The sequence below is a fragment of the Bradyrhizobium diazoefficiens genome, from assembly GCF_016616885.1.
In the GTDB taxonomy this organism is placed as follows: domain Bacteria; phylum Pseudomonadota; class Alphaproteobacteria; order Rhizobiales; family Xanthobacteraceae; genus Bradyrhizobium; species Bradyrhizobium diazoefficiens_F.
This window is the reverse complement of the sequence record NZ_CP067102.1, coordinates 4,588,137-5,498,745: the sequence shown is the minus strand read 5'-3', so window position 1 is coordinate 5,498,745 and position 910,609 is coordinate 4,588,137. Positions and strand designations below refer to the sequence as shown.

The window sequence follows — 910,609 nt, the reverse complement described above, 5'->3', positions numbered from 1 at the left end:
GGCCTTATCGAGAATGGCCAGTGCCTCTGTGTGCTGGCCCTGTCCGATCCTGAACTGAGCGATGCTGATCGCGCATCGCAGTTGCCAGAACTCCGCCCCCTGCTGTGTTGCGAGCTCCATCGCCTCGTGAAAGCAGGCGTCGGCGGCTTCCGATTGGGGTGTCTCTCTCAGCATCAGGTCACCCTTGATGCGGAGTAGCTCCGGCAGATACCAGAATTCCTGTCTGTCGTTGCAACGCGCCAGCGCGTTCTCGATCGTGTCGAAGCCGTTGTGGACCTGATTGGCCTGTCCGAAACAGGCCGCGAGCTCGCCGAGCAGGGGAAGAAACCGCGGCAGGAAGCGCGCATCGCCGGCACGATTGAGCTCGTCGCGCAGCAGCGACAAGCCTGTCTCGACGTTGGTGCGCCTGGCGATGACGAGGGCGTTGAAGGCGCGCGCCCACAGGCCCCAGAGCCGGATGGCGTGGCGATCGGTATGCTCGAGGAGCTCGGTCCCGTAGCGCTCGGCGGCGTCGTAGTCGCCAGCCAGAAAGGCGATCGGGCAGGCGGCCTGTCCCAGCACGCTGCAGAAGGTCAGCGCGTGGCCCATGGCTCGGCCTTCGTGGATGTTCTGCTCGGCGAGCGCCTTGGCCTGATCCGCATGACCCTGCAGCCACAGGATGCGGGCGCGAAAATACTGTGTCGATAGTCTGACATCGAGCGGAAAGATCTTTGGCTTCGCGGCCAGCACATGCAGGGACGCATTGACCCGGTCGATGCGGACCCTGGCCTCGCGCTGGTCTCCGAGATAATGCAGGGCGACGGCCGTCAGCCGGTCGCCCAGCATGAGATCGGTCTTGTCGGGTGAACTCGCCGCAGCTTCCGCAAAACGATCGGCGAGCACGCGCGCCTTGCCGAACGCGCCGTTGTTGAACTGGTCGATGCACAAGCCCCAGAGCGCCCGTAACCGGAAATCCTTGTCGTCGAGCCTGTCGGCCAATTCGAGCGTGGCCTCGAGGATTGGGCGGGCCTCGCGGGCGCGTCCCTCGCCATACATCAGCGACCAGCCGAGCGCCGCCAGCAGCTGCATGCGCACCCGCTCGTCGCCGTGGTCACCGAGGGCGGCCAACGCCGTTCTGGCGCGCTCGCGACACTCGGCAAACAGCGAAAGGCGGATCCAGAGCGTGACCGCCACCGCCGTCAGGGCGATGCCGAGCTGTGCATCGCCATCCGGCGAAAAGGCCCAATCCAGCGCAGCACGCAGATTGTCCAGCTCCGCGCCATAGACGCCGAGCCAGTCCGGCAGCGGCGCCGAGGTCTCGGCTTCAGCGCGCTCGAACAGGTCGCGAAAATATTCGGCGTGCCGCTGCGCGATCCGCTTCGCTTCGCCGGCCTCGTTGAGCTTGCCGAGCGCGTAGGTGCGCGTGGTATCCAGCAGGCGATAACGCAATGTTCGTGCGCCTGATGGTGCGATCAGCGATTTGGTGACGAGATTGTCGATCGCCTCCATGGTCGCCGCGGCGCTGAGCCCATCGCCCGACGCGACGGCGGCAGCCGCCTCGGGCGTGAACGGGCCGACGAACACCGACAATCTCCGCAGGATCGCGCTCTCGGATGCGGGAAGCAGGTCGTAGCTCCAGTCGAGCGCGGCACTGAGCGTCTGGTGTCGCGGGATGGCCGTGCGGCGCCCGCGCCATTGCAGCGAAAAGCGGCTGTCGAGGAGGGATGCCGTGCCGGCGATGCCATAGGCATTGACGCGCCCCGCCGCGAGTTCGATCGCGAGCGCGATGCCATCAAGGCGGCGGCAGATATCCGCCACCAGCGGTGCTTCTTCCGCGCTGAGCTGAAAGGACCCGGAGCTCTGCGCGATACGTTCGACGAAGAGCTGGGCTGCGGGATAGGCGAGGATCTCGGCCACGGCGAGGTCGTCGCGCCGGGGCGGGCAGTCCAGCGGAAACAGTCGAAAGATCCGCTCGCCTTCGCTGCGAAAGGATTCGCGGCTGGTGGCGAGCACATGCAGCCGCGGCGCTTCGCGAACGACGCGCTCGACCAGCGGCGCGAGGGTCTCCAGCACGTGCTCGCAACTGTCGAAGATCAGCAGCGTCGGTTTCGCCTGCAGATGGGTCAGCAGGGCCGGGACCGGATCCTCCGCATTGATGGACAGCCCGAGCGTCGATGCGATGGTGATCGCGACGAGTTCGGGCTTCCTCACCGGCCCGAAGTCGACGAAGAAAACGTTGCCGTCGAAATGGGCAAGCCGGCGATGGCCGACGGTCACGGCTACTGCGGTCTTGCCGATACCGCCGGGACCGACCACGGTGACGAAACGATGTTGCGCGAGCCCGGTCGAAATCTTCTCGATGACGTCGTCTCGCCCGATCACCCAGGCGAGCGGCGCGGGAAGCGAGCGGGGAAGCGGCACATCAATCGGGGAAGCGGGGGGCGCGGTTGCAACCTGGGCGAGAGATGCGACGAAGCAATAGCCGCGTCCGGGGACGTTGACGACATAGCGGGCGGATTTTCCGGTGTCGCCGAGCGCCTTGCGCAGCGCTGCGATGTGGAAGCGGAGGCTGCCGTCGTCCACATTCACGTCGGCCCAGACGCGTTTGACCAGCTCGCGCTTGTCGACGACTTCGCCGGGCCGCTCGGCCAGGAAGATCAGGATGTCGAGCGCGCGGCCTCCGACGTGAAGGTGCGTGCCGTCCTTCTCCAGCAGGCGCGACTTCGGAAACAGTCGAAATGGCCCAAAAGAAATGGCCGAGTCATGGTTGTTATCGTCTGGCACGCGTTATTGCCCCCTCGGCAGGGAGTCAAAAATGTTTGAATTTGGTCTAGCAGATCGAAGCAGTGAGTAAACTGGACGAAAGCAGAGGGCAAGGCTGCCAACGCGCTCCGCGTCGCTCTGTTGGTCTCGTGCAAGAGAAAATATTGGCGTCATAATAATGGCTTAGACCGATTGAAGAACGTGCCTCATCGGCGCAGCTGTCAGTCTTGCGCAGAGGAGCATGCCGAAAATCGGGTGGAGATGTCCGCTTTGCTCACAAGCCGTGATCGTCTCGCCGATCGCACATGCCATTGACGATGGCTGCATCCTGCTGCGAATGGTGTCCTGGGAGCCGGTCCCGCCACTGATCAAAAGCTACTTTCGGAACAGGACATGCCCTCCCTTTCGCGGCGACGATTCGTCAATGCAGCTGCACTTGCAGCATCTGTCGCCGGATTACCACGCAGCGTATGCGCTGCAGGATATCCATCGCGCCCCATTCGGCTGGTGATTCCCTATGGGGCCGGCGGCTCGGGTGATGAGATCGGACGTCCCTGGGTTGAGAGGATGTCGTCGCAGCTTGGTCCGACTTTCGTCGAGAACATCGGCGGTGCAGGCGGCGCGATCGGGACGACCGCCGTCGCGCGCGATGCGCCTGATGGCTATTCACTGCTTTTGGGAAACGGCAGCACGCAGGTCATCATCCCGCTGACGACGGCAAATCCCAGCTATTCTGCCGGCGACTTCCGGGCGATCTATCGCCTGATCAGCAGCGCCTTGGTTTTTGCCTCCCATCCGTCGGTGCCGGCTGCAAACCTGAAGGAGCTGATCGCTTACGCCAGGGTCAGACCCGGTACGATGTCTTACGGGACGCCCGGCATCGGTACCGGAAATCACCTGGTCGGCGAGCTGTTCAAGCAGCAGGCCGGCGGGCTGGATATCGTCCACGTTCCCTATCGGGGGATCGCGCAGGCGACCAACGACCTCGTCAGCGGCCAGATATCTCTCGTCGTTGCCGTCATGTCCGTTCAATTGCAGCAACTCAGTCAGGCCGGCAAGATACGGCTGCTCGCGGTCACTCCCGAGAAGCGGTTGAGCGGCGCGCCTGATATCCCGACCGCCATTGAATCCGGCATGCCGGATCTCAGTTATGAGGGATGGTTCGGCCTGTTCGCGCACAAGATGACAGACGATGCGATCATTGACCGCATCGCGCTGGCGACACGGGCGGCGATGGCCGATCCTGCATTGCAGGCGGTGTATCGCGCGCAAGGCATGGAGCCGGATAGCGATTCCAGTCCGGACAAGTTTCAACGAATTGTCGAGGCCACCACGGCAAGCCTTGCTCCCGTGATCAAGTCGATCGGGCTTAAGTCGTTGTAGGCCGACGCTGAGCCGTCGGGCAAAACACCCGAGGGGCCGTCAAGTCGCTCGCGCAAAAATATTTCGCTTTACCGAAATTCGGAAATGGCGTATGTGTCGGGGCATCCCGGCTCATCCTTGAGGGGCGATCGTACGTCGTCACGAATTGCGAGCCGGGCTTGCGGTGGACGCGGCAGCGTCGGCGCGAAAAGGTGCGGGCAGGGCGGGTAGTCCCTGTGAGCCCGCAACCGCGTGCGGATGAGCGGCGCTGTTGAGTTCGTCTCGCCAACATTTCGATGGCTACGTGCACGATGCCATCGAACCCTGTGGCAACAGGCGAACGCGCGTACGGCAAAACCGTGTGGTCCTGGCCGTCGTTGCTACGGTCAAGCCTGTCGCGGAGGTGTGGAGCGCCCAACCGGGTCAACCACATCGTCGATTCGCGGGGCGAGGGAGGCCAGAAGGAACTCGGCTCCCGGGAGAGCACGGCATAAGCCGTCAACCCATCGCGCAGGGAAGGCCGAGTGATTGGCACCGCCTGTATGCTGCTGTGCGGTTCTTCCTGCGTGTGCTTTTCGCGCAGCGGACCGCGGGTGCGAGGTCAGCACCCGGTCTTCCCTGCGCCCTCTTGGTTTCAGAGGGTGGAGAGATCAAGCAAAGCTCGGGCGAATCGCGCCGCGAGGCCGCGAAGGTGTGTCTGGAGCTGAAATGCGATTCGGAGAATGGCGATGCCGCCTCATACTCCGTCATTGCGAGCGCAGCGAAGCAATCCAGAGTCTTTCCACGGAGGGAGTCTGGATTGCTTCGCTGCGCTCGCAATGACGATGGGGGAAGCAGCGAGCGCTTATCTCTCCCAAGTCCCCTGAGGTGGCGTGCGCAACTCAGAACCGCCTCGCCATCTCCGTAAGGTGGCGGTGGGCGGTGTCACGGGCGGCGCGGATCGGCTCGGCCGGTCCAGTCGTCGGTCCGATCGGCACGAAGCGCACGTCGCTGACGCCGATGAAGCGGAGCGCTTCACGCAAGTAGGGCGTCGCCATGTCGATGCGGCCGCGGTTCATGCCGGTGGCAAAGTCGCTGCCGGAGGCCAGGATCACGATGGTCGGCCGGTCCTTCAGCAGCGGAAGATAGCCCTGCGCTGGATCGAAGCGGAAGGTGAGCCCGGGCTGGATGATGATATCGAACCATTGCTTCAGCTTGTAGGGGATGCCGAAATTCCACATCGGCGTCGAGATCAGCACGCGGTCGGCCAGCGAAAAGCGCAGGGCCATCCGCTCGGCCTCCGCAAAGCTGTCCCGCTGCGCGTCGTTGAAGGTTTGCGCCTGCATCCGCGCATATTTGGCTTCGACAATAGGACCGGCAAATTCCGGCATGCGTTCGCGCCAGAGATCGACGACGTCGATGTCCCAGTCAGGGCGAACCTGGCGGAAGCCGTCAAGGAAGAGTCGTGCACCGGCGCTCGACTCGGAGTCAGCGCGGGGCGAGCAGGAGAGGTGCAAAAGCTTTGCCACCGCTCATCCCAGCGCCTTGATGACGGCATCCGACCGCGTGACGACGGCAACGTTTTGCATGGCAAATTTGATCGAGGCCGAGTGCCAATCGGCATTCATGGTCGAGCAGCAGTCTTCCGGCACGATCATGAAATAGCCCTTGTCGGCGCCAGTGCGCGCAGTGTGCTCGACCGACATATTGGTCCACGCGCCGGTGTTGATGATCATGTCGCGGCCGGTGGCCTTGAGGATCGTCTCCAGCCGGGTGCCCTCCCAGGCGCTCATCCGCATCTTCTCCACGACGAAATCGCCGGGCCTCGGCTCGAGACCCGAGACCGGTGCAGCGCCCCAGCTGCCGCGCACCATTGCCTTGCTGTCGACGAGACCCTCGAACAGCGGCGCGTTCAGCGTCACGCCGGGCGCGCCGGGCTCGACCACGAACCAGACATGGATGATGACGACGCCGCGGGCCCGCGCCGTCTCCGCAAGGCGCCGCACGTTCTCGACGACGTGCTGCTGTTTCGCATGACCGGGCGCGCCCGACTCGGCGAACGCTCCGCCATCCATGATGACGTCGTTCTGAAGGTCCTGGATGATCATGGCGCAGCGGTTTGGATCGAGGCGCAACTCGCCGTCGGCCAGGATCGGCGCCGCGGCCGCGGGGCCGGCGCTCGTGGCGCCGCCGCTGCTGCGTCTTCCGCTCATATAGGGCTCGTGGCGCGGTCCGGCCTTGGTCGGAATGGCGTAAACCGAATGCGTCGAGGTCAGGTACAGCGTGCGGAAATCCGGTCCGCCCCAGGCGAGGTTGGCGACGAGCTCGGGCACACGAACTTTTCCAAGCAGCTCGCCGCGCGGCGAGTAGACCCAGACGCCACCGGGCGCCGTGACCCAGACATTGCCATGCTGGTCGCACTTCATGCCGTCGGGCAGGCCAGGCTCCAACTCGGACCGGATGCCGCTCGCAAACACGCGCGCATTCGACAGCGTGCCATCGGCATTGACGTCGAACACACGAACCAGCGCCTGCACGGTGTCGTTGACATAGAGCAGTGTTTCGTCCGGCGAGAAGCACAGTCCATTCGGCTGATCGAACAGGGTTCGATCGACCACCAGCTTCGGCTCGCTGCCGGGCACGACGCGATAGACGCCCTGGAAGCCGAGCTGGCGCGGCCGCTCGACCCCATAGACCGGCATGCGGCCATACCAGGGATCCGAAAAATAGATCGCGCCGGAGGAGTGCACACAGACGTCGTTGGGGCTGTTGAGCTCCCGTCCGCCAAAATGCGAGGCCAGCACCTCGCGCCGTCCGTCGGGCCGCTCGCGGATCAGCGACGAGGTCGCGTGCTCGCAGACGATCAGATTGAGCTCCGCATCGTAGGTCATGCCGTTGCACTTGTTCGACGGACGCTTGACCTCGGCAACGCCGCGCCGCGCATCCCAGCGCCGGCGCACATCGCCCGGCATGTCCGAGAACAACAGATAATGATCGACCGGATGCCAGATCGGCCCTTCCGTGAAGTCAAAGCCTGTGCCGACCTGCGCAACCGGTGCGTAAGGGTCGATCAGGGTCTCGAATTCGGAGCGCAAGGTGACGTGTGTCATCGGTCGGCCCTCAGGTTCATCTCAGGCCGGGAACCAATTGCGCGCGGGCAGGGACTGCACGATCGGGCCCGGGACCTGATCGTGGAGCCGGCCCACGACGTTGCCGCCTTCGATCTTGGCGGGACGATCGTGCACCGGCAGCAGATAACGCGAGTTGCTGAGCAGTTTTTTGATCGCGGCCTTCTCCGCCCGCTTGGTGGTACCGTGGTTGCCCGTGGTGCGCGGCTCCCAGTCGTGGATCTCGTTGAAGGGGGTGACGATCTGGTCGTTGAAATCGTAGATGACATCGCCGCAGATGGTGGCGATGCCGTCGGCGGTTTCGACGATGATGTTCATCGACCCCTCGGTGTGGGCGTTGGCCGCATCGCAATAGACGCCGGGCATTAGTTCGATCGGGCCGGTAATTTCGAGATCGAGGAAGCGCAGCGCGCTCTTGGTGTGAAGCCGGTCGATCAGATGTTTGATGTCAGGCGCCGGATATTGCGGATGCATCAGGCCGGAGACGGAATATTCGAGCTCCTTGCGATTGAGCACGACGGTCGTGTTCATCGGGAACAGATCGTCCTTGCCGGCGTGGTCGATGTGCAGATGCGTATGACAAACGAAGCGGACGTCGCCCATGCGCACGCCGTGGCGGGCAAGTTGGTTCTCGATCATGTTCTCGTGGTACTGCAAGCCGCGCATGCCCAGCGTCTCCATGATCTGGTTGGAGCGGTAGCCGGTGTCGACCACGACCGGATATTTGCCGCCAAGGATCAAAAAACCCAGCGTGAGAACGCGGCGAGTGCGGCCGCAGTCGCGGCCGAGCACCAGGAAGCTCGATTCCAGCTCAATATCGCCGTAGTCCAGGATCTTGATCTCCAGCGCCATTCGTTTCGCTCCCTGTCCTGTTCTTGTCTGTTAAAGCCGATAGACGCGCGTCGCGGCGGTCCGGAAGATCGCGTCCTGCTGCGCGGCACTCAGCGGTGCGGCCGCCGCGCGAAAGGCGTCAACGAGCTCGCGATAGCTGGTCCACAATTTCTCGATCGGGAAATTGGAGCCGAACAGGCAGCGCTCGGCGCCGAAGATCGCGACGGTATCAGTGAGCACGGCGGCGACATGCGCGGGATCGTTGCGGTGGATGAAGGTGCCGAGCCCGGACAGCTTGGAGACCACGTTCGGACACGTCGCGAGCCGGGCCATCCCGGCACGCCAGGCCGCGCGTCCCGCCGGCGAAGGATCTTCGAGCATGCCGGCATGCTGAAGGATGAAGGTCACCTTGGGGCAGGATTCGGCGAGCAGCACTGCATCCGGCATCTGCGGCGTGAAGACCTGGAGATCGAACGTCCAGCCGTAGTCGGCGAGATGCGCAATGTTGCGGCGGACCATGGGATCGACGCAGAGATCTGGCTTTGTGGCGAAGCGATAGAGCGGGTTCTCGTGCCAGTGCAGCTGCATGCGCACGCCGCGCACCAGCGGATAGCGTTTCAGGCGGTCGAGCTGTGGGCGGACGTCGTCCACCGCGAAATTGGCGTAGGCGACGATGGCGTGCGGCCAGCCATGCTCGTTGGCGGTCTGCTGCACCCAGGCGGCTTCGTCCTCGAAACGGTCGTTGGCCCAGTTGGTCTGAACATACACCGAGCGGGTGACGCCGCTGCCCTTGAGGTCGGCGAGATATTCGGAAAGCGGATAGTCGCGCCGGATCGCCTCGTAGGGTCCGAAGATGCGGGGCTGCATCGGGCCGACCAGCCAGGGCAGGTCGGCCTGCCGCCAGATATGATGATGCCCGTCGACAATCTCGGTCACGCAACTCTCCTTCGTCCCAATGCCAGCACATGCGCGACGATCGACGCGCTCGATCCGCCGTCGACGAGATCGTCGACGAACCGCTCGATGGCGATGAGCGCTTCGGTCTGCGGGCGGAAGCCCGGGCCCGCCGCGAGCGGCGTCAGCCAGCTGACGCGCCAGGCACGCCGCGAGAGCTTGGCCACCGCGTCGCGCAGCGCGTCGGGCTCGCCGCGCTCAAGTCCGTCGGACACGACAACCACGGCCGCTCCGCGCGCGTACCCGCCGAACCGCGGCACTGCGAGGAAGGCCTGCAGTGCATCGCCGATGCGGGTGCCGCCGTCCCAGTCGCTGACGAGATGCGCGGCTGCGTTCAGCGCCTGCTCGCGCCGCTTCAGCCGCAACGCGCGGGTGACGCGGGTCAGCCGCGTGCCGAAGGTGAAGACCTCGACATTGGGCGCGGCCTGCACCAGCGCATGCGCCAGCTTCATGTTGTCCTCGGTACGGCTCTTCATCGAGCCGGAGACGTCGATCAGCAGCAGGAACTTCCGTGGGCGCTGGCGCCGCTTCATGTGCCCGAGCCGCAAGATCTCGCCATCGCTTCGAACAGAGTCGCGCAAGGTGCGGCGCAGGTCGGAAAACGGTCCGCGGCGGGCGCGCATGCGGCGATGGCCGCGCCGTCGCGGCAGGCGCCGGGGAGCCTCACGCGACAGGCGGCGCAGCGCGTCGGTTGTAGAGAGCTGGGCGAAGCGGCGCTCGACCAACGCCTCGGTGCGGGTGGCAGTGAGGCCGGATTCATTGGCGTCGTCGGAGAGCAGCGGCTCCTCGTCGCCGCGGCCTTCCTCCTGGAGCCGGACGGTTTCGTCGTCCTCGCCGTCGTCGGCATGTTCGATCGCCTCGCTGCCGCGGAAGTGGAGGTCGAACAGGCGGTCAAAAGTCGCGCGGCGCTCGGGCCGCGGGGCGAGGGTGGCCAGTGCCGCCTGCCTGATATCCCCCAAGTCGCGCGGGCCGAGCAGCTCGATCGCGGTGAGGAACGCGGTGGTCTGCTCCGGGGCGACAGCAAAGCTGTTGGCGCGCAAGAGCGTAACGAAGGAAACGAAGATGCGCGCGGCGCGCGGAAGCCCGGGCTCGGTGCTCATGCGGTTGCCTCCGCGAGCAGGGCGTCGAGCCGGGGCGAGATGAAGTGCAGGTCCTCCTCATCCTTGAGTGCCACGCCGATCGAGCGCTTGAAGGCGTCGGGCCAGCGCGCGCCGCCCTTGTTCAGGAGTGTCGCGGCTTCGGCCCAGTCGACGGCTTCGGCGATGCCCGGCGCCTTGGTGAGCGGCTCGCGCCGGAGCTTGCCGACGGCTGCGACGACGGCGCGTGCGGTCGCTTCGGCCACACTGGAGGCTCGCAGCATGACGATGCGCGCCTCGCGCTCTTCTGTGGGATAGTCGATCCAGTGGTAGACACAACGGCGGCGCAAGGCTTCGTGCAGGTCGCGCGTCCGGTTCGACGTCAGCACGACGACGGGTCGCTCGGCGGCGCGCACGGTGCCGCGCTCGGGGATCGAGATCTGGAAGTCGGACAGAAATTCGAGCAGGAAGGCCTCGAATTCCTGGTCGGCACGGTCGATTTCGTCGATCAGCAGCACGGTCGAGTCTGGTGCACGCAGCGAGGCGAGCATCGGCCGTTCGATCAAAAACGCCTCGCCATAGATATCGATGCTCTCGTCGCCGGCTTGACGGATCGCGAGCATCTGGCGCGGATAGTTCCATTCGTAGAGCGCCGCGGAGGCGTCGATGCCTTCATAGCATTGCAGGCGGATCAACCGGCGGCCGAGCACGGCGGCGATGGCCTTTGCCGCTTCCGTCTTGCCGACACCCGGTGCGCCCTCGAGCAGCAGCGGCTTGCCGAGCGCAAGTCCGAGATAGGCGGCCGTCGCGAGGCCCCCGTCGGCGAGGTAATAGGCCGCGCGCAGCGCTCTCTCCAGCGCCTCCGGGCTGTCGATGCCGACGATGTTGGTGCGGACCGCCATGAACCAAAACCTCTAGCGCCGCGCCTGCGGCCGGGCGCCGCCCTGGGCCTTGATCGCACGCAGCACCTTTTCAGGCGTAATCGGCAGATCGTCGATGCGCACGCCGACTGCGTTGAAGATCGCGTTCGCAACGGCGGGCAGCACCGGGTTGGCGCACATCTCGCCGGGACCCTTGGCGCCGAAGGGGCCGTCAGGGGCAGGGCGCTCCAGCACGGCAATGTCGTGCGGGCAGATGTCGCCGGGACCGGGCATCAGATATTCGACGAAATCGCGCGGGCCGTGAACGGCCTCGGGATAGTGAGGCTCCGTCGTCTCATACAGCGCGTGGCTGATGCCCATCCACGCGCCGCCGACGAGCTGCTGCTCGACGAGACGTGGATTGAGCGCGCGGCCGAGCTCATAGGCCGAGTCCATCCGCACCATCTCGACCTCGCCGGTTTCGTCGTCGACATCGACCTCGGCGACGAGGCAGGCATGGGCGTAGCAGGTGGCCGGCGACATCTCGCCGGTCTCCGGATTGACCTCGGAGAGCGGCACCAGAAAGATGCCGCGGCCCGAGATGGTCTTGCCCTGCTTGAACTGGGCGGCGATCGCAACGTCCTTGGTCGAGATCGAGCGGTGCGGCGCGCCCTTGACGTGGATGTTGCCGCGTCCGTCCGTTTCGAGATCGGCGGCGTTGACCTCGAGTTCCTCGGCTGCGGCTTCCATCATGACGCCGCGAGCCTCGCGGGCCGCCGCCATCACGGCATTGCCGACGCGATGCGTTCCCCGCGAAGCGAACGAGCCCATGCAATGCGGGCCGGTGTCGGAATCCGCGGTGTCGACATAGACGTCCTCGACGGGCACGCCCAGCGTCTCCGCGCAGATCTGCCGCGTCACCGACTTCATGCCCTGGCCGAGATCGATGGACGACAGCGCGACCGTAAACTTGCCGCTCGGGTTGGAATGCACCAGCGCCTGGCTGGGGTCGCCGCCGAGATTCATGCCGATGGGATAGTTGATCGACGCGATGCCGCGTCCGCGATGCCGGGTCATCTAGCGCCTCCTGGTGCCAAAGACGGAGGAGAAACGGGTCGCGCCATGCGAGGGTGCGGTCGGCCGCGGCGAGGGCGGTGGCGGTGGAGCAGGTGGTGGCGGCTCGCGCGGCGGTTCGCGGGTGACGGTGGGCGGAAGCCGGTCATAGCTGGTGCGCTGCTGTGCCGGAGCGGTGGGCCGCGCGCGCGAAGAATCCGTCGGGGTCGGCGGGATGACGGCGCGGCTGCCGCCGCCGTCCTTGCGCGAGGATGCTCGCTTGAACTCCTCGCGGAGCGGCCACTTGGCTTTCTCCGCCGCGACTTGGACGCATTCGATCAGCGCGGTGTTCTTGGCCTCGCGCCGGTGCGCCTTCATGTCGCCATCGCGATAGGCGTTGAGGATCCGGAACTCCATCGGGTCCATGTTCACGAGGTGCGCGAGCTTGTCCATCTGGCACTCGATCGCAAAGTCCATCGCGGTTACGCCGAAACCGCGCATGGCGGTCGCCGGCGTGCGGTTGGTGAAGACGCAGTAGACGTCGCCATAGACGTTCGGGATGGTGTAGGGACCCGGCAGATGCGCTGCACATTTCACCGCCGCGTAGCTGGACAGTCGTGTGTAGGCGCCGCTGTCGAAATAGGCGCGGATCTTGCGCGCGACGATGCGGCCGTCGCGCATCACGCCGTCCTTGATGTAGATGCGCTCGGCGCCGCGCGGCGGGCCGTATTGCATCTCCTCTTCGCGCCCGAACACGTAGCGAACGGGCCGCCCGGTCAGCATCGCGCCGAGAATGGCGAGCGGCTCGGTCAACGTGTCGACCTTGCCGCCAAAGCCGCCGCCGACGGTGCCGCCGATGAAGTGGAAGGTGTTGGACGGAACGTCCAGGATCTTGGCGCAGGTGTCGACCGAGAAGAACAGCGCCTGGGTCGAGGTGTAGACCAGATAACGGCCGTTGGTGTCGGGCGCCGCGATCGCACCATTGGTCTCGGTCGGGGCGTGCTCGATCGGCGACATCTGGTAGCGCTGCTCCAGCACGTGATCGGCGGTCGCCAGCGCCGCGTCGGCATCGCCGAAGCGCAGTTTTTGGTGATCGTAGGTCTCGTGATAGGTGAACGTGTTCTTGGGATAGGTCTCGTTGACCACGGGCGCGCCGGGCTTCAGCGCGTCCTCGACGTCGAACACCGCCGGCAATGGCTCGTAATCGATCTTGACCTTTGCGACCGCCTCAAAGGCCTCGCGCTCGCTGTCGGCAACGATCGCGACGATCGGCTCGCCCTTGTAGCGGACCTTGTCGACCGCGAGCGACGGCTCGTCGTCCTTGCCGAAATTGATCAGGCTCAGGAGCGTGTTGAGATTGACCGGCACGTCGGCGCCGCGAATGATCCGGCGCACGCCGGCCGAGCGCTCGGCCTCCGTGGTGTCGATGCGACGAATCCGTGCATGGGACTGGGTCGAACGCACGACCTTCAAGTGCAGCATGCCTTGGAGCTTGTGGTCGTTGAAATAGCTCGACGTGCCCGTGACATGGCCGAGCATGTCCTGACGCTGCGTGCCTTTGCCAATTTCGTTCAGATTATCGTCACGCTCGTCGGCGAAAATGTCCTTGCGAAGTTCCAGCATGGTCGCGTTCCCTTACGCGCTGACCCGGCCGCCGGTGGCGGCGAGGATGGCATTGATGATCGGCTCGTAGCCGGTGCAGCGGCAGATGTTGCCGGAGATGGCCTCGATGACCTCGTCGCGGCTTGGCGACGCATTGCGGTCGAGCAGGGCTTTTGCGGCCATCAGCATACCCGGGGTGCAGTAGCCGCATTGGGCCGCGAAATGGTCGGCGAAGGCGCGCTGGAGCGGATGCAGGTTCGGGCCCTGCTTCATGCCGTCGAGTGTTTCGATGGAGCGGCCAGCAACCGTCTCCGCCAGCGTCAGGCAGGAGAGATGAAGCTCGCCGTCGATCAGCACGCTGCAGGTGCCGCAGCCGCCCTGGCCGCAGCCGAATTTCGGTGTCATGTCGCCGATCAGCTCGCGCAGCGCGACCAGGAGATTGGTGCCGCCATCGACGAAGATCGCGACATCGCGACCATTGTGACGAAATTGCAGGGGGATTTTGGACATGATGCTCTATTCCTGTCCCGACAGCAGCCGACGGAGATGCACGCCGACGACCTCGCGGCGATACCAGGCGCTGCCGAGCGCATTGTCGGAGGGCGATGTTCCTTCGATGGCGGCGGATGCGGCCGCCGCAATGGTCGCAGCATCCAGCGAGCGGCCCTCCAGCGCCCGCTCGGCAGCGCGGGCACGGATCTGGGTCGGTGCCATCGAGCCCAACGCGATCCGGGCGCCTGCGATCCGGCCGCCGCTGATCGGCAGATGCGCGGCCAGCGTCATGACGGAACCGCCCTTCGGTTTGATGCGCGCGATCTTGCGATAGCGAAATGCTTCACTGCTTGCCGGCCGGGTGCAGGAGACCGACAAAACCAATGTCCCGGCCTGTCGCTCGCGCGCCTGCAAAAACTCCTCGATCGGGATGTCGCGCGAGCCGAAGCCGCCTTGCACGGCCACGGTGGCGTCAAGCGCCAGCAGCGCGACGGTGAAATCGCCATACGGGTTCGGGGCGAAGAGATTGCCGCCGACAGTCCCCATGTTGCGCACGGCGGGGCCGCCGATCGAGCGGGCCGGGGCATGCAGGAAGGCAAGGTCCCGCTCTGCGAGGACCCGCGCGAACGTGACGCCGGCGCCGAGCGTGATGCGCGGGGCGGAGGCATCGATCCGGGTCAACGCCTGGTCCTGGGCGCGGACGACGGTCGAGATCGACACATCGCCCTCGTTCAGCGCCCGCATCACCAGCGTGCCGCCGCCGAGATAACGCGCCGTGCGGTCCGAGGACAGCGCGCCGGCCGCCTCGCTGGCACTGGCGAAAGTCTTCACTGTCACGGCCATCTAGGCGGCCTCCTTCAGATGCCGGCGGATTGCTTCGAACCCGGCCTGATAAATGTCTTCGGCGACCATGTGCGTGATGCGGTCGCGGTCTTCGGGTTTGGTCGTGAAGCGCGACTCCCAGTGCCAGAATGTGCGATCCCCGTCGGTGACCGGCAGCAGGCGGACGTGGGCGACGTAGTTGAACATCGGGATCGGCGTATCGAGCAGGCAGTAGCTGAAGCTCTGCTCAAGGTCGGACAACGCCAGCAATTGCTCGCGCAGCTCGGCGCCGTCCTTGAGCTTGAAACGCCTGATGCAGCCGATCTTGTCGGAGGCGTGCGCACGCTCGATCGACGAGGTCGCGACCGCTGGATGCCAGCGGTCGTGCCCGTTGAAGTCGCGCAGCATGGCCCACGCTGCATCGGTCGGCGCGTCCAGGATCGTGCTCTTGACGATATGCGGCACGGATCAACCTCCGAACACGCGCTTCAGGGCATCGAACCCACCCTGGAATACACCGCCGCCGATATTGCCGACGAGTTCGGTCTCCCGCTCCGGCGCGCAGTCGAACTCGGCGGTCCATTCCACAAAGGTCTGGTCGCCATCGGTGACGGGCGTCAGCCGCAAGGTCGCGACGTAGTTCTCGACGCCCATCGGGGATTCCAGGATCGAGTAGGTGCAGAACATGTCGTAGTCGGAGAGCCCGAGCAGCTTCTCGCGGATGCGGTCGCCGTTGCGCAGGCGAAAGTCCCTGACACAGCCGATCTTGTCGGCGGGCTCGCCGCCCTCGATGCGGCTTTCGGCGATCGCCGGGTGCCAGTTCGGCAGTCCGTTGAAATCGCGCACGCGCGCCCAGACGCGGTCGTTGCGCGCGTTGACGACTGTAGAGACGTAGACGCGGGGCATGGGGCGACCTCAGCTCTTCTTCCGCGGACCGCGCTCGGCCGGCGGCTCGCCGCCGCCCTCGGCCGCGGGCGGAGACGCCGCCGGCTTGTCGCCGCCACCGCCCCCTTTGCGCGCGGACTCCTTGATGCCCTGCATGTCGCGGGCCTCGCGGATCAGGCCCGGCATTTTTGCCAGGCTGCCGCCCTCGACGCCGATGTCGGCGAGCAGGGAGTCGATCAGCGGTGCCTGCACACGGTAGCGCAGCGCCGAGTCGATTACCTCGTCGGTGGCGCTGCGGCCGCCATTGCCGCTATGGCCATTGCCGTTGAGGCCGTCGACCTGGAGGATGCGGATGCCCTCGATCTTCTCCATCGGCTTGACGCTCTCGCGCACGATGCCCTCGATACGGTCGAGCAGTTTTCTGCGGAACAGCGAGTAGCGCGCCTGGTCGGTGAGCACGTTCTCGGCCTCGTTGAGCATCCGCTGCGCTTCGGCCTCGACGGCGGCGCGCACACGCTCGGCTTCCGCGGCAATCCGCGTCTCCTCGGCTTGCTTCTCGGCGATCATCACCTCGACGGTCCTGCGCCGCTTGGCGATCTCGCTCTCGCGCGCGGTGATGACGCGCTCGGTCGCTTCGGTGGCCCGCATCCGCGCTTCCTCCGCCATCGCCTTGGCAGCCGACTCCTCCAGCGACTTCTGATGGATCGCGATCGCCTTCTCCATCAGGACGGTCTCGACTTCCTTCTCGCGGTTGACTTCGAGCTTGCGCAGCTCGCGCTCGCGGCCGATGCGGGCCTCGTCCAGGCCGCGGTCGGAGGAAATGCGCGCGCGCTCGACCTCTTCGCGGGCGGCAATCTCGGCCTCCTGCAGCGACTGGACGCGGGCGACCTCCAACTGCTCGATCGCGCGGCGGCGCTCGAGGCGGGCGGCTTCGAGCGCCTGCTCGCGGGAGACGTCGGTGGTCTCGACCTCTTTCCGGGCGACAATCTCGGCCTGCCGGACCTGGCGGTCGGCATCAATCCGCTCGGACTTCTTGGCAGAGAGAGCGATGACGCGGTCTTCGTCGGCGATCTCGATCGCTTTCTTCTGTTCGATATTGAGCACCTCGCGCTTCTTGGACGAGTTGATCCGTTCGGCTTCGAGCGCAAGATCGACGGTAATGCGCTGGCGCTCGATGGCGTCGCGCCGCTTCAGCTCGGCCGCCTCCAAGATGCCGGTCCGCTCGATTTCGAGCGAGCGTGTGTCGCGCTCGGCCTGGATGCGCTCGGCTGCGACGGCCTTCTCCTGGGCGATGCGGGCGGCCTCGATCGCCTCGCGAGAGGCGATGTCGGCCTCCTCGACGGCGCGGTTGCGGGCGATCTCCAGCGAGCGGACGCGCTCTTCCTGTGCGATGCGCGAAGCCTCGGTGGTCTCCCGTGCGGCAATGCCGGCGACTTCGAGGGTCTGGTTGCGCTCGATCTCGAGCTGGCGCGTGCTCTGCTCGGCGGCGATGCGCTCGGCGGCGAGCGTCCGCTCGCGCGCAATGCGGGCCGCCTCGACGGCGCGCTGCGCCTCGATCTCGGCCTCCTGGATGGTGCGAAGCTGCTGGATCTCCAATGCGCGGGTGCGCTCGTCCGAGGAGATGCGCTCGACATTGACGACCAGCGTCTGGGCGATGCGCGCCTTCTCGGTGGCTTCACGGGCGGCGATCTCGGCCTCGTCGACGGCGCGGGTGCGCTCGATCTCGCGGCGCCGCGTCTCCTCCTCGTTGGCGATGCGGGCGTCGGTGACGACGCGGTCCTGCTGGATCCGGGCTTTCTCGATCGCTTCGCGCGCGGCGATCTCGGCTTCCTCGACGGTGCGCATCCGCTCGATCTCGCGCTGGCGCACCTCGCGTTCGGAGGCAATCCGCGTCGTGTCGATCGAGCGCTGGTTGGCGATCCGGGTCTTTTCGATCTCCTCGCGCGCCAGCAGCTCCTTCTCCTCGATGGTGCGGGTGCGCTCGATCTCCTTCTGGCGGGTCTCGCGTTCGGAGGCGATGCGCGCCTCGGCAATTGCCTGCTCGTTGGCGATCCGGGAGCGTTCGATGGCTTCGCGCGCCGAGATCTGGGCCTGCTCGGCCTCAGTCTCGCGCAACGCGCGTTCGCGGGCCACTTCAGTGCGCTGGAGCGCGCGGCGCATCTCGATGTCGCGTTCCTGCTCCAGCCGAGCGGTCTCGCTCTCGCGCTCGATGTCGAGCGCCTGTCGCTCTGCCTCCAGATTGCGGGTGCGGATCTTGATCATCGAGTCCTGCTCGATGTCGTTGCGCGCCTTACGTTTGGCCTCGATGTCCTCCATCAGTCGCGTCAGGCCTTCGGCATCGAACCGGTTCGACGGGTTGAAGAACTCGAGGTCGGTCTGGTCGAGATCGGTGATTGCGACGGATTCCAGCTCAAGGCCGTTCTGGGCGAGCGCTTCGGCCGCATTTGTCTTGACGCGTGCGACATAGTCGCCGCGCCGTTCATGCATCTCCTCGAGGGTCATTTCGGATGCGACCGAGCGGATCGCGGAAATGAACTTGCCGGCGAGGAGCGCATGGAGCTGCTCCGGCTCCATGGTGCGGCGGCCGAGAGTCGCAGCCGCGATCGACACGGCTTCGCGCGTGGCCTGAACCCTGACATAGAAGTCGGCCTCGATATCGACGCGCATGCGGTCGCGGGTGATTACCGCGTCTTGCCGAGAGCGTACGATGCCCATCGGCAGCACGTTCATGTTGACCGGTGTGTAGTCATGGATGAAGGGCAGCACGAAGGCGCCGCCATTGATCACCACGCGTTCGCCGAGGAAGCCGGTCCGGACGAACGACACCTCCTTGGAGGAGCGGTGATAGAGCCAGTTGACGATGTAGACGCCAACCACGATCACGACGATCGCGACGATCAGCCAGAGGATGAGCTCGCCGACTAGGATCCCTGACATGTTTCTCTCCCTCAATCCTGCAGGCGTTATCGCGTTCCGATCGCCTTGAATTTTCGTACCTGGTCCGTCAATGCCCGCTCCACCGGCAGCCGCTCCATCGAGGAGGCGCCATAGAAGCCGTGGCAGTAGCGGGTGTTCTTCATGATGAAGTCGGCATCCGCGGGATCCGCGATCGGACCGCCATGGGCGAGCACCAGAATGTCGGGATTGACGCTGAGCGCGGCCGAGGCCCAGGTGTCGATACGCGCCGGGCAGTCTTTCAGCTTGGGCGCGGTCTGGGCGCCGATCGTGCCGCCGGTGGTGAGCCCGAGGTGGCAGACGATGATATCGGCGCCGGCGATCGCCATCGCGGCGGCTTCCTTTTCGCTGAAGACGTAGGGCGTCGTCAGCAGGTCCTTCTCGCGCGCCTTGGCGATCATGTCGATCTCCAGTGCGTAGGACATGCCGGTCTCTTCGAGATTGGCGCGGAACACGCCGTCGATCAGGCCGACGGTCGGAAAGTTCTGCACGCCGGCAAAGCCGAGTGCCTTGAGCTGGTCGAGGAACACATCCATGTCGCGGAATGGATCGGTGCCGTTGACGCCCGCGAGCACCGGCGTCTTGCTGACCACGGGCAGCACTTCGCCGGCCATCTCCAGCACAATGGCGTTGGCATCGCCATAGGGCATCAGGCCCGCAAGCGAGCCGCGACCGGCCATGCGGTAGCGGCCGGAATTATAGATCACGATGAGATCGACGCCGCCTGCTTCCTCGCATTTGGCCGACAGGCCGGTGCCGGCGCCGCCGCCGACGATCGGCTCGCCGCGTTTCGCCATCTCGCGAAACCGTCTTAACAGGGGTGCGCGTTCAAACCGGGCCATCGGTCACCTCGCTAGTCTCCGGCGCGCCCCGCCGCGGCCGAACAGCGTTCGGAACGCAGCCGTGATGATCGAGGCGAACTCGGGATCGTTGATGTTCTGCTTGACGCGGATCAGTTGGCGGTTGCCTGTCGAACGCACCGTGCGCTCCAGCGTGCGGAACAGGGCGCCGTCGGCCTCGCCATCCCAGAACGGCTGGCCGCGGGCATCGAGCGCGGAAACGCCGCCCTCGGGCAGGAAGAAGCGCACCGGTCCGTCCATCTGGTTGAGTCGCTCTCCGATCCAGCGGCCCATGCGCTCGTTCTCCTCCACGGTGGTCCGCATCAAGGTCACCTGCGGATTGTGGACGTGGAATTTGCGGCCGCGATAGCGCTCGGGGATAGTGTCGGGTGCGCCGAAATTGACCATGTCGAGTGCGCCGACCGAGCCGATATAGGGCACGCGGGTGCGGATGATCGCGCCGAAGCGATCCTCCGTCGCCGGAAATACGCCGCCCATCAGGAGGTCGCAGATCTCGGTGGTGGTGAGATCGATGAGGCCGGCGATTTGGCCGGAGTCGACCAGCTTCTCCATCGAGCGGCCGCCGACACCGGTGGCGTGGAAGACGAGGCATTCGAAATCGTCGCGCAGATCGGCCGCGATCTTCTGCACCGCCGGCGTGGTGACGCCGAACATGGTGATGCCGACTGACGGCAGCCCGGCGCTCGCCGCTCGCTCTTTGGGCTCGCGCTGGTCGAGGCGGGCCTTGACCATGCCGACGATCGCGTTGGCACCGTTCGACAGCACCGCGCGCGAGATCGAATTGACGCCCTGCACGTCGGTGACAGAGTACATCATCGTGATGTCGGCGGGGCCGACATAGGGCGCGACGTCACCGGACGCGACCGAGGATATGATCAGCTTTGGCACGCCGACGGGGAGGGTACGCATGCCAGGCGCGACCAGCGATGCCGCACCCGAGCCGCCAGCGGAAATCACGCCGGCAATATTGCCCTGCCGCTTGATCCAATTGGCGAACGCGTCGGCCATCGCGGTGACTGCAGCACCGCGGTCCGGGCCGAACACGGCCGAGCCGCCGCGACCGTGGTTCAGCGCGATTTCCTGCGCCGAGACATCGCAGGTTCCGTGCTTGCCACTGGTGGAGACGTCGACCAGCCGCGTGCGCAGTCCGCTCTCGGCAATGATGTCGCGAATGAAGCGGAGTTCCGTCCCCTTGGTGTCGAGCGTGCCGACAACCAGCACGACCGGCGGTCCCGACGTTTGCGCCGTCGCCGGCTCGCGCTTGCGGCGTGCGGTTTCGTCGAGGCGCGCGACCTGGGTCGACAGCGTCCGCGCCGCCGCCTCGATACGTCCGATCGGAACCGGTTGCGACCAGCGCGTCGGCGGGACGGGGTTCGAGATGTAGATGCGGACCGGCCCGCTTGGCCGCACGGGCTGGGGGGAAGCTTTCGCTTCGGCGCCCGCCGCCGGCACGTCGATATCTGGCGTAAGCTCGGCGTGCAGCCCGACGCCGAGCAGGCGCTGCTGCAGCTCGCGGTCGGCGGACAGGCGACCAGAGTCGATGATGCGGTTGATGCGGCCGTTGACCATGATCGCGACATTGCGCGAGATCGCGGTGGCGACGCCGATGTTCTGCTCGATCACGAGCACGGACATGTCGCCGTCCTCGCCGAGCTGCAACAGCATTTCCTCGACCTGGGCGACGATGACAGGCGCAAGCCCTTCGGTCGGCTCGTCCATGATCAGCAGCTGTGGATTCGTCAGCAGCGCGCGCGAGATTGCGAGCATCTGCTGCTCGCCTCCCGAGAGCTGGCCGCCGCCATGGTCTTTGCGTTCGGCGAGCCGCGGGAAGGTGTCGTAGATGCGCTCGACCGTCCAGGCGCCAGAGCGCATGCCGCCGGCAAGCCGCAGATGCTCGTCGACGCTGAGCGAGCGCCAGAGCCGGCGGCCCTGCGGCACATAGCCGACGCCGAGCCGCGCGATATGCGCGGGCGGGCGCCGTGTGATATCCTCGCCGCGGACGCGGATCGAGCCGCCACTGACCGGTACCAGGCCCATGATCGCCTTGCACAGCGTGGTCTTGCCCATGCCGTTGCGGCCGACGACGGAGAACACGCCGGCATCGAGCGAGAGGTCGACACCCTGCAGTGCGTGCGAATGGCCATAATAGACGTCGAGGCCCCGGACCTCGAGCGCGGCGGCGGAGCGGCGGACCTCACTCATGACCGGCTCCGAGATAAAGCTCCTGCACTTCGGGGTCGGACTGGATCTCCTCCGGCACGCCTTCCTTGAAGATGCGGCCGTTGTGCATCATCGTCACGCTCTCGACGACGCGCAGCGCCACGTCCATGTCGTGCTCGATGATGATGTAGCCGATATGCGCCGGCAGCGAGGTCAGGATCTCGACCAGCTCGGCCCGCTCGGTCGGTGAGAGGCCGGCAGCCGGCTCGTCGAACAGCACGAACCGGGGGGCGCCAGCGAGCGCCAGCGCGATTTCGAGCTGGCGCTGCTGGCCATGCGCGAGCTCGGCGACGCGCTGATCCTTCACCGCGGTGAGGTGCACGGCTTGCACCAGACCGTCGGCCGCATGCATCAGCGCATCGTTCTGCCCGGGACGCAGGAACGAGAAACGCCCGCGCGAGACGCCACGGCAGGCGAGGTAGACATTATCCTGGACGGTGAGGCCGGGGAACAGCGCTGAGATCTGATAGGTCCGCCTCAGCCCGCGGCGGATGCGCTCATAGGGCGGGAAGTGCGTAACGTCCTCGCCGAAGAAGCGGATCGTGCCCGATGTCGGCGGGAAGTCGCCAGTGATGCAGTTGAACAGCGTGGTCTTGCCGGCGCCGTTGGAGCCGAGCACGGCGCGCCGCTCGCCGGGGCGCACGGTGATAGTGATGTCGGTCAGCGCCGCCAGCGCGCCGAACAGCCGGGTGACGCCGCGCAGCTCGAGTGCTGCACCGGCGCCGACGGCGGAGAGGCGATGGGCGACACTATCCATGGCCGCGTCCTCCGCCTGGGCGATCCGACGGGGGACGATGGCTCTGGCGCCAGCGCTGCCACAGGCCGATCACACCGTCCGACGACCAGAACACGATGGCGAGGAAGCCGAGGCCGATCAGCAGCCGGAAGCGGTTGCCGTCGAGCCCGATCTTGACCAGGAAGTCGAGCGCAAACGTGCGCAGAAGGACGAAGACGAGTGCGCCGATGTAGGGACCGACCGGGCGGGAAATGCCGCCGACGACGGCGATGATGAGAATGTCGATGCAGGCGCCGACGCTGACCGAGCCCGGCGAGATCTGGCGGTAGTTCCAGACCTGGAGCACGCCGGCGAGGCCTGCGATGAAGGACGCCACCGCATAGGCCGCGACGCGGTGCGCATTGACGTTGAAGCCGAGCGCGGCCATGCGGCGTGGATTGTCGCGCACGCCCTGCAGCGCCAGGCCGAACGGCGCGCGCGAGATGTAGTCGACGGCGCAGTAGCAGGCTGCGGCGACTGCGAGCGCGACATAGTAGAAGGGAATATCCCAGCGCCAGTCGACGCCCCAGAAATGCGGCGTCGAGACATTGTTGATGCCGGTGTGGCCGTTGAAGATGGCCCAGTTCTGATTGGTGAAGTAGTAGAAGGCCGCGCCGATCGCGAGCGTGATCATGATGGTGTAGATGCCCTCGGTGCGTACCGCGAGCGCGCCACCGAGCGTGCCGAAGATGGTCGCGAGCGTCAGCGCCATCGGCACCGCCAACCACCACGGCCAACCGAGACTGATATTCGCGTTGCCACTGACCCCGAACACCGCGACCATGTAGGCTGCAAAGCCCGCGATGGTGAGCTGCATCAGGCTGACCATGCCGCCATAGCCGGCGAGGAACATCAGGCTGAGCGCGATGGTGCCGAGGATCAGCGTGGTCGCAAAGATCTCGATCAGGAAGAAGCCATTGGCGATCAGCGGCATGATCAGGAGGATGACCGCCGCGATCCAGGCCGCGGGATTGTTGACATCGGGCCAGCCGCGCACGGCCGGCCGCTGTGCCGTGGCGGCGGCCTTATGAACCCGAATGCGAGCGTCGTGGGTGACGGACATGTCAGCGCCTCGCGAGCAGGCCCTGCGGCCGAAGCGCCAGCACCAGCACCATGATCAGGAACGTCACGACGATGGCGTAGGTCGGGATGTAGACCGAGCCGAGCTGCTCGGCGAGGCCGATGATCAGCGCGCCGAGTGCGGCGCCGGGTATCGAGCCCATGCCGCCGACGATCACGACCACGAGGGATGCGAGCAGGAAACGGATGTCCTCACCGGGGGAGAGTGACTGGAAGGTGCCGCCGACGACGCCTGCGATGCCGGCAAGCCCGGCGCCGAGCGCGAAGACGAGAACGAAGACGATCTGGATGCGCACGCCGGTTGCGGCAAGGATGTCTCGATCGTCGACGCCGGCGCGGATGATCATGCCGATCCGGGTGCGGTTGAGCGCGAGCCACATCGCGATGCCGATAATCATGGAGGCCAGAAAAATTACGAGCCGGACCAGCGGATAGCGCAGGTACACCGGCTCGCCCGAGGATTTCACCGCGGTGATCAGCGGCAGCTCGATCGGACCAATCAGCCAGTTCGGTGTCTGGATCTGATAGAAGTCGCCGCCGCAGGCCCACAGCATGAGATCGGCGAACACGATCGAGAGGCCGATCGTCACCATGGTCTGGCGCAGGTCCTGGCCCTCCATACGGCGGAAGACGAGGACCTGAAGCACGACGCCGACCAGCGCCGTCAGGACGAAGGCGGCGATGAAGGAGAGAATCCAGGAGCCGGTCGAGGCGCTGATGGCGTAGCCGACATAGCCGCCGAACAGATAGAGCGAGCCGTGCGCGAGGTTGACGTTGCGCATCAGGCCGAAGATCAGCGTGAAGCCGCTGGCGACGAGGAAATAGAGACCGCCGAGCGTGATGCCATTGAAGACCGCGTTGAGGAACACCCGCTTGCGGCCGATCGCCTCTTCAAGCCCCGGCGGCCATACCGCGAAGATCAGCCACAGCGCCACTGCGACAGCGATGATGACGATCAGTGCCCACGCGGGATGGCGCTCGACAAAGCGGGTCATAGCTTCACCTCGTCCCTTTGGCGGGGCGAGGTCGCACGCAGACCGTTGCCGGCCGCAAGCCCTGCCATGAACGTACGCTCCCTATCGATCGCGATCCTCTTGTCGGGATCGCGTTCCGCACATCCTAATGGGATGCACGGGAGCGCATTTGATCGTGAGTATCTTTTCGCGCGCTCGTCAGCCGCGCAAAACCTTGGCCGCGCGGCGATAATCGGTCGGCGCCATCCCGACATTGGCGGCGAAGAAGCGGGTGAAACCGCTCTGCGAGGAGAAGCCGAGATCGAAGCCGATATCGGCGATCGGCGCTTCGCTCGCTACCAGCGCCTCGAGCGCCTGCTCCATCATCAGCGTGTTGAGATAGAGGTGAGGGGTAACGCCGGTCTGGGTGCGGAACAGCCGGTAGAAATGCGGCCGCGACAGGCCGGATTCGCGCGCGATGGTATCGAGCTCGATTTCGGCGCCGGGGCTCTCCGACATCATCTTGATGCACTTGCGCACGCGAAAATCGGTGACGGAGCCGTTCGCGCGTGGATCGCGCGTGAGTTCGGCCTGCTGCCAGCTCTCGTCATAACAGATGTCGATCAGACTTCTCAGCTCGCCATCGAGGCTATTCAGCGAGGGTGCGCCGCACACAAGGGCGGCTGCGTGCCTGATATGCTTGTCCAGCGCTACCGACCGCGTGAACTGGGTGCGGCCGAAGCGCAGGCGGTCGGCGCCGGGCGCATCGGGCGCGAACCACTCCGCATTGACATAAAGCACAAAGAAGACGGCGCCGCCGTCGAGATCGGACGGCAGGAAATTATGCGGCTCCCATGGATTGACGGCGACGACGGAACTTTCGGTGAGCTCGTAACGTCCATCGTTGACATCGATGCATGCAGGACGCCCCCCGACATGGAAGATCAAATGACCTTCGCGATGCGCGTGGATGTTGAAGGGGCGGTTCAACTGATAGACCGTCGCCCGGCCAAAGCGGCCGTGGAAGACGGCGAGCGCCCGGCTCATGCCTTCCCTCCCAGAAGCTCTTGTCTTTTTTAATAGCGTTCAACAACCAGGGAGAGAATGCAAGGGCGCACCTGTCGCGCTCTTTGCAAATCTCTCCCCGGTCAATCATGGCGTCGCGAACGCGACTACGTCAGTACTTCTTACATTCCGGTACTGTACGGCTTGGCAAACCGATCTTGGCGAACACTGCGGGGTCGTAGCCCAGCGTCTGGTTCACGTTCGGGATCACCTTCACGACCTTCGAGAACAGCGCGCCCTTGCCGTCGTCGACGACTTCGGTGACGAAGTTGGTGCCGATCGCCTGCCGGTTGGCGTCGAGCTTGATCTTGCCGTTGGGCGCATCGAGCTCGATCTTAGCGAGCGCAGCCTTGTACTTGGACTGGTTGTCGCTGAGATCGCCATTGACCTGACGCAGCGCCAGGATCAGCGCCATGGTCGAGCCATAATAGTTGGTCGCGAGCAGCGACGGGCTCGGGAAGCGCTTGTTCGGCGGGAAGGCGTCCTGATAGTCCTTCACGAACTTCTGCCAACCCGGGTCCTCCCAGGTGTCGGCCTGGCCGCTCGCGGCCAGCGTGCCGACCAGCGCGTTCTTGGCGTTGCCCTTGGACGACAGGATGGTCTGGTCGATCATGATCGACCCGCCCATCAGATGCGCCTTGCCACCCGCCTGCTGATACTGGTTGAGGAAGTTGACCGCGTCCGCGCCGCCGAGACCGAGATAGATCGCATCGACGTCGTCGGGCAGGGCGGCGATGACCGAGGCAAAATCCTTGGTGCCAAGCGGCACCCATTGCCGGTTGGTGACCTGTCCGCCGGCGCCGCAGAATTCGAGCACGAGGCCGAACACCTGGGTGTAGATGAAGGAGTAGTCCTCGCCGACGGTCGCGATCTTGCGATACTTCTTTTCATCATAGGCGTATTTGCCGAGGCCAACCTGCCACTGCGCGCCGTCCATATTGTAGCGGAAGAAGTTCGGGGCCGGATCGACGTAAGTCGTTTCCTGGGCGCCGGAGGCCGCGTTGATGAAGGTCAGCTCCGGATGGGTCTTGGCAAAGTTCTTGACCGCAATGCCCTCGTCACCTGACAGCGGCGACAGCAGGATCTGCACCTTGTCCTGCTCGATCAGCTTTCGCACCGCACGAACCGCAGAATCCGGCGTCGCGTCAGTCGAGGCGATGACGAATTCGAGCTCCTTGTCGCCGACCTTCTTGCCGAGCACGTTGAGTGCCGTCTGGAAGCCGCGGATGCCGTCCTCGCCGAGGACGGTGTAGGTGCCTTCGAGCGTCGCGGTGACGCCGACCTTGATCTTCTCCTGCGCGAAGGCGGTGCCCGACAACAACAGGCTGCTCAACGCGATCAGTCCGAGACTGCCTTTCAACATTGCTCTCCTCCCTGGGGCGTTCTTGTCGCTGTTTTTCACCGCATCTCGCGCGTCCGCCGCGCGGTGCGGCGTTTTTGCAAGACCAACGGTTCTTGAGGTGGAGGCTAACCGAACTCGGATGCGGCGCACGCGTCGGAGCCATGTGCGGTTTAACGGGCAGTCTCATTTTGAATGGTGCGTCGCAATCGTGCCGCGGTGGCTGCAGCGGGTCATCCGAACCGGCTTCAAGACGTGATCAGCCATTGACAGGTCGCCCGAGGTGATAGAATTATAACACGATAAGTTGCAAAAATAACAATATGTCACCATCGTACCAGCGTCTCGCAGGGCGACGGGAGGAAGGTTTGGAATTGTCCGGTTCGGGTACAGCAGAGCCTCGGCCGTCGACCTCGCTTGTGATGGTGAGTGGCATCAACAAGCGCTTTGGCGGCGTGCGAGCGCTACGCGACGTTAATCTCGAGGTCCGTGCGGGCGAGGTGCACGCGCTGCTGGGCGAGAATGGCGCGGGAAAATCCACGCTGATCAAGATTCTCAGCGGTGTTCATGTCCTCGACAGCGGCACGATCGAGATCGCCGGCAGGCCGGTGGAATTCGACAGCCCGGCGAAGTCGCGCGAGGCGGGGATCGCCGTCGTCTATCAGGACCTCAGCCTCGTCGAATCCTTGAGCGTCGCGGACAATCTGTTGCTCGGCCGTGAGCCGCGTGCGCGTTTCGGCTTCGTGCGGCAGCGCGCGCTGATGGCCAGTGCCAAGGCGTTCCTGACGGAGCTCGGCATTCCCCTGGATACGAGTGCGACTGTCGGCTCGCTGCCTTTCGCCTATCGCCAGATGACGGAGATCGCCAAGGCCCTGATGGGCGAGGTTCGGCTTCTGATCCTCGATGAGCCGACCTCCTCGCTGACATCGGATGAGGTTCGGATCCTGTTCGATGCGATCGGGAAGGCGACGCGCCGCGGCGTCGGCGTGATCTATGTGACCCATCGGCTCAACGAGGTCTTTGAGATCTCGCAGCGCGTGACGGTGCTGCGTGATGGCGCTAACGCCGGCACGTTCGTCACCGCCGAGACCGACATGACGCGGCTGGTGAGCGCGATCGTCGGAACCGATCGATCGGCATCGACAGGTCCACGCGCCGAACCTGCCGCAAAGCGTGAATTGGATCCGTCGCCGGTCCTGGCGCTGTCGGACGTGTCCAACGACCGGCTTCGCAACGTCGAACTTTCCGTGCTGAAGGGCGAGATCCACGGCCTCGCCGGGTTGATCGGCAGCGGACGCACGGAGATTCTGGAGACGGTGTTTGGCCTCCGGCCGCTCGAGAGCGGCGCAATCGAGATCGAGGGCCGGCGATGGGTGCCGAGAGGGCCTGCCGATGCGATCGAGCAGGGCATCGCGCTGGTGCCGGAAGACCGACATGTGCAGGGTTTGGTCCTTGACCATTCGATCGAACGAAACGTCACCTTGCCGCGGATTCCCCATTTCTCGCGCTGGGGCTGGATGCAGCAACGCGCCGCCGCCAGGCGTGCGGAAACCGCGGTCGCCAGGCTCGCGGTGAAAGCGCCGGGCGCGTTCAGCCTGGTCAGGACACTCTCCGGCGGCAACCAGCAAAAGGTCGTGTTCGGAAAATGGAATGATCCGCGGCCGCGCGTGCTGCTCCTGGACGAGCCGACGGTCGGCGTCGACGTGGGCGCACGCGAGGAAATCTATGCCGTGATCTGGAATGCCGTCCGCGAGGGCAGCGGGGTCCTGGTCGTCTCGTCCGATCTCGTCGAATTGATCGAGCTCTGCGACCGCATCTCCGTGATCGTCAACGGGCGTGTGGCTCGTACGCTTTCGCGTGGCGAGATCGATGATGCCGAAGAGCTGCATCATCTCCTCCAGATGTACCAAGCCTCAGGGCCGGGCCCCTTGCAAGAGCTTCCCGCATGACCGAACTGACTGCTCCCAACGTGGTCGCCTCGTCGACCCGATCCGATCGCCGCCGCAAGATTCTCCAGATTCTGCTGCGGGGCGAGCGGCCGTACATGCTGTACATCGCCTTCGTGATCCTGCTGGTCGTGTTCAGCCTGTCCTCGCCCTGGTTCCTCTCGGTCGACAATTTCCTGAATATCGGGCGCCAGACCACACTGGTATCGATCATCGCGGTCGGCATGACCTTCACTATCATCGCGCGTCAGATCGATCTGTCGGTTGCCTCGACGTTGGCGCTATCAGGCATGACGGCCGCTCTCGCGATGAGCCAGATCAACAACAGCTGGATCGTGGGCGCCGTGGCCGGGCTCGGCACTGGCGCTCTGGTCGGGCTGCTCAATGGCATCCTGACCACGCAGTTATCGATCCCGTCGTTCCTGGTGACGCTGGGCTCGCTGAGCATGGCGCGGGGACTGGCGATGATGATGACCAACACCAAGCCGGTGATCATCACCAACGAGACCTATTTCGCGATCTTCGGAGAAGGGACGTTCCTCGGCATTCCGGTGCCGATCGCCTGGACATTGGCGGCGATGATCGTCGGTATCCTGCTGCTGCACTACAACGTGTTCGGCCGTCGCATCTACGCGGTCGGCGGCAATCGCTCTATTCCGGCATCAACACCAAACGGATCACGACTGCCGCCTTTGTGCTGACCGGCACGCTGGCCGGCCTCGCGGCGCTGGTGCTGTCGGCGCGTTCACATGCGGCGCGGCCCGATGTCGTGCAGGGCATGGAGCTCGACGTCATCGCCGCGGTGATCCTCGGTGGCTGCAGCCTGTTCGGCGGGCGCGGCTACATCCTGGGGACGCTGTTCGGCAGCTTGATCATTGGCACGCTCAACAACGGGCTTGTTCTGCTCGGCGTGAGCTCGCCGATGCAGCTCGTGATCAAGGGCGCGATCATCGTTGCCGCCGTTGCTTTCACGAAACGCTAGTCGAAGTCAGGCGTGGCGCATGAGGCACTAGTTTCATCGCGCTGCGTGGGTAGGGGCAAGGTCGCTGGCCCTCCGGTGAATCGGCGACCAAAATGGAGGAAACAATGAAACCAATCTTGCGACAAACCTTGCCTTTGACTGTGTTGATGGCTGCTGCCGCGGCCGTCTCGATCGCCCCCGCGGCTCGCGCCGAAGTGCCCGCGACCTGCGTCAAGGGCGTCGATCTCGCAACGCTTGGGCCGAAATCGATCGTTGGCCAGGGCCCCCACGGCGAGAAGGCGGCTTCCCCTGAGGTGCTCGCGCTGTCGGAGGCCGACGCCGCGAAGGTCAAGGAGAAGCACTTCAAGGTCGGCATCTCCATGCAGACGGTCAACCTCGACTGGTCGCAGCTCCAGATTCAGGGCATCACCGATACGCTGAAGAAGTACGGCGTGACGGTAACGGGCGTCGCATCCGCCGAATATCAGGTGGACAAGCAGATCGCCGATATCGAGAACACCATCCAGCAGCATCCGGACGGCATCATTTCGATTCCGGTCGATTTCACCGCGACCGCGCCGACCTACAAGAAGATCGCCAAAGCCGGCATCAAGCTCGTGCTGATGGACAGCATCCCGACGGGTCTGAAGCATCCGGAGGAATATGCGACGATGGTCTCGGCCGATAGCCAGGGCAATGGCCAGATTGCGGCACAGATCCTGGCGTCCTGCATGGCACAGGGCGCCACCATCGGTCTCGTCAATTTCGGCGTCGACTATTTCAGCACCAACGAGCGCACCAAGGGCGTGCGGGAGTGGATGAAGGCAAACCGGCCCGACATCAAGATGAAGCAGGTCGATTTTACCGATCCGCCTAAGGTCTCGCAGATCGCGGGCGACTTCCTGACCGGAAATCCCGACGTCAAGGGACTGTACGCGGTGTGGGATCAGTCGGCACTCGACACGTTGAGCTCGATGCGGGCCCAGGGCATCGATATTCCCATGACGACGGTCGACCTCGGCCTGCAATCGGCGATCGAAATTGCCAAGGGCGGTCCGCTGAAGGCGACCGGCTCGCAGCGTCCCTATGATCAGGGCGTCGCCGAGGCGATGGCGATGATGAATGCGCTGCTGGGCAAGGAAACGCCCGGCTGGATCGGTGTGCAGTCGCTGCCGGTGACGCAGTCGAATGTGCTGGAGTCCTACAAGACCGTGTTCAAGAAAGACCCGCCGGCCGAGCTGGCGGATGCCTGCAACAAGGCGAAGCCCGCCTGCAATTGAACATATGATACCGATGCGGGGTCCTAAGGGATCGCGCATCGTTCAGCAGACCTGATCCGGGCGAACCGGCCCGGTCCGGATCAGGTTGAGCTGGTCACGTATTCGACCGGAACGCCGCGGAAGTGCTTGCGCGTGTCTGCCGACACCGAGCCACCGACGATGATCCGTGAGAACGAGCTGACGTCGGAGAAGGATGCCGGCTTGAGGCTGCCGAGCTTGCTGGCGTCGACCACGAGGATGCTCTCCATCGCGGTCGCGATGACGGCCTGCTTGACGGCGACCTCGTGAAAATTCGAGCAGCTCGCGCCGCGGGTCCAGTGCAAGCCGCCGGCCGAGATGAAAGCCTTGTTGACCCCGAGCCGCCGCAGATAGGTCAGGCCGTCATCTGACGAGAACGACTGCGACGACGGATGGTAGAGCCCGCCCATTAGCATCACCTGCGTCGCCGGACGGTGGGTGACGATCGAGGCGACGTTCAGCGAATAGCAGATCACCGAGAGAGGCATGTCCTCGGGCAGGCAATCCGCCAGCGATTGCATCGTGGTGCCGCAGTCGATGAAGATGGTGTCACCTTCCTTGATCGAGGCGGCTGCGGATCGGCAGGCGAGGCGCTTGTCCTGCGTATGCTGGTCGATTTCCTGCTCGAATGTGTACTTGAACCCGGTCGGCGACGCCGCGTTGACGACGTAGCCGCCAAGCAGGGCGAGCGCCACCTCGGGCCCGGCAAGGTCGCGCCTAACGGTCATCTCCGACACCTTCAGCAACTCTGCGGCGTCCTTCAGATGCAGTGCGCCGCTCGTCTCGACGGCGCGGCGCAGCCGTTGCAGCCGCTGGACGCGGGTCTCGCTGGCGCGTGCGGTCGGTGTTTCAGTCATTTTCGTCACCGAGCTTGCTTATCCGGTTGACAATGATCTTACAATGATGTGAGTTTAGCAACGTCAATCTGTTACAATAATAACATCTGGCCCGAAGGGCGTTTCGCTGGTCCGCAAGGCAGCCAGCAGAAGCTCCAGCGGGCAAGGGATGGGAGGATCGCATGTTGCAATCGGCACATTCAGTCTATCTGCCGTTTCAGCCGATTCGCTAGTGTCGCGCGCGGCGTACTGATGGCGCAGGGCGTCTTGATATCAAATCCATCCGCGGCGTCGGCGCAGCCACATGCGCGGGATCACAATCATCCGCATCCGATCGCGCGCAATAGCGGCCGCGCGCTCGAGATGGACTGGGTCGATGAGATCAGGATTAATCTGTCCGCCGCCGAGCGCCGCGTTGCGAGTCTGCCGGGCCGACGTACCGTCAAGAAGGACGCGCAGGCGGCGTGGTTGCTCAAGGCGATCAGCTGCATCGACCTGACGACGCTCAATGGCGACGATACAGCCGAGCGGGTGAAGCGCCTCTGCGCCAAGGCGAGGGCGCCGTTGCGACGCGACCTCCTCGAGGCACTCGGCTTTGCCGGACGCGGGCTACACACGGGCGCGATCTGCGTCTATCACCGCTTCGTCGCAACCGCGGTCGAAGCGCTCGATGGCCATGACATTCCGGTCGCTGCCGTCTCGACCGGATTTCCTGCGGGTCTCGTGCCGCACGATCTGAAACTCAAGGAGATCGAGGCGTCCGTCAGGGACGGTGCGCGGGAGATCGACATCGTCATCACACGTGAGCATGTGTTGACCGGAGACTGGCGCGCTCTTTACGCCGAGGTCCGGGATTTCCGCACGGCCTGCGGTGATGCGCATCTGAAGACGATCCTGGCAACCGGTGACCTCAAGACACTGCGCAACGTCGCCAAGGCCTCGATGGTCTGCATGATGGCCGGTGCTGACTTCATCAAGACCTCCACCGGCAAGGAAGGCGTCAATGCCACGCTGCCGGTGACGCTGGCGATGCTGCGCATGATCAGGATCTATGAGGAGCGCACCGGCTTCAAGATCGGCTTCAAGCCGGCCGGCGGAATTTCGACGGCGAAGGATGTGCTCAACTACCAGTTCCTGATGAAGGAGGAACTGGGGCGCGATTGGCTCGAGCCGGATCTGTTCCGGGTCGGCGCCTCGAGCCTGCTCGCCGATATCGAGCGTCAGCTTGAACATCACGTCACCGGCCGCTACTCGGCCTTCAACCGTCATCCCGTGGGCTGAGCATGAGTATCGCACACTACTACGAGACCATGGATTATGGTCCCGCCCCCGAGGCGGACGGCGAGGCGCGCGCCTGGCTGAAGCGGCACGACGCGACGTTTGGGCATCTCATTGCCGGCAAATTCGTCGCGCCGGCTTCGGGCAAGCATCTGACGACGATCGAGCCGGCCACCGGCAAGACGCTGGCCAAGATTGCGCAAGGCATCGCCGCGGATGTCGGGGCCGCCGTCGGCGCCGCGCGATCGGCGCAGTCGTCCTGGGCAAAGCTCGGTGGTCATGGTCGTGCCCGTCATCTCTATGCGCTGGCACGTATGCTGCAGCGTCATGCTCGTCTGTTCGCGGTGCTGGAAGCGATCGACAATGGCAAGCCGATCAGGGAAACCCGCGATCTCGACGTGCCACTCGCGGCACGCCACTTCCTGTATCACGCGGGCTGGGCGCAATTGCAGGAGCGCGAATTCGCCGACCACGATCCGGTCGGTGTGATCGGCCAGATCATCCCCTGGAACTTTCCGCTGCTGATGCTGGCCTGGAAGATCGCGCCCGCGCTGGCGACCGGCAACACCGTGGTGCTGAAACCGGCGGAGTTCACGTCACTCACCGCGCTGCTGTTCGCTGAACTCGCGGCGGAAGCCGGCCTGCCGCCCGGCGTCTTGAATGTGGTGACCGGTGATGGTGCGACCGGCGCGTTGCTGGTCGAAAATCCCGGTGTCGACAAGATCGCCTTCACGGGGTCGACCGAGGTCGGGCGGTTGATCCGTCAGTCGACCGCTGGGAGCGGCAAGTCGCTGACGCTCGAGCTCGGTGGCAAATCCCCGTTCATCGTGTTCGACGACGCCGACATCGACGGCGCCGTGGAAGGCGTGGTCGATGCGATCTGGTTCAACCAGGGCCAGGTCTGCTGCGCCGGATCGCGGCTGCTGTTGCAGGAAGGGATCGCAGAGACCTTCCGCAAGCGCCTGATCCGCCGCATGGAGACGCTGCGCGTGGGTCCGCCGCTCGACAAGGCGATCGACATGGGCGCGGTGGTCGCACCGGTGCAGCTCGAGCGAATCAAGGCGCTGGTCGAAACGGGAGTGAAGGAGGGCGCCGAGAAGTATCAGGCATCGGGGGCGATCCCTGCGGAGGGTTGCTTCTATCCCCCGACCTTGCTCTGGAACGTGCATCCGTCATCGACCGTGGCGATCGAGGAGATCTTCGGCCCGGTGCTGGTCGCGATGACGTTCCGTACGCCGGACGAGGCGGTGATGCTCGCCAACAACACGCGCTATGGTCTTGCTGCCAGCGTGTGGAGCGAGACCATCGGCCTGGCGCTCGATATCGCGCCGAAGCTTCAGGCCGGCGTGGTCTGGGTCAATGCGACCAATTTGTTTGATGCCAGCGTCGGCTTCGGCGGCTATCGCGAGTCCGGCTTCGGTCGCGAGGGCGGCCGGGAAGGCGTCACCGAATATCTCAAGCCGAAGGCATGGAGCGGGCGGAAAGCGCGAGCCAAGCTGCCGCCACTCCCAGCAGTCTATGCCGAGAGTGCCGGGTTTGGCACGCCGCCGATCGACCGGACCGCAAAACTGTTCATCGGCGGCAAGCAGGTCCGGCCCGACGGAAATTATTCGCGCGCGGTGCTGTCGCCGAAGGGACGCCACCTCGGCGAAGCCGGTGAAGGCAATCGCAAGGATATCCGTAACGCGGTGGCCGCCGCGCGCTCGGCCGAGGGGTGGGCGCGGGCGACGACGCATAATCGCGCCCAAATCCTCTATTATCTTGCCGAGAATCTGTCCGCGCGCGGCGACGAGTTCGCCCGGCGCATCGGTGACATGACCGGCGTTTCGTCCGCAAAGGCGCGCGTAGAGGTCGAGGCGAGTATCGAGCGGCTGTTCAGCTATGGGGCCTGGGCCGACAAATACGAGGGGACGATCCATGCGCCTCCGTTGCGCGGCGTGGCGCTTGCCATGCACGAGCCGATCGGCGTGGTCGGGGTGGCCTGTCCGGACGAAGCCCCGTTGCTGGGCCTCATCAGCCTGGTGGCGCCGTTGATTGCGATGGGCAACCGTGTCGTCGCCGTCCCGAGCGAGCGGCATCCGCTTGCGGCGGCCGATTTCTACCAGGTACTGGAGACATCGGACGTGCCGGCAGGCGTCGTCAATATCGTCACCGGCGAGCGCGATGCGCTGGCAAAGGTCCTTGCCGAGCATGACGACGTCGACGCGCTCTGGGTGTTCGGCTCGCAGGAGGCCTCGATGGCCGCGGAGCGGCTGTCGGTCGGCAACCTCAAGCGCACGCTGGTCGACCACGGGCTGGCGCTCGATTGGTACGATCGGGCGGCGAGCGAAGGTCCGATCCTGCTCCGCCATGCGGTGCAGGTGAAGAACATCTGGATTCCCTACGGGGACTAAAGACGTCACCTTGCGGTGATACTGGTTGGCATCCGAACCATCAGAGTTCGGGCGATTTTGAAGACGAGGGAGGAACGCAACATGCTCAAGGGCATCAATCCACTGCTCAACGCCGACGTGCTCTATGCCTTGCGCGCAATGGGGCACGGAGATCGCCTCGTGGTGTGCGACACCAATTTTCCTGCCGACTCCATCGCGCGCCAGACCGTGTTCGGCGAGCTGCTTCGCATCGACAACGTCAGCACGGCAAAGGCGATCGAAGCCATCCTCTCGGTGCTGCCGCTCGATACTTTCGTCGACGATGCCGCGATCCGCATGGAGATCGTCGGCCAGCCCCAGGAGGTGCCGCCAGTGCAGCGCGAGGTGCAGGCCGCGATCGACCGCGCCGAGGGACGCTCCTGGCCGCTGGTCGGGGTCGAGCGCCATGCCTTCTATGAAAAGGCCAAGACGGCCTACTGCGTGATCGCCACCGGTGAGCGGCGCTTCTACGGCTGCTTCCTGTTCTCCAAGGGCGTCATCGCGCCGGACGGAGAGTGACGACCATGAGCAAGACTGGCGTCGCAGTGCTCGGCATCTTCGTCGTCGATCTGGCCTTCCGGGCCGGCAACATGCCTGCGATCGGTGAAACGATCGCAGGCTCGGGATTTGCCATGGGGCCAGGCGGCAAGGGATCGAACCAGGCCGTGGCGGCTGCGCGCGCGGGCGCGGACGTGACGTTCATCTCTCGGATTGGCCGTGACGCTTTCGGTGATCTTGCCATCAAGACGTGGGAAGTCGAGGGAATCCGGCCGCGCGTCGCCAGGACTGCGGAGGCGCCGACTGGCGCCGCCTTCATCTACGTCCACGAGACACGCGGCGACAACGCCATCATCGTGGTGAGCGGAGCAGCCGACGGCCTGAGCCCGGCCGACGTCGACGCGGCGGCGGATGCGATCCGTACCAGCCGCGTCTTCGTGACCCAGCTCGAACAACCGGTCGCGGCCGCGCAGCGCGGGCTCGAGATCGCGCGCGCTGCGGGCAGCATCACCGTGTTCAACCCGGCACCCGCGGGCGCATTCGACGACAGCCTGTTTGCCTTGTGCGACTATGTCGTTCCCAACGAGACCGAGGCGGAAGCGCTGACGGGGATCGCGGTGAGCGATCTTGCCGGTGCCCGCCGCGCCGGAGACGCGTTGCTGGCCAAGGGAGCGGGTACCGCGCTGATCACGCTCGGCGAACGCGGGGCGCTGTTTCACGGGCGGGATCGCTCGCTCCACGTGCCGCCGTTCGCCGCCGGTAAGGTGGTCGAAACCGCGGGCGCGGGCGATGCCTTCGTCGGCGGCTTCGCGGCCGCGCTTGCGGACGGCGCTGATCCACTGGAAGCGGCGCGCTTCGGTTCGGCCACCGCGGGGATTTCCGTGACGCGCGCGGGGACTGCGCCCGCCATGCCGCGGCGCGCCGAGATTGAAGCTCTGTTGAAGGAAATGACCTGCTCATGATGCGGAATGATCCGATCAAGCATGTCTTCATCTGGCCGGCGGTGCTCGTCGTGCTGGCGATCTCGATCTTTCCGCTGATCTATTCGTTCACCACGAGTTTCCTCAGCTATCGCCTGATTCCGCCGATCCCGCCGCGCGTCGTGTGGTTCGGAAATTATGCTTCGCTCTTGCAAGAGCCGCGCTTCTGGAATGCGATCTTCACGACGACGCTGATCGCGTTCATCGCCGTTGGGTTGCAATACGTGATCGGGTTTGGCGTTGCGCTCGCGCTGAACGCGCGCGTTCCGGGCGAACGGCTGTTTCGCGTGGCCTTGCTGTTGCCCATGCTGCTGGCTCCGGTCGCCGTCGCGCTTGTTGCTCGCATGATCTTCAATCCGACCATGGGTCCGCTCAATCAGTTCCTGTCCATGTTCGGACTGGCGAACCTGCCGTTCCTCACCAACGGGCGTTGGGCGCTCGCCTGCATCGTCGCGGTTGAGATCTGGCAGTGGACCCCGTTCGTCATCCTGATGATGCTGGCCGGCCTGCAAACGCTTCCCGAAGATGTCTACGAGGCGGCCGAGCTCGAGAACGCCAGCGCCTGGCAGCAGTTCTGGGGCATCACCTTTCCGATGATGCTGCCGATCTCCGCCGCGGTCGTCTTCATCCGCCTGATCGAGAGCTACAAGATCATGGACACCGTGTTCGTGATGACGGGCGGTGGACCGGGGGTCGACACCGAGACCCTGACCTTGTTTGCCTATCAGGAAGGTTTCAAGAAGTTCAATCTGGGCTACACGTCGGCGCTCAGCTTCCTGTTCCTGATCGCGATCACGATCATCGGCGTGACCTATCTGGCGTTGCTGCGGCCGCATCTGGAGAAGCGCCGATGAGCGGGCAGGGCCTTACCGGACTGTCGAGCCGGAGTCGCCGCCTGGTCGCGGCCGGCGTGCTCGTCTGGTGCCTGATCTCGGTGTTTCCGCTCTATTGGGTAGTGGTGACGGCGTTCAAGACCCCGCCGGGCGTCGTCGGCGGCCCGACCTATATTCCGTTCGTCGATTTCACGCCGACCCTGCAGCCGTTCATCGATCTCTACCAGGGGATCCGGGGTGAGTTCTTCCGGACCTTCCTGAACTCGACGATCGTCGGACTGTCGGCGGCAGCGATCGCGACCGCGGTCGGCGCGATGGCGGCCTATGCGCTGGTGCGGTTCGAGTTCAGGGTGCGCTTTGGCGCCGGCCTGATCTTCTTCCTGCTCGCGCTCGGCGGCTATCTGCTGTTCAGCAATTCGCTCGGATTCACCCGCGCGCAGGCGCTGCTGCTCGCGTTCCCGATCGCGCTTGCCGCTGCAATCCTGGCCAACCGTCTGCCGCTGCCGGGGCCGATCCTCGGCAATGAGGACATCCTGTTCTGGTTCGTCAGCCAGCGCATGTTTCCACCGATCGTCGCGGCGTTCGCGCTGTACCTCCTCTATAGCGAAATCGGCCGGCTCGGCTTCCAGCTCATCGACAGCTATGTCGGCCTGACGCTGTGCTACGTCGCGTTCTCGCTGCCAATCGTGGTCTGGCTGATGCGCGACTTTTTCGAGGCCATCCCGATCGAGGTCGAAGAAGCCGCGATGGTCGACAACGTGCCGAGCTGGCGCATCTTCCTCGGCATCGTGGTGCCAATGTCGATGAACGGACTGCTGGCGACGTTCATGATCACGCTCGCCTTCGTCTGGAACGAGTTCCTGTTCGCGCTGTTCCTGACCAATTCCAGATGGCAGACGCTGCCTATCCTGGTGGCAGGACAGAACAGCCAGCGCGGCGACGAATGGTGGGCGATTTCGGCCGCGGCGCTCGTTGCCATCATTCCGATGATGATCATGGCAGGTCTGCTCAGCCGGATGATGCGGTCGGGCCTGCTGCTCGGGGCCATTAAATAGCAAAAGCACTTGTAGGGAGGACTGGACGATGTTGCGACGGACATTTCTGATGCTGACTACCTCGCTCGCGATGGCCTGCACCGTGGGCCAGGCGCACGCTGCCTGCAGCCCGGATTACTCCGGTGTCACCCTGACGGTGGCATCGCAGACCGGACCGTATATCGCTTCCGCGCTCAAGCTCGGCGCGGACGAATGGACCAAGAAGACCTGCGGCAAAGTCAATGTGGTCGAGTTTCCGTGGTCGGAGCTCTACCCGAAGATTGTTACATCGCTCACGGGATCGGACGCGACGTTCGATCTGGTCAGCTTTGCGCCGGCCTGGCTGCCCGACTTCGTCTCCTATCTCAGCGAGATGCCGAAAGAGATGCAGTCCGGCAAGGATTGGGACGATGTCGAGCCGGCCTATCGCGAGCGCCTGATGGTGTGGGAAGGCAAGATCTATTCGCAGTCGATGGACGGCGACGTTCACACCTACACCTATCGCACCGACCTGTTCAGCGATCCCAAGGAGAAGGACGCCTTCAAAGCCAAATACGGCTATGACCTGGCGCCGCCAAAGACCTGGAAGAAGTATCTCGACATCGCGGAGTTCTTCCAGCGCCCCGACAAGGGCCTCTGGGGCACGGCGGAAGCTTTCCGTCGCGGCGGCCAGCAGTTCTGGTTCTTCTTCAGCCACGCGGCTGCCTATACCAACAACCCGAACTATCCGGGCGCGATGTTCTTCGACCCCGAAACGATGGATGCCCAGATCAACAATCCGGGTTGGGTGAAGGGATTGGAAGAATACATTCGCGCTTCCAAGCTTGGGCCGCCCAATGCGCTGAACTTCTCCTTCGGCGAAGTCAACGCGGCGGTGGCCGGCGGCCAGGTGGCGGAATCGATCGGTTGGGGCGACACCGGTGTGATCGCGGCCGACCCCAAGCAGTCGAAGATCTCGGGCAAGGTCGGCTCTGCGATACTGCCGGGATCGGACGAGATCTGGAACGCCAAGTCCAAGAAGTGGGACAAATTCGAAAGCGTGTTGCCGACACCGTTCATGGCATTTGGCGGATGGCAGATCGCAGTGCCGAAGGTCGGCAAGAACCAGCAGGCGGCATGGGACTTCGTCAAGACGCTGACCAGCCCCGAAGTGTCGGGGCAGGCAGCGATCACCGGCGGCAGCGGGGTCAATCCTTATCGCAAATCGCACACCGCTAATCTGCAACTGTGGAGCAAGAACTTCTCGCCGGAAGAAGCCAAGGAATATCTCGGTGCTCAGGCGGACTCGATCAACGCCAAGAATGTCGCGCTCGACATGCGTCTGCCCGGCTATTTCTCCTACACCGAGGTTGTGGAGATCGAGCTTGGCAAGGCACTGGCCGGCCAGACCACGCCGCAGGCCGCGCTGGACGCGGTGGCAAAGGAATGGAATCGCCTGACCGACGAGTTCGGCCGCGCGAAGCAACTGGCGGCCTATCGCGCGGCGATGGGTCTCCCGCCCAAGAACTAGCTTCCTGCGGAGACTGCCCCGGATGATGCGTAAGCATCATCCGGGGCTTTGTTGGCCGTCGATATGAGGGACGGAAAAAGGAATCCATGGCGCACGTCGAGATCGAAAACGTCAGCAAGGCATATGGGCCCTACAAGATCATCGAGGGGCTCGATCTGAACGTCGCCGACGAGGAATTCGTCGTGCTTGTCGGGCCGTCCGGCTGTGGCAAGACCACGACGTTACGCATGATTGCAGGGCTGGAGGCAGTCACCAGCGGAAACATCCGCATCGGCAGCCGCGACGTGACGCAGCTGCGTCCGGGTCTGCGCAATTGTGCGATGGTGTTCCAGAACTATGCGCTCTATCCTCATATGACGGTGGGGGAGAACATCGGCTACGGCATGAAGGTGCGGGGCGAGTCACGCGCCGGCGTCGCGAAAGCTGTCCAGGACGTGGCGCGGGTTCTCGACCTCGAGCAATATCTGGACCGCCGGCCCAAGCAGCTCTCCGGAGGACAGCGTCAGCGCGTCGCGATCGGCCGTGCCATCGTGCGTAGCCCGGACGTGTTTCTGTTCGACGAGCCCTTGTCAAACCTCGACGCCAAGCTCCGCATCGAGATGCGGACCGAGATCAAGGCATTGCACCGCCGTCTCGCCAAGACGATCGTCTATGTCACGCACGATCAGGTCGAGGCGATGACCATGGCGGATCGTGTCGTGGTGATGAATCGCGGCCGGATCGAGCAGGCGGCCGATCCGATCACGATCTACGAGAAGCCCAGCAATCTCTTCGTCGCGGGCTTCATGGGCGCGCCCAGCATGAATTTTATCCATGGCGAGATTGTCGCTCGCGACGGCGCGCTGGTCTTCGCCGAGCCGTCGGGTGCGGTGTTGAAATTGCCGAAGTCTAGCGAGGCGGCCTATGCAGGGAGCGTCGGCAAGCCGGTTGTGCTCGGCGTGCGGCCCGATCATGTGCTCCGGCAGGATGCGCCGATGGGCTCATCGGTCCGCTTGATGGTGAAAGACGTTGAGCCGCTCGGGCCGCATACCCTCGTGATTGGAACCGTGGGCACATTCCCGTTCACGGCTCAGATGCAGGTCGGTGTTGCTGCGGCGCCGGATCGCTTTATCGACGTCGCTCTCGATCTGGAGCGAACGCACCTTTTCGATAAGGTTTCAGGGAAGGCCATTTCGTAGCCTGTGGTTTTCGCGGGCATTGCAGCTCATCCCAACTTTCGATGCCCTTGGTCCGCAAGTACGGCGCCGCGTCCGCTTCACGTGTCGATCGTGGCCAGGTAGTCCATGTGAAGAGTGATTGGCCCCTTCGATCCGTCCAGAATGACGCGGAGGCTCTTCGGATAGTATCCTGCCCCGATCACGGTCCCTGTCCTTCCAGCTAAGCGAGGGCCAGCTGTCGGCTTTATCTGAACGCGTGAACCCGGCGGAAACTTGAGCTCGTGTTGGGACGATCCTGCCATGACGTCCTCGGCAGCGAATGAGCTAGTTCTATTCGAAGAGTTCGCTAACGCGTGGGTTGACGGTGCGTTTGGCCAAACCAAGCGACAACGGAGTTGTCCGACATAAGGCAGCCTTCTTCATATAGCTCTCGAGTCATCTAGCGCCAGGCCAACCGCCGCTAGGCTCTGCATCGCCAACTGTTCATCCCTTAGACGTCTTTCGACGAATTGCCGCTCTTGCTCCGTCAGCTTGCCCCTGAGCAGTCGGCGATAGCGATGGATGTTGTTGCTGCATACTTTTAGGCGCACCAACTGCTCGTCGATCATCTATATCCACCATGCAGGACCGGGAATAAGCGAATCTGGCTCAGCCGCCGACCATTTCTAGCAAATGCTGCAGGGAGGCGGGGATCGTCAGTCAGCCCTTCGTCCTGCGCCACTTAACAGTAACCCTCCTGTGCGGAAGGCCGGCCTGGCAATTTCGGGGTATTTCGGCCAAACGATAGTTACCGCGCAAGGTCCATGCCTGCGCCGCCGAAGCCTGGGGCTTTCACCAAGAAGATGACGAGACGGCACTGATAGCGATTCCTGCGCGTAGCCTCCCTGGGCGAAGAAGATGCGCTTCAACTTGCTCACGGCGCGGACAAATGCGGTCACGACGCATCAACGTATCGAGGACGCCGGAGATATTGTTCAAGGCCCCCGGCAATACCCGGGAAAGGATGCACAAGGCCGAAAATAAGGACATCCCGATTGCTCGCTAGGCGGGGGCGGTGAAGTGAGGGGGCCTGCGCGTGTTGGTACTGCAGGAGAACGGCTGGTACGTGTTAGGCCGTGATCCACGACCTAACCCGAAAGGGACGGGTGGGTCCTCCATGCGGATTATAGGCTTCGCGGGGAGGTGAGACGCATAATGCCGCACCTCAACAGATCGTATCGCTATGCGACGGGTATTTGCGGTGAATCGGACGGTTCTCCTCAAGGAGGATATAGGTGTAGGCTCGTCGCCTGGCCATCTGCTCAAGATGGGACGACCCGCGCTCTTGTGGACGAGCGTCGCCATGCTCGCAATGGCGTGCGCGCCGGAAACACGGGCGTCGCCTGATCCGGCGCGCCCCTCTGCAGATGCGCAACACATAGCGGCTGCCCGCAATCCCGATTCTGCTAAAGCGGCGCAGGACAGCAATCCCGAAGCCGTGCCGCCGGGCCGAGGTGGCAACGACAAATCGGTGCCGGTTGGACAGGGAACGACCACCGAGATTGGAAGGTCTTCGGAACAGGATCCCCATTGGGGGGAGAGACTGTCCTGCGAACTCTCCAGTGCAAGGCTTGATATTGGCCTGCTGCAGAGTATCGAGCAGGAGCGCGGGCGGGCGGAGTGGTTGGAGCAGGATCTTGCGGCGGCGAGACGCGACGTCGAAGTCCAGGCCGCACTGGCGGCGAAAGCTGTCGAAGACGCTGCCAGGGTGAAACAGGCCGCGCAGGGCGGCGCGGAGTCGCAGGACGCCCTGCAACAGGCGCGTGAGCGGGCAGGAAGACTGGAACAGGATCTCGCGGCAGCGCGCCGTGATGTCGAGACCCAGACTGCGCTCGCGACACAGGCTGGCGAGGAGGTTTCCCGGCTGAAGCGAGCGGGGGAGAGCGGCGCGGTGTCGCTTCGCGGCCCGGACGAGCGCGAGAGGTTCGCACGTCTGGAGCAGGATCTTGCGGTCGCGCGACGAGAGGTCGAGACACAGGTCGCAGGCGCGGCGAAAGCAAACGAGGAAGCGTCCCGCCTGAGACAGTCGGGGGAGATGGGCGTGGCTGAGCTGCGACAGGAGCGCGAGAAGTCCGCGCGGCTGGAGGGAGATCTTGCCGCGACGCGGCGGGATCTCGAGACCCAGACCGCGCTCGCAACGAAAGCGGATGAGGACATCTCCCGACTGAAGTCGGCGGGAGAAAGCGACGCTGCGAAGCTGCAGGCATCCCTGCGACAGGAACGCGAGCGGTCCGCGCGGCTTGATCAGGATCTTGCGGCTGCGAGGCGTGATCTGGAGACCGCGGCCGCGCTTGCGACGAAAGCAGGCGAGGAATCCTCTCGGCGGAAAACAGCAGGGGAGAGCGGCACGCCGGACCTGCAAAAGGAACGTGAGCGGTCCGCGCGGTTGGAGGAGGAGCTCGCGGCGGCACGGCGCGATGTCGAGGCCCAGACTGTGTTGGTTGCAAAGGCAGGCGAGGAAGTCTTGCGGCAGAAGCGAGCGGTGGAAGCCGGTGCTTCTGGCGCGGTGGCATTGCAGGACTCGCTGCAGTCAGTGCGGCAGCGGGCTGATAGGCTGGAGCAGGATCTGGCGGCGGCGCGGCACGACGCTGAGACCAAGGCCGCGCTGGTGGCGAAAGCAGGTGAGGAAACGTCCCGGCTGCAAGCGACGGGGAAGAGCGCTGCCACGGACCTGCAAAAGGAGCGCGAGCGGTCCGCAGGGCTCGAACAGGATCTGGCCGCGGCGCGGCGCGACGTCGCGTCCAAGGTGGCGCTGGTGACCAAAACAGCCGAGGAAATGTCCCGGCTGATAACGGCGGGGAAGAGCGGCGCGGTGGACCTGCAAAAGGAGCGTGAGCGGTCCGCGCGGTTGGAGCAGGATCTCGCGGCAGCGCATCGAGATAGCGAGACCCAGACGGCGCTGGCGGCAAAGGCAAACGAGGAAGTCGTGCTGCAGAAGCAAGCGGCGGAAGCCGGTGCTGCCGAGTTGAGGCAATTGCGCGCAAGGGCAGACGCGCAGGCGCAGAGCCCCTCCCTGGCGCGGAGCGCAATTTATGCGTATGAGGTCCAGGTTCGCAATGCGCAGGGCGCTACGTTAAGTGTCGTGACGACCGGTTCGACCGCGCCGGACAAGTCTATCGAAGTGGCCGGTAATCCAATCGCCGAGCAGACGCTAGCGGCGCCTGATCGCGCTGATGCTCAACCTGCTTCCAAGCCGGCTGCGGCGGCCGCTGGGTTGGTTGCGCGGGCGAGCGCGCTGCTCCGGCAGGGTGATATAGGCGCGGCGCGACTTGTACTCGAGCGCGCCGTCGAGATGGGCAGCGCCCAGGCGAGCTTCGCGCTGGCAGAAACCTACGATCCATTGGTTCTTGCGAAATGGGGAACTTACGGCACGCTCGGCAATGCGAGCAGAGCGAAAGCCCTTTATGCCCAGGCCGACTCCGCAGGAATCAAGGCGGCGAAAGCGCGGCTGGAGGCGCTACGCCGCTAGTTTTTTCCGTGCACATGCCAGTCAGTCATTCGATTTCAGCGCAATGGTCTCCATCGCGAGGCGCCGTTGTCCCATGGCCGTCTTGCAGGTCTGACCTGACGGCTCGATGGGGCCGGACTATCGTGGTGGCCCGCGATAACGGCTGTACACGACGGCTTGACACGACGGCTTGGCGACGCGTCGATCAATCGTGCAAATTGGTACGATGCGCAATTTTGGCGGCCTTGTCGATAGCTCGGGATGCGTGATGCGGGACAGGCTTGCTGCGAATTTCAGGACATGGGCCAGGTGTCGGGTCGCGCAACAGCCAGAAACGAACTCGGTCGAAACGTAAGACAGCGTTGCCGGCGAGAACGCCTGCGGCACCTCCAGCAACTTTTTGGAGTGCATCCAGGATTCGCGCGTGTCGATCCGGAGTAAGCAACTGCAGAAGCTCAAGCAACGCGGCGCTGCCGAATACGATGGTTAAGACGGAAAGAGTGCGGTGGGGATATGCTAAGCAGAAGACCATGCCGAGAAGGGCAAATGCTGCAAGGTGCTCCAGATTTGACGAGGTCAGCAAGATCGGTCTGTCCCTAAGCGGCGACAGGGTTGAATAAGCAATGGCGCACAGACAGGCCCAAGCAGCGAACTTAAGCAGTTTCTGAGACATGAGGTTTTCCTGTCGGCTTTGCCCTCTCGATCAGCGACATCTTGTGTAGGTCGTAGCCGTCGAGGTGCAGCAGGCCGACCCTCGGTTGGCAGCCTCAGTGGGGGCCTTTCGTTTCTGAGACTCGATTCCAAGAGCGTACTCCCTCCACTCGGCGCTGGCTGCTCCGGGGCAGTTCCTTTCCTGCAGCGGAAACCCGTTCGACCAAATTCATGCTCATGCGCGGTGGAACACCGGGTCAAAATAGTTATCACCCACTCCTGACGCATGAATGCAGAATTTCTGATGTGGGTGGACGAATGGAGAGTACTCCAAAGGGATTGGATGCTGGTCCAGATTCCGGATGGCCGTGCTGCAACGGCTCGACGCTGCAGCCTTACGCGCTCCGCGCACGGCCGATTAGGTGCGAAACATCATTGCACGCTCAAGCAGCGCAATGGCGATCCAGAAGGGCGCTACTCGGAAGCCTGTTCGTCGATTAGTCGCCGACATTGAGGGGGACGGCAAAGCCCTGAGCGCTCGGGTAACGACCTGGGAAGTCGACGCGCACCGGGATGAGAGTTTCGAGAAGCTGCTGCCGCTCTTCAAGCAGCAAACGCGAGAATTCTGGCGGCAGGTGATTGTGGTTGCACGGAAGAATTGTCGGCCCGCTTGTTTCGGCCAAACGGAGTACCAACCTGTAGTACTTGCCCCACGCACCTTTTCAGGTGCAATTAAAAGCGCGCGCTTGCGATTCTTGTTTGTGGTGCGTCCTGAGCGCAGGCGCGCGAATGGAGGGCCAGGCTCCAGCCCGCTGTGGCTGCCTCATTGGCCAAGACGGCGGGCCCGCCTGAGAGTCGCCGCGCTGGAGCAGGATCTCTCGATGGCGCGCAGCAAGATCTACGCGTACGAAGCTCAAGCGGCCAAAGGCAGCGAGGAAGCGGCGCAGCTTAAACAGGCGGAAGCGAACGATACCGCCAACTTACGGCAATCGCAGCAACGGGAGCGCGAGCCGGCTGAGCAGCTGGTCCGGGATCTCGCAAAAGCAAGCCGCGATCTCGCCGCAGAGACCGAGCGCGCTTCCAAGGCGAGCGAGGAAGTCATACGGATCAAGCAGGCCGGAGAGCGAGACGTGGCCCAGCTGCGCAGCTTGTTGCAGCGCGAACGCGGGCGCGCTACGGGGTTGGAAAGGGATTTCGCATCGGCGCGTCATGACGGCGGCGCGCCTGTGGCGAAAACTCCCCCCGCTGCGTCTCAGCCGGCAACCCCCAGCCAGGCCGCGCGCGAGGAGCCACCCAGAGCGCCGGTACGACCAAGCCAGATCCAGCCTGTCCAAAACAAGACAGTCCAAGACAAACCGGTCCAGGATAAGTCGGTCCAGAGCCAAACCACAGCGGCGCGCAGCCAGAGCGATGCTCCGGTCAATCCTAACGAAGGGGTCCAAGCGGCGAAATTGATCGCGCGGGCGAGCATTCTGCTTGAACAGGGAAACATCGGCGCGGTGCGGATCGTGCTTGAGCGCGCCGTTGGGATGGGCGGCGCGCAAGCAAGCTTCGCGCTCGCGGAAACCTACGATCCGCTAATCCTTCCAAATCTCGGAACGTATGGAACGCAAGGTGATCTCGCTAAAGCGCGAACTCTTTACGCGCGTGCTGAAGCTGGAGGAAGCAAGGAGGCGAAGGCGTGACTCGCAGCGCTACGTCGATAGCACAGTCTTGTGCGGCGATGTTCCAAGTCAGTAATCGAGGACCGAAGGCGCCGACGCGGATGCTGAATGTGTAAAGGAGTGGGTGGATGAAAAGATTTACAGGATGGCGTCGGCTGCTCTTGCTCGCCGCGTTCGCAGCATTGCTCCTGGCCATTCAGCCTTGGGCGGATGCGCAGCCCCCGAATTTGCGGCCCCACAAGGCTCACCCGGTTCAGCCCGCACCGGTACAGCCAAGGCCGGAAGTGATGGCCATGAATGCCTGGACGGTCGGCCTGGCCGGAGGCCTCCTCGAGGGCGCGCCGATACGTCTAGCGGCGGAGATCGCCCGCGTGGTCGACGATGGAAACAACCTGCATGTTCTGCCGATCGTCACACGCGGAGCCACGGAGAACCTGAATTCCCTGCTTTATCTGCGCGGCATCGACGCGGCGATCATCAATTCCGACGCGCTCGAGGAATACAAGAGCCAGGTGCCGGACATCCAGCGACGAATTGCGTATGTCATGAATCTGTTCCCGTCCGAACTCCAGATATTCGTTCGCCCGGAGATTCAGAGTCTGAACGACCTTGCCGGCAAGAAGGTCAACTTCAACAACCAGGGCACCGCTGCTGCCTATTCAGGGCCGCTTATCTTCAGCCGCCTCAATATTGAGGTGGAAAAAACGTTCATTCCGCACCAGATCGCGCTTGAGCAGATGCGCAAAGGCGAGATTGCAGCTGTCGTCTTCATTACGTCGAAGCCGGTGGATGCTTTTGTGAAGGGCCGGTGGGAGTCAGGCTTCAAGTTCCTGCCTGTCCCGTACGAGAGTAAGTTCGAGGATTACTATCTTCCCGCTACTCTCGACGCGACCGACTATCCCGATCTAATTAAGCAGGGTGAACGGGTTTCGACCATCGCCGTGCCGACCGCTCTGGTCGCCTTCAATTGGCCAGACAACTCGAACCGTTCTGAGCGCGTCGCGCGCTTCGTCGACCACCTATTCTCGCGCATCGACAGATTGCAGGCGCCCGGTTTCGATCCGAAGTGGAAATCCGTCAACCTCGCTGCGACGGTTCCAGGCCTCACGCGCGTTCCTGCGGCGCAAGCTTGGCTGGGTCGTCAGCCCCGCACAACACATGCATCGCAATGAAACACGCCGCGATCCTGCTGACTATTGCACTTGGCGGCACTGGCGGCATTGCGTTCGCCCAGGAACCGATGACACAGCTCCGTTCCTGCCTTCAGAAGGAACACGAGGAGCGCCTCGGGTGTCTGGATAAAATGACGCGTACTATCGCATCTCAGCGTCGTCCGACCTCCGAAAACGACTGGATCGTCAGCCAGACGACGTCGCCCGTAGACTATTCAGCGATCGCGACCGCGACGACATCATCACGCAGCGGGACCGACGAGACCGCGATGCAGCTATCTATACGCTGTCGCGCCGGCCGGACGGAGCTGGCGCTCGCGGGCCCCGGCATCTCCCGCGGAGGCGGTGATGATACAATTTCATATCGTGTGAATGATCGTCCGGCGGTTCAGGTCGCAGCCGCACCGCCGGCATTCGGTCCTGGCGTTGCGTTCGCCGGGGATGTTGTTCGCTTGCTGCAGTCCCTTCCGGACAATGGTGAACTCATCGTCCTTCTCTCATCTAGAGGCGGGACTACCCGAGACGGGTCGTTCTCCCTCGCCGGGCTGGATGCGGCGCGCGCGAAGATGGCCGCGGCGTGCAGATGGCCGCGCGCCATTGCAACGCCAAGCCATTGATGGTGTGAGAATGATTGTCTTTAACGGAGGCGCATAATGGTCAGGTTTCGTCGTATTGCCAGGACGATAGTGGTGGGAGTGATCGCCGTTCTGGGTTCCACGTCATTCGCGGCCGCGGATCAGGGCGGAAAATACTGGACGCCTGCAGATGGGCAACCCCTCGTGCACAGGGAAAACCGTGCAAGGCACCACATAGCGAAGCGAATGACAGCGGCGCAGACGCGATCCGTGCTCGCCCGTATGGAGGATCCCACTGCAACGAAGAAGAAAGAACATCGCTTGATCCTGCAGGTGAACACCAACGACCCCGCCGCGATGAATCTGGCGCTCAACAACGCGACGAACGTTGCCCAATACTACAAAGACGCTGGCGAAAAGGTGAAAATCGAAGTCGTCACGTTTGGGCCCGGCCTGAACATGCTGCGTGACGACACGTCGCCCGTAAAGTCGCGCCTCGAGGAGATGGCCCTGAGCACGCCCGAAGTGTCGTTCAAGGCCTGCGGCAACACTCAGGAGAAAATGCAAAAGGCCGAGAGCAAGGACATCCCGATTGTGCGGCAGGCGGAGGTCGTGAAATCGGGCGTCGTGCGCGTCATGGAGTTGCAGGAGAAGGGCTGGACCTACGTCAAGCCGTAAGTCAGACGGGCGCCGTTCTTCATGGTCGAGCGCGCTTCACCTCATCAACCGCCGACGCGGCCTAGCTCTGGGTAGCGATCAGTTCGTAGCACTCGTGGGGCCGGGCAAACCGTTCGCTTGTGTGCTTGATTTCGCACTGCGGAAGCGCGTTCGGAGTGTAGCGGAGGGGATCCTCGTCTGCAAACATTATGGCTCTAGCGCGTTGACCATGGCCATGCCGGCGGTTGCGGTCTGTTGGCTTGCTGGCGTGCCGGGGTTGGCGTTGATTTGTGTGTCTTGGCAACATTGGTTGGCTGCCGCGGACGCGGCATTGGTATTTCGGGGCTTACCGTTGGCTGTTCGGGGCTCGCCCTAGGCTCTTCAGCTTCCACCCTCGGCTCTGAAGCGCTGGCGATGATACGAGACAGTTGTTCCTGGCTCGCGTTGAGCCGCGCGGTGATCGCATCGCCTTCGCGCGCCATCTGAATCTGGGTATCCTTGATCTGGTCGATGGCATCGTTGTTGCGTGCCATTTCTGCCTGGCTCGCCTTGAGTTGGCTTGCTAAGTTTTCATTGTCGCGGACCAACTGTTCTTGCCTCACCTTGAGCGGTTCGACGGCTTGCCTCAAGGCAGCGAGATCGCGCGCCATCGATTGGAGCTGCAACGCCAAGTCTGAAGGAAGTGCGCCGGCAGTCGGCGTAGCGTCTTTCCGCGGGGTTTGTGTCAGAGGTGAGGGGGATGGGGAGGGAGCCATCGCCGTATCAGCGGAAGACGACCACCACCAAGCAGCGCCATAAATGGATGCTGCCAACACAGAGCCGACAAAAGCCAAGTGGCGCCAATCCGTCAATCGATTAATCGTTGCCAGCGGCGGGCGAAACGCACTTATGCTGGTCGGTGGCCCCGAAGGACTAACTTCCAGTTCGCGCGCAAAGTCCGAAAGCTGCTCCTCCAAGCTTGTGAGTGGCTCTTCTGCGGCCTTGTCATCTAGCGTGGTATCCATTTGGTGCTCCGTATCAAAATGCAATGTCACTCGCCCTCGGGGCCGAGATCCGCCCTTCAACGAGCTAACATTCAACGGGACGAAGATGAGGATTTGCAGCCTAAGCTTCCCAAGAATGAGCATGCAGCCTGCACGTTACATCGTCTTTCTTTCATAGGCGACCCCCTCCTATTCCCGCGATTCTAGGCGCGCCTGGAGGCGGAACTGTGAAAACTATGGAAGCAACCCGTGAGCGTTCTACCGAGTCTTCCCGGTGCAGGTTTTACCATCTTCTGTCGTTAGGCTCGAGGCGATTTTGGCATCGCAGACCGTGACGGAGCGGCGTGTGCATCATTGCCGCTGTCACCCTGCATTTTGCGCGCCAAGGGCCAAGCCTGCGGACGTAGCGATCCCGGCGCGGCATTGGTCACCCAATTGTCGATCAGGAGCACTAAGATGTTGGTTCATTGGAGCAGCGCGGGCGACACTCCAACGCTGCGCAAACTGTGCGCCCTTGCGCCGATTACTTCCGTCCTGCGCGGCAGACGAGTATGTTCTCGAGGAAAAGAAACTCGATGCCTGTCCCGAGGAACGTGTCGATGGCTTCGCGCGGGGTGTTGACGATCGGCTGCCCCTTCACGTTGAAGCTCGTGTTCAGCACCATTTCCCGACCAGTCACTTTGCCGACGGCCTGCACCAATGCGAGGAATTCCGGATTGTCCTTCTTGTTGATCGTCTGCACGCGGGCCGAGCCGTTGACGTGCGTAATCGCAGGGAGCGCGGCACGATGCTCGGGACGAACGTCGGCGGTCATAATCATGTACGGAAGTTCGAGGCCCTTCGGTAGGTCGAACCAATCCTGTGCCTGTTCGAGACTCACCGCCGGAGCAAACGGGCGGAAGGCTTCGCGCATCTTGACCATCGCGTTGATGCGATCACGCATCTCTGGACGGCCGGGATCTGCCAGGATGCTGCGGTGACCCAGGGCTCGCGGACCGAACTCCATGCGCCCGCGATACCAGCCAAGCACGCGTCCGGCCTTGATGAGCTTGGCTGCTTCTGCGCAGGTTTGCTCAAGACTCGGGAAGCGTACGACCTCTATGCGGTTGCCAGCGTCGGCGAGAGCCTTGTTGATTTCGGCTTCCGAGTGTTCAGGGCCGAGGAAGGGAACCGGCATCCTGACGTTTTTTACGCCGCCGTTGCGTGACGCCGACCACAGCGCGGCGCCAAGGGCGGAGCCGTCGTCGCCCGCGGCCGGCTGAACGTAGATGTCGTCGAATAGACCGGACTGAAGAAGACGGCCATTTGCGGTGCAGTTGAGCGCGACACCACCCGCCATAGCGAGCTTGCGCAGGCCAGTCTTGCGGCCGAAGTGACCGCAGATATGGAGCATGACTTTATCGAGGCATTCTTGCAATGCCGCAGCGACGTCGCGATGATCGTCGTTCGTGTCGCTGTCAGGAACGCGAGCCGGGATGAGGTGTTGGTCGAGGTAGCGGCGCGTCGCGCCGTAGGTTTCGCGATCAAGACGCTCGTTGTTCAGGCGAAGAAGCGGAATTTTGATCAGGCCATTGTCGAGCAGCTCCACGGCTTGCTCGAAGAAATGATGATAGCGAGCGGGATTCCCGTAAGGGGCGAGGCCCATGATTTTGTACTCATCGGAGTTGAAATCGAAGCCGAGGTGCAGCGTGAGAGTGGAATAGAGGATGCCGATGGAATCCTGGGCGTTGATTTCGGCTAGCTTGTCGATCTTGTTGTCGTGGGCGTGATAAACGGTAACGGCGTGAACTTCGCCCATGCCGTCGAGGATCACGACCAAGCATTCATCCCATCCGGAGGTGTAGTAGGCGCTGGCGGCATGGGATAAATGATGGTTGACGTGGTGAACCTTGTCGGAGGGGAACCCCGGCAGGTGCTGGTTCATTTGCGAAAGCAGTTTTTCGCGCGAGAAAACTTCCTTGTATTGCTCGGCGGAAGTCGGGTCCAGGCTGAAGGCGGCTTTATAGGGAGAATGGTCAAAGCCGTGGGAAAGTTCGTCGACGTCGGCGGGGTTCAGGCCGGCGGTCTCGAGGCAGTAGCGGATGGCGCCAATCGGGAAGTCACCGGTGTGCTTCTTGCGGCTGAAGCGCTCTTCGGCGGCTGCAGCGACTATCTCGCCATCGACCACCAGCACCGCAGCGGAATCGTGACCTTGAGAAATTCGGTATTCGCGTTCTTCCAGGCCCGGCCAATGCTTCTTCTTGAAGGGAATCGAGTTTTCGAATCCACTGATGCCGATTGATTTCGCCATCTTCAACAATCTCCCTTAGACAGCTGAGGCGCGTGGCGGCAGCAATGGAGTCACCAACTCGCTTGTCCGATCCCGGCCGATCAGTTCAGTCGCAACAGAAACGAAGCGAGGCCATGTGACTCCGTTGGTACAGCTACCGCAATCGCACATTTCCGGAAAACGACTGTCTACGGAAAGTAGCGTGGGGTGGCCTGCCCGGAATCGGTAGCTCGAAAGAGCATGTCGCAGAGGGCGCCGCCTGGCGGCGGACTGGCTCGCGCGGTCGACGATGGCGATAACCTTGCTGCGATGAATTTTGCGCTCAATAGCGTAACAAGCTTCATGCCAATTGCGTGATCGTTTTCCCGGTTTTGAAGTGCCAGCCGTCGTTCCGGTTTCGATCATGTGGCATGCCTAGGCAAATTGTCCAAAACGACGCGGGGCCGGTCGGAGACAGCGAGAAGTTCGTGATCTGGGGCAGCGACTATGACACGCCGGATGGCACCTGTATCTGCGACTTCATTCATGTCGTCGATCTTGCATCGGAACATTCTGAGTGCTTCGAGCCATCCGAAACATCCGGGCGTGCTGACCGTCCATCTCGGGATAGGAGCCGGCAGCAGTGTTTTGGAGGCATTTCGGACTTTCGAGGCCGTGAGCTGTAGGTCAATTCCCTATGAAATCGGCGAACACAGGGTCGGCGATGTTGCAATCTGTTATGCCGACCCGGCACTTGCGGAAGAGGTCTTGGGTTGGAATCAACGCGATCATTGACCCAGATGTGTGCCGACCATTGGCGCTGGCAGATGAGAAACCCAAATGGTGCCGTCGAAAGGAGCGAATTGTCTGTTTAACTGGATCTGCTGGTCCCGACGTCACGCTGCTTCTGGTTCTCATCACCTGCTGTCGACCCGCAGCGAATCAGCTGCGGTCACGTCAGTCCGGCCCGTCGCCGATGGGGCGCCTGAAATGCCCACCTTTTGGGGAGGTGCGTCAGGGACATCCTGGTATCGCAGGCTGACCTCCACCGAGTCACCCGGCTGCAACTCGGTGTCTTCGGTCGCGACAATCCGTTCGGGCCCTTTCTCGCTCTTCCTAATGACGGCAATGTCCGGATTGCTGCCGGCTCCTCGTACGAGTTGCGAACGAACCATCGCGGTGTACTGAAGCTTCTCACCGACGCTCTGCAGCTTCTCTCGAATTTGGTTAAGCCTTAAGCTTGTGTCTTGCAGCTCACGGAGCAAGTCAAGTCGTCGCTGGTCGTCGAGTTTTGTCAGCCTCCTCTCGAGTTCGGCCTGCTGCTTCTTGACCTGCAGCAGTTGCGCGGAGGTCTGTAGCTTCCTGGTTGATGACAGCAACACCGCTCGACGTGCGTCCGTAACGCGCGGGCTGGTCAGGGTCCCCCTGGCGAACATATCCTGTGCTTTTTGCAACTCTTCCAGGTCCGACTGGAATCCCTCCTCCTCCCTCTTCTGCTGCTCTGATAGCACGCGCACCTCGTCGTCTCCCTGTCGAAGGCCGCGCTGAAGGAACGCCTTCTCCAGCTTGTAGTCATTCTGCTTCGTCTTCAAATATTCCGTTTCTGCATTGAAGATTTCCGAAATCGCCGATCGAGCTATCGGTGGGTGCTCCGCAGTGCTCGGACTGATCTGGGTCGCCTCTCCGAGTTCCGTCTTGATACGCCACAAGCGCGCCTGCTCTTTGGCTAACTCCGTCCAAAGCGATCCATACTCGGCTCTCAGGTCTGCTGACTCGAGATACGGGTTGTTCATTCTCACATGCATGACGTCGTAACCGCCCGCCACAGCTATGAGTTGGCGCGCGGTGGTGGCCGGACGATAAGCATACTCACCCGGCTTCGACACATCACCATTTACGTAGATCGGCCTGTATTCCGCGACGGTCGTAGTGACCTCATCCGCGTTGATTACGACGACGACCTCGCGGCCATCCGAAGTCCTCTGTCGAAACACCTTGTTTGCCAGTGCGGCCCCGATTTGGGCTCTGATCTGCGGCAAGGGTAGGCCGGCTACCGGCAACATTCCGACCAGTGGCAATGAAATATTCCCGTCGATTTGGACGGCAGTACGCTGTCGGAGATCCGGCACGCCCGCCACCGCGACTTCCAGTACATCTCCAACGTTAACGCGATATTCGGCCTTCGCTTGACTGACCGACATTGTCAGGCCAACAGCAACCAAGCCCCACTTGATGCAACGACGCAGGTTGTTGCCTAAGACTTCCTTATTGAAACAATTGCGCTGTCTGGAGTTCGGCATGGCGGAAACTCCCTGTGCGGACGTGGTCACCGGGTGAAATCCTTCAAGTCTGTTGGCGAATGCGGTACATTTCACCGTCCGAGCAACCGTCCAGACAGGCAGTCCGCAAAAACTACTGTTCAGTTCCATCATTGGCGTCGGCTCAATGCCTTCTTCGCTATTTTCGGTTGCATCAATCTTCACCGATATCCGCATTCCGAACAGCCCCATAGGGACGGGCACTTAGAGCGAATTGCTTCTGCAATTCTAATTCCGCACTACCGCGGCTCAATGGACTATCGTAGTTACCCATTTATTGCCAATTCCTATCCGCCGACCCGGCTGCAATCACCGGTCGCCGCCTTGACCTCGCTGTGCGGATTAGCAGAGTCACAGCCTCGACCCGGCTCACTTTTTGCGACCGGCTTGGCGGATAGTAGTAAGGAATTGGGTTGGCGGCGGAGATGATAATGTTTTTTCGGGAGATTACCGAGGCGCGGCGAGACGAGTTCGTTAACAAGGGAGTTAAGGCGCGATATTTTTTCCCGCATCGCCTGTACTATCTCCCCAAATGTGGACCCGATGGATTCGCATCAGCCGAACGACTGTTTCCGGACGCTGTCCCTAATCAGCTTTGGCAAGTCGTTCTCTACGCCGCACCAAGTGCCATCGCGGACTTGCCGCCCGAGTTGTTTTTTGACGACGATATTATCTGGCATCAGCAGCACTTGGGCAGAGCTGGGCTTGTTGCAACTGCAAACCTTGTGCTCCGCGGAGATACGCTCTACACCAACAATCATCTTTCGGATCTGGTGCAGCGCATCTCACGGCGGCGCGAACTCAAATCCCGGATCGAGAATCGGTTCAAGGGATGGAATCACATGCTGCTCAATGGCATTCTGAATTTTGCCGTCGAGCGAAATTTGAAGCGCATCTTGATGCCGACGGCGGAACTGGTCGTCTCGATGACGGATCCCAAGCGGCGACAAACGCTGAATCGCGAGCTCTTCGACCGCATCTATGACCATCATGTATGCGCGTATTTTAGAGCGGAGCGCGCGGGTCTATGGTGGGCTATTGACGTACCTCAACATCGAGATCGGCTGATTGAGCCTGTAAAGAACCAAGTGGGCAGCCCAACCAAGTCAAAAACGATCTGCATCTATCATGACGTGGAAAGAGGCATCGGTCATGCGGGCATTGACCCGCAACTCGAAGCGTATGCAAACACAAACGCGTCGCAGGCGCTCGAGGAGATGCTTTCTGTCGAACGCCGAGTCGGTATTCGTGCCACATATAGTGCCGTTGGTTTATTTCTGCCGGATGTCCGGGCAAGCATAGCCAAGGACGGTCATTGCATTGCTTTTCACACATTTGACCATCGCATCGGAGCAGGCGCTGCACATCGGCTTGGACAGTTCCTCGAGAGTCGCGCGCTTGGTGGTAGGCGCCGGTATGCCCGCGTGATGCGGAAGGCAATGCGTTGGCTTCTGCCTGCAGCCCCGCGAGGGGCAGTATCACAACTCGAAGCATGCCGACGGATAGATTACCGCGTCAAAGGATATCACCCTTGCCAATCCGCGCTCACGCCTAAATCGATAGACGCCAATTTGTGTTATTACAATTTTGAATGGCTGGCGCTTCCGGCGGAGCGGGTCGGCAACCAAATGCCTCATGTAGAAAATCGCGTTGTAAAAATCCCGGTACAGTTTGATGATTTTGGCTTGTACTATCATGGAGTTGAATACCAAAATTGGGAACAGCTTGTGCTAAAGGCGATTGAGGCAAATGAACTGGTTGTCCTTGGCTTGCATGACTGTTATTCCCAATACTGGCTGCCTGGGTATTGCAAGATGCTTGAACGCATCGGCCAATGGGGAACCCTCAAGACATTGGATCAACTTGCGGCAGAGACATTCTTGGCGAGCGCGGAATAGATAGCCATATCGCATCTGGTATCCTGTCGCGCTTAAAGCGCGATGAGATCAGGTTGAATCGTCATCGCGCTTTAGCTTCTTGTTTGCGCATGATCCTTTCGGAAAACCGCTTCACTTTTTCGGATCATGCTCTAGCAGCACACCTTAGCGTTGCTTGTTTCGTACGTAAGAGCGCCTTTGAATACCTGACCGATGAATGAAGAGATCAATCCGAGCGAGCGAAGAAGCGCAGGTAACCGCCTTCGGCTCAACCCCATCATGTACGACCAACCTCTGTGTGAGAACCAGGAACCGCTGCTGCAGTTTGTGCGTGCGGATTTCTCTCGAGCGGATGTGGCAAATCGATGCTCCATGCTCGAACGGAGCCGTACGCCTTGCGGAGCCAGGCTCAGAATCATGCCGAGTCCGCCGAGAGTGCCTCCCATGGCCACGGCGTTAGTCTGCGCTGCAATGCTCTTCGAGGCTCCGTTGGCCGGTGAAGGTCCAGCCGTCGGATTGTCGTCATCCGCTCCGCACCAAACGCTTGCCCGCCGCCCTTGCCCTGAAGTTGGAGAGAACGTCGGCATATACCTTGACGATCTTTTCCACCGTGAGCGCCTGGTCGTACCTCGCCATTGCCGCCCGCCCCCGGAACTCGCTGCTCCGCGACCAGTCAAGAACCTCTCGAAGGTTGCGGGTAATCGTGCCGACGTCCGGCGGACAGATCCGCGTTCCCGCGATGCCGCTTAGCAGTTCGCCGACGTCGCCGACATCCGTCGCGACCACCGGAAGATTGCACGCGAGAGCTTCCTTGATGGAGGTCGGCGACCCTTCACGATCCGAGCAGAGAAGCATGGCGTCGGCCGCGCTGTAGCACCACGGCATTTCGCCGTTCGCTAATTTGAAAACCGTCTTCAACTCCGCGTCGACGCCCTCCTGCACGAGTCGCTCGACTGACGCTCGCGCCAGATCATACCTCTTCTCACGGCGTGCCGGATCAAACGGAAACAGAACGATATACTTGTCTTTAGGCCACTGCAGCCGCGCTCGTGCTTTGTCGCGATCGTACGGCTTGAATACGCCGAGGTCGACCCCGCAGGGAATCACGACTCCCGGAATCCGTCTCCGCATCCCCTCCGAAACGACGATGACGGCATCGGCGAAATGCGACACGGCTCGCGTACACAGGCTTTCAAACATGTTTCCAAGTACGTCAGACCCGTGCAGCGTGATGACGAGTGGCGCCTGCGAACGAAACATTGCAGGATATGCCGAATAACCGTAATGGGCATGGACGACGTCGTATGCCACCGTGCGGGTCATTCGCATGACGTCAAGAGCGCACCGCAGGTAATTCATCTTGGACTGGGATCCGAGAATATCGATGACGTCGACCGTGTGGCCGAACCGTCGCAGCTGCTCTACCTGATGGCACACGAAGGCTCCGGAGCCCGGTCTGTGTGGACTCGGATACATGTTGGTGACACAGAGGATCCGCACGAATGGTGTTCCCTCGACGTTAGGCACGAACTGCTAGCGAGTCACAGGTCTGCACCGCTAAACCTCTTTGAGCCGTCGTCGGAACTCCGCCGGGACGCCCATCACGAGCGAACTGTCGGGCACGTCCTTCGTCACCACCGCGCCGGCGCCGACGATGGCGCCAACGCCAATTCTGACGCCTGGCAACAGGTTGGCTCCCAGGCCGATCGCGGCGCCGCGCGCGATGTGCGGCCCGAGCATGGGCGAACCGTCGTAACCGTTGCGGCCGATCGCATTGTCGTTCGAAGTGCCAACGCAGCCTGAAATGAACACGTCGTCTTCGATCGTCATATTGCCGGCCAGCCAGGTGTGATCCTGCACCCGGACCCGATCGCCGATTCGGGTGTTGTAATTGGCCGTGACGTAACGCCCGACGACGGTCTTCGAGCCGATCCGTGATTGTTCACGGATCGAGGCGCCGTCACCAATCAGAGTCCCCACGCCGACCGCGACGTCGTAGAAAATTACCGCGTGCGGTCCGATCGAACAATCGGCGCCGATATCGACCCACGCCTCGAAACGCGGCGGGCGCGACAACGCGCCGGCCCCCTTGGGCGCCTTGCCGATATAGGCCCCCGGAAAGATTTCGACATTGTCCCCGATTCTTACGCCGCTCTCAATCACGACATGCGGGTGAATGATCACCCCGTTGCCAATCGTAACGTTCGGTCGCAACACGGCGAACTCGGCGATCGTCACGGCCTCACCAATCGCCTCGGTCTCGACGACCGCCCATGAACTAATTCGAGTCATCGCAACTCCTTCGCGGCCTCTGCGCGCAGCGCGGCAGGCGAATATGTTGACTCCCGCCGCGATTTCTCGTGGCCGTCCTGCCCGGCCGCAGCGCGCACAATCGCGGCGATACGGCGCACCTGGTCGCGTGTGAGCTCGGGGAACATGGGCAGGGACAGTGATTGAGCGGCCATCGCTTCGCAGTACGGCAGGTCGCCCTGCCTGTAGCCGAGATGAACGAGAGCAGGCTGCAGATGAAGCGGCACCGGATAATGGATCCCCGTCGCCACGCCGGCCTCGTTCAGCTTGTTGCGTATTGCGTCCCGCTCGTTCGTGGCGATCACATACAAATGGTAGACGTGCGTCGATCCCGTTCGAACGAACGGCGTCCTGATCCCCGACTGCGCCAACTCCGCGGCGTACCACTCTGCAGCGCGTCGCCGATTGGCGTTCCATTCATCCAGGCGCCGGAGCTTGACCTGCAAGATTGCCGCCTGGAGAGCGTCGAGCCGGCTGTTGAACCCGATCTCGGCGTGGCTGTAGTGGTTGGTTCGACCGTGGTCACGCAGTCGTTCGATCCGCTCGGCGATGGCGGCATTGTTGGTGGTGATCGCTCCGCCGTCGCCGTAGGCCCCGAGGTTCTTCCCGGGGTAAAACGAGAAACATGCGACATCTCCGAGCGCCCCGGTTCGGACCCCCTGGTATTCCGCTCCGTGCGCCTGGGCCGCGTCCTCTATCACATAAAGGCCGCGTCGCCGCGCGATGTCCTTGATTGGATCCATATCGGCCGGCTGACCGAAGAGGTGAACTGGGACAATCGCTTTTGTACGATCCGTCAGGGCGCGCTCGATCATCCTGGGATCGATGGTGCAGCTATCAGGATCGATATCGACGAACACGGGCCGCGCTCCCGTCGCCACGATGGCGGCCGCGGTCGCGATGAAGGTATGAGCGGTTGTGATGACCTCGTCGCCATGACCAATACCCAAGGCCCGCAGCGCCAGATGAAGCGCGTCCGTGCCGTTGGCCACACCGCGCGCATGGCGCGCCTGGCAGTACGCGGCAAAATCTCTTTCGAACGAGGCAAGCGCCTCACCGCCAATGAATTGCGCGGAGTCGAGAATGCCCCGAATTGCTTCGGCCACCTCGTCCTTTAGCGTCTCATATTGCGCTTTAAGATTGACGAACGGAATTTGCATTTGTCGAACCTCACGAGAATCCGGCTCTGTCACTCGAGCAACTCATCGGGCACCGCGCCCCCGCAGAACCGCGGGAAAGGTCAGCGCAATCAACTTCAGGTCGGTCCACAAGGTCCAATTCATCGCATACTCGACATCCATCTCGAGCATGACTTCGGGGCAGACACGGCCGCGGCCGCGGACCTGGGAAATTCCAGTGATGCCGGGCTTCACAATGTGACGCTTATGATGCCAGTCCCGGAAGTGTTCGAGTTCGTAAGGAATCGCTGGCCGCGGACCAACGATGCTCATTTCGCCCCTCAGCACGTTGAGGAGTTGAGGCAGCTCGTCGAGGCTGGTTCTCCGCAGCAGTCTCCCCACACGCGTCACGCGAGGATCGTCTGTCAGCTTGTAGGGGGCATCAGGATCGTTCGAGAGGGCTTCGTTCGCCCAGGCGCGCCGGATCGCCTCGCGATGGACGTTTTGGTCGGAGTTGTGGCGGAGCGTCCGCAATTTGAAGCAGTTGAACGGTTTTTCGTCTCGCCCGATTCGACGTTGGCAAAAAACCGCGGGTCCGGGACTGTCGAGATGGATGATGATCCACACCAATATGAAGACGGGGGCCAGCACCACAATCGCAGGAACGCTGATTGCGACATCGAGCGCCCGTTTGGCAGATTCCCGCAAAGCCGCATTCCGCCGCGTGGCTTCATGTGACGGCAATTTCGGGACCTCCCACCGACACGTTCTGCCGCCGGAACCCCGGTTGATCCTTACTGATGGTACGGCGCTGTTGCTTGCGACGTAGACACGCCGATGCCGCCTCGAGCCCTTCGACAACACGCAGCCCGTGCAATCCGTCCGCGCGTGGCCGTTCCCCGGTCACGATCGCATTGACGAAGTCGAGTATCTCGAGTTTCAGCGGTTCGGTGCTGGATATCGCGGGGATATGAACGTCTCCATGATGATAGGCCGACTGGAAGTCGGCGTAGGAGTCGCCGTCGATCTGCGGCCTGAATCGCTTCTGGTAAACGCGCACCTTCTCGGACGGCTGCACGTCGTCAAACACCAGCATCGCATCGCTTCCGACGATCGTGATCTGGCGCACCTTGACCGGGTCCAACCAGGAAACATGCACATGGGCGGTCGGGCCGCTCTTGAAGCCCAGCTTTGCGTAAACAACGTCCTCGACGCTCGGCAGAACGTGCGAGCAACCCCAAGCGCCGATTTTTTGCGCCTTCTCCTCCAGAAGGTAGTAGATGATCGAGAGGTCGTGCGGCGCCAAGTCCCAAAGGACGTTGGCGTCATGTCGGTAGAGACCGAGATTCAGGCGCCGCGAGTCGATGTAGTAAAGCTCGCCAAGAGAGCCGCTCTGAATCATCTGGCGCATGACCGTCACGGCCGGATGGTACTCGAACGTGTGCCCGACCATCAGAACGCGCTTGCGCTGTTCGGCGATCACATTCAGTTCGCGGCATTCCGTGCTCTTCATGGCCAACGGCTTCTCGACGAGCACGTGCTTTCCAGCCTGGAGGACCGCCCGCGCCAATTCAAAGTGCGTCTCCACAGGGGTGGCAAGAATGACTGCGTCTATCGAGGGACTATTCAGTACCGCGCTGATGTCGCGCGAAACAGCGACGGAAGGATACTGTGAGCTGATGTATTCCAATCTGTCAGGCCGCGGATCAACGGCCATTGCCATCCTCGCGCCACGTACATCGCAAGCGACACGGATGTGTTTCGTACCCCAGTAGCCGCAGCCGATGACCGCGATCGACGGGCCGTCGTTCGCGATCTGAATTTCCGCGTCGTCGCGATCATGATTTTTCGGCATGTTGGCTCCTTGCAGGACGTTTAACGTGCGCTCATCAAGATAACCGATTGGGCGCGCGCGCTGCCGAAGAACACGGGTAATGATCTACGCTCTTTTGGGGTACACCGTGATACCCCCCGCGCTCCGCTTTTGTAGCTTCGGTCGTAGACGAAGGTTAAATGGCTGGTCACGCGGACAAAAAGCCTTGTCACCCCAGGGTCCTTCAAACGCAACTGCCGCGCCAGTTGCGACAAAGAGCTGCGGCCCTTGTTTTGATCAATGAATTTCTGGATCCCGTTGTTGGCCGGCGTGCCTAGGCGCTGGCAGAGATCAGCAGTCGTTCTCTACGAGCCTGCTCCATGTTCAACATAGTCCGGTGCACGAAGCCGAGGGGTTGCGCCCAACAGAGAGAACAGAAGTCCGGGTCCAAGAGGGCGGTCTCCTGGAGATGACAACCAGTCATCGGAAGTGCAATCAGCTGTATCGGAATATTGTCTGTAGAAACATTCCAGCAGCGACGACCACGACGACCGCGAAATCAACCGCAAGGGACGGCCGAGGACTAGATCAATGGCGTCTCCCAGAAGAAAACGGCGGCGAAGATCGACGCGGAACAGAGGGCAGCACGACGGATATTGTCTGAGAGAAATGCCTGCGCGCTTCAGCACCACGGCTAACGACAGGTCATCGTGACTGCGCCCGCGACGTACTGCGCCGTCCGCTCGCGTAAGAAGCAGAAACCGATCGGGGTAACCCATAAGGGTCCGCATATGGGGCAAATACTGGATATCCTATGTTCTGACATCCGGCGGCAGGTGTTCGCCAACGCATGGGAATTGTTATCGTTCGCGAGGACTTGAGCGCGTGAGCAAATCATCCCGAGCTGTGAGCGACCAGAAATGCGGCAATGCCGTACCTTGCCGTCAACATCGTCTCGGTCATGCCGGGTCCGGAATGCGGTCCGGCTTGCACCGTTGGCAGCTGCGCATGTTGATCCCAAGGTTGGTTCGGTCCGCCGGGCCGCAGACCTCAAACCAAGATCCAAGATGTGGTAGCCAGTTTGTGATGCATCAGTACCAGGCCTCATGCTTGAGCCGCTCATGGAGGATAGATGAAAATTGCCATTCTCGTCGGCACTCGCCCAGAAATCATAAAAATGGCGCCGGTCATTCGCGAATGCCAGCACCGGAAGCTCGACTACTTCATCGTTCATTCGAAACAACATCACTCCGAGAAGCTCGACGGGATCTTCTTCGCGGAACTCGATCTTCCCGCGCCGAAATACAATTTGAACGTCGGCTCCGGCGGTCATGCGAACCAAACAGGCCGCATACTGATCGCGCTCGAGCCGATTCTCATATCGGAGAAGCCGGACGTATTGTTGGTCCAGGGAGATACAAATACGGTAGTTGCGGGCGCCCTCGCGGCACATAAGCTCCATATCAGGGTCGGGCACATCGAGGCTGGATTGCGCTCGTTCGACCAAACCATGCCCGAAGAAAGCAACCGGATCATCGCCGATCATGTCTCGGACTATTTATTCGCGGTCACCGATGTTCAGGTCAGTCACCTGAAGAAAGAAGGTTTGCCGGAGTCGAAGATCTTCAAAGTCGGTAATACGATTGTCGACGCACTATTCTCCAATCGTGCTCGAGCGGAGAAACACAGCCGAATTCTTTCCGAACTGAAATTGCAAAAAGAGCGTTATTACCTTCTCACCTGCCATCGGGCCGCGAACGTCGATGATCCCGATGCGCTGAACGAAATCATTGGGCTGATCGGGAAAATCCCCGGAGATGTCTGCTGGCCGATTCACCACCGCACCCAGAAAGTGCTCAAGGAAGGTGGAATCCGGCTGCCGGCAAATCTGACCTGGACCGAGCCTGTCGGCTATTCGGATTTCTTGACGTTGCTTTCGAATTGCAAAGCAGTCATTACTGATTCTGGTGGTGTGCAGGAAGAAGCTTGCATCCTGCACATACCTTGCGTGACGATTCGCGATCGCACGGAGCGGCCCGAAACCGTCGACGTCGGCGCGAATGTTTTGGTGCACCGAGACGCGGAGGCGATGGTCGCGGCTCTCAATCGCCCGATGCCCCCTTGGACGAATCCATTTGGAGACGGCCACACCGCCGAGAGAATTCTCGACATCGTCATGGGCCTACATGTACAGCCGGCTCCGCGAACGCATGACACCGTTTGCGTTGCGGGCCTTGGCTATATGGGACTTCCGACCTCGCTCTTGCTTGCGAACGCGGGCGTAAGGGTTACCGGCTTTGACCTCAACGGAAAGAAGGTGAATGAGATTAACAGCGGCCTCTGCCCGTTTGAAGAAAAAGGCATTCCGGAATTGCTAACGGCGGCCTTGAAGGCTGGGCGCTTCAAGGCTCAGACGGAGCCTGCGGCGGCGGACGTTTTCGTTGTGGCCGTACCGACTCCGCACGAAAACAAGAAATGCAATTTGTCGTTTGTTATTTCGGCCGTGAATAGCTTTCTTCCTGTGATGAAAGACGGAAATCTTCTCATCATCGAATCTACGATCAAGCCAAAGACCTGTGAAGACATCGTACTTCCAATCCTCCAATCGAAACATCTGAAAATCGAAGTCGCGCATTGCCCGGAACGGGCGATTCCCGGCAACACGCTACATGAGATTGTGCACAATGACCGCGTCATCGGCGCCACATCGCCGGAAGCAGCACAGAGAGCGGAGCGCCTCTATTCGACATTCACGAAGGGGGCGATTCACAAGACAACCCTCGTGACCGCGGAGTGTGTAAAGCTCATGGAAAACACTTGCCGCGACGTCAATATCGCTCTCGCGAACGAATTTTCCCTGATTGCCGATAAGTTCAGGTTCGACATCTCGACCGCGATTCAGCTTGCGAACAAACATCCGCGCGTCAACATTTTGCAACCGGGAATCGGCGTTGGAGGCCACTGCATCGCCATCGATCCGTGGTTTTTGACCGAGGACATCGATGGTCTCAATGTAATTAGGGCGGCGCGCGAATTGAACGACGAGATGCCAAAGCACACCGTCGAGCGAATTCAAAGGAAGATTAGTCCGTCCGTAAGGAAGCTCGGATTGTTGGGAGTGAGTTACAAGCCGGACGTAGACGATGCGCGAGAAACACCGGCCTTGCAAGTAGCAACCCTTCTCTCCGAACGATACGAAATCCGCTGCCATGACCCTTTCGTGAAAGCTTGGGAGCTCGAGCTGTTCCCCCTCGAAGCGGTTGATGGATGGGCCGATGCCTTGGTGGTTCTTTCGAAGCACAAGATCTACGCATCCAAGAAGTTTCGCTCTCCACTGCTTTCGTACGACGATTTGATCAATGCGGAACGGGGCGAGCTGGAGTTCAGGCACCTTCGCAGTGATTCTGATCTGAAGCTCGCCAGCACAATGCCGCGATCATCAGGTATTCCAGACGGGAGGCGGGCTCCCACGCCTCCGCTGCACGATAATGGTCTTCCAGCGAAAATTGTGCGGCAGAACTAATTAGCTCGGATGTTCCGTGCTGGTTCGAGAGGTAAATGCAAGCCATCCAGGGCGCGAGGCGAGCAGTTACTGCTTCGGCTGGCATGCAGGCTGTCAGCTTGAACGTGCGGAGGACATCTCGAGGTTCGTCAACGACCAGATTATTCTTTGCAAGTCTGTCGTCCGGCAGGGTGCTCCGCTTACAGGGTGCGAAGCTGTGGCCGGCTGATGATTCCCGCCAAGCTGGATCTTCGCGCACCAGCATCCCTGAACAAATCGCGATAAGGACCTCTGAACCATTCTCCGATGGAGAACGGGGGATCCAACCTTCTTCCGTCGGACAATTTCCCGTGGAAGGACTTTGCCCACTGCGGCGCGCGGCACGGCCCTACCGCCGTTGCCACCAATCAGAAACTCGTCCGAAAAGCGCGCGACGACCGAGGGCAGGGTCGTATCAATGAACGGCATGCGCCCTCGATCGAGAGCGCCATCGATCATTCGATCGCCTCGCTCCAACAGGTCATCCGGAAGCCAGGAGCTGCGAGCTGTTGAATCATTTTCGGCAATCGGCGCGAACGATGCCTTCCACTTCGCGAACGATATCGCTCAAAGCGCTGCGGGCCCCGCCGTTGGCCGCCGCGTTGCGGTCGCGGCGTTGGAGCAGGATTTTGTTTTGGACGTCGGCGCTGGTTTCGATGAGCACCATCTTGCCTTCTTTTTGCAAGTGGCGATCCACCGCGCCGCTTTTGCCGCGGAAAATGCTGTAAACTGGGATACCAAGCGCCGCGGCTTCGCGGTTCATCGTGCCGCCGCCGCTGACCACGAGGTCCGAATGCCAGAGCAGATTCAAGCCATCGACGGCCTGTTTGGGAACGATGACCTTGTCGCCTTCAAACCACTTCGGCCAGTTGGCGCGGATGTGCGATTCCTGCGCTTTATTGCGCGGCAGCAAAACCGCCTTCACCGCAGGGCTCGCTATCACTCGTTCCATGAACTCGATGAAAAACTTTTCGCTTTCGGGGTTGTGATAATGCGCTTCCGTCGCGGGCGGACGAACCGTGACGACGATCTCCTTGTCGCCCAGATTGAGTTGCTTGCTGAGGGAGGTGTCTGGCTTGAATTCCGGTGCGTAGACATCTTCCTTAATGCCGCGATATTTGCGGATGCGTTCTTTCGACTTGGCGTGAAGAGTTTCGCTCAACAAAACCTCGGGAATGATTTCCCAACGCGGAGCCACGATCGCCGGTGTCTTGGAATGTTCATAATCCATGATCATCACCGTCGGAATACGGAAGAGATTGCAGATGACGATCTGTGCGCGCGCGCCGTGGTTCAATCCCATGATCGGACGCTCCTTCAGCACGAAGCCGAGCAATTGAAGGCTGCGCCAGGCGAGACCCCATGCCTTGAGGAGGCGGTTCTTGCCGTAGTGACGGCCGATTTTCTTGTAAGGCAATCCAAACTTGTCCGCCAATTCGCACACTTGAAACGCGTCGCGGGCGGTCAGCACTACCGTGTAGCCGCGTTGTTCCAGTTCGCGGATGATTGGCTTGAAAAACGGAACATGCGGCGTGTTCTCCAGGTCGATCCAGATTTTTCTGCCGGCAAGTACGGCTGGCAGCGGCGGTCGCGTCGGGGCGGACACTAGTGGAGCGGACATAGTTTTAAGGGAGTGAGCCTTCACCGGAATCGAGGAAGGCGGGTTGTGTGAGTTTGTGAATTAGAGATTCCATGATCTTGTGCATAGTTGATTTGTCGTTCATCGAGCTGGGACGATCCGGATTTCCGCGGGCGTCTGCCGTGGAGAGTATTGTAATTAGTGCAGCATCATCGACACGGCCAGTGAACATAACCAATTTCGTCCAGTTCAAGGGCCTTTGCAAGCTTCTGACCTGCTCCAGTTCCCGCCCACTCCCGACAATGGCGAACTGGACATCATCGCGGTTCGTGTCCTGTGCATGTGTATTGCTTCAAGTAACGGTTAGATCCTCTCTGCCATCCAATAACGCCCACATATCCGACAAGGAATTTCCACCCCTTCTTCCAGGTCGGATCTGGTTCAAGTGAGCGAACACGCGAAAGGTTTGGAGTGGAACGCGCAATCTGGGTTCATTCGCCCTAAGGGTCTGTACGCAATAGGGATTCCATCTGGAATTGGATTGTGATTCAAGCCGCTCAGCGGAAAGGGAGGCTTGAATGGCAAAACAGGTCTACTGGCTGAGCGACGCGGAATGGCGGCGGATCGAGCTGCTGTTACCACGAGGATGCAAGGGAGCGCATCGGGTCGATGATAGATGCGTGATCAGCGGCATTGTGCACATGCTGAAATCTGGTTCGAGCTGGCGCGATTGCCCGGAAGGCTACGGCCGCTATACGACGGTCTACAACCGCTTCAACCGCTGGAGCCGACAGGGGATTTGGACGGATATTGTTTACGCCCTGACCGGATCGACCGGCATGTACGGATCGATGTCGGTGGATTCGGGCTACGTCAAAGCCCATCGTTCCGCTGCCGGCGCAAAGGGGGCCTTCAACAATCCGATCGGCCGCTCGCGCGGCGGGCAGACCACTAAATCCACGCGCTAACCGACGATATCGGCCGTCCGCTTGCCATCTCGATCACCCCGGGCAACATGGTCGGTGCACGAGGTTTGATCGGCATGGTCCGCAACCCGCGCCGTCTACTGGCTGATCGAGCCTACGACGCCAGGAGCCTGCGCGACGAACTGGCCGCGCGCCGCATCAAGGCGGTGATCCCGCCAAATCCGACCCGCAAGCATCCGCATCGCGACGATAAGACTGCTTATAAAGGCCGCAACGTCATCGAGTGGATGTTCTGCCGTCTCAAGGACTTCCGCCGGATCGCAACCCGATACGACAAGCGCGCGGACATCTTCCTGTCTGCGATCCTTCTGGCAGCCGCAATAACTTGGTGGATCAATTGAGTCCGGACCCTAGCCTAGTTCGATCGTCCGGCGCTCACCCTCTGCCGGATGAACCGTACTAGAGCCCTTGGGTTCTGATTGAATCAGAACCCAAGGGCTCTAGAGTCTTGTTTTGACGCGTTTCTTCGCGCGAACCGGTCGCCACTTCGCTCGAAAACGCTATGGCGCGCCGTGATTGCCCTCCGGCTTCCCGCAATTCGCATCGAAGGCGCCTCCGCTTGGTCTACCGCTCGCGTAGCGCTTCCTGTTTGTATCTCGCCAGGGGCGAGAGGAGGTAGCTGATGATCCTGCGCGTGCCAGTCTTGATCTCGACCGTAACAGCCATACCCGGGCCGAGCTTCACGAGCTTGTCCTCGATTTGCATGTGCGTCCGGTCAAGCGAAACGCGCGCGGCATATTCCAGCTCCTGCCCTCTCGGCTCGCTGCCGCTCTGCGCTGCACCCGGCGCCCGGTCGTTCGACTCGCCCTGGTGCCTGTCGCGCGTAATGGCGTCCGACGACACGTTAAGCACATCGCCATGAAGCAGCCCGTATCGGGTAAAGTTGAAGGTGTCGACTTTGATCTCCGCTTTTTGTCCGGGATGGACAAACCCGATATCGCGGTTGGAGAGCATCGCCTCGATCTCGAGCTGACTCTCGCTCGGAACCACCACGGCGAGCGCCTGTGCAGGCGTCACCACGCCTCCCACGGTATGGACGGCGAGCTGCTGCACGACGCCATCTACCGGCGCGGTCAGCTGCTGGAGCTTGGTGCGCTTCTCGGCCTTAATGACCTCTTGCTGGGCGCTCGCAGCCTTCTGCTCGGCTTTGGCGAGTGCGTCATAGGTCGAGCGCCGATACTCCGCGGCGGTCCTCTCTTTCGTTTCCTTCAGCAGGGCGATGGCCGCATCGGCTTCGCCAAGCCGTCGCTGCTGCAGGACAAGATCCTGCTGAAGGCCGACCAATTCTTGATACTCCGCGAGATAGACAACCTTCGAAGCCAATGCCTTGTCGACGAGATTCTTGCGAATGTCGACGCGCTCCTGCAACACCGGTATCGTTGCCTCCAACTTGGCGACGCTCGCCGACGTGGTCGCCCGCTCCGCCTCCTTCTGCCCTTGCTGGCGCTCGATCTCGGCAAGCTTGGCGTTCTGCTCCGCACGCTGGCTGATCAGAAACTGGCGATGCATCTCGACCTCGGCGCGGCCCGCGTTCTGCGGCGGCCGGAAGGCTGCAAGAGGATCGTCCGAGAGCGCCGCTCGCAGCCGCGCAACGTCGAGTGCGGCAGCGAGCAAGTCGCTCTTCTGGCGCTCTTGGTCAGCCTCCGTCATCGTCGGATCGAGCTCGATCAGGACGTCTCCGGCCTTGACGGTCTGCCCATCGCGGACATGGATCGCGCGAACGAGCCCCGTCTCGAATGGCTGAATCAGCTTCGTGCGCCCGCCTGGCACGATCTTGCCGGTCGCGGTTGCGACGATATCGACGGCTCCGACCGCGGCCCACACGAGCGCTATGCAGAAGGCCGCGATGATGCTCGCCGCGATCGCGCGCCCGATCGGGGAGGGCGGTGCTTCGGTGATCTCGAGCGCTGCCGGCAGGAACGCGATTTCGTGCGGACGGCGGCGAACCTCGGTTCGAGGAAAGGCGATGATGTTTCGGCTAGCGGACGTCATGGATTCCGGCCTGCAGGTAGTGGAGGTTTGCGTAACGTCCGTTCGAGCGGATCAACTCATCATGACTGCCGTCTTCGACGATACGGCCATGCTCGAGTGTGATGATCCGGTTCGCGTTACGTACGGTCGAGAGACGGTGCGCGATGACGAACACAGTCCGCCCGGCGGAAATCCGTTTCATGTTCTGCTGGATGGCGCGTTCACTCTCATAGTCCAGGGCGCTGGTCGCCTCGTCGAGGATGAGAATGCGCGGATCGGTGATGAGCGCGCGAGCAATGGCGATGCGCTGGCGCTGGCCGCCCGAGAGGCTACTGCCTCGTTCGCCCACGATCGTGTCGTAGCCCTCAGGTAGCTCCAGGATAAAGTCGTGAGCGCCGGCGAGCGTCGCCGCCTCGATCACGCGCTCCATCGGCAGCGACGGGTCCGCGAGCGCAATGTTCTCGCGAACGGAGCGGTTGAACAGCACGTTCTCCTGCAGGACGACGCCGATCTGGCGTCGAAGCCAGGCCAGGTCGACCATCGCGAGGTCGACGCCGTCGACCAGCACGCGGCCGCTTTCCGGCACATAGAGACGCTGGATCAGCTTGGTGATGGTGCTCTTGCCCGAGCCGGAGGAGCCCACGATGCCGACGACTTGACCGGGTTCGACGCTGAACGAGACGTTGTGCAGCACCTCGGGGCCATCGATGCGGTAGCGGAAGCTCGCATGCTCGAACATGACCTGCCCGCGGATCGGCGGCAGAGCGGCGCGGCCGGGATTGAAGCTCGGCTCGGGAATGGTGTTGAGGATGTCGCCGAGGCGATCGATCGACAGGCGGGCCTGATGGAAATCCTGCCACATCTGCGCTAGCCGCAGCACCGGCGTGCTCACGCGGCCGGCCAGCATGTTGAATGCGACGAGCTCGCCGACGGACAGGTCGCCGCCGATCACCAACTTGGCGCCGAAGTAAAGCGTTGCGGCGACGACCAGCTTGTTGATCATCTGGACCGCCTGGCTCGCCGTGTTGTTCAGGCTGAGCACGCGGAAGCTCGCGCTCACATAGGCGGCGAGCTGCTCCTCCCAGCGCAGCTGCATTTGCGGCTCGACCGCCATTGCCTTCAGCGTCTCCACGCCCGTCACGCTCTCGACCAGGAAGGCTTGATTCTCGGAGCCACGATTGAATTTTTCGTCGAGGCGCCGGCGGAACAGCGGCGCGGCCCCCGCAGAAATGCCGATGTAGAACGGGAACGACGCCATGACGATCAGCGTCAACGTCGTCGAATAGTAGAACATCACCGCAAGGAAGACGAAGGTGAACAGGAGATCGATCGCGAGCGTGAGCGCCGAGCTCGTCAGGAACTGGCGAATGTTTTCGAGCTCGCGGACGCGCGCAACCGAGTCGCCGACGCGGCGTGTCTGGAAATAGGCGATCGGCAACGCCATCAGATGACGGAACAGTCGGGCGCCGAGCTCGACGTCGATGCGGTTCGTCGTGTGCGCGAACAGATACACACGCAGCGTTCCGAGAACGGTCTCGAACACGGTCAGCGCGACAAGGCCGATGACCAGAACATCGAGCGTGCTCATGCTTCGATGCACGAGTACCTTGTCGATCACGACCTGGAAGAACAGCGGTGAGATGAGGGCAAAGATCTGGAGGAAGAACGAGGCGACCAGCACTTCGCCGAGGAGGCGGCGATACTTGTGAACTGCGCCGACAAACCAGCCGATATCGAAGCGCCGGGACAGATCCGTCAGGGTCGCGCGCCGGGTCATCAGGATGACGTCGCCGTCCCAGATGGCATCGAGTTCGGCTTGCGTTATTGTTTCCGGGCGGGGAGACATCGGGCGCTGAACCAGGAGACCGTCATCGATCACCTTGCCAAGAATCAGATATCCCCCGTCACGCAGCACCGCGATACCGGGCAGCGGAGTCACTGCAAGCCGGCTCCAGCTCGTCTTCTGTATCCGTGCCTTGAGCCCGAACTCCTTTGCGCAGCGCAGGATCTCGGCGACGCCGACCCTCGCCGTACCCATCCGATGCCGAATCTGATCCGGGTCGGCCGCGATGCCATGGCAACGCAGCAGGATCGTCACAGCGATGAGGCCCGATTCATCGCCGCTCTCGGACTCCGCGCTCGCCGCCGGGAATTGATCGCTCGTCGAGGCGGCCACATTGTCGCTTCGATCGGCCGCAGGCGCGTGCATCAGCGTATCGCGGGCGCGTATCAAGACATCCCGGGCGCGCATCAAGACATCCCGGGCAGGCATCAAGGGATTGCCCGCGTGCGTCGCGGCATCGACGGAGCGGCGCGCCAGGTCACGCACGCTGACACTCATGCCGACAAGGGAGTGGAGCACCCGTTCCGCGAGATTCCGTGATCCGGGCAGAATCAAACGGCCGTCCCAGACTTCTTCGAATTCCGCGCGCGTCATGATCTTCGGACGCGCCGCGGCTGGATGCAGCACAAGGGCCGCCTGACCGTCGATCTTGCCGAGAAGCAGGAATCCACCATCACGGAGCGAAGCGATTCCGGGCAGTTGGATATCCGCAAGTCGCTTCCAGCGCATCGTGCACGCACGGACCTCGACCCCGAGCTCGCGTGCACAGCGAAGCATCGCACGGACGCCGATCTCGCGACTCCCGCAGCGATCGCGGAGCTGGTCGGGCTCAGCGTTCACGCCATGAAGGCGCAGGAACAGAGCTAGCGCGCGAAGCCCTAGATCTGCGGCGTGGGCATTTCCGTTCTGGATCGCCATTTTTTTACTCAACCCTTCGCGGCTACCCGGCCGCCTTTATGTTCCTTATGCATTTCCAAAACTGGTGCTACCGCACCCGAACGCCGGGCGCATGGCCGCGGAAGCGGATCAGTGCTGAGGCCTGGTCAGGAACGGGTCCTGACACCAGACGGCGCCATTCGACACCGCACCACTCTACGACCTTCTTGGCAGGCCAACTTGAAGACGGGAATTCCACTGCCGCGCATAGCGAAGGCGCGCGACATACCGCATGCTCGCCACCACCACGAGCACACTTCAAAGCATTCCAACCTCGAACCGCGAGGGGATTTCAAAGCAGCGGGATTTTGGAAGCTGCCCCCCAACTGCTGGCCCGGTTGGTTAATAAGCAAAAATGGCAAAAAGACTTTCAAAATGTGATTTATACACACGTATGTAAGAGCCACGTATTTACCGCCGACACGTGATTTCTCGGTCAGATTGCGTCGGTGCGGGGTCGCGGAAAGATCGCGACCGACGGAGCCAGCCGGGACGAACGCGCGTAAGCGACAATCGAAGCGTTTGCGGCTATGGCCGCCCTCGATGTTGCCTCTTATGCATTTTCAAGTCTGATGGTGCCGCACCCAAGCGCCAGCGCACCTGGGTGCGGCGCCGGGTCAGTGCTGCGGTCTGGTCAGGAGCGAGTCCTGCGCCCAGCCAGAGGCTTGCGACACGGCCGCAACCATCTGCCCGGGATCGACCCGGCCGGTGTGGCCGGCCAGGTACTGGTTCAGCAGCGCAAAGCTCTGGTTTGCCTGCGTCGCTGTGCTCGTGCCGGCCGCAGATGACGAATCCGTCACTCCGATCGACTGCTGCCCTGAGGTCGCAACGCCACCGCCGGTGATCTGATCCCTGATCTGGCTGAGCAGCGCAGAGCCATGGCCCGCACAGTCATGGTGTCCCCCATGATGCTGAGTCGGATCGGTCGCAGGTCGAGGATCCGTGACGGTGATGGTCTGCGGTGAGGCCGTCGAGTCCGCACCGGTGGTCGGATCCTTCGCGCTTGCCATCAGCGTGAGCGTCGCAACCGGATGGGCCCCGCCCATGTAGTTCGACGTCAGTGTCAGTCCGCTATCGACCTGAGCGGCCGTCAGGGTAATATTTTTTCCGCTGAACGTCTTACCGTCGAGGTTGTCGGTGATCGTCTCGTACTTCGGCAAACCCGTGATGTTCACGGTCACGACGTCGTTGGCGTCGGTCGTTGTCACCGTGGTCCCCAGGTCGACGTGACCACCTCTCCCGGCCACCGATAGCGAGTTATCCTTGATGGTGAGGTCCGGCTTGGCCACGGACGACGTCGGGCTGGTCGGGCTGGTCGGGGCCGTCGATGACGTCGGATTGATCTGGAGACCCGTGAACGTCTTCACCACGCCCGAGAGATTCGCCGCAAGACCGCCGGCATCCTTGATGCTCGCGCCGCTCGAAAGGTTGACCCCGGTGATGGCGAGCGCCGAGGTGTTCGTATCGGTCGATGCGACGGTCGTTTTGAAGGTGAGCGAGTTCGTGCCAGATCCACTGACATAGGTAGCCTTTCCGCCGTCGTTGAGCGACAACGTCGGCGTGCCGCTGACGGTCACGGCCTCGCTGAAGCCGAGCGTCATTGTAATGGCATCGCCGACATGCTCGACTCCCGTGCCTGGTGAAGCGGACGCCTGGGTCACTGTCGGCGCGACGTTTGGCGGGGTGGTTGGCGCTGTCGATGGCGGCGGATCGATCTGGAGGCCAGAGAACGTCGTCACCGCCGCCGCGAGGTCCGCCGCAACACCGGAGGAATCCTTGATGCTCGCACCGCTCGGAAGATTGACCCCGGTGATGGCGAGCGCCGAGGTCGTGGTGTCGGTCGACGCGACAGTCGTTTTGAAGGTGAGCGCACCGGTCCCGGAGCCGCCGACATAGGTGGCGACATTGCCATCGTTGAGCGCCAGCGTTGGCTTACCCGTCACCGTCACGGCCTCGTTGAAGGCGAGGGTGAGCGTGACTGTGTCTCCTACGAGTGCGGTGCCCGTTCCAGGAGAGGCTGTGGCCTGCGTCACCGCCGGCAGGATCGGATCGATCTCCAGACCGGAGAACGTCTTTACCGCGCCCGAGAGATTCGCCGCAAGACCGCCAGCATCCTTGATGCTCGCGCCGCTCGGGAGATTGACTTGGGCGATGGCGAGCGCCGAGGTGTTGGTGTCGGTCGACGCGACCGTCGTCTTGAAGGTGAGCAAGTTCGTGCCTGAGCCACCAACATAGGTGGCCGTTCCGCCGTCATTGAGTGACAACGTCGGCTTGCCGCTGACGGTCACGGCTTCGCTGAAGCCGAGCGTGAATGTGATGGTATCGCCGGCATGCTCGATTCCCGTCCCCGGCGAAGCGGAGGCCTGCGTCACTGTCGGCGCGACGGTTGGCGCGGTTGGTGTGGTTGCCGGTGGTGTGGTTGCCGGTGGTGTGGTTGCCGGTGGTGTGGTTGCCGGTGGTGTGCCACCTAGCGTCTCTTTCGGGGGTGCGGATGGCACGGGTGCCGGCCCGGTTGTTATTTGCAGGTTGCTATAGTCCGCCGCCATTGTGTTCGTGCCGCCTGACGCGCGATAGACGCCCTCCTTCCAATAGTAACCATCGCCGCTCCCACCTCCGAGCGGTCCAGAGTAATTGACGATCTGCACCCCATCCCGCCAGACTTTGAGAGTGCCGTTTCCGTCACTGCCAAACATGACCTGGGTGTCCATCTGATACTCGTGGCCCCGCGCAATGGGGTTCGGGTCCCTATAGATGTCCTTCTCCGCACCGTCGGGACCGCGTGCGATGATGGTCATATTCTCGCCGTACATGGCCACAGAAAATGGGGGTGGACCGGAAGAGAGATTGTGCATCTGGCCGACCACCGTCCATGGTGCATTATTTGCCGCTCCCGGCTCTAGCGTAAAACCGTAGGATACATTTATTTGTGTATCTGGTTGATAGAGTTTCCTCCACATCTCTATCTCAGAACGTTCGGCCAGGCCGCCGTCACTTGTCTCATCGTGATAATGATCCCCCGGGCGAACCTCGAACCGGAGCGTATGGCTATCAGGCTCCGTCAGGCTCCAAGGCTTGTTCGCGTTCAAGTTGTCACCGGCCACTCCATTGACGGTTGTCGTCGCATCAGCCGCACCCGAGAAGCTGGTAATGTTCGGCACGACGTTCACGGCCATTGCTGCCGATGACGCACTTGTGCCAGTTGCGTCCGTAGCGGTTGCGGTGAAGCTCCGGGCGACGTTCGACAAGGCGCTGGGCGCAAAGGCCCATGCGCCGGAGCTGTCCGCTGTGGTCGTGCCGAGGAAAGTCGTGCCGTCGAACACGTTCAGCGTGCTGTTGGCCTCACCCGTCCCATGCAACATCAGCTCGTTGACTTCGGTGGATCCGCTAACAACAGTCCCTGCTTTGGTGGTGATTGACTTGATTACTGGTACGGAAAGAGTCATTCCGAGATCCTTTTGAACGTTGAAGATAGGAAATTCCACTGCTGCGCATCACGAAGACGCACGACAGACTCCAGTCTGCAGCCGGGTACCGGCAGCCGAGCGCATCGGCAGCCAGGCACCGCGAGCAGGTTTCAAAGCAGCGGGAATTTGGAAGTCGTTGCCCCCCAACTGCTTGGCTGGTGGGTTATTTAGAAAGTATGGCAAAAAAAATTTCAAAATGTGATTTTATGCACTTGCATATGGCGGCAACACGTCCCCCACGTATGGCGCCAATTGATCGTGAGCGCGCGATCGTTTTCTTCGTGTGACCTGCCACTGCGTATTTTCTCCAGATAGAGTTAGAGTCCGGCCTGAAGAAGGACGGACAGATGAAGCGAGCAAGGTTCACTGAAGAGCAGATTATCGCGGTGCCGAAGGAGCATCAGCCTGGGGCAAAGACGGCTGCCCTGGTTCGCAAGCATGAAATCTCGGAGGCGGCGATTTACAATTGGAAGGCCAAATTCGGCGGCATGGATGTTTCCGAGGCCAAGCGGTTAGAGGCGCTGGAAAAGGAGAACGGAAGCTGAAGAAGCTCCCGGCCGAGAGGATGCTCGATGCGGCCGCCCTTCGCGAGCTTCTTTCAAAAAATGGTAGGGCCCGCCGCCAAGCGCGCTGCGGTCGCGCATCTGCAGGCCGTCATGAGCCCGTCAGAACGGCGGGCCCGTTCGATCGTCGGCCCGGATCGGAAGATCATCCGCTACGGCTCCAGCCGCCCTCCAGGCACTGCTCTGCACGGCCGGTTGCGCGATCTCGCCAACGAGCGGCGGCGACCAGTTTGCCAACGGCCGGCGCTTCCGTATTTTCAACGTCGTCGACGACGTGAGGAGTGTCTGGGGGCCATTCCGGATACGTCGATCTCAGGACGGCGCGTCGGCCGAGAACTGACGGCGATCGTCGAACGCGCGGCAAGCCAGGAATGATCGTGTCCGACTATGGCACCGAGTTCACCTGCAACGCCATGCCGGCCTGGAGAAAGGACGCGGTGATCGACTGGCATTTCATCGCGCCGGGAAAGCCGATGCAGAATGGCTTCATCCAGAGCTTCAATGGCCGGATGCGCGATGAGCTGCTCAACGAGACCCTGTGCTTCGATCTCGACGACGCGGCGCCAAGGGTGATCGCCGTCAGCCTGTCAGCATGAGGCTCAATCATGTGCAGCGCGGCCACCCGTTGGGCATGCCCTTCAGCCAGCGTCAGGCAGGCGTCGACCAGCATGCCGTGGCGGTTCTCCATCAGCCCGTGCCCGATGAAGCAGCTTTGCCTTTACCACCGCGGTACAGCCTCGCGTCGGGATCGGTGGTCGAGGCAAGGGTGCCATTCGAGCGTCTCTGGCCATGGAAGTCCGCTTCGGCATTGCGCCCGCGGCCTTGCGCCAGCCGCTCCATCAGAAGCCGCTCCGAGCGAATCGAATAAAACGCCTGCAACAGCATCGCCCGCAGCAGGCTCCGGCGAGATCGACGGCCGTCCAATCGGCGAATAGAGCGCGGCAAACTCGCGCTCCAGCGTCGACAGCGCCTCGTTCACACTCGTCCGGATCGCTCGCAGCGGATGATCACGCCGCACCCGCGCTCCCAGGTCAACGTAGCTGAACAGTTCGCCCGTTCGATTGTCGCCACCGCGCACGCCCGTCTCCGAATCGTCGGAGACAATGAATCACGGTCGCCGGCGGGGGCACCTTTTTCGACGGCCTGCTAGGGATCCAAGAACCTATGTGTTCCCTAGTTGATGCCAGGCCGCTCAACGTCTTCTTCCTTCGCCATGTTGGATCGATCGGTCATCAATTGACGAAACTTACCATCCGGCCCATGGGATAGCTGCGGCTCAAGCCACTTCCGGAGTTACTCCTCCAACTCTACCCATTTATTGCCATTTCCCACCCCGCTACCGAAATGTTACCGATTTGCCTGCGAGGGTCGAGCTGTCGACAGCGTGTGGCTGATGCGATGAATAGTGCGTCATTTATCAGTTTGCCGGCCGTTATCAGCTTTTCGGCACTTTCGGTGTTTCCGGCGCATCTGGTCAATCTCGACAGGGCAGTTCCGGCAAGTGGCAGCAAGAGAATGGCTGCCTTGTTGTCTATGGCAGCGGCTAACGAATTTCTGATCGTCGTCGTTGGGACCGATTTCGCGGCCGTCTTCTATCAACTGCATCTGCCTCTAGCCGACCTCTTGCTTGATAAATCCCGGAGCGGATTGGACTCGGGCATTCGTCCTGATCAATCACACGCTTCGTTCATCTGATGTGCGGAGTCTTGGTGGTGCAACTGTAAGCGGCTGGAAAGAGACAATGCTGCAGATTACTAGAGAGAATAACCCGGCAAATCCGGACGGTCCGGACAGCTTGCCGCCTGAATTTCGTTTGCCAACCGAATCCCTGGCTGAAGCGGTGGCATTTGTACGACGACGGCTCTCGATCATATTGCTGACGTGTTCGCTATCACTTGGCGTTGGCCTGCTCTACCTGATTGCCGCATCACCGACGTTTACTGCGGACGCGCAACTCGTAGTGGACTCGAAGGCGGCTCCCACAGATGCTACGTCCGTATCAACGATCGTGGAGAGCCACATCGCGATCATAAAATCTGAGAATATCGCTCGTGCGGTGATACAGCAATTGGATCTGGCAGAAGATCCGGAGTTTGCCGGCAACGATAGCGTAGTGCGCACGGTAGGCCGATCGATATCTCGGCTGCTCGGCTGGAGTGGACCAGAAACCAAATCTGACGCAATGAGCCATGCCGTCGAATCCTTCGAACGCAAACTTTCGGCTGAGCGCGTCGGCCTTACGTATATTATCAAGGTCACCTTCGCTTCTGGTGAGCGAGAGCGAGCGGCGCAGATCTTAAACGCCGTCGCTGAAACATATGTCGCGGCTCAATTAGACGCAAAATACAACTCGTCTTTGCGGAGTGAGAAATGGGTCAAGGATCGGCTGAACCTACTAAGTAGTCGAGCATCAGCCGCCAAGAAAGCATTGGCGGATTATCAGAGGGACAGGAAAGATATCGCGGACTCCGCAGATGCTATCAGTGCAAACACTTCGCAATCGACGCCGGGGACGCAAAGGGAGCTCCGTGAGCTGGGAGCCGCCGCGGAAACCGCCGCAACGACTTATGACAATTTCCTCCGTGCGCTGCGTTACATGGATGCGCAACAACAAGCAACGCCGGTGTTAGATGCGCACGTGCTGTCCGGGGCGAGGCCTCCTTTGAGGGCCAGTTCGCCGAAGGCGGGAATTGTGCTTGCAATAGCGACCATTGGCGGGGCGCTTCTTGGCATTGCCATCGCAATGCTGCGCGATCAGTCAGATCGAGGCGTCCGCACCTGCGAGGAGGTCAGCAAGGAGCTTCGAATGCCGTGCATCGCAGTTATCCCGAGGGTGAGGTCCCACAGCGCTCTGATGAGGTCTGCTTGCATCGAAGAGCAGGGTCCGAAAGCAAGGCTGGCTGGCTTGCGCGCGGAACTGGTCTCGAGGACGTACGCGCTGTTCGGGAGTGGTACGCATCGTCACGAGCCTGTTTTGGCATTCGACCGCGGTTCAAGAAACATCGCGCGCACCGACAGTCCTATCTGGACTGTTACGGATGCAATGCGATCCCGATTTACCGAAGCGTTTCTCGAGATAAAACTAACTCTCGATTCCATGAATCGTAACGGTCAGCGAAGCCAGGTTATTGGGATCACCTCGACATACCCCGACGAGGGAAAGTCCACCGTTGCAGCCGCCTTGGCGTTATTGATGGCGCGTGGTGGAGCGAGAGTAATTTTGGTGGACTGCGACTCGGGAAAGCGCTCACTGTCGGCCGAATTGGCTCCAGGCGCCGAATTTGACTTTTTGGACGTCATGGCGGGACGGGCTTCGCTGCGTGAGACAACGTGGATCGAGCCAACAACGCAGTTGGCTTTGCTGCCATTGGGCAACAATCGAGAAATCTATCCGAGTGAAGTTCTGTCGACGGGCTCTTTCGATAGGTTACTTCAGACTCTACGCGAATCGTACGAGTACGTGATTGTCGATCTATCTGCGGTGGCGCCGTCTGCCGACGTGCAGGCGACAGTATGCGCGTTGGACTCGCTCATCTTTGTGATTGAAGCGAGCCGGACGAAAATTGACGTTGCAAAGCGTGGGCTCGATGTCATTCGACACGAAAATGTGGTTGGCGTGGTACTCAACAAGGCAAGAAGCGATGGCGTGTCGGCGCGCTTTACAGCGTAATGCGCATGTCAGTAGGTGCGACGCGTTCTGCTGGTTCGGATATTGGGTGCAACGCGTAAAAGTAAATGCTGTTCGATGGGCCTAATGAAGCAATGCAACGAGCATCATCTGACGACAGCCCTTTTGGTAGGCACGGGACGGTGTTCAAATCCGCGTCGAACGGAGCCAGTAACCCCGGCCCGTCGTGCCCTACTGAGGTATCTAGTAAAAGGCCAGTTCCCGATCCCCCAACCTCCGGCGCCAGCCCACGACTGTTCTGTGTTGCTAGAGACCGCTATCCCGCATTTCGAGTGGACGTGACCGAGCTATTTTCACGGTGGCTCGTAGCGGCGGGGTATCGCATCGACTGGTTGATGGCGAGAGGTGGTCCGGGTCCGTCGGAGATTGTGATTGCTTCGCCCAGCGAGCGTACTTTCGTGCTCGGGGTCGGATCGATCCGCGCCCGGCTCGCTGGTCTGCGCCTCATCGGGAGGGTCGCCTTGGCGATTCTGCGTGGTGAGTACGACATTGTGCAGGCTCGCGACCGCTCGTTAACATCCGTTCTGTTTCTCGTGCTGGCCAAATTGGCCGGTCGGCCGTTCGTATACTGGATGTCTTGGCCAATGCTCGAGGGAACGCTCAAACGGGCTCGGGATCCGAGGGAAGCCATCCCGACCTGGCGTCGCTTGTTGATGCGCATCTATGTGACGGTGGGAAGGCCACTCCTTTACCGCGTCGTTCTGCAGGCCGCGGACCACGTTTTTGCCCAGAGCGCGCGAATGAAGGCCGCACTTATTGACCGGGGAGTCGCGGCGCAAAAGATAACGCCGGTTCCGATGGCAGTCTCGGTTGATCGATACAACCCGTCGAGTATAGCACCGACCGATGACCGTCGCTTCGCCGGGAGGAATGTCCTCCTCTATATGGGGGCAACCGACTCGGGCCGCCGGATCGACGTCATCGTTCGGGCGCTGGGCGCGGTGGTGCGGAAGGGCCATGACGCCGTTCTCGTGCTGCTCGGCGAGACGCTGCCGGCACAGCGTGACTCACTCCTTGACGTTGCCAGGGAGGAAGGGGTGTTCGATCGCCTGATCTTCACGGGCCATCTCCCCCTGGCACAGGCGCTCAGCTATGTCCGGCGCGCGGATGTCTGTCTGTCACCGTGCCCTTCCACCCCGCTGTTAGTCGTCGGGACCCCGACCAAGTTGGTGGAGTATCTCGCAATGGGCCGGCCCGTGGTCGCGAACGATCACCCCGACCAGCGCGAAGTCTTGGAAGCGAGTAGAGCAGGATTGATTGCCGATCTTTCTTCTGAAGGTTTCGCCGAGGCGATCGCCATCTTGCTTGCTGACAAGGCCGCCGCGGAGTCTATGGCTGCGCGCGGGCCGCCTTGGGTTGCTGCGCACCGATCGTACGCCAGTCATGCCGAGTTGGTCGACTCCATATATTCCAAGCTCATTCAGGGGGGGCCGCGATGACGCGCGTAGGTTCATCTATCACCGTTGACGTCCGCGAGGCCGGGCGCCCGGCGCGCGCGGCTGACCTGTCCCGCGGTTTCGCGAGCGCGCCCGCCAACAAATTCCTCATCGTCTTTCTCGTCGCCGGTCTGCTGTTCGAAATGGACGCATTCCGAATGCAACTGTCTGGAAACGATCCCGGCGCTCCGATCGATAGAAATGCTGCATCCATGGTCGTCCAGATCTTGACCGGATCGATCATTGTTGTGGCTTGCGGACTGCTCCTTTGCTCACGTCGGACGAGCGAGATGGCGCTCGGCACCTGGCCGATTTTCGTGATGCCGGCCATGGCATTTGTGTCGATGCTTTGGTCTCCGGATCCGGATTACACGCTTCGAAAGAGCGTCGCTTTCACCGCGGCGGTGCTGATCGGGTTTTTGGTCGCTACAGTGTTGAGTGCAAAAGATGGCATTCGCCTGTTGGGCCGTGTCCTCTCGGCCGCAATCGTGCTCAGCGTAGTTTGGGTATATCTTTTCCCGCGCTACGGAGTGCATAATGCAGCAGACAATGGGGAGACACCGCTAGTCGGAGACTGGCGCGGCGTCTTTTCCCATCGGACTGGATTGGGGCACGTTGCCGGACTCACCACAGTCTTGTTAGTCTTCTATGCCAGCCACATATGGTCGTCCCGCATCTTTCGCTACGGCATCGTGGTTCTTGCGGTTACATGCCTCATTAAAGCCGATTCCGGTGGCGGATTGCTAACGCTAACCTTTGGCGCCTTGGCGTTGCTGTTCTCGCAAGCATTGATCAAAATGAGGCCGACTCTTCGAGGCTCAGCCTTTTTCTTCATGCTCCTCACCGTCGTTCCTCTGATCCTGTTTGCTCCCCAACTGCTTAAGACGCTGCTTGCTGTTCTCGGTAAAGATTCGGATCTGACGGGTCGTATCCCGTTGTGGGATGCGTTGCTGGTCTTGGCACAGACGCACCCTCTCCTTGGATTCGGATATGCCGCCGGTTTTGCTTACGAGGTTCAACCCCGCCTGCTGGCCGCTACGGGGTACGCATATGCGCACTGCCACAACGGGTATCTCGAGGTACTGATCGCCTTCGGCTATGTCGGCCTCGGGATCTGCTTAGCTGTCATAATCTGGCTATTGGCGGCAGCTGGGCGGCTTGTTGTCGCTCCTCCCAAGCATCTTGGTCATTTGAGTGGGCTTCCTTTCGTTATTGTCATGTATGCCCTTGGCGCCAACTGTATCGAATCGTTTCTGATAACCGAGAGCTGTTACGCAGTTGTGCTGATTGCGCTGGCGGCCGGCCTCGCAACAAGAGCGAGGCTTGAAGACCGAGAGCTCGGCGAATGGACCGCCAGTTTCCGCCAGGGCGTTGATCATGAATAGCCACACTCAAGTAAGCGCCGACGGGAGCCTGGCCTCTGGACGACAAGATGGGATTTACGTCTGGCCTCGACTGAGGCGTGCGCTTTGCGTTCACGTCACCGCCAGAACCGGCAGTCTGATCCTCGGATTCGGTTTTCAGATCCTCGTCGTTAAGAAGCTTCCGGTCGGCGACTACGCGGCCTATGCCGTCCTTCTTGCCGCACTGATGTTCGCGCAGAATATTCTGTCGTTCGGCATCGACAGGACGGTGTACCGGTTTGTCCCCGATCTGACGTTGCGCCGAGAGCGGGGCCAACTTCTCGCGCTGTACCTTGGGATCGGGGTGGCGCGTGTTGCCGGGATTGCGCTGTTCCTCATCGCTATCGAATACGGCGTCCTCGACTGGTTCACGTCTGAAAGACTCACCAGTACCACTCGCGTCGCATTCACCGTTTGGTACATCGCGAATAGTATATTCGGTGATGCCGATGCGCTGGCGCAGACTTGGGTTGCTCATACCCGGTTGGCAATCGCTACGACCGTGGAAGTCGTTAGCCGCTTTGCCGCTCTGGTGCTGCTTATAGCGACGGGCCACGCGGCGACCGCCGAGTTGGTTATTGTGATCAGCGCCGCGACGGCCGTGCTGGCGTTGGCGAGCCTTGTCGTCCTTCTCGTGCCGACAGTTACCGCATTGTGGCGAAGCCAGGTCGCCGCCGATACTAATATGCCTGTCGACGTCAAGCAGGCGCCACGCTTTGCGGCGACGATTTATCTGTGCCTCTTTGCCTGGGCTTTGTCGAACCCTTCCGTAGTGCGGCTGGTAGCGGCCACCGGCCTCGACGTCCTATCTCTTGCCGGGTTTTCCTTTGCACAAAGTCTGCTGGGATCGCTGCAGCGGGGCCTTCCAGGGACCCTGGTGCTGCCGGGATTGGAACCGGTGGTTATGGCCAACATGGCGCGGGGAGTATCGCGCGACAAGCTGTTCGCCCCGCTGTCGCTTGTCTACAAGCTCGATCTCGTCTGCAGCCTTGCACTCGTGACAGCCACTTCGGTCGCCGGCGGAGCGATCGTTCGAATTCTCGCAACGCCGGCATATGCCGAATATTTCTACGTGTTGCCGGTGCTTGCGGGGATGATGGCCATCAACACGGCCTACAGGATCTTTGAAATTGTAGGAAATATGAACTTCAATCAGAAGGTGTTCCTGCTCTTGTCGCCATTGGGATTGGCGTCGGCCAGTGCGATCTATGTGACCTTAGGGAAGTATGGCATGTGGAGCGTACTTGCATTCCCTCTGATAGAGAGTGCCGCGCGATTTTGCATCTTTCTAGTTGTTTATCGAAAAGACGTCGTGGGCCGCGCTATCGACCTCGTGCGAATGGCTGAATTCGTCCTGATAAGCCTTCTTATTACCCTTGTGGGTCTAGGTGCAAAGGAACTGATCGGAGCTGCCTCAGATCGCGCAGCGTTGGCCGTCGCCGCTGGATGCGTCGCCGCGTTGATCGGCACCATTCTCCTCCTGCGTCCGATACGGCCCGCCGAGCGAGAGGTGGCATTGAGCGTGATACCTAAATCGTGGTCTAGACCTCGCACTGTGGTGGTGTGGTTAACGCGTTGATCAGGGGAGGATGAGGTGGCTGTCTCAAAACATGCTGATTTGGTCTACGACGTCGGAATGAATCTCGGTGAAGATACCGAGTTTTATTTGAAGAAGGGCTACCGCGTTGTTGGTTTCGAGGCCGATCCGTTGCTTGTGGATCATTGCCAAAAACGCTTTGCGGCTGAACTCGCGGCCGGTCAGTTGAAGATTGTTGCAGGTGTGATCTGCGCCGATCCGCCAGCCTCCGGAACTATTGCCTTTTATCGCAGCACGAACGACCAATGGGGCACCATTTGTTCAAAGTGGGACGAACGAAACCGGCAGCTCGGAAGCAGCTCTTCGGTGATACATCTTAAGGCGATCGATTTTGCCGGATGCCTCGCAAGGTACGGGATCCCTCATTGCATGAAGATCGACATAGAGGGTGCTGATCTCGTCTGCGCCAAGATGCTGCTGCAGTTTACGCAGCGCCCAGATTATCTCTCGATCGAGTCCTCACAAACGGATTTCTCGGCTCTACTCGGAGAATTTGAACTCTTGTCCGAGCTGGGTTACTCGCGCTTTGCGCTGGTGCAACAGCAGACGATCGAGGGGAGGGTATATGAGGGACATTCCCTTGAGGGCAATCCCATACGACACGTCTTTTCACGGGGCGCATCGGGGCCATTCGGTGCCGAGCTCGCGGAGCCGTATTTGTCGCAGGCAGAAGCGATCAAAGAGTATGAACGTGTTTTTCGGATGTATCGGTTGTTCGGTGACGACTCACCGTTATGGCGAAACGTCGTCGGTCGGCAGCTCGGCAAAGTTTCGTGGCGGCTGCAGAAGCGTTTCGGTGTGGCGATACCTGGCTGGTATGATACGCACGCAGCGCTTGGCTCAGGGTGAGCTGCACGCCGCAAATTCGCCGGCGCGCCCTTTGCACTCTGCGGCCGGGCTCTTGATCCGTCGTTTTCGACTACTTCGGATCCGCGTCATGAACACACTGATGCATGGTTTGCGAAGGGAAATGAACGAAATGGCGCTGGGACGCTTGACTGGCGACAGATTGCTTGCGCGCAACATCAGAGACGTCGCGCAGAAACCGATATCCTGAGCGCCGTCAATGCGAGGGAGCTTAATCTCGGCGCCGCTGCCATGGCCGCCGACATGGTTGCTCTCGGAACAGGGGTTGCCTTGAGGGCACCAGATCCCATCACCAGCTGCGGTTTAGATCGAACCCATCACTCATTTAGATCGTTTCAATTTCCCCATCGTACATTTCTGAACTGCTTTAGTGGAAATGATTCAATGACGGAAAGTATGATTCGAAGTTTGAACACAATATTGGCCTTGTTCTTTTTAGGACTAAGCTCATCATGGACTTTAGCCGCGACGTGGACCAACACTCCGCTGCTTGCGGCACGATCCGGAAGTATCGTCGCGGTAGTGGACTCAATTCCAACTCAACCGGGGTCAGGCGAAGATGTCCCGATTGGACTTTCAAGCAGAACGGCATCGCAATGGAACGATCCTGCTGCGATCGCCCGTTTCAATGGTGCGGGCACAATTGACGTTCGCAACGATAACAACTATTCGAGTTTAGCAAGCGTCGTGTATTCGGCCGGTTTAAGATATCAGTTTCGATTTAAGATCGATATCCCGGCGCAGACTCACACTAGTTATGTCGAACAGGGAGCCACACGCACTTTATTGGCCAAAGACGTTTCATTTCGATCCGAGCAAGCCGACCAGTCCCAGCTAAGTAATTTTGCAAAAGGTGTTGCTTACGGCATGGCCACAATTTCAGGAGTTAGATTGATTCCTTCCACTCCAACGATGGCTGCGAGCGCTATCAGGTCGAATCAAATCAATCTCTCGTGGAACAGAGCCGTCGCGCCATCAGGTTATATGATTCAATCCCATTCGGTTCAACGCGACGGGATTGAGATCCCTAAGGTCGCTGGCACGTCATATGACAACACTGGTTTGGTTGCATCGAAGACTTGCGCTTACCGAGTTGCGGCCATCCTATCCAACGGCGACGGAAGTGCGCTCAGCAATGGCGTGTCGAAAACGACTTTAGCGGCACCAACACCGACTCCAGCTTCGATGCATGTGCAATCGTCAAACGGAGCACCTGTTCCGGACGTAACGAAGTTTTCGGGTATTGATGGCTCTTCGATAAATCTAGACAATCACCCTTTCGAGGTTCAGACGGTGCAGCCCTATAGTTTGCAGAGTCCGGACTCTCAAACGCTCCGTTTCGAGCTTCGCTCCGGCGATATCTATGGAAACTATGGTGGCACTGAGCGCGTCGAGCTCGAGCAACAGATTTACGTTAACGGCACTTTTGGCTACCCGGCTGATACCGATCTCCACGTCGCCTATGATTTCATGCTCGAACCAGGTAATCGCAATACCTCACAGTGGGTCGTGATTGGTCAGTGGCATCACGGTGACGGAGGCTCACCGCCATTCGCCGTGGCCTTAAGAGGCGAGCACATGCAGATCATAACTCGCACGGCGGATACAAATGCAGAAGTGAACATGTATACAGACCCGAAGCCGATTCAACGCGGGCACTATTACTCGATGGATATTTGGGTCAACTTCGCACGAGGCACCCTGAGCGTGGTGCGCGACGGTGTTCCGATTGTCAGCTTCAGTGGACAGGGAAAGCTCGGGACTGGAACCTCGCGCTACTATTGGAAACACGGAATTTATCGGGCTCCGACGACGAACGACACTCAAGTGGCCCGCTACCGAAATTTTATGGTTTCCCCATAACTTCACGATATCCATCCGAGCTAGGCCGCGGACAGGGGCGCACCGATTCCACCGCTTGAGGAGTTCGGGGTCCTCCTTGTGCATCCTGATGAGCTCCGTCAGGTTTTCGATGCCGAAGTCGGTGAGCGCCATGACCTGGTCGTCACCTATGCCGTAAACCCAGATGACGCCATCCACTGTGTCCATTCCGTTGGCCACGTCCCAGAGCCAGTCCTCGCCTTCGCCGAGGTCTTTTGCGACGTGAGCGATGGTGAAGACGGCGTGAACCTTGTTGACGTGCATGGCTACGCCAGTTCCAGGGCAACAACTCGTGCAGGCGGTTCTGCAGCATGTCGGCGATGCGCGCGAAGACGTCGGCAAGCCAGGCTTTCGGGTCGATGTCGTTGAGACGTGCCGTCATGATAAGCGTGGCCATCACGGCAGCCCGCTCGGCGCCGCGATCAGAACCGGCGAACAACCATGCCTTTCTTCCCAGAGCAAAACCGCGCAACGCTCGCTCTGCGGCAGCGGGTCGGAAGCTACGGAGAGATTATCCCGGTATCCGTCGTCGAAAGTCAGAACCTCATAACGGCGCGATCGATCGTAAGCGTAGCCCTGCGGCCCTTTCGATTGGCGCTTGACGTCTATTTAACCCGCGTGGCGCGTCGCCGCGGCTTCCATGTGTCGGACAACGCGTTGACGGCGGCCTCGAGCGCCTTCCGGTCGATGACGTTGGGATCGAACCGCTCGGGGCCCCAGAGACGCATATGTTCGTGCTCCGGATGGCCGGGGTCACCGATGGCATCAAGGTACTCGGCATAGCCTGGGGCACCGCCGACGTCTTCCGGAGGACAACGACCGGCGGCCTCGAGCAAGAGGGGAAGTCCCTCCGTCGTGGTGTTGTCGAACCAGTTTTCGAGTTTGATCACATGGTCCCAGCTGTCGCCAAAGTCATAGAGATAATGGATCGTCTTCGCGCCGGTCTCTTGAACGATATCACAGAGCCGCGCTTTGCTGGCATCCATGGGCTGGTGGCCGTAATCGTTGTGGGGATCGGGAATCCCCCAACGGGTCTCACCAGCGAAGAACTCGAAGAGGTGGCTGTTCGTCCAGCCGAACGCCTCCTGAAGCGTCAGATGCAGTCGATCCAGGCGCAGGGTGACAGGTACGACAAGACGACGCATCACCTCCGGTTTCACATCCTTGAGGGTCACCTTGATCCGGACCGCGGTCGTATTGAGGCTCATGCTGCCAGCCGCGGATCGTGTGCATGCATCGTATAGGTCGACGCCCAGGGGAGCAGTTCGTCCAGTCGCGCCGCAGGCCAACCATTGATAAGCTTCGCGAGAACGTCGGCGAGCCAGTGCTCGGCACTGACGCTATTGAGCTTACAGGTCTCGATTAACGAAGCCAGGACTGCCCAACTCTCGGCGCCCTCATCGCAACCGGCAAAAAGGGAGTTCTTGGCGTTGAGCTTGATCGGCCGCATCGCACGCTCGACCGCATTCGTGTCCATCTCGATGCGCCCGTCATCAAGGTACAGCGTCAGGCCGTCCCAATGACGCAGCGCATAACGCAAAGCCTTCGCCGTGTCGCTCTTCTGCGCAAGGTGATCAAGCGTTGCCTCAAACCACTGCTTCAAGGCTGCAGCCAGAGGCTGGGCATGCGCTTGTCGGCCCGCACGGCGCTCGGCATCAGATCGGCCGCGGAGTGCTTTCTCGACCGCGTAGAGCTGGGCGATGCGCTCGAGGGCCTCGCGGGCAACCGGAGCTGGCGCCGGCGAAGCCTCGCGCTCGATCTTCACAAACTGGCGCCGCAGATGCGACCAGCAAAAGGCGAGCGTCCCGGACAGGGCGTCCGCACGCGTCTCTCGGGTCATGGTCTTGTAGGCCTGATAGCCATCGCAATGGATGATACCGCGATAGCCCTCGAGCAGGCTCAAGCCATGAACGGCCCCACGGCCCGGTGCATAGGCGTAAACCACGCCAGGTGGGTCAGGTCCGGCCCAAGGCCTGTCATCGCGCGAGAGCGCCCAGAAGTAGCCGGTTTTCGTCCTGCCGCGCCCCGGATCCAACACCGGCGCCGGGGTCTCATCGACACAGAGCTTCGGAGAGGCGAGCAGAAGCTCGCGCAGACGATGCCATAAGGGCTTCAATTCCCGGGCGGCATAGCCGACCCAGAAGGCGAGCGTGGAACGGTCGATGGCGATGCCGTGCGTCGCCAGCATCTGCGCCTGGCGGTAAAGCGGCAAATGCCAATGATACTTGGCGTCGATCACATGCGCGACGAGCCGCTCGGTGGGCAATCCTCCCCTGATCAGTCGCTCGGGCGCAGCGTGCTGGAGGACGACGCCGTGACAGGCGCGGCAGGCCAGCTTGGGCCGGCGGGTGACGATGACGCGATACTGCGCCGGAACGACGTCGAGCCTCTGACTCTCATCGCGACCAATCTCGAAGAGGTCGCCCTTACAAGACGGACAACAAGTCTCGGCCGGCATCAGGATTTCGACGATGCGCGGCAAATGCTCCGGAAGTTGACCACGGTTGGCTCTACGCTCGGCAGTTCTCTTCTCGCAGGTTCTGGGATTGGCGCGATCCCCGGCTGCTTCGAGGGCCGCGACGGCCTCTTCGATGTCCTCCAGAACAAGCTGTAGCTGATCAGCGTCCAGCTTTTCCGAGGACCGACCGAACTGCGCATCTTTTGCAAGCTTGAGCAACCGCTCGAGCCTGGCGCAGCGATCCAGCAGAGCCGCGGCAAAGACACGCAACTCGGCTGGATCGCTCGGCAGCTCATCAGGCAAATCACTCATTGGCCCGAGCTTGCCATGCTTCGCGCCCCGATGCAGCGAAGATTTTGTATCCTTACGCAAGCGCTTTCGGCTGCAGGATTCGAGGCGCGTGCATGCGCGTCCAATCCATGCCGGCCAGAAGCGCCGACAACTGCGCGGCGTTCATCCGCATCACGCCGGCCACGATGGGAGGCCACTTGAAGCCGCTGCTGTCGAGCCGCTTCCAGTACATCACCAGGCCGGTGCCATCCCAGACGACAATCTTCACCCGATCGGCGCGCTTCGCACGGAAGACCACCGCCACACCCTTCATCGGGTCATGGCCCAGCGTCTCCTTCGCCAAGAGCGCCAAGCCATCCGCACCCTTTCTGAAGTCCACAGGTTGGGTCGCAACGTAAATCGTGAGGCCAGCGGGTGGCGTCAGCATGAACGTGTCCGTCGGAGCGCAATGAACACATCACTCAACACAGCAAGGCCAGGCGTCCCGCGCACCTCCACGCGTGCCCCCTGGAACTCAACCGTTACAACGGCTGCATCCGGCGATCTGGAGGACTCCGCGGCCGCCGGTAGCGACGATTCCGACACCACCGGCACAAACGACAGTGTATCCACCGCAGCCGGCAGCACCAATTGACCTAAACGTGCCCGGCGCCGCCAGTCATGCACCTGCTGGGGCCGGCAGCCATGGCGGCGGGCAATATCTGTGACAACCGCGCCCGGCTCGAGGCTTTCCGCGACAATCTGTGCCTTCAAATCATCTGGCCACTGCTTGCGACCGGAGCCAGCATACACTTCGATACGCGGCGACAACGGTCGTCTTATGTCGTCCGAATGGTCGTCCATTGTGAGCACCCTTGCCGAAGATGACTCTTCTAGCGGCGCTCCCAAATCTACGCACAAACAATCTGAAGGGCATCGGCGCCACGCTTACGATCGATCATGCGTTGCCAAGATTATAAAGACATTCATCTAAGCTGAGGATTCTCCGCATCAATGCAGTCTCGCCGGAAATGGGCGATTTATAAGTACCCATACATGGGTAGCGCGAGCAGTGCACGATTCGGCGTCCTTCTGTCGCTATTCATTTCTGAGTACGCCGCAAGATGGAGTGACTGCGCATCCGAAAGCACCGATCTTCGACGAACCTAGTTGCGCAACTGGGCGGCGATAGGGGCCGAACGGCGAGGCACCGCTCGTGACCGATTGCCAAAGGTTTGCGCGAAGCTTTATGGCGAGGCTTAGGCACAGCTGATGCTCCACCAACAAACGTTAACCCGTTCTTTGGTTGTCGATGAGGCTGTCCGCCGGTCCGAAGAGGTGGTTCAGACCAGAGCAAAGCACTTCCGCTCGGACATCCAGCTGCTCAGAGCATGGGCGGTTCTAATAGTCGTCCTCAATCACGCACGGCTTCCATTTCCGGGGGGGTTTCTCGGAGTAGACATCTTCTTCGTTATATCCGGCTACTTGATGACCGGGCTGATCGACGAAGCTCTCGACAATGGCTGCTTCACCTTCGGTGGCTTCTATATGCGTAGGGCTCGTCGCCTATTGCCGGGAGCTTACGCGACTTTCACCCTCACAGCCATAGCGGCACCGATGCTTCTCGACGCGACCGAACTCCGAAGCTTCGCCGCGCAGTTGGCTGGCTCGTTTACCTTCACCGCAAACATCGTTCTTTTGCACCAGACGGACTATTTCGGAACCAACGCGGCGATGAAGCCGCTGCTCCACGTATGGTCGCTATCTCTCGAGGAACAGTATTACCTCGTCCTCCCCATCGCGTTGTATCTATGCCCCCGTCGCTTTCGGCTATTTCTCAGCATTGTGGGAGTAATCATAAGCGTGGCGATCTGCGAGGCGTTCATGGCGCGGAAGATCTCTGCAGCCTTCTATTATCTGCCAAGCAGGGCGTGGGAGCTGGGGATCGGATCCGTGCTTGCGCTGATGCTGCGGCGAAACATCATCGCACCAATCCCGATCCCAGTACTACGCTGGGCGTGCGTAGCGGTCCTCCTAGTCGTCCCCGTAATCGCGGACGAGCGAGGGCATCCGGGCGTAGTCGCTGCGGTTGTATGCCTCGCGACTGCAGTGCTCCTCGTCCCTGGCGCAAACCTCGGTAGAGCCGAGTCTGCACTATGGCCGCTTACCGCCATTGGCGATCGGTCCTATTCATTGTACTTGGTGCATTGGCCGCTGTTCGCTTTCGCGAGCAATGTTTTCCTGACCCCGGTACCCGCCCAGGTGAACATCGCGCTACTCGGCATCACTGCTATCTGGACCGAGCTGCAGTACCGCTTCGTAGAGCAACGCTTCCGTAGGTTCTTGATTACGAGCCGTAGCGTCGCGATCCTCCTGCTTCTGCCGATCATTCTGATCGCGACGAGCTTCATCGGTGCCAGTTCGATGAGCACCGTGGACACGCAGGTGCGAGTTGCCGGATTCGGTCTATCGCCCGCCTGCGAATACAAGGATCAATTCGCATCGATTCCTAGTTGTATGAGCAGATCTAATTCGCGAACGCTGCTTTGGGGCGACTCCTATGCCATGGCGCTAGCGCCAGGCCTAGCGGCTTCTTCTCCGCAAGGAATTATTCAGGCCACGAGGAGCGTATGTGGACCCGTCCTCGGTTTGTCACCGCTGAATTACGCGCACCCTCGATATTGGAGTGAGAGTTGTGCCAAGTTCAACGAGTCGGTGTTCGACTATCTGGCTAAGCATCCGGAGATCGACACCGTAGTACTCTCCAGTGCTCTTACGCAGTATGTGCCGGGTGCGGAAGCTCACTGGAAGTATCTAGTGAAAACGCCGGACGGTTTCAGCGAGGGGCCGCAGAGCACTGCTTTGCTGCTCAAAGCCTTAGCCACCACCGTCTCGGAGATCCGCCGCCTCGGGAGGCGGGTCATCCTAATGGCTCCGCCTCCTGAGGGCCCCTTCGATATTGGGCGTTGTCTTGAGCGGACCGCGGCGGGCAAGCCGACGATCACCGATCATGCGGACTGCACATTCACTTTAGAGGAATACCGCGAGCACCGTCGCGAAGTTTTAAGCTTCTTAGATCAAGTGCGAGCGCAAGACGTGGCGCCGATTCTCGATCTCGACGATCGATTGTGCGGGATCGGACGGTGTCAGACACGGCTGAACGGAACGATGCTCTATCGCGATGAGGATCACCTCAGTTCGGCCGGATCGGTCGAGCTTGGGAGAGAGATGGAATGGGGCAATCTGGTGGACCGGTTGGCTCGTTAAGGGGGCCGCTGTCCATCACGTGAGGCGATTGGAACAATATTGACCCAGATTCTCGATTCTGTGATAGGGCGCCGCTTGAACCCTTTTGGCGAACAGTGGCTTTGGTCCAGGCGAACGGTTTGGCATGAACGGCTCGTGCGAAAGCTTCCCAAGCGGCAACTGGGTCGTCGTGGGCGGCATTTGAGATTGCGAGCTTTTGGGGGGAGGCGCCCCGAAAGCTTGCAGTTTCGTTTCGGCGTTTCCCTCGAATCACGAGTCGTGATTCCATAGTCGCATCGGAGGGGACGATGCGACCGAAGGAGTGACGGGACAACGGACAGGCCGATCTTCTGCGCTCGCGGCTGGACGCGATCATCGACATGAACCATGCGCTGGTGAAGCTGGCGCGGACATCGATTGGTCGTTCCTCGAGGAACGGTTCGGCGCGGTTTACGAGGACAAGCGGGGCCGGCCGCCAACGGTTGGGCAACAAGAGCCCGGATGATGCGCGAGTATCACGTCCGGGATCTGTGAGGGGCTGAGGGTGAAACTCCCTCGGCCCACTCGACAGTTCTTTTGCGGCCGAGATCTGCGAGTGACCGCCGAGCGATCGGCATTGCCCCAGTGGTCGCTACGTCAGGCATCTCAAGTCGTGCGCGCTGCTTCGGGGCAACGTAGCGCCTGCGCTGCCTCGACGATGCCGCTCATTCGAGCCCTGAAGGCCGAAGGACTGTCAACGCCAATTCTGGGAAGAGCAAAGTGATTCACGATGGGATCGTGCAATTGCTGTTGTCGTGTCGTTACTGCAGTTTGAAAGCCCACTTCGTTCGCGAGCTGCTCTTCACGAGAGCCGCACGCTCTGAGGGTACCATACGGATATGCAAGGTGCCGAATAGGCAACTGAAGCAGATTCTCAAGATACTTACGGTTATCGGCCAACTCGGCTCGCGCCGAAGAGTAGTCCAGGGTCGCAAGCGCCGGATGCGACGTTGTGTGGCCGCCGATTGACGCGAGCGGATGACGCGCAAGGATGCGAAGCTCGCGCTCGTCCAGAAAATATTCATCATTCAAGGCCGCCAGAGATATCCCATTCCTTTTGAACGTCGGCGTGAGTGTCGCGCCACGCCGGTAATCCTGATGAACCCAGCGGATCACCTCGGCAAATGCCGATATCTTGCTTCGAATATCAGGGCAGTGGAACTGGCGACTCAATGCATCGATTGTGACCTTTTCTCTCGAGATAAATAGTTTGCGCAAAGCCAACCACCATGACTGCATGGATCGTGTAGGCGCGCCAGTCGGAACGTACATCATGAATGGCGCGTTGTTCTGCTCTAGGATCGGAAGCGCTACGGAAAGATTATCCCGGTACCCGTCGTCGAAAGTCAGAACCGCATAGCGGCGCGATCGATCATGCGTTGCCAGCTTCTGCAGACATTCATCCAGGCTGACGATGGACCATCCTTCTCGCTGCAGCCAATTGAGTGAATATTCAAAGAGCGAGACTGAAGTTCCGGTCATCAACTCGGACTGACAATCCCGCTGAATCTCATGATACACGATGATGACTGCTCTCCCGGCGAAGAGTGTGCGAATCCCTGGCAGTTGTCCAACTCGACCCGCCCCGTAGAACAGGCAACTTTTCAGAACAGGATTCACTTGGGCGCGCTCCTCGCTGAAATGACATCAAGTATCTGGTGAACGTATCGACAGGAATCGGCGCATTTTCGCAGAAGCCCTGCCACTGCGCAGAATTGCTGCAAGGTGTGGCGCCCGGCCGGATCGGGAAGGTCCGAGGCGTCCCATTCTGACGTCAGAAACATGCCCACCGACATGTGCGCCCGCCAGCGATGCATCGGAGTGACAAAAGATCCGAAACGGCAGGCCACTGGACCGCAAATGCGCTGCGACGGAGAGGCCGAAGGGCCTGCCCCAACGATCGCTACCGACAGATCTGACGTACCAACCATACTCATCCCAAATCGTGATCCTCGGCGCAGCACGAGGGGGCACATGCTCTCAGATGGGCAAGAGCACAATCTCTGAATACAGCCTGTCGAGGTCGCCGGCCGCGAGCAGCGGGGAGCGGTAACAGGTGCGCAGCGGGACCAGCACGCCCCGTGGCCGGACCGGAAAGAGGCTCGCCTCCGCGACGAGCACCGCCGTCCGCTGCCGGCGCAGGATCGCCAGCTTGACGCGCTCGAGATGCCGCGACAGCAGCTCCGGTGCACTGCAATGCAGGATGTCCGAATAGGGAATCCGCACGGGTAGAACTCCCGCCAGTCCTCCCAGTCGGCTCGTATTGAGCCGGTGCGTACGGCGCTTGACCACCAAATAAGCATGATCGGAGCCGTCGCTGACGGTGAGTTGCAGGCAATCATACGGCGCGTGATCGTCGAAGATTTGTCGTTGCTGACCAGTTAGTCTCTCGCGGACCGAGATCGGATCGAAGTTGATGACCGGTCGGTTCGGCCGGAACAGCGTCTCCGCCTGCAGCATTGGCGGCATGACGATCCTGTGCGAGTCCAGCGGCTTGAAGCGCTGCGCCAGAAGGGCGGCCCAAGCGGTCGGGTTGGGGGTGAATGCCGTGTAGGTGAGGCTCTCGTCCCGCAGCGCCTCGGCGATCAAAGCCATGCCCCAGCCGCGGTACTTCGCGTGCACGGCCCAGGAGGAGACGTTGCAGACGAGCGCTGCCTTCCCATTTACCTGCCGCGGCACGGCGATAGCGCCAACGAAGCCGACGACTGCGTTGTCGTCGAGAAGCACGAAGCCGCGTCCGTAATCGGTCCAGCGATGGTCGAATAGCCGGCGCCAGGTGGCGGCCTTGATGCCGGACTCGCGGAAGGTTTCTTCGAGGAAGCGGCAGACCGGCTCCCAATCGTCCGGATCCACGGTACGGAGATGCGGCCCCGACCGCCCAGTTTGCTGTGCCGTCGTTATCGCCTCCGCGCCGAGGGACAGGGCCGTGGCAACGCCATCGATCGACGGTGCCGACAGCAAGGCTGAGAGGGGCAGGGGATGCCCAGCATAACCCTCGATCTCGAGCAGCAGGTTCACCACTGCCAGCGAGTCCGCGCCGAAGTCGAGAAGATTATCAGACCAGCCGATGGGCGAGACGCCCAGCACGCGCTCGCAGATCGCCTGCAACTCCCCCCTTAGCCCGTCGTCCGAAATCTCCCCGCGGCCCCGCGCCGATGCTCGTGATGTCCTGCTGGCCGCAGGCGCCCGGAGAACTGGATGCTTGGCAATCGCTTCGAGGCATTCCGGGTTTTGCATGGCATCACGGTTCCGTACAGAGCGGCCATTCACCGCGTCCCGCGCCGCCGCCTCAGATCGCTTGCCGCTGAAGGTGACAGGAAGCGCCGCGACTTGTGCGATGCGCGCCGGCACGAAGGCCGGCGAGCCGCAGCGCGCAAGCTCCGAGCGGATGTGCTTGGCCAGCATGTTGTCGAGCACCAAGCCCTCGCGCAGCACGACCAGAAGAACCATGCGCGAGCCGCCGGGCTCCTGCTCGGCCTGCTGCTCGACCGCCATCGCCTCGCGGATCTCCTCGATGTCCGCGAGAATGCGGTAGATCTCCGCGGTGCCGATGCGGATGCCGCGCACATTGAGGACCCCGTCGGAACGGCCATGCAGCCGCCAACCACCGTGGGGCGTGGCCTCGATCAGATCGCCATGCGTCCAGAAGCCTGGGTTCTGGGCGAAATAGGCGGCATGGAAGCGCGTGCCATCGGTATCACCGTGAAAACCAAGGGGGCGCGAGGGGAACGGGTTGGCGCAGACCAACTCGCCGATCCGCGCCTCCGGATCATCACGCGGCAGCGAGCGAACATCGAGGCCGAGGCTTCGGCACTGTGCCTCGCCGCGATGGACTGGCAGGTTCGGATTGCCCAGGACAAAGCAGCCGATGATGTCAGTGCCACCGGAGATCGACTGCAGCGGCATCATCGCTTTTACCTGACCGCCGACCCAGTCGTACTGGCGGGGATACAGGATGGAGCCGGTGGAGAGCACGGCCCGCAAGGCAGAAAGATCGAACACCCGGCCCGGGGACAAGCCTGCCTTCTCGCAAAAGTCCAGATAGGCAGGATTGGTGCCGAACACGGTCACTCGTTCCTCGGCAACGATCCGCCAGAACGTATCCGGCCCCTCGAGCGGCCCATCGTAGAGAACGAGCTCCACGCCGGAGGCGAGCGCGGAGAGCTCCCAGTTCCACATCATCCAACCGCAGGAGGTCTGGAAGAACAGCCTGTCGCCGGGGGCGAGATCGCAGTGCAACCGGTGCTCCTTTACATGCTCCAGCAAGGTGCCGCCGGCACCGTGCTGGATGCATTTCGGCGGGCCGGTGGTGCCGGAGGAGAACATCGTGAACAGGGGCTGGTTGAACGAATGGCGCAGCCAGCCCGGCCGGTCCTCGCCACCAACGGCATCACGGAGCAGATCGGCAAGCCTGTGCAGGGGCACCGTCCTCTCGCCGGCGGGAAGTGAGCCGTTGTCCAGCGCGATGATCGCAGCAAGGCCCGGCAGGCCGGCTGCGGCTTCGGCGACGCGCTCGGCGACGGGGACGCCCAGATCCCATGGCTCTGCCCGAAGACAACCGAGCAGCACCGTCGGCTCGAGAGGCACGAAGCGCGCGAGGATGGCGGGAACGCCCATGTCCGGCGCGCAGCTGGCGAAGGTCGCGCCGAGGGCAGCGGTAGCCAGGGCGGCGAGGACCGCCTCGGCATTGTTGCGTGCGATCGCAGCGACATTATCGCCACGGCGCACACCCAGTTGCTGCAGCGACGTCGCCAACCGGGCGACCGCGACGCGCAGTGCGCCTCGCGTAAACCGGTCGCGGCTGCCGCCGGCGTGACAGGCCGTCAGGACCGGCTGGTCGGGACTGCCGGCGAGGAGGCACTCGGCGTAGTTGAGATGGAGATTCGGGAAAAAGCGGGCGGTCTCGCAGACATCGCCGACACAGACCGGCTCGACTGCACCCTCCCGAGGCAGGTCGCACCACTCTACGAAGAGGCGCCAGAAGCTGCGGAACTCCTCCACCGAAAAGCGGTCCATCGCGGCATGATCAGGCAGGTCCTGCCCTGTCCGGGCCTCACACCATTGTCTGAAAGCGCTCAGTTGTGAATGCGCGACAGCCTGGTCATCGGGACGGAACATCACTTCCGCTCCAATTCCTCCAGAGGAACGACCATTCTCCCTCTCGTTCTGTTCACAGGCTCTGATCCGAGAAGCCATCACAACTGCTTTCTATTAGACCAAGCTCGATCCGACGGATTGCCTCCGATAGTTTGGGAACGGGCTTCGACAGCCTCAGGGGCCAGCACGACAATGGTCACGGTCACATCGCATGGTGTAGACATGCCACACTCTCCTTGGTCCCCAAATCGATCGTCTAGGAACTAGCCCCCAAATACGGAATACCGAGCGGCAGCTTCCTTTTTCTAAGATTCGTAGCAATCGTTCGCAGCATCCGCTTGGTACCGCGGAGCTTGGCCTCGATGCGGCGCTCTGGACTGTCTCTGCCGATTACGATCCACTTCAGGGCATGCTCGCTATTAGCCAGATGGGACTTGTGCCCGCCGGGACCAGCCAGGAAATCGTAGCCGCATTCCCCGCGTGCGATGCTGTCCTCAATAGACAGCACATGGCTAACAAGCCCGGGCTTGAGCCGACTATCGCTCTCATAGAGAAAGCCGCATTGGTAGTTAAGGACACGGCCGTCGTGCACGAAATTGTACAAGACCCCAATTGTCTGGTCCCCAGCCAACGTCCGCGAGATGCGAACGGCCCCGATGGGGACACCGCGCGCAATTAACTCCTCGTGAAACGGACGGAAGCCCGGATTGGCGAAGGCGCCTCTGCGTCCCCATCGCGACCGATGAAACTCGCTCAGCAAATCGAACGCGGCGAGCGCCTCCGTTGTCGTTTCCATGATCCGGTGTTCAACGGGGCCGCGTTCGGCATACAACCGCATGGCACGGCTCACAGCTTGGCGAGTACTGCGGCCCAATGTGGCGCGATAATTCGCCCCTTGATGGCGGACTTTGGCGAAATCAACCCACGGTGCCGGACCGGCCTGCTTCACCTCGGTGACGAGTCCAACCCGGCTTGCGGCGCGAGAAGCGGCCAACTCAAGGTCCGAATCAATTCCGGAGAGCACTAATTGATCCGAGCGCCGCAAGCAGGACGTTAACGCGTCGAGACCTGCCGGTATAACGGCATCGGATTGCTCTGCAAGAATAGTATTGTACTCGATGAACAATCGGTCGAAACGAGCGTCTCCTGTTTCATTGAGAAGCCAACGGGTCCGCGCGTGCGGCGCGAGACTCCACGCTCTCCGCTGGCAAATAATCGCCAAGCCAACGATCTTGCTTGACGACCGAGCGACGAGGACGCGTGGTTGCGCGCCATCCGGGATATGCCGTAGCCAAGTGCCGATCCAGAGCCAAGACAAAAAGAACGAGTGACTCACCCGCGCTTCGAGCTCCTTCCACAAGGTTTCAAGCCACGCAATGCTCTTCAAGTTCTCCAGGCTGACATCGATGACCGTCTCACGCATGGCGTCTTTCTCGTTCAACGCCATAGGACCGTTCAATATCAGAGGACCGTTCAACGCCAGAGGACCGCAAACGCGCTGCGACGGAAAGCCCGAAGGACCCAGCTGCAATGATCGCGGAAGATCCGACGAAAAGTCCGGATGACTGGTCACACACAAGTGTCCTTCTGGCGGACACGCCTTTTTTCGGCGCCTCTGATCGTCGCTTCGGCCCATGTACGGAACTATATCGGGAAAACGACCCATGTGTGGACCCTTTCTGATTACCCACGGCAGCTTCCTGCGACTCATGCGAGCGGAGGGCGCATCATGCGATCTCGCAACGGACCACATCATTGCCGCGACAGGTTGTCGATTTGTCGCCCGTGCACGGCCGTTTCTCAACCATTGCTGCGCGATCTCCGATGCGTCGAGCAGGGGCCCTTGCGTCGCCCAGTTTCGAGTCCTCAATTCCAGGCTTCTATTTTAGCTTGCTTGCATTTCCGGCCCCCCACGGGGGTAGCCCAGAATAGCATTTTTATACTTATAACCCCAGGCGGCGTGGCTCTGGATCATTCACCCTTTGTCGGATCATTGTTCGCTAGGTGCTCCATGGCTGGCGTTGGCACATCTGACTGCTCTGGTGGATTGCTGGATGGGCTGAAGGCAGGGACTGGGCGCCCGGATTTGATTCCTCCTGACAAAGAATTCTCATTGGAGTCGCGCATGGCCGTACCGCAACGGGGATTGTGGATGGGATTCATGCGGTCAGCAGAGCGGTTTCCCGAACGCCCTGCGGTTATCGTGCACGGCACGTCGCTTTCCTACCGGCAGCTTCAGGAAACCGCCATCCGAATAGCCGCTAGCATTCAGGCTCATCAGGAGGATTCATGTGCGCCTCTGACCGCTGTATTTGCGCAGCGTAGCGCAACAGCGTTCACGGGGGTGCTTGGGGCCCTCCTGGCTGGAAATGGCTATGTGCCGCTGAACCGCACGTTTCCGTTCACGAGAACGCGGCTAATGTTTCAACACTCGCAGTGTCGCTCGATCATCGTAGATGCGGAGTCGTTGCCCCAGCTAGATGCTCTCTTGGACGAGAATATTGGGAGGCTGCTCCTCGTAGCCCCTGATCTCGAGGACCCACGGCGTTATCGTGAAAGATGGCCCCAGCATATTTTTTTGGGCTCCGGGGATCTCGAGGAGTGCACTGGCTGGAGCGAGCCGACGCCGGACGGGGACGCAATTGCTTATCTGCTTTTCACGTCGGGTAGCACGGGTGCGCCGAAGGGAGTCATGGTTTCGCACCGGAATGTCACTTCGTTCGTCGACTACATTGCAGATCGGCTCGAGGTTACGGAACGAGATATCGTATCGCAGATGTTCGATTTGACCTTTGATCTCTCTGTCTTCGACATGTTTGTGTCCTGGGAGCGGGGAGCGTGTGTGTGCTGTCCTTCGCAAAAGACATTGATCAATCCGGGACAATTCATTCGCAGCAATGGGCTGACAATCTGGTTCTCGGTCCCCTCGATGGTTTCACTCATGAAGGAATTGGGTCTGCTGAAGCCGGGCGCGTTCCCATCCCTCAGACTGAGCCTGTTCTGTGGTGAGCCGTTGCCTGTCAGCTGCGCCGACGCGTGGTTAAGGGCCGCGCCAAACAGCATTCTCGAAAACCTCTATGGACCGACGGAGCTGACAATTGCATGCACATCCTACAGATGGAACCCTGAACGATCGCCGGCCGAGTCAGAACTGGGCATCGTGCCGATCGGATTTCCATATCGAGGGATGAACGTTCTCGTTGCCGACAAAGATTTGAATGAAGTGAATCCGGGCGCGGAGGGTGAACTCCTTATGAACGGCCCGCAAATGTCGCTCGGATATTGGAGGGATTCCGACAAAACCAGTGCGGCCTTCGTCGTTCCTCCCGGAAGGAACGATATTTTTTACCGCACTGGAGATCGTGTTCGTCGGCCCGCAGGCAATGGTCCCCTCACGCATCTTGGGCGCATGGACTCTCAGGTGAAAATACAGGGGCACAGGGTTGAACTTGGGGAGGTCGAAGCGGTCGTACGGCAGACCTCCGGCAGGGATGGCGTCGTAGCAATCGGCTGGCCTGCTACTTTAAGCGGCTATGGCGGCATCGATGTGTTTATTGAAGGGCAGTCGGTAGATGTCGATCGGCTCCGAAGTGCAGTTGCCTCTAGGCTTCCGGACTATATGGTTCCCAAAAGGTGGCATGTCCTGAGCAAGCTGCCTCGCAACGTCAACGGCAAATTCGACCGCAAGGCTTTGCTGGCGATCCTGGGAGATCCCTCATGAACCGTCCGACACCAGACAATGTCCGCGTGTTTCTCGCAGACTTTCTTAACCGCAAGCTGAGGGATCGCGGGCAGGGCCCTTTGAACAATCTTCCCGATGACTACGACGTGCTGCTGTCGGGAGTGCTGGACTCCTTAGCTTTCGTTGAAATGATGATGGCCGCGGGTGAGCATTTCGTTGGGGAAATCGATTTTGAGAATCTCGACCCTGAGAAGATGACGATCATCGGACCTTTGTGCCTGTTCGTATCGGAACAATTGATGCAGCGTCAGTAATCTTGTGCTCGCTCTAGCCAGGGCGTCGCCGTGACCAGGAGCATCGAACGCGGTGAAATAGATGCCCTGATAGAACTCGCTTGCGGCGACCTCCATTTTCCGCGAACAACTCGTAGTTTGTTCTATGCGTCCGATCGATGGGTATGCATTTCAGGCGACATAATCGGGATGTGCAACCGCTACGAAAAAGTCGTGAAGGCGGTCATTGCCAAGCGTTCGAAGTAAGCCGGTCAGGCCGGCTGATCTCCTCAAGAAATCCTCCGTTGTGTGCCAGCATTGTGTAACCTCCTGGAGCATACAAATCCTCAAGCACGAGCAGTTGCTGGCGCTTAGGCAGTTTGGCGTATACCTCTTCGAGCGCCGGCGAATTGAGTTTGCTTCGCGGATCGGTGCGTGCGACCGGCATTGTAAAGTTGGCATTGAGTCTCGATTCCACCAACAGCCCATTTCGCTCCAGTGTAAAGCCATAAGGTACGCATGCTGTAAAACTGTTTGAAACCATTTTCCCGATGGTTTCGAGCGTGTACAAGACTTCGTACTGGTTGACATACGCGTCGACAATCATGGGATCGACATCCGTTGGATCTTGAATCGACCATCCATACGGGAACTCTGTGAATCCGAGGCGTTTTGCAGACTCGATTTTTTGCCCCAATTCGTCTTGGCTGTGAAGGTGACTCAATAACCTCTTCCTGCGCATCCTCTCTCCAGAACCGTATTCTCCATATACGTAAAAGAATAGCACACCGCGGCTGGTGAGAAGTTGGGACAGTCGATCAATCGCTTCGGCAGGTCGTTGTAGATGATGTAGTACACCCATGCACAAAATCACATCGAACGGTTCTCCTTGCAAATCTGCGGCCATGATATCTCCGACCCGAAATGAAACTCGCGTCCCAGGGAATGCTTTCTTTGCACGTTCCGCGCAAGCAATCGAGTTTTCCGAATAGTCAATCCCAACATAATCGTTCTCCGGAAACGCTGCGGCGAGTTCCAACAATCGCAAGCCAGTGCCGGTACCCGCATCAAGAATTCGCTTTCGTTGGAGGTGGTACCCGCAATCTAAACGAAGCAACTTCGCGAGATTGACAAGTTCTCGGTACCCGCCATTGCTTAACGTATTAGTAGGATAAGGAAATGACTCATATTGGCTTTTGAGCAAATCGACGTACTTCATGGTACACCTACCTTCGCATAAGCGTATAACCGTCGCGATGCAGTATCCGCTGAAGCTAATGATACGAATGGTTTCTTGACCTGCCGAAGTCGAAACTGGAGCTTCCCCTCACGACGGTTAGCATAACGACAGGCGCAGAAGAGGCGCATCACGCGATCTCGCCACCGACCACGTCATTCTGCGACAGGTTATAGACTTGCCGTCCATTCGCGGCCGTTTCTCAACCATCGCTGCGCGATCCTTCGCGACGTCGAGAGCAGGGACCCTTACTATCTATCTCCCAGCTTCGAGTCCTCAATTCTAGGGTCCCATTCTAGCTTGCTTGCATTGGTCCGGCACGGGTGTAACCCGGAATAGCAATAAGCGTACCCGGAACAGCGTACCTCATGGATGTAACAGCCGGAATAGTTCGAGGATGTACTGCCCGAAATCATTTCTTATGCTTATAAGCTCCAGGCGGGATGCTAGTTCTGGATCATCCACTCTTTGTCGGATCATTGTACGGTCGGATCATTGTCAGCTAGATGCTCCATGGCTGGTGTCGGCAAGTCTGGCTGCGCTGGCGGACTACTGGATGGGCTCAAGGGAAGCGCCCGGATTTGAGTATTGCCCCTGACAAAGAATCTTTGGTGGACTTGCGCATGGCCATATCGCGACGGGTTAGCCCCTGATCTCGAGGACCCACGGCGTTATCGTGAAAGATGGCCCCAGCATATTTTTTTGGGCTCCGGGGATCTTGAGGAGTGCACTGGCTGGAGCGAGCCGACGCCGGACGGGGACGCAATTGCTTATCTGCTTTTCACGTCGGGTAGCACGGGTGCGCCGAAGGGAGTCATGGTTTCGCACCGGAATGTCACTTCGTTCGTCGACTACATTGCAGATCGGCTCGAGGTTACGGAACGAGATATCGTGTCGCAGATGTTCGATTTGACCTTTGATCTCTCTGTCTTCGACATGTTTGTGTCCTGGGAGCGGGGAGCGTGTGTGTGCTGTCCTTCGCAAAAGACATTGATCAATCCGGGACAATTCATTCGCAGCAATGGGCTGACAATCTGGTTCTCGGTCCCCTCGATGGTTTCACTCATGAAGGAATTGGGTCTGCTGAAGCCGGGCGCGTTCCCATCCCTCAGACTGAGCCTGTTCTGTGGTGAGCCGCTGCCTGTCAGCTGCGCCGACGCGTGGTTAAGGGCCGCGCCAAACAGCATTCTCGAAAACCTCTATGGACCGACGGAGCTGACAATTGCATGCACATCCTACAGATGGAACCCTGAACGATCGCCGGCGTCGAACTTTTTTCCGTTTCGATCACCCGTGGACATTCGACACTCGGGATTGTCAAGGCGCGGTTGACAGGAATGCGGGTCGGTGCGCCGCCAGGCACGGTTGACGCGGAGAGACGTGGAGGCGTCGAGGTTGCGTGCGCGGGCGGATGGATCCTGGTGCCGCAGATGTTTCGGGAAGAATTTGCATTCCGCCTCAAGAAGCGCTCAAGGTTGGGGATCGGTTGGCAGATGCGTGAACACACCAGGTTTCAAACCATGACGCGCGCCAAGTATCACGCTGCTGACATCTTGCTTTGGCTCCTGAAAAGCCGGCAGCGCCCGGCAGCGAGGCAAGCCGGCTCGGCTGACTTCCACAAAGATGTGCCAATCCCCGCGAAGCAGCGGGAGGTCCGGTTTTCGGACTTCGAAAGTGTCGCAAGACTGAAGGAGCGCGGGGGACTCGCGAAAGACAGCCGGGAGAACTGGTGCCGGCTCTGGAAGCAAAATCCTGCGCTGGCCGTCGGCAAATCGCAACTCAGCATGGGTTGGGTGCTGGAAACAGCGCAAGGAATTGTTGGATACCAGGGAAACGTCCCGCTGCTCTACCAATTTGGAGGCCGAACGCTGGTGGCTGCGACCGCTGCAGGGCTGGTGATCGAACCAGCATACCGCGCGCGCTGTATCGTCCTGCTGGCTTCGTTCTACCGGCAACGAGATGTTGACCTCTTTGTGACGACACACACGTCCGCATCAGCGGCAAGCCAATTGAAGGCCCTTCGCGCAAAGGCCCTGGCTCAGCACGACTACGACAAGGTGCTTTTCTGGGTCCTGGATGCTCACCAGTTTTCGAAAGCGCTCGCAGCGAAGTTCGGCCTGGGGAGCGGAATGGCAGCGGTTGGGACCCTCGGCTCGCCGGTCTTGCGAGCGGATGCTCTTCGGCGTGGACCCCGGAGCCGCCGTACGAATAGATTCGGAGTAAGGGAAATCGAGGTGAAAGACATCGGGGACGAGTTTGAAGCCCTGTGGCAGCGCAAATTGACCGAGACGCCTCGTCTGTTCGCAGATCGAAGTCCCGCTTCCCTCAGATGGCACTTCACGCTACCGGGTAGCTCTTCAACAGTTGCTGTGCTCTGCTGCCATCGGTTTGAACGCCTGGTGGGTTACGCCATTGTGCTCCACACAATTGACCGCGAAACCGGTATGCGACGGTCGATGCTTGCGGACATCCTGGTGGAGCAAGACGATCCCAGCGTGACGGAGACATTGTTGGAGGCAGTCTATTCGAATGCCGTTGCCTCAGGCGATTATCTCTTTGAGGTGATTGGCCTGCCCAGACATATCAGGCAGATTCTGATGCGTTGGAATCCATATGTCAGGAAGTACCCAACTGATCCGCTCATCTACAAGACGGCGGATGAGGCCCTGGTTCGGATCCTTGCAGACGAGAACGCCTGGTACGCCAGTCCGTTCGACGGTGACGCAACACTGATGCCGTAAGGGCCTCGCCTAGGCTGCCCGGCGACGTCGGTCAGTTCGAGGACTGCTGGTGCGACCGAATTGGGTAGTCCTGATTAGCAGACTTATGGCGACGTGCATCGGTTACCATGGCGCGTCCCACGTTTGGCATCGTCTTTCCCGAACGGGTGAATTCCTGGGGGAGGGTGTGATGATTGACACCGTATCTGAAGTTCAGGTTGAAGTGTTTTGCACGTGTCCGCAATCCATTCAGGTTTCGCGGGAGCGGTACGTCGATGAGGTAAAAGCAGTCGCGCGCTGGAGCGAAGAATGCGGATGTAAGGGAATTCTCGTCTATACCGACAACTCCCTGGTCGATCCCTGGCTTGTTTCTCAGGTCATTTTGCAAAATACCAAGGAGCTTTGTCCACTCGTGGCAGTGCAGCCTGCCTACATGCATCCGTATGCCGTCGCCAAAATCGTGAGTTCTCTCGCGCATTTGTACGAACGTCGTATCTTCCTGAACATGGTCGCGGGCGGGTTCACCACGGATCTGCTAGCCCTCAACGATACGACCCCGCATGACAAGCGGTATGCCAGGCTGATCGAGTACACCAGCATCATTCAACAGCTGTTGGGAAACTCTGGCCCGGTCACTTATGAAGGAGAGTTCTACACTATCCGGAATCTCAAGATGACGCCGTCGCTCCCTGCGCCGTTGCTTCCCGGCGTGTTCGTATCAGGTTCATCCGAGGCAGGTCTTTTGGCTGCCAAGGCGTTGGGCGCCACGGCTGTGAAATACCCTAAACCGGCCCGAGATTACGAGCAGGCAAATTCGCAAGAATGTGTGGGCTCAGGCGTGCGTGTGGGGATCATCACCCGCGCCAGCGCCGACGAGGCTTGGCGGATTGCGCACGAACGCTTCCCAACGGACAAGAAGGGTCAGCTGACCCACAAGCTGGCCATGAAGGTGTCAGATTCCTCATGGCACAAACAACTTTCCGAGGTTGCGGCCGAATCGAATATCGATGAAACGCCGTACTGGCTCGTGCCGTTTGAAAACTACAAGACGTTTTGCCCGTATCTGGTCGGTGACTATGAGACAGTTTCCAATGAACTTGCTCTCTATGTCGTGGCTGGTTATGAGACGTTCATTCTGGATATTCCTGCTAGTCAAGAAGAACTGTCCCATACAAGCGAGGTCTTCAAACTAGCGACAAAGAAAGCGTCGACCCGGAAGTCGCCCTCAGCACATCCAACGGCGCAGGTTGTTTGATGCCGCAAGACCTAGTTTGTAAGCGGCGGCCCGCCTTACTGAATTGCTGATCTGCGAGTTTGCGGTTTGGTTTCTGACTCAGCGCGCCGCTTCTCCGCAAACCTGCATAATCCCAACCATACTCATGGGCCTGTGACCGCCGGCTTTGGCACGGAATGTGGACGCAGCGGTGCAACCGCGCGCGCTCTGCGTCCGTCACGGGCCGGCAGATCACGATGCAGATGAGGCACGATTGATAGGTGCACGTCGCCCTGCTGCGGGCGCTCGCCGCTGCCGCCAATTGACGACACGGAATTGGCGACTATGTCTGGAAGCTTGTTTCGGCCGGTCAGGCCGATGACTATGATGAGGACGACGACGAGGACGATGACGACGAGGAGTGAACGCGGGATGGAAGGCGGTGGGCTGCGAGTTGCTTTTTCTGGCCGTCGCCGGTCCGCGCCATGAAGCCGTCGATCACGCGGTGGAACGGCACGTGGGTGTCGGCCAGCGGGTCCGGCATCGTGGCCCGGTCGAGGTTGCCGCCAAGGCGCCGCAACGCGCCTTCGCCGAGCCAAAACAGGACGCGTGCCCAGCGTCGAGCCCGCCAGTATAGGCCCGCGTCGATCGAGACCGAGCGTAAGCTGAGCGCCATGGACATCGACCATGCATCGCAGGCCTGCTTGACGGGATCGTCGTAGAAGGTCGCGATCTTCGTCTCGCCCATACCCTCGCTGGCGAGCCAGGAGGGTATATGGACGTTGCAGAGCTGTGAGACGTCAGTGAACACCTTGTCGATGCCCGTGCCGGTGACCGGGCAGGTGCTAGCAAAGGCGTCGCCGACCAGCACGATGCCCGGCTGGTGATAATTGGTGCTGACATAGAGATCAGCCGGGCGGACACGGATATCGTCAGAGACCGTGAATGTGCCGATAATCCGCGCCAACCGTGGCAGCGCCGCGTTCAGCGTCTCGACCGGGGCGTGCCGCATCTGGCGCAGCCATGGATCGTCGGCGGCGCGGTAAGTAAAGAGATTGGCCCGCATCCGGGAGCCGACCGGAAACAGGGTTATGTAGGGGATGCGGTCGCTCGGCCGCTCCGAGAAATAGGTCATTGCCGGAAAATCGAACTTCCGCCTGCCGACCGGCGCTATGTCGAAGCCGATCGAAATCGAATGGCAGGCGCTGATGGTTTCGCGCTCGATGCCGAGCATGCGGCGCAGACCGATATTGAGGCCGTTGGCGAGCACGACCAGCCGTGCCGAGATCATGGTGCCGTCGGACAACGTCAGCCTTTGCCGCTCGCCGCTGGTTGTGACCTCGACGACCTTGGCGCAGAGCTGTTCGGCGGGCGCCGTGATTTCAGCCCGGATCGCCATGATCAGCGCGTTATACATGATCCCGTATTGGCGGCTCGGCGACTTGTGAAGCAGATAGCCGAATCGCGCGATCCAGTTCTCGCCATCATGGGTCGCCGCGCCCAATACCGGATCCGCCAGCCCAGTCCGCTCAAACCGCGCCAGCTGGCTGTCCCCGCTGAGCTTTTCGACGCGGAAGTCGAACGGATAAGTCTCGTGCGGATCGATCATGAGGGTCGGAATCCCGGCCCGCCCGAGCATTGCGGCCGCAGTCGAGCCGGCAAGGCCGCCGCCGATAATTGCGATGTCGGTGTAGCGCATGGGGAATCCGGCCTCGAAACCCATCTTAACCCCCGGAAAGGCAAATAAGGATCGTTACTGCACTTCGCCGCTGAATTTTTGTTGCCCAAACTCCATCAGTTTTGAAGCGCCGTTTCGCGCGAGAGATCGAGGCTGAGGCTGGCGACCTCGATCTGGCGATGGTCGGTTTGCTCTCCAACCCGAAAAATGACATGGCGCGTACCACTAGGCAAGGCCGAAACATGGCCACGCGTACAGACGGCCACCGAATTCTTGTTGCCCAAACTCCATGGTTTCGATCACGAACACGCGGACATTGGCCTCCAAATCATTTCATCGCGCCGCTCCTCGGCGCACCCATCCATATCTTCGACATGAAGTTGGATGATGTCACCGAACGTACGAGCGCGTACGGCAGCGCTTGGCGTTGGTTACCCGCCTGCGATCGATATTGCACTCAGTATCTAGCGCCCATTCCTCGCTGTCCTTGCGGCGGCGATCCCTTCAAAGAGGTACCCCCTTAGTCCTCTTGTTGTCGCCACCGGCTTCGTGAAAAACTTCACGGCTGTTCCAGCGACGAGAACCGGCGAGGTCTTCGTGAGTAAATGGCTCAGCGACCGCATCGTCGAAGAAGCTGGACGTCGCATTTACGAGTCGCAGCAATCAAGGCTTCCGGATCCAACGACCTTCGCCGCAAAACGGGCATGGCGAAGCGACGACGTGCCGAAAAAGTTCTGGGACAGCTATGTCGAGGACGCACGGGCAGCGCTTTCGCTGATCAAGCGTCGCGACAAGGAAGATCTTTTGACGAATGGTCGCCAGCAGTAGCACATCAGACAGTGACAGGCAGAGGTCTAGATTTTGCTCATCATCCCCTCAGGGACGGACTGGCCCACCATCGAGCACGCTGGGTCCCAGGGTCCCAATCTGTTTTGTGTTCTGCAGCGTTCGCCGAGTCGCCTTTCGAGCCGGGGGCTGATCGATGCTGTCCCTGTCCACCGCGCGCTATGCGCCTCTCCAGGCCCTGCAACTGGGTGGCTAGGCGGCGGTTATCGCGAAGGTAGATCTCGTCGCTGTTTGAGCCGCCGGGGAAGGTCGCGGTAGATCTCCGACGTCGACAGGCAGGCCTTCGGTATTCGATACTCCGCCATTTTGCAGGACCTGCGCGGTCCCAAGCCGCACCCCAGGGCCTTGCAGAGAGCCTCCAGCCGGCTCCAGCGCTGGAGGAAGCCTTCCAGCCGGTGTTCCGGACCAAGGGCGGTGTAGGACTCGTACTCGGAGGCGGAAAAGCAGAGCGCTGCGATCTCGTCCGCTTCGGGCGAAGGAAGAACTGCCTCGATGTCCACTCCGACCTCTTGCCCGGTCGCGAGCTATGACCGCCACATCTGCGGATCGTGAAAAGCTGAAGCGCAAATCGCTCGCAGGCATGCGGTGCGAGAGCTGGGGGTTGCCCAGCCGCCCATACTCGAGTTCGACGTCGGACGGCGAAATTCCCAGTTTGGAAGCGAGGACCCGGCGCAGCTGCCCGCGGGCAGCAACGAAGCGGCGGCGGTCCCAAACCCTGGGCGCGTCGACGTTCCTCGTCGTTGAGACAAACGCCTATCTGCCAGATGATGTCCTGCTCCACATCGAGCATAAATGCCAGGACCTCCAATCCATCATTCTTGAAGACCGGCATTGTGATCCTGGGTCTCAGCTCGACTGCTTTCCCATTCGGCAAGCGCAGCCAAAGGAGGTAATCCCTCGGCGTCGTTGCACTCAGCGGTGGTGAGAAGTCAGCTGGAAACGTGAGGAGCCAGGCAAGGCTGAGGAACTGATACCCCTCGCATTGAGCTCCAGGCGGCCTGCGACGAAGCCTCTTGCCGCAGTCGCCTCGCGGCATCTGCTATCGCGGTCGAGTTCTGAGAACAAAGATGGTGGATGCGCAGGAAGACCAAGGCCGGTTGTGCAAACACAGGAAATGCCAAGATGATTCTTTTGACTGGAGGCGCGGGCTATATCGGGTCCCATGTGTGCATTGCCTTACTGGACGCCGGCTTCGATGTCGTCGTGGTCGACAATCTCTCAAACAGCAACAAGGCTTCTCTTGAGCGGGTCCAACTCATCTGCGGGCGATCCCTCGTCTTTCGGCACGTCGACATTCTGGATGAAGAGGCCATCTACGAAACACTTTGTGCGTATGAAGCAACTGCGGTTATCCATCTTGCAGGCCTGAAGGCGGTGGCCGACTCCAGCATTAGGCCAATGACCTACTATGAAAACAACCTGCTCGGAACCATGCGCCTCGTTTCGGCGATGAACAGGGCAAATGTAAAGACGCTCGTCTTTAGCTCGTCCGCCACCGTCTATGGTGTACCTACCTACCTGCCGCTCGACGAGCATCACCCTCTCAGTCCGACAAACCCGTACGGCCGTACCAAGCTCTTCATCGAGGAAATGCTCAAGGACCTCTATCGGTCCGACAATGATTGGCGGATTGGGATTCTCCGATATTTCAATCCGGTTGGCGCACATGAAAGCGGGCTGATCGGTGAAGACCCGAAGGGCGTTCCGAACAATCTGCTGCCATTTGTCGCGCAAGTGGCGGTCGGAAAACGAAAGAAGCTGAGGGTTTGGGGAAACGACTACGATACGCCGGATGGCACTGGGATCCGCGACTTCATTCACGTCGTGGATCTTGCTTCTGGCCATCTGAGTGTCTTGAATAACCTGAAGCGGTCTGGACTCCTTACGGCGAACTTCGGAACGGGCAATGGCAGCAGCGTTCTGGACGTTGTTCGGACATTTGAAGCCGTGAGCGGCAGGTCAGTTCCATTTGAAATTGACAGGCGCCGGGCCGGTGATGTCGCCGTCTGTTTTGCCGATGCCACGTTTGCGGAAAGGGAGTTGGGCTGGAAATCGGTGCGATCACTAGAAGAAATGTGCGCGGACCATTGGCGCTGGCAATGTAAGAATCCCGACGGCTATCGTGGTACAAACTCTGGAGGCCGATAGATCGTCCCGTGACTGGACGCGCAAGTCGTCGACCGTGTCTGGCAATGGCGTCGCTGTAAGCCGAACGCCGCCCATCCTGGTGTGAGCCGTCTCAACACATCGAGCCACGAATGTCGGCTGCCGGCACATCAGGCCAGCGAGCGGAGCGCGCAACAATATCGGCTGCTACCGCGACAACGACATGCCGTGGCGCGGAAATGCCGCGCCACGATCGTCAGTATCCGAAACCGCGAGCGCAGCACGGTCCGGTTGCTGAGTTGAACTTCTGGAAGTTTCCACGTCTTCTCCGGTCTGGGTTTCAACGCTCAGTACCGGCAACCAACGGTTCGTCGCGGAGCAGCTCTTTCTTCAGCTGCTGCTCCGCTTCCAAATAGAACTCTTGGTCTCGCCCCTTAGGCATCGCGGCTTGCTCCCACAGCCGATATGCGCGGCACTCGATGTCCTTCTGGGTCGGAAGACCTCCCATCTGCCTTACTCCCAATGAGCCAGCGGCGGGGCTTTGACCGTGACGCCTCTGTTCGTATCGATGAGCCCGCTATCTCCTGGTCGGCGCGTTCGAGCGCGATAAAGCCAGGCACGATCAGTCCGCTGCGGATCAGGGCGGCCGAGATATGCACGAAAAAAAACGCCACGCAGCGTGGCCGCTGTGGCGTTTCGAGAAGATTGCGAACTGCGCGACGGTTGCCGTACCGCGGGATTGGTCCTTTACCTCTTGTCGAAGGTGGTAGGCGCGGTCCAACGTCCAACGTCCACTAATCGAGCTTGGTGATGCCGGGACCTCGATTGTCATGATCTCGGCGATCGAATCGCAGGGTGCCGAGGCCCGAGGGTTGAGGAACAATCGAGGGGACGGTGTGTCCATTTGCGGGGTGCACCAGTGACCCATTGTTCATTCCCCAGATCGCAGCCTGCGTCCGGTTCTGGACCCGGATCTTGCGCAGGATCGCCTTGACGTGAACTTTGACAGTCGCCTCAGCTATGTCGATCTTTCGGGCGATGGACTTGTTCGAACTGCCCTCGATCAAGCAAGACAGGATCGCCTTCTCGCGCGGAGAAAGATGTGGCGCAACCGGCTCTTCCGTGGTGAGCATGATGCCATGCTCGACGTCCTTGATGTCATGCTTGACCTGGTCGGTTGGCGCTGCTTCGCGCTCAAGAACGCCGTCAAGCGCGAACGACAGAAATGCGGGAGGAAAGACAGCCTCGCCCATCGTCACGAGTTCGATGGATTTGATGAAGGCATCGCAGGAATTGACGTTCACGAAATAGCCGCTCGCACCAGCTCGATATGCCGAGACAAGTTCATCCGGGCGATAATGATCCGATACGACTGCGATCCGAGCAACAGGATAGCGACCTCTGACGAAGCGTATCTGCTCCAGTGCGACATCGAAACTGTCGCCGTTGTGTATGATGAGAAACAGCAGTTGATGTGCTTGAAGTTCGCTTGGGAGTTCATCGGCGGTCGAAGCGGACAGCACGATCCGGAAATTTGCAGCATGTAGGATCCGTGAAATTCCCTCTCTGACCAAAATGTTTTTTCCAATAAGAATGGTTTCGTAAGATTGACGCCTCGGCATTTTACCCTCCAGCGACATACGCTACGCAATGACACGACTGTACGAAACATTAGGGAGTCAAAACGATCTGCATGAGGTCACAACGATCTGCACCGATCAGTCAGTTTGCCTGCCTCCCAACAGGCCGTTCAGTTGATCGCTCTTGTTCGGCGCACAACCCTTTCGTGCTACCTCGGCTGTGTCCTTCCAACTTCTGCCTTTCTTTGGCAAGTTTCCGGCCTTAATCGTTTGTTAAGGTTGTAGGGACGTTAAACTGAATTTCCGATTTCTATATATATCGTTAGTTATAGGTGCACTTGCGGAATCGATCGGCGTCCTGAAACGCAATTGGCGCAATCTGCAGATGAGTTAACGTGCAAATGTTTCCACACATTGCGTGAATCTTTGGAGTCGTGCGTCGGCCTGAGACGTCGCGGGGGCGCACGATTTCCCGGAGATCTGTCGACGGAACATCCAGAAGTAGAAAATTCATGTTTTCGAGTTGTCGTTGCGGAAGCGCGACTCGCGATAATGCAATGTGGCGCCGCTCGCTCCGGAATGTTACGGGCGAGGCGCCCCGGGACACTGATCGTGGGTCTGCGGTAAGCTATCGGCTGCGTCCGTGGGCCAGGAGAGAAGTGAAACAAGGACAGGTGGGTGAACGTTGACATCGGGGGCGACTGGCTGGGAAGCCCAATGATTTGCACGAGGATAGTGATCGCAAGCCGGCATCCGGTGGTCTTGCTGGGTCTGAGCAGCGTGCTCGGCGCGGAACGCGATTTTGAAATTGTTGCATCTTGTGGCGACGCTGCAAGTTGCGCGCAAGCGATCGAGAGCCTGGCGCCCGACATCGCGATTCTCGATTCAACAATGCCCGAGCTGATCGCACCGAGCTCCTCGGCCCCTAACCCAGGCGATCGCTCGACTCGCTTGGTGTTTTTTATCCCTTTGGAAGGCTACGAGCTCGTCTTGCCGGACGCGCTCGATGGCTGCAGCGTGATCCTGAAGGAGACCTTACCCGAAGCGCTGGTGCAATCCCTGCGGCAAATCGCGAGCGGTGAAAGAATCGTGCCGCAGCCCTCAATGGATCAGGTCGTCCCGGCGGGTCACGGGGTGAGCTCGGACAATGCGTTGGCCGTGCTGACGGACCGAGAGCGTCAGATTATGCGCCTGGTTTCGGAAGGACTATCAAACAAGCAAATTGGACGCCGCTTGAACACTGCCGACGGCACGGTCAAAGTCCATCTTCACCATATCTTCCAGAAGCTGGAGATCAGCAATCGGACGGAGCTCGCGGCCTTTGCCATTTCGCAGAATGATCGTGGCGCTCCCGGCAAGTCGACGGAATCTGAATGAGTGGAGAGCGCTGATGGCCGATCGTGCGTTCGGTCGCTCCGTGCGCGGGCAGCTGAGCTGCCGAGGCCCACTGACATTCGATCGTGAATAACCCGACGCTAGCGGGGTTCGACAACATCAGCTGCAGGCTATCGCGTGACCGAAAAGTGAAGGACAAACAGTGGCAGACTGCTCATTTCAGGACTGTCGCTCACCTCGATCCGCCAGGACGGATAGTCCTGAAATGGCCCAACGAGCTCGCTTCGGAGGATCTCGTGACTCAACTCAATGGCCGCTGTCTGCGCGGCGTCGATGTCGGGGAGATTCAAGCCGAGGTCGTCGGGTACTGAACCGCCGTCGTGAACGTGGAAAAAATAGCGAGGCATTGGCGTTTCCGGAAAACGAGTGCATCCCCGGGACAAAACCAAGCGGACGTCGCGGTAGCGTCCCGGAATGGAACTAAGACGAGCTGCCATTCGAGGTCCATGATCATTGTTGAGTACCTCAACGTCGAACCGGATTCCCATGGTTGACATGGACAATTGCGTCTTGCGGTCTAGAGTCACGTTGCGTCGCAAGTGCCGCCCACTTCGACGTGTTCGGCGGCCCCGGCTTTCCTGCAAATAAGCCCCCCGCCGGGGCCGCGATCTCTTTGCACCGGCGTTATAGCAACGGCGGAGGGCTTGCTCTGCTGGTTCACTCGCACGCGTTCGCACCTGCTCCCGGGCAACAACCATTGAAGCCGCGCTTGCGGCATTCGCTCGTTCAAGCGGAGTACCCCGCGTTTGTTGCTGCAATTCTCCCGATTCGACCGCCCCAATTTGCGCCAATCGACGATGATGGATCATTGCGCGCGTGCATTTGGTGATTGTCGGCGAAAGCGAGAGATCTGACAGATGTGCGGGATTATCGGCATTCTGGGACAAACTGCGGTATCGGGCCGATTGATCGATGCGCTTCGGCGCCTCGAGTATCGGGGGTACGACTCGACGGGGGTGGCCACCCTCGATGAGGGGCATCTCGAGCGCCGACGCGCCGAAGGTAAGCTCAAGAACCTGGAAGTGCTGCTGCGTGCCGAACCACTGGGTGGGGACGCCGGAATCGGTCACACGCGCTGGGCTACGCATGGCAAGCCGACAGAGTACAATGCGCATCCACACGCGACCGAACGCGTTGCGGTGGTTCATAACGGCATCATCGAGAACTTTCGGAAATTGCGCCAAGCGCTCGAAGCGAAGGGCGCGAAATTCGCGAGCGACACAGATAGCGAAGTCGTCGTACACCTCGTTCATTCCTACTTGCTGATGGGCTATTCGCCTCAGGAAGCCGTTAAGGCGTCGTTGCCGCAGCTGCGCGGCGCCTTTGCGCTGGTGTTTCTTTTCAAGGGATATCGCGATCTTCTGATCGGAGCGCGCAGGGGGTCGCCGCTAGCGGTTGGTTATGGCAACGGCGAGAACTATCTCGGTTCTGATGCGATTGCCCTCGCTCCGTTTGCCCAGGGCATCAGCTATCTGGAAGACGGTGACTGGGTGGTGCTGTCGCGCGAGAGAGGGGTGATCCGGGACGCGGATGGCGCGGTCGTTACGCGCGAGGTGCTCGAATCGGGTGGGGCGTCGTTCGTCGCCGACAAGGCCAACTATCGCCATTTCATGGCCAAGGAGATTTGCGAACAGCCGGACGTCGTCGGGCGCACACTCGCCCACTATGTGGATATGAGAGCCGAGCGGGCGGCGCTGCCGATCAAGCTGCCGTTCGATTTCAGCGACGTCAGGCGTGTTACGATCACGGCCTGCGGCACCGCAAGTTATGCCGGGGCGATCGCAAAGTATTGGTTCGAACGGCTTGCACATATCCCTGTTGATGTCGATATCGCCTCCGAATTCCGCTATCGCGAAGCGCCACTCTGCAAGGGCGACCTCGCGGTCTTCATCTCGCAATCGGGCGAAACCGCCGACACGCTGGCTGCACTTCGCTACGCCAAGGAGAAGGGGGCTCACACCGTCTCTGTCGTGAACGTGCCGACCTCGACCATTGCGCGCGAAAGTGAAACGGTGCTGCCGACCCTGGCCGGCCCGGAAATCGGCGTTGCCTCCACTAAAGCCTTCACCTGCCAGTTGATGACGCTCGCCGCCTTCGCGATCGCCGCGGGAGCAGCGCGTGGCGAGATCTGCGTGAGCGAGGAGAAAAAGCTCGTCAGGGGGCTGATTGAAGTTCCGCGGTTGATGGCTGCCGCTCTTGCCAGCGAGCCGCAGATCGAGAAGCTGGCTCGCTATATCGCAAAATCGCGTGACGTCCTTTATCTGGGGCGCGGCACCAGCTATCCGCTCGCGCTGGAAGGCGCGCTGAAGCTGAAGGAAATCTCCTATATCCATGCCGAGGGCTATGCCGCAGGCGAACTCAAGCATGGCCCGATCGCTCTGATCGATGAGGACATGCCCGTCGTGGTTATCGCGCCGTTCGACGGCGTGTTCGAAAAGACCGTGTCGAACATGCAAGAGGTCGTAGCGCGCGGCGGCAAGATCATTCTGATCACGGATGCCAAAGGTGCGGCGGAAGCAGCCGTCGACCCCTTGGTCACAGTATTGCTGCCTGACATGGCACCGACCTTCGCGCCGATAGTCTATGCCGTTCCGATCCAGTTGCTCGCTTATCATACGGCTGTGATCATGGGCACCGATGTGGACCAGCCGCGAAATCTGGCCAAATCGGTGACGGTCGAATAGGGGCGAACGCCGTGGCAAGACCATGGTCGCCTGCTGTCGGCGGGCGCAGTGATCAAGGATCCGCTCGGAACCGTGATCGATCACGCGGTCGTTCTCCTCCAGGGCGACGACAAGAGAATGACCCATTCGGTGCAAACGAACTTGGTGGGGGGCAGCCTTTCGTTTTTCAGAAGCAAAAACGCCGCCCGCTTAAATGGCTCGCGGGCGGCGGCTTACCAGCCCCAGGGGGGATGATGCAAAACCCCGGTAAAGATCAGTCTACATGGACTGATGGAAGGTTCAATGTTCCTGATCCGGAATAGCGCGCGCTTGAGCGAGTACCCAAGCACCGAGGTGCAACCCTAGATTCGTAGTGGTCGGCCGAACGGCATGCGATACTGATCCATATTTCGCGTTTCGGAGGGGAAAGCCGATGCGCCTTGTATTGCCTTATCTCGGAATTGGTCTTTGCACGTCGCTGGCTGCGTGGATGTCGGTGATGTTGCTTTACTAACGCCTGGTGCTAACAACCGCACGTAGGTGCCGTTCTCATGCAGCTCGAGCGCTTGTCTGTTAGCGCCGTCCCACGCGGGGTTTGCGTGCCCCGCTGTGACTGACATGGTGCGAACCGCAAGCAGCAAGTTTTGGCGATCAGGATGGTCAGGTGATCCACCCGCTCGGCGTCAGGCTCACCGAGCGATCATGTCGACTGCTGCCGTCCAGGCCTTGCGATAAGAGTCAAGGCCGGGAATCGAAATCGGATCGACGGGGGCCGGCTCCGCGATATGGTAAGAGGGGGGCCAATGCACGAGCATTGCGGCACCGCGGGCCGTGCCTGCGGTGTCTTCCGCCGCAAAGACGCGCTGCGTCGTCCGTAACGCGCCGAGCGTCTGACAGAAGGAAAGGTTGCCGGCGAAGCTCCCTTCGATGATGAGATCGCCGCGGGTGGCTCCCATGCGCGTCAGCATCAAATCGCTCACCAGGGCGCAATAGAGAGTCGCAAGCGCGGTCCGATCACGCGCTGAAACTTTGCCGCGGATCACGCCTTCGGTCGTCGCATAAGGCCCGCCTTGGCCCGAGAAGCAGGGTAGAGCAATGGCGCCAGCGCCGATGACGCGCTCGATCGCGTCGAGAGCCGGGTTGCCACCACCGCCCGCGATGACGGCGTATTCGCGTCCGCCCATGAACCGTCCGCAGGCGATGGGGCGGCCCAGCGCGTCGACGTTGGCAAGCGTGTCGTCGTGAGGATCGAGCTGATCGAGCGAAAGGCCCACGCACATCAGGATCACCCAGGTGCCGGTCGACAGCACTGTGAACGGCGCCTGGCGCGAGACGAGATAGGGCAGAAGTGAAGCGTTGGAATCGTGGATACCGCAAAAGACTGGCGTTTCAGGCGCGAGCCCACAGGCGGCGGCGATCTCGGGTTTGATCGGACCGAGCGGATCGAAGGCGCGGCGCAGTGGCGGCAGCAAGTGGTCGATGCCGAGAGCTTTGGCGAGGCTTGAGACCTGCCCCTGCCGCGGCGCCCAGAGATCGGTATGGGCTGCGAGCGTGGTGACTTCCGAGACAGCGACGCCGCTCAGGCGCCAGGTCCAATATTGCGGATAGCCAACGAAATACCTCGCCTTGGCGAAGAGGTCCGGACAGCGCCACTTCTGATAGGCGAGCTGCCGACCAAGATTGAGGCCGGCCGGCAGGTTCGGCGACAGGCTCTCCGAAAAGGGCGGCCGCCGCCTGGCATAATCGGCCTCGATCACGTCTACGCCCGTGAATTCGTAGTCCATGACCGGAGCGGCGAGCTCGTTCTCACCGATCAAAGCGCCGGCTGCGCCATGCGCGGTCGGAACGATCGCACTGATCTGATGCGTGCGTGCGGCCTCGCGAAGCGCATCGAGGAAGAAGGTCCACGCGCTCTCGACATCTTCGTGCGGATAGGGCGGGCCCGGCCGAATGCAGTTGGGCGCCGACCTTTCCCAGAGAAGTCGGCCTTCGTCGAACAGGGCAAGTTTTACATTTGTCTTGCCGATGTCGAGCACCGCTACTGTCTGGCTCATCGTCAAGCTACATCTCAACAGGCAACGTCACGAGCGCCATGGCCGGCTTGTCGTGGCCATGACCACGAAGGCAAGAATGCGTCGCCCGGCCGCGCTCCGCAGCCGGGCGACAGGTTCAAATCAGAAATCGAAATCCTTGATGTTCTGCTTCGTGAAGATGAAGGGCGACCCGAGCAGTACTTCGCTGCCATTGACCACGTTCAGCTGGCCGAGCTTGCCGGCCTCCACCGACGTCGCGCCAGGCTTCAGCTTGCCGTCGACCACGGCACGCATCACGTAGATCGCGGCATAGCCGAGATCGACCGGATTCCACAGCACGACCGACTTGACGCAGTCCGCATTGACATACGGCTTCATCGCGTTGGGTGTGGCGAGGCCGACGACCGCCACCTTGCCGCAGAGCTTGGCCTTGGTCACGGCTTCCGCCGAAGCGGGCGTCGCGACCGAGGTCATGCCGAACAGGCCAGCCAGCTTGTCGCCATGCTTGTTGATGAGCGTCGTCGCCTGGTTGAAAGACAGATTGTTGTCCTCCTGCGCCTCGACCGTTTCCAGCCATTTCAGCTTGGGATGGCACTTCTGCGCATACGCCCACATTTCGGCGATCCAGCGTGCCTGGTTCGGCGTCGTGAAGGTCGACGTGACGATCGCAAAGCTCTTGTCCTCGCCGGCCTCCTTGGCCATCGAGTCCATCATCGCCTTGGCGATGCCGTTGAACTCGGCCTGATTGACGAACCATTCGCGCGCATCCGGCGTCGAATTGGCGTCATAGCCAACGACATGGATGCCCTTCGACAGCGCCTTCTTCAGCACCGGCGCGATCGCCACCGGATCGTTGGCGGCGAAGAGAATGCCGTCGACGCCGCTGGTAATGTAATTGTCGATGAACTTGATCTGCTCGTCGATCTTGGCCTCGGTCGGGCCGTCGGTCTTCACCGTGACATTGCCGAGCGCTTTGGCGGCGTCCTGCATGCCTTTCGTGGTCGCGTTGAAATAACCGATGCCGATCAGCTTCGGCACGTCGACCAGCGTGATCGGTTTGCCGGTCTTGTCGGCCGCGTTTGTCGGCCGGCCGCCGTCATAGGGCCTGGCCGCGGGTGCGGCGTTGGCCTCGCCAGCCGAACAGGCAAGCGGATTGACCGGCAGGTCGTCCGCGCCGTCCCATCTCTTGTCCGCAGCCGAGGCCGTTCCGGCCAGCAGCGTCGCGCTGAGGAATGCAGCAGCTAATCCGAGTTTCATTGTGTTTTCCTCCCATGTTGAAAGCCGCTTATTCGCAGTCAGACACTCCATCAAACGCCGTCGCGGCGCCGCTGGAGAGAACTCGCCACAAGAGTTGAAAGGATGAGCACCGCGCCGATGACCACGATCGTCGCGTCGCCCTTGACGCCGGTCAGGGCCAGCCCGTTCTTCAGGAGCTGGATCATCGCCAGGCCGATCACTGTGCCCCAGATCGTGCCGACGCCACCGAATATGCTGGTGCCGCCGAGCACCACCGCCGCGATCACGTCGAGCTCGTAGCCGATTCCCATGTCCGAGCGGGTCGTGGTCACGCGCGAGACGAGAACACAAGCAGAAAGGCCGGCCATCAAGCCCGATAGCGTGTAGATGATCAGTTTCACGCGATCGACCGGCAAGCTGGAAAAGCGCGCGGCGGTCTCGTTGTTGCCGATCGCATAGAGCGTCCGACCGAAAATGGTGCGGTCGAGAACGATTGCCGAGACCACGATCGCGATCAGGAAGAGCCAGAGCTGCGCCGGCCCGCCGAAGAGGTTTTCCTGTCCGATGAAGTAGAACCATTCCGGATAGCCGCGCACCGAACGCGCCTGGCTGATCCCCTCGGCGAGCCCGCGGTAGAGCGCGAGCGTCGCGATCGTCATGATCAGCGGTGGCACTTTCACCCTGGTGATGACGATCCCGTTGAAAAAGCCCGCCGCGGCACCGACGAGCAACGAGAAGCCAATCGCCAGCGGCAGGGGAAAGCCGAGATTCTTCCAGGAATAGCCGAGCAGGATCGCGCAGAGCCCGACGATCGAGCCGACCGAGAGATCGATGCCGCCGGTAATGATGATGAAGGTCATCGGCAGCGCGATGAGCCCGACCTCGGTCGTCAGCCTGCCTTGATTGAGCAGATTGTCGAGCGTGAGGAACCGATTATTCAAGGCGCCAAGTACGATCAACGCAACGAGAAGGATCGCTGCGAGCATGGTCTCGTGACGCAGCAGCCACCAGGGCACGACGCGCTTGGCGGCCTGGGGAAGAGGGATTTCGCTCATGGCGCTCATGCTCCGGCCATGCGCCGGCGCCGCAGAATGTCGGCGATCACGGTCACGAGGATGAGCACGCCCTGGACCGCGCGGATCCAGTAGGGCGAGATGTCGATGAAGACCAGCGCACTGGCGATCTCGGCGATCAGTACGGCGGCAAGAGTCGAGCCGACCACTGTGCCGACACCCCCAAGAATGCTGACTCCTCCAACGACCGACGCGGTGATGATCGTCAGCTCGAGATTGGGCGGCACGGTCGACTGGATGACGCGGAGCTGCGTCGCGTAGAGCAGGGCGGCTGCCCCGGCGAACAGGCCGTGCAGCGCGAAGACCATTACGATCGTGCGCGGCTGCGACATGCCGCAGAGCCGCGCCGCTTCGGCGTTGCCGCCGACGGCGTAGATAGCGCGACCCGAGGCCGAATAGCGCATCCACAACGCTGCGAGGATCGTCACCAGGATCATGAGAAAAACCGGAAACGGCAGCACACCGAAGAGTTCGATGTCGGCGAGATGGAAACTGTCGGGCAGGTCGGTGATCCATTTGCCTCCCGTGACGCTGATCAGGCCGCCCTTGAGGATCGACAACATGCCGAGCGTAACCACGATCGCCGGAATGCGGAGATAGGCGATGATGACGCCCTGCAAGGCCATCACGACGACGCCGGCAACGAGCGCCGCCAGCCAGGCGACCACAATCGGCGCGCCGTTCACCGCCAGGGTGCCGCTGATCGTCGCCAGGACGCCGATCAGCGCGCCAACGGAAATATCGATGTTGCCGGACACGATCACCATCGACATGCCGACAGCCGCGACTGCGATATAGGCGTTGCCGAGCAGAACGTCGGAAAGATTGCGTGCCGCCAGAAAGCGCGGATTGTAAAGGCCGACGGCAATGGCGAGGCCGATCACCGCGATCGCGAGCAGGGCCTCCTGCGAGGCAAGCGCCTTCAGCCACCGCCGCGGATCGGCCTCGGCGCCGGTTAAGGTCACTGCCGTCATGCCGCTTTCTCCGCGTTTTCATGGCTACCCATCATTGCTGCGCCGATCGACTCCTGGGTAGCTTCTTGGCGCGAGAATTCAGCAACGATACGGCCTTCGCGCATCACGAGCACGCGGTCGCTCATGCCGAGCACCTCTGGCAGCTCGCTCGAAATCATCAGGATGGCGAGCCCTTGGGCCGCAAGTTCGCCCATCAGCCGATGGATCTCCGCCTTGGCGCCCACGTCGATGCCGCGCGTCGGTTCGTCGAGGATCAATAGCTTCGGCCCGTTGGCGAGCCATTTGCCGAGCACGATCTTCTGCTGATTGCCGCCGGAAAGCTTGCCCGCGATCTGCTCGAGCGAGCTCGTCTTGACCGCAAAGCGCTTGATGCCGTCGCCGGCAAGCTTGCGCTCGGCACCGCGATCGATGAAGCCGCCGAATGCGACCTTGCCAAGCGCGGCGAGGCTGAAGTTCTCGCGCACCGTCATCGGCCGCACCAGGCCCTGCGTGCCGCGGTCCTCGGGAACATAGGCGACGCCCAAAGACCGTGCCTGTGCCGGCGAGCGGATGTCGACCTTCTGTCCGGCGATCCGGATTTCGCCGTTATCGGCCGGAGTGACGCCGAAAATAGTTTGCGCCAGCTCGCTGCGACCCGAGCCGACGAGACCGGCAAGGCCGACGATCTCGCCGGCGCGCACCGTGAGCGAGATGCTCCTCGTCAGCGGCCGTCGCTCGAGGTCCTTCACCTCCAGCACCGGCTTGCCGATCGGAACCGTGATCTTCGGGAACAGACTCTCGATCCTGCGGCCGACCATCAATTGCACGAGCTCGGCCGCGTCCGTCTCGGCGACGCGCTTGGTCGCGACGTGCGTGCCATCGCGCAGCACGGTGACGCGATCGGCAATCGCGAAAATCTCGTCGAGCCGATGGCTGATATAGATTACGGCGACGCCGCGGGTTTTCAGCTTGCGCACGATGTCGAACAGGCGCGTCACGTCGTACTCGGTCAGGGCCGCGGTCGGCTCGTCCATGATCAGGATGCGCGCGTCCTGTGATAACGCACGCAGGATTTCGACGCGCTGGCGGTTGCCGACGCTGAGGGAACCGACGATTCGGTCGGCCTGCAGGTCGTGAATCTCGAGCGAAGCGAGCAGCGCATTCGTCTTCTCGTGCATCGCCCGCCAGTCGATCCGACCGAGGCCGGCGCGCGGCGCATGGCCCATGAAAATATTCTCTGCGACAGCGAGCTCCGGAAACAACAGCAGCTCTTGATAGATCGTAGCGATGCCGGCGCGCCTTGCATCGTCCGGCCGCGCGAGGTCGACCTGCCTGCCGTCCACGAGCACGTCGCCGCGGTCTGGCTGGAACACGCCGGACACGATCTTGATCAGCGTCGACTTGCCGGCGCCGTTCTCGCCGAGCAAGGCGTGGACTTCGCCCCTGGCTGCGTCGAACGAGACGCCGGACAGCGCCCGCACGCCTGGGAAGGACTTCTCGATCGCGCGCACCGATAGAAGCGGCGCCGCAGGGGTTTCACTGTGCGGGTCGGTTGTCATGGTCACGCCGCCGCATTGGTTTGAGCGCCTGCATCCACGACAACGACGCGGACACCGTGCCCGCGTAGCATGTCGAGTGCGTCGCTCGGCGCATCGGAATCGGTGATCAGCGTATCGATGCGCGAGAGCGGGCAGACGACAAGGCTGCCGCGCGAGACGAATTTCGAAGAATCGGCCAGCACGATCAGCTTGTCGGCACGCTTCAGCAGTTTGGATTCGGCGCGGGCAAGCAGGGGATCGCCCTCGATCACGCCGAGCGGTCCGATCGAGATCGCACTCATGAACATCCGCGTCGCCGAATAGTGCTGGATCGCATCCTCTTCAAACGGGGAGACGATCATGCTCTGCTCGCGATAGACCTCGCCACCCGGCAAGGCGACGCGGCATTTCGACGTGTGGATCAGCGCGTCGGCGAGCAGATAGGAATTGGTCAATACCTTCAGACGGCGCTCGCGCAGGTATTCGCCCATCTGATAGGTGGTCGTGCCGCCGTTGATGATGATCGTCTCGCCATCGGTGCAGAGGGCGACCGCCGCTTTCGCAATGGCGCGCTTGGCATTTCTATTGAGCGTCTGGCTGACGTCGAAGGAGCGGGTGGCAAGCGAGACGACGTCGCCCGGTGCGTTGACGGTGTCGGGCAGGGCTTCGAGTCCGCCATGCACCCTGATCGCGAGTCCTTGCGCGGCGAGCCTGGCGAAATCGCGTCGTATCGAGGCTTCGGAGACGCCGGTCGCGCGACAAGCATCGGCGATGCGCACCAGCGACCGCTCCCGCAAGAGTGCCTTGATGACCTGCCAGCGTTCCCGCTCGTGCACGTCGCCCTCCCTTTTGTCTGTAAATAGCTCACGCTCTCGACGAGCGGTCAACTGCAAACCGCCAAATTCGCTCAATATCGCGCTGCATCAATCATATCGCGTCGCGGTGTTGAGTGTCGGTGATTGACCTTGATTGAATCGGTGGCCTAAGCTGCCAAGAGATCAAGAACAGGGAGAATGCCCAATGAGCGAGGTCGCGGCCACGCCCCTGCCAAACCTATGGGACGACGCGCTTGCCGCCGGGCTCGATGAAGCAGGTCAATTGCTGTACCGCTCGAACCTGCTCGGGGCCGATCTGCGCATTACCAATTTCGGCGGCGGCAACACCTCAGCCAAGATCGAGATGAAGGATCCGCTGACGCGCGAGTACGTACGCGTGCTCTGGGTCAAGGGGTCAGGCGGCGACCTCGGCTCGATGAAGCGCGACGGCTTTTCGACGCTGTATCTCGACAAGCTCGAGAGCCTGAAAGGCCTCTATCGCGGCCTCGCCAATGAGGACGAGATGGTCGCCTTGTTCAATCACTGCACCTTCGATCTCAATCCGCGCGCAACTTCGATCGACACGCCCTTGCACGCCTTCGTGCCGCACCGGCATGTGGATCATGTCCATGCCGACGCGGTCATCGCCATTGCCGCCTCAGTCGACGCCGAGCGTCTGACCCGCGAGGTTTTCGGCGGCAGGCTCGGGTTCTTGCCGTGGCAACGGCCGGGTTTCGATCTCGGCCTGAAACTCGGGGAGATGGCCGCGCGTCATCCCGACTATGTCGGCGTGGTCCTCGGCGGCCACGGGCTTTTCACCTGGGCCGACACGTCGAAAGCTTGCTACGAGATGACTTTGCGCGTGATCCAGCAGGCTGCCGATTGGCTTGCGGCGCATGAGCAGAAGCCGGCCTTCGGCGGCGCCAAGGTCGAAACAGCCTCGCCGGAAAAGAGACGGGCGATCGCGGCCAGGCTGATGCCGCTGATCCGCGGCAAGATCTCCACCGACGAGCGCAAGATCGGCCATTTCACTGACGCCCCGGAAGTGCTGGAGTTCGTCAATTCCAGTGCGCTGACGAAGCTCGCGCCGCTCGGCACCTCCTGTCCGGATCACTTTCTTCGCACCAAGATCCGGCCATTGCTGTTGCCCTACGACCCCGTGCGGGACAATCTCGACGAGGTGATCGCCGACCTCGACGGCGGTCTCGCCGCTTACCGACGCGATTACGCCGCCTACTATGAGCGCTGCAAACACCCGGACTCGCCGGCCATGCGCGATCGCAATGCGGTCGTGTATCTCGTTCCGGGAATCGGCATGTTCACGTTTGCCAAGGACAAGGCAACGGCGCGCGTTGCGGCCGAATTCTATGTCAACGCGATCAACGTCATGCGTGGCGCCTCGGGCGTCAGCGGCTATGTCGGCCTTGCCGAGCAAGAGGCCTTCAATATCGAATACTGGCTGCTGGAAGAAGCCAAGCTCCAGCGCATGCCCAAGCCGAAATCGCTCGCCGGGCGGATCGCCTATGTGACCGGCGGTGCCGGCGGCATTGGCGGGGCGACCGCGCAGCGGCTGCTCGGTGAAGGCGCTTGCCTCGTCATTGCCGATATCGACGAGACGTCGCTGAACGAGCGCGTTGCGGCGATCACGAAACGCCATGGCCGCGACGCGGCGATCGGCGTGAAGCTTGATGTGACCGATGAGGGGGCGGTGGTCGCTTCGTTCGAGGAGGCTGCGCGCGCCTTTGGCGGCGTCGACATCGTCGTCTCGAATGCCGGGATCGCCTCGGCTTCGCCTGTCGAAGACACGAGTATTGGGCTCTGGCAGAAGAACATGGATATTCTCGCTACAGGCTATTTCCTTGTCTCGCGCGAGGCATTCCGGCTGATGCAGCGTCAAAACGTCGGCGGCGCCATCATCTTCGTTGCCTCGAAGAACGGTCTTGCCGCTTCGGCCGGCGCTTCGGCCTATTGCGCCGCCAAGGCGTCGGAGATCCATCTGGCCCGCTGCCTGGCGTTGGAAGGCGCGGCGCATGGCATCCGCGTCAACACGGTCAATCCCGACGCGGTGCTGCGCGGTTCGAAGATCTGGGAAGGCGAGTGGCGGCAGCAGCGGGCGGCGTCCAACAAGGTTGCGGAAGACCAGCTCGAGGAAGTCTACCGCCAGCGCTCGCTGCTCAAATTATCGGTGTTCCCCGAAGATATCGCCGAGGGTGTCTACTTCTTCGCGTCCGATCTTTCGGCCAAATCGACCGGCAACATCCTCAATATCGACGCCGGTAACGCCCAGGCCTTCACGCGATGAGCACGCCGTTCTCGATCAGCCCGGATTTCATCGCCGACCACAACGCGCAGCTCGAAGAAGCGACCACTGAAGATTACGATGCCCTGACGCGCGCGCTGGCGCGGCACGGCATCGGCGCGGAAGCCCTGGTGCAGAAGGTCATGGCCTTCGGCGTCGCCATTCCGACTTGGGGCGTCGGCACAGGAGGCACGCGATTTGCCCGCTTCCCGGGGCCGGGTGAGCCGCGCAATGTCTTCGAGAAGATCGACGATTGCGCCGTGATCCAGCGCTTGGCGCGGGCAACCCCGACGATCTCGCCGCACATTCCCTGGGACAAGGTCGATGACTATGCCGCCTTGCGCGAGCAGGCCGCGACGCGCGGCCTGGCCTTCGACGCGGTCAATTCCAACACGTTCCAGGATCAGCCGGCGCAGGAGCTTTCATACAAGTTCGGTTCGCTGTCGCATACCGATGCGCGCGTGCGCGCTCAGGCGGTCGCGCACAATATCGAGTGCATCGAGATCGGCCGCAAGCTCGGCTCGAAAGCGTTGACCGTCTGGATCGCGGACGGCTCGAACTTTGCCGGCCAATCGAATCTGAGCAAGGCGCTCGATCGCTATGTCGACGCGATGCGCGAGATCGTCGCGGCACTGCCTGCCGACTGGCGGGTGTTCCTCGAGCACAAGCTCTACGAGCCGGCGTTCTACTCGACCGTGATCTCGGATTGGGGCACGAGTTTCGCCGTCGCGCAGGAGCTCGGGCCCAAGGCGCATTGCCTCGTCGACCTCGGCCACCATGCGCCGAACGTGAATATCGAGCAGATCGTCGCCCGGCTCGTTCGCTTCGGAAAGCTCGCGGGCTTCCATTTCAATGATTCGAAATATGGTGATGATGACCTCGACGCCGGCTCGGTCGAGCCGTTCCGGCTGTTTCTCGTCTTCAACGAGCTGATCGACGCCGAGCGACGCAAGGCGGAAGGTTTTGCGCCCGCTTATATGATTGACCAGTCGCATAATGTGACCGATCCAATCGAGAGTTTGATGCAGTCGGCGATCGAGTTGCAGCGCGCCTATGCGCAGGCCCTGATCGTCGATCGCGTGGCCCTCGAGACCGCGCAAGAAGCGAATGATGCGCTCGGCGCCCATCTCGAATTGAAACGTGCCTTCACGACCGACGTCTCATCGCTGCTGGCCATGGCCCGCCTCCGCGCCGGCGGAGCGATCGCGCCGATCGCGGCCTATCGTGCATCCGGCTATCGGGCGCAAAAGACCAAGGAGCGTCCCGCCATCGCCGGGACGTCGGCGGGAATTGTGTAGGTGAGGGCCTTCGCCCGGCGCATCGATAGTCAGGCAAGTGCCAAACTTGGCCATCGCCCGCAGAGTCGCACATCAGGATCCTTCGGCGGCGGGGCGGCCCTCGATCCAGGTTTCGAGCACGCGCAGATCGTCGTCGAGATGTATGAGGCTCGCCAGATATCCGGGTGCGATGAGGCCGAGCTCCGTCTCGCGTCGCAAAAACGTCGCCGGAACGCGCGAGGCCATCGCGAGTGCGTCGCCGAGTTCGAGCCGCGTCACCTTGACGGCGTATCGTACGGCTTCGTCCATGGTCAGAACCGAGCCCGCGAGCGTTCCATCCTCGAGCCGCAGGCAGCCTTCTGCACTAATCACGTGGCGGCCCTGCAGATCGAACTGGTCGGGTCCGCCGGCCGCCGGCGGCATCGCGTCTGTAATCAGCATGAAGCGGTCATGCGGCTTGGCGGCGAAGGCGATACGCAAGTTCGCCTCGTGGACATGATGACCGTCCGCGATGATTCCAACGAAAGCCTCGTCGAGATCGAGCGCTGCGCCAACCATGCCTGGCTCGCGTCCGGCGGGCGCACTCATCGCATTGAAGAGATGGGTGAACGCGCGTGCGCCTGCTTTGACGGCCGCGCAGGCCTCCGCGTAGCTCGCATCGGAGTGGCCGAGCGAGACGAGTACGCCATGCTGCGCAAGTTCGGCGATGCTCTCCGCGTGAACCCGATTGGGCGCGAGCGTCAGCATGACGGCGCCGCACTTTGCCTCGACGATCGTCGTGATGTCGCCGGGTTCGAGGTTGCGGATATATCTGAGCTCATGCGCGCCCTTGCGAGCAGGATCCAGGAAGGGTCCTTCCAGATGGATGCCGAGTGCCGCAGGCGTCAGGTGGCGCGCCTCGTGCGTCGCAGCTATTGCCGCCGCCGTCAGCTGCGGCGTGTCAGTCACCAGCGTCGGCAGCAGCCCGACGGTGCCGTGCTTGCGATGCGCTGCGGCGATGCGGGCGATGCCTTCGGGCGTCGGGTCGTCGTTGAACAGGACGCCGCCGCCGCCATTGACCTGCACATCGATGTAGCCGGGCGCGAGCAGCCCGCCGCCGAGATCGCGTGCCGCGCCATGCGGTCTCTCGGAGTAAGGGAGGATTGCGGCGATGCGGTCGGCTTCGACGACGACCGCGTGGTCATTGAAAAAACGCTCGCCATCGAAAATCCGTGCGCCGGTCAAAACGATCATCAAATGGTCTCCGTCACCTTGCGCAGGTTGCGCGGGCGGTCGGGATCGCGCCCGAGCCGGAGCGCAAGCGCTTCGGCAAGCCTGTAGAAGCGGTGGATCATGACGATGGGCTCCAGCAGCGTCGCCTCGGTTTTTGCCGTCGCGAGACGATCCGTCTCGTCGGAGCCTCCAGCCTCGATTGTAATCACCGTCGCGCCGGCACTGGCCAGCGCCGCAAGCGTTGGCAGCATGCCTTCGCGCGCTGCGTCGGACGGCACGAAGGCGATGACGGGAAAGCCGGAGGCCACAAGTTCGGCCGGGCCATGCAGCACCTCGGCCGCGGAATAGGCCTCGGCGTGAATCGCGCAGGTTTCCTTGAGCTTGAGTGCCGCTTCCGCGGCGATCGCAAGCGTCGCGCCGCGGCCGAGCACGAAAGCGCTGCGCGCATTTGCAAGTCGCTCTAGTATCGTCGCCGGCGGCGGTGCTGCCTGGGCGCGCAGGACGTCCGGCAGGCCGGCGAGGGCGTCTGCGAGCTGCCGATCTTCGCGCCAGGCCGCGACGAGGCTCGCCCCCGCGACGAGACCGGCCACCATCGATTTGGTCGCGGCGACGGAACGTTCCGTGCCGGCGCACAGCGGCAGCAGGATTTCGGCCTCTTGCGCGAGTGGCGAGGCCACGTCGTTGACCATTGCGACGGCCAGCGCACCGCCGCGTCGTGCGGCACGTTGCATTTCCACGATATCCGGGCTGCGTCCCGATTGCGAGATCGCGACGGAAACGCTGCCTTCGAGCCGCATCGGTGTCCGATAGAGCGTCGCAATCGAGGGACCTATGGAGGCACAAGGCACCCCCGAAACAATCTCGACGAGATATTTCAGATAGAGCGCGCAGCAATCCGACGAACCACGGCCGATGGTTGCGACGAGCGGCGGATCGAGGGCCCGCAGACGCGCTCCGAGTTCAGCGAGCCGTTCGGCATTCTGACCGAGCTGGCGCGCAGCCGCTTCGCCTGCCTCGCCGATCTCCTGAAGCATGTGTGTCGTCATCGGTGCATCTTTCGGACCGGGGGCGACAGCGTGAGCTCGGAGACGAAATCATAGGCGTCGGCACGGTACCAGGATTTCGTGAACTCCACGCAGGCTCCGTCGGCGAGGTAGGCGATGCGCTGGATGTAGAGCGCCGGGCTGTCTGGCGCCACGCCGAGCAGTTCAGCATCCGCATGATCGAGGAGGGTCGCACGCAAGCGCTGCAGGCCGCGGGTCGGCTTGAAGCCGCGTGCGGAGAGGGCTTCGTAAAGCGAGCTACCGACCGAATCCTGTTCCGGCAGATAGCGTATCGGCACGGCGGCGCGCTCGATTGCCATGGGCGAACCGTCGGCCAGGCGCAGTCGGCCGAGCCGGAATACGCGATCGTTCGGCCGTACGCCGAGCATCATCGCCTCTTCCGGCGTCGGCAGAAACACGCCGCGCTCGAGCTCGCGCGAGCTCGCGTCCAATCCGCGAAGCCGCATGTCTTCCGTGAAGCTTGTCAGGCGCGAGGAGGGCTGTTCGACGCGCGGCGTTGCGCGATGGATGAAGGTACCGGCGCCATGGCGGTGAAACAGCACGCCTTCGGCGATCAGATCAGCGATCGCCTTGCGCAGCGTGGTGCGCGATATGTCGAGCAGCTCGCACAGTACCCGCTCGGCCGGAAGCAGTTGCGTCTCCGCGAAACGTCCGGTCTCGATCTCGCGCCGAAGCGCGTCGACCACGGCAAGATAGAGCTTTTGGCCCGGCGCCGTTTCGACCGTCAGGGACATGCCGCGTCCTCCGCGAGCGTTCCGCCGGCGAGCAGGATTGCGCCGTCGACTGCGTCGCACCGTGGCGGGGCGAGGCGCTTGGCCACATCAGGCAGCAAAAATGGGCGTAAGGGCTCACCGAAGCCGCCGGCAAGCGCAATGCGTTCGGCGCCAAGCGCATTCAGCGCGTTCGCAAGCGCAGCTATCGAGCTGGCTGCTTCGCCGACAATTTCGCGCGCGCGCAAATCTCCTGATCTGGCGATGTCCAGGATCTCTGGTGCGAAGGCGCCGTAGTCGCCGGGCTTCGCGTCCGCTGCCCAGCGGCTCATCCGCAATGGATCGCCATCGAAATGGCGCCCGAGCGCTTGCGCCAGGCCGCTCATCGGCTCGAGGCCATCAATCGCACGCAGCGTCGCGCGCAACGCCGACTCGCCAAGACGTGCAGCTGATCCGTCGTCACCAAGCCAGAAGCCGCGTCCGCCGATGATCGTCGTTCGAGCTCCCACGCGAGCGATGCCCGCCGAGCCCGTGCCCGCGATGATCAGGCCGCCGTCGCCGAGGCCATTGGCACCGACGCAGGCGGCAACAGCATCATTGACGGCGACGATGCGCGCAAAGCCGGGCAGGGCGGCGGAGACGCGCTCTGCTTCCTTGTCGTCCGAAAGTCCGGCGAGGCTAAGGCCGACTGCGATCTCCTGCCTGGGGGCGCGGGCCGCGATCGCGGACTCGATCGTTTCACGGACGACCAGCATGGCTTCGTCGAAATCGAGATAGATGTTCGAAGCCGGCCCGAGGCCGCGCCCGAGCTCGCGGCCCGAGGAATCCCGCAGTCTCGCGCGGCAACGGGTCGCCCCGCCGTCCAATCCGAGGAAGAACTGGGCCATCGCCAAGGAGCCTCCTAAAAAATTTCTTAACGCCTCTAGACAAATGGTATGTCACGCGGATAAAAGAAATACAAGAGGTATCTACCATTGGTATTCACGATGCCGGTACTGCCGAACTTGGGAGCGGATAGAGTGAGGTGGCATGGCACCGGCGATGTCGGGTTGGGTGATGAGGCGATGTTCGCTGCGGCTATGCTCGAGTCCTACCACCGCGCGATTGCTTCGGTTGCGGCTGCCTCCGGAGAGATCCGCGCCGCCGCGCTTCGCCTCGCTGTGATCTGGCGAGCAGGCGGACGGCTGATCTATGCGGGCGCAGGCTCTTCCGGTCTTGCCGCCGCCGAAGATGCAGCCGAGCTTCCCGGAACGTTCGGCCTCGATGAGAGGCGCATCGCGATTGTCCTGCCTGGCGGGACCACCGAGCCGTTCCGCATCGATGGAGCCGCGGAGGACGATGCCGCAGCCGGCGAGCGTGCGATGACCGGGCTCGGCGATCTCTCTCGTGATGCCGTGATCGTCGTATCGGCGAGCGGCTCGACGCCGTTCACAGTCGCGGCCGCCGCAGAGGCGCGCCGCCGCGGCGCCTTCGTGATCGGCATCGCGCATCGTCCGGGCTCGCCCCTGCTCGTCGGTGCCGACGCGTCGATCTTGCTCGAGAGCGGAGAGGAGGTGCTGCGCGGCTCGACACGGCTCGCCGCCGGAGTTGCGCAAAAGGCCGCGCTCGGCATGCTCTCGTCATTGATGGGGTTCGAGCTTGGTCACATCCATCAGGGCCTGATGGTCAATCTGAAGGCCGACAATGCGAAATTGCGCGAGCGGGCGCGCGGGATCGTCGCAACAATCGCCGGCGTCAGCGATGCCGAAGCGGAAGCGGCGCTGCGCGAGACCAGCGGCGAGGTCAAGCCGGCAATCCTGATTGCCTGCGGTATCGCCAGCATGAGCGAAGCCGTCACCTGGCTCGCTGCTGCGGAAGGCCGGATAGACGAGGCGTTGAGCCGCGCACGCGCCAGCGCCAACGGGATCAAGGGCAAAGGCCCGAACAAGGGAGCGTAGCATGAGACGGACATTCAAGGCTGCAATGGGGGCTGAGCTTGCCGCGTTGGCGCTGCTCGCGGGGCTTGGCGCGGCTCAGGCAGGCTCGCTGAAGATCGAGAGCTGGCGCAACGACGACGCCGACATCTGGAACTCGAAAATCATTCCCGCCTTCAACAAGCGTTATCCCGACATCAAGATCGAGTTCGCACCTTCGGCGCCCAAGGAATACAACGCCGCCCTCAACGCGCGGCTCGATGGCGGCACCGCCGGCGATCTCATCACGTGCCGTCCGTTCGACGCCTCGCTCGCGCTCTATCAGAAGCATCAGCTTGACGCGGTTGACGGCCTCAACGGCATGGACAATTTCTCTGATGTCGCAAAGGCCGCGTGGCAGACCGACGACGGCAAAACCACCTTCTGTGTTCCGATCGCCTCTGTCATCACAGGATTTATCTACAACAAGGAAGCGTTCGCCAAGGTCGGTGTGTCCGAGCCAAAGACGCTCGACGAATTCCACGCCGTGCTTGAGAAATTCAAGAAGGACGGGACCTATGTCCCGCTGGTGATGGGCACGGCTGACCAGTGGGAGGCCGCGACCATGGGCTTCCAGAACGTCGGCCCCGACTATTGGAAGGGCGAGGCCGGCCGCGCCAATCTGATTGCGGGCAAGGAAAAGCTCACCGATCCGCAATACGTCGCGGCATTCAAGGAGATCGCAGGCTGGGCGCCTTATCTCGGATCGGGCTTCCAGGCACAGACCTATGCCGACAGTCAGAACCTCTTCTCGCTCGGCAAGGGCGCGATCTATGCGGCTGGCTCGTGGGATATCTCGACGTTCCGCGGCCAGGCGAAATTCGCCATGGGTGCGTTTCCGCCGCCACAGCCTGCCGGCACGACCGATTGCTACATCTCAGATCACACCGACATCGCGATGGGCGTCAACGCGGCGTCGAAGAACAAGGAAGACGCGAAGAAGTTCCTGGAATGGCTGACGACGCCGGAATTCGCAACGATCTACGCCAACGCGCTTCCCGGCTTCTTTCCCCTCGCCAAGACACCCGTGAAGGTCGAGGACGACGTCGCGGCGACGATGGTTGGATGGCGCCAAAGCTGCAAGTCGACGATCCGCAACTCGTATCAGATCCTGTCGCGCGGTACGCCGAATCTGGAGAACGAGCTTTGGAACGTGTCGGCGCAGGTCGTCAACGGCAAGCTGACGCCTGATGCCGCCGGCAAACAACTGCAGGATGGCCTCGACAAGTGGTACAAGCCCGCCAAGTGAAGCCAGTCCCTCTCTCCGCTCTCGCGGGGAGAGAGAGACTTTCCTTGTTCGATAGTCGCTGCATACTCCGCTGCCTCGCGGCACGAGCCGCAGGCACGGAGGGACGATAACGCACGGTAGGTTTCACCTCTTCCCGTCATGCCCGAATCGGTCTCGAACATCACCGCCCAGATGCCTCGCGCAAAACTCGCGGGCCTTCTGCTGTTCTTTCTCGGGCCGGCGGTCGCTATCTATACCCTGTTCTCTGTCTATCCGCTCGTCGCGACGATGGCGCTCTCTACCTATACAAGCGATCCGTCTGGAGCGCGGCATTTTGTCGGGCTTGCCAACTTCGAAACGCTGCTCGGTGATGCGCTGTGGTCGAAGCCGTTCTGGAATGCCCTCGGCAACAATCTGATATTCTTCGCCGTGCACATGTGTGTGCAGAATCCGATCGGTATCGCGCTCGCGGGATTGCTGAGCCTGCCGGGCCTGAGGCTCAAGAGCTTTTATCGCACTGTCATGTTTCTGCCGACGATGCTTTCGGTGGTCATCGTCGGATTCTCCTGGAACCTGATCCTTTCCCCGCTCTGGGGCGTAGCTGCCGGCGCCCTGAAAGCCGTGGGCCTTGGCTCCTTGTTCGCCCCCTGGCTGGGGCTCGAATCGAGCGCGCTCGTGACCCTGTCGCTCATTTCTGTCTGGCAGTTCGTCGGCATCCCGATGATGTTGATTTACGCCGCGCTGCTCAACATCCCCCAAGAGTTGATCGACGCGGCACGCGTCGACGGGCTCGGACAGTTCCGCATCTTCCTCCACATCAAGCTTCCGCTCGTCTTGCCGACGATCAGCCTGGTCTCGGTCTTGACCTTCGTCGCCAACTTCAACGCTTTCGACCTGATCTATTCGATCAAGGGCGCGCTTGCGGGGCCGAATTTCGCCACAGACATCCTGGGTACGTTTTTCTACCGCACTTTCTTCGGCAATCAGCTCCAACTCGGCAATCCGACGATGGGCGCCGCGGTCGCGACCGTGATGTTTTTCATCATCCTTCTCGGCCTCTGCCTCTATCTCTTCCTCGTGCAGCGGCGCATCCGCCGTTACGCTTTCTGAGGGGGAGGCATGACGACGGACCAGCGCGCCAGGAGCATCAGTGTCCATCTCGTCCTGATTGCCTACAGCCTTCTGGCGGTAGGTCCAATCCTGCTCGTCGTGATGAATTCGTTCAAGGTGCGCAGCGCCATCTTCGGCAGCCCGCTCGCGCCGCCGGACGCGTCAACCTTCAGCCTGGTCGGCTATGAGAAGGTGTTTCGCTCGTCACATATCCTCATGTACTATTCGAATTCGCTGATCGTGACCCTCGTCAGCATGGCGCTCGTCCTGCTGTTCGGGGCGATGGCGGCTTGGGCGCTTACCGAGTACCGCTTCCGCGGTTCGACGGCGCTGGCGCTGTTCCTGTCGATCGGCATCATGGTGCCGATCCGGCTTGGCTCCGTCGAAATCCTCAACATGATGCGGTCTACGGGCCTCAACGACACGCTGACGGCCTTGATCCTCGTCTATGTCGCGCAAGGCCTGCCGATGTCGATCTTCATATTGAGCGAGTTCACCCAGCAGATCCCCAAGGACTTGCGCGACGCCGCGCGCTGCGACGGCGTGCCGGAAACCCGCATCTTTTTCGAGGTGGTCGCGCCGCTGCTGCGGCCGGCGATCGCGACCGTCGCCGTCTTCACTATCGTGCCGATCTGGAACGACCTCTGGTTTCCGCTGATCCTGACGTCGAGCGACTCGACGCATACGGTCACACTCGGTGTGCAGCAGTTTCTTGGCCAGTACATCACTGACTGGAATTCCGTGCTTGCCGCGCTGTCGATGGCGATCCTGCCGGTCGTCGTGATCTACGTGATCCTCTCGCGCCAACTCATCGCAGGCCTCACCTCCGGCGCAGTAAAATAGGTTGTCAGAATGGCCAATCTGCGCATCGAGCACCTCAACAAGCGTTATGGCGCGACGACGGTGCTCAACGACATCAACCTCAACATCGAGGACGGTGAGTTCGTCGTGCTCGTCGGCCCTTCAGGCTGCGGCAAGTCGACGCTTCTGCGCATGATTGCCGGCCTCGATGGCGCATCGGGCGGCGACATCCATATCGCCGGCAAGCTCGTCAACATGCTGGCGCCCGCCGAGCGCGGCATCGCGATGGTGTTCCAGTCCTACGCGCTCTATCCACACATGAATGTGCGCAAGAACATGACGTTCGGGTTGAAGTTCACCGGAGTGCCGCCGACCGAGCGCGAGCGGCGCGTCACGGAGGCGGCCCGCATGCTGCGGCTCGAGGAGCTGCTCGAGCGCTATCCGCGCGATCTCTCCGGCGGCCAGCGTCAGCGCGTTGCGATCGGCCGTGCGATCGTGCGCGAGCCTGCTGTTTTCCTGTTCGACGAGCCGCTCTCCAACCTCGATGCGGCGTTGCGCGTCTCGACACGCGTCGAGATCGCGAATCTGCACAGAATGCTAAAATCGACGATCGTCTATGTCACGCACGACCAGGTCGAGGCGATGACGCTCGCTGACCGCATCGTCGTGATGAACAAGGGCTGCATCGAGCAGGTCGGCAGGCCGCTCGACCTCTACTATGAGCCGGCCAATCTGTTCGTCGCCGGCTTCATCGGCTCGCCTGCGATGAATTTCTTCGAAGCGAAGGTCAGGAGTGTCGAGGGCGGACGCGCGTGCCTGGCTGGACCCGGCTTTCGCAGCCTCGACCTGCCGGCGGAGGCTCTGAAGGTCGGAGACACATTGACGGTCGGCATCCGTCCGGAGCATCTCGTCCAGGGAGAGGACGGTTCCCTCGCGGTGGAAGGTGTTGTCGAGCTCGTCGAACGGCTTGGCGAATCCTCTTTTGCCTATTTGCGCCGCGCCGATGGTAGGCTGTTCGTCGCCGAAGTCCGCGGGCGACAGACGCCGACCCCCGGCGAGCGAGCCACGCTCACCGCTGCGGCTCGGGACGTGCACTTCTTCGACCCATCGGGGCTGCGGATGGCGACGCCGAACGATGTTTGAGCGCTAGGGAAACCTCGGCCGCCTCGTGCGCTGACTTGCAACAACCGGGCTTGATCGCGTGAGCACTCAATCATGATGGGCCTCGTACGCTATCTTACTCACCCTCAAGTGAAGATTGATCCGGCAATTCCGGTCCCTTCCTGGAGCCTGAGTGAGACGGGGAGAACGCGTGCGGAGGCAGTCGCGAGCACACGGCAGCTCTCACGCACAACGCAGATTGTCTCCAGCGGCGAGCGGAAGGCGATCGAGACCGCCGAGATCATTGCCGCCAAGCTGAACGTTGACGTAGAGGTTCGGGAGGCGATGCACGAGAATGACCGGTCGGCAACCGGCTTCTTGATGCCGGTCGAGTTTCAGGCTGTCGCCGATCAGTTCTTTGCCAGACCTCAAATGAGCGTTCGGGGCTGGGAGCGGGCGATTGACGCCCAGTCGCGCATAGTCCGCGAGGTCGAAAACGTCCTGGCGCGAGATGAACCGGGCGACGTCCTCTTCGTCGGCCATGGTGGCGTCGGCACTTTGCTGTATTGTCACTATTTGGGTGTTGCGATCGAGCGAACCTATGACCAGCCTGGTGAGGGCGGCTGCTTCTTCGCATTCACCAGGGAGCGCCGGCGCCTGCAGCATTCATGGTGTCCCCTCGAAGACCTCTGATGGGCCGGGCTAACGCTTTTCTGCGGCCCCGATGATGGATTGGAACGAGAGTTCAAGTTGTCCAGTGAGTGAGTAGGCGGCGTGTGCACGACCTGTTCGCCGAGAGATCAAGAAAAACCTTGTCACAGCTAACGTGAGCAAGCCTGTGGGAAGGGCGGATGCGCTTCGCTGATCCGCCCTTGGGTTTCGCGCGCCGGCGGATGGCCTGACAGGCGTGCTTCCCCAACGCAGATCCAGCCGCTCCTATTCTCCTTGTCTCGCATTGCGAATGGGCAAATCCTTCTCGCAACGGCAATTGCCATCGCCAATTTCAGCACTGCGAACTTCGGCGACCCGGTCCTTTATCGGCGCCGACTGACCAATTTGTTTGAACAGAAGCGGAGGGGCCGATGCGCACGCTCGCCTTGAAAACCGTCTCTCTTCTCGCCCTCGCCACCCTGGGCTCGATCGTCGCCACGCCTGCCGCACGCGCGGACGATGGGACCGACGAGCAGTTTGGCAAGGTTCACTTCCAGACCTCCTGCAACGAGGTGGCGCAGCGCCGCTTCGACCGCGGGATGCGCTACCAACATTCGTTCTGGTACAGGCCCGCGAAAGAGATTTTCGAGGAGACGTTGCAGGCCGATCCGGAATGCGCAATCGCCTATTGGGGCATTGCTCTGAGCCTGCTGTACAACCCGCATTTTCCCGCGCCTAAGGAAAACCTCGTCGAGGGCCTCGCCGCGCTGCAGAAGGCCAAGGCAGTTGGCGCCAAGAGTGACCGCGAGCGGGACTATATCGATGCGCTGCTGGCGTTCTATGCGGGCGACGAAAAGACGACGTTTGGCCAGCGCGCGCAGGCCTATCTCAAGGCAACCGAAGCCGTCGCCGCGCGCTATCCCGATGATGACGAAGCGCAGATCGCCTACGCCATCACGCTGAATGTCACGGCGTCACCGAGCGACAAGACCTATGCCAACCAGCTCAAGGGTGCCGCCATCCTGGAGCCGATCTTCAAGCGGCAGCCGCGGCACCCCGGCGTCGCGCATTACCTGATCCACCTCTACGACTATCCGGCGATCGCAGAGCAAGGTCTCGACGCCGCCAAGCGTTATTCCGAGATCGCGCCGGCGGCGCCGCACGCTTTGCATATGCCCTCGCACATTTTCACGCGCGTCGGCTACTGGAACGAATCCATCGATGCCAACAGCCGTTCCGCCAAGGCTGCCAAGGAGGGCAAGGACCCCAGCGAGCAGCTGCACGCCGACGACTATATGGTCTACGCCCTGCTCCAACTCGCGCAGGACAGCCGCGCCCGCGACGTCATCGCGGATATGGTTGCGACCACGGGCTATGCGCCGGCCGTCCGCGCCGGTCCGTACGCGATAGCGGCCAGCCAGGCGCGGTATATGGTCGAGCGCGGCGATTGGCAGGGCGCTGCCGCCCTGAAGGTCGAGCCGAGCAAGTTCGCCTATGTCGACGCGATCACCTACTTCGCCCGCGCCCTTGGCGCCGCGCGCTCCGGAAATCCTGATGCTGCAACGGCGGACATCGCCAAGCTGGCAGAGTTGCGCGACAAGCTGCAGCAGGACAAGGACGCCTATTGGGCCGAGATCGTCGACATTCAGCGGCAGGTCGCCGGCGCCTGGCAGCTCGATGCCCAGGGAAAGCAGGCGGATGCGTTGGAAGCGATGCGCCTTGCTGCGGATGCCGAAGACAAGACCGAAAAATCCATCGTGACGCCGGGACCGCTTGCCCCGGCACGCGAGCTCTACGGGACCATGCTGCTCGAACGCGGCATGGCGACGGAGGCATTGACCGCGTTCGAAAGCACCATGCGCAAGGAGCCGAACCGCTTTGGCGCGACGATCGGCGCCGCTCACGCCGCCGAGAAAGCGGGTGACGCCCTGAAGGCCCGCCAGTACTACGCGAAAGTCGTCGACATGGCGCGCAATGGCGACTCCTCGCGGGAAGACCTCGCGGCCGCACGAAAGTTCATGGCTCAGAATTAGCAAAAGTGCCGCGGCAGCTTCCATGCGCCTGACCAGCAAATTCGTCGCGATCAGCGCAGCCACCACACTGCTCTGCACAGCCGCTGCGGTCTGGACATTGCGATCCGGCGAACCGGTACGCGCAACGGCAGCATCGGGCGAGATCCGTCCGGTGGGGACGGAAACCGACTGGCCTTTCGGCGCAGATCCCTGGGGAAAAGGAAAGGCGTTCCGTTGCAAGGCCGACGATTGCGGCGGCGAGGTCCAGCTCTACGTCCGCGCCAAGCTCGGCTTCTGCAATTGCGCCACCGGCGTCGCCGACGATGCCGACCTCGAGCAGATGGGCGACCTGGCGCTGATTGGCAAGACAACGCCGATCGGTGCCGGCCGAGAGATCATCGTCGGCCCGATGCGCGGCCGCAGCCGGGCCTATCGTGTCGAGGGAAAGCGCCACGCCGCGCTCTCGCTCGCCTTCAATCAGCGCTGTGACATGGTGGCCGCGACGGCTCTGGTTGCGCCGGGCGCGCCCGCGTCCTTGGAGCCCGCGGTGCTGGCGTTCCTTAATAGCGACCGCATGTTGAAATGGGCCGAGATCGCGCTTGGGTTATGACACGGCGCAATCTCCCGCGCGCCTCCATCAGTGCTTGCCATGTTTGCGTCAGATCAGATGCAGTAATCGGCAACATCATCGAACGAAGGGCACGGATGTAATAGCGAACGGCGCGGGGCCGGTGACCTGTATTCGCCATCACATCATTCATTGCCTTCAGCCTGCACGGGCGGCGTCTGCACGCCATCAATACTCTGGGTCAGCGACGCCAGCGCAGTCTTCAGTTTGTCGGAGACGGGAGCGATGCGCTTGATGTCTTCGAAGGCTTCAGAGATGCGCTCATTCGCTGATTTCTCGAACGGTTCGAAGCCCTCAGAGATGCGCGTTCCTGTTCCCTGGGTGGTAGAAGCGGCCATCGGTCCGAGCAGGAGGATTGCGGTTCCGATGATGCCGATCTTGCGGATGCTGGGGATCGGCGATACGAGGGGGCCATTGATCATTGTCCTAACCTCTCGGCGTATAGTCCCTGCATCATGCCCATGGTTGCGAGCAAGTGGTAGATCGTGCGTCTACCATTAGGGGGTACTCAAGCGGTGGCTTTACTCGGCCATCGCGGCGAACGCACCAATAGCCGACGGCGTACTGATCTAGCGGGCCAAGTGCGATGGGAGGCTCTCATGTCCGCCAAAGATCGCACCAATGATCTCAGCATGATTGTGCCGAATTCTGCATCCGACGAATGGTATTTCAGTTGCCGATTTCCGATAATCATCAGTAGTCGCCCGGGGATGCGCGCAGGTTCGTCCGAACCTATGTTCACGTGCCTCCGAGGCTCTGATGAATGGCGGGCGCTGCGATACTCCACCAATACTCATCTGCCAATTTTGCAGACGCCCCATGGACTACCTTGCGACACTTCCAGAGATTGTAAACCTGCCCGCAGTCCACGCCTACAAGTGCGCGCCCTGTCGCCGAGTTGATACTATCCCCTTGAAGTAAGGCCCACCACCTCATTGGCCTTCCAATGGGACGCCGTGACATCGCCGACTACCTTGTCTGACTCCACACCGTTTCACGCGCGCTCCCACAACTTCGCTTCGAGGCCACGGCACAACGTCGCATCGAGCCGCTCTGACCGCTCCGCACGGGTCGAGATCGAAGCAACGGCGATCGTCAATGATTGAGATCGCACAGCCCAGCTCGATTGCGGGGCCGGAGGCCGTCGTGCTGTGGCGCGCCAGTGGAAAGCGGACTTCAGATGATACCGTGCTTCTTTAGAAGCGCCTGCTCGTCGCCCGACACCCAGCCGAAAACCTTCGGCTCCCCGTCCAACTTCTGGACGAAGTAGTGAACGTCGAAATCGATAGCTATGTCCGGCTGATCCTTGCGGGCATAGGTTGCCGTCCATGCAACATGGGCCAAGCAATGATAGTCGTCCATGGGGAGAGGCGAACATTGCGTATCCGCATTTCCTTGGTGCCCATCGCCCGATAGCGCGCATAGCCCTGCGCCATGACCTGCTTGAGTTGATCGTCGTTCTTTCCGGTCATAACTCCGGCAGGCGAGGCAGCAATGAACTCGGAAGCATACAACGATGCGACTTCATCCATGTCCATGTCGCCGCCGAGGGACTGATTGAAGAAGCTCTCGTATCGCCCGAAGAACTCCCTGACGCTCGTCTCCATCATGTTCCCTCCAAGTGCAGCCACGGCCAGTATGGATTGGATTGCGCCCTTCGCGGCGTCGCTGACGATCGGCGAGCAGTTCCTGCTTGCCGTCAGAGCTTTGGCTGTCCGACGAGCAGTATGTCGATGCGAACGCCGAAATTCGCCGACCGCCAGCCCATCTTGCGACCAGGATTCCTGCCGTCCGGCCCGGCGGGTCGAACAATATCGTAGAGTCGGCGGAAGTGGGCGCGCCGCGGCCGACGAAGATGGGCACTATTGTTTCGCCGTGGCACTATGATGCCTTGCGCGAGTCCACGCTATCCTATCCGACAACTTTCCCATCTTTGCGCGCACACTCCGACGCAAGTGTGCACGTGCCTATTCGCTTTCGATATCTTCGAGCCTGGTCCCACGTCCCGCGCGCAGGCTGTTTCGAGCCTGCTCGATACGGCGCAGGAAGCGCGGGTCATGTTCAAGGCGGTACTCGAACCAGTCCTCTTCCGACTCGAAGCCGATCAACACGCCTGCGGGCTTACCATGGCGCGTGATGACGATCTCCTGCGTCTCGGCTTCTCGAAGAAAGCGAGATAGGTCATCCTTGATCTCGGATAAAGGAACTTCCTTCACTCCGGATTTCCGAATTGTGCGAGCCATGACTCGGCCTCCGATTTAGACACTATTGCGAGAACCCCGACGGTCGTGACGGACACGTCGTAGAAAACCCGAACTTCGTCTATCCGCAGCCGATACTGCGGACGAAGCAATCCTCGCAATCGCTTGATGCGACCGCGACTCGTTTTCTTGGGCTCGTGTCTCAGATGCGTTTCGAGCGCTGTTGTCCGGACAGTCGCCCGAACATTTGCCGGCAGCCGCCGGAGGTCTTCGACGGCTTCAGGGGCAAGAACGATCTCGAACGCCATTCTGGCCAGATTATAGCCAGATTTGCGTGGACGTCAAACGGGGCGAAAGCCGTGCCTCCGAGCGAATGTTGTCGCAGGTCCGGTCAGGCAGAGGCTGCTACCGCGTGCTCTGGCGTAGATTGTGAAATGGCGCGCCACGGCCGATGAATACGGGCACTATTGTTTCGCCCTGGCGCTATGATGAGCCATCCGAATTTGCGAAAAGTCCATCCCAACTTCGCTGTGCCTTCTCGGAAACACTACGCTTGAGGCGCATGGCAGCGAGATCATGCTCATATAATCGCCTTAGAGGACTCGATGTTTGCGAACCGCATCCGCTTCAGCGCCAGCGCTCTTGTGATCTCCGGGATCCTGTTCGTGATCTACCCGGCGCTTCGCCCGTTCTCCGACGAGGGATCGCTGCTGGGCGCCGCAGCGTTTGGGTCTGGGGCATGGCTGGCATCGCACATGCTTGCCATTGTGGCGTTCACCCTGTCGCCGCTGGGTCTGCTCGGGCTGCAACACTCTCTACTTGGGACGTCGGCCGAACGCCTGCTCTTTGTCGCCGTGGTCCTGAGCATGATTGGCACAGGCTTTACGCTGCCGTTCTACGGCGGCGAAGCCTATGGCCTTCACGCGCTGGGGCAGGAAGCGCTGCGGCAGAACTCTGCCTCTCCGCTCGGTCTGGCCGAGGTCATCCGTTCCGGCCCCGGCCTCGCCCTGTTCCTTGCCGGCCTGCTGCTCCTTGCCGCCTCCGCAATTGCGACCGCAACGGCGCTTTGGCGCTCCTGCCGCTATCCGAAGGCAAGCGGCGTCCCCTTCGCCGTCGGGATGTCCCTGTACATTCCGCAATTCTTCGGCCCGCAGCCCCTCCGCATTGCGCATGGACTACTGGTCGCAGTCGGCTGCGTGTGGATGGCCGCTTGTCTTTGGCGGCGAGAGCAGTTGGACAAGGCGAGTTGGTTATGATTTCCCATGGCGCGCCGGGGAATAAGCACGGAGCTACACGCTCCGCGGAAGTACGCCGATGCAAGTGTGCCCTCTCTGGGCGGCCGCGTGACGCGTCAAAGCCGGCTCACCTCATGGCAAGGCACGCCGGCGCGGGAAAGTGTGCCTACGGGCCCCCGTACCGTGGTCCAGCGTAGATTGGCGCGCCCGACACAATTCGAACGTGTGACCTTTGCCTTCGGAAGGCAAGACTGGCTCTAAACTGTCGCCCGATTTGAGCCGGTTGCAGGCCCCGAGGCGCCAATGATTTTGGATCCACAAGGCAACATTCCTGTGCTACAATTTTGGCTGGGCATAGGGGATTGAGCGATGCCGATCAGGCGCTTGCTGCAAGGCAGCAAGCTGGACGCAGACGAAATGGAGATTTTGACCCGCGCGTTCAATCACGCGCTGCATTCGCTGAGCTTGATTGACCGCCGGGATGATCCCCTTGCCGACCTGGTCGCAAGAAAGGTTATTGAGATCGGCGCCACTGTTGTTCGCGATCCGGCAGAGATATCCAAGATGGCCATCAAACAACTTGGACTATCTCCTGAATAGGCTCGCCTGAAGTAGCTTAGGCCAGAACGTCGTCAATGATGGGCCATTGGGATGGGTTTCGCGTGGCACGCAAAGGCCAAGCCGCTTGCGGCCGAAGCGGCGGCAACTCCACGATTTGAACATGCGTTGGGGCGGGGTGCGAACCTTTCTAGAAGGCGGCGTGTGCACGACGTGTGTAGCACCGGGAAATCAAGAAAATCTCGTTGTCGCCAATGTGAGCGAACGTTCCGAAGTGGGTCAGGAATGACTGCGGTTGGAGTGGGCGCGCTGGACTGTCGCCATGCGACAAGCAGGCAGACGCAGCGCCTCTCGCGGCAGCAGGCTATAGACGCACACCGGTGGTAGCAAACGCTTGGGCAACGGGCTCCTGCACCTGATCCAGGATCGCCATCGATGCAATTGCGATCACAATGGCCGCAACGCAACCGAGCAAAAAAGCCTTCATGCGCAAACTCCATCATTGACGAGCTGCACGTATCTCATGATGCAGCCTGCTGTGAGCAACCGTGACGAACGATCCAAGGTTCGTCTGCCGGCTCTAAAGGCTCTTAAAAGCCGGGTCGATCGAAAATGCATCGTCCATCAACCCCAAAGATTGAAGGTCGGCGCTGTACATGTCCACTTCCAGTATGGCGATGAGCAGTGCGAGCACGACGACCGTAAGGATGAGGAGAGGCGAGGCTTCTCCCGCCGACAGATTTGGGGCGATCATGAACACGCGCGCGGCGCGTAGCCACGAGATCATCTGCCGCAATGGCCTCGATCGCCCCTGCATGCCGTCGTCCTTTGACGTGACGAGCAAAGACGTAACAAACCAAAGCTAGGACTCGCGCTGTCGGCATTCAAGGGAATAGTGCCGACGATGGGTGAATTGACGCAGTGCAAGGCCAGAGCCCGCCCGGGATGCAGGCGGTGCCCGAGGGTTCGTCCAAGAAAGTCGTGGCACCGGAGAAGAAGTAAACGGGGTGCTTCGGGAATTTATTTCGTGCAATCTTGAAGGCAGCGACGTGATCATGGCCGGCAAAGATTGATGGGATGGGCTTCGTGTGCCAGGGCTGCCGCGGCCTTCCTGGCGGTCGCTGCTGCATCCGCTGCGGATGCACAACTCGCGGGTCACGGCGGCGCCGTCCGAGCGCTCGCACTTTCGCCTGACGGCGACAGCTTGTTGTCGGGTAGCTTCGATACGTCCGCCATCCGTTGGTCGCTGGCGACGGACGCGGCGGTTGAGGTGCTGCGGTACCATGTGGATGCCGTCAACGCCGTTGCTTTCCTGAAGGACGGTCGCATGATCACCGCCGGTGCCGACGCCCGGATTGCGGTGTGGACGATCGGCCGGCAGCAGCCCGACAAGGTCCTGGAGGGCCATACGGGTCCCGTCGTGGCACTCGCCGTGGCGCCGGACGGATCGACACTCGCCTCGGCCTCTTGGGACCACAGCGTGCGGCTCTGGTCCTTGGCCGACGGCGCCTCCCGCGTGTTCGAAGGTCATGCGCAGAACGTGAATGGTGTCGCCTTCGCGCCGGACGGCGGATCGCTCGTGAGCGTCGGCTATGATCGTGCGTTGCGTATCTGGCGCTTGCCGGAGGGCCAGCCTGAAACGGCGGCATTACCTGTGCCGTTGAACGCCGTTGCTGTCGCGCCCGATGGCGAGATCGTCGCGGCAGGGGCGGACGGCAAGGTGCGCCTGCTGACGACAGACGGAAAGCCCGCGGGCGAGGTGGCCGCAGGCTCGGCACCGATCATCGCCCTGGCGCTGTCCGATGACGGGGACCTGATCGCCGCCGCAAGCATCGGCGGCACGGTCGCCATTGTCGAGCGCAAGTCCCGAAATCTCTTGCGGACGCTGGTAGGGTCCGGTTTCCCGGTCTGGTCGGTCGTCTTTCTGCATGATGCGGCGACGCTGGTGACCGGAGGTGCGGACGGAAAGATCCGTCGCTGGAATGTGCAGAGCGGTCAGCCGGTCGGCTCGAACCTGTTCGGGACATCAGCGGGCCCGCTGGCCGCCTATGCGGGCGATCATGGCGCCGATGTCTTTCGCGCCTGCGTTGCCTGTCACACACTGTCGGCGAAGGAAGCGCAACGTGCAGGGCCAACGCTGGCCGGATTGTACGGTCGGAAAATCGCCTCGCTTCCCGACTACCGGTTTTCAGAGGCCCTCAAGACGATGGATATCGTCTGGACCCCCGAGACCGTCGCGAAGCTGTTTGAAGTAGGGCCCAACGCCTACACGCCGGGAACGAAGATGCCGGAGCAGCGGATCGGCTCGGCCGAAGACCGCCATGCCCTGACCGACTTCCTGGCCAGGGCGACCTCGCAATAGGTGGCATGAGGGCTGCTCGCCTAGGTCTTACGGTCCAGCGGGCGCAAATAATCCTCGGTGGTGCGGGGCGGCGCACGTTCCGGGACGCCCGCGAATGGGTCGAACTGCTGTTCACTCATCACGATCACGCGGCAATCCGCGCACATCCTGATGGCGTCGAGGCGCTTGTCGCCGGCCGGATACATCCAATGCCGGCCCTCGAGCTTGGCCGCGATGCGGTCAATCGTGCTCTTCACGCCGAACGCCGTGCCGCAGCGGATGCAAAGCGCAGGCTCTTCCTCCTTGAGCACAGTCGCGGGCGCGCGGCCTGCGCGGAAATCGATCTGCGGCTTCAGCGTGATGACCTTCTCGGGACAGGTGCTCTGGCAGAGGCCGCATTGCACGCAGGCATCTTCGACGAACTTGAGCACCGGGTGCTCGGGATCGTCGCGGAGCGCACCGGTCGGGCAGACGGAAACGCAGGACAGGCACAGCGTGCATCCACCGGTATCAACGCTCACTGCGCCAATCGGAGAGCCCTGCGGCAGGGCAATGACGTCGACCGGCTTTGGCGCGAGGCGGTGCAGTTCGCTCAACGCGAAACGAAGCAGGTCGCGCCGCTTGCCGACGGTCCTGAACGTCGCGGGCGTCTTCACCGCAGCAAGCCGCTCGATTCCCCGCAGTTGCTCCAGCATTGACTCCGGGTCGTCGGTTTCGATCGCAGCCACCCGGCGCCCTTCAAATCCGAGGCCCGCAAGGATCGTCTCGGCCATGTCAATCGTCCGGGTGAGCCCGGTCAGGTCATGCCGCGGCTTGCCGCGGAGCAAAAACCGGAACGCGGCCGCTCCGTAGGCAAAGGCGCCGATGACAGCCTCAAGCCCGACCTGCGTCACCTCGTTGACGGCCAGCGGGATGACCTCGGCTGGCAGGCCGTCCCCGTGCCGCGCAAGCGCGTCGATCAAAGGCGTGCCGTGCGGGCCATCGTGCAGCAACAGGACGGGGCTCGATCCGCCCGCCTGATGATAGGCGAGCAGCATGGCGCGGATGGTGTGAAGCTGGATGTCCGCAGGCGGCAACGCGTAGGACGCCGCGCCCGTGGGACAGGCGGCGGCACATTGGCCACAGCCGGCGCAAATCTCGGCATCGATGGCAACGTGATTGCCGGCCGGTGTGATCGCATTGGTGGGACATAGGTCGAGGCAGCGATGGCAGCCAGTCAGATTCGAGCGCGAATGGGCGCAAAGATCGGGCGTGAACTCGATATATTTGGGCTTGTCGAAACGTCCGACGAGATCGCGCGCGCTCAGGATGGCGCGGAGCATGGCGCCGAGGTCCTTGGGATCGGCCCGCAGGTAACCGTCGCGCAGATCATGCGCTGGAAACAGCGGTCTCTCTCCCGATAGGTCAAGGACAATGTCGCAACGCGAGGTCACGCCGTTGCGTGGAGGTTCAAAGACGTAGTGATCGCGCGAGGAGGGATGCGGGCGAGCGTAGTCGTCGATCGTGAGCTCGAAAGCGCCAAAATGTCCTCTGGCGTTTCGGATCGTTCCCTTCACGACCGGGAAGGGCGGGGCCAACGGCGAGATGATCTCGCCCGGCTCCCTCAGCATCACCGTCACGTCGAGGTGGTCGGCCAGCAGCCGCCCGGCCTCGATCGCCGCCGCATCCCGACCATAGATCAGGATGACCCCGTCGCTCGCAAGCGCGACCAGCGGATAGTCGGGCGCCTGCACGGCGCTCGCTGCGAGCAGCGCGGCCATTTTGGGGCCTGCTTGCGCGCCTTCGGTCGACCAGCCGGCCGTCTCGCGAATGTTTACGAAAGCGACGGTCGCGGAGTCGCCGGCTTCCTCCGCAAACAAGGATTGCTGATACGTGCAGGCAACGGTGAGAGGGCCCTCTGCCTTTGTGTCTGCGCGAAAGTGATCGAGCTCGGCGCCGCACAGGTGACGAAAGCTCTTAATGTCGCAATTGCCGCATCCGCGCTTGATCGCGGCCACATCAAGCCGCATCGTGTCTTCACACGAGCAAATCAGGATGGTCTTCGCTGGCTGCTCCAGGTTCATCCCTCCCGAGAGGCGACGAATGACGGACTCGCACCGATCCTTTGCCTCGTATAAATATTGTCAATCGGGAAAAAGGGGAAAATGGAGGCCGTCCTGCGGTCCATCCCAACCAGCCACGTTTCCACGGCGGAACCGATCCAATTGCCGCCGCCCTTTAGCTTGGTCCGATTGCGCGAGAGCGGAGACGCGTTTGCCCATGCATGCCGCATTGCACCCGAAAGGGGTGCCGGCACGCCGCTGGGCTGGCCCGCGTCCGCCGACGAGGATGAGCCGCCGACCGGCGCGGGACAGTTGACGGAGAGCTTTGCGCGGCACCTGATGCGGGCGATCGACAGCTGGCAGGTCGATGGATTTGACAGCGTCGCGCGCGACTATCTCGGCCGGATGCCCCGCGAACGGCAGGCGGTTCAAAGCATCGATGATCGCGGCGATCTGCTCACGCGCCGCATCGCCAGTGACACGAGCGAGCGGGCAGACCTTGCCAAGGCGCTCGCCGCGCCATCCTGGCTCGATCCTGATCTCGGAGGGCCTGGGTGGTGAAAAGGGCTGCGAAACTTCTGCGCACCATCGCGCTCGATGCCTCCGATACCTTCGTGTTCGACGTGCCGGCAATCTCGGGCGAATGGGCGGTCTCCGGCGCGTTCCGCTTCTGCGATCAGGATCCGGCGAAGCTGGGCGGAAAGGCGCGCGCCGCCTTCCGCAGCGGCTTTCTCGGCGTGCAATCCTGGGGATGGTCGACGCTGGCACAGATTGTTCCGGCGACCGAGGACGATTGCGAGGCGCTGATCGAACTCCTTGCCAGGCAACTCGTTGATCGGTTCGGCGCACCGGACATGGCAATTGCGAGGACGGCTGCGGAAGAGGAAGTCACCTTTGCGCGGTCGCTCTGCACGCATCCGATCAGCTCGCTCATCGCGGTCCAGCGTTCGGCAGGTCATGGCGAAGTCCACGAGGCCTTCCGCAGGCTACAGCTGCGGGAGGGGCAACGGCATGGCAAGGCATTCTCGTTCATGGAAGTCGAGGATGATGTTGAACCCAACAGCGAGCTGAACTGTGCGGATATGGGCCAGGAGCCGCGCCTCCGATGAGCGATTTCTGGATCGCATGCGGCCATCATTTGCTCGACCGCGACGAGAGCGGCGGGCTTCGTGTCACCGACGAATTCCTGAAGGCATATTTTGCCCGACCCGAGCTGATGCCGCCGAAGGACGCGTGCCCGGCCGAACGAAGGCTGCATCGTGAGATGCTTGCCGATCCGCGCCGGGCAGCCGGAGCCGACGAGGTCGCCGCGATCGCCGATGAGGACGCGCGGGAGAACTGGCGCCTGGTGCTGGGGTTCCGCGATCTCATGTTGCGGCACCCGACGCTCGAAGCGGCGTATCTAGGGGCCCTGCGCTCGCGGTCAAACGACCTGCCGCCGCTGTTCATCAACCAGCTCATGCACGTGATCCTGCGCAATGCACTTGATGGCACCGACGATGCATTCGTGGTGCGGGCCGCCGAGCTGTTCTTCCGGCCGCAGCGGATCCTTCCGCATGAACAAGCCTTGCTGCTCGGCGATGATGAGGTCGTCGGCGGTCGCAGCCCGACGCCTATCTTGTCGCTGATCTCGATGCTGGGGGCCAAGACGGACGCCCAGCTCGACGTGTTGAGCGAGGAAAACGCCGGGAGTTATTGGGAACGCAGCGACCAGTTCGATATGGCCTTCGATCTTACCGCGGGTGGGCGAGGGTCCCGCGCGCTGGCGCAGGTAATGACGCGCTGGGTCTCCCATCTGCTCGGGATCGACGTAGCCATTGAACCGCTGACGGAACGAGGCGAGGTGACGCTGACCTGGTATATCGGGTTGGACGCTGATGCCACCGGGATGGGCGATCGGCTTTGGCACGGCGAGGAGCTTGACGGGCCCAGCGTAGCGCGCGTGCTGTCGCTGTTTCGCCTGACCTTTGCGGATCCTGGCCTCGTCCTGGAGACCCTGCGGGGCGAGCCGGTCTATCTGATCCTGGCGATGACCGCCGACCGGAAGCTCCGCATGAAACCGCAGAACCTGTTGACGGGACTCCCGATCAGGCGCCTGGAGACCATCTCATGAGCGCGGCCCTGCCACTCCTGCGCATCCCCGTCGGCATCGTCGTCGAACGGCGCAAGGCGGATTCGCCCTGGGTGGATTTCATCTGGCGGAGCGCCGCCGTGTTGCCGGACGAACCGGAGACGGAGCCCTGGACGATCTTGCGCGAACAGGGCAGCGCGACCTGGTTCTATGCCGGCAGCGCAACGGTTGATCTGTACGCCTCGGAAACCGCGCGTTACCGCGACAACGTTGCGGGCACGCCGAGCATCTGGGTGGTCTTGAGCCCGTCCGAGGGACCGTGGCCTTATGCGATCGCCGCCGTGACCGCTGATCCCGCGGAAGGTGAGGGGTTTACCGAGGCCGCCGACAATCTGGTTGAAGCCGTACCCATGCCCGAGACGGTGCGCGAGGTGATTGAAAGCTTCATCGCCGAACACCACGTCGAGAGGGAGTTCGTCAAACGCGAGCGACGGCGCGCCGATCCCGAGGCGCTGGCACGTCGGCAGCATGAAGGCGGGCAAGAATGACTGAGCAAGAATTCCTCGCACGTTGGTCGCGCCGCAAGCGCGCGTCAAAATCGGATGCGCCGCCGGCGGAGACAGCCGAGCCTGCCGGCGAGGCTTCGGTGCCATGCCCGGGGGCCGAGGCCGAACCGGACGTGGATCTCGGCAGCTTGCCGCCGATTGATGCGATCACGGCCGCGACCGATGTCACCGCGTTCCTGCGCAAAGGTGTTCCGCAGGAATTGATGCATATGGCTCTTCGCCGCGCCTGGTCGGCCGATCCGGCGATCCGCGATTTCATAGGGCTTGCCGAGAACGCCTGGGATTTCAACGATCCGAATGCCATGCCGGGGTTCGGACCGCTCGATTGCTCGCAGGCGGAGCTGGCCGCCTGGGTCGACCGGATCGTCGGCGGCCTGCGTAACGCCGCAGAGGCTCTGCCTGACACGCCGACAGCGTTGCAAGAGTCCTCGGACCTTCCGAGTGCGGACCTGGTGCACACCGCTCTGCTTACCGAGGAGCCCGCTCAAGCGGTCATCACCGAGACCGCGGCTTCCGTCGCACCGCAACCGACCACGGAAGCACATGAAGTTCGGCGCCGCACACATGGCGGTGCGCTGCCTCGCTGATGTTGCGACCAAAGGCTATAGCCTGAACCTATGTGTCGACGATTGACCGCCTGAGGAACCGGGTCTACGCTTGTTAGCGCTTTGTTACGCAAGCAAAATCAGTCACTCGGGTCTCATGCGGGAGGTCCCTATGCGTGACGCCGGGCTTGATCGCGCCATCGACGCCGCAGGCGGCGTGGCCCAGCTTGCGCGCAAAATCCGCATCAGCCAGCCCTCGGTTTCGAACTGGAGCAAGATACCCGCTCAGCGGGTGATTGCGGTGGAAGCTGCAACGGGTGTTCCCCGCGCCGAGCTCCGGCCTGATCTCTATCCTGATCATTATGACGAGCGCACCGTCTCGCAGGACAGGGTTGATCCAATCGATGTCGCGCGTGCGCAGGAATATGCCCTTCTCGCCGCCTTGCTCGCGGCTGCGCCGTCGAAGAGCTTGCTCTCTCGGCTCGCGGGCCTGGACGGAGACGCCACGCCGCTCGGTCAGGCTCACGCGGCCTTGGCGGAAGCCGCCTCGTGCGCGACCGCAGCTCAGATCGAACGCGAATATTTTGATCTTTTCGTTGGTCTCGGCCGCGGTGAGTTGCTGCCCTATGCCTCCTACTATCTGACCGGATTCCTCAACGAACGGCCGCTGTCCCGCTTGCGATCCGATCTCGCGGCGCTCGGCATCGCGTGCGTAGAGAGAAATTCGGAACCCGAAGATCATGCCGCCATTCTATGCGAGATCATGGCCGGAATGGCTGACGGCCGCTTGCAATCGCCGTCCGATGCGCAGCGCGCGCTGTTCGAAAAACACGTTTCGCCCTGGATGGAACGTCTGTTCGCTGACATGGAGCAGGCGGCAAGCGCAAAGTTCTATCGCGCGGTCGGCACGCTCGGCCGTCGGTTTATCGAGATCGAGAGGCAAGCCTTCTCGTTCGCCAAGTGACCAGCTCAGGCTGGTCCGGGAGAGATGCGATGAGCGATGAAAAGAAAGCGATCGTCGGACGGCGCGACTTCCTCCGCAAGGTTGGCATCGGCACGGTGGGCGCTGGCGCCTCACTGGCGACGCCACTCGTCGGCTCCGCGCAAGCCGACAGCGAGACCAACGATGAGAAGCGTAAGGCGCGCTACAAGGAATCCGATCACGTGAAGGCCTATTACCGCGTCAACCGCTATCCCGCCTGAGGGAGGCTGCCCGTGCTTATCAAGCGAACACAAGAGCGTTCCGGATCCGAACGCCGCGGCTCGGTCGCGAACACCCTGGCAAGCCAGACCACCGGTCTCGATCGCCGCACCTTCCTGCAGCGGTCCGGTCTTGCGGGTGGCGCGCTCGCGGCACTCGGGATCATGCCGGTTTCCGGCGTGCGCAAGGCGGAAGCGGCTATGGCGGGTCCTTTGACCGCCGGCGCCACCGTCAAGAAAAACATCTGTACGCATTGTTCGGTCGGATGCACCGTGACTGCGGAGGTGTTGAACGGGGTCTGGATCGGCCAGGAGCCGAGCTGGGAGTCCCCCATCAATCGTGGATCTCATTGCGCAAAAGGTGCTTCCGTGCGCGAGCTGGTGCACAGCGAGCGGCGTTTGCGCTATCCGATGAAGCTTGTGAACGGGCAATGGACGCGCGTCTCCTGGGACACTGCGATCAACGAGATCGGCGACAAGATCCTCGAGGTTCGCGAAAAATCGGGTCCCGATTCCGTCTATTGGCTCGGCTCGGCCAAGATGACCAACGAAGGCGCCTACCTGTTCCGCAAGCTCGGGGCGTTCTGGGGCACCAACAACACCGACCATCAGGCACGCATCTGCCATTCAACCACCGTCACCGGCGTCGCCAATACCTGGGGCTACGGCGCGATGACCAACAGCTACAACGATATTCGCAATGCCAAGACCCAGATGATCATGGGCGGCAATCCGGCCGAGGCGCATCCGGTTTCGTTGCAGCATCTGCTCGAGGGCAAAGAGCTGCAAAAGGCCAACTTCATCGTCATCGACCCGCGCATGACGCGCACCGCGGCGCACGCGACGGAATATGTGCGGATGCGACCGGGCACCGACATTCCGGTGCTCCATGGCATCATGTGGCACATCCTCCAGAACGGTTGGGAGGACAAGGAGTTCATCCAGCAGCGCGTCTACGGCTTCGATGATCTCCGCAAGGAAGTGGAGAAATGGAATCCGCAAGAGGTCGAGCGCGTCACTGGCATTCCCGGCGAACAGCTCAAGCGGGTCGCCAAGATGTTCGCGACCGAGAAGCCGTCGACGCTGATCTGGGCCATGGGCCAGACCCAGAAGACCGTCGGCACCGCCAATGTGAGGGCGAGCTGCATCCTGTTGCTCTTGACCGGCAACGTCGGCGGACCGGGCATGGGCGCCAACATCTTCCGAGGCCACGACAATGTGCAGGGCGCGACCGACGTCGGGCTCGATATTGTGACGTTGCCGTTCTACTACGGCCTCGCCGAGGGCGCGTGGAAGCACTGGTCGCGGGTCTGGGAGGTCGACTACGACTTCTTGAAGTCGCGCTTCGATTCCAAGCAGATCATGGAGACTCCCGGCATTCCGCTGACCCGCTGGTTCGAGGCGGTGACGCTGCCGAAAGATCAGGTCGCACAGAAGGACAATGTGCGTGCCGTGTTTGTTCAGGGACACGCCAGTAACAGTATCACCCGCATTCCTGAATCGCTCAAAGGCATGAAGGCACTGGACCTGCTTGTCATCGCCGACCCGCATCCGACGACCTGGGCATCGCTCGCCGTCGAGGCCGGTCGCAAGGATGGCGTCTATATTCTTCCTGTCGCCACGCAATTCGAGTGCAAGGGATCACGCGTGGCCTCGAACCGCTCGCTGCAATGGGGCGAGCAGATCGTGAAGCCGATCTTCGAATCGAAGGACGATCTCGAGGTCATCTATCTGATGGCCAGGAAGCTCGGCTTCGCCGATCAGATGTTCAAGAAGATCAAGGTCGAGAACAATCTGCCTGAAGCGGAGGATGTGCTGCGCGAGATGAACCGCGGCAGCTGGTCGACCGGCTATTGCGGGCAATCGCCCGAGCGGCTCAAGGCGCACATGAAGAACCAGGCCAAGTTCGACATGCTGACGATGCGGGCGCCCAAGGACGATCCCGAGGTCGGCGGCGATTATTACGGCCTGCCGTGGCCGTGCTGGGGCTCGCCGGAGGTCCGGCATCCCGGCACGCCGCTGCTCTACAACACCAATCTCGCGGTGATGGACGGCGGCGGCACGTTCCGGCCGCGCTTCGGCATCGAGCGCGAGGAGAAGCTGCCAGACGGGACCACGCGCAAGGTCAGCATGCTGGCCGACAAATCTTACTCCAAGGATTCCGAGATCCAGGACGGCTATCCCGAATTCACGCTGGCGAGCCTTAAGAAGCTCGGCTGGGACACCGATCTCACCGAAGCGGAGATGGCCACGATCATGAAGGTCAATCCGACCAATCCGGATTCGGTGTCGTGGTCGCTCGATCTGTCCGGAGGCATCCAGCGGGTCGCGCTCAAGCATGGCTGCGTGCCCTATGGCAACGGTAAGGCACGCATGAACGCTTTCGGCCTGCCTGATCCGATTCCGGTTCATCGCGAGCCGATCTACACGCCTCGCGTCGACCTGGTGGAAAAGTATCCGACGCTGCCCGATGCCAAGCAGTTCCGCATGCCCAACATCGGCTTCTCGGTGCAGAAGGCTGCTGTGGAGAAGGGGATTGCCAAGCAGTTCCCGCTCATCCTCTCCTCGGGCCGTCTGGTCGAGTACGAGGGCGGCGGCGAGGAGACGCGGACCAATCCGTGGCTTGCCGAACTGCAGCAGGACATGTTCATCGAGATCAATCCGGCCGATGCCGCTGATCGCGGCGTCAAGGACGGCGGCTGGGTCTGGGTCACGGGGGCCGAGAACAATTCCAGGGCGAGGATGAAGGCGCTCGTCACCGAGCGTGTCGGCAAGGGCGTCGCCTGGATGCCCTTCCATTTCGGCGGCTGGCTGGGAGGCAAGGATCTTCGCAGTGCCTACCCGAAGGGGACCGATCCGATCGTTCTCGGCGAAAGTGCAAACACCATTACCACTTACGGATATGATCCCGCGACGGGCATGCAGGAGCCTAAGGTCACGCTTTGCCAGATCGCGGCGGCATAAGGAGCAGCGACGATGGCACGTATGAAATTCCTCTGCGACGCCGACCGTTGCATCGAATGCAATGCCTGCGTCACCGCCTGCAAGAATGAGCACGAGGTGCCTTGGGGTATCAACCGTCGCCGCGTGGTCACCATCAATGACGGCAAGCCGGGCGAGCGGTCGATCTCGATGGCTTGCATGCACTGCACCGACGCGCCCTGCGCGGCCGTGTGCCCCGTGAATTGCTTCTACACCACCGCCGATGGCGTGGTGCTGCACTCCAAGGATCTCTGCATCGGCTGCGGGTATTGTTTCTACGCCTGTCCGTTCGGCGCGCCGCAATATCCGAAGGTCGGAAACTTCGGCTCGCGCGGCAAGATGGACAAATGCACCTACTGCGCCGGCGGCCCGGAGGCCGACGGCAGCAAGGAGGAATACGAGAAGTACGGCGCGAACCGCTTGGCGGAGGGCAAGCTGCCGCTGTGTGCCGAAATGTGCTCGACCAAGTCGCTGCTCGCGGGCGACGGGGAGATCATTGCCCAGATCTACCGGGAGCGCGTGACGAAGCGTGGCTACGGCTCCGGTGCGTGGGGCTGGAAGACCGCGTATCGCGAAACGATCGAGTCCTGACGCGCACCGCAGTCAAGGACGCGATACCAGGAGGCGTAAATGCCGTCATTTGGAAGATTCCTTCGCCTGGCGTTCGGCGCATCCGCGCTGCTTCTGGTGATCGTGGCGGCTCCAGCGGGGGCCCAACAGATCAACCCGACGGCGAGCTCCGTCAAGGAGCAGCAACTGTTGCAGGAGCTCAACCGGATCCAGGGTCGTGTCAGCATTCCGGATCAGAGGTCGGGCGTGCTCGAGCAGCCGCAGGGCCGCGAATGGCGGGAGTTTCGCAATGTCACGCTGCGCTGGATCGGTGGCGTCGCGATTGTCGGCATGCTGGCGCTGCTCGTGGTCTTCTATCTCACTCGCGGCATGGTGCGCCTCGAAAGCGGGCGATCGGGACGCACCATCGTGCGCTTCACCTTGTTTGAGCGCTTCGTGCATTGGATGACAGCCAGCTGCTTCATCATCCTCGCCATCTCCGGTCTGAACATCACGTTCGGGCGGCCGTTGTTATTGCCGCTGATCGGTTTTGAAGCCTTCTCTGAATGGTCGCAATGGGCGAAGTATGCCCACAATTATCTGAGTTTCCCATTCACCATCGGCGTCATCCTGATCTTCCTGATGTGGATCGCGGGAAATATCCCGAACAAGGTGGATGTTGCCTGGATCAAGCGGGGAGGGGGCATTGTCGGCCATGATCATCCGCCGGCCTATCGCTTCAATGCCGGCCAGAAGATGATCTATTGGATCGTGGTGATCGGAGGTGGCCTCGTTGCCGCGACGGGATATGCGCTGATGTTCCCGTTCTACATGAGCGGCATCGAAGGCATGCAGATGGCCCAGATCATCCACTCCGTGGTATCCGTCCTATTCGTGGCTGCAATGATCGCGCATGTTTACATCGGCACGATCGGGATGGAGGGAGCTTTCGAGGCGATGGGAACGGGTGAGGTCGACCTCAACTGGGCGCGCGAACATCATAGCCTGTGGCTCGATGAACAGAGTGGGCGGACCGGACCGAACGATCAACGGACCCAACCCGCGACCGCAGCGGCGGAATAAGCCCGAAAGGGCCCGTCCGGCATATCGCTCTATCGTGCCCGCTCTCTGGCAAACAGGACAGACCGGTCCTCGATCTCCTGCTCCGGCAGCGTGCTCGCTCGGGCTTTCTGCAGCTCTTGAATGTTTGGCATGCCACTTTGCGCGAAGCGAGAAAGTGCATGCGGTTTGAGCGCGCTGGCGGCAGCACTGATGACGAGCAGGGCCGTGGCGAGCGAAAGCATGAGGCGCTTCATCCGACATCTCCGGTTGGAGTGGCATCCACCACGACGGCATACGCTCTCATTCGTCCCGGCGATGTGAACCGTCTCACATTTTCCCTGTGGTGAAGCGGTTGTGATGGACAAACGGGACGCAGGAATTGCACCGGGCCGAACAGAATTGCGCGCGCCGCGGCCCACCGCAGGCAAGCGGATTTTTGGCTTGTGTTGTCTCGACCGGGCTCTCGGATGGATTGGAGGATGCGCTCAAGCTAGGCGGACGCGCCCCACGCTCCTGTTGCAATGTTTAGTAAACCGTGCTTCACTAAACAAATCGAGCCTGCCGGGCCTATAGAATCCGGGTGGCGCGAGGAAACGCCAGTTTAGTTGTTCAGCTCGTCAAGGACTGTGTCGCTCTGCTCGAGGCATTCGGGCGGACAGGAAAGCCGCGCGCCATGTCGATGGCCGGCCCACTCGGAGGGAACGTGCAATGAAACGAACGATGAAGACGCTTGTTGTGGCATGCGGGGCTGTTGCCGCCGCGCTCAGTGTCGGAGCGGGGACCGCACAGGCGCAAGGCAAAACCATCACGCTGTGCTGGGCCGCATGGGATCCCGCCAACGCGCTGGTCGAACTGTCGAAGGACTTCACCGCCAAGTCAGGCATCGGCATGAAGTTCGAATTCGTGCCGTGGACCAATTACGCCGATCGATTCCTCAACGAACTCAATTCCCACGGCTCGCTATGCGATCTCATCATCGGCGATTCCCAATGGATCGGCGGCGCCGCGGAGAACGGCCAGTACGTCAAGCTCAACGATTTCTTCAAGAAGGAAGGAATCAGCATGGACGACTACATGCCGGCAACGGTGGTCGGTTATTCCGAGTGGCCGAAGAACACGCCGAACTATTGGGCGCTGCCGGCGATGGGCGATGCGGTGGGCTGGACCTATCGCAAGGATTGGTTTGCGCGGCCGGACGTGCAGAAGGACTTCAAGGCCAAGTACGGCCGCGACATCGGCGTGCCGAAGACGCTCGATGAGCTGCGCGACATCGCGCAATTCTTCCAGGGCCGCGAGATCGACGGCAAGAAGGTCTATGGCGCCTCGATCTATACCGAGCGTGGCTCGGAAGGCATCACCATGGGCGTCTCGAACTACCTCTACGACTACGGCTTCAAATACGACGATCCGAAGAAGCCCTATGCGATGGACGGGTTCGTGAACTCGCCCGGCGCGGTGAAGGGGCTCGAGGCCTACAAGGAGCTCTACAAGTGCTGCACGCCGCCCGGCGCCTCCAATTCCTACATGTCGGAGGGGCTTGACGCCTTCAAGTCCGGCCAGGTTGCGTTGCAGATGAATTTCTTCGCCTTCTTTCCTGGCCTGTACAAGGACCCGAATGTCGGCGGCGACAAGATCGGCTTCTTCGTCAATCCGGCCGGATCTGCCGGGCAGGCGACGCAGCTCGGCGGCCAGGGTATCTCGGTGGTTTCCTACTCCAAGAACCAGGCCGAAGCGCTGCAATACATCAAGTGGTTCTCCGGCGGCGACGTCCAGAAGAAGTGGTGGGCGCTCGGCGGCTATTCCTGCGCCAAGTCCGTGCTGAACGATCCGAGCTTCCCGACCAGCGCGCCCTTCGCCAAGGAGTTCCTGCAGTCGATGGGCATGGTCGTCGACTTCTGGGCCGAGCCTTCCTACGCCCAGCTGCTGCAGGCCGAGCAGAAGCGCGTGCATGACTATGTGGTGGCCGACAAGGGCACCGCGCAGGAAGCACTCGACGGTCTGGTGAAGGACTGGAAGGCGATCTTCAAGGAAGAAGGCAAGAAGTTCTGAGGCAAGCCGCCCGGAGCGCGTGCGCTCGCGCTCCGGGTTTCCTTCGATGACCGGAACCGTCGCATCGTCGACGCCCCGGTACCAGGATCGGTCGATGCAATGAATGAATTGAGTGCCTCTTCGCGGATCACCTATCGGGCCGTCATGGTCCGGCCAGGCGTGGCGCGTCGTATCCGGGGCCTGTCGGACAGGACGCTCGCCTGGCTCTTCATCACGCCGACGATCGTGCTGCTGCTGGCGATCAACATCTTCCCGTTGCTCTGGACGATCTATCTGTCGTTCACGAACTACCGTGCCAATCGCGCCAACGTGCCGACGATCTGGCTGGGGGCCGACTGGTATCAGTCGATCCTGACCGATCCCGACATCTGGGCGGCGATGCAGGTGACGGCGCATTTCGTGATCTGGACGGTGGTGATCGAGACCGTCCTCGGATTTGGTCTTGCCTACCTCATCGACAAGAAGTTCCGCGGCCACGGCCTGTGGACCACGATCATCCTGCTGCCGATGATGCTGTCGCCCGCCGTTGTCGGCAATTTCTGGACGTTCCTCTACCAGCCGCAAATCGGATTGTTCAATTACGTGGTCGCCTTCTTCACCGGCCGCGCGGCCTCGTCATTCCAGATGCTGGGCGACGTCACGTTGAGCCCCTGGGCCATCGTCATCGTCGATGCCTGGATGTGGACGCCCTATGTGATGCTGATCTGTCTGGCAGGCCTGCGTTCGATCCCGGACTACATCTACGAGGCGGCCGAGGTCGATCGCGCGTCGAAATGGCGGCAGTTCTGGTCGATCACGCTGCCGATGGCGCTGCCATTCATCATGCTGGCGGTGCTGTTCCGCGGCATCGAGAATTTCAAGATGTTCGACATGGTCAATCTGCTCACCGGCGGTGGACCAGGATCGACCACGGAGGTTGCCTCGATCACGCTCAAGCGTGCGGCGTTCGAGAGCTGGCGCACCGGCTATTCCTCGGCCTTCGCGATCATCCTGTTCGTGACGGTGTTCGGCCTCGCCAACATCTACGTGAAGGCGCTGAACAAGGTGAAAAGCCGATGACCTCAGCCACCACAGCCCATTCGGTCGTCGAGCCGTCGGCCACGACGCGGCGCTTTGCCGGCTCGCTCGTCGTGCTCTACGCCATCATCACCATGATCCCGCTGGTGTGGATCATGCTCACTGCGTTCAAGTCGCCGGATGACGCGATCTCCTACCCGCCCAAGGTGATGTTCAAGCCGTCGCTCGAAGGCTTCTGCAATCTGTTCACGACGCGCTCGCGCCAGACGCCGGAGTTCATCCGCTCGCTCGGACCGCCGCAGGGGCTTTGCGATAGCATCGCGCGCAGCCGCAACATGGTGGTCGCGGGGCCCTCGAACTATGTGCCGCGCTTCATCAATTCGCTGATCATTGCGTTCGGCTCGACCGTGCTCGCCGTCGCGCTCGGCACCTTGTCGGCCTACGGTTTCTCGCGCTTCCGCGTGCCCCTGAAGGACGACCTGCTGTTCTTCATCCTATCGACCCGGATGATGCCGCCGATCGCGGTCGCGATCCCGATCTACCTGATGTACCGCACCATTGGATTGTCGGACACCCGGCTTGGAATGATCCTGCTCTACACGTCGGTCAACGTCTCGCTCGCGGTCTGGCTGCTCAAGGGTTTCATCGACGAAATCCCGCGCGAGTACGAGGAGGCGGCGATGATCGATGGGTACACCCGCTTTCAGGCGTTCGTGAAGGTGGTGCTGCCGCAGGCCACCACGGGAATCGCGGCGACGGCGATCTTCTGCCTGATCTTCGCCTGGAACGAATACGCCTTCGCGGTGCTTCTCACCTCAGGCAACGCGCAGACGGCGCCGCCTTTCATTCCGATCATCATCGGCGAGGGCGGACAGGACTGGCCCGCAGTGGCCGCCGGCACCGCGCTGTTTCTGGTGCCGATCGTGGTGTTCACGGTGCTGTTGCGCAAGCATCTGCTGCGCGGCATCACCTTTGGCGCTGTCCGCAAATGAGTGTCGATCTTAACCCAGCCATCGCGCATCGCGGCCTGGCAGATCGCGTTCTGCGTCGCGGCCCGCTCGAAGCTGCAGCGACCACGATCATCGCCGCCGGTGTCGTGATGCTGATGCAGCCATTCTCCCTGACACTGTATTCCTGGTCCTTTGCGACGACCCTGTTCGGCACGGTGATGTTCACCATCGTGTCCAAGGTCCGGGAGTAGGGCGCGATGGCACAGATCAAGGTCGAGGCGCTCGACAAATCCTTCGGGGCGTTCCATGCGGTCAAGGCTGCCAGCTTCACGGTGGAGGACGGCCAGTTCCTCTGCCTGCTCGGACCTTCCGGCTGCGGCAAGACCACGACGCTCCGCATGATCGCCGGCCTGGAGCTGCCGACATCAGGGACCATCCGGCTCGACGGAGAGGATGTGACGATGAATCGCGCATCGGCGCGCGACATCGCCTTCGTGTTCCAGCTCTTCGCGCTCTATCCGCACATGAATGTCCGGCGCAACATCGGCTTTCCCCTGAAATGCGAGGGCATCAGCGCGGCCGAGCGCGACCGGCGGGTCGTCGAGGCCGCGCGCATCCTGCGGATTTCCCATCTCCTCGACCGCTCCGTGTCGGGCCTTGCCGGCGGCGACCGGCAGCGCGTCGCGCTGGGGCGGGCGATCGTGCGCAAACCGAAGTGTTTTCTGATGGACGAGCCGCTTGGCGCGCTCGATACCGAGATGCGCGAGGCCATGATTCATGAACTGCGGGCTCTGCATGACCGCCTGGGAGCGACGACCGTCTATGTCACCCATGACCAGCTCGAGGCCATGGCGATGGCCGACCGGATCGCGGTGATGAACAATGGCGTCGTCGAGCAGGTCGCAAGCCCGCGCGACATCTATGACCGGCCCGCTTCGCTGTTCGTCGCAGACTTCATTGGCTCGCCGCCCATGAACTTTCTGCCGTTCCGTAGCGGCCTGCAGACCGGCGCAGAGGCGATCCGGCTCGGCGAGCGTGACGTCGCGATTCCTGCCGCGCGCGAGACGATGGCAGAGAGCGAGCTCGTGCTCGGCGTGCGGCCCGAGCATGTGCGGTTCGCCGATCGCGGCATGGTGCGCGGCGAGGTCTATGGCACGGAATATCTGGGCACGACGCAGATCGTGACCGTGACGACCCACTACGGCGCACTCAAGGCCCGCTCACCCAGCAGCAGGTCGTTTCGGACTGGCGAGACTGTCGGACTCGACTTCCGGCCCGATACGCTGTCGATTTTCGACAAGGCGTCGGGCCGGGCTATACGCACCGCGCTATATGAGGGAGGTGCGCATGGCTGAGGTCGAGATCAACACCGTCTCCAAGGCATTCGGCAAGACGCAAGCCGTGAGCGATCTGTCTCTGACAATTGGCGACGGCGAGTTCGTTGCATTGCTCGGGCCGACCGGCGCCGGCAAGACCACGGCGCTACGTTTGATCGCCGGATTGGAGCGGCCGGACAGCGGTTCGATCCGGATCGACGGGCGCGACGTGACCGGCGACGCACCGGCGGACCGCGATGTCGCCTTTGTCTTCCAGCAATACTCGCTGTATCCGCACCTGACCGTGTTCGAGAACATGGCCTTCGCGTTGCGTGCACCGACCCGTCGCGTGCCCGAAGCCGATATCCGCGCGAAGGTGCAGGAAGTTGCGCGTCTTCTTCATATCGAGACCAAGTTGGGCAACAAGGCGACGCAGCTGTCGGGCGGGCAGATGCAGCGCGTCGCGATCGGGCGCGCTCTCGTTCGTTCGCCCTCGATCTATCTGATGGACGAGCCGCTCTCCTCGCTGGATGCCAAGCTGCGCGGCGAGCTCCGTCTCGAGCTCAAGCGGATCCAGGTCGAGCTCGGCGCGACGATCCTCTATGTCACGCACGATCAGACCGAGGCGATGACCATGGCGTCGCGTATCGGCGTGATCGAGGCCGGGCGGCTGATGCAGATCGGATCGCCGCGCGAAATCTACGAGAACCCGATCAACGCGCATGTCGCGGCGCGGCTGGGTCAGCCGACAATCAACCTGCTGCCGGCGGCCATGTTCGCCGGCGCGCCAGCCGGTGCCGAGACGATCGGTGCGCGGACCGAGCACCTCACGATTGGGCGTGGCGGCGGAGACGTATCGGCGACCGTCAAGCGGGTCGAACACCTCGGCGACCAGAGCCATCTCCATCTCGACCTCGCGGGCCGGCCGGTTGTGACCTTGGCGGATCCCGAGGCGGGCTTCGGCGCCGGGGAGGTGGTGTCGCTCCGTCTGAACAAACCGCTGTTTTTCGATGCGAAGGGCTGGAGGGTAGCGGCATGAGCCTTGATCGGGTAGCCAGAGAAAGACTTGTGCGAGCGCTGGCAGGGTCGGTGATCGAGCACGCCGACGAGTTGACAAGCCTCGACCAGGCGATTGGCGATGGGGATCATGGGCTGAACATGAAGCGCGGTTTCGAGGCCGTGCTCGCGGCATTGCCGGGCCTGGCCGACAAGTCGCTCCCGGAAATGCTGAAGGCGATCGGAATGACCTTGGTGATGAAGGTCGGCGGTGCTTCAGGGCCGCTGGTCGGAACTTTCTTCATGGAACTGGGCAAGGCGCTTCCGGAGCAGCCGAGCCGGGCCGATCTCGTCGCAGCGACAGAGAAGGCGATCGAGGCCGTCAAGGCGCGCGGCCGTTCGGAGGCAGGGCAAAAGACGCTGCTGGATGTCCTGGTGCCGGTGCACGCTTTACTTGCGGGCGGCGGCGATGCCAAGGCGATCGCGGCCGAGGCTGTGCAAGCAGCCGATCGCACCACGCCGATGCTGGCGATCCGCGGCCGTGCGTCGTTTCTTGGCGAACGTTCCATCGGTCATATGGACCCCGGCTCGCGCTCGGCGTCCCTTCTGATCGGCGCAGCGGTTGAGACACTGGAGTTCGAGGTCAATACATGAGCAGTTTACGTCCCGGCAATGTCGGAATTGTCATCGTATCGCATTCGCCGAAGATAGCGGAAGGCGCGGCCGATATGGTGCGCCAGATGGTCGGAGACGCTGTGCCGCTGGCCTGGACCGGTGGCGATGTCGATGGCGGACTCGGTACGAACGTTGCGGGAATCCTCGAGGCGATCGAAACGGCCTGGTCACCGGCAGGCGTCGCGATCCTCGTCGATCTCGGTGGTGCCGAGACCAATTCGGAGATGGCGGTGGAGATGCTTCCTGAGGATCGGCGCGCGCGCGTCCTGGTCTGCAATGCCCCGGTGGTCGAGGGGGCTGTGATCGCGGCGACCGAGTCTTCGGGCGGCTCGCCACTCGCCGCCGTCAAGCGCAGCGCGGAGGAATTCTATGCATGATGCCAACGCCAACCGGGCGGCTCAGACGTTTGCGCTGCTGACCGCCTCCGCGGTGCTCGTCAATCCAGTCGGCCTGCACGCGCGGCCTTCGGTGAAGCTCACGCAATTGGCAAAGGGCTTCACCGCGAAGATCGAAATCGCGCTTGCCGCCGACGGCCCCTGGACGGACGCCAAGAGCCCAGTGAAGGTGATGCGTGTGAAGGCGCCGCAGGGCGCAACGCTGCATTTCCGCATCGCTGGTCCTGATGGCGAGGCGGCGCTCGCAGCCATGCTGGCGCTGGTGCATGACGGTTTCGGCGAGGCGTGAGATCGTGGGCGAGATCCATCTCACCGGCCATCCCGCCTCGCCAGGCCTCGCCATCGGCCCGGTCGCCGTGCTGACGAGTGCAGTGGCGAGCAGAACGGCGAAGGGCGATCCGGTTCAGGAGGCCGCAGCGCTGAAGGCGGCGATCGAGGGGGCAGCCGTGGAGCTCGCCGAACTGATCGCGACGGTTCGCGGCGAGGCTGCGGAGATCCTGGAATTCCAGATCGCGATGCTGGGCGACGATGCGCTGGCGGAGGGGGCCTATGACGCCGTTGCGGCCGGTGCGGCGGCCGATGATGCCTGGCGCGCGGCACTCGACGCGGAGATCGCCGGCTATCGCGCGGCGGAAGACGAATATTTCCGGGCTCGCGCTGCCGATCTGGTCGACATCCGCGACCGTGTGCTCGCCGGTCTGAACGGCGTAGATACGATCGCAAAGATCTCCGGCGATTCCGTCGTCATGGGTGATGACATTTCGCCCTCGACGTTCCTCGCCGTCGACTGGACCCGTGGCGGTGCCATCGCGCTGGCGGCTGGATCGCCGTCGTCGCATGTCGCGATGCTCGCGCGGGCGCGCGGCGCCCCCATGGTGGTCGGACTAGGCCCGTTGCCAAGGAACGGGCAGCCGCCGTCATTGGCGCTGGTCGACGGCGACGCCGGCACCGTGATCTTTGATCCCAAGCCGGAAACGCGCCGCCAATTCGAGCAGCGCATGGCGGCTGCGACTGCCGCACAGATCGCCGCCGACGCCGGCCGCCTCAAACCGGCGCTGACGGCCGATGGCCGGCGCATCACCGTCCTGATCAACGTCGCCGCGCCCGAAGATCTTGCGGGCCTCGATCCCGCCATTTGCGATGGCATCGGCCTCGTGCGGACGGAGTTTCTGTTCGAGGGATCGAGGGGGCTGCCGGGTGAGGATCCGCAATATGCGGTCTATCGACGCATTCTCGACTGGGCCGCAGGACGCCCGGTAACGATCCGCACCCTCGATGCCGGCGGTGACAAGCCAATTGCCGGCTTGACGGTCGATGGCGAGCGCAATCCGTTCCTGGGCCTGCGCGGAATCCGGCTCTCGCTTGCGCGGCCGGAGGTGTTTCGCGTGCAGTTGCGGGCGCTGTGCCGTGCCGCCGTCCACGGGACGCTGAAGGTGATGCTGCCGATGATCGCGATCCCTTCGGAGCTTGACCGTGCCAATGCCATGCTGGACGCGGAATTCGCGGCACTCAGCGCAGAGGGAATTGCCTGCGCCCGGCCGCCGCTCGGCATCATGGTCGAAGTCCCCGCGGCGGCGCTATGCGCGGAGGAGTTTGGCGCGGCGTTCTATTCCATCGGATCGAACGACCTCACCCAATATACGATGGCTGCGGCACGTGACATCGGCGCTGTCGCCGACCTCAACGATGCCGGCCATCCGGCGGTGCTGGCGCTGATCGCGCGGACAGTCGAGGCCGGGCGCAAGCGCGGCGTCGAGGTCTCGCTCTGTGGCGATGCCGCGGCCGATACGCGCTTGACGAATGCGCTGCTGGCGAAGGGGCTGACGACCCTCTCGGTCTCGCCGATTGCGGTGGCGCGGCTCAAGGCGGCTATCGCCGAGGTGACCGCATGACCGAGGATGCAGGCGAGGACACAAGCCGGCCCGGCGACACCAATGTCGCGGATTACAAGCTCATCCTGCGGCGGGCTCTCGACAACCGGCCATCCGGGACGCGATTGAAGCTCGCCGCAGCGCTCGGCAAGAACCGCTCCTTCGTCAGTCAGATCACAAATCCGGCCTATCTGGTGCCGATCCCGGCGAAGCATGTCCCGATCATCTTCGAGGTCTGCCATCTCGCAGGTGCCGAGCGGGCGGCGTTCCTCAAGGCCTATGGGCGCGCACATCCGGGACGGCTGCGCGGAGCTCACCGCGAGGCGCGCACGCGCGTTGTCACAGTGACCGTGCCCGATCTCGGTGACGACAAGAAGAATCGCGCGCTCGAGCAGCTCATCGTCGATTTTGCTGCTCAGCTCGCGCGCTACGCCGAAAGCATCGGCTGACGAATTCTGACTGCAAAAACAGATAACCGGGAGAACGCCATGAAGAAGCTGATCAACAGCGCCGATACGTTGCTCGAAGAGAGTCTCGACGGGTTGGCGGCAGCCCATGCCGATATCCTGCTGCTCGGCGCCGAGCGGAAGTTCGTACGCCGCCGCACCCTGAAGCCGGGCAAGGTCGCGCTCATCTCGGGCGGCGGCTCGGGACATGAACCGCTCCACGCCGGCTTTGTCGGCGTCGGCATGCTCGATGCCGCGTGTCCAGGTCAGGTCTTCACGTCGCCGACGCCGGATCAGATGATCGAGGCCGCGGAAGCCGTCGACGCCGGGGCAGGCGTGCTCTTCATCGTGAAGAACTACGAAGGCGATGTGATGAACTTCACCATGGCCGCCGAGATGGCCGGGCGCGAAGTCGTCAGCGTGGTGACCAACGACGACGTCGCGGTCGAAAAATCGACCTATACGACCGGCCGTCGCGGCGTCGCAGGCACGCTGATCGTCGAGAAGATGGTCGGCGCCGCTGCCGAAAAGGGAATGCCGCTCGCCGCGCTCAAGACGCTCGGGGATGATGTCAATCGGCGCACCCGCTCGATGGGGGTGGCGCTCCTGCCGTGCACCGTTCCGGCTGCGGGCCGACCGAACTTCACCCTGGCTGACGACGAAATGGAGATGGGTGTCGGCATTCATGGTGAGCCGGGTCGCCGCAGGGTGCCGTTGGCATCTGCCGATGCGATTGCCGCCGAGATGCTCAACGCGATCCTGGGCGATCTCGCACCGAGCAAGGGCAGCGAAGTCCTGCTCCTGGTCAACGGATTCGGCGCAACACCGCTGATCGAGCTCTATTTGATGGCCAACAGCGCCAAGCGGATTCTGGACGGCGCTGGGGTCACCGCCACGCGATTCCTGACGGGTTCTTATGTGACGTCCCTCGACATGGCCGGTGCCTCGATCACCGTCTCCGTGCTCGACAGCCAGGCGACGAAATTGTGGGACGCCCCTGTGCACACCGCAGCTCTGCGTTGGGGTGTTTGAGGGATAGGGAGAGGTGCCGCGTGAGCTCGAGACGCCGCCGCATGCCCTGCTGTGTTCCTGACCGGGGGTGCCGAAAGGGAATGCAGAAAACCGAGTCATTAGTCGCGCTTATGTCGCAAATTTTTACTTCCAATTTTACTTCGCAAAATCCTGCCCCTAGCCTCACGTGCATCTGATCACATAAGCAGCCGATCAATGGCGATCGGTGCGAGCGTTCATCGTAACCAACGAGGGTTGCCATGTCTGATGGGACTAAGGGGACGTTCACTTCCGATCCGGCGGGAACGAAGGCCAAAACGGACGTCAAGTCGACGAAAAAGCTGAGCCGGCGCACGCTGTTGAAGGGTGCAGCCGCCGTTGCGGGCGCAGCCGCAGGGTCGGATGCGATCCGCGGATTCCCGACCATCTGGGCGCAGGAGATCAAGGACATCGAACTGCGCCATGTCGGCGTCTCCTACTCGGTGGTGAAGGCAATCGGCGACCAGGCTGCCAAGGATCTCGGCTTCAAGGTGACGATGCAGAACCTCGACACTTCCGCCGCCATCAACCGCTTCATAAGCCAGCCTAATACGGTCGATATCGCCGATCTCGAGGGCTGGCAGGCCAAGCTTGCCGCCAAGCGCAGCGTGATCCAGGGCATCGAGGTCAAGAAGATCAAGGAGTTCGACAACATCCTGCCCATCTTCACCAAGGGTGAGATCGACGGCCACAAGATCCCGCGCCAGGGCATCTCGCCCTATGAGGCGATGTATATCGCGAAGCCAGACGCGACCGATCTGCACGACGGCGTCACCGAATGGGCGACCTTCCTGCCGCAGGTCTACAACGCCGACTCCATCGGTTATCGCCCCGATCTCGTCGGCCACGAAGTGACCGAATGGAAGGACCTGATCGATCCAAAATTCAAGGGCAAAGCCGCGATCCTCGACGTGCCCGCGATCGGCATCATGGATGCCGCGCTCTGCTTCGAAAGCGCCGGTCTGATCAAGTACGGCAACAAGGGCAACATGACCAAGGAGGAGATCGACTTCACCTGCAACAAGCTGATCGAGCTGAAGAAGCAGGGCCAGTTCCGCGCGACCTGGACCACTTTCGACCAGTCGGTGCAGCTGATGGCGGCGGGCGAAGTGGTGATCCAGTCGATGTGGTCGCCGGCAGTCGCTGCGGTGCGCGTGAAGGAGATCCCTTGCGTCTACGCGCCGGTCAACGTCAAGGACGGCAAGGAAGGCTATCGCGGCTGGTGCAACGGCATGGGCCTGATGAAGCATCTCTCCGGCAAGAAGCTCGACGCCGCCTATGAGTATCTCAACTGGTACCTGTCGGGTTGGCAGGGCGGTTTCGTCGCGCGCTACGGCTATTACAGCCCGGTGCCGTCGACCGCGAAGAAGTTCCTGACGCCGGCCGAATGGGCGTTCTGGTACGAGGGCCAGCCCGCGCCCGAGGTGGTCAACGATCCCTATGGTGTGGCGATGGAGAAGGCCGGCACCAAGCGTGACGGCGGCTCGTTCCTCGATCGCGTCAAGAACATCTCGTGCTGGAACACGCTGATGGACGAAGCGGCCTACATGAACAAGCGCTGGAATGACTTCAAGGTGGCCTGAAACCTGCTTTCCCTGACTTAAGCAAAGCACCGGCGCCGTCACGCGCCGGTGCGAGAAGATCGGCTTCGAGGCATTTTCTGATATGCAGCCAAGTTCGAGTTCAGCTCAAACTCCTTCACGCGCCAATCTCGCCGGTTGGCTTTATGTGTCGCCGCTGGTGCTGGTGCTCGTGCCGTTCTTCGTGGCGCCGATCCTGGTCGTGCTGGCCGCCAGCTTCTTCGCTACCGACGGCTTTGGCGGGCTGACGCCGGGCTTCACGCTGGCAAGCTATGTCGAGGTGCTGCATTCGGCGCCGACGCTGAAGCTGTATCTGGCGACCATCAAGTTCACGGTGCTGACTTGGGTCTTTACGCTGATTATTGGCTTCTTCGTCGCCTATTTCCTCGTCTTCCACGTTCGCAACCAGCTTTTGGCAATCGGCCTGTTCCTGCTGTGCACCGTGCCGTTCTGGACCTCGAACATCATCCGGATGATCTCCTGGATTCCGTTGCTCGGCAAGGAGGGCCTGATCAACCAGGCGCTGCTGGCGATGGGCGCGATCCATCAGCCGCTCGAGGTGTTGCTGTTCTCCGACCTTGCGGTGGTCATCGCCTATGTCCATCAGCTCACGATCTTCATGATCGTGCCGATCTTCAATTCCATGGCGCGGATCGACAAGAAGCTGATCGAGGCAGCGATCGACGCCGGCGCCAGCCGTTTCGACATCATGCGGCTGATCGTGGTGCCGATGTCCAAGAGCGGCATTGCGCTCGGGACCATCTTCGTGGTCTCGATCGTGATGGGCGATTTCTTCGTGGTGAAGGTGATGTCCGGCGGCGGCTCGGCTTCCGTTGTCAGTGCCTTCTACGAGGACGTCGGCGTGCTGCAATATCCGACTGCGGCCGCAAGCGCCGTGCTGCTGACGCTGGTGCTGGTCGCGATCGTCTCGCTGATCCTGCGCACCGTCGATATCCGGCAGGAGATCACGCGATGAGCGCGGTTCTCGCCGACATGCCCAAGAGCGACATGCCCAAGAGCGACATGTCCAAGCCGGTCGCGCCCGCAACGACCAAGGCAATCGCGCCCAGCAAGGGCGATCGACCCTGGACCTTCTACGTGCTGGCAACGCTGTTCTCGCTTTATGTGGTTGCGCTCTATGGCCCGATGTTCTGCATCTACGTCCTGTCGTTCCAGGACATCCGCGGCGGCCTCGTGTTCCCGATGAAGGGCCACTCGCTGCACTGGTTTGTCGATCTCTTCACCCAGGTGCGCACCGGCGACGTCAAGGGTTCGTTCGACCGCTCGATCAAGCTCGCTGTCATCGTCACCATCATCACGGTAGCGGTGTCGTTCCTCGCCGGGCTTGGCTTCCGCAAGCGCTTTCGCGGCGACACTCTTGTTTTCTACATGATGATCGGCAGCCTGGTCGCGCCGGGTCTGGTGCTCGGTCTCGGCACGGGCCTCCTGTTTCAGGCGCTTGGGTTGAATGCGAGCTGGTACACCTCGGCGCTCGGGGCGCAGCTCTCCTGGACGCTGCCGTTCGGCGTGCTCGTGATGTTCGCGGTGATGTCGCGCTTCAACCATGTCTGGGAAGAGGCGGCGTATGACTTGGGCGCCAGCCGCTGGCAGTCGATCTGGCTGGTGATGATCCCGGTGCTGGCGCCCGGCCTCGTCGCGGTGGCGCTGTTCGGCTTCACGCTGTCCTATGACGAGTTCGCGCGCAGCCTCCAGACCGCGGGTTCGCTGAACACGCTGCCGCTGGAAATCTGGAGCATGACGCTGAACGTCACCTCGCCCTCGCTTTATGCGCTCGGAACGGTCACCACCATCGTGTCCTTCATCGTTATCGGCGCAAGCCTCGGCACCATCGTGCTGATCCAGAAGAAGCGCGGCAGCCAGGCCAAAGGTTGATTTGGGAATGAAGAGCGATCGTGGCGATATCGAACTGGCAGGCGTCTGCAAGAGCTTTGACGGCGCGACCTACGTGGTCGACGGCGTCAATCTCAGGATCGCTGACGGCGCCTATTGCTGCTTCATCGGTCCCTCCGGCTGCGGCAAGACCACGATCTTGCGCATGATCGCCGGCCATGAGGATCCGACCGCGGGCGAGATCGTGATCGGCGGCCAGAACGTCGTCGGGCTGGCGCCGGTGCAGCGCCGCACCGCAATGATGTTCCAGTCCTACGCGCTGTTCCCGCATCTGACCGTGCGCGAGAACATCGCCTTTGCGTTGCGCGTCCGCGGTCAGTCGAAGGCCGATCGTCTGCGCGCGGCTGACGCCATGATCGAGAAGGTCCGGCTGACGCAGTTCGCCGACCGCCTGCCGGCGCATCTCTCCGGCGGGCAGCAGCAGCGCGTCGCGCTGGCGCGTGCGGCGATCACCGAGCCGCGCGTGCTGCTGCTCGATGAGCCGCTGTCCGCGCTCGACGAGCAGCTCCGTGTCCAGATGCGGCAGGAGCTCAGGCGGATGCAGCAGGAGCTCGGCATCACCTTCATCCACGTCACCCACACCCAGCTCGAGGCGATCGCGCTCGCGGACCTCGTCGTGGTGATGGAGCAGGGCAGGATCAAGCAGGCGGGCGCGGCGCGGGACGTGTACGCCCGTCCGCACGACCGTTACGTGGCGGAGTTCATGGGCGGTCAGAACGTGCTGTCAGGGCGGGTCGAAAAGGTCAACGGCACCAGCTTCACGCTGGCGCAGGCCGCGCCTAATGGCATCGAGGTGCCGCTTCAGGCCCGTGCGACCATCAGCGTCGGTGACAAGGTCGACATTGCCGTGCGCCGCGACGATGTCGCGTTGGTTCGGCCGGGCAGGGACCTGCCACCGGGCTGCACGACGTCGCTACCAAGCCGTGTGCTCGCGATCGAATACCAGGGCTATTTCGTCAAGGTCATGCTCGACACCGTGCCGGACGACGAGTTTGTCGCCTATGTGCCGGAAAAGACCTTCTTCGCAGATCCCTTCACCGTCGGCGATGTCGTCATGGCCACATGGGCCACCGGCAGCGCCTTGCCACTCGCTTAAAGACCCGTCGCGCACAGGAGTATGACCGTGCAGATATCCTTCACACTCAACGGCCGGCCGACCACTGTCGAGGTCGAACCGGCGACCCTTGTCGCCGAGCTGCTGCGCGAGCAGCTCAACCTCACGGGCACCCATATTGGCTGCGACACCAGCCAGTGCGGCGCCTGTGTCGTTCACCTCAACGGGCTGCCCGTGAAGAGCTGCACGCTGCTGGCGCCCGCGCTCGACGGCGCGACGCTGCTCACCATCGAAGGTCTGCAGGGGGCGCCCGGCTCGAACCAGATGCATCCGATGCAGGAGGCGTTTCGCGAGCATCACGGCCTGCAATGCGGCTTCTGCACGCCGGGGATGCTGATGACCGCGGTCGCGCTCGCCACCGAGAAGCCGGATCTGACCGAGGCCGATGTCCGTCATGGCCTCGAAGGCAATATCTGTCGCTGCACCGGCTATCAGAACATCGTCGTTTCGGTCCTGGCCGGCGCTGCCGCCATGAATGCCGCCAAGGGAGAGTGACCATGGGCAATGTGATCGGGATCGGCGCGTCACCGAAACGGAAGGAAGACCAGCGCTTCCTCACTGGGCGCGGCAATTACGTCTCCGACATCAAGCGTCCCGGCACGGCCGCCGGCGTGTTCGTGCGCTCGCCGCATGGGCATGCTGTGCTGCGTGGTATCGACAAGAGCGCGGCGCTGGCATCGCCTGGCGTCATTGCTGTCCTGACCGGCGACGACGCCAAGGCCGATGGCCTCGGCTCGCTGCCCTGCGGCTGGGGCATCTCGGACGCCAAGGGCGTGCCGATGAAAGAGCCGCCGTTCCCGATGCTGGCGCAGGGCAAGGTGCGCTTCGTCGGCGACATGGTGGCCTTCATCATTGCGGAGACGCCGGAGCAGGCGAACGCGGCGGCCGAATTGCTGGCGGTCGATTACGAAGTTCTGCATTCCGTGGTCGGGGTGCTGGAAGCTATCAGGCCGAACGCACCCCAACTGTTCGACGATGTGCCGAACAACATCTGTTGCGACTGGGAGCTCGGCGACAAGGCTGCGGTCGAGTCCGCGTTCCGCAAGGCCGCGCATGTCGCAAAGCTGAGCCTCGTCAACAATCGCCTGATCGGCAATCCGATGGAGCCGCGCGCGGCGATCGCGGAGTACGAGCCGGGCACCGACCGCTTCACGCTGTGGACCACCAGCCAGTTCCCGCACGTCGTGCGCTTCCTGATGGGCGCGCTGGTGCTGAACATCCCGCAGCACAAGCTGCGGGTGGTCGCGCCGGACGTCGGCGGCGGCTTTGGCGTCAAGCAGTTTCACTATGGCGAAGAGGCCGTGATCACCTGGGCTGCCAAGCGCGTAATGCGGCCGATCAAATGGGTCGCGAGCCGATCGGAAGGTTATGTCTCCGACCGCCACGGCCGCGATCACGTGACCGAGGCCGAGCTTGCGCTCGACGAGACCGGAAAGTTTCTCGCCTTCCGCGTCAACACGCTCGCCAATATGGGCGGCTATCTCTCGACCTTCGGACCGAATATCCCGACCAATCTCTATGGCCCGCTGCTCGGCGGCGTCTACACCACGCCGGCGATCTACTGCAACGTAAAGGTGGTCTTCACCAACACGGTGCCGGTCGACGCCTATCGTGGTGCGGGTCGACCCGAGGCGACCTTCGTGCTGGAGCGCATCGTCGACGTCGCGGCCGCCGAGATGGGCATCGACCGCGTCGAGATCCGCCGCCGCAACATGATCCCGAAGGAGGCCTATCCGTATCAGACGCCGGTGCTGGTGCAGTACGATTCCGGCGATCCGATGGGCTGCCTCGACGGTGCGTTGGCCGCAGCCGACGTCAAGAGCTTCGGCATCCGCAAGGCGGCGTCCGCGAGCAAGGGCAAATTCCGCGGGCTCGGTTACTCCACCTATGTCGAGGCGTGCGGCCTCGCGCCATCGCGCTTTGCGGGGCGGCTTGGTGCGCGTGGCGGTCTCTACGAAAGTGCCACGGTGCGCGTGCATCCGACCGGCCAGGTGACGGTCATGATCGGCACGCACAATCACGGCCAGGGTCACGAGACAACGTTCGCGCAGATCGTTTCTGACAAGCTCGGTGTCGCCTTCGACAATGTCGACATCGTGTTCGGCGATACCGATCGCGTGCAGTTCGGCATGGGTACCTATGGCTCGCGCTCTCTCGTGGTCGGCGGCGCCGCGCTGTCCAAGGCGACCGACAAGGTGATCGCCAAGGGCAAGAAGATCGCATCCCACCTGCTTGAAGCGGCTGAAGTGGACATTCAGTTCGAGGCCGGCAAATTCTCCGTCGCCGGCACGGATCGCATGAAGACGTTCGAGGAGATCGCGGGCGCGGCCTATGTGCCGCACAATTATCCCCTCGAAGTGCTGGAGCCGGGACTGGAAGAGCAGGCCTATTACGATCCCGTGAACTTTACTTATCCAGGCGGCTGCCACATCGCCGAAGTCGAGGTCGATCCGGAGACCGGCACGGTGACGTTGGTCAACTACACCGCCGTTGACGACGTCGGCACGGTCATCAATCCGATGATCGTCGAGGGGCAGTTGCACGGCGGCATCGTCCAGGGTGTCGGCCAGGCGCTGTTCGAGAACGCGGTCTATGACGAGAGTTCGGGCCAACTGCTGTCGGGCTCACTGATGGACTATTGCATGCCGCGCGCCGACCACATGCCAATGATGAAGGTCGCGACCCATTCGACGCTCTGCACGCACACGCCGATGGGCGTGAAGGGCTGCGGCGAGGTCGGCACCATCGGCTCGCCGGCTGCCGTCATCAATGCCGTGGTCGACGCGCTGTCGCATCTCGGCGTCACCCATGTCGACATGCCGGCAACGCCGAACCGGATCTGGCGCCTGCTGCAAAACGCGTCGCTGCCGGTCGCCGCGGAATAAGGAGGACAACAATGAAACCATTTGCCTACCACCAGCCCAACCAGATTCCCGATGCGGCCAAGCTTCTGATCTCGATCGAGGACAGCAAGCTCGTCGCCGGTGGCATGACGTTGATCCCGACGTTGAAGCAGCGGCTGGCCAATCCGCCCGCGCTGATCGATCTTTCGAAGCTCGGAAATCTCAAGGGCATCACCGACGACGGCGCCACCATCACCATTGGCGCAATGACACCGCATGCTGTGGTCGCAGCTTCGAAGCTGGTGCAGACCAAGCTCCCGGGGCTGGCAGCGCTGGCCTCGATGATCGGCGATCCCGCCGTGCGCAGCCGCGGCACTATCGGCGGCTCGGTCGCGAACAACGATCCGGCCGCGGATTATCCCGCCGGCGTGCTCGGTCTCGGCGCCTCCATCGTGACCAGCACCCGCGAGATCGTGGCCGACAAGTTCTTCCTTGGGCTGTTCGAAACCGCGCTCGAACCGGGCGAGATCATCACCGCGATCCGTTTCCCGGTGCCGCTCAAGGCAGGTTACGCAAAGTTCAAGGCGCCGGCGTCGCGTTATGCGCTGGTCGGCGTGTTCGTCGCGAAATTCGCCGATGGTGTCCGCGTCGCCGTGACAGGCGCAGGAGCGGGTGTGTTTCGGGTGCCACCGATGGAAGCGGCGCTGTCGCAAAGCTTCGATCCGTCTGCGATCGCGGCCATCAAGATCGACACCGACGGCCTCACCTCCGACATCCATGCCGACGCCGATTATCGTGCGCATCTCGTCACGGTGATGGCCAAGCGCGCCGTCGACGCGGCGCTCAGCTAGCTCGTTAGGGTTGATGATGACTGATGGTTCCGGCCGAGCGGCCTTCCCGCCGGCGCCGACTGGCCTTGGCGCGCTTTCTGCAACCGAGATCATGGCCGGCTACCGGCGCAAGACGTTCACCCCACGCGATGTCGTCGACGACACGATTGCTGCGCTCGAGGCGACCAACGAGGCCTGCAATGCGGTGGTGACGCCGATGTACGAGCAGGCGCGAGTGGAGGCGGATCGCCTCACGAAGGAGATGCGCGCGGGCGAGGCGAAGGGGCCGCTCGCCGGCGTGCCTGTCACGATCAAGGACCTCGTCTTCGTCGCGGGCGTGCCGGCCTATGCCGGCTCGCCGATGAACACGAGCTTTGTGCCCGAGGCCGATGCGGCCGTGGTCTCGTCGCTGAAGGCCGCCGGCGCGATCATCACCTGCAAGACCACGACCTGCGAGTCCGGCTACAAGCTGACGGCCGACAGCCCGGTCACCGGCATCACGCGTAATCCCTGGAATCCCGGTCGCACCAGTGGCGGATCGAGCGGCGGCGCCGCGGCCGGCGTGGCCGCCGGTTGCGGCCCGATCGCGATCGGCACCGACGGCGTCGGCTCGATCCGTGTGCCTTCCTCCTTTTGCGGCGTGTTCGGGTTGAAGCCGACTTTCGGCCTCGTACCGCGCTCGCCCGGCTTTTCGCCGCCGTCCTGGGCCTCGCTTGCGCATACCGGGCCGATCACGCGGACTGTTGCCGATGCCGCGCTGACGCTGGAGATCATCGCCGGCTACGATTTGCGCGATGCTGCAAGCCTTCCCGTGCCCGGGCGTCGCTTCGATGCCAACGCAGGGCGTCTGGATGGTATTCGTATCGGCGCCAGCGCCGATCTCGGCTTCGCCGCCATCAGCCCGGACGTTTGTGCGGCATTTGGTAAGGCACTCGCCATTCTCGATTCCTGCGGTGCGCAGGTCACCATGGACGGCCCGGGTCTCGATCCCGGCATCCTCGAGCATACGCTGAAGCCAATCGCGTTCACCGAACAGGCGGCCGCGGTCGCGACCAGGACCACCACCGATCTCGCCAACTCCGAAGCGGACTATCGCGATGTCGTCAGCGCCGGCCGCCGCTACACCGGAACGGACTATATCGAAGCGAGTTACCGCCGCGGCCAGGTGCGCAGTGCCTTCGTCAAGCTGTTCGAACGCGTCGATGTGCTGGTGACGCCGACCGTCGCGGTCACCGCATTCGAGGCCGGCCGGATCGGCGTCAGCACGATCGATGGCCGCAAGGTCGATCTGCATCTCGGCTGGTCGCCCTTTACCTGGCCGATCAATCTCGCTGGCCTTCCGGCAGCGACGTTGCCCTGCGGTTTCGATCGCAACGGCATGCCGATCGGCCTTCAGATCGTCGCGCCCTGGCTCGACGAGCCCACGATCTTCCGCATCGCCTCGGCGTTCGAGCAGGCGCAGCCCTGGGCGAAGTTCTGGCCGGAGCTCGTGTTACGTGAAGTGGGTGGAGGGTGCGCCAAGGGGTGAAGCGGCCATGATGCAATAGTGCCGGTGTTTTGCCCGACGTGTCAAATCTCTAAAAGCATGACCCCGACCCGAAGGGCCGCGTGAGCGCAAGCTGCGCAGCAGTCCTCCGGAAGGGCGAGCGAAAAATCTCTTTGCAAACAAGGGCCATTCTACTGTGCATGGGGTTGTTTTCGATGTTTGTGTGGGCCTAGCCCAGCTCGATCGGCGCGCCGCGCCCGCTGAGTTCTTCGTCGAGGCGCAGATAGTGCGCGAGATAGTCGTGCAACGCGGTCGCGGCCTTCGAGGTGGCACCGCTGGACTTGTAAAGCAAAAGCTCGACCTGCGGCAACGGCGGTAGCCCTTCATTGGGATTGATCTCCCGCATGGCCGGTACCAGCGCGCTGCGGCCAAGCACGGTCACGGCCATGCCGGCGAAGGCGGCCGCCTGCAAGCCGCCGACGCTTTCGCTGACGCAAGCAACGCGCCAGCGCAGGTTTGCGCGCTCAAGCGTATCGATCGCGTAGTCGCGGTAGATGTTGCCGGGCGGCAGCAGCGCGAGCGGGATCGGACGTTCCTGATGCGCCGAGGATTGTTCGCCGGTCATCCAGACCAGCTGCTCGCGTCGCACCACCTGGCCGCCGGTGAAATCGTTCATGCGGGTGACCAGCGCGATATCGACGTCGCCGCGCTTGACGAGGCCGACGAGCGGCGTGGACAGTGCACAGTTGAGCTCGACCTGGATGCGCGGAAACGATTTGCGGAACACACTGAGAATCTGCGGCAGCATGAACGCCGCATAGAGGTCGGGCGTGCCGAGTACGACCTGGCCTTCGATCTCCTGCGACGCCAGTTGCGAAATCAACTCGTCATGCAGCCGGAGGATGGACTTGGCATAGGTGAGGACCGTCGTGCCGTCCTCGGTCAAAGTTAGCCGGCGTCCGGCATGCAAGAAAAGTTGCTTGCCGGTCAGTTCCTCCAGCCGCTGCAATTGCAGGGTTATCGCCGGCTGGGTCCGGCCCAGGCGGCGCGCCGTCTCGGTGATGCTGCCGGTCTCGACCACCGAGATCAGCGACCTGAGCATGCGGATGTCTAGGCTGATGAGGTTCATGAGGTGCTCGTTTCGCCCAACATTTATGCAATTTCCATGCTAGCGCTTTGCTCGGAGCGACGTCATCGGGTCGTCGATGATCGAGACATTCTTAGTCGCTGCGCACGCATTTGCGTTGCGGTCATCATAGCGTCGCTCTTAAAGAGGCGGTGCAGATCGATAGCAATCGGATGTTGCGGCAAACAATCCGGAGTGCGGGTCCGCGCTAGAGCGGATCAGCATCTGGGCGGCAAAGACGAGTATCGACGAGAGGCAGGCAAACAGGCTCGTCACGAGAAACACCTCGGGGTCGAAGACAAGGTATTTCAGGATGCCGGCCAGCACGCAGGCGATCGGCATCGCCATCAGCGCGACCATACACAACCGCGTATCTCTGATCTCACGCGTGGTGTGTGTGCACGACGTGCGAGATCAAGAAAAATCTCATTCCAGCCAGTGTGAGCACGGCACGGGCCACGGGTGTCCTCGGCTAAAGCACCTCGACCAGCGAATGGCCGTGCAGCTCGATGTTCAATCCCTGCATGCCGAGATCGTTGATCTCGCCGCCCATCGCCTTCAGGCTTTCCTCGCGGATCAGGGACATCAGGCCGCGGCGCAGCGCCAAGAATTCCGACGACATCATCATCGATTGCTGGCGTGGGCGCTCCAGCGGAATTGGTATCTCCGCCTTGATCGAGCCGGGGCGCGCGGTCATGCAGTAGACGCGGTCGGAGAGGAAGATTGCCTCGTCGATGTCGTGAGTGACGAACAGCACCGAGATCTTCAGCCGTTGCCACATGTTGGTGAGGATCTGCTGCATGATGACCCGGGTCTGGGCGTCGAGCGCGCCAAAGGGTTCATCCAGTAGCAGTACCTTCGGTCCCGTCGCGAGCGCGCGGACGATGCCGACGCGCTGCTTCATGCCGCCGGAGAGTTTTTCCGGATAGTGCTTCTCGAAGGCTTCGAGTCCCGCCAGGCCGAGCAGGGTGCGCGCGGCGCGTTCGCGCTGCGAGCGCGGCATGCCGCGCATTTTCAGGCCGAACTCGACGTTCTCCCGCACCGTCTTCCAGGGAAATAGCGAATATTGCTGGAACACCATGCCCCGCTCGGCACTCGGGCCGTTCACGCGCTCGCCATCTACGGTGACGATGCCGGTGGTCGGCTTGAGAAAGCCCGCAACCGCATTGAGAAGCGTCGACTTTCCGCAGCCGGAGGGACCGACGATCGAGACGAACTCCCCGGGCCTCACATGGATCTGCGTGTCCGTGACGGCCTGAACCGGCTCCTCGATGCTGTCATAGCTGAGGGAGAAGTTTCTGACCTGGATATGGCCTTTCGGTTCGCTCGCCGGAATCTCACTCATCTCGTCGGCCTCCACGGCATCACCAGCTGTCCGGCGCCCCTGATCAGCAGGCTCGATCCCAGGCCGAGCACGCCGATCGCGATCATGCCGAGCGCGATATCGGCATATTGGACCAGCGAATAGGCCTCCCAGGTGAAATAGCCGATACCGTACTGGCCCGAGATCATCTCGGCCGCGATCAGCGATACCCAGGCCACGCCCATGCCGACGGTGAGGCCGGTGAAGATGTGCGGCAGCGACGCCGGAAAATACACATCGCGGAAGATCGATCGTTCGCGAGCTCCGAGACATTGCGCGGCGCGCACCAGCACGGGATCGACCAAGGACATCCCGTGCAGCGTGTTGACCAGGATCGGGAAGAACGAGCCGAGGAAGGTGATGAAGACGATGCTCTGCTCGTTGGTCGGCCATAGCATGATCGCCATCGGCACCCAGGCGATCGCCGGGATCGGCCGCAATACCTCCGCGACCGGAAAGATGATCTCATGCACCAGCTTGAAGCGGCCCATGATGAGACCAAGTGGCACGCCGACGATGGCGGCGAGTGAGAAGCCGATGAAGATGCGCCGGCAGCTCAGCGCGATGTGCAGCAGGAATTTGGGATCGTGGATGGCCTTGGTGAAGCTCGCATAGACCGCGACCGGCGAGGGTACGTTGGTGAAGCGCACGAAGAACACGACGCGGTAAGTCGTGAGCAGGTGCCAGATCAGCAGGAAGGCGAGCAGCGAGATGATGCCGATCGCGGTCGCGCGCAGCCGGCCCTGGTTCAGGCGGTACCAGCGCAGCGCGAGCGTGCCGAAAGAGGGCGGTGTGGCCGGGGGCGTGACGGCGGGCAGGAGGCCCGCTTCGGCAAGGGCTGCTGGCATGCTTCTGTCCTCGGGATGTCTGACAAGGGCGGGACTGCTCACGTCTTGCCTCCGCTGACTGCCGCTTTCACCGCGTCGTCGAAGCCGAGCACCTTGCCGCTGATCTTGGCGGCATAGGCTTCCGCGTCCTTCTTAAGCAGGAACGGCGCGACGTCGCCATTGCCGACCGCGAAGAAAGCCTGGTCGGCGAACAGCTTGATGCCGCGGGTGGTGTCGAAGACGTAGGCGACGTTGATCTTCTTGCCCTTGATCTTGAAGTCGGCATAGGCCCCGAGCGTGCAGCTGGCGGACGAGAACGGCATGATGCCGGCATCGTCGACCCAGACCTCGCCGGCCTTGCGCGGATCGGTGATCGGCTTCTTGCAGAAGGCGTCTTCGCCAGAGATTTCGTAGTTCTTGGTGCTCCCAAGCTGGGTGTCATAGTCGAGCTTCATCTCGGCATAGGCCTTGCGAATGTAGCTGTCGTCGACCCATTTCTTCGGATCGAACTCCTTCATGCGGCCGAGATTCTGCAGCACCTTGACGTCGGTGGCGGCCGCTTCGATCAGCGCCGGCTTGACCGTGGGGTCGGTGGTCATGTTGCCGCTGGGACCGAGGAAGATGTAGACGACTTCCTTGTTGATGCCGGTCCATTCCTGGATCTTTTCGGAAGCAAGCTTGGGATCGTCGCGCAGCCACTGATTGGCCGCGATCAGCGCCTTGAAGTAGGCGACGACGACCTCGGGGTATTTCTCGGCGAAGTCGGTGCGGACGACGATGCCGTGGAAGGTCGGCAGATTGGTCTCGACGCCGTCGAAGATCTTTCGCGCGAAGCCGCGGAAAGGAAGCAATTCGGCGAAGGGGACGAAGTCGGCATGCGCGTCGATCTTCTTCTCCTGGAGATTGGTCGAGCCGACCTCCGGGCTCTGGCTGACAAGCTGGAAGAAATCGGCCGCGTAGCCACGATCCTGCATCGCCTTCAGCACCATGCCGTGTGCGGCGGAGCCGAAGGGCACGCTGACGAGCTTGCCCTTGAGATCCGCCAGATCGTAATAGGGCGAGTCCTTGTGGACCACGATGCCGTTGCCGGAGCCGGAGAGGCTGTAGGCGGCGATGCCGATCAGTCGGCTCTTGCTCTCTGGATTGCTGTCGAAGGTGAAGCCGTTCACGATCAGCGGATAGTCGCCCATCATGCCGATCTGCAGCTTGTTCGCCATCATCGCGTTGGTGACGGGCGGGCCGGACGTAAAATTCTGCCACTCCAGCTCGAACTTGATGTTGGCGTATTTGCCGTCCTTAGGCAGGTATTTTTCGAGGAGATGGAGCTGGCGGATGACGACGCCCGCGGTCACCGTATTGGTTGTGGTGTCCTGCGTTCCGATGCCGAGGGTGACGGTTTCCGCCGAAGCCGGCTGCGCGAGGATCAGCGCCAGCGACGTCATCGACATCGCGATCGAGAGCGTGGGAAGATGGCGGACCATTCTCGTTCTCATTCGGTTGGATGTGCTGTGGTTGCCATGATTGGGTGAGGGCACCGACAGGGCAAATCCGGAATGATAACCGCAGTCGATTAGTTGCCGGGAAAAGCTGATTGCATACTCCTTGGGCAGTCCTGCACTATAAAGCCGCTTGCCTGTGCACCAGCCTTGCTCGCAAATTCTCTTAGTCGGATGCGTGGCCGCGCATCTCCTCCAGCACGTCGGAGCGGGAGACCACGATCTGCGAGCGCTTGGTCAGGACGATTCCCTTCTCCTGCATGCGCTTCAAACTGATCGTGACCCATTGCCTGGTGGCGCCGACCATGTGGGCAATGTCGGCATGGGTGAAGGCAGCCGCAATCACGCGCCCATCGGCGTCCTCGACGCCATAGAGATCGACGAGATGCAGTAGCAGGTGCGCAAGGCGCTGCGTGATCGAGCGCGTACCCAGCATCTGGGCCAGCGCCGAATAGCATTTGCCCTTGAAGGTCAGGCCCTCAATGAGGCCAATCGCGAGATTCGGGATCTCCGCGGCAAGGGATCGCAATTCCTTTCCTGGCAGGTGCACCACGCTGCAATTGCTGGATGCGACGCCGGACCATTGATGCACGGTGCCTTCGAACACTTCGGGCCCGCCAACGAAATTGCCGACGTGCCAGTAGGCGAGCGTGATCTCGCGCCCGAGCGGGGAGGTGTAGAATACCCGGATGCGGCCGCTTTCGACTAGCCAGATGCCGTCATGCTTGCCGCCCTGGCTGAACAGCGTCTGGCCGCGGTTAAGCACTTTGCGGCGGCCCTGCTTCAACACCAGCTCCCGCTCGCGCGGGGTGAGCTTGTCCATCAGCGGCGGCGGCCCGCCGATCCATTGCTGGTTCTCGGTCAGCAGCAGCGAGGAACTGCCCGCAGGCCGGATTGACGGGGGAGCAGTGCCGCGAACCGCATTTGCCGCCTGCAACATCGTCTGCCTCCGGAACGTTGAAACCGTTCTAAAGAGGAGCAATGTCCGTGCCAGATGGGGGCAGGCGGGCGCCTACCGCCCCGCCAGGCTCAGCAGATACGGCTTGGGGTAAATCCCCCGATTATGTCCGTCCGAGAACGAGATGTTCAGTCCATAGCCGAGATCGCCGATCTCGGTGATGGCAATGCCCGGAAATGCGCTGGGGAAGCGGCCATCGAAGCGGGCGCGGGTGCAGTGGGCGCATTTGCAGGACAGGCGGAGTTTTTCGGCGGGAACGATGAGTACGTCGCCCTCGGTGGTGCGGACGAGGAGCGTCGCGAGATCGGCGCTTGCTTCGTAGTCGGCCACGGTCGGTGCCACCAAGGTCATGGTCATGACGAACCTCCGATTTCCTCTCTACGTCGGCGCCGGATCGCGCGGATAGCAACTAATTGCCGGCGTAGGCGCAATCACACGTTCGTCGCTGCCTGCTCTTCAATCGCCGCTCACGAAATTTGAAACTAATCGACCGGGAATTTCACTTCCGTGTTGCCGGAGTCCCGTCTCTCCGAAACCTTGCGCGTCATCGAGGGCCAAGGAGAGATCATGAGCGCATTTCAGAAGGAAACGGTTTTGTCGGTCAGGCACTGGACCGACTCCTTGTTCAGTTTCACCGCGACGCGTGATCCCGGATTCCGCTTCCAGAATGGTCAGTTCGCGATGATCGGCCTCGAGGTCAATGGCAAGCCGTTGATGCGGGCCTACAGCATGGCCAGCGCCAATCACGAGGAAGCACTCGAATTCTTCTCAATCAAGGTGCAAGACGGCCCGCTGACCTCGCGTCTGCAGAAGATCAGGGAAGGCGACATTATCCTGGTCGGCCGCAAGGCCACGGGCACGCTGATCAGCGGCAACCTCATTCCGGGCAAGCGTCTGCTGCTGCTCTCGACCGGCACGGGCCTCGCGCCGTTCGCGAGCCTGATCAAGGATCCCGACGTCTACGAGAATTACGAGACCATCGTGCTCGCCCATGGCTGCCGCCAGGTCTCCGAGCTTGCCTATGGCGAGCACCTCGTCGACGGCCTGCGCGATCACGAATTCTTCGGGCCCTTGATCCGCGACAAGCTCGTCTACTACCCGACCGTCACCCGCGAGCCGTTCCGCAACCGTGGCCGCATCACCGACCTGATCGCCTCCAACCAGCTGTTCGACGACATCGGCCAGTCCGGCCTCGATATCGAGACCGATCGCATCATGCTGTGCGGCAGCCCGGCGATGCTCGAGGAGCTCCCCGCGATGTTCTCCGCACGCGGCTTTGTCGAGGGCAATCACAGCCAGCCCGGCCATTTCGTCATCGAGAAGGCCTTCGTCGAGCGTTGAGGCGCAAATCGCTTCCCGGCGACAACTAATTGCTATCGCCGGAAAGCGCCCTGAACAAAGCTGATGCAGAGGCGCCGGTGCGCCGGCGAACCAGGAGCAAGCGATGGCACTAGATCAGATCATCGACGGACTTTCGGAGGTTTCCTGCGATGTGCTGGTGATCGGCGGCGGCACCGCCGGCCCGATGGCGGCGCTGAAGGCGAAGCTGAAGAATCCGAAGGCCAACGTCGTCCTGCTCGAAAAGGCCAACGTCAAGCGCTCCGGCGCGATCTCGATGGGCATGGACGGGCTGAACAATGCTGTCATTCCGGGCTATGCGACACCGGAGCAATACACCAAGGAAATTACCATTGCGAACGACGGCATCGTCGACCAGAAGGCGGTCTATAAATACGCGCAGAACTGCTACAAAATCGTCGAGGAGCTCGACAGTTTCGGCATCCGCTTTCTGAAGAACGAGAACGGCGATTACGCCGTCAAGAAGGTGCACCATATCGGCAGTTACGTTCTGCCGATGCCGAACGGTGAGACCGTGAAGAAGGCGCTCTACCGCCAGCTCCGCCGCGCGCGTATCCTGATCTCCAACCGCTACATGGCGACGCGGCTGCTCAAATCCAGCGATGGCCGCATCGCTGGTGCGATCAGCGTCAACACCCGCACGGCCGAGATCCTCGTGATCAAGGCCAAGGCCGTGATCCTCTGCATGGGCGCCGCCGGCCGCCTCGGTCTGCCGACCTCAGGCTACATGTTCGGCACCTACGAGAACGCCGCCAATTCCGGTGACGGCTACGCGATGGCCTATCACGCCGGCGCCGCGCTCGCGAACCTCGAATGCTACCAGATCAATCCGCTGATCAAGGACTATAACGGCCCGGCTTGCGCCTATGTCGCCGGTCCGTTCGGCGCGTTTACGGCCAACAACGAGGGCTCGCGCTTCATCGAATGCGACTACTGGTCCGGCCAGATGATGCTGGAGTTCTACAACGAGCTGCTGTCCGGCAAGGGCCCGGTGTTCCTCCAGCTCAAGCATCTCCACCCCGACACCATCTCGGAGATCGAATCCACGCTGCACAAGGTGGAGCGGCCGACGCGCGGCCTGTTCCAGCAGGGACGCGGGGTCGATTATCGCAACGACTCGATTGAGATGCACATCTCCGAGATCGGCTTTTGCTCCGGCCACAGCGCCTCGGGCGTGTTCGTCGATGACAATGCGCGCACCACCGTGTCGGGCCTCTACGCCGCGGGCGACATGGCGAGCGTGCCGCATAATTACATGCTCGGTGCCTTCACCAACGGCTCGGTTGCCGGCATCGACGCGATGGAGTTTGCCGACAGCCATGACTTCGCCGAGTTCGATGCGGCCGATGTCGCGAAGGAGCGCGACCGCGTGCTGGCGCCGACCAAGCGCGAGGACGGCATTCCGCCGAACCAGGTCGAATACAAGACCCGCCGTCTCGTCAACGACTATCTCCAGCCACCAAAGGTTACGCGCAAATACGAGCTCGGTATGCGCCGCCTGGCCGAGGTGAGGGAGGACATGCAGGAGCGCATGATGGCGCGCAACGCGCACGAGCTGCTCCGCGCGCTGGAAGTGCAGTCGATTATGGATTGTGCCGACATGGCTGTGCATGCCTCGCTCTATCGCGAGGAGAGCCGCTGGGGTCTCTATCACTGGCGTACCGATTTCCCGGAGAAGGACAACGAGAACTGGTTCTGCCACACGCTGCTGTCGAAGCAGAACGGCAAGATGACCAGCGAGAAGCGCGCCGTCGAGCCGTACGTCGTCCCGATCGCCGACGACGAAAAGGACCTCTACGACAAGCAGCGCATCCGCGCCAGCGCCTGATCCACCGCACCATAGCAACAGGAGACATAAAATGCCTCTCGCTTCCTATCAGACATCGGTTCCGGTGGTCGTCGACGACGCCAAATGCATAGCCGACAAGGGCTGCACCGTCTGTGTCGACGTCTGCCCGCTCGACGTGCTGCGCATCAGCGACATGACCGGCAAGGCCTACATGGCCTATGACGAGTGCTGGTACTGCATGCCCTGCGAGGCCGATTGCCCGACCGGCGCCGTCACCGTCAATATTCCCTATCTCCTGAGGTGATCATGTCGAGCCCGTTCGAATCCTACGATGATCTCGAAGACGCCGACGAGCGGCTTCAGGCCGCCGATCCTGCCGAGCGCCGTGTCGCCATCATCGCGCTCGGTCATTCCGGCGATCCTGCAGCGGTCGCCCATCTCGCCAAGATGGTCGCCGATCCCGATGCCGGCGTGCGCCAGCAGGTTGCGATGGCGCTCGGCGAGTTTGACGGGCCGGAAGCCGCAAGCGCGCTGGTGAGGCTGCTAGTCGATCCCGAAAGGATCGTTGCGGCCGCTGCGGCCGACAGCATGGCCGAGTTCAAGGATCCTGCCTGCGCCGATGTCATCCTGCCATTGGTCAAGCATGCCCACGCCTTCGTTCGCATGGGCGCCCTGCGCGCGCTCAAGGAGTTGCGGCGCAAGGACACACTGAAGCCGACGCTCGAAGCGCTGCAGGATTCCGATGCTGCCGTGCGCGTGCAGGCGATCGGCGTGATCGGCTTTCTGAAGCTGGAGGAATCCATCCCCGCGCTGACCGCGCTGATCACCGATCCCGACGCCCATGTGCGCCGTGCCGCCGTGAGTGCGCTGGCCTTTTCGCAGCTGAAGCCCGCGGCCGAGACGATTACGCGAGCTTTGAAGGACGTCGACTGGATGGTCCGCGAGATGGCGGCGGAGACCCTCGGTCTCAACGTCAACGGTTCGCTCGCCGCCGACCAGCTCGTCGGCGCGCTCACCGACGAATTCTGGCAGGTGCGGCTGAAGGCGATCCGTAGCTTGGGCAAGATGAAGGTCGAGGGCGCTTTGCGCGCGATCGGCAACTGCATCAGCCACGAGCAAGCGAATTTGCGAAAGGAGGCGGCTGCCGCGCTCGGCGAGATCGCCGTCCCCGAGGGTGAGGCCTACCTCGCGGTGATTGCCAACGATCCCGACCCCGATGTCCGCAAGAACGCGCGCTGGGCGCTCCAACAGATCGCCGCGCGAAAGGGGAAGGCAAGTCCGTAGGGTGGAGAGGACCAGTTCGGTGCAGCAACGTAATTGCCGTCTGTAAGGCGTTCTTCCTGCCAGCACGCGAACATCGACCGCTAGGAGCAAAGTGCCGCGAAATTAATTGCTTATGCGTTGCGGCGTCGGTCCCTAGGATCGGTCTGTGCTTGACGAATTCCAGCGTCAGCACGAGCACGGTCAAGTGCGTGATCCCGGAGAGAGGCGTCTACGATCATGAGCAATGCCATCACTGCCACCGGAGAGAAGCCGTTGACTCCGGCCATGCTGCGCGAGTTGTCGGCGCGGTCCGATTGGCAAGGTCTGGTCCGTGCGGCCAGCCACTACGGCGTCATCGTCGTTGTCGGCGTGCTGATCTGGCTGGTCTCGTCGCGATACGGAATCGTCTGGGCGTTGCCGCTGGTCGTCGTCCAAGGCTACTTTGTAGCATTCCTATTCATGGTGGTCCACGAGACCGCCCACAAGACGGCGTTTCGCAGCCGCGCGCTTAATCTCGCCTTCGGTCATCTCTCCTCGTTCGCGGTCGGCTTGCCTTACGAATATTACTGCCTGTTCCACTGGGATCATCATCGCTATACGCAGGATCCAAAGAGGGATCCGGAACTGCTGTCGGTGCCGATCCCGACCTCGGACGCGCAACTGGTGGTCGTGTACAGCGGCTTGCGGCAAGTTGCCTTCCGGGTGCGGCTGATGCTTCGCCATGCGTTGACTGGAAACGCCACGTCGTCCTGGATTCCGGAAAGCAAACGCCACATCGTCGTGACGGAAGCGCGCCTCCATCTGGCAGGCTACGTCGCGCTGCTGCTGGCGTCGGTCGCACAGCACACCGTGATCCTGTTGTGGGTCTGGGTCGTCCCCGTGATCGTCGGTCAATTGTTTCTGCGGCCGTATCTCCTTGCCGAACACACTGGTTGCGATCGCACGCGCAGCGCCTTCCAGAATACCCGCACCACCTATACCGCCATGTTCGCGCGCTGGTTTGCATGGAACATGCCCTATCATGTCGAGCACCATGCCTATCCTTCGATTCCGTTCCATGCGCTGCCGAAACTGAACCGGATCGTCGCCGATCAGATCGTCTACCGGTGCCCGGGCTACATCGCAGTGACGCGGCAGACGTGGGCCTGGTTTCGCCGCGCACGCAACGGCATCGAAAGCCCGATCGGTTCTGATTGAATCGGGATCAGGCTTGGGCGCCCAAGGTGTGAGCAGCTTGATGAATTTATTGCCCCGGTCGCAGTCGGAAGCTGGTCTGCTTGCGCAAAAATTGGACAGCGTCGGGCCTTGTCGATTAATTGCTTCACGGTCTCCCGTCTTCAGACGACCCTGTCGTCACGGTCGATCACTCCGGTCGCCGGCATCAGAGGGTTGTGGCATGCGATTAACAACTGGTCTTCGCTCTGCCGTGTTCGTGCTATCTGCGTCCTTCCTGTTTGCGACGTCTGAGCGCGCGACAGCCGAAGAATTGCTGAAGGCGCAGCTCGCCCAGAATCTTGGGCCGATCTCGGGACTGACGATTATCGCCAATGCGAAGGGCATTTTCGTCAAGCAGGGGCTCGAGATTTCGGTGTCCAATTTCACCAGCGGGAAGCAGTGCCTCGATACGGTGCTCGGGGGAGGGGCGGATATCGCAACAACCGCCGAGGCGCCGGTCACGGCGGCCGCGATGGCGCAACAACCGATCGCCTTCGTGGCGGGAATGGAATATTCGGATCTCAAGACCATGACCGCAGCTCCTGCCGGTATCAAGACGAAGGCCGATCTGCGTGGAAAGCGAATCGCCTTTACGGCCGGAACCGGCAGCGAAGTGTACACGTCGGTCCTGTTGAAAGCGGCGGGCCTGACTTCGAAGGACGTGACGCTCGTCAACCTGCGGCCTCAGGAGATGCTTCCCGCCATGGCGGCCGGCAGCATCGACGCGTTCGATACCTGGGAGCCGCACGTCGCGAATGCGAAGAAGGCTCTTGGCGAGGGCGCGATCCCGCTTGAGACCAAAGGTCTCTACTCGGAGACCTTCAATATTGTCGTTACGCAGTCTTACCTCGCGGCCAATCCGGCGATCGTCAGCAAGTTCCTGGCGTCCCTCATCGAAGCCGAGGGCTGGCTCAAGGCGAATCCGGGTGAAGCGATCGACGTCATCGCCGCAGCGACCGGGATGAAACGCGATGAATTGGCTTCGATCTGGCCAGACTATGTCTACCACGTGCGCCTCGACGACAAGCTTCTCGCGACTCTGAAAACCCATGCCGCGTGGCGGCTCGAGACCGGCAATCATCCCCCTGGAGCGAGCATGCCCGATTTCTCGAAAGTCTTGGTGACGGCGCCGCTGAAGGCCCTCGATCCAGCTCGCGTCACACTGGAGGCGCGCCCGTGAGCGTCGGGCGAGGCAACAGTGCGAGCGCGACCGCACGGCTGAGCGTACTGGTCGCCGTCCTCTCCGTGCCCGCCTTCACAGGCGTGTGGGAACTGGTTGCACGCTCCGGCATCGTGAACGCCGTGCTGTTTCCGCCGCCATCGACCGTCGCTGTCGCCATTCTCGAATGGATCCGCAGCGGACAATTTTTCGGCGACCTAATGGCGAGTCTCTCGCGTGTGGCCGGAGGATTTGCGATCGGGGCCGCGGGCGGGATCGTGCTCGGCGTCCTGACTGGCCGGTTCCGGCTGGTCTCTAGCCTGCTTTCACCTTTGTTTCACATCCTTCGTCCAATTCCTCCCGTCGCCTTCGTGCCGATCGTCATCCTTTGGTTTGGCCTCTCGGAGACAGGCAAGCTCTTCCTGGTCGTTTGGGGCGTGTTCTTCACGGTATGGCTTGCGACCCACATAGGGGTGCAGAAGGTCGATCCCGGACTTATCCGTGCCGCCCAGATGCTCGGCACGCCGCAGCCGCAGATGCTGTGGGAGATCGTCCTTCTTGGCGCGCTGCCCTATATCACTGTCGGTCTTCGGACCGCGGTAAGTATCTCCTTCTACACGCTGGTCGCCGCCGAGTTGGCGGGAGCGTTCGCTGGGATCGTTTATCGTATCGAAATTGCGCAACAGAACATGCAAACGGGTCAGGTCATGGGCGGGTTGGCGGCTCTCGGGCTGCTTTCCTTCGTCGCCGACCGTTCCTTCGCGACTCTTGCCGAACGTGCCGTGTGGTGGCGATGACCTCGAGCTTGCTTCGTCCAGACCAGCCGCTCAGGCTCGTGGATACGCACTCGCCTTCCGCCCCGGCGCGTCAGGCGATCATCCGGGTCGAAGAGTTGAGCATCGTCTTCGATGTGCCGAGCGGACAGGTCATCGCGGTCGATCGCGTATCCCTGGCGGTAGCCCAAGGGCAATTCGTCTCGATCGTCGGTCCATCCGGCTGCGGCAAGTCCACGCTCCTGAATGCGATGGCCGGCCTCGAGCGGCCGTTTGAAGGGCAAGTGCTCATAGCCGGCGAAGTAATGCTCGCGCCACGGCCCGAGATCGGGATGGTCTTCCAGCAGCCACATCTGTTTCCGTGGAAATCGGTGCGCCGGAACATCGCACACGGGCCGCGCGCCCTCGGCAAGCCGAAAGCGGAGGCGCTGCGGATTGCCGACGACCTTATCGAGATGATCGGACTGACCAAGTTTGCGTCGGCATATCCGCACACGCTCTCTGGAGGCATGCAGCAGCGGGTCGCGATTGCCCGTGCCCTCGCCAATCAGCCGCGCGTGCTGTTGATGGACGAGCCTTTCGGAGCGCTGGATGCGCAGACCCGGGCGGTCATGCAGGACAATCTGCTCGAGCTCCGCGAGCGGATCAACGCAACAATCGTCTTCGTCACACACGACATCGATGAAGCGATCCTTCTCTCTGACCGTGTGCTGATCATGAGCGCGGGGCCAGGCCGCATTCTCAAAGATCTCCAGGTGAACCTGCCGCGACCGCGCTCCAGCGCCATCGTCGCGGAGGCTGCCTATCTCGCCCTCAAGCGGGATTGCCTCGACCTGATCCGGTCGGAAGGCCGCAGGGCCTTCGAGCAACTGGAAATCAGTACATAAGCGCCTGACGACATGCTCTGGCATGGCTCTTGAATGGTTTTTCCTTGCGGCGGCAAGGGAGCGAGCAGATGTCAGCGGCAAGTCTCAGGAACACGACCGGCATCATGCTGGCGGGATCGGATGCTCTGGTCGGGTCGCTGCCTGGCTTGTTGGATCCGTTGTGTGAGGCCGACCGGCGTCGTATCCTCGCCATCGGCCGCGAGGAGGTCCTGCAGGCAGGCAAGCATGTCTGGCGGCAGGGTGATCTGCAGAACGGCATTTATCTGATCAAAGAGGGGCGTATCCGCAGCTACTACGCGGCTCCGTCCGGACGTGAGGTGACGCTGGCCTACTGGTTCGCTGGCAATTTCGTCGGTGGCCCGGATCTGTTCGGTACTGGTGCCCACGTATGGTCTTCGGTTGCGGTGGAGCGGAGCCAAGTGACGTTTTTGTCCGGCCCAGCCCTACGCGCGCTAGCGCTTCAATCGGCCAGTATCGCGGTCGCGCTGCTGGATGCACTCGCCTTCAAGGCACGGTGCTACTCGGCCATGGCGCAAATGCTGGGGACCCGCTCGGTTACCGAGCGGTTGCATCGTCTGTTAGTCTTCCTCTCGAATATCTACGGCTCGCAGCAAGGCCGTGAGATCGTAATCGGGATCCCGTTCACGCATGGTGATCTCGCTAATCTGATCGGCTCAACTCGCCAATGGGTTACGGTGCAGCTTTCCCGCATGCAGGCAAGGGGCGTCATCCGTTATCACCGAGGCCTGATTGTGATTCTCAATCTACGCGCTCTCGATCTCGAAGTCGTCTAAGACGGGGCCCTCGGATGTTCTTTTAGATCGAACAGTGCGGTCTTCGCATCGGGCAACCATCGCTCGGCAAGGTCGAGAAGAGCATAGTCACGCCACGCAGGCGCTAGCAAAGTGATGCCCATCGGCATGCCGTTGCCGAGCGTTGCGTTGGGAACTGCCACCGCGCACAAGTCCACGAGATTGGCAAAATAAGAGTAATAACCGAGGCGATTATTCAGCGTGATAGGATCTTCCATCATCTCTGAAATCGTGAAGGGTCGTGGCGCGGTAGGTACCACCAAGACATCGATCTCTTCGAAAAGCGATTGGACCTGGCGTCGCAACTTCAAAAGCCGATGTTGCGCGGCGAACGCATCTATTGCGGAAAACCGGGCAGCTGCGTTCAGTACGTTGCGGGTGACTTCAAGCAGTTCTCCATGATCGATGTCGAGGAGCTCACTGATCGCCGCATAACGTTCAGCAATCCAAGGCCCTGAGAAGAGCATTTCGCCGGCTTCGGCGAAAGGCGTGAAGTCAATTTGTCTGGCTTGGCCTCCCAGTCCCGAAAGCCTCGCGCAGGCCTGCCTGTAGAAGTCGTTACATTCCGGCATACCGAATGAATTCAGATGACCGACAGAGACCTGGCCGAACCGGAATTTGCGAGGAGATGGGGAGGACGAGCCAATCTGTTGGCGGCTAAAAGGATCGGTGTCGTCGAATCCTTCGATCAACCCGAGCAGAATTCGACCTTCGGCAATGGAATTGCAGAAAAGCGAGGGACAATCGAGCGTCGGACAGTTCGGCACAAGCCCCCGAGATGAGATGAGGCCGACAGTTGGCTTGATCCCGATGATCCCATTGAAGCCTGCGGGAATCCGGCCGGAGCCGCCGGTATCTGTGCCGAGAGCGAAGGCAATATGGCCGGATGCTACAGCAGCGGCCGAACCGGAACTCGAACCGCCGGAAATATACAGATCGTTAGCAGCGCTGGAACAGGTGCCATAGGGGGAGCGGGTGCCGGACAGTCCGGTTGCGAATTGATCTAGATTGGTTTTGCCAAGACAGATCGCACCCGCGGCCGTCAATCTCTCGACGCATCTAGCCGATTGCGCAGCCACATATTCGAATGACGGACAGGCTGCTGTCGTTGGCATGCCCTCAACGTCAATATTGTCCTTGACGCCGAATGGCACGCCAAGAAGTGGCAGGACTTCACCCTTTTCCGCTCGCTGCGCAAGGGCATCAGCCTCGGCCAGCGCTTCTTCTATGGGCCGCACATAGATCCAGCAGTTGCGGCGCCGGTCCCGTTCGATGCGCTCGTAGGCGATTGTGATGATGGAGGCTAACTCGGCAGGAGAACGTGGAGGTCGGCTCTGCGCGGATAAGATAGCTTGCGGCACGGAATAAGCTCCTGAGGGGCATGACCCCATAAATATGAAGCTGCTGCCCAGCAATGAAAGCAACTAAGCGCCTCTGCCGCACGGGCGGGACTCGAACCTGCAACTGGACCGTTATGAGCGGGAGGATATCGACCAATTTCATTGATTTTACTGCGCTTTTCGTGGAGTTCGACCACGTTCGCTGCGCTTCGTGTTTCTGGTACGAAACTGGTGCGGCGCAATCGAAACCTGGACTTAGGGCATGTGCCTTCTGTTCGTGATAACGTGAGAACGCAAGTCAGTGCCGGCGAACGACGGCAAGCGAATTCCCTACGCCATCGTACCGGATGATCGCGGCGGCCTGTCAAAGTCAGCGTCCACCCGGTTCGCAATGCGCTATCGGTAGCGAGCCAAAGACGTTCATGGAAAAGCAAGCCGGGCGAAAAAGATCGTGAGCTTCTTCGAGCGTCTAGAGACAGGGAAACTTGAGACTGAATTGCTGCTTCGGTCGTTGTCGGGATTCCGTCCGCATCAATATCAGGCGACTCCGTCAAAATGGCTGAATATCTCGAACTCACGCCCGCGAGCGACGCCGACCAGCGTGATGCCGCTGGTCTCGGCCGTCCGGATTGCAAGTGCGGTCGGCGCTGAGATCGCGATGATGTGGCCGGCGCCGATCGCGGCAGTCTTCTGCACCAACTCGACCGATATCCGGCTGGTTAGGATAACGGCGCCGGAATGTCCTGCTATCCCTGCCGCTGCGAGGGCGCCGGCGAGCTTGTCGAGCGCGTTGTGGCGGCCGACGTCTTCACGGACGACCAGGTTGGCGGCGCCGGGCGCGAAGAATCCGGCGGCATGGGTCGCGCGCGTCGACTGGCCGAGAATCTGCGACGCGGCGAGCCGCTCGATTGAGGAGCCAATCTGTTCGGGAGTGAGCTTGATCCGCCGCTCCACGGGACGAATGGCCGCGCTGGCCTCGCGCAGGCTTTCGATCCCGCACAGGCCGCAGCCGGTTGGCCCGACCAGTCGCCGCCGCCGCTCTTTCAATCGCCGTCCAGCCCTCGGCCGCAGCCATACGCGCAGCTCGATGCCGTCGCGACCAGGAGCGACCGTGAGCTCGGCGATTTCGCCCACATCCTCGATAATCCCTTCAGTCAGACTGAAGCCGATTGCGAAGTCGGAGAGATCGGCGGGCGTCGCCATGAGGACCGCCAGCGTCGTGCCGTCGTAGACAAGTGCGACCGGACACTCCTCGGCCAACATGCGCTGGTCAAGCGTTCGGCCTGACGTAAGCCTTGGCATGCTGGTGGAAGCGGGGCGCGCAAGCACGCGGTCGCGCTGGCTGAGCTGTGAGTCGTGCATGAGGTTCGTCCTAACGCCGGTCTATCGACGCGCGATGCGCGCCAAGGTTCCGAAGTCTTAGGAACCAGCGAGCGCTTCTCAGGTTTTTCGGTGCGGGGCTTGCAGTTGAAGGACCCACCATGCGGCAGAAAGCCAAAGTCGAAAATTACAACGCTCCCGCCGGCGGCTGGGGATCGCTCAACGCCGTCGTTCATATCCTGACGCAGGAAGAGGTTGCCCTCCTCGGCAGCGAGATCCTGCTGAAGCAGAACAAGCCCGGCGGTTTCATGTGCGTGAGCTGCTCCTGGGCCAAGCCGGCAAGCCCGCATCCCTTCGAATTCTGCGAGAACGGCGCCAAGGCGACCGCATGGGAGGTGACAGGCAAGACCGTCGCGCCGGAGTTCTTCGCCCGGCATACGCTTACCGAGCTGCGCTCCTGGTCCGATCATCAATTGGAAGAGCAGGGGCGGCTGACCAATCCGATGCGCTATGATCCGGTCAGCGACAAATACGTCGCGGTGGACTGGAGCGAGGCATTTCGCGAGATCGGCGCGGAGCTGAACAAGCTGGATCCCCATTCGGTGGTCATGTACACGTCCGGCCGTGCCTCGTTGGAGGCCAGCTACATGTACCAGCTGTTCGGCCGGATGTACGGCACCAACAATTTCCCTGACAGCTCCAACATGTGCCATGAGACGACTTCAGTGGCCCTGCCTCAGGTCATCGGGGTTCCGGTCGGCACCGTGCAGCTCAAGGATTTCAGCGACACCGATTGCATTTTCTTCTTTGGTCACAACACCACGACAAATGCACCACGGATGCTGCATCCGCTCCAGGAGGCAGCCCAGCGCGGTGTGCCCATCGTGACCTTCAATCCGCTCCGGGAGCGGGGCCTCGAGCGCTTCGTCAATCCGCAAAACCCGCTGCAGATGATCGCCGGCGGCACGCGCATCAGCACGCAATATCATCAGGTTCGCGTCGGCGGCGACGCCGCGGCGATCGCCGGGATTTGCAAATCGGTGATCGAGTCGGACGATCTGGCACAGGCGAACGGGAGGCCGCGTGTGGTCGATGTCGAGTTCATCGCCCAGCATACGGCTGGTTACGAGGAGTTCGCCGCGTTCTGCCGCGCGCAGGACTGGAACGAAATCGAGCGCGCATCGGGCCTCTCGCGCATGGCGATGCTCGAGGCGGCCAATATCTATATGGCTGCCAACGCGGTGATCGTCAATTACGGCATGGGCGTTACCCAGCACAAGCACGGCGTCGAGACGGCCAAGATGATCGTCAATCTACTGCTACTCCGTGGCAACATCGGCAAACCAGGCGCGGGCATCTCGCCGATCCGCGGTCATTCCAACGTCCAGGGCCAACGTACGGTCGGCATCTCCGAGAAGACAAAGCTCGTGCCGCTCGACAGGCTCGCCGAACTCTACGGCATTGAGCCGCCACGCTGGGATGGTCTTTCGACGGTGGATGCCTGCGAGGGCATCTTGAAGGGCGACGTCCGTGGCTTCGTCAGTCTCGGCGGCAATTTCGTGCGCGCGATCCCAGAGCGCTCGCTGATGGAGCCGGGCTGGTCTGGCTTGCGTCTGTCGGTGCAGATCGCGACCAAGCTCAACCGCAGCCACATCGTGCCGGGCGAGGTGACCTATCTCCTGCCATGTCTCGGCCGCATCGAGATCGACGAGCAGGCCAGCGGTGCGCAGGCCGTGTCGATGGAAGACTCAACCGCATGCATTCACGGCTCGCGCGGGCAGCGCAAGCCGGTGACCCGGCATGCCCTGTCGGAACCTGCGATCATCGCCGGACTTGCCAAAGCAACGCTGAAGGCAAACCCTAAAGTCGATTGGGACGGCTGGATCGCCGATTATTCGCGCGTCAGGGACGCCATCGAGCGCACCTATCCCGACCAGTTCAAGGATTTCAACAAGCGCATGTTCGAGCCCGGCGGCTTTCCGCGGCCGCTGGCGGCGCGCGAGCGCAAGTGGAAGACGCCGAATGGCAAGGCCAACTTCACCGTGCCCAAGTCGGCGTTCGCGCCGCCAAAGGAGAGTGATGGCGTCTATGAGCTGATGACCATGCGCGCCGACGGGCAGTTCAACACGACGATCTACACCGAAGACGACCGCTTCCGCGGCATCGAAGGCAGCCGTTACGTCGTGCTGATGAATCCGGCCGATATGGAAGCGGACGGGCTGAAATCCGGAGACACCGTTACGTTGGTGACGGAGGCCAATGACGGCGTCGAGCGCAGCCTGAGCGAGCTCCAGGTCGTGCCCTATGACATCCCGCGCCGGAGCATTGCCGGCTACTATCCCGAATGCAACGGGCTCATTCCCCTGTGGCATTACGCGGAAGGCAGCAAGGTGCCGGCGGCAAAGTCCGTTCCGGTGCGGCTCTTCAAGGATGTACTGCCCGAGATCATCGAGGGCGGCGAGATGCCGATCTCGGCCAGCTAATAGGCGTCACAACAGCGGGACTCTGGCATGAAATCGAAGATGATCAACGACGGCGCGGAGCGGGTCTTTGTTCTGATTCTGGATCAGGGCGAGGAGGCCTTCAAGGCTATCACCGAATTCGCCGATCGCGAGAAGGTCACGGGTGCTTCGGTCTCGGCGATCGGCGCCTTCTCGCAGGCGAAGGTCGGCTGGTTCGATTTCGCGGCCAAAAAGTACAAGCCGATCGAGGTCGGCGAGCAGTGCGAGGTGCTGAGCCTGCTGGGCGATGTCGCGCAAGGCGATGACGGCAAGGCCAGCCTGCATCTTCACGCCGTGCTGGGTATGCAGGACGGCACGCTGCGCGGCGGCCACCTTCTGTCCGGCTCGGTCAAACCCACGCTCGAGGTCACGATCACGGAGACCGTGGTTCACCTGCGCCGCAAGAAGCGGCCGGACCTTGGCATTGCGCTGATTAGCATCTAGCCGGCGGAGGCAACATGTACGCGCTTTTTGAAGGTGAAAGACAGATCGGCAGCCCGTTTGCCACGGAGAAGGAGGTCTGGGAGGCCGCGTTGATCGAAGGGCTTGTCACAGACGTTCCGGTTGCAGACGAGGAGGGCGGTCGTCTGCTGCCGGCCGGCTATCACGTCCAGGAGGTCGATGAGGGGACCCGGCCTCCGGGCGGATGAGCTCACGACCCGTCGCTAATGCCGCGTTGCGCAATGCGTTGCCGGAGCGCGATACCCGGAACGCCGGCCGTTGCTGGTCGTTGAAGAACCAAACCAACGTCAAACCAACATGGAGGCTTCAATGAAGACCTTGGGATTGATCGCCGGAACCGCGATGGTGATGGCCACCGCCCTGTCGCCCGCGCTCGCACGCGACTATTGCGACACGCATCGCTGCTATCACCGCGGACCCGTGGGCGCCGCGGCCGATACCGCCGCCGGAATCGCCGGCGCGGCGATCGGGACCGCCGGTGCGATCGCCACCGCCCCGTTCCGGGACTCGTACGCCTATGATCGGCCGGACTGCCGCCCGGGAATGTGGTTCCGCGGTCCGGATGGACGACGGTACCGCTGCCGGTAGTGGAACCTTGCTCGCGCGATTGTAACGACACGCGATCCGACCAAAGGCGAGCCATCGCATAGGAACATCCAAATCCGGCTCACGTTGGCGACACGGGCTTGATGAATGTTCCATGCAGCGCAGAACGTTTCTCACACTCGCGGCCTGGCTTGTCGGAACGACCTCCCTGACGCGCGCGACCGTGATCCACAATCGTGTGCCGTGGGCGCCGCATCCGAACTCTGCGCCAGAGATGGTGCGGCCGGGTCCGTGGCAGTTCTTTACTCTTGATGAAGCTCGCGCGATGGAAGCGATCGTCGATCGCATCATCCCGCCCGACCCGGAGACGCCTGGCGGCAAGATCGCCGGCTGCGCCGTCTTCATCGATCGCCAACTCAAGGGACCGTACGGCTCTAACCAGGGTCATTACACGCTTGGACCGCACACCAAAGGCACCCAGGAGCAAGGCCCGCAATCGGCGCTGACCCATGCCGAGCTCTATCGCAACGCGCTGGCCGCGCTCGACAAGCATTGCAAGTCAACCCAGGCCGGAAAATCCTTCGCGGAGCTCGAGGCGGCCGCACAGGACGACGTGTTGCGGAAACTCGAGTCAGGCGAGGTCAAGTTCGAGACGGTCGATGCGAAGGGGTTCTTCTCCGCCCTGTTGAAGGACGTGCCGGAAGGCTTCTTCGCTGATCCCATTCACGGCGGCAACATCGACATGGTCGGATGGAAGATGATCGGCTTTCCCGGCATCCGCTACGACTATCGCGACTGGGTCAATCGCCACAACGAACGCTATCCGCATCCGCCCGTGAGCATCGCCGGGCGCGCGGATTGGACCCCTGCCAAATCGTGAGCGCCGCACATGGCCCGTAAGCTCCCGCGGAAGGACGTCGTCATCGTCGGGCTGGGCTGGACCGGCTCGATCATGGCCTACGAGCTCGCCGACGCCGGGCTCGACCTGATTGCGATCGAGCGCGGCCCGTGGCGCAATACGGCGACGGACTACCCGCCGGGCTACGCGGCTGACGAGTTGCGCTACCGCATCCGTCACGAGCTGTTCCTGAGCCCGAGCCAGACCACCTTCACCTTCCGCCACAAGATGAGCGAGGCCGCGCTGCCGATCAGAAGCTGGGGTGCGTTCATGCCGCCGAACGGCGTCGGCGGCGGCGGGGTGCACTGGAACGCGGAGACGTGGCGCTTCCTGCCGTCGGATTTCGTGCTGAAGACGCATCTGACCGAGCGTTACGGGGTAAACTTCCTGCCCGAGGACATGACCATCCAGGACTGGGGCGTGACCTATGACGAGCTCGAGCCGCATTACGATAAGTTCGAATATCTCTGTGGCACGTCCGGTCAGGCCGGCAATATCAAGGGCACGATCATGGACGGCGGCAACCCGTTCGAGGGACCGCGCGCGCGGGCCTATCCGAATCCGCCGCAGGATCAGCCGTTCGGCCATGCGCTGTTCGGCAAGGCGGCGCGCGATCTCGGCTACAAGCCGTTTCCGCAGCCCTCCGGCAACATGTCGCGGCCGTACCAGAATCCTCTCGGCGTTCGGCTCGGGCCATGTACCTATTGCGGCTTCTGCGAGTGGTTCGGTTGCGGCAACTATTCAAAGGCCTCGCCGCAGACCACGGTGCTGCCAGCGCTAGTGCGCAAACCCAACTTCACGGCCCGTGACAACAGCGAGGTCACGCGGATCAATGTCGACAGCTCCGGCAAGCGCGCCACCGGCGTGACCTTTGTCGATGCCGCGGGTGACGAGTGGGAGCAGCCCGCCGACCTCGTCGTGCTCTCGGCCTACACGATCTTCAATGTTCAACTCCTGCTGCTGTCAGGCATCGGCAAGGCCTATGATCCCGCGGCCAACACCGGCGTGATCGGCCGCAATTTCACCCACCAGACCACCTCCGACGTCGTCAGCTTCTTCGATCCGGCAAAATTCGTCTTCAATCCCTTCATCGCCTCCGGCGCGATCGGAATGTGCATCGACGAGTTCAACGGCGACAATTTTGACCATGGTCCGCATGGCTTCGTCGGCGGCGGCTACATGGGACATGTGCAGACTAACGGCCGGCCGATCGAAACCACGCCGGTGCCGCCGGGCACGCCGCTCTGGGGCGCGGCATGGAAGAAGGCCGTCAAGGAGAACTATCAGAGCGCGATCAAGCCCGGGACCGGCGTCCATGGTAGCATGTACAGCTACCGCGACGTCTATGTCGATCTCGACCCCGCCTACAAGGATCGCTTCAACCGGCCGCTGGTGCGGATCACCATGGATTTCCACGACAACGAGATCAAGCAGAACAAATTCCTGACCGACAAGTTCGCTGAGATCTTTCAGGCCATGGGCGCAAAACAGGTCCACAAGGAATACCGCAAGGCGCCCTACGACATCACAAAATACCAGACGACGCATCTCTGCGGCGGCGCGATCATGGGATCCGATCCCACCACGAGCGCGCTCAACCGCTTTCTCCAAAGCTGGGACGTACCCAACCTGTTCGTGCTGGGCGCCAGCGCGTTTCCGCAAAATGCCGGCTACAACCCGACCGGAACGGTTGCAGCGCTCGCCTATTGGACGGCCGATGCGATCCGCTCCAAATATCTCAAGAACCCGGGGCAGCTGATCAATGCGTAGGGCTGCACAACTTGCGCTAGTGACGCTCACACTTGCCGCAGGCGTGGGCGAGGCCACGAGTGCGGGCTTGCAAGATTTTTCGTCCGTCGAGCGTGGGCGCTATCTGGCCACAGCTGCCGATTGCGGCAGCTGCCATACGATCCCGGGCAGCGATCATCCCCTCAGCGGCGGCCGTCCCATCGAGACACCGTTCGGCGTGCTGGTCGCGCCCAACATCACGCCCGATCGCGAGACCGGGATCGGCGCCTGGAGCGACGATGAATTTGACGCGGCCGTGCGCAAGGGCGTGCGCCGCGACGGCAAGCGGCTCTACCCGGCCATGCCGTTTCCCTACTTCGCGCGGATGACGCAAGAGGACGTCAAGGACATCCGCGCTTATCTGTCGACCATCGAGCCCGTCCACAACCCCGTGGCCGTCAACCAGCTGCCGTTCCCGTTGAACCAGCGGATGGCGATGACGGTCTGGGACACGCTCTATTTCACGCCGGGCGAGTTCAGGGAGCAGCCGGACAAGTCAAAGCAGTGGAACCGCGGCGCCTATCTCGTCGAGGGCCCCGGCCATTGCGGCGCCTGTCACACCCCGAAGACGGCTTTGGGCGGCGACATGCCCGACAAGCGACTCCAGGGCTACACGCTCCAGGGTTGGGCTGCACCCGACATCACCAGCGGGCAGGGGCCGCTCGCGGACTGGTCAGCCGATGATCTCGCGCAATATCTCAAGACCGGCCACAACCGGTTTGCTGCGGCGGCTGGTCTGATGGGGGAGGTCGTTGAGCTCTCGACATCGAAGGTCAGCGACGACGACGCCAAGGCGATGGCGACCTATCTCAAGGGTCAATCAGGACCAAAGCCGGCAGCGGACAGCGCGGCGGAGTCCCATGTCATGGCGGCGGGTGGTGCGATCTATCAAGACCTCTGCTCTGCCTGTCACAAGTCGGACGGATCAGGTGTTCCCAATCTCATTCCGGACCTTGCTCATGCCGCAACCGTCAGCACGGGAGACCCTACGACGGTTCTGCGCGTGATCCTTCAGGGCGCGCAGAGCGTGGCGACCGATCAGGAGCCGACCGGCCCGGCGATGCCGGCGTTCGGCTGGCAATTGAACGACGCACAGGTCGCGGCGGTCGCGACCTATGTCCGCAACCATTGGGGCAAGGCGCCGCCGGTCAGCGAAGATGAGGCGAAGAAGGAGCGCGCGCAACTCGACGCGAGAACCAACTGAGCCTCACGTCCGCGTCAGGAAATCCATGGACCCCAGCCATAGCAGGATGCCGAGCCAGAACAGGCCTGCGCCCGCAAAAATGAGCGTGAGGCCGCTGCGATGTCGCAGTTCCATGAAGATGGCCGCGACGAGCATGGCCTTGATTGTGCCGATGCCGAGCGCCACGACGGCGTTGGCGGCCCCAAGCGGGGCGTAAGCCAGCGTCACGGTCAGCGCCAGCAAGGCCAGCAGGCCAAGCCAGGCTCCGACGAGGGCAAATGGTGGCCGCCATTCCGTCATGACGAGGACCGTCCCGGCAGGTAGATCAGCGCGAACAGGAAGATCCAGACCACGTCGACGAAATGCCAGTACAGCGCCGCGCTGTGCAGCGCCGTATGATGGCGCGTCGTCGGTGCCTTCCGGCAGATGACCGCAAGCGTGATCAGCAGGCAGATCCCGATCAGCATGTGCAGGGCGTGGATCGCGGTGGCGACGAAGTAGAAGACGAAGAACAGCTGGACACCGTTGGCCTTTGGTCCGGCCAACTGGAAGTCGATGCCTGGGACAAGATGTTCGTCATATTCCCTGCTGTATTCGATGCCTTTGAGCATGATAAAGACAAGACCGAGACACGCCGCAGCGATGAGCAGCCATGTCACGATTTTGGCGGTGACGGGCGAGAAGATCTCGACAGCCCACGCCACCAGAAAGCTCGATGTCAGCAATACCGCCGTGTTGGCCGTCCCGATCACGATTTCGGTGTGCCGGCTGCCCGCGGCGAAGCCTTGCGGAAAAGCGTGCCGGTAGACGAAATAGGCGAGCACCAGGCCGCCGAACAGAAGCACTTCGGTCGCGATGAACACCCACATGCCGAGTTCGGCCGTGTGATCTCGATGGGGTATCGAAGCGTATTGCGGCGCGAAGGCGGAGCGCTCAGGCATTTTGTGGCTCCGCCTGGAAATGCTCGTTGTATTGATACGGCGCGCGCGTCACCACGGGCTGGCTTGCAAAGTTGAACTCCGGTGGCGGCGAGGAAGTCTGCCATTCGAGGCCAGGCGCGTTCCAGGGGTTTGCCGGCGCGCGACGGCCATGGAAGGCGGAGTAGCCGAGATAGAACAGCGGCATCAGATAGGCGACGGCAAGGATCGCAGCGCCTCCGGACGACAATACGTTCCAGACCTGAAACTCCGGGGGATAGACGTGGTAACGACGCGGCATGCCTTCGGCGCCGAGGATGAATTGTGGAAAGAAAGTGAGGTTGAAGCCAAAGAAGATCAGCACGGCGGCGGTGCGTGCCCAATATTCGGAATAGAGCCGGCCGGTGATTTTCGGCCACCAATAATGCAGGCCGCCGAAATAGGCCGTCACCATGCCACCGACCATGATGTAGTGGAAATGCGCGACAACGAAATAAGTGTCGGTCGCATGCACATCGAAGGCGAGGCACGCCAGGAACAGGCCGGTGAGGCCGCCGATCGTGAACAGGCCGATGAAAGCCAGCGCATAGAGCATGGGTGCATCGAAATGGATCGAGCCCTTGTGCAGGGTCGCGGTCCAGTTGAAGACCTTGATCGCGGAGGGCACCGCGACGATGAAGCTCATGAAGGAGAATACGAGGCTTGCGACCAGCGACTGGCCGCTGACGAACATGTGGTGGCCCCAGACCAGGAAGCCGACCGCGGCGATGGCGACGCTGCACCAGGCGACGAACTTGTAGCCGAACACTTCCTTCCGCGAGAAGCAGGAGACCAGCTCATTGATCACCCCCATGCCCGGCAGGATCATGATGTAGACCGCGGGATGCGAGTAGAACCAGAACAGATGTTGAAACAGCAGCGGGTCGCCGCCGATCCTGGGATCGAAGATGCCGACGCCGAAGAAACGTTCCGTCGCCATCAGCAGCAGCGTGATCGCGAGCACCGGTGTCGCCAGCACCAGGATGACTGATGTTGCGTACAGCGACCACAGGAACAACGGCAGGCGGTACCAGGTCAGTCCGGGCGCGCGCAGGCGATGGATGGTGACGATGAAATTGAGGCCGGTCAGGATCGACGAGAAGCCGGCAATGAAAACGCCGGCGGCGGCGACGATCACATAGCTGTTGGAGTACAGCGTCGAGAACGGTGTGTAGAAGGTCCAGCCGGTGTCGACGCCACCGGCGAGGATCGCAAACAGCGTGATGCAGCCGCCGAGCATGAAGATGTACCAGCTCATCAGATTGAGCCGGGGAAAGGCCAGGTCTCGCGCGCCGATCATCAGCGGGACCACGAAATTGCCGAGCGTGTTGGGGATCGACGGGATCAGGAAGAACCACACCATGATGATGCCGTGCATGGTGAAGAGGCGGTTGTAGACATCGGAGCTGACGAGATCGGCCTGCGGCGTGGCGAGCTCGATCCGGATTGCGGTCGCGGCCGCGCCTCCGATGAAGAAAAAGAAGATCAGGCTCGCGAAATAGAGGATCGCGATCCTCTTGTGATCCGTCGTCAGGAACCAGGATCTCAGCGTGTAGTCGGTGGTGAGATAGTTCTTGTCGCTCATGATGGGTGCCCTGCGAGCGATTTGATGTAGATCACGAGCCGCAACAGCTGGTCCTCGCTGACCTTGCCCGCGAACGAGGGCATCAGCGGCTGATAGCTTGCGACCACCTGGCTGCGCGGCATCAGGATGGAATCCCGGATGTACTTGTCATCCGCGATCACGGTGGTGCCGTCCGAGAGCGGCACCGGCTTGCCGTAGAGGCCTTCGAGCGGAGGCGCGCGGATCGTGCCGCCACCACCGTGACAACCGCTACAGCCGAGTTCGCGGAACAGCTGGCCGCCTTCGCTCGCTAGCGGACTCGACGGTGCCTGTTGCGTCAGCCAGTTGGAGAAATCGGCCGGCTCCATCGCGACGATCTCGCCGATCATGCCGGAGTGATCGGTGCCGCAATATTCGGCGCAAAACAAATGATAGTGGCCGGGCTTGTCGACCTCGATCTCGAGGTCCTGGTAGCGGCCTGGGACCACATCATGCTTCAGCCGAAGGGCGGGAATGAAGAAGCTGTGAATGACGTCCTGCGAAGCCATCACCAGGCGGACGGGGCGTCTGACCGGGATATGCAGCGCGTCGATTTCGGACTGGCCGCCCGGATGCTGCGTCTTCCACATCCACTGCTTCGCCACGACGAACACATCGTGCTCGTCCGCGGGCGTGCGGTAGATCTGGAAATAGACGCTCGCGCCCCAGACGAAGAGGCCGAGGAAGCAAACGGACGACGCGGCGGTCCAGCCTACTTCCCAGTGCCAGCTCTTCTTGACGCGATGGTCTCGATCGGTCCGGTTTCCCGCGCGATAGCGGGTGCAAAACAGCACGAGCAGAAAGAACAGCAGCGCGAGCACCAGCGCGCTTGCGATCAAAAGGCCGGCGAACAGCAGATCGACGTCGCCGCCATGCGGCGATAGCCCGGGACGCCAGAACGGGATCCACTGGCGCCACATCTAGGGCAACCCCGATCGGAGCGCGCTCATTGAGACGGCCATCCCGGCAGGCCTTTGCGCAGGAGAATATCGACCGCCCGATCGATCGGGATGCGGACTTGTCCTCGACTGCGATCGGCCCAGCCGTAGCCGCGCTCGATTTGCGCTTCCTGCTGTCGTGTCGCCAGAAGCGTGGCCCGAGGCGTGACCTCGAGCGGTGGCGCACTGGACCTCGTTGCGGGACGGCTCGCGGGCGTGATGCGGCTGGTGGACGGCGGGAACAGCCAGGGCAGCACGAGCGGAGTGATGACGACGAAAGTCGCAAGGCCTCCTGCGAGCCAGCCGGCAAGGCGAAGTCCGACGTCCGACCGCTCATAGTCGACGTGGTTGGTGTCCGCCATGGTGCTGTCCTCGATCGCGGCGGGACAATGCACGCTCTTGGATTGTGTTCCTACGTTAGGAACCAACGCTCGGGGATCAGATTGTCGACCGGACAGCTCGCTCTCAGGTCACAGCGAGAATGGCTCAAATATTCTCACCTGTGGCGGACACGTGGATTCGCCTGTTCGTGATCGGCGCCCTGTCGCTTGCCGGCGGCAGCATCGTGGCCGCTGTCGGCTTCGCGCATTCGGCATACATGACAGAGACCGACATTCGTCCGCATCAGCCGGTGCCGTTCAGCCACCGCCACCATGCCGGGGAACTCGGTATCGACTGCCGCTATTGCCACAACAATGTCGAGGCCGGCCCGCAAGCCGGCCTCCCGCCGACCGAGACCTGCATGACATGTCACTCCCAGATATGGACCAACGCGTCGATGCTGGAACCGGTGCGAAAGAGTCTTGCCAGCAACACGCCGATCCCATGGACGCGCGTCGCAAAGCTGCCCGACTACGTGTTCTTCCGGCACGACATCCATATTGCCAAGGGCGTCGGCTGCGAAAACTGCCACGGCCGTATCGACCAGATGGCGCTGACCTATCGCGCCAAGCCGTTCACAATGGAGTTTTGCATCGATTGCCACCGCGATCCTGCCCCTCATCTACGTCCGCTGGATCACATCACGGATATGGCGTGGACGCCGCCCGCGGATGCGCGCAGGGAGGGCGACGCGATCGCCGCCCATGAAGGCATTCGCTTCGGCGAGCTCACGCATTGCTATGTGTGTCACCGATGAAGCGCCGCATCGACCATCAACCGGCGAATGGGCCGCGCGCGTGGGCAGGGATCGAAGAGCTGTCGGACGATCCCAGGTTTCGCGCCTTCATCGACGCGGAATATCCAGCGGTCCATGAATTCTCCAAGACCGCGCGTCGCGAATTCTTGAAGCTGATGGGCGCATCCTTTGCGCTGGCAGGGCTGACTGGGTGCGAGAAAAGCTCGTTCGTCACAGCGTTGCCTTATGTCGACCAGCCGGCGAGCGAGACCATCGGCCTGCCGCGCTATTATGCGACCGCAGTGCTGTTCGATGGTTACGCGCAGCCGGTGATCGCCACGGCTCATGCGGGGCGGCCGACCAAGCTCGACGGCAATCCCGGGCACCCCGCAACGCAGGGCCGCAGTGACATCTTCATGCAGAGCGCGGTGCTGCAACTCTATGATCCCGACCGTGCGGCCGCGCCGGCGCGACACGGCGAAGCGGTGAGCTGGAGCGACGTGGAGTCGGCGATCGGCATGATGCGCGAGAACTGGCGCACCGACCAGGGCGAGGGCGTCAGGCTGCTGCTGGGGCCGGCGACGTCGCCGACGTTGCTGCGCCAGATCGATGCGTTCCGGAAGCAATTTCCGAAAGCGCGCGTTCACGTCCACGCCGCCACGGGACGTGAGGCGAGAAGGCAGATCACGGCCGCGGTCTACGGGCAGCCCATCGATCTCCACTACGGACTTGCGGACTGCGATGTCGTTGTCGGGCTCGATGATGATTTTCTGGGACCGGGGCCTGATCAGGTGCGCAATGCGCTGGGTTGGGCGCAAGCGCGGCGGCGGTCCAGCGATCGGCCGGGCAACCGGCTGTTCATGGCGGAGAGCGTGCCGACGGCAACCGGTGCCTTGGCAGCGCATCGACTGATCGCCGACGCAAGGCGGATGCCTGTGATCGCGGAGGCGCTGGCAAACGCGCTCGGTGTGGCCGGCGCATCGAAGCCGGACGTGACCGAGACGGAAGCGAGCTGGATTGCGCGCGTGGTCGCGGCCTGCGAGGACCGGGCGCGGCGCTCGCTGTTCGTCTCGGGCCTGAGCGGCGGCGTGGCCGCGGCGGTCTGGGTTGCGCGGATCAACCAGCAGTTCGGCAATGCCGGCCAAACGCTGAAGCTGACCGCGCCGATCACAGGACCGGCTGATGCAGCAACGCTGGCCGACCTGGTGTCCGATATCAATGCGGAGCGCGTCAGCTCTCTCCTCGTGCTCGATTGCAACCCCGTCTACAGCGCACCCGGTGAACTCAATGTTGGGGATGCCATCAAGCACGTTCGATCCTCGCTTCATCTCGGCCTGCACCGCGACGAGACCGGCGCACTCTGCGAATGGCAGCTTCCCCTTGCGCATCCGCTGGAGAGTTGGAGTGACGCGCGCGCCGTCGATGGCACCGCGACCATCCTTCAGCCCGTCATCTCACCATTCTATGATGTCAGATCGGTGCATTACATCCTGGCGAAGCTGCTTGGTGAGGTTGATCAGGCGCCGGACGCTGCAGTTCGCGAAACCTGGCGGGCAAGCTTTGGCGACGCGTTCGAGGCGCGATGGAAGCAAGCGCTGCACGACGGCTTCATCGCCGGGGCGGCACCGTTCGTCACCGCGTCTCCCACAAGCGACGCGATTGCGACCCCAAACAAGACGGGGGGCTTCGACATCGTGTTTCAGCCGGACCCGACGGTCTGGGACGGCCAATTCGCCAATGTCGGCTGGCTTCAGGAGCTTCCGAAGACGCTGACGACGATGACCTGGAGCAACGTGATCGCGGTGAGCCCGGCGCTGGCAAAACGCTTCTCGGCGGCCAATGGCGATCATGTCGAGGTGACGGTCGGTGCGCGCCACGTCGAGGGCCCGCTCTGGATCATGCCGGGCCAGGCCGACAATACGGTTGCGCTCTATCTTGGCTATGGCCGGACCCGCGCGGGACGGGTCGGCGACAATCTCGGCTACGACGCCTACCGGGTGCGGCCCCGGGCCGAACCGTGGCTGGCGCAGGGAAGCCTGCGCAAGCTCGAGACCCGCGAAGATCTCGCAGTGACCCAGCTGCATCATCGCCTCGACGGCTTTGATCTCGCCCGGGAAATCAGTCCAGGTCAGGTCGAGCGCGCCAAGCCCGAGCAGGCCAGTCTTTACGCTCCCTGGCCGTCGTCGAAGAACGCCTGGGGCATGGTGATCGATCTCGACAGTTGTATCGGTTGCAATGCCTGCGTGACGGCGTGCACGGCCGAGAACAACGTGCCCGTGGTCGGCGCGGATCAGGTCAGGGCCGGCCGAGAGATGCACTGGTTGCGGATCGCGCGCTACTACACCGGCGACGTCGCGGAGCCGCGCAGCTTCTTCGAGCCGGTGCCGTGCATGCATTGCGAGGACGCACCTTGCGAGATGGGCTGTCCGGTCCATGCGACGACGCATAGTCCTGAAGGCGTCAACCAGATGGTCTATAACCGCTGCATCGGCACGCGGACATGCTCCAGTTACTGCCCCTACAAGGTGCGGCGCTTCAATTTCTACGACTATCGCCGGCCTGCCGATTCATCGGAACATGCCGCTCATAATCCCGATGTCACCGTGCGCTCGCGCGGCGTCATGGAGAAGTGCACCTATTGCACCCAGCGCATCGAGGCGGCGCACGTTGCTGCGGACAAGGAGAACCGTCCGATACGTGACGGCGAGGTGGTCACCGCCTGCCAGCAGGCCTGTCCCACCAAGGCGATCGTGTTCGGCGACATCAACGACCCGAATTCGGAGGTCTCGCGGCTCAAGCGCGACGGCCGGCATTACGTGCTGCTCGAGGAGCTAGGGACGCGGCCGCGTACGACTTATCTGGCGCGCTGGCGCGACGATGACACGGAATCGAGGTCGGGATGAGCGAGCCATCCGACATCCTGCCGACGCGCCAGAGCATGGGCGGCATCGCCGAGCAGCTCACCAGCATTCCCCTGCATTTTCCGGCCGACCGGCGCTGGGTGATCGCGATGACGGTCGCGAGCGCGCTGCTCCTTTTGCTGATGGTTTCGGTGGTCGAGCTGTTCACGCGTGGCGTCGGCATCTGGGGCATCAACATTCCGGTCAACTGGGCCTTCGCCATCCACAATTACGTCTGGTGGCTCGGCATCGGCCATGCCGGCACGTTGATCTCTGCGCTGCTGCTGCTCACCGGCAGTGAGTGGCGCAATTCGCTCAATCGTTTCGCCGAGACCATGACGCTGTTCGCGGTGGTCTGCGCCGGTATCTATCCAATTCTGCATCTCGGCCGGCCCTGGTACGTCTACTGGATGTTTCCCTATCCGGCGACGATGGGCGTGTGGCCGCAATTCCGCAGCCCTTTGGAATGGGACATCTGGGCGGTGCTGACCTATTTGACGGTCTCGCTGGGCTTCTGGTACACTGGTCTGATCCCTGATCTGGCCGCGGCACGTGATCGCGCAACGCGGTGCGGCTGGCAGATTTTTTTCGGCATCACGGCGCTCGGATGGCGCGGGTCGGCCAGGCACTGGCAGCGCTGGCAGCAGGCGTACCGTTTGACCGCCGGGCTCGCCGTGCCGCTGGTCGTCTCCGTCCACAGCGAGGTGTCGTTGTTGTTCGCGGTCGGGCAGATCCCGGGCTGGCACTCGACGATCTTTCCGCCGTACTTCGTGCTGGGCGCGGCCTTCTCCGGCTTCGCGGTCGTCTCCATCATCGCAGTGTCGCTACGTTCCTGGTTCGGGCTGAAGAACCTTGTGACCGACGATCATCTCGATGTGCTGGGGATGGTGCTGCTCGCGACCGGCCTGATGACCGGTTACGGCTATGTATTCGAGGTGTTCGACGCGATCTATTCGGGTGAGCCTCACGAAATACAGACGCTGGTCGATCGTTTCGCCGGCGCCTACGCCTGGACCTATTGGGGTGCCGTCATCTTCAACTTCATCCCGCTGCAGGCGCTATGGCTGCGCAGGGTACGGCGGAGCGGATGGATGCTGCTCTTGATCTCGGCGTCCGTCGTGGTCGGAATGTGGCTCGAGCGCTACATGATCCTGGTCACCAGCCTCTATCGCGATTTCCTGGTCTCGTCGTGGAGCCACTTCACGCCGAGCTTCTGGGACTGGTCGACTTATTTCGGCACGATCGGGCTGTTCCTCGTGCCGTTCCTCATCGCCATCAGGCTCGTTCCCATGATCTCGATCTTCGAGAGCAAGGAGCTTCTCCACGAAGAGAAGGAGGAGCATCAGCATGGCTGAGCAGCTCTATGGCGCACTGGCGGAATTCAGCACACCGGAGGACCTGCTGGCGGCAACGCGCAAGGCGAGGGAGGCCGGTTACCGCCATCTCGATGCCTTCACGCCGTTCCCGGTCGAGGGGCTGGATCGCATCTTGCGGTTTCCGCGGCCGACTATCTCCTTCATCGGGCTCGGCGGCGCCATCACGGGCGCAAGCACCGCGCTCGCCATGCAGTTCTTCACGAACTACGACTACCCGCTCAATGTCGGGGGACGTCCGATCTATCCGGTCTCGGCCTTCGCGGTCGTGACTTTCGAGCTCACCATCCTGTTCTCCGCCCTCGCCATGCTGTTCGGGATGCTGTGGCAGAACGGGCTGCCGCGGCTCAGCTATCCCGTGTTCAACGGCGAGCGGTTTCACCGCGCCAGCAAGGATCGCTTCTTCCTGTGCGTGAGCGCGGACGACGCCAGGTTCGATGCAAGCGAGACGCTGGCCTTTCTCAGCGGGACCGGCGCGCTGTCGGTGGAGCTCGTGCCGGAATGAACAGGTGGCTGACCATCGTTGCGCTTGGCGGTCTGCTCGCCGGCTGTGACCAGAATATGGACGAGCAGCCGCGCTACAGCGAATACTCGCGCGCGCCGCTGTTCCGCGGCAGCGTGCTGCGGCGACCGCCGGAAAACACAGTCGCACGAGATGATCTGGAGCGGGAGAAGGCAAGCAACACGAAGCCCGTGCTGTCGGCCGAACTGCTGGCGCGGGGGCGGGAACGCTTCGGCATCTTCTGCTCGCCATGCCATGGTGCCGGCGGCGACGGAACCGGTATGGTCGTCCAGCGCGGCATGCCGCGCCCGACGAGCTATCACGACGATCGGTTGCGCACCGCGGAAGATCAATACTTCTTCGACGTCATCACCAACGGCCATGGCGCGATGTATTCCTATGCGGCCCGCGTGCCGCCAGCAGATCGCTGGGCGATCGTGGCCTATATCCGCGCGCTTCAGCTCAGCCGTCAGGCTTCGCTCGACGACGTACCGGCGGACGAACGTGCCAGGCTGGAGAGCCAGCCATGACAATTCGCAGCGCGAGGAGGGTGGTGGCGGCGGTGTCGGGTCTGGTCCTGATCGCCGGCTTCGTTTTCGACGTCAGGTCGACCACGGCGGCCTATCTCGTCGCCTGGAGCGCCTGGGGCGCTATTCCGATCGGAGCGCTGATCGTCTTCATGACCAGCTATCTGGTGCGCCGGCGCTGGACCGAAACGCTGCACACAGTGTTCGTCGCAACCACTGGCATCCTGCCCGTCGTCGCGCTGACCTTCATTCCTATCCTGCTGTTCACAAGGGAGATCTATCCGGCAATCGCGGACGGCTCCTCATTGCCGCCGTTCAAGGCGCGCTGGTTCATGCCGTGGTTCTTCCTGCTGCGGACCGTGCTCTATTTCCTGATCTGGATCGCGCTCGCCCAATGGCTCAGGCGCGCCTGGCGCAACGACGAGGCCATGGTGCGCGCGGCGTCGGTCGGATCGATCGTGTGGACTCTCACCGTCTCGTTTGCCGGGATCGACTGGCTGGAATCGCTGGAGCCGGAATTTCACTCCTCGATCTATGGTCTGATCTTTCTCAGCTTCCTGCTGGTCGATGGCACCGCGTTTGTCATCGCGGCCGGCCTGTTGTCGATGCGACAGATCGGCCCGAGCCGCGGCTATAGCGGCCTGTTGCTCTCGGCGCTGCTGCTGTGGTGCTATCTCCACGCCATGCAGTACATCGTGATCTGGTCGGGCAATATCCCCAAGGAGGTCACCTGGTATCTGGCGCGATCGGAGAACGGTTGGCAGTTCGTCCTCGCCGCGCTCTCATTCGGGCAGTTCGTCTTTCCCTTCTGCGCGCTGCTCAGCAGCCGGGTGCGATCGGACCCGTACTGGCTGCTGGCGCTGTGCGGACTGACGCTGGCGATGCGCTGGCTCGAAGCCGCGATCCTCATCCTGCCGGCAATTCACGGGCTGTCCGTGACGGTTACGGGCGCAATGCTGATTGCGGCCGGGCTCTGCCTCGGCACGATCTTCTGGCTGGCATTCGACGCGGTTCTCACGCGGTCTGAGGAAAAGGAACCTTTGGGCGCTATCTGGTGGCGTGCTCGCGCCGGAACAGAAGCCCGATCAGCAGGACAAGGACGATGACGCTGACGGAGGACGTCGCGATCAGCAGCCGCCGCGCGGCGAGCGTATAGGTCCCGCGCGCGGGATCGAAGCCGTAGCAGAGTAGATGAATCTGGTCGCTCCAGCCGCCGACGTGACCTTGGCCCGCCTCGACCAGCGCAAGACGCAGGCTGGCGGCATCGACCGCAAGAGCCGAGAGCGCGTGGGAAATCCGCCCGTCAGGCGTCACGACGAAGGCGGCGGCGGGATGGGCAAATTGGTCATGCTCGCGATCGTAGACCGGCCGCACGCCGAATGCGTCGGTTAAGGCGTTAACATCCGGTGCAGCCGTCCTCAGGAACACGCTGTGTTCAGAGAGCCCGTTCCTTGGGCTCAGCTGCGCATTCTTCATGGCCAGCGCCTGGGTGGCGGTGTCCTTGGGATCGAAGCCGACAACGATGAGCCGAAAATCCTTGCCGGCGCTGAGGCCAGTATCGGCCAGCGCGTTCGACACGATCGAGATCGCCGGCCCGCACAGGGTTTCGCAAGTGTAGTCGGCCAGGATCCAGATGGTCGGGACGGCCCCGAGCCAGCTCGCAAGCGGTGCGGCGCGATCGTTCGCATCGCTGAGAGGCAGCTGCATGGGAAGCTGTGCGTTGACGTGTGGCGCGAGGGCGGTCTGTTCGAGCTGCGAAGCGGTGAGAGCTGCCTGTGCCGGCGAGAGTGTGGCCCAGGCCATGAGCGCGATGATCCATCCCGCGGCTGTCGCCCAGGGCCGCCTTGTGGAGCTGGCGAGCGAACGCTGGACCGGCAAATCGCGCCTTTCGGGTTTCCGCTGATGCCCGGAACGAACTTCCGCGCCCGATGATGGTTCCAAGCGTTAGCGGCAAGGTCGACCCGGCGACAGCTGAAGAGCTGATGGACGTCCGGCGCGAGTGACTACACAACCGGCTGCTTGTCCTTGCGCAGTTTCTCGACCACGGCTCGGTCGATGTTCAGATGCGCCGCAACGAGTTCCGGCGGGGTCAGCGCCATCCATTGCGCGAGCGAGACATCCATGAAGCGCGGCGATTTGAACAGTTCGAGAAAGCGCAGCGGCTCGTCGCCGGTGTTCTCGATGAAATGGCTCATCGACATCGGGACGTAACCGACGTCGCCGGCGCGGTAGTCAAATGTCCGCGCCCGCGCCTCGGCCGCAAATACGGTCATCCGCGCCTGGCCTGCCATGTAATATTGCCATTCGTCGGCGTTCGGATGCCAGTGCAGCTCGCGCATGTGGCCGGGATTGACCTCCACCAGCGCCGCCGCAACGTCCGTCGAGATCTTGAAGTTGCGGGTATCCGCGATGCGGACGTTGCCACCTGGCGATGACGTCGGCGGCTGCTGCGTCAGGTGGAACACCATGTCGAGCGGCACGGCGCCGAGCGCGTCGTGCACCGCGTCTGCCTCGAGAGCCGGTGGCGGCGGCTCGGCCTGAAAGATGAAGCGCTCCTGCTTGGGAAGCTGACCGAGGGCCGTTGTATCGATGGCAAGGTTCTTCGCCAGCGCGCCGGGATCGTTGTGGGCGAACAAATCGGTGATCGCAAACGTGCTGTCCTCGGAGAACTCGCCGTCCGGAAACGCCAGCAGGAATTCGCAACCGTCGTCTGGCAGTCCCTGGATCGAGTGGGGGATGCCGGAAGGGAAGTACCAGAGATCGCCAGGGCCGACGTCGGCGATGAAATTATGGCCGTCATTGTCGACCGCGGTGATGCGGGCCTTGCCGGCCAGCATGAAGGCCCATTCGGCCTGCTTGTGCCAGTGCAGCTCGCGGACGCCGCCCGAGGTCAGGCGCATGTTCACGCCGGCCATCGTGGTCGAGATCGCGAGCTCGCGCTGCGTGACCTCGCGCGACCAGCCGCCTGTGCGGATCTTCATATGCGCGTCTGCAAACGAGAACCGCAGGTTCGGCACCGAGCCATGGTCGGTCGACGGTGGCCGCAAGATGTCCGGGTTCTGCAGCTCCCGCTCCGGGTTGCGAGGCCCGACGATGGTCGCGCCCTTGTCGCCAATCACCGGCTCGTTGCGCGGCTGCGCAGAGGCGGCTGCGGTGGCGCCAAGAGCGGCCGCGGCGGCCAGCAGGGATCGGCGGTTCGGTGTATTCACGAGATACTCCTACTCAGCCGTACGTCAGCACGACCTTGCCGGCCGTGTGGCCGCGCTCCACCATCGCCAGGGCCTCGGCTGCCTGCTCAAGGGGAAACGTGGCCTGAATGTGCGGCGTGAGCTTGCTGCTGTCGGCGAGCTTCCCGATCTCGGCCAGTTCCTCGCCGTCGGGCTCGACGGTGTAGCGCATCGCCGTCACGCCCAGCGATTTTGCGCGATCCTGCGAGGGTGCCGTCAACGTGGAGATCAGGCGACCGCCCTTGTTGAGAAGCGCCCAGGAACGCTCGCGCGTCTCGCCGTCGATCAGGTCGAACACCATGTCGACACTCTTGGCGACTTCTTCGAAGCGCAGGGTCTTGTAGTCGATCACCACGTCAGCCCCGAGCGATCGCGCAAACTCGACATGTTCCGTCGAGACCGTCGTCAGCACGCGAGCGCCCTTTGCCTTGGCGAACTGAATCGCGAAATGACCGACGCCGCCAGATCCGCCGTGGATCAGGACGGTCTCTCCGGCCTTGAGCTGGCCGTGTCGGAACAATCCCTGATGCGCCGTCTGTCCTGCCAGCGGAATGGCGGCAGCATGAACGTGATCGAGCCGGGCAGGCTTGTGCGCGGCCGCGCGCTCGTCGAGGACCACCTGCTGGGCGTAGCCGCCGAACACAGGAACCATGCCGAAGACCTCGTCGCCGACACGAAAGCGCGTCGCCTGCGCGCCGCATGTCGTGACGATTCCGCAGACGTCCCGGCCGGGCGTATAGGGCAACCGGTCTTCCCGCACAGAAGGATATTTGCCCGACCTGATCTTGAAATCGACGGGATTGACGCTTGCGGCCCGGACAGAGACCAGGATCTGGCCCGCGTCGGGACCTGATTGTTCGAGCCGGTCGACGCGTAGCATGTCATTGCCGCCGAACTGGTGAAATCGGATCTTGATGAGCTTTGCCATATCAGCTGACGCATCAGCACGAAACGAGTTCCTATCAAAGGGACAGCCCGCGGTCCGGCCTCGCGATCAATTGAATGGTCTCCAAGCATGTTTCGCGTGGCCGAGACGACCGCGGCGAAACCGCGAGGGAAGATCTTGAGGATCTGTGGAAGGTGATGATCCAGAAGTCCGGTCTTAACCTTTGGGACACGATGACCGACGGCGGCATACGTTCATCGAGCACGTAGACCCCCGCCTCCTACCGGTTTTTCGCAAAGGGCCGATTAGGCTCACATCTAGAGCCTTTTCCGTTCCGATGGAATCGGAACGGGGCTCTAGATTCTTGTTTTGACGCGTTTTCTTTACGCGAACCGGTATCCACTTCGCTCGAAAACGCTCTAGTGCGCGAGCGGATTTTGACGAAGCTGGAATTGCACCACCAGCGGGCTCGACCGCGCATCATCGGTTGCTCCCGGCGCTCCCGGATGGGGCGCGTCGATGCCTTCGATGTGAACGGGCGCGCGATTGCCTGAGGTTACCCAGAGCGCGCGGCCCTTCCATCCCGCGGTTGGATCGTCGATCCGCCCATCGATCTGCTTGGCGAAGAAGCCCATGGGATAGGGCACTCGCAGCTCGACGATACGGCCATCCACCAGCGCGTGCAGGGAATCGGACTGATTGCCGGTAGCGATCGGTATGTTCGCCCCCAGCCCGAGGATATTGTGCTGATCGACCCAGGCGTAATACGGGTTCTCGGCCGCGCCGGTGTCGCCCTGCAGCGGCGGGCCCGGCAGCGGGTAGAAGCTCCAGCCTTCGGGACATTTGTCGCCCGTTTCGGCTCCGGGGCCGTTGAGGGGACCCTTGCATCTGCGTCGGTCGAAGCTGCCGATATGCCCGCTGTCGAGCGGCACCCAGACGACGCCATTGCGATCAACGTCCATGCCGCGAATACCGTAGCCGGGCAACGGCACCTTGTAGACCTCGGCGAGCGCCGTATCGGGTGGATTCGTCCCGGGATCGATGCGAACGATGTAGCCGGGATGCGGCAGGCTCGAGCCCCAGATCGAGCCGTCGAGCGGGCTTGCGGAAATGCCATAAAGGCCGAACGAAATGCGGGTATCCTTGCCGGGATCGGCCCGCTGGCCAGGCTCGTTGTAATCTTCATCGCGCCTGCCATTGCCGTTGGTGTCGACCACGAGCGCGCTCCAGCCCTGCGCCGCCGCCGCATCGCGCGTTTCCCAGAACTTCCTGGTATTCAACCAACCGACAACGGCGTTCTTGCCTTGCGTGTTGTTGCTGAACCAGAGCGTGTTCGCATCGTCCTCGGCAAAGTTCAGATGCTGGGTGCCGAAGCAGGTATCGATGAACGTAAACTTCTCGCTGCGCGGATCGTAGACCGTCACTTGACGCGAGTTCTGATTGAAACCCTCTGGCTTCGTCGTCAGCGGATAAAGCTGCGCCGAACGGAGCGGCGAGTCTTTGCCGCAATAGGCGGGGACCTCCGTCGGCGGGCGAAGCTGGGCAGTGAAATAGATGCGGCCCTCCTGGTCCATCGCCGGCGAATGAGCATTGACTTGGCTGTCCCACACCTGCTCGCGACCGAAATAAGGTGAGGACGCGAACACCGGATTCGCCAGCGCCGAGCTCGGCGTGTCCTCCGGCTCGCGGACCGGCACGGAGACGACTTTCTTTGCGTTGTGGATCGGATCGAGCACCGGCATCGTGTTGCTGGAGAGCTCGGTCGCGCCATAGAGCGGGCCGTTCGCATTCACCGTCGGCTGACGCTTGTCAGTCGCCGCGAGGTCGTGCAGGTAGTGCTTCGGATCAAGCCAGTCACGCACCGTGAGGACAAGATTGCGCTCGATGCCTGTCGGCCGCGGCGGCGCGGACTTCGGGAGCTCGCCCGCCTTGACGCGGTCGGTCCAATCCGCGAGCGCGGCGAGATGGCCGCCGTCGGCAGCCAACAGGCGTCCCATGGTGCGAACCATGGTGGTGCCGCCAGGGCCCGATTGCAGGCGGCGCGCCCACGCGGCGATGCTGGACTGGAAATGCTCGAACGCCGGCGGCATTGTGCGCGTGGCATAATTGCCGATCTGATGACAATTGCCGCAGCCATTGGTCTTGATGACGTCGAGCCATTGATCGCGGGTCTTGAATTCGCGCGGCATGCCATTGCCATTGGGGCCGGTGCCGGGAAACTTGTCCGGTCCGGGAGTCCTGAGCAGCGAGAACCAGTAGATGGCAGGATAGTATTGCGCCGCCGCAGCACGGTCCGGCGCGACCGCCGCCTCCAGGTTCAACCGCTGCCCTCTCTCACCGTCGACTTTCGGTGAATCGACAAGACCATAGCCGCGGACCCAGACCTGATAGCGCGCCGCAGGAAGATCGGGGATTATGAAACGGCCAAGATCGTCCGTCACGACGATCTTGACGAAGCGCGTCCCGAGATCCCGGGTCTCGGCGATCACCCACACGCCGGCTTCCGGTCCGTTCGCACTTGTGACCGCACCGCCGATGTCATGCGCGTCGATCTCGACGGGAGCCGGTTGGGCGGTCTCCTGGGCCGACACGGATGCCGGCCGCACGGACAATTGAACGAAAGCGACGGCTGCGAGCAACCCTATCGGCAGTCTCATGGGCGCCTCTATTTCTGGGCCGCCAAATAGGCGATGAGATCGTCAAGCTCGGAATCCGGAACGCCCTGGAACATGGACATCTTGTTGCCCGGAATCGTGAGAGCAGGGGCAATCACGAAAGACGCGATGGCGTCGGGGCTCCAGGTCCAGATCGCCATGGTGATGAATTCCGGCGAGTACTCGTATCCCGGCACGGTGGCGGCCTTGCGCTCGGCAATGCCGAACAGATTGGGTCCGAAGCGATTTGGCTCGCCTTTGGCGATGGTGTGGCACAACGCGCATTCCCGCTCGAAAACCGCTGCCCCCGCCGCGGGATCGCCGGCGGCGAAGGCAAGTCCTGCGCCAAACGTCATTGCTGCCGCCAGCGAGGCCAGAACTCGCGTGAACGCGAGCAGCGACTGGCGCATGGGCGTCACTCCTTCTTTGATAGCGGCGACAACACTTCCCGGCAGGGTCGGTTCCTGACTCCCCGCGTCAGGAACCGCGCTGCACCCGGCCTGTTGGACTGCAACCGCCCGGCACGCGCCGTAGACGACGCGCTGGTGCCTTCAGCAAGGAGTTTGGCGATGAACCCCATTTTCGACCGTCGACATCTCGTTCATGCGACTTCGGGATTATTGATCGCGAGCGCCGCCGGTCCGAGCCGCGCGCACGCGGCGGAGACCGATCCGGCCACGGAGGTGACGCCATCCGAAGACCTGATGCGCGAGCACGGAGTGCTCAACCGCGTCCTGCTGGTCTACGAAGCGGGCTTGCAAAAGTTTGCACGCGGCGAGGATTTCGATGTGGCTATCCTGGCGCGCGCCGCTGGCATCGTTCACGAATTCATCGAAGACTATCACGAGCGTACCGAGGAACAGCAGCTATTTCCCCGTTTTCGCAAAGCCGGGCAGATGGTCGAACTCGTCAATGTACTCTACCAGCAGCATCAGGCTGGCCGCCGTCTCACTGATACAATTCTAGGCCTGGTGCCGCCAAGCCAGGTGCCGGGTGAAAGCCGGAGTCGCCTGATCGCGTGCATTCAAAGCTTCGTGTCTATGTACAGGCCGCACGAGGCGCGCGAGGACACGGAGCTCTTTCCAAAGCTGCGCGGCATCGTCTCCGCGCACGAGTTCGACGCCATGGCAGAGGACTTCGAGCGCGACGAACGGCGCAAATTCGGAGAGGACGGATTCGAGAGGTATGTGGCGAGAGTGACGGCGATCGAGCAGACATTCGGGATCCACGATCTTGCCCGGTTCACGCCGGCCTGAGCAGGTCGGGAGCGGGCTCACAGGGTTGCTCTGCTGAAAGCCCACTTCGAATGCGTGATCCAAGGCCGCGCTGTCTCGGTTCAGGGGCAGCGAGGCCTGAGACGTTCAAGGATGTTCGGGTTGGCCCGCATTACCAACGGCCAATATCGACTCCGAAGCCGAAACGCGGGCCGCCGTAGTATCTCGGACCCGCATAGACGCCAAAACCTGGGCCGCGCGGGCCATAGTAATCGTCATAGTAATCACGCTCGATGTAGCGTGGGCCTCGGGTCCGATAGCAATTGCCGTAGTCGTCGCAAACCAGTCTCGCCTGCTGCACCCGGGTTGTTCCCTCCGTTATCTCGGACGAATGAACCAGAGGGGCAGCAAAGCTGCTTGTTCCCGTTGCGCACGCAACTGCCAGCACTGCTGGGCCATAGAACTCGGTTCATGTTGCCTCCTTTCGCTACGTGCGCGCGGACAACCCTCCAGCTCCTCATGGGTTTCCGACTTTCTCGCCCGCAACAGAAGACCCCGCCACCACGTGATGTGAATGACGGGGCTCGGGCTTTCGCTCTTCAAGGATTGCGCCTTTGAAAAGCTACTTGCTCTGTGTCGATAACATTGGTCCTGGGCAGTCGTTCCCCGAAAATTTTCAAGATGTCAGCCCGCGGAACCCGCTGCTGATCCTAAGCTCGACCCATCGCCTTAGCCGATGACCGAGCCCGCATGTTGTCCGCCTGGCTGCGAGATTCCACACAGGGCGGTTGTTGCGCCGTCGCCTGCCTTGGAAACCGCAATATCGCCAAGCGCAATGATGCCGACCAACCGCTTGTCTCGATTGAGCACGGGCAACCGCCGCACCTGAATATCGGCCATGTTGCGGGTAATCTCATCGAGGTCCTGGTCTTCGAAGCAGTATTTGACATCGGTGGTCATGACATCGCGCACCAGCGCATCCGGACCTCGGCCCATCGCGACACCGCGCGTAGCAATATCGCGGTCGGATATCATTCCCACCAAACGGTCGTTGTCTGCCACGGGCAGGAGTCCAACATTGAGCGCCGTCATCGCCTCGGCCGCATCCCTGATGCTGTCTTGCGGAGTGCAGAGCTGAACGCTGGGAGTCATTGCATCGCAAACTCTCATTGAAGCCATCCTTTCACTGATTGGCCGCCAACCAAAATCGAAAGCAGAGGTTCCTTTTATGGCTCGAAATCACGATGTCGGGACTTCGGGCAATCGGCTGCAAGACCCAACACACGCTATTGCCCGCCCGGAAGGTCGAGGTGGTTCATGGCGGTACCAGCCGAGCCTGGTGCTGCAATCGCCGCGTGGTCCCCGATGTTCCCATTCGATCTGGAATCGAACGTCTCGGCGACAGGAACGTCGCTGCCAATGCAGCATTTCGTCCGGGGCAGTATTCAAAGGAGAAGGCACATGACCCCATTCAGCAGTCTTCGAGCAGCGGCTGTTTGCTGCGGACTATTGATAGGTTCCACAATGAGCGCATCGGCGGCGGTGGTGTGCACCGGCGACGTTTGTTGGCACACTCACGAGCGATACGCTTATCCACCTGGTGCTGGCGTGATTATTCACGAGGACTCCTGGAGGGCTGGTCCGGATATCACGTTCCGCGAGCACGAGGGGCGAGGCTACTGGCGCGGTGATGATTGGGTGGAGTGGTAGTCCGCTCGGGACCGTCCGGGCTCAAGCCGGGCCGGTCCTGACTTGCTGCGCGGGATATGCATACCCGGTGCGATACCGCGCCCGGCGGTGTCGGAGTCTACCTCCTTGGCAGTTTTGGTTCAATTTTGGGCTACAAGACCTTGCGTTGCCTGACGGGCAAAACACGCTAGCCGTGGGACAATGTGCGCGGCAAAAATATTCCACTTTACCGAAATTCGGAAATGGCGTATGTTTTGCGCACTCCGGCCCAAGGAAGAGGGGCGTATCGCGGTCGTCACGAACGCGGGCCGGATGGCGGTGGACGTGGATTACATCGGCGCGAAGGGATTTGCAGGGCGGGCAACCGGGAGCAAAGACGTCGCGCGCACGACCGGTGTGATCGGCGTACGGCGAAATCGTGTGGTCCTGACGCCCGGGGTCTGTGCGTCAAGGCTCGTGGTGATGCGTGTGGCTCAACCGGGCCCTCGTATCAGTCATCTGCGAGACGACGGGGGCAATAGTGCATCGCTCCCCGGGGAGAGCACGACATAAGCCGTCAAACCACTGCGCAGGGAAGGCCGGATGTTTTGGCTTCACCTGTATGCCGCTGTGCAGATTCTTGTAGCGCAACCGTCGCACAGTGGACCGCGGGTGCCAGCCGGCGCCCGGTCTTCCCTGCGCCCTTTCGGATGAGGGTGAGGCATTGAGGTAAAGCTCGGGCGTGCTGCGCCGCGAGAACGCGAATTCGTGTCCTGATCGCGGGATGGATCGGCCGAGATCGCGCCGAGGAACCGCGTCTGGCCTCTCGGGTTGGCCCGATCATACCAATCTCACGAGGAGCAGCATGACGGAACCGGACGTTCGCAAAGGGATGACGCCCGGCAAGCTGTGGCGCGAGGCATTCGAGCGGCGCTACAGAAGCGAGCTCATCGATCCCGCCTTTGAGATCGCCGAACCGCTCGACGTCCGACCGGTGCGGATGGGCTCGGCGATGTGAACAGAGATTTCGGCGAAATGGCCGCAGAAGGATCGTCGAAGACAGTCGTCTATGCTGCGCTCGTCGGCAACAGCTTGGTTGCAGCCACCAAGATCGCAGCCGCCGCCTGGACCGGAAGCTCCGCGATGATGAGCGAGGCCGTGCACTCGGTGGTCGATATCACCAATGAGGTGCTGCTGCTCTATGGCTACCATCGCGCGAGCCGTCCGCCCGACGAATCCCATCCGCTCGGCTACGGGCGCGAGCTCTATTTCTGGAGCTTCATCGTCGCGCTTCTGATCTTCGCGCTCGGCGCCGGCGTCTCGCTCTATCAGGGCGTCCTGCATGTGACTGCACCCGAGCCGATTCAGGATCCCGTCATCAGCGTCGTGCTCGGCCTGGCGTTCGTGTTCGAGGGCGTCTCGTGGCTGTTTGCGCTGCGCCACTTCCGGTCGGAGCACGCCCGGCTTGGCTGGTATGAGGCCTTCGTGCGCAGCAAGGACCCTCCGGCCTTCATGGTGCTGCTGGAAGACAGCGCCGCGCTGGTCGGTATCGTGATCGCAGCTGCAACGACCACGGCGGCGGTGTTGCTGACGCAGCCGGTCTGGGATGGCGTCGGCTCGATCCTGATCGGCGTTCTGCTCGGGGTCGCGTCCATCGGACTCGCAAGAGAGAGCATGAGTCTCTTGATCGGTGAGCCCGCTCATGCGGAACTGTCGCGCTCCATCCGCGACATCGCGCGTCACTCGCCCGGCGTGCTTCGGGCCAACGGGCTCCTGACCGCGCAACTATCGCCGGCCGAGGTCGTCGCAGCGCTGAGCGTCGAGTTCGCGGACGACAAGCGCGCTGACGACATCGAACAGTGCGTCATCTCGATCGAAAATGAGATCCGCAAGCAACATCCGAGTGTCGCAGCCTTGTTCATTAAGCCCCAGACCAACGCGCGCTACCACGCCGTTCGTGCGCGGCGCTGGGGTGCTAGATCCTAGAATGCTTTCAGAGGGAGGAGATGAAGAGAACGCAACCAGATCTTGGCTCGGCTTGGCGCGTCACAATTCCATTCTGCGGCCGAGCTCGACCAGCGCATTGGTCGGCATCCGGAAGCGATCGACTGGGTGCGCGGAATTGCGAACCATGAAACCGAAGAGGGCCGTTCGCCAGCGCGACAGCAGGGAATTGCCGGGTCGATTGATCGGATCGTAGCGCTCGACGTAGTAGGTGGGCCGCTCCCAGGCGGGCAGCCCGCCGTGTTTCGCCTGTGCGATGACCGAGGGGAGATCGGGAATCTCGACGAAGCCGAAATGGACCGTCATGTGCCACACGCCTTCGCCGAGCTTGTCGCATCTGATCCGATCCTGCGCCTTGATGCGCGGCACGGGCTCGAAGCTGACGGTCAGGGCGATCACGGTCTGATGCAGCGATTGGGTCTGCCTCACGTAGTTGACGATCATCGGCGGCATGCCGGTTCCAAGGCGGGTCAAGAACACGCCAGTGCCGGAGACGCGCGCGACGTTCTCCTTCGCGAGCCTCGTGAGGAAGTCGTCGATCAGCTCAGACTGCGCAGCGTTTCGCCGATGCAGCTCGGCGATGCCATTGTGCCAGATGATCATGATCGTGAACACCAGCGCGCCGAAGCCAAGGGGGATCCATCCGCCGTCCAGGATCTTCAGCAGGTTGGCTCCGAAGAATGCCAGATCGACGATCGTAAGGCTCCCCGCAGCAGCGATCGATCGCCAAAGGCTCCAATGCCACCGCGTTCTCATGACCTCGAACAAGAGCACAGTGGTGAGCACCATGGTTGTCGACACGGCGGTTCCGTAAGCGCCGGCGAGCCGGTCCGAGTTGCGGAAGCCGATCGTGAGAGCGACGGTCAGGATCATCATGGTCCAGTTGACGAAGGGCGCATATATCTGTCCGTATTGATCGGCCGAGGTCTGGAAGATCTGAACGCCCGGAAACCAGCCGAGCTGCATGGCTTGCCTGGTCATCGAGAAGGAACCGGTGATGATGGCCTGGCTCGCAATGACGGTTGCCAGGGTTGCCAGGGCAACAAGAGGGTAGACTGCCCAGGCCGGCGAGAGCAGGAAAAACGGATTGCCGTCGTCCTTCGGTGCATCGACGAGATGGCCGACCTGGCCGGCGTAGTTCAGGACCAGGGCCGGAAGCACGATGCCGTACCAGGTCATCCTGATGGGGGCGCGGCCGATGTGGCCCATATCGGCGTAGAGCGCTTCACCGCCGGTCAGCGCGAGAAACACGCCGCCAAGTAGCGTGAAGCCGACAAGACCGTGCCCGAACAGCAGCTTGATGCCATAGCGCGGATCAAGCGAGGTCAAAACGCTGACATGATGGGCAACCCCAACAAGCCCGAGCAAACCCATCGTGATGAACCAGAGAAGCATGACCGGCCCGAAGGCGCGACCGACGGTTGCCGTGCCGCGGCTCTGGAGGGCGAACAGTCCGACGAGGATCGCGACGGCGATCGGCATCGTGTACGGCTTGAAGACCGACGTCGCAACGTTCAGGCCCTCGACGGCGCTCAGGACCGAAATCGCCGGCGTGATGATGCCGTCGCCGTAGATGAGCGCAGCGCCAAAGAGCCCGGCAACGACTAGCCAGCGCCCTCGGCGCGAGCCGCGCGTCCCCGTGATCGCCATCAGCGCAAGGATCCCGCCTTCGCCGTGATTGTCGGCGCGCATGACGAAGATGCCATACTTGACCGAGATAGTGATGATCAAGGCCCAGACGATCAGCGACAACGAGCCGAGCGCGGCTTCAGTAGAGAAGCCCTGGCCCATGATCTGCTTGATCGTTTGCAGCGTATAGAGAGGGCTCGTCCCCAGGTCGCCATAGACAATTCCGAGTGCGAGCAGGATCGTGGAGGGGCCGGGAGATTGCCCGACACGCGTCTGCGGCGAGCCGGTGAAGCTGGCCTCGTCGGGCCGTGCCGAGGTCGAGGGATCAGACATCGGAGCCACTGGCATCAAGCCGAACGAGATCGAGAACCATGCTCGATTAACGCGCCGCATCGCGTTCTTTCCGATCGGGCAACTGTTTCAGCTTTTAATTCGGGCCATATGGCTCTAGAACGGACGGCCGGCGCCGAGCGCGATCACGCGTTTTTCCAGTGCGGAGCGGGATCGGTTTCGGCACGAATATATGGGTTGAATGAAGGACTTGAGCCTAAAATTTTCTTGCGCCCCCATGATGGATTGGAGCGAGAACTCAAGATTTTCAATTGGTTAGAGGGCGGCGTGTGCATGACGTGTGCACTGGGAGATCAGCTGGGCGCACGTCCTCGAAGCTCGCCGTATCCGGCGATCGCCCGAGGAACGCCGCGAAGTTCTTGACCCTTTGCACTTAGTCATGTTGGGTCTTGGGCGCGAACTTGCGGATCGCCATGTCTTCGATCGTGCGCCGGCTATCCTCTTGGCGGTGCCGCCAGCCGCAGCGTCCGACCGCGCGAGCGGTTTAGTCCTCTGGCTCATAGCGGACCGCAGTTGATCCGCGCGGATCTCCCGCCGTTCAAAATGAAGCGGATTAGCCTGCCGGACCGACGCTACGGAATAGGAGACGGACTAGCGCTTTCGTTTTGCCGGAAGCCCGATCGTAGGGCGATGCGCTGATCACGCGTGGGGCGCCATCAGCATACGAGGGCTGAGTTTGACCTCGGATCAGCATCTCCAGTGTCAAAAGGAATTTTTCGGCCGAAATGATGCTCCGAAATATGCGAGATGAGGTCAATCCTGCCTGTATTCTGTTGCAGTTGTTTTTCGGTGGCTGGGCGTAGCTTCGCGCCTAGTTCAAAGCCGTCCTCCATAACTCGCGATATCTTGCGCATCCCAAAGCCGACTGAAGGTAGCTTTGCCCCACACTCAGGTGGCAATGTCCGTGTCGGACTCGAGGACTCTCTTGGCCGGCCGGGGCCGGCCGTGGCCACGACGAAGGGGCGTTAGCGCTACCGCAATGTGAACCGGAGGGCTGCAAGGAAGAGATCGTTCCTACGACCGGCTTGCTATGCGCTCTGTTCCTGGCTGCCTTCATAGTCGACTGCAGGCTCTGGCGCAGAGTGGCTATCCTCCCAGCCCAGACGTGTGCGCGAAACAGGGAACCTATCCTTCGGTCTGGACCAAGATTTCTATTGTTTTCGTTTTTGACGCCTCTAGCATTCGTCGCACAAACGTCGAGCCAACGGCACCCCGGAGGATGATGATGCGCTGCTTTCGTGCATTTCTGCTGGTTGCGTGGGCTTTCGCGGCGCTGCCGTTCCTGTTAGCGAATTCAGGCTCTGCGCAGGGCACTTCAAAAAACATTCCCCGGAAGGAACTACTGATCCTCGAAAACCCGGAAGGGACCGTCAAGAACGCCGGATGGTTCAACATCTGGGCCATCAACGCCGGATCGCAGTCGAACGGGCTGCAGCAGGTCGCCCTCGATACGCTCTGGTACATAGATCCCGAACGCGGTCTCGACGGTGTCTGGGACAACTCGCTGGCTGCCGACAAGCCGCAATACAATGCCGATTTCACCGAGATGACGGTGAAGCTGCGCAAGGGCATCTTCTGGAGCGACGGCGTCGAGTTCACCGCCGATGATGTCGTCTCGACGGTGACGACGCAGATCAAGCATCCGGGGATGCGCTTCAGCGCGGTGTTGGCGAGCAACGTGGCGTCGGTCGAGGCGCCGGATGCCTATACGGTGGTTTTCAAGCTCAAGAAGCCAAATTCACGCTTCCACGCAAATTTCACGGTGCGCTGGGGGGCGGTGTGGATCCTGCCCAAGCATGTTTTCGACAAGGTGGAAGATCCGGCCAAGTTCGATTTCAACAAGCCGGTTTCGCTCGGCGCCTACGTGCTGAACAGCTACGATCCCGACGGCAAATGGTACATCTGGCAACTGCGCGACGACTGGCAGCGCACCACGCTCGGGCGGTACGGCAAGCCTGGGCCGAAATATCTCGCCTACATCGATCCGGGCCCGCCGGACAAGCGGGTCATTGCGCAGCTCAACCACGAGCTCGATGTGATCCATGACATCGCGCCCGAGGGCATGTTCGCTCTCGCCAAGCAAAGCAAGGTGACGCGGGCATGGTTCAAGGGTTTTCCCTATGGCCATCCCGATCCGACGCTCCCGGCGGTGATCTTCAACACCCAGAACGAGCTGTTCAAGAACCCCGACGTGCGATGGGCATTGGCGCTCCTGATCGACATCAAGGCGGTGTCGATGGCGGCCTATCGCGGCGCCGCCACCATATCGGCCATCGGCGTGCCGCCGACGGGCGCCCATCCGGCCACGTATCATCAGCCGATGGAAGAATGGCTCAAGGGTTTTGAGATCGACACCGGCAAGCGCAAGATCAAACCGTATGATCCCACGATCGGCAGGCAGATCGCTGAGATGCTGCGGCCTTCGATGGGCGAGCAGATCCCGTCCGATCCCGCAGAGATCGCCCGTGCCTTCGGCATGGGCTGGTGGAAGGTCGATCCGCAGGCCGCGCAGGAGCTGTTGGAGAAAGCCGGCTTCACCAAGCGCGGCGGCGCCTGGACCACGCCGGATGGCAAGCCCTTTACCGTCCGCGTCATGGTCGAAGGCGACCTGCGCCCGGTGATGACCCGCGCCGGCACCATGATCGTGCAGCTATGGAAACAAGCCGGCATCGATGCACGGATCGACGTGGCGCAGGGGATGCTGCCGACGCGGCGGGCGGCCGGCGACTTCGACACGTTCATCGGCTGGAGTGTCGAGACCTGGGGCGGCCACCCGGACCTGTCCTACTTCCTCGACAGCTGGCATTCACAATTCGTCGCGGAGCCGGGCAAATCCCAGCCGCTGCGCAACTGGCAGCGTTGGTCGAATCCCGCGCTGGACAAGATCATCGAGAGCATCCGGATGGTGGGCTTTGACGATCCGAAATCGATCGAGCTTGGCAAGGACTACATCAAGCTCGCGGTGAAGGAGATGCCGACCATCCCGCTGATGGCGTACAACGTCTTCACCGCGATGGACCAGACCTACTGGACGGGATTTCCGACGTCGGAAAATCCCTACACCAATCCGGTGCCGAACTGGGGCAATTCGCGCTATATGCTGGTCAAGCTCAAGCCGGCCGGCTAGGCATGATCCGGAAAAGTGTGAAGCGGTTTTCCGAAAAGATCATGCTCAAACAAGGAGCAAAAGCGCGATGACGATTCAACCCAATCTCATCGCGCTTTAGGACGTGATGAGGACGCGGCGATGGCATCTCTCGGACGGCCGGTGGCGTCTGTCCGAACCCCTCGGTCCGGCGTCCCGGGAGCGCCGATGAGCGGATATGTCGCGTATGTTGGCCGGCGGCTGGCGCAGTTCGTGCTCGTGGTCTTCATCGGCATCAACCTCGCCTATGTTATTACACATGCCACGCCGATCGATCCCGTCGAGCAGTCGATCTCGGCGGTCACCTACTATGGCAACACGGCTCCGGACGCGATCGAGCAGATGCGCACGTCGCTTCGCGAGCTCTACGGCCTCGGCGGCTCGCCGGTCGAGCAATATCTGGCGTTCTGGAAACGGATCCTGCGCGCCGATTTCGGTCCCTCGTTATCGGCGTTTCCAACGCCCGTCTCGACGCTGATTGGCCGTGCGCTGACCTGGACCGCCGGACTGCTCGCGGTCTCGACCATCGTTGCCTGGGGGCTCGGCAGCCTGCTCGGCGGACTTGCCGGCTACTACCAGAACAGCCGCGGGCTGAAGCTGATGGGCGTGATCGCTATGGGGCTGCACCCGATCCCCTACTATATTCTGGCGCTCGTGCTGCTGATCGTGTTCGGCTTCCTCTGGCCGGTGCTTCCGATCAGCGGCGGTTCGGCGATGAATCTGCCGCAGACATTGACGTTCGATTTCGTCACCAGCGTGCTGCAGCACGCCATTCTGCCGGCGCTCTCGCTGATCCTGATCGGCGTGGGCAGCTGGTTCCTCGGGATGCGCGCGCTGGTGTCCAATGTCGTGACCGAGGATTATGTCGTCTATGCCGAACTGGCGGGCGTCAGGCCCTGGCGCGTCCTGTCAATGTACGTGATGCGCAACGCGCTGCCGCCGCAGCTGACCGGACTCGCCATCTCGCTCGGCGGAATCTTCAATGGTGCGGTGATCACTGAAAAGGTATTCGGCTATCCCGGCGTCGGCTCGCTGCTGGTCGATGCCGTCTATGCTGGGGATTACGGGCTCGTGCTCGGCGTCACCACCGTCTCGATCCTCGGCGTCTCGGTTGGTGTGCTCGTGATCGATCTTCTGTATCCACTGCTCGATCCCAGGGTAAAGGTCCACTAATGACCGCAATCCTGCGTGACCTCTTGCGTTACCACGCCGAATTCCGGATCGGCGCCGCGCTGATCGCCGTCGTGCTGCTGTTGTCGGTGCTGGCGAGTTTCTCGCCCTATCCGCCGCAGGATGTCTATGTGGTGCCTCCGGATGTGCCGCCGTCGCTGACCTACTGGTTCGGCACCACCTCGCGCGGCCAGGACGTGTTCTGGCAGCTGAGCTTTGCCATTCGCAATACCCTGCTGTTCGGATGCACAGTGGCATTGATCAGCCGTCTGCTGGCGCTCGTGGTCGGGCTGCTCAGCGGCTACAAGGGCGGCTGGATCGATCGTGCGTTGATGTCGGTGAACGACACCTTCATCGTCATCCCGCTGCTTCCGATCCTGGTGCTGTTCTATTTCGTGATGCGCGATCGGATGTCCTGGCTATCGCTGGCGCTGATCATGGCCTGCCTCGGCTGGGCCTATGACGCGCGGCTGATCCGCGCGGTGGCCATGAGCCTGAAGGCCCGCGAATTCACCCAAAGCAGCCTGTTCTCCGGCATGAGCACGCGCGAGATCCTGGTTCAGGAGCACTTGCCCTATGTCACGCCGATCGTCTTCTCGACGACCATGAACAACATGGTCTGGTCGATCGGGCTGGAGGTGACGCTGGCGGTGCTGGGCTTCACCGACATCAACACGCCGACCATCGGCGGCATGATCTATTGGGCCAACCAGCACACCGCGATGGTGGCAGGAGTTTGGTGGTGGATCGCCTTTCCGACCATCGCTGTGATCATGATCTTCATCGGGCTGTTCCTGCTGGCGGTGTCGATGAACGACTACATTGATCCGCGCAGCCGTCTCCGCAGCTTCGGAGGCGCATCGTGACGCCTGCCGAAACGACGCCTGCCGAGACGACGCAGGCCGACCGGCCCGACGACGCCCAGCCGATCCTGACGGTGCGCGATCTGCGGGCCCACTTCCGGACCGATCGTTTCGGCGTCAAGCGCGACGTCAAGGCCGTCGACGGCATCAGCTTCGCGGTCCGCCGCGGCGAGATCTACGGGCTAGCCGGCGAATCCAGCTCCGGCAAGACCACGTTGATCAAGACGATCGCGGGTGCGGTCAGGCCGCCATTGGAAGTGGTCGGCGGCCGCGTGGATTTCGCATTCCTGCCCGGCTATGGCGGACTGCACCGCGCGCCGGCCGGGGAAGTGGCGCGGATCCGCTGGCGGCATTTGTCCTACATTATGCAGGGCTCGATGAACGTGCTGAACCCGGTGCGCCGGCTCCGGGCGGCGTTCATCGACTTCGCACATCCGCATATCGGCGGCAGCCGCCAGCAATTCGAGCGGGAGGTGGTCGCCCATCTGGCGCGCCTCAAGCTTGACCCGTCGGTGCTGGCGGCCTACCCGCATGAGCTGTCCGGCGGCATGCGTCAACGCGCCACCATTGCGCTCGCCACCATCTGCCGTCCTGATGTCATTCTCGCCGACGAGCCCACGACCGCGCTCGACGTCGTGGTGCAGAAGGAGGTGCTCGGCATGATCAGCGGTATCAGGCGCGAGATCGGCTCGTCGGTCCTGTTGGTCACCCATGATTTGGGCGTCCACGCGCATGTGACCGACCGCCTCGGCATCATGTATGCCGGCCGCCTGATAGAGGAGGCCGCGACAGCGGAGATCTTCCGCAATCCGCGGCACCCTTACACAAGGCATCTCATCTCCAGCCTGCCTCGGATCGGCGATGACGTCCCCCGCCAGGGGCTCGAAGGCGCGCCGCCAAATCTTGCAGATCCTCCTCCGGGGTGCCGCTTCCATCCGCGCTGCCCGCTGGCGATGGAGATTTGCAGGCGCGAGGTCCCCGCTATGCTGGAGACCGCGCCCGCGCATCGCGTCGCCTGCTTTGCCGTCAACCGGAGCGATGAGGCATGAGCGACCTGCTGCTCGATGTCTGCCAGGTCAGCAAGACCTTCACCCGGGGAGGACGGTTGTCGGGCCAGCGGATTGCTGCGGTCAAGGACGTAAGCTTCCAGCTCGACGCAGGGCGGCCCGAGATCTTTGCGATCATCGGCGAATCCGGCAGTGGCAAGACCACGCTCTCGCGGATGATCCTGAATATCGAGACGCCGACCAGCGGCAAATTGCTGTTCGATGGCGTCGACCTTGCGACGATCCGCTCCGGCGCCCACCGCTTGGCCTTCATGCACAAGGTGCAGCCGATCTTCCAGAATCCGTTCGAATCCTTCAACCCGCTGAAGCGGCTCGAGCGCTATCTGTTCATGACACAGCGCCGCTTCATCGCGGCCGACCGGCGCATCACGCCCGAGATGGCCGTCGACGAGGCGCTGCACAAGGTCGGGCTGTCGCTGAAGGAAGTGAGCCGTCGATACCCGCACGAGCTCTCCGGCGGACAGCTTCAGCGGGTCGCGATCGCCCGTGCGCTGCTGGCCAAGCCGAAGCTGATCGTGGCCGACGAGCCGGTGTCCATGATCGATGCGTCCTTGCGCATATCCGTCGTCAACCTGTTCAAGACGCTGCGTGACGATCTCGGCATCTCCATCATCTATGTCACCCATGATCTGGCAACGGCCTATTATGCCAGCGACCGCATCATGATTATGCAGAAGGGCAGCGTCGTCGAAGGCGGTGATGCGAGGACGGTGCTCAATGCGCCGCAGCATCCCTATTCCCGTCAGTTGCGCGAAGCCGCGCTATTGGCTGAAGTGGTGGCGGACCCTTCTATCCCTATGATCCATCTCACCAGCGACACGGCATCCGAGAGGCGAACATGAGAAGAGCAAGCGTGTTGATGGATCGCGATTTTGCCATCGGCCACACCGACCCGCGTTTGTTCGGCGCCTTTGTCGAGCACCTGGGACGCTGTGTGTATGGTGGCATCTATGAGCCAGGTCATCCGACGGCGGACAAAAATGGGTTTCGCGGCGATGTGCTGGCGCTGGTTAGGGAACTCGGTCCCACCATCATCCGATATCCCGGCGGCAATTTTGTTTCCGGATACAATTGGGAAGACGGCGTCGGCCCGGTGGACAAACGCCCGGCGCGGCTCGACCTTGCGTGGTTCAGCACCGAACCAAACAGCTTCGGCACCAATGAATTCATGGACTGGTGCAAGGCCGCCGGGGTCGAGCCGATGATGGCGGTCAACCTCGGCACCAGGGGCGGGGAGGCCGCGCGCAACTTAGTCGAGTACTGCAATCATCCGGGCGGGTCAGCGTGGTCGGATCTGCGCCGCGCCCATGGCTGGGAAAAGCCGCACAATGTGAGGTTCTGGTGCCTTGGCAACGAAATGGACGGCCCGTGGCAGATGGAATACAAGATCGCCGAGGCCTATGGTGCGGTGGCGCGCGAAGCTGCCAAGATGATGCGATGGGTGGATCCAACCATCGAACTTGCGGCATGCGGTTCGTCCGGGCGAAACATGCCGTCATTCGGCCAGTGGGAAGACACCGTGATCGAGCACACGTTCGATCATGCCGAGTATATTTCGCTCCATACCTACCTCAACAACTACAGGCTGGATACGGCATCTTTCCTCGCCAGCCCCGACCTGATGGACCGCTTCATCGACGAGGTCGTCGCGCTCGCCGACGCGGTGGCGGCGAAGCGGCGCTCCACCAAGCGCATGATGCTGAGCTTCGATGAATGGAATGTCTGGTATCGGACCCGCCGCAACCGGGCCGACAGGATCAAGGAGGGGTGGCCGGTGGCGCCGCCGATCCTGGAGGAAGTCTACACGATGGAAGATGCACTCGCCTTCGGCGGCGCCTGCATTTCGCTGCTCAATCACGCCGATCGGGTGAGAACGGCCTGTCTTGCGCAACTCGTCAATGCGATCGCGCCGATCATGACCGAGACTGGCGGCCGCGCTTGGCGCCAGACCATCTTCTTTCCATTCGCGCAAATGAGCCGCCTTGGCCGCGGCAAGGTTCTGCGCACCCAGGTCGAGTCGGAGGCCTACGATTCGTCCTATTACGATCCGCGTGGTACCAACGATTTCACGTTTCCGGTGCCGAAGGTGCCGTATCTCAAGATCGCGGCCGTTGCGGGAGAAGGCGGGAATCTTTCCCTCTTCATGCTCAACCGCGACCTGACGCAGGAGATGGAAGTGAACCTCGAGGCGCGCAGTTTTGGCCGGCTCGCCGTCAGCGAGGCGCATGAATTGCGCCACGACGATCTCCAGGCGACTAACACCAAGGACGCAACCGAGCGCGTGAAGCCAGGGCCGTTCCAGGGCGCCACCATCGACGGCGCGCGGATGCGCGCGACGCTGAAGCCGGCATCATGGAATGTGATTCACTTGTCTCCGGTTTGACAGACAAGCCTCGAACGGCCGTCGACGAAGCCGTTCCGTTATGGCAGCGTGCTTAGGCTTCCCAGGCCTGGTCAGATTCCACCCTGCGGACCTGCCGGTAACGTGAACTGAAAGACGCCGCCGCAGGGTTCGTTGGCGCTGGCCCACAAGCGTCCATTGTGCGCATCGATGATTGAACGGCAGATGGCCAGGCCCATGCCCATGCCGTGAGGCTTGGTGGTGAAATATGGATCGAAAACATGTTCGAGCAATTGTGGATCGAGGCCGGGCCCGGAATCGGCGACCTGGACGAGCACGGAGTCCGATCCGGCCGCAGCCGTGGTAATGAGTAGGTCTCGCGCCCTATCATCGATCGTGGCCATGGCCTGGATCGCGTTGACAACAAGGTTGAGCAAGACCTGTTGTAACTGCACACGATCGCCCTCGATGAGCGGCAAACCGTCCGCAAGTTGCGTCTTCACCGAAATCTCGCTCTTGAGCGCCTCGCTACCCGTAAGGACGATCACCTCTTCGATCGTCTCGTTGAGATCCAGGTGATCTTTGCGTGGCGGTGCCTTCTTGAAGAGTGCACGAAGTCGGCCAATCACTTCGCTGCTGCGATGCGCGTCGTTGACGATGGTCTGCATTGAAGTTCGCGCTCGTTCGAGATCGGGCGGGCTCCGGCGGAGCCAGTTCAAGGCCGCTCCGGCGTTGAGAGCAACAGCGCTGATAGGCTGGCTGACCTCATGGGCGATCGAGGAGGTGAGCTGACCCATGGTTGCGACCCGGTTCGCGTGCGCCAGCTCAAGCTGCATTTCCTGAAAGCGCCGCTCGCTCTCGCGCGCTTCAGCTTCCGCCCGCTTGCGTTCTGTGAGATCGAGCACGAAGGAGATGCTTTGATCAGGGGACCCTGCCACCGCAGCCGAGCCGACCAGCACGGGAATCCGGCTGCCGTCCTTTCTGAAGAACTCCTTCTCGCCGGGCGCGACTTCTCCCGACCGGCGAAGTTGGTCACACCTCTGTTTGTCGCCAATTTCGTATTCGGCCGGAGTCATCTCCTTCCAGCTGACCGCTCCAGACACCAAATCCTCCCTGGAATAGCCTGTCATGTTCAGGAAGGCCTCGTTGGCGTAGCTGATGTTACCGTCGGCACCCCAGAACAGTATCCCGATGATGTTGGAATCGACGAGTCGCCGGATGCGGGCCTCACGTTCCTGCAGATCGCGGTAGAGCAGGGTGTTCTCGAGCGAAATCGCGGCTTGCGCTGCCAACATTTCCAGCACCGCGACACGGTCGGGAGTGAAAGCGTGCGTGGCCAGGCTATTCTCGAAATAGAGCAACCCGATCAGCTTGGCCTGCTTGATCAATGGCAGGCACAGGCTCGACCTGGGGTGCCGGCGATTCACATAGTCGGCGTCGCAGAGCGGATCTGGCCCCGATGCGTCATCGATGATGACGGGTTTTTGCGTGCGAATGACATAGCGCAGCAGCGCCTCCGGACAATCGCGATCGGAGACGGGTGCCTCACGCATCGCGACCGTGAACTCATCGACGCTCGATTGTCCCTCCGCCTCGATCCGGAAGTCGCCCTGGCGTGACAGGATCAGCAGGCCGCGATCCGCGCCTGCGTTTTGCAGCGCGATTTTCATCAATGAATGGATGAGCCTCGGCAGCTCGATCTCGCTCGATACGGCCTGCGACGCCTTGACGACGGCGGTGACGTCCAGCTGCTGGAGCGAGCCGCTCGCCTTCGCGACGGCGCCATCGTCTTCCACCACATGCAGCCGCGGGTAAAGCCGCTCGAGCTGCGTCACCTTGGCATCGGCACCCCAACGGAGATATCCATAATGCGCGTCGCGCAGATAGGCATTGGCGATCTTCTCGAACCCTCGCGCTGCATAGAACCGCCCGGCGAGTTCGTTGGCGATTGCCTCGTTATGGACAAAGCCGTTCGCGCGCGCGGCGGCGATGGCCCGATCGTAGCAACGCATCGCATCAAGCTCGCGGCCCTCGATGCGGGCGATCTCCGCCTCCACGAGCGCCGCGCGGTCCGCGAAGTCATCTGGGCAGATGCGGGCCCATTGCTGAAGCTGACGATGATGGGGTGCCATGGCTTCGAGACGCAGGGCACGTTCGGCGGATGCTAAATCGCTGCGAGCGGCCTGCGCCAGCGCGGCATAGAAGTGCAGCTCCACCCGTTCGAACAGCGCCTTCGACGTCCACAGCATTCCTTCCGCCTTCGCCGCTGCCGCGACGGCGGTCGGATCGTCGGCAAGGACGCGCGCCTGCAGCTTGCGGATCCAGTACCAGTAGCCGGCATGAACCAGCTGCGGGTCCGCTTCCAGATGACGCTCGAACTGAGCCTCGCTGAAATCGGCGTCATCGAAGCTGCCGAATTTGACAGTCAGGCCGCGCAGCATCCGGACCAGCTGGAGCTGCCCGATGAGCCTGTCGACGGCAAGGTCAACGTGCGCCGTGCGCGCGAAGCCGATGCCGGCCTCGGCCTCCCGCTGCACCTCGGCGAGCGGATCGCCGCAGGCAAGAAGATGCGTCATGAGGTGGTGGCGGCTGAAGCTCGCATAGTTGAAGTCGCCGTCCTGCTGCGCCGCGTCGAACGCCCGCCGCAGCAGCGGCCGCCCTGTCCGGACATGCCGTGTCCAGCTGCCGAAGCCGAGATAGACGCGCGATTTGAAGCGGTCCAATCCGTATCTTTCGACCAGGTCAAGGCCGAGCTGGGTGAAGCGGTAGCCCGCCTCGTAATCGTGAAAGTCAGGCCCAAGTACGGTGCCGAGCAGGATATAGGCGAGGCACGACGCATGGGAGTTGCCGAACTCCAGGCTCAAATTCGTCATGCGCGCGATGATGAGGCGGCGCAGTTTTTCGTCGATGAACCAGGCGGGCGACACCAGTACGGTGAGGACGTCCATGGTGCCGCGCGCGATCGGATCGGTCATCCGGGGCAGATCCACCAGCGCCTCGACCGTGCGCGCGCCGATGTGCCGCCACATCCGCTCATACTCCTGCGCGACCTCCTGCGATGTCGGCCGCGCCGGCCAGACGATGCCGACACGGCGCAGATAGGCGAGGCCGATTTCGATGTCGCGGTCGTTTGGTTCCATCTGCAGTCGAGTGACGGCGGCCAGATCGGGAAGGGTCGCGGCGCGGCCCGCCAGTTCGGCAAGGCGGGCTTTCGCGGCGGCGTGCTCGCCGGTCACGAATTCGCACTCCGCACGTTGCGAGGCCAGCGCGAAGCTGAGCGTGTATTGCCGCTCCCAGCGGTCCTCCGGCAGCATCGCCTCACCGGCGCTGAAGTGGGCGAGCGCCATGGCGAAGGCCGTTGCCGCCTTGGCGCGCCGGCCGGCCAGCAGGTTCAGCTCGGCCAACTTCTTCCGCTCTTCCGCCTCGGTGATCAAGGCCGCGCCGCGATTGAGCTGGTTGGCGATTTCGAAGACGTTTTCCTCAATGGCTTCCGGTGCCGTCCGCGCCGCGAGCAGTCGGCCGATCCGAAGATGGGCTGCCGGCCGTTCGTGCTCGGGAATCAGCGCGTAGGCCGCCTCTTGGAATCGGTCGTGGACGAACCGATAAGCACCTGGCTGAGGCTCGACCAATTCCTGTCGCACGGACGGCCACAGCGCGGCGTGGACCTGCTCTTCCGGAATTTCAAGCACGATCGAAAGCATCGCCGTCTCGGCGATGTTGCCGAGGCAGGCCATTTGCTGCACGGCGGTCTGCGTCGCAGCCGGAAGGCGGGTAATCCTTCCGAGCATGAGGTCCACGACGTTATCGGTGTATCGCTTGGCGTGAATGCGATCGAGATCCCACGACCAGCCGGTCTTTTCGTGGTCGAAAGCGAGCAGGCCCTCTTCGGCGAGTGAGAACATGAACTGAATGGCGAAGAATGGATTGCCACGGGTCTTCTCGAGCACCATCTGGGCGAACGGTGCCGCCTGTTCCGGCTCGCAGCGAAGCGCGTCCGCGAGCAACTGCCCGAGGTGCTTGCGGCCGAGCGGCGCAAGCGTGATCTGCGTGATCGTTCCACCCGCGGCTTTGATGACGTCGATCATGCGCGTCAGGGGATGAGCGGTATCGACCTCGTTGTCCCGATAGGCACCGATCAACATCAGGTGCTTCAGATCCGACCGTGTCAACAGATCCTCGAGCAGGTCGAGCGTCGCCGCATCGAGCCATTGCAGATCGTCCAGGAATAGAACCAGCGGATGCGCGGGGCGGGCAAAGACGCCGATGAACCGCTTCAACACCACCTGAAAACGGCCTTGCGCCTGCTGCGGTGAAAGATCCGACACCGGCGGTTGTTGGCCGATAATGAGCTCGAGCTCCGGGATCAGGTCGACCATCAGCTGTGCATTGGGGCCGAGCGCGTTCAGAAAGTCGCGGTGCCACCCGCTCAGCTCCGCATCGCTCTTGCCAAGTAACGGTCGAACGAGGCTCTGGAACGCTTGCGCGAGCGTTGCATACGGGACATCGCGTTTGTGCTGGTCGAATTTGCCCGATGCGAAGAGACCACCAGAGGGGACCTGCACCTTATGCAGTTCATTGACGACCGAGGATTTACCGATGCCGGAATATCCCGAAACCAGCACCAGTTCCGGCACGCCGCTCTCGACGATGCGGCCGAAACAGGCGAGCAAGGTCTCGACCTGGTGCGACCTCCCATACAGCTTCTCGGGGATCAGCAGCCGGTCGGGGGCGTCGTGCTGGGCGAGCAGGAAATCGTCGATGCGGTGCTGACGCTCCCATTCTGCAAGACAGCGCCGCAGGTCCCGCTCGGCGCCGGCCGCAGTTTGGTAGCGCTCCTCGGCCATCTTGGCGAGCAGCTTCATGATGATTCGCGAAACTGCGGGTGGGACGTCTGCAAAGCTGTCGCTTGGCGGTGCCGGCTTTCTGGCGATGTGGCAGTGCACCCACTCCATCGGATCGGTCGCGGCGAAGAGAAGCGAACCGGTGAGCATCTGGTAGAGCGTGGCCCCGAGCGAGTACAGGTCGCTGCGGGAGTCGATCGAGCGGTTCATGCGTCCGGTCTGCTCGGGCGCCATATAGGCGAGCGTGCCGGCTATGGATTCGGGAGGCGCCGGAGACTGTCGTTCACGCGGCCGGCGCGACGCAACGCCGAAGCCAGTGAGCCGCACGCTCGTTTTGGTGCGATCCACCAGGATGTTGGCCGGTTTGATGTCCTTGTGCACGAGGCCGCGCTGATGGACCTTGCCCAACGCTGCTGCGATCTGGACGGCGATGCACAGAAAGTCCCCCATTTCGATGGGCCCGTCCATCAGCCTGGTGAGCGGCTCGCCGCCGAAATCTTCAAGCACAAGAATGGTCCGGCTGTGATCCTGCAGCAGCTCCATCGGCTTCGCCGCCCAGGCGCCGTCCAACTCGTTCATCAACCCGAACTCATGTGTGAGGCGATCAAGGCTCTGTGGATTTGGATGCTCCGCTGCCGGGAGCGCGGCCAGCACGATCTTGCGCTCACCGTCGATGCTTTCACGGCAGGCACGGCACAGCAGAATGCCGTCCTCTTCACGCAGGACCTGCGGACCATGGGCCCAGCCCGCGCCCAAAAATGAGCAAAGGATCATCTCGGTAAACCATGCGCGCCAACCCGAGCCGAAGGAGACTCGTCGGGCGCAGATGTCTGTATTCGGGCGTGCTGGCTAGGAGATACCGGACGAGTGCGAAAACTCGTTAGACGGGCCTATCCATCACGCCTTTATTCCGGCGCCCGGTTCAATTGGCTGCATCGCCAGCGCAAAACGTATCACTTGGCTCGATTTCGTCAACTTGCCACGTCCCAAGCCAAGGCAAATCAAACTCGAATGCAGCGGCGGACTGTCGTGTCCTACAGGTAGCAGTGGTCCGCTTGCAGCTTTGTAACAACTTTGAGGGTAGCTCCATACGAGTGAAGACGGGCACCAAGCGGAGGATCCATCTGATGCACGTCGTAAAATGGGATATTAGAGCGAGCAAAACGGACGGAGTGGAGCTGGTTGCTGCCGACTTCGGACATGGAAATAGGTTGCCTATCGCTACAGGGCCCTTCTCGTCTCATGCTTCACAGCTTCAGCTCAACGCGTGACCGGCTAGCCCGTAGACCCACGGCTCGCTTTCCTTTCGGTTCAGGAATCGCCGGCCGGACATGGTTATGACGGTGTCGTTCATCCCTAGGCGGCTTTGCTGAAGAAAGTCGGCAAACAGACCCGCCTGCTCCCGCGTATCGACGCGGGCGAAGCGTCCGGCCAAGACTTTAAGATGCACGGCCATGAGATGGGGCGCGTCACAATCATTGCTTGCTACGATGAGACCGATCACATGTCCGCGTCCGACTCGCGATTCATGGAGTAACCGACGGTCTCGTGGCCGCGGCTTAGAGTGCAGATTGACGCGCCTTCTGAAAGCAATGAAAGCAGCTTCTGGCGGCGTGTTCCGAACGCGCGCTCATCCAGTGCTGCGATCTCTTCAACATTCTCGGCTGACAGCGACCTCAACTCGCCGTCCAGAACCGGCACCGGTGAGAGCGGTGACACGACCTCTCCCTGCCACTGATAGACGACCGCTTCCTGAAGCCCAGCGAAAGATAAAGATGATAGGCGGCATCGACCGAGTTCAGGCTCAGATTCCGATCGCCACACCGCTCGAACACCTGTTCCATGAGCCAGTGACCAGTACCCTGTGCCTGGGTACGGGGCGATGTGATCACCAAGCCGAGAGTGGCAAATTCGCGCCCGTGTGGGAACCACATCGCGCTTCCGAAAGCGCGCCCGATGCCATCGACAGCAACGATGCCCTGACCGGCGCGGCTCCTTGGGCCGATGCGGCCAGCCAACCGCGATCGAAAGAGCGTGGCGTCTGAACTGGCGGTGGGCGATCCGCTTGCGGAAAGCACGACCCATGGTCCGATCGCCAACCGGCCGCAGTTCGAGCGCGTCCAGATCATGATCGGTGTCGGCCTGGACGGCGCTCGTGATCGGCGGGCCGGGTCGGCCGGACAAGCTTCAGATCGGCCTCTATGCGCGGCCGACGATCTTCTCGAACGTCAGTCGCGACATGAGGATAGCGCAGGAAGAGATATTCGGCCCCGTGCTGTCGATCATTGCCTACGACACCGTGGAGGAGGCGATCGAGATCGCCAACGACACTGTCTACGGCCTCGGCGCCCATATTCAGGGTACGAACATGGCAACTGCCACTTTGGATGGTATCTGCGAGGTCGTGCTGCTCGAACCCGGTACAACCGCAAATGTCGGCAGTGCAGTTGACGAGCAAACCGTGCCCTCCTGGCGTCCCGCCCTTGCGCTTCGACCAAGGCCATCCAAGCTCGCGGCGGATGACGCTGGTGGTACCTGCACTACCATAGACGTCCGCCGCTGGCTGCGCGAGCTCGTTCGCGAGCCTATACTCATTTCGCGAAGTGAGTATAACGCGCCGCCCTTCTGGACACTCGGTCGATGCGCGCCGTCGAATACTTGCGCTCGAGCGAGGCGGTCGATTCGTTCTCTCAATCGAAACGAGCTTCTGCGCTGAGCGAATCGCAGTTGGTTGGATAGTTGAGCCAGCTTCATAATGCCGCTCACGGTCTATTGAGCTACTTCCTCAAAGACGCCGAGATTGGCGCATTAACGATCTCGCATTGACGGGTTTGATCGACACGGATCTCGTTGCCGCGACCGATTTTTATTCAGGTTGAATGCGCGAAGGATTCCCGCTTTTCATCTCGCCGCGCTCGTTCGCGAGAGTTGAATGGGGCAGAAAATGTTTCCGGCGAAAATCTATGTCGGTCAGATCGCCGTCGTGCTCGGCATCGTTGTCGCATGGACCTGGGGCACGACGCAATGGACCGCCGCGGCTCTTGGATATCAGCAGCGCTTGGGTGAGCCTTGGTTCTTGATCGACGGCTATCCCCTCTGTCTGCCTTGGCGGTTGTTCGAATGGTGGTTCGCCTTTGAAGCCTATGCGCCCGAGATATTCGAGGAGGGCGGAGCAATCGCCGCAGGTGGGGGCATCGCCGGCGCGCTGTTTGCGATCGTCAATTCGGTGTGGCGCGCGCACCAAAGCCAGTTGGTGACGACTTACGGTTCGGCACGGTGGGCCGCTCTGAAGGAGATCACGGCGGCCGGCCTGTACGCGTCCAAGGGCGTGTTGCTAGGGCGCCTCGAGAATAACTATCTGCGCCACGATGGACCGGAACATGTCATCTGCTTTGCGCCGACCCGGTCGGGCGAGGGCGTGGGACTGGTGTTGTCCACATTGCTGTCGTGTGCGCTACGTGTGCATTGAGAGGTCAAAGCGGCTACAAGCGTCGGCCACGGCAGGGTGCGCTCAGATATCCGCCAGCCGTCGCAAATCGTCGGACAACTCATGGCGTTCGACGCCAACCGCCGCTCATTCGTCAGCCGCTTCACCGTCGTACGACTCGTTGCATCGGCTCGGTCCCAATCAACCAGCTCATCCGCGGCACTCAAATCCCCATAGCGCCTGCGGCACGGCCTTACGTTGCCTCAAGCGCGGTTTCCTCCCTTGGAGGCTTTCGGACGCCGGCCGCCGAGTACGCCGCGCTGTCCCTCAAGCGGCCGGCATCCGAAACCCTTCACAAAAGCGCTGGTCAAGGATCACGGCAGACAAGTCCGGTTCACCCGCAACAACGACCTCAGCAGGCCACCGAGCTCCTTCGCCTTGGGAATAGAACTCCTATTGTACCGCTCGTCGGTGGGCAGAGCGGTAGGCGAGCGCTGAGAGCTGAAGGCCACCGGCAACCTTGCCGCGCCAGTCTGGATTTCCGCAATATTTGCGGTAAGGTTACGCTGCCTGCGCAGAAAAATTGCAAACGACATCCGGGAGGAAGTGATGCTCGACACCACGGTTAGCGCGCGCATCCAGGTTTTCCTCGACAAGTTTGAAGCCGCGCTTGCGGCGGGCGATCTCGACGCCGCCGTGGGAATGTTCGCTCCGGAGTGCTACTGGCGCGACCTTGTTGCCTTCACCTGGAACATCAAGACCATAGAAGGCCGCGATCAGATCCGCGACATGCTCGCGCATTGCCTCGCGCATGCGAAGCCGCGCAACTGGAAAATCGCCGAGGGTGAAACGCCAACCGAGGCCGGCGGCGTGACCGAGTCTTGGATCTCATTCGAGACCGAGGTAGCGCGCGGATATGGACTCATCCGACTGCAGAACGGTCAGATCTGGACGCTCTTGACGACGATGGCCGAACTCAAGGGCCATGAGGAAAAGGCTGGTTTCAGTCGACCGCTCGGTGCTAGGCACGGCGTCAATCCCGGCTCCAAGACCTGGAAGGAGCTGCGTGACGAGGAAGTCGAGCAACTCGGCTTCAAGACCCAGCCCTACGTGCTTATCGTCGGCGGCGGACAGGGCGGCATTGCGCTCGGCGCGCGGCTGCGCCAGCTCGGAGTGCCTACGATCATCGCCGAAAAAAACATACGCGCCGGCGATTCTTGGCGCAACCGCTACAAGTCCCTCTGCCTGCACGACCCCGTCTGGTACGATCACTTGCCCTACATCGATTTCCCCAAGAACTGGCCTGTGTTCTCGCCCAAGGACAAGATCGGCGATTGGCTTGAAATGTACACCAAAGTCATGGAGCTGAACTACTGGACGAACACCATGGCCAAACGCGCCAGTTGGGACGACATCAAGAAGGAATGGACCCTCGTCTTCGAACGCGATGGCAAGGAGATTACTCTGCGGCCCAAGCAGCTTGTGTTCGCGACCGGCATGTCGGCCAACCCGAACTTGCCGAAAATCAAAGGCATGGAAACGTTCAAAGGCGAGCAACACCATTCCTCACGCCATCCCGGCTCCGACGGCTACAAAGGCAAGAAGGTGGTAGTGATCGGCTCGAACAATTCGGCCCATGACATCTGCGCTGCGCTGTACGAGGCCGGCATCGACGTAACGATGGTGCAGCGCTCGACGACGCACATTGTGCGCTCGGATTCGCTGATGGCGACCCTCGGTGATCTTTATTCCGAACGTGCCGTCCGCAGCGGAATGACCACGGCAAAGGCCGATCTGATCTTCGCTTCACTGCCCTACCGGATCTTGAATCAGTTTCAAAAGCCGGTCTACGACAAGATTCGCCAGGACGACGCCGCTTTCTATGCCGGGCTGGAGAAGGCCGGCTTCAGGCTCGACTTCGGCGACGACGATTCCGGGCTATTTATGAAGTATCTGCGCCGCGGCTCGGGCTATTACATCGACGTCGGCGCTTCGCAGCTTATCATTGACGGCAAAATCAAACTGTTCGCTGGACAGGTCGATGAAATCACGCCCTACGGCGTCAGGCTCGACAACGGCAAGGAATTGTCAGCGGACGTGATCGTCTATGCCACCGGCTACAGCTCGATGAATGGTTTTGTCGCTGATCTCGTGAGTCGGGAAATGGCCGACCAAGTCGGCAAGGTCTGGGGCCTCGGCTCGAATACGACAAAGGACCCCGGCCCATGGGAAGGTGAACAGCGCAACATGTGGAAGCCGACGCAGCAGGAAGGACTATGGTTCCACGGCGGCAATCTGCATCAGTCGCGGCATTACTCGCAATTCCTTTCCCTGCAGTTGAAGGCGCGCTACGAGAGCATCCCGACGCCGGTCTATGGCCTGCAAACTGTCCACCACAAGGCTTGAAATTGCCGAGGGCACAGCGGGGGCCTGCCGAGCGCGAGCCCAATTCCATTTCCGTCCGCACTCGACAACACAAGGTCCGCCTTGTTTCGAGCCGACATCGCTGATTTGATCCGCCATGTCTGGTTGGGGCACAGATCCGGACATTTCCGAGCCGCAGTCGTCGCCTTCGGACAGGACGTCCAATCGGTGGGTGGCGCACTTACCACCGACCGCGAGGCAGGTCAGTCGCGCTGACTTGGTATCGATGCGGTTCTCGGGCGCTGGGTCATGTATAGTGAAGTTGCCCTAACGGGACAGCCGAAATCACCGTCCGGGGCGAACGAGCAGCACTGATGCCACCGGCAGGGATGCTCACTTTAGGGACCGACTCTTTTTCGTCGGTTCGCAGCACGGCTCACCTTCCACGAAATGCGCAGGTCGTTTGCGGCGGCTTGCTGCGTGGCCTCACGGGAGAAAAGCGATGAACAGAATCGATCGAAGGTCAGCATTGGGAATCGGATTGGCGGCGGCCTCCGTGGCCATGATGAGGCCAGCCGCCGCTCAAACCACGTCCTACAAGGACGAGACGCCCTGGCCAGGCGTCGTAGTGCGTGCTTACGAGGGCGAGACACCGTCCATCATCCCCGGTTTCAAGACCGTCTCAATGCGCGATATCATCATGCAGCCGGGATCGAAGACCATGGTCCTCCGATGATGAATGCCATGATCTGCCATATCCCTGAGGGGGAGCTTCGGATCGAGCAGGAGGGAAAAAGCTTTACGGCCAAGAAGAACTTTGTCTGGACCTGCAGGAAGGACACAAAGGAGCAGGCGTTCAACGATGGGAACGTCGTGGCGATCATGCGCATCACGGATCTGAAGGCTTAAGGGTGAAGCTATCAACGCAGGTGCGGATGGCGCACTCGACTAGGCGCTATCCGCGGAATGTCGTACGCCGATCATTGCCATCGAATACACAGGTCGCTCTGAAGGATACGAAAGGCGCTGGCTGCAAGAGTCTTCCCTGGCCAACAGCTGCAAGAATTAGCCTCTCTATTCGATAATCTCGTCGGCGGCTGCGAGCAGCGTTGGCGGCACTGTGAGGCCAAGCTCCTAGCGGTTTTGAGGTTGATAACGAGTGAAAACTTAGTCGGTTGCTGTAACCTGAAGATCGGCGGGCTTTTCGCCTCTGAGATTGCGATCAATGTAGCTCGCTCTAGGCGCCGAGCCAATAGCTGCTCCAGGTTGGGCTTTGCGCATGTGCAGGAGCACGATGCGCAAATCGTCTCCGTCTCCGCCGATCGCCAGAATGTCAATGCGTAAAGCTGGACCTCGTGATCGTGCCTGCGCGAGTGCAGTGCGCTGAAGTCCGAGATCCCGTCGACGTCGTGGATCACAGCTTCGCCGTCGATGACGAAATGCTTCTGCCGGTTCTTCAGTGCCGCATCGGTAATCCACAGATAGCGTCTGTCCAATCGCTTTCCATTGCGCGGGAGGAGGTGCACGCGCTTGTCCTCTCGGATGACAAGCATCCGATAGCCGTCGTGCTTTACTTCATGAATCCAGTCCGGCCCCGACGGGACCTGTTCGTCGGCCGTCGCCAGGCAGACCTCGTACGCATGCAATTGAGATAGGCATGGGTCCGCGAATATGCGAGTCTGACAGTGTTTTCAGAGCGTCTCGGAGCCGAGGAGGGACCGATGCGCATTGTATTGCCATATCTGGGAATTGGCGTCTGCTTGTCTCTTGCGACCTGGTTGGCGTTGGGACTTGTGCTCTAGGGCGGTTTGGCTCACGGTGCTCACAAGTTGCCTTCTGAAGAGTGCCCGCCGGTTCACGCTGGCGGGACTCATGCTACATCAACCTCAAGCGACCGGTGCCCGCCGGTCTATATCTCTGCTAACTCCCGCCGCCGGCTCACGAGGTCGGCGGCAATTTCTTTGGTCCACGGATCAACAAATGCGCAGGCCGCAGCGACTGAGCTCGCTGCGGCCCGCGTAATTTAATGCACGTCAGCGTGCTTAGGGAGGGGGCTACCGGGGCTGGCTGGCAGGCGCTTTAACCCTAAGCACCAAAGTGTGCATACCAGATTTTCCCGGACGACTACGATGCTGACCCATTTTAGAATTGGATATTGGGAGCTACCCAATGCCAGCAGGCATTGAATCGATCGTTTCCGCTTATGTGCGTTCGAAGAACCGGCAAGCTCTGGAGAATATGCGCGAGCTCCGGCGTCAGTTGCTCAAGCCGTTACAGTCCACATCGGGTATCAACGCGGCTCGGTCTCGAGATTCTATCCTTGAGGACCTCCGAGTGATCGAGGGTGGACTGGAGCAGCTTTGATCGCCACAGCCCGGCTGAGACATGAAGGTCGGAACGTTCATTCGGCCCGGCGCGTTACGCGTTGTTAAGGGACACACCGGGAGGCGCCGGTGTCAGATGTCGAGTATCATCTCAGGCAGGCAGAGGCCGCCGCCCGGCTGGCTCTTGTAGAGCCCGATCCGGCGATGGCGATAACTCTCCATGTCCTAGCGCTGGAGCAGTACGAGAAGGCCGAAAAGGCAGAGAGCAATGCGGCTCTTGCCTGTCGTCCCTTTTTCGCCAACGTCAATAATCGCACCGCAAATGAATAAGGCCGCCTCAGTCGGCGGCGTCTTTCACTAGTCATCCGCATGGTGTGGAGGTCCGATCCTAAAGCAGAACCTGCGGCCAACCTTACCCGCTTCGCAACGCCGAGCGAGTTTCTGCTTTGCTAGCCGTCTCGGCAACGAATGCCAAAGTTATCGCAGGTAAGCGCAAAAGCCTCCTTCGCCGCGACATCTTCAAAACAGAAGCGTGTGCCGACTTCGGCGCGATCCGTCCACCAGTTGATCTGCTTTCCTTTTGCGATCCGCGAAGCTTCTCCTCGGAGCAGGTCCAGTTGTCTTCCTGCTGCATGGACGATCAGGCAATGTTCGTTGGACACTAGATGCGATCCCTAAAACGGAATTCGAAAAATACGAAGGCCGCAGCTGGGCAGCTGCGGCCCGCGCATTGGTCAAAAATAACCGGGTCAAATGAACAAGTGAAATATGCAGCCAGCCCCGGGATGACGAGCAAAGCATTGCATTGTTTCAACCATGTTTCGTCCCGCTAGGAAAATGCTGTTCCTTTCGAGGAACTTAGACTCTGTGGCAAGTTAACAACTCGCCTCCGCCGATCGCATCGATCAGCGCACCAACGCGGCCGAGCGTCCGTTTCACATGAGTTAGCGGCGGGCCCACGGGTTCACGCTGGCGGGCCCCGTGTCACACTACTTTGACGGATAGGTGCCAATCTAGCGGCGCTGGGATTTCAGTGCTCAGACCGGAATGCATTGCGAGCTCCAGCGAGCGATCATAATCCGCTCGCGGGAGTTCGTTGTCCTCGTTGTCTATTGGGGTGATGCATGTTTAGTGCGGAAACGACTGCGCTGCTTAGAGCGGTGCTTGAGGAAGTCTGCGAGAACATTCCCATCAATGAGACCGGCGCCAGAACGCACGTTGCGTCGAAGATTCTTGAGGCGGCAGCACAGGGGCAGCTTTCAACAGACGCCTTGAAGGCGGCAGGGCGCAAAGCTTTAAATCCACCCACCATGTGGAACTAATTATCTTCGCGGCCGGAAGCCGGTTAGTTTGCGCCGGGCCAGCCGTACAGCGATTCGATTCACTCCAGAACGTCATACTCGAAGGCGAGCCCTTCAGGGTCGTTTTCCTCAAACCACTTTTCCGCGGCGTCGAGCGTGGAGAAGACCTTGATGTGGTCGGCGTCGCCGACCTGCTTGACGGTGTTCACGTACACGAAAACGGTCATTGATCCCTCTTGAGCTTGCGCCGGCCCCAATGCGGCTCCTTTCCCTTTGGGTTGAACTCCGGTACGTAGTGGTGGTTCAATGCCCGCAAGGTACGGACAAACATCGTCGGACCGCCGCCTTCCGCCACCAGGAGCAGCGCTTCCATGGCGGCTTGCCACTCTGGCGCGTTGTGCTCTTTCTTCGGCATCGCGGCGATGTACTCGCCGGCATCAAGCAGCGTGACCAGCTTCCGGCCGGCAACGTCAATCGGCTCGTCGAAAGGCCGCCCCCAGCCTTTGATCATCCAATCAGCGACTCATGCAGGCCCTTACATATGGTTTTAGTCCGCCGGCGCTTGCGCTCCTTTGATTCTTGCGCTCCTTTGATTGGAGAGTCCCATCTTTCGACCCTCATCTTGGCAACGCTCGAGCTTTTGCGGCAAAGGCGGGATTTTCATGGCACATTCGAACCGCGCCGGTCCCGCGGGCATTTGTCGGCAGTTTTGCGCCAAGGCCTCCGAACTGATCGGGCTCAACATCAGAACTGCTAATGCAATCATTCGAAACATAATTGGACCTCTTGAAATGCAAAAAGCACCGAGGATATCCAATCGCAACCACGAGGCGAGGGCAAGAGGCCGCCAGCCCTTGGTCATTTTGTGTTTCGATACCCCATGGCTGCAATCTGTGGCTTACCCCGATCGAAGTCGGGCCGGACATCGGCGCCGCGACCACCGCAACCTTGACAGACGAAGCGCGGCTCTATGTCGGATAGTCGGATATCGTCCGGCCAGCGATCCGCGTCCAGGGCGATATGATGGCGCTGCGTATCATCCTGACAGAAGCTGGAAGTTGCTCGCCGAGGCAGAGTACTGGGAGTACATGGCAAGTGCCGCTCTGCTAGAGCACTCAAAAAAATGCACGGCCAGCTCGAATGACCTGATGCAGCTACAACAAACCGCCAACTCGAATGACATGCACCGGATTGCGGTCGCGTGATGCTCCTCGGCAGTTGGTGGCAGCGGAGCTGGCACTGGGTCTTGCGGCTTTGGCAGTAGGTTTGTCCCGGATACTCCGTTTCGCGTCGTGAAAGGAGCCACCCAGGCATCCCGAGTAAGGGGCCCCCCTTGGCACCACTCTACCAAGGGCGCGGAATTAAATGTCCGCGCCTTTGTCTGGGTCACCACGCCCTTCTGCGTCCCGCAATTCCCTCTGCGCTTGGTCCCAGAACTCGTCTTCGCGTCTTTCGGGTTTGCCGGCCTGCTCCCACAGTTCGAACGCGCGTTTCCGTATCTGCTCTTCTGTTGGGTGGGCCATGATTGAATTCTCCAGAGCGCAGGTCCCGCCTTGCGCAGGAGACGCAAAAGGGCGGGCCCGGGCACTTTTACTTGCGGCTAGCGAGCCAATTCGGGGCTTGGGACAGTCGTTCCTTGCATTCGGCGATGCCGGACGAAGCCAGCCACATTTGCGTCCCGGCAGACGGCTTCCGAAATTCTTGGAAGCTGGGAACGCCGGCTCTCGGTACCAAGTTTGCTTATTATGGAGCGGGCTTCAGGCTTCAGGCGCGCATTCCGATGGCTACTCAGATCGTGATGAACGACACCGGTGCCACGCCAGCCTGTTCGTCGTCCGCGTTACCAGCATACCACGATCCTAAGATGGCCCGCTCGCTAGCGGCCGGAACGACCACTCGAAGTATCCAATCCGGCCGCAAAATGGAGTTCACGTCCAGAACCTTTGCGCCACATCTCGGTTTCTAATGAAGGAGCAGGTTCGCCGTTGGTTATCCATCATGAAGCGCCTCCGGTTCCGACAGAAAGCATATGGGAGCTGGCCTTCTCGCGCCAATGAAGCAACCTCGTGCGAGGATCGGCAGCTTTTCACGCAAACCGGACATTCGGACGAGCACGCAAGTTGCAGAAGAGCCCAAAAGCGAACCAATTCGGCCATGATCGTTTTCGCGTTGGCCTTTCGCATCTCGGCGGGTCGGGAGCCCTATCTGACCGGCTCGTCCAGGCAACCTGCCGCGCAACCGCGCGCGCTTAATGAGCGTTTAACGCTTTTGCGCAACAGATAGATCACCAGCGCGGAATTAGTCCTAGTTACGAGTGCGAGCCGAGCTCCCGAGGAGGGGAATCGGATGGGACTGCTTTTCATTGGAGTGCTGGCAGGAGTCCTGATCGGCTTTGGCTGGTTCGCGCCTTCCCGGGGGTATTTCCTTGGGTGTGCGTCGCGACCCTGTTTCGACAGGGTTGCAGTCGCCCAGCCCGCGCAGCCGATGCCGACGGCATTGGCGCAAGAGCCTGCGGTCGTCAAATCGAATTCCGCAACGCCGGCAAGGCCCGGCAAGAAATCATCTCCGAAGAAACGCGGATCGGCCGACCTCGCCAAGGCGGCGTCCCCGCGGACGAGGATCAGCGTCCCGGCATCCGAACGGCCCGCGGAAGTATCAGATCCTGTCCTGGACAAGGCGAAGGTCACGATCTCGGCGAAGATGGAGGATCCAGGATCGGCCGAATTCACCGATGTGAAGCGCACAATGCGAAAGAACACGCTTGGACGCCCCGTGGATACGATTTGCGGGCGTGTGAAAGGAAGAAGCGTGTCAGGCGGCGAGACCGGAGAGAGACCGTTTCTTTATCTCGTGAAGGAGGATGAAGCATATGTCGTCGACGGCAAGTCAGGCTCGGCGGCGTCAACGGCCTACCGAAATATCTGCAATTAGGGAATGCGTCGGCTGCGCTCCACGGAGCAGCACGCGCCCAAACGAATTGAGCGGAAAGAATTTTCCACCAGGCGCCAAGTGATCCCGCAGTGGATCGGCACTAACGGCGGCACTGCGCCGCTCTCGTAATGATGCATTCAGGATGAATGCAGCAGCAGGGGAGGCGCAATACAGAATGGGAATATCGCGGAAGCTCTTTTCATCTCGAGGAAATCATGGACGACATAACCAACTCCTCAAAGCGGCTCGATGGATCGCTTCACTTGCCGGTTCTTGTGATCGTCGAACCGCTCCTGTTGCCTCGCACGTGTATTCTGACTGTCCTCAGGCGGGAATTGGCGGAATTCGAGATCCTCGATATGGCAACGGTCGAAAGCCTGGACTGCACGTCAACCCGCGATGTTCGTCTGGTGGTGCTGAGCATCGCAGACAAGCCCATCGGCGATCCCTCGGTTGAGGGCAATCTCGCCTTCGTTGCGGAGTGCTGTCCCGGCGCTGCCGTTGCAATCCTGTCAAATCATGACGACGAGCCGACCGCGCAGGCCGCGATGCAGCGGGGCGTGCGCGGCTTTCTTCCCAGCTCACTACCAATCGAGGTCGTCATAGCCGGCCTGCGCCTTGTTCTTGTCGGCGGCGTCTACAGGCCATTGCCGGTCGGCGGGATGAACAGGATACCGGATTTCGAGTCGCCGGATGCGCGCGGGCTTGCGCCCGCATATCTTATGAACGAGGGAGCCAGAGTGGCTGTCGACAGGAGCGTGACCGATCTCACGCCTCGTGAGCAACAGGTTCTGGCGGAATTGGAGCTCGGCCTGCCCAACAAGCTGATCGCCGCCAAATTGAACCTCTCGGAAAGCACAGTCAAAATGCACATCCAGCATATCATGAGGAAATGTGCCGCGCACAATCGCACGGAAGCCGTCCTCCGCTGGCGCGGCCGGTTGCCCGCGCAGAGTCGCGATCACGACTCCGGCGCAGCTCCAATGCTGGAGCCCTAGTCCTCTCTGAATGCACCACGAAAGCTGTCGAGCAGGGGGCCGAGCGCGTAGAGAGCCACGGTGCCGCGCCCTGTCGTGATGAACACTTGAACCGGCATACCGGGGACGATCTGGATGTCATTTGCCACGATCTGCGCGTCGTCGATCCGGATCTTGGTCGCGTAGTATGGCTGGTCGGTACGCTTGTCGAGGAGCCGATCTGCGGATACATGCACGACGGTTCCCTTCAGGCGAGGCACGCGACGCTGATTGTATGGTACGAGGTGAACCTCGGCATGGAGGCCGGGATGAACCACATCGATGTCCTCGGGCCTTAGGCGAGCGGTCACGATGAGGCGGTCTTGGCGGGGCACCAGGTCCATGAGCGGAGCACCCGCTCCGATAACGCCGCCAGCTGTATGAATCCGCAAATCGGTTATCACGCCGTCCTCGGGCGCCTTGACCTCCGTTCGCGATAACTGATCCCTGGCCGCAAGCACCCGCTCGCGGAGCTGGAATATCTGATTCTGTGCTTCACGAAGCGACTGTGCGATCTCGTTCTGCCTCTCGCTCTCGAGCTTGAACAATGTGGCTTGCTGTTCGCTGATGACCTGCCCGGCGCGGGAAATCTGCGCGGCGATCTCGCCGCGGCGGCCCTCAACGTCGGCCAGCTCCCGCTGCAGGTTCAGGAGCCGCGGCCGCCGTTCCAGCCCCTTGTTGACGAGGGTCGCGACCATATCCAGTTCCTCCCGGACGATGTCGACCCGCTGCCCGGTGGCGCTCTCCTGAGCCTTGAGACCTTCGATCTCCTTCTCGACTTGACGCCTTCGTTCGCGAATGACCGCAAGCTGGGACTCGTGAACCTGCAGGCGTGCCTGAAAAATGAACTGCTGTGCCGACACCGCAGCGGCGGCCACTCCGTTCTGCTTGCTTTCCTGTTCCAGCGCGTCCGGAATTGCAATCCTCTCAAATCTCTGCTGCTCGGCCTGAAGCCGTGCGGCACGAGCAACCGCATCCCACAATTGGCCTTGAAGGCTTTGCATCTCCGAGCCGGCCCGGGTGTCGTCCAGAGCGATCAGTGTTTGGCCGCTTCGCACGATATCGCCATCCGAAACCAGGATCTTCCTGACGATACCGCCTTCCAGATGCTGAATCGTCTTGCGGCTCGATTCCGATTCCACGACCCCGGACGCGATTGCGGCGCTCTCGAGAGGCGCGATGCTCGCCCATGTACCAAGCCCCAGCATGAAGCAGAGCACCAGCAGATTGCCCGCGACGGTGATACCGCGAAGCCTTCCGCGTGGAGAGGTCGGCGTGGGCGTCGAGCACCATGGAAATTCCAGAGGCTCGAAATCGTCGATTGCGGTCACCACGACGCCAAATCGTCGGGCAGGCAGGGGGCTCGCTGGCGCTCGCCTGAGCTGGTCCCAGATCATAGGAAGTCTTGAGACGGCGGGAAGCATCCGGATGGTGAGAGAATTCCAAATCATGGCGCAATCTGCGAAGTAACCTGGGGTCGGCTCAGGTGCCGTTCAAAGATGTCCTCGCTGTCGCCGAATGCGGCGACCGCACCGTCTTCCATGATGGCAATCTTGTCCGTGGCTGCGAGGAGACCCATCCTGTGAGTGACGACAACAAGGATGACGCCTGCGAGCTTCATGCGCTCGATGGCATCCAGGAGCATTCGCTCGCCCCCGTAGTCGAGGCTGGCGTTGGGTTCGTCGAGAACGATGAGGCGTGGACTGCCGAAAAAAGCGCGGGCAAGACCGAGGCGCTGCCGATACCCGCGTGAGAAGGTTGTTTCACTGTGAGCCACCGTGTCGTAACCCTGCGGCAGGCGCATGATCGCCTCATGGATTCCGACGAGCTCGGCCGCTTCGACGACCTTCCGGCGGTCGACATCTTCAAGGCGTGCGATGATGTCGTTGATGGTGTCGCCGAGCAGGTTGATGTCCTGGGGGAGATATCCGAGGCGGTCGCCGCTTCGGCCCTCGCGAAGCAGCGAGACGTCGGTATTGTCGAGGAGGACACGGCCATGCGTTGGCATCGACAGCCCGGCGATCACCTGGCCGAGCAGGGACTTGCCTGACCCGGACGGGCCGATAATGCCAAGGCATTCTCCGGGCATGAGGCGGAACGAGACGCCGTTCAGTAGAAGATGGTTGGTCCCCGCAAGCCTCACGCCGACATTGTCGACGACGAGGCCGCTTGGCGCCTGCAGCGGAGAAACCCCCGCGCTCTGCTGCCGGGCGGCGGGGAATGCGGCGAGAAGTGCGCCGAGCCGTTGACAGGCGCTCACGGCCGTCACGAGCGATTTCCAGCCTGCGACAGCACTTTCGACCGGCGCGAGCGCCCGGCTGAACATCAGCGTAGAAGCAAAGATGATTGCCGGACTCTTCCCGTGATCGAGGACGAGCCACGCGGCAGCCCCCATGATCAGGACCTGCGACAGCGCGCGAACCGGCTTGGCGGCCAGTGAAACGATCTCGCCTCGCCGGAGTGCCACATCGTGCTCTCTGCGCGCGTGCTGCGCGTCACGGTGGATCATGCGCGCAGCGCTATCGAACATTCCCATGACGCGGATCATGTGGATGTTGCCCGCGGCAGTCTGGAGGCGACCGCAGCTTCTGGACAGCGCGGCGCTGGATCTGAGCAGAACGTCTTCCGTGACCAGCTCTCCGGCAACCGTGAGCGCGAACAGGAGAGCGACGCAGCAGCCGCCCACCACGCCAAGCAAAGGATGGATCAGAAAGAGGACAAGCAGGAACAAGGGCGCCCAGAGCGCGTCGAACAGCATCGGACATGCGCCGGACTCGACGAACTGGCGCAGCGTGGTGAGATCCCGATATGCGCCCGACGCTTGCGTCCAATCGCTGCGAAACGCCGCTTCGAGGCCGGCCGATAGCACGCAAGGACGAAGGCGGTCGTCGAGCCAGGCGCCAAGGCGTCCTAGGACGGCGCGCCGCAATGCATCGAACACGCCGCCGACGACCACCGTGACCGCGACAATGAGCGTGAGCAGGAGCAACGTGTCGCCGCTCCGGCTCGACAACACCCGGTCGTAGATCTGAAGAAGATAGATGGAGGGCGCAAACAGAAGCAGGTTGTAGCTGCAGCTATACGCGAAGACGAGGCCGAGCGGTCCCGCGCAGGACCAGAGGGCCGCGTGCAGTGGCGTTGGCACCTGCGGCAGGATGGGAAACCGAATGGGCGGCATCAGCATGATCGTCACCGCCTGAAATCGAGGTCCGGCGCACTTGCCCGATGGCCAACGTCACTGCCAACGGCATCGGCGGGGTATCGGCTTGATCTGCAGGACCGGTGAGGGCGATCACCGGTCCTGCCGGTCGGACGAGCCGACGGTCAGAACGTATCGAGATGGAAGTCCACTTCACCGCCGAGCGCGGCGTTGCCGTCTCCCCCGTTGCCGCCGATGCCGGCCACGACGTCCTGGTGCTGGTCCACCGCGACCTTGTTGATCTGGCTCGCATCGGTATTGGCGTAGACCTTGGAGGTATCGTAGCCGCTATAGGACTTCTGGCTTCCGTTCGACTCGGCGTCTCCGCCATGGGCCTTCGAAAACACCGATGCCTTGGCGTTGGCGCCGCCGGCATCCCAATCTGCCGTCTGTTTGACGCTGTCACCGGTGTTCACGTGCACGCTGGCGCCGTCCGCCTTGTTGGTCGGATCGAAGTTGACCGTCGGCTTGCTGATGATGGCTCCCTTGAAGGTGCCGTCCCCGCCGTTTCCGACGCTTTGACCGCCGGTGTTGATCGATTTGAATCCGATCGAGTCCGAGATGTTGATCGCTTTGGGCAACATTTGAGCCTCCGTGTTTCTGTTGGCTGTCGCGCAACATCCATCCCGATCAGGCGGACGCGCGCGGCAAGTCTGATCCGCTCGTGCGCGACGGCGATAGATGTCAAATCGGACACCATCCGGTCTGGTCGACCTACGTACGAAAGTATGACATTCGCCGCACGACACCGGAGCTTCAAACGTCAGGGGAGGGCGCCTCAGGGCGTGCTTGCATGCGCGAGCGTGTCGACCGAACTCACGATCGGGCTTGTCCGGGCGATGTGACGTTTCGCTATCCCATCAGGTGAAGATCCGACAGAAGATGGGCCGAAAGATCGCCGCCCAGTGCGAGATTGCCGTAACCGCCGTCGCCGCCGACACCGGCGATCTGGACCGCCCTCTGGTCGATGTGCACGTTGTTGACCTGATCGGCCACGGCCGTTGAATGGGGACCTGCAATCGCGATGTTGATGGGTGCATAGATCGCGACGCTGACATCGATCAGGCTGCCGGCAAAATAGCCGTTGCCGCCATTGCCTGCGGCGTTCGAACCGGTCGCGATCGTGTCGGAACCGCCCCACACCTGGGGGAGATGGCTGGCATGGCCGCCCGCCTCGGCGTTGCCGTTGCCGCCGTGCCCGCCAATGCCGGCGAGCTGAACGATGGATTGATCGACGTAGGCGTCATTGGTCTGGAGCGAATGAATGCTGGAGCCATAGCCCGCGACTGCGACGTTGATCGGGTCGTACACCACGACGGAGGAATGGACGAGACTCCCGTGGAGCGCGCCGTCGCCGCCATTGCCGGCCTGGCTTCCGCCGGATTGAACGTCCGCAACGCCCGTTCCGTTGCTTGATCCCCAGCTGGGGTCGAGCGTCATGACGCTGCCACCGGCGGCCACATTGCCGCTTCCGCCGCTGCCGCCGACGCCCGCGATCTGAATGGCCGATTGATCGATGTCGACCGTGTTCGATTGACTTGCCTGCGCGGTGCCGCCCGACCCCGCCATTGCAATATTGACCGGGTGATAGATCACCACAGGAGCGTCCACGATCGCACCCGAGAAATAACCGCTGCCGCCGTTTCCGGCGCTGTTGTCGCCGCTTGCGATCACGCCGGCGCCGAGGGACGTCCCGATGCTGCCTCCCGATGCAATGTTGTCACTGCCGCCATGGCCGCCGATGCCGGCCATCTGCAAGGCGGATTGATAGACATTCAGATTGTTGGACTGGCTGGCCAGGGCGACCGAGCCGTATCCCAGGCTCACCGAGATGTTGATCGGTTCATAGATCAGCAGGGACGCGTGAATGATCCCTCCATAAAAGTAGCCATCTCCGCCGTTCCCGGCCGTGTTCGCTCCGCTCTCGACCGTGCTCATCCCGGGATGGGATGCGTCGGAAGCGAGCCTGGCGGCGGGATGTTCGGATTGAACCGGGTCGGAGTCGTGATGCTGGATCTTCGCGCTCGCGGGGGGCGGTCCGGGATCTGCAAATTGGCCTGCGAACGGGCCGGGAGCATGGATCGGGGCGCCATCGCCGGGCGCGTCAGTCGGGAGCGGGGCGCTCGGCGTAAGGCCCGGTTCATCGTCGCCATCGTACCCATCGTGGTGATGAGAGGCGTGATGCAGCCGGATCCCATCCGACATCTGCGGAAAATTCATCGTAGCCTCCCTCATCGCAATCGCTCCGCGCAATCGGACGGCTTCTTGACTCCGGACAGAATGTCATCCTGGGAAAGTCGAAAGCCCAGTCGTCAGTTCGGATATAGCGCTTCGTCTGGCAGCCGTAACATCGGCTACATCCGTTCGGGTACAGTTCCAGCCTTTGCAGCTTTGCGCGGGCCGATGCTTGAAAGTGCGACCTTGAGGGGGTGGCGAAGATGGGCAATCGAACTGATGGGCCGGGTCGTCGCCCGGCTGCAGAACGGGTGCGGGATTCGCACCTGCATCTCGGGTCTGCGGCCATAATGAATCCACCGCGTCGCCGGATTTAAGTCGCATTGCGACCTAGGTCACGGCCAAAGCTCTTGCCTGGGCAGGGGCGCAACACCGGGGTTTCGATGTCCGGTCATTTGCGATTTTGTTTCGTAGCTATTGTGCTTCTTGCAGGTCTCTCGACGTCATCTGCGTCTTCGAACTCCCTTTCCGAATTCTTCAACGCCGGTCCCGCAACGGCCGCTGCGCCGGCTTCCGCGGAAGTGGAGTGCTCGACGCGGCCCGGCAAGTCGACCGCCGACGGCCAGCACTGGGTCTATCGGGTGGAAGGCCAGCGCCGATGTTGGTTTCAGGTCGCCGAAGGGACGGAGACGGCGAAGAAGCTGGTTCAGCATCGCAACGCCAAAGATCGTGTCGCCACGGCCGAAGAGAACAAGACCGCAGCGCGCAAGCGGAAGGCGGTAGCGGATGCGCGCGCGGAGCAGCCGCGCTCCGCACCGGAGGATACGTCTCGGCCGACCCCGTCCGCGCCTGTCCAGATGGTTGATGCCCGTCCCGTCCTTGCTACCAGGATCGCGCCCCGCGTGTCGCCGGCCCTTCTTCCCAAACGCGCGAACGACCGGCTCACGCCTGACGAGATCGCGCCACGCCAGGTTGACGTGGAGGCGCTGCTGGCGGCCGCACCGGCCGCCGATGACGTGGTTACCGCTTCGGCGACGCCGGTCGTCTTTTCCACTGCCGAGGCGGGCGATGACGGGTGGGGCTGGACCTGGCTTGGCATGCTGCTGATGGCTTTGGGGCTTGTCTCCGTCTTAAGCGCAAGCCGAACCATTCGGTGGGCCGTGCTGCTGTACGAGCTGAGGTGATCTTTCGTTTGCGAGGCTGCTGGTCAAAACGCGACCTCACGAGGAGGTGGGGCAAAGCGGCCATTCGGCCTGAACCGCACGTCTGGGATCGGCTCGGCGGCGACCTGAAAAGCTGAGACGACCTTTGGTTTAGGTCATTTCCGAACAAGAGTCAGGGCTCGATATAAGGTTGGCGACGGCGAGCCGTTGTTGTGCTCACGCACCGAACGGGTGTTCAGATGATCACTGTTGGAGCACACTTTATCGTCGTCCTGACGTCTGTTACCTTTAACGCGTTGTTGACATCTCTCGGCACGCCTCTGACGTCCGCTTTCGGAGATTGATCGGACTACGCCGCTTGTTGAATGGATGGTCTCGTTGGGGAGACTGTCACATCGCGAAGTGAGTATAATTGAGGCCGCTACGCTCCCGTGTTCAAAGAAGCTCTGAGTACTCTGCATGTGCACGCCTTGCTCTCGTGTGCGTGACGTGTGCACTGAGAATCCGAAGACGCGATTTCCGCTTCCAATCCGCACATATATGATCCTAGAAGAAGCAATCTTCGGAAGCGTGGTCGTACTGAATTCCTCTGTCGGTCCAATCACACATCGGATCGACTGGAGATCAAATAGATCAATTAAATGAATAACTTGCGGCGGAAGTTTTCTACAGCCCCCATGATGGATTGGACCGACCGGCATTGCCGGGTGTTCCACCGTCAACTGACGCGGCGGGGGTTGCTCTACACGGAGATGCTGACCACCGGCGCCATCATTCATGGCGATCGGGAGCGGCTGCTTGGGTTCGACGCGACTGAGCATCCGGTGGCGCTCCAGCTCGGTGGCTCGGATCCGCGTGACCTCGCTGAAGCCGCGCGGATTGGCGAGGGTCTTGGCTATGACGAGATCAATCTCAATGTCGGCTGCCCGTCCGATCGCGTGAAGGACGGACGCTTCGGCGCCTGTCTGATGGCGGAGCCGGAGCTCGTCGCGAGATGTGTCGCGGCGATGAAGCGCGCTGTCTCAATTCCCGTCACGGTGAAATGCCGCATTGGCATCGACGACCAGGATCCCGAAGTCGCGCTTGATACGCTGGCGCAGGCGGTGGTCGCCGCAGGCTGCGACGCGCTGATCGTGCACGCCCGGAAGGCCTGGCTGAACGGCCTGTCGCCGAAGGAGAACCGCGACATCCCGCCGCTCGATTATGATCGCGTCTATCGGCTCAAGCGCGCGATGCCGGATGTGCCTGTCATCATCAATGGCGGCGTTCCGAGTATCGAGGAGGCGGAAGCCCATCTTGCGCATGTCGACGGCGTGATGCTCGGCCGTGCCGCCTATCAGGAGCCGTGGCGGCTGCTCTCGGTCGATCCCGACCTGTTCGGCGAGGCGGCGCCGCATGCGACCATGCAGGACGCGATCGAGGCGATGATGCCCTATATCGAGGCGCAACTCGCGCGCGGCACGCGGCTGCATGCCATCACGCGTCACTTCGTTGGTGCGTTCCACGCCGTGCCCGGCGCGCGCGCCTTCCGCCGCCATCTCGCCGAGCACGGTGTGAAGCCGGGCGCCGGCGTCGACGTCTTGCGTGACGCGATCGCACGGGTTGGTGCGCTCACGCCGGCGGAGGCTGCCTAGTCACGACAAAAAGCCGGATCGCAGTATCCGACTCTCTCTCGATCACGCTCAGACCATTGGTTTGTAAATAGCGGGAACACCACAGCCGTGGTCGCTTGCGAATTCAATGGTTGGCTATGTGGTTGAAGTGGCCGTGCGCGGACGGAGAGCGCCGCCGCGGTTCGCCGTCAATCGACCGCCGTGCGCGAGCGGCGATGGCTGCTCTGGAGCTCCGGGTAGCCGGTGAGCATCAGCGTGTCGGACCGCACGCCCCAGCTCTCCAGGCGATCGAGGAAGCTCATGCCGAGCAGGTTGGTCTTCATCAAGCCGCGCGGCACGACGAGCGCCGGCACCGATTTCTCGACGAGATGGCCGACGGCGAGCCGGTCGATCGTGAGCCGCGCCGCCTTGGTGTGGCCGCCGGCGGTTTCGAGCTCGACGTCATATTCGAGCATCTCGAGCGGCAGCCCGATCGCCTTCGCGGTTTCCCAGGTCAGCACCACGGAGGTCGCGCCGGTATCGATCACCATCGGCGCGGCGACGCCATTGATCTTCGCACGCAGCGCGAACTCGCCGCCCTGGCCGCGCTGGATCTGCACGGCGGGGGCAGGCGTCGCCGTTTGCACGCGAAAAATGTGCGAGACCTTGTGGCTGGCGCGCGCGATCTGGTCGGGATCGCCATAGGCGACCACGGCGCCGGCCGTGCCGGCGAGCGTGATGAGAACGAGCAGGAAGCGGATCATCGCGCACCTCCGATGGCACGCAGGCCAGTCAGGCGCGTTTCGGCAATCCCCCGATCTGCTGCAGGCCGGCGTCCGCCATGCGTGCCGGTAACAACGCCATCACCGCGAGCCGTTCCGCGCTCTCCATCGCGTGCCAGCGCGCGATCTCCGGCAAGGTCCGGCCGCAGCCGAAGCACAGCTTGGTCTTGGGATCGATCATGCAGACGGCGACGCAAGGCGTTTCTTTGCTCATCGCAACATAGTGAAGGATTGGCGGGCGTGTCTGCAAGCATGTGTTTACGAGCCCGTGCCCGCGCTCATGATCGGCTTGTGGCGCGGCCGGCGTTTCTCGTCGGGCACCATGGAACTCTCCGGCTGGAGCGGCGGCGCTTCCTCCGACAGCGGCGCCAGCGCGCTCATCACGCGCTCCGGCGGGAAGGTGACGATCACCTCGGTGCCGATGCGCAGCTTCGACTTCAGCGTGAACGTGCCGCCATGCAGATCGATCAGGTTCTTGGCGATGGGCAGGCCGAGGCCCGCGCCCTGTTCGGCCGATTTGATCGAGTTGGAGCCTTGGCCGAACGAGGCGAGCACGACCGGGATCTCGTCCTCGGGGATGCCGGGACCGGAGTCCTTCACCGACAGATACTGACCGCCCGAAGCGGTCCAGCCGGCCTTGAGCCAGATCTCGCCGCCTTGCGGGGTGAACTTGATCGAATTGGAGAGCAGGTTGAGCACGACCTGGCGGATCGCGCGCTCGTCGGCCCAGAGCCGCGGCATGGCCTGCTCGAACACCTCGTGGATGGTGATGCCGCGGCTGGAGGCGCGCAGCTTCATCAGGTGATGGCAGTCGGCGACGATGCCGACCAGCGACACCGCTTCCTCGTTCAATTCGTAGCGGCCGGCCTCGATCCGCGACAGATCGAGGATCTCGTTGATGAGGTTGAGCAGGTGCACGCCGGAGTTATGGATATCCGCCGAATACTCCTTGTAGACCGGCACCGCATGCGCGCCAAAGATCTCGCTCTTCATCACCTCGGAGAAGCCGAGGATGGCGTTGAGCGGCGTGCGCAGCTCATGGCTCATCTGCGCGAGGAAGCGCGATTTGGCGACGTTGGCGGATTCGGCACGATGGCGCGCCTCGTCCGAGATTGCCTTGGCCTGTTCGAGCTCGCCGATCAGCGCGTCCTTCTCGGCGCGCGCCTCGAGCGTGGCGAAGGTCGAGGAATGCAAGCGGTGCGCCAGCAGCACGAAATAGCCTTCGGCCGCGAGTGCGAGCGCGGCCAGGATGTAATTGTCGAGCGAACCGCTCATCGCAAAGCTCAACGCCATTGCGACCGCAACCGGCGCGGTAGCGGCAAGCGCTGCGATCGGCAGATTGGCCGCAAGCATGCTCGACACTGCGATTACCAGCAGCATCAGGAACATCATCAGCGTTTCCGTGACCATGTCGAGCACGGGATGAATCAGGATCGCCATCCAGCAGAGGCCGTAGAGCAGATCGAGCACGACAAAGCGTGTCCGCCAGGCGCGCGTCGCCGCAGGTGAGGCAGGCTCGGCCAGGAAGCGGCGGCAGCTGCGGATCATCGCCGCGTGAAGGCAAATCGTGCCGGCGGTCCAGGCCGCGGCCGGGATCGGCTGCATCCACAGCCCGAACAGCACGCCGGTGGCGACCACCAGCAGCATCACGACATAGGAGGCGGACAGCCGCGTCTGAGCATATTGGCGCAGCATCTCGGCGTCGAAGGCCGGTCGGGTTCCGCTGGTCGACGTTAACTTGTCGCGCGCCTCGCGCACCCGCTGCGACGCAGCCCTTCGGCTGCTCGCCGATGGAGGGCTGACCGGCTCGGCCGGAAGCTGCACTACCTCAGGCTTTTCAGCGGGGTTACTCATCAAGCAACAACGATTCCTGCCCACGTCGGACGTGGGCCTTCTGCATTGTCTATCTCTGGCAAGAAATCCTTAAGAGGTGACTTAAGGAGCTAAAGAATTACGTTAACCGGGCGTTAATTTGTATCCCGGTAACCCGCCGCGCTCAGTGCAACCAGGCATGTTGTGCGACATAAACCACGGCGCCGGCCAGATAGCCCGCAAGTGCGGGGACGGCGATGCGGCGGGCGTACCACAGGAACTCGATCCGCTCGAGCCCCATGGCGGCGACGCCCGCGGCCGAGCCGATGATCAGGATGGAGCCGCCGGTGCCGGCGCAATAGGCGATGAACTCCCAGAGGAAGCTGTCCGGTGGGTAGTGGCCGAGGTCGTACATACCCATGGTCGCTGCGACCAGCGGCACGTTGTCGATGATCGCGCTGAGCAGGCCGAGCACGACGACGATAACGTCCTGGCGGCCGATGGTCGTCTCCAGCCATCGGGCCAGCATCGTCAGGAGACCGGCATGTTCGAGGCAGGCGACCGCCAGCAGAATGCCGACGAAGAACACGATCGAGCCCATGTCGATCCGGGTCAGCGCATGCGCGAGTGAGAGGGGACGGCGCACGTGCTCGTCCTTGTCACGATGAACGATTTCGCCGGCCAGCCACACGATGCCGAGACCGAACAGCACGCCCATGAAGGGCGGCAGGTGCGTGACCGTCTTGAAGGCCGGCACCGCAATCAGCACGCCGAGCCCGAGACAGAACATCAGATTGCGCTCGAACCGGTCGACCGCAAGCAATCCGGTGTCCCTCGGTGGTGCGGCGATGGTCTTGCCCCTGAGCGACAGGCTGATGAAAGCCAGCGGCACCAGCAGATTGACGAGCGAGGGCAGGAACACCGCGCGCATGATGTTCAATGGCGTGATCTGTCCGCCGATCCAGAGCATGGTCGTGGTGACGTCGCCGATCACGGTCCATGCGCCGCCGGCATTGGCGGCGATGACGATGAGGGAGGCGAACAGCAGGCGGTCGTCGTGCCTGGCGATGAGACGCTGGATCAGCGAGACCATGACGATGGTCGTGGTCAGATTGTCCAGGATCGCGCTCAGGAAGAACGCCACGAAACCGACCAGCCACAAGAGTGTGCCCTGGCTCGTGGTGTTGATGCGCGAGGTGATGACCTCGAAGCCGTCATGGGCGTCGATCACCTCCACGATGGTCATGGCCCCGATCAGGAAGAACACGATCTGCGCGGTGGAGGCGACGGATTCGTCAAGCTGATGACTGACCAGCGTGTGATCGTCGATCGTGATCGCGTAGATCGTCCAGAGCACGCCCGCGCCGAGCAGCGCGGAGGCGCTCTTGTTGACCCCGATGGGGTGTTCGAGCGCGATCGCCGCATAGGCCAGAACGAAGATGACGGCGATCGCGATCAGCAAGGTGGGGTCAGTCCGTCAAGTGTCAGCGATTGAGGCGCGCGAGCAGGCTCGACGTATCCCAGCGCTTGCCGCCCATCTTCTCGACCTCGGCGTAGAACTGGTCGACCAGCGCGGTGACAGGCAGATTGGCGCCGTTGCGGCGGGCCTCAGCCAGCGAGATCGAAAGATCCTTGCGCATCCATTCGACCGCGAAGCCGAAATCATACTTGTCGTCGTTCATGGTCTTGTAGCGGTTCTCCATCTGCCAGGACTGCGCCGCGCCCTTGGAGATGGTCTCGATCACGGCGGCGACGTCGAGGCCGCTCCTCTTGGCGAAGTGGATACCCTCGGAGAGGCCCTGCACGAGGCCGGCGATGCAGATCTGGTTGACCATCTTGGTCAGCTGGCCGGAGCCGGCGGGCCCGAGCAGTTTGCACATCCGCGCATAGGCGCCCGTGATGATCGGCTCGGCGCCGGCATAGGCGTCCTGCGTGCCGCCGCACATCACCGTCAGCACGCCGTTCTCGGCGCCGGCCTGGCCGCCGGAGACGGGCGCGTCGATGAACTTGAAGTCGGCCTTGGTCGCGGCCGCGTCGAGCTCGCGCGCGACTTCGGCGGAAGCGGTGGTGTGATCGACGAAGGTTGCGCCCTTCTTCATGCCGGCAAAGGCGCCGTCGGCGCCGATCGTGACCGCGCGCAGGTCATTGTCGTTGCCGACGCAGCACATCACGAAATCCTGGCCTTCGGCCGCGGCCTTCGGGGTCGCCGCGGTCTTGCCGCCGAACTTGTCCGCCCACTCCTTCGCCTTGGCGGCGGTGCGGTTGTAGACGGTGACCTCATGGCCCCCTTTTTTCACGAGGTGTCCGGCCATGGGGAAGCCCATCACGCCGAGACCGAGGAAAGCGACTTTAGCCATGTGTGTGTCCGTAGCTTGAGTTTTACGGTTGCAGCCGGGCGAGGGGCGCCAGCCGGGGTCCTGAGGTTCCGCCTGAGGGGCGGAGCGGGTGCACCATAAACCCTTGCAGCCGGAGGGCAACGGCTTCGTTTGGCGGGCTCCTGTGCTAGGATGGCGGACCTCAAGAACTTCAAAACAAGGGAGCGAAGGCATGGGCGGCGTGAGCGTTGGCGTCCTCGATCATTTCAACATCCGGACCCGGAATCTGGCCGAGACGGTCCGCTTCTACGAGGACGTGCTGGGCCTGGAAAAAGGCGCCCGGCCGAATTTCGCCTTCCCGGGGGCCTGGATGTACAGCGACGGCAAGCCGGTGGTGCACCTCGTCGATATTTCTCCGACCTCGGAGCCACAAAAGCCGGATTCCGGCGTTGTCCACCACGTCGCCTTCGTCAGCCGCGGCTTCGACGGCATGAAGCAGCGCCTGGCTTCAAAAGGCATGAAATTCGACTCCCGCCAGGTGCCCGGCGGGGACCTCTGGCAGATCTTCGTCCACGACCCCAACGGGGTCATGATCGAGCTCAATTACGAGGCGGCCCAGGAGCAGGGGGGCAGCGCCTGCCGAGATGGCTGACGATATCGGCAAGCAGTAGCCTTTTGGCCGTTTCCGCTCTAATGGGGCATCTTGAACTTTAGGAGATGCGCTTTGAGCGTGACGCAGCAACAGGTTCTCGACAGCCTCGCCAAAATCAAGTCGCCCCGCGGGGTCGCGCTCACCAATGCCAATGTGCTGAGCGCGATCAGCGCGTCCGACGGCAAGGTGTTCTTCTCGATCAATGTCGATGCCGCCGAGGCGCGGGCTTGGGAATCCGTCCGTGCCGAAGCCGAGGCCGCCGTGCGCGGCATTCCCGGCGTCACCACCGTGTTGGTGGCGCTGACCGCCGAGCGCAAGGCGGGCGCCGCACCGCCGCCGCCCCCACAGCCGAGCCGTGGCACGCCCGGCGTGCAGCCGGTCCATGCCCACAAACCGCCGCAGGGTGGCCAATCGCCGATGGCGCGGCAGGCCGAGATTCCGGGCGTCGCCGCCGTGATCGCGGTCGCTTCCGGCAAGGGCGGCGTCGGCAAATCGACCACCGCACTCAATCTGGCACTCGGCTTGCGCGACCTCGGCCTCAAGGTCGGGCTGCTCGATGCCGACATCTACGGCCCCTCGGTGCCGCGGCTGACCGGTCTGCGCCAGAAGCCGGAGCTGGACGGCGAGCGAAAAATGATTCCGCTCCGGCGTTTCGGCCTCGCCATCATGTCGATCGGCTTCCTGGTCGAGGAAGAGACCGCGATGATCTGGCGCGGCCCGATGGTGATGTCGGCGGTGACGCAGATGCTGCGCGACGTGGTGTGGGGCACGCTCGACGTGCTCGTCGTCGACATGCCGCCGGGCACCGGCGACGCCCAGCTCACGCTGGCGCAGAACGTGCCGCTGAAGGGCGCCGTGATCGTCTCGACCCCGCAGGACCTGTCGCTGATCGACGCACGACGCGGGCTTGCGATGTTCAAGAAGGTCAACGTCCCCGTGCTCGGCATCGTCGAGAACATGAGCTACTTCCAGTGCCCGCATTGCGGCACGAAATCCGACATCTTCGGTCATGGCGGGGCGCGCCACGAGGCCGAGAAGCTCGGGGTACCGTTCCTGGGCGAAATCCCGCTGCACATGGCGATTCGCGCCACTTCGGATGCCGGCAATCCCGTCGTGGACAGCGAGCCGGACGGACCCCATGCGGCGATCTATCGCGCCATTGCGGGACAGGTCCGGGACCAGCTCAAGGGCGTTATTGCCGCGGCCTGAGCGCGTCTCCGGGGACATGCGACTTTCGTAGAGCCCCGTCATGCCATTGTCGCGTTCCGCGCGCGGAGCTTCCGTGTTAAAGGCCCACGGCAGTCAAGCCCCACCGGTTCGACACCGCCCAAAGCGCGTCGCCGGAATGAGCGGCAGCAAAGAGGAAGTTCGGGGAAACACCCCAGCAAGGAGAGACCTGAAGATGAAGCGTCGTGATTTCCTGAAAGTGTCGGCAGCAGGTGCGGCGGCAACCGCCGCGGTGGCCTCGCCGGCGATTGCGCAGTCCTCGCCCGAGATCAAGTGGCGCATGACTTCGAGCTTCCCGAAGTCGCTCGATACCATCTATGGCGGCGGCGAGCAGGTGGCGAAGTACGTCGCCGAGATGACCGACAACAAGTTCCAGATCCAGGTGTTCGCCGCCGGCGAAATCGTTCCCGGCCTGCAGGCGCTCGATGCGACCTCGAACGGCACGGTCGAGATGTGCCACACCGTGTCGTACTACTACGTCGGCAAGGACCCGACCTGGGCGATCTACGCCTCGGTGCCGTTCGGTCTCAACGCGCGCCAGCAGAACTCCTGGTGGTACCAGGGCGGCGGCGAGCAGCTCGGCAATGATTTCTTCAAGAAGTCGAACGTGATCGGCTTCCCCTGCGGCAACACCGGCACCCAGATGGGCGGCTGGTTCCGCAAGGAGATCAAGACCGTTGCGGATCTCTCGGGCCTCAAGATGCGTATCGGCGGCATCGCCGGCCAGGTGCTCCAGAAGGTCGGCGTGGTGCCGCAGCAGCTCGCCGGCGGCGACATCTATCCGGCGCTGGAAAAGGGCACCATCGACGCGGCCGAGTGGGTCGGCCCGTACGATGACGAGAAGCTCGGCTTCGCCAAGGTCGCGAAGTACTACTACTATCCTGGCTTCTGGGAAGGTGGCCCGACGGTCCATGCCTTCACCAATCTGGACAAGTGGAATTCGCTGCCGAAGAACTACCAGGCGATCCTCACCAACGCGATGGCCAATGCCAACACCTGGATGGCCGCGCGCTACGACATGCAGAACCCGTCGGCGCTGAAGCGTCTGGTCGCGGGCGGCACCCAGCTCCGTCCCTTCACCAACGAAGTGCTCGAGGCCTGCCTCAAGGCGACCAACGAGCTGTGGGCGGAGATCTCGGCCAAGAACGCCGATTTCAAGAAGTCGATCGACGCCATGCAGGCCTACCGCTCCGACGAATATCTGTGGTGGCAGGTCGCCGAATACACCTACGACAGCTTCATGATCCGCTCGCGCACCCGCGGCTGATCGCACGCTTCAGTCGTAAGACCACATGGCCCGGTCTCGTTCGCGAGGCCGGGCTTTTTCTTTGGCGGCGTATCGGGCGCCAACCAGAATCCGCAAAACAACCCCATGCACAGTAGAAATGGGGTGAGGGCGCGTTGCTCGGTGGATGCTGCCAACAGCTTGACGGGCTGGGGCAAATCAGCGGGAAGCGGCAATCACCGCTCAGCTGGAGTTGTCACGTCGATTCACCGGCGAGCATCCGCAGATGACATCGTCATTTGGCGCGCCTCTGCTCCCACATCGTCCTTGCGAGGAGCCCTTGCGACGAAGCAATCCAGACTGCCTTCGCGGAAAGATTCTGGATTGCTTCGCTACGCTCGCAATGACGAGCGGATGGAGTTGGGCAGCCTCGTCGCTTCGCAATCGCTGTTCAAAGTCCGTTTGACACGTCGGGCAAAACAGTGGCACAAAGCGATCATCGCTTAATCCGAATTCTCCATCATGCGGCGATCCCTGGAGGAACGATGAGCTTCGATCCCGATGAGGTTCAGCGCGCGCTTCGCAAGGCGTGGTCGTTGTCGACGGCCGGCCAATGGACGGCGAACAATCCTGCGGCGGGGCAATGCAACGTCACATCGCTGCTCATTCACGACCTCTTCGGCGGCGAGTTACTGAAGACGCCTCTGCCGGCCGGCGACCATTTCTACAATCGGATCGGAGGCCGCAGGTATGACTTCACGGCGAGCCAGTTCGATCAGCCAATCGTCTACATGGATCTGCCGGCAAATCGCGTCGACGCGGAGCAGGGAGCGACGCACGACGAACTGGCTGAGCTCAGGGCCGCGTTTCAGGAACACCGTACCAAGTTGGGTTAGTCAGCCGAATGCGAGGTGTGAAGCGGTTCACAGTCGCGTCGGGGAAATCGCGCTAGAACACTCCGGGCCGCCGGCAACTTTCGCCGATTGGACCGATCGCCGCGCCGCCGTGACGACCATGCGATTGGAATTCAACCCCGGCGTGCCATCCAAGGTGATGGCGGACTGAACAGACAGAGTAGGCGTGCTTTTTGTGCCGGCATGTGCGCGGCTGAGGGTTGCGTCGTGGCTAAGGTGGTTTTCAATCTGACCATTGAAGATTGTGGCGAAAGTCATTGCCGCATCGTCGCGGAATACAATTCGTCGAGCTGCGAGATCGAAGTCGAGAAGCTCAAGCCGAGTTTTCGTCAGAACCTGAGGCCGTTGCAGGAAGCGATCCTGCAGTGCTCTGCCGCGCGCAGCGTCGAGGTGCCGCCACGCCCGCGACACGAGAATGCGCCTGCGGCCAATGGCGATGATGAAGCAAGACCCGCGACCCGTGACGCCGCCGGGAGTCTGGCTTCGGGCTCGGACGAACGGATCGTACAGGAGATCGGTTCGCAACTCTTCGATTTCATTTTTCAGCGAAAGATCCTCGAACTCTATCAAGAATGTTTCCAGGCGGCGCGGAGAGACGATGAGCCGTTCCTGATCCGCTTGCGGGTCAGCGACCCCGCGCTCGCCTACGTGCCCTGGGAAACGATGTATGACAAGAAGAACCGCTTCTATGTGACGACCTCCCAGAGCACGCCGTTTACCCGCGCCGTCGACGATTACGGTGAGGAACGCCGGATGTGCGCGGCAAGGCCGATACGAGTGTTGGGTATGGCCGCGCGAGTCAAGGTCTTGAACGGATTTGCGCTCGACGAGATCGAGGTCGACGCCGAGCAGGTCGCGATCAAGAAAGCGCTGGCCGAGTTGAATGACAGCAAGAGACTGAAACTGTCCTGGATCCCCTCGGCAAAGGCACGCGATCTCAATCGCCGTTTCTTGAGAGGAGACGAGGGCAAGCGATGGGACCTGTTTCATTTCATCGGTCACGGCGGACACGATCCTGACCGGCAAATGGGCTTCATCGTGGTTCAGGAGGAGGGCGGATCGAGGGGCGCCAGACTTTATGCCGACGCGCTGAGAATGTTCCTCACCCAGCCCGGCCAAACGCCAAGTCTCGTCGTCCTGAACTCCTGCAGCGGAGCGCAAGCCGAGGGCTCTCTGTTCTCCAGCACCGCTGCCGAGCTCATTCAGGGCGGCGTTCCGGCAGTGATCGCCATGCAGTTCGAAATCAGCGACAATATGGGCCTCGCGTTTGCCGATACGTTCTACACCTATCTCGCCGACAACGTATCGATACAGGCCGCGCTGGCGCATACCCGGGCCGAATTGAAGGCGCGGCAGTTCGCCGAATGGATTTCGCCGGTTCTGTACATGCGCGGCCTCGACGGAGAAATTTTCGTGGACCGAGCTGGATCATAGCGAGTTTTCATCAATGTACGGCCTTGACCCGTCCGTCGTTGCTCTCTGTCTCGGTGCGGTTGCGATCTGCATCGTCAGCGCGATCGACTTTCACGCGCCCTTCGACATCACGGACATTCGCTATGCCGTGATGCGCGATCGTTATTATTTCGCGGTGATCGCCTATGTCACGATCGCCGTGGTCTTCTATGTATTTCTCGTGAGCCAAATCCACTGGCTGATGAATCATCTCTATCCGACGCGCGGAGCCGGATTTCTCGTTGCCATACCCGCGACGATCGCATTCATGGTGCTGGCGCCTCACCTGCCTCTTCTTTGCCGGCTGATCAAGTTTCTGCGGACCATGATGCAGACACTGGCGCGTTATCCCCAGGTCGTGGAAACCTTGACTGCGGCTATCGCGCGGTCGCCGATCAGGGTGACGGAGCGGGCAAGGCCGGAGTTACAGCGAGAGCTCGAAGGATATGGCGTTCCCACCAGGGTGATCGAGAAGGCGCTCGGCGACGGCGACGAGGTGCTCGCCGCAGGCGCGGCGACCATGATCAAACAGGTCGCATCTCTCCACACCAGTTTCGCCGAGTTGCGCGGCAACAGGCGTTTCGAGAGGTTTTTCCGCGCGCGGAAAGCCGCCTTCGACGAGCTGGAGAGGCAATATCGGCGAATGCTGCGGCGCTCGGCCCGGGCACTCCTGCTGACGGAAGACATCATGGTGTCGGACGTCGATGCGCAGGAGCTGGTGTTCGGGAGTTCCGACTTTATCGCGGAAGAATGCGAGGACTTGCGGGTGGCGTACCAGCGCCGATTGGCCGAGGCGGCACTGTCGGTCGTCGACAGGCGCGACTCCCGTATCGAGCTGATTGCGAGTTTCGGGTATCAGATCGTTCTTCCCCAGCCGCTGCCGTTTGCGCCTCTCCTGATCATCTTTATCCTCGACTTCGTGGTCTCTGTCGCACCGTTGTTCTTTCTGCACCTGCCGAAGAATTTCGAAGTTGGTTCGTTGGCAGGAGGCCTCTCCTCACTTGCGCACGCGGTAGCCCTGACGATCTCGATCTTCTTTGCGATCTATCCGAAGGTTTCGACAAATTTTGCGCGCCCCTCGCTGTACGCCTTGCCCTGGCGCTCTTACGTGGTCTTTGGGGGGCTTTCCTATCTGGCGGGCAACTTTGTACTTTTCATAACATACAGCACCATTCCGATAGCGGAGGGCTGGCTGGCAAAAAGTCATCCGTTCGCGGCGAGCTCGCTGTTTTCGCTGATTTTCCTCGTCAATACGCTGGTCCTGAGCATTCTTCTCGACGTGCGGCTGAGGGCCGACAGACTAGACTATCACGAGGCGAGGCTTTGGGACGGCGCGACCCATGCGGTGGTCATGGCGTCCGTCATGCTCAGCCTTCTTGTTGGCTTCATATTGGTGACCAGCGGCTACGGTCTGGAAATTCCGGCCATTCCCCTGCGGGTCTACGCTCTCGTCGTCGCTAGTTTCGGCGTGCTTGGCTTCGTCATGGGATACCTCGTGCCGTCGACAGCGGAAGCCTACATCGAATCCAACAAGGTCATCCGGAAGTCGTCGGCACTTGATGGCAATTTGCTCGGTTGGGCGGCGCCGGCGTCCCAGCCCGTCGTCAAACCTTGAACTCGCGCTGACGGAGGGGGACGCGGAAGCGCACCCCCGGTGGCAGCAGAGGAACTGAAGAAAAGGGTCGTCTGAACAGGGGCGAAGACATGGCTGCACTCGAAGTGGCGAACGGGATCGTGGTTCGAGGTCCTGACGATGTCGAGGTCCGGGTTGTTCGCGACGGTCCTGTGCGCCGGGGATTTCGCCGTGGAGCCGCCAGCCAGATGAGCGGCACCGATCATCTCAGGAGGGCGTTGTCCGCGTCCGACTTCACCATAGCGGCCGAAGTCGAAATGGTGCCGACGCGCCCCGGTACGCGTGCCCTGCGACGGGACCCGCAGTCGCCCACGCAGATCGAGGTTGAAGTCGGCCCGTCTGAAAGGGCGATGGTCCTGATCGAGGGCGCAGGCGGTGTCTATGCCTGGACCTATCCAGAGCAGGCCGCCCGTCCATCAAGGCAGCGCGGCGGCGCGCAAGTGCTGGTGTTCCCGCTGACGGCCGCGACGAGTGGCCCGGCGCGCGGAGTGTCCACCGCGAGCGGCAAGCGCAGTCCCGTTCTCGACTGGGTTTCCGACAAACTGATCGATCCAGTCCGCGCCTATGTTCTGAAGTTTGTCGCCAGAACGGCCATCGATGTGGCGACCGATTGTATCGAGGGAGACAGGGAAGAGGGCATCGTGACGATGGCCGGCCTTGATCCGTCAGCATGGGCACCGGCTCGGCCGGTGCGGCCTCCATTGCCGCAAGGCCGCCCGCTGAAGATCTTGCTCATGGTGCACGGCACGTTCTCGTCGACCGCGAGCGGCTTCGCACAGCTTGCCGGCTCTGCGAGCGGGCTGGCGTTTCTTTCAAAGGCATACGAGCAGTACGACGCCGTGCTCGGCTTCGATCACAAGACGCTGACCGCAACTCCCGGCGAAAATGCGATCGCCTTCGTTGCCGCGCTGCAGGCGCTCGGCATTCCCGAGGACTCCTCGATCGACGCTGTCATGCACAGCCGTGGCGGACTGGTCTATCGCGTGGTCGAAAATCTGTTGGCAGACAAGCGGCCGGACATCCGGTTTCGCAAGGCCATCTTTGTCGGCTGCACCAATGCCGGAACGCACCTGGCCGAGCCCGAGAACTGGGCGGCGATGATCGATCTCTATACCAACGGGATCATGGCCGGCGTCCGGGCGGTTTCGTACCTGGCGGGCGGCGCAGCGCTGAGCCCCATCGTGTCGCAAGGGATCAAGACTGTCGGCCGCTTCGTCCAGGCATTTTCCGAGGTCGCGATCGACGAGCACCGGGTGCCTGGACTTGCCGCCATGCGGCCCACAAGCGATCTCGTCAGGGCGTTGAACGGAGCGACCGGTCCTCTCGAGCGGCTCGCGGCATACTATGCGATCACGTCGAATTTCGTCGCGCAGGTCGCACCCGGCAAGGGCGTGACGAAGGAGCTTGCCGAGTTCATAGCCGATCGCGTGACAAATCGCCTGTTCCAGCTCGAAAACGATCTGGTGGTCGACACGGCGTCGATGACCTCATTCGGAAGCCGCAGCTCGCGCCTCGCGGACAACGCGACATTTGCCTTCGGCAATACGGACGACGTCTTTCATACCACGTATTTCGCGACAGATATCGTTCCGTCGAAATTGAGTGAGTGGCTGGGTTTTGGCACGCCTCGTCTTGACGGAGCCCAGGAGCAAATCAACCTGGGGCAGGCGCCGCGGCGATCGAGGCGGGGAGCGGCGCCCATTGTCGAAAGCTCGCCTGAATCCAATTCGGCCGCTCACGATGTGGCGAACTCCGGATCCGGCTCCATTTCGGACACGCTGACGGCACGACGGACGCGGACGCGTTCCGTTCCTTCGGCCGAGCCGACCGGGCTAAAGGAGGCGCCTGCCGCCGCTGAGGCGCCACCCTCGGCATCGACGTCCCCCGGTTCAAGAACGGCTGCTTGCTACTTTGCGGCGGAGATCGAGTCTCATCCGCCGCCGAAGAAGCCGGTCCCGCTGTTCGTCACGGTCTCCCGTCAGAAGATTCAAGCCGCGGACGGCCCGGGCTCGGTCGCTTCGGATGCGCCGGTCAACGTCGATACGGCACGCGCCATCGTTGTCGAAGTCATCGCGCGCAAGAATTGCCGGGTTATCGGTGAAACCAGCGCCGAGATCGATATGCCGCGGGATCAAAGGGCGGAGGCGCTGCGTTTCGTCGTGGAAGGAGCCGCGGAAGGCGCGGCGGACATCCTGGTCGAAGCAAGGCAGGGCCCTCGCATTCTCGCGTCATTTGCCTTGGCCCCCGTGTTCGTCGATGCAGACAGCAAGACCTTGCGCCGGAGCCAGGTCGGATTGGCGATGGCAGCGTCTCCGGGCGAGCCGGCGGTGCTGCGGATCTATGAGATCGTGGAGAGCGGCAAGGTGACGCTGCGCTTCGATCTTGCCTGCGTCGATCCGAATATCGCGGTTTCGGAGTCGCGCACCCTACCCGGAGGGTTCTCCCGCGATGTCTATGTTGCGGAAATCTTCAAGGGGATCGAGAGCTCGTGGCTCGCAACGAACCGGTTGTATGACCAGTTTTTATCGCGCTTGCAGGCAAACGGGATTGTCATGGCAAACGAGTTGTTGCCGGACAAGGTCCGCGAAGCGTTGTGGACCCACCACGACGCGATCCGCGCGATCCAGGTCATCTCGGAGGAGCCGTTCATTCCGTGGGAGCTGCTCTACATCAATGATCGAAAGTCCGGACTGGACGGGAAGGGCTTCCTCTCGGAATGGGGGCTGGTCCGCTGGCTGCACAGCACGCCATGGCCTGGTCAGCACCTAGCCATGCGCAATGATCGCATTAACTACGTGATCCCTGCGTATCTCGATCCCGGCCTGCGACTCGAAGGCGCCGATGCCGAACGTCAGATGCTGGCCAAGCTCTTCGGCAGTCCGCGCGAGGTCACACCCGACAGCATTTCAGTGACCCGCTTTCTCCAGAAGGACGCCAGGGAATGCGACGTCCTGCACTTCGCCTGCCACGGGGAGGCGGCGCAGCGGGCGGTGATGACGGCCGACCTGCTGATGACGGGCACAAACGTGGACGGCAATTTTGCGCAGGACTCGCTATCGGCGGATCAGGTCAAGGCCTTTGCCCGCTTCGCGGACAATGGACCGAATTCAATCGTCTTCATCAATGCCTGTCAGACCGGGCGCGTGGGACGCGGCATCGGGGGAGGCGTCGCCGGCTTTGTCGATGCATTCCTGCGGCCGTACTCCGAACTCGGCGCGGGCGCACTGGTCGGAGCGCTTTGGTCGGTCGACGACAAACTCGCCTACAGTTTTGCCGAGGCGTTTTACCGGTCGCTTCAGGAAGGTAATACGTTAGTGGATGCGGTCCGAACCGCGCGTGAGGCAGCCAGGAGCCGGAAAGAACTGACTTGGCTGGCCTATTCCGTGTACGGTAACCCTTTCGCGCGCGCCTCTGATATCACCTAGATTGAACCGGGATTCATGCCGTTCTCCTGCCCCAAGGGGAGCGGGGGCTTTTTCTTTGCCGCAGTGCGATCACGATGGCATTCGCCAGGTCGTTGCGCCATGCTGCCCTCAAGCCTCGACAAGAAGGCCCACAATCATCATCCATCAGGGTAGGAAACCATGAAGAGACGAGACTTCATCAAGGTCACAGGGCTTGGTGCGGCCGGTGCCGCCACGCTTGCGGCTCCCGCGATTGCGCAGTCGATGCCGGAAATCAAATGGCGCATGCCCACGAGCTGGCCGAAATCGCTCGACACGCTCTATGGCGGCGCCGAGATGATGGCCAAGGCCGTCGCCGAGGCGACCGACAACAAATTCCAGATCCAGACATTTGCCGGCGGCGAAATCGTCCCCGGACTGCAAGTGCTCGACGCCGTGCAGAACGGCACCTGCGAGATCGGCCACACCGCTTCGTACTATTACTTCGGCAAGGATCCGACCTTCACCTTCGGCTCGTCGGTGCCGTTCGGGCCCAACATGCGCATCAACCAGGCCTGGTACATGCTGGGCGGGGGCCGGGAGGTCCTCAACGAGTTCTACAAGAGCTACAACGTCACCTCGCTGCTCGCCGGCAATACCGGCTGTCAGATGGGCGGCTGGTTTCGCAAGGAGATCAAAACGGTCAATGACCTCAAGGGACTGAAGTTCCGCATCGGCGGCTTCGCCGGGCGTGTGCTGCAGAAGCTCGGTGCGGTCCCGCAGCAGATCGCCGGCGGCGACATCTATCCCGCGCTGGAGAAAGGCACGATCGACGGCGCGGAGTGGGTCGGACCGTATGACGACGAGAAGCTCGGCTTCTACAAAGTTGCGCCGCACTATTACTATCCGGGATGGTGGGAAGGCGGCCCAATATTGATTGCGTTCGTCAATCTCGATAAGTGGAACGCCCTGCCGAAATACTATCAGAGCGTGCTCGAGCAGGCCGGCCACCTGGCCAACAACTGGATGATGGCGAAATATGATCAGGCCAATCCGCAGGCGCTGCGCCGGCTGCTCGCAGGCGGCACAAAGCTGCACGCCTTCCCGCAAGAGGTCATGGAGGCCTCCTTCAAGGCCGCCAAGGAGCTGCACAACGAGATTGCCACCACCAATCCGAGCTTCAAGAAAGTCTATGAATCGCTGACCAACTTCTCGAACAACGATTATTCGTGGTTCCAGGTTGCCGAGCTCAGCTACGACAGCTTCATGGCGCGTCACGCGCAGAGCTGAGCTGCATCAGCGTTGCGAAAGCCTCGGAGCCAAGGCTCCGGGGCTAATCGTTCGCGCCGCTGTCCTTATGCAGGAATGCGGCAATGCCCTTGGCGCGCCCCCAACAACATTCGCGGCGTTGTGAAGACACGCCCTGATTGCCTTGCGCGAGCCTGACGGAACGGAGCGACCGGTCCACCTGCCGGGGTGCTTTTTTCGCTGGCCGAGGCGCCCGGAATGGTGGAAGAGAGCGATGATGCGGCGCAAGCCGCGATTGTACCGGACCCATCCGGCGGACATGCGATGCGCCTTCTGATCGTCGAGGACAATGTCGAACTCTCGCGGCTGGTTGCCAGCGGGCTGGCGGCGGCCGGCTATGAGAGCGATATTGTCGGCAGCACCGAGGAGGCGCGCCAAGCGGTGCACAATGTCAGCTATGCCGCGATGATCCTCGACCTCGGCCTGCCCGACGGCGACGGCCTGTCGGTGCTGCGCGATCTGCGGCGGCAGATGGAACCGCTGCCGGTGCTGGTGCTGACCGCGCGCGGCGGCGTGCAGGACCGCGTCAACGGCCTACGCAGTGGCGCCGACGACTATCTGGCCAAGCCGTTCGCGATGGAGGAGCTGGTGGCGCGGCTGGAGGCGATCCTGCGCCGTCCGGGCCAGTTGCTCGGGCGCTCGCTGCGGCTTGCCAATCTCGTCTACGACACCGAAAGCCGCCAGATCTTCATCGACGACCAGCCGCGGATCATCTCGTCGCGCGAGACCTCGGTGCTGGAGATCCTGCTGCGCCGGCAGGGGCGGGTGGTGCCGAAGAAGAACGTCGAAGACCACATCTTCGGGCTCGAGGGCGAGGTCGCCTCCAACGCGGTCGAGGTGTATGTCTCCCGGCTGCGCAAACAACTTGCCGAGCATGGCGCCAAGGTCGTGATCCACACCATCCGCGGCGTCGGCTACATGATGGCCGAGGAGAAATAGCGTGGCCGCCGCCGGGTTGTTCGCCAGGCCGACGTTCAAATCGCTGATCTCGCGCATCGTGTTCCTGCATATCGTCGCGGTCGCGGTGGTCGCGATCTTCCTGCCGCTGGTGCTGTTCTGGCTCTTGAACTCCGAGATCGACCAACTGCATCGCGCTGCGATGCGCGCCCAGGCCGAAACGCTGGCCGAGCGCATCGCCGTCCAGCCCGACGGCAAGGTGACGTTCAATCTGCCCGACAGTCTTCGCGGTCTCTATTCGGAAGCCTATGGCCGCTACCAGTACGACATCCGCGATGCCAACGGCCGCCTGCTGTTCTCGTCGCACAAGAAGACCGGTGACGTCGAATCAGAGTCGATTTCCGGCGCCGACGTGACCCAGACGATAGGCGACACCGCCGTGCGCATTCAGGTGGCGGAGGATCTGTCGCATCGCGACGTCATCACCGACGACATCGTGTCCAACTTCTTCCGCCGGGTCGGGTGGATCACCATCCCTATTCTTCTGATCCTGCTCGCGATCGATATCATCATCTTCCGCCGCGCGATCGCTCCGCTCTGGATGGCTTCGGAGGAGGCCAGCAATATCGGTCCGGCGCGTACCGACATCCGTCTGCCGACCGCGCAGATTCCGCGCGAGATCATGCCGCTCGTGACCGCCGTCAACCATGCGCTTGATCGCCTCGAGGACGGCTTTCGCGTGCAACGCCAGTTCACGGCCGACGCTGCGCATCAACTGCGCACGCCGCTCGCGATCCTGCGCACGCGGATCGAGACGCTCGGCGACCGCGGGGCAAGGCAGGCGCTGCATGACGACATCGAGGGCATGAGCCGGATCGTCGCCCAGCTGCTGGAGATCGCCGAGCTCGACACGCTGGTGCTCGATCCCGGTGAGACCGCCGACTTGCGCGCCGTCTGCGCCGAGGTCGTGGGCGCAATCGCGCCGTTCGCGATCGCGCAGCACAAGGACATCGCGCTCCGGGGCGCCGATGCGCCGGTGATGATCCACGGCAATTCCGAGATGCTCCAACGCGCGGTCTTCAACCTCGCCGAAAACGCCATCAAGTTCACCGCGAAGGAAACCTCTGTCGACGTCGAGGTCGGCGACGATGGTTCGGTGCGCGTGCGCGATTGCGGTCCGGGCGTCACGGAAGCCGAACGCGAGCTGATCTTCCAGCGCTTCTGGCGCAGGGATCGCCAGCGCAGCGACGGCGCCGGCCTGGGCCTTTCGATCGTGCGCGGCGTCGCCGACGATCACGCTGCAACGGTCGCGGTGGACAATCTCCCCGGCGGCGGCGCCGAGTTCACGCTGCGGTTCAGGCTGGCGGATAAGAGCGCCGCTGCACCCGCCTAGAGCGGATCGCATCATCCGACGCACTCGCGTGCGAACGGGCCAGCTCTTCCAGCAAGCGGAAGTCGGGAAGGCGACGGACTCGCCGCTCCGCAGCACCATGCCAAGTATTTTGAGAGAAGTGCGATGAGACCGTGCGCTCGCCTCTTCCAGACGTCATGATGTCGTGCCATTCTAAATTGTGCGCCTGCTTGGTGCAACTGGAATGAAAACATTTTGGGGAAGACAGATCATGCATCGTCTATGTCTCATCGGTGCGGCCGCAGGTGTTCTTGTCGCGGCTGCTTGCACGCCCGCCATGGCGACGCAGTGCACAAGCTTGCAAACGCTCGCTCTTGAACAGACGACCATCACGTCGGCGACCGATGTCATTTCCGGCGTTTTCGCCATTCCAGGCACCAATCCGGCGCAGTACCTCACGGGATTGCCGACGTTTTGTCGCGTCACGGCGACGATTGCGCCCACGACCGACTCGTCGATCAAGATCGAGGTCTGGCTGCCGGAAAGCACATGGGGCGGACGATTTCTCGGCCTCGGAAGTGGCGGGTTCGGCGGCTTCATCGACTACGGCGGTCTCGCCTTGCGCCTCAAAGCCGGATATGCGGTCGCCAACACCGGTCTCGGCACCGGGGTCTCGGGGTGCACCGACTACTTCTGCGGTTCCAACGGCAATCAGGGCAACACGCTCGCAATTGCGTTGCGGGAGCCGGCCAATCCGACCGCTGGTCTCTATGGGCACCCGGAACGGATCACGGATTTCGGCCATCGGGCGATTCACCTGATGACGGTGCAGGGCAAGGCGATCACCGCGGCGTTTTATCAACGGAACGCCGACAAGAGCTATTTCTTCGGTTGCTCGACCGGCGGTCAGAACGCGTTGATGGAGGCGCAGCGCTATCCTGACGACTACGACGGCATCATGGCCGGCGCAGCGCCCTTCAATCGCTCACGCTCGTATGCAGGAACGCCTCACGGGTGGCAGGTCGCGCATGCAACTCCCGGAAGGCTCATGCAGGCCGGCCAGATGTCATTGATCAACAAGGCAGTGCTGGCGCATTGCGCCGGCCGGGATGGCGGCGTCAAGACCGACCAATTCCTGTCGGATCCGCGCGACTGCCATTTCGATCCAAAGGTTCTGCAATGTACGGGCGGTAACCTCCCGCCGGCGTGCCTGACCGCTGAGCAGGTCACGAGGATGCAGAGTTACTACGCAGGCGTCATCGACCCCGTGAACGGCGATGTGGTCTCTCCCGCGTATTCGCGCGGCACCGAGATTGAAGACGTCAACGCTCTCGGCATCATGGGAAAGCAGCTGCTTCCGGAGCCGCTCTCTGACGGCCCCTTGTATTGGGTGTTCGGTCCAAGCTTCGGCCAGCCGGGGAGCGCCATCAACTATACGAACTTCGACATTCACCGCGATCTCAAAGCCGTGGACGACCAGCTCGCAGAGCCTATGAATGCCAACAGCACCGATCTCAGTGCGTTCCGCGCACATGGCGGCAAGCTGATCATGTACCACGGTTGGGCCGACCAGGGTGTTCCGTCGCAAGTCAGCATCAACTATTTCAATGCGCTCGTGGAGCACGACAGGCACGATTTCGAGCATCCGCGGCATGGTGTCGAGGAGGTGCGGTTCGATGAGAGGGGCGGCAGGCGATCCGCGCTGGAGAGGACCCAGAGCTATGCCCGGCTTTACATGGTCCCCGGCATGCATCACTGCGGCGGCGGACCCGGTCCCAACTCCTTCGCTCTCCTTCCATCGCTCGTGAACTGGGTCGAGCACGGCACAGTGCCGGATGCGGTCATCGCGACCAAATATGTCAACGACACTCCGCCCAACGTGCAGATGACGCGGCCGCTTTGCGTATTCCCCAAGATCGCGAAGTACAATGGAAGCGGCAGCGCCAACGATGCGGCGAGCTTTACTTGCGTCCCCGACGAGCACGACTTCAACCAGAAGCCGGCCCCGCAGTACGGGCCGTGACGACTTGGCCCGTGTTCGGCGAGGGGACGATCCGAACGTCGGCGAGTTCGATTGACTTCTTCCACAAGGTGAGAAGGAAGAAAGTGTCGACTATTTCAGCTTTCCGGTCGACAAATCCATGATCATGCGCGTGGTCAGGTAGAGACGCGGCACGATGGTGTCGAGCTTCACATATTCGGCATCGTTGGAATGCGCGCCGAAGCCCGACAGGCCCATGCCTTCGACCACGGCGCCTCTGGTCTTGAGCGCGGCAAAGGCGGCGTCGGTGCCGCCGCCGGTCGCCTTCTCGTCGACCTTGAGCGGCATCCCGAGCTCCTGATAGATCGTCTTGCCGTAGGCCGCCACTTGGCGCGAGGCGTCGTTGGCCTCCAGCGGCGGGCGGCGCACCTCGAATTTCAGCGCCACCTTGGAATCCGGCAGCAGGCGGTTCTTGATCTTGTCCTGCAGCGCCTTCTCCAGCTCGTCGAAATCCGACACCTTGAGCGCGCGCGCATCGGCCTGGGCCGATGCCTCGGCCGGGATCACGTTGCGGTTGGTACCGGCCTTGGACACTGTCCAGTTCAGCTTCAGGCCCTGTTCGGGCTTTGACAGGTCCTTCATCTGCAGCACCTGGTGCGACAGCTCGTAGAGCGCATTGATGCCGCCCTCGGGCCGCGCGCCGGCATGCGAGGACTTGCCGGTCACCGTCAGATAGGCCGAGCCGATGCCGCTGGTAGCGAGCCGCAGCGTGCCGTCGGTGCCGCCGCCCTCGAACGAAAACACCACGTCCTGGTCGGCGGCGAATTTGGTGATGGTGCTGCGCCAGCCGGGCGAGGAGATCTCCTCGTCGCCATTGGTGAGCACCGTGAGCGTACCATAGTCCTTGAAGTTCAGCTTCTGCAGCATCGCCACAGTGTGGAGAATGAGCGCGACGCCCTGCTTGTCGTCGGCAATGCCGAGGCCGTAGGCCTTGTCGCCGTCGATGCGGAACGGCTGATCCTTCAGCATGCCCTTCAGGTACACCGTATCCATATGGGCGATCAGCATGATCTTCTTGCTGCCGGTGCCCTTGAACACGGCGTGCACGGCCGGGCCGATCGTCTCGGGCGTATCGTCGAGGCGATAGATGTCGGTGGGTTGCAGGATCTCCACCGTGCCGCCGAGCTGCCTGAGCTGGTCGGCGACGCGGCCTGCGATCACGTTCAGGCCCTCGACGTCCTTGCTGCCGGATTCGATGCTGACCAGATCGCGCAGCGTGTCGAGCAGCGGCTGCTGCTCCTTTTGCGCCAGCGCTTGAATGTCAGCCGCCGGCTCGGCACGCGCTACGGTCGCGGCACAAACCAGCCAGAGCGAGGCGAGCAACGGACGAGCGAGCGATGGAGCGGTGCGCGATCGGGGCATAAGCGGCGGTCCATGGGTTGAAGGATGGCCCGGTATGCCCGCGTTTCCGGCGCGTGTCACGCGCGTCATGCTCCGCCTGGGCGGAGCATGACGGCGAGAGCCATGGCCGCTACTTCTGCGGCGGACCGAAATCGAGCGGCGGCAGGTCGATCTGCGGCACCTCGATCTTGATGGTGTTGGGATCGATGTTCGACTGCACCCCCTTGTAGTGCATCACCATCGACGGGAATGTGATGACCAGCAGGACCATGATGATCTGAATGACCACGAACGGGACCGCGCCCCAATAGATCTGCCCCGTCGTGACCGGCTCCATGCGCTTGCCGGTGACGCGGTCGAGATAGGACTCCTTCGGAGCAACCGAGCGCAGATAGAACAATGCGAAGCCGAACGGCGGATGCATGAACGAGGTCTGCATGTTGACGCCGAGGATGACGCCGAACCAGATCAGGTCGATGCCGAGATGCTCTGCCGCAGGTCCGAGCAGCGGGATCACGATGAAGGCGAGCTCGAAGAAGTCGAGGAAGAACGCCAGCACGAACACGAAGGCGTTGACGAAGATCAGGAAGCCGACCTGACCGCCGGGCAGCGAGGTCAGGAGATGCTCCACCCAGACATGGCCATTGACGCCGTAGAAGGTCAGCGAGAACACGCGCGCGCCGACCAGGATGAAGACGACGAAAGCGGACAGCTTCGCGGTGGATTCCACGGCTTGGCGAATCAAGTCCCACGACAGCCGCCGCTTCATGGCGCCGAGAATGAGAGCGCCGGTCGCGCCCATAGCGCCGCCTTCGGTCGGCGTCGCGATGCCGATGAAGATCGTTCCAAGCACGAGGAAGATCAGAAACAGCGGTGGCACCATCACAAAGGTGGTCTGCTGCGCCATCTTCGAGAGGAAGTGGAGGCCGAGGAATCGGGCGGTGAGCCAGTTCACCACGGCGACGAAGAAGGCGAACAGGATACCGAAGAACATGCTGAGCACGACGAAATCGGCTCCATGCGTCTCCGACCCCCGCATCATGAGCCAGCCGAAGACGCAGCTCGCCAGAAACAACACGCCCAGTGACCGCAGGCCCCGGTCGCCACTCTCCTCGCGGAACCCGATCGCTTCCTTGGGCAGGCCCGGAGCGGCTTTCGGGAAGATCAGGGTGACGAGGAACGCGTAGCCTGCATAGAGCCCGGCGAGGACCAGGCCCGGAATGAACGCGCCTTCGTACATGTCGCCGACTGACTTGCCGAGCTGGTCGGCCATCACGATCAGAACGAGCGAAGGCGGAATGATCTGCGCAAGCGTACCGGACGCGGCGATGATGCCGGTGGCCATACGCCGGTCGTAGCCGTAGCGCAGCATGATCGGCAGCGAGATCAGGCCCATCGAGATCACGGACGCGGCGACCACGCCGGTCGTCGCCGCTAGCAGCGCACCCACGAACACCACCGCGTAGGCGAGGCCGCCGCGGATGGTGCCGAACAACTGGCCGATGGTGTCAAGCAGGTCCTCGGCCATGCCGGATCGCTCCAGCACCAGGCCCATGAAGGTGAAGAACGGAATCGCGAGCAGCGTGTCGTTGTTCATCACGCCGTAGACGCGCTCTGGCAGCGCTTGCAGGAAGTCCGGGCGGAATTCGCCGAGCTGGATTCCGATCACTGCGAAGATGAGGCCGACGGCGCCGAGTGAAAACGCTGCGGGATAGCCCAGCAGCAGCACGACGACCAGCGACGCAAACATGATCGGCGCCATATTGGCGATAAGAAACGCGGTCATAGATTCCCCCGAAAAACGCCGCTGGCGGTCACTTCTTTTCGATCGCTTGGACGAGGTGCTCGACCTCGGCCTCGATCGCCTTCACCTGCGACTCGTGAGCATCGGGGATCAGCCCGCGCATCACCGCGATCCGCTTGATCAATTCGGAAACGGCTTGAACCAGCAAGAAGGCGAAGCCGATCATGATCAGCGATTTTGCCGGCCATTGCGGCAGCCCGCCGGCATTGCCGGATTGTTCGTTGAGCTGGAACGAGCGCTGGAAGAACGGTATACCAGTAATGATCATTACGACCGTCAGCGGCAGCAGGAAAAACGCGTGGCCGATGACATCGACGATGTTGCGCACCTTTTTCGGCATCATGCTGTTGAAGATGTCGATCCGGATGTGCTCGTTGTCGAGCAGAGTCCATGCCGAGCCGAGCAGGAAGACGATGCTGAAAAGCACCCACTGCAGCTCAAGCCAGGAATTGGATGAGGTATCGAACGTCTTGCGGACGATCGCGTTGAGGGCCGAGATGATCACGGCGACCAGGATCAGCCAAGCCACACGCTTGCCCGTCCAACGTGTGAACGCGTCGATCCCACGGCTCAATTTCAGGAGCGCTTGCAACGATAGGTCCTCCCCAGATTCTTGCCAGGCCGTCTTGAATCTGCGCCGACTGGGCGCGTCGGCTTGTCCCGCCGCGAAGGCCTAAGGCAGCCGCACAAAACCAGCGGCGGTGCCGCCAGTCAATCGGAAGTTTGTTGATAGTTAAAGGGAATAATGCCGCGGGCGGCGGATCCTCAGCCGCCGGTCACGCTCATATGCCTGCTGACGCTGGGGCGGTCGTGGCGGCGGTCGATGATGAAATCGTGGCCCTTGGGCTTCAGCCCGATGGCGCGGTCGATCGCAGCTGCAAGCAGCATGTCATCAGCAGATGCACGCAGAGGTTTGCGCAAATCGGAGGCATCCTCGTGGCCGAGGCAGGTGTGCAGCGTGCCCGTGCAGGTGATGCGCACGCGGTTGCAGGATTCGCAGAAATTATGGGTCATCGGCGTGATGAAGCCGAGCTTGCCGCCGGTCTCGACGACGCTGACATAGCGCGCCGGCCCGCCGGTGGTTTCAGCCAGATCCGTCAGCGTGAATTGCTGCGCGAGCCGCGCGCGCACCAGTGACAGCGGCAGATATTGGTCGATGCGGCCCGAACCGATCTCGCCCATCGGCATCACCTCGATCAGGGTCAGCCCCATGCCCTTGCCATGGGCCCAGCGCATCAGATCGGGCAGCTCGTCCTCGTTGAGGTTCTTCAGCGCCACCGCGTTGATCTTCACCGCGAGCCCTGCAGCGCGCGCCGCCTCGATGCCTTCCAGCACCTTGTCGATCTCGCCCCAGCGCGTGGTCTCGCGAAACTTCCTGGGATCGAGCGTGTCGAGTGAGACGTTGATGCGGCGGACGCCGCAATCGGCAAGCTCCTTTGCATGTTTTGCGAGTTGCGTGCCGTTTGTGGTCAGCGTCAGCTCGCCCAGCGCGCCGCTTGTCAGATGACGCGAGAGCGAGCGCACCAGCGACATCACATTGCGCCGGACCAGCGGCTCGCCGCCGGTGAGCCGCAGCTTCTTGACGCCCTTGGCGATGAAGGCGGAACAGAGCCGGTCGAGTTCCTCGAGCGTGAGCAGGTCAGCCTTGGGCAGGAACGTCATGTCTTCCGACATGCAATAGAAGCAGCGCAGGTCGCAGCGATCGGTGACGGAGACGCGCAAGTACGAGATGGTCCGCCCGAACGGATCGGTCATCGCGCTCGACAGCGCGGCGCTCGGGCTCGCAGAAGGTCCGTTCATACCAAATGCCTTGTCACTTACGGCGGCGGGCGCACCTTTGCTTCAGCGGTGCCGTCGGCACAATCTAAGCATCGGACGCGGCTAGGACAATCGGGTGGTATACGCAGATTGACGCCGGGATCAGCGCTTGCCTGCGTTCGGATCGGGGAACGGCGTACTGGCTGCGGGCGCTGCAGCATCGGCGGGCGCGACTGCGGCGGGTTTTGGCTTCTTCGGCCGGTGCGGCTTATTCTTCACCGGCTTGGGCGGCACCGCCGGCTGAAGCTCCGCGAACGCCGGGTTCGGATCGGTGGTCACCGAGGCGGGCGTAGTGAAATCGCCGGGATTCTTGATCACGTTTACCGGTACGCTGGTCGGCTGGTACTTATTGAGGACGTAGTCGACCGTGAACGGCGCCTCCGGCGCGGGAACCGAGACAGAGCAGGGGGTCTTGCAGCCCGGACCGAGCGAGGTCTTGGCGTCGGCCCCCGGGGGGTTGGATTCGAGCCGGACCTGGACGGTCGGCGGCGCCGATTTGAACATGTCCCAAGACATCGAGGAGCAGCCACCAAGGCTCGCTCCCGCTAACGCAATCGCGATGACACGACGCATGACCATCCATTTCTACTGCGACGAACCGCCACATAACCCCGCGCGGACCTTAGGGGCGTCGTTTTCCGCAGGCAACCGGCGGGCTGCGCATAGTTAATAGATGGTTAACGCGGAGTTCCCGGATATTGAGTAGGGATTTCAGCGCCTTAAGGCCTAAACCGTCATCAGGCTGTGGGCGGCGGCCGGCAGGTCGCGCATGTGATGGATCAGCCGGTCCGGCTTCAGATCGGCGATCGGCACGTCCGTGTAGCCGAAACTGACCCCGATCACAGGCACCCCGGCGCGGCGGGCCACGCCGACGTCGGTTCCGGCGTCGCCGACCATGATGCTGGCTTTGACCGCGCCGCCGGCCCGCGCCACGGTCTCGCGGAAAATAGTCGGATCAGGCTTCTGGACCCCAAACGTGTCCGCGCCGCAGATCGCTGCGAATCGCCGGCTCAGGCCGAGCTGGTCCAAGAGCCGCTTCGACAGCCATTCCAGCTTGTTGGTGCAGACCGCGAGACGATGGCCCTGCGCCGCAAACAGGTCGAGCGCGTCCAGCAGCCCTTCGAAGGGCTGCGATTCGACCGCGATATGGTCGGCGTAATAGCCGATGAAATCCGCCGTCATCCGGTCCATGTCGGCGGGCGTGACCGTACGGCCCTCGGCCTCCAGGCCCCGCTCGATCAGCTTGCGGGCGCCGGCCCCGATCATGTTGCGGGCCGAGGCCATCGGCACCGGCGGCAGGCCTTCGCGGTCGAGCACGTAATTCAGCGCGGTGATCAGGTCGGGCGCCGTATCCACAAGCGTGCCGTCGAGATCGAAGACGAGTGTGTAGGGGCAGGTCTTGTCGGGGGAGGTCATGGTCCAAGCGCTACCGGCCCGGCCGGGCCAGTGCAAGGGGCGGCGCTATAAGATCGGCTTATAGGCCTGCTCCCAGACCCTGTTCTCCGGGGAAAAACGAGGCTACATAGGCCCGCCGCAACCGACGATACCGGCGGCACCCCAGACTTTGAGAGGCGGACGCAAACGTGAATATGGACCAGTTGAAGCGGCAGGCTGCGGCGCGCGCGCTGGAAGAGGTGCGTGACGGCATGCAGCTCGGCCTCGGTACCGGCTCGACCGCAAAACACTTCGTCGAGCTGCTGGGCGAACGCGTCGCCGCCGGCCTCAAGGTGATCGGCGTGCCGACCTCCGAGGCGACGCGGGCCGACGCGGAGCGCTGCGGCGTGCCGCTGACGACGCTCGATGAGATCGACCATCTCGACATGACCGTCGACGGCGCCGACGAGATCGACCCCGAGTTCAATTTGATCAAGGGCGGCGGCGGTGCGCTGCTGCGCGAGAAGATCGTCGCCGCCGCCTCCGATCGCATGATCGTGATTGCCGACGACACCAAATGGGTGCCGACGCTCGGCCGTTTTCCGCTGCCGATCGAGGTCATCCCGTTCGGGCTTGGCGCGACGCGCCGCGCGATCGAGAAGGCATTTGCGGCGTGCGGCGTTTCCGGGCAAATGGCGGTCCGCAAGGCCAAGGATGGCCACGCTTTCGTCACCGACGGCGGCCACTGGATCGTCGATGCCCAGCTCGGACGTATTGTGGATCCGCCCCACCTCGCCAACGCGTTGAGCGCGATCCCCGGCGTGGTCGAGCATGGGTTGTTTATCGGCTTGGCCAGCTCGGCTGTTTTGGCCGGTGGCGAGGGAATTCGCGTGATTGAACGGCGTCAGCCGAAAGGAGACCAGAAATGAAGAGTGTTTTGAAGATCGTGCCCGCTGCGTGCCTCGCCTTTACGCTGGCACTGGGGGCAGTGCCTGCGACCGCGCAGCAACAGGGAGCGGCCCCCTCTCCGGCGGCGATTGCAGCGGCGAAGGAGATTTTGACGCTGAAGAACGCCAGCGCGATGTATGCCAACGCCGTGCCCGGCATGGTGGAGAAGGTCAAAGGCACGCTGATTGGCCAGAACCTCAACTACCAGAAGGATCTCAACGAGCTCGCCCCGATCGTCGCCAAGCAGCTTGCCGGTCGCGAGCAGGAGATCGGCGATGGCATGGTGGGGGTCTATGCCGGCGAGTTCACCGAGCAGGAGCTGAAGGATCTCGTCGCGTTCTACAAGTCGCCGCTCGGCCAGAAGCTGATCACCAACGAGCCCAAGGCCATCAGCCTCAGCATGCAGGTCATGAACGCATGGGCCCAGAACTTCTCCGAGGTCGTCATGGCTGCCTTCCGTGCCGAGATGCGCAAGCGTGGCAAGGAAATGTGACGGTACCTATCTGACAGGATAGCTGATCAGGAAGCCCCAAGGCGCGTTGCGGCTTGGTTTGAAGAGGTCGGAGTGGACAATGGCTGAATTCGACGTCGACCTCTTTGTCATCGGTGGCGGTTCGGGCGGCGTGCGTGCCGCCCGCATCGCAGCCGGCCACGGCGCCCGCGTGATGATCGCGGAAGAGTACCGCATGGGCGGCACCTGCGTGATCCGCGGCTGCGTGCCGAAGAAGCTGTTCGTGATCGGCTCGCATGTCCGTCATGAGCTCGAGGACGCCGCCGGCTTCGGCTGGACCGTTCCGCCCGCGACCTTCGACTGGCCGACGCTGATCGCCAACAAGGACAAGGAGATCGCGCGGCTGGAGGCGGCCTACACGACCAATGTCGAGAAATCGGGCGCGCGGATCGTCAAGAGCCGCGCGGTGATCGAGGACAAGCACACCGTCCGCCTGCTCGTGGACGACAAGAAGATCACCGCGAAATACATCCTCATCGCTACCGGCGGCGCACCCAATCACGGCGCCTCGATTCCCGGCATCGAGCACGTGATCTCGTCCAACGAGGCGTTTCATCTGAAGAAGTTGCCGAAGCGGATCGTGATCCAGGGCGGCGGCTACATTGCGCTGGAATTCGCCGGGATCTTCGCCGGCTTCGGCTCCGACGTCACCGTGATCTATCGCGGCGACAACATTCTTCGCGGTTTTGACGAGGATGTTCGCGCACATGTGCGCAGCGAGATGGAGAAGCAGGGCATCACCATTCTCACCGGCTGCACCGTGAACAAGGTCGATCGCCATGGCGAGGAATTCACCACCCATCTGTCGAACGGATCGAGCCTCGCCTCCGACCAGGTGATGTTCGCGATCGGCCGTCATCCGGCGGTGGCCAATCTCGGCCTGGAGAAGGCCAGCGTCGCCATCAACCCGAAGAACGGCGGCATCGCGGTCGACCATTTCTCGAAGAGCTCGGTGGACAGCATCTACGCGATCGGCGACGTCACCCATCGTCACAATCTGACGCCGGTCGCCATCCGCGAGGGGCATGCCTTCGCCGACACCGTGTTCGGCAAGCGCGAGGTGCAGGTCGATCACTCGTACATCCCGACCGCGGTATTCTCGCAGCCGGAAATCGGCACCGTCGGTCTGACCGAAACCGAAGCGCGCGCACAGTTCAGCCACGTCGATATCTACAAGACGACGTTCCGGCCGATCAAGGCGACGATGTCAGGCCGTGACACCCGCGTGCTGATGAAGCTCGTCGTCGACGGTTCGACCGACCGCGTGCTCGGCTGCCACATCGTCGGCGATTGCGCTGCCGAGACCACTCAGGTGGTCGCGATTGCCGTGAAGATGAAGGCGACCAAGGCCGATTTCGACGCGACCATCGCGCTGCATCCGACCGCGGCCGAAGAGCTGGTGACGATGCGCACGCCGACCGCTCGCCACGTGCGCCAGGCGGCGGAGTAGGGCGGGCTCTTACGCGTAGAGATATCCGACCGGCTTGCCTTCGGTGCGCAGCGGACGGATATCCTTCTGCGTGATGATCTGTCCGGCCAATCCGTCGATCTCGTCGCGCTGTGTCGGCGTCCAGCTGCGAAGGTCGTTCATGCCTTTCAGCAGGCCAAGCCGAAGCACCTGGGTGTTTTCGCCAACGCCCACGAGGCTGATCGAGTCCTTGCCCGCCGTCACGACATCGCCGGCGGCGAGTTCAAAGGTCTCGCCCGCCTTCTTCTTGAATTCGGCGGTGCCGCGAATGACGCGATAGATCACGACCTCGCCTTTGGCAAAGCAGCTGGCGTCCGCGGCGATCGACGTGCTCTTCGGCAGCAGCGACTGGCCGCGCGGATCGGTTGCGATGATGTGGCCGGTGACGAGCTGGCCGCTCGGCACCTCGATGCCGATATCGCGCACGTAAACCGGCAGCGCCGATTTGATCGTGCTGTTGCTGAGCGGCTTGAACAGCGCATCCAGCGCCAGCGGATCCTGAAGCCAGAAGCCGGCATTGGCCGGACGATCGTGCAAGGAATGGCTCCAGGCCACGCGCGGCGTCTCGGCTTCGTTGATCTGGTCCGGGCCGACGATGGTCGGATTCGGAAAGGTGGTGGGATCGGTGATGAAGGCTTCGAGGAATTTGCCGGAATAGCCCATCGAGATCGGATCCGGCAGCACCGTCTGCGGCGTCTTCAAATTCGCTTCGGTCGACAGACCCGACCAGGTGTAGAACAGCTGGCGATGCACGATCGCGCTTTGCAGCATCACTGCGCCCGGGCCGACATTGTAGAAGCGGCCGTCATAGTCGAAGGTGAAGGCCCCCGAGGTGACCAGCACGAGCTGAAAGCCGCCCGGCGGCAGATGCAGATGGAAGTCGGTGGGGCCAGTGTCGGGGCGATAGATCGGCAGATTGGTCGCGACTTCGTGGAGCAGGAAGGTTTCGTTGTTGGCGTGAAAGCCCTCGTTGGCGCGGTTGTAGAGCGCCTGCGGACGATAGGTCGCTTCGAACTTCGCATTCCGGTCGCGATCGATCGCCACAAAGTCCCGGGTGTTGAGGCGAAGCGGCGCGCCGTTCGGATGGGTGAGGCCGGTCGTCTTGAGATCGCCCACAGCATGCACGTTCATGACGTTCTCCGCTCTGCGCCATTGCCAGCTTGCAACGTCGTTGCGAATTTTGGGCCAGTTGGTTTGCGGATCGGCAAACCGGCCCGGCGCCATGACGCGGCGAGCCCGGTCAGGAAAGAATCCGGTGGTTGCACGGGAGGTTAGATCGCCCGCCTGGTTCGACCGTCCGGCGCGGTGCTAGCGACTCGCGCTTCCGGGCGTGCGGCTCGACTTGTCTAATTTGTCAGCAAGCCTCGCCAGCGCGCGTGCAGTTGCGCCTTCTTGCGGATCGGCGGCGACGTCGCAATTCGCAAGGCGGCGATTGACAATATGTTCATGTTTTGTTCTTATGCTGCGACCGAGATGGAGGCAGCCATGGACAACCGCATCAACGACATCCGCAGAACGATCAGGGCGCTCCGCGTCAGCATGCGCGAGGCCGAAGCGATCATGCATGAGCAGATCAATCGCGATGAGGACTGCAGCTTCGTGGCGCAGGAAGTCATCAAGATGCGCTCGGTTATGAGCAAGCTGGTGAAGGAGCGAACCGCGCTCGGCGACAACGAGCCGATCATCGTCAACAGCTTCTTCATTCCGCGGCGCCGGCCGACGCGAAAGCCGGTCGCTGCGCCGGCCCGACTGTCGAGTCCGTATTCCGCCCACGCCTGGTGGCAAGGGTCTGACGCGGAGGGTGGCTCAATCAAAGGAGCGAGGCGCGGCCCGATCCGGCTTACCGGCCGGGCTGTCCGCCCACTTCGCCATCTCCATGGTCCGCGCGTCGACGCCCTCGCACCAGAAGCAGCTTGGCGTTGTCTTGCCCTTCCCGGACAGGATCGGGACCAGGCTGTGGCCGCAACCGGCGCACCAGGTGATGTCAGTCATTCGTTCCCCCACGGCGTAGCAAGTTCGGAATAGACGTTTTCGTTGGCGAAGCTTGCGCGGGCGCTATGACGGCACTTGCGTGCGCCGTCCGGCATCCATGCGCGTCTCGGCTATGGTCGCGGCCGCGATCCATCGCGATGCGGCCACAATGTCGTCTCCGCTCTCGCGATAGGCGCGCAGCTGGAATTCGGCCGAGCTTCCGCGCGCCACGATGGTACGGCAGTGCTCGATCTCGGCGCTGCATTCCAGTGTGGCGGCATCCTCGGTGATATCGTCGATGATTCGCGACAGCAGCTCCGAGATCGTCACCGGTCCGTCTTTTGAGGCAAAGATGCAGTCGGTGCCGTAGCGCTGGGCGCGCCATTTGTTCTCGACCGCAATCGCGCGTTCGACTGCGGTGACCTCCTTCGACAGATGCGGCCTCAGATAGAGGTGTCGCGTCAGGCAGCGGTACAGCGAGGCGATGGCAATGGCGTCGTCGACGAAGGTGCAGGTGTCAGGCGCGCGAAGCTCCAGCGTTGGGTGCTTGATCGATGGCCGCATCGCCCACCAGATGTGGCTCTCATCGGGGATCACGCCGGAGCGCTGCAACGCGCCGACGTAATCGTCGTAATCGCGCTTGCTCTCGAACAGCTCGGGCAGGCCGGTACGCGGCAGCTCGGAATAGGCCGCGAGCCGGTAGCCCTTCAGTCCCGTCTTGTGCGAATTCCAGAACGGCGAGGATGCCGACAGCGCGATGAACAGCGGCAGATGCGGCAGCATCGCCCGCATCACCGCCATCCGCTTCTCAGGATCAGGGAGTTGAACATGCACATGCATGCCGCACATCATGTTGCGGTGGCCGATGCTGCGCAGGTCCTCGATCATCTCCTCGTAGCGCGGTTTCGGGCTCGGCTGCGACATCCGCCAGACGGCGGTCGGGTGCGTGCCGCAGGCCATGATGACGAAGCCATACTGTGCGGCGACATTGGCGACCTCGCGACGAAGGAACCTCAGCTCCTCCCGCGCGTCATTGACATCGACGTGAACGTTGGTCGCGACCTCGAGCTGGGATTGCAGCATCTCGCGCATAGCCTGGCCGCCGGTCGACCAGTTCGCCGATTCGAACAACTCGTTGGGCGTCTGGATCGCAACCTCGAGGGTCCGGCGATCGGCGAGGAAATATTCCTCCTCGATGCCGAGGGAATATTCGGCCGCCTTGCCGGGTCCGCCGGCAGAGCGAATCACGAGATGCTGCTTGTCGCCGGAAGCATCCAGTCGCAGCAGTTTCAAAACGTCCGTCGCAAATGCCATGAGCCACCCCGGCAGTGGTACTACCTGCGGGCGATAATCCTTCTGACCGGGACGGGTTCCGCGTCGGACGCAGTGGAAATCGCGAGCTCGAACGGAACAATGTTGACGCGGTCTGAGGCGCGCGCGATCAGGGCGTGGTTCAGGGGTTGCCTTAATCCCAGCGCACTGTAGAACAGCGCCGGGTGCTCGCTGCATTGGGCAGCGACAGGTCAAGCGATGGTCGGGCCGCCACGCAGGATGCGTGCGCCCATGAATGAGCAGCTGCCCGGCAGACACCAGCCCCAATCCCCGCTTTCAGTCGAACGCGCACTCACAGCGCTCCAGCATTTCCTGCATGTCGAGGCCGTCAGCGGCGTCGTGCTGTGTGTGGCTGCGGTTGCCGCATTGCTCTGGGTCAACTCGCCCTTTGCCCATTCATATCACGACGTCTGGAACCTGCCGATTACGCTTCGCCTTGGCGATTTCATCTTCGTCAGATCCCTGCATTTCTGGATCAACGACGCGTTGATGACGGTCTTCTTCCTGGTCGTCGGCATGGAGATCCGCCGCGAAATCCATGAGGGCGCACTCAGCAGGTTCGACCAGGCCATTCTGCCGGTGCTGGCGGCTGTCGGTGGTGTCGTCGTCCCAGCGCTGATCTATCTCAGCTTCAACAATGTCACGGGCCGCAGCCAGGGCTGGGCGATACCAACCGCGACAGATATCGCTTTTGCGGTCGGCGTGCTCGCACTGCTCGGGCGGTCAATCCCTGCCAATATCAGGGTCTTCCTGCTCGCCTTGGCCATTATCGACGACATCATCGCAGTTCTCATCATCGCGCTGCTCTACAGCGGCGGGATCGATCTCAACGGCTTTATCGTCGCATCGCTTGGTGTTCTCATGGCGCTGGGATTTCAATGGCTCGGCGTCGGCTCCGCGTTCGCCTATGTGCTGCCGGCCTTTATCGTCTGGGCGGGTTTCCTGATGGCCGGCGTGCATCCGACGCTAGCGGGTGTCGTGCTCGGCTTGATCACGCCGGTCCGCTCGGCAAAGCCCGAACTGTTGCCGCCTGTCATCCGCGTGGAGGCGGCACTGCATCCCTGGGTCGCCTACGCGATCATGCCGCTGTTCGCGCTGGCCAATGCCGGCGTCGACCTCAGGACTACCGAATTCACCGGCGGCGTCCAATTCGTGACGCTCGGTATCGGGCTTGCGCTCTGCGCGGGAAAACCGATCGGCGTCATCGGTGCGACCTGGCTTGCGGTGCGCGCCGGTGGATGCCGGCTCGCGCCGGGCGTGTCATGGGGCGGCGTCTGCCTCATCGGGCTTTTGGCCGGCATCGGCTTCACCATGTCGATCTTCATCGCCATGCTCGCCTTTCCCGACGACAGATTGCTCGACGCCGCCAAATTCGGCGTACTGCTCGGCTCGTTGATCTCGGTGACGCTCGGTCTCGGATGGGGCGCGGAATACGCCCACCGGCTGCGCAAGGAGATCGGAGACTAGACTGGAAGCGGGATCAAGGGTGCGACCTCGCGATCGCCATGATCCTCGCTCGCGGCGAGACCTCGCGCGACGCCGATGCGATCGGCGTCGGGCCGGTTCTGGCTCATCTTGCGCTTGCCTTCGAACCGCACCACGGGGATACGCACGCCGACGATCCCGCGCAACTGCGCGGCGATGAAATCGGCAGGAGAATCACTGACCGCCCACGGCTTTGCACGCGCGCCTTCGTGCTTTTTGGTCAGCCGCATCACCGCTTCGAGCAGGCGCTCCGGCTCCTGGAAGAATTCCACCGGCCCATAGACATGCACGGCGACGTAATTCCAGGTCGGCACGACCTTTCCGGTCTCCTGCTTGGTCGCGTACCAGGACGGCGTCACATAGACGTCGGGACCACTGAAGATCGCGAGCGCATCGCCGATCGGCGGCAGCTTCCATTGCGAGTTGGCCTTCGCCATATGTCCATACAGCACACCATGCTCGCCTTCGCTCTCGTCGAGGAAGAGCGGCAAGGGCGTGGCGACCGGACCCTCAGTGGTGGCCGTGACGAGGCTTGCGAGGCGGGCGGCGCGGATGGTCGCGCGGATGCTCTCGATGTCGTCGTCTCTAAAGGCGGGCGGAATGTACATGAGGTGTCTCCGTTCTGATGATGGAGATAGCCCCAATCTGGACTGTAAGTAACGGCCAGTTTTATACGGTTTTATCAGTCCAGTTCGGCAACCGCCTGCGCCAGCAGCTTGCAGCCCCGCTCGATTTGCGCCACCTCCAGCGCCGAATAACCCATGACGAGGCCGATCGTCTTCCGCGCACCGCGCGGGTCGACAAACAGGGCGGAGACGGGATAGATGCCGACGCCCTTGGCGCGGGCGGCCTTGATCAACGCGGCCTCATGCTTCTGCGGCAGACCGTCGAACCAGGCCACCACATGCAGGCCCGCGGCGGCGCCCTCGATCCTGATACGATCGCCGAAGCGGCGGCGAAGGGCGTCGAGCAGCGCCTGCTGGCGCTCGGCGTTGCGCCGGCGCACGCGCCTGACATGGCTGTCATAGGCGCCGCTCTCCAGCATCGCGGCCAGCGCCTCCTGTTCGATCAGCGGCGTGTGCCGGTCCATGATCTGCTTGGCGGCGGCGAACAGGGATCGCAACGCCTGCGGCACCACGAGACAGCCGATCCGCAAGGTTGGCGAGAGCGTCTTGGAGACGGTGCCGAGATAGATCACGTTGTCGCCGCCCTCCAGCGCATGCAGTGGCGGAATCGGCTTTGTATCGTAGCGATACTCGCTGTCGTAATCGTCCTCGATCACGTAAGCGTCGTTCTGTCTGGCCCAGGCCAGCAATTGGTGCCGGCGTCCAATCGGCATGACGCCGCCCAGCGGATATTGATGCGACGGCGTCACATAGGCGAGGCGGGCTGCGATGCCGTCGAGCCGCCCGGTCTGAAGGCCTTCCGCATCGACCGTAACAGGCACCGCGACGGCGCCCGTCGCCGCGAGGGTGTGCCGCGCCATCTGGTAGCCGGGATCCTCCATCACGAAGCGGTCGCCGGCATCGAGCAGCAGGCGCGCGCAGATGTCGAGGCCCTGCTGCGAGCCGTTGACGACGATGATCTGGTCGACCTCGCAGCGCACGCTGCGCGATCGCCACAGATAGCCCTGAAGCGCGGTCCGCAGCCGCAGCGCACCGCAAGGGTCATCATAAGCGAGCCGCTCGGGCTTGCGCGCCATCGCGGCGGTCACGGCCTTCTTCCAGGCGAGCACCGGGAAGTCCGACGGCGAAAGCTCGCCATAGCGAAAATTCGCGACGAGCCCGCGCGGCGGCGCGGTCCAGTGCGGCGGGTCCTGGCGCAGCCGCTCGCCGAATGCCGACAACCGCGCCTTGCGAGTCGATGGCCGGGAGGTCGCGCGCGTGCGTCCGCGCTCCACCACAGAGCGCGCGACGCGCGGCCGGGCGCCATGGCGCGTCTCGATGAAGCCTTCGGCGGCGAGTTGCTCATAGGCGACGGTGACCGTCGAGCGCGCCACGCCCATCTCGTCGGCCAGTGCGCGCGATGACGGCAACAGGCCGTCAGTGCCGTAGACCAGCGACATGATCTGATCGCGCAGCGCCTCGTAGATCTGGCGTCCGCCCATGCGGCCGGCGCGGTGGCCGGGATCGGTTCTCTTCTGCATCATCCACATTCCAGGCCGGCGTTGGTCGAGACCGACGAGTCGGAATGTGTTTCTAATCCTGTTCGCCGAGCGTTTCGACGTAAGCTTTGCCGTAGGGATAAAAATGCTCCTTGCGGCCCTGGTCCCATTGCGCCCTGAAGCCGGGCGCCGTGATGTCCCAATCCGGACGGCACGTCATGCTGACGGCTCTGAGATCCTGGCGAAGCTCTTCGACGGTCGGGCGTCCGAAAAACCAGTAACCATTGTAGATCTTGTGAATGCGCAAGCCGGGCTCAAGCACGATGACATGCGGAATCATCGGGTTGTGGATCGGATCGGTGTATTCGGCGATGTCGAGATCCTTTTGAACGATCCGCCTGGGATCGGACAGGAAAGGCCAATGCGCGCCCGCACCGCTGCGATATTCGTTGGTCTCGGTGATGGTGTCGGTGGTGATCGTGACCAGCCGGCAATAGCCCACCTCCATCTCGCGATGGAGCTGCACCAGCCCCTCGGCCTGGCGGCGATCTTTTGGACAGAATCCGCCGCGGCCGAGGACGACGATCATCGGATCGATGCCCTGCAGCGCGGAGAGCTTGCGGTGCTTGCCGGTGTGGTCGCTGAGCTCGTAATCCGGGAAGGTGGCTCCCGGCACCATGTCAGTTCGCATAGGACTCTCCCATGTTCTAGAGATCGATCACGACATCGCCCTGCGGCCGTGAGCAGCAGATCAGGACATTTCCATCCGCCGGTGCATCGAGTGGATCGGGCTGATAGCTGACATCGCCCGCAACGAGCCCGCTCTCGCAGTTGTGGCATACCCCCGTCCGGCACGACCAGCGCACGGGGACGTCGCAGGCCTCGGCCAGTTCGAGCAGGCTAGCGTATGATGGTCCCCAGCAGACATTGAGGCCACTGCGGGCGAAGGACACCATCGGCCCCGGGCCGGGTGCGCCGGCAGGCGCATGCGCGGGCACTTTCGGTGAAGCCGCGATGCCGGGCGTCAGGGATGGCCCGGCGCCGAACAATTCGGTGTGGATGCGATCAGGCGCGACGCCCCATGCGCGGAGGCCGGTCGTGAGGTCGCTCATGAAGGCGGCCGGTCCGCAGAGATAGAAGTCGCCATCTTGCGGCACGTTGAGTTGGCGGAGCAGGGGCAGATCCAGATGTCCGGCGCTGTCGAAATCGACCTCCAGGCGATCGCCAGGATCGGGCGTGCTGTAGCAGACATGGCTGTGATGGCGAGCGAGCCGCGGCAGAAGCTCGCGCACCTCGGCGGCAAAGGCATGTTCGCGGCCGTTGCGCGTGCCGTGCAGCCACCAGACATCGCGTGGCGATCCTTCCGCAGCGAGCGCGTGGAGCATCGCGAGAACCGGCGTCACGCCGATGCCGGCACTCAGCAGGACGATGGGCCGTGTGCCCTGCTGCAGCGTGAAACTGCCGCGGGGCGCACCGAGCTGCACGACATCGCCGGGTTTGAGCGCGTCGGCGATGTAAGTGCTGGCGATGCCGTGCGCCTCACGTTTGATGCTGAGGCGATAGGACGCCGCATCGGAGTGGCGCGACAGCGAATAGCTGCGGGTCATCGCAGGCGCAGTAGTAGCTCCGAGCCGCACGATGACGAACTGGCCGGGCAGGGCGACCGCTCCGGGATGTCCGTCTGCGGGGTCGAGGATCAACGATGTCACGCTATTGGTTTCGGCGATCTTGCGCGAGACGCGAAACGGCCGGAATCCGCGCCAGGCCGGAGGCGGGCTTGCGGCCGGGCCGAGCCCGGCATTTCCTGCTGTCGCACTTTCCGTGCTGCGCTGGTCGAGTAGCGCGGCGAAGGAATGATGCCAGCCACGGCTCAGCGCCGGAATCCGCAGCGCGCGTTCGAGGCGCTCGCGCGGATGAGGGGGCAGGTACAGCAGCGCGTTGACCTCGAACACGCTCATGCTTTCAGGCCCGCGCGCGACCTGAATGATCTCATCGCCGGCCTCGACGTCGCCTTCCTCAATGACCCGAAAATAGAAACCGGGCCGGCCGTGCTTGACCAGCAGCGCGGCCATGTCCGGCTCCTCCATGCGAATGCCGAGCCGGTAGCAGGTGACGCGCGGTTGCGTCACTTCGAACAGGGCAGAGCCGATCCTGTAACGATCGCCGATGCAGACCTCGGTGTCGGCGAGGGCCTCGACGGTGAAGTTCTCGCCGAATTGGCCGTGGACCAGATGCGACCGGCTCAGCTGCTCCTGCCAGTAGCGGTAGGAATCGTCCTGATACACGAACACGGCACGGTGCTCGCCGCCGTGACCCGCGGTATCGCCCTGGCCGTCGCCGTCGATGTTGAGCCGCCGCACCTTGCGCGGGCCCTCGACGGGTGCCTTCCAGATGCCGGTATGAACGGTCCTGCCTTGCCAGGCGATGTCGCGCGGCAGGCCGACATTAACGGACAGCAAGCGTGCCATCGTGTTTTCCCAACTATGATGGCGACCCAGTATAGCGATCACCTCGATGCTAATCTGCATCCAAATCGGAGTGTTAGCCCGTTAGCCGTTGTTAGACGTTGCGAGTGGAGCCTTGCTGCCCGAGGCTTGCGGTATCAGATGAAGGCGGCGGGAACGTTCTCATTTGAAATCGGAGCTCGAGATGGACGATCAGGTGAAGCTGGCAGCGCTCCAGCGCCATTGGGCTGCTTCGGACGCGAACGATTTCGAAGCCGAGCATGACATCTATCGCGAGGATGCCATGCTCGACTATCCGCAGTCCGGCGAGCGTATTCGCGGCCGCCGGAACATTCAGGAGAGCCGCTTCGTGCAGCCGAACGAGAAGCGCTTCACGGTTCGGCGGATCGTCGGCGGCGGAGATCTCTGGGTGAGCGAGTTCGTCCTGACCTATGACGGGGCGCCGTCCTATGTCGTCAGCATCATGGAATTTCGTGACGGGTTGGTGGCGCACGAAACGCAATATTTCGGCGATCGGTTCGAGCCGTCACCATCGCGCGCGCATCTCGTGGAGCGGGTGGGGTAGAGGCGCGCGTTTCACCCGCTGTCATCGTTGATGCAGTCGGGGCCAGTCAACTATCCCGTTGGAACTCCGCTGCGGCGGCTCGTCGCACTCTTGCCGGCTTGATTCCGGCCCATCCGGCTTTATCTCGGGGGAGAACAAGAATCCGGGCCCCTCTGGCGAGGACGCCGACTGTGTCGGCCAAACCTCGCGATGTCGGATGACCTGTCCCGCGCGAATGCGATGGATCGGCCGATCGTCGGGCCTTCTCTGTTCCCTCCGACCAAATCGTCCCCATCGGTAGCTCCGCGCGGTCATTTCGCAAGATTGAGGAGCGACGATGTCTGACGCCAACACTTCCAATTCGATCGAACTCGAGATCACCGAACCGCGCAGCTTCAACGAGCAGGCTGCGGTGGCGCTGGTGATTGCCGGCGCGCTGGTCGCCGTGGCGGACCGCCGCGTGTCACCGATCGAGCGCGACGAGGTGATCCGCTTCATCCGGGAACGCGGATTGGCGCCGCACATCAGTGAAGAGCGCCTGTTTGCGATGTTCGACGAGCTCGCCGAACGGCTCGAAGAGCCTGATTTCGCCAATGTGGTGATCGACACGCTGCGGCCGGTCTCGGACCTGCCGCTGTCGTCCCATCTCATCGAGCTGTCGGAGCGCGTCGCGGCCGTGGACGAGGACGTGCATCCGCACGAGGTGCAGGCGATCAAGCTGTTGCGTTTGCTGACGCTGGTGCTGCCGCGCGCGAAGCCGGTCGGGCCAGCTGCGGTCAGCGCCGCCTTGAAGGAGTGAGCATGAGCGCAGCTTCGGACGAACAAACGACGAGGGGCGAGGGCGCCACCGGCAGAGCTGCCGACGGCGATCCGCGGCTTGACGCGCTCGTTCGTCGGTTGCCGCTGCGGCTTGCCAGCACCGTCGACTATCTCCTGCAACCGTCCAGCCGCTGGGTCCGGATTCCCTCGGGCGCGCTGCTCGTCGTCGGCGGCGTGCTGTCCTTCCTGCCGGTGCTCGGCATCTGGATGCTGCCGCTCGGCCTCGCGCTGCTCGCCGAGGACGTGCCGGCGCTGCGTGCGTCACGCTCCAAGGTTTTCGACTGGATCGAGCGCCGCAAGCCGCACTGGCTGGATCAGTCAATTCCTAAAAATGATCGAACATGATTGAATTCATCACTGCCGACGCGTTGACCGCGCTGCTCCAGGTCGTGCTGATCGACCTCGTGCTCGCCGGCGACAATGCCGTCGTCATCGGCCTCGCTGCCGCAGGCCTTCCGGCCGATCAGCGTCGCCGTGCCATCGTCGTCGGCATCGTCGCTGCGACCGCGCTGCGCATCGTCTTTGCCGGCGTGGCGACCCAGCTCCTGCAAGTGATCGGCTTGCTGCTCGCCGGCGGCGTGCTGCTGCTGTGGGTGTGCTGGAAGATGTGGCGCGAGCTGCGCGAGCAGGCCGCGCATGCGAACGAGCTCGCGGTCAGCCATGCCGGTGGCGCGACCGCCGCGCCGGCACCGCGCAAGACGTTCAAGCAGGCCGCATTGCAGATCGTTGCCGCCGACGTGTCGATGTCGCTCGACAACGTGCTCGCGGTCGCGGGCGCGGCGCGCGAGCACCCCTACATCCTCGTCTTCGGCCTGGTTCTGTCGGTCGCGCTGATGGGCGTTGCCGCCGACCTGCTCGGCCGCGTGCTCCAGAAGCAGCGCTGGATCGCCTATGTCGGCCTCGCCATCATCGTCTACGTCGCCTTCAAGATGATCTATCGCGGCTCGCTCGAGCTCGCGCCCGTTATCGCAAGTCTCTAAGTCCTGCCTTTGCTTTCCTGGAGTGATCGATGTCGTCTGAACCACAAGCAGCTTTGGCGCCCGCCGCGCCGCGACCGCAAATCGGCCCGTTCGCCCAGCTCATCTTCGGCTCGCGCTGGCTGCAAGTGCCGCTCTATGTCGGCCCTATCGTTGCGCAGGCCGTTTATGTGCTGCTGTTCCTGAAAGAGCTCTGGCACCTGGTTGCGCACTCGTTCGACGCCAGCGAGCAGCAGATCATGCTGGTCGTGCTCGGCCTGATCGACGTCGTCATGATCTCGAACCTGCTGGTGATGGTGATCGTCGGTGGCTACGAGACCTTTGTCTCGCGCCTGAACTTGAACGGCCATCCCGACGAGCCGGAATGGCTGAGCCATGTCAATGCCAGCGTGCTCAAGATCAAGCTCGCGATGGCGATCATCGGCATCTCCTCGATCTCGCTGCTCAGAACCTTTATCGAGGCCGGCAATCTCGGTACCACACGCAGCAATTTCACCGAGACCGGCGTGATGTGGCAGGTGCTGATGCACCTGACCTTCATCATCTCCGCGATCGGCATCGCCTGGGTCGATCGCCTCTCCGAGAACGGGCACCGCAAGGAGGCCAGCCACGGCTGAGCGGGCGCGCCGGCTTGCCGGAGCTCAGCTGGCGGCCGCATTCTCCCGCCGCTCGCGCTCGCCCAGTTCGCGAACGATCTCCTGGAGGAACGACTCAGTGAAGGCGGGCAAGGTGCGTTCGGCGCGGACATAGACGCCGAGATCCGACCATACCGGGCTGCCGGCATTGTCGAGCGGCAGGAACACGAGCTGTGCGTCGCGTGACAGCCGGCCGATGCCGAGCTGGGTTTGGAAGGCGACGCCGACGCCGCGCGCGGCAAGCTCGCGCATCAGGTCGATCGAGTTGGCCTGGATCGCCGGCTCCGGCGTCTCGGACAGCTGCGCGATCAACGGCTGCAGCAAATGGTAAATCGACAGCTCCGGCAGCGCTTGAATGACGGGGAAGGCGAGGCATTGCGCCAGCGTCACCGTCTTGCGGCGGGCCAGCGGGTGCTCGCGCGCAACGAGCGCGCCGAGGCGAAACCGCTTCAGCGCGACCTGCCGCAGGTCCGGCGGATGCCTGAGCGCGATGGCGACGCCGATATCGGCCTCGCCCCGGCGCAGGGCTTCGAGCACATCGGACGATCCCATCACTTCGGTGGTGAAGCTGACGCGCCGGGCACGGGTCCGGTGCGAGGCGATCAGATCCGGCAACACCGACTCTGTGAGGGACTCGATGCAGGCAATGCTGACTTTGCCGTGCCACGCGCCGGACAGGGACGCCACGTCCGAACGGAAGCGGTCGAGGTCCTGGAGCACGTTCATGACGTGACGGGCCAGCATCTCGCCAACCGTCGTCAGGGTCAGGCCGCGCGCGTTCCGCTCGAACAAGGGTGATCCAACTTCTTGTTCCAGTTTGAGAATTTGGCGGCTGACCGCGGACGAGGCGACGTTCAGGAGACGCGCTGCGGCGCGGATCGAGCCGGTGCGGCGGACGGCATGGAAGTACTGGATGGAAGGTGAGTGAAAGCGCATGGGAGCCCCGGCGGCACTATAGCTGTTGCCGAAACGGCAGCAACATGCGCGAACTTCTCTGGCTTTTGAGAGCGCCGGTTTCACCCTAGTGTCATGTGTCGACGGGCCCTTCGGGCCCGCGCGCCGACGCGCCCGCAACGATGCGGCAGGGGATTTTGGGGTGAACGAGATGATCGCTTGCGAGCTGGAGCAGGGGCGCGATGCCCGGCTCGTCGACCGCCGCCGCGCGGCCGCTTATGTCGGCGTGACCGCCGGCCGCTTCGAGCAGCTGGTGCGCGACAATGTCGTGCCGCCACCGGTCATGGTCGACAACAAGCGGCGCTGGCCGATCGCGTTGCTCGACGATGCCAGGGAAGCGGTCGGCAGCAGCATGTCATCGTCGCCTACAGTGAGGACCGACGCCGAAGCGCGTCCCTGCGATCGCGACAGTGCGCTGTCTACGCGTGAGCTCCCCGATCAAGCCTGGTTCGAGCAGCGCGCGAGCTTCGTGCAGCGCGTCCGCCGCTCGCTGCTCTCGGGCAACGAGATTCGCCTGCTGCGCGAGTTCAAGCTGCTCGGGCAGAACCAGATCAGCATGTACGGCTACTATGGCAGCTTCGAAGCGCTGATGGTGCGCGGCTACATCGTCGAGATCGACCGCAAGCCGCCAACGAGCCGTCCGCTGGTGAGCTATCGCCTGACGGCGCCGGGCGAGCAGCTGATCGCGGCGCTGAAGGACGAGCCGGTCTACTGACCGGAGGGGCAACGCGCCGCGTGAATGGCGAGCGATTGACCCCGATCAGCAGCATCGCGCGATCTCATCCGTTCGGCCGGGATTTGCGGAAACGCGCGATGTCGCTCCTGAGCGCTTCCAATTCCTTGCGGACAGCGCGCGCGGCGTCGCGCTCGATCTTGCGATATCGTGCGACCAGGCCTGCGCCAAAAGGCGTCAGCATCGCGCCACCGCCGTTCTTGCCGCCGGCCTGCGGCTCGACCGCGGCCTTTCCGCAGATGCGGTTGATCTCGTCGACCAGGTCCCAGGCGCGCTTGTAGGACATGTCCATGGCGCGGCCGGCCGCCGAGATCGAGCCGTTCTCACGGATCTGCTCCAGAAGCTCGATCTTGCCGGGGCCGATACGATCCTCGCCGTCAAGGTCGATGCGAAGGCTCAGCTGGGGAAGGGATTTGGCGCTCGCGCGCGGCATGACGGGCTCACTTGAAAGGCTCGAAACGCAGATTGCCACTCTTGCCCATCGCCGACAAGGTGAACGCGGCCTGCCGCATCATCGCACGGCATGCATCTCCAGAAACGCCTTCACGCCGGTCACGGTGCCGGTGTCTGACGGTACGTAGCCGGGAAGGGTGGCGACGGCGGCGCGGAAATCGGCGCTGCGGATGATTTCGAGGATGCGCTGCATCGGCCCGGTGTCGAGGAAGGCGCGCTTGCAGACGAAGAAATAATCCTCGGTAAGGATCCGGATGAAATCGAGGCCGAAATGCCGCGCGGCTGCCTCGACGCCAAAGCTCGCATCCGCCATGCCGCTCGCGACATAAGCCGCGACCGCAGCGTGAGTAAATTCGATCTGCTGCGCGCCATTGATCCTGCTCTCGTCGATACCGTGCGCAGTGAGCAACTGGTCGAATAGCAGGCGGGTGCCGGAATCATGGTCGCGATTGACGAAGCGGACGTTTGGCTTGGTGAGATCGTCAAGCGAGGCGATGCGCCGTGGATTGCCGCGCGCCACCATCAGCCCCATCTCGCGCGTGACAAAGCTGATGATGCGGTCCTCGCGCGGGTCGAGCCATTCGCGTGCAGCCTTGATGCCCTGGGCGCGCAGCGAACCGTGCGGCAGATGCAGGCCGGAGAGGTCGCAGGCGCCTTGCGCCAGCGAGACCAGGGAGTGCTGGTTGCTGACATAGCGGAGATCGACACCGATGCCCGGCTCGCGGTCGAGGAATTCGCGCAGCTTTGCCACCGCAAAGCCGTGGCTTGCGTGTACCCGAATGACGGAAGGTCGCTGTTCGAGAAATGGCTTGATTTCGCTCGCGAGCTCTTGCGCGAGGTTTTCGAGTTGCGGCCCGAGCCGCGCCTGCATGCGCTCGCCCGCCCACACCAGCCGCTCGCCGAACGGCGTGAGCTTCGAACCCTTGCCGCGCTGGGTTTCGACCAGGGGCGTTCCGAAGAACTCCGACCATTGCTCGATCAGATTCCAGACATGCCGGTAGGACAACTGCGCGTCGCTGGCCGCGCTCGTGATCTTCCCGGTCTTCCGGATTTCGTTGAGCACGCCGAGCATGACGACGACGGTACGCGGGCTGCCCTCCCGTCGGAACCGCCAGACGGCCTCGATCTCGATCTGAAGCATCGACCTTCCTTATGAACTACGCTTCATATATAGAGCGTCCATTTGCAAACCATATCATATTTACTCCGGCCAATAGGCGCCTAACCTGGTATGCCAGAAACGGAGGAAATATGATGTCTGTTGCATATGACTTTGCTCACTCGCCGGCCAGCGAGTTCATGTCGCGGCCGCAGCATCTGCTCATCGACGGCCGCCGCGTCCCAGCGAGCTCCGGCCGCACCTTCAAGTCCCTCAATCCCGCCACCGGCCAGGTCATCGCCACCGTCGCCGAAGGCAACGAGGCCGATGTCGAGCATGCCGTGGCCGCCGCCCGCCGCGCCTTCGATGGCCCCTGGCGCACGATGCGCGCCTCCGAGCGCGGCCAGATCCTGCTGCGCTGGGCGGACCTTCTCAAGCAAAACGCCGATGAGATCATCGAACTGGAGTCGATCGACGCCGGCAAGCCGATCTCCGCGACGATGCGGCAGGACTTTCCGGCCGCCGTCGACACGCTGATCTACTACGCCGGTTGGGCCGACAAGATCAGCGGCGATGTCGTGCCGGTGCGCGACGATGCCCTGACCTACACTATGCGCGAGCCGGTCGGCGTGGTCGCCGCGATCGTGCCGTGGAATTTCCCGCTGATGATCGGCATGTGGAAGCTGGCCCCGGCGCTCGCCTGCGGCTGCACCATCGTGATGAAGCCGGCCGAGCTGACCTCGCTATCGGCGTTGCGCATTGCCGAACTCGCGCTTGAAGCCGGGTTGCCGGCGGGCGTCTTCAACGTCGTCACCGGTCCCGGCCGTGTCGTCGGTGACGCGCTGGTCAATCACCCCGATGTCGACAAGGTCACTTTCACCGGCTCGCCCGGCGTCGGCCGTGGAATCATGAAGGGCGCGGCCAGCAACTTCAAGCGCGTCTCGCTCGAGCTCGGCGGCAAGTCGGCCAACGTCATTTTCGACGATGCCGATCTGGAAGCGGCGTCCAAGGCTGCGGCCTCCGGCATCTTCTTCAACGCGGGCCAGGTCTGCTCGGCCGGCTCGCGCGTGCTGGTGCAGGAGAAGGCGTATGACGAGGTCGTCGAGCGCATCGCGGCGCGCGCGAAGTCGATCAGAATCGGCGATCCGCTCGATCGCAAGACGGCGCTCGGACCCGTGATCTCCGAGAAGCAGATGAAGTCGATCCTCGACTATGTCGAGATCGGCCGGAAGGAAGGCGCGACCCTTGTCACCGGTGGCGAGCGGGTCGGCGAGCGTGGCTATTTCATCAGCCCCGCGGTGTTCGCGAACGTCGCGCACGAGATGCGGGTCTCCCAGGAGGAAATCTTCGGCCCGGTCGTCAGCGTCATCAAGTTTAGGGATGAGGCCGATGCTCTACGGATCGCTAACGGCACGGCCTACAGCCTCGCCGCCGGCGTCTGGAGCCGCGACATCGGCAAGCTGCAACGCTTCGCCAAACGGGCGCGCGCCGGCACGGTCTGGATGAACACCTATGGCTACACCGACGTGCGGCTGCCCTGGGGCGGCGAGCGTGACTCCGGCCTCGGCCGCGAGCACGGCACCGCCGCGCTCGACAATTTCACCGAGCCCAAGGCTGTCTGGATGAATTTGGCCGTCTGACACCTCCCGAGCGGCCAACCCTGGAGTCCGCCTGATCCGCCCGGTCAGGCGGGCTCTCTTTCCAGATCGATAAAATTGTCTGCAGTCCGCTCAGAGGCGGCATACCTTGCGGACAAGAAGCATGCTGCCTTAAACCTCGGCTTTGGAACCGACGTGCATCCTGCCTGCAAAAGGTTGGGGCATCAGCATGTCAGTTCTCAAGGAGGTCGTCGCGGCGGTCGCGGGAGTCTACGCGCTCCTGTTCGTCTGCGACGCATTGTTCGGCGTCGGCGAGGCGCGCTTCGACGATTCCTATTACAGTGCCAGCTTCTACGCGCCGAAGCCGAAGGAATTCCGCTTTGCCAGCGATACGCCGCCGGCGACCCGCGTCAGCGAGGCCTTCGCGCAATTCTCGGCGGCTGAGTCCAGGCCGAACAAGCGTTACTCGTCTCTGACGACGATCATTCGCTAGGCGAGGGTCAGCCGCCTGCTGCTCAGGTTTGCTCGGCCGTCTCACGATGTCCGGGATGCTGCCCGGCGCGTTGCGGGATCAGCAGCAGGCAGACCACCATGAACGCCGCGATCACGGCCGAGGCCAGTGGTCGGCTGAGGGCAAGTCCGCCGTGATCGAGCGGCTTGTCGAGGAAATCGCCGACGGTCGCACCCAGCGGACGCGTCAGGATGAAGGCGACCCAGAACAGCGTGACGCGCGAGACGCGGGTCCGGAAATAGAGCGCTGCGACGACGGCCAGTCCCGCCGCGAAAATCAGCGCGCCGCCGCGATAGCCCATGTCGCCGGTATCGGCGATCCAGTCACCGAGCGCGGTGCCGAGCGTCTGCGAGAAGGTAATCGCGCCCCAATAGAAGGCTTCGACGCGCGGCGAGCTGACGCTGTTGACCGAGATGGTTCCCTCAGTGCGATACCAGAGCCCGAGCACCAGCACGAGGCAGGTGAGGAGTAGCGTCGATCCTCCGGTGTAGCCGATGCCAAGCGAGCGGTCGGCCAAGTCGGCCATCGTGGTGCCGAAGGTGGTCGAGGCCACGATGGTCGCCCAATACAGCGCCGGGTGGAATTTGCTTGCGCGGATTTGGGCGGCGACCAGGACGACCATCGCCGCCAGGAATAGGCATGTGCCCGCCAGGTAACCCCAGTTCAACGTCATCGTGACGGTGTCGCCGCCGGTTTCGCCCAACGTCGTGGCCGCGATCTTGATGATCCAGAAGCCGAGCGTGACCTCAGGGACCTTGCTTTCGCTGAGGAGGTTGCTCTTTGTGTAATCTTGCATGATGTCCTCGTCGGCGTCAGGCCTTGGCGTCGCTATCCATGATCGCGAGCAGATCGGTGATCGCCTGCTTGCACTTCGCGGCATCCGGCGTGCCTGCACGCAGCGCCTCCAACGCGCGATCGATCGCCTTGTCGACGGTGTGCCAGTCGGAGGCTGCGCGCGGCTTCAATCCGGCTTCGGCCTCGTCCCATTTGGCCTCGAGGTCCTTGATCCTTGTCTTGGCACCGGGCAGGTCGCCCTTGTCAATCAGCGCCGCGACGTCGACGACGATGCTGCGGAACGGCGTGAGATCGCCAAGCTTAGCCGTCGCGGCCTCCGCGAGTGGCACGAAGGTGATGTGCTGGCTTGCGTGCATGTTTGGTTCGCCGGAAAAGCTTGTCACGAGGCAAACGGCGATGGCGGGGATGAGTTTCATCGTACGGTCTCTCCTGGTGCGGCTCCTGCGTCCATGCAGGATGCGTTGAAGCTGTGATCGGGTTACTGCGCGGGACCGGCGCGGCGCGCGCCGTCGCCTTCGAACGTCACCCAGGCAACAAGACCGACGATCACGGTGAGGAAGGCGATGCTGGTCTGGATCGTGCCGAGGCCCATGCCGCCATATTCGCGCGACTGCGACAGCAGATCGCCGAGCGAGGCGCCGAGCGGGCGGGTGAGGATGTAGGCGAGCCAGAAGGTGAGAACGGGATTGGCGCCGATGGTATAGGAGACGGCCACCGCAGAGATCGGCGCGCCAAATGCGACGACGCCGACCTGGAAGCCGAGACCGAGTGCTTCGGTCGCAAGATCACCGGCGGCAGTACCGAGTGCGAAGGTGAACAGGATCGCGGTCCAATAGAATAGCTCGCGCCGCGCCGTGACGATGCTGTGGATCGACAGCGTGCGTTCGGCGCCATACCAGATCGCAAAAGTCGCCGCGAGCGCAGCGGCGAACGAGGCGGTGCTGGTGTAGAGGCTGATCTCGAGCTTGTCGGTCAGGAGGTCCGTGAGCTGCGTGCCGACGATGCTGACCAGGACGACGGTGAGCCAGTAGATCCACGGCACATAGGTGCTGCGGCTCAGTTGCAGCAGCAGTGCGGCAATCAGCAGCCCGGTCATGCAGATCGCGGTCAGGCTGGCGCCGAGGCCGACATGCACTGCGAGATAGTCTGCGCCGGTCTCGCCGACCGTGGTGGAGAGGATCTTGATGGCCCAGAAGATCGCGGTGACCTCCGGAACCTTGTTCAGCATCCGTCTTGCGCCAAAGCCTGTATATTGCGACACGCCCAATCTCCAAAAGTCGAAGCGATGTCGGACCGTCGCGCAGGGGACTTAGCCCCGACTTAGGGATGAGAAATTTCCGGGCAGGGCGGCCTTCGCCGCAATTTTGGCCTGCTGGCGCTTGCTAACTCTGCGCTAAGTCGGAATGGCCATGATTTTGAGGCCGGATGGTCCGGCGGAGCTTGAGGATCGATTTTGCGGGTTCTGCTGATCGAGGACGACAGGATGGTTGGCGCCGCCGTCGAGCAGGCGCTGAAGGATGCCGCCTACGCCGTCGACTGGGTCAGGGATGGAGACACCGCGCTGCTTGCCGCGGAGAGCGAATCCTACGAGGTGCTGCTGCTCGATCTCGGTCTGCCGAATACCGATGGCCGTGATATTTTGCGGCGGCTGCGTGCTGTCGGCCGCAAGCTTCCCGTCATCATCGTGACGGCGCGCGATGCTCTCGACGACAGGATCGAGGGGCTCGATCTCGGCGCGGACGATTACCTGGTCAAGCCGTTCGAGATCCGCGAGCTGCTGGCGCGGATGCGCGCGGTCACGCGCCGCGAGACCAGCGGCGCGTCGGCACTGCTTGGCAATGGAGCGCTGCGGCTGGACCCTGCAAGCCGCGAGGCGTCTTATCTTGCGAAATCCGCGGTGCTGACTGCGCGCGAATTCGCGCTGCTTCAGGCGCTGCTGTCGCGCCCTGGCACAATCTTGTCGCGCGGCGAGCTGGAGCGGCAGCTCTATGGCTGGAACGAGGAGGTCGCGAGCAACGCGATTGAGTTCCTGATCCATGCGGTGCGCAAGAAACTTGGCACAGATGCGATCCGCAATGTGCGCGGTGTCGGCTGGATGGTGGATCGCCCATGATCAGGTCCTTGCGGGGCCGTCTATTTGCTGGTCTCACCGCGATCATTCTTCTGACGGGACTAGTCGGCGGTCTGTTCGCCCATCACTGGGCTTTCAACGAGGCGATCGAAATGCAGGACTCCGTCCTGATCCAGATCGCAGGCCTCGTGCAGAGCGGCAGTCTCACCGGCGGCCGCGAGCTGCATGGCGTGGACGAGGATGCCGAGGTGTGGCTGATCGACCAGGCGGCCACGCCGCAGGTGTCTGAGGACGATGCGAAGCTTTGGGGCCTCAAGGACGGCCTCGCCCTGGCAACACGAAAGGGACAGCCGGTCCGCGTGCTGCTGCGGACGCGACCGGACGGCACAAGATTTGCGGCGGCGCAGCGCACCAGCGTGCGCGACGAGATCGCGAGCGACATGGCGTTCCGCACTGTGCTGCCGATCGCGGCGCTCATTCCCTGCCTGCTGCTGGTCACAGCGATCGTCATTGCACGCTCGCTGCGGCCGATGGTTCGTCTTGCCGGCGATCTCGATGGCCGGCGTGCCGACGACATGACGTCGCTGCCGGCGGCGCAGATGCCGAGCGAGCTGCATCCTTTCATCGTCTCGATCAACGGGCTGTTACAACGGGTGCGCGGCCTGATGGAGCAGCAGCGGCGGTTCGTGGCGGATGCCGCGCACGAATTGCGTACGCCGATCACCGCGCTGAGCCTGCAAGCGGAGAATCTCGATTCTGTCGATCTGCAGTCCGGCATAGGCGACCGCGTGGCGGCCCTCCGGCAGGGCATCGGCCGAACGAAGCATTTGCTCGAGCAACTGCTTGCGCTCGCGAGACAGGATGCGGGGCAGGCTGGGATCGCGACGATGCCTCTTGTGATGCTGGATGACGTTGCGAAGGGGGTTGTCGCGGAACTGTTACCCGAGGGAGCCATTCGCGGCGTCGATCTCGGCTTCGCGCGCGTCGAGCCGGCGGCGTTGCGCGGTGAAGTCGTGATGCTTGCCGCCTTGGCCCGCAATCTCCTCGATAACGCGCTCCGCTTCACCCCGCGGGGCGGGCGGATCGATGCGTGGGTCTATCGCGACGGCAACGCGGCGATCTTGGAGATCGAGGATAGCGGGCCCGGCGTTGCGCCAGAAGAAATCGACCGGATCTTTGAGCCGTTCTTCCGAGGCAAGCGTCCCGAGGGCGATGGCGTTGGTCTCGGTCTGTCGATCGTCAAGCGGATCGTCGATCGGCTCGAAGGGTTGATTGAAGCGGCGAATATCGCCGAATGCGGGCGAACCGGGTTGCGCGTTGTCGTCAAATTGCCCGCGGCCGCTGCCTGACCGTCACTCCCCCTGGATCCACTCCGCGACGCCGCGCCACAGCGTGTCGCGATGCTCGGGGCGGAAGAAGCCGAAATGGCCGATCGCCTTGGCGCCGACGTCCGACGGTTTCACCGTCAGCACCTCCGGCTTGATTGCCGTGAAGCCGGATGTGAGCAGTTCGACCGCTGGCCGCGTGGCCAGGGATCGTCGGAGAAGCACAGCGCGCGCAACTCGCCCTTGAACTTGGCAAAATTCTCCAGCGCCGGCAGTTTGGAATCGAAGAGATAGCGCGGGCTCGAGACCCAGTCGGCCCATTGCAGGAAGACGCCCTTGGGCAGATCCTCGCCGATGCCGGCCCAGCCCGGCGCGTAGCCGAGCACGTGGGCGAGCGGCACGCCGACGAAATTCATGAACGCGAAGACACGGTATTTCTCCGGCGAGGTCATCAGGCGCCAGGTTGCGGCCTGCGAGGCCACGAACGCGGCGCGCGAAATCTCGCTGTTGTTTTCGATCAGCCCGAGCGCCTGGCCGCCGAAGGAATGGCCGACATAGGCAAGGGGCAGGCCCTGATAGCGCTCGCTCATCCAGCGCACCGCGGCGGTGACGTCTTGCGCGGCCCAGTCCGACATCGAGGCCTTGAAGCCGATCAGCGATTTCGGCCGGTTGTAGCCGACCATCGCCGGCAGCCGGGAGTCGCCGATGCCGCGGTAGTCATAGGTCATCACGGCGCACCCGCGATGGGCGAGGTAGGAGGCAAAGCCGCGATAGATTTTTCGAGAGACCGCGGTCGCCGAGTTGATCAGGACGGCATGGCGCTTGGCGCCGCGCGGCAGGAACAGGGTGCCGGCCAGCGCATACCCGTCGGCCGCCGGGAAGCTGATCTCGTCGATGAAAACGTCGTCCAGTGCCGCGTCCATGGTGGAAGTCGTTTTGCCGGTTTCCTCTGCCACCCCTAGCAAATGCGAATTCGGCTGTGCCCGCAAGGGTTTGCATTGCAAAATGGATTTACAACTGGCGGTGTCGTGCCAGCCTGTGTATAAGGCGGCCCTCGCAACCCATAGATCAGGTTGCACTTTTTGCTTCACGGAGAGATTGCGATGTCCGAGCGGTGGACGCCCGAGTCCTGGCGCAGCAAGCCGGTGCTACAGGTGCCCGATTATCCCGACGCCAAGGCTTTGGCCGACGTCGAGGCGCAGCTTGCAACCTTTCCGCCGCTGGTGTTTGCCGGCGAGGCGCGCAATCTGAAGAAGGCGCTGGCCCGCGTTGCGGCCGGCGACGCCTTCCTGCTGCAGGGCGGCGATTGTGCCGAGAGCTTCGCCGAGCACGGCGCCAACAACATCCGCGACTTCTTCCGCGTGCTGCTCCAGATGGCGGTGGTGCTGACCTATGCCGGCGCGGTGCCGGTGGTGAAGGTCGGCCGCATCGCCGGCCAGTTTGCAAAGCCGCGGTCGTCGCCGACCGAGAAGGTCGACGGCGTCGAGCTGCCGAGCTATCGCGGCGACATCGTCAACGACATCGCCTTCACCAAGGAAGCGCGCGTGCCGGATCCGCAGCGTCAGCTAATGGCCTATCGCCAGTCGGCGGCGACGCTGAACCTGCTGCGCGCCTTCGCCACCGGTGGCTTTGCCAATCTCGGCAGCGTGCATCAGTGGATGCTCGGCTTCCTCAAGGATAGTCCGCAGTCCCGCCGCTACAAGGAATTGGCCGACCGCATCTCGGACGCGCTCAACTTCATGCGCGCCTGCGGCCTCGATCTCGAGAGCCATCCGGAGCTGCGCGCCACCGATTTCTACACCAGCCATGAGGCGCTGCTGCTCGGCTACGAGCAGGCCATGACCCGCGTCGATTCCACGACCGGCGACTGGTACGCGACCTCGGGCCACATGATCTGGATCGGCGACCGCACTCGCCAGCTCGATCACGGACACATCGAATATTTCCGCGGCATCAAGAACCCGATCGGCCTGAAGTGCGGCCCATCGCTCAAGCCCGAAGAGCTGTTGAAGCTGATCGACGTGCTTAACCCCGACAACGAGCCGGGCCGGCTGACGCTGATCAACCGTTTCGGCTCCGACAAGGTCGCCGACCATCTGCCGGGCCTGATCCGCGCCGTGAAGCGCGAGGGCAGGGTGGTGGTCTGGTCGTGCGATCCCATGCACGGCAACACCATCACTTCCACGTCTGGCTACAAGACGCGGCCGTTCGATCGCGTGCTGTCGGAGGTGAAGTCGTTCTTCACGATCCACGCGGCGGAAGGCACCCATGCCGGCGGCGTGCATCTGGAGATGACCGGCCAGGACGTCACCGAGTGCATCGGCGGCGCCCGCGCCATCACGGACGAGGATCTCAACGACCGCTACCACACGGTCTGCGACCCCCGCCTCAATGCCGAGCAATCCATCGACATGGCTTTCCTGGTCGCCGAACTGCTGAAGCAGGAACGCGCCGGCAAGGTCCGGCCGATGCCGGCGGCAGCGGGGCTCTAAGACCTTGCTGCGGATCTGGAAGGCCACGATCAACTCCCGCAACGGTCTGGCATTTGCGTTCCGCTCGGAACAGGCCATCCGCGAGGAGATCCTTGCGCTCATCCTGTCGGTGCCGGTGGCGTGGTTCGTCGCCGCCAGCGCGACGCGCGCGGTCGAGCTGGTCTGCTCGGTCGCCTTCGTGCTGGTGGTCGAGCTGCTCAACACCGCGATCGAGAAGCTCGCCGACCGCCTGACCATGGATCACGACAAGCAGATCGGGCGGGTCAAGGATATGGGCTCGGCCGCGGTCGGCGTTGCGCTGCTGATGGCCGGCGCGTACTGGATCATCGCGATCATCGAGCGTCTGGGATTCCTCTAGCTGGACTAGGCGGCCATGACCGAACGTCTCAACGCATTCGCGGTCACGCTCGCCCAGCTCAATCCGACCGTGGGCGACATCGAGGGCAATGCCGCCAAGGTTCGCTCGGCACGTGCGCGCGCCATCGCCGACGGCGCCGATCTCGTGCTGTTCCCGGAATTGTTCATCGCCGGCTATCCGCCGGAAGATCTGGTGCAGAAGCCGGCCTTCCAGGCTGCCTGCCGTTCTGCTATCGAAGCGCTTGCGCGTGAGACAGCCGACGGCGGCCCGGCGCTGCTGGTCGGCACGCCCTGGGTCGAGGACGGCAGGCTCTACAATGCCTGCGCGCTGCTCGACGGCGGGCGCATCGCCGCGTTGCGCTTCAAATGCAATCTGCCGAATTACGGCGTGTTCGACGAGAAGCGGCTGTTTGCGCGCGGACCCGCGGCAGGCCCCGTCACCGTCCGCGGCGTCCGGATCGGCGTGCCGATCTGCGAGGACATCTGGCTGGAAGAGTCCGAGGATTACGAGAACGTGGTCGAGACGCTGGCCGAGACCGGCGCCGAGATCATCCTGGTGCCGAACGGCTCGCCCTATGCCCGCGACAAGAACGACGTGCGTCTGTCGGTGGCGGTCGCGCGGGTCACCGAGAGCGGCCTGCCGCTGGTCTATCTCAACCAGGTCTGCGGCCAGGACGAGCTCGTGTTCGACGGCGCCTCGTTCGCGCTCAACTGCGATCTCTCGCTCGCCGCGCAACTGCCGGCATTCGAGGAGAACGTCACGACCTTGCGCTTCATCAGGAACGGCGGCGATTGGCGTTGCACGGGTCCGATCGTGGAGCAGCCGGAGGGCGACAAGGCCGACTATGCGGCCTGCGTCCTCGGCTTGCGCGACTACGTTACCAAGAACGGCTTTCCCGGCGTGCTGCTCGGCATCTCCGGCGGCATCGATTCCGCACTCTGTGCGGCGATCGCGGTCGACGCACTCGGCGCCGATCAGGTGCACGGCGTGATGCTGCCTTATCGCTACACGGCAGCACACTCGATTGCCGATGCGGGCGAGCTCGCCGGCCATCTCGGCATCCGCTACGAGGTGTTGCCGATCGCGGAAGCGGTGGGCGGGTTCGAGACCATTCTGTCCGGCATCTTCAAGAACCTGCCGCCCGACATCACCGAGGAAAACCTTCAGGCCCGCACCCGCGGCACGCTGCTGATGGCGATCTCCAACAAGACCGGGCTGATGGTGGTGACGACAGGCAACAAGTCGGAGATGTCGGTCGGCTATGCCACGCTCTATGGCGACATGAACGGCGGCTTCAATCCGATCAAGGACATCTACAAGACGCAGGTGTTCCGGCTGGCAAGCTTGCGCAATGCATGGAAGCCCGATGGCGCGCTCGGACCCGCGGGCGAGGTGATCCCGCCCGATATCATCGCGCGTCCGCCGACCGCGGAGCTGCGTGAGAACCAGACCGATCAGGACTCGCTGCCGCCTTACGAGGTGCTCGATGCGATCCTGGAGCGTCTGGTCGAACGCGAGGAGCCGCTCGATCAGATCATCGCCGCGGGCTTCGACCGCGACACGGTGACCCGCATCGACCATCTCCTCAACGTCGCCGAATACAAGCGCCGCCAGGCGGCACCCGGTGTGAAGGTGACGCCGAAAAATTTCGGCCGCGACCGCCGCTATCCCATCACCAACCGCTTTCGCGACAGGGGCGAGCCGTTGCCTGCGCCCGACGAGACGCTGGTGTCGAACGGCAGCCGCGCCTCGCTCGACGCGTTTGAAGGTTGAAGTCGGCCCTTGGGCGCGAGGTCGCGGGTCCTACGAGGGGGTCGTGAAGAACAGCACGCGAAGCAAGTGCGTGTATTCGGATTCGAGCACCATGATCGTCACAAATACCAGCACCGCAATCGGCGGCGCGAGGATGGCATAGGTCAGGGCCAGCCGCTCCCAGGCCATGTGCATGAAGACGGCGACGATCAGGCCGGCCTTCACCACCATGAACAGAAGGATCAGCGACCACCTGAGATAGCCATGCAGGCCAAAATAGTCGACCAGAAAGGAACAGGTGCTGAGGACGAACAACCACCCCCAGACCACAAGATAGAGCTTGATCGGATGCTGCTGGCCCTTGGCGTGCGCGACTCCAGTTGCGACTGCGTCATGTGCATGAGCGTGAAGCTGCCCCTCGATCTGTACTGTCGCGTTTGTCATGCGCCGGCCTCACCAAAGATAGAACAAGGCAAATATGAAGACCCACACGAGATCGACGAAGTGCCAGTACAGGCCCATGATCTCGACGATCTCGTAGTACCCCTTGCGGCTCGTGAAGAAGCCGCGCCTCTCGACGTCGAAGTCGCCGCGCAAGACCTTGCGCGCAATGGCGATCAGGAAGATAACGCCGATCGTCACGTGGGTGCCGTGGAAGCCGGTGATCATGAAGAAGCTCGCACCGAACTGCTCCGCACCCCATGGGTTGCCCCAGGGCCGGACGCCTTCCGTGATCAGCTTGGTCCATTCGAAGGCCTGCATTCCGACGAAGGTTGCGCCGAACGCCGCCGTGACCAGCATCAGGGCCGCGGTTCTGATTCGATCGCGGCGGTAGCCGAAATTGACGGCCATCGCCATCGTCCCGCTGCTGCTGATCAGGATGAAGGTCATGATGGCGATCAGGATCATCGGTATGTGTGTATCGCCGATATTGAGGGCAAAGACCTCGCTGGTATTGGGCCACGGCACGGTCGTCGACATGCGCGCGGTCATGTAGGAGAGCAGGAAGCAACTGAAGATGAAGGTGTCGCTGAGGAGGAAGATCCACATCATGGCCTTGCCCCAGGACACGTTCTTGAAGGCGCGTTGATCCGAAGCCCAGTCGGCAGCGATGCCTCGCCAGCCCGGAAGTCGCCCGGCGCCTTGCCCTGTACTCGTCAGCATGGTCTCGGCCATCTCGTCCTCTCCTCCCTAGCTCAGCAACTGGCGACAGATGTCGACGAAACCGTCCGTCCAGCCCGTCAGGAGACCAAGCAGGACAAGCCAGACCAGCAGCAGGAAATGCCAGTAGATGGTGCACAGCTCCACGCTCAGACGCATCTCGGCCGTGGCAGCGTCATGCCGCCATACCTTGGCCGTGGTTCTCCCCAGCGCCACCAGGCCGCCGGTCAGATGCAACCCGTGCACCGCTGTGATCATGTAGAAGAAGGAATTGGCCGGATTGGACGCCACGAAATAGCCGGCGGCGCTGAGCTGTTGCCACGCGAGCAGCTGCCCCGCGAGGAAGGTGATCGCCGACGTTCCGCCGGCGAGCAGGCCGACGATCGCGCCGTCCATGTCGTTCCGGCGCGCCGCAACGTACGCCCATTGCAGCGCGACGCTGCTCAGGACCAGCACGCCCGTGTTGAACCACAGCACCTGCGGCACGGGCATCGTCCGCCAGTCCACCGTGTTCATGCGCATGGAGTAGGCGCTGATGAAAAGTGCGAACAGCGAGCTGGCGACAGCGAGAAACACGCCAAGCCCGACCTTCGCGGCCGGCCAAGCGATGGTGTCCGTGCCCGGGAAGTCACCGATCGGACCTTCCTCCAGCCACGGTTTCGCCGTCAGCCGCTGCTGCGAGAGCCACCAACCGGCGATGACCGCGATCACAGCCAGGAACAAGACGATGACGCTCACGGAGCAGCTCCCTGAACGGCCCCCGTGCTCGTGGGCGGCTGATTCTGTGGGATGAAGTCCTGCGCAGCCCCTGGCACGCTGTAATCATAGGCCCAGCGATACACGATCGGGAGATCCTTGCCCCAGTTGCCGTGCCCTGGCGGCGTCTCCGGGGTCTGCCATTCCAGCGTCGTCGCATGCCATGGATTGCCACCCGAGGGCTCACCCTTGAACAGGCTCCAGGCTAGATTGAACAGGAATACCATCTGGGCGAAGCCCACCGTGAGGGCCACCACGGTGATGAAGGCGTTCAGGGAGTGGGCTGATGGCGGAATAAACGCGGCGTCGCCGAGTTCGAAGTACCGGCGCGGAACGCCGAGCAGGCCGAGATAGTGCATGGGGAAGAAGATCAGGTAGGCGCCGAGGAATGTGACCCAGAAGTGAAACTTGCCAAGAACGTCGTTCAGCATTCGGCCGGTGACCTTCGGGTACCAGTGATAGATCCCTCCCAGCACGACCATGATCGGCGCGACTCCCATCACCATGTGGAAGTGCGCGACGACGAACATGGTATCCGAAAGCGGGACATCGACGACGACGTTGCCGAGGAATAGGCCGGTCAACCCGCCATTCACAAAGGTGATGATGAAGCCGAGAGCGAACAGCATTGGCACCCTGAGATGGATGTCGCCCCGCCACAGCGTGAGCACCCAATTGTAGACCTTGATCGCGGTCGGGATGGCGATGATCAACGTCGTCGTGGCGAAGAAGTACCCGAAGTATGGGTACATGCCGCTTACATACATGTGGTGCGCCCACACCACGAAGCTGAGAGCGCCGATCGCCACGATCGCCCAGACCATCATGCGATAACCAAAGATGTTCTTTCGCGCATGCGTGCTGATCAGGTCAGAGACGATGCCGAAGGCAGGCAAGGCGACGATGTATACTTCGGGGTGACCGAAGAACCAGAACAGGTGCTGGAACAGGAGCGGACTGCCACCGCCATATTTGCTGAGTTGGCCCATCTCAACCAGAGTCGGCATGAAGAAGCTGGTTCCCAGCAGACGGTCGAGCAGCAACATCACCGAGCCGACGAACAGTGCGGGGAATGCCAGCAGCGCCATGACGGTGGCCGTGAGGATGCCCCACACGGTCAAGGGCAGACGCATCAACGTCATCCCGCGGGCACGCGCCTGCAGCACAGTCACCACGTAGTTCAGCCCGCCCATGGTGAAGCCGATGATGAACAGGATCAGGGAGGACAGCATGAGGACGATGCCCCAATCCTGTCCGGGCGTGCCGGAGAGAATCGCCTGCGGCGGGTACAGCGTCCAGCCGGCGCCGGTGGGGCCGCCTGGGACGAAGAAGGCCGAAGCCAGCACCAGCACGGCGAGCAGATAGATCCAGTAGCTCAGCATGTTGACGTAGGGGAAGACCATGTCCCGCGCGCCGACCATCAGCGGGATCAGGTAATTGCCGAAGCCTCCGAGGAACAGCGCGGTGAGCAGGTAGATCACCATGATCATGCCGTGCATGGTGATGAACTGGAGGTATTGGTTGGAATCGATAAAGGAGAATGTACCGGGAAATCCCAGTTGCAGTCGCATCAGCCACGATAGCACCAGGGCCACGAGCCCAATGGCCGAGGCTGTCAGCGAGTACTGAATGGCGATGACCTTGGCGTCTTGCGAGAAGACATACCGTGTCCACCAGCTCTTCGGATGGTAGAGCTCGACATCGGGGACTTCGGCAGGTGGAATGCCTGCGATCCTGTCATATGGAATATCGACCATAGAGTACCTCCTCGGTCGTTTCCTTCGGGCGATGAGCTGGCTCACGCGCCCGATTCTGCTCGCAGCGGCATTTGCTATTTGCCGCCGGATTGGTACGTCGCCCTCACAACGGCGTTTTGGCCTGACAATTCGGCAAACGTCTTCTGCTGCTCCAGCCAGGCGTGATAGTCCTTCTCGTCCTCGATGATCACCTTGGCCCGCATCTGATAGTGAGCGGCGCCGCAAAGTTCCGCGCAGAGAACGTCAAAGGTCCCGGTTCGAATCGGCTTGATCCAGAAATAGGTGACCATGCCCGGGACCATATCCATCTTGGCGCGGAACTCCGGCACATAGAAATCGTGCAGGACATCGACGGAGCGGAGCAGAACCTTCACAGGCTTGCCGATCGGAAGATGCAGGTCGCCATTGTCGATCACGACGTCGTCCTGGCCATGCGGATCGTCGCCACTGAGGCCCATCGGGTTTTCGGGGCTGATGTTGCGAACATCTGATGTGCCCAACCGGCCATCCTTGCCCGGCAAGCGGAAGCTCCATTGCCATTGCTGGCCCATGACTTCCACTTCAGTGGCGTCTGCCGGGACCGTCACGAACTGATGCCAGACAACCAGGCCGGGTGCGAGCATGGCGGCGACGCCGACGCCGGTCCCGACGCTGAGCCACCATTCAAGCTTCTTGTTTTCAGGATTGTAGTCTGCCTGTCGTCCCTCCCTGTGGTGGAAGCGAAAGACGCAATAGGCCATGAACGCGATGACCGCGGTAAAAACGAACCCGGTGATCCAGAAGGTGATGTTGATCGTGTGGTCGATGTAGCCCCAGTCGGTGGCGATCGGCGTCCACCACCACGGGCTGAACAGGTGAAACAGCACCGAGCCGATTGCGACCAAGAGCAGTATCAGTGCGACAGCCATCCTGATCCATCCTTGCCATCAAAGGCTGCGGATACGAATCCAGGGCGGAGCTCACGTCAGTCGCGATGGTTGGCTTGTCTACGCAGGCATGTTCGCCATCGCCGCGCCTCTTGCCTCGCCCATTCACCCGGTCGCGATATCAAGAGAGAGGTCGCGACCGCAAATCTCATCAGAGCTGGGGCGTCTACACGCTTAAAATGATCCCCCTCGACCCCGGCGTCAATAGATGTCAACGCGCTTGGGTGGCGCGGGCGATCCCTGTTGCCGTGCAAGCTGGCGAGAGTCAGTCGCGTTCTCGATGTGATGCATCGCACAAATATGGAGGCGCAATTCACCAGCCGGGAGCGCTGGTCATTCCGAGTCGCGCGCGCTAAGCTTGGAGGTGCAGGTCGCGACGGGTTTCGTCCGGCTAAGCTCCTTCCTCGTTGAGCCTGGAACTGCCGTACTCGGCTCGATCGCGTCTCCCGCAAGTAAAGGCGGATACGCGCGGCCGGAAAGCGCGCCGTTCTCCGCCGCGACTTTCAACGGAGGAGGGTGTGTCCATGGCCACTCTGTATTCCCAAAACACCTTGAAGCGGCACGTATTCGGGGAGGCGGTCAGTTATCCTGTTCGCAGGATCGGCTTGGCCGATCTGAGGGAGGTGCTGCGCCTGGGGTGGGACGATTTCCAGGCGATGCCGAGTCACGCGATCGTCGTCTGCGTGATCTATCCCGTTCTTGGTCTCGTCCTGTTCAGGATGGTCCTTGGCCATTCGGTCCTGCCACTCCTGTTTCCGCTGGCTGCCGGGTTTGCCTTGATCGGTCCCTTTGCCGCGATCGGCCTCTACGAACTCAGTCGTCGCCGCGAGCGCGGCGAGGAGGTTGATGCGTGGGACGCGATCAAAGTCCTGCGCGCGCCGTCGTTCGGCGCGATGCTCGAACTCGGCGTGCTCCTGCTTGTGCTGTTCGGGGCCTGGATCGGCGTCGCGAACGCGATCTACGTCACAATCTTCGGTCACGCGCCCGCGGCGAGCATTCCTGACTTCGCGACGCGCGTGCTGACAACACCGGAGGGATGGTCGCTGATCATCGTCGGTTGTGGTGTCGGCTTCCTGTTTGCGGTCGTGGCCCTGTGCGTCAGTGTCGTGTCGTTTCCGTTGATGCTCGACCGGCATGCGACTGCGATCGATGCGATCCGCACGTCGCTCCGGGCGGTGGCCGCCAATCCGGTTGCGATGGCCGGATGGGGGCTGGTCGTCGCGGCGCTGCTCGTGATCGGTTCGCTACCGCTTTTCGTCGGTCTCGCGGTCGTCCTGCCGGTGCTGGGTCATGCGACCTGGCATCTCTATCGGAGGCTCGTCGAGCCGAATCCGAATCCACCGGATGCGCCGCCGCCGCCCCCGAAGGGAAAGCGCTATGCAGCGGACTTTCCGGCCAATCTCTTCCCGTGGAGTCGCGAAGGCGAATAGTCACTGCGAAACGGCCGCGCCTCGCGGCCGCCGTCGTTCGGTCTCTTTCCGGCGATGATCCCGGGGGTGGCTTCGAGCCGAAGCGCGGGCCTACTTCTGCTGCTGCGGCAGGAAGGTCGGGCCGACCGAGCGGATCGGCTTGTTCTCGGAAGAAGTCGTCGCTGTGCCTGCATCTGCGGGCGGCGTTGCAGCCGGAGCGTTGGCGGTCGCCGGCGGCGTTGCCGCGCCCCTCTTGGCGTTCGCAGGCGTGCCCTTGTTGAGCCGCTGCTGCTGCATCTTCTTGGCGCTCTCCTCGGTGACGATGATGTCACCTTGCTGCTCGACGGCCGCCTTGTCGTCGGCCGATTTCAGCGCGTCGGCCCAGCTCTGGCCCGCCGCCTTGCAGGAGCAGGACGGGTTGAACTCGCTGCGGAATTTGAAGGCGGTCGGCAGCGCCGTGTAGGGCTGGCCGCTGATGGAGACCGCCGAGTTCATGTCCTCGCCGGGATTGCGGTGGGCATAGAGCACGGCTTCGGCCGCCGGGCACAGCGCCTTGCAGGTCCTCTCGTCGTCGGGGAAGCGTGCCGGCACGGTCGCAAACGAGATCGGGAAATAGGCGCCGTCGCAGGTGCGCACGCAGACGGTGCGATAGGTGCCGGACTGCGGGCCGCCGAGATCGGCGGGCGGGGCACCCGGCGGATTGTTGGGGTTGTTGCCGCCGCCGAACAGATTGCTCAGGAAATTGCCGCCCTGTGACTGCGCGGCATTGGCGTATTGCGGGCCGCAATTGTTCTGCGCGAGCGCAATCAGCACCGAGCGGCGTTGGCTGTCGCGTTCGGGGCTGCCGCCGGGACCGCCACCGCGCAGGCGTTCGAGATTGCCGGTGATCTGGTCCAGATTGGCGCGCATCTGCTGGATCTGGGTGTTGACCGGACCGCATTGCGCCGACTGGCCGTTGAACAGCGAGAAGAAGCCGGAGGAATCGCAACCCATGCGCTTGGCCTGCATGGTGACGCGGTCGAGCTCTGCCTGCTGGCGGGTCTGGGAATCCTGGTAGCGGCGGATCTGGTCGTCGCGCGCGGGATCGCCGCTCGCGCCACCGTTGAGCGCGGCGAGCTGTCCTTCCAACCGCACGCACATCGGGTTCGGTCCGAGCCCGCCTTGTGCGGGCGGTCCGGGCGGGCCGGCCTGTGCAAAGGCGTCTGTGGCGAGCACGATCGCACTCAGAAGCACGGTGCAGGCAAGGAGGGAGCGGGGACGGGACAGAGACAAAAATTCAGGCATATCCGCCATTCTAGCGAGGTCACGGCCCCGAGTGACTTCCAATGTGATTTGGGGGCCGAAGCGCGCCCTCCAATAGCCGCTTCCTGCGGCAGCGTCACGTCGTTTCAGGGGCCGAAAATGGGTCCTAAGGCCCGCCAGCTCCGAGGGAATTCAGCGCTGGCAGGTGATTGCGACATATTCGTCGCAATGGCCATGGGAGCAGTTTGCGCCGGATTTGGGGACAGAGCCGGTAATTTCGTCGGGATCGACCCGACGATAGGCCGATGCCTGCGCAAAGTCGCGTGACTGGCAGTAGGTGCGGGCAACCTGCGCGCCGCATTTCTCGCCCTTGGCCAGGCACTGGTCGACCCCGTAGCCGTCCGCCTGGTTGGCGATGATGAAGATGCGGGTCTCGGCGAAAGCGCTGGATGCCGCGATGATGGAGGCACAGGAGACGAGCGCGAGCAGGGATCGCATGGATGCACCGGGGCTGGGGGACCGCCGGGTTCCAAATTAGACTCAAAAGGTTAAGGATGACGAACCATCAAGGCGGGGCGGCCGCGCATTGGGGAGATAAAACGGCATTTTCGCGGCTCTCTTGACGAAAGGCGCCTTCGTGGCCCATATGTCGCCGCATGAACGGTCTCCTCGCCATCTGCATTATCTGCCGCGAGATTACGAGCTAGCGATTCGCTGGCTGGAGCCGTCTTTTCTCAACCACATTGAGAGTACTGGACGCCCGGCCAACAGCCGACGGGTGTCCATATGGAATTGCGCCTCTACGATACGCTGAGCCGGGAAAAGCGCGCCTTCGTGCCGCTCGATGCGAAGAACGTCCGCATGTATGTCTGCGGACCGACCGTCTATGACTTCGCCCATATCGGCAATGCGCGGCCGGTGATCGTCTTCGACGTGCTGTTTCGGCTGCTGCGCCACATCTACGGCGAGGCGCATGTCAAATACGTCCGCAACGTCACCGACGTTGACGACAAGATCAACGACCGCGCCGCGCGGGATTTTCCCGGCCTGCCGCTGAACGAAGCGATCCGCAAGGTCACCGAGCAGACCGGCAAGCAGTTTCACGCCGACGTCGATGCGCTTGGCGCGCTCCGGCCAAGCGTCGAGCCGCGTGCGACCGAGCATATCGGCGAAATGCGCGAGATCATCGAACGGCTGGTCAAGGGCGGCTTTGCCTATGCCGCCGAGGACCATGTGCTGTTCTCGCCGCAGGCGATGAACGCGGCCAATTCGACGCTGCCGCGCTACGGCGCGCTGTCGAAGCGGTCGCTCGACGAAATGATCGCCGGCGCGCGCGTCGACGTCGCGCCCTACAAAAAGGATTCGACCGACTTCGTGCTGTGGAAGCCGTCCAAGCCCGGCGAGCCGTCCTGGCCGTCGCCGGCCGGCATCAAGGCAGAGGGGCGCCCGGGCTGGCATGTCGAGTGCTCGGCCATGGCCTGGAAGCATCTCGGCGAGCAGTTCGACATCCATGGCGGCGGCATCGACCTGGTGTTTCCGCATCACGAGAACGAGGTCGCGCAGACCTGCTGCGCCTTCCACCAGCAGCGCATGGCGAATTACTGGATGCATAACGGCTTCCTGCAAGTCGAAAGCGAGAAGATGTCGAAGTCGCTCGGCAACTTCATCACCATTCACGAGCTGCTCGCGGACTGGCCGGGTGAGGTGCTGCGCCTCAACATGCTGAAGACGCACTATACCTCGCCGATCGACTGGACCATGAAGTCGCTGGAGGAGAGCGCCAAGACGCTCAACGACTGGTATCGCTTTGCGGCCGATGTCGCGCCGTCCAGCCCGGCGGCGTCCGTGGTCGACGCCCTGCTCGACGACCTCAACACGCCGCAGACGATCGCGGCGCTGCATGGTCTGCGCAATGCGGCCGATGCGGCCGGCCTTTCGGCGTCGCTGCGTCTGCTCGGCTTCCTGTCCGAGAGCATGGCGCAATGGGAAGGCCGCAAGCGGCAGGCGAGCGGCGTCGACGCTGGCGAGATCGACCGCCTGATCGCGGAGCGCACGGCGGCGCGGGCGCGAAAAGACTTTAGGGAGTCCGATCGCATCCGTGACGAGCTCGCCGCCAAAGGCATCGTGATCAAGGACGGCAAGGATGCCGACGGCAAGCCGGTGACGACCTGGGAGCTGGCGTGATGGCACAAGCGCATCCCAAACCCGGCTTGCGGCCGTTTTTGCCTGATGACGTTCCGATGCTGGCCGCGATCTTCGCCGCCAGCATCCAGGAGCTGACCGGCGACGACTACAGGGAGGCGCAGCAGGAAGCCTGGATGGCAGCCGCCGAAACCGAGGAGTTCGGCAAGCGGTTGGCAGCCGACCTGACGCTGATCGCCACGCTGGATGGCTCGCCCGTCGGCTTCGCCTCGCTACACGGCACCGATCATATCCGCATGCTCTATGTGCATCCGGCCGTGGGCCGGCGGGGCATCGCGACCATGCTCGTCGATGCGCTCGAGAAGCTCGCGGGCGGCCGTGGCGCTGCGGCGCTCACGGTCGATGCCAGCGACACCGCGCAAAATTTCTTCGCCAAGCGCGGCTACACTGCCCAGCAGCGCAACAGCGTCACTATCAACGATGAGTGGCTCGCCAACACCACCATGAAGAAGACGCTCGGAGCGCAGCCATGAGCAAGGAGCGCCTTTATCTGTTCGACACCACGCTGCGCGACGGCGCGCAGACCAACGGCGTCGACTTCACGCTGACCGACAAGCAAGTCATCGCCGGGATGCTCGACGAGCTCGGCATCGACTATGTCGAGGGCGGCTATCCCGGCGCCAATCCGCTCGACACCGAATTTTTCGGCAGCAAGCCGAAGCTCAACCATGCGCGCTTCACCGCCTTCGGCATGACGCGGCGGGCAGGGCGCTCGGTCTCCAACGATCCCGGTGTCGCCGGGCTTCTGGAAGCGAAGGCGGACGCGATCTGCTTCGTGGCAAAGTCCTCCGCCTATCAGGTGCGCGTCGCGCTGGAGACGACGAAAGAAGAAAACCTCGCCTCGATCCGCGACAGCGTCGCAGCCGCAAAGGCCGTCGGCCGCGAGGTCATGCTCGACTGCGAGCATTTTTTCGACGGCTACAAGGAAGATGCGAGCTTTGCGCTCGCCTGCGCCAAGGCCGCCTATGAGGCCGGTGCACGCTGGGTGGTGCTGTGCGACACCAATGGCGGCACCATGCCGAACGAGGTCGAGGCCATCGTCACCGAGGTGACAAAGCACATTCCCGGCGATCATGTCGGCATCCACGCCCATAACGATACCGAGCAGGCGGTGGCGAATTCGCTGGCCGCGGTTCGCGCCGGCGCGCGGCAGATCCAGGGCACGCTGAACGGGTTGGGCGAGCGCTGCGGCAACGCCAACCTCTGCTCGCTGATCCCGACGCTGAAATTGAAGAAGGAGTTTTCGGACGCCTTCGATATCAGCGTCACGCCAGAGAGGCTCGCGACCCTCGTCAGAGTCTCGCGCACGCTCGACGACATGCTCAACCGCGTTCCGAACCGCCATGCCGCTTATGTCGGCGAGAGCGCCTTCGTCACCAAGACCGGCATTCACGCCTCCGCCGTGATGAAGGACCCGCAGACTTACGAGCATGTGTTGCCGGAGACCGTCGGCAATCACCGCAAGGTGCTGGTGTCCGACCAGGCCGGCCGCTCCAACGTCATGGCCGAGCTCGACCGCGCCGGTATCGCCTATGAGAAGAGCGATCCGAAGTTGACGCGGCTAGTCGAGGAGTTGAAGGAGCGTGAGGCAGCCGGCTACGCCTACGAATCCGCCAACGCCTCGTTCGATCTGCTGGCGCGGCGCACGCTCGGCAAGGTGCCGCATTATTTCGAGGTCGCGCAGTTCGACGTCAATGTCGAGCAGCGCTACAACGCCCTTGGTGAGCGCGTTACCGTTGCTTTGGCCGTGGTGAAGGTCGACGTCGCCGGCGAGCATCTGATCTCGGCAGCCGAAGGCAACGGCCCCGTCAACGCGCTCGACGTGGCGCTGCGCAAGGACCTCGGCAAGTACCAGAAGTACATCGAGGGCCTGACGCTGATCGATTACCGCGTGCGTATCCTCAATGGCGGCACCGGCGCGGTGACGCGCGTGCTGATCGAGAGCGAGGATGAGAATGGCGATCGCTGGACCACGGTCGGCGTGTCTCCGAACATCATCGACGCCTCGTTCCAGGCGCTGATGGATTCGGTAATCTACAAGCTCGTGAAGTCGGGCGCGCCGGCGTAGGCGACGGTGTAGTCACAAGCACCGTCATTGCGAGCGAAGCGAAGCAATCCAGAATCTTTCCGGGGTAACAGTCTGGAGTGCTTCGTCGCTTCGCTCCTCGCAATGACGAGGAGGATAGAGGGGAGCGCTAAATGATCGACCACATCTCCGTCGGCGTCAGCGAGCTCGAACGCGCCGCAAAGTTCTATGAAACCACGCTCGCCGCCCTCGGCCTCACCCGCCTCGTGACGCGACCGCGCACGGTCGGCTTCGGCAAGGCCTATCCCGAATTCTGGATCAATCTGCGCGAGGCCATGCCGCCTGTGCCACCGGAGAGCGGCGTACACATCTGCCTGCGGGCGAAGACAACGGCCGAGGTCGATGCATTCCACGCTGCCGCGCTTGCGACCGGCGGCGCATCCGATGGCGCGCCGGGCATCCGCCCGCATGACCGCGTGCGTTACTACGCGGCCTTCGTCGTCGATCCCGACGGCAACCGAATCGAGGCGGTGACGTTTCCGCAGGAGTGATTACAGCTTGCGCGCGACGTCCGGGGCGAGCTGCTTTTCCGCCTCGGCGATCTGGGCCACGGCCGATTTCAGCTTCGGCAAGATGTCCTCGACGCGATCGGCCTTGAGAATATCGATCGAAAGGCCGGCGCGGATGAACTCGGTCTGGCGCATATGCGACAGCAGCGAGAACAGCGGCTCCCAGAAATTGTCGATGTTGGCGAGCAGCACGGGCTTGGCGTGACGGCCGAGCTGCTTCCAGGTCAATTGCTCAACCAGCTCCTCCAGCGTACCAACGCCGCCCGGCAGCGCCACGAAGGCGTCGGAGCGCTCGAACATCAGCCGCTTGCGTTCGTGCATGTCAGGGGTGACGATCATTTCCTGCACGCGGGTCAGCGCATTCTCGCGCTTCCGGAGGAATTCAGGAATGATGCCGGTGACGGTGCCGCCGTGATCGAGCACGGAGGTCGCGACCGAGCCCATCAGGCCAAGCGAGCCGCCGCCATAGACCAGGCGGATGTTGTTGTCGGCGAGCGCCTTGCCGAATGCCTTGGCGCCTTCGGTGAAGTGGGGATTGGTTCCGGGACCGGAGCCGCAATAGACACAGACGGTTTTGATCGTGCTCATTGGCACCATGATGCATTGCAGCGAAGGGGCGTCAAGCCCCATCGGTGATTCGGATGACCCGGAAATCTACCGGTAAATGGCGACAAACAATCGAAGATTCGCCATCTGGCGGGGTGCGCTTGCCCCCGGAAGCTTCTATATGACGAGCGAAAATCGCAAATCGCACCGCGCTCGCATCCGGCGGGCCTCCAGGTTTCTTGATGAGCCCACCTCATTTGCCAGACGTCCCTGACGTGCCAGAGCCTGCAGGCGGACCGCTGGAGCGGGCCACCCTGATGGGCACGCTGGCACATCTGTGGCCCTATATCTGGCCGGGCGACCGCGTCGACCTGAAGATGCGCGTGGTCTGGTCGATGGTGCTGCTGCTCGCCGCCAAGCTGATCACGCTGACGGTGCCGTTCAGCTTCAAATGGGCGACCGACGCGCTCACCGGCGCCAACACCGCGCCGGTGCAGGCCGACAATTGGCACCTCTGGGTGGTCGCTTCGCCCCTGCTCCTGACCGCGAGTTACGGCGTGATGCGCATCGTGATGGCGGTGCTGACGCAATGGCGCGACGGCATCTTTGCGCGCGTCGCCATGCATGCGGTGCGCAAGCTCGCGACCATTACCTTCGTCCACATGCACGAGCTGTCGCTGCGCTTTCACTTGGAGCGCAAGACCGGCGGCCTGACGCGGGTGCTCGAGCGCGGCCGCGAGGGTATCGAGGTCATCGTGCGCATGGTGATCCTGCAGCTGATCCCGACCATCGTCGAGGTCTCACTGCTGATGGCGGTGCTGCTGTGGCAGTTCGACTGGCGGTACGTGGCGGCAACGCTGATCACGGTCGCGGTCTACATGTACTATACCTACATCGCGACCGAATGGCGGATCGGCATCCGCCGCAAGATGAATGATTCCGACACCGAGGCGAACACCAAGGCGATCGACTCGCTGCTCAACTACGAGACCGTCAAATATTTCAGCGCCGAGGCCCGTGAGGCGCAGCGCTACGACAAGTCGGTCGCGCGCTACGAGGAGGCGAGCGTTCACACCTACACCTCGCTCGCGGTGCTCAACACCGGCCAGGCCGTGATCTTTACGCTGGGCCTGACCGCGACCATGCTGATGTGCGCCATCGGCGTGCGCAACGGCACCAACACGGTCGGCGATTTCGTGCTGGTCAACGCCATGATGATCCAGCTCTATCAGCCGCTGAACTTCATGGGCATGGTCTATCGCGAGATCAAGCAGGCGATCATCGACATCGAGAAGATGTTCGGCGTGATCGGTCGCGAGGCCGAGATCAAGGATGAGCCCGGTGCGCAGCCGTTGGTCGTCTCCGCCGGTAACGTGCGCTTCGAGGATGTGCGCTTTGCCTATGAGCCGGCGCGGCCGATCCTCAAAGGCATCAGCTTCGAGGTGCCCGCCGGCAAGACGGTCGCGATCGTCGGCCCGTCCGGCGCGGGCAAGTCGACCATTTCGCGGCTGCTGTTCCGCCTCTATGACGTCTCCGGCGGCAAGATCCTGATCGACGGCCAGGACATCCGCGAGGTCACGCAGGCGAGCTTGCGGGCCTCGATCGGCATGGTGCCGCAGGACACGGTGCTGTTCAACGACACCATTCGCTACAACATCCGCTATGGCCGCTGGGACGCTGGCGATGCCGAGGTCGAGGAGGCGGCGCGGCTGGCGCAGATCGACCATTTCATCCGCATGGCACCGATGGGCTACGAGACCCAGGTCGGCGAACGCGGCCTGAAGCTATCGGGTGGCGAGAAGCAGCGCGTCGCGATCGCGCGCACCGTGTTGAAGGCGCCGCCGATCCTGGTGCTGGACGAGGCGACCTCGGCGCTCGACACGCACACCGAGCACGAGATCCAGGGCGCGCTCGACCGCGTAGCGAAGAACCGCACCTCGCTGGTGATCGCGCATCGCCTCTCGACCATCGTTGGCGCCGACGAGATCATCGTGCTGGACCAGGGCCGCATCGCCGAGCGCGGCACCCATGCCAGCCTGCTCGCGCAGGGCGGTCTCTACGCCAGCATGTGGAACAGGCAGCGTGAAGCCGAGGCCGCACGCGAGAAACTGGCCCGGATGGCCGACAGGAGCGAGGCGCCCAATCGGGAGCCGCCCCCGGTCGAGGACGCCCTCACGGCGCAAGCGGCCGCGGAGTGAGCTTGTCTCCGGTCCCAACTCTGGCCTAAACAACCCCGGAGCGCGAGACGACCCGCGCCATCACCCCTGAGCGGCAGATAGCGATGTCCATTCTCGATTCGATCCAGCGTCAGATCCCGCCGATCCACAAGGAGGGTTATCCCTTCATCGGCGGCTTTGCGCTGGCCAGCCTCATCCTGTTCTGGCTGTGGTCGCCGCTCGGGTGGATCGGCACCATTATCACCGTGTGGTGTGCGCTGTTCTTCCGCGATCCCGTGCGGGTCACGCCGGTGCGCGACGGGCTCGTGGTGTCGCCTGCCGACGGCCGCGTCTCGATGATCACCATGGCGCTGCCTCCGGCCGAGCTCGGGCTCGGCGACCGGCCGCTGCCGCGCATCTCGGTGTTCATGAGCGTGTTCAACTGCCATGTGAACCGGAGCCCGATCGCGGGCAGGGTGGACCGCATTGCCTATCGGCCCGGCCTGTTCATCAATGCCGAACTCGACAAGGCGAGCGAGGACAACGAGCGCAATTCGCTTGTCATCTCGACGCCGCAGGGCCGCATCGGCGTGATCCAGATCGCAGGCCTCGTCGCAAAACGCGTCGTCTGCTTTGTCAAGGAAGGGCAGGTGGTCGGCGCCGGTGAGCGGTTCGGCCTGATCCGGTTCGGCTCGCGTCTCGACGTCTACCTGCCTGTTGGGACCAAGGCGCTGGTCTCGGAAGGGCAGACCGCGATCGCCGGCGAGACCATCCTGGCCGACCTCACGGGAGACGATCCCAGCCGCACCTATCGTGCCAATTGACCAAGAAGCCGGTGTCGGGGGCCTTCCGCCGCAATGGCGGAGGGGAACACGGCTTGCTATATCTCGCCTGCAGGTGAGGACGCGCCAATGACGCCCTACGATTATAGAGATCCCGATATTCGCCGCCGGCGGTTCCGCCCGATCCCGGTGCGGATGCTGGTGCCCAACGTCATCACGCTGCTGGCGATCTGCGCCGGCCTGACCTCGATCCGGCTGTCGATCGAGGGGCGGATGTCGCTCGCCGTCTACGCCATCGTGTTCGCGGCCGCGCTCGACGGCATCGACGGCCGCGTCGCGCGCCTGATCAAGGGCCAGTCGAAGTTCGGCGCCGAGCTCGACAGCCTCGCCGACTTCGTCAATTTCGGCGTCGCCCCCGGCCTGATGCTGTACTTCTGGCAGCTGCACGAGCTCGGCAATGCCGGCTGGATCGCCGCCATGGTGTTTGCGATCTCCGGCGGCTTGCGGCTCGCGCGCTTCAACGCCACCATGGACGATCCGAACAAGCCGGCTTTCGCCGCCAATTTCTTCACCGGCGTGCCGGCGCCGGCCGGCGCCATTACCGTGTTGCTGCCGATCTACGTCGCCTTCCTCGAGCTTGGCCGCGCGCCCGCGGCGGTGACGGCGGCCTATACGCTGCTGATCGCCTTCCTGATGGTCTCGCGGCTACCGGTGTTCTCCGGCAAGACCAAGCGGATGCGCGTGCCGCCCGAGCTCGTGCTGCCGGCCTTCGTCGCGGTGATCGTCTTCATCGCGATCCTGATCGCCTATCCCTGGCACGTGCTCTCGATCGGCACGGTGCTCTATCTGCTCGCCTTGCCGCTCGGCTACAAATCCTACCGCGATCAGGCCCGCGCGACGGAAGCGACAGTGCCTGCAGGCGGCGAGGTGCCGTCGCCGCCGTCTGCACCGACGTTGGCAAACCTGGCCGAGCCGCCGCACGATGACGACGACCGGCCCGGACGGCTGCACTGAGCGAGCGCACGCGGATATCTGCCATGAGAGCGCCTGAGTTGGGTTGAGGCCCGATCTCGGCTATATCGCCCTGTGCCGGCGGCACCGCGCCAACAGCGGCCGCCAATCTGGGAGAGAACGCCGTGACGAATTCTGCGACCAGGCCGCTGCCCGCTTCCGTCCTCGAAGCACTGGGCCGCTATGACACGCCGACGATCTGCAACGCCATGGAGATCGTCGCGCCCGAGCGCCGCCTGATCGGCTACACCACCAAGCAGCTGGTCTGCCCGTTCCCGGATCTGCCGCCGATCGTGGGCTACGCCCGCACCGTCGCGATCCGCTCGGTGTTGAAATCGTCGCTGCCGGCCGAAGAACAGTCGAAGCGCCGCATCGAATATTACGAATATGTCGGCACCGGCCACGGTCCGCGCATCTCGGTGATCCAGGACATCGACGGTCCCGACGTCGGCTACGGCGCGTTCTGGGGCGAGGTGCAGAGCAACGTGCACAAGGCGCTCGGTTGCCTCGGCGTCATCACCGACGGCTCGATCCGCGACATCCCGCAATGGGCCCCAGGCTTCCAGGCGCTGGCTGGCTCGATCGGCCCGTCGCATGCCTGGGTGCATGCCGAGAGCTTTGGTGGCGAGGTGCGCGTGGCGGGCATGACCGTGAAGTCCGACGATCTGATCCACGCCGACCAGCATGGCGCCATCGTGATCCCGCTCGACATCGCCGCGAAGCTCCCCGAGGCCGCCGAGCTCTGCGGCCGCCGCGAGACGCCAATCCTCGAGATCGCACGCAGCCCGGACTTCTCGCTGGAGAAGCTCAAGGCCGCGCTGAAGCGCTCGGCGGAGATCCACTGAGGTTTCCTACACCTCTCCCCCGAAGGGACCCCGGAGGGGAGAGGTGGAACGACAACGTAGATGCAGTTCGCTTCCAAATCGACGGAGTGACGCCATGGACATGGCCGGCAAGACTGTGCTGATCACCGGTTCGACCGATGGCGTCGGACGCTATGTTGCAACCCGCCTTGCCGGCGAAGGCGCGAAGGTTCTGATCCACGGTCGCGACGCGGCGCGGGCAAAAGCGCTGATCGACGAGATCGTGAAGGCCGGCCACATGGCGCCGACCTTCTATCAGGCTGATCTGTCGTCGATGGCTGGCACGCGCGAGCTCGCCGCGGCCGTGACGCGGGATCATCAACGCCTCGATGTTTTCGTCAGCAATGCCGGCATCGGCTCGCAGAGCGACGGGCCGCAGCGCCAGGAGAGCCGCGACGGTCACGAATTGCGCTTTGCCGTGAACTATCTCTCGGGCTTCCTGCTCGCTCGTCTGCTGCTGCCGTTGCTGAAGGCCGCCGCGCCCTCGCGCATCGTCAATGTCGCGTCGCTCGGCCAGCATCCGATCGATTTTGACGACGTCATGATCACGAAGGGCTACAGCGGCTCGCGCGCCTATGCGCAGAGCAAACTGTCGCAGATCATGTTTACGATCGATCTCGCGGCCGAGCTCAAGGACGCCGGCATCACCGCGAATTCGTTGCATCCGGCGACCTACATGAACACCACTATGGTGCGCGCCGGCGGCATCACGCCGATGTCGACGGTGGAGCAGGGTGGTGCTGCAATCCTGCATCTCGTCGAAGGCGACGACGTCGCGGGCGAGAGCGGCCTGTTCTTCAACGGCATGAACGAGGCGCGCGCCAATCCGCAGGCCTATGATGCCGATGCGCGCAGTCGCCTGCGCGCGCTCAGCCTGGAGCTGACGGGACTGTCGTCCTGACCGCCTCATTTATGGTTAGCAAAGCGTTGAGATTGACGTCGCAGAATGGCAAAGCCGCCATCCTTTCGGCGCTCCGCGCCGCACCGTCGCACCGGCTGAACTTAACCTTTACGCGGCTTTAAGGGCGCCGCTCTAGGGTTTCCGATGCGGTTCGGGGTTGGACCGCGCCACCGGCCAGGACGGCCGTTGTTGCGTTCGCTTTGGAGACTCCCATGGATATTATGACGGGCGCCGGCCTCGTGGCGGGCATGATCGTCATCGCGACGATGGTGTTTCTGGGCGGCGATCTGCACATGTTCATCAGCGATCATGCGGCGATCATCATCTTCGGCGGATCGGCCGCAGCGACCATGATCCGCTTTCCGCTCTCGGTGCTGGCGCACGGTCTGCCACTTGGCATGAAGTTCGCCTTCACGATGAGCCGGCTGTCGGCACACGACCTGGTCGACGAGCTCGCCCGCATCGCCGAGATCGCCCGCAAGCAGGGCCCGGTCGGCCTGGAAAAGGTCGAGACCGACGAGCCCTTCCTCGCCAAGGGCATCCGCTACGTCGCCGACGGCTACGACCTCGATTTTATCAGGGACAATATGGAACGCGACCGCGACAATTTCCTGTTGCATCTCAACGAAGGCAGCAAGATCTACCGCGCCGTCGGCGACTGCGCGCCTGCATTCGGCATGATCGGGACGCTGATCGGCATGGTGCAGATGTTTTCGAACATGTCGGATCCTTCGAAGCTCGGCCCGTTCATGGCGACCGCACTGCTGGCAACGCTCTATGGTGCGTTGGTCGCGAACCTGCTCTGCCTGCCGATCGCCGACAAGCTGCATGGCAAGCTGATCGACGAGGAAACCAATCGCACGCTGATCATCGACGGCATCCTCATGATCCGCGACTCCAAGAGCCCGACTTTGGTGCGCGAAATGCTGCTGGCCTATCTGCCCGAGAAGCACCGCCACGCCGAAGGCGAGCCGGTTCCGGCGTAACGCCGGACGCCGGGATCTGACCGATGGCAAAGAAAAAACGCGAAGACGCACACGGCGGCCACGGCTGGTTCGTGACGTTCGCCGATCTGATGGCCTTGCTGCTCGCGTTTTTCGTGATGCTGGTCGCATTCTCCACCCAGGACGCCAACAAGCTGAAGATCGTCGCAGGCTCCATGCGCGAGGCCTTCGGCGTGCAGAGTGAAGCGCGCTACGCCGGCATCATCGAATCCGACGGCCTGCCGACTCGCGCGCGGCTGAAGAACGTCGACCACATCCAGCCTGAGGAGTCCTCCAATACGCCGACACCGGATCAGGAGGATCGCGACAAGACGTCCGGCGCCAAGATCAAGATCGATCGCAATTTTGCGCTCGCAGCCGCCTCGCTGCGCCAGGCGTTGCAGGACATGCCTGAACTGACCGAGATGTCCAAGCACATCATGTTCGAGGAGACCAAGCAGGGTCTCAACCTCGAGATCGTCGATCAGGACGGCCGCTCGATGTTCGCTGACGGCTCCAAGGTCCCCTACGACCGCACCCGCCGCCTGATCGAGAAGCTCGCGGTCCCGCTTAAGGCGACCCCCTTGCGCGTCTCTATCGCCGGCCACACCGCGGCCGGCTTCGTGCCGACCCGCAGTGACTACGGCGCCTTCGACCTGTCGGCCGACCGCGCCAATGCGGTGCGCCAGATCCTCGAGCGCGAGGGCCTGCCGCCGGCGCACATCTTCGCTGTCTCCGGCAAGGCGGACACGCAGCCGCTGTTCCCGGACGATCCGTCGCTGGCCGCGAACCGCCGCGTGACCATCACCTTGATGCGTGAAGATCCGCCGCTGCCGCCGAATTTGAAGCCCTGAGCCTCTTGCGCTACCATTTTACCTGAGGCTGTTCGTCGTGAAGGCAACGAACGTGGCCGCGCCATTACAGCATCTCGCTCGGCGTCTGCTATGGTAGCGGGCCGATTGACAGGCGCAGCGAAAGCGTCAAAAGGCGCCGGATCAATTCCAGGGACGAAGCGTTTTCCACCCTCATGACGGCGAGCATCACATCGACCGAGACCCAGGAAGGGCCGGTCACCTCGGGCTTTTGGTCCCTCACGCTCGGGAGCATCGGTGTCGTTTTCGGCGACATCGGCACCTCACCGCTCTACGCGTTCCACGAGGCGGTCAGGGGCGCCGCCCATGGCGAGCCGGTGACGCGGATCATGGTGCTCGGCGTACTCTCGCTGATCCTGTGGGCCCTGCTGATCGTCGTCACCGCCAAATACGTCCTGCTGCTGCTGCGCGCCGACAATAACGGGGAGGGTGGCACGCTCTCGCTGATGGCGCTGGGCCAGCGCGCGCTCGGACGGCGGAGCTGGTTCCTGCTCGCGCTCGGTGTGGTCGGCGCCTCCATGTTCATCGGCGATTCCATGATCACGCCGGCGATCTCGGTGCTATCGGCGGTCGACGGCCTCAAGCTCGCGACGCCGGCGTTCGAGCACTATGTCGTGCCGCTTACGGTGCTGATCCTGGTGCTGCTGTTCGCGGTCCAGAGCAAGGGGACCGCGCTGGTGGCCTCGGCCTTCGGGCCGGTGATGGTCATCTGGTTCACTGTCCTGGCGGTGCTGGGCGTTATTCACATCGCCGACGATCCGTCGGTGCTGGCTGCGATCAATCCTTACTATGCGTTCCAATTCCTGCTATCGCACGGCACGATCGGCCTGGTGACGCTCGGCGCGGTCTTCCTCGCCGTAACCGGTGGCGAGGCGCTCTATGCCGACCTCGGCCATTTCGGCCGCAAGCCGATCCAGTCGGCCTGGATGTTTTTCGTGCTGCCGTCGCTGCTGATCAATTATTTCGGGCAGGGCGCACTGGTGTTGTCCGATCCAAGCGCGATCGAGCATTCCTTCTATCGCATGGTGCCCGAGCATCTGGTGCTGCCGCTGGTCGGGCTTGCAACCGCAGCCACCGTCATCGCCAGCCAGGCGGTGATCACCGGCGCCTATTCGCTGGTCTATCAGGCGGTGCAGCTCGGCCTTCTGCCGCGCTTCGAGGTGCGCTACACCTCCGAAACCCATGCCGGCCAGATCTATTTGCCGCGTGTCAACCGGCTGCTCCTGATCGGCGTGATGCTGCTGGTGCTGTTGTTCCACACGCCCAGCAATCTGGCTTCGGCCTACGGCATCGCGGTCTCCACCACCATGGTCGCGGACGGCATCATGGGCTTCGTGGTGATCTGGAAATTGTGGAACTGGAAAGCTGCGACCGCGGCGGTCGTGATCCTGCCCTTCGTGATGGTCGACATGACCTTCTTCAGCGCCAACCTGCTGAAGCTGCTCGAAGGCGCCTGGGTGCCGCTGCTGTTCGGCGCTACAATGGCGGGGACGATCTGGACCTGGCGGCGCGGCTCGGGGATCCTGATCCAGAAAACGCGCCGGATCGAGGTGCCGCTGGACGATCTGATCCGCAGCCTGGAGAAGCGTCCGCCGCACATCGTCAAGGGCACGGCGGTGTTCCTGACCAGCGATCCCGCCTTCGTGCCAACTGCGCTGTTGCATAATCTCAAGCACAACAAGGTGCTGCACGAGCACAACGTGATCCTGACCATCGAGACCGCGCACACGCCGCGGGTCGATCTCTCCGAGCGCTTCAAGATGGAGAAGATCAGCGAGAAGTTCTCCAAGGTCCGGCTGCGCTTCGGCTTCATGGAGCAGCCGAACGTGCCCAAGGCGCTCGCGATCGCGCGCAAGCAGGGCTGGCAGTTCGACATCATGTCGACGTCGTTCTTCGTGTCGCGGCGCTCGCTGAAGGCGTCGGCGCAGTCGGGCATGCCGCTCTGGCAGGACCACCTGTTCATCGCGCTCAGCCGCTCGGCCAACGACGCCACCGACTATTTCCAGATTCCGACCGGGCGGGTGGTTGAAGTCGGAACCCAGGTCACCATTTGAACCTTCCATCGGGACGCAATTGCGGACCCATGCGGATTTGCATGCCAAGGGCCCAAAATCGGGCTAGGCTATGCCATCAGCGCAGGACTATAAGCCGCGCGCGCTCCTCCGCCGTTGTGCAGTGAAGCATTTTTAGAGGCCACCAGGCTCTCCCATGACAAGTGACGTAGCAGTTCCCGCCCCGGAAACGGTGGCGGCCAATGGGCGTGGCGATGCCCACACAACCGCCGGTTTCGGTGCGCTGACGCTCGGCAGCATCGGCGTGGTCTATGGCGACATCGGTACCAGCCCGCTCTACGCGTTCCGCGAGGCGGTAATGGCGGCCTCTGGCGCGGAAGGCGCGCCGACCTCGGCGGCTGTCCTCGGCGTGGTGTCCCTGATCCTGTGGGCGCTGATCGTCGTGGTGACGCTCAAATACGTCGTGATCCTGCTCCGCGCCGACAACAACGGCGAGGGCGGCACACTGGCCTTGATGGCGCTGGCCCAGCGTGCGGTCGGCACCGGCGGGGCGACCATCGTCCTGCTCGGCATCATCTCCGGCGCGTTGTTCTACGGCGATGCCGTGATCACGCCGGCGGTCTCGGTGCTGTCGGCCCTGGAAGGCATGAAGGACGTCACGCTGCGGTTCGAGCCCTACATCGTTCCGCTGACGGTGGTGATCCTGGTGTTCCTGTTTGCCGTGCAATCGCGCGGCACCGCCCGCGTTGCGGCGTTCTTCGGGCCCGTGATGTGCGTCTGGTTCGCGGTGATCGCGGTCGCGGCGATCCATCCGATCATCGCGCAGCCGCAGGTGCTGTTCGCGCTGAATCCGTTCTACGCCGTGTCCTTCATGTTCCACCACGGCATCATCGGCTTCGTGACGCTTGGTGCGGTGTTCCTGGCCGTCACCGGCGCCGAGGCGCTTTATGCCGATCTCGGCCATTTCGGCAAGCGGCCGATCCAGGCCGCCTGGCTGTTCATCGTGCTGCCGTCGCTGGCGCTGAACTATCTGGGGCAGGGCGCTCTCGTGCTCGGCGATCCAGGCGCGATCGAGAGCCCGTTCTTCCAGCTCTTCCCGCAAGGCATCATCCGCGGCAGCATGGTCGTGCTGGCCACCGCCGCCACCGTCATCGCGAGCCAGGCCGTCATCACCGGCGCCTATTCGCTGACACGGCAGGCGATCCAGCTTGGGCTGCTGCCCCGATTCGAAATTCGCCATACCTCTGAAGCCCATTCCGGCCAGATCTTCATCCCGCGCATCAACCAGCTGCTGCTGGTTGCGGTGATCATGATGGTGCTGCTGTTCCGCTCCTCCAGTGCGCTGGCGTCCGCCTACGGTATCTCCGTGACCGGGACGATGGTCGTCACGGGGATGATGGGCTTTGTCGTGATCTGGAAGGCCTGGAAGTGGTCGCCGCTGTGGGCGGCCGCCCTGATCGCGCCGTTCCTGTTCCTTGACCTGACCTTCCTCGCCGCCAATCTGCTCAAGGTGTTCGAGGGCGGCTGGGTGCCGCTCGCGCTCGGCGCCCTCATGATCCTCCTGATGTACACATGGCGGCGCGGCAGCCGGCTCTTGTTCGAGAAGTCGCGCAAGCTCGAATTCCCGCTCGCCGACCTCGTGGCGATGCTGGAGAAGCGGCCGCCGCAGCGGGTGCCCGGCACCGCCGTGTTTCTGACCAGCGATCCCCTGAGCGCGCCGACTGCGCTGATGCATAGTCTGAAACACTACAAAGTGCTTCACGAGAAGAATGTCATTCTCACCATCGAGACCGCGCAGACCCCGCGCATCGATCCGGCCGAGCGCGTGAAGCTGGAGCAGATCAGCCCGACCTTCTCCAAGGTGACGCTGAAGTTCGGCTTCATGGAATCGCCCAACGTGCCGAAGGCGCTCGCCATCGCCCGCAAGCTCGGCTGGCAGTTCGACATCATGTCGACCTCGTTCTTCCTGTCGCGGAGGGCGCTCAAGCCCGCCGCCCATTCCGGCATGCCGCGCTGGCAGGACAGGCTGTTCATCTCGCTCAGCCGCTCCGCCAACGATGCCACCGACTATTTCCAGATCCCGAGCGGCCGCGTCGTCGAGGTCGGCACGCAGGTGACGATTTAAGGCCACGATCTAGCGCCGGATTCAAAGCGCGCTTCAAGTCGCTGCGATTTAGCTTTAACTTGCGCAAGGCAGCTCAAGCCTTTGTAGCGCTTGATTTTCGCATGCCGAGAGGCGAGGTTGCCCGCCGGCCGGGATCGCCCCGGCAAGCGCCCCGCGACGTTGGAGGATGATGTGGCAAATCAAGTACAGGATCTGACCCCCGAGGAGGTTTCCAAGGGTGTTGCGGAGGGCCGCTATCTGCTCGTCGACGTCCGTGAGCCGAACGAGGTCGAGGCCGAGGCTTACCCTTACGGTGTCGTCGTGCCGCTCTCGACCTTCGAACCCAAGGCGATCCCCGATCCGCAAGGCAAGGAGGTCGTGTTCGCCTGCCGCTCGGGCAAGCGCTCGGTGACCGCCTCGCTCGCCGCCCAGGCCGCGGGCCTGCCTTACGACAAGCATCTGGCCGGCGGCATGCTGGGCTGGAAGGCGGCGGGTCTCCCCAGCAAGGTTGGCGGCTAACGTCGCGATGACCAAGAGCTCTTCGCTGAACAAGGTCTTCGCCGACCTTCCCGTCACCATCTTCGAGGCGATGTCGCAGGCCGCGCGCGACAACAACGCCATCAATCTCGGCCAGGGCTTCCCTGATGATCCAGGCCCTGAGGACATCCGCCGCGCAGCCGCCGACGCCTCGCTCAACGGCTACAACCAGTATCCGTCGATGATGGGCATCCCGGAGCTGCGCCAGGCGATCGCGACCCATTACGGCCATTGGCACGGCCTCAAGCTCGATCCGATGAGCGAGGTGATGGTGACCTCCGGCGGCACCGAGGCGCTGACCTCGGCGATCCTGTCGGTGGTGCAGCCCGGCGACGAGGTGGTCTGCTTCCAGCCGGTCTATGATTCCTATCTGCCGATCATCCGCCAGGCCGGCGGCATTCCGCGCCTGGTGCGGCTCGAGCCGCCGCACTGGCGGCTGAATGAGGACATGCTGAAAAGCGTCTTCAATTCAAAGACCAAGGCGGTGCTGTTCAACAACCCCCTGAATCCCTCCGCGGTGGTCTATCCGCGCGAGGACCTTGAGCTGCTGGCGCGCTACTGCCAGGAGTTCGACGTCATCGCGATCTGCGACGAGGTCTGGGAGCACGTCACCTTCTGCGAGCACAAGCACATCCCGCTGATTACCATTCCCGGCATGCGCGACCGCACCATCAAGGTCGGCTCGGCGGGCAAGATCTTCTCGCTGACGGGCTGGAAGATCGGCTTCGTCTGCGCCGCACCGCCGCTCTTGCGCGTCGCCGCCAAGGTGCACCAGTTCCTGACCTTCACGACCGCGCCGAACCTCCAGGCCGCCGTCGCCTACGGCCTCGGCAAGCCCGACGAGTACTTCCTGTCGATGCGCCAGGATCTGACGCGAAGCAGGGACCGCCTGACCAAGGGGCTCGAGAGCCTCGGCTTTCCTGTGCTGAAGTCGCAGGGCACCTACTTCCTCACCGTCGACCTGTCGCCGCTCGGGCTCAACGAGAGCGATGCCGATTTCTGCTGGCGGATCGTGAAAGACTACAAGGTCGCCGCGATCCCGGTCTCGGCGTTCTACGAACAGGATCCGGTGACCTCGGTGGTCCGCTTCTGCTTCGCCAAGAAGGACCAGACGCTCGACACCGCGCTGGAGCGGCTGTCGGACGCGGTGCGCGGACGCAAGAGGTAGGGACGATGACGAACGTCAGCCGTTTCAGGGCTTGCCTTGGTTTTGCAATCGCCGCAGCGCTGACGTTCCTCTCGCAAGGAGCGGGGGCCGAGGAGCGGGTCGTCAACTTCTACAATTGGTCGAACTACATGGCGCCCGACGTCCTTGAGGCCTTCACCAAGGAGACCGGCATCAAGGTCGTCTACGACACGTTCGATGCCAACGAGACGCTGGAGACGCGCCTGATGGCCGGCAAGTCCGGCTACGACGTCGTGGTGCCCACCGCCTATTTCCTGCAGCGCCAGATCAAGGCGAACATCTTCCAGAAGCTCGACAAGTCGAAGCTGCCGAATTTGGCCAACGCCTGGTCGATGGTGACCAAGAATCTTTCGACCTACGATCCCGGCAACGATTTTGCCGCGAACTACATGTGGGGCACGACCGGCATCGGCTACAACGTCGCCAAGGTGAAGCAGATCCTTGGGCCCGACGCCAAGATCGACAGCTGGGACATCGTCTTCAAGCCGGAGAACCTGGCCAAGTTCAAAGACTGTGGCGTCCACATGCTCGACTCCGCCGACGACATCTTTCCGGCGGCGCTGAACTATCTCGGGCTCGATCCGAATTCGACCAAGCAGGCCGACCTGGAGAAGGCCGCCGACGCCGTCGCAAAAGTCCGCCCGTCCGTGCGGAAATTTCATTCGTCCGAATATCTGAGCGCGCTCGCCACCGGCGAGATCTGCTTCGTGGTCGGCTGGTCCGGCGACATCATGCAGGCCCGCGCTCGTGCCGCGGAAGCCAAGAAAGACAATGGCAGCGGCATCGAGATCGGCTACGCGATCCCGAAAGAGGGCGCGCAGATGTTCTTCGACAATCTCGCGATCCCCGCGGATGCCAAGAACGTCAAAGAGGCCTACGAGCTGATCAACTATCTCTATCGCCCGGACGTCGCCGCCAAGAACTCGGACTTTTTGTCCTACGCCAACGGCAACCTCGCCAGCCAGAAGCTGGTCGATCCGAAAATCCTGAACGACAAGAACATCTATCCGGACGACGCCACGCTGGCAAAACTGTTCGTCATCACCGCGCGAGATCCGGCGACGCAGCGGGTCATCAACCGGCTGTGGACGAAGGTGAAGACAGGAAGGTGAGGGGCTGCGGCCACCCCGGCAACGCGATTTCCGCAAAACAACCCCATGCACAGTAGAACCGCCGCCGGCGCGTTGCCGGCGGTGACGGTGCTTAAGTCGAACTGCGGCTTGGTTGAATCGCCCCGCTGGCGAAAAAAAACTCGTGGCACCTCGCGCGCGGCATGAATTGCACCGTCGGGCACGCACCTACCACTCATAACGCACCGTGCCTTTCCCCGTGTAAGTCTGCGTGCTGCGGGAGAACTCGCCCTCAACCGTGCCCGCGAGCGACAGACCGTTTCGCCATTTCATTTCCGCGCGGCCGCTGACGAGCGCGGAATCTGCGGCAGGTCGCGCGCCGTTGACCGTGAAGGCCGCGCCCGGCAGCGTCTGGAAGGCGGCACTGACGAGGCGGTTGGTGTTGGTGTCGTGGGCCCAGGCGAGCCGGCCGCGCAAGGTGAGCACGCCGTCGTCGACCAGGAAGCGCTGGTCGGTGCGCCCGCCGAGCTCGGTGCGGATATTGGTGGTGTCCTGCGCGGTGTAGGACAGCGCGAACTGGTTGCTGCCGACGATCGCGGTCTCGCCGTAACCGGGCAGGTGGAAGGTTGTGGCCTGCACGGCCGCGTAGGGCGTCACGCCAAAGGTAGACGCAGGCAACGGGACGAACCGCCAGCCCGTTTCCAGACGGCCTGAGGAGGTGCTGGCCTTGAAGTTCGCGGTCAGTCTGTCGGTGCCCGAGACCGTCACGGTGCGATCGGTGGTGACGTCCTGCCAGCCATAGGCGAGAGCCGCCGACACATAGGCGGGCCCAAAATTGTGGTGGGCATAGAGGCCGGCCTGGAAGACATCGGCACGGCCGCCGCCGAGCGCATCCGCCACCGAGAAGTTGAAGCCTGCGCCGCCGAGCGCGAAGCCGAGCAGCGTGTCCGGCGAGAGACGATAGTCTGCACCGACCACGGTGCCGTAGATGCGGCTGGTGGTGGAGCTCGAACCAGTCGCTGCGTTGCCGCTCAATGTGCTGGCGCCGCCGTAGCCGGAGGCCCACACGCCCCAGCGCCGGTCGATGACCTCGCCGCTGGCCCCGCGCGGCGTCACTGCGGCGTAGGCCTCGCGCACCCTCGCGCCATCCTGAGCGGTGGCGGCGTAGCCCAACGCGCCGCCGTCCGCAGCACCGCCACTCGTGCCGCGCTCGCCGTCCGTGCTGCCGCCACCGAGCGGATCGAGCATGCCCAAAAACTGTTGCATGGCGTTGAACGAAGCCTGCGCGCTGCCGGCGCCGGGTTGCCCCGACACCTGGTTGAGCGCGTTCGCCTGCTGCGAACCGCTCATGTTCAGCAGCACGTCGAAGCCGGCCGGCGGCGTGCCGCCGTTCTCGACGAAATTGTTGATGGCGCCGGCGACACTGGTCTGGTTGCCGCTGGCGCCGGGCGAAAGCTGCAGCGTGCCGGGATCGAGCACCAGATAGACGTCGTTCGCGTCGTAGGTCAGGTGCGGATTGCGGGCGCCGGGGGCGAAGCTGCTGCCGGTGATGCCGGCGAACTGGGTGCCGCCGAATCCGCCGGTCGCGTTCAGGATGGTATAGGTCTGCGCGCGGAAGCTGCCTGGCAAGGCCACCGCTTGCACCGTGGCGCCGGTCAAGGTCGCGGTGCCGGTGACATTGGTACGGTCGGCGGCACTCGGCGAGACTTCGACGGTGTAGAAGCTGCCGGCATTGAAGGTCAGGTTGCCGCTGACGGTGATGGTGCCGATCGAATTGCCCGGCGCCAGCGTGCCGCCGCTGTTGATGACGGTTGTCGGCAATTGGCCGGTGCCGCCGAGCGTGCCGCCGCCGTTCACGGTAACGCCGCTCGAAGCCGTGATATCGCTATTCACCGCCAGGGTGCCGCCATTCACCGTGGTCGCGCCGGTATAGGTGTTGATGCCCGACAGCGTCAGCGTGCCGGTGCTGGTCTTGACCAGCGAGCCGCCGACGCCCGAGATGATGCCGCTCACCTCTGTCGAAAGATCGTTCGAGCCGACCGTCAGTTCGTTGGCGCCGAGGATATAGTTGCCGGCGCCCGCGATCGAGCCGGCGCTGAGCTTGTTGTCGCCGTTCGGGCCGATGCTGCCAGAGAAATCGACCGTGCCACCGGCGTTGTTGATAATGGTGGCGTTGCCGGCGGTGCTGGTGTCGTTGAAATACAGGTAATTGTTGTTAGTGATGGTGGCGCTGCCGGCCATGCTGGTGCTGTAGAAACCCAGGTTGTTGTTGTTGGTGATGGTGGCGCTGCCGGCCGTGCTGGTGTTGAAGAAACCCAGGCTGCCGTTGTTGGTGATCGCTGCGCTGCCGGCCGTGCTGGAGTTGTAGAAGTACAGAAGGGCATAGTTGGTGATGGTCGCGCTGCCGGCCGAAGAACCGTCATAAAAAAGCGTAGCGGTGTTATTGGTGATCGCGGCGCTGCCGGCGGTGCTGGTGCCGGTGAAATACAGGTAATTGTTGTTAGTAATGGTGGCGCTGCCGGCCGTGCTGGTGCTGTAGAAACCCAGGTAGCCGTTGTTGGTGACGGTGGCGCTGCCGGCCGTGCTGGAGTTGTAGAAGTACAGAGAGGCATAGTTGGCGATGGTCGCGCTGCCGGCCGAAGAACCGTCATAAAAAAACGTAGCGGTGTTGTTGGTGATCGCGGCGCTGCCGGCGGTGCTGGTGTCGTTGAACTGCACCAAGTTGTTGTTGGTGATGGTGGCGCTGCCGGCGCTCGTGCCGTTGCGGAAATACGTGTGCCCGCTGTTCGAGATGCTGGTGATGCCGCTGGTATCGGCGTTGACGACATCGAACGTGCCGCTCGCACCCACGGTTACGGCGCCCAGGATCGATCCAGCCGTGCCGCCATTGCCGAGCTGCAGCGTGCCGGCGTTGATCGTGGTGCCGCCGCTGTAAGTATTGTCCGCCGTCAGAATCAGCGTGCCCGCGCCGGCCTTGGTCAGCGAGGTGCCGTTCCATCCGGTCGCTGCGTTCGCCGCCTGGTCGGCGAGCGCGGTCCCGACCGTGAAGCTGTCGGCGGTGTTGGTGAGCGTGAAGGTTCCATGGGCGAGATCGTTGCCGGCGGTCCAGCTCAAGCCGTAGCTGGCGAGATATTGCAGGCTGTCCGCCGATTTGTGGGTGGACACGGTGAGATAGTCCACCGTGCCGCTGAAGCCGCCGACGGTGACAGCGGCGAAGTCGCCGCTGATCCCCGACGTGGTGTCGATCAGCACCTTGTCGAGCTGGCTCGCATCGCTGATGCCGCTGATGTTGAAGGCGACGCCGTTGCCGATCGCGACGCGGTCGGCGGACAGCGCCGGGCTGCTCGCGCCGGCGATGATCGACAAAGCGGTGTTGTCGGCAAAGGTCACCGTCTGCGCGACGTTCAGCGTCGCCGGAGTCTGGATCGCCAGCGTGCCGCTGGTCACGGTGAGGTTGCCGCCAAGAGAATTGCCGCCGCCCGAACTGCCGTCGCCGAACTGCAGCGTGCCGCCGGAAACGGTGGTATCCCCTGTGTAGCTGTTCGTGCCGGTCAGGATCGTCGTGCCCGTACCGATCTGCTGCACCGCGCCGCTGCCCGAGATATCGCCGGCAAGCGTCAGCGTCCCGGTGCGGTTGAAGGCGAGCACGCCGTCGTTGACGACGTTGCCGACGATCGAGCCGGTCGCGCCGCCATTCCCGAGTTGCAGCGTGCCGGCGGAAATCGTGGTGCCGCCGCTGTAGGTGTTGTTTCCGGTGAGGATGGTGGTGCCCGCACCGATCTGCTGGACAGCGCCGCTGCCCGAGATGTCGCCGGCGAGCGTCAGTGTCCCGGTGCGGTTGAAGGCGAACACGCCGTTGTTGACGACATTGCCGGCAATCGAGCCGGTCCCGCCGCCATTGCCAAGTTGCAGCGTGCCGGTGGAAATCGTGGTGCCGCCGGTATAAGTATTGATGCCCGACAGCGTCAGCGTGCCGGTGCCGGTCTTGACCAGCGAGCCGCCGGCGCCGAAGATGACGCCGCTCACCTCGGTCGAAAGATCGTTCGAACCGACCGTCAGTTCGTTCGCCCCGAGGATATAGTTGCCGGCGCCCGCGATCGAGCCGGCGCTGAGCTTGTTGTCGCCGTTCGGGCCGGTGCCGCCGGAGAAATCGACCGTGCCACCGGCGTTGTTGATAATGGTGGCGCTGCCGGCGGTGCTGGTGCCGCTGAAATGCAGGCCGCTGTTGTTGGTGATGGTGGCGCTGCCGGCCGTGCTGGCGTCATTGAAAGACAGGTAATTGTTGTTGGTGATGGTGGCGTTGCCGGCCGTGCCGGAGTTGTAGAAATACAGGAAGCTGTTGTTGGTGATGGTGGCGTTGCCGGCCGTGCTGGTGTCGTTGAAATACAGGTGGCTGGTGTTGGTGATGGTGGCGCTGCCGGCCGTGCTGGTGCTGTAGAAATGCAGGAAGCTGTTGTTGGTGATGGTGGCGTTGCCGGCCGTGCTGGTGTCGTAGAAATTCAGGCCGCCGTTGTTGGTGATGGTGGCATTGCCGGCCGTGCTGGTGTTGTAGAACTCCAAGAAGTTGATGTTGTTGGTGATGGTGGCGTTGCCGGCCGTGCTGGAGTCGAAGAAATACAGGACGCTGTTGTTGGCGATGGTGGCGTTGCCGGCGGTGCTGGTGTTGTAGAAATACAGGATGCTGTTGTTGGTGATGGTGGCGCTGCCGGCCGAACTGGTGCCGTCGAAGGACAGGTAATTGTTGTTGGTGATGGTGGCGCTGCCGGCCGTGCTGGTGATGGAGAAATTGAGGGCCCCGTTGTTGGCGATGGCGGCGCTGCCGGCCGTGCTGGAGTTGTAAAAAAGCAGGTTGCTGTTGTTAGTGATGGTGGCGCTGCCGCCCTGGATGTCGATGCCGGCGCCGAAAAAATTGAGAGCCTGATTGATGGTGAACGTATAGGCTGGCCCGCCGGCATTGAGGGTCCAGCCGTCGACCGTGGTGCCGGCCGAAATCGTCAGGCCGGTCGTGGAAGAGGCACCGAAAAAGGCGGTGCTGGTCGGCACCGTGCCCGTGTCCCAGTTGGCGCCGGTATTGAAGTCGCCCGAGCCCGGCGTAGCCAGCCAGGTCGCGTCCTGGGCCCGGGCCGGCCCGGCGGCCGGGAGTGCCCAGGCCAAGGCCAGCGCCGACGACGTCAGCAGGGCGGCCCGCAAGCGGTTCGCCTTGAAACAATCTTTCCCCGTTCTCACAACTTCCCCCAGCGCATGCTCGCGAGTCCTCGACCGGATTCATCGCATCGGGCGGCAGGGGTGTCCTGATAAGGGGTTCGCAAATTTCTGAAAGTTTCTGATATTTCCATTTCAGACCCGATTTTCGGGCATTTTCGACAGACTTCCGCTATATGAGCCGGCTGGAGTAACGCTTTGGGGGATAACGTGCTTCGTTTCGCCGGCTTCGAGCTGGATCAGCAGCGCGCTGAGCTGCGCGGGGCCGATGGCGTTGCGATCAAGCTCCGGCCCAAGACCTTCGAGATGTTGCGGCTTTTCGCCACCAGTGGCGGCCGGGTGCTGAGCAAGCAGGAGCTGATGGAGGCGGTCTGGCCGAACGTCCATGTCGGCGAGGACAACCTGTTCCAATGCATCCGCGAGCTTCGCACCGCGCTCGGCGATGAGCGACGGCAGATGATCAAACTCGCCTCGGGCGGCGGCTATCTGCTGACGGCGGAGGTTGTGGACGCGCCTGCCGCCAACCCGGCGCAAGGTACGGCTGGGCCGCTCGGCTGGGCGGCAGCTCGGGGTGCCGCATCGCCTGTGAGGCCGCAGCGAACCCTGTTTGGCTTGAGCCGGCGTGCGCTCCTCTCGGCCGTCGCCGGGCTCGCGTGATCGTCATGGGTCTTGCAGTGGCCGCGCCGGCATTGAAGCCGGACCTCCTGTTCAAGCGACCGCCGCCGCGCATCGCGGTGGTGCCAATCGTCGACGCCAGCAACGATCCGCGCGGCGCCGCAATGGCGACGGAGGTCACCAGCCGGCTCGCGGATGGCTTTGCGAAGATCCAGAACATCAGCGTGGTTGCGCCGCGGTTGATGGTCCGAAGCGGCGAGAGCGCCGCCGCGACCGCGGCCGCGTCCGATTACGAGCTGCGAGGTGAGCTGCAGCTCAGCGACCAGTCCTGGACGCTGCGGGCGCGCATCATCAAAGCGGACACCGGCGAGGTTCTGTCCGTCACTGCGGCATCGGCCAGCGTTGACGAGGCAGACGTGCAGCTCGCGCAGTCCCGGCTCGCCGCCGGCGCTGGCCATGTGCTCGCGCGGCGCTTGAACGAAATTCTGGAGCCGAGCGCGTCGGCAGCCTCAACCCGCAAGCCGTCGGCCGGCGGCGATAAGGTGGCGGTCGAGCAGGCGCTCGCCTCGATCAACCCGACCACGCGCGAGCGCTTTGGCGCGGCGCAGGCCATGTTGCAGAAGGCGCTCACCGACGATCCTGACAACGTCGATCTTGCCGTCGCGCTCTCTTCGCTGCAGCTGCGCGGCATTCAGATGGTCTGGTTCAGCCCGGAGGAGGCTGTGACGGTCGAGGCGAGCGCCAATGCGATGCTCGAGCAGGCGTTGCGGCTAAAGCCCAATTCGATTCCGGTGCTCGAGGCCCATTGCCGCTTCCTCAGCGCCACCAACCATTTCGTGGAAAGTCTCGTCACCTGCGCTAGAGCCTTGAGCTTCGACCCGTGGGACGGGTCTGCACTTTATCTGATCGGTCTTGGGCAGATCTTTCTCGGCCGCTTCGACGATGCGCTCGCGACATTTCGGCAAGCCGATCGTTACGACACACCGGCGGCTTCGCGCTGGACCTGGCTGCTCGGCGCGGGCCTGGCGAATGTTATGATGGGGCGTGACGAAGAGGCGTTGCCGTGGTTGCAGCGTTCGATCGCGATCACGCCGGCGACCGGCCGCTCGCACCTGCTGCTCGCCGCCGCCTATCAGCGATCGGGCCGATTTGAGGAGGCGAGGGCGGCGGTTGCGGAGGGATTGCGGCTGCGGCCCGGCACGACAAGGCTCAACGTCTCGCCGCCGATGAAGAATGTAAGTCCGGTCTGTCTCGCAGCCTGGGATCGCGTCGTTCAGGCCGAGGTCGAGGCGGGACTGCCGGAGAAGTGAGCCTCACCGCCACCGCCGGTGCAGCCACAGCCACTGCTCGGGATGCTCGCGCACCCAGCCTTCCACCACGCTGGTGATCGCCTGCGTGGTGCCCTGGATGTCGATCTTGCCGTCAGCGTCGCGCACCGGCGGAATTTCTTCCGTCAGCTCCGCGGCGAAGCGGCCGCCGGGCTTGCGGATGACGCGGACGCCGTGGATCGGGCATTCGATCTGGCGCAAGAGGCGCGCCAGCATCGGATTGGCGCGGGTCTTGCGGCCGAAGAAGGTGACCTCGACGCCGCCGGTCAGATACTGGTCGATCAGCATGGCGACGTGCTTGCCGTCCGCAGCGCCTGCGCGCCCTTCGCGCGCGTCTCGCCCGCGATCCCGCGCATCATCAACCGGCTCTGGACCAGGGTTAAGACGGGGAAGTGACGGTGGCTGCGCACCCGCGTAGACGCCGGCGGCCACGTCGGTGATCGAGGGCTGGATCCGCGAATATCGCGGTCAGTGGGTCTAGCTATACCGGCGCTCGCGCCTGCTTAACTCCCGCGACCCTCACCGCAGGCATGTCGTCCAGCTCGGCGATGCGCCGGTCGATCTCACCGATCACGCGCTTGGCGAACGGGCCGAGATGCATGTACAGCGCCATCAGCATCACGATGTAACGCAGCGCGCCTGGATTGGTCTTGGCGATCTCGACGAAGGTCTTCCAGAACGGCTCGCGGACCTCCGGCAGGGCCTGCATGATCTTGTGCACGCTTTCGATGCCGCCGAGTCTCTTGCGCACGTCGCCATCCGGCAGCTCGCGGCGCCGGTCGGAGCGGTCGAGCATGGCGGCGAGACGCGACAGCCGTCCTGCGTAGGCGGTGGGACTGTACACGTGTCCGAGCACGGCCTTGTAATCGGCAAGCACGTCACGAAGCGGGCGCTTGGTGTCGAAATTGCAGCCGAGCGTGCATTGATCGCCCGCCTGCTCGGCAAGCATCAGGTCATGGCCCTGGTGCAGGCGGCCTTCCGCGGCCAGCCGCCGCGTCAGCTGCGTGCCGGGCAGCGCATAGAGCAGTCCGACCATGCAGACCGGGATGCTCGCCTCCTCGATGAAGTCGATCATGGCCTGGCCCATCGAGGCTTTCTCGGTATCGAACCCGACGATGAAACCGGCAGTGACGAACATGCCGTAGCTGTAGATCTTGTGGACGCACTCCGCGATATTGCGCCTGGTGTTCTGCTTTTTCTTCATCTGCACGAGCGTTTCCGGATCCGGGCTCTCGATGCCGACGAAAATCGCGAAGAAATTCGCGTCCTTCATGGCCTGCAACAGCTCGCTGTCGTCAGCGATGTTGATCGAGGCTTCGGTCGAGAACTCGAACGGATAGTCGTGCTCTTCCAGCCAGTCCTTGAGCCGTGGCAGCAGGGTGCGGAGGTTTTTCTTGTTGCCGATGAAATTGTCGTCGACGAAATCGACATGCCCGCGATAGCCGCGATCGTAGAGCACCTGCAGCTCAGCGAGAATCTGATCGTTGGTCTTGGTGCGCGGCACGCGGCCATACAGCTCGATGATATCGCAGAACTCGCAGGTGAACGGGCAGCCGCGCGAATATTGCACGCCAATGAAGAGGTAGTGATCGAAGTTCAGCAGATCGTAGCGGGGCATGGGGCTGAGCGTGACGTCGGCCTTGAATTTCTCCGCGACAAACACGCCGTTGCGTTCGCCCTTGTCCCAGGCGGCGATGAAGTGCTCGATGATCTGCTCGGCCTCGCCGATCACCTGGAAGTCCGCATCCGCATAGAGATGCGGGCTGGAGGAGACGTCAGGCCCACCGACACAGACCGGCTTGCCGTGCCGATGGGCGAGATCGATCAGGTGGATCGCATCAGGCTGCTGGTTGAGCATGCCGCCGATCATGACGAGATCGGCCCAGTCGAGGTCCGCGTCCGTCAATGACTCGGTGTTACGGTTGATGAGACGGATGTCCCAATGCTTCGGCAACATGGCGGCGACGGTGATCAGGCCGAGTGGCGCAGCCGGATACTTCGCGCCGACGAGTTCGCAGGCTTCCGTATAGTTCCAAAACGAGTTCGGAACGAACCTCGGATAGATCATGAGGACGCGGCAGGGATGGGTCATGCTGCTCCAGACCGGCTGTTGGGGGCGATGTCAGGTCGTTGTCGGAACGCCTAAAAAGTTCGATTCGCTAGCTGATACAGATATCGCGTGTTAAAATAATGGACTGTATGCAACTTCGGTTCAAGTTGCCGCTAGCGCCACCGCCGGTGCAGCCATAGCCACTGCTCGGGATGCTCGCGGATCCAGCCCTCCACTACGCTCGTGATCGCCTGCGTCGTGCCCTGGACGTCGATTGTGCCGTCGGCGTTGCGCACCGGCGGGATCTCCTGCGTCAGTTCGCCGCGAAAACGGCCGCCGGGCAGGCGGATGATGCGGACCCCGTGGATCGGGCATTCGACCTGGCGCAGGAGCCGGGCCAGCATCGGATTTGCGCGGGTCTTGCGGCCGAAGAAGGTGACCTCGACGCCGCCGGTCAGATACTGGTCGATCAGCATCGCGACGTGCTTGCCGTCCTTCAGCGCCTGCGCGAGCCGGAACGGCGCGTCGCGCCCCGCCGGGATCAGCGTGCCCATGTTGACCTGGCGCATCTCCTGGATGATGCGGTCGGCAGAGGCGATGTTCGGGCGGCGATAGAGGATTGCGGCATCAAGCCCGTGTGCGACGGCGGCGATCGCCGGCAGTTCCCAATTGGCGAGATGGGACGTGAAGATCAGCGCCGGCTTGCCGTCGTCCCGGATCTGATCGAACAGCTCGACGGTGCGTGGCGGTAGTTCGATTCGGCTGCGTTCCGGATGCTCGCGGTCGTAGTCCCAGACATGGTCCATATGGGCGAATTCGGCGCCGACGCGGCCGAGATTGTCCCACACGCCCATCAGGATCTGTTCGATCTCTTCCGGTGACTTCTCGGGAAAGGCCGCGGCGAGGTTGGCGCGGCCGATGCGATGCTCGCGCAGGCGCGGGCCGATCAGCTTGGTGACGCGCGCGAAAAAGTCCGAGGTCTTGACCGGATCGAAATAGCGCGTGGTGCGGAGCAGGCCGACGGTGGCGGCACCGATCAGGCCGCCGCTGATGGATTTTGCAGCCTCCCGCGCGCGGGCCTTCGTGCTCGCAGGAAGCAGCGCCATGCGTCCGGTCAGGCCGGTTCGCGAGTCAGGATCAGCGAGGCGTTCTGGCCGCCGAAGCCGAACGAGTTCGACATCACCGCGGTGACACGCGCATCGCGCGCCTTGTTGCCGACGACGTCGAACAGGATCGTGGGATCCGGATTGTCGTAGTTGATGGTCGGCGGGATGCGCTGATGCTCGAGCGTCAGCAGCGAGAAGATCGCCTCGACAGCGCCCGCGGCCGAGATGGTGTGGCCGACCATCGACTTGTTGGAGGTGACCGGGATCTTCTGCAGGAGATCGCCGAACACGGCCGATGTCGTGTTGTACTCCATCTTGTCGTTCTCCGGCGTCGCAGTGCCGTGCGCATTGATGTGGTCGATCTGGTCCGGCGTCATGCCGGCATCGGCCAGCGTCTTGTTCATGCAGCCGATGATCGGCTTGCCGTCAGGAGACGAGCGGGTGCGATGGAAGGAATCGGTGAGCTCGCCGCAGCCGGCGATCACGCCGAGGATTTTTGCGCCACGCGCGGTCGCCGCTTCATAGCTCTCCAGCACCAGCGCGCCTGCGCCTTCGGCCATGACAAAGCCGTCGCGGTTCTTAGAGAAGGGGCGAGAGGCCGCCTGCGGCGGATCGTTCTGGGTCGACAGCGCCGAGAGCAGCGAGAAACGCACCAGCGCTTCCGGATTCACGGTGCCGTCGGTGGCGACGCACAGCGCGGCATCGGTCTCGCCACGGCGGATCGCCTCGACGCCGAGCTGGATCGAGGTGGCTCCGGATGCGCACGCCGTCGACAGCGAGATCGGCGAGCCCTTGGTGCCAAAGGTTTCGGCGAGGTGGGCAGCGACCGAGCCGAACATGAAGCGGTGGTGATAGGCGCTGTACTTGCCGCCGCCGGAGATGCGCAAGAGATCGTCATAGGTGAAGTCAGGCGCGCCGACGGCGCGGCCAAGCTCGCGACGCTGCGGCCACTCGACCTCGACCGGCGCAACGGCGAGAAAGAGGGGACCCGGAAAATCGCCCTTGCCGCCGATGCCGGCCTGCTCCAGCGCTTCCTGGGTGACGAGCTCGGCCATCCGCTCGGACAGACCGGTGGAGGAGAACGGATCGACGCTGACGAAATCCACCGTGCCGGCCATCGTAGTCTTCAGGCCGTCGATCGGAAAGCGCGTGATGGTGCGAATGCCGGATTCGCCCGCGACCAGTTTTGACCAATTGTCGGCCTTGCCGGCACCGAGCGAGGTCGTGATGCCCATGCCGGTGACGACGACAACGGGACGCCCGAGTTTGTCGCGTGGTGCTGTCATGTCGATCCCCCGATAGAGCTAGTCAATCGCCTCGACCAGCGCCATGCCTTCGCCGCGCCAGTGTCCGGCTCCCACCACGACAATCTGGGTGGGCGCCCCCTGCATTTCAATCTCGGTCCCGGTCGAATCGTTCGGCGGGAACAGCGCGCCGCGCGAGATCGAGAGTGCGGCAAGTGCAATGCCGAGCGGGAATTGCGTTTCCATGGTGTGGCCAAACATCGTGCCGGTTGCGCGCACCGGGAAGTCGGCGTGCTTCTTCAGGAAGCCGCGTTCCTCCGACGTCGCCGGCTCCGCGCCGGTTGCGCCCGAGATGATGGCGCCCTTGCCATCGCGCTTCGGCAGCTTGTCCCAAAGCTTTTCCAGCGTCGCTTCCATGTCGCCGTCCTGCTTGCGGCGTGCCAGATCGGTCACCACGCTCGACAGCTTCGCGTACGGCTTTGCGCCGCGCGCTTCCGCGTGCGCCTTCGATTCCAGCACCAGGAAAGCCCCGGCCGAGCCGAGCGCGAAGCCGGCGTGGTCCTTGCGCTGCCACACGGGGGCGAACTTGTCCTTCAGATTGAAGTCGCCGAATTCGTAGAGGACCATGAGGTCCTTGCGCTCGCCATTGTGCGAGCCGCCGACCAGCGCGATGTCGCTCTCGCCCGAGGCGATGCGCGACAGCGCAATGCGGGCGGCATCGGCGCCCGCAACCTCTTCGCCCATGAAGGTGCGCGAGGTGCCGCCGAGACCGTTGACGATGGCGATGTTGCCGGCGAGCAGATTGGAGAGCTGGGCCAAAAACAGCGTCGGCCTGAGATCGCTCATCAGGCGCTCATTGAGGAAGCCCGGCGCATTGGCGCCCTTGGCCTCGGCGGTCAGCACGCCGGTGTCGACATTGAGATCGCGCTCGCCGCCGCCAGCGGCCACCACCATGTCGATCTTCGACAGGATATCCTTGTTGCCCTTGATGCCGGCGGAATCGAGCGCGAGGCCCGCGGCGTAGACGCCGATGCGCTGCCAGGCTTCCATCTGGCGCTGGTCGCCCTTCTTCGGGATCTGGCTGTCGAACGAGACAGGCAGCAGCGGGTGCACGATGAAGGGCGCAAAGCCCTTCTCGTCGACATTGATGCGCCTCTCCTGAAGCGCGGCCCAGTTGGCGTCGAGACCTTCGCCGAGCGAGGTGGCAAGACCAATACCGGTGATCCAGACTTCCGTCTGGCCCGGCTTCGAAGTGGTGTCAGTCATGGCGAGACGGCCTGTTGCGGAAAGCCGATGCGCTTGGCGAACGAATCCATGTAGCCGCGCATATCCGCATTGGGGAAGGGAATCTGCGTGAAGGTGAGCGTCGAATTCGCGCGCAGCTTGCCGCCGACCCGGATCTTGGCTTCGGTCATGGCGTAGCCAGAGCCCTCATGGGCCAGCGTCGCCTCGATGCTCATGAGATCGCCGGGGAACACCGAGCCGCGGACCTTGGCCTCCTTGACGGCGGCCAGGATCGGCATGCGCTCGAACTTGAGCACGCCGAGCTGCAGCCAGCCCGAGGCCTGCGCCATCGATTCGATCAGCAGCACGCCGGGCATCAGGGGATACCCCGGGAAGTGCCCCTCGAAGATGGTGCTCTCCTTGGGGACCTGGGCCTCGACGACGATCTTCTTCTCGTCGACGTTGAGGTCGACGATGCGATCGATCATGTGGAAGTATTCGAGTTGCATGATCGCCCGATTAGGCGCCTGCGCCCTTGGCGGCAACCAGCTCGTCGATGCGCGCGCACAGGTTCTTCAGCACGAAATACTGCTCGGTGGTCGCCTTGCCGTCGTTGACCTCCTGGGTCCACTTTTCCAGCGGCAGCTTGATGCCGAACTGCTTGTCGATCGCGAACGCGATGTCTAGGAAATCCAGGCTGTCGATGCCGAGGTCGTCGATGGCATGGCTATCCGGCGTGATCGTGTCGCGCGGGATGTCGCAGGTTTCAGCGATGATCGTAGCGACCTGATCGAATGTGGAGGACATCACTAAGCCTTTGATATATTGCTGGTATTTGTCAGATATCCCAGAGTGGCACGGTGGGTGGGCATCGCGCCCCGAATGACGCCCTCTAACCCCCCTCTGGACGGATCGAAAGCCCGTATATCGGAGCGCCGCCCTGAGTTCAATGGAGCCGGACGGGAGTGGGGGACAGGGCTGGGGATGCCGTCCGGAGCGGTTTCGGCCGAGCTGACCAGCCAGCAGGGAGCTACCGGCGCCGGAGCCTGTCGACAGGGCCTGCCTAGATGTGCGGCGTCGTGACCCTGACGCAGTCCCGCCGGCCCATCAGCACGCAATCCTGGGTCCGGCGCAGATCGGCGATGCTGACGGCGAGCCAGATCCCGATCGCGGTCAGCGCGATGGTGAAGGCGAGCGCGGCGATGTTGGCGAGCATGCGATGGCGGAAGTCGTCCGGCTCATTGCGGGGCTGCTCATAACGCGACAGGTCGAGCGGTTTGGGGGCTGCTGCGTGCAGCGGCTGTACGACGCCGCTGCCCCGGTGGACCACAGGGGACGGCGTCGTGCGCGGCCTGAACTGGAGCACCCGGTGCTCGTCGTCCGAGGTTATGGGCCGCTGGGATTTCATGGGGCGGGGATCACTCCGAAGCAGCGATTTTTAGATAGCATAGGCGACACAGGGGTTGCAGAAAATCTTCTCACCGCGCACGTGCATTGCGCATTCGCATTATCTTTCCTGATCATTTTTCGAGCGCCGTTTTGCGCGCGGCGAGCGCTCGTCGGAGCGGGTTGTCATCCCGGCGTCAGGGACGCACGGGTTGCATTGCAACAACAATCGCCGCTTGCTCCGAACGCATGTTGCCGCCGCAACGCCCATGGCATAATCGGGAACCTGGACCGCACATTGCAACCGGAGAAGAGGCCCTCGACCATGACCAGCAACGCGCGCGAGCCGAGAGTACACCCGGTGCCGATCCTGTCGCTTCGGCCGACGCAGATGACGGTCGGCATGCGTGAGGTCAAGGAGAAGCGCAGGCGCTGGCGTGAGCACGGCAGGAAGAAGCAGTCCGACCTGCTTGGTACCCATATGATCCCCGTCGTCGCCGGCCCAGATGGGCGTTATTACGTCATCGATCACCATCATCTCGGCCGCGCGCTGCACGACGAGGGCATCAAGCAGGTGCTGGTCACGGTGGTCGGCGATCTCCGCATGGTCGAGCGCGAAGCGTTCTGGGGCGTGATGGACAACAAGCGCTGGGTCTATCCCTACGACTCCAAGGGAGAGCGTCGTCCGTTCCGCGATCTGCCGAAATCTGTCGCCGACCTCAAGGACGATCCCTATCGCAGTCTCGCCGGTGAGCTCCGCCGCATGGGCGGCTTCGCCAAGGACACCACGCCGTTCTCCGAGTTTCTGTGGGCCGACTTCCTGCGCCGCAAGCTGACGCGCAAGGCGGTCGATGCCAATTTCGACAAGGCGCTGGAGAAGGCTCTGGCCGCAGCCAAGAGCAAGGATGGGATCTATCTGCCCGGCTGGTGCGGCCCGGCGGACGACGATTGAGGCGCTGAGGCTCGCATCAGTCGCGCTGGAAGATCTTGGCGCCGGGGTAGACACGCCGGGCGTAAGTGACGACCAGCGCGCGATCCTGGGTTTCCAGGAAGGGCGTGCGGATCCGAGACGATCCGACGATGAGGTGCCACAGACCATTGAGCCTTTGGATGACGATTTTCATCTGACTGGTCCTCGAAACACTCCGCAGTTGAGCAAATCCTGCTTGTCGCGGCTGTCTTGCGACTCATGATCGTGATCGCGGGTGTGAAATTCCCCGATACCGCTCGCACCCGCTGCAAGACGACGGCGACTACTATGAGTTGTTTACGGCCTGCAACTTTGCGAGCCGGATCTCATCACAGCCGCTTGAGCGACATCATTTTCCGCGCCCACGAAGTGGTCCTGAAACAAAGCCGCCCCAACTATGGGGAGTAGTCGAGCTCACACAGGAGGCAGCAATGCGCCGTCTCGTTCTCGTAATTGCCTTGCTCGCGGTCGCCTCAGTCGGAATTTCGGCGTCGTTTGCCGCTGTTCACCAGGCCAGAACACTGACATTTGCCGAGCGTTTTGCGCCGGCGCTTCCGTTGATGGACAAGCGCTAGGCTCTCGCGCCATCATTTCGGATGTTGCGGACCCCGCAAGGAGAGCCGCCGCTCCATCTCCGCGGCGGCCTCGCCGTCGCGGACTTTCGCAACTGCGCGTCAGACCAATATGCGAGCGGAAGATTTGAGCAAAGACCGCTACGTTTGCCGGTGGTCCTCGTGGGGCTCGTCCCTGCCGCCGAGCATGCGGTGCACATGGCGCTCGATGCGGCGGCCGATCGTGAGCAGCACAAAGGCTAACGCCAGTGCGACCGCGACGGTCTTCCATTGCCCGACGCCGCACACGATTCCGAGGCAGGCTGCGAGGAAGGTGCAGGCGGCGCTGGTCAGGCCACGGACGCGAATTCGATCGCTCTCATGAACGATGACGCCGGCACCGAGGAAGCCGATGCCGGTAAGAATGCCCTGGATCACCCGGCTCGTCGCATCGGCGACCTTGCCGGGCTCGGAGAGTTGCAGCGCGAGCAGCACCATGGTCGCAGTAGAGAGGCCGACAATGCCGAGCGTCTTCAGCCCGATCGGCTTGCCATTCAGGTCGCGGTTGAGCCCGATCGCGCTGCCGGCAAGCGTCGCAACGCCGAGGCGCAGCAGGATTTCGGGCCAGTCGAGCTCGGTCATGTTTTGGGCAGTCGTCCCATCAGGTAGAATTCGTCATTCGGCCGCATGCCGGTGAAATTCGCCAGCCGGTTCGACAGCGCGAAGAACGCCGAGATCGCCGCGATGTCCCAGATGTCGTCGTCGCTGAAGCCGTGCGGGGCGAGGCTTGCGAAATCCTCCTCGGCGATCCGCTGCGCGTCCGCCGAAATCTTCATCGCGAAATCGAGCATCGCCTTTTGCCGCGGCGTGATGTCGGCCTTGCGGTAGTTGATAGCGACCTGGTCGGCGATCACAGGGTTCTTGGCGCGGATGCGCAGGATCGCACCATGGGCGATCACGCAATATTGGCACTGGTTGGCCGCCGACGTCGCCACCACGATCATCTCGCGCTCGGCCTTGGTGAGTCCGCCATCCTTCTCCATCAGCGCGTCGTGATAGGCGAAGAAGGCGCGGAACTCGTCAGGCCGGTAGGCCAGCGTCAAGAACACGTTCGGCACGAAGCCGCTCTTTTCCTGCACGGCGAGCAGGCGCGTGCGGATGTCGTCAGGCAGGCTGTCGATTGCGGGTGCGGGGAAGCGTTGCGCGGGCTTTGTCATGGGCATGGATTCCGGGCATGGATTCCGGCTAGGGGCCGGTAACCATAGTCGATGCGGGAGGCGGGCTCAACGTGCCCCACGCGCGCTGTCATCGCCCGATTCAATTCGGGCGATCCAGCGCGAGCCTGGCTCTACCGCAGCGGCTTCTTCAGCAGCGAGAAGCGGTCCGGATCGAGGCCCATCGAAGGCTGCAGCATCGGCGTCTCGGCCGGCGCCAGCGTCTTGGCCGGCGGCGCCTGGAACACCGGATCGTTCGGGACGTCGCGCTGCGAGGTGGCACCGCGCCAGCGCTCGAGCACGGCGCCGACGAAATGCATGTCATGGCCGGAGGTGACCGAAGGAACACTCGAGATGGTAGCTTCGCCGCGCGGCAATTGGTGCGGCGGCACCTCCTTGAAGCGCAGCCGTGTCGGCAGTGCGACGCCTTCGCCGAATGCCAATACCTCACGGGTGCCGAGCGAGGGCACGAAGGACAGCAGGTTCGCAGCCGCATCCGACACCGCGGCGCGCAGCAGCGCCTGGTCGCGGTCGTTGGCAAGGCGCATCGTGAACAGCGTGTTGCACTGGGAGATGATGGTGGCGTCCAGCTCGGCGGGGCGCTGCGTGATCAGGCCGAGATAGACGCCGTATTTGCGGCCTTCCTTGGCGATGCGCGACACCGCCTTGCGGGTCGGCCCGAAGCCGATATTGCGGTCGGCGGAGGCGTAACGGTGCGCTTCCTCGCAGACGAACAGCATCGGCGAGACGCCGTCGCTCCACAGGCCGAAATCGAAGGCCATGCGGCAAAGAACCGAAACAACGGAATCGATGACTTCCGCCGGGAAGCCGGCGAGTTGCATCACCGTCATCGGCTTGCCGTTGGCCGGCAGGCGGAACAAATGGCTGATCACCTCGGCCATGGTGTCGCCGCCGACATTGGCGTTGTCGAACATGAAGGCGTAGCGCGGATCGTTGCGGACCGCCTCGATGCGCGAGATCAGCTTGTGATAGATGATGCGCGAGGAGCGGTTTTCGAGCTTGCCCATGCGCTCGTCGATCAGCGAGATCAGATCGACCAGGCGGTACGGCACCGGGGTGTCGACGGTGAAGCCGATCTGCTTGGGGTCGATGCGCTTCAGGCCGAGGCGATCGGTGTTCTGGTATTGCGTGTAGATGCCCTTGGCGATCGGGATGACTTCGGCGAGGACGTCGAGCTCCTCGGGCACGCCGGCGCGGCCGCCGAACAGCACGTCGACGATTTCCTCGAAATTGAACAGCCAGAACGGCAGTTTCAGGTTTCGCGGGTTCAGCACCAGCGCGCGGTCGCCGAAGCAGCGGCCATATTCGTTGTGCACGTCGAGCAGGAAGATGCGCAGGTTCGGCCGCGCTTTCAGGATCTCGTTGAGCAGCAGCGAGACGCCGGTCGATTTACCGACACCGGTCGACCCCAGCACCGCAAAGTGCTTGGAAAGCATTTCCTCAATGTCGACATAGGCGACGACCGAACGGTCCTGCTGGAGGAAGCCGACATTGATCTGGTCCGACCCGGTCGGCGCGTAGATCGTGCGCAACTCCTGGCTGGTGATCAGGTCGACGGAATCGCCGATGGTCGGGTAATTAGTGACGCCGCGCTGAAACTTGGCCTTGTCAGCGGCGTTGAGAATTTCGCCGAGCAGATCGACCGAGGCGATCGCGATCAAATTGTCGCTGCTCGAGAGGTTCTCGCAGGATACCTCGGTGATCATGGCGACGATGACCGAGCTGGCGCAGCGGATGCTGACGAAGCGGCCGACGGTCGCCCGAACCTCCGAGATCGGCATCTGGCTTTCCGCCAGAAGCCCGACCCGAGCGAGCGATCCGCGTACCGAAATCACGCGTCCAAAGGATGTCACGATGGATGAACCTGAGAAGTCCGAGGAGTTTGACCCTGACTATGCGAGTCGGGGCTGCACAAACGGTTAAACGGGAGGCGTGGGCGCTTTGTTAAATCCGCGACAATTCGGTCGATAGGTTTGTTCCGGACGCACACTTGTGGGCGGAATCGGTCGGAAAATGATGCCTTGTTGGGCTTTTGAGCCCAAATCCTCTTAAGCAAGATTTTACCATTCAGGCAGTCCGTCGGCCGGACCGCCGTATGGAGCGGGGATCGGCGCCGATCGCGGACGGGGGGCCGCTTTGGTTTGTTGACGGGACCTAATCATTTGTACATTAGTACAAATCATTCCGCGGCCGCGTGCCGCCCGACGCACCCATAAGCATTGCGCCCCGCGCCCGATTGCGCGATTCCGTGAACCGGATCGCCACGCCTTTGGAGGATACCCGTGCAGCCCGAACCGATCCTCGATCTCGCCCATCTCGGCCATATGGAGCTGCTGACGCCGAAGCCTGACGAGAGCCTGAAATTCTTCGTCGACGTCATGGGCATGACGGTGAGCGGGCAGAAGGGCGCGTCAGTCTATCTGCGTGGCTGGGACGATTACGAGCGGTACTCGCTCAAGCTGACGGCGTCGAAGTCATCAGGCATGGAGCACATGGCGCTCCGCGCGCGCAGCCAACAGGCGCTGGAGCGCCGCGTCGCCGCGCTGAAGGGCTCGGGCTTCGACATCGGCTGGATCGACGGCGACATGGGGCAGGGGCCGACGTTCCGCTGCCGCGACCCTGATGGTCATATCGTCGAGCTCTATTACGAGACCGAATGGTATCAAGCGCCGCCGGAGCTCAAACCCGCACTGAAGAACCAGGCGCAGCGCTTTCCCGCGCGCGGCGTCAATGTCCGCCGGCTCGACCATCTCAATTGTCTGGCCGTCGACATCAAGGCCAATCGCGAGTTCTTCGAAAACTATCTTGGCTGCCGCCTCACCGAGCAGATCGTGCTCAATGACGGCCGGGAAGCCGCGATGTGGCTGACCATGTCGAACAAGAGCTACGATTTCGCCTATTCGCTCGACCATTCTGGCACGCCCGGCCGCTTCCATCACGTCACCTACGCCCTCGACAGCCGCGAGGAGATTCTTCGCGCCGCAGATATCTTCCTGGAGAATGGGGTGCACATCGAGACCGGCCCGCACAAGCACGCGATCCAGCAGACCTTCTTCCTCTACGTCTACGAGCCCGGCGGCAACCGCGTCGAGGTCGCCAATGCCGGCGCGCGCCTCATCCTCGCGCCGGACTGGAAGCCGATCGTGTGGACGGAAGAGGAGCGCAAGAAGGGCCAGGCCTGGGGCCTGAAGACGATCGAGTCCTTCCACACCCACGGCACGCCGCCGGTGGAAGCGAAGAAGCACGGATAACCTAATGCGTTGAAGCGCGCACGCGCGCGATTGTCTCGCGCACGCCCGTCCATGCCGGCTTGTCGGGTGCAAACTGCTGGCGCAGGAAGCTGACAAGTTCCTCGACCTGCGCGTCGCTCATGCTGGCTTTGAATGCGGGCATATAGCCGAGATCGCTGGAGGCGGGGTCGGTGATGCCGTGCAGGATTACCTGCACGAGATTGTCCGACCTCGTGCTGTGCAGATTGCTGTTGAGGGCGAGCGAGGGACGGCTGCCGAACAGCGGCAGGCCGCCGACCTGGTGACAGACCGCGCAGGCGCCCTGATAGAGCCGCGCGCCGGTCGAGGACGCGACGGTGACCTGCGTCGCGCTCTCCAGCCTCGCCGCCAGTGCGGGCGCGTCGGCCGCGGTGTCGTTGAACGAGCCGAGATAGACCGCCATCGCGCGGATGTCGGGATCGGGCAGGGCTTTGAGATCCCTGACGATCGGCGCCATCGGGCCCGCCGCGACGCCGTGATAGCGCGAATGGCCTGTGCGCAAATAAGCGAACAACTCATCATCGCTCCACGGGATCGGCGCATGCGAGAGCGAGGTCAGCGGCGGCGCCTCCCAGCCCTCGGCAAAGCCGCCGGCGAGATAGGCCCGCCGCTGCTCGGCGCCGAGCGCATTGCGCGGCGAATGGCAGGCGCTGCAATGGCCGAGGCTCTCGACGAGATAGGCGCCGCGATTCCATTGCTCGAACTTCGCGGGATCGGGTTCGAACTCCTTGGTCTTGTGGAACAGCGCGTTCCAGCCCGCAAGCAGCGGGCGCAGAGTAAAGGGGAAGGCCAGATTGTTCGCAGGTGCCGTCGCGCGCACCGAGGGCTGCGCCATGAGATAGGCGTAGAGCGCCTGCATGTCGGCATCATCAGTCTTCGAAAAGTGCGTGTACGGGAAGGCGGGGTAGAGCTGCCGTCCGTCGCGATGCAGGCCCTCGCGCATCGCACGCTCGAAGGCGGGATAGGACCAGGCGCCGATGCCGGTCTCGATGTCGGGCGTGATGTTGGTCGAATAGATCGTGCCGAATGGCGTCTCCAGCGCGCGGCCGCCGGCGTTGAGCACGCCGCCTATCGTGGTGTGGCACTCCGCGCAATTGCCGAGTGCCGCCAACTGCTCGCCGCGTGCGATCGTCGCCGCGGAATAAACTGATGCGTCGGGCCGCGCGATCGGCGCAATGGCGCGGCCCGGCAGCAGCGCGGCGCCGATGCCGATCGCGGCGGTGCAGACGGCCGCGATCGTCGCGACAATGCCGGCGCGCTTCGCGAACGGATTTTCCCAGATGCGAGGCGGTGGCGGCGCAGCGGGCGCGGACAGGGCTTGCGGCGTCGCCGGCACATCACCGTGCAATCCTCTGAGGATACGTTCCGGCGTGAACGGAGGCTCGCGAAAGCGCACGCCGGTCGCATCGAAGATCGCGTTCGCAATCGCCGCCGCGCTCGGGACCGACGCGGACTCGCCGACGCCGAGCGGCGGCTGGTCCGGCCGCGGCAGCATCAGCACGTCGATCTTGGGCACATCGGGGAAGGGGATGATCGGATAGGCGCCCCATTCCCGCGCCGCCACCGCGCCGCGCTCGAACGAGACCTCTTCCATCAGCGCGCGGCTGGTGGACTGGATGACGTTGCCATGGATCTGGTGGCGCACGCCGTCCGGATTGATCATCAGGCCGGAGTCCTGTCCGGCGACGACGCGCGTGACGCTGACGTCGCCGGTGGTCTTGTTCACTGCGACGTCGGCGACCCACGCGGACCAGGCGGCGCCGTAGCCGGGAAATTTGCTGTGGACGTAGAGCGCATAGGCAAAGCCGCGCCCGTGCACGATCTCGCCGTCCTTCTCCTCGCGAACCGGCCGTGGCGTCCAGCCCGCACGCTCGGCGACCGCATTGACGAGATCGACGGCGCGCTGGTCTTTGAGATAGCGCAGGCGATATTCGATGGGATCGATTCCAGCCTCGGTCGCAGCCTCGTCAATATAGGATTCATGCGCAAACGTGTTCGGCAGCGCCGAGACGCCGCGAAACCAGGAGGCGCGCACGATTGGCGCCATGTCATGCGCGACGACGCGCAGGTTGTCGTAATCATAAGGCGGGATCGCGGTGCGGTCGCCCATCTGGAGCACAGCGGGGTCGGCCGAGATGCGACCGGTCAGCAGCAGCGCCAGCGTCGGTGCCGCATTCGAGGGATAGCGCGTGGCGAGATCGTAACCGGCGATGCCGCCGACGGCATCGAGGCCGCCGTTGACGTCGATGAGCTGTGCGGTGCCCTTTGGCTCCCAAGCGTGCTCCTGCTCGCGCGTCAGCTGCACCCGCACGGGCCGGCCGACTGCGCGCGACAGCAGCAGTGCATCGGCCGTGACGTCATCGGCGCAGTTGCGGCCGTAGCAGCCGGCGGCCTCGAGCCGGATGACTTCGACCTCGCTGTCCGGACGCTCGATCAGCAGCGCGAGGTCGCTGCGCAGCACGTGCGGGTTCTGCGTGCCGGACCAGACGCGGACATTGCCGTCCTGGAAGTCCGCGACCGCGCAGGACGGGCCGATCGAGGCGTGCATCTGGTACGGCCAGACGTAGGTGCGCTGCATCGGCTTGGCTGCGCCCGAAATGGCAGCATCGACGTCGCCCTTGTCGATCAGCGTGCGTGGCGTCGACGGACGGGCGCGCAGCGCGGTCTCGACATCGGCGAGCTCGGTGAGCTTAGGCGTCGGCTTCCAGCTCACCGTGAGCTGCTCCGCTGCGCGAATCGCATTCTCCTCGCGCTCAGCGACCACGCCGACGAAATCGCCTATGTGCACGACGGCCACGAGACCGGGGACATCGCGCACCGAGGCCTCGTCGACCGCGATCAGGCTGGTGCCGACGAAGGGACCTGCATCGACGCCGGAGTAGGGCGGGCGCACCACGCGGCCGTGCAGCATGCCTGGCACGCGGACGTCGTGCACGAAGGTCGGCTCACCCGTGGCCTTGGCCGGAAGATCGACGCGCGGCATCGACTGGCCGACGATGGCGTAGTCGCTGGCGGCCTTGACGGCGACGTCATCGGCAAGCTCGAGGCGAATGGTCTCGCCACCGATCAACTCGCCATAGCTGACGCTGCGGTTATGGCCTCGGACGAGGCCGTCTTCGATGGTGAGATCGGCCTCCGGCAGCTCCAGCCGCTCGGCCGCGCGTGCGATCAAGAAGTGCCGCGCTTGCGCCGCGGCCTTGCGCAAAGGCACGGCAGTGATCTGGATGGTCTCGCTCGCAATCGTCGCGCCCTGGTTCGGCACAACAGCGGTGTCGCCGAGCACCACAACGACGCGCGCAAAGGAGACATCCAGCTCCTCGGCGACGATCTGGCCGAGCGCGGTGCGGATGCCGGTGCCGAGATCGACATGGCCGTTATAGGCGCTGACCGAGCCGTCCGAGGTTATCCGCACGAAGGTTTCGGATGTGACTTCGTCCACGGTGCGGACGACGACGAGCGAGCCTCGCTCAACTCCGTTCGAGAGAGGAGAGGCCATCAATCACGGACCTCGGCGAGCTGGCCCGATGCGCGCATCACGGCGCGCAGGATTTCCACATGCGTGCCGCAGCGGCAGAGATTGTAGCGCAGCGCCGCGAGCGCTTCCTGCTCCGTTGGTTGCGGGTTGATCGCGAGCAACGCCTTGGTGGTCATGATCATGCCGTTGAGGCAGTAGCCGCACTGCGCCGCCTGCTCATCGATAAAGGCCTGCTGCACCACATCAGGCTTGTCGCGGGTGCCGAGGCCTTCGAGCGTCACGATGTCGCGTGCGGCGCAACCACTGATCGGAATCACGCAAGAGCGTGCAGCCGTGCCGTCGATCAGGACAGTGCAGGTGCCGCATTCACCTAAGCCGCAACCGTATTTCGGGCCGTTGAGTCCGAGATCATTGCGCAGCACATAGAGCAGCGGCGTCTGGCGCTCTGCCGTGACGTCCTGGATCCTGCCGTTCACGGTGAGGCGGATCGGTGCCTGCGTCATCCTCGTTCCCAAACCCTGCGATCGCAAAAATTCTACGTCGCGACGATACCGTTTGTACACAAACGTGCAAGCGGCCATGCCGCAGTGCAGCGCAACTGCCCGCTTTGTGGACAAGGCGGGGAGGCAAATGAGGTTTTATTCGGCAGGCGCGCCTTTTCGCGCGTGGCGCCGCTTGACAGTGTTCGGGACCGCGCGCAACATCGTTCGTATACGAATGATAACCGCACTGTCTTCCGGCTTTGACATGGTGATGGAAACAACAAGCGCTGCCACCGACAAGATCCGCTGCGATGCCTGTCCGGTGATGTGCTACATCAAGCCGGGCGCGGCAGGCGCCTGCGACCGCTACGCCAATCACGACGGCAAGCTTGTCCGGGTCGATCCGCACATCATTCTCGAACGCACGGTGTCGCAGGGTGGCAAGCTCGTGCCGTTCAGCCGCACCGAAGACTGGGACGGCAAGATCGTCCACGGGCCCTCGACCTTCGTCACCGCGATCGGCGCGGGCACGACCTATCCGGACTACAAGCCGGCACCGTTCATCGTCTCGTCCGAAGTCGACGGCGTCGACATGGTGACGGTCGTCACCGAGGGCATCTTTTCCTATTGCGGCATCAAGGTGAAGATCGATACCGACCGCTATCTCGGCCCGGAAACCGCGACCGTACGCGCGCAGGGCGAGGCGGTTGGTCATGTCACCACCAGCGAATATGGCTCGCAGATGCTGTCGCTCGGCGGTGTGCATCATCTTACCGGCGGCTCCAAGAAGGAAGGCCGCGTCACCTGCGACACGCTGATGGATCTCGCCAATTGCAAGGCGGTGGAGCTCACCATCGACGGCGGCGCCAACGTGGTGGTGCAGGCCGGGCAGCCGCCGATCGTCAACGGCGTGAAAGAGGAGCGCATGCGCGTCGGCTGCGGCTCGGCGACGATCGGGATGTTCGCCAAGCAATGGCACGGCAAGGTCGACGAGGTCGTCGTGGTCGACGACCACATCACCGGCGTGCTCAGCGAGCACCAGGCCGGCAAGCTGCTCGACATCGCCGACACCGGCATCAAGATGAAGGGCCGGCGTTCGACGCCCGGCCGCTATTTCCAGGTCGCCGATCCCGGCACGGGGTGGGGCGGAACCAATATCTCCGATCCGCTGGCCATCCTCGGTCCGTTCGACGCCAAGGAGGCCAGGCCCGGCCTCTCCATGCTGATGGTCTCCACCACCGGCGAGCATTCCTCTTACTACGTGCTCGACGAGGCCTTGAAGCCGGTTGAAACGGAAATGCCTGATGACCTGAAATTCTCAGTTGAGCGCATCCAGGAGAACTGCGAACCCGCGCTGTGCACGGTGCTGTTCATGGCAGGCGCCGGCGGCTCGTTGCGCGCCGGCGTCACCGACAATCCGGTGCGGCTGACGCGTTCGGTGAAGGACGCGCTGACGCGCGTCACCAGCGGCGGTGCGGCGGTCTATGTCTGGCCGGGCGGCGGCATCACCTACATGGTCGATGTGACGCAGATGCCATCAGGCGCATTCGGCTATGTGCCGACGCCGGCCCTGGTCGCGCCGATCGAATTCACGATGAAATTGACCGATTATGCCGCGCTCGGCGGACACATGGACTATGTGAAGCCACTGTCCGAGGTCAGGGGCGGCGACGATGTCCGTCAGCTACCCTGGCAGCACCCGATCCCGGGACGGCCAGCATGATACGGCTCCCGCAAATCGCATTGCTGTCTGATGGCCGGCGGCTGCATTTGCAGGATGGACCGATTGATCTGATCATTGAGGCGAGGGGGCGCGAGCGCGAGGTGCGCGCGGCCTACGCGGCTGCGGCGCGCCGCTTCACCGGGCTGCTCGACGAGCTCTGCGCGGAACTGCCGGAACTGAGGGCTGCTGCTGAGAAGATGACGTCGCTGAAGGGCGTGGTGGCGCGTCGGATGCACGCAGCTGTCGCGCCCTATGCCGCCGATTGTTTCATCACTCCGATGGCTGCTGTTGCCGGCAGCGTGGCGGAAGAGATTCTCGGCGCGATGCTCGGCGCTGCGCCGCTCGACCAGGTCTACGTCAACAATGGCGGCGACATCGCACTGCACCTCGGACGGGGCGAGCATTTTTCCGTCGGTCTGCTGGATCGGCCGGACCGCGATGGCGTGATGCGGACCATGAGGGTCGATGCTGATGATCCGGTGCGCGGCATCGCGACCAGCGGCCGCCATGGCCGCAGCTTTTCGCTCGGCATTGCCGACGCGGTGACGGTGCTCGCGGCGACGGCCTCGCAGGCCGATGCGGCGGCGACGATCATCGCCAATGCCGTCGATCTGCCCGGGCATCCCGCCATCATCCGGCAGCCCGCAAACGAGCTTCAGCCCGACAGCGATCTCGGCACGCGCCTCGTCACCCGTGCGGTCGGTGAATTGTCGCAGGCTGAGATCGCCGCCGCGCTCGAATCTGGCGCGGAATGTGCACGGCAACTATTCGATCGCGGATTGATCGAGAGTGCCGTGCTGCGGCTTTGTGGTGATATGCTTGTCATCGGAACCAGGGATATAGAAGAGCAGCGACCGCGCCCGCTTGTGCTGGAGAACGCGGTCCGTGCCTGAACAGGGAAGCGAAGCATGAGCGCGATCATCCGCAAGATCGTCACGATCGTCGAAGAGACGCAGATGGAGATGGGCCGCCAGGTCTCGCCGCCGACCCGGCGTGCGGCTGCGATCGCCGTGATCGAAAATCCCTTTGCCGGAAAATATGTCGAGGATCTGTCGCCGCTGATCGCGATCGGCGAGGAGCTCGGCGAGCTGCTGTCGAAACGCGCGGTGGCAGCGCTCGGCATCGATGGCGCGAAGGCGCAGAGCTACGGCAAGGCCGCCGCTGTCGGCGAGAACGGCGAGCTGGAGCACGCCGCCGCGATCCTTCACCCCAAGATGGGTGCGCCGGTGCGCAAAGTACTGACCAAGGGCGCGGCGCTGATTCCGTCATCGAAGAAACGCAGCGGCCCCGGCACGACGCTGGACATTCCGCTCGGCCACAAGGACGCGGCCTTCGTGCGCAGTCATTTCGACGGCATGGAAGTGCAGATCAACGACGCGCCGCGCGCCAACGAGATCATGGTCGCGGTCGCCGTGACCGATAGCGGCCGTCCGCTGCCGCGCGTCGGCGGGCTGACGGTTGCGGAGATCAAGGGCGAAGACGGTTTGAAATGAGGGACGGTTCGGAGGGGCGGGCACAGCTTCTCCGGCATGATCGTGGTCGAGAGATAAAGTTCAAAACTGGAGGTTGGGATGCGAGCAAGAAACTATTTCGTCGGCGCGGCCTTTGCGCTTCTGGCGGCCGGCATGAGTCATTCGGCCCTGGCGCAGGACATCAAGATCGGCGAGATCAACAGCTACTCGCTGCTGCCGTCCTTCACCGAACCCTATCGCAAGGGCTGGCAGATCGCGGTCGAGGAGATCAACGCGGCCGGCGGCATCAACGGCAAGAAGCTCGTCGTCATCTCCAAGGACGACGGCGGCAAGCCGGCGGATGCGCAGACCGCGGCCAATGAACTGGTGTCGAGCGAGGGCGTCGCGATGCTGACGGGCACGTTCCTGTCCAACATCGGCCTCGCGGTCAGCGACTTCGCCAACCAGAAGAAGGTGTTTTTCCTCGCGGCCGAGCCGCTGACGGACGCAGTGACCTGGGCAAAGGGCAACAAGTACACCTTCCGGCTGCGTCCCTCCAATTACATGCAGGCCGCGATGCTGGTGGAAGCCGCCAGCAAGCTGCCGGCCAAGCGCTGGGCAACGATCGCGCCGAACTATGAATACGGCCAGTCGGCGGTGGCGGTGTTCAAGAAGCTGATGTCGGAGAAGCGCCCTGACATCCAGTGGGTCGACGAGCAGTGGCCGCCGCAGGGCAAGATCGATGCGGGCCCGGTGGTGCAGGCGGTGGCGCAGGCCAATCCGGAAGCCATTCTCAACGTCACCTTCGGCCCCGACCTCGTCAAGCTCGTGCGCGAAGGCAACACCCGCGGCCTGTTCAAGGGGCGCGAGGTCGTCTCCTTCCTGACCGGCGAGCCCGAATATCTCGATCCGCTCAAGGACGAGACGCCCGAGGGCTGGATCGTCACCGGCTATCCCTGGTACTCGATCAAGACGCCCGAGCATGATGCGTTCCTGAAGGCCTACCAGGCCAAGTACAACGACTATCCGCGCCTCGGCTCGATCGTCGGCTACCAGACCATCAAGGCGGCTGCCGCCATCCTGGCCAAGGCCGGCTCGACCAACACCGACAAGCTGATCGCGGCGGCTGAAGGCATCTCCATGCCGTCGCCGTTCGGCGAGATCACCTTCCGCAAGATCGACCACCAGTCGACGCTGGGCGCCTTCGTCGGCAAGACCGCGCAGAAGGACGGCAAGGGCGTGATGGTCGACGCCACCTACAAGAAGGGCGCGGACTATCTGCCTGGCGATGCCGAAGTCGAGAAGCTGCGTCCGAAGGATTGATCTCCGCTGCCGTAGGGTGGGTTAGCCGAAGGCGTAACCCACCACTGTCGGCATCCGCAGAAACCAGAAGAGGTGGGTTACGCTGCGCTAACCCACCCTACGAAGCTCTCTCTCCCCGCGCACGCGGGGAGTGGTGAGATCCAACACCAACCCGGACCGCCGATGGCCTTTTACGTCGTACAGTTTCTGACCGGTCTCGCCAGCGCAGCGTCGCTGTTCCTGGTGGCCTCGGGCCTGTCGATCATCTTTGGCGTGACGCGGATCGTGAATTTCGCGCATGGCGCCTTCTACATGATCGGCGCCTACGTCGCCTTCACGCTGACCGAGCGCTTCTCCGGCGCGCTCGGCTTCTGGGGCGGGGTGGTCGTGGCCGCGCTGGCCGTGGCGTTGATCGGCGTCCTCGTCGAGATGGTGCTGCTCCGCCGCATCTACCACGCCCCCGAACTGTTCCAGCTGCTCGGCACCTTCGGTCTCACGCTGATGGTCGAGGATCTCGTGGTGCTGATCTGGGGACCCGACGATCTCGTCGGCCGCCGTGCGCCGGGCTTCAAGGGCGCGGTTGATTTCTTCGGCCAGAACGTCCCGAGCTATGATCTGTTCCTGATCGCGCTGGGCCCGATCGTGCTTGGCATTCTCTGGCTGCTGTTCCAGCGCACGCGCTGGGGCGTGCTGGTGCGCGCGGCGACCCAGGACCGCGACATGGTCGCAGCGCTCGGCGTCAATCAGAAATGGCTGTTCACGTCGGTGTTCGCGGTCGGTGTCTTCCTCGCAGCCCTCGGCGGAGCGCTTCAGATCCCGCGCGATGCCGTGCATCACGCCATGGATCTGCGCATCATCGTCGAGGTCTTCGTCGTGGTCGTGATCGGCGGCCTGGGCAGCATCGTCGGCGCCTTCGTCGCGGCGGTGCTGGTTTCCGAGCTGAACGCCTTCGGCATCCTCATCTTTCCGAAGATTTCCATCATTCTCGTCTTCCTCGTGATGGCGGTCGTGCTGATCGTCCGCCCGTGGGGCCTGTTCGGCAAGCCGGAGGCGGCCGCGCGCAAGACGCCGGGTCTCACTGTCAATCCCTGGCGTCCCCTGACGTCGAACGAGCGGCTGGCCGCGCTCGCAGCCCTCGTGATCGCGGCGATGCTGCCGCTGTTCGCCGGCAATTACGCGCTGACCGTAGGCTCCGAGATCGCGATCTTCGTGATCTTCGCCGTCAGCCTGCACTTCCTGATGTCGGTCGGCGGGCTTGCGTCGTTCGGGCATGCCGCCTATTTCGGCCTCGGCGCTTATGGCGTCGCCTTCCTCGCCAAGATGGCGGGGCTGCCGATGATTGTCTGTCTCTTGCTCGGGCCGCTGCTTGGTTGCATGGGCGCCGCGGTGTTCGGTTTCTTCGCCGTCCAGCTTTCCGGCGTCTACTTTGCGATGCTGACACTTGCCTTCGCGCAGATCGTCTGGTCGATCGCATTCCAGTGGGTGAGTGTCACCGGCGGCGACAACGGCATTCTCGGCGTCTGGCCTGCGAGCTGGGCAGCGAGCCCGTCGCATTTCTACTGGCTGGCGCTCGGCGTGGCGACGCTCGTGACCATTGCGCTGCGGATCATGGTGTTCTCGCCGTTCGGCTATGCGCTCCGCGCCACGCGCGACTCGCTGCTGCGCAGCGAGGCCGTCGGCATCAACGCCAAGCGCATCCAGTGGACGGCGTTCGTGATCGCGGGCACCACCGCCGGCATCGGCGGCGCGCTGTTCGCCTATCTCAAGGGCAGCGTCTTCCCTGATAATCTCGGCATCTCGCTCTCGGTCGATGCGCTGGTCATGGTGCTGCTCGGCGGCGTCGAGACGGTGTCCGGCGGGGTGATCGGTGCGATCGTCTACAAGGCGCTGAACATCTGGCTGGTGAGCCAGACCGATCTGTCAAAGCTCGTGCTCGGCGGCTTCATCGTTCTGATCGTCGTCGTCTTCCCCAAGGGCATTGTCGGCATGCTGGAGATGCTGGCGCAGCGCCGCAGGAAATCTTCGCCGCCAGGTTCCTCCCTGCTGGCCAAGCCGATCGAGTCCGCCGAATGAGCGTCGCACCCCCACTTCTCGCGGTCGAAGGCCTGACCAAATCCTACGGCGGCATCCATGCGGTGCGTGGCGTCTCGTTCTCGCTGCGCGCCGGCGAGATCCTGGCGCTGATCGGCCCGAACGGTGCGGGCAAGAGCACGTGCTTCGACATGCTCAACGGCCAGAACAAGCCTGATACCGGCCATGTTCGTCTGCTCGGCGAGGAGACCACGGGCAAGAAGCCGCGCGACATCTGGCGCATGGGAGTGGGACGCACCTTCCAGATCACCGCGACCTTCGCAACCATGACGGTGCGCGAGAATGTGCAGGTCGCGCTGATCTCCCACGGCAAGCAGTTGTTCAATCTCTGGGGCTCGGCGCCGAATGTCGACCGCGGCGAGGCCGGACGTCTGCTCGAACTGGTCGGCATGGGCGGCTATGCGGATCGGCCCTGCGGCGAACTTGCCTACGGCGACCTCAAGCGGCTTGAGCTTGCTGTCGCGCTCGCCAACCAGCCAAAGCTCTTGCTGATGGACGAGCCGACCGCCGGCATGGCGCCGCGCGAGCGCGTCGAGTTGATGCGGCTGACCGCGCAGATCGCGCGGGAAAAATCGATCGGCGTGCTCTTCACCGAGCACGACATGGACGTGGTGTTCGAGCATGCCGACCGCATCATCGTGCTCAACCGCGGTACCCTGATCGCCGAGGGTTCGCCGGCCGAGGTGCGCGGCAATCCGCAGGTCCAGGCGATCTATCTCGGTGAGGGCCTCCTCTACGATTCCGGGCATCGCGAGGGCGCCTCGGCATGAAGCTCACGGTGCAGGACCTCAACAGCCATTACGGCCAGGCGCACATCCTGTTCGACATCGGTTTCGAGGTCGGCGAGGGCGAGGTGGTGGCATTGCTAGGACGCAACGGCGCCGGCAAGTCGACCACGTTCCGCTCGATCGTAGGCCTCGTCGCGCAACGAACCGGCCGCATCACGTTCGAGGGCAAGGATGTCTCGGCGCGTCCGACGCATGAGATCGTGCGCGAGGGGCTCGGCTATGTGCCGGAAGAGCGGCGCATCTTCACGGACCTGACGGTGGAAGAGAATCTCGAAGTCGGCCGCCAGCCGAAGCGTCCGAATGCGCCGTACTGGACCCGCGAAAAGCTTTTCACGCTGTTTCCGAATCTCGGCGAGATGAAGGGCCGTCCCGGCGGTCGCATGAGCGGCGGCGAGCAGCAGATGCTGACCATCGCGCGCACGCTGATGGGCAATCCGTCACTGGTGCTGCTGGACGAGCCCTCGGAAGGCCTGTCGCCAAAAATCGTGGAGCAGATGGTCGATGCCATCCTGACCATGAAGAAGGAGGGCGTCAGCATCGTCGTCTCCGAGCAGAATTTGCATTTCGCGCGGCTGATCTCCGATCGCGCCTATATCATCGAGCGCGGCCGCATCTGTTTCGGCGGGACCATGGCTGAGCTCGATGCGCGTCCGGATGTCCGCGACGCGCATCTGTCGTTGTGAGAGGCGGGGACGAATGGCGAGAAGCGTCGCGGCAAAGAAGAACGTGAGGCAGGGCAAACCGCCTTACGTGCTTGACGAGCAGGTCGGCTTCATACTGCGCCAGGTCTGGCAGCGCCACAGCTCGATCTTCTCCCGCGACATCGGCACCAATCTGACGCCGACGCAGTGGGCGGCATTGTCAAAGCTCGCCGAGACCGGGCCGTGTTCGCAGAATCAGCTCGGACGGCTGACCGCGATGGACGTCGCGACCATCAAGGGCGTGATCGACCGCCTCACGGCACGTGGCCTGACCGAGACGAGCCAGGATCCCGAGGACGGGCGGCGCCTGCTGGTGAGCCTGACCCGTGCCGGTCAGCAGCTTGCGGAAAAGCTCGCGCCGAATGCGATTGCGATTACCCGCGAAACGCTGGCCCCGCTCGATGCGAAAGAGCGCGAGCTGCTGATGGCGCTTCTCAATAAACTGAGGTGATCTCGTAGGGTGGGCAAAGGCGCAAAGCGCCGTGCCCACCGTGTCTTCGCTTTGAGAAAGAATGGAGGGCACGCTTCGCTTTGCCCACCCTACGGCACTATTTTCTCGGCTACTTCGCCACCACTTCCGGCACCCTGCCGGCGGGCGGGGTATTGCGGCTGCGTTGCGTGCGCACGATGCCGTCGATGATGGTCATGCCGATGCCGGGGAGGTCGCCGAGCTGGACGCTCTCCAGAATGTTCTTGCCGGGCGAGTGCTGCGCCTTGTCCATGATGACGAAGTCGGCGGAGCGGCCGACCTCGATCAGGCCGCAATCGAGCTGCCGCATCCGCGCGGTGTTGCCAGTGGCCAGGCAAAACGCGATCTCGGCCGGCAAATCGCCTAGCGAGGACAGCATCGAGACCATGCGCAGAATGCCAAGCGGCTGCACGCCGGAGCCGGCGGGCGCGTCGGTGCCGAGGATGACGCGATGCAGATCGCCCATCTCGCGCGCGATGCGCAGCGTGAACAGCGCCGAGCGCTCATTGCCGTTGTGCACGAGCTCGAGGCCGCGCTTACAGCCCTCGCAGATGCAGCGAATCTGATCGTCGGGCAGGGCGGTGTGGCCGCCATTGATGTGACCGACCACGTCGGTGTCGGCTTCCAGCACCACGTCCTTGTCGATCAGGCCGGATCCGGGGATCGAGGGGCCGCCGGTGTGGATGGTGCTCTGGATCCCGTATTTGCGAGCCCAGCCGACCATCTTCCGCGCGGTGGGGCCGTCTTTCACGCCGCCGAGGCCGACTTCGCCGAGCAGCTTGACGCCGGCAGCTGCCAATTCCTTGAAGTCTTCTTCGACCATCTCGCATTCGATCACGGGCGCTCCGGCGTGAACCTTCACGCCGCCGGGCCGCAAATTCCAGAAGGCGCGCTGGGCGAAGATGGCCATGGCCTTCAGCCCGACGACGTCGCGCGGGCGACCGGGCATGTGCACCTCGCCGGCGGAAATCATCGTGGTGACGCCGCCGTGAAGGTTGCTGTCGATCCAGCCGATCTGGTTCTGCCGCGGCGTCCAGTCGCCGGCCACAGGGTGGACGTGGCTGTCGATCAGGCCCGGCGCCACCGTGGTGCCGTTGGCCTCAACGATGGTGGTCGCGTCGTCCGTGTTGAGGTCCTTGAAACGGCCGATCGCGGTGATCTTGCCGTTCTCGGCGACGATGGTGTCGCCGTCCAGGATCGGCTTTTCCATCGCGCCGGACAGGATCAGGCCGATATTTCGGATCACGAGCTTCGAAGGTCCGGTGGCCTGGGGGGCGTCATGCGCCATGGAAGGGGCTCCTCATTCCTAACTGCAACGCTTGCGATCTTGGGCAGCCTTGACCGCGGGATCAAGCAGGATTATTCATTAGTATACGAATGATCGTGTACAAACGACGCATAGCTGCCCCGCCTCGAAAACCGCACAGACGCGACACGGATAGGTGAGATGAGCAATTTCAATCAGGAAAGCGTTTTGAGCGTCCACCACTGGACCGACACGCTGTTTTCCTTCAAGATCACCCGCAGCCCGACCTTCCGTTTCCGCAACGGCGAGTTCACCATGATCGGGCTCAAGGTCGGCGAGAAGCCGCTGCTGCGGGCCTACAGCGTCGCCAGCGCCAATTACGAGGACACCCTCGAATTCTTCTCGATCAAGGTGCCGGACGGCCCGCTGACCTCGCGGCTTCAGCATCTGAAGCAAGGCGACGAGATCATCGTCAGCCGCAAGGCCACCGGCACGCTGGTGATCGACAATCTGGAAGAGGGTCGCAACCTCTACCTGATCGGCACCGGCACGGGGCTCGCGCCGTTCCTGAGTGTGATCAAGGACCCCGAGACCTACGAGCGGTTCGAGAAGGTCGTGCTGCTGCATGGCTGCCGGCACGTCAAGGAACTCGCCTACGGCGAGATGATCACCGAGCACCTGCCGAAGGACGAGATGCTCGGCGAGTACATCAGCAACCAGCTGATCTACTACCCGACCGTGACGCGCGATCCCTTCCGCAACCGCGGCCGCATCACCGACCTCATCACCTCGGGCAAGCTGTTCGCCGATATCGGCCTGCCGGCGCTGGAAGCGGCCCATGACCGCGTCATGATCTGCGGCAGCCCCGCGCTGGTGGCCGACACCCGCGTGCTCCTCGGCGAGCGCGGTTTCGTCGAAGGCAACCATGGTGAGCCCGCCCAGTTCGTGGTCGAAAAGGCGTTTGCCGAGCGCTAAGCCCGGAATAGACCGCATTTTCGCCACCGCGGGGGCGTTGCGGCGCCGATTCGGCGCGCGATACACTGTGGGAGCGAATCAGCGGAGTTCCCCCCATGGTTGCGGACAGCGACAGCAACATCGCCTGGCACCGGGTTCAGTTGAAGAAGAACCGCGCCGAGTTGAAGGCGATGGAGACCGCGCGCTTCACGATGGGCGAGATCGCGTCCTCGAAGCGCGACGGCCAGACCCAGAAATCGATCGGGGATCTCAAGCGCAAGATCGCGCAGTCCGAGCGCGTCATCGCCGATCACGACAAGCGCACGCGCCGTCCGCTCGGCACCGATCTGCAAAGCCTCAGCAATGGCAGCTGGAGCCACTGGGACGCCTATACCCAGCAGCAGCGCAAGGCCGGCCCGCGCTCGCCGGGGCGCGGCTAGTCCCGCTGCGCGAGAAGGACCAGCTCCAACCCTTGCGCCTGCGGCGTCGCTCACCATCTCGTTGAGGCGCCACCAACCAGTTCGGTGATCCCATGGCACCGCGCCTCGATTTCACCAGCGAGGCCTTCTTTCGCGATCCGCCCAAGGCCATAGCGGCGTTGCGCGAGCGAGGCCCTGTGGTCGCGACGCGCTTCCCCCTCGTCGGCGACGTCTGGATCACCACGACCCATGATGCGACGGCGCAGGTGCTGAAGGACAGCACGATCTTCACGCTGCGCAAGGAAGATGGCGACGTAGCCGGCCTGCGCTGGTGGATGCCGAGGCTGATCAGGACCATCGCCAACAACATGCTGACGATGGACGAGCCGGATCACACCAGGCTGCGCAGCATCGTGGACGAAGCCTTTCGCCGCCGTGCCATCGTTGCGATGGAGCCGCGCATCCGCGCCATCGCGGACGGTCTGGCCGATGAGCTGTTCGCGAAGGGCAGCCCGGCCGATCTCGTCCAGAGCTACGCGCGCATCCTGCCGCTCTCGGTGATCTCGGAGCTGCTCGGCCTGCCCATGACGGATCGCCCGCGCTTCATCGCCTGGGCCAATGCGATGTCCTCGCTGACGAACGTCGTCAGCTTCTTTCGTCTGCTGCTCGCGTTCCGCAAGATGCGCTCCTATCTCGAACAGCAGTTGCAGGTGGCGCGCGCGCATGGCGGCGAAGGCCTGATTGCCGAGCTGGTTCAGGTCGAGCGGGAAGGCGGTAAGATCACGCCGGACGAGATGGTCTCGATGGTTTTTCTGCTGCTCGCGGCAGGCTCGGAGACCACCACGCATCTGATCAGCGGCTCGGTTTACGAACTGCTCGCCAATCCGGGCTTGCGGGACTGGCTGGAAGAAGACTGGAGCCGCGCCGGGCTCGCGGTCGAGGAGTTCTTGCGTTTCGTCTCGCCGGTGCAATTTTCCAAGCCGCGCTATGTGCGGCGGGATGTCGAGCTTGAAGGCGTGCGCCTGAAGAAAGGCGATCGCGTCATGGTGATGCTCGCGGCGGCAAACATGGATCCCGCGGTGCATGAGCAGCCGGAGCGGCTCGATCTCGAACGCAAGCCCAACCGCCACATCTCCTTCGGCACGGGAATTCACTTCTGCCTCGGCCATCAGCTTGCGCGAATCGAGGCGGCTTGCGCGTTGGAGGCGCTGTTCCGGCGCTGGCCGAAGCTTCGCCTGTCCGTTGAGCCTTCGCAAATTCGGTGGCGTCGCAGGCCGGGCATTCGTGCACTCGAAAGGCTTCCGGTTGTAGACGATGGGCACGTCGGCACTCTCGACGCCGCAGCGTGAAGAACGCGGCGGTGCGGCACCGCGATCATTTCCGAGGACAAATTTGATCTGAAGTTGGCCCCGTTACCAGGAACGGTGCTTGATCGCACCTGTTGTGACTCAAACCTCGAGATTCGAAGTGGAGCTTCACAATGAGTTCCAGTGCCATTCCGGTATTCGACAAGACAGCACAGACGACTCACCTCTGGCTCAACGAAATCGGCGAAGAAATCGGTCTCGACGATCAGCAATCGTGGCGCGTGACGGCCGCTGTGCTGCGCGCAATACGTGATCGCCTGCCCGTCGAGCTTGCCGCGCATCTGGGATCACAACTGCCGCTGCTGGTCCGTGGCGCGTACTATGATCAGTTCCGGCCGTCGGCGATGCCGAGGCGGGTGCGTTCGCTGGACGAATTTCTTCTGCTTATCGCGGAGGAACTGAAGTTTGGGCGTCCAATCGATACGAAGGATGCCGCGCGCGCGGTGTTCAATGTTCTCTCCCGGCATTTGACTGCAGGCCAGATCGGCAAGGTCCGGGAAGCTTTGCCGGAGGAGGTGAGGGCGATCTGGAGCATGGAACTCGGCAACCCGGACAAGAGCGATACGTCGCACTAGGTCGACAGAAACCTTCTTCGCGATGCCCGCGTTAGCCAATCGACATCCCGAAAGGATCATCGGAGAGTCAGCCATGCAAGTTCACGAGATCATGACACCATCGGTCCACATTGCCGATCCCAACATGACGATCCGGGAAGCCTCACGCTGGATGCGTGCCGATAATGTCGGAGCGCTGCCGGTGGGCGAGAATGATCGCCTTATCGGAATGGTGACCGACAGGGACATCGTCACGCGTGCAGTCGCCGAGGAGCGATCGCCTGGCAACACGTCGGTGCGCGAGGTGATGTCCGAGGGCGTCTGCTACTGCTTCGAGGACGACGACGTGGAAGGCGCCTCGCAGGTGATGGCGACGCACCAGGTCCGGCGTCTTCCAGTGCTCAACCGGCAGAAGCGCCTGGTCGGCGTCGTTGCTCTGGCAGACATCAGCAGGGCGGACGATGAATGCGCGCAGGAGGCATTGAAGGACATCTCCGCGCCCGCTGACTGGGAGCAGCACTGACGGCGTCATGACGTCGCTTTCCACAAGGAGGTTTCCATGGCCAGTAAGATGCCACCCGTCCCGAACGCCAACCAGAGCCCAAAGGGAACTGGCGATACCAAGCAGGTACCACCGGATCAGACCCCGCGTGGTCAGCAGCGCGCACAGAATCCAGACCAGCAGGGGCAGCAGGGCAACATCAAGCAGAACACGACCAATCAGGGGTACCAGCAAGACCGCTGAGGAGAGTGCTTCATGTCGACATCCACCAAGACACCGAACAGCATCCGCCAGGGCGGGCCAGGCGCGTCCCACGAAAATGCCAAGGCACCACTTGAGGTGAAGAAGCCGCCAGCGGACGATGCGCAGCGAAGCCATAGTCGCATCTCCGGTGGCGGGGGCGAGCACGATTCGCATCATGCACACGACGCCGCCGGTAAGGGCGGAGGCAGGTAAATCATGAGCAGCAAGCAACCCAAACCGTATAGGCCGAGCGAGAAGGACATGCGCGACAATCCCCTGATCGGCGGATCGAAGGGGGCTACCATGACGGGCATGTCCCCCGACGATCTCGAGGATGCTCTCGGCGAGAACACGATCGAAGGTGATCGCGAGAACGATGTCGGCATTGGCGGCGGCATCGACAAGGACGTCGCACATGGTGGCGCACACCGAAGAGGTCGATAGCTCCGGAGAACAAGCATGCAAGGCAAAAAGACCCACGAGCAGCAGGTTCGCATCCTCGAGCGCAAGCCCGATGTTCCGGACGCGCGGGAGCTGGATCGGGCGTTGGGCCGCAACGTCGAGGACACCGCCGTTCACCGTGCGCAGCCTGAAGCTCGGCACAGCGAATACGCGGTAAGTCGTGGCGGCCTCAATCAGGAGAGCGACCACAATAAGCACAACGATCCCGGCCAGAGCGGCCACAAGCCGCCAAAGCCGATGCCGGCGCAACAGAAGCACTAAATTTTTGGAAGGTCACTGCAAGAGGAGAAACTGATGCCAGCTGGGCACGGCAGCAAGACGCACTTCAGATCCGGCGTGCATGGCAAGGGCGACGGCACCGGCGCATTGACCGAGGTGTCGAAGGACATGATCGGCGACAACATGGTCCTGTCCAACCGCGACAAGAAGCAGCATTCGGACATTCGCGGCATGGACGGCAAGTCCATCCAGACCGAACAATATCAGGATCACGCAGCCAACCGGCTTGTCGAGAGCCCTGAGGACGACGAGACCTGAGGGCGCGTTCCTCCCCGCTGACTTGCGGACCGGTGTTCAGCCAGTCCGCTTTTTTGTCGGCGCGAGGTCGCGCTCCCAGCCGAACACGGAGCGGCCGTCGAGATCGGCTGAGGCTGCTCGTTCACCGGCGATGTAGGCTTCGACCGATGGGCCGTCCGCAGTGCGCTCGAGCCGCCGTGCCTGGTCGTCGAGGCGCTTGATCGCCTGCATCTCTTCTTCGCGTCCGAGCTTTGCGTTCTGCATCGCGCCCTTCAGCACGCGGATGGTCTCGTCATAGACCTTGATCGGAACGGGGTAGGGATGCCGGTCCTTGCCGCCATGGGCGAGCGAGAAGCGCGCCGGGTCCTTGAAGCGATAGGGCGCGCCGTGCACGACTTCGGCGACCATCGCCAGCGAGCGCACGGTGCGTGCGCCGACGCCCGGCGTCAGCAGCAGCTCGGGGAAGTCGACCGGGCCGCGCTCGGCCGCGGCTGCCAGCGTGCCATGCAGGCGGCGCGCGAACACGTCCTTTGGCCGGACATCGTGATGCGCGGGCATGATCAGGTGCGGCAGCATGGCCTGCGCCGGCTCGGGCGCGGTTCCGGAGAGCCGTTCGAACTCGGTGAGGATGCGATCTGGACCGAGATCGCTCAGGAGTTCGAGCTGCGCGGTGCGCGAGACATCGGCGCGATGGTCGGTGAGATTGACGATCTCGCCCTGCTGCGGGCCGTCGATCGCGCTGTGCGGGGCCTCAACGAAACTCTTCAGCGCTTCCGAGTGCCAGTGATAGCGGCGGGCCTGTCGCTTGTCACCGTTCATGCCCTGCTGCACGACCGTCCACTTGCCGTCGGCGGTGACGAAGAAGCCGTGCAGATAGAGATCGAAGCCGTCCTGCACGGCGGCGCTATCCACCTTGGCGACCAGCCGGCTGGCGCGCGTGAGCCTTGCGCCGTCGAAGCCGACGCGGTCGGCGAGCTGCAGCAGCTCGTCCGGCGTCTTGCGCGAATGCTGGCCGCGGCCGCCGCAGACATAGATGCCGAGCTCGTCCTGAAGCGGGCCCAGCCCGCGCTTCAGCGCGCCGATCACGGACGTCGTGATGCCCGAGGAGTGCCAGTCCATCCCCATCACGGCGCCGAATGACTGGAACCAGAAGGGATGCGACAGACGCTGCATGAATGCATCGCGCCCGTAATGATGCACGACCGCCTGCGTGACGATCGCGCCCAATGAGGCCATGCGGCTCGCCAGCCATGGCGGAACCCGCCCGGTGTGGAGAGGAAGATCGGCGCTGCCGGTTCGTCGAGTCATGATTGCCCAGAAATAGCGCAGTTCGGCGACGGTTGCACCAGAGGGATGCTGCATTGCGCGGGATCGGGGAGCGAAGCTGACAGGAGTGCGTTGAAGCGGAGACGCGAATGGAAATGCAGGGACTTTCATGAATCGGCAGGCCCTCATGGCCGACATCGACAGGATGTTCGGGTGGATACCGTCATGGTTTATCGGTCTCGCCCTCGTCGCCGGGGCAATTCTGCTTGCGCTGTCGTTCTATCGGCTCGCGGTCTGGCTGCTCAATCGTACGTTCGGAACCCGGCTTCCGCTGATGAGCGTCTTTATCGAGCGCACCTCCGGACCGGCCCAGTTGGCGCTGTGTCTTGCCGCCGTCGCGCTGGTGCTGCCGCTCGCGCCGCTGGATGACGCGTTTCGGACGCCGCTGAGGAGCCTGTTCGTGGTCGCCTTCATCGCGCTGATCGGCTGGATCTCGATCCGGATCGTCGACATGAGCGCGGCGCGCTATTTGCAGAATTTTCGCGACGTCACCGAGAATTTCGTCGCGCGCAAGCACGTCACCCAGGTCCGCGTGTTCAAGCGCGTCACCGACATCATCATCGTCATCATCACGGTCTCGACCGCGCTGATGACGTTCGATTCGGTCAGGCAATACGGCGTCAGCCTGTTCGCCTCCGCCGGTGCCGCCGGTATCATCGTTGGTCTTGCCGCGCGGCCGCTGCTGAGCAATCTCATCGCCGGTTTGCAGATCGCGATTACCCAGCCGATCCGCATCGAGGATGCCGTCATCATCGAGAACGAATGGGGCTGGGTCGAGGACATCGCCGCGACCTATGTCGTGATCCGGCTCTGGGACTGGCGGCGCATGGTGGTGCCGCTGTCCTACTTCATCGAAAGACCGTTCCAGAACTGGACCCGCGACACGGCGTCCCTGATCGGCGTCATCGCGCTGCATGTCGACTACCGCACCGACGTGCCCCGCATCCGGCGCTGGCTGGAGGGGGCGGTGAAGGAGTCCAAACTCTGGGACGGCGCGGTCGTCAATCTCCAGGTGATCGACGCGGATTCGCGAACCATCGAGCTGCGCGCGCTGGTCAGCGCACGCAACGCACCGCAATCCTGGGACCTGCGCTGCGAGATGCGGGAGAAGCTGATTGCCTTCATCCGCGACGAGATGCCGGAAGCCCTGCCGCGCGAACGCGCGATCCTGATCCCGCAGGGCGGCGACGACGAATTTGTGCGACGTGCTGCATCGCTGGAGAAGATGAGAGCAACAGCGCACAATTGACGAAGATGATCGTGAAGGCGAGCAGGATCGTGCGTGAGAGAAACCCGGAAAAGGTCCTCACGTGAAAAACCTCACTGCGCGCGGATGTCGGCAGCCTTCAACACCGGTTCCCATTTGCTCGCCTCGGCGTGCATGTAGGCATCAAAGTCCTTGGCCGAGGAGCCGACCGGGGCTGCGCCGATCTTGCCGAGCGTCGACAGCACGTTCGGATCCTGCAGCGCCGCCTTCAGGTCGGTCTCGAGTTTCGCGACGATCTCCGGCGGCATTTTTGCCGGCGCGAGCACGCCCCACCAGACCGAGACGTCGTAGCCGGGGACGCCGGACTCGGCGATGGTCGGGACATCAGGTAGCGCCTTGGAGCGCTCGGCCGAGGTCACCGCGAGCGCGCGCACCGGGCCGCCTTCGAGCTGGCCGATCGCCTCCGCGAGCGGATTGATGCTGAGCGGGATCTCGCCGGCGATGACTGCGGTCAATGCCGGCGCGCCGCCCTTGTAAGGGATCGCGACGATCTTGGTGCCGGACATGTATTTTAGGAGCTCGCCGGCGAGATGCGCCGAGGTGCCGTTGCCAGACATGCCGTAGGAAAGCTTGTCCGGCTCCTTCTTCGCTGCCGCCAGCAGGTCGCCGAGCGTCTTGTAGGGGCTGTCCTTCGCCACCACGACCGCGAGCGGCGAGGAGGCGACTTCGGTGATTGCGGTGAAATCCTTGAAGGTGTCGTAGGGCACGCTCGGATAGATGAACTGGTTGAGGGGATGCCCGCTCGCGACCAGGATCAGCGTGTAGCCGTCGGGTGCTGCCTGCGTCAGTGCCTGCGAGGCGACGATGCCGCCGGCGCCGGGGCGATTGTCGATCACGGGTTGCTGGCCCCAGGTCTTGGCCAGCGCCTGGCCAAGTGTGCGCGCCAGCACGTCGACCGCGCCGCCGGCGGCGTAGGGCACGAGGATGTGGACCGGCTTGCTCGGATAATTGTCGGCGGCCTGCGCAACGCCGCCCGCGAGCAGCAGGCCGGCGCCGAGCATCAAAGCGCCGATCTTCGTATTCAAACCCAGCATTATCCAGCACTCCCTGGGGCATTCGCGTCCGTGCGGGGATCTTCCGAGCCGCTTCCGGTCGTTGCCCGTGGTTTTTGTTGACGAGACCTGATCTTTTGTACGATAGTACAAATCACATGGTACGCAAGCCCACCAGCAAGGAAACGGCCCGCAAGCCGAACATGCGCGAGGCGATCCTCGCCGCGGCAGAGGAGCTGTTCGCCACCAACGGCTTCAACGCCGTCTCGGTGCGCGATATCGCGCAGGCAGCAGGGGCCAATCCCGGCAGCGTGACCTATCATTTCAAGACCAAGGACGGCCTGCTGCTGGAGATCTACCGGCGCCATTGCGGGCCGATGAATTTGCGCCGCTCGGAGTTGCTCGCCGCCGCCAAGCGCGTGCGCGATCTCCAGGACCGGCTGGAAGCGGTGGTGCGGGCCTATGTGGTGCCGGCCTTCACCTCGGGCAGCGATCTCGCCGGGGGCGGGGCGCGCTTCACGCGGCTGCGCGCCGTGATGTCGGCCGAGGGCAACGAGGTCGCGCGAAAAATCATCGCGCAGACATTTGATGACACCAGCCACGCCTTCATCGACGCGATCCATGACAGCCTGCCGCATATTCCGCGCACCGATATCGTCTGGCGCAGCCACTTCCTGCTCGGTGCACTCTATTACTCGCTGGTGACGCCGGACCGCGTCTCGCGCCTGTCGCGCGGCGAGGCCGATGGCGGCGATCCCGCCAACGCCATCGAGCAGTTGGTGCAGGCCGCGGTCGCCGCGTTCCAGGCGCCGGCTTTGGATCAGGCCGCGCCGGCGCGGCGACGGACTGTTGCAAACAGCAAGACTTGAAAGAAATCGCCCGAGGGGGAGCGCGTAACGGCGCTTCCGCTCGTAAGCGGACATGTGATGGGGTGCTTAAGGAAATGAACAGGCGGGAGTGCTTGCACCTCTTGACCGGGCTCGCCGGCGCCGCGCTTGCGAGCAAAGCGCGTGCGCAAGGGGCTGAGCCGAAGGCCATGCCGACGATCGCGCCGCCGGATCCGAATCCCAAGACACCGTCGTTCAAGCTGCCGCCGAAATCCTGCGACAGCCATACCCACATTTTCGGGCCAGCGTCCCGTTATCCCTTCTCGGAGAAGCGCCCCTACAACACGGCGGACGCGCCGCTGGAGACGTTCCGCAGCGTGCATGAGAAGATCGGCGTCGAGCGCTGCGTGATCGTCAATGCTACCGTGCACGGCACAGACAACCGCGTCGTCACCGATGCGATCGCGCAGAGTGAGGGCGCCTACAAGGGCGTTGCCAATGTCAGCGACGAGATGGCCGAAAAGGAACTGGCGGCGCTCGACAAGGGCGGCATCTGCGGCTGCCGCTTCGCCTTTCTCAAGCGCCTTGGTGGCGTCGGCGATATGACAAAATTCCAGCGCATCGTGCACCGCGTCGCCGAGCTTGGCTGGCATGTCGATGTCTATTTCGAGCCCGGCACGATCGCCGAGTTTGCGCCGATCCTCACGGCGCTGCCGACGCCTTACGTGATCGACCACATGGGCACGGTTCAGGCCGCGAAAGGTCTCGACGATCCCGGCTTCACCGCGCTGCTCGATCTTCAGAAGAAGGACGAGAAGTGCTGGGTCAAGATCACCGGCCTGGAGCGGGCCTCCGCCGCCGGCAAACCGTTCCACGACGCCGTGCCGTTCGCGAAGGCGCTGATCGACAGCGCGCCCGACCGCGTCATCTGGGGCACCGACTGGCCACATCCCAACGTCAAGATCATGCCGAATGACGGCGATCTCGTCGATTTGATCCCGCTCTACGCGCCCGAGAAGGCGATCCAGCAGAAGCTGCTGGTCGACAATCCCGCGCGCCTGTTCAAATTCAGCTGAAGAATATTATGTACACGCCGACCATCCCGCCGCCCGACCCAAATACACGCACGCCAAAGTTCGAGCTGCCAAAGCTGTCCTGCGACGCGCATTGCCACATCTTCGGCCCCGGCGCGAAATACCCTTACTCGGCTGACCGATCCTACACGCCGCCGGATGCCCCGCTTGAGGATTTCAAGGCATTGCACGCCAAGCTCGGCGTGGCGCGCGCGGTCATCGTCAATGCCAGCGTACACGGCATCGACAACACGGTGGCGCTCGACGCGATCGCGCAGAGCAAGGGTGCCTATCGCGCGGTCGCCAATATCGACGACACCACCACCGAGCGCGGGCTTCGCGCGCTGCACGAGGGCGGCTTCCGCGGCTGCCGCTTCAATTTCGTCCGCCATCTCGGCGGTGTTCCCGACAAGAGCGTGTTCAACCGTGTCATCGCCATGGTCGCGCCGCTCGGCTGGCATATCGATTTGCATTTCGACGCGATCGATTTGCCTGAATATGCCGACATGCTGGCGCGGCTGCCGCTGAGCTACACGATCGACCACATGGGCCGGGTCAAGGCGTCCGAGGGCCTCGACCAGCTTCCATTCAAGATTTTGATCGAGCTGATGCAGCGTGACGAAAAATGCTGGGTCAAGATCTGCGGCTCGGAGCGGGTGTCCTCGGCCGGTCCGCCCTTTACCGACGCCGTGCCGTTCGCGCGAAAAATCGTCGAGACGGCGCCCGATCGCGTCATCTGGGGCACAGACTGGCCGCATCCCAACGTCAAGGCGATGCCGAATGACGGCGACCTCGTCGATTTGATCCCGCTATTCGCTCCGGAGCCGGAGTTTCAGCAAAAACTCCTGGTCGACAATCCCGCGCGCCTGTTTGGATTCGACGAATGACCGCGATGACGATCGACAAGCCGCGCGGGCGCGCCTGGTGGAAGGAGCTCTGGATCCAGGTGCTCATCGCGATGGCGGCCGGCATTGCGCTTGGGATCGTCAATCCCGAGGCGGGCGTGAAGATGCAGCCCCTCGGCGACGCCTTCATCAAGGCGATCCGGATGCTGATTGCGCCGATCATCTTCTGCACCGTCGTCCATGGCATCGCCCACATGGCCGACATGGCGCGCGTCGGGCGCGTCGCGGTCAAGGCCATCATCTATTTCGAGGTCATGACCACGGTCGCGCTGATCATCGGTCTGGTCGCGGTGAACGTGCTCAAGCCCGGCGCCGGCATGAACATCGATCCCGCCACCATCAATGCCAGCGCGGTCGAGCCTTATGTGAAGCAGACCGCCGTGATCGGCTTCGTGCCGTTCCTGATGAACATCGTGCCCGCGACGTTCATCGGCGCCTTTGCCGAGGGCAATATTCTCCAAGTCCTGTTCATTTCGGTGCTGTGCGGCTTCGCGCTGGTGCAGCTCGGTGAGCGCGCCGCGCCGTTGGTCAATTTGATCGACATCGCCGCCAAGATGGTGTTCGCCGTCGTTGGCTTTGTGATGTGGGCCGCGCCGATCGGTGCATTCGGCGCCATTGCATTCACGGTCGGAAAGTTCGGTGTGGGATCGCTGGCCTCGCTCGGCAAGCTGCTGGGCGGGTTTTATCTGACCTGCGTCATCTTCATCATCGTGGCGTTCGGCCCCGTCGCGCGTCTCTGCGGCTTCTCGCTGCTCAAGCTGATCCGCTACATCTGGGAAGAGCTGCTGATCTGCATCGCCACCACATCGTCCGAGACGGTGCTGCCGCGGATGCTGACCAAGCTGGAGAAAGCCGGCTGCGAGAAGAGCGTGGTCGGGCTCGTGATCCCGACCGGCTATTCCTTCAATCTTGACGGCACCTGCCTGTATCTCGCCGCCGCCTCGGTATTCCTGGCGCAGGCGACCAATACGCCGCTCGGGCTCGCCGAGCAGATCGAGCTGCTGCTGATCCTGCTCGTGACCTCGAAGGGCGCTGCGGGAATCGCGGGCGCCGCCTTTGTCGTTCTGGCGGCGACGCTGTCGGCCACTGGCACGATTCCGGTGACGAGCGTCGCGCTGGTGCTCGGCATCCATCGCCTGATGTCGCAGGGACTGACGCCGACCAATCTGATCGGGAACGCGGTCGCGACCATCGCGATTGCCAAATGGGAAGGCGCGCTCGATGACGAGCGCTTGAAGCGCGTGCTCGATGGCGAGGAACCGGTGGCTGTCGCTGCCTGATGAGATTGCTGCCGGAATGACGCAGGCGGCCTATGATGTTGACGAACGAAAGAGGGGAGTTCTCTCATGAAAACAGGTCTCGTGATCACCGCCCATCCCGGCGATTTCGTCTGGCGCGCCGGCGGCGCCATCGCACTGCATGCGAGGAAGGGCTATCGCATGAAGATCGTCTGCATGTCCTTTGGCGAGCGCGGCGAGAGCCAGTTCGCCTGGAAGGAAAAGGGCGCGACGCTGGAATCGGTCAAGGCCGGCCGCAAGGATGAGGCGGAGCGGGCAGCAAAGCTGCTCGGCGCCGAGATCGAGTTCTTCGATTGCGGCGACTATCCGCTCAAGCTGACGGAAGCGCATTTCGACCGCATGGTCGACATCTATCGCGAGCTCAATCCGAGCTTCGTGCTGACGCACGCGCTGGAAGACCCCTATAATTTCGACCACCCGTACGCGGCGCATTTCGCGCAGGAGACCCGCGTGGTCGCGCAGGCCATGGGTCACAAGCCCGGCGCACAATACCAATATTCGGCGCCGCCGGTGTTCCTGTTCGAACCGCACCAGCCCGAGCAGTGCAACTACAAGCCGGACGTGATTCTCAAGATCGACGAGGTCTGGAAGGAGAAGTACGAAGCGTTCCAGATCCTGGCCGCGCAAAAGCATCTCTGGGGCTACTACGAGCGCGTGGCGCTCAACCGCGGCATCCAGGGCAGCCGCAACACCGGCGTTCCCATGACCTATGGCGAGGCCTATCAGCGCCTGTTCCCGACCGTTGCGGAGGTGCTGGCATGAAACCGATCGTCGTTCGCAACATCAAGCGAGCCGATCCGACTGGCATGGCGGAATGCGGCGTCTCGACCGTGCACGAGGCTTATGGTCGCCTCGGCCTGATGAAACCTTACTTGCGGCCGGTCTGGGCGGGCGCGTCGATCGCCGGTCCCGCCGTCACTGTGCTGGCGCAACCTGGCGACAACTGGATGATCCATGTCGCGGTCGAACAGTGCAAGAAGGGCGATATCCTCGTCGTGGGCTGCACCACCGACAACACCGACGGCATGTTCGGGGAGCTGCTCGCGACCTCGCTGCAGGCGCGTGGCGTGCAGGGGCTGATCATCGATGCCGGCTGTCGCGACGTCAAAGCGCTGCACGAGATGAATTTTCCGGTGTGGTCGCGCGCGGTCTCGGCCAAGGGCACGGTCAAAGCCACGCTCGGCTCGGTCAATGTTCCCGTGGTCTGCGCCGGCGTCAATGTCGATCCAGGCGACATCATCGTCGCCGATGACGACGGTGTCGTCGTGGTGCCGAAGCGCTATGCCGCCGAGGTTGCCGAAAAGGCGAAGAAGCGCAACGCCGACGAGGGTGGCAAGCGCAAGCGCCTTGCTTCGGGCGAATTGGGTCTCGACATGTACAGCATGCGCGAGGCGCTGGCGAAGGCTGGGCTTGTGTACGTCGACAATCCCGATGACGTCTAATATTGTTTTGAGCATGATCTCTTTCGGAAAACCGCTGCACACTTTTCCGGATCATGCTCTTGGGAAGCGGAGCGCAGCGATGGATCGACTCAAGCTGAAGGCCGTGCTCGGCAGTCATCCCCATGTCCAGGCGGTCAAGAGCGGCGAACTCCGCTTCGACCTGTTCGAACTCGACTTCATCGAGTACACGCCGACCAACGCGGCGTTCAAGCCGATGGTGCGCGAGCAGGCCTTTGACGTCTGCGAGATGGCGATCGTCACCTATCTGATGGCGAAGGCGCACGGCAAGCCGCTGGTGCTGCTGCCGGCGACCATGATGGGCCGCTTCCAGCATTCTTATGCACTGTACAATCCGGCGCACGGGACGCTCGGGCCGTCCGATCTCGAAGGCAAGCGTGTCGGCATCCGCTCGTTCACGACGACGACCGGCGCCTGGATCAGGGGCATTCTCGCCAACGACTATGGCGTCAATCTCGACAAGATCCGTTGGGTGACGTTCGAGGATCCGCATGTGGCCGAATATGTCGACACCACCGAGCGCGCGCCAAAGGACAAGAAGGTCTTGCAGATGCTGCTCGACGGCGACCTCGACGTCGTTCTCGGCGAGACTTCGAACGATCCCAAGCTGAAGCCACTCTTCCCCGATCCGGCTGCGGAGGCCGCGAAATGGTATGCCCGCCGCGGCATCGTGCCGGTCAATCATCTCGTGGTCGTGACCGAGAGCCTCGCAAAATCGCGCCCCGATGTGGTCGTCGGCATCTATGATCTGCTCAAGCGGAACAAGGAGCAGGTCGGACCTGCGGCGACACCCGATTTCGTCCCGTTCGGGATCGAGGCGAATAGAAGGCCGTTGGAGCTGATCGTCGACTACGCATTCCAGCAGGGGCTGGTCCCGCGCCGCTATGCGGTCGAGGATCTCTTCGACGCGACGACACGAGGGTTGAACTGATGGCTGATCCGAAGCGGTGGCAGATCGGGCTGGTTGGCTACGGCGAGGTCGGCAGGATTCTTGCTGAGGATTTGCGCCAGCAGGACATCAAGGTTGCCGCCTATGACATCAAGCTCGGCAGCGAGCAGGGCGCGCCGCTGACGGAACATGCGGCGAAGTTCGGCGTGACGCTCGCGGTGTCTCACGCTGAGCTGGCCGCGAAATCCGATTTCATCATCTCAGCCGTCACCGCGAGCCAGGCCGTCCCGGTCGCAAAGGCCTGCGCGCCGGCGATCAACCAGGGCACCTGGTTTCTCGACTTCAATTCGGCTTCGCCGGGCGCCAAGCAGCGCGCGGCGGCGTTGATCGACGCGGCCGCGGGACGCTATGTCGAGGGCGCCGTGATGACCTCGGTGCCGCCTTATCGCATCAAGGTTCCGTTGCTGCTCGGCGGTCCCGGCGCGAAGGAGCTCGAGCCGCTTTTGAATGCGATCGGCTTCGCTGCGAAGGTCGCGAGCGACAAGCTCGGTGTGTCCTCGGCCGTGAAGATGTGCCGTAGCATTATGATCAAGGGCCTCGAGGCCATGGTGATCGAAAGCTTCACCACTGCGCGAGCCTATGGTGTCGAGGATGCCGTGTTGGCATCGCTCACGGAAACCTTTCCCGCGATCAATTGGGAGAAGCAGGGCGCCTATTTCTTCCAGCGCGTGATCGAGCACGGCCGCCGCCGTGCCGAGGAGGTGCGCGAGGTCGCCGAAACCGTGCGCGAGGCGGGGCTGACGCCGTGGTCGGCGCAGGGGACGGCCGAGCGTCAGGCCTGGGTGGCTGATCTCGCCGATGAAGGCCTGTTCGGCGCCAAGGGAACGAAAGAGTTCGCCCGTAGCGCCGATTGGCGTACCGAGGCGGATCGCATCCTGGCGAAGATCAAGCGTTGACGCCGAACGCGCGCGCTCAGCTCAAAACTCTGCCGTTGTCGCGATAGCTGGAGACTTCGTCGCGGGCGGCCTCGATCAAATCGATCAGGCCCTTGGCCTCGCGGACGACGTCCTTGGTGCGTTCGGTACGAAACTCGGTCAGGATCATGCGAACGCACTTGTCCGCGGTGTCGAGTGTCCAGAGCGCGCGAGTCATGTCGTCCTGCGTGTGGATCGCCGAGATATCGAGGCCTGAGAGAACTTCACCGATGCCGTTCAGCCGCTTGACAGCGGTTTCGGCGGGGGTCTTCGCCCGGATCGACTGGTAATCGATGCTGCTGAATGCGCTGAACATACCCATAACTTCCCCAAGAGAACGCAGACGGTCAGTGCGCGTCTTTTAGTATGATCGGCGTGGCCGGCCTCGCAACGCGTGGATCTACGGTCCGGAATTCTACCGGAATGGGATTTGGGGACGAATTGGCGGTGAATCGGGACGGAAAAGTCCGGTGATCAACGATCATTCCCGATCATCTTACCGTTGAGCGCAACGAGCATACCTGCCTTGTAGACAGCGCGGCCCTGTGGCACCGCGACCACGGCTTCGGGAACATGCTCTGCGTCCAGCGTCACGAAATCCGCCTTGGCGCCGACGCGCAGGCCGTAGCCTTCGAGCCGCAGTGCCTTGGCGCCGGCCTCGGTGACAACATCGAATGCGACGCGCAATTCTTCATCGACGTTGAAGCCCGAGCGATAGCCGAGCGTCGTCGCCCGGCGCAGCATGTCGCCGTCGCCATAGGGCCACCAAGAATCGCGGATGTTGTCGTTGCCGCTGAACACGGTGACGCCGGCATTGCGCAATGCCAGGATCGGAGGGAAGGGCCGCGCGCCCGGTGCATTCGTCATGATCGCGACGCCGGAGCGGGCCAGGATGTCGGCGACTGTCTTGAGCTGATCTGAGGAAATGTCGCCAAGCCCGTAAGCGTGGCTGATGGCGACATGGCCCTCCATGCCGAGTGCACGCGTGCGCGCCGCGATCTGCTCGATCTCGAAGGCGCCCAGCGTGCCGATGTCGTGCAGGTGAATGTCGACGTCGATGCCGTGCTTGTTGGCGACGCCGAACACCACATCGAGATGCTTCTCGACATCGCGATCAAAGCTCGCGGGATCGAGGCCGCCGACGAGGTTCGCGCCGAGCCCGACGGCCTCGTCGAGCAGTTGCGGTGTGCCTGGGCTCGACAAAATGCCGCTCTGGGGGAAGGCGACGAGCTGGATGTCGATCCGGTCGCGATATTCCTCGCGCACGCGCAAAATCGTCTCCAGCGACTTCAGGCCGACCGAGTCGTCGACCATGACGTGGCTACGCATTTGCGTGCTGCCGTGGGCGATGCAGAGATCGAGCTGGTTGCGCGCCCGCACGTCCATCGGCGCTGACACGGCCATGTTCTGGGCCTGGAAGGCCACGCGTTCCTGCACGTTGAATCCATCAGTGCATGGCTTGTGCGGACGCCAGGCGTCGCCATAGAAGCTGGTGTCGAGATGGATGTGGCCTTCGACGAAGCCGGGAACGACAAGAGCGTTGCCGAGGTCGACCGTCTCGGCACAGCTCGCGGGCTCGCCAGCGGGCATGATCGCGGCGATACGGCCGTTCTTGACCGCGATGTGATGTCGCGCCCCGCCGTCGAAGCGCGCGTTGAGGAATATCTTGTCGAAGGCCATCCGGTTGCTCCGTTGGTCGATTTGTCGTTGCGCGAGCGGTTCAGTTTCACGGCTTGAGCAGCGTCGCCCGCTTCCGCTCGAAGGTCTGCCGTCCGTTCTTGAAGCCCATCAAGACATCCGGCAGCTCGGCGATGGCGAAGCGGCTGTCCTGCGTGTCGAGCACGACCAGATCGGCGCGCTTGCCGACCGCGATCCCGTAATCCCCGAGGTTCATCAGCCGCGCCGGCAGCTCGGTGACGAGGTCGAGGCAAGTGTCGAAATCGCTGACGGCGGCGTGGGCGACATTGGCGTAAAAGTTCGCCATCCGCAGCAGCGAGGCATCGCCGAACGGCGTGAAGGGATTGAGCACGTTGTTGGTCGCGACCGAGCAGACGATGCCGTCGCCGGCAAGCTTGTGCGCGAGCGTCAGCCCGCGCGGCGCGTTGTGGGTGGCGTCGCGTCCCATCAGGTAGAGATCGGTCGCGGGCAGCACGGTGACGGCGACGCCGGCCTTCGCCAATTGCGCGACGGCCGCCTTCAGCCGCTCCGGCGGCAAGGCCGAGAGTTTTGTGGCATGCCCGATCGCGACGCGTCCACCATAGTTGCGCTGTTCGGTCTGCCGGCAGACCTCGTCGAGATGCGACCAGGAGGGATCGAGATCGAAGTCGAGATGGAGATCGACGTCGAGGTCGAATTGCTGGGCGAGGTCGAAGATGCGCGCGAGATGCGTGTTTGGGTCGGTATCCGTATAGGGACAGCCGCCGATCGCCTCGGCACCGTCGCGCAAAGCCTGGACCAGCAGCTCCTCGGCTCCGGCATCGTTGGTCAGTCCCTCCTGCGGGAAGACGCAAAGCGACAGATCTATCGCCCAGGCGTAGTCGCGCTTGAGCGCCTTGACCGCCTCGAAGCTGCGCAAGCCGATGCGCGGGTCAATCTCGACATGGGTGCGCATCCGCGTCGTGCCGTGGACGATGGCGCGCTCGAGCACTTTTGCGCCGCGCGCATAGACATCGTTAGCGCTGAATTCGCGCTTCATGGCCGCTACGGCGCGGATGGCATCGCCCAGCGTGCCGTGGATGTGCCCGCAACGCTCGAGCAGGCACGCCTTGTCGAGATGGATGTGGGTGTCGACGAAGCCGGGCAGGGCCAGCCGTCCCCCGACATCGACCTCGATGGCCTCGCAGGCCAGCCTGGGTTCGATCGCGGCTATACGTCCGCTCTTCACGCCGATATCGACAGGCGTGGCGGATGATCGCAACAGGGCGTTGCGGAAGATCAGGTCGAAGGCGGTCTGGGCGGTCATGGCAGGGAATCTGGATAGAGAACTTATAGCAGTCGGCGAGGTTGCTTGTGTGCAGCAATGTAGCGGGCGATTTGATCAAAATATATGCGTTTCGCCGGACCTCCCGGCGCATATCGAAAGCGGTGATAGCTGATAGACGCAGGCTGGTCTGGCGGCTGGTGCGCGCCTGCGCTATCAACCGCTCGATTGCGCCCAGCATGGAGGCGCAACCCGCTTTCAGGAGCTCCCGATGCGTCTACCCGCCGTTCTCTTGGCCGTCACTTGTCTCGCCGGCGCAGCGTCCGCCGAAGATCTGTCGGGCACGCTTCAGAAGGTCAAGGAGACCAAGAAGATCACGCTGGGCTATCAGGAAGCCTCCGTGCCCTTCAGCTATCTCGATGGCAACCAGAAGCCGGTCGGCTTCGCCATGGATATCTGCCTCAGGATCGTCGACGCCGTGAAGAAGCAGCTCGCCATGCCCGACATTGCCGTCGACTATGTCGCCGTGACCTCGTCGAACCGTATCCCGCTGATGGTCAACGGCACGCTCGACCTGCACTGCTCGGCGACCACCAACAATGCCGACCGCCAGAAGCAGGTCGCTTTCACCAACACGCATTTCCTCAGCGCGACGCGATTTGCGGCCAAGAAGGCCGCAAAGATCAACTCCATCGACGACCTCAAGGGCAAAGCCGTGACCGCGGTGGCAGGCTCGGTCAACCTGAACCAGCTCGCCAAGGTCAATACCGAGCGCAATCTCGGCATTAAAATCATGCCGGCCGTGGATCAGGCCGAGGCGTTCCTGCTGCTCGAGACCGACCGCGCGCAGGCCTACGCACTCGACGACGTTCAGCTCGCGGTCGCCATTGCGCGCAAGGAGCCGGCCCTGTTCATGATCAGCGAAGAGACGTTTGCGAAGGCCGAGCCCTTCGGGATCATGCTGCGGCGGGAGGACGCGCCGTTCAAGGCGCTGGCCGACCGTGCCACGGCCGAGCTTTATGCGAGCCCGGAGATCGAGGTGCTCTACAGGAAGTGGCTGGAATCCCCGACGCCGCCGAACGGCATCAACTACAACGTTCCGATGTCGGCAGCCCTGCGCAATGCCTTCAAGACGCCGAGCTCGAGTGCCGATCCGGACGTGTATCTGGTGAAGTGAGGCAAGGGCGGCTTCCACCTCTACCTTCTCCCAGGGGAGAAGGAAGGGTGCGGCACGTGTTTGGCACTTCGCCTACGCTTTCGAATATTTCTTCAGTCGAACCGCGCGATCTGGGGTCTGGCTAGTCGATCTCGAGATATTCCGGGTCGGGCAGTTTGGGGAACGGCGCGGCCGGCAGCGTCTGGTACCAGAACGCCACGGAAGCGATGTCGTCCTGCAGCGGGAGATATTTTGCCTCCTTGAGGCCCGTTCGCCAGCCCAGCGCCTGGATCGTGACGCGAAGGTCGCTCTGGAAGCGGATGGGATCCGGAATGTGCCAGCGGTACATGCCGAAGCGCTGCTGCGATTTGTAGACGCCGTCGGGACGGATCACCTGCGGCAGGCCGGCATAGGGCGTGGTGAATTCCTGATAGCGCGATTGCTGTACGGCGCCGCGGCCGGAATGCGCCACATAGGGATCGAAATTGTAGGCGCCGCAGAAATAATCCTCGGTGCCGGTGCCACAGATGGTCGGGAATTCACCGTCACCGTCGATGAAGAACTTGATCTCGCCTTCGCCCCACCAGCCGTTGTTGTTTACGCCCCAGGCCATGTAGGTGCCGATATATTGGCCACGGCCGCTGACGCCGTCGAGGATAGTGTAGACGTTCTTGTAGGGCAGTGGGTTGGTGCGGCGGAATTGCGCATGGAAATAGGCGCAGTCCTCGGGCACTTCGGTCAGCGCATAGTTGATCTGGTAGTAGACAGTCAGCGCCTCTTCACTCCTGTTCTCCATCGTGAAACGCGCGCGCTTGCGGAACGGCATTTCCCAGTAGCAGTTGAAGGCGCGGCCCGGATTGACGCAGACCGCGAGCGACGACACCTGCGCAAACTCTTCCCATCCGCAAGCGAAGAAGTCGCCGGCCGGGCATTCGACGCTGGGATGCTCCTGGCCATCCCAGTAGATCCGCAAAATCGAATGGCGCAGACGTCCGCGCGCCAGCGTCATCCAGATCTGCTGGACGGCGCCTTGGCCTTCGATGTCGGCGAGCGTGAATGTCGCGCCGGGTTCGATCACGACATAGGGCGAAACCTTCCAGCCTTGCCCGAGATCGCGAGCCTGGGGCGCCGCCGGCCCGTCGACGGACATGCCGCCCTTGCCTTTTTCGCCGGTGAAATTCTCGGGGCTGATTGAACGCGTCTGCGCGTTCGACAGGCGCGACAGATTGCCGAGATGCAGGCCCAGTCCGGAAAACGCCATGATGTCCTCGATCGGGGGGAGCGATGCCTCGGATATATCGCCTCCGAATCTACCAAAAGATGAAGATGATCGCGCAATGAGTGGGGCCAAACCTACCCGACGCGATACGCCTTGAACTTCTCGCGCAGCGCGGATTTGAGCACCTTGCCGGTGCCGGTCATCGGGAATTCATCGAGGAACTCGACCGCATCCGGCATCCACCAGCTCGCCATCTTGGGACGCATGTGCTCGAGCAGGGTCTTGCCGTCGATGGTCGCGCCCTTCTTGCGGACGACCAGGAGGAGGGGGCGCTCCTGCCATTTCTCGTGCGCAATGGCGACCACGGCGGCTTGCAGCACGTCGGGATGGGATAGCGCGATGTCCTCGAGCTGGATCGAGGAGATCCATTCGCCGCCCGACTTGATCACGTCCTTGGAGCGGTCGGTGAGCGTCACATGGCCGTGTTGGTCGATCACCGCCATGTCGCCGGTGATCAGCCAGCCGTCGCGATCGAGGCCTTCGTCTAATTTCATGTAGCCGGAGGCGACCCAGGGGCCGCGGGCGCGCAGATGGCCGACGGTCTTGCCGTCGCGCGGCAGCTCGCTGCCGCCGTCGTCGACGATGCGCAAGGTCGTGCCGAAACAGGCGCGGCCCGAAACCTGGCGCCGGTCGAAAATCTCCGCTTCGCTGAGATGCTCCGAGCCGGGCCGCAAGCCCGGCATCGAGCAGCCCAGCGCCTCGGTCATGCCCCAGGCCTGGATGTAGTCGACGTCGTAGTCGCGCTTGAGTTTCTCGACCATGGCGCGGGGCGGCGCAGAGCCCGACGACAGCGTCGCGCGCAGTGTCGTGAATTTGTTGCCGGTGCGGCCGAGCCAGTCGAGCAGGATCAGCCAGAAGCTCGGCACGCCCGCCGACAGCGTCACCTTCTCGCCCTCCAAGAGCTCGTAGAGCTTGTCGGGCTCGTAATTGCGGCCGGGCAGCACCAGCTTCGAGCCGGTATAGGGCGCGGTGAACGGCATGTTCCAGCCGTTGCCGTGAAATAGCGGCGCCATCGGCATCATCACCTCGCGCACGCCCTCGATATGCCCTGGAATGAAGTCGAAGTTGCAGCATGTCATGGTCTGGAGGATCGCGGCGCGGTGCGAATAGATCACGCCTTTGGGATTCCCCGTCGTGCCCGACGTGTAGCAGATGGTGGAGGCGGATTTCTCGTCGAACTCCGGCCAGGCGAAGCCAGCGTCGCTCTCCTTGTCCAGGAGCTCCTCGTAGCAATGCACGTTCGCAAGCTTCGTCTCCGGCATGCGTTCGCGCGACGACATGATTACGTAGGCTTCGACCGTCGTCAGCTGCGGCGCGATGGCCTCGACGATCGGCAGCGTGGCGCGGTCGACGAAGAGGATGCGGTCTTCGGCGTGATTGATGATGTAGACCAGCTGTTCGGGAAACAGTCGCGGATTGACGGTGTGAAGCACATAGCCCATGCCCGGTGCTGCGTAAAACATCTCGAAATGGCGATGCGTGTTCCAGGCCAGCGTGCCGATGCGGTCACCGGGCTTCATGCCGAGCCGCTTGAGCGCCAGCGCCATGCGCTTGATGCGCGGATGGGCCTCGGCATAAGTGTAGCGATGAATGTCGCCTTCGATCTCGCGCGCGACGATCTGCGCCTCGCCGTGATAGTCGGCGGCGTATTGGATCAGGCCACTGATCAGCAGCGGCATGTCCATCATCAATCCCAGCATCGTCTCCTCCGGAAAGCCAAGTCGTTAAGATCATGTCATTGCATGACGCGCTCACGCTTGCGCACAAAGTAGCGGAAGGCTTCGCGACGTACACGCAAAAAACCGCGGACGCGATTGCATGCGTCACTTTTTCAGGGCTAACTGGTGCGAACTGCAGGCCGAAGCAGCGCCCGCCGTGGAGGAGATTGATGTCAGCGGAAAGACACAAGACCGGCGCAGCCGGCGCGCCTAGCATCGACATACAGGCCTTGCGTGCGCGATATCGCGACGAGCGCGACCTGCGTCTACGCTCCGAAGGCAAGGCGCAGTATGTCGAGATGGCAGCAGGCTTTGCCCGCTATCTCGACGATCCCTGGGCCGATTCCGGATTTGCGCGCGAGCCCGTCAACGAGGAGACCGAGGTCGTCATCGTCGGTGGCGGGTTTGGCGGCTTGCTGTGTGGTGCGCGTCTGCGCGCGGCCGGCCTCACTGATTTCCGCATCGTGGAAAAGGCTGCCGATTTCGGCGGCACCTGGTACTGGAATCGCTATCCCGGCGCGGCCTGCGACACCGAGAGTTATATCTACCTGCCGCTGCTGGAAGAGACCGGCTACATGCCGGTGCGTAAATATGCGCGCGCGTCGGAGATTTATGAGCACTCGCGCCGCATCGGCCGTCACTTCGGTCTCTATGAACGTGCATTGTTTCAGACCGTCATCTCGCGCATGGCGTGGCAGGAGCGGGATGGACGCTGGCTGGTCGAGACTGATCGCGGCGACCGCATCCGCGCGCGCTTTGTGATCCTGGCCGGTGGTCCGTTGAGCCGGCCGAAGCTGCCGGGCATTCCCGGTATCGACAGCTTCAAAGGCCACAGCTTCCACACCAGCCGCTGGGACTATGCCTACACCGGCGGCAGTGCGGAAGGAGGTCTCGACGGTCTTGCCGACAAGCGCGTCGGCATCATCGGCACCGGTGCCACCGCCGTGCAATGCGTGCCGCATCTCGGCCGTTCGGCGAAGGAGCTCTACGTGTTCCAGCGCACGCCGTCGGCGATCGGTGTGCGCGACGACCGGCCGACCGATCAATCCTGGGCTGAAGGCCTGAAGCCCGGCTGGCAGCGCGAGCGGATGGACAACTTCACCGCTGTGATTTCGGGGGAGCCGTTCGAGCAGGATCTGGTGCAGGATGGCTGGACCGGCCTGCTCGGCGAGATCTTGCTGGCGCCGCGCCGTCAGCCACAGCCGGTGACCTCGATGGAAGAGGCGCTGAAAGTGATCGAGCAGGCTGACTATCGCAAGATGGAGGAGATACGGGCCCGCGTCGACGCCGTCGTCAAGGACGACGCGACCGCAGCGGCGCTCAAACCCTGGTACAAGGCGTTCTGCAAGCGGCCGTGCTTCCACGACGAATATCTCGACACGTTCAATCGTGCCAACGTGCATCTCGTCGACACCGGCGGCAGGGGCGTCGACCGCATCATGGAGAATGCAGTCGTCGCCGACGGCAAGGCCTACGAGCTCGACTGCCTGATCTATGCCAGCGGTTTCGAGGTCGGCACCGACTATGCACGCCGCATGGGTTTTGAGGTCTATGGCCGCGACGGCGTCAGCCTGTCAGAGCGCTGGCGCGATGGCGTCAAGACGATGCACGGCTTCTACAGCCGCGGGTTTCCGAACTGCTTCCTGATCGTGACGGTGCAGGCCGGCCAGAGCGCCAACTTTCCGCACATCATCGACGAGCAATCGCAGCACATCGCCTATGTCCTCGCCGAGGCGCGCAAGCGCGGTGCAAGGACATTGGAGCCGACGCTCGCCGCCGAGAACGCGTGGGTCGACGAGGTCGTCAAGGCCGCAGTCGGCCGCCAGACCTACCTCGCCGAATGCACGCCCGGCTATTACAACAATGAAGGCGTGTTCGATCCGATCGCGGCGCGCAATAGCCAGTATTGGCGCGGGCCGATGGCTTTTCTCCGGCTGCTCGCCAAATGGCGGAAGGAAGGCAGCCTGGACGGATTGGAATTGACCTATGGAGCGGACGCGAAAACCGACGGCGCCTCGGTCCCGGCATGAGCGGCATGATCCCGGCGCCATCAGGTACGACGCGGCTCTACGTCATCGTCGGCGATCCCATCGCCCAGGTGCGGTCGCCCGCGGGAGTCTCGGCCGAGTTCGCGGCGCGCGGCCATGACGGCATTCTCGTTCCGGTTCAGGTTGCGACCGCCGATCTGGCGGAGTTTCTCGCGGTGGCGAGCCGATTGAAGAACCTTGACGGCATCGTCGTGACCATTCCGCACAAATTCGCCTGCTATCAGGCCTGTGCCAGCGCGACGAAACGTGCGCACTTCCTGCGCACCGTCAACCTGATGCGCCGGCGGTCCGACGGTTCGTGGCACGGCGACATGGTGGACGGTCTTGGTTTCCTCGGCGCCGCGCGGGCGAAGGGGATCGATCCCAGGGGAATCCGGGCGCTTCTCGTCGGTGCCGGCGGGGCAGGCTCGGCCATTGCGCTTGCTCTGGTCGAGGCCGGCGTCAGTGAGCTCGCGGTTCACGACAGCTCAGCCGAGCGGCGGGATGCGCTCGTCCAGCAGCTCAACGGGCTCGGCAAAGTATCTGTGCGGGCAGGCACCGTCGACCCCGCAGGTTTCGACTTCGTCGCCAATGCCACGCCCGCCGGCATGAAGGACGGCGACCCGTTCCCGGTCGATGTCACGCGGCTGGCATCGTCGGCCTATTGCGGCTGCGTCATCACCAAGCCCGAAATTTCGCCCTTCATCGCAGCAGCCCGCAAGCTCGGCTGTGTTACCGCCACCGGCACCGACATGTACCAGCAGCACCAAGGCATCATGGTGGATTTCCTGCTCGGGACCGACGGCGGACGATGAACGTTTGATTCATGTCAAGCGCAATGCTTGCATTGATTGCATCGGTCGGGGGCTTGAGCATGCGCGGCTGACGTAGGATCATGTCCGCGCGCGAGCCGGTCGCGGAAAATCGTGGAGAGGGAACGCAGGAATGACAAAGGGCAGGACCGTTGCGACGGCCGTGATCGGCGCGACTGCGCTGCTGCTTTCCCTGGCCCCCGCCGCCTATGCCGCGCAATGCGGCAACGGACCCGGCGGGTTCGAGGCCTGGAAGCGTGAGTTCGGCGCGGAGGCGCAGGGCAAGGGCATCGGCCAGACCGCCATCTCGGCCCTGATGCAGACCAACTACGCCAGCGCCACCATTGGGGCCGATCGCAGCCAGCACAGTTTTTCGCTGTCGCTCGACCAGTTCCTTGCCAAGCGCGGCGCGACCACGATCGTGGCGCGCGGCCGGTCGCTGAGGCAGTCGCAGGCTGCGATGTTTGCCTCGATCGAGCAGCGTTACGGCGTTCCGCCGGGGCCGTTGATCGCGATCTGGGGCATGGAGACCGGTTTCGGCAGCCAGCGCGGTAACCAGAACATGCTCTCGTCGATCGCGACGCTTGCCTATGACTGCCGCCGTCCCGAATTCTTCACCGAGCAGCTCTATGCAGCGCTGAAGCTGGTCGATCGCGGCGTGCTGTCGGGAGCGACCCGCGGCTCCATGCATGGCGAGGTCGGCCAGACCCAGTTCATGCCCAAGAACATCCTGGCCTACGGCACCGGCAATCTCGACGTCGCCGCCAACGCGCTGAGCTCGACCGCGAACTTCCTGAAGGCCAATGGCTGGCGCGCGGGAGCCGGTTACCAGCCGGGCGAGCCGAATTTCGCCGCCATCCAGGCGTGGAATGCAGCGGGCGTCTACCAGAAAGCCATCGCGCTGATGGGCCGGCAGATCGACGGGGGCGGCGGGGCGGCAGCAGCGCGCTGAGGGTACTCCGCAAGGCGTGACCGCACACCCCGAGAAAGTTGTTGCTTTCAGGAACCGACGGCATGAGGTTTGCTTTGATCAAGTTCAGGGCTGGGCATGAGGAGACTCAACATGGCTACCCAGATCGTGATGGACCAGACCGGCGATACACGCCACGAGTTTGATCCTGAAAATGCCGAAGCGTTGGCGCGGGCCGAACAACGCTTTCGGGAATTGACCGGCGCGGGCTTTACCGCCGCGTACCGGACCGGACCCGGCGAAGTCACGCGTATCAAATCATTCGACCCGACCGCGCGGGAAACGCTGTTCTATCCCCGCCTGGTCGGCGGTTGATCTGAACGGCTCATGATCGCGGCCTTCAGGCTTCGCGCGCCCGCGCGAGCGCGCCTGCACGCGCTCCGCGAGCTCTACCGGCGCTTCTTCGGCGAGAACACGCCCGAGGCGCGCGGTCGTCGGCTGCTGTCCGAATGGCTGTCTGAAGAGCAGCGCGCACAATTCGAGCAGCACCGGCATTTCGACGTCGTCGGTTGCGACAGCGGCAAGCGCTATCGCATTCACTACGGCACCGCCGCCAACGTCCACGAGGTCGACGACGCGGGAAATGCAACGATGGGGTGGTGCTTCATCCCGTCAGGCTACCTCGTGCCTGGAGACGTGATGCTGGCGCAGAAGATCGCGCTGGAGACGGACGAGAGGGGCGCGCTTGCGCTCGCCAACCGGTTTCCGCCGGCTACGCATTCCGAGCATTTCTACCGGCGGCCGTTCTAGCGAACAGGCCGGCTGAAGGGTCAGTCAGAGGTGCGTTGTCCGATAGGCGTCGAGCGCATGTGCCGCAAAAACGCCGATGCTGCATAGAACGAGGAGGGCGGAGATCAGCTCGATCATAACTCGTCCTCCCCAAGCGGTCGGGCGACGAGGTGCTGGCAGCAGGCATATTCGCTGATCAGGTCGAGGATGAATTGCATGACGCACGTCCCTGTATGATTTTGACAAGCAGTTAACCGGCCATCTGTTTCAGGCGTGTTTCGTCGATTTGGGAAAGAGGTTTCGCGGGGAACCTCGGGCTGGCCTGCGAGCGGCCAAACCGCTACATGCCACTACCGATCCATCCCTTGGGCGTGCGTATCGCGTGCGTCGCATCACATTTCGAGGCAAAATCATGGCGCAGGTCGCCTGGTTCGACGATCTCACTGTCGGCATGCGTTTCAAATCCCCCGAAGTGGAGGTCACCGAGGCCGACATCAAGCGGTTTGCAGCCGAGTTCGACCCGCAACCGATGCATCTCGACCATGAGGCCGCCAAGGCGACCCTGTTCAATGGCCTGGCTGCGTCGGGATGGCACACTGCGGCGATCGCCATGAATCTCGCGATCCAGACCCGTCCCTTCGGCCCGCATCCGCTGATCGGCGCCGGCGTCGACGGACTACGCTGGACCATCCCTGTGCGGCCGAATGACCGCCTACATCTGGTCGGCGAGGTCATGAGCCTGACGCCGTCGAAGTCGAAGCCGCAGGGCATCGCGCTGGTGAAATGGACGATGTTCAACCAGAACGGCGAGGAAGTTTACACCTTCACCCCGATCGCAATCGTGCCGCGGCGCGGGTAGCGCCGTTCACCATCGCCGGGTCGAGCCGGCTAAAGCCCTCGCGTGAGGCCCTTGCGGCCTGCCGGGAGAGATGGTCAGTTTGGTCCGGGGAAACGCTGGAGGCTGGCATGAAACGATTTCGTCTTGGCGCTGCGCTGCTCGCCGGCGCCTTGAGTGCCGGGCCTGCGGCCGCGCAACAGTCCAAGGTCGGCGACTGGACGATCGAGAAGCGTACCCAGGACACCCACTGCAACGCGAGCCGCGGCTACAAGGACAAGGACGACGAGAACCGCGACTACGTCATCGTCATCACCCATTCCGACAAGGCCATCGTGATCGTGATGATCTATGATGGCTGGGAGTGGGACAAGGTCGGCGAAATCCTGAAAGCCGACGTCGGCACCGATGATTCCGACATCATGTCGAAGGCGAAGTGGGAGGTCATGGACAAGACCACCGTGCGCGGCATCTTCGAGTATGATCAGTCCATCATGGACCGCCTGTCGAAAGCCAAGCGCCTCACGCTCGATTTCGAGGACGATGATGACGACAGCATCGAGATGCAGATTCCTCGCGCCGGCGAGGCGCTCGCCGCGCTGAAATTCTGCGAGGAGAACCGGAAATAAAATACCGCGCGCCTCGGGCGCGGTTGATTGAGCAAGTCGGCGTGATCACGTTTCACCGGGGCAACGAGACGGTCTTTCGCAAGACCGTGCTCGTTCTGTTGTTGATCTCAGGGATTTTCCTGCCTTAGTGCTTAAGGCCTTGCACGGGTGCGGCACTGATGTCGCTGCCGTGATGCACCAGCGGTTTCATGCCGGTGACGGTCCGCAGCAGCACATAGAACACCGGCGTCAGGAACAGGCCGAACACGGTGACACCGATCATGCCCGAGAACACGGCAACGCCCATGGCGCGCCGCATCTCCGAGCCGGCGCCGGTCGAGAGCACCAGCGGCAGCACGCCCATGATGAATGCCATCGACGTCATCAGGATCGGACGTAGCCGCAGCCGGCTCGCCTCGATCGCGGCGCGGATCGGCGTGCGACCTGCAAATTCGAGCTCGCGCGCGAATTCGACGATCAGGATCGCGTTCTTGGCGGAGAGGCCGACCAGCACGATCAACCCGATCTGGGTGAAGACGTTGTTGTCGCCCTTGGAGAGCCAGACGCCGAACATCGCGGCCAGCAGCCCCATCGGCACGATCATGATGATCGAGAGCGGCAAGGTCAGGCTCTCATAGAGTGCGGCCAGCACCAGGAACACCAGCAGGATCGCCAGCGGGAACACCCAGAGCCCGGAATTGCCGGCGATGAACTCCTGATAGGTCAGGTCGGTCCATTCGAAGGCAAAGCCGGGCGGCAGCGTCTCCGCCGCAATCCGCGTCGCGACCTCCTGGGCCTGGCCCGAGGAAAAGCCGGGCGCGGCGGCTGCGTTGATGTCGGACGACAGGAAGCCGTTGTAGCGGATGGCCCGCTCGGGTCCCGCGCTCTGGCGGATCGTGAGCAGCGCCGACAACGGCACCATGTCGCCCGAGGACGAACGCACCTTCAACTGCCTGATGTCGTCAGCGCGTGCGCGGAACGGCGCATCGGCCTGGACGTAGACGGAGTAGGTGCGGCCAAACTTGTTGAAGTCGTTGACGTAGTAGGAGCCCAGATAGATCTGGAGCGTGTTGAACACCTCCGTCACGGGCACGCCGAGCTGGAGCGCCTTGGTGCGGTCGATGTCGGCGAACAGCTGGGGCACGTTGACCTGGAAGCTCGAGAACACGCCGGCGATCTCCGGCGCCTTCTGCATCGCCGCCATGAACGCTTTGGTCGCGTCGTTCAGCGCCTCATAACCGAGACCGGCGCGGTCCTCGATCTGGAGTTTGAAGCCGCCGATGGTGCCGAGGCCGTTGACCGGCGGCGGCGGGAACATGGCGATGAAGGCTTCCTGGATCCCCGAATATTTCTTGTTGAGATCGGCCGCGATGGCGTTTCCGCTCAGTGCCGGACCCTTGCGCTCGTCGAACGGTTTCAGCGTCGAGAACACAATGCCGGCATTGGAGGAGTTGGTGAATCCGGAGATCGATAGGCCCGGGAAGGCCACAGAGCTTTCGACACCGGGCTGGGTCAGCGCGATGTCGCTCATCTTGCGGATCACCTCTTCGGTGCGGTCGAGCGTGGCGCCGTCGGGCAGGCGCGAGAAGCCAACCAGATATTGCTTGTCCTGACCCGGTACGAAGCCGCTCGGCACCTGCTGGAACAGGAAGGCGGTGATGCCGACCAGCACCACGTAGAGCCCCATCACGGCGGCCTTGCCCGAGATTACCTTGGTGACGGTGCCGCTGTAATTCTCCGAGGAGCGCGTAAAGGCCTTGTTGAAGCCGCGGAAGAACCAGCCAAGACCTTTTTCGAGGATGATCGTCAGCCGGTCTTTCGGCTCGTCGTGGCCCTTGAGCAGCAGGGCCGACAGGGCCGGCGACAGCGTCAGCGAGTTGACGGCCGAGATCACCGTCGAGATCGCGATCGTCAGCGCGAACTGTTTGTAGAACTGCCCGGTGAGGCCGGAGATGAAGGCCAGCGGCACGAACACGGCGATCAGCACCATCGCGATCGCGATAATCGGGCCGGAGACCTCGCGCATGGCCTGATAAGTGGCATCGCGTGGCGACAGTCCGCCCTCGATGTTGCGCTCGACGTTCTCGACCACGACGATGGCGTCGTCGACGACGATGCCGATCGCGAGCACCAGGCCGAACAGGCTGAGCGCGTTGATGGAGAAGCCGAACACGTGCATCACCGCGAAGGTGCCGACGATCGAGACCGGCACCGCGAGTAGCGGGATGATCGAGGCGCGCCAGGTCTGCAGGAACAGGATCACGACCAGCACCACCAGCGCGATCGCCTCCAGCAGCGTGTGGATCACGGCCTCGATCGAAGACCGTACGAATTGGGTCGGGTCGTAGACGATCTGGTAGGACACGCCCTCCGGCATGTTCTTCTTGATCTCGGCCATGGTGGCGCGGACGTGGTCGGATATCTCCAGCGCGTTGGAGCCGGGCGCCTGGAAGATCGGGATTGCGACCGCCTGCTTGTTGTCGAGCAGCGAGCGCAGGCCGTATTCGGACGCGCCAAGCTCGATGCGCGCGACGTCGCGCAATCGCACGACTTCGCCGCGCGTGCCGGTCTTGACCACGATGTCGCCGAACTGTTCCTCGTTCGCCAGACGTCCCTCGGCATTGACGGAGAGCTGCAGGTCGATGCCCTTGACGTTCGGGGAGGAGCCGACCACGCCGGCGGCAGCCTCGACGTTCTGCGCCTGGATCGCCTTGACGATGTCGCTTGCGGTCAACCCGTGCTCCGCCGCCTTCTGCGGATCGACCCAGACCCGCATCGAATAGTCGCCGGCACCATAGAGCTGGACGTCACCGACGCCGTCGATCCGTGCCAGGCGGTCCTTGACGTTGAGCACCGCGTAGTTGCGCAAATACGTCATGTCGTAGCGGTTGTTCGGCGACAGGAGATGCACGACCATGGTCAGGTCGGGCGACGACTTCTTGGTGATGATGCCGAGCTGGCGCACCACAGCCGGCAGGCGCGGTTCGGCTTGCTGCACGCGGTTCTGCACCAGCTGTGTCGCCTTGTCAGGATCGGTGCCAAGCCGGAACGTCACCGTCAGCGTCATCGCGCCGTCGGTGGTCGCCTGGCTCGACATGTACAGCATGCCTTCGACGCCGTTGATCTGCTCCTCGATCGGCGTCGCGACTGTTTCTGCAATCACCTTGGGATTGGCGCCGGGATAGGTCGCGCGAACCACCACCGAAGGCGGCACGACGTCGGGATATTCCGAGATCGGCATTGCGAACAGCGAGATCAGGCCTGCGAGGAAAATCAGGACTGACAGCACGCCGGCGAAAATCGGACGATCAATGAAGAACTTCGAGAGATTCATGGTTTTGCCCCTGCGCGAGCGACAGCTCTCCCGTTATCCCGGGACGTGGGCGATACCCACGAACCCGGAATCGAGATGCGATGTCTTGGTCGTTGTGTCGTCGTCATTCCGGGTGCGGGGCCCGGAACGAGGTCGTTAGCGTTGCACCACGTCCTGGTTGCTGTGGTTGGAGGCCTGCTGCCCGCGCGCGCCCATTGCCGCCACCTCGGTCTTGAGGAGAGCGCCGGGACGCACGCGCTGCAGGCCGTTGACGACGATGCGATCGCCGTTTTTCAGTCCCGCTGTCACGATGCGCAGTCCGTCGACCGAGCCGCCGAGCGTGATCGGCCGGTAAACCGCACGGCTGTCGTCGCCGACCGCCATCACGAACTTCTTGTCCTGGTCGGTGCCGATCGCGCGCTCGTCGATCATCACCAGCGCCTGCTGCTTCGGCTGGCCCATCCGCACGCGGGCGAACTGGCCGGGGATGAGACGCCCGTCCTCGTTGGGGAACACCGCACGGACGCGGATGGTGCCGCTCTGGCCGTTGACCTGGTTGTCGATAAGCTGGATGTGACCCTTCGCGGAGAGGCCGCCGGAGGTCGCCATCTCGACCGGGATCTGGTCGAGATTGCCGCGTTTTCCGGACGCATCCGCGATCGAGTTCAACGCGCGCAGCACAACCTCCTCGTCCGCGTCGAACGAGGCGTAGATCGGATTGACCGAGACCAGCGAAGTCAGGACCGGGGAGGCAGTGCCGGCCGCGACGAGATTGCCGACGGTGATCTCGAACTTGCCGACGCGGCCATCCACGGGGGCGCGCACCTCGGTGTAGTCGAGATTGAGTTTTGCGGTCTGGAGCGTCGCTTCGGCCGCCTTCACATTGGCGACGGCTTCGCGATTGGCATTGTCGCGCTGGTCGTAGTCGCGCCGAGTCACGACGGCGTTGCCGACCAGCTGCGCGCCACGCTCGAGCTCGCTCTGGGTGAAGACCACGCGCGCCTTCGCGGCCTCGAGCTGCGCATTGGCCTTGTCGACCTCGGCCTCATAAGGAGCGGGATCGATCTTGAACAGGACATCACCGGCCTTCACCAGCGCGCCTTCCGTAAAATTGGTCGACAGGATCGCGCCGGCTACGCGCGGGCGAAGCTCGACGCGATTGATGGCCTCGAGTCGGCCGGAGAAATCGTCCCACAGCACGGTCTGCCGCGGTTCGATCATCGCGACCGTCACGGAGACGGCCTGTTCAGCCGCGGCCGCCGTTGCGGTCGCCTGGGCCGAACGGAAATAGTGGCCGGTCGCGATCAAGCCGGCCACGGCGAGGGCGCCCACGATCGCAACGCCGCCGAGAAGGCGACGGAGACGGCCAGGACGAGAGGTATTTTGGGAGGGGGGCATTTGCGCGCTCCAGAATTGTAGTGTTCGCTACAGATGTGGAGCTGGATATCGCAGCGCAAGATACTTATGTACCGTTCACTAAGAAAAATGTAGCCGCTTACCGCAAGAATGGGAAGGCGGAAGAGAAAAGAAAGACAGAACAAATAGATAGGATCAGGCGTTAGGTTGAAGGATGACGCCGATTCCAAGGAGACGGGCATATGGGCATGGGACGCCCCCGCGAATTCGACGCTGATGTCGCGTTGGATCAGGCGATGGAAGTGTTTTGGCGCCATGGTTACGAGGGCGCCACGATTGCCCAGCTCACGGAGGCCATGGGCATCAATCCCCCGAGCCTCTATGCCTGCTTCGGCAACAAGGAAGGTCTGCTCAAGGCCGCCCTCGACCGCTACACCAAATTGCGTGGCGTCTGGATGGACGGGGTGGTCGCAGCGCCGACCGCCCGCGAGGTCGCCGAGCGGATGCTGATGGGCATCGCCGAGAAGCAAACCGATCCCGCCAATCCACCCGGCTGCCTGCTCGTGCAGGGCGGTATCGCCTGCGGCAGCGGTTCCGAGAACGTCCCGTTCGAACTCGCCGCCCGCCGCGCCGAGAATGAAGACCAGCTCCGTGACCGTTTCGTTCGCGCCAAGGCTGAAGGCGATCTCAAGCCGACCTCGGATCCCGCCGCGCTCGCGCGATATGTGTCGGCGGTGTCGGTCGGAATGGGCGTGATGGCGTCTTCGGGCTCCGATCGCGAGGCACTGCGGCAGGTCGCGACCGTGGCGGTGCAGGCGGTTGAGGCGCAGTCGGAGCGCGGATAACGCTCCAAAGGGATCAGCCCTGCGACGTCGCACAAGAGTAGGCAATGTTCGCCCTGACATTTCTCGGGACCTCGGCCAGCGTGCCATCGGCAGAGCGCAACCATCCAGCGCTTCTGCTGGAGGCCGCGGGCCAGCGCATGCTGATTGATTGCGGCGAGGGCACGCAGCGCCAGCTGCTGCGGAGTGGCGCCGGCTTTCGGCGGCTCGATCGCATTCTGCTGACGCACGGGCATCTCGACCACGTGCTCGGCATCCCCGGCCTGTTCTCGACATTGGGGCTGCGGCAGACCTCCGACCTGATGACCATCCATGGCGGGCCGGGCACGCTCGATATCGTCATCCGCATGCTCGCCGGCCTGTGGGGCGAGGGCCGGGCGCCGATTGCGGTGCAATTCGCACCGCTTTCTGAAGGGCGGGTCGTCGACGCCGGCGATTTCACCATCGACGGCTTCCCGGTCCATCATCGTGACACCGACAGTTTTGGCTTCGTTTTCCAAACTCCTGCGCGCCGCCATCTCTTATCTGATCGCCTTGCTGCGCTTGGCGTGCCCGATGGTCCCATGCGCGGCGAGCTTGCCGCAGGTCGGCCGGTCACGATCGAAGGTGACCGGACGATCGATCCGGAGGATGTCCTGGGTCCGCCGAGTGGCGGCAAGAAGCTGGTCGTGATCGGCGACACCGAGACCACCGAGGGGCTATCGAAACATGTCGCAGATGCGGACCTGCTGGTGATCGAGGCGACGTTCCTGGATCGGGATGCGCCGACTGCGCGGGATTACGGCCATCTCACCGCGGCGGAGGCTGCCACCTTCGCGGCTGCAAACAACGTCCGGCAGCTCGTGCTGACCCATTTGTCTGGCCGCTATGAGGATGACGAGATCCTGGCCGAGGCGGCAAAGATCTTCCCGAACGTCCGGATCGCCGCCGACTTCGATCGTATCGCTGTTTAGGCAGTGCGTTTCACGGCCATTAATCTTACCTGTCAAGGTTTACGCGACTTCATTCCCGCAGCCGCGCACTGGCGCGATATTTTCGCGCGATCAGAAATCAATTTTGTATTGAGAGTACCATGTCTCGTTCCGTTGAATTGATCGTTGAGGGCTATGTGCGGCTGAACGATCGCGATGCGCTGGAAGATATTCTGGCGCATCGCCAGGACCTGCTGCGGCAGCTGGTGGCCGTGACCGGTGTCGACCCGCAGCACTCCATCGCGCAGGTGAGCGAGGAAATCACCATCATCGAAGCCGGACTTGCGACGCTCGTCCCGGAATAGCTGTCTTGGGAGATCGCGCCTCGGCCGATGTCGCGTTCAGCTCAACAGGCCCGACTTGATCGTGATCTCCTGCACCGTGCTCGTCAGCCGCATCAGCTTCGGCAGCGCCTGATCGCGAAAGGTCGGCATGTCCATGCGCATCGCGTCCACGGTGACGCTCAGTCCGGCGATCACAGATCCCTGGGCATCGAGAATCGGCATCGCCAGCGTGCGCAGGCCATAGGCGTTCTCGCCGTCAGAGACGGCATGGCCCTTCTTCTTCACCTGATCGAGCCGGGCGAGCAGGGCGTCGAGATCGGTCAGCGTTCGCTCCGACAGCTTGACGCGGGGCCGTGACTCCAGCCGCTCGATCTGCTCGCTGCGCTGAAGATGCGCCAGCATGGCATGGCCCAGCGCGGCGCTGTAGGCGGGGATGCGCGTGCCCGGCCGACGGTCCATCTTGTGGCGGTCGAGGCCGGCGCCGACGCGCGCGAGATAGATGACGTCACCACCATCGAGGATGCCGAGTGAGGCCGCGTCGCCGACCTCAGGCACGAGGTCGCGCAACAGCGGCTCGACGATGGTGCGCAACGATCCGTGCGACAGCACGGTGTAACCGAGGTCGAGGCAGGCGACGCCGAGACGGAACCGGCGGCTCTGCGGCACCGCCTGGAGATAACCGAGCTCGATCAGGGTCTGAATCAGCCGGAACGCTGTGCCGCGATCGAGATCGGCGCGTGCGGCAACCTCACTCAGCGTCAGCTCGAACGCTTCGCTGGTGAAACTCTTGAGCACGGCAAAGGCCTTGCCGACGGACGCGACATGATTCTTGGGATTTTTTGGTGTAGCTTCCGGTGCGCGTTTCGCCGCCTTCTTTTCGACCTTGGCCATGCCTGTATGCCCTGCCATGACAGCTACAGCCCTTGACGCGGCGGCAGCCCGATCTTACCAACGGATCAGATTATAACAAATGTTCGCATTCCGAACAACATCGATCTGACGATCGGAGGAAGCTTTGTCGACATCATCGCTGCACCCCCAGTCCTTGCACCCACATGGCGTGTTCTCCGCCGCGTTGACGCCGCTTGACGCCGAGCTCGCGCCAGATCATGCGCGCTTTGTCGCGCATTGCCGCTACCTGCTGGACGAGGGCTGTGATGCCATCGCGATGCTCGGCACGACGGGGGAGGCGAACTCCTTCTCGGTCTCCGAGCGCACCGCGCTGCTGGAGGCCGTGATCGCCGGCGGCATCAGGCCAAACCAGCTGCTGCCGGGCACCGGCGTCGCCGCGTTCACCGACACCATCGCATTGACGCGCCACGCGCTATCGGTCGGCGTCGATACCGTGGTGATGCTGCCGCCGTTCTACTACAAGAACGTCAGCGATGACGGCGTCTATGCCGCCTATAGCGAGATCATGCAGCGCATCGGCGACAAGCGCCTCAGAATCGTGCTCTATCACATCCCGCAAATGTCGATGCAGCCGATCTCGCACGCGCTGATCGAGCGGTTGCGCAAGGCCTATCCGTCGACCATCTCCGGTATCAAGGATTCCTCGGGCGACTTCGCCAACATGACCGCGATGGTCGAGCGGTTCCCGGGATTTTCGGTGCTGACCGGCGCCGACCCGCTGCTGCTGCCGCTGCTGCGCAAGGGCGGCGCGGGCTGCATCACCGCCACCTCGAACCTCGTCGCGCGCGATCTCGCCTATGTCTTCAAGCATTTCCGCGACAGCGACGACGACGCAAAGCTCGCGGCGGCGCAGGCGCGCATCGTGAAGGCGCGTGAGCTGGTCTCGCGTTTCGCGCAGATGCCGTCTCTGAAGGCCCTCGTTGCCGAGCGCACCGGTCACGCCGGCTGGCAGCGCCTGCGGCCGCCGCTGGAGACCTTGCCGGCGGCTCAATTGAAAGAGCTGCTCGCGAATGCCGCGGCATTCGCGACGGCCGCCTAGAGCGGGCGCGGACGACGAGGCGATCCGATGATGAATCCCGGCAAGATCTTTGGCGCGGGAGCGGCACGACGATGACCAGCATCCGCCTGCTTGCCGACGACCTGACCGGCGCGCTCGATACCGCAGCGGAGTTCGTCGGCCTTTGCGGACCGTTCGACGTCATCTGGGAGGATAGCCCAGCGGCGTCAGGCTCCCCGAACCTGGCGATCGACAGCGGTACAAGGGAACGTTCGCAGGCGGAGAGCGTCGCGATCGTCGGCCGGATGGCGCCGCTGCTTCGCGACGGCACGATCGCCTACAAGAAAGTGGATAGCCTGCTTCGCGGTGCATGGGCAGCCGAGCTCGGCGCCTGCCTGAGCACCGGCCACTGGGCGTCATGCGTGGTCGCGCCTGCCTTCGACTATCAGGGACGCCGCACCGTCGATGCCCAGCAATATGCGCGGACGGCGGACGGCGACTGGCATCGCGTCGACGACAATCTGCTGGACCAATTGAGACGAGATGGCATCGAGGCGCAGCGCGGCAGCGCCGACACGCTGGCGGAGGGCGGCGTTCAGGTCTTCGATGCCGAGAGCGACCTCGACCTCGATCGCGTCGTCGAGATGGCGCGGCGGATGCCCGGGCCGGTGCTGTGGTGCGGCAGTGGCGGGCTGGCCGGCGCACTCGCGCGCGGCCATCGCGCAGATGCGCTTTCGAAATTGAAGCGCCCGGTGCTCGGGCTGTTCGGCTCGGACCAGGCCGCCACCGCCTCCCAGCTGGACGCATGTGGCGACGCCACTGTTGCGCTCGCCGAGGGCGACGGTAGCGCGGTCGTTCAACGCAAGCTGGCCGATAGCGGCGTGGCGTTGGTGAAGTTCTCGCTTGCCGAAGGACTGTCGCGCACTGACGCCGCACACCGGATCGCTCGCGAGCTGATGGTGCTGATCGCGGCGCTCGATCCGCCTGGAACCCTGATCGTAGCTGGTGGAGAGACGCTGAAGGCCGTATGCCTTGCACTCGGCGCGCACGCGCTGCGGGTGACAGGGCGTATCGTGCCGGGCTTGCCGCGCTCGACGCTGCAGGGCGGCCGCTGGTGCGGCGTCGATGTCATCTCGAAATCCGGAGCGTTCGGCGCGCGCGATCTCTGGCGCGATCTGCTCCGGGATAATCATCTGCTCACTATGGGGAGTCCGTCATGACCTCTCGTCATCTTGCCATCACCATGGGCGATCCCGCCGGGATCGGGCCGGAGATCATCGTCAAGGCCTGTGTCGGATTAAAGGAGCGGATCGCGAGTGGCGATCTGCGCCTGCTGATCATTGGCAGCGGCGCTGCGCTGGACGGCGCGAAGGCTGCGCTTGGCGCCGATGTTGCGATCCCGCAAGTCACGGCCGACGATCGCGACTGGCCCAACCTCTGCTACCTCCAAGCCGACGCCGAGGGCGATCCGATCAAGCCCGGCGTGCTCAGCGCCGACGGCGGCCGCTTTGCCTACAAGGCGATCGAGCAGGGCGTCCGGCTCACCCAGGCCGGCCGAACCGGAGCCATCGTCACGGCGCCGCTGAACAAGGAAGCCCTCAACAGGGCCGGCTATCACTTTCCCGGGCATACCGAGATGCTCGCACATCTCACCGGCGTCCGCGGCTCGGTGATGCTGCTGGCTCACGGCAACATGCGCGTCAGCCATGTCTCGACCCATGTGGCGCTGGAGGACGTGCCGAAGCGTCTGACGCCGGAGCGGCTGCGCATGGTGATCGACCTCACCAACGATGCGCTGCTGCGGCTCGGCATTGCCAAGCCGAAGATCGCGATCGCCGCGCTCAATCCGCATGCCGGCGAGGGCGGTCTGTTCGGCCGGCAGGATATCGACGTCTCCGCACCCACGATTGCGAAAGCAGTCGCCGACGGTCTCGACGTCGTCGGACCCGTGCCCGGCGACACCATCTTCGTCAAGCTGCGCGCCGGCCAGTACGATGCCGCGGTCGCGATGTATCACGACCAGGGGCACATCCCGGTCAAGCTGCTCGGCTTCCAGGTCGATCCCGCCACGGGCCGCTGGCAGGAGCTCTCCGGCGTCAACATCACGTTGGGGCTGCCGATCATCCGCACCTCCGTCGATCACGGCACTGCCTTCGACATTGCCGGCAAGGGCATCGCCAACGAGCACAGCCTGATCGAGGCCATCGATTATGCCGAGCGGCTCGCCGCAGGTGCCTCCGCATCCAAATCTTGAGATCGAGCCCACGATGACCAACGCCTTCACGCCCATCGAAATCCTCCGCCCCACCATCCTGGAGTTCGGCAACGGCACGATCACCGCTGCAGCGCGCTTCGCCGAGCGGATCGGCGCCAAGCGGCCGCTGGTGATCTCCGATCCCTTCAATGCGCGCCGGGTCGACGCGCTGGCGCTGCCGGGCGCAGTGAAAGTGTTCGGCAAGGTGAAGCCCGAGCCGGATCTGCCCAATCTCGAGAAGGCAGTCGCGATGGCGCGCGACGTCAAGCCCGATCTCGTCGTCGGCTTTGGCGGCGGCAGCGCGATGGATCTCGCCAAGCTGGTCGCGGTGATGTGCACTGGTGACGTCGCGTTTGCCGATATCGTCGGACCGGAGAAGGTGGCCGGCCGCAGCGTTGCGCTGATGCAGATCCCGACCACCTCGGGTACCGGGAGCGAGGCCGGCACCCGCGCGCTGGTCACCGATCCCGTCAGCCAGAACAAGCAGGCGGTCCAGAGCCGCTTCATGCTGGCCGATATCGCCATCGTCGATCCCGATCTCACGATGACTGTGCCGAAGGAGATCACGGCGGCCACCGGCGTCGATGCGCTGGCGCATTGCGTCGAGGCCTATACCAGCCGCAAGGCGCATCCGACGATCGACCTCTATGCGCTCGAGGGCGCGCGGCTGGTCGGGCGCTATCTCGCGCGCGCAGTGGCCGATGGCGACGATCGCGAGGCGCGCGCCGGTCTGTCGCTGGCCTCGCTGTATGGCGGCTACTGCCTGGGGCCGGTGAACACCACCGCTGGACACGCGGTCGCCTATCCGCTCGGCACGCGCCATCACATTGCCCACGGTCTCGCCTGCGCGATGATCTTTCCGCATACGCTCGCGTTCAACATGCCGGCGGTCGAGGCGAAGACGGTCGCGGTGCTCGGCGCGCTCGGCCTGCCGGAGCAGCGCGATCCGAAGCTTGCGTTCGATGCAACCTACGCCTTCTGCAAAGATCTCGGCGTCGAGATGCGGCTGTCGACCCTCGGCGTGCCCAGGAATGATCTCGGCGTGATGGCCGACGAGGCTCATGCCATTCGCCGCCTGCTCGACCACAATCCGCGCGATTTGAGCCGGGATGCGATCCTGAACATGTACGAGGTCGCATTCTAGCCATCTCCGCCGCGCGCTCGCGGCAACTCAACAACAACACTGTAAGAGTAGAGAAAACTTCGATGAGATCGATGTGGCTTGGTCTTGCCTCGGTAGGGCGTATGCTTGAGGTGAGGGCGGCTGCGCTGTGATCCGTGCACAGCCGCGCTTGCCAGCCTAGGGCTGAGCAGGTAGAACCCTGCCACGCCTGAGCCGTGATTTGCGCCAAACGCGCTTCCGGCCACAGTCGGACAAATCAGTAAGGCATTGAATTTGTTCGACTATTCCGTTGGGGAATGGTGTAACGGTAGCACAACAGACTCTGACTCTGTTTGTCTAGGTTCGAATCCTAGTTCCCCAGCCAATTTCAGGCGCTCCTAAGCTCTGAATCGCCACTATCCGGCGGCCTGCCGTGGCGCGGATCGCGACGGTTTGCCTCATCCCGACATTGCCATCGCCAGTCGGATCGGGCCGCATCTAATCGTCCTTGGGACGTACAACCCAAGGAGATCCGTGATGCCCTATGTTGATGGTTTCGTGCTGGCGGTGCGCAAGGACAAGATCGAGGCCTACAAGGCGCTGGCCCGAACGGCTTGCGCGGTATGGATGGAGTACGACGCGCTCGACTATGTCGAATGCATCGGCGATGACGTTCCCTATGGCGAGCTCACATCCTTTCCGCGCGCGGTGATGGCGACGGAGGATGAAGTCGTGGTGTTCTCGTGGATCGTCTACCGCGATCGCGCGAGCCGCGATGCGGTCAACGCCAAGGTGATGGCCGATCCGCGTCTCAAGGGCTCCGACATGCCGTTCGACGGCAAGCGCATGATCTATGGTGGTTTCACGACGCTGCTTCAAGCACGTGATGAGCGGGCTTCGTAAGTAAGCTAGTGCTGCTCCACCGCACCACAGCAACAAGTGTCACGCCGGTCAGGAAATCCCCGTGATCTCGCTGAGCTGCGATGCCAGCGCCGGCGTGCAGCACAGAATCGGATTGCCCTTGCTGATGCCGTCACCGGCGAAGAAGTCGTTGGCCCAGCCGCCGGCCTCGCTGACGATCACAATGCCGGCGGCGACGTCCCAGGCGTTGATATGCAGCTCGGCATAGGCGTCGGTGCGCCCGTTCGCGACGTGGCAGAGGCCCAGCGTGCCCGAGCTCCCGCGCTTGATCGAGCAGCCGGCGGCATAACCGCGGCCGATCATGTCGAGATAGCGCTGCGAGGGGATACGGGCCGACCAACCCAGTTCGATATAGGCGCGGCGGATGTCATCGGCGCCTGAGACGGCGATCGGCTGCCCGTTCAGCGTCGCGCCCTGGCCACGTTGCGCGACATAGAGCTCGTCCAGCGCCGGTGCGGCGACGACGCCGATCGTGGGCTCGCGGTTCAGCAGGAAGCCCATGGAGATGCACCAGTTGCGATCGCCACGTGCGAAGTTCGACGTGCCGTCGATCGGATCCAGGATCCACACCGCATCGCTGGCCTCGCCGCCGCCTTCCTCGCCGATCACGGTGTCGCCAGGGAAAAGCTCTGCGAGCCGTGCACGCAAAAAATCCTCGACGGCGCCGTCGGCGACGGTGAGCCAATCCTGGGTCCCCTTCATCGTGACGCCGAGACTTTCCTTGCGTCCGAAATAGTCGAGCGCCATGCGCCCCGCCTCGGCGACGAGGCCCTGGGCCGCGTAGCGCCGCAGCATCAGTTCGGCAGGCGTCATGGTCAGGCGGCCTTGATGGTGACAGGGCGGCCAGTACGGGCCGATTCAGTGGCTGCATCGGCGAGCATCTGAGCGCGCAGCCCGTCGAGACCGGTGGGAGAGGGCGCAGACTTGCCGGTGCAGGCGGCGATGAAGGCCGCGAGCTCGGCGCGATAGGCGGCGGCATAGCGTTCGAGGAAGAAGTTCTGCACCGGATCGGCGCGAAAACCCTGGCCGGTGGCGATCTCGACGGTTGTCTCGTGGATGTTGCCGGCCCTCAGCATTCCCTTCGAGCCATGCACTTCCACGCGCTGGTCGTAGCCGTAGGTGGCACGGCGCGAATTCGAGATCTGCGCGATGCGTCCGCTCGCGGTCTTCATCAGCACCGCGGCGGTATCGACGTCGCCCGCTTCGCCGATGGCCTTGTCTACCAGCGCCGAGCCGAGCGCGAAGACCTCGACCGGCTCCTCCGCCAGCAGGAAGCGCGCCATGTCGAAATCATGGATCATCATGTCGCGGAAAAGTCCGCCCGACCGCCTTACATAGTCGACCGGCGGCGGTCCGGGATCGCGCGAGATGATGCTGACGATCTCGATCTCGCCGGCCTCGCCCTGGCGCAGCCGCTTTTCCAACGCCGCGAAGTTCGGATCGAAGCGGCGGTTGAAGCCGATCATCAGAGGCTTGCCCGTCTTCTCGACCGTGGCCAGGCAGCGGCGGATCCGGTCTGAATCAAGATCGACCGGCTTCTCGCAGAACACCGCCTTGCCGGCCGCGACGGCGGCTTCGATCAAGTCGGCATGGGTGTCGGTCGGCGTGCAGATCAGGATGGCATCGATGCCGGCATCGCCGATAATCGCACTCGCATCGGCCACTTTGGCATCTGCAGCCTGCGCCAGCGAGGATGCCGCCTCGGCCAAGGCGTCGGCCACCGCGACGAGCCGTGCATCGCCGCGCGCCGCGACATTGAGCCCGTGAATGCGCCCGATCCTGCCGGCGCCGAGAAGTCCAAACTGCATTGTCATCATCATGTCCGTGTAAGGCAACCCCGGCGCTTGTGTGTCATCGGCACCGAGAAAGTTCCGGTCGAAATCAATGTTGGCGCGGTCGATCAGCGCTCGCTTCAACCACTTCAGCTCACTCCCTACACGGCATGTTCTTTTTCTCTTGCTTGACTAATGAAACAAGCATTTCATTCTCTGCGCCGCCAAGTCAAGGCTGGAGCCTGCCCGTCTCGATGTCCCCCGCCGCGTCGCAGAATCATGTCAGATCGGACTACGACGCATTCGCGACACGATTGTGCGAGCGGGCACGAGCGTTGCCGAACGGGAGCAGATGATGGGGACGATGAAGCTCACCATGGCGCAGGCGCTCATCGCCGCGATGGCTGCGCAGAAGACGGTGGTCGACGGGCAGGAGCTGCCGCTCTTCGCCGGGGTCTGGGCGATCTTCGGGCATGGCAATGTGGCGGGCCTCGGCGAGGCGCTGTATGCCGCGCGCGACCGCCTGCCGACCTTGCGCGCCCATAATGAGCAGGCGATGGCCCATGCCGCGATCGCCTTCGCCAAGGCCTCGCGCCGCCGGCGCATGATGGCGGTGACGAGCTCGATCGGGCCTGGCGCGACCAATATGGTGACGGCCGCTGCCGTCGCGCACGTCAATCGCCTGCCGGTGTTGCTGCTGCCGGGCGACGTCTTCGCCGGACGCCGCCCTGATCCGGTGTTGCAGCAAGTTGAGGATTTCGGCGACGGGACCGTCTCCGCCAATGACTGCTTCCGGCCCATCTCGCGTTATTTCGACCGCATCACCCGGCCCGAGCAGATCATGCCCGCCTTCGAGCGCGCGATGCAGGTGCTGACGGATACGGCCGAATGCGGCCCCGTGACGCTTGCGCTCTGCCAGGACGTGCAGACCGAAGCCTTCGATTATCCCGACTGGTTCTTCGCCGAGCGCGTCTGGCAGCCGCGCCGGCCGCGGGCCGACAGGACGCAGTTGGCGCAAGCCATAGCCCTGATCAAGGCGGCCAGGCGTCCGCTCGTCGTCGCCGGCGGCGGCGTCCTCTACAGTGGGGCGGAAGGCGATCTCACAGCCTTCTGCACGGCGCACGGCATCCCGGTCGCGGAAACGCAAGGAGGCAAGAGCGCGCTGCCTCACGACCATCCGCTCAATCTCGGCGCGATCGGCGTTACCGGCACGGGCGCGGCCAACGATGTGGCGCGGCAGGCCGATCTCGTTCTTGCGATCGGCACCCGGCTGCAGGATTTCACCACCGGCTCGCGCTCGCTCTTTGCCGATCCCGCATGCCGCATCGTCGGCCTCAATACGCAGGCTTTCGATGCCGGCAAGCACCGTGCGCAACCACTCGTCGCCGATGCGAAGGTCGGTCTGGCAGACCTCGGCGCCATGCTTCAGGGGTGGGCGGCCCCTGCCGGCTGGACCGAACAGGCCAGGACCGGCCGCACGGCTTGGCTGAAAACGGCTGCGCGCTACACCGCGGCTGGCAACGAAACCTTGCCGAGCGATGCTCAAATCATCGGTGCCGTTCACCGCCGCAGCCGGCCGAGCGACGTCGTGCTCTGCGCTGCCGGCGGCTTGCCCGGCGAGTTGCACAAGCTCTGGCAGCCCGGCGCGCCCGGCGGCTACCACATGGAATACGGCTATTCCTGCATGGGCTACGAGATCGCCGGCGGGCTGGGCGTCAAGCTCGCCGATCCGGCGCGCGAGGTCGTCGTGATGGTCGGCGACGGTTCCTACCTGATGATGAATTCCGAGATCGCAACGTCGGTGATGCTGGGCGCCAAGCTCATCATCGTCGTGCTCGACAACCGCGGCTTCGGCTGCATCAACCGGCTCCAGAACGCGACCGGCGGCGCCTCGTTCAACAACCTCCTACGCGACGCCCGTCACGAGACGCTGCCCGCGATCGACTTCGCAGCCCACGCCGCCGCGATGGGGGCGATCGCGCGCAAGGTCGCGGGCATCACCGAACTGGAAGCGGCGCTCGACGAGGCGCGACGGCACGATCGGACCAGCGTCGTCGTGATCGACACCGATCCGCTGCGCTCGACCGATGCCGGCGGCCATTGGTGGGATGTGGCGGTGCCCGAGGTCTCGGATCGCGCCGAGGTCGAGGCCGCAAGGCACAATTATGTCGAGGCGCTCGCGCGCCGCAATTACTGATCGAACGAGGACGACATGCCCATCCGTATCGGCGCCAATCCCATCGGCTGATCGAACGACGACCTGCAAGAGATTGGTGGTACGACACCGCTCGAGACGTGCCTGGCCGAGGTGCGCGAGGCGGGCTTCGAGGGCATGGAGCTGGGTCACAAATTTCCGCGCGAGCCGCAAGCGCTGAAGGCTGCGCTCGCGCCGTTCGGTATGGCCTGCATCTCCGGCTGGTATTCGGCAGAGCTTCTGCGGCGTGATGCCGATGAGGAGATGCGGCATCTGCGCCCGCATCTCGATCTGCTGAAGGCGATGGGATCGACCGTGCTGGTCTTCGCCGAGACCTCGAATGCAATCCACGGCGATCGCAGCAAGCCGCTATCGCAGCGGCCGGTGATGAAGGTGAGCGACTGGACGGAGTTCGGCCGCCGCATCACGCAGGTGGCGGAGCGTACGCTCGCCGAGGGCGTCAGGCTGGTCTATCATCATCACATCGGCACCATCGTGGAGAGTGCGGCGGATATCGACGCCTTCATGGCGGCGACCGGCGCGGCGGTTCACCTCCTGCTCGACACCGGCCACGCCACTTGGGGCGGTGCCGATCCCGCTGCGCTGGCCCGGCGCTACCGCGCCCGCATCAGCCATTTCCCCGCCAAGGATGTGCGTCAGGCGGTGATGGAGCAGGCGCGTCGCGAGGATTGGAGCTTCCTCGATGCGGTGTTGGGGCAGGGCAGCGATCTCGGCGTCTACACCGTGCCCGGCGACGGCATGGTCGATTACCCCGCGGTGCTCCGCGAGCTGCCGCGCTATTCCGGTTGGGTTGTCGTCGAGGCGGAGCAGGATCCGCAGAAGGCGCATCCGCTGACCTATGCCAAGAAGGGGATCGCCCATCTGAAGAAGAGCTTGAAGGAGGCCGGGCTTGCCTAAGCCCGGAGGCGCGCCGCAGCAGTTGCCTTGCGTGAGATAAACGAAGCCAGATAGAACGCACGCCGCACGTTGCGTAATCGCTGCTTTCCTTGTGCAGCATCGTCGCAGCCCGTTTCACCTTGCCGGTGCTCCGCTGGCATGCCATCCTCTCGTCGCCAGGCATAATCAAACGGAAGCGGTGCTACGCCTAAGCTTTCCAAAAAATCTTGGTTGGGGAAACCCTTTGGGAGGTCTGATTTCATGACATTGAAGCACGTCACGGGGCTGCTTGGCGCGGCCGCGCTGACCCTTGCGTTCGCGGCCGGCGCGCGCGCCGAGGACAAGGTGGTCAAGATCGGCGTCATCATGCCGATGTCGGGCGGCACTGCCTCGATCGGCGCGCACGCTAAGGCGGCGCTCGAAGTCGCCATGGACATCATCAACAACGCCCATCCCGAGTTCGGCAATTTGCCGCTGGCCAAGAACGCAGGCGTTGCCGGCCTTGGCGGCGCCAAGATCGAGGCGGTCTTCGCCGACAACCAGGGCAACCCGGCGACGGGGCAGAACCAGGCGTTGCGCCTGATCACGGAGGACAAGGTCGCGGCCGTGTTCGGCTCGTATCAATCCGGGGTGACGCTGACATCGAGCGCCATCGCCGAGAAATACGGCATTCCCTTCCTGAATTCGGAATCGGTTGCCGCCAATCTCACCGAGCGCGGCTTCAAATGGTTCTTCCGCACCACGCCGATCGCGACGGATTTCGCCAAGATCTACGTTGATTTCCTCGCCGACGTGAAGGCGACCGGCGCCAAGACCGATGCGATCGCGCTGGTCCATGACAACACCGAATACGGCACCTCGGTCGCCAACACGATCAGCGCCGCCTTCAAGGAGAAGGGGCAGCCGGTCGCGCTCGACGTCGCCTATCCCGTCAACGCGACCGACGTGCAGGGCCAGGTGCTCCAGCTCAAGGACAAGAAGCCCGACGTGATCATCATGATCAGCTACACGTCGGATGCGATCCTGTTCGCCAAGACCATGCAGTCGCTCGACTACAAGCCGGCGATCCTGCTTGCCGACGATGCCGGCTATTCCGACCCGTCCTTCATCAAGGCGGTCGGCAAGATCTCGCAGGGCGTGTTCAACCGCTCGTCCTGGGTCGTCGGACCGCCGGGCTCGGCGTCGGCCGTCATCGCCGACATGTACAAGAAGAAGAGCGGCGAGGAGATGGACGACACGGTCGCCCGTCAGATGCAGGGCTTCTTCGTGCTGGCCGACGCCATCGACCGCGCCGGCTCGACCGATCCTGCCAAGGTCCAGGCCGCACTGAAGGCGACGGACCTGAAGGCCGATCAGCTCATGATCGGCTACAAGGGCGTGAAGTTCGACGACAAGGGCCAGAACATCCTGGCGTCCGGTGCCATCATCCAGCTTCAGGACGGCGAGAACTACGTCTCGGTATGGCCGAAGGCCAATGCCGAAAAGCCGCCGGCGCTGCCCTACTGGTGAGATTCTTTGAAGGTGGCGCTGCGCGCCCCTCCTGTCCCAGAATGATCTGATCAGAGCAGCGCGGCTCATGTCTTTTGTCCTCGTGCAGGTGATTGTCGGCGGGCTTCTGCTTGGCGCCGTCTACGCCCTGTTTTCCTCGGGCCTCACGCTGGTGTGGGGCATGATGAACATCGTCAATTTCGCGCATGGCGATTTCGTGATGCTCGGCATGTACGTCGCCTATGTCGTCTACACCCTGATGGGAGGCGGGCCGATCCTCGGCGCACCGCTGGCAACGCTGGTGCTCGCAACCGTCGGCGTCGTCGTCTACTTCGCCCTGATCCGCGACATCATGAAGGGGCCGATGCTGGCGCAGATCCTCGGCACCTTCGGGCTCGCGCTCTTGCTCCGCTATTCCGTGTTCTGGTGGTTCGGTGCCAACTTTCTGTCGATGCCGCAGGACATCGTCGGCGGCACCTATGCGTTTGCGGGCCTGCGCATCGAGGCCTCGCGGCTGCTGGCCGGCGTGGTCGCGCTGCTGGTGACGCTCGGCCTTCATCTGTTGCTGACGCGCACCTCGCTCGGCTCGAAAATGCTGGCGGTGGCGGAGGATCAGACCGCGGCGCAGTTGATGGGGATCCGGCCCGACACCATGCAGGCGATTGCCTGGGCGATCGCGGCCGGCGCGACGGGACTGGCCGGCGCGCTGATCGCGAATTTCTTCTACATCGTGCCGACGGTCGGCGAGACGCTCAGCATCGTCGCCTTCGTCACGGTGTCGCTCGGCGGCTTCGGCAGCGTGCCCGGCGCGCTGGTCGCGGGTCTGTTGATCGGCGTGATCGAGTCGCTGTCCGGCTATCTGATCGGCGCGGTCTACAAGGACATCGTCGTCTATGTCCTGTTCCTATTCTTCCTCTGGTTCCGGCCGCAAGGCCTGATGGGGAAGATGTGATGCGGCGCCTGATCTGGCTCTCGGTCGTCGCAGCGGTCGCGATCGCTTACCCCTTGCTCTTGTCCTCGCCGTTCCAGCAGCGCCTCGGCGCGCTGGTATTGCTCTACGCGATTGCGGCGTCCGCCTGGAACATCGTCGGCGGCTATGCCGGCCAGGTCTCGGTCGGCCATGTCGTGTTCTTCGGCTGCGGCGCCTATGCCGCGATGGGGAGTTACGCCAAATTCGGCCTGTCGCCGCTGTTCGGCATTCCCGGCGGCATCGTTCTCGCGGTTGGGCTCGCCGCGATCATCGGCATGCCGACGCTGCGGCTGTCGGGGCATTACTTCAGCATGGCGACGATCGCGGTCGCCGAGACGATGCGGTTGATCGTCACCAACACCGACTGGCTGGGTGCGGCCGTTGGCCTCTCGGGTCCGACCGTGCCGCGCAACATCTTCGATCTCTCGTTTCTGTCGTCGCTGCCTTACTATTATCTCTTCCTCGTTGTCCTCGCGGTCACGCTGTTCATCACCTGGTGGATGACCAACAGCCGGATGGGATTTTACTTGCGCGCGATCAAGGATTCCGAGCGCGCCGCGCGCTCGCTCGGCGCACCCGCGAGTCGCACCAAGCTTTACGCCTACATGCTGAGCGCGGCGTTCACCAGCGTCGCCGGCGCGCTCTATGCGATGATGTTCGGCTTTGTCGATCCCGAGTCAGGGCTCGGCATCCTGATCTCCGTCAAGATCCTGATCATGGCTGCGCTCGGCGGGGCAGGGCTGCTGTTCGGACCGCTGGTGGGCGCGGCGATCCTGGTGCCATTGGAAGAGATCTCCAACAGCTGGCTCGGCGGCAAGGGGGCAGGGCTCACCTTCGTGCTCTATGGCGCGATCATCGTCTTGATTGCGCGCTTCCAGCCCGGCGGCCTGCTCAGCCTGTTCACGCGGCGCAGGAAGCCCACTGCGGATACGGGAGCACGCCATGCTCCTTGAGGCGCGCGGGATCACCAAGGCGTTCGGCAGCTTCAAGGCGGTGGATGACGCCTCCGCGACGCTGGACCAGGGCGACATTCTCGGCCTGATCGGCCCGAATGGTGCGGGCAAGTCGACCTTCTTCAATTGCCTGACCGGCGATCTCAAAACCACCTCCGGCCGCGTCCTGTTCGAGGGACGCGACATCACCGATTTCACGCCGGAGCTGCGCGCCGGGCTCGGGCTTGCCCGCACCTTCCAGGTGCCGCAGACCTTCGAAGGCATGACCGTACTCGAAAACGTCATGATCGGTGCGTTCCTGCGCACCGCGCATCGCAAGGAAGCCGAGACCAAAGCGCGCGCCGTGCTGGAGCGCGTGGGCATGAGCCGGCTCGCGGACGCACCGGCGCGCTCGCTCGGCACGCCCGGCCGCAAGCGGCTGGAGATCGCCCGCGCGCTTGCGACCGAACCAAAAGTGTTGCTGCTCGACGAAGCCATGGCCGGCCTCAACGCGCATGAGGTGAAGCTCGCGATCGATCTCGTCCGCGACATCCATCGTTCCGGCATCACGCTCGTCATCGTCGAGCACATCATGGAAGTGATCATGTCGCTCGCCAGCCGCGTGATGGTCTTTCACCAGGGCAAGGAGATCGCCCGCGGCTCGCCGCGCGACGTTACGTCCAATCCGGCGGTGATCGAGGCCTATCTCGGCAAACGCGCGGCGAAGGCGGCCGCCGGCCACACGCCGGTCGAGCTGATGGGCGGGCCGGACCTATGAGCGGACCGTTGCTCAGGATCGAGCATCTCGAGGTGCGCTATGGCGACCTCATCGGTGTCTCCGACGTCTCGCTGGAAGTGCCGGAAGGCAGCGTCGTCGCGCTGCTCGGCTCCAATGGCGGCGGCAAAACCACGACGCTGAATGCGATCGCCGGCCTCATCCCCATACATTCCGGAACGATCAGCTTTCGCGGCGAGGACATCGCCGGCCAAAGGGCCTTTGCGATCGTGCGCAAGGGACTGGCGCTGTCGCCGGAAGGCTGGCGGCTGTTCGTGCAGCAGAGTGTCGAGAACAACCTTATGCTCGGCGCGACGCCGCTGCACGACAAGTCGCGCCAGGCCACGCTGCTCGAGCGCGTCTACGAGATTTTTCCGCGGCTGAAGGAGCGCCGCAATCAGCGCGCCGGCACCATGTCCGGCGGCGAGCGGCAGATGCTCGCGGTCGGCCGCGCCCTGATGAGCGATCCAAAACTCCTGATGTTGGACGAACCCTCGCTCGGCCTGGCGCCAGCGGTGGTCGAATCCATGTACGAGACTTTTGGTCGCCTGCACCGGGAGGGCCTGACCATCCTGCTCGCCGAGCAATCGATCGAGCTCGCACTGGAGGTCTCGGACTTCGCCACCGTGCTCCAGGTCGGCAAGAGCGTGCTGTCCGGCACCGCGGCGGCATTGGCCGAGGATCCGCAGGTGCAGAAGGCCTATCTTGGCGTCGACTGACCGACCGCCCTCTGGACACTTGCGTGGCGGCCATACGCGATGACCAGACGCCTGACGGCGCTGTTGTCGGCAACGCGCAGATGGCGTGACGGTAGAGGCGGCTCTTACTTGATCTTGTCGTAGGCCGCCGCGAAATCGCTGAGCGGCATTGGGATCGCGATCGTCTCCTTGGCCATGTTCTGGAAGGAGACTTTCAACTGCTTGCCCGACTTCAGGCTCGCGAGCAGGTCCGGCGCGATCGGCGTCGAGGCGAAGCAGCCGCGGTTCTCGCAGGTCTGGATCTGAAGATCGACGGTCTTGCCCTCGTCGACCTGGAGTTTCGCGCCAACCGGCAGATTGAGGCCGAGCGGCAATTGCAGCAACGCCACGGGCGTGCGGGTGTCGGGGGCAATGCGGATGTTGATCAGCACGATGGTCTGGCCGGTCTTGGTCAGGACCGCGTTCTGCTCGATTGCGCATTCGAGCGGCGCATCGCGGCTCGCGCTGGTGCAGCGTGCGATCCAGCCGGGCTGCGCCGGAGCGCCCTCGGCCTGCGGCTGGGTCGGCGCGGGCGCGGGCTGAGCGGCCGCGGCAGGAGGAGCTGCGTTCTTCTTGGCGCCCTGCTGGGCATACGCGGCGCCCGTCGACAACAGGACAGCGGCGGCGAGAGCGACAAGTCTGGATTGCATGAGCATGGCGAGACCGCGTTGGCGTGAACCGAGGGCCTCGCTGTAGCGTTGCGGGAGCCGCGGTGCAAGCTTACTCGGCGGCTTCCTTGACGGTGCCGCGCCCGGTCGCGTCGCGCCCTTCGTCCTCGGCCGAATGGTCCTTGAACAGGTTCGAGAACTTGTCGAGATACAGATAGACCACCGGCGTGGTGAACAGCGTGAGCGCCTGGCTGACGATCAGGCCGCCGACCATGGCGTAACCAAGCGGCTGGCGGATTTCGGCGCCGGTGCCGTGGCCGAGCATCAGTGGCACGCCGCCGAGCAGCGCGGCCATCGTGGTCATCATGATCGGGCGGAAGCGGAGCAGCGCGGCCTGGCGGATCGATTCCTCCGGCGTCTTGTGCTCGTCGCGTTCCGCGGCGATGGCGAAGTCGACCATCATGATGCCGTTCTTCTTCACGATGCCGATCAGCAGGATGATTCCGATCAAGGCAATGAGGCTGAAGTCGAAGCCGGCGGCCATCAGAATGAGCAGCGCGCCGACGCCGGCCGAGGGCAGGGTCGACAGAATCGTGATCGGATGGATGTAGCTCTCATAGAGGATGCCGAGGATCAGGTAGACCACGACCAGCGCCGCGAGGATCAGCAGCGGCACGGTGCCGAGCGACTGCTGGAACGCCTGCGCGGTGCCCTGGAAGCTCGAGTTCAGCGTTGCCGGCGCGCCGAGATCGGCCATTGCCTGCTGCACGGCTTGCGTGGCCTGGCCGAGCGCGACGTCCTGGGCGAGGTTGAAGCTGATCGTGATCGCCGGGAACTGGCCCTGGTGGCTGATCGAGAGCGGACGGACCGGATCGGTCGTCCAGGTCGCGAACGTGGACAGCGGCACCTGGTCGCCGGTGAGTGGTGACTTCAGGTAGAGCTTGTTCAGCGATTCGAGATTGCCCTGCATCTCCGGCAGGATTTCCAGGATCACGTGGTAGCTGTTGAGCTGCGTGAAGTACTGGGCGACTTGGCGCTGGCCGAAGGCGTCGTAGAGCGTGTCGTCGATAAGCTGCGGCTGGATGCCGTAGCGCGAGGCGGTGTCGCGGTTGATCTTGAGCTGGACCGTGGTGCCCTGGGTCTGCTGGTCGGTCGCGACGTCGCGCAGCTCCGGCAGCGTCTGCATCTTGGCGAGAATCTTCGGCGCCCATTCGTTCAGCTCGCCGAGGTCGGCGTCCTGCAAGGTGAACTCAAACTGTGTACGCGTCGGACGGCCGCCGAGCCGGACGTCCTGCGCCGCCTGCATGTAGAGCCGGGCGCCTTCCACCTTGTCGAACTTCGGGCGCAGCCGCGCGATGATTTGCTGGGCCGAGGCCTCACGCTGGTCGCGAGGCTTCAGCGTGATGAACAAATTGCCGTTGTTGCCGGCACGGCCGCTGCCGCCGATCGCCATGGCCACGCTGGCAACGTCGGGATCGGCCATGATGATCTGGCCGAGCTGCTCCTGGCGCCTGACCATGTCCTTGAAGGAAATGTCCTGGGAGGCCTCCGAGGTGGCGGTGATCAGGCCGACGTCCTGCTGCGGGAAGAAGCCCTTCGGGATCAGGACGAAGAGATAGACCGACAGAGCCAGCGTGGCGAAGAAGATCACGAGTGTGGTGCGGCGCCAGGCCAGCGCATGGTCTAGCCCGTATTCGTAGCCGCGCAGCATCGCGTCGAACGCGCGCTCGCTCCACTGGTAGAACTTGCCGTGAGTGACTTCGCTGTGAGAGCGCAGGAAGCGCGAGGCCATCATCGGCGTCAGCGTCAGCGACACGAACATCGAGACGAAGATCGTCATCGCCAGCACAACCGCGAACTCGCGGAACAGGCGTCCGATGATTCCGCCCATCAGCAAGAGCGGGATCAGAACCGCCACCAGCGAGACGCTGATCGACACGATGGTGAAGCCGATTTCCTTGGAGCCTCTGAAGGCGGCGGCGAGCGGTTTCTCGCCTTCCTCGATGTAGCGCGTGATGTTCTCGAGCATCACGATGGCGTCGTCGACCACGAATCCGACCGCGATCGTGAGCGCCATCAGCGACAGATTGTCGAGCGAATAGCCGAACACCCACATCAGCGCGCAGGCGCCCAAAAGCGCCAGCGGCACCGTGATGGCGGGGATCACAGTCGCCCAGAAGCTGCGCAGGAAGAGGAAGATGACCATGACCACGAGGCAAATGGTCAGCAGCAGCGTGAACTGCACGTCCGCGACTGCGGCGCGGATGGTCGTGGTGCGGTCGCTGATGAGCTCGATCTTGACCGCGGGCGGGATCGCCGCAACGAGGCGGGGCAGGGTCGCCTTGATCCGGTCGACGGTCTCGATGACGTTGGCGCCCGGCTGCTTGAACACCACCAGGAACACGCCGCGCTTGCCGTTGGCCCAGGCCGCCTGCTTGGCGTCCTCAGGACCGGTGACGGCCTGGCCGATGTCCTTGATCCGCAACGGGCCGCCGTTGCGGTAGGCGATAATGACGTCGTTCCAGTCCTTGGACTGCAACAATTGGTCGTTGGCGTAGATCGTGTAGGCGCGCTTGTCGCCGTCGATATTGCCCTTGGGGCTGTCGACCGTGGTGATGGCGATCGCGCTGCGCACGTCTTCCAGCGACAGGCCCTTGGCCACGAGTTTCGCCGGATCAATCTGGACGCGGACCGAGGGTTTCTGCTGGCCGCCGATGAACACCTGCGCCACGCCGGAGATCTGGCTGATCTGCTGGGCGAGCTGGGCGTCAATCGAATCGCTGACAGTGGTCAGCGGCAGCGTGTCCGATGTCGCCGACAGCAGCAGGATCGGCGAGTCCGCCGGGTTCACCTTGCGGTAGGTCGGCGGCGAGGGCAGGTTCTTCGGCAACTGGCCGCTGGCGGCGTTGATGGCGCCCTGCACGTCATTGGCGGCGCCGTCGATGCTTCGGTTGAGGTCGAACTGGATGGTGATCGAGGCGGTGCCCAGATAGCTCGTCGAGGTCATCTGCGCGATGCCGGGAATCTGGGCGAACTGGCGCTCCAGCGGCTGCGCGACCGACGAGGCCATCGTCTCCGGGCTGCCGCCCGGCAAATTGGCCGTGATCTGGATGGTCGGGAAGTCCACCTGCGGCAGCGGGGCGACCGGCAGCAGCGGATAGGCGACGAGACCGACAAAAAGAATGCCGGCCATCAGCAGCGATGTGCCGATGGGATAACGGATGAAAGGTGCCGAAATCCCGCCTTCGGTCATTCCTGCTTAACCTTGGTTTTCTGAACCGGATCCGAACTCGCCACGGCCGTCGAAACGATACTGCCGGGCTGTACTTTATACTGACCGCCGGTGATCACCTGCTGACCGGCGCTCAAACCTTCATCGACAACCGAACGTCCGTCGATGGAGTAGCTGACCTTGAGCTTGCGAACCTCGGCCTTGTTGTCCTGGCCGACGGTATAGGCGTAGAGGCCGTTGGTCGAATGCAGCACAGCGTCATCGGGGACGACGGTCGCATCCTTCAGGGTCCGCACCAACAGGCGTGTCGACACCGACTGTCCCGGCCACAGCGTGTGTTCCTTGTTGTCGAACACCGCCTTGAGCCGAATAGTCCCGCTGGTCGTATCAACCTGGTTGTTGATGACGGCGAGCTTGCCCTCGGCCAGTGTCTTCTTGCCGTCGGTGGTGAACGCGATCACCTTGAGCTCGCCGGACTTCTGGCCCTCGCTGATATAAGGCAGCTGGTTTTCCGGCGCGGTGAAGATCACCGTGATCGGCTCGACCTGCGCGATGGTGACGACGCCGGTCTGGCTCGAGGCGTTGACGATGTTGCCGATGTCGACCTGACGCAGGCCTGCGACGCCGGCGATCGGCGACTTGACCTGGGTGTAGTCGAGCTGGGTCTTGGCGTTGGAGATCGCGGCTTCGTCGGCGGCGATCTGGGCGGTGAGCTGGGCAACGGTGGAGCGTTGCGTATCGGTCTGCTGCCGCGTCGCGAATTCACCGAGCTTGGTGTAGCGCTGCAGATCGAGATTGGCGTTGGCGAGATTGGCCTCGTCCTGCGCCTTCTTGGCCTTAGCCTGATCGAGGACGGCCTGGAACGGGCGCGGATCGATCTCGACCAGGAGATCGCCTTGGTTGACCATTTGGCCTTCGGTGAAGGCGATCTTGTCGATCTGGCCGTCCACCCGGGTCCGGACTTGTACGGTGTTGAAGCCCTGCACCGTGCCGAGGCCGGTGAGGTAGACCGGGAAGTCGACCTTCTGGACCGGCGCGATGCTCACGGGCACGGCGGCGACCCGCGGCGCACCCTTCTGCGCCGCCTGGGCCTTCGCGGCCTCTGATGCCGAGTATCGCTGCCAGCCGAAATAGCCGGCTCCGGCCACAGCTGCGATGACGAGAATCCACAGGATCGGCCGTGACTTTTTCATATTGAGCGTATCGGCTTGTATGCCCAAAACAACGAATTGCGGGGCTATCGAAGGGTTCCAGCAAGGCTTGTATAATACACGCCAAGTTCCAGTGTAAACAGCACTATCCGTTGATAATCCTAAACAATTGGAAAGCTTTGCACCCCGTAGGCAGGCGGGTGGCGCAGCGATGTGCAGTGCTGCATTTTCCCGATGCAAGCCGACAAAGCGCAAAGGCTGGGCAGTGCTCGCGGACCGTGCGTGCGGTCAGCCATGCGCGTAGCATTGCATGCGGTTGGCGGCAGCTTCGATGTTTCGGATTGATCGCAGTTAGGACGGTTCTAAACCGGCCGCGTGCCGTTTCGGTTGTCAGGAAAATCAGCGTCGTTCATATGGCCCGCCACAAATGGAGCCCATGATGGACGAGCTGAACGGCAAGCTGATCGCGTGTCAGATCCTGATCACGGGGTTGATCGCGCGCGTCGCCAATGAACAGCGTGATCCCTTGCGCTTCCTCACCGACTTTCGCGACGAGATCAAAGCCGTCGTCAACGGCGTCAACATCGCCGGCATGGACAACAGCGATCGCGTGCGCGCGACCGCGCAGCGCACCATCGACGAATTGTTCTCGCTGATGAAGCCGCCGAGTAGCGACTGACGGCTGCGCAAAATGGTGCGCGAAGACAAGCGCCGCCGTGTCTGACTGCTTCAATGTGCCGCGCGACATTTCGGCAATTTCAAATTCGCAATATTGGAATCGATTTGAACTAGAGCGATTCAAGTGGTCGCGCCGGCCTCCCCGCATTGACCTGATTTTTTGCGGTCGATAGCACCGCCTCATCATTCGTCGCGCATGTTGCGTATCGACGAATTTGTATTGGGGTGCAGTGGAATGGGGCTGGTGGTGGCTCCGCGATCGTTGCGTGCGATCGCGGCAAGAAATTCATTTGAACTCGACGGCAATTCCGGCAAGGCGGTGTCGGCCGTCGCCGGGCTGATTGCAGTGGCATCGGTGTCGAGCGGTGCGCAAGCGCAGCAGTCGAACCTGCCGCCGGTGAACGTCGACGCGCCGGTCGAGCGCCCGCGCCCGGCAGCCTCGAAGCCGACGCCGGAGCAGGTCCGCGCGCGCAACGCGCTTCGTCGCGCCGCGCAGCGCCAGCAGGTGCAGCAGCAGGCGGCCGCCGCCGCACCGGCGCCAGCCGGCGCCGTCGATCGCAATCCCTATGCCGATCCGGCCGCGCCCTACAAGGTCGACCACGTCCAGGCGTCCGGCAAGTTTCCCGAGCCGATGCTGAACACGCCGAAGACGATCACGGTGCTGAGCAAGGAAGTGCTCGAGGACAAGAACGCGACGACGCTGAAGGAGATCGGCCGCTCCACCGCCGGCGTGACGCTGGGGTCGGGCGAGGGCGGCAACGCCTTCGGCGACCGCTTCTTCATCCGCGGCTTCGATGCACGCAACGACGTCTTCATCGACGGCATCCGCGATCCCGCCGTGTCGATCCGCGAGAACTTCTTCACCGAGCAGATCGAAATTTTGCGCGGACCGGCATCGTCCTATGCCGGCCGCGGCACCGCCGGCGGCGCCATCAACATCGTCACCAAGCAGGCCGGCGACGTCAACTTCAAGCGGATGGATACCGAGTTCGGCACCGACAGGACCAAGCGCGTGACGCTTGACGTCAACCAGGTGATCGACCCGACCTTCTCGGTGCGCACCGGCGGCCTGTTCCAGGACGCCAATGTCGCCGGCCGCAACTACGTGACCGACGATCGCTGGGGCACGTTCCTGTCGACCAAGTACACCCCGACCAACGACATCAAGATCACGACGAACTACGTCCACACCGATCTCAGCGGTCTGCCTGATTTCGGCGTGCCCTATTACAAGCAGGGTAACGTGCCGGTGACGTCGGCCGGCATTCCGCGCGGGACCTGGTACGGCTTTCTCAACCGCGACTTCCAGACCGCGCGGCAGGATTTCGGCACGGCGACCGCGGAGTACAAGGTCAACGAGGCGATTACGCTGAGCAGCAAGGTGCGCGGCGAGCATTCGCTGCTCAACTATATCGGCACGCTGCCGCAGAACCCGGTGACGACCAACATCAATCCGCTGCTCTGGACCACGACGGCGAGCGCGCAGAGCCGCTACCAGACCGTGGACGTCTGGGCCAACCAGAACGAGGCCACGTTCAAGCTCGACACCGGCGGGGTCAAGCACACCGCAGTGTTCGGCGTCGAATACACCAACGAGAATATCTCGATCGACCGTTACTCGGGTCTCGCATCGGAGCTGGCCGGCTCCGGCTTCACGAGCAACGGGGCTCTCTCGGGAATCAATCTCTACTCGCCTCAATCCACCTATATTGGTGGCTTCGGCTCACCGTCGCTGACGGGCAATCCGACGCGCTATGGCGTCAACACCAGCAGCGTCTACGTTATGGACACCGCGAACTGGCAGGACACCATCATCGTCAATGGTGGCATCCGCTACGACGGATACAACATGAGCTCGTCGACCAACGCGGCCTATCTGAAAATGAACTCCGATCTGGTCAACTACAACGTCGGCCTGGTCTACAAACCGACGTCGATCGGCAGCATCTATGCGGCCTACACGACCTCGGCCAATCCGTTCGGCTCGGAGCTTGACGCGACCGGCACCGATTACGGCGGCGTTCCCGCCAACACGACCGTTCTGCTCGGGCCCGAGCGCAACAAGGCGGCTGAGGTCGGCACCAAGTGGGAGCTCGCCGATCGTCATCTGCTGGTCAGCGCGGCGCTATTCCACACCACGAAGGACAACGCGCGCGAGACCAACGCCTCGGGCCTGCTGACCTCGAACGCAGCCTACCGCATCCAGGGCATCGACATCGAGGCCGAGGGCAAGATCACCGATCGCTGGAGCATCTTCGGCGGCCTGGTGCTGATGCAGTCGAAGGTCACGCAGAGCAACATCGCCGCCAATCTCGGCCTGCAGCTCGCTAACGTCGCGCACCAGTCGTTCAGCATGCTGACCAAGTACAAGTTCGACGGCGATTGGGAAGTCGGTGGCCAAGCGGTGTACCGCTCCAAGGTCTATGGCGGCACGTTCGCGGCCAACACCGGCAACCAGCTGCCGAGCTACTGGCGCTTCGATGCGTTCGTCGAGAAGAAGATCGACAAGAACTGGACCATGAAGTTCTACGCGCAGAACCTCACCAACAAGCTCTACTACGACACGCTCTATCGCAGCGCCGTGCCGTTCGTCGCGGTCGCGCCGGGGCGGGCGTTCTATCTGATCACGACGGCCAAGTTCTGATGAGGTTCTGATTGCGCCGATCCAAATCGGGGATGCTTGCCACGGCAAGCATCCCGTTACTCCCAACCGATCGCGATGCGCGAGATCGGCATCTCGAGGAGAGATATCGAGGCCAGTTTAGAAACGCTTGCAAACTCGAGTTTAGAACCATTTCAAACTCGAGTTTAGAATCGTTTTGATCTGGACCGATTCAAAGATGCGACAGCCGTGATTACGTTGACCCACTTTGCCCCGCTCGATACCACCAATGTGTCGCATTGTCGCAATGCGACACATTGCAGAAACGGAATGGGGCGTCGGATGGGTATGGTGAGGGCTCCGCGGTCGTTGCGGTCGACCGCGGCACGGCAAGCATTTGGCAGCAATTTCGACATTGCCGCCGGCAAGACTGTTTCCACTGTTGCTAGCCTGATTGCGGTCGCGTCCGTCTCGACCGGCGCGCAGGCGCAACAATCGACTCTGCCCCCCGTGAATGTCGACGCGCCCAAGGAACGTCCGCGCTCCACCGCCGCGAAGCCGACGCCGGAGCAGATCCGCGCTCGCAACGCGCTGCGTCGCGCCGCACAGCGTCAGCAGGCCGCAACTGCGCCCGTCACCAACCCGAGCCCTGGTGCTCCCGACCGCGATCCCTATGCGGATCCCGCCGCCCCGTACAAGGTCGATCACATGCAGGCCTCCGGAAGATTTCCGGAGAAGCTGGTCGATACGCCGCGATCAGTGACGGTGCTCTCGAAAGAGGTGCTCGAAGACAAGGGCGCCACGTCGTTGAAGCAGGCGATCCTGAGCACCGCGGGCGTCACGCTCGGCACCGGCGAGGGCGGCAATGCCTTCGGTGACCGCTTCTTCATTCGCGGCTTCGATGTGCGTAACGACATCTTCATCGACGGCATGCGAGATGCCGGCGTCAGCGTTCGAGAGAACTTCTTCACCGAGCAGGTCGAGATCCTGCGTGGCCCGGCCTCGTCTTTCGCCGGCCGCGGCACCGCAGGCGGCGCGATCAACATCGTCACCAAGCAGGCGGTGACGGAGAAGAGCTTCTACGACATGGACACCACGTTTGGCACCGACCAGACCAAGCGTGTGACGCTGGACGTCAACCAGGTCATCGATCCCACATTCGCGATTCGCGCCGTCGGCCTGTTCCAGGATGCCAAGGTCGCGGGCCGGGACCGGATCATCGACAACCGTGATGGTGCCTTCGTGGCCACCACCTGGAAGCCGACCGATGCGATCAAGGTTACGAGCAACTACATCCACACTGAATTGACCGGCATTCCGGATTTTGGCGTGCCGTACTATCGGCCGAGCACGTCGTCGACATCAGGTGGTCCGTTCCCGGACTTTGGTGTCAACCGCAACAATTTCTACGGCTTCGTCAATCGCGACTTCTTTAGAACCGGCCAGGACATCGGCACGGTCAACGCCGAGGTCCAGATCACGCCCGACCTGATGCTCAGCAACAAGACCCGGGAGTCGCACTCGACGCAGAACTATATCGGCACGCTTCCGGAGTCGCCGACGCTCGCCCCGGGAGCTCCGTTCACGGCCTACACGCTCACCGCCAACCCGCAGAGCCGCTATCAGGCCACCGACGTGTTCGCCAATCAGACCGAGGCGACGTACAAGTTCAACGATGTCGCCGGCTTCAAGCACACCCTGCTTGGCGGCATCGAATATGACAGGGAACGATCGTCGATCGATAGCTACACCGGGCTTAGCTCCGAGATCACGACGGGGACGACGCCTTTCACGGGCGGCGGATCAACGTCCGGCGTCAGCGTCTTTTATCCGCAAGCCACCGACAATCCGTTCCCGATCCCGAATGGCCTCACGGGCAGGCCAACCAAGATCGGCATCGACACCACGAGCGGATACGTCGTTGATTCCGCCAACTACCGCGATGTGCTGATCCTCAATGGCGGTTTCCGCTATGACGACTACAGCATCAAGACATCCGGATACTCGACAACCGGCACCCCCGGTCAGCAGTCGGCTGAGTTCCTGATCCCGAGCTTCAATCTCGGGCTCACGCTGAAGCCTTTGCCGAACGGCAGCGTCTACGTTGCCTATGCCACGTCGTCGAATCCCGTCGGCGCCGAGTTCGACGGCACCAGCACGGCCTATGGCGGCATCAATCCCACCTTGGCTGGTGGTAACACCCAGATCTTCGGTCCGGAAAAGAACAAGGCGATCGAGCTCGGAACGAAGTGGGAGTTGTTCGACCGCCATCTGTTGGTGACGGCGGCGCTGTTCCAGACCGATAAGGAAAACGCCCGAGAGGCGCAGAATGTCGGTAGTGCAGCTGCCGCAGCGCCACTTGGCTGCACCTACGCTCCCGTGGCTCCCGCGACCACTGTGTCCTGCATCACGGCCGGCGCCGCATACTGGATCCGCGGCATCGATCTCGGCGTGGGCGGCAATATTACCGACAAGTGGAGCCTGTTCGGCGGCCTCGTTTTGATGCAGTCGGAGGTGACCAAGTCGCTGGCGCCGTCGCCCAATAAGGCGCTTTATCCGACCAATGTCGGGCGACCGCTGGCCAACATCGCGCATCAGTCGTTCAGCTTGCTCTCGAAGTACCAGTTCAACGATATCTGGGAACTGGGCGGGCAGGCCGTGTACCGTTCGCAAATCTATGGCGGTACCTTGCTCGCGGCGAACCAGGGCACGTCGATCCCAAGCTATTGGCGATTTGACGCGTTCGCGGAGGCGAAAATCAACAAGAACTGGCGGTTGAAGTTGGCCGTGAACAACATCTTCGACAAGCGCTACTACGACGCGCTGTACCAGAGCGCTGCGCCCTTCGTGCTGGAAGCACCGGGCCGCGCCGCTTATCTGACGATCTCGGCGCGCTACTGATGGAGAGATAACGAGGTGCCATGCTGACATGCATAGAAGGCGTTCTGAGCAAGGATGATGTGGCGGAGTTCCGCCGCATCATGGACGCCAGCGAATGGGAAGACGGCCGTTCCACCGCGGGCGCGCAGTCAGCAATGGTCAAGCGCAACGAGCAGTTGCCGCCGGATAGCGAGGTCGCGCGCAAGCTCGGCAATCGCATCATCTCGGCGTTGACGGCGAACCCGCGATTTCTGGCAGCGGCGATCCCGCTCCAGATCTTTCCGCCGCTGTTCAACCGCTATGTGGCGGATAGCGGCCATCATTTCGGCCTGCACGTCGACAATGCCATTCGCGGCGACCGGCTGACCGGCCTTCGCATCCGCACGGATCTTTCGGTCACGCTGTTCCTCAGCGAGCCCGAGGATTACGACGGTGGCGAACTTGTGATCGAGGACACCTACGGCTCGCACGAAGTCAAGTTGCCAGCGGGGGACTGCGTGCTCTATCCCTCGACCAGCCTGCATCTGGTCAACCCGGTGACGAGGGGGGCGCGGGTTGCGTCTTTCTTCTGGCTCCAGAGCATGATAAGGGACGATCAAGCCCGCAGCATGATCTTTGACCTCGACACCGCCATTCAGGCACTGGTGGCACGGCTCGGGCGTGACGATCCCGAAACGGTCAAATTGACGGGCATCTATCACAATCTCATTCGCACCTGGGCCGAAGTATGAAGATCACATCTTTCCAAGCAAGCCTCGCTGTCGCCGTGCTGCTGACGGCCTCCTGGCTCGCAGTTCCTGTTTCTGCCCAGACACAAACCCAGCCGGCCGCCCCGGCACGGCCTGTTGCGGCACCGGCGCCTGTGACGGCTCAGCCGGCTCCCGCATTCGCGGCGCAACCAAGCGCGACTGCTGTGCCCGCGCCCTCGGCGACGGCCCCCGCGGCTGCGGCGACTGCGTCCGCGACGCCCGGCGCATCGTCGACCGAAGCTGTCGTGGCCCCGGCATCGGAAGCGGGTGGCGCTGCGCAGAAGGCCGGCATCGCGCCGGCCATGAAGGAATTGTCACCCTGGGTGATGTTCATGTCGGCGGACATCATCGTGAAGGCGGTGATGATCGGGCTTGCCTTCGCTTCGCTCGTGACCTGGACCGTCTTCATCGCGAAGTCGATCGAGCTGTCGGTCGTCTCCACCAAGCTTCGTTCGGCGCTGAAGAAGATTGCAGAGGCGCGCTCGCTTGCCGAAGCTCAGATGGCGCTCGGCAGCAAGGAGGGCATCCTGCCGTCGTTCCTGACGGCGGCGCTGCGTGAGGCGCGGATGTCGGCGGGCCTGTCCAGCGACACCGGCATCAAGGAGCGTGCTGCCTCGAGCTTCGCCGAGATCGTGCGCGCGGAGCAGCGGCGCATCCGTATCGGCATGGGCTTCCTCGCGACCATCGGCTCGACGTCGCCCTTCGTCGGCCTGTTCGGCACCGTGTGGGGCATCATGAACAGCTTCATCGGCATCTCGAAGTCGCAGACCACCAACCTCGCGGTGGTCGCTCCGGGCATCGCCGAGGCGCTGCTCGCCACCGCCATCGGTCTCGTCGCGGCGATCCCCGCCGTCATCATCTACAATCACTTCTCGCGCGTGACGAAAAGCTATCTCGAACTCGTCAGCCGCGCCTCGGGTGCCGCGGCCCGGTTGTTGTCGCGCGATCTCGATCGCAGCCACGGCAGCGCGCATTCGCGCGCGGCGGAGTAAGCCATGGCAGTCTCGCTCACCGACAATGATGACGACGACGATTTCTCCGAGACGCATGACATCAACGTCACGCCGTTCATCGACGTCATCCTGGTGCTGCTGATCATATTCATGGTCGCGGCGCCGCTGTCGACGGTCGATCTGCCGATCGACCTGCCGACGTCGAGCGCGATGCCGCAAAAGAAGCCGGACAAGCCGACCTATGTCAGCATCAAGCCCGATCTGACGCTCGCGATCGGCGAAATCGCGGTCAAGCGAACCGACCTGGTCAGCTCGCTCGACGGAATCTCCGACATGAGCAAGGACAAATACGTGTTCCTGCGCGCCGACAAGGCCGTGCCATACGGCGAGTTGATGGGCGTCATGGAAATCCTGCGGTCCGGCGGCTATTCTCGGATCAAGCTGGTGGCGCTCGAAGCACCTCCTGCGGCGGCTGGGCCGGCGCAGGGGGCCGTCCAACCCTGATAGCAGTGCGATGTCCGACCCTCTGATCGACGCGAAACCGTCCCGGCGGCTCTGGATTCTGGCCGCGATTGCCGCGATTGGCCTGCATCTTGGCGGGGCCGCGCTGGCGCTTGCCAACCTTCGTGCTGACGACGGTGACGATGGCCTCGGCGCCAACGGCGCCGAGTACGCCGTCGAAATGACCTCGCCGAAGCTCCCCGAGACGGATCTGCCGGCTGGCCCGGACAGCGAAGCCTCGCAGTACCAGCCGCAGCAGATGCAGCAGCAGGCCGAGGTGAAAGAGACCGATCTGCCGAAGGAAATACCTCAGGAAGCCGAAGACCCGGACCGCCTCGTCACCGAGAACGACTCCAAGAAGCCGGTCGAGGACACCACGAAGGTGGCCAAGGTCGAAACCCAGGCGGTCGAGGAAATGCCGAACGCCCAGGAATCGGCGAGGCAGGCGCTGAACGAAGACGCGCGCGAGGATGAGAAGGCGGCCGCGCCCCACCAGGGCATCGGCAAGGACCTTCGCAAGCTGACAGCCGAATGGGGCAAGCGGATCAGCGCCTATTTCGAGCTTCACAAGCGCTATCCCAAGGACAAGACCAAGACGACGACGGTCAAGCTCAGCCTGGTCTTGAACCGCCGCGGCAATGTCGTTTCCGTCGACGTCGCCGAGTCCTCGGGCGATCCCGCCTTCGACGATGCGGCCATCGCGATGGTGCGCCGCTCGGATCCCGTGCCGGTCCCGCCGGCCGACCTCACGGACGATCAGTTCGCCTTCAGCCTGCCGGTGAATTTTAAGAAGCCGCCGAAATAAGCGGCGTGGTCGTCAGCGCCAGTAGTATTTGATCGAGACGTAGACCACGACCAGGCAGGCGAAGATCAGCGCCACCGGGAGCGGGCGCTTCTCGGTTCCACCAAACATCGTCGCCCCGAACATCGCGGCCTTCTTCGGCTTGGGGGCCGGGCGCCGGAAGGCGGTAACATTGTCCGCCACCGGCTCAGCCGGCCGCGTGCGCACGTCGGGCGGGTTCCCGGCGCCGCCCATCTCCAGATAATAGGATTTGTAGACCTCGGCGATGGTGGCCTCCGCCGCCTCGCCCTCGCTCATCCGCTCCAGCAGCTTCTTGTAGCTGTCGAGGAAGCCCTGTGCGTCCGGAGGCAGCGCCGACAACCCATTCAGCTTGGCCATCATCTTCCAGGTGGCGAAATCGGCGCGGGCACGGGTGTCGGCGCGTCGCGCGATCAGCATATCGGCAGCTTTGACCAAGTTGGCCTCTAGCCCTTCGGCTTTGTCTTCAAGTGCAGGATCTTCAAGTGCGGATCTTGAAGGGTGCTTCAACTACGCATTGCCGGTCAGCAAGAGAACAGCTTGAATCACATAACCGGTCAACGTTCGCAGTATTGCTGAAATAACATCAAGATTTAGACCGAACTGGGAACCCGCCAGCGGCAGCAGGATCAAGAGCGCAATCAGGATCATCATGCCGAACGGCTCGAGCCGCGACAGGGGCAGGGCAAGCGGCCGGGGCAGCAGCCCGACCGCGACCCGTCCGCCGTCGAGCGGCGGGATCGGCATCATGTTGAAGACCGCCAGCACGGCGTTGATCAGCAGGGCATTCTTGAGGTTGTCGAAGATCCATTGCGCCGAACCGGCGGGCGCCCACGGCAGGGCATGGAGGGCGAGGCCCGCGACGAGCGCCAGAAGGATGTTGGTGACGGGGCCGGCCAAGGCGACCCAGACCATGTCCAGCCGGGGATGGTTGAGCTTGCGGAAATTCACCGGCACCGGCTTGGCGTAGCCGAACAGGAACGGCGAATGCGCGAACAGCAGCATCGCCGGCAGGATCAGGGTGCCGAACGGATCGATGTGGCGCAGCGGATTGAAGCTGACGCGCCCAAGCTGCGCAGCCGTGTTGTCACCGAGACGGTCCGCGACAAAGGCGTGCGCGGCCTCATGAAAGGTGATGGAGAGCACCAGAGGCAGCACCCACACGGAGAGGTCATAAAGGGAAATGTTCACGGCTCGTCTGTCCCGGTTCGCTCGCGGCCTTGCAGCCAAGCCGGCCGATCCGGTGATGGGGCACGCGTCAGGTCAGGATATGGGACACCGGTTCCGAAATCCCAAGCTGTAAATGATCCGCCAGCAGCGCCGCTGGCTGCGACAAGTTGCGCGCACGGTGGAGGCGGATGTCCGCAGTGGGGAGCGGCGGCAGGCCGTTCGACAGGATGCGCAGGCAGGCGGGCAGGGTGCCGGCTTTCACGACGGTGATCGCGAGGCCCTGCGCGGCGACGGCTTCGACCGCTGCAAGCGTCCGGCTGACGAAGGCGAGGCGCCAGGGCCGGCCGGCGGCATCGAGCGCCTCGGCGGCCCATTGGCGGAACAGGCAGCCCGGCGGGTAGAGCGCGACGGACAGCGTGTCCTGTTCTTCGGCCGGATACGACGCGGCCGCAGCCCACACCGCCTGCTCGCGGCGGAGCAGCTCGCCATTGCCGCTGCCTTCCGGATGCATGGCGATGACGAGGTCATAGGCCTCGCCGAGCCGGGACGGCATGGTCGCGGTCAGCCCGGTCTCGATCTCGACCCTTACGGTCGGATGCTCCTTGGCAAAGCTCGCCAGCAGGGGCGGAATGACGATCGTGCCATAATCGTCCATCACGCCGAGGCGGATGACGGCCTCCGGCTTGCGTGCGCGCAACGCGCCAACCGCTTCTGCATGGAGGGCGAGAATGCGCTGCGCGTAGGCGCGCAGCTCATGGCCCGCGGCGGTCAGCACGACGCCAGCCCGGCCGCGCTGAAACAGTTTTGTCCCGAGCCGCTCCTCGAGGCGCCTGACCTGCACGCTCACCGCCGATTGGGTCCGGTTGAGCTGATCGGCCGCGCGCGTGAACGAGCGATGCTCGGCGACGGCGAGAAAGGCCTTGAGCAGATCGGGATCCAGGTCGGGCGCGGTCATGACCAAAATTTATCCCAGCATGACGGAAATTCCATTCCCAGTTTCGGCACGGCCCATATGCTGTTCGTCCGGGCGTTCGGCGGGAGGGATTGTGGGCGAGATTTTTGGCGTTCTGGCTGCGGTGCTGTCGAGTGCGCTGGGCGGCACCTTGATCGGCGCCACGCGCTATCTCGTTGGTAGCATCGATCCGCTGGCGATCGGCTCGTTCCGGTTCGGGATCGGCTTTCTCCTGCTGCTGCCGCTGACATTGCTGCGTGGCGATCGCTGGCCGGGGCGAGGCGACTGGGCTGCCGCAATCGGGCTCGGCATCCTGTTCTTTGCGCTGTTTCCGATCCTGTTCAACGCGTCGCTGATCTTCACGACAGCGGCGCGCGGCGCGCTCGCGCTGTCGACGTTGCCGCTGTTGACGCTGGTGATCGGTGCCGCGCTCGGCAGCGAGGCCCTGAGCTGGCGCAAATCGATCGGCGTCGTGGTGGCAACTCTTGGCGTTGCCGTCGCGCTCCTCTCCGACCTCAATTCGGCGCCGTTAGGCGCCTGGCGCGGCGATCTCCTGATGATGGCGGCTGCGCTGTGCATGGCGCTGTACGGCATCTGGTCGAAGCCGCTGATCCGGCGCGCCAGCCCGATCGCCTTCACCACCATGAGCATGGCGGCGGGCGCGATCTGCCTCATCCTGCTCGCCTGCTGTCGCGGCAGCTTTGCGCCCGTCGCAAGTTTTGGCGCGCCGCAATGGCTCGCAGCGCTCTATCTCGGCGCCTTCGGCGCGGCGCTGACCTTCTATCTCTGGGCCTTCGCGCTGGAGCGGACGACGCCGACACGCGTGGCGATCTCGGTGACGGTCAATCCGATCACGGCATCGCTGGTCGGTGCCTGGCTGCTGAACGAGCCGTTGCGCTGGAATCTCGCGGCCGGGATCGTCGCGGTGTTCGCTGGGATCTGGTTGGCTACAACGGCGGGCCGGCGCGTGCAGACTGCGAATATCACCGTTTCAAGCCAGCCCTGATCAGCGGCTCGCCTTCCGCCTTGAACCGCACCGCGCCGCACAGGCATCCACCTTCCCTGATCATGGCTCAGGCCACCCGCCATTCGCTGACCTGCCGCGCCATGTTCCAGTTGAGCTCATCGAGTTCGCCATCCATGTTGGTATTCGGCCGGCTCACATTGCTGAAGGTAGCCCAGCAGAAGCCGCCATGGGTTCTGACCGCGATGGTGCTGGTGCCGGGCAGGCTGCCATTGTGCCACCAATTGCCTGATTTGTTGATGCAAAAACCCTTGGCGTAGTCCGGGCTGTAGCTGGGCGCTGTCGTCATGACCTCGATGCTGCGCGGTCGCAGGATGTTCGCAGGCCGCGCATAGCCGTCGACATGCATCAGGAATTGCACGAGGTCCGTTGGCGTCGCGATCCAGCCACCATGGGCATCCATCCGCCGGACATTCATGCCGTAGGGACTTTCGACCTTGCAGTAATAGGCGACTTCGCCGGCCTGGCGTTGATCGCGTGTGTTGCCGGCGATCGTCATGTCAGTGACGCCGCAACGGCCGAGCACCTCGGCGCGGACGTGCTCGGCATAACGCTGGCCGGTGAGTTTCTCGATGACCCGGCCCAGCAGGCAATAGCCGAAATTGGAGTAGGCGTAGTGCTGGCCCGGCGGACGATCCAGGGGCCGGTTCGCCAGCGTCCACGTGATGAGCTGCACGTGGTCCATGTGCGGATGCGTGAACATGGGATCGCGGTTGTCGTTGGTCCAGCCGCCGCTGGTATGCGTCAGGAGATGCTCGAGCCTGATCTGGTCGATGCCGGGCGAGTAGGGCGGCGCGCCGTAATCGGTGCCGAGCAGCGCGCCGGGGCCGAACACGCGGTCGATGAGCTTGACGCGGTTCTCCTCGATCAGCCGAAACAGCGTCACCGAGGTGATCATCTTGCTGACGCTGGCGATGCGAAACAGATGCTGCGGCGTCGCTGCTTCATTCTGCTCGCGATCGGCAACGCCAAAGGCGGCCTGATGGACGATCGCACCGGCATAGCCGATCGCAAAGGAGAGCGCCGGCACCTCGAATTTGTCCATGAAGGTCTGCGCCAGCCGGCCCATCGCCGTGCGCTCGGCCGGCGAGGGCGGGCGGATGCTTGGCGGGTTGGGCGCGAGCTGCGCCAGCGCACCGTGCGAAAGCAAAGGCAGCGCGCCTGCGCCCGCTGCGAGCTTCACAAAATCCCGACGTCCGAGGGTCATGGCCGCCTTCCTCGGGCGGCCAATGCTTCAATAGGTCGCCCGTCCCCCGGAAATATCAAAGACCGCGCCGGTGGAGAAGGCACAATCTTCGGATGCGAGCCACGCCGCCATCGCGGCGAGCTCTTCCACCAGCACGAAGCGCGCTTTGGGGATTTTCGACAGCATGAAATCGATATGCTGCTGCGTCATCTGGTCGAAGATCGCGGTCTTTGCCGCCGCCGGCGTCACCGCATTCACGAGAATGTCATGCGCGGCGAGCTCCTTGCCGAGCGACTTCGTCAGCGCGATCAGGCCGGCCTTGGAGGCCGAATAGTGCGACGCGTTCGGATTGCCTTCCTTGCCGGCGATCGAGGCGATGTTCACGATCCGCCCGTATTTCTGCTTGAGCATCGTCGGCACGATGGCCTTGCAGACGATGAAGGGGCCATCGAGGTTGATGCGCAGCACCTTGCGCCATTCATCGAGATCGGTCTCCCAGACCGGTTTGTTGACGCCGGCGATGCCGGCATTGTTGACGAGAATGTCGATCTTGCCGAACGCGGCCAGTGTCGCATCGCGCGCCTGCTCGACGCCGGCGGTGTCGGTGACGTCGACCTTGAAGGCGCGGACGTTGTCGCCGATTTCCTTCGCCGTCTTCTCGGCCAGCGCCTCGTCAAAATCCCAGATCGCGACCTTGGCGCCCGAGGCGACAAAGCGCTCGGTGATGGCCCGGCCAAAACCCTGCGCGCCGCCGGTGACGACAGCGACGCGGCCGTTGAGATCAATCTTGTTCATGAGATGTGATCCTGTTCGACCCCTTGGGCGTCAGAGCATGTAGCCGCCGTCGACGACGAGGTCGACGCCGGTGGTGAACGCGCTCTCGTCGCTGCCGAGATAGATCGCCATGTTGGCGATCTCGTCGGCGGTGCCGAGCCGGCCCATCTTCTGGCGCGAGACGAACATCTCCTTGCCCTGCGGCCCCTGGGCTGCGGCGCGATCGAGCATCGAGGGGGTCTCGACCGTGCCGGGGCAGATCGAATTGCAGCGGATGCCCTTGGTGATGAAGTCGAGCGCGACGGCGCGGGTCAGCAGCGACACCGCGGCCTTCGAGGAGCTGTAGACATAACGATTGGCCGGCGGGCGCAGCGCCGCGCAGGACGAGATGTTGACGATGCTGCCGCCACCGCCCGCGAGCATGTCGGGCAGGAACGCCCTGATGGTCCGGTGCATCGATTTGACGTTGAGGTCGAACGAGAAATCAAAATCCTCTTCCGAGCACTCCAGGATGGTGCCGTGATGCACGAAGCCGGCGGCATTGAGCAGGATGTCGATCTTGCCGACCCGCTTTGCAAAGGCGTTGACGTCGGCGGTGTTGCGCACGTCGAGCTTTGCGACCTCGGCAATCCCTTCCTTGGTCAGGCCGGCGATGCCGGCCTCGTTGATGTCGGTGGCGATGACGGTTGCGCCTTCACGCGCGAATGCGAGGGCGCATGCGCGCCCGATACCTGCGGCTGCAGCCGTAATGACGGCGCGCTTACCCTTGAGGCGGTCTGCCATGTTGTTTTTCTCCTCACCAAGCTCTGTTTGTTAGTTCGTTATTGCGAGAAGCGAAGCGACGACGCAATCCAGGACCGTCTCCGCGGAGATATCTCTGGATTGCGTCGCTTCGCCCGCAATGACGGTGTGGCTGTCAGTGATTATCCCGCGCCACACCAAAGGCGCCGGCGACGTTCTGGTAGCGCGTGGCGAGCTCCATGCAGGCGCCGGTCGACTGCTGGCCGACGGTGTTGCGGTAGATCTCCTGCCACGGCGTCTGGTTCGGCGGATGCTTGAAGCCGCCATTGGCCTTCAGCTCGGCGTGGCGCTTCTTCAACTCGTCGTCCGAGATCAGGATGTTGGCGCTGCCCTTGTTGAGGTCGATGCGGACCTTGTCGCCGGTCTTGAGGATAGCGAGCCCGCCATTGGCGGCCGCTTCCGGTGAGGCATTGAGGATCGAGGGCGAGCCCGAGGTGCCGGACTGGCGGCCGTCGCCGATGCAGGGCAGGGCGAGGATGCCGCGTTTGATCAGGGCTGCGGGCGGCTGCATGTTCACGACCTCGGCGCCGCCGGGATAGCCGATCGGCCCGGTGCCGCGGATGAACAGCACACAATGCTCGTCGATATCGAGCGAGGCATCGTCGATCCGCGCGTGATAATCCTCCGGTCCTTCGAACACGATGGCGCGGCCTTCGAATGCGTTAGGGTCCTTCGGATTGCTCAGATAACGGTCGCGGAATTCCTTGGAGATCACAGAGGTCTTCATGATCGCGGAATCGAACAGATTGCCCTTCAGCACCAGGAAGCCTGCGTCCTTCACCAGCGGCTTGTCGTAAGCCCAGATCACGTCGTTGTCGGGCTTCGGCGCATCGTTGCAGTTCTCACCGATGCCGCGGCCGTTCACGGTGACCGCATCCTCATGGATGCGCTTGTGCTTCATCAATTCGCGCACCACGGCCGGCACGCCGCCGGCGCGGTGGAATTCCTCGCCGAGATAGAAGCCGGCCGGCTGCATGTTGACCAGGAGCGGCACGTCATGGCCGAACTTCTGCCAGTCGTCGATCGACAGCTCCACGCCGATATGGCGGGCGAGCGCGTTGATGTGGATTGGCGCATTGGTCGAGCCGCCGATCGCCGAATTGATCACGATGCAGTTCTCGAACGCCTTGCGGGTCAGGATGTCCGACGGCTTGAGGTCTTCCCAGACCATCTCGACGATGCGTTTTCCCGTCTCATAAGAAATCTGGCCGCGCTCGCGGTAGGGGGCGGGGATGGCCGCGCAGCCCGGCAGCGAGAAGCCGAGCGCTTCGGCCAGCCCGTTCATGGTCGACGCCGTTCCCATGGTGTTGCAATGGCCGACCGAGGGCGCCGATGAGGCCACGATCTCCATGAACTCTTCATAGTCGATCTCGCCGGCGGCGAGCCGCTCGCGCGACTTCCAGACGATGGTGCCGGAGCCGGTGCGCTCGCCGGCATGCCAACCGTTGAGCATCGGGCCGCCCGACAGCACGATCGCGGGCAGGTTCACGGTCGCCGCCGCCATCATGCAGGCCGGCGTGGTCTTGTCGCAGCCGGTGGTCAGCACCACGCCGTCCAGCGGATAGCCGTAGAGGATCTCGACCAGGCCGAGATAAGCGAGGTTGCGGTCGAGCGCAGCGGTCGGGCGCTTGCCGGTCTCCTGGATCGGGTGGGTCGGGAATTCCATCGCGATGCCGCCGGCCTCACGGATGCCCTCACGGACACGATGGGCCAGCTCGATATGATGGCGGTTGCAGGGGGAGAGGTCGTTGCCGGTCTGGGCGATGCCGATGATCGGCTTGCCGGACTGCAACTCGGCGCGGGTGAGGCCGTAGTTCAGATAGCGCTCCATGTAGAGCGCGGTCATCCCCGGATTATGCGGGTTGTTGAACCATTCCTGCGAGCGAAGGTGGCGGCGGGTGCCGTTACCGGCGGGCGCGTGCCCATTGGTTGGCTTTTTTGTCATTGGATTCTCCTTCAATGCAAACGCACGGGCCGACGCCCGGGGTGTCGGTCGATGCGATGCCCGGCAGCGCGAGCATGTAACAACGGCCCGCCTGCTGGCGAACGTTTCCTCACAAGTGCGATACTACTCATGGGTCGTTGGTAACGCTATCATTTTGTACGGCCGGCGCCCATTCCGGCGCGCGCGGGCCGGCTGCCGGCCGCTGCGTCTGCGAACTCTGCCGCTCGATCACGGTAAAACCGAGATCGAGCACGGGCTCTTCAGGACGCTTGCCTTCGATCGCCTCGATCAGCATCGCGGCAGCGGCGCTGCCCATTTCGTAACGGTTGGTCCGCACGCTCGTCAGCGTCGGCACCGAGGAGGCCATGAATTCAAGGTCGTTGAAGCCGACGATCGCGATCTGATCGGGGATTGCGATCTCCCGGCGGCGGCATTCGAAGAGGACGCCGAGCGCGAGGTCGTCATTGGCGCAGAACACCGAGTCGATGCCGGCCTCGCGCGCCAGCAGATCGGAGAACAGCGCACCGCCCAGCGTGACCGAGGTCGGCGTCGCCGTCGTCACGATCAGTCTTTGGTCGTAGAGACCGGCGTCCTTCATGGCTGCGACATAGCCGTCGAGCCGGCGCTGCACCCGTGGGTCCATGCGCGCGCCGACGAAGCCGATCCTGCGGTGGCCCTGCGCGAACAAATGAGCAATCGCCGCACGTGCTGCATCATAATGGGAAAAGCCGATCATCATGTCGACCGGGTCAGGGCCGATCTCCATGATCTGCACGATCGGGCAGTCGGCCGCCTCCAGCATGGCGCGCGATTCCGTGGTCTGGTCGATGCCTGTGACGATCAGTCCCGCCGGCTTCTGCGCCAGGAACAGGCGCAAGAGCTTCTCCTCCTGGAGAATACTGTAGCGTGTGTTGGACAGCTGGATCGAGTAACGGCTGCTTTCGGAGGCGTCATAGATGCCGCGCAGCACGTCGGAGAACACGTTGTTGGTCAGTGACGGAATCAAGACACCGATCACCTCGGTGCGGTGCGAGGCCAGCGCGCGTGCCGCAAGGTTGGGCACATAGCCGAGCTCCTGGGCCGCGCTTTCGACCCGCGTCCGCTTGGCGACTGATAGCGCCTCGGGATTGCGGAAAAAGCGGGAGGCGGTAATCGGGCTGACGCCGGCGAGCTCGGCGACTTCTGCCAGCCGAATCTTGCCAGACTTGGTGCGCTTTCGACCCATTTGTTGCTCTTAACACAGCCACTCCCGCAAACAAAGGATCGTTGACAGCGCTACCAGCAGCGACTAACCAAAGACAAATTGCCAAAGCCGCATAAACTGCCGACAATGTCGCCTGTTAGAGGGGCTTCGGGTCGGCGAAGTTCAGAAAAAACAAGACGGTGGCGGCGCGACAGTTGCGTCGTCTAAGTCTGAGGAGGGAGCTAGATGTCGTCTGTGCAAATCCGCGACGTGCGGAAATCGTTCGGCAATTTTGAAGTCCTGCACGGCGTCTCGATTCCGATCGAGGACGGCCAGTTCGTCGTCTTGGTTGGCCCTTCCGGCTGCGGCAAGTCGACGCTTCTGCGCATGCTCGCAGGCCTCGAGAACATCACCTCCGGCACGATCTCGATCGGCGACCGCGTCGTCAACAATGTCCAGCCCAAGGAGCGGGACATTGCGATGGTGTTCCAGAACTACGCGCTCTATCCGCACATGACGGTCGGCGAAAACATGGGCTTCTCGCTGAAGCTGCGGAACGCCGGCTCCGACGAGATCAACAAGCGCGTCAAGCGCGCCGCCGAAATTCTCGCGCTGACGCCGTTGCTCGAGCGCTACCCGCGCCAGCTCTCCGGCGGCCAGCGCCAGCGCGTCGCCATGGGCCGCGCCATCGTGCGCGATCCCCAGGTCTTCCTGTTCGACGAGCCGTTGTCGAACCTCGATGCCAAGCTGCGCGTCGCCATGCGCACCGAGATCAAGGAGCTGCACCAGCGGCTCAAGACCACGACCGTCTACGTCACCCACGACCAGATCGAGGCCATGACGATGGCCGACAAGATCGTCGTGATGCATGACGGTATCGTCGAGCAGATGGGCACGCCGCTCGAGCTCTACGACAAGCCGGAAAACCAGTTCGTCGCGGGTTTCATCGGCTCGCCTGCGATGAACTTCCTGAAGGGGCATGTGCGGGTCAACGGCGTTGCGACCTTCGAGGGGCCGAACGGCGTCAAGCTGCCGCTCAAGAGCGTGCCGGCCGGGTCGGACGGCAAGCCGGTGGTTTACGGTGTCCGCCCTGAGCATTTCACGATTGCCGACGATGGTGCCGACGCCGAGATCGTCGTGGTCGAGCCGACCGGCTCGGAGACCCAGGTGTTCGCGAAGGTCGGCGGCGAGCAGGTCGTCGCGGTTTTCCGCGAGCGTCACCAGTTCAACCCGGGCGACAAGGTCAAGCTGAAGCCAGATCCGTCCGTGGTTCACTTGTTCGACGAGGCGACGGGGAAACGGCTGAACGCATAAAGCCAAACGCATAAAGCGAAGCAAAAAAAGCATCACAGGGAGGACGACATGCAAGACTTTACGCGCCGGGCGCTGCTTCAAGGCGGAACCGCACTGGCGACCGCCGGCGCATTGACCGGACCTGCACTGTTCGAATTTGCCAAAGCCTGGGCCGCGGACTCGCCCTGGAAGGCGGAGCCCGGCGCCAAGCTGACCGTGATGCGCTGGAAGCGCTTCGTGCCGTCGGAAGACGACGCGTTCAATGCGATGGTCGCGGCCTTCAAAGCCGCCACGGGCACGGAAATGAACGTGTTCAGCGAGTCCTTCGAGGACGTGCAGCCGAAGGCGTCGGTCGCGGCCAACACCGGCTCGGGTCTCGATCTCGCCTGGGGCCTGCACACGCTGCCGCAGCTGTTCCCGACCAAGGTCATCAAGATGAACGACGTTGCCGATTATCTCGGCAAGAAGTACGGCGGCTGGACTGATGCGGCCGCCAAGACCTGCATGCTCGGCAACGACTGGCTCGGCATTCCGGTTGCGACCAACGGCGGCTACATGACCTATCGCAAATCGGCGACCGACAAGGCCGGCTTCAAGGAGTTTCCCAAGGACTTCCCGAGCTTCCTTGAAATGTGCAAGGCGCTGAAAGCGAACAACACCCCGGCCGGTTTCGCCCTTGGCCACGCCAGCGGCGACGCCAATGGATGGCTGCACTGGATTCTCTGGGGGCACAACGCCTGGACTGTCGACAAGGACGACAAGGTCATCATCAATTCGCCAGAGACCGCCAAGGCGCTTGAGTACTGCAAGGCGCTCTCCGAGACCTTCATTCCGGGCACGCCGTCCTGGAACGATTCCTCCAACAACAAGGCCTACCTCGCGGGCGAGCTCTATTGCACGCTCAACGGCATCTCGATCTATGTCGCAGCCAAGACGGATCCGACCAAGAAGGAAATCGCCGAAGACACTTATCACGCGCTGCACCCGGTCGGGCCCGTCGGCAAGCCGACCGAATTGCAGCTTGCGCTGCCGATCCTCGCGTTCAACTTCACCAAATATCCGAACGCGGCAAAGGCCTTCATCGCCTTCATGCTGGAGAAGGAGAACTACGAGAAGTGGCTGGACGGTGCGCAAGGTTATTTGACCCAGACCTTGAACGCCTACGAGTCGGCGCCGGTCTGGACCGCGGACCCCAAGAACAGCGTGTTCTCGCAGGCTTCCAAGCGCACACTGCCGGCATCCGGTATCGGCACGGTCGGAGAGAAGGCCGCGACCGCGATCGCCGACTTCATCGTGGTCGACATGTTTGCCAACTACTGCACCGGCACGAAAGACGCGAAAGGCGCAATGGCGGAAGCCGAGCGGCAATTGAAGCGCATCTATCGTTGATCGTCGCGGAGCGGGCGGCTTTCGCGGTCGCCCGCTCGTTTTCTTCTCCGGTCGGGAATATCGGGCATGGCTGATCTCGCAGTTGCTCCCAGTGCCAAGCCTCAGTTTCGCGCGGCAAGCGCCTGGGACCAGCTTAAGCACAACCGCAACTGGCTCGGCTTCTGGTTCATGCTGCCGGCCCTGGCGTTCCTGATCTTCTTCCTGGCTTATCCGCTGGGCCTCGGTATCTGGTTGTCCTTCACTGACACCCGCATCGGTCGGGCCGGTCACTTCATCGCGACCGAGAACTATGAGTGGCTGTGGGACGACTCCGTCTTCTGGCTCTCGGTGTTCAACACGCTGCTCTACACGTTCGCGGCCAGCGCCATCAAATTTGCCGTCGGGCTTTATCTCGCGCTGCTCTTGAACGAGAACATGCCGTTCAAGGCGATGCTGCGCGCCATGGTCTTGATCCCCTTCATCGTGCCAACGGTGCTATCGGCGCTCGCATTCTGGTGGATATTCGATTCGCAGTTCTCGATCATCTCCTGGTCACTGAGGCATCTCGGCCTGATCAGCCAGAACATCAACTTTCTCGGCGACACCACCTGGGCGCGGATTTGCGTGATCTTCGCCAACATCTGGCGCGGCGTGCCGTTCGTTGCGATCACGCTGCTCGCAGGCCTCCAGACGGTTTCGCCGTCGCTTTATGAAGCTGCAATCCTTGACGGCGCCTCCGGCTGGCAGAGATTCCGCTACATCACCTATCCGCTTCTCACGCCGATCATCGCGGTCGTCATGACTTTCTCGGTGCTCTTCACCTTCACCGACTTCCAGCTGATCTGGGCGATGACCCGCGGCGGCCCGGTCAATGCCACCCATCTGATGGCGACCTTGTCCTATCAGCGTGCGATCATCGCGGGGCAACTGGGCGAGGGCGCCGCGATCTCGAGCGCCATGATCCCGTTCCTGCTCGCTGCGATCATGGTCTCGTGGTTCGGCCTCCAGCGGCGCAAGTGGCAGCAGGGAGAGAGCAATGATTGACCTGCCCACCAGATCCATTGATCTCAAGAACGTATTGTCAGGCTCGTCGCCAACGGTCGCGAAGGACGATCACAGCGAGGGCATGAGCTATCTCCAGTCGGTGCCGCGCCGGCTCGTGACGCTCTATCTGCCGCTCACGATCATCGTCGTGATCCTGCTGTTTCCGTTCTATTGGATGGCGCTGACCTCGGTAAAGCCGGACAACCAGTTGCTCGATCTCGACAGATACAATCCGTTCTGGACGTGGAATCCGACCTTCAAGCACTTCCACAAGCTGCTGTTCGAGAGCTACTATCCACATTGGCTGTGGAACACGATGTATGTGGCGGTCTGCGCCACTGTGCTCTCGATCATCGCCTCGGTGCTCGCGGCCTATGCGATCGTGCGATTGCGCTACAAGGGCGCCAACCTCGTCGGTGGGCTGATCTTCCTCGCTTACCTGGTGCCGCCGTCGATCCTGTTCATCCCGCTCGCCACCGTCGTGTTTCAGTACGGCCTGTTCGATTCGCCGCTTGCCCTGATCCTGACTTATCCGACCATCTTGATCCCGTTCTCGACCTGGCTGCTGATGGGCTATTTCAAGACCATTCCGTTCGAGCTGGAGGAATGCGCGCTGATCGATGGCGCGAGTCGCTGGCAGATCCTGATCAAGATCGTGCTGCCGCTCGCGATACCCGGCCTGATCTCGGCCTTCATCTTCTGCTTCACGCTGTGCTGGAACGAATTCATCTACGCGCTGACCTTCCTGCAATCGACCAGTAACAAGACGGTGCCGGTCGCGATCGTCAACGAGTTCGTGGATGGCGATGTCTATCGCTGGGGCTCTCTGATGGCGGGCGCCCTGGCCGGATCGCTGCCGCTGGTCATCCTTTACGCCTTCTTCGTGGAGCATTATGTGTCGGCGATGACCGGCGCTGTGAAGGAATGATCGCGGGGGGCCTGCCCTCGGGAGCGGGCCAAGCGGATGTGCCAAGCAGACGTACCAAGTGAGACTGCCAAGCGCGGCGCGTTCCGGCCAATAAGCCAATAAGAAGGAGTAGGCTCTTGCACATTCTGGTTCTGGGCGCTGCCGGCATGGTCGGCCGCAAATTGTGTGAACGGCTGTTGCGCGACGGCCGGCTCGGCAAGAGCGACATCACCAAATTGACCATGCATGACGTGGTCGAGCCCAGGAAGCCGGGAAAGGCCGGTTTCCCCGTCGAGACCGTCTCGGGCGATTTCGCAGTCCCGGGTGCTGCTGAAAAACTGATCGCCGGCCGCCCCGACGTGATCTTCCATCTTGCCGCGATCGTCTCGGGCGAGGCCGAGCTCGATTTCGACAAGGGCTACCGCATCAATCTCGACGGCACGCGGATGTTGCTCGACGCTATCAGGCTTGTCGGCGGCGGCTACAAGCCGCGCGTGGTGTTCACGTCCTCGATCGCAGTGTTCGGCGCCCCGTTCCCGGATGCGATCGGCGACGAGTTCTTCCACACCCCGCTGCTCAGCTACGGCACCCAGAAAGCGATCGGCGAGCTGCTGCTGGCGGATTATTCGCGCCGCGGCTTCCTCGACGGCATCGGCATTCGCCTGCCAACCATCTGCATCCGTCCCGGCCTGCCCAACAAGGCGGCATCGGGCTTCTTTTCCAACATTCTGCGCGAGCCGCTCGCCGGCAAGGAAGCGGTCCTCCCGGTGTCCGAGGACGTCCGCCACTGGCACGCCACGCCGCGCTCGGCCGTCGGCTTCCTGCTCCATGCCGGCACCATGGACCTCGCCAAGGTCGGTCCGCGCCGCAACCTGACCATGCCGGGCTTCTCGGCCACGGTCGGCGAGCAGATTGCAGCGCTCAGGCGGGTGGCCGGCAACAAGGTCGCCGCGCGCATCAAGCATGAGCTCGATCCGTTCATCGTCGGCATCGTCGGCGGCTGGCCGCGCAATTTCGAGGCGAAGCGGGCGCGCGAGCTCGGTTTCACCACCGAAGAGAAGTCCTTCGACGATATCATCCGCATCCACATCGAGGACGAGCTCGGCGGCAATTTCGTCGCCTGATCGTTAGAGATGAACAGCGTGGATATGACGATGGCGAGCGTAGCTTGCATCGGTGAATGCATGGTCGAGCTCCGGCAGGCCCAGGGAGGACAATCCTCGGGGCAGTCTGCCGGGCAGGGCGGTGGCCTGTTCTCGCGCGGCTTTGGCGGTGACACCCTCAACACGGCGGTGTATCTGGCGCGGCTCGAGGTCAAGGTCGACTATCTCACCGCGCTCGGCGACGACGGCATGAGCGAGGAGATGATCGCGGCCTGGAATGCCGAGGGCGTCGGCACGCGGCGCGTGGTGCGGCTGCCGGGCAAGCTGCCCGGCCTCTACATGATTCAGCTCGATGCCAACGGCGAACGCCAGTTCTTCCACTGGCGCGACAGCGCGGCGGCGCGCCAGCTGATGAGCCTGCCGGAGACCGACGAGCTGCTCAACTCGCTGATGAGCTACGACATCATCTATCTCTCCGCGATCACGCTCTCGATCTACGACGCTACGGGACGCGATCGCCTGTTCGCGGCGATCAAGCGCGCCCGACTGCTCGGCACCCGCTTCGTGTTCGACACGAATTTCCGTGCGCGCGGCTGGCCCGACCGCGATGTCGCGCGCGAGGTGTTTGCCGCGGCGTTTGCGGTAGCCGACATCGTGCTGACCTCGACCGAGGATCTGCTGGCGCTTTATCCCGGCGAGAGCCCTGAGCAGCTGATGGCGCGCATCCCGACGCCCGAGCTGGTGTTCCGGCTCGCCGAGCCCGTCAGTCTGCTGCGCTTTCCCGGCGGCACGAGTGAAGTCCGCGCCGAACCAATGACCAAGCCGGTCGTTGACACCACGGCAGCCGGCGACAGCTTTGCCGCGGCCTATATCGCGGCCCGGCTCGGCGGTTCCGATGCCGTCGAGGCGGCCCAGGCCGGGCATCGCCTCGCGAGCCTCGTGATCTGCTATCCCGGTGCCATCATTCCGGGCTATGCCATGCCGCCGAAGAAGCGGCACCGGCCGGCGACCACGCGTCAAGCGACCAAGTGAAACGAAAGCCAAGATGACCACCACCGCCCAACAGAACCACCTCGTCGCGCTGTTCAAGGCCGCGACCGTCATTCCCGTCCTCACCATCGAGCGTATCCAGGATGCCGTGCCGCTGGCGCGTGCGCTGGTGGCCGGTGGCGTCCGCACGCTGGAGGTGACCCTGCGCACCCCTGTTGCGATCGAGGCGGCGCGGGCGATGATGGCTGAAGTCCCCGAGGCGGTCGTCGGCATCGGCACGATTCTCAATCCGGCAGACTTTACCCGTGTCGAGAAACTCGGCGTCGCGTTCGGCATCAGCCCGGGCCTGACCCCGGAACTGCTGAAGGCCGCCACCGATAGCTCCTTGCCGTTTGCGCCGGGCATTGCCACAGCGTCTGAGCTGATGATGGCGCTGTCCTACGGCTTCGACGTCGCGAAGTTCTTCCCGGCCGAGCAGGCCGGCGGCATCAAGGGGCTGCGCTCGCTGGGCGGGCCGTTTCCGAACGTGCGGTTCTGCCCGACCGGTGGGGTCGGCGAGGCCAATGCGGCGACCTGGCTGGCCGAGCCCAACGTGGTTGCGGTCGGCGGTTCCTGGCTGTGCCCGACGGCGGAGATCAGGGCCGGGAACTGGGCCGGCATAACTGCCATCTGCCAGCGCACCCTCCAGGCGCTGAAAGCCGCGTGAAGTCTTGCCATCGCTGGGCTAAGACTTAGGTCAGCAAGAGACCGCCAGGGAGAAAAGGCCATGACCGCCAGCATCGTCGGATGGGCGCATACGCCGTTCGGCAAGTTCGACACCGAAACCGTCGAAAGCCTCGTCACGCGCGTCGCCAACGAGGCGATGGCCGATGCCGGCATTTCGGCCTCCGACGTTGACGAGATCGTGCTCGGCCATTTCAACGCCGGCTTCTCGGCGCAGGATTTTACCGCCTCGCTGGTGCTCCAGGCCGACCCAAATCTGCGCTTCAAGCGGGCGACCCGCGTCGAGAACGCCTGCGCCACCGGCTCCGCCGCGGTCCACCAGGGCCTGCGCGCGATCGCCGCAGGTGCCGCCAAGATCGTGCTGGTGGTCGGCGTCGAGCAGATGACGCGCACCCCGGGACCGGAGATCGGCAAGAACCTTCTCAAGGCATCCTATCTGCCTGAGGACGGTGACACCGTCGGCGGTTTCGCCGGCGTGTTCGGCAAGATCGCCAGCTCCTACTTCCAGAAATACGGCGACCAGTCCGATGCGCTGGCGCTGATCGCGGCCAAGAACCACAAGAACGGCGTTGCCAATCCCTTCGCCCAGATGCGGAAGGATTTTGGCTTCGACTTCTGCCGCGCCGAGAGCGAGAAGAACCCGTATGTCGCGGGTCCCTTGAAGCGCACCGACTGCTCGCTGGTCTCCGACGGCGCGGCTGCGCTGGTGCTGGCCGATGCCGAGACCGCCAAGGGCATGGGCAAGTCGATCGGCTTCCGCGCCACCGCGCACGCGCAGGACTTCCTGCCGATGTCCAAGCGCGACATCCTCCAGTTCGAGGGCTGCACGGTCGCCTGGCAGCGCGCGCTGGAGCAGGCGGGCGTTGCGCTCACCGATCTCTCCTTCGTCGAGACCCATGACTGCTTCACCGTCGCCGAGCTGATCGAGTACGAAGCGATGGGCCTGACGCCGAAGGGGCAGGGCGCCCGCGCCATCAAGGAAGGCTGGACGCTCAAGGACGGCAAGCTGCCGGTCAACCCGTCCGGCGGGTTGAAGGCAAAGGGCCATCCGATCGGCGCCACCGGCGTCTCCATGCATGTGATGACCGCGATGCAGCTCGCAGGGCAAGCGCCCGAGGGCATGCAGCTCAAGAACCCAAAGCTCGGCGGCATCTTCAACATGGGCGGCGCTGCCGTCGCCAATTACGTCTCCGTCCTTGAGCCGCTGAAGTAGGTCTCGTAGGGTGGGCAAAGGCGCTATGCGCCGTGCCCACCATCTTTCCTTGCGCCAGATCATGGTGGGCCCGCTTCGCTTGGCCCACCCTACGTCTCCTGATTGCTAGGACGACATCATGAGCAGCGACTACGACTATCTCTCGACTGACCAACTCAACGATCGTATCGCGATCCTCGAGGACAATATCCGCCAGCTGATCGAGCAGGCTGCCGCCGCCTCGGGCGAGCAGAATGAGTCGCGGATCGCTGACCGCATTAGCCAGCAGAACGACGAGCTCGACCGTCTCATCAAGATCCGCGAATCCCGCGAGAAGAAATAGCGGTCGCATTGCCGCGCATGCGGCCATACGCCGGCCGCCCTTGCGCGCGCGGCGTCACTGCCGTTAGCTGGACCGAAATCGCGAGGCGCATCTTGAGCCCGCGCAATCGGGAGCGAACGAATGGGGCCGCTGAAGGGCATCAAGGTCGTCGACATGACCACCGTGCTGATGGGACCCTATGCGACCCAGATGCTCGGCGACTACGGGGCCGACGTGATCAAGGTGGAGCCGCTCGATGGCGACGTCACCCGCCTGATCGGCCCGATGCGGCACGCCGGCATGGGGCCGGTGTTCCTCAACACCAACCGCAGCAAGCGCTCGATCTGCCTTGACCTGAAGAAGCCCGCAGGCCGCGAGGCCGTGCTGCGGCTCGTGAAGGATGCCGACGTCCTCGTCTACAACGTCCGTCCGCAAGCGATGGCGCGGCTTCAGCTCGGCTATGATGTCGTCTCGGCGATCAATCCGCGCCTCGTCTATGCCGGCGTATTCGGCTTCGGCCAGGACGGGCCCTATGCCGCAAAACCCGCCTATGACGATCTGATCCAGGGCGCCACCGCGCTGCCGGCGCTGATGGCGCAGACTGGCGACGGCGTGCCGCGCTACGTGCCGAATGCGCTGGTCGACCGCATCGTCGGCCTCACCGCCGTCGGCGCGATCTGCGCCAGCCTCGTGCATCGCGACCGCACCGGACGCGGCCAGCGCGTCGATATCCCGATGTTCGAGACCATGGCCGGCTTCGTCATGGGCGATCACATGGGCGGGCTCACCTACGAGCCGCCGCTCGACAAGGGCGGCTATGCCCGCCATCTCGCGCGCGACCGCAGGCCGTACAAGACCTCGGACGGCTATCTCAGCGTCATCGTCTACAACGACAAGCAGTGGGAGAACTTCTTCAAGGCGACGGGGCGCGACGATCTGCGCGCCGATCCCAAATTCGCGACGTTTGCCGGCCGCGCCGCCGATATCGACGTTGTCTATGCCGAGCTCGCGCGCATCTTCGAGACGCGCACCACGGCCGAGTGGATCGAGCTGCTGACCAAGGCCGACGTGCCTGTCATGCCGATGCACGATCTCGCCTCGGTCCTGCACGACGAGCACCTGGAGGCGACCGGCTTCTTCCCGGTCGTCAATCATCCGACCGAAGGCCCGATCCGCAGCATGAAGGTCACGGCGACCTGGTCGGAGACCGAGGCCGAGCCGGTGCGGCTGGCGCCGCGGCTCAACGAGCACGGCGCGGAGATTTTGCGCGAGATCGGCTACTCCGCTGATGAGATCGCCGCCATGGTCCGCGATGGCGCCACGCGCTCGGCGCCGGGGTAGGGAGGCAGCATGAGCTTCATCACCGGTGTCGGCCTCACGTCCTACGGCCGGCAGGCTGGTCCCGTTCTTTGCGAAGAAGAAGACGTAGCGGGATTCCGTCATTCGGGGGCGGTCCGGGGACCGAGCCTGGAACGGGTATTCTGGGCCTGGCTTGTGCGAGAGCCACCCCGGAATGACGAAAACTCTGGAACTCTACCTCAACGCCCGTAGAACAGGATGCTGGCGATGACGAGCATCGCCATCACCGCCAGCATATGCGCGAGCGCTTCCGAGGCCGCCCCCTTGGTGGCTTCCTTCATGCCGTTTTCTCCCTAGACTTGGGCGTGACTCATCGTTGCGCGGTGAGCGCAAAGACGGCCAACTATTTTACTCGGAACACCCCACTTCGAGTATTCGCCGCGATTTAAGTCCCCACGCGGCGAATATCGACCGTGCCAGGGTCGATCAGCAATGCGGCGGCATTTTGACTCGATAATGTTGCTCCTGCGGTCGAGCGCGAATAGAGTTTTTGGGAACTTATTCCGGCAACGACAACAAGCATCAAAAGCTTCAGGAAAAACTCAAGGAAAATCATGGCCCGCATCGGCTACAGCGATCCCTCCAAGGCGTCCGACCGCACCCGCGAAATCCTCGACAAGAACCGCAATGCCAACATCTTCCGCATGATGTCGCATTCGCCGAGCTATTTTGAGCAGTACTGCCGCCTCGGCGGCGCCATCCGCCACAAGGGCGAGCTCGATCCGATCGTGCGCGAGCTCGCGATCACGCGCACCGGCATTTTGTGCGAGGCGCCGTACGAAATCGTCGCGCACAAGCGCATCGGCAAGAACGTCGGCGTCACCGACGCGCAGAACGAGGCGCTGGAAAACTGGCAGGCCGCGAGCTGTTTCGACGAGACGCAGCGCGCCGCGCTTGCCTTCACCGACGAGATCGTCAAGCTGAAGAAGCCGACGGATGCAACCTTCAAGGCGATTGCCGCAAAACTGACGCCGGCGGCACTGGTCGAGCTGCAGCTCTCGGTCGGTTTCTACATCATGACGTCAAAGTTCCTGGAGACATTTGAGATCGATCTCCAGCCCGTCACCGAAGTGGTAGGCTGATCCAAGGCTTGCAGCGAGGAATGGTCATGACGATCGATGAATATGCGGCCTGGGCCGCAACCATTGCGAAAGTCGATGAGCACCCTTCGAACGAGCGCCTGTCCTATCTTGGGCTCGGCCTCGCCGGTGAATCCGGCGAGGTCGCCGACCATATCAAGAAGCTGTTGCGCGACGACTGGCTCGACAAGGCGGGTCTCGTCGACGAGCTCGGCGATGTCATCTACTACTGGGCCTGCCTGTGCGCCGCGACTGGCCAGCAACCATCCGAACTGCTCAAGGCCAGCGCCGCCAAGATCAGGCGACGGCTCAGCGAGGCGGCGAGCCGCTAGGCGCCGCTCACGTCGACGTCAGGATGTCGACCTTGGTGTTGGCGACGATCAGGCGATCGGCCAGGAGCTGCGCCAGGTTGCGCATGATGCGCTCGGAGGCACGCGGGTGCTGCCGGCGAAAACGCTCAAAATCCTTCAGCGGGACTTCGTACGCGGTCGCCGCCATGTCCGCGAACACGTCGGCGGAGCGGGCAGTCTCGATCAGCGCCATCTCGCCAAAGGCCATGCCGGCGGTGAGCGTCGCCAGCCTGACGCCGTCGGGCAGGGTGACGTGCACCGCGCCGCTGCGCAGGAAGAACAGGGCGTCGGCGGGATCGCCTGTCGTGAGGATCTTTGCTCCGGACTGATAAGTCCGGATCGTGCAGATCGAGGCGAGGTCCGTCAGCTCTTCGGCGCCGAGGCCGTCGAGCAGCGGTTGTTCGGACAATTCGGTGGTCTCGTGAAAATCGATCGAGCCGCCATAGCGGTAGACGATCTGGTCTTCGGCCCATTCGATCGCGGTGTCGAGCAGATAGAAGTCGCGGACATTCTTCAGCTCGGCGGTCCACTCCCGCAGCGTGTTCCATTCCTTGGAGGCGCGGCGGACGCCGGATATCACCACGGTGACGTTCAGTGCGGCGAGCTCCTCGAAGGCTTCGGCCACGAGGCGCGCGCCGGCGCGGGTGGTGGCGGTGACGCGGTGCAGATCGAAGATCACGAATTGCGGCCGCGGCCGTTCGGCCAGACGGCGCGAGACGTAGTCGACCGCCGAGAGCGACAGCGTCCCGACCAGCTCGATGACCCGCACCTCCTGCTCGTGGGCTACGAGAATGTCGCGCTCCTGCTGGCGGCGGACGCGGCGTGACGGGCTCTTGCCGATGTCGTAGTCGGCGATCACGGCGTTGCGGGCGTCGTCGCTGCGGTTGAGCATGTGCAGGTCGTAATGCGAGGACAGCGCCTCGCAGACCTTGATGCCGCGCACGCTGTTGCCGTGCTTGTCGAGCCTTGGCGAATAGCTGCCGAGACCGAGACGGGCGGGGAGCGCCGCCAGAATGCCGCCGCCGACGCCGCTCTTGGCGGGAATGCCGATCCGGTAGATCCACTCGCCGGCATAGTCGTACATGCCCGAGGACGTCATCACCGACAGCGTGCGCGAGATCGCATACGGCGTCAGCACCTGCTCGCCCGTGACCGGGTTGACGCCGCGATTGGCGAGCGTCGCCGCCATCACCGCGATGTCGCGCGCGGTCACCAGCACCGCGCATTGCCGAAAATAAACGTCGAGCACGCCGGCGACGTTGTCCGAGATCACCGCATTGGTCTTCAGCAGATAGCCGATCGCGCGGTTGCGGTCGCCGGTCTGGCTTTCCGACGTGTACACGGCCTCGTCCACGGCGAGATCGCGCCCGGCAAACCGGCTGAGCGCGAGCCGGATCTGCTCGAAAGCGTCAGTGCCCTTGCTGGCATGGATCAGCCCGGTGCAGGCGATTGCGCCGGCATTGACCATCGGGTTGAACGGATGGTTTTCGGAGTTGAGCCGGATCGAGTTGAAGGGATCGCCCGAGGGCTCGACACCGATCGCGCTCTCGACCTTGCCTGCACCCAGAAGATCCAGCGCCAGGGCGAACACGAACGGCTTCGACATCGACTGGATGGTGAAGGGCACCCGGCTGTCGCCGACCTCGTAGACATGGCCGTCGAGGGTGGCGAGGCTGATGCCGAAACAGGCTGGGTCGGCCTTGCTCAGCTCGGGAATGTAGTCGGCGACCGCGCCTGAAGTCTCCGCGGAGAATTCATTGAGGCACGTGTCGAGAAACCGCAGCAGCGGCGGCTTCGAGCGGGTCCAGGCGGAGGCGGGCGGCGGTTGCGCTATCATCGGCTCCCTTGTGCAACGCAATCAGGGCACGCGCAACCCGCCAGCGCCATGGTCCGCCGTAACGCCCGAACGCAAGACGCCGCGCAGAAGCGCAATATCATCTGTTTCAGATTGTCGCGGATGAGAGGCCGCAGGCGGCGCGTGCTCAGCTCGCGACGATCGCGATTGTCTGACCTTCGGCAACGAGGTCGTCGATCTTCACGAGCAGTGATGTGAGCGTTCCTGATGCAGGCGCCGGCACCGGTATCTCCATCTTCATGGCTTCGACGACCACAACGTCATCGCCATCGCCGACGGTTCCTCCAACTTGCACGGGAGTTGCGCAGATGCGACCGGCAACCTCCGTGACGATCTTAATTTCTGGCATGCCACCGCCTTTTTGTTGTGGTGGCAAAATGCCTGAGGTAGCGTCGTCTGCAAGCGGAATTTAATTCCGCAGAGCGGAACAGACGGTAGGGATCATGGGACGACGTTCGGAGCGGTTGAGTAGGCAAGGTGCACTCGCTGGCGATGCCGGTGAGGGTGATGTCATCCAGGTGGTGTCGCGCGCGTTCGACGTGTTGCGATGCTTCGAGGGCCACGATAGCAGGCTCGGCAATCTCGAGATTTCAAATCGCTGCGGCTTGCCCCGCTCGACAGTGTCGCGGCTTACGCACACGCTGACGCGCATGGGCCAGCTGGTCTATCTGCCGCGCGATCAGAAATATCGGATCGGACCGAGCGCGGTGGCGATGAGCGCCTCGATGATGAAGGGCGCGCAGCTGCGCAGCATGATCCGCCAGCGGTTGCAGGAAGTCGCCGAGCAATTGCCCGGCACCGTCGGCTTCGTCGTGCCCGATCGCTTCCATCTCGTCTATCTCCAGTTCGCGCGTTCTGCCTCTGCGCTTGGTCTGCACGAAGGCACCGGCAGCCGCATCTCGATGGCCTCCACGGCTGCGGGCGCGGCCTACACCGCGGCCTTGTCGCCGGAAGTCGGCGATGCCTACATCGCGGAAATGGAGCGCGAAGCGCCGGAGGCTGCAAAAATCCTGCGGCCCCGCATCGAGGCCAACCGGCAGTCGCTGCGCGAGCGCGGCTATGTCACGGCCTGCGGCCTGTGGAGTCCGCACATCAACGGGCTCGCGGTGCCGATCTGGTCGCCGCAGTATCAGACCTTCGTGGTCGTCACGATCGGCCTTCTCTCGGCGATGTATGACGAGCAGCGTCTGCATGCCGAAGTCGCGCCGCTGATGGTGGCGCTCGGCCGTTCGCTCGGCAGCCTGATGGAGGGCGCGGAAGGCGACGTCTTCGCCAACCGCATCTCGCGCAAACCGGTCGCAATGGCCGTGCATAACAATAACAAGCCGATCAATTCGGAGGGAGTGAATGAACTGGAAGCCGGAACTCGACGAGCTCGCCCGGCGCGAAGCCTTCGCGCGGGAGATGGGCGGCGTTGACAAGGTCAAGCGACAGCATGACCAGGGCCGGCTGACTGTTCGGGAACGCATCGACAAACTGATCGACAAGGGCAGCTTCCACGAGATCGGTGCCGTCTCCGGCATCGGTGAGTATGATCCCACGGGCGAGCTGAAAACCGTGACGCCAGCGAACTGCGTGTTCGGCCGCGCACGCGTCGACGGCCGCACCGTGGTCGTGGTCGGCGACGATTTCACCGTGCGCGGCGGTTCGGCGGATGCGTCGATCTCGGCAAAGCCCTTGATGGCGGAGGAGATGGCGCACGACTTCCGTCTGCCCATCGTCCGTATCATCGAGGGCTCCGGCGGCGGCGGCTCGGTCAAGACCATCGAGACCAAGGGCGCGGCCAATCTGCCGGGCGGCATCGGCGGCACCCGCTGGTATCGCTTCACGACGGAGAATCTCTCGCGCGTGCCGGTGGTCGCTCTCGGCCTCGGCTCGGTTGCGGGCCTGGGCGCGGCGCGTCTGGCCGCCAGCCACTATTCCATCATGACCCGGACGTCCGCGATGTTCGTCGCAGGCCCGCCGGTGGTGAAGGCGCTGGGGCAGAATCTCTCGAAGGAGGAGCTCGGCGGCGCCGACATCCAGACCAAGGCCGGCGCGGTCGATCATGCCGTCGACACCGAGGAGGAGGCGTTTGCCTGCGCGCGCCGTTTCCTGTCCTATCTGCCGTCATCGGTCTACGAGCTGCCGCCGACCTTGCCCTGCACCGACAATCCGGAGCGGAGCGAAGAGGCGCTGATGAATGCGGTACCGCGCGACCGCAAGCAGGTCTACAAGATGCGGCCGATCATCGACCAGGTCGTCGACAAGGGCTCGTTCTTCGAGGTCGCCTCGAATTTCGGCAAGCCGATCATCGTTGGCCTGGCGCGGCTCGAGGGCAGGGCGGTGATGCTGCTCGCCAGCGACAGCTTCCACTATGGCGGCTCCTGGACGGCGGATGCCTGCCAGAAGGTGGTGCGCTGGGTCGACTTCGCCGAGACCTTCCATCTGCCGATCGTCTATCTCATGGATTGCCCCGGCTTCATGATCGGCCTCGATGCCGAGAAGGCGGCGACCATCCGCCATGGCGTGCGCGCCATGGCCGCGGTCAACCAGACCACCGTGCCCTGGTGCACCGTGATCCTGCGCAACGCCTTCGGCGTCGCCGGCGTCGTGCATCAGCCGGCCGACCGTTTCTCGATCCGCTACGCCTGGCCGTCGGCCTATTGGGGCTCGCTGCCGCTCGAAGGCGGCATCGAGGCCGCCTACCGCGCCGACATCGACGCGGCCGAGGACAAGGCGGCCAAGCTCAACGAGATCCAGGAACGCCTCAACAAGCTGCGCTCGCCGTTCCGCTCGGCCGAGAAATTCTGGGTCGAGGAGATCATCGACCCGCGCAAGACGCGCTCGCTGCTCTGCGAATTCGCGCGGCTCGCCGAGCCGCTGCGAAAGGCAGGACCGCCGGAGAACATGACGATCCGGCCGTAGCGCCGAGCTGTCGTTGCGACGAGCCCGCCAATGACGGTTGTTGCGCGATGTGCGTCCTGTCCACTCGCCGGAGAGTTAATCCAGATTAGGTACACCCAAATCCAGCCATTTTCCGCCGCGTTTCTGGCCCATTTCGGCCAAACCGATATTGGTAGCTCGCGACCGGGGCAGGCCCTCCAACCGGAGTCCTGCAATGATCAAGGTAGTTATTTCTGCGTGTTTCTTCGTTGCCGTTAGTTCAGTTGCCTCGGAAGCGCGGCCCTCTCGCAATTTTCAAGCGTCTGAGTGCAACGTCACCATGCCCTGCGACTTCTCGTATGCGCAGCCGCGCCGCGAGCGGACGCGCAGGCCGTCATTGCAAGCCTATCGCGCAACGCAAATGACGGTGACGGACGCGGGTAACACCGCCACGACCATCAGCGTCTCCGGTGATCGCGTCATTGGCGGCCGCCCGGCCGGTTGTCCCTCGTCCTTCTGCGGCTGTGGGGCGGCGTTGCGCGTGTTCGGCCATATCGTGCCGGAGTTGAATCTCGCGTCTAACTGGCTGCGTTTTCCGCGGACGTCGCCGGCGCCGGGAATGGTTGCGGCGCGCCACGGGCATGTCTTCGTTCTGGAGCAGCCCCTCGGCGGCGACATGTGGATGGCCTATGACGCCAATTCGGGCGGCCATGCCACGCGCATGCACGCGCGTTCGTTGCGGGGCTACACCATCGTCAACCCGCGCGGCTGAGACAGCGGCGAGGTGCTCGGGCTCCATCACACCCGCAGCACCTTGCCCGGATTCATGATGTTCTGCGGGTCGAGCGCGCGCTTGATGGTACGCATGATGTCGAGCTCAGTCTTCGAGCGGTAGTGGCTGAGCTCGTCGAGCTTTTCGATGCCGATGCCGTGCTCGGCCGAGATCGAGCCGCCCATGGACGTGATGAGATCGTTCACGGCGCGGGTGATGGCGGCGGTGTATTGGTTCAGCGTCTGCTGATCCATGTCCTTCGGCCCCATGAACGAAAAATGCAGATTGCCGTCGCCGATATGGCCCAGCGGATAGGGGCGAATGGACGGGAGAATGTCGAGAGTGGCCTTGAGCCCCTTATCGATGAACTCTGGAATTCTGGAGATCGCCACCGACACATCGTAACTGAGCCCCGGCCCCTCGGCCCGTGATGCCTCGGCCATGGCTTCCCGGATGCGCCACATGTTGCGCGATTGGCTGACGGTCTGCGCGATCACCGCGTCGAGCACGCGACCGGCCTCGAGCTGGTCGGCGAGAAACTGCTCCATCTTCTCGGACATGCCATCGGCCCCGTCCTGCCGTGGACGCGAGGACGACCATTCCAGCAGCAGGTACCACGGCGTATCCGCCTTGAGCGGATCCTGGACGCCGGGAATGTGGCGCATCACGAGGTCGACGGCCGCGCGGCTCAGCAGCTCGCAGGACCCGACATGGTCCTCGGATGCCGCATGCGCTTCGGACAGGATCTCCAGCGCCGCGCGCGGATCGCGAACCGCCAGCCACGCGGTGCAGACGTCCTTCGGCGCCGGCCATAGCTTGAGGACGGCCTTGGTGATGATGCCGAGCGTCCCCTCGGCGCCCATGAAGAGGTGCTTGACGTCGTAGCCGGTGTTGTCCTTCTTGAGCGCACGCAATCCGTTCCAGATGTCGCCGTTGGGCAGGACGACCTCGAGCCCGAGCACGAGATTGCGCGCGTTGCCATAGCGCAGCACCTGCACGCCGCCGGCGTTGGTCGAGAGATTGCCGCCGATCATGCAGGAGCCCTGGGCGCCAAGGCTGAGCGGCAGGAACCTGTCGTGTTCAGCCGCGATCTCCTGAAGCGTCTGCAAGACGCAGCCGGCCTCGACCGTCATCGCATAGCCGACGGGATCGACGTCCAGCACGCGGTTCATGCGGCCGAGCGACAGCACGATGCCGGTGTGCGCAGGCCAGGGCGTGGCGCCGCCCATCAGCCCGGTGTTGCCGCCCTGTGGCACGATCGCGACGCCGTGCTCATGGCAAAGCCGGACCACTTTCGAGACTTCCTCGGTACTGCCAGGACGCACCACGGCGCCGGCACCGCCAACCAGCAGCCCCCGCCAGTCCGTGACGAACGGCTGCTTGTCGTGCGCGTCCTCGATAAATCCCTTCTCGCCGACGATCGCGCGCAACGCGTCGCGGAGCTGGGCGGTCAAAGGCGCGGTCGGAATGGCGGGTACGGGCGACGGGAAGGCAGTCGGCATTTTGTTTCCCCTGGCGCATCTTGATGTGCACTGCGCGCGCGAAGCGCTTGGGGGCGCATTGTCCACGTTTGCGCCGCGAAGTCTAACGACAATATCGGCAACACCGGGACAATTTCGGCAACATCTCTACATCTTCGCCAACATCTTGCGGCTGTCCCGGCCTAGGAGGTGACAGGACTTTATGGATCAGGATTGGCAGAGAGCGATTGAACTCCTTGGCGGCCCGTCTCGGCGCGGGCGTGGCCTGCTTGGTGCTCGCAAGCAGCTAGCGGCGACGTCATCACTGGTGAGGACGTCATCAATGGTAAGCATGTCACTACCGCCGGTTTCGGCGGCGGCAGTGACGTGTGTATCGATGACGAACGCTTGATGGTCAACGTTTGGGGAGTGACGCCATCACCTCGCCCGCGTCTCCGTCCTCGAGGCAAGGCGTGACGGTCAATGGGAGCAGGTCAGACCATTGCGCGAGCCAACGATACATGGCTTTTGGATCACTCGATTCAGAGATCGCAAATCCCTGTCCATTCATGCCATGCCAACGACCCAGCATCTTGACGCCCTCGGGTGGCGCGCCACCGGTCTCCAGAAAGCGGGCGACGGCTGCATTGAAGGTGCCTTGGGGTACGCTCCAGGTGGTTATGAATTTCATGCGATTCTCCCATCACTAGAATTGTCGGATGAATGTCGCGGCCGCGCCGCATGCGCACGATAGCGCCGGCGTCGCAAATAACAACGGTGAATGAACAGGTGCGGTTTGATCCAACGCGCCGTCATCGGGCGCGGCCGCGATCTTTCCGGCGCACGGCAAGCGCCATCGAACATTCACAGCAGGTCATGGAAGCTTTGGCACCCAAAGCTCCGACGTCACATGCGGTTGCCCTGCCTTCCGGCGCAGAGCGGACCTGCAAACCGTAAGACGGCTATTTGCCGTCGTTCCAGATGTCGGTGGCGAGCTTCCAGTCGTCTCCGACTTTCTCCCACACAACGACATATTTACCAGTCACTTCCTGCGGCGGCGATCCCTTGGTCGTCAGGACGAACGTGCCGATCTCGCGTGCCGCGGAAGAGCCAAGCGGTTTGACATCCACCGTTGTGAGCTTCGGATCGGTCACTTGTTCGGCCATACTCTTCCACATTGCCTCGATGGCTGCTCGGCCCTGCACCATCGCGGAGCCGGGCGGGAATGCGATCGCATCGGCGCTGTAGAGGGATGCAATCCCGGAAAAATCGCCCTTGTTGAACAGTTCGATCCATTTCGCATTGTTCGCGTCAATCTCGGCCTTTTGGGCCAAAGCCGGCGCGCTCAGCGAGATCACGATTGTCATCACCGTTGCTATGTTGCGCATGATCATCTCCAGATCCGATGTACGATGCGGAGGCAGGGCAGTCGTCTGTCTCGAAGTGGGCGTTGAATGACGCATCCCAGACCGGGTCAGTCGCAACGGCAATTCCGGGGAATTACCGTCAGCACCATTGACGAAGCTGCGCAGTGGAGATCGCAAGCGGTCGCGGCCGGCGCAATGCGCAAAGGCTGCAGTAAATTTGACGCCCGACGACATCGCCGGTGCCCCGGTAGCGGAGATGTCATCGGGCAAAAACACCCTGTCAATCCCATCGTGCAAAAATATTCCTATTTACCGAATTTCGGATATAGCGTAGGTTGTGCTTATCCCGCCCGCCACAAAGGGGCGTTTCGCGATCGTCACGAGGCGCGGGCAGGGAGGCGGTGGCCGCGACTGCGTCGGCGCGCATTTCAAGCTGCAGGGCGGAACTCCTTCAATGGTGCTCCGTGAGCAGGGCGAGCGCGGCACGACACGGCGCTGACAGCGTCTTCGTTCGGCTTCGGTGGCGAGCGCACGCCAGTCATCGGAGCGAGGAGCGGGGATGTGCGCGGACGGCAAAATCGTGTGGTCCTGACGCCCGGGGTCTGTGCGTCAAGTCTTGTGGTGATGTGTGTGGTCCAACCGGATCCGCACATCAGTGATCCGCAAGGCGACGGGGGCAATAGTGCATCGCTCCCCGGGGAGAGCGCGACATAAGCCGTAAAACCATTCGCGCAGGGAAGGCCGGGCGTTCCGGCGTCACCTGTCGTCCACCCCGTGCGCGTCTTTTTTGCACACGGGACTGCGGGTGCAGCCGGCGCCCGGCCTTCCCTGCGCCCTTGCTTCAAGAGGGTGCGAAGACGAGAGCAAAGCTCGGGCAGTATGAGCCGCGAGAATGCGGAAGTGTGTCTGCGGGCTAAAGCGCGAATTGATCGAACGTGACGATGCGTCAAACACCGTCATTGCGAGCGCAAGCGAAGCAATCCAGGCTGCCACCGCGGAAGGACTCTGGATTGCTTCGCTGCGCTAGGAAGAAACGGCTGATGGTTTAGCGTCAGGCGGCCTCCGCGATGGGCTGGAGTTGGACGGTGAAGCCCAGCTTTTTGAGGCGCGCGACGAGGCGGCTTGCTTGGACCTCCGTGGGCCGGCGGTCGAAGTAAGCAGCGCCGAGGTCGCGGTGCTCCGTGCCGTCTTTGAGGATGTGGTAGATTGCGGTGAGGATCGAGGCAGCGACGGCGCAGATAGCCTTTTGCGGCCCGCGCTTGGCCTGCAAGCGGAAGAACTGCGCCCGGTAGTAGCTGTTCTTTGTGCGCTTGGCAGCCCAGGCACATTGAATGAGCATCGTCTTGAGCCACGGCGCGCCCTTGCGCAGGCGCGAGGACTTGCGCTTGCCGGCGCTCTCGTTCTGTCCGGGACACAGTCCGGTCCAGGCGACGAGATGGCCAGCGGTCTGGAAGCGGCTCATGTCGGCGCCGATCTCGGACAGAATGGCCGGCGCCGCCACCGCGCTGACCCCGGGAATGGTGGTCAACAATCCGATCAAGTGGCGAAAGGGGATCTTGCCACCGTTGACCTCCGCTTCCATGCACTCGATCCGCTGAGCGATTTCGACATCAAGCTTGCGAATCGTCTCATCCAGGCCATCCCGCTGCTGCAGATGAAGCGCGAGCAGAAAGCGGTGGTGATCCGTCAGCCGCCCGTGCAACGCGTCGTAGAGCTCCTTCGGCGAGGCCTTGATCTGCTTGCCGGCTAGCTCGGCCAGCTTGTTGGGCTGCCGCACGCCCTCAATCATCGCCTGGATGATCCGCCGGCCGCTCGCGCCCATGATGTCGGAGATCACTGAGCCAAGCTTGATGTTGGCTTCTGCCAGCGTCTTCTCGATCCGCTGCACGTGCCGCGTCTGCTCGCGAACCAGCTGCTTGCGCGTCCGCGTCAGCGCGCGCAACTCCTGAACCTCCTCCTCCGGAATGAAGCTGCCCTTGATCAGCCCGCAGGCCAACAGATCGGCGATCCACATCGCATCGTTCATGTCGGTCTTGCGTCCCGGCACATTCTTGATGTGCGCGGCATTGGCGACGATCAGTTCAAAGGCGCCTTCGCCCAGGATTCGGAACACTGGCATCCAGTAGACGCCCGTCGCCTCCATCGCCACATGCGTGCACCGGCTTTCTTCCAGCCACCTTCGCAGCTCCCCAAGCTGTTCAGTCGCGGCTGCAAAGGTCCGGCACTCCCGCTGCGCCTTGCCGTCGACCATGATCCGCACACAGGCCACGACCGTGTCCTTGTGCACATCCAGGCCAGCCACCCGCTCGTACAGAATATCCATGCTGCTCTCCTCAACAGTTCGCGCCGGCGGCATAGGCGCCTGTCAGAAAAGAATGCTAGGAAGCGTGCTCCAGGGCCATGTTGCCCCTCCGCGCCAGTGTGGGTCATCCAGGCAACCCGGGTCCAACTCGCAACCGGGCTCTCACGCACCAGAGAGTAATCGACCTCTTTGCCGACGGCGCCCCAATCTACCGCCTCTCTCCACCCCCGAAAAGTTTCATCCAGCGCGCGTCAGCCCCTCAATGCTGGTCCCAACTCGCAATGACGACCTGGAGGTAGCCGCGTGCTACTTGCGATTGCTTCGCTCGCAATGACGAGCAGGATAGAACTACGCGCTCTCCGTCTCCCGGTGCACGTCGTGCACCACGAGCCCCATGCCTTCCTCCGGCATCTTGATCCAGTCGCGACGCTTCAGCGTTCGCTTGGTGTCCTCGTAGCCAGAGGTCCAGTGCTCGCGCATCGAGGTGCCTGAGAACTCGTGGTCCTTGGCGTCGCCCTCATAGGCCTTCTGCTGGTAGATCAGATGCAGGATCGCGATCTCCGGCATGTTGCGCAGGCTAGCCTTGAGGCTACGATCCTCCTCGGACAATTGCTCGTCCGGGATCTTTGCAAGCGCCTTGTAGAGCAGCACCTTGAGATTATGGGTGCGGCGATAGACGTCGGTGTTGTGGCGGGTGCGCGAGGAATACATGATGTCCTTGTGGCGGGCCATCACGTCCTGGATCGATCGCGGCAGCACGCCACGCGCGCTGAACAGGTCGACCTGGAACACCAGCGAATTGAGCGCGTCCTCCTGGTCCAGCAGATGCTGCAGCGGCGTGTTGGAGACGATGCCGCCGTCCCAGAAATGATCGGTGCCGATCCGCACCATCGGCAGTGCCGGGGGCAGGGCGCCGGAGGCCATGATGTGCTCCGGTTCGATCTCGTCATGGGCGTTGTCGAAATAGATGAAGTTGCCTGAGAGCACGTTGACCGCGCCGACCGCGAAGCGGATCTTCTTCTCGTTGATGAGGTCGAAATCAACGAGCTCGAGCAGGGTCGCCTTAAGTGCAGCCGTGTCGTAATAGCTCGTCGCGGTCCGGGCGCCGACCGGGCTGAGCCAGGGATTGACCTGATGCGGGGTGAAGAAGCCCGGCTGGCCCATCGCGGACGTCATCCAGGAGCTGTAGAGGTTGCGCCATTGGCGGAAGATGTCGCCATCCGGCGTGTAGTGCCAGATCTTGCGGTTGGTAATGCGCTCCCAGAAGATGCGCAAGGCCTCGAGCCGCTTCTCCGGCTTGTTGCCGGCAATGATGGAGGAGTTGATCGCGCCGATCGAGACGCCGGTGACCCAGTCGGGCTCGATGCCGGCCTCGTGCAGCGCCTGGTAGACGCCGGCCTGGTAGGCGCCGAGCGCGCCGCCGCCCTGCAAGACCAGCGCGACACGGTCGCACCGCTCAGGGCGCCAGCCCCGCGCAGGAGGCTGATGGGTCTGATGGGTCGGTTGCGACGTGCGGGCGTCCATGGTGATGCCTCCTGCCTTTCCCGGACGATTGCGTCCGGCGGTGACGGCGTGATGACAAATTCGGCGCCGATGCATCCTCTGCATGCAGGCGAACCGTAGCGAGAATGGCGGAAGGTCGTGCGGCTGACGGAAATCCTTCACATCGCAGTCAACGAGGACGGCTAGCGATTTGCATCGGGCGAGATGTGGCCGCGCCGACATCACAGACATCACACAGGAGATCCGCGATGCGCAGGGAAGACGTGCTGAGGCTTCCGTCCATGCCGGCCGCCGGGCCGAGCTATCCGGCCGGACCGTACCGCTTCGTCAACCGCGAATTCCTTGTCATCACCTACGAGACCGATCCGGACTTGATCCGCGCCGGCCTGCCTGAGCCGCTGGAGCCGATCGAGCAACCGATCGTGCATTATGAATGGATCAAGATGCCGGACTCGTCCGGCTTCGGCAGCTACACCGAATCCGGTCTCGTGATCCCGGCGCGGCTGCACGGCGAGGAGGTCAACTTCGTCTCGCAGATGTATCTGGACGATGATCCGCCGATCGCGGCCGGCCGCGAGATCTGGGGCTTTCCCAAGAAATACGCCCATCCAAAACTCGAGATCGTCAAGGACACGCTGACGGGCACGCTGGAATATGCCGGCCAGCTCGTTGCCATGGGGACGATGGGCTACAAGCACGAGAGCATGGCCGGCAACGGCGATCGCACCCGCGCCACGCTGTCGAAGACGCAAGTCAATCTGAAGATGATCCCGGGCGTCGACGGCCATCTCGAGGTCTGCCAGCTGGTCGCGATCAACCTGATCGACATCGTGCCGAAGGGCTCCTGGATGGGTCCCGGCCGGCTGCATCTGGTGCCGCATGTCAACGCCCCGGTTGCGGATTTCCCGGTCCGCCGCTGCATCGGCGCCCATCACTACATCGCCGACCTGACGCTGCCGTTCGGCCGTGTCGTCCACGACTACGTCAAGGAAGCGGAGGCCGCGGCCGCGACGGGGCTGGCCGCGGAGTAGGGCGGCGCGCCATCATCAAACTGTAACACAGGCGTAATTGACTGCAGGTGAAGGACCCGGAGGAGGCCAGTAATGGCCCCCCGGGGCGTGGGCTGCAATGATGTGGGGGTCAGCATGGCTGAGCCGGCAAAGCTTGCCAGCGTGATGTCGGATGTTGCGCCGGCCATTCCCGGCCTGGTCTGGGCGTTCCGTCTGCACAGCGACGGCAGCGCCGAGGCATTGCCGATCGATCAGCCGATCGAGCTCAGCCATGATGGCCGGCTCTGGCTGCATTTCAATTTGACAGATGGTCGCGTGCGGCCGTGGATCGCGGCCTCGACGTTGCCGCCATTGGCGCGCGATCTGTTGCTGTCGAACGACACGTTCCAGCAGCTTCACGTGATCGATCACTGCGTCTACGGCGTGTTCTCCGATCTCGTTCGCGATATCGACAGCGCGACCGAGGAGACTGCGTTCCTGCGCTTCGCCATGACCGAGCATCTGCTGGTCTCCGGCCGCCACCAGGCGCTGTGCTCGGCGGATGCGACGCGCCGGGTGCTCGAAGGCGGCTATCGCGTCGACAACGTCGCCCATCTCCTCGAAAAGATCGTCGACGAAGTCGCCGACACCCTCGATCGGATGGCCGACAAGCTCGGCCAGGAGGTCGACGGCATCGAGGAGCGAATTCTGGCCGATGATGTGAAGCCGGAGATGCGCCGCGACCTTGGCCGGCTGCGGCGGACCTGCGTGCGGTTGCATCGCCAGCTCACCGGCCTGCGCGTGCTGTTTCATCGGCTCGACCAGAAGAACACCGATCATCTGTCGCCGGCCTTGCGCATTCATGCCGGCAAGCTCGCCCAGCGGCTCGATGGTCTCGATCACGACATCGTGGAGCTCCGCGAGCGCAGCCGGCTGCTTGAGGAGGAGCTGCGCTTCAAGAACGAGGAGGAGAGCAACCGCCACCTCCACACGCTCTCGATCGTGACGACGCTGCTGCTGCCGCCGACGCTGATCACCGGCATCTTCGGCATGAACACCAAGGGCCTGCCGCTCACCGACGTCGACGAGGGCTTCCTCTGGGCGGCGGCGCTGATGGTGTGCTCGATCGGCCTTGCCTATCTGTTCATGCGGCGCACCGGCATCTTCAAGAAGTAGCGCATGCGAGTGTTGCGATGTTCGCTCGCGATCACGGCGGTATTGTGCGCGAGCACCAGCGCGTTCGCCGGCGCCAAGGATGAGAGCGCGGCCGACTGGCTGTTTCCAAAATGGTTCAACGAATGGCATGACGGGCTTGCCAACAAGGGGCTGAATTTCGGCGCGACCTATATCGCCGACAAAATCGGCAATGTATCGGGCGGGGTCGGGCGCGGCGCCATCCATTTCGGCCGGCTCGATCTCTCGGTCGACGCCGATCTCGACAAGCTCGTCGGCTGGACCGGCGGCCGGTTCTACGCCAACGGCTTGATCATCTACGGCCACGGGCTGTCGCGCAATTACATCCACAACCTCGCTACCATCAGCGAGATCGAGGCGCTGCCCGACCAGCGGCTTTACAACGCCTATCTCGAGCAGAGCTTCTTCAACGACCGGCTGAACATCCGCGCCGGCCAGCAAGCGGCCGACGTCGAGTTCTTCGACAGCCAGACCGACGACCTCTTCATCAACGGCACCTTCGGCTGGCCTGCCATCAAGGCCACCAATTTGCCGGCCGGGGGACCGGCGCCGCCGATTGCGGTGCCCGGCATTCGCGTCAAGGCCCAGGTCGCCGACAACGTCACCGTGTTCGGTGCGGTGTTCAACGGCAGCGCGGCCGCACCCGGCGAGGGCGATCCGCAGACGCGCGACAATCATGGTCTGGCGTTTCGCGTCAACGATCCGGCCTGGGTCATCGGGCAGATCCATGTCGATTATCATGTCGACATCGGCGGAAGCGCGCTTGCCGGCAACTACACGCCTGGTGGCTGGTATCATTTCGGCGACTTCGACAGCCAGCGCTTCACCGTGGAAGGTTTTTCGCTCGCGGATCCCACCGGATCGGGCATCCCGGCGAAGCTCAATGGCAATTACGGAATCTACGCCGTCGTCGAGCAGGCCCTGTGGCGGCCGCCGGGGACCGAAACCGAAAAGACCGTGTCGGCCTCGATCCCCGGCGTCACCGCATTCGGCCGCATCGCCTACAGCCCGCCGGATCGCAATTTGATCGACCTCTATCTCGATGGCGGTGTCGGCTTCGTCGGGTTTACGCCGGGCCGACCGCTCGATCGCTTCGGGATCGGCTTGGCCTATATGCGGATTTCGGGGGCCGCCCGAAGCCTCGATGTCGACACCCAGTACTTCAGCGGCATCCAGAGCCCGGTGCGCAGCAGCGAGGCCCTGATCGAGATGATCTACGAGGCGCACATCAAGCCGGGCTGGCTGATCGCGCCTTATTTCCAATATGTGTTCAGGCCGTCGGGCGGCATCCCGAACCCGAACGATCCGACCGGCGTGTCGCGGATTGGTGACGCCGCGATATTCGGCGTCACCACCACGATCAGGTACTAGGCCATCGCGGGTTTCGTTTGCGGCTTCGGTTGCCGCGACAGCGCCAGCACCATCAGCGAGGCGAACACGCAGAGCGCGCCGGCGATGAAGAAGGCGGGCAAGTAGCTTTGCAGCAACGTCCGCGACAGGCCTGCGCCGAATGCCGCGGTGCCGGCGCCGAGCTGATGGCCGGCGAATATCCAGCCGAACACCAGATTGGCGCGTTCGGGCCCGAATTTTTGCGCGGTCAGCCGCACCGTCGGCGGCACGGTCGCGATCCAGTCGAGGCCGTAGAACATTGCGAAGATCGACAGGCCGTAGAACGAGAAATCGCTGAAGGGCAGGAAGATCAGCGAGAGCCCGCGCAGGCCGTAATACCAGAACAGCAGGAAGCGATTGTCGTAACGGTCCGACAGCCAGCCCGACATGATGGTCCCGAAGAAGTCGAAGATGCCCATTGCCGCGAGCAAGCTTGCGGCCTGCACCTGCGGGATGCCGAAATCGAGGCACATCGGGATCAGGTGCACCTGCACGAGCCCGTTGGTCGAGGCGCCGCAGACGAAGAAGGTTGCAAACAGGATCCAGAATGCACTCGACTTCGAGGCGTCGCGCAGCGTGCCGAGCGCCGCGGCCGTGATCGAGCCGTGGCTCACGGGCGGGCCGGGCACGGGCGAGGTGCCTTCGTCGCCGAACGGACGCAGGCCGAGGTCGCTTGGGCGGTCGCGCATGATGAGCAAGACCGCCGCCGCAGAAACGCCGAGCATGATGCAGACGAAGCCAAGCGCGAGCCGCCAGCCGTAACGTTCGGTCAGGCTTGCCAGCAGCGGCAGGAATACGAGCTGGCCGGTGGCGACGCTCGCGGTCAGGATGCCGACGACGAGGCCGCGCCGCGCCGCGAACCAGCGCGTTGCGATGGTGGCGCCGAGCACCAGCGCGGTCATGCCGGTGCCGATGCCGATCACCACACCCCACAACGCGACGAGTTGCCAGACCTGCGTCATGCCGAGCGAGGCCACCAGTGCGGAGACGACGATGAGCTGCGCCGTCAGCGTGACGTTGCGCAGGCCGTAGCGGTTGAGGAGGGCGGCGGCAAACGGCGCCATCAGCCCGAACAGGATGAAGCGGATCGAGAGCGCGGAGGAGATCTCGGCCGTGCTCCAGCCGAATTCCTTCTGGAGCGGAACGATGAACACGCCGGGCGCGCCGACCGTGCCGGCGCTGATCAGCGCGGCGAAGAAGGTCACGCCGACCATCACCCAGCCGTAGTGGATATTGCGACGGCCGAGCGCGGCCGAAAGCCAGTTCGAGATCATTGCCCCTCAATCCAGGTTGGCGGGTTTTGGGCGACCCGCATCATTGTTGCAGTCTGGCACAAGACCCGAAAGTCTAAAATGCCAGCCTTCCCTCAATTTCAGCCAATCTGCGCTAGCGCGCGAGACGCTCTACCGCGATCGCCGTGGCCTCGCCGCCGCCGATGCAGAGCGCCGCGACGCCGCGCTTGAGGTTGTTGGCCTCGAGCGCATGCAGCAGCGTCACGATCAGCCGCGCGCCGGTGGCGCCGATGGGATGGCCGAGCGCGCAGGCGCCGCCATTGATGTTGAGCTTGTCGCGGGGAATGCCGAGATCGCGCTGCGCCGCCATCGCGACGACCGCAAACGCCTCGTTGATCTCAAAGAGATCGACATCGCCTGCGCTCCAGCCGACCTTGTCGAGCAGCTTGCGGATCGCCGGGATCGGCGCCGTGGTGAACCATTGCGGCTCCTGACTATGCGTGGCGTGGCCCTTGATCTCGGCGATTGCGGGCAGGCCGTTGCGATCGGCGAGCGAGCGCTTGGTCAGCACCAGCGCGGCGGCGCCATCGGCATTGGCGGAGGAGGCCGCCGGCGTGATGGTGCCATTGGCGCGGAACGCCGGCTTCAATCCGGGAATCTTCGCCGGGTCGACCTTCAGTGGATGCTCGTCATTGGCGATCACGCGCGGCCCGGCCTTCTCGGTCAGCGTGATCGGCGCGATCTCCGCCTTGAACGCGCCGCTCTCGACCGCCTTGCGGGCGCGACCGAGCGTCTCCATCGCGTAGGCGTCCTGGTCCGTGCGGGTGAACTGATAGGCCTCCGCGGTCGCCTCGCCGAAATCGCCCATCGAGCGGCCGGTCTCGTAGGCATCCTCGAGGCCGTCCATCATCATGTGGTCGATGACGCGGTCATGGCCGGCACGATAACCGGCGCGCGCCTTCGCGAGCAGATAGGGCGCGTTGCTCATGCTCTCCATGCCGCCGGAGACGACGATCTCGGCCGAGCCGGCGCGGATGATGTCGTGCGCCAGCATGGTCGCCTTCATGCCGGAGCCGCAGACCTTGTTGACGGTGGTCGCGCCGGTGGCGTCAGGCAGGCCTGCGCTACGCGCCGCCTGGCGGGCCGGCGCCTGGCCCTGGCCGGCCGGCAGCACGCAGCCCATGACCACCTCGTCGACCTTCTCGGGCGCAAGCTTCGCGCGTTCCAGCGCCGCATTGATCACATGCGATCCGAGCTTATGTGCCGCGAGCGGTGACAATTCGCCCATGAAGCGGCCGAGCGGCGTTCGGGCGGCGGAGACGATGACGACGGGATCGGCGGCTTCGGCCATGACAAGACTCCCTGGCGATGAGGTGTAAGATTATGATGATCATATGATGCGGCGCAAAAAATGCAACCGCGCCCGCCATGAGAAAATGTCGTGATTCGGATGAGAATTGGCCGTTCGAATCGAGGAGGCCTACCGCCTCCGGTTTACAAACGCCTGCATCAGCCGCGTCGGCTCGTCGGTCAGAAACGACTCGCCGAACACCTTGACGCTGAGGTTCACCGACTCCGTCAGCGGCAGTTCCTCCCATTGGCGCAGCAGTGCCTTCTGCGACCGCAGCGCCTCGGGGCCGCATTCGAGCAGTGCGCTCACGAGGTGCTCGATCTCGGCATCCAGTCCGCCAGCCGGCGCGATCTTGTCGATCAGGCCCCAGGCCAGCGCCGTCAGCGCGTCGATATTCTCCGCGGTCATCACCAGCCAGCGCGCGCGGGCCCAGCCGATCAGGCGCGGCAAGAGCGCTGCGTGGATGACCGAGGGAATGCCGACGCGGACCTCGGGCATGCCGAAATGCGCATCGTGCGCGGCAATGCGGAAGTCGCAGGCCGCCGCAACCTCTAGACCGCCGCCGAGGCACCAGCCGGGCATGCGCGCGATCATGGGAGCTGGGAATTGGCGCACGGCCTCGCAGAGATCACGCAGGCGGCTGATGAAGGCTTCGGCCGATGTCTGGTCGAGCTTCGCCATCTCCTTGATGTCGGCGCCGCCGATCATGCTCTTCTCGCTCTGGCCGCGCAGCACGACGACGCGGATGCTGCGGTCGGTGGCGAGCTTTTGCAGGCCTTCGCGGACCGCATCGGTCACGGGCGAGCCCAGAATATTCAGCGGGCCGGCGTTGCAGATCGCGACATGAACGACGCCGCGCGCATCGCGCGTCACGCCGCAGTGGTTGTTGAGCATTTCCATCGGGGCATCTCGAAGGTTTCGTGGACAGGCGCGAGGCGCGTCGGTCGGGACCACTTCCGGGCCGAAACCTCGCGCTTGTCAAGCGCAGGAGACCGAGTTGCCAGCGCAAAGTCCGCAGCGTAGTATGATGCGCATCATACCAAGGGATAGCCATGACCGAACTCGCTCAACTCGACCTGTTTTCACCCGCGCAACGGCGCGAGCGCGTGGTGGACTGGCAGGTGCCTGCGCCGGTCGCAAAGGTGGCGATGGGCCTGTCGGGTATGGATGCCATGCTGGGGCTCCGTGACGGCCGGCTGCCGCCGCCGCCGTTCGCAAAGCTGATCGGTTTCATCATGGCCGTGGTCGAGCCGGGCCGGATCGTGATGGAGCTGGAGCCGCGCGAGGACCTCGAAAATACCATCGGCCTCCTGCATGGGGCGACAGCCGCCGCGCTCCTCGACACCGCCATGGGGTGTGCGATTTCGACGCGGCTGGAGGCCGGGCGGTCGTCGGTGACGCTCGACCTGAAAATGACCTTCCTGCGTCCGCTCTCGGTCCGGTCGGGGCTGATCTCGGCCGAAGGCAAGATCATCAAGCTGGGGCGCCAGACCAGCTACACCGAAGGCTTCGTCCGTGACGGCAAGGGAGCCCTCGCAGTCCATGCAACTGCAACCTTTTCCATGATCGGCAACAATTTTACCGGGAATTAATGAGCCGCTCGGGCGATATCCGTGTTATGAGATGACCTCCGACATCCAATGAGAGCCGCATGCGCTATTCTCGGGAACACAAGCAGGAAACTCACGACCGCATCGTGAAGAAGGCGTCCGTGCGGCTGCGCGAAAAGGGCGCCCACGGCATCGGCGTCGCCGACCTCATGAAGGAGGCGGGCCTGACCCATGGCGGGTTCTACGCGCATTTCGATTCCCGCGAGGCGCTGGTGATCGAGGCCTTTGCCTACGGCATGGACCGTTCGATGGAGCACTGGCGCAAGCAGTCCGATCAGGTCGCGCCCGAGAAGCAGCTCGCCCAGATCGTGGAGACTTATCTTTCGGCCTTGCATCGGGACAATCCCGGCCATGGTTGCTCGATCCCCGCGCTCGGCGCCGAGATTGCCCGCGAGAGCCCGAAGACGCGAAAAGCCTTTGCCGGCAAGCTCGACGAGATGGTCGAGATGATGACCGATTTCATCCCGAACCTGCCGCGCAAGGCCGCGCGCAAACAGGCGATCGCCACGCTGGCGACGATGGCCGGCACCATGCTGCTGGCCCGTATCGCCGGCTCCAGCGAGCTGTCGGACGAGGTGTTGAAGGCGGGCAAGGACAGTGCGCTGGGTGGCGCGCGGCGTGAGCCGAAGGTGACGGCTGCGAAGAAGCCGAAGCAGAATTAGGCGAGACGCCGGTGGATGCGTAGGGTGGGTTAGCCCTGCGGACTGCGCGAAGCGCAGACCGCCTGGCGTAACCCACCAATTCTCTTTCCGCGGCGACATGGTGGGTTACGCTTCGCTAATTTTACTGCGTCACAAGAGGAGTTTTGGGCGGTCTCGACGGACGGCGCCACAGCACGGGCATCGCATGATTATTCTGCTCAGCGCCCGGATCAAGCGCGCGCGCACAGTTGCAATCGAGTTTGGGACGTGGCGCTCAGGCCGCCAGGGCGGATCCGCGGGGTCGATAGTCGTCGGGTAAGCGAGGTGCCGGGAGCGGCGGGGCGCAACGAGGTCCTGAGGGGGGAATCGTCGCCCGCTCGGCGACCAGGAAGCCGTAAGCGGCGATGCACAGGGTCGCGTGATGATGGAAGCCCCGCCAGCCGCGCCCCTCGTAGTGACCCAGCCCGACCTCTTGCTTGAGCTCCTGGTAATCGCGCTCGATGCGCCAGCGCAGTTTCGCCAGATCGACGAGCCGCGTGAAGCTGATGGTCTCCGGCAGCGTGGAGAGCCAGTATCTGGTCGGCTCAGCTTCGCTCTTCGGCCATTCGATCAACAGCCACTCCGCCGACGATTTCTCCGGGATGAGCTTGTTGGACCCAACACGCACGCGAACACGAGCAAAGCGCGAGGTGAGCTGCTCGGCCGAGCCCTCCCGCCACTTCACCGTGCACCATTCAAGCTTGGGCAGACCGAGGGCCAGTGTCTTGGCCGTGACCAACTCAGGCTCGTCGCGCCGGCCGGTATTGTTCATCGGCTTGTCCATGCGCCGCGGGCCGGCGCCAGGCCCCCACATCAAAATAGTTGGCACAATGCCGGCCACGTAAGACACGTTCAACTCCGACATGCCTGCACGCAGCCGCGCGTCCCTGCCGTAAGCGGCATCCATCAAGGCAACGCCGCGCGGCAGGCTGGCCTCGCATGCCCGTCGTATCTGATCGAGTGCGATCTCCGGCTTGGTCTTGAACTTGATCTCCTTCGGAATGCCTGCCTTCTTTCGCCGTGCACGATCCTTGGCCCAGGTCTCCGGAAGGTACAGCCGGTAGTCGACCGGAAGGCTGCCGGTACGACTGGCGATCGACAGCGACACCGCCACCTGGCAGTTGGCCTGCTTGCCGAGTTGACCGCAATATTGGTGATGCACGCCGACCGAATGCTTGCCCTGCTTGGGAAACGAGGTGTCGTCGATGATCCAGGCCTCGATTGGCCCGTCCTTCTCCAGCGCCGGCAGCACCATCTGGCGGACCTTCGCCAGCACGTCCTCGTCGGACCAGCATGCATTCCCCACAAAGTGCAGCAACGACTGGTGCTGAGCAGCCGTCCGCGCCGGATCCGTTCGCGCCGCCAACGGTTCCACGCTCTTGCGTTCGCCGGGGAGCACCAACCCAGTGCAATAATCGCGCAACTGTCGCCTACGTCTCGGATGACCGATCACGCTCGAAAGACCGTCTACGTAAGCCCCAAAACGCTCTTCGGCTTCCCGGTGATTGTTGACACTCATCTGGCTCTCCGCGCGCCAATATATGAATCTCAACAGATACTTGATTCTCAGACCAAATCGCCGCGACCAACTGACTCAGTAGTACTAACCCACCCTACGAAGTGCGCCCCGCAAACAACGCCCGCTCCCGCTCGACGATCTCGCTGATGTAATCCGCCACTGCGCGAATCCGCGCGAGATCCTTGCTGTCGGCGTGCATCAGCATCCAGAACGTCCGCGTGATCGAGATCTCCTCAGGCAGCACCGCGACAAGCTGCGGATAGTCGGCCGCCATGAAGTGAGGCAACACTGCGATGCCGAAGCCTGCCAGCGTGGCGTTGAGCTGCGCGATCAGATTGGCGCTGCGCAAGCGCGCCGAAATCCGCGGCGACACCTGCGGCAGATAGTCGAGCTCGGGTGTGAACAGCAGCTCGTCGATATAGCCGACGAAGCGGTGCTGTGGCAGCACCTCACGCGAGGTGATTGTCGGGAAGCGGTCGAGATAGGCGGGCGCGGCATAAAGCCCGAGGCGATAATCGAGCAGCTTGCGGCCGACGATGCGGCCTTCCTTCGGCATGGTCAGGCTGATGGCGATATCGGCCTCGCGCTTGGAGAGACTGAACAGCCGCGCGGTGGCTACAAGTTGCAGATCGAGGTCAGGATAGCGGTCGGCGAAGGGCGCCAGCCGCGGTGCCAGGAAAGCGGTGCCGAACCCGTCGGGCGCACCGATCCGCACCGTGCCGGTCAGTCGCGCCACGGAGCCGCCGACCTGTTCCTGGTTGGCGACGATGGTCGATTCCATTGCCTCGGCACTGTCGGCGACGCGCTGGCCGGCTTCGGTGAGGAGATAGCCGGTCTTGCGCCGGTCAAACAGCTTGGCTGAAAGATGCTTCTCGAGCCGGTCGACGCGGCGGATCACGGTGGCATGGTCGACGCCAAGCTGTTTTGCCGCAGCCGAGACCGAGCCGCCCCGCACGATGGCCAGCACGAAGCGGAAGTCATCCCAATCGATAGCGCCTTGATCCAGCATTTTCGCACATCTATGGTGCATTATCTCAGACTTGAATCCTATAAAATGCAGGTCGATAGGATTTGTCAAAGCGTTCAGACCGGGACCTAAGGAGCTCATTCCATGCGCGCAGTCGGACATTTCATCGGTGGCAAGGAGGTCAAGGGCACCTCGGGCCGCACCGCCGACGTCTTCGAACCCATGACCGGTGACGTCCAGGCCAAGGTCGCTCTGGCGTCCAAGGCCGAGGTCCGCGCCGCCGTCGAGAACGCCCGCGCCGCACAGCCCGAATGGGCTGCGACCAACCCGCAGCGGCGCGCCCGCGTCATGACGAAATTCGTCGAGCTGGTGCAGCGCGACTACGACAAGCTCGCCGAGTTGCTCGCGCGAGAGCACGGCAAGACCGTGCCCGACGCCAAGGGCGACATCCAGCGCGGTCTTGAAGTCGCCGAGTTCGCCTGCGGCATCCCGCATTTGTTGAAGGGCGAATACACCGAAGGCGCCGGCCCTGGCATCGACATCTATTCGCTGCGCCAGCCGCTCGGCGTCGTCGCCGGCATCACGCCGTTCAATTTTCCGGCGATGATCCCGATGTGGAAATTCGCGCCCGCAATTGCCTGCGGCAACGCGTTCATCCTCAAGCCGTCCGAGCGCGATCCCGGCGTGCCGATGATGCTTGCCGAGCTGATGATCGAGGCGGGCCTGCCGGCCGGCATCCTCAACGTCGTCAACGGCGACAAGGAAGCGGTCGACGCCATCCTCGATGATCCCGATATCAAGGCCGTTGGATTCGTCGGCTCCACACCGATCGCGCAGTACATCTATGAGCGCGCCGCCCAGACCGGCAAGCGCTGCCAATGCTTCGGCGGCGCCAAGAACCACGCCATCATCATGCCGGACGCCGACATGGATCAGGCGGTCGACGCACTGATCGGCGCCGGTTACGGCTCGGCCGGCGAGCGCTGCATGGCGGTTTCGGTCGCCGTGCCCGTCGGCAAGACCACCGCGGACCGCCTCATGGACAAGCTGATCCCGCGCGTCGAGAGCCTCAAGATCGGCACCTCGATCGATCCGTCGGCCGATTACGGTCCGCTGGTCACGCGCGAGGCGGTCGAGAAGGTCAAGGGCTACATCGACATCGGCCTCAAGGAGGGCGCGACGCTCGCCGTCGACGGCCGCGGCTTCAAGATGCAGGGCTACGAGAACGGCTTCTATCTCGGCGGTTCGCTGTTCGATAACGTCACCAAGGACATGCGGATCTACAAAGAAGAGATCTTTGGGCCCGTGCTCTCGGTCGTGCGCGCGCATGACTACAAGGAAGCGCTGGCGCTGCCGTCCGACCATGACTACGGCAACGGCGTTGCCATCTTCACCCGCGACGGCGACGCCGCGCGCGACTTCGCGGCCAGGGTCAATGTCGGCATGGTCGGCATCAACGTGCCGATCCCGGTGCCGATCGCCTATTACACCTTCGGCGGCTGGAAGAAGTCCGGCTTTGGCGATCTCAACCAGCACGGCCCGGATTCGATCCGCTTCTACACCAAGACCAAGACGGTGACCTCGCGCTGGCCGTCCGGCGTCAAGGAAGGTGCGGAGTTCTCGATCCCGACGATGAAGTGATCTCCTCAGCCGTCATTGCGAGGAGCCCGCGACTAAATCGCGTAGCAATTTTGCGCTGGTGCGACGAAGCAATCCAGGGTCTTGCCGCGGAGACAGTCTGGATTGCTTCGCTTCGCTCGCAATGACGAGAAAAACGAGCAGCCCAGCATGCAGTTCGCCCTGAATGAGGATCAAATCGCAGTTCGCGACATGGCGTTGGCGTTTGCGGCGGACAAGATCGCGCCGCACGCGTTGCGCTGGGACGAGGAGAAGCATTTCCCCGTCGACGTGATGCGCGAAGCTGCCACGCTCGGCATGGGTGGCATCTACATTCGTGAGGATGTCGGGGGATCCGCGATGTCGCGGTTCGACGCGGCGCTGATCTTCGAGGCGCTGGCGACGGGCTGCCCGACCACCTCGGCCTTCATCTCCATCCACAACATGGCGAGCTGGATGATCGATGCCTTCGGCAGCGACACCCAGCGCCACACATGGCTGCCGAAGCTCTGCACCATGGAGCTGATCGCGAGCTATTGCCTGACCGAGCCGGGCGCGGGCTCGGACGCGGCGGCATTGCGTACTCGCGCCGTGCGCGATGGCGATCACTACGTCCTCAACGGCCAGAAGCAGTTCATCTCCGGCGCCGGCGGCACCGATCTGCTGGTGGCGATGGTGCGGACCGGCGGCGACGGGCCCGGCGGCATCTCGACGCTCGTCATCGACGGCAAGACGCCGGGCGTCTCGTTCGGTGCCAATGAGCGCAAGATGGGCTGGAACGCACAGCCGACCCGTGCCGTGATCTTCGAGAACGCTCGCGTGCCGGTGGCCAACCGGCTCAGCGAAGAGGGCGTTGGCTTCAAGATCGCGATGGCCGGCCTCGACGGCGGTCGCCTCAACATCACGGCCTGCTCGCTCGGCGGTGCCCAGACTGCGCTCGACAAGGCGCGCAGCTACATGAAGGAGCGCAAGGCATTTGGAAAACGCCTCGACGAATTCCAGGCCCTTCAATTCAAGCTCGCCGACATGGCGACCGAGCTCGAGGCCGCGCGCACCTTCCTGTGGCGCGCTGCGGCGGCGCTGGACCGCAAGGATCCTGACGCCACCATGCTCTGTGCGATGGCCAAGCGCTTTGGCACCGACGTCGGCTTCGAGGTCGCCAACCATGCGCTGCAGCTTCACGGCGGCTACGGCTACCTCAGCGAATACGGCATCGAGAAGATCGTGCGCGATCTGCGCGTGCACCAGATCCTCGAGGGCACCAATGAAATCATGCGGCTCATCGTGGCGCGCAAATTGATCGAGGGCGCGCGATGAGTTCGGTGCAAGAGGGCGACCTGATCGTTCGCCGCGAGGGCGCGGCGGGCGTGATCCGCCTCAACCGTCCCAAGGCGATCAATGCCATGACGCTGGAGATGTCGATCGGAATCGACTCGGCGTTGGACCGCTTCGAGATCGATCCCGCTGTCAGCGTGATCATCCTGGAAGGCGCTGGCGAACGCGGCCTCTGCGCCGGCGGCGACATTCGCGGCCTCTGGGAGAGCTCGCGCGAAGGCGGCGACCTCGGTGCGCGGTTCTGGCGCCAGGAATACGTCATGAACGCGCGGATCGCGAAGTATCCGAAGCCGTATGTCGCGTTCATGGACGGGCTGGTGATGGGCGGCGGCGTCGGCCTGTCCGGCCATGCCAGCCATCGTGTCGCCACCGATCGCACCAAGCTCGCGATGCCCGAGGTTGGGCTCGGCTTTTTCCCTGATGTCGGCGGCACCTGGCTGCTGTCGCGCTCGCCCGGCGAGATCGGCACTTATTTCGGGCTCACCGGCCAGACCATGAATGGTCCTGACGCGATCCACGCAAAGTTTGCGGACGCCGTGGTGCCAGCGGCCAAATGGCCTGAGCTGCGCGAGGCGCTGACGAAGGTTCGTCAGGGCGCGACTGCGGCGGACGTCACCAAGCTCATCAACGGCTTTGCAACCGGCGAGACCGCGGGGCCGGTCGCCGCAAATGAGCCTGTTATTGACGCGTTGTTCGGCTTCGATCGCATGGAAGACATTTTTGCGGCGCTCAAGCGCGACGGCTCCGAGTTTGCGGTGGCCACGCTGAAGACGCTGAACGAAAAATCGCCGCGCGGCATGGTGGTGACGCTGAAACTGCTGCGGCTGGCGCGCTCTGCGTCGAGCCTGGAAGAATGTCTGGTGCGCGAATATCGCGCCGCCCTGGAAGTCTTCCGCAGCGACGATTTCCGTGAGGGCGTGCGCGCAGCCGTGATCGACAAGGACCGCAATCCGACCTGGTCACCGCCGCGGATCGAGGATGTCACGCCGCAGATGCTTGCGCCGTATCTCGCCGAGATCGGCGCCGACGAGCTGAACTTCAACTAACAACGTTCAAGCGGAGGAAACGAAGATGGCCACGATCGCATTCATCGGTCTCGGCAACATGGGCGGCCCGATGGCCGCCAATCTGGTCAAGGCCGGCCACAAGCTGGTGGCGTTCGATCTCGTCGAGGCCTCGCGCAACCAAGCCAAGGCCGACGGCGCCAGCATTGCCGACAGTGCCGCGGGTGCGGTCAAGGGCGCTGATGTCGTCGTCACCATGTTGCCGGCCGGCAAGCACGTGCTCGGCGTCTGGAACGAGGTCGTTCCCGTCATGACCAAGGGCGCGCTGGTCATCGACTCATCCACCATCGACGTCGAGAGCGCGCGGCAGGCGCATGCGCTGGCGGCCAAGCACGGTGTGCTCTCGGTCGACGCGCCCGTCTCCGGCGGTACCGGTGGCGCCAAGGGCGCGACGCTCACCTTCATGTGCGGCGGCGAGGAGAGTGCGTTCGCGGCGGCAAAGCCCGTGCTGGAGAAGATGGGCAAGAAGATCGTGCATTGCGGCGGCGCCGGCGCAGGCCAGGCAGCAAAGATCTGCAACAACATGATCCTCGGCATTTCCATGATCGCGGTCAGCGAGGCGTTTGCGCTCGGCGAAAAGCTTGGCCTTTCGCATCAGGCGCTGTTCGACGTCGCCTCGACCTCGTCGGGCCAATGCTGGTCGCTGACGACCTATTGTCCGGTTCCGGGTCCGGTGCCGACCTCGCCGGCCAACAACGACTACAAGCCGGGTTTTGCTTCGGCGCTGATGGTGAAGGACCTGACCTTGGCGCAGGACGCCGCCAAGGCCGCTGGCGCCGCGACGCCGCTCGGCCAGCACGCGCAGGAGATTTACCAGGCCTTCGACAGAGCAGGTCAGGGCGGGGTGGATTTTTCCGGAATTATCAAGCACGTTAGGGGGCTGGCCGGGAAAGCTTGATGACGACATTTCAGGAAGCGCGCGCGTTTCTGCTGCACAACCGCACAGATTACGAGACAGCGGTTAGGGATTTCCGCTGGCCCGATCCAGTTCCCTTCAACTGGGCGCTCGACTGGTTCGACGAGCTGGCGAAAGACGCGGAAGCCAGGGACAGACCCGCGCTCTGGATTGTCGATGCCGCGCAAGACAAGCAGACAAAACTGTCATTCGCGGCGCTCTCGAAGCGCTCCAACCAGGTCGCCAACTTTCTCCGCGCGCAGGGCCTGAAGCGCGGAGATCATCTCTTGCTGCTGCTCGGTAATGTGGTGCCGCTGTGGGAGACCATGCTGGCCGCGATGAAGCTCGGCGTCGTCGTGATCCCGGCGACCACGCTGCTGACGGCCGAGGAGCTGCGCGACCGGCTCGATCGCGGCAAGGCGAAGGCGGTGGTGGCTGCCGAAGACCAGGTCTCGAAATTCGCAAGCCTTGGTGCCGAGAACGTCGTGCGCATCGTGGTCGGTGCGGCCTCCGACGGTTGGCTTTCCTATGACGAGGCGGCGAAGGCCTCTGAAACCTTTACGCCGGACGGCCCGACCAACGCCGACGATCCGATGCTGCTCTATTTCACCTCGGGCACGACTGCAAAACCGAAGCTGGTACGGCACAGCCAGCGCAGCTATCCGGTCGGCCATCTCTCCACCATGTATTGGATCGGGCTGAAGCCCGGCGACGTTCATCTCAACATCTCGTCGCCCGGCTGGGCCAAGCACGCCTGGAGCTGCTTCTTCGCGCCGTGGAATGCGGGCGCCACGGTTTTCGTGGTCAACCAGCCGCGCTTCGATGCCAAAGGCCTGCTTGCCACCATCGGCCGCTGTGGCGTGACCACGCTGTGCGCACCGCCGACGGTGTGGCGGCTGTTCATTCAGGAGAACCTGGCGTCGTTCAAGGTGAGCTTGCGCGAAGTCTGCGGCGCCGGCGAGCCCCTCAATCCGGAGGTGATCGACCAGGTGCAGGCCGCCTGGGGCCTCACCATCCGCGACGGCTACGGCCAGACCGAGACGACCGCGCTCGCCGGTAACTCGCCGGGGCAAAAGATCAAGGTCGGCTCGATGGGCCGGCCGCTGCCGGGTTATCGCGTGCAGGTCAGCGACGCCGACGGCCATCCGGCCAGGGAGGGCGAGGTGGCCTTGCTGCTCGGCGCCGATCGGCCCGCCGGCCTGATGCAGGGCTATCAGGGCGATGACGGAAAGCTCTCCGGCGCGGAGGGCGAGCTCTACCGTAGTGGCGACGTGGTGTTCGCTGACGAGGACGGTTATCTCACCTTCGTCGGCCGCTCCGACGACGTGTTCAAATCCTCGGACTATCGCATCAGCCCGTTCGAGCTGGAGAGCGTGCTGCTCGAGCATGAGCTTGTTGCCGAAGCTGCCGTGGTGCCGAGCCCGGACCCGATCCGGCTCGCGATCCCCAAGGCCTTCGTGCTGCTGACTTCGGGCGCGGAGCGAACGCCGGAGACCGCGCTCTCCATCTTCAGGCACCTGCACACCCGGCTTGCGCCATTCAAGCGCATCCGCCGGCTCGAAATCGTCACCGAGCTCCCGAAGACGATCTCTGGCAAAATCCGCCGCGTGCAGCTACGACGGCTCGAACGTGACGATGACCGCAACGATCCGCTGCGCGGCCGGGAATTCCGCGAGGAGGATTTTCCGGAGCTGCCGAAAACAAGAAGTGAGACCTGAAGCGAAATGAACGAAATCTGGAAGAAGCCGCCGATCACGCTGGAGGCCTATCAGGCCATGGTCGGCAAGGAGATCGGCGTATCGTCCTGGCACATGATCGATCAGCCCCGCATCGACACCTATGCCGACGTGACCGAGGATCACCAGTTCATCCATGTCGATCCCGAGCGGGCGAAGACGGAGACGGCGTTCGGCACCACCATCGCGCACGGTTTTCTGACGATGTCGATGATGTCGGTGATGTCCTATGAGGTGATGCCCGCGATTGCGGGCACCACGATGGGCGTGAATTACGGCTTCGACAAGCTGCGCTTCATCTCGCCGGTGCGCTCGGGCAAGCGCGTCCGCGGCCGTTTCGTGCTGGCCGAAGCCAAGCTGCGCAAGGCCGGCGAATTGCAATCCCGCACCAATGTGACGGTGGAGATCGAAGGCGAGGACAAGCCCGCGCTGGTTGCGGAATGGCTCGGCCTGATCTATTTCGCGTAAAGCGCGGGCCGTCGTGGCCGGACTTGACCCGGCCATCCATCGCTGCTCAAAAGCTGTCGAATTTTCGCGCTCTCACCCTCTCCCCTTGTGGGCCCCTTGTGGGAGAGGGTGGCTTCGCGGAAAGCGAAGCCGGGTGAGGGCTATTTCTCCGCGAGCTCTGCTGTTGCGAGATACCCCTCATCCGGCGCTTCGCGCCACCTTCTCCCACAAGGGGAGAAGGGAAGAAAAATAGGGAATGGATAATGGCAATCAGGTTCGACGGACGCGTCGCCATCGTCACCGGCGCGGGCAATGGTCTCGGAAAGGCGCATGCGCTGGGCCTCGCGAGCCGCGGCGCGAAAGTCGTGGTCAACGATTTCGGCGGCGCGCGTGATGGCAGCGGCGGTTCGCTCTCGCCGGCGGAAGCCGTGGTCGAGGAGATCCGCAAAGCCGGCGGCACCGCGATGGCCGACGGCGCCGACGTCTCCAATTTCGAGCAAGTGACCGCCATGGTCGAGCGCGCCACCAGGGAGTGGGGCAGCGTCGATCTGATGTGCGCCAATGCCGGCATCCTGCGCGACAAATCGTTCGGCAAGATGGAAGCCGCCGACTTCCAGAAGGTGCTCGATGTGCATCTCGTCGGCACTTTCTATTGCTGCAAGGCGGTCTGGGCCGGCATGCGCGACCGCAATTACGGCCGTATCGTGCTGACGACGTCGTCCTCCGGCCTCTACGGCAATTTCGGCCAGGCCAATTACGGCGCGGCGAAGTCCGGCATGGTCGGCCTGATGAACGTGCTCGCGGAAGAGGGCCGCAAGACCAACATCCGCGTCAACATCATCTCGCCGACGGCCGCGACCCGCATGACCGAAGAGCTGCTGCCGCCGCAGGCGCTGCAGCTGATGAAGCCGAACGCGATCACGCCTGCCGTCGAGTACATGCTGAGCGAGGACGCGCCGACCCGCACCATCATGGGCGCCGGCGCCGGCTCCTTCGCCGTGATCAAGATTCTCGAGAGCGAGGGCATCAACCTGCCGGAGTCCGACTGGACCCCGGACGCCGTCGCCGCGCATTTCGCGGAGATCAGCGACATGTCGAAGGCCAAAGCGCTCGCGGGCGCGTTCGAGCAGACGCAAAAATACGTATCGCAGGCCGCGGCACGGGCGGGGATCAAGCTCTGAGTGAGGTCGCCTTCATCGGTGCCGGTCCCGCCGGGCTGATGGCGGCGGAGGTCCTGGCGCAGGGCGGCGGCAGCGTCACCGTCTATGACGCCATGCCGTCGGCCGGCCGCAAATTCCTGATGGCCGGCCGTGGCGGGCTCAATCTCACGCACAGCGAGCCGCTCCCGGATTTCCTCGCCCGCTACCGGGAGGCGATGCCGCATCTACGCGCCGCGGTCGAGGCGTTTCCGCCCGATGCGCTGCGCGACTGGAGCGCGGCGCTTGGGCAGCTGACCTTCGTCGGCAGCAGCGGGCGGGTGTTTCCCAAAACGTTCAAGGCATCGCCCTTGCTGCGCGCCTGGCTGCGGCGGCTCGATGCAGCCGGCGTGCAATTTGCGTTTCGGCATCGCTGGACCGGCTGGGACGCGGAGGGCCGGCTCCAATTTCAAACGCCCGATGGTGCGCTTGCCATCGCCCCGAGCGCAACGGTGCTCGCGCTCGGCGGCGCGAGCTGGCCGCGGCTCGGCTCGGATGGCGCGTGGGTCGATTGCCTCGCCGCGGAGGGCGTCACCGTCTCCAAGCTCCGGCCGGCCAATTCCGGTTTCGCGGTCGCATGGTCCGACGTGTTTCGCGATCGTTTCGAAGGCCAGCCGCTCAAGGGTGTGGCGCTGACGGTCGGCGCGCACACGGTGCGCGGCGAAGCCATGATCACCCGCGGCGGCATCGAAGGCGGCGCGATCTACGCGCTGTCGGCGGAGCTGCGCGAGGCGGTGCTGGGGATCGGGCAGGCGCGGCTTACGATCGCCTTGCGGCCCGATCTCGACGCTGCCGCGCTGACCTCGCGCCTGTCGGGCACACGCGGCAAGCAATCGCTGGCGAATTTTCTGCGCAAGGCAGCGCAATTGTCGCCGGTCGGCATCGGCCTGATGCAGGAGACGGCCATCGCATCCGGCCGGCCGTTGGCCTCGCTCGCGCCAGCGGAGCTTGCGCATCTGGTGAACGCAATCCCGGTTCAACTCACCGGCGTAGCCCCGATCGATCGCGCCATCTCGACCGCGGGCGGGATTGCCTTCGATGAGCTCGACGACCATTTCATGCTGCGCAAATTGCCCGGCGTATTCGCCGCCGGCGAGATGCTGGATTGGGAGGCCCCGACCGGCGGGTATCTGCTCCAGGCGTCGTTTGCGACGGGGGCTGCGGCGGGCAGGGGTGTGTTGCGTTGGCTCAGGCGCTAATCACCGTCATTGCGAGCGTAGCGAAGCAATCCAGAATCTTTCCGCGGTGACAGTCTGGATTGCTCACATGGGGATTTGGTGTGTCAAGGTGGTAGTTCAGCTTTTTGTTCGATTGCAGCCAGCTCTTCGTCCCGACCGTGGGGCCTTTCGGATGGCGCGCGCAGATCGAGTCAAGGTCGGCCCGTAGGGCCGCCGCGAAGCGGCTTGACCTTGACTTGAGCGAGCACGCCATCAGGCTTTGGTGGTCGGGCGGATAACTCCTTGTCGTCAGGCGATCTCAGGTTCGAGCCAGTTTTGACAATCTGGTTTTGCTTGCCAGATCAAACTCACATTCGGTCGTCGCGTGATAGCGACAGCACCAACATTCCGCTTGCGGCGGGCAGGCTCGAGAGGACGAGGCCATTCTTCGTTGCGGCGTTTGAAGCCATGCAATCCATCGGTTCGTCCACCCGGATCGGCCGAGGTTCGATCGGACCTCGGCAGATTGGTTTTGAGGTGGTGAAGAGGGCTCAGGCGGCAGGCTTCATCACGGCCCCCTCGATCACGACGCCCTGGGTGACATACTTCCACAAGGCAACCAGCAGCTTGCGCGCCAACGCCACGATCGCGCGCTTGCGGCCGCGCTGGCTGTTGGCCTTGAACCATTGGGTCAGAGCCGATTGGGGCTGGTGGCGTATCCACAACCAGGCGAGCTGGATCATCGTGGTTCTCAGCCGCGGATTGCCGGCCTTCGACACGCCCTGCTCGCGCTCGATACCGCCGCTGCGCCATGGCGTGGCCGCAAGCCCCGCATAGGAGGCGACCTGGCGGCGGTTGGCAAACTGGCGCCAGAAGGCTTCCGTCCAGAGAACGGCAGCGAAGTTCGGGCCCAGGCTCTTCAGGCCGAGCAGCATGGTGACCGGGTCCGATGCAGCCTTCTCGCCGGTTGGCTTGCTCGCCGTCAGTAGCGCCTCTTGCTCGCGCTCCACCGCCGCGATCTGCTCGAGCAGCAGTTCGAGCCGGGCGAGCTCGCGGCCGACCTGCGCCTTCAAATGCTGCGGCAACGGGCGCCCGTCCCCGGTGCGCAAGGCCTCGAGCCGTGCCTTGCGGTCGCGCCGCAGCGGCACATAGCCGGATATCCCTTGTGCAAACAGCAGCCCCTTGATCCGGTTGACGTGCTCGATCCGCTCCGCGATCAATGTCCGCCGCTCGCGGCAAAGTCGGCGGCGATCCTCGTCCTCCGGTGAAGGAGCAACCACCATCGCGCAGACCCGCGGCTCGCCGCGCTTGTAGGCCAGAAGCGACCGCAGCAGCGTCTCGCCATCGAGCCTGTCCGTCTTGGCCCGCCGGCGCCGGCGCGGCGTCGCGATCGAGGCCGGATCGACCACGTGGCTTTCAATGCCCTCCTGCTGCAAAGCGCGGTGAAGCCAGAACCCATCCAGTCCAGCCTCCTGGATGGTGATGATCGGATAGTTCTCCCCCGTTCGGGCCAGGGCCTTCTGCTTCAGCTCTGCAAACAGCTTCAAGAGCGCCGCAATATCACCGGCCTCCACGCTGTGTCTGGACATCTTCTCGCCCTTGCCGGGCGACAGCGAGGTCACCAGCCATGTCGAGCGGCTCAGTTCCAATGACACAAAAATTGCGCCAAACTGCGTGCGGATAGCGGCCGGTCCGTCGGAAGGATGATCGAGCAACATCGTCGTCTCCAGGTTGAATGGATTTAGCAACCTCAGTCTGGCCTCAGATCTGGTCGCTATCCACTCCCCATGGAATCTTCGTCGCCCAGCGCAAAATTGCTTCGCAATTTTGTCGCTGGCTCCTCGCAATGACGATTGTGGAAGCAGCTCGCTAGCGCAGCTTCCCGCGCGCGGCGACCGGCAGCGTGCCGATGATCTCCTCGCCGCGGACCATCACGACCTCGTCCATCATGTTGACGACGACGCAGACATGGTTCGGCACGATGCGCACGACGTCGCCGACATTCGGGCGCGTGTTGCTGCGGGAGAGGTCGAGGAAGCCGTGCTCCTCGGCGAACTTGGCGATCTTCGCTTCGGGATGCTCCAGGATCAGGCCGTGGCCATCGAGCCCGCCGGTGTCGGTCGTCAGCGTCTTCGAGCCGGCGTCCAGAATGCCGCGCTCGGGTGCGGCGCGGCTCACCACCGTCGAATAGATGTGCAGAGCGCAATCGTCCCAGGTGGCGGAGCCCGCCGCGACCTGCATGCGGTCGTTGTAGATGTAGGTACCGAAACGGTGCTCGGTGCCGCCTTTGAGCTTGCCGAGATTGACGAGGTTCGGCGTGCCGCCGGTCGAGACGATCTTGGCATCGAGCCCGTGCGCGCGCACGCCGGCCAATGCCTCGTCGAAAAACTTCTGTGCATCGCCCCAGCCGGTCTCGGTCGGGTAGAGCATGAAGCCGGCAAACTCCAGGCCCTTGGACGCTGCGATCTCGCGTGCGAGCGCAATCGCTTCTGCCGGCGTCTCGACGCCTGCGCGCTTGCGGCCCGTGTCGCATTCGACCACGACCGAGAGCGGGCGACCCGAGGCCGCGGCCGCCTTGGGGAGACCGGCAACGACGGTCGAATTGTCGGCGGCGACCGTCATGTTGGTCTTGGCGTTCAGCGCGCCGAGACGCGCCATCTTTTCTTCACCCAGCAGATTGTAGCTGATCAGGATGTCGTCGATGCCGGCGTTGGCCATGATCTCGGCCTCGCCGATCTTCTGGCACGTGATGCCTTTCGCGCCGGCCGCGACCTGCATTTTCGCGATCGTCGGATTCTTGTGCGTCTTGATATGCGGCCGATTGGCAACGCCAGCGTCATCGCAGGCCTTCTGGATCCGCGCGATGTTGCGCTCGACCTTGTCCATGTCGATGACGGCGCAAGGCGTGCCGTATTCGCGGGCGATTTTTGCAGCGAGGGGAGTGGTCATTTTTAAGCCTGCTCTATTTCTTCGCGAAGCATTTCAAGTTCGAGCCAGCGCTCTTCGGCGGCGGAGAGTTCTTCATGCGCCTTGGCGATGGCGGTGGAGGTATCGTCGAATGTTTTGCGATCCCTGGCGTACAGACTGTGATCGTCGAGCACGCGCTGCAGCTTGGCAATGTCGGCCTGCAACGTCTCCATCCTCTTCGGCAGCGTTTCCAGCGCGTGCTTCTCGTTGAAGCTCAGCTTGCGCCTGGATGCGGACGCGGGAGCCGCAGCGCGCTCCTCTTTCTTCTCTGCCGGCGCCTGCGCTTTTGCCGTGTCGCGCTTCAGGTCAGCACCGCGCTGCGCCAGCATGTCGCTGTAGCCACCGGCATATTCGATCCACTTGCCGTTGCCTTCCGGCGCGATCACGGACGTGACGATGCGATCGAGGAAGTCGCGGTCATGGCTGATCAGGATGACAGTGCCCTCGTAGTCGCCGAGCATGTCTTCGAGCACGTCGAGCGTTTCGAGATCGAGATCGTTGGTCGGCTCGTCCAGCACCAGCAGGTTCGACGGCTTCGCCAGCGCGCGCGCCAGCATCAGCCGACCGCGCTCGCCGCCCGAGAGCACCTCCACGGGCGTGCCGCGCTGCTCCTGGGCGAACAGGAAGTCCTTCATGTAACCGACCACGTGCTTCGGCTTGCCGCCGACCATGATCTGGTCGCCGCGGCCGCCGGTCAGCGCCTCGGCCAGCGTCGACTTGGGATCGAGGCTTTCGCGGTGCTGGTCGAGCGTGGCCGTCTCCAGATTGGCCCCTAACCGCACCGTGCCTGAGTCCGGCTCTGCCCCGCCGGTCAGCAGATTGACCAGCGTGGTCTTGCCGGCGCCGTTGGGGCCGATGATGCCGAGCCGATCGCCGCGCTGGATGCGGGTCGAGAAATTGTCGACGATCACGCGGTCGCCAAAGGCCTTGGTGATGCCTTTTGCCTCGATCACGAGCTTGCCGGACTGCTCGGCCTCCGCGGCGGCGAGACTGGCGGTGCCCGCCGTGCCGCGATAGTTGCGCCGCTGGTCGCGCAGCGCATGCAGATTGCCAAGCCGCTTGACGTTGCGCTTGCGCCGGCCGGAGACGCCGTGGCGCAGCCAGTGCTCCTCGTCGACGATCTTGCGGTCGAGCTTGTGCTGGTCGCGCTCTTCTTCCGCCAGCACCTCGTCGCGCCAGGCCTCGAACGAGGCGAAGCCGCGGTCGATCTGCTTGATCTTGCCGCGATCGAGCCAGGCGGTGGAGCGCGAGAGGTTGGTGAGGAAGCGGCGGTCGTGGCTAATGATCACCAGTGCGCTGCGGCGGCTGTCGAGCTCCTTTTCCAGCCATTCGATCGTGGAGAGATCGAGATGGTTGGTCGGCTCGTCCAGCAGCAGAATGTCGGGCGAGGGCGCCAGCACCCGCGCCAGCGCCGCACGGCGGGCCTCGCCGCCGGAGACGTTGGCCGGATTCTCATTGCCGGTGAGCCCAAGCTGCTCAACCAAATAGCGCGCCTGGTACGGATCGTCGCCGGGTGCAAGCCCAGCCTCGACATAGGCCAGCGTGGTCTTGTGGTCGCCGAAATCCGGCTCCTGCGGCAGATAGCGAACCGTCGCGCCCGGCTGCACGAAGCGCGTGCCGCCGTCGGCCTCGACGAGGCCGGCCGCGATCTTCAGCAGCGTCGACTTGCCGGAGCCGTTACGGCCGATCAGGCAGACCCGCTCGGAGGGCGCGACATTGAGTTCGACGCCTGACAGCAGCGGCGTGCCGCCGAACGTCAGTTTGATATCTTTGAGTTGGATTAGCGGCGGCGCCATGGTCAGCCTTGACTCGAATTCTGGCTCGTCGCGGCGTGATCGGCGCGGCGGCGCTGGATCCGGCGCAGCGTCTGGTCGAGCGCCGAGAGGAAGGTGGAACGGTCGCGCGGTGCGAACGAGCGCGGGCCGCCGGTGACTTCGCCGGCCGAGCGCAGATCGGTCATCAGGTTGCGCACCGCCAGCGTCATGCCGATTGACTCCTCCGTGAACGGCTTGCCGTTGGGCGCGATCACGTCGGCGCCCGCTTTCACGCAGCGGCTTGCCAGCGGAATGTCGGAGGTGATGACGACGTCGCCGGGCCTGGCCCGCTCCGCGATCCAGTCGTCAGCCGCGTCCATGCCCGCACCGGCGGCGATGCGCTCGATGAGGGGATCCTGCGGCACGCGAATAAAGTTGCCGGCAACCACGCTGACGGGCACGCCGTGACGGAGCGCGACACGGTAGATTTCATCCTTCACCGGACAGGCGTCGGCGTCGACATAGATGCGGGTGGGAGTGTCAGTCATTCGCCGCGTGGTACCCCATTCGGGCCCCGAAGGCGAGGGGATTGACCGGTGTTCCCCGGGGCCTACGATCAGCTCTGAAACAACAAAAATTCAGGGAAGGCCAGCCATGCCGAACCGGCTCGAGACCTACCGCGTCGCGGCCTACAACACCGCCAAACAGTCCGAAAACAAGATGCACGACGACACGGTGGCGCGGCGCTTCGGCTTTTCCAGTGGCCTGGTCCCGGGCGTCGATGTCTTCGCCTACATGATGCACGTGCCGGTGGCGCGCTGGGGCCGCGATTTCCTCGCGCGCGGGCTGGTCGAGGCGCGCTTCATCAAGCCGGTCTATGACGGCGAGACCGCCGATGTCGATGCGACCGAGCACAACGGCTTGCTGACGATCGAGGTGTTCAGCCGGACCGAGCTTTGCGCCACCGGAACGGCCTCGCTGCCGGCGGCAGCGCCGGCGGTGTCATTGGGTGACTATGTCGAGGTGCCCGCGGTGGCCGAGCGCAAGCCAGTCAGCCCTGAAATCTTCGAGGTCGGCAAATGGCTCGGCACGACGCCGCGCCGCTGGGCCGGGCAGGCGGCGAGCGACTATCTCGCCGATGTCAGGGAAACCGATCCGATTTTTGCGCGCGAGGGCCTCGGCCATCCCGGTCTGATTCAGCGCGTGATGAACCGCGTGCTGGTCGACAACACCATTCTCGGCCCATGGATTCATGTCGGCAGCCGCATGCAGCTGCTGTCGCCCACGCGCACCGGCGACGAGATCGTCGCGCGGGCCAAGGTCACCGCGAATTACGAGAAGAAGGGCCACCGCTTCGTCGAGCTCGACGCGCTGGTCGTCGCCAACAGCATGACGCCGCTGGCGCATTGCCAGCACACCGCGATCTACCAGCCGCGCGAGCAGGCGGCGGCGTAGGGAAGAGGCAAGCCCGTCACCAAAGAGACGGTGCCCGCGAAGGCGGGCATCCAGTACGCCGCGGCCCATCCGTGAATCACGACTGCCTCGGATTACTGGATCGCCCGGTCAAGCCGGGCGATGACAGCGGAGTTCGGCGGCGGCGCGTCCCTTACGCCTTGCCCTTCGCGTCCTGGATCGCGCGCCACACCCGCTCCGGGGTCAGCGGCATGTCGATGTGCTTGATGCCGTAGTCCGACAGTGCGTCGAGCACCGCATTCACCACCGTCGACAGGCTGCCGGCGCAGCCGGCTTCGCCGCAGCCCTTGGTGCCCAGCGGATTGCTCGTGGCGGGCACCGGGTGATCGCCGACCTCCATGAACGGCGCGTCCTCGGCGCGGGGCAGCGCATAGTCCATCAGCGAGCCCGTGATCGGCTGGCCGCTTTCGTCGTAGCGAACCTGCTCCATCAGCGCCTGGCCAATGCCCTGGACGACGCCGCCGTGGAGCTGGCCCGCGACCAGCATCGGGTTGATCACCGTGCCGAAATCGTTGACCGCGCTGTAGCGCACGATCTGCACCACGCCAGTGTCGGGATCGACTTCGACTTCGGCGACATGGCAGCCGTTCGGGAAGGCCGACGGCACCGGCTCGCTGGTGTGGTCGACGTCGAGACTGTTGGGAACGCCATCGGGCACCTTGCCGTCATGCAGCTTCTTGGCGAGCTCCATGATGTCGATGCTGCGGTCGGTACCGGCGATGGTGAAGGCGCCGTCGGCAAACTCGATATCGGCTTCCGAAGCCTCCAACATGTGCGCGGCGGCGCGCTTGCCCTTTTCGATCACGAGGCGCGAGGACTCCACGATGGCTTGCCCGGTCGCGGTGATCGAGCGCGAGCCGCCGGTGCCGTTGCCGGCATGGACGATGTCGCTGTCGCCCTGCACCAGCTTCACGCTCTCGAAGGGGATGCCGAGCTGCGCGCACAGCACCTGCGCGAAGGGCGTGGCGTGGCCCTGACCGTAATCGAGCGTGCCGGTGATCAGCTGCACGCTGCCGTCAGGATCGAACACGATCTTGCCGAGCTCGGGGCTCGGCGGCGCAGTGACCTCGAGATAGGAGCCCACGGCGATGCCGCGCAGCTTGCCGGCCTTCTTGCTCTCCTTCTTGCGCTTGGCGAAATTCTCGTGATCGGAGATTTCGAGCGCCTTGGTGAATACCGCCTGGAAGTCGCCGCTGTCATAGGTGACGCCGGAGGAGGCCGGGAAGGGCATCTGGTGCGGCTTGATGAAGTTGCGCTTGCGCATCGTCAGCCGGTTGATGCCCATCTCGTCGGCGGCACGGTCGATCAGCCGTTCCATGTAGTAGTTGGCTTCAGGCCGGCCGGCGCCGCGATAGGCGCCCATCAGCGTGGTGTTGGTCAAGACCGTCTTGATGTCGACCGCCATCAGCGGCGTGCGGTAGACGCTGGCGAAGTTCTTGGCCGTGTTGAGCGAGAGCGGGCTCGGTGCGACGCCGGTGATGTAGGCGCCGAGATTGCCGTAGCCTTCGAGCTTTGCCGCGAGGAAGTGCCCCTCGGCATCGAGCGCGAGCTCGGCATGGATCTTTTGCGCACGGCCGTGGCTGTCGGAGAGGAAGCTGGTGGAGCGCTCGTCGAGCCACTTCACCGGACGTCCCAGCGCCTTCGCCGCGTACAGGATGCACATGTATTCGGGATAGTTGACGTTCTTCATGCCGAAGGAGCCGCCGACATTGGCGGTAAGGATGCGCACCTTCTCGTTCGGCACCTTCAGGTTCTTGGCGAGGTTGGCGCGGTTGCCCGCGACGCCCTGCGTCGGCATCTGGATGGTGTAGCGCTCGGTGGCCTTGTCGTAGGAGGCAAGTCCCACCCGCGGCTCCATCGAGACCACGGCGACGCGGGTGTTCTCGATGTCGACCCTGGTGACATGGGCGGCGCTGGCGAAAGCGGCGTTCACCTTCTCCATGTCGCCATAATGGTAGTCGAGCGCGACGTTGTTCGGGATGTGGTCGTAGAGCTGGGGCGCGCCGGGCTTGGTGGCTTCCTCGGGATCGGTTACCGCCGGCAGTGGCTCGATCTCGAGCTCGACGGCCTCGGCCGCGTCGCGCGCCTGGGCGAGCGTGGCGGCGACCACGAAGGCGACGGGATCGCCGACGAAGCGGACCTTGTCGGTCGCCAGCGGCTGGCGGTTGGTCTGGAGCAGGGGCGAGCCGTCACGGCTCTTCAGCGGCAGGCCGCAGGTGAAGGGGCCATAGCCGGCCGCGTCGAGGTCCTTGCCGGTCCACACGCCCAGCACGCCCGGCATCGCCCTGGCGGCGTCGGTGCCGATGCCGCGGATCACGCCGTGGGCGTGGGTCGAGCGGACGACGACGGCATAGGCTTGGCCGGGCAGATTGAAATCGTCGGTGTAGCGACCCTTGCCGCGCACCAGCGTGTCGTCCTCCTTGCGGCGGACCGGCTGCCCGACGCCGTATTTTTGCAGTGCAATAGCGTTTTCGAGCGTCGAGGATTTGGTGTGTTCTTGCATGGAAAAGACCTGAAAAGCCGGCAATTGCGCGTTTTGTGGGCGCTTGCGGGACGGGGCCCCTTCAGATAACCCACCGACCCGTTCACGACAACGCACGAATGGGCATGGTCCCATGTGATGCGTTGTTGCGCAGGCCTGTCGCGCTGCTAATGTTTCAGGCGAAAAAGCAATTCCAGCTCGGCCCTATGGGCTGCGGAAAGACAGTTTGTATGAATGACCACACGCGGCTCCGCGACGGCCATGGGCCGCACGGTGAGCTCGAGGGGTCGATGGCGGCGGTGGCATTGGCCCCCGAACCGGCCGTCGCCGCGCAAGCGCCGGGAACCGGCGTCTATGCGGCGCTGGACCTCGGCACCAACAATTGCAGGCTCCTGATCGCCTGTCCGACCAGCGATGGCTTTCGCGTGGTCGATTCCTTCTCGCGCATCATCCGGCTCGGCGAGGGCGTTTCGGCGACCGGCTCGATCAGTGAGGCCGCGATCGAGCGCGCCATCGCCGCGCTCAGCATCTGCCGGGACAAGATCAACCTGCGCAAAGCCAAGCGGCTGCGGCTGATCGCGACCGAAGCCTGCCGCGCGGCCTCGAATGCGGAGGGCTTTCGCAGCCGCGTCGCGGCCGAGACCGGCATCGAGCTCGAGGTGATCGACCGCGAGACGGAAGCCTCGCTCGCCATGCTCGGCTGCTCGCCGCTGGTTGATCCAAAGGGGCGCGGCGCCATCCTGTTCGATATCGGCGGCGGCTCGACCGAGCTGGTGCGGATCGAGCGCGATTCCGCCAATCCGGAGCCGCGCATCAAAGCCTGGATGTCGATCCCGCTTGGCGTCGTGACGCTGGCCGAACAGTTCGGCGGCCGCGATGTGACGCCGGAGATCTATGCCGCGATGGAGCAGGAGGTCGCCAACCATGTTGCGCCGTTCGCGGAACAGCATGGTCGCGATCTCACCGACATGCATCTGCTCGGCACGTCGGGTACCGTAACGACGCTTGCCGGCATCCATCTCAATCTCTTGCGTTACGACCGCCGCCGCATCGACAGCATCTGGATGAACGATGCCGATCTGACAGCGACGATCGACAAGCTGCTCGGCATGACTTACGAGGAGCGCGCCGGCAACAATTGCATCAGCGTCGAGCGCGCCGATCTCGTGCTCGCCGGCTGCGCTATCCTCGACGCCATCCGCCGCGCTTTCCCGCTGCCGCGCCTGCGCGTCGCCGACCGTGGCCTGCGCGAGGGCATGCTGGTCGAGATGATGCGCGAGGACGGCGCGCTCAGGAGCTGGTGAGATGGCCAAGGACACCACCGGCCGCTTGCACGTCCAGGTCAAGACCAAGGTCAAGACCGGCGGCAAGCGCAAACTGTCGTCCAAGCTCTGGCTGGAGCGGCAGCTCAACGATCCCTATGTCGCCAAGGCCAAGGCGGCGGGCTATCGCTCGCGCGCAGCCTTCAAGCTGCTCGAGATCGACGACAAGTTTCGGCTGCTGAAACCCGGCATGACCGTGTTTGATCTTGGCGCCGCGCCCGGCGGCTGGAGCCAGATCGCCGCCAAGCGTGTCGGTTCGGTCGACGGCAAGGGCAAGGTCGTCGCGATCGACTTGCTGGAGATGCCGGAGATCCCGGGCGTCGATTTCGCACAGCTCGATTTCATGGACAACGACGCGCCCGACAAGCTCACTGCGATGCTGGGCGGCGGCGCTGACGTCGTGATGTCCGACATGGCCGCCAATACCACCGGCCACCGCAAGACCGACCAGCTCCGCATCGTCGGCCTGGTCGAGACGGCAGCCGCCTTTGCCTGCGACGTGCTCAAGCCCGGCGGCACGTTTCTGGCCAAGACGTTCCAGAGCGGGGCCGACGCCGATCTGCTCGCCCAGCTCAAGCGCGATTTTGCGACGGTGCGTCACGTCAAGCCGGCCGCAAGCCGGCAGGATTCGTCGGAACGCTATGTGCTCGCGACGGGATTTCGCGGGGCGGCGGACGGCGAGTAGCGATCGAGAGCGCGACAACGCCCGGTGGAACGCAAACCTGCCTGTTCGACTATTGGGACCGGTTACGCGATTCATGATAGCGGGGTCATCAACCCGCATCTTCCCGGTTCGTGATCACGCGCGGTCGACGACCATGGTTGGCCGCGTCGCGCCGTGCTGCGCGCGCGACGCGGCTTTTCGCATCTAGGATGCGGCGTGATATCACAATTAATGTTATATTATCATAATCCTGTAGCGATCGAGGATGAAGATGCCGTTCGCCGCAATCTCGGCGGGAATCCTGATTTGGGGAATGGCATGCGCATCTCGAATAAGTCCGGCCGTCCAGCGGGCCGGCAACATCGTCGTGTTGTTCTCGCAGCTCTGGCCGCGACAGCCCTGAGCCTGGGCCAGGTGCGGACCGCCGCTGCCGACGCCACCATTTCGATCGATGCGACATCGACGCTTCCGCTGGGCAACGGCAACAGCAACGTTCTGCCCGTCCTCAAGAACGTCTTCCAGAGCGGCAATGCGCCGGGCTCCGTGAGCGGCGGCGCGGATGCCGGCGACCCGATGCTGCCGCTGCTCGCGGGTATCGGTACGAAGCGGGCCCGCCTCCTGATGGTTGATGAATATTGCGACATCGACGCCCAGGGAACTTTCGGCGGTCACAACCTCATCACCGGCAACTTCGACACACCCGACTGCGCCCAGGTGGCGTGGCAGATCGACTGGCTACTCAAGGCCAATCTGTCGCCTCACATGGCGGTCGCCTCGCACATGCCGATTAACTTTATTCCATTCGGCGAGCCGGAGACCTGGGGTGACCGGCGTATCGATCCGCTCAACGCGAACAGCCCGAAGATCATCGATCACTACAAGAATTACGCCAAGAAACTGGTGCGCTACATCGCCACCAGGGCGTTCGCCGGCGGTGCGCAAACGGCGATCTTCGAGGTCAGCAACGAGATCGACATCGCGGCTGACTACCCGGTGTGCAACGGCTCGACTTGCACCCCTCCGGATCTTGGTCCCTGGAAACGCTGGCTTTGGTGGATCGACCCGACAAAGTACGTCATCTACGGAAATTCGCAGGCCTACGCGATCACCGGTGAGGACAATCCGCAATTGGGCTTCCCCTACAATGGCGACGTGCGCCGTCTGGGCCGCAATCTCCTGCCGGTACAAAAGCTCTTCGCTGACGCGATCACTGCGGTGAACACCGAGCTGTCGCAAAACAGTCTCTATAACGGCAAGACCATCGAGATCGCAGGTCCCGCAATGGCCGGCTGGAATCTGATCGTGAGACCGCAGGGTGCGGGGGCCTCGCTGGAGGAGCAGTTCATCGAGCAGGTTTTCAACCCGTACGCTTTGCCGTACGGCGCCAAGTTCAACATGCCGCTCGATCGCTTCTCGTTCCATTATTATGGGTCGGTCGAGGCCCTCGGCGCCCACACGGTCCAAGACGCCTGCGCTGACGTCACTCAGCCGTTCGCGCTGTTCGAGCAGCTGACCAACGCCTACAAGGCCAAGCTGAGCACGTTCAGCATGCAGAACGTGCCGCTCTTCCTTTCGGAATGGGGACCGTCGAGCTGCCCGAACGGCGACGTTAACTTTTCGCACAAGGGAGCCGCATGGGTTGCCGCCTTTCTGCCGGAGGCGCTGGCCCAGGGCGTGACGATGGGGTCCTTCCTCGCGGTGGAAGATCGGCTCGTCTATGGTGGGACCCCGCTCCTCGGTACGGCCAGCCTGCTGCACACCTATGGCGGCGAGCCTCCCTACACCTTCCTGCCGAAGCCACCACCAACGTGTTCAAGATGTATAGCCTGATGTCGGGGCTGCGCAATCAGGTCACCGTGACGCCGACAGTGAGCTCGCATCTCAACGCATTCGTCACCAGTGACGAGAGCTCGACCAGCGTCATGGTTTATAACTTCGATCCGTATCTGGTCTTCAACAACGACGCCAACACCCGGACCGACACGCAGGAGAACTTCTCCATTGTCATATCCAACATCTTCAAGACGGTGGGTTACAACATATCGGTGAGGGTCAAGCGTTACCAGGTCGACGCGACCACGAGCAACCTCAAGATCTTCATCGACTACACCAACGCTCACTCCGGCAACACCAGCGGTGCACCGGATCCGAGCCTGCAGCTGATCGAAGACTATACGGCGACCGTGGTCAACGGCGAGCTTCATCTCGAAAGCTCGACCGCAGGTTCGTCGGCGAAGCCGTTGGGATTGGGCGTCGCGCTCTATCGGATCACGCTGAACTAACGCGCTTTAAGCGGCCCGAAAGGGTGGCAGACGATCAAGAGAGAGATGGCCCTCAGGCCATCGCTCTTCTCGCTGGTGCCTTGCTCACCCAAGCCGCTGATCCCGCATGTCCTGGGTGTCTTCCGTCGCCACCTTGACGGCGGCGGTTGCCGCGCTCTTGGCTGCACCCTTGCGGCTTGCGATCTCCACCGCCTTGCGGCCGGAGATCTCGTGGCCGGCGTCGTCCGGCATCTGCCAGAAGAACCAGCTCGACGCCGCCGATGTCAGCGCCACCACGATAAAGGCGGGGGCGAACACGGTGGCGTTGAGCTCGCTGACATGGCTGAGCCACATCGTGGTCTCGACCGACGCTGCGCCGACCGCGACGCCGGCGGAGACCGCGAGCTGCTGGTTGACGCTGACCAGCGTGGTGGCGCGGCTCATCTGCGCGCTCTCGACGTCGGCATAGGCGACCGTGTTGATCGCAGTGAACTCGAGCGAACGGAAGAAGCCGCCGACCACCAGGATCACCAATATGATCAGCAGCGGCGTCGTCACCGTGAACAGCGCGCAGACGCCGAGGAAAAATGCGCTGATGATGGCGTTCACCGTCATCAGATTGCGGAAGCCGAAGGTGCGGATGATCCGCGCGGCCAGCGTCTTCATGCCCATCGCACCGAGCGAGGAGCCGAAGGTGACGAGGCCGGAATGGAACGGCGACAGCCCGAAGCCGATCTGCATCAACAGCGGCAGCAGGAAGGGCAGGGCGCCGATGCCGAGCCGGAACAGGAAACCGCCGAGCACGGCCGCGCGCAGCGTCGGCAGGTTCAGGAGCGAAAAGTCCAGCACCGGCGATCCCGTCCGCCGGGCATGGATGACGTAGAGCGTCATCGAGATCGCGCCGCCCGCGACCAGCGCCGCAACGATGCTCCAGGGCAGCAGGTTGAGGCCGGCCACGGAGAGACCGAACGCGATGCCGGCAAGCCCAATGCCCGCCAGCACCATGCCGTAGAGATCGAACGGCTCGCGGTTCTCGCTCTTGATCGGGTCGATGAACTTCAGCGCCATGAAGATGCCGAGCAGCCCGATCGGGATGTTGATCAGGAAGATCCAGTGCCATGAGGCGTAGGTGGTGATGAAGCCGCCGAGCGGCGGGCCGATCACGGGGCCGATCAGGGCAGGGACCGTCACCCAGGCCATCGCGTTGACCAGCGCGCTCTTGTCGACGGAGCGCAGCAGCACGAGGCGCCCGACCGGCGTCATCATGGCGCCGCCCATGCCCTGGAGGATGCGCGCGAACACGAAGTCGGTGACCGAGGTCGAGAGCGCGCAGCCGACCGAGCCGATCATGAACACGCCGACAGCGATCGCGAACACCAAGCGCGCGCCGAACCTGTCGGCGGTCCAGCCGCTCGCCGGGATGAACACCGCGAGCGACAACAGGTAGGAGGTGATCGCGAGCTTCAGCGTCAGGGGGCTGGTGCCGATGTCGGCCGCGATCGCCGGCAGCGAGGTGGCGATCACCGTGGAGTCCATGTTCTCCATGAAGAGAGCGGTGGCCACGATCAGCGGAATGATGCGTTGCTTGTCGACCATGACGGATTGGTAATGGAAATCAGAAGGAAAGGCGGACTTGCGGCTTATCACCACGACCCGGCCGGGACCATTGCGGATCAACGCATAGCACCTAAATCCTGCGCTTGTTCCTTCGTCATTCCGGGCGCGCCCTTGGGCGCGAGCTATGGTGCGCAATTGCGCACCTGAGAAACCATTGGGCCCCAGAGACCCCGGCGGGATGGATTCCGGGGCCCCCCGCCGGGCTATCCCCGCCGAATTTACTTAAAAAGCCTGTGCATGGCGGGCCAGCGGTCCGATTTGCTTTGATTCGTCGCGCGGCCGTGCTATCGACCCGCGTCAACCCCACCGATGGGCTCCGATTCTCCGGCGATGCCGCAAGGTACGCCGAGGGCGGCGCTCATCCATACTCATTTGCGGCAGGGCCGCAGGAAGGAGTTGGCAATGGCCACGGTGCAACTTCAGGGCATCCGCGAAGCCTATACGTTCGACGACGTGCTGTTGAAGCCGGGCCTGTCTGACGTCATGCCGGGCGAGGTCGACATCCGCTCCCGCGTCACCCGCGCCATTCCGCTCAATATTCCGATCATGGCCTCCGCCATGGACACCGTCACCGAGGCCCGCATGGCGATCGCCATGGCGCAGGCCGGCGGCCTCGGCGTCATCCACCGCAATTTCGATCCCGAAGGGCAGGCCGCCCAGGTGCGGCAGGTCAAGCGCTACGAGTCGGGCATGGTGGTGAACCCGCTCACCATCAGCCCCGAGGCCACGCTCGACGACGCGCTCAAGCTGATGAGCGACCACGGCATCTCCGGCATTCCCGTCGTCACCGGTGCCGGCAAGTCCACGCCGGGCAAGCTGGTCGGCATCCTCACCAACCGCGATGTGCGCTTTGCCACCGATCGCCGGCAAAAAGTCTCCGAGCTGATGACGCGCGAGAATCTCGTCACGGTGCGCGAGAATGTCAGTCAGGACGAGGCGCGGCGGATGCTGCACCAGCATCGCATCGAGAAGCTGCTCGTGGTCGACGAGCAGTATCGCTGCGTCGGCCTGATCACCGTCAAGGACATGGAGAAGGCGGTCGCTCATCCGCTCGCCTGCAAGGACGCGCACGGGCGCCTCCGCGTCGCTGCCGCGACCACCGTCGGTGACACCGGGTTCGAGCGGACCGAGCGGCTGATCGATGCCGGCGTCGACCTCGTCGTCGTCGACACCGCGCACGGCCATTCCCGCCACGTGCTGCACGCCGTCAACCGCATCAAGCGTCTCTCCAACTCCGTGCAGGTCGTCGCCGGCAACGTCGCGACATCCGACGGCGCGCAGGCGCTGATCGATGCGGGCGCGGACTGCATCAAGGTCGGCATCGGCCCGGGCTCGATCTGCACCACGCGCATCGTCGCCGGCGTCGGCGTGCCGCAGCTCACCGCGATCATGGATGCGGTCGAGGCAGCGAAGAAGTCCGACATTCCCGTCATCGCCGACGGCGGCATCAAGTTCTCCGGCGATCTCGCCAAGGCGCTCGCCGCCGGCGCCGACATCGCGATGGTCGGCTCGCTGCTCGCCGGCACCGACGAGACACCGGGCGAAGTGTTCCTGTGGCAGGGCCGCTCCTACAAGGCCTATCGCGGCATGGGCTCGGTCGGCGCGATGGCGCGTGGCTCGGCCGACCGCTACTTCCAGCAGGACATCAAGGACGCGCTCAAGCTCGTCCCTGAAGGCATCGAGGGCCAGGTGCCCTACAAGGGCCCGGTCGGCAACGTCATGCACCAGCTCGCCGGCGGCCTCCGTGCCGCGATGGGCTATGTCGGCGCAAAGGACATGAAGGAGCTGCATGAGAAGGCGAACTTCGTCCGCATCACCGGTGCGGGCCTGCGCGAAAGCCACGTCCACGACGTGACGATCACGCGCGAGGCGCCGAACTATCCGGGCGGGGGTTAGTCTCCAGTCCCTCCTTCGTCATTGCGAGGAGCTCTTGCGACGAAGCAATCCAGTCCTTTTGTGTTGACGAGACTGGATTGCTTCGCTTCCCTTGCAATGACAAAAATTGGAGGAAGCCATCATGTCCCAAGGCAAGCGCATCGTTCTCGCCGCGCGTCCCGTCGGCGAACCCAAATCATCCGATTTTCGCCTGGAGGAATTTGCAGTCCCGGCGCCTGGCGCGGGCGAAGTCCTGCTGCGCACGATCTGGCTGTCGCTCGATCCCTATATGCGCGGGCGCATGAGCGAGGGGCCGTCCTATGCCGCGCCGGTGCCGGTCGATGGCGTGATGGAAGGCGAGGCGGTCAGCGAGGTCGCGGCCTCCAACAATCCTGATTTCGCGGTCGGCGACATCGTGCGCATCCGTTCGGGCTGGCAGACGCACGCGATCTCGAACGGCAAGGGCCTCACCAAGGTCGATCCCAGGCTCGGTCCGATCTCGACCTCGATCGGTGTGCTCGGCATGCCCGGCATGACCGCCTACACTGGCCTGCTCGACATCGGCCAGCCGCAGGACGGCGAGACCGTCGTCGTCGCCGGCGCGTCCGGCGCGGTCGGCTCGGCCGTGGGCCAGATCGCGAAGATCAAGGGCGCACGCGCCATCGGCATCGCCGGCGGCAAGGACAAGTGCGACTACGTGGTGAAGGAGCTCGGCTTCGATGCCTGCGTCGATCACCGCGATCCTGATCTGGCCGCGAAGCTCAAGGACGCCTGCCCGAAAGGGATCGACGTCTATTTCGAGAATGTCGGTGGCGCCGTGTTCGAGGCGGTCTTCCCGCTGCTCAATCCATTCGCGCGCGTGCCGGTCTGCGGCCTGATCGCGCACTACAACGACACCGAGGCCAAGCCGCCGAAATGGGCGGCGTCCATGATGCGCGCGACGCTGACCAAGCGGCTCACCTTCCGCGGCTTCATCGTCTCCGACTTCGCCTCGCGCCATGGCGACTTCCTGCGCGACATGTCCACCTGGGTCCGCGACGGCAAGGTGAAGTACAAGGAGTTCGTCACCGAGGGCCTGGAGAGCGCTCCCGGCGCCTTCATCGGGCTGCTGAAGGGCGCCAATTTCGGCAAACAGCTGGTCCGGGTCGGGCCCGATAAGGCTTAGCTGCCGGGCTTGGAGCGCCTCCTGAAGGTCTGGGGCGCCTCGTAATTGCATCGGTGTCACAGCCCTGACACCGGTGGTTAACAAAGAGTTACCGATCGGCAACACTTGCCGGCAAAAACTCGCCTGTGTGACCGGGGGTTCATTGACGTCCGGGCGAAGGCATTGAATCATCGCGCATATTTTAGGTGCTGCGATGTTAGAGATCGGTATTTTCTGCGTCATCCTTCTGGCCGCCGGCTATTGGGCGGCCATGTATGTCATGGGCCGCCATGACGACGTCATCCATGGCAAGTTCGTGCACAGCGAGGACGAGGGTGCGTTCACGCGGGCTCCGATGCCGGCGCCTCCGCCATTCCCGAAGCGTCCGGTCAAGGCTGCGCAGCCCGCCAGCGCTGTGCCTGCCAAGGCTCAGCCCGAGATGACTGAGGCGAGGCCCGTGAGCAGCGCCGCACTGGAATCCTTGCTCGCTGCGATCCAGCAGGATCTCAAGAGCGTCGCCTAAGTGCGACGCTAATGCTCGCCGCCCATCTGGGCGAACAGCTCTTCGATATCGATGTCGACCTGGCCCGCTGCGCGGACGTGTCGGACTTCGAGACTGTCGGGCCGGAAGCGGTACTCGACGAGGCCGGTCTCCTTGATAGCGATCCGGTCCTGGCGTGCGTCGTTGATCTTGAAGCCGGCCGAGGGCGCCCAGACGTGCCGCGTGTGACGGAACGTGAAGTCGCGACGCTGGTGCACGTGACCGCTGGCGATGAGGCGGAGATCGACCTGCGCAAACATCTCGATCAGCCGCGCGCGTGCCGGCTGCGGCACGTAGCGGATCGAGGTCTCAGGCAGTTCGGGATCGTCGGGCAGGTTGAGAAACACCGGCTTGTGCAGAAACAGCGCGACGGGCTTGCCGTTCACGCGCGCGATTTCCTGGTACAGCCAGTCGAACTGCTCGGCGTCGAACGCGAGGCCTGAATTCATCACCAGCGAGTTGAGGCCGATGAAGCGCCAGCCGGCGGCCTCGAACGACCAATGGTCTTCACCGATGATGTCGCGGAACTGCTGGCGGTGCGCTTCCGCGATCGGCGGCTTGGGCGCAGGCCCGAGTGCAGTCGGATTGTCGCCGATGTCGTGATTGCCCGGAAGATAGCGACAATCGACAGGCAGCGCGTCGTGCAGGTTCTTTGCAAACTCCACATCGTCGCGGCTCGTTGGACCATCGAAGGACACATCGCCGGTGTTGATGACGAGATCAGGCCTGTCAGCGTCGATGTGCTCACTGACGCGATGGAAGTTTGCGATCAGGCCGGGAAAGCGCCGGCCGAGATGCGTGTCGGAAATCTGGGTGAGGCGAAATTCGGACATGGGCGAAGTATCGTCCCGCCAAACGTCGGAACGATGACGCGCGCGCAAAAGCTGCGATGAAACAAAGTTTAAAGCACGCGATAACGGATCGTGAAGGCGTCCTGTGGCAAGAGCGCGCGTCCGTCGGCGAGGTCGCTGACGCCGTCGACCAAAGCGAGGGTCTGGTTGCGGTCGCTGTGCAGTTCGATCTGGCTCTCGGACACAGTTGTCAGGGTCTCGCGCGGCATGCGGATCTCGAACTCGACCGCAGGTTTTGACGGGTTGAGGCCGAGATAGGCCGACGCGGCATGACGCATGTCGTAGGCGGCAAAGGCGAACAGGGCGAGGGCGGCGAGTGTCGCCAGGCCATGTCTGACGACGTCCCGCCAGGTCCGGTAGGACAGGCGGAAGTACACTGTCATTGCGAGGGCGACCGCGAGTGCCGCCGCGACGCCTGATAACGCCGACATCCAGATGCCAAGCTGGCCGTCGGCGGATTCGGTCCAGAGGCTGGACAGGGTGTTCATGCTGTTCTCTTGGTGCTCTCTTGGCGTGTCTCGCCGGGCTCCAGGAGCCAAAATCGCTTCAATGATCGGCAGTTGGTCGCGCGGGCGGGAACGCCGGTTCAACTCGTTGATTGTCAGCGCCAGCAGTCGCGGCTAATGACGGTCGCGGCGTTCCGCCTTACGGGAAAGTTCCGATGTCCGTCCAAATGGTCCTGCTGCCGGTCTTCGTGCAGGTTGGCCTCACCTTCGTGCTCCTGATCGGCATGGTGTTCGGGCGCCGGAATGCGCTGGTCTCCGGCGAGACCAAGATCCGCGACATTGCGCTCGGCGAGCCGAACTGGCCGAAGGCCGCCACACAGATCGGCAATTGCTACCGCAACCAGTTCGAGCTGCCGGTGCTGTTCTACGCCCTGATCGCGCTGGCGCTGCCGCTCCGCCATGCCGATCTCTTCATCGTGCTGATGTCCTGGGTGTTCGTGGTGACGCGCTTTGCCCATGCCGGCGTGTTCGTGACCTCGAACGATCTCGGCCGGCGCTCGTCGGTCTGGCTCGCCGGCGTGCTGGTGCTGCTGGCGATGTGGATCTACTTCGCACTGAAAATTCTGTTGCTGATCTGAAAGATTCAAATGACGCCCGCTGCCCGGCTGTCCGCAGCCATCGAAGTGATCAACATCATCGAGAAGGACCGCGTGCCCGCGGCGAAAGCGCTGAAGGAGTGGGGCACCGCGCACCGCTTTGCCGGCTCCGGCGACCGAGCCGCCATTGCCGGCCTCGTCTGGGACGTGCTGCGTCGCTTTTCCTCGAGTGCGTTTCTGATGGATTCCGATACCGCACGGGCCCGGCTGATCGGCATGCTCCGCCTCGAGCGCAACATGGACACCGCGACCATGGCCGCGATGTTCGACGGCAGCCGGTTTGCGCCCGAGCCGCTGACGGAGGCCGAGCAGGCGGCACTTGCCTCGCGTTCCCTGAAAGATGCGCCGGCCGCGATCGTCGGCGACTATCCGGAATGGCTTGATCCGCACTTCGCAAAGGTGTTCGGCGAGGACCGCGTTGCCGAGGCCGTGGCGATGGCGAGCCGGGCGCCGCTCGATCTGCGCGTCAACACGCTAAAGTCCAATCGCGACAAGGTGCTGAAGGCGCTTGCTCATCTTCATGCGAAACCGACCCCGTGGTCGCCAAATGGCCTGCGCATCGAGCTTTCGGCCGACGCGCGCAATCCCGGCATCCAGGCCGAAGAGGATTTCATCAAGGGCGGCATTGAAGTGCAGGATGAAGGATCGCAGCTTGCGGCCCTTTTCACCGCGGCAAAACCGGGCGAGCAGGTGATCGATCTCTGTGCGGGGGCCGGCGGCAAGACGCTGGCGCTCGCGGCACAGATGCAGGGCAAGGGCCGGCTGATTGCGACCGATAGCGACAAGCGGCAGCTTGCGCCCATTCACGAGCGCCTGTCGCGCGCCGGCGTCCACAATGCCGATGTCCGCACGCCCAAGGGTGAGGCCGATCCGCTGGCCGATATCAGCGCCACCGCCGACCTCGTCGTGATCGACGCGCCCTGCACGGGAACCGGAACCTGGCGCCGCAATCCCGACGCCAAATGGCGCATGCGGCCGGGTGCGCTGGAGATCCGCCTCAAGGACCAGACCGAGGTGCTGGAGCGCGCCGCGCCGCTGGTGAAGGCTGGTGGCCGCATTGCCTACATCACCTGCTCGGTGTTGCCCGAGGAGAACGGTGAGCAGGTGAGGGCCTTCGTTGCGCGACATCCGGAGTTCGCGGTGCTGCCGCCGCAGCAGACCGCGAGCGTGCTCTGGGACAAGGCCGAGGAATTTGCAGAAGCCGCGCTGCGATCCGACGAAGGCTGGCTGATGACCCCGCGCCGCACGGGCACGGACGGGTTCTTCGTCTCGGTGCTGAAGAAGGCGGGCTGATCTCGCTCCGTCATCATTCCGGAGCAAACAAAAACCCCGCGAACCGGAACCCGGTCGCGGGGTCTCTGAACTCAACGATCTGCCGGTACGTCCGTGGTCAGATCGCGAATTGCGCGGTCAACTAGCCGGCGCGGAGGTTGTCGGCCGAGGACTTGCCGCTGCGGCGGTCCGCAACGATGTCGAAGGAGACCTTCTGGCCCTCGTTGAGGGTGCTCAGACCGGCGCGCTCAACGGCGCTGATGTGAACGAAGACGTCCTTTGCGCCGTCATCCGGCTGGATGAAGCCAAAGCCCTTTTGGTTGTTGAACCACTTCACGGTGCCCATTGCCATAGTCATTTCCTTTCAATTGACGATGCACTCAGGGGGACAAATGCACATTGCTGCGCCCATCGTCCCGGTTGGTCGATTTTGGAGAAATACCTGAAACGTGCTCGCCCATTGGAAATGAGACGGAGCGGCCCAGTCGTTCGGCCAAGGATCGATGTTCACAATCTAGCGATTTTTTGGGGCAACTTCAAGGCGGCACGCGCTCACAGCGAGCGCTGCGCAGTTTGCTATTTTGCGCTGCACACCGGGCGGTTCCGTCAGTCCACGATGAAAAGAGTCGCGCCCACCGCCGTCGATGAGCGATGCGCGGCGTCGCCAAAGTCCGAGACCTGGTAGCTCATGCCCGGCGTGAGCTTGAACTTGCGTCCGTCGCGCAGCTCGCTGTCGAGCTCGCCCTCCAGCACGTAGAGCACGTGGCCGCGATCACACCAATGATCGGCGAGATAGCCAGGCGAATACTCCACCATTCGCACGCGGAGATCGCCGATGTTCAGCGTGCGCCATTTGGCTTCGCCGGTCTCACCGGGATGCGTGGTGGCCTCGACCTCGCTCCAGTCGGTGACGGTAAAGGGGGAGGTGGGGAGCTTCATGGGAGGGGTCCTGTTACGATGCCGGCAGTCTGTAGCGCATGCTTCCGCCCCAGTCGCGCTCTTTGCGTCGGCGGCTAGGACGTCGACGCGCAACCGGCTGGCGCCTCGGTCCTGCTCGCCGTGATGATCCAGACCAGCAGCGCGGCGGCGCTGATTCCGGCGCCCAGCATGCAGACGCCGACATCATGGTCGAGGCTAGCCCGCCAACTGCGCTGCCGATCGAGTAGAACACCATGTAGCCCCCGACCAGCCGGCTTGCGGCGTCGGGACGCGCGGCGATGATCAGGCTCTGGCTGGTGACATGCACCGCCTGGAGCCCGAGATCCAGCATGATGACGCCCGCGACGATGAACCAGGGCGAGACGTGCAGGCAGGCGAACACGGCCCAGGCGCCGAGCATCAGCATCAGCGACAATCCTGTGGTGCGTTGAGCCCATCCCAGATCGGCGAGGCGTCCCGCGTTGCGCGCCGCGAGCGCGCCGGCGAACCCGGCAATCCCGAGCAGTCCGATCGTGGTGTGCGACAGCGCGAAGGGCGGCGCCGACAGCGGCAGCACAATCGAGGTCCAGAACACGTTGAGATCGGCGAAGATCAGGAACGCGAACAGCGCCCGCTCGCGCAGGACTGGTTCCTCGGCGAACAGCGCGGCCGTCGAGCGCAGCAGCGACGGATAGGACAATCCGGCCTTCGTGGCCTTTGGGCTGCCAGACAGCAGGCACAGGAGCAAGGCGGCCATGACGAGCATCAGGCCGGCCGAGACCAGATAGACCAGGCGCCAGCCGCCGATATCGGCGAGCGCGCCCGAGACGAAACGGGCGAGCAGGATTCCGCCAACGACGCCGCTCGTGACGGTGCCGATGGCGCGGCCGCGCCCGTCCGGTGTCGCCAGCGTCGCGGCGAAAGCGACGAGCACCTGTACGACCACAGCCAGCAGCCCGACCAGCACCATGCCGGCGAACAACACCGCGGCGTGCGACGCCGTGCCGACGATGATGAGGGCAATCGCCGACAGCGCGGTCTGGCCGACGATCAGGCGACGGCGATCGGCGAGATCGCCGAGCGGCACCAGCAGGATCAGGCCGAGGGCGTAGCCGATCTGGGTGAACGTCACCACCATGCCGATCGCGGCGGGCGCGATGCCGAGATCGTGTGCCATGGCATCGAGCAGTGGCTGCGCAAAATAGATGTTGGCGACGCTCAGCCCGCAGGCGAGCGCGAACAGCAGCGCCATCGCGCCGGAAAGCCCGCGTCCGGTCGCATCGCCTGCCATCGCTGATCCGGCTGGCGCGTTGTCATCCTTCGTCATGGTCGTCTCCGGCGAGGTCAACGTAGTCCTATAATAGGACCAGTTGCGTGCGGCGCTGTCTAGTCTTATTTTAGTACTGGCTTGCGAAGGGAACTGCGGATGAAGCGGACCGGTTTTGCCAAGGCCGATTGCCCGGTGGCCCGGGCATTGGATGCGATCGGAGACTGGTGGTCGCTCCTGATCGTGCGCGACGCCTTCGACGGGCTCCGTCGGTTCGGCGATTTTCAGAAGAACCTCGGCATCGCCAAGGGCATGCTCAGCACGCGCCTGCACAAGCTGGTGGAGCTTGACGTGCTCGAGCTGGTTCCAGCCTCCGATGGCAGCGCGTATCAGGAATATGCATTGACGGAGCGGGGACGCGACTTGTTTCCTGTTGTCGTCGGCCTACGCCAATGGGGCGAGGCGCATCTCTATGCACGCGGCGAGGCGCATTCCGACCTGGTGGACCAGACGGGCCAACCGGTCGGGCAGCTCGTGCTGCCGTCGCGGACCGGCCGGCCGCTGGCATGGTCCGACACGAAGGTGCGAAAGGCCGGCGCGCGCAAGCGCTGACGTCGCTACGCACGAGCCCTCAATGCGGCAGATGGTTCGCCGATCCCTGCACGATCAGCCCCGCATCGTTCACCCGCAGATATTCGCAGATCCGCTTGCCCCGCTCATTCTGGTAAAATACCACGACGCTATCAGGGCTGACGAACACGTCGATCAGCGAAAAGTGCAGCTCCGGCAGCAACCCGAGCGCCTTGCCCCAATACGCCCGCAACGCGTCCTTGCCGCGCACGGTGCCGCTGGCATCGAATCCCATCGCCGGGATCCGGTCCGAGGTCATGACGGCGTCCTCGTCGTAGAGCGTGAGCACGCGCTCGATATCGCGGGCATTCCAGGCCTCGACCCAGGTCCGGCCGAGTGCGGCAAGCTGTGATGGGTGATGGTGCTGTGACACAAGCGTTCTCCCTGATTGGCCTCGGTTTGGTAGGTGAGCAATTAGGTCAATAATACTTACCTATATCCATTTGTCCATGCCTAAAGAAGAATGTGGGCGCGCGCCGCCACGCGGTTGCGGGCAGGGGCGTGGTCGCGTATCTGCTTGCCATGACAGCAGCACAGAACGACCGCTCCGCGTCGACGCTCTCCGTGGCCTCGGCGCATGACAAGATTCTCATCGTCGACTTTGGCAGCCAGGTGACGCAGCTGATTGCGCGTCGCGTGCGCGAGGACGGCGTCTATTGCGAGATCGTCCCGTTCAACAAAGCCGAACAGGCCTTCAGGGAGATGAAGCCGAAAGCGGTGATTCTCTCCGGCGGCCCGGAGTCGGTCCATGAGGCCGGCTCGCCCCGCGCCCCGCAAGCGATCTTCGCCTCCGGCGTCCCGGTGATGGGCATCTGCTATGGCCAGATGACCATGGCGGAGCAGCTCGGCGGCACCGTCGAGGGCGGCCATCACCGCGAATTCGGCCGTGCCGATGTCGAGGTCAAGGCCGAGAGCAAGCTGTTCGAGGACGTCTGGTCGCTCGGCGGCAAGAACCAGGTCTGGATGAGCCATGGCGACCGCATCACCAAGATGCCGCCGGGCTTCTCGGTCGCGGGCACCTCGCCGAACGCGCCCTTCGCGATCATCCAGGACGAGACGCGCAAATATTACGGCCTGATGTTCCACCCCGAAGTGGTGCACACGCCCGATGGCGCAAAACTGATCCGCAATTTCGTGCGCAAGATCGCGGGCCTCTCCGGCGACTGGACCATGCGCGCCTTCCGCGAGGAGGAGATCCAGAAGATCCGCAGCCAAGTCGGCAAGGGCAAGGTGATCTGCGGCCTCTCCGGCGGCGTCGATTCAGCCGTTGCGGCCGTGCTGATCCATGAAGCCATCGGCGACCAGCTGACCTGCGTGTTCGTCGATCACGGCATGCTGCGCCTCGACGAAGCCAAGACCGTGGTCGACCTGTTCCGCCACCACTACAACATCCCGCTCGTACATGTGGATGCCTCAAAACAGTTTTTGGGCGAGCTCGAAGGCGTCACCGACCCCGAAACCAAGCGCAAGACCATCGGCCGCCTCTTCATCGAGGTGTTCGAACAGGAAGCCAAGAAGCTCGGCGGCGCCGACTTCCTGGCGCAAGGCACGCTCTACCCCGACGTGATCGAGAGCGTCTCCTTCACCGGCGGCCCCTCGGTGACGATCAAGTCGCACCACAATGTCGGCGGGCTCCCCGAGCGCATGAACATGAAGCTCGTCGAGCCCTTGCGCGAGCTGTTCAAGGACGAGGTCCGCAAGCTCGGCCGCGAGCTGGGCCTGCCCGAAATCTTCGTCGGCCGCCACCCGTTCCCGGGCCCCGGCCTCGCCATCCGCTGCCCCGGCGACATCACGAGCGACAAGCTCGACATCCTGCGCAAGGCCGATGCCGTCTACATCGACCAGATCCGCAAGCACGGCCTCTACGACGACATCTGGCAGGCCTTTGCCGTGCTGCTCCCGGTCAAGACGGTCGGCGTCATGGGCGACGGCCGCACCTACGACTACGTCGTGGGCCTGCGCGCCGTCACCTCAACCGACGGCATGACCGCGGACTTCTACCAGTTCGACATGAAGTTTTTGGGCGAGACCGCCACGCGCATCATCAACGAGGTGAGGGGCGTGAACCGGGTGGTGTACGACGTGACCAGCAAGCCGCCTGGGACGATTGAGTGGGAGTGAGGGGGAGGCGGGCGGAATAGCGTAGTTCCCGCCCACTAGACTCATGTGTTAGACCCAAATCTACGCGGGTCCAGACGGTTTGCTCGTCGAGGCTGGGACGCGCAAGGGTGCCAGCATGAAATTCGCCTATGAGGACCTCAGTGAGGATCAGTTCGAAAGGCTGATTGTGCTGTTGTGCCAACGGCTGCTCGGCATGTCGGTGAAGGGTTTTGCTAAGGGCCCTGATGGTGGCCGAGACGCCAAATTTGTCGGTACCGCCGAACTTCATCCGAGCAAGGCTGAGCCTTGGACCGGTACCGTGGTTGTCCAGGCGAAACACACGAATGGCTACAATCGCCACTTCGGCGAAGCAGATTTTTATAGTCCCAAATCTCAGGACACGGTGATCGGGAAGGAAGTGCCGCGCATCGAAAAGCTGCGCAAGAACAAGCAGCTCGATCATTACATGCTATTCGCCAACCGACGTCTGGCTGGTAACGCCGACCAGAACATTACTCAGCACATCGCGGAGCAGTGCGGGCTACCCGAAGGGTCGATCTACCTCTGTGGGATCGAGCAGCTCGAACTCTATATGAGGCATTTTCTGGAAGTGCCGACGCTCGCGGATCTCGATCCGGTCGACTCTCCGTTGATTGTATCGCCCGATGAGCTAGCTGTCGTCGTCGAGGCGATTGCAAGCCACGAAGCTGATCTGTCGGCCATCCTAGACGTGCCGCCGAGTGGCCGAATTTCTTATGAGGAGAAGAATGCCCTCAACAATATGACACCGGAGTATGCGACCGCTCTTCGCAGGCGCTACCTCAAGGATACTGCGCAAATTCGGACATTTCTGGCGGCGCCGGAAAATTTGGAGATACTCAAGTCTTACGAGGCAGCTACTGAAGAGTTCCAGATGAAGATCATTTCGAAGCGGAAGGACTTCCAAAATTTTGATTCCGTCATGGAGTATTTGCTTGATCTTCTGTTTCAGCGCGATCCAATCCTGCGCCAAAAGCAACACAAGCGCCTGACCCGCGCCGTACTGTTCTATATGTATTGGAATTGCGACATCGGGGAGGTCGCCGATGTTGAGACCTAGCAAACACTCCCATCCTGATCGAACCGTCATCAATGTTGCGCTTTTAATGCTTGCTCGACTGCGCGCGCAACGCATATGCGAATATGACGCGTTGCTCGCTTTCGTCCGCAAAGCAGTCATTGGTGGTGATGTGCTGTTCCTTCCGTCACTTAATTTTCTCTACCTGCTTGGGTTGATCGAATATCATCCCAAGACTGATGCCATTGAATATGTGGGGCAGAATGAAGCCGTCTAAGCTTTATTCCAATCGACCCGCTGAGTTTACACCGGTCGAGTTCGAGCCCGAGCTCAATGTGGTGCTAGCGCAGATCCGACTACCCGAGAATCGCGATCGCGATACGCATAATCTCGGCAAGACGACGCTTGGTCGTTTGCTCGACTTCGGCTTTCTTGCGGGCCGAGATGCGAAGTTCTTTCTGTTCAAACACCTCGATCGCTTTGAGGAGTTTGTGTTCCTTTTAGAGATCGAACTCCTTGACGGAAATTATGTTACGGTCCGTCGCAGTGTCGCCGAAGCTTCGAAGATCGCTTTCAAGAAGCATGCGGCTCGTCATCAAGATTTTTCGACGCTCTCCGAGCTGGAATGGGATCACTTCGACGTTCCATTTGATCGCGCCAAGGAGCTGCTTGACAGCCTGCTGGATTGGCGGGCTCTGAAGCCGTGGGACTATCGTAAGGGGCTCGGCTATTTCCTGCGGTCTCAGGATGATTTCCGCGATGTCTTCCAACTGCGGAAGTTTGCTAACTCGCATGCCGACTGGAAGCCGTTCCTGGCGCATATCCTCGGATTCAATGCTGAACAGATCACCCAGCACTACGCCAAGGAGGATGAGCTCAAGGAGAAAGAGCAGAAGGCGACTACGATTCGCCAAGAGTTGGGGGGCGAGATAGAGGACGCCGGCAAGATCGACGGCCTCTTGCTACTCAAGCGACAGGAAGTAGACAAGAAGCAGACGCTTCTCGACGCCTTCGACTTCCGAACCCAAGACAAGGCCGATACTAAGCAGCTCGTCGATCAGGTCGACGAGCGTATCGCCGCGCTAAACCAGCGACGCTACTCGCTTACGCAGAACCGGAAGAAGGTCATCGCCTCGCTGGAGGCGGACCAGATTCTCTTCAACCCCGAGGACGCGGGCGAGCTGTTCCGAGAGGCTGGCGTGTATTTCGCTGGCCAAATCAAACGCGATTTCCAACAATTAATTTCCTTCAATAAGGCAATCACCGACGAGCGGAGAGGATATCTGGTTGAGGAGCGTGCCGAGATCGAAGCCGAGCTGAAAACTGTCAACTCGGAGTTAAACGCGCTCGGCAAACGCCGTTCTGAAATGCTCGCATTTCTGAGCAGCACCGATTCTTTCGCGAAGTACAAGCGCCTCTCGGGAGAGATGGTGAACCTGCGCGCTGACATCGAGGGGCTTGAGCGGCAACGTGAGTTTGTACATAGGCTTCAGCAGTTGCGGACCGAAATCCGCACAATTGCCGAGGAAAAGACTCACTTGCAGGCGGCGATCGAGGCCGACGTTGAGGCCAAGAATGCCGATAGCGAAAGTCTGTTTTCAAAGATTCGGCTATTCTTCAACGAGATCGTTGAAGACGTGATAGATCAAAAGGCACTGCTCAGCGTGGTCGTTAACCAGTACGGGCATCTCGATTTCCGCGCTGAGTTGCTTGACGATGCTGGCATTGCAACCAGCGCCGATCGCGGATTTAGCTACAAGAAGCTGCTTTGCATTGCGTTCGACTTGGCTCTTCTGCGCGCGCATCTCAGCGATGGTTTTCCGCGCTTCGCCTTCCACGATGGCCTGTTTGAATCGCTCGATGATCGGAAGAAGGAAAATCTACTCGGCGTGATCCGGCGTTATACCGCGCTCGGATTGCAGTCGATCATCACGCTAATTGATTCCGATTTGCCGCCGCGTGTCGATGATGATGCCGTATTCGATCAGTCTGAAATCGTCGTGCTGCTTCATGACGAAGGTGATAGTGGTCGGCTTTTTAAAATGAAGCCGTGGTGATCGCAGGAAAATTGGTTCGGCCTGGCGGTGGCGCCCAATTGAACCATCTCACACGCACGCTCGCGTCAATGCTGCGATAAAACAGCTGGGGCACCGACAGTGCACTAATTAATTTAGTGCACGGTCACCGCAGCCCGCTCTTCGAACGGCGCCGATACGCCGATCACTGCTCCTTCCTGAACAAATCCTGGAAGATGAGCTGGCCCCAAACGCGGCGGCGTGCGTGCACCAGCGCGCCACCCTCGTTGAGCTTGCCCAGCTTGACGGGTGCGAACCCGAGTTTTTTGGCCAAGGCCGCCACGGGAGCGGTCGCGTCTTCGTCGTCGCTCGACAGAAAGACGACCCGGTGGCCGCCCTCGACGATCGGATCGGCAGCCAGGGTGGCCGCAATCAGGTGATTGAAACCTTTCACGAGCTTGGCGCCGGTGAACGCCTTCGCGACAAAGGCGGAGGACAGAAGACCGTCCAGCTCCTCAGCGGGAACTAACGCGTTCATCGCGTCGATGACCGTCTTGCCTTTCCAGCTCGGCAGGGCCTTCGCAACCTCGCGATGCTCCCCGAACGGGACCGCCAGGATAATTGTGTCGGCCTCGACTGCTTCCCGCAGCGACTTGGCGACGACGGTGGGTCCAATCGCCCGCGCCAGCGGTGCCAACGCGTCGGGCGGCCGGCGGCTCGCGACGGTCACGTCGATGTTTTTACGGGCGAAGGCACGGGCGAGGGCCTGGCCAATCTTACCGAAGCCTACAATTGCGTAGCTCATAATGCTTCTCCTTTCAGATGGCCGAGAAGCCGCCGTCGACAGACAACTCCAGTCCGTTCACGAAGCTCGAATCCTCTGATGCAAGAAACAGCGCGGCCGCCGCAATTTCCTCAGGACGACCCATCTTTCCCCGCGGGATCAGGGATTCGAACATCCGCTTCGCCTCTTCGGTCAGAACCTGGTCCTGCATCGGCGTGGCGATCGGCCCCGGGTGCAGCACGTTCACCCGGATATTCCTGCCCTTCAGTTCGTTGAGCCACCCGCGTGCGAATGCGTGCAACGCCGCCTTGCTCGCCGCATACACGCTGTAACCAGGAAAACCTTTCAGCGAAGCAACAGACCCGGTCATGAAGATCGATCCGCCATCGTTGAACAGCGGCAGCGCCTTCTGAACCGTAAACAGCGTGCCGCGCGTATTCAGGCCGAAGGTCGCATCGAAATGCTGCTCGGTAATCTCGCCCAGTGGGACGGCTTCGCCTATGCCGGCGCTCGCGTACAGGACGTCGATCCTGCTCTTGTCCCGCTTGACCGTGTCGAACAGACGGTCGAGATCGTCGAGATTGGCCGCATCGCCGCGCACGCCGGTCACGTTCCGGCCAATCCGCTCGACGGCCTCGTCGAGCGCCTCCTGCCTCCGGCCCGTGATGAAAACATAAGCGCCTTCTTCAACGAACCGCTTGGCGCTCGCCAGCGCCATGCCGCTTGATCCACCCGTGATGACTGCAACCTTACCGTCCAACTTTCCCATAACTTCTCCTTTCAGGCTCCGCCTTTGGTCGCTCGGGGAGGGCCCCGAGGACCTGGAGATGGGTCCGCGGGCGTCAGGCGTTGAGTGCGGAAGCGCGCACATCGGTGGTGCGAAATCGATCCGGCTGGACGACTGATCTCGGCCGCGACGATCGGTATCCGCCGTTCGGAATGAGACCGCACGCGTCGACATAGGCCACAATGACCGCCATATTACTGTTCGATGGGCTCGATACGGGCTTTGGAAGGGGCACCGCGCGGTGCCGGATTGCACCATGATCGACTGGGATGACGTTCGTTATTTTCTGGCCGTCGCGCGTGGAGGCTCGGTCCGGGCTGCCGCGGAGCGCCTCGGGGTGAATCACTCAACCGTGCTGCGACGCATCGCCCAGCTCGAGCAGCGCCTCGGGGCGCACATGTTCGAGAAGTTGCCTTCGGGCTACCGCCTGACGACTGCGGGCGAAGAGGTCCTCGAGTTCGCGGACCAGATGGAAGCGTCGTCGCACCAGCTGGAGACGCGCGTCTTCGGGCGCGACCAGAGCGTGCGCGGGCTTCTGCGGGTGACGCTGGCGCCGTCCCTCGCGACACGCCTGCTCATGCCGGACTTCGCCGATTTCGCGCGTCTGCATCCGGATATCGAGATGGACATCTTGTCGTCCGGCGAGCTGGCAAATCTGACCAACCGGGAGGCCGACGTCGCGATCCGCGTCGTCTACGACCGCAAAACCCTGCCGCTCAATCTTCACGGCCTGAAGGGGCCGGAGCTGTGCGGCGGCGTCTACATGTCCCGCGATCGACTGGCCGCGTGGCGCGCGGGCGCGCCTGATCCCATCCGGTGGATCGTCATAAGCATTCATGGAATTCCGGACTGGGCCCGTGAGGGTGAGGTTCGCGCCACGGGGGTACCATTCAGGACCACGGACGGCGAGGCGCAGATCGCTGCAGTACGCCAAGGGCTCGGGATGACGACACTGCCGTGCTTCGTCGGCGATGCCGACCCCCACCTGGTGAGGGTGCCGGGCACCGACCTGCACATGTACGGAACGGTGTGGCTTCTCACGCGAGGGGAGACACGCAAGACGAAGCGCGTGCGGCTCTTCACCGAGTTCGTGTCCCACAGGCTCGCCGCGTACGCGCCGCTTCTCGCGGGACTGTCCGTATCGCGCGACGAGGACGGCTTCTAGGAGGGTATCTCCTGCGCGATCTCCCACATATGACCGGATGGGTCGGAAAAGACGGCGGTGCGACGACCCCAGGGACGATCGATGGGGCCATTTACCAAGTCTATGCCGCTTTGCCGCAGCTTCGCGCAGGCTTCATCAACATCGTCGACGCGAATGGTCATGAGCATGCGAGGTCCGGCGCTTGAAGCAGCAGGCACGACCGGCTGCACGAGCTGCGGTGCTTCCGTCTCCTGTAGCAAATTGACCATGACGCCACCGAGCCCGATCACGCTGCATACGGCGTCAGAATAGATCGGCCTGGCGTCGAACACAGCCTCGTAAAATGTCCTCGCGCGCGAGAGGTCGTCAACGAAGAGGGTCACGCACTCGAGATTGTTCAAGCTTTTCATTCGCGGGGCCTCGGTTGACCGGCCGGTCTTTTGACGAAAGATAATAACGTATGTACTCAATTGGACCATAGGGCTAGGCCATAAGGCCAGCGCAAGGGATGGCCAGGTATCGCTTCCGCTCCACCCATCCTTCGAACTGTAAGCAATCGTCGGAAATTTCGCCGCGATGCCTTCCAGACCGCAAGATCGGTCGAGCGCATCACGGCCATCCCGGCCTAACTCGAGCCGCCACGGAGGAGGGACGATGACGGAGGCACTGCAACACTATCAGGCCCGGATGCGGCGGGTGCTGGACCATATCGACCGGCATCTCGACGCGGATCTGGACCTGGACGGCTTAAGCGCCGTTGCGGCCTTCTCGAAATTTCACTTCCACCGGCAATTCACGGCGACCTTCGGGTTGTCAGTGCATCGCTATGTCCAGCTCGCGCGTCTGAAGCGCGCGTCGCATCAGCTGGCCTACAATGACGCTTTGGGCGTCACCGACATCGCGATGGATGCTGGTTACGACGCACCTGACGCCTTCGCCCGCGCCTTTCGGCAACGGTTCGGGCAATCACCGTCGTCGTTCCGGAAATCGCCGGACTGGGAGCCGTGGCTTGCGGCCTTCGGGCCTCTCGACAATGCGAGGAGCAAGCTCATGCAGAAGAACTTCACGACTGGCGACGTGACGATACGCGATGTGCACCCCACGCGGGTGGCGATCATGGAGCATCGGGGGAGCCCGGAGACGCTTGGTGACACGATCCGGCGGTTTATCGCGTGGCGCAGGGCCGCCGGCCTGCACCCCAGGACAAATCCGACCTTCAATGTCTGGCATTCCGAGGGGCGTCCCGCGCAACAGGACGAATATAGCATCGATCTTTGTGTCGGGACCGACCAACCGATCGAGGCGAATGGCGAAAAGATCAAGGCCGGCGAGATCCCCGGCGGACGCTGCGCGGTGCTGCGCGTCGTCGGCTTCACCGACAATCTGGAGCCCGCCGCGCTCTATCTCTATCGCGACTGGCTTCCGGCCAGCGGCGAGGAAGCACGCGACTTCCCGATCTATTGCCAGCGGCTGAGCCTGTTCCCGGAGGTGCCGGAGCACGAGGCGGTCGCGGACGTTTTCCTGTCGCTGAAGTAGCGTGCTTCGTAGGGCGGATTTGCCCGCGGCTGCGCGAAGCGCAGTCCGCCGGGGTAATCTGCCATCACTCAACGTGGCGTGCTCAGGATGGCGGATTGCGCTTCGCTGATCCGCCCTACGTTCTACGCGTTCATCTTCCGAGCGCCATTGCGATGCGCGAGGTGAGCAGCTTGATGATGAAGCTTGGCGGAAAGCGATTGTAGCTCGGCACATCGTCCACAAGCACAACACCATCCGGTTTGAACTTCGTGCAGATCCGAGCCTGCAGGGGCGGCGGGTCGCCGTGGAATCGCGCCCGGTAGGCCGAGACCCAGTGCGGGCCGCGATCGAAATTCACGAACATCGCCGAATTGCAGCACGTTGCGACAACCCTGTTGGTCGGCGACGTCTCCTTGAGCTTATGACGCTTCAGGCGTTCGGCTCCCCTGGAGCATTCGAACCGGTCGTTGCGGTAAAGCGTATAGGCCGTCCCGCCGTCGGGATCGCGCACAGCGGGGGCGTTCGGCAGAGCCTCGATCTCGGCCGCACCCTTTTGGCAGTCATCGCAATAACAGGCGGCGCTGACGATAGGCTTGCCGAACGCTCTGACTTCGACTTCACCGCAGGCGCATGTTGCGATCATGCTGGGAGCAGGGGGCATGTTGGCTATCACCACGAGGATGGATCACTCCGACATCCTCTCGCGCATTCCGCTGAAGAAGTCCACCAGGCCGAACGGGGCGCGTTCGCCGAGGCAGAGCTCCAGGATCTCGTGCGCGCCGACTGCGGCTGACTGGCTGCGCGGGAACAGCGCGGCTTCGTAAGTCGCAAGTGCCGCCTCGATGTCGTCTGGGTGCGCAACGATAGCCTTGCCGAGCTCGGCGCCGTCGAGCATCGCGAGGTTTGCGCCGTCGCCGGCCGGCGGCATCACATGCGCTGCATCGCCGAGCAGCGTCATCCCACCCACGCGCTCCCAGCGATGGTCGTTGGGCAGCGTGTGGAGCATGCGCAGCACCGGCGGCGTATCTGCGTCGGTGATCAGCGCGGTGAGCGCCGGCGCCCAGCCGTCGAATTCGGCCGCGACGCACGCCGTTGCGGTGGGGACATCGGTAAAATCGATCGCGGTGAACCATTCGGCGGGACGTTTCAGCGCGATGTAGACGTGAAGCGCGCTGTCCGGCTCGCGGTGCGCGAAGATGCCTTTGCCAGGAGCGTTCGCGAACAGGGCGCCGCCGCCGACCGCCTCAGCCGCAGCACGATGCCGTGCGTCCGCATCGTGCAGATAAGTCTCGATGAAGGACGCGCCGACATATGTGGGCGTCGTGTCCGACAGCAGCGGCCGCACCTTCGACCACGTACCGTCAGCGCCGACGAGGAGATGTGTGCTCGCGCTAAAACCGTCGGCGAATGTCAGCTCATGCCGCCCGCCGCCGCGTGCAATGACGCGCGCAAGCTTCTTGCCCCACCGGATGGTCTCCGCGGGCAGGGACTCCAGCAGGATGCGCCGCAGCGCACCGCGGCGCACCTCGGGCCGTCCGCCCGTGCCGTCGTCTTCCTCGTCGAGCAGCACCTTGCCGTTCTGGTCGAGCACGCGCGAGGCCTGGCCGCCCTCGTGGATAAGGCTGCGGAATTCCTCGAACAGGCCTGCGGCCTTCAGCGCGAGCTGCCCGCTGTCGTCGTGGATGTCGAGCATCCCGCCTTGCGTCCGCGCCATCGGCGAAGCCTCGGCCTCGTAGACGGTGACGGGAATGCCATGCAGGTAGAGCACGCGGGCGAGGGTGAGGCCGCCAAGGCCTGCACCGACAATTGTGACCGGGGGCGTCATCAGGTTCTTTACCAAAGACAATGGAACGACGTTCCATATTATTGGAACATCGTTCCATTCATGTCAAGATGGCGACCATGGCGAAGAAGACTCACCGGATTGAACGGCGCACCGACGCGCTCTCGCGGGAGCGGATTATCGCGGCCGCGATCGAGATTCTCGACAGCGGCGGCGAGGGCGCGCTGACCGTCCGCGCGCTCGCGGCGCATCTCGCAACCGGCAGCGGGGCGATCTACTGGCACGTTGCCGACAAGGGCGACCTGCTTGCGGCTGCGACCGACGAGGTCATCGCCCGCGTCATGTCCGAGGTGGCCGGCGGCGCCAAGCCGCGCGATGCGATCCGCGCCGTCGCGCTCGGCGTGTTCGACGCGATCGATGTCCATCCCTGGGTCGGTGCGCAGCTCTTTCGCGAGCCTTGGCGGCCCGCGATGCTGGAGATCATCGAAAGCGTCGGCGGACGGCTCCAGGCGCTCGGCGTACCCCACGCCGCGCAGTTCGATTCCGCGTCGGCGCTGGTGCACTACATCCTCGGCGTTGCCGGACAGAACGCCGCGAACGCCCGCGTTCATGCCCCGGATACGGATCGATCGGCTTTCCTCGCCTCGGTCGCAGCGCAGTGGGAAGCGCTCGATCCTGCGAAATATCCATTCGTGCGCCAGATGGCGACGCAGCTCCGCGACCACGACGATAGCGCGCAATTTCTCGCGGGCGTCGATTTGATCCTGGCAGGGATCGGCACGGTCCGGTAGGGCGCACAGGGCGCATTCGCGAACTGCCCGGCATTCGGCCTCGAATATAAGACTTGACTTATATTAGTATAGATCGATATTCATCCTTGCTGACCGACAAGGAGGATCGTGATGGAGATCGACGTCGCCAGGGTCTTGGGGCTCGTTACGCGTTCGGTGACAAATTTCGAAAAGGACGGGAAGCCGGCCAGTGCGGTGACGCTGACGCGGCTCTACGACACCAGCGTTGACGATCTCTGGGACGCCGTGACCAGCAAGGAGCGCATTCCGCGCTGGTTCTTGCCAGTCGAAGGAGACCTCCAGCTCGGCGGAAAATACCAGCTCAAGGGGAATGCCGGCGGCACGATCATGGCGTGTTCGCCGCCGACCCATTTTGCAGCGACGTGGGAGTTCGGCGGCGCGGTGAGCTGGATCGACGTCAAGCTCACCGCAGAACGAAGTCAGGCGCGTTTGACGCTGGAGCACACCGCGATCATCGAGGATCATTGGAATCAGTTCGGTCCAGGTGCGGTCGGGATCGGTTGGGACCTCGCCATTGCGGGACTTGAGCGATATCTTGCGAGCGGGGCATCGGTCGACCATGAGACGGCCGAGGCGTGGATGGGCTCGCCTGCGGGCAAGGACTTTATGACGACAAGTGGCGAACATTGGCGCGCGGCGCACGTCGCAAGCGGCGTCGATCCTGTCTCAGCGAAGCAGCGCTCGGATCGTACCATCGCGTTCTATCGCGGCGAGATGCCGCCCGACATCGCACATCCCGGCACAGGAAGCTGATGCACGTCTTCGAAGTCCTCGCCGATCCCGTCCGCCGCCGCATTCTCGAATTGCTCGCGCCCGGCGAAATGGCGTCCGGTGAGGTCGTCGAAGTGATCGGGGCCGAATACGGGATCACGCAGGCGGCCGTGTCGCAGCATCTCAAGGTGCTGCGCGAGAGCGGCTTCGCAACGGTTCGCGCGGAAGCGCAAAGACGGCTCTATTCGGTTGACGTTGCGGGTCTCCGCGCGGTCGATGCCTGGATCGGCCAGTTCAGGAATTTCTGGGAGCCGAAGCTCGATGCGCTGGCGACGGAGATCGCGCGCGGCAAACGCGAGCGTCGCAATGCACCAATGACCAAGCGGGGCGGGAAAAGGGCCTGAGCTTCGCGCAGCTGCGGGCTAACCAATCCGCTCTACGGTCGCGACATTTTCTCGTACTTCTTGATCAGCCGCTCCCGCTTCAGCCGCGACAGCCGCTGGATCCAGAAGATGCCGTCGAGCTGGTCGATCTCGTGCTGGTGGCAGACGTGAGAGAGGGCTTATCCGGATTGATCGAGTTTTGATCTGAGCGCTTCATACTGTTGACTGAGAATTGCGTGCTGCCGATCCAGTTCGAGGATACGAGCGCGCCGAACACTAGGGTTCATTTCAGTCGTTATGGATTGTTTTACATATGCGCTCGGCGAGAACGAAGATATCTCAGGGTCGAACCGCTCGAATGAAACAACTTGCGAGAATCCGTCTTCGTTCTGCCAGTCGGAATACCTCGATCTAATTCGCTCAATAGTATCATCCGTCAAAGTCACTCGATTGCCGTCGCGAGCCCCTTGTCCTCGGGCTTCTACAAAGAGTGCTCGTCCTCTTTGGTCGTCAGGTTTTCGACGGTTCAGAATAAGTATGGCCGTTCCAATGGCGGTCGCTGGTGCGAACAGCCGCTCCGGCAACCCTATAATTGCCTGCAGCATGTCAGTCGAGGCCAATGCTTCGCGTAGCTTCCGGTCCGTCCCTGCGCGCGACAGGAAGCCGTTAGGCACCACGACTGCAGCAATTCCTGAGCTTGAGAGCCAGTCCGCTATTTTGTTCACATATGCAGTTTCGCTTACTACTCGTCCAACGAACTCGACGCCAAGTTTAGGTGAGTGCGGCGGCATCGCTCTATCGGCTTCGATCTGTTGTCCGAAAGGTGGATTCGTCAAAATCATATCAAATCCGCCGTCTGGCATGCAGCGATCCGATGCTGCGTCATTGAGCGCATTACCTTCAAGCAAAGTCACATTGGGGAGACCAAGCACTAGGAAACGCAATTGGGCCCATGCATGTGCCTCAGGGCTGATTTCTTGGCCCAATACTGCCGCCTGGCTATGCCTTTCGGCCATAGCCGCAAGCAAGCCGCCGGTTCCGCAAGCTGGGTCGAGAATAGAGGTCGGAAATCGATTTGCAAACAGTGAGTCGACGAGCCGAGATAAAGAGGATGGAGTGTCGTAGGGGTACTCAAAGCCGAGCTCATCCAATCTGGATGAGAACCAGTGAGCGAAACCCTCGAGCGGACAGGGCTCCAATGCGGTTTGGAGCCAACTCCCGAGTATACGCGGCTCGATAGCCTCGAACCGAGAGAAGATATTTCGGCTCAGCGGCCGCCCTCGAAGATTGCTTCGGTTCTCAATCTCGGCGGTTAGCGAGAGAACAAAGCGCAGCGGATCGACTATTCTATCGGCCAGTGAGACTTGTCGATCCAGGTACAAAATGCCGAGCAAAGCTAGGGGTTCTTTTAGAGCCAAGGATTTTGACGTGCGGCCAACGTCCATCATGGTCCGTAGCCGCCAGTCCCACTGTGCCCAATCGATCTGTTCAGCAGGCATCGTGAGGGTCCATGTGCCGAGCCACAATTTCCATGGCTTCCTCCTGACGTAGCTTGGCGCTTTCGACGGCGCATCGATATTGCTGTTCGGCTAGAAGAGTTAGACGAACAAGATCGGATTGAACCTCCTGAGGAGGAATCGGGATCGATAGTTCCTCAATCGCTCGGATGTTAAGTGCAGGCTGAGCGGTCCCCGTGACCTTGCTGAGCAGACGGGCTTGCGTGGATGGGTGGCGAAGGAAAACCCAAAGCAATTCTGGCTGGAGCACAGAATGCTCTCTAAGCCGAACGACAATAAAGTTGGCGCTCGCTACCGTATCAGAATGCGACGGAGGGATGACGGCGCATTTCATCAGCGTTCCCCTAGCACTTAGTAAGATGTCGGCAGGGCGCAGGCGCTGCCGTGAGTGCTGTTGCGTTTCAGGTAGATCGATCTTCTCAAGCCGGTCGACATCAAGGACGGCGTTTTCAACGACGTCCTTGATGTGAATGATCGGCACCGCTTCGATGCCTTGGGGGGTTTTGGAAAGGCGGCTCGCATTGACGCCCATGAAAAGGGATTTCGCGAGCGCTCTAAGAGGGATCGTCTTCATGGAGGCAATCTTAGGCTGGTCGTTCAGTATTTTCAATATTCCGTTTGACAGTATGATTCATACTGAGTAAATATTCCTCGTCTTGGCGATGGAGGAGGTGTCATAGTGTGGAATTTCCGACTCATTGTTGCGATGGTCTTTGCTATCGTCCTGCTGAGCGGAGCAGGGCTGGTTTGGCTCGCGATTAGCGGATTGGGCGGCCAGTCAGTAGATGCTGCCCAGGGGGTGCTTGCACATGCTTTCACCGCGGCTGTGGGCGCGCTCCTCGGACTGGTCGGAGCGCGCAGCGCTGGGTAATTGGATGCGGAAATGGCCGGCCTCGGCTCCGCGCACATCCGGGAGGTCGGCTGAGTGGAGTTCTTCGAGTTCGGTCGCTCGCCAATTCCTTACCGCCCCGACATCTTCTCATACTTCTTCACCAGCCGTTCGCGCTTCAGCCGCGACAGCCGCTGGATCCAGAATAGGCCGTCGAGCTGGTCGATCTCGTGCTGGTGGCAGACGGCTCGCAAGCCGTCGGATTCCTCAGCTCGCGTGTTGCCGTCGAGATCGCGATAGCTGATGCGCACGCGGGCGTGGCGCTGCACCTCGTCGTTGACGCCGGGCATCGAGACGCTGCCTTCCTTGTGCAGGATCATCTCGGGCGAGGCCCATTCGACTTGCGGATTGACGTAGGTCTGCGCGCCCATCTTGGCGTCGAGCTCGAGCACGACGAGCCGCAAGGGCACGCCGACATGCGGCGCGGTGATGCCGATGCCGGGCGCGGCGCGCATTGTCTCCAGCAGGTCGGCTGCCAGCTCGCGCAAGCCAGCGTCGAAGGCGGTGACGGGGCGGGCGGGCATGGTGAGCCGGCGGTCGGGGTAGCGGACAATCGGGCGAATGGTCATGCAGGCTCCTACCACTCACGGGGGAGTGAAGCACCCGGTTCTTGACGCCCTACCAACTGGAAGGTAGCTACCATCCATGACCAACGTTTCCTCGACTGCCGACGACATTCTGGCCTGCGCCCGCACGCTGATCATCGCGGGCGGCTACAACGGCTTTAGCTATGCGGACGTCGCCGAAGTCGTCGGCATCCGCAAGCCGAGCATCCACCACCATTTCGCCGGCAAGGTCGACCTGGTCCGCACGCTGGTGTCGCGCTATCGCGAGGAGGCCGAGGCGGGATTGGCGGCGCTCGAGCGCAACGTTCCGGACCCGCGCGAGCAGCTCAAGAGCTATGTCCGGTATTGGGAGGCGTGCATCGGCGATGCGAGGGCACCCTTTTGCGTCTGTGCGCTGCTGGCGAGCGAGCTTCCGATCCTGCCGGAGGAGGTGGCGCTCGAAGTCCGCTCGCATTTCCGCTCGCTGGCGTCCTGGCTGACGTCGGTGATGGAGCGCGGCAAGCGGAAGGGGCAACTGAAATTCTCCGGCACGGCCCGGGTCGAGGCTGAAGGATTCATGGCGACCATTCACGGCGCGATGCTGTCGGCGCGTGCCTATGGTGATCCCAAAATGTTCGGTGTGATCACCGCTCCGCTGCTGGATCGGCTGTCCGGGAAACACTGACATCGGCGAGACGACATACCCCGCGGGCGTCGGGGAAGGTATGTCGTCGCGCGTGAAATTACCAACTAGTAGGTAAAGGAGCGAAGGCAATGACGCAGCAAATGGATCTCGTGCGTGACGATCGCGAGCAATGGCTCAAGCAATACTACTTCCTCCGCGCGGCGTTCTCCGTCACCTGGGTCGTTGCCGCGTTTGCCGTCGCACCGTCGTCTGCGGCGATTGGCGGCGCGTTGCTCGTGCTCTATCCGGCATGGGACGCCGCAGCCAATTTTGTGGACGCCTTGCGCAGTGGCGGCCTCACTCAAAATCGCACGCAGGCGCTGAACGTTGTGGTCAGCCTCGCGACCACCATCGCGGTCCTTCTCGCCTTGCAAACGAGCATGAACTGGGTGCTCGGCGTCTTCGGCGCGTGGGCGATCCTGTCCGGCTTACTGCAGTTGGGGACGGCGATCCGGCGCTGGAAAAGTTTTGGCGCGCAATGGGCCATGGTGCTCAGCGGTGGTCAGTCGGCGCTCGCGGGCGGCTTCTTCATCTTTCAAGCCTCGACGCCTGCGGTGCCGTCGATCGCGAATGTCGCGGGCTATGCCGGGGTCGGTGCGTTCTACTTCCTGGTTTCGGCCGTATGGCTCATCGTCAGCGACTGGCGCCGGCGTGCGGCCGCGTGAGGCCTAGCAGGTGCTGTTCATTCGCCGGGGTAGGGCGTGCCGTCCTTGTGCAGGAACCGGCCATCCGATGCAGGGCTCATCATGTCGATGTCGGAGCACGTGATGAGATCGTCGGGTGAGCGCGAGCCGACCTCGAGATAAACGGCCTCCGCGTCTGACCGGTTGATCATGTGGTGGCCGTTGCCGCTGCCTTTCGGGAAGGCGGCACAGTCGCCGGCGCGCAACACGGTTTCGCCGTCGTTCTCGATCAGCACCACTTCGCCCTCGAGCACGTAGACGAATTCGTCCTCGTGCGAGTGCCAGTGCCGCTGGCTCGACCAATTGCCTGGCGGCAGGCGCATCAGATTGACGCCGAAATCCTTCAGTCCGCCCGCATTGCCGAGCCGTTGCCGGATGCGGTCTGCGCAAGCGGCGCTGAAGGGCGCGGGATAGCCGGAGCCCTTGCGGGCCGGGACGGCAGCGACGTCGATTTTTGGCATGGGCTGTTCCCCGGAACATATCTTTGAAACTTAAGTGAACCCAACGGGATATGCCAGAGGCATCGGTCCCGACTCTTTCCTTCAGCTGGTGAACCGGATTTCACGGCTACAATGACCTGGTCGAAACGGCTATGTTGCGCGCGGGATATCGGAATCGCTGCAAGTGCTCTCGGACGTTCTCAAGCGCAAGGAAATCTACAGTTACTTCAGCCGATCGGCGATGGAGAAGGCACACGCCTATCAGGCGCAGGGCCGCGTCTCGGGCGTGGAGGTCAGCGATGACCTAAGCCACGTCAGTTCCCAGGTGCGAGGCAGCGAATCGAAAAAATATCGCGTCGACATTCAGCTGGAGTTCGAGGACGACAGGCTCACCGACCTCGATGGCGATTGCAGTTGTCCGATGGCCTTCAACTGCAAACATGTCGCGGCGACGCTGCTTGAGGCGCTGAACGGCAAGGATTCTCTGAAATTGGCGTCTGTACCCGGCGCGCCGGCAGCCAAGCCCGCCAAGACGCAGGCGCCGTCGGCTCCGCCGGTCCTGGGTTTCGAGGTCGACAGCTGGATCGACAGTGTCGGCCGCGCGGCGCGGAGCAGCGACTATGCCGCCGATGAGAGCCAGCGATTGCTCTATTGCCTGCATCCGTCGGACGGGGCGATGCCTTATCTCGCGGTGTCCCTGCGATCGGTCCGGCTGCGCAAGGGCGGAGACTATGCCGACAATTACGGCAGTCCCAGCCCGTACGAGTTCAAGCCGGAACGGGCGCCCAAATACTTCCGTGATGTCGACGTCGACATCGTCGCGGAGGTACACAGCCGCGTCCGCAACTACTATTCCCAAGGGCCGTACCCCGAAGAGCTGTTGCGCCGGATCGTTGCGACCGGCCGCGCGTTCTGGCCACAAGCGGGCGCCGTTGGGCTGGGGCGAGGCGCGCGAGGGTCGGATCGAATGGAAGCCGGGCAGCGGGCGCGGCGTTGCGCCTCACCTCGTCGTGCCAGGGGCAGTCGCGCTCAATGCCGAACCGCCGGTCTATGTCGAGGAAGCCAATGGTGTGATCGGACCCGTGCAGCTCGGTCTGCCGCCGCGGCTCGCCTGCCAGTTCCTGGCTGCACCTTCGATTCCGCGCGCGAAGCTCGAAGAGGTGTCGCGCCGCCTGAGCCAAAGGCTGCCCGAGCTTCACCACGGCCTCCTGCCGGTGCCTCCGGCGACTGCAGTGCTCATCGATGAGGATCCACGTCCCGTGCTGCGGCTGAAGCTCGGGCATGTCGGTCCAAGCTATTATTACTATCGCAACAAGAGCGAACACTCCGGTCCCGCCGCCGTGGCCAGCCTCGGCTTCCGCTACGGTGCGTTTGACATCGATCCGAGCCAGCGAGCGAGCCGGCTGGAGCTGTTTCAAGGCGGGCAGGTCTATGCGATCGCACGCCGGCAGGGGAAAGAGAAGCAGGCGCGCAAGCGCCTTTCCGATACCGGTCTGGCCGATGCCAGGTCGGCGTTTCCGCTGCTCGACTACCGTCATGCCACGGATCTCACGCTGAGCGACCAGCGCGGCTGGTTCGATTTTCTCGCGCGGCACGCCGAGCAGCTGAGATCGGAAGGCTTCGAGATCCTGATCGACGACGATTTTCCGTTCCGGCTCGCGGACTCCTCGGGTGAGTTCGATGCGACGCTCGAGACCAGTGGCATCGACTGGTTCGAGCTGGCACTCGGCATCGAGATCGATGGCGAGCGACGCGATCTCGCCCCGCTTCTCGCCGCGCTGGTTTCGGCGCCCGGCTTCAGTCCCGAATTGTTGACCCAACTCGCCGGCAAGGGCGAACGTTTCCTTCTGCCGCTGGCCGACGGCCGGCATCTCGCGCTGGCTGCCGACCGCTTCCTGCCGCTCGTGCTGGCGCTGCACGGCTTGCACATGAGCGGCGCATTCGATGACGCCTCCAGCAAGGTCAGGCTATCGCGCGCCGAAGTCGTTCCGCTGCTCGGCGTCGAGAACGAGCATTTCGCTTTTCGGAGCGCCGACAATCTCCGGCGGCTTGCGGGCCTGCTCCAGACGAGAGGGCTGACTGCGCCGGAATTGCCGTCGACCTTTCGCGCCACGCTTCGGACCTATCAGGCCCAGGGCGTGGCATGGCTCGACCTGCTCCGCGAGAGCGGGTTGGGCGGAATCCTCGCCGACGATATGGGGTTGGGCAAGACCGTCCAGATCCTGGCTTTGATTGCGCTGGAGAAGGCGCGAGGTCACCTCGCCAATCCCGCGCTGGTCGTCGCACCGACCAGCCTGATGACGAATTGGTCCGCCGAGGCGACAAGGTTCGCGCCCGACCTGAAGGTGCTCGTCCTGCACGGAGCGGATCGCAAGCACAAGTTTGATGCCATCGGGGACCACGATCTGGTCCTGACCACCTATCCGCTGATTGCACGGGACCGCGAAACTCTGCTGGCGCGGGAGTGGCACATGGCGGTGCTGGATGAGGCGCAGACGGTCAAGAACCCTGATGCTGCGACCACGCGATGGCTGCGTGAGACGAAAGCGAAGCACCGCTTCTGCCTCACGGGCACGCCGATGGAAAATCACCTCGGGGAGCTCTGGTCGATCATGAGTTTCGTCAACCCGGGTTATCTCGGCGACAAGGCCGCCTTTTCGCGCCGGTGGCGCACGCCGATCGAGAAGCGTGCCGACAAGGTGCGAACGACGGCGCTGGCGCGCCGCGTCAAGCCTTTTCTGTTGCGCCGTACCAAGACGGAGGTGGCGACGGAGCTGCCGGCCAAGAGCGAGATGGTCGAGACCATCGTGCTGGAAGGACCGCAACGCGACCTCTACGATTCGATACGACTCACGATGTCACGCAAGGTTCGCGAGGCCATCGCCAAGCGCGGCCTCGCCAAGAGCCATATCGTGGTGCTCGAGGCTCTGCTGCGGATGCGGCAGGCCTGTTGCGATCCGGCATTGCTGAAACTGAACGACGGCCTCGATCGTCCGTCCGCCAAGCTCGATCGTCTGATCGAGATGGTGGGAGAACTGCTGAGCGAGGGGCGCAAGATCATCGTCTTCTCGCAGTTCACCTCCATGCTCGATCTGATCCGGAAACGCTTCGACGCCGACGGTCTGCGTTACAGTCTGCTCACCGGCGAGACGAGGGACCGCAAGGCGGCGATTGAGGCCTTCCAGGGCGGCACGGCCGATGTTTTTCTGATCAGCCTGAAGGCAGGCGGTGTCGCCCTCAATCTGACTGCTGCCGATACCGTCGTCATCTTCGATCCCTGGTGGAATCCTGCGGTCGAGGAACAGGCAATTGATCGGGCATATCGGATCGGGCAGGACAAGGCCGTCTTCGTTTACAGGCTGGTGGCTGCGGGAACCATCGAGGAGAAGATGGACGAGCTCAAGGCCAGGAAGCGCGCGCTCGCCGACGGCCTGTTCGATCGCGACGGCGGCATAGCATCGGCCCTTACGGAGGGCGACGTGAACGCGTTGTTCGACGCGTAGCCGGACGCGGGAAGACCGGCGCTTTCGGTGTAATGGGATTCGCGGCTTGCCATCGCAAGTCCCCTGCATCGCAATTGATGCGCATCGTAAGTCATTGATACCGCTGCGGTTGGCTACTGTGCATGGGGTTGTTTTCGGCATCTTGCCGGCGGGTCACGAGTGCCTGCCTTAAAAAATGTCGCAATACCTGTCTGCTTTCGCCATTTCCATTCGTCTTCCACCCAGACAGACCTGACGGGAGACAACGATGACTGGTTCCTCTTATCGCTGGGTGATCGTCGCCGCTGGCGGCCTGCTTGGCTGTGTCGCGATCGGCGGCATGTTTTCGCTGCCGGTGTTCCTTCAGCCGATCGCCAAGGACACCGGCTGGTCGGTGACCGGCATTTCCAGCGCGATGACGATCGGCTTCCTGGCGATGGCCTTCACCAGCATGGCCTGGGGCACGTTGACGGATAGGTTTGGTCCGCTGCCGGTGGTGCTGACGGGATCGACCGTGCTGGCGCTGAGCCTGTTCGCCGCGAGCCATGCGACCTCGCTCATCGTGTTCCAGTTCGTGTTCGGCCTGCTGGTCGGCGCCTCCTGCGCGGCGATCTTCGCGCCGATGATGGCGACGGTCACCGGCTGGTTCGATACCCAACGCGGCCTCGCGGTGTCGCTGGTATCCGCCGGCATGGGCGTGGCGCCGATGACGATGGCGCCATTCGCGGCCTGGCTCGTCTCCAACCACGACTGGCGTACCGCGATGCAGATCGTGGCGCTGGTCGTCGCTGTCATCATGATCCCGGTCGCGCTCCTGGTCCGCCGTCCGCCGGCGCTGGCGCATGCGCCGGTCGCGGCAACGGGCGGGGGCGGCCCGCAAGCCGAGATGTCGGTGGGCGAAGCGCTGCGCTCGCCGCAATTCATCATCCTGCTCGCCACCAATTTCTTCTGCTGCGCCACCCATTCCGGTCCGATCATCCACACCGTCAGCTATGCCGTGAGCTGCGGCATCCCGCTGATCTCGGCGGTGACGATCTACAGCGTCGAGGGGCTGGCCGGTCTCGGTGGCCGTATCGCCTTCGGTCTGATGGGCGATCGTCTCGGCGCCAAGCGCGTGCTGGTTTCGGGCCTGCTCGCGCAAGCCTTCGGCGCGCTCGCTTATGTCTTCGCCCATGAGCTCACGACCTTCTACATGGTCGCAACCGTGTTCGGCTTCATCTATGCCGGCACCATGCCGCTCTATGCGGTGATCGTCCGCGAAAACTTTCCGCTCAAGATGATGGGCACCGTGATCGGCGGCACCGCGATGGCCGGCAGCCTCGGCATGGCGACGGGCCCGCTCGCCGGCGGCCTGATCTACGATGCGTTCTCCAGCTATGCCTGGCTCTATATCGGCTCCTGGGCGATGGGCTTAGGCGCGTTCCTTATGGCGATGACGTTCCGCCCGTTCCCGAAGACGCAAGCTCAACCCGCGCCAGCACCAGTGGCGGCATGACGAGAATGAGGCGCAGCCTCAGAGCTGCGCCTCGATCGCGGCCTTGTCGATGACCGACCACACCTGGCGGATCTTTCCGTCGCGGAACTCGTAGAAGACATTTTCGCAGAAGGACACGCGCCGACCATTCACGGCGAGGCCAAGGAATGTCCCGATCGGGGTGCAATCGAACTTCAGCCGGGCAGCGATGTTGGGAGGCTCGGAGATCAACAGCTCGATGTCAAAGCGCAGGTCCGGAATCTCGCGAAAGTCCTGCTCCAGCATCGCGCGATAGCCTGCCAACCCGAGCGGTCGCGAATTGTGGTCGACCGTTTCATGCACAAACTGGCCGAGCGCAGGCCAATCCTGCCGGTTCAGGCAGGCGATGTAGTCGCGATAGATATCGGCGAGCTCGGCCCCGGTCATGGCGATACTCCTGCGTACCGAGCCCAACGCGGACGCAGGGAAATCGGCGCGCCGCTCACAGACGCTTTTCGAAGAACAGGTCCGGGTAGGGGTCGTCGTTAAAGCGCGGGATTTCGCGCCAGCCGGTGGTGCGATAGAGCTGGCCGGCTTCCGGCAGCGCGCTATTGGTGTCGAGCCGCAGCAGCGCGATGCCGAGTGTGCGTGCGGCGTCCTCGGCCGCCTCCATCAGGCGCTTGCCGAGGCCCAATCCGCGCGCGGAGGGCGCGACCCACAGCCGCTTGATCTCGGCATAGAAGTGATCCGTTCCCTTCAAGCCGACGCAGCCGATCGGCAGCGTATCCGACATCGCCACGATGAAGCCGCCGCGCGGCCGGCGCATGTCCTTGGCATTGGGGTCGCGCGACAGCGAGACGTCAAAGCCCTGTTTGAAGCGGCGGCCGAGCTCCGCGTAATATTCCTTCAGGCAGTAGCGCGACGGCGGAGGTCACGGCACGGTTGAAGCGGCGGACGCGGGAGATGGGATCGAGCATTATCTGACTTTAGTCAGATATCGCGAGCTGGTCAATCCACCCGGGCCACGAGTGCATCTCATCTAAAAATGATGCACGCCGAGCGCCGAGAACGCGCCGTCGTGCAGATCGTGGCCATCGGTCGGTTGGCCGAGAAAGCCAAGATGCAGCGTCACCGGCGGCAGCGCCGCCATCGGCACCGCGCCGGCGGTGTCGAGGCCGCCGATATCGACGTGTGTCGTCGAGCTGTCATGGGGCGACGCCAGCGGCGTGCTGACGATATCCGTGACCAGCGCGCTGAACAAATCGGGGGAGGAAGCCTCGTGCACGTCACTTCCGACGGAATGCAGCAGGCCGCCGAGGAGACCGGTGACGCTGTCGGTGAGTTGGCCAATCGTTCCGGTCACCGTGGATGTCAGCTGCGACACCGTCGTGCTCAGGCTGTCGAGCGTGTGCGAGACGGCGGACAGCGAGGTGTCGACGAAGTTCGTGATCGTGCTGCCGAGATCGTGCAGCGAGGATGATGGATCGATGGACGCGGACGTCGCGATGTCGGCGTGAGCGGAGCCGCCAGCGGCTTCTGTGGCATGATCGGACGCAACGGGAGCGTGGCTACCAATCGGGACGGTCGCGTTGACCGGGCTGTCCGTGATGGCAGCGACATCGGTATTTCCATCGGCATGCGGGATGTCGCCACTGGTCCCATCCACATGAAGTGTCGTCGAGGTCTCACTCGTGGGCGGCACGCTCACATCGGCATGCTGATCGCCTGAGGCGGGCTGATGATCGCCTGGTGTCACCTCGGCGCGCGCTGGATCGCTGGCATGCGCCGGCGGGGGCGGCACGTCGAACGGCGGCGGCTGCGCATCGTGGCCACCATGATGCCCGGCGGCCTCGGCCTCCTTCAGGAAGGCGACCAGCGCGGTCATGAACGCAATCGTCTCTTCCGTCGTGATGTGGCGGGCGATCTCCGCCTTTTCGGCGCGGCGGTTGTTCTGCTCGGATGCAGCCATTGGCTCCTCCTCAGCGTTCGCGGAAGGCACGGGTCAGCTCGTCGCGCAGCGGACCGAACAGATATTCGAATAGCGTGCGCGGTCGCGTCGGCACGATCACCTCAGCCGGCATGCCCGATTGCAGTTCGATGCGCGACTTCTTGACGTCGTCCGGCTCCAGCGAGACCTCGACCGCGTAATAGCCGGGGCCGCCGGCCCTGTCGTTGGTGACGCGGTCGGCCGAGACCGTTCGCACGGTGCCGTAAAGGCGGGGCCGCTCAATATAGTTGACGCCGGTCAGCCGGACCTCGGCGCGGCGGCCGACGGTGACGTCGTTGATGTCGGACAGCTTGAGTTGCGCATCGACGATCAGCGGATTGTCCGACGGCACAATATCCATCAGCTTTGCGCCCGGCTGGATCACGCCGCCTTCCGTGAAAACGTCGAGCCCGACCACCGAGCCGGTCGCGGGCGACCGGATCTGTGCGCGCGTCACGACATCGGTTGCGGCGTCGATCTTCGGCGCGAGTTCCGCGAGCTTGTTCTCGGTGGAGCGGAGCTGGTCGGTGATCTCGCTCATCCGGGCGCGCTCGGCCTTGGCGATCTCTGCGTCACTCTGCGAAATCTGCTGCTGCATGCCGGCGATGTTGGCGCGCTGCGCGCCGATATCGGCCTGGAGCTTGGCGTCCTCGCGCTGCAGCGCCAGGATCCGCGTCTTCGGCGTATAGCCCTGTTCGTACAGATGCTGCGCGCCGTTCATCTCGTCGGTCAGGAGCTCACGCTGCTTTTCAGTGCCGGTGAGCTGCGCCTGCGTGCCACCGATCTGCGCATTCAGCTCGGCGATCTTGCCCTTGAGCACGGATGTCTCGGCCTCGAACTGGTGTTTTCGCGCGGCCATCATCGCGATCTCATTCGCCATCGCCTGGCGCATAGCGGGCTTTGCATCCTTGGGATCGATGCCAAAGTCCGGCGCTGCATGGTCGTCGCGCTCGGCCATCAGCCGCGCTTCCGCCGCTCGGGCGGCATCGCGATCGGCGACCAGCACGTCGAGCTTGGCGCGCGGATCGCTGTCGTCGAGCACGAGCAGCAGCTGTCCCTTTTCGACATGGGCGCCGTCGCGCACAAGAAGCTGGCGGATGACGCCGCCATAGGGATGCTGCACGCTCTGGCGCCGGCCTTCCACCTGGAGATTGCCGCTGGCAATCGCCGCCCCCGAGATTGGCGCCAGGGTGCCCCACAGCGTCATCGCCGAGGCAAACGCGCCGACCACGATGGCGCCGACCAGCGCCGGACGTCCCGGCCGCGCATAGTAAGCGCGCTCGCGGTCGGCGATATAGGTCGCGGTGCTCATGATGCGGCCGCCCGCGCGGCTGCCTGCTGCTGCAAGGCCTGATAGACCTCGCCGGGCGGGCCGAGCATGTCGAGCATCCCGTTGCGGATCACCATCATGACGTCAACGATGTCGAGGATCGTGGTGCGGTGGGTAATGACGATGACGGCGGCGCCGCCGGCCTTGGCCTCGAGCAGTGCGGCCTTCAGCGCCTCCTCGCCGGGTGCGTCGAGATTGGCGTTGGGCTCGTCGAGCACGAGCAGCGGGGGGCGGCCAAGTAGAGCGCGTGCCAGGCCGAGCCGCTGGCGCTGTCCACCTGACAGGCCGACGCCGCCGACGCCGAGCCGTGTGTCGTATTGCCGGGGCAGATCCAGCACCATGTCGTGGATGCCGGCGCGGATCGCAGCGTCGATGATCTCGTCGGTCGAGGCGTCGCCGAAACGCGCGATGTTTTCACGGACGGTGCCGGCGAACAGGCCGACATCCTGCGGGAGGTAGCCGACATGACGGCCGAATTCGACGGGGTCCCAATGATTGTAGTCGAGGCCGCCGAAGCGCAAGCGCCCGGCGGCGGGCGCCATCGCGCCGACCAGGAGCCGTGCCAGCGTGCTCTTGCCCGAACCGCTCGGCCCGACGATGCCGAGCGCCTGGCCGCCGGCGAGCTCGAAGGACAGACCTTTCAGCACCGGCTCAGGCCGCGACGGCAATTCGCAGACAAGCTCGCGCACCTCGACCGTATTGCGTTGCTTCGGCACGATGGTCTGCGGCACGGTCAGGTCCACGGTCGCAAGCAGATTGCGCACCTCCGTGTAGGAATCGCGCGCGCCGATGAACTGCTTCCAGGTGCCGACCGCCTGCTCGACCGGAACCAGCGCACGGCCCATGACGATGCTGGCGGCGAAAATCGTTGCAGGCGTGATGGCGTGATCGATCGCGAGCCAGGCGCCGGTGCCGAGCATCAGGGACTGCAGCAGCAGGCGGAAGAAGCGGATCGACGACGTCATCACCGCGTTCTTGTCGCTGGCGATCGCCTGCTGCACCAGCATCGCTGAGCGCTGGCTCTGCCAGTTGCGCTCGACCGCCGGCTGCATGCCCATGGCGCGGATCACGTCGGCATGGCGCAGGACATTCTCGGTGAAGACGTAAGACTGGTTGCCGGAGGACTCGGCGTGCTTCATCGGCGAGCGGGTCAGAACTTCGTTCACGCCCGCTAGCCCGAGCAGCAGCAGCGCGCCGATGGTGGCGACGAGGCCGAGCAGGGGATGGATAAAGAACAGCAGCAGCAGGTAGATCGGAATCCAGGGCAGGTCGAACGCGAAATAGATGCCAGGCCCGGTGACGAAGGTGCGGAACTGGTCGAGATCGCGTAATTGCTGCGCGCCTCGCGAAGCGCCGCGCTCGGCCGATCGCACCACCAGCGCCTCGAACACCCGCGTCGACAGCTCCATGTCGAGCCGGATGCCGCAGCGGATCAGGATCCAGGCGCGCACCGCGTCGAGCCCGGCCATGGTCAGGAGCGCAATGGCGAGGATGAGGGTGAGAAGGACAAGGGTAGCGATGTTTTCGTTAAGCAGGACGCGATTGTAGACCTGCATCAGATAGAGCGGTGAGGAGAGATAGAGCAGGTTGATCGCGCTTGAGAACAGTCCGGCCCAGAGGAAATGCGGCCAGAGTTTTAGCAATGCGTCCCGGACGTCGTCGCCGCGCCGATACGGCGGCTCTGCCGCCTCATCCGCGACGGTCGAAAGTGCTGCCGCCATCTGAATGTCCTCAAGGTATAAAAGAAATCTGCGCCGGGACGCTGGCGGCTTGCGCGAAGCGTGACGTGGGGCAGACCGCCCCACGCCACATATTCGTCATTGGAAAGTTGGCTCAGACCAGCCCGTGGAGGAGGCCACCGACATCGAGATGACCGACATCGGCACTGAGGCCGACCGCCGTCGGCGCGGAGATCGAGGCATCGATGCCGCCGGTTCCCGCAAGGCCCGACGCGGAGACGTCAATGCTGGGATTGGTTTCGATCAGCGCGCCCACGTCGAGCGTGTGGGACAGATCGACCGAGCTGCTGGCGCCGGCCGTCACACTTCCACCTGCATCGGCGCTGCCTGACAGCGCACCCGTTGCTGTTCCGAGCAGGCCATCGACCGTGCCGAGCAGGTTTCCGAGAAGAGCCATGTGAACTCCTTTGGGTTGGCAGTTGAGATCGCGACAGAATAGTCGCTGCCCAAGAAGTCGCGCCGGCGCCGAAAGGTTGCGGACTCACATGCGGCCATTTCGTGCTGATTTATTGGGCGAGGAACTTCGGGCGCCGGAGGCGCAGAATGGAGATCCGGATTACGCTGCGTTCCATCGGGGCTACGAGAGCTTGCGTGCCCGACGGGCAAAACACGCCGTCCCTTGGTCGATACCGGCCGCCAAAAATATTCCACTTTACCGAAATTCGGAAACGGCGTATGTTTCGCTCACTCCGGCCCAAGGAAGAGGGCGTATCGCGATCGTCACGAACGCGGGCCGGGCGGCGGTGGACGTGGGTCACATCGGCGCGAAGGGTTTTGCAGGGCGGGCGACCGTGAGCAAAGCCGTCGCGCGCACGACCGGTGTGATCTGCGTACGGCGAAATCGTGTGGTCCTGGCGCCCGGGGTCTGTGCGTCAAGGCTCGTGGTGATGCGTGTGGCTCAACCGGGCCCTCGTGTCAGTCATCTGCGAGACGACGGGGGCAATAGTGCATCGCTCCCCGGGGAGAGCACGACATAAGCTGTCAAACCACTACGCAGGGAAGGCCGGGATGCCTCCGGCTGCCCTGTTACCCGCTGTGCAGTGTAGCGCAATCTACTCATGGCATAGCGGTCAATGGGAGCCAGCCGGCTCCCGCTCTTCCCTGCGCCCTCTTTCAATGGAGGGTGAAACACGAAGCAAAGCTCGGGCGCAATGCGCCGCGCGGATGCGAAGGCGTGTCTGCGACGGTCGTGCAAGTTGAAAAAGCGGCTGCGCTCGCAAGGACGGTGTTGATGCGGCTATGCGCCTCTTTGTGAGTTGTGCATGCGCCTCAGACCGCTACCATGGGCCGCCCCGGAACACGGGAGCCAGCAGCAAGCGGAGGCGACATGAGTGAACAGGAACGCAAAGTGAAGGGATCCGACCTGTTCGTCGCGGCGCTGGAGAACGAAGGCGTCGATCGCATCTTTGGTGTTCCCGGCGAGGAAAACCTTGATCTGGTTGAATCGCTGCGAACCTCCAAAATCGAGCTGATCCTGACCCGCCACGAGCAAGCGGCTGCCTTCATGGCCGCGACCCATGGAAGGCTGACAGGCAAACCCGGCGTGTGCCTCTCCACCCTCGGCCCCGGCGCGCTCAATCTGTCGACCGGCGCAGCCTACGCGCATCTCGGCGCGATGCCGATGATCCTCATTACCGGCCAGAAGCCGATCATGAGCAGTCGGCAGGCGCGCTTCCAGATCGTGGACGTGGTCGCGACCATGAAGCCGCTGACCAAGCTCTCGCGGCAGATCATCAGCGCCTCCTCGATCCCGACCGTGGTGCGCGATGCCTTCCGTGTGGCGATGGAGGAGCGTCCGGGTCCGGTGCATCTGGAATTGCCCGAAGACATCGCGGGCGACGAGGTGCCGGCCACCCCCGTGATTCCGATCCATCCGATCGAGATTCCGGTCGCGCACCGCGCCGCACTCGACCGTGCCGCCGAGATGATTCTGGCGGCAAAGCATCCGCTGGTGATGATGGGCGCGGCGACCAGCCGGCCGCGTTCGACCCACGGCATCGCGAGTTTCGTGCGGCGTACCGGCATTCCCTTTTTCACAACGCAGATGGGCAAGGGCACCGTTCCCGGCGGCACCAATCTCTATATGGGCACCGCGGCGCTGTCCGAGCGTGACTATGTCCACGATGCCATCGACGCCGCCGATCTGATCGTGGCGATCGGCCATGACCCGATCGAGAAGCCGCCCTTCATCATGGGGCCGTCGGGGCCGAAGGTCATTCATGTCAGCTACACCTCGGCCAGCGTCGAGCAGGTCTATTTTCCCGACGCCGAGGTCGTCGGCGACGTCGGCCCAAGCCTGGAGCTTCTGGCCGACCGGCTCGAAGGCAAGCTGCCGCAGGCGGCGGCGCTGTTGCCATTGCGCGAGGAGATCCTCAGCCACATCGCCGACCGCGCCACCGAGACGCGCTGGCCGCCGACGCCGCAGCGTATCGTGCACGACATTCGCCAGGTCATCCCCGAGAACGGCATCGTCGCGCTCGACAACGGCATGTACAAGATCTGGTTCGCGCGCAACTACCGCACCCGCGTCGCCAACACGCTGCTGCTCGACAACGCGCTGGCGACGATGGGCGCCGGTCTGCCGTCGGCGATGATGGCCGCGATGCTCTATCCCGATCGCCGCGTGCTCGCGGTCGCCGGCGACGGTGGTTTCATGATGAACAGCCAGGAGATGGAGACCGCCGTTCGCCTCAAGCTCAATCTCGTCGTGCTGGTGCTGGAGGACAACGCCTACGGCATGATCCGCTGGAAACAGGCCGTCGACCATTTTGCCGATTACGGCATGACCTTTGGCAATCCCGACTTTGCGCTCTACGCCAAGGCTTATGGCGCCAAGGGCCATCGTATCGCAAGCATCGACAGCTTTGGTCCGACGCTCGATGCCGCCTTCAAGGAGGGCGGCCTGCACCTGGTCGCGATCCCGATCGACTATTCCGAGAACGTGCGCGTGCTGGTCGATGAGCTGCGGGCGCACGAGACGACGAAGACTTGAGTTGATGAGCCACGACTGTCTCGACATCGTCATTGCGAGCGCAGCGAAGCAATCCAGAATCCCGCCGCGGAGGCAGTCTGGATTGCTTCGCTGCGCTCGCAATGACGGAGCTTGTGGTGGAGACCGTGCCTGAAAATGCCAACCGCACTTGTGTCGCAAACCCTGATCGCCGACACTCCCAATCCAACCAACCACAGGAATATCGAATGACTCGCGTTCGTTGTGTTACCGAGATGGGCATGGGCGTCGACGTTCACGGCAGGGACGCCACCAAGGCGGCGAAGCGCGCTGTGTCGGATGCGATCCGGCATTCGAGCCTCGGTTTCTTCCGGATGATCGACAAGACCGCGAACGACATGTTTGTCGACGTCACCATCGGCGTGCCGAATCCCGAGGCCGTCGACAAGGAGGCGGTTGCCAAGGAGCTTCCCTACGGCACCGTGACCGTTACCGCGGTCAAGGGCGGACTGGAGATTCCCTCGGCCACGGAAGTGGCCAACGACCCCATCCTCATAGCCAACGCCGCCGTCATCGTTAGTTTCGACAAGGACTAGGCCGGTGTCCGACAGCGATGAAGCGTTGCTGGATCGTCCGATCTGGAGCGCGCTGACGACGAGCCATAAGCATCTGGCCGAAGGCGGCCCCCGCGCGCTGCGCTATCCCGTGGACATGACCCCATTCGCCGACATGGCCGACATGTCGGCGGCAAGCTTTGCCGCGCTCGGCGATCTCATGTCCGGCTCGCAAGTCGCCGCGCTCTTCACGCCAGAGCCGGTCGATGTTCCCTCAGGCTTCCAGGTCGTGCTGGCCGAAACCGGCGAGCAGATGATCGGATCGCCCGCGGACAGCCCGTTGCGCGACGCGGAGATCGTGAGGCTCGGTCAGCCCGACGTTCCGGCGATGATGGCGCTGACGGCGCTGACCAAGCCCGGGCCGTTCGCGTTGCGAACGCATGAGCTCGGCACGTTCCTCGGCATTCGCGCTGGCGGAGAGCTGGTCGCGATGACGGGCGAGCGGATGAAGCCGGGCAAGTTCGTCGAGATGACGGCGGTCTGCGTCCATCCCGACTATCGCGGGCGCGGCTACGCGCAGGCGCTGCTTGCCGCGGTCGCGCGCCAGATCGAGGCGCGCGGCGAGATTCCGTTCCTGCACGTGTTTTCGAACAACACGTCCGCCATTGCGCTCTATCAGCGCCAGGGCATGCGCATCCGCCGTCGTCTGCACGTGACGGCGTTCATGAAGCAGGGATGACGGCCCGGCGCTGCGAGGAGGTCGAACGGGCTTCCCAGCGGCCGATTCGTTGCTATATCCATCGCGACCAATTCGTGGAGGAGCCTATTTATGGACGCCAGGACGCCAGATTTTTCCGCAGCACGGACAGCGATGCAGCGCTACGTCGATCAGGAGATCGTGCCTGGCGTGTCCTGGGCAGTGCTGCGCGGACGCGAGGTGGTCGACCAGCAATGTGTCGGCTTTGCCGATCGCGAGGCGAAGGCGGCGCTCCGGCCGGACCACATTTTCCGCGCGTTCTCCAACGCCAAGATTTTCGTCACCTCCGCGATTATGCTGCTGGTCGAGGAGGGCCGCATCGGGCTCGATGACGCAATCGAGAAATTCCTGCCGCAGCTTGGCAATCGCAAGGTGCTGAAGCAGGGCGCTTCGAGCCTCGTCGATGTCGAGCCCGCGAAAAGCCAAATCACGATCCGCCAGTTGCTGACCCACACGTCGGGTCTCAGCTATGGCATCTTCGATCCCGGCGCGGTGCTGTTCAAAGGCTACAACACGGCGGGCGTGCTCAACCCGCTGACGCCGTTGACCGACATGATCGACAAGCTGGCCGATCTGCCGCTGTCCTATCATCCCGGCACCAGCTGGGAATATTCGGTGGCGACCGACGTGCTCGGTCGCGTCGTGGAGGTCGTCTCGGGCAAGCCGCTAGACGCCTTCTTCAAGGCGCGGATATTCGATCCGCTCGGCATGACCGATACCGGCTTCTCGGTGCCTGAAGCACGGCAGGGCAGGCTGGTTGCGCACTACACCGGCGCCGACGTGCTCGATCCGACGAAGCCCGGCCTGACCCGCGCCGACAATCTGCCTTACCCGCAGGCCTATCGGCGGCCGTTCCCGCGGCTGTCGGGCGGCGGCGGACTGGTCTCGACGCTGCCGGATATGCTCGCGCTGGTGCGCGCCCTGTTGCCCGGGCCGGACGCGCTGCTGAAGCCGGAGACGCTGCGGCTGATGATGACCAACCAGTTGCCAGCGGGTGAGACCATCCGCTTTGCCAATCTCGGGCCGATGCCCGGCAAGGGCTTTGGCCTCGGCGGCGCCGTGACCTTCGCGCCGACGCAGTTCGATCCTCCGAATTCCACGGGCGAATTCCAGTGGGGCGGGCTCGCCGGCACCCATTGGTGGATCTGCCCTGAGGCCAATACCGCCGGTGTCCTGATGGCCCAGCGCCATATGGGTTTCTGGAATCCGTTCTTCTTCGAGTTCAAGCGCCTGGCCTACCGGGCGGTCGGAGGCTGACCGCGGGCGTGCCGAACTATCTCGGTCTCGACGGATTTCGCTTCGGCTGGGTTGCCGCGTGGATCGATGATCGCGGCGATCACGGCTTCGACTATTCGCCGGACCTCACGCGTCTGCTCGCGATGCCGCATGCGCGTGCGATGATCGACATGCCGATCGGGTTGAAGACCGAAGGTTACCGGACGTGCGATTTGCGCGCGCGCGAATTGGTGGGCCCCGCTGTTTTCCTCGGGGCCCGCCGCGATCTCTGGACATTTCCCGATATGACGGCGGCCAATCGCCACTATTGGGAGCACGAGGGCAAGGGCAGGGGCGTCTCTGCGCAGCTCTGGAACATCAGGGACAAGATCAGGGAGGTCGACGAGATCATGACGCCGGCGCGGCAGGCGACGATCGGCGAGGCACATCCGGAATTGATCTTCTGGAATCTTGCAGGGAAAGCCCTGCTTGGGAAGAAGACATCGGCCAAAGGTCGCGAGCAACGCATCGCGCTGTTGGTGCAACATGGCCTTACGCGCTTGCCGAAATGGCTCACGCAACGCCATGGCACCAGTATCGGCCGCGATGATCTCATCGATGCCTGCGCCTGCGCAGTCGCGGCGCGCGGCAGCACGCAGCGCGTTGGCAGGGATGAGATCGATCCGCGTGGCCTGCGGATGGAGATCAATTACTGAGGTGGTGGCCGGCAGAGTTTCGGTCGGGAAAAAGCGGCAATTTATTTGAACCATGCAGGAACTGGCGATGGCCGGCCGGCGTTCCTCGTGCGAACGGAATTGAAAGAAGCTCGTGCGATGAACGATACCAGTCAGTTCGCGACTGCGATGCTCGCGCTCGTTTTCGTTGGAGCACTGCTCGTCACCGGGCAGCTCTTCATCGAGCAGTGCGCCCTGCGCGATGCCGCCTACACCACCAATCATCTGCTGCGGCCGTTGTAATCCGGCTGAATGACTCGGCCTTGCGTCGTTCGATGGCCCGCCTAGATTAGGCGGCATCTCACGCACGAAGCCGGGGTGCCGATGTCTGACTTGTCCGCCTTTCCGATCACCAAGCGCTGGCCTGCCAAACATCCGGAGTTACTCCAGCTCTATTCGCTGCCGACGCCGAACGGCGTCAAGGTTTCGATCATGCTGGAGGAGATCGGGCTAGCTTACGAAGTCCATCTCGTCGATTTCGGCAAGGACGACCAGAAGACACCGGAATTCCTCTCGCTCAATCCGAACGGCAAGATCCCGGCAATCCTCGATCCCAACGGCCCCGGCGGCAGACCGCTGCCGCTGTTCGAGTCCGGTGCGATCCTGCAATATCTCGCAGAGAAGACCGGCAAGCTGCTGCCGCAGGATGCTGCGCGGCGCTACCAGACCATCCAGTGGGTGCACTTCCAGATGGGCGGCATCGGGCCGATGTTCGGCCAGGTCGGATTCTTCCACAAATTCGCCGGCAAGGATTTTGAGGACAAGCGGCCGCGCGATCGCTACGTCAGCGAGGCCAAACGCCTGCTTGGCGTGATGGAGACGCATCTTGCCGGCCGGCATTGGTTCATGGATGACGACTACACCATCGCCGACATTTCCATGCTCGGCTGGGTGCGTAATCTCATCGGTTTCTACGGCGCCGGCGATCTCGTCGGATTCAGTCAGTTCAAGTCGGTTGGTGCCTGGCTCGAACGCGGGCTGGCGAGGCCTGCAGTTGAGCGCGGATTGAATATTCCAAAACGTCCGTGAATCTAGCTCAGCGCCTTGTAGCTCATGTAGAGCGCCATCAGCGCGACAAGCCCGATCATGGTTCGGCGCAGCACCGCCTTGCTGACTCCGTTGGCCGCGCGGGCGCCGAGATCGGTACCGATCCAGAGGCCGGCAACGATGCCGATGATGGCCGGCCACCCGACCATCAGTCCCTTGCTCCAGTAGATCCAGGCAGCTGGGATGTTGGTCGGGATGACCGAGAAGATGAGGCTGACGAGTTGGGCCTGATGCTGCGGCACGCGCAGTCCGGCGGCGAGGCCGACCGTAATCGCGAGCCCGCCGCCAATACCCATGAAGCCGGAGGAAAAGCCCGCAAGCCCGCCGATCAGGAGCAGGGGAAGCCAGGGAAGTTGGTCCCGATCATCGGCGCCGCGACTGCCGTCCTTGCGGTCACGACGCAGGATAAGGAGGGCAATCAGCGCGACCAGATAGACAACGTAGGTCCATTGCAGGACGGCGTCGGGCACGGCAGCCGCGGCATAACCGCCGCCCGCGCCGCCGATAAGAAATCCGAGGCCGATCCAGAGGATCCATGGCAAGGGGCTGTGATTGCCGCTGTGCCAATAGCGACGTACGCCAGCGAGGCCTGTCGGCGGGACCTGCGTGATCAGCGACGTTCCTTGCGCGACGTGCTGCTCCGCGCCGAGCAACAGCACAGCGAAGATGACGAGGCCGCCGCCCGGGCTCGTGCCCATGAAGCCCGAGGTCAGTCCGCCGATGAGACCGACGCCGGCGCCGGCGAGGAGGTCGTGGATCCCCGACATCGCTCACGTCCTCGTTCGTCGCTTGATATCGGGCTTGGTCTTACGAAAGCCGTCGATCACGCCGGCCACAGTCGCCATGCAGGCTGCGACGTCAAAATCCTCGCCCCAGCATTTTTGCAGCACAAAGCCCTGGAAGATCGCGACCAGCACGCGCGCGATCGCATCGGCGCCGAGATCGTGCTTGATCAGGCCGTCGTGCTGGCCGCGTTCGACCAGCGCGACGATCAGCGCGCGCGGCAGGTCGATGCCTTCGACGACACTGGTGCGGACACGGCGGTTGCGCAGCGCCTCGGCCCAGCCATGAATGCCGACGCGGCGCCGTGCTTCGCCGGCGGGATCGGTGAGCCATTGCGCATAGATACGCACCAGCGCGTGCAGCCCTTCGATCGGATCGCCGGAGCCTTGCGCGACCGAGTTGAGGACGGCCTCGCGGCGATGCCGGTCGTCGGCGAGCGCCTCGATCAGATCGTCCTTGCTCTGGAAGTAGAGATAGACCGCGCCGTGGCTCAGGCCCGACCGCTTGACGATGTCGGCCATGCCGGTCTGGTGAAATCCGTTGTCCGAGAAGCAGGCGAGCGCGGCTTCGAGAATCTGCTGACGCCGGTCTTCACGCTTCTTGTCGCTGATCTTGGGCATCCGTCCCGTCCATAAATAACTGACAGATCGATCGTTTTTAAGGAATTGCGGGGAGTTACCAAAATTGGAACGCCATAATAAAAAACGATTAGTCAGTCATTTATATTGGCAAAAGCGATATTGGTCAAGTCCCGGCCGTTGGGGCCGATGAAACCGGAGGATGAAGCGATGGGCGGTCGGCCGCCGAAGGCGACCGCTAGAACAGCCGCCCGCCGTTCGGCACCGGCTTGCTCGGCTGCATCAGCACGACCTTGCCGTCGCCATCGGGGAAGCCGAGCGTCAGCACCTCCGAGACGACAGGTCCGATCTGGCGCGGCGGGAAATTGACGACGGCCGCGACCTGCTGACCGACCAGCGTCTCGATCGGATGGTTTTCGGTGATCTGCGCCGAGCTCTTGCGCACGCCGATGGCCGGGCCGAAGTCGATCCACAGCCGCCAGGCCGGCTTGCGCGCCTCGGGGAACGGTTTTGCATCGACGATGGTGCCGACACGGATATCGACCGCGAGGAACGTGTTGAAGTCGATGGTCGGGGAGGCGGATGCGGCGGGATCGTGGGTGACGTGCATAATGTGTCCGTTCGGAAGAGGTCGAAAGCGTCGTTGGCAATATTGTCGCGCGAAGCGGAGTTTCGTACAACGCACAGCACATTGCGACGCATGCGCGAGGACGTCTTGCCCAACATCATCTACGGCATCAAGAACTGCGACACCATGAAGAAGGCGCGCGCCTGGCTCGATACAAATGGCGTCAGCTACGAGTTCCACGATTACAAGGCCGCCGGCGTCGAGAAGGACAAGCTCAAGCAATGGAGCGACAAGCTCGGCTGGGAGACGCTGCTCAATCGCGCCGGCACCACCTTCAAGAAGCTGCCCGATGCCGACAAGGAAGGTCTGACCGAGAAGAAGGCGCTGGCGCTGATGCTAGCGCAACCATCGATGATCAAGCGGCCGGTGCTCGAAATCGGCGGCAAGCTCCTGGTCGGCTTCAAGCCGGATATTTACGACAAGGAAGTCGGCGCCAAATCGCGCAAGAGCTAATTCAGCTCGATGATCTCGGCGGTGACGCCGGGGCCGGATTGGTCGGCGAATTCCACGACGTCCGCAACGCTGTAGACCGGAAGCCCGCGCGCGACGCATTCGTGATACGCCGGCATCACAAAGGGCGCGAGCCGCGGCCCGACATAATCCTCCAGCAGGATTCCCTTGCCGGTATGGCCGTAGGCGCGCGAGATCCGCGTGCCCTCGCTCTGGATGGTCAGGCGCGGCGTCGGTGTCGAATCGTCCACCGTGTAATAGATGAGATCGGACAGCTCTTCCTCGAGTCGCGCGGGCTGATACTCCCAGATCGCCGGCGCAGTCTGCTGGCGTGCATAGAGTCGCAGCCACGTGTTGAGCAGGTCACGCTGCTTGATCGACTTGACGACGGAGGGAGCGGCACTGGCGAAATCCAAAACAATAGTCCCGGCGAATGAAACCCGCGCATGATCGCTGCCGCGGGAAAATTTTTGATGAAGGCTGGCGCGCGGGACCAAAGACCGTTAACGACGGCTTGATGACCGGTGTCTTGCGAACCGGAAGGCCGGCAGGCGCAACATCACAACACCTCCAACTAAGGGAGCATAAGACTCCCGGCCGGAGCCCTGACCTGCTCAGCTTTCCGCCTTGCCTAACCCCCGTCACCTCCGGCATATTCCGCGCCCGGAGGCGGCGTTCCGGGAAGGCTCCATGCCCGGAAAGCCGAAGCAACAAGGACAGCCACGCGCATTGTGCGGGCAGGGGGAAATCTGTTTGGCCGATGAGTTCATTCTCGAAACGGAAGGCTTGACCAAGGAGTTCGCGGGCTTCTTCGCCGTCCGCGACGTTGCGCTCAAGGTTCGCCGTGGGAGTATCCACGCGTTGATCGGCCCGAACGGTGCCGGCAAGACGACGTGCTTCAATCTTCTGACCAAGTTTCTCAAACCTTCTGCCGGGAAAATCCTGTACAAGGGACAGGACATCACCGCGATGGCGCCCGCCGACGTCGCTCGTTTAGGGCTGGTACGTTCATTCCAGATCTCGGCGGTATTTCCGCACATGACCGCATTGGAGAATGTTCGTGTCGCGCTCCAGCGCCAGCACGGCAGCTCCTTCGATTTCTGGCGTTCCAAGTCGGTGCTTAACCGCTTCAACGATCGTGCGCGTGAGTTGCTGAACGATGTCGGCCTCAGCGAGTTCGCCAATACGCCGGCAGTCGAGATGGCTTATGGACGCAAGCGTGCGCTCGAGATTGCAACCACGCTCGCACTTGACCCGGAGATGATGCTTCTGGACGAGCCTATGGCCGGTATGGGCCACGAGGACATCGACAAGATTGCGGCGCTGATCAAGCGCATCTCGGCGAAATATACCATTCTGATGGTCGAGCATAATTTGAGCGTGGTGGCCAATCTCTCCGACATCATCACCGTGCTGACGCGCGGGCAGGTGCTTGCGCAAGGCCATTACAGCGAGCTCACCAAGGACGAGCGCGTCAAGGAAGCCTATTTGGGAGCCGGTCATGCCTGAGACTGCAATGGCCGAAGCTCCGGCGAAGACCGCAACCGGTGGCAACATCCTCCAGGTCCGCAACTTGGAGGCCTGGTACGGCGAGTCCCATATCCTGCACGGGATCAATTTCGACGTGAACGCAGGCGAGGTCGTCACGCTGCTCGGGCGCAACGGCGCCGGCAAGACGACCACGCTAAAGTCGATCATGGGCATCATCGGCAAACGTGCCGGCTCGATCAAATTCAACAACCAGGACGTCATCCGCGCGACCTCCGACAAGATCGCGCGCATGGGCATCGCGTTCTGCCCGGAGGAGCGGGGGATTTTCGCCAGTCTCGACGTGCGGGAGAATTTGTTGCTGCCGCCGGTGGTGCGCCCGGGCGGACTGCCGCTCGAACAGATCTTCGATCTGTTTCCGAACCTGAAGGAGCGGCTCAACAGCCAGGGCACCAAGCTGTCAGGCGGCGAGCAGCAGATGCTCGCGATCGCGCGCATCCTGCGCACCGGCGCCAGCTTCCTGATGCTGGACGAGCCGACCGAAGGTCTCGCGCCGGTCATCATTCAGCAGATCGGTCACACCATTGCGCGGCTGAAGAAGGAAGGTTTTACGATCCTTCTGGTCGAGCAGAACTTCCGGTTCGCATCCACCGTCGCCGACCGCTATTACGTCGTCGAGCACGGCAAGATCATTGACGGATTTTCCAATGCGGAGCTTGCCGCCAACATGGACAAGCTCCACACCTATCTCGGCGTCTAGGACGGCCAAGGGCCGGACGGTCACGAGAAGATTCACGAGGGAAGTAGCATGAAAAAGTCGATTGCATCGTTGTTGCTCGGCACTGCGTTGGCCGTTACCACCGCTGGCGCGAGCTTCGCGCAGGACAAGACGGTCAAGATCGGTGCGCTGTCCGATCAGTCCGGTCTCTATGCCGACCTCGGTGGGCCCGGCTCGACGCTCGCAGCCCAAATGGCTGTTGAAGATTCCGGCCTCGCGGGCAAGGGCTGGAAGATCGACATCATCTCGGGCGATCACCAGAACAAGCCGGATATCGGCACCGCGATCGCGCGGCAGTGGTTCGACGTCGACAAGGTCGACATCATCGTCGACGTGCCGAATTCCGGCGTAGCGCTCGCCGTCAACAACGTCGTGAAGGAAAAGAACGGCGTCTACATCAATTCGGGGGCGGCGACCTCCGACCTCACCAACGCGCAGTGCTCGCCCAACACCGTGCACTGGACCTACGACACCTACATGCTGGCGCACACCACGGGCCAGGCGCTGGTGAAGGCCGGTGGCGACACCTGGTTCTTCCTGACTGCGGACTACGCCTTCGGTGCGGCGCTCGAGCGCGACACCACCGCCGTCATCACCGCCAACGGCGGCAAGGTCGTCGGCGGCGTCAAGCATCCGCTCAACACGCCGGACTTCTCGTCCTTCCTGCTCCAGGCGCAGGCCTCCAAGGCCAAGATCATCGGCCTTGCCAATGCCGGCGGCGACACCACGAATACGATCAAGCAGGCTGCCGAGTTCGGCATCGTCAAGGGCGGCCAGAAGCTGGCGGCGCTGCTCTTGTTCCTCACCGACGTCAAGGCGATCGGTCTGGAAACCGCGCAGGGCCTGAACTTCACCGAGACCTTCTACTGGGACATGAACGACCAGACCCGCGCCTTCTCCAAGCGGTTCTCGGCGAAGATGAAGAGCAGCGCTCCGCCGACCATGGTGCAGGCGGGCGTCTATGCCGGCGTGCGCCACTATCTCAAGGCGCTGGACGCGCTCGGCGGCAATCCGCATGACGGCGTCAAGGTCGTCGAGAAGATGAAGTCGATGCCGACGGAAGACGATCTGTTCGGCAAGGGCGAGATCCAGCCCAACGGTCGCACCATCCACAATGCCTATCTGTTCGAGGTGAAGAAGCCCTCCGAGTCCAAGGGACCGTGGGACTTCTACAAGCTCGTCGGCACGGTGCCGGGCGACCAGGCCTTCACGCCGCTCTCTGAGAGCAAGTGCGCGCTGCTCAAGAAGTAAGACCAACAGCCCGCCGGCAGCTCACCGGCGGGCGCTACTTTGGGAACGCCGAAGGGACTGGGTGCTGGATCGATGCAGGCTCTCTACGCACAGCTACTGGTGGGACTGATCAACGGCTCGTTCTACGCGTTGCTCAGTCTCGGGCTCGCCGTCATCTTCGGCATGCTCAACATCATCAATTTCGCCCATGGCGCGCTCTACATGATGGGCGCCTTCGTCGCCTATTTCCTGCTGAACCTCGGCGGCATCAATTACTGGTGGGCGCTGCTGCTGGCGCCGATCATCGTCGGCATCTTCGGCATGATCCTGGAACGGACCATGCTGCAATGGCTGACCGGGCTCGACCATCTCTACGGCCTGCTGCTGACCTTCGGCATCGCACTGATCGTGCAGGGTGTGTTCCAGAACTACTTTGGCTCCTCCGGCATGCCTTACGCCATTCCGGACCAGCTCAAGGGCGGCATGAATCTCGGCTTCATGTTCTTACCCGTCTATCGCGGTTGGGTCGTCATCTTCTCGCTGGTCGTGTGTATTGCGACCTGGTTCCTGATCGAGAAGACGCGGCTCGGCGCTTATTTGCGTGCCGCCACTGAAAATCCGACGCTGGTGCGCGCCTTCGGCATCAACGTGCCGCGCATGATCACATTGACCTACGGCCTCGGCGTCGGCCTCGCGGCGCTCGCCGGCGTGCTCTCGGCACCGATCAACCAGGTCCGGCCGCTGATGGGCGCCGACCTCATCATCGTGGTGTTCGCGGTGGTGGTGATCGGGGGCATGGGATCGATCATGGGCTCCATCATCACCGGCTTCGCGCTCGGTGTGATCGAGGGACTGACCAAATATTTCTATCCCGAGGCCTCCAACACCGTCGTCTTCGTGCTGATGGTGCTGGTGCTCTTGGTGAAGCCAACGGGATTGACGGGAAGGGCAGCCTGATATGACAGCCTTGACGGACGACACGCTGCCGATGACCCCGCGCGCGATGCGGGACGAGATGATCGTGTTCGCGGTGATGGCGCTGCTGCTCGCGTCGGTGCCCTTTACGGGAGTCTATCCGTTCTTCGTGATGCAGGCCCTGTGCTTCGCGCTGCTCGCCTGCGCCTTCAATCTTCTGATCGGCTATGGCGGTCTGCTGTCGTTCGGCCACGCGATGTTCATGGGCACCGCCGGCTATTGCAGCGCGCACGCGCTGAAAGTATGGGCGTTGCCGCCCGAGCTCGGCATCCTCGTTGGTATCGCTGCGGCATTCGGGCTGTCGCTCATCACCGGCTACATCTCGATCCGCCGCCAGGGCATCTATTTCTCGATGATCACGCTGGCGCTGTCGCAGCTGCTGTACTTCATCTACCTCCAGGCGCCGTTCACCCATGGCGAGGACGGCATCCAGGGCATTCCGCAGGGGCACATGTTCGGCGTCCTCGACCTGTCCAAGCCGACCGTGCTCTACTATGTCGTGCTGGTCGGCTTCCTCGCGGGCTTCCTGCTGATCTACCGCATCATCAACTCGCCGTTCGGCGAGGTCCTGAAGTCGATCCGCGAGAACGAGCCGCGCGCCATCTCGCTCGGCTACCGGACCGACCAGTACAAGTTCCTGGCGTTCGTGCTGTCGGGGACGCTGGCAGGCTTTGCCGGCGCGCTGAAAGTGTTCGTGGCGCAGAACGCCTCGCTCACCGACGTGCATTGGTCGATGTCGGGCGAGGTCGTGCTGATGACGCTGGTCGGCGGTCTCGGCACTATTTTCGGTCCGGTGGTCGGCGCCTTCGCGATCATCGCCATGCAGCAATATCTGGCCGGCTTCGGCCAGTGGGTGACGGTGATCCAGGGCTCGATCTTCGTGATCTGTGTGCTCACCTTCCGCCGCGGCGTCGTTGGCGAAGTCGCCCATTACTTCCGGCGGTCGCTCTAAATCATTGATATCGCAGCAGTTTGATTGGTGCGTGAAAGCGGTGGATGAGCCGGCTTCGCGGGCGTGAGATGACACGCGCGTGGAGCGAAAATGGTCTATGACAGTTTTATGACGGCCCGTTCGGGCCGGGCCATTTCCAACCGGTAGCCTATCCCCATGATGCGATGGTTTCGCGCGTTCCTGCCCAAGGAAGAACGGTTCTTCGACCTGTTCGACCGCCACGCCCAGACCGTGATCCAGGGTTCGATTGCACTTCAGGGCATGCTCAACGGAGGCGAGGAGACGCCGGTCTATTGCCAGCGCGTCAACCAGTTCGAGAACGACGCCGACAACATCACGCGCGAGGTGCTGACGGCGGTGCGCCGCACCTTCATCACGCCGTTCGACCGTGGCGACATCAAGAATCTCATCACCTCGATGGACGACGCCATCGACCAGATGCAACAGACGGCCAAGGCCGTGATGCTGTTCGAGGTTCGCAGCTTCGAGCCGCCGATGCGCGAGATCGGCGGGCTCCTGATCGAATGCGCCAATCTGGTCGGCCGTGCGCTGCCGCTCATGCAATCGATCGGCCCGAACGTCGCGATGCTGTCGGCGATCACGGAAGAGCTGGGCAAGCTGGAGGGCCGCGTCGACGACCTCCACGACATCGGTCTGAAGGAGCTGTTCCACAAGCATCGCAACGGCAATGCGATGGATTTCATCGTCGGCGTCGAGATCTACGACCATCTCGAAAAGGTCGCCGATCGCTTCGACGACGTCGCGAACGAGATCAACAGCATCGTCATCGAGCAAGTTTAGGGCAGGGGCCGCGCCGTGGATGCTGCGTTGGGTCTTCCCGTCCTGGTCGGACTGATCGCCGTCGCACTGCTGTTCGACTTCCTGAACGGCCTGCACGACGCCGCCAATTCGATCGCGACCATCGTCTCGACCCGGGTGTTGCGGCCGCAATTCGCGGTGATCTGGGCTGCGTTCTTCAATTTCGTCGCCTTCATGGTGTTCGGTCTGCACGTTGCCCAGACCATCGGCACCGGTATCATCGATCCCGCGATCGTCGATGCCCAGGTGATCTTCGCGGCGCTTGTCGGCGCCATCGTCTGGAATCTCGTGACCTGGGCGCTCGGTATTCCGTCCTCGTCCTCGCACGCGCTGATCGGCGGCCTCGTCGGCGGCGGGATGGCCAAGGCCGGACTATCGGCGGCGGTCTGGAGCGGACTGACCAAGGCGGTGCTGGCGATCGTGCTGTCGCCGCTGGTCGGCTTCCTCCTGGCGATGATGCTGGTCGCGATCGTGTCCTGGGCCTCGGTGCGCTCGACACCGTTCGCGGTCGACCGCGCCTTCCGTATCCTGCAATTTGCCTCCGCTTCGCTTTATTCGCTCGGCCATGGCGGCAATGACGCGCAGAAGACCATGGGCATCATTGCCGTGCTGCTCTATTCGCAGGGCCATCTCGGCGGCGAATTCACGGTGCCGTTCTGGGTGGTGCTGTCCTGCCAGGCCGCGATGGCGCTGGGCACGCTGATGGGCGGCTGGCGCATCGTCCGCACCATGGGCCTGCGCATCACCAAGCTGACGCCGATGCAGGGCTTTTGCGCCGAGACCGGGGGAGCTGTGACCCTGTTCATGGCCACCTTCCTCGGCGTTCCCGTCTCGACCACCCACACCATCACCGGCGCCATCGTCGGCGTCGGCGCGGCCCGCCGCGTCTCGGCGGTGCGCTGGAACGTGGCGAGCTCGATCGTCTATGCCTGGGTGATCACGATCCCGGCCTCGGCCATCGTCGCGGCGCTGAGCTGGTGGGCGGTCCAGATCTTCAGGTAACGAGCTTCAGCCCGACGATGCCGGCAACGATCAGGCCGATGCTGGCGAGGCGAAGCGCGGTGGCGGGCTCGCCGAGCAGGATGATGCCGAGCGCCGCGGTGCCGACCGCGCCGATGCCGGTCCAGACGGCATAGGCGGTTCCGACGGGCAGTGACTTGAGAGCGAGTCCGAGCAGGATCACGCTGCCGGCCATGGCCGCGAGCGTGATGACGGACGGAACCAGCCTGGTAAAACCCTCAGTATATTTCAGGCCGATCGCCCAGGTGATCTCAAGAAGACCGGCGAAGAACAGGATGCTCCAGGCCATGACGACCCTCCATTCAAGGCAGGGTCGTCCCCGCGGACATGACTTGTGAAAAGGAGGGCCGTCCCTCCCAAAAGGGCGATATGGGGCTGGCCGGAACGCTCTGCAATCACCAAATCAGGCTTGATCAGGCCCATTTTCCCTGCCAAACGCTCCCGCCATGTCCGACATCGCCACCACAGCCGAATCGCCGGCCCGTTCCCCGCTTGCCGCTGAAGTGTCGCGGCGGCGCACTTTTGCGATCATTTCGCATCCGGACGCCGGCAAGACCACGCTGACCGAAAAGCTGCTGCTGTTCGGTGGCGCCATCAATCTGGCCGGCCAGGTCAAGGCCAAGGGCGAACGGCGCAACACCCGCTCGGACTGGATGAAGATCGAGCGCGAGCGCGGCATTTCGGTCGTGACCTCGGTGATGACCTTCGAGTTTGAAGGTCTTGTCTTCAACCTGCTGGACACACCGGGTCACGAAGACTTTTCGGAAGACACTTATCGTACGCTGACTGCGGTCGATTCCGCGGTCATGGTGATCGACGCCGCCAAGGGCATCGAGGCGCGGACCCGCAAGCTGTTCGAGGTGTGTCGTCTTCGAGATATCCCGATCATCACCTTCATCAATAAAATGGATCGCGAGAGCCGCGACGTGTTCGAGCTGCTCGACGAGATCGAGAAGACGCTGGCACTCGATACCACGCCGATGACCTGGCCGGTCGGCCGCGGCCGCGACTTCCTCGGCACCTATGACGTCGTCAATGGCGGCGTACGCCTGCTTGAAGGCGGCGGCGCCAAGACGGGCGCTGCGCAGCAGATCGAGATCGCTGAGCTCGCCAAGCTCAATGCGAACCTCGACGTCTCCGGGGTGAAGGACGAGCTTGAGCTCGTGACTGAAGCCTCAAAGCCATTTGAGCTCGACGCGTTTCGCGAGGGCCATCTGACGCCGGTTTATTTCGGCAGCGCGCTACGCAATTTCGGTGTCGGCGACCTCCTCGAAGGCCTCGGCAAGTTCGCGCCCGAACCGCGTGCCCAGGACAGCGATCAGCGCAGGGTCGAAGCGACCGATCCGCGCATGAGCGCCTTCGTTTTCAAGATCCAGGCCAACATGGATCCGAACCACCGCGACCGCATCGCGTTCGCGCGGCTCTGCTCCGGCAAGCTCAGCCGCGGCATGAAGGCGAAGCTGGTGCGCACCGGCAAGAGCATGCCGCTGTCGAGTCCGCAATTCTTCTTTGCCCAGGACCGTTCGGTCGCGGACGAGGCTTTTGCCGGCGACGTCGTCGGCATTCCCAATCACGGCACGCTGCGCATCGGCGATACGCTGACCGAGGGCGAGGATTTCAACTTTGTCGGCGTGCCGAGCTTCGCGCCTGAAATCGTCCGCCGTGTCCGTCTCACTGACGCGATGAAGGCGAAGAAGCTGAAGGAAGCGCTTCAGCAGATGTCGGAAGAGGGCGTCGTGCAGGTGTTCCGTCCGCGCGACGGCGCGCCGGCGCTGGTTGGCGTGGTCGGCGCGCTGCAGCTCGACGTGCTCAAGGCGCGGCTGGAAGCGGAATATTCGCTGCCGGTCGAGTTCGAGGTGAGCGAATTCCAGCTCGCGCGTTGGGTCTCTTCGGAGGATCGCAAGAAGCTCGACGCGTTCCTCGCAGCAAACACCTCGAGCATCGCCGACGATGTCGACGGCGATCCCGTGTATCTGGCCCGGAACGAGTTCTATCTCGGCTACACCAGGGAACGCGCCGAGGGCATCGAGTTCACCAACGTCAAGGACGTCAAGAAGAAGGGGTAGGGCGCGCCCCGGCGGCTCAAGCGCGAGCATGTGAACGGCCGTGGGCTTGACGCTTTCACGGACAGTGCCACGTTTCACTGACGTGACATGGTGAGTTCAAAGCATGTGGCGCGGCATTCTCGTTCTTGTTCTGCTGGCGGTCTCGACGACCGCGGCCGACGCGCAGCGCCGCCAGATCAATCCGATTCCGTTTGCGCATGAGCCGTGCAGTGTGCTCGACGGCCGGCCCTGCACGCCGTCCTATTGCAGTCCGCTTGAACCCGGACCCTGCATCCCCGAAATCGACTATCCCTACGGGCAGAACCTCCAGCTCACGATTCAGAGCGTGCCGTCCGAGGCCGACCGCGCCAAATACGAAAAGCCGGATCACGATCTCGATACGATCGGCGACCTCTTCGCCGAGCTGCGCACCTGCTGGTCGCCGCCATCTGACAATGCGCGGACGGGGATGCAGATGTCGGTGCGCTTCAGCTTCAACAAGACCGGCGGCCTGATCGGCCCGCCGCGCCTGACATACGCGACCGCAGGCGTCCCGGCCGATACAAGGACGACCTATCTCAACGCGATCAATTCATCGCTGAACGCCTGCCTGCCGCTGAAATTCACCAGCGGTCTCGGTGGCGCTCTGGCCGGGCGTCCGATCGCGATCCGCTACGTCGATAATCGCGAGACTGGCAAGTAGCGCATCAGTTGCGACCGACGGCCAATCGATGATACGCCATAAGCGGGGACGCTGGTTGAGGGGAGGATGTCGTGGGTCTGCTGGTCATGATCCTGGGGCTGGTGCTGTTTTTCGCCGCCCATGTTTTCACAACGAAACGTGACGCGCGCGCGCAGGCGATCGCGCGGCTAGGCGAGGGGACCTACAAGATCCTCTATGCGGTGGTCTCGCTTGCGGGGCTGGCGCTGATCGTCTGGGGCTTTGGCCACTATCGTGCGACCGGCTGGATCGATGTCTGGTACCCGCCGAAGGCGCTGAAGCACATCACGGTTGCGCTGATGCTGCCCGCCGTGATCCTGGTGGTCGCGTCATATTTGCGCGGACGCATCTATGCGACGCTGAAGCATCCGATGCTCGCCGGCGTCAAGCTCTGGGCGGCGGCGCATCTGCTCGCCAATGGCGATCTCGGCTCCATCATCCTGTTCGGCTCGTTCCTGGGCTGGGGGGTCTATGACCGCATTTCGCTCAAGCATCGCACCGACCCCGGCGCGCCGCCGATTCCGGTGGGCGGCGTCACCAACGACCTGATCGCGGTCGCGGTCGGCGTCGTCGCCTACCTGGCGCTGGCGTTTGCGTTCCATCCTGTCGTGATCGGCGTTCCCGTCATGGGTAGCTAGCCGATCAGCGCAAGACAGCGGCCGCGTGCCCGTGCGCGGAAGGTGACAAAAGCAACAAGCCAAGGGCCCTCCGATGGACTGGTCGAAATCTCTGATCCCGCCGATGCGGTTTGAGGCGCGTTTTGGCGATCGGGTGGTCCCGGCCTTCACCGATCGACCGGCTCATCTCTGGGCGATGATTGCCGAGGCTTGCGCGCGCAACGGCGATGGTGAAGCGCTGGTCTGTGGCAATGTCAGGCTCGGCTGGCGGCAGGCGGCGGAGCAGGCCGCGCGGATTGCATCGGGCTTTCGCAAGCTCGGCCTGCAACGCGGCGACCGTGTTGCGATCCTGCTCGGCAACCGCATCGAATTTCCGCTGCTGCTGTTCGCCGCCGCGCATGAGGGGCTGGTCACGGTGCTGCTCAGCACGCGCCAGCAGAAGCCGGAGATCGCGTATGTTCTCAGCGATTGCGGCGCCAAGATCCTGATCCACGAAGCGGGTCTCGCCGAGCGGCTGCCCGATGCGCAGGATGTGCCCGATGTGGTCCACCGCATCCCCATCGACAGTGATCCGGCTCTGTCTCGCTTCGCGGTGCTCGCCGACAACGCGCCGGCCCCAATGCCGGTCGACGTCAGCGAGGAGGATACCGCGATGATCCTCTACACCTCGGGCACGACAGGTAAGCCGAAGGGCGCGATGCTCGCCCATTGCAACATCGTGCATTCCTCGATGGTGTTCGTGTCCTGCCTGCAATTGACCGCAGCCGACCGCTCGATTGCAGCCGTGCCGCTCGGGCACGTCACGGGCGTCGTCGCCAACATCACGACCATGATCCGCTGCGGCGGCGCCCTGATCATCATGCCGGAATTCAAGGCGGCTGATTATCTCAAGCTCGCGGCGCGCGAGCGCGTCACCTACACGGTCATGGTGCCGGCGATGTATAATCTCTGCCTGCTGCAGCCGGACTTCGACAGCTATGATCTCTCGAGCTGGCGCATCGGCGGTTTTGGCGGCGCGCCGATGCCGGTCGCGACCATCGAGAAGCTCAAGGCGACAATTCCGGGCCTGAAGCTCGCGAACTGCTACGGCGCGACCGAGACGACGTCGCCGTCCACCATCATGCCCGGCGAGTTGACGGCAAGCCATATCGACAGTGTCGGTCTGCCGTGTCCGGGTGCGCGGATCATCGCGATGGGAGCGGACGGGCGCGAGCTGCCGCCCGGCGAGATCGGCGAGCTCTGGGTCCACAGCGCCTCCGTCATCAAGGGTTACTGGAACAACCCGAAGGCCACGGCCGAGAGTTTCTCTGGCGGCTTCTGGCATTCGGGCGATCTCGGCTCAGTCGATGCCGAAGGATTCGTCCGTGTGTTCGATCGGCAGAAGGACATGATCAACCGCGGCGGCCTGAAGATTTATTCCGCTGAGGTCGAATCGGTGCTGGCCGGCCACCCCGCCGTGGTCGAGAGCGCGATCATCGCAAAGCCATGCCCGGTGCTGGGCGAGCGCGTCCATGCGGTGGTGGTTACGCGTATCCAGGTCAGCAGCGACGATCTGCGGGCCTGGTGCGCCGAGCGGCTGTCCGATTACAAGGTGCCGGAGACCATGACGATCACGGCCGAGCCCCTCCCGCGCAATGCCAACGGCAAGGTGGTGAAGCGCCAGCTGCAGGAGCTGCTGGTCGGGGCCTGAATGGGGTCGGGTGGGGCACCGGGATATCCCGGATCGCGCGTTAACGCCTTGATCGGCCTTGCTTTGCCTTGCCACCGCCATATCGATAGGGTATCGCCGCCGCGACGTGGGGACGGGCTTTAGACGCGCGCGATCTGGCGCGCGCTCCCGGCCGGGCATGGGAACAGCTTAAGTGTCTGAATTATTTGACGAAGTCGACGAGGAAGTACGTCGCGAGCAGCTCAAAAAGCTGTGGGACAAATATTCGCTCTACTTCATCGCCCTCATGGTGCTCGTCGTGGCGGCCGTGGGCGGCTGGCGCGGCTACCAGTACCTTGAGGCCAAGAGGGCCGCCGAGGCCGGCGCCGTCTTCGAGAAGGCCGTTGAGCTGTCGGAGCAGGGCAAGCACGCGGAGGCCGAGACGGCCTTTGCCGACCTCGCTGCCAAGGCCCCATCTGGCTACCGCACCCTGGCGCGGCTCCGCGCCGCGGCCGAAGCATCCGCCCGCGATCCCAAGGCTGCGGCCAAGATGTATGACGACATCGCCGCTGACAGCAGCGTCGGCAGCGAGTGGCGGGATCTTGCCAGGATTCGCGCCGCCGGTTTGCTGGTGGACAACGCGAGCTACGCCGACATCCAGCAGCGGCTGGAAACCTCTGCCGAGCCCAAATCGACCTTCCGCCACAGCGCCCGCGAGATCCTGGCGCTGTCGGCCTGGCGCAACAACGACATGACCGCGGCCCGCAAATGGGTCGACGCGATCGCCGAGGACGGCGAAACGCCGCCGGGCCTGCGCTCGCGCGCCGAGGCGCTCCAGGCCCTGCTGCCGCCCGTCGCCAAGAGCTGATCGAGAGCTGACGGTCAAGTGAGCTAAGACGAGATATCGATATGCGCCGTACGCCACGTTTGATCACAGCCGCTGTCCTGATCGCCTTTACGGGCGTCCTGGGCGGCTGCTCCAGCGGCGGCTTCGATCCGAGCGATCTGCTCGACTTCCTCGACACCAAGAAGAAGCTGCCGGGCGAACGCAAGCCCGTCTTCCCCGAGGGCGTGCCGGGTCTCGAGCAGGGCGTGCCGAAGGACATGTATAAGGGCGCGCAGCAGCAGCAGGATGCGCCTGCCGTCGCGGCACTGCCGGCCGAGCCGCCGCCGGCTGAGCCGGCGAAATCGTCGAAATCCGCCAAGGGCAAGAAGACCAGGCAGCCGGCCGCGACCGCAGCCGCGCCGGCTGAAGCGCCCCCCGGCGAGGTCGATGGCGAGGCCCAGCCCGAGGCGGCACCGGCGCAGGGTGCCCCGCCGCCCAAGCACAAGATCGTCCGCAAGCGCACCACCGCGCCGCCGCCGGATCAAACCGCTCAGCCGGCGGCACAATCAACGCAGACCACCCAGCAGCAGCAGTCGCAGGGCGCCTTCCCGGCACCGATGCCCAGCGGCAGTTTCTCCCGCTGATATTTTTCACCGATTTGACAGTCGCCACCTCCGCGGCGCACGAATGACCAATGTCCTTTACGATTGCCATTATCGGCCGACCCAATGTCGGCAAGTCGACGCTGTTCAACCGCCTGGTTGGACAGAAGCTCGCGCTTGTCGATGATCTGCCCGGCGTCACCCGCGACCGCCGCGAGGGCGAGGCCAGGCTCGGCGATCTCGAATTCACCATCATCGACACCGCTGGCCTCGACGAAGGTGCCAAGGGCTCGCTGACGGCGCGGATGCAGGAGCAGACCGAAGCTGCGATCGCGCAGGCCGACGCACTGTTCTTCGTGATCGATGCCCGCATCGGCCTTACGCCGACCGATCGCGCCTTCGCCGATTTCGCTCGCCGCGCCAATAAGCCGGTGCTTCTTGTCGCCAACAAGAGCGAAGGCAAGCACGGCGATGCCGGCGCGATGGAATCCTTTGCGCTCGGCCTCGGCGATCCCATCCAGGTCTCGGCCGAACATGGCGAGGGCATGGGCGAACTCTACGACGCGCTCGCCAAGCTGATGCCGGTACCCGTCGACGAGGATGAGGCCGAGGACGACGAGCCGCTCACCGAGGAAGAGGCCGCGACGCGTCCGATCCGGGTCGCCATCGTCGGCCGTCCCAATGCCGGCAAGTCGACCATGATCAATCATCTGCTCGGCGAGGAGCGCCTGCTGACGAGCCCCGAGGCCGGCACCACGCGCGACTCCATTGCGGTCGAGATCAACTGGAAGGGCCGCAAATTTCGCGTGTTCGACACGGCGGGCCTGCGCCGGCGCTCGCGCATCGAGGAGAAGCTGGAGAAGCTCTCGGTCGCCGACGCCTTGCGCGCGGTGCGCTTTGCCGAAGTCGTCGTGATGATGATGGACGCGCAGAACCGCTTCGAGGAGCAGGATCTGCGCATCGCCGACCTGATCGAGCGCGAGGGCCGGGCGATGGTGCTCGCCGTCAACAAATGGGACCTGATGGAGACCAAGGGCGGCGGCGCGATCTCGACGTTGCGCCGCGACGCCGACCACTGGCTGCCACAGGTCAAGGGCGTGCCGATCGTCGCCGTGTCCGGCCTGATGGGCGAGGGCATCGATCGTCTGATGCAGGCGATCCAGGATGCCTATGCGCTCTGGAACAGGCGCGTGTCGACTTCGGCTTTGAACCGCTGGTTCGAGGAAGCTGTCCAGGCCAACCCGCCACCCGCCGTGTCCGGCCGCCGGCTGAAGCTGAACTACATCACCCAGACCAAGGCGCGCCCGCCGAGCTTCGTGTTGTTCTGCTCACGCGCGGATGCAGTGCCGCAGTCCTACTTGCGCTACCTCATCAACTCGATGCGGGAGGCCTTCGACCTGCCGGGCACGCCGGTGCGCATCACCCTGCGCGAGAAGGCCAATCCCTTCGCCCACAAGCGCAAGCGGCCGTCGTGAGCGGCGAGGCGATGGCGCAAGGCGCGCTCTCACGCGGGACAGGCACCGGCGCTGTCGGTCGTCAATTTCATCGCGCAGTGGCCGCGACGAAGACGGTCTCGTAGGGTGGGCAAAGCGGAGCGTGCCCACCGCTTCTTCGTTTGCGGAGAGATGGTGGGGCACGGTGCTTTCGCTCCTTGCCCACCCTTACGGCAGCGTCGACTGCCTTACTTCTTCACCAGCGGACACTCGCTGTCCTTGAGCGGCCTGGCGGCATCTTCCGCCGGGATGTTCGCGACCAGCTTGTAATAATCCCACGGCCCCTTCGATTCCTCCGGCTTCTTCACCTCGAACAGATAGGCCGGGATGATGCGGCGGCCATCCTCGCGGAGCGGGCCCTTGCCGAACAGCGGATCGTCGGTCGGGATTTCCTTCATCTTGGCGACGACCTTGGCGCCGTCATGCGGATTGCCGCCGAGCGCCTCGAGCGCCTTGAGGTAATGGATCACGCCGGCATAATTGCCGGCCTGGGTCATCGACGGCATCGCATGGTTGGTCACTTTCTCCTGGAAGCGCTTGGACCAGGCACGGGTCTTGTCGTTCAGGTCCCAGTAGAAGGATTCTGTGAAGGTCAGACCGTGCGCGGTCTTGAGGCCGAGCGAATGGACGTCGTTGATGAAGAGCAGCAGTGCAGCGAGCTTCTGGCCGCCTTCGACGATGCCGAACTCAGCCGCCTGCTTGATCGCGTTGGTGGTGTCGCCGCCGGCATTGGCAAGGCCGACGATCTTGGCCTTGGAGTTCTGTGCCTGTAGCAGGAACGACGAGAAGTCCGACGTGTTGAGCGGATGCTTGACGCCGCCGAGCACCTTGCCGCCGTTGGCGGTAACCACCGCGCTGGTGTCACGCTCGAGCGCGGCGCCAAAGGCGTAATCGGCGGTCAGGAAGAACCAGCTATCGCCGCCGGCCTTGGTCAGCGCCTTGCCGGTGCCGTTGGCGAGCATGTAGGTGTCGTAGGTGTAGGAGATGGTGTTGGCGTTGCAGGCCTTGCCGGTGAGGTCGGCGCTGGCACCGCCATTGTTGAGCAGGACGACGTTCTTTTCCTTGGCGACGTTGCTGACCGCCAGCGCCACGCCGGAGTTCGGCGTGTCGGTGATCATGTCGACCTTCTGGGTGTCGATCCACTGCCGTGCGATGTTGACCCCGATGTCCGGCTTGTTCTGGTGATCGCCGCTGAGGACCTCGATCTTCCAGCCCTTGGCAGCCAGACCGGAATCCTCCACCGCCATCTTGACCGCCACCACTGAGTTGGGGCCGCCGATGTCGGCGTAGAGGCTGGACATGTCGTTGAGCACGCCGATCGTGACAGTCTTGTCCTGGGCGTAGGCGGATGTGGCAAAACCGAAAGCAGCGCAGGCCAGAAGGGCCGCGGAGCGGCGCGCGAACGTCGTCGTCATAAAAGGTCTCCTCCATTGTCAAATATGCGGGCGGCTCTCTTGCGGAGCCTTGTTCCGCCGGATTCCGTAGCCGGTCCGACGGTCGGCGGCAATGCGCCTAAAGCCGGATGACGCTGCGTTGGTGCGTCATCCGTCGGTTAACCTTTGGGCAAAATGCGTTGAGGCGCTATTTGAGCGCGTCCGAGGTCAGCCTGAATTTCTGGATCCGCTTTCCGGTGTCGACCTCGGCGGTATAGACGTTACCCCTGGCGTCGACCGCCATCGCATGCACCCAATGGAATTGCCCGGCATTGCGGCCGTTGTGGCCGAAGCTGCCGACGACGCTGCCGTCCTCGCGCCTGATCACCCTGATCTCGTTGTTCTCGCCATCGGCACTGAGCAGCCACGTTTGCTTCGGATCAGGCCAGATCGCGATGTCCCACACCGCGCCGTTGCCGAGCGTGTTCTTCTCGAAGAAGAACTCCTTCACGAAGGTGCCGTCCTTTTTGAACACCTGGATGCGGTTGTTGATGCGGTCGCAGACGTAAACGAGACCGTCGTTGGCGATCTTCACGCAGTGAACGGGATTGCCGAACTGCTGCGAGACCGGCGCCTTGGGATCATAAGCCGCCTGCTTGGTATCGTCCGGCTTGTTGCCGTAGGCGCCCCAGTGCCGCTTGTAGGCGAGGGTGGTCGCATCGAACACGATGACGCGGCGGTTGCCATAGCCGTCGGCGACGTAGATTTCGTTGGCTTCCTTGTCGAGCGCGGTTTCGGCGGGCTTGCCGAGTTGTGTCGTGTCGTTACTCCCGAGGCTCGGCGCGATCTTGCCGATCTGGGCCACGAATTTGCCGTCGAGCGTGAATTTCAGGATCGCATTATCGTTGTCGGCATTGCCGCCGATCCAGACGAAGCCTGCCGGATCAACCTCGATGCCGTGCTCGCGGCCGACCCATTCATAGCCAGGCCCGCCCCAGGACCGCAGCAGATTGCCGTCAGTATCGAATTCGAGCACCGGCGGCGCCGAGACGCAGCATTTCGAGCGGGGCGGGTTGAGGCTTGCGCCTTTCTCGTCGTCGGTGAGCGAGTGCGGGCGATGAATCATCCAGATATGGCCCTGCCAGTCGACGGTGATGCCGCCGACCTGGCCAAGGATCCAGTTGTTCGGCAGCGGTTTTGGCCAGGACGCATCGACCGCGAAGGTCGGAACGTCGCCGGCTGCGGCAACGTTCGGAAGCGCGAATGCGATGGCTGCGATCAGGATGGAGAAAGCTTGAGAGACGCGCGCGAGCGCACGGTTGAGGCCTGTACGATCAAGTCCTGTACGATCAGGGCCTGCGCGATCCTGCCATGGCGCCATGGCAACCTCCCTTTCTTGGCTTGCGGCTTGCTGCCGCTTGAGCGCGGGCAGTCAATCGCGGGGAGGTGCCTAAGTCAATCAGGCCGGCGCGCGGAAGCTCATCAGGCTGCGCATCTTGTAGTCGTAGAACTTGCCGGTCTCGGTCCAGTCGGGCGCGCACAGCGGAACGATGAACTCGGCGACCTGCTCGGCCGTGTCGAGCGTCGCCGGGTCCTCGCCCGGCATCAGGGTGGCGCGCATGCGGGTGCGGACGGGACCCGGATTGAACAGATTGACGCGCAGGGGTGTGTTCGCCGTCTCCTGCGCCCAGGCGCGCGCCAACGTTTCCAGCGCGGCCTTGGAGGCGGCGTAGGGGCTGACATAGGCGGTCGCCTTGTTGGCGGCGCCCGAGGTGATGAACACGGCGCGCCCGGCGTCGGATTGCTTCAACAGCGGCTCCATGCAGCGGATCAGCTGGAAGTTCGCGGAGACATTGACGGACATCACGTCGTTGAACGTCTTGAGCTCGATATGGCCGACCGGCGAGGAGGGGCCGAGCACGCCGGCATTGCCGACGAGGATATCGAGCTTGCCATAGCGCTCGTGCAATCCCGCGCCAAGTCGCGCGATGCCGTCGGAATCGGTGAGGTTGAGCGGGACGAGCGTAGCGTTGCTGCCGCCCACTTTGCGGATCTCGTCGTCGAGCTCCTCGAGCCCGCCTTGCGTGCGCGCGGTGGCAACGATATGCGCGCCGGCCTTCGCCAGCGCGAGTGCCGTGGCAAAACCGATGCCGCGCGAGGCGCCGGTGACGAGAGCGATACGGGAGGCGAGCGGCTTTGTCATGGCGAGCGTTTTACAGGCGTGGATGGCGGAGACAAGTCCCCGTGACTGTCCCATTCCAGGGCGAACTATCGTAGTTGAGTATCTTCAGCAATTAGCATTGCCACATCGGGTGCAAACCCATGGCTGAATGTCGCAGAATTCCACCCAGTGGGGCAAATTTTCGGGCCGCGCTTGCGGCGTGTTCACTTCACCGCTAGCGGCTCAAAACCACTACGCTTGTTAATCGGCAACTCAAACATTGAGCCTGCCGCAGCGGACGAGATGAACCTCCGCATTTCGGGCCAGCGCCACAGCAGCATAGAGGCGCATTGGTTGACCGGGGTCTTCTGGTAAGCTTTGGCCAACACGAACGCCTTCAGTCCTGCCTTGATCCACGCGGTGCGCTCGGCAAGGTTCTTGCGGATGCGATGGTCTCCTGTAATCACGATCCATACGTCATTGTCAGCGCCGAGCTGCTTGATCCAATCGACGTCCTTGGTGTCGTGCGCGAAGCCGTAATCGGGCATGAATCGGACATGGTGGGCCTCATCACCATCGGGTCGAATGAGGGCATCGAGGCATCCCGCGAAGACGGGCGAAGTGCAGTTATCGAAAAAGACCTTCACGCCGCGGCGAGCTGCTGCTCAAAAGCAACAGCGCGGTGAACGGATGTAAGTGGCACCATGAATCGCTTAGCAGCCGACGCGGGAGACCCCTCGGCTTTGGCGGCTTCCGCCAGTACACTGGTAGGCACGCCAGTCGCGTCATCGATTGGTTGGCCGAACTGGCGCTGCGGATCAATCACTACGCCCTTGGCTCGGCCAAGCGGCCACCACCGTGCGGCTACGTCGGCCTCGTCGAACTCTAAATTCTTCAGGCTTGGCTCGATCACCTTCTGCATTAGATATTGGCCGTGGCTGAACAGATCAATCAGTTCTTCATCGCCATCGGTTTTCAGCACGTGCAGCACGACGGTCTTGCCATCGGTGCGAAACCTGGCGCTCGCGAACGGATAATCTGAAGCAACTATCTGTGATCCGTACTCAATCGCCCGCCGCACCTTCTGCGGCGAGAGGCCTGCTTCGATGAAGGCCTTCGCTACCCGTAATTGAACCAGATCGAGAAAGCTCAGACAGAGCTGCTCCATGTCGAACTTTTCAAGTTGGCTTTTCCACAGCGCCGGATAGCTTGTTTCGCCGATTGCGTGACCACAGAGCCAGCGTCGGATTTTCGGAGCGTTGACATGGGTAAGGGCCGCCGCCTCGACCGGCGTGTATAGGCCCAAACCGATCATCGAGAGGTCTCTTTTCACCGTAGGCTCCCGAAGGCAACTTAAGCTACAATAAAGGGTATTGCCTGCCGACTAGCGGTTCGTCAACGGCAGTCGCTCAGGTGCGCAATTGCGCATCCTAGTTCAGTCCCGCGGCCCCTCCAGGGAAGACGGCTGCGCCGTCAGCTCGCCTCCGCCAGCAATGACAGCTGGCGCGGTTGCGGCTCGGTCTGGGTCTGGTCGGTGAGGTGGGTCGGATAGGCACCGGTGAAGCAATGATCCGAGAATTTCGGATTGGCCGGGTCGCGGCCGGGCTCGCCCATGGCGCGGTACATGCCGTCGATCGACAGGAACGCGAGCGAGTCCGCGCCGATGATCTCGCGCATCTCCTCGAGCGAATGCGTCGCGGCCAAAAGGCCGCCGCGGTCGGGCAGGTCGATGCCGTAATAGTCGGGATAGAGGATCGGCGGCGAGGCGAGGCGGAAATGCACTTCCTTGGCGCCGGCATCGCGCATCATGCGCACGATCTTCTTCGACGTGGTGCCGCGCACCAGCGAATCGTCGATCAGGATGATGCGCTTGCCTTCGATCGCGGCGCGGTTGGCCGAATGCTTCATGCGCACGCCGGATTCGCGGATCGCCTGCGTCGGCTGGATGAAGGTGCGGCCGACATAGTGGTTGCGGATGATGCCAAGCTCGAACGGCACGCCGGAATGCTGGCTGTAGCCGACCGCGGCGGGCACGCCGGAATCCGGCACCGGCACCACGACGTCGACCGGCACATGGCTCTCGCGCGCAAGCTGGGCGCCGAAGGCCTTGCGCACCTCGTACACCGAGCGGCCATGGACGATGGAGTCCGGACGGGAGAAGTAGATGTATTCGAAGATGCAGGGCCGCGGCGCGATCGGCGGAAACGGCTTGTGGATGTCCTGGCCGCTCTCGTCGAACACGATGACTTCGCCGGGCTCGATGTCGCGCACGAAGCGCGCGCCGATGATGTCGAGTGCGCAGGTCTCCGACGTCAGGATCGGGCAGCCATCGAGCTCGCCGAGCACCAGCGGGCGAATGCCGCGCGGATCGCGCGCGCCGACCAGCTTCTTGTTGGTCAGCGAGACCAGCGCATAGGCGCCTTCGATCTCGCGCAGCGCGTCGATATAGCGCTCGATGAAACGGGCGCGCCTGGAGCGCGCGACCAGGTGCAGGATCACCTCGGTGTCGGTGGTCGACTGCATCATCGCGCCGTGCATCACGAGATCGCGGCGCAGCGTCAGGCCGTTGGTGAGGTTGCCGTTGTGGGCGACCGCGAGGCCGCCGGCATTGAGTTCGGCGAACAGCGGCTGCACGTTGCGCAGGATGGTTGCGCCGGTGGTGGAATAACGGACATGGCCGACGGCCATGTTGCCGGGCAGGCGGTCGATCACCTCGCGGCGGGAGAAGGTGTCGCCAACGAGGCCGAGGCGGCGTTCGCTGTGGAAGCGGCTGCCGTCGTAGGAGACGATGCCAGCGGCTTCCTGGCCGCGGTGTTGAAGAGCGTGGAGGCCGAGGGCGGTAATGGCTGCGGCGTCCGGGTGGCCGTAAATGCCGAACACGCCGCATTCCTCGCGGAGCGTATCTCTCTCCAGGTCGTCCTGAAGCTCTAGCGCGGCGGAGCCGGGATCGAGTTCAGCATGGGCGTCCTGGTCAGGGTGTCGCATCTCGTCCGCGCCTCTCTTTAGGGCTAAATCAACGCGCCGCAGGTTTCTCGATCAGCTTCTTCAGGCTGTCACGAGCAGGTTTACTGTATCCGTCGCCACTGCCCGAAGGCTGCTGCTCGGTATCAGCTTGATCATCATCTGGTTTGTTTTTCTTGAATCTCTTCAAGATGGTGTTCTCGGGGTCATCCGGCAAGAGCGACATCAGCCAATCCCCGGTTCCCTGGAGCACCACGCGGGACTTGGCCCCCGTGACCCAGTCCGGGCGCTGCTTGTCCGGCACCAGCCAGGTGAAGAACAGGAAGGCCACCACCACGATCAAAAGCCCGCGAGCCAACCCAAACAGGAACCCAAGGGTGCGGTCCAGCGCACCAATGCGCGAATCCAGGATCATGTCGGAGATCCGGACCGTGATCACGGAGACCACGACCAGGGTGCCGACGAACACGCCGGCGACCACGACCACGCTCGCGACGGTGTCGTTGTTGAAATAGGTCTTGGCGGTCGGCAGCAGCTTGGAGAACGAGTACAGCGTCACGATCGCAGCCGTGCCCCAGGCTGCAATCGAGAGGATTTCGCGCATGAAGCCGCGGACCATGGCGAGCAGGCCCGAGATCAGCATCACACCGAGCAGGATCAGGTCGAGGAGTGTTACTGGCATCGGCTGGTCTGGTCCGCTCGTACGCTCAAAGGGTGCTCAGCGAATCGGTGTTTGGCCGCCGCCCTAACTGAAGGCCAGACGACGTTCCCGGCAAGGCCGTAACCACGCAATCCCGTGCTGCTTATGTGACGGCTGTATAGCGGCGGGGGCGCTTCGCGTCACCTCCGGCTACCCCTCTCCACGGCGGAATCTTGCCGGTGTGGCATTTTTCTCCGCCGGAGGGTTCGAGTCGCCGCGGCGGGAGCCCTTGGCGGCGATTTCAGCGACCAGGGTGGTGAGGCTGTTGACCGCGTTCAGGGTCAGTCCGGCGTCACCGCCGGCATCGGCGCCGCGGGCCGATTCGGGCAGCACGGCGCGCTTGAAGCCGAGCTTGACCGCTTCCTTGAGTCGGGCCGGGGTCTGCGCCACCGGGCGGATGACGCCGGAGAGCGAAATCTCGCCGAAATAGACCGCATCGGTGGGTAACTGCGCATTAACCAGGGAGGAAACCAGCGCCGCCGCCGCGGCCATATCGGCTGCCGGCTCGTGGATGCGCAGGCCGCCCGCGACGTTCAGATAGACGTCGTGGCCGGACAGCTTGACCCCGCAATGGGCCTCCAGCACCGCCAGCACCATCGAGAGCCTGCTCTGATCCCAGCCGACCACGGCGCGGCGCGGGGTGCCGAGCGAGGTCGGGGCCACCAGCGCCTGCAATTCGACCAGAACGGGCCGCGTGCCCTCGATGCCGGCGAAGACTGCGGTGCCTGGCATGCCGAGATCGCGCTCGGACAGGAACAGCTCGGAAGGGTTGGTGACCTCGCGCAGGCCGAGCCCGGTCATCTCGAACACGCCGATCTCGTCGGTTGGACCAAAACGGTTCTTCACCGCCCGCAGGATGCGAAATTGCTGCGAGCCTTCGCCCTCGAACGACATCACCGCATCGACCATGTGCTCGACCACGCGGGGGCCGGCGATCTGGCCGTCCTTGGTGACGTGGCCGACCAGGATGACGGCCGCACCGGTCTTCTTGGCGAAACGAATCAGCGCCTGCGCCGAGGCGCGCACCTGCGTGACGGTGCCGGGCGCCGATTCCACCGTGTCGGTCCACATGGTCTGGATCGAGTCGATCACGATCAGGCGGGGGACGGCGCCTTCGGACAAGGTCGAGACGATGTCTTCGACCGAGGTTTCGGCCGCGAGCTGCACCGGCGCATCCGACAGCCCGAGCCGTTCGGCGCGCAGCCGCACCTGGGCAATGGCTTCTTCGCCGGAGATGTAGACGATGCGGTGGCCGGCGCGCGCCATCAGGCTGGTCGCCTGTGTCAGCAACGTCGATTTGCCGATGCCGGGATCGCCGCCGACCAGCAGCACCGAGCCGCGCACGAAGCCGCCGCCGGTCACGCGATCGAGCTCGGTTAGCCCAGAGGACAGGCGCGGCGCGTCAGGGCTTTTGCCCGCAAGGCTCTCCAGCGCAAACGTGCGGCCCTTGCGCTTGGAGCGGATCGAGACCGGCACGCTGCCGGTCGCGTCCTCCTCGGCCAGCGTATTCCATTCGCCGCAGGACTCGCACTTGCCCTGCCAGCGGTTATAGGCCGCGCCGCAGTTCTGGCAGACGAAGGAGAGCGTGTTCTTGGCCATGGAAAGTGAATCTGTGTCAGGAGGATTGCGTGGCGTTCCATAGCATGGAGAGCCCGGCCGCGACCATGATCGCGTCCATCACCAGGCGGAACATCTCCGGCTTCAGGTGCAACACGAAGCGCTTGGCGACGAAAGCGCCGGCCATCAGCGAGGAGCCCGCGATCAGGCCCTTGATGAAGACCTCCTGCGTCAGCGCGCCGAAGCGTTCGAACGTCACCGATTTCGCGAAGTAGAGGCCGAGGGAGGAAGCCGCTTCCGTTGCGAGGAAGGCGCCCTTGCTCAGGCCATAGAACAAGAACAGCGGCACGCTGAGCGGGCCGGTCGAGACCACGATGCCGGTGAGATAGCCGATGATCGCCCCGCCGATCGCGAGATGCCAGAGATTGGCCTTGAGATCGTGCCGCGCCAGCCAGTGCCGCACCGGCACCATCGCGATCAGGAAGATGCCGATGGCGAGATCGACGGCGTGCGATGGCAGGGCGAGCAGCGTCCGTGCGCCCAGCACCGCAGCCGGAATGCCCGTGACCGAATAGGCCAGGCAGGCCCGCCAGTCGACCTCGCGCCACCACGCCAGCATGCGCGAAAAGTTGGCCATCACGGAGGCGATCGCCATGATCGGCACGGCCTCCTTCGGCCCATAGGCATAGACCAGCACCGGCATCAGCATGATCGACGAGCCGGTGCCGACGATGCCCGAAATGGTGCCTGCGATCAGGCCGACGCTGAGGACGAAGAGGAAGGCCAAAGTATCGGGATCTAATTCTTGGATGCTGGCAGGCTGCCGCTGTTTTGCCCGACGAGTCAAATCGCCCTTCGCGGGAACCGCGTAAGGTATTGATCTGACAGAGGTCGGCTACTGTGCATGGGGTTGTTTTCATATTTGCTGGCCCCGCTCGCAAGAGCGTGCGCCATTTGGAGTGCAAGTGGAGTGCAAGGGTAGTCGTGCTGCTGACAGCATGTTGGCAGCAGGGGCGGGCTATGACCACCTTCTGACAAAACGGAGCGCGGGTCATGCCGATCGAGGCAAGCTGTCATTGCGGTGAGACGGTATTCGAGGTGACAGAGGGGCCTTCGAGCGTGACACGCTGTACCTGCTCGCTCTGCACCAAGCGCGGCGCGCTGTGGGCCTATTACACGCCGGCGCAGTTTCGCCTGCTGTCGCCCGCCGACAATGTCGCGACCTATCTCTGGGGGAGCCGCACGGTCAAACATCATTTCTGCGCGAATTGCGGCTGCGGCACCTATTCGGAGTCGCCGGATTGGTCGACAGGCAAGCCCGATTTCGACAATCCCAAGGTCGCGGTGAACGCGCGCCTGTTCGACGATTTCGATCTGGAGGCCGTGCAGGTCAACATGATCGACGGCAGGAATTTGTGGTGAGCGCGCTTCGCTTATTTCAGCACCACCCATGCCGGCGCATGATCGCTCGCCCCGTCCTCGCCGCGCACTTGCTTGTCGACGCCGGCCTTTGCCAGGCGTGAGACGAGGGCGGGGCTGAGCAGCAGGTGGTCGAGCCTGAGCCCCGCATCGCGCGGCCAGCGGTTTCGCTTGTAGTCCCAGAAGGTGTAGACGCGCTTGTCTCCGTGCAACTCGCGGATCGCATCGCACCAGCCTTGCTCGACCAGTGATGCGAACGCCGCACGGCTTTTCGGCTGGATCAGCGCATCCTTGTCCCATGAGCGTGTCGGATAGATGTCGATCGTATCAGGCGCGACGTTGTAGTCGCCGGCGAGCACCACGGGCAGGTCCTGCTTGATGAAGGTCTTGGCGTGGCGCTTCAGCCGCGCAAGCCAGTCGAGCTTGTAATCGAACTTTGGTCCCGGCTGTGGATTGCCGTTGGGAAGATAGATGCTGGTGACGATGATGCCGCACACGGCGGCCTCGATGTAGCGGGCTTCGAGATCGCCGGGCTTTCCCGGTAGGCTGTCGCGGGTGAGAATAGGCTCGGCATTGCGGGCGAGGATGGCGACGCCGTTCCAGGTCTTCTGTCCGCGCCAGACTGCGCCGTAGCCGGCCTTTTCGATTGCCGCTGCCGGAAATTCGCCATCACTTGCCTTCAACTCCTGGAGTGCGACGACATCCGGCTTCGCCGTGCGCATCCATGCAAGCAGATTAGGCAGGCGGCGGTTGATGTTGTTGATGTTGAATGTCGCAATCTTCATGTAGAGCTGATCGCCTCGTACGTCCCGACACCGGAGATACAATGTCCAAGTTGAGCTTTGCCGCTATCGCATTCGTCGTCGCACTCTCCGGGGCCACTTTTGCACAATCGGCTGATCCACGCGGCGCATGCAAGGCGGACTACGACAGATTCTGCGCCGGCATCGCGCCCGGCGGCGGCATCGTGGCCTGCCTCAACGGCAAGCGCGATCAGCTCAGCACGACCTGTAAGACAGCGCTGGACAGCAGGAAAAAGAAGTAAGCGGCTGACAGCTCAGCCCGGCAGCGGCGGCGGACTTGCCGGCGGCTCGACCGGCGGCGGGGAGGGCGGCTGTTCGCCCGCCTGCGCGGGCTCCGGCTTTGCCAGCGGTTCCACGACATTGCCGCCCTTGTAGACACGGGCGTAGCGATGGCCGAGGCTGGTCAGCACCTCATAGCCGATCGTGCCGAAATGATGCGCCAACTCGTCGACGGTGATGCCCTCGCCGAGCAGCGTCACCAGATGGCCGCGCCGCGCCGCGTTCGGCGGAAGGTCGGTGATGTCGATCGCGATCAGATCCATCGAGACGCGGCCCGCCACCGGGCAGCGCTTGCCGGCAACGATCACCTCGGCGCCGCGGGTGCCGTCATTGGAGCTGGCCGCGCGGAAATAGCCGTCGGCATAGCCAACCGCGATGATCGCGAGCTTGGTCGGTCGCCGCGCGGTCCAGGTGCCGCCATAGCCGACGCTATCGCCGCGCTCGATCGTGCGGATCTGCACGATGCGCGCCTTGAGATCGACCACGGGCTGCATCGGATTGTCGGCCTCCGGCGTCGGATTGACGCCGTAGAGCGCGGCACCCGGCCGGACCAGGTCGAACTGGAAGGGCGCACCAAGGAAAATGCCTGACGAATTCGCAAGCGTCGCCGGCACGCCGGAGAATTCGCTGGCGATGCCGCGGAAGGCCGCGAGCTGCCTGGCATTGACGGGACTGTTGAGCTGCTCGGCCAAGACCAGATGGCTCATCACCAGCGTGATGCCATGATCGCCGGCATTGATGCGGGGGATGATGGCTTGCGCCTCCGCAAGCGTCAGCCCGAGCCGGTTCATGCCGGTGTCGATATGGATCGCAGCGCCCCCGGACCAGCCGGTGCGGCGGCAGAACACGTCCCATTCGGCGAGCTCGTTGAGATCGCCGATCACGGGACGGCAGTTGATCTTGGCGTAGTGCTCGCCGGTGTTCTGGAAATAGCCGCCGAGCACATAGATCGTGGCGTCCGGTAGCGCCGCGCGGGCCGTGCGCGCCTCCTCGATGGTGGCGACGAAGAAGGTCTTGCAGCCGGCCTTGTTCAGCGCATGCGCGACCTGCGCGGTGCCGCAGCCATAAGCATCGGCCTTGATCACGGCCGAGCACTCGGCCGGCACGGCGGTCTTCTCGAGCTTGCGCCAGTTGGCGATGATGGCGTCGAGATCGACGGTGAGCACGCCGCCGTAAGCAGCGAGCGCGGCAGCCTGATTGGCCTCCGCGGAGAGAAGGCCGGATCGCGGGATCATGTTCGGGTCGGACGCCATTGTCATGGCGCCGTTTTACGCAAGAGGCAGGTCCGGTTCAAGGAACTCAGTAGTCGTTGCCGCTGCGAGCCGGCAGCTGGCTGTCAGGCGCGAGGTCGCCGAACCGCGTGACCGAGGCTTCGAACGCCAAATCCACGGTGCCCGTCGGGCCGTGGCGCTGCTTGCCGATGATGACTTCGGCCTTGCCGTACGCAAGGTCCATGTCCAGGCGCCATTTCTCGTGTTCGGGCGTGCCCGGGCGTGGCTCCTTCATCGCGAGGTAATATTCCTCGCGATAAACGAACAGCACGACGTCGGCGTCCTGCTCGATTGATCCGGATTCACGCAAGTCGGAGAGCTGCGGCCGCTTGTCCTCGCGGGATTCGACCTGACGCGAGAGCTGCGACAGTGCGATCACGGGGACGTTGAGTTCCTTCGCCAGCGCCTTCAGGCTGGTCGTGATCTCCGTGATTTCCTGCACGCGGCTGTCGCTGGCGCGTTTGCCCGAGCCGGAGAGCAGCTGGATGTAGTCGATCACGAGCAGATCGAGGCCCTTCTGGCGCTTCAGCCGGCGCGCGCGCGCCATCAGCTGCGCGATGGACAGGCCGCCGGTCGCGTCGACATAGAAAGGCAGCGACTGCAGCTCGATCGAGACTTCCCGGATCTTGTCGAAATCGGCTTCCGAGATGCCGCCGCGGCGGATGTGGGAGGAGGAAATGCCGGTGCGCTCGGCCACGATACGCGTGGCGAGCTGGTCAGCCGACATTTCGCAGGAGAAGAAGCCGATCACGCCGCCATTGGCGGCCTTCATTGTGCCGTCGGCCTGGAGCTCGCCGACATAGGCCTTGGCGACGTTGTAGGCGATGTTGGTCGCCAGCGACGTCTTGCCCATGCCCGGGCGTCCGGCCACGATGATGAGGTCGGAGGACTGCAGGCCGCCCATCTTGGTGTCGAGGTCGCGCATACCCGTGGAGATGCCGGACAGCTTTCCGTCGCGCTGGAACGCCTTTGCCGCGAGATCGACCGCGACCGCCAACGCCTGCGAGAATTTCTGGAATCCGCCGTCATAGCGGCCGGACTCGGCAAGCTCGTAGAGGCGGCGCTCGGCGTCCTCGATCTGCGCCCGCGGCGCGAAATCGACCGGCGCGTCATAGGCAACATTGACCATGTCTTCGCCGATGCCGATGAGGTCACGACGCAGCGCAAGATCGTAGATGGTGCGCCCATAGTCCTGGGCATTGATGATGGTGGTCGCCTCGGCCGCGAGCCGCGCCAGATATTGGCCGATGGTCATGCCGCCGACGTCGGTGTCGGCAGGCAGGAACGTCTTCAGCGTCACCGGCGTGGCGATCTTGCCCATCCGGATCAGGCTGCTGGCGGTCTCGAAGATGGTCTGGTGGAGCGGCTCGAAATAGTGCTTCGGCTCCAGGAAGTCGGAGACACGATAGAAGGCGTCGTTGTTGACCAGAATCGCGCCCAGAAGGCTTTGTTCAGCCTCGATATTATGCGGCGCGCTCCGATAAGCGGGAGTTCCGGGTTCGGGCGCGAGTTTGAGGACGTTCGAATCAGTCAGGGCCATGATCGAGCGATAGCAATTTTCTGGGGCGGATGCGGGGCCGGGATAAAACGCCGACGCGGCCCGAAGCGGAAGCAAAAGCTCGTCGCTATCAACCGATCATTAAAATGGTGGATGATTAGCGGTCGCAGCAAGCGCCGCGCTTGACGGATTTTCGTGGAACGCGCCCGGCGCTGGAAGTGGCCGCGGCCGCACCACGGAAAAATCCGGATGCCGTGAACCTTATGGATTGAGGCGCAGACGTATCAAAGAGCGCGCGAAATGACGCACGCTGGCCGCTTTCGGCGCGGGTTTCAGACCAGCAGGAGGTAGACCAGCGCAACCAGGGCCGCGCCGACGCCGGTGGCGATCAGGGCGTAATCGGTGCGGAGGTCGTCCTGCACGTCGAATGAGGTTTGGGTCTCTTTGCTCATGGCGACGATCTAGGCCAGGACCAACCAGACTTATGTGAAGCAGATCACATCTCCCCGGATTCTTTCGGGGTACCTCCGGAACAGGACTAGCGGGTAGGGGATTGTCTCCCATAACCTGCCACTGGGGAGACGAGGCAAGCGATGCGGCCAGAACGGCGGCTACAGGTTTGGCGAAGCGACGCTGGCAGGCGGCTTTGGCTGTCCGGACTGATCGCGGCCATGGAGCATGCCGCGCGGCCCGAGCAGCCGCGATTGCCGATCGCGCCCGAAACCCTCGCGGCCTTGCGTGCGCAGCTAGCGTTACCGGCGTCTTGCCGGATTTCGCCGATTTCGACCCTGCATCACTAGAACTCATTCACCAGCAAGCTTCAGCTTCGGCACGGCGCCGCCCTCGAGGCCGCGCAGCCGCGCTTCTTCGTGCGCGATATAGTCGCGGGTCATCGGGACCACGCCCTGGCGCTTGGTCAGCTGGATCTGGAAGTTCATCATGCCCTGCTTGCGGAACGTCATCTCGGAGGCGGCGAGATAGAACTCCCACATCAGCGCGAAGCGCTCGTCATAGAGCTGCACGGCTTCCTCGCGCCGCGCCATGAAACGTTCCCGCCAGGCCTTCAGCGTCTCGGCGTAGTGCAGGCGCAGGATCTCGACGTCGCAAACCAATAGACCGGCGTCCTCGATCGCGGGCAGCACTTCCGACAGCGACGGGATGTAGCCGCCTGGGAAGATGTATTTGGCGATCCAGGGATTGGTCGAATCCGGCCCCTGCGAGCGGCCGATCGAGTGCAGCAGCATGACGCCGTCATCGCTGAGCAGCTCGGCGCAACGCTTGAAATAAGTGTCGTAGAATTTGGCTCCGACATGTTCGAACATGCCGACCGAGACGATGCGGTCGAATGGGCCTTCGATGTCGCGATAGTCCTCGAGCAGGAAGCGTGTTTGTCGCGTCAGGCCTTTTTCGGCGGCGCGCGCGTTCGCGATCTGCAACTGCTCCGTCGACAGCGTCACGCCGGTCACGTCGGCGCCTGCGATCTCGGCGAGATAGAGGCCGAGTCCGCCCCAGCCTGAGCCAATGTCGAGCACGCGCTGGCCGCGACTGACCAGCAGCTTTGCAGTGACATGCCGCTTCTTGGCGAGCTGCGCGTCGTCGAGCGTGGCGTCCCGCGTCTCGAAATAGGCGCAGCTATATTGCTTGTCGGCATCGAGGAAGAGCGAATAGAGCCTCGCATCGAGATCGTAGTGATGCGCGACGTTGCGGCGCGCGCGTGCCCGCGGATTGAACTGCCGCAGGTGCCGGACGAGATAGCGCAGGTACCACCAGGGTTTTGCCCATTGCGGCAGCAGGTCGGGTTGAGCAAGCACGATCGCGAGGGCATCAGCTATATTGCCCCGCTCGACAACGAACTCGCCGTTCATATAGGCCTCGCCAAGCCCGAGCTCGGGATTGATGAGGACTCTCCTTTGCGCGTCGGCAGTGAGGAAGCGGACTTCGACCGGCTCGCCGGAGCCGTCGCCGACGGTGAATGTCATTCCGCCTGCCGTGGTCACTGTCATCGACCCGCGGCGGATGAATTGGGACAAGAACTTAGGCAACAAGCGGTCCATCGACACACACCTCTCGAGCGAACCCGAAAAGAAGCGGCTAAATCCGGCCGTCACATATCCACGCCTGAGAGAATATATTGGTTCCCATGCGCTCGCATGTAAATCTAGGCAGCCTATTCCCGGGCCGCTAATGCGTTGTGTTCAAACCCGATATTCGAAAATTGCGGGACCACATGCTTGACGAGTGCGCTTCCATTCGCGGCGCAATCGGCTAAAAGGTGGCCGCCGCCGCGCCCGCATGCCGGCCGTATCTGTCGGATTTCAATGGAGATGATGGGAATGTCGAGCCGAGCGCTCAGTCTCGCCACGGTGCTGTTTCTGATCGGCTTCGGCGCCCCCGATGCCGCTCTCGCGCAGGCGACGAACCTCGAGGCCGGCAAGGCCCCCTCCCAGATCTTCGCGCAGACCTGCAATGCCTGCCACAAGAGCCCGCGAGGTCTGTTGAAGACAGTGGCGCCGGGCTCGCTGCCGGGCTTCCTGCGTCAGCATTACACGACCAGCCCGGACATGGCCGGCGTGCTGGCCTCGTACCTCATCTCCAACGGTGCCACCGACGCCCGCTACCAGTCCAAGGATGGTGGCAAGGACAAGAAGGACGGCGCCAAGGAGAAGGACGCCAACACGAGTCCGGGGCAGTCGCCAGAGCATCAAGGTCGCCGCCAGCGCTCGCAGGAGGCCGCCAAGCCGGAAGGCGAGAGCGGCGCTGCTAGCCCCGCGTCTGAAGGCCGCCAGAAGCGGGCGGCGCGGCCGAGCGAGGAGGGCGCCAAGGAAGGCGCAAAGCCCGAGGCCACCACCGAACAACCGCCCGGGGGGCGCAAAAGCAAGCGCTTGAGCAAGCGCGGCAAGCCGGAAACGGACGACGCAGCCGCGCCGAAGGTTGAGCCAAAGGTCGATTCCAAAACTGAGCCCAAGATCGAACCGAAGATCGAACCCAACACTGAACCAACGAGCGAGAGCGCCAAGGTCGATTCCGGCCGTGATGAGTCCAAGCCCGACAACCTCAAGCCGGCCGAGAAGCCGGCAGAGGCCAAGCCGGAGAGCGCCAAGGTCGAGCCGAGCAGCAGCGAGACGCCGGCGCTGCGCCCCGATCCGGTGCCGCAGGTGACACCGGCCCCGCCGGCGGCCGCAAAGCCGGCAGAACCGGCTGCGCCCAAGCCCGCGGAAGCGGCCGTCTCCAAACCGGCCGAGCCCGCGCCCAGCTCCGAGCCGGCGGCCAAGCCGGCAGAGCCGGGGCCGTCTGCGCCCGCCGCGGCGCCGTCACCCGCACCCGCCGAGTCCTCCGGTCCGCCGGCGCCGCCGATCTCGCGATAAGCCGAAAATTCCCTCGATCTGCGATGGCCGCGCCCAGCGCGGCCTCCGTATCGTCTTGACCGCCATTAGAGCACTACTCTAGAGTATGACTCTACGAGGTGGCGATGTCATCCGGCGTTCGCGACGATCTATTGGCTGCGGGGCTCGCGGTGTTCGACCGGTCGGGCTTCGAAGGCGCGACGGTGGCCGCGATCCGCGCCAAGGCTCGTGCCTCCAACGGCAGCTTCTTTCATGTCTTCGGCTCCAAGAAGGAGCTTGCCGGCGCGCTGTTCCTGGAGGTTCTGCGGCACTATCACGCCGCGATGCTTGCCGCGCTCGATCAGGCTCCAGATGCGGAGCAGGCTATTGATCGCCTGATCCGCGCCCATCTCGACTGGGTCGTGCTGAGCCGCCGCGAGGCGCGCTATCTCTTCGAGATATCACGCAACGAGTGGGGTGAGGACGTCCGCGACGCCCAGCGTGCGCAGAATGCGCGGCTTGCCGAAGGCATCGAGCGCTGGCGCGCGCCGTTGGTCGCGAGCGGCGAGCTTCGGCCGATGACACCGCTGATGTTCGTCAGTCAGCTGATCGGCCCCGCGCAGATATTCTGCCGGGCCTTTCTCTCTGGGCGCGATCGCGCCGATCCGCGCGGCGAGGCGGACACGCTGATCGCCTGCGCCATCCGTGTGCTGGTGCCGCCCGGGTGCGTCAACAACAAGCAAGGAGCAGGGGCATGAGCAACGAGGCCGATCCCGAGTTCGCAGCCGTGGCCGAGCGTATCCACGCCAATGTCGGCCGGCAGGGCTTTATGAACCTGGTCGGCGCCGAGCTGTCGGAATTGTCGCGGGGCACCTGCACGATTGCGGTCGAGCGCCGGCCGGAGCTGTTGCAGCAGCACGGCTTCTTCCACGGCGGCGTCACTGCCTTCCTTGTCGACAATGCCACAACCATTGCGGCGGCCACCTCGCGCGGCCAGCCGGCGCTGACGGCGGAGTACAAGCTCAATCTGCTGTCGCCGGCGGTCGGCGACAAGCTGATCTGCCGTGCGAGGCTGATCAAACCGGGCCGTCAGGTTTCCGTGGTCGCGGCCGACGTGTTCTGCGTCAGCGACGGCGTCGAGAAGCACACGGCAACCGCACTCGCCTCGATCGCGATGCTCAGCGAGGATGTCGGTGCAAAAACGGAAAGCCCGGCTGCCTGAGGCAGCCGGGCTTCGCAGCCTGCATAGAGGCGAGGCTTACTTCTCGGTCTCTTCCGCAGCCGGTGCCGGCTCGACCTCGTCGTGCTGGGCTTCCGGGTCGAAGAACTCGCCGGCGGCGGCAATCGCCTCGGCGGCCGCGTCGCGGTCCTCGTTGCGGGTGGAGATGTCCTCGCCACGGTTGATGCGCTCGGCCTCGTCCTGGCTGCGCGCCACGGTGACGGTGATCTCGACTTCGACCTCGGGGTGGATCGCAACCGTGATGCTGCGCCTGCCGATGGTTTTGATCGGTGCGTCGAGTTGGACCTGCGGGCGGGACAGTGAAACGCCGTCGGCTTCGAACGCCATGACGATGTCACGCACGTTGACCGACCCGAACAGCTGACCGGCTTCAGAGGCCTGACGGATCACGATGATGTTCTTGCCTTCGATCTTCTCGGCGACCTTGGCTGCCTCGCCCTTGCTCTCGAGGTTGCGAGCCTCGAGGTCGGCCTTCATGCCGTCGTACTTGGCGCGGTTGTCGGCGGTGGCGCGCAGCGCCTTGCCGCGCTTGAGCAGAAAATTGCGGGCATAGCCGTCGCGAACCTTCACGACTTCGCCCATCTGGCCGAGCTTGCTCACGCGTTCCAGCAAAATGACTTCCATATTCGTCTCCTTTGAAGTGCTCTGGGTTTTTAGATTTCGGGTTGGACTTAAGTGGTCGGCAATGGCGGCGGTTGCCGGTTGCGCAGGAAGCGCTCGCGGAAGCCGAATACGGCGTCCGCAAGCCCAAGGGCGGTCAGCAGGACAAGGCTCACGCTGAACATCAGGAGGATGGCGTAGGCGGTAGCGAGCCAAAATCCGCGATTGGCGAGGTCGCGCGTGATGGTGTGCAGAACGGCAAGGCCGACCAGCGCATAGGCCATCATCAAGACGGTCGTGACGACGACGGCGAGAATGCCGGTCATTCCGCTGAAGAAGCTGAACGCAAGCGCGACACAGAGTGCCACCAGCGTCATCGGCGGCAGGCTCGTGCTGCTGAGGTCCGGCCAGGGCCGATGCAGCCGACCTGAAACAGCCGCGACTTTGGCGGCAAGCCAGAGATTCAAGGTCAGCGTCGCCATCTGCGATGCCGCCACCAGAACCGGAATGACCGCGACCATCAGGCCGACGCGGGGATCATTCTCCGTAACGGTCGTCTCGCTCACCAGTGAAAGAATTTTGGCGAAGCCGCGGCGCATCGCGTCGCTGATGGCCGACGCATCGCTTCCCAGCGAATACAGCGATCCCGCAGTCAGCAGCGTCGCCAGCGCCGCAATCCAGAGCAGGATACGTCCAAGCGGATACCATTCGACCTGGAGCGAAGCCGCATCCGAGCCCGCGATGCCGCTCGCCAAGGGTCTTCCCAACAAGGGTCTTCCCAGCATGGCGAGATGGCCAAGCCACCAGGCCGGCAGCGCAAACGCGAGACCGTAACCGAGAGCGAGGGGCGGGCTAAGCGCGCCAGCGATGACGAGCGTCGCGACGAGGCCACCGAGTGCGCCGCAGAGCGGTCCCCAGGCGATCGCGGCGAGCATGAGCGGCAGCGGAGCGAGGTAAACCAGGACGAGCGAGATCAGCGCGCCCGACACGATCGAGGCGAACATCAGGGCCGACGCAGCGCCGGCGATCAGGGCTATCAGTCCAAATACCATCATCAGCTGTCCCGCTCCCTTCGAGCGGTTAGAGGCGCTTTGCCCCAACCATCGGCGACCGGACGACCCGGAAGCCTTATGAGTTCAGAAAATCACGACCGGCGGCGTTCGCCGCCGGTCGAATTCGTCTTAGCGAATGACGTAGGGCAGCAGACCCAGGAATCGCGCGCGCTTGATGGCGCGGGCGAGCTCACGCTGCTTCTTCGCGGACACCGCGGTGATGCGGCTCGGCACGATCTTGCCGCGCTCGGAGACGTAACGCATCAAGAGCTTGGAGTCCTTGTAGTCGATCTTCGGAGCATTCGCGCCCGTGAACGGGCAGCTCTTGCGACGACGGAAAAACGGGCGGCGTGCACCAGCTTCAGCCATTGTTCTTACTCCCCATCCGTCGTCGTGGTTTCAGCCTCTTCGCGCGGGCGGCGCGGGCCGCGGTCACCGCGGAAGCCACCACCGTCGCGATCGCCACCACGGAAACCACCTTCGCGGTCGCCACGGAAGCCGCTGCCTTCACGATCGCGGAATCCACCGCCACGGTCGTCACGCTCGCGATCGCGATCGGCCTTGCGCATCATCGCAGACGGGCCTTCCTCGAGCTCTTCGACGCGGACGCTGAGATAGCGGATCACGTCTTCGCTGATGCGCTCCTGGCGCTCGATCTCGGCGATCGCCGCGGACGGCGCGTCGATGTTGAGCAGCACGAAGTGCGCCTTGCGGTTCTTGTTCATGCGGTAGGTGAGGGAGCGAACGCCCCAGTTCTCGGTCTTGGTGACCTTGCCGCCGAGACCTTCGACGATTCCGGTCATCTGCGCAGTCAGCTCTTCGACCTGCTGCGTGCTCGCGTCTTGGCGCGCGAGAAAAACATGCTCATAGAGAGCCATAGTCGTCCTTTCCTCGTGTTGGCGCATTGCCCGGCGTCAAGCCCTTAAGAGACCTTCGGAAAGGACTCTGGGATTAAGCTCAGAAGGCGGAAACACGGGACGACGGGCCGACTGGCCCTGCCACACCAAAATCACGAATGATTTGCTGAGACCGTCCGTTCAGCTCCCGGCCGGGGTCTGCGGATGCGCGCGTTATACGGATTTTGGCCGGCTTGGCAAGGTTGGCCGCCGTGTTTTCGGCCCGGATAGTCCCGGTACGGCTAGGAGAGCCGGTCGTTCGATACCACATCCGGCTTGATCTGTTTGTTTGTATGTCATACAAATAAATGAGGAAGAGGATCCGATGATGGAAAAGTCGACCCAGGAGCCGTTTGAGGCGGCTGGCGACCCCAAACACGCCGCGCGGGCGACGCGTTCGGCAGGGCGCAAGATGCGCTCCCTGCTGCTGGATGCCGCCAGCCCGCTGTTTCGGGAGCGGGGGCTGTCGGGCACCGCGATCACCGATATTGCGGCCGCAGCGGACGCGTTCCCCAGCCAGGTCACCTATTACTTCCGCACCAAGGAGGCGCTGTTCGTCGAATGCGCCTGCCGCGATCTCCTCTATCTGGCGCGCGCGACCGAGCAGGCGGCGCTGAAGGCGCGTACGCCGCGGGAATACACCCGCGCGCTGGCCGAGACCGTGACGGCGAGCGATTCGATCGCCTTCTTTGCCGAGGCGCTGACGCTGACGCGGCGGCGCCAGGATCTCGCGCCGCTGGTCGAGCGCACCATCGAGCGCCTGCACAGCGAAGGCGCTCGCGCTTATGCGGGTCAGGTGGCCCGCCATGGCTGGCGCTCGCTGCGCGCGCCCGACGAAAGCTCGCGACGGTTCTGGGCCGTCGCCATCGGAATCATTCTCGAAGGTTACGCCATGGGTCGCTCGCCCGAGGCACTCTGCGCAGAGATGCTGCGCGTGCTCGGCGAGCAGGCGAAATCCACTAGCGATACTGCGCGCCTGCGTCTCGTCGACGAGCGCAACACTTCAACCGGTTCGAACGAGCAGGGGTAGGCCATGACCGCGCTTCGGATGCGTGCCCGCGATTTCCTGACCGACGATCAACTGGCCGACGTGCGCCAGCGCGTGACGTGGAAGGGCGTTGCGATGATCGCCCACGCCTGGGTGCTCATTGTCGGCGCGATCGCCTTGGTCGCGTGGTGGCCCAATCCGATCACCTATGTTCTCGCCGTTGCCATCATCGGCTCGCGCCAGCTGGGCTTAGCGATCCTGATGCATGACGGCGCCCATGGCTGCCTGTCCGCCGACGAGAAAACCAATCTGGCCCTGAGCCAATGGCTGTGCGCCTATCCTCTCTTCGCCGAGACACGCAGCTATCGCCGCTACCACCTGCAGCATCATGCACGCACCCAGCAGGAGGACGACCCGGATCTCGTGCTGTCGGCGCCGTTTCCGATCACCAGGCTGAGCTATCGTCGCAAGTTCATTCGCGACATCACCGGGCAGACCGGCTACCAGCAGCGCAAGGCGCAATTAATCAACGCGCTCGGTCCGAATGACTGGCCGTGGCGGCAGCGCGCCGCGCATTTCTGGGAAAAGCTCGGTCCGCAATGCCTCGTCAACGCCGCGATGTTCGCAGCGCTCACGGCGGCCGGCGTGTGGTGGGCCTATCCGCTGCTATGGCTGGTGCCGCTCTTGACCTGGATGATGGTCATCACCCGCATCCGCAACATCGCCGAGCATGCCGTCGTGCCCGACAGCAGCGATCCCTTGCGCAACACCCGCACCACGCACGCGAACTTTCTCGAGCGCCTGTTCATCGCGCCGTACTACGTGAACTACCACCTCGAGCATCATCTGCTGTTCTACGTGCCCTGCTACAATCTGCCGAAGGTTCACCGTCTGCTCAGTGATAGTCGGCATGCCGAGCGGATGGAGGTACAGCCGAACTACGCCGCGGTGCTGCGGCTCGCGACCGCGAAGCCCGATCGGGACGACCGTCCCGGCCAGTTGGTGAACAGCGCGCGCCGCGCGCAGGCCGGGGCGACGGTCGACGCCAACCAGACCAACGGTGGATTCTAGGGGGCGGAATCCCCGGTTGAATGCAGGCCGAAGTTCCTATCTTGGCTTGACATTTTAGCCCTAGGCGGGTCTACGGCCCCTTTCGGAGCATGGTCGGGAACCAAGGCTCGGGCCGGACGTCATCGGCTGCGGGTTCTCGAAGCACACGGCTCGAGCGATCCAGGGAGCGCCGATGACGGCAGCATTCACATTTCCGGGGCAGGGTTCCCAGGCAGTTGGCATGGGCAAGGCTTTGGCTGACGCCTTTCCGGTGGCGCGCGTTGTGTTCGACGAGGTCGATGACGCGCTTGGAGAGAAGCTGACGGCCACGATCTGGGATGGCCCGGCCGAGACCCTTCAGCTCACCGAGAACGCCCAGCCGGCCCTGATGGCGGTGTCTGTGGCCACTCTGCGCGTGCTGGAGGCTGAAGCCGGGTTTTCCGTGGGGCGGGATGCGGCGTTCGTTGCCGGCCACTCGCTCGGCGAATATTCGGCGCTGGCCGCGGCCGTCAGCCTGACAATCTCGGACACCGCGCGACTGCTTCGCACCCGCGGTCTCGCAATGCAAAAAGCCGTGCCGGTCGGCGCGGGTGCGATGGCCGCGCTGCTCGGTCTCGATTACGACGCCGCCATGGAGGTCGCCAAGGAGGCGGCACAGGGGCAGGTCTGCCAGGCCGCCAATGACAATGGTGGCGGGCAGGTGGTCGTCTCCGGCGACAAGGCTGCGGTCGATCGCGCCGTCGAGATCGCCAAGACCAAGGGTGCCAAGCGCGCCATGCTGCTGCCGGTGTCCGCACCGTTCCATTGCAAGCTGATGCAGCCCGCTGCTGATGCCATGGCCGAGGCACTGTCCAAGGTCACGATCAAGGCACCGGCTGCGCCGCTGGTCTCAAACGTGCTGGCAAGCGCCATCACTGATCCTGACGAGATCCGCCGCCGCCTGGTCGAGCAGGTCACCGGCACGGTGCGCTGGCGCGAGTCGGTTGCCTATATGGCGGGGCAGGGCGTCACGCGTTTCTTCGAAATCGGCGCGGGCAAGGTGCTGACGGGACTCGTCAAGCGTATTGCCGATGGCGCCGTCGGCGTTGCGGTGGGCGGTCCGAACGACATTGCCGCCGCCAAGGATGCATTGGCCGCTGCGAAGCAGGGCTAGAGGAGTTTTCGATGTTCGATCTGACTGGCAAAAAGGCGCTCGTCACTGGCGCGACCGGCGGCATCGGCGGCGCGATCGCGCAGGCGCTGCACGCGCAGGGCGCCACTGTCGCGATTTCCGGAACGCGCAAGGAAGTGCTGGACGAGCTGGCCGGCAAGCTTGGCGAGCGCGCCCTCGTGCTGCCCTGCAATCTCTCCAAGGCCGACGAGGTCGAGGCGCTGGTCCCGGCCGCGGAAGCTGCGATGGGTCAGGTCGACATTCTCATCGCCAACGCCGGCATCACGCGTGACAATCTGTTCGTTCAGCTTCGTGATGAGGATTGGGACGAGGTCATCAACGTCAATCTGACTGCGACCTTCCGCCTGGCGCGCGCCGCCACCAAATTGATGATGCGCAAGCGCTTCGGCCGCATCATCGCCATTACCTCGGTGGTCGGCGTCACCGGCAATCCCGGGCAGGGCAATTACACCGCGTCGAAGGCCGGCCTGATCGGCATGATCAAGACGCTCGGCGCCGAATACGCCAAGCGCGGCGTGACCGCGAACTGCATCGCACCCGGCTTCATCAAGACGCCGATGACGGATGCGCTCAACGACAAGCAGCGCGAGACGATTCTGACCAAGGTTCCGGCCAATCGCCTGGGGACGCCCGAGGACATTGCTGCGGCCGCGGTCTACCTGAGTTCGAACGAAGCAGCCTACGTCACCGGCCAAACCATCCACGTCAACGGCGGCATGGCCATGATCTGATACGCCGTTCCGCACTGCCCACATGGGCGGGGTCGGATGCGGCAAACGGCCGTTTCCGGAGCGAATTGAGGCGTGTAGTCAAGGCAGTTGAAGTATGATAACCGGACCTTCAACGGATGGGCAAAGAACGCCATTGCAGGTTTTTGAAACCCTGTATATTGGCGATGCGGAGCCTTGGCCGTCGTTCGCCGGGCCTCCATCGGTTAAGGTGGGGCCAAATCAAAGTTCGTAAGCGAAGGCAGTCAACGACCACGACGGCTCGTATCGTCCCGGGGGGTCGGGTCTACAGGGAACAACACGAGGTTATGCAATGAGTGACATTGGCGAGCGGGTTAAGAAGATCGTGGTCGAACACCTTGGTGTTGAACCCGAGAAGGTTGTCGACGCAGCGAGCTTCATCGATGACCTCGGCGCCGACAGTCTGGACACCGTCGAACTGGTGATGGCGTTCGAAGAGGAATTCGGTTGCGAGATTCCGGACGACGCCGCGGAAACGATTCTCACCGTCGGCGACGCCACGAAGTTTCTCGAGAAGAACGCGAAGAGCTAAGGCTCTTCATTTTCGCGGGGACAACATTGAAACCGGACGGGCCGCTTCGCAGCGGTCAGCCGGTTTCTTGTTATTGGCCGTGAATCTTTCGATGCGGAGTTTTCGGACATGAGGCGGGTTGTCGTCACTGGTCTCGGCATGGTGTCGCCACTCGGCTGCGGCGTCGAACCGACCTGGAAACGCATCCTCAACGGCGAAAGCGGTGCGCGCAGGATCGAGAGCTTCGATGTCTCCGATCTGCAGACCAAATACGCTTGCACGGTCGTGCGCGGCGACGGCAGCAACGACAGCTTCAATCCCGATATCTGGATGGAGCCGAAGGACCAGCGCAAGGTCGACGACTTCATCATCTTCGGCATGGCCGCGGCCGGCCAGGCGCTCGACGATGCCAACTGGCATCCCGAGAGCGAAGAGGACAAATGCGCGACCGGCACCATGATCGGCTCGGGCATCGGCGGCCTCAACGGCATCGCCGACACCGCCATTCTCCTGAAGGAGCGTGGACCGCGCCGGGTGTCGCCGTTCTTCATTCCGGGCCGCCTGATCAATCTCGCTTCCGGCTACGTCTCGATCAAGCACGGGCTGAAGGGCCCGAACCATTCGGTGGTCACGGCCTGCTCGACCGGCGCGCATGCCGTCGGCGACGCCGCCCGCCTGATTGCGCTCGGCGATGCTGACGTGATGGTTGCCGGTGGCGCGGAGTCGCCGATCAGCCGCATCGGCATTGCCGGCTTCAACGCCGCGCGCGCGCTGTCGATCGGCTTCAACGAGACGCCGGAGAAGGCCTCGCGCCCCTACGACAAGGACCGCGACGGTTTCGTCATGGGCGAGGGCGCCGGCGTCCTCGTCCTGGAGGAGCTCGAGCACGCCCGGCGCCGCGGCGCCAGGGTCTACGCCGAGGTGATCGGCTATGGTCTGTCGGGTGACGCCTACCACATTACGTCGCCGGCGCCCGATGGCGATGGCGGCTTCCGCAGCATGTTGGCCGCGCTCAAGCGCGCCGGCCTGACTGCGTCCGATCTCGACTACATCAACGCGCACGGTACCTCGACGCCGCTCGGCGACGAGATCGAGCTTGGCGCGGTGGAGCGCCTGCTCGGCAATGCCGCCTCCAAGGTTGCGATGTCCTCGACCAAATCGTCGACCGGCCATCTGCTCGGCGCAGCCGGCGCGATCGAGGCGATCTTCGCCATCCTCGCGATTCGCGATAATGTCGTCCCGCCGACCATTAACCTGGACAACCCGTCGGTGGAGACCGCGATCGATCTCGTGCCGCATAAGGCGAAACAGCGTGAGGTGAACGTCGCGTTGTCGAATTCTTTTGGTTTCGGCGGTACCAATGCGTCGGTGATCATCCGGCGCCTGACCCATTAGTTTGTGTTTGCGACGAATCCACCGTTTTGCCGTATTCGGCGATAGTCATATCTGTGGGCGTGTGCATTTGGCTCGGCAAGCGATTGTCAGGCTGCGATTGAACCGGCAGGATTCAGGTTTGCTTCGATGAGTGAAAGGCCGCCCATTTCGCCCCGGAGTCCGCGGGCAGCGCTCGAGCCCGAGCAGGTCCCGCCGCCGCCGAAGCGTTCGGAGCGGGCCCGCAATCCCTTTGTCGTGGTCGGCAACGCCATCATCACCCTGCTGCTGATCGCCATGCTCGGCGCCGGCGGCGCCTATTATTACGGCCGGCAGGTGCTCGAGGCGCCAGGGCCGCTGAAGGAAGACAAGATCGTCAACATCCCGCAGCGCGCCGGCAAGCGCGACATCGCCGAGACCCTGAACAAGGAGAGCGTGACCGACGTCAATCCGTGGGTGTTCATCGCCGCGGTGGCTGCGCTCAAGGCGAGCTCGGACCTGAAGCCGGGTGAATATTCGTTCCAGAAGAATGCATCCCTGCGCGACGTCATTGCCACCATCGTCGAGGGCAAGGTGGTGCAGCATGCGGTCACGATACCGGAAGGCCTGACCTCCGAGCAGATCGTGGCGCGGTTGTCCGACAACGACATCTTCACCGGCAGCGTGCGCGAGCTGCCGCGCGAGGGCACGCTGCTGCCGGAGACCTACAAGTTCCCGCGCGGGACACCGCGCGACCAGGTGATCCAGCGCATGCAGCAGGCGCACAAGCGCGTGCTCGCGGAGATCTGGGAGCGCCGCAGCCAGGACCTTCCAGTCAAGACTCCGGAGCAGCTGGAGACGCTCGCCTCGATCGTCGAGAAGGAGACCGGCAAGCCGGATGAGCGCAGCCGTGTCGCGGCCGTGTTCGTCAATCGGCTCAAGCAGAAGATCAAGCTGCAATCCGACCCGACCATCATCTACGGCCTTGTCGGCGGCAAGGGCACGCTGGGACGTCCAATCAAGCGCAGCGAGATCACGCAGCCGTCGCCTTACAACACCTATGTGATCGAGGGCCTGCCGCCGGGCCCGATCGCCAACCCCGGCCGCGCCTCGCTGGAGGCGGCGGCCAACCCGGCCCGTACCCGCGACCTCTTCTTCGTCGCCGATGGCTCGGGCGGGCATGCCTTCACCGAGACCTACGACGCGCACCAGAAGAACGTCGCCAAGCTGCGCGCGATGGAGAAGCAGATCCAGAACGACACGGTCGAGCCGGCCGATGACGCACAGCCGCCAGCCGCCGCCGCGCCGCCCGCGGCTCCAGATACCGCGCCGACCGCGACCACGCCCAAGCCGACCCAGCAGAAGAAGCCGCCGGCGCGGCCCGCGGGTCCGCCGCCCGCCCGGCAGGGCTCGGTGCAGCCGTCGCCGCCGGTGATCCAGCGCTAGGCCCTGGTCCGACGCCGGCGCCTGCGCAGACCAGCCTACGGGACTTTGCGGATTCCACTTTCCTGCAAAATAGTCTTAAGATTCGCGTGGCCTGATGGCCTCGCGAATCCCACGTTTCCGGAGAATTTGACCTGATGGCGCTGTCGTCCATGACCGGCTTTGCCCGAAGCCACGGCGCGAGCGGGCCGTATACGTTCGAATGGGAGTTGAAGTCGGTCAACGCCAAGGGCTTTGACTTGCGGGTGCGGCTGCCGCAGGGGTTCGACGAGCTCGAGGCCCACGCCAAGAAGCGCGCCGGCGAGCTGTTGTCGCGCGGCACCGTCTACGCCAATCTCAACGTCAAGCGTGCCAATGCCGCCGCCACCGTCCGGGTCAATGAAGACGTGCTCAACGCCGTGCTGAAGGCCGCCGCCGTCATCGCCGGCAAGGTCGACGCGGTCGCGCCGAGCGTCGACGGCCTGCTCGCCATCAAGGGCGTCGTCGAGGTCGCCGAGCCCGAGGGCGACGAGGAGGAGGATAAGGCCGCGCGGGCCGCCGCAGCGGACGCCTTCGACAAGGCGCTCGCCGATCTCGTCGAGATGCGCAAGCGCGAGGGTGCCTCGCTCGGCCAGATCCTGACCCAGCGGGTCGACGAGGTTGAGCAACTGGCGAAGAAGGCGGAAGGAGCGCCGGGCCGCAAGCCCGAGGCGATCAAGGCGAGGCTCGCCGAGCAGATCGCCGCGCTGCTGGACACGTCCGACCGTTTCGATTCCGACCGTTTGATGCAGGAAGCGATCCTGATCGCGACCAGGGCCGACATCCGCGAGGAGCTCGACCGCATCGCCTCCCACATCGCGCAGGCGCGCGAGCTGATCGGCAAGGGCGGCCCGATCGGGCGCAAGCTCGATTTCCTGGCGCAGGAGTTTCACCGCGAGGTCAACACCTGCTGCTCGAAGTCGAACGACATCGAGCTGACCAATACCGGGCTCGCCATGAAGAACGTGGTCGAGCAATTCCGAGAGCAGGTTCAGAATCTGGAGTGATCGATGACGACGGGCGGTCACGGAACTGACGGTGTCGAGCGGCGCGGGCTGATGTTCGTGCTGTCCTCGCCATCGGGCGCGGGCAAGACGACGCTGTCGCGTCTCCTGATCGACCGCATGCCCGGCCTGCGCATGTCGGTGTCGGCGACGACGCGCGCGATGCGGCCCGGCGAGGTCGACGGCCGCGACTATCTGTTCGTCGACAAGCCCAGGTTCGACGCCATGGTGAAGGGCGATGAGCTGCTGGAATGGGCCACCGTGTTCGACAACAGCTACGGCACGCCGCGTGCGCCCGTCGAGGCCGCGCTGTCGGCGGGGCAGGACGTGCTGTTCGACATCGACTGGCAGGGTACCCAGCAGTTGCGCGAAAAAGCGCGCGCGGACGTCGTCAGCGTCTTCATCCTGCCGCCGTCGGTCGGCGATCTCGAGAAGCGGCTGCATTCGCGTGCGCAGGATTCCGACGAGGTGATCCGCAAGCGGATGAGCCGCGCCAGCCACGAGATGAGCCACTGGGCTGAGTACGACTACATCGTCATCAACCACAATGTTGATGACGCCTTCGCCGAGGTGCAGTCGATCCTGAAGGCCGAGCGGCTCAAGCGCGAGCGGCGGACCGGCCTCGTGAGCTTCGTGCGAGGGCTGCAAGGTCAGCTTCAAGGCTAGCAAGGTCAGTTTCAGGGGCAGGCGGCGTCAGCCGCGGCCCTTCGCTCGCCAGCCGCTCCAGCATCGCCGTGATGATGTCGATGTCGACGCCGGTAGCCTCTTCGCGCACATGTTCTTCAGGCGCGTCTGCGTCGTGCCCTGCCGGCTCTTCCTGGTGGATGTCGTCGGCGGCGAGCTTCGGCGCTGGGGGCTCGATCTCGAACTCGCCGTCGAAATAGCCGATCTCGGTCTCGTCGGGCTCTACTGTCGCAACCTCAGTGGGACGGCCCTGCGCAGCGATTCGGCCGATTGCGTTGGAGAATGCGGCGATCTGCGGGGCTTCCACGCGCATGGCGTCGAAGTCCACCGGCAGGGGTCGTTCGACGCGCGGCGCCGGCTCGGTGTGCCAGGGCGCGCGGCTGTGGTCGTCATCCTGCCGATGGTCCCAATTCACGCGGCGGTCGGCCGTCTGGACGCGCGTGCGTCCACCGGCGAAGCGATAGATCACGCTGGCGAGGAGGCCGGCAAGCGCCAGCGCGCCGCCGATCACGAGCAGCAGCATCTGCACTGATCCGGTCGGCTTGTCGGCGGACGCGTCTGCCGCGGCGAGCGTCACCGGGGCAGGCGATGCGGCCGGCTTCGCGCTCGGCTGTACGGATGCCGCGGCAGGTGCGGCGGCCGTTGCAGGTGAAGGCTGCGGTGCAGGCGGCGAAGCAGGTGCGGCATCGGGCCAACGCGTGGCGATTGCGGGCTGCGCATCTGTGGTGCTGGGAGCCTGCTGGGTTGACGCTGCGGCCGGCGCCGGCGTGCTCGCTGCGGTCTGTGGCGCGAAGTATTCAGCATGCGCATTTTGCACCGATTGCGGCCCGGCTGGAGCCGCATTCGGCGCATCGGCCGTCGCCTGCGCGGTCTGTGTGGCGTTAGCACCTTCTTTGGCGCCTTCGGCGCGCAGATACCAGCATTGCCGCTTGGTCGCGCGCTCGAGCCGATAGAACCAATGCTGGCCCTGCGGCGCGGCACCTTTCGGCGAAGCGAGACAGTCGGCTGCCACATTCGCCGTGCTTGCGGTGCTGGCTGCACTCGGCGCGTTCTGCGAAACCGCAGCCAATGGTGCGCCGGCAATGATGCTGCCTACCAGCGCGGATAAGAATTTTGCGGTGCGGTTGCCCATCCTGGTCTCCCGGTTACGCATGACGCAACTCGTTACCTTCCCTTTCTCAACAAAGAGTTAGGTGGCAATGAGCCGCAAATCCGGAGAGGATGTGGCCTGAATCGGGCCTGTGCGGCGTTCGTTCCACCGCGAATTCAGGCTTTTTGCCGGCACTATTGCTTGCTTGCGGTCCAGGTTCCCGAGCAGCCGTCGGAGCGGCGGAAGGTGCCGGAACCGCTGCGTCCGGACAGGCGGCCGGCGCCGGTATAAGTGACGCCGCCTCCAGCTTGTCCGAACGTGTGCACCGAACCATTGGAGCTGACAGTGCCGCTGACGCCTTCGCCGATGACGCGGCCCGAGGTCACGACGGTTGCGCTGCTGGACGAGCCGCCACAGCCGACACTGATGACGGCCCAGGCGCCGTCGAAGCCTCCGCCGCCGCCTCCTCCTCCGCCGCCGCTGCGCCGCGACGACGAGCGTTGTTCGTCAGCGGCCGGCTTGCTCCGGCGCGCCGATGGCGCGGGTTCGGCGGAGCGGTCCGAACGCGAGCCGGACAGCGATTTTTCGTCATTGCCGATCGAGCCGCCGGCGCTGCCGGATTGCGCGAAGGCCGATGGCGAGGCGAGGGCGAGCAGAAGCGCGGCGAGGGCAAATTTGCGGCTTGCGGTGTTCGACATGAGCCAGAAATCCATCATCGTGAAAAATCAGCGGCAAAATCAGCGACCGGAGCCGTCGGCACAGACGGCTCCAATAATGCGGCAAGCTTTGCCAGCCTTGCCGCAATCGTCAAGCGCGGCGTCCTTCGCGCGCTGTACGCCCTCGCGCTGGACCAGCGACCAGGACTTGTCCGAGATCGCGAACGCGCCGCAGCTTTTGCCGTAGAAGGACAGCTCGATCGGACATTTGGCGCCGGCGCAATTGCCGCGCGCATCCGCCACCGCCGCGCGTCGAGAGGCATGATTCCACGAGATGCCCCATTTGCTGCTGTCGGGGCCGTAGACGATCGAGCCCCACGGCTTCAGGTCCTCCATCTTGCGCATCCGCAACAGCAGGCCTTCGGTCGCTTCACCTGTCGGCGCCATCGAAATGCGCTGCTGCAGTTTCGTGATCGCGCGGGTCAGTCCGTCGGGCGTATCCGGATCGAAATTCAGCTCGTAGAGCCGCTCGGCCAATTCGCTGAGCAGCGCGGCATCGCGCAACGGCACGCGGTCGGGATCGGCGCGCAGCCGGTCCGCCGGCAGCGGGTCGGGCTGCATCGCGGCGACCTGCGGCGGCGCGACTTGCGTCGGTGGCACGAAGTAGAAGGTGCCGTCGATCGGCGAGGACGACACCCAGGGCTGCTGCGCGCCTGAGGTGGCGCGCTTCACGGCGAGGCCGACCTGATTGAAGGTCTGGAACACGTCGAGGCCCGCGGTCCGGACCGTCGCGGCCAGCGCCTTGGTGTAGGGGCTGTGGCCGTCACTGCCGTCCTGGGCGACATTGCCGGGCTGCGTGGCGTAGGAGATCAGCGTGCCCTCCGGCGCGCGCATCTGCGCAAGACCGCCGTCGGAGGACCGCAGTCCGCGCGAGCCGAACGGGTTGTTGCGGCAGGCATCGAGGATGACGAGGTTGAGCCGCGTGCCGGCGCCCTGCATCTGCCGCAGCACCAGATTGACGTCGGTCATCTGGAAGTCGACGTCGGCCTCGCGCGTCGGATTGGCGCCGACCGGCACGAGATAATTCGAGCCCGCGACCTGCACGCCGTGACCGGCATAATAGAACAGCGCGACGTCGGCGCCCTGCACCTGCCGGCCAAAGTTCTGCACGGCGATGTCCATCGCGCTCTTGTCGAGATCGAGCTGGGCGTGGCCGCCGACCAGCGTGAAGCCGAGCGTGCTGAGCGTCTCCGCCATCAGGCTCGCATCCTTTGACGGATTGTCGAGCGGCGTGATGTTCTTGTAGGCGGAGTTGCCGACGACAAGCGCGATGCGCTTTTCGGCTGATGCCGGCTGGAGCGCGACGGCGAGCGCGGCCGCGACGAGCGCTGCCAGCATCAGGACGCGATTGAAAACCCGCGCGTGCATCAAGGATCCCCAAAGCAATGCCGGCAATCTACCAGCCGGGCGGGCGGGCGAAAAGCGGTGCGACATTCTGTACCCGTCATGGCTTGCACGCCTCGCGTCCGGGAAGGGAGCATGGCCTCGCATCCTCGCGGCAGGTTTTGCCCGAGCCTTGCTTCGTCACATCGCCCGATGGAAGCCAAAGGGCGCAGGGAAGGCCGGGCGCCGGCTGGCACCCGAGATCCGTGCGCTTTGGAAATGCACACGGGGTGGATCACAGGTGATGCCGGTCGCCCGGCCTTCCCTGCGCGGATGGTTTTAACGGTGTCCTTCGTGCTCTCCCCGGGGAGCGATGCACTATTGCCCCCGTCGTCTTGCGGATGGCTGATGTACGCGCCCGGTCGGGCCGCCACATCACCGCAAGGCTTGACGCACAGACCCCGGGCGTCAGGACCACACGACTTCTCCGTCCGCGGACGGCCTCGCCTGGGCATCGAGGGCTGGCGCGTGCTCACCCCCGCTGCCGACGAGACCGCTGTTACGGCGCCGTGTCGTGCCGCGGATCGCAACGTCTCACGGGGGTTGCCCGCCCTGCCGTCACGTCGCGCGCCGGCGCTGCCGCGTCCACCGCATCCTGGCCCGCATCTCGTGACGATCGCGAAGCGCCCCTTTGGCAGGGCCGGGATGCGGCCCTTATGCCATAAATCCGAAATTCGGTAAAGTGGAATATTTTTGCGAGAAGGGGTTGACGGGATGTTTGGTGTTTTGCCCGACGGGTCGCGGTAGCTAAATGACCACGCGCCAACGTGCTAGATTAGGCCGTGTACCTTTAACCCGGCGGCGTCATGTGACTGGTGACTACGTCCGCTTTGCTCTTATGGCGACCAAGTTCGTGCGGCAGAGCAGTATGTCGCGATGGGCCGCAATCGGACGATCGTGTGATCGGGTAAACCTGAGAGCAACCATACGGTAGTGGGCGCGAGCAGTTCCATTTAGACAAGCATAGATTGCCGCTTCGTCTCGCGATAAGCTCGGCAGGGCATTCTGAAAGGCGCAAAGCATGTTACCCGCAGACTACATCTTTGGCTTCGCTGTCGCGCTAGTCGTCGGATTCAGCCTTTATTTTGGTCCCCGGATCGAACGCGAGCGCGTTGCAATGCAATGGGGGCCCAATGGCGAGCCAACATGGTACGCTCCAAAATGGTTGGCTATGTGGGGAATGGTTGTCTTCATGGCGTCCGTTCGGCTCTTCATTTGGTTGGCTTCAACCTATGCGCCGCAGCACGTGCACGGTGCTGAATTAGGAATAGTCATTTTCTCGCTGGTCGCCGCGGGCTCTCACTTGTTCGTTCTAATGAAGACGAGAGAGAGCCTCTGAATGTTGGCGCAAGTCAGCTAAGGGGTAGAATCGGCTGTGGACTGGATGAGAGGCGTTCAATGAAGTTCACAGCTATTCTGAGCTATGTAGCAATTCTGATAGTAATTTCTCCAGGCGGAGCTTGGGCCGACGATTGCAAGCCGATAGTGGAGGCTTTGGCGAAGCAGGCGAAGACGTCCTTTCGAGCCCGTAGGATGGGTTGAGCCCTTGCGAAACCCATCGCCTCGCTCTTGTGATAACGTCTCGCCATAACTTCCTGTCGGCGCAACTTTATTCCAGGCAGAAGTTTCTTCTTTACCGTCAACCTGGCGGATCGACGGCTATCGCTGTTGCTGCGGTCGGCGTTTCGCGAGACGCCAGCGTCACCCGTTTGCGATTGATGCCGTGGTCGTGCTGCCCGAGTACAGACGTGCTGCCCGAGTACAGACTAGCTATAGACTACAGACTGGCCGTGCTCAGGGATGCCGCGGGATCAACGCATTGACGGAAGGCTTGGCGCGCTCCGCCCTCGCCGTCGAGGGGTGCGGGCTTCGCGAATCTACTTCCACACGCTCGCCAGCTTCAGCGCCAGCAGCCCGAGCACGCCGCTGATCAATCCCACCATCGCGTAGGATTGCGCGAACACGCCGGTCTGGATGAAGACCTGGCACGCGATGGCGAAGCAGATGGCGGTGAGCAGCAGGCAGGCGCAGCCGGCGATGATCGAGAGGTAGCGTATCGCGGTTGCGACGGGCCTGGCGGGGGATGCGGAATCGTTCATGCGGAATGACAACCATGCGGCTGTTGCCGCGTTGCTCCGCCGCGCAGGTGCAAAAGCATTACTTGCTTGCGCAGCAATCGACCAGAGCGCGCCAGATGCGCTGAATCTCGACCGTCCTCTGAAGCTCGAGGACGTGGTTCTCGTTTGTGTGAGGGGTTCGGGTTTCGGAATGAAGTTCGCGCGGCGCGATCCAGCGTTCGGAGATTGGATCGTACCATCTGCCGAGATTGACCACGCTCGTTTCTCCTCTTTCGATCCCCCTGGTGTCTGCGCCTATCCCATGCGCCGGTTGCTGGTGTTCTGGGTAAGATTGCCGTGAGCGGCCTGTTCACGGATGTTCTGCTTCTCGTCGTTGCGATGGCCTTTGGTGGTGTCGACGGGAACCGTCGGTGCGCTACCGGCGCCCTTGTGGCTCTGGTTTTCGTCTGGAACTGGCTGCACCGTTTTTTTCAGCGGCTTCGTCATGCGCTGAAACTCCGTCGTTGCCTTAACGAGAAGCCAACGCGCGGGCGGTTCGAGGTGTTCCAAGTTCTGGCGCGAAGTGATCGGGCTGATGCGCGGCCTTAGTGCTTCGACACGTCGTGCTCGCCGGATGACGATGCGTCGGTTGGCGTCCGATTCTCCTGGGCGCGGGGGTCGCTGAGGACTGTCTCCAGAGATCGCCTCTCGCTCGCGGCCTCGGCCTGTTGCAGCGGCCTGCGGTATTTGCCGATCAGCCGCTTGATGTCGTCGACGGCTTGCAGCAAGGGCGGAGTCAGGGAGAACAACGCGCCCATCGCAATGGCGATGATGGTGTGGCGCAGCGAGACCTTTTCGTCCTCATCGAAGGCGTAGGCATTTTGGCCGATCGGGACGGGCGCGAGCCCGCTCGACGATCGCGGCTGATCGGATTTCCGCGGCTTGCGCGGCGGAATCATGATCACGACGAAGAGTACGTTGATCAGGAGCCAGATGCCCAGAATGACTAGAAGGGTCCACATTCCACTCAAAACCATAGGTGATGCAAATGTGCTGCCGACTTATGTGGCATTGAACGGCCGTTCGCATCCCAATGCAAGTTGTGCTTTCGTTTGGCGCAAGTTTCCGGTTAATCGGCGGCTATCGGAATTCGGCAAGTCAGGGCGGGAGCGCCAGGATCCATCGGCGGAACTGGAGCGGCGGGATGGGCTCCTGCGCCGCGATGATCATTTCGCCGCGCAGCTCGATCGAATGCGCGGCGTTGCAGGCCGCGGTCTGCAGCGCGAGCTGGCAGACGGCGTAGCCTCCCGCGTTGCACGCGGGCCACGCCTCGAACTCTGTTCTTGTCCGGAGAACTACGGAATTCGAAATTGAATGGGCGCTCGGTTCAGGAGTGAACATAGGGCGGGCGCGGATTGGATTAGTGTCGGGCACCGACGCCGCTAGCCGAGGCGGGCCTCGCGCGCAGCCGACAGGCGGTTGAAGGCCATCTGGTCGCGATAGGTGTCGATCGCCCTGTTGGCGAGCATCAACGGCCGGCGCTCGCCGGTCTTCAGCTGCGCTTCGATCGCATCGAGAATGATGTTCGCGGACGTGTCGGGTGGGCCGAGCTCGCCGCTCTTCTCGAGGAAGCTCCAGGCGATGAAGAATGCGCTCTCGACGGTGCAGCGAATGGACATGCGCTGCCAACGCGGTGCAGCCGCAGCCGTTCCGGGCCTTGCATGAATTCCGCGTTAGTTGCGCAAACGAAAGTGCCGATGCGAAGCGAGGTGCTTCACCTCTCCCGAAGGGGCCCGCAAGCGGGAGAGGTGAAGCCGAAATCATGTGCGCTAGTTCTTCAGCACGATACGGCCGACCACGTGGCCTGCGCGCAACTCGTCGATCCACTTCTGGACATCGCCCATCGGCTCTTCGCGCATCGGCGTCGGCTTGATCTTGCCGGCGCGAGCGAGCGCCATCAGCTCATGCGCCTCGGCAAGCGTGCCGACCATAAAACCCTCGACCGTAAGGCGCTTGTAGATCCATTGCACCATCGGCAGCGTGAACTGTCCGCCCATCAGGCCGGAGACCACGACCTTGCCGCCGCGCGCGGCAACCGCGACCGCGAACGCCATCGACTTTTCGTTGCCGGCGAAATCGACGACCTCGTCGAAACCGCCGTCGGTCTCCTTCAGGATGCGCTTGATCACGTCGGGCTCGGACGGATCGTAGGCATTGGCCGCGCCGTTCTTCAGCGCGGTCTCGCGCGCGGCCGGCGAGAGATCGGCGACCGTGATTGGCTGCTTGAACATCGCTTGCGCGAACGACAGGCCCATCATGCCGACGCCGCCGAGACCGATCAGCAGCAGATTGCGCTGACGCGGACGGTCGACCAGGCGCTTGAGCGCGCCGTAGGCGGTGACGCCGGAGCACATCAGGGTCGCGGCCTGGTTGACGGGCAGCGGATCGTAATCGAGCAGATATTTTGCGTCGGGCACCAGTACGTGCGTGGCGAAGCCGCCGTCGATGGAGACGCCGAGGAAGCGCTGCTTGGCGCAGAGGTTCTCGTCGCCGTTCTTGCAGTCGCGGCACTGGCCGCAGCCGATCCAGGGAAACACCGCCTTGTTCGAACCGACGAGACCCGTCGGCACGTCGGGACCGACTTCGTCGACGACGCCGGCTATCTCGTGGCCGAGCGTGAAGGGCAGCGTCATGCCGCGCGTGGTGTCAAGCTTCTTGCCGCCGCCGAGATCGGCATAGCCGTCCTGGATGTGCAGGTCGGAATGGCAGAGGCCGCAGCGCTCGATGCGCACCAGCACCTCAGCAGCCTTAGGCTTGGGCGTGTCGACGATGGTCTCGCACAAGGGCGCATCGAAATTGACCAGCGACTGCCGACGCATCAACGCCATATTCCTTCCTCCGAAATTCTTGTTACTCAGCTTCGCTGCGTATATCCGCCAATTCACGTGCCATGGCAACAAAGCCGGAGATGGGAATGGTCTCGGCGCGCCGCGTCGCATCGACGCCGGCGGCTGCCGCAAGCAGCGCGGGATCGACGCCGAGCGATTTCAGGCTCTGGCGCAGCATTTTCCGGCGCTGGCCGAAGGCCGCGGCCGCGACCTGTTCGAGCATCTTGCGATCGCAGGGCAGAGGCTCCGCCCGCGGCACCAGGCGCACGACGGAGGAGGTTACCTTCGGCGGCGGCACGAAGGCGGACGGCGAAATGTCGAACAGGATCTTTGTCTCGCAGCGCCAATTGGCGAGCACGCCGAGCCGGCCATAGGCCTCCTCGTCCTCACGCGCGACGATGCGCTCGCCGACCTCGCGCTGAAACATCAGCACCATCATGTCGTACCAGGGCGGCCAGGGCGCGGTGGTGAGCCAGTTGATCAGCAATTGCGTCGCGATGTTGTAGGGCAGGTTGGCGACGATCTTCGCGCGGTCTCCGCCAAGCAGCGGGCGCGGATCGAAGCTCATGGCATCGCCATGCACGATCTCGAGCCGGCCGGGATAGCGCGCGGCAATATCATTCAGCGCCGGGATCGCGCGCTCGTCATGCTCAATCGCGATGACGCGCCTGGCGCCGAGCGCGAGCAGCGCGCGTGTCAGCCCGCCCGGGCCCGGGCCGATCTCGACGATGGTGCTGTCTTCCAGCGGTGCTGCGGCGCGGGCGATGCGCGCGGTGAGATTGAGATCGAGCAGAAAATTCTGGCCCAGCGATTTGCGGGCCGACAGGGCGTGCTGGCGAATGACCTCGCGAAGCGGCGGGAGGTCGTCGATCGCGCTCATCAGCTGTTTGCAGCCGCCATGCGGCTGGCAAGCTTGAGCGCCGCGATCAGGCTTGCCGGATTGGCCTTGCCGGTGCCGGCGATGTCGAAGGCGGTGCCGTGATCGGGCGAGGTGCGAATGAAGGGCAGGCCGAGCGTGACATTGACCGCGTCGTCGAACGCCACCGTCTTGATCGGGATCAGCGCCTGGTCATGATACATGCAGACCGCGCAGTCATAGGTGTTTCGCGCGGCTTCGTGGAACATGGTGTCGGCGGGCAGCGGTCCCCTGACGTCGATGCCGTCATTGCGCAGGACGTTAAGCGCCGGCGCGATCACGGTCTGCTCCTCGTGGCCGAGCGAGCCGTCCTCGCCGGCATGCGGATTGAGGCCTGAGATCGCGATCCGCGGTTGCGCAATGCCGAAGCGGGATGTGAGCTCGGTTGCGACGATGCGCACGGTCGAGACGATCAGTTCGTTCGTGAGCTGGCTGAGGGCTTCACGCAAGGAAACGTGGATCGTCACCGGCACCACGGCGAGCCGCGGCGACCACAGCATCATCACCGGCTGCGGCACGCTGGCATCGGTGGCCGCGAGCTCGGCGAGGAATTCGGTGTGGCCGGGATGACGGAAGCCCGCCCGGTAGAGCACGCTCTTGGCGATCGGGTTGGTGACGACGGCGCCGGCGCGGCCGGCGCGGACGTCGCTGACCGCCTGGCGGATCGAGGCAAGCGCGGCCGGTGCACTCGAAGCGTCGGGCTTGCCGGGCGCCGCGGTGGCGCGCTCGCCGGTCGCAACCACGGGCAGGGCCTCGGCAAAGGCGGTCTCGGCTTCGCCCGGGCTCACCGCGGCGATCCTGATCTCGGCGCCCAGCGTCGTAACAAGCGTCTTGGCGCGCTGCGCGATCAGGGCTTCGTCGCCGAGCAAATAGAAGGCGGGAAGGCCGAGCTCATGGCGCCTGAGCCACGCTGCGATGGTGATGTCGGGGCCGATCCCGGCAGGCTCTCCGAGCGTCAGCGCGAGGGGCTTTGCGGGAACGGCCATCAGTGGTTGCGATATTCGATCATCGCCGCTTTGCGGAGCTCGTCGAGATAGGCCTTCTGAGTTTTCTCGTACTTCTCCGTATACATCTTCTCGCGGATCTCGCGCTTCTTCGGCGTGTCGATCGTGGTCGGCTTGCGCGAGCACAGCACGACCATCTCGATGCCGGCCTTGGTCACTTCGGGTGCCGTGAGGTGGCCGATCGGGGTGTCGTCGAGCACCTTGCGCAGCGCCTCGGGCAGGTCGGCGGTGGTCTTGGTGACGCTGTCGCGGATGGTGGCGTTCGGCGTCGAACGGAACAGCGAATTGGCTTCCTCGCAGCTTCCGACACGCGAGCGATATTGCTCGGCTTCCTTCATCCGCGTCTCCTGGAAGGCGGCAGACGAGCCGCGCGGCACGATCAGCACGATCGGCTGCATCTTGTATTCGGTGCCCTCGATCTGCAGCTTCTCGTCGCCGCCTTCCCGCACCTTGTCGGCGACGTCCTTCTCGCCGATCAATAGCTTCTCCTTGAAGCGGCCGCGCACGAGGCTGGTCCAGACCATCTCGGACTTCATGCGGCTCTTGAGAGTTTCAGGACGCACGCCCTTGCTCTCGAGCGATTTGGTGAGCTGATCGATCGAGATGCGCATGCGTTGCGCCATGCCCTCGTAAGACTGGTTGATGTCGGAAACGGTGGGATCGACGCCGTATTTCTTGCCTTCCTTCAACTTGATCTTGTCGTCGATCAGCGTGTTGATGACGTCCTGCCGGCTCGGGGTCTTCTGCGTCGTCAGCGTGTCGAGCTTGGAGCGCTGCTCGATGTCGAAATCGGTGATGGGATCGCCGTTGACCATGACGACGATGTTCTGCGCGCGCGCGGGTGCGCCGGCGAGAGCCAGTGCGCAGGCCAGCACGGCGCCCAGCACCAGGAGGGGGAGGCGGAAGACAGGCAATCGGGTCGTCATGGTTGTCGCTCGCATGTCAGCCGCGAAGAACCTGCGATCGGGAACAGGCGGCCGGCACCTTCAGACCGATCACTGGAGGCCGCCGCCGGAACTACTGGTCGTCGACGTGGTCGCCAGCGTGCGCAGACCGATCTGGAACATGAACGCGTGATTCAGCACGGGCGGCGTCGAGCCCGCAGAATAACTATACGAAGTGACATAGTTCACGCCGAGCACAAAGCAATCGTCGACATAGCCCGCGCCGAGCACATATTGGTTGATCTTGTTGGCCTCGAGATCCCAGCGCGCCGAGCCCGTCACCACCCAATTGGTCGCGACCTTAATCGAGCCTGAGGTCAGGATGCCCTCGCGGCGGGTCAGGTAGCCGAGTTCCGGCTGCGCCGCGTAATTGCCGTACATTACGCTGACCGACCAGCGATTGAAGTTGGCGCGGCCTTCCGCCTCGAAGCGCTGGACGTTCCAGGTCTGCTCGTCCATGCGGGAGCGGACGCTGAACGTATAGGTGCTGTTCGGCGAGTAGGCGGCGCTCGCCACGTAATCCGAACGCGGCTTGTCGAGGCCGGAATCGAGGCCGGTATTGATGGAGTCCTGCACCGCGTAGGAGTTCATGCCGAACAGCTGGTAGGACTGGCCGAACAGCACCTTGACGGCGCCGCCCTTGTCGAACTGCGTGGTCGACTGCACGCCGACATTGGCGCGCCCGCCGCCCTCGACGCGATCGTAGCCGGAGAACTTGTCGACGCTGAACAGGTTCGAGGCGTCGAACACCATGCTCTGCGCATCTTCGTTCGGAAGCTTGCCTGCATAGGTCTCGTTCGGGCGGATGATGATCTGCGCGATCGGCTCGATGGTGGTCGAGCCCCAGGGCTGAACGTTGATGAAGGGATAGCGATATTCGAGGCCGACGGTCGGCATCAGGCGGAACGCCTGGGTGTCGCCCACGGGCAGGTAGTTCGATACGCCCGGCTGGTTGGAGACGTCTGAGTTGATCGCGTCGGCGCGCAGGATGGCGAACGGCGTCCAGATCTCGCCGAGCGGATCGGTGAAGGACTTGCGCCACTGCGCCTCCGCCGTCAGGCGGGTGTAGGTGCCGGGGAAGCCGCGCAGCAGGCACTGCGACGGCGTGCGCGCGAGCGGATCGGCCGAGGTCGCCGTGCACAGGCCGTTGGTGTTGGCCGCCGTCGTGATCGGATCGAACGCCGCGTCGTTGCGGGTCAGGTTGACGAAATTGGTCTTGTACGAAACCTCGCCGCCGAAGATCGGATAGTTGATCACGTTCGAGTAGTCGATCACGGGATAGACGACCGGCACCTGCTGCTGGTTACCCGAGTAGCTCAGCCAGTACATCGTGCGCGCGTCGAAGAAGCTGCGATTGCCGACGCCGGTCAGATAGAGCTGCGAGAGCGCATCGGTCGGCAAGTACAGGAACGAGCCCAGCGGATCGCGGTACTGCGACAACCGATAGTCCGAGAAGAAGTAGTAGTCGGACATGACGACGCCGTCCCAGCCCCAGACCCATTTGTCGTTCAGCGCGAACTGACCCTTGGTGTCGACGGCGCCGCGGAACTGGCGGTCGCCTGGCTGGCCGGCAAGCGCGCCCGGATCGAGCTGATCGATGCCGTAGACGCGGACCTGGTAGGCGCCGTCCATCAGGCGCTGACGGAACTCGGCCTGGAACAGCACGCCCTGCTTGGAGGTGATGCGCGGGCTGAAGGTCGCATCCATGTCAGGTGCGATCGCCCAGTAGAACGGAACTTCGACGCCGTAGCCGAACGGCGTGTTCGAGGTAAAGCCCGGCATCAGGAAGCCGGTCTTGCGCTTCACGGTCGGGTCGGGCGTCGAGAAATAGGGCATGTAGGCGATCGGCACGCCGAAGAACTCGAGCTGCGCCGTCTCGAAATACAGCATCTTCTCCTGCTGGTCGTGAATGATGCGGGCCCCCTTGACCTGCCAGAGCGGGGGCTTCTTCGGATCGTCCTTACACGGCGCGCAGGCCGTGTAGACGCCGTTCTCGAACACCGTGTAGTTGCCGGAGGAGCGGTCGGCGCGGGTCGCGGCCATGCGGGTCTGGTCAGCGGTGTCCACCCGCAGCGAATCGACGAAGCCGTCGCGGTAGTCGTCGGAGAGATCCAGGATCTCGGCATAGGTGATCTTGCCGTCGGCATCCGTCATGCGGATGTTGCCTTCGGCATGGAGCCGCTTGGTCTTCTGGTCGTAGATGACCCGGTCGGCCTCGACGCTGGTGCCGTTGTAGAACAGCTGGACGTTGCCGACCGCGGAGACGCGCGAATTGTTGTAGTCGTAGTCGACCTCAGTCGCCTGCACGAGCATCTGCCCGTCATTGGCTGCCTTCGGCGGCGTCGGGCGTGGTGGCCGCGGATTGTAGGTGTAGCTCTGGGCGGCCGCCGGCGTCACCGCGGCAAGATCGATCATGCCGGCGAGCGATACGGTCGCGATCAGGGCAAGCAGGAGCCTGCGGACAGACAAGCCGTACCCGTTCGCGCGCACAGGGGTGCGCAACGCCAAACCAGATACGTGTCCTCGGCGGACGGCCGTCACTATCCGTCCTCCTGATACAGCAAGGCCAAAAAGCCGGTGAGGCCGCCCACCACCGCGGGCAACCACGCCGCAGCGATCGGATGCATCAACTCAGCCTTGCTCAAGTCTTCAGTCACTTTCGACAAAACGTAGAGCAGAAAGCCTGCGCCCACGCCACTCAAAACCATCTTCTGTACGCCGCCCATCCGGAAGAAGCGCAGCGACACGGAAGCCGCGAGCATCACCATGGCGGCGAGCAAAAACGGCTGTGCCAGCAGCTTGTGATACTGGAGTCGATATCCGGCTGTCGCGAACCCCGAGCTCTCCGATGAGCGGATGTAGCTCGGTAGTTGCCAAAAGGACACAGTCTCGGGTGTGGAAAAGCTGTTGCGGACCTGCGCTTCGGTCAGTGTCGTCGGAATCTCGAGGCTGGCCTGGTCGACCGGCGGGGCATCGAGCGAGAAGCGGCGCACGCCCTTGAACAACCAGTGGCCGGCCTCGAGCGTCGCCTCGCGCGCCTCGACCCGCTCCTTGAAATGCTGCTCTGTGTCAAACCGGAACAGCGTCAGTCCCGTCAGCCGGACGCCCTGCTGCTCGCTGCGTGCGGCGTTGACGATGATCTGGCCGTCACTGGTCACCTGGTTGAGCCAGAAGCCCGAGGCATCCTGGATGCCGCCGCCGGGCGCCGAGCCGAACAGCTCCGCTTCCATGCGCTTGGAGAGCTCGCGTAGATTCGCCGATGTCGGATTGTAGGCGACGGTGGCGATCACCCCGATCAGCAGCGCGCTGCCGAGCGCCGGCGCAACAATTTGCCAGGCCGAGATGCCGGCGGCGCGCGCGACCACGAGCTCGAGCCGGCGGGAGAGGTCGAGATAGCAGATCATGGCGCCGATCAGCATGCAGAACGGCGTCAGCTTCTCCAGCAGTTGCGGCACCCGGAACAATGAGGTCTCGGCCACCATGATCGCGGAGGCGGATGCGAGCCCTGAGGTCTTGCGCACCATCTCGATGTAGTCGACCAGCACCAGCAGCAGGAAAATGCTCGCGAACACGCCGAGTGCGGCGACCACGAAGCGGCCGGCGAAATAGCGCCCGAGCGTGTTGGTGAGCATGCTCATGCGGTGGCCGGCCGTCCGAACAGCCGCGCGATGCGCGCGTTCGACCTGTTGATGGCTTCCATCAGGCCGGGCGGGGGCTCGACCACGATGCCGCCGATGATCATCCACAGCCCGACGCCGACGGCCCCGAGCACCATGACGTACTGGGCCAGCACCGGGCTCGACGATTTCACGGCCATGACCGAACAGGCGAAGCCGGCCATGCGCAGGCCGAACACGGCGAGGATCGAGGAGCCGATCGAGAAGTTGCGGCTCTGGCGGGTGGTGCGCGGCGCGCCGAGGAAGGCGAAGGTCAGCACGGCAAAGGCGAAGGGATAGATCGGCGCCAGCAGGCTGTCATGCAGCGCCGAGCGGAACTGCCCGGGGATCTGCTTGTAGACGGGGTCGTCCTCGGACGGCGAGAACAATTCCCAGAGATAACGCTCGCGAATGCCGAGGGTGACGTCGTGGCCCTGGTTGCCGAACTTCGACATGTCGAAGCCGTAGCGGCCGAACGCCACCAGCGCAGGGTCGCGCTTGCCCGCCTCGAAGCGCTGGAGGTTGCCGTCCTTGAGCACCAGGAACGATCCGTTCTCGTTCTTCACGACCTCGCCGTGCTCGGCGACGATCGAGACGCGCTCATTCGGATCGCGGCGATCGTCGATGAAGATGCCGGCGAGGATGCCGCCGGGCAGCCGCTCGCGAATCCGGATCGTGAGATTCTTGTCGAGCTGGGCGAAGCGGCCCGGCTGGAGGATGTTGGTGAGCACGTCGGCGGTGATTTCGGCGTCCCACTGCTTGATCCGCCGCATACCATCGGGCGCGAGATAGGCGGCGATGAAGGCGACCAGCAGCGCCACCACGCAGGTGGCGTAGAAGAACGGGTAGAACAGCCGGAACGGCGAGAAGCCGGCGGCATTCATCACGATGATCTCGGAATCGGTCGCGAGCTTGTTCAGCGTGTGCGAGATCGCGATCATCAGCGCGATCGGCGAGATGATCAGCACCAGCGCCGGGATCACGAGGCTGGTGATGCCGAGGAAGGTCATGATGGTCTGACCCTGGCTCGTCATCAGGTCGATGCCGCGCAACGCCTGCGTAATCCAGATCACGCCGGTGAGGCTAACCAGGACGAGCGCAAACGACGCCAGCGTCGTGCGGAAAATATACCTGTCGATTGACCCCATGCGCTACCGCACGAATCCCACCAAAGCCCCAACGCGCGCACCGGAATTCGGTCTGTCCAACCAATCCCCTGACAGGGGATCCCCAAGGTCGGCCAGGCAGCTCTTCCGGAGACTCACTTTCTCACTACCATCCCTTTGATCCGTCAACAAAATGGCCGACCCATGGCACCCTCAACATATGGTTAATATTTCGCTCGTTGTGGCGTCCCTGCCACGGGCGGTGCTTGGCATTGAGCGCGCTTCTCGCCCATAGTGGGACGAGACCAGTGAATCGCCGTTCAGATCCGGCTCTCGGCCGGTCCCCATGATTGGCAAAAGCCCCATGTTTTCGAGGAGTTACCCATGTCCGATGCCATCAAGGTCGGCTTCGTCCCGTTGGCCAGTGCCGCCCGTGGCATCCTGATCGTGTTCTGTGACGATGCTCTGAAGGTCGGGCCGGCGACGGCCAAGGCGCTCGGCGGGGCAGCCGAGCTCGTAAAGCGGGCAGCGGCCGCCGCGTCGTTCAAAGGCAAAACCGGGACTGCCCTGGACATCCTGGCACCCGAGGGCCTGAAGGCCGCGCGCCTGATCGTGATCGGGACCGGCAAGGAATCGGCCCTGAAGGGCAATGACTTCCTCAAATTCGGCGGCATGGCCGCCAGCAAGCTCAAGGCAGGAGCCGCTGCCATGACCATCATGGCGGAACTGACGACCGGTGCCATGACCAGCGAGCAGGCGGTTGCGATCGCCACGGGCCTGCGGCTGCGTGCCTACAAGTTCGACCGCTACAAGACCAGGAAGAAGGACGGCGAGGAGGGCACCTTGCGCGCCGACGTCTCGCTGGCGGTCGGCGATGCGGCCACGGCGAAGAAGGCCTTTGCGTCGGCCGGCGCAGTCGTCGACGGCGTCATCATCGCGCGCGATCTCGTCAACGAGCCGCCGAACGTGCTCTTCCCCGAGGAGTTCGCGCGCCGCGCCAGCCAGCTGAAGAAGCTCGGCGTCAAGATCGAGGTGCTCGACGTCAAGGCGATGCAGAAGCTTGGCATGGGCGCGCTGCTCGGCGTCGGCCAGGGCTCGGCCCGGCCGAGCCGCACCGTGATCATGCGCTGGGACGGCGGCAAGAAGGGCGAGGCGCCGGTCGCCTTCGTCGGCAAGGGTGTCTGCTTCGACACCGGCGGCATTTCGATCAAGCCGGCCGGCAGCATGGAGGACATGAAGGGCGACATGGGGGGCGCCGCCTGCGTCGTCGGCCTGATGCACGCGCTCGCGGCCCGCAAGGCCAAGGTCAATGCCGTTGGCGCGATCGGCCTTGTCGAGAACATGCCCGACGGCAACGCGCAGCGGCCGGGTGACATCGTCACCTCGATGTCGGGCCAGACCATCGAGATCATCAACACCGACGCGGAAGGCCGCCTCGTGTTGGCCGATGTGCTCTGGTACGTGGCCAAGAAGACCAAGCCGAAATTCATGGTGGATCTGGCGACGCTGACCGGCGCGATCGTGGTCGCGCTCGGCACCGATCACGCCGGCATCTTCTCCAACAATGACGAGCTCGCCGAGCGCCTGCTCGCGGCCGGCATCGAGAGCGGCGAGAAAGTCTGGCGCCTGCCGCTGGGCCCCGAATACGACAAGCTGATCGATTCCCAGTTCGCCGACATGAAGAACACCGGCGGTCGTCACGGCGGCTCGATCACCGCAGCGCAGTTCCTGCAGCGCTTCGTCGACGGCACGCCCTGGGCGCACCTCGACATCGCCGGCACCGCGATGGGCGCGCCGAAGACCGATATCAACCAGAGCTGGGGTTCCGGCTACGGCGTCCGGCTGCTGGATCGTCTGGTGGCGGATCATTACGAGCGCAAATGACGCGACATGACAGAAGTCCTTTTCTACCATCTGCAAAACATGACGGTTGAGAACGTCTTGCCACCGCTTCTCGAGAAATCGCTCGAACGCGGCTGGCGCGTCGTCGTGCAATCGACTTCGCCGGAGCGCGCCGATGCGCTCGACGCGCATTTATGGACCTATCGCGACGATTCCTTCCTGCCGCACGCGACATGGCGCGTGAACGATGTGGCCGAGCAGCCGATCGTGCTGGTGATCGAGGCGGACAATCCGAACGGCGCCCATGTGCGCTTCCTGGTCGACAACGCCGTGATGCCCGAGGACGCGCAGGCCTATGAACGCATGGTGCTGCTGTTCAATGGCGACGATCCGGACGCACTGGCGGTAGCTCGCAGCAATTGGACGGATTGCAAGACGCGCGGATTTGAGGTCACCTATTGGCAGGCGGACGAACGGGGCCGGTGGCAGCGGCGGAATTAGCGACTGCTTGCAATTAATGATAATTTGGACTTTCTCGGACAGACTGGTTTCGGCCACCTTCGTGCCGCAAAGTGATGTTGGGACAATCGCTTAGGGCTGCTCCTTGACGTGGGGAATTTAGTTTATCGTGCGACATCAAAAGCTTCCAAAGTCGCTGATGGTTGTGTTGGCCGCTGTCGCGCCGCTGATCGCGGGGTGCTCGGGCGGGGCCGATCTGCTGTCGAAGGACGCGGAATGGTTCAACAAGCCGAGCCGCCTGTTCATCAAGAACATATCGATCGAATCGCCGCCGCTGACCCCCGACAAGCCCGTCGGTCCTGAGGATTACGTCAGCGCCGACGGCGCTTGCCCCGGCATGGCACCGCCGGCCGGACCTTCCGACGCCAATGCCTCGACCACGGCGCCCGCGCCGATGGGTGGCACGGTCGCGCTCGGCCACACCGAATGCGACGTAGTGCGCGGCATCGGCGCGCCCTCGACCGTCAATCTCTCCAGCGATGCGGCGGGCCGTCGCGTCGCGGTGGTCACTTGGACCACGGGCCCGCGCGCCGGCATCTACACCTTCACCTCCGGACGCCTGTCCGCGATCGAAGGCAATCCCGAGCCGCAGCCGACGCCGAAAGCGGTGAAGCCGAAGGCGAAGAAAAAGGCGGCGACGTAAACGAATTCGTGCGAGCGGAAGGCAGCGCGCGTCAAGCGGCCTTTCGTCCCTTGATCGCCGTCGCCCAGGCGTGAACCGTGATCTCACCGGTCGCGCTTGCCGGCAGTCGCGCCTGCAGGCGGCGTTTCAGCTCCGCGCTCTCCGCGTCCGACAGCTTTCCCAGCACGCCGCTCGGACTGCTGACGACCATGGAGAGCCAGTAGTCGTCGAAGTCCGCGAAGGTCCGCTCGACGACCAACTCGCGGGTTTCGACCTCGCGGAGACCGAGTTCCGCCCAAAGTGCTTTCAGCGCTTCGAAGCGTGAGATATCCGCACTCGGCGGGCGCGCGCCCGGTTTGCCGAGTGCATCCATCTCCTCCCACAGGGGCTGCGACGGCGTGCCGCCGCGCAGGATGTCCCATGTGTAGGACGCGACCGTACCGCCGGGCCTGGTGACGCGGACCATTTCCGCGGCGCCTTTGCGCGGGTCGGGGACGAAGAACAGCACCAGCGCCATCACCGCGACGTCGAAGCGGTTGGCGTCGTAGGGAAGCGCCATCGCATCGCCAATCGAAAGCTCGACCTGCTTTGCCGATATTTTTTGGCGCGCAGTCGCGATCTGTGCGTCGGAAGGATCGATCGCGCAAACGGACGAAGGGGCGGACTTCGCAAGCAGGAGCTCGGTGAACGCGCCATTGCCGGCACCGATGTCCGCCCAGGTCAACCCCGGGCGCGGCGCCAGCCAATCGAGGAAGAGACTTCCGGCCGACCGGCTCCAGGGCGCCATGAAGCGCTCGTAAGCGGCACCGTCGATGAATTTGATCGGTTCGGGTGACGACATCTCGGATCTTCCCTCACACACTACCTGTGCAAATATCCTTCGGGCCGAAAAGGCCAGTCCTTGTTTCGTAGCACGGAGCCGAACCGTGCGCGACATGCTGCAGCCAATTTACGGGCTCGAACATTTTCCGATTGCTCGCGCGCTGATCGGGTGATCGAATAACCGATTTCGCGCGGCTCGAAAGTTTCCGCGGCGTCCGAGTGGTATGGGTTGCGGGCCATAAAGGCTGCGAGGTACGGTGGAAGAACAGGCTCGTCCAGAAATGAGCCGGGATTAGGAAACGCATCATGGATTTACGCAGTGCTTTTTGCGCGACGTGCCTGGTTTTCCTCACGGCCAGCGGCTCGGCGATCGCCGGAACCAATGACATGCTGATAGGCCTTGATAGCAAGATTACCTATGGCCCGGAAGGTCAGACCAACGGCGCCCCAGCGAACGACGCGGTGCTTGTGGTCGATATCTCAGACCCTGCCAAGCCCAGGATTCGCGCCAGCCTGCCGCTGACGAACTCCCTTCTTGGCCCGCCCACGAACCTGCAAATCACGCCAGATGGCAAGCTGGGCCTGGTCGCGAATTCCGTGATTCACGTTCAGGAGGGAAATTCCTGGAAGGCGGTCCCGGATGACAAGCTCTACGTGATAGATCTCACGGCAGAGCCGCCAAAGTTGATCGATACGGTCACCGTCGGGCGGCAGCCGTCCGGCCTGTCGATCTCAAAGAAGGGCGACCTCGCGCTGATTGCCAATCGAGACGGCAAAAGTGTCACTGTTGTCTCGATCCAGGGTTTGACGGTCAAGGCGATCGCCGAGGTGCCTGTAGAGCAGCAGGCTGCGGCGGTGGTCATCGCACCCGATGGCAAGCGCGCTTTCGTCTGCCTGAACCTCGCGAACAGGATCGGTGTGCTGTCCATCGATGGTGAGAAGGTCGCCTACGACAAGTCGCTGGACATTCCATCGGCATTCAATCCCTACAACATCGACTTCACGCCTGATGGCAAATTCGTCATCGCCTCGAACACCGGTGCAGGGAAGAACAACGCCGATGCCGAGGTGATCATCGAAGCGACGGGGCCGCATCCCCACGTTGTCGACGTCATGAGCCCCGGCATAGGACCGGAAGGTTTTGCCATCGCGCCTGACGGCAAGACTGCAGCTGCCCCACTGCTGCTCGGCACCCCCGCCAAGGACAGCGACTGGTTCAAGACCAAGACCGGCGAACTGGCTCTGATGTCGATCGGCGAGGGTGGCAAGCTGACGGTCACCGCCCGTGCGCCGCTCGGTGGCCTGCCGGAGGGCGTCGTCTATAGCCCGAATAGCGATTACCTCTATGTAGGCAACTACATCGACAAGGACTTGCAGGTGTTTGCACTCGCCGGCGGCAAGCTGACCGAAGTCGGGCCAAAGCTGAAATTGCCGGGGCAGCCCGCCTCGATGCGGGGGCCTGCACGGTAAAGTAAGGCGTGCTGAATCCGCGGCTACCGTCCCCGGGTTCCTCTATCAGCCCGCCGCCTCGTCGAACTGCGCGCTCGCCTCGAGCTATTGCTCCTCCGCGCGCGCCAGCGCATCGGACGCATTGGCGCGGGCCTTCGACAGTTGGGCGGCCTAATTGGGATCGCGGGTGAAGATATCGGGCAGGGCAAGCGCCGTGTCGATCTTGGCGATGATCTCGGTGACGCGGGCGATTTCGGCCTCCGCTTCCGCAATGCGCTTCTTCAGCGAGCCGCGATTGTCCGACTTCGGACGCTGCGGCAATTGGTCCGCGTCAGACCCGACGACCGCTTTTTGCGATGTGATGCCAGAACGCCTCCGCCGCTCGGGCCAGGCGAAGCTTCGGCCGGAACACGTGGATCTCGATCGGCACGCACCATTCCTGCCCCCCGGCCGCCACGATCTCGCCCGAGGCGAGTTGATCTGCAATCAGGCTTTCCGGGAGCCACGCCATGCCGCGACCGGCCTGGACCATTGTCACGAGCAGCTTCGCCAAATGCGAGGTGAAGGTTGGGCGCAGATGCGCGTCCAGCGGCGACGTCGCGCGCACTGCTTCGAGGATTCGTCCCATGCCCGATTCAGGGCGGAAGCTCAGGTAGGGCACCGGCGCGGCTCGCGTGCCCGGGAGCTTGAAACGCGGCTTATGGCTTCGACCTGAAACCGGCACCGATGCCGGAATAAGCCTGTCGTCGCCGACATGCAGCGAGCGGAAATGCGACGGCGCCAGCGAAGTAGCCGCCGCTGGATGGTAATGGCAGAGCAGGAAATGCGCATCGCCCGCCACCAGGATGCGTTCGCAGGCCTCCATGTGATTGGCGACGAGCTGCACGTTTGGAACGAACGACAGCTTGGTCTCGATGCCGCGCAGCCAATCGGGAAAGAAGGTCAGCGACAGCGCGTTGGTCGAGGCGAACTTCAGCACGTCGGATGCGCCGCGCGCCCGTTCCTGAGCGTCCAGCCGACCGGCGGCGAGCCGGCGCAGGACGTCCTCGGCAATCTCGCGAAAACCTTCGCCCGCCGGCGTGAGATTGACGCTGTGCGTGGTGCGGTCCAGCAACGGTGCGCCGGTCCAGACCTCGAGGGCCTGGATCCTGCGGCTCAGCGCGGGCTGCGAGCAATTGCGCTGCTCGGCCGCGCGCGAGAAGCTGCGCGTGGTCGCCACCGCGATGAAATCGTGCAGCCAGTTGATCTCCATCGCACGGCCTCCTGACAATTAGAATGTGCTTATGCATAGTTTGCATAACGATATCAGAACACGACATTGGATTTCCAGTGCCGCGGGCGGCACCGTGCAGCGTGATTTCTCCGGAGGGAGCGCAATGGCCGCGCGCACGCTGTACGACAAGCTGGTGGACGCCCATGTCGTCCGCAATCTCGACGCTGCCGGGCTCGTGCTGCTCTATGTCGATCGCACCGTCCTGAACGAATACACCAGCCCGCAAGCCTTCGCCGGCCTGCGCGCAGCAGGACGCAAAGTCTGGAATCCCGGGGCGGCGCTGATGGTGGTTGACCACGTCAACCCCACGGCGGCGCGGCGCGTCCGCGTGATGCCTGACAGCGCAGCGACGCGGCAGGTCGACTATTTCGCCGAGAACGCCAGGGATTTCGGTATCGAATATTTCGACATTCTGGATCCTCGCCAGGGCATCGAGCATGTCGTCGCACCCGAGCAGGGGCTCGTCATGCCGGGCATGGTGATCGCAGCCGGCGACAGCCACAGCACGGCCTATGGGGCGTTCGGTGCCCTCGGCTACGGCATTGGAACGTCCGACATCGAGCACTATCTCGCAACTTCGACGGTGCGTTACCGCCGCCTCAAGACGATGCGCATCCACCTGTCCGGGACAGCCGCGCCGTTCGGCGTGACGCCGAAGGACATTGTCATGGAGGTGATTCGGCGGATCGGCGCCGACGGTGCGACAGGGTATGCCGTGGAGTTCAGTGGTCCTGCCGTCTCCGACATGAGCGTCGAGGGCCGGATCGTCATGTCGATCATGATTGTCGAAGCGGGGGCGCGCGGTGTGGTGATCGCGCCGGATCAGAAAGTGCTGGACTATCTGAAGGGACGTCCCCGCTCCCCCAAGGGCGAGATGTGGGAGCGCGCCGCGACGAGCTGGCTTGCACTGTCCTCCGATCCATCTGCCAAATTCGACCGCGAAGTGACGCTCGACGTCTCCGAGGTTGCGCCGCTGGTGACCTGGGGCACCAGCCCCGATCAGGCGATCGCGGTGACCGACGATGTTCCCGATCCCGTGCAGCAGGCCGAGCCCGCTCGCAAGGCCGCGGCCATGCGAGCGCTGAGCTATATGGGCCTGACGCCGGGGACGTCCATTCAATCCGTTCCGATCGACTTCGCTTTCATCGGGTCCTGCACGAACGCGCGGATCGAAGACTTGCGCGATGCGGCCGAGATCTTTCGCGGCCGCCGCGTCGCGGCGGGCGTGCGGGCGATCGTGGTGCCGGGCTCGACCCAGGTCAGGGCGCAGGCGGAGGCGGAGGGCCTTGCCAAGGTGTTCACCGATGCCGGGGTCGAATGGCGGCAATCCGGCTGCTCGATGTGCCTTGCGATGAACGACGACGTGCTGAGCCCGGGACAGCGGTGTGCGTCCTCGACCAACCGCAACTTCGAGGGGCGTCAGGGACCGGGCGCCCGCACGCATCTGATGAGCCCGGCCATGGTAGCGGCCGCGGCCGTCACCGGCCGCATCACCGACGTACGCTCTCTCCTGGGAGGATCACACCAATGACGCCGTTCGGCCAAGTCGCCGGGGTCGCCGCACCGATGATGGCCCCGAACGTCGATACCGACGTCATCATGCCAAAGATGTTTCTCAAGGGCGTGGACCGCAGCGGCCTGGGCGAGGGAGCTTTCAACCTGCTGCGCTTCAGCGGCGGGAGGGTTAATCCGGATTTCATCTTGAACCAGGACGGCTATCGCGACGCCTGCTTTCTGGTCGTCGGCCCGAATTTCGGCTGCGGCTCGAGCCGCGAGCATGCGGTGTGGGGACTCGAGCAGCTCGGTATTCGCGCGCTGATCGGCACCAGCTTCGCCGGCATCTTCAACGACAATTGCGCCAATAACGGCCTCCTGACGATCTCGCTCGATCCCGAGAGGGTCACCGAGCTTGCCTCGGTCATCGCCGATCGCAGCCGCAACGACGTCGCCGTGGACCTTGCGGCCCAGACCATCCGCTTCGATCAAGGCCGCCGCACGATGCCGTTCGAGATCGAGCCGGCGAGGAAGGAGGCCTTTCTGACTGGCCGCGACTTCATCGCGGCCACGCTGGTCTATGCCGACGACATTCGCGCGTTCGAGGCGCGCCATCGCGCGGCCAGCCCCTGGATGTTCTGAACTCCGGATCGAACACGTCGACGCGCGCCGGATCGCGTCACCAACGAATATGACAAAAACAGTGGAGGGACTCTTGGCTGACACGACATACCGAACCGCAGCTACGCCGCCGGCCGCTTCGTCGCAGACCAGAACTCCGGCAACGCTCGCCGCCCTCAGGATCGGTCCGTTGCCCATCGGGGTCTACGTTGCCGCTGCGGCAGTCTGTGCGGCTGCTGTGTATTCCGGCAAGCTGCCCAATGACGTGATCGGCGGTCTCTCGCTCCTGATGCTGCTCGGCTTCCTGCTCGGCAAGCTCGGTCAGACCATTCCGGTGCTGAAGCAGGTCGGCGGAACTGCGATTCTCTGTCTGTTCGTTCCCGCGGCACTGGTGAGCTACGGATTGATGCCCGAGGCGGCCCTGAAAGCGATCACCACGACTTTCCGTACGGCAAATTTCCAGTATTTCTTCATCGCCTGTCTCGTTGCAGGATCGATCCTCGGTATGGCCTATCGTGTGCTGGTCCAGGGCTTCATACGCATGTTCGTTCCGCTTCTGATCGGGACGCTCGCGGCTGTGTCAGCCGGCATCGCCATCGGCCTGCTGTTCGGCCATGGCCCCAAGGACACGTTCTTCTTCATCATCATCCCGATCATCGGAGGTGGCCTCGCAGAGGGCGTGCTGCCGCTCTCCATCGCCTATTCGGAGATTTTGCAGCGGCCGCAGGGCGATCTTGTCGCGCAGATGGTCCCGGCGGCGCTGCTTGGAAATGTCGTCGCGATCGTCTGCGCAGGTCTGCTGGCGCGCCTCGGCGAGAAGCGCCGGGATCTCAACGGTGAGGGCATGCTGGTCAAGACCGGCGACGACGACATTCTTGGCGAGGCGCGACCCGACCAACCGATCGATCTCGGATTGCTTGGCGCAGGAATCGTGCTGTCTTGCGTGCTTTTCGTGCTCGGCATGACCCTGGCGCCATTCACGGGGATTCCAGGTCCGATAATGATGATCATCGCTGCGGTGGCCCTGAAGCTGACCAAGCTCCTGCCTGTCGAGATGGAGCTGGGCGCCTATCAGATCAACAAGTTCATGTCGACGAACCTGACGTTTGCCATCCTGGTTGCGATGGGCACGTTGCTGGTCAAATGGGAGCAACTCGCGGCATCCTTCAACCCGGGCTACATCGCGATCTGCACCGCGACGGTGCTGGCTATGATTGCGTCAGGTTTCTATGTCGGCAAGTGGCTCAACATGTATCCAGTCGAGGCGGCGATCGTGACGGCCTGCCACTCGGGCCTCGGCGGCACCGGCGACGTCGCCATTCTCGGAGCAGCCGATCGCATGGGTCTGATGGCGTTCGCTCAGATCGCAACGCGCGTCGGCGGTGCCATCATGATCGTGATCGCGACGCTGCTGATGAAGTCGTTGTCTTGATCTGCACGGCTGGACTCCACGCCGGACGAATATTCCAGGAAGGTTTTCAATGCTCGACAATGAACAAGATGTATCGACCCCGTCAACGACGGGCTTGACGCGCCGACATGTGGTGTCACTGGCGCTGACAACGGGAGCCGTCGGCTCGTTCGTCGCGGCGCAAGGCGCCTTCGCACAGGAGAATAACGCGATGAACAGCAGTGCGCTTCAGAAGCTACTGCCGGGATTTCAACAGAGGCGCATCAAGACCAGCGGGGCCGAGATCAACGCACTCGTGAGAGGCGAGGGACCGCCGCTGCTGTTGCTGCATGGCCATCCGCAGACGCTCGCATGCTGGCACAAGGTCGCGCCCAGGTTGGCGGAACGCTTTACCGTGGTGCTGACCGATCTGCGCGGGTATGGCGACTCGAGCAAGCCTGATGGCGGCAAGGACAGCATCGCCTATTCCAAGCGCGCGATGGCGCGGGATCAGGTCGAATCGATGCGCGCGCTCGGTTTCGACCGTTTTCACGCCGTCGGCCACGATCGCGGTGGGCGCGTTCTGCATCGTCTGCTGCTTGACCACCCGGACGCCGTCTCCAGGGCGGTCCTGCTCGACATCGCGCCGACGGCGACAATGTATGCGAGGGCGAACAAGGAATTCGCGACGCGCTACATGTGGTGGTTCTTCCTCATCCAGCCGGCCCCGCTTCCGGAGACGTTGATCGGCAACAATCTCGAATTCTATCTTCAGACCCATATCAACAAGCAGAACAAGACGCCGGGAGCCATCGATCCGGTCGCGCTCGAGGAGTACCGGCGGTGCTACACTCGCGAGACTCTGCACGCCGTGTGCGAGGATTATCGCGCCGCCGCCGGAATCGACCTGATCCACGACGAGGCGGATTTCGAAAAGAGGATCGGTTGCCCGCTCCTCGTGCTGTGGGGCGAAAAGGGCGTGGTCGGATCGACCTATGACGTGCTCGATACCTGGCGCGCCAAAGCGAACAACGTGCAAGGCGGAAGCCTGCCCTGCGGACATTACCTGCCGGAGGAAGCGCCGGAGCTTCTGCTGCAGAAGCTCGACGCCTTTTTCACGTGATTTTCGGAAAGCGCGTCGGCAGAGCCGGCTGCTCCGCAAAAGGCATTCAGTTCAATGCTTAAAGGTGTGGTGTCATAACACCGGTACCGTGCATGGGGTTGTTTTCCAGCTTTTGCTGCGGCTAGCTCGCCGCCTCGTCGAATTGCGCGCTCGCCTCGAGCCATTGCTCCTCCGCGCGCGCGAGCGCGTCGGCCGCATTCGCGCGGGCCTTTGAGAGCTGCGCGGCCTGCTTGGGATCGCGCGTAAAAATGTCGGGCAAAGCGAGTGCTGTGTCGATCTTGGCGATGATGTCGCTGACGCGGGCGATCTCGCTCTCGGCTTCCGCGATACGTTTCTTCAGCGAGCCGCGATTGTCCGATCTCGGTCGCTGCGGCTTCTCGCTCGGTGCGCTGCGCTCGCGCGGGGCGGGCTCGCCGTTGCGCGAGGACAGCACCAGGCGGCGGTATTCGTCGAGGTCGCCGTCGTAATTGGTCACGGTGCGGTCGGCGACGATCCAGAGCTGGTCGGCGCAGGCCTCGATCAGATAGCGGTCGTGGGAGACCATGATGATCGCGCCAGGAAAATCGTTGATCGCCTCGGCCAACGCGGCGCGGCTGTCGATATCGAGATGGTTGGTCGGCTCGTCCAGGATGATCATGTTGGGGCCGAAGAAGGTCGCAAGCCCCAACAGCAGCCGCGCCTTCTCGCCGCCCGAGAGTTTACCAGCCTTGGTGTCGGCCGCCTTGCCGGAGAAGCCGATCGCGCCGGCGCGGGCTCGCACCTTTGCTTCGGGCGCGTCGCCCATCAGCTTGCGGATATGGTCGTAGGCGGAGGCGTCCTCGTTCAATTCGTCGAGCTGATGCTGCGCGAAATAGGCGATCGACAGCTTGTCCGCGCGGGTCACTTTCCCCGAGAACGGCGCCAGACGCGCGGCGAGCAGCTTTACGAGGGTCGACTTGCCGTTGCCGTTGGCGCCGAGAAGCGCGATGCGGTCGTCATTGTCGATGCGCAGCGTCACGCGGCTGAGCACCGGCGTTGCCGGATCGTAGCCGACCGAAGCATTGTCGACGGCGATGATCGGCGGCGACAAGATCTTTTCCGGCGCTGGAAATGTGATCTCGCGCACGTCCTCCGTCACCAGCGCCCTGATCGGCTTCAGCCGTTCCAGCATCTTGACGCGTGATTGGGCCTGGCGCGCCTTGGACGCCTTGGCCTTGAATCGATCCACGAAGGCTTGCAGATGCGCGCGCTCCGCTTCCTGGCGCTTGATCTGCTTGGCATCGAGCAGCTCGCGCGCGGCGCGCTGCTCCTCGAAGGAGGAGTAGGTGCCCTTGTAGAGCGTGAGCTTGCCGCGCTCCAGGTGCAGGATCTGGTCGACCGAGCTCTCCAGCAGGTCGCGGTCATGGCTGATCACGATCACCGTGCGCGGGTAATGCGCGAGGTGGTCCTCGAGCCACAGCGTGCCTTCGAGGTCGAGATAGTTGGTGGGCTCGTCGAGCAGCAGCAAGTCAGGGGCTGCGAACAGCGTCGCCGCCAGCGCGACGCGCATACGCCACCCGCCGGAGAATTCGGCGCAGGGGCGCAGCTGGTCGGCGGCGGAAAACCCGAGGCCGGACAGGATCGCGGCGGCGCGGCTTGGGGCCGAATGCGCGTCGATGTCGACCAGCCGGGTCTGGATCTCGGCGATCCGGTGCGGATCGGTGGCGCTCTCGGCTTCATGAAGCAGCGCGTCGCGCTCGAGGTCGGCCTTGAGCACGACCGAGATCAGGCTTTCGGGGCCGTTTGGGGCTTCCTGCGCCAGGCTTCCCACGCGCCAGCGCGGCGGCAGCGTCACCGAGCCGTGCTCGGCCGCAAGCTCGCCGCGGATCACCTTGAACAGCGTCGATTTGCCGGTGCCATTGCGTCCGACCATGCCGACGCGCGAGCCGGGCGTGATCTGCACGGAGCTACTATCGATCAGAAGGCGTCCGGCAAGGCGGATGGAGAGGTCGGTGATGGAGAGCATGCGGCCTTGTCACCGCAGGCGGGATCAAACGCAACCCGATTTTTCGTTAGTGCGACTCGCGCTCGCGCTTCCTCAACTCGTCCATCAGCTGCTCGAGATGCGTCGGGAGCCGGGGCTCAGGACGAAGGCTCTGCTGAAGCAGCTCGCCCACGGCATCGCAAATCGAGCGGCTGGTGCGCCGGTCGATCTGTTCGGTGTCATTGGCAAAAAGGCCAGCCATCGCAGGGTTCCGTGTTTTTGAAGTATCGATACGGTACCAAGTCATTGGCCCCAAAATGGTTTCGTCGGGCGTCGGGATACCTGGCCTTCTAGTAAAGATTGTATGAATTCGCCGTATTTGCCCAAATACAAGGCCCCGGCGGGGGGAACGCCGGGGCCTCTCTTGCAAGGTACCGCAGGGGGGAACGGTACCTCAGGAAGCTGCTGGGCTCAGTAGCAGCGGTTGATCAGCCGCCAGCGGGGTCCCCAGGGGGTCGGGACCAGCCGGCGCACATAGCAGCCACCATAACCGTAGGAGACGGGCGCGGCGTAGAAGCGCGGTCCGCCCCAGCCCCAGCCGCCGTGATGCCAGCCGCCACCGCCGTGCCAGCCCCAGCCACCGCCATGCCAGTGAGCGGAGGCGGAGGTGGGAGCCAGCGCGGCACCCAGCGCGACCGCGGCGACTGCAGCGAGCGAAAGTTTCCTCAACATGATGATCTCCTCAAAACTGCCGGCGCGGGGCTATCGCGTCGATGGAAAGGCCGCCGAAACGGTTCGCCTCGGGGGAAGGCTTTGGTTTCGATGAACCTGACGTTATGCCAGCGAGGCTGAACCAAACCCTGATGGAGCCTTCAGATTGGGTTCATCTGCGTGAAATCGTTGTAATCCACGTTGGAATCGGCATCCCGATCTGCGGCGAAGCGCCTGCGAGGGCCGTTTCGGCAGTCGCTTGCCGGATCGCGAAGGCGCCGATATAAGCCCCCGCAACTCCGAACCACCCTTTTTCTCTTCAAGGACAAGATCATGGCCATCGAACGCACTTTCTCGATCATCAAGCCCGACGCGACCGCGCGTAACCTGACCGGCGCCGTGAACGCCGTGATCGAGAAGGCGGGCCTGCGCATCGTCGCGCAGAAGCGCATCCGCATGACCAAGGAACAGGCCGAGACGTTCTATGCCGTCCACAAGGCCCGCCCGTTCTTCGGCGAACTCGTCGAGTTCATGACGTCCGGACCGGTCGTCGTCCAGGTCTTGGAAGGCGAGAACGCCATCGCCAAATACCGCGACGCCATGGGCGCGACCGATCCGTCCAAGGCGGCGGACGGCACCATCCGCAAGCTCTACGCAAAGTCGATCGGCGAGAATTCCGCCCACGGCTCGGACGCTCCGGAGACCGCCGCGATCGAGATCGCGCAGTTCTTCTCGGGCAACGAGATCGTCGGCTGAGCCGTCAGCCGATAAGTTAAGTCGACGGGGGCGAAAGGACTGATTGTGAACTGGCTCTGGCAGATCTTCGATCCCGCCACGATCGGGGCATTCTTCACCCAGTTCCGCAATGAGATGGCCGAACCGACCTTCTGGATTGCGGTCGGCAAGATCATCTGGATCAACATCCTTTTGTCCGGCGACAATGCGCTGGTGATCGCGCTTGCCTGCCGCGGCCTGAAGCCGCGGCACCGGCTGTGGGGCATGGTGCTCGGCGCCGGCGCCGCGGTGCTGCTGCGGATCATCTTCACCGGCATCGTCGCGAGCCTGATGGCGCTGCCGTACCTCAAGCTGGTCGGCGGCCTCGCCCTGATCGTGATCGCGGCAAAGCTGCTGGTGCCGGAAAATGAGGACGAGGACGGCGTCGAGTCGGCCTCGCATCTGTGGCAGGCGGTGCAGATCGTCGTCGTCGCCGACATCGTGATGAGCCTCGACAACGTCATTGCGGTCGCCGCGGCCGCAAATGGCAGCGTGCCGCTGCTGGTGCTCGGCCTGGCCATCAGCGTGCCCCTGATCGTCGCGGGCGCGGCGCTGATCATGGCGTTGCTCGCGAAGCTGCCGATCCTGGTCTGGGCTGGTGCTGCGCTGCTCGGCTGGATCGCGGGCGAGGTGATCGCGACCGATCCCGGCGTCGCGCCGAAGCTGCACACGCTATCCGAAGGTCCGTTCGGCGCCTCGCTGGACAAGATGCTCGGCACTCTGCACATCCCGCCGCAATTCGCCCATGGCGGCGGTGGCGCCGAATATCTCTGCGCCGCGCTCGGCGTCGTCGTCGTGCTGCTGGTCGGCTCGATCTGGCGCCGGCGCAGCCTGAGCCACGCCGCGCTCGAAGCCTCCGAGCAGCACGCCAAGGTCTCGGTGGAATAAAATCTTGCGAGGAAGAGGTGCTTCACCTCTCCCGCAGGAGAGGTGAACTAGCGCCGCACGATCGATCCGCTGCGCGCGATCAGGCGGGCGAGCTGCTTGAAGCGGCTGCCGACGCGGTCGGCGACGAGGTCGCCGAGCCTGTGCTCGAACACCAGCATCAGATTGCGCCCCTGGTTGCGGAAATGCGTGGCGGGCAGCACGCCCGGGCGCGCCGCCGAGATCAGATGCGCGACACGGAACGCGGCGCCCAGCAAGCGGGCGCGTTCGAGCTGGGCCGGCGTCAGCAGTTCCTGCATAGTCAGCGGCGGCTGGTTCTCCTCGCTCAGGCCGGCATAGCGATAGAACACCGACAGGCCGACGAAGGCGCGCTCACGATGGTCGATCGCGCCGAAATTGGCGTTGACCACGAGACTCAGCGTCTGCTCGCCGCGATGGTCGGGATGGACGCGCCAGCCGATGTCGGACAGAAGACAGGCGGTGTGGCGCAGGCGGCGATCTTCCTCGGTCTCGCGCAGCTTCACCACGCGTGCCAGGCGATCGGTCCAGGCCATCAGCTCGCGGGCGTGCTTGGCCGAGCGTGACAAGAGCTGGTTCAGCTCTTCGGCAGCGCAGATCAGACCGTCCTTGTTGCGCTCCGCCTCGGACAGCTTCTCGTGCAGCAGCCCCTCGCGCACGCCGAAGGTCGAGAATACGATGGTCTTCGGTTTTGCGACCCGGATGATGTGCTCGAGCACCAGCGCCGCGTAGGTGAGGAGAGGGCGCCGCGCATCGGCGACGACCTCGATGTCGGCGAGCATGTCGACGGCGGCGAGGCGCCGCAGGCGGCGGGCAAAATCGAGCGCCTCGGCCGCGGGAATCGAATAGCCGTGCATCACCTGGAGCGGATAGCCGCTCTGGATGATGTGGATGCGGGCGAGCGCACGCCAGGTGCCGCCGACCGCGTAGAAGGTGCGGCCGCGGCCGGCGGCGAACTGCGGCACCTCGTCGATCGCCTCGCGCACGATGCGGTCGGCGCGCTTCAGCGATTTGTGGGCGAGGTCCTGCAACGCGAGGCCGCCGAGCGGCAGGGTGACGCCGCTGCGCACGCTGTTCCCGCGCACGTCGATCAGCTCGAGCGAGCCGCCGCCGAGATCGCCGACAATGCCGTCGGGGCGGTGAATGCCCGAGATCACGCCGAGCGCCGACAGCTTCGCTTCGCGCGGTCCGGACAGGATCTCGATCTTCACGGCGCAGATGCGCTCGGCTTTCGCGATGAAGTCGGGGCCGTTGGATGCGTCGCGGCAGGCCGCGGTCGCAATCGCAAACACGCGGCCGACCTGCATCACGCGGCACAACGCCCGAAAACGCTTCAGCGAGGTCAGCGCCTTGTCGACGGCGTCGGGCGCGAGCAGGCCCGTGCTCTGCACCTCACGCCCGAGGCCGCACAGCGTCTTCTCGTTGAAGATCGGAATCAGGCTCCGTGTCAGTCCCTCGTAGACGACGAGACGAACCGAGTTTGAGCCGATGTCGATGACCGCGACGCTAGCGCCACGCTTGCGCGGCGGTTTCAAGGTAAAGCTCTCCGGTCAGGACTGATGGCGTTCGTTTCGGCGCGTGAGACGACGCGGCGAGGATTCCTTGAGCGACTTTCCACGGCCAGACAGACTCGGATTTGTCATGAAGTAGTTGTGGACGTTGAAAGGCTCCTCGCCCTTCGCGGTCTTCATACGCGTTGAGGACCCGTCCGGCAACAATTGCCAGCTCTGCTCATTATCCTTCAGATTCGCCACCATGATCTGCTCGAGAACCTGCTGATGCACCGTGGGATTTTGCAGCGGACACAGCACCTCGACGCGGCGGTCGAGGTTGCGCGGCATCATATCGGCCGACGAGATATACACAGCCGCTTTCGCACTCGGCAGGCCCTGGCCCATGCCGAAGCAGTAGATTCGGCCGTGTTCCAGGAAGCGTCCGATGATCGACTTGACACGGATGTTCTCCGACAGGCCGGGAATGCCGGGTCGCAGGCAGCAGATACCGCGCACCACGAGCTCGACCTGCACGCCCGCCTGTGACGCCTCGTAGAGCGCGTCGATGATATCGGGGTCGACCAACGCATTCATCTTCATCCAGACCGCGCCGGGCTTGCCGTGACGCACGTGCTCGGTCTCGCCCTGGATGTGCTCGATGATGCGCTTGCGCAGGGTCAGCGGCGACACCGCCATCTTTTCCAGATCGCTTGGTGCTGCGTAGCCCGTGATGAAGTTGAACACGCGCGCGGCGTCGCGGCCGATGGTCGGTTCCGAGGTGAAGTAGGAGAGGTCCGTATAAATACGCGCGGTGACCGGATGATAGTTGCCGGTGCCGGTATGGACGTAAGTGGTGAGGCTGCCACCCTCGCGACGCACCACCATCGAGAGTTTTGCGTGCGTCTTCAGCTCGAGGAAGCCGTAGACGACCTGCACACCGGCGCGTTCGAGGTCGCGCGCCCAGCGGATGTTGGCTTCTTCGTCGAAGCGCGCCTTCAATTCGATCAGCGCGGTGACGGATTTGCCAGCCTCGGCCGCTTCGGCCAGCGCGCGCACGATCGGCGAGTTGTTGGAGGTGCGATAGAGCGTCTGCTTGATCGCGACGACGTCAGGATCGCGCGCGGCCTGTTGCAGGAACTGCACGACCACGTCGAAGGATTCGTAGGGGTGATGGACCACCAGGTCCTTCTGCCGGATCGCGGCAAAGATGTCGCCGCCATGCTCGCGCACGCGCTCGGGATGGCGCGGCACGTAAGGGGTGAATTCGAGGTCTGGCCGGTCGAGACGGGTGAGCTGCGACAGCTCGTTCATGGCGAGCACGCCGTCGACCAGGAACACCTCATCGTCGGCCGCCGAGAGCGCGTGCTGCACGAAGCTGCGCAGCTGCTCCGGCATCTTGGCGTCGATCTCGAGCCGGATCACCGACCCGCGGCGGCGGCGCTTCAGCGCGGTCTCGAACAGGCGGACGAGGTCTTCGGCCTCTTCCTCGATTTCGAGCTCGGAGTCGCGGATGATGCGGAAGGCGCCCTGGCCGTGGAGATTGTAGCCGGGAAACAGGCGATTGATGAAAAGGCCGGTCACCTGCTCCAGCGAGATCAGGCGCACCACCTTGCCGTCGCCCGGCAGGCGGATGAAGCGGTCGATCTTGCCGGGCATGCGGATCAGCGCGTTCATCTGCTTGCCGTCGATGGCGCGCGTGAGCTGGAGCGCGATGGTGAAGCCGAGGCTGGGGATGAACGGAAACGGGTGGGCCGGATCAATCGCCAATGGCGTCAGCAGTGGGAACACGTTGTTGAGGAAATAATCCTCGAGCCAGGTCCGCTCCGCCTTGGTGACCTCCTTGCCGTCGACCAGCACGATGCCGACGTCGGCGAGCGTGCCGCGCAAATCGGCCCAGATCGCCTGCTGGTCGGAGGCGAGCCGGGAGACGGTGCGGTTGATCAGCGCGAGCTGCTCGGAGGGCGTCAGGCCGTCGGGGGCACGTTCAGCGATGCCCTCGCGCACCTGTGCCTTGATGCCGGCGACGCGGACCATGAAGAACTCGTCGAGGTTATTTGCGGAAATCGACAGGAATCGCACCCGCTCCAGCACGGGGTGGCTGGGATTGACCGACTCCTCGAGGACGCGGCGGTTGAAATGCAGCCAGGAGAGCTCGCGATTGATGAATCGCTCGGGGCTCGAGGCAATCGGCGGCAGGCCCTCGGTTTCCGTGGCTTTCTCTTTTGTTTCAATTGCTTGCACGGAGTCCATGAGAAGTCGGTCCATCCAGTTCGCCGCAATCTGCGACTTATGCGCAAAACCGGCCGGAGCATGTGTTAGCGCGATGACGTTTCGATGACATTGATGTTCCGCCGCGGCATCGCGTCAAGCGGCGCTAAGGGGATTCGGCGGTCAGGCGTCCCGGAGCAGCTCGGCGGCGAGCGCCCGGGTGACGGGGCGGCCGAGCCGCAGCGCCTCACCGTCGAGCAGCTCCACGGCGCGCCGGGCGGCGGCCGACGACCGCTCCAGCCGGGTCGCGAGGTAGCTCACCACGCTTTCGTCCACGGCGAGCTGGCGGTCGGCGCAGAATTTGACGATCAGGCCGCGGAACAGCTGGTCGTCCGGCGGCGCAAGTGAAATCACGGGAATCGTCCGAAGCCGGGACCTGAGGTCGCGGAGCTCGACCTCCACCGCCGCCGGCGCCTCGCGTCCGGTGAACAGCACATAGGCACCGTCCTCGCGGGCGAGGTTCATCAGATGGAAGAGGGCGCGCTCGTCAAAATCCCCGGCCTTGAGATCCTCGACCACCAGCGCGCCGGTCGCGAGCGCGCCGGGGACGCTGGCTGCGGTCAGCGCATTGGCCGTGGTGGAGCGGGCGCCGGCCTCCTCGGCCCAGATCGTGGCGAGATGGCTCTTGCCTGAGCCTTCGGGGCCGGCGAGCCACATGACCCGGTTCGGCCATTCCGGCCAGCCATCGATCAGGGCAAGGCCGGCAGCATTGGCAGGGCCTTCGAGAAAATTGTCCCGGCTGAGGCTCTCCGCGTGCGGAAGCGAAAACGCCAATTGTCGGGGATGAACGCGGCCTGCCACGCTTGCTTTGCTCCGTGCCGGCGCGCCGGCTTTGCTTGAAAAGATTCGGGTATATCGGGCGGGAGTTGGCCTTTTGCGGGGCCGTTTCCCAGCTAGCTCTCATTTGCCGTCGATCGTGCTCATGTGCTGTAGCCACTCGACGAGATAGAGTGACACCGAAGAGAGCGTGAACACCGTGACCAAGCCCATCAGGATCATATCATAGGGCGCCGCCTGGAAGCCGAAGGCAAGCGCGGCCAACACCAGGGCCGCGTAGGCGACCTGAGCTGCTGTGTTTAGCTTGGATACTTTCGACGGCTTCATCTCGACCGGCTTGTCGAACAGCCAGGACACGATCACGGCCGTGACGATCATGATGTCGCGCGACACCACCAGGATCACAATCCAGCGTGGGATGTCGCCCCAGATGCCGAGCGACAGGTAAATCGAGACCAGCAGGGCCTTGTCGGCGAGCGGATCGAGCAGGGCGCCGAGCTCGCTCGCCATGTTGAAGCGCTTGGCCAGGAAGCCATCGACGGCATCGCTGATGCCGGCGATCAGGAAGACGGCGAATGCCACCTCCATTTGGCTCGACACGATGGCCCAGACGATGATCGGGACCAGCATGATGCGGCCCAGGGTAATGATATTCGGAATACTCACGCGGCGCTTCCCGGCACCCGGTCTGACCTCGAAATCCGGCCCCTTGGAGGCTGAACCGGTTGATATCTACATACTATAGGGCGGGGCGCCACGCTTGCCATTGCGTGTCCCCGGAATTCGACGTAACCAGCCGCAAACCCACTGGAAATCGGGCATGACCGACCGCAAAAACGGCCTCACTTACGCCGATTCAGGCGTCGATATCGACGCGGGCAACCGCCTGGTCGACCTGATCAAGCCGATGGTGCGTGCCACCGCACGGCCCGGCGCCGACGCCGAGATCGGCGGATTCGGCGGCCTGTTCGACCTCAAGGCGGCCGGCTTCAAGGACCCCGTCCTGGTCGCGGCCGCCGACGGCGTCGGCACCAAGGTCAAGATCGCGATCGAGACCGGCCTGCATGGCGGGATCGGCATCGACCTAGTCGCCATGAGCGTCAACGACCTCGTGGTGCAGGGCGCCGAGCCGCTGTTCTTCCTCGACTATTTCGCCTGCGGCAAGCTCGACCCGGAGGCGACCGCCGCGATCGTCGCCGGCGTTGCCGAAGGCTGCCGCGAATCCGGCTGCGCCCTGATCGGCGGCGAGACCGCCGAAATGCCCGGTCTCTACAAGGACGGCGATTATGATCTCGGCGGCTTTGCCGTCGGCGCCGCCGAGCGGGGCACGCTGTTGCCGCGCAAGGACATCGCCGCGGGCGACGCCGTGATCGGCCTGGCCTCGTCGGGCGTGCACTCCAACGGCTTCTCGCTGGTGCGCAAGATCGTGGAACAGTCCGGCCTCGGCTTCGAGGCGCAGGCGCCGTTCGCGCCGGTCATGACGCTCGGGGGCGCGCTGCTGACGCCGACGCGGCTCTACGTCAAATCCTGCCTGCGCGCGATTCGCGAAACGGCTGCGGTGAAGGGCCTCGCCCACATCACCGGTGGCGGCTTCACCGACAACATTCCGCGCGTGCTGCCGGCACATCTTGGCGTCGGCATCGATCTGGCGCGCCTGCCGGTGCTGCCGGTGTTCAAATGGCTGGCAGCGCAAGCTGGCATCGCCGAGCTCGAAATGCTCAGGACCTTCAACTGCGGCATCGGCATGATCGCGATCGTCGAGCCTGAGAAAGTCGACGAAGTCGTGCGGGTCTTCACCGGCGCCGGCGAGACCGTGGCGCAGCTCGGCACCGTGATTCCGGCCGAGGGCGAGCATTGCGTCGTCTATAACGGCCATCTCGACATGGCACTCTGATGACTGGCGCTGTGATGAAGCGCCGCGTCGCTATCCTGATTTCCGGCCGCGGTTCCAACATGTCCGCGCTGATCAAGGCAGCGGCTGCCGCGGATTTCCCGGCGGAGATATCGCTCGTCATCTCGAACAAGGCCGACGCGCCCGGGCTCGAACGGGCCAAGGCGGCCGGCGTGAAAACGCAGGTGATCGAGAGCAAGCCGTTCGGCAAGGATCGCGCCGGCTTCGAGGCAGTGCTGCAGGGAGCGCTCGACCAGCACGGCATCGAGCTGATTTGCCTCGGCGGCTTCATGCGTCTGTTCACCGCCGAATTCGCCAAGGCCTGGTACGGGCGGATGCTCAACATCCATCCGTCGCTGCTGCCGTCGTTCCCGGGCCTCGATCCGCATGGACAGGCCCTGCGCGCCGGCGTCAAGCTGTCTGGCGCGACGGTGCATTTCGTCATCCCCGAGACTGATGCTGGCCCGATCGTGATGCAGGGCGCCGTGCCCGTCAGCGATCACGACACGGCGGAGACGCTGTCGGAGCGCATCCTCGAAGTCGAGCACCGCATCTATCCTGCCGCGCTGAGCCTGCTTGCGACCGGCAAGATTCGGATCGAGGGCGATGTGTGCAGGACGACAGGCAGTTCGGCGTCGGAGAATTTTCTGGTTGCGCCGATGGTCACCACCTGATGTCGCCCGACCAGGCTATGGCACTTGCCGAAGCCGAAGTGATGAACATCGGCATTGCCTGCGGCGATGATCTTGCGCTTGTTTCTGAGCAGACCCTTGAGGTCGCAGAAGGGTGGGTATTCTTCTACAATACCCGAGAATATATCGAAACCGGCAACTCTAGTTCCCGACTTGCCGGAAACGGTCCCATACTTGTCGATCGGGCCGGGTGTGTTCATCACCTTCCGACGGCTACTTCCTGGGAAGACGCGCTTGCGCAATTTCGAAAGTCCTCGATCTAGATCTCGCGAACTCCTCGCAAACCAAGGTTCCCTCGAACTCTTACTGGGTTGAAAACGGATCGAGCAGCGCTACGCCTGTCGATTCAATATCGGTAATGTTGCGCGTCACTAGGATTAAGCCGTGGACCTTGGCCGTGGCTGCGAGAAGGCTGTCAATGAGCGGCAGCGGATTCGGAATTCCAAGGAGAGCCCAGGTCTCGGCGATGGTCTCATCGATTGGAAGAACCCGATCGGCAAGCCGGATCCTCATCTGCGAAAACCATCGGTCGAGAGATTTCGCCTGGAGCGGATCGCTTCGCCTTTTCAGTTCGATGCCCCGACGAATTTCGGCCAGAACCAGGACACTGGTCCCGATGTCTTCCGCTGAGGTCTGATTAACCCATCGAATGACATTGGCGTCGGCGCGTTCGCGCTTGCGAATTTCTGAAATGACGTTCGTATCGATCAGAAACTTCACAAGTCGACCTTGCGCCAGCCATCGCCCCGTGGCTGATCGAAAACGCCGCTGAACGCTTCATCGGGAAGCTCGGAACCAAAGACGTCAAACGCCGTCCTGACGCCAGGATTGAGGAGGGCGGTGGCAAGCGTCGATCGAAGTGCAGCGGCTCTCTCGGGTTTGTCGCGCAGGGTTTCGGCCAAAGCACGGATAAGGCTTGCGTCTTTTTTTGCGGCCTGGACTTCCACCCGCACAAGACCCCGCGCCGCAGCGCGGCGCCGATGGGTTCGGGTTGCCTTTCGCTGGGATTTGGTTGCCACGGCTCACCTCGATCCGAATGTCCGGAAATATAACCGGAAATTCAAAAGATGCAATGAGGAGATGGCGCCACAAACAAAATCCCCCGGCAGAGCCGGGGGCAACGTCATGATGATCTCTCGCGCTGAGCTTTGAGAGAAATCAGGAGACCTTGAGGTTCTCCGCGGACGCCTTGCCGCGGTTCTCCACGAGGTCGTATTCAACCACCTGGTTCTCATTCAGGGTCGAGAGTCCAGCACGCTCGACGGCCGAGATGTGGACGAACACGTCCTTGTCGCTGCCGTTCGGCTTGATGAACCCATAACCCTTGGTCGGGTTGAACCATTTGACGGTGCCCTTTTGTGGCATCGCTAGTCTCCTCCGCTAGATACAAAAAAGACGCGGCCGCTTTTCGCGTGCCACGTCACAAACGGGCTTCCGGAAGTCTGTTCGAGTCTCATTGTCGCGAAACGCACAGCCGAGCGGCCAATTCCGATTGTGTCCGATATTGCAACATGAAAATCGCGCGATAGCAAGCCGCGCGCGATTTTCAAGACCGCGCCAGAGATGCCCCGCTGCAATTTGCGACCTGTGGCCGCAGAACCACAATCAGGGGCAATCACCCCGGCGATAGCATGCCAAACGGTTGACCCTCCGTTGCAGTTCAGCACAAATCGCCGCACCCGCTCGCCGTTCGTGTTGCATTTTTGCGGGCCAACACTTTGCTTTGGGATGTGTCGTCATGCGCTGCGCCTTGCAGCCCACCAGGATATGGCAGACGATCGGGCTGGATCGTGTCCGCTGGATCGTGACGGCAATCGCCATGACCCTTGCAGTCGTCGGGATGATTCCGGCGACATCAGCCTTCGCGCAGACCCCGACGCCGACTGCATCTCCGACGCCCACGCCCACGCCCACGCCCACGCCATCGCCGACCCCGGTGCCGGTCCCGACAGCCACAAATTACGACCAGTCCGCCGGTAACAGCGCGCTCAATCTCGGCTCGAACTTCCTGGAGCGCCTCGGCAACCAGGCCTCCGGCGGCGTCAATCGCGCGTTCCGCACCAACCCCGGCGGTGGCGGGGCCTCGGTGAGCACGGAGGATCCGCGCTACCGCACCTGGTACGAAGGCTACGGCGTTTCGGTCCGGACCGATCCGCAGGGCGATTTCGTCGGCGACAAGCGCAAGACGTTTGGCGGCGTCGCCGGTTTCGGTGCGCGGGTCGCGCCGGGTGTCAATCTCGGCTTCTCCGTCGACCAGAGCCATACCGACATCGACGTGCCGCTCGCGCTGCAGTCGGCGACGCTCGACCTGACCCAGATCGGCTTCAACGGCTCCGTCGACAAGGGACCCTGGACCTGGGCCTTTGCGGTGGTGCACGGTTTCGGCAAAGTCCATTCCAGCCGGGACACCGGCTTTGGCTTCGCGACGGCGGGCTATCGCGCTGCGGTCGACGGCGCGCTGACCGAGATCAGCTATTACTGGACCAAGGACCAGATGCGGATCGTGCCCAAGGGCGCGCTCGAATATGTGCGGGCCACCGGCGCGGCGTTCCAGGAGGCCGGCGGGCTCGATCCGCTCAACGTCGGCTCGAGCGCGATCGCGCGCGCGCGCGTCATGATCGGCGCCGAGATCGGGCGATACTTCATCTTCGACCAGAAGATCCTGGACCTCTCGGCCTACGGCAAGTTCGTCGACAATTTCTATCAGGATCTGGGCTCGGTCCAGGTCAGCCTCGGCACCCAGAACATCATCGTCCCCGGCATCGGCGAGAGCCGTTACGGCATGGACGCCGGCGCCTCGGCGTCACTCAGCCTGACCAACACCGCGCGGCTCTACGTCAATTACGACGGCAAGTTCCGCAATGAACTGACGTCGCACCAGGGCACGATCGGCTTCGAATATCGGTGGTAAGGCGAGCATGATCCGGAAGAGTGTGCAGCGGTTTTCCGAAGAGATCATGCTCAAATAATCACATCGGCGTCGCCGCGACGTATCCCGTCAACCCAAAACCTTCGCGCGCGGCCGTCATCATCGGCACCAGCGCGTTCGGATGGATGAACTCGTCGCGGAAGCAGGGATGGGATTTGGGATCGAAGATCTTCTTCAGCCAGTCGACCACGATCCTGTGCCGCTCGGAGGCGCGGAACTCCTTGTGATAGGTCAGCCAGAGGTCGGCGTGGTGGCTGACGCCGAGGTCGACGGCGACGAGCGGCGCACCGAGCGCGATCGACACCGTCGGCAGGAAGCCGATCCCGGCGCCGCGCTCGACCGCGTAAAGCACGCCGACGGACGAATTGGTCTTGATCCCGACGATGCCTTCCAGCGATTTCAATCCGAGCACGCGAGCATAGGCGCCGTCGTCGACCTGCGGCGCGCTCTGCTTGATGATGCGGTGGCTCGGCAGATCGGCGAGCGTCGCCGGCACGCCGTAGAGGTCCGCATAGTCCCTGGAGACGAAGGGATAGATGTGCAGCCGGCCGAGCTTGGCGACGATGAGATCGGGATTTGTCGGCGGCTCGAGCTGGATCGCAATGTCCGACTCCAGCCGCGCGACGTCGGCCTGTTCCATCGCACAACGCAGGTCGACGGTGATCTTGCGATAGGTCTTCTGGAAGTCGATCAGCCGCGGCAGGATCCAGAAATTGCCGGGGCCCTCCGTCACCGCGACGCGCACCGTGCCCGACGTATCGTTCGAGGAGCGCGAGGCGCGGCGGAAGACGTTGAAGGCGTGCCGCTCCATATGCGCGACGTCGGCAATCATCGCGGCGCCTTCGTCGCTGAGCGTGAGCCCGCTCTGGTCGCGCAGGAAAAGCTTGCAGCCGATGCTGTCTTCGAGCCGGTCGATCCGGCGCATCAATGTGGTGGAGGTGAACCCCAGCTCTTCGGCCGCATTTCGAAAACTTTTAAATTTCGCGCAGGCTAAAAAAAGTTTCAAATCGTCCCAGGACGCATTTAGCGCTTCTTCATAGCGGTGCATCATTGCAGCACCCCGGTGCAATACTTGCTGCATACTCCTGATCTCCAGCCGCTAAGCTTCTCCCCATAGCGGCGTACAAAACCCCCGAACGATAGAGGGACGACATGAGTATGGAAAGGGGCTCGTTTGCCGCAAGGCATGATTTCGATGCCTTGCCGCTGAGCCCCGACGTGGACGTCCGTTGCGCGCAATTTGAGGAAATCGCCGCGCTTTCGGAAATGGCGCATCGGCTGGTGCCGGGCGTGCAGATCGGGGCGATGGAGCTTGCGAAATATTTCGCCTCCGATCCCGAGAGCATCCTGACGTTCACCCGGAACGGCCATCTGCTCGGTGGCATGGCCTTCCTGTTTCTTAGCGATCGCGGGCATGATGCATTGCTGCTCGACGATATCTGTCTGACGGCGCCCGAGATGCACCACCTCGCTTCCGCGCATGAGGATGTTTCGGCGATCTACATCTGGGCGATTGCGGCGACCGGCCGTGGCATCGCCGGTCTCGGCAAGGCCGCGGCTCATCTCCGGCAGATAAGGTTTCGCGGCGCGGACTGCTATGCGCAGCCGTCAACCGTGGCCGGACGCGAAATCATGAAGGCAACGGGCTTCGCGTCTATTTCGAGCTTCCAACCCGACCTCTGGTGTTACGAGCGTCCCTGGCACCGGCAGCCCATGCGCATGCCGGGCGCGATCATCCAAGCAAGGAGTTTTTCAGATGCACGGCACTAGGATTCCTCTCGCCAAGCCTGACTCCCGCGCCATCACCATTCGCCTTGCGCGCGATCCGAACGACCTCATGCTGGTCACGGCCATTCGCTCTGCGGTCTATCTCGCCGAGCAGGACTGTCCGTTCGATGAGGAGTTCGACGGCAACGACATGGTGGCCGCACATTTCATCGGCTACATCGGCAACGAGCCGGCGGGCTGTTTGCGGGTGCGCTTCTTCGGCGACTTCGCCAAGGTGGAGCGGCTAGCGGTGCGTCACCAATATCGGCGCTCGCGCATCGCGTTCAAGCTGGTGCAGGCCAGCGTCGATTATGTGAAGCGCAAGGGGTTCCGCAAGATCTATGGTCAGGCGCAGGACCGGCTGGTCGATTTCTGGGCTCATTTCGGCGCCAAGCCACTCGGCCACAATCGCAAGATCACTTTCTCGGATTTTTCCTACACGGAAATGCTGCTGGAGATCGAGCCGGGGCCGGACGCGATCACGCTGGACAGCGATCCCTACGTGATCATTCGCCCTGAAGGCGATTGGGATCGTCCGGGCGTGCTCGATGCCTCGGCGGGGCGGGCGGTGACATCGCCGCTGCGGGACCTCGCACTCGCCGACAGCTGAAACTGGTGCAGCTCCGCGCAAAACGATGCTGGTCTCCCTCCACGACGATCCGCTGGTCCTGGTCTGCGCGGACCTTCAGGTCGAATATCTGACGCCGGGGCGTCGCCACGTCATTCTCGATGGCGACGCCGCCACCTCGCGCTGCCTGGAATTGCTGACGCTGTGGCGCAGCAACGTCTGGCCGGTGATGCATTTGAAGCGCATCGCGCAGGCGGCGTGGTTCAATCCGTCATCCAGGCTGACCGATTGGATCGCGGAGACGAGGCCGCGGCCGGGCGAGATGACGTTCGAGCACCCATTGCCGTCGGCCTACAGCTCGTCGCGTTTCGTCGACTACATGTCCAGCGTCAGCAATGTGCGTTGCGTGGTCACAGGCTTTTCCCTCGACGAGACCATCCTGGCCACCGTCGTCGAGGGATTCCACCGCAGCCACCGCTATCAGGTGGTCGTCGATGCCGTGGCCTGTCGGCAGCCGGGAACAGGCGAGGCGGACGCCTATAAGCAGTCGGTGGTGAATGTCATCGCCAGCTTTGCTACAGTCCAATCCAGCGCCGAACTGATCAGGACCAGCGGCGCCGTCGCGGTCTGAGCGGGACGCGATCGGCGGGGTATGGGTGGGACATTGTCTCGGGAGGACGAGCTCAAGCAGCTGGCGAGCGACCTGTCGCGTGCCGTCGAGGCGGCGCGCCGGGTCGGCCTGCCCACGACCGTCTATCTGCTGTCGATGGCGCTGGTCGAGGTGAGGGAAGCCGCAGCCGACGACGAGGGGCATGACGACGGCGCTGCCTGAGCGCGGGCTTGTGTGCGGCTTTGTGCATCGCTGCTGAGCGCTTGCTGCCGATGAATTGGCGTTGCAAGTTCCGCCCCATCGCAATAGCCAAGTCATGATGGCCGCGCCGGCCACGTGATGACGCAAGGGATCCCGCAAATGTCCATGCTGCCCAATTCGCAAGAAGCCCGGGATGTGGCTTACCAGCTCCACGCCTACACCAACGCGCGCGCCCATCAGCAGGCCGGTCCGCTGGTGATCGAGCGCGGCGAGGGGCCCTACGTGTTCGACGCATCGGGCAAGCGCTATTTCGAGGCGATGGCGGGCCTGTGGAGCGTCGGGCTCGGCTTCAACGAGAAGCGACTGGTCGAAGCCGCGCACAAGCAGATGCAGGCACTGCCGTTCTATCACACCTTCTCGGCCAAATCGCACGGCCCCTCGATCGATCTCGCCGAGAAGCTGGTCGCGCTCGCGCCGGTGCCGATGAGCAAGGTGTTCTTCACCAATTCGGGCTCGGAGGCGAACGACACCGTCCTCAAGCTGATCGCCTACCGCTCCAACGCGCTCGGCCAGTCACGGCGCAAGAAGATCATCAGCCGCATGCGCGCCTATCACGGCGTCACAATTGCGTCGGCGAGCCTCACGGGCCTGCCCAACAACCACCGTTCGTTCGATCTGCCGCTGTCGAACGTCCTGCACACGGGCTCGCCGCATTTCTACAAGGACGGCGCGCCCGGCGAGAGCGAGGAAGCCTTCGCGACGCGCCGGGCCGAGGAGCTCGACGCGCTGATCCAGCAGGAAGGGCCGGAGACGATTGCGGCCTTCTTCGGCGAGCCGGTGATGGGGGCGGGCGGCGTCGTCGTGCCGCCGGCGACCTATTGGGACAAGATCCAGAAGGTCCTGAACAAGTACGACATCCTGCTGATCGCCGACGAGGTGATCTGCGGCTTCGGCCGCACCGGCAAGATGTTCGGCTGCGAGACGTATGGCATCAAGCCGGACGCGATGGTGGTCTCCAAGCAGATCACCTCGAGCTATTTCCCGCTGTCGGCGATCATGATGAACGACCGCATGTTCGAGCCGATCGCCGACGAGAGCAACAAGATCGGCGTGCTCGGCCACGGCTTCACCGCCGGCGGCCATCCGGTCGGCTCGGCGATTGCGCTGGAAAACCTCAAGATCATAGAGGAGCGCGGCCTGGTCGCGCATGCCGCCGAGCTCGGCGGCTACATGCAGGGCAAGCTGCGCGAGCTCACCAGCCATCCGCTGGTCGGCGAGGTCCGCGGCGTCGGCATGATCGCAGCGATCGAGTTCGTGCTCGACAAGGGCCGCAAGACCGCAGCCGCGACGCCCGGTGCCGTCGGCGGCATTGCGAGCCGCATGCTGCAGGAGCGCGGCGTAATCTCGCGCAACATGCTGGACGCCATCGCCATCTGCCCGCCGCTGATCGTCACCAAGGCCCAGATCGACGAGCTGGTCGCGGCGATCTCGGGCGTGTTGGATGACATGAAAGCGGAAGTGGCGAAGCTGACGCCGGCGTAGAGGTTCTCTCGCGTCATCGGGGACATCAGTCTAACCCCGTCACCCTGAGGTGCTCGCCTTTTCGGCGAGCCTCGAAGGGCGACGGCCCGACTGGCCGCAGCGGGGCCGCTCATCCTTCGAGGCTCCCCGCGCGGTGCTTTGCACCGCACGCCTCGCGCCTCAGGATGACGGTTTAACCGACTCCGCCCGCTGGACCCCGACCACGCGGCCTCTCTCGATCGCGAGCGCCAGCTCGCCGCGCTTCAGCTTCAGCGCGTTGTCGCCGAACAGCTCGCGGCGCCAGCCGCGGAGCGCCGGCACGTCGGCCTCGTCGTCGGCTGCGATCTCCTCGAGATCATCGACGGTGGCGATCACCTTGCTTGCCACCGCATGGCGCTCGGCGGTCATGCGCAGCAGCACCTTCAGAAGCTCGACGGTCGCGGCGCCATTGTTGTTGTTGCGCGGCTTCTCGAGCTTCGGCAGCGTGGAATGATCCCGCGCCAGACCGCGCTCGACCGCGGCGACGATGTCCGCGCCCCATTTGGACTTCTCAAAGCCCTTCGGCACCGAGCGCAGATGGGCAAGCTTCTCCAGCGTGTTCGGGGCGTGGGTCGCGATGTCGCTGACGGCTTCGTCGCGCAGCACGCGGCCGCGCGGCACGTCGCGGCTCTGCGCTTCCTGCTCGCGCCAGGCGGCAACCTCCATCAGGACCGCAAGGTCCTTCGGCTTGCGCACCCGCGTCTTCAGCCGCTCCCAGGCGCGCTCGGGGTGGAAGTCGTAGGTCTTGGGCGAGGTCAGAACCTCCATCTCGATGGAGACCCATTCGCTGCGGCGGCGCTTCTTCAAATCGGCGTCGAGCGCGGCGAAGACGTCGCGCAAGTGCGTGACGTCGGAGACCGCGTAATGCATCTGCTCTTTCGTCAGCGGCCGGCGCGACCAGTCGGTGAAGCGATGGGTCTTGTCCGGTCGGTGGCCGGTGACCTTCTCGACCAGGGCGTCATAGGCGATGCTGTCGCCATAGCCGAGCACCATCGCCGCGACCTGGGTGTCGAATACCGGATGCGGGATGATGTTGGCCTGGTGCCAGATGATCTCGATGTCCTGACGCGCGGCGTGGAACACCTTCAGCACGCTCTCATTCGCCATCAGCTCGAAGAACGGCTTGAGGTCGATGCCCTCGGCCAGGGTGTCGATGACGATCGCTTCCTCGGGGCTGGCCATCTGCACCACGCACAACAGCGGGTAATAGGTGGTCTCGCGCAGGAACTCGGTATCGACGGTAATGACGGGGTGCTTGGCCAGCCGGCTGCAGGCAGCCGCGAGGTCAGCGGTGGTGGTAATCAAATCCATGAACGGCCCATGACACTTGCCATCAGCCGTTCTGCCGAAAGCGCTGTGATGTCAAGGGGCTCTAAGCGAATTCGAGCCTTGCATTCGGATCGGAATCGCTCGTTCCGACGAAATTCCTACTCGTAGCGGATCCGGTGCGAGGATTTGCGGGCGCAGGGCAGCGCCACGACGATCAGGCACATGCCAACCAGCGCCAATCCCAGGAACTCGAAAACCAGCAAATCCACGGCGGAAATCTCCAGAAACACCGTTAGATTTGTCGGCTGTGCGTTGAGGGTCTGTTAATTCAAATGGTTACCGGCGGCGGGGCGGGGCCGGATGGTGGACGTGGGGTTAATGCGGCCTTCGGCCGCCGTCACGTCATCAGCTTCGGCAGGCCGGCGGCGAGGGTGTCCACGGCGGCGCGGACCTTTGACGGCATTCGGGGCGAACGTGGCCACAGCGCGTGGCAGTCGTAGAGGAAGTCGGGCTCGCCCGCGAACAGGCCGACCAGCGCGCCGGTATCGAGGCGTTCGCGGACCAGCCAGTAGGGCAGCCAGGCTAGCCCCATGCCCTGCGCGGCGGCATCGGCGATCGCCTCAAGATCGTCGAGCCTCAGCCTGCCTGAAGGCATGATCTCGCGCGGCGGCTGGCCTGCTTGCGGAAACAGCCACGGCCGGACGCGTCCGGAGCGGCGGTAGATGATCGCCTGGTGCTCGGCGAGATCGTCGAGCGTCTTCGGCTTGCCGTTGGCGCGCAAATACGAGCGCGCGCCGCATACCACCATGCGCTGGCTTGCGATGCGCCGCGTGATCAGGCCGGACTGGTCGTCGAGATCGCCGGTCCGGATCGCGAGGTCATAGCCGGCCTCGATGATGTCAGCGATCGGGTCGCCGAACGAGAGGTCGAGCTCGAGATGCGGATATTTGCGCGCGACCTTCATCAGCAAGGGAGCGATGCAGTGCCGTCCGAGCAGGGCGGGCATGGTCACGCGCAGCCTGCCGCGCGGCTCGGAGAGCTCGTCGGCAACGACGGCGTCGGCGGCCTCGGCTTCGCTGAGGACGGCACGACAGCGCTCGTAATAGGCTTGCCCTGGGTCAGTCAGGCTCTGGCGGCGGGTGGTGCGGTTGAGGAGGCGGACGCCAAGGCGCTCTTCGAGGAAGCGCACATGCTTGCCGACCATCGGCCCTGATATCTCGAAGGCGTCGGCCGCGGCCGCGAACGAGCCGAGATCGACGGCCTTGACGAACACGGCCATGCTGGTCAGGCGGTCCATCATTAAAAACTCCTGGTTTCGACCGTTCGCTGGTTTAGGCGATTTATCCGCTTCCTCCGGCGCGGCATAGCTCCATTCAGTTCAATTGTTTTGGAGTGTATCCAATGGCGCGCGTCGTTCGCTTTCACCAGCATGGCGGCCCCGAAGTGCTGCAGATCGAGACCGTCGACGTCGCGCCGCCGGCACGGGGCGAGGTGCAGATCAGGGTCAAGGCGCTCGGCCTCAACCGTGCGGAAGCCCTGTTGCGGAGGGGGACCTATATCGAGACCGCGACGTTTCCGTCCGGCCTCGGGCTGGAGGCGGCGGGCATCGTCGAGGCTGTCGGAGCGGATGTTGCCGGCTTCGCGCCGGGCGATGCCGTCAGCATCGTACCGCCGCTGTCGATGGTGCGATGGCCGGCCTATGCCGAGCTCGCCACGTTTCCCGCCGAGCTCGTCGTCAAGCATCCGCCAGAGCTGGATTTCGAGACGGCGGCTGCGGTGTGGATGCAATATCTCACGGCCTACGGCGCGCTGATCGACATCGCCGGACTGGCGCGAGGAGACGTCGTCGCCATCACGGCGGCGTCGAGCAGTGTTGGGCTAGCAGCCATTCAGATCGCCAACCGGATCGGGGCCGTTCCGATCGCCCTGACGCGGACCTCGGCCAAGCAGCGGGCATTGCGTGATGCCGGCGCCGCGCACGTTATCGCGTCAGCCGAAGAGGATATCCGCGCGCGGCTGGAGGACATCGCCGGTGCACGCGGCGTCCGTGTGGTGCTTGATGCGGTCGGCGGACCCGCGTTCGAGCCACTGACCGCAGCGATGTCGCCGGGTGGCATGCTGATCGAATATGGCGGACTGAGCCCCGAGCCAACGCCGTTCCCGCTCTTCAACGTGCTGACCAAGAGCCTGGTCTTGCGCGGCTATCTCGTGCACGAGATCACCCGCGATCCCGCGCGCATCGCGAAGGCCAAGGCTTTCATCCTTGATGGGCTTTCGGACGGCACGTTGAAGCCGATCATCGCCCGAACGTTTCGGTTCGAGAACATCGTCGAGGCGCATCGCTTCCTGGAGTCGAACGAGCAATTCGGCAAAATCGTGGTGACGATTTGAGATCGTGGTGACGATTTGAGCCCGCGCGATCCCAAAACGCGTTCGGCGTCCCGCATCGCGGAGCGCCGATGTTTGTTCACCGTTGCTCCCGACCTTACGGCAGCTTCAGCGACGTCTCCGCATTGTATGGCTTCAGCGTCTCGTCGGCGGCCTTCTGGGCGGCGACGAGGGCCTCCTTCGGCTGCTTCTTGCCGTTGAGGACCAGCATCACCTCGTCCTCGAGGTTCTTGCGCACCGGCACGGTCTTGTAGGTCGCAAACCAGGGCTTGGCGACGTCGAGCTGCTCGACGGCGGTCTTGGCGTCCGGGTTCTTGGTGAGGAAGTCGACCATGTCAGGCGTCTTGTAGGCGGCCATGTTGGGCGCGAAATAGCCGGTGGCGCGGCTCCACCAGGCGCTCTTCTCGGGCGAGGTCATCCACTTGATCAGCGTCCAGGCGGCCTTCTGCTTGTCGGCGTCCACGCCGGCCGGAATGATCAGCGAGGCGCCGCCGATCGGCACGGCGTTGCGGACGTTGCGCGGGATGAAGGCGACCTTGTAGTTGAACTTGGCGTTCTCGCGCACATAGGTCAGCGAGCCCGTCGACAGCATCATCATCGCGGCGTTGCCGGAGATGAAGGAGGTGCTGACGGCCGGGCCAGGCGTGGCGCCGGGGGCGTGGACCTTGTGCTTGGTGACGAGGTCGCTCCACCAGGTCAGTGCGCCGAGCATCGAGGGCGTGTCGTAATAGACTTCGCCGCCGAACTCCTCGTTGTAGTAGCGCCCGCCATTGGTCATGGTGAGCGTTTCCATCATCCAGCCGCAATAGTCATAGGCGCAGGGGATCGCGATGCCCCATTGGGTCACCTTGTCGCCCTCGCGCTTGGTGAGCTTCTTGGCCCAGTCGGTGAGCTCGGCCCAGGTCTGCGGCGGCTTGCTCGGATCGAGGCCGGCTTCCTTGGCCTTGTCGGCGTTGATGTAGAGCAGCGGCGTCGAATTGTGGAAGGGCACGCCGTAGACCGAGCGGTCGATCACCGCGTTGCCCTGCAGCGCCGGGAAGAACTGGCCCAAGAACTTTTCTTTGGTGCTGCCGTCGGCGGCGATCAGGCTGTCGAGATTGGTCAGCTCGTTCTCGATCTGCATGTCGAGCAGGAAGTTCGCCGACATGATCACGGCGGAAGGCGGCTTGCCGGCCTTGATCGAGGCACGCGTCTTGATCAGCGTGTCGTCATAGGAGCCGGTGTAGACCGCAGTCGCCTTGATGCCGGGGTGACCCTCGTTGAACTCCTTGATCAGCGTGCCCATGTCGCGGGCGAGCTTGCCGTCGACGGGAACCGGGAAGAACAGATCGATCTCGGTTGGACCTTCACCGGCGAGGGCCGGGAAGGCGACGGCGCCTGCCAAGGTGCCTGCGATGGCGAGGCCGAGCATGAGCCTGCGGGAGAACAGCATCTACAAATCTCCTATTTGATGCCTGAGGTGACGAAAGAACTGATGAAACGCTTCTGGAAGATCAGGAAGGTGATGAGCAGCGGTGCGATCACCATCAGCGTACCGGCGGCAATCGTGCCCCAGGCCTGCGTGCCTTCCGCGGTCGCGGTGAAGACCGAAAGACCAACCGTGAGCGGCCGCTTGTCCGGCGAATTGATCACCATCAACGGCCACAGGAAGTCGTTCCAGTGGCTGGTAACGGAGATGATGGCAAACGCCGAGAAGCTCGGGATCGATAGCGGCACGTAGATATGGCGGATGCGCTGGATCAGGCTGGCGCCGTCGATTAGCGCGGCGTCCTCGAGCTCGGTCGGAATGGCCTCGAACGCCTGGCGCATCAGGAAGGTGCCGAAGGCCGAGGCAAAGAACGGCATCATCACGCCGGCGAGCGTGTCGTAGAGGCCGAATTGCGCGACGATGCGCAGATTCGGCACGATCAGCAACACCGGCACCAGCATGAGCTGCATCAGGAACAAATAGAAGATCAGCGACTTGCCGGCGAAGTCGAGCCGCGCGAACGCAAAGCCCGCCAGCGTGACCGTGAAGAACTGCACCAGCAGAATGCCGGTGCAGATGATCGTGGTGTTGAGGAAATAGCGCGGGAAGTCTCCGATCTCCCAGGCGTCCCTGATATTGTCGAGCGTCGGCTTCAGGCTCGGCATCAGCTCGGCCATCAGGTTGATGCCGTCGGACGCCGGGCGCAGCGTCGCCACGCCCATCCACAGGAACGGGATCAGCCAGGCGAGCGCGAGCAGCACGGTCAGCGCGAAGCCGAGTTTCGGCGTGATCTCGTTGCGTGTGGCGAGCGGGGCATCCTTGTAGAGCGCATCGATCAGTTTCATGCGCCGCCCTCGCGGTTGGCCATGGTACGGAACGACAGTGCGGTGAGACCCATCAACGCGGCGAGCGTCAGCAGCGTCGCCGCCGAGGCCTTGCCGATGTCGTAATGCTCGACCGCCTGCTGGTAGATGTAGAACAGCACGAGATTGGTGGCGTTCGACGGCCCGCCCTTGGTCATGACGAAGACGTGGTCGACCTGCGTCACCGCGTTCAGCGTGGCGATCACGATGACGAACAGGAAGGTCGGCTTGAGCTCTGGCAGGATGATGTAGCGCAGCCGCATGAAGGGACCAGCGCCGTCGAGATGGGCTGCTTCCATCACGTCTTCCGGCACCGCCTGGAGGCCGGCCAGGAAGAACAGCATGTAATAGCCCGCGTTCTTCCAGACCGTGATGATCATGATCGCGTAAAGCGCGATGTCGGGATCGCCGAGCCAGTTCGGCAGCACCGGCAGCAGCCGGCCGATGTAATAGTCGAGCAGGCCGACATTGGGCAGGAAGATAAACAGAAACAGCGCGGAGGCCGCGACCATCGGGATCAGCACCGGCAGGAACAGCGCAGCCCGCAGCGCGCTGGTGACAGCATTGGTGCGTGCCAGCGCCAGGGCGAACAGCAGCGCGAGGCCGATGCTCGGGATCGCGGTGCCGATTGCGTAGATGAGGTTGTTGATGACAGCGCCGGTGAAGGCGGGGTCCGCCAGCACCGCGGTGATATTGTCAAGGCCGACGAAGCGGAGCGGTGCCTTCGGCGTGGCGCGCTGATACAGCGCATCGATCAGCACGCGTCCCATCGCGCCATAGGTGAACAGCGCGAGGAAGATCAGCGAAGGCAGCAGCAGCAGATAGGCAGGTAGCGAGGCATTGAACCGGGCGGCGAACCGCGTCGCGATGTGCAGGCGCGGCGGCGCCGGTGCCGCGACCGGGAGAGCCGCGGGTTCTGCGAGGCTCATCTCACCGCGCCGCGAACTTGAGCGCATAGTCGCGGCCGTCCATTCCCTCGGGCGGGTCGAACGGGAAGCGCAGACTGGTGTCGAGAAAATCGTGGCTGTGCACGACGAGGTTTTGATCGTCGATCAGCACGACGCCGTAAGCCGGCGGCTCATGGCTCGCCAGATGCGGCGCGCCGGCATCGAGCTCGAACCAGACCTGGTGGTTGGTGCCGCGCAATGTCGAGAACGGAATCTTGCCGTAGCTGCCGAAGATCGGACGGTGCACATGGCCGAAGAAGAGATGGCGGATGCGCGCGCGATAGGGCGCGATCACCTCGGCGAACTCCGCGCTCTGCTTCAGCGCAATCTCGTCCATCGCCTGCACGCCAACCGGGAAGGGCGGATGATGCATGAACACGACGAATTGCTGATCGGCGGGCGCGGCAGCCAGCGTCTTCGCCAGCCAGCCAAAGCGCTTTGCGCACATCTCGCCAGCATGGCTGGTCTCGTCCAGCGTGTCGAGGAAGACGAACAGGCCGTGCTCGGTGGTGCGGGTGCCCTGCACAAAGCCGTTGGCATCGCGCTGCGCGGCCTTCAGCCCGTCGAGGCAGGCCACGCGCTTGTCGTGATTGCCGACCATGGCGATGTACGGCATTTTCAGCGCAGACATCGCGTCGGCGAAATTCGCGTAGGATTCCGGCTCGCCCCAATGGGTGAGGTCGCCGGTCACGACGGCGAAGGCTGCGTCGGTGTGGTGCGTGTTGATGTCGGCGATCGCAGCATCGAGCCGGGCGCGCGGGTCGAGGCCATAGAGCTTCAGCCCGGGATTCGCGAGATGCGTGTCGGTGATGTGGATGAACTTGAACGGCATGGCGCGCTTGTCTGGACTGTTGGAGGGTGGGCGCCTCCGGCAAGACGGCCCTGACAGGCCGTTAGAGCGCATGTGTTTCAGTTTGATGACAGCGGTTCCAGTGTCCACAACATCGGCTGCGTAGGGTGGATTAGCCGAAGACGCAATCCACCGAGCAAGCCGATTAGAGGTAGTGGTGAGCTACGTTCCGCCTTACGTCCCGCAAAACGTCTGCAGCACCCGCTGGTCCGGCAGCGGCGGATCGGCGTAGGCGGCGTAGTCCGGCTGGTCCTGATACGGCTTCGCCAGCACCTTCACCAATTCCTCGAACGGCGCGTAGTTGTCGTCGTTGACGGCAGCCTGAATCACGGCTTCGACGCGGTGGTTGCGCGGGATGAACATTGGATTGACGGCGTTCATCGCGGCTTGCCGCTCGGTTGCGGTCTGCGGCTCCAATGCGGTGCGCTCGTGCCAGCGCTTGGCCCACTCATCAAAGGCGGCGGGATCCATGAACTGGGCGCGCGCGTCGTCTGCTGCCGGATCGCCGGCGGCGTCGCCAAGCTTGCGGAAGGTCAGCGTGAAGTCGGCCTGGTTCCTGGCCATGGCGTCGAGCAAATCCTGGATCAGGGCGTCGTCGCCATCGCGCTCCGTGAACAGGCCGATCTTCTTGCGCAGGCCCGCCTGATAGGCGTCGCTGAACGTCTCGCTGAAGGCGCCGAGAATGTCCTGGGCTTCGGCGACCGCCTTTTCCTGGTCGTCGGAGAACAGCGGCAACAGGCATTCGGCCAGCCGCGTCAGATTCCACAAGCCAATGCGCGGCTGGTTGGCATAGGCGTAGCGGCCCATCTCGTCGATCGACGAAAACACCTGCGCAGGATTGTAGGCGTCCATGAAGGCGCAGGGACCGTAATCGATCGTCTCGCCGGAGATCGACGAGTTGTCGGTGTTCATCACGCCGTGGATGAAGCCGACCAGCAGCCAGCGCGCGACGAGCTCGGCCTGCCGCGCAACGACGCTCGCGAGCAGGGCGTGATAGGGCCGCTCGGCGTGAAGCAGGTCGGGGTAGTGGCGGGCAATGACGTGGTCAGCGAGCCGGCGGATCGCGTCGGTGTCGCGGCGGACGGCGAAGAACTGGAAGGTGCCGACCCGGATGTGGCTCGCAGCAACGCGCGTCAGCACCGCGCCGGGCAGCGCGGTCTCGCGGATGACGTGCTCGCCGGTGACGACGGCGGCAAGCGAGCGCGTGGTCGGGATGCCGAGCGCGAACATGGCTTCGCTGACGATGTATTCGCGCAGCACCGGCCCGAGCGCGGCGCGGCCGTCGCCGCGGCGGGAGAAGGGCGTTGGTCCCGAGCCCTTGAGCTGGATATCGCGGCGGACGCCCTCCGTGTCGATGACCTCGCCGAGCAGGATCGCGCGGCCGTCGCCGAGCTGCGGCACGAATTGCCCGAACTGGTGGCCGGCATAGGCCATGGCGATGGGATCGGCCCCGGCGGGAACCGTTTTTCCGGCCAGGATTTCGGCGCCCTCCGGGGTCTCCAGCATATCAGGATCGAGCCCGAGCTGGACCGCCAGGGGCCGGTTCAGCTTGATCAGCCGGGGCGCGGCCACGGGGGTCGGCGCGACCCGGGCAAAGAAGCTGTCCGGCAGCGCCGAATACGAGTTTTGGAAGGGGAAATGCACCGTCATGCCCTCAAGATAGGGCTGGAACGTCTGATGGCAAAGGCTTGAGCCTAGATTGGCCAAAAATGGGGTCCTTGGGCCGAAAACAGCCCGTTCCCTTGGTTGCCGCCTCGGGCCTCGTCGGGTAAACCCTCCGCCTTCAACTAGGCCATTTTGACCTAGTTCGATTCCACCCCTCCGACATTGAATTTGGGACGACCATGCATCGCTACCGGTCACATACATGCGGCGCGCTCCGCGAGAGCAACATCGGCGAGACGATCCGCCTCTCGGGCTGGGTCCATCGCGTGCGCGACCATGGCGGCGTGCTGTTCATCGATTTGCGCGACCATTACGGCCTGACCCAGTGCGTGGTCGACCCGGACTCGCCGGCGTTCGCGCTCGCCGAAAAGCTGCGCTCGGAATTCGTGGTCAAGATGGACGGCAAGGTCCGCCGCCGCCCCGAAGGCACCGACAATGACGATCTGCCGACCGGCAAGATCGAGATCTATGTCAGCGAGATCGAGGTGCTGGGTCCGGCCGGCGACCTGCCACTGCCGGTGTTCGGCGATCAGGAATATCCCGAAGACATCCGCCTGAAGTACCGCTTCCTGGATCTGCGCCGCGAGAAGCTGCACCAGAACATCATGACGCGCGTCGAGATCATCAAGTCGATGCGTCGGCGCATGGAGGGGCAGGGCTTCTTCGAGTTCAACACGCCGATCCTGACCGCGTCGTCGCCCGAAGGCGCGCGCGACTTCCTGGTGCCGTCGCGCATCCATCCCGGCAAGTTCTATGCGCTGCCGCAGGCGCCGCAGCAATACAAGCAGCTGCTGATGATGTCGGGCTTCGACCGCTACTTCCAGATCGCGCCCTGTTTCCGCGACGAGGACCCGCGCGCCGACCGTCTGCCGGGCGAGTTCTACCAGCTCGACGTCGAGATGAGCTTTGTCACGCAGGACGACGTGTTCGCGGCGATGGAGCCCGTCATCACCGGCGTGTTCGAGGAGTTCGCCAAGGGCAAACCGGTGAGCAAGAACTGGCGCCGGATTCCGTTTGCGGAAGCGCTGCGCAAATACGGCAGCGACAAGCCGGACCTGCGCAACCCGATCGAGATGCAGGACGTCTCCGAGCATTTCCGCGGTTCGGGCTTCAAGGTGTTCGCGCGCATGCTCGAAGACCCCAAGAACCAGGTCTGGGCGATCCCGGCACCGGGCGGCGGCAGCCGCGCATTTTGCGACCGCATGAATTCGTGGGCGCAGGGCGAAGGCCAGCCCGGCCTCGGCTACATCATGTGGCGCGAGGGCGGTGAGGGCGCTGGTCCGCTTGCGAACAATATCGGGCCGGAGCGGACGGCCGCGATCCGCGCGCAGATCGGCGTCAAGGAAGGCGATGCCGCCTTCTTCGTCGCCGGCGATCCCGACAAGTTCTGGAAGTTTTCAGGGTTGGCACGCAACAAGGTCGGCGAGGAATTGAACCTCACCGACAAGGAGCGGTTCGAGCTCGCCTGGATCGTCGACTTCCCGATGTACGAGTACAACGAGGACGACAAGAAGGTCGACTTCTCGCACAACCCGTTCTCGATGCCGCAGGGCGGCCTCGACGCGTTGAAGGGCCAGGACCCGCTGACCATCAAGGCGTTCCAGTACGACATCACCTGCAACGGCTACGAGATCGCCTCCGGCGGCATCCGCAACCACGTGCCGGAAGCCATGGTGAAGGCGTTCGAGATCGCAGGCTACGGCGAGCAGGAAGTGGTCGACCGCTTCGGCGGCATGTACCGCGCCTTCCAGTACGGCGCGCCGCCGCATGGCGGCATGGCTGCGGGTGTCGACCGCATCGTCATGCTGCTCTGTGGCACCAACAATCTGCGCGAGATCTCGCTGTTCCCGATGAACCAGCAGGCCATGGACCTGCTGATGGGCGCGCCGTCGGACGCCACCACCAAGCAGCTCCGCGAGCTGCATGTGCGGGTGAACCTGCCGCAGAAGTGAAGGGATGGGCGTCACAAGATTTGGGATGCCCGGGCTCGTCCCGGGCATTCTCGTTTCGAAGCATTGCATTAGAGGACGTTGATGGCCTCGCGCGGCGCGGCCATCCATCAGGCCACAGAGTAGGATTGCAATCGGATGTTGCCACCGAGGCGTCGGCCGTGCTTCATCCCCGTTTCCATGAGCCGGAATACCGTGTGCACTGCGGCAAGCCGGTTGGGGCAATACATCCTGAGACCGGATAACGCGAGGCAAGAGACCGCATGTCGTCCTATTCTGATGATCTCCACCAGGCGGCGCTGGCCTATCACCGTCTGCCGCGCCCCGGAAAGCTCGAGATCCAGGCGAGCAAGCCGCTCGCCAATCAGCGCGACCTCGCGCTTGCCTATTCTCCGGGCGTCGCCGCCGCCTGCACCGAGATCGCCAAGAACCCGGCGGAAGCCGCGACCCTGACCACCCGTGCCAATCTGGTCGCCGTGGTCTCCAACGGCACCGCGGTGCTTGGCCTCGGCAACATCGGCCCGCTGGCGTCGAAGCCGGTGATGGAAGGCAAGGCGGTCCTGTTCAAGAAATTCGCCGGCATCGACGTGTTCGACATCGAGATTGCCGCGGACACCATCCAGCGCGTGGTCGAGACCGTGGCGGCGCTCGAGCCCACCTTCGGCGGCATCAACCTCGAGGACATCCGCGGGCCGGAATGTTTCGAGATCGAGGCGCAGCTGAAGGAGCGCATGAAGATCCCGGTCTTTCATGACGATCAGCATGGCACCGCGATCATCGTCGCCGCCGCCATCACCAATGGCCTGCGCCTGAACGGCAAGAAGCTGTCGGACGTCAAGATCGTGGCGTCGGGGGCAGGGGCTGCGGCGATCGCGACGCTCAACCTGCTGGTCTCGATGGGGGCGCAGCGCAAGAACATCTGGGTCTGCGATATCGACGGCCTCGTGCACGAGGGCCGCAACACCACGATGGACCGCTGGAAGGCGGTCTACGCGCAGAAGACCGACAAGCGCACGCTTGGTGACGTCATCGGCGGCGCCGACATCTTCATCGGCTTGTCGGCCCCGGGCGTGCTCAAGCCCGAGATGGCCAAGGCGATGGGCGACAAGCCCCTCATCATGGCGCTCGCCAACCCGACGCCGGAGATCATGCCGGAGGAGGCGCGCAAGGTGCGCCCCGACGCGATGATCTGCACCGGCCGCTCCGACTATCCGAACCAGGTCAACAACGTCCTCTGCTTTCCCTTCATCTTCCGCGGCGCACTCGATGTCGGTGCCAGCGCCATCAACGAGGAGATGAAGCACGCCGCCGTCGAGGCCATCGCGCAGCTCGCGCGCGAGGCGCCGTCGGATGCGGTCGCGCAGGGCTTTGACACCGGCGAGACGCAGGGCTTTGGTCCGGGCTCGCTGATCCCGAGTCCCTTTGATCCCAGGTTGATTCTCCGCATCGCGCCGGCCGTGGCGAAGGCCGCGATGGAATCCGGCGTCGCGACGCGGCCCATCACCAATTTCGACGAATACACCGCGCTGCTCGAGCGCTTCGCCTTCCGCTCCGGCCTCGTCATGAAGCCGATGTTCGCCAAGGCCAAGACCCAGCCGGTGCGCTTGATCTACGCCGAAGGCGAGGACGAGCGCGTGCTGCGTGCCACGCAGGTGGTGCTGGAGGAGAAGCTGGCGCGGCCGATCCTGGTCGGCCGTCCCTCGGTGGTGGAAGCCCGCATCAAGCGCTTTGGCCTCCAGATCCGCGCCGGCACGGATTTTGACCTCGTCAATCCCGAAGACGATCCGCGCTACCGCTCCTACGTGCAGTCCTATGTCGAGGTCGCCGGTCGCCGCGGCGTGACGCCGGATGCGGCACGCACGGTGGTGCGCACCAACAACACGGTGATCGCGGCGCTGGCGGTGACGCGCGGGGAGGCGGATGCCATGCTCTGCGGCGTCGAGGGCCGCTACATGCATCATCTGCGCCATGTTCGCGAGATCATCGGCTTTGCCCCGGGGGTCAGCGACTACGCCGCGCTGGCGCTGCTGATCACCAGCAAGGGCGCTTTCTTCATCGCCGACACGCAAGTTCGCCCCAATCCGAGCGCCGAAGAGCTCGCCGAGATCGCCTCGCTCGCGGCGGTCCATGTCCAGCGCTTTGCGCTGAAGCCCAGGATCGCCTTCGTCTCGCATTCGGATTTCGGCAGCTACGACACCGACTCCTCGCGCAAGATGCGCCGGGCGACCCAGCTTCTGAGAGAGAAGCATCCGGAGATCGAGGCCGACGGCGAGATGCAGGGCGATACCGCGCTCTCCGCCGCTGCGCGAAAGATGGTGCTGCCGCACTCGAAGCTCGAGGGCGAGGCCAACATCATGATCATGCCGACGCTGGACACCGCCAACGTCGCCTATCAGATGATCAAGTCGCTGGCGGATGCGCTGCCTGTCGGCCCGATCCTAATCGGCCCGGCGCGGCCCGCCCACATCCTCACGCCATCGGTGACCGCGCGCGGCATCCTCAACATGACGGCGGTGGCGGTCGTGGAAGCGCAGGAGCGTGCCGCGCGGCAGCAGCCGACATTGTTTACGTGAGGGCGAGCTCTCGCCGCGTTCACGGTGCGGTTCCTTCTCCCCTTGTGGGAGAGCGCTCATCATGACTTATCTATGTAGTGCCTCTATAGTGTCCCCAGCAGCTTAGCAGATGAGCGGCTGCCTTCGCTGGGGATAACCGCCGCGTCGGCAACCTCGCGCCAATGCCGGGCGTGTTTCCGGATTGTCCGGCCCCGGTGGTCCGCAACACCGACACCGGACTGGCGATGATGCGCTAAGGCATGCCACCACCGCCACGCGCAGGCGCGCCCACCGTTCACCAACATCATCGCCGCACCGGCTTGGCTGGCTGAAGCCGGAGAACCGATGCCTCGCGCCGTTCACGGCATCGCTGAAGTAATTGCACTAGGCTCGTCAGTTTGGAGGTCCGGGCGTGCATCAGTTCGTTCCAAATCCGGAACGCGGTGAAGCAAAAGTCGCGGGCGTTGCAGATTTACAACCCGCATAGCCATTCGAGATACTAAGCTCGTCCATTGAGACGACCGAAACATATTTCATGTTTACTTCATACGAACAGCGGGGACAAAAAGTGTTTGATGTCTATCGCAATGGGAAGCGCGAGTTGCTCGTTCTAAGCAATGGCTCTGCAATACCCGTCGTTTGCTCTCAGAATAAGTGGCGCAAGAGCAGAAAAAGAGTTCTCAAAGTCAGCGACGAGATCAAGTCAGCCGTTCAGACGCAGGGCTACTACGTTCGCAGCTTGCGGGTCACCAAGATCTAGGTCGAGCAGGTCGGCGGCTTCTCCATGTGCCATCTCTGCAGCATCACCACACCCTCCATCCTCGTGCTATTCCGCGTAACAGCGGGGTGGAGAGGGAAGCAGGATGAGCCAAGCAGCTTGAACGCGAACGGCTTTGGGGAGGTTACGTCGTCCCCGCGCCATCCAACTGCGCCAGCCCCGCCTCGATCACGTTGATATCTTCCTCGATCTGCTGAATGGTTGTCCGGCAATCAAAACCGGTACGTGCCTTTAGGTCCACAGCCAGCTTCCGGCGCTGCATGCGCAAATCGTCAAGAGCCCTCCTGTCATTCAGGCTAACGTAACCGCCTACAATAAGCTCGATTGCGTTTGGCATTCCCGGCCCCAGTCCTAATCACCCACCCGCAACGCTTAGCGCGCGACACTCTTCACCACGGCATCTCTTCGCAGATTGTGTCCAGCAGCCGTCAAACGGGACCCTATGATCAGGCCGAGCCGTCTCAACGTCTGGAGAGCAAGAGGGGCGCACTGTTCAATGGAAAGTCCGGCTCCCAGTATCGCAATGGCGCGTTGCTCATCGCTATCGAGATCAGCCCATGAGATGTCCATCACGCGCCTCCGCGCCAAAAGAATTATCTAAAATCCAAACGCGTGACTGATTTGCCGCAGCATGGCCATAGCCGCGTCGGTGTACCGACCGTGAGTTAGGTATTGATCCACCTGCGCTGTGCTAATCAGCGCCACAACTGCCACCGCGAAGCCCTTAAACATTGGGCCTCTCCTTTCGAAAGAGACCGCCAACCGGGCGTGTCGAATATTAAACTGTTCTCAAAATGCGCTGCCGCACATGGCGACCTAATATGTAAATGGTGACAGTGACTAGTAACCAGTTCCTTAACGGCGCGATGTCTGGATGCGCGCACCGTGGGATCAAGCCAAAGCGTTACAGCGGCCGTTGCCTGATGATGTGCTCAAGATCGTGATGCGCAGGGGCGGAGAAGAAGGATCGAGCAGCGGCATGACCAGTCCGCTTGGCCCCAAGAAGCAGACCATAACCAGACGGCCGGGTATGGACGCGATGTCACATAAGCTGCCATTGAAGACGAAGGCACATTTACTCGATCCTGACCGGCTTTCTTCCCGATGTCCTAAAGTCTATCTTGGTTGAAAGGCACGAGAGAGGCAGCGAAATGCTACCGGCACCAATCACTTATTGCTTCTACCGTTGTCGCGGGCTCTGCCTTCACACTTGGGTCGTCGCGACTTTCGCAATCATGATGGCTTCCGCTCCACTGCAGGCTTCAACAGCACCAAAAACGTCAGCGTGCGGATACCTCACTGGTCTAATTGATAAGGCACCGCCATCAGGGCCGTTGTTCCTGCCCAGCTATTCGACCGTCGAACCGGGGCCTCTGCATGGCGCCGCCTACCTCTATGACAATGCGGTAGCCGCCATCGCATTGGCCGGTTGCGGTGAGCAAGACAAAGCGTATCGGATTGGCTCGGCGATTCTCTGGGCCATCGACAACGACCGCACCTGGCATGATGGACGGCTCAGGAACGCTTACGCCGCGGGTTTGGTGGCGAATGGGCCCGTAAAACTTCCAGGTTGGTGGGACAATACTCAGAACAAATGGTTAGAGGATCGATATCAGGTGGGCAGCGATGTTGGTAACATGGCATGGGCCATGTTGGCGTTGCTGTCGATTGATGTGAACACCGGCTCTCGATTCCGCGATGGTGCCGCACGGCTTGGCGCCTGGGTCGCGCAATGGGCCGATACGCGCGGTACTGGCGGTTTCACGGGCGGTACGTTTGGACACGAGCCGACGCCGGAAGTGCGGACATGGAAATCGACTGAACATAATACTGACCTCGCCGCCGCGTTTGGCCTTCTTGCCATCCGTACAGGCGATTCGCGCTGGCGCGATAAGGCAATGGTTGCTGAGTACTTCGTAAATACGATGTGGGATCCGGGGTGCGCCTGTTTCGCCGCAGGGACCGCTGAAGACGGTGTCACGCATAATCCGATTTTGGCTCTGGATGCCCAGATCTGGCCTTTAACAGCGCTTCACGGAGCGGCTGGGAAATTTGCATCGGCAATGACGACTGCCGAACAGCGAATGAGTGTTGGCGGAGGCTTTTCTTACGGTGAAGACCGGGACGGTGTGTGGACCGAAGGGACGGGCCAAATGGCTCTCTTGATGAAATTGCTCGGCAGGACTGAGAGGGCAGAATCGTTGATCGCTATCATCGAATCCCAGAGGTCGCCCGATGGTGGGTTCTATGCGACGACTGTCCGCGCGTTACCGACGGGGTTCGTGTTGGACACCGACCCGACCAAGCCGCGACACTATTTCCGATTGTCACACCTAGGCGCAGCTTCGTGGGCTGCCCTCGCGGAACGTGGGTTCAATCCCTTTACGATGACAAAAGGACTTCCCTAGCTAAGCCGCAGTGCTTCTCGTCTCGGCCGTTTCGGTCTGTTTTGATTTTGATATGTCCGCAAAGGGTCAAGCAGCGAAGAACTCAGAATGAGCAAATCAGGTCTGCTGTGCCCCAAATTGCGGACATCAAAGGGCCGGACCGAGTTTTGTCGCGATGGGCCAAAACGCGATCTTGGCTCACCGCACCATTCACGCTGGCGGCGCCGGCGAGCAAATCCAATGTGGTTCAAGAGACCGGCTGCGTCTCCGAGAACATGTCAACAATCTTGTTGGTCATGCCGTTCACGATCAGCACCTGATCCTTGATTTTCACGTACATGTAGTCACGCAGTTCCGGTATTTGCGACAGAACCGGTGTTGGTAGTGATTGGGCCTTGACGCCTTTTGGAAGTTTCGCGCCCACAGCAGGAGTAAAGTCCTTTGCGGACTTGGTGGCCTTTAGCCGGAACTCAACCTCGTTGTGCTCAGTCAGCACCGCCTTGCGAATTTGCTCGCGCTGCATGTTTGTGAGGTTGAGATTCGGCAGCGATCGGCTCTGCCGCACCTTTGTGCCGTCGCTCAGTTCAACCGCGCCTCGCGTATTAGGTTGTGCCAGCGAAATCGCGGCACCGCCGAGGATGATCGCGAGCGCGACGATGGTAATGGGAACTCTCATGGCCTTGCATCCTTCCGGATACGCCGCCCTTGAGGCAGTAACGAACAGATTATGCGTCCGTTCCGCGCAAGGCGTTCGAACGGACCACCTCGTCTCAATCGCGCCCGTCTGCACCTGATCAGGAGACTTCCGGTTCACCCCCGGCTAGGGACATGTCGCAGCACCTTGCCAACTGACGCGAAGGGCCAACAGGCTCATTCTGACGAGCGACGCCGCGAAGCGAGGCGGCTTACTCGTGTCGTCAAACCTTGACCCCTGAGATGACCAAGATCGCAGCCAGTCCCGGCAACATAATTGAACTCGGCACGATGCCCAGAAGCAAGCCGCCGATGAACGTCCCGATCATTGATCCCTAGTCCGGGACTTGGGGGCTGTAAACACGGGATCGCCAACGTGTTAGACTTTGCCCAGCCGATCAGGGAGAAAAGCCATGACCGCCGAGTTCGATGAAGACCGCTTCAATATGGCTATCCGTAAGTTTCTGAAGCATGTCGGAGTTACATCGCAGCGTGAAATCGAGAACCTGGTGCGTAGCGGGGCGGTGAAAGGTGGCGAGCTCAAACTGCGAATGACCCTGTCCGCTGAGGGGACGCCGCTGAATCATGTTGTCGAGGAAACAGTCGCACTCTGACGAGGGCACACGCTGCGACCCAACGTCCGTTCAGGGTCAAAAGCACGAAGCGGGCAGGTGCAGACCGATGTCCGGTCTTCTCCTAAACAGCAGACCTGTCCACGCCCACGATGCCCAGTAGCCCCTCGGCGAGCTAATACATTGACAACTTGCCGGCGGGATTGCCCGGCGCTTTCATCGAGCCACGTCCACGCTTACCCGACGCCGCGATCCCGATGCCCGCCAGGAAGGTTGGCTGATCCATTACGGCGATGTCCATGTCGGCAGCATCGGGTTGCGCAGCGGCAATCCGATCGGAAGCCGTGGCAATGGCGCTGCGGCTTCTATCCGGGATCGAACCCGGGCGACTGCGCGTCCGGCACTGCGCCGACGTTCGATTGCGCGCGCGTGCAGCATTCTTTTACGCGGGCGGACCACCCGTAAATTTCCCAAGTGATGGCAGCTAGGCGCACTGGTTAACTGGTGCAGGTTGAGCGCCGCATTATGAAAACACCGAAGCCAAAGCAATGGGCCGAGCAGGAGGTCCGTCGATTGGTCAGGCTGGCCCGGCAGGGAGTTGGCGCATCGAAGATTGCCGCCGAATTGGGCCGCTACGCTGGTTCAGTGAAGCGAATGGCGCGAACGATGGGAATACTGTTGAAGAAATAGCCATCGAGCCTTCTTCCTTGTGGAAGAGGGTGGCATAGGCGGCCTTCGGCCGCCGTTCTTAAGAACGCCGAAGCGGAGCTTCGGCTACGGCGCCGGATGAGGGATTCTCTGCGCGAACCCGGTAGAGTTCGGCTCGCGGAAAGAACCCCTTACCCGTCTCGCCGCTATGCGGCGAGCCACCCCCACAAGGCAGGGCAATCGCATTTGAGCGTTTTTGCTGCGGCCATCCTTCGAGACGCCCGCTTTGGGCGGGCTCCTCAGGATGAGGGCGGAGTACGCGGCGCCAGTTTCAACGGAGACCAATTCCGATTAGCCTCATCCTGAGGAGACCGCGGAGCGGTCGTCTCGAAGGACGAGGCGCGCGCTCAGGCGACCGCCAAGAATCATATGCGATAGCCCTGCCCCACAAGGGGAGAGGGGAAGTCGCTGGCGCGGCCAACTTTGAATTAGTTGCAGTTTTCGATTTCCCCGTTTGTAAACCGGTGAATGACTCTTCATAATCCGCAGGCGTCCCGTGCTTAGCGTTTTGCCAAGAGGCCGACCATGCCAGCGTTCGTGACTTTCGGGCGGATTCTGTTCGCCGTGCTGTTCATCTACACGGGCGCGACCAAGCTGTTCGCCATCCAGGCGACGGCCGACTTCATCGCCACCAAGGTCGTGGTGCCTGAGATCATCGAGCCTTATGTGAAACAGATCGAGACCGCGACTGCGATGACCACGCCGCAACTGCTGGCGATCGCGGGCGGTGCACTCGAGATCATCGCGGGATTGCTGATCGCGCTGAACTTTGGTGCGCGTTTCTTCGCGATGCTGCTGATCATCGACGTCGCGGCCGGGACCTTCTTGTTTTACGATTTCTGGAATCAGCCGGCGCCCGACAACGCCAAGATGCTGGTCGACGCGCTGAAGAATCTCGCGATCATCGGCGCGCTGTTCATGATCATGGGCTATGGCCACGCCACGCGCTCGGCCGAGACGGCCTACGGGGACGTGTGAGCACTAGGCCCGCCGCCACGGCGTGACCGTCACCTCGTGCGCCGCATCGAGCATGTACGGCGTGCCCGGCCTCATCCCGTGCGACGCCAGCACCGCATGCGGCGTCTGTTCCGGGACGCCGACAAAACAGCCTTCGCCGCCGGGCAACCGCACATGCGGGGCCTCCGACAGCCAGAACGTGTCGTAGCGGTCCATGAACATGTCGAACACGGCGGGGCCGCCGATGACCGCGATCCGCCCTGCGGCGACATCGGCAAAGGCGCAAGCCTCCTCGAAGCTCGCATGATCCGGATTCCACAGCGTCGCGTTCGGCATCTCCGGATCGACGGTGAGGGCCTTGACCTTGCGGGTGGTGATCAGCCGCTTGCGCTTGGCCGAGTTCGGCTGCTGCTCATGCGAGTTGCGGCCGTGCACGATCAGCGCCGCGCCATCGAGCGCCTGCTCGAAGAACAGCTTGTCGCCTTCGAACTTCAGGCTGTCGGGCATGACGCCGCTGGCGTCGGCAAGCATGCCGTCCGCCGAGACGATGACGTAACCTGCGAAATGGAAAGACAAGCGACGGCTATTCGGAAACGGTCGTCACCACGGAATTGACCGGGCGCGTGCTCACCGTCGGCAGCTTGACGTCCTTCATCAGCTCCTGGTCGTATTCGGGGAGCGAGGCGACCGGCGCCTTGGCGCGCATCGCCACCACCTTGTAGCCGCCGGCCTTGAGACGGTTCAGCAGCTCGGGCAGGGCTTCCGCCGTGTGCTTCTGGAAGTCGTGCATCAGGATGATGCCCTTGCCCTTCTTGTCGAGCCCCTTCATCACACTGTCGATCACCTTCTCGGGCTTGGAGGCCTTGAAGTCGAAGGAGTCGATGTCGCAGGAGAAGATCGCGACGTTGCGGTTGCCGAGATAGGTGACCATCTCCGGCGGATGCTGCAGCGCCGGGAAGCGGAAGAACGCTGCAGGCGAGATGCCGCCGAGCGCCCATTTCACGGCGCTGATGCCCTTCTCGATCTCTTCCTTGCGCTGCGCTTCGGTCAGCTTCTTGTTGTTGAGGTTGGCGTGCGACCAGGTGTGGCTGCCGATCGTGTGGCCGGCCGCGTAGACCTGCTTCAGGAGCTCCGGCTCGTAGGTGGCGTGCTTGCCGATCGAGAAGAAGATGCCGGTGGTGCACTGCTCGGCGAGCGCCTTCAGCACGGCGGGCGTGTTGTGCGGCCAGGGACCATCGTCGAAGGTCAGCACGACCTCCTTGTCGCGCAGGAAGTCCAGCTCCTTGAAATGCTCGAAGCCGAAACCGGGACCGCCTGTGGTGTCGATCTCCACGGTGCGGGCGACGCCCAGCGCGTTTGGATTGTTGCAGGCCGCGCGTGCCGGCTGCGGCGCCTGTTGCGGCGGCGGCGGGAAGGCGGCGGCTTGCGGCGCGGGTGCTGCGGCAGGCGCCGGAGCTGCGGCCGGTGTTGCCGCGGGGGCGGCCTGGGTGGCGGCTGCGGGTTTCGCAGCCGGGGTCTGCGACCATGCCGCGCCTGTCAGCGCAACAGACATCGCGCTTGCCAAAATCAGTCCTGCCGCCACACGCATGGTGTTGTCCTCGAGATTGATCCCGTTGTTCGGCCGTGGCTTTTCGCCTCCGGCAAAACCTATCCTGCCCCTGACCATCCTAGCCTAGATGGTGCTCCATCGCCATGGCAACGGCTGTTTGGCGCTTCGCCCCAATTGTGCCCAAGCCTTTGAGATGCCTGCTCGAGCGAGGAGCCTCAGCTGTCAGCCAGGGCCCTGGCAATCGCCGTCTTGATGCGCGTGTCGGCAGGCTCGACAGCCGACGGAAAGACCTCGGCGATGTAGCCGTTGCGGCCGATCAGGTATTTGTGGAAGTTCCACTTCGGAACCTCCTTCGGCCGTGTCTCGGCCGCCCATCTGTAGAAGGGATGGGCCTTCGCCCCGATCACGACGGCCTTGGCGGTTATGGGGAAGGTAACGCCGTATTGGTGGTGCGCGGTCTCCGAGATCTCGCCGGTGCCGCCGGGCTCCTGGCCGCCGAAATCGCGGCGTCCCCCGGATGTGATCCGGCACGCAGCTTACTCCAGCGAGACAACCCGCCCGCTCAACACCGCGTTATCTGATGCGGGCCAAACCTAGTACAGCCGCACTATGAAGTCGGTGCCTTCGCCGGTCTCGCCCTGGTTGATGCCTTGATCGGAGACGATAACCGAGCCGCCGGTGGTGAGCATCTCGTTGATCTTCGCCATGGCGTCGGCAGGGATCGTGATGCGATCCAGCGCCTCGGCCGGGCTGTCCGGCCTGATCACTGGTTTTGCGGCGACGGGGATCACGGCGGCGCCGTGCTGGCGGCGTGTCAGGCGGCTGTCGTCTTCGCGTGCGGCGGAGCGCGCGGTGACGGGCAGGGACACCACGGACCAATGCAGCGCATTGGAATCGGTCTTGTCGACCTCGGCGGTGAAAACGTGCGTGCCGAGCGGCCGGTCGCTTGCCGCGATCGTCACGGGCGCCTCGAACAGCGGCGCAAAGTTCTGCCGTACGTAGAGCTTGGCATCCTTGCGGCTGATGAACACCGCAATCTGGCCGGTCCGCTTCGGCAGGTCCAGCTTTACGGACGGTGCGGGATCGGCGACGCGGGTCTGATCGTTCTTCGCCTCCGGCGAAGCGGCTTGCGCGGGCGCAATTGCCGTCACCGCCGCGTCGGGCTTTTGCTCGGCTGCCGCTGCGTCAGCCTTGGCAGGCTCGGACTTGGCAGGCTCGGACTTGGCATGCTCCGCAGCAGCCTCTGCCTTCGGCGCGTCGGACCTCGCGGCCTCGATCTTGTCAGCCGTCTTGTCGTCCGGGCTCGCCTTGGCAGCTTCGTCCGTCTTCGTAGCCGCGTCGAGCTGCTTGGCCGGCTCGGAGGCCTCTGCGAACTTGGTGTCAGTCTTGATCTCGGTTTTGGCGGCTTCCTCGCGGACCGTCGCATTGCCCGTGGTCACATCCGACATCACGGTGTGGCCGACGCTGGAGCGCAGCTCGGTCACGCCTTCCGCGCTGGCGGTTTTGGTTTCGACCGGCTTCGCTTCGGTGACCTTGGTCTCAGGCGCGCCCTTGTCCGCCTTGTCGCCGACGCTCGTCGCCGGCGCGAGGCTTGCGGCCGGCTGCGGCGGGACGCGCAGCGAGGCGAGCATCGGATGGGAGAAGTTTTGCGGCGTCATCTGGCCGGGCGTGACGAGCACGCGCGCGCCCATCTTGGTCCAGTTCCACATCTTCACCGCGAACGCCATCGGCATGCGGATGCAGCCGTGCGAGGCCGGATAGCCCGGCAGCACGCCGGCATGCATGGCGACACCAGACCAGGTGATCCGCTGCATGTACGGCATCGGCGCGCCGCTATAGATGTTGGAGTGGTGGAATTTGTGCTTCTGGATGACGCTGAACACGCCCATCGGCGTCGAATGGCCCTTCATGCCGGTCGACACCGGCGACTCCGCGAACACGCCGTTGGAATCGTAAATCGTCACTTTCTGCCGGTCGATCGAGACGACGATGACGAGCGGACCCTGCGGCTTCGCGCCGGTCTCCTTCTCGCCGCGCGTCTCGTTCTTGGTCTTGGCGGCCGAGCCGCGCTTCTGCGGCTTCTGCTGCGGCACGTCGGGATGCCGCACCGGACGTGAGTAGTAGGACCCGTCCGAATAATCCGGCGTGTAGTAGAACGCTGCCTCTGCCTGGCTGGTCGTACCGATCGCACCCGCGGCCGTCAAAACGGCGAACTGCCACAGCCGTGCCGGCGCGGCAGCAAAACGGGACCCGTTCACGCTAGTCATTCCTCGAATCCATAATCCAAATCAGACATTAGTCTCGCAGAGGGGATACGTGTTCACCAGCACGGCAGTTCTGCCATCAGCTACATTTGTCCAACACGTAGCAAAAAAGCCTCACGGAGCGGTAAACGGCGGGCCCCGCCCGGCTGCTGTCGTCTTCCTGAACGACTACGCCATGCCTACATTGCCGGGGTTTGTTACCGGAGAACTTCATGTCATCTCGTTTCCCCGGTCTTTCCGGCATCCGCTTGAAAGGCCTCGCTTTATTCCTTCTTGTTCTGGTCATCCCGGCAGCGTCTGCGCAGGCCGCCGACGAGCCGGATCTGATCTTCCGCCGCTCCACCGTGTTCAAATGGATGAGCCCGAATGACAAGCTCGCGACCTATGGCCTCGACGACCCCGAGGTCGAGGGCGTGGCCTGCCATTTCACGGTGCCGGAGAAGGGCGGCTTCAAGGGCTGGCTCGGTCTTGCCGAGGAGGTTTCCGACGTCTCGCTCGCCTGCCGCCAGATCGGTCCGATCAAGTTCAAGGACAAGATGGAGCAGGGCGACGACATGTTCCGCAAGCGTCGTTCGCTGTTCTTCAAGAAGATGCAGATCGTGCGCGGCTGCGACGCCAAGCGCAATGTGCTGGTCTACATGGTTTATTCGGACAAGCTGATCGAGGGATCGCCGAAGAACTCGACCTCAACGGTGCCGATCATGCCGTGGGGACCGGCCGACGCGAACGTCCAGAAGTGCGGCGACTTCTTCACTCAGTGACGCACTTGCGTTCACTCAGTGACGGGATCGCGGCCCGCGCGCGGTTTCGCAAGGTGCGAGCCGCTCAGCCGCACGAACGCCTGCGGCGCGGCCTCGTAGCCGCGGCCTGATTGCAGCGCCATCGCCCCGGGCGAAGCGATGCGTTGATCGGCGCGGTCGGTCCGTTCGGCCACCTCGCGCGCCGTTGCGCGATCTTGCGCCATCATGGTGGCCATTCCTCACATGTGCCCGGTTGACGGGCCTTTCGGTTTTCGAAGGCTTCGGTCGCGCCCGGCGAGCTCCGGGTTCATTGGGGTGCGGCCTTCGTTTGCGGTTCTCTTCAGCAGAAAACCGTAAAATGCATGTGAAGCGCTGACGTCGTGGATGTGACCAAGTCACCTCAACCTGCGTGGGTGGATGCTCCCATGCCGGTTCAAGCCGTCATGCGCCCCATCTGAAATGATTGACGTTTTTCGGGAATTGTTTCGTCAGTTCGCGGGAGACGAAACAATTCTCAAGGGAACGAAACCATTTTGGGCTTTGGGCGCATCACGGAAGAAACCGCGGATGGTTATCAGCGTGACAACGACGACGGCAGACCGCCGACCAAGCGATTCGGGGACAGATCCATGCGCGCGCTCAGCTTGATCCCTGCTTTCGGCTTCGTGCTCGCCGGTTCCTCGTTCGCCGGCGCGCCGGACGGCAGTCTGCCGGGCATTGGCACCTTCCAATACAGCGGCTCGCCGGCGACGGCGCCGCAGCCAATCGTTCTCGCGGCGCGCTTCTGATCAGCAACAAGAAAATCAGCCGGCAAAGGCCATCATGTACCTTCGTCTCTGCGCCGCAGCGTTCCTGACCCTTCTGACGATCGGTTCCGTCCAGGCGCAGGTGCGCGCACCGAGCCGATTGCCGGATCCGCGCACTGAATTCGTGCGGCAATGTGCTCCGCGCATGCTCGGGCGCTGGGAGCATCCAGAGGAGGTCTGCGGCTGCCTGCACGATCATGCGGCGGCCGTGGTCGAGGATCGCGACCTGCGCGAGGCGCTGCTGCGCGGCATCAGCGAGACCGGCGTTCCCACGATCGAGACCGATTGGGTGCCGGTGGCAAAGCAAAGCGAAATCGGCGCGACCTTCACCAAGATCGCCAAGCCGACCCTGCAGTGCATGTTCGATCCGGCGAAGTCCTAGCGGTTAATTCGATTTCGGACCGTACCGCGCCACGCAGGAGCTGATTCGCACGATTCCCTTGTCGCTCATCTTCGAACCGCGCACTTCCTTGACCTGTCCAGCCGGGCAGGTTCCGTCATCCACCATGACGCGCTGGCCAAGCTTGAGATCGACGATGTCCTGCTCGCGGCCGATCGTGGCCGCGTACGCCGTCGTCGCGAGCGTGGTTGAAATCATGAGCGACAGGCAGACGACATGGCGAAGTGGCATGATGAGAGGTCCCGGCATCGATGCCGCAATGTAGGGAGTGGCACACGATTCTCATAGTAAACCTTTGTCACGCGCGCCGGGTCGACGGGCCTTTGCCGCGGCGCAAGGCAGCGCGGGCTTCCCGCGCGAGCCGTTCGGCGGCAGCGACGAGCCGCGGAACTGCGTGCCCGGAAAATCCCAGCACGAATCCGGGGAGCGGACGCGCACGCGCATAGGTGTCGGCGAGCAGCCAGCCTTCCGCGCCCGCGGCCTGTTTCGCTTCGGCTGCGACCGTCGGGGCCACCGCCTGATCGAACTGCGCCACGAGGTGCAGGCCCTGCGACGGCACCGGGACCGACAGCACGCCATCCGACGCCGCTTCGAGTGTTTTGGCCAGCGCATCGCGGGCCTCACGATAGAGTTTTCGGACGCGCTTCAAGTTTGCGGCGAACGCGCCGGAATTGAGCATGTCAGCGACTGCGCCTTCCATCAGCGTTCCGGGAAAACGGTCGAGCGCGGCGCGCGCGGCCGTGACGTCGCCGATCAGGCGTTCGGGCAGGGCGCAATAGCCGATGCGCAGACCCGGAAACAGCGTCTTGGCGAACGTGCCCATGTAGATCACGCGCTGGAGGTGATCGATGCCAGCGAGCGACATCAACGGCGCGCCGTCATAGCGGAACTCGCTGTCGTAATCGTCCTCGAACACGAAGGCGCCGGCCTGCTTGGCCCAGTCGAGCAGCTCCAGCCGGCGCGGCATCGACATCTGCACGCCGAGCGGAAACTGATGCGACGGCGTCACATAGGCGGCGCGCGCGGACGGTGCGGCGCTGCGGCCCTTCGCGATTTGCAGCCCGTGCGCGTCGACGGGAATGGGCACCGTACGATAGCCGCATTGCGCGATGGTCCTGCGCGCGATGGGATAGCCGGGATCCTCGCACCAGACCTGATCATCGGCCCTCAGGATCGTGCCGAGAACGATGCGTAGCGTGTGCAGCGTGCCCGACGTGAGCATGATCTGGTCTGGGTCGCAGCGCAGACCCCGCGCGGAGAGCAGATGATCGGCGATCGCGACGCGCAATTCGCGGCTGCCGCGCGGATCGCCGTAGTGCAGGTGCTCGGCGCCGAAGGCGCGCATGCGCCTTCCAACGAAAGCGCGAAAACGCTGCACCGCGCGCTCGTCGATATGGGTGCAGCCGAGCGAGAGCGCGCCTTGCTGGGGCGCTTCGACATTTACCTTCGGCTTTGTCGATACGGCAGTACGCGCCGGAATGCGCGCGGCAACGAACGTGCCGGAGCCGACGGTGGCTTGCGCAAATCCGTCCGCGATCAGGCGCTCGTAAGCCGTGACGACCGCGTTGCGCCGGAAGCCGGTCTGATTGGCGAGCGTGCGCGACGGCGGCAGCGGTTCGCCAGGTTTGACGAGGCCGGAGACGATCATCTCGCACAGCGCCTGGTACAGCCGGTGCGCCGAGGAGGCGCCGGCGGTGATGTGCGGGCCGGTGAAATCGAGCGGCAACTCGGATTTGGCCGGGGCGAGAGAATTGGTCGGAATTTTTTGCATGGAATTGGCACTATCGCAGACCAAATGCGCCGCTACAACAGCTCTGGAATTCTTCCAATCCTGATGAGGGGCGGCCGTGAGCCAGACCGAGAGCCAAGATTCCTATCCGACGTCAGCACGCAACCAGGTGAAGCGCCTGCACAACCGTGGCTTCTACGATCACGCCACCGTCCACCGCATCCTGGACTCCTCGATGCTGTGCCACGTCTCCTATGTCATCGACGGCCAGCCCTATTGCACGCCGACCTTCTTCTGGCGCGAGGGGACGAAGCTCTATTGGCACGGCTCGAGCGCGAGCCGCATGCTGCGCAACCAGACGAGGGGCGAGCGGGTGTGCCTGACGGTCGCCCATCTCGACAGCCTCGTGCTGGCGCGCTGCGGCTTCAATCATTCCGCCGATTACCGCGCGGTGATGGCGTTCGGCACAGCCTATCTTGTCACCGATTCGCAAGAGAAAGAGCGCGCCGTGGTCGCGATGGTCGACCGCTTCTTCCCGGATCGCACCGCGAGTCTGCGGGCCAGCAACGCCCAGGAGATCAAGGCAACTTCCTTCATCGCAATGGAGATCGAGGAAGCCTCCGCAAAGGTCCGCGCCAAGGGTGTCGCCGACGACGATGAGGACTACGAATTGCCGATCTATGCCGAGCGCATTCCGGTTCGCACCGTCCTCGGCGCGCCGCAGCCGTGCCCGCGGCTGCTCGACGGCGTGAGCCGGCCGGCGACACTTGATGGCTATTCCGAAGGCCGACTGCTCGAAGATGCATTGCGGGATGCTTATTTTGTGGAGTACCCGAACGGCTGAAATCGGCTAGCTTGCGCGCACCCTCGACCAACTGGATGCCCGGAGTTGCCTGATGAATGCCGAAACGCAGCAGAGGATTCTTGACGCCGTCGATGCCGGCTTCGAAGCCCAGCTTGCGACCACCCGCGATTTCGTTGCGATCCCTTCGACCCGCGGGGCGGAGGGGCCGTGCCAGGACATGATCGGCGACCTCCTGCGCGCGCGCGGCTATGAGGTCGACGACTGGCACATCAATGTCGAGGATCTCAAGGATCTGCGCGGCTTCGGCCCGATCGAGCATGATTTCTCCAAGGCGCGCTCGGTGGTCGGCACCTATCGTCCGAACACCGAGGCCGGCAAATCGCTGATCCTCCAGGGCCACTGCGACGTGGTGCCCGCGGGGCCGCTGGAATTGTGGGACACGCCGCCGTTCTCGCCCGTCATCAAGGACGGCAAGATGTTCGGCCGTGGCGCCTGCGACATGAAGTCGGGCACCATCGGCGCGCTCTACGCGCTGGATGCGATCAAGGCGGCAGGCCTCAAGCCGACGGCGCGGATTCACTTTCAGTCGGTGATCGAGGAGGAGAGCACCGGCGTCGGCGCACTGTCGACGCTTCAGCGCGGCTACCGGGCTGATGCCTGCTTCATCCCCGAGCCGACCGCCGGCAAGATGGTGCGCTCGCAAGTCGGCGTGATCTGGTTTCGGCTGCAGGTGAAGGGCCATCCGACCCATGTGGCCTTTGCCGGCTCCGGCTCCAATGCGATCATGGCGGCTTATCACCTTGTCCAGGCACTACAGAAACTCGAGATCGAGTGGAACGAGCGCGCCAAGGCCGACCGTCACTTCAAGACCCTCAACCATCCCATCAACTTCAACCCCGGCATCATCAAGGGCGGCGATTGGGTCTCCAGCGTGCCGGCCTGGTGCGACGTTGATTGCCGTATCGCGATCCTGCCGGGCTGGTCGGTCGCCGACCACCAGAAGGAGATCATGGCCTGCGTTGCCGCTGCCTCGCGCAACCACCGTTTCCTCGCCAACAATCCGCCGGAGGTCGAATGGTCGGGCTTCCTGTCGGAAGGCTATGAGCTGACCAATTCCGCCGCGCCGGAAGCCGCATTCGGCAAGGCCTTCGACAAGGTCTATGGCGGCGCGGTCGAAGATCTCGTCTTCACCGCGCTCACTGATACCCGCTTCTACGGACTCAATTACGGCATCGCCAGCCTGTGCTTCGGCGCTAGCGGCGGCGAGATGCACGGGTTCAACGAATATGTCGATCTGGACTCCCTGAAGAAGACCACCAGGGCGATGGCGCTGTTCATCGCGGAATGGTGCGGGGTGGAGAAGGCGTAGGCCTCTCCGCCGTCATTGCGAGGAGCTCTTGCGACGAAGCAATCTAGACTTTCCGCGGTGGGATTCTGGAATGCTTCGCTGCAACTCGCAATGACGGACGGATAGTCCTGTAGGGTGGGCAAAGGCGCGTTTGCGCCGTGCCCGCCATCTTTCCTCGATCCCCAACGAATGGTGGGCACGCTTCGCTTTGCCCACCCTACGGCATCTCGGCTCTGAAGCCTGCTGCCCGAAACACCGGCGCCCCAAATCCTTTAAGCTTAAAAGAAGGACTAGGATGCCGCTTCGACCGGTGGCAGACTGTCGCCGGTTCGCGGGACGAGTCCATGGGAGTCACGATGCGCGATTGGGATGATGCTTACGCCAATTCGGCCCATATCCCGGGCTCCGACAAGATGCCGGCGCAATGGGCGGAGCGGGCTGCGGCTTATCGCGCCGGGCTGAAGGGCTTTCGTCCCGACATCGCCTACGGCTCCGGTGAGCGCCAACGTTTTGACCTAATCCTGCCCGACGGCGACAGCAAGGGCCTCGTCGTGTTCGTGCACGGCGGCTACTGGATGCGCTTCGACAAATCGACCTGGACCGATCTGGCCGAAGGTGCGCGACACCATGGCTGGACGGTGGCGCTGCCGAGCTACACGCTGACACCGGCCGCACGCGTCTCTGACATCACCGCGGAGATGACTGCCGCGATCGCGGCAGCGGCGTCGCTCGTCGCAGGACCGATCCGGCTCGCCGGCCATTCCGCCGGCGGCCATCTCGTCACGCGCATGCTCTGCGACGACAGCCGGCTCGAGCCCGCCGTCTTCGACCGCATTGCCGGCACGCTCTCGATCAGCGGGCTGCACGATCTGCGGCCGCTGCTCAAGACCAGGATGAACGAGACGTTGCGCATGACCATTGAGGAGGCGACGCTCGAAAGCGCGGCGCTGCATCTGCCGCGCGGGCATTCGCCTGTGACCGCCTGGGTCGGCGGCAGCGAGCGCCCGGAATTCATCCGCCAGTCCGACCTGTTCGCCAATGTCTGGACCGGCTTCGACGTGCCGACCCGTCTCGTCGTCGATCCTGGGCTGAACCATTTCACCGTGATCGACGCGCTCAAGGATCCCTCGTCGCAGATCACCGCGCGGCTGATCGGCCTCGACTGACGAGGGCAGGGATGATCGATCGAAAGGGCCTGTCATGACGTCCAGCGATTACGATCCCTCAAACGAAGGCGCCGAGACCGATTTCGCCCGGCGCATGTCCTATGGCGATTATCTGGCGCTCGATGCGATCCTCGGCGCGCAGCATCCGCTGTCGGACGCGCATGACGAGATGCTATTCATCATCCAGCATCAGACCACCGAGCTCTGGATGCGGCTTGCCATCCACGAGCTCAGCGCCGCGCGCCGCGCCATCGCCAAGGACGAGGTGGCTCCGGCCATGAAGATGCTGGCGCGGATGTCGCGCATCTTCGAGCAGCTCAACAACGCCTGGGACGTGCTGCGCACGATGACGCCGAGCGAATATACGCGCTTCCGCTCCCAGCTCGGCCAGTCCTCGGGATTCCAGTCGCGCCAGTACCGGCTGATCGAATACCTGCTCGGCAACCGCAACCACGCCATGCTGAAGCCGCACGCACACGATGTGGAGACGACGAAGCTGCTCGAAGCCGAGCTTGCGACGCCGAGCCTCTATGACGAGGTGCTGCGGCTCGCCGATCGCAATGGGCTCAAAATGCCGGCTGCGGTGCTGGCGCGTGACGTTCGCGAGACCCATGGTTTTAGCGAAGGCGTGCTCCACGCCTGGCGCGAGGTCTACGAGGCGCCGGAGACGCACTGGTTGCTCTACGAGCTCGCCGAGAAGCTGGTCGATTTCGAGGATTATTTCCGGCGCTGGCGCTTCAACCACGTCACGACGGTCGAGCGCGTCATCGGCTTCAAGCGTGGCACCGGTGGCACCGGCGGCGTCAGCTATCTCAAGCGCATGCTGGAGGTCGAGCTGTTTCCCGAGCTCTGGCGCGTGCGTACGATTTTGTAGAGATGAGCATGACCAGGCTTCGCGTCTACGACGACACCAAGGCGCTGTTTCATCTCCCTGACGGCGTGATCTATCTCGACGGCAATTCGCTCGGTGCATTGCCGCTTGGCGTCGCTGAGCGGGTCAACCGCGTGATCACGGCGGAGTGGGGCAACGAGCTGATCCGCGCCTGGAACACGGCCGGCTGGTATGCCCAGCCGCGTCACGTCGGCGACCGCATCGCGCGGCTGATTGGCGCGGAAGCCGGCTCGGTGATGGTCGGCGACACGCTGTCGCTCAAGGCCTATCAGGCGCTCGCCGCTGCGCTCGACATGAATGCATCGCGCAAGGTCGTCCTGTCGGACACCGGCAATTTCCCGACCGATCTCTACATGGCCGAAGGCCTGATCGCGACGCTCGGGCGCGGCCATCAATTGCGCCTGGTGTCGCCGGAGGAGGTCGAGGCCGCACTGTCGGAAGAGATTGCGGTGCTGTACATCACCGAGGTCGACTACCGCACCGGCCGCCGTCACGACATGGCGAAGCTGACCGCAATGGCGCATGCGCTCGGCATCGTCACGGTCTGGGATCTCGCGCACTCAGCCGGTGCGCTGCCGGTCGACCTCGCCGGCTGCAGTGTCGATTTTGCCGCCGGCTGCACCTACAAGTACATCAACGCCGGCCCCGGCGCGCCGGCCTTCCTCTACGTCGCACCGCGCCATGCCGATGACGCGCGCGCCGCGCTATCCGGATGGATGGGCCACGCAAAACCCTTCGCGTTCGAGCTTGGCTATGCGGCCGCCGGCGGCGTCGAGCGCATGCGCGTGGGGACACCGCCGGTGCTGGCGATGGCGGCGCTGGAGGCTTCGCTCGATATCTGGGATCGGGTCGACATCAAGGAGGTCCGCGCGCGCTCGCTGGCGCTGGGCGATCTCTTGATCGCGGAAGTCGAACGGCGCTGCCCGCAACTTAGGCTCGTCACCCCGCGCGCACGCGAGCGCCGCGGCTCGCAAGTCTCATTCGCCTTCGAGGGCGGCTACGCCGCCATGCAGGCCGTGATCGCCCGCGGCCTTATCGGCGATTTCCGTGCGCCTGATATCATGAGGTTCGGCATCACGCCGCTCTACATAGGCGAGAGCGAGATCATGCGGGCGACCGAGATCATCGAGGACGTGATCGCAGGCGAGGTGTGGCGACGGCCGGAATATCAGGTCGTCAATGCGGTAACGTGAGGGACGACGTCTCTCCCGGCGTCATTGCGAGGAGCGCTTGCCGAGCCATTCCCTCCGACGTCATTGCTTTGCCGTATGAAGCCATTCACGCTGCGACAACAAGGAATTGGGAGGAGATCTGATGACGCCGCTCGAAAAACTTAAAGCGATGAAGATGCCGTTCGCCGAGCTCAAGGGCGTCGAATTCGTCGAAGCCGAGAGGGATCGCGTGGTGGCGCGGATGACAGTGCGGCCCGATCTCTGCACGCTGCACCACACCGTCCATGGTGGCGCGGTAATGGCGTTCGCCGATTCCGTTGGTGCAGCGGCGACCGTGATCAACCTGCCGGAGGACGCTAAGGGCACGACGACGCTGGAGAGCAAGACCAACTTCATCGGCGGCGCCAAGGAGGGAGCCACTGTCATCGCCACCGCCACCCCGGTCCATCGGGGGCGCCGGACCCAGGTCTGGACCATCCGACTGGAGACCGAGGACGGCAAGCTGGTCGCTGTGGTGACCCAGACGCAGCTGGTTCTGTAAGACTACGGAGTCTTGATTTTGTTAACGAATTTGTTGTTTCCACTGCCTCAAACTTGAGCAGGTTCCGTCTTGAAAAATTTGTTGCGACGCACAATATTGGAGGCCTAGGGATTCGAACGCCTCCTCGAGGGACACCAAGAGGAGTTTTTGACGTGGTACTTGAAAACACCGTCCGCACCGCTCCAGGCTATGTGCGGACCCTGATCCAGCAGGAAGAATTGCCGCTATTGCGCGATCACCTGCTGAGGCTCGATGGCGCAAGCCGGCACGACCGTTTCAACGGTTTTCTCGACGACAGCTTCATCGAGCGTTACGCCGCCCGCTGCGCCGAGGATGGCACCGTGATCGTCGCCTATATCGTCGATGGCGTGGTCCGTGGTGCGGCTGAGCTGCATCCGCCGGAGGGCGATTCGTTGCCCGAGGTGGCCTTCAGCGTGGAAGCCTCCGCCCGGCGCCAGAACGTCGGCACCGTGCTGTTCAGCCGCCTGATCGCGGAAGCGCGCTGGAAGGGTTACAAGAGCCTGCGCATCACCACGGGCGCGGAGAATCACGCCATGCGGGCGCTCGCCAAGAAGTTCGGCGCGCATCTGCAGTTCCGCCACGGCGAATCCACCGGCACGATCGATCTTGCCAAGGCGCCAGAGGCTGAGCTTGCTGATCTCGCAGCGGCCCCGTTCAATGCCGGCCGTGCGCTCCTCAATTTCAACTCGACCTGCTGGAAGCTGATCTCCAGCATGTACGGCAATCGCGCGGCCTGAAATTCAAAGGGCTGAAATTCGAAGGCCTGAATCAAAAAGCGGACCGGCCAGGCCGGTCCGCTTTTTACTGAAGAAGGGAATGAGCGCTCAGGTGCCGGTGCGCTTGTCGTTGCCGAAGCGGCGGACGACACGGCGTTCGACCACGACCGAGCGCTGCGCTCCCTGTTCGCCGGCGATCACGCGCGTCGCGGTGATGCGGCTGTTGGTGCGGGCCTGTTTCTTGACCTCGGCCTGAACGATTTCGAGCGGCATGCCCATCAGCGCTGCGGCGATCTCGGCCTGCTGCTCCTGGTCGTCGGTGATGCCGACGGCGGCGAAGATCGCCTCGTCCAGGGTGGGCGGATCATGGCGCACGCGCCGCGTGCCATATTTGGTATTCCAGTCTGCGCTCATAACGGCCTCGGTTTGATGCCGGGATACCTAGTGCGGTATATGTTGCATTGCAATATGAAATCGGTGTGGCATTTCAGCTATGCACCGGTCGGGTGTCATGGCGGTGACGCGACACCGGCATCGATATTAACCCGTTGCTGCGGCCAGCGTTTCAGCGCCGCATGTCCTGCCTCCGTAAGCCCGTAGATTCCCCGGTCGGCGCGCTCGAACCAGCCATACACATTGTTAAGCAAGATCTTGCCGGCATCGGGACAGCGTTCGCGCAATTCGCGCACGCGCCGCGGGCCTGTGGCTAGCTCCGATGCGCAGGCCAGCGCCTGCTGCCGGTACGCCGTCATGATCGGCGCACGGGTGCTGCCGCCGAGCACGGGATCACCCTGACGGCGCTGATGTTCGGCCACCAGCCGCGAGCGCGTCTTCGGCTCGCGGCGGGGGGCCGCCGTCGGCGGCTTCACCAGCACCTCGACCTGGCCGCTGTCGGTCACCCCGAGCATACCGAAGCCGAGGCGACGGCAGAGATTGCGATAGCGAGCATCGCTCTCGCGGCCCTTGCCGCGAATCGACATCTTTGCGGCGATCCAGACCTCGTCACCCGCCGGCGCGCGATCCACCGCTTGCAGGATAAGCTCAAGATTGAATGCGAGCTTGAGCTCGCCAATCACCACCACCGGCGGATCGCCGGAGCTCAGGCCCACGAGATCGCAGCCGCCGATCTCGCCCTTCACGGAGAAGCCGAGCTCTTCGAGGAATCGTTTGACGGGAAGATAGAGCGCGGTTTCCAAAGCGAGTTTCCGATCGGAGAATCAGTTGCGGCCAGTCTAGCCTGGACTCGGGCTCACGGCATTTGCCCTGACGCGGTCAAGCCAGCTATATCCGTGCGCGGGGAACAGGCGGGCGCGCGAATATGACGATCAGGAACGGGCTCTATCACATCCGGATCGAGATGCTGGATGGCGTCCAGGGCGGCAATCAGGGCGTCATGGTGCTGCGTGACGGCACCATGCGCGGCGGCGATTCCTTTTTCTTTGCCTATGGCAGCTACACCTCCGCCGACGGCAAGTGGAAGGGCGAGCTGACCAACGAGGAGCATTCGCCCTCGTTCGACGAGCGCCCGGTGTGGGGCCGCAAGGTCGTCACCATCGGCTTCAGCGGCACCTACACCGACGAGACCGCCTATGGCGAAGGCATGGCGCTCGCCGGCAAGCAGAGCATCCGTTTCAAGGGCAATCTGCGGCTGCTCGTGCCGGATTGATCAGACCCGTCCGCTCACCGGAATCAGCGCGCCGGTGACGCCGCTCGCGGCGTCGCTGACGAGGAACAGGATCACCTCGGCAAGCTCCAGCGGTGTCACCCATTTGGTGAAGTCGGCTTTCGGCATGTCGGCGCGGTTCGCCGTGGTGTCGATGGTCGACGGCAGCACCGCGTTCACCGTGACCTTGCCCTTCCATTCGTTGGCGAGCGCCTCGGTGAGGCGGTGCACGCCCGCCTTCGATGCGGCGTAGGGACCCATGCCCGAGCCCGCCTGCAGCGCGCCCATGGCGCCGATATTGATGATGCGGCCTGCCTTCGAAGCGGCAAGATGCGGCAACGCCGCGTGGGAGGCGTTGAGGGCCGTCAGCACGTTCAGCGCATGCATGCGCTGCCACGTCTTGATGTCGCCGTCGCCGACGGTCTCGAAGGCAAAGCCGCCTGCGATATTGACCAGGGCGTCCAGCCTGCCGAAATGCTTCGCGGCAGCGTCCACCGCCGTCTTCGCCTGCGCCGCGTCGGACAGGTCGACGCCGCCGATCTCGACGCGCTCGGTCGTCGCCGGCAGTTGAGAGGGCGCGTGATCGATGCCGGCGACCCGAGCGCCGCGTGATTGCGCGACGTCGGCGACCACCTTGCCAAGCGCGCCGAGCGCCAGTCACGACAATGATTTTTCCCTGCACGATACTCTCCGTCGCCTCAATTCACCGCCGACTATTGCGCGATGCGAATTGGACTTGCAATGGCGGCGCCATCAAGGCTGAATGATTGCTGCAACTTGAGATGGTGGCGGAGGTTGGTTCATGTCTAACGAATTGCCGACTATCGATTGCCCCCCTGAGATCGTTGATTTGAAGCATCGCCTGGAGAATTTCCGGGCCGCGTTGAGCGGAAGGGGGCCCGTGCGCGTCGTAGCGATGGGGTCGTCCTCGACTGCGGGACTTCGCAATGTCGTTCCCTATCCCGCGCGGCTCGAGCTGTATTTGCGAAAGCACTACAAGGATGACGATCCCCATCCGAAAATCCGGATCGACGTCTTCAACCGCGGCCAGGGCGGCCAAGAAGCGCCATTGGAAGTGGCTCGGTTCAACGATGACATCTTTGCTGAAAATCCTTCTCTGGTGCTCTGGCAGGTCGGGACAAACGCAGTGTATCGCCAGAAGGAGTTCAACTTCGACGAAGTGGTCGCAAACATCATCGGGGGATTGGCACTCCTGCGCGCTCACCCGACCATGGATGTCATTCTGATCGACCCGCAATACGTGACGGCCATGCTGTTCGACGACAACGCCGATCTCGCGGAGAGGATGGTTTCGGCGATCCGAACCGCGGCGGAGGACGCCAAGGTCAACCTGTTCCAGCGTTGGGCGCTCATGCGCCACTGGCACGTGCTAAACAACGTTTCGTTCGAGCAGCTGCTCGATCCCGAGGATGATCTGAAGCTGCATCAGAGCAATTGGAGTACCATGCAGGTATCGCTCGCGCTGACCAATTCCATCATCAAGGCCGTAACTCCGACGGCGTGAGGCGCCCGGCGTCGCTCACGCCTGAAGATAGCGCTCTTTCAGCGCGGTCCGCTCTGCTCGCCCGAGCTTGAGGCCGTCGCGCAAGTAGGTCTCGACATCGCCATAGTCGCGGCCGACGGCATCGAAAGCTGCATCGAGATAGGAGGCGTTGACCGAGCCGATGGCGTCGAGGACGTCGGCGGGCAGATCGGAGACGCTCGACACGTCGCGCTTGTAGTGGCGATTGGTCAGCAGATAATCCTCTGCAATGACCTCCTCGGGCACGCCGAGCGCGTGCAGGATCAGGGCGCTGGCAAAGCCGGTGCGGTCCTTGCCGGCGGTGCAGTGGATCACGAGCGGGGCGCGGTCCTGCAGGAGATGGCCGAACAGCATGCGGAAGCTATGCGTGTTGTGGCGGACATAGTTGCGATAGGATTCGCGCATCAGCTCAAGCGCGACCGGCGCAGTCAGCGCGCCTCTGGCGAGCTCGGCGCGCAGTGAGGCCACCACCGTCGGCTCGATCGGCAGCGAATGCACGGTGATCTCGTTGACGACGCAGACGCCGGCCGCGCGCTCCTCGACGCCGCGGAAGTCGAACGCGCTTTTGACGCCGAGCGCGCGGACGATCGCGATGTCTTCAGCGGTGAGCTGGCCAAGGTGGTTGGAGCGGAAGATGTGGCGCCAGCGCGTGGTGCGACCATCGCTTGTGGCGTAACCGCCGAGGTCGCGAAAATTGCTGGCGCCTTGCAGGCTGAGGTGGCGGGCAGGGGGATCTGACATGGGCGCTTCTTTTGCTGCGTTGCCGCAGGCTATTGTAGGCGTCGATGGTACCCAGTTCATCGTGGGGTTTTATGACTTCGACAAGCGCGGCTTCCTCCAGCGCAGGTCCGGAATCAAAAAGGGTCGAAACCTCGGTGTTTCGACCCTTTTTGAAACTTCCGCTGAGCGCCTGAAAGAGTGCGGCGGTCTCAGACCAGACAACGGCACTAGCGATCCCATTTGGGCTTTGCCTCGTCGACCGCATCCTGGTGGTACCAGCTATCGCTGCAGATCGAGACGTTCGCGGGAAGCGAAGCGTGATCGGCAGGAAGGCGGGTCTCGCCATAACGGCGTCCCGCGAGAGCCGCGCGGCCCCCGGCGGGGAATTGATAGATCTTGGCAGATCCCTGACTCAGACCATTGTTCATCATTGCGATTGCTCCTGGGTCGAAGCGCCTTGGCCTCCATGGTGCGTCCGACTCGTTCGATTGTGGTTACTGGAATCCCCATATCGGCCGCGCATCCCGGATTGGAAAGTGCTGAAAAGGAAATCAGTTCTCGCCTATTTTGTGGGCAGTCGACTGTCTGCATTCTCCAAGGCACCGTGCTGGTGACTAACACCTGGGCCATTCCAAAGGTTGCCAGGCAGGGGCAGGGGCTTTGCGAAAGTTGCCGCACGTTGATGCGCGTTTCAGCGGCAACCTGCGGCAGGGGTCTGCCTGCTCCAGAATCGGGCGTTTTTCCCGGAATTTTTGCGGTGCAGCTTCACGTGAAGGTGCGCGGTCATGACGCACATCGCTGTAGGCGTTTTTTCCGCCGACGGGCCGGTTCCGGTCGCGGTGGAAAACCTCCCGCGCTGCGGCCTTTTGGCACGCAAAATGCTTGTAAGGGGCCGGCCGATGATGGCCGGGTACAAACGTGCGGGGGCTCTCAACCCCACCTTTCGCATCATCTACAGAGAGGCTCAATGACCAAGTATAAGCTCGAGTACATCTGGCTCGACGGATATACGCCGACTCCGAACTTGCGCGGCAAAACTCAGATCAAGGAATTCGCGTCGTTCCCGACGCTCGAGCAGCTTCCGCTCTGGGGCTTCGATGGCTCCTCCACCCAGCAGGCCGAAGGCCACAGCTCGGATTGCGTGCTGAAGCCGGTCGCGGTGTTCCCGGACGGCGCCCGCACCAATGGCGTGCTGGTGATGTGCGAAGTCATGATGCCCGATGGCAAGACGCCGCACGCCTCCAACAAGCGCGCGACCATTCTTGACGATGCCGGCGCCTGGTTCGGCTTCGAGCAGGAATACTTCTTCTACAAGGACGGCCGTCCGCTCGGCTTCCCGGCCTCCGGCTATCCGGCGCCGCAGGGCCCGTACTACACCGGCGTCGGCTTCTCCAACGTCGGCGATGTCGCCCGCAAGATCGTCGAAGAGCATCTCGACCTCTGCCTGGCTGCCGGCATCAACCACGAGGGCATCAACGCGGAAGTCGCAAAGGGCCAGTGGGAATTCCAGATCTTCGGCAAGGGCTCCAAGAAAGCCGCTGACGAAATGTGGATGGCCCGCTACCTGATGCTGCGCCTGACCGAGAAGTACGGCATCGACATCGAGTTCCACTGCAAGCCGCTCGGCGACACCGACTGGAATGGTTCCGGCATGCACGCCAACTTCTCCACCGAGTACATGCGTACGGTCGGCGGCAAGGAGTACTTCGAGGCGCTGATGGCCGCCTTCGACAAGAACCTGATGGACCACATCGCAGTCTACGGCCCGGACAATGACAAGCGTCTGACCGGCAAGCACGAGACCGCGCCGTGGAACAAGTTCAGCTACGGCGTGGCCGATCGCGGCGCGTCGATCCGCGTTCCGCACTCCTTCGTCAACAACGGCTACAAGGGCTATCTGGAAGACCGCCGTCCGAACTCGCAGGGCGACCCATACCAGATCGCTTCGCAGATCCTGAAGACGATCGCGTCGGTCCCGGCTGACAAGAAGGCCGCGGCGTAAAGATCCTTCCGGCCCGGGCTGGGGGGCCTGGCCCGGGTTGGCTTTCAAATCCGTCGGAGCTGCAAGGCTCCGGCGGATTTTTGCATTCGCCATGCCGGCCTGGAGCCTGTCCATGTCAGCCCAAACCGGGATAGAGTACCCGCAGGATGTGCGCGGGCCGGGGACACGGCTGGTGTTTGAAGGCTTCTACAAGGTGCGATTTCAGCTCGGCGACAGCGTCGGCCGGAGCGTGATGCATGCCGGCAATGGCAAGATGCTCGGCGGCAATTCGGCGTTCGCCCATATCGGCACCTACGAGAAGACCGCAGATGGCATCGACACCATCATCAAGACGGTCCGCCACAACCCCGATCCGAACTACCGCGCCATGGCCGGCACCGACGATGCGACGCTGATCGCGAAGGGGTTTGCCGACGGCGATCTCTACCGCTTCAAGGGCGAGCTGAAGGAGCTGCCTGGCGTTCCCTTCCAGTCGCTGATGACGCCGATCACGGAAGACGAGGTGCCGATCGCCGGCGGCATCGGCGAGGCCGGCATCGTCGACGGCCTCTACTCGGTTCACCTGCGCATGCTCGACGGCGTCGACGGCGGCCTCACCGGCGTGATGCTGCTCAACCGGGGCCGCATCCTCGGCGGCGACGCCTCGTTCTATTATCTCGGCAGCTACACCGCCGCGAACGGCCGCTGGAAGGGGCAGATCCTCAACCAGGAGCACACGCCCGCCAAAGACGATCCGATCTTCGGCGGCCACGAGGTCGGCATCGGCTTCTCCGGCAGCTATGACGGCGAGGACGCGGTGCTGGAAGCCACCGCGCTGGCCGGCAAGCGCAGCCTGAGGCTGACGGCGGCGCTCAAGCTGATGCATCGCGCCTGATCGGTCACGGGAATTGCTCGACGAGGTGGACGAGGTGATTGGCGAGGGCCGGGTGATCGCAGATACCGCGGCCGACCTGGCGCGCTCCTATGTCGGCCTTTGCGGCAATCAGGGCTCGAGCCTTGAAATCGCCGGGACGCGGACGCAACGTGATGGCCATGCGGACTTGTCTCTTTGCCATCCTCGTTGCGCTTGCCGCGCCCGTCGCCGCGCATGCGCAATCGGCCGACCTCGTGCTGTGCGACCGTGTCGCCGCCGATCCAAGCGATCCCGACAAGCCGGCCGACGTCAAGGGCGTGCCCGAGATCGCGGCCGCCGACGTCGCGACGGCGATCAAGTTCTGCAAGCAGGCGGCCCCATCGTCGCGCCGCGCGATGTTCGTGCTCGGCCGCGCCTATGCCGCCAACCGGCAGACGAGCGAAGCGATCGCCGCCTGGCGCAAGGCGGCCGACAAGGGCTCCAGCGCTGCGATGGTCGAGCTCGGTGTCGCCTACGGCACCGGGGCCGGCATCGCCAGGGACGAGGCGCAGGCGCGAAAGCTGTTCGAGAAGGCGGCGCAATCAGGCAATCCCCGCGGCGTCTCCAATCTCGCGGCACTCGGCAACGCCGGCGGTGGCGCGCCCGCCGATCCGGCGCAGGCACGCACGCTGCTCGGCAAGGCCGCCGAGACCAATGCGGAGGCGCAGTACCAGCTCGGCCTGATGCTGGCGAGCGGCAATGGCGGCGAGAAGGACGACGTCGCCGCCCGCGCGCTGTTCGAGAAGGCGGCCGCGCAAAACCATCCCGGCGCGCTGGAGCGGATGGGCGCCTTCGCGCAGGAAGGCCGCGGCGGTCCGAAGGACAAGGACGCCGCGAAGGCCTATTACGAGCGTGCCGCCGCGCTCGGCGACGAGGACGCCAAGAAGGCGCTGGAGCGGCTGCGCTGTCCCTATGCGATCAAGGACAAGCAGGGCAAGCTCGTCACCACGCTGTGCTTTTGATTTACCTCTCCCCGGCGGGGATACGTGAATCGAGCGGTCGCGCGCCGGGACTTGCGGGTTCGAACAGGAACTTGCGCAGGGACGGGCCGTTGACATCACGGCAAGCAGGAGGCGCAACCATGATCCGCAAGCTCGCATCGGGCGAATACCGACTCTATTCGCGCAAAGTGAATCCCAAGACCGGCAAGCGCCGCAACCTCGGCACCTTCAAGAGCCGCGCGGCGGCCGAGAAGCATGAGCGCGACGTGCAATATTTCAAGCGTCACTGACACCTGGGGAGGTCGCGCGGAACAGGCCGGCAAACCAAACGCCGAAAACAACCCCATGCACAGTAGCCAAGTGGCTGACAAGACAGTCGATTGCTGAAGGAAACGGCGGATTGCGGATTTTACGAAATCCACTTGACGCGTCGGGCAAAACAGCGGCATGCTGGCATCATGGCAGAACAGGCTCCGCGAGCGGCCCTGCGCGGATAAGCCGGATGGCCTTGATGTAGCGACGGTGCTATGTCGCCCGCGGTTCTTTTTGATTTTGCGGGTTCATGACTTTGCTCGACGGACTCTACAAGGTTGAATACGGCATCAACGGCGCCTTCGGCCGCAGCATCATGTGCCTGCACGACGGCAAGATGCTGCGCGGCAATTCCGCCTTCGCGCATCTCGGCAGCTACGACGTCAAGGACGGCGTCATCGAAGCCGAGGTCATCACCGAGCGCCACAATGACGATCCCCATTTCAAGCCGCTGATGGGCGCCGACGTCACCGCCATCAAGGTGCGCGGTCGGACGGAGGAATCGACGATCCTGCTGGAGGGCAGGGCGGATGCGATGCCTGACGGCGTGTTCTGGGCCAACGTCGCGCCGCTCGACGACGCGGCGCTGCCGCCGCGCCGCGCGATCGGGCAGGGCAGCATTGCCAACGGACTCTACGCGATGCAGCTGCGCGCACTCGACGGCGTCGATGCCGCGCTCTCCGGCGTGATGCTGCTGATCGACGGCCGCATCCTCGGCGGCGATGCGTTCTTCTACTATCTCGGCGCCTATTCGTCGGCGGACGGCCGCTGGAAGGGCGAGATGCTCAACCAGGAGCACACGCCGGCGAAGGGCGACAATCCCGTGTTCGGCGGCTACGAGGTCGGGATCGGGTTTTCGGGGACATGCACGGAAGACAGCGGCGAGCTTGAAGGCATCGCGCTTGCCGGCAAGCGCAGTTTGCGGCTGGCAGCGTCGCTTAAGCTGATGCGAAGGGCCTGACGCGTCCCCAACGTCTCGCGAGGTTAGCCGCGGCGTCGCGGGCAGCGTTATATGTCAGGGCCGATTGATCCGCAGGGCTGGAAGGTTTGGAGCGAGCGTCCGCGCAAGCACCCTTCATGTTTCTGGGCATAAGCAAGCACGCCCATGATAATCAAAGCCACTACGACAAATCCGGCTAAGAGGTTCTGCACCATGGCTGCCACTCCACGGGGTTAGCGCGCTACGAGGTAGGCGACCGCGGCCAAAGATAAGGCCACTCCTGAATTGAGCACGACAGGTTGGCTCCGGCTAGAGCAAACTTCCGCGACGTCCGCTTTGACGTCGGAAGCCGACGCTGACGAGCACCCGTCCCTGCGTCCCATCACGGCGCGGGCAGGCGGCTTCGGAGCGTGGCGGCCTCGCTCAAGCCGATGCGCCGGACGTAGGGCATGCATCTATCGACACGATCACTATGTCGCCGATACGCGTCATTGCCGCAACTAGCCTCCCTGTCGCAGTGCCTCGACCGGATCGAGCCGTGCAGCGCGCCACGATGGGTAGAGTGTCGCGAGGAATGACAGGGTCAGCGCCATGGTGACGACTGCTGCGGTCTCGACGAGATCGATTTCCGCCGGCAGCTTGGACAGAAAATAAAGCTTCGGCGGGAACAAGTCGGTGCGTGTCAGCCAGGACATGACTTGCCGGATCGTTTCGATGTTGGCGCAGACCAAGAGCCCGACGACGAAGCCGACCAGCGTCCCCGCCACGCCGATCGAAGCGCCTGTTATCATGAAGGTTCGCATGATCGCGCCCTGCGAGGCGCCCATGGTCCTGAGGATCGCGATGTCGCTGCCCTTGTCCTTCACCAGCATGATCAGGCCGGACACGATGTTCAGCGCGGCGACCAGGACGATCAGGCTCAGGATCAGAAACATCACATTGCGCTCGACCTCGAGCGCACCAAAGAAGGTCGCATTACGCTGCCGCCAGTCGACCAGGAAGATCGGCCGACCAGCCGCTTCCGCGACCGTCTTGCGAAACAGGTCGATCCGATCGGGATTGGCCGTGAACACCTCGATCGCGGTGATGTCCTGATTGCGGTTGAAAAAGGCCTGCGCTTCCGCAATCGGCATGAAGATGACGCCCGAATCGTATTCGGACATCCCGATCTCGAACACGGCCGCGACTTGATATTTCTTGACGCGCGGCATCATGCCCATCGGGGTGACCGCGCCGCGCTGAGCAACGAGCGTGATACTGTCACCGGCATGGACCGAGAGTTGGTCGGCAAGGCCCTGGCCGATGGCGACGCCCTGGCCCTCGTCAAAATGCTCGAGTGACCCGTGCTTGATGCCGCCAGCGATCGAGGGAAGCTGATTGAGATCGGTCCCCCGAATGCCGCGTACTAGGACGCCGGAGGCGTTGGACGACGATGCCAGCGCCGGGCCGTCCACGACCGGTACCGCCAGCCGAACGCCCTGCACCTGACTGATGCGCTCAGTGACATCCTTCCAGTCCGTCAACGGACTTTCCAGCGGCTGCGCCACAAGATGCCCATTGAAGCCGAGAATTTTGCCGAGAAGCTCGGTGCGAAAGCCGTTCATCACCGCCATGACGATGATCAGCGTGGCGACCCCGAGCATGATGCCGAGAAACGAAAATCCGGCGATGACCGAGACGAACCCTTCCTTGCGGCGGGCTCGCAGATAGCGCGCGGAGAGCATCCACTCGAACGGTGCAAAGGGTCCTGCTTGTGGCGAATCCATCACTGTCTCGTCCATCATCCGATAAGACGGTCATTTTCTCTGGTTGCGACTGGATTGGCTACAGTGGTGTTCGGCTCCATATCCGGCTGCGGATCACGTCGATGACGACCCGGCGGCACGCGACTTCCGCTTTGCCTCTGGAAGCCGGCGTCGAGTAAGCAGTCCTCCGAGCCCCATCACGGCACCGGGCACGCCGCTCCGGTCTTCACCCAGGCTTCCACCAATGCACCCGCCTGCTCCTGCGTGCCCGGCGCGGGCGCGCGGCCGAAGCCGGGCTTCCAGGCCCAGCCGACGAGGGTGTCCTTGCCGATGTGATCGATCAGGGTTTCGACCTTGCGGCCGCCATTGCGGGCGGGGTCGCGGATCTGCTCGCAGATCTCGCCGATCGTCTTGCCTTCCCAGGCCATCTCGCGCGGGGCGAGGTGCCATTCGGGATGGCCGGGAATGCGGCCGGGCTCGAAATTGGCGTTCTGGTGGCAGGTGTGACAGCGCATCGCCTCGGGGCCGTGACCGTCGGCGCCGCGCGTCACCGGCGGCTGATGGATGCGCGGAGTGTCGCCTTGGTGCGGGCTGTCGCCGGCCGGGTGGCAGTTGGTGCAACGCGGATGAGTTAGCACTCGCCCGAGCTCGGTGAAGATCGCGGCCGAGCGCTTTTCGGTGTCCGTGATGCCGGCAAAGCTCTCGGGCGCTGCGAGGCCGTGGCTCGTCGTGTCCGACGCGGCGTAGCCGGCGCATAGGCTGCTCGCCAGCGCCGCCATCACGGCCATGATCTTGAGGCGCGCGGTGATCATCCTTGCCGCACTCATTTGGTGGCGACGAGATAGCGGCTTGAGTCGGCCAGGATCACATCGCGCACCGCTTCGTGATATTTGATGTAGCCGGTGCAGCGGCACAGGTGCCCGTCGAGCGCATCCGCAATGGTCTGCGCCAGCGCCTCGCGGGTAACGGGGGCGCGCGCCAGACGTTCGAGCAGCACCTGCCCCTCATTGAGGAAGCCGGCGGTGCAATAGCCGCACTGGAACGCGAAGTGATCGATGAAGGCCTGTTGCAAGGCCGAGAGCTGGCCGTCCTTGGCGTGGCCCTCGACGGTGCGGATCGACTTGCCGTCGAAATTCACGGCGGGCGCGACGCAAGTCGGGCTGGTATAGCTCGAGCCATCGGGCTCGTCGACGATGATGGCGCAGCTCAGGCACTGCGCGGCGCCGCAGCCGAACTTGGTGCCGGTCATGCCGAGCATCTCGCGCAGGAAATCGTTCATCGACAGATCGTCGCGGACATCCACCGGGCCGTGCTTCCGGCCGTTGATAGTGAGGCTGAGGATCGTCACGCGAGCACTCCCTTCAGGAGATTGGCGGTGACCGGCAGGGCGCGGAAACGGTGGCCGGTGGCGTCGTGGATGGCGTTGATCAGCGCGGGCACGATCGGGATCATGACGACCTCGGCCATGCCCTTGGGCGCTTCGTCCGGGGTCAGCGGCTTCAGCATCTCGATCTCGAGATCGCGCAAAGGCAGGTCGGAGCCGCGCGCGACCAGATAGCGGCCGAGATTCCATTCGCCGTTGCCGGGGCCGCCTTCGAACGGCGGCAGCGTTTCCAAAAGCGCGTAGCCGACGCCCATGGCGAAGCCGCCATGGGCCTGGCCCATCACCACCTCAGGCACCAATGGGGTACCGCATTCGAACACGCTGTAGGCCTTGGCGATGCGAAGCGCGCCGGTTGCGCGCTCGATCTCGACGCGCACGAGCGCGCCGCACATCGAGGTGTAGGCGGTGCCGATGCGGTTGTTGTCGGTCGGCGGGAATTGGACGCTGCTCCGGTTGATCCGCTCGAACTTGCCGGTGCTGCGGCGGATCGCGAGCGCGTCGATGTCGGCGCGATATTGCTCGCCGAACAGGGGGAAGCGCGCCCGCGACCAGGCCCAGCGCGAAAAACTGTGCGCGACCGCGCCGGTGACGAAGCCGCGCGCATGCGCGGTTGCGGCGAGCGCCGGCAGGGCAAGCGGGTCGAGACCGGGCATCGTGAGCTGGCCGTTCTGCCACTGCGCGCTCGCCCACTGCCGGGCCCTCGGATCGGATTTCGGAATGCGCCACAGCTCGAGGGCTGCGGGCCACAGACCGAAGCGGAAGATGATCCGGGCGGCTTCCGCGGACGAGTGCGTGCCGACATGAGCACCGATCGAAGCGCTGGTCGGCGAGCTGATCGACGGCACCCAGCGCGGATTTCTCGCGGCGATGTCCTGGGTCTTCTGGTCCATCGTGTAGGGATCGCCCGAGGTGACGAGGCCAAGCACGTCGTAGCTGTCGACGCGGGCGACCGAGACCTCGTCGGCAACGGCGCCGAGATGGCTGGCGACGCGGTTCGCCAATGCGGTGCCGATGCCATTGCCCATTTCGACGTGGTCGCAATAGATCGCAACCCTGCCGTCGGGGCTCAATTCCACGCGCCCGAGCGAGCAATCGCCGCCGGCGCCGTAGTCCTTTGTCACGCAGGCAACACCAGTGCCGACCAGCCGGTCCGACGAGGCTTGCCGAAACTGCGCGCGCTGCTGCCAGATCGGATGCTGCTCGAGCTTGTCGAGCATCTCCGGCGTGCGCACCGAGACGATGTACGGATTTCCGGTCATGGTCCGGCCGCTCTGCGTCAGCGCGTTGCGGCGGCGGAACTCGATCGGATCGAGCTTGAGCTCGCTTGCCGCCTCGTCGATCAGCGCTTCAAGGGCCGTCATCGTCTGGAGCGTGCCGTAGCCGCGCATCGAACCGGCGGTCACGCCGCGCGAATGAACCGCGACGGTGGTGACGTCGACCTTTGGAATGTCGTAGATGCCGATCGACGCGGCGGCCGCGGTGGTGGCGACGTTGGCCGAGAAATTGGCAAGCCCGCCGCCGTCGAGCACGTGATCGGCGGCAAACGCCTTGATCTTGCCGGTCTTGCGATCGATGCCGATGCGCGAGCGCATCTTGATCGGGTGACGCTTGATGCCGCCCTGGAATTGCTGGTAGCGGTCATGGGCGAGGCGCACCGGCTTGCCCGGGAAACAGATTGCGGCGAGCGCGACATAGAGGATGAACGGTGTGTGGTCGCGCCCGCCAAAACCGCCGCCGACATGGGCGAACTGCGCGTTGATGTGCGAGGGCTTGTAGGGCGCGTGGGCCTTGCCGAGCAGATGCGCAAGCGACTCCGTCGCCTCGTAAGGAGACTGTACGCCGAGCACCAGCTCGAGAGTGCCGCCCTTGCCGCTGTACCAGGCGAGCCCGCATTCCGGCTCCAGGAACATCGGATCGACCGATTGCGTCTCGAACTCGCGGTCGAGGACGAGCAGCGAAGCATTGTCCGCGGCAAGCTCGGCGCGGATCTGCTCGCCAAGCTTGGCCGCCTTGACGCAATCGGCCGGCATTTCCCTGGCGAGCGATGTCCACACCGGCAATGCCGCGTTCTGGCTCTTCTTGGGCGACACCCAGCCGGCCAGCAGCGGCGAATAGACGTCGGGCTTGTCGGGCGAGGAACCCGCGACACGGGTGAAGCGGTAAGAGCCGTAATCGGGCGCAATCACGGGGCCAGTCTCCTCGCCGAATTTGACGAAGGTGCCGTCACGCAACACGAGGCGGGCCTGGTCGAAGGCGTCGAATTTTTCGAAGATCAGCAGCGCGACCGGCTGTCCAAGATAGAGCGGCGTCTTGCCGAGTGGGCAGAACAGATCGCCGGCATAGAACTCCGGCACCTCTGTGCCGATGCGGCCGAGATCGCTGGCCGTGACGATGACGGAAGGCTTGAGCGGTCCCGACAGGCGGGCGAGGTCCATGCCGGTGTAGACATGGGTGGCGTCGTTGGCGCGCACCAAAATCGCGTGCGAGGTGGTCTGCGGCCAGCCGGGCAGGTCGTTGGCGCGGAAGTCGGAGGCGTAGAGCTTTGCGCCGGTGACCTTGGCGACGCCGTCGACACGGCCCGCGCCTTTTGTTGCCGGATTGAAATGTCCGCGGCCGGGAAGCGTCTCGTGCGCCGCAAAGGGTGCGTTTGCCGCCTCCGCAAGATGCGACAGGCTGACCGAGATGCCGCCCGCCGATAACCACTTCACGAACTCGCGTCGCGAAGGCCGCATGATCTCATCCTTGTGCAAGGTCTCTTGGATACGGGCCAACGCTGGCCCGAAGCTGTCATGATTCGTTATGCGCGAATAGAACAGAGCCGTCGTTTACGAGAGGTGAAGGCGACTGGCGCGAACGCAGCCGCCGCTCATCTGGCGCACGATTTCGCTCAAGGCGTCACTTGAGGTCGGCGATCGTCGCGGGGCCGGGGCCGGGCGTGACCAGGGTCGGCCATTGCTTGGAGCCGAACGGCACCAGCGGGGGCAGGAACGGTGTCATGCCGCGCTTTCCTGCTTCGGCGATGATCGCGGCGCGCGCGTCGCCTCCCATCAGCTCATAGTCCATCAGGTGATAATTGCCGAAGAACAGCGCGCCGACCGAGCGATCGGCGATGATCCGCGTCAGCGATTCCAGCATGTCCGATGGCGTCGTGGTGAACGAGACCGTCTCGATCAGCAGCAGGCGCGTGTTGATGGCCTCGGGGCCAAAGAACTGCGCGAGCACGCTGAAGATCACGTTGTTCTGCCGCGTAACGTAGATGGTGTTGCTGGCGGCGTAGGTCTTCTCCCAGTCGGGACCGAGCTGCGCCTTCCAGTCGGCCAGCACGCCCATCCAGTGCGCGACCTGGGTCTGGGCCGCCCACGCCACGTTCTTTGCCAGGAACGGGGCCTGCTGCTTGCCGAAAGCCTCGAGCTTGGCGAACGGAATGACGCCGCTGCCGAGGCATTCGTCCATGAAGGCGATGTTGTTCCTCAGGATAGTGCGGTTGTTGTCGCGCCAGTCGGCCTGCATCGGCGTGGCGTCGAGGCTGTCCAGCGCCGATTGCATCCGGCTGCGGAAGGCCAGCATCGAAGCGCGCCATGATTTGTTGTCGGGATTGTCGACATAGGGGCCGACCACCTCGGCCAGCGCCATGGTGCTGTGGCCGGCCGATTTCAGCAGCTGGTACACGACCGGCACTGGCGGCGCGTCGAGCGGCGGCTGGCCCGGCCGGTAGAGGATCAGGCGTCCGCCGGCGCCGGAGAACAGGCCGAGGATCACGGGGTGCTTGTCGAGGATGTTCTTCTGGAACACTTTTGCAGCGTCGCCATAGAGATCGAACATCGCCGTGTTCAGCGCGAGCACGTCCCTGGTGGCGACGTCGCCGGGCGCAGCATTGGTCCTGCCGGAGATCGGCGCCATGTAGTCGGGCAGGGTCTGGGCGTTTGCGGCGCCGCCGCTGAGCATCAGTGCGGCGGACATGGTCAGGCCAAAGCGAGTTTTCATCGGTATTCCCCCGGGTCTCAGCAGCGTCAGGTCGACGGGCGTCAGTCAGATTCGCTGGATTCGCCCCCGCGGTTCTGGCCGAAAATTGCTAAGGATTTGTCAGGACGGGGCGAAACCCGTACCCCGCCGGGCTTCCCCTGGCCGCCCTCATGGCTTATTACGCTGCAACGCAAAATTCCCCCAAAAGACAGCCATGATCCGCCTCGACAACGTCAGCAAGCAAGCCGGCCACCAGATCCTGTTCATCGAAGCCTCCGCCGCCCTCAACAAGGGCGAGAAGATCGGCCTCGTCGGCCCCAACGGCGCCGGAAAGACCACCCTGTTCCGGATGATCGCCGGCGAGGAGCTGCCCGACGAAGGGCAGGTCTCGACCGATCGCGGCATCACCATCGGCTATTTCAACCAGGACGTCGGCGAGATGTCTGGCCGCAGCGCCGTGGCCGAGGTGATGAACGGTGCGGGTCCGGTCAGCGAGGTCGCGGCTGAATTGCGCCAGCTCGAGGCCGACATGGCCGACCCTGACAAGGCCGACCAGATGGACGAGATCATCGCCCGCTACGGCGAGGTGCAGCACGCCTTCGAGGAGCTCGACGGTTACGCGCTCGACGGCCGTGCGCGCGAAGCCCTGTCGGGCCTCGGCTTCAGCCAGGAAATGATGGACGGCGACGTCGGCAAACTCTCCGGCGGCTGGAAGATGCGCGTGGCGCTGGCCCGCATTCTGCTGATGCGCCCCGACGTCATGCTGCTCGACGAGCCGAGCAACCATCTTGATCTGGAAAGCCTGATCTGGCTCGAGAAGTTCTTGCACGATTACGAAGGCACGCTGCTGATGACCTCGCATGACCGCGAGTTCATCAACCGCGTGATCTCCAAAGTCGTCGAGATCGATTCCGGCTCGTTGACGACCTACACCGGCAATTACGAATTCTACGAGCAGCAGCGTGCGCTGAACGAGAAACAGCAGCAGGCGCAGTTCGAGCGCCAGCAGGCGATGCTCGCCAAGGAGATCAAGTTCATCGAGCGCTTCAAGGCCCGCGCCTCTCATGCCGCTCAAGTGCAGAGTCGCGTCAAGAAGCTCGACAAGATCGAACGGGTCGAGCCGCCGCGCCGCCGCCAGACGGTGGCGTTCGACTTCCTGCCGGCGCCGCGCTCCGGCGAGGACGTCGTCGCCTTGAAGAAGGTATTCAAGGGCTATGGCGCCAAGCGGATCTATGACGGACTGGATTTCATGATCCGCCGCCGGGAGCGCTGGTGCGTGATGGGCGTCAATGGCGCCGGCAAGTCGACGCTGCTCAAGCTCGTCGCCGGCGCGAGCGAGCCGGACGAGGGCACCGTGGCGCTCGGCGGCAGCGTCAAGATGGGCTATTTCGCCCAGCACGCGATGGATCTGCTCGATGGCGAGCGCACCGTGTTTCAGTCGCTGGAAGACCAGTTTCCGACCGCGGGGCAGGGCTCCTTGCGCGCGCTCGCCGGCTGCTTCGGCTTCTCCGGCGACGACGTCGAGAAGCGTTGCCGCGTGCTGTCAGGCGGCGAGAAGGCGCGGCTGGTGATGGCCAAAATGCTGTTCGATCCGCCGAACTTTCTGGTGCTGGACGAGCCGACCAACCATCTCGACCTCGCCACCAAGGAAATGCTGATCACCGCATTGTCGGATTTTGAGGGCACCATGCTGTTCGTCTCGCATGATCGCCACTTCCTGGCGACCTTGTCGAACCGCGTGCTCGAGCTGACGCCGGAAGGCATCCACCAGTACGGCGGCGGCTACACGGAATACGTTGCGCGCACCGGGCAGGAAGCGCCGGGGTTGCGGTCGTAGTGGTGGGCGGTAGCCCGGATGGAGCGGAGCGCAATCCGGGGTTCGTGCCATATAGGCAGTCGAGCGATGCGGATCGTCGGCCCCGGATTACGCTCCGCTTCATCCGGGCTACAGCCAAATCGAGAGAGTTGCAATCGACTCGCTCGAGTGAACGTTTCGGACTGAGGACGCAAGCTGGTGATAGGCGCCGATCGGCGCCTATCCGTTGTCGCCGTCGTCTCTACCGCAAGATCTCGTTCAGTACTTCGCCATCGACCCCGTGCGGCCGGACGCCCAGGATCTGCATGATGGTCGGGGCCACGTCGAGATTGCGCATGCGGCGGATCGTGGTGTTGTCGCGGATCCCGGGGCCGGAGGCGATGAAGGTCGCACTCATCACCGGCAGCTTGGGATCGTGGCCGTGGGCACCGTAGAAGTTGGGCATCGACAATGCGGTCGTAGCCACGTTGAACGGCGCATCGCCGAGGCGGGCGACGCCGGGGTTTTGGATGCCGTCGAAATTGTAGCCCGGGGCCATCAGCGCGAACACATCGCCAAAATCCTGGCCGATGGTTTTGCTGGTGCACTGCCCAAGCCCTGCTTCGCATTGGGCCGGACGAGTCTCGACCACCGTGAAGATCTTCCCGTTCTCGAGCGAGCCGTTGAATTTCGGGTTCGGGTCGACCGTATTCTGCACGGCGGCGGTGATCTGCGCCAGCAGTGCCTGGTAGGTTGCGGGATCGACGGTGCCGCCTTGCTCGCGCTGCTGGAGATTGATGTAGATGTTGGCCGCGGGACCCGAGGTGCGGATCGCCACCTTGGTGGTGTCGATGCCGGCATTCTTCAGGATGTTGGTCATGCTGACCGAGGTGTGGAACGGCGCAAAGCCGTGGTCGGACACGACGATGACGTTGCTGTCCGGACCTGCCGCATCAGCGATCCGCTTCACCGCCTTGTCCGCGGTCTGATAGGCGAAACGGATATAGGAGGCGTAGCGGGCGACCTTTGCGGGATCCTGGCCAGCGCCGATCGAGTTCGGGTCCTTCGGGTTGGTGCCCTGGCGAGGATCGGTGAGCAGGAACTGATGCTCGGAGCCGTCGGGCTGCTCGATATAGACCATCACGAGGTCGGCGTCCGGATGGTTCTGGATCGCGCGCTCGCCGATCTCGGCCTGGTAGCGCACGAAGGTCTTGACCATGTCCTCGTACATCGCCTCGATCTCGACGTCGGGGAAATTGGTGAAGCCCGGGCTCAGCCGCTCCGGAATGCGGAAATCGGCCTGCGGACGCCAGAACCCGATGCTGTTGTTGATGTCGTCGACATCGGCCAGCACCGGCGCGTTGCGCGGAATGAAGTTCGCGCCGTAGCGGGCGAAGCGCACCACTGACAGATCAGGCGCGAGCTGCGAGACGAAATAGGCCGCACCGACCTTGGCGCCGCTGCCGTCGAAGAAGAACGGCGCATTCTCGCCGCCGAATTTGACGTAGGCCGGTCCCGTCGCCGGCGGCGCGAACGGTCCTGCCGTGATGCCGCGCGTGGCGTCGAAGAACACCAGCGTGTCGTAGTTCACCTTGTTGTCGTTGGTGGTGTCGAGTGCGGCCACCCGGATCGTATATTTGAGGTCGAGCGTCGCCGCGCTGGTGCAGGTCGCGGTCGAGGCCGATGCACATGAGAAGCTCTCGATCGGGTTCGCCGTCGCCAGCACCGGGCTGAACGAGAAGCGGCCGGCTGCCTGTAGCGCCGTGGCCACGGCCGGATCCGGGGCGAAGTCGGTCTGGGTGAGCGAAAAGCCCTGGGCGCCGAGGCCGCCGAATGCGCCGAACGGCACGGTGTAGTCGGTGACGCGGATCGGCTGGGCCGGTTGCACCACGGTGCCGTTGATCGAGATGTCGGCGCCGTCGCCGCCCGGCCAGGTCGCGGTGACGACTTTCTTGCCCTGTTGGCGCAATTGCACCCACAACGGCAAGGCCGTCGGCCGCGGCGTCGGCCCGAGCGGGCTCTCGCGATAGCCGCCGATCGGCGCGGCGAAGCCGCTGAGGCTCGAGGTGCTCGGCCCGACGATCGCCTGGAAGGTGTTGGAGGGGATGTCGTTGTGGACCGCGGTCGAGCCGGTGGCGATTTCGATATGCGACACCGCGGTGAGCGACGGCGAGGCTGTGATGTTCTGCACGGCAATCGCGCCGTGGCGGCTCAGCCGCGCCAGGCCGCCGTCGCGCGGCAGCACGCCTTCCTGGATAAATTGCCGGATGAAGTCGGGCTTTGCGCCGTCGAGCGAGATGAGAACCACCGGCGGTGAGCGATGTCCGTGATGCCTGCCGTGATCCTGGTCGTGCGTGTTGTCGGAACCGCGGTCACGGCCGTTGCCGTCCTCATCGGCGTACGCAGGCACGACAGTGCCGGCCAGCGATGCCGCGAGCGAGAGCGACGATATCAGGGAGAGAAGGCTTTTCTTATCCACGTGGCTGCCCCGTGTTTTTTTGCTGCACAATCTGTGCGCATTTCACCTGGAATGACACGTGGATTATCGAGTGCGGCCGACGACGCGCGTATGACGCTTGGGCGACGCGTCTGCGTCGCTACGCGATCTCTGTCGCAAGGGTCCAATTCAGTCTCCGTTGCGCGACTGAAGGGAACGCGGCAGTGCAGGCCTGCGCTCTCGCGCCTTGAACGCTGCGAACCCGTTCGTTAGGCTTGAGAAAAATCGGGGGAGGGGCGCGTGAAGCAGCTGAGGGTCGGCGACATCACCATCGATGCGGTGATCGAGCGGGAAGGGCCGTGGCGGCGGCCGCAAGATTTTTTCCCGGCGTATGACGACGGCGTGTTCAGGCACCATCTGCCGACGATGGAGCCGGAGGTGTTCGACGCCGCGCGCGGCATGATGGTTATCACCTATCAGACGTTTGTCGTGCGCACGCCGCGTTACACCATTCTGGTTGACACCTGCACCGGCGAGGACAAGGGCCATCCGCCGCCGTTCGATTTTCCCGGCAAGGAGCGCTGGCGCAACGAACTGTTCGCGCTGGATATCGGCTTCGAGCAGATCGACTACGTCTTCTGTACGCATCTGCACATCGACCATACCGGCTGGAACACCACCTTGCGCCACGGCCGCTGGGTGCCGACATTTCCGAACGCGAAATACGTCTTTCACAAAGGCGAGTACGCGGCCTGGGAAGCCGAGAATGCCAGGGGTAACAACCCGCCCGGCACGGTGTTTCGCGACAATTGCCTGCCGATCGTCGAGGCGGGGCAGGCGCTGCTGGTCGACGACGACTATGCGCTGGACGATACCGTGACGTTGACGCTGACGCCGGGGCATTCGCCCTGCCATTGCTGCGTGAACATCTTCTCGAAGGGGCAGCGCGCGGTGGTCGCCGGCGACCTCATGCATCACCAGATCCAGTGTCGCGAGCCGGACTGGTCGGCGAAGCCCGATTGGGATGCAAAACAGTCGGCGGTGTCGCGGCGGAAGTTCTTCGCTTCCGTCGCCGACACCGACACGCTGATCCTGCCGATTCATTTTCCGGCGCCGACCGTCGGCCTGATCAAGCCGCTCGGCGCCGCGTTCGACTACCGCTTTAGGCGGGAGTAGGGCGACAGCACGTTGCTCTAGGTCAGCGTTTTCTTGGTTTGAATCATATCAAGCGGCCTCGGCGAGTTTGTAGGACCAGGTGTGGACGACAGGATGGCGATTGACGTCGTCAATTCCCGAGATGATGCGCTCCTTAAGCTCGTGCTTGGAGGTCACCCGGATGTGACGCAGGACCGAACGGGCGAACTTGGAGAAGAAGCCTTCGATGAGGTTGAGCCAGGAGCCGTGCTTGGGCGTGAACGTAAATTCGAAGCGGCCTGCCGGTCGTGTCTCGAGCCAGGCCCTGGTTTCTTTCGAGATGTGTGCCGAATGAATGTCCAAGATCAACTTGATCGCGGTCCTGGCCGGATAGGCGGCATCGAGAAGCTTGAGGAATTCGATGAACTCTCGGCTGCGGTGGCGGTCCTTCACGAGGGCGTGGACCTTCCCGGTCAGCAAATCGATCCCGGCCAACAAGCTGAGCGTGCCATGGCGTTTGTACTCATGATCCCGCGCAAAGGCCGGATAGACGCCTGGCACGGGCGGCAGATCCGGCGCCGTTGTCGCAATGGCCTGGATCCCCGGCTTTTCGTCGTAGGAGACGATCGTCACCGGCTTGCCCGATTTCTTCGACTTGGCAGCGGCCTTTTTCAAAATCTGGACCTCGCGATAGATGCACAGCACCTCCGCCATCTTCTGCTCGAACTCGGCGTCGCGGTTTTCAAGATAGTAACGCACCTTGTGTGGCTTGATTTCCTCTTTGCCGAGTATCTTGCACACCGTGCCCTGGACCAATCTGGCCAAACACGCATGCCCGGCCCGCGGGCCGTGCTCGCGCGCATGGCGTGCCAGCAGTCGCGTCGTCCACATCTCATGCGGATAGCCATGGTCCTTGGCCTTGTCGCACGCCAAAGACACCAGCCAAGCCTTGGCCTCCGGCGTGATCACCGGCTCCTTGCCCGGTCGCGGGCGGTCGTCGAGCGCCGCCAATGCACCATCAGCCATCGCCCGCTCGACGCAGCGCTGGACCGTCTGATGATGAGCGCCAAGTCCTTGTCCCACCGCAAAGAACGACGGGTTCTCACGGTAGGCAAGCAGCATCGCGGCCCGCGACACCCGGCTCGCCGGTTCGGTCCTCGACCGCGAAACAGCCGTCAACCTTTCAATCTCCTCATCGGTCATCGCCAACTCGACCGCTTGCCGCCATCCTGCCATGGTGAAACTCCTCGTTCAGTCAATCGCAAACGAGGAATCCACGAACATGCCTCCCGTTCCATCACTGCCAAGTTCACGGAATCGGTCGTCTAGTAAGTGTAGAACATCCGCTGGATCTCCTTGCTGTCGGTCGTCTTGGTCAGCGCCAGCATCAGCAAGATGCGCGCCTTTTGCGGATTGAGCGTATCCGAGACGATGAAGTCGTGTTCGTCGTCCTTGGCTTCGCCATTGCGCGCGACGATACCGTTGCCGACACGGCTGCTGCGAACGATCGCGACACCCTTCTTGTGGGCCTCGTCGAGAGCCGGCTCGACCGCGGGCCGGGCCAGACTGCCATCGCCCACGCCGGCATGCACGATCCCCTTGGCGCCGGCGGCGACAAAAGCGTCGACCGCGACCCGGTTCATGTTGGCGTAGCCGTAGACGATATCGACTTGCGGCAGGGTATCGAGGTTAGAGACGTCGAATTCGGAGTCCGCGGTGTGCCGGCGCGTCGATTGGCGATAGAAGTACGGCTTGTTGCCCTGCATGTAGCCGAGAAAGCCGAGTTCGGGCGTGCGGAAGGTGTCAGCCGTCGAGGTGTTGTTCTTGGTGACCTCGCGCGCAGCGTTGATCTGATCGTTGAGAGCGACGAGCACGCCCTTGCCGACGGCTTCTTCACTGCCTGCGAGGATCACGGCATTGAAGAGGTTGATCGGGCCGTCCGCGCTGATCGCGGTCGATGGCCGCATCGCGCCGACGATGACGACAGGCTTCCGGCTCTTGACCACCAGGTCCAGGAAATAGCTGGTTTCCTCGATCGTATCGGTGCCGTGCGTGATCACGATCCCGTCGACGTCGTCCTGCGCGAGGAGCGTGTTGACGCGCTTGGCAAGCTTCAGCCAGTAGTCATTGTTCATGTTCTCGCTGGCGATCTGGAAAACCTGCTCGCCTTTGACGTTGGCCACCGTCTTCAGTTCGGGGACGGCGTTCAGGAGGGTCTCGATGCCCACCGTCGCTGCTGTATAACCGACCACGGTCGTGCTGCTCGCCCCGGTGCCGGCGATCGTGCCACCGGTCGCGAGAACCATGACGTTGGGCAGACCGGGGCCCCTTGCATTCGCGACGTCAAAACTGATGAGCAGCGCAAAGAGCAAGCTCACTGTCGCCATGATCTGGTTACGCACTCGAAGTTGCCACATCTTGACGTCCCTTTCCTGGAAAAACTAATCGATGCGCCCCAATTCGCTCAGCATTCCATGATCCGTCAGCCGACGGCTTCTGTCTAGGGTTGTGATGTCATCAGATGATTTGGTTTGGGCGTGCTGCGCGAGGAGGCGGCCTTTGTCGTCATGCCTGGGCTTGTCCTCGACAAGCCCGGCCATGACGGAGTTTGTGGAGCGTTGCTCGCTAAAGAAGCAACGAATTCGCAGCGATCAGGCGCCCATCTCGCACTTCTTCATAAAGCTGTTCTTGGCAGCGCCGGCGAGCGGCTTGCCGTCGGAGCCAACGGCCTTGGGCGTGCAGGCGTCTTCCTTGCACTTCTTCATGAACGAGGTCTTGGCTGCGCCGGCGAGCGCCTTGCCGTCCTTGCCGACCGCCTTGCTCTCGCAGGTGTCGTCTGCAAGGGCCGAGCCCGCTGCAAAGGTGGCAACGATCGCAGCCAGGAAAATTCGCTTCATCATGGGTGTCTCCCTAAACCAAAAGATGGTGTGCGGATTGGAGCCCGGAATCGTGGCGCAATCAAGCAGGATCGGGGCCGAGGCACGACCGACTGCGGATTTTTGTCCGCCCGGGTCTCTAGACCCCGTGCGTGAGCAACGCCTTGAAGTCGGCGCGTGCACGCTGCGCTTCGGCACGGGCGACCTCGGAGGCGTCCCCGAGGCCGAAATAGCCGTGGATCAGGCCGGCGCCCTCATGATGCTTTACCCGCACGCCGGCGGCCTCCAGCGCCCGCGCATAGGCTGCGCCTTCGTCACGCAGCGGATCGAACCAGGCGGTGGTCACGACCGCGGGCGCAAGGCCTGCGAGCGAGGCGGCACGCAGCGGCGAGACCCGCCAGTCGGTGGCGTGACCGGCATCCGCGAGATAATGGCCGGCGAACCATTCCATGACGGCACGCGAGAGGAAGTAGCCTTCGGCATTCTCGGCGCGCGATGGAAAGCGCGCGTTCTCGCGCGCGTCGGCATAGCCGCCCACGACGTCGGTCACGGGATAGACCAGGAGCTGGGCGGCGAGCTTGATGCCGGCATCGCGGCAGGCGATCGCGGTCGCGGCGGCGAGATTGCCGCCGGCGCTGTCACCGGCAACACCAAGACGCTTTGCATCACCGCCAAATTCCGCGACGCGGTTGAACACGTCTCTCGCAGCCGTGAAGGCGTCCTCGAAGGCGCCGGGAAAACGTGTTTCCGGCGGGCGGCGATAGTCGACGGAGACCACCACCGCGCCGGTCTCGATCGCAAGATTGCGCGCCTGCCGGTCGTGGGTCTCGAGGTCGCCCGCGACCCAGCCGCCGCCGTGAAAGAACACAACACTGGGCGCGGGCGCGCTGCCAACGCGATAGACGCGCGCATCGAGCGGGCCCGCGCCCCCCTTCACCTTGATATCCTGCACAGTATCGACGGACGGCGGCGGCACGGCCGCGCGCGAGGCAGCCAGTGCGCGCAAGGAATCGCGGGCGCTCTGTGGCGTCATCGTCATGGGATCGCGCAGCGGCAGCAGCGGAATGATCTGGGCGATGACGGGATCGAGCGGTGCGGGCATGATCGGGTCCTCACGGGGTTCTTGGTCTTGCTTGGCCGTTAGCATAGATTTCGCGCGCCGCATCGGCAACCGGCGACGTGTTGCAGACGTCGTAGAGATGAATGAACGGGCAGGGAGGCCTTGAGGTGGAATTCGAAGCGCTGGTCCAGTCGCGCCGCAGCGTGCGCGGTTTCAAGCAGCAGCCGGTGCCGCGCGCCGTGGTCGAGGCGATCATCGACAGCGCCAAGCGCGCACCGTCGTCGATGAACACCCAGCCCTGGCATGTTCATGTGCTGACAGGCAGCCCGCTGGGAGAGCTGCGCTGCCGCAACATGGAGGAGATGGTCGGCGGCGCCAAGGTCAGGCGCGACATTATCAGCCATGGCGAGTACCAGGGCGTGCATCGCACCCGCCAGGTCGACATCGCCAAGAAGCTGTTCAGCGCGATGGGGATTGCGCGCGACGACAAGCCGATGCGGCAGGACTGGGTGCTGCGCGGCTTCCGCCAGTTCGACGCGCCGGTTTCGCTGGTGCTGACCTATGACCGCGTGCTCGATCCCGGCGCCGTTTGCCATTTCGATCTCGGCGCACTCTGCTACGGCATCGTGCTGGCAGCCTGGGACCACGGGCTCGGCTCGGTGATCAACGGGCAGGGCATCATGCGCTCCGACATCGTGCGCGAGGTCGCACAGATTCCCGAGGACGAGGTCATCATGACCTGCGTCGCGATTGGCTATCCCGACGACAACTTTGCCGCGAACGCCGTGCGTTCGGATCGCGAGGGCAATGACGCGTTCGTCCGCTACGTCGGTTTTGCCGACTGACACGGAGAGGCGGGAGGAGATTATTCCCTCACGAAATTTTTCGTGCGGACTCGTTACGGCCCCTTGCAATCTCAATCGTGCAGGAGGAACAATACTCGGACTCAAGGGTTTGTTGCTGGCGCGAGGAAATTGACATGCGGCGGCTGGCTAGCCTGGTTCGACGGTTCTTCGGTCCGCGGATGCGGCGTCCGATCGATGATGATGATCCCAGTCTTCCTTTTACTCCTGAAGAGTTCAGCAGGCTGGTCTGCAGTGGCCGGCGTGAGGACATGAAGCTGCTCGCCGAAGGACTGGCCGGCCGCTCGATCCCGCGCCACATCAAATACCGGGCGACGCACTAGGCGCACCCGTGATGTCATGATCCGCCCGCTGGTTTAGCGCGCGCTCAGCGTGAGAGTGCGACCTCCTTGAAGGATATGACCAGCGCCTTCTACTTGGTCTGCGCGGCGCCCACCTTCGCGCTCGCCGATTTCCTCTTGCTGCCCGCGTTGATGAAGTGCACGCCGGCCATGGTGCCGTCGATCCAGACCAGCTCGCAGCGCCGGTAGGCGAGGCCTGTCGACGACAGCAGCATGAAGAACTCCTTGGCCTGGAGGACGTCGAGCGTGCCTTCGACCTCGATCTTGGCGCCGGTCTGCGACACGTCGAGCAGCACGCAGCTGCGCCGCCAGGTGCCGTCCGAGCCCATCAGATTGACAGCCTGCTTGTGATCCATCCGTACGCGTAGCGCCTTGCGACCGTCGAACCTCATCGGCTAACCCCCATTTTCGCGCCGCGATTTCCCTGATCGCTTGTGTTGGCGCCTGCTGCGATTTCCCCCCAGCGCACCGTCCATTGGCTGGTCGACAAAAGAAGCGTCTCGAAGATGTGTTGCGCGCGTTCGCGTTCGGCGAAGGAGAGCCGCGTACCGCTGCGATTGCACAGGATCGCGAGCGTGGTCGCCCAGTTCAGGCGCGACGCCCGGCAGGCCATGACCAGGCCCTCGCAATCGTCGTCGGTCATGACGTGCTCGACGATCTCGATCGGAGCCCCGGACAGCACCGACAGCGCCGTGAACAGATTGGCCGTCTCGCCGCGGATCGCGAAGCGGTTCACCGTGGAATCGTTGAGCTTGCCGATGCGGTTGAGCGCGACGATCTCCGGCCTTGCGCTCGCATAGTCGGTCGAGGAGGGCGGCTTTGGCGGAGTCGGCGCCGCGGCCTGTGCGGAAGGAACGGAGGACGCGCTGGGCTTGGCCGCGGCTGTCTTGCCGGGTGAGGCCGAGAGCAATCTCCGCACGACCAGGTCGGGTGTGCCGGGTCGGAGCGCCAGTGCCTTCGCAATCTCGTCGTCTTGCTCCGCCCTGGTGATCAGCGCGGCATAAGCCGCCTCGGAAAATTTGGTTCCTGGGTTCTTGATCAACTCAAGACAGATCGAGCCACCACGCTTGATCAGCGCCTCGGTCACATCAGGCTCGACGCAGTTGCGGGTGGCGATCGCGCGTTGCTGCGGCTCGCCGCATGAAGCCGCGATCACCGCAAGGTCGGCTGCGGAGAGTGCCTGCGATTTGAGTAGGACGGGACACGCCACGTCGGGATCGTCGTGGGAGGCGAGACGCCGCAATGTCTCGGGGGGAGCCATCGTAAGGGCGGCAAGTGTGGCGCTGAGCTGGGTCAGTGCGCGGACTTCGACCCGTTCCGTCAGGCGCAGCAAAACGCCATCGACGACACCCGAGAGCAATTCCTGAGATCGGTCGCCGCTGCCCGTGAGCAACTGCACAATACCGGAGAGGATGCGACCGCAACGGTCAGGCGGACACGTTGCGACCGCCTGTTCGAGCTCGACCAGAATATCAGCAGGCGAATTTGCCATCATGGCAGGGGCCTGTACTCAAATAAATTTTGACCAATCAACGCCCTTCATTCCGCCCCAGAGGCGTTAATTTGAAATTTAGATCTCGGGCGTCCAGGTATGAATGCACCGCTGTCGCAGCTGGAAACGATATCGAAATTTGGCGAGGCTTGATGCGGCGGCTTGTCCTTTGAAGGGGATCCTCGCCAACTGATCGCGTGGAGTTAGACGATTCTTCCGGTCTAACGGGGCAACCGAAAGGGGAGAAATTCGGATCGGCGCTATCGCCGGACGCGCGTCGTTTTCCGACGTGGTTTTCATTTGTCATGAACAGCAATGATGATGCGCCCGGGTTGGCGCTAAAGATATTTCGGTTTTCCGACGTCGATGAATTTCGAAATGCCATACGAGGCCTGAATTTCGAATTCACGCCTTTTGTACGGAGGATTTCGGCTGAGCAGACCATTCTGTCGCTGCCCGGCTGCGACGTGAATTTGACGCGCGCGTTTCCGCGGGTGGTCGACGCGCAGCTCATCGAGAATTGCACCGCGATCGGGTTCACGATGGACAACCTCGACGTGCCCATTCGCTTCAACGGCTCGCAGCGCGTCCGTCCGGTCATCGTCATCGGCAGCAGCGGCGCGGCTTACACCACCATCGAGGAAGTGCAGCGGCAAATCGCCTCGGTGGTGTTCAGGCCGGAGGTGACGGATCGCGGATGGCCGCGAGCGGCCCTGAGCTTCAAGATTTTTGAAACAACCGCGGCGGGCTTGAACCGGCTGCGCAGCGTGGTTCGCGAGGTGCTGGCCGCGGCGGCAGAGCCCATCGGCGCGGCGGAGATGCCGTTCAAGGCTGCGGCCATGAAGGAGTCCCTGCTGGGTGCAGTTGACGACGCCCTCGAAAGCGTCGTCTCGGTTCGCTGGACCTTGCGCCCCAATGACGAGAGGAACTTCAAGATCTTCCAGGACGTCCGCGCGCTGTTGTCCGACGACCTGTCGCAGCCGATCTACAGCGAGGAGATCGCGCGCAAGCTCGGCCTGTCCGTCCGAACCTTGCACGACGTCGTGCGCCGCTATCGCGGCATGAGCCTGCACCGCTATTTGCGCCTGCGTCGGCTCTGGCTGGTGCGCCAGCGGCTGCTTGCCGGTGCCGACAGCGTCAAGGCCGTCGCGCTCGCGTTCGGCTTCTGGCATCTCAGCGATTTCTCCCGCAGCTATCGCGACCAGTTCGGCGAGACGCCGTCGCAAACGCTGGAATTCGGGCGAAAACGATAGCGCGGCAAATCGGTTGGGGGCGTCCCCGCCGTTTCGTGCTAACGTGCCGGCCATGAGCAATCGCATCCTCGTCCTCTACGGTTCCTATCGGTCCGACCGCATGGGCATCCGCCTTGCGAATTTCGTCATCGATCGCCTGCGCAGTCGCGGCGAAGAGGTCGAGTTCATCGACGCCAAGGCGATCGGCCTGCCGATGCTCGACCGCATGTACAAGGAATATCCCAAGGGGACCGCGCCCGAGGCGCTGGAGAAGCTGGCCGGACAGATCCGCGGGGCCGACGGCTTCGTCTTCGTCACCGGCGAATATAACTGGGGCATTCAGCCCGGCTTGAAGAACCTCACTGACCACTTCCTGGAAGAATGGTTCTGGCGGCCGGCCGCGATCGTGAGCTATTCCGCCGGCCGCCTGTCCGGCGCGCGCGCCTCCACCGCGTGGCACGGCACTCTGTCGGAAATGGGCATGGTGGTGATCTCTAGCACCATCGGCGTCGGGCCGATCGCCCAGACATTGTCAGCCGAAAGCGAGCCGATGGGCGAAGGCGGCAAGGCACTGGAACGCTCGTTCCCGCGCTTCGCCGACGACCTCTTGTGGTGGATCGAAGCCGCCAAGACGCAGCGCGCGCGCAAGCCGCCGCCGTATTAGACGCTTGCGGCCTACGCCGCCCTGACTTCGCCGAGGAAGCGGTCGAACTGACCGGCCAGGTCGCGTGACTGCGTCGAGAGCTGTTCGGCCGCGCCCAGCACTTCCCTCGCGGCCGCACCGGTGTCGTCGGCGGCGCGCTGCACGCCGGATATGTTGGTGTTGACCTCCTGGGTGCCGCGGGCGGCCTCCTGGACGCTGCGGGAGATCTCCCTTGTCGCCGAACCCTGTTGCTCGATCGCGGCCGCTATCGCGGTGCCAATCTGGTCGATCTCGGCAATGACGTCAGCGACGTTGCGGATCGCAGTGACGGTCTCGTCGCTCGCGGACTGGATCGCCGTGATCTGCTCGGAGATTTCGGTGGTCGCCTTGGCGGTCTGGCCGGCGAGCGACTTCACTTCGGACGCGACCACGGCAAAGCCGCGGCCGGCATCGCCGGCACGGGCGGCCTCGATGGTGGCGTTGAGCGCCAGCAGGTTGGTCTGCTCGGCGATGCTCTGGATCAGCGTGACGACGTCGCCGATCTTCTGCGCGCCCTCGGCGAGCGTGCGGGCGGTGTCGCCGGTGCGGCGGGCATTATCGACGGCGCGTGCTGCGATCTCGGTCGATTGGGCGACCTGACGGCCGATCTCGGCGATCGATGACGTCAGCTCTTCGGTCGCGCTGGCGACCGTCTGCACGTTGGTCGAGGTCTGCTCGGAGGCGGCGGCGACGACCGCGGCCTGGCTGTTGGTCTGGGACGCCGTCGAGGTCATCGATTGCGCCGTGGTTTCCATGGTGGAGGAGGCGCGGGAGAGGCCGCCGACCAGTTCGGTGACCTTGGCTTCGAACGCGCGCGTGAGCCCGTCGAGTGCCTGGGCGCGGCGCATCTTGCCGTCGTTCTCGGCCTGCTTTTCGGCGGCGAGCCGGTCGGCCCGGATCATGTTGTCCTTGAACACCTGGACGGCGGCGGCCATCGCCCCGATCTCGTCGGAGCGTTCGGCGCCGGGGATGTCTTCTGCAACCTCGCCGTCGGCGAGCCGCGACATCCGGGTCGTCAGGCTGACGATCGGAGCGCAGACGCGGCGGCGGATCATCACGATGAGGCCGACGCTGGCGATCAGCACGGCGAGGAGGCCCGCGAGTGCGATCGTGAAGCTGGTACGCGCGGCGGCCGACGCGCCGGAGAGGATCTGCTCGGCGTTGTCGTAGAAGGCATCGCGGACGTCGATGATGGTGCTGAGGCCGCGCTGCGTCGAGGCGTAATAGGTCTCCATGTCATGTTCGTATTTGCCGCTGATCGCGCCGTCCTTCACCAGCTTGAGTTCGCGGCCGAACTCCTCGATATAGATCGCGTTGAACTTCTCTAGCGCCGCGGCGACGTTTGCCGGCGTTGTCGGATTGCCGCGCAATTCCTGGAGCGTCATCACGATCTGGTCGTTGCGGCCCTGGGAGCGGCTGATGTCGGCCTTCTCCGCGTCGGTCGCGGGTTTCTTGCCCCCGACGAGATTCTTGTGCAGGCTGGAGTTGAAGCCGCCGACGTCGCGCAATGTCATCGCGACGTTGGCATAGCTGGCCTGGCGGTAGGCATCGCCGTTGAGGATGGCCATGCGGCGGACCTGCTCGTTGAGCAGCGCGGTGACACCGGCATTGAGCACGGCATTGTCGGCGACGATCTTCCTTGCGGCGTCCTTGCGTGCTTCCGCCGGTCCGGCGATCGCCTTGTCGACGGCCTCGCGCAACGCGGTGAACTTCGCATTGAGGCCGTCGATGTGGCTGCCGATGGTGGTGCCGTCGTCGAAGGAGCCGGACAGCTCCTTGCGTACTGCGTTCATCTTGTCGTGCGCGCCGTCGGTCTGCTTGCGCAGCTTGTCGTGCTCGGAAAGCTGCGCCGGGTCGACGGTCGCTGGTCCGTACAGGATGTTGGTGGCGAAGCCGCGCTCGGGGTTGAGATAGCGCGGGATGTCGCTGACGGCGCGGACGATGGCGAGCCGCCCTTGCGCCTCGCTGATCCGCTCCATCGTCTGGTATTTCGTGACGGCGACGTAGACGGCGAGGCCGCCGCCGACGGTCGAGAGCGAGACAATGGCGGTGGTCAGCAGCGTACCGATTTTCATGATCTGTCCGGCAATTGGCGCGGGGAAAAAGATATTCTCCGAAAAATACGGGGAGCGTATTAATCGCGGGTTTACGCTGGCAGCCGCGGTTGTCGCAGTCAGTTGGCCTTTCGTTCGAGATTCGACAGGATCTCCAGCGTCGCGCCGTCGTGCTCGCCGGTGAAATATTTGGCGAGCGCCTCGTCGAAAACAGGCTCGTTGGACACCGCACCGAACAGCGTCATCGACGAACGGAATTTGGAATCGTCAGGCGCGCCGAGGATCGCGTTGATGGTCCGCCCGTCGACGGCAAGCACGAGGCGGGTGCATTCGATCAGGCGCGGGCCGAGCACGGGGTGGGCGAGGTAGGCCTCGGCTTCCGCCCGCGAGCCGATGGCGTAGCGCTGCGACATGGCGCTGAAGCCGAGGCCCGCGACCTGCGGGAAGACGAACCACATCCAGTGAGTCTGCTTCCGGCCGCGGGCCAGCTCCCCCAGCACGTCGCGAAAAACCGGGTCCTGGGCCCTGAGGAAGCGCTCTAGATTGAAAGGATCGGTCATTGGATACCTCAGGGGGGCTTGCCGGCCGCGATTATGCCTAACTTTTGGCTCCCAATGTGGTAGCTGGTATAGAGTCTCCGGGTGGGGGTTGGGTCCCCCGGGGTCGTTTTGGGGATCTGATGGTTTCCGACCGCGCAAGCGCCGAGAGGCTGTTGTCGCGCCGCCGAGTTGGGCGAGCCGAGGCGATACTGCTATCTATGGCTGCCATCGCGCTGGCGCTGGGCGCCGCCGCGTGGGTCGCGGATATCGGCGATTCCACCCCGTTGGTCACCGCCGCGCGGCCGCCGGCCAATTCTCCCTCGTTCGACGACCGTTTCGCCTCGCTGTCCAGCAACCCGCCCGCCCGTGAGTTCGGCCTGCGGACGCTGGAGCGCTCCGCCCTGAGTGCGGTCCAGCTCAAGCTGCGCGATGCCAAGGCGATGCTCGCCCAAAAGCTCCAGGGCGATGAGTGGCGTTCGACTTTGGCCGACAACGAACAGCCTGCAACCGAAGAGGCGAGACCCTCGCAGCGCGCCGACGGCATTCCAATGCCGCGCTCGCGGCCGGTCCAGGCGGACCTCTCTGCCCAGATCGCCTCCAGCCAGGCCTTTGCCGACACCAATCCCAACCCCAGGGTCGACAACCGCAACTTCTTCGAGAAATTCACCGACAAGATCAAGCTGGCCTCGCTGACGCCCGACAGCGGCCTGTTCGGCAAGGCGCCGGATCTCGCCGCGCTGGGCTACGATTCGCGGACGGCGGTCTATGACATCAAGGCCAAGGCGCTCTATCTGCCGAGCGGCGTCGCGATCGAGGCCCATTCGGGCATGGGCGCGCTGATGGACGACCCCGAACATGTCGACCAGCGCATGGTCGGCGCGACCCCGCCTGCGACCTACGACCTCAAGCCGCGCGAAAAACTGTTCCACGGCGTTCGGGCGCTGCGCATGACGCCGACTGACGGCACCAGCGCGCTCGGCCGCGTTGGCCTGCTCACCCACACCTACATGCTCGGGCCGCGCGGCGATTCCAACGGCTGCGTCTCGATCAAGGACTATGATCGCTTCCTCAAGGCCTACGACAATGGCGAGTTCAACCGCCTGGTCGTGGTGCCGAGCCTGCGCGGATCGGCGACCGCCTCGCAGCGCGCCAGCACCGATTCCTGATATTCGCCAGGCGGCGGGGGCTGCCGTTTTCCCTTCGTTAAGCCGTTGTCGTCCAGAAGCAGCCCATGAGTGATCCAGCAAGCTCCGAGACCCCGCTGCGCACGACGTTCAAGATCAAGCTGAACGGTGACACGCTGGCGATCGCGACCGTCGGCCAGGCCTATCAATTCCTCACCAACTTCAAATCGGTCGAGTGGATGGAATTCCGCTCGCTGCATGAGGATGCCGTCGCCGCGCTCGAGGGTGCGGCCGGCAATGCCATGCTCGCGGTCCAGGCGACCAACGCGGTGCGCGCGCTGTTCGTGAGCGCGAAGCTGCTCTAAGGCAACGTCCTTTCTCCCTCGAGCCGGCTTCCCGGTTGCCGCGACGGGCTTGCGGCGCGACGAATGCTCGCTGGTGCGAACGCGTGAGACGCCGCAATGGCCGACCGTCGATGAGCTCCTGTGGATCATGAGCGATCACGGCGGCAATCCGATCTGCGTGACGATCGACAAGGCGCATTTCGGCCGAATCTGGTTCATCGATCACGAGATTGCCGAATACGAGAAGCCGTGGACGCTCGCTGACGCGATGTCCGACACATGGGGCTACGTCCTGCCGCTCGCGCCGACCTTCAGCGACTTCATCGCGGGCGTGTACGAGGAGGCTGTGTGAGGCTTTGCCCACACCACAGGTTCCAAGCGCGTAGCTTACGTCGCACCCAATCCCAGCTTCGCATAAATCCGCCGCGCATAGGCGCCGAACGCATCCGTGGTCTTCAGCGGCAGGTCGCGCGGGAAGGGCAGGTCGATCGGGAAATAGTCGGCCATCTTCGCCGGTCCTGCTGTCAGCACCGCGCAATGCGAGGACAGGAACACGGCCTCCTGGATCGAATGCGTGATGAAGATGATGGTCTTGCCGCTCTCGCGCCAGATCCGCAGCATCTCCAGATTCATCTGCTCGCGCGTCAGCGCGTCCAGCGCGCCGAACGGCTCGTCCATCAGGATCAGTTTTGGATCGTGGATGAAGGCGCGCGCGATTGCGGTGCGTTGCTGCATGCCGCCGGACAGCTCTCGTGGATATTTCTGCTCGTAGCCGGCAAGCCCGACCAGATTGAGCAGATCGCGCGCCCGCTCGCGCGCGGCCTTCATGGGCAGGCCGACGATCTCGGCCGGCAGCAGCACGTTGTCCAGGATGGTGCGCCATTTCAGCAGCAGCGCCTGCTGGAACACCATGCCGATGTCGCGGGTCGGATCGAACGGGCTGGTGGCGTTACCGATCGTCACCTTGCCGCCGTCGGCGCCGTGCAGGCCGGCCAGAATCTTCATCACCGTGGTCTTGCCGCAGCCGGACGGGCCGACCAGCGAGACCAGCTCACCTTCCTGCACGTCCATGGTGACGTCGGAGACAGCCAAAAATTCGGCGCCTCCGCTACGATAGACCTTCCGGACGCCTTGCAAGCTGATGAAGGGTGTTGAGCTCATGCCAGCCATTTGCTTAAATTGGCCGCGACGAAGGAATCATCGCTGAGGTCGGCGTGCTCGCGCGTGACGCGGTCGATCTCGTCCTTCTGGCCGGGGCTGAGGCCCTCGTTCGGATCGAGGCACCACAGGCCTTGCATCAGGCCCTGGCGCCGCAGCACTTCGTGACAGCCGGCGATGCAGCCGTGAAAATTGTTGACGACGTCGAAGAAGGCGCTGTTGCAATCGGTGACGCGGGCATCGAGTGCGAGCAAATCGGCCGGCACGCTGTCCTTGTGCCGCGCCGCCTTGCAGCGTTCGAACTGCTTGATGGCGCTCGCAGTCCAGACCGACCAGTGGCCGAGCAGGCCGCCTTTGAAGTAGGTGCGCGTGGTGACGCCCTTGTCGCGCAAGTCGAACGGCAGCGTCAGGTCGAGCAGGATGTGATCGTCATTGCCGGTGTAGAGCGCGACGCGATCGAGCGCGCCGGCGGCCGCGACCCCGCGCAGCACGTCAAGCGTGCGGTAGCGATTGAACGGCGCGATCTTGATCGCGATGACATTGTCGATCGAGGCAAAGCGCTGCCAGAACCGGCTCGACAGGATGACGCCGCCGACCGCCGGCTGAAGGTAGAACCCGACCAGCGGAATCTCGGCGGCGATAGCGGTACAATGCGCGATGATCTCGTCCTCGGACGCGCTCTTCATCGCGGCGAGGCTGAGGAGCGCTGCGTGATAACCGATGTCGCGCGCGGTGCGCGCTTCGGCCGTTGCCTGCTTCGTCGGCCCGGCTAGGCCCGCGATCATCGCCAGCGGACGCCTGGTCCAGTGTGCTGCGGTCTCGGCGGCAAGCTCGAGCACGGGGCGGTAAAGGCCGACATCGCGGATCGCGAATTGCGTGGTGTGGACGCCGACGGCAAGGCCGCCGGAGCCGGCGTCGATGTAATAGCGCGTCAGGGCGCGCTGATGTGTTTTGTCGAGCTGGCGCTCGGCGGTGAGTGCGAGGGGATGCGCCGGCAGCACAGTGCCCTCGGCAATCAGCTTGCGGACGTCGCTGTTGATCTGGCTGTGGTGCATGATGTCCTATCCGAATTCGGGGCCGGCGACGGCGAATGGCATTTCCTCAGCCACGGCGGTGGCGGGGCCGAACCGCATGCGCTGGAACGGCCGCTCGATGGTCCAGCCCGAGGCAGTCAATCCTTCGAGAAACGCATCTTGCGGGGCGACGGCGTCGAGCAGGAGAGGGCCAGTTTCGGAGCGCGCGATCGCTTGAACCAGGGCCAGCGCTGCCGCGGCATTGTCGGCGTATAACGGGCCGATGTGGCGGGCGGTCCGGCCGTCGCGAACCAGCGCGATGGCTCCGTTCGCGGAGACGACGCGCGAGCCGGAGCGCCGTGCGAAGGCGGACAGGAGAGCGGTGCGATCGAGCCCGGTGGCGCGCCGGTCGCGCGCGCGAAGCGCATCGATGCTCCCTGATGACGATGGTGGCCCTTCGGCCCGCGTCGGCCTCGTCAGCTTCAACCGCCGCAATTGCAGCGTCGGCGTGAAGCCGAGCGGACCGTAGACCGCAACCCCGTCCGGCGTCGCGTCGAGCCAGCTGGTCAGGCCGTTCTTGCGCGCGGTTTCCAGGCAGGCGTCGACGAGCCGCGTGGCGAGGCCGCGCCGGCGATGGCTCGCCGTCACCAGGACCATGCTGATCCAGGCGTTGTTGCCGGAGTAGGGCAGCAGCGCGGCCGTCGCGACCAGCAGCACGCCGGTGCGGATGCCGAAGACGACGCCCTCGCGCAGGAAGACGCGCCAATCCTCCTCGGTCTGGTTCCAGTGGGCTTCCGTCGAGAGTACGAGCCCGGCCATGGCATCATCCAGGCCGAGCTTGATGACGGGAGGCCCTTCAGTATCGGCCATCGCGCACCTCGTATTTGGTCGGCTTGCCGAGGCTCGGCATGGCGCGGGAGACCCAGTCGGCGGTCCAAGCGACCAGCTGCTCGGTGTCGACGACGGGCAGGCCGAACAGCTCGACGGCTTTCGACGTGTCGGTCAGCCACGCCGTCGGCTCCTCCCTGCCTGTCAGCACCGGCGTGCGGCCGAAGCGGGCGCCGAATTTCTGTGCGAGATCGCGCACCGCCAGAATCTCGTGGCCGCTGACATTGATCGGCGAGGTCGGCGCGGTGCAATGGGCAAGGCATCGCAGCGCTTGCGCGGACGCGTCGCCCTGCCAGATGAAATTGACATGGCCGAGGCTGACATCGATCGGAGTGCCTGTGAGCACCTTCGTGGCGATATCGTGCAGCACGCCGTAACGCATGTCGATCGCGTAATTGAGCCGGAACAGGCGGCCCGGCGTCGAGAACCTGTGCGAAAAGTACTCGAACATGCGCTCGCGGCCGACGCAGGATTGGGCGTATTCGCCGGGCGGGTTCGGCGCCATGTCCTCGGTCGAGCCCTTGCCGTCGACGGGGACGAAGGGATAGACGCAACCGGTCGAGAACGCCACGATCCGCGACGACGGGAAGGCCTGCGCCACCAGCGCCGGCACATGCGCGTTCATCGCCCAGGTCAGCGACAGATCGCCCTCGGCGCCGAACTTGCGGCCGGCCATGAAGACGATGTTCGGCGCCTTCGGCAGCGCGTTGATGGCGGCTTCATCCAGCAGGTCGCAATTGATGGTCTCGACGCCGCGCGCATGCAGCCAGTCCTTGACGCTGGCGTCGCTGAAGCGGGCGACGCCGATGACGCGGCGTTCGGGGGCGGCGGCTTTGGCGAGCCCCGCCAGCGTCGGCCCCATCTTGCCTCCGACGCCGAGGATCATGATGTCGCCCGCGACCTTCCTGAGATCGTCGATCAGTGCCTGCGTCGGCCGGCAGAGGAGATCGTCGAGGGCTGCGATATCAGGGATCGCCTTCGGCAGCGTCTGGCGGGTGAGGAGCATGGATCGGTCCTTCAGCTAAGTCTGCCGTTTTCAGGTTTGTCTTGCATCGCCCACGACGAACATGCGTTCGAGGGCGAGCACCAGGCCATAGAGGGTGACGCCGAGCAGCGTCAGCAGCACCACCGCCATCACCATCGCGGGCGTGTCGAGCGACGACTGCACCTGGATCATGAGGTAGCCGAGCCCGCGCTCCGAGGCGATGAACTCGCCGACGATGGCGCCGGCGACGGCGAGGATGGCGCCGACCTTCATGCCGGAGAACACGTAAGGCAGCGACCCCGGCAGCTGGATCTTGCGGAACAGCGTCCAGCGCGATCCCCGCAGCGATTTGACGAGATCGAGCAGATCCGGCTCGACCTCGCGCAGGCCCCGGGCAGTCGTGAGCAGGATCGGGAAGAAACAGATGCTGAACGCGATCAGGATGTTCGGCAGGATGCCGTAGGAGAACCAGACGATGAAGAGCGGCCCGAGCGCGACCTTCGGGATCATGTTCAGCGTGACGAACAGCGGCAGCAGCACCAGGCTCACGAGCGGCGCCCAGCTGAAGATCACCGCAAGCGCCACGCCGACGAAGGCGCCGAGCGCAAAGCCGCCGAGGATCTCGATCGCGGTCACCAGGGTGTTGGCGCCCCAGGCATAGCTCGCGGTTCCCAGCGTCTGCACTGTCGCGAGCGGCGAGGGCAGGATGAATTTCGGGACGTGGAAGGCATCAACTGCGACCTGCCAGAGTACGAGCACGGCCAAATGCACGATCAGGATGATCGCAAAGCTGCGCGCCGGGCTGCTGGCTCCGTCACCTGCCACCGTCTGCTCCCTGTTGCCTGGGCTTCACTGTCGCAACGCTGAGCCTAACCGTCCCCGCGGCATGTTTCAACCAATTGGTTGATTACGGCCGGAGCGACTGCAGCACCAGATCGGCGACATGCCGCCTGCGGGCGCGCTGGGCGGTGCGGCTCGACAGGTCCTTGCCGAAGATCGCCGACAGCGTCGGCGTGTTAGAGAAGAAGAAATAGCTGAGGCCCGCGATGGAGATGTAGAGCTGGACCGGGTCGATTCCCTTGCGGAACATCCCGGCGCGCACGCCTTCGTGGAGGATGTGCGAGACGCTCTTCACCAGCGGCGAATGCATGGCTTCCAGCCGCGTCGAGCCGCGGACGTGGCGGGCGCCGCCGCGGTTCTCGTCGTTCAAGAGCACGATGAAATCAGGATTTTCCGCGAGGTGATCGAACGAGGCCTCGATCAGCTTGCGGATCGCCTTGTCCGGCGGCAGACCCTCGAGATTGAGCCTGCGCTCCTGCTCGCGGATGTCCTCATAGACCCATTCGAGCACGGCGAGGTAGAGCGCGTCCTTGTCGCCAAAGTAGTGGTAGACCAACTGCTTGTTGACGCCGGCGCGCTCCGCGATCTCGTCGACGCGGGCGCCCGCAAAACCGTGCCGGGCGAACTCCAGGCGCGCCGCGGTGAGCAGTTTCTTGCGGGTGGCGACGGGGTCGCGGCGCTGCGGCACGGTGTCGCCTGATCGTCTTGCGGCCATTTCCAACCAAACAGTTGACAAGTTGAGGACGGACTTGTTGCATTGGTAACTTCACACGGGGAGAGCGACAAGCCGCGTCGCGGCAATGGGAGACAGACGATGAAGCGTTTGCAGGCGGCTTTTGTGGCTCTGACGCTGGGTTTGCCGGCAATGCCTGCGAGCGCGGGCGAGGCGGTCAATTTGATCCTGAACTGGACGCCGACGGCCGACCACTCGCCGTTCTATTACGCCAAGGCGCAGGGCTGGTACGAGAAGGCCGGCATCGACCTGACCATCGAGGTCGGCAAGGGCTCCGGCGTCTCCGCCGCCAAGGTCGGCTCCGGCGGCTCGCCCTTCGGCATCGCCGATCTCGCCACCATGCTGGTCGCCAAGAGCAAGGGCGCCGACGACGTGGCGCTGATGAGCATCTATGCCAACACCGGGCAGACGTTCTATTGGCTGAAGAGTTACGGCGTGAACGGCGTGAAGGATTTTGCCGGCCACAAGATCGGCAATCCGCCCGGCGACGCCTCGCGCGTGATGTGGCCGGCCTTTGCCAAGGCCGCGGGGCTTGCGCCTGACTCCGTCAGCTTCGTCAATATCGGGCCGACCGCGAAGATCGCCGCGCTGAAGAGCCACACCGTCGACATCATCAGCGACTTTTACAACGAGCACGATCTCAAGGTGATCGAGTTCGGGCAGGACCTCGGCTTCGTCAATTGGAAAGACATCGGCCTCAATCCCTACGGCAATTCGCTGATCGTCAACGGCGCCTATCTCCAGAAGAACCCGAAGCTGGTCGAGGAGTTCGTGCGCATCTCGCAGAAGGCCTTCGCGGCCTGCGTCGCCGACGTCGCGCCGTGCCTGAACGCGCTGCTCAACCAGGTCTCCGGTCTCGACAAGGAGAACCAGGAACGCCAATGGGAGCGCATCAAGTACCTGATGACGGACGAGTTCACGACCACCAAGGGTCTCGGCTGGATCGACGGCGAGCGGATGAAGAAGGACTACGAGCTGGTCCAGACTTATCTGGGCATGGAGAAGCCGTTCGACGTGACGACGGCGTTCTCGACGAAGATGCTGGACCCGAGCATCAAGATGGATGCGAGCAAGGTGAAGAAGTAGGGCCCCCTCGTCGCCCTACACTCCGTCATTGCGAGCAGAGCGAAGCAATCCAGAGTCTTTCCGCAGAGGCAGCCTGGATTGCTTCGCTCCGCTCGCAATGACAGTGTTGATGCAGTTGCGCGATGCCTCCCCATCGCCGTCCTGGCGAAAGCCGGCTTTCGCCAGGACGACACGGGAGATTGGGGCGGCCATATCACGTCCACCGCCTGCCGCCCGGCCGATCCCCACGTAACCCCACGGAGAAATTAACCGGACGTTAACCATATCAGCCGCATCGTTAACTATTCAATAACGGGGAACGAGTCGGCCGCTATGGAGGCTGTAGCAAAAGTCCAACGCCAGATGGTGCGCCTGCGCGGGCGCTCCTACGTGGCCTTCGTGTTCGTGCCGACGGTCCCGATTCAGGACTGGCTCCAGGAGATCGACACCACCATCGCGCGCTCGCCGGGCTTCTTCGCCGGCCGCCCCGTGGTGGTCGACCTGTCCTCGGTCGACCTCAGCCAGTCCGGCATCGGCCATCTCCTCACCAGCCTGCAGGACCGCAACATCCGCGTGCTCGGCATCGAGGGCGTGGAGGAGGCGCGGCTGACGCCTTCCATGCCGCCACTGCTCTCGGGCGGGCGCAGTTGCGTGATCGAGCCGACCGCGCCCAAGAAGCCGGAGGCGAAGGTCGAGACCAAGCCGACCTCGCTGCTGCTCGAGAGCCCGGTGCGCTCCGGCCAGACCGTGATCTTCCCCGAAGGCGACGTCACCATTCTGGGCTCGGTCGGCTCCGGCGCCGAGGTCGTTGCCGGCGGTTCCATCCACATCTACGGCGCGCTCCGCGGCCGCGCCATGGCGGGCGTGAACGGTCACACGAGCGCGCGCATCTATTGCCAGAAGATCGAGGCCGAACTGCTTGCGATCGATGGATTTTATCAGACCGCCGACGACATCGATGCTGCCTTGCGCGGCAAGCCGGCGCAGGCCTGGCTGCAGGGGAATACCATGCGAATTACAGCACTGAACTGACCAGCAAAGGAGACATTTCAGATGAGTAAGGTACTGGTCGTGACATCAGGCAAGGGCGGGGTCGGCAAGACCACGACGACCGCCGCGCTGGGCGCTGCGCTCGCGCAACGCGGCGACAAGGTCGTGGTCGTCGATTTCGACGTCGGCTTGCGCAACCTCGACCTCGTTATGGGCGCCGAACGCCGCGTGGTGTTCGACCTCATCAACGTGGTGCAGGGCGTGGCCAAGCTGCCGCAGGCGCTGATCAAGGACAAGCGGCTGGAGAACCTCTGGCTGCTGCCGGCTTCACAAACCCGCGACAAGGACGCGCTGACGGAAGAGGGCGTCGGCAAGGTCATCGACGACCTGCGCAGCCGTTTCGACTGGGTGATCTGCGACAGCCCGGCCGGCATTGAGCGCGGCGCCTCCATGGCGATGCGCTTTGCGGACGAGGCCGTCATCGTCACCAATCCGGAAGTCTCCTCGGTGCGCGATTCCGACCGTATCATCGGCATGCTCGATTCCAAGACCGTGCGGGCCGAGAAGGGCGAGCGTGTCGAGAAGCACATTCTCATTACCCGCTATGATCCCTCGCGCGCCGCGCGCGGCGAGATGCTGACCATTGACGACATCCTGGAAATCCTCGCAACGCCGCTGCTCGGCATCATCCCGGAGAGCCAGGACGTGCTGCGCGCCTCCAATGTGGGCACGCCGGTAACGCTGTCGAACGCGGAAGGCGCACCCGCGCGGGCCTATATCGACGCGGCGCGACGGCTGTGCGGCGACACCGTGCCGATGCAGGTACCAACCGAGCGCAAGGGCTTCATGGATCGTCTGCTGCGAAGGAGGGCTGCATGAGCATGGGTCTGCTCCGGCTTCTCCGCGGCAACAAGGCCTCTGCACCCGTCGCTCGCGAACGGCTGCAGATCCTGCTTGCCCATGAACGCGGACTGCGCGGCCAGCCCGATCTGCTCGGCGTGCTGCGTGAGGAAATTCTCGCTGTCGTGTCCAAGCACGTCACGCTGGACCCGACCAAGGTCATCGTCCGGCTCGAGCGCGGCGACGATGTCTCGACCCTTGAGGTCGACATCGAGGTGCCCAACGATTTCGAGCGCAAGCGTGTGGCGGTCGCGTAGGGAACGCGACTGAGGACGGCCCATTTGGGGTGGGTGAGAAGGCGGTCCGCTGGGCAGAGCGGGCCGCCTCTATTTTATTTTTGCTGGTGCTCAATATCGGCCGATGTGATCGGCCGCGGGCGGAACGGGATTTGCGGGCAAATCGTTGTCTGAGACCTGCGGGGCGCCGACCCGGGCGCCGCGGTTTCCTCAAGCCGGAGAGCGCCCATGATGTCCGAGGTTCAGGTCCACACCGTCGCGCGGCAGATGTTGGAACGGCACGGTTTCGCGGCGATCGCGAAGGCTGCCGAGCAGGCGCTGGCCTGCGAGGGCCGTGGCGAGGCCGACGAGGCCAAGGAATGGCGCCACATCGCCGACGCCATGAAGATCATGCGCGGGCCCGCCCACAGCTGACCAAAGTCAGCTCCGCCCGGTTCCATCCTTGATCATGTCGAGGGCGTGGCTCGTAGGCCTAGCGCCCGCCCTGATCGGCGCCTGGCGTCACCGGCTTGTGCTGGGTCTGCGTCTGCGCGCGCTCGCCGGTCTCCTTGCAGGGGAGCTGCTCCCACGATCCGTCGGCCGCCTGCTGGTATGCGCTGCAGGACGACGAGGCCGCCTTGTCCTCGCCCTTCTGGGCATCGGAATTCTTCGCGACGGCCGGGGCGGTCAGCGCGGTGCTGGCCGCGAGAGCACCGGCGAAAACGAGATGGGCAATTCGCATGGGGGTCTCCTGTTCGAAGATGCCGCATGCTGGCGAGGATTGTGACGATTGTTGGCCGCGACGAGGGTTCCGCCGCGGAGTGCTTAACGGTGAGGGGAGTGCCTAGCCGCCCTTGCTGCGGATCAGGCCGGCAAGGCTGGTCTTCTGCTTTTCGCACCAATTGCTCATGCCGAGCCGGCGCTGGTCGAGGTCGGTCGTCTGAGTCGCAACTGCGACCTCCGCCATGATGTCGTCGGACTGCTTCTCGCCCATCTTGCCGCCGGTGTGCATCCAGGCAATGGCCTTGCGCACCTGCTCGGTGGTGCCGTCGGGAAGCTGCATCTGCTGCGCCTTCTGCACCAGATCCTGGTAGGCGACATCAGTACCCGGGCATTCGACCTTGGCTGCAAAGGCCTGCAGGACCATTGTCACATAGTTCGAGCGGGTATGGTCGTCAGCTGCCTGAACTGGAGTTGCGACCAACAAAAGGCCCGCCATCAGAAAACCGTAGCGCATCCTTATACCTCCCCGGATTTTCGGGGAGGCTAGCGGCTGGAGCGCCGCTCCGCAATGGGGTCGCGGCCGTGAAGCTCGCCGACGAGCTATCGACGCCAGGCCGGCACGGGATCGAGCGGCGTGCGATAGACCTCGTTGTGATCGCGATCGGTGACGCGCACCGCGCAACCTTTCCGCTGCAGCTCGGGCTTCACCTGCGACAGCTCGGTAGCGAGTTGAACGGCGCGATCGGAGGCGACCTCGATGTCCTCGAGAATGATTCCGCCCTGGTTCTTGAACTCTTCACCAACCACGAGATCGAAGGAATAGTAAGGCATTCGAATTCCCCGGTGTGACGACCCAAATCCTCAGACGAAGCTTCAACAGAAGTCTTCCAAACATGAAGGATTATACCACTGAGTCGATATCTATCCGACGAACGGAGCGCGCAATCTCTGTGCTTATGGCGCAGAAATGATGTGCAGCATTCGAGCGCATTAAGTTTTTATTAAATATGTCTGCGCGATCATGAGGCATGGAATCGCAGTAGAACCGGGCTCCGGGAACCGGCAGCTGCAAGAGAAGGCCGGCGGCATAGATCCCGACGGCCTTTTCTCTTCGCGCCGAGTCGCGCATCACCGTAGTCACACGAACTTACATCATCACATCGAGTCGGACAGCTTGCGTTGTCGTCTGATGCGGGCCTCGCGATGCAACTCTAGTGCAGCGGCATCGGCGGACGCACGATCGGCCCGTCATCATCGGCGACAGTTTGAGTCGTCGCGACCGGAGGTGCCGCCGCCGGCGGGACCGCGGCAGCCTGCGAAGGCGGCGGCGGGGGTGCGAGCGGCGGGGGCGAATAAGCCGGCATGTAGCTGTGTGACACGACCGGCTTCGGTTTGCGAACCGCCGGCTGAATCGGGGCCGGAGCGCGCTGCGGCAGCGCAGATGCACGCGCGCGCGGATCGACCGGCGGTTTCGTCTCGGCGACCGGCTTCGGCGCCGGCGGCTTCGCCATCTCGCGGACCATCTGCTCCTGACCTGCCTTCAACTCGGCGATGTTGGCCTTGAGCTGCTCGATCTGCTGCGCCATCGCCGCGATGTCGCGCGTCATTGACTCCACTGTTTGCGTGGCATCGGCTGGCGTCGCGGCAGGCGCGGCAGCGGCCGTGACAACCGGTGCTGCGGGCGTCGTCGCCGCAGTTTGGTCGGTGGCCTGATCCGGTGCGTCCGGCGGGGCAGCCTGCGCGGCTGCGACCGGCGTCGTCTGTACCGGCAGCGTCTGTGATGTCGAAGGCAGCAGCGACATCAGGGCCGGCGTCCATTCGGCGAGCTTCTGCGTCGCGATGTCGCCGTGCTTCTCCCAGGCGATCGTGGCCGCCGCGCTGCCACCCGCAAACAAGAACGTGACGAACGCGCCGCGCAGCCATCTGCCGGCGGCCGATCGCTTCCGTCGGTTGTGACCATCGCTCGCCGTCACGCGCACGGCGGTGTCGACCGAGGGCGCTGCCGCTGGCGCTGAGACAGGGATGAACTTCGGCTCCGGACTAAGCTTGGGCTCCGGCGCGAACTTTGGCTCCGGCCGGGCCGTGAACTCGGGCGCAAGCGTTGGTGCCTCGCTGGTCAGGCGCGAAGCCCGCACCACGTCGGGTGAAATCTGGACGGCGTCATGCGGGTCGTTGTCTCTCATCGTGTCCTTCACGATTTCATCGACGATCTGCCGGCTGTTCAACGTCGCGAGCATTGCAGCTCCTCTGAAGCGTTGGTCGTCCGCATTGGCGCGAGCCGATCGGTTGAATGGCTCATCCCAATCTGATCAGGTTGGCCCATGGCGCACGAGTCCAGCCGGGTTTGACCAAAGCAAGGCGAGGCGATGGAGACATCGCGACGGTCTTCTGCCGTTTGTGGTGATGGAACCGGGCCTAGGGAACACGGGCATGTGTTCCGCACCGCCTTGTTTTCAGCACGATTTGGGCAGCATCCTTGCGGTGCTGGGGGTGCTGCTATCCGCTATCGGGGGCCGGCGGTGCCAAGATCTCTACTCGCTTTGTTCTTCGTTGCCTTGCTGCCGCTCGGCGGCTGCATGCAGACGACGCTCTCGCCATCGACGGATGCGAGCATGACGGCGCGCGACCGCCAGTTGCTGGCGCGCACGCCTTACGCCCAGGCGAATGTGCCTGAACAATTTCTCCGTCATATCGTCGACTATCCGCGCAAGGAGCAGCCGGGCACGATCCTGGTCGATACCGATGCGCGCTACCTCTACTACGTGCTGCCCGACGGCAAGGCGATCCGCTACGGCGTCGCGGTCGGCGAAGAGGCGATGGCCTTCTCGGGCGTCGCGCGCGTCGGTCGTCTGGCGGAATGGCCGGACTGGGTGCCGACCGCGGAGATCCAGGCGCGGCTCGGGCCGTATCCGGCGCGCGTGACCGGTGGCCCCGCCAATCCGCTGGGCGCACGCGGCATCTATCTCTATGTCGGCAACAAGGACACGCTCTACCGCATCCACGGCACCAACCAGCCGGAATATATCGGGCAGGCGATCTCCTCGGGCTGCATTCGGATGCGCAACGAGGACGTGATCGATCTGTTCGATCGGGTGAAGCTCAACGCGACCGTCGTGGTGCTACCGCCCGGACAAAGCACGCAGGTCGGGACGGGGCCGAGCTGGCGCGGGTGAGGCAGCCGACCTGACCTGTCGCTCGGAGGTGAATTACGCCTCGGCCGATTCCGCAGCGCATGCGAAGCTCACGGGCACGTCGGGCGGTGACGGACGCGCGCCGTTCCAGCCTTAATCCTCGGGCCGAGCGATGCGCCATTGCAACGTCGTGGCTGTGCCATTGGCTTCGCCCGGCGCCTTGTCGGCCACTGACGTGTAGAGCGGGCGGTAGCGGAAGGCCCACATCTTGCTGCCGTCATTGCGGGTAATCGGCGTGAAATCGCCGGTCGCCTGGGCATTTGCGGGAGCAGCCAGTGGAATCCAGGCCTCAGCGCATTTGCCGTCACAGCTCGACGTCTTGCCGCTGGTGTCGCGCGCATAGAAGTAGAGCGTCATGCCCTTGAGATCGACGAGCTTGGGGCCCTGCTTGGTCAGAACGTAGCGCGCGGGTGCGGGCACCGTCTCGGCCTTTGGCGCAGCAGGGGCTTCGCCGCCGCCGTGCCCGTTCGCGAGCGCATGACCGGTGGAGAGCGCGATGACTGCAGCGGCAATGACGAACCTGAACATCCGAACTCCAAACCGGAAAAGTTAATCGCGCGTGAAAGCGCCGAATTGGGCCGATGGTAGCAACTGAAGGTTAGTTCCTGGTTTCGCGGGGCTGCGACAAATACGGACAAAAATGCGGGGTCGTGGCTTTTCCACTTGACGCATTTTCTTGACGCGAACCGGTATCCACTTTGCTCGAAAACGCTTCAGCCCTCGCGCAAGGGCGCGCGGCTGAGCGCGTTGCCGGCGGCGATGGCCTTGCGCAACAGCCGCATCAGCTCCTCGCCTTCCTTGGTGCTGAGGCCGCGCAGCATGACCTGCTGGGCGGATTCGACCGCGGGCGTGATCTTGCGCAACGTGCGGCGGCCCTCGTCGGTGATCTCGAGCTCGCGGGCGCGGCGGTCGCGGCTACTGGAGCGCCGCTCGGTGAGGCCCTTCTGCACGAGGCGATCGACCACGCCGGTGATGGTGGTCCGGTCATAGGCGATCAATCCAGCGAGCGTGACCTGGTCGAGCCCCGGATTGGCCTTGATGGTCGCAAGCGCTGCGTACTGCACCGGGGTGAGGTCGAAGCCGGCTTCGCCGACCTCGGCCAGGAATACCGCCACCGCGATCTGCTGGAACCGCCGCGCCAGATGGCCGGGCATGTCGTTGTTGTCTTTCACCGGATTCTCCGTGAGGGCAGGGACGGTGGACGATCGTTGACAAGTATACTGATAGTCAGCATACTGATCAATATCGGACAAGACGTTGGCGGGAGAGGTGCTCATGCAATTCCATCTCAATGGATTCCAGCCGGGCGATCCTGAAATTGCAGATCCCGCCGAGCGCATTCAGGCCTCCGGCGCTGTCGGCGCCGTGCCTGGCGAGGTCGATGTCCTCGTCGTCGGCTGTGGCCCTGCGGGCCTGACGCTGGCGGCCCAGCTTGCGCAATTCCCAGACATCAAGACCTGCATCGTCGAGCAGAAGCCGGGCCGGCTCGCGGTCGGCCAGGCCGACGGCGTCGCCTGCCGCACCATGGAGATGTTCCACGCCTATGGCTTCAGCGAGCGCGTGCTGAAGGAAGCCTATTGGGTCAACGAGACGACGTTCTGGAAGCCGGACGAGGGCGCGCCGGAGAAGATCGTCCGCAGCGGCCGGGTGCAGGACGTCGAGGATGGGCTGTCGGAATTCCCGCACGTCATCCTCAACCAGGCCCGCATCCATGACGGTTTTCTCGACGTCATGCGAAAGTCGCCGGCCAAGCTCGAGCCCTATTACGCAAGGCGTCTGCTCGACCTCCAGGTCGATCCGGCCGCGGGACCGGCCGACCATGCCGTGACCGTGCGTCTCGAACGCGTCGATGCCGGAAGCGAGGGCAAGGTCGAGACCATCACGGCGCGCTACGTCGTCGGTTGCGATGGCGCGCGCAGCATGGTGCGCAAATCGATCGGCCGCGAGCTGCATGGCGATTCCGCAAATCACGCCTGGGGCGTGATGGACGTGCTGGCGGTGACCGATTTCCCGGACATCCGCTTCAAGGCCCTGATCCAGTCGGCGAAGGACGGCAGCCTTCTCATCATTCCACGTGAGGGCGGCTACATGGTTCGCCTCTATGTCGAGCTGGCAAAACTCGACGTCGGCGAGCGCGTGGCCAACCGCAACATCACGGCCGAAGACGTGATTGCGAAAGCACAGCGGATCCTGAAGCCGCATACGCTCGAGGTGAAAGAGATCGCCTGGTGGTCGGTCTACGAGATCGGCCAACGCCTGACCGACAAGTTCGATGACGTGCCGGAAGCCGAGATCAACACGCGCCTGCCGCGGATCTTCATCGCCGGCGATGCCTGTCATACCCATAGCCCGAAGGCGGGGCAGGGCATGAACGTCTCGATGCAGGACGCCTTCAACCTCGGCTGGAAGCTTGCAGCCGTGCTACGGAAGCAGAGTGCACCGAGCCTGCTGCATTCCTATTCGGCCGAGCGGCAGGCGGTGGCGAAGGAGCTGATCGATTTCGATCGTGAATGGGCCGGGATTCTCGCCTCCGCAGCGAAAGCCGGCGGAGCCGATGCCGCCAAGACGCAGGATTATTTCGTCAGGCACGGCCGTTACACCGCGGGCACGGCGACGCATTACACGCCATCGATCCTGACCGGCGCAGCCTCACATCAGCATCTCGCGCAAGGCCTCGTCATCGGCAAGCGCTTCCATTCGGCGCGAGTGATCCGGCTTGGGGATGCCAAGCCTGTTCATCTCGGCCACGCGGCGCAGGCCGATGGCCGTTTCCGAATCTACGCGTTCTCCGGCGCCGAAGATCCGGCGGCGGCCGGATCCGCCATTCGCGCGCTGTGCAATTTCCTCGCTGAAGCCAGGGAATCGCCGCTCAGACAATACACGCCGGCCGGTGGCGACATCGATGCCGTGATCGATCTGCGTGCGGTGTTTCAACAGGACCATCGCGCGCTCACGATCGAGGCGATGCCAACGCTGCTACTGCCGCGCAAAGGGCGCTACGGCTTGCTCGACTACGAAAAGATGTTCTGTCCGGATCTCAAGAGCGGTCACGACGTTTTCGCCATGCGCGGCATCGATCGGAAGGCCGGCTGCATGGTCGTGGTGCGGCCGGATCAATATGTCGCGCAGGTGTTGCCGCTCAATGATTTCGCTGCGCTCGCAGCATATTTCGACGCCTTCATGTTGCGGCAGAGGTGAAACGCGCTGCGTCGATGAATGGCGGATGAATATTGAACTGCGGGCGCGGCGCGCCTCTTAATCTTTTGGCTGCTGCGGCCTTTGCGCGCGGAACGCTTCGATCCGCTCGCGCGTTCCGCCTCTCAGAGGAGGACTACGCCATGAGATTGAGAACCGCTTTAGTTGCCGCATTGCTGCTCGCGCCGACGGCCGCATTGGCCGCGCCGGGCATCGTTACCGTCTCGACCGGTCTGCGCGCCGGCCCGGGAGCGGGCTTTCCCCTCGTCGATCGCGTCCCCGAGGGCGCCCGCGTCAACATTCATGGTTGCCTGCGTGGCAATGCCTGGTGCGACGTGAGCTTCTCCGACGACCGCGGCTGGGTGTCGTCGCAATATCTCGAATATCTCTACCGCAATCACTACGTCTATCTGCCTGACTATGCCGACGAGGTCGACGTGCCCGTCGTCCCCTTCGTGCTGAGCTCGTACTGGTCGAGCTATTACGAGGGTCGCCCCTGGTATCGCCGCCAAGCCTACTGGAATAATTACTGGACCTCGCATGAGCGTTTCGCGACGCGGCTGACAATCGACCCGCGCGCGGCCCGGATCGGTCGCGCGGCGACGCGTGACGCTGCGGTCGCGCTGGGCCGCGACGTGCATGCCAAGGGCAATGTCGCGATTTCCGGCCGTGATGCCGCGACGGCGCGGCATGATGCGGCCATCGCAAGGCGCGACGCTGCGCTGGGCATCGATCGGAATCGTGTCGAACGGCGCCAGCGTTTCGTCAACGAGAGGACCGCGGTGCAGGGTCGCAATCCCCGTGACGCGCAGGCGCGCATGATGCACGAACAGGCGGCAAGCCGCGCCGCCGCACGCACGCAACCGACCGCGGTGCGCGCGCAACCGATGGCACGCGCGCATGAGGCACCGCGTGTGTCGGCTGCGCCGGCGGCCCGGCCAGCGATGCCACATGTCGCTCAGCCGAATATCAGCCATGGTGCGCCGATGAATGCACATGCGCAGATGCCGGCGCCGCGAGCGGCTGCGCCTGCACCTGCGATGCCGCATCCCGGCGGAGGCGGCGGCGCTCCGCATATCAATGCGGCCCCGCACGGCGGCGGCCCCGGCGGCGGTCACGAGAAGCACTAGCATTTGCCAACGAAAGCCCGGCCTTCGCGCCGGGCTTTTGCTTGGGTTGCCCAGGTTCCGTGCGCTTACAATTTAAGGAAGTTCTTCGCGGGCAGATTTCATCGATCGTAATATGTGTATTCAAAGCTGTAAGCATCCACTCGGGGCAGCGGGGCAACGGGAGGATGAAATGAAACAGAGTCAGGCGGAGTCGCGCCGCCAAAATGTCGCGAAGCGATCGATGACCAAAGAGGCCAAGCAACTGGCCGGCCTGATTGCCAGTTTGCGCAAATCCCTCGACAGCATCCACAAGGAGCGGACGAGCACAAAACTCTCCGGCGCCGAGATGGGTCTGCTCGACGAGCGCCGCAACAATTTGTTGCTCACCATTGCTGCTCTGGACGACCGTCTGTCGGCTGTGCAGGGCTTGATTGATCTCGGCCGTCCACACATCATCCGCGTCCACTGAGCGGATCGCTGGGCATGATCGGTTCCGTCGCGGCGGCGATGGGCCGGAGCCCGGCTACGGGGCTCCGCACCGCATAGGGATTGGCATAGCACTGCCCCGCCTGTCCGGAGGCGGTCGCGGCGCGGATTGTAGATCTGCGCGGTTACTCGCACGGCGGCGAACAAGCTCCCGGCAAGCAGAATCTCATTGATGATGCGGCGTATTGACCCCGGTCGCTCGGTTGGAACCGGTGCCGGCGCACAATGCTGCCGCGGAGGGCACCAAATTGCCATGCTCCCGGCGAATTGCCGCCAAAGCCCGCTGCCACGACGAGAACGGGTGCAGGGCAACGCAAGGGGATGCGCATTGGCCTATAAAATGATCGCAGAACGCGATAATGAGAAGTGCAGTTTTGCCCGCGAGAGCCGGTTGCTCATCGTGGCGAAGGCGAAGGTTTGGGCGAGCGAAGGGTGGCGGGTCGTCATCACCGATCAGGATGGCAAGGCCTATACTCCGCCAGAGTTCGATCAGTTGCTGGCGGCGTAATCGCGACGCGCGGGCTAGGGGACGACATTGAGATTGCTCATTCGACCGGGGCGCGAGGTCATCGCGCCTCTGGTGATTCTTGGGACTATTGCCGCAGCGAGCGTCGTGTCGACGGCGCCGCTTGCGTCCGCGCAAAATCTCGACGCCGGCAAATCGCCCGACAAGCTGTTCGCCGACGGTTGCACAGCCTGCCATCGCAGTCCGCGGGGCCTTGCGAAAGGGCGCATGAGCCTGACGCTGTCATGGTTCCTGACGGACCATTACTCGGCCAGCTCCGACAGCGCCAAGGCGCTCGCGGCCTATCTGGTGTCGGTCGATACGCCGCCCGGTGCTCCACCGAAGTCTGGCGCAAAATCACCACGATCCAAGCCGCATTCGCCCAAGCCGGCGCAGAGCCAGTAGTCGTCGCCCGGCTACCCGCGCCGATGGGTTTGCGCGATCAGGCGGTCGTGCACGCCGCGCAAATCGGCGTTCATGCGGGTCTGTCCCGTCGTGACGAAGGACAGCCAGGCGCCGTCTGCGGCAAGACGCACGATCTGGAGCTCTGGCGCCGCATCGGTGGCGCGGTGGCGTTTCAGGCGGGCCTTCATCCAGCCGTTCCAGAGCTTGCGCAGTGACGGATCGGTGACGACCACCATGCTCAGTGCTGCCCAGGGCGTGGCGAAGCCGAACGCCTTGCCGGTGAACACCGCATTGACATAGGCGCGCGTAAAGCTGCCGCGTGGCTTCGGGTCCGCTTCGATGGCTGCGTCGATCTCGGCATCGACGCGGGCGAGCAGATCGGCGAACAGGCCCTCGATCAGCGCCTGCTTGCTTCCGAAATGATGAAACAGCCCGCCCTTGGTGACGCCGGCCGCCGCTGCCACCGCTTGCATCGTGACGCCGGCGACGCCGTGGTCCATGGCGATGGCTGCAGCGTGGTTGAGCAGGGCGCGCCGCACCTGCTCGGGCTGCTTGGCGCGGGTATAGCCGCTCGCCGGCATCAATGCGCCGTCGTCTGCGAGAACAGGTTGATGATCACGACTCCGGAGACGATCAGCCCGATACCGACGAAGGCTGCGGCGTCGAGCATCTGGCGGAACAGCACGAAGGAGACGGTGGCGGTCAGGATGATGCCGACCCCGCCCCAGATCGCATAGGCGATGCTCAGGGGGATAACGCGGATCGCGACCGACAGCGCGTAGAACGAGGCGACATAGAACAGCACCATCGCCAGCGTCGGCCAGGGCCGCGTGAACTGGCCGGACTGCTGCAGGAAGGCGGACGCCGTCACCTCGAGTACGATGGCGAGAGCAAGCGCAGCATAGGCATTGAAGGCGGACGTCATGGCGAACTCGATCGTGGCGCGGCGAAAGATACCGCGCGGTAGGTATGTTTAGCACGCGCAACATGCTTTTGCCGGGGGCAAATATCACGTGTGAGTGACGAGACTGCGACAGGGGCGGAACTGGATGACATCAGGGGCGAGATTGTCAGACATGTCGCCGACACCACGAAGCCGCCGCGCGACGAATTGCGCGGCGGCTCCGAGGGGGCGCGGCTGTTCGATGCGGCGCTAGCTGATCCGCACGGTGAGTTCGACGTCCTCGGCCAAGGGCGTGGACATGTAGCCGTTGCCGGGCTTGCGCACGCGCGCGAGATAGTCGGGGCTGAAGTCGGCGTTGTCGGCGACGATGATCGCACCGGGCTTCAGACGGTCTTCGATCAGATCGAGGATCTCCGGGTAGAGCGCCTTGGCGCCGTCGAGCAGCACGAGATCGATTTGATCGGGCAGATCCTTGCTCAGCGTATTCAGCGCGTCGCCTTCGCGGATTTCGACGAGATCGATCAGCCCGCCGTCCCTGAGGTTTTCGCGCGCCAGCACCGCCTTGGACGGCTCGAACTCGCTGGTGATGAGCCTTCCCCCGCCATTGTCGCGCAAGCCTGCGGCCAGGTGCAGGGTCGAGATGCCGAACGAGGTGCCGAACTCGACGATCACCTTGGCGCGCGAGCTGCGCGCCAGCATGTAGAGCAGGTGGCCGGTCTCGCGCGAGACCGCGAGCGGGGCGTCCTTCAGGCGTGTGTAGAGGTCGCGGTACTCGGTCTTGCTCTGCATCATCTGTGCGCGGTCGGCGTCGCTCACGTCGGCGAAGGCGGCTCGCGTCGCGCCGCGTGCCGCTTCGTCCTGGTCGAACAGGCGATCCAGCAGCGGCGCAAGCGATGTGATGGTTAGGGTGGTCATTTCGTGTCTCCAGAGTTCGCCGCAAAGCGTGGGCTTGCGTGCGAATTGAAATACGATTAATTCGTCGTGTTTCCTATTCGCATTCCCCCGAGCGCACATGGCCGATCGTCGAAATCGTTCAGTTTCCTCACGAAAACAGCCGCAGCAGGCCCGCTCCAACGAGCTGGTGGCAGCCATTCTGGATGCCGCTGTTCAGGTCCTGGCGAAGGAAGGGGCGCAGCGTTTCACCACTGCGCGGGTGGCGGAGAGAGCCGGGGTGAGCGTCGGATCGCTCTACCAGTATTTTCCGAATAAGGCGGCGATCCTGTTCCGCCTCCAGAGCGACGAATGGCGAAGCACGAGCGAGCTCCTGCGCGGCATTCTCGCGGACCAGACAAAGCCGCCACCGGCGCGGCTGCGCGCGCTGGTCCACGCCTTCATCCGCTCCGAATGCGAGGAGGCTGCGATCCGCGGCGCGCTCAGCGATGCCGCGCCGCTCTATCGCGATGCGCCCGAGGCACAGGACGCACGAGCGGCCGGCGAGGGTATCGTCGCAGCCTTCATGCGCGAGGCGCTGCCAAAGGCCTCGGAGGCGACGCGCGAGCTCGCCGGGGAGCTGATCAAGACGACGCTGGCCGAGGTCGGCAAGCGGTTCTCGGAAACGCCGCGCAGCGAGGCGGAGATCGCGCGTCATGCCGACGGGCTGGCCGACATGTTCTCCGCCTATCTCGACATGCTTGCGGGCCGCGGAAGTCTGCGGCCGTGGCTCGGGTACGACGCCTCGTGATCCGGGCTACGCTTGCCACATCCAGCTTTTGACCCTACGGACCTCTGCATGCTCGTCATCTCGATTCAAAGCCAGGTGGTCCACGGCCATGTCGGCAACAGCGCGGCGGTCCACGCGATGCAGGCGGAGGGCGTCAACGTCGCTGCGGTGCCGACGACCCTGCTGTCGAACCATCCGCGCTATCCGACCTTGCGTGGGCGGGTGCTCGATGCCGAGTTCGTCGCCGATCTGCTGCAAGGTGTCGAGGAGCGGGACCTTGTCGATGAGGCGGCCGTGCTCGTTACCGGCTATCTCGGCTCGCCCGACAACGCCGTCGTCATCGCCGATTTTGTCGAGCGAGCGCTGTCGCGCAATTCGAAGCTCATCTATCTCTGCGATCCCGTCATCGGTGACGACGGCCGCGTCTATGTCGCCGACGGCATTATGGATGTGGTGCGGCACCGCTTGTTGCCGGCCGCACATCTGATCACGCCGAACCAGTTCGAGCTCGAGCTGCTCTCCGGCGTCAAGGTCGCGGACACGGATGGCTTGCGCGCCGCAGCCGCGGCGATCGCGGGACAACGCCGGATCGACGTCGTCGCTACCGGCTGCACGCTCACCGACACGCCGGCGGGACAGGTGGAGACGATCCTGTGCGCGGACGGGCAATTGTCGCGCTTTGCGACGCCGCGCCTGCCAATCCGTCCCTATGGCACCGGCGATCTCCTCACCGGCCTGATCGCGGCGCACCTCGCCAAAGGCACGGCAATCGAGGCGGCGGTGCGGCTCGCGGTCGAGACCATCTTTGCCGTGCTTGTCCGCACGCAAGCTGCAGGATCGGCCGAGATGAGCCTCGTGCCGTTGCCGGCCTCACGGAACTGAGCCAATAAACCGAGTGAAGGCTCAGGTCGTGCGCTTCGTGGCGGATTGCGCAGCCTTCTGCGGCTTCGCGGGGCCCTTCTGATTGCGCGCGGCCTGCGCCTTCGGAGGCCTTGCGCTGGCCACAGCGCGCCGCGCCTTCCTCGATTTCACGTTCGCAGCCTGCTTGCTGTCAGTCGCAATGCCACGCTTCGAGATGTATTCCGGACCGTCGATCGGACCGACATGCGGGGGATCGTGATCGAGATAGGGCCGGCCGATGCCGAGCGCCTTGCCATTGGTGTCGACCCATTTCCAAAGCACTTCCGTCGACGCCCAGCGCTGCGCGCGATTGTCTCCCTTGGTGCTGACGATGTCGGCCGCGAGCCCGTGGCCGTAGCCGCCGCGAAGACTGCCGCCGTGGTAGGAGCGGTTGGAGGCCGCCTTCAGGCCGCTCGCAATCTCCTGGCGATAGTCGTCACGGAACGCGCTGGTAATTCCCGGCGAAAGACCGGCGGCCTCGGCCGCGAGCATCATTCGAAACAGCTTCTGCTTGAAGCTCTTGTCCATGCCGCCGATGACGTAATCCATCAGCGCCATCTTGGCGTGGTCGGCCGCCTTCGGATCCTTCCAGGCAAAATCCTCGTCGACCAGCTTGGTGAAGCTGCGCATCACCGTGACCATCTTGCCCTTGCGCTTGATGGTGACGGCGCGGCGGTCCTCGACCTTGATCGAGTCTTCCTTCGGCGTGCGCTGATAGAGTGTCCAGAGATAGCGGTCGATGCAGGCATCCATGGCGAAGCATTCGTCGAGCACCGCCACGGTGTCAGCGGGCGGCGCAGCCTTGCTCTCCGTCACGGGCCCGCTCGCGATCGCCGCGGGCGACAGCGCGTCCTGCGGCACGACGTCGCCGGGATCGGCGGACGCGAGCTTGACGGTAGGCTCGGGTGTGGGCTCAGCCTCAGTCTCAGGCTCAGCCTTAGTCTCAGCTTTGGCCTCACTTGCGACGGGCGCAGGCTCAGGCGCGACCTGAGGCGCGGGCGAGGCCACTGGCACCATCTCGGTCGGATCGGCCGAGGCGAGCTGGGCAGCGGGGGCGGGTGCCTCGGGCGGTGGCGCTTCGACCAAGGCCACGCTCGGTGTCGCAGCGGCAGCGGCGGCGATGTCGGCGGTCAGGGCGATGCCATCATCGATCGTCGCCGCACGCGGAATGTCGGCAAGCTCGAGACGGGTGAGATCTTTGGCGCGGGAGACCGCAGCTGCATTGGCGCTGCTGTTCTCGATCAAAGCAGGGGCATAGGCGGAGAGGGAGAGCGCCAGCCAGCCGGCCATCACGGCCGTGGGGCACGAGACCGCCACAAGAAGAGACCGCCGATCATTCATGATCCCTGCCTCCAAGGTTCGTAACGAACCAGATTGCACAGCCAAGCTCGCGGTGGGTCAATTGTTCGGAGGACGATGTGGCGGTGCAATGGCGCAAATCCCTTGAAAAGGGCTTTTCACGCGAGTGTTGCCCGAATGCAACTCTGGTTCCCGCGTGGTTAGAGCGCCGGGATAAGTGACGGGCGGCTGAAGCAGCAGTGCCCGAGGGGGATTCGTCTAGGGCGTTGGGCGCGTTAAACATATCGCCATGCACGGGACGCGATATTGCATTGCAGCAATGCATATCGCAATGCAGCAAATCAGGCTTACATGGGCTCTGAACTTCTCTTTGGAGCATCACCATGAACAAAAAGACTTTGTCGATCGCAGCCGCCGTCCTCACTCTTGCGGGCACGACTGCCACCTTCGCCGCCGAGCTGCCGGCCTATGAGGCCAACGGCATTCCGGCCTCGCCCGTGCAGGTTCGCGTGCTCGGCGCCGCCCATGTCGAGCAGCGGGTGACGGCGCCCGCGACCAGCATGACGGCGCTACAGGCAGCCGTGCTGACGCCGCGCAAGCAGAACACCGCGAACGTGACCACGGGCTCCGCCCGCTAGGCTGATATCGCACCGAGCCGAGAGCTCGGTGTCGAAAATTTCACGACGTCATGGCCGGGCTTGTCCCGGTCATTTTTTGCAGTCGAGATGAAGTGATGATTCGCATTTCGCGCGTTCCATCTCATGTCGCGTGTTGACGCGCTGACTGAGAATCCTTCGGCGGAAAAATTCCTCGTCACGCGCGACGTGTGTACCGCCGTTCAAAACGAGTGTGATCTCCTTAATAGTTGTTTTGCAGATCGCGGCGCTTGATGTCGGCGCCGCATATTGGCGGCCAAGAATCGTTTTCATAATGGAGTCCATTATGCCTGTTGGGCAAAAAGCCGTTGTCGTTGCCACTTCGCCGCGCGAATTCACCATTCGGCATCTCGCAATGTTCGCAGCCGCCGCGCTGTTCGTGTTCGTGCTGAGCCTGACTTATGGGCTCGATCTCAGCCCCGGCTTCTTCTGAGCAATCTCAGCCTGCGCACTGCGCGCAGGCTCGATGGCGAACGGCCATAGAGCTCGGCGAAGGCGGCGTTGAAGCGGCGCAGGCTGCCGAAGCCGGACTGGAACGCAATGTCCGTCATGGTGTGCTCGCCGGCGTCGAGCAGGCGCTTGGCGCGCTGCACCCGGAGCGTCTTGGCGAGCTGCTGTGGCGTCGCACCGACGTGGCGCTCGAACAGCCGTGCCAGATGACGCGATGAGATTCCGAGCCGCGTCGCGAGCGTCACCACCGAGTCCTCGTCGAGCGCACCTTCCTTGATGAGCTTCGTGGCGCGCGCGACTGTCGAGCGCGTGCCGTTCCAGGCCGCACAGAACGGCGCGGTCTCGGGACGGCAACGCAGGCAGGGCCGGAAGCCGGCAGCCTCTGCCGCGGCCGCCGTCGGGTAATACGCAACGTTGCGCGTCAGCGGGTGCTTGGCCGGGCAGACCGGGCGGCAATAGATCCCCGTTGTCTTCACTGCCGTGAAGAAGCGGCCGTCATAGCGGGGATCGCGGCGCAGCCGCGCGGCGTTGCAGGTCTCGAAGCTCAACATGTCCGCATCATAGCGTATGCGCATGTGCGCAGAAGTGCCGCCGGGATGACCGAGTCCGATTGTGGCGAGCTTTCGGTTGCGCTGAGGCCTACAAGGCCCGTCGCGTGCCAGCCCTGCAGTCGCGCGGGTTGAGCCGATCTGCGCACTGACATAAGGCTTGGCCCATGGATCAGCGGACGAGCGGCGCTGACGCTCTCACTCAAACGAACGATGCGACGCAAGCGCTTGTCGGCGTCGTCTGCGGGCTGTCGGCTGCGCTGTTCTGGGCGCTCGGGTTCGCCGGCACGCGGCACGGCCTGAAGGTCGGCTTCACGCCGGTCGATCTGCTGGTGCATCGCTACGTCTGGTCGGGTATCGCCTTCCTGCCGCTGGTGCTGCGCGCCGGCGTCTCCGATCTCTGCGGCATCGGCTGGGCGAGAGGCCTTGCGCTGATGGTGCTCGGCGGCCCCGTGATGTCGCTAATCTCCTACACCGGGTTCCTGTTCGTGCCGCTCGGCCATGGCAGCGTGATCCAGCCGTCCTGCGCGACGCTCGGCGGCCTGTTGCTTGCCGCGCTGTTCCTGAAAGAGCGGATCTCCGCCTCGAGACTGGCCGGCGCGATGGTCATCGTCGGCGGGCTCGGCGTGATTGGCGCGGAATCGATCGGCCATATCGGCATCGACGGCGTGCAGGGGGATTTGATTTTCGTGCTGACCGGGCTGATGTTCGCGGGCTTCGGCGCGCTGCTGCGCCATTGGCGTGTTTCGGCGGTGTCGGCCGCGCTCGTCATCAACGTGCTGTCGCTGCTGCTGCTGCTGCCGATCTACATCGCGACCGTCGGTCTCGCCCATGTCGCCGCGATCGGCGTCACCGAGAACGCGATCCAGGCGCTGGCGCAGGGAGTGCTTGCAGGTCCTGCCGCGCTCTATTTGTTCGCAGTCTCGGTGCAACGCCTCGGCGTCGCCCGTGCGGCGGTGTTTCCGGCCTGTGTGCCGGCGCTGACGCTGCTCACCGGCTGGCTGCTGCTCGGCGAGCCGCCGACGGCGCTGCAGGCCGCCGGTCTCGTCACGGTGCTGTGTGGGTTCTACCTCGCGCAGAGGCAGAGCTAAATCCAGTCCTTCACCCTCGGGAAGCAGGCATGCTTGCGCTGGCTCCAGACGTAGTCCGATCCGCCGCAGGGCGGGCGCGTCGTGGCCGGGCATTCGTTCCAGACCCGCGCACCGGTGCCCCAGCCATCGACCACGCAGGCGCCTGTCACGGTCGGGTGGCAACCGGGGCCGCAGAGGCCGTCGGCGTTGGCGGCGCTGATCGCGCCCAACAACAGCACAGAGGCCGTGAAGGCCAGCCAAAATCGTGGAAGGTGCTTCATCATGCGCTCCTCCGTCAGCCGAGCCTTGAGCCTCGCACATCCTTGTGACGAGAGACGGACGGCCGTTCCGCCGCAGCATAGCACCAAAGCCCGCCGAAGTGATAGTTGAGAGCCGCCCCGCCCCAACCAGGGAGCCGATGAAGCCATGACCGTCCTGCTCAACATCGACGTGCCCGATGTCGAAACCGCTACGACCTTCTACACCGCCGCGTTCGGGCTCACGGTCGGCCGCCGCTTCGGCAGCGACTTCGTCGAGCTCCTGGGCTGGCCGGCACCGGTGTATCTCCTGACCAAGCAGGCCGGCACGCTGGGGGCAGGTGTCGACCGCCGCCGCTACGACCGGCACTGGACGCCGTTGCATCTCGACGTCGTCGTCGACGATGTCGATGCCGCCGTCGCGCGGGCGGTCAGCGCCGGCGCGATCCTGGAGGCAGCCGCGCGCGATGCGCCCTATGGACGGATTGCGATGTTGGCCGATCCGTTCGGGCACGGGTTTTGTCTGCTGGCGTTCAGCGCGGAGGGGTATGACGCGCTGCTCGCATAAGCAGAATCGCGAAAACAACCCCATGCACAGTAGGAATCGTTAGGGATTTTCGGATTTCGGTGATCCCGAATAATATTTGATCCGTCAGAGAAACCCATCGCGGTAGTCGTCATGGAATGATGGGTTTCGCAAGGGCTCTACCCATCCTACAGAATCCGGACAAGCCTCGCATAAGCGAGCGTTGGGATAGAGGAACTCACTCTGGGCTTAGAGGAGATTCTGCAATGCCGATCGCGGGGCAAAAGCTGGCCTTTGTCATGGCCTCGTCCAGCCATGGGACGATGATCGTCAATCGCTTCGATTATCGGATGGTCGCCCCTGATCGCGGCTACGGCGTGGGGTTTCAGATCCTCAACGCGGCCGCGTTCGATCCCGGCGAGGTCAAGATCGCGCTCGAACTGCTGGCCTTGCGACGCAAGCACCATGGTGACGGCGTGATCGCGATCGACTGCGGCGCGAATATCGGCGTGCACACGATCGAATGGGCCTCTGCGATGACGGGCTGGGGCTCGGTGATCGCGATCGAGGCGCAGGAACGGATCTACTATGCGCTGGCCGGCAACATCGCCATCAACAATTGCTTCAACGCGCTGGCGGTGAATGCGGCCGTGTCCTCCGAGTCAGGCACATTGCAAATTCCAAATCCGGACTACTTTACGCCGTCCAGCTTCGGCAGCCTGGAATTGCAGCAGCGTCCGAACAACGAATTCATCGGCCAGCAGATCAACTATACCGACAACACCGTTATCGTCCGGAAGATGACGCTGGACGAGCTCAATCTGCCGCGGGTCGATTTCATCAAGATCGACATCGAGGGCATGGAGATGGAGGCGCTGAGCGGTGCCCGGGAGACCATCAACAGGTATCACCCGGTGCTGCTGATCGAAAAGATCAAGACCGATATCCCGCAACTCGAGCGATGGCTCGCGGACAACGGCTACAAGCCCTTCGCGCTTGGCATCAATATTCTCGCCGTCCATCAGAGCGATGCGAGCCTGAAGGATATCAACGCACCGCAACGGGCGGCTTAACGGGCAGCAGTTAGGGCGGATCAGCGTAGCGTCATCCGCCGATTTGCAAGGCGATTTGCAAGGCACGGGTGGCGGATGACCTTCGGCTCATCCGCCCCACGTGTCACGCCTTCTTCACGAATTCCGATTTCAGATTCATCGCGCCGATGCCGTCGATCTTGCAGGCGATGTTGTGTCCGTCGGTGGCGTCCTGAAGCCGGATGTTGCGGACCTTGGTGCCGCCCTTGACGACCGATGACGATCCCTTGACCTTCAGGTCCTTCATCACGATGACGCTGTCGCCATCGGCGAGAGAATTGCCATGCGCGTCGCGCACGCCGGCCTCCTGCGACGCTGCCGCGACGGCGTCGCCCGCAGAGCTCCATTCATGGGCGCATTCCGGGCAGATCCAGAGGTCGCGATCCTGATAGGCATGCTCTGAATTGCAGTTCGGGCATTTCGTGGCGTCGTCCATGCTGGTTCTCGTCTCCGGTGTGTGCGCGGCGCACCGTAGGGGCGCGGACCAGGAAAGCAAGGGGGGGCTCACCAGTCCGAGTAGCCGTAGGGGTCATCCATGTAGGGCCGGGGCATCCAGGGGCCTCGCGGCGGCCTGGGCCTGCGAGGTGCGGCTGCTTGCACGTGCTGGCGCGCGGCCTGATCGTTCTCCTTCACCGCGCTCCGCACCGTCGGTTTCGCGGATGCGGATAGCGCGGTGAGCTGCGTCTGCAGTGCCTGGACTTGCGCTGCGAGGCGCGCGCTGTCGCCCGCGTCCTTCTCCTGCGCGGTCTTGAGTTGCTGAATGGCGTCGGCTTGCTCGCGCAGCGTTTGCTCGTGACGGCTCTTCAGTTGCTCGAGCTTTTCGTTGATGCTTGCAAGCTGGTCCGTGATGGTCTTGAGCGATTGCGTCGGCTCGGCGGATTTTGGATCGGGCGGCGTGGCGCCGGTCGTCGGATGATTGTCCGCGTCCTTGTGGACCGGCGGTGCCGGCACGGTCGGCTGCTCGTCGGCCGCGGCCAGGAGGACTGTTGATGGAGGTGCCGGACTGCGAACCTCGGACGCTTCCAGGGACGGGCTCGAGGATGGGGTCGAGGACGGGGCCGAGACCGGAGCTGCCCATCGCGCCATGATCGCCTTGGCCTCATCGCGATATTGCGAAGCGACGGCAGCACCGAGGAGGCCTGTCGCCAGCAGCAGGATAACGACGGCTCGCAGCATCGGCCTGTTCGCTTTCGGGCTTTGATCTGGAATCCTGCCTTGCGGCGATGACGTGGCTTTCGCGGGGTCGGCGGCCGGTGCCGCTGCGGTCTTTGGCGGGCGGTCGCTGCTATGTTCCATTCCGGAAACCAGCCGGTCCAGCCGCGCAAGGTCCTGTTCGGCGCTCTTGATCCGTTCATACGCCCGCGTCAGATCGCCATCGGCGCGCTGCCCGTCCGGCTTTGCGGCGTCAGGCTTTGCGGCGTCAGGCTTGGGGTCGCCAGGCTTGGGGTCGCCAGGCTTGGGGTCGCCAGGATTGGGGTCGCCAGGATTGGGGTCGTTCGTCTGAGGCACCGATGCGCTCTCCATTCACTCTTGCGTCAACGGAATGAGGGCGGCAGTCCGAGATCACCGCAACGATAGTCCTCGCCGCAGCATGAGACAACGCGCGCAAGGGAGAAATTATGGCGAGGTATCGCTGGGGGGGCGCGGGCGTCGTTCATCCAGGCCGACAGCGAAATCGCTTGCCTTGCTTTGCGTCCTTTTGCACTCTGAAGGCAAGGAGACCAACGCATGAAGATCATGACTGTCGCGTGCGCGCTCGGAGCCGCACTGGTGCTGTGCAACCTCGGGATGTCCGGTGCCGAAGCCCGGGTGCGAAGGGTGCAAGCCGTTCCTGAATCACGGCTGCGGGTGGAGGTCCCGGTGCTCAGGCCGACGCCGTGGGATTACAATGTTGTTCCGCGCTATCGTTATCGCCCCGAGGACGACCGCGTCGATCCCTACGGCCCGCCGCTGGTGCCGTCCTATGTTCGCTATGAGGGGTGGCGCTGGCCGTATTGGTGGTAGCGACCGACTAATCGTAGGATGGGTAGAGCGAAGCGAAACCCATCAATGTCAGTCGTGGAATGATGGGTTTCGCCGCGCTCTACCCATCCTACAGGGCCGCGCGAGCTTACCGCTGAAACCGCCGCTTCATCGCGTTAACCCCCGGGATAGCTTTCGACGAGGTGATCGCCGCACCGCGCTTCCACGGGTTGCCCAAAATAACCGTCGTCTGTACCCTGCGTTGCAGAAGGGTTGGTTTTCCATCAATGGAATGGCCGCAATGACTGCAATTGAGGATGTGGTTCCGGCGCAAGGTTCGGACCGGACAACGCCGCCCAAAATGCCGCCGGGGGTGCTGGTCGACGGCCCGGTGGTCGACGCCAAATTTCGGGATTCCTACATCTCGTTCGCCATGATGATCGCAGGCTCGATCGGGGCGCTGGTCTGGGCTTTCACGCAAGGCATCGGGTGGGTGGAGATCTCGGTCTTCGCCGGCATGTTCATGCTGACCACGATGGGGATCGGCTTCATGCATCGCTACTTCGTCCACCGGAGCTACCGCTGCGGTCCGGTGATGCGGACGATCCTCGCTGCGATCGCCACGATGGCGGTGCAGGGCTCGATCCTGAAGTGGGTGAGCAACCATCGCCGGCACCATCTTCACTCCGACAAGCCCGGCGACGTCCACAGCCCTTACTATGACGGCTTCGGCAATAGCATCGAAGGCTTCGCCAAGGGTATGGGGCATGCGCAGGGCGGCTGGGTGTGGGACCAGGCCACCACCGATTCCGAATACTACGCCAGGGATATTCTGGCCGACCCGATCGCCATGTTCTTCACCAGGACGCGCTGGTACTGGTACGCGCTGTCGGCGCTGATCATTCCGGCGGCCCTCGGCTACGCGTTCGGCGGCGTGCACACGATGATCGGCTGCGTGTTGTTCTCCGGCCTGTTCCGCAGCTACCTCATGACCATGGCGACCTCGCTGGTCAACTCGGTCTGCCACAGCGACGGTCGCTGGGGCTACCGCCGCTTCGAGCTCGACGACGGCACCACCAACGAGCTGGTGACCACGATCCTCACCTTCGGCGAAGGGCTGCACAACAACCATCACCGGTTTCCGCGCGACGCTTATCTCTCGCACGCCTGGTACGAGATCGACATCAACGGCCTGATCATCCTGGGGCTTGGCAAGCTCGGGCTCGTGCACGACATTTTCTCGGCCCGAAGGCGGACGCCGGGTGCATCGGACGGCGGAAAACGTTCCGTGCCAGAACCGGAAGCGATGGTCTGATGGACCTGTAGCCCGGATTTCGCTTCGCGCAATCCGGGCTGCGGTCTCCAAGACTACCGCGTGACCCGGGTTAACGATGAAGCGGGGGCGCCGGTTGAGGCTTTCTCCGAATGGCACCATAGTGTGGAAATGTCGCAAAGTGCGTTCGACAACCTGACGGCAGCCGTGACGACGATCAATACGCCGATGCCTGCTAGCATCGACGAAGGCACTCTGCTGGCATGTCTGAAGGGAGACATTTCCGAACAAAAATGGCGCGTATACGTGCAGGCGCTGTTCGACGAGGTCGATGTATCAGTCATCCACAGTCTCGTCGTTGATCATATCGTGACGTTCGACGAGTTATTGAAGGCAATCGATGCCTGGCAGGTCACGGAGTCCGAGAATGAAAGATGGGTCAGGGAGATGGCTTCCTTCGAGGTGGGAAGATCTCCTGCAGAAGGCGCTGGTCGCACTCGATAGTCTGGAGGGGGGTTCCGGACCGTGGACGTTCGGCGGCGGCACTGCCCTGGCGCAGATCCTGGATCATCGGATCAGCTACGATGTCGATATTTTCCTGGATTCAAGCACCGTCTTGAAGAACCTCGCGCCGAACATGAACGTGGTGACGAAGTCGCTGTGTGATAGTTGGCAATGGCCAGGCAAGTACCTGAAACTCATCCTGCGCGACGTCGGCGAGATCGATTTCCTGAACGCCCCGACATACACCGGCAATCCGACATATGAGCTGAGATTTGGCGAGCGCTCCATTGCGGCGGAGCGGTCCGCGGAAATCGCGACCAAGAAACTGGTCTATCGCGCATCAACCTACGCGGCGCGCGACGCCTTCGATCTTGCCGCGATCCATTTGTACGATCGTTCAGCGCTGGGCGAGATCGCGCAATCTCCGGCCATCACCCATCACGTCGTGTCGTCCGCGCTGAACCGGTTGAACCTCGCGAAAGGCCAGTATCAAGCGGAGATGAGAAGCCTGATCAACGCGACGCCGCGGGGCGAGGAATTCATCGACAGGGCCTGCGAAATGGCCTTGGAGGCGCTTGTGGAGATCCGGGATATGATTCCCGAGCGTGAGCCAGAGAGTTGAGCTCGTAGCTCGTAGGATGGGTAGAGCGCAGTGAAACCCATCAATCGGCGCCGTGGAATGATGGGTTTCGCAAGAGCTCGACCCATCCTACGGCACTAACCTCCGTCATCCGCCGCAAGACGCTGAAACTGCCGCTTCATCGCGTTGACCCTGGCGACATAGCTTGCGACGAGGTGATCGCCGCAGCGCTCGCCTGGCATCATCTGAAACTTGCGGCGCGCAAAGGCTGTGGCGGGACCCGCGCCGCAGAGATGGATGAAGGCGGCGAGATCCTGTCTCTCGCGCGCGCTTGCCCTCACATCGCCCGCGAGGCTGAGAACCAGTGCCACCTGGCGATCCAGATACACCGAAGCCAGCTCGATGGCGTGGCTCGGGATCGCGCGGGTGTAAAGGCCAGTGAAGCCGCAGCCGGTATCAGTCACCGCGTTACCGCGAACACAGAACCGCGCGGCCTCGCTGAAGGCCGGATCGGTCATCTGGTAGAGGCCGACGGACGAGGAGGCGGGCTTGTAGATCGCGAGCGGGTTAAAACTCCATCGCCAGCGCCAGTAGGTGCGCGCCACCGGATTGCCCGAACTCTCGACCTGCGCAAGTGCTGCCAGCAATTCGGGCGTGATCGTCGCGGTGGAATAGGTGCGGAACAGCGGCCCGTATTGCCGCCAGATCTCGGCCGGCTCCTTGTCGAGGGAATTGCCGACGAAGACGAACAGCTCGGTCGGCTTGCGGATCATTTGATAGACGATGTTCGTGAGCGTTGCGACCGCAAGCAGCATCGCCACGCCGCCTGCGATCCGGACCATCCGCGGCGCGCGGGCGAACGTTTTTCGGGCCCGCCGGGCGCCGCGCCGAAGGCTGCGAAGGCGAGGGAGCAGGCGGTTGCTTTTCCTTGGCATGGAGCTTGTGGGAGCGGGTAGGATGGGTTGAGCCGTTGCGGAACCCATGACCCGACGGGATGATGTGCAGCGCTTCGAGGCTGCGCCTGTATCCACGGCCCCTGTAGACCGCAATACCAAGCCGTGAGGCGACATGCCAAGAAAACCGTCAGGGAAACCGTCAAGAAAACTGTCAGGGAAACTGTCAAGAAAACTGAAGACCTACCAGACCTCGCTCGGCTTCTACGACCAGGCGGTCGCCGCACCCTCGATGAAGGCGGCGTTGGACGCCTGGGGCGCCAAGTCCAACCTGTTCCATCAGGGTATCGCGAAGGAGACCGACGACGCCGATATCGTCGCCGCGACCATGGCAGCCCCCGGTGTCGTGCTCAGGCGCCCGGTCGGATCGGACGGCCCGTTCACCGAGCACGCCGAACTGCCGACCGATCTCGCCGAGGACGAGGACAAGCCACGGTCAAGGTCCAAGGCAAGGTCCAAGCCGAAGAAGCGTGCGGCCAAGACCGCAAAAAAGTCCTCCCGCAAGATCGACGATCAGGACGCGCGCAGGGCCGCCGCCTCATTTGCGAAGGAGGAGCAGCGACGCGAAAGCGCACGCCGCAAGGAAGAGGCCGCCCGCGCCAGGGAGCGCGCGCGCCGCGAGAAGGCGGTCGCGGCCGCCCGGGCGGCGCTGGACAGGGCGAGGCGGGACCACCAGGCGCGGGTGGACGAGATCGAAGCGGAGCGCGCTGCGCTGGATGAACGCGCCGGAGTGGAGGAAGCGCGCTGGGACAAGCAGAGGATCAAACTGGAGGAGGCGGTTCGCCGGGCGCGAGAGTAGGGTCGCGCTGTTGTCGCCGAAGCATTCCCCGGACGTCGCGTCGCTCATCCGGGCTGCGCTTGCTTTGTATCGACAAGCCGGACCTAGAGGCTCGCGCCTGACGCCATCAGCACCGCACCGGCGGCGATCAGGACAATTCCAGGCCAGTTCGATGCGATCCCAAGAAATCCCAGGCCTCGACGAGGCGGTTCAAGCGTGCCGCGAACGGGTCGAGACGAATCCCGACCGCTAAGGGGGCCCCGCCAAATCGTGGCGCGCACCATGTAGAGCAGTCCGCCGAAGATGAGCAGCGCGCCAAGTCCCATCAGGAACATTTTCGCCTCTCAACCTGCCACTACCATCGGCAATGGAGGGCAGCACATCCCAAAGCAATGGAGGTTGATTGGTTCCTCTCCCTCCAAACGCGTCATTCCACAGGCCAACCGTCTTCCTCCCTGCGCTCCCGGCTGGGAATCCTACACTCATGAACATTCGTTCGAAGGAACGGGCATCGGGATCATTTCGTTGCATTGGGGGGCTTGTCGGAGGAGGACATCATGAAAACGACGATCATCGCGCTCTCTGCTGCTGTTGCCATGGCCATGGCACCGGCCGTGCTGGCTCAGGGCGTATCGAGCAAGGCGCCTGGCCAGGAGATGCAGCAAACGGGTTCCAAGAAAGGCGAGCCGGGCGCTTCCAGCTACGCTCCCGGACATAAGATGCATCACGCGATGCACCACGCGAAATCCTCGAAGAAGACCCACGCCGGCGCGTCCAACTACGCTCCAGGTCAAACCACCGGCGCAAGCACGAGGCCAGCCACTGGCTCGAGCACAAAGTCCGGGTACTGAAGTCCGATACTCAAATTCAGGTGCTCGAGGACTTGTCCGCATTCACTCGCCGAGCTTCGGCGAGACAAGACCGCGCGCGCTCGTCGAGCTGCGGTATACGGTGACGGTGCACTAAATTATGCCGCCCACCAAACGTGAGCCGATGCCGGAAATCCAGCAGGGCGGCGATAGCGGATCAATTTAGTGCACTGGCACCGCAATTGCGAAGGAGGCCCCGATGAAGTCGCTTTTGCTGCTTACGGCGAGCGGTCCGCTGCTCATTCTCACCTCGCATGAGTCCCTACAGGATCAGAAGGTTCTTGAGGTGCTCAGTCAGAAAGGGATCGGCAAGTTCGTCGCGTTTGAGGTTCCGTTGTCGCTCGCCAGGGAGCGCTATGGCGGGCATTTTCATGCGGTCGAAAGCAATCTGCACGAGACCGATGATTTGAGAATCCTCGACTTCAACGGCCAGCGGGTCTTTCAGCTCTTCCGTTTCGACGAACTCGGTGCACCGATCCTGCAGGAACAGCCGTGATCCGGTTTTGTCTTGCGCGGCTCGTAGGATGGGTTGAGCCCTTGCGAAACCCATCGCTTTGCCGAACGACTGATGATGGGTATCGCTCCGCTCCACCCATCCTACGGGCTATGCGGGTGTTGGCGGGCGCAGCGGCAGGGCCAACCGCACTGCGCCCAAAAAATGTCATACAGCAATTGTGAATTACGCTACAGACGGCCGCCGTCCCGTCTGTTTATCTGCCGCCATCAGGCCTCTCATGCGCACGTTTGGCATTGCGCATCTGGCGCCTTCGCATTTCGAAATTTCTGGGTGATCGCTATGGGCGTTTTTCATCTCACGGCCATGCTTTGCAGCTGGTTCATCGAGTCCACCATGAGCGGGTGTACCGAGAGATTTCGCGTGCGCTGAACAAGGCGCACAGAGAGTTTCCCGAGGCCCCGCCGGTGACGGACGGGGCTTTTTCATGTTCGCAATCTGCCCATTCCGCCCGGCGGAGCCTTCGCGAGAAGGAGGCAGGGTCGTGTGGGAGTATTTTGGACCCGATTTCGCTTTCGACGTGGTGAAAGGGGTGGTCGCCGGAATAGCCTCTTTGGCCTTTCAGGTGGTGGCACCGCGGACCTTTCGTGCCGCAAAACAGTTTCGCGCGCGCTGGGTTGCGAGGAGAGCGGCAAGGCAAGCTGCAAGACGGGCACGCTGCAAAGCGGTGGCCAATGATGAGCGGTGAGGAGCGAGTGGCCCGGATGGAGCGCGGGCGACATCCGGGCCACGCTTGCAGGGACCTCACGCAGATGGAGCCAACAAACCGAGTCGATGCTGACGATGATCCGCGTCATCGACCATATCGAGGGCCAGCGGCGCGTAGGATGGGTTTCGCACGGGCTCAACCCATCCTACGGGCTGCAAGCTCCAATGTACGAGGAAGCGTGTAGGATGGCAGAGCGGAGTTCATCAATAGCCGTCGCGGAATGATGGGTTTCGCAAACGCTCTACCCATCCTACGGGTTGCTTGAGTTAGCAGGCCCCGAATTATTTTCTATAGCTTGCTAAGCAAATCACCAAAGTGATCTCCTGCGCAGGGACGTTGACGTGATCAACGCTGATGGCGACAAACGAGAAATTGTTCGGTTGGTATGTGAAATCAAACATCGAACAATTGGCGTCCTTCATGGTTCTTGCGAAAGCAGGAATCAATGCCTTCTTGCTATGGATTGCAGTAACTTTGCTGCCAACGCCGAAGTCGAGCACGTGCCCGGCAACTTCAATCTCGGCTACTGGCACTTCTTCACTTCCTACTTTGGATGTTTTGATGGACAGGGCTGTCACGCGGCGTAAACCCAGCTCCTGGCCGACTTCGAAAAATGATCCAACCTTTTCAACTTGTGAAACAATAGCGAGGCGTCGAGGGAAGCGGATTCCTCTCGTGGATATTGCAACAGAAAGGGCGGCCTTTTGGGCCGCCCTTCGCAGATGGCTGGGCCATGCCGCCCAAGCCAAACTATCGTCTCGCGCTCTACCCCTCACGAACACCCCGTCGTGCTGCCGCAAGTATCGCACTTCATGCAGGTGCCATTCCGCACCAGCGTGAAGTTGCCGCACTCGCTGCACATCTCGCCTTCGTAGCCTTTTGCTTTCGCTTCCGCGCGGCGCTCGGCCTTGCTGGGGGCGGCGACCGTTGCGGCGCTGCCGGCCTTGCTCCACTGGAGGGCTTCCAGCTTCTCGGTGGGCGAGAGGTCGTGGCTCGCTTCCTGCTTCAGCGCGACCGCGCCTTCCAGCGCGTCGCCGGCGCCGCGGGCGGTGGCGCCGTGCGAGGCGAGCGAGGTGACGCGGCTGCCGCCGGCAGGCGCGTTGTCGCTGCCGGAGACGACCGCGGCCGAGCCGCCGCGCATCACCACGAGGTTGTCGGTGCGGGAGCGGGTGAGGCCGCGCGAGACCAGCCTGGTCGCCTGGTGGTTCGGCTCCTCCGGCTCCTTGCCCTCCTCGACGCCCTTGCCGAGCGCGTCGAAGTTCGACTCGGTCGGATCGACATGGGCGAGATCGAAGCGCGACATGTAGCTCACCGCCAGCTCGCGGAAGACATAGTCGAGGATCGAGGTCGCGTATTTGATGCTGTCGTTGCCCTGCACCGGGCCCGCCGGCTCGAAGCGGGTGAAGGTGAAGGCATCGACATATTCGTCGAGCGGCACGCCGTACTGGAGGCCCAGCGACACCGCGATGGCGAAGTTGTTGATGAAGGAGCGCAGCGCCGCACCTTCCTTGTGCATGTCGATGAAGATCTCGCCGAGACGGCCGTCGTCATATTCGCCGGTACGGAGATAGACCTTGTGGCCGCCGACGACCGCCTTCTGGGTGTAGCCCTTGCGGCGATCCGGCATCTTCTCGCGCTCGCGCATCACGATGATGCGCTCGACCAGCTTCTCGACGATCTTCTCCGAGACCTGGGTGGCACGCGCGGCCATCGGCTTCTCGTAGAGCGCCTCGACCGCATCCTCCTCGTCGTCGTCATCGCTGATGAGCTGCGAGTTGAGCGGCTGGCTGAGCTTGGAGCCGTCGCGATAGAGCGCGTTGGCCTTCAGCGCCAGCTTCCACGACAGCATGTAGGCGGACTTGCAGTCCTCTACAGTTGCGTCGTTCGGCATGTTGATGGTCTTGGAGATCGCACCCGAGATAAAGGGCTGGGCCGCCGCCATCATGCGGATGTGGCTCTCGACCGACAGATAGCGTTTTCCAATTTTGCCGCAGGGATTGGCGCAGTCGAACACGGAGTAATGTTCCGCCTTCAGATGCGGGGCCCCTTCCACCGTCATCGCGCCGCAGATGTGGACGTTGGCCGCCTCGATCTCGCGCTTGGTGAAGCCCACGGCCTGGAGCAGGTCGAAGCCGGGGGCGGCGATCGCTTCGGCACCGATGCCCAACTGGTCGCGGATAAAGTCCTCGCCAAAGGTCCACCTGTTGAAGGCGAACTTGATGTCGAAGGCGGTCGGCAGGGCTTTCTCGACCTTGGCAATGGCCTCATCGGTAAAGCCCTTGGCCTTCAGCGTCGAGGCGTTGATGCCCGGCGCGTTGGACAGCGAGCCGTGGCCGACGGCGTAGGCCTCGATCTCCGCGATCTCGCTCTCGCGATAGCCGAGCGCGCGCAGCGCCGCGGGGACCGCGCGGTTGATGATCTTGAAGTAGCCGCCGCCGGCGAGCTTCTTGAATTTGACCAGCGCGAAGTCGGGCTCGATGCCGGTGGTGTCGCAATCCATGACGAGGCCGATCGTGCCGGTCGGCGCGATCACCGTGGTCTGGGCGTTGCGATAGCCGTGCTTCTCGCCGAGCTCGAGCGCCGCATCCCAGGCCGCCTGGGCACGCGTGACGATGTCTCCTTGCGGGCAGGAGACGAGGTCGAGCGGCACCGGGTTGACGCTGAGCGCCTCGTAGCCATTGGACTGGCCGTGGGCGGCGCGGCGGTGGTTGCGGATGACGCGCAGCATGTGCGCGGCGTTCTTCTTGTAGCCGGGGAAGGTGCCGAGCTCGGCCGCCATCTCCGCCGAGGTCTTGTAAGTGATGCCGGTCATCACGGCGGTCAGCGCGCCGCAGAGCGCACGGCCTTCCTTCGAGTCATAAGAGAGACCCATCGTCATCAAGAGGCCGCCGATATTGGCGTAGCCGAGGCCGAGCGTGCGGAACTCGTAGGAGAGCTCGGCGATCGCGCGGGACGGGAACTGCGCCATCATGACGGAGATTTCGAGCACGATGGTCCAGAGCTGGCAGAGGTGCTCATAGCCGGCGGTGTCGAACTGCTTGGTCGTGGTGTTGTAGAACGTCAGCAGGTTGGCGGACGCCAGGTTGCACGCCGTGTCGTCCAGGAACATGTATTCCGAGCACGGATTGGACGCGCGGATGTCGCCGGATGCCTTGCAGGTGTGCCAATCGTTCATCGTGGTGTTGAAGTGCAGGCCCGGGTCGGCCGACGCCCAGGCGGCGTAGCCGATTTTCTCCCAGAGGTCGCGCGCCTTCAGCGTCTTCGTCACCTTCTTGGAGGTGCGGGCGTTCAGATTCCAGTCGCCATCGGTTTCCACGGCGCGGAGGAAGTCGTCCTTCAGCGAGACCGAATTGTTGGAGTTCTGGCCGGAGACGGTGAGGTAGGCTTCCGAATCCCAGTCGGTGTCGTAGACGTCGAACTGGATGTCCTTGTAGCCCTGTTTTGCAAATTGGATGACCCGCTTGATGTAGTTGTCGGGGACCAAGCTACGGCGAGCCAGCTTGATTTCCCGGCGGAGCGCTGGGTTCTTCTCGGGGTCGAAGCAATCATCGCCCGAGCCTTCGCAATTCACGCAGGCCTTCAGCACCAGCTTGAGGTGCTTCTGGTTGATCTTGGATCCGGTGACGAGAGCGGCGACCTTCTGCTCCTCCTTCACCTTCCAGTCGATATAGGTCTCGATATCGGGGTGATCGACGTCGACGACGACCATCTTGGCGGCGCGGCGCGTGGTGCCGCCCGACTTGATCGCGCCGGCAGCGCGGTCGCCGATCTTGAGAAAGCTCATCAGGCCGGACGAGCGGCCGCCGCCGGAGAGCTTTTCGCCTTCGCCGCGCAGGCGGGAGAAGTTGGAGCCGGTGCCGGAGCCGTACTTGAACAGGCGGGCTTCGCGGACCCAGAGGTCCATGATGCCGCCTTCGTTGACGAGGTCGTCACCGACGCCCTGGATGAAGCAGGCGTGCGGCTGCGGATGCTCGTAGGCCGACTTGGACTTGGTCAGCTTGCCGGTGAAGGGGTCGACGTAATAGTGGCCCTGGCCGGGGCCGTCGATGCCATAGGCCCAATGCAGACCGGTGTTGAACCATTGCGGCGAGTTCGGCGCGACCATCTGCATGGCGAGCATGTAGCGGAGCTCGTCATAGAAGGTCTGGGCGTCTTCGTCGGACGTGAAGTAGCCGCCCTTCCAGCCCCAATAGGTCCAGCAGCCGGCCAACCGGTCGAACACCTGCTTGGATGAGAGCTCGCTGACATAGCGCTCCTTCTCGGGCAGGAGGCTTAGCGCCTCGGTGTCGGGCACGGAGCGCCACAGGAAGGAGGGGACGGACTCTTCCTCGACCTTCTTCAGGCGCGCGGCGACGCCGGCTTTGCGGAAATACTTCTGGGCGAGCACGTCGGAGGCGACCTGCGACCATTCGGTCGGGACCTCGACGCCGTCCATTTTGAACACGACCGAGCCGTCGGGATTCCTGATCTCCGACGTGGTCAGCCGGAAATCGATCCCGGCGTAAGGTGACTGTCCCGAAGTGGTGTGGCGCCGCTCAATCCGCATGGTCTTGCCCCGTCCTATTCTTTGACCGAAGCGCCTCCGTTCAGGCGTCCCGGTCGACATTTCGTTTCGCGTTTCCACCCAGGCCCGATCGGCCCAAAGGCACCGCAGTTCAGCCGGTGGATCCGGCCCAGTTTCTCCCGACGCGATTCCTCGATGCGCGCACCGATCATCCGCCGGCATGTCCAGGCCCATCCGCCCCAAAGCGATGAGCCCGACATGCGTTCAAACGCCCCACACCGTCACAACGTCTACTCATGCCTTCCGAGCCTGTTGCCGGCCCGTTCTGGCGCCCGAAAAATCCGCTTTCCGAGGGCAGACAAGCCCTCATCCCGCTGCCTTCGTCTGGCTTGGCGGAGTGCAGTTATGCGGACCCTTTGGGGGAGTGCCGGCGGGACGCAAACACACTCGCGCCGAACGGACCGAAAGCTAGGACTCTCCGTTGCGCCCGTCAAGAACTAGTGCGAGTTCCTGAATCAAATACTAAATATGGTGGATTGCGGGGGATAACAGGGGGCAAGCCCTCACCTGTTGTTGAGCCAAGTATCAGTGAGTCCTCAGGGATTCCCAACCGAAAAAATTTGCATGCCGTGACCATCCGGAGCCTTCCTCCCGCTCTTCACAGGGCAGGTATATTTTTGGGCAACGGGGTTGCGCAAACGGGACTCACGTAGGGGTACGGAAGAAGGGGGCAGGCATGCCCGCCGGGGTGGTGGTCGCGCCTGCGAATCCGCGCCAAGCTGACCTCGATTTTGCCGGACTACCCCCATGCTTGATTCGACTCGTCGGGATGCGCGGCCGCGCATCGCCCCGGCCGGGCTGATGTTCCTCGCGATCACCTCGATCGGCTGGGGTTTCAACTGGCCGGTCACGAAATTCCTGCTCGGCGAATTGCCGCCGCTCACCCTTCGCGGGGTGACCGGCGTGCTCGGCGCCGTGCTGCTGGCAGCACTTGCGCTGGTCCGCGGCGACAGCCTGAAGGTCGCGCCCGGGATCTGGCCGCGGCTGGCGACCGCCGCAATCCTCAACGTCACCGGCTGGATGGTGCTGATGGGGCTGGCGCTGCTCTGGCTGCCGGCGAGCGAGGCGGCGCTGATCGCCTACACCATGCCGGTCTGGGCCTCGCTGATCGCCTGGCCCGTGCTCGGCGAGCGGCCGACGGTGCTGCGCACGCTCGGGCTGGTGATGGCCTTTGCCGGGCTCGCCTCGATCATGGGCGGCAACGGCATTGCCGCCAGCGCAGAGAAGCTGCCGGGAATCATCATGGCGCTGTGCGGCGCGATCGGCTTTGCCGTCGGCACGGTATTCTCCAAGAAGTACCCGATCCACCTGCCGCCGATCACCGCTGCCGCCTGGCAGATCGGGATCGGCTGCCTGCCCATCTCGATCGTCGGCCTCCTGATCGAGACCTCGCATCTGGACAAGGTGACGCCGGTCGGCTGGTGGCTGCTGGTCTATTCGACCGTGGTGCAGTTCTGCATCGCCTATGTCAGCTGGTTTGCAGCGCTAGCGCGTTTGCCGGCCTCCGTCGCCGCGATCGGGACGATGGCCGTGCCGGTCATCGGCGTGGTCGCGTCAGCGCTGGCGCTGCGCGAGCCGCTCGGGCCGGGCCAGATCGCCGGGCTGATCTTCACGCTTGCCGCGGTGGTGCTGGCGACGCGTTAGCCCGCCGCCATCCCCCCGCCATTCAACGCCTTCCGGATCATCTCCGCGAGCTGGTTGCGGCGATACGGTTTTGTCAGCAGCATCACGCCGTCGTCGAGCTTGCCGTGGTGGACGATGGCGTTGTCGGTGTAGCCGGAGGTGTAGAGCACCTTGACGCCCGGCCGGCGCTTTGCGACCTCGTCGGCGAGCTCGCGGCCGCTCATGCCGCCGGGGATGACGACGTCGGTGAATAGCAGGTCGAAGGCCTGGCCGGCCTCGATCAGCTGCAGCGCGGCACGGCTGTCCGCGGCAGCGACCGTCTTGTAGCCGAGGCTCTGGAGCTGGGCGGTGACGAAATTGCGCACCAGCGTGTCGTCCTCGACCACGAAAATGATCTCGGCGCCGCCTTCGGCCTGGGGCGCGATCGCGGCTGTCTCTTCCGCCACGCCTTCGCCCGGTGGCAGATAGAGCTTGATCGTGGTGCCGTGGCCTTGCTCGCTGTAGATCTTGATGTGGCCGCCGGATTGCTTGACGAAGCCGTAGACCATGGAGAGGCCGAGACCGGAGCCCTTGCCGACCTCCTTGGTGGTGAAGAATGGCTCGAAGGCCTTGTCCTGGACGCTGAGCGGCATGCCGGTGCCGGTGTCGCTGACCGCGAGCATCACGTAAGGGCCGGGCCGCACCTCCGCATTGGCCTGCGCATAGGCTTCGTCCAGCACGACGCGGTGAGTCTCCAGCAGCAGCTTGCCGCCGTTCGGCATGGCGTCACGGGCGTTGATCGCCATGTTGAGCACGGCATTGGTGAGCCGCGACGGATCGATGTGCGAGGTCATCGGCCCCTGCTCGAGCACGGTCTCGATCTGGATCTGCTCGCCCAGGGTGGGGCGCAGGAGCTTTGCGATGTCGACGATGGCGGCGTTGATCTCGACGTCGCGCGGCTGCAGCGGCTGCTTGCGCGCAAACGCCAGCAGATGCTGGATCAGCTCGGCGCAGCGTTCGGCGGCTTCGTCGATCAGGCGCGCCGTGCGCTGCAGCTCCGGCTGATCCTTCAGGCTCGCCACCAGCGTCTCGGTGTTGCCCGAGATCACGGTCAGCATGTTGTTGAAGTCGTGCGCGACGCCGCCGGTCAGCTTTCCGATCGAGTCGAGCTTCTGCGACTGATGCAACTGCCGCTCGGTTTCGCGCGACGAGGTCGCGTCGTGATAGACCAGCACGGCGCCGGAGATGTTGCCTTGCCCGTCGCGCATCGGCCGGCCGCTGATCATCAGATGGCGCGTATTGTTGCCGCTGTGCGGGCGGACGATCATCTCCAGATTTTCGAACGCGTCGCCGCGCAGCACGCGCACCGACGGCAGCTCTTCTGTCTTGAGCCGCGTGACGCCGTCGCCGTGGAACACATCGGACAGGGCGCGCAGATTGCGCAGGTTCATGCCGGTCCGATGCAGCAGCATGCGCTCGGCCGCCGGATTGGACAGCAGCACGTTGCCTTCGGGGTCGATCACCAGCACCGCCTCCGCCATGCTGCGGAACGTGCTCTGGAGCACGTTGACCGACAGGCGCAGCTCGTCGTGAGCGGTGACGAGGTGCTCGGTGCGCTCGGCGACGGCGGCCTCGAGCGCCTCATTGGCGGCCTGGGTCTCGTGCAGCGTGCTCTTGAGCGCGACCTGGGTGCGCCGGCTTTCGCGCATCAACATCAGGAAGAGCAGCAGGATCACCAGCGCGCCAATCACGTCGATGCCGAGCAGCACGATCCCGGTCCGGCGGGAGTCGGCTTCGCGGCTGGCCAGCAGCTTCTCTTCTCCGCCGGCGAGCCGCTCCAGATTTCCCGTGAGAGTTTCCATCAGGCCGCGACCCTCGGCGCGCCCCCGCAGCGCCTTGGTGCCGTCGGCATCGTCGCTTGCGCGCAGCCGCAGCGCTTCGGCTGCGACCTCGAAGCGGCGGAGGACGAGAGGCTCCGTGGCCTCCAGCAGCGCCATCTGGTCCGGATTGTCGCGAAGGGCGAGCTTGAGGTCGGCCAATGCCGGTGCGATCCGGCTCCGGGATGCCTGGAATTCCTCGATAAAGCCGTTGCTGCGGAAGATCTCGTAGCCGCGCGCCGCGCTCTCGGCGCCGCGGACCTGCAGGCGCACATCCGAGATCTTCTTCAGCACCTCGACAGTGTGGTTGACCCACGCCGCGTCCGACCGCGACTTGACGTCGAGACCGATCGAAGCGGCGGTGATGAGCAGGAGGATGGCAAGTCCAGCACCGAGAATGACGCGCTGCGAGGGGATCAAGGGGCCTCTTTCTGGTCCTTCGGCGGCGCGTTCTCGCCGAGGCATTCCCGGATGGTCGTCAACAGCGTCTCGGGCGTGAATGGCTTGCGCAGGCAGCGCGATGCGCCGAGCTCCAGCGCCATGCGGAGGAAGTCCGGGGAGGGCGATGCGGATGAGGCGAAGGCGTAACCCGACATGGCAATCAACGGGATCGCCGGCGCACGCTCGTGAAAGATGCGGATGGATTCGAAGCCGCGCATATGCGGCATGAAGATATCAACCAGCATCACATCAAACGTCTGCGCTTCGAGCGCAGCAAGCCCTGTTTCGCCGCCGTCAGTCAGCGTGACATCGAAGCCCTGTCGCAGGAGGAGGACCTCGATGGTCGCGCCGACCATCGGATCGTCATCGACCACGAGAATACGCGGCATGACCTTTCCCAGTAGATCGAAGTCCCCACAGCGATTGGTGATATAGGCGAATCGTGCGCCGGGTCAATTTTGGATTGGACCGAAATTAGATATGCATGGCGCAATGCATAGCGCCTCTGCAGGTTCCACGTGGCAGGTGAATTTCGTCGGATTTCAATGACAGGTTGAGACAAATCCACGCGATCCATAGCTGCTGCTTCGGGCCTGATGGACTGCGTTCGCGACAGGATGTGCAAGACCTGAGCGCGGAAGATCGCAGGACGTATCGACGATGGGCGCGCCGATCATGCGCGGTCTATGCCATCGTTCTCGCCGTCTTGTTCGCCGGTTTCTGGCTTCACGACCACACCGTCATGGTCGCTCAATCCGTGTCCGAAACTGGAAATTCGCCGAGAGGCGGCCAAAACAAATGAGCGGCGCCGATTGTCGGCGTCGCCCATGAATGTTGGTCTTCACGCCGTGTTACGGACAGGGATGGCGCAGGCCGTCATAGCCGAGATACGTGCCGGAGGCCGGGTCGTAGGACCGGTAGCGCTGAGCGCAATAGGCCGACGAATCGCCGCCACTGTCAGGCACCACGGCGACGGTCGCGCTGTCGTCATAGTAGCTGTCGTCGTAGTAGGGATCGTTGTAGTAGTCGCCGCCGTAATAGGCGTAAGAGCCGAGCCCGCCGATCGCGGCGCCCGCCGCGAAGCCGGGCCAGAAGCCACCGTGACGGTGGTGCCAGCCGCCGCCGTGCCAGTTGCCGCCGCCGCCATTCCAGGTGGCTCCGGCTGCTGCGAAGTTGCGGCCACCGCCGCTGAAGTTGCGGCCACCGCCGCTAAAGGCGGGTCCGGCGCTCGGGCGCGCAGCTGCTGCGAAACTGCCGCCACCGCCACCGATCCGGGGGCCGGCGCTGAAGCCGCCACCGCCCATGTGGGCGCCGCCGCCGCCGAAGTGAGCACCACCACCGCCGCCGCCGAAGTGAGCACCACCACCACCGCCGCCGAAATGCGCGCCGCCACCGCCGCCGCCGAAATGCGCGCCGCCACCACCGCCGCCGATATGGCCGCCACCGCCATGGCCCTGGGCGAAGCTCGGCGTCGCCACCGGGAGTACCAGTGCCAGCGCTGCGGCTGCACTCAAAATTCTCAGACTGTTCATGTTCAAACTCCTCTCCCGGAAGCAAATCCCTTGAAAGGGCTGCAGTTCCTGGGATCACGCCGGTTTGCGCATAACGGGCAGATTTTCATGCCAACGCTGTACCGGGCATGAATGGATCGCGACCGATTTGCGGCAGCCCGAGGTGCCTGTGTCTCCGCGTTTGGGCCAAGGCACGGCCGCACTGGGCGAACTGGACATTTGGCCGTCCGGATGGCATCAGGACCCGACGAAGCAGGGCCCTTGCCGCATGAAACAATTCTTCCTGAAGCTCTTCACCTGGTGGAACGGCCAGACCTTTGGCACGCAACTCTGGACCCGCCGGTTCGGGGAGCTGGTCGGTGAGGACGGACAGGGCAACCGCTACTATCGGACGGCTGGTGGCAAGATCGACCCGACGCTGGGCTTCGAGCGGCGCTGGGTGATCTACAACGGTTACGCCGAAGCGAGCCGCATTCCGCCGGAGTGGCATGGTTGGATCCATCACGTCGTCGACGTGCCGCCGACCGAGCTCAATTACCAGCCGCGCGAGTGGGAAAAGCCGCACCAGCCGAATCTGACCGGCACGGCGAAGGCCTACCGGCCCTCAGGCTCGACCCTCGCCAGCGGCAAGCGGCCGAAGGCGACCGGCGACTACCAGCCCTGGACGCCCGGCTAGCCGCGCTTCTTCCATCATTGGAATGGATGCACAGGCATCCGCCTCGCATTGCTGTGGACAACGGGAACAGCGGGGACGCCGTTTGCGCGGGGGTTGCGCCTGCGCGGGCGATGCGGCTCAATGAACCCATCTTACGGAGATGGGAGACCATCGCGTTCGGTTCGGGCAACAGTTCGCGACTGTCCCGAAATGCAGCGGCCGCCGAGGAAGGACTCGATCGGGAGATAGGCCCCCGGTCTGGAAGCTCCGAAATCGCCCGATGAGAATGTGCGCTGCCGTGAGACAGGAAAGGCCGCTTGGGAAACCGAGCGGCCTTTTTCTTGATCTGATGCGCTGTTCGTTGCTCGCTTCTCAGAGATGGAGGGTTGGCGAGTTGCCGACCGGCATCATCTCGTAGGGCGGCTTCCAGCCCGGCAGTTCGGCGACGCGCCGGCGCCAGGCATCAATGGCCGGGAAGGACGCGGCGAGATCGAAACCGGTCTCCTCCGTCGGATAGTACAAATAGCCGAGCAGCGAGAAATCGACGATCGTCGGCCGGTTGCCCAGAATGAACCGGCGGTCGGAGAGGTGCCTGTCGACGATCGAGAAGGCGCTCTCGGTCCGCGCCCGCAAATAGGTGAGCACCGCCGGATGGGCCGGCTCCGGCATGAAACAGCGCTGAAACCGGTGCTGTGCAAAGCTCGACGTGAATTTGTGGTTGTCGAACAGCAGCCAGCGCGTCGCCTCGAAGGCCTCTTCGCGGGTCGGACCAAACATGCCGTGGGCCTCGGCGAGCCAGATCAGGATTGCACCTGACTGGCTCATGTACCGGCCATTGCCCTCGAGGACGGGGACTTCGCCCATGACGTTGGTTGCGGTCCGCCAGTCAGGGGCGCGGGTCTCGCCGCCGGCGAAGTCGATGCCGACCGGTTCCCAGTCGAGCCCGGCACAGTTGAGGAACAGCGCGACCTTGAACGAGTTGCCCGAAGCTCCGACACAGTGCAGCCGGTATCGCGCCATGGTCAGTCCTCCTGTGCGCACGCGACCGGCAAGAGGCAGTGACCGCCTGTCGCGATCCTGATTGTCGCGACCGGCTCCTGACAGCGTCTTGTCAGCAGTGCAGCGTTGAAGACGCGCCGCGGTGCAGAGCGGGGGCCTGTGGAGCAGCGATCCTTGTGGCTTCCTGGGTCCCGGCGCTGCGCAGCAGCGTTGCACGCTGCAGCGCGTCCGGGACACATGCGGTGATATGACGCGCGGAGCTATATTATTCGCGCGGCGGCGCTCTTGGCGGCATCGAGGCGGCGGGCCTGCGATGGCGCGACCCGCTCCTTCATGAGCGCGAGCACCTCGGCCGGAGCGGTATCCGGCGAGCCGGCATTGAACGGCGGCGCGGGATTGTATTCGAGGCGGAGCTGGATGGCCTCTGCGGTGGTGCGATCGACCAGCAGCGAGACCAGCTTCAATGCGAAATCAATCCCCGCGGTGACGCCGCCGCCGGTCACGCGGTTTCGATCGATGCAGACGCGTGTCTTCGTGGGCGTCGCGCCGAACAGGGCCAGCATCTCCATCGCGCTCCAATGGGTGGCGGCATTGTAGCCTTTCAACAGTCCGGCCGCGCCCAGCACCAGCGATCCTGTGCAGACCGAGGTGACGAATTTGGCGCTCGCAGCCTGCCTGCGGACGAAGTCGAGCGTCTCCTCGTCATTGAGGAGAGCGTCGGTGCCGAAGCCGCCGGGAACGCAGATCACATCCAGTTGCGGGCAGTCGGCGAATGTCACAGTCGGGGTCAGCATCAGCACGGAATCGCTCGGTACCGGAGCAAGCGTCTTCCAGATCAAGTGTACGGTCGCGCCGGGGACGGACGAGAACACCTGCAACGGACCGGTGAAGTCGAGCTGGGTGACGTGCGGAAACACCAGAAGTCCGATCTGAAGCGGCGCCGACATGAGAACCTCCAATGAAAAGCTTGACGCCGGCAGACTGGCATGATGCCCTTCTGTCCAAAATGGCGTATTTCCCTCATTTTAGGACATGAGCAATGATCGGCATCCTGATCTTCCCCGACTTCCAGCTGCTCGATGCGGCGGGCCCGATCTCGGTGTTCGAGATCGCGGCGCGCGCCAGCGACAAGCCGCTTGCGCTGCGAGTGCTGGCGCTGAACGCAGGCGCCGTGCGGTCGTCCTCCGGCGTCGAGATGATGGCGCGCGATTTCAGATCGGCGAATGCGATCACGACGCTGGTCGTGGCCGGAGGCTCTGGCGTGACCGAGGCGGCGCGCTGTCCTGTTACACTCGCCTTCGTGCAACGGCTGGCCAGGCGCGGCGTGCGGATCGCCAGCGTCTGCTCGGGCGCCTATGTGCTTGCCGAGGCAGGGCTGCTCGACGGCCGCCGCGCCACCACGCATTGGGGCCGGACGCGCGAATTCGTCGCGCGCTATCCGAAGGTGAAGTTCGAGCCTGACCAGATTTTCACCCGCGACGGCAATGTCTGGACATCGGCGGGCATCAGCGCCGGCATCGACCTCGCGCTGGCGATGGTCACCGAAGACCATGGTGAGGAGATCGCGCAACAGACCGCGCGCCAGCTCGTGCTCTATCATCGCCGCAGCGGCGGCCAGTCGCAGTTCTCATCGCTCCTGGAGTTGAAGACGCCGAACGGTCGCTTCGGTGCGTTGCTATCATGGGCGCGCGAAAATCTCGACGCGCCGTTGACGGTGGAAAACCTCGCCGATCGCGCCGGCATGAGCGCGCGGCACTTCGCGCGTGCCTTTGCCGCCGAGACCGGCACGACGCCGTCGAAGGCGATCGAGCGGCTGCGGATCGAGGTTGCCCGCGAGCGCGTGCAGTCCTCGCGCGAGGCCATCGAGCGTGTCGCGGAGACGACCGGCTTCGGCGATCCCGAGCGCATGCGCCGCGCCTTTATCCGCGCCTTCGGCCAGCCGCCGCAGGCACTGCGGCGCGCGGCGCGGGCGGGGTAGGTGGGACTACGATTGTCAGCCAAAGGCCTTGCCGACCTCGCGACCGACAGACGCGATCACATCATTTCGTCCATTTGGATCGAGTGATGCGCCGGTGAGGTAGACTGCGACTATGATCGGCGCACGCTCAGGCGGCCATACGATGGCGACATCATTGGTAGTGCCATGTTCGCCAGCTCCAGTCTTGTCGCCGACACGCCAGCCTTGCGGCAGGCCAGCGCGCAAACGACTGTTTCCCGTCTTGTTCGCGATGAGCCATTTGGCGAGTTGATCGCGGCCTTCCGGGAGGAGGGCATCACCGAGCAACAAGCGTTTCAGATTTGCGGCCATCGCTTTTGGGGTTGTCGTGTCGCGGGGGTCGCCCGGCGTAGCCTCGTTCAGTTCGGTTTCAGTCCGATCCAATCGTGTCATGTTGTCGCCGAGGCTACGTGCAAAGCTGGTCAACCCGGCGGGACCACCAATATTCTTCAGAAGCGCGTTGCCGGCCGTGTTGTCACTCATGGTGATGGCTGCATCACAGAGTTCGCGGAGCGACATTCCTTCTCCACCGACATGCTCGCGGGTCACGGGCGAGTTCTCGACAATGTCGGCCTGCTCAATACGAACGCGCCGCTCAAGGCGGTCCAGCTTGTCGCCGGCGTCCTTGAGGATTGCTGCCGACGCCAGCAGCTTGAATGTGCTGCACATGGGAAAACGTTCGTCTCCCTTGTGATGGATCGGAACACCCGTTGTCGTGTCGAGCACGGAGACGCCGAGCCGGCCGCCGCTCTTCAGTTCCAGCTGTTGAATGGCTTTGATGAGCGGTGCTGTTCCGTTCGGTGCAGCACCCGAAATGTTCGGCAGAATGAGACTTCCTGCGGCCGCAAATGCCGATGAGGCGAATTGACGTCGTGTAAGCATCGAGAACTCCCGTGAATTGCGGGAAGGTTTTGGGTCGCGCTCGAGCAATTGACAAACGATGGTTCGTAAGGCCATGCATAAGCAAAACTTGGATCAGACGTGGCCCGCCGCCCTGCCGATATTTCCAGTCTGCCGCTGAACGCGCTCCGCTCTTTCGAAGCGGCCGCTCGCCATCTCAGCTTCACCAAGGCCGGGCTGGAACTTCGCGTGTCGCAGGCCGCCGTGAGCCAGCAGGTGCGGATTCTGGAAGATAGTCTGCGCGTGAAGCTCTTCAGGCGATTGACCCGCGGGCTCGCGCTTACGGAAGAAGGCGAGGCATTGCAGCCTGCAATCTCGGACGCCTTTGGCCAGATCAACCAGGTGCTGGACCGGTTCGAGAACGGTCGTATGCGCGAAATGCTGACCGTTGGCGCGGTCGGAACATTCGCGTCCGGCTGGCTCCTCCCGCGTCTGGGGAGCTTCACCGCGAGCCATCCGAACATCGATATCAGGATCTTCGCCAATAACAATCGCGTAGACCTCGGCGGCGAAGGACTGGACTACGCCATTCGATTTGGCGACGGCGCGTGGCACGGAACGAACGCCGAGCGTCTGGTCGATGCCCATTTCACGCCGATGTGCGCGCCAGCCGTTGCGAAACGACTTAAGGCCCCCACCGATCTCCATGAGGAGGTGCTGTTGCGGTCCTATCGGGTGGGCGAGTGGGCACAATGGTTCGATGTGGTGCAATGCCGGCAACCTCGGATGACCGGTCCGACATTCGACTCCTCGGTCTCTTTGGCGCACGCAGCAGCTCAAGGCGCTGGAGTCGCGTTGTTGCCGGTCGTGTTATTTTCGGACGATCTCTCGCGCAAGCGGCTGGTCTGTCCCTATGACAGCCACGTCTATCTCGGATCGTATTGGCTCGCGTCCCTCAAGTCGAAAAGGCCTTCGCACGCGATGAAAGCCTTCCGCGACTGGATGTTGGCTGAGTGCAAGAAAAAGACACCGCGCAATCCATGACGCTGCAGGCTTTAAGTTACGCTGCCCGGAGCCGCCGCGCCGGACCTGTCCGTCCTTGACGTCAGCCGCCGCGCGATCGGCGTCAGCAGGTACGGCGAAAGATGGATCGGAAACTGCGTCATCGCGAAATAGAGCCAGGTCGTTGCTGGCAGCGCGCCGGCGGTTGCGGCCAGCATCAGGCCGAGATTGCGCTGTGACACCATCAGCCCGAGCGCCAGCGCGCGCTCGTAACCGATGCGGCGGAACAGCAAGGTCGTGACGGCGAGCAGCGTGAAATAGATCGCGAAGGCGAGAGCTGCGAGGCTGATCGTGAACACCGGCCGCGCCACCAGATCGCTGACGACATCGCCCATAATCGCGGACGCGAAGATCAAGAGGATGACGATGTTGAAGCCGTCGATCGGCTGCTTGTGGCGCTGGATCGCAGTGGCGCCGAAAATCCGGCGGATGGCGGTCGCGGCCAGCAGCGACGCTGCCAGGATGCCGAGCAGCTTCAGCCCGAGCGTGAGCGGCGAGATGCTCAGCATGCCGCCGAGGAAGAGGCTCGCGAACAGCGACGCGGTGAACGGCACGATCGCGGTTGCGGTCACCAGCGTGACCAGCACGAGCGTGGCGTCGAGGCCCATCAGCGCCGCGAGCGCCGGAGAGGCCATCATCGGCGAGGCCATGCTCTGGAGCATCAGCGCGAGAGCCAGGCCGGGCGCGCGGTCGGTGACACCGGTCGCGTGCGCGATCAGTCCGACGATCAGGGGCACGCCGATCGTGGTCCAGGCGGTGGCAGTCGCCACCAGCGCCGGCCGGCGCAGATGTCCGTACAGCGCCGCCAGATCCACCCGCATGAAGGAGATGCAGAGCAGGACGAGGATCGCCTCGGTGACGTAGGGCCGCAGCAGCGCGCCGAGTGGCGGCACTGCGGCCGCGATAAACACGACGGCGGCGACCGCGCGCGTGCCCTGGCTGCCAAGCCAGGTCAGGCCGCGAAGGGGAAGGGCGAAGATGGTTCGAAGCACAGACGACATTCGGATGATGGTGGTGCCAGACCCCTTGGGGTTCTGGTATCGTTGGGCGTCATTTTCGGGGAGCAATGCCCGCTTCCGCCGCGGGAGGAGGCCGCCAACTATCCCATTCGGGCGCCAGCCTGTCACGCCGGCGGTGGGCAGGGGAGGAATGCCGCCCTTTCCCCGCCGTATTCCCCGTGTTAACCGGATGGCCTGCGAGCGGCGGTATCCCCTGTAGAATGTCCAACAAGCCCGATTCGCTGTTGAAGCCGCGCGAGATATGTTTCGAACCATTACCCTGACAGGTCTTGCGGCGCTTTTGGCCGCTACCGCTTTGACGGTGGCGACGCCGGCGCAGGCGCAGATCGGCACGATCTTCTCCGATCCGCCGCCGCTGCGGCCGCCGGGGACGATCCCTCGTGGCGGACAGCCGCAACCGCTGCCGACCCCCGAAGACGACGAAGAGGTGCCGGAGCTGCCGCCGCAGGGCCGCGTGCTGCCGTCGCGCCCGATGCCGCCGCCGGGCCGGCAAGGAAATATTCCTGGGAACGTCATGCCCGGGCCGGTCGAGACCCAGCCGCTGGCGCCGCCGCCGGGCACCACCATCGCGCCGCAGAACCAACCCCCGGCCGTCGCGGTGGCACCGCCGGGCGCGCCTGCCCAGCCGGGCGCAGCTGCCCCAGGCCAACGTCAGCCGCAGAAGGGCGGACCCCAGCAGGGCGCCGTGCCGCAGGTGCCTGCGAGCCTCCAGCCGGGCGACGAGGTCGTCACCGAGCCGCCGGCCCAGAAGATCGTGAACAAGAAGGCGACCTTCTCCGGCCTCGACAAGATCACCGGGCGCATCATCAATTTCGACGAGGATATCGGCGAGACCGTGCAGTTCGGCGCGCTGCGGGTGAAGACCGACGCGTGCTATACGCGGCCTGCCACGGAAGCCGCAAATACCGACGCCTTCGTCGAGGTCGACGAGATCACCCTGCAAGGCGAGGTGAAGCGGATCTTCTCCGGCTGGATGTATGCCGCAAGCCCCGGCCTGCACGGCGTCGAGCACCCGATCTACGACATCTGGCTCACCGACTGCAAAGAGCCGCAGCAGACCATTGCGACCGCGGCACCCGATCCCGCGACCAAGCCCGCGCCGCCGCCACCGCCTCCGGCACAGAAGAAGGCCGCGCCCAAGCAGGCCGTGCAGCAGCGTCCGCCGCAGCCTTTGCCGCCACCGCAGCAGCCGCAGGCGGCCCCGCCACCTCCGCCGCCGGAGCAACGGCCGGGTCTGTTCGGTATTCCCGGGTTTGGCCGCTAGGCCCTATTGCCGTGAGGCGATGATCTCGAGCGCGCGCGTGCCCGGGATAGAATCCCCCGAAGACAGTCTCAGGAAATCGCCGGGCTCGCCGGCGAGCGCCTTGTCGAGCAGGCCGGTGTAGCGCCGCCGCGAGATCTCGGCCGCACCAAAGCTCTTCAAATGCTCGGTGACATATTGCGTGTCGAGCAGCTCGAAGCCGCCGTGGATCAGCCGCGCGACCAGATGCACCAGCGCGACCTTCGAGGCGTCGCGCACGGTGTGAAACATGCTCTCGCCGAAGAAGGCGCGCCCCAGGCTCACGCCATAGAGACCGCCGACGAGGTCGTCGCCCTGCCAGGCCTCGACGCTGTGGCAATGGCCGAGCTCGTAGAGACCGCCATAGAGGTCGCGGATGCGCTTGTTGATCCAGGTGTCCTCGCGGCCGGCCTGCGGCGCGGCACAGCCGGCGATCGTCGCCTTGAACGCGGTGTTGACGGTGACGCGAAACGCATCGGAGCGCACGGTGCGTGCGAGCCGCGAGGCGACGCGAAAGCCGTCGAGCGGGATCAGCCCGCGCATTTCCGGCTCGACCCAGAACAGGGTCGGGTCGTCGGCGCTCTCGGCCATCGGAAAGATGCCGCAGGCATAGGCGCGCAGCAGCACGGCGGGCGTGATTTCAGACGAGGCGGAGTCGCGCGAAGTCATAATCCCTGATCATAGCAGGATCGCGATGGACGTGCGATGGGGGCAATTCCGGATGCGGAGAGATCAACCCGCCACGGCGCTGTTCGTATTGCCGGGTGCGGCGGGGGTGCGGCGGAACCGCAGGATGATGCGGGTTCCGGAATGGTTGGGATCGCGCTCGACGGTGGCATCGAGCTTGGCGGCCATCGCCGCGACGATGCGCTGGCCCATGCCGGTGGAGCGCGGATCGGCCTTGACGTTGTCGCCGACGCCATCGTCGGTGATCGACAGCAGCAGATCGTCTCCGGTCGAGCTCAGCTCGACATGAATGGGGCCGGCGCCATCCGGATAGGCGTATTTCACCGCGTTCATCACCAGCTCGTTGACGATGATGCCGACGGCGACCGCGCGGTCCGGATCGATCTCGATCGGCTCGGCCTTCACCGTCAGGCGCGACATCCGGTTGCCTTCGGCGGAGCGACGGAGATCCTCGAGCAGGGAGTCCAGATACTGGTTGAGCACGACGCTCTTCAGATCCTGCGAGGTGTAGAGGCGACGGTGCACCTGGGCGACGGCGGCGACGCGGCCCATCGCGTTGGTCAGCGCGGCCTTGACCTCCTCCTGTGCGGCGGAGCTCGCCTGCAGATGCAACAGCGAGGCGATGATCTGCAGCGAATTGCCGACGCGGTGATTGACCTCGCGCAGCAGCAGTTCGCGCTCGGCGGCCAAGGCCGCATAGCGGTCGCGCGAGGCATGGATCTCGGCCTCGGCTTCCTCGCGTGCCCGTTGCAGCTCGGCCTGGCGCAGCGCGCCTTCGGCCGCGACATGCAGCAGCGGGATGAAGTCGCCTTTGACGTCCTTGACCAGATAGTCCGCCGCACCTGCCTTCAGCGCAGTGACGGCGATGCTGGAATCCTGCGAGGCCGTGACGAACACCACCGGCGGAGCGTCCGGGATCGCCATGATCTGCTCGAGCGTCTCCAGCCCGTCGAGGCCTGGCATATATTGATCGAGCGCCACGACATCGATGCAGCCTTCGATGGAGCTTTGGCTGCCTGCGTTGCGGATGCGCTCGAGGCCTTCCTCGCCGCTCGCGGCATGGACGACTTTGTAGCCGCGCCGCGTCAGGCCGCGATCGACCAGGCGCGCCAGCGCGTCGTCGTCATCGATGTAAAGCAGTGTTGGCGTGCGCTGGGTCATGTGGCGGCGGGCGGGACCTGGATGACCGAGAAGAACAGGCCCAGTTGCCGGATGGCATTGGCGAAATTCTCGTAATTGACGGGCTTGGTGATGTAGACGTTGCAGCCGAGCTCGTAGCAGCGCTTGATCTCCTGGCTGTCGTCGGTGGTCGTCAGCACCACCACGGGCGAGGCCTTGAGATATTTGTTCTCCTTGATCTGCTTCAGGATATCGATGCCGCTCATGTCGGGCAGGTTGAGGTCGAGCAGGATCAGGAGCGCGTTGCCCTTCTGCGCCAGGCCGGTGCCGTCCGCGCCGAACAAATGCCTCATCGCCTCGGTGCCGTTGGCGAACGACACGATCTCGTTGTTGACGCCGGAGCGGCGGATATTGCGCTCGATCAGCCGGGCGTGGCCCTCGTCGTCCTCGATCATGATGATGGTGACGGGCAGTGTCATCGGTCCGCGTTCCGGTTGCTGGCGTTCCAGTTGATGGGCAGCGTGATCGTGAAGGTGCTGCCCGCGTTCAGTTCCGACGATACCGACATCGTGCCGCCGAGGCGGCGCACAAGTGCACGTACATGGGCAAGACCGATACCCTGGCCGGGCTTGTCCTGGGTTCCCGCACGGCGAAACAGGTCGAAAATCCGCTGATGATCCTTCGGATCGATGCCGCGGCCGTTATCGCTGATTTCGAAGATAGCGTAGCCGAGCTTGGTGCGCCCGCGAATTCTGATCTCGCCGGGCACGCCGTTCTTCAGATATTTAATCGCATTATCGATCAGATTGGAGAAGATCTGCTCCAGCGCAAGGCGGTCGCTGACGATATTCGGCAGCGGTTCGATGTGGATCGCGGCCTGCGCTTCGGCCGCCTGATGGGCCACCGACGAGACGATGGTCTCAACGAAATCGCGGGCATCGATCTTCTCGGGCTGGAACTCGCGCCGACCCTCGCGGGTGAGGTTGAGGATTGCCGAGATCAGCCGGTCCATCCGGGCGATCGAGGATTTGATGAAGCCGAGCGCTTCGGAAAAATCCGCTGAAAGCTGCTTGTCGGGGCCGTCGAGCGGGATGTCAGCGACATCGACCGGCGGGCCGCCGGCCGGCACGCCTGTGAGCCCCCCGATCCGGCGAAAGATGTCCTTGCCCAATTCTTCGAGCTCGCTGGTGAAGCCCATGATGTTGACCAGCGGCGAGCGTAGGTCATGGCTGACGATATAGGCAAAGCGCTGGATCTCGTCGTTGGCTTCGCGCAGGTCTGCCGTGCGTTCGCCGACGGTGGCCTCCAGATTGAGATTGGCGTCGCGCAGGCGGGTCTCGGCGTCGTCGCGGGCGCCGGCAGAGCGCCGCACCAGCCAGACCGAGATCAGCGCCAGCAGCACGACGAGACCTGAGCCGATGCCGGTCATCGATGCGGCCAGCGTCTGGCTGCGGTCGGAGTTGAAGGTGCGGATCCGGAACAGTCGTTCCTCTTCGCGGATCATCGCGTTGGCGAAGTTATTGATCGTGGTTGTGGTATCGCCGGCAGCGGCCTCGCGGATGAGCGCCGTGGCCATGTCGGGCTGACCCTGTTTGACGTAATTCATCTCGCGCGAGAACTGGCCGAGACGGGTCTCGATCGCCGCACTCAGCTTCTCGATACTCTCGCGTTGCGCCGGATTGTCGCCGATCTGGCGCGTGAGCTTGTCGAGCGCCGGAATGATTGCTGCGACGGCCTTCTCGTGATCCGACTGGAAATCCGGTCCCTGCGTCAAGAGAAAGCCGCGGGCGCTGCTCTCTGCGCGCCGGACTTCGAGCAACAGGGTGTTGATCTGATTCTCCACCTCGATGGTGTGGATGATCGATTTGCTGTCTTGCCGCGCCTCGTTGACGAGATAGACGGAGCCGGCGCTGATCACGGTCAGCACCACCAGTCCTGCCGCAAATAGCAGGATCTGCCAAAATGCGCGCCGCCGCTGTTCCCCAGCCGTCACGACGGTCCCGCCTTGTTACGCGTGGCGAAGTTCAAAGCGCCCCCTTGGAACAGCTCCCAACCGTCCAGAACGCGGTGGGGGCCAAAGGGTTCCATGACCGGAGCGAAATTATTTCGGAGTCGGGTCCTGCTTGCCGGCGAGATACTGCTCCAGCCAGTGGATGTGGTAGTCGCCGTTGATGATGTCGTCCTGACGCACCAGGTCGCGGAACAGGGGCAGCGTGGTCTCGATGCCCTCGACCACCATCTCGTCCAGTGCCCGGCGCAGCCGCATCAGGCATTCGGCGCGGGTCTTGCCGTGGACGATCAGCTTGCCGACAAGGGAATCGTAATAAGGCGGGATCGTGTAGCCCTGATAGACCGCGGAATCGATGCGGACGCCGAGGCCGCCCGGCGGATGATACTGCGTGATGCGGCCCGGCGAGGGACGGAAGGTCTGCGGGTTCTCCGCATTGATGCGGCACTCGATCGCATGGCCGATGATCTGAATCTCGCTCTGCTTGGCCGGCAGCTCGCCGCCTGCGGCGATGCGGATCTGCTCCAGCACGAGATCGATGTCGGTGATGCTCTCGGTGACGGGATGCTCGACCTGGATGCGCGTGTTCATCTCGATGAAGTAGAACTCGCCGTCCTCGAACAGGAACTCGATGGTGCCGACGCCGAGATATTTCATCTCGCGCATCGCCTTGGCACAGGTCTCGCCGATCCTGGCGCGCGCAGCCGCAGCCAGCACGGGCGAGGGACCTTCTTCCCAGACCTTCTGGTGACGGCGCTGCAGTGAGCAGTCGCGCTCGCCGAGATGGATCGCGCCGCCGCGGCCGTCGCCGAGAATCTGGATCTCGATGTGGCGCGGCTTCTGGAGGTATTTTTCGAGGTAGACGGAGGCGTCGCCGAAGGCCGATTTGGCTTCGTTCGCCGCCGTCGACAGCGCCACCTGGAGATCCGCCTCGGTCTGCGCGACCTTCATGCCGCGGCCACCGCCGCCGGCAGCCGCCTTCACCAGCACGGGAAAGCCGATTGTCCTGGCGATCGCCATCGCATCATCGTTGGGACCAACCGCACCGTCCGAGCCGGGCACCACGGGGATGCCGAGCTTCTTGGCGGTCTTCTTGGCCTCGATCTTGTCGCCCATCAGGCGGATATGCTCGGCCTTCGGGCCGATGAACTGCAGATTGTGCTCGCCGAGGATCTCGGCGAAGCGCGCATTCTCAGACAGGAAGCCGTAGCCGGGATGCACGGCGTCCGCGCCGGTGATCTCGCAGGCCGCGAGCAGCGCGGGCACGTTGAGATAGCTGTCCTTCGACGGCGGCGGCCCGATGCAGACGCTCTCGTCCGACAGGCGCACATGCATGGCGTCGGCGTCGGCAGTGGAGTGCACGGCGACGGTCGCGATCCCGAGCTCCTTGCAGGCTCGCAGGATGCGAAGGGCGATCTCGCCGCGATTGGCTATGAGGATCTTGTCGAACATTGTGTCCTGCAGCGAATGGCGAGTGGCGAATAGCGAGTAGGGAAGGATGATACCATTCGCTATTCGCTACTCCCCATTCGCGTTATTCAATGATCACCAGCGGCTCGCCGAACTCGACCGGCTGGCCGTCCTCGACCAGGATCTGGGTCACCGTACCGGCGCGCGTCGAGGGGATCTGGTTCATGGTCTTCATCGCTTCGATGATCAGCAGAGTCTGGCCGACCGAGACCTTCGAGCCGACCTCGACGAACGGCTTGGCGCCGGGCTCCGGCGCCCAATAGGCGGTGCCGACCATCGGCGAGGTCACGGCGCCCGGATGCTTCGACATGTCTGCAGCTGTAGTGGCGGGTGCGGCCGCCGCAACGGCGACCGGCGCGGGGGCCGCATGCGCGACCGGAACGGGCATGGTGGCGGCGACGCTGATGTTGCGGGCGACGCGCAGGCGCAGGCCGGCGCGCTCGATCTCGATCTCGGTGAGGCTGGTCTCATCGAGCAGCAAAGCAAGCTCGCGGACGAGCGCGGAATCCTCGCTGGAAAACTTTGCGGCTGCTTTGTCGTCTGGCTGGCGCGCCATGTTCTTTGATCCGAATATTCTGTGTGAGGAGGGAGCGTCAGGCTTTGGGCTTGATGCCGACCTTGGCGGCAAGACCCTGGATGGCGAGGCGGTAGCCCTCGATGCCGAAGCCGCAGAGCGAGGCGAAGGCCGCGCGCGCGGTGTAGGAGTGGTGGCGGAAACTCTCGCGGGCGTGGATGTTGGTCACGTGCACTTCGACGGTCGGGATCTGCACCGCGAGCAGCGCGTCGTGCAGTGCGATCGAGGTGTGCGAATAGCCGCCGGCGTTGATGATGATGCCCTTCATCTTGCGGGCGTGAGCCTCGTGGATGAAGTCGATCAGCTCGCCTTCGCGATTGGACTGCCGGCAGTCGGCCTTGAGGCCGAAGGTCGCGGCCGTCTCCTGGCACAGCGCCTCGACGTCGGCCAGCGTCGCGTGGCCATATTTCTCGGGCTCGCGCGTCCCCAGCATGTTGAGGTTGGGCCCGTTGAGAACGAGGATCGTGTCGGTTGCTGGTTCGGCCATTCCTGTCCCGGAAAGGTGTTTCGGCGTGGCGGGGTTATAGGTAACAAAGTGACCTAGGGGAAGCCTTGAAGGGCCTCCGGGACCGCATCAGGTACCTCATCCAGTGGGCAAAAACCTGTGCGGAAACTACGGAAATTGCTTGTTAACCAGTCCGAAGCATGGCTGCCGGCCAAACGCAAAGGGGGCGGGCATCGCTGCCCGCCCTCCGAGGTTGCTGTCGTCCGGCCTTAGGCGTTCAGGACTGCCACGATCTCGTAGGTGTCCGGATTGATGATCACGATCTCTTCCTTGACGAGGACGTACTTGTAGGTCCGCCACTCCGGATAGATCGTCACGACCCGTGACGGCAGGGCATGCAGCTCGATGCCCTCACGCGGGATGCGGGTGCCGACCGAGATCGAGAAGTTCACGTTGGTCACCGGACGCACGTGCTCCTCGCGGATCACCGAGGTGATCTGGGTGCGCTGCTCGGTCGAGAGCTTGGCTCCGGCGCCGGCCTGGCCGACCGTCGTGTTGGTGCTGCTCTGACCCTGCGCATTCTGGTTGGTGCTGGTGCCGGTCTGGCCCTGGGCATTCTGGTTGGTGCGCGTCTCGGTGCCCTTCTGGTTCTCGGCATTGTTGGTCGAGGTGCCGCTCTTGCTGCCCTCAGCCTTCATGTCCTTCTGGTCCTTGGCGCCGGACTTGGTGTCTTGGCTCATGCTCTTGGACTTGTCCTGCTGACCCTGCGCATGTTCGTCAGTGCGCTGGCTCTTGGTGGCGCCGGACTTCTCCTCGGCCGCGTTCTTGTTCATCTCACGGCCGGAGCGCTCGTCCTTGGCAGCGCCCGAGGACTTCTCCTCGGCCGAGGTGCCGGACTTCATGGTGCTGGAGCCGCCAGCCTGGCCGACGGTGCCCTTCTCCTGAGCGGATTCCTTGCCCATCGAGCCGCCGCGCTCGGCGGCGCCGCCCGAAGACTGCGAGTGCTGCATCGGCTGAGCGCCGGCGCCGCCGCTCTCGTTCTTCATCGTGCCTTGTGCGTTCGCCAGACCGGTGCCTGCGACGAGTGCGAGTGCAGCAACCGAAATCATAAAGCGGTTCGACATCGTATTCTCCTCACGTGTTTCTTCGCGTCATTGCCCGCGCCACCAACGAAAGGAGATTTGAGTTGTTCCGGAACATCTGATGTTCCGAGGTATTTGTTTCCTAAACGCGCGATGAACGCGCGCGCCGGATTCGTGCCAGATTTGGCCAACGAAAAAGGCCGGCTTTTCAGTCGGCCTCGTTGCGTGCTTGAGTTGTAAGAGGCGCGATCGGCAAGTTGCCGTTTTAGCAGGTCGCCTTGCCGCAGCGGGCGACACCGATCTTTTCCTTGAGGCCCTCGAGGCCGACGGCGCCGACCACGATCTGCTTGCCGATTACGTAGCTCGGCGTGCCGTTCATGCCCATCGCTTCGGCGAGCTTGAAGTTCTCTTCGATAGTGGCGCGCACCTCGGGGCTGGCGATGTCCTTCTCGATTCTAGCGGTGTCGAGGCCGGCTTCCTTGGCCGCCTGCAGCGCGCGCGCCTTGTCGGCGGCGCCACGACCACCGAGCAGCTTCTGGTGGAAGTCGAGATATTTCTTGCCGGAGGGGTCCTGCATGCGCACGGCGACCGCGACCTGTGCGGCCTCGACCGAGCCCTGGCTCAGCACCGGAAACTCCTTCAGCACGACCTTCAGCTTGGGATCGGACTTCATCAGGTCGAGCATGTCGCCCATCGCGCGCTTGCAGTAGCCGCAATTGTAATCGAAGAACTCGACGAAGGTGACGTCGCCGTCCTTGTTGCCGAGCACGACCTGGCGCGGCGAGTTGAAGATCGCATCCGAATTCTGCGCGATGCTGGCCTCGTGCTTCTTCGTTTCGGCGTCAGCCTGGCGCTTGCTGAGCTCGGTCATGGCCTCCTCGAGCACCTCGGGGTGGCTGACGAGGTAGTTCTTGATGATCGCCTCGATGTCGGTGCGCTGGGCATCCGAGAAGCTGTCGGCCGAAGCCGGTGCCGTTGCGCCGAACATGGCGAGCGCAAACAGCGCGGGAGCGAGCAGGCGCAGCGAAGGCATTGGCAAATCCTCTTAAAGTGGCGGATGTCGTGATCAGGCTAGTTGCGCGGCGGTTTCGACGCCACGATGTCGTCGGCCTTGACCCATCCGGGCGTGCCGACGGCGAAACGGGTTTTCGCGCGCGTAGCGAGCTCGCGAGCGGTCTTGTTGTCGCCGCGCAAGTAAGCGGCCTGGGCGGAGGCGAGATCCGCCTCGGCATAGTCTCCCTTCCGGCCGTAGGCCATCGCGAGCTGCATGTAGCCGAGAGGGGCCTCAGGCTCGCGTGCCACGGCGGCCCGGAGAATCCGAATGGCGTCGTCCGTGTAGGCCTTATTATCGGTTCCAACCAGAGCCTGCCCAAGTAACATCTCGATGAGGGGCGCATTGTTCGAGAGGGCGACAGCCTTTCGCAGGGGGGCGATCGCGTCGGCCGGCTTGCCGCTCTCCAGCAGGGCCTGGCCGCGGACCTCGTAGAAGTACGGGTTGTTCGGCTGCACCGCGATCAGCGCGTCGATCTGGGTCAGCGCGCTGCGCAGATCGCCGTGCAGATAGGTGCTGATGGCGCGGGCATAGCGCGCCGGCATGCTGTCATTGGTCAGGGGATAGCGGCGATACACCAGCTCCGGCCGCTCCATGAAGGCGGAGATCTTGGCACGCACCATGTCGTGGCGGAGCTGCAGCGCGGGATCGTCCTTCTTGTCCCAATACGGGCTGGTGCTGGCGAATTCCTGGAGCGCCGCGACGCGCTCGGCGGGCATCGGGTGCGATTGCAGATAGGGATCGGCGCCGCGGGCCGCGAACAGGCCCTCGCTGGTGAAGCGCTTGAAGGTCTCGTACATGCCCTTCGGCGACTGCTGGGTCGCGGTCAGGAATTTCACGCCGGCGCGGTCGGCGTTCTCTTCTTGCTGGCGCTGGTAGGACAACAGCGAGCGACGGATCATCTCCTGCGGTCCGGCGATCGCAGCCGCGCCGGCATTGGCGAGCCCGTTATTGCCACTGCTGGAGCCGCGGCTCGCACCCGCGACGAGCGCGCCGGCGCCGAGCAGCATGGCGATGATCATCTGGGTCTGGGCATTGGCGAGCTGCTCGCGCAGCTTGGACAGATGGCCGCCGGCTAGATGCCCGGTCTCGTGCGCGAGCACGCCGATCAGCTGGTTCGGCGTCTCCGACTGCAGGATCGCGCCGAAATTGACGAAGATACGGCGACCATCGGCGACGAACGCGTTGAACGAGCCGTCGTTGATGATCACCATCTGGATGTTCTGCTTCTCCAGACCGGCAACCCGCAGGATCGGGCGGGTATATTCGCGCAACAGCTGCTCGGTTTCGGTGTCGCGCAGGACGGGCGGTCCGCGGCCTTCCTGCGCCTGTGTCGCCGGGACCGGCAGCAGCGCGATCGCAGCCGCCGTGACGAGAGCGGTGAGGGCGGAGGCCTTCTTGCGCAATGCGATCTGGAGCGACATCAAACGGTCTGGGTCAAACGGGCTTTGCAAGCGGATTTGGAATGCAGTTTTTGTGATTGGTTTTGGCGATTGGCGGCGGACCGGATACGCGATATGCCCTTATGAGCCGTATAATGCGGCTAGTCTGGGGCGCAAGCGCCCTGTTTTCCGGACCGAAGGACCGGTCCGCCAGCGAAATAGCAGAAATCGATGCACGATGCGACATTGAGGAACCGGGTGGGGCAGTGGCTCGAGCCTTCCCGCCGCAGTGATGTTCCCCCGTTCATGGTGATGGACGTGATGGCGGCTGCGGCCCGGATCGAGGCGGCCGGCGGCCACGTCATTCACATGGAGGTCGGCCAGCCAGCGGCCGGCGCGCCTAAGACCGCGATCGCGGCTGCCCATGCCGCGCTCGAAGCGGGGCGGATCGACTACACGTCGGCGCTCGGCATCCCCTCCTTGCGCGAGCGCATCGCGCGGCATTATCGCGATGCCTATGGCTGCACCATCAGCCCGGAGCGAATCGTGGTGACCACGGGTTCCTCCGGCGGGTTCATCCTCGCTTTCCTGTCGATGTTCGAGCCCGGCGATCGCGTCGCGGTGACGGTGCCGGGCTATCCGCCGTACCGTCACATCCTCACCGCGCTCGGCTGCGAGCCGGTGCTGATCGAGACCACCAACGAGACGCGTCACGCGCTGACCGGCGAGGCGCTGCTCGCCGCTCATCGCAAAGCGCCGCTGAAGGGCGTGCTGGTCGGCAGCCCCGCCAATCCGACGGGAACGATGATGTCCCGGGAAGCGCTTGCTGGGCTGATCGCGGCCTCCGAGGATGCGGGCATCCGCTTCATCTCCGACGAGATCTATCACGGGCTCGATTATGCCTTTCCGGCGGTGACGGCGGCGGCGCTGTCCGACCACGCACTCGTGATCAACTCGTTCTCGAAGTATTTTTGCATGACGGGCTGGCGCGTCGGCTGGATGGTCGTGCCCGACATCCTGGTGCGCCCGATCGAACGGCTGCAGCAGAACCTCTCGATCTCGGTGCCGTCATTGTCACAAATCGCGGCCGAAGCCGCCTTTGACGGCGCGGCGGAGATGGAGGAGATCAAGCACGGCTATCAGGAGAACCGGCGCATTTTGATCGAGGGATTGCCGAAGGCGGGCCTCAGCAAGTTTTTGCCGGCGGACGGCGCGTTCTATCTCTATGCCGACGTCTCGGACTTCACCTCGGACAGTTTCGACTTCGCCAAGCAGATGCTGGAGAAGGCCCACGTTGCGGCAACGCCGGGCGTCGATTTCGATCCGATCCATGGCCGTTCGTTCATCCGATTCTCCTATGCACGCTCGGCTGCGGAGATGCGGGAGGCAGTTGACCGGATCGCTCACTGGCTTAAATAGCCGCCAGTTTCGAACAGCCTTCCGGAGTGCATCTTGTCTGACCGAACCGTACAGTCCGCCGCCACGTCGCATTCTCCTCTTGCCGCAGTGATGTGGCCGATCCGACCGGGCGAGACCGTCGGCGCCTTGCGCGCTGTCGTCCTTGTGGCGCTCGGCTCGGCGCTGATGGCGTTGTCGGCCAAGGTGAATCTGCCGCTGCCTTACGTGCCCATGACGTTGCAGACCCTGGTCGTGCTGATGATCGGCGCGGCCTATGGCTGGCGCCTTGGCAGCGCAACCATGATCGCCTACCTCGCCGAAGGCGCGATGGGGCTGCCGGTGTTCGCCGGTCCGATCGGTGGAATTGCACCGCTGGTCGGCCCGACCGCCGGTTATCTCTACGGCTTCGTGCTGGCTGCCTTCGTCATTGGCTGGTTCGCCGAACGGGGCTGGGATCGCAACGTCGTGCTGCTGTTTGCGGCAATGGCGGTCGGCCATGTCGTTATTTTCATCGCCGGTTTCGGCTGGCTGGCCTACGGCATCGGCCTTGGCGCGACCAAGGCCTGGCTGGTTGGCGTCGCGCCGTTCATTGCGGCCTCGGTGGTCAAGAACGCGCTGGGCGCTGCGCTGATGCCGGCGGTACGGCGGATCGTCGACCGCCGCGTCTAGAACTCACCATACGGAATGGTTCCAATTGACAGGGCCGGCCAAGTTGATCTTGGCTGGCTCTAAATTTTGAGGGGGAGTGAAACAATGACAACGACAACGATGGCCGGCGCGCCGGCCGCACGGAGTGCGGCCAAGCCGTGGTATAAAATTCTCTACGTCCAGGTGCTGATCGCCATCGTGCTCGGCGCGATCGTCGGCTGGCTCTGGCCGACGGTTGCCACCAACGACTGGATCAAGGCGCTCGGCGACGGCTTCATCAAGCTGATCAAGATGGTGATCGCCCCGATCATCTTCTGCACCGTGGTCTCCGGCATCGCCCACATCCAGGACGCCAAGAAGGTCGGGCGCATCGGCGTCAAGGCGCTGGTCTATTTCGAGATCGTCTCCACCTTCGCGCTCGTCATCGGCCTCATCATCGGCAACGTCGTGAAGCCGGGTGCAGGCTTCGGCAGTGCGGCTGCGAATGCCAATGCGGTTGCCAACTTCGCCAAGCAGGCTGAGAGCCAGAGGAGCGTCGACTTCATCCTGCACATCATTCCCGACACCGTTGTCGGTGCCTTTGCGCAAGGCGAGATCCTGCAGGTGCTGCTGTTTTCGGTGCTGTTCGGCTTCGCCATCATGGGGCTCGGCGAGCGCGGCCACACCATCCGCAGCTTCATCGACGATGCCGCGCATGCGGTGTTCGGCGTCATCTCCATCGTGATGCGCGCGGCGCCGCTCGGTGCGTTCGGTGCGATGGCCTATACCATCGGCAAGTTCGGCACCGGCGCGATCCTCAATCTGATGGGCCTGATCGCGACGTTCTATTTGACCGCGGCGCTGTTCGTCTTCGTGGTGCTTGGCATCATCGCGCGCGTCGCCGGTTTCTCGATTTTCAAGTTCCTCGCCTACATCAAGGACGAGCTGCTGATCGTGCTCGGCACCTCGTCGTCGGAAAGCGCGCTGCCGTCCTTGATGGAGAAGCTGGAGCGGCTCGGCTGCTCGAAGTCGGTGGTTGGCCTCGTGGTGCCCACGGGTTATTCGTTCAACCTCGACGGCACCAACATCTACATGACGCTGGCGACCCTGTTCATCGCACAGGCGCTCGGCTTCGATCTCACCTTCGGCCAGCAGCTCACGATCCTCGTCGTGGCGATGCTGACCTCGAAGGGCGCCTCCGGCATCACCGGTGCGGGCTTCATCACGCTGGCGGCGACGCTCGCAGTGGTCGACCCGCGGCTCGTGCCGGGCATGGCGATCGTGCTCGGCATCGACAAGTTCATGAGCGAGTGCCGTGCGCTGACCAATCTCTGCGGCAACGGCGTGGCCTGCGTGATCGTCGCCTGGTGGGAAGGCGAGCTCGATCGGGACAAGCTCAACGCGCGGCTGAGCCAGCAGATCGATCCGACCGACATGGAAACCGCTGTAACGACGGACTGATCTGCAAGCTGCATCTCACGGCGCACTGCGCCGTCAGACTTTGAAGTAATAGGGCTGGTCGAGATCCTTGATCAGCCCTTTTTCTCGCCGCGAAAGCGGAGAGCTAGAACCGCTCCGGGCGGTACGGCGTCGGATCGATTGACGGCGTCTCGCCGTTCATCATCTCCGCGAGCAGGCGTCCTGTGGCGGGGCCGAGCGTAAAGCCCTGGTGACCGTGGCCGAAGTTCATCCAGAGGCCGGGGTGGCGCGGGGCGCGCCCGAGCACCGGCACCATGTCCGGCGTGCAGGGGCGGGTGCCGAACCATGGCTCCGGTTCGGCGCGCTTGCCGAGATCGATCAGCTCGCGCGCTGAGGCTTCGGCACTTGCGAGTTGCACCAGCGTTGCCAGTGCATCCGGCCCCGTCAGCTCCGCGCCGGTGGTGATGCGGATGCCCTTGGCCATCGGCCCCATGGCATAGCCGCGGCCCTTGTCGACCAGCGGCAAATCGAGCGAGGCGCCGCCGCTGTAATGCATGTGGTAGCCGCGCTTGCGCACCAGCGGGATGCGATAGCCGAACTTGTGCAGGAGATCCGGGGACCACGGTCCGAGCGTCACGACGGCATTGGCGGCATCGATGCGGCCATTGTCGGTGTCGACCGACCATCCGGTCGCGGTCTGCTGCAGCGATTGCGCATCGCCGAGCACGATGATGCCGCCGAGGCGCTCGAACAGATTGGCGTAGGCCGTGACCAGGGCGCCGGGATCGGACACGGTCCAGGTGTCGAGCCAATGGATCGCACCCGGGAGGTCGTCGCGCAAAATCGGCTCGGCCTTGGTCAGTTCGCTGCCCGAGAGCACGCGAAAATTCACCCCGAACTCGCGGCGGTCTTCCTCTGCCGTTTTGATCGCCAGATCGAACGAGGCGGGGTCGCGATGCAGCACACGGTAACCGGCGCGCCGAATCAGATTGTCGGCATGGGCCTCGCGGATCAGGATGTCGTGCTCGGGCGTCGCGTAGGCGATGAGCTGCGCCCACGCGGCGATTGCCTCGCGATGCCGCTTCGGCGCCGAGTGCCACCAATAGCGGAGCAGGGGCTCGACGTGGCGATGCAGAGAGGACAAGCTGTAGCGCACGTCGTTGGTGCGGCCGGTCGCGATCTTCACGAGCGAGGCGAGATCGCGCGGCATCGGATAGGGCCGCACCGCTTCCGCCTGGATCATCCCGGCATTGCCGTAGCTGGTCTCGCGGCCGGGCTCCCTGCGGTCGACCAGCGTGACGGTCCAGCCGCGCTGCCGCAGATGCAAGGCGGCACCGACGCCCACCATGCCGCCGCCGAGAATGATTGCGCTTCGCATCGGCAGAACTCTCCTGTCAGGCCGGCTTCGGCGCAAGCTTGGGCTGCGCCGTATTGATGGTCGTGGCGACCACGACCGACATCGCCGTCATGGCGACCAGGAATCCGAAGGCCGCGTCAAATGATCCGGTTCCCGCCACGATGAAGCCAATGACGGCCGGTGCGACGAAGCCTGCGCTCTGGCCACCGAGATTGACCATGCCGACTCCCGACCCGATCTGATCGTCGCGGAGCAGTTTGGTCGGGAGCGCAACCACCGCAGCTAGCACGAAGGATTTGAAGAAGTAGACCAGCGACTGATAGACGATCAGCACCGTGATCGTCTCCACCTTGTACATGGCGTAGAGGAAGATGCCGGTCAACGCCGAGCTGCTGATCAGGAGATATTTTTCGCGCTCGGCAAAGAACGTGGTGGGCTCGCTGGACGAATTCGGTCCGCTGCTGCGCCATGCCGACGAAGAGTATTTTCTGGTGACGAGCGGACGCGTCGCCGTTCACACCGAGTTCTACGCGCCGGAGATCCTTGGCGCGGGCGACGGCATCTATCTCGACAGCACCATGGGCCACGCCTACCTCAACGCCGGCGAGGGCCCGTCCGCCAAGGGCGTCTGTCTCTGCACCAGCGAGGCGCCCGATCTCTATGACCAGCTTCGCCAGATCGCATCGCGCGAGGCGACGCCGCTCGGTGACGACGAGCCACCGCCGTAACGCTCAGGCGAGGCTTGAAATGAAAAACGCCCGGCCAGGCCGGGCGTTTTTTTATTTGGATGTTTCGTTCTATTCGCCGCCGCCGAAACGGCGCGACCACCAGCCGGCGCGACGCGGCGCGGCCGGCGTCTCGTTTGCCGCTTCCGGCGCGGGCTCAGGCGCGGGCGGAGCAACCGGCTCCGGCGCTGCGGCCGCCGGCTCGCTCGGGCTGCTCGACAGGAAGCTCACCTTCTCGCGGACGGTGGAGCGGCGTCGTGCTGCCTTTTCGTCGGCTGCGGTTTCTTCCTCGACGACAGCAGCAGAAGGCGCGGGCTGGACCGGCGTTTCAACCGGTGCTGGCGCATAGGGCTCAGGCTGAGACATCTGCGGCGCAACCGGGGCGACGTGCTCCGAATGCGCAATCGACGGCGCCGTCTCGCTGCCGGCGCTGTCGAAATCGGCCACCGCGTCGGTTGCTTCCGACGGCGGATTGCCACCGAGCTCGTCGCCGATCGATCCGGCGAGACCTTCCTCGCCACCGCCGCGCCGACGGCGTCCGCCCCTGCGGCCACGCCGGCGGCGGCGCGCGTCTGCGCCCTGCTGTTCGCCACGGGCTGCCTGTTCCTCGCCTTCCTCGCCGTCCTGTTCGGACTCGGCGTCCTCTTCGCCTTCGCTGGCTGCCGCTACGGTCCCTTCAGGAGACGTTGGAGCGCCATCCTCGCGCGCCTCACCATCGCGCTGACCGCCGCGACCGCGACGACGCCGGCGGCGCTTGCGGCCGCGCTGGCCATCCTGCTCGGGCGCGGCATCGCCTGCGGCCTGTTCTTCGGTGAGACCTTCGGTTTCCTCGGTCTCGACCTCGGATTCCAGTTCGGAATCGAATTCCTCGTCGTCATAGGCTTCTTCAGCCAGCGGCGGCGGGCTTGCGGCTGCCTGCGCTGCGAGCAGCGCCTTGGCGGCTTCCAGCGTGTGCACCTGCTCGCCACGATCGATCACATAGGCCTGCGGTCCGCTGACGCTGGCATCAGCGATCACCGCCAGCGTGACCTTGAAGCCGTTTTCGAGATCGCGCAGATGGCCGCGCTTATGGTTCAGCACATAAAGCGCGACGTCGGTGCGGGTGCGGACCACGAGATTGTGGGTCGCGCCCTTCATCAGGATCTCTTCGAGGCCGCGCAGCAACTGCAGCGCCACCGAGGAGACCGAGCGGACGTGGCCGGTGCCGCCGCAATGCGGGCAGGGATCGGTGGAGGATTCCAGCACGCTGGCGCGGATGCGCTGGCGCGACATCTCGAGCAGGCCGAAATGCGAGATGCGGCCGACCTGGATGCGCGCGCGATCCTGGCGCAGGCAGTCGGACAACTTGCGCTCGACCGCGCGGTTGTTGCGCTTCTCGTCCATGTCGATGAAGTCGATGACGATCAGGCCGGCGAGGTCGCGCAGGCGGAGCTGGCGGGCGACCTCTTCGGCCGCCTCCAGATTGGTCTTGAGCGCGGTGTCCTCGATATGGTGCTCGCGTGTCGACCGTCCGGAGTTGACGTCGATCGAGACCAGCGCCTCGGTCTGGTTGATCACGATGTAGCCGCCGGAGCGTAGCTGGACGGTCGGCGAGAACATCGCATCCAGCTGGCTTTCGACACCCATCCGCGAGAACAGCGGCTGGCCGTCGCGATACTGCTTTACCGCACTGACATTGGCGGGCATCAGCATCTTCATGAAGTCGCGCGCTTCGCGGTAGCCGGATTCACCGGCGACTGAGATCTCGTCGATCTCCTTGTTGTAGAGGTCGCGCAGCGAGCGCTTGATCAGCGAGCCTTCCTCGTAGACCAGCGTCGGGGCCTGCGACTTCAGCGTCAGGTCGCGCACCGTCTCCCACATCCGGATCAGGTACTCGAAGTCGCGCTTGATCTCAGGCTTGGTGCGGGCGGCACCCGCGGTGCGCAGGATGATGCCCATGCCCTCGGGCACGTCGAGATCCTGCACCACTTCCTTCAGGCGCGAACGGTCCTGGGCGCTGGTGATCTTGCGGCTGATGCCGCCGCCACGGGCGGTGTTCGGCATCAACACGGCGTAGCGGCCGGCGAGCGAGAGGTAGGTCGTCAGCGCCGCGCCCTTGTTGCCGCGCTCTTCCTTGACCACCTGTACCAGCATCACCTGGCGGCGCTTGATGACTTCCTGGATCTTGTACTGGCGGCGCGGACGGAAGGTGCGCTCCGGCACTTCCTCCATCACATCGTCGCCGCCGACGGATTCGACGTGCTCCTCTTCGGCTTCCTCGCCGTCTTCATCGTCCTCGTCGTCTTCGTCGGCCCTCGCTTCCGCATCCTGATGCGAAGCTTCAGTGCTCTCACCGGCGGCATAGACGGCGTCGGCCGGCTCGGCAACGGAGGTCACGGCTTCGGCAAGAGCCTCGGCATGCGTTTCAGAAGCGGCGGCCTCTTGCGACTCGGCGACGGTCTCGGCCGCAACAGCGGGCTCGGCGCCGATCGCTGCGACGGGCGCGGGCGTCTCGTCGGCGTGATCATGGTCGTGATGATCGTGCTCGTGGTCATGACCATGATCGTCATGACCGTGAGTGTGATGATCCTCGTCATCATGGGCGTGCTCATGATCGTCATGCTCGTGATCATGATGATCGTGGTCGTGACCTTCGTGCTCGCCGTGATGCTCGGCATCGGCGTGCAGGTGCTCGCCCTCATGCGCAGTGCCGTCGGCATGCTCCGGCAGGGCCTGGCCCTCGACCGGCTGAGCGACCGGATCGGCGCCGGCGTCGAGGCCCTCGACGATGTCGCTGCGGACGCGCTCGCCATGACTGCGGCGGCGGGAGTTGCGGTGGCGCGAGCGCCGGCGGCCGTGAGAGCGGTTCTCGCTCTCTTCCTCGGCCTCGCGATGGGCCTGTTCTTCGGCCTCGATCAGCGCCTGCCGGTCGGCGACCGGGATCTGGTAGTAGTCGGGATGGATTTCGCTGAAGGCGAGGAAGCCGTGGCGGTTGCCACCATATTCAACGAAAGCGGCCTGGAGCGAGGGTTCGACCCTTGTGACCTTGGCGAGGTAGATATTCCCGCGCAGTTGCTTGCGTTGCGCGGTCTCGAAGTCAAACTCTTCGACACGATTGCCGCGGACCACGACGACCCGGGTCTCTTCCGGGTGGGTGGCATCGATCAACATCTTGTTGGGCATGTCTTAACTCTTGGCGGCGGCGGGCGCGATCGACCGTGGGCGCGAAGAGCGCTGCCGGGTGACGCGACGGTCCACCTGATTCGGGGGTGAGGGGAAGGCCGAAACGCCGTCTCTCGCGCCTTGCCGAATCGGAAGCTTCAGGACCGAAGCGGCGCGCGGGATTTTCACTCCGCAGCGTCGCGAATTGTCCTTCAGAATTCGTCGGCACAGTCTGGCGCATCAAGCGTCGGCCCGTATGAAACATTGGGCGGCGGGGCCGCCCCTAATCAGCTGCTGCTGGCCAGGCATGGCGCGTGAGCGCTCGCCTTGGGATATCGAACCGCCCCCTTGGGATTAAGGGACCGGGCAACTGGCCGCGTCGCTGTCAAAACCGTCCCGGAAACACTGTGGTAACCGGAAACCGTCCGCCGCCGGGGCTTGCCCCGTTCCACCTCGCTGCCGCGCACCGCGCTGGTCGTAGAAGGGAACGGAAAAACGCTGGAATTCCCAAACCTTGGGAGTTCCGGCGCTGCACCGGGAGGCTGAATGCGACACAACCGGAAATTATTGGCCGTCAGCAATCCGTACATACGAGGAATGGGCCATTGGTGCAAGGAGCGTCGCACGCCGGTCACAGTCTGAGAGTTTCGCATCTCCGTCATCAAGGATCGATTAACCCTGTGGTTCTATTGCGTTAAAGAGGGCTGCTCGGAGGCACGGATTCGGTGGCGAGCCGCACAAATCAACGGGTTTTGCTGGGGATTGCGCTTCTGTGCGCCGCGGCATTGCCGTGCGCCGATTCCTCGCGTCTGAGCGCGGCCGAGAGCCCATCGCAATCCTCTGTTGCGGCGGCGAATTTTCCGATTGCCACAGCCGCGCGGCTGGCCGGCGACGGCAAGCAGACCCGCTTCATTCTCGACCTCGACCAGACCGTCAGCTTCCGCGCCACGACTCTCGCCGACCCCTACCGGGTCGTGGTCGATGTTCCCCAGGTGAATTTTCAGCTGGCGCCGGGCTCCGGAGCCGGACGAGGGCTGGTCAAGGCCTTCCGCTACGGCCTGGTGATGCCCGGCGGCTCCCGAATCGTGTTCGACCTGACCGGGCCCGCCAACATCACCAATTCCTATGTGCTCGAGGCGGCCAACGGCCAGCCGGCCCGACTGGTGCTCGAGCTGGAGGAGGTCGACCGCGCGGCTTTCGTGCCGACGCCCGCCCCGGAGAATCGCCCCGAGCTGCGGCCGACGATCGCTGCCGCGCCGCCGGCGACAATTCCTGCCGCTCCTGACTCGGCGCAGCAGAAGCCAGGGGCGCCGGTCGATGGCCGTCCTGTCGTCGTGATCGATCCCGGCCATGGCGGCATCGACAACGGCACCCAGTCGAGCGGCGAGAGCGAGAAGAACCTGGTGCTCGCCTTTGGACTGGCGCTGCGCGACCGGCTGGAAAAGGCCGGCAAATACCGGGTGGTGATGACGCGGGACGACGACACCTTCATTCCGCTCAATGACCGGAGCAAGATCGCCCGCAATCTGAACGCCGCGCTATTCGTCTCGATTCACGCCGACGCGCTGCCGAAGGCCGAAGGCGATGCGCAGGGCGCCACCATCTACACGCTCTCGGACAAGGCCTCCGATGCCGAGGCCCAGCGCCTGGCCGATGCCGAAAACCGCGCCGATGCGATTGCTGGCTTCAATCTTGCGGAGGAGCCGACCGATGTCGCCGACATCCTGATCGACCTCACGCAGCGGGAAACACGCACCTTTTCAAACCGTTTTGCGCATTTGCTGATGGGCGAAATGAAGTCGACCGTGCGGATGCACAAGCACCCCCTGAAGTCGGCCGGTTTTCGGGTGCTGAAAGCCCCCGACGTGCCCTCCGTGCTGGTCGAGATCGGCTACGTCTCCAACAAGGGCGACCTCGAGCACCTCGTGTCCGAGGGCTGGCGGTCACGCGCGGTGGGCTCGATGGCCCAGGCGATCGACACGTTCCTGGCCAAGCGGATGGCGACGGCGGGGGCCGGCAATTAGGCAGGGAATGCCGGTTCCGATGTTAAGCCCTAGTTTGGCCACAGCGGACGCTTTATAAAAACGGCGCAGGGGGTTCCTGAATCGATGAGAATCCCGTTCGGCAAGCGTCTTTCGGTCCGGCATTGATGGTATTGAGTAGGCCGGTGAATTCGCGACGTGAGGATGGCGTCCGTTTGGGGCGCCTTGAGGCTGATCTTGGGCTGATCCAGGGATTAAACGGATAAACACATAATGCGCTTGCTTGTGCGGTTCATGGGCTTCCTGTTCGCCGCGGGAACGGTGATGTTCCTTGTCGGTGTCGGTGCCGTGGCAGGCCTGATCTGGCATTTCTCCAAGGACTTGCCCGATTACTCTCAGCTTCAGGATTACGAGCCGCCGGTGATGACCCGCGTGCACGCGGTCGACGGCTCGCTGCTCGGTGAGTACGCCAAGGAGCGGCGGCTGTACTTGCCGATCCAGGCGGTGCCGAAGCTCGTGATCAACGCGTTCCTCGCCGCCGAAGACAAGAATTTCTACGAGCACGGTGGCATCGACTACACCGGCATGGCGCGCGCCGGCCTGGTCTATCTCCAGAACTACGGCTCCAACCGCCGCCCGCAGGGTGCGTCGACCATCACCCAGCAGGTCGCCAAGAACTTCCTTCTGACCAACGAGGTCTCCTTCGCGCGCAAGATCAAGGAAGCCTTGCTCGCGATGCGCATCGAGAAGACCTATTCGAAGGACAAGATCCTCGAGCTCTATCTCAACGAAATCTATCTCGGTCTCGGCGCCTACGGCATCGCGGCGGCTTCGCTGGTCTATTTCGACAAGTCGGTGAACGAACTCACCGTGGCGGAAGCTTCCTACCTCGCGGCGCTGCCGAAAATGCCGGCGACGCTGCATCCGGTGCGTAACCGCGACCGCGCTATCGAACGCCGCAACTACGTGATTGACCGTCTCCAGGAGAACGGCTGGATCAAGCAGGCCGACGCCGAGAAGGCGCGCAAGGAGCCGCTGGCCGTCACCAACCGTTCCAACGGTGCCCACACCTTCGCCGGCGAATATTTTGCCGAGGAAGTCCGCCGCGACATTTTCGAGCGCTATGGCGAGAAGAAGCTGTATGAGGGCGGCCTCTCGGTGCGCACCACGCTCGATCCGAAGATCCAGGTCATGGCGCGCAAGACCATGGTCACCGGCCTCGTGAATTATGACGAGCAGCAGGGTTATCGCGGCGCCATCAGCAAGCTCGATATTTCGGGTGACTGGGGCGTGAAGCTCGCCGAGATCAAGTCGCTCTCCGACATCTCGCCGTGGCGCATGGCGGTGGTGCTGGAGACCAGCGACCAGTCCGCGCGCATCGGCTTCCAGCCGAACCGCGAACTCGGCGGCGCCGTCAGCAAGCAGCGGGAGACCGGTCTGATCACGCTCGACGGCGTCAAATGGGCGAAGGCGGCCCAGGGCGCTGCAAAGGGCAGGGCGGCGACGTCGGTGGCGCAGGTGCTGCAGCCCGGCGACGTGATCTATGCCGATCCGCTCTACAGCAAGGAGGGACAGCCGGTCGAAGGTCAGTACCGTCTGCGCCAGATCCCCGAAGTGTCGGGCGCGATGGTGGTGATGGACCCCTGGACCGGCCGCGTTCTCGCCATGGTCGGCGGCTTCTCGTTCGACCAGAGCCAGTTCAACCGCGCCACGCAGGCCTATCGGCAGCCGGGTTCGTCGTTCAAGCCGATCGTCTATTCGGCAGCGCTCGACAACGGGTACACGCCGTCGACCGTCGTGCTCGACGCGCCGATCGAAATCGACCAGGGCCAGGGCGCCGGCGTGTGGCGTCCGGAAAACTTTGATGCCGGCAAGTATATGGGGCCGATGACTTTGCGCAATGCGCTGAGGCTATCGCGCAACACGGTGACGGTACGGCTTGCGCAAGACATCGGCATGCCCCTGATCGGCGAATATGCGCGCCGCTTTGGCGTCTATGATGAATTGCCGAACTATCTCTCCTACGCGCTCGGTGCCGGCGAGACCACGGCGATGCGCATGGTCACGGCCTATTCGATGCTCGCCAATGGCGGCCGCCGGGTGAAGCCGACCCTGATCGACCGTATCCAGGACCGCTACGGCCACACCATCTTCAAGCATGACCAGCGCGAATGCCGCGGCTGCGACGCGCCCGGCGGCTGGAAGAACCAGACCGAGCCGCAGCTGATCGATCGCCGCGAGCAGGTGCTGGACTCCATGACGGCCTATCAGATCACCGAGCTGCTGGAAGGCGTGGTTCAGGCCGGTACCGCGACCGTCGTGAGGGAAGTCGGCAAGCCGATCGCCGGCAAGACCGGCACCACCAACGAGGCCAAGGACGCCTGGTTCGTCGGCTTCTCGCCCGATGTCGCGGTCGCCATCTATATGGGCTACGACAAGCCGCGCTCGCTCGGCAGAGGCAATGCCGCAACCGGCGGCCATCTCTCTGCCCCGATCGCTCGCGACTTCTTCAAGCTCGCGCTTGCCGACAAGCCCGCGGTCCCGTTCAAGGTGCCGGCCGGCATCAAGCTGGTTCGCGTCGTCGCCAAGACCGGCATGCGCGCTGGCCCCGGCGAGTCCGGTGGAACCATCCTCGAGGCCTTCAAGCCGGGCACGGCGCCGCCGGATAATTACTCGGTCATCGGGGTCGCCGACGCAGACGGGCGCGGCGGCATGCCGTCTTCGCAGCAGCAGCCGGATTCCGGCTTCCTCATGCGGCCGGGCACCGGCGGGCTGTGGTAGCGGATAACGCCTGATGCAGGCGAGGCGGGCGGTTGCGCTTTGGCGCCGCCGCCGTTACATCCGCGTTGCAAATCAAACGCGGAGCAATTCCGCGAGACCAGAGAACGACATGCGCGCCGAAATCGAACGGTTGGTAGAAGAGATCAAGCAGTCAGTCGGGCTGCTGAGGAGGCATCTTTGACGTCGAGAAATCGACGGCGCGCCTCGCTGAGCTGAACAAGCTCTCAGAAGATCCCAACCTCTGGAACGATCCCCAGAAAGCCCAGAAGCTGATGCAGGAGCGCACCTCGCTGGAGGATTCGCTCTCGGGCATCGGCAAGGTCGAGCAGGAGCTCGAAGACGATATCGGCATGATCGAGCTCGGCGAAGCCGAGGGCGACGCGGGTGTCGTGGCCGAAGCCGAAGCTGCGCTCAAGAACCTGAAGAAGGAAGTGGCGCGGCGCGAGCTCGAAGCGTTGCTGTCGGGCGAGGCCGATCGCTTCGATTCCTATCTCGAGGTCCATGCCGGCGCCGGCGGCACCGAGAGCCAGGACTGGGCGCAGATGCTGCTGCGCATGTACACACGCTGGGCTGAGACGCACGGCTTCAAGGTCGAGTTCCTCGAAGAGTCCGAGGGCGAAGAGGCCGGCATCAAATCCGCGACCATCCAGGTCTCCGGCCACAATGCCTATGGCTGGCTCAAGACCGAGGCCGGCGTGCACCGCCTGGTGCGGATATCGCCGTTCGATTCCAACGCGCGGCGGCACACATCGTTTTCGAGCGTGCAGGTTTTCCCGGTCATCGACGACAGCATCAAGATCGACATCAAGGATGCCGATGTCCGCGTCGACACCATGCGGTCGGGCGGTGCCGGCGGCCAGCACGTCAACAAGACCGAATCCGCGGTGCGGCTCACGCATATCCCTACCGGCGTCGCGGTGGTCTGCCAGGCCGGCCGCTCGCAGCACAAGAACCGGGCGCAGGCCTGGGACATGCTGCGCGCGCGCCTTTACGAGATCGAGCTGAAGAAGCGCGAGGAGAAGGCGGCCGCCGACCAGGCCGCCAAGACAGACATCGGCTGGGGCCACCAGATCCGCTCCTACGTGCTGCAGCCCTATCAGATGGTGAAGGATCTGCGCACGGGCGTGCAGACGTCCGACACGTCGGGCGTGCTCAACGGCGAACTCGACGACTTCATGGCCGCGACCCTGGCGCAGCGCGCCTTCGGCACCACCGGTGCCGACATCGAGGACGTGGACTAGCATGCCCCGTGTCGCCTTCATCGGGTTGGGTCGGATGGGCCATGGCATGGCCGGCCGCTATCTCGATGCCGGCTTTACGGTGACGCTGTGGAATCGCAGCAAGGCAAAGGCAGAAGACCTGATCCTGCGCGGCGCAAATTGGGCGACGTCGCCTGAGGATGCCGCGATCGATGCCGACGCCGTGGTGACCATGGTCGCCGACGACGAAGCCTCGCGCGCCGTCTGGCTCGGGCTCAACGGTGCGGCCAAGACGGCGAAGGCCGGCACCATCGCGATCGAGTGCTCGACCGTCTCCTATGATCATGCCCGCGAGATGGGCCGCGAGCTCAATGCGCGCGGCCTCATCTATATCGATTGCCCCGTGACGGGATTGCCGGATGCCGCGGCGGCCGGAAAACTGACGCTGCTCGCCGGAGCGGATGCGGCCGACCTCGAGCGGGCGCGGGCGTTCCTCGAACCGATCGGCTCGACCATCCGCCATTTCGGCGCGGTCGGCTCCGGCACGGTCTACAAGCTCATCAACAATCTCCTGGGCGCGATCCAGATCGCCGGCCTCGCCGAGGGCCTCGCGATCGCCGAGCAGGCCGGGCTCGACATGAAGCTGGTGCTGGAGTCGATCCAGGCGGGCGTCGCTGCCAGCCCGCAGGTGCAGCGTCACTCCAAGCGCATGGTCGCCCGCGATTTCAGTGGCGCGACGTTTACAGCGGCGCTGCGGCACAAGGATGCAACCTACGCGGTAAAACTCGCCGAGAGCCTGCTGGCCGACAAGCCGCTGGTGTCGCGCGCCGCGGTCGAGTCCTACGCGCAGGCGAAGGCCGCGATGCCCGACGACGACGAAGGCAAGATGATCGAGCTGGTGTCACGGCCGAAGAAGCCGTCTTAATAGGGCACTCTGATATGGGGCAGCCTCGCTCGGAACGCGGTCTCGGCATTGCCCTCGTTACCGCGGCGGCAATTGCCTGGAGCACCGCCCCGTTTTTCACGCGGCTGCTGCCGTTCGACCCCTGGACCATCCTGTTCTGGCGCGGCCTGTTCGGCGGCAGCCTGATCTCGGTGCTTCTCGTCCTGATGCAGGGGCCGGGCGCGCTGCGGCAATTGCTGGTGCCGGGGCGCGGCGGCTTGCTCGTGGCGTCATTGTCCGCGCTCGGCATGATCTCGTTCATCCCCGCGCTTCAGATGACTGATGTCATGAATGTCGCGGTGCTGATCGCGACCCAGCCGTTCGTCGCGGCGGCGCTGGCATGGCTGTGGCTTGGCGAAGCCGCGACATGGCGCACCCTGATCGCGAGTCTCGTTGCGTTTGCCGGCGTGGCTATCACCGTTGGCGGCGTCCGAGCAGGCGCCGATATCAGCGGTGTGGCGCTGAGCTGCCTGATGGTGCTCGCCATCTCGGCGATGACGGTCGTCGTTCGACGCCATCGCGAGACGTCGATGGTCGCGGCCGCCGCTCTGTCGAATTTCATCGGCAGCCTCGTCAGCCTGCCGTTCGCCCACGACGTCGCCCATGTCAGCGGCCATAACCTCGCGATCCTCGCAATGTTCGGCTGCCTCCAGGTCGCGCTCGGCCTGACCTTCTACATGCTCGGCTCGCGGCTGTTGCCGTCAGGGCAGGCCTCGCTGATCGCCACGCTGGAGACGCCGCTGATGGCGTTCTGGATCTGGGTCGGCTTTCGCGAAGTGCCGGCCGTGCATGCGCTCGTTGGCGGCGCGCTGGTGATCGGGGCGGTCGTAGCCGATATCGCCTGGGATGCCCGGTCACGCGAGCGGTCTTAAATTACGCCGGATCCGGAAATCGGTGGCAATCTTCATCGCGCCGGACTCTGCCTTGACCTACGGACTCGTCGCCGCTTGGGACGGCGACATTTCAACTGATGGCATCAACGGCGATGATGGCGGTCGTCGCCGGTGCGGTTGAGCAGCCGTGCCGCAGCGCGTCGGTTAAGTTCCTGAGCCAGCGTTTCACTCTGCGGAAAATCCTGCCGCTTGCCAGTCGCCGGCCGCCTTGCGACACTCTCCGCAAAACAAGACGATAAAACATAGGGGAGAGAACGATGCCGGGTCGTCGCAAAAGCCTTGCTGCCCTCGCCATGCTTGCTGCCGGAGTGCTCGTCACGACACCGGCCTTGGCACAAAAGAAATACGATCCCGGCGCCAGCGACACCGAGATCAAGATCGGCAACATCATGCCCTATAGCGGACCAGCGTCGTCCTACGGCGTGATCGGCAAGACCGAGGCCGCATTCTTCAAGATGATCAACGATCAAGGCGGCATCAACGGCCGCAAGGTCAACTTCATCAGTTATGACGACGCCTATTCACCGCCGAAGGCGATCGAGCAGGCGCGCAAGCTGGTCGAGAGCGACGAGGTGCTGTTGATCTTCCAGGCGCTCGGCACGCCCTCGAACTCCGCGATCATGAAATACATGAACGCCAAGAAGGTGCCGCAGCTATTTGTCGCCTCCGGCGGCACCAAGTTCGGGGACCCGAAGAACTTTCCGTGGACCATGGGCTTTCAGCCCAACTACCAGAGCGAGGGCCGGATCTACGCAAAGTACATCCGCGACAATTTCCCGAACGGCAAGATCGCGGTGTTCTGGCAGAACGACGATGCCGGCAAGGACCAGTTCAAGGGCCTGAAGGACGGACTCGGCGACAAGGCCAACATGATCATCGCCGACAAATCCTATGAGGTCAGCGATCCCTCGATCGACTCGCAGATCGTCGCGTTGCACGATTCCGGTGCCGACATCTTCTTCTCATGGGCCGCGCCGAAGGGTTCGGCGCAGGCCATCCGGAAGGTAGGCGAACTCGGCTGGAAGCCGAAATTCTTCCTGGCCAACACCGCAACCTCGGTCGCCTCGGTCCTGAAGCCTGCCGGCCTCGACTATTCCAAGGGTATCATCTCGACCATCTATCTGAAGGACCCGACCGATCCGACCTGGGACAAGGATCCGGCCATCGTCAAATGGCGCGAGTTCATGGACAAATATTACCCTGACGGCGACAAGGCCAATTCCAACAACGTCTACGGATACGTGCAGGCCGAGGCGATGGCGCAGGTTCTGAAGCAGTGCGGCGATAATCTCACGCGCGACAACGTCATGAAGCAGGCCGCAAGCCTGAAGAATTTCCACACCGACCTGATGCTGCCCGGCATCATGGTCAATACCTCAGCCGATGATTATTTTCCGATCGAGCAGATGCAATTGATGCGCTTCAACGGGCAGGCGTGGGAGCTGTTCGGCGACGTCATCACCGGCGAGGTCGGTCACGAACGCGGCCAGTAGTCAGGGGGCCGGCGGCCTTCGCCTTCAGCTTGCGGCAACGGCGATCGCACGTCGCGGATTCGGCGATCATGCTATTGTGCCGCGACGAGGCGTTCCGGGGCCAGGTATTGTCCGAGGAAATCGCGGGCCTGGGTCTGGTAGCCGAAACGCTCGGCAAGCTCGGAGCGGCGCGCCCGGATTCGGCCACGACACTCCTCCTGCCGCGCCATCACGCGGGTGACGGAGGCCACGATCGACTCGGTCGCGAACGGATCGAAATAATCGGCGAGCTCGCCCGCGACCTCGCGGAACACGGCGATGTCGGAGCAGAGCACCGGCGTGTTCGCAGCCAGCGCCTCGATGATCGGCACGCCAAAACCTTCGGCGAAACTCGGCATGATCAGCCCATGTGCCTCCGCGATCAGCGCAGCCTTCTCCTGCTCGTCGACATAGCCGGCGAAACGAACGTTTGGCGGAAGATTGCGCATCCGGTTGATCTGGCCGGCCAGGCCGATCACCACCAGATCGGCCTGGGGGATGTTGCGGAACGCGCGAATGACGGTCGCGACATTCTTGCGCGGCTCGTTCGAGACGATGACGACAAAGCTCGGCCGCCCCGGACGCCCCGACGGGGCTGGGAGGTGCAGGACATCCGGGGCGTCGAACCGGGTGCGGGGATACACGACCCGCGCCGGCAGGTGCGCAAATTGCGGTAACAGGTCCCTGAACCGCATCATGCTATAGTTTGAAACGAAGGCGAGCTCGTCGGCCTGACGCAGGCTGGTGAGTAGCCGTGACAGGAACAGCCGCGTGGCCACATCGCTCAGCTTGAGATCGGTGAGCGGCAGCAGATCGTGCACGACGCAGATCACCTTGGCATCCGGCCTGCGCCTCACCGTCACCCGTGTCGGCGTGTCGATGACGATGACGTCATAGTCGCGCGCGTCGATCCGCGGCGGCGGCAGCAGCAGGAAGGCCGAGGAGTCCTGATAGCTGTAGAATCCAGGCTCGAGCTGGAAGTCGCGGAACAGTTCGAGGTGGCGCAGATCCGGCGGGATGTATTCGAGCGCCGCGGTCCTGTTCTCGATCAGCCGCGCGTGCAGGCCGCGCAGGCCGACCGCACGCAGGAAGCAGGCGACATAGTCCCACGACACCGACATGGTGGCCTTGTGGCGGAGCCAGTCGAGCGTGCGCCGCAGGCCGCTGCGCGTCACCGGCTCGCTCATATTGATTTCGTCGAGGAACCGATAGAGCGCCAAAAGCTCGATATTGCGCGACTGCGTCGGGAACAGTTTGGTGCGGCGCTCGCGCCGGCGCAGCTTGCGGTAGCGCCGCGTGGTCTCGACCAGCAGGGTGAGGTCATGGCCCTCGGCGGCGAGCGAGCGCATCAATTCGCGGGTGAAATGGAAGATGCCGCGCTTGTGGTTGGGCTCGCCGAGCGCCTCGGAGACGACAAGGATGTTCTGCTTCATGCGCGTTTCTCGCGGAGCTCGAAGGAAAGGGGCGACGGCGGCTCGACCGTGACGGTCGAGGCGATGCGGCCGTGATCGAGATTGATGATGCTGGTGCAGGTGCGGCGCAACAGCGGCTGGTCGTGCGAGGCGATGATCACGATCGCGGCCTGCGAGACCAGGTTCTGCAGCCGCCGCTCGGCCTTCTCGGCAAAGTGCTCGTCGACCACGCTCAGCCATTCGTCGAGCAGGAGGATGTCGGCCGGAAAGGCGGTCGCGGTCGCAAACAGCACGCGCATCAGCATGCCCGAGGAGAACATCCGCAACGGCAGCCGCTGCATGCGCTCTTCGAGCTCGGTGAACGCCCAGATCTCGTCGATCACCGTGCGGGTCGGCTTGCGGCCGCTGATCCGCAGCAACAGGGCGATGTTGTCCTCGGCGATGAAGTCGAGATTCACACCGGCATTGAGGCCGAGCAGGGGCACGACATTGCCGCTGATCGCGACGCAGCCGCTGCTCGGCGGATAGACGCCTGCGATCAGCCGCAGCAGCGTCGACTTGCCGGAGCCGTTGGGACCGGCGAGCCCGATGCGCGCACCGGCTTCGGCTTCGATGGTGACGTTGTCGACAGCGCGGATGATCCGCATCTCGCCCTTTTCGCGGATGAGGTGGCCGAGCAGCCGCCGCTTCAGCGAGAAGTCGTAGGCGCCGTAGAGGGGATAATCGAGACAGACATTGCGCAGGGTGATCGAGGCCATCGGTCAGATCCAGAACGCAGCTTTACGCAGATGGACCAGCGTCAGCACGCTCGCGCAGAGCAGCAGCGCCAGCGCGACGAGGACATAGATGATGCTGGTCGCATCGACATGGCCGCCGGCCAGCGGCTCGCGCCACACCGCGAACAGATGGGTCAGCGGGTTGAGCCGCATCACGGTCGAGCGGTGATTGATCATGTCGGCGGACCAGATCACGGGCGAGGCGAGGAAGGCGAGCATCAGCGTGGATTCGATGATCGGCTTGAGGTCGCGATACCGCGTCGCCAGCGCGCCGAGGACGAGGCTGAGGCCGAAGGTGCAGATCACGAACAGCGAGAGGCCCGGGAGCGCCGCGAGCGCGCCGGAGAGATCGTGCGGCGTGAGCAGCAGCCAGAGCAGGAGGGGGACGCAGGCATTGTGCAGGGCGAACAGGCCCTGGCGGAACGTGCACTGCAGAAGGAAGATCACCGGCGGCAGTGCCCGGTCTCGGATCAGGCTTGCTGAGTTCTGCAGCGCCGTGGTCGCATCGAGCACCACACTGTTGAGAAAGGTCCAGGCCGTCATCGACAGGGCCAGCATCGGCAGCCGCGCCATCGTGTCGGAATTCGACATCTGGCCGATGACCGAGCCGAGCACCGCGACCACGATCGCCATCTGCAGCGACATCCAGAACGGACCGAGCAGCGAGCGCACATAGCGGTGGCGCATATCGGACCAGGCCAGCGCCGCCGCAATTCGCAAGCTGTCCAGCCAACCCGTTGCCTGCGGCGCCTCGGCGACGGGCGCCGCCTCATGGGAGGGCACGGCGACGGCATTGCGGTAGACTGTCTCCATGCCGTTCTTGAAGGCGGTGGCGGAATAGCGGCTCACCGCGCGGGTCCGGGCCGAAAGCCCCATGCGGCGGCGGCGCTCGGGATCACTGATCAGTGCATCGATGGCTTCACCGAGCTTCTCGGCGTCGGCCGGCGGCACAGTGATCGCCTCCATGCCGTGGCGGGCGACACGCGGCACCGCCGTGTCGAGTGCGGTGTTCACCACGGGGCGGCCGGCGGCCATGGCCTCGAGCTGGGAGAGGCCGAACGTCTCGGCACTGGTGATGGACGGCATCACGAAGACGTCGGCCAGGCACATCAGCTTGATGCGTTCGCAATCACTGACGGAGCCGAGCAGGCGAACGCGGTCGCCGAGGCCAAGCTCGCCGATCAGCTGCTCGAGCCGGGGCCGCTCGGCACCTTCGCCGATAATCCAGGCCTCGAACTTGCGATTGACGGCGGCGCGGATCAGCACGTCGTAGCCCTTGTAGGGCACGAGCCGGCCGCAGGCGAGCACGAGGCGGCCGCGATCGTTGACGTGGTGCGGATCGATCTTCGGCCAGTCATAGACACTGGTGTCGATGCCGAACGGAACGACATGGCATTTGTCTTCGAACTCCCGCAGCAGCGGCGTCTCGTCGACCAGCACGCGATCGGAGACGATGATCGCCTTGGCGCGGCGCAGCGTCCGCCGCATCAGGGGCTCGATGAACCAGCGCAGGCCCGCATGGGTGACGATGTCGGCGTGCCAGTGCACGACCAGCGGCCGGTTGCGGCCGAAGCCGAGGGCGAAGACGAGGTCCGCGAGCGGGAAGGGCGCATGCAGCGCCAGCAGATCGTGCTCGGCAATCTTTCGCCACAGCCGCCAGGGATAGGCGGGGGCGGCCGGCAGCGACATCACATTGCCGAACGAGCGGACGCGCTCCACCGGCACGTCGTTGACGATGATCTCGCGCTGGTCGGCCGATTGCGAGCAGGTCAGCACGGCGGAGGCGAAGGTGTCCTTCAGGCTGGCGCAGATGTCGCGGATCGCCGTGAGTGTGCCGCCGAACAGGTCGGGATAGTAGACCTTGAAGATATGCAGCACCGACAGACGGCGCGGGGGAGAGCTGGTGTGATGCATGATGGTGTCAGCCCGCGAGCAGTGCTGCGACGAACGGTGCGGCCAGCACCAAGATGAAGATCACGCCGCGCAGCAGCGCCGGCAGCATCGGCTCGATCGCGCCGGCCCGGCTCCGGTCGGGAAACCGCACAGCGCGCAGTGAACTGGAATTGCAGACCAAGCGGTCAGCCATGGGTGTTTGTCCCTTCAAGTCGCGCCCTCAGTGGGGTTCCGTATATGTGGGAAAATTTACCACGTCAATCGCGAACTGAAGAAATGTGGGATTGTGTCCCACGGATGGCGCAGGTACACTTCAGACATGAATGCCAAGTCCGGGCCCAAAGCGGCGGCTCCAGAGCCGAATGCCGCCGCGAAGCTGCACGCGCCGCTGGCGCGGCTGCTGCGACCGCTCGTGCGGCTCTGCATCCGCAGCGGCATGACCTTTCCGGCCCTGGCGCAGCTGCTCCGCGAGCTCTTCGTCAACGTCGCCGAGCATGATTTCGCGCTCGAAGGCAAAGAGCAGACCGACAGCCGCGTCAGCCTTCTTACCGGCATCCACCGCAAGGAGGTGGCGCGGCTGCGCGGCGCCGGCGCGCCCGTGCACGAGACCCCGGCGGCGCTGTCGCTGACGAGCGCGGTGATCGCGCGCTGGCTCGCCGCGCCCGAATTCACCGACGCGAAGGGCGAGCCGCTGGCTTTGCCGCGCACCGCCGAGGGCGATGCGCCGTCATTCGAGCAACTCGTGGCCTCCGTCACCAAGGACGTGCGCCCGCGTGCGGTGCTCGACGAATGGGTCGACCGCCAGCTCGTCACCATCAACGCGGCCGACGAGATCGAGCTGGTGGAGGCGGCGTTCGTCCCGAGTGGCGCGGATGACAGCAAATGGCATTATCTCGGCCGCAATCTGCACGACCATATCGCGGCCGCCGCCGAGAACGTATCGGGGCCGGCGCCGCGCTTCCTCGAACGCGCGGTCCATTACAACAATATCTCGCCGAAGCTTGCGAAGCGGCTCGAAGCGCGCTCGCGCGAGCTAGCGATGGATGCGCTGAAGACTGCCAACCGCGAGGCCAACCGTGCGCTCGCCAAAGACAAGGGCGGTGACGCCCGCTGGAATTTCGGCATCTACATCTACAGCGAAGATGCCGATGAGGAGGGCGAGGCCAAGGAAGCCAGTAAGGACGGCGGCAAAGAGGGCAGCTCGTCATGAGCCGGCCGCCGCTGATCTCCCGCCGTCTGCTGCTGACCGGATTCTGGCTCGCCGGAACGGCGATTGCGCGCGCGCAGGTCAAGCGCGGCACCGACCAGGGCATCGGCGGCACCGGAATCACGCGCGGTGACGATCATGGCATCGGCGGCACCGGCATCGTCGGCGTGATCCAGCGTTTCGGCAGCATCTACGTCAATGGCGAGCGCGTCAGCTATGCGAGCGACGTGCCGGTGCGGATCGACGGTGAGGCGGCAAGCCCGAAGGCGCTGCGCATCGGCCAGCTCGCCCGCGTGGTTGCGACGCGGCAGGCCGACGGCACGCTCGTCACCCGCAACATCGCGATCGCGAGCGAAGTCTCCGGGCCGATCGAATCGCTGAAGGGCAATGAACTGACTGTGCTCGGCCAGAAGATCGTCGCGGGCAGCAAGGACAGCAAGCTTCGCGTCGGCACGCAGGTTGCCGTCTACGGCCTGCGCCGGACCGATGGTGTGATCGTTGCAAGCCTCGTCGAGCCGCGCCACGCCGCCGCCGAGCGCGTCACGGGCCTGGTCGAGCGCGGACCCGACGGGCTGCATATTGGCGCCTTGAAACTCGCCGGCGTCGATCCCTTGCTGGTCGGCCAGCGCGTCCAGATCGAGGGCAGCGCGAGCCAGGGCGCGATGCAGGCCGCGCGCACGCGCATCGACGATTTCTCGGATCTCGTCGGCGCGAGCCGCCTCTCGATCGAGGCCTATGTGCAGCGCTCAGGCTCCAGCCTGCAGCTCGGCTCCGGCTTGATGGCCCGTGACAGCTCACGCTTTGGCCCGGCGGCGGGCGAAGCGCGCATGGTCGTCAATGGCGTGTTCGATCGCTCGCGCGGGCTGCAGGTCGAGTCGACTCAGGCGATCGGCCCAGCACCGGGCGGGCCGCAGCCCGGCGGCGGTCATCCCGGCCAGTCGCCCGGCGGTTCGATCATGCATCCGGATCGCGGCACGCCGCGCCCGGGCAACAGCCCACCGGCCGGACCGTCTGTGCCTGGATCGAATCCCGGTGGCAATCCCGGCTCCGCGCCCACGGCACCGAGTGGCCCGTCAGGCCCCGGCGGCATGGGCTCGCCCGGTGGGCCGATGGGCCCCGGTGGCGGAATGGGTGGTGGCGGCTTCGGTGGTCCCGGCGGTGGGATGGGCGGCGGTCGGCGCTGAAGGCCGGAGGCGCTGGAAGCACGCTTAGCCCGCGCTGAGCCGCACGCCAGCGCGCAAGAACTTTTGCGGGTCGACGGCTTCGCCATCGATGCGGGTTTCATAGTGCAGATGCGGGCCGGTCGAGCGGCCGGTCGAGCCGACGAGGCCGATGACCTGGCCGATCTTCACGATCTCGCCGACCTTGACGTTGATCTCGGAGAGATGGCCGTAGCGGGTCGACAGTCCGTTGCCGTGATCGACCTCGACCATGCGGCCATAACCGCCGGACCAGCCGGCCGAGACCACCTTGCCGTTGGCGGTGACGCGTGCGGGATCGCCGGTCGCTGCGCGAAAATCAAGGCCGGTGTGCATCGCGGGCCTGCCGAGGAAGGGATCGCTGCGCACGCCGAAGCCGGAGGTGAATTCGACTTCGCCGACGACTGGCTTGCGATAGGGCACCTGCGCCAGCGTGCGGCTGAGGCGATCCATCTCGGCACGGGTGGTGTTGATGCGATAGAGCTGCTTCTCGAAGGGACCCGCGTTGGCCGTGAGCTTCACCGGTACGAACGGGCCACCCATCGCGGCGCGCGGCACGGCGGCCTCGAGATTGGAAAGGTTCAGGCCGAGGTCGCTGACGACGCCGCGCATGCGGCGCATCCGCGAATCCATGCCTTCCTCGACGGCGCTGAGCGCCGCGACCTGGCGGCGCTCGACCTGATCGAGCGAGGTCGTCAGCCGGACCAGGACATTGTCAAAACCCTGGTTCTTGGCGAATCGATTGACCGGCGGCGCGATCACGGTCGGCGCGCGCGATTCGAGCCGCGCTTCGCGGTCAGGCGGCGCCACGAAGACCACGGTGTCGCTGATCGGCGATGGCTTTGGCGTGCCTTGCGTCGTCGTCTGGTTCGCGTCGCCGCGCTGCGGTGCCGAGCGGGGAATCGATCCCGTGACATCAGGCATGGCGCCAAGCGCCGTGGCCCGGGACTCCAGCGCCGTCTGGCGCTTCATGATCTGGTCGAGCTTCTGGTCGAACTGCTCCTGGTCGAGCAATTGCCGGCTGGTGGTGCGGTCGACCTTGGCACGCAGCTCGGCGATGCGATCCTCATAGGCGTATTGCATCTCGGCCTGACGGGCGATCAGCCGGGTCAGGACGTCGTCGCGGAAGGCGAAATAGGTGGCCGTCGCCGCCGACCACAGGCCGAGCAGCACGACGGTGCCGACCACGATCCAGAACACCACGGGTCCGAGGCGAACCTGCTTGCCGTGATGCACGATGGTGTAGGCGTCATCGGCGTCGGGCAGGGGAATCGCAGCGGCTGCCATTGCGGTGGCCGGCCGGCGATGGAAGGCCCGTCCGTGGTCATGAGGGTGATGTTGGGGGTGCTGCAAGTATTGGGCAGAACTTTTCGACATCGGCACTCCTGTGCCGGTCGGAACGGTTCCTTGCGGCCTAATTGCCGCAGCAATCTGGGCCGGTCATGGTTAATTTTCCGGAAACGGGAACGCTCGATTTTAACGAACTGGTTAAAGACTTCTTGCCGCAGCCAGCACCTCGTCGGCATGGCCATCGACCCGAACGTTGCGCCAGACCTTGGCCACCTTGCCGTCCGCCGCGATCAGCACTGTCGTGCGAAGAATCCCGAAGAAGCGCTTGCCATACATGGATTTTTCGCCCCAGGCGCCATACGCCTCCAGCATCTCGTGCTGCTCGTCTGAGATCAGGGGGATGCCGAGGCCGTGCTTGTCGCGGAACTTCTCCTGGGCCTTTAACGGATCGGCCGAAATGCCGAGCACGGCGGTGCCGGCAGCGGTAAAGGCGTCCTTGAGCCGGGTGAAGTCGATCGCCTCGCGGGTGCAGCCCGGCGTGTCGGCGCGGGGATAGAAGAACAGCACGAGTTTCTGGCCGGTATAGTCCGACAGAGTGACGACATTGCCGCCGTCGCGCGGCAGGCGAAAAGCCGGCGCCGTCTGGCCCTCGAGGGGCTTTGCCGAAACGGCGGACGTCGCAGCGGCAGGCTTGGAGGTCTTTTCAGAAGATTTTAACCGTTTCGATGCGGCCTTGTGCGATGCTGCCTTAGCGCCTGCTTTGCCTGATTTGCTTGCCGATACCGGCTGTGTTTTCGCACCACGTGTTTGGGTCGACACCCGTGTTTTCTCGGGTTTCTTTTTAGCGGTCGGACTGCCGGAGGGCGTTTTGGACGATTTCTTTCGGGATTTCTTGGACATACGCCTTCCTTTCGTCGCTTTCGGCGGGTCAACCAAAGCGGTATTGCAGCTCTCGTCCGGTGTGCCGGATTCTCGCCCTCGGCTGGGCAATTTTGGCGGCGACGGAGTATGGTTACAAGGAATTCCACGCACCACCCCACTGCTCGTTGAACGCGCTCCCGGGGCGAAATGACGAACAGCAGGAACATTCGAGGTATGGCGGCAATGCCGGGGCGGGGAGCGTCGATTCCCGTCGACGGCTGCGGTCCCGGCGGCGCTCAATCCTATGACGGGCGCCTGTATCGAGAGGCAATGGCAAGGAATACGTCGCCCCAGGATCACAGTCGGGACTTCGATCGGCACGGCGGCCGTCACGAGCCGCCGGAATGGGACGAGGCCGACTGGGATCAAGACCAGGAAGAGGAGGCGGGTCATCGCGCACGCCGCCTGTTGTCGCGTTCAAGTTCGCGCATCCGCGTCGGTGACGGTTTCTCGTTGTTTCGGCGGCTGTTTCCGGGTGGCCGCTGGCTGCGCCGGGTGGCCGTCGTCCTCGGCGCATTGATCGTCATCTTCGTCGGCTGTTTTGGCGCGCTGTGGTGGCGGCTCGGCGCGGGTCCCATCAACCTCGATATGGCGACGCCCTGGCTCGCCGCTGCCATCGAGGACAATATCGGTCACGGCAACACCGTGGAGGTCGGCGGCACCCAGATCGAGCGCGCCGGGCGAGTCCGGATTGCCGTGCGTATCCGCGACATCATCGTCCGCGATCATGATCGTGCCATCGTCGCCAGCGCGCCGAAGGCTGAGGTGCGGCTGTCAGGGGCCGCACTTCTTACCGGGCATCTGCGCGCCGAAAGCCTCAACCTCGTCGATGCCGAGCTCGCGATCCGGATCGCACCTGACGGGACCGTCACGGTGTCGGCCGGCGACACGGCGAAGCCGCTCGCAACCGGCGTCGCGTCCAAGAAGGAAGCGGGCCTGCCGCCGACATTCCCGCGTAACGGCGTCCCGCCGCCGTTCGGGTTGGCGCCTGCAACCCCCGACGCGTCCCAGGCCGCAGCTCAACCTGCCGCGCAAAGTGGAATTCTTCAGGGCCTCGACTGGCTCGACAGCCTGAGCTTGACCGGCCTCGACGGCCAGAACCTCAACGAGATCGGTCTCAAGAACGGCAATCTGATCGTCGACGATCAGCAGCGCGGCAGCAAATGGACGTTTGAGAACATCACGCTCAGCCTGCGCCGGCCGACCCATGGCGGCGTCGCGCTCAGCTTCGGCGAAGAGGGCGCGCGCCCGTGGTCGCTGCGCGCCACGATCGGACCGAGCGAGAATGGCGTGCGCTCGATCGATATCCGCGCCGACAAGGTGTCGACCGCCAACATTCTGCTGGCGCTGCGGGTGAAGGACCTGACCTATACGGCCGACCTGCCTTTGACCGGCGAGCTCAAGGGCGAGCTCGGCCGCGACGGCGTGCCGACATTCTTCCGCGGCAAGGTCACGATCGGTGCGGGCAACATCATCGACACCGATACGCCCGATTATCCGATGGCGATCGACTCGGCCGAGATCAACGTCGAGTGGGATGCGGGACGGCGGGTGCTGGTCGCACCGTTCAAGATCCTTGCGGGCGCCAATCGCCTGACGCTGCTCGCCCATCTCGAGCCGCCCAACGGCACCACCAACGACTGGCAGCTCGGCTTCAGCGGCGGCTCGATCCTGCTCGGCGGTATCGACAACGAGCCGCCGCTGGTCTTCAACCGCATCGCGATCGGCTTCCGCTTCGACACCGATCACAAGCGCATGCTGCTGACGCAGGCCGACATCTCCAACGGCGAGATCGGCGTCGCCGGCACCGGCGCGATCGACTATTCCGGCGAGCCGCGCCTGACGCTGGGCTTTGCGGGCACGCCGATGTCGGCCTCAGCACTGAAGCGGATGTGGCCGACGCTGGTGGTGCCCGAATTGCGCCAATGGGTGATCGAGCGGATCGAGCGCGGCACGCTCCAGCGCATCGAGGTCGGCATCAACTCGCCAACGCGCAACCTTCCGCGCAAGGGACCGCCGATTCCCGATGACGGCCTGTCGGTCAACATCATGGCGAGCGGCGTCGCGGTTCGTCCCGTGGACGGCATGCCGGTGGTGCACGACGCCGATCTGAAGGCACACGTGACGGGACGCACCGCCACCGTGAATATCGCCCAAGGCATTGCCGATACGCCTGCGGGCCGCAAGATCACGATCTCCGACTTCACTTTCGAGGTGCCGGACATGGCGCCGAAACCCTCGCCCTCGCGGACCCGCTTCCGTGTCGATGGTCCGGTGCCGGCGGCGGCCGAAATGCTCTCCAATGATCGGCTGAGCGATCTGTCGTCGACCGTCGTCGATCCCAACACCAGCAAGGGAACGTTCACGGCCAACATCCAGCTCGGCTTGCCGGTCAAGGGCGAGCTGACCAAGGCGGACACCGTCTACGCCGTCACCGCCGACCTCAACGGCTTTGCCGCCGACAAGCTGGTGATGAACCAGAAGCTCGAGGCCAACAATCTCAAGATCGTCGCCAACAACCAGGGCTACCAGGTCAAGGGCGACGTCAAGATCAACGGGCAGGCGGCCTCGCTCGACTACCGCAAGGCGACCGATGGCGATGCGGATGTCAAGCTGCAGACGACGCTTGATGATGCCGGCCGTGCGCGCCTGGGTTTCGACCTCAGTCCTGCCGTCAGCGGGTCAGTCCCGGTCAAGGTATCCGGCAAGATTGCCGGTGGACCCGAGCAGACAACGAAGCTCGGCATCGAGGCGGACCTGACTTCAGTCAAGCTCGACAACATTCTTCCCGGCTGGGTCAAGCTGCCAGGCAAGTCGAGCAAGGCGACGTTCAAGGTGGTGCCGACGGCACAATCGACGCGGCTCGAGGACATCGTCATCGAAGGCGGCGGCGCCTCGATCAAGGGCTCGCTGGAAGTCGACCCCAACGGCGACCTCATGAACGCGAACTTCCCGGTCTATTCGCCCTCCGACGGCGACAAGACGTCGCTGAAGGTGGAGCGCGGTCAGGACGGCGTGGTGCGCGGCACGATGCGTGGCGACGTATTCGACGGCCGCGGCTTCCTGAAGTCGGCGATCTCAGGCAATTCCAAGGACGACGGCAAGAGCAAGCTGAAGAACGTCGATTTCGACATCGACGTGAAGCTCGGTACGGTCGCGGGCTTCAACGGCGAAGCGATGCGCAGCGTCGATGCCAAGATGTCGAAACGCAGCGGGGCGATCAAGGCGTTCTCGCTGAGCGGCAGGATCGGTCAGAACACGCAGGTGGCCGCCGATCTGCGCGGCGGGCGTGCGCAGGGCAGCCGCGAGGTGATCTATCTCCAGACCAATGATGCCGGATCGCTGCTGAAGTTCACCGACACCTATACCAAGGCGATCGGCGGCCAGATGGTGGTGGCGATGGAGCCGCCGACGTCCGAGCCGACCACGGCGCGCGAGGGCCTCATCAACGTGCGCGACTTCACGGTGAAGGGCGAGGCGCAGCTCGAGCGCGTGGCCGCGGGCGCGCCGAACGGCACGCCGGGCGGCGGCGGCGTTTCCTTCAGCGCCTTGCGTGCGGAGTTCACCCGGCAGAACGGCGCGCTCACGGTCCGCGATGGCCTGGTCAAGGGGCCGATGATCGGCGCCACCATCGAGGGGTCGATTGACTATCCCGGCAACCAGGTCTGCATGAGCGGCACCTTCGTGCCGATGTATGGCGTGAACAACATCTTCGGCCAGATCCCGTTGTTCGGCCTCTTTCTCGGCGGCGGCGACAAGGAGGGGTTGATCGGCGTCACCTACGAGGTCGTCGGCACGCCTGCGGCTCCCGTGATGCGCGTCAATCCGATCTCGGCGATGGTGCCCGGCGTGTTCCGCAAGATCTTCGAGTTCAACACCGGCAAACAGAACACGCCGATCGACGAGCTGCCGTCGGCGCAGTCCGGCGACAGCCCGACGGGAGCGGCAAGGCCGCTGTCGAGCGGTTGCAGCCTGGCGCGGCGTTAGCGTCCGTCGGTTCTGTTCGTTTAGGTGCGCGCTGAAAGTTGCCACGGCTTCATGATCGGCTCGTCCTGGCCATCCACGCCTTCTCTTGCAGTACCAAGAACGTGCATGCCCGCGCCAAGCCTGGCCAAGCCCGGCCATGACGACCTCTCGTGAGTAGTTGGGTCGCGCGCCGCCTACGCCGCGCGCACGCCCGCCAGGAATGTGCCGACTTCGCCCGAGAGCTGCTCGGCCTGCTTGGAGAGGTTCGACGCGGCTGCGAGCACCATGCCGGCGGCGTTGCCGGTCTCGTTGGCCGCCGAGCTGACGCCGCCGATATTGGTGGTGACCTCCTTGGTCGCCTCGGCGGTCTGCGAGACGCTGCGGGCGATCTCGGCGGTGGCCGCGCCTTGCTGCTCGATCGCGGCGCCGATCGAGGTGGCGATGCGGCTGACCTCCTCGATGGTGGCGGTGATGCCGCCGATGGCGTCCACGGCTTCCTTGGTTGCGCCCTGGATCTGGGCGATCTTATCGCCGATCTCGCGCGTGGCTTCGGCGGTCTGGCTTGCCAGCGATTTCACTTCGGAGGCGACGACGGCGAAGCCGCGGCCGGCCTCACCGGCGCGCGCAGCCTCGATGGTGGCGTTGAGCGCCAGCAGATTGGTCTGCGCGGCGATGCTGGAGATCAGTTCGGCGACGTGCTCGATCTGCTGGGCGCCGTCGGACAGCGCGCGCACGATGGTGTCGGTGTGGCGTGCGCTTTCCACCGCGCGGCCGGTGACTTCGGCCGATTGCGCGACCTGGCGGCTGATTTCGGTGATGGAGGAGGAGAGCTCTTCGGCTGCGGCCGCCACCGTCTGGACGCGCTGGCTGGCTTCGGTCGCAGCCGAGCCGACCACGGCGGCGCGGCGGTTGGTGCCCTCGGCGGTCGACGACATCGACTTGGCCGTGGTTTCGAGCTCACCGGAGCCCGAGGCCATCAGGCCCACGAGCTGACCGACCGATGCATCGAACCGATCGGCAAGGGAGATCAGAGCGTCGCGCTTTTCCTGCTCGCCGCGGGCCTTGGCCGCGACCTGCTCGGCCTCCAGCGTACGCGCCGTCAAGGCAGTCTGCCGCAACACTTCGAGCGTTTCCGCCATTCGACCGATCTCGTCGCCGCGATCGGTCTCGTCCACCGACTTGTCGATGGCGCCGTCGGCGATGTCCTGCATGCGAGTCTTCTGGCGGTCGAGCGCGCCGAGCACGTCGCGGGCGATCAGCCAGGACAGCGTCGCCATCAGCAGCATCAGGCCGGCGCCGATCGCGGCGAGCTCGAGCGTGAGCGCGCGCACGTCGGCGTCGATATCGTCGACATAGAGGCCGTAGCTGATCGTGGCATTCCAGGGCGTGAACTGGCGGACGAACACGGTCTTGCGGACGGGCTCGGTCTGGCCGGGGCGCGGGTAGAGATAGGATGTGACGCCGCCTTGCGGCGCCTGCCTGGCGGCGTTGAGCTGAGCATCGGCAATCAGGACGCCATTTGAATCCGTGGCGCCGGTGATCTTGCCTTCGAGCTGCGGATTGGCGCCATTGACCAGGATCGAGGTGTCGGAATTGTAGACGACGGGATAGCCCTGGCCGCCGCCGAACTTCATGTTGCGGGCACGCTGGCGAAACTGCAGCTTGGCGTCGTCCACCGTCATCTTGCCGGCGGCGGCGTCATCGTGGAACGTTTGCGCGAGGCCGTGGAGCAGATCGACTGCGGCCTTCATCTGCTGGACCCGGTCGTCCAACATGCGGCTCTTGCTGAGGACGGTCGATGCAGCGATGATGGCCGTGACTGTGAGAGCTGCGAGGCAGACCATGCTGGCAAGCTTGGTGTGGATATTCAGATGGCTCAGCAGCTTCATCACAGTCCCTACGGAATGGTTGTTATTGTCATCATCCGTAACATGAACTTCTTACCAATCATGAAGATAGACGTGCCGCGGCCTGCCGCGCGGGTGATCCTTCGCAGCCCTATGCGCAATCGTGCAGGCAAATCGCGATGCGATGCCGTGCGTCGGTATTTTTGCGGGAGGAAAACGATCTCAGACTCTGGTGGTGATCGAGCCTGGCTGAGCGTGCAATGAACCGATTCGTTCACCGCCTCATCATGTCCGTGCTGCTCGTGGCGGCCCTCGTCCTCATCTGGAACGTGCTGGGCTCGCGCTGAACCGGCACCGGCGAAACGCCAGTGCCGGGTCTGGGGATCGGTTTGCGCGCGTCAGTGCCGCGCGAAGGCGCCGCCCGGTGCATTGGTCTCCTTGCCCATCAGCGCATCGACGCTGACTGCACCGCCGCCCGCTGCCGAGATGTACAGGCAGGCGAAGCAGAACAGGATCGCAGCGGTGCCGCCGTTGAGCAGCGGTAGCAACACCGGCGTGCCCGTCTTGAGCATGTGGCCCATGAAGTAGGCGAAGGCCATTTCACCCGACAGGATGAAGGCCGAGAGCCGGGTGAACAAGCCGAGCATCAGGGCTGCGCCGAGAACCAGCTCAAGCGTGCCGGCCGCGTAGATCAGCGGCGGAATGTCGGCGAAGTAGGGGAGCACCGGAAACTTGAACAGCTTGGCGACACCGTACTGGAACAGCAGCAGTCCAGTGACGAAGCGAAACAGGCTCAAGAGAACCGGCTGAAAGCGAGTGAGATAGAGAAAGTTCATTGGTTTGTGCCCTTCATCCAATGCTGCGACTAGGACCGCATTCGGTTCCGTCCTGCAAGCTGCGCCAGGTCAATTTGCGCTGACAATTTTGTCATGTCGGACAAAACACCGCAGGCCGTGATTTGAGCCGTGTGCCGTCCGCATTTTTTGTTGGTCTACGCGCCACATCCGCCCGTAGTTCCCCGGTGACACGAATGAGCGCAGGTTACTTCCGGGAGACCTAGCGCCGCAAGGCGGGCACGATCAGGAACGGGATCATTCCGAGGATCACGTTTGCAAGTGCGAAGACGAGCAGCGCGTTATAGCTGTGGGTGGCATCGTGGATCAGGCCGCCGCTCCAGGAGCCGAAGGCCGAGCCGAGCCCGCTGCCGATCGAGATCGTGCCGTAGATGGTCCCGACCCGTTTGCCCCTGAAGATCTTCATCGCCGTTGCCGTGATCAGCGGCCCGCGCGAGCCCATCATGCTGCCGAAGCAGACGACGAAGCCGGTGAGCAGGATGACATTCGGATAATACTGAAGCAGCCAGAGCAGGAAGATGCCGAGGATCGAGATCGCGTAGCTCAGCAGCACCGACGGCCGGCGCCCGATCAGCCCGTCGAGCGCGGAGACGCCGATCATGCCGAACACCAGCACGACACCCGAAAAACCCCAGGCGGTCGCGGCCTGCAGGGGCGGGAAGCCGGCATCGATCAGATAGGCGACGATCTGCGCGGCGATGCAGTACATGCCGACCGCGGTGAAGAAGAAGGTCGAGAACAGCGCCCAGAAAGCATGGTGGCGCATCGCGCTCACAAGCGTCCAGCCATTGTCGATGAAATCAGGATCGGTCTTCTTGGCAACGTACGGCGAGCCGGCCGCAAATGTGCGCCAGGGCAGCAGCAGTAGCGGCACCAGCAGACCGAGCGCGGCGAAGCCGTAGACCTGATAGGTCTCGCGCCAGCCGAGACGATCGATCAGGAGCTGCGAGGCCGGCAACAATGCCAGCACGCCGCCGCCCATCGCCGAGTACACGACCGCCATCGCGGTCGGCAGTTTCGGGCCGAACCAGCGGCCGAGCAGGATCGAGTTCGGCACGTTGCCGATGAAGGCAACACCGATTCCGACGCACAATCCGATCGAGAGCTGGAATTGCCAGAGCGCCTGCGCATGGCCTGCGATCAGGAAGGCCGAGCCGAGCAGCAACAGGCCAAGCGCGTAGACGATGCGCGGTCCGGAATGATCGAACAGGCGGCCAACCAGCGGCGCTGTCAGTCCGCTGATCAGCCAGGTCAGCGAGTAGATCGAGACGACTTGCGCGCGGTCCCATCCAAAATTTTCGGAGATCGGCTTGAGGAAGACCGTGAAGCTCTCGCTCAGGCCGCGGCCGAGCACGGCCAGCGTGAAGCACAGCGCGAGCACGACGAGCGCGGTTCGCACCGCGTCCCGCTGCGTGTTCCCCTGTTCGCTAGGCGTCTTCTGATCCATTGCCCGTCAGGGAGCGCGCTTCGACGTGCCCTGACAAGCATCAAAAGCTCATACGGCTATGCAGGCTTGAGCAGGACATGCTTCTTCTTGCCGAAGGACAGCTTGATCAGGCCTTCCGGCGTCAGATTGGCCGCTGACAGCGCCATCTTCTCGTCGGTGACGGACTCGTCGTTGACGCGCAGGCCGCCGCCCTTGATCTGGCGCCGTGCCTCGCCATTGGAGGCGACGAGGCCCGCCCTAACGAAGGCGTTGAGCACGCCAAGTCCGGCCTCCAGCTCGCCGCGCGGAATTTCCACCGTCGGCAGGCTCTCGGCGAGTGCGCCTTCCTCAAAGGTGCGGCGTGCGGTTTCGGCCGCTTCGTTTGCGGCGTCGCGACCATGCAGCAGCGCGGTCGCTTCCGTCGCGAGCACCTTCTTGGCCTCGTTGATCTCAGAGCCGCCGAGCGCTTCGAGCTTCTTGATCTCGCTCATTGGCAGCGTCGTGAACAGTTTCAGGAATTTGGCGACGTCGGCGTCCTCGGTGTTGCGCCAGTACTGCCAGAAATCATAAGGCGAGAACTGGTCGGCGTTGAGCCATACCGCGCCTTGCGCGGTCTTGCCCATCTTGGCGCCCGACGCGGTCGTCAGCAGCGGCGTCGTCAGCGCGTACAGCTGATGCGTGCCCATGCGGCGGCCGAGATCGACGCCCATGATAATGTTGCCCCATTGGTCCGATCCGCCCATCTGCAAATGGCAGCCGGTGCGCCTGGCGAGCTCGACGAAGTCGTAGGCCTGGCAGACCATGTAGTTGAACTCGATGAAGCTCATCTCGTGCTCGCGCTCGAGGCGCAGGCGCACGGAGTCCATCGTCAGCATGCGGTTGACCGAGAAATGCCGGCCGACGTCGCGCAGCATCTCGATCCAGTTGAGCTTGGTCAGCCACTCCGCATTGTCGAGCATGATGGCGTCGCTCTTGCCGTCGCCATAGCGCAGCACTTTTGCGAACACGCCGCGGATCGAAGCCTTGTTGGCCTCGATCTCGGCGACGGTGCGGATCGCGCGCGTCTCGTCCTTGCCGGAGGGGTCGCCGACCATGGTGGTGCCGCCGCCCATCAGCGTGATCGGCTTGTTGCCGGACTGCTGAAACCAGTGCAGCAGCATCATGGTCAGGTAGTTGCCGATGTGCAGCGAAGGAGCGGTGCAATCGTAGCCGACATAGGCGATCGCCTCACCCTTGGCGGCGAGCGCGTCCAGCCCCTCGAAATCGGAGCACTGGTGGATGAAACCACGTTCCTGCAGGGTGTTGAGGAAATCCGATTTAAATGCAGTCATCTGTCGGCATGCCTGACAATTCTTGGTTTACTGTTTTGGGAGCAATTTAAGGGTCTTCCGTGGGAACTCGATTGCTGCCCGCCACTTGGCGCTGTGGCATTATAAGATGTGTCCCTCTGGCACAAGATCGGCATGCCGGAGGGGGTGTTTTGAGGACGCTGATCCATGATGTTGACGGCACTCGGTTTGATGAGCGGCACCTCGCTGGACGGGGTGGATGTCGCGCTGATCGAAACCGACGGAAAGCAGGTGAAAGCGTTCGGACCGTCCGGCTACCGGCCCTATAGCCCGGCCGAGCGTAACCTGCTGCGCCAGGCGCTGTCCGAGGCGGTCCACCTGCCACAACGCGATGCCCGTCCGGGGATCTTGGCCGAGGCCGAACGCGTGGTGACACTGGCACACGCCGAGGCAGTCGCCGCCTTCGTCGCCCAGAACCGGATGAAGCCGGAGGAGATCGACATCGTCGGCTTCCACGGCCAGACCGTGCTGCACCGGCCCGAGCGGCGGCTGACGGTGCAGATTGGCGACGCGCCGGCGCTGGCCAGGGCCATCCATATTCCCGTGATGCACGACTTTCGCGCCGCCGACGTCGAGGCCGGTGGGCAGGGCGCGCCCTTCGTGCCGGTCTATCACCGGGCGCTCGCCAATACGTTGGCGCGCGAGGGACCGATCGTCGTGGTCAATATCGGCGGTGTCTCCAACATCACCTATATCGACGGCAACGACACACTGATCGCCTGCGACACCGGACCCGGCAACGCGCTGCTCGACGATTTCATGTACCGCACCATGAACCAGGCGTTCGATGCGGAGGGCAAGTTCGCCGCGCTCGGCAAGGTCGATGAGACCTGGATCGCGCGGGCCCTGGAGCTGCCGTTCTTTGCATTACCGCCGCCGAAATCGCTCGACCGCAACGATTTTGCCGCGCTGAAGCTCGGCGATATCGAGCCGGCCAATGGCGCCGCGACGCTGACCGGCTTCACTGCAGCTGCGATCGCGCGCATCATTCCGCTGCTGCCGCGGCGGCCGCGAAGCTGGATCGTCTGCGGCGGCGGCGCGCGCAACGCCACCATGTTGCGCATGCTGCGGGAGCGGGCGGGGTCGGCGACGGTCGAGGCCGCCGAAACGCTCGGCTGGGCCTCCGACGCCATCGAGGCGCAGGCCTTCGGCTTCCTCGCCGCCCGCGGTCTAAAAGGCCTGCCGCTGTCCTATCCGGCCACGACAGGCGTGCCGATGCCGATGACGGGCGGGGTAATCGCCAGACCCTGAAGAGGACTGCCTGAGGTCACGGTGGGTTGATGCAGATGCATCGATCTTGACGGGTGCATGCAAATGCATCTATGTTGGATGCAGTTGCATTAAACCGCCGGGATTGTTGCCATGACCGCTTCACTGAAACTGATCAGCCACAAGCTTTGTCCCTATGTGCAGCGCGCGGTGATCGCGCTCAAGGAGAAGGGCGTGCCGTTCGAGCGGGTTGATATCGATCTCGCCAACAAGCCGGACTGGTTCCTGAAACTGTCGCCGCTCGGCAAGGTGCCGGTGCTGGTGGTGACGACCGACAAGGGCGAGGTCGCGTTGTTCGAGAGCAACGTCATCTGCGAGTACATCGAGGAGACGCAAGCCGGCGCCAAGCTGCATCCGGCTGATCCGCTCAAGCGCGCAGAGCACCGTGCCTGGATGGAGTTCGGTTCGGCGATCCTCGGCGATCTCTGGGGCCTGGAGACCACGACGGATTCCGCGACATTCGAGAGCAAGCGTCAGGCGCTCGTCGCAAAATTCGCGCGTATCGAGGTCGCGCTCGGCACAGGCCCGTTCTTCGCAGGCGAGGCGTTCAGCCTGGTCGATGCGGTGTTCGCGCCGGTCTTCCGCTATTTCGACCTGTTTGATGTGCTGACCGAGCACGGCATCTTCAGCGATGTCCCGAAGGTGCGCGCGTGGCGGAGCGAGCTCGCGAACCGTCCGAGTGTGCGCACCGCGGTCGGCGCAGACTATCCGCAATTGCTGCGCGCCTTCCTCGTGCGCCACGACGCGCATCTGCTCAAGCTCGCGGCCTGAGCATACGCTGATGTCGCAATCTCTGGCCTGGATGATGCTGGTGATCGCCGGCGCACTCGATGTCGGCTGGGCGATCTCGATGAAATACGCGGAAGGCTACACGCGCATCGGCTGGAGCATCGTTTCGCTGGTGCTGCTCGCCGTCTTCGTCTTCCTGCTGGGACGCGCCTTGAAGGTGCTCGAGGTCGGCGTCGCCTATTCGGTGTGGACCGGCATCGGCGCAGCAGGTACCTTCGTCATGGGCGTCTTGCTGTTCGGCGAGACCTTGAGCGCGATGAAGCTTGCCGGCATCGCGCTCGTCTTGATGGGGATTGCCGCGCTGAAGCTGGCTTGAGCTGCGTTGCAGCGGCCAGGTGCAGCCGTCGGCAAGCAGCAGCTTGCTCGTCGTCGAGCACCAGATCCGCCTGCATTGCTTGTCCCCGCAACCGAGCGCCGCCGTCTTCGGTCAGCTAGAGCTCCGCGGCCATCTTCGCCAGGACGGCGATGGTGTTCATGTTGCGCGCGGTGCCGGTCTTGGCAGCGGGGATCACGAGTTTTGACGTCCCCATGCCGTCGCCGTAATGCACGTAGATCTCGCGGCGGCCAAGCTTGACCTCTTCGTCTTTCTGACCCCGAATTCCGGCGAGCGTGTCCGCAGGTGGCGCCTTGTCGAGGAAGATCGCGACCGTGCGGTTGGGCGCCATTTTGGGAAACGGATTGTCGGCCAAGACCTCTGCGATCGCGGCCACGCTGCGCACGAGCACACCGACCGGCGCGCCGGCGTAAGCGTGCAGGCGCTTTTCGAGAACGGCCTTAATAGCGGATTCCGATTTGCGGCTGGTGAAGACCACATTGCCGCTGGCGATGTAGGTGCGCACGGCACCGAAACCGAGCTCTTCGCACATCGCCTTGAGCTCGGTCATTGGCAGCTTGCCGGTGCCTCCGACATTGACCGCGCGCAGCAAGGCTACGAATGCGGCCATGTCATTCTTACCGCACGTTGGCGAGGCGCATGTCGAGATAGGCCGTGATTGTTTCCATCAGCGGCTCGAGCTTGGCGTCGAAGAAGTGGTTGGCGCCCGGGATGACCTGCTGGTCGATCACGATGCCCTTCTGCGTCTTCAGCTTCTCGACCAGCGTGTTGACGTCCTTCGGCGGCACCACCGCGTCCTTCTCGCCATGCACGATCAGGCCCGACGACGGGCAGGGCGCGAGGAACGAGAAGTCATAGAGGTTGGCCGGCGGCGCGATCGAGATGAAGCCTTCGACCTCAGGGCGGCGCATCAGAAGCTGCATGCCGATCCAGGCGCCGAAGGAGAAGCCGGCGACCCAGCAGGCGCGCGCTTCGGGATTGATGGTCTGCGCCCAATCGAGGGCTGCTGCCGCATCCGACAACTCGCCGGTGCCGTGGTCGAACGAGCCCTGGCTGCGGCCGACGCCGCGGAAGTTGAAGCGCAGCACCGAGAAGCCGCGATGCGCGAAGGCGTAGTAGCACTGATACACGATCTGATGGTTCATCGTGCCGTGAAACTGCGGATGCGGATGCAGGATCATCGCGATCGGCGCGTTCTTTTGCTTGGCCGGGTGATAGCGGCCTTCGAGACGGCCGGCGGGGCCGGTGAAAATAACTTCGGGCATCGATGATCTCTTGATTGATTCCGCGGAGAGGTGGTCCTCTGCAATCAACCGATTATGGCCTCATCGGCAGCGACGCCGACGAAAGCGCGAATGGAAGGGTGAGAAGCGTGCGCCTCGCGGTGATGCGCAAATGGCGCGCGGTGACTTGACGGCCGCGTTCTAACATAGGCTGCGGGGCAAAAAGCAAGCATCTTCGACATCTGCCAATGTGTTCAAGAACTTAGCCGGTCATCGCGGTGTCACGCCAATGGCCGCCGGGATCGAGCAGGCGATTGCGAAGCGCGCCGTTGTGGCGGCAACTGATTGGAATCACGACTGTTTATGAGCTGTCGGATGATCCCGGAAGCGATTCACACAGGCGCAATGCGCCCTCCGAGCGAGGCAACCGCGGGCCGGTAGCGGCGGCTGCCGCCAAGCGTCTTGCCGTTGTCGAATGTGAGTTCGAAATCCCCTGATGGCTTGAAGTCGACGCCGCTCACGCGGTCGAGATTGGCAAGCCTTGTCCGGTGAACGCGCACGATGGCGAAGCGGGCGAGCTCGCTTTCGGTCGCAGCCAACGTTCCCCGGATCAGGTGCTGGGTGCCGTCAGCGAGGCTGTATTCGATGTAGTTGCCGGCCGAAGCGACCCACAGGATATCGCGCGGCGCGACGCGAATGCGGCTGCTGCCGTCCCGGAGCCAGATCAGATCGGGGGATGGTTGCTCCAGCGGAGCGGCCGGCATGGAAAGGGCTGCGAGTGCGGCCTTGCGCAGTTCCCGCCGGCTTTCGATCAGCCAGAGTGTTGCCCCGAGCAGCAAAGCTGTGACGGCATCCTTGCGGAACTCGTACAGGATGGTCGCCCGCGAGAAATGGAAGTCGTAGGAGCTGCCCGCGAGCCAGAGCAGGAGTTTCCGCAAGCCCACCATGCCGGTGATGTGGAGGGCCGAGAAGCCGAGCAGGGCGACCGCACCGATTCCGATCCGCGCCGCGAGGCCCGTCGCCCGGCGGATGTGCCGGACCGACAGCATCAGGATCGGCACCAGCAGCAGGATGACGATGATGCTCGTCAACTCCCAGAGCAGTCGCCGGCCAATGTCATAGCTCTCGCCCCGCCCGGCGGCGTCCTGCGCGCCGGAGAGTGCATTGACGATTCCGATCGCGAGCGCGACGGCGGCGATCGCAGCGAACACCGTCCAGTCGTCACTGATCCCGCCGTGCCAACCGCTCGTCCCGGACGCCGGTGCCTCGTCCCCTCGCGCCCGGTCCTGATCCCAAACCGTCTCGACGCGCTCCGTTTCGAGAGCATTTTGGCCGTCAGCCATGGCCCGAAAACCGTGTTTGTCGTCCCGTCAAGGAGCAGAAAACCATGTCAACACCGCAGCAAGCATCAAACCCAGAATGACGCATCGATCTGGACTGGGTGTGGATTTTAGCCTTCAGGCTCCTGATCTTCTACCACCTCGGCATGCTCTGCGTGTCCTGGGGTTTCTCCTGGGGTTTCGAGATCGCGCGGCGGATCGTCTGGCTGCGGCCACTGTTCGGACTGCGGATGGAGCTTCGTTCCGTTGGCGGAATTGCGCAGCAACAGGCGGCCTGATGTGCGGTGGCTGGCGATTGGCGCGAGGGCAAAAGGTGCTAAGAGGGCGCCATGCCGAGCCGTGTCTATCTCGACTGGAATGCGACGACACCGCTGCGCACTGAGGCGCGCGCAGCGATGCTGGCCGCCTACGAGCTGATCGGCAATCCATCCTCGGTCCACGCCGAGGGACGGGAGGCGCGGCGGCTGGTCGAGGACGCGCGTAGCTCGCTTGCGGCAGCAGTCGGTGCGCTGCCGCGAAACGTGGTTTTCACCTCCGCCGGAACTGAGGCCAATGCGCTGGCGCTGTCGCCCGGCTTGCGCAGCCGATCAGGCGAACCGGTGCGGCGGCTCCTGGTTTCCGCGGTCGAGCATGCCTCGGTGCTCGCGGGCGGCCGGTTCCCGGCAGATGGAATCAGCCAGATCCGGGTCACGCGTTCCGGCGTCGTCGACCTCGATCATCTCCGGACGGTGCTCGCCGACGGCCCGCCGGCGCTGGTCTCGATCATGGCGGCCAACAACGAGACCGGTGCGCTCCAGCCGGTCGCGGAGGCGGCAGGGCTCGTCCACGAGGCCGGCGGCCTCCTGCACGTCGACGCGATCCAGGCGCTCGGCAAAATTGCCTTCAATATTAGCGCGGTCAGCGCGGACCTTGCGACCTTTTCTGGGCACAAGATCGGCGGCCCCAAGGGCGTCGGCGCGCTGGTCGTGGCGGAGGGCCTGGCCGGATTGGAGCCGGTGCTGAGGGGGGGCGGGCAGGAGCTCGGCCGGCGGGCAGGAACCGAGAATGTTGCCGGCATTGCCGGGTTGGGTGCGGCCGTGAAGGCCGCCCTTCAGGCTCTGCCGGAAGATGCGGAGCGGATGGCAAGCCTCAGGAATTGCTTAGAAAACGGTATTCGCGAGATTGCCGGCGCAACCGTCTTCGCGGAAGACGTGAAGAGGTTGCCAAATACCGTTCTGTTCACTGCACCAGGTCTCAAGGCCGAGACTGCCGTGATCGGCTTTGACCTCGAAGGTGTCGCCGTATCCTCAGGTTCGGCTTGTTCCTCAGGGAAGGTCCAGCCGTCTCACGTGCTCTCGGCGATGGGATGCGATGCCACCGTGGCCCAGGGAGCGGTGCGTCTCAGTCTGGGCTGGTCCACAGAACCAGATGACATCAATAGGGCGTTAGAGGCTTGGCGAAAGCTCGGTAATACCCTACTTAGAGCCTAAGCGACGAAACACGGCTTGAACGGTTCTAAGCCAGTGCTTTCTGCCAAAAAACATCGTAATAGTCGTCCGAGTTTGATCCACCGCGGTCCTTGAAACCGCGAGCGGAGGATAGAATGCCAGCCGTCCAAGAGACGGTCGAGCGCGTCAAGCGCATCGACGTCGACCAGTATCGTTATGGGTTTGAGACCCTGATCGAGTCCGACAAGGCCCCCAAGGGGCTGTCGGAAGAGACCGTCAAGTTCATCTCCGAGAAGAAGAACGAGCCCGCCTGGATGCTCCAGTGGCGGCTCGAAGCCTATCGGCGCTGGCTGACCATGACCGAGCCGACCTGGGCGCGCGTCGACTATCCCAAGATCGACTTCCAGGATCTCTATTATTACGCGGCGCCGAAGCCGAAGAAGACGGTCACTTCGCTCGACGAGATCGATCCGGAGATCCTGAAGACCTATGAGAAGCTCGGCATTCCCTTGCGGGAAGTTGCCATGCTCGAAGGCGTCGAGCCGAAGCCCGGCGAGGAAGATCCGGCCCGCCGCAAGATCGCGGTCGACGCTGTCTTCGATTCGGTCTCGGTCGCGACCACCTTCAAGGCGGAGCTGAAGAAGGCCGGCGTGATCTTCATGCCGATCTCGGAGGCGATCCGCGAGCATCCCGAGCTGGTGCAGAAATATCTGGGCTCGGTTGTCCCGACCTCCGACAATTTCTACGCGACGCTGAACTCGGCGGTGTTCTCCGACGGCTCGTTCGTCTACGTGCCGCCGGGCGTGCGCTGCCCGATGGAGCTGTCGACCTATTTCCGCATCAACGAGCGCAACACCGGCCAGTTCGAGCGCACGCTGATCATCGCCGACAAGGGCTCTTACGTCTCCTATCTCGAAGGCTGCACCGCGCCGCAGCGCGACGAGAATCAGCTGCATGCCGCCGTGGTCGAGCTCGTCGCGCATGATGACGCCGAGATCAAATATTCGACGGTGCAGAACTGGTATCCGGGCAATTCGGAAGGCAAGGGCGGCATCTACAATTTCGTCACCAAGCGTGGCGACTGCCGTGGCAACAATTCCAAGATCTCCTGGACCCAGGTCGAGACCGGTTCGGCGATCACCTGGAAGTATCCGAGCTGCATTCTCCGCGGCGATAATTCCCGCGGCGAATTCTACTCGATCGCGATCTCGAACGGCTTCCAGCAGGTCGATTCGGGCACCAAGATGATCCATCTCGGCAAGAACACGTCGAGCCGCATCATTTCGAAGGGCATTGCCGCCGGCAAGTCGCAGAACACCTATCGCGGCCTCGTCACCGCGCACCGGAAAGCGACCGGCGCGCGCAACTTCACCGCCTGCGATTCCCTGTTGATCGGCGACAAATGCGGCGCGCACACCGTGCCGTACATCGAGGCCAAGAATTCCTCGGCGACGTTCGAGCATGAGGCGACGACCTCAAAAATCTCCGAGGACGTGCTGTTCTACTGCGTCCAGCGCGGCCTCAGCCAGGAAGAGGCTGTCGGCCTCGTCGTCAACGGCTTCGTCAAGGATGTGCTGCAGCAACTGCCGATGGAATTCGCGGTGGAAGCACAGAAGCTGATCTCGATCTCGCTTGAAGGGTCGGTTGGCTAATTGCCGCCCCCTCGCGGCGCGCATCTCGCGCTCCAACATCAATTGAATAAACTGGATACCAAGATGGCTTTGCTTGAAGTGAAAGACCTGAAGGTTCGTGTCGAGGAGCGTGAGATTCTCCACGGGCTGACGCTGACCGTGAACGAGGGCGAGATCCACGCGATCATGGGGCCGAACGGCTCCGGCAAGTCGACGCTCTCGCACGTCATCGCCGGCAAGCCCGGCTATGAGGTGACCGACGGCCAGATCCTGTTCAAGGGCGAGGATCTCCTGGAGATGGCGCCAGAGGAGCGCGCCGCCAAGGGCGTGTTCCTGGCGTTCCAGTATCCGGTCGAGATTCCCGGCGTCACCACCATGAATTTCCTGCGGACCGCGCTGAACGCACAGCGCAAGGCGCGCGGCGAGAGTGAGCTGATGGTGCCGGACTTCTTGAAGAAGGTCCGCGAAGTGTCGAAGTCGCTCAACATCCCGCAGGACATGCTCAAGCGCGGCGTCAATGTCGGTTTCTCCGGCGGCGAGAAGAAGCGCAACGAGGTGTTGCAGATGGCGCTGTTCGAGCCGAGCCTGTGCATCCTCGACGAGATGGATTCCGGTCTCGACATCGACGCGTTGCGCATTGCGGCCGACGGCGTCAACGCGCTGCATTCGCCCAAGCGCGCGATGGTCGTCATCACCCATTATCAGCGGCTGCTGAACTACATCGTGCCCGACGTCGTGCACGTGATGTCGAAGGGCCGTGTCGTGAAGAGCGGCGGCAAGGAACTGGCGCTGGAGCTGGAAGCGTCCGGCTACACCCAGTTCGAGGACGCCGCGTAAGGAATTTTACGATGAACGTTGCTGTGGCAAAGACCGGAAACGGCCGCGCGGTGAGCGATCTCTTCACCAGCGCCGAAGGCCGCTTGCCGGGTTCGCCTGGAGTGGCAGCAATGCGCCGCGAGGCGTTCGAGACCTACGAGCGTCTCGGCCTGCCGCACCGCCGGATCGAAGAATGGAAATACACCGACCTGCGCGCGCTGGTCGGCGAGGTGCTGCCGCTCGCGGCCGCACCGGATGCAGCCGCGCTGAAGCGCGCCGCCGAGGCCGTGAAGGCGCATGCGATTGCGGGTGCCCGCAAGCTGGTGCTGGTCGACGGCGTGTTCGTGGCCGATCTCTCCGACGTGAAGGCGCTTGCCGCTGAGGTGGGATTCAAGACGTTGCGGGAGACGCTGGAGAAGGATGCCGGGCTGCTGAAGACCGCGTCCACCGACGCCGTGATCGCGCTGAATGCGGCGATGGCGACCGATGGCGTGGTGCTTTCGATTGCCGATGGCGCTCAGCTCTCCGCGCCGATCCAGATCATCCACATCGCGACCGCAGCTTCCGCGTCGGCCTTCACCCGGTCGCAGGTCGCGATCGGGAAGGGCGCTCACGCCACCATCGTCGAGAGTTTCGTTGCGGCTGGCGCCCAAGCCTACCAGATCAACGACGCCGTGCTCCTCACGGTTGGTGACGATGCCGACGTCGCGCATATCCGCCTGATGGACGATGCGCCTGACGCGGTGAACGTGACCTCGCATTTCGTGACGGTCGGCGCCAACGTCAAACTCAATTTCTTCAACATGACCACTGGCGCGGCCGTCAGCCGCCTGCAAGGCTTCATCACGCTGGGGGGCGAGGGCAGCGAGCTGTCGGCCAACGGCGTCAACCTGTTGCAGAAGACCGAGCATGGCGACACCACGCTGGTGGTCGACCACGCGGTGCCGAACTGCGTCAGCCGCGAAGTCTTCCGCGCGGTGATCGACGATCGCGCCCACTCTGTGTTCCAGGGCCGCATCATCGTCCGTCCCGACGCGCAGAAGACCGACGGCAAGATGATGACCCGCGCGCTGCTGCTCTCGGACGAAGCCGAGGCCGACAACAAGCCCGAGCTCGAGATCTTTGCCGACGACGTCTCCTGCGGCCACGGCGCCACTGCCGGCGCGCTGGACGACAGCCTACTGTTCTATCTGAAGGCCCGCGGCCTGCCGGAGAAGCAGGCCCAGGCGCTGCTGATCCAGGCCTTCGTGGGCGAAGCGATCGAGCAGATCGCCGATGATGGCTTGCGCGAGCACGTGATCGGCATTGCCGAACGCTGGCTGGAGCGCCGGTCATGAGCACGCATCCGGCAGTCAAGAACGGCGCCTATGACGTTGAACGGGTGCGTCAGGACTTTCCGGCGCTCGCCATGCAAGTCTACGGCAAGCCGCTGGTCTATCTCGACAACGCGGCCTCCGCGCAGAAGCCGAGCGTTGTGCTCGATCGCATGACGCAGGCCTATACGTCCGAATACGCCAACGTCCATCGCGGCCTTCACTACCTCGCCAACGCCGCGACCGAAGCCTATGAGGGCGGTCGCACCAAGGTTGCGCAGTTCATCAACGCGGCGCGCACCGAAGAAGTGATCTTCACCCGCAACGCCACCGAAGCGATCAATCTCGTCGCCTCGTCCTGGGGCGGCCCGAACATCGGGGAAGGCGACGAGATCGTCCTCTCGATCATGGAGCACCACTCCAACATCGTGCCCTGGCATTTCCTCAGGGAACGTCAGGGCGCCGTGATCAAGTGGGCGCCGGTCGACGACGAAGGCAACTTCCTCATCGACGAGTTCGAGAAGCTGCTGACGTCGAAGACCAAGCTGGTCGCGATCACGCAGATGTCGAATGCGCTCGGCACCATCGTGCCGGTCAAGGACGTCGTGAAGATCGCCCATGCCCGCGGCATTCCCGTGCTGGTCGACGGCAGCCAGGGCGCCGTGCACATGCCCGTCGACGTCCAGGATATCGGCTGCGACTTCTATGTCTTTACCGGCCACAAGGTGTACGGGCCGACCGGCATCGGCGTGCTCTGGGCCAAGTACGAGCATCTTGTCGCGATGCGCCCCTACAATGGCGGCGGCGAGATGATCCGCGAGGTCTCGCGCGAGGTCGTCACCTATGGCGATCCCCCGCACAAATTCGAGGCGGGCACGCCCGCGATCGTCGAGGCCGTCGGCCTTGGCGCCGCCATCGACTATGTCAATTCGATCGGCAAGGAGCGCATCGCCGCGCACGAGCACGAGCTCGTCACCTATGCCCAGGACAAACTGCGCGAGATCAACTCGCTCAGGCTGATCGGCACCGCGCGGGGCAAGGGCCCGGTGATCTCCTTCGAGCTCAAGGGCGCGCACGCCCATGACGTCGCCACCGTGATCGACCGTCAGGGCATCGCGGTCCGTGCCGGCACCCATTGCGTGATGCCGCTTTTAGAGCGGTTCAACGTGACGGCGACCTGCCGCGCCTCGTTCGGCATGTATAATACGCGGGAAGAAGTCGATCATCTGGCACAGGCGCTGCTGAAGGCGCGGGATTTGTTCGCATGAGTGACACGGCCGAAATCAAAGCCAATCCGATGGAGACCCATTCGGCGCTGCCGCCGGAGGAGACCGAGCGTCTCACGACCGAGATCATCGCCGGCCTCAAGACCGTGTTCGATCCGGAAATCCCGGCCGACATCTACGAGCTCGGCCTGATCTACAAGGTCGAGATCAAGGACGATCGCTCCGTCGACGTCCAGATGACGCTGACGACGCCGAACTGCCCAGCCGCCGGCGAGCTGCCGACCATGGTCGAGAACGCCGTCGCCAGCGTCCCCGGCGTCGGCGTGGTCGACGTCAAGGTCGTCTGGGAGCCGGCCTGGTCGCCGGAACGCATGAGCGACGAGGCCCGCCTCGTCCTCAATATGTGGTGACACGTAACCTTGATATTGAATTCGCTCCGCAACGGACCACATCACTGACATGACCCAAATTTCGTCAGGCTCGACACCAGCATCTACTCCGAAGCCGAAGCGGCCCCGCCCGCAGGTGATGCGGTTGACCGATGCCGCCGCCCAGCGCATCAGCGAGCTGACCCACCGCGCGGACTCCGAGATCGTGGGCTTGCGCGTCGGCGTCAAGAACGGCGGCTGCGCCGGTCAGTCCTATACGGTCGAATACGCCCACGATGTCCGCCCGACCGACGAGGTCGTCGAGGACAAGGGCGTCAAGATCCTGGTCGACCCCAAGGCCGTGCTGTTCCTGCTCGGCACCGAGATGGACTACAAGGCCGACAAGATGCAGGCCCAGTTCGTCTTCAACAACCCCAACCAGATCTCCGCCTGCGGCTGCGGCGAATCGGTCGAGCTGCGCCCGGCCAAGATCGACGGGTAAGCCCCAGCGTCATTGCGAGCGAAGCGAAGCAATCCAGGGTCTTTCCGCGGAGGGATTCTGGATTGCTTCGCTTCGCTCGCAATGACGGAGATGCTATGAGGGTTCGCTTGCTTGCGCAGGGAAGCCCTCGATGGACCGCGAATTCCTGATCGACCTGTTCGCCGATTTCGGCCCCGTTGCTATCCGAAAGATGTTCTCCGGCTACGGCATCTCCGCCGACGGCATCAACTTCGCGCTCGCTTTGCGCGCCGGGCTGTTTTTCCGTGCCGACGAGGTGACTATTCCGGACTTTGAAGCCGAAGGCTCAAAACCGTTCCAGTATTCGACCCGCGCCAAGACCGTGCTGGTGAACTCCTACTGGGAGCTGCCGGCGCGCCTGTTCGACGATTCCGAGGAACTGGCGCAATGGGCGAGGGCGGCGCTTGCCGCCGCCCAGCGCGCCAAGGTGAAGAAGCGGCCGAGGAAGAAAGCTGCGGCGAAGAAGGCAGAGCCGAAGAAGGCTGTTGCCAAGAAGGGACCGGCCAAGAAAGCAGCCAAGAAGCTAGCGCGTAGGGTGGGCAAAGCGAAGCGCGCCCACCGTTCAAAATAGCGATGCTGGAGAGATGGTGGGCGCAGCGCTACGCGCCTTTGCCCTACGAGATGTCATCCTGAAGCGCGCTCGTGCGCGCGTCGACCTCACTCCGCGGCCTTGGTCAGGCCAACCCGCATATCCTTCGCCGTGAAGACACAGACGGCATCAGCAAGCACGCGGCCGTCGGCAATTCCGAGCACCAGCTTGCCGCGGCGGACCATGCGCATGGCGACCTCGTAGCGCACGGATCGCGTCTCCGGCGTGATGGCGCCCGTGACCTCAACCTCGCCGACGCCGATGGCGCGGCCCTTGCCCGGTGAGCCTGACCAGCCGAGCCAGTAGCCGACCATCTGCCACATCGCATCCAGCCCCAGAGAGGCCGGCATCATCGCGTCACCGCGAAAGTGGCAATCGAAGAACCAATGGCCCGGCACAATGTCGAGCTCGCCCACGATGTGACCCTTGCCGAACGCGCCGCCGTCCAGGCTGATCTCAGTGATGCGGTCCATCATGAGCATCGGCGGTGCCGGCAACTGCGCGTTGCCCGGGCCGAAATAGCCGCCTTCGCTCGATCTCAGCAACTCGTCCCTGGTGTAGGACGGTTGTGGCGTGTGAAAATCATGCGGGTTTGGCAAGGCGACAAGTCCTCGATACGCGCGATCGGATGCTACAAGCGGAGAGGAAGATGTCGTTCGTCAAGTTGGAATGTCAAGCGCGGGCGGCTGATCGGCCTGCTACGTCCGCGTCACGCCACCCGATTGTGCGTCTCGACCGCGTATTCGGGGTCGACTTCGCAGATCACGCGGTTGCGGCCGTTGCGCTTGGCGGCGTAGAGGCAGGCGTCGGCACGTTCGATCAATGCGTCGGTGTCTTCGCCTTGCTTCAGTATGGAGACGCCGACGGAGATGGTGACGCGGCCGAGGATCTCGCCGGTCGACTTCTTCTTCAACTCCTTCGCCATCACAGCGCGGCGGATATGGTCGGCGACGGTGAGCGCCTGGCGTAGCGAGGTGTTGGGCAGCACAACTGCAAATTCCTCACCGCCGTAACGCGCGGTGATGTCCTGGCCCTTGATGGTCTGCTTCAGCGACAGGCCGACGAGCCGGAGCACCTGGTCGCCGGTGAGATGGCCGTAGGAATCGTTGAACGATTTGAAATGGTCGATGTCGAGCAGCAGGAGCGACAGCGGCTCGCCGCTCGCGAGCGCGCTCTGCACGGCTATGCCGATCATGCGATCGAAATATTTGCGGTTGCCGAGGCCCGTCAGCGGATCGGTCAGGCTCTCGGCGCGGATTGCTTCCAGGCTCTGCTGGAGATTGCTGATCTCGTTCTTCGACAGCGTCAGCCGGTCTTCCAGCGCCTTGTTGGTCTCGCGCATCTCGCCGGTCGAACGCAGCAGCGCTTCGACGATCGTCGTGACCTGCTCGCGGCTCTTGGCAGAGGACAATTGCTCGATCGCGCCCGACAGGCTGGCGTCGTAGGCGCCGGTCATGCCGAGCGCGTCGCTCAAGACCGTCATCACGTCGTCGATCTCGCCGATGACGCGCGCGCCGACCTTGTCGATGCGGTCGGTCGTTTTGATGTGGGAGAGATAGGTGTCGTAGATCTGCTCGAGATCGGATTCGGACAGCTTGCCGTTGCGCGCCAGCGTCTCGTTGATGATCTTATTGAGCGGAGCGTTGTAGCCGGTCGCGTAGACGTACCAGATCTCGTAATTGCGGGGGATTGCGGTTTGCTTCAGCGACCGGATCTGACCGAGCGCCACCTCGGCGAACGCCATCGTGCGTTCGTGTTCATCGAGCACCTTGACCACAGAACATACCCCACGACGATCGGTGCGCAGCCGACCGCAGCAATGCTTAAATTATGTTCGTAGGCTAACGGATGATCATGAATGGTCGGTAAACGGTCGACCATTCAACTCAGGCGTGTATCGTGGTTTCAGGCCCCGGCGGGGGAGCGGACCGGTCGGAGCAAGAACGCCGGGAGATGCGAGTGATCGCCGGGCTCGGCGTCGGCCTCGCGCTGGCGGCGCGGTTCGGGACGGCCGATCGACGGCACATGCGAATTGTTGGCCTGCTGGCGCGAGCCATGACGCGGCTCGGAGGATTGCCTGGCTTCACGCGGGGGTCTTGCCTCGCGTGCCGGCCTCTCTTCGCGAGCCGGCCGTGCTTCGGCAGCCGGCCTTGCGTCCGACGAAGGCGCTGCCTCGGAGGAATGTCGCGCCTCGCGCGGCTCTCGGCTGCGCTCACGGTCGCGACCGCGCTGCGGCTTGCCGCGTCCGCCGCGGGAGCGTTCACGATCGCGGCCGCGCGATTCGCGCGGACGGTCGCTCTGCTCACCCGAATCTGCGCTCACCTCGTAATCGCCTTCGGCGCGCGGGATGCTCTGGCCGATCAGCTTCTCGATCGCCACCATCGACTTCTGGTCGAGTGGCGTCACGAGCGAGATCGCCATGCCGGACCGGCCTGCGCGGCCGGTGCGGCCGACACGATGGACGTAGTCGTCGGGATGGTGGGGGACGTCGAAATTGAAGACGTGGCTGACCTCGGGAATATCGAGGCCGCGGGCGGCGACGTCGGAGGCGACCAGCAACGGCAGCTCACCCTTGCGGAACTGTTCGAGTGCGGCCATTCGGGCTGGCTGGTCCATATCGCCATGCAGGGCGCCGACACTGAAGCCGTGCTTCTGCAGCGATTTGTGAACGATCGCGACCTCGCGCTTGCGATTGCAGAAGATGATCGCGTTCTTGAGATCCTTGGCCTCGCGCAGCAGGCGGCGGAGCAGCTCACGCTTTTCATGGGCCTCGCGGCCGGCGGGCACCTGCGACTGCGTCACGGTGACGGCGGTGGTGGCGGGCTTGGAAACCTCGACCTTCTGCGGATTGTGCAGGAACGTCTCGGTGATGCGCCGGATTTCCGGCGGCATGGTCGCGGTGAAGAACAGGGTCTGCCGCGTGAAGGGGACGAGCTTGCAGATGCGCTCGATGTCGGGAATGAAGCCCATGTCCAGCATGCGATCGGCTTCGTCGATGACGAGCAGCTCGACACCGGTGAGCAGCAGTCCGCCGCGCTCGGTATGGTCGAGTAGCCGGCCGGGGGTAGCGATCAGCACGTCGACGCCGCGCGTCAGCTTGGCATCCTGGTCGCCGAACGAGACGCCGCCGATCAGGAGAGCGACGTTGAGTTTCTGGCCGGCGCCGTAGCGGTCGAAGTTTTCCTTCACCTGCGCCGCGAGCTCGCGGGTCGGCTCCAGGATCAGCGTGCGCGGCATGCGTGCGCGGGCGCGACCCTTTTCGAGGATGGTGAGCATCGGCAGCACGAAGGCCGCGGTCTTGCCGGTGCCGGTCTGGGCGATGCCGAGTACGTCCTTGCGTGCGAGGACGTGGGGGATCGCCTGTTCCTGGATGGGGGTCGGGGTGGTGTAACCGGTGGCCGCCACTGCGGCGAGGACTTTTTCGGATAGTCCGAGATTGGAAAAGGACATTGAGCCTCTGGTCGAAACCGCCGTTCGGAATCGAGGGTAATAAGGCTGTCGCGTTCCACCCCGAAACGGCGCGCTCTCAAAGAAGCTGGGGGTGCTGACTCACGCGAACAAAGCGCCAGGCTCTGGAATCGCTCTTCGATACCGAGCCGCGTCGACCCGGAACATAGGGGGGAATCGGCCAAAGTCAATCGAGGAACCTGCCGATCGGCTGAAAAACCCTGACGTTTTGGCACAAATGACAGCGAAAATAGTCATTCAGCGGTCAAACAGCTAAAAGGCGCGCCTAAGACGCGTGCAGCTGCCCATTAATACCTCATTGCCGACTGTTTCCGGATGGACAGGCCCCACATATACTGTCGGGCGTCTAGCGGCAGCAAACGTGACCAGTGAACATGATCAACGAGGGCACGTTCGCCGCACTGATTGCCGCGATTTACGACGCCGCGATCGATTTCAATCAATGGTCGCAAGCGCTTTGCGAGATTTCCCGAATCTGCGCTTCTCATACCACCGTTCTGACCCGACAAGGCGACAGCCCAGTCGAGTCCTGGAGTGTCGCTCCACAGTGCGATCGCATCTATTATGAGAGATACGGGCATTACTATCACGGCGTAAACCCGCTGTGGCACCGGGCGGCGTCGGCAGCCGCCGGTACTGTGATGACCGATGCCATGATCATGCCGAACAGCGAGCTGGTTCGCACCGAGTTCTACAACGACTTCCTTGTGCCGCAGCGGCTCGGGTCGATGCTGAGCGCGGTCGCGCTCGTCGAGCAAGGGCGGCAAACGGTCATAGCGGCGCATCGGCAGCCCGACTTCGGGCCTGATCATGTCAGCCTGTTCCAGCGCTTGGTGCCGCATTTTCAGCGCGCGGTGCAACTCAACATCAGGCTCGCCGAATTGGAGCTACATCACCAAGCATCTGCCGAGGCACTGAACCGGCTGGAGCAAGGCGCGCTGCTCGTCGACGCCAGCGCCTGCGTGGTGTTCGCCAATCGCGAAGCCGAACGCCTGTTGGATGGCGGTGGGTTGCGCCTGGCGGAAGGTGCTCTGCATGCCGAAACTGTTGCGGATACGATGCTGCTGCACGAACTGCTCGCGGGCTGCGCGCGCGCAGGAGCGGATGCGGGCTCCGGCGGCGAGCTCGCGCTATCGCGTGGACCGGGCCGGGCGCCGCTTTCGTTGCTGCTGGCGCCGCTGCGCTCCGGAGCAAAACCGTTTGGGTTGGCGCAACGTCCCGCAGCAATCCTGTTCGTTACCGATCCGGACCGCGCGATCCTATCGCCGCTCGACTGGGTTCGGAAGCAGTTTGGATTGACGGCGGCGGAAGCGAGCTTCGCCGGCGAGATCATGATGGGTGCGGGGATTCAAGCGGCATCCGATCGATTGCAGATCTCGCGATCCACCGGTCGCACGCATCTCGCCCGGATTTTTGAAAAGACCGGAACGCATCGCCAGGCCGAGCTCGTCCGCCTGCTTCTTCAAAGAGGGCACGTCGAGAACGGCCGCCCCTAGCCCCACGGCGGCCGTTGGGTTGCGTCGCGATCCTGGGACAATTCGGCAACAGTTTCCGGAAAACAGCAACGACAGGCGGTATCGCGCATGAATACCGCCGCGGCCTAGGCCGAACGGCTGATGTGCGGCAGGCGTCAGTCCCACAAATTGAAAGCAGAATTGCGACAACAGCGACAACAGCGGAGTGCGTGGGACGTCATGAAATCAGGATTTCTTGGCCGTGGACGACGCGCTGCCTTTGTAAGCGGCATCGCTCGATCATTACGCCGCTTCGCAAGGCATGCAGCGCGTGAGGACCAGGCGCCAAATTCGTTTCCGATAGTTTCCCAATGTTGCCGTTCGGCAATGGATTTCCGGTGCTGAGTGTGGCCTGTAGGTTGATTAGCGGCGGCAGCAATTTCGGATGTCGTTGCGAAACGTCTAATTGTCAGTCGGCCGAGTTCTTTCAGTCACGTTTTTTCTGGAGATGGGTATTCATGCAGCCTTATGCATTTTCGGCAGGCCGTTCTTCCAGAAGCTGCCAATTGCGCGAGCGCCTTCGGTCGCAGACCAGTTGGCTTGCGCTGCGCTCCGTCGGCGTGGTCGCCATCGCGGGTTCGAGCCTGCTCGTTGGCACAGAGGCATGGGCAGGCTGTACGGTCGGCGCGCTCGTCGTTCAATGTAACGATACCTCCACGACCAATACGACATCTCCGACCACTCCCCCTCGCGATCGTGACTATCAAGGTACATCCGCATCGCAGCTGCAACTCACGATCGATCCCGGCAGCACCGTAAGCGGATACGGCCTCGCGATAACCAATAGCGGCAGCGGTGGCGTTGCGGTTACCAACGGCGGCACGATCAGCGTCGATGTCGGCAACACCCCAACGGCCGGCGGTACGGCGGCATTGACCGTCAAAGCCGCGGGCGGGCCAATCACCTACACGGGCGGCAGCATCACCAACAATGGTGTCGGCAACGCGTTCGATGTAACGCAGAACGGTAGCGGTTCGACCAGTATCAGCGTCAACGGCGCTATCACGGCGACCTCCGGCGAAGGCATTGTCGTGCGCGACACGACGGCGGGCGGCAGCATCAGCGTGACCTCTGGTGCGGTGACGGCGCTGACGTCGGGCAAGGACGGGATCGACGTCCAGGCGCAGTCGCTGACCGGCAATGTGACGGTGGTGGCGAACGGCGATGTCAAGGTGGGCAACGCCGGCCTTGTCGGCGCGCTCGTCCAGGCTGCGGCGACCGGCAATGTCGGCGTGACCGCGAACGGGGCGATCGACGCGCGGTTCGGGATCGATGCGGAGAACTTCGGATCGGGTTCGACCACGGTGACGACATTGGGTCCGGTGACGGCGACGACCGGCAACGGCATCTTCGCCCTGGCTACCGGCGGCAACGTCACGGTGACCGCGGCCGACGTGAGCGCGACCAGCAATATCGGGATCGTGGCGCATCAGACCAAGGCGGGCGCCGCTGGCACGATCGCCGTGACCGTCGGCAACGTGTCGGGCACGACCGGCATTGAGGCGACCAATAGCGGCACGGGCGCGACCAGCGTCACCGCGAGCGGCACAGTCACCGGCACTTTGGCCGAAGGCATCAAGGCGACCGGCAATGGCGCGGTGAGCGTGGCGGTCGCCGGAACGGTGACCGGCGCGACGCGCGGGCTGACCCTGGTCGGCGGCGCGGGCGACATCCATGTCACGGGCACGGGCGGGTTCGTGGGCGGGACCGGCGATGGCGCGAACATCCTGAACAACGGCTCGGGCAGTGTCACGGTCAACATCGCCGGCCCGAGCAGCGCGACTTCCGGCGAAGGCATTGTCGTGCGCGACACGACGGCGGGCGGCAGCATCAGCGTGACCTCTGGTGCGGTGACGGCGCTGACGTCGGGCAAGGACGGCATCGACGTCCAGGCGCAGTCGCTGACCGGCAATGTGACGGTGGTGGCGAACGGCGATGTCAAGGTGGGCAACGCCGGCCTTGTCGGCGCGCTCATCCAGGCTGCGGCGACCGGCAATGTCGGCGTGACCGCGAATGGGGCGATCGACGCACGGTTCGGGATCGACGCGGAGAACTTCGGATCGGGCTCGACCACGGTCAAGACGGTCGGCCCGGTCACCGCCACGACCGGCAACGGCATCTTTGCTCTCGCGGCGGGCGCGAACAGCAATGTGAACGTCACTGCGGGCGATGTGACGTCGACCGGCAACACCGGCGTGATCGCGCGCCTGACCAAGGTTGGTGGTTTCGGTATCATGGACGTGACGGTCGGCAACGTCTCCGGCACGACCGGCATCGACGCGGCCAACAGCGGCCTCGGCGCGACCAGCGTCACCGCCAACGGCACGGTCACCGGCACTTTGGCCGAAGGCATCAAGGCGACCGGCAGCGGCGCGGTGAGCGTTGCGGTCGCCGGCACGGTGACGGGCGCGACGCGCGGGCTGACCCTGGTCGGCGGCGCGGGCGACATCCATGTCACGGGCACGGGCGGGTTCGTGGGCGGGACCGGCGATGGCGCGAACATCCTGAACAACGGCTCGGGCAGTGTCACGGTCAACATCGCCGGCCCGAGCAGCGCGACTTCCGGCGAAGGCATTGTCGTGCGCGACACGACGGCGGGCGGCAGCATCAGCGTGACCTCTGGTGCGGTGACGGCGCTGACGTCGGGCAAGGACGGCATCGACGTCCAGGCGCAGTCGCTGACCGGCAATGTGACGGTGGTGGCGAACGGCGATGTCAAGGTGGGCAACGCCGGCCTTGTCGGCGCGCTCATCCAGGCTGCGGCGACCGGCAATGTCGGCGTGACCGCGAATGGGGCGATCGACGCACGGTTCGGGATCGACGCGGAGAACTTCGGATCGGGCTCGACCACGGTCAAGACGGTCGGCCCGGTCACCGCCACGACCGGCAACGGCATCTTTGCTCTCGCGGCGGGCGCGAACAGCAATGTGAACGTCACTGCGGGCGATGTGACGTCGACCGGCAACACCGGCGTGATCGCGCGCCTGACCAAGGTTGGTGGTTTCGGTATCATGGACGTGACGGTCGGCAACGTCTCCGGCACGACCGGCATCGACGCGGCCAACAGCGGCCTCGGCGCGACCAGCGTCACCGCCAACGGCACGGTCACCGGCACTTTGGCCGAAGGCATCAAGGCGACCGGCAGCGGCGCGGTGAGCGTTGCGGTCGCCGGCACGGTGACGGGCGCGACGCGCGGGCTGACCCTGGTCGGCGGCGCGGGCGACATCCATGTCACGGGCACGGGCGGGTTCGTGGGCGGGACCGGCGATGGCGCGAACATCCTGAACAACGGCTCGGGCAGTGTCACGGTCAACATCGCCGGCCCGAGCAGCGCGACTTCCGGCGAAGGCATTGTCGTGCGCGACACGACGGCGGGCGGCAGCATCAGCGTGACCTCTGGTGGTGACGGCGCTGACGTCGGGCAAGGACGGCATCGACGTCCAGGCGCAGTCGCTGACCGGCAATGTGACGGTGGTGGCGAACGGCGATGTCAAGGTGGGCAACGCCGGCCTTGTCGGCGCGCTCATCCAGGCTGCGGCGACCGGCAATGTCGGCGTGACCGCGAATGGGGCGATCGACGCACGGTTCGGGATCGACGCGGAGAACTTCGGATCGGGCTCGACCACGGTCAAGACGGTCGGCCCGGTCACCGCCACGACCGGCAACGGCATCTTTGCTCTCGCGGCGGGCGCGAACAGCAATGTGAACGTCACTGCGGGCGATGTGACGTCGACCGGCAACACCGGCGTGATCGCGCGCCTGACCAAGGTTGGTGGTTTCGGTATCATGGACGTGACGGTCGGCAACGTCTCCGGCACGACCGGCATCGACGCGGCCAACAGCGGCCTCGGCGCGACCAGCGTCACCGCCAACGGCACGGTCACCGGCACTTTGGCCGAAGGCATCAAGGCGACCGGCAGCGGCGCGGTGAGCGTTGCGGTCGCCGGCACGGTGACGGGCGCGACGCGCGGGCTGACCCTGGTCGGCGGCACCGTTGATGTAACCAATTTGCCGTCTGGGATGATCGGCAACATCTCCGGACTGTCTTCCGACGCGGCGATCCAGGCCAGCGGCGGGGCGGTTTCGCTGACAAATGGAGGTTCTATCGTCGGTACGGTTAAGTTGCTCAGCGCTGCAACGCTGTTCACAAACAATGGTACTTGGAACGGCATCGCAGGAACAAGCGACTTCTCAGGCGTCGGCAGCACCCTAGTGAACAATGGTACCCTCGTGGGAGGCAAGGCTACGGGCGCAGCCGAGATCACGGTATTGTCCAATTTGGCTCAGTTGACCAACCGGGGCCTTATGACGATGGTCGATGGCGGTGCCGGCGACATCATCCGGCAGACTGGCGGCAATGCCAGCTTCCAGGCCGGCAGTATTCTGGCGATTGATGTGAATCAGGCCGGCCAGGCCGACCGCTTCACCACCACCGGCACGGCGACGCTGGCGGGGACGTCATTGGCTTTGCATGGTCCATTGGCGATAGGCAATCACTATACGGTGCTGACCGCCGATAGCGGTCTGAGCGGAAACTTCACCTCCATTACGGTCCCCAGCGCCTTTCTGGGGATCAAGGATAGCTACGACGCCTTCAATGCCTATCTGGACGTTCTGGTGTCTCGGCCATTCGTCGCTGCCGGTCTGACGCCGAACCAGATCGCTACGGGGCGCGGCCTCGACAGCATTCCGCAGGCCGGCACTTTGTTCAACGCGGTGGTCAACCTCGCCACCTTTGCGGATGCGCGTGCCGCCTTCGACGGTCTGTCGGGCGAGGTGCATGCCTCTGCGCAGACGGCGCTGATCGAGGAGAGCCATTTCGTCCGAGACGCCATGAACGACCGGTTGCGACAGAGCTTCGCCGCGGTCGCCGCGCCGTCGATGCCGGCCATGGCATTCGCCGCCGATGCGCCGGCCGCCACCGCACTGGCCTATGCCATGTCCACCAAAGCCCCGCCGCGCGGCACGCTCGCGCCGGCGCCGGCCTATGCGATCTGGGGCCATGGCTTCGGCTCATGGGGCCACACCGATGGCGATGGCAACGCCGCCACGCTGAGCCGCTCGACCGGCGGTATGGTGAGCGGTGTCGATGCGATCGTCGCTGAAACGTGGAGGGTCGGCGTCATGGGTGGCTACAGTCACACCACCTTCAACGTGCCCGATCGCGCCTCGTCCGGCCAGAGCGACAACTATCACGTCGGCCTCTACGGCGGCACACAATGGGGCGCGCTCGGGTTCCGTTCTGGCGCGGCCTATACATGGCACGACATCACAACGGCACGTTCGGTGGCGTTTCCCGGCTTCACGGACAGCCTAAAGGCCGACTATCATGCCGCCACGACGCAGGTATTCGGCGAATTCGGCTATCGGATCGATACGCCGGCGGCCACCTTCGAGCCGTTCGCCAATCTGGCTTACGTCAACCTGCACACAGACGGCTTTAGCGAGCGAGGCGGTGCGGCGGCGCTGACCAGCACGGGCGGCCGTACCGATGCCGCGTTCACGACATTCGGCCTCAGGGCTTCAAACAGTCTTGCAATTGGAACGGTGAGGGCTGATTTGCGCGGCACGCTAGGCTGGCGTCACGCCTTCGACAACGTGACGCCATTCTCGACCTTTGCCTTTGCCGGTGGCAGCGCCTTTAATATCGCGGGGGTGCCGATCGCGCGCGACGCCGCTGTAGTCGATGCGGGTATGGATTTCGTCATTGCCAAGGGCGCAACAATCGGCATCTCCTATAACGGGCAGCTCAGCAACGCAGCGGCTGATCAAAGCGTACGAGGCAACATTGTGATCAAGTTCTGACGTTGAGCGGAGGATCGCAGGCGCAGCGCCTCGATGCTGCTCTGGAAGCGGCTGTTCGAGGCTGTCTTACCAGGCGTCCGGCTCTCAGGTCAGCGGCGCGACTCGTGGAGATCTTTGCCAAGCACCGTAATGACAATCTCGGCCTCTCGGGATTAGCCGCTATCGATCCGCAGGTCTCGCTCTTGCCGCAGATCGAAGCCGGCGGGCTGATGCGCATGGCTGGCTATTTTGCGTCGGTGCCTTCCCAAGTCGACTTTTGTCCTCTGGGCTGGTTGGTCAGGCTCGATGAACCTTTCGCGCCGCCGTTTCCTGCGTCCGGAAATCGCCCGGTGGCAGCCCGTAAGCCGTGTTGAAGACCCGGTAGTAGGTTGCCAGGCTCTCAAAACCACAGGCGCGGGCGATGTCGGCGATTAGCCGCTCCGGTGCTTCGCGCATCAAGCGCCGGCTTCTCTTCAGCCGCTCCTCCGTCACCGTCTGGGAGAAGCTGCGCTCGGCGACCTCGAACAGCATGTGCAAATGGCGCACGGAGACGCCGAGCAGGTCGGCCACCCGTGTCGGCGCCAGATCGGGGTCTTGCAGATGGCGTGCGATCAGGCGCCGCGCCAGCGAGAGGCGGGCGGTCCGGAGCGCGGACTGTCCGCGCCGGCTGCCCGGCCTGACGATGCCGCGCTCGATCAGCGCCAGATGCCCCAAGGCTTGCACAAGCGGGACGGCGCCGGACGAATCATCATTCGCGGCGTGACCCCGAACAGCCCCTTGGCGCGCACCTCGCGCCAAAAATCGAAGCGATCGTGCGGCTCGACCTCGTCGGTGCACGAGCGATACACGGCAGCCCCTCGTCTCGAACGGAATTCCGCCCAGGAAAAATCAGATTCCACGGGAATCTGCCACAGGCCAGATCGTGGAACTGCAAGGTGGGACCGGTTGAACCGCTGTTGCGGCTGGACCGACTATCACATCAATGGCGTAAGGTTCCGCATGGAGCCAGCGGGGAGCCGTTCCGCAACGGGAAAAATCACGATGACGTGTCGGCTTTTCAGAATTCTGACAGCGGTTGGCCTGGCGGCGAGCCTCAGTGGTTTCGCGACTGCCGCACATGCCGAAAAGCGTGTCGCGCTCGTCGTCGGCAACAACGACTACAAGAACGTTCCGAAGCTCCTGAAGGCCGTCAACGACGCCCGCACCATGGGCGATACGCTGAAGCAGCTCGGCTTCACCGTGATGATCGCCGAAAACCAGAACCGTCAGCAATTCTCCGAGACGCTGCTCGCCTTCGACCGGGCGATCGAGCCCGGCGACACCGCGTTCTTCTTCTACGCCGGCCACGGTTTCGAGATCGCGGGCCAGAACTATCTGCTGCCGACCGACGTGCCGGCGGCGACGGAAGGCCAGGAAGAGCTGGTGCGCGACGCTTCCATTCTCGCAGATCGTGTCGTCGAGCGCCTCCAGAACAAGAAGGCGCGCACCTCGATCCTGGTATTCGACGCCTGCCGCAACAATCCGTTCGAACGTTCCGGCACGCGCGCAGTCGCCGGCGGAGGTGGGCTTGCGCCGATGACGCAATTGCCCGAAGGCGTGTTCTCGGTGTTCTCGGCAGGCCCGCGCCAGACCGCGCTCGATCGTCTGTCCAACGATGATGCCAATCCCAATTCGGTGTTCACGCGCACCTTCGCCAGGGAGCTGCTGCAGCCCGGCGAGAACCTCGTGCAGGTCGCGCAGCACACGCGCCGCCTGGTCAGCGAGATGGCCGATACCGTCAAGCACAAGCAGGTGCCGGTCTATTTCGACCAGATGGTCGACGACGTCTTCCTCAGCGGTGCCGCGAAGGATGCGGCGGCGGCCGCAGCGCGTCCGGCCGATCCGGCGCCGCAGAAGGTCGCGGCGCTGCCGCCGGTCTCGGTGCCGCGCGTGCCGAAGGAGGAGACCACCAACGCGCCGATCGCGAGCTTCTCGCGCCACAATGGCGGCTGGAGCGTGACGTTCTCCTTCGCCGATCCCACCCTCGGTGTGTCCTGGCGGATGGCCGGCAACGGTGATTTCCGCGAGACCGGCTTCATCGACGCGCTCGATCCGCGCACGCGCAAGCGGATGCCGAACCCGTCGATCGAGCTGCCCCCGGATGCGCAGGCCGGCACCATCGAGGTCCGTTACGTCGACGCGTCCGGCGACATGCAGGGCCCGTTCCCGATCAAGTTCGATCCCGAAGCGGCGCTGGTCCGCGATCAGCGCAAGATCCTCGACATGACCGCCACGAGCTGGCTGTCGTTCCGTCAGTTTAACGGGCTGCTGGTCTATTATTCCCATCTGGTGTCGTACCGCTGCGCGATCCGCGAGGTGCGGATCGGCATCGACACGGCGGTGCCGGACAAGGTGCTGAAGCTGCCGCCTTGCGACCTCCGCGATCCCTCGGCGATCACGGCCGGCATGCTGCTCTACGAGAAGCTGCCTCCAGCCACGCAGTTCATGTCGGTCGAGTTGACCTATCGTGACGGCAGCGTGTCGGAGGTCAAAAGCTTCCGCACGGCGAACCGCAGTAACAATTGAGCGCTTTCTCAAATTGAACATGCTCCCGACGCTCGCCGGCGCTACAATCGCCTGAGCGAATGCAGCAGTGAGAGTCGGGTCATGGACACAGTCACGCCGGATCAATCCGCATCGCGCGTCCGAAAAGTCCGCTGCTGCATCGTCGGCGGCGGACCGGCCGGCATGATGCTTGGCTATCTCCTGGGACGCGCCGGCATCGATGTCGTGGTGCTGGAAAAGCACGCCGATTTCTTCCGCGATTTTCGCGGCGACACCGTGCATCCGTCGACGCTTCAGGTGATGGACGAGCTCGGCCTGATCGACGGCTTCCTCAAGCTGCCGCATCAGCGCCTGCAGACGATGGACGGTCTCATCGGCGGCACCAGGGTGCGGATCGCCGATCTCAGCCGGCTGAATACCAAGTACCCGTTCATCGCTTTCATGCCACAGTGGGATTTTCTCAATTTCCTGCGCGAGGCGGGCCGGCGCTTCGCCTCGCTCGAGGTGCTGATGACTACGGAAGCGGTCGACCTGATCCGCCGCGACGACACCATTGCGGGTGTGCGCGCCAGGACGCCCGACGGCATCGTCGACATCGAGGCGGATCTCACCATTGCCTGCGACGGCCGGCATTCGACGGTGCGTGAGCGCGCAGGGCTTGGCGTCGAGGAGATCGGCGCGCCGATGGACGTGCTCTGGTTCCGCGCCGGCCGCAAGCCGACCGAGACCGAAAACCTCTTTGCGCGGATCGAGCCCGGCAAGATGATGGTCACGTTCGACCGCGGCGATTACTGGCAGTGCGCCTATGTCATCGCCAAGGGGCAATATGATGCGGTGAAGGCGAGGGGATTGCAGGCACTGCTCGATGACGTCGTGCGCATGGCGCCGGTCCTCAAGCAGGGGATCGCCGAGGTGAAGAGTTTTGACGACGTCAAGTTGCTGACGGTCGCGATCAATCGCCTCAGCCGCTGGACGCGGCCCGGATTGCTCTGCATCGGCGACGCCGCGCATGCGATGTCGCCGGTCGGTGGCGTCGGCGTCAATCTTGCCGTGCAGGATGCGGTCGCGACCGCCAATCTGCTCGCGGACAGGTTGACGCGCGGCTGTCCATCGCAGGAGGAGCTCGATGCCGTGCAGCGCCGCCGCGAGTTCCCGGTGAAGATGACGCAGGCGATGCAGGTGGTCGTGCAGAACCACATCATCAGCGGCGCGCTGCAGGGCGGCGATCGGCCGCTCAAGGTGCCGCTGCTGTTGCGGTTGATCTCCGCATTGCCACGGCTTCAGGGCATTCCGGCGCGCTTTGTTGCGCTCGGCGTCCGCCCCGAACATGTGCATTCGAAGGCCGCGCTGGCGTCGTAACGCAGGAATTGGGTAGGGATAATGTCGCGTTAAATCGCGCGCTTTGCGTTGCGTTCGTGCAACAGCGCATGCGGATTCAAAGACCGCGATGCGCCAATCCGGCGCCTTAACTTTCTTGATTCAAATTTGAGTAAGAACTGCGTGTGAGCGTGCGCCCATCAAAGGACACGGGGTGTACCATGCGTAACAAGTTGATTGCCGCCTTCGCCTGCACGACCGCTCTGGTTTCGGCCGGCGCCGCTTCCGCCGCCGATCTCGCCGCGCGTCCCTACACCAAGGCGCCCGCTTATATCGAGCCGTTGTTCAACTGGACCGGATTCTATGTCGGTGGCCACATCGGTGGCGCCTGGACCAACGAGCAGTTCATCAACAATGGCAACGGTGGCGGCTTCGGCGATCTGCTGCCGGGGCAGGGCTATCGCCAGCGCAACTCGGGCATCATGGGCGGCGCCCAGATCGGCTACAACTGGCAAGCCAACAACTACGTGTTCGGCATGGAAGGCACGATATCCGGGCTCGACAACAAGGGCACCATCGTGAACACCGCCTTCGGCCCGGCGAACGACGTGTTCTCCTGGCGTGCCAATGTGCTGGCGACAGTCGTCGGTCGCGCGGGCTTTGCCGTGCAGAACAACCTGTTCTACATCAAGGGCGGCTATGCCGGCGTCAACAATCGGCTCTCGGTCACCGACCCGGTTGTGACGGGAACGGGCGGCCAGACTCACTGGGCCAACGGCTGGACCGTCGGCGCCGGCTGGGAATACGGCATCACCCGCAACTGGATCGTTGGGCTCGAGTACAATTACGCGGCCTTCGGCAGCCAGACCTATCAGCTCGGCGGCACCACGGCCAATTACACCTTCGATGCCAAGCCGCGTGACATCCAGTGGGCCGTCGTCCGCGCGAGCTACAAGTTCGACGCACCGGTCATCGCCCGCTACTGAGCACGCAACGAACGATCTGCAAAAAAGAGTACTGCCAATAACTCAAAGCCCCGGCGCTTTGCCGGGGCTTTTTTTCGTGCGACGCCGCGCCTTACGCCATCACCGAGAATCCGCCATCGACGGGGATCGCAGTGCCCGTGACGAAATTCGAGGCGGGCGAGGCGAGGAATACGGCGATGCCGGCGAAGTCGTCGATGTCGCCCCAACGCCCCGCAGGCGTGCGCGCCAGCACGCGCTCGTGCAGGCCCGACACCTGCTCACGTGCGCCGCGGGTGAGATCGGTGTCGATCCAGCCAGGCAGGATCGCATTGACCTGGATGTTGTCGGGCGCCCAGGCATTGGCACAGGCGCGCGTGTACTGCACGATGCCGCCCTTGCTCGCCGCATAGGCGGTGGCGAAGCTCGCGCCGAAGATCGACATCATCGAGCCGATGTTGATCACCTTGCCGTTGCCCGACGCCTTCAGCGCCGGATAGGCGAGCTTCGAGCAGACGAAGGCGCTGGTGAGGTTGGTGTCGATCACCTTGTTCCACTCGTCGAGCTCGAGCTCGTGCGGCGGTTTGCGGATGCTCATGCCCGCGTTGTTGATCAGGATGTCGATGCGGCCGAGATCCCTGACGACACGGTCGATCATCGCCGCGACCGCGGTCTTGTCGGTGACATCGGTTGTGACGGAAATCGCCTTCACGCCGCGCGCCTTGAGATCGGCGACGGCCGCGGCCGACTTGGTTTCGTTGCGTCCGACCACGGCGATATCGGCGCCGGCGTCGGCGAGCCCGTGCGCGAGGCCGAGCCCGATGCCGCCATTGCCTCCCGTGACGATCGCGACTTTGCCGCGCAGATCGAACCGGTTGGATGTCATGCTGTCACTTCCTGGTTTCTTCTATTGGTTGCTTTGCCAGATCAGCACCAGCCCGAAGCCTGCCATGGCGGCGCCATAGCCGGCCCATTGCAGCTGGTTGATCATGAAGCTCGATCGGGGCCAGGCGACGGTACCCGTGCCCTGTCCGATCCAGAGCAGCCCGACAGCGAGGGCAAACAGGCCTGCGATCAGCAGAAATCTGCGCATGCATTCCTCCCCATCGGTCCGATTCTGTCGCGACCCACGGCACAAGGTATCGCCGCGGATCGCGAAAACGTCCCGCAAGACTAGCCGTAGCTTCGGTTCGGATACAATGGCTGCGGACGCAGGCCGCGGGGAGGACGCGTGTCCGCGCGCAAGATAATTCTTGGCACCGCGGCTGCGGTCGCGCTGATCGCGGCCTATGCCCGCGTTAAACGATGAACCCATAACGAAAAAGCCCCGGCGGAACCGGGGCTTTTGACGTCTGAAGTTCAGATCAGATCAGTGCTTTTCAGCTCAGTGCTTTTCAGCTCAGTACTTGGCGACGACGGGACCGGTCCAGTTGAAGCGGTAGACCAGCGAGGTCGAGATCGTCTGGTTCCAGCTGTTGGCGCGGATGCTGTTGACGCCGGTCGGCAGGTTGGTGACGTCGGAGAGCTCATCCCGGGTCTTGGCGTCGTAGAAGGCCGAACGGTATTCGGTCTTCATGAACCAGCCGGGCGACGTGATACCGAAGATGTTCAGGCTGTTCTCGACACCGCCGCCGACGAACCAGCCGTTGCGGTTGTAGCCGCTGAGGTGCACGCCAGTCGGAGCGCCGCCCAGGGTCGTGAAGCTGGTGCTGCCGAAGTGGGCGCCAGAGTAACCGCCGTTGACATAGGAGAGAACGTTCGGAGCAACCAGCCAGCCGAGGCGCACGCCAGCGGCCCAGGAGTCTTCCAGCTTCTGGTTGCCGGTGTAGCCGAGGATCGGATCCTGCACGGTGGAGCGGATGCTGCCGAACTGACCGTCAGCGAACACGCCGCCGACCCAGGTGCCGCTGAACTGCCAGTCGTAGCCGAGGCCGACGGTGCCGAACCAGCCCGAGCCACCCTGACGCTGGGTGATGGTCAGCGGAACCGCGCCGACGGTCGACTGGACGGACTGGTCGGAGTTCGAGAGACCGCCGCCGCCGCCGCCGAAGATGTAGAAGCCGGTCCAGTTGGCAACCGGCGCAGCCACCGGGGCCTTGACGTAGGGACGGGCAGCAAGGTCAGCCGCCGAAGCCGAACCGGTCATCGCCGCGACCGCGGTCAGTGCGAGTACAATCTTCTTCATGATAAAATCCCCAACCTTGGTCCGTAGCAGGCGCGAGCGCTCTGAAGTCCGTGTGATCTGATACCCGAACTATAGACGGTTCTCGCCGAAATGCTGTTGCAGGGCAGGCACAGTCGCCGGAAAACGCCCGCTGGCGGGGTTTCGAAGTGCCGTCGCCGAATCCGCTAAAAATGATGTAACTTCAATGTATTACGACGGGCCGTCGAAGCTTCCGTGCGGGTAGGCTTTCGTTAGGAAGTGGCCTTTGTCCGAAACGGAGGCAATCCTGCCTCAGCCCCTGGCTTGCCGCCCCGGCCGCTGTGAGTCGTTGGCCGAGTCGGGCATTCGAGAGGTAAAATGCTGCGGATGAATCGCCCTAAGAGGCCCAATCGTCCATCCCGAATCAAAAAGCCCCGGCCGCGGGCCAGGGCTTTTCGACGAGAATCGCCGCATCAGACGTCGAGCAGCTCTTCGCTGGCGAACTCGGCCTTGTCGGAGATGAAGGCGAAGCGCGCTTCGGCCTTGGTGCCCATCAGGCGCTCCACTGAATCCGCAGTGGTGTCGCGATCGTCGGGCAACAGTACCACCTTGAGCAATGTGCGCTTGCTCGGATCCATAGTGGTTTCCTTGAGCTGCGCCGGCATCATCTCGCCGAGGCCTTTGAAGCGGTTCACCTCGACCTTGGCATTGGCGTTGAACGTGCTCTTGATCAGCTCTTCCTTGTGCTTGTCGTCGCGCGCGTAGACTGACTTGGTGCCGTGGGTCAGCTTGTAGAGCGGCGGTACAGCAAGGAAGAGATGTCCTTCGTCGATCAGCTTCGGCATCTGCCGGTAGAAGAAGGTGATCAGCAGCGAAGCAATGTGGGCGCCGTCGACGTCGGCGTCGGTCATGATGATGATGCGCTGATAGCGCAGATCCTCTTCGCGATATTGCAGAAGCTGGCCGCAACCGATCGCCTGCACCAGATCGGAGAGCTGGGCGTTCGCCGTCAGCTTGTCCTTGCCGGCGGAGGCGACGTTGAGGATCTTGCCGCGCAGCGGCAGCACAGCCTGGGTCTTGCGGTCGCGCGCCTGCTTGGCGCTGCCGCCGGCCGAGTCGCCCTCGACGATGAAGAGTTCTGAGCCGTCGGTGCCCGCATCGGTGCAGTCGGCGAGCTTGCCGGGTAGGCGCAGCTTCTTGCCCGCGGTTTTCCGCGCGGTCTCTTTCTCCTGCCGCCGGCGCAGACGCTCCTCGGCGCGGTCGATCACGAAGTCGAGCAGCCGGTTGGCCATGTTCGGATTGCCCGACAGCCAATGATCGAACGGATCCTTCATCGCCTGTTCGACGATGCGCTGCGCTTCTGCGGTGGCGAGACGATCCTTGGTCTGGCCCTGGAATTCAGGCTCGCGCACGAACACCGAGAGCATCACGGCGGCCCCCACCATCACGTCTTCCGAGGTGATGGACGAAGCGCGCTTGCCCTGGCCGACGCGCTCGGCGTGGTCCTTCAGGCCGCGCAACAGCGCGCTGCGCAGGCCCGATTCGTGCGTACCGCCATCGGGCGTCGGAACGGTGTTGGTGTAGGAGGAGAGGAAGCCGTCGGCATCCGCGGTCCAGGCCACGGCCCATTCGCAGGCGCCATGCGCACCGTTGCGGCCCGATTTGCCGGAGAAGATGTCGGGGTGCACCAGCGTGTCGGCGTGGATCGCGGCTGCCAGATAGTCCTTCAGGCCGCCGGGGAAGTGGAAGGTCGCTTCCGGTGGAACATCCTCGACGCCCTTGAGCAGCTCGGGCGCACAGTTCCAGCGGATCTCGACGCCGCCGAACAGATAGGCCTTTGAGCGCGTCATCTTGAACAGGCGCTGCGGCTTGAACGCGGCCTTGGCGCCGAAGATGTCGGTGTCGGGCTTGAAGCGTACGCGCGTGCCGCGGCGGTTGTTGACCTTGCCGAGATCCTCGAGCTTGCCCTTGGGATGGCCGCGCTCGAACGTCATGCGATGCAGCTTCTGGCCGCGCGCGACCTCGACCTCGAGCCGCGAGGAGAGTGCGTTCACCACGGAGATGCCGACGCCGTGCAGACCGCCCGAGGTCTCGTAGACCTTGCTGTCGAACTTGCCGCCCGAATGCAGCGTGCACATGATGACTTCAAGCGCCGACTTCTTCGGGAACTTCGGATGCGGATCGATCGGGATGCCGCGGCCATTGTCGGTGACGGTGAGGAAGCCGTCTGCGGAGAGCTCGACGCCGATGAAGGTCGCGTGCCCCGCTAAGGCCTCGTCCATCGAGTTGTCGATGACTTCGGCGAAGAGATGATGCAGCGCCTTCTCGTCGGTGCCACCGATATACATGCCGGGCCGGCGCCGGACCGGTTCCAGTCCTTCAAGCACCTCGATGTCGGCGGCCGTGTAATCGGCCTCGCCACCGGTCCCACGCGGGGCCGCCTTTGCGGCAGTCGTGCGAGCTTTCGGCTCATTGCCGTCGAACAAATCGTTTTTGCTTTTTGTTTTCAAATGCTTGGACATATATCTTGATGCGTTTTGAGGGCCGCGCAGCGGCGAATCGGTTCAGGCGACTATGCCACGGCTGGCTTGGAAAGGTCACCGCGTGCCAGCCGGGCGGGGTGTGGGTGAGAGCCAATCTCGGCGATTTTACGCCGTATCCCTACCAGTTCCCGGCAATTTGAGGCCCAAGCCCGGCTTGGGCGGGGTTTTGTGACTTGATGTCACACAAGTCCTTGGCTTACCAGTCTTTTCATCTGACGAACTCGTGACGGGGCGGGAAGGCGATCTGGAATGGAGCAGTACGCGCACGCGCTGGCCGACTTCGTGCGTGCTCATCAGGTCTGGGCGGCGCCGATCGTGTTCCTGCTGGCCTTCGGCGAGTCGCTGGCTTTCATCTCGCTCCTGATCCCGGCCTGGGGTGCTTTGGTGGCGATCGGTGCGTTGATCGGTGCGAGCGGCATCAGCTTCTATCCGGTCTGGATTGCCGGCGGCATCGGCGCCGCACTTGGCGACTGGGTCTCCTACTGGTTCGGCTACCGCTACAAGGAGCAGGTCGCCCAGATGTGGCCGCTCTCGCGCTATCCGGAAATCCTGCCAAAGGGCGAGGCCTTCGTACGCAGCTGGGGTGTGCCCAGCATCTTCATCGGCCGCTTCTTCGGCCCCTTGCGCGCCTCCGTGCCGCTCGCCGCTGGCATTTTCGAAATGCCTTACTGGAGCTTTCAGGCCGCCAATTTCGTCTCCGCGCTGGTCTGGTCGGCGGCGCTCCTGCTGTTTGGCGACGTGATCGCGACGATCATGGAATGGCTCTGGCGGGTGATCTAGAGGGTCTTCTGGAGCGTGCTGCGCACGATATCGATCAGCCGATGGGCTGCCGGCCGCGAGAGGAAAGAGCAGCGCGATTGCCTGATCCATCGCAGGCTTCCGAGAAATATGTGCCACGCTTGCACGGGCCAGCCGCAAATGCTACGACACGTAGCATTACGGGTCGTCATCCAGCGATTGTGGAGGCGACCGGAAAAAAATGTGTGTCATGTCCAGCCGATCTGTCCGAAGCAACACGACCATCACAGCCCTCATCCCCGAGCTCGACGCGCTGGTCGCGGAGGCGATGGCGGAGTGGCAGGTGCCGGCCGTGACACTCGCCGTCGTGCAGAACGGCGAGACGGTGCTGCTCAGGACATGGGGCCAGCGCGACGTCGAGAGCGGGCTGCCCGCGACGCCAGAGACGCAGTTCCTGATCTGCTCGATCACCAAAACTTTCACCGCCACGGCGTTGGCGCTGCTGGTGGCCGAGGGACGGCTCGATTGGAAAAAGCCGGTCCGCGACACCATTCCCGAATTCCGCCTGTATGACGCGATCGCGACCGAGCGTGTCACCGTGCGCGACCTGCTCAGCCACCACTCCGGCCTGCCCCGCCACGACTGGATATGGATTCCAGCCGATCTCTCGCGCAGCGAGATGATGACGGCGCTGCGTCACCTTGAGCCGGCCCGGGACATCCGCACCGATTTTCAATACAACAATCTCGCCTACAATGCCGCCGGCCTTGTCGTCGAGCGCATCAGTGGTCAGAGCTATGAAGATTTCATCCGCACCCGGCTGACTGATAAATTGCGGATGCCGGTCGGCTTTTCAGCCGAGGAGTACGCCGCGGCAACTGATGTCGCCGTTCCCTATCTGGTGGAACGCGGCGACGTGCGTTCGCGCAGCAAATTCTTCCCCATCACCACGACGGGCGCCGGCGCCATCGTCACCTCGGTTGCCGCCCTCGCCAACTGGATGAAGTTCTTGCTGGCCGAGGGCGAATTCGCCGGCGAGCGCCTGCTGTCGTCCACGCTGATCCGGGAGATGCAGTCGCCGCGCGTCTTCGCAGGCGCTGCTGAGTGGGAGGAGTTCGGCCATTCGCACTACGGGCTGGGCTTCAACCACACCACCTACCGGGGCGAGCGCGTGGTCGGACACTCCGGCGGCTGGCTCGGCTGGAGCACGCTGATGCGCCTCATCCCGGCGCGAAACACCGGCATCGCCGTCTTCACCAACACCGGCGGCAATCCGGTGTCCAGCATTCTGATCAACCGCGTTCACGATCATCTCGCCGGCAACCAACCCGTGCCATGGCTGGATCGCCTGCGCGACATGCGCCGCAAGGCGCTGGCGCAACAGAAAACCGACGACGCGGCGAAGCCTACAGCGCGCAAGCTGAACACGAAGCCCAGCCATGATCTCGCAGATTTTTGCGGCGCCTATGAACACCCGGCCTATGGCCGGGTGGTCATCACACAAGACGGCGACAGCCTGCACTGGGCCTGGCGCGGCACGAAGGCGAAGCTCGCACACCGGCACTACGATTCGTTCCAGCTGCCGTACGTTTTCGGAGACCTGAATCCGGACGATCTCGTGATTACCTTTGCGACCGACCGCGACGGCAACATTGCCAGTCTCTCGGCCCAGCTCGAAGTGCTGGTGCCGGATATCGTCTTCAGGCGCACCGCCGCAGGCGAATGCATGGACCCTGCATTCCGGTCGGCCTGCGTAGGCGAATACATTCGCGGCGATCAGACCCACGTCGTCACCGAGGATGCCGAGAGCCAGCTTACGCTGAAAATTCCGTTCGTGCCGCTCTACCAGCTACGGCCCTACCAGGGCGCGACGTTCAGCATCGTCCAGCTCGACGGCTATCGCACCGAATTCCGCCGCGGCCCGTCCGCCGCGATCAAGGAACTCGTGTATCACCAGCCGAACGGTACCTTTATCGCGAAGCGCATCCCGTAGGGCGGATTAGGCTGGTGCAAGTATAAGGTTCTATTATCATTCTACTACAAGTTCGGCTCCGATACAGGCATCCCGCCATCACGTCCCGACCGATTTGGGCTTGACCCAGGAACCCGCCGGCCCTATAGCCCCGCGCCATGATCAACGCTGCGACCATCCTGTTCGCCCGTCGCCGCCGCCGCTCTTTAGCGGTTTGGGCGGTCGATCGCGTTTGAGATCATCGTCTTTGCCGCTGGATCCGATCCGCGGCATTCTCTCTCCTGTCAGCGCGATCTGATCCGGCGGCCCCCCAACAAGGCCCAGCAGGAGACCACGATGTACACGCCACCCTTTTTCAAGCCGGACCGCGCCGCGAGCCTGAAATTCGCGGGCGACCGCGGCTTCGGCACCATGTGCGCCTTCGACGGCCACAAGCCTGTCGCCTCGCCGCTGCCGTTCTATTTGACCTACGCCGCCGACGGCACGCCGCAGGCCGCCTTTCATGTCGCCCGTCACAATCCGCTGGTAAAGCTTGCGGACGGCGTGACGTCCTGGTTGCTCGCGATCAATGGCCCCGATGCCTATGTATCGCCCGACTGGTACGTCTCGCCGGATCAGGTGCCAACCTGGCTCTACCAGTCGGTGCATCTGAGTGGCCCGGTGCGGTTGTTGTCGGACGGCGAGCTGGCGGTGCAGATCGACACGCTCAGCGACAAGTTCGAGAGCTGGCTGCTGCCGAAGACGCCGTGGACTTCGGCGAAGATGACCGCAGGCCGGCTCGAGGCGCTGAAGAAGGGGATTGTGGGTCTGGTCATGACGGTTGAAGAGGTCGAAGGCAGCTTCAAACTCAATCAGCACAAATCCGACGCCGATTACGCGGCGCTCAGCGGTGCGTTGGGCTCGCAGGCGGATGCGGACTCGCGCACGATCGCAGGCCTGATGCGCGAAGCAAGACCGTTGGCCTTCGCAACAGATGCGGTACAAACACAACAAGCGATTGCGCCTGAAAGGGGCGTGTGATGAGCACGAAGAAGAAGATCGGCATTCTCGGCGCGTCCGGCTACACTGGAGCCGACGCGGTGCGCCTGCTGGCGCGGCATCCGAATGCCGAGATCACGGCGCTTACCGCCAACACCCATGCGGGCAAGGCCATGAGCGAGGTGTTTCCGCACTTCTTCATGCTCGACCTGCCAAAACTCGTGGAGTGGGAAAAGGTCGACTGGACCAAGCTCGACGCGGTGCTCTGCGGGCTGCCACACGGCACCACGCAGGAGATCATCGCGGCCGTGCTCAAGGCTAATCCCAAGATCAAGATCCTCGACATGTCCGCGGATTTCCGGCTGCGCGACAAGGATACCTATGCACAGTGGTACGGCCATGAGCATCGTGCGCTCGAACTGCAAGGCGAGGCTGTCTATGGGTTGACCGAATTCTACCGGGAGAAGATCACTTCCGCCCGGCTGGTCGCCTGTCCCGGCTGCTATCCGACGGCGGTGTTGCTGGCGCTGGTTCCGCTGGCGAAGGCCAAGCTGATCGACGTTGACGACATCATCATCGACGCGAAATCGGGCGTCACCGGCGCCGGCCGCGGGCTGAAGCAGAACACGCTGTTCAGCGAAGCGGGCGAAGGGCTGTCGCCCTATTCGGTCGGCACTCACCGACACGCGCCTGAAATCGAGCAGGAAATCGGCGTCGCGGCAGGCTCCGCGGTAACGGTGAATTTCACGCCGCATCTGATTCCGATGGCGCGGGGCGAGTTCTGCACCTCCTACGTCAAGCTCAACGGTGCAACGCCCGACGATCTGCGGGCAGCGCTGCAGAAAGCGTACGCCAACGAGCCGTTCGTGCATGTCGCCAAAAAGGGCGTGCTGCCGCAGACGCAGAACGTACGCGGCTCCAACTATGTTCAGATCGGTGTCGTCGCCGACCGCATCAAGGATCGGGCGATCGTGCTTTCAACGCTCGACAATCTGGTGAAGGGCTCGGCCGGTCAGGCGATCCAGAACATGAACCTGATGTTCGGATTTCCTGAAACCGCGGGGCTGGAGCAGATCGCACTATTTCCATAAAGCGAGGTGCCGGCGCGGATGAGGGGACGCCGCAATTCTACCGGAGCAACGCCGAGGCCTATGCCTGGCGCGAGATCACCTCGCACCAGGCCAGGCTGACTGCCCTCCTAACGCTGCTGTCGCCGAAAGCCAAAATACTCGAGCTCGGCCGCGGCGCCGGCGGAGACACGAACAAGCTCGAAAGGATCGTGCCATGAGTCTTTCTGAAACCAGTCTCGTTGACACCAATCAGGCTCCGTCCTCCAGCGCAGCCAAGAAGCCCGCCACCGTCTTCGTCGATGGCGGCTCCGGCACCACCGGGCTCGGCATCAACGAGCGGCTCAAGCTCCAGAACGACGTCGTGGTGAAGACCATCGCCGACGACAAGCGCAAGGATCCCGCGGCCAAGAAGGCGCTGATGGCGGAGGTGGATCTCGTCATCCTCTGTCTGCCTGATGACGCCGCCAAGGAGACGGTCGCGCTGATCGACAGCATGGGCGCTGCAGGGCCGAAGGTGCTGGACGCCTCGACCGCCTACCGGGTCGCGCCGGACTGGGCTTACGGTTTTGCGGAGCTGGCGCCGGACCAGGCCGGCAAAATCAAGGCTGCGAAGAATGTCTCCAATCCCGGCTGCTATCCGACCGGCGGCATCGCGCTGCTGCGGCCGATCGTCGATGCCGGGCTGCTGCCGCCTGACTATCCGATCAGCGTCAATGCGGTGAGCGGCTATTCCGGGGGCGGCAAGTCGATGATCGCGAGCTTTGAAGACGGCAGCGCGCCGTCGTTCGAGCTCTATGGCCTCGGCTTCGAGCACAAGCATTTGCCCGAACTGCAGCTCTATTCGAACCTGACGCGGCGGCCGATCTTCATCCCGTCGGTCGGCAATTACCGGCAGGGCATGCTGGTCTCGATCCCGCTTCAGCTCGACACGCTGCCGGGCAAGCCCAGCGGCGCGGACCTGCAGGCCGCGCTGGCCAAGCGCTACGCAGGTTCAAACTACGTCACGGCGATGCCGCTCCAGAACGAGGCGTCAAAGGGCGGCCGTATCGAGCCGGAAGCGCTTAACGAGACCAACATGCTCGAGCTCTACGTCTTCGCCAGCGACAAGTATCACCAGGCGGTGCTGGTCGCGCGGCTGGACAATCTCGGCAAGGGCGCCTCGGGCGCAGCCGTGCAGAACATGCGGCTGATGCTGGGTCTGCCGGAGGAGTGAGGCACGCTCGCGCCCCGGACGCAGCGCAGCGCCTCTCGGCGGTGCGCTGCAGAGCCGGGGCGATTCTTGCTTTGCCTCTGTAGCCGTCTGGGTCCGGCGCGGCGGAGCAGCGCTTGCACGCTGCTCCGCGTCCGGGACACGAGACCTCAGTACTTCGCGATGACCGGGCCGCCGAACTTGTAGTTGATGCGGGCCGTGATCAGGTCGACATCCTGACCAATGCGGTCGGTGCGCGAGAACGTGCCGACTGGCGCCAGCGCCCCATTGGCCGTGAGCGTGACGTCGTGGTGCCCCATGAACAGGTGGTCGTATTCGAGGCCGACCGACCAGTTCTGGGCAAAGCCGTATTCGAAGCCGACGCCGATCGTGCCGCCCCAGCGGGTCTCGTTCGCACCATCGAACTCGGCCCCGGCCAGACCGCCAGTCCCGATGCCGCGGTATTGATTGCTGGTGACCGCGGCGCCGCCCTTCGCATAGAACAGCGCATTGTTCCAGGCGTAGCCGACCTGGCCGGTGAACAGGCCGAAGGCGTCGATGTGGGTGCGGTTCGCGACGCCGAACACGGTGCTGGCATTCCGGCCCGAGAGGTCGGCCCAGTCGCCCTGCGCTTCAAGGCCGAACACGAATGCGCTGCTCTGCCAGCGATAGCCGATCTGGCCACCGGCGACGGCACCCGTTGCATCGTGGCAGCCTTCCGCGACGCCGGGCGCGAAGCCGACCGTCTGGTCCCAGCAGTTGCGTGAGGTGCCATAGCCGCCGTTGGCGCCGATGTAGAAGCCGCTCCAATCATAGACGGCGGCGATCATCGGCGGCGCCTTGGTGTATGGGCGGGCGGCGAGATCGGCAGCGTTAGCCTGGGTCGCGACGGCTGCCAGCGCGACGGCGCCGAGCGTGGATGCAAGCTTCCAATTCATGTTCTGTTCCGAATCAATCAATGGCGATGCGTGAATATACCTGGGGATGGATGACAACCTGTATATGCAAATCGGAGGGCTGTTCGATTCTGCCGCAGTGTCATCGCTCGGCAACACTTGCGATTGCCCTTCACAGTCGGCGGCGCCGATCAGGCGGCGATCCACTCCAGCAGCGCGTTCTGCGCGTGCAGCAGGCAGGCCTTCGCCGCCGGGCTCTGGCAGGCGCGATGCGACATCGCGTCAGCGCTGACCTCCTGGCCTCTGGTCACCGGCGGGCAGGGCAGGAAAATGACGTCGGGACGGCATCGGTCGAGCAGCGATGCCGATAGCTGATAGTCGCGCAGTTGATCCGCGCCTGCGCCTTCAGGCCAACAGTCCGTGATGATCACATCCGCATCGTGCAATACGTCGAGATCTGTGCTGGCCTCGAACCGTGGGCTTGCGATGTCCCGGACATGCCAATTCGCGGGGTACACCTGGGTCACCTTGATCGATAGGGCGATGGAGGCTTCGACCCAGGAACGCAGGATGTTGGCATCGGGAGCCACGCCGACGACCCTGAGGTCGTCGAGATGTCCTCTCTTGCTCCTGACATAGGCGAGATCGCCGAGCGTTTCGCAAGGATGGTTCGATCGCGTTCTGGCATTGACGACCGGCGCGCGGGCGCTCGCCGCCAGCTCTCGCAGCGCCGACAGCTCACGGGTGCGCACGACCAGAATGTCGAACCAATTGTCGAGATATTGCGCCAGGTCGGCCGTTGCCTCGGCGGCATCGAGCCTGACGGGCGAATGAACGCAGGTGCCACCCATCGCCTGGATGCCGAGGTCGAAGGCGGTCGTGTTTCTCCATCCGCCATCGTCGACGATGAGCGCGACCCGTTTGCCGGCGAGTTGTTGCGGCATGGCGCGGTCGTGCCACGCCGCCGCGAGGATCTGCGCGCGATCGATGATCGACAGGATCGCGCCCGCGCCGAGATCGTGGAACTGAACGAAATCCCGGCCGGATTCGCTAGGCATCGCCGCGCATCCAGGACGCGCGGTCAGAAGATCTTGAAGATCGCCAGCGCCAGCACGACCTGAGCGAGGAAGCCGACGGTGAAGGCGAGGGTGCGGAACACCGGGATGCCGAGCGCATAGACGATCAGATGCGCGACGCGCGACCAGAAATAGACGACGCAGGCGAGCACCGTCCATTTCGAGGAATAGTCGATCGCGTTCAGGATCAGCACCAGCGGAGCGAACAGCACGAGGTTCTCGACCGCGTTGTCGTGCGCGAACATCAGGCGGTTCGCCCACTCGGCCTGAGGCTTGTCGCCGCGCGAGGGGTTGGCCAGGGCGCCGCTGAGCCCACGCACCTGGCAGCGGTTGATGGTGTAGGGAATCCAGAGGATCCCGGTCAGGATCACCGTGCACGTCAGCCAGAACAATTCACGCGTCATAACCCGTCCCCTCCAAAATCGATGTCGTGAGCTTATACGAAAGCGCGCGCCGCAGCGCTATGCGCGAACCCTGACATAGCTGCCCGGGGCGTCCTCGATCGGCGGCAAGGCCTCGGTACCGACGCTGCGCGCAGGCACTTCCTCCGGATCGAGCCCGCCGAGCCATTCGCGCCAGTCTGGCCACCACGAGCCCTTGTGCTCCACCGCGCCTTTCATCCACTGGGCGACGTTGACGTCCTTGATGTTGTCGTTGGTCCAGTACTGATATTTGTTCGAGGCCGGCGGATTGACGACGCCGGCGATGTGGCCGGAGCCGGACAGCACGTATTTCACGGGCCCGCCGAAGAACTGCGAGCCGTACAGCACCGACTCTGCCGGCGCGATGTGGTCCTCCCGCGTGGCAAGGTTGTAGACGGGCACCATGACCTTGGAGAGATCGAGCAGGGTGTTGTCGAGCACCATGGTCCCGGTCGACAGCCGGTTCTCCAGATAGCAGTTGCGCAAATAGTAGGAATGGTTCGCCTGGGTCATCCGCGTCGCGTCGGAATTCCAGTGCAGCAGGTCGAACGCGCTCGGTTGCTGGCCTTTCAGGTAGTTGCTGACCACGTAGGACCAGATCAGGTCGTTCGAGCGCAGCATGTTGAAGGCCATCGCCATCTTGGAGCCTTCGAGCACGCCGGACGTCTTCATGTCCTGCTCGAGGGCTGCGATCTGCTCCTCGTCGACGAACACCAGGAGATCGCCGGCATGGGTGAAGTCGACCTGGGCGGCAAAGAACGTCGCAGAGGTCACGCGCTGGCGCCGCTTCTCGGCGAGCCAGGCCAGCGTGGTCGCGAGCATGGTGCCGCCGACGCAATAACCGGCGGTGTGCACCTTCATCTCGCCGGTGACCCGCTCGATCACGTCCATCGCCGTGAGGACGCCTTCTTTCATGTAATCTTCCCAGCTCTTGGCACCGAGCCGCTTGTCGGGATTGACCCATGAGATCACGAACACGGTGATGCCCTGGTCGACGCACCACTTGATGTAGGACTTCTCCGGCTTGAGATCGAGAATGTAGAACTTGTTGATCCAGGGCGGCACGATCAACAGCGGCGTGCGCAGCACCTTCTCCGTGGTCGGAGAATACTGGATCAGCTGCATCATCTCGTTCTGGTAGATCACCTTGCCCGGCGTCGTCGCCATGTTGACGCCGACGACGAGGTTGTCCGGATTGGACTGGCGGATCTTCAGCATGCCCTTGCCGGCGGCGATGTCCTCCGCCAGCATCGTCAGCCCGCGCGCGAGGTTCTCGCCGCTGCTTGCAACCGTTTCGCGCAACACCTCCGGATTGGTCAGCACGAAGTTCGACGGCGAGATCGCGTTGGTGAGTTGCTGCATGTAGAATTCGGCCTTGCGCCGCGTCTGCGGATCGAGCCCCTCGGCATTGTGCACCAGCTCCTGCGCCCATTTGGTCGTGAGCAGATAGAGCTGCATCATGAAATCGAAGAACTGGTTCGACTTCCATTCCGGATCGGCAAAGCGCTTGTCGCGCGGCGAGGGCGCGATCGCGGGCTGAGTCTCCTGGCCTGCCATCCGCCGTGCCGCCGAGCCCCAGAGATCGAGATAGTCCTTGGCGAGCTTGGTCTGGACGTCGGACGCACGCGACTGGTCCGACAGCCAGTATTCGGCGACCGACGTGAAGGTCTTGACGACTTCGGCGAGCTCGGCCGGCGGACGGTCCTGCACCTCGCCGGTTTCGCGCGGCTTCAGATACGCGGCGAGCGCCTTGCCGCCGCTCTCCATGGCCCGCGCGACATTCATCGCGAAGGCTTCAGCGTCGAACTTCGTTTCAAACTTTGTCCCGGATTTGGGCGTGTCGGTCGTGGCAGTACTCATGGAGGCGACAGTAACGATTCATTCCGTATTCGTCACCGCGAAGCTCGCCGGTTTCGCGTCAAACACGCGCGAAGATGTGCTGCACTGCGACAAGGCTTCTTGCTTTTGTCACAATCGGGGTGCACCTCTGTCGCTGTGGGCCTTGGATGATTTCTCGCTCGTACCATTTGTGGGCAGCAATGGTTTGAGCTTGGGCAGGTTGTTGGGTTAAGCTCCCGCAACCTCGCATGCGACGAGTAGGGGAATTCCCAGGTGTTTGCGTTGTGGGACCTGCAAAAGTCGCGGCTTGCATGCTGCGCGCTGCTGACGGCGGCGTTTGCGCTGGGCGGCTGTTCGAGCCAGCTCGCGGACATGTCGGCCGCCGACACGCCGGCTCATCCCAAAGAGCCCGGTACCTATCTGCCGGTGCACGACCTGCCGCCCGATCGTGATCAGGCGATCATCCCGCCCGACCAGCGCGCCAAGATCGAGGCCGAGCTTGCGGCCGCCCGAGACCGCCAGGCCGGCGCCGCCAAGGACGCCAAGTGAGGACCGCCAATTAGTCCCGGGACGACCATCGCGGGGCGCAAGGTAATCGCTGGCGCCCCCGCCACTCCGTGCTAAAAAGACGTCAACTCAGCCGAGAGTCAGGGCGAAGGAGTTCAGTTCTCGTCGCCGAAAGTCGCTACAAGCATTTGATTGTGAGCGATTTTTGTGCGCGGGGCGGGATCTCCTCGAAGGGTGGTCATCGCCCATCGATTCTGTCCCTGACCGGCTGCCCGGAGCCCAGAGAGCCATGGACGAGTTTTACCGCATCCGCCGCCTCCCGCCTTACGTGTTCGAGCAGGTCAACCGGGCCAAGGCGGCCGCGCGGAATGCCGGCGCCGACATCATCGATCTTGGCATGGGCAACCCGGATCTGCCGGCGCCCCCGCACGTGCTGGAGAAGCTCAAGGAGACGCTGGGCAAGCCGCGCACCGACCGCTACTCGGCCTCCCGTGGCATCCCCGGCCTGCGCCGGGCTCAGGCCGCCTATTACGAGCGCCGCTTCGGCGTGAAGCTCAATCCCGATACCCAGGTGGTGGCGACGCTGGGCTCGAAGGAGGGCTTTGCCAATGTGGCGCAGGCGATCACCGCGCCGGGCGACGTCATCCTTTGTCCGAACCCGAGCTACCCGATTCACGCCTTCGGCTTTTTGATGGCGGGCGGCGTGATCCGCTCGGTACCATCGGAGCCGACGCCGCAATTCTTCGAGGCGGTGGAGCGGGCGATCGTGCATTCGATCCCGAAGCCGCTCGCGCTAGTGGTCTGCTATCCCTCGAACCCGACCGCCTATGTCGCGAGCCTCGACTTCTACAAGGACCTCGTCGACTTCGCGAAGAAGCACGAGATCCTGATCCTGTCCGATCTCGCTTATGCCGAGGTCTATTTCGACGAGAACAACCCGCCGCCCTCGGTGCTTCAGGTGCCCGGCGCCATCGACGTCACCGTCGAGTTCACCTCGATGTCGAAGACCTATTCGATGGCCGGCTGGCGCATGGGCTTTGCGGTCGGCAACGAGCGCGTGATCGCCGCACTCGCCCGCGTCAAATCCTATCTCGACTACGGCGCGTTCACGCCGGTGCAGGTCGCTGCGACCGCGGCGCTGAACGGTCCTGACGACTGTATCAAGGAGATGCGCGATACCTATCGCAAGCGCCGCGACGCGCTGGTGGAATCGTTCGGCCGCGCCGGTTGGGAGATTCCGCCGCCGAAAGCCTCGATGTTCGCCTGGGTGCCGCTGCCGGAGGCGTTCCGCAGCGTCGGCAGCATGCAGTTTGCGACCTTGATGGTGGAGAAATCCGGCGTCGCGGTCTCGCCCGGCGTCGGCTTCGGCGAGCATGGCGAAGGATATGTCCGCATCGCCATGGTGGAAAACGAGCAACGGATCAGGCAGGCCGCGCGCGGCGTGCGCCGCTTCCTTGAAAGCGGCATCGAAACGTTGCACAACGTCGTTCCGCTCGCCAATCGGCGCTAATTCTCTTCTGCAGGTTCACTAAAGCATCATGGTTGCACCCCTGAAAGTGGGCATAGCGGGGCTCGGCACCGTGGGCGCCGAAGTTGTCCGTTTGATTGAAACGCAGGCCCGCGTGCTCGCGGGCCGCAGCGGCCGCGGCATTCGCGTCGTCGCCGTCACCGCGCGCTCGAAGGCCAAGAAGCGCAGCGTCGATCTGCGCGGCGTCGAATGGGCGAAGGATCCGATGGCGCTCGCCACCCATCCCGGCATCGACTGCTTCGTCGAGCTGATGGGCGGCGCCGGCGATCCCGCGCTGTCGGCGGTCGAGGCTGCGCTGAGCGCCGGCAAGTCGGTCGTCACCGCCAATAAGGCGCTGCTCGCCAAGCACGGTCTGAAGTTGGCAAAAGCCGCCGAAAAGCATGGCGGTGCGCTGAATTTCGAGGCAGCGGTCGGCGCCGCAATTCCTGTCATCAAGACGTTACGCGAGGGTCTTGCTGGAACCGGCATCGAGCGCGTCTACGGCATCCTCAACGGGACCTGCAATTACATCCTGACCCGGATGGAGCAGGAGGGCCTGTCGTTTGCCGAGTGCCTCAAGGATGCGCAGCGGCTGGGCTATGCCGAGGCCAACCCGTCCTTCGACGTCGACGGGCACGACACCGCGCAAAAGCTTGCCATTCTCGCCAGCCTCGCTTTCGGCACGAAAGTTGCTCAAAGCGCGGTGTATGTCGAAGGTATCTCCTCCATCGCGCCGGAAGATCTGCGCGCGGCCGCTGATCTTGGCTACCGCGTCAAGCTGCTCGGCGTTGCCGTTCGCACCGCCACGGGCATCGAGCAGCGCGTGCATCCGACCATGGTTCCAAAATCCTCCTCGATCGCGCAGGTGATGGGTGTCACCAACGCGGTCACGATCGATGGCGAGGGCATTCCGCCGATCACGCTGGTCGGTCCCGGCGCCGGAGGTGCTGCGACCGCATCTGCCGTCGTCGCCGATATCGCCGACGTTGCGCGCGGCATCCGCGCCAATCCGTTCGGCCGGCCCATTGCGCAGCTGCACGACACCAAGAAGGCGCCGATGGAGCGGCACGAGGGCGGCTACTATATTCGCCTGTTGGCGCGCGATTTCCCGGGCACCGCGGCTGCGATCGCGACCCGTCTCGCGGAGCAGAAGATTTCGATCGAATCGATCGTGCAGCGCCATCCCAATGGCGGCGCCGCATCGGCGGATGGCAAGGCGGTGCCTGTGCCCGTCATCCTGATCACCTATGCCACCCATGAGGACGCGGTGCGCCGCGCGCTCGCCGCCGTGCAGAAGGACAAAGTGATCAGCGGGCGGCCGCAAGTCATCAGGATTGAGAAGAACTGACACGGTTCGAACGAACTGTGGGTGTTACGAGTTGATGCGGACGGAGATTTCCGTCCCAAACGTTTCGAAGGAGTGAGCCGATGTCGACCCATATTTCAGTGCCGCCGCAAGCATTGCTCGAGCGCATTCTCACGCTGGAGATCGTGCGTGTGACGGAGCGGGCGGCGGTGTCGTCGGCGCGACTGCGCGGGCACGGGCAGGAGAAGGCCGCCGACCAGGCCGCCGTCGACGCCATGCGTCGCGAGCTCAACAAGCTGCCGATCCAGGGCACCATCGTGATCGGCGAGGGCGAGCGCGACGAGGCGCCGATGCTCTTCATCGGCGAGAAGGTCGGCATGAACGCCGGCCCGGAAGTCGATATCGCAGTCGACCCGCTCGAAGGCACCACGCTGTGCGCCAAGAACATGCCGGGCTCGATCGCCACGATGGCGATGGCCGACGGCGGCACGCTGCTGCACGCCCCCGACGTCTACATGCAGAAGCTCGCGATCGGTCCGGGCTATGACAAGGGCGTCGTCGATCTCGATGCTTCGCCCGCCGACAACGTCCGCCGTCTCGCCAAGGCCAAGGGCGTCAAGCCTGAGGGCATCACCGTTCTCGTGCTCGACCGTCCGCGCCATGCCAGCATCATCGAGAGCGTGCGGTCGACGGGTGCGGCCGTGCGCCTGATCACCGACGGCGACGTCGCCGGCGTGATCCACTGCGCCGACCCCGACAACACCGGCGTCGACATGTATCTCGGCACCGGCGGCGCGCCGGAAGGCGTGCTCGCGGCCGTGGCGCTGCGTTGCATCGGCGGCCAGATGCAGTGCCGCCTGATCCTCGATTCCGACGAGAAGCGCGAGCGTGCCGCCAAGATGGGCGTCAACGATCCCAAGATGATCTACGGCATCGAGGACATGGCGCGCGGCGACTGCCTGTTCGCGGCCACCGGCGTCACCACGGGCTCGCTGCTCTCGGGCGTCAAGTTCCGCAAGGACGGCGTGATCGAAACCGAGACGGTGGTGATGCGCTCCGTCACCGGCACCGTGCGCTACATCAAGGCCGAGCACCGCGAGCTGGCGAAGTTCCATTTGGATTGATGCTCGCGACCTTCCCGAGCGGTCGTTCGGCTGGTCTGGCCGGACGTCCGCCGCGAACTGATCCATCGCGTATCGGCTACGGGCTGCGGGGTGGTGCCGGCATGAACATGAACGCGTCGCACAGGGTCAAAGCTAGTTTGACCGCCAATTGAAGCGTCCGAACTTCCTCGGCCCAGGGCCGAAGAAAGGACCTTGCGGCTGCAATATCTCCGTTTGTGAGCGCGTGGCGCGCGTTCGTATCCGCCACTGCATAGCCGTCAGTTGCGAGCATTCCGGACAGCGCGCGCGAAAGGCCGTCATCGAAGCTCTCCAGGCGAACTTCCGAAACGTGGTGATCCGGCTTCAGTCTGACCTGATTTTCAGTCCGTGCCGGATCGAAAAGCCCGACCTTGACCAACATGACCAGCAGCGGGTGATTCCGGGCGATCGAACCAGGAATAATCTCATAGGTCTTGATCCTCCCAGCTCGGTCCTCAAGGGATGAGAATGAAACAACCGGCCCGATGTTGAGACGCGAGTTACGGTGGAACACGGCAACGCGGTGATCGATGGTGGAGTCGGGCTCGAACGCGCCGCCGTTCTTAATTCCGGCCTCGAGGCCGTTTGCGATAAGATATGACGACAGTTCGGCAACGCGGACGGTGACAGCGCGTTTTTCAAGGCCGTCGACTTCAAATTCGATTTCGCGCCCCGTGAATGCGGACAATCCGACCGTGTAGGCTCCGATCGTCTCACCGCAACGGAAGTGAACGATTTCGAGCCAAAGTCCGTAGGGGTGATCTGGATATGGCTCGAACGCGCGGCGTGATTGCTCGAGCCACATCTCGGGCGCGCGGCCCACGTTGCCACACCAGGCCACCGCGAGACAGCCAGGAAGAGCTTCGAGCACGCCGCCGACAAAGGCCGTCGTGAGGCGCGTACTCTCATCGAACGAAAGCGCTTTCGTCTCTGCATTGTCTTCGGCGGAACCCATCGTCGAGACCACAAGGTGCGCGCGATGGCGGCCGGCGGCGTCGAAACCTTCGGGCCATACCCAGGAGGCACGCTGCCACAATTGCTGATCGAAGGGCATGGGCGCAGGCATCAAGAGAATGGTCATGAGATGATCGCCGGCGCGGATGAACATCAGGCCGTCGGTGTCATCGCTTCGTGCGACCGGGCTGCGGTCCCACCGAAGACTCGGATGACGCGCTCGCAAAGTCTCGATCAGGGCTCCCTCATTCGGGAGGCCGGCATTCTCGAGCAATATAAATGCAACAGGGATGGTCATGGCAGATGCGCTTGTACCCGACGGGTTGAGCCCGGTTATCTCGCTCGTCTCGGGCGTGCTTGATGTGGCGGACTAGCGCTATTGTTGCATGGAAAGGATCATGCTTTAAAGCCCTCGATCTGAGCGGAGCCAACCGGGGGCGAGAACTCAACGGAGCAATGCATGACCACAACGTCCGACCTCTCCGCCGTCAAAGCCCTCGTGTTCGACGTGTTCGGCACCGTCGTGGACTGGCGCACCAGCCTGATCACCGACTTCATGTGGTGGGCGAAGGGCCGCGGCATTAGCGCCGACTGGACCGCGCTCGTCGACGGCTGGCGCGGCATGTATGTCGCCTCGATGCAGGACGTGCGCGAGCATCCCGAGCGCGGCTATGTCATGCTCGACGATCTGCACCGCCGCTCGCTGGAGCAGCTGGTCGAGAAATTTGCGATCAAGGGCCTCACCGAGGCTGATCTCGACCATCTCACCAAGGGCTGGCACCGCCTCAATCCCTGGCCCGACAGCGTCGCCGGCCTGACCCGGCTCAAGACAAAGTTCGTGATCTCGCCGCTGTCGAACGGCAACGTCGCGCTGCTCACCAACATGGCGAAATTTGCTGGCCTGCCGTGGGACCTCGTGATGTCGGCCGAGCTGTTCGAGCACTACAAGCCCGACCCCGAAACCTATCTCGGCGCCGCGCGCCTGCTCGGCCTCAAGCCGGAACAGGTGATGATGGTCGCCGCGCACAATGGCGATCTCGCCGCCGCGCAGAAGTACGGCCTGAAGACCGCCTTCGTCGCGCGGCCGACCGAGTACGGCCCGTTGCAGAAGGTCGATTTCGAGGCCACAGGCAATTGGGACATCGTCGCCAAGGATTTTGGCGGCATCGCTGACAAGTTCGGCTGCTAGCGAGCGATTTCCGTCTTCCAGCGCTGCGTTCTGAGGTCGCGGGGTACCAGTCCGCGATGGCTCACGGTATTCCGATGGGCATGCCTTCGCATTCGAGAAAAATGCGAGTGTTTCCACTCCTTTGCGAACGAGGCGCCGCAGCTTCACACGCTGTGATTGCAAGACTGGCAAGTCCGCGAGGTCTGCTCAGTCGGTGCGCAGGCCTTTCATTTGCCCGCTTGTCCCTGTCTGCTACAATCTTTCGGCGCCACAATGGCTGTGGCCGCCCAACAGTTGTTGCGCCTGTCATGATGATCAGTGTCGACAACAGGTCTCCTGACAACGGATCGGATCGGAGCCGTCCGAAAAGGCGTATTGCAGCTGCTGTCTTCATCGATGTCGTCGGATATTCCCGGCTGATGGGAAGCGACGAGGAAGGCACGCATCGACGGTGGATGTCGATGCGGATGGACGTGATTGAGCCGCGCGTCGCCGCGAGTGGCGGCGAGGTCATCAAAAGCACCGGCGACGGGCTGCTCCTGGAATTCAAGAACCCGGTGGACGCGATCAGCTTCGCGCTCGGCACACAACTCCATTTGGAGAAATCGTCATCGGAAGGTGGCAACCCGCTGCAGCTGCGGATGTCGGCCAATGTCGGCGACATCATCGCCGAGCGCGACGACATCTACGGAGACGGCATCAATATTGCGGCCCGGCTTCAGGAATTCGCCGGTCCGGGCGGGATCGTGGTGTCGGGGGCCATCCACGATCAGGTAAAGGACCATCTGCGCTACCAGGCTGCGGAGCTGGGCTTCCTCACGCTCAAGAATATCGAGCGGCGCATCCGTGCATTCAAGATAGCGCATCACGAGCTGCGGGCTCCGACAATCTCGGTGGCTCATGCGTTGAAGCCGTCTGTGGCAGTCCTGCCGTTGCAGATGCTCGGTCTCGAGGCGGCGCACGCCTACCTCGCGCAGGGTATCGTCCACGATATCGTGGCGTCACTGGCGGGAATCCGTGAGCTGTTCGTCGTATCCAGCACGTCAACGCTCGGTTTCACCGACCCCACCATCGACGCTGCCAGCGTTTGCCATCACCTGGGTGTGCGATATCTCGTCACGGGGACGCTCACGCGTAGCGGCGAGTTGTTGCGGATGCGGGTGCAGTTGATCGATGTCGATACGAAGTCCATGCTGTGGACCAATCAGTATGAAGCGTCGATCAGCCAGTTGTTCGACGTGCAAGAGAAGATCGCGACAAGCATCGCATACGCGCTCCTGCCACACATCCACATATCCGAGTTGAAGCATGCCGAGCGCAAGATTCCGCAGAGCATGAACGCCTACGACCTGGTCCTGCAGGGCATGTACCGCCTCTATCGTCTTGGTTATGACGACATGCAGGAGGCGCGGACCCTGTTCGAGCGTGCTCTCGAACACGACCCCCACTATGCAGGGGCCTACGCGCTGATGGCAAAGTGGTACATCCTGCACATCGGCGAAGGGCATACGACCGACTTCAAGGCCGACTCCCGCGAGGCTCTCAGGCTGGCATCGCGTGCGCTCGAATTCGAGCCGTCGGATCCCATGGCGCTGGCCATCTTCGGCCATATCAATTCCTTCCTCTTCGCCGCGTATGACCGCGCCATCGATGCATTTGACCGCGCGATCGGGGGAACGCCGAATTCCGCGATCGCTTGGTCCCTGAGTGCGTCGACCTATTGCTACCTCGGTGACGGGCCACGTGCCGTGGCGCGCGCATCCTACGGGATGTCGTTGTCGCCGCTCGATCCGTATGCCTACTTCTATCAGTCGGCGCTCACCAACGCGCACTACACCAACGAGACCTTCGACGAGGCCGTGCACTGGGGCACGAAGGTCATGGCGAGGGCTCCTCAGTTTGTCGCCAATTTGCGACTTCTTGCGGCAAGCCTCGTGGCTGCCGGTTCGCTTGAGCGCGCGCGCGAGGTGGGCGCCGCGCACATGCGGATCGATCCATCATTCTCGGTCGATAAATATTGCAGCTGGTACCCGATCAAGCAGCCGGCGCGGCTGGCTCTGCTTGCCGAACGATTGATTAAAGCTGGGCTGCCTCGCTAACCGCGAGACAAATTGCGCCGCGACGTCTGCTAGCAGTCAAGAAACAAGTTCCCGCAGAACAAGCTCTGGAGGATGACATGGGAATGGGCATGGGAATGGGTATGGGCATGGGTATGGGCATGGGAATGGGAATGGGAATGGGAATGGGGATGGGAATGGGGATGGGTATGGCCTTCGGAGCCACGCCGCCCGAGCTCGGCCTCCATCCCCTGACCCTGCAGTACGACCTTGGACCGAACTGCGCGCCAAGCTTCCCGCAGCAGACACTGCCATCGGGGGACTGGCAGGGCAGGATCGGACCCTGGGATCCCGACGTGCTCTGCTTGCTCTTCCTCACCGAGTTCATGGAGAACTGCGGCCCCGGCTGGAAACAGGTCAATCTCGCCGGGCACGATTTGCTGGGCTGGCAGCAGGGCAGTGCAGACCCGACCACATTCATCAATGCCGAGCTTCATCACCTCCAGCAGCTCATGCAGATCGACCGCGAGCGGTATATGGGCGAGATCGTCTTTCAGCACGACAATGCGCCCGGCTATTGGGTGAGCATGCTGGGGGTCAATAACCGCGCTCACTATTACACGCTGGTGCTCATGAACCTTGCCGTACGCATCGGTCAAGTCGTCGCGGTCTACTATAAGAAGAAGTACAAGCGGCCGCGGCCCTCGTTCATATGTCCCGGTCTCCTGCCGGCGTTCGGCCCGCCAGCCCATGCCTCGTTCCCGAGCGGCCATTCGCTCCAGAGCTGGCTGATGTCGTACCTCCTGGCCGAGGTGCTGCCGCATTGGAACGATCAGCTCGAATGGCTTGCCAGCCGGGTCGCATTCAATCGTGAGCGCGCGGGCGTGCACTATCCGAGCGACAGCGCCGCCGGCAAACTCATTGCCCGTGCTTGCGTGGACCTGATCAAGGATCGGACCCGATGTCCCGAGACCGGTCATCTGTTCGATGCTGTGGTGACGGAGTGGGCCGCATCGGTCGCGCCAAATACGGTCGCGCAAATTACGAATGAACCGTTCCCGAATTTCCCCCCGCCGTAGCGGGCGCCCTACGGAAGGCGCCACTCCCGGTAACCGAGGTTGTTGTCGCTGCGGACGAGATATTCCACCGGCGTCGGGCCGGTGGCGCAGCGCAGCAGCGAGTCGTCGTCGATGTTGCTGTGGTCGCCGGCAACGGTGGCGCGGACCAGCAGCGCATTCCTGGTGCCGGTTTGTGGAGTCCACTCGAACGGGCCGAATGTGTAGGAGCCTCCGCTTGGCACGGTCTGTGGGGTGTTGTTCACTGGCAGCTTGTGCCAATAGCCCGCTTGGGGCTGCCAGGTATCGGCGTGAGAGTCGGTGGCGGCAAAAACATCCACCGATGCCGCTATCGCCGCATCATCGCCCCGATTGCGCAGAATGACATAGACGTAGTTGGTCTGCCCGGGCGTCGGTTTTGCGTCCGCGGTGCCGCCATCGGGATTGTGGCGGACCCACAGCACCGCCGGCAGAGCGTGCCAGCCGCTGCTGCTGTAGCCATAATTGCCGGCGCGGCTGTCGTCGATATAGATATCGACCGCCGGCGGGCGTCCCGGTTCGTTGCGTGGGCTGTTCGATGCAATCTGGTACAGGCCCTGCTGTTCGAACGCCCAGCGCACCACCTTGTGCACCATTCCACCGAGCCGGGGCGTTCCGTCGTCGTCGACTTCTGAGGTGCCGACGTCGGCCTCCATGAGCGCCGTGGCGAATTGGCTTGCTTCGCTGGTCGGTTCTGTCTGGACGCAGCCGAGCGAGCCGATCGCGCTCACGATGAGGTACGTGCAATAATAGGCCGCAGCCCGGCGGCGTTCGACGTCCGGCTCGACAACACCCGCCGCGTTGGTGCGGCGAGCATCCCCGCCCAGCGCGCAATAGAGACGGAACAGGGTGCTCGAGAGGATCTGCTCCGCATTGTATCCGGCCGGATCGCGCAACCCGTAGGTGGGATTGGGGCGCTCATAGAGCGTGCCGTTCCATCCCCAGCCGTCCTCGACCTTGCGATCATGACGCCGGTGCGGCAGTTGAATGAAGGGGAAGGTCACGCCGCGACATGCATCGTCGTCGAGCTTGACCAGCCTGGAGGATGGATCGTCCATGATCGCCGCAAGCGCATCGCCGGCGCTATGGGCGAAATCGAATTCCGTCGATCCCGTCGCGGCAAGGATCATCACGTGGCAGAATTCGTGCCAGACGAAGCGCACATCGGCGACGAGTCCGAGCGGATTTCTCCAGGTGTCGGCGAAATCGGCGAGCCCGAACAGCATCCGGGCGTCCCAGGGCGGCCCGACCGGATCGGCGCGGAACGGTGTCACATAGGCATTGATGCCGCGGCCGTCGCGCGCGCCGGAGCCCGCCAGCATCTTGGCCCTGTGCTCGACGACCAAAGGCCGCCTGATCTTGGCGAAGTAGTCGGCGTTCGTGAACCCGAACTGCTCGACCAGGAGCATCATGGAATCGCAATGACTATAGGCGCTGACCGCAGCGAACGCGTTGGTGCGCGCCGAGAACGCGAAAGGCGGTCGCTGCACAGGTGGATCGTAGTCGGCACCCAGCGCCGCCGGCGTCAGCACTTGAACGCGCGGACCGGAGAGCTTGCGGCGGCCGCCCGGGGCGTGATCAAGGTCGAGCAGTGCGACCGGATCGCGCTCGGGATCGAGCAAGTCGGCTCCGGTATCGGGACGCAGCTCGAAAGTTCCGGTCTTGCTGTCGGGATCGCTGAGAAAGGCGTATCCGGCGCATGCCGACGCGATTGGCGCCTTGCGCAAGAGTTCGTTCTCGAAAGGATCGACCAGAACCCGATGCGCGATCTCCTCGCTTGCCACGGACAGGAATGCAGTTGTACTGACCGCGATGCCAAGCGTGCCGCCATAGACGGCGCTGCGCTTGCGCAGGCGATAGGCGACAAGCCGCGCGTCTCCGATGCCGGCCTTGTCGTCGGAAAGGCCAAGCAAGGGAGCCAGAAGGCTCTCGGTCAGATCGCGAGGAAGGAAGTCTGCCCATGCCGGTTCCAGGGCCCGGCCGGGAAATGTTCGCTCGATGAATTCAGGAGCGATCGACAATTGTGCGTTCTCGATCGTCGTCGATCGCGCGCTGGTGATCAGTGGGATCGCGCCGTGGTGATGGACCACCAGCCGTATGCTGCCGCCCAGGACGTCGGGGACAAAATCGGAGGCTGCCAGCGGAGCCGTCTGCTGGACCCAGACGATCGAGGTCTCGATGGTCGAATTCCGTTTCAGTTCGCGAGGGGCCACCCATCGAAATCTGAAACCACCGGCTCTCGTCGGTCCGTCGTCGTTGATGGTGTCGTTCAGGTGCTGCCAGTCGTCATCGTTGATAGGCAACAGATGGCGATGCACACCAGCATCCTGGAGATAGGCGAGGGCGGCCTGCTTGGCGGATTGGCCGGACTCGCCCTTCGCGGGTGTCTGCAAATGGCGCAGCTCGCGAACGATCCCGCGCGCGTCCTTCTCAATCAAAAGGTCTGCTTCTTGCGGAAGAATCACAGCTCACCTCAAGGGGTCTCGATCTCCGGCACGACTGGCCTGATCATGCTCCCGGTGGTTGCGCGAGGCAAGCTGCTTGTCGCGGAGAAACCGACCGCATTCGTCGTGCGGCCGACCGAGTACGGCCCGTTGCAGAAGGTTGATTTCGAGGCTCCGGCAATTGGGACATCGTCGCCAAAGATTTTGGCGGCATCGCCGACAAGCTAGGCTGCTAGCTAAGCGGGCGAGCCGGGCGTTCTCTCGGAGACAAACCGACCGCTTATTTCATTGAACGAGCGTGCCGCGCTGCTCCCATGGTCCCGGATTGAGAACCGCGCCGTTGACTTTGCCGGCAGCATCACGAACGAACGCGATCCGTGTATGATCGCCGCCCTCGACATGGAATTCGTCCTTTGAAAGAGCCGCCACAGGCGTCGGCTCGCCCTTGTCGAAACCGAGGACCGACCAGGCGCCCGCAGCCTCGACGACAAGCTTGCCGTCCATGACGCGGATTCGAAGCGCGACGCTGTGCGAGGGGACCGCCTCTCGGGCAAAGGCGACGATGACCGGATCGCTCTGGGTCTCGCGGCTGATTTTGAGCTTGATCTTGGCGTTGACTGGACCTGGAATTCGGCGAAGTGCCGCTTCCAGGGTCTGGCCCCGGATCGAGGCGTCGTCGATGGCTGTGATGAGGTCTCCCGCCAGGACGCCCGCTCTTGCGGCGGGGCCTCCTTCAACTGGTTTGATCACCCTGAGGCCATCGGTCTCCATGGCAACGGACTTGAGGCCGATCCAGCCGTTACCGTCGGCGACCAATATCTGTCGATCCAGCGAACTTGCGGATCCGCCGAAATCATAACGCCCGACATAGTCGGTAAGCGGGGCGGGGTTCGATGGTTGCGACGTAGGCGGCGCGGCGACTTCAGGAACCTTCAACGCTGCATAGGGCAGGCGCCGGATGGCGTTGAAATAGAAACCGTTGTCCCTGTACTGCGGCCGCTGCATCAGCAACAGGAGGATCAGCTTCTGCGTGGGATCGACTGAGAAAAACGTACCCCAGCTTCCCTGCCAGTTGAAGCTGCCGACCGCGCCTGGGATCATGCTGAAATCCGGATTGGTGCGAATGGCGAAGCCGAGCCCCCAACCGGTCCCAAAAGCGGGACCGGCCTCGTGTCCCGCGACGTGCATGTCCGATGGCAGCGAGTTCGTCATCATCAGCCGGACCGTTTCGGGTCTCAAAATGCGCGCACCGTCAAGCTCGCCGTCGTTGAGCAGCATCTGGCAGAAGCGCAGGAGATCAGGAGCCGTCGAAACGATCCCTCCGCCGCCCGAAAAGAACGTTGGCGACGTCGTGACGTCCCCATCCGAAAGAGGTGCGGGCTGTGCGCCCGGTACGGCGACAAGACGGGCAAGCTTGTCCTGCGGTACCGAGAAGCCGCTATCGACCATGTGCAACGGCGCAAAGAGGCGGCTTTGCAGGAACTGATCGAAGGGCTGGCCAGACACAACTTCAATGACGCGCCCCAGAACGTCATACCCTATTGAATATTCCCAGACTTCGCCGGGCTGGTGCAGAAGCGGGAGTGTGCTGAGGCTCGCCACGAACGAAGCAATCGGCTTGTCGCGCCGGAACGGCGCCCGCGCGCCGTAAAGCAGGTGTACCGCCGCATTGCCAAATCCGGGGTCGGCGTAATCCCCTGCGCCATAAACCAGGCCGGACGTATTGCGCAGAAGGTCTCGGATGGTCATCGCGCGCTTTGCCGGTTCAAAAGCCTTCTGGACAAGATCCAGCAGGATCGGATCGCCGGTGGCCGGATCCTTCTTGACGACCTGCATATCCTTTAGCTCTGGCAGATACTGCCCCACGGAAGCATCGAGGTCGAGCTTGCCTTCATCGACCAGGATCATGGTCGCGACGCTGGTGATTTGCTTGGACATCGAGCCAATGCGGAAGATCGAATCCGTTCGCATCGGAATCGCCTTGTCGTGGTCCGCAAAGCCGATGGGTTGCAAATAAGCGAGCTTTCCACCCCGGGCGACCGCAACGACAAAACCAGAAGGGTCGCCCTTTTGGGTCTGGGCCTCGAACCAGGAGGTCATGCGCGCCAATCGCCGCGCCGAAAAGCCGACACTGTCGGGATCACCGACGGTCTGCAAATCGTCGGCATGTGCCACGCCGCCGAGACAAAGCATGAGCGCCGCCAAGCATGATGATGCCTGGATGAGTTTCATAGGAGTCCCTCAGACGATGCCAAAGGCCGTAGTCCCATATTGCGCCTCGGCAAGCCCTGGCAATAACAGGGAGATCTCCGCTACGATCTGTAACGTTACAGTTGCTCGCGGGTAACGTCAACGCCAGACAGCCTATCCGCGAGATCCATGTCGGCATCTTCTGCTAGTATCGGCGGGGAGTGACAACATCATCGCCTAGATTTGACCGAACGCGACTGTCGCCTTGTCGTAGCTGCCGTCGCCCATCGTGCCGGACTCAAAGATGCCGTGCTTTTCGATCCAGTCGAACGACTGCTCGTAGACCTCGCGCGAATAGGGTTCGAACACGATCCGCTCGCCCGGCCCCCAGCGCCTGGTATCCATGGCGGCGTGAAAGCGGTCCGGAAATTCGTTCTTGTAATAGCGGGTGAAAAGCTCCGGACGCAGGTCGATGTCGCGCTGGGCCTTCTTCAAGGCGCGGAAGTAGCGCTTGACATCGTCGGGCGCCGGATCGCCATTGATCATCGACGCGATCATGAAGGTCGTGTCGATGATCTTGCGATAGCCGAGCTGCTCGGCGAAATAATAGGGGCCGTTGAACAGCGAGGCCGCCTCGCTCTTGCCTTCGAACAGCAGCTCCATCCGGCGGAACAGCATGCCGTCCTCGAAGGTGAGGTTGATCTGGCCGGGCGCCAGATACGGCTCGAGCGCCTGGATCGTCGAATAATGACTGCCTGACTGGAAGCCGACCGAGATCGGCACGCCGGCGAGATTGGCAGGCGTGCGGATCTTCGAATTGGCCGGAACGAAGATGCCCGAAGGTGCGATCGAGTAGACGTCGGCGTAGAGCTTGGCGTGGCCGTTCGAGGCGGCGACATTGACGGTCCAGTGGCAGGCGCAGCTGACGTCGGCCTTGCGGCCCTTCTCGATGCTCTGGAAGGCGCCTTCATTGACCTTGTTGTGGTGCTGGCCCTCGGTCGAGCGGATCAGCTCGCGAAACTCGTAGTCGAGCCCCTCGTCGCGGAAGTAGCCCTTCTCCTCGGCCACCCATTCCTGCAGACGGAAGTGCGACTCGATCACGAATTTGGTCATGGCGTCCTCCGGGTCGGCGTGGCCGTTCGGCCGTTCGATTGACCGCAGGATAGCAAACGGCGAAGCTCAATCCATGGCCAAAAGGGAATGTTTCGCAGGCCACTTGGCGCCAAAGAAGCGATGATGGTCACCCCAGGGCAGGCGGCAATCGCGGCGTTGTCGCGACGAACGCGGATCTGTTGGAGAGTTCCGACCACCATTCGCTGAGCCTGGGGTACTTCTGAAGAAGCGCTCTGGCTTCGTCGGCCAGCACAAAGTAGCCGATCATCGGCGCCAGATGGATGTCAGCCAGCGACAGTTGATTGCCGCAAAGATATTGCTGATCGCCGGCGATTGTCTCCAGCGCCGCGAGCACCCGCGGCGCTGCTGCAAGGCCTCTTCGAAACTCGCTCTCGTCCGCCTCGAGTCTCATGAGCGGCCTGAATACCCCGTGAGAGAAGACTTGCCTCACCAGAGGCCAGTACGCGTAGCTGTCCGCAATCGACATGATCTGACTGCAACGTGCCCGTTCTCTCGGTCCCGCCGGCTGAAGCCGGGGGCCGTCGAATGCTTCATCGACATAGCGCGTGATCGCGCCCGTTTCGTAAAGGGCGAACCCGGCGTGAAGCAGCGTCGGCACGCGCTTGAAGGGGTGCGTCGCAAGGTAGCTCGCAGGGAGATCCTCCGCGAAAGGATTTACCTCTACCCAATTGTACCCCACGCCCTTTTCATGGAGCGCCAGTCGGGCGATCCAGGAATAGACGCTGTATTGATAGCCATGCAGCTCGATTGCCATGCACCGCGGTCCTGTCCTGCCACGGCCAGATTGCCCGATCTCTGCTGGTTTACAAGCCGGCCGCGACCTCTGGTGAAGGGCTACGACAATGTTTGTCGCTCACGCAATCCGCAGCGCGAGGTCGCTCCCTTCCGTTTCGGCAAAACCAGCCTGCAAAACCTCTTCGCGCTTGTGGCGCAGATGGGCGCGCAAAATGTGGGAGAGGCCGGCGCCGTCGCGGCGCTGGAGCGCATTCAGGATGGCTTCGTGCTCGCTAACGGCGAGCGCCCAGCGCTGCGGGGTCATCGGCGTGACGTAGCGCGCGCGGCGGATGCGCGCGGTCACGGATGCATAGAGTCCCGTGAGCACGGGATTGCCGGCCGCATTGACGATTCCCTCGTGGATGGCGCGATTGCCGCGATAGTACTGGATCAAATCGCCCTCGCGATAATGCCGCACCATCTCCGCATGCGCGGCGGCTATCGCGCCGATCTCGGCGTCGGTGATGCGCTCGCAGGCGAGCTCGCCGGCGAGAGCTTCGAGACCCTGGCAGACCTCGAACAGGTCACGCATGTCCTTGTCGGTCAGCTTTGCTGCGCGCGAGCCGCGGTGGGGCAGGAGCTGCACCAGGCCCTCGGCAGCGAGCACCTTGAGCGCTTCACGCAGCGGCGTGCGCGAGATGTCGAGCCGCTCGCACAGCTCGCGCTCGGGAATCCGCGCGCCCGGCGGGATCTCGCCGTCGAGCAGAATGTCGCGGATGCGGCCGACGACCTCCTCATGCAGCATGGGATATCTCTAGTTTGAATGCAAAAATGGTCAAATAGACGAAAGTTCGGCAATTATATCTTGAAACTCCCAAATTTTGCATTCAAAAATGCAAAAAACGGTGAGGATCGAGGAAATGGACCGGGCCTTAGAGGCGGACGACCTCGTTTTTGAATGCAGGGACGGCATCGGGCGGATCACCTTCAACCGCCCGCAGGCGCGCAACGCCTTCACGTTTGCCATGTACGAGCGGCTCGCCGCCATTTGCGGGCAGGCCAACGATGAACGGTCGATCAAGGTGCTGGTGCTGCGCGGGGCCGGCGACAAGGCCTTTGCGTCGGGCACCGACATCAACCAGTTCCGCGAATTCAAGACGCCGCAGGACTCCATCGACTACGAGAATCGGATCGACCGGGTGCTGACCACGCTCGAGCAGTGCCGCGTGCCGACGATTGCTGCGATCAACGGCTTCTGCACCGGCGGCGGGGCGGGCATCGCCGCTGCTTGCGATTTGCGCATCGGCACCCGCAGCACAAAAATCGGCTTTCCTATCGCCCGCACGCTCGGCAATTGCCTGTCGATGTCCAATGTCGGCCGTCTCACCGCTCTGATCGGGGCGGCGCGCGTCAAGGACCTGATCTTCACCGCGCGCCTTGTCGATGCCGCCGAGGCCGCAGGAATCGGGCTGCTCGGCGAGGTCGTCGACGATCTCACAGCGCTCGACAAGCGCGCCGACGAGGTCGCGCGCCTCGTCGCCGGTCACGCGCCGCTGACGCTGAACGCGACCAAGCAGGCGGTGGCCCGCCTGCAACGGCGGCTGTCGCGGGACGAGGGCGAAGACCTCATCCTGATGTGTTACACGAGCCAGGATTTTCGCGAAGGGCTCGATGCTTTCCTCAACAAGCGCGCCCCGCAGTGGCGCGGTCAATAGGACGCCCCGATGCAAAGCGATCGATCGCACTCCGCTTCACAACGCTCGGGGCCGCTCGCCGGCCTCAAGGTCATCGATCTCACCCACGTGATGGCGGGTCCGACATGCACCCTGATGCTCGCCGACATGGGCGCCGACGTCATCAAGATCGAGAAATGGCCGAACGGCGACGACACCCGTCACTCGGTGCCGCCCAAGATCGGCGACGAGGCCGCCTCGTTCCTGATGATGAACCGCAACAAGCGCGGCATCGTGGTGGATCTGAAGACCGATGGCGGCAAGAAGGTTTTGCGGCGACTGATCGCGGACGCCGACGTGCTGGTCGAGAATTTTGCGCCGGGCGCGATGGAGCGTCTCGGCTTTGGTTATGAAGAACTGCACAACAAGTTTCCGGCGCTGATCTATTGCTCGCTGTCGGGCTTCGGTCGCACCGGTCCCTACAAGGACCGCAGGGGTTTTGACCTCGTCGCGCAGGCCATGAGCGGCATCATGAGCTTTACGGGCGAACGTCCGGACGGCCCGCCCGTGAAGTGCGGTCCGCCGCTGTCGGATATCACCGCCGGCTTGCTTGCAAGCATGGGCATCCTCGCCGCCTACACGCATCGCCTCAAGACCGGGGAGGGGCAGTGGGTCGAGACCTCGCTCTACGAGGCGGCGCTGGTGCAGACCTATTGGCAGTCGACCATCGCGCTCGCCGCCGGCACGGCGCCGCGCGCGATGGGCTCGGCCCATCCGCTCAACGCGCCGTACCAGGCGTTTGAGGCCTCCGACGGTTGGCTGGTGGTCGGCGGCGCCAACAAGAAGCACTGGCTGTTGATGCTGGAAGCGCTCGGCGCGAGCGAGCTCGCCGCCGATCCGCGCTTCGTCACCGGCGCCGACCGCATGGCGAATCTGAAGGAGCTGGAAGCCGTCCTGAGCGAACGCTTCCGCACCCAGACGCGCGCGCATTGGCTCGCGGCACTCGACGAGAAGGGCGTGCCGTGCGGCCCCGTGCACGACATGCTGGAGGCGCTCAGCGATCCGCAGACGCTGGCGCGCGAGATGGTCGTCGAGGTCGAGCATTCCACGCTCGGCCCGGTCAAAACGATCGGGCTGCCGGTCAAGTTCTCGGAGACTCCGGGCAAGGTCGTGTCGGGTGCGCCCGTCTATGGCGAGCATACGCGCGAAGTGCTGGCCGAGCACGGGTTCGACCAGAAGCAAATCGAAGCGCTCGAACAAGAAGGCGCTATCGTCTCGGCGTCCAGGGAACGCAGGGAACGCGTCGCCTGAACGGACGTCGAGACGACTGATCAAACAAAACAGAAAAATCAGCTGGAGGAAATCATGCGTGGGACGTCTCTATTTTGGTTGTCCGTCAGTGCGGCCATGCTCGCAGGCAACGCGCCGGCGCTCGCGGCCTGGCAGCCGCAGAAGCCGATCGAGTTCGTGGCGACCGCTGGCCCCGGCGGCGGTACCGACAATATCGCCCGCGCGGTGCAGAACATCATCACCAAGTACAAGCTGACGGACCAGCCGATCGTCGTCGTCAACAAGGGCGGCGGCAGCGGCGCCGAAGGCTATGTCTACGGCAAGGCCTCCGCCGGCGATCCCTATAAGGTGATCTTCGGCACCTCGAACGCCTGGCAGCAGCCGCTCGTCTCCAAGGTCGCCTTCAACTACACCGACCTCACCCCGATCGCGGCGATGGCGCAGGACGAGTTCCTGCTCTGGGTCAAGCAGGATGCGCCCTACAAGACTGCGGGCGACTATTTGAAGGCAGCCGCTGCCGGCGAGTTCAAGATGGGCGGCGCGCAGTCCAAGGACACCGACGAGGTCCTGACCCGCATGATCGAGAAGGTCGGCCACGTCAAGCTGACCTACATCCCCTTCAAGAGCGGCGCGGAAACTGCCGTGCAGCTTGCCGGCGGGCACCTCGATTCCCACGTCAACAATCCCAGCGAAAGCATCGGGCAGTGGCGCGGCGGCACGCAGCGCCCGCTGTGTGTCTTCAGTCCGAAGCGGCTGCCGCAAGGCGCCAAGGTCACGGCGACCGAGGGCTGGGGCGACGTGCCGACCTGTGCCGAACAGGGCCTCGACATCAAGCAATATGAGCAGCCGCGCACGGTCTGGCTGCCCGGCAAGGTCACGCCGGAGCAGGCCGCCTACTATGTCGACCTCATGAAGAAGGTGCAGGCCACGCCCGAGTGGAAGGACTACATCGAGAAGAGCTCGCAGATCGACACGTTCCTCACCGGTGCGGACTTCGACAAGTTCATCAAGCAGGATCTTGAGCACGTCAAACAGGTCGCGGGCGAGCAGGGCTGGCTGGTCAAGTGAGCCGGCGCGCCCCCGCGCAAGTGATGTGCCGTTGTCCGCTGCTCGACCGGAGCCTTCGATGATATCGCGACGCGCCCTTGAACTTGCGACGGCCATCCTCACCGGCAGTTTCGGTGCCGCGGTGGTGGTCCAGAGTCTGGACAACGGCATCGGCTGGTCGAGCGCGGGCGTCGATGCCGGCACATTCCCGTTCCTGACCGGAATCATCATCGTCGCTGGCAGCCTCTACAATCTGGCGCGCGGCGTCGTGCCGGCCGCGACGCTGGCGAGCGTTCCGATCGCGATCACGTCCATCGAGCTGCGGCGGCTGGCGGGCCTGTTCGTGCCGGCCGCGATCTTCGTCGCCGCCATCCCGCTGCTCGGGATGTATCTGGCGTCCGCCGGATACGTCTTTGCGGTGCTCGCGATCCCCCGGCATCAATCGGTGGCGCGCGCGCTGGTGATGGCGATGGCGACGGCGATAGCGCTCTATGTCGTGTTCGAGCGCATGTTCCAGGTCAGCCTGCCGCACGGCGCGCTTGCCGCCGCGCTCGGATTCTAGGGGAGCGGGCGATGGATAATCTCCAAGAACTCCTGCACGGCTTCACCATCGCGGTCACCGTGCCGCATCTGGCTCTGATGGCCGTTGGCGTGCTGCTCGGCATTCTCGTCGGCGTGCTGCCGGGGCTGGGCGCGCCCAACGGCGTGTCGCTATTGCTGCCGCTGACCTTCGGCATGCAGCCGGTGTCGGCGATCATCCTGCTCTCCAGCATGTATTGGGGCGCGCTGTTCGGCGGCTCCGTCACCTCGATCCTGTTCAATATTCCAGGCGAGCCGTCTTCGGTCGCCACCACCTTCGACGGCTATCCGATGGCGCGCGACGGCCGGCCGACCACCGCGCTCGCCACCGCCTTCGGCTCGGCGGCGTTCGGCGCACTGGTCGGCGTCATCCTGATCACCTTCCTTGCGTCATGGGTGGCGCAGGTCGCGCTTGCCTTCGGGCCCGCGGAATATTTTGCGGTCTATTTCCTGGCTTTTGCCAGCTTCGTCGGCATGGGCGGCGCGGCGCCGATCAAGACCGTGGTGGCGCTGGCGATCGGCTTTGCGATCGCCGCCATCGGCATCGACACGGTTTCCGGCAGCGTCCGCCTCACCATGGGCATCGACGAGCTGGTCAAGGGCGTGAATTTCGTCGTCGCGGTGATGGGCCTGTTCGGCATCGGCGAGCTGCTGGTTGCGGTCGAGGAGGAATTTCATGCCCGCGCCGTCTCCTCGAAGATCGACTGGCTAGAGGTCTTTCGTGCGGTCGGCCGCCTGCCGCGCCACGGCGTCGCGCTGCTGCGGAGCGCCGCGATCGGCTGCTGGATGGGGATCACGCCGGGCGGCCCGACCGCCGCGTCCTTCATGAGCTACGGCATCGCCCGCCGCTTCTCGCGCCGCGGCCGCTATTTCGGCACGGGCGAGGTCGAAGGCATCATCTCGCCCGAGACCGCCGATCATGCCGCCGGCACCAGCGCGCTGCTGCCGATGCTCTCGCTCGGTATTCCCGGCTCGGCGACCGCAGCGGTCATGATGGGCGGGCTGATGATCTGGGGGCTCAACCCGGGACCGATGCTGTTCGTCGACCAGAAGGACTTTGTCTGGGGCCTCATTGCCTCGATGTATGTCGGCAACATCGTCGCGGTCGCGCTGGTGCTGCTGACCGTGCCGGTCTTCGCCGCCTTGATGCGGATTCCGTTCGTCATCATCGCGCCGCTGATCGTGATCATCTGCGTCGTCGGCGCCTATTCCGTGTCGAACTCCTATCTCGACGTGGTGATGATGCTCGGCTTCGGCATCGTCGGCTATCTCTTCAAGAAGTTGTTCTATCCGCTGGCGCCGCTGGTGCTCGCGATCGTCATCGGCGACAAGGCCGAGGATGCGTTCCGGCAGTCGATGCTGATGTCCAGGGGATCCCTCGGCATCTTCTTTGCCAACAAGCTGGTGACGTGCCTGGTGGTGGCCGGCATCGCGCTGTTGCTGCTTCCGCTGTTATTGCAGCTCGCGCGGCCCTTTCGCAAGCCAGCATCTCCAGCCACTGAGACGACAGCCCGGGAAAAGGTTATCATATGACTGCAAAGCCGCTCATTGCGCTGGCGATGGGAGACCCCGCCGGCATCAGTCCGGAGCTGACGGCCAAGCTCGTGGCGCTCGACGAGATCCGTGCCCGGGCCCGCCTCGTCGTGATCGGTGACCGCCGCATCTTCGACGAGGGTGCACGCGTCGCCGGCATTACGCCGGAGCTGGCGACGGTGAAGCAGGGCGCCGACTTTCGTGCGGCGAAAGGCGATGCGCTGTTCGTCGACCTCGGCCATCTCGATCCCAAGGACGTCCAGCCGAAGACTGCGACCTTGGCCGGCGGGAAATTCGCGCTGACGAATTACCGCCACGCGCTCGAGCTCGCCCGCGACGGCCGCGTCGATGCCGTCTGCTTCACGCCGTTCAACAAGCAGGCGATGCGGTATGCCCGCGCCGACTATGACGACGAGATCGCGTTCTCCGCGGAGGTGGCCGGCCTCAAGACGCCGGCCAGCGAATTCAATGTGCTGGGAGAGCTCTGGAATGCGCGGGTCACTTCGCACATTCCGCTGAGGGATGTCGCCGCAAAGCTGTCCGGCGAACGAATCCAGCGAGCGCTCACGCTGACCGATGCCTGCATGCGCAATGCCGGCTTCGCGCGGCCGCGGATCGCAGTGGCAGGCCTCAACCCGCACGCCGGCGACGGCGGTAATTTTGGCCGGGAGGAGATCGATATCATCGCGCCAGTGGTCGCGGCAGGCCAGCGCGATGGCATCGTCGTGGAGGGCCCGTTTCCCGCCGACACCGTGTTCCTGCGCGCGAAGGCCGGCGCCTTCGATGCGGTGCTGACGATGTATCACGACCAGGGCCAGATCGCGATGAAGCTGATGGGGTTCGATCGCGGCGTGACCCTGCTCGGTGGCTTCCCGTTTCCGATCTGCACGCCCGCGCACGGCACCGCCTACGACATCGCAGGGCAGGGCGTCGCATCGACCGGCGCCAGCCGCGCCGCAGTGCTGCTTGCGGCGGAGATGGCCGGGCGACGGGGCGGCTGACGGGACGCCGCACTTCAGGAAAAACTGGAAACTTCCGCTGCGGAGCCGAGTTGCCACTCCGACGAACGTCTCCACGTCGGAGCTGGAACATGGCCGAGCACGTGCCACGCGCGGCAGTGAGAATCGCCTTCGCCGTCACGCTCTTCGCATTGACGGCCGCACCAGCGCTCGCCGCGGGGATGGACGCGGCCGCGATCGCTTCCGCCGAGCCTTCGAAGAAGACCCTCTCGAACGAGAAACCGACCGCGGCGGGCGCGCGTCTGCAAGTCCTGCTGGACAGGGCCCACTTCTCGCCGGGCGAGATCGACGGCAAATTCGGGGAGAACGCAAAGAAGGCGCTGCGCGCCTATGCGGAAGCACGGCAATTGCCGAGCTCGGATGAGCTGACGGAGGATGTCTGGAAGGCTCTGCAGGCGGACAGCCGGCCGCCGACGGGGACCTATACCATCACCGACAAGGACGTCGCAGGCCCGTTCCTGCACAAGCTTCCAGCCAGGATGGAGGATATGAAGGACATTCCTAAACTCAGCTACACCAGCGCGCGCGAAGCGCTGGCCGAGAAGTTTCACATGAGCGAGCAGCTGCTGGCGGCGCTCAATCCGGGACGCCATTTCGATCACGCCGGCGAGACTATCGCCGTCGTTGATACCAGCGACGGCGGAAGCGCTGCGCCTGCCAAGGCCGACAGGGTGGAGATCGACAAGACGCGGCAGACCGTAAAGCTGTTCGACAAGTCGAATGCGCTGATCGGGTTCTATCCGGCGAGCGTCGGAAGCGAGGAGAAGCCGTCACCTTCCGGTACGCTGAAGGTCACCGAGATCGATCCAAATCCGACCTACCGCTACAATCCCGCCTATCACTTCAAGGGCATTCATTCCCGACGACCCTTCAAGATCAGGCCCGGTCCGAACAATCCGGTCGGCACGGTGTGGATCAACCTGTCTGCCGATGGCTACGGCATCCATGGCACGCCGTCGCCGCAAAATATCTCCAAGGGACAATCGCATGGCTGCGTGCGTCTGACGAATTGGGACGCCGAACGGGTCGCTGCCAGCGTCGCGAAAGGCACGCCGGTCGCCTTCGTGGAGGGCGGCGGATGATGCCGGTCGCGAATGCCGGAAGACAGATCCTCAGACGCCCGTAAGCCATGCTGCGAGCGGCGTCTTCCCGAGCCGCGCCTCGCCGAGCGGGATCAGTGACGCATCGTCAATGGGGGCGCCGTAATACCGCGCCGTACGGTCTCCCATCACAGGGCGGCTGTCGCCAGCCGCCTTCGCGCGGCGCGCCACGAACTCGTTGAAGGGAGCCTTCTCAGGACCAGCGAGATCGATCGTGCCGTTCAGCGGTCGCCCTGTGACGACCTCCGCGAGGCAATCGACCACGTCGTCGGAGGCGATCGGCTGAAACAGTGCCGATGGGACGACGATCTTGCCGTCAGTCGCACCCGCTTCGCCGATGGCGCCGAGAAATTCGAAGAACTGGGTGGCACGCACGATCGAGTAGGGGACAGAAGAGCCCTTGACGACCGTCTCCTGCGCGAGCTTGGCACGGAAATAGGCGATGTCGGGCGAGCGGTCGGTCCCCACGATCGACAGCGCGACATGATGCTTGACGCCGGCATTGGCCTCGGCAGCGACGAGGTTCTTGCTCGACCGCTCGAAGAATTCGAGCACGGCGGCAGGCTCCCATGATGGTGAATTGGCGACGTCGACGACGACATCCGCGCCAGTGAGCACTGTGGTGAGGCCTTCCCCCGTCACGGCATTCACGCCGGACTTCGGCGAGGCCGCGATGGCCTCATGATCCTGTTGCTTGAGCTTCGCCACGAGCTTGGATCCGATCAACCCGGTCCCGCCGATCACGACAATCTTCATGTATGTCTCCTCAAATTTTCGGAACGTGAGTTGACCAAATCCAGGGGACGCTCACGCTCTCACGCTGGTAAACGTGATGCGAGATGCATCTTAACAGAGTTGCTGGGCACACTCTTGCCTGTAACCGGCCAGACTTGCCGGAAATTGCTCAGGAGACGTGCATTCCGAGAAAAATTGGTAAGGGAGCATTCCCTTTGGCTCGACGGAATGATCGTCCCGCCAGTTTCCTGCAGCCAAGGTGATCTCTATCCAACTGCTGGGCTCATGCCGCAGCTCCCGTATTCCGGGCCGCCACGCGAAAACGCCGGGCATGAAACTCCGCGATGCCGTCCTTGGGATAGTCGTGCAGGAAGCCGGAGAGCCGGACCAGGGTGGTGTCGGCCATGCCGTCCTGGGCGATCGCCGCAAAGACCTCGTCCCAGCGTTGGCACATAATAATTTCGGCCTCATTGGCCAACGCCAGCTCGCCACGCAGCTCGCAGACCTCAATCGGCTCGGCAAATCCCTTCGGCGTGATGCTGTCGACGCTGCGGAACAGGAATGCATCGCCGACACGCGCGCGCACGGCGGCGCTGACCAGCACGCGCGTGCCGTAATTCTTGTTGAGGCCCTCGAGCCGCGACGCCAGGTTCACGGTGGCGCCGAGTGCGGTGTAGTTCATCCGGTCGCTGGAGCCGACGTTGCCGATCACGGCGTCGCCGACATGCAAACCGTAGCGCGTCTCGTAAGGCGGCCAGCCCTCGCGCCGAAACGCCTTGTTGAGTGCATTGTTTGCCGCGAGACATGCCAGCACGGCGCGGCAGGCGTTGAGGGTGTGATCAGGATCGTCCGCGGGTGCATTCCAGAGCGCCATCACGGCGTCGCCGATATATTTGTCCACCGTGCCTTGGTGCCGCATGATCTCGCCCGAGAGTGCCGCGAAATAGCGCGAGGTGAAGATCATCACCTGCGACGGATCGGCCCGCTCGGTTTTGGCGGTGAAGTCGGCGACATCGGTGAACAGCACCGTGACCTCGCGCCTGCTGCCGCCGAGACGGAGCGACGAGCCGGTCTCGATCAGTTGCCGCACGATCGGGCGCGGAATGAAGCTCGCAAAGCTGCGGACCACGCTGCGCATGGCGAAGACAGAGCGGCCGAGCTCCTCGATCTCGGCAATCGCGGAATGAATGCGCGGCCGTTCCGCGATGTCGAAGCGCTGGATCGCGTCGGTCTCTTCGACCAGCTTTCGTAGCGGCTCCGCCATCCGTGACCCCAGCCAGAACGCGAACGGCAGCGTGGCGCCGACGAAGGCGAGCGCCAGCGCGAACAGCGTGCGGCGCTCGTTGATGATCCGGGCGTAGAATTCGTCGAGCGGCGCGACGATCGCGAGCCGTATATTGGCCGAGCCGGCCGTATCGAGCCGGTGGACCGCCGCGATATAGGTCCGGCCCGCGGAATCGTCGAAGAACTGCTGCGCCGGCCCACTGTTGCGCCAGGAGCGGATGATCGGGGCCAGCGCGGGCAGCTTGAGCGCGCCGATTTGAGGCAGGTCGTTCTGCCGCTCCGGGATCTCCGCCATCAGGCGGGTCATCTCGGGATGGCCGACGATCCGCTCGGCATCGTTGAACAGGAACGCGAGCCCTGATTGCCCGAGCCTCTGCTCCGCCAGCATGTCCTCGAATCGGTTCAGCAGCACGTCGCCGGCGACGACGCCGCGGCGGCCTTCTTTCAGCGGCGTCCGCAGCGTGTAGCCGGGCTCGCCCGTGGCGTAGAACACGTAAGGTCCGGTCAGCAGCGTCTTGTCGTTCTTGAACGCCTCGACATACCAGGGCCGCTGGCGCGGGTCATAGCCGGCGGATCCCGCGACTTCCGCAACCTGGATCAGGTTCTCCGACAAATATTTCGTGACCGGCGCGCTGCCGGCCGTGCGCGAGATCACGACCAGCCGGAACGCTGCATCCTGATCGACCTTCAGCCCCGCCCGGAACGCCGGCCTGGCGCGGTCGATCACGTCCATCTCGATGAACGAGCCGTCCTCATAGCCGACATAGAGATTGAAGAGCTGCGAATTGTTGCGCAGCATCGCCGCCATCACGCTGTAGAGCCGCGCGTTGTCGACGATGTCGGCTTCCTGGATCGAGGGCAAGCCGGACAGGATGTCGAGATTGTCGCGCACAGTCTTGAACCGCTCGTCGACGTGATCCGCACCCAACTGCGCCACTTTCTCGATGAAGCCTCTGGCCGCCGTCCTGGTGATCACAGTCACGCGCGCGAAGCTGAGATAGACCAGGGTCAGGCCAACAAGCAGCACCACGCCCACGAACACCGTGATGATCGATGTCTGGAAGCCGATGCGAAATTGCCGCTTGCTGCTTGTCTCTCCGGTCATCGGAGCTGCGTGACGCCTCCGTCAGTCCTTTCGAGCGATGGGTTCAGATCCTTCTTGTTCGCGGTGAATGACGAGCGGCATGCGTACGACGCAGCGGAAGCCGACATCGCTGGTCGAGGTGTCGACCGGCTCGGCATGGCGCGCGGCTGGGCGATAGCGGCGACAGTAATTGGGCGCACAGAGATGCGAGCCGCCCTTCAGGACCTTGCGGGACATCCTGATGTCGGGGAGACGAGGGTCGTAGCTCGCGTCCTCGTGGCCGCCGCGGGGATTTTGCGGAATGCAGCAGGGTTTTGCAGCTTCTGCCGTGTGTTTGGCCGACCACCAATCGGCGGTCCATTCCCAGACATTGCCGATCATGTCGTGGAGGCCGTAACCGTTCGGCGGAAAGGCCATGACCGGCGAGGTACGCTCATACCCATCCTCGCCGAGATTCTGGACGGGGAAGTTGCCCTGCCAGATATTGGCCATGTGCTTGCCGCCGGGCATCAGCGCGTCACCCCAGGCGAACTCCTCAGCCTCGAGGCCGCCGCGCGCGGCGAATTCCCATTCGGCTTCGGTCGGCAGGTCCTTGCCGGCCCAGCGGGCATAGGCCGCCGCATCGCTATAAGAGACGTGCACGACCGGATGGTCGTCGAGACCCCTGATGTTGCTGCTAGGCCCGTAAGGGTGGCGCCAATTGGCGCCGCGCATGAAGGACCACCACTGGCTCCAGTCGGTGAGATCGGTGATGCGCGGCAGTGGCGAGAACACCAGCGATCCCGCGTACAGCATCTCCTTCAGCGCGCCGGGATAGTCTTTCGGGTCCGGAACGATCTGCGCTTCAGTGACATGGCCGGTGTCGTTGACGAATTGCTTGAACTGCCGATTGGTGACCGGCGTGCGATCGATCCAAAAGCCATCGACGGCGACGCGATGGCTGGGTGCCTCCTCGGGATAGTGATGGTCGGATCCCATGCGAAACGTTCCGCCGGGAATGAAGACCATTTCGCCGGTCTTCACATCATCCGGCAACCACTCGCAGTGATCCAGATCCGCCCGCAACATAGTGGAAACTCCGCGACGCGTACTCCACCCGGCACTACAGCGCGGACTTTAGCAGATTTCGACGGCATATTGCCCGGTACGTTGGACGCATTGTCTGGTCCCCCTCTTTTTTGGCGCTCGAAGATTTTGACGCGGCATTGCGTCAACATCTCTTTCCTTTGCGCGCACGTTTTCGAGCACGCGACAGACCTTGCCGCGTGCGCTCTGGCATCCGCAGAGCGCATTTGATTGATATCGCTGAGGTTGCAAACGGTATCCGAAGATTGACTGGCTGTGATGTGCAGTTTGTGCCAGTACCCACGGGCGGCCCGTGAGACTTAACGCCCCATGTCGCAAATCCCTCAAAGTATAGCGCGGGGCAGCAGATTTTGCCTGCCGGATTTCGATAGCTATTGCCTCAAAACGCGAAGTTCGTTTGTCCCACCCACCTCGCGTTGTAGTGGTATTTTACCGCTGCTTGCCGCAGAATTGTCGCGCTTCAGTAACAGTGTATAGCCATGGGGCAATTCCTTCTGGTTGAGTCGCGCAAGCTGGACGGTTTCGAAGGACTTCATCAGGCCGTCCACGGCTCGCATGTCGACGTGATGCAGCTCGGCCGCGGCCGGCTGCGCGGGACATTGTCTCACGTTGGCATCGGCGATTTCTCGCTCAGCATCGGCACGTTCAACGTCGGCATGCGCACGCAGCGCGTCTCCAGCGACGACAAGCTGATTGTCGGAATGCTGCTGGCGGCCGAAGATCGCGTTGCCCACTGGTCGTTCGACATGCAGCTCAACGACGTGCTCGTGATCCCGCCATTGCTCGAGCATGACGGCGTTTTCCACGGAGCCTCGGCTTACGCCGCGATGCGCTTGGATCTCAGCGAAGTCCCCTCGCTGTTTGGCGGCGCGGCGCAGCTGAGCGACCCCGACACCTGGCGCAGCCGCGGCCATTTCCGGGCAGATCTCGAAACCGGCGCGATCGCCACGCGCCGCCTGGTCCGGATCATGTCGCATCTGCGCACACGCAATGGCAGCCTGACGCCGTCGACCGCCGATTTCTGGAAGCGATCGATCGTTGAATGCATGGCGGCCAACGTGATGTCGTCGCTGCCGCCCGACGACTCCGGCTGGCTGCCTTCAGCGCGGCGTCTGATCCGCAGGGTCGAGGAGTATCTCGACGAGGTCGGCACGCGCCCGGTGCATGTGTCGGAGATTTGCGCGGCACTCGGCGTATCGCGGCGTACTTTGCACCGTGCCTTTCAAGAAGTGTTCAGCCTCGGCCCGGTCAGCTTCCTCCGGCACAAGCGGCTGTGTGCGGTTCATTCCATCCTGCGCGACAGCGCGCCCGGTTCGACGACCGTGGCAGCCGTCGCCATGCAGCAGGGGTTCTACGAGCTCGGCCGGTTCTCGCAATATTATCTTGCGATGTTCGGAGAGCGACCGTCGCAGACGCTTGGAGCTGCAACAGTGCAGCAGGCCGGGGAGGGTATCGCCAGAGCCTAGCGCTGTGGGCCGGGGCTTGCGAACGACGCCATCATCACAGAATGCCGGTGTTTTGCCCGACGTGTCAAACGGCAACACACAAAAATCGCGCACTTGCTTTCGTCCCGCCGGATCGACAACGAAAACCATCATGAAAACAACCCTCCTGCTACTGTGCATGGGGTTGTTTTCAAGGTTTGGGGTCGAACGGGCAGACCGGCTCCAGCCTCACGCAGCGCAGACGATGACGCCGTACCAGCCGAGCCCGCGATAGGTCTCGTAGCCCGGCGTCGCGTGGAAGGCGATCATCGCACCGGAGCGGTCCTGGTAGACGCCGGAGCGCTGGCCGTTGAGCGACAGCGAGATGCGCTCGCTGAGGATGCCCTGGCCGTCGGAGGCCGCGATGACGCGAAAATGCGAGTCGACCAGCAGTACGCGCGCCTTGTCGTGGTCACCGACGCGCACGCCTTGCACGATGGCGCGCGCCTGCGGCTCCCAGTCGAAATGGATGGCGAGCACGCCGATCGGCGCGCCATTGGCCTGGCCGCCGGCGCGGACGCTGGCGCAGTAGGTCGCGACCTGCGCGTTGCCGAGCAGCTGCTGGTTCTCGATGTCGCCGGCGACATAGTCGTCGCCGGAGCGCAACGTCTTCGCCTCGCGAAACCATTTGGTGTGGGCGACGTTCTGGCCGACGACGCGAAAGCGGTCGGCGCGGCCGTTGGCGATGACGTTGCCGTCGAGGTCGCAGAGCCAGAGGTCGAGGTAGATGGTGTAGGCGCCGAGGATGACGCCGAGCCGCTGCGAGGCATGGGCGACCGCGGCAGGCGCAGGCGAGGCCGCGCAATCGACCAGGGCGGAATCGGTCGCCCACCAGCGCACGTCGCAGGTGCGCTCATAGAGGTTGCGGTCGATCAGCTCGACCGCGTTGAGCGACAGATCCATCATGCGCTCGCCGCGCGACCGCTGGCTCATGCGCTCGATCGAGGCGACGAGGTCGCCGGTGCGTTTCGTCAGCTGCGTCTCGAGCTCGCGCGCGATGGTCTCGACCTGCTGGCCGACGCCGCGCACTTCCTGCGCCACCACGGCGAAGCCCGCGCCTTGCGCGCCGGCACGCGAGCTCTCGATCAGCGCGTTCAGCGCCAGCATCTTCATCTGGTTGGTGATCTGCTGGATCGACTTGGTCTTGTCGACCGCGATCTGGTTGACCTCCGCGGTCAGGCGATTGATCAGCGCGGAGATGTCGGAATCGTCGTCGGCGGGCTCGGTGGTGGTCGGCTTGGTTTTCAGACCCAGCGCAGCAGACATCGGGAACTTCCCTTGGCAATGAGGCCTGACCTGCAACGAACCCGGAACAATCACTTACAGATCGAATACGAGTCTTTTTCTAAGATTCAACCTAACGCCTGCTTAATTTGCTATTCCGCGGAATGCCCAAATGATAGTCACTCCGGCCGGTCGGCTAGCCATCCACCGCTTTGTGGGCCGTGGCCGTTGCAAATGCCCGGGGTTTCCCGGCCAATCCCCTTAAGCCAGTGACCGGGCGCCTCGCGTGATCGTCCGGGCCTCGGAGTCTCAACAGATTGCCTCTCGTCATGACGCCCCCCGCCAGCGCCTTGCCCGTCGAAATGCCCCAGGCCTTCCTGGGCGTGGGGCGTTCGCTCACCGATAAGCTCTGGCGCAACCGGCTGGACGCACGCGGCGCCGCCACGGCGCTGGCCATCGTGCAGCGCCATCAGCTGCCGGAATTGCTGGCGCGGGTGCTGGCCGGCCGCGGTGTCGACATCGACACGGTGCCTGACTTCCTCGATCCGACCATCCGAAAGCTGCTGCCGGATCCCTTCACGGTGACGGAGATGGAAGCCGCCGCAAAGCGCATCGCCGATGCGGCAGCGAAGGGCGAGACGGTCGCGATCTTCGGCGACTACGACGTCGACGGCGCGACCTCGGCAGCGCTGCTCGCCTGGCATCTGCGCCATTGCGGGCTCGATCCGCTGATCCACATTCCCGATCGCATTTTTGAAGGCTACGGCCCCAACGTCGAAGCGGTCCGCGGGCTGGCGGCCAAGGGCGCCACGTTGCTCGTCACCGTCGATTGCGGCACCACCAGCATCGAGCCGCTGGCCGAAGCCAAGCGCCTCGGCATGTCCGTCGTCGTGATCGATCATCACCAGGCCGGCACGGAGCTGCCGGAGGTGGATGCGCTGGTCAATCCGAACAGGCTCGACGATCTCTCCGGCCTCGGCCATCTCGCCGCCGTCGGCCTCGTGCTGGTGACGCTGGTCGCGGTCAATCGCGAGCTGCGCCAGCGCAGCTTCTGGAACGCGGAGATGCCCGAGCCCGATCTGCTCGGCGTGCTGCATCACGTGGCACTCGGCACCGTCGCGGACGTCGCGCCGCTGGTCGGCCTGAACCGCGCCTTCGTCGCCAAAGGTCTGATCGCGATGCGGCGGCGCGACCATGTCGGGCATACCGCGCTGATGGACGTGGCACGGCTCAACGGCCCGCCGGAGGCCTGGCATCTCGGCTTCATGCTGGGACCGCGCGTCAATGCGGGCGGCCGCATCGGCCGCGCCGATCTCGGCGTGCGGCTTTTGCTGGAAGGCGATAACGTCGAGGCCGCGCGGATCGCCGCCGAACTCGACCGTCTCAACAGCGAGCGCCGCGTCATCGAGCAGGCCGCCGAAGCGCAGGCCGAAGCCGAGGCGCTCGCCTCGATCGGGCTGGAAGACAAGCTCGGCATCATCGTCACCGCGTCCGAAGGCTGGCATCCCGGCGTGGTCGGCCTCGTCGCTTCCCGCCTGAAAGAGAAGTTCTCGCGGCCGGTCTTTGCGATTGCGCTCGAGCCCGGCGGCATCGGCACCGGCTCGGGCCGCTCAATCGCCGGCGTCGATCTCGGCAAGGCGGTGCGGCAGGCGGTCTCCGACGGCATCCTGCTCAAGGGCGGCGGTCACGCGATGGCTGCTGGCGTGACACTTCGAAAGGAGAAGCTCGCCGAATTCCGCGCCTATCTGGAGAACGCGCTGGCGCAAGACGTCGCCGAGGCCCGTCACGTCAATGAGCTCTACATCGACGGCGCGATCTCTGCGCGGGCGGTAACGACGGAGCTTGCGGCCACACTCAACCGCGCAGGTCCGTTCGGCAGCGGCAATCCGGAAGCCGTGTTGGCGCTGCCGGCGCATCAGCTCGTCTTTGCCGACGAGGTCGGACAGGCGCATTTGAGGCTGCGCTTCAAGTCGGGCGACGGCGCCATCGTCAATGGCATCGCGTTCCGTTCGGTCGGGCAAAAGCTCGGCAATGCGCTTGTTGCCAATCGCGGCCAGCAGCTGCATGTCGCGGGCTCGCTGTCGGTCGATCGCTACCAGGGCGCCGAGCGCGTGCAGTTTCGCGTCGTGGACGTCGCACTACCGGACCAGGGGCCATCCGTGATCAGGTAACGGCCGCAAACAACAAGAAGAAAGGGAGTGAACATGGCGGGGCAGGTTGAGGGCAAGGTCGCGCTGGTGACGGGCGGCGCGTCCGGCATTGGCGAAGCCATCGTCGAGCTGTTCGCGCGCGAGGGCGCGACCGTCATCGCGACCGACATCGACGTGCTGCGCGGTCCCGAGCTTGCCAAGCGCATCGCCAAGGCCGGCGGCAAGGCGATCTTCCTGGAGCAGGACGTTACCAGAGAGGAGCGTTGGATCGAGATTGTTGCAGAGATCGCGAAGCGCTACGGCCGGCTCGACATCATGGTCTCAAATGCCGGTATCGGCATTGCCGTGCCCTCGATCGTCGACATGACTCTCTCTGATTGGCGCAAGCAGAATGCGATCAATCTTGATGGCGTGTTTCTCTCAGTCAAACATTGCCTGCCCTTGATGCGCAAGCATGGCGGCGGCTCGATCGTCATGATGTCTTCGCTGGCGGGCCTGCGCGGCGCGCCGGGGCTGTCGGCCTATTCGGCAACCAAAGGCGGCGTGCGCTTGTTCGCCAAATCGATCGCGATGGAGTGCGCGGCGGCTGGCGACGGCATCCGTGTCAACTCCGTGCATCCAGGCATCATCGACACGCCGATCTGGGGCAAGATCCCGACCGGGGCGACGGGCGCAGGCCAGAACGCGCCAATCGATCCAGAGGAGCGCGCCAAGGTCGCAACCCCGCTTGGTCGCGCAGGCCAGGCCGCGGAGATCGCCTCCGGCGTGCTGTATCTGGCCTCAGATGCCTCGCGCTACGTCACAGGCAGCGAGCTCGTCATCGACGGCGGCATGAATGCCGGCGGCGTGCCGCGGCGGGCGTGAGGCGCGCAGGGCAGGGTGGCGGTCGCAGGGGCTGACCCGCGCGCGTCGGCCCTGTAAAACGCTGGCGTCTCCTGCCCGAAAGAGGTCTCCTTCGCCATGGCGCACAGCCTTCACGCCTCCTCACCCGCGCCCGTCCGCTCGAACCGGCCGGACCTCGCGACCGATGCGATCCGCACTGCGCGCGAGGATCTCGCCGCCTGTTTCCGGATGGCCGCGCGCAATGGTTTCGAGGAAGGCATCTGCAACCATTTTTCGGCCGTGGTGCCCGGCCATGACGATCTCTTCCTGGTCAACCCCTACGGCTACGCCTTCCGCGAGCTGACGGCTTCAAAACTCCTGATCTGCGACTTCCACGGCCACGTGCTAGATGGCGAAGGCGAGCCCGAGGCGACTGCGTTCTACATCCACGCCGAGATGCACAAGCGCCTGCCGCGCGCGAAGGTCGCCTTCCACACCCACATGCCGTATGCGACCGCATTGTCGATGACCGAGGGCGATCCCCTGATCTGGGCCGGGCAGACCGCGCTGAAATTCTATGGCCGTACTGCGGTCGACCGCGATTACAACGGCCTCGCGCTCGACAACCGCGAAGGCGCGCGCATCGCGTCAGCCGTCGGCGATGCCGACATCGTCTTCATGAAGCATCACGGCGTGATGGTGCTGGCGCCGACGATTGCGGAAGCCTGGGACGATCTCTACTACCTCGAACGCGCCGCCGAGGTGCAGGTGCTGGCGATGTCGACCGGACGGAAGGTGCTGCCGGTCGATCCCGCGATTGCGGCCGAAACCTACAAGCAGATGCGCGAAGGCGATTCCGAATCCGCGCGACTGCATCTCGCCGCAATCCGCCGCCAGCTCGATGCGGAAGAGCCGCAGTACCGGCACTGAGGCCGTCTACGATCCCTGCCGCAGCTTCGCCAGCACCTTCAGCCCGCCATAACCATCGGCGGGCGTGATCCCGGCGCGCTGCTGAAAATCCTTGATTGCCTTCATGGTGTCGTTGCCGACGCGGCCGTCGGTGCCGCCGGTATCGAAGCCGGCCTTGGTCAGCCGCGTCTGCATCTCCTGCACCTCGGCGAGCGTCAGCACGCGCTCGGAGCCGGGGAAGGGCTGAATGAACGGCGGCGCACCCAGGCAGCGGTCGCCGAGATGGCAGATCGCGAGCGCATAATTCATCGAGGGATTGTAGCTCTTCACCGAATAGAAGTTGGGTCCGAGCAGGAAGGTCGGTCCGCCCGCAACAGGCGTCCACATCTGCGCGGTCGCATTCGGTTGCGGGAATGGCTGGCCGTCGGCGCGGGTGACGCCGGCCGCCTGCCACGCCGCGTAGGTGCGGCTGCCGCTCATCTCGCCGGATGCGCGCACCTCATAGCCCCAGTGCTCGCCGCGGTGCCATTTGCCGCGATTGACGAGATATTTTGCCGTCGAACCCAGCGCGTCGTCGGGCTTGCCGAACGGCGAAACCTTGCCGTCACCGTCATAGTCGATGCCGACATTGAGCCAGACCTCCGGCATCCACTGCGAATGCCCCATCGCGCCGGCCCATGATCCCTGCATCTCCTCGGACGTGCTCCAACCCTTGTCGACGATGCGCAGTGCGTTGATCAGCTCGGTCTCCCAATAGGCCTTGCGGCGCGGCTCGTTCCAGGCGAGCGCGGCGAGCGAGGGAAACACCGGTGTCATGTGGTTCTGCTGCACCAGCGGATCGCCGTAGGCGGACTCTACGCCCCACAGCGCTAGCAGTGTGCCGCGCTCGACGCCGAAATCGCGTTCGATGCGCGCGAGCAGCGCCTCGTTGTTCTTCAGCGCGATCTTGCCATTGATGATGCGCCAGTCGGAGACGCGGCGGTTGATGTATTGCCAGACCTGCTCGTGGAATTCGGGCTGGTTGCGCATCTGCTTGAATACGCTCATGTCGGGCTCGATCCGCGCCATCGCGCGCTGCCAGGTCGCAGCCGAAATACCCTTGGCCAGCGCCCGCGCGCGAAAACCTTCGCGCCATTCGTCGAAGCCGGGCGGCGAGGCGAAGACGCTCGTCGGCAAGGCGAGCAGAGCCGCTGCACCAAGCGTCGATTGCAGCAGGGTGCGGCGGGTGTGACGGACCGAGGAATCAGCTTGTTTCATGCATGCATTGTAGCGGGAAACATGGCTCCTGTGACTCGGTTCCTGGAACAGCAGGAACAAGCTTTGGACGTCTGTTTCCCGGAACAAAGCGTCGCAGTCCCGCATTCCCCTCCGGGCCCGCCTTTTTCAACGAGATTTCGGGGTGTGATGAAGATACGCGCGCATGCGGAAAGCCATGTCGTCGAGCTCGACGACGGATCGTGCTGGCAGATTTTTGCCGGCGATCTCGCGACAACGCTGAGCTGGAAGCCTGAAACCGATTTGCAACTGGAGCCGAGCGGCGACCGGATGAGTTCGCATGTGTTGGTGAATGCCGCGGACAGAACCCGTGTCCGGGTCATCGCGGCTGGTGAGGCGTGGCCGGATGGTGAAGTTAAGAAAACGTTGAAGGGCGGATAGGGCAGCCTCTCGGGAGGTTCAAGCCCCGACTTTAAGCCTGCGCCGATTACGGGGATGCCGACGGAGGTGACGGCGGCGACGGAGGAGGCGACTACGTCTCGTCCTGCAGATCGGCTGCGATGCTAGCAAGCCAACGGCGGACAGTGACTTCAGCCTTGCCGTCGAGCCCCGTCGCTAGGCGCTTCTCCAGTTCGAGCACACGGTCCCGGCACGATTTCAGCAGTGTCGCGCCGCGCGGTGTCAGTGTCCATTGCTGGATGCGGCCGTGAACGGGATGCGGCGTCATCAGGATCGCGCCGTCGCGCTCGAGGTTGCGGATAATGACGCCGACAGTCTGCGGCGTCAGGAAGGTGAGGCGGGCGACATCGGCGCCTGATAGTCCGGGATAGGCGTTCAGCATGGTCAGCACGGCGAATTGCGGCGAGGTGACGCCGAGGTCGGCCAGCGTGCGTTCCATCTTCAGCCGCACCGCGGCGTGGGCCTGGCGCAGGAGATAGCCGAGATAGCCTTGCTCGCCGCGCTTGCCTTCGCCGGCGGCGGGCACGTGTACCGGGCCATCCTTGGTTGGCCCGAACGTCTTCCGTCCTGTTTGCGATCTTGTGATGTCGGCAGGCTTGCGTGCCATGTAAGAGCTCTTATAAGATATAAGTATTCTTATAATATCACGAGGTGAACGGCAATGGCACACGCCCGCAGCGAGTACGAGGATTTCAAGAAGATTGCGCCGGACGCCTACGATCTGGTGCTGGCACTGGGACAGGTTGCGGCCAAGGCCGGCCTCGACAAGCAGCTGCTCGAGCTCGTCAAGCTGCGCGCCTCGCAGATCAACGGCTGCGCCTTCTGCGTGCAGCATCATGTTCTTCTCTCGGAGCGGCTCGGCGTGCCCGCGGACAAGCTCCATCTGGTCGCGGTTTGGCGCGAGGCCCCGATCTATTCGGCGCGCGAGCGCGCCGCGCTGGCGTGGGCCGAGGCACTGACCCTGCTGCCCGACGGCTTCGGCGACGAGGTCTATGATGAGGTGCAGCGCGAATTCTCCGAGACCGAACTGATGTACCTGACGTCGGCAGTCGCCTCGATCAACGTCTGGAACCGTTTTGGCGCGGCCTTCCGCTGGACGCCGGCGAAGCGGCAGGTGAATGCCGCGGCGTCCTGATTGCTACGAGGGGAGGTTGTCATGACTGCAATGAATTTGGCCACTATGCCGCGCCCTGTGCCATTGCGCTCGATGGCGCTGGCCGTCGTCGGCGGGCTCGCCTGCGCGCTTGCGATCGGCAAGGTACTGCCGGTGACGATGGACGCCGTATCGGGCGCACTCGCTCCGCTCTGCGCCACCGCCGCGGAAAGCTCGCCGCTCGACAAGGTCGAGCCGATCGGCTCCTACGCATTGCCCAACGTACCGGGCAAGCGCGTCACCATCGTGCGCGTGTTCTACGGTCCTGGCGGGTTTTCGCGACCGCACCGGCATGCCGGCTCGGTGACGGCCTACATTACCAAGGGCGAGATCCGCTCCCAGCTCGGGGGCGGCCCGGTTGAGACATTCGGTGTCGGTCAGTCCTTCTTCGAGCCGCCGGGAGGGACGCATCTGGTCTCTGCCAACGCCAGCACCACGGAACCGGCCGAACTGATCGCCGTGTTCGTGGCGGATGAGGGTGCGCAGCTCACGACGTATCTGGACTAGCTGGCTTATCGTAACCCGGATGCCACTTCGCTCATCCGAGTTACGATCGACGGTGCCCGCTCAGTTCTCTTCGCTGCTCGATCCCTCGCGCTGATCGGGTTTGATGACATCCTCGGGCAGCGTGTGTGCGACGGGCTGCGGGGTGCTTGCGATCTCCGGGCCCACCTCGCGGCCTCGGGCGCGGATCAGGCGCTCATAGGCCGAGACCAGCGTGACGTAGGGGCTGACCCAGATCCAGCCGTCGCGGGTGAACACCTGGACGTCAAAATGCAGGTGCATCGACGTACCCGCGGGGTGATCGAGATAGTTCGAGATCACGCCGATCTTCTCGCCTTCGGCGACGATGCGGCCATTGAGCACTCCGTCGGCGTTCAACGCCTGCGGATTCATGTGCATGTAGCGGAAGCGGATGTGCTCGGTGCGGCTGTTGACCTCCAGCGTCGCAGCCTGGTCCTTGGAGGCACGGATCACGACGGCGTCGCGCACGGCAACGACCCCGCGCTGCTTGTGATCGCAGGGCTCGCGGCTGTCACCTGGAGAAGGGCAGTCGGCGGCGCGGATGTCCTCGCCCTGGTGGCCATAGCCGCCGCCGCACTGCCAGACCTCGAAGCTGCGCGACTCGCAGAAATTGTCGCGCCAGGGATAGGCGGTCGGGCGATCGTCCTTGTCGCGGCTGGCGTAGGATTGCGAATGCACGAAGGCCGGTGCCCTCTCGAGCGGGAAGCGGATCTGCGCATAGGCCATCGCATCGGGGTGGCCGCCCTGTTTGCGATAGCCGGTGTTCGGGATGATGTCGCCGCTCGGCCGGTAGCTGAAATCCGCCGAACGAGCGGCCGCGCGATCGATCAGATCAGAGGCAACGTCCATCAGGGGCCGCATGCGCTGGCCGCCAGCGATGTGCAGGGCCTTCAGGAAGCGCTCGGCAACGGGGGAGGCTTCCTTGCAGGCGAGCCGCCGCGGCTTCGCGACGCTGTCCAGGCACTGGATCGACACCACATAGGCGGCGCCGAAGCGCGTGAAGGCGTAGCGCACATAGCCTTCGCGGATGAATCTGCGCAGGTCCGGGTAGATTGTCGCTAGCGGCTTCACCGGCTCGCCCTTGCCGCCGGCGGGATCGGCGATGTCGTAGACGAGCGCGGATCCGGTAATCTGCACCTCGACCGGCTTTGCGAAGGTACGCGACGGCATGCCGTCGCCGGCGCCGGGGTCTAACGAGAAAGTTGCGCTGTAGCCGGCGGGACCCGCGTCGAACATGTCGGCGGCGTTGAAGTCGGCCTGGTAGCGTGGCAGCGCCAGCGGGGCCTGTGCGCCGCTGCGTTGCGCCTCGAGATAGGTGGCGGCATCGAACGGCAGCAGCACGGGAACGGAGCTGCGGGCAATGCCGGTGAAGAACTGCGAGGAGACCGCGTTGAGCTGCACCAGCGCCGGCATTGCGCGCGGATCGAAGCGCGGCACCGAACGGCGCGGCACGAAGATGAAGTCGCCGGCGACCTGCGGGCGGCTATTGATCTCGGTGCGGAGCTGGTCGAGCGCTGCGCGCCAATCGACGCGCAGGGCTGTGAGTGAGGGGCTGCGGAATTCGTCCGCGGCGAGCGGCGTTGCGAAGGGGAGCGAAAGCGACGCCAGAAAAAGCGAGACGAAGCGGAAATCTTTCCTAGCCACTGTCTCGCCCCCCGGCGGCCACCTGTTTCGATCGCCCGCTTAGTCCTTCGCGCGCTCGGAGTAGGAGCCGTCTTCGGTCATCACCACGATGCGGGTGCCGACGGCGATGTGCGGCGGCACGGTGGTGCGGATGCCATTGGAGAGCACCGCCGGCTTGTAGGAGGACGAAGCGGTCTGGCCCTTGGTCACCGGCTCGGTCTCGACCACTTCCAGTGTCACGCGCTGCGGCAGCGCGATCGACACCACGTTGACGTCGTGCGTCGACAATTTGACCGTCATGCCTTCTTGAAGATAGGCCGCAGCGTCGCCGATGACGTCCTTGGAGACCTGGACCTGGTCATAGGTCTCGGGGTTCATGAAGTGAAAACCGTCACCGTCTTCATAGAGATAGGTGAAGTTGCGCTCTTCGATCGTGGCCTTCTCGACCTGGTCGGTGGTCTTGTAGCGCTCGGAGATCTTTACCCCGTCCGAGATTCGGCGCATTTCGATCTGGCTGACCGGCGTGCCCTTGCCGGGATGGATGTTCTCGGCGGTCACGACGACATAGAGCTTTCCGTCTTGCTCGATCACGTTGCCTTTGCGAATAGAACTGGCGATGACTCTCAAAGCTATATTTCCTGCTTGCTTGGCCCGGCTCCGGCCAGGACGTGGTCAAATCGATGGGGGACTTGGGGCCTCAAATCAGACCTCGGCGCCCGTTTCGGGCCGCAACATACTGAGTTGAGCCTCATAGTCAATTTCACTGTTGTTACAACAGCTTATTTTTCTCCGGTAGTTTTCCGGTAGTTTATTGTAATGCTCCTCGCTTCCGCGGCGTTCTCCAGCCGACCTGCCGGTGCGCGTAAGCCCCGCCGCGTCATTTCGATCGACATTCCAACCGATTGCGGGCTTCCCATGCTGGAACGCCCCGTAGCATCAAGGCGGTGCACCGGCTTCCTGCCTGGCCGGTCAAGGCGGCGCCAGCGACGCCGGTGGGATAAACCCGCCCGCGGGCAAAGGGGGGTGGTGTTTTTGCGCGTCTCGGCGACACCCTGGGGCCACCTCGGCATGATCTGGCTCTTCAGGTCGAACATGGCCCAGCTCACCTGATCGCTCTTCGTGGCGTGCGCCCGACTAACAGCCGATGATGAAGTGCCGGAACAGAAGTTTCCGGTGGCAGGCGTCAGCTCGTGGAGTCCGTATCAGATGAACTGTGGGCGCTCGGTGCGCGTCATCGATCTAGTGTGCGGGTCGCGCGCCGGTGGCTTGACAATGATTGGGAGAGTGTCGAGCGGCCTATGATTACGTCGACGGTGCCAGAGCCAAATCGCGGGCTTTGGAGAAGCTAGCGCAGTCGTGAACGGATCCGGTGGTCGCAGTCGACATCGTGGTCACCAGCCTTATGGTCGCTGCTTGATGGCATTGATCGGGCGTTACTGGTGACTTGCGCGCGGCTAATGACCTCTGGCAAGCTGGCGCGATGAAAGTTTCCGCAGGAACGACAAAGGACCCTGGCCTCAGCGGCTTTAGGCCTGATGGCTACTATGATGGCGTTGCCTACAAGTTTGGACCTGACGGCTCGATCGATGCTATCGTTAGCGGCCGAGTGGTTAGGTTTGATGATTTCGATGCGTTCGTTAGGCCGAATCTGCCGCGTCGTGGCCGTAAATGGCTTACCGTGTCACTTCTGGTCTTTTACGCTATTGCGTGCTGTGTCTCGTTCTTCTTTGTGCAGCGATATTACTCCTACCTTGGAGTCACCGGATATGATCCAGAGTTGATTCCGAAGGCGATTGCCGCCACGTTGCCCTTGGCAGCCCTCTCGTTGCTCTTTGCAGTCGGCCGGGTCAGCTTCGGGTATGCCCTCAGTTTCTATCTGTTCACCACCCTGCTGGAATATTCATGGCTGGCAACATTCTCTACGTTTCATTACAATAAGGGACTAGCTGCACTCTCTATATTCTTCAGCGCGATCGCGTTCTTCATCCCGGCGATCTTTGTCACGCCCAAAATCCCCAGGCCGCCCGAGTTGTCGGAATCCGCCTTGAGCAGGCTGCTGTTCGGCATCATGGCCGTGAGCGGCCTCATTCTTGTTTGGGCTTCAACCTACCATTTCCGCGTCATCGGCATCCAAGATATCTACAACTACCGCAGCGAGATTGAACTTCCCGGGGTTCTCCGCTACGGGGTCGGTATTACCACGGGTGCTCTACTGCCGTTTGCGTTCACGCTGTTCGTCTTTCGAAGGAATTGGAGCGCCGCAGCTGGTGCAGCCGTGCTGTTGTTGCTCTTCTATCCGGTCAGCCTGCTCAAGCTCACCCTGCTGGCGCCTGCGTGGCTCATCTTTCTGACGATCCTCTCTCTCTTCGTTGAGATGAGGGCAATGGTCATCCTGTCCTTGCTCCTGCCGATGCTGGCGGGGCTAGCAACCGTGGTATTCATAGAACGCGGACTGCTCGACTATCATCAGATGAATTTCATTTTCAGCATCGCCAACTTTCGGATGCTGGCGGTCCCTGCGTTCTCGCTCGACATTTACAATGACTTCTTTTCGCGAAACCCGCTCACCTATTTCTGCCAGATTTCCTGGCTGAAACCGTACGTGAGTTGCCCATATTCAGAGCCTCTGGCGGTTATCTTGGCCAAGGCGTACGGCATCGGCACTTTGAACGCCTCGTTGTTTGCCACCGAAGGCATCGCTTCCGTCGGGCTGATCTTGGCGCCGCTAGCCGCGCTGGCGTGTGGCCTCGTGGTCGCATTCGGTAACGCTCTCTCCTCGCACCTGCCACCGCGCTTTGTGATCATCTCGAGCGGGATCGTGCTGCAAAGCTTTCTCAACGTTCCGCTCACCACCATGCTCCTGACGAACGGGGCAGGAGCTCTCTTCCTACTTTGGTACCTCACGCCGGCCTCGATCTTTCGGGCCAGCGTCGCGACCGGCAACCAAATGCAAGGATGACGGAGTTTGGCTGAAATTCCCGCGGGGGGCCGATCGCGATGCGCGATCTGCGGTCATCACCGGCGATTGCTACATCATACCGCGGCGATGGCACCGTCACACATTCACTGAGAGGCCGGACAGGAAGACCCGCCGGTCGTTCAAATTGAGGCTTGGTTAGAAGGCGCAGGGCTGTGGTAGCCCTATCCAGGAATCCTCAGGTTATGTTCGCAAATGTGGAGGGGGCTGATTTTGCCGATGGATGCTAGCATTCTGCTCGGGGAAGGGGCGATCGGTTAATGGCTGGGGACAAGCCGATTTCGCCATTCTGGACGCCAGGGCGCCACCTCGACCGGCGGCCGTTCCTCCAGGCCAGGGGAGCCATTACCGGGTCTCTCAGGGGCTTTTTCGCCGAGCAGGGCTTTGTCGAGGTCGAAACCTCGGTCCTCCAGGTCTCCCCGGGCAATGAGACCCATCTGCACGCCCCCCGGACCGAGCTCATCCGGCCCGATGGCAGCCGGGCTAGCCGTTACCTGCGGACCTCGCCCGAATTCGCCTGCAAGAAGCTGCTGGCTGCCGGCGAAGAGCGGATTTTCGAGTTCGCCCGGGTGTTCCGCGACCGCGAGCGCGGCGACCTGCATCTGCCCGAATTCACCATGCTGGAATGGTACCGGGCGGGCGCCCCCTACGATGCCATCATGGCCGACACTGTGGTGGTTATCGCCCACGCCGCGCAGGCGACCGGCATCGGGACCTTCGCGTTCCGGGGCCGGACCGCCGACCCCTTCGCCGAGCCAGAGCTGCTGACGGTCGCGGGCGCCTTCGAGCGCTTCGCCGGCATCGACCTGCTGTCGACAATCTCGGGCAACGAGGGTAACCGTGCCGCGCTCGCCCAGTCGGCGTCCGGAAAGGTCCGCGTCGCCGAGGACGACACCTGGTCGGACATCTTCAGCAAGGTCCTGGTCGAGCATGTCGAGCCGCATCTGGGGCAGGGGCGTTTGACCATTCTGTTCGAATACCCATCTCCTGAAGCGGCGCTGGCGCGGGTGACTGCCGGGGACCCGCGGGTCGCCGAGCGGTTCGAGGTCTATGCCTGCGGTGTCGAGCTTGCCAACGGCTTTGGCGAACTCACTGACGCCGAGGAACAGCGCCAGCGCTTCTCGGAGTCCATGGCGGAGAAGCAGCGCCGCTACGGCGAGGCCTATCCGCTGGACGAAGACTTTTTGGCTGCGGTGGCCCAAATGCCGGAGGCGAGCGGCGTCGCGCTCGGCTTCGACCGGCTGGTGATGCTGGCGAGCGGCGCAACACGGATTGATCAGGTGGTGTGGACCCCGCCTGCGGGAGAGACATGACGAAGACCAATCTTGCACGGACATTGCGTGAGCCAGCCGAGCTCGTGGCCGCGGGCCTCGCGCCTGTCACGGCGCTGCCGGCGCTGGAACGCGTCGCCGCGCGCTATGCGGTCGCGATCACGCCGGCGCTGGTCGAGCTGATCGACGAATCGGATCCCGACGACCCGATCGCGCGGCAGTTCGTTCCGACCGCCGCGGAGCTCGAGATGCAACCGGGCGAGAGCGCCGATCCGATTGGCGACCACCCGCATTCGCCGGTATCAGGCATCGTGCATCGTTATCCCGATCGCGTGCTGTTCAAGCTCGTTCACGTCTGCGCAGTCTATTGCCGCTTCTGCTTCCGCCGCGAGATGGTCGGACCCGGCAAGGAGAATGCGCTCTCGGACAGCGCCTATCGCGCCGCGATCGATTACATCCGCGGGCATAGCGAGATCTGGGAGGTGATCCTGACCGGCGGCGATCCGCTGATGCTGTCGCCGCGCCGGCTGAGCGAGATCATGGCCGATCTCGCCGGCATCGATCACGTCAAGATCATCCGCCTTCACACCCGCGTGCCGGTGGCCGACCCCGCGCGGATCAGCGACGACATGGTCGCGGCGCTGAAGGTCGAGGGCGCGACCACATGGGTGGCACTGCATGCCAACCACGCGCGCGAGCTGGCGGGACCGGCCCGCGCCGCCTGCGCGCGGCTGGTCGACGCCGGGATTCCCATGGTGAGCCAGTCCGTGCTGTTGCGCGGCGTCAATGACAATGTCGCGGCGCTGTCGGATTTGATGCGGGCGTTCGTCGAGTGCCGGATCAAGCCCTATTACCTGCATCATGGCGATCTCGCGCCAGGCACTGCGCATCTGCGCACGACGCTGGCAGAGGGGCAGGAGTTGATGCGGCAATTGCGTGGG

The 910,609-nt window shown here is 63.4% G+C and carries 831 protein-coding genes, 2 tRNA genes and 24 pseudogenes (2 of these 857 only partly in view); 468 read left to right on the top strand and 389 right to left on the bottom strand.

What is annotated here, in order from left to right; translation table 11 throughout:
• A protein-coding gene (locus JJC00_RS25745) for an ATP-binding protein (protein ID WP_200468676.1) crosses the window boundary here: on the bottom strand, positions 1-2,763 show its 5' portion. The gene continues 78 nt to the left of window position 1, outside the view; the window shows 2,763 of its 2,841 coding nt (coding positions 1-2,763); its start codon is at positions 2,761-2,763; its stop codon lies beyond the left edge, outside the window.
• Between the two features lie 372 nt (positions 2,764-3,135).
• On the opposite strand from JJC00_RS25745, the gene JJC00_RS25740 reads away from it, so the two are divergent.
• The gene (locus JJC00_RS25740; RefSeq protein ID WP_200468675.1) at positions 3,136-4,125 is read left to right on the top strand and encodes a Bug family tripartite tricarboxylate transporter substrate binding protein; all 990 of its coding nucleotides are present in this window, start codon (positions 3,136-3,138) and stop codon (positions 4,123-4,125) included.
• 860 nt (positions 4,126-4,985) lie between these two features.
• On the opposite strand, the gene JJC00_RS25735 is transcribed toward JJC00_RS25740, so the two are convergent.
• From JJC00_RS25735 to JJC00_RS25640, 20 genes are all read right to left on the bottom strand, one after another.
• Positions 4,986-5,612 carry an FMN-dependent NADH-azoreductase gene (locus JJC00_RS25735; protein ID WP_200468674.1) on the bottom strand — a complete coding sequence of 209 codons (627 nt, stop codon included), beginning with the start codon at positions 5,610-5,612 and terminating at the stop codon, positions 4,986-4,988.
• Between the two features lie 3 nt (positions 5,613-5,615).
• Positions 5,616-7,193, bottom strand: a complete 1,578-nt coding sequence (locus tag JJC00_RS25730; protein WP_200468673.1) for an isochorismatase family protein — start codon at positions 7,191-7,193, stop codon at positions 5,616-5,618.
• Between the two features lie 21 nt (positions 7,194-7,214).
• Positions 7,215-8,063, bottom strand: coding sequence for an MBL fold metallo-hydrolase (locus tag JJC00_RS25725; RefSeq protein WP_200468672.1), 849 nt, complete (start codon positions 8,061-8,063; stop codon positions 7,215-7,217).
• Positions 8,064-8,093: 30 nt separating this feature from the next.
• Entirely contained in the window at positions 8,094-8,978 is an 885-nt protein-coding gene (locus JJC00_RS25720) for an amidohydrolase family protein (protein WP_200468671.1), read from the bottom strand.
• Positions 8,975-10,096: a vWA domain-containing protein gene (locus tag JJC00_RS25715; RefSeq protein ID WP_200468670.1), complete on the bottom strand. Its 1,122-nt coding sequence runs from the start codon at positions 10,094-10,096 to the stop codon at positions 8,975-8,977. The genes JJC00_RS25720 and JJC00_RS25715 overlap by 4 nt, the downstream gene beginning before the upstream one ends.
• Positions 10,093-10,974: an AAA family ATPase gene (locus JJC00_RS25710; protein ID WP_200468669.1), complete on the bottom strand. Its 882-nt coding sequence runs from the start codon at positions 10,972-10,974 to the stop codon at positions 10,093-10,095. The genes JJC00_RS25715 and JJC00_RS25710 overlap by 4 nt, the downstream gene beginning before the upstream one ends.
• 12 nt (positions 10,975-10,986) lie before the next feature.
• Positions 10,987-12,009, bottom strand: a complete 1,023-nt coding sequence (locus JJC00_RS25705) for a xanthine dehydrogenase family protein molybdopterin-binding subunit (RefSeq protein ID WP_200468668.1) — start codon at positions 12,007-12,009, stop codon at positions 10,987-10,989.
• Positions 12,010-13,608: a xanthine dehydrogenase family protein molybdopterin-binding subunit gene (locus JJC00_RS25700; RefSeq protein ID WP_200468667.1), complete on the bottom strand. Its 1,599-nt coding sequence runs from the start codon at positions 13,606-13,608 to the stop codon at positions 12,010-12,012.
• 12 nt (positions 13,609-13,620) lie between these two features.
• A complete protein-coding gene (locus JJC00_RS25695) occupies positions 13,621-14,097 on the bottom strand; it encodes a (2Fe-2S)-binding protein (RefSeq protein ID WP_200468666.1) in 477 nt (158 codons plus the stop codon).
• A 6-nt stretch (positions 14,098-14,103) separates the two neighbouring features.
• Positions 14,104-14,922: an FAD binding domain-containing protein gene (locus JJC00_RS25690; protein ID WP_200468665.1), complete on the bottom strand. Its 819-nt coding sequence runs from the start codon at positions 14,920-14,922 to the stop codon at positions 14,104-14,106.
• A complete protein-coding gene (locus JJC00_RS25685; RefSeq protein ID WP_200468664.1) occupies positions 14,923-15,366 on the bottom strand; it encodes an SRPBCC family protein in 444 nt (147 codons plus the stop codon).
• Between the two features lie 3 nt (positions 15,367-15,369).
• The gene (locus tag JJC00_RS25680) at positions 15,370-15,807 is read right to left on the bottom strand and encodes an SRPBCC family protein (protein ID WP_200468663.1); all 438 of its coding nucleotides are present in this window, start codon (positions 15,805-15,807) and stop codon (positions 15,370-15,372) included.
• A gap of 9 nt (positions 15,808-15,816) precedes the next feature.
• A complete protein-coding gene (locus JJC00_RS25675; protein ID WP_200468662.1) occupies positions 15,817-18,723 on the bottom strand; it encodes a flotillin family protein in 2,907 nt (968 codons plus the stop codon).
• Positions 18,724-18,749: 26 nt separating this feature from the next.
• The gene (locus tag JJC00_RS25670) at positions 18,750-19,583 is read right to left on the bottom strand and encodes a phosphoenolpyruvate hydrolase family protein (protein ID WP_200468661.1); all 834 of its coding nucleotides are present in this window, start codon (positions 19,581-19,583) and stop codon (positions 18,750-18,752) included.
• Between the two features lie 3 nt (positions 19,584-19,586).
• The gene (locus tag JJC00_RS25665) at positions 19,587-21,803 is read right to left on the bottom strand and encodes an ABC transporter permease (RefSeq protein WP_200468660.1); all 2,217 of its coding nucleotides are present in this window, start codon (positions 21,801-21,803) and stop codon (positions 19,587-19,589) included.
• Complete coding sequence (locus tag JJC00_RS25660; RefSeq protein ID WP_200468659.1) at positions 21,796-22,578, bottom strand: ABC transporter ATP-binding protein; 783 nt, start codon at positions 22,576-22,578, stop codon at positions 21,796-21,798. Before JJC00_RS25660 ends, JJC00_RS25665 begins: the two co-directional genes overlap by 8 nt.
• Positions 22,571-23,659: a branched-chain amino acid ABC transporter permease gene (locus JJC00_RS25655; protein ID WP_200468658.1), complete on the bottom strand. Its 1,089-nt coding sequence runs from the start codon at positions 23,657-23,659 to the stop codon at positions 22,571-22,573. Before JJC00_RS25655 ends, JJC00_RS25660 begins: the two co-directional genes overlap by 8 nt.
• Before the next feature lies 1 nt (position 23,660).
• On the bottom strand, positions 23,661-24,671 hold the full coding sequence (locus JJC00_RS25650; protein ID WP_200468657.1) for a branched-chain amino acid ABC transporter permease: 1,011 nt from the start codon (positions 24,669-24,671) through the stop codon (positions 23,661-23,663).
• Positions 24,672-24,848: 177 nt separating this feature from the next.
• Positions 24,849-25,676, bottom strand: coding sequence for an AraC family transcriptional regulator (locus JJC00_RS25645; protein WP_200468656.1), 828 nt, complete (start codon positions 25,674-25,676; stop codon positions 24,849-24,851).
• A 130-nt stretch (positions 25,677-25,806) separates the two neighbouring features.
• Complete coding sequence (locus tag JJC00_RS25640; RefSeq protein WP_200468655.1) at positions 25,807-27,057, bottom strand: ABC transporter substrate-binding protein; 1,251 nt, start codon at positions 27,055-27,057, stop codon at positions 25,807-25,809.
• A gap of 398 nt (positions 27,058-27,455) precedes the next feature.
• Between JJC00_RS25640 and JJC00_RS25635 the strand changes: the two genes are divergently transcribed.
• The 3 genes and pseudogenes from JJC00_RS25635 (at position 27,456) to JJC00_RS25625 (ending at position 31,220) form a co-directional block, all read left to right on the top strand.
• Entirely contained in the window at positions 27,456-28,982 is a 1,527-nt protein-coding gene (locus tag JJC00_RS25635; protein WP_200468654.1) for a sugar ABC transporter ATP-binding protein, read from the top strand.
• Positions 28,979-29,961: pseudogene (locus JJC00_RS25630) on the top strand (ABC transporter permease). Before JJC00_RS25635 ends, JJC00_RS25630 begins: the two are co-directional and overlap by 4 nt.
• A gap of 146 nt (positions 29,962-30,107) precedes the next feature.
• A complete protein-coding gene (locus JJC00_RS25625; RefSeq protein ID WP_246773919.1) occupies positions 30,108-31,220 on the top strand; it encodes a substrate-binding domain-containing protein in 1,113 nt (370 codons plus the stop codon).
• Between the two features lie 80 nt (positions 31,221-31,300).
• Here JJC00_RS25625 and JJC00_RS25620 read toward each other — a convergent pair whose 3' ends face one another.
• A complete protein-coding gene (locus JJC00_RS25620; protein WP_200468652.1) occupies positions 31,301-32,095 on the bottom strand; it encodes a DeoR/GlpR family DNA-binding transcription regulator in 795 nt (264 codons plus the stop codon).
• 231 nt (positions 32,096-32,326) lie between these two features.
• Here JJC00_RS25620 and deoC point away from each other — a divergent pair, with 231 nt between their 5' ends.
• The 8 genes from deoC (at position 32,327) to JJC00_RS25580 (ending at position 41,796) form a co-directional block, all read left to right on the top strand.
• Positions 32,327-33,355, top strand: a complete 1,029-nt coding sequence (gene deoC / locus JJC00_RS25615) for a deoxyribose-phosphate aldolase (protein ID WP_433996461.1) — start codon at positions 32,327-32,329, stop codon at positions 33,353-33,355.
• Between the two features lie 2 nt (positions 33,356-33,357).
• Positions 33,358-35,745 carry an aldehyde dehydrogenase family protein gene (locus JJC00_RS25610; protein ID WP_200468651.1) on the top strand — a complete coding sequence of 796 codons (2,388 nt, stop codon included), beginning with the start codon at positions 33,358-33,360 and terminating at the stop codon, positions 35,743-35,745.
• Positions 35,746-35,826: 81 nt separating this feature from the next.
• Complete coding sequence (locus tag JJC00_RS25605; protein ID WP_014494077.1) at positions 35,827-36,282, top strand: RbsD/FucU family protein; 456 nt, start codon at positions 35,827-35,829, stop codon at positions 36,280-36,282.
• Between the two features lie 5 nt (positions 36,283-36,287).
• Complete coding sequence (gene rbsK, locus JJC00_RS25600; protein ID WP_200468650.1) at positions 36,288-37,223, top strand: ribokinase; 936 nt, start codon at positions 36,288-36,290, stop codon at positions 37,221-37,223.
• Positions 37,220-38,095, top strand: a complete 876-nt coding sequence (locus tag JJC00_RS25595) for a carbohydrate ABC transporter permease (protein WP_200468649.1) — start codon at positions 37,220-37,222, stop codon at positions 38,093-38,095. The genes rbsK and JJC00_RS25595 overlap by 4 nt, the downstream gene beginning before the upstream one ends.
• On the top strand, positions 38,092-39,129 hold the full coding sequence (locus JJC00_RS25590) for a carbohydrate ABC transporter permease (RefSeq protein WP_200468648.1): 1,038 nt from the start codon (positions 38,092-38,094) through the stop codon (positions 39,127-39,129). The genes JJC00_RS25595 and JJC00_RS25590 overlap by 4 nt, the downstream gene beginning before the upstream one ends.
• 49 nt (positions 39,130-39,178) lie before the next feature.
• Positions 39,179-40,618, top strand: a complete 1,440-nt coding sequence (locus tag JJC00_RS25585; protein ID WP_246773918.1) for an extracellular solute-binding protein — start codon at positions 39,179-39,181, stop codon at positions 40,616-40,618.
• 86 nt (positions 40,619-40,704) lie between these two features.
• Positions 40,705-41,796, top strand: coding sequence for an ABC transporter ATP-binding protein (locus tag JJC00_RS25580; RefSeq protein WP_200468646.1), 1,092 nt, complete (start codon positions 40,705-40,707; stop codon positions 41,794-41,796).
• Positions 41,797-42,194: 398 nt separating this feature from the next.
• Here JJC00_RS25580 and JJC00_RS25575 read toward each other — a convergent pair whose 3' ends face one another.
• On the bottom strand, positions 42,195-42,383 hold the full coding sequence (locus JJC00_RS25575) for a hypothetical protein (RefSeq protein WP_200468645.1): 189 nt from the start codon (positions 42,381-42,383) through the stop codon (positions 42,195-42,197).
• A gap of 734 nt (positions 42,384-43,117) precedes the next feature.
• Between JJC00_RS25575 and JJC00_RS25570 the strand changes: the two genes are divergently transcribed.
• Positions 43,118-45,283 (top strand): hypothetical protein, encoded by a 2,166-nt coding sequence (locus JJC00_RS25570; RefSeq protein ID WP_200468644.1) that lies wholly within the window; start codon positions 43,118-43,120, stop codon positions 45,281-45,283.
• Between the two features lie 184 nt (positions 45,284-45,467).
• Here JJC00_RS25570 and JJC00_RS25565 read toward each other — a convergent pair whose 3' ends face one another.
• Entirely contained in the window at positions 45,468-45,935 is a 468-nt protein-coding gene (locus JJC00_RS25565; protein WP_200468643.1) for a VanZ family protein, read from the bottom strand.
• 433 nt (positions 45,936-46,368) lie between these two features.
• Here JJC00_RS25565 and JJC00_RS25560 point away from each other — a divergent pair, with 433 nt between their 5' ends.
• The 4 genes from JJC00_RS25560 to JJC00_RS25545 all read left to right on the top strand — a co-directional run bounded on the left by JJC00_RS25560 (position 46,369) and on the right by JJC00_RS25545 (position 50,002).
• Positions 46,369-47,598, top strand: coding sequence for a hypothetical protein (locus JJC00_RS25560; RefSeq protein ID WP_246773917.1), 1,230 nt, complete (start codon positions 46,369-46,371; stop codon positions 47,596-47,598).
• Positions 47,599-47,705: 107 nt separating this feature from the next.
• Positions 47,706-48,749 carry a TAXI family TRAP transporter solute-binding subunit gene (locus tag JJC00_RS25555; RefSeq protein ID WP_200468642.1) on the top strand — a complete coding sequence of 348 codons (1,044 nt, stop codon included), beginning with the start codon at positions 47,706-47,708 and terminating at the stop codon, positions 48,747-48,749.
• Entirely contained in the window at positions 48,746-49,366 is a 621-nt protein-coding gene (locus JJC00_RS25550) for a hypothetical protein (protein ID WP_200468641.1), read from the top strand. Before JJC00_RS25555 ends, JJC00_RS25550 begins: the two co-directional genes overlap by 4 nt.
• A 36-nt stretch (positions 49,367-49,402) precedes the next feature.
• The gene (locus JJC00_RS25545; RefSeq protein WP_200468640.1) at positions 49,403-50,002 is read left to right on the top strand and encodes a DsrE family protein; all 600 of its coding nucleotides are present in this window, start codon (positions 49,403-49,405) and stop codon (positions 50,000-50,002) included.
• A gap of 194 nt (positions 50,003-50,196) precedes the next feature.
• Here the strand turns inward: JJC00_RS25545 and JJC00_RS25540 are convergent, their stop codons facing one another.
• The 3 genes from JJC00_RS25540 to JJC00_RS25530 form a co-directional block, all read right to left on the bottom strand.
• Complete coding sequence (locus JJC00_RS25540; RefSeq protein ID WP_200468639.1) at positions 50,197-50,985, bottom strand: hypothetical protein; 789 nt, start codon at positions 50,983-50,985, stop codon at positions 50,197-50,199.
• Between the two features lie 502 nt (positions 50,986-51,487).
• On the bottom strand, positions 51,488-53,254 hold the full coding sequence (locus tag JJC00_RS25535) for a carbamoyltransferase family protein (RefSeq protein ID WP_200468638.1): 1,767 nt from the start codon (positions 53,252-53,254) through the stop codon (positions 51,488-51,490).
• An 875-nt stretch (positions 53,255-54,129) separates the two neighbouring features.
• Positions 54,130-55,695: a polysaccharide biosynthesis/export family protein gene (locus JJC00_RS25530; protein WP_246773916.1), complete on the bottom strand. Its 1,566-nt coding sequence runs from the start codon at positions 55,693-55,695 to the stop codon at positions 54,130-54,132.
• 266 nt (positions 55,696-55,961) lie between these two features.
• Here JJC00_RS25530 and JJC00_RS25525 point away from each other — a divergent pair, with 266 nt between their 5' ends.
• Positions 55,962-57,428 carry a hypothetical protein gene (locus tag JJC00_RS25525; protein ID WP_200468637.1) on the top strand — a complete coding sequence of 489 codons (1,467 nt, stop codon included), beginning with the start codon at positions 55,962-55,964 and terminating at the stop codon, positions 57,426-57,428.
• A 501-nt stretch (positions 57,429-57,929) separates the two neighbouring features.
• Here the strand turns inward: JJC00_RS25525 and JJC00_RS25520 are convergent.
• The 5 genes from JJC00_RS25520 to JJC00_RS25500 form a co-directional block, all read right to left on the bottom strand.
• The gene (locus JJC00_RS25520) at positions 57,930-58,844 is read right to left on the bottom strand and encodes a glycosyltransferase (protein WP_200468636.1); all 915 of its coding nucleotides are present in this window, start codon (positions 58,842-58,844) and stop codon (positions 57,930-57,932) included.
• A 120-nt stretch (positions 58,845-58,964) separates the two neighbouring features.
• On the bottom strand, positions 58,965-59,645 hold the full coding sequence (locus tag JJC00_RS25515; protein ID WP_200468635.1) for an acyltransferase: 681 nt from the start codon (positions 59,643-59,645) through the stop codon (positions 58,965-58,967).
• 50 nt (positions 59,646-59,695) lie between these two features.
• Positions 59,696-60,877 carry a DegT/DnrJ/EryC1/StrS family aminotransferase gene (locus JJC00_RS25510; RefSeq protein ID WP_200468634.1) on the bottom strand — a complete coding sequence of 394 codons (1,182 nt, stop codon included), beginning with the start codon at positions 60,875-60,877 and terminating at the stop codon, positions 59,696-59,698.
• 42 nt (positions 60,878-60,919) lie between these two features.
• Complete coding sequence (locus JJC00_RS25505; protein WP_200468633.1) at positions 60,920-61,579, bottom strand: sugar transferase; 660 nt, start codon at positions 61,577-61,579, stop codon at positions 60,920-60,922.
• Entirely contained in the window at positions 61,566-62,690 is a 1,125-nt protein-coding gene (locus tag JJC00_RS25500) for a Gfo/Idh/MocA family protein (protein ID WP_200468632.1), read from the bottom strand. The genes JJC00_RS25505 and JJC00_RS25500 overlap by 14 nt, the downstream gene beginning before the upstream one ends.
• 1,090 nt (positions 62,691-63,780) lie before the next feature.
• Between JJC00_RS25500 and wecB the strand changes: the two genes are divergently transcribed.
• Positions 63,781-66,171 carry a non-hydrolyzing UDP-N-acetylglucosamine 2-epimerase gene (wecB, locus tag JJC00_RS25495; RefSeq protein ID WP_200468631.1) on the top strand — a complete coding sequence of 797 codons (2,391 nt, stop codon included), beginning with the start codon at positions 63,781-63,783 and terminating at the stop codon, positions 66,169-66,171.
• A 93-nt stretch (positions 66,172-66,264) separates the two neighbouring features.
• Here wecB and JJC00_RS39020 read toward each other — a convergent pair whose 3' ends face one another.
• Positions 66,265-66,648 carry an asparagine synthase-related protein gene (locus tag JJC00_RS39020; protein WP_200468630.1) on the bottom strand — a complete coding sequence of 128 codons (384 nt, stop codon included), beginning with the start codon at positions 66,646-66,648 and terminating at the stop codon, positions 66,265-66,267.
• 55 nt (positions 66,649-66,703) lie between these two features.
• Positions 66,704-67,795: a DUF354 domain-containing protein gene (locus JJC00_RS25485; protein WP_200468629.1), complete on the bottom strand. Its 1,092-nt coding sequence runs from the start codon at positions 67,793-67,795 to the stop codon at positions 66,704-66,706.
• Positions 67,796-68,346: 551 nt separating this feature from the next.
• On the opposite strand from JJC00_RS25485, the gene JJC00_RS25480 reads away from it, so the two are divergent.
• Positions 68,347-69,095 (top strand): IS5 family transposase gene (locus JJC00_RS25480; protein ID WP_200468628.1). Its coding sequence is split into 2 segments (ribosomal slippage): positions 68,347-68,725 and positions 68,725-69,095, totalling 750 coding nucleotides; the frame shifts between segments, so codons are not numbered across the junction.
• A 223-nt stretch (positions 69,096-69,318) separates the two neighbouring features.
• Here JJC00_RS25480 and JJC00_RS25475 read toward each other — a convergent pair.
• From JJC00_RS25475 to JJC00_RS25465, 3 genes are all read right to left on the bottom strand, one after another.
• A complete protein-coding gene (locus JJC00_RS25475) occupies positions 69,319-70,746 on the bottom strand; it encodes an HlyD family type I secretion periplasmic adaptor subunit (RefSeq protein WP_200468627.1) in 1,428 nt (475 codons plus the stop codon).
• Entirely contained in the window at positions 70,733-73,408 is a 2,676-nt protein-coding gene (locus JJC00_RS25470; protein ID WP_433996534.1) for a type I secretion system permease/ATPase, read from the bottom strand. Before JJC00_RS25470 ends, JJC00_RS25475 begins: the two co-directional genes overlap by 14 nt.
• 713 nt (positions 73,409-74,121) lie before the next feature.
• Positions 74,122-76,947 (bottom strand): heparin lyase I family protein, encoded by a 2,826-nt coding sequence (locus tag JJC00_RS25465; protein ID WP_200468625.1) that lies wholly within the window; start codon positions 76,945-76,947, stop codon positions 74,122-74,124.
• Between the two features lie 368 nt (positions 76,948-77,315).
• Between JJC00_RS25465 and JJC00_RS25460 the strand changes: the two are divergent.
• Positions 77,316-78,091: pseudogene (locus tag JJC00_RS25460) on the top strand (transposase); the annotation flags it as partial.
• Here the strand turns inward: JJC00_RS25460 and JJC00_RS25455 are convergent.
• Positions 78,091-78,609, bottom strand: a pseudogene (locus JJC00_RS25455) (transposase); the annotation flags it as partial. The pseudogenes JJC00_RS25460 and JJC00_RS25455 overlap by 1 nt on opposite strands.
• 308 nt (positions 78,610-78,917) lie before the next feature.
• Here JJC00_RS25455 and JJC00_RS25450 point away from each other — a divergent pair.
• The 7 genes from JJC00_RS25450 (at position 78,918) to JJC00_RS25420 (ending at position 88,385) form a co-directional block, all read left to right on the top strand.
• Positions 78,918-79,226, top strand: coding sequence for a hypothetical protein (locus tag JJC00_RS25450; RefSeq protein ID WP_200468624.1), 309 nt, complete (start codon positions 78,918-78,920; stop codon positions 79,224-79,226).
• Between the two features lie 46 nt (positions 79,227-79,272).
• Entirely contained in the window at positions 79,273-81,201 is a 1,929-nt protein-coding gene (locus JJC00_RS25445) for a Wzz/FepE/Etk N-terminal domain-containing protein (protein ID WP_200468623.1), read from the top strand.
• Between the two features lie 296 nt (positions 81,202-81,497).
• Positions 81,498-82,658 (top strand): glycosyltransferase family 4 protein, encoded by a 1,161-nt coding sequence (locus JJC00_RS25440; RefSeq protein WP_200468622.1) that lies wholly within the window; start codon positions 81,498-81,500, stop codon positions 82,656-82,658.
• Positions 82,655-84,040, top strand: a complete 1,386-nt coding sequence (locus JJC00_RS25435) for an O-antigen ligase family protein (protein ID WP_200468621.1) — start codon at positions 82,655-82,657, stop codon at positions 84,038-84,040. Before JJC00_RS25440 ends, JJC00_RS25435 begins: the two co-directional genes overlap by 4 nt.
• The gene (locus JJC00_RS25430; RefSeq protein ID WP_200468620.1) at positions 84,033-85,637 is read left to right on the top strand and encodes an oligosaccharide flippase family protein; all 1,605 of its coding nucleotides are present in this window, start codon (positions 84,033-84,035) and stop codon (positions 85,635-85,637) included. The genes JJC00_RS25435 and JJC00_RS25430 overlap by 8 nt, the downstream gene beginning before the upstream one ends.
• A 15-nt stretch (positions 85,638-85,652) precedes the next feature.
• Positions 85,653-86,504 (top strand): FkbM family methyltransferase, encoded by an 852-nt coding sequence (locus JJC00_RS25425; RefSeq protein ID WP_200468619.1) that lies wholly within the window; start codon positions 85,653-85,655, stop codon positions 86,502-86,504.
• A gap of 249 nt (positions 86,505-86,753) precedes the next feature.
• Positions 86,754-88,385 (top strand): heparin lyase I family protein, encoded by a 1,632-nt coding sequence (locus tag JJC00_RS25420; protein ID WP_200468618.1) that lies wholly within the window; start codon positions 86,754-86,756, stop codon positions 88,383-88,385.
• A gap of 51 nt (positions 88,386-88,436) precedes the next feature.
• Here the strand turns inward: JJC00_RS25420 and JJC00_RS38285 are convergent.
• The 6 genes and pseudogenes from JJC00_RS38285 to tnpA all read right to left on the bottom strand — a co-directional run.
• A pseudogene (locus JJC00_RS38285) lies at positions 88,437-88,667 on the bottom strand (hypothetical protein); the annotation flags it as partial.
• Between the two features lie 4 nt (positions 88,668-88,671).
• Positions 88,672-88,890, bottom strand: a pseudogene (locus JJC00_RS25415) (transposase domain-containing protein); the annotation flags it as partial.
• A 118-nt stretch (positions 88,891-89,008) separates the two neighbouring features.
• Positions 89,009-89,611, bottom strand: a complete 603-nt coding sequence (locus JJC00_RS25410; protein ID WP_200468617.1) for a plasmid pRiA4b ORF-3 family protein — start codon at positions 89,609-89,611, stop codon at positions 89,009-89,011.
• The gene (gene tnpC / locus JJC00_RS25405) at positions 89,608-91,173 is read right to left on the bottom strand and encodes an IS66 family transposase (RefSeq protein WP_200468616.1); all 1,566 of its coding nucleotides are present in this window, start codon (positions 91,171-91,173) and stop codon (positions 89,608-89,610) included. The genes JJC00_RS25410 and tnpC overlap by 4 nt, the downstream gene beginning before the upstream one ends.
• Positions 91,174-91,225: 52 nt before the next feature.
• Positions 91,226-91,579: an IS66 family insertion sequence element accessory protein TnpB gene (gene tnpB / locus JJC00_RS25400; protein WP_200468615.1), complete on the bottom strand. Its 354-nt coding sequence runs from the start codon at positions 91,577-91,579 to the stop codon at positions 91,226-91,228.
• Complete coding sequence (gene tnpA / locus JJC00_RS25395) at positions 91,573-91,995, bottom strand: IS66-like element accessory protein TnpA (RefSeq protein ID WP_200468614.1); 423 nt, start codon at positions 91,993-91,995, stop codon at positions 91,573-91,575. Before tnpA ends, tnpB begins: the two co-directional genes overlap by 7 nt.
• A gap of 408 nt (positions 91,996-92,403) precedes the next feature.
• On the opposite strand from tnpA, the gene JJC00_RS25390 reads away from it, so the two are divergent.
• The gene (locus tag JJC00_RS25390; RefSeq protein ID WP_200468613.1) at positions 92,404-94,398 is read left to right on the top strand and encodes an acyltransferase family protein; all 1,995 of its coding nucleotides are present in this window, start codon (positions 92,404-92,406) and stop codon (positions 94,396-94,398) included.
• A gap of 624 nt (positions 94,399-95,022) precedes the next feature.
• Here the strand turns inward: JJC00_RS25390 and JJC00_RS25380 are convergent.
• The 3 genes from JJC00_RS25380 to JJC00_RS25370 form a co-directional block, all read right to left on the bottom strand.
• On the bottom strand, positions 95,023-96,036 hold the full coding sequence (locus JJC00_RS25380) for a polysaccharide deacetylase family protein (protein WP_246773915.1): 1,014 nt from the start codon (positions 96,034-96,036) through the stop codon (positions 95,023-95,025).
• A gap of 360 nt (positions 96,037-96,396) precedes the next feature.
• Positions 96,397-99,534, bottom strand: a complete 3,138-nt coding sequence (locus tag JJC00_RS25375) for an acetoacetate--CoA ligase (protein ID WP_200468612.1) — start codon at positions 99,532-99,534, stop codon at positions 96,397-96,399.
• Positions 99,535-99,769: 235 nt separating this feature from the next.
• Positions 99,770-100,936 (bottom strand): GNAT family N-acetyltransferase, encoded by a 1,167-nt coding sequence (locus JJC00_RS25370; RefSeq protein ID WP_246773914.1) that lies wholly within the window; start codon positions 100,934-100,936, stop codon positions 99,770-99,772.
• 702 nt (positions 100,937-101,638) lie between these two features.
• Between JJC00_RS25370 and JJC00_RS25365 the strand changes: the two genes are divergently transcribed.
• Together JJC00_RS25365 and JJC00_RS25360 are read left to right on the top strand one after the other, a co-directional pair.
• Positions 101,639-103,234, top strand: a complete 1,596-nt coding sequence (locus JJC00_RS25365) for an AMP-binding protein (RefSeq protein WP_200468611.1) — start codon at positions 101,639-101,641, stop codon at positions 103,232-103,234.
• On the top strand, positions 103,231-103,509 hold the full coding sequence (locus JJC00_RS25360) for a hypothetical protein (protein ID WP_200468610.1): 279 nt from the start codon (positions 103,231-103,233) through the stop codon (positions 103,507-103,509). The genes JJC00_RS25365 and JJC00_RS25360 overlap by 4 nt, the downstream gene beginning before the upstream one ends.
• Before the next feature lie 202 nt (positions 103,510-103,711).
• Here JJC00_RS25360 and JJC00_RS25355 read toward each other — a convergent pair whose 3' ends face one another.
• Positions 103,712-104,686, bottom strand: coding sequence for a class I SAM-dependent methyltransferase (locus JJC00_RS25355; protein WP_200468609.1), 975 nt, complete (start codon positions 104,684-104,686; stop codon positions 103,712-103,714).
• 606 nt (positions 104,687-105,292) lie between these two features.
• On the opposite strand from JJC00_RS25355, the gene JJC00_RS39015 reads away from it, so the two are divergent.
• The 3 genes from JJC00_RS39015 (at position 105,293) to JJC00_RS25340 (ending at position 108,679) form a co-directional block, all read left to right on the top strand.
• Positions 105,293-106,036 carry an AMP-binding protein gene (locus JJC00_RS39015; RefSeq protein WP_433996460.1) on the top strand — a complete coding sequence of 248 codons (744 nt, stop codon included), beginning with the start codon at positions 105,293-105,295 and terminating at the stop codon, positions 106,034-106,036.
• Positions 106,037-106,125: 89 nt separating this feature from the next.
• On the top strand, positions 106,126-107,445 hold the full coding sequence (locus JJC00_RS25345) for a hypothetical protein (RefSeq protein WP_200468607.1): 1,320 nt from the start codon (positions 106,126-106,128) through the stop codon (positions 107,443-107,445).
• 169 nt (positions 107,446-107,614) lie between these two features.
• Positions 107,615-108,679, top strand: a complete 1,065-nt coding sequence (locus tag JJC00_RS25340; RefSeq protein ID WP_200468606.1) for an LLM class flavin-dependent oxidoreductase — start codon at positions 107,615-107,617, stop codon at positions 108,677-108,679.
• Between the two features lie 340 nt (positions 108,680-109,019).
• On the opposite strand, the gene JJC00_RS25335 is transcribed toward JJC00_RS25340, so the two are convergent.
• A complete protein-coding gene (locus JJC00_RS25335; RefSeq protein WP_200468605.1) occupies positions 109,020-110,336 on the bottom strand; it encodes an FAD-dependent oxidoreductase in 1,317 nt (438 codons plus the stop codon).
• A 528-nt stretch (positions 110,337-110,864) separates the two neighbouring features.
• On the opposite strand from JJC00_RS25335, the gene JJC00_RS25330 reads away from it, so the two are divergent.
• Positions 110,865-111,143, top strand: a complete 279-nt coding sequence (locus JJC00_RS25330; protein WP_200468604.1) for a hypothetical protein — start codon at positions 110,865-110,867, stop codon at positions 111,141-111,143.
• 221 nt (positions 111,144-111,364) lie between these two features.
• On the opposite strand, the gene JJC00_RS38280 is transcribed toward JJC00_RS25330, so the two are convergent.
• Positions 111,365-111,661 carry a 4'-phosphopantetheinyl transferase superfamily protein gene (locus tag JJC00_RS38280; RefSeq protein ID WP_246773913.1) on the bottom strand — a complete coding sequence of 99 codons (297 nt, stop codon included), beginning with the start codon at positions 111,659-111,661 and terminating at the stop codon, positions 111,365-111,367.
• Between the two features lie 622 nt (positions 111,662-112,283).
• On the opposite strand from JJC00_RS38280, the gene galE reads away from it, so the two are divergent.
• Positions 112,284-113,309 carry a UDP-glucose 4-epimerase GalE gene (gene galE, locus JJC00_RS25320; protein ID WP_200474233.1) on the top strand — a complete coding sequence of 342 codons (1,026 nt, stop codon included), beginning with the start codon at positions 112,284-112,286 and terminating at the stop codon, positions 113,307-113,309.
• Positions 113,310-113,607: 298 nt separating this feature from the next.
• Here the strand turns inward: galE and JJC00_RS25315 are convergent, their stop codons facing one another.
• Entirely contained in the window at positions 113,608-113,775 is a 168-nt protein-coding gene (locus JJC00_RS25315; protein WP_200468603.1) for a DUF2934 domain-containing protein, read from the bottom strand.
• 286 nt (positions 113,776-114,061) lie between these two features.
• Positions 114,062-114,889, bottom strand: a complete 828-nt coding sequence (locus JJC00_RS25310) for a LuxR C-terminal-related transcriptional regulator (RefSeq protein WP_200468602.1) — start codon at positions 114,887-114,889, stop codon at positions 114,062-114,064.
• Between the two features lie 636 nt (positions 114,890-115,525).
• Here JJC00_RS25310 and JJC00_RS25305 point away from each other — a divergent pair.
• Positions 115,526-116,224 carry a response regulator transcription factor gene (locus tag JJC00_RS25305; protein WP_246773912.1) on the top strand — a complete coding sequence of 233 codons (699 nt, stop codon included), beginning with the start codon at positions 115,526-115,528 and terminating at the stop codon, positions 116,222-116,224.
• A 128-nt stretch (positions 116,225-116,352) separates the two neighbouring features.
• On the opposite strand, the gene JJC00_RS25300 is transcribed toward JJC00_RS25305, so the two are convergent.
• Complete coding sequence (locus JJC00_RS25300; RefSeq protein ID WP_200468601.1) at positions 116,353-116,589, bottom strand: DUF6894 family protein; 237 nt, start codon at positions 116,587-116,589, stop codon at positions 116,353-116,355.
• A gap of 510 nt (positions 116,590-117,099) precedes the next feature.
• Between JJC00_RS25300 and glmS the strand changes: the two genes are divergently transcribed.
• Entirely contained in the window at positions 117,100-118,926 is a 1,827-nt protein-coding gene (gene glmS / locus JJC00_RS25295; protein ID WP_200468600.1) for a glutamine--fructose-6-phosphate transaminase (isomerizing), read from the top strand.
• Between the two features lie 668 nt (positions 118,927-119,594).
• Here the strand turns inward: glmS and JJC00_RS25290 are convergent.
• From JJC00_RS25290 to JJC00_RS25265, 6 genes are all read right to left on the bottom strand, one after another.
• Positions 119,595-120,959: an FGGY-family carbohydrate kinase gene (locus JJC00_RS25290; protein ID WP_200468599.1), complete on the bottom strand. Its 1,365-nt coding sequence runs from the start codon at positions 120,957-120,959 to the stop codon at positions 119,595-119,597.
• Positions 120,960-121,079: 120 nt separating this feature from the next.
• Entirely contained in the window at positions 121,080-122,195 is a 1,116-nt protein-coding gene (locus JJC00_RS25285) for an autoinducer 2 ABC transporter substrate-binding protein (protein WP_200468598.1), read from the bottom strand.
• A gap of 50 nt (positions 122,196-122,245) precedes the next feature.
• Entirely contained in the window at positions 122,246-123,238 is a 993-nt protein-coding gene (locus JJC00_RS25280) for an ABC transporter permease (RefSeq protein ID WP_200468597.1), read from the bottom strand.
• Complete coding sequence (locus JJC00_RS25275; RefSeq protein WP_200468596.1) at positions 123,235-124,221, bottom strand: ABC transporter permease; 987 nt, start codon at positions 124,219-124,221, stop codon at positions 123,235-123,237. Before JJC00_RS25275 ends, JJC00_RS25280 begins: the two co-directional genes overlap by 4 nt.
• Positions 124,218-125,759, bottom strand: coding sequence for a sugar ABC transporter ATP-binding protein (locus JJC00_RS25270; protein WP_200468595.1), 1,542 nt, complete (start codon positions 125,757-125,759; stop codon positions 124,218-124,220). Before JJC00_RS25270 ends, JJC00_RS25275 begins: the two co-directional genes overlap by 4 nt.
• Before the next feature lie 2 nt (positions 125,760-125,761).
• A complete protein-coding gene (locus JJC00_RS25265) occupies positions 125,762-126,574 on the bottom strand; it encodes a DeoR/GlpR family DNA-binding transcription regulator (protein ID WP_200468594.1) in 813 nt (270 codons plus the stop codon).
• Between the two features lie 184 nt (positions 126,575-126,758).
• On the opposite strand from JJC00_RS25265, the gene JJC00_RS25260 reads away from it, so the two are divergent.
• Both JJC00_RS25260 and rhaI read left to right on the top strand, forming a co-directional pair.
• On the top strand, positions 126,759-128,855 hold the full coding sequence (locus JJC00_RS25260; protein WP_200468593.1) for a bifunctional rhamnulose-1-phosphate aldolase/short-chain dehydrogenase: 2,097 nt from the start codon (positions 126,759-126,761) through the stop codon (positions 128,853-128,855).
• A complete protein-coding gene (gene rhaI / locus JJC00_RS25255; RefSeq protein ID WP_200468592.1) occupies positions 128,852-130,150 on the top strand; it encodes an L-rhamnose catabolism isomerase in 1,299 nt (432 codons plus the stop codon). Before JJC00_RS25260 ends, rhaI begins: the two co-directional genes overlap by 4 nt.
• A 72-nt stretch (positions 130,151-130,222) precedes the next feature.
• On the opposite strand, the gene nagA is transcribed toward rhaI, so the two are convergent.
• Genes nagA through JJC00_RS25235 form a run of 4 tightly spaced genes read right to left on the bottom strand, consistent with a single transcriptional unit; the run spans position 130,223 to position 134,002 of the window.
• Positions 130,223-131,362, bottom strand: coding sequence for an N-acetylglucosamine-6-phosphate deacetylase (gene nagA / locus JJC00_RS25250; RefSeq protein ID WP_200468591.1), 1,140 nt, complete (start codon positions 131,360-131,362; stop codon positions 130,223-130,225).
• Entirely contained in the window at positions 131,362-132,387 is a 1,026-nt protein-coding gene (locus JJC00_RS25245; RefSeq protein ID WP_200468590.1) for an SIS domain-containing protein, read from the bottom strand. Before JJC00_RS25245 ends, nagA begins: the two co-directional genes overlap by 1 nt.
• Positions 132,384-133,139 (bottom strand): GntR family transcriptional regulator, encoded by a 756-nt coding sequence (locus JJC00_RS25240; RefSeq protein ID WP_246773911.1) that lies wholly within the window; start codon positions 133,137-133,139, stop codon positions 132,384-132,386. Before JJC00_RS25240 ends, JJC00_RS25245 begins: the two co-directional genes overlap by 4 nt.
• Positions 133,130-134,002, bottom strand: coding sequence for a BadF/BadG/BcrA/BcrD ATPase family protein (locus tag JJC00_RS25235; RefSeq protein WP_200468589.1), 873 nt, complete (start codon positions 134,000-134,002; stop codon positions 133,130-133,132). The genes JJC00_RS25240 and JJC00_RS25235 overlap by 10 nt, the downstream gene beginning before the upstream one ends.
• 132 nt (positions 134,003-134,134) lie before the next feature.
• Here JJC00_RS25235 and JJC00_RS25230 point away from each other — a divergent pair, with 132 nt between their 5' ends.
• From JJC00_RS25230 to JJC00_RS25195, 8 genes are all read left to right on the top strand, one after another.
• Positions 134,135-135,052 carry an N-acetylmuramic acid 6-phosphate etherase gene (locus JJC00_RS25230; protein WP_200468588.1) on the top strand — a complete coding sequence of 306 codons (918 nt, stop codon included), beginning with the start codon at positions 134,135-134,137 and terminating at the stop codon, positions 135,050-135,052.
• A 1-nt stretch (position 135,053) separates the two neighbouring features.
• A complete protein-coding gene (locus tag JJC00_RS25225) occupies positions 135,054-136,316 on the top strand; it encodes an ABC transporter substrate-binding protein (RefSeq protein WP_200468587.1) in 1,263 nt (420 codons plus the stop codon).
• Between the two features lie 171 nt (positions 136,317-136,487).
• Entirely contained in the window at positions 136,488-137,405 is a 918-nt protein-coding gene (locus JJC00_RS25220) for a carbohydrate ABC transporter permease (protein WP_200474230.1), read from the top strand.
• A gap of 9 nt (positions 137,406-137,414) precedes the next feature.
• A complete protein-coding gene (locus JJC00_RS25215) occupies positions 137,415-138,248 on the top strand; it encodes a carbohydrate ABC transporter permease (protein WP_200468586.1) in 834 nt (277 codons plus the stop codon).
• 9 nt (positions 138,249-138,257) lie between these two features.
• Positions 138,258-139,349: an ABC transporter ATP-binding protein gene (locus JJC00_RS25210; protein WP_200468585.1), complete on the top strand. Its 1,092-nt coding sequence runs from the start codon at positions 138,258-138,260 to the stop codon at positions 139,347-139,349.
• 72 nt (positions 139,350-139,421) lie between these two features.
• Positions 139,422-140,000, top strand: coding sequence for a histidine phosphatase family protein (locus tag JJC00_RS25205; protein ID WP_200468584.1), 579 nt, complete (start codon positions 139,422-139,424; stop codon positions 139,998-140,000).
• A gap of 389 nt (positions 140,001-140,389) precedes the next feature.
• Positions 140,390-141,991 (top strand): hypothetical protein, encoded by a 1,602-nt coding sequence (locus JJC00_RS25200; protein WP_200468583.1) that lies wholly within the window; start codon positions 140,390-140,392, stop codon positions 141,989-141,991.
• Positions 141,992-142,013: 22 nt separating this feature from the next.
• Positions 142,014-142,580, top strand: coding sequence for a hypothetical protein (locus JJC00_RS25195; RefSeq protein ID WP_200468582.1), 567 nt, complete (start codon positions 142,014-142,016; stop codon positions 142,578-142,580).
• A gap of 143 nt (positions 142,581-142,723) precedes the next feature.
• Here the strand turns inward: JJC00_RS25195 and JJC00_RS25190 are convergent, their stop codons facing one another.
• The 4 genes and pseudogenes from JJC00_RS25190 to JJC00_RS39010 all read right to left on the bottom strand — a co-directional run bounded on the left by JJC00_RS25190 (position 142,724) and on the right by JJC00_RS39010 (position 145,107).
• Entirely contained in the window at positions 142,724-143,020 is a 297-nt protein-coding gene (locus JJC00_RS25190) for a hypothetical protein (protein ID WP_200468581.1), read from the bottom strand.
• A gap of 754 nt (positions 143,021-143,774) precedes the next feature.
• A pseudogene (locus JJC00_RS25185) lies at positions 143,775-144,205 on the bottom strand (nuclear transport factor 2 family protein).
• 360 nt (positions 144,206-144,565) lie between these two features.
• Positions 144,566-144,841, bottom strand: a complete 276-nt coding sequence (locus JJC00_RS25180; RefSeq protein WP_200468580.1) for a type II toxin-antitoxin system Phd/YefM family antitoxin — start codon at positions 144,839-144,841, stop codon at positions 144,566-144,568.
• Positions 144,811-145,107: a type II toxin-antitoxin system RelE family toxin gene (locus JJC00_RS39010; protein WP_200468579.1), complete on the bottom strand. Its 297-nt coding sequence runs from the start codon at positions 145,105-145,107 to the stop codon at positions 144,811-144,813. Before JJC00_RS39010 ends, JJC00_RS25180 begins: the two co-directional genes overlap by 31 nt.
• Positions 145,108-145,404: 297 nt before the next feature.
• Between JJC00_RS39010 and JJC00_RS25170 the strand changes: the two genes are divergently transcribed.
• On the top strand, positions 145,405-146,055 hold the full coding sequence (locus tag JJC00_RS25170) for a hypothetical protein (RefSeq protein WP_200468578.1): 651 nt from the start codon (positions 145,405-145,407) through the stop codon (positions 146,053-146,055).
• A 178-nt stretch (positions 146,056-146,233) separates the two neighbouring features.
• Here the strand turns inward: JJC00_RS25170 and JJC00_RS25165 are convergent.
• Positions 146,234-146,335, bottom strand: a tRNA-Arg gene (locus tag JJC00_RS25165).
• A 68-nt stretch (positions 146,336-146,403) separates the two neighbouring features.
• Here JJC00_RS25165 and JJC00_RS25160 point away from each other — a divergent pair.
• Positions 146,404-146,634, top strand: a complete 231-nt coding sequence (locus tag JJC00_RS25160) for a hypothetical protein (protein ID WP_200474372.1) — start codon at positions 146,404-146,406, stop codon at positions 146,632-146,634.
• Positions 146,635-146,956: 322 nt separating this feature from the next.
• Here the strand turns inward: JJC00_RS25160 and JJC00_RS38640 are convergent, their stop codons facing one another.
• Together JJC00_RS38640 and JJC00_RS25155 are read right to left on the bottom strand one after the other, a co-directional pair.
• A complete protein-coding gene (locus JJC00_RS38640) occupies positions 146,957-147,079 on the bottom strand; it encodes a hypothetical protein (RefSeq protein ID WP_283816638.1) in 123 nt (40 codons plus the stop codon).
• Between the two features lie 93 nt (positions 147,080-147,172).
• Positions 147,173-147,409, bottom strand: a complete 237-nt coding sequence (locus JJC00_RS25155; RefSeq protein ID WP_200468577.1) for a hypothetical protein — start codon at positions 147,407-147,409, stop codon at positions 147,173-147,175.
• A gap of 255 nt (positions 147,410-147,664) precedes the next feature.
• On the opposite strand from JJC00_RS25155, the gene JJC00_RS25150 reads away from it, so the two are divergent.
• Positions 147,665-148,954 (top strand): c-type cytochrome, encoded by a 1,290-nt coding sequence (locus tag JJC00_RS25150; RefSeq protein WP_200468576.1) that lies wholly within the window; start codon positions 147,665-147,667, stop codon positions 148,952-148,954.
• A 20-nt stretch (positions 148,955-148,974) separates the two neighbouring features.
• Here JJC00_RS25150 and JJC00_RS25145 read toward each other — a convergent pair whose 3' ends face one another.
• Positions 148,975-150,942 (bottom strand): 4Fe-4S binding protein, encoded by a 1,968-nt coding sequence (locus JJC00_RS25145; RefSeq protein ID WP_200468575.1) that lies wholly within the window; start codon positions 150,940-150,942, stop codon positions 148,975-148,977.
• Positions 150,943-151,077: 135 nt separating this feature from the next.
• Between JJC00_RS25145 and JJC00_RS25140 the strand changes: the two genes are divergently transcribed.
• The 10 genes from JJC00_RS25140 (at position 151,078) to JJC00_RS25095 (ending at position 159,971) form a co-directional block, all read left to right on the top strand.
• Positions 151,078-151,536, top strand: a complete 459-nt coding sequence (locus JJC00_RS25140; protein ID WP_200468574.1) for a biotin/lipoate--protein ligase family protein — start codon at positions 151,078-151,080, stop codon at positions 151,534-151,536.
• Complete coding sequence (locus JJC00_RS25135) at positions 151,533-152,084, top strand: DUF6505 family protein (RefSeq protein ID WP_200474229.1); 552 nt, start codon at positions 151,533-151,535, stop codon at positions 152,082-152,084. Before JJC00_RS25140 ends, JJC00_RS25135 begins: the two co-directional genes overlap by 4 nt.
• A complete protein-coding gene (locus tag JJC00_RS25130) occupies positions 152,081-153,088 on the top strand; it encodes a DUF6352 family protein (protein WP_200468573.1) in 1,008 nt (335 codons plus the stop codon). The genes JJC00_RS25135 and JJC00_RS25130 overlap by 4 nt, the downstream gene beginning before the upstream one ends.
• Positions 153,085-153,594 (top strand): DUF3305 domain-containing protein, encoded by a 510-nt coding sequence (locus JJC00_RS25125; RefSeq protein WP_200468572.1) that lies wholly within the window; start codon positions 153,085-153,087, stop codon positions 153,592-153,594. The genes JJC00_RS25130 and JJC00_RS25125 overlap by 4 nt, the downstream gene beginning before the upstream one ends.
• Positions 153,591-154,199 carry a DUF3306 domain-containing protein gene (locus JJC00_RS25120; RefSeq protein ID WP_200468571.1) on the top strand — a complete coding sequence of 203 codons (609 nt, stop codon included), beginning with the start codon at positions 153,591-153,593 and terminating at the stop codon, positions 154,197-154,199. The genes JJC00_RS25125 and JJC00_RS25120 overlap by 4 nt, the downstream gene beginning before the upstream one ends.
• A 130-nt stretch (positions 154,200-154,329) precedes the next feature.
• Positions 154,330-155,121 carry a molecular chaperone TorD family protein gene (locus JJC00_RS25115; protein ID WP_200468570.1) on the top strand — a complete coding sequence of 264 codons (792 nt, stop codon included), beginning with the start codon at positions 154,330-154,332 and terminating at the stop codon, positions 155,119-155,121.
• A gap of 29 nt (positions 155,122-155,150) precedes the next feature.
• A complete protein-coding gene (locus JJC00_RS25110; protein ID WP_200468569.1) occupies positions 155,151-155,360 on the top strand; it encodes a twin-arginine translocation signal domain-containing protein in 210 nt (69 codons plus the stop codon).
• Between the two features lie 12 nt (positions 155,361-155,372).
• Entirely contained in the window at positions 155,373-158,321 is a 2,949-nt protein-coding gene (locus JJC00_RS25105) for a formate dehydrogenase subunit alpha (RefSeq protein ID WP_200468568.1), read from the top strand.
• Positions 158,322-158,333: 12 nt separating this feature from the next.
• A complete protein-coding gene (fdh3B, locus tag JJC00_RS25100; protein ID WP_200468567.1) occupies positions 158,334-158,930 on the top strand; it encodes a formate dehydrogenase FDH3 subunit beta in 597 nt (198 codons plus the stop codon).
• Positions 158,931-158,969: 39 nt separating this feature from the next.
• Complete coding sequence (locus JJC00_RS25095; protein ID WP_200468566.1) at positions 158,970-159,971, top strand: formate dehydrogenase subunit gamma; 1,002 nt, start codon at positions 158,970-158,972, stop codon at positions 159,969-159,971.
• A 29-nt stretch (positions 159,972-160,000) separates the two neighbouring features.
• Here the strand turns inward: JJC00_RS25095 and JJC00_RS25090 are convergent, their stop codons facing one another.
• Positions 160,001-160,204, bottom strand: coding sequence for a hypothetical protein (locus tag JJC00_RS25090; RefSeq protein WP_200468565.1), 204 nt, complete (start codon positions 160,202-160,204; stop codon positions 160,001-160,003).
• Between the two features lie 466 nt (positions 160,205-160,670).
• Here JJC00_RS25090 and JJC00_RS25085 point away from each other — a divergent pair, with 466 nt between their 5' ends.
• The 20 genes from JJC00_RS25085 to JJC00_RS24990 all read left to right on the top strand — a co-directional run bounded on the left by JJC00_RS25085 (position 160,671) and on the right by JJC00_RS24990 (position 180,521).
• Complete coding sequence (locus JJC00_RS25085; RefSeq protein WP_433996459.1) at positions 160,671-161,999, top strand: ABC transporter substrate-binding protein; 1,329 nt, start codon at positions 160,671-160,673, stop codon at positions 161,997-161,999.
• A gap of 99 nt (positions 162,000-162,098) precedes the next feature.
• Positions 162,099-163,058: a carbohydrate ABC transporter permease gene (locus JJC00_RS25080; protein ID WP_200468563.1), complete on the top strand. Its 960-nt coding sequence runs from the start codon at positions 162,099-162,101 to the stop codon at positions 163,056-163,058.
• On the top strand, positions 163,055-164,008 hold the full coding sequence (locus tag JJC00_RS25075) for a carbohydrate ABC transporter permease (RefSeq protein WP_200468562.1): 954 nt from the start codon (positions 163,055-163,057) through the stop codon (positions 164,006-164,008). The genes JJC00_RS25080 and JJC00_RS25075 overlap by 4 nt, the downstream gene beginning before the upstream one ends.
• Positions 164,005-164,217, top strand: coding sequence for a hypothetical protein (locus JJC00_RS25070; protein WP_200468561.1), 213 nt, complete (start codon positions 164,005-164,007; stop codon positions 164,215-164,217). Before JJC00_RS25075 ends, JJC00_RS25070 begins: the two co-directional genes overlap by 4 nt.
• 6 nt (positions 164,218-164,223) lie before the next feature.
• The gene (locus tag JJC00_RS25065; protein WP_200468560.1) at positions 164,224-165,321 is read left to right on the top strand and encodes an ABC transporter ATP-binding protein; all 1,098 of its coding nucleotides are present in this window, start codon (positions 164,224-164,226) and stop codon (positions 165,319-165,321) included.
• Entirely contained in the window at positions 165,314-166,321 is a 1,008-nt protein-coding gene (locus tag JJC00_RS25060) for an ABC transporter ATP-binding protein (protein ID WP_200468559.1), read from the top strand. The genes JJC00_RS25065 and JJC00_RS25060 overlap by 8 nt, the downstream gene beginning before the upstream one ends.
• Entirely contained in the window at positions 166,318-166,932 is a 615-nt protein-coding gene (gene dhaL, locus JJC00_RS25055; protein WP_200468558.1) for a dihydroxyacetone kinase subunit DhaL, read from the top strand. Before JJC00_RS25060 ends, dhaL begins: the two co-directional genes overlap by 4 nt.
• A complete protein-coding gene (gene dhaM / locus JJC00_RS25050) occupies positions 166,929-167,330 on the top strand; it encodes a dihydroxyacetone kinase phosphoryl donor subunit DhaM (protein WP_129267357.1) in 402 nt (133 codons plus the stop codon). Before dhaL ends, dhaM begins: the two co-directional genes overlap by 4 nt.
• Entirely contained in the window at positions 167,323-167,637 is a 315-nt protein-coding gene (locus JJC00_RS25045; RefSeq protein WP_200468557.1) for an HPr family phosphocarrier protein, read from the top strand. Before dhaM ends, JJC00_RS25045 begins: the two co-directional genes overlap by 8 nt.
• Entirely contained in the window at positions 167,615-169,240 is a 1,626-nt protein-coding gene (gene ptsP, locus JJC00_RS25040; protein WP_246773909.1) for a phosphoenolpyruvate--protein phosphotransferase, read from the top strand. Before JJC00_RS25045 ends, ptsP begins: the two co-directional genes overlap by 23 nt.
• Positions 169,237-169,668, top strand: coding sequence for a hypothetical protein (locus tag JJC00_RS25035; RefSeq protein ID WP_200468556.1), 432 nt, complete (start codon positions 169,237-169,239; stop codon positions 169,666-169,668). The genes ptsP and JJC00_RS25035 overlap by 4 nt, the downstream gene beginning before the upstream one ends.
• A 39-nt stretch (positions 169,669-169,707) precedes the next feature.
• A complete protein-coding gene (gene dhaK, locus JJC00_RS25030; protein ID WP_200468555.1) occupies positions 169,708-170,697 on the top strand; it encodes a dihydroxyacetone kinase subunit DhaK in 990 nt (329 codons plus the stop codon).
• 239 nt (positions 170,698-170,936) lie between these two features.
• A complete protein-coding gene (locus JJC00_RS25025; protein ID WP_200468554.1) occupies positions 170,937-172,298 on the top strand; it encodes an ABC transporter substrate-binding protein in 1,362 nt (453 codons plus the stop codon).
• A gap of 82 nt (positions 172,299-172,380) precedes the next feature.
• Positions 172,381-173,271, top strand: a complete 891-nt coding sequence (locus tag JJC00_RS25020; RefSeq protein ID WP_200468553.1) for an ABC transporter permease — start codon at positions 172,381-172,383, stop codon at positions 173,269-173,271.
• Positions 173,268-174,188 carry an ABC transporter permease gene (locus JJC00_RS25015; protein WP_200468552.1) on the top strand — a complete coding sequence of 307 codons (921 nt, stop codon included), beginning with the start codon at positions 173,268-173,270 and terminating at the stop codon, positions 174,186-174,188. The genes JJC00_RS25020 and JJC00_RS25015 overlap by 4 nt, the downstream gene beginning before the upstream one ends.
• Positions 174,189-174,195: 7 nt before the next feature.
• Positions 174,196-175,302 carry an ABC transporter ATP-binding protein gene (locus tag JJC00_RS25010; RefSeq protein ID WP_200468551.1) on the top strand — a complete coding sequence of 369 codons (1,107 nt, stop codon included), beginning with the start codon at positions 174,196-174,198 and terminating at the stop codon, positions 175,300-175,302.
• A 21-nt stretch (positions 175,303-175,323) separates the two neighbouring features.
• Positions 175,324-175,815 carry a (2Fe-2S)-binding protein gene (locus JJC00_RS25005; protein ID WP_200468550.1) on the top strand — a complete coding sequence of 164 codons (492 nt, stop codon included), beginning with the start codon at positions 175,324-175,326 and terminating at the stop codon, positions 175,813-175,815.
• Positions 175,816-175,817: 2 nt separating this feature from the next.
• Positions 175,818-178,205, top strand: coding sequence for a xanthine dehydrogenase family protein molybdopterin-binding subunit (locus JJC00_RS25000; protein ID WP_200468549.1), 2,388 nt, complete (start codon positions 175,818-175,820; stop codon positions 178,203-178,205).
• Positions 178,206-178,216: 11 nt separating this feature from the next.
• On the top strand, positions 178,217-179,014 hold the full coding sequence (locus JJC00_RS24995) for an FAD binding domain-containing protein (RefSeq protein ID WP_200468548.1): 798 nt from the start codon (positions 178,217-178,219) through the stop codon (positions 179,012-179,014).
• 16 nt (positions 179,015-179,030) lie between these two features.
• Positions 179,031-180,521 carry an amidase gene (locus JJC00_RS24990; protein ID WP_200468547.1) on the top strand — a complete coding sequence of 497 codons (1,491 nt, stop codon included), beginning with the start codon at positions 179,031-179,033 and terminating at the stop codon, positions 180,519-180,521.
• A 187-nt stretch (positions 180,522-180,708) separates the two neighbouring features.
• On the opposite strand, the gene JJC00_RS24985 is transcribed toward JJC00_RS24990, so the two are convergent.
• From JJC00_RS24985 to JJC00_RS24955, 7 genes are all read right to left on the bottom strand, one after another.
• Complete coding sequence (locus tag JJC00_RS24985) at positions 180,709-181,608, bottom strand: LysR substrate-binding domain-containing protein (protein WP_200468546.1); 900 nt, start codon at positions 181,606-181,608, stop codon at positions 180,709-180,711.
• A 138-nt stretch (positions 181,609-181,746) separates the two neighbouring features.
• Positions 181,747-181,965 (bottom strand): hypothetical protein, encoded by a 219-nt coding sequence (locus JJC00_RS24980; protein ID WP_200474371.1) that lies wholly within the window; start codon positions 181,963-181,965, stop codon positions 181,747-181,749.
• A 112-nt stretch (positions 181,966-182,077) separates the two neighbouring features.
• The gene (locus JJC00_RS24975; RefSeq protein ID WP_200468545.1) at positions 182,078-182,950 is read right to left on the bottom strand and encodes an ABC transporter ATP-binding protein; all 873 of its coding nucleotides are present in this window, start codon (positions 182,948-182,950) and stop codon (positions 182,078-182,080) included.
• Positions 182,947-183,858, bottom strand: coding sequence for an ABC transporter permease (locus JJC00_RS24970; protein WP_200468544.1), 912 nt, complete (start codon positions 183,856-183,858; stop codon positions 182,947-182,949). The genes JJC00_RS24975 and JJC00_RS24970 overlap by 4 nt, the downstream gene beginning before the upstream one ends.
• Positions 183,855-185,276, bottom strand: coding sequence for an ABC transporter substrate-binding protein (locus tag JJC00_RS24965; RefSeq protein WP_200468543.1), 1,422 nt, complete (start codon positions 185,274-185,276; stop codon positions 183,855-183,857). Before JJC00_RS24965 ends, JJC00_RS24970 begins: the two co-directional genes overlap by 4 nt.
• 181 nt (positions 185,277-185,457) lie before the next feature.
• Complete coding sequence (locus tag JJC00_RS24960) at positions 185,458-186,231, bottom strand: Crp/Fnr family transcriptional regulator (RefSeq protein ID WP_200468542.1); 774 nt, start codon at positions 186,229-186,231, stop codon at positions 185,458-185,460.
• Positions 186,232-186,303: 72 nt separating this feature from the next.
• Positions 186,304-186,600: a gamma-butyrobetaine hydroxylase-like domain-containing protein gene (locus tag JJC00_RS24955; protein ID WP_200474227.1), complete on the bottom strand. Its 297-nt coding sequence runs from the start codon at positions 186,598-186,600 to the stop codon at positions 186,304-186,306.
• 216 nt (positions 186,601-186,816) lie between these two features.
• On the opposite strand from JJC00_RS24955, the gene JJC00_RS24950 reads away from it, so the two are divergent.
• From JJC00_RS24950 to JJC00_RS24910, 9 genes are all read left to right on the top strand, one after another.
• Positions 186,817-187,590, top strand: a complete 774-nt coding sequence (locus tag JJC00_RS24950) for a ferredoxin--NADP reductase (protein ID WP_200468541.1) — start codon at positions 186,817-186,819, stop codon at positions 187,588-187,590.
• Between the two features lie 103 nt (positions 187,591-187,693).
• Complete coding sequence (locus tag JJC00_RS24945; protein ID WP_200468540.1) at positions 187,694-189,436, top strand: fumarate reductase/succinate dehydrogenase flavoprotein subunit; 1,743 nt, start codon at positions 187,694-187,696, stop codon at positions 189,434-189,436.
• 31 nt (positions 189,437-189,467) lie between these two features.
• Positions 189,468-189,701 carry a 4Fe-4S dicluster domain-containing protein gene (locus JJC00_RS24940; RefSeq protein WP_008141081.1) on the top strand — a complete coding sequence of 78 codons (234 nt, stop codon included), beginning with the start codon at positions 189,468-189,470 and terminating at the stop codon, positions 189,699-189,701.
• A 2-nt stretch (positions 189,702-189,703) separates the two neighbouring features.
• Positions 189,704-190,681, top strand: coding sequence for a HEAT repeat domain-containing protein (locus JJC00_RS24935; RefSeq protein WP_200468539.1), 978 nt, complete (start codon positions 189,704-189,706; stop codon positions 190,679-190,681).
• A 216-nt stretch (positions 190,682-190,897) separates the two neighbouring features.
• A complete protein-coding gene (locus JJC00_RS24930) occupies positions 190,898-191,857 on the top strand; it encodes a fatty acid desaturase (RefSeq protein ID WP_200468538.1) in 960 nt (319 codons plus the stop codon).
• A gap of 289 nt (positions 191,858-192,146) precedes the next feature.
• Positions 192,147-193,055: an NrtA/SsuA/CpmA family ABC transporter substrate-binding protein gene (locus tag JJC00_RS24925; protein ID WP_246773908.1), complete on the top strand. Its 909-nt coding sequence runs from the start codon at positions 192,147-192,149 to the stop codon at positions 193,053-193,055.
• Complete coding sequence (locus tag JJC00_RS24920; RefSeq protein WP_246773907.1) at positions 193,052-193,831, top strand: ABC transporter permease; 780 nt, start codon at positions 193,052-193,054, stop codon at positions 193,829-193,831. The genes JJC00_RS24925 and JJC00_RS24920 overlap by 4 nt, the downstream gene beginning before the upstream one ends.
• The gene (locus JJC00_RS24915; protein WP_200468537.1) at positions 193,819-194,694 is read left to right on the top strand and encodes an ABC transporter ATP-binding protein; all 876 of its coding nucleotides are present in this window, start codon (positions 193,819-193,821) and stop codon (positions 194,692-194,694) included. Before JJC00_RS24920 ends, JJC00_RS24915 begins: the two co-directional genes overlap by 13 nt.
• A 68-nt stretch (positions 194,695-194,762) precedes the next feature.
• Entirely contained in the window at positions 194,763-195,488 is a 726-nt protein-coding gene (locus tag JJC00_RS24910) for a Crp/Fnr family transcriptional regulator (RefSeq protein WP_200468536.1), read from the top strand.
• Here JJC00_RS24910 and atzF read toward each other — a convergent pair.
• Together atzF and fdhD are read right to left on the bottom strand one after the other, a co-directional pair.
• Positions 195,485-196,867, bottom strand: coding sequence for an allophanate hydrolase (gene atzF, locus JJC00_RS24905; RefSeq protein WP_246773906.1), 1,383 nt, complete (start codon positions 196,865-196,867; stop codon positions 195,485-195,487). The two genes, JJC00_RS24910 and atzF, sit on opposite strands and share 4 nt — an antisense overlap.
• Before the next feature lie 516 nt (positions 196,868-197,383).
• Positions 197,384-198,208: a formate dehydrogenase accessory sulfurtransferase FdhD gene (fdhD, locus tag JJC00_RS24900; protein ID WP_246773905.1), complete on the bottom strand. Its 825-nt coding sequence runs from the start codon at positions 198,206-198,208 to the stop codon at positions 197,384-197,386.
• Between the two features lie 119 nt (positions 198,209-198,327).
• Here fdhD and JJC00_RS24895 point away from each other — a divergent pair, with 119 nt between their 5' ends.
• The 7 genes from JJC00_RS24895 to JJC00_RS24865 all read left to right on the top strand — a co-directional run bounded on the left by JJC00_RS24895 (position 198,328) and on the right by JJC00_RS24865 (position 205,565).
• Positions 198,328-200,649, top strand: coding sequence for an FdhF/YdeP family oxidoreductase (locus tag JJC00_RS24895; RefSeq protein WP_200468535.1), 2,322 nt, complete (start codon positions 198,328-198,330; stop codon positions 200,647-200,649).
• Positions 200,650-200,676: 27 nt separating this feature from the next.
• Positions 200,677-201,111 (top strand): PPC domain-containing DNA-binding protein, encoded by a 435-nt coding sequence (locus tag JJC00_RS24890; protein WP_200468534.1) that lies wholly within the window; start codon positions 200,677-200,679, stop codon positions 201,109-201,111.
• Positions 201,112-201,125: 14 nt separating this feature from the next.
• Entirely contained in the window at positions 201,126-201,317 is a 192-nt protein-coding gene (locus tag JJC00_RS24885; protein WP_200468533.1) for a hypothetical protein, read from the top strand.
• 121 nt (positions 201,318-201,438) lie between these two features.
• Positions 201,439-201,717, top strand: a complete 279-nt coding sequence (locus JJC00_RS24880) for a hypothetical protein (RefSeq protein WP_200468532.1) — start codon at positions 201,439-201,441, stop codon at positions 201,715-201,717.
• Positions 201,718-201,829: 112 nt separating this feature from the next.
• Positions 201,830-202,555 (top strand): gluconate 2-dehydrogenase subunit 3 family protein, encoded by a 726-nt coding sequence (locus JJC00_RS24875; protein ID WP_200468531.1) that lies wholly within the window; start codon positions 201,830-201,832, stop codon positions 202,553-202,555.
• A 9-nt stretch (positions 202,556-202,564) separates the two neighbouring features.
• A complete protein-coding gene (locus JJC00_RS24870) occupies positions 202,565-204,343 on the top strand; it encodes a GMC family oxidoreductase (protein ID WP_200468530.1) in 1,779 nt (592 codons plus the stop codon).
• Positions 204,344-204,410: 67 nt separating this feature from the next.
• The gene (locus tag JJC00_RS24865; protein ID WP_246773904.1) at positions 204,411-205,565 is read left to right on the top strand and encodes a c-type cytochrome; all 1,155 of its coding nucleotides are present in this window, start codon (positions 204,411-204,413) and stop codon (positions 205,563-205,565) included.
• Positions 205,566-205,568: 3 nt separating this feature from the next.
• Here the strand turns inward: JJC00_RS24865 and JJC00_RS24860 are convergent, their stop codons facing one another.
• From JJC00_RS24860 to JJC00_RS24840, 5 genes are read right to left on the bottom strand one after another with little or no spacing between them, the layout of a single operon-like run.
• A complete protein-coding gene (locus tag JJC00_RS24860) occupies positions 205,569-205,844 on the bottom strand; it encodes a cytochrome C oxidase subunit IV family protein (protein WP_200468528.1) in 276 nt (91 codons plus the stop codon).
• Positions 205,841-206,485 carry a cytochrome c oxidase subunit 3 gene (locus tag JJC00_RS24855; protein WP_200468527.1) on the bottom strand — a complete coding sequence of 215 codons (645 nt, stop codon included), beginning with the start codon at positions 206,483-206,485 and terminating at the stop codon, positions 205,841-205,843. Before JJC00_RS24855 ends, JJC00_RS24860 begins: the two co-directional genes overlap by 4 nt.
• Positions 206,478-208,085: a cytochrome c oxidase subunit I gene (gene ctaD / locus JJC00_RS24850; RefSeq protein WP_200468526.1), complete on the bottom strand. Its 1,608-nt coding sequence runs from the start codon at positions 208,083-208,085 to the stop codon at positions 206,478-206,480. The genes JJC00_RS24855 and ctaD overlap by 8 nt, the downstream gene beginning before the upstream one ends.
• A complete protein-coding gene (locus tag JJC00_RS24845; RefSeq protein ID WP_200468525.1) occupies positions 208,082-209,023 on the bottom strand; it encodes a cytochrome c oxidase subunit II in 942 nt (313 codons plus the stop codon). The genes ctaD and JJC00_RS24845 overlap by 4 nt, the downstream gene beginning before the upstream one ends.
• Before the next feature lie 26 nt (positions 209,024-209,049).
• Positions 209,050-209,403 (bottom strand): hypothetical protein, encoded by a 354-nt coding sequence (locus JJC00_RS24840; RefSeq protein WP_200468524.1) that lies wholly within the window; start codon positions 209,401-209,403, stop codon positions 209,050-209,052.
• A gap of 119 nt (positions 209,404-209,522) precedes the next feature.
• Between JJC00_RS24840 and JJC00_RS24835 the strand changes: the two genes are divergently transcribed.
• From JJC00_RS24835 to JJC00_RS24810, 6 genes are read left to right on the top strand one after another with little or no spacing between them, the layout of a single operon-like run.
• On the top strand, positions 209,523-210,179 hold the full coding sequence (locus tag JJC00_RS24835; RefSeq protein ID WP_200468523.1) for a cytochrome c3 family protein: 657 nt from the start codon (positions 209,523-209,525) through the stop codon (positions 210,177-210,179).
• A complete protein-coding gene (locus JJC00_RS24830; RefSeq protein WP_200468522.1) occupies positions 210,176-213,061 on the top strand; it encodes a TAT-variant-translocated molybdopterin oxidoreductase in 2,886 nt (961 codons plus the stop codon). Before JJC00_RS24835 ends, JJC00_RS24830 begins: the two co-directional genes overlap by 4 nt.
• Complete coding sequence (nrfD, locus tag JJC00_RS24825; RefSeq protein WP_246773903.1) at positions 213,058-214,413, top strand: NrfD/PsrC family molybdoenzyme membrane anchor subunit; 1,356 nt, start codon at positions 213,058-213,060, stop codon at positions 214,411-214,413. Before JJC00_RS24830 ends, nrfD begins: the two co-directional genes overlap by 4 nt.
• Positions 214,406-214,936, top strand: a complete 531-nt coding sequence (locus JJC00_RS24820; protein ID WP_200468521.1) for a DUF3341 domain-containing protein — start codon at positions 214,406-214,408, stop codon at positions 214,934-214,936. Before nrfD ends, JJC00_RS24820 begins: the two co-directional genes overlap by 8 nt.
• Positions 214,933-215,463 carry a c-type cytochrome gene (locus JJC00_RS24815; RefSeq protein WP_200468520.1) on the top strand — a complete coding sequence of 177 codons (531 nt, stop codon included), beginning with the start codon at positions 214,933-214,935 and terminating at the stop codon, positions 215,461-215,463. Before JJC00_RS24820 ends, JJC00_RS24815 begins: the two co-directional genes overlap by 4 nt.
• A complete protein-coding gene (locus JJC00_RS24810) occupies positions 215,460-216,566 on the top strand; it encodes a hypothetical protein (protein WP_200468519.1) in 1,107 nt (368 codons plus the stop codon). Before JJC00_RS24815 ends, JJC00_RS24810 begins: the two co-directional genes overlap by 4 nt.
• On the opposite strand, the gene JJC00_RS24805 is transcribed toward JJC00_RS24810, so the two are convergent.
• The 5 genes from JJC00_RS24805 to JJC00_RS24785 all read right to left on the bottom strand — a co-directional run bounded on the left by JJC00_RS24805 (position 216,508) and on the right by JJC00_RS24785 (position 222,637).
• Positions 216,508-217,263, bottom strand: coding sequence for an SCO family protein (locus JJC00_RS24805; protein ID WP_200468518.1), 756 nt, complete (start codon positions 217,261-217,263; stop codon positions 216,508-216,510). The two genes, JJC00_RS24810 and JJC00_RS24805, sit on opposite strands and share 59 nt — an antisense overlap.
• Positions 217,264-217,463: 200 nt before the next feature.
• Positions 217,464-218,669: an oxalate decarboxylase family bicupin gene (locus JJC00_RS24800; protein WP_200468517.1), complete on the bottom strand. Its 1,206-nt coding sequence runs from the start codon at positions 218,667-218,669 to the stop codon at positions 217,464-217,466.
• A gap of 13 nt (positions 218,670-218,682) precedes the next feature.
• Positions 218,683-219,615, bottom strand: coding sequence for an NADP-dependent oxidoreductase (locus JJC00_RS24795; protein WP_200468516.1), 933 nt, complete (start codon positions 219,613-219,615; stop codon positions 218,683-218,685).
• A gap of 377 nt (positions 219,616-219,992) precedes the next feature.
• Positions 219,993-222,230 (bottom strand): carboxypeptidase-like regulatory domain-containing protein, encoded by a 2,238-nt coding sequence (locus JJC00_RS24790; RefSeq protein WP_200468515.1) that lies wholly within the window; start codon positions 222,228-222,230, stop codon positions 219,993-219,995.
• Between the two features lie 8 nt (positions 222,231-222,238).
• Positions 222,239-222,637, bottom strand: coding sequence for a c-type cytochrome (locus JJC00_RS24785; protein ID WP_200468514.1), 399 nt, complete (start codon positions 222,635-222,637; stop codon positions 222,239-222,241).
• Between the two features lie 159 nt (positions 222,638-222,796).
• On the opposite strand from JJC00_RS24785, the gene JJC00_RS24780 reads away from it, so the two are divergent.
• Positions 222,797-223,483: a hemerythrin domain-containing protein gene (locus JJC00_RS24780; protein ID WP_200468513.1), complete on the top strand. Its 687-nt coding sequence runs from the start codon at positions 222,797-222,799 to the stop codon at positions 223,481-223,483.
• 687 nt (positions 223,484-224,170) lie between these two features.
• On the opposite strand, the gene JJC00_RS24775 is transcribed toward JJC00_RS24780, so the two are convergent.
• Positions 224,171-224,611: a CBS domain-containing protein gene (locus JJC00_RS24775; protein ID WP_200468512.1), complete on the bottom strand. Its 441-nt coding sequence runs from the start codon at positions 224,609-224,611 to the stop codon at positions 224,171-224,173.
• A gap of 1,363 nt (positions 224,612-225,974) precedes the next feature.
• Here JJC00_RS24775 and JJC00_RS24770 point away from each other — a divergent pair.
• Positions 225,975-226,127 (top strand): hypothetical protein, encoded by a 153-nt coding sequence (locus JJC00_RS24770; RefSeq protein WP_200468511.1) that lies wholly within the window; start codon positions 225,975-225,977, stop codon positions 226,125-226,127.
• A gap of 17 nt (positions 226,128-226,144) precedes the next feature.
• A complete protein-coding gene (locus JJC00_RS24765; protein ID WP_200468510.1) occupies positions 226,145-227,095 on the top strand; it encodes a cation diffusion facilitator family transporter in 951 nt (316 codons plus the stop codon).
• 60 nt (positions 227,096-227,155) lie between these two features.
• On the opposite strand, the gene JJC00_RS24760 is transcribed toward JJC00_RS24765, so the two are convergent.
• A complete protein-coding gene (locus JJC00_RS24760; protein ID WP_200468509.1) occupies positions 227,156-229,075 on the bottom strand; it encodes a potassium transporter Kup in 1,920 nt (639 codons plus the stop codon).
• 1,237 nt (positions 229,076-230,312) lie between these two features.
• Between JJC00_RS24760 and JJC00_RS24755 the strand changes: the two genes are divergently transcribed.
• The 6 genes from JJC00_RS24755 to JJC00_RS24730 all read left to right on the top strand — a co-directional run bounded on the left by JJC00_RS24755 (position 230,313) and on the right by JJC00_RS24730 (position 237,721).
• Complete coding sequence (locus JJC00_RS24755; RefSeq protein WP_200468508.1) at positions 230,313-232,220, top strand: ABC transporter substrate-binding protein; 1,908 nt, start codon at positions 230,313-230,315, stop codon at positions 232,218-232,220.
• Positions 232,221-232,406: 186 nt separating this feature from the next.
• On the top strand, positions 232,407-233,411 hold the full coding sequence (locus JJC00_RS24750) for an ABC transporter permease (protein WP_200468507.1): 1,005 nt from the start codon (positions 232,407-232,409) through the stop codon (positions 233,409-233,411).
• The gene (locus tag JJC00_RS24745; protein ID WP_200468506.1) at positions 233,411-234,274 is read left to right on the top strand and encodes an ABC transporter permease; all 864 of its coding nucleotides are present in this window, start codon (positions 233,411-233,413) and stop codon (positions 234,272-234,274) included. Before JJC00_RS24750 ends, JJC00_RS24745 begins: the two co-directional genes overlap by 1 nt.
• A 62-nt stretch (positions 234,275-234,336) precedes the next feature.
• Positions 234,337-235,320 (top strand): ABC transporter ATP-binding protein, encoded by a 984-nt coding sequence (locus JJC00_RS24740; protein WP_246774287.1) that lies wholly within the window; start codon positions 234,337-234,339, stop codon positions 235,318-235,320.
• Positions 235,317-236,180: an ABC transporter ATP-binding protein gene (locus JJC00_RS24735; protein ID WP_200468504.1), complete on the top strand. Its 864-nt coding sequence runs from the start codon at positions 235,317-235,319 to the stop codon at positions 236,178-236,180. Before JJC00_RS24740 ends, JJC00_RS24735 begins: the two co-directional genes overlap by 4 nt.
• Positions 236,177-237,721 carry an alpha-N-arabinofuranosidase gene (locus JJC00_RS24730; RefSeq protein ID WP_200468503.1) on the top strand — a complete coding sequence of 515 codons (1,545 nt, stop codon included), beginning with the start codon at positions 236,177-236,179 and terminating at the stop codon, positions 237,719-237,721. The genes JJC00_RS24735 and JJC00_RS24730 overlap by 4 nt, the downstream gene beginning before the upstream one ends.
• Before the next feature lie 71 nt (positions 237,722-237,792).
• On the opposite strand, the gene JJC00_RS24725 is transcribed toward JJC00_RS24730, so the two are convergent.
• Positions 237,793-243,294 (bottom strand): ATP-binding sensor histidine kinase, encoded by a 5,502-nt coding sequence (locus tag JJC00_RS24725; protein WP_200468502.1) that lies wholly within the window; start codon positions 243,292-243,294, stop codon positions 237,793-237,795.
• A 481-nt stretch (positions 243,295-243,775) separates the two neighbouring features.
• Positions 243,776-244,605 (bottom strand): annotated as a pseudogene (locus tag JJC00_RS24720) (GNAT family N-acetyltransferase).
• On the opposite strand from JJC00_RS24720, the pseudogene JJC00_RS24715 reads away from it, so the two are divergent.
• The 5 genes and pseudogenes from JJC00_RS24715 to JJC00_RS38270 form a co-directional block, all read left to right on the top strand.
• Positions 244,552-244,900: pseudogene (locus tag JJC00_RS24715) on the top strand (aldehyde dehydrogenase family protein); the annotation flags it as partial. The pseudogenes JJC00_RS24720 and JJC00_RS24715 sit on opposite strands and share 54 nt — an antisense overlap.
• A gap of 552 nt (positions 244,901-245,452) precedes the next feature.
• Positions 245,453-245,989 carry a type IV secretory system conjugative DNA transfer family protein gene (locus JJC00_RS24710; protein WP_433996458.1) on the top strand — a complete coding sequence of 179 codons (537 nt, stop codon included), beginning with the start codon at positions 245,453-245,455 and terminating at the stop codon, positions 245,987-245,989.
• Between the two features lie 567 nt (positions 245,990-246,556).
• Entirely contained in the window at positions 246,557-248,353 is a 1,797-nt protein-coding gene (locus JJC00_RS24705; RefSeq protein ID WP_200468501.1) for a flavin-containing monooxygenase, read from the top strand.
• A gap of 460 nt (positions 248,354-248,813) precedes the next feature.
• On the top strand, positions 248,814-249,047 hold the full coding sequence (locus JJC00_RS38275; RefSeq protein ID WP_246773902.1) for a hypothetical protein: 234 nt from the start codon (positions 248,814-248,816) through the stop codon (positions 249,045-249,047).
• Complete coding sequence (locus tag JJC00_RS38270) at positions 249,044-249,220, top strand: hypothetical protein (protein ID WP_246773901.1); 177 nt, start codon at positions 249,044-249,046, stop codon at positions 249,218-249,220. The genes JJC00_RS38275 and JJC00_RS38270 overlap by 4 nt, the downstream gene beginning before the upstream one ends.
• A 71-nt stretch (positions 249,221-249,291) precedes the next feature.
• On the opposite strand, the gene JJC00_RS24695 is transcribed toward JJC00_RS38270, so the two are convergent.
• Positions 249,292-249,864, bottom strand: coding sequence for a hypothetical protein (locus tag JJC00_RS24695; RefSeq protein WP_246774286.1), 573 nt, complete (start codon positions 249,862-249,864; stop codon positions 249,292-249,294).
• A gap of 900 nt (positions 249,865-250,764) precedes the next feature.
• Here JJC00_RS24695 and JJC00_RS24690 point away from each other — a divergent pair.
• Positions 250,765-250,965: a hypothetical protein gene (locus tag JJC00_RS24690; protein WP_200468500.1), complete on the top strand. Its 201-nt coding sequence runs from the start codon at positions 250,765-250,767 to the stop codon at positions 250,963-250,965.
• Positions 250,966-251,084: 119 nt separating this feature from the next.
• On the opposite strand, the gene JJC00_RS24685 is transcribed toward JJC00_RS24690, so the two are convergent.
• Positions 251,085-251,297, bottom strand: coding sequence for a hypothetical protein (locus JJC00_RS24685; RefSeq protein WP_200468499.1), 213 nt, complete (start codon positions 251,295-251,297; stop codon positions 251,085-251,087).
• A 462-nt stretch (positions 251,298-251,759) separates the two neighbouring features.
• Between JJC00_RS24685 and JJC00_RS24680 the strand changes: the two genes are divergently transcribed.
• Complete coding sequence (locus tag JJC00_RS24680) at positions 251,760-251,957, top strand: hypothetical protein (protein ID WP_200468498.1); 198 nt, start codon at positions 251,760-251,762, stop codon at positions 251,955-251,957.
• Positions 251,958-252,016: 59 nt separating this feature from the next.
• Here JJC00_RS24680 and JJC00_RS24675 read toward each other — a convergent pair whose 3' ends face one another.
• From JJC00_RS24675 to JJC00_RS24665, 3 genes are all read right to left on the bottom strand, one after another.
• A complete protein-coding gene (locus tag JJC00_RS24675) occupies positions 252,017-252,163 on the bottom strand; it encodes a hypothetical protein (protein ID WP_200468497.1) in 147 nt (48 codons plus the stop codon).
• The gene (locus tag JJC00_RS24670) at positions 252,160-252,447 is read right to left on the bottom strand and encodes a hypothetical protein (protein ID WP_200468496.1); all 288 of its coding nucleotides are present in this window, start codon (positions 252,445-252,447) and stop codon (positions 252,160-252,162) included. Before JJC00_RS24670 ends, JJC00_RS24675 begins: the two co-directional genes overlap by 4 nt.
• An 850-nt stretch (positions 252,448-253,297) precedes the next feature.
• Positions 253,298-253,459, bottom strand: a complete 162-nt coding sequence (locus tag JJC00_RS24665) for a DUF2934 domain-containing protein (protein ID WP_200468495.1) — start codon at positions 253,457-253,459, stop codon at positions 253,298-253,300.
• Between the two features lie 823 nt (positions 253,460-254,282).
• Between JJC00_RS24665 and JJC00_RS38265 the strand changes: the two genes are divergently transcribed.
• Positions 254,283-254,867 carry a hypothetical protein gene (locus JJC00_RS38265; RefSeq protein ID WP_246773900.1) on the top strand — a complete coding sequence of 195 codons (585 nt, stop codon included), beginning with the start codon at positions 254,283-254,285 and terminating at the stop codon, positions 254,865-254,867.
• A gap of 215 nt (positions 254,868-255,082) precedes the next feature.
• A complete protein-coding gene (locus tag JJC00_RS24655; protein ID WP_200468494.1) occupies positions 255,083-255,865 on the top strand; it encodes a helix-turn-helix transcriptional regulator in 783 nt (260 codons plus the stop codon).
• On the opposite strand, the gene JJC00_RS24650 is transcribed toward JJC00_RS24655, so the two are convergent.
• The 4 genes from JJC00_RS24650 to JJC00_RS39005 all read right to left on the bottom strand — a co-directional run bounded on the left by JJC00_RS24650 (position 255,862) and on the right by JJC00_RS39005 (position 261,302).
• Positions 255,862-257,334, bottom strand: a complete 1,473-nt coding sequence (locus tag JJC00_RS24650; protein ID WP_200468493.1) for an HlyD family type I secretion periplasmic adaptor subunit — start codon at positions 257,332-257,334, stop codon at positions 255,862-255,864. The genes JJC00_RS24655 and JJC00_RS24650 overlap by 4 nt on opposite strands.
• Positions 257,331-259,067: a type I secretion system permease/ATPase gene (locus JJC00_RS24645; RefSeq protein WP_200468492.1), complete on the bottom strand. Its 1,737-nt coding sequence runs from the start codon at positions 259,065-259,067 to the stop codon at positions 257,331-257,333. Before JJC00_RS24645 ends, JJC00_RS24650 begins: the two co-directional genes overlap by 4 nt.
• A gap of 140 nt (positions 259,068-259,207) precedes the next feature.
• On the bottom strand, positions 259,208-259,666 hold the full coding sequence (locus JJC00_RS24640) for a hypothetical protein (RefSeq protein ID WP_200468491.1): 459 nt from the start codon (positions 259,664-259,666) through the stop codon (positions 259,208-259,210).
• A gap of 268 nt (positions 259,667-259,934) precedes the next feature.
• Positions 259,935-261,302, bottom strand: a complete 1,368-nt coding sequence (locus tag JJC00_RS39005) for a DUF2486 family protein (protein ID WP_246773898.1) — start codon at positions 261,300-261,302, stop codon at positions 259,935-259,937.
• 398 nt (positions 261,303-261,700) lie between these two features.
• On the opposite strand from JJC00_RS39005, the gene JJC00_RS24630 reads away from it, so the two are divergent.
• Together JJC00_RS24630 and dusA are read left to right on the top strand one after the other, a co-directional pair.
• Positions 261,701-262,441, top strand: a complete 741-nt coding sequence (locus JJC00_RS24630) for a hypothetical protein (RefSeq protein WP_200468489.1) — start codon at positions 261,701-261,703, stop codon at positions 262,439-262,441.
• A gap of 656 nt (positions 262,442-263,097) precedes the next feature.
• Positions 263,098-264,054: a tRNA dihydrouridine(20/20a) synthase DusA gene (gene dusA / locus JJC00_RS24625; RefSeq protein WP_246773897.1), complete on the top strand. Its 957-nt coding sequence runs from the start codon at positions 263,098-263,100 to the stop codon at positions 264,052-264,054.
• 167 nt (positions 264,055-264,221) lie between these two features.
• On the opposite strand, the gene JJC00_RS24620 is transcribed toward dusA, so the two are convergent.
• The 5 genes from JJC00_RS24620 to JJC00_RS24600 all read right to left on the bottom strand — a co-directional run bounded on the left by JJC00_RS24620 (position 264,222) and on the right by JJC00_RS24600 (position 268,963).
• Positions 264,222-264,776, bottom strand: a complete 555-nt coding sequence (locus JJC00_RS24620) for a TIGR02281 family clan AA aspartic protease (RefSeq protein WP_200468487.1) — start codon at positions 264,774-264,776, stop codon at positions 264,222-264,224.
• Positions 264,777-264,804: 28 nt separating this feature from the next.
• A complete protein-coding gene (locus JJC00_RS24615) occupies positions 264,805-265,008 on the bottom strand; it encodes a DUF1289 domain-containing protein (protein WP_200468486.1) in 204 nt (67 codons plus the stop codon).
• Between the two features lie 44 nt (positions 265,009-265,052).
• Positions 265,053-266,648 (bottom strand): sensor histidine kinase, encoded by a 1,596-nt coding sequence (locus JJC00_RS24610; RefSeq protein ID WP_200468485.1) that lies wholly within the window; start codon positions 266,646-266,648, stop codon positions 265,053-265,055.
• Positions 266,649-266,790: 142 nt separating this feature from the next.
• A complete protein-coding gene (gene nhaD / locus JJC00_RS24605; protein ID WP_200468484.1) occupies positions 266,791-268,068 on the bottom strand; it encodes a sodium:proton antiporter NhaD in 1,278 nt (425 codons plus the stop codon).
• Positions 268,069-268,090: 22 nt separating this feature from the next.
• Complete coding sequence (locus JJC00_RS24600) at positions 268,091-268,963, bottom strand: NAD(P)-dependent oxidoreductase (protein WP_200468483.1); 873 nt, start codon at positions 268,961-268,963, stop codon at positions 268,091-268,093.
• 190 nt (positions 268,964-269,153) lie between these two features.
• Here JJC00_RS24600 and JJC00_RS24595 point away from each other — a divergent pair.
• The 11 genes and pseudogenes from JJC00_RS24595 (at position 269,154) to JJC00_RS24545 (ending at position 284,986) form a co-directional block, all read left to right on the top strand.
• A pseudogene (locus tag JJC00_RS24595) lies at positions 269,154-269,592 on the top strand (VOC family protein).
• Positions 269,593-269,645: 53 nt separating this feature from the next.
• Entirely contained in the window at positions 269,646-270,782 is a 1,137-nt protein-coding gene (locus JJC00_RS24590; RefSeq protein WP_200468482.1) for an Mrp/NBP35 family ATP-binding protein, read from the top strand.
• A gap of 193 nt (positions 270,783-270,975) precedes the next feature.
• Complete coding sequence (locus JJC00_RS24585; protein ID WP_200468481.1) at positions 270,976-272,067, top strand: TRAP transporter substrate-binding protein; 1,092 nt, start codon at positions 270,976-270,978, stop codon at positions 272,065-272,067.
• A 503-nt stretch (positions 272,068-272,570) separates the two neighbouring features.
• Positions 272,571-272,921 (top strand): YunG family protein, encoded by a 351-nt coding sequence (locus JJC00_RS24580; RefSeq protein WP_200468480.1) that lies wholly within the window; start codon positions 272,571-272,573, stop codon positions 272,919-272,921.
• A 234-nt stretch (positions 272,922-273,155) separates the two neighbouring features.
• A complete protein-coding gene (locus tag JJC00_RS24575; RefSeq protein ID WP_200468479.1) occupies positions 273,156-274,373 on the top strand; it encodes a CHAT domain-containing protein in 1,218 nt (405 codons plus the stop codon).
• A gap of 13 nt (positions 274,374-274,386) precedes the next feature.
• Positions 274,387-276,006, top strand: a complete 1,620-nt coding sequence (locus tag JJC00_RS24570; RefSeq protein ID WP_200468478.1) for a hypothetical protein — start codon at positions 274,387-274,389, stop codon at positions 276,004-276,006.
• Between the two features lie 89 nt (positions 276,007-276,095).
• Positions 276,096-279,449 carry a CHAT domain-containing protein gene (locus JJC00_RS24565; RefSeq protein ID WP_200468477.1) on the top strand — a complete coding sequence of 1,118 codons (3,354 nt, stop codon included), beginning with the start codon at positions 276,096-276,098 and terminating at the stop codon, positions 279,447-279,449.
• A gap of 159 nt (positions 279,450-279,608) precedes the next feature.
• Positions 279,609-280,697 (top strand): TRAP transporter substrate-binding protein, encoded by a 1,089-nt coding sequence (locus tag JJC00_RS24560; RefSeq protein WP_200468476.1) that lies wholly within the window; start codon positions 279,609-279,611, stop codon positions 280,695-280,697.
• Between the two features lie 282 nt (positions 280,698-280,979).
• Positions 280,980-281,654 (top strand): response regulator transcription factor, encoded by a 675-nt coding sequence (locus tag JJC00_RS24555; protein WP_200468475.1) that lies wholly within the window; start codon positions 280,980-280,982, stop codon positions 281,652-281,654.
• Between the two features lies 1 nt (position 281,655).
• Positions 281,656-283,005: a sensor histidine kinase gene (locus tag JJC00_RS24550; protein WP_200468474.1), complete on the top strand. Its 1,350-nt coding sequence runs from the start codon at positions 281,656-281,658 to the stop codon at positions 283,003-283,005.
• Between the two features lie 316 nt (positions 283,006-283,321).
• Positions 283,322-284,986: a tannase/feruloyl esterase family alpha/beta hydrolase gene (locus JJC00_RS24545; RefSeq protein ID WP_200468473.1), complete on the top strand. Its 1,665-nt coding sequence runs from the start codon at positions 283,322-283,324 to the stop codon at positions 284,984-284,986.
• 90 nt (positions 284,987-285,076) lie between these two features.
• Here the strand turns inward: JJC00_RS24545 and JJC00_RS24540 are convergent, their stop codons facing one another.
• The 6 genes from JJC00_RS24540 to JJC00_RS24515 form a co-directional block, all read right to left on the bottom strand.
• Complete coding sequence (locus tag JJC00_RS24540) at positions 285,077-286,366, bottom strand: M20/M25/M40 family metallo-hydrolase (RefSeq protein ID WP_200468472.1); 1,290 nt, start codon at positions 286,364-286,366, stop codon at positions 285,077-285,079.
• Between the two features lie 109 nt (positions 286,367-286,475).
• The gene (locus tag JJC00_RS24535) at positions 286,476-288,131 is read right to left on the bottom strand and encodes a TRAP transporter large permease (protein WP_200468471.1); all 1,656 of its coding nucleotides are present in this window, start codon (positions 288,129-288,131) and stop codon (positions 286,476-286,478) included.
• A 28-nt stretch (positions 288,132-288,159) separates the two neighbouring features.
• Positions 288,160-288,741 carry a TRAP transporter small permease subunit gene (locus JJC00_RS24530; RefSeq protein WP_200468470.1) on the bottom strand — a complete coding sequence of 194 codons (582 nt, stop codon included), beginning with the start codon at positions 288,739-288,741 and terminating at the stop codon, positions 288,160-288,162.
• 173 nt (positions 288,742-288,914) lie between these two features.
• On the bottom strand, positions 288,915-289,949 hold the full coding sequence (moaA, locus tag JJC00_RS24525) for a GTP 3',8-cyclase MoaA (protein ID WP_200468469.1): 1,035 nt from the start codon (positions 289,947-289,949) through the stop codon (positions 288,915-288,917).
• A gap of 120 nt (positions 289,950-290,069) precedes the next feature.
• Positions 290,070-290,540 carry a hypothetical protein gene (locus tag JJC00_RS24520; protein ID WP_200474220.1) on the bottom strand — a complete coding sequence of 157 codons (471 nt, stop codon included), beginning with the start codon at positions 290,538-290,540 and terminating at the stop codon, positions 290,070-290,072.
• A gap of 153 nt (positions 290,541-290,693) precedes the next feature.
• Positions 290,694-291,383 (bottom strand): HAD-IA family hydrolase, encoded by a 690-nt coding sequence (locus JJC00_RS24515; protein ID WP_200468468.1) that lies wholly within the window; start codon positions 291,381-291,383, stop codon positions 290,694-290,696.
• 167 nt (positions 291,384-291,550) lie between these two features.
• Between JJC00_RS24515 and rpiA the strand changes: the two genes are divergently transcribed.
• The 3 genes from rpiA (at position 291,551) to gor (ending at position 294,250) form a co-directional block, all read left to right on the top strand.
• Entirely contained in the window at positions 291,551-292,270 is a 720-nt protein-coding gene (gene rpiA, locus JJC00_RS24510; protein ID WP_200468467.1) for a ribose-5-phosphate isomerase RpiA, read from the top strand.
• On the top strand, positions 292,267-292,782 hold the full coding sequence (locus JJC00_RS24505) for a DUF2059 domain-containing protein (protein ID WP_200468466.1): 516 nt from the start codon (positions 292,267-292,269) through the stop codon (positions 292,780-292,782). The genes rpiA and JJC00_RS24505 overlap by 4 nt, the downstream gene beginning before the upstream one ends.
• A 79-nt stretch (positions 292,783-292,861) precedes the next feature.
• On the top strand, positions 292,862-294,250 hold the full coding sequence (gene gor / locus JJC00_RS24500) for a glutathione-disulfide reductase (RefSeq protein WP_200468465.1): 1,389 nt from the start codon (positions 292,862-292,864) through the stop codon (positions 294,248-294,250).
• A gap of 9 nt (positions 294,251-294,259) precedes the next feature.
• Here gor and JJC00_RS24495 read toward each other — a convergent pair whose 3' ends face one another.
• Positions 294,260-295,399, bottom strand: coding sequence for a hypothetical protein (locus tag JJC00_RS24495; RefSeq protein WP_200468464.1), 1,140 nt, complete (start codon positions 295,397-295,399; stop codon positions 294,260-294,262).
• A gap of 354 nt (positions 295,400-295,753) precedes the next feature.
• On the opposite strand from JJC00_RS24495, the gene JJC00_RS39000 reads away from it, so the two are divergent.
• Positions 295,754-296,293: a hypothetical protein gene (locus JJC00_RS39000; RefSeq protein WP_246773896.1), complete on the top strand. Its 540-nt coding sequence runs from the start codon at positions 295,754-295,756 to the stop codon at positions 296,291-296,293.
• A gap of 30 nt (positions 296,294-296,323) precedes the next feature.
• Here the strand turns inward: JJC00_RS39000 and JJC00_RS24485 are convergent, their stop codons facing one another.
• The gene (locus tag JJC00_RS24485; protein WP_200468463.1) at positions 296,324-297,553 is read right to left on the bottom strand and encodes a carboxylate-amine ligase; all 1,230 of its coding nucleotides are present in this window, start codon (positions 297,551-297,553) and stop codon (positions 296,324-296,326) included.
• 249 nt (positions 297,554-297,802) lie between these two features.
• Between JJC00_RS24485 and nhaA the strand changes: the two genes are divergently transcribed.
• A complete protein-coding gene (nhaA, locus tag JJC00_RS24480) occupies positions 297,803-299,038 on the top strand; it encodes a Na+/H+ antiporter NhaA (protein WP_200468462.1) in 1,236 nt (411 codons plus the stop codon).
• Here nhaA and JJC00_RS24475 read toward each other — a convergent pair.
• The 4 genes from JJC00_RS24475 to JJC00_RS24460 form a co-directional block, all read right to left on the bottom strand.
• A complete protein-coding gene (locus JJC00_RS24475) occupies positions 299,035-299,664 on the bottom strand; it encodes an FMN-binding negative transcriptional regulator (RefSeq protein WP_200468461.1) in 630 nt (209 codons plus the stop codon). The two genes, nhaA and JJC00_RS24475, sit on opposite strands and share 4 nt — an antisense overlap.
• A 74-nt stretch (positions 299,665-299,738) precedes the next feature.
• A complete protein-coding gene (locus tag JJC00_RS24470; RefSeq protein WP_433996457.1) occupies positions 299,739-301,211 on the bottom strand; it encodes a PLP-dependent aminotransferase family protein in 1,473 nt (490 codons plus the stop codon).
• Between the two features lie 43 nt (positions 301,212-301,254).
• The gene (locus JJC00_RS24465) at positions 301,255-301,851 is read right to left on the bottom strand and encodes a redoxin domain-containing protein (RefSeq protein WP_200468459.1); all 597 of its coding nucleotides are present in this window, start codon (positions 301,849-301,851) and stop codon (positions 301,255-301,257) included.
• A 16-nt stretch (positions 301,852-301,867) separates the two neighbouring features.
• Entirely contained in the window at positions 301,868-303,628 is a 1,761-nt protein-coding gene (locus JJC00_RS24460) for an MOSC and FAD-binding oxidoreductase domain-containing protein (protein WP_200468458.1), read from the bottom strand.
• A 181-nt stretch (positions 303,629-303,809) separates the two neighbouring features.
• Here JJC00_RS24460 and JJC00_RS24455 point away from each other — a divergent pair, with 181 nt between their 5' ends.
• From JJC00_RS24455 to JJC00_RS24435, 5 genes are all read left to right on the top strand, one after another.
• Entirely contained in the window at positions 303,810-304,190 is a 381-nt protein-coding gene (locus JJC00_RS24455) for a nuclear transport factor 2 family protein (protein ID WP_200468457.1), read from the top strand.
• A 316-nt stretch (positions 304,191-304,506) separates the two neighbouring features.
• Entirely contained in the window at positions 304,507-304,968 is a 462-nt protein-coding gene (locus tag JJC00_RS24450) for a TerB family tellurite resistance protein (protein WP_200468456.1), read from the top strand.
• A 2-nt stretch (positions 304,969-304,970) separates the two neighbouring features.
• A complete protein-coding gene (locus tag JJC00_RS24445) occupies positions 304,971-305,333 on the top strand; it encodes a hypothetical protein (protein ID WP_200468455.1) in 363 nt (120 codons plus the stop codon).
• Entirely contained in the window at positions 305,330-305,968 is a 639-nt protein-coding gene (locus JJC00_RS24440; protein WP_200468454.1) for a TerC family protein, read from the top strand. The genes JJC00_RS24445 and JJC00_RS24440 overlap by 4 nt, the downstream gene beginning before the upstream one ends.
• A 29-nt stretch (positions 305,969-305,997) precedes the next feature.
• Positions 305,998-306,582: a TIGR00645 family protein gene (locus tag JJC00_RS24435; protein ID WP_200468453.1), complete on the top strand. Its 585-nt coding sequence runs from the start codon at positions 305,998-306,000 to the stop codon at positions 306,580-306,582.
• A gap of 24 nt (positions 306,583-306,606) precedes the next feature.
• On the opposite strand, the gene JJC00_RS24430 is transcribed toward JJC00_RS24435, so the two are convergent.
• Positions 306,607-307,536: a LysR family transcriptional regulator gene (locus tag JJC00_RS24430; RefSeq protein ID WP_200474219.1), complete on the bottom strand. Its 930-nt coding sequence runs from the start codon at positions 307,534-307,536 to the stop codon at positions 306,607-306,609.
• Between the two features lie 169 nt (positions 307,537-307,705).
• Between JJC00_RS24430 and JJC00_RS24425 the strand changes: the two genes are divergently transcribed.
• Positions 307,706-308,269, top strand: a complete 564-nt coding sequence (locus tag JJC00_RS24425) for a hypothetical protein (RefSeq protein ID WP_200474218.1) — start codon at positions 307,706-307,708, stop codon at positions 308,267-308,269.
• 64 nt (positions 308,270-308,333) lie between these two features.
• Here JJC00_RS24425 and JJC00_RS24420 read toward each other — a convergent pair whose 3' ends face one another.
• A complete protein-coding gene (locus JJC00_RS24420) occupies positions 308,334-308,720 on the bottom strand; it encodes a winged helix-turn-helix domain-containing protein (protein WP_200468452.1) in 387 nt (128 codons plus the stop codon).
• A gap of 78 nt (positions 308,721-308,798) precedes the next feature.
• Complete coding sequence (locus tag JJC00_RS24415) at positions 308,799-309,881, bottom strand: substrate-binding domain-containing protein (RefSeq protein ID WP_200468451.1); 1,083 nt, start codon at positions 309,879-309,881, stop codon at positions 308,799-308,801.
• A gap of 113 nt (positions 309,882-309,994) precedes the next feature.
• On the opposite strand from JJC00_RS24415, the gene JJC00_RS24410 reads away from it, so the two are divergent.
• Positions 309,995-311,479, top strand: a complete 1,485-nt coding sequence (locus tag JJC00_RS24410; protein ID WP_200474217.1) for an aldehyde dehydrogenase family protein — start codon at positions 309,995-309,997, stop codon at positions 311,477-311,479.
• Between the two features lie 187 nt (positions 311,480-311,666).
• Positions 311,667-311,930: a hypothetical protein gene (locus JJC00_RS24405; protein WP_200468450.1), complete on the top strand. Its 264-nt coding sequence runs from the start codon at positions 311,667-311,669 to the stop codon at positions 311,928-311,930.
• Positions 311,931-311,952: 22 nt separating this feature from the next.
• On the opposite strand, the gene JJC00_RS24400 is transcribed toward JJC00_RS24405, so the two are convergent.
• The 3 genes from JJC00_RS24400 to JJC00_RS24390 all read right to left on the bottom strand — a co-directional run bounded on the left by JJC00_RS24400 (position 311,953) and on the right by JJC00_RS24390 (position 313,971).
• Entirely contained in the window at positions 311,953-312,744 is a 792-nt protein-coding gene (locus JJC00_RS24400) for a COG4705 family protein (RefSeq protein ID WP_200468449.1), read from the bottom strand.
• A 16-nt stretch (positions 312,745-312,760) separates the two neighbouring features.
• Positions 312,761-313,099 (bottom strand): hypothetical protein, encoded by a 339-nt coding sequence (locus JJC00_RS24395; RefSeq protein WP_246774285.1) that lies wholly within the window; start codon positions 313,097-313,099, stop codon positions 312,761-312,763.
• A gap of 122 nt (positions 313,100-313,221) precedes the next feature.
• On the bottom strand, positions 313,222-313,971 hold the full coding sequence (locus JJC00_RS24390; protein WP_200474216.1) for a COG4705 family protein: 750 nt from the start codon (positions 313,969-313,971) through the stop codon (positions 313,222-313,224).
• 255 nt (positions 313,972-314,226) lie between these two features.
• Between JJC00_RS24390 and JJC00_RS24385 the strand changes: the two genes are divergently transcribed.
• Positions 314,227-314,856: a response regulator gene (locus JJC00_RS24385; RefSeq protein WP_433996456.1), complete on the top strand. Its 630-nt coding sequence runs from the start codon at positions 314,227-314,229 to the stop codon at positions 314,854-314,856.
• A 188-nt stretch (positions 314,857-315,044) separates the two neighbouring features.
• Positions 315,045-316,163 (top strand): ATP-binding protein, encoded by a 1,119-nt coding sequence (locus tag JJC00_RS24380; RefSeq protein ID WP_210347352.1) that lies wholly within the window; start codon positions 315,045-315,047, stop codon positions 316,161-316,163.
• Between the two features lie 3 nt (positions 316,164-316,166).
• Here JJC00_RS24380 and JJC00_RS24375 read toward each other — a convergent pair.
• Positions 316,167-317,062, bottom strand: a pseudogene (locus JJC00_RS24375) (alpha/beta hydrolase family protein).
• A gap of 180 nt (positions 317,063-317,242) precedes the next feature.
• Between JJC00_RS24375 and JJC00_RS24370 the strand changes: the two are divergent.
• The 3 genes from JJC00_RS24370 to JJC00_RS24360 are packed head-to-tail and all read left to right on the top strand — an operon-like array spanning position 317,243 to position 320,762.
• Positions 317,243-318,631: a class II 3-deoxy-7-phosphoheptulonate synthase gene (locus JJC00_RS24370; protein ID WP_200468446.1), complete on the top strand. Its 1,389-nt coding sequence runs from the start codon at positions 317,243-317,245 to the stop codon at positions 318,629-318,631.
• Between the two features lie 4 nt (positions 318,632-318,635).
• Complete coding sequence (locus JJC00_RS24365; RefSeq protein WP_200468445.1) at positions 318,636-318,989, top strand: diacylglycerol kinase; 354 nt, start codon at positions 318,636-318,638, stop codon at positions 318,987-318,989.
• A 15-nt stretch (positions 318,990-319,004) separates the two neighbouring features.
• Positions 319,005-320,762 carry an NAD+ synthase gene (locus tag JJC00_RS24360; RefSeq protein WP_200468444.1) on the top strand — a complete coding sequence of 586 codons (1,758 nt, stop codon included), beginning with the start codon at positions 319,005-319,007 and terminating at the stop codon, positions 320,760-320,762.
• Between the two features lie 30 nt (positions 320,763-320,792).
• Here JJC00_RS24360 and JJC00_RS24355 read toward each other — a convergent pair whose 3' ends face one another.
• The 5 genes from JJC00_RS24355 to JJC00_RS24335 all read right to left on the bottom strand — a co-directional run bounded on the left by JJC00_RS24355 (position 320,793) and on the right by JJC00_RS24335 (position 325,323).
• Complete coding sequence (locus tag JJC00_RS24355; RefSeq protein WP_200468443.1) at positions 320,793-321,185, bottom strand: cytochrome C oxidase subunit IV family protein; 393 nt, start codon at positions 321,183-321,185, stop codon at positions 320,793-320,795.
• 9 nt (positions 321,186-321,194) lie between these two features.
• Positions 321,195-321,917, bottom strand: a complete 723-nt coding sequence (locus tag JJC00_RS24350; RefSeq protein WP_200468442.1) for a heme-copper oxidase subunit III family protein — start codon at positions 321,915-321,917, stop codon at positions 321,195-321,197.
• A gap of 15 nt (positions 321,918-321,932) precedes the next feature.
• On the bottom strand, positions 321,933-322,640 hold the full coding sequence (locus JJC00_RS24345; protein ID WP_200468441.1) for a cytochrome c oxidase subunit 3: 708 nt from the start codon (positions 322,638-322,640) through the stop codon (positions 321,933-321,935).
• On the bottom strand, positions 322,637-324,415 hold the full coding sequence (locus JJC00_RS24340) for a cbb3-type cytochrome c oxidase subunit I (RefSeq protein ID WP_200468440.1): 1,779 nt from the start codon (positions 324,413-324,415) through the stop codon (positions 322,637-322,639). Before JJC00_RS24340 ends, JJC00_RS24345 begins: the two co-directional genes overlap by 4 nt.
• Positions 324,416-324,489: 74 nt before the next feature.
• On the bottom strand, positions 324,490-325,323 hold the full coding sequence (locus tag JJC00_RS24335; protein ID WP_200468439.1) for a cytochrome c oxidase subunit II: 834 nt from the start codon (positions 325,321-325,323) through the stop codon (positions 324,490-324,492).
• Between the two features lie 542 nt (positions 325,324-325,865).
• On the opposite strand from JJC00_RS24335, the gene JJC00_RS24330 reads away from it, so the two are divergent.
• Positions 325,866-326,771, top strand: a complete 906-nt coding sequence (locus JJC00_RS24330) for a DUF2189 domain-containing protein (protein WP_200468438.1) — start codon at positions 325,866-325,868, stop codon at positions 326,769-326,771.
• A 90-nt stretch (positions 326,772-326,861) separates the two neighbouring features.
• Here JJC00_RS24330 and JJC00_RS24325 read toward each other — a convergent pair whose 3' ends face one another.
• The gene (locus tag JJC00_RS24325) at positions 326,862-328,043 is read right to left on the bottom strand and encodes a DUF2865 domain-containing protein (RefSeq protein ID WP_200468437.1); all 1,182 of its coding nucleotides are present in this window, start codon (positions 328,041-328,043) and stop codon (positions 326,862-326,864) included.
• Between the two features lie 141 nt (positions 328,044-328,184).
• Complete coding sequence (locus tag JJC00_RS24320) at positions 328,185-328,490, bottom strand: hypothetical protein (RefSeq protein WP_200468436.1); 306 nt, start codon at positions 328,488-328,490, stop codon at positions 328,185-328,187.
• Positions 328,491-328,778: 288 nt separating this feature from the next.
• Between JJC00_RS24320 and cysS the strand changes: the two genes are divergently transcribed.
• The 4 genes from cysS (at position 328,779) to JJC00_RS24300 (ending at position 332,771) form a co-directional block, all read left to right on the top strand.
• A complete protein-coding gene (gene cysS / locus JJC00_RS24315; RefSeq protein WP_200468435.1) occupies positions 328,779-330,176 on the top strand; it encodes a cysteine--tRNA ligase in 1,398 nt (465 codons plus the stop codon).
• Positions 330,176-330,667, top strand: a complete 492-nt coding sequence (locus JJC00_RS24310; protein ID WP_200468434.1) for a GNAT family N-acetyltransferase — start codon at positions 330,176-330,178, stop codon at positions 330,665-330,667. Before cysS ends, JJC00_RS24310 begins: the two co-directional genes overlap by 1 nt.
• On the top strand, positions 330,664-332,262 hold the full coding sequence (gene cimA, locus JJC00_RS24305) for a citramalate synthase (protein ID WP_200468433.1): 1,599 nt from the start codon (positions 330,664-330,666) through the stop codon (positions 332,260-332,262). Before JJC00_RS24310 ends, cimA begins: the two co-directional genes overlap by 4 nt.
• A gap of 131 nt (positions 332,263-332,393) precedes the next feature.
• Positions 332,394-332,771, top strand: coding sequence for a VOC family protein (locus JJC00_RS24300; protein ID WP_200468432.1), 378 nt, complete (start codon positions 332,394-332,396; stop codon positions 332,769-332,771).
• Here the strand turns inward: JJC00_RS24300 and JJC00_RS24295 are convergent, their stop codons facing one another.
• The gene (locus tag JJC00_RS24295; protein ID WP_200468431.1) at positions 332,772-333,377 is read right to left on the bottom strand and encodes a TIGR00730 family Rossman fold protein; all 606 of its coding nucleotides are present in this window, start codon (positions 333,375-333,377) and stop codon (positions 332,772-332,774) included. It abuts the gene before it with no gap.
• Positions 333,378-333,577: 200 nt separating this feature from the next.
• On the opposite strand from JJC00_RS24295, the gene JJC00_RS24290 reads away from it, so the two are divergent.
• The 12 genes from JJC00_RS24290 to JJC00_RS24235 all read left to right on the top strand — a co-directional run bounded on the left by JJC00_RS24290 (position 333,578) and on the right by JJC00_RS24235 (position 347,854).
• A complete protein-coding gene (locus JJC00_RS24290; protein WP_200468430.1) occupies positions 333,578-335,533 on the top strand; it encodes an ABCB family ABC transporter ATP-binding protein/permease in 1,956 nt (651 codons plus the stop codon).
• Between the two features lie 83 nt (positions 335,534-335,616).
• Positions 335,617-336,315, top strand: a complete 699-nt coding sequence (locus tag JJC00_RS24285) for a phosphatidylserine decarboxylase (RefSeq protein ID WP_200468429.1) — start codon at positions 335,617-335,619, stop codon at positions 336,313-336,315.
• 87 nt (positions 336,316-336,402) lie between these two features.
• Positions 336,403-337,287, top strand: coding sequence for a CDP-alcohol phosphatidyltransferase family protein (locus JJC00_RS24280; RefSeq protein ID WP_200468428.1), 885 nt, complete (start codon positions 336,403-336,405; stop codon positions 337,285-337,287).
• A gap of 122 nt (positions 337,288-337,409) precedes the next feature.
• The gene (locus JJC00_RS24275) at positions 337,410-338,129 is read left to right on the top strand and encodes an RraA family protein (RefSeq protein WP_200468427.1); all 720 of its coding nucleotides are present in this window, start codon (positions 337,410-337,412) and stop codon (positions 338,127-338,129) included.
• Positions 338,130-338,223: 94 nt separating this feature from the next.
• Positions 338,224-339,048, top strand: coding sequence for an SDR family NAD(P)-dependent oxidoreductase (locus JJC00_RS24270; RefSeq protein WP_200468426.1), 825 nt, complete (start codon positions 338,224-338,226; stop codon positions 339,046-339,048).
• A gap of 212 nt (positions 339,049-339,260) precedes the next feature.
• Positions 339,261-340,034: a motility protein A gene (locus JJC00_RS24265; RefSeq protein WP_200468425.1), complete on the top strand. Its 774-nt coding sequence runs from the start codon at positions 339,261-339,263 to the stop codon at positions 340,032-340,034.
• Between the two features lie 23 nt (positions 340,035-340,057).
• Complete coding sequence (locus tag JJC00_RS24260; RefSeq protein WP_200468424.1) at positions 340,058-340,885, top strand: OmpA/MotB family protein; 828 nt, start codon at positions 340,058-340,060, stop codon at positions 340,883-340,885.
• Between the two features lie 173 nt (positions 340,886-341,058).
• The gene (locus tag JJC00_RS24255) at positions 341,059-342,957 is read left to right on the top strand and encodes a potassium transporter Kup (RefSeq protein WP_200468423.1); all 1,899 of its coding nucleotides are present in this window, start codon (positions 341,059-341,061) and stop codon (positions 342,955-342,957) included.
• A 154-nt stretch (positions 342,958-343,111) separates the two neighbouring features.
• Positions 343,112-345,040: a potassium transporter Kup gene (locus JJC00_RS24250; protein ID WP_200468422.1), complete on the top strand. Its 1,929-nt coding sequence runs from the start codon at positions 343,112-343,114 to the stop codon at positions 345,038-345,040.
• Positions 345,041-345,211: 171 nt separating this feature from the next.
• Positions 345,212-345,538, top strand: coding sequence for a rhodanese-like domain-containing protein (locus JJC00_RS24245; protein WP_200468421.1), 327 nt, complete (start codon positions 345,212-345,214; stop codon positions 345,536-345,538).
• 7 nt (positions 345,539-345,545) lie between these two features.
• On the top strand, positions 345,546-346,724 hold the full coding sequence (locus JJC00_RS24240; protein ID WP_200468420.1) for an aminotransferase: 1,179 nt from the start codon (positions 345,546-345,548) through the stop codon (positions 346,722-346,724).
• A gap of 5 nt (positions 346,725-346,729) precedes the next feature.
• The gene (locus tag JJC00_RS24235) at positions 346,730-347,854 is read left to right on the top strand and encodes a polyamine ABC transporter substrate-binding protein (protein WP_200468419.1); all 1,125 of its coding nucleotides are present in this window, start codon (positions 346,730-346,732) and stop codon (positions 347,852-347,854) included.
• A 186-nt stretch (positions 347,855-348,040) separates the two neighbouring features.
• Here the strand turns inward: JJC00_RS24235 and JJC00_RS24230 are convergent, their stop codons facing one another.
• Positions 348,041-353,002, bottom strand: a complete 4,962-nt coding sequence (locus JJC00_RS24230; RefSeq protein ID WP_200468418.1) for a beta strand repeat-containing protein — start codon at positions 353,000-353,002, stop codon at positions 348,041-348,043.
• A 222-nt stretch (positions 353,003-353,224) separates the two neighbouring features.
• On the opposite strand from JJC00_RS24230, the gene JJC00_RS38255 reads away from it, so the two are divergent.
• A complete protein-coding gene (locus JJC00_RS38255; protein ID WP_246773894.1) occupies positions 353,225-353,671 on the top strand; it encodes a winged helix-turn-helix domain-containing protein in 447 nt (148 codons plus the stop codon).
• Between the two features lie 5 nt (positions 353,672-353,676).
• The gene (locus JJC00_RS24225) at positions 353,677-354,939 is read left to right on the top strand and encodes a tetratricopeptide repeat protein (RefSeq protein ID WP_246773893.1); all 1,263 of its coding nucleotides are present in this window, start codon (positions 353,677-353,679) and stop codon (positions 354,937-354,939) included.
• A 3-nt stretch (positions 354,940-354,942) separates the two neighbouring features.
• Here the strand turns inward: JJC00_RS24225 and JJC00_RS24220 are convergent.
• The 8 genes and pseudogenes from JJC00_RS24220 to JJC00_RS24185 form a co-directional block, all read right to left on the bottom strand.
• A pseudogene (locus JJC00_RS24220) lies at positions 354,943-355,269 on the bottom strand (lipid A biosynthesis lauroyl acyltransferase); the annotation flags it as partial.
• Positions 355,270-355,438: 169 nt separating this feature from the next.
• Positions 355,439-357,049 carry a B12-binding domain-containing radical SAM protein gene (locus tag JJC00_RS24215; protein WP_200468417.1) on the bottom strand — a complete coding sequence of 537 codons (1,611 nt, stop codon included), beginning with the start codon at positions 357,047-357,049 and terminating at the stop codon, positions 355,439-355,441.
• 131 nt (positions 357,050-357,180) lie between these two features.
• Positions 357,181-358,113, bottom strand: coding sequence for a lipid A biosynthesis lauroyl acyltransferase (locus tag JJC00_RS24210; protein WP_200468416.1), 933 nt, complete (start codon positions 358,111-358,113; stop codon positions 357,181-357,183).
• 8 nt (positions 358,114-358,121) lie between these two features.
• Entirely contained in the window at positions 358,122-359,399 is a 1,278-nt protein-coding gene (locus tag JJC00_RS24205; protein ID WP_200468415.1) for a beta-ketoacyl-ACP synthase, read from the bottom strand.
• An 18-nt stretch (positions 359,400-359,417) separates the two neighbouring features.
• Positions 359,418-360,623 (bottom strand): beta-ketoacyl-ACP synthase, encoded by a 1,206-nt coding sequence (locus JJC00_RS24200; protein WP_200468414.1) that lies wholly within the window; start codon positions 360,621-360,623, stop codon positions 359,418-359,420.
• Positions 360,620-361,090: a 3-hydroxyacyl-ACP dehydratase FabZ family protein gene (locus JJC00_RS24195; protein WP_200468413.1), complete on the bottom strand. Its 471-nt coding sequence runs from the start codon at positions 361,088-361,090 to the stop codon at positions 360,620-360,622. The genes JJC00_RS24200 and JJC00_RS24195 overlap by 4 nt, the downstream gene beginning before the upstream one ends.
• Positions 361,091-361,100: 10 nt before the next feature.
• Positions 361,101-361,388, bottom strand: a complete 288-nt coding sequence (locus tag JJC00_RS24190) for an acyl carrier protein (protein WP_094974763.1) — start codon at positions 361,386-361,388, stop codon at positions 361,101-361,103.
• Between the two features lie 256 nt (positions 361,389-361,644).
• On the bottom strand, positions 361,645-361,989 hold the full coding sequence (locus JJC00_RS24185) for a hypothetical protein (RefSeq protein ID WP_200468412.1): 345 nt from the start codon (positions 361,987-361,989) through the stop codon (positions 361,645-361,647).
• A gap of 303 nt (positions 361,990-362,292) precedes the next feature.
• Between JJC00_RS24185 and JJC00_RS24180 the strand changes: the two genes are divergently transcribed.
• A complete protein-coding gene (locus tag JJC00_RS24180; protein ID WP_200468411.1) occupies positions 362,293-362,919 on the top strand; it encodes a ParB-like protein in 627 nt (208 codons plus the stop codon).
• Positions 362,920-362,935: 16 nt separating this feature from the next.
• On the opposite strand, the gene JJC00_RS24175 is transcribed toward JJC00_RS24180, so the two are convergent.
• The 4 genes from JJC00_RS24175 to JJC00_RS24160 form a co-directional block, all read right to left on the bottom strand.
• Entirely contained in the window at positions 362,936-363,091 is a 156-nt protein-coding gene (locus JJC00_RS24175; protein WP_200468410.1) for a hypothetical protein, read from the bottom strand.
• Positions 363,092-363,650: 559 nt separating this feature from the next.
• On the bottom strand, positions 363,651-364,130 hold the full coding sequence (locus JJC00_RS24170) for an MgtC/SapB family protein (protein WP_200468409.1): 480 nt from the start codon (positions 364,128-364,130) through the stop codon (positions 363,651-363,653).
• Positions 364,127-364,705, bottom strand: a complete 579-nt coding sequence (locus tag JJC00_RS24165; RefSeq protein WP_200468408.1) for a peroxidase-related enzyme — start codon at positions 364,703-364,705, stop codon at positions 364,127-364,129. The genes JJC00_RS24170 and JJC00_RS24165 overlap by 4 nt, the downstream gene beginning before the upstream one ends.
• 131 nt (positions 364,706-364,836) lie before the next feature.
• A complete protein-coding gene (locus JJC00_RS24160) occupies positions 364,837-366,576 on the bottom strand; it encodes an ATP-binding protein (RefSeq protein ID WP_200468407.1) in 1,740 nt (579 codons plus the stop codon).
• A 429-nt stretch (positions 366,577-367,005) separates the two neighbouring features.
• On the opposite strand from JJC00_RS24160, the gene JJC00_RS24155 reads away from it, so the two are divergent.
• Positions 367,006-367,974 (top strand): catechol 2,3-dioxygenase, encoded by a 969-nt coding sequence (locus JJC00_RS24155; RefSeq protein ID WP_200468406.1) that lies wholly within the window; start codon positions 367,006-367,008, stop codon positions 367,972-367,974.
• Between the two features lies 1 nt (position 367,975).
• On the opposite strand, the gene JJC00_RS24150 is transcribed toward JJC00_RS24155, so the two are convergent.
• Positions 367,976-371,488 carry a molybdopterin cofactor-binding domain-containing protein gene (locus JJC00_RS24150; RefSeq protein WP_200468405.1) on the bottom strand — a complete coding sequence of 1,171 codons (3,513 nt, stop codon included), beginning with the start codon at positions 371,486-371,488 and terminating at the stop codon, positions 367,976-367,978.
• Positions 371,488-371,970, bottom strand: a complete 483-nt coding sequence (locus JJC00_RS24145) for a (2Fe-2S)-binding protein (RefSeq protein WP_200468404.1) — start codon at positions 371,968-371,970, stop codon at positions 371,488-371,490. Before JJC00_RS24145 ends, JJC00_RS24150 begins: the two co-directional genes overlap by 1 nt.
• A gap of 244 nt (positions 371,971-372,214) precedes the next feature.
• Between JJC00_RS24145 and JJC00_RS24140 the strand changes: the two genes are divergently transcribed.
• The 8 genes from JJC00_RS24140 (at position 372,215) to JJC00_RS24105 (ending at position 380,456) form a co-directional block, all read left to right on the top strand.
• Positions 372,215-373,672, top strand: coding sequence for a 6-hydroxynicotinate reductase (locus JJC00_RS24140; RefSeq protein ID WP_200468403.1), 1,458 nt, complete (start codon positions 372,215-372,217; stop codon positions 373,670-373,672).
• Positions 373,669-374,565 (top strand): UPF0280 family protein, encoded by an 897-nt coding sequence (locus JJC00_RS24135; protein ID WP_200468402.1) that lies wholly within the window; start codon positions 373,669-373,671, stop codon positions 374,563-374,565. Before JJC00_RS24140 ends, JJC00_RS24135 begins: the two co-directional genes overlap by 4 nt.
• A gap of 15 nt (positions 374,566-374,580) precedes the next feature.
• Positions 374,581-375,165 carry an amino acid synthesis family protein gene (locus JJC00_RS24130; RefSeq protein WP_200468401.1) on the top strand — a complete coding sequence of 195 codons (585 nt, stop codon included), beginning with the start codon at positions 374,581-374,583 and terminating at the stop codon, positions 375,163-375,165.
• Positions 375,166-375,243: 78 nt separating this feature from the next.
• Complete coding sequence (locus tag JJC00_RS24125; protein ID WP_200468400.1) at positions 375,244-376,446, top strand: ABC transporter substrate-binding protein; 1,203 nt, start codon at positions 375,244-375,246, stop codon at positions 376,444-376,446.
• Positions 376,447-376,608: 162 nt separating this feature from the next.
• Entirely contained in the window at positions 376,609-378,498 is a 1,890-nt protein-coding gene (locus JJC00_RS24120; protein ID WP_200468399.1) for an ABC transporter permease, read from the top strand.
• Positions 378,495-379,286 carry an ABC transporter ATP-binding protein gene (locus JJC00_RS24115; protein ID WP_200468398.1) on the top strand — a complete coding sequence of 264 codons (792 nt, stop codon included), beginning with the start codon at positions 378,495-378,497 and terminating at the stop codon, positions 379,284-379,286. The genes JJC00_RS24120 and JJC00_RS24115 overlap by 4 nt, the downstream gene beginning before the upstream one ends.
• Complete coding sequence (locus JJC00_RS24110) at positions 379,283-379,987, top strand: ABC transporter ATP-binding protein (protein WP_200468397.1); 705 nt, start codon at positions 379,283-379,285, stop codon at positions 379,985-379,987. The genes JJC00_RS24115 and JJC00_RS24110 overlap by 4 nt, the downstream gene beginning before the upstream one ends.
• A 13-nt stretch (positions 379,988-380,000) precedes the next feature.
• Positions 380,001-380,456, top strand: coding sequence for a MarR family winged helix-turn-helix transcriptional regulator (locus JJC00_RS24105; protein ID WP_200468396.1), 456 nt, complete (start codon positions 380,001-380,003; stop codon positions 380,454-380,456).
• 109 nt (positions 380,457-380,565) lie between these two features.
• On the opposite strand, the gene JJC00_RS24100 is transcribed toward JJC00_RS24105, so the two are convergent.
• Positions 380,566-381,762 carry an amidohydrolase family protein gene (locus JJC00_RS24100; RefSeq protein ID WP_200468395.1) on the bottom strand — a complete coding sequence of 399 codons (1,197 nt, stop codon included), beginning with the start codon at positions 381,760-381,762 and terminating at the stop codon, positions 380,566-380,568.
• Between the two features lie 159 nt (positions 381,763-381,921).
• Here JJC00_RS24100 and JJC00_RS24095 point away from each other — a divergent pair, with 159 nt between their 5' ends.
• From JJC00_RS24095 to JJC00_RS24050, 10 genes are all read left to right on the top strand, one after another.
• Entirely contained in the window at positions 381,922-382,695 is a 774-nt protein-coding gene (locus JJC00_RS24095; RefSeq protein WP_200468394.1) for a ferredoxin--NADP reductase, read from the top strand.
• A 95-nt stretch (positions 382,696-382,790) separates the two neighbouring features.
• Positions 382,791-383,114: a hypothetical protein gene (locus JJC00_RS24090; protein WP_200468393.1), complete on the top strand. Its 324-nt coding sequence runs from the start codon at positions 382,791-382,793 to the stop codon at positions 383,112-383,114.
• A gap of 92 nt (positions 383,115-383,206) precedes the next feature.
• Positions 383,207-384,442 carry a cytochrome P450 family protein gene (locus JJC00_RS24085; protein ID WP_200468392.1) on the top strand — a complete coding sequence of 412 codons (1,236 nt, stop codon included), beginning with the start codon at positions 383,207-383,209 and terminating at the stop codon, positions 384,440-384,442.
• A 131-nt stretch (positions 384,443-384,573) separates the two neighbouring features.
• Positions 384,574-385,035, top strand: a complete 462-nt coding sequence (locus JJC00_RS24080) for a DUF2267 domain-containing protein (protein ID WP_200468391.1) — start codon at positions 384,574-384,576, stop codon at positions 385,033-385,035.
• 73 nt (positions 385,036-385,108) lie between these two features.
• A complete protein-coding gene (locus tag JJC00_RS24075) occupies positions 385,109-385,537 on the top strand; it encodes a CBS domain-containing protein (protein WP_200468390.1) in 429 nt (142 codons plus the stop codon).
• A 36-nt stretch (positions 385,538-385,573) separates the two neighbouring features.
• Complete coding sequence (locus JJC00_RS24070; RefSeq protein ID WP_200468389.1) at positions 385,574-385,759, top strand: hypothetical protein; 186 nt, start codon at positions 385,574-385,576, stop codon at positions 385,757-385,759.
• Positions 385,760-385,771: 12 nt separating this feature from the next.
• On the top strand, positions 385,772-385,972 hold the full coding sequence (locus JJC00_RS24065; protein WP_084292708.1) for a hypothetical protein: 201 nt from the start codon (positions 385,772-385,774) through the stop codon (positions 385,970-385,972).
• A 3-nt stretch (positions 385,973-385,975) separates the two neighbouring features.
• Entirely contained in the window at positions 385,976-386,203 is a 228-nt protein-coding gene (locus tag JJC00_RS24060; RefSeq protein WP_200468388.1) for a hypothetical protein, read from the top strand.
• A gap of 15 nt (positions 386,204-386,218) precedes the next feature.
• On the top strand, positions 386,219-386,482 hold the full coding sequence (locus JJC00_RS24055; protein ID WP_200468387.1) for a hypothetical protein: 264 nt from the start codon (positions 386,219-386,221) through the stop codon (positions 386,480-386,482).
• A gap of 33 nt (positions 386,483-386,515) precedes the next feature.
• Positions 386,516-386,758, top strand: coding sequence for a hypothetical protein (locus tag JJC00_RS24050; protein WP_200468386.1), 243 nt, complete (start codon positions 386,516-386,518; stop codon positions 386,756-386,758).
• A gap of 36 nt (positions 386,759-386,794) precedes the next feature.
• Here the strand turns inward: JJC00_RS24050 and JJC00_RS24045 are convergent, their stop codons facing one another.
• Positions 386,795-388,045, bottom strand: a complete 1,251-nt coding sequence (locus JJC00_RS24045; RefSeq protein WP_200474215.1) for a DUF763 domain-containing protein — start codon at positions 388,043-388,045, stop codon at positions 386,795-386,797.
• A gap of 127 nt (positions 388,046-388,172) precedes the next feature.
• Here JJC00_RS24045 and JJC00_RS24040 point away from each other — a divergent pair, with 127 nt between their 5' ends.
• Positions 388,173-389,312: a mechanosensitive ion channel family protein gene (locus tag JJC00_RS24040; protein WP_200468385.1), complete on the top strand. Its 1,140-nt coding sequence runs from the start codon at positions 388,173-388,175 to the stop codon at positions 389,310-389,312.
• A 71-nt stretch (positions 389,313-389,383) separates the two neighbouring features.
• On the opposite strand, the gene JJC00_RS24035 is transcribed toward JJC00_RS24040, so the two are convergent.
• The gene (locus JJC00_RS24035) at positions 389,384-390,364 is read right to left on the bottom strand and encodes a tripartite tricarboxylate transporter substrate binding protein (RefSeq protein WP_200468384.1); all 981 of its coding nucleotides are present in this window, start codon (positions 390,362-390,364) and stop codon (positions 389,384-389,386) included.
• Between the two features lie 116 nt (positions 390,365-390,480).
• Between JJC00_RS24035 and JJC00_RS24030 the strand changes: the two genes are divergently transcribed.
• The 8 genes from JJC00_RS24030 to JJC00_RS23995 all read left to right on the top strand — a co-directional run bounded on the left by JJC00_RS24030 (position 390,481) and on the right by JJC00_RS23995 (position 397,730).
• Positions 390,481-391,191, top strand: coding sequence for a TetR/AcrR family transcriptional regulator (locus JJC00_RS24030; protein WP_200468383.1), 711 nt, complete (start codon positions 390,481-390,483; stop codon positions 391,189-391,191).
• A gap of 74 nt (positions 391,192-391,265) precedes the next feature.
• Positions 391,266-392,225: an amidohydrolase family protein gene (locus JJC00_RS24025; protein ID WP_200468382.1), complete on the top strand. Its 960-nt coding sequence runs from the start codon at positions 391,266-391,268 to the stop codon at positions 392,223-392,225.
• Positions 392,226-392,233: 8 nt separating this feature from the next.
• The gene (locus JJC00_RS24020; RefSeq protein ID WP_200468381.1) at positions 392,234-393,109 is read left to right on the top strand and encodes an amidohydrolase family protein; all 876 of its coding nucleotides are present in this window, start codon (positions 392,234-392,236) and stop codon (positions 393,107-393,109) included.
• The gene (gene dctA, locus JJC00_RS24015; protein WP_200468380.1) at positions 393,106-394,407 is read left to right on the top strand and encodes a C4-dicarboxylate transporter DctA; all 1,302 of its coding nucleotides are present in this window, start codon (positions 393,106-393,108) and stop codon (positions 394,405-394,407) included. The genes JJC00_RS24020 and dctA overlap by 4 nt, the downstream gene beginning before the upstream one ends.
• 66 nt (positions 394,408-394,473) lie before the next feature.
• Positions 394,474-395,187 (top strand): PIG-L deacetylase family protein, encoded by a 714-nt coding sequence (locus JJC00_RS24010; protein ID WP_200468379.1) that lies wholly within the window; start codon positions 394,474-394,476, stop codon positions 395,185-395,187.
• Positions 395,184-395,867, top strand: coding sequence for a 4-carboxy-4-hydroxy-2-oxoadipate aldolase/oxaloacetate decarboxylase (locus JJC00_RS24005; RefSeq protein WP_200468378.1), 684 nt, complete (start codon positions 395,184-395,186; stop codon positions 395,865-395,867). The genes JJC00_RS24010 and JJC00_RS24005 overlap by 4 nt, the downstream gene beginning before the upstream one ends.
• A gap of 79 nt (positions 395,868-395,946) precedes the next feature.
• Entirely contained in the window at positions 395,947-396,816 is an 870-nt protein-coding gene (locus JJC00_RS24000) for a hypothetical protein (protein WP_200468377.1), read from the top strand.
• On the top strand, positions 396,813-397,730 hold the full coding sequence (locus JJC00_RS23995; protein ID WP_200474214.1) for a DUF1932 domain-containing protein: 918 nt from the start codon (positions 396,813-396,815) through the stop codon (positions 397,728-397,730). The genes JJC00_RS24000 and JJC00_RS23995 overlap by 4 nt, the downstream gene beginning before the upstream one ends.
• Before the next feature lie 16 nt (positions 397,731-397,746).
• Here the strand turns inward: JJC00_RS23995 and JJC00_RS23990 are convergent, their stop codons facing one another.
• The 3 genes from JJC00_RS23990 to JJC00_RS23980 all read right to left on the bottom strand — a co-directional run bounded on the left by JJC00_RS23990 (position 397,747) and on the right by JJC00_RS23980 (position 400,710).
• The gene (locus JJC00_RS23990) at positions 397,747-398,064 is read right to left on the bottom strand and encodes a hypothetical protein (protein ID WP_200468376.1); all 318 of its coding nucleotides are present in this window, start codon (positions 398,062-398,064) and stop codon (positions 397,747-397,749) included.
• A 158-nt stretch (positions 398,065-398,222) separates the two neighbouring features.
• The gene (locus JJC00_RS23985; protein WP_200468375.1) at positions 398,223-399,428 is read right to left on the bottom strand and encodes an amidohydrolase family protein; all 1,206 of its coding nucleotides are present in this window, start codon (positions 399,426-399,428) and stop codon (positions 398,223-398,225) included.
• Between the two features lie 46 nt (positions 399,429-399,474).
• Entirely contained in the window at positions 399,475-400,710 is a 1,236-nt protein-coding gene (locus JJC00_RS23980) for an amidohydrolase family protein (protein WP_200468374.1), read from the bottom strand.
• 229 nt (positions 400,711-400,939) lie between these two features.
• Between JJC00_RS23980 and JJC00_RS23975 the strand changes: the two genes are divergently transcribed.
• Positions 400,940-401,845, top strand: coding sequence for an amino acid ABC transporter substrate-binding protein (locus JJC00_RS23975; RefSeq protein WP_200468373.1), 906 nt, complete (start codon positions 400,940-400,942; stop codon positions 401,843-401,845).
• Between the two features lie 121 nt (positions 401,846-401,966).
• Here JJC00_RS23975 and JJC00_RS23970 read toward each other — a convergent pair whose 3' ends face one another.
• Positions 401,967-403,085 (bottom strand): glycoside hydrolase family 172 protein, encoded by a 1,119-nt coding sequence (locus JJC00_RS23970; protein ID WP_200468372.1) that lies wholly within the window; start codon positions 403,083-403,085, stop codon positions 401,967-401,969.
• A 92-nt stretch (positions 403,086-403,177) separates the two neighbouring features.
• The gene (locus JJC00_RS23965; RefSeq protein WP_200468371.1) at positions 403,178-404,803 is read right to left on the bottom strand and encodes a long-chain fatty acid--CoA ligase; all 1,626 of its coding nucleotides are present in this window, start codon (positions 404,801-404,803) and stop codon (positions 403,178-403,180) included.
• Between the two features lie 188 nt (positions 404,804-404,991).
• Between JJC00_RS23965 and JJC00_RS23960 the strand changes: the two genes are divergently transcribed.
• The 7 genes from JJC00_RS23960 (at position 404,992) to JJC00_RS23930 (ending at position 410,823) form a co-directional block, all read left to right on the top strand.
• A complete protein-coding gene (locus JJC00_RS23960) occupies positions 404,992-406,851 on the top strand; it encodes a flavin-containing monooxygenase (protein WP_200468370.1) in 1,860 nt (619 codons plus the stop codon).
• 5 nt (positions 406,852-406,856) lie between these two features.
• Positions 406,857-407,663, top strand: a complete 807-nt coding sequence (locus JJC00_RS23955) for a shikimate dehydrogenase family protein (protein ID WP_200474213.1) — start codon at positions 406,857-406,859, stop codon at positions 407,661-407,663.
• A gap of 130 nt (positions 407,664-407,793) precedes the next feature.
• On the top strand, positions 407,794-408,612 hold the full coding sequence (locus tag JJC00_RS23950; RefSeq protein ID WP_200468369.1) for a lytic murein transglycosylase: 819 nt from the start codon (positions 407,794-407,796) through the stop codon (positions 408,610-408,612).
• Positions 408,613-408,723: 111 nt separating this feature from the next.
• The gene (locus JJC00_RS23945) at positions 408,724-408,945 is read left to right on the top strand and encodes a hypothetical protein (protein ID WP_027532266.1); all 222 of its coding nucleotides are present in this window, start codon (positions 408,724-408,726) and stop codon (positions 408,943-408,945) included.
• 12 nt (positions 408,946-408,957) lie between these two features.
• Positions 408,958-409,380, top strand: a complete 423-nt coding sequence (locus JJC00_RS23940; RefSeq protein WP_200468368.1) for a hypothetical protein — start codon at positions 408,958-408,960, stop codon at positions 409,378-409,380.
• Positions 409,381-409,771: 391 nt separating this feature from the next.
• Positions 409,772-410,218 (top strand): MaoC family dehydratase, encoded by a 447-nt coding sequence (locus tag JJC00_RS23935; protein ID WP_200468367.1) that lies wholly within the window; start codon positions 409,772-409,774, stop codon positions 410,216-410,218.
• Positions 410,219-410,325: 107 nt separating this feature from the next.
• Complete coding sequence (locus tag JJC00_RS23930) at positions 410,326-410,823, top strand: hypothetical protein (RefSeq protein WP_200468366.1); 498 nt, start codon at positions 410,326-410,328, stop codon at positions 410,821-410,823.
• A 124-nt stretch (positions 410,824-410,947) separates the two neighbouring features.
• On the opposite strand, the gene JJC00_RS23925 is transcribed toward JJC00_RS23930, so the two are convergent.
• Positions 410,948-414,136, bottom strand: coding sequence for an efflux RND transporter permease subunit (locus tag JJC00_RS23925; protein ID WP_200468365.1), 3,189 nt, complete (start codon positions 414,134-414,136; stop codon positions 410,948-410,950).
• Positions 414,137-414,271: 135 nt separating this feature from the next.
• Complete coding sequence (locus JJC00_RS23920) at positions 414,272-415,513, bottom strand: efflux RND transporter periplasmic adaptor subunit (protein WP_200468364.1); 1,242 nt, start codon at positions 415,511-415,513, stop codon at positions 414,272-414,274.
• A 200-nt stretch (positions 415,514-415,713) separates the two neighbouring features.
• Here JJC00_RS23920 and JJC00_RS23915 point away from each other — a divergent pair, with 200 nt between their 5' ends.
• From JJC00_RS23915 to JJC00_RS23905, 3 genes are all read left to right on the top strand, one after another.
• Positions 415,714-416,316, top strand: coding sequence for a TetR/AcrR family transcriptional regulator (locus JJC00_RS23915; protein WP_200468363.1), 603 nt, complete (start codon positions 415,714-415,716; stop codon positions 416,314-416,316).
• 44 nt (positions 416,317-416,360) lie between these two features.
• The gene (gene rnz, locus JJC00_RS23910; protein ID WP_200468362.1) at positions 416,361-417,266 is read left to right on the top strand and encodes a ribonuclease Z; all 906 of its coding nucleotides are present in this window, start codon (positions 416,361-416,363) and stop codon (positions 417,264-417,266) included.
• Positions 417,267-417,385: 119 nt separating this feature from the next.
• Complete coding sequence (locus JJC00_RS23905) at positions 417,386-417,589, top strand: hypothetical protein (RefSeq protein WP_148771434.1); 204 nt, start codon at positions 417,386-417,388, stop codon at positions 417,587-417,589.
• A gap of 36 nt (positions 417,590-417,625) precedes the next feature.
• Here JJC00_RS23905 and JJC00_RS23900 read toward each other — a convergent pair whose 3' ends face one another.
• On the bottom strand, positions 417,626-418,459 hold the full coding sequence (locus JJC00_RS23900; RefSeq protein ID WP_200468361.1) for an IclR family transcriptional regulator: 834 nt from the start codon (positions 418,457-418,459) through the stop codon (positions 417,626-417,628).
• A 139-nt stretch (positions 418,460-418,598) separates the two neighbouring features.
• Between JJC00_RS23900 and JJC00_RS23895 the strand changes: the two genes are divergently transcribed.
• From JJC00_RS23895 to JJC00_RS23870, 6 genes are all read left to right on the top strand, one after another.
• Positions 418,599-419,519, top strand: a complete 921-nt coding sequence (locus tag JJC00_RS23895) for a dihydrodipicolinate synthase family protein (RefSeq protein ID WP_200474212.1) — start codon at positions 418,599-418,601, stop codon at positions 419,517-419,519.
• A 71-nt stretch (positions 419,520-419,590) separates the two neighbouring features.
• Positions 419,591-420,697, top strand: coding sequence for a four-carbon acid sugar kinase family protein (locus JJC00_RS23890; RefSeq protein WP_200468360.1), 1,107 nt, complete (start codon positions 419,591-419,593; stop codon positions 420,695-420,697).
• Positions 420,694-421,731 (top strand): 4-hydroxythreonine-4-phosphate dehydrogenase PdxA, encoded by a 1,038-nt coding sequence (gene pdxA / locus JJC00_RS23885; RefSeq protein WP_200468359.1) that lies wholly within the window; start codon positions 420,694-420,696, stop codon positions 421,729-421,731. The genes JJC00_RS23890 and pdxA (JJC00_RS23885) overlap by 4 nt, the downstream gene beginning before the upstream one ends.
• Positions 421,688-422,875 (top strand): iron-containing alcohol dehydrogenase, encoded by a 1,188-nt coding sequence (locus JJC00_RS23880; RefSeq protein ID WP_200468358.1) that lies wholly within the window; start codon positions 421,688-421,690, stop codon positions 422,873-422,875. The genes pdxA (JJC00_RS23885) and JJC00_RS23880 overlap by 44 nt, the downstream gene beginning before the upstream one ends.
• A gap of 269 nt (positions 422,876-423,144) precedes the next feature.
• A tRNA-Gln gene (locus tag JJC00_RS23875) sits at positions 423,145-423,218 on the top strand.
• Positions 423,219-423,370: 152 nt separating this feature from the next.
• Entirely contained in the window at positions 423,371-423,736 is a 366-nt protein-coding gene (locus JJC00_RS23870; protein WP_200468357.1) for a DUF1428 domain-containing protein, read from the top strand.
• A gap of 48 nt (positions 423,737-423,784) precedes the next feature.
• Here JJC00_RS23870 and JJC00_RS23865 read toward each other — a convergent pair whose 3' ends face one another.
• Together JJC00_RS23865 and iolG are read right to left on the bottom strand one after the other, a co-directional pair.
• Positions 423,785-424,567, bottom strand: a complete 783-nt coding sequence (locus tag JJC00_RS23865; RefSeq protein ID WP_200468356.1) for an inositol monophosphatase family protein — start codon at positions 424,565-424,567, stop codon at positions 423,785-423,787.
• 2 nt (positions 424,568-424,569) lie between these two features.
• Positions 424,570-425,562 carry an inositol 2-dehydrogenase gene (iolG, locus tag JJC00_RS23860; protein ID WP_200474211.1) on the bottom strand — a complete coding sequence of 331 codons (993 nt, stop codon included), beginning with the start codon at positions 425,560-425,562 and terminating at the stop codon, positions 424,570-424,572.
• A 316-nt stretch (positions 425,563-425,878) separates the two neighbouring features.
• Here iolG and iolD point away from each other — a divergent pair, with 316 nt between their 5' ends.
• The 7 genes from iolD to JJC00_RS23825 all read left to right on the top strand — a co-directional run bounded on the left by iolD (position 425,879) and on the right by JJC00_RS23825 (position 433,501).
• Entirely contained in the window at positions 425,879-427,723 is a 1,845-nt protein-coding gene (iolD, locus tag JJC00_RS23855; RefSeq protein ID WP_200468355.1) for a 3D-(3,5/4)-trihydroxycyclohexane-1,2-dione acylhydrolase (decyclizing), read from the top strand.
• Positions 427,724-427,786: 63 nt separating this feature from the next.
• Positions 427,787-428,638: a myo-inosose-2 dehydratase gene (gene iolE, locus JJC00_RS23850; RefSeq protein WP_246774284.1), complete on the top strand. Its 852-nt coding sequence runs from the start codon at positions 427,787-427,789 to the stop codon at positions 428,636-428,638.
• Between the two features lie 240 nt (positions 428,639-428,878).
• Positions 428,879-430,126, top strand: coding sequence for an ABC transporter substrate-binding protein (locus tag JJC00_RS23845; protein ID WP_200468354.1), 1,248 nt, complete (start codon positions 428,879-428,881; stop codon positions 430,124-430,126).
• A 67-nt stretch (positions 430,127-430,193) separates the two neighbouring features.
• Positions 430,194-431,057: a branched-chain amino acid ABC transporter permease gene (locus JJC00_RS23840; protein WP_200468353.1), complete on the top strand. Its 864-nt coding sequence runs from the start codon at positions 430,194-430,196 to the stop codon at positions 431,055-431,057.
• A complete protein-coding gene (locus JJC00_RS23835) occupies positions 431,057-432,028 on the top strand; it encodes a branched-chain amino acid ABC transporter permease (RefSeq protein ID WP_200468352.1) in 972 nt (323 codons plus the stop codon). The genes JJC00_RS23840 and JJC00_RS23835 overlap by 1 nt, the downstream gene beginning before the upstream one ends.
• Positions 432,018-432,785, top strand: a complete 768-nt coding sequence (locus tag JJC00_RS23830; RefSeq protein ID WP_200468351.1) for an ABC transporter ATP-binding protein — start codon at positions 432,018-432,020, stop codon at positions 432,783-432,785. The genes JJC00_RS23835 and JJC00_RS23830 overlap by 11 nt, the downstream gene beginning before the upstream one ends.
• A complete protein-coding gene (locus JJC00_RS23825; protein WP_200468350.1) occupies positions 432,782-433,501 on the top strand; it encodes an ABC transporter ATP-binding protein in 720 nt (239 codons plus the stop codon). The genes JJC00_RS23830 and JJC00_RS23825 overlap by 4 nt, the downstream gene beginning before the upstream one ends.
• 104 nt (positions 433,502-433,605) lie before the next feature.
• On the opposite strand, the gene JJC00_RS23820 is transcribed toward JJC00_RS23825, so the two are convergent.
• The 3 genes from JJC00_RS23820 to JJC00_RS23810 all read right to left on the bottom strand — a co-directional run bounded on the left by JJC00_RS23820 (position 433,606) and on the right by JJC00_RS23810 (position 438,552).
• Entirely contained in the window at positions 433,606-434,175 is a 570-nt protein-coding gene (locus JJC00_RS23820) for an invasion associated locus B family protein (protein ID WP_200468349.1), read from the bottom strand.
• Between the two features lie 64 nt (positions 434,176-434,239).
• Positions 434,240-437,380, bottom strand: coding sequence for a multidrug efflux RND transporter permease subunit (locus JJC00_RS23815; RefSeq protein ID WP_200468348.1), 3,141 nt, complete (start codon positions 437,378-437,380; stop codon positions 434,240-434,242).
• Positions 437,377-438,552 carry an efflux RND transporter periplasmic adaptor subunit gene (locus tag JJC00_RS23810; protein ID WP_200468347.1) on the bottom strand — a complete coding sequence of 392 codons (1,176 nt, stop codon included), beginning with the start codon at positions 438,550-438,552 and terminating at the stop codon, positions 437,377-437,379. The genes JJC00_RS23815 and JJC00_RS23810 overlap by 4 nt, the downstream gene beginning before the upstream one ends.
• Before the next feature lie 397 nt (positions 438,553-438,949).
• Between JJC00_RS23810 and JJC00_RS23805 the strand changes: the two genes are divergently transcribed.
• From JJC00_RS23805 to JJC00_RS23775, 7 genes are all read left to right on the top strand, one after another.
• On the top strand, positions 438,950-439,189 hold the full coding sequence (locus tag JJC00_RS23805) for a hypothetical protein (RefSeq protein WP_027532292.1): 240 nt from the start codon (positions 438,950-438,952) through the stop codon (positions 439,187-439,189).
• Positions 439,190-439,423: 234 nt separating this feature from the next.
• On the top strand, positions 439,424-441,832 hold the full coding sequence (locus JJC00_RS23800) for a TonB-dependent receptor (RefSeq protein WP_200468346.1): 2,409 nt from the start codon (positions 439,424-439,426) through the stop codon (positions 441,830-441,832).
• A gap of 300 nt (positions 441,833-442,132) precedes the next feature.
• On the top strand, positions 442,133-444,691 hold the full coding sequence (locus JJC00_RS23795) for a TonB-dependent receptor (RefSeq protein ID WP_200468345.1): 2,559 nt from the start codon (positions 442,133-442,135) through the stop codon (positions 444,689-444,691).
• Between the two features lie 20 nt (positions 444,692-444,711).
• Entirely contained in the window at positions 444,712-445,401 is a 690-nt protein-coding gene (locus JJC00_RS23790; protein ID WP_200468344.1) for a Fe2+-dependent dioxygenase, read from the top strand.
• Positions 445,398-446,411 carry a tonB-system energizer ExbB gene (gene exbB / locus JJC00_RS23785; RefSeq protein ID WP_200468343.1) on the top strand — a complete coding sequence of 338 codons (1,014 nt, stop codon included), beginning with the start codon at positions 445,398-445,400 and terminating at the stop codon, positions 446,409-446,411. Before JJC00_RS23790 ends, exbB begins: the two co-directional genes overlap by 4 nt.
• 3 nt (positions 446,412-446,414) lie before the next feature.
• Entirely contained in the window at positions 446,415-446,876 is a 462-nt protein-coding gene (gene exbD / locus JJC00_RS23780; RefSeq protein ID WP_200468342.1) for a TonB system transport protein ExbD, read from the top strand.
• Between the two features lie 10 nt (positions 446,877-446,886).
• Positions 446,887-447,678 carry a TonB family protein gene (locus tag JJC00_RS23775; RefSeq protein ID WP_200468341.1) on the top strand — a complete coding sequence of 264 codons (792 nt, stop codon included), beginning with the start codon at positions 446,887-446,889 and terminating at the stop codon, positions 447,676-447,678.
• A 12-nt stretch (positions 447,679-447,690) separates the two neighbouring features.
• Here JJC00_RS23775 and JJC00_RS23770 read toward each other — a convergent pair whose 3' ends face one another.
• The 3 genes from JJC00_RS23770 to JJC00_RS23760 form a co-directional block, all read right to left on the bottom strand.
• The gene (locus tag JJC00_RS23770) at positions 447,691-448,113 is read right to left on the bottom strand and encodes a hypothetical protein (RefSeq protein WP_200474210.1); all 423 of its coding nucleotides are present in this window, start codon (positions 448,111-448,113) and stop codon (positions 447,691-447,693) included.
• A gap of 90 nt (positions 448,114-448,203) precedes the next feature.
• On the bottom strand, positions 448,204-448,884 hold the full coding sequence (locus JJC00_RS23765; protein ID WP_200474209.1) for a site-2 protease family protein: 681 nt from the start codon (positions 448,882-448,884) through the stop codon (positions 448,204-448,206).
• A gap of 67 nt (positions 448,885-448,951) precedes the next feature.
• Positions 448,952-449,818, bottom strand: a complete 867-nt coding sequence (locus JJC00_RS23760) for a LysR family transcriptional regulator (protein ID WP_200468340.1) — start codon at positions 449,816-449,818, stop codon at positions 448,952-448,954.
• Between the two features lie 91 nt (positions 449,819-449,909).
• On the opposite strand from JJC00_RS23760, the gene JJC00_RS23755 reads away from it, so the two are divergent.
• A complete protein-coding gene (locus JJC00_RS23755) occupies positions 449,910-450,821 on the top strand; it encodes a DMT family transporter (RefSeq protein WP_200468339.1) in 912 nt (303 codons plus the stop codon).
• A 67-nt stretch (positions 450,822-450,888) separates the two neighbouring features.
• Here the strand turns inward: JJC00_RS23755 and JJC00_RS23750 are convergent, their stop codons facing one another.
• From JJC00_RS23750 to JJC00_RS23730, 5 genes are all read right to left on the bottom strand, one after another.
• Positions 450,889-452,046 (bottom strand): serine hydrolase domain-containing protein, encoded by a 1,158-nt coding sequence (locus JJC00_RS23750; RefSeq protein ID WP_200468338.1) that lies wholly within the window; start codon positions 452,044-452,046, stop codon positions 450,889-450,891.
• A 27-nt stretch (positions 452,047-452,073) separates the two neighbouring features.
• Entirely contained in the window at positions 452,074-452,820 is a 747-nt protein-coding gene (locus JJC00_RS23745) for an SDR family NAD(P)-dependent oxidoreductase (protein ID WP_200468337.1), read from the bottom strand.
• Positions 452,821-452,850: 30 nt separating this feature from the next.
• Positions 452,851-453,582, bottom strand: a complete 732-nt coding sequence (locus tag JJC00_RS23740; protein ID WP_200468336.1) for an SDR family oxidoreductase — start codon at positions 453,580-453,582, stop codon at positions 452,851-452,853.
• A 133-nt stretch (positions 453,583-453,715) separates the two neighbouring features.
• A complete protein-coding gene (locus JJC00_RS23735; protein ID WP_200468335.1) occupies positions 453,716-455,545 on the bottom strand; it encodes an IlvD/Edd family dehydratase in 1,830 nt (609 codons plus the stop codon).
• A gap of 127 nt (positions 455,546-455,672) precedes the next feature.
• The gene (locus JJC00_RS23730; RefSeq protein ID WP_200468334.1) at positions 455,673-456,770 is read right to left on the bottom strand and encodes a LacI family DNA-binding transcriptional regulator; all 1,098 of its coding nucleotides are present in this window, start codon (positions 456,768-456,770) and stop codon (positions 455,673-455,675) included.
• A gap of 204 nt (positions 456,771-456,974) precedes the next feature.
• Here JJC00_RS23730 and JJC00_RS23725 point away from each other — a divergent pair, with 204 nt between their 5' ends.
• The 10 genes from JJC00_RS23725 (at position 456,975) to JJC00_RS23680 (ending at position 467,011) form a co-directional block, all read left to right on the top strand.
• Complete coding sequence (locus JJC00_RS23725; RefSeq protein WP_200468333.1) at positions 456,975-458,042, top strand: ABC transporter ATP-binding protein; 1,068 nt, start codon at positions 456,975-456,977, stop codon at positions 458,040-458,042.
• A 48-nt stretch (positions 458,043-458,090) separates the two neighbouring features.
• On the top strand, positions 458,091-459,410 hold the full coding sequence (locus tag JJC00_RS23720) for an ABC transporter substrate-binding protein (protein WP_200468332.1): 1,320 nt from the start codon (positions 458,091-458,093) through the stop codon (positions 459,408-459,410).
• Positions 459,411-459,476: 66 nt separating this feature from the next.
• Positions 459,477-460,433 carry a carbohydrate ABC transporter permease gene (locus JJC00_RS23715; protein WP_200468331.1) on the top strand — a complete coding sequence of 319 codons (957 nt, stop codon included), beginning with the start codon at positions 459,477-459,479 and terminating at the stop codon, positions 460,431-460,433.
• Entirely contained in the window at positions 460,426-461,361 is a 936-nt protein-coding gene (locus JJC00_RS23710; protein ID WP_200468330.1) for a carbohydrate ABC transporter permease, read from the top strand. Before JJC00_RS23715 ends, JJC00_RS23710 begins: the two co-directional genes overlap by 8 nt.
• A gap of 116 nt (positions 461,362-461,477) precedes the next feature.
• Positions 461,478-462,464, top strand: coding sequence for a D-erythronate dehydrogenase (denD, locus tag JJC00_RS23705; protein WP_200468329.1), 987 nt, complete (start codon positions 461,478-461,480; stop codon positions 462,462-462,464).
• Between the two features lie 30 nt (positions 462,465-462,494).
• The gene (locus JJC00_RS23700) at positions 462,495-463,475 is read left to right on the top strand and encodes a sugar kinase (protein ID WP_200468328.1); all 981 of its coding nucleotides are present in this window, start codon (positions 462,495-462,497) and stop codon (positions 463,473-463,475) included.
• Positions 463,476-463,488: 13 nt separating this feature from the next.
• On the top strand, positions 463,489-464,139 hold the full coding sequence (gene eda / locus JJC00_RS23695) for a bifunctional 4-hydroxy-2-oxoglutarate aldolase/2-dehydro-3-deoxy-phosphogluconate aldolase (RefSeq protein ID WP_200468327.1): 651 nt from the start codon (positions 463,489-463,491) through the stop codon (positions 464,137-464,139).
• 60 nt (positions 464,140-464,199) lie between these two features.
• A complete protein-coding gene (locus tag JJC00_RS23690; RefSeq protein WP_200468326.1) occupies positions 464,200-465,369 on the top strand; it encodes an acetyl-CoA acetyltransferase in 1,170 nt (389 codons plus the stop codon).
• A 118-nt stretch (positions 465,370-465,487) separates the two neighbouring features.
• Positions 465,488-465,691: a hypothetical protein gene (locus JJC00_RS23685; RefSeq protein ID WP_200468325.1), complete on the top strand. Its 204-nt coding sequence runs from the start codon at positions 465,488-465,490 to the stop codon at positions 465,689-465,691.
• A 120-nt stretch (positions 465,692-465,811) separates the two neighbouring features.
• A complete protein-coding gene (locus JJC00_RS23680) occupies positions 465,812-467,011 on the top strand; it encodes a CaiB/BaiF CoA transferase family protein (protein ID WP_200468324.1) in 1,200 nt (399 codons plus the stop codon).
• 403 nt (positions 467,012-467,414) lie between these two features.
• Here JJC00_RS23680 and JJC00_RS23675 read toward each other — a convergent pair whose 3' ends face one another.
• The gene (locus tag JJC00_RS23675; RefSeq protein ID WP_200468323.1) at positions 467,415-467,585 is read right to left on the bottom strand and encodes a hypothetical protein; all 171 of its coding nucleotides are present in this window, start codon (positions 467,583-467,585) and stop codon (positions 467,415-467,417) included.
• On the opposite strand from JJC00_RS23675, the gene JJC00_RS23670 reads away from it, so the two are divergent.
• Positions 467,584-468,111: a carboxymuconolactone decarboxylase family protein gene (locus JJC00_RS23670; protein ID WP_200468322.1), complete on the top strand. Its 528-nt coding sequence runs from the start codon at positions 467,584-467,586 to the stop codon at positions 468,109-468,111. The genes JJC00_RS23675 and JJC00_RS23670 overlap by 2 nt on opposite strands.
• Positions 468,112-468,137: 26 nt before the next feature.
• On the top strand, positions 468,138-468,440 hold the full coding sequence (locus tag JJC00_RS23665; RefSeq protein WP_200468321.1) for a nucleoside triphosphate pyrophosphohydrolase family protein: 303 nt from the start codon (positions 468,138-468,140) through the stop codon (positions 468,438-468,440).
• A gap of 7 nt (positions 468,441-468,447) precedes the next feature.
• On the opposite strand, the gene glsA is transcribed toward JJC00_RS23665, so the two are convergent.
• A complete protein-coding gene (gene glsA / locus JJC00_RS23660; protein WP_200468320.1) occupies positions 468,448-470,295 on the bottom strand; it encodes a glutaminase A in 1,848 nt (615 codons plus the stop codon).
• 145 nt (positions 470,296-470,440) lie between these two features.
• Entirely contained in the window at positions 470,441-470,662 is a 222-nt protein-coding gene (locus tag JJC00_RS23655) for a biotin/lipoyl-containing protein (RefSeq protein WP_200468319.1), read from the bottom strand.
• A gap of 94 nt (positions 470,663-470,756) precedes the next feature.
• Between JJC00_RS23655 and JJC00_RS23650 the strand changes: the two genes are divergently transcribed.
• The 3 genes from JJC00_RS23650 (at position 470,757) to JJC00_RS23640 (ending at position 473,950) form a co-directional block, all read left to right on the top strand.
• Positions 470,757-471,731, top strand: a complete 975-nt coding sequence (locus tag JJC00_RS23650; RefSeq protein WP_200468318.1) for an IclR family transcriptional regulator — start codon at positions 470,757-470,759, stop codon at positions 471,729-471,731.
• Complete coding sequence (locus tag JJC00_RS23645) at positions 471,661-473,220, top strand: acyl-CoA carboxylase subunit beta (protein ID WP_200468317.1); 1,560 nt, start codon at positions 471,661-471,663, stop codon at positions 473,218-473,220. Before JJC00_RS23650 ends, JJC00_RS23645 begins: the two co-directional genes overlap by 71 nt.
• 379 nt (positions 473,221-473,599) lie before the next feature.
• Positions 473,600-473,950, top strand: a complete 351-nt coding sequence (locus JJC00_RS23640) for a hypothetical protein (protein ID WP_349643513.1) — start codon at positions 473,600-473,602, stop codon at positions 473,948-473,950.
• Positions 473,951-473,976: 26 nt separating this feature from the next.
• Here the strand turns inward: JJC00_RS23640 and JJC00_RS23635 are convergent, their stop codons facing one another.
• From JJC00_RS23635 to JJC00_RS23615, 5 genes are all read right to left on the bottom strand, one after another.
• Positions 473,977-475,452 carry an FAD-binding oxidoreductase gene (locus tag JJC00_RS23635; RefSeq protein WP_200468315.1) on the bottom strand — a complete coding sequence of 492 codons (1,476 nt, stop codon included), beginning with the start codon at positions 475,450-475,452 and terminating at the stop codon, positions 473,977-473,979.
• A 373-nt stretch (positions 475,453-475,825) separates the two neighbouring features.
• Positions 475,826-476,101: a DUF3303 domain-containing protein gene (locus tag JJC00_RS23630; RefSeq protein ID WP_018319867.1), complete on the bottom strand. Its 276-nt coding sequence runs from the start codon at positions 476,099-476,101 to the stop codon at positions 475,826-475,828.
• 271 nt (positions 476,102-476,372) lie between these two features.
• Positions 476,373-477,053 (bottom strand): YybH family protein, encoded by a 681-nt coding sequence (locus tag JJC00_RS38250; protein WP_246773892.1) that lies wholly within the window; start codon positions 477,051-477,053, stop codon positions 476,373-476,375.
• Positions 477,054-477,828: 775 nt separating this feature from the next.
• Positions 477,829-479,100 carry an IS110 family transposase gene (locus JJC00_RS23620; RefSeq protein ID WP_200473943.1) on the bottom strand — a complete coding sequence of 424 codons (1,272 nt, stop codon included), beginning with the start codon at positions 479,098-479,100 and terminating at the stop codon, positions 477,829-477,831.
• A 327-nt stretch (positions 479,101-479,427) separates the two neighbouring features.
• Complete coding sequence (locus tag JJC00_RS23615) at positions 479,428-480,603, bottom strand: patatin-like phospholipase family protein (RefSeq protein WP_200468314.1); 1,176 nt, start codon at positions 480,601-480,603, stop codon at positions 479,428-479,430.
• Between the two features lie 227 nt (positions 480,604-480,830).
• Between JJC00_RS23615 and JJC00_RS23610 the strand changes: the two genes are divergently transcribed.
• The 3 genes from JJC00_RS23610 to JJC00_RS23600 all read left to right on the top strand — a co-directional run bounded on the left by JJC00_RS23610 (position 480,831) and on the right by JJC00_RS23600 (position 484,136).
• Positions 480,831-481,613, top strand: a complete 783-nt coding sequence (locus JJC00_RS23610) for an acetoacetate decarboxylase (protein ID WP_200468313.1) — start codon at positions 480,831-480,833, stop codon at positions 481,611-481,613.
• A gap of 114 nt (positions 481,614-481,727) precedes the next feature.
• Positions 481,728-482,747 carry a transporter gene (locus JJC00_RS23605; RefSeq protein ID WP_200468312.1) on the top strand — a complete coding sequence of 340 codons (1,020 nt, stop codon included), beginning with the start codon at positions 481,728-481,730 and terminating at the stop codon, positions 482,745-482,747.
• Between the two features lie 3 nt (positions 482,748-482,750).
• On the top strand, positions 482,751-484,136 hold the full coding sequence (locus tag JJC00_RS23600) for a carbohydrate porin (RefSeq protein ID WP_200468311.1): 1,386 nt from the start codon (positions 482,751-482,753) through the stop codon (positions 484,134-484,136).
• Here the strand turns inward: JJC00_RS23600 and JJC00_RS23595 are convergent.
• The 3 genes from JJC00_RS23595 to JJC00_RS23585 all read right to left on the bottom strand — a co-directional run bounded on the left by JJC00_RS23595 (position 484,133) and on the right by JJC00_RS23585 (position 487,637).
• A complete protein-coding gene (locus JJC00_RS23595) occupies positions 484,133-485,428 on the bottom strand; it encodes an MFS transporter (protein ID WP_200468310.1) in 1,296 nt (431 codons plus the stop codon). The genes JJC00_RS23600 and JJC00_RS23595 overlap by 4 nt on opposite strands.
• A gap of 112 nt (positions 485,429-485,540) precedes the next feature.
• Positions 485,541-486,737 carry an acetyl-CoA C-acyltransferase gene (locus JJC00_RS23590; protein WP_200468309.1) on the bottom strand — a complete coding sequence of 399 codons (1,197 nt, stop codon included), beginning with the start codon at positions 486,735-486,737 and terminating at the stop codon, positions 485,541-485,543.
• A 129-nt stretch (positions 486,738-486,866) separates the two neighbouring features.
• Positions 486,867-487,637 carry an enoyl-CoA hydratase gene (locus tag JJC00_RS23585; RefSeq protein ID WP_200468308.1) on the bottom strand — a complete coding sequence of 257 codons (771 nt, stop codon included), beginning with the start codon at positions 487,635-487,637 and terminating at the stop codon, positions 486,867-486,869.
• A 152-nt stretch (positions 487,638-487,789) separates the two neighbouring features.
• On the opposite strand from JJC00_RS23585, the gene JJC00_RS23580 reads away from it, so the two are divergent.
• Both JJC00_RS23580 and JJC00_RS23575 read left to right on the top strand, forming a co-directional pair.
• A complete protein-coding gene (locus JJC00_RS23580) occupies positions 487,790-488,329 on the top strand; it encodes a PaaI family thioesterase (RefSeq protein WP_200468307.1) in 540 nt (179 codons plus the stop codon).
• Between the two features lie 59 nt (positions 488,330-488,388).
• Complete coding sequence (locus JJC00_RS23575) at positions 488,389-489,009, top strand: TetR/AcrR family transcriptional regulator (RefSeq protein ID WP_200468306.1); 621 nt, start codon at positions 488,389-488,391, stop codon at positions 489,007-489,009.
• 253 nt (positions 489,010-489,262) lie between these two features.
• Here the strand turns inward: JJC00_RS23575 and JJC00_RS23570 are convergent, their stop codons facing one another.
• Together JJC00_RS23570 and JJC00_RS23565 are read right to left on the bottom strand one after the other, a co-directional pair.
• Positions 489,263-490,546 carry an IS701 family transposase gene (locus JJC00_RS23570; protein ID WP_200468305.1) on the bottom strand — a complete coding sequence of 428 codons (1,284 nt, stop codon included), beginning with the start codon at positions 490,544-490,546 and terminating at the stop codon, positions 489,263-489,265.
• A gap of 94 nt (positions 490,547-490,640) precedes the next feature.
• A complete protein-coding gene (locus tag JJC00_RS23565; protein WP_200468304.1) occupies positions 490,641-491,555 on the bottom strand; it encodes a LysR family transcriptional regulator in 915 nt (304 codons plus the stop codon).
• 102 nt (positions 491,556-491,657) lie between these two features.
• Here JJC00_RS23565 and JJC00_RS23560 point away from each other — a divergent pair, with 102 nt between their 5' ends.
• The 8 genes from JJC00_RS23560 to JJC00_RS23525 all read left to right on the top strand — a co-directional run bounded on the left by JJC00_RS23560 (position 491,658) and on the right by JJC00_RS23525 (position 501,002).
• Positions 491,658-493,154: a CoA-acylating methylmalonate-semialdehyde dehydrogenase gene (locus JJC00_RS23560; RefSeq protein WP_200468303.1), complete on the top strand. Its 1,497-nt coding sequence runs from the start codon at positions 491,658-491,660 to the stop codon at positions 493,152-493,154.
• 147 nt (positions 493,155-493,301) lie between these two features.
• Positions 493,302-494,447 carry an isobutyryl-CoA dehydrogenase gene (locus JJC00_RS23555; RefSeq protein ID WP_200468302.1) on the top strand — a complete coding sequence of 382 codons (1,146 nt, stop codon included), beginning with the start codon at positions 493,302-493,304 and terminating at the stop codon, positions 494,445-494,447.
• Entirely contained in the window at positions 494,444-495,511 is a 1,068-nt protein-coding gene (locus tag JJC00_RS23550; RefSeq protein ID WP_200468301.1) for an enoyl-CoA hydratase/isomerase family protein, read from the top strand. The genes JJC00_RS23555 and JJC00_RS23550 overlap by 4 nt, the downstream gene beginning before the upstream one ends.
• A 25-nt stretch (positions 495,512-495,536) precedes the next feature.
• The gene (mmsB, locus tag JJC00_RS23545) at positions 495,537-496,427 is read left to right on the top strand and encodes a 3-hydroxyisobutyrate dehydrogenase (RefSeq protein WP_200468300.1); all 891 of its coding nucleotides are present in this window, start codon (positions 495,537-495,539) and stop codon (positions 496,425-496,427) included.
• On the top strand, positions 496,427-498,142 hold the full coding sequence (locus JJC00_RS23540; protein ID WP_200468299.1) for an AMP-binding protein: 1,716 nt from the start codon (positions 496,427-496,429) through the stop codon (positions 498,140-498,142). Before mmsB ends, JJC00_RS23540 begins: the two co-directional genes overlap by 1 nt.
• A 6-nt stretch (positions 498,143-498,148) precedes the next feature.
• Positions 498,149-498,628, top strand: coding sequence for a MaoC family dehydratase (locus JJC00_RS23535; protein WP_200468298.1), 480 nt, complete (start codon positions 498,149-498,151; stop codon positions 498,626-498,628).
• Between the two features lie 242 nt (positions 498,629-498,870).
• A complete protein-coding gene (locus tag JJC00_RS23530) occupies positions 498,871-499,788 on the top strand; it encodes an SDR family NAD(P)-dependent oxidoreductase (RefSeq protein ID WP_200468297.1) in 918 nt (305 codons plus the stop codon).
• A gap of 38 nt (positions 499,789-499,826) precedes the next feature.
• Entirely contained in the window at positions 499,827-501,002 is a 1,176-nt protein-coding gene (locus JJC00_RS23525) for a TIGR03862 family flavoprotein (RefSeq protein WP_246773891.1), read from the top strand.
• A 509-nt stretch (positions 501,003-501,511) separates the two neighbouring features.
• On the opposite strand, the gene JJC00_RS23520 is transcribed toward JJC00_RS23525, so the two are convergent.
• From JJC00_RS23520 to JJC00_RS23505, 4 genes are all read right to left on the bottom strand, one after another.
• Complete coding sequence (locus tag JJC00_RS23520) at positions 501,512-502,678, bottom strand: IS110 family transposase (protein WP_200467696.1); 1,167 nt, start codon at positions 502,676-502,678, stop codon at positions 501,512-501,514.
• A 151-nt stretch (positions 502,679-502,829) separates the two neighbouring features.
• Positions 502,830-503,909 carry a D-TA family PLP-dependent enzyme gene (locus JJC00_RS23515; protein ID WP_200468296.1) on the bottom strand — a complete coding sequence of 360 codons (1,080 nt, stop codon included), beginning with the start codon at positions 503,907-503,909 and terminating at the stop codon, positions 502,830-502,832.
• A 2-nt stretch (positions 503,910-503,911) separates the two neighbouring features.
• Complete coding sequence (locus JJC00_RS23510; RefSeq protein ID WP_200468295.1) at positions 503,912-505,723, bottom strand: ABC-F family ATP-binding cassette domain-containing protein; 1,812 nt, start codon at positions 505,721-505,723, stop codon at positions 503,912-503,914.
• A gap of 2 nt (positions 505,724-505,725) precedes the next feature.
• Positions 505,726-506,229 (bottom strand): YaiI/YqxD family protein, encoded by a 504-nt coding sequence (locus tag JJC00_RS23505; protein WP_200468294.1) that lies wholly within the window; start codon positions 506,227-506,229, stop codon positions 505,726-505,728.
• 106 nt (positions 506,230-506,335) lie between these two features.
• Here JJC00_RS23505 and JJC00_RS23500 point away from each other — a divergent pair, with 106 nt between their 5' ends.
• On the top strand, positions 506,336-507,136 hold the full coding sequence (locus JJC00_RS23500) for a hypothetical protein (protein WP_200468293.1): 801 nt from the start codon (positions 506,336-506,338) through the stop codon (positions 507,134-507,136).
• A gap of 151 nt (positions 507,137-507,287) precedes the next feature.
• Here the strand turns inward: JJC00_RS23500 and JJC00_RS23495 are convergent, their stop codons facing one another.
• Entirely contained in the window at positions 507,288-509,657 is a 2,370-nt protein-coding gene (locus JJC00_RS23495; RefSeq protein ID WP_200468292.1) for a xanthine dehydrogenase family protein molybdopterin-binding subunit, read from the bottom strand.
• A gap of 209 nt (positions 509,658-509,866) precedes the next feature.
• Between JJC00_RS23495 and JJC00_RS23490 the strand changes: the two genes are divergently transcribed.
• The 4 genes from JJC00_RS23490 to JJC00_RS23475 all read left to right on the top strand — a co-directional run bounded on the left by JJC00_RS23490 (position 509,867) and on the right by JJC00_RS23475 (position 513,904).
• Positions 509,867-510,940, top strand: a complete 1,074-nt coding sequence (locus JJC00_RS23490) for a Ppx/GppA phosphatase family protein (protein ID WP_200468291.1) — start codon at positions 509,867-509,869, stop codon at positions 510,938-510,940.
• Between the two features lies 1 nt (position 510,941).
• The gene (locus JJC00_RS23485) at positions 510,942-511,643 is read left to right on the top strand and encodes an RlmE family RNA methyltransferase (RefSeq protein WP_200468290.1); all 702 of its coding nucleotides are present in this window, start codon (positions 510,942-510,944) and stop codon (positions 511,641-511,643) included.
• Positions 511,644-511,940: 297 nt separating this feature from the next.
• A complete protein-coding gene (locus tag JJC00_RS23480; RefSeq protein ID WP_200468289.1) occupies positions 511,941-513,452 on the top strand; it encodes a hypothetical protein in 1,512 nt (503 codons plus the stop codon).
• Positions 513,440-513,904 (top strand): hypothetical protein, encoded by a 465-nt coding sequence (locus JJC00_RS23475; protein ID WP_200468288.1) that lies wholly within the window; start codon positions 513,440-513,442, stop codon positions 513,902-513,904. The genes JJC00_RS23480 and JJC00_RS23475 overlap by 13 nt, the downstream gene beginning before the upstream one ends.
• Positions 513,905-513,988: 84 nt before the next feature.
• Here the strand turns inward: JJC00_RS23475 and JJC00_RS23470 are convergent, their stop codons facing one another.
• Positions 513,989-515,479, bottom strand: coding sequence for an MFS transporter (locus tag JJC00_RS23470; RefSeq protein WP_200468287.1), 1,491 nt, complete (start codon positions 515,477-515,479; stop codon positions 513,989-513,991).
• A gap of 423 nt (positions 515,480-515,902) precedes the next feature.
• Here JJC00_RS23470 and guaB point away from each other — a divergent pair, with 423 nt between their 5' ends.
• The 3 genes from guaB to JJC00_RS23455 all read left to right on the top strand — a co-directional run bounded on the left by guaB (position 515,903) and on the right by JJC00_RS23455 (position 519,042).
• Positions 515,903-517,396 carry an IMP dehydrogenase gene (gene guaB / locus JJC00_RS23465; protein WP_200468286.1) on the top strand — a complete coding sequence of 498 codons (1,494 nt, stop codon included), beginning with the start codon at positions 515,903-515,905 and terminating at the stop codon, positions 517,394-517,396.
• 121 nt (positions 517,397-517,517) lie between these two features.
• A complete protein-coding gene (locus tag JJC00_RS23460; RefSeq protein WP_200468285.1) occupies positions 517,518-518,540 on the top strand; it encodes an NADP-dependent oxidoreductase in 1,023 nt (340 codons plus the stop codon).
• Positions 518,541-518,733: 193 nt separating this feature from the next.
• Complete coding sequence (locus JJC00_RS23455) at positions 518,734-519,042, top strand: hypothetical protein (RefSeq protein WP_200468284.1); 309 nt, start codon at positions 518,734-518,736, stop codon at positions 519,040-519,042.
• A gap of 8 nt (positions 519,043-519,050) precedes the next feature.
• Here JJC00_RS23455 and JJC00_RS23450 read toward each other — a convergent pair whose 3' ends face one another.
• Both JJC00_RS23450 and JJC00_RS23445 read right to left on the bottom strand, forming a co-directional pair.
• Complete coding sequence (locus JJC00_RS23450) at positions 519,051-519,893, bottom strand: metallophosphoesterase family protein (protein ID WP_200468283.1); 843 nt, start codon at positions 519,891-519,893, stop codon at positions 519,051-519,053.
• Between the two features lie 107 nt (positions 519,894-520,000).
• Positions 520,001-520,399, bottom strand: a pseudogene (locus tag JJC00_RS23445) (acriflavin resistance protein); the annotation flags it as partial.
• Positions 520,400-520,572: 173 nt separating this feature from the next.
• Here JJC00_RS23445 and JJC00_RS23440 point away from each other — a divergent pair.
• Entirely contained in the window at positions 520,573-520,995 is a 423-nt protein-coding gene (locus JJC00_RS23440) for an MAPEG family protein (RefSeq protein ID WP_200468282.1), read from the top strand.
• Positions 520,996-521,004: 9 nt separating this feature from the next.
• A complete protein-coding gene (locus tag JJC00_RS23435) occupies positions 521,005-522,306 on the top strand; it encodes an RsmB/NOP family class I SAM-dependent RNA methyltransferase (RefSeq protein ID WP_200468281.1) in 1,302 nt (433 codons plus the stop codon).
• A 121-nt stretch (positions 522,307-522,427) separates the two neighbouring features.
• Here JJC00_RS23435 and JJC00_RS23430 read toward each other — a convergent pair whose 3' ends face one another.
• The 3 genes from JJC00_RS23430 to JJC00_RS23420 all read right to left on the bottom strand — a co-directional run bounded on the left by JJC00_RS23430 (position 522,428) and on the right by JJC00_RS23420 (position 524,530).
• Positions 522,428-522,637, bottom strand: a complete 210-nt coding sequence (locus JJC00_RS23430; protein ID WP_027532363.1) for a cold-shock protein — start codon at positions 522,635-522,637, stop codon at positions 522,428-522,430.
• A 254-nt stretch (positions 522,638-522,891) separates the two neighbouring features.
• Positions 522,892-523,224, bottom strand: coding sequence for a DHCW motif cupin fold protein (locus JJC00_RS23425; RefSeq protein WP_200468280.1), 333 nt, complete (start codon positions 523,222-523,224; stop codon positions 522,892-522,894).
• A gap of 13 nt (positions 523,225-523,237) precedes the next feature.
• Positions 523,238-524,530 carry an MFS transporter gene (locus JJC00_RS23420; RefSeq protein WP_433996455.1) on the bottom strand — a complete coding sequence of 431 codons (1,293 nt, stop codon included), beginning with the start codon at positions 524,528-524,530 and terminating at the stop codon, positions 523,238-523,240.
• Positions 524,531-524,629: 99 nt separating this feature from the next.
• On the opposite strand from JJC00_RS23420, the gene JJC00_RS23415 reads away from it, so the two are divergent.
• Positions 524,630-525,082, top strand: coding sequence for a winged helix-turn-helix transcriptional regulator (locus JJC00_RS23415; protein WP_200468279.1), 453 nt, complete (start codon positions 524,630-524,632; stop codon positions 525,080-525,082).
• Positions 525,083-525,101: 19 nt separating this feature from the next.
• Here JJC00_RS23415 and JJC00_RS23410 read toward each other — a convergent pair whose 3' ends face one another.
• Positions 525,102-525,473, bottom strand: coding sequence for a nuclear transport factor 2 family protein (locus JJC00_RS23410; protein WP_200468278.1), 372 nt, complete (start codon positions 525,471-525,473; stop codon positions 525,102-525,104).
• 149 nt (positions 525,474-525,622) lie between these two features.
• Between JJC00_RS23410 and guaA the strand changes: the two genes are divergently transcribed.
• From guaA to JJC00_RS23390, 4 genes are all read left to right on the top strand, one after another.
• Complete coding sequence (gene guaA, locus JJC00_RS23405) at positions 525,623-527,221, top strand: glutamine-hydrolyzing GMP synthase (protein ID WP_200468277.1); 1,599 nt, start codon at positions 525,623-525,625, stop codon at positions 527,219-527,221.
• Between the two features lie 115 nt (positions 527,222-527,336).
• The gene (locus JJC00_RS23400) at positions 527,337-528,299 is read left to right on the top strand and encodes an ABC-three component system protein (RefSeq protein ID WP_200468276.1); all 963 of its coding nucleotides are present in this window, start codon (positions 527,337-527,339) and stop codon (positions 528,297-528,299) included.
• A complete protein-coding gene (locus tag JJC00_RS23395; protein WP_200468275.1) occupies positions 528,286-528,534 on the top strand; it encodes an ABC-three component system middle component 8 in 249 nt (82 codons plus the stop codon). The genes JJC00_RS23400 and JJC00_RS23395 overlap by 14 nt, the downstream gene beginning before the upstream one ends.
• Positions 528,521-530,314, top strand: a complete 1,794-nt coding sequence (locus JJC00_RS23390) for a DUF2326 domain-containing protein (RefSeq protein WP_200468274.1) — start codon at positions 528,521-528,523, stop codon at positions 530,312-530,314. Before JJC00_RS23395 ends, JJC00_RS23390 begins: the two co-directional genes overlap by 14 nt.
• A 163-nt stretch (positions 530,315-530,477) precedes the next feature.
• Here the strand turns inward: JJC00_RS23390 and JJC00_RS23385 are convergent, their stop codons facing one another.
• Entirely contained in the window at positions 530,478-531,077 is a 600-nt protein-coding gene (locus JJC00_RS23385) for an NADPH-dependent F420 reductase (protein ID WP_246773889.1), read from the bottom strand.
• Between the two features lie 13 nt (positions 531,078-531,090).
• On the bottom strand, positions 531,091-531,825 hold the full coding sequence (locus JJC00_RS23380; RefSeq protein WP_200468273.1) for an SDR family NAD(P)-dependent oxidoreductase: 735 nt from the start codon (positions 531,823-531,825) through the stop codon (positions 531,091-531,093).
• 274 nt (positions 531,826-532,099) lie between these two features.
• On the opposite strand from JJC00_RS23380, the gene JJC00_RS23375 reads away from it, so the two are divergent.
• Complete coding sequence (locus tag JJC00_RS23375) at positions 532,100-533,008, top strand: LysR family transcriptional regulator (protein WP_200468272.1); 909 nt, start codon at positions 532,100-532,102, stop codon at positions 533,006-533,008.
• Here JJC00_RS23375 and JJC00_RS23370 read toward each other — a convergent pair.
• On the bottom strand, positions 533,005-533,397 hold the full coding sequence (locus tag JJC00_RS23370) for a VOC family protein (RefSeq protein WP_200468271.1): 393 nt from the start codon (positions 533,395-533,397) through the stop codon (positions 533,005-533,007). The two genes, JJC00_RS23375 and JJC00_RS23370, sit on opposite strands and share 4 nt — an antisense overlap.
• 244 nt (positions 533,398-533,641) lie before the next feature.
• Between JJC00_RS23370 and JJC00_RS23365 the strand changes: the two genes are divergently transcribed.
• Positions 533,642-534,523 (top strand): AraC family transcriptional regulator, encoded by an 882-nt coding sequence (locus JJC00_RS23365; protein WP_200468270.1) that lies wholly within the window; start codon positions 533,642-533,644, stop codon positions 534,521-534,523.
• A 130-nt stretch (positions 534,524-534,653) separates the two neighbouring features.
• On the opposite strand, the gene JJC00_RS23360 is transcribed toward JJC00_RS23365, so the two are convergent.
• Positions 534,654-535,163: a GFA family protein gene (locus JJC00_RS23360; protein ID WP_200468269.1), complete on the bottom strand. Its 510-nt coding sequence runs from the start codon at positions 535,161-535,163 to the stop codon at positions 534,654-534,656.
• A gap of 24 nt (positions 535,164-535,187) precedes the next feature.
• Complete coding sequence (locus JJC00_RS23355) at positions 535,188-536,327, bottom strand: FAD-dependent oxidoreductase (protein WP_200468268.1); 1,140 nt, start codon at positions 536,325-536,327, stop codon at positions 535,188-535,190.
• Positions 536,328-536,404: 77 nt separating this feature from the next.
• Here JJC00_RS23355 and JJC00_RS23350 point away from each other — a divergent pair, with 77 nt between their 5' ends.
• The 3 genes from JJC00_RS23350 (at position 536,405) to JJC00_RS23340 (ending at position 538,212) form a co-directional block, all read left to right on the top strand.
• Positions 536,405-537,076, top strand: coding sequence for a TetR/AcrR family transcriptional regulator (locus JJC00_RS23350; protein WP_200468267.1), 672 nt, complete (start codon positions 536,405-536,407; stop codon positions 537,074-537,076).
• 111 nt (positions 537,077-537,187) lie between these two features.
• A complete protein-coding gene (locus tag JJC00_RS23345; RefSeq protein ID WP_200468266.1) occupies positions 537,188-537,850 on the top strand; it encodes an SRPBCC family protein in 663 nt (220 codons plus the stop codon).
• A complete protein-coding gene (locus JJC00_RS23340) occupies positions 537,850-538,212 on the top strand; it encodes an ArsR/SmtB family transcription factor (protein ID WP_200468265.1) in 363 nt (120 codons plus the stop codon). The genes JJC00_RS23345 and JJC00_RS23340 overlap by 1 nt, the downstream gene beginning before the upstream one ends.
• Positions 538,213-538,244: 32 nt before the next feature.
• On the opposite strand, the pseudogene JJC00_RS23335 reads toward JJC00_RS23340, so the two are convergent.
• From JJC00_RS23335 to JJC00_RS23320, 4 genes and pseudogenes are all read right to left on the bottom strand, one after another.
• Positions 538,245-538,358 (bottom strand): annotated as a pseudogene (locus JJC00_RS23335) (peptide deformylase); the annotation flags it as partial.
• Positions 538,359-538,370: 12 nt separating this feature from the next.
• On the bottom strand, positions 538,371-539,639 hold the full coding sequence (locus tag JJC00_RS23330; protein ID WP_200468264.1) for an HsdM family class I SAM-dependent methyltransferase: 1,269 nt from the start codon (positions 539,637-539,639) through the stop codon (positions 538,371-538,373).
• A 40-nt stretch (positions 539,640-539,679) separates the two neighbouring features.
• Positions 539,680-540,282 carry a restriction endonuclease subunit S gene (locus JJC00_RS23325; RefSeq protein WP_200468263.1) on the bottom strand — a complete coding sequence of 201 codons (603 nt, stop codon included), beginning with the start codon at positions 540,280-540,282 and terminating at the stop codon, positions 539,680-539,682.
• A 386-nt stretch (positions 540,283-540,668) separates the two neighbouring features.
• On the bottom strand, positions 540,669-541,166 hold the full coding sequence (locus tag JJC00_RS23320; protein ID WP_200468262.1) for a peptide deformylase: 498 nt from the start codon (positions 541,164-541,166) through the stop codon (positions 540,669-540,671).
• Positions 541,167-541,242: 76 nt separating this feature from the next.
• Here JJC00_RS23320 and JJC00_RS23315 point away from each other — a divergent pair, with 76 nt between their 5' ends.
• Both JJC00_RS23315 and JJC00_RS23310 read left to right on the top strand, forming a co-directional pair.
• Positions 541,243-541,827, top strand: coding sequence for a TetR/AcrR family transcriptional regulator (locus tag JJC00_RS23315; protein WP_200468261.1), 585 nt, complete (start codon positions 541,243-541,245; stop codon positions 541,825-541,827).
• 89 nt (positions 541,828-541,916) lie between these two features.
• Positions 541,917-542,492, top strand: a complete 576-nt coding sequence (locus JJC00_RS23310) for a DUF308 domain-containing protein (protein ID WP_200468260.1) — start codon at positions 541,917-541,919, stop codon at positions 542,490-542,492.
• 17 nt (positions 542,493-542,509) lie between these two features.
• On the opposite strand, the gene JJC00_RS23305 is transcribed toward JJC00_RS23310, so the two are convergent.
• Positions 542,510-542,971: a cupin domain-containing protein gene (locus JJC00_RS23305; protein WP_200468259.1), complete on the bottom strand. Its 462-nt coding sequence runs from the start codon at positions 542,969-542,971 to the stop codon at positions 542,510-542,512.
• A gap of 220 nt (positions 542,972-543,191) precedes the next feature.
• On the opposite strand from JJC00_RS23305, the pseudogene JJC00_RS38770 reads away from it, so the two are divergent.
• The 3 genes and pseudogenes from JJC00_RS38770 to JJC00_RS23295 all read left to right on the top strand — a co-directional run.
• Positions 543,192-543,362 (top strand): annotated as a pseudogene (locus JJC00_RS38770) (hypothetical protein); the annotation flags it as partial.
• A 520-nt stretch (positions 543,363-543,882) separates the two neighbouring features.
• Positions 543,883-546,453, top strand: a complete 2,571-nt coding sequence (locus JJC00_RS23300; RefSeq protein ID WP_246773888.1) for a DEAD/DEAH box helicase — start codon at positions 543,883-543,885, stop codon at positions 546,451-546,453.
• Positions 546,454-546,700: 247 nt separating this feature from the next.
• Entirely contained in the window at positions 546,701-547,927 is a 1,227-nt protein-coding gene (locus JJC00_RS23295) for an MFS transporter (protein ID WP_200468258.1), read from the top strand.
• Between the two features lie 18 nt (positions 547,928-547,945).
• On the opposite strand, the gene JJC00_RS23290 is transcribed toward JJC00_RS23295, so the two are convergent.
• The 6 genes and pseudogenes from JJC00_RS23290 to JJC00_RS23265 form a co-directional block, all read right to left on the bottom strand.
• Positions 547,946-548,332: an ester cyclase gene (locus tag JJC00_RS23290; RefSeq protein ID WP_200468257.1), complete on the bottom strand. Its 387-nt coding sequence runs from the start codon at positions 548,330-548,332 to the stop codon at positions 547,946-547,948.
• Positions 548,333-548,387: 55 nt separating this feature from the next.
• A pseudogene (locus tag JJC00_RS23285) lies at positions 548,388-548,807 on the bottom strand (GNAT family N-acetyltransferase); the annotation flags it as partial.
• A 117-nt stretch (positions 548,808-548,924) separates the two neighbouring features.
• Positions 548,925-549,854, bottom strand: a complete 930-nt coding sequence (locus tag JJC00_RS23280) for a hypothetical protein (protein WP_200468256.1) — start codon at positions 549,852-549,854, stop codon at positions 548,925-548,927.
• Positions 549,855-549,864: 10 nt separating this feature from the next.
• A complete protein-coding gene (locus tag JJC00_RS23275; RefSeq protein ID WP_200468255.1) occupies positions 549,865-551,184 on the bottom strand; it encodes an HlyD family type I secretion periplasmic adaptor subunit in 1,320 nt (439 codons plus the stop codon).
• On the bottom strand, positions 551,181-552,923 hold the full coding sequence (locus JJC00_RS23270; RefSeq protein ID WP_200468254.1) for a type I secretion system permease/ATPase: 1,743 nt from the start codon (positions 552,921-552,923) through the stop codon (positions 551,181-551,183). The genes JJC00_RS23275 and JJC00_RS23270 overlap by 4 nt, the downstream gene beginning before the upstream one ends.
• 112 nt (positions 552,924-553,035) lie before the next feature.
• A complete protein-coding gene (locus JJC00_RS23265; RefSeq protein ID WP_200468253.1) occupies positions 553,036-553,338 on the bottom strand; it encodes a hypothetical protein in 303 nt (100 codons plus the stop codon).
• 930 nt (positions 553,339-554,268) lie between these two features.
• On the opposite strand from JJC00_RS23265, the gene JJC00_RS23260 reads away from it, so the two are divergent.
• The 7 genes from JJC00_RS23260 to JJC00_RS23230 all read left to right on the top strand — a co-directional run bounded on the left by JJC00_RS23260 (position 554,269) and on the right by JJC00_RS23230 (position 560,180).
• On the top strand, positions 554,269-555,933 hold the full coding sequence (locus JJC00_RS23260; RefSeq protein ID WP_200468252.1) for an acetolactate synthase large subunit: 1,665 nt from the start codon (positions 554,269-554,271) through the stop codon (positions 555,931-555,933).
• Between the two features lie 206 nt (positions 555,934-556,139).
• Entirely contained in the window at positions 556,140-556,487 is a 348-nt protein-coding gene (locus JJC00_RS23255; RefSeq protein ID WP_200468251.1) for a Lin0512 family protein, read from the top strand.
• Positions 556,488-556,491: 4 nt separating this feature from the next.
• Entirely contained in the window at positions 556,492-557,184 is a 693-nt protein-coding gene (locus tag JJC00_RS23250) for a GNAT family N-acetyltransferase (RefSeq protein ID WP_200468250.1), read from the top strand.
• Between the two features lie 90 nt (positions 557,185-557,274).
• On the top strand, positions 557,275-558,459 hold the full coding sequence (locus JJC00_RS23245) for a serine hydrolase domain-containing protein (protein WP_200468249.1): 1,185 nt from the start codon (positions 557,275-557,277) through the stop codon (positions 558,457-558,459).
• Between the two features lie 8 nt (positions 558,460-558,467).
• Complete coding sequence (locus JJC00_RS23240; protein ID WP_200468248.1) at positions 558,468-559,133, top strand: DUF429 domain-containing protein; 666 nt, start codon at positions 558,468-558,470, stop codon at positions 559,131-559,133.
• Between the two features lie 117 nt (positions 559,134-559,250).
• Positions 559,251-559,394 carry a hypothetical protein gene (locus JJC00_RS23235; RefSeq protein ID WP_200468247.1) on the top strand — a complete coding sequence of 48 codons (144 nt, stop codon included), beginning with the start codon at positions 559,251-559,253 and terminating at the stop codon, positions 559,392-559,394.
• Positions 559,395-559,475: 81 nt separating this feature from the next.
• Entirely contained in the window at positions 559,476-560,180 is a 705-nt protein-coding gene (locus JJC00_RS23230; protein ID WP_200468246.1) for a glutathione S-transferase family protein, read from the top strand.
• 2 nt (positions 560,181-560,182) lie between these two features.
• Here the strand turns inward: JJC00_RS23230 and JJC00_RS23225 are convergent, their stop codons facing one another.
• The 3 genes from JJC00_RS23225 to JJC00_RS23215 all read right to left on the bottom strand — a co-directional run bounded on the left by JJC00_RS23225 (position 560,183) and on the right by JJC00_RS23215 (position 562,169).
• Complete coding sequence (locus JJC00_RS23225; RefSeq protein ID WP_200468245.1) at positions 560,183-560,965, bottom strand: sulfite exporter TauE/SafE family protein; 783 nt, start codon at positions 560,963-560,965, stop codon at positions 560,183-560,185.
• A 3-nt stretch (positions 560,966-560,968) separates the two neighbouring features.
• A complete protein-coding gene (locus JJC00_RS23220) occupies positions 560,969-561,601 on the bottom strand; it encodes a TetR/AcrR family transcriptional regulator (protein WP_200468244.1) in 633 nt (210 codons plus the stop codon).
• 196 nt (positions 561,602-561,797) lie between these two features.
• A complete protein-coding gene (locus JJC00_RS23215) occupies positions 561,798-562,169 on the bottom strand; it encodes a tRNA-binding protein (protein ID WP_200468243.1) in 372 nt (123 codons plus the stop codon).
• Between the two features lie 105 nt (positions 562,170-562,274).
• Between JJC00_RS23215 and JJC00_RS23210 the strand changes: the two genes are divergently transcribed.
• Complete coding sequence (locus JJC00_RS23210; RefSeq protein WP_200474205.1) at positions 562,275-562,640, top strand: ArsC family reductase; 366 nt, start codon at positions 562,275-562,277, stop codon at positions 562,638-562,640.
• Here the strand turns inward: JJC00_RS23210 and JJC00_RS23205 are convergent.
• On the bottom strand, positions 562,637-563,053 hold the full coding sequence (locus JJC00_RS23205; protein ID WP_200468242.1) for a hypothetical protein: 417 nt from the start codon (positions 563,051-563,053) through the stop codon (positions 562,637-562,639). The genes JJC00_RS23210 and JJC00_RS23205 overlap by 4 nt on opposite strands.
• A 337-nt stretch (positions 563,054-563,390) precedes the next feature.
• Between JJC00_RS23205 and JJC00_RS23200 the strand changes: the two genes are divergently transcribed.
• The 7 genes from JJC00_RS23200 to JJC00_RS23170 all read left to right on the top strand — a co-directional run bounded on the left by JJC00_RS23200 (position 563,391) and on the right by JJC00_RS23170 (position 569,881).
• Complete coding sequence (locus tag JJC00_RS23200; protein WP_200474204.1) at positions 563,391-564,146, top strand: ABC transporter ATP-binding protein; 756 nt, start codon at positions 563,391-563,393, stop codon at positions 564,144-564,146.
• On the top strand, positions 564,139-564,885 hold the full coding sequence (locus JJC00_RS23195; protein ID WP_200468241.1) for an ABC transporter ATP-binding protein: 747 nt from the start codon (positions 564,139-564,141) through the stop codon (positions 564,883-564,885). Before JJC00_RS23200 ends, JJC00_RS23195 begins: the two co-directional genes overlap by 8 nt.
• A 48-nt stretch (positions 564,886-564,933) precedes the next feature.
• Complete coding sequence (locus JJC00_RS23190) at positions 564,934-566,154, top strand: ABC transporter substrate-binding protein (RefSeq protein WP_200468240.1); 1,221 nt, start codon at positions 564,934-564,936, stop codon at positions 566,152-566,154.
• A 72-nt stretch (positions 566,155-566,226) separates the two neighbouring features.
• Complete coding sequence (locus JJC00_RS23185; RefSeq protein ID WP_027535195.1) at positions 566,227-567,090, top strand: branched-chain amino acid ABC transporter permease; 864 nt, start codon at positions 566,227-566,229, stop codon at positions 567,088-567,090.
• Between the two features lies 1 nt (position 567,091).
• A complete protein-coding gene (locus JJC00_RS23180; RefSeq protein ID WP_200468239.1) occupies positions 567,092-568,060 on the top strand; it encodes a branched-chain amino acid ABC transporter permease in 969 nt (322 codons plus the stop codon).
• A 156-nt stretch (positions 568,061-568,216) separates the two neighbouring features.
• Entirely contained in the window at positions 568,217-568,861 is a 645-nt protein-coding gene (locus JJC00_RS23175) for a DUF47 domain-containing protein (RefSeq protein ID WP_200468238.1), read from the top strand.
• A 15-nt stretch (positions 568,862-568,876) separates the two neighbouring features.
• The gene (locus tag JJC00_RS23170; RefSeq protein ID WP_200468237.1) at positions 568,877-569,881 is read left to right on the top strand and encodes an inorganic phosphate transporter; all 1,005 of its coding nucleotides are present in this window, start codon (positions 568,877-568,879) and stop codon (positions 569,879-569,881) included.
• On the opposite strand, the gene sugE is transcribed toward JJC00_RS23170, so the two are convergent.
• Positions 569,874-570,188 carry a quaternary ammonium compound efflux SMR transporter SugE gene (gene sugE / locus JJC00_RS23165; RefSeq protein WP_200468236.1) on the bottom strand — a complete coding sequence of 105 codons (315 nt, stop codon included), beginning with the start codon at positions 570,186-570,188 and terminating at the stop codon, positions 569,874-569,876. The genes JJC00_RS23170 and sugE overlap by 8 nt on opposite strands.
• 157 nt (positions 570,189-570,345) lie before the next feature.
• On the opposite strand from sugE, the gene JJC00_RS23160 reads away from it, so the two are divergent.
• From JJC00_RS23160 to der, 7 genes are all read left to right on the top strand, one after another.
• Positions 570,346-571,965, top strand: coding sequence for a peptide chain release factor 3 (locus JJC00_RS23160; protein ID WP_200468235.1), 1,620 nt, complete (start codon positions 570,346-570,348; stop codon positions 571,963-571,965).
• Positions 571,966-572,068: 103 nt separating this feature from the next.
• Entirely contained in the window at positions 572,069-572,647 is a 579-nt protein-coding gene (locus tag JJC00_RS23155) for a hypothetical protein (protein WP_200468234.1), read from the top strand.
• A 71-nt stretch (positions 572,648-572,718) separates the two neighbouring features.
• Entirely contained in the window at positions 572,719-573,303 is a 585-nt protein-coding gene (locus JJC00_RS23150; protein ID WP_200468233.1) for an NnrU family protein, read from the top strand.
• A 73-nt stretch (positions 573,304-573,376) separates the two neighbouring features.
• Positions 573,377-574,972, top strand: a complete 1,596-nt coding sequence (locus tag JJC00_RS23145) for a class I adenylate-forming enzyme family protein (RefSeq protein WP_200468232.1) — start codon at positions 573,377-573,379, stop codon at positions 574,970-574,972.
• A 172-nt stretch (positions 574,973-575,144) separates the two neighbouring features.
• Positions 575,145-575,798 carry a tetratricopeptide repeat protein gene (locus JJC00_RS23140; protein WP_200468231.1) on the top strand — a complete coding sequence of 218 codons (654 nt, stop codon included), beginning with the start codon at positions 575,145-575,147 and terminating at the stop codon, positions 575,796-575,798.
• A 41-nt stretch (positions 575,799-575,839) separates the two neighbouring features.
• Entirely contained in the window at positions 575,840-576,400 is a 561-nt protein-coding gene (locus JJC00_RS23135) for a hypothetical protein (protein ID WP_200468230.1), read from the top strand.
• Between the two features lie 50 nt (positions 576,401-576,450).
• On the top strand, positions 576,451-577,833 hold the full coding sequence (gene der, locus JJC00_RS23130) for a ribosome biogenesis GTPase Der (RefSeq protein WP_200468229.1): 1,383 nt from the start codon (positions 576,451-576,453) through the stop codon (positions 577,831-577,833).
• Positions 577,834-578,039: 206 nt separating this feature from the next.
• Here the strand turns inward: der and JJC00_RS23125 are convergent, their stop codons facing one another.
• From JJC00_RS23125 to JJC00_RS23085, 9 genes are all read right to left on the bottom strand, one after another.
• A complete protein-coding gene (locus JJC00_RS23125) occupies positions 578,040-579,266 on the bottom strand; it encodes an ABC transporter substrate-binding protein (RefSeq protein WP_200468228.1) in 1,227 nt (408 codons plus the stop codon).
• Between the two features lie 166 nt (positions 579,267-579,432).
• A complete protein-coding gene (locus JJC00_RS23120) occupies positions 579,433-580,605 on the bottom strand; it encodes a hypothetical protein (RefSeq protein WP_200468227.1) in 1,173 nt (390 codons plus the stop codon).
• A gap of 78 nt (positions 580,606-580,683) precedes the next feature.
• Positions 580,684-581,427 (bottom strand): SDR family NAD(P)-dependent oxidoreductase, encoded by a 744-nt coding sequence (locus JJC00_RS23115; protein WP_200468226.1) that lies wholly within the window; start codon positions 581,425-581,427, stop codon positions 580,684-580,686.
• Between the two features lie 182 nt (positions 581,428-581,609).
• Positions 581,610-582,032: a hypothetical protein gene (locus JJC00_RS23110; RefSeq protein WP_200468225.1), complete on the bottom strand. Its 423-nt coding sequence runs from the start codon at positions 582,030-582,032 to the stop codon at positions 581,610-581,612.
• On the bottom strand, positions 582,029-582,718 hold the full coding sequence (locus JJC00_RS23105; RefSeq protein ID WP_200468224.1) for a hypothetical protein: 690 nt from the start codon (positions 582,716-582,718) through the stop codon (positions 582,029-582,031). Before JJC00_RS23105 ends, JJC00_RS23110 begins: the two co-directional genes overlap by 4 nt.
• A 140-nt stretch (positions 582,719-582,858) precedes the next feature.
• Positions 582,859-584,370, bottom strand: coding sequence for an amidophosphoribosyltransferase (purF, locus tag JJC00_RS23100; RefSeq protein ID WP_200468223.1), 1,512 nt, complete (start codon positions 584,368-584,370; stop codon positions 582,859-582,861).
• A 28-nt stretch (positions 584,371-584,398) separates the two neighbouring features.
• Positions 584,399-585,028 (bottom strand): CvpA family protein, encoded by a 630-nt coding sequence (locus JJC00_RS23095; protein ID WP_027535210.1) that lies wholly within the window; start codon positions 585,026-585,028, stop codon positions 584,399-584,401.
• A 168-nt stretch (positions 585,029-585,196) separates the two neighbouring features.
• On the bottom strand, positions 585,197-586,645 hold the full coding sequence (gene radA / locus JJC00_RS23090; RefSeq protein WP_200468222.1) for a DNA repair protein RadA: 1,449 nt from the start codon (positions 586,643-586,645) through the stop codon (positions 585,197-585,199).
• Between the two features lie 16 nt (positions 586,646-586,661).
• A complete protein-coding gene (locus tag JJC00_RS23085) occupies positions 586,662-587,390 on the bottom strand; it encodes a sulfite exporter TauE/SafE family protein (protein WP_200468221.1) in 729 nt (242 codons plus the stop codon).
• 266 nt (positions 587,391-587,656) lie between these two features.
• On the opposite strand from JJC00_RS23085, the gene JJC00_RS23080 reads away from it, so the two are divergent.
• Positions 587,657-588,025, top strand: coding sequence for a GFA family protein (locus JJC00_RS23080; RefSeq protein ID WP_200468220.1), 369 nt, complete (start codon positions 587,657-587,659; stop codon positions 588,023-588,025).
• Between the two features lie 11 nt (positions 588,026-588,036).
• Here the strand turns inward: JJC00_RS23080 and JJC00_RS23075 are convergent, their stop codons facing one another.
• Positions 588,037-588,807, bottom strand: a complete 771-nt coding sequence (locus JJC00_RS23075; RefSeq protein WP_200468219.1) for an exodeoxyribonuclease III — start codon at positions 588,805-588,807, stop codon at positions 588,037-588,039.
• Positions 588,808-588,848: 41 nt separating this feature from the next.
• Between JJC00_RS23075 and JJC00_RS23070 the strand changes: the two genes are divergently transcribed.
• Complete coding sequence (locus JJC00_RS23070; protein WP_200468218.1) at positions 588,849-589,067, top strand: cysteine rich repeat-containing protein; 219 nt, start codon at positions 588,849-588,851, stop codon at positions 589,065-589,067.
• 12 nt (positions 589,068-589,079) lie between these two features.
• Here JJC00_RS23070 and alr read toward each other — a convergent pair whose 3' ends face one another.
• The 3 genes from alr to JJC00_RS23055 all read right to left on the bottom strand — a co-directional run bounded on the left by alr (position 589,080) and on the right by JJC00_RS23055 (position 593,927).
• Positions 589,080-590,357 (bottom strand): alanine racemase, encoded by a 1,278-nt coding sequence (gene alr, locus JJC00_RS23065; RefSeq protein WP_200468217.1) that lies wholly within the window; start codon positions 590,355-590,357, stop codon positions 589,080-589,082.
• Positions 590,358-590,403: 46 nt separating this feature from the next.
• Positions 590,404-591,915 (bottom strand): replicative DNA helicase, encoded by a 1,512-nt coding sequence (locus tag JJC00_RS23060; protein WP_200468216.1) that lies wholly within the window; start codon positions 591,913-591,915, stop codon positions 590,404-590,406.
• Positions 591,916-592,676: 761 nt separating this feature from the next.
• A complete protein-coding gene (locus JJC00_RS23055; RefSeq protein WP_200468215.1) occupies positions 592,677-593,927 on the bottom strand; it encodes an SAM-dependent methyltransferase in 1,251 nt (416 codons plus the stop codon).
• Positions 593,928-594,206: 279 nt separating this feature from the next.
• Between JJC00_RS23055 and JJC00_RS23050 the strand changes: the two genes are divergently transcribed.
• The 3 genes from JJC00_RS23050 to JJC00_RS23040 all read left to right on the top strand — a co-directional run bounded on the left by JJC00_RS23050 (position 594,207) and on the right by JJC00_RS23040 (position 596,418).
• Positions 594,207-595,238, top strand: a complete 1,032-nt coding sequence (locus tag JJC00_RS23050) for a hypothetical protein (RefSeq protein WP_200468214.1) — start codon at positions 594,207-594,209, stop codon at positions 595,236-595,238.
• A 104-nt stretch (positions 595,239-595,342) separates the two neighbouring features.
• Entirely contained in the window at positions 595,343-595,954 is a 612-nt protein-coding gene (locus JJC00_RS23045) for a TetR/AcrR family transcriptional regulator (protein WP_200468213.1), read from the top strand.
• On the top strand, positions 595,951-596,418 hold the full coding sequence (locus JJC00_RS23040) for a PaaI family thioesterase (RefSeq protein WP_200468212.1): 468 nt from the start codon (positions 595,951-595,953) through the stop codon (positions 596,416-596,418). Before JJC00_RS23045 ends, JJC00_RS23040 begins: the two co-directional genes overlap by 4 nt.
• Before the next feature lie 36 nt (positions 596,419-596,454).
• On the opposite strand, the gene rplI is transcribed toward JJC00_RS23040, so the two are convergent.
• The 4 genes from rplI to rpsF form a co-directional block, all read right to left on the bottom strand.
• Entirely contained in the window at positions 596,455-597,060 is a 606-nt protein-coding gene (rplI, locus tag JJC00_RS23035) for a 50S ribosomal protein L9 (RefSeq protein WP_200468211.1), read from the bottom strand.
• 47 nt (positions 597,061-597,107) lie between these two features.
• The gene (locus JJC00_RS23030) at positions 597,108-598,091 is read right to left on the bottom strand and encodes a DUF2232 domain-containing protein (protein ID WP_200468210.1); all 984 of its coding nucleotides are present in this window, start codon (positions 598,089-598,091) and stop codon (positions 597,108-597,110) included.
• A 126-nt stretch (positions 598,092-598,217) separates the two neighbouring features.
• The gene (gene rpsR, locus JJC00_RS23025; RefSeq protein ID WP_007592020.1) at positions 598,218-598,457 is read right to left on the bottom strand and encodes a 30S ribosomal protein S18; all 240 of its coding nucleotides are present in this window, start codon (positions 598,455-598,457) and stop codon (positions 598,218-598,220) included.
• Between the two features lie 5 nt (positions 598,458-598,462).
• The gene (rpsF, locus tag JJC00_RS23020) at positions 598,463-598,966 is read right to left on the bottom strand and encodes a 30S ribosomal protein S6 (RefSeq protein ID WP_200468209.1); all 504 of its coding nucleotides are present in this window, start codon (positions 598,964-598,966) and stop codon (positions 598,463-598,465) included.
• Positions 598,967-599,309: 343 nt separating this feature from the next.
• On the opposite strand from rpsF, the gene JJC00_RS23015 reads away from it, so the two are divergent.
• From JJC00_RS23015 to gmk, 9 genes are all read left to right on the top strand, one after another.
• Positions 599,310-600,014 carry a TetR/AcrR family transcriptional regulator C-terminal domain-containing protein gene (locus JJC00_RS23015; protein ID WP_200468208.1) on the top strand — a complete coding sequence of 235 codons (705 nt, stop codon included), beginning with the start codon at positions 599,310-599,312 and terminating at the stop codon, positions 600,012-600,014.
• 3 nt (positions 600,015-600,017) lie between these two features.
• A complete protein-coding gene (locus JJC00_RS23010) occupies positions 600,018-601,043 on the top strand; it encodes a fatty acid desaturase family protein (protein WP_200468207.1) in 1,026 nt (341 codons plus the stop codon).
• 172 nt (positions 601,044-601,215) lie between these two features.
• Positions 601,216-602,175, top strand: a complete 960-nt coding sequence (gene fabD, locus JJC00_RS23005; protein ID WP_200468206.1) for an ACP S-malonyltransferase — start codon at positions 601,216-601,218, stop codon at positions 602,173-602,175.
• An 11-nt stretch (positions 602,176-602,186) separates the two neighbouring features.
• The gene (gene fabG, locus JJC00_RS23000; protein ID WP_027535227.1) at positions 602,187-602,924 is read left to right on the top strand and encodes a 3-oxoacyl-[acyl-carrier-protein] reductase; all 738 of its coding nucleotides are present in this window, start codon (positions 602,187-602,189) and stop codon (positions 602,922-602,924) included.
• Between the two features lie 310 nt (positions 602,925-603,234).
• Positions 603,235-603,474, top strand: coding sequence for an acyl carrier protein (locus JJC00_RS22995; protein ID WP_008130699.1), 240 nt, complete (start codon positions 603,235-603,237; stop codon positions 603,472-603,474).
• Between the two features lie 108 nt (positions 603,475-603,582).
• A complete protein-coding gene (gene fabF, locus JJC00_RS22990) occupies positions 603,583-604,848 on the top strand; it encodes a beta-ketoacyl-ACP synthase II (RefSeq protein WP_200468205.1) in 1,266 nt (421 codons plus the stop codon).
• Between the two features lie 126 nt (positions 604,849-604,974).
• On the top strand, positions 604,975-606,249 hold the full coding sequence (gene mltG, locus JJC00_RS22985; RefSeq protein ID WP_200468204.1) for an endolytic transglycosylase MltG: 1,275 nt from the start codon (positions 604,975-604,977) through the stop codon (positions 606,247-606,249).
• 134 nt (positions 606,250-606,383) lie between these two features.
• Positions 606,384-607,271 carry a YicC/YloC family endoribonuclease gene (locus JJC00_RS22980; RefSeq protein WP_200468203.1) on the top strand — a complete coding sequence of 296 codons (888 nt, stop codon included), beginning with the start codon at positions 606,384-606,386 and terminating at the stop codon, positions 607,269-607,271.
• 3 nt (positions 607,272-607,274) lie between these two features.
• Positions 607,275-607,934, top strand: coding sequence for a guanylate kinase (gene gmk / locus JJC00_RS22975; protein ID WP_200468202.1), 660 nt, complete (start codon positions 607,275-607,277; stop codon positions 607,932-607,934).
• On the opposite strand, the gene JJC00_RS22970 is transcribed toward gmk, so the two are convergent.
• The 3 genes from JJC00_RS22970 to JJC00_RS22960 form a co-directional block, all read right to left on the bottom strand.
• Positions 607,867-609,084, bottom strand: a complete 1,218-nt coding sequence (locus JJC00_RS22970; RefSeq protein WP_200468201.1) for a hypothetical protein — start codon at positions 609,082-609,084, stop codon at positions 607,867-607,869. The two genes, gmk and JJC00_RS22970, sit on opposite strands and share 68 nt — an antisense overlap.
• A gap of 152 nt (positions 609,085-609,236) precedes the next feature.
• On the bottom strand, positions 609,237-609,740 hold the full coding sequence (locus JJC00_RS22965) for a hypothetical protein (RefSeq protein WP_200468200.1): 504 nt from the start codon (positions 609,738-609,740) through the stop codon (positions 609,237-609,239).
• Positions 609,741-609,779: 39 nt separating this feature from the next.
• Positions 609,780-611,126, bottom strand: a complete 1,347-nt coding sequence (locus tag JJC00_RS22960) for a caspase family protein (RefSeq protein WP_200468199.1) — start codon at positions 611,124-611,126, stop codon at positions 609,780-609,782.
• A 1,036-nt stretch (positions 611,127-612,162) separates the two neighbouring features.
• Here JJC00_RS22960 and JJC00_RS38995 point away from each other — a divergent pair.
• Together JJC00_RS38995 and JJC00_RS38990 are read left to right on the top strand one after the other, a co-directional pair.
• Positions 612,163-612,480, top strand: coding sequence for a DUF1648 domain-containing protein (locus JJC00_RS38995; protein ID WP_200468198.1), 318 nt, complete (start codon positions 612,163-612,165; stop codon positions 612,478-612,480).
• Positions 612,481-612,728: 248 nt separating this feature from the next.
• Positions 612,729-612,885: pseudogene (locus tag JJC00_RS38990) on the top strand (REP-associated tyrosine transposase); the annotation flags it as partial.
• Between the two features lie 133 nt (positions 612,886-613,018).
• Here the strand turns inward: JJC00_RS38990 and JJC00_RS22950 are convergent.
• From JJC00_RS22950 to JJC00_RS22940, 3 genes are all read right to left on the bottom strand, one after another.
• Positions 613,019-613,240: a hypothetical protein gene (locus JJC00_RS22950; RefSeq protein ID WP_200468197.1), complete on the bottom strand. Its 222-nt coding sequence runs from the start codon at positions 613,238-613,240 to the stop codon at positions 613,019-613,021.
• 273 nt (positions 613,241-613,513) lie between these two features.
• Complete coding sequence (locus tag JJC00_RS22945) at positions 613,514-613,705, bottom strand: hypothetical protein (RefSeq protein ID WP_200468196.1); 192 nt, start codon at positions 613,703-613,705, stop codon at positions 613,514-613,516.
• A 98-nt stretch (positions 613,706-613,803) separates the two neighbouring features.
• The gene (locus tag JJC00_RS22940) at positions 613,804-614,220 is read right to left on the bottom strand and encodes a phosphonate metabolism protein PhnM (RefSeq protein WP_200468195.1); all 417 of its coding nucleotides are present in this window, start codon (positions 614,218-614,220) and stop codon (positions 613,804-613,806) included.
• Here JJC00_RS22940 and JJC00_RS22935 point away from each other — a divergent pair.
• Positions 614,201-614,572 (top strand): hypothetical protein, encoded by a 372-nt coding sequence (locus JJC00_RS22935; protein WP_200468194.1) that lies wholly within the window; start codon positions 614,201-614,203, stop codon positions 614,570-614,572. The genes JJC00_RS22940 and JJC00_RS22935 overlap by 20 nt on opposite strands.
• A gap of 68 nt (positions 614,573-614,640) precedes the next feature.
• Here the strand turns inward: JJC00_RS22935 and JJC00_RS22930 are convergent, their stop codons facing one another.
• From JJC00_RS22930 to lptF, 8 genes are all read right to left on the bottom strand, one after another.
• Positions 614,641-614,877, bottom strand: a complete 237-nt coding sequence (locus JJC00_RS22930; RefSeq protein ID WP_200468193.1) for a hypothetical protein — start codon at positions 614,875-614,877, stop codon at positions 614,641-614,643.
• 150 nt (positions 614,878-615,027) lie between these two features.
• Entirely contained in the window at positions 615,028-616,086 is a 1,059-nt protein-coding gene (locus JJC00_RS22925; protein WP_200468192.1) for an alcohol dehydrogenase, read from the bottom strand.
• 22 nt (positions 616,087-616,108) lie between these two features.
• Complete coding sequence (rsmA, locus tag JJC00_RS22920) at positions 616,109-616,966, bottom strand: 16S rRNA (adenine(1518)-N(6)/adenine(1519)-N(6))-dimethyltransferase RsmA (RefSeq protein ID WP_200468191.1); 858 nt, start codon at positions 616,964-616,966, stop codon at positions 616,109-616,111.
• On the bottom strand, positions 616,966-617,988 hold the full coding sequence (pdxA, locus tag JJC00_RS22915) for a 4-hydroxythreonine-4-phosphate dehydrogenase PdxA (protein ID WP_200468190.1): 1,023 nt from the start codon (positions 617,986-617,988) through the stop codon (positions 616,966-616,968). The genes rsmA and pdxA (JJC00_RS22915) overlap by 1 nt, the downstream gene beginning before the upstream one ends.
• Positions 617,988-618,932 carry a SurA N-terminal domain-containing protein gene (locus JJC00_RS22910; RefSeq protein WP_200468189.1) on the bottom strand — a complete coding sequence of 315 codons (945 nt, stop codon included), beginning with the start codon at positions 618,930-618,932 and terminating at the stop codon, positions 617,988-617,990. The genes pdxA (JJC00_RS22915) and JJC00_RS22910 overlap by 1 nt, the downstream gene beginning before the upstream one ends.
• Positions 618,933-619,001: 69 nt before the next feature.
• Positions 619,002-621,491 (bottom strand): LPS-assembly protein LptD, encoded by a 2,490-nt coding sequence (locus tag JJC00_RS22905; RefSeq protein ID WP_200468188.1) that lies wholly within the window; start codon positions 621,489-621,491, stop codon positions 619,002-619,004.
• A complete protein-coding gene (gene lptG, locus JJC00_RS22900; protein WP_200468187.1) occupies positions 621,491-622,588 on the bottom strand; it encodes an LPS export ABC transporter permease LptG in 1,098 nt (365 codons plus the stop codon). The genes JJC00_RS22905 and lptG overlap by 1 nt, the downstream gene beginning before the upstream one ends.
• Positions 622,585-623,754, bottom strand: a complete 1,170-nt coding sequence (gene lptF, locus JJC00_RS22895) for an LPS export ABC transporter permease LptF (RefSeq protein ID WP_200468186.1) — start codon at positions 623,752-623,754, stop codon at positions 622,585-622,587. Before lptF ends, lptG begins: the two co-directional genes overlap by 4 nt.
• 342 nt (positions 623,755-624,096) lie before the next feature.
• On the opposite strand from lptF, the gene JJC00_RS22890 reads away from it, so the two are divergent.
• The 3 genes from JJC00_RS22890 (at position 624,097) to JJC00_RS22880 (ending at position 626,716) form a co-directional block, all read left to right on the top strand.
• Positions 624,097-625,596 carry a leucyl aminopeptidase gene (locus JJC00_RS22890; RefSeq protein ID WP_200468185.1) on the top strand — a complete coding sequence of 500 codons (1,500 nt, stop codon included), beginning with the start codon at positions 624,097-624,099 and terminating at the stop codon, positions 625,594-625,596.
• 6 nt (positions 625,597-625,602) lie between these two features.
• Positions 625,603-626,055, top strand: coding sequence for a DNA polymerase III subunit chi (locus tag JJC00_RS22885; protein ID WP_200468184.1), 453 nt, complete (start codon positions 625,603-625,605; stop codon positions 626,053-626,055).
• A gap of 166 nt (positions 626,056-626,221) precedes the next feature.
• Positions 626,222-626,716, top strand: coding sequence for a hypothetical protein (locus JJC00_RS22880; RefSeq protein WP_200474203.1), 495 nt, complete (start codon positions 626,222-626,224; stop codon positions 626,714-626,716).
• 31 nt (positions 626,717-626,747) lie between these two features.
• Here the strand turns inward: JJC00_RS22880 and JJC00_RS22875 are convergent, their stop codons facing one another.
• Positions 626,748-627,536: a class I SAM-dependent methyltransferase gene (locus JJC00_RS22875; protein WP_200468183.1), complete on the bottom strand. Its 789-nt coding sequence runs from the start codon at positions 627,534-627,536 to the stop codon at positions 626,748-626,750.
• Between the two features lie 287 nt (positions 627,537-627,823).
• Between JJC00_RS22875 and JJC00_RS22870 the strand changes: the two genes are divergently transcribed.
• Positions 627,824-628,987 (top strand): YncE family protein, encoded by a 1,164-nt coding sequence (locus JJC00_RS22870; protein ID WP_200468182.1) that lies wholly within the window; start codon positions 627,824-627,826, stop codon positions 628,985-628,987.
• 84 nt (positions 628,988-629,071) lie between these two features.
• On the opposite strand, the pseudogene JJC00_RS22865 reads toward JJC00_RS22870, so the two are convergent.
• Positions 629,072-629,302, bottom strand: a pseudogene (locus JJC00_RS22865) (ABC transporter ATP-binding protein); the annotation flags it as partial.
• The gene (locus tag JJC00_RS22860) at positions 629,298-630,185 is read right to left on the bottom strand and encodes a LysR family transcriptional regulator (RefSeq protein WP_246773887.1); all 888 of its coding nucleotides are present in this window, start codon (positions 630,183-630,185) and stop codon (positions 629,298-629,300) included. The pseudogene JJC00_RS22865 and the gene JJC00_RS22860, both read right to left, overlap by 5 nt.
• A gap of 157 nt (positions 630,186-630,342) precedes the next feature.
• Between JJC00_RS22860 and leuC the strand changes: the two genes are divergently transcribed.
• The 4 genes from leuC to JJC00_RS22840 all read left to right on the top strand — a co-directional run bounded on the left by leuC (position 630,343) and on the right by JJC00_RS22840 (position 634,867).
• Positions 630,343-631,770, top strand: a complete 1,428-nt coding sequence (gene leuC, locus JJC00_RS22855; RefSeq protein WP_200468180.1) for a 3-isopropylmalate dehydratase large subunit — start codon at positions 630,343-630,345, stop codon at positions 631,768-631,770.
• Positions 631,767-632,375, top strand: coding sequence for a 3-isopropylmalate dehydratase small subunit (gene leuD, locus JJC00_RS22850; protein WP_200468179.1), 609 nt, complete (start codon positions 631,767-631,769; stop codon positions 632,373-632,375). Before leuC ends, leuD begins: the two co-directional genes overlap by 4 nt.
• 73 nt (positions 632,376-632,448) lie before the next feature.
• The gene (locus JJC00_RS22845) at positions 632,449-633,786 is read left to right on the top strand and encodes a 2-hydroxycarboxylate transporter family protein (RefSeq protein ID WP_246773886.1); all 1,338 of its coding nucleotides are present in this window, start codon (positions 632,449-632,451) and stop codon (positions 633,784-633,786) included.
• A 190-nt stretch (positions 633,787-633,976) separates the two neighbouring features.
• Positions 633,977-634,867 (top strand): alpha/beta fold hydrolase, encoded by an 891-nt coding sequence (locus JJC00_RS22840; RefSeq protein ID WP_200474202.1) that lies wholly within the window; start codon positions 633,977-633,979, stop codon positions 634,865-634,867.
• Between the two features lie 121 nt (positions 634,868-634,988).
• Here JJC00_RS22840 and JJC00_RS22835 read toward each other — a convergent pair whose 3' ends face one another.
• The 3 genes from JJC00_RS22835 to JJC00_RS22825 all read right to left on the bottom strand — a co-directional run bounded on the left by JJC00_RS22835 (position 634,989) and on the right by JJC00_RS22825 (position 637,541).
• Positions 634,989-636,851: an ABC-F family ATP-binding cassette domain-containing protein gene (locus JJC00_RS22835; protein WP_200468177.1), complete on the bottom strand. Its 1,863-nt coding sequence runs from the start codon at positions 636,849-636,851 to the stop codon at positions 634,989-634,991.
• Between the two features lie 46 nt (positions 636,852-636,897).
• On the bottom strand, positions 636,898-637,071 hold the full coding sequence (locus tag JJC00_RS22830) for a hypothetical protein (RefSeq protein WP_200468176.1): 174 nt from the start codon (positions 637,069-637,071) through the stop codon (positions 636,898-636,900).
• A gap of 209 nt (positions 637,072-637,280) precedes the next feature.
• Positions 637,281-637,541, bottom strand: a complete 261-nt coding sequence (locus JJC00_RS22825; protein ID WP_148752965.1) for a sulfur globule protein precursor — start codon at positions 637,539-637,541, stop codon at positions 637,281-637,283.
• Between the two features lie 312 nt (positions 637,542-637,853).
• On the opposite strand from JJC00_RS22825, the gene ndk reads away from it, so the two are divergent.
• Both ndk and JJC00_RS22815 read left to right on the top strand, forming a co-directional pair.
• Positions 637,854-638,276, top strand: a complete 423-nt coding sequence (gene ndk / locus JJC00_RS22820; RefSeq protein WP_140979454.1) for a nucleoside-diphosphate kinase — start codon at positions 637,854-637,856, stop codon at positions 638,274-638,276.
• Between the two features lie 45 nt (positions 638,277-638,321).
• Entirely contained in the window at positions 638,322-639,182 is an 861-nt protein-coding gene (locus JJC00_RS22815; RefSeq protein ID WP_200468175.1) for a TerC family protein, read from the top strand.
• A 47-nt stretch (positions 639,183-639,229) separates the two neighbouring features.
• Here JJC00_RS22815 and ppx read toward each other — a convergent pair whose 3' ends face one another.
• From ppx to JJC00_RS22795, 4 genes are all read right to left on the bottom strand, one after another.
• Positions 639,230-640,732: an exopolyphosphatase gene (ppx, locus tag JJC00_RS22810; protein WP_200468174.1), complete on the bottom strand. Its 1,503-nt coding sequence runs from the start codon at positions 640,730-640,732 to the stop codon at positions 639,230-639,232.
• A gap of 15 nt (positions 640,733-640,747) precedes the next feature.
• Complete coding sequence (locus JJC00_RS22805; RefSeq protein WP_200474201.1) at positions 640,748-642,940, bottom strand: RNA degradosome polyphosphate kinase; 2,193 nt, start codon at positions 642,938-642,940, stop codon at positions 640,748-640,750.
• A 141-nt stretch (positions 642,941-643,081) separates the two neighbouring features.
• On the bottom strand, positions 643,082-643,759 hold the full coding sequence (locus tag JJC00_RS22800) for a DnaA ATPase domain-containing protein (RefSeq protein WP_200468173.1): 678 nt from the start codon (positions 643,757-643,759) through the stop codon (positions 643,082-643,084).
• A 99-nt stretch (positions 643,760-643,858) separates the two neighbouring features.
• Positions 643,859-644,401 carry a CDP-alcohol phosphatidyltransferase family protein gene (locus JJC00_RS22795; RefSeq protein WP_200468172.1) on the bottom strand — a complete coding sequence of 181 codons (543 nt, stop codon included), beginning with the start codon at positions 644,399-644,401 and terminating at the stop codon, positions 643,859-643,861.
• A 154-nt stretch (positions 644,402-644,555) separates the two neighbouring features.
• On the opposite strand from JJC00_RS22795, the gene purM reads away from it, so the two are divergent.
• Genes purM through JJC00_RS22780 form a run of 3 tightly spaced genes read left to right on the top strand, consistent with a single transcriptional unit; the run spans position 644,556 to position 646,581 of the window.
• A complete protein-coding gene (gene purM / locus JJC00_RS22790) occupies positions 644,556-645,629 on the top strand; it encodes a phosphoribosylformylglycinamidine cyclo-ligase (protein WP_200468171.1) in 1,074 nt (357 codons plus the stop codon).
• 14 nt (positions 645,630-645,643) lie between these two features.
• Positions 645,644-646,300, top strand: a complete 657-nt coding sequence (gene purN, locus JJC00_RS22785) for a phosphoribosylglycinamide formyltransferase (RefSeq protein ID WP_200474200.1) — start codon at positions 645,644-645,646, stop codon at positions 646,298-646,300.
• On the top strand, positions 646,300-646,581 hold the full coding sequence (locus JJC00_RS22780; RefSeq protein ID WP_200468170.1) for a YrhB domain-containing protein: 282 nt from the start codon (positions 646,300-646,302) through the stop codon (positions 646,579-646,581). The genes purN and JJC00_RS22780 overlap by 1 nt, the downstream gene beginning before the upstream one ends.
• Positions 646,582-646,621: 40 nt before the next feature.
• Here JJC00_RS22780 and JJC00_RS22775 read toward each other — a convergent pair whose 3' ends face one another.
• The 3 genes from JJC00_RS22775 to JJC00_RS22765 all read right to left on the bottom strand — a co-directional run bounded on the left by JJC00_RS22775 (position 646,622) and on the right by JJC00_RS22765 (position 647,683).
• Positions 646,622-647,038 carry a type II toxin-antitoxin system VapC family toxin gene (locus JJC00_RS22775; protein WP_200468169.1) on the bottom strand — a complete coding sequence of 139 codons (417 nt, stop codon included), beginning with the start codon at positions 647,036-647,038 and terminating at the stop codon, positions 646,622-646,624.
• Positions 647,035-647,337, bottom strand: a complete 303-nt coding sequence (locus JJC00_RS22770; RefSeq protein WP_200468168.1) for a hypothetical protein — start codon at positions 647,335-647,337, stop codon at positions 647,035-647,037. Before JJC00_RS22770 ends, JJC00_RS22775 begins: the two co-directional genes overlap by 4 nt.
• Positions 647,338-647,476: 139 nt before the next feature.
• Positions 647,477-647,683 carry a cold-shock protein gene (locus JJC00_RS22765; protein WP_007591938.1) on the bottom strand — a complete coding sequence of 69 codons (207 nt, stop codon included), beginning with the start codon at positions 647,681-647,683 and terminating at the stop codon, positions 647,477-647,479.
• 373 nt (positions 647,684-648,056) lie between these two features.
• Here JJC00_RS22765 and JJC00_RS22760 point away from each other — a divergent pair, with 373 nt between their 5' ends.
• Entirely contained in the window at positions 648,057-649,229 is a 1,173-nt protein-coding gene (locus JJC00_RS22760; protein WP_200468167.1) for an autotransporter outer membrane beta-barrel domain-containing protein, read from the top strand.
• 58 nt (positions 649,230-649,287) lie between these two features.
• On the opposite strand, the gene JJC00_RS22755 is transcribed toward JJC00_RS22760, so the two are convergent.
• A complete protein-coding gene (locus JJC00_RS22755) occupies positions 649,288-650,328 on the bottom strand; it encodes a LysR family transcriptional regulator (protein ID WP_200468166.1) in 1,041 nt (346 codons plus the stop codon).
• Between the two features lie 71 nt (positions 650,329-650,399).
• On the opposite strand from JJC00_RS22755, the gene JJC00_RS22750 reads away from it, so the two are divergent.
• From JJC00_RS22750 to JJC00_RS22730, 5 genes are all read left to right on the top strand, one after another.
• Positions 650,400-651,017, top strand: a complete 618-nt coding sequence (locus JJC00_RS22750; protein WP_200468165.1) for a hypothetical protein — start codon at positions 650,400-650,402, stop codon at positions 651,015-651,017.
• Positions 651,004-651,624, top strand: coding sequence for a GNAT family N-acetyltransferase (locus JJC00_RS22745; RefSeq protein WP_200468164.1), 621 nt, complete (start codon positions 651,004-651,006; stop codon positions 651,622-651,624). The genes JJC00_RS22750 and JJC00_RS22745 overlap by 14 nt, the downstream gene beginning before the upstream one ends.
• A gap of 25 nt (positions 651,625-651,649) precedes the next feature.
• On the top strand, positions 651,650-652,213 hold the full coding sequence (locus tag JJC00_RS22740) for an isochorismatase family protein (RefSeq protein WP_200468163.1): 564 nt from the start codon (positions 651,650-651,652) through the stop codon (positions 652,211-652,213).
• 33 nt (positions 652,214-652,246) lie between these two features.
• Positions 652,247-652,414 (top strand): hypothetical protein, encoded by a 168-nt coding sequence (locus tag JJC00_RS22735; protein WP_200468162.1) that lies wholly within the window; start codon positions 652,247-652,249, stop codon positions 652,412-652,414.
• 138 nt (positions 652,415-652,552) lie between these two features.
• Positions 652,553-653,935, top strand: coding sequence for an aspartate aminotransferase family protein (locus tag JJC00_RS22730; protein WP_200468161.1), 1,383 nt, complete (start codon positions 652,553-652,555; stop codon positions 653,933-653,935).
• A gap of 159 nt (positions 653,936-654,094) precedes the next feature.
• Here JJC00_RS22730 and rnd read toward each other — a convergent pair whose 3' ends face one another.
• Positions 654,095-655,264 carry a ribonuclease D gene (gene rnd, locus JJC00_RS22725; RefSeq protein ID WP_200468160.1) on the bottom strand — a complete coding sequence of 390 codons (1,170 nt, stop codon included), beginning with the start codon at positions 655,262-655,264 and terminating at the stop codon, positions 654,095-654,097.
• A gap of 355 nt (positions 655,265-655,619) precedes the next feature.
• Complete coding sequence (locus JJC00_RS22720; protein WP_200474199.1) at positions 655,620-656,519, bottom strand: LysR family transcriptional regulator; 900 nt, start codon at positions 656,517-656,519, stop codon at positions 655,620-655,622.
• A 104-nt stretch (positions 656,520-656,623) separates the two neighbouring features.
• Here JJC00_RS22720 and JJC00_RS22715 point away from each other — a divergent pair, with 104 nt between their 5' ends.
• Complete coding sequence (locus tag JJC00_RS22715) at positions 656,624-657,613, top strand: zinc-dependent alcohol dehydrogenase family protein (protein ID WP_200468159.1); 990 nt, start codon at positions 656,624-656,626, stop codon at positions 657,611-657,613.
• Between the two features lie 94 nt (positions 657,614-657,707).
• Here the strand turns inward: JJC00_RS22715 and JJC00_RS22710 are convergent, their stop codons facing one another.
• From JJC00_RS22710 to JJC00_RS22690, 5 genes are all read right to left on the bottom strand, one after another.
• The gene (locus tag JJC00_RS22710; RefSeq protein ID WP_200468158.1) at positions 657,708-659,042 is read right to left on the bottom strand and encodes an ABC transporter substrate-binding protein; all 1,335 of its coding nucleotides are present in this window, start codon (positions 659,040-659,042) and stop codon (positions 657,708-657,710) included.
• Positions 659,043-659,053: 11 nt separating this feature from the next.
• Positions 659,054-659,923 (bottom strand): carbohydrate ABC transporter permease, encoded by an 870-nt coding sequence (locus tag JJC00_RS22705; protein WP_200468157.1) that lies wholly within the window; start codon positions 659,921-659,923, stop codon positions 659,054-659,056.
• A complete protein-coding gene (locus JJC00_RS22700) occupies positions 659,920-660,870 on the bottom strand; it encodes a carbohydrate ABC transporter permease (RefSeq protein WP_200468156.1) in 951 nt (316 codons plus the stop codon). Before JJC00_RS22700 ends, JJC00_RS22705 begins: the two co-directional genes overlap by 4 nt.
• A gap of 1 nt (position 660,871) precedes the next feature.
• Entirely contained in the window at positions 660,872-661,720 is an 849-nt protein-coding gene (locus JJC00_RS22695; protein WP_200468155.1) for a phosphodiesterase, read from the bottom strand.
• 192 nt (positions 661,721-661,912) lie between these two features.
• The gene (locus JJC00_RS22690) at positions 661,913-663,388 is read right to left on the bottom strand and encodes a protein adenylyltransferase SelO (protein WP_200474198.1); all 1,476 of its coding nucleotides are present in this window, start codon (positions 663,386-663,388) and stop codon (positions 661,913-661,915) included.
• Positions 663,389-663,582: 194 nt separating this feature from the next.
• On the opposite strand from JJC00_RS22690, the gene aspS reads away from it, so the two are divergent.
• The 3 genes from aspS (at position 663,583) to JJC00_RS38230 (ending at position 668,664) form a co-directional block, all read left to right on the top strand.
• Positions 663,583-665,355 (top strand): aspartate--tRNA ligase, encoded by a 1,773-nt coding sequence (gene aspS / locus JJC00_RS22685; RefSeq protein WP_200468154.1) that lies wholly within the window; start codon positions 663,583-663,585, stop codon positions 665,353-665,355.
• 260 nt (positions 665,356-665,615) lie between these two features.
• Positions 665,616-667,925 (top strand): NADP-dependent malic enzyme, encoded by a 2,310-nt coding sequence (locus JJC00_RS22680; protein WP_200468153.1) that lies wholly within the window; start codon positions 665,616-665,618, stop codon positions 667,923-667,925.
• A gap of 547 nt (positions 667,926-668,472) precedes the next feature.
• The gene (locus JJC00_RS38230; RefSeq protein WP_246773884.1) at positions 668,473-668,664 is read left to right on the top strand and encodes a hypothetical protein; all 192 of its coding nucleotides are present in this window, start codon (positions 668,473-668,475) and stop codon (positions 668,662-668,664) included.
• Between the two features lie 142 nt (positions 668,665-668,806).
• Here the strand turns inward: JJC00_RS38230 and JJC00_RS22675 are convergent, their stop codons facing one another.
• A complete protein-coding gene (locus JJC00_RS22675; protein WP_200468152.1) occupies positions 668,807-669,019 on the bottom strand; it encodes a hypothetical protein in 213 nt (70 codons plus the stop codon).
• Between the two features lie 537 nt (positions 669,020-669,556).
• Here JJC00_RS22675 and JJC00_RS22670 point away from each other — a divergent pair.
• On the top strand, positions 669,557-669,811 hold the full coding sequence (locus tag JJC00_RS22670) for a hypothetical protein (protein WP_200474370.1): 255 nt from the start codon (positions 669,557-669,559) through the stop codon (positions 669,809-669,811).
• Positions 669,812-670,016: 205 nt separating this feature from the next.
• A complete protein-coding gene (locus JJC00_RS22665; protein ID WP_200468151.1) occupies positions 670,017-671,090 on the top strand; it encodes a hypothetical protein in 1,074 nt (357 codons plus the stop codon).
• 226 nt (positions 671,091-671,316) lie between these two features.
• Here the strand turns inward: JJC00_RS22665 and JJC00_RS22660 are convergent, their stop codons facing one another.
• Positions 671,317-671,745 carry a hypothetical protein gene (locus tag JJC00_RS22660; protein WP_027530771.1) on the bottom strand — a complete coding sequence of 143 codons (429 nt, stop codon included), beginning with the start codon at positions 671,743-671,745 and terminating at the stop codon, positions 671,317-671,319.
• Between the two features lie 241 nt (positions 671,746-671,986).
• A pseudogene (locus tag JJC00_RS38225) lies at positions 671,987-672,097 on the bottom strand (sulfite exporter TauE/SafE family protein); the annotation flags it as partial.
• A gap of 78 nt (positions 672,098-672,175) precedes the next feature.
• Here JJC00_RS38225 and JJC00_RS22655 point away from each other — a divergent pair.
• Positions 672,176-672,376: a DUF6494 family protein gene (locus JJC00_RS22655; RefSeq protein ID WP_027530772.1), complete on the top strand. Its 201-nt coding sequence runs from the start codon at positions 672,176-672,178 to the stop codon at positions 672,374-672,376.
• A gap of 133 nt (positions 672,377-672,509) precedes the next feature.
• On the opposite strand, the gene JJC00_RS38635 is transcribed toward JJC00_RS22655, so the two are convergent.
• The gene (locus JJC00_RS38635; RefSeq protein WP_283816636.1) at positions 672,510-672,635 is read right to left on the bottom strand and encodes a hypothetical protein; all 126 of its coding nucleotides are present in this window, start codon (positions 672,633-672,635) and stop codon (positions 672,510-672,512) included.
• A gap of 932 nt (positions 672,636-673,567) precedes the next feature.
• On the opposite strand from JJC00_RS38635, the gene JJC00_RS22650 reads away from it, so the two are divergent.
• On the top strand, positions 673,568-674,020 hold the full coding sequence (locus JJC00_RS22650; RefSeq protein ID WP_200468150.1) for a DoxX family protein: 453 nt from the start codon (positions 673,568-673,570) through the stop codon (positions 674,018-674,020).
• 3 nt (positions 674,021-674,023) lie between these two features.
• On the opposite strand, the gene JJC00_RS22645 is transcribed toward JJC00_RS22650, so the two are convergent.
• The 4 genes and pseudogenes from JJC00_RS22645 to JJC00_RS22630 all read right to left on the bottom strand — a co-directional run bounded on the left by JJC00_RS22645 (position 674,024) and on the right by JJC00_RS22630 (position 677,815).
• Complete coding sequence (locus JJC00_RS22645; RefSeq protein WP_200468149.1) at positions 674,024-674,575, bottom strand: dihydrofolate reductase; 552 nt, start codon at positions 674,573-674,575, stop codon at positions 674,024-674,026.
• A 7-nt stretch (positions 674,576-674,582) separates the two neighbouring features.
• A complete protein-coding gene (locus JJC00_RS22640; RefSeq protein WP_200468148.1) occupies positions 674,583-675,587 on the bottom strand; it encodes a polysaccharide deacetylase family protein in 1,005 nt (334 codons plus the stop codon).
• 176 nt (positions 675,588-675,763) lie between these two features.
• Positions 675,764-676,051, bottom strand: a pseudogene (locus JJC00_RS22635) (glutathione peroxidase); the annotation flags it as partial.
• Between the two features lie 90 nt (positions 676,052-676,141).
• Complete coding sequence (locus JJC00_RS22630) at positions 676,142-677,815, bottom strand: L,D-transpeptidase family protein (RefSeq protein WP_200468147.1); 1,674 nt, start codon at positions 677,813-677,815, stop codon at positions 676,142-676,144.
• Between the two features lie 209 nt (positions 677,816-678,024).
• Between JJC00_RS22630 and JJC00_RS22625 the strand changes: the two genes are divergently transcribed.
• Positions 678,025-678,573 (top strand): CreA family protein, encoded by a 549-nt coding sequence (locus JJC00_RS22625; protein ID WP_200468146.1) that lies wholly within the window; start codon positions 678,025-678,027, stop codon positions 678,571-678,573.
• Positions 678,574-678,584: 11 nt separating this feature from the next.
• On the opposite strand, the gene JJC00_RS22620 is transcribed toward JJC00_RS22625, so the two are convergent.
• A complete protein-coding gene (locus JJC00_RS22620; protein WP_200468145.1) occupies positions 678,585-678,779 on the bottom strand; it encodes a hypothetical protein in 195 nt (64 codons plus the stop codon).
• 402 nt (positions 678,780-679,181) lie between these two features.
• Here JJC00_RS22620 and JJC00_RS22615 point away from each other — a divergent pair, with 402 nt between their 5' ends.
• Both JJC00_RS22615 and JJC00_RS22610 read left to right on the top strand, forming a co-directional pair.
• The gene (locus tag JJC00_RS22615; protein WP_200468144.1) at positions 679,182-679,340 is read left to right on the top strand and encodes a hypothetical protein; all 159 of its coding nucleotides are present in this window, start codon (positions 679,182-679,184) and stop codon (positions 679,338-679,340) included.
• A 34-nt stretch (positions 679,341-679,374) separates the two neighbouring features.
• Positions 679,375-679,740 (top strand): hypothetical protein, encoded by a 366-nt coding sequence (locus tag JJC00_RS22610; RefSeq protein WP_200468143.1) that lies wholly within the window; start codon positions 679,375-679,377, stop codon positions 679,738-679,740.
• A gap of 3 nt (positions 679,741-679,743) precedes the next feature.
• Here the strand turns inward: JJC00_RS22610 and JJC00_RS22605 are convergent, their stop codons facing one another.
• Entirely contained in the window at positions 679,744-679,989 is a 246-nt protein-coding gene (locus JJC00_RS22605; RefSeq protein ID WP_200468142.1) for a DUF6719 family protein, read from the bottom strand.
• 67 nt (positions 679,990-680,056) lie between these two features.
• On the bottom strand, positions 680,057-681,529 hold the full coding sequence (locus tag JJC00_RS22600; RefSeq protein ID WP_200468141.1) for a PLP-dependent aminotransferase family protein: 1,473 nt from the start codon (positions 681,527-681,529) through the stop codon (positions 680,057-680,059).
• Between the two features lie 76 nt (positions 681,530-681,605).
• On the opposite strand from JJC00_RS22600, the gene JJC00_RS22595 reads away from it, so the two are divergent.
• From JJC00_RS22595 to JJC00_RS22565, 7 genes are all read left to right on the top strand, one after another.
• Entirely contained in the window at positions 681,606-682,331 is a 726-nt protein-coding gene (locus tag JJC00_RS22595; protein ID WP_200468140.1) for a pyridoxamine 5'-phosphate oxidase family protein, read from the top strand.
• A 52-nt stretch (positions 682,332-682,383) separates the two neighbouring features.
• Positions 682,384-683,661: an ArgE/DapE family deacylase gene (locus JJC00_RS22590; protein ID WP_200468139.1), complete on the top strand. Its 1,278-nt coding sequence runs from the start codon at positions 682,384-682,386 to the stop codon at positions 683,659-683,661.
• A gap of 335 nt (positions 683,662-683,996) precedes the next feature.
• Entirely contained in the window at positions 683,997-684,806 is an 810-nt protein-coding gene (locus JJC00_RS22585) for an alpha/beta hydrolase (protein WP_200474197.1), read from the top strand.
• Between the two features lie 34 nt (positions 684,807-684,840).
• Positions 684,841-685,680, top strand: a complete 840-nt coding sequence (gene kynA / locus JJC00_RS22580; protein WP_200468138.1) for a tryptophan 2,3-dioxygenase — start codon at positions 684,841-684,843, stop codon at positions 685,678-685,680.
• Between the two features lie 8 nt (positions 685,681-685,688).
• Positions 685,689-686,891: a kynureninase gene (gene kynU, locus JJC00_RS22575; RefSeq protein ID WP_200468137.1), complete on the top strand. Its 1,203-nt coding sequence runs from the start codon at positions 685,689-685,691 to the stop codon at positions 686,889-686,891.
• A 121-nt stretch (positions 686,892-687,012) separates the two neighbouring features.
• On the top strand, positions 687,013-687,411 hold the full coding sequence (locus JJC00_RS22570) for a PaaI family thioesterase (RefSeq protein WP_200468136.1): 399 nt from the start codon (positions 687,013-687,015) through the stop codon (positions 687,409-687,411).
• A gap of 152 nt (positions 687,412-687,563) precedes the next feature.
• On the top strand, positions 687,564-688,169 hold the full coding sequence (locus JJC00_RS22565; protein ID WP_200468135.1) for a GNAT family N-acetyltransferase: 606 nt from the start codon (positions 687,564-687,566) through the stop codon (positions 688,167-688,169).
• Between the two features lie 87 nt (positions 688,170-688,256).
• Here the strand turns inward: JJC00_RS22565 and JJC00_RS22560 are convergent, their stop codons facing one another.
• Both JJC00_RS22560 and JJC00_RS22555 read right to left on the bottom strand, forming a co-directional pair.
• A complete protein-coding gene (locus tag JJC00_RS22560; RefSeq protein WP_200468134.1) occupies positions 688,257-688,562 on the bottom strand; it encodes a hypothetical protein in 306 nt (101 codons plus the stop codon).
• Positions 688,563-688,657: 95 nt separating this feature from the next.
• The gene (locus tag JJC00_RS22555) at positions 688,658-689,344 is read right to left on the bottom strand and encodes a DUF2161 domain-containing phosphodiesterase (protein ID WP_200468133.1); all 687 of its coding nucleotides are present in this window, start codon (positions 689,342-689,344) and stop codon (positions 688,658-688,660) included.
• 122 nt (positions 689,345-689,466) lie between these two features.
• Between JJC00_RS22555 and JJC00_RS22550 the strand changes: the two genes are divergently transcribed.
• The gene (locus tag JJC00_RS22550; RefSeq protein WP_200468132.1) at positions 689,467-689,814 is read left to right on the top strand and encodes a GrlR family regulatory protein; all 348 of its coding nucleotides are present in this window, start codon (positions 689,467-689,469) and stop codon (positions 689,812-689,814) included.
• Here the strand turns inward: JJC00_RS22550 and JJC00_RS22545 are convergent.
• Positions 689,815-690,493 (bottom strand): annotated as a pseudogene (locus JJC00_RS22545) (SDR family oxidoreductase).
• Between the two features lie 219 nt (positions 690,494-690,712).
• On the opposite strand from JJC00_RS22545, the gene JJC00_RS22540 reads away from it, so the two are divergent.
• Positions 690,713-691,336, top strand: coding sequence for an SGNH/GDSL hydrolase family protein (locus JJC00_RS22540; protein ID WP_246773883.1), 624 nt, complete (start codon positions 690,713-690,715; stop codon positions 691,334-691,336).
• Between the two features lie 15 nt (positions 691,337-691,351).
• On the opposite strand, the gene JJC00_RS22535 is transcribed toward JJC00_RS22540, so the two are convergent.
• Positions 691,352-692,095, bottom strand: a complete 744-nt coding sequence (locus JJC00_RS22535; protein WP_200468130.1) for a tyrosine-protein phosphatase — start codon at positions 692,093-692,095, stop codon at positions 691,352-691,354.
• 206 nt (positions 692,096-692,301) lie between these two features.
• On the bottom strand, positions 692,302-692,505 hold the full coding sequence (locus JJC00_RS22530; protein ID WP_200468129.1) for a DUF2735 domain-containing protein: 204 nt from the start codon (positions 692,503-692,505) through the stop codon (positions 692,302-692,304).
• A gap of 536 nt (positions 692,506-693,041) precedes the next feature.
• Here JJC00_RS22530 and JJC00_RS22525 point away from each other — a divergent pair.
• Together JJC00_RS22525 and JJC00_RS22520 are read left to right on the top strand one after the other, a co-directional pair.
• Positions 693,042-694,076 carry a glutamine synthetase beta-grasp domain-containing protein gene (locus JJC00_RS22525; RefSeq protein ID WP_008129886.1) on the top strand — a complete coding sequence of 345 codons (1,035 nt, stop codon included), beginning with the start codon at positions 693,042-693,044 and terminating at the stop codon, positions 694,074-694,076.
• Positions 694,077-694,248: 172 nt separating this feature from the next.
• Positions 694,249-694,950 carry a GrlR family regulatory protein gene (locus JJC00_RS22520; protein WP_200474196.1) on the top strand — a complete coding sequence of 234 codons (702 nt, stop codon included), beginning with the start codon at positions 694,249-694,251 and terminating at the stop codon, positions 694,948-694,950.
• 4 nt (positions 694,951-694,954) lie between these two features.
• On the opposite strand, the gene JJC00_RS22515 is transcribed toward JJC00_RS22520, so the two are convergent.
• On the bottom strand, positions 694,955-695,110 hold the full coding sequence (locus tag JJC00_RS22515) for a hypothetical protein (RefSeq protein WP_200468128.1): 156 nt from the start codon (positions 695,108-695,110) through the stop codon (positions 694,955-694,957).
• On the opposite strand from JJC00_RS22515, the gene JJC00_RS22510 reads away from it, so the two are divergent.
• From JJC00_RS22510 to JJC00_RS22500, 3 genes are all read left to right on the top strand, one after another.
• Entirely contained in the window at positions 695,109-695,930 is an 822-nt protein-coding gene (locus tag JJC00_RS22510; RefSeq protein ID WP_200468127.1) for a tetratricopeptide repeat protein, read from the top strand. The genes JJC00_RS22515 and JJC00_RS22510 overlap by 2 nt on opposite strands.
• Positions 695,931-696,049: 119 nt before the next feature.
• Positions 696,050-696,199: a hypothetical protein gene (locus tag JJC00_RS22505; protein ID WP_084292415.1), complete on the top strand. Its 150-nt coding sequence runs from the start codon at positions 696,050-696,052 to the stop codon at positions 696,197-696,199.
• A 278-nt stretch (positions 696,200-696,477) separates the two neighbouring features.
• Complete coding sequence (locus tag JJC00_RS22500) at positions 696,478-697,182, top strand: hypothetical protein (protein ID WP_200474195.1); 705 nt, start codon at positions 696,478-696,480, stop codon at positions 697,180-697,182.
• A gap of 479 nt (positions 697,183-697,661) precedes the next feature.
• On the opposite strand, the gene JJC00_RS22495 is transcribed toward JJC00_RS22500, so the two are convergent.
• From JJC00_RS22495 to JJC00_RS22475, 5 genes are all read right to left on the bottom strand, one after another.
• A complete protein-coding gene (locus tag JJC00_RS22495; protein ID WP_200474194.1) occupies positions 697,662-698,942 on the bottom strand; it encodes a lipoprotein-releasing ABC transporter permease subunit in 1,281 nt (426 codons plus the stop codon).
• A gap of 161 nt (positions 698,943-699,103) precedes the next feature.
• Complete coding sequence (locus tag JJC00_RS22490) at positions 699,104-699,718, bottom strand: Isoquinoline 1-oxidoreductase subunit (RefSeq protein WP_200468126.1); 615 nt, start codon at positions 699,716-699,718, stop codon at positions 699,104-699,106.
• An 11-nt stretch (positions 699,719-699,729) separates the two neighbouring features.
• Positions 699,730-700,254, bottom strand: coding sequence for a (2Fe-2S)-binding protein (locus JJC00_RS22485; protein WP_200468125.1), 525 nt, complete (start codon positions 700,252-700,254; stop codon positions 699,730-699,732).
• A complete protein-coding gene (locus JJC00_RS22480) occupies positions 700,251-703,022 on the bottom strand; it encodes a xanthine dehydrogenase family protein molybdopterin-binding subunit (protein WP_200468124.1) in 2,772 nt (923 codons plus the stop codon). The genes JJC00_RS22485 and JJC00_RS22480 overlap by 4 nt, the downstream gene beginning before the upstream one ends.
• A 163-nt stretch (positions 703,023-703,185) precedes the next feature.
• Positions 703,186-704,274 (bottom strand): hypothetical protein, encoded by a 1,089-nt coding sequence (locus JJC00_RS22475; protein WP_200468123.1) that lies wholly within the window; start codon positions 704,272-704,274, stop codon positions 703,186-703,188.
• Positions 704,275-704,467: 193 nt separating this feature from the next.
• Here JJC00_RS22475 and JJC00_RS22470 point away from each other — a divergent pair, with 193 nt between their 5' ends.
• Positions 704,468-706,090: an ABC-F family ATP-binding cassette domain-containing protein gene (locus tag JJC00_RS22470; RefSeq protein WP_200468122.1), complete on the top strand. Its 1,623-nt coding sequence runs from the start codon at positions 704,468-704,470 to the stop codon at positions 706,088-706,090.
• 220 nt (positions 706,091-706,310) lie between these two features.
• Here JJC00_RS22470 and JJC00_RS22465 read toward each other — a convergent pair whose 3' ends face one another.
• Positions 706,311-708,527 (bottom strand): alkaline phosphatase family protein, encoded by a 2,217-nt coding sequence (locus JJC00_RS22465; protein ID WP_200468121.1) that lies wholly within the window; start codon positions 708,525-708,527, stop codon positions 706,311-706,313.
• Positions 708,528-708,785: 258 nt separating this feature from the next.
• Between JJC00_RS22465 and JJC00_RS22460 the strand changes: the two genes are divergently transcribed.
• A complete protein-coding gene (locus tag JJC00_RS22460) occupies positions 708,786-709,661 on the top strand; it encodes an MBL fold metallo-hydrolase (RefSeq protein WP_200468120.1) in 876 nt (291 codons plus the stop codon).
• Between the two features lie 48 nt (positions 709,662-709,709).
• Here the strand turns inward: JJC00_RS22460 and JJC00_RS22455 are convergent, their stop codons facing one another.
• The 4 genes from JJC00_RS22455 to JJC00_RS22440 all read right to left on the bottom strand — a co-directional run bounded on the left by JJC00_RS22455 (position 709,710) and on the right by JJC00_RS22440 (position 713,597).
• Positions 709,710-710,855: an IS630 family transposase gene (locus JJC00_RS22455; RefSeq protein WP_200468119.1), complete on the bottom strand. Its 1,146-nt coding sequence runs from the start codon at positions 710,853-710,855 to the stop codon at positions 709,710-709,712.
• An 89-nt stretch (positions 710,856-710,944) separates the two neighbouring features.
• Positions 710,945-712,036: a type II asparaginase gene (locus JJC00_RS22450; RefSeq protein WP_200468118.1), complete on the bottom strand. Its 1,092-nt coding sequence runs from the start codon at positions 712,034-712,036 to the stop codon at positions 710,945-710,947.
• A gap of 234 nt (positions 712,037-712,270) precedes the next feature.
• Positions 712,271-712,519 (bottom strand): hypothetical protein, encoded by a 249-nt coding sequence (locus JJC00_RS22445; protein ID WP_128952136.1) that lies wholly within the window; start codon positions 712,517-712,519, stop codon positions 712,271-712,273.
• A gap of 115 nt (positions 712,520-712,634) precedes the next feature.
• Positions 712,635-713,597 (bottom strand): alpha/beta hydrolase, encoded by a 963-nt coding sequence (locus JJC00_RS22440; protein ID WP_200468117.1) that lies wholly within the window; start codon positions 713,595-713,597, stop codon positions 712,635-712,637.
• Between the two features lie 125 nt (positions 713,598-713,722).
• Here JJC00_RS22440 and JJC00_RS22435 point away from each other — a divergent pair, with 125 nt between their 5' ends.
• Together JJC00_RS22435 and JJC00_RS22430 are read left to right on the top strand one after the other, a co-directional pair.
• Positions 713,723-714,400, top strand: coding sequence for a nitroreductase (locus tag JJC00_RS22435; protein WP_200468116.1), 678 nt, complete (start codon positions 713,723-713,725; stop codon positions 714,398-714,400).
• Positions 714,401-714,534: 134 nt separating this feature from the next.
• Positions 714,535-714,741 carry a hypothetical protein gene (locus tag JJC00_RS22430; RefSeq protein WP_200468115.1) on the top strand — a complete coding sequence of 69 codons (207 nt, stop codon included), beginning with the start codon at positions 714,535-714,537 and terminating at the stop codon, positions 714,739-714,741.
• Between the two features lie 89 nt (positions 714,742-714,830).
• Here JJC00_RS22430 and JJC00_RS22425 read toward each other — a convergent pair whose 3' ends face one another.
• Both JJC00_RS22425 and JJC00_RS22420 read right to left on the bottom strand, forming a co-directional pair.
• The gene (locus JJC00_RS22425) at positions 714,831-715,151 is read right to left on the bottom strand and encodes a PilZ domain-containing protein (protein ID WP_200468114.1); all 321 of its coding nucleotides are present in this window, start codon (positions 715,149-715,151) and stop codon (positions 714,831-714,833) included.
• On the bottom strand, positions 715,148-716,254 hold the full coding sequence (locus JJC00_RS22420) for a DUF2336 domain-containing protein (protein ID WP_200468113.1): 1,107 nt from the start codon (positions 716,252-716,254) through the stop codon (positions 715,148-715,150). The genes JJC00_RS22425 and JJC00_RS22420 overlap by 4 nt, the downstream gene beginning before the upstream one ends.
• A gap of 302 nt (positions 716,255-716,556) precedes the next feature.
• Here JJC00_RS22420 and JJC00_RS22415 point away from each other — a divergent pair, with 302 nt between their 5' ends.
• Positions 716,557-717,504, top strand: coding sequence for an AraC family transcriptional regulator (locus JJC00_RS22415; protein WP_200468112.1), 948 nt, complete (start codon positions 716,557-716,559; stop codon positions 717,502-717,504).
• 52 nt (positions 717,505-717,556) lie between these two features.
• Positions 717,557-718,147, top strand: a complete 591-nt coding sequence (locus JJC00_RS22410) for an NADPH-dependent FMN reductase (RefSeq protein WP_200468111.1) — start codon at positions 717,557-717,559, stop codon at positions 718,145-718,147.
• 11 nt (positions 718,148-718,158) lie between these two features.
• Here the strand turns inward: JJC00_RS22410 and JJC00_RS22405 are convergent, their stop codons facing one another.
• A complete protein-coding gene (locus JJC00_RS22405; RefSeq protein ID WP_200468110.1) occupies positions 718,159-720,240 on the bottom strand; it encodes a methyl-accepting chemotaxis protein in 2,082 nt (693 codons plus the stop codon).
• A 98-nt stretch (positions 720,241-720,338) separates the two neighbouring features.
• Positions 720,339-720,779: a DUF1810 domain-containing protein gene (locus JJC00_RS22400; protein WP_200468109.1), complete on the bottom strand. Its 441-nt coding sequence runs from the start codon at positions 720,777-720,779 to the stop codon at positions 720,339-720,341.
• Positions 720,780-720,967: 188 nt separating this feature from the next.
• Between JJC00_RS22400 and JJC00_RS22395 the strand changes: the two genes are divergently transcribed.
• The 3 genes from JJC00_RS22395 to JJC00_RS22385 all read left to right on the top strand — a co-directional run bounded on the left by JJC00_RS22395 (position 720,968) and on the right by JJC00_RS22385 (position 722,578).
• Complete coding sequence (locus JJC00_RS22395) at positions 720,968-721,924, top strand: DUF2778 domain-containing protein (protein ID WP_246774281.1); 957 nt, start codon at positions 720,968-720,970, stop codon at positions 721,922-721,924.
• A gap of 65 nt (positions 721,925-721,989) precedes the next feature.
• The gene (locus JJC00_RS22390; RefSeq protein WP_018644685.1) at positions 721,990-722,247 is read left to right on the top strand and encodes a hypothetical protein; all 258 of its coding nucleotides are present in this window, start codon (positions 721,990-721,992) and stop codon (positions 722,245-722,247) included.
• Positions 722,248-722,296: 49 nt separating this feature from the next.
• Positions 722,297-722,578: an SMI1/KNR4 family protein gene (locus JJC00_RS22385; RefSeq protein WP_200468107.1), complete on the top strand. Its 282-nt coding sequence runs from the start codon at positions 722,297-722,299 to the stop codon at positions 722,576-722,578.
• Positions 722,579-722,613: 35 nt separating this feature from the next.
• On the opposite strand, the gene JJC00_RS22380 is transcribed toward JJC00_RS22385, so the two are convergent.
• From JJC00_RS22380 to JJC00_RS22355, 6 genes are all read right to left on the bottom strand, one after another.
• Positions 722,614-723,396, bottom strand: coding sequence for an ABC transporter ATP-binding protein (locus tag JJC00_RS22380; RefSeq protein ID WP_200468106.1), 783 nt, complete (start codon positions 723,394-723,396; stop codon positions 722,614-722,616).
• Positions 723,384-724,439, bottom strand: coding sequence for a dihydrodipicolinate synthase family protein (locus JJC00_RS22375; RefSeq protein ID WP_200468105.1), 1,056 nt, complete (start codon positions 724,437-724,439; stop codon positions 723,384-723,386). Before JJC00_RS22375 ends, JJC00_RS22380 begins: the two co-directional genes overlap by 13 nt.
• A 6-nt stretch (positions 724,440-724,445) precedes the next feature.
• Positions 724,446-725,267: a GNAT family N-acetyltransferase gene (locus JJC00_RS22370; RefSeq protein ID WP_200468104.1), complete on the bottom strand. Its 822-nt coding sequence runs from the start codon at positions 725,265-725,267 to the stop codon at positions 724,446-724,448.
• Positions 725,254-726,291 (bottom strand): NAD-dependent epimerase/dehydratase family protein, encoded by a 1,038-nt coding sequence (locus JJC00_RS22365; RefSeq protein WP_200468103.1) that lies wholly within the window; start codon positions 726,289-726,291, stop codon positions 725,254-725,256. The genes JJC00_RS22370 and JJC00_RS22365 overlap by 14 nt, the downstream gene beginning before the upstream one ends.
• A gap of 30 nt (positions 726,292-726,321) precedes the next feature.
• Positions 726,322-727,095: an ABC transporter permease gene (locus JJC00_RS22360; protein WP_200468102.1), complete on the bottom strand. Its 774-nt coding sequence runs from the start codon at positions 727,093-727,095 to the stop codon at positions 726,322-726,324.
• An 82-nt stretch (positions 727,096-727,177) separates the two neighbouring features.
• A complete protein-coding gene (locus JJC00_RS22355) occupies positions 727,178-727,825 on the bottom strand; it encodes a TetR/AcrR family transcriptional regulator (RefSeq protein ID WP_200468101.1) in 648 nt (215 codons plus the stop codon).
• 99 nt (positions 727,826-727,924) lie between these two features.
• On the opposite strand from JJC00_RS22355, the gene JJC00_RS22350 reads away from it, so the two are divergent.
• The 5 genes from JJC00_RS22350 to JJC00_RS22330 all read left to right on the top strand — a co-directional run bounded on the left by JJC00_RS22350 (position 727,925) and on the right by JJC00_RS22330 (position 731,448).
• Positions 727,925-728,929 carry an ABC transporter substrate-binding protein gene (locus JJC00_RS22350; protein WP_200468100.1) on the top strand — a complete coding sequence of 335 codons (1,005 nt, stop codon included), beginning with the start codon at positions 727,925-727,927 and terminating at the stop codon, positions 728,927-728,929.
• A gap of 312 nt (positions 728,930-729,241) precedes the next feature.
• The gene (gene minC, locus JJC00_RS22345) at positions 729,242-729,940 is read left to right on the top strand and encodes a septum site-determining protein MinC (RefSeq protein WP_200468099.1); all 699 of its coding nucleotides are present in this window, start codon (positions 729,242-729,244) and stop codon (positions 729,938-729,940) included.
• Between the two features lie 21 nt (positions 729,941-729,961).
• Positions 729,962-730,777 (top strand): septum site-determining protein MinD, encoded by an 816-nt coding sequence (minD, locus tag JJC00_RS22340; RefSeq protein WP_200468098.1) that lies wholly within the window; start codon positions 729,962-729,964, stop codon positions 730,775-730,777.
• Complete coding sequence (gene minE, locus JJC00_RS22335; protein ID WP_200468097.1) at positions 730,774-731,055, top strand: cell division topological specificity factor MinE; 282 nt, start codon at positions 730,774-730,776, stop codon at positions 731,053-731,055. The genes minD and minE overlap by 4 nt, the downstream gene beginning before the upstream one ends.
• A gap of 207 nt (positions 731,056-731,262) precedes the next feature.
• Positions 731,263-731,448, top strand: a complete 186-nt coding sequence (locus JJC00_RS22330; protein ID WP_200468096.1) for a hypothetical protein — start codon at positions 731,263-731,265, stop codon at positions 731,446-731,448.
• Between the two features lie 58 nt (positions 731,449-731,506).
• Here the strand turns inward: JJC00_RS22330 and JJC00_RS22325 are convergent, their stop codons facing one another.
• The 4 genes from JJC00_RS22325 to JJC00_RS22310 form a co-directional block, all read right to left on the bottom strand.
• Positions 731,507-731,755, bottom strand: coding sequence for a hypothetical protein (locus tag JJC00_RS22325; protein WP_200468095.1), 249 nt, complete (start codon positions 731,753-731,755; stop codon positions 731,507-731,509).
• Between the two features lie 102 nt (positions 731,756-731,857).
• The gene (locus tag JJC00_RS22320; RefSeq protein ID WP_200468094.1) at positions 731,858-732,250 is read right to left on the bottom strand and encodes a hypothetical protein; all 393 of its coding nucleotides are present in this window, start codon (positions 732,248-732,250) and stop codon (positions 731,858-731,860) included.
• An 86-nt stretch (positions 732,251-732,336) separates the two neighbouring features.
• Positions 732,337-732,567, bottom strand: coding sequence for a DUF6894 family protein (locus JJC00_RS22315; RefSeq protein WP_027530842.1), 231 nt, complete (start codon positions 732,565-732,567; stop codon positions 732,337-732,339).
• A gap of 380 nt (positions 732,568-732,947) precedes the next feature.
• Positions 732,948-733,973, bottom strand: a complete 1,026-nt coding sequence (locus JJC00_RS22310) for a hypothetical protein (protein ID WP_200468093.1) — start codon at positions 733,971-733,973, stop codon at positions 732,948-732,950.
• Positions 733,974-734,255: 282 nt separating this feature from the next.
• Between JJC00_RS22310 and JJC00_RS22305 the strand changes: the two genes are divergently transcribed.
• Positions 734,256-734,909, top strand: coding sequence for a L,D-transpeptidase (locus JJC00_RS22305; protein WP_433996454.1), 654 nt, complete (start codon positions 734,256-734,258; stop codon positions 734,907-734,909).
• 111 nt (positions 734,910-735,020) lie between these two features.
• On the opposite strand, the gene JJC00_RS22300 is transcribed toward JJC00_RS22305, so the two are convergent.
• The gene (locus tag JJC00_RS22300; RefSeq protein ID WP_200468092.1) at positions 735,021-735,455 is read right to left on the bottom strand and encodes a COG4315 family predicted lipoprotein; all 435 of its coding nucleotides are present in this window, start codon (positions 735,453-735,455) and stop codon (positions 735,021-735,023) included.
• Positions 735,456-735,640: 185 nt separating this feature from the next.
• Positions 735,641-736,099 carry a MarR family winged helix-turn-helix transcriptional regulator gene (locus tag JJC00_RS22295; protein ID WP_200468091.1) on the bottom strand — a complete coding sequence of 153 codons (459 nt, stop codon included), beginning with the start codon at positions 736,097-736,099 and terminating at the stop codon, positions 735,641-735,643.
• 103 nt (positions 736,100-736,202) lie between these two features.
• Here JJC00_RS22295 and JJC00_RS22290 point away from each other — a divergent pair, with 103 nt between their 5' ends.
• From JJC00_RS22290 to JJC00_RS22270, 5 genes are all read left to right on the top strand, one after another.
• Positions 736,203-738,125, top strand: a complete 1,923-nt coding sequence (locus tag JJC00_RS22290) for an FAD-binding monooxygenase (protein ID WP_200468090.1) — start codon at positions 736,203-736,205, stop codon at positions 738,123-738,125.
• Positions 738,126-738,265: 140 nt separating this feature from the next.
• Positions 738,266-739,252: an SH3 domain-containing protein gene (locus tag JJC00_RS22285; RefSeq protein WP_200468089.1), complete on the top strand. Its 987-nt coding sequence runs from the start codon at positions 738,266-738,268 to the stop codon at positions 739,250-739,252.
• A 169-nt stretch (positions 739,253-739,421) separates the two neighbouring features.
• A complete protein-coding gene (locus JJC00_RS22280; RefSeq protein WP_200474192.1) occupies positions 739,422-739,700 on the top strand; it encodes a hypothetical protein in 279 nt (92 codons plus the stop codon).
• A gap of 318 nt (positions 739,701-740,018) precedes the next feature.
• Positions 740,019-740,225 carry a hypothetical protein gene (locus JJC00_RS22275; RefSeq protein WP_027530851.1) on the top strand — a complete coding sequence of 69 codons (207 nt, stop codon included), beginning with the start codon at positions 740,019-740,021 and terminating at the stop codon, positions 740,223-740,225.
• Between the two features lie 33 nt (positions 740,226-740,258).
• Positions 740,259-740,627 (top strand): hypothetical protein, encoded by a 369-nt coding sequence (locus tag JJC00_RS22270; protein WP_433996533.1) that lies wholly within the window; start codon positions 740,259-740,261, stop codon positions 740,625-740,627.
• Positions 740,628-740,638: 11 nt separating this feature from the next.
• On the opposite strand, the gene JJC00_RS22265 is transcribed toward JJC00_RS22270, so the two are convergent.
• From JJC00_RS22265 to JJC00_RS22255, 3 genes are all read right to left on the bottom strand, one after another.
• Positions 740,639-741,208 (bottom strand): TetR/AcrR family transcriptional regulator, encoded by a 570-nt coding sequence (locus JJC00_RS22265; RefSeq protein ID WP_200474190.1) that lies wholly within the window; start codon positions 741,206-741,208, stop codon positions 740,639-740,641.
• The gene (locus JJC00_RS22260) at positions 741,208-741,552 is read right to left on the bottom strand and encodes a DMT family transporter (protein WP_200468088.1); all 345 of its coding nucleotides are present in this window, start codon (positions 741,550-741,552) and stop codon (positions 741,208-741,210) included. The genes JJC00_RS22265 and JJC00_RS22260 overlap by 1 nt, the downstream gene beginning before the upstream one ends.
• A gap of 228 nt (positions 741,553-741,780) precedes the next feature.
• The gene (locus JJC00_RS22255) at positions 741,781-742,446 is read right to left on the bottom strand and encodes an O-methyltransferase (RefSeq protein WP_200468087.1); all 666 of its coding nucleotides are present in this window, start codon (positions 742,444-742,446) and stop codon (positions 741,781-741,783) included.
• Between the two features lie 97 nt (positions 742,447-742,543).
• Here JJC00_RS22255 and JJC00_RS22250 point away from each other — a divergent pair, with 97 nt between their 5' ends.
• Positions 742,544-743,212, top strand: coding sequence for a TetR family transcriptional regulator (locus JJC00_RS22250; RefSeq protein ID WP_200468086.1), 669 nt, complete (start codon positions 742,544-742,546; stop codon positions 743,210-743,212).
• Between the two features lie 48 nt (positions 743,213-743,260).
• A complete protein-coding gene (gene pdxY / locus JJC00_RS22245; RefSeq protein ID WP_200468085.1) occupies positions 743,261-744,073 on the top strand; it encodes a pyridoxal kinase in 813 nt (270 codons plus the stop codon).
• Between the two features lie 21 nt (positions 744,074-744,094).
• On the opposite strand, the gene JJC00_RS22240 is transcribed toward pdxY, so the two are convergent.
• Positions 744,095-745,432, bottom strand: a complete 1,338-nt coding sequence (locus JJC00_RS22240; RefSeq protein WP_200468084.1) for a hypothetical protein — start codon at positions 745,430-745,432, stop codon at positions 744,095-744,097.
• A gap of 341 nt (positions 745,433-745,773) precedes the next feature.
• Between JJC00_RS22240 and JJC00_RS22235 the strand changes: the two genes are divergently transcribed.
• Positions 745,774-746,028, top strand: a complete 255-nt coding sequence (locus tag JJC00_RS22235; RefSeq protein ID WP_200468083.1) for a hypothetical protein — start codon at positions 745,774-745,776, stop codon at positions 746,026-746,028.
• Positions 746,029-746,097: 69 nt separating this feature from the next.
• Here JJC00_RS22235 and JJC00_RS22230 read toward each other — a convergent pair whose 3' ends face one another.
• The gene (locus tag JJC00_RS22230) at positions 746,098-746,319 is read right to left on the bottom strand and encodes a hypothetical protein (RefSeq protein WP_200468082.1); all 222 of its coding nucleotides are present in this window, start codon (positions 746,317-746,319) and stop codon (positions 746,098-746,100) included.
• A 13-nt stretch (positions 746,320-746,332) separates the two neighbouring features.
• Here JJC00_RS22230 and JJC00_RS22225 point away from each other — a divergent pair, with 13 nt between their 5' ends.
• The gene (locus JJC00_RS22225) at positions 746,333-746,479 is read left to right on the top strand and encodes a hypothetical protein (protein WP_200468081.1); all 147 of its coding nucleotides are present in this window, start codon (positions 746,333-746,335) and stop codon (positions 746,477-746,479) included.
• On the opposite strand, the gene JJC00_RS22220 is transcribed toward JJC00_RS22225, so the two are convergent.
• Positions 746,460-747,047 (bottom strand): bifunctional transcriptional activator/DNA repair enzyme AdaA, encoded by a 588-nt coding sequence (locus tag JJC00_RS22220; RefSeq protein WP_200468080.1) that lies wholly within the window; start codon positions 747,045-747,047, stop codon positions 746,460-746,462. The two genes, JJC00_RS22225 and JJC00_RS22220, sit on opposite strands and share 20 nt — an antisense overlap.
• 164 nt (positions 747,048-747,211) lie before the next feature.
• Here JJC00_RS22220 and JJC00_RS22215 point away from each other — a divergent pair, with 164 nt between their 5' ends.
• Positions 747,212-748,135 carry a DMT family transporter gene (locus JJC00_RS22215; RefSeq protein ID WP_200468079.1) on the top strand — a complete coding sequence of 308 codons (924 nt, stop codon included), beginning with the start codon at positions 747,212-747,214 and terminating at the stop codon, positions 748,133-748,135.
• Here JJC00_RS22215 and JJC00_RS22210 read toward each other — a convergent pair.
• Positions 748,132-748,398, bottom strand: coding sequence for a hypothetical protein (locus JJC00_RS22210; protein WP_246773878.1), 267 nt, complete (start codon positions 748,396-748,398; stop codon positions 748,132-748,134). The genes JJC00_RS22215 and JJC00_RS22210 overlap by 4 nt on opposite strands.
• A 142-nt stretch (positions 748,399-748,540) precedes the next feature.
• Here JJC00_RS22210 and JJC00_RS22205 point away from each other — a divergent pair, with 142 nt between their 5' ends.
• On the top strand, positions 748,541-748,939 hold the full coding sequence (locus JJC00_RS22205) for a VOC family protein (protein ID WP_200468078.1): 399 nt from the start codon (positions 748,541-748,543) through the stop codon (positions 748,937-748,939).
• Between the two features lie 224 nt (positions 748,940-749,163).
• The gene (locus tag JJC00_RS22200; RefSeq protein WP_200468077.1) at positions 749,164-749,970 is read left to right on the top strand and encodes an FkbM family methyltransferase; all 807 of its coding nucleotides are present in this window, start codon (positions 749,164-749,166) and stop codon (positions 749,968-749,970) included.
• Positions 749,971-750,073: 103 nt separating this feature from the next.
• Here JJC00_RS22200 and JJC00_RS22195 read toward each other — a convergent pair whose 3' ends face one another.
• Positions 750,074-750,424, bottom strand: a complete 351-nt coding sequence (locus JJC00_RS22195) for a zinc ribbon domain-containing protein YjdM (RefSeq protein ID WP_200468076.1) — start codon at positions 750,422-750,424, stop codon at positions 750,074-750,076.
• 68 nt (positions 750,425-750,492) lie between these two features.
• Positions 750,493-751,497, bottom strand: a complete 1,005-nt coding sequence (locus JJC00_RS22190; RefSeq protein ID WP_349643512.1) for a hypothetical protein — start codon at positions 751,495-751,497, stop codon at positions 750,493-750,495.
• A 219-nt stretch (positions 751,498-751,716) separates the two neighbouring features.
• Here JJC00_RS22190 and JJC00_RS22185 point away from each other — a divergent pair, with 219 nt between their 5' ends.
• The 4 genes from JJC00_RS22185 (at position 751,717) to JJC00_RS22170 (ending at position 754,349) form a co-directional block, all read left to right on the top strand.
• Entirely contained in the window at positions 751,717-751,992 is a 276-nt protein-coding gene (locus tag JJC00_RS22185; protein WP_200468074.1) for a hypothetical protein, read from the top strand.
• 259 nt (positions 751,993-752,251) lie between these two features.
• Positions 752,252-753,265 carry an acyl-CoA desaturase gene (locus JJC00_RS22180; protein WP_200468073.1) on the top strand — a complete coding sequence of 338 codons (1,014 nt, stop codon included), beginning with the start codon at positions 752,252-752,254 and terminating at the stop codon, positions 753,263-753,265.
• A gap of 60 nt (positions 753,266-753,325) precedes the next feature.
• Complete coding sequence (locus tag JJC00_RS22175) at positions 753,326-753,727, top strand: hypothetical protein (RefSeq protein WP_200468072.1); 402 nt, start codon at positions 753,326-753,328, stop codon at positions 753,725-753,727.
• Positions 753,651-754,349, top strand: coding sequence for a nucleotidyl transferase AbiEii/AbiGii toxin family protein (locus tag JJC00_RS22170; RefSeq protein WP_200468071.1), 699 nt, complete (start codon positions 753,651-753,653; stop codon positions 754,347-754,349). Before JJC00_RS22175 ends, JJC00_RS22170 begins: the two co-directional genes overlap by 77 nt.
• A gap of 95 nt (positions 754,350-754,444) precedes the next feature.
• Here JJC00_RS22170 and JJC00_RS22165 read toward each other — a convergent pair whose 3' ends face one another.
• The gene (locus JJC00_RS22165; RefSeq protein ID WP_200468070.1) at positions 754,445-755,242 is read right to left on the bottom strand and encodes a transglycosylase SLT domain-containing protein; all 798 of its coding nucleotides are present in this window, start codon (positions 755,240-755,242) and stop codon (positions 754,445-754,447) included.
• 133 nt (positions 755,243-755,375) lie between these two features.
• Between JJC00_RS22165 and JJC00_RS22160 the strand changes: the two genes are divergently transcribed.
• Entirely contained in the window at positions 755,376-756,059 is a 684-nt protein-coding gene (locus JJC00_RS22160; protein WP_200468069.1) for a cell envelope biogenesis protein TolA, read from the top strand.
• An 83-nt stretch (positions 756,060-756,142) separates the two neighbouring features.
• Here JJC00_RS22160 and JJC00_RS37705 read toward each other — a convergent pair whose 3' ends face one another.
• Entirely contained in the window at positions 756,143-756,373 is a 231-nt protein-coding gene (locus JJC00_RS37705; protein WP_210347351.1) for a hypothetical protein, read from the bottom strand.
• A gap of 222 nt (positions 756,374-756,595) precedes the next feature.
• Here JJC00_RS37705 and JJC00_RS22155 point away from each other — a divergent pair, with 222 nt between their 5' ends.
• The gene (locus JJC00_RS22155) at positions 756,596-756,889 is read left to right on the top strand and encodes a hypothetical protein (protein WP_200468068.1); all 294 of its coding nucleotides are present in this window, start codon (positions 756,596-756,598) and stop codon (positions 756,887-756,889) included.
• A gap of 217 nt (positions 756,890-757,106) precedes the next feature.
• Complete coding sequence (locus JJC00_RS22150; protein ID WP_200468067.1) at positions 757,107-757,403, top strand: cytosolic protein; 297 nt, start codon at positions 757,107-757,109, stop codon at positions 757,401-757,403.
• Positions 757,404-758,411: 1,008 nt separating this feature from the next.
• Here the strand turns inward: JJC00_RS22150 and JJC00_RS22145 are convergent.
• Together JJC00_RS22145 and JJC00_RS22140 are read right to left on the bottom strand one after the other, a co-directional pair.
• Positions 758,412-758,879, bottom strand: coding sequence for a hypothetical protein (locus JJC00_RS22145; protein WP_200468066.1), 468 nt, complete (start codon positions 758,877-758,879; stop codon positions 758,412-758,414).
• A gap of 23 nt (positions 758,880-758,902) precedes the next feature.
• Positions 758,903-762,676, bottom strand: coding sequence for a vitamin B12-dependent ribonucleotide reductase (locus JJC00_RS22140; RefSeq protein ID WP_200468065.1), 3,774 nt, complete (start codon positions 762,674-762,676; stop codon positions 758,903-758,905).
• Positions 762,677-763,441: 765 nt separating this feature from the next.
• Between JJC00_RS22140 and JJC00_RS22135 the strand changes: the two genes are divergently transcribed.
• The gene (locus JJC00_RS22135) at positions 763,442-764,338 is read left to right on the top strand and encodes a DMT family transporter (RefSeq protein WP_200468064.1); all 897 of its coding nucleotides are present in this window, start codon (positions 763,442-763,444) and stop codon (positions 764,336-764,338) included.
• Here JJC00_RS22135 and JJC00_RS22130 read toward each other — a convergent pair.
• The 4 genes from JJC00_RS22130 to JJC00_RS22115 all read right to left on the bottom strand — a co-directional run bounded on the left by JJC00_RS22130 (position 764,335) and on the right by JJC00_RS22115 (position 768,146).
• A complete protein-coding gene (locus JJC00_RS22130) occupies positions 764,335-766,593 on the bottom strand; it encodes a CHASE3 domain-containing protein (protein WP_200468063.1) in 2,259 nt (752 codons plus the stop codon). The genes JJC00_RS22135 and JJC00_RS22130 overlap by 4 nt on opposite strands.
• The gene (locus JJC00_RS22125; RefSeq protein ID WP_200468062.1) at positions 766,590-767,003 is read right to left on the bottom strand and encodes a response regulator; all 414 of its coding nucleotides are present in this window, start codon (positions 767,001-767,003) and stop codon (positions 766,590-766,592) included. Before JJC00_RS22125 ends, JJC00_RS22130 begins: the two co-directional genes overlap by 4 nt.
• A gap of 284 nt (positions 767,004-767,287) precedes the next feature.
• Entirely contained in the window at positions 767,288-767,443 is a 156-nt protein-coding gene (locus tag JJC00_RS22120; protein ID WP_200468061.1) for a hypothetical protein, read from the bottom strand.
• 22 nt (positions 767,444-767,465) lie between these two features.
• The gene (locus tag JJC00_RS22115; protein ID WP_200468060.1) at positions 767,466-768,146 is read right to left on the bottom strand and encodes a BA14K family protein; all 681 of its coding nucleotides are present in this window, start codon (positions 768,144-768,146) and stop codon (positions 767,466-767,468) included.
• Between the two features lie 247 nt (positions 768,147-768,393).
• Between JJC00_RS22115 and JJC00_RS22110 the strand changes: the two genes are divergently transcribed.
• The gene (locus tag JJC00_RS22110) at positions 768,394-768,801 is read left to right on the top strand and encodes an NADH:ubiquinone oxidoreductase subunit NDUFA12 (protein WP_200468059.1); all 408 of its coding nucleotides are present in this window, start codon (positions 768,394-768,396) and stop codon (positions 768,799-768,801) included.
• Between the two features lie 351 nt (positions 768,802-769,152).
• On the opposite strand, the gene JJC00_RS22105 is transcribed toward JJC00_RS22110, so the two are convergent.
• On the bottom strand, positions 769,153-769,800 hold the full coding sequence (locus JJC00_RS22105) for a glutathione S-transferase family protein (RefSeq protein WP_200468058.1): 648 nt from the start codon (positions 769,798-769,800) through the stop codon (positions 769,153-769,155).
• Positions 769,801-770,039: 239 nt separating this feature from the next.
• A complete protein-coding gene (locus JJC00_RS22100) occupies positions 770,040-770,726 on the bottom strand; it encodes a DJ-1/PfpI family protein (protein ID WP_200468057.1) in 687 nt (228 codons plus the stop codon).
• A gap of 92 nt (positions 770,727-770,818) precedes the next feature.
• Between JJC00_RS22100 and JJC00_RS22095 the strand changes: the two genes are divergently transcribed.
• Positions 770,819-771,757 (top strand): GlxA family transcriptional regulator, encoded by a 939-nt coding sequence (locus JJC00_RS22095; protein ID WP_200468056.1) that lies wholly within the window; start codon positions 770,819-770,821, stop codon positions 771,755-771,757.
• 15 nt (positions 771,758-771,772) lie between these two features.
• Here the strand turns inward: JJC00_RS22095 and bla are convergent, their stop codons facing one another.
• Positions 771,773-772,657: a class A beta-lactamase gene (bla, locus tag JJC00_RS22090; protein ID WP_200468055.1), complete on the bottom strand. Its 885-nt coding sequence runs from the start codon at positions 772,655-772,657 to the stop codon at positions 771,773-771,775.
• 99 nt (positions 772,658-772,756) lie between these two features.
• Between bla and JJC00_RS22085 the strand changes: the two genes are divergently transcribed.
• Positions 772,757-773,659, top strand: coding sequence for a LysR family transcriptional regulator (locus tag JJC00_RS22085; RefSeq protein ID WP_283816635.1), 903 nt, complete (start codon positions 772,757-772,759; stop codon positions 773,657-773,659).
• Positions 773,660-773,670: 11 nt separating this feature from the next.
• Here the strand turns inward: JJC00_RS22085 and JJC00_RS22080 are convergent, their stop codons facing one another.
• On the bottom strand, positions 773,671-774,678 hold the full coding sequence (locus JJC00_RS22080; protein ID WP_200468054.1) for a Na+-dependent transporter: 1,008 nt from the start codon (positions 774,676-774,678) through the stop codon (positions 773,671-773,673).
• Between the two features lie 218 nt (positions 774,679-774,896).
• Between JJC00_RS22080 and JJC00_RS22075 the strand changes: the two are divergent.
• A pseudogene (locus JJC00_RS22075) lies at positions 774,897-775,960 on the top strand (DUF2155 domain-containing protein).
• Between the two features lie 3 nt (positions 775,961-775,963).
• Here the strand turns inward: JJC00_RS22075 and aat are convergent.
• From aat to JJC00_RS22025, 10 genes are all read right to left on the bottom strand, one after another.
• Positions 775,964-776,644, bottom strand: a complete 681-nt coding sequence (gene aat, locus JJC00_RS22070) for a leucyl/phenylalanyl-tRNA--protein transferase (protein ID WP_200468052.1) — start codon at positions 776,642-776,644, stop codon at positions 775,964-775,966.
• A 63-nt stretch (positions 776,645-776,707) separates the two neighbouring features.
• Positions 776,708-777,823: a sensor histidine kinase gene (locus JJC00_RS22065; RefSeq protein ID WP_200468051.1), complete on the bottom strand. Its 1,116-nt coding sequence runs from the start codon at positions 777,821-777,823 to the stop codon at positions 776,708-776,710.
• Positions 777,820-778,260 (bottom strand): response regulator, encoded by a 441-nt coding sequence (locus JJC00_RS22060; protein WP_200468050.1) that lies wholly within the window; start codon positions 778,258-778,260, stop codon positions 777,820-777,822. Before JJC00_RS22060 ends, JJC00_RS22065 begins: the two co-directional genes overlap by 4 nt.
• Positions 778,257-779,774: a sensor histidine kinase gene (locus JJC00_RS22055; RefSeq protein WP_200468049.1), complete on the bottom strand. Its 1,518-nt coding sequence runs from the start codon at positions 779,772-779,774 to the stop codon at positions 778,257-778,259. The genes JJC00_RS22060 and JJC00_RS22055 overlap by 4 nt, the downstream gene beginning before the upstream one ends.
• 108 nt (positions 779,775-779,882) lie before the next feature.
• The gene (accC, locus tag JJC00_RS22050) at positions 779,883-781,241 is read right to left on the bottom strand and encodes an acetyl-CoA carboxylase biotin carboxylase subunit (protein ID WP_200468048.1); all 1,359 of its coding nucleotides are present in this window, start codon (positions 781,239-781,241) and stop codon (positions 779,883-779,885) included.
• A gap of 82 nt (positions 781,242-781,323) precedes the next feature.
• On the bottom strand, positions 781,324-781,815 hold the full coding sequence (gene accB / locus JJC00_RS22045) for an acetyl-CoA carboxylase biotin carboxyl carrier protein (RefSeq protein ID WP_200468047.1): 492 nt from the start codon (positions 781,813-781,815) through the stop codon (positions 781,324-781,326).
• A 37-nt stretch (positions 781,816-781,852) separates the two neighbouring features.
• Positions 781,853-782,320, bottom strand: a complete 468-nt coding sequence (gene aroQ, locus JJC00_RS22040) for a type II 3-dehydroquinate dehydratase (RefSeq protein WP_200468046.1) — start codon at positions 782,318-782,320, stop codon at positions 781,853-781,855.
• Positions 782,321-782,547: 227 nt separating this feature from the next.
• On the bottom strand, positions 782,548-783,402 hold the full coding sequence (locus JJC00_RS22035; protein ID WP_200468045.1) for a DUF1236 domain-containing protein: 855 nt from the start codon (positions 783,400-783,402) through the stop codon (positions 782,548-782,550).
• A 223-nt stretch (positions 783,403-783,625) separates the two neighbouring features.
• Positions 783,626-784,393, bottom strand: coding sequence for a DsbA family protein (locus JJC00_RS22030; RefSeq protein ID WP_200468044.1), 768 nt, complete (start codon positions 784,391-784,393; stop codon positions 783,626-783,628).
• A gap of 38 nt (positions 784,394-784,431) precedes the next feature.
• Positions 784,432-785,835, bottom strand: coding sequence for a M48 family metalloprotease (locus JJC00_RS22025; protein ID WP_200468043.1), 1,404 nt, complete (start codon positions 785,833-785,835; stop codon positions 784,432-784,434).
• Positions 785,836-786,024: 189 nt separating this feature from the next.
• On the opposite strand from JJC00_RS22025, the gene JJC00_RS22020 reads away from it, so the two are divergent.
• From JJC00_RS22020 to JJC00_RS22010, 3 genes are all read left to right on the top strand, one after another.
• Positions 786,025-787,212, top strand: a complete 1,188-nt coding sequence (locus JJC00_RS22020; RefSeq protein WP_200468042.1) for a pyridoxal phosphate-dependent aminotransferase — start codon at positions 786,025-786,027, stop codon at positions 787,210-787,212.
• Positions 787,213-787,302: 90 nt separating this feature from the next.
• Complete coding sequence (locus JJC00_RS22015; protein WP_200474187.1) at positions 787,303-787,860, top strand: biotin transporter BioY; 558 nt, start codon at positions 787,303-787,305, stop codon at positions 787,858-787,860.
• 84 nt (positions 787,861-787,944) lie between these two features.
• Complete coding sequence (locus tag JJC00_RS22010) at positions 787,945-789,279, top strand: dicarboxylate/amino acid:cation symporter (protein WP_200468041.1); 1,335 nt, start codon at positions 787,945-787,947, stop codon at positions 789,277-789,279.
• Positions 789,280-789,382: 103 nt separating this feature from the next.
• Here the strand turns inward: JJC00_RS22010 and JJC00_RS22005 are convergent, their stop codons facing one another.
• Both JJC00_RS22005 and JJC00_RS22000 read right to left on the bottom strand, forming a co-directional pair.
• Positions 789,383-790,615, bottom strand: coding sequence for an NAD(P)/FAD-dependent oxidoreductase (locus tag JJC00_RS22005; protein ID WP_200468040.1), 1,233 nt, complete (start codon positions 790,613-790,615; stop codon positions 789,383-789,385).
• A 16-nt stretch (positions 790,616-790,631) separates the two neighbouring features.
• Positions 790,632-790,976, bottom strand: a complete 345-nt coding sequence (locus tag JJC00_RS22000; protein WP_246773876.1) for a hypothetical protein — start codon at positions 790,974-790,976, stop codon at positions 790,632-790,634.
• Between the two features lie 55 nt (positions 790,977-791,031).
• On the opposite strand from JJC00_RS22000, the pseudogene JJC00_RS21995 reads away from it, so the two are divergent.
• Positions 791,032-791,322, top strand: a pseudogene (locus JJC00_RS21995) (cupin domain-containing protein); the annotation flags it as partial.
• Between the two features lie 69 nt (positions 791,323-791,391).
• Here JJC00_RS21995 and JJC00_RS21990 read toward each other — a convergent pair.
• Positions 791,392-794,481 (bottom strand): Rne/Rng family ribonuclease, encoded by a 3,090-nt coding sequence (locus JJC00_RS21990; protein WP_200468039.1) that lies wholly within the window; start codon positions 794,479-794,481, stop codon positions 791,392-791,394.
• Positions 794,482-795,185: 704 nt separating this feature from the next.
• Here JJC00_RS21990 and JJC00_RS21985 point away from each other — a divergent pair.
• The 6 genes from JJC00_RS21985 to JJC00_RS21960 all read left to right on the top strand — a co-directional run bounded on the left by JJC00_RS21985 (position 795,186) and on the right by JJC00_RS21960 (position 803,751).
• Positions 795,186-796,484 (top strand): N-acetylmuramoyl-L-alanine amidase, encoded by a 1,299-nt coding sequence (locus JJC00_RS21985; RefSeq protein ID WP_200468038.1) that lies wholly within the window; start codon positions 795,186-795,188, stop codon positions 796,482-796,484.
• A 231-nt stretch (positions 796,485-796,715) separates the two neighbouring features.
• The gene (locus JJC00_RS21980) at positions 796,716-799,223 is read left to right on the top strand and encodes a penicillin-binding protein 1A (protein WP_200468037.1); all 2,508 of its coding nucleotides are present in this window, start codon (positions 796,716-796,718) and stop codon (positions 799,221-799,223) included.
• Positions 799,224-799,332: 109 nt separating this feature from the next.
• A protein-coding gene (prfB, locus tag JJC00_RS21975; RefSeq protein WP_200468036.1) for a peptide chain release factor 2 occupies positions 799,333-800,464 on the top strand; the annotation gives its coding sequence in 2 pieces (ribosomal slippage) (positions 799,333-799,401 and positions 799,403-800,464; 1,131 coding nt in all).
• Position 800,465: 1 nt separating this feature from the next.
• Positions 800,466-801,347, top strand: coding sequence for an NAD(P)-dependent oxidoreductase (locus JJC00_RS21970; protein ID WP_200468035.1), 882 nt, complete (start codon positions 800,466-800,468; stop codon positions 801,345-801,347).
• 14 nt (positions 801,348-801,361) lie between these two features.
• A complete protein-coding gene (locus JJC00_RS21965; RefSeq protein WP_200468034.1) occupies positions 801,362-802,237 on the top strand; it encodes a DMT family transporter in 876 nt (291 codons plus the stop codon).
• Positions 802,238-802,515: 278 nt separating this feature from the next.
• The gene (locus JJC00_RS21960; RefSeq protein ID WP_200468033.1) at positions 802,516-803,751 is read left to right on the top strand and encodes an ABC transporter substrate-binding protein; all 1,236 of its coding nucleotides are present in this window, start codon (positions 802,516-802,518) and stop codon (positions 803,749-803,751) included.
• A 71-nt stretch (positions 803,752-803,822) separates the two neighbouring features.
• Here the strand turns inward: JJC00_RS21960 and JJC00_RS21955 are convergent, their stop codons facing one another.
• Genes JJC00_RS21955 through JJC00_RS21940 form a run of 4 tightly spaced genes read right to left on the bottom strand, consistent with a single transcriptional unit; the run spans position 803,823 to position 808,043 of the window.
• Positions 803,823-805,202 carry a glycosyltransferase family 4 protein gene (locus JJC00_RS21955; RefSeq protein WP_200468032.1) on the bottom strand — a complete coding sequence of 460 codons (1,380 nt, stop codon included), beginning with the start codon at positions 805,200-805,202 and terminating at the stop codon, positions 803,823-803,825.
• On the bottom strand, positions 805,199-805,939 hold the full coding sequence (locus JJC00_RS21950; RefSeq protein ID WP_200468031.1) for an ABC transporter ATP-binding protein: 741 nt from the start codon (positions 805,937-805,939) through the stop codon (positions 805,199-805,201). Before JJC00_RS21950 ends, JJC00_RS21955 begins: the two co-directional genes overlap by 4 nt.
• 3 nt (positions 805,940-805,942) lie before the next feature.
• Positions 805,943-807,871 (bottom strand): glycosyltransferase, encoded by a 1,929-nt coding sequence (locus tag JJC00_RS21945; RefSeq protein ID WP_200468030.1) that lies wholly within the window; start codon positions 807,869-807,871, stop codon positions 805,943-805,945.
• Between the two features lie 7 nt (positions 807,872-807,878).
• Positions 807,879-808,043: a hypothetical protein gene (locus tag JJC00_RS21940; RefSeq protein ID WP_200468029.1), complete on the bottom strand. Its 165-nt coding sequence runs from the start codon at positions 808,041-808,043 to the stop codon at positions 807,879-807,881.
• Between the two features lie 126 nt (positions 808,044-808,169).
• Between JJC00_RS21940 and JJC00_RS21935 the strand changes: the two genes are divergently transcribed.
• Together JJC00_RS21935 and JJC00_RS21930 are read left to right on the top strand one after the other, a co-directional pair.
• On the top strand, positions 808,170-809,060 hold the full coding sequence (locus JJC00_RS21935; RefSeq protein WP_200468028.1) for a DUF6502 family protein: 891 nt from the start codon (positions 808,170-808,172) through the stop codon (positions 809,058-809,060).
• Complete coding sequence (locus tag JJC00_RS21930; RefSeq protein WP_200468027.1) at positions 809,057-810,241, top strand: DUF5666 domain-containing protein; 1,185 nt, start codon at positions 809,057-809,059, stop codon at positions 810,239-810,241. The genes JJC00_RS21935 and JJC00_RS21930 overlap by 4 nt, the downstream gene beginning before the upstream one ends.
• 24 nt (positions 810,242-810,265) lie before the next feature.
• On the opposite strand, the gene JJC00_RS21925 is transcribed toward JJC00_RS21930, so the two are convergent.
• Both JJC00_RS21925 and JJC00_RS21920 read right to left on the bottom strand, forming a co-directional pair.
• On the bottom strand, positions 810,266-811,633 hold the full coding sequence (locus tag JJC00_RS21925; protein ID WP_200468026.1) for a M23 family metallopeptidase: 1,368 nt from the start codon (positions 811,631-811,633) through the stop codon (positions 810,266-810,268).
• A gap of 111 nt (positions 811,634-811,744) precedes the next feature.
• Positions 811,745-812,446: a peroxiredoxin gene (locus JJC00_RS21920; RefSeq protein WP_200468025.1), complete on the bottom strand. Its 702-nt coding sequence runs from the start codon at positions 812,444-812,446 to the stop codon at positions 811,745-811,747.
• A gap of 204 nt (positions 812,447-812,650) precedes the next feature.
• Between JJC00_RS21920 and JJC00_RS21915 the strand changes: the two genes are divergently transcribed.
• Complete coding sequence (locus tag JJC00_RS21915) at positions 812,651-816,454, top strand: YhdP family protein (RefSeq protein WP_200468024.1); 3,804 nt, start codon at positions 812,651-812,653, stop codon at positions 816,452-816,454.
• A gap of 173 nt (positions 816,455-816,627) precedes the next feature.
• Here the strand turns inward: JJC00_RS21915 and JJC00_RS21910 are convergent, their stop codons facing one another.
• The 4 genes from JJC00_RS21910 to tyrS all read right to left on the bottom strand — a co-directional run bounded on the left by JJC00_RS21910 (position 816,628) and on the right by tyrS (position 821,891).
• The gene (locus JJC00_RS21910; RefSeq protein ID WP_200468023.1) at positions 816,628-818,322 is read right to left on the bottom strand and encodes a methyl-accepting chemotaxis protein; all 1,695 of its coding nucleotides are present in this window, start codon (positions 818,320-818,322) and stop codon (positions 816,628-816,630) included.
• Between the two features lie 356 nt (positions 818,323-818,678).
• Positions 818,679-819,116, bottom strand: coding sequence for a DoxX family protein (locus tag JJC00_RS21905; RefSeq protein ID WP_200468022.1), 438 nt, complete (start codon positions 819,114-819,116; stop codon positions 818,679-818,681).
• Positions 819,117-819,336: 220 nt separating this feature from the next.
• A complete protein-coding gene (locus tag JJC00_RS21900; RefSeq protein WP_200468021.1) occupies positions 819,337-820,581 on the bottom strand; it encodes an MFS transporter in 1,245 nt (414 codons plus the stop codon).
• A 56-nt stretch (positions 820,582-820,637) separates the two neighbouring features.
• Entirely contained in the window at positions 820,638-821,891 is a 1,254-nt protein-coding gene (tyrS, locus tag JJC00_RS21895) for a tyrosine--tRNA ligase (protein WP_200468020.1), read from the bottom strand.
• A gap of 165 nt (positions 821,892-822,056) precedes the next feature.
• Between tyrS and JJC00_RS21890 the strand changes: the two genes are divergently transcribed.
• The 3 genes from JJC00_RS21890 to JJC00_RS21880 all read left to right on the top strand — a co-directional run bounded on the left by JJC00_RS21890 (position 822,057) and on the right by JJC00_RS21880 (position 824,283).
• Positions 822,057-823,160: an anhydro-N-acetylmuramic acid kinase gene (locus tag JJC00_RS21890; protein WP_200468019.1), complete on the top strand. Its 1,104-nt coding sequence runs from the start codon at positions 822,057-822,059 to the stop codon at positions 823,158-823,160.
• Positions 823,161-823,271: 111 nt separating this feature from the next.
• On the top strand, positions 823,272-823,949 hold the full coding sequence (locus JJC00_RS21885) for a glutathione S-transferase family protein (RefSeq protein ID WP_200468018.1): 678 nt from the start codon (positions 823,272-823,274) through the stop codon (positions 823,947-823,949).
• A gap of 10 nt (positions 823,950-823,959) precedes the next feature.
• Complete coding sequence (locus tag JJC00_RS21880) at positions 823,960-824,283, top strand: DMT family transporter (protein ID WP_200468017.1); 324 nt, start codon at positions 823,960-823,962, stop codon at positions 824,281-824,283.
• Between the two features lie 115 nt (positions 824,284-824,398).
• On the opposite strand, the gene JJC00_RS21875 is transcribed toward JJC00_RS21880, so the two are convergent.
• From JJC00_RS21875 to JJC00_RS21865, 3 genes are all read right to left on the bottom strand, one after another.
• Complete coding sequence (locus tag JJC00_RS21875; RefSeq protein WP_200468016.1) at positions 824,399-824,911, bottom strand: DUF1697 domain-containing protein; 513 nt, start codon at positions 824,909-824,911, stop codon at positions 824,399-824,401.
• A gap of 7 nt (positions 824,912-824,918) precedes the next feature.
• A complete protein-coding gene (locus JJC00_RS21870; protein WP_014495555.1) occupies positions 824,919-825,566 on the bottom strand; it encodes an alpha/beta hydrolase in 648 nt (215 codons plus the stop codon).
• A gap of 350 nt (positions 825,567-825,916) precedes the next feature.
• Positions 825,917-826,867 (bottom strand): LytTR family DNA-binding domain-containing protein, encoded by a 951-nt coding sequence (locus JJC00_RS21865; protein WP_200468015.1) that lies wholly within the window; start codon positions 826,865-826,867, stop codon positions 825,917-825,919.
• A gap of 98 nt (positions 826,868-826,965) precedes the next feature.
• Between JJC00_RS21865 and JJC00_RS21860 the strand changes: the two genes are divergently transcribed.
• The 9 genes from JJC00_RS21860 to JJC00_RS21820 all read left to right on the top strand — a co-directional run bounded on the left by JJC00_RS21860 (position 826,966) and on the right by JJC00_RS21820 (position 834,736).
• Positions 826,966-827,142, top strand: a complete 177-nt coding sequence (locus tag JJC00_RS21860; protein WP_200468014.1) for a hypothetical protein — start codon at positions 826,966-826,968, stop codon at positions 827,140-827,142.
• A gap of 51 nt (positions 827,143-827,193) precedes the next feature.
• Positions 827,194-828,333 carry a cysteine desulfurase family protein gene (locus JJC00_RS21855; protein ID WP_200468013.1) on the top strand — a complete coding sequence of 380 codons (1,140 nt, stop codon included), beginning with the start codon at positions 827,194-827,196 and terminating at the stop codon, positions 828,331-828,333.
• A gap of 113 nt (positions 828,334-828,446) precedes the next feature.
• On the top strand, positions 828,447-829,943 hold the full coding sequence (gene sufB / locus JJC00_RS21850; RefSeq protein ID WP_027530933.1) for a Fe-S cluster assembly protein SufB: 1,497 nt from the start codon (positions 828,447-828,449) through the stop codon (positions 829,941-829,943).
• A 63-nt stretch (positions 829,944-830,006) separates the two neighbouring features.
• Complete coding sequence (sufC, locus tag JJC00_RS21845) at positions 830,007-830,759, top strand: Fe-S cluster assembly ATPase SufC (RefSeq protein WP_200468012.1); 753 nt, start codon at positions 830,007-830,009, stop codon at positions 830,757-830,759.
• Between the two features lie 11 nt (positions 830,760-830,770).
• On the top strand, positions 830,771-832,075 hold the full coding sequence (gene sufD / locus JJC00_RS21840) for a Fe-S cluster assembly protein SufD (RefSeq protein ID WP_200468011.1): 1,305 nt from the start codon (positions 830,771-830,773) through the stop codon (positions 832,073-832,075).
• A complete protein-coding gene (locus JJC00_RS21835; RefSeq protein ID WP_200468010.1) occupies positions 832,072-833,319 on the top strand; it encodes a cysteine desulfurase in 1,248 nt (415 codons plus the stop codon). Before sufD ends, JJC00_RS21835 begins: the two co-directional genes overlap by 4 nt.
• Positions 833,316-833,687, top strand: coding sequence for an SUF system Fe-S cluster assembly protein (locus tag JJC00_RS21830; RefSeq protein WP_148748806.1), 372 nt, complete (start codon positions 833,316-833,318; stop codon positions 833,685-833,687). The genes JJC00_RS21835 and JJC00_RS21830 overlap by 4 nt, the downstream gene beginning before the upstream one ends.
• 49 nt (positions 833,688-833,736) lie before the next feature.
• On the top strand, positions 833,737-834,147 hold the full coding sequence (locus JJC00_RS21825) for a HesB/IscA family protein (protein ID WP_200468009.1): 411 nt from the start codon (positions 833,737-833,739) through the stop codon (positions 834,145-834,147).
• A gap of 130 nt (positions 834,148-834,277) precedes the next feature.
• Entirely contained in the window at positions 834,278-834,736 is a 459-nt protein-coding gene (locus JJC00_RS21820; protein WP_200468008.1) for a TfoX/Sxy family protein, read from the top strand.
• An 86-nt stretch (positions 834,737-834,822) separates the two neighbouring features.
• Here JJC00_RS21820 and fabA read toward each other — a convergent pair whose 3' ends face one another.
• The 3 genes from fabA to JJC00_RS21805 form a co-directional block, all read right to left on the bottom strand.
• Complete coding sequence (fabA, locus tag JJC00_RS21815; RefSeq protein ID WP_200468007.1) at positions 834,823-835,353, bottom strand: bifunctional 3-hydroxydecanoyl-ACP dehydratase/trans-2-decenoyl-ACP isomerase; 531 nt, start codon at positions 835,351-835,353, stop codon at positions 834,823-834,825.
• 110 nt (positions 835,354-835,463) lie between these two features.
• Positions 835,464-836,531, bottom strand: coding sequence for a GGDEF domain-containing protein (locus JJC00_RS21810; RefSeq protein ID WP_200468006.1), 1,068 nt, complete (start codon positions 836,529-836,531; stop codon positions 835,464-835,466).
• 128 nt (positions 836,532-836,659) lie between these two features.
• Positions 836,660-838,204 (bottom strand): DEAD/DEAH box helicase, encoded by a 1,545-nt coding sequence (locus JJC00_RS21805; RefSeq protein WP_200468005.1) that lies wholly within the window; start codon positions 838,202-838,204, stop codon positions 836,660-836,662.
• Between the two features lie 386 nt (positions 838,205-838,590).
• Between JJC00_RS21805 and JJC00_RS21800 the strand changes: the two genes are divergently transcribed.
• From JJC00_RS21800 to JJC00_RS21795, 3 genes are all read left to right on the top strand, one after another.
• Positions 838,591-839,718 (top strand): helix-turn-helix transcriptional regulator, encoded by a 1,128-nt coding sequence (locus JJC00_RS21800; protein ID WP_200468004.1) that lies wholly within the window; start codon positions 838,591-838,593, stop codon positions 839,716-839,718.
• Positions 839,719-840,194: 476 nt separating this feature from the next.
• Positions 840,195-843,734, top strand: coding sequence for an autotransporter outer membrane beta-barrel domain-containing protein (locus tag JJC00_RS38220; protein WP_246773875.1), 3,540 nt, complete (start codon positions 840,195-840,197; stop codon positions 843,732-843,734).
• Positions 843,735-843,756: 22 nt separating this feature from the next.
• Complete coding sequence (locus JJC00_RS21795) at positions 843,757-845,541, top strand: autotransporter domain-containing protein (RefSeq protein WP_349643551.1); 1,785 nt, start codon at positions 843,757-843,759, stop codon at positions 845,539-845,541.
• Positions 845,542-845,817: 276 nt separating this feature from the next.
• On the opposite strand, the pseudogene JJC00_RS21790 reads toward JJC00_RS21795, so the two are convergent.
• Positions 845,818-846,255: pseudogene (locus JJC00_RS21790) on the bottom strand (helix-turn-helix transcriptional regulator); the annotation flags it as partial.
• A gap of 306 nt (positions 846,256-846,561) precedes the next feature.
• Between JJC00_RS21790 and JJC00_RS21785 the strand changes: the two are divergent.
• The 3 genes from JJC00_RS21785 (at position 846,562) to JJC00_RS21775 (ending at position 850,367) form a co-directional block, all read left to right on the top strand.
• A complete protein-coding gene (locus JJC00_RS21785; protein ID WP_200468002.1) occupies positions 846,562-848,085 on the top strand; it encodes a caspase family protein in 1,524 nt (507 codons plus the stop codon).
• A gap of 81 nt (positions 848,086-848,166) precedes the next feature.
• Positions 848,167-849,423, top strand: a complete 1,257-nt coding sequence (locus JJC00_RS21780) for an FAD-dependent oxidoreductase (RefSeq protein WP_200468001.1) — start codon at positions 848,167-848,169, stop codon at positions 849,421-849,423.
• 179 nt (positions 849,424-849,602) lie between these two features.
• Positions 849,603-850,367 (top strand): outer membrane protein, encoded by a 765-nt coding sequence (locus JJC00_RS21775; protein ID WP_200468000.1) that lies wholly within the window; start codon positions 849,603-849,605, stop codon positions 850,365-850,367.
• A gap of 91 nt (positions 850,368-850,458) precedes the next feature.
• On the opposite strand, the gene JJC00_RS21770 is transcribed toward JJC00_RS21775, so the two are convergent.
• From JJC00_RS21770 to parE, 4 genes are all read right to left on the bottom strand, one after another.
• Complete coding sequence (locus JJC00_RS21770; RefSeq protein WP_200467999.1) at positions 850,459-851,229, bottom strand: SDR family NAD(P)-dependent oxidoreductase; 771 nt, start codon at positions 851,227-851,229, stop codon at positions 850,459-850,461.
• Between the two features lie 21 nt (positions 851,230-851,250).
• The gene (locus JJC00_RS21765) at positions 851,251-851,436 is read right to left on the bottom strand and encodes a hypothetical protein (RefSeq protein WP_195798285.1); all 186 of its coding nucleotides are present in this window, start codon (positions 851,434-851,436) and stop codon (positions 851,251-851,253) included.
• A gap of 306 nt (positions 851,437-851,742) precedes the next feature.
• Positions 851,743-852,528: an outer membrane protein gene (locus JJC00_RS21760; RefSeq protein WP_200467998.1), complete on the bottom strand. Its 786-nt coding sequence runs from the start codon at positions 852,526-852,528 to the stop codon at positions 851,743-851,745.
• A gap of 431 nt (positions 852,529-852,959) precedes the next feature.
• The gene (parE, locus tag JJC00_RS21755) at positions 852,960-855,008 is read right to left on the bottom strand and encodes a DNA topoisomerase IV subunit B (protein ID WP_200467997.1); all 2,049 of its coding nucleotides are present in this window, start codon (positions 855,006-855,008) and stop codon (positions 852,960-852,962) included.
• Between the two features lie 270 nt (positions 855,009-855,278).
• Here parE and JJC00_RS21750 point away from each other — a divergent pair, with 270 nt between their 5' ends.
• The 5 genes from JJC00_RS21750 to argC (JJC00_RS21730) all read left to right on the top strand — a co-directional run bounded on the left by JJC00_RS21750 (position 855,279) and on the right by argC (JJC00_RS21730) (position 861,000).
• Positions 855,279-855,809 (top strand): DedA family protein, encoded by a 531-nt coding sequence (locus JJC00_RS21750; protein WP_200467996.1) that lies wholly within the window; start codon positions 855,279-855,281, stop codon positions 855,807-855,809.
• 208 nt (positions 855,810-856,017) lie between these two features.
• Positions 856,018-857,760, top strand: a complete 1,743-nt coding sequence (locus tag JJC00_RS21745) for a serine hydrolase (RefSeq protein WP_200467995.1) — start codon at positions 856,018-856,020, stop codon at positions 857,758-857,760.
• A gap of 315 nt (positions 857,761-858,075) precedes the next feature.
• The gene (locus JJC00_RS21740) at positions 858,076-858,759 is read left to right on the top strand and encodes an FMN-binding negative transcriptional regulator (protein ID WP_200467994.1); all 684 of its coding nucleotides are present in this window, start codon (positions 858,076-858,078) and stop codon (positions 858,757-858,759) included.
• Positions 858,759-859,808 (top strand): N-acetyl-gamma-glutamyl-phosphate reductase, encoded by a 1,050-nt coding sequence (gene argC / locus JJC00_RS21735; protein ID WP_027530953.1) that lies wholly within the window; start codon positions 858,759-858,761, stop codon positions 859,806-859,808. The genes JJC00_RS21740 and argC (JJC00_RS21735) overlap by 1 nt, the downstream gene beginning before the upstream one ends.
• A 193-nt stretch (positions 859,809-860,001) precedes the next feature.
• On the top strand, positions 860,002-861,000 hold the full coding sequence (gene argC, locus JJC00_RS21730; RefSeq protein ID WP_200467993.1) for an N-acetyl-gamma-glutamyl-phosphate reductase: 999 nt from the start codon (positions 860,002-860,004) through the stop codon (positions 860,998-861,000).
• A gap of 146 nt (positions 861,001-861,146) precedes the next feature.
• On the opposite strand, the gene JJC00_RS21725 is transcribed toward argC (JJC00_RS21730), so the two are convergent.
• The 4 genes from JJC00_RS21725 to JJC00_RS21710 form a co-directional block, all read right to left on the bottom strand.
• Positions 861,147-861,914, bottom strand: coding sequence for an outer membrane protein (locus tag JJC00_RS21725; protein ID WP_200467992.1), 768 nt, complete (start codon positions 861,912-861,914; stop codon positions 861,147-861,149).
• Positions 861,915-862,063: 149 nt separating this feature from the next.
• Entirely contained in the window at positions 862,064-862,930 is an 867-nt protein-coding gene (locus tag JJC00_RS21720; protein WP_200467991.1) for an ornithine carbamoyltransferase, read from the bottom strand.
• A gap of 23 nt (positions 862,931-862,953) precedes the next feature.
• Positions 862,954-863,352 (bottom strand): MAPEG family protein, encoded by a 399-nt coding sequence (locus JJC00_RS21715; protein ID WP_200467990.1) that lies wholly within the window; start codon positions 863,350-863,352, stop codon positions 862,954-862,956.
• Positions 863,353-863,409: 57 nt separating this feature from the next.
• Positions 863,410-865,230, bottom strand: coding sequence for a PHA/PHB synthase family protein (locus tag JJC00_RS21710; protein ID WP_200467989.1), 1,821 nt, complete (start codon positions 865,228-865,230; stop codon positions 863,410-863,412).
• 252 nt (positions 865,231-865,482) lie between these two features.
• Between JJC00_RS21710 and JJC00_RS21705 the strand changes: the two genes are divergently transcribed.
• From JJC00_RS21705 to glpX, 4 genes are all read left to right on the top strand, one after another.
• The gene (locus JJC00_RS21705) at positions 865,483-865,758 is read left to right on the top strand and encodes a hypothetical protein (RefSeq protein ID WP_200467988.1); all 276 of its coding nucleotides are present in this window, start codon (positions 865,483-865,485) and stop codon (positions 865,756-865,758) included.
• Between the two features lie 247 nt (positions 865,759-866,005).
• A complete protein-coding gene (locus JJC00_RS21700; protein WP_200467987.1) occupies positions 866,006-867,226 on the top strand; it encodes an LL-diaminopimelate aminotransferase in 1,221 nt (406 codons plus the stop codon).
• 28 nt (positions 867,227-867,254) lie between these two features.
• Positions 867,255-868,571, top strand: coding sequence for a homoserine dehydrogenase (locus JJC00_RS21695; RefSeq protein WP_200467986.1), 1,317 nt, complete (start codon positions 867,255-867,257; stop codon positions 868,569-868,571).
• Between the two features lie 80 nt (positions 868,572-868,651).
• Positions 868,652-869,653 (top strand): class II fructose-bisphosphatase, encoded by a 1,002-nt coding sequence (gene glpX / locus JJC00_RS21690; RefSeq protein ID WP_200467985.1) that lies wholly within the window; start codon positions 868,652-868,654, stop codon positions 869,651-869,653.
• Between the two features lie 76 nt (positions 869,654-869,729).
• On the opposite strand, the gene JJC00_RS21685 is transcribed toward glpX, so the two are convergent.
• A complete protein-coding gene (locus JJC00_RS21685; RefSeq protein WP_246773873.1) occupies positions 869,730-870,923 on the bottom strand; it encodes a hypothetical protein in 1,194 nt (397 codons plus the stop codon).
• 162 nt (positions 870,924-871,085) lie between these two features.
• On the opposite strand from JJC00_RS21685, the gene JJC00_RS21680 reads away from it, so the two are divergent.
• The 3 genes from JJC00_RS21680 to JJC00_RS21670 all read left to right on the top strand — a co-directional run bounded on the left by JJC00_RS21680 (position 871,086) and on the right by JJC00_RS21670 (position 874,929).
• Positions 871,086-871,814 carry a haloacid dehalogenase type II gene (locus JJC00_RS21680; RefSeq protein ID WP_200467984.1) on the top strand — a complete coding sequence of 243 codons (729 nt, stop codon included), beginning with the start codon at positions 871,086-871,088 and terminating at the stop codon, positions 871,812-871,814.
• Between the two features lie 287 nt (positions 871,815-872,101).
• Positions 872,102-873,892, top strand: a complete 1,791-nt coding sequence (locus tag JJC00_RS21675; RefSeq protein ID WP_200467983.1) for an adenylate/guanylate cyclase domain-containing protein — start codon at positions 872,102-872,104, stop codon at positions 873,890-873,892.
• A gap of 77 nt (positions 873,893-873,969) precedes the next feature.
• Positions 873,970-874,929 (top strand): phosphatase PAP2 family protein, encoded by a 960-nt coding sequence (locus JJC00_RS21670; RefSeq protein WP_200467982.1) that lies wholly within the window; start codon positions 873,970-873,972, stop codon positions 874,927-874,929.
• Positions 874,930-874,937: 8 nt separating this feature from the next.
• Here JJC00_RS21670 and JJC00_RS21665 read toward each other — a convergent pair whose 3' ends face one another.
• Positions 874,938-877,337, bottom strand: a complete 2,400-nt coding sequence (locus JJC00_RS21665; RefSeq protein ID WP_200467981.1) for a hypothetical protein — start codon at positions 877,335-877,337, stop codon at positions 874,938-874,940.
• Between the two features lie 162 nt (positions 877,338-877,499).
• On the opposite strand from JJC00_RS21665, the pseudogene JJC00_RS21660 reads away from it, so the two are divergent.
• Positions 877,500-877,624, top strand: a pseudogene (locus tag JJC00_RS21660) (haloacid dehalogenase type II); the annotation flags it as partial.
• Positions 877,625-877,673: 49 nt separating this feature from the next.
• On the opposite strand, the gene JJC00_RS21655 reads toward JJC00_RS21660, so the two are convergent.
• The 4 genes from JJC00_RS21655 to JJC00_RS21640 form a co-directional block, all read right to left on the bottom strand.
• A complete protein-coding gene (locus tag JJC00_RS21655) occupies positions 877,674-879,620 on the bottom strand; it encodes a serine hydrolase domain-containing protein (RefSeq protein WP_200467980.1) in 1,947 nt (648 codons plus the stop codon).
• A 195-nt stretch (positions 879,621-879,815) separates the two neighbouring features.
• Positions 879,816-880,691, bottom strand: a complete 876-nt coding sequence (locus JJC00_RS21650; protein WP_200467979.1) for an ABC transporter substrate-binding protein — start codon at positions 880,689-880,691, stop codon at positions 879,816-879,818.
• Between the two features lie 127 nt (positions 880,692-880,818).
• Positions 880,819-881,466 (bottom strand): glutathione S-transferase family protein, encoded by a 648-nt coding sequence (locus JJC00_RS21645; RefSeq protein ID WP_200467978.1) that lies wholly within the window; start codon positions 881,464-881,466, stop codon positions 880,819-880,821.
• A gap of 99 nt (positions 881,467-881,565) precedes the next feature.
• Positions 881,566-882,231, bottom strand: a complete 666-nt coding sequence (locus JJC00_RS21640; RefSeq protein WP_200467977.1) for a GntR family transcriptional regulator — start codon at positions 882,229-882,231, stop codon at positions 881,566-881,568.
• Between the two features lie 115 nt (positions 882,232-882,346).
• Between JJC00_RS21640 and JJC00_RS21635 the strand changes: the two genes are divergently transcribed.
• The 7 genes from JJC00_RS21635 to JJC00_RS21605 all read left to right on the top strand — a co-directional run bounded on the left by JJC00_RS21635 (position 882,347) and on the right by JJC00_RS21605 (position 889,649).
• A complete protein-coding gene (locus JJC00_RS21635) occupies positions 882,347-883,141 on the top strand; it encodes an enoyl-CoA hydratase/isomerase family protein (protein ID WP_200467976.1) in 795 nt (264 codons plus the stop codon).
• 9 nt (positions 883,142-883,150) lie between these two features.
• Positions 883,151-884,410 carry a CaiB/BaiF CoA transferase family protein gene (locus JJC00_RS21630; protein ID WP_200467975.1) on the top strand — a complete coding sequence of 420 codons (1,260 nt, stop codon included), beginning with the start codon at positions 883,151-883,153 and terminating at the stop codon, positions 884,408-884,410.
• Between the two features lie 54 nt (positions 884,411-884,464).
• Positions 884,465-885,457 carry a Bug family tripartite tricarboxylate transporter substrate binding protein gene (locus JJC00_RS21625; RefSeq protein WP_200467974.1) on the top strand — a complete coding sequence of 331 codons (993 nt, stop codon included), beginning with the start codon at positions 884,465-884,467 and terminating at the stop codon, positions 885,455-885,457.
• Positions 885,458-885,515: 58 nt separating this feature from the next.
• Positions 885,516-885,998 (top strand): tripartite tricarboxylate transporter TctB family protein, encoded by a 483-nt coding sequence (locus JJC00_RS21620; protein ID WP_200467973.1) that lies wholly within the window; start codon positions 885,516-885,518, stop codon positions 885,996-885,998.
• Positions 885,999-886,009: 11 nt separating this feature from the next.
• Positions 886,010-887,548, top strand: coding sequence for a tripartite tricarboxylate transporter permease (locus JJC00_RS21615; protein WP_200467972.1), 1,539 nt, complete (start codon positions 886,010-886,012; stop codon positions 887,546-887,548).
• A complete protein-coding gene (locus JJC00_RS21610; RefSeq protein ID WP_200467971.1) occupies positions 887,545-888,549 on the top strand; it encodes a 4-hydroxythreonine-4-phosphate dehydrogenase PdxA in 1,005 nt (334 codons plus the stop codon). The genes JJC00_RS21615 and JJC00_RS21610 overlap by 4 nt, the downstream gene beginning before the upstream one ends.
• Before the next feature lie 89 nt (positions 888,550-888,638).
• Entirely contained in the window at positions 888,639-889,649 is a 1,011-nt protein-coding gene (locus JJC00_RS21605; protein ID WP_246773872.1) for a L,D-transpeptidase family protein, read from the top strand.
• Between the two features lie 30 nt (positions 889,650-889,679).
• Here JJC00_RS21605 and JJC00_RS21600 read toward each other — a convergent pair whose 3' ends face one another.
• The 3 genes from JJC00_RS21600 to JJC00_RS21590 form a co-directional block, all read right to left on the bottom strand.
• Positions 889,680-890,423: an SDR family oxidoreductase gene (locus tag JJC00_RS21600; RefSeq protein WP_200467970.1), complete on the bottom strand. Its 744-nt coding sequence runs from the start codon at positions 890,421-890,423 to the stop codon at positions 889,680-889,682.
• 262 nt (positions 890,424-890,685) lie between these two features.
• Positions 890,686-892,791, bottom strand: coding sequence for an adenylate/guanylate cyclase domain-containing protein (locus JJC00_RS21595; RefSeq protein ID WP_200467969.1), 2,106 nt, complete (start codon positions 892,789-892,791; stop codon positions 890,686-890,688).
• 21 nt (positions 892,792-892,812) lie between these two features.
• Positions 892,813-893,838 carry a formylglycine-generating enzyme family protein gene (locus JJC00_RS21590; RefSeq protein ID WP_200467968.1) on the bottom strand — a complete coding sequence of 342 codons (1,026 nt, stop codon included), beginning with the start codon at positions 893,836-893,838 and terminating at the stop codon, positions 892,813-892,815.
• 497 nt (positions 893,839-894,335) lie between these two features.
• Between JJC00_RS21590 and JJC00_RS21585 the strand changes: the two genes are divergently transcribed.
• Positions 894,336-895,322 (top strand): helix-turn-helix domain-containing protein, encoded by a 987-nt coding sequence (locus JJC00_RS21585; protein ID WP_200467967.1) that lies wholly within the window; start codon positions 894,336-894,338, stop codon positions 895,320-895,322.
• Between the two features lie 207 nt (positions 895,323-895,529).
• On the opposite strand, the gene JJC00_RS21580 is transcribed toward JJC00_RS21585, so the two are convergent.
• A complete protein-coding gene (locus tag JJC00_RS21580; RefSeq protein ID WP_200467966.1) occupies positions 895,530-896,606 on the bottom strand; it encodes a methyl-accepting chemotaxis protein in 1,077 nt (358 codons plus the stop codon).
• A 287-nt stretch (positions 896,607-896,893) separates the two neighbouring features.
• Between JJC00_RS21580 and recJ the strand changes: the two genes are divergently transcribed.
• The 3 genes from recJ to JJC00_RS21565 all read left to right on the top strand — a co-directional run bounded on the left by recJ (position 896,894) and on the right by JJC00_RS21565 (position 900,466).
• Complete coding sequence (gene recJ / locus JJC00_RS21575) at positions 896,894-898,735, top strand: single-stranded-DNA-specific exonuclease RecJ (protein WP_200467965.1); 1,842 nt, start codon at positions 896,894-896,896, stop codon at positions 898,733-898,735.
• A 33-nt stretch (positions 898,736-898,768) separates the two neighbouring features.
• Positions 898,769-899,578 carry an SDR family NAD(P)-dependent oxidoreductase gene (locus tag JJC00_RS21570; RefSeq protein ID WP_200467964.1) on the top strand — a complete coding sequence of 270 codons (810 nt, stop codon included), beginning with the start codon at positions 898,769-898,771 and terminating at the stop codon, positions 899,576-899,578.
• Positions 899,579-899,674: 96 nt separating this feature from the next.
• Entirely contained in the window at positions 899,675-900,466 is a 792-nt protein-coding gene (locus JJC00_RS21565) for an aldolase (protein WP_200467963.1), read from the top strand.
• 6 nt (positions 900,467-900,472) lie between these two features.
• On the opposite strand, the gene JJC00_RS21560 is transcribed toward JJC00_RS21565, so the two are convergent.
• Positions 900,473-901,702: a lytic murein transglycosylase gene (locus JJC00_RS21560; protein ID WP_200467962.1), complete on the bottom strand. Its 1,230-nt coding sequence runs from the start codon at positions 901,700-901,702 to the stop codon at positions 900,473-900,475.
• A 147-nt stretch (positions 901,703-901,849) separates the two neighbouring features.
• Between JJC00_RS21560 and JJC00_RS21555 the strand changes: the two genes are divergently transcribed.
• The gene (locus JJC00_RS21555) at positions 901,850-902,101 is read left to right on the top strand and encodes a hypothetical protein (RefSeq protein ID WP_200467961.1); all 252 of its coding nucleotides are present in this window, start codon (positions 901,850-901,852) and stop codon (positions 902,099-902,101) included.
• Positions 902,102-902,192: 91 nt separating this feature from the next.
• On the opposite strand, the gene JJC00_RS21550 is transcribed toward JJC00_RS21555, so the two are convergent.
• Positions 902,193-902,726, bottom strand: coding sequence for a MarR family winged helix-turn-helix transcriptional regulator (locus JJC00_RS21550; RefSeq protein ID WP_200467960.1), 534 nt, complete (start codon positions 902,724-902,726; stop codon positions 902,193-902,195).
• A gap of 54 nt (positions 902,727-902,780) precedes the next feature.
• Between JJC00_RS21550 and JJC00_RS21545 the strand changes: the two genes are divergently transcribed.
• Both JJC00_RS21545 and JJC00_RS21540 read left to right on the top strand, forming a co-directional pair.
• Positions 902,781-903,254 carry a carboxymuconolactone decarboxylase family protein gene (locus JJC00_RS21545; RefSeq protein WP_200467959.1) on the top strand — a complete coding sequence of 158 codons (474 nt, stop codon included), beginning with the start codon at positions 902,781-902,783 and terminating at the stop codon, positions 903,252-903,254.
• 21 nt (positions 903,255-903,275) lie between these two features.
• Complete coding sequence (locus tag JJC00_RS21540) at positions 903,276-903,779, top strand: cupin domain-containing protein (protein ID WP_200467958.1); 504 nt, start codon at positions 903,276-903,278, stop codon at positions 903,777-903,779.
• Between the two features lie 60 nt (positions 903,780-903,839).
• Here JJC00_RS21540 and JJC00_RS21535 read toward each other — a convergent pair whose 3' ends face one another.
• Together JJC00_RS21535 and efp are read right to left on the bottom strand one after the other, a co-directional pair.
• A complete protein-coding gene (locus tag JJC00_RS21535) occupies positions 903,840-905,441 on the bottom strand; it encodes a M23 family peptidase (protein WP_200467957.1) in 1,602 nt (533 codons plus the stop codon).
• A 39-nt stretch (positions 905,442-905,480) separates the two neighbouring features.
• A complete protein-coding gene (gene efp / locus JJC00_RS21530) occupies positions 905,481-906,047 on the bottom strand; it encodes an elongation factor P (protein WP_200467956.1) in 567 nt (188 codons plus the stop codon).
• An 853-nt stretch (positions 906,048-906,900) separates the two neighbouring features.
• Here efp and JJC00_RS21525 point away from each other — a divergent pair.
• The 3 genes from JJC00_RS21525 to JJC00_RS21515 all read left to right on the top strand — a co-directional run.
• On the top strand, positions 906,901-908,379 hold the full coding sequence (locus JJC00_RS21525; RefSeq protein ID WP_200467955.1) for a hypothetical protein: 1,479 nt from the start codon (positions 906,901-906,903) through the stop codon (positions 908,377-908,379).
• A gap of 278 nt (positions 908,380-908,657) precedes the next feature.
• Positions 908,658-909,710, top strand: coding sequence for an EF-P lysine aminoacylase EpmA (gene epmA, locus JJC00_RS21520; RefSeq protein WP_200467954.1), 1,053 nt, complete (start codon positions 908,658-908,660; stop codon positions 909,708-909,710).
• On the top strand, positions 909,707-910,609 hold the 5' portion of the coding sequence (locus tag JJC00_RS21515; RefSeq protein WP_200467953.1) for a lysine-2,3-aminomutase-like protein. The gene runs 192 nt beyond the window's last position; the window shows 903 of its 1,095 coding nt (coding positions 1-903); its start codon is at positions 909,707-909,709; its stop codon lies beyond the right edge, outside the window. Before epmA ends, JJC00_RS21515 begins: the two co-directional genes overlap by 4 nt.

What these genes read in the sequence shown, in the direction of transcription:
- JJC00_RS23880 (WP_200468358.1), top strand. Translation starts at nt 421,688, where the DNA reads ATGCCGAGCGGCTCGCCGCAGGTGCCTCCGCATCCAAATCTTGAGATC.
- JJC00_RS25390 (WP_200468613.1), top strand. Translation starts at nt 92,404, where the DNA reads ATGCTCCACCAACAAACGTTAACCCGTTCTTTGGTTGTCGATGAGGCT.
- JJC00_RS23060 (WP_200468216.1), bottom strand. Translation starts at nt 591,915, where the DNA reads ATGGCCCTGACTGATTCGAACGTCCTCAAACTCGCGCCCGAACCCGGA.
- JJC00_RS25115 (WP_200468570.1), top strand. Translation starts at nt 154,330, where the DNA reads ATGCGTGACGCCGGGCTTGATCGCGCCATCGACGCCGCAGGCGGCGTG.
- JJC00_RS23740 (WP_200468336.1), bottom strand. Translation starts at nt 453,582, where the DNA reads ATGGCAGACCGCCTCAAGGGTAAGCGCGCCGTCATTACGGCTGCAGCC.
- JJC00_RS24705 (WP_200468501.1), top strand. Translation starts at nt 246,557, where the DNA reads ATGCTCGACACCACGGTTAGCGCGCGCATCCAGGTTTTCCTCGACAAG.
- JJC00_RS21640 (WP_200467977.1), bottom strand. Translation starts at nt 882,231, where the DNA reads ATGCTGCATGAGGAGGTCGTCGGCCGCATCCGCGACATTCTGCTCGAC.
- JJC00_RS23500 (WP_200468293.1), top strand. Translation starts at nt 506,336, where the DNA reads ATGCCGAACCGGCTCGAGACCTACCGCGTCGCGGCCTACAACACCGCC.
- JJC00_RS23280 (WP_200468256.1), bottom strand. Translation starts at nt 549,854, where the DNA reads ATGGCTGCATCCGAGCAGAACAACCGCCGCGCCGAAAAGGCGGAGATC.
- JJC00_RS23055 (WP_200468215.1), bottom strand. Translation starts at nt 593,927, where the DNA reads ATGGACCGCTTGTTGCCTAAGTTCTTGTCCCAATTCATCCGCCGCGGG.
- JJC00_RS25215 (WP_200468586.1), top strand. Translation starts at nt 137,415, where the DNA reads ATGACGACGGACCAGCGCGCCAGGAGCATCAGTGTCCATCTCGTCCTG.
- JJC00_RS21820 (WP_200468008.1), top strand. Translation starts at nt 834,278, where the DNA reads ATGGACCGCGAATTCCTGATCGACCTGTTCGCCGATTTCGGCCCCGTT.
- sufB (WP_027530933.1), top strand. Translation starts at nt 828,447, where the DNA reads ATGCCAGCCGTCCAAGAGACGGTCGAGCGCGTCAAGCGCATCGACGTC.
- JJC00_RS22195 (WP_200468076.1), bottom strand. Translation starts at nt 750,424, where the DNA reads ATGGACGACGCCACGAAATGCCCGAACTGCAATTCAGAGCATGCCTAT.
- JJC00_RS25575 (WP_200468645.1), bottom strand. Translation starts at nt 42,383, where the DNA reads ATGATCGACGAGCAGTTGGTGCGCCTAAAAGTATGCAGCAACAACATC.
- purN (WP_200474200.1), top strand. Translation starts at nt 645,644, where the DNA reads ATGAAGCGCCGCGTCGCTATCCTGATTTCCGGCCGCGGTTCCAACATG.
- JJC00_RS22690 (WP_200474198.1), bottom strand. Translation starts at nt 663,388, where the DNA reads ATGACGGTGCATTTCCCCTTCCAAAACTCGTATTCGGCGCTGCCGGAC.
- JJC00_RS21825 (WP_200468009.1), top strand. Translation starts at nt 833,737, where the DNA reads ATGACCCAAATTTCGTCAGGCTCGACACCAGCATCTACTCCGAAGCCG.
- JJC00_RS21615 (WP_200467972.1), top strand. Translation starts at nt 886,010, where the DNA reads ATGGATAATCTCCAAGAACTCCTGCACGGCTTCACCATCGCGGTCACC.
- JJC00_RS25240 (WP_246773911.1), bottom strand. Translation starts at nt 133,139, where the DNA reads ATGTCCCTGACGGTCGAAACGGCGCCGGGCCAAAAGCTCTATCTTGCC.
- JJC00_RS23560 (WP_200468303.1), top strand. Translation starts at nt 491,658, where the DNA reads ATGCGCGCAGTCGGACATTTCATCGGTGGCAAGGAGGTCAAGGGCACC.
- JJC00_RS24770 (WP_200468511.1), top strand. Translation starts at nt 225,975, where the DNA reads ATGACGGAACCGGACGTTCGCAAAGGGATGACGCCCGGCAAGCTGTGG.
- JJC00_RS23390 (WP_200468274.1), top strand. Translation starts at nt 528,521, where the DNA reads ATGAAGCCGTCTAAGCTTTATTCCAATCGACCCGCTGAGTTTACACCG.
- rhaI (WP_200468592.1), top strand. Translation starts at nt 128,852, where the DNA reads ATGAGCACGCCGTTCTCGATCAGCCCGGATTTCATCGCCGACCACAAC.
- JJC00_RS25410 (WP_200468617.1), bottom strand. Translation starts at nt 89,611, where the DNA reads ATGAGCCTCAATACGACCGCGGTCCGGATCAAGGTGACCCTCAAGGAT.
- JJC00_RS23730 (WP_200468334.1), bottom strand. Translation starts at nt 456,770, where the DNA reads ATGGGTCGAAAGCGCACCAAGTCTGGCAAGATTCGGCTGGCAGAAGTC.
- JJC00_RS21855 (WP_200468013.1), top strand. Translation starts at nt 827,194, where the DNA reads ATGCCGAGCCGTGTCTATCTCGACTGGAATGCGACGACACCGCTGCGC.
- sufD (WP_200468011.1), top strand. Translation starts at nt 830,771, where the DNA reads ATGAACGTTGCTGTGGCAAAGACCGGAAACGGCCGCGCGGTGAGCGAT.
- JJC00_RS23985 (WP_200468375.1), bottom strand. Translation starts at nt 399,428, where the DNA reads ATGGCCTTCGACAAGATATTCCTCAACGCGCGCTTCGACGGCGGGGCG.
- JJC00_RS21835 (WP_200468010.1), top strand. Translation starts at nt 832,072, where the DNA reads ATGAGCACGCATCCGGCAGTCAAGAACGGCGCCTATGACGTTGAACGG.
- JJC00_RS24255 (WP_200468423.1), top strand. Translation starts at nt 341,059, where the DNA reads ATGACGGCGAGCATCACATCGACCGAGACCCAGGAAGGGCCGGTCACC.
- JJC00_RS21885 (WP_200468018.1), top strand. Translation starts at nt 823,272, where the DNA reads ATGACCGCTTCACTGAAACTGATCAGCCACAAGCTTTGTCCCTATGTG.
- JJC00_RS23760 (WP_200468340.1), bottom strand. Translation starts at nt 449,818, where the DNA reads ATGACCGCGCCCGACCTGGATCCCGATCTGCTCAAGGCCTTTCTCGCC.
- JJC00_RS39005 (WP_246773898.1), bottom strand. Translation starts at nt 261,302, where the DNA reads ATGAATTTTCCGCAGATGTCGGATGGGATCCGGCTGCATCACGCCTCT.
- JJC00_RS24760 (WP_200468509.1), bottom strand. Translation starts at nt 229,075, where the DNA reads ATGTCTGATCCCTCGACCTCGGCACGGCCCGACGAGGCCAGCTTCACC.
- JJC00_RS25340 (WP_200468606.1), top strand. Translation starts at nt 107,615, where the DNA reads ATGATTGACACCGTATCTGAAGTTCAGGTTGAAGTGTTTTGCACGTGT.
- JJC00_RS23345 (WP_200468266.1), top strand. Translation starts at nt 537,188, where the DNA reads ATGGAGATCGACGTCGCCAGGGTCTTGGGGCTCGTTACGCGTTCGGTG.
- JJC00_RS22605 (WP_200468142.1), bottom strand. Translation starts at nt 679,989, where the DNA reads ATGCCACTTCGCCATGTCGTCTGCCTGTCGCTCATGATTTCAACCACG.
- JJC00_RS23900 (WP_200468361.1), bottom strand. Translation starts at nt 418,459, where the DNA reads ATGGCCAAGGTCGAAAAGAAGGCGGCGAAACGCGCACCGGAAGCTACA.
- JJC00_RS22265 (WP_200474190.1), bottom strand. Translation starts at nt 741,208, where the DNA reads ATGCCGGCGAGCGGCTATACCCGCGCCAAGCAGCCCGAGCAGGTGCGG.
- JJC00_RS21680 (WP_200467984.1), top strand. Translation starts at nt 871,086, where the DNA reads ATGACCACAACGTCCGACCTCTCCGCCGTCAAAGCCCTCGTGTTCGAC.
- JJC00_RS23015 (WP_200468208.1), top strand. Translation starts at nt 599,310, where the DNA reads ATGATGGAAAAGTCGACCCAGGAGCCGTTTGAGGCGGCTGGCGACCCC.
- JJC00_RS38640 (WP_283816638.1), bottom strand. Translation starts at nt 147,079, where the DNA reads ATGAAGGCTTTTTTGCTCGGTTGCGTTGCGGCCATTGTGATCGCAATT.
- JJC00_RS22425 (WP_200468114.1), bottom strand. Translation starts at nt 715,151, where the DNA reads ATGAGGTTCGACGGTCGCAAGGCGCTACGCGTACGGATGGATCACAAG.
- JJC00_RS21740 (WP_200467994.1), top strand. Translation starts at nt 858,076, where the DNA reads ATGTACACGCCACCCTTTTTCAAGCCGGACCGCGCCGCGAGCCTGAAA.
- JJC00_RS22700 (WP_200468156.1), bottom strand. Translation starts at nt 660,870, where the DNA reads ATGAGCCTCGCAGAACCCGCGGCTCTCCCGGTCGCGGCACCGGCGCCG.
- JJC00_RS21580 (WP_200467966.1), bottom strand. Translation starts at nt 896,606, where the DNA reads ATGTCTGCTGCGCTGGGTCTGAAAACCAAGCCGACCACCACCGAGCCC.
- iolD (WP_200468355.1), top strand. Translation starts at nt 425,879, where the DNA reads ATGATGGGGACGATGAAGCTCACCATGGCGCAGGCGCTCATCGCCGCG.
- JJC00_RS21965 (WP_200468034.1), top strand. Translation starts at nt 801,362, where the DNA reads ATGGGGCAGCCTCGCTCGGAACGCGGTCTCGGCATTGCCCTCGTTACC.
- JJC00_RS24050 (WP_200468386.1), top strand. Translation starts at nt 386,516, where the DNA reads ATGCCAGCTGGGCACGGCAGCAAGACGCACTTCAGATCCGGCGTGCAT.
- JJC00_RS23570 (WP_200468305.1), bottom strand. Translation starts at nt 490,546, where the DNA reads ATGAGTGTCAACAATCACCGGGAAGCCGAAGAGCGTTTTGGGGCTTAC.
- JJC00_RS23950 (WP_200468369.1), top strand. Translation starts at nt 407,794, where the DNA reads ATGACAAAGGGCAGGACCGTTGCGACGGCCGTGATCGGCGCGACTGCG.
- JJC00_RS25690 (WP_200468665.1), bottom strand. Translation starts at nt 14,922, where the DNA reads ATGGCCGTGACAGTGAAGACTTTCGCCAGTGCCAGCGAGGCGGCCGGC.
- JJC00_RS25580 (WP_200468646.1), top strand. Translation starts at nt 40,705, where the DNA reads ATGGCGCACGTCGAGATCGAAAACGTCAGCAAGGCATATGGGCCCTAC.
- JJC00_RS21595 (WP_200467969.1), bottom strand. Translation starts at nt 892,791, where the DNA reads ATGACCGGAGAGACAAGCAGCAAGCGGCAATTTCGCATCGGCTTCCAG.
- JJC00_RS25370 (WP_246773914.1), bottom strand. Translation starts at nt 100,936, where the DNA reads ATGCGTGAGACGGTCATCGATGTCAGCCTGGAGAACTTGAAGAGCATT.
- purM (WP_200468171.1), top strand. Translation starts at nt 644,556, where the DNA reads ATGACCGACCGCAAAAACGGCCTCACTTACGCCGATTCAGGCGTCGAT.
- pdxA (WP_200468190.1), bottom strand. Translation starts at nt 617,988, where the DNA reads ATGGCCGTTCCCGCAAAGCCCCTCGCGCTGACGCTCGGAGAGCCTGCC.
- JJC00_RS25705 (WP_200468668.1), bottom strand. Translation starts at nt 12,009, where the DNA reads ATGACCCGGCATCGCGGACGCGGCATCGCGTCGATCAACTATCCCATC.
- JJC00_RS23415 (WP_200468279.1), top strand. Translation starts at nt 524,630, where the DNA reads ATGAAGCGGACCGGTTTTGCCAAGGCCGATTGCCCGGTGGCCCGGGCA.
- dusA (WP_246773897.1), top strand. Translation starts at nt 263,098, where the DNA reads ATGATGGATTGGACCGACCGGCATTGCCGGGTGTTCCACCGTCAACTG.
- JJC00_RS24980 (WP_200474371.1), bottom strand. Translation starts at nt 181,965, where the DNA reads ATGGTCGCGCTGATGGCGATGCCGATCGCCTGCGTGCTGGCCGGCATC.
- JJC00_RS22015 (WP_200474187.1), top strand. Translation starts at nt 787,303, where the DNA reads ATGTGGCCGATCCGACCGGGCGAGACCGTCGGCGCCTTGCGCGCTGTC.
- JJC00_RS23425 (WP_200468280.1), bottom strand. Translation starts at nt 523,224, where the DNA reads ATGAAGCTCCCCACCTCCCCCTTTACCGTCACCGACTGGAGCGAGGTC.
- JJC00_RS23070 (WP_200468218.1), top strand. Translation starts at nt 588,849, where the DNA reads ATGTCCAAGTTGAGCTTTGCCGCTATCGCATTCGTCGTCGCACTCTCC.
- JJC00_RS25360 (WP_200468610.1), top strand. Translation starts at nt 103,231, where the DNA reads ATGAACCGTCCGACACCAGACAATGTCCGCGTGTTTCTCGCAGACTTT.
- JJC00_RS22080 (WP_200468054.1), bottom strand. Translation starts at nt 774,678, where the DNA reads ATGTCGTCTGTGCTTCGAACCATCTTCGCCCTTCCCCTTCGCGGCCTG.
- bla (WP_200468055.1), bottom strand. Translation starts at nt 772,657, where the DNA reads ATGCTTACACGACGTCAATTCGCCTCATCGGCATTTGCGGCCGCAGGA.
- JJC00_RS25635 (WP_200468654.1), top strand. Translation starts at nt 27,456, where the DNA reads ATGGTGAGTGGCATCAACAAGCGCTTTGGCGGCGTGCGAGCGCTACGC.
- JJC00_RS24515 (WP_200468468.1), bottom strand. Translation starts at nt 291,383, where the DNA reads ATGACCTCCCCCGACAAGACCTGCCCCTACACACTCGTCTTCGATCTC.
- JJC00_RS25245 (WP_200468590.1), bottom strand. Translation starts at nt 132,387, where the DNA reads ATGACGACACACATGCTTCAGGAGATCGGCGAGGCAGGCGAAGCGGCT.
- JJC00_RS25160 (WP_200474372.1), top strand. Translation starts at nt 146,404, where the DNA reads ATGCCGATCAGGCGCTTGCTGCAAGGCAGCAAGCTGGACGCAGACGAA.
- JJC00_RS24090 (WP_200468393.1), top strand. Translation starts at nt 382,791, where the DNA reads ATGGTTGCGGACAGCGACAGCAACATCGCCTGGCACCGGGTTCAGTTG.
- JJC00_RS24055 (WP_200468387.1), top strand. Translation starts at nt 386,219, where the DNA reads ATGCAAGGCAAAAAGACCCACGAGCAGCAGGTTCGCATCCTCGAGCGC.
- JJC00_RS22960 (WP_200468199.1), bottom strand. Translation starts at nt 611,126, where the DNA reads ATGCACGCGCGGGTTTTCAATCGCGTCCTGATGCTGGCAGCGCTCGTC.
- JJC00_RS25300 (WP_200468601.1), bottom strand. Translation starts at nt 116,589, where the DNA reads ATGCCTCGCTATTTTTTCCACGTTCACGACGGCGGTTCAGTACCCGAC.
- JJC00_RS25335 (WP_200468605.1), bottom strand. Translation starts at nt 110,336, where the DNA reads ATGCGCTACACCGACATCGCAATTATCGGCGGCGGCCTTGCCGGCTCG.
- JJC00_RS22995 (WP_008130699.1), top strand. Translation starts at nt 603,235, where the DNA reads ATGAGTGACATTGGCGAGCGGGTTAAGAAGATCGTGGTCGAACACCTT.
- JJC00_RS24325 (WP_200468437.1), bottom strand. Translation starts at nt 328,043, where the DNA reads ATGGCGGATATGCCTGAATTTTTGTCTCTGTCCCGTCCCCGCTCCCTC.
- JJC00_RS24535 (WP_200468471.1), bottom strand. Translation starts at nt 288,131, where the DNA reads ATGACCGCGTTTCTTATCGCCAATATGGCGCCGATCATGTTTGCGTCG.
- JJC00_RS25035 (WP_200468556.1), top strand. Translation starts at nt 169,237, where the DNA reads ATGACCGAGGATGCAGGCGAGGACACAAGCCGGCCCGGCGACACCAAT.
- JJC00_RS23380 (WP_200468273.1), bottom strand. Translation starts at nt 531,825, where the DNA reads ATGGGAAAGTTGGACGGTAAGGTTGCAGTCATCACGGGTGGATCAAGC.
- exbB (WP_200468343.1), top strand. Translation starts at nt 445,398, where the DNA reads ATGAAGATCACATCTTTCCAAGCAAGCCTCGCTGTCGCCGTGCTGCTG.
- JJC00_RS22125 (WP_200468062.1), bottom strand. Translation starts at nt 767,003, where the DNA reads ATGCCGCGTATTCTCGTGGTCGATGACGATCCGATGGTCGGCGCGACC.
- JJC00_RS24070 (WP_200468389.1), top strand. Translation starts at nt 385,574, where the DNA reads ATGGCCAGTAAGATGCCACCCGTCCCGAACGCCAACCAGAGCCCAAAG.
- JJC00_RS22410 (WP_200468111.1), top strand. Translation starts at nt 717,557, where the DNA reads ATGAGCAATCGCATCCTCGTCCTCTACGGTTCCTATCGGTCCGACCGC.
- JJC00_RS22640 (WP_200468148.1), bottom strand. Translation starts at nt 675,587, where the DNA reads ATGCGTGTGGCGGCAGGACTGATTTTGGCAAGCGCGATGTCTGTTGCG.
- JJC00_RS21925 (WP_200468026.1), bottom strand. Translation starts at nt 811,633, where the DNA reads ATGTCGAAAAGTTCTGCCCAATACTTGCAGCACCCCCAACATCACCCT.
- JJC00_RS22610 (WP_200468143.1), top strand. Translation starts at nt 679,375, where the DNA reads ATGTACCTTCGTCTCTGCGCCGCAGCGTTCCTGACCCTTCTGACGATC.
- JJC00_RS22350 (WP_200468100.1), top strand. Translation starts at nt 727,925, where the DNA reads ATGAAGCGTTTGCAGGCGGCTTTTGTGGCTCTGACGCTGGGTTTGCCG.
- JJC00_RS25000 (WP_200468549.1), top strand. Translation starts at nt 175,818, where the DNA reads ATGGGCAATGTGATCGGGATCGGCGCGTCACCGAAACGGAAGGAAGAC.
- JJC00_RS23670 (WP_200468322.1), top strand. Translation starts at nt 467,584, where the DNA reads ATGGCCCGCATCGGCTACAGCGATCCCTCCAAGGCGTCCGACCGCACC.
- JJC00_RS23370 (WP_200468271.1), bottom strand. Translation starts at nt 533,397, where the DNA reads ATGAAAAGCTTGAACAATCTCGAGTGCGTGACCCTCTTCGTTGACGAC.
- JJC00_RS24125 (WP_200468400.1), top strand. Translation starts at nt 375,244, where the DNA reads ATGCGAGCAAGAAACTATTTCGTCGGCGCGGCCTTTGCGCTTCTGGCG.
- JJC00_RS23580 (WP_200468307.1), top strand. Translation starts at nt 487,790, where the DNA reads ATGACCGAACTCGCTCAACTCGACCTGTTTTCACCCGCGCAACGGCGC.
- JJC00_RS25710 (WP_200468669.1), bottom strand. Translation starts at nt 10,974, where the DNA reads ATGGCGGTCCGCACCAACATCGTCGGCATCGACAGCCCGGAGGCGCTG.
- JJC00_RS25060 (WP_200468559.1), top strand. Translation starts at nt 165,314, where the DNA reads ATGGCTGAGGTCGAGATCAACACCGTCTCCAAGGCATTCGGCAAGACG.
- JJC00_RS21725 (WP_200467992.1), bottom strand. Translation starts at nt 861,914, where the DNA reads ATGAATTGGAAGCTTGCATCCACGCTCGGCGCCGTCGCGCTGGCAGCC.
- JJC00_RS21940 (WP_200468029.1), bottom strand. Translation starts at nt 808,043, where the DNA reads ATGGCTGACCGCTTGGTCTGCAATTCCAGTTCACTGCGCGCTGTGCGG.
- JJC00_RS23495 (WP_200468292.1), bottom strand. Translation starts at nt 509,657, where the DNA reads ATGCAAGAACACACCAAATCCTCGACGCTCGAAAACGCTATTGCACTG.
- JJC00_RS21950 (WP_200468031.1), bottom strand. Translation starts at nt 805,939, where the DNA reads ATGGCCTCGATCACCCTGCGCAATGTCTGTCTCGATTATCCCCTCTAC.
- JJC00_RS21915 (WP_200468024.1), top strand. Translation starts at nt 812,651, where the DNA reads ATGCCGGGGCGGGGAGCGTCGATTCCCGTCGACGGCTGCGGTCCCGGC.
- JJC00_RS38265 (WP_246773900.1), top strand. Translation starts at nt 254,283, where the DNA reads ATGGGACTGCTTTTCATTGGAGTGCTGGCAGGAGTCCTGATCGGCTTT.
- JJC00_RS24830 (WP_200468522.1), top strand. Translation starts at nt 210,176, where the DNA reads ATGAAGCGCCGCATCGACCATCAACCGGCGAATGGGCCGCGCGCGTGG.
- JJC00_RS24135 (WP_200468402.1), top strand. Translation starts at nt 373,669, where the DNA reads ATGATACGGCTCCCGCAAATCGCATTGCTGTCTGATGGCCGGCGGCTG.
- JJC00_RS23510 (WP_200468295.1), bottom strand. Translation starts at nt 505,723, where the DNA reads ATGGCGCCGCCGCTAATCCAACTCAAAGATATCAAACTGACGTTCGGC.
- JJC00_RS22930 (WP_200468193.1), bottom strand. Translation starts at nt 614,877, where the DNA reads ATGTCCATTCGCTGCACCGTCGAGAGCGCATTCTTCATCGCCTGGAGC.
- JJC00_RS21570 (WP_200467964.1), top strand. Translation starts at nt 898,769, where the DNA reads ATGGCGGGGCAGGTTGAGGGCAAGGTCGCGCTGGTGACGGGCGGCGCG.
- JJC00_RS22480 (WP_200468124.1), bottom strand. Translation starts at nt 703,022, where the DNA reads ATGCGGCCTTCGCGACGCGAGTTCGTGAAGTGGTTATCGGCGGGCGGC.
- JJC00_RS22205 (WP_200468078.1), top strand. Translation starts at nt 748,541, where the DNA reads ATGACCGTCCTGCTCAACATCGACGTGCCCGATGTCGAAACCGCTACG.
- JJC00_RS25210 (WP_200468585.1), top strand. Translation starts at nt 138,258, where the DNA reads ATGGCCAATCTGCGCATCGAGCACCTCAACAAGCGTTATGGCGCGACG.
- JJC00_RS25625 (WP_246773919.1), top strand. Translation starts at nt 30,108, where the DNA reads ATGGCTGCTGCCGCGGCCGTCTCGATCGCCCCCGCGGCTCGCGCCGAA.
- JJC00_RS24615 (WP_200468486.1), bottom strand. Translation starts at nt 265,008, where the DNA reads ATGAGCAAAGAAACGCCTTGCGTCGCCGTCTGCATGATCGATCCCAAG.
- JJC00_RS21780 (WP_200468001.1), top strand. Translation starts at nt 848,167, where the DNA reads ATGGACACAGTCACGCCGGATCAATCCGCATCGCGCGTCCGAAAAGTC.
- iolG (WP_200474211.1), bottom strand. Translation starts at nt 425,562, where the DNA reads ATGCAGTTTGGACTTCTCGGCGCCGGCAGGATCGGGCGCATTCACGGG.
- JJC00_RS23535 (WP_200468298.1), top strand. Translation starts at nt 498,149, where the DNA reads ATGAACGAAATCTGGAAGAAGCCGCCGATCACGCTGGAGGCCTATCAG.
- JJC00_RS23230 (WP_200468246.1), top strand. Translation starts at nt 559,476, where the DNA reads ATGTCTGACTTGTCCGCCTTTCCGATCACCAAGCGCTGGCCTGCCAAA.
- JJC00_RS24075 (WP_200468390.1), top strand. Translation starts at nt 385,109, where the DNA reads ATGCAAGTTCACGAGATCATGACACCATCGGTCCACATTGCCGATCCC.
- JJC00_RS23040 (WP_200468212.1), top strand. Translation starts at nt 595,951, where the DNA reads ATGAGCAACGAGGCCGATCCCGAGTTCGCAGCCGTGGCCGAGCGTATC.
- aat (WP_200468052.1), bottom strand. Translation starts at nt 776,644, where the DNA reads ATGACTTCGCGCGACTCCGCCTCGTCTGAAATCACGCCCGCCGTGCTG.
- JJC00_RS25465 (WP_200468625.1), bottom strand. Translation starts at nt 76,947, where the DNA reads ATGACTCTTTCCGTACCAGTAATCAAGTCAATCACCACCAAAGCAGGG.
- JJC00_RS22300 (WP_200468092.1), bottom strand. Translation starts at nt 735,455, where the DNA reads ATGTTCAGGTTCGTCATTGCCGCTGCAGTCATCGCGCTCTCCACCGGT.
- JJC00_RS24065 (WP_084292708.1), top strand. Translation starts at nt 385,772, where the DNA reads ATGTCGACATCCACCAAGACACCGAACAGCATCCGCCAGGGCGGGCCA.
- JJC00_RS23135 (WP_200468230.1), top strand. Translation starts at nt 575,840, where the DNA reads ATGCGCCGTACGCCACGTTTGATCACAGCCGCTGTCCTGATCGCCTTT.
- lptG (WP_200468187.1), bottom strand. Translation starts at nt 622,588, where the DNA reads ATGAGCATGCTCACCAACACGCTCGGGCGCTATTTCGCCGGCCGCTTC.
- JJC00_RS24665 (WP_200468495.1), bottom strand. Translation starts at nt 253,459, where the DNA reads ATGGCCCACCCAACAGAAGAGCAGATACGGAAACGCGCGTTCGAACTG.
- JJC00_RS21770 (WP_200467999.1), bottom strand. Translation starts at nt 851,229, where the DNA reads ATGACATCCAACCGGTTCGATCTGCGCGGCAAAGTCGCGATCGTCACG.
- JJC00_RS21540 (WP_200467958.1), top strand. Translation starts at nt 903,276, where the DNA reads ATGACTGCAATGAATTTGGCCACTATGCCGCGCCCTGTGCCATTGCGC.
- JJC00_RS24710 (WP_433996458.1), top strand. Translation starts at nt 245,453, where the DNA reads ATGGGGCAGAAAATGTTTCCGGCGAAAATCTATGTCGGTCAGATCGCC.
- JJC00_RS22550 (WP_200468132.1), top strand. Translation starts at nt 689,467, where the DNA reads ATGACGATCAGGAACGGGCTCTATCACATCCGGATCGAGATGCTGGAT.
- JJC00_RS23360 (WP_200468269.1), bottom strand. Translation starts at nt 535,163, where the DNA reads ATGCCCCCTGCTCCCAGCATGATCGCAACATGCGCCTGCGGTGAAGTC.
- JJC00_RS25590 (WP_200468648.1), top strand. Translation starts at nt 38,092, where the DNA reads ATGAGCGGGCAGGGCCTTACCGGACTGTCGAGCCGGAGTCGCCGCCTG.
- tnpC (WP_200468616.1), bottom strand. Translation starts at nt 91,173, where the DNA reads ATGAGTGATTTGCCTGATGAGCTGCCGAGCGATCCAGCCGAGTTGCGT.
- JJC00_RS24725 (WP_200468502.1), bottom strand. Translation starts at nt 243,294, where the DNA reads ATGATCCTTTGCTCATTTTTGGGCGCGGGCTGGGCCCATGGTCCGCAG.
- ptsP (WP_246773909.1), top strand. Translation starts at nt 167,615, where the DNA reads ATGACGGTTTCGGCGAGGCGTGAGATCGTGGGCGAGATCCATCTCACC.
- JJC00_RS21960 (WP_200468033.1), top strand. Translation starts at nt 802,516, where the DNA reads ATGCCGGGTCGTCGCAAAAGCCTTGCTGCCCTCGCCATGCTTGCTGCC.
- ndk (WP_140979454.1), top strand. Translation starts at nt 637,854, where the DNA reads ATGGCCATCGAACGCACTTTCTCGATCATCAAGCCCGACGCGACCGCG.
- JJC00_RS23810 (WP_200468347.1), bottom strand. Translation starts at nt 438,552, where the DNA reads ATGAAAAAGTCACGGCCGATCCTGTGGATTCTCGTCATCGCAGCTGTG.
- JJC00_RS21545 (WP_200467959.1), top strand. Translation starts at nt 902,781, where the DNA reads ATGGCACACGCCCGCAGCGAGTACGAGGATTTCAAGAAGATTGCGCCG.
- JJC00_RS23155 (WP_200468234.1), top strand. Translation starts at nt 572,069, where the DNA reads ATGTGGCGCGGCATTCTCGTTCTTGTTCTGCTGGCGGTCTCGACGACC.
- JJC00_RS25585 (WP_246773918.1), top strand. Translation starts at nt 39,179, where the DNA reads ATGCTGACTACCTCGCTCGCGATGGCCTGCACCGTGGGCCAGGCGCAC.
- JJC00_RS24165 (WP_200468408.1), bottom strand. Translation starts at nt 364,705, where the DNA reads ATGACAAAGCCCGCGCAACGCTTCCCCGCACCCGCAATCGACAGCCTG.
- JJC00_RS23350 (WP_200468267.1), top strand. Translation starts at nt 536,405, where the DNA reads ATGGCGAAGAAGACTCACCGGATTGAACGGCGCACCGACGCGCTCTCG.
- JJC00_RS25110 (WP_200468569.1), top strand. Translation starts at nt 155,151, where the DNA reads ATGAGCGATGAAAAGAAAGCGATCGTCGGACGGCGCGACTTCCTCCGC.
- nhaA (WP_200468462.1), top strand. Translation starts at nt 297,803, where the DNA reads ATGAATGAGCAGCTGCCCGGCAGACACCAGCCCCAATCCCCGCTTTCA.
- JJC00_RS24270 (WP_200468426.1), top strand. Translation starts at nt 338,224, where the DNA reads ATGGACATGGCCGGCAAGACTGTGCTGATCACCGGTTCGACCGATGGC.
- JJC00_RS24120 (WP_200468399.1), top strand. Translation starts at nt 376,609, where the DNA reads ATGGCCTTTTACGTCGTACAGTTTCTGACCGGTCTCGCCAGCGCAGCG.
- JJC00_RS22560 (WP_200468134.1), bottom strand. Translation starts at nt 688,562, where the DNA reads ATGAGCGCAGACTGGAATACCAAATATGGCACGCGGCGCGTGCGCCAT.
- JJC00_RS21875 (WP_200468016.1), bottom strand. Translation starts at nt 824,911, where the DNA reads ATGGCCGCATTCGTAGCCTTGCTGCGCGCGGTCAATGTCGGAGGCACC.
- JJC00_RS21990 (WP_200468039.1), bottom strand. Translation starts at nt 794,481, where the DNA reads ATGCCCAACAAGATGTTGATCGATGCCACCCACCCGGAAGAGACCCGG.
- JJC00_RS25280 (WP_200468597.1), bottom strand. Translation starts at nt 123,238, where the DNA reads ATGAGCGCCATGAGCGAAATCCCTCTTCCCCAGGCCGCCAAGCGCGTC.
- JJC00_RS23460 (WP_200468285.1), top strand. Translation starts at nt 517,518, where the DNA reads ATGTCCCAAGGCAAGCGCATCGTTCTCGCCGCGCGTCCCGTCGGCGAA.
- JJC00_RS23195 (WP_200468241.1), top strand. Translation starts at nt 564,139, where the DNA reads ATGCCTGAGACTGCAATGGCCGAAGCTCCGGCGAAGACCGCAACCGGT.
- JJC00_RS25260 (WP_200468593.1), top strand. Translation starts at nt 126,759, where the DNA reads ATGAGCGAGGTCGCGGCCACGCCCCTGCCAAACCTATGGGACGACGCG.
- JJC00_RS22365 (WP_200468103.1), bottom strand. Translation starts at nt 726,291, where the DNA reads ATGCTCCTCACCCGCCAGACGCTGCCGAAGGCGATCCCTGATATCGCA.
- cysS (WP_200468435.1), top strand. Translation starts at nt 328,779, where the DNA reads ATGGAATTGCGCCTCTACGATACGCTGAGCCGGGAAAAGCGCGCCTTC.
- JJC00_RS24420 (WP_200468452.1), bottom strand. Translation starts at nt 308,720, where the DNA reads ATGCCGCGCGCGAGCGCCAAATCCCTTCCCCAGCTGAGCCTTCGCATC.
- JJC00_RS21745 (WP_200467995.1), top strand. Translation starts at nt 856,018, where the DNA reads ATGTCCAGCCGATCTGTCCGAAGCAACACGACCATCACAGCCCTCATC.
- JJC00_RS22060 (WP_200468050.1), bottom strand. Translation starts at nt 778,260, where the DNA reads ATGACACTGCCCGTCACCATCATCATGATCGAGGACGACGAGGGCCAC.
- JJC00_RS24175 (WP_200468410.1), bottom strand. Translation starts at nt 363,091, where the DNA reads ATGAAAATCGTCATCCAAAGGCTCAATGGTCTGTGGCACCTCATCGTC.
- JJC00_RS22030 (WP_200468044.1), bottom strand. Translation starts at nt 784,393, where the DNA reads ATGCCTTCGCTGCGCCTGCTCGCTCCCGCGCTGTTTGCGCTCGCCATG.
- JJC00_RS24835 (WP_200468523.1), top strand. Translation starts at nt 209,523, where the DNA reads ATGGCTCAAATATTCTCACCTGTGGCGGACACGTGGATTCGCCTGTTC.
- JJC00_RS23890 (WP_200468360.1), top strand. Translation starts at nt 419,591, where the DNA reads ATGACCAGCATCCGCCTGCTTGCCGACGACCTGACCGGCGCGCTCGAT.
- JJC00_RS25285 (WP_200468598.1), bottom strand. Translation starts at nt 122,195, where the DNA reads ATGAAACTCGGATTAGCTGCTGCATTCCTCAGCGCGACGCTGCTGGCC.
- moaA (WP_200468469.1), bottom strand. Translation starts at nt 289,949, where the DNA reads ATGAACGGACCTTCTGCGAGCCCGAGCGCCGCGCTGTCGAGCGCGATG.
- JJC00_RS23720 (WP_200468332.1), top strand. Translation starts at nt 458,091, where the DNA reads ATGCAAGACTTTACGCGCCGGGCGCTGCTTCAAGGCGGAACCGCACTG.
- JJC00_RS25695 (WP_200468666.1), bottom strand. Translation starts at nt 14,097, where the DNA reads ATGTCCAAAATCCCCCTGCAATTTCGTCACAATGGTCGCGATGTCGCG.
- JJC00_RS24960 (WP_200468542.1), bottom strand. Translation starts at nt 186,231, where the DNA reads ATGTTGCAGGCGGCAAATGCGGTTCGCGGCACTGCTCCCCCGTCAATC.
- JJC00_RS25310 (WP_200468602.1), bottom strand. Translation starts at nt 114,889, where the DNA reads ATGCCGAGGCGTCAATCTTACGAAACCATTCTTATTGGAAAAAACATT.
- JJC00_RS24045 (WP_200474215.1), bottom strand. Translation starts at nt 388,045, where the DNA reads ATGACTCGACGAACCGGCAGCGCCGATCTTCCTCTCCACACCGGGCGG.
- JJC00_RS25445 (WP_200468623.1), top strand. Translation starts at nt 79,273, where the DNA reads ATGCTGCAGATTACTAGAGAGAATAACCCGGCAAATCCGGACGGTCCG.
- JJC00_RS39020 (WP_200468630.1), bottom strand. Translation starts at nt 66,648, where the DNA reads ATGATCGATGGCGCTCTCGATCGAGGGCGCATGCCGTTCATTGATACG.
- radA (WP_200468222.1), bottom strand. Translation starts at nt 586,645, where the DNA reads ATGGCCAAGAACACGCTCTCCTTCGTCTGCCAGAACTGCGGCGCGGCC.
- mmsB (WP_200468300.1), top strand. Translation starts at nt 495,537, where the DNA reads ATGGCCACGATCGCATTCATCGGTCTCGGCAACATGGGCGGCCCGATG.
- JJC00_RS22250 (WP_200468086.1), top strand. Translation starts at nt 742,544, where the DNA reads ATGGCCGATCGTCGAAATCGTTCAGTTTCCTCACGAAAACAGCCGCAG.
- JJC00_RS22315 (WP_027530842.1), bottom strand. Translation starts at nt 732,567, where the DNA reads ATGCCTTACTATTCCTTCGATCTCGTGGTTGGTGAAGAGTTCAAGAAC.
- JJC00_RS25680 (WP_200468663.1), bottom strand. Translation starts at nt 15,807, where the DNA reads ATGCCCCGCGTCTACGTCTCTACAGTCGTCAACGCGCGCAACGACCGC.
- JJC00_RS24795 (WP_200468516.1), bottom strand. Translation starts at nt 219,615, where the DNA reads ATGGCAAAGCTCATCAAGATCCGATTTCACCAGTTCGGCGGCAATGAC.
- JJC00_RS22455 (WP_200468119.1), bottom strand. Translation starts at nt 710,855, where the DNA reads ATGGCAGGATGGCGGCAAGCGGTCGAGTTGGCGATGACCGATGAGGAG.
- JJC00_RS22590 (WP_200468139.1), top strand. Translation starts at nt 682,384, where the DNA reads ATGAATGCCGAAACGCAGCAGAGGATTCTTGACGCCGTCGATGCCGGC.
- JJC00_RS25725 (WP_200468672.1), bottom strand. Translation starts at nt 8,063, where the DNA reads ATGGCGCTGGAGATCAAGATCCTGGACTACGGCGATATTGAGCTGGAA.
- JJC00_RS24425 (WP_200474218.1), top strand. Translation starts at nt 307,706, where the DNA reads ATGATCGCTTGCGAGCTGGAGCAGGGGCGCGATGCCCGGCTCGTCGAC.
- JJC00_RS24650 (WP_200468493.1), bottom strand. Translation starts at nt 257,334, where the DNA reads ATGATTTGGAATTCTCTCACCATCCGGATGCTTCCCGCCGTCTCAAGA.
- JJC00_RS22115 (WP_200468060.1), bottom strand. Translation starts at nt 768,146, where the DNA reads ATGAACAGTCTGAGAATTTTGAGTGCAGCCGCAGCGCTGGCACTGGTA.
- JJC00_RS23945 (WP_027532266.1), top strand. Translation starts at nt 408,724, where the DNA reads ATGGCTACCCAGATCGTGATGGACCAGACCGGCGATACACGCCACGAG.
- JJC00_RS24355 (WP_200468443.1), bottom strand. Translation starts at nt 321,185, where the DNA reads ATGACAAACGCGACAGTACAGATCGAGGGGCAGCTTCACGCTCATGCA.
- JJC00_RS25095 (WP_200468566.1), top strand. Translation starts at nt 158,970, where the DNA reads ATGCCGTCATTTGGAAGATTCCTTCGCCTGGCGTTCGGCGCATCCGCG.
- JJC00_RS25645 (WP_200468656.1), bottom strand. Translation starts at nt 25,676, where the DNA reads ATGAGCCGGGCGCTCGCCGTCTTCCACGGCCGCTTTGGCCGGGCGACG.
- JJC00_RS23965 (WP_200468371.1), bottom strand. Translation starts at nt 404,803, where the DNA reads ATGCTGGGATTGATGATGGACATGCCGCTGCTGATCAGTGGCCTGATC.
- JJC00_RS23615 (WP_200468314.1), bottom strand. Translation starts at nt 480,603, where the DNA reads ATGGACGCCCGCACGTCGCAACCGACCCATCAGACCCATCAGCCTCCT.
- JJC00_RS22235 (WP_200468083.1), top strand. Translation starts at nt 745,774, where the DNA reads ATGAACAAAAAGACTTTGTCGATCGCAGCCGCCGTCCTCACTCTTGCG.
- JJC00_RS38635 (WP_283816636.1), bottom strand. Translation starts at nt 672,635, where the DNA reads ATGGACATCGCCGTAATGGATCAGCCAACCTTCCTGGCGGGCATCGGG.
- JJC00_RS24755 (WP_200468508.1), top strand. Translation starts at nt 230,313, where the DNA reads ATGATGATGCGCTGCTTTCGTGCATTTCTGCTGGTTGCGTGGGCTTTC.
- JJC00_RS22980 (WP_200468203.1), top strand. Translation starts at nt 606,384, where the DNA reads ATGGCGCTGTCGTCCATGACCGGCTTTGCCCGAAGCCACGGCGCGAGC.
- JJC00_RS23770 (WP_200474210.1), bottom strand. Translation starts at nt 448,113, where the DNA reads ATGCTGATCGCGCGACGCGCCGACACCCGTGCCCGCGCCGATTTCGCC.
- JJC00_RS22870 (WP_200468182.1), top strand. Translation starts at nt 627,824, where the DNA reads ATGGATTTACGCAGTGCTTTTTGCGCGACGTGCCTGGTTTTCCTCACG.
- JJC00_RS22570 (WP_200468136.1), top strand. Translation starts at nt 687,013, where the DNA reads ATGACGCCGCTCGAAAAACTTAAAGCGATGAAGATGCCGTTCGCCGAG.
- tnpB (WP_200468615.1), bottom strand. Translation starts at nt 91,579, where the DNA reads ATGCTGACGCCACCCGCTGGCCTCACGATTTACGTTGCGACCCAACCT.
- JJC00_RS24205 (WP_200468415.1), bottom strand. Translation starts at nt 359,399, where the DNA reads ATGACAGCACCACGCGACAAACTCGGGCGTCCCGTTGTCGTCGTCACC.
- JJC00_RS21565 (WP_200467963.1), top strand. Translation starts at nt 899,675, where the DNA reads ATGGCGCACAGCCTTCACGCCTCCTCACCCGCGCCCGTCCGCTCGAAC.
- recJ (WP_200467965.1), top strand. Translation starts at nt 896,894, where the DNA reads ATGACGCCCCCCGCCAGCGCCTTGCCCGTCGAAATGCCCCAGGCCTTC.
- JJC00_RS24195 (WP_200468413.1), bottom strand. Translation starts at nt 361,090, where the DNA reads ATGCAACTCGAATACTTCCACATGATCGATCGCATCGTCGACCTCAAC.
- JJC00_RS25570 (WP_200468644.1), top strand. Translation starts at nt 43,118, where the DNA reads ATGCTCGCAATGGCGTGCGCGCCGGAAACACGGGCGTCGCCTGATCCG.
- JJC00_RS23185 (WP_027535195.1), top strand. Translation starts at nt 566,227, where the DNA reads ATGCAGGCTCTCTACGCACAGCTACTGGTGGGACTGATCAACGGCTCG.
- JJC00_RS24460 (WP_200468458.1), bottom strand. Translation starts at nt 303,628, where the DNA reads ATGGCACGCTTGCTGTCCGTTAATGTCGGCCTGCCGCGCGACATCGCC.
- JJC00_RS25730 (WP_200468673.1), bottom strand. Translation starts at nt 7,193, where the DNA reads ATGACACACGTCACCTTGCGCTCCGAATTCGAGACCCTGATCGACCCT.
- JJC00_RS22135 (WP_200468064.1), top strand. Translation starts at nt 763,442, where the DNA reads ATGCTTGATTCGACTCGTCGGGATGCGCGGCCGCGCATCGCCCCGGCC.
- JJC00_RS23225 (WP_200468245.1), bottom strand. Translation starts at nt 560,965, where the DNA reads ATGTCGGGGATCCACGACCTCCTCGCCGGCGCCGGCGTCGGTCTCATC.
- JJC00_RS22220 (WP_200468080.1), bottom strand. Translation starts at nt 747,047, where the DNA reads ATGTTGAGCTTCGAGACCTGCAACGCCGCGCGGCTGCGCCGCGATCCC.
- JJC00_RS22065 (WP_200468051.1), bottom strand. Translation starts at nt 777,823, where the DNA reads ATGACCCAGCGCACGCCAACACTGCTTTACATCGATGACGACGACGCG.
- JJC00_RS22210 (WP_246773878.1), bottom strand. Translation starts at nt 748,398, where the DNA reads ATGATGAAGCACCTTCCACGATTTTGGCTGGCCTTCACGGCCTCTGTG.
- JJC00_RS24990 (WP_200468547.1), top strand. Translation starts at nt 179,031, where the DNA reads ATGACTGATGGTTCCGGCCGAGCGGCCTTCCCGCCGGCGCCGACTGGC.
- JJC00_RS24295 (WP_200468431.1), bottom strand. Translation starts at nt 333,377, where the DNA reads ATGAGCACGATCAAAACCGTCTGTGTCTATTGCGGCTCCGGTCCCGGA.
- JJC00_RS22925 (WP_200468192.1), bottom strand. Translation starts at nt 616,086, where the DNA reads ATGGCGTTGATGCGTCGGCAGTCGCTGGTCAATTTCGATGCGCCCTTG.
- JJC00_RS24250 (WP_200468422.1), top strand. Translation starts at nt 343,112, where the DNA reads ATGACAAGTGACGTAGCAGTTCCCGCCCCGGAAACGGTGGCGGCCAAT.
- JJC00_RS22490 (WP_200468126.1), bottom strand. Translation starts at nt 699,718, where the DNA reads ATGATCACCGCGCGCCTCAAGATCATGGCCGTGATGGCGGCGCTGGCG.
- JJC00_RS22740 (WP_200468163.1), top strand. Translation starts at nt 651,650, where the DNA reads ATGCTGGTCTCCCTCCACGACGATCCGCTGGTCCTGGTCTGCGCGGAC.
- JJC00_RS24385 (WP_433996456.1), top strand. Translation starts at nt 314,227, where the DNA reads ATGGTTGGCGCCGCCGTCGAGCAGGCGCTGAAGGATGCCGCCTACGCC.
- JJC00_RS22215 (WP_200468079.1), top strand. Translation starts at nt 747,212, where the DNA reads ATGGATCAGCGGACGAGCGGCGCTGACGCTCTCACTCAAACGAACGAT.
- mltG (WP_200468204.1), top strand. Translation starts at nt 604,975, where the DNA reads ATGAGTGAAAGGCCGCCCATTTCGCCCCGGAGTCCGCGGGCAGCGCTC.
- JJC00_RS21765 (WP_195798285.1), bottom strand. Translation starts at nt 851,436, where the DNA reads ATGCGCAGATTTCTGCTGATCGCAGGCCTGTTTGCCCTCGCTGTCGGG.
- JJC00_RS24085 (WP_200468392.1), top strand. Translation starts at nt 383,207, where the DNA reads ATGGCACCGCGCCTCGATTTCACCAGCGAGGCCTTCTTTCGCGATCCG.
- JJC00_RS24840 (WP_200468524.1), bottom strand. Translation starts at nt 209,403, where the DNA reads ATGGCGGACACCAACCACGTCGACTATGAGCGGTCGGACGTCGGACTT.
- JJC00_RS25525 (WP_200468637.1), top strand. Translation starts at nt 55,962, where the DNA reads ATGTTTTTTCGGGAGATTACCGAGGCGCGGCGAGACGAGTTCGTTAAC.
- rnz (WP_200468362.1), top strand. Translation starts at nt 416,361, where the DNA reads ATGTTCGCCCTGACATTTCTCGGGACCTCGGCCAGCGTGCCATCGGCA.
- JJC00_RS22185 (WP_200468074.1), top strand. Translation starts at nt 751,717, where the DNA reads ATGAAGATCATGACTGTCGCGTGCGCGCTCGGAGCCGCACTGGTGCTG.
- JJC00_RS25075 (WP_200468562.1), top strand. Translation starts at nt 163,055, where the DNA reads ATGACCTCAGCCACCACAGCCCATTCGGTCGTCGAGCCGTCGGCCACG.
- JJC00_RS21760 (WP_200467998.1), bottom strand. Translation starts at nt 852,528, where the DNA reads ATGAAGAAGATTGTACTCGCACTGACCGCGGTCGCGGCGATGACCGGT.
- JJC00_RS22165 (WP_200468070.1), bottom strand. Translation starts at nt 755,242, where the DNA reads ATGCCAAGGAAAAGCAACCGCCTGCTCCCTCGCCTTCGCAGCCTTCGG.
- JJC00_RS23575 (WP_200468306.1), top strand. Translation starts at nt 488,389, where the DNA reads ATGCGCTATTCTCGGGAACACAAGCAGGAAACTCACGACCGCATCGTG.
- JJC00_RS24890 (WP_200468534.1), top strand. Translation starts at nt 200,677, where the DNA reads ATGAAATCGAAGATGATCAACGACGGCGCGGAGCGGGTCTTTGTTCTG.
- JJC00_RS24495 (WP_200468464.1), bottom strand. Translation starts at nt 295,399, where the DNA reads ATGAACGTGCATGCTGTGGGCGATCTCAAGACGACCGGCCTCACCCAT.
- JJC00_RS24540 (WP_200468472.1), bottom strand. Translation starts at nt 286,366, where the DNA reads ATGCCCCGATCGCGCACCGCTCCATCGCTCGCTCGTCCGTTGCTCGCC.
- JJC00_RS24930 (WP_200468538.1), top strand. Translation starts at nt 190,898, where the DNA reads ATGAGCAATGCCATCACTGCCACCGGAGAGAAGCCGTTGACTCCGGCC.
- JJC00_RS23550 (WP_200468301.1), top strand. Translation starts at nt 494,444, where the DNA reads ATGAGTTCGGTGCAAGAGGGCGACCTGATCGTTCGCCGCGAGGGCGCG.
- JJC00_RS23700 (WP_200468328.1), top strand. Translation starts at nt 462,495, where the DNA reads ATGGCGAGCGTAGCTTGCATCGGTGAATGCATGGTCGAGCTCCGGCAG.
- JJC00_RS22760 (WP_200468167.1), top strand. Translation starts at nt 648,057, where the DNA reads ATGCGCTGCGCCTTGCAGCCCACCAGGATATGGCAGACGATCGGGCTG.
- JJC00_RS23270 (WP_200468254.1), bottom strand. Translation starts at nt 552,923, where the DNA reads ATGGCGGCAGCACTTTCGACCGTCGCGGATGAGGCGGCAGAGCCGCCG.
- JJC00_RS24060 (WP_200468388.1), top strand. Translation starts at nt 385,976, where the DNA reads ATGAGCAGCAAGCAACCCAAACCGTATAGGCCGAGCGAGAAGGACATG.
- rbsK (WP_200468650.1), top strand. Translation starts at nt 36,288, where the DNA reads ATGAGCAAGACTGGCGTCGCAGTGCTCGGCATCTTCGTCGTCGATCTG.
- glmS (WP_200468600.1), top strand. Translation starts at nt 117,100, where the DNA reads ATGTGCGGGATTATCGGCATTCTGGGACAAACTGCGGTATCGGGCCGA.
- JJC00_RS23815 (WP_200468348.1), bottom strand. Translation starts at nt 437,380, where the DNA reads ATGACCGAAGGCGGGATTTCGGCACCTTTCATCCGTTATCCCATCGGC.
- JJC00_RS24005 (WP_200468378.1), top strand. Translation starts at nt 395,184, where the DNA reads ATGAAACCGATCGTCGTTCGCAACATCAAGCGAGCCGATCCGACTGGC.
- JJC00_RS23355 (WP_200468268.1), bottom strand. Translation starts at nt 536,327, where the DNA reads ATGACGCCCCCGGTCACAATTGTCGGTGCAGGCCTTGGCGGCCTCACC.
- JJC00_RS23505 (WP_200468294.1), bottom strand. Translation starts at nt 506,229, where the DNA reads ATGACTGACACTCCCACCCGCATCTATGTCGACGCCGACGCCTGTCCG.
- JJC00_RS23870 (WP_200468357.1), top strand. Translation starts at nt 423,371, where the DNA reads ATGCCCTATGTTGATGGTTTCGTGCTGGCGGTGCGCAAGGACAAGATC.
- JJC00_RS22650 (WP_200468150.1), top strand. Translation starts at nt 673,568, where the DNA reads ATGCCAGCGTTCGTGACTTTCGGGCGGATTCTGTTCGCCGTGCTGTTC.
- JJC00_RS24140 (WP_200468403.1), top strand. Translation starts at nt 372,215, where the DNA reads ATGGTGATGGAAACAACAAGCGCTGCCACCGACAAGATCCGCTGCGAT.
- JJC00_RS25510 (WP_200468634.1), bottom strand. Translation starts at nt 60,877, where the DNA reads ATGCAAATTCCGTTCGTCAATCTTAAAGCGCAATATGAGACGCTAAAG.
- wecB (WP_200468631.1), top strand. Translation starts at nt 63,781, where the DNA reads ATGAAAATTGCCATTCTCGTCGGCACTCGCCCAGAAATCATAAAAATG.
- JJC00_RS25070 (WP_200468561.1), top strand. Translation starts at nt 164,005, where the DNA reads ATGAGTGTCGATCTTAACCCAGCCATCGCGCATCGCGGCCTGGCAGAT.
- JJC00_RS22745 (WP_200468164.1), top strand. Translation starts at nt 651,004, where the DNA reads ATGCACGGCACTAGGATTCCTCTCGCCAAGCCTGACTCCCGCGCCATC.
- JJC00_RS24020 (WP_200468381.1), top strand. Translation starts at nt 392,234, where the DNA reads ATGTACACGCCGACCATCCCGCCGCCCGACCCAAATACACGCACGCCA.
- JJC00_RS21980 (WP_200468037.1), top strand. Translation starts at nt 796,716, where the DNA reads ATGCGCTTGCTTGTGCGGTTCATGGGCTTCCTGTTCGCCGCGGGAACG.
- JJC00_RS23610 (WP_200468313.1), top strand. Translation starts at nt 480,831, where the DNA reads ATGCGCAGGGAAGACGTGCTGAGGCTTCCGTCCATGCCGGCCGCCGGG.
- JJC00_RS25205 (WP_200468584.1), top strand. Translation starts at nt 139,422, where the DNA reads ATGATGGGCCTCGTACGCTATCTTACTCACCCTCAAGTGAAGATTGAT.
- JJC00_RS23725 (WP_200468333.1), top strand. Translation starts at nt 456,975, where the DNA reads ATGTCGTCTGTGCAAATCCGCGACGTGCGGAAATCGTTCGGCAATTTT.
- JJC00_RS24610 (WP_200468485.1), bottom strand. Translation starts at nt 266,648, where the DNA reads ATGAGTAACCCCGCTGAAAAGCCTGAGGTAGTGCAGCTTCCGGCCGAG.
- tyrS (WP_200468020.1), bottom strand. Translation starts at nt 821,891, where the DNA reads ATGACTGCATTTAAATCGGATTTCCTCAACACCCTGCAGGAACGTGGT.
- JJC00_RS22730 (WP_200468161.1), top strand. Translation starts at nt 652,553, where the DNA reads ATGTCCATGCTGCCCAATTCGCAAGAAGCCCGGGATGTGGCTTACCAG.
- JJC00_RS25275 (WP_200468596.1), bottom strand. Translation starts at nt 124,221, where the DNA reads ATGACGGCAGTGACCTTAACCGGCGCCGAGGCCGATCCGCGGCGGTGG.
- JJC00_RS25665 (WP_200468660.1), bottom strand. Translation starts at nt 21,803, where the DNA reads ATGAGTGAGGTCCGCCGCTCCGCCGCCGCGCTCGAGGTCCGGGGCCTC.
- JJC00_RS22720 (WP_200474199.1), bottom strand. Translation starts at nt 656,519, where the DNA reads ATGGACCGCCTGACCAGCATGGCCGTGTTCGTCAAGGCCGTCGATCTC.
- JJC00_RS25290 (WP_200468599.1), bottom strand. Translation starts at nt 120,959, where the DNA reads ATGAGCCAGACAGTAGCGGTGCTCGACATCGGCAAGACAAATGTAAAA.
- JJC00_RS24565 (WP_200468477.1), top strand. Translation starts at nt 276,096, where the DNA reads ATGGCTGCACTCGAAGTGGCGAACGGGATCGTGGTTCGAGGTCCTGAC.
- JJC00_RS25475 (WP_200468627.1), bottom strand. Translation starts at nt 70,746, where the DNA reads ATGACGTCCGCTAGCCGAAACATCATCGCCTTTCCTCGAACCGAGGTT.
- JJC00_RS21620 (WP_200467973.1), top strand. Translation starts at nt 885,516, where the DNA reads ATGATATCGCGACGCGCCCTTGAACTTGCGACGGCCATCCTCACCGGC.
- JJC00_RS25010 (WP_200468551.1), top strand. Translation starts at nt 174,196, where the DNA reads ATGAAGAGCGATCGTGGCGATATCGAACTGGCAGGCGTCTGCAAGAGC.
- minC (WP_200468099.1), top strand. Translation starts at nt 729,242, where the DNA reads ATGGAGGCTGTAGCAAAAGTCCAACGCCAGATGGTGCGCCTGCGCGGG.
- JJC00_RS21785 (WP_200468002.1), top strand. Translation starts at nt 846,562, where the DNA reads ATGACGTGTCGGCTTTTCAGAATTCTGACAGCGGTTGGCCTGGCGGCG.
- JJC00_RS24655 (WP_200468494.1), top strand. Translation starts at nt 255,083, where the DNA reads ATGGACGACATAACCAACTCCTCAAAGCGGCTCGATGGATCGCTTCAC.
- JJC00_RS22390 (WP_018644685.1), top strand. Translation starts at nt 721,990, where the DNA reads ATGAGTGATCCAGCAAGCTCCGAGACCCCGCTGCGCACGACGTTCAAG.
- JJC00_RS24885 (WP_200468533.1), top strand. Translation starts at nt 201,126, where the DNA reads ATGTACGCGCTTTTTGAAGGTGAAAGACAGATCGGCAGCCCGTTTGCC.
- JJC00_RS22840 (WP_200474202.1), top strand. Translation starts at nt 633,977, where the DNA reads ATGAACAGCAGTGCGCTTCAGAAGCTACTGCCGGGATTTCAACAGAGG.
- dctA (WP_200468380.1), top strand. Translation starts at nt 393,106, where the DNA reads ATGACCGCGATGACGATCGACAAGCCGCGCGGGCGCGCCTGGTGGAAG.
- JJC00_RS22255 (WP_200468087.1), bottom strand. Translation starts at nt 742,446, where the DNA reads ATGACCACCCTAACCATCACATCGCTTGCGCCGCTGCTGGATCGCCTG.
- JJC00_RS23215 (WP_200468243.1), bottom strand. Translation starts at nt 562,169, where the DNA reads ATGCACGTCACCCACGATCCCGCCGCATCCGCCTCCCCGACCATCGAC.
- JJC00_RS21700 (WP_200467987.1), top strand. Translation starts at nt 866,006, where the DNA reads ATGGACGAGTTTTACCGCATCCGCCGCCTCCCGCCTTACGTGTTCGAG.
- JJC00_RS23125 (WP_200468228.1), bottom strand. Translation starts at nt 579,266, where the DNA reads ATGACGACGACGTTCGCGCGCCGCTCCGCGGCCCTTCTGGCCTGCGCT.
- JJC00_RS21900 (WP_200468021.1), bottom strand. Translation starts at nt 820,581, where the DNA reads ATGGATCAGAAGACGCCTAGCGAACAGGGGAACACGCAGCGGGACGCG.
- JJC00_RS24880 (WP_200468532.1), top strand. Translation starts at nt 201,439, where the DNA reads ATGAAGACCTTGGGATTGATCGCCGGAACCGCGATGGTGATGGCCACC.
- JJC00_RS22505 (WP_084292415.1), top strand. Translation starts at nt 696,050, where the DNA reads ATGATCCGCAAGCTCGCATCGGGCGAATACCGACTCTATTCGCGCAAA.
- JJC00_RS23675 (WP_200468323.1), bottom strand. Translation starts at nt 467,585, where the DNA reads ATGATTTTCCTTGAGTTTTTCCTGAAGCTTTTGATGCTTGTTGTCGTT.
- JJC00_RS21775 (WP_200468000.1), top strand. Translation starts at nt 849,603, where the DNA reads ATGCGTAACAAGTTGATTGCCGCCTTCGCCTGCACGACCGCTCTGGTT.
- JJC00_RS22330 (WP_200468096.1), top strand. Translation starts at nt 731,263, where the DNA reads ATGATGTCCGAGGTTCAGGTCCACACCGTCGCGCGGCAGATGTTGGAA.
- JJC00_RS23750 (WP_200468338.1), bottom strand. Translation starts at nt 452,046, where the DNA reads ATGACCCTCGGACGTCGGGATTTTGTGAAGCTCGCAGCGGGCGCAGGC.
- dhaM (WP_129267357.1), top strand. Translation starts at nt 166,929, where the DNA reads ATGAGCAGTTTACGTCCCGGCAATGTCGGAATTGTCATCGTATCGCAT.
- JJC00_RS24400 (WP_200468449.1), bottom strand. Translation starts at nt 312,744, where the DNA reads ATGCAAGATTACACAAAGAGCAACCTCCTCAGCGAAAGCAAGGTCCCT.
- JJC00_RS24640 (WP_200468491.1), bottom strand. Translation starts at nt 259,666, where the DNA reads ATGTTGCCCAAAGCGATCAACATCTCGGACTCGATCGGATTCAAATCG.
- nagA (WP_200468591.1), bottom strand. Translation starts at nt 131,362, where the DNA reads ATGATCGTTTTGACCGGCGCACGGATTTTCGATGGCGAGCGTTTTTTC.
- JJC00_RS23075 (WP_200468219.1), bottom strand. Translation starts at nt 588,807, where the DNA reads ATGAAGATTGCGACATTCAACATCAACAACATCAACCGCCGCCTGCCT.
- JJC00_RS39010 (WP_200468579.1), bottom strand. Translation starts at nt 145,107, where the DNA reads ATGGCGTTCGAGATCGTTCTTGCCCCTGAAGCCGTCGAAGACCTCCGG.
- fdhD (WP_246773905.1), bottom strand. Translation starts at nt 198,208, where the DNA reads ATGCACGACTCACAGCTCAGCCAGCGCGACCGCGTGCTTGCGCGCCCC.
- JJC00_RS23310 (WP_200468260.1), top strand. Translation starts at nt 541,917, where the DNA reads ATGACGCAGCAAATGGATCTCGTGCGTGACGATCGCGAGCAATGGCTC.
- JJC00_RS24950 (WP_200468541.1), top strand. Translation starts at nt 186,817, where the DNA reads ATGAGCGCATTTCAGAAGGAAACGGTTTTGTCGGTCAGGCACTGGACC.
- JJC00_RS23525 (WP_246773891.1), top strand. Translation starts at nt 499,827, where the DNA reads ATGGCGGCGGAGGTCCTGGCGCAGGGCGGCGGCAGCGTCACCGTCTAT.
- JJC00_RS23330 (WP_200468264.1), bottom strand. Translation starts at nt 539,639, where the DNA reads ATGATGGACGTTGGCCGCACGTCAAAATCCTTGGCTCTAAAAGAACCC.
- JJC00_RS23930 (WP_200468366.1), top strand. Translation starts at nt 410,326, where the DNA reads ATGAAACGATTTCGTCTTGGCGCTGCGCTGCTCGCCGGCGCCTTGAGT.
- JJC00_RS22325 (WP_200468095.1), bottom strand. Translation starts at nt 731,755, where the DNA reads ATGCGAATTGCCCATCTCGTTTTCGCCGGTGCTCTCGCGGCCAGCACC.
- JJC00_RS22380 (WP_200468106.1), bottom strand. Translation starts at nt 723,396, where the DNA reads ATGGCTGGCATGAGCTCAACACCCTTCATCAGCTTGCAAGGCGTCCGG.
- JJC00_RS24895 (WP_200468535.1), top strand. Translation starts at nt 198,328, where the DNA reads ATGCGGCAGAAAGCCAAAGTCGAAAATTACAACGCTCCCGCCGGCGGC.
- JJC00_RS23840 (WP_200468353.1), top strand. Translation starts at nt 430,194, where the DNA reads ATGTCTTTTGTCCTCGTGCAGGTGATTGTCGGCGGGCTTCTGCTTGGC.
- JJC00_RS23540 (WP_200468299.1), top strand. Translation starts at nt 496,427, where the DNA reads ATGACGACATTTCAGGAAGCGCGCGCGTTTCTGCTGCACAACCGCACA.
- kynU (WP_200468137.1), top strand. Translation starts at nt 685,689, where the DNA reads ATGACCAGGCTTCGCGTCTACGACGACACCAAGGCGCTGTTTCATCTC.
- JJC00_RS24170 (WP_200468409.1), bottom strand. Translation starts at nt 364,130, where the DNA reads ATGACCGAGCTCGACTGGCCCGAAATCCTGCTGCGCCTCGGCGTTGCG.
- JJC00_RS21525 (WP_200467955.1), top strand. Translation starts at nt 906,901, where the DNA reads ATGAAAGTTTCCGCAGGAACGACAAAGGACCCTGGCCTCAGCGGCTTT.
- JJC00_RS25740 (WP_200468675.1), top strand. Translation starts at nt 3,136, where the DNA reads ATGCCCTCCCTTTCGCGGCGACGATTCGTCAATGCAGCTGCACTTGCA.
- JJC00_RS23245 (WP_200468249.1), top strand. Translation starts at nt 557,275, where the DNA reads ATGGACGCCAGGACGCCAGATTTTTCCGCAGCACGGACAGCGATGCAG.
- JJC00_RS25430 (WP_200468620.1), top strand. Translation starts at nt 84,033, where the DNA reads ATGAATAGCCACACTCAAGTAAGCGCCGACGGGAGCCTGGCCTCTGGA.
- JJC00_RS37705 (WP_210347351.1), bottom strand. Translation starts at nt 756,373, where the DNA reads ATGTTCCTGATGGGACTTGGCGCGCTGCTCATCTTCGGCGGACTGCTC.
- JJC00_RS22285 (WP_200468089.1), top strand. Translation starts at nt 738,266, where the DNA reads ATGAGATTGAGAACCGCTTTAGTTGCCGCATTGCTGCTCGCGCCGACG.
- fdh3B (WP_200468567.1), top strand. Translation starts at nt 158,334, where the DNA reads ATGGCACGTATGAAATTCCTCTGCGACGCCGACCGTTGCATCGAATGC.
- JJC00_RS22310 (WP_200468093.1), bottom strand. Translation starts at nt 733,973, where the DNA reads ATGCTCGCGACGTTGAACAGCCGGCAGATCGTCGATGAAATCGTGAAG.
- JJC00_RS21605 (WP_246773872.1), top strand. Translation starts at nt 888,639, where the DNA reads ATGGCCGAGCACGTGCCACGCGCGGCAGTGAGAATCGCCTTCGCCGTC.
- JJC00_RS21970 (WP_200468035.1), top strand. Translation starts at nt 800,466, where the DNA reads ATGCCCCGTGTCGCCTTCATCGGGTTGGGTCGGATGGGCCATGGCATG.
- JJC00_RS24815 (WP_200468520.1), top strand. Translation starts at nt 214,933, where the DNA reads ATGAACAGGTGGCTGACCATCGTTGCGCTTGGCGGTCTGCTCGCCGGC.
- JJC00_RS24285 (WP_200468429.1), top strand. Translation starts at nt 335,617, where the DNA reads ATGTCCATTCTCGATTCGATCCAGCGTCAGATCCCGCCGATCCACAAG.
- leuC (WP_200468180.1), top strand. Translation starts at nt 630,343, where the DNA reads ATGGCCGCGCGCACGCTGTACGACAAGCTGGTGGACGCCCATGTCGTC.
- JJC00_RS22715 (WP_200468159.1), top strand. Translation starts at nt 656,624, where the DNA reads ATGGCGCGCGTCGTTCGCTTTCACCAGCATGGCGGCCCCGAAGTGCTG.
- JJC00_RS24680 (WP_200468498.1), top strand. Translation starts at nt 251,760, where the DNA reads ATGTTTAGTGCGGAAACGACTGCGCTGCTTAGAGCGGTGCTTGAGGAA.
- JJC00_RS24310 (WP_200468434.1), top strand. Translation starts at nt 330,176, where the DNA reads ATGGCACAAGCGCATCCCAAACCCGGCTTGCGGCCGTTTTTGCCTGAT.
- JJC00_RS24995 (WP_200468548.1), top strand. Translation starts at nt 178,217, where the DNA reads ATGAAACCATTTGCCTACCACCAGCCCAACCAGATTCCCGATGCGGCC.
- JJC00_RS23260 (WP_200468252.1), top strand. Translation starts at nt 554,269, where the DNA reads ATGAGTGAACAGGAACGCAAAGTGAAGGGATCCGACCTGTTCGTCGCG.
- JJC00_RS23490 (WP_200468291.1), top strand. Translation starts at nt 509,867, where the DNA reads ATGAATGACCACACGCGGCTCCGCGACGGCCATGGGCCGCACGGTGAG.
- JJC00_RS23325 (WP_200468263.1), bottom strand. Translation starts at nt 540,282, where the DNA reads ATGAAGACGATCCCTCTTAGAGCGCTCGCGAAATCCCTTTTCATGGGC.
- JJC00_RS23595 (WP_200468310.1), bottom strand. Translation starts at nt 485,428, where the DNA reads ATGATCTCGAACTGGCTTTCGGCCGCGCTCGGCCGTCGCAATATCCAC.
- parE (WP_200467997.1), bottom strand. Translation starts at nt 855,008, where the DNA reads ATGTCCAAGCATTTGAAAACAAAAAGCAAAAACGATTTGTTCGACGGC.
- JJC00_RS24975 (WP_200468545.1), bottom strand. Translation starts at nt 182,950, where the DNA reads ATGAGTGAGATTCCGGCGAGCGAACCGAAAGGCCATATCCAGGTCAGA.
- accB (WP_200468047.1), bottom strand. Translation starts at nt 781,815, where the DNA reads ATGGCGCGCCAGCCAGACGACAAAGCAGCCGCAAAGTTTTCCAGCGAG.
- JJC00_RS25435 (WP_200468621.1), top strand. Translation starts at nt 82,655, where the DNA reads ATGACGCGCGTAGGTTCATCTATCACCGTTGACGTCCGCGAGGCCGGG.
- JJC00_RS23715 (WP_200468331.1), top strand. Translation starts at nt 459,477, where the DNA reads ATGGCTGATCTCGCAGTTGCTCCCAGTGCCAAGCCTCAGTTTCGCGCG.
- JJC00_RS23835 (WP_200468352.1), top strand. Translation starts at nt 431,057, where the DNA reads ATGCGGCGCCTGATCTGGCTCTCGGTCGTCGCAGCGGTCGCGATCGCT.
- JJC00_RS23120 (WP_200468227.1), bottom strand. Translation starts at nt 580,605, where the DNA reads ATGGCGCCATGGCAGGATCGCGCAGGCCCTGATCGTACAGGACTTGAT.
- JJC00_RS24670 (WP_200468496.1), bottom strand. Translation starts at nt 252,447, where the DNA reads ATGATCAAAGGCTGGGGGCGGCCTTTCGACGAGCCGATTGACGTTGCC.
- JJC00_RS23470 (WP_200468287.1), bottom strand. Translation starts at nt 515,479, where the DNA reads ATGGTCGACAAGCAACGCATCATTCCGCTGATCGTGGCCACCGCTCTC.
- JJC00_RS25270 (WP_200468595.1), bottom strand. Translation starts at nt 125,759, where the DNA reads ATGACAACCGACCCGCACAGTGAAACCCCTGCGGCGCCGCTTCTATCG.
- JJC00_RS23115 (WP_200468226.1), bottom strand. Translation starts at nt 581,427, where the DNA reads ATGACAAAGCCGCTCGCCTCCCGTATCGCTCTCGTCACCGGCGCCTCG.
- JJC00_RS21625 (WP_200467974.1), top strand. Translation starts at nt 884,465, where the DNA reads ATGCGTGGGACGTCTCTATTTTGGTTGTCCGTCAGTGCGGCCATGCTC.
- JJC00_RS23605 (WP_200468312.1), top strand. Translation starts at nt 481,728, where the DNA reads ATGGCTGAGCCGGCAAAGCTTGCCAGCGTGATGTCGGATGTTGCGCCG.
- tnpA (WP_200468614.1), bottom strand. Translation starts at nt 91,995, where the DNA reads ATGGACGACCATTCGGACGACATAAGACGACCGTTGTCGCCGCGTATC.
- JJC00_RS22660 (WP_027530771.1), bottom strand. Translation starts at nt 671,745, where the DNA reads ATGAGAGTTCCCATTACCATCGTCGCGCTCGCGATCATCCTCGGCGGT.
- gmk (WP_200468202.1), top strand. Translation starts at nt 607,275, where the DNA reads ATGACGACGGGCGGTCACGGAACTGACGGTGTCGAGCGGCGCGGGCTG.
- JJC00_RS23585 (WP_200468308.1), bottom strand. Translation starts at nt 487,637, where the DNA reads ATGGAAATGCTCAACAACCACTGCGGCGTGACGCGCGATGCGCGCGGC.
- JJC00_RS24805 (WP_200468518.1), bottom strand. Translation starts at nt 217,263, where the DNA reads ATGGCCTGGGCCACACTCTCGCCGGCACAGGCAGCTCTCACCGCTTCG.
- deoC (WP_433996461.1), top strand. Translation starts at nt 32,327, where the DNA reads ATGGCGCAGGGCGTCTTGATATCAAATCCATCCGCGGCGTCGGCGCAG.
- JJC00_RS21750 (WP_200467996.1), top strand. Translation starts at nt 855,279, where the DNA reads ATGGAGCAGTACGCGCACGCGCTGGCCGACTTCGTGCGTGCTCATCAG.
- JJC00_RS22225 (WP_200468081.1), top strand. Translation starts at nt 746,333, where the DNA reads ATGCCTGTTGGGCAAAAAGCCGTTGTCGTTGCCACTTCGCCGCGCGAA.
- sugE (WP_200468236.1), bottom strand. Translation starts at nt 570,188, where the DNA reads ATGGCCTGGAGCATCCTGTTCTTCGCCGGTCTTCTTGAGATCACCTGG.
- JJC00_RS22910 (WP_200468189.1), bottom strand. Translation starts at nt 618,932, where the DNA reads ATGACGACCCGATTGCCTGTCTTCCGCCTCCCCCTCCTGGTGCTGGGC.
- JJC00_RS24320 (WP_200468436.1), bottom strand. Translation starts at nt 328,490, where the DNA reads ATGCGATCCCTGCTCGCGCTCGTCTCCTGTGCCTCCATCATCGCGGCA.
- JJC00_RS22400 (WP_200468109.1), bottom strand. Translation starts at nt 720,779, where the DNA reads ATGACCGATCCTTTCAATCTAGAGCGCTTCCTCAGGGCCCAGGACCCG.
- sufC (WP_200468012.1), top strand. Translation starts at nt 830,007, where the DNA reads ATGGCTTTGCTTGAAGTGAAAGACCTGAAGGTTCGTGTCGAGGAGCGT.
- JJC00_RS21600 (WP_200467970.1), bottom strand. Translation starts at nt 890,423, where the DNA reads ATGAAGATTGTCGTGATCGGCGGGACCGGGTTGATCGGATCCAAGCTC.
- JJC00_RS21560 (WP_200467962.1), bottom strand. Translation starts at nt 901,702, where the DNA reads ATGAAACAAGCTGATTCCTCGGTCCGTCACACCCGCCGCACCCTGCTG.
- JJC00_RS22585 (WP_200474197.1), top strand. Translation starts at nt 683,997, where the DNA reads ATGCGCGATTGGGATGATGCTTACGCCAATTCGGCCCATATCCCGGGC.
- JJC00_RS21550 (WP_200467960.1), bottom strand. Translation starts at nt 902,726, where the DNA reads ATGGCACGCAAGCCTGCCGACATCACAAGATCGCAAACAGGACGGAAG.
- dhaK (WP_200468555.1), top strand. Translation starts at nt 169,708, where the DNA reads ATGAAGAAGCTGATCAACAGCGCCGATACGTTGCTCGAAGAGAGTCTC.
- JJC00_RS21905 (WP_200468022.1), bottom strand. Translation starts at nt 819,116, where the DNA reads ATGAACTTTCTCTATCTCACTCGCTTTCAGCCGGTTCTCTTGAGCCTG.
- JJC00_RS24415 (WP_200468451.1), bottom strand. Translation starts at nt 309,881, where the DNA reads ATGCTTCAGATCGAGATCGAGGCCGTCTGGCGGTTCCGACGGGAGGGC.
- JJC00_RS25235 (WP_200468589.1), bottom strand. Translation starts at nt 134,002, where the DNA reads ATGGCCCAGTTCTTCCTCGGATTGGACGGCGGGGCGACCCGTTGCCGC.
- JJC00_RS21945 (WP_200468030.1), bottom strand. Translation starts at nt 807,871, where the DNA reads ATGCATCACACCAGCTCTCCCCCGCGCCGTCTGTCGGTGCTGCATATC.
- JJC00_RS23565 (WP_200468304.1), bottom strand. Translation starts at nt 491,555, where the DNA reads ATGCTGGATCAAGGCGCTATCGATTGGGATGACTTCCGCTTCGTGCTG.
- JJC00_RS22655 (WP_027530772.1), top strand. Translation starts at nt 672,176, where the DNA reads ATGACCGCCGAGTTCGATGAAGACCGCTTCAATATGGCTATCCGTAAG.
- JJC00_RS22965 (WP_200468200.1), bottom strand. Translation starts at nt 609,740, where the DNA reads ATGTCGAACACCGCAAGCCGCAAATTTGCCCTCGCCGCGCTTCTGCTC.
- JJC00_RS24030 (WP_200468383.1), top strand. Translation starts at nt 390,481, where the DNA reads ATGGTACGCAAGCCCACCAGCAAGGAAACGGCCCGCAAGCCGAACATG.
- JJC00_RS21930 (WP_200468027.1), top strand. Translation starts at nt 809,057, where the DNA reads ATGAGCCGGCCGCCGCTGATCTCCCGCCGTCTGCTGCTGACCGGATTC.
- JJC00_RS24180 (WP_200468411.1), top strand. Translation starts at nt 362,293, where the DNA reads ATGACCAGCAACGCGCGCGAGCCGAGAGTACACCCGGTGCCGATCCTG.
- JJC00_RS23955 (WP_200474213.1), top strand. Translation starts at nt 406,857, where the DNA reads ATGATCCCGGCGCCATCAGGTACGACGCGGCTCTACGTCATCGTCGGC.
- JJC00_RS23180 (WP_200468239.1), top strand. Translation starts at nt 567,092, where the DNA reads ATGACAGCCTTGACGGACGACACGCTGCCGATGACCCCGCGCGCGATG.
- JJC00_RS25375 (WP_200468612.1), bottom strand. Translation starts at nt 99,534, where the DNA reads ATGTTCCGTCCCGATGACCAGGCTGTCGCGCATTCACAACTGAGCGCT.
- rnd (WP_200468160.1), bottom strand. Translation starts at nt 655,264, where the DNA reads ATGGATTTGATTACCACCACCGCTGACCTCGCGGCTGCCTGCAGCCGG.
- JJC00_RS22200 (WP_200468077.1), top strand. Translation starts at nt 749,164, where the DNA reads ATGCCGATCGCGGGGCAAAAGCTGGCCTTTGTCATGGCCTCGTCCAGC.
- JJC00_RS22355 (WP_200468101.1), bottom strand. Translation starts at nt 727,825, where the DNA reads ATGGCCGCAAGACGATCAGGCGACACCGTGCCGCAGCGCCGCGACCCC.
- JJC00_RS24000 (WP_200468377.1), top strand. Translation starts at nt 395,947, where the DNA reads ATGGATCGACTCAAGCTGAAGGCCGTGCTCGGCAGTCATCCCCATGTC.
- JJC00_RS23315 (WP_200468261.1), top strand. Translation starts at nt 541,243, where the DNA reads ATGACCAACGTTTCCTCGACTGCCGACGACATTCTGGCCTGCGCCCGC.
- JJC00_RS24860 (WP_200468528.1), bottom strand. Translation starts at nt 205,844, where the DNA reads ATGACGGAATGGCGGCCACCATTTGCCCTCGTCGGAGCCTGGCTTGGC.
- JJC00_RS23305 (WP_200468259.1), bottom strand. Translation starts at nt 542,971, where the DNA reads ATGCCAAAAATCGACGTCGCTGCCGTCCCGGCCCGCAAGGGCTCCGGC.
- JJC00_RS24105 (WP_200468396.1), top strand. Translation starts at nt 380,001, where the DNA reads ATGGCGAGAAGCGTCGCGGCAAAGAAGAACGTGAGGCAGGGCAAACCG.
- JJC00_RS21555 (WP_200467961.1), top strand. Translation starts at nt 901,850, where the DNA reads ATGAAGATACGCGCGCATGCGGAAAGCCATGTCGTCGAGCTCGACGAC.
- JJC00_RS22320 (WP_200468094.1), bottom strand. Translation starts at nt 732,250, where the DNA reads ATGCGCTACGGTTTTCTGATGGCGGGCCTTTTGTTGGTCGCAACTCCA.
- JJC00_RS22885 (WP_200468184.1), top strand. Translation starts at nt 625,603, where the DNA reads ATGACAGAAGTCCTTTTCTACCATCTGCAAAACATGACGGTTGAGAAC.
- JJC00_RS23030 (WP_200468210.1), bottom strand. Translation starts at nt 598,091, where the DNA reads ATGATGGTATTTGGACTGATAGCCCTGATCGCCGGCGCTGCGTCGGCC.
- JJC00_RS24450 (WP_200468456.1), top strand. Translation starts at nt 304,507, where the DNA reads ATGTCTGACGCCAACACTTCCAATTCGATCGAACTCGAGATCACCGAA.
- JJC00_RS38270 (WP_246773901.1), top strand. Translation starts at nt 249,044, where the DNA reads ATGATGAATGCCATGATCTGCCATATCCCTGAGGGGGAGCTTCGGATC.
- JJC00_RS23735 (WP_200468335.1), bottom strand. Translation starts at nt 455,545, where the DNA reads ATGACAAAAAAGCCAACCAATGGGCACGCGCCCGCCGGTAACGGCACC.
- JJC00_RS21675 (WP_200467983.1), top strand. Translation starts at nt 872,102, where the DNA reads ATGATGATCAGTGTCGACAACAGGTCTCCTGACAACGGATCGGATCGG.
- JJC00_RS25540 (WP_200468639.1), bottom strand. Translation starts at nt 50,985, where the DNA reads ATGGATACCACGCTAGATGACAAGGCCGCAGAAGAGCCACTCACAAGC.
- JJC00_RS24455 (WP_200468457.1), top strand. Translation starts at nt 303,810, where the DNA reads ATGGACGATCAGGTGAAGCTGGCAGCGCTCCAGCGCCATTGGGCTGCT.
- JJC00_RS22230 (WP_200468082.1), bottom strand. Translation starts at nt 746,319, where the DNA reads ATGAAAACGATTCTTGGCCGCCAATATGCGGCGCCGACATCAAGCGCC.
- JJC00_RS23435 (WP_200468281.1), top strand. Translation starts at nt 521,005, where the DNA reads ATGACGCCCGCTGCCCGGCTGTCCGCAGCCATCGAAGTGATCAACATC.
- JJC00_RS21710 (WP_200467989.1), bottom strand. Translation starts at nt 865,230, where the DNA reads ATGAGTACTGCCACGACCGACACGCCCAAATCCGGGACAAAGTTTGAA.
- JJC00_RS22530 (WP_200468129.1), bottom strand. Translation starts at nt 692,505, where the DNA reads ATGATGAACAATGGTCTGAGTCAGGGATCTGCCAAGATCTATCAATTC.
- JJC00_RS25535 (WP_200468638.1), bottom strand. Translation starts at nt 53,254, where the DNA reads ATGGCGAAATCAATCGGCATCAGTGGATTCGAAAACTCGATTCCCTTC.
- JJC00_RS24290 (WP_200468430.1), top strand. Translation starts at nt 333,578, where the DNA reads ATGAGCCCACCTCATTTGCCAGACGTCCCTGACGTGCCAGAGCCTGCA.
- JJC00_RS24855 (WP_200468527.1), bottom strand. Translation starts at nt 206,485, where the DNA reads ATGCCTGAGCGCTCCGCCTTCGCGCCGCAATACGCTTCGATACCCCAT.
- ctaD (WP_200468526.1), bottom strand. Translation starts at nt 208,085, where the DNA reads ATGAGCGACAAGAACTATCTCACCACCGACTACACGCTGAGATCCTGG.
- JJC00_RS24485 (WP_200468463.1), bottom strand. Translation starts at nt 297,553, where the DNA reads ATGGCATTTGCGACGGACGTTTTGAAACTGCTGCGACTGGATGCTTCC.
- JJC00_RS22475 (WP_200468123.1), bottom strand. Translation starts at nt 704,274, where the DNA reads ATGAAAACTCGCTTTGGCCTGACCATGTCCGCCGCACTGATGCTCAGC.
- JJC00_RS25085 (WP_433996459.1), top strand. Translation starts at nt 160,671, where the DNA reads ATGAAGACGCTTGTTGTGGCATGCGGGGCTGTTGCCGCCGCGCTCAGT.
- lptF (WP_200468186.1), bottom strand. Translation starts at nt 623,754, where the DNA reads ATGGGGTCAATCGACAGGTATATTTTCCGCACGACGCTGGCGTCGTTT.
- JJC00_RS24505 (WP_200468466.1), top strand. Translation starts at nt 292,267, where the DNA reads ATGAAGAGTGTTTTGAAGATCGTGCCCGCTGCGTGCCTCGCCTTTACG.
- JJC00_RS25565 (WP_200468643.1), bottom strand. Translation starts at nt 45,935, where the DNA reads ATGTCTCAGAAACTGCTTAAGTTCGCTGCTTGGGCCTGTCTGTGCGCC.
- JJC00_RS24390 (WP_200474216.1), bottom strand. Translation starts at nt 313,971, where the DNA reads ATGCTGAACAAGGTTCCGGAGGTCACCGCGATCTTCTGGGCCATCAAG.
- JJC00_RS23475 (WP_200468288.1), top strand. Translation starts at nt 513,440, where the DNA reads ATGTATAGCCTGATGTCGGGGCTGCGCAATCAGGTCACCGTGACGCCG.
- JJC00_RS24620 (WP_200468487.1), bottom strand. Translation starts at nt 264,776, where the DNA reads ATGATCCGCTTCCTGCTCGTTCTCATCACGCTCGCCGGCACGGCCGGC.
- JJC00_RS24630 (WP_200468489.1), top strand. Translation starts at nt 261,701, where the DNA reads ATGTCCGGTCATTTGCGATTTTGTTTCGTAGCTATTGTGCTTCTTGCA.
- JJC00_RS24025 (WP_200468382.1), top strand. Translation starts at nt 391,266, where the DNA reads ATGAACAGGCGGGAGTGCTTGCACCTCTTGACCGGGCTCGCCGGCGCC.
- JJC00_RS23395 (WP_200468275.1), top strand. Translation starts at nt 528,286, where the DNA reads ATGTTGAGACCTAGCAAACACTCCCATCCTGATCGAACCGTCATCAAT.
- JJC00_RS22935 (WP_200468194.1), top strand. Translation starts at nt 614,201, where the DNA reads ATGACTAGAAGGGTCCACATTCCACTCAAAACCATAGGTGATGCAAAT.
- minE (WP_200468097.1), top strand. Translation starts at nt 730,774, where the DNA reads ATGAGCATGGGTCTGCTCCGGCTTCTCCGCGGCAACAAGGCCTCTGCA.
- JJC00_RS25315 (WP_200468603.1), bottom strand. Translation starts at nt 113,775, where the DNA reads ATGGGAGGTCTTCCGACCCAGAAGGACATCGAGTGCCGCGCATATCGG.
- JJC00_RS21685 (WP_246773873.1), bottom strand. Translation starts at nt 870,923, where the DNA reads ATGACCATCCCTGTTGCATTTATATTGCTCGAGAATGCCGGCCTCCCG.
- JJC00_RS22445 (WP_128952136.1), bottom strand. Translation starts at nt 712,519, where the DNA reads ATGATGAAGCGAATTTTCCTGGCTGCGATCGTTGCCACCTTTGCAGCG.
- JJC00_RS23320 (WP_200468262.1), bottom strand. Translation starts at nt 541,166, where the DNA reads ATGACCATTCGCCCGATTGTCCGCTACCCCGACCGCCGGCTCACCATG.
- JJC00_RS23805 (WP_027532292.1), top strand. Translation starts at nt 438,950, where the DNA reads ATGGACGAGCTGAACGGCAAGCTGATCGCGTGTCAGATCCTGATCACG.
- JJC00_RS23645 (WP_200468317.1), top strand. Translation starts at nt 471,661, where the DNA reads ATGAACTGGAAGCCGGAACTCGACGAGCTCGCCCGGCGCGAAGCCTTC.
- JJC00_RS25610 (WP_200468651.1), top strand. Translation starts at nt 33,358, where the DNA reads ATGAGTATCGCACACTACTACGAGACCATGGATTATGGTCCCGCCCCC.
- JJC00_RS22515 (WP_200468128.1), bottom strand. Translation starts at nt 695,110, where the DNA reads ATGGCCATCACGTTGCGTCCGCGTCCCGGCGATTTCAAGGCTCGAGCC.
- JJC00_RS38220 (WP_246773875.1), top strand. Translation starts at nt 840,195, where the DNA reads ATGCAGCCTTATGCATTTTCGGCAGGCCGTTCTTCCAGAAGCTGCCAA.
- JJC00_RS24585 (WP_200468481.1), top strand. Translation starts at nt 270,976, where the DNA reads ATGAAGCGTCGTGATTTCCTGAAAGTGTCGGCAGCAGGTGCGGCGGCA.
- JJC00_RS23265 (WP_200468253.1), bottom strand. Translation starts at nt 553,338, where the DNA reads ATGGCTCTTCTCGGAAACCTGCTCGGCACGGTCGATGGCCTGCTCGGA.
- JJC00_RS21630 (WP_200467975.1), top strand. Translation starts at nt 883,151, where the DNA reads ATGCAAAGCGATCGATCGCACTCCGCTTCACAACGCTCGGGGCCGCTC.
- JJC00_RS21920 (WP_200468025.1), bottom strand. Translation starts at nt 812,446, where the DNA reads ATGTCCAAGAAATCCCGAAAGAAATCGTCCAAAACGCCCTCCGGCAGT.
- JJC00_RS22450 (WP_200468118.1), bottom strand. Translation starts at nt 712,036, where the DNA reads ATGTGGCAACTTCGAGTGCGTAACCAGATCATGGCGACAGTGAGCTTG.
- JJC00_RS23340 (WP_200468265.1), top strand. Translation starts at nt 537,850, where the DNA reads ATGCACGTCTTCGAAGTCCTCGCCGATCCCGTCCGCCGCCGCATTCTC.
- JJC00_RS23940 (WP_200468368.1), top strand. Translation starts at nt 408,958, where the DNA reads ATGATCGCGGCCTTCAGGCTTCGCGCGCCCGCGCGAGCGCGCCTGCAC.
- JJC00_RS21635 (WP_200467976.1), top strand. Translation starts at nt 882,347, where the DNA reads ATGGACCGGGCCTTAGAGGCGGACGACCTCGTTTTTGAATGCAGGGAC.
- JJC00_RS24430 (WP_200474219.1), bottom strand. Translation starts at nt 307,536, where the DNA reads ATGCGCTTTCACTCACCTTCCATCCAGTACTTCCATGCCGTCCGCCGC.
- JJC00_RS24360 (WP_200468444.1), top strand. Translation starts at nt 319,005, where the DNA reads ATGACCGAACGTCTCAACGCATTCGCGGTCACGCTCGCCCAGCTCAAT.
- JJC00_RS21585 (WP_200467967.1), top strand. Translation starts at nt 894,336, where the DNA reads ATGGGGCAATTCCTTCTGGTTGAGTCGCGCAAGCTGGACGGTTTCGAA.
- JJC00_RS24370 (WP_200468446.1), top strand. Translation starts at nt 317,243, where the DNA reads ATGTCCGAGCGGTGGACGCCCGAGTCCTGGCGCAGCAAGCCGGTGCTA.
- JJC00_RS25220 (WP_200474230.1), top strand. Translation starts at nt 136,488, where the DNA reads ATGCCTCGCGCAAAACTCGCGGGCCTTCTGCTGTTCTTTCTCGGGCCG.
- JJC00_RS24435 (WP_200468453.1), top strand. Translation starts at nt 305,998, where the DNA reads ATGTCGTCTGAACCACAAGCAGCTTTGGCGCCCGCCGCGCCGCGACCG.
- JJC00_RS23975 (WP_200468373.1), top strand. Translation starts at nt 400,940, where the DNA reads ATGCGTCTACCCGCCGTTCTCTTGGCCGTCACTTGTCTCGCCGGCGCA.
- JJC00_RS25140 (WP_200468574.1), top strand. Translation starts at nt 151,078, where the DNA reads ATGGAGGCCGTCCTGCGGTCCATCCCAACCAGCCACGTTTCCACGGCG.
- JJC00_RS23255 (WP_200468251.1), top strand. Translation starts at nt 556,140, where the DNA reads ATGACTCGCGTTCGTTGTGTTACCGAGATGGGCATGGGCGTCGACGTT.
- JJC00_RS23420 (WP_433996455.1), bottom strand. Translation starts at nt 524,530, where the DNA reads ATGACGAAGGATGACAACGCGCCAGCCGGATCAGCGATGGCAGGCGAT.
- JJC00_RS24810 (WP_200468519.1), top strand. Translation starts at nt 215,460, where the DNA reads ATGACAATTCGCAGCGCGAGGAGGGTGGTGGCGGCGGTGTCGGGTCTG.
- JJC00_RS23480 (WP_200468289.1), top strand. Translation starts at nt 511,941, where the DNA reads ATGCGCATCTCGAATAAGTCCGGCCGTCCAGCGGGCCGGCAACATCGT.
- JJC00_RS21695 (WP_200467986.1), top strand. Translation starts at nt 867,255, where the DNA reads ATGGTTGCACCCCTGAAAGTGGGCATAGCGGGGCTCGGCACCGTGGGC.
- JJC00_RS23175 (WP_200468238.1), top strand. Translation starts at nt 568,217, where the DNA reads ATGATGCGATGGTTTCGCGCGTTCCTGCCCAAGGAAGAACGGTTCTTC.
- JJC00_RS38275 (WP_246773902.1), top strand. Translation starts at nt 248,814, where the DNA reads ATGAACAGAATCGATCGAAGGTCAGCATTGGGAATCGGATTGGCGGCG.
- JJC00_RS24790 (WP_200468515.1), bottom strand. Translation starts at nt 222,230, where the DNA reads ATGAGACTGCCGATAGGGTTGCTCGCAGCCGTCGCTTTCGTTCAATTG.
- JJC00_RS24465 (WP_200468459.1), bottom strand. Translation starts at nt 301,851, where the DNA reads ATGCGAACTGACATGGTGCCGGGAGCCACCTTCCCGGATTACGAGCTC.
- JJC00_RS24775 (WP_200468512.1), bottom strand. Translation starts at nt 224,611, where the DNA reads ATGAGAGTTTGCGATGCAATGACTCCCAGCGTTCAGCTCTGCACTCCG.
- JJC00_RS22010 (WP_200468041.1), top strand. Translation starts at nt 787,945, where the DNA reads ATGACAACGACAACGATGGCCGGCGCGCCGGCCGCACGGAGTGCGGCC.
- JJC00_RS22670 (WP_200474370.1), top strand. Translation starts at nt 669,557, where the DNA reads ATGCGCGCACCGTGGGATCAAGCCAAAGCGTTACAGCGGCCGTTGCCT.
- JJC00_RS24095 (WP_200468394.1), top strand. Translation starts at nt 381,922, where the DNA reads ATGAGCAATTTCAATCAGGAAAGCGTTTTGAGCGTCCACCACTGGACC.
- JJC00_RS21650 (WP_200467979.1), bottom strand. Translation starts at nt 880,691, where the DNA reads ATGACCAAATTCGTGATCGAGTCGCACTTCCGTCTGCAGGAATGGGTG.
- JJC00_RS25545 (WP_200468640.1), top strand. Translation starts at nt 49,403, where the DNA reads ATGGTCAGGTTTCGTCGTATTGCCAGGACGATAGTGGTGGGAGTGATC.
- JJC00_RS24440 (WP_200468454.1), top strand. Translation starts at nt 305,330, where the DNA reads ATGATTGAATTCATCACTGCCGACGCGTTGACCGCGCTGCTCCAGGTC.
- glpX (WP_200467985.1), top strand. Translation starts at nt 868,652, where the DNA reads ATGTCGACCCATATTTCAGTGCCGCCGCAAGCATTGCTCGAGCGCATT.
- kynA (WP_200468138.1), top strand. Translation starts at nt 684,841, where the DNA reads ATGACGTCCAGCGATTACGATCCCTCAAACGAAGGCGCCGAGACCGAT.
- JJC00_RS23520 (WP_200467696.1), bottom strand. Translation starts at nt 502,678, where the DNA reads ATGTTGCTCGATCATCCTTCCGACGGACCGGCCGCTATCCGCACGCAG.
- JJC00_RS22620 (WP_200468145.1), bottom strand. Translation starts at nt 678,779, where the DNA reads ATGATGGCGCAAGATCGCGCAACGGCGCGCGAGGTGGCCGAACGGACC.
- JJC00_RS38995 (WP_200468198.1), top strand. Translation starts at nt 612,163, where the DNA reads ATGTTACCCGCAGACTACATCTTTGGCTTCGCTGTCGCGCTAGTCGTC.
- minD (WP_200468098.1), top strand. Translation starts at nt 729,962, where the DNA reads ATGAGTAAGGTACTGGTCGTGACATCAGGCAAGGGCGGGGTCGGCAAG.
- JJC00_RS21590 (WP_200467968.1), bottom strand. Translation starts at nt 893,838, where the DNA reads ATGTTGCGGGCGGATCTGGATCACTGCGAGTGGTTGCCGGATGATGTG.
- JJC00_RS25120 (WP_200468571.1), top strand. Translation starts at nt 153,591, where the DNA reads ATGACTGAGCAAGAATTCCTCGCACGTTGGTCGCGCCGCAAGCGCGCG.
- JJC00_RS22705 (WP_200468157.1), bottom strand. Translation starts at nt 659,923, where the DNA reads ATGAAACTGATCGATGCGCTCTACAAGGATGCCCCGCTCGCCACACGC.
- JJC00_RS24945 (WP_200468540.1), top strand. Translation starts at nt 187,694, where the DNA reads ATGGCACTAGATCAGATCATCGACGGACTTTCGGAGGTTTCCTGCGAT.
- pdxA (WP_200468359.1), top strand. Translation starts at nt 420,694, where the DNA reads ATGACCTCTCGTCATCTTGCCATCACCATGGGCGATCCCGCCGGGATC.
- JJC00_RS22370 (WP_200468104.1), bottom strand. Translation starts at nt 725,267, where the DNA reads ATGGCCGATACTGAAGGGCCTCCCGTCATCAAGCTCGGCCTGGATGAT.
- JJC00_RS25150 (WP_200468576.1), top strand. Translation starts at nt 147,665, where the DNA reads ATGGGATGGGCTTCGTGTGCCAGGGCTGCCGCGGCCTTCCTGGCGGTC.
- JJC00_RS22835 (WP_200468177.1), bottom strand. Translation starts at nt 636,851, where the DNA reads ATGCTCTCCATCACCGACCTCTCCATCCGCCTTGCCGGACGCCTTCTG.
- JJC00_RS25180 (WP_200468580.1), bottom strand. Translation starts at nt 144,841, where the DNA reads ATGGCTCGCACAATTCGGAAATCCGGAGTGAAGGAAGTTCCTTTATCC.
- JJC00_RS21955 (WP_200468032.1), bottom strand. Translation starts at nt 805,202, where the DNA reads ATGAAGCAGAACATCCTTGTCGTCTCCGAGGCGCTCGGCGAGCCCAAC.
- JJC00_RS21870 (WP_014495555.1), bottom strand. Translation starts at nt 825,566, where the DNA reads ATGCCCGAAGTTATTTTCACCGGCCCCGCCGGCCGTCTCGAAGGCCGC.
- JJC00_RS24600 (WP_200468483.1), bottom strand. Translation starts at nt 268,963, where the DNA reads ATGGCTAAAGTCGCTTTCCTCGGTCTCGGCGTGATGGGCTTCCCCATG.
- accC (WP_200468048.1), bottom strand. Translation starts at nt 781,241, where the DNA reads ATGTTCGACAAGATCCTCATAGCCAATCGCGGCGAGATCGCCCTTCGC.
- aspS (WP_200468154.1), top strand. Translation starts at nt 663,583, where the DNA reads ATGCATCGCTACCGGTCACATACATGCGGCGCGCTCCGCGAGAGCAAC.
- JJC00_RS24130 (WP_200468401.1), top strand. Translation starts at nt 374,581, where the DNA reads ATGAGCGCGATCATCCGCAAGATCGTCACGATCGTCGAAGAGACGCAG.
- argC (WP_027530953.1), top strand. Translation starts at nt 858,759, where the DNA reads ATGAGCACGAAGAAGAAGATCGGCATTCTCGGCGCGTCCGGCTACACT.
- JJC00_RS22680 (WP_200468153.1), top strand. Translation starts at nt 665,616, where the DNA reads ATGTCGTCCTATTCTGATGATCTCCACCAGGCGGCGCTGGCCTATCAC.
- JJC00_RS21890 (WP_200468019.1), top strand. Translation starts at nt 822,057, where the DNA reads ATGATGTTGACGGCACTCGGTTTGATGAGCGGCACCTCGCTGGACGGG.
- JJC00_RS23440 (WP_200468282.1), top strand. Translation starts at nt 520,573, where the DNA reads ATGTCCGTCCAAATGGTCCTGCTGCCGGTCTTCGTGCAGGTTGGCCTC.
- JJC00_RS23400 (WP_200468276.1), top strand. Translation starts at nt 527,337, where the DNA reads ATGAAATTCGCCTATGAGGACCTCAGTGAGGATCAGTTCGAAAGGCTG.
- JJC00_RS22470 (WP_200468122.1), top strand. Translation starts at nt 704,468, where the DNA reads ATGATCCGCCTCGACAACGTCAGCAAGCAAGCCGGCCACCAGATCCTG.
- JJC00_RS22420 (WP_200468113.1), bottom strand. Translation starts at nt 716,254, where the DNA reads ATGATGGCAAATTCGCCTGCTGATATTCTGGTCGAGCTCGAACAGGCG.
- JJC00_RS23775 (WP_200468341.1), top strand. Translation starts at nt 446,887, where the DNA reads ATGTCCGACCCTCTGATCGACGCGAAACCGTCCCGGCGGCTCTGGATT.
- JJC00_RS24780 (WP_200468513.1), top strand. Translation starts at nt 222,797, where the DNA reads ATGAACCCCATTTTCGACCGTCGACATCTCGTTCATGCGACTTCGGGA.
- rpsF (WP_200468209.1), bottom strand. Translation starts at nt 598,966, where the DNA reads ATGGCTCTCTATGAGCATGTTTTTCTCGCGCGCCAAGACGCGAGCACG.
- glsA (WP_200468320.1), bottom strand. Translation starts at nt 470,295, where the DNA reads ATGATAGCGCAACCGCCGCCCGCCTCCGCCTGGACCCGCTCGAAGCCG.
- JJC00_RS22440 (WP_200468117.1), bottom strand. Translation starts at nt 713,597, where the DNA reads ATGCCCGCACCGCTCGATCCCGTCATCGCCCAGATCATTCCGCTGCTG.
- JJC00_RS22970 (WP_200468201.1), bottom strand. Translation starts at nt 609,084, where the DNA reads ATGGGCAACCGCACCGCAAAATTCTTATCCGCGCTGGTAGGCAGCATC.
- JJC00_RS22600 (WP_200468141.1), bottom strand. Translation starts at nt 681,529, where the DNA reads ATGCAAAAAATTCCGACCAATTCTCTCGCCCCGGCCAAATCCGAGTTG.
- JJC00_RS25195 (WP_200468582.1), top strand. Translation starts at nt 142,014, where the DNA reads ATGCGCCTGACCAGCAAATTCGTCGCGATCAGCGCAGCCACCACACTG.
- JJC00_RS25170 (WP_200468578.1), top strand. Translation starts at nt 145,405, where the DNA reads ATGTTTGCGAACCGCATCCGCTTCAGCGCCAGCGCTCTTGTGATCTCC.
- JJC00_RS23385 (WP_246773889.1), bottom strand. Translation starts at nt 531,077, where the DNA reads ATGAGCTACGCAATTGTAGGCTTCGGTAAGATTGGCCAGGCCCTCGCC.
- JJC00_RS22155 (WP_200468068.1), top strand. Translation starts at nt 756,596, where the DNA reads ATGAAAACGACGATCATCGCGCTCTCTGCTGCTGTTGCCATGGCCATG.
- galE (WP_200474233.1), top strand. Translation starts at nt 112,284, where the DNA reads ATGATTCTTTTGACTGGAGGCGCGGGCTATATCGGGTCCCATGTGTGC.
- JJC00_RS24750 (WP_200468507.1), top strand. Translation starts at nt 232,407, where the DNA reads ATGAGCGGATATGTCGCGTATGTTGGCCGGCGGCTGGCGCAGTTCGTG.
- JJC00_RS24350 (WP_200468442.1), bottom strand. Translation starts at nt 321,917, where the DNA reads ATGGCCGAGACCATGCTGACGAGTACAGGGCAAGGCGCCGGGCGACTT.
- JJC00_RS24745 (WP_200468506.1), top strand. Translation starts at nt 233,411, where the DNA reads ATGACCGCAATCCTGCGTGACCTCTTGCGTTACCACGCCGAATTCCGG.
- JJC00_RS24010 (WP_200468379.1), top strand. Translation starts at nt 394,474, where the DNA reads ATGAAAACAGGTCTCGTGATCACCGCCCATCCCGGCGATTTCGTCTGG.
- JJC00_RS22140 (WP_200468065.1), bottom strand. Translation starts at nt 762,676, where the DNA reads ATGCGGATTGAGCGGCGCCACACCACTTCGGGACAGTCACCTTACGCC.
- JJC00_RS23665 (WP_200468321.1), top strand. Translation starts at nt 468,138, where the DNA reads ATGACGATCGATGAATATGCGGCCTGGGCCGCAACCATTGCGAAAGTC.
- JJC00_RS21720 (WP_200467991.1), bottom strand. Translation starts at nt 862,930, where the DNA reads ATGCCTAGCGAATCCGGCCGGGATTTCGTTCAGTTCCACGATCTCGGC.
- JJC00_RS24210 (WP_200468416.1), bottom strand. Translation starts at nt 358,113, where the DNA reads ATGGCGCTGCTTCCTGCGAGCACGAAGGCCCGCGCGCGGGAGGCTGCA.
- JJC00_RS25715 (WP_200468670.1), bottom strand. Translation starts at nt 10,096, where the DNA reads ATGAGCACCGAGCCCGGGCTTCCGCGCGCCGCGCGCATCTTCGTTTCC.
- guaA (WP_200468277.1), top strand. Translation starts at nt 525,623, where the DNA reads ATGACAGCAGCACAGAACGACCGCTCCGCGTCGACGCTCTCCGTGGCC.
- JJC00_RS24985 (WP_200468546.1), bottom strand. Translation starts at nt 181,608, where the DNA reads ATGAACCTCATCAGCCTAGACATCCGCATGCTCAGGTCGCTGATCTCG.
- JJC00_RS24260 (WP_200468424.1), top strand. Translation starts at nt 340,058, where the DNA reads ATGGCAAAGAAAAAACGCGAAGACGCACACGGCGGCCACGGCTGGTTC.
- alr (WP_200468217.1), bottom strand. Translation starts at nt 590,357, where the DNA reads ATGGCGTCCGACCCGAACATGATCCCGCGATCCGGCCTTCTCTCCGCG.
- JJC00_RS25555 (WP_200468642.1), top strand. Translation starts at nt 47,706, where the DNA reads ATGAAAAGATTTACAGGATGGCGTCGGCTGCTCTTGCTCGCCGCGTTC.
- JJC00_RS23050 (WP_200468214.1), top strand. Translation starts at nt 594,207, where the DNA reads ATGTCGAGCCGAGCGCTCAGTCTCGCCACGGTGCTGTTTCTGATCGGC.
- JJC00_RS23275 (WP_200468255.1), bottom strand. Translation starts at nt 551,184, where the DNA reads ATGAGCACCGCGACCTATATCGCCGACCGCGAGCGCGCTTACTATGCG.
- JJC00_RS22495 (WP_200474194.1), bottom strand. Translation starts at nt 698,942, where the DNA reads ATGGACGAGACAGTGATGGATTCGCCACAAGCAGGACCCTTTGCACCG.
- JJC00_RS23235 (WP_200468247.1), top strand. Translation starts at nt 559,251, where the DNA reads ATGAACGATACCAGTCAGTTCGCGACTGCGATGCTCGCGCTCGTTTTC.
- JJC00_RS23825 (WP_200468350.1), top strand. Translation starts at nt 432,782, where the DNA reads ATGAGCGGACCGTTGCTCAGGATCGAGCATCTCGAGGTGCGCTATGGC.
- JJC00_RS23635 (WP_200468315.1), bottom strand. Translation starts at nt 475,452, where the DNA reads ATGCCGACTGCCTTCCCGTCGCCCGTACCCGCCATTCCGACCGCGCCT.
- fabG (WP_027535227.1), top strand. Translation starts at nt 602,187, where the DNA reads ATGTTCGATCTGACTGGCAAAAAGGCGCTCGTCACTGGCGCGACCGGC.
- JJC00_RS24570 (WP_200468478.1), top strand. Translation starts at nt 274,387, where the DNA reads ATGTACGGCCTTGACCCGTCCGTCGTTGCTCTCTGTCTCGGTGCGGTT.
- JJC00_RS22875 (WP_200468183.1), bottom strand. Translation starts at nt 627,536, where the DNA reads ATGTCGTCACCCGAACCGATCAAATTCATCGACGGTGCCGCTTACGAG.
- JJC00_RS22950 (WP_200468197.1), bottom strand. Translation starts at nt 613,240, where the DNA reads ATGAACGATTCCGCATCCCCCGCCAGGCCCGTCGCAACCGCGATACGC.
- JJC00_RS23045 (WP_200468213.1), top strand. Translation starts at nt 595,343, where the DNA reads ATGTCATCCGGCGTTCGCGACGATCTATTGGCTGCGGGGCTCGCGGTG.
- JJC00_RS24935 (WP_200468539.1), top strand. Translation starts at nt 189,704, where the DNA reads ATGTCGAGCCCGTTCGAATCCTACGATGATCTCGAAGACGCCGACGAG.
- JJC00_RS24240 (WP_200468420.1), top strand. Translation starts at nt 345,546, where the DNA reads ATGACCAAGAGCTCTTCGCTGAACAAGGTCTTCGCCGACCTTCCCGTC.
- JJC00_RS23980 (WP_200468374.1), bottom strand. Translation starts at nt 400,710, where the DNA reads ATGACCGCCCAGACCGCCTTCGACCTGATCTTCCGCAACGCCCTGTTG.
- JJC00_RS22170 (WP_200468071.1), top strand. Translation starts at nt 753,651, where the DNA reads ATGAAAGATGGGTCAGGGAGATGGCTTCCTTCGAGGTGGGAAGATCTC.
- JJC00_RS24580 (WP_200468480.1), top strand. Translation starts at nt 272,571, where the DNA reads ATGAGCTTCGATCCCGATGAGGTTCAGCGCGCGCTTCGCAAGGCGTGG.
- JJC00_RS21795 (WP_349643551.1), top strand. Translation starts at nt 843,757, where the DNA reads ATGATCGGCAACATCTCCGGACTGTCTTCCGACGCGGCGATCCAGGCC.
- JJC00_RS22675 (WP_200468152.1), bottom strand. Translation starts at nt 669,019, where the DNA reads ATGCCAAACGCAATCGAGCTTATTGTAGGCGGTTACGTTAGCCTGAAT.
- JJC00_RS24185 (WP_200468412.1), bottom strand. Translation starts at nt 361,989, where the DNA reads ATGAAATCCCAGCGGCCCATAACCTCGGACGACGAGCACCGGGTGCTC.
- JJC00_RS24300 (WP_200468432.1), top strand. Translation starts at nt 332,394, where the DNA reads ATGATCGACCACATCTCCGTCGGCGTCAGCGAGCTCGAACGCGCCGCA.
- purF (WP_200468223.1), bottom strand. Translation starts at nt 584,370, where the DNA reads ATGCGACACCCTGACCAGGACGCCCATGCTGAACTCGATCCCGGCTCC.
- JJC00_RS23650 (WP_200468318.1), top strand. Translation starts at nt 470,757, where the DNA reads ATGGGACGACGTTCGGAGCGGTTGAGTAGGCAAGGTGCACTCGCTGGC.
- JJC00_RS25700 (WP_200468667.1), bottom strand. Translation starts at nt 13,608, where the DNA reads ATGCTGGAACTTCGCAAGGACATTTTCGCCGACGAGCGTGACGATAAT.
- JJC00_RS23685 (WP_200468325.1), top strand. Translation starts at nt 465,488, where the DNA reads ATGAGCAGCGACTACGACTATCTCTCGACTGACCAACTCAACGATCGT.
- JJC00_RS22100 (WP_200468057.1), bottom strand. Translation starts at nt 770,726, where the DNA reads ATGTCGGCGCCGCTTCAGATCGGACTTCTGGTGTTTCCGCACGTCACC.
- JJC00_RS22180 (WP_200468073.1), top strand. Translation starts at nt 752,252, where the DNA reads ATGACTGCAATTGAGGATGTGGTTCCGGCGCAAGGTTCGGACCGGACA.
- JJC00_RS24675 (WP_200468497.1), bottom strand. Translation starts at nt 252,163, where the DNA reads ATGACCGTTTTCGTGTACGTGAACACCGTCAAGCAGGTCGGCGACGCC.
- pdxY (WP_200468085.1), top strand. Translation starts at nt 743,261, where the DNA reads ATGCTCGTCATCTCGATTCAAAGCCAGGTGGTCCACGGCCATGTCGGC.
- JJC00_RS25670 (WP_200468661.1), bottom strand. Translation starts at nt 19,583, where the DNA reads ATGGCCCGGTTTGAACGCGCACCCCTGTTAAGACGGTTTCGCGAGATG.
- exbD (WP_200468342.1), top strand. Translation starts at nt 446,415, where the DNA reads ATGGCAGTCTCGCTCACCGACAATGATGACGACGACGATTTCTCCGAG.
- JJC00_RS23640 (WP_349643513.1), top strand. Translation starts at nt 473,600, where the DNA reads ATGACGGTGACGGACGCGGGTAACACCGCCACGACCATCAGCGTCTCC.
- JJC00_RS25225 (WP_200468587.1), top strand. Translation starts at nt 135,054, where the DNA reads ATGAGACGGACATTCAAGGCTGCAATGGGGGCTGAGCTTGCCGCGTTG.
- JJC00_RS21670 (WP_200467982.1), top strand. Translation starts at nt 873,970, where the DNA reads ATGGGAATGGGCATGGGAATGGGTATGGGCATGGGTATGGGCATGGGA.
- JJC00_RS22290 (WP_200468090.1), top strand. Translation starts at nt 736,203, where the DNA reads ATGCAATTCCATCTCAATGGATTCCAGCCGGGCGATCCTGAAATTGCA.
- JJC00_RS22890 (WP_200468185.1), top strand. Translation starts at nt 624,097, where the DNA reads ATGTCCGATGCCATCAAGGTCGGCTTCGTCCCGTTGGCCAGTGCCGCC.
- JJC00_RS21655 (WP_200467980.1), bottom strand. Translation starts at nt 879,620, where the DNA reads ATGAAACTCATCCAGGCATCATCATGCTTGGCGGCGCTCATGCTTTGT.
- JJC00_RS25650 (WP_200468657.1), bottom strand. Translation starts at nt 24,671, where the DNA reads ATGACCCGCTTTGTCGAGCGCCATCCCGCGTGGGCACTGATCGTCATC.
- JJC00_RS23010 (WP_200468207.1), top strand. Translation starts at nt 600,018, where the DNA reads ATGACCGCGCTTCGGATGCGTGCCCGCGATTTCCTGACCGACGATCAA.
- JJC00_RS24560 (WP_200468476.1), top strand. Translation starts at nt 279,609, where the DNA reads ATGAAGAGACGAGACTTCATCAAGGTCACAGGGCTTGGTGCGGCCGGT.
- JJC00_RS25595 (WP_200468649.1), top strand. Translation starts at nt 37,220, where the DNA reads ATGATGCGGAATGATCCGATCAAGCATGTCTTCATCTGGCCGGCGGTG.
- JJC00_RS23365 (WP_200468270.1), top strand. Translation starts at nt 533,642, where the DNA reads ATGACGGAGGCACTGCAACACTATCAGGCCCGGATGCGGCGGGTGCTG.
- JJC00_RS23925 (WP_200468365.1), bottom strand. Translation starts at nt 414,136, where the DNA reads ATGAATCTCTCGAAGTTCTTCATTGATCGTCCGATTTTCGCCGGCGTG.
- JJC00_RS23830 (WP_200468351.1), top strand. Translation starts at nt 432,018, where the DNA reads ATGCTCCTTGAGGCGCGCGGGATCACCAAGGCGTTCGGCAGCTTCAAG.
- JJC00_RS22280 (WP_200474192.1), top strand. Translation starts at nt 739,422, where the DNA reads ATGAAACAGAGTCAGGCGGAGTCGCGCCGCCAAAATGTCGCGAAGCGA.
- JJC00_RS22025 (WP_200468043.1), bottom strand. Translation starts at nt 785,835, where the DNA reads ATGTCGCTCCAGATCGCATTGCGCAAGAAGGCCTCCGCCCTCACCGCT.
- JJC00_RS23845 (WP_200468354.1), top strand. Translation starts at nt 428,879, where the DNA reads ATGACATTGAAGCACGTCACGGGGCTGCTTGGCGCGGCCGCGCTGACC.
- JJC00_RS23655 (WP_200468319.1), bottom strand. Translation starts at nt 470,662, where the DNA reads ATGCCAGAAATTAAGATCGTCACGGAGGTTGCCGGTCGCATCTGCGCA.
- JJC00_RS22020 (WP_200468042.1), top strand. Translation starts at nt 786,025, where the DNA reads ATGCACGATGCGACATTGAGGAACCGGGTGGGGCAGTGGCTCGAGCCT.
- JJC00_RS21880 (WP_200468017.1), top strand. Translation starts at nt 823,960, where the DNA reads ATGTCGCAATCTCTGGCCTGGATGATGCTGGTGATCGCCGGCGCACTC.
- JJC00_RS22095 (WP_200468056.1), top strand. Translation starts at nt 770,819, where the DNA reads ATGATCGGCATCCTGATCTTCCCCGACTTCCAGCTGCTCGATGCGGCG.
- JJC00_RS24940 (WP_008141081.1), top strand. Translation starts at nt 189,468, where the DNA reads ATGCCTCTCGCTTCCTATCAGACATCGGTTCCGGTGGTCGTCGACGAC.
- JJC00_RS22765 (WP_007591938.1), bottom strand. Translation starts at nt 647,683, where the DNA reads ATGCCACAAAAGGGCACCGTCAAATGGTTCAACCCGACCAAGGGTTAT.
- JJC00_RS22830 (WP_200468176.1), bottom strand. Translation starts at nt 637,071, where the DNA reads ATGGCTGGCCTTTTTGCCAATGACACCGAACAGATCGACCGGCGCACC.
- JJC00_RS22105 (WP_200468058.1), bottom strand. Translation starts at nt 769,800, where the DNA reads ATGGCGCGATACCGGCTGCACTGTGTCGGAGCTTCGGGCAACTCGTTC.
- JJC00_RS24735 (WP_200468504.1), top strand. Translation starts at nt 235,317, where the DNA reads ATGAGCGACCTGCTGCTCGATGTCTGCCAGGTCAGCAAGACCTTCACC.
- JJC00_RS22240 (WP_200468084.1), bottom strand. Translation starts at nt 745,432, where the DNA reads ATGAATGATCGGCGGTCTCTTCTTGTGGCGGTCTCGTGCCCCACGGCC.
- JJC00_RS22615 (WP_200468144.1), top strand. Translation starts at nt 679,182, where the DNA reads ATGCGCGCGCTCAGCTTGATCCCTGCTTTCGGCTTCGTGCTCGCCGGT.
- JJC00_RS22375 (WP_200468105.1), bottom strand. Translation starts at nt 724,439, where the DNA reads ATGCACCACAGCCAGATCAACAGCGACGTCCGCAAGCTGATTGCCGAG.
- JJC00_RS24785 (WP_200468514.1), bottom strand. Translation starts at nt 222,637, where the DNA reads ATGCGCCAGTCGCTGCTCGCGTTCACGCGAGTTCTGGCCTCGCTGGCG.
- JJC00_RS25005 (WP_200468550.1), top strand. Translation starts at nt 175,324, where the DNA reads ATGACCGTGCAGATATCCTTCACACTCAACGGCCGGCCGACCACTGTC.
- JJC00_RS23630 (WP_018319867.1), bottom strand. Translation starts at nt 476,101, where the DNA reads ATGAAATTCATAACCACCTGGAGCGTACCCCAAGGCACCTTCAATGCA.
- JJC00_RS23745 (WP_200468337.1), bottom strand. Translation starts at nt 452,820, where the DNA reads ATGAACAAGATTGATCTCAACGGCCGCGTCGCTGTCGTCACCGGCGGC.
- JJC00_RS23290 (WP_200468257.1), bottom strand. Translation starts at nt 548,332, where the DNA reads ATGACCGGGGCCGAGCTCGCCGATATCTATCGCGACTACATCGCCTGC.
- JJC00_RS24215 (WP_200468417.1), bottom strand. Translation starts at nt 357,049, where the DNA reads ATGACCCATCCCTGCCGCGTCCTCATGATCTATCCGAGGTTCGTTCCG.
- JJC00_RS23555 (WP_200468302.1), top strand. Translation starts at nt 493,302, where the DNA reads ATGCAGTTCGCCCTGAATGAGGATCAAATCGCAGTTCGCGACATGGCG.
- JJC00_RS22805 (WP_200474201.1), bottom strand. Translation starts at nt 642,940, where the DNA reads ATGGACTCCGTGCAAGCAATTGAAACAAAAGAGAAAGCCACGGAAACC.
- JJC00_RS24265 (WP_200468425.1), top strand. Translation starts at nt 339,261, where the DNA reads ATGGATATTATGACGGGCGCCGGCCTCGTGGCGGGCATGATCGTCATC.
- JJC00_RS25065 (WP_200468560.1), top strand. Translation starts at nt 164,224, where the DNA reads ATGGCACAGATCAAGGTCGAGGCGCTCGACAAATCCTTCGGGGCGTTC.
- JJC00_RS24040 (WP_200468385.1), top strand. Translation starts at nt 388,173, where the DNA reads ATGAATCGGCAGGCCCTCATGGCCGACATCGACAGGATGTTCGGGTGG.
- JJC00_RS23790 (WP_200468344.1), top strand. Translation starts at nt 444,712, where the DNA reads ATGCTGACATGCATAGAAGGCGTTCTGAGCAAGGATGATGTGGCGGAG.
- JJC00_RS25090 (WP_200468565.1), bottom strand. Translation starts at nt 160,204, where the DNA reads ATGAAGCGCCTCATGCTTTCGCTCGCCACGGCCCTGCTCGTCATCAGT.
- JJC00_RS24445 (WP_200468455.1), top strand. Translation starts at nt 304,971, where the DNA reads ATGAGCGCAGCTTCGGACGAACAAACGACGAGGGGCGAGGGCGCCACC.
- leuD (WP_200468179.1), top strand. Translation starts at nt 631,767, where the DNA reads ATGACGCCGTTCGGCCAAGTCGCCGGGGTCGCCGCACCGATGATGGCC.
- JJC00_RS24405 (WP_200468450.1), top strand. Translation starts at nt 311,667, where the DNA reads ATGTCAGTTCTCAAGGAGGTCGTCGCGGCGGTCGCGGGAGTCTACGCG.
- JJC00_RS22695 (WP_200468155.1), bottom strand. Translation starts at nt 661,720, where the DNA reads ATGCCGTTCAAGTTCATCCACATCACCGACACGCATCTCGCGAATCCC.
- JJC00_RS25015 (WP_200468552.1), top strand. Translation starts at nt 173,268, where the DNA reads ATGAGCGCGGTTCTCGCCGACATGCCCAAGAGCGACATGCCCAAGAGC.
- rsmA (WP_200468191.1), bottom strand. Translation starts at nt 616,966, where the DNA reads ATGAGCGCGATCGACGACCTCCCGCCGCTTCGCGAGGTCATTCGCCAG.
- JJC00_RS25675 (WP_200468662.1), bottom strand. Translation starts at nt 18,723, where the DNA reads ATGTCAGGGATCCTAGTCGGCGAGCTCATCCTCTGGCTGATCGTCGCG.
- fabF (WP_200468205.1), top strand. Translation starts at nt 603,583, where the DNA reads ATGAGGCGGGTTGTCGTCACTGGTCTCGGCATGGTGTCGCCACTCGGC.
- JJC00_RS24330 (WP_200468438.1), top strand. Translation starts at nt 325,866, where the DNA reads ATGGCCACTCTGTATTCCCAAAACACCTTGAAGCGGCACGTATTCGGG.
- JJC00_RS23485 (WP_200468290.1), top strand. Translation starts at nt 510,942, where the DNA reads ATGGCCAAGGACACCACCGGCCGCTTGCACGTCCAGGTCAAGACCAAG.
- JJC00_RS25560 (WP_246773917.1), top strand. Translation starts at nt 46,369, where the DNA reads ATGGCGATCCAGAAGGGCGCTACTCGGAAGCCTGTTCGTCGATTAGTC.
- JJC00_RS24695 (WP_246774286.1), bottom strand. Translation starts at nt 249,864, where the DNA reads ATGCTTGTCATCCGAGAGGACAAGCGCGTGCACCTCCTCCCGCGCAAT.
- JJC00_RS23690 (WP_200468326.1), top strand. Translation starts at nt 464,200, where the DNA reads ATGACCGCCAGCATCGTCGGATGGGCGCATACGCCGTTCGGCAAGTTC.
- JJC00_RS21610 (WP_200467971.1), top strand. Translation starts at nt 887,545, where the DNA reads ATGACTGCAAAGCCGCTCATTGCGCTGGCGATGGGAGACCCCGCCGGC.
- JJC00_RS24280 (WP_200468428.1), top strand. Translation starts at nt 336,403, where the DNA reads ATGACGCCCTACGATTATAGAGATCCCGATATTCGCCGCCGGCGGTTC.
- JJC00_RS24190 (WP_094974763.1), bottom strand. Translation starts at nt 361,388, where the DNA reads ATGTCCTCCACATTCGATCAGGTCGCTACGATCATCGCTGAAACCTGC.
- JJC00_RS24340 (WP_200468440.1), bottom strand. Translation starts at nt 324,415, where the DNA reads ATGGTCGATATTCCATATGACAGGATCGCAGGCATTCCACCTGCCGAA.
- JJC00_RS22710 (WP_200468158.1), bottom strand. Translation starts at nt 659,042, where the DNA reads ATGCTGTTCTCCCGCAGGCTCATGCTCGGCCTCGCCATCGCAGGCACC.
- JJC00_RS23375 (WP_200468272.1), top strand. Translation starts at nt 532,100, where the DNA reads ATGATCGACTGGGATGACGTTCGTTATTTTCTGGCCGTCGCGCGTGGA.
- JJC00_RS25550 (WP_200468641.1), top strand. Translation starts at nt 48,746, where the DNA reads ATGAAACACGCCGCGATCCTGCTGACTATTGCACTTGGCGGCACTGGC.
- JJC00_RS23080 (WP_200468220.1), top strand. Translation starts at nt 587,657, where the DNA reads ATGCCGATCGAGGCAAGCTGTCATTGCGGTGAGACGGTATTCGAGGTG.
- JJC00_RS25020 (WP_200468553.1), top strand. Translation starts at nt 172,381, where the DNA reads ATGCAGCCAAGTTCGAGTTCAGCTCAAACTCCTTCACGCGCCAATCTC.
- JJC00_RS22405 (WP_200468110.1), bottom strand. Translation starts at nt 720,240, where the DNA reads ATGAAAATCGGTACGCTGCTGACCACCGCCATTGTCTCGCTCTCGACC.
- JJC00_RS22940 (WP_200468195.1), bottom strand. Translation starts at nt 614,220, where the DNA reads ATGTGGACCCTTCTAGTCATTCTGGGCATCTGGCTCCTGATCAACGTA.
- JJC00_RS24845 (WP_200468525.1), bottom strand. Translation starts at nt 209,023, where the DNA reads ATGTGGCGCCAGTGGATCCCGTTCTGGCGTCCCGGGCTATCGCCGCAT.
- JJC00_RS23820 (WP_200468349.1), bottom strand. Translation starts at nt 434,175, where the DNA reads ATGCTCATGCAATCCAGACTTGTCGCTCTCGCCGCCGCTGTCCTGTTG.
- JJC00_RS25420 (WP_200468618.1), top strand. Translation starts at nt 86,754, where the DNA reads ATGGCCGCCGACATGGTTGCTCTCGGAACAGGGGTTGCCTTGAGGGCA.
- JJC00_RS24955 (WP_200474227.1), bottom strand. Translation starts at nt 186,600, where the DNA reads ATGACCTTGGTGGCACCGACCGTGGCCGACTACGAAGCAAGCGCCGAT.
- JJC00_RS21805 (WP_200468005.1), bottom strand. Translation starts at nt 838,204, where the DNA reads ATGTCCTTTTCCAATCTCGGACTATCCGAAAAAGTCCTCGCCGCAGTG.
- JJC00_RS39000 (WP_246773896.1), top strand. Translation starts at nt 295,754, where the DNA reads ATGGACAACCGCATCAACGACATCCGCAGAACGATCAGGGCGCTCCGC.
- JJC00_RS22525 (WP_008129886.1), top strand. Translation starts at nt 693,042, where the DNA reads ATGACCAAGTATAAGCTCGAGTACATCTGGCTCGACGGATATACGCCG.
- JJC00_RS24875 (WP_200468531.1), top strand. Translation starts at nt 201,830, where the DNA reads ATGCAGCGCAGAACGTTTCTCACACTCGCGGCCTGGCTTGTCGGAACG.
- JJC00_RS25200 (WP_200468583.1), top strand. Translation starts at nt 140,390, where the DNA reads ATGCGCACGCTCGCCTTGAAAACCGTCTCTCTTCTCGCCCTCGCCACC.
- JJC00_RS25145 (WP_200468575.1), bottom strand. Translation starts at nt 150,942, where the DNA reads ATGCGGCTTGATGTGGCCGCGATCAAGCGCGGATGCGGCAATTGCGAC.
- JJC00_RS24115 (WP_200468398.1), top strand. Translation starts at nt 378,495, where the DNA reads ATGAGCGTCGCACCCCCACTTCTCGCGGTCGAAGGCCTGACCAAATCC.
- gor (WP_200468465.1), top strand. Translation starts at nt 292,862, where the DNA reads ATGGCTGAATTCGACGTCGACCTCTTTGTCATCGGTGGCGGTTCGGGC.
- JJC00_RS25655 (WP_200468658.1), bottom strand. Translation starts at nt 23,659, where the DNA reads ATGTCCGTCACCCACGACGCTCGCATTCGGGTTCATAAGGCCGCCGCC.
- JJC00_RS24395 (WP_246774285.1), bottom strand. Translation starts at nt 313,099, where the DNA reads ATGCACGCAAGCCAGCACATCACCTTCGTGCCACTCGCGGAGGCCGCG.
- JJC00_RS24730 (WP_200468503.1), top strand. Translation starts at nt 236,177, where the DNA reads ATGAGAAGAGCAAGCGTGTTGATGGATCGCGATTTTGCCATCGGCCAC.
- JJC00_RS23450 (WP_200468283.1), bottom strand. Translation starts at nt 519,893, where the DNA reads ATGTCCGAATTTCGCCTCACCCAGATTTCCGACACGCATCTCGGCCGG.
- JJC00_RS23970 (WP_200468372.1), bottom strand. Translation starts at nt 403,085, where the DNA reads ATGGCGTTTTCCGGACTGGGCCTGCATCTCGGCAATCTGTCGCGCCTG.
- JJC00_RS23905 (WP_148771434.1), top strand. Translation starts at nt 417,386, where the DNA reads ATGTCTCGTTCCGTTGAATTGATCGTTGAGGGCTATGTGCGGCTGAAC.
- JJC00_RS23220 (WP_200468244.1), bottom strand. Translation starts at nt 561,601, where the DNA reads ATGCCCAAGATCAGCGACAAGAAGCGTGAAGACCGGCGTCAGCAGATT.
- guaB (WP_200468286.1), top strand. Translation starts at nt 515,903, where the DNA reads ATGGCCACGGTGCAACTTCAGGGCATCCGCGAAGCCTATACGTTCGAC.
- JJC00_RS25640 (WP_200468655.1), bottom strand. Translation starts at nt 27,057, where the DNA reads ATGTTGAAAGGCAGTCTCGGACTGATCGCGTTGAGCAGCCTGTTGTTG.
- JJC00_RS24035 (WP_200468384.1), bottom strand. Translation starts at nt 390,364, where the DNA reads ATGCTGGGTTTGAATACGAAGATCGGCGCTTTGATGCTCGGCGCCGGC.
- JJC00_RS21865 (WP_200468015.1), bottom strand. Translation starts at nt 826,867, where the DNA reads ATGGCTGACGGCCAAAATGCTCTCGAAACGGAGCGCGTCGAGACGGTT.
- JJC00_RS25500 (WP_200468632.1), bottom strand. Translation starts at nt 62,690, where the DNA reads ATGCCGAAAAATCATGATCGCGACGACGCGGAAATTCAGATCGCGAAC.
- JJC00_RS22780 (WP_200468170.1), top strand. Translation starts at nt 646,300, where the DNA reads ATGTCGCCCGACCAGGCTATGGCACTTGCCGAAGCCGAAGTGATGAAC.
- JJC00_RS23865 (WP_200468356.1), bottom strand. Translation starts at nt 424,567, where the DNA reads ATGACGCCTGCCGAACTGATGCTGCGGCGCTACGCGGCCCAGGGCCTC.
- JJC00_RS22535 (WP_200468130.1), bottom strand. Translation starts at nt 692,095, where the DNA reads ATGTCAGATCCCCCTGCCCGCCACCTCAGCCTGCAAGGCGCCAGCAAT.
- JJC00_RS23800 (WP_200468346.1), top strand. Translation starts at nt 439,424, where the DNA reads ATGGGGCTGGTGGTGGCTCCGCGATCGTTGCGTGCGATCGCGGCAAGA.
- JJC00_RS24150 (WP_200468405.1), bottom strand. Translation starts at nt 371,488, where the DNA reads ATGGCCTCTCCTCTCTCGAACGGAGTTGAGCGAGGCTCGCTCGTCGTC.
- rpsR (WP_007592020.1), bottom strand. Translation starts at nt 598,457, where the DNA reads ATGGCTGAAGCTGGTGCACGCCGCCCGTTTTTCCGTCGTCGCAAGAGC.
- JJC00_RS23620 (WP_200473943.1), bottom strand. Translation starts at nt 479,100, where the DNA reads ATGGATATTCTGTACGAGCGGGTGGCTGGCCTGGATGTGCACAAGGAC.
- JJC00_RS23935 (WP_200468367.1), top strand. Translation starts at nt 409,772, where the DNA reads ATGGCGCAGGTCGCCTGGTTCGACGATCTCACTGTCGGCATGCGTTTC.
- JJC00_RS25355 (WP_200468609.1), bottom strand. Translation starts at nt 104,686, where the DNA reads ATGAAGTACGTCGATTTGCTCAAAAGCCAATATGAGTCATTTCCTTAT.
- JJC00_RS25025 (WP_200468554.1), top strand. Translation starts at nt 170,937, where the DNA reads ATGTCTGATGGGACTAAGGGGACGTTCACTTCCGATCCGGCGGGAACG.
- JJC00_RS24145 (WP_200468404.1), bottom strand. Translation starts at nt 371,970, where the DNA reads ATGACGCAGGCACCGATCCGCCTCACCGTGAACGGCAGGATCCAGGAC.
- JJC00_RS22625 (WP_200468146.1), top strand. Translation starts at nt 678,025, where the DNA reads ATGTCATCTCGTTTCCCCGGTCTTTCCGGCATCCGCTTGAAAGGCCTC.
- JJC00_RS22110 (WP_200468059.1), top strand. Translation starts at nt 768,394, where the DNA reads ATGAAACAATTCTTCCTGAAGCTCTTCACCTGGTGGAACGGCCAGACC.
- JJC00_RS22120 (WP_200468061.1), bottom strand. Translation starts at nt 767,443, where the DNA reads ATGGGCGACGCCGACAATCGGCGCCGCTCATTTGTTTTGGCCGCCTCT.
- aroQ (WP_200468046.1), bottom strand. Translation starts at nt 782,320, where the DNA reads ATGGCCGAACCAGCAACCGACACGATCCTCGTTCTCAACGGGCCCAAC.
- JJC00_RS24475 (WP_200468461.1), bottom strand. Translation starts at nt 299,664, where the DNA reads ATGTACATTCCGCCCGCCTTTAGAGACGACGACATCGAGAGCATCCGC.
- JJC00_RS24100 (WP_200468395.1), bottom strand. Translation starts at nt 381,762, where the DNA reads ATGGCGCATGACGCCCCCCAGGCCACCGGACCTTCGAAGCTCGTGATC.
- argC (WP_200467993.1), top strand. Translation starts at nt 860,002, where the DNA reads ATGAGTCTTTCTGAAACCAGTCTCGTTGACACCAATCAGGCTCCGTCC.
- JJC00_RS23455 (WP_200468284.1), top strand. Translation starts at nt 518,734, where the DNA reads ATGTTAGAGATCGGTATTTTCTGCGTCATCCTTCTGGCCGCCGGCTAT.
- fabD (WP_200468206.1), top strand. Translation starts at nt 601,216, where the DNA reads ATGACGGCAGCATTCACATTTCCGGGGCAGGGTTCCCAGGCAGTTGGC.
- JJC00_RS24645 (WP_200468492.1), bottom strand. Translation starts at nt 259,067, where the DNA reads ATGCTGATGCCGCCCATTCGGTTTCCCATCCTGCCGCAGGTGCCAACG.
- JJC00_RS23145 (WP_200468232.1), top strand. Translation starts at nt 573,377, where the DNA reads ATGGACTGGTCGAAATCTCTGATCCCGCCGATGCGGTTTGAGGCGCGT.
- JJC00_RS24080 (WP_200468391.1), top strand. Translation starts at nt 384,574, where the DNA reads ATGAGTTCCAGTGCCATTCCGGTATTCGACAAGACAGCACAGACGACT.
- JJC00_RS24410 (WP_200474217.1), top strand. Translation starts at nt 309,995, where the DNA reads ATGTCTGTTGCATATGACTTTGCTCACTCGCCGGCCAGCGAGTTCATG.
- JJC00_RS23515 (WP_200468296.1), bottom strand. Translation starts at nt 503,909, where the DNA reads ATGACCACTCCCCTCGCTGCAAAAATCGCCCGCGAATACGGCACGCCT.
- JJC00_RS24110 (WP_200468397.1), top strand. Translation starts at nt 379,283, where the DNA reads ATGAAGCTCACGGTGCAGGACCTCAACAGCCATTACGGCCAGGCGCAC.
- JJC00_RS23530 (WP_200468297.1), top strand. Translation starts at nt 498,871, where the DNA reads ATGGCAATCAGGTTCGACGGACGCGTCGCCATCGTCACCGGCGCGGGC.
- JJC00_RS23915 (WP_200468363.1), top strand. Translation starts at nt 415,714, where the DNA reads ATGGGCATGGGACGCCCCCGCGAATTCGACGCTGATGTCGCGTTGGAT.
- JJC00_RS24765 (WP_200468510.1), top strand. Translation starts at nt 226,145, where the DNA reads ATGGCCGCAGAAGGATCGTCGAAGACAGTCGTCTATGCTGCGCTCGTC.
- JJC00_RS22150 (WP_200468067.1), top strand. Translation starts at nt 757,107, where the DNA reads ATGAAGTCGCTTTTGCTGCTTACGGCGAGCGGTCCGCTGCTCATTCTC.
- JJC00_RS25045 (WP_200468557.1), top strand. Translation starts at nt 167,323, where the DNA reads ATGCATGATGCCAACGCCAACCGGGCGGCTCAGACGTTTGCGCTGCTG.
- JJC00_RS25660 (WP_200468659.1), bottom strand. Translation starts at nt 22,578, where the DNA reads ATGGATAGTGTCGCCCATCGCCTCTCCGCCGTCGGCGCCGGTGCAGCA.
- JJC00_RS25080 (WP_200468563.1), top strand. Translation starts at nt 162,099, where the DNA reads ATGAATGAATTGAGTGCCTCTTCGCGGATCACCTATCGGGCCGTCATG.
- JJC00_RS22945 (WP_200468196.1), bottom strand. Translation starts at nt 613,705, where the DNA reads ATGACGAAGCCGCTGAAAAAAACGGTGCAGCCAGTTCCAGACGAAAAC.
- epmA (WP_200467954.1), top strand. Translation starts at nt 908,658, where the DNA reads ATGGCTGGGGACAAGCCGATTTCGCCATTCTGGACGCCAGGGCGCCAC.
- JJC00_RS24555 (WP_200468475.1), top strand. Translation starts at nt 280,980, where the DNA reads ATGCGCCTTCTGATCGTCGAGGACAATGTCGAACTCTCGCGGCTGGTT.
- JJC00_RS21935 (WP_200468028.1), top strand. Translation starts at nt 808,170, where the DNA reads ATGAATGCCAAGTCCGGGCCCAAAGCGGCGGCTCCAGAGCCGAATGCC.
- JJC00_RS25620 (WP_200468652.1), bottom strand. Translation starts at nt 32,095, where the DNA reads ATGACTGAAACACCGACCGCACGCGCCAGCGAGACCCGCGTCCAGCGG.
- JJC00_RS24225 (WP_246773893.1), top strand. Translation starts at nt 353,677, where the DNA reads ATGGGTCTTGCAGTGGCCGCGCCGGCATTGAAGCCGGACCTCCTGTTC.
- JJC00_RS25125 (WP_200468572.1), top strand. Translation starts at nt 153,085, where the DNA reads ATGAGCGCGGCCCTGCCACTCCTGCGCATCCCCGTCGGCATCGTCGTC.
- eda (WP_200468327.1), top strand. Translation starts at nt 463,489, where the DNA reads ATGACCACCACCGCCCAACAGAACCACCTCGTCGCGCTGTTCAAGGCC.
- JJC00_RS22755 (WP_200468166.1), bottom strand. Translation starts at nt 650,328, where the DNA reads ATGCAGCAAGTATTGCACCGGGGTGCTGCAATGATGCACCGCTATGAA.
- rplI (WP_200468211.1), bottom strand. Translation starts at nt 597,060, where the DNA reads ATGGAAGTCATTTTGCTGGAACGCGTGAGCAAGCTCGGCCAGATGGGC.
- JJC00_RS21645 (WP_200467978.1), bottom strand. Translation starts at nt 881,466, where the DNA reads ATGGCAATCGAGCTGCATGGCTATCAATACAGCGTCTATTCCTGGATC.
- JJC00_RS25365 (WP_200468611.1), top strand. Translation starts at nt 101,639, where the DNA reads ATGGCCGTACCGCAACGGGGATTGTGGATGGGATTCATGCGGTCAGCA.
- JJC00_RS22825 (WP_148752965.1), bottom strand. Translation starts at nt 637,541, where the DNA reads ATGTTGAGGAAACTTTCGCTCGCTGCAGTCGCCGCGGTCGCGCTGGGT.
- JJC00_RS24820 (WP_200468521.1), top strand. Translation starts at nt 214,406, where the DNA reads ATGGCTGAGCAGCTCTATGGCGCACTGGCGGAATTCAGCACACCGGAG.
- JJC00_RS25155 (WP_200468577.1), bottom strand. Translation starts at nt 147,409, where the DNA reads ATGCAGGGGCGATCGAGGCCATTGCGGCAGATGATCTCGTGGCTACGC.
- JJC00_RS24235 (WP_200468419.1), top strand. Translation starts at nt 346,730, where the DNA reads ATGACGAACGTCAGCCGTTTCAGGGCTTGCCTTGGTTTTGCAATCGCC.
- JJC00_RS23600 (WP_200468311.1), top strand. Translation starts at nt 482,751, where the DNA reads ATGCGAGTGTTGCGATGTTCGCTCGCGATCACGGCGGTATTGTGCGCG.
- JJC00_RS23990 (WP_200468376.1), bottom strand. Translation starts at nt 398,064, where the DNA reads ATGTTCAGCGCATTCAGCAGCATCGATTACCAGTCGATCCGGGCGAAG.
- JJC00_RS22510 (WP_200468127.1), top strand. Translation starts at nt 695,109, where the DNA reads ATGCGGACTTGTCTCTTTGCCATCCTCGTTGCGCTTGCCGCGCCCGTC.
- JJC00_RS24870 (WP_200468530.1), top strand. Translation starts at nt 202,565, where the DNA reads ATGGCCCGTAAGCTCCCGCGGAAGGACGTCGTCATCGTCGGGCTGGGC.
- JJC00_RS23095 (WP_027535210.1), bottom strand. Translation starts at nt 585,028, where the DNA reads ATGCCAGTAACACTCCTCGACCTGATCCTGCTCGGTGTGATGCTGATC.
- JJC00_RS23430 (WP_027532363.1), bottom strand. Translation starts at nt 522,637, where the DNA reads ATGGCAATGGGCACCGTGAAGTGGTTCAACAACCAAAAGGGCTTTGGC.
- JJC00_RS23680 (WP_200468324.1), top strand. Translation starts at nt 465,812, where the DNA reads ATGGGGCCGCTGAAGGGCATCAAGGTCGTCGACATGACCACCGTGCTG.
- JJC00_RS23920 (WP_200468364.1), bottom strand. Translation starts at nt 415,513, where the DNA reads ATGCCCCCCTCCCAAAATACCTCTCGTCCTGGCCGTCTCCGTCGCCTT.
- JJC00_RS23190 (WP_200468240.1), top strand. Translation starts at nt 564,934, where the DNA reads ATGAAAAAGTCGATTGCATCGTTGTTGCTCGGCACTGCGTTGGCCGTT.
- JJC00_RS21910 (WP_200468023.1), bottom strand. Translation starts at nt 818,322, where the DNA reads ATGAAGCTGCTGAGCCATCTGAATATCCACACCAAGCTTGCCAGCATG.
- cimA (WP_200468433.1), top strand. Translation starts at nt 330,664, where the DNA reads ATGAGCAAGGAGCGCCTTTATCTGTTCGACACCACGCTGCGCGACGGC.
- JJC00_RS23795 (WP_200468345.1), top strand. Translation starts at nt 442,133, where the DNA reads ATGGGTATGGTGAGGGCTCCGCGGTCGTTGCGGTCGACCGCGGCACGG.
- JJC00_RS24335 (WP_200468439.1), bottom strand. Translation starts at nt 325,323, where the DNA reads ATGGCTGTCGCACTGATACTGCTCTTGGTCGCAATCGGCTCGGTGCTG.
- dhaL (WP_200468558.1), top strand. Translation starts at nt 166,318, where the DNA reads ATGAGCCTTGATCGGGTAGCCAGAGAAAGACTTGTGCGAGCGCTGGCA.
- JJC00_RS22415 (WP_200468112.1), top strand. Translation starts at nt 716,557, where the DNA reads ATGAACAGCAATGATGATGCGCCCGGGTTGGCGCTAAAGATATTTCGG.
- JJC00_RS22260 (WP_200468088.1), bottom strand. Translation starts at nt 741,552, where the DNA reads ATGACGTCCGCCTTCAATGCCTATGCTGCGCTTGCTCTCGCCATCGTA.
- JJC00_RS24910 (WP_200468536.1), top strand. Translation starts at nt 194,763, where the DNA reads ATGTCAGCGGCAAGTCTCAGGAACACGACCGGCATCATGCTGGCGGGA.
- JJC00_RS24520 (WP_200474220.1), bottom strand. Translation starts at nt 290,540, where the DNA reads ATGCGTCGTGTCATCGCGATTGCGTTAGCGGGAGCGAGCCTTGGTGGC.
- JJC00_RS25190 (WP_200468581.1), bottom strand. Translation starts at nt 143,020, where the DNA reads ATGATCAATGGCCCCCTCGTATCGCCGATCCCCAGCATCCGCAAGATC.
- JJC00_RS21830 (WP_148748806.1), top strand. Translation starts at nt 833,316, where the DNA reads ATGAGTGACACGGCCGAAATCAAAGCCAATCCGATGGAGACCCATTCG.
- JJC00_RS24965 (WP_200468543.1), bottom strand. Translation starts at nt 185,276, where the DNA reads ATGGTCCGCCATCTTCCCACGCTCTCGATCGCGATGTCGATGACGTCG.
- JJC00_RS23710 (WP_200468330.1), top strand. Translation starts at nt 460,426, where the DNA reads ATGATTGACCTGCCCACCAGATCCATTGATCTCAAGAACGTATTGTCA.
- JJC00_RS22750 (WP_200468165.1), top strand. Translation starts at nt 650,400, where the DNA reads ATGAGTATGGAAAGGGGCTCGTTTGCCGCAAGGCATGATTTCGATGCC.
- JJC00_RS23160 (WP_200468235.1), top strand. Translation starts at nt 570,346, where the DNA reads ATGTCCGACATCGCCACCACAGCCGAATCGCCGGCCCGTTCCCCGCTT.
- JJC00_RS23590 (WP_200468309.1), bottom strand. Translation starts at nt 486,737, where the DNA reads ATGGCCGAAGCCGCCGATCCCGTCGTCATCGTCTCCGCCGCCCGAACG.
- JJC00_RS23960 (WP_200468370.1), top strand. Translation starts at nt 404,992, where the DNA reads ATGTCAGCGGAAAGACACAAGACCGGCGCAGCCGGCGCGCCTAGCATC.
- JJC00_RS25605 (WP_014494077.1), top strand. Translation starts at nt 35,827, where the DNA reads ATGCTCAAGGGCATCAATCCACTGCTCAACGCCGACGTGCTCTATGCC.
- der (WP_200468229.1), top strand. Translation starts at nt 576,451, where the DNA reads ATGTCCTTTACGATTGCCATTATCGGCCGACCCAATGTCGGCAAGTCG.
- nrfD (WP_246773903.1), top strand. Translation starts at nt 213,058, where the DNA reads ATGAGCGAGCCATCCGACATCCTGCCGACGCGCCAGAGCATGGGCGGC.
- JJC00_RS21715 (WP_200467990.1), bottom strand. Translation starts at nt 863,352, where the DNA reads ATGACGCGTGAATTGTTCTGGCTGACGTGCACGGTGATCCTGACCGGG.
- JJC00_RS22160 (WP_200468069.1), top strand. Translation starts at nt 755,376, where the DNA reads ATGCCAAGAAAACCGTCAGGGAAACCGTCAAGAAAACTGTCAGGGAAA.
- JJC00_RS22005 (WP_200468040.1), bottom strand. Translation starts at nt 790,615, where the DNA reads ATGCGAAGCGCAATCATTCTCGGCGGCGGCATGGTGGGCGTCGGTGCC.
- JJC00_RS23295 (WP_200468258.1), top strand. Translation starts at nt 546,701, where the DNA reads ATGACTGGTTCCTCTTATCGCTGGGTGATCGTCGCCGCTGGCGGCCTG.
- JJC00_RS25130 (WP_200468573.1), top strand. Translation starts at nt 152,081, where the DNA reads ATGAGCGATTTCTGGATCGCATGCGGCCATCATTTGCTCGACCGCGAC.
- JJC00_RS24200 (WP_200468414.1), bottom strand. Translation starts at nt 360,623, where the DNA reads ATGACTGACACCACTTCGAAGCCGGGCCAGACGGAAGTCTGGATCACC.
- JJC00_RS22035 (WP_200468045.1), bottom strand. Translation starts at nt 783,402, where the DNA reads ATGTCGAACCGCTTTATGATTTCGGTTGCTGCACTCGCACTCGTCGCA.
- JJC00_RS22630 (WP_200468147.1), bottom strand. Translation starts at nt 677,815, where the DNA reads ATGACTAGCGTGAACGGGTCCCGTTTTGCTGCCGCGCCGGCACGGCTG.
- JJC00_RS22430 (WP_200468115.1), top strand. Translation starts at nt 714,535, where the DNA reads ATGCGGCGGCTGGCTAGCCTGGTTCGACGGTTCTTCGGTCCGCGGATG.
- JJC00_RS24470 (WP_433996457.1), bottom strand. Translation starts at nt 301,211, where the DNA reads ATGTGGATGATGCAGAAGAGAACCGATCCCGGCCACCGCGCCGGCCGC.